The sequence below is a fragment of the Rhodococcus sp. PBTS 1 genome, assembly GCF_001620025.1.
GTDB classification, from domain to species: domain Bacteria; phylum Actinomycetota; class Actinomycetes; order Mycobacteriales; family Mycobacteriaceae; genus Rhodococcoides; species Rhodococcoides kroppenstedtii.
The window spans coordinates 1,420,871-2,343,616 of the sequence record NZ_CP015219.1; the positions used below are offsets into that span (position 1 = coordinate 1,420,871).

815 protein-coding genes, 10 tRNA genes, 3 rRNA genes, 1 other RNA gene, 10 pseudogenes, 1 riboswitch and 1 other annotated feature (2 of these 841 only partly in view) are annotated in these 922,746 nt (G+C 70.7%); of the genes and pseudogenes, 462 read left to right on the plus strand and 377 right to left on the minus strand.

Annotated elements, in window-relative coordinates; all coding sequences use genetic code 11:
* On the minus strand, positions 1-675 hold the 5' portion of the coding sequence (locus A3Q40_RS06405; protein ID WP_235606481.1) for an MFS transporter. 528 nt of this gene lie to the left of the window's left edge; 675 of the gene's 1,203 nt are visible here — the first part of the coding sequence; its start codon is at positions 673-675; its stop codon lies off the left edge, out of view.
* A 110-nt stretch (positions 676-785) separates the two neighbouring features.
* Between A3Q40_RS06405 and A3Q40_RS06410 the strand changes: the two genes are divergently transcribed.
* From A3Q40_RS06410 to A3Q40_RS06430, 5 genes are all read left to right on the plus strand, one after another.
* Positions 786-1,556: a fumarylacetoacetate hydrolase family protein gene (locus A3Q40_RS06410; protein ID WP_068100565.1), complete on the plus strand. Its 771-nt coding sequence runs from the start codon at positions 786-788 to the stop codon at positions 1,554-1,556.
* Complete coding sequence (gene gltX, locus A3Q40_RS06415; protein ID WP_068100567.1) at positions 1,553-3,013, plus strand: glutamate--tRNA ligase; 1,461 nt, start codon at positions 1,553-1,555, stop codon at positions 3,011-3,013. The genes A3Q40_RS06410 and gltX overlap by 4 nt, the downstream gene beginning before the upstream one ends.
* Positions 2,994-4,010, plus strand: a complete 1,017-nt coding sequence (locus A3Q40_RS06420; RefSeq protein WP_235606482.1) for a YihY/virulence factor BrkB family protein — start codon at positions 2,994-2,996, stop codon at positions 4,008-4,010. Before gltX ends, A3Q40_RS06420 begins: the two co-directional genes overlap by 20 nt.
* Positions 4,011-4,119: 109 nt before the next feature.
* Positions 4,120-4,191 (plus strand) — tRNA-Gln (locus A3Q40_RS06425).
* Positions 4,192-4,288: 97 nt separating this feature from the next.
* Positions 4,289-4,361: transfer RNA gene (locus A3Q40_RS06430), tRNA-Glu, on the plus strand.
* Between the two features lie 103 nt (positions 4,362-4,464).
* Here the strand turns inward: A3Q40_RS06430 and A3Q40_RS06435 are convergent.
* Positions 4,465-5,172, minus strand: coding sequence for an IclR family transcriptional regulator (locus A3Q40_RS06435; RefSeq protein ID WP_068100569.1), 708 nt, complete (start codon positions 5,170-5,172; stop codon positions 4,465-4,467).
* A gap of 102 nt (positions 5,173-5,274) precedes the next feature.
* Here A3Q40_RS06435 and leuC point away from each other — a divergent pair, with 102 nt between their 5' ends.
* The 3 genes from leuC to A3Q40_RS06450 all read left to right on the plus strand — a co-directional run bounded on the left by leuC (position 5,275) and on the right by A3Q40_RS06450 (position 8,286).
* Positions 5,275-6,681, plus strand: a complete 1,407-nt coding sequence (gene leuC, locus A3Q40_RS06440) for a 3-isopropylmalate dehydratase large subunit (RefSeq protein WP_068100571.1) — start codon at positions 5,275-5,277, stop codon at positions 6,679-6,681.
* A 46-nt stretch (positions 6,682-6,727) separates the two neighbouring features.
* Complete coding sequence (gene leuD, locus A3Q40_RS06445; protein ID WP_068100573.1) at positions 6,728-7,330, plus strand: 3-isopropylmalate dehydratase small subunit; 603 nt, start codon at positions 6,728-6,730, stop codon at positions 7,328-7,330.
* Positions 7,331-7,542: 212 nt separating this feature from the next.
* A complete protein-coding gene (locus A3Q40_RS06450) occupies positions 7,543-8,286 on the plus strand; it encodes an HU family DNA-binding protein (protein ID WP_068100576.1) in 744 nt (247 codons plus the stop codon).
* Positions 8,287-8,376: 90 nt separating this feature from the next.
* Here the strand turns inward: A3Q40_RS06450 and A3Q40_RS06455 are convergent, their stop codons facing one another.
* The 3 genes from A3Q40_RS06455 to cofC are packed head-to-tail and all read right to left on the minus strand — an operon-like array spanning position 8,377 to position 12,290.
* The gene (locus A3Q40_RS06455) at positions 8,377-9,291 is read right to left on the minus strand and encodes an NUDIX hydrolase (protein WP_068100579.1); all 915 of its coding nucleotides are present in this window, start codon (positions 9,289-9,291) and stop codon (positions 8,377-8,379) included.
* A gap of 11 nt (positions 9,292-9,302) precedes the next feature.
* A complete protein-coding gene (locus A3Q40_RS06460; RefSeq protein WP_082833793.1) occupies positions 9,303-11,525 on the minus strand; it encodes an RNA degradosome polyphosphate kinase in 2,223 nt (740 codons plus the stop codon).
* A gap of 30 nt (positions 11,526-11,555) precedes the next feature.
* A complete protein-coding gene (gene cofC, locus A3Q40_RS06465; protein ID WP_069972913.1) occupies positions 11,556-12,290 on the minus strand; it encodes a 2-phospho-L-lactate guanylyltransferase in 735 nt (244 codons plus the stop codon).
* A gap of 144 nt (positions 12,291-12,434) precedes the next feature.
* On the opposite strand from cofC, the gene A3Q40_RS06470 reads away from it, so the two are divergent.
* Both A3Q40_RS06470 and A3Q40_RS06475 read left to right on the plus strand, forming a co-directional pair.
* The gene (locus A3Q40_RS06470) at positions 12,435-13,433 is read left to right on the plus strand and encodes an NAD(P)H-dependent glycerol-3-phosphate dehydrogenase (protein WP_068100581.1); all 999 of its coding nucleotides are present in this window, start codon (positions 12,435-12,437) and stop codon (positions 13,431-13,433) included.
* A gap of 22 nt (positions 13,434-13,455) precedes the next feature.
* Positions 13,456-14,541, plus strand: coding sequence for a D-alanine--D-alanine ligase family protein (locus tag A3Q40_RS06475; RefSeq protein WP_235606484.1), 1,086 nt, complete (start codon positions 13,456-13,458; stop codon positions 14,539-14,541).
* Here A3Q40_RS06475 and A3Q40_RS06480 read toward each other — a convergent pair.
* The gene (locus A3Q40_RS06480; protein ID WP_068100583.1) at positions 14,538-15,092 is read right to left on the minus strand and encodes a DUF3515 domain-containing protein; all 555 of its coding nucleotides are present in this window, start codon (positions 15,090-15,092) and stop codon (positions 14,538-14,540) included. The genes A3Q40_RS06475 and A3Q40_RS06480 overlap by 4 nt on opposite strands.
* 243 nt (positions 15,093-15,335) lie before the next feature.
* Here A3Q40_RS06480 and A3Q40_RS06490 point away from each other — a divergent pair, with 243 nt between their 5' ends.
* From A3Q40_RS06490 to A3Q40_RS06500, 3 genes are read left to right on the plus strand one after another with little or no spacing between them, the layout of a single operon-like run.
* Positions 15,336-16,268, plus strand: a complete 933-nt coding sequence (locus A3Q40_RS06490; RefSeq protein WP_068105454.1) for a thiamine-phosphate kinase — start codon at positions 15,336-15,338, stop codon at positions 16,266-16,268.
* Positions 16,253-16,762, plus strand: a complete 510-nt coding sequence (locus A3Q40_RS06495) for a GNAT family N-acetyltransferase (protein ID WP_068100587.1) — start codon at positions 16,253-16,255, stop codon at positions 16,760-16,762. The genes A3Q40_RS06490 and A3Q40_RS06495 overlap by 16 nt, the downstream gene beginning before the upstream one ends.
* Positions 16,759-17,424 (plus strand): uracil-DNA glycosylase, encoded by a 666-nt coding sequence (locus tag A3Q40_RS06500; RefSeq protein WP_068100589.1) that lies wholly within the window; start codon positions 16,759-16,761, stop codon positions 17,422-17,424. The genes A3Q40_RS06495 and A3Q40_RS06500 overlap by 4 nt, the downstream gene beginning before the upstream one ends.
* Positions 17,425-17,443: 19 nt before the next feature.
* On the opposite strand, the gene A3Q40_RS06505 is transcribed toward A3Q40_RS06500, so the two are convergent.
* Entirely contained in the window at positions 17,444-18,235 is a 792-nt protein-coding gene (locus A3Q40_RS06505; protein ID WP_068100591.1) for an enoyl-CoA hydratase/isomerase family protein, read from the minus strand.
* A gap of 113 nt (positions 18,236-18,348) precedes the next feature.
* Positions 18,349-18,540 (minus strand): 50S ribosomal protein L28, encoded by a 192-nt coding sequence (gene rpmB, locus A3Q40_RS06510; protein ID WP_068100597.1) that lies wholly within the window; start codon positions 18,538-18,540, stop codon positions 18,349-18,351.
* Between the two features lie 299 nt (positions 18,541-18,839).
* Here rpmB and recG point away from each other — a divergent pair, with 299 nt between their 5' ends.
* From recG to A3Q40_RS06610, 20 genes are all read left to right on the plus strand, one after another.
* Positions 18,840-21,110, plus strand: a complete 2,271-nt coding sequence (gene recG / locus A3Q40_RS06515; protein WP_068100598.1) for an ATP-dependent DNA helicase RecG — start codon at positions 18,840-18,842, stop codon at positions 21,108-21,110.
* Between the two features lie 37 nt (positions 21,111-21,147).
* Positions 21,148-24,555 carry a pyruvate carboxylase gene (locus A3Q40_RS06520; protein ID WP_068100600.1) on the plus strand — a complete coding sequence of 1,136 codons (3,408 nt, stop codon included), beginning with the start codon at positions 21,148-21,150 and terminating at the stop codon, positions 24,553-24,555.
* Position 24,556: 1 nt separating this feature from the next.
* Complete coding sequence (gene rsmD, locus A3Q40_RS06525) at positions 24,557-25,159, plus strand: 16S rRNA (guanine(966)-N(2))-methyltransferase RsmD (protein WP_068100601.1); 603 nt, start codon at positions 24,557-24,559, stop codon at positions 25,157-25,159.
* A gap of 13 nt (positions 25,160-25,172) precedes the next feature.
* On the plus strand, positions 25,173-25,655 hold the full coding sequence (gene coaD / locus A3Q40_RS06530; RefSeq protein WP_068100603.1) for a pantetheine-phosphate adenylyltransferase: 483 nt from the start codon (positions 25,173-25,175) through the stop codon (positions 25,653-25,655).
* A 140-nt stretch (positions 25,656-25,795) separates the two neighbouring features.
* Complete coding sequence (locus tag A3Q40_RS06535) at positions 25,796-26,569, plus strand: DivIVA domain-containing protein (protein WP_068100606.1); 774 nt, start codon at positions 25,796-25,798, stop codon at positions 26,567-26,569.
* A 172-nt stretch (positions 26,570-26,741) separates the two neighbouring features.
* Positions 26,742-27,269 (plus strand): YceD family protein, encoded by a 528-nt coding sequence (locus A3Q40_RS06540; RefSeq protein ID WP_068100608.1) that lies wholly within the window; start codon positions 26,742-26,744, stop codon positions 27,267-27,269.
* A 107-nt stretch (positions 27,270-27,376) separates the two neighbouring features.
* Positions 27,377-27,559 (plus strand): 50S ribosomal protein L32, encoded by a 183-nt coding sequence (gene rpmF / locus A3Q40_RS06545; RefSeq protein WP_068100609.1) that lies wholly within the window; start codon positions 27,377-27,379, stop codon positions 27,557-27,559.
* 13 nt (positions 27,560-27,572) lie between these two features.
* Positions 27,573-28,355, plus strand: coding sequence for a ribonuclease III (rnc, locus tag A3Q40_RS06550; RefSeq protein ID WP_068100610.1), 783 nt, complete (start codon positions 27,573-27,575; stop codon positions 28,353-28,355).
* Between the two features lie 7 nt (positions 28,356-28,362).
* Positions 28,363-29,247, plus strand: a complete 885-nt coding sequence (gene mutM / locus A3Q40_RS06555; RefSeq protein ID WP_068100613.1) for a bifunctional DNA-formamidopyrimidine glycosylase/DNA-(apurinic or apyrimidinic site) lyase — start codon at positions 28,363-28,365, stop codon at positions 29,245-29,247.
* Positions 29,248-29,299: 52 nt separating this feature from the next.
* Entirely contained in the window at positions 29,300-30,025 is a 726-nt protein-coding gene (locus A3Q40_RS06560; protein ID WP_068100615.1) for a response regulator, read from the plus strand.
* A 49-nt stretch (positions 30,026-30,074) separates the two neighbouring features.
* Positions 30,075-32,450 carry a lysylphosphatidylglycerol synthase transmembrane domain-containing protein gene (locus tag A3Q40_RS06565; protein ID WP_068100616.1) on the plus strand — a complete coding sequence of 792 codons (2,376 nt, stop codon included), beginning with the start codon at positions 30,075-30,077 and terminating at the stop codon, positions 32,448-32,450.
* 20 nt (positions 32,451-32,470) lie between these two features.
* A complete protein-coding gene (locus A3Q40_RS06570) occupies positions 32,471-32,881 on the plus strand; it encodes an OsmC family protein (protein ID WP_068105456.1) in 411 nt (136 codons plus the stop codon).
* Positions 32,878-33,168 (plus strand): acylphosphatase, encoded by a 291-nt coding sequence (locus A3Q40_RS06575; protein WP_068100620.1) that lies wholly within the window; start codon positions 32,878-32,880, stop codon positions 33,166-33,168. Before A3Q40_RS06570 ends, A3Q40_RS06575 begins: the two co-directional genes overlap by 4 nt.
* A gap of 82 nt (positions 33,169-33,250) precedes the next feature.
* The gene (gene smc, locus A3Q40_RS06580; protein WP_068100621.1) at positions 33,251-36,856 is read left to right on the plus strand and encodes a chromosome segregation protein SMC; all 3,606 of its coding nucleotides are present in this window, start codon (positions 33,251-33,253) and stop codon (positions 36,854-36,856) included.
* A 38-nt stretch (positions 36,857-36,894) separates the two neighbouring features.
* Complete coding sequence (ftsY, locus tag A3Q40_RS06585) at positions 36,895-38,328, plus strand: signal recognition particle-docking protein FtsY (protein WP_157889705.1); 1,434 nt, start codon at positions 36,895-36,897, stop codon at positions 38,326-38,328.
* A gap of 186 nt (positions 38,329-38,514) precedes the next feature.
* Positions 38,515-39,876, plus strand: coding sequence for an ammonium transporter (locus A3Q40_RS06590; protein WP_068100622.1), 1,362 nt, complete (start codon positions 38,515-38,517; stop codon positions 39,874-39,876).
* A gap of 1 nt (position 39,877) precedes the next feature.
* Positions 39,878-40,216 carry a P-II family nitrogen regulator gene (locus tag A3Q40_RS06595; protein ID WP_068100623.1) on the plus strand — a complete coding sequence of 113 codons (339 nt, stop codon included), beginning with the start codon at positions 39,878-39,880 and terminating at the stop codon, positions 40,214-40,216.
* Positions 40,217-40,325: 109 nt separating this feature from the next.
* Positions 40,326-42,794 (plus strand): [protein-PII] uridylyltransferase, encoded by a 2,469-nt coding sequence (locus A3Q40_RS06600; RefSeq protein WP_068100624.1) that lies wholly within the window; start codon positions 40,326-40,328, stop codon positions 42,792-42,794.
* A 79-nt stretch (positions 42,795-42,873) separates the two neighbouring features.
* Positions 42,874-44,427: a signal recognition particle protein gene (gene ffh, locus A3Q40_RS06605; protein ID WP_068100625.1), complete on the plus strand. Its 1,554-nt coding sequence runs from the start codon at positions 42,874-42,876 to the stop codon at positions 44,425-44,427.
* A 13-nt stretch (positions 44,428-44,440) separates the two neighbouring features.
* Positions 44,441-45,529, plus strand: a complete 1,089-nt coding sequence (locus A3Q40_RS06610; protein ID WP_082834094.1) for an amidohydrolase family protein — start codon at positions 44,441-44,443, stop codon at positions 45,527-45,529.
* 111 nt (positions 45,530-45,640) lie between these two features.
* Here A3Q40_RS06610 and A3Q40_RS06615 read toward each other — a convergent pair whose 3' ends face one another.
* Positions 45,641-46,324: a response regulator gene (locus A3Q40_RS06615; protein ID WP_157889523.1), complete on the minus strand. Its 684-nt coding sequence runs from the start codon at positions 46,322-46,324 to the stop codon at positions 45,641-45,643.
* 30 nt (positions 46,325-46,354) lie between these two features.
* On the minus strand, positions 46,355-47,992 hold the full coding sequence (locus tag A3Q40_RS06620; RefSeq protein WP_068100626.1) for a sensor histidine kinase: 1,638 nt from the start codon (positions 47,990-47,992) through the stop codon (positions 46,355-46,357).
* A 107-nt stretch (positions 47,993-48,099) separates the two neighbouring features.
* Between A3Q40_RS06620 and A3Q40_RS06625 the strand changes: the two genes are divergently transcribed.
* From A3Q40_RS06625 to trmD, 8 genes are all read left to right on the plus strand, one after another.
* Complete coding sequence (locus A3Q40_RS06625) at positions 48,100-49,068, plus strand: Bug family tripartite tricarboxylate transporter substrate binding protein (RefSeq protein WP_068100628.1); 969 nt, start codon at positions 48,100-48,102, stop codon at positions 49,066-49,068.
* An 8-nt stretch (positions 49,069-49,076) separates the two neighbouring features.
* The gene (locus tag A3Q40_RS06630; protein WP_068105467.1) at positions 49,077-49,601 is read left to right on the plus strand and encodes a tripartite tricarboxylate transporter TctB family protein; all 525 of its coding nucleotides are present in this window, start codon (positions 49,077-49,079) and stop codon (positions 49,599-49,601) included.
* On the plus strand, positions 49,601-51,127 hold the full coding sequence (locus A3Q40_RS06635) for a tripartite tricarboxylate transporter permease (protein WP_068100631.1): 1,527 nt from the start codon (positions 49,601-49,603) through the stop codon (positions 51,125-51,127). Before A3Q40_RS06630 ends, A3Q40_RS06635 begins: the two co-directional genes overlap by 1 nt.
* The gene (locus A3Q40_RS06640; RefSeq protein WP_068100633.1) at positions 51,124-51,513 is read left to right on the plus strand and encodes a universal stress protein; all 390 of its coding nucleotides are present in this window, start codon (positions 51,124-51,126) and stop codon (positions 51,511-51,513) included. The genes A3Q40_RS06635 and A3Q40_RS06640 overlap by 4 nt, the downstream gene beginning before the upstream one ends.
* A gap of 203 nt (positions 51,514-51,716) precedes the next feature.
* Positions 51,717-52,175 carry a 30S ribosomal protein S16 gene (gene rpsP, locus A3Q40_RS06645; RefSeq protein ID WP_068100635.1) on the plus strand — a complete coding sequence of 153 codons (459 nt, stop codon included), beginning with the start codon at positions 51,717-51,719 and terminating at the stop codon, positions 52,173-52,175.
* A complete protein-coding gene (locus A3Q40_RS06650; RefSeq protein WP_068100637.1) occupies positions 52,172-52,414 on the plus strand; it encodes an RNA-binding protein in 243 nt (80 codons plus the stop codon). The genes rpsP and A3Q40_RS06650 overlap by 4 nt, the downstream gene beginning before the upstream one ends.
* Positions 52,415-52,424: 10 nt before the next feature.
* Positions 52,425-52,967: a ribosome maturation factor RimM gene (rimM, locus tag A3Q40_RS06655; protein ID WP_068100639.1), complete on the plus strand. Its 543-nt coding sequence runs from the start codon at positions 52,425-52,427 to the stop codon at positions 52,965-52,967.
* A gap of 38 nt (positions 52,968-53,005) precedes the next feature.
* Complete coding sequence (gene trmD, locus A3Q40_RS06660; protein ID WP_068105469.1) at positions 53,006-53,686, plus strand: tRNA (guanosine(37)-N1)-methyltransferase TrmD; 681 nt, start codon at positions 53,006-53,008, stop codon at positions 53,684-53,686.
* On the opposite strand, the gene A3Q40_RS06665 is transcribed toward trmD, so the two are convergent.
* Positions 53,683-54,654, minus strand: a complete 972-nt coding sequence (locus tag A3Q40_RS06665; protein WP_068100641.1) for a hypothetical protein — start codon at positions 54,652-54,654, stop codon at positions 53,683-53,685. The genes trmD and A3Q40_RS06665 overlap by 4 nt on opposite strands.
* A gap of 82 nt (positions 54,655-54,736) precedes the next feature.
* On the opposite strand from A3Q40_RS06665, the gene A3Q40_RS06670 reads away from it, so the two are divergent.
* The 9 genes from A3Q40_RS06670 to dprA all read left to right on the plus strand — a co-directional run bounded on the left by A3Q40_RS06670 (position 54,737) and on the right by dprA (position 63,762).
* Positions 54,737-57,076: a Tex family protein gene (locus A3Q40_RS06670; RefSeq protein ID WP_068100647.1), complete on the plus strand. Its 2,340-nt coding sequence runs from the start codon at positions 54,737-54,739 to the stop codon at positions 57,074-57,076.
* 83 nt (positions 57,077-57,159) lie between these two features.
* Positions 57,160-58,029, plus strand: a complete 870-nt coding sequence (locus A3Q40_RS06675) for a hypothetical protein (protein ID WP_139204002.1) — start codon at positions 57,160-57,162, stop codon at positions 58,027-58,029.
* 201 nt (positions 58,030-58,230) lie between these two features.
* Positions 58,231-58,572, plus strand: a complete 342-nt coding sequence (gene rplS / locus A3Q40_RS06680) for a 50S ribosomal protein L19 (protein WP_068100648.1) — start codon at positions 58,231-58,233, stop codon at positions 58,570-58,572.
* A 172-nt stretch (positions 58,573-58,744) separates the two neighbouring features.
* A complete protein-coding gene (lepB, locus tag A3Q40_RS06685) occupies positions 58,745-59,497 on the plus strand; it encodes a signal peptidase I (RefSeq protein ID WP_068105475.1) in 753 nt (250 codons plus the stop codon).
* Between the two features lie 74 nt (positions 59,498-59,571).
* Positions 59,572-60,222 (plus strand): ribonuclease HII, encoded by a 651-nt coding sequence (locus tag A3Q40_RS06690; protein ID WP_068105478.1) that lies wholly within the window; start codon positions 59,572-59,574, stop codon positions 60,220-60,222.
* Between the two features lie 7 nt (positions 60,223-60,229).
* A complete protein-coding gene (locus A3Q40_RS06695) occupies positions 60,230-60,535 on the plus strand; it encodes a DUF2469 domain-containing protein (protein WP_027505026.1) in 306 nt (101 codons plus the stop codon).
* Positions 60,536-60,734: 199 nt separating this feature from the next.
* Positions 60,735-61,097 (plus strand): YraN family protein, encoded by a 363-nt coding sequence (locus A3Q40_RS06700; protein WP_068100649.1) that lies wholly within the window; start codon positions 60,735-60,737, stop codon positions 61,095-61,097.
* Positions 61,097-62,626, plus strand: a complete 1,530-nt coding sequence (locus A3Q40_RS06705; protein WP_068100651.1) for a YifB family Mg chelatase-like AAA ATPase — start codon at positions 61,097-61,099, stop codon at positions 62,624-62,626. The genes A3Q40_RS06700 and A3Q40_RS06705 overlap by 1 nt, the downstream gene beginning before the upstream one ends.
* 38 nt (positions 62,627-62,664) lie before the next feature.
* Complete coding sequence (dprA, locus tag A3Q40_RS06710; RefSeq protein WP_068105479.1) at positions 62,665-63,762, plus strand: DNA-processing protein DprA; 1,098 nt, start codon at positions 62,665-62,667, stop codon at positions 63,760-63,762.
* On the opposite strand, the gene A3Q40_RS06715 is transcribed toward dprA, so the two are convergent.
* Positions 63,688-65,010, minus strand: coding sequence for a DNA cytosine methyltransferase (locus A3Q40_RS06715; protein ID WP_069972914.1), 1,323 nt, complete (start codon positions 65,008-65,010; stop codon positions 63,688-63,690). The two genes, dprA and A3Q40_RS06715, sit on opposite strands and share 75 nt — an antisense overlap.
* Positions 65,011-65,285: 275 nt before the next feature.
* Between A3Q40_RS06715 and A3Q40_RS06720 the strand changes: the two genes are divergently transcribed.
* From A3Q40_RS06720 to A3Q40_RS19735, 4 genes are all read left to right on the plus strand, one after another.
* A complete protein-coding gene (locus A3Q40_RS06720; RefSeq protein ID WP_235606489.1) occupies positions 65,286-65,606 on the plus strand; it encodes a histone-like nucleoid-structuring protein Lsr2 in 321 nt (106 codons plus the stop codon).
* 104 nt (positions 65,607-65,710) lie between these two features.
* Complete coding sequence (locus A3Q40_RS06725; RefSeq protein WP_068100656.1) at positions 65,711-66,481, plus strand: siderophore-interacting protein; 771 nt, start codon at positions 65,711-65,713, stop codon at positions 66,479-66,481.
* 7 nt (positions 66,482-66,488) lie between these two features.
* Positions 66,489-67,379 carry a tyrosine recombinase XerC gene (locus A3Q40_RS06730; RefSeq protein ID WP_068105481.1) on the plus strand — a complete coding sequence of 297 codons (891 nt, stop codon included), beginning with the start codon at positions 66,489-66,491 and terminating at the stop codon, positions 67,377-67,379.
* 117 nt (positions 67,380-67,496) lie between these two features.
* Positions 67,497-68,768 (plus strand): MinD/ParA family ATP-binding protein, encoded by a 1,272-nt coding sequence (locus A3Q40_RS19735; RefSeq protein WP_082833799.1) that lies wholly within the window; start codon positions 67,497-67,499, stop codon positions 68,766-68,768.
* Between the two features lie 148 nt (positions 68,769-68,916).
* Here A3Q40_RS19735 and A3Q40_RS19740 read toward each other — a convergent pair.
* Positions 68,917-69,321, minus strand: a pseudogene (locus A3Q40_RS19740) (M23 family metallopeptidase); the annotation flags it as partial.
* Positions 69,322-69,639: 318 nt separating this feature from the next.
* On the opposite strand from A3Q40_RS19740, the gene rpsB reads away from it, so the two are divergent.
* The 7 genes from rpsB to A3Q40_RS06770 all read left to right on the plus strand — a co-directional run bounded on the left by rpsB (position 69,640) and on the right by A3Q40_RS06770 (position 77,010).
* Positions 69,640-70,536, plus strand: a complete 897-nt coding sequence (gene rpsB, locus A3Q40_RS06740) for a 30S ribosomal protein S2 (RefSeq protein WP_068105484.1) — start codon at positions 69,640-69,642, stop codon at positions 70,534-70,536.
* A 137-nt stretch (positions 70,537-70,673) separates the two neighbouring features.
* On the plus strand, positions 70,674-71,498 hold the full coding sequence (gene tsf, locus A3Q40_RS06745) for a translation elongation factor Ts (RefSeq protein WP_068100658.1): 825 nt from the start codon (positions 70,674-70,676) through the stop codon (positions 71,496-71,498).
* A 228-nt stretch (positions 71,499-71,726) separates the two neighbouring features.
* Entirely contained in the window at positions 71,727-72,389 is a 663-nt protein-coding gene (pyrH, locus tag A3Q40_RS06750) for a UMP kinase (RefSeq protein ID WP_235606567.1), read from the plus strand.
* Positions 72,390-72,440: 51 nt separating this feature from the next.
* A complete protein-coding gene (gene frr / locus A3Q40_RS06755; protein ID WP_068100662.1) occupies positions 72,441-72,998 on the plus strand; it encodes a ribosome recycling factor in 558 nt (185 codons plus the stop codon).
* Positions 72,995-73,876, plus strand: coding sequence for a phosphatidate cytidylyltransferase (locus A3Q40_RS06760; RefSeq protein WP_082833800.1), 882 nt, complete (start codon positions 72,995-72,997; stop codon positions 73,874-73,876). Before frr ends, A3Q40_RS06760 begins: the two co-directional genes overlap by 4 nt.
* Complete coding sequence (locus A3Q40_RS06765; protein WP_068100664.1) at positions 73,860-74,600, plus strand: class I SAM-dependent methyltransferase; 741 nt, start codon at positions 73,860-73,862, stop codon at positions 74,598-74,600. The genes A3Q40_RS06760 and A3Q40_RS06765 overlap by 17 nt, the downstream gene beginning before the upstream one ends.
* 31 nt (positions 74,601-74,631) lie before the next feature.
* Positions 74,632-77,010, plus strand: a complete 2,379-nt coding sequence (locus tag A3Q40_RS06770; protein ID WP_068100666.1) for an ATP-binding cassette domain-containing protein — start codon at positions 74,632-74,634, stop codon at positions 77,008-77,010.
* A 21-nt stretch (positions 77,011-77,031) separates the two neighbouring features.
* On the opposite strand, the gene A3Q40_RS06775 is transcribed toward A3Q40_RS06770, so the two are convergent.
* Both A3Q40_RS06775 and A3Q40_RS06780 read right to left on the minus strand, forming a co-directional pair.
* Complete coding sequence (locus tag A3Q40_RS06775) at positions 77,032-77,874, minus strand: HpcH/HpaI aldolase/citrate lyase family protein (RefSeq protein ID WP_235606491.1); 843 nt, start codon at positions 77,872-77,874, stop codon at positions 77,032-77,034.
* A gap of 90 nt (positions 77,875-77,964) precedes the next feature.
* On the minus strand, positions 77,965-78,360 hold the full coding sequence (locus A3Q40_RS06780) for a LapA family protein (protein ID WP_082833801.1): 396 nt from the start codon (positions 78,358-78,360) through the stop codon (positions 77,965-77,967).
* A 130-nt stretch (positions 78,361-78,490) separates the two neighbouring features.
* On the opposite strand from A3Q40_RS06780, the gene rlmN reads away from it, so the two are divergent.
* Positions 78,491-79,603, plus strand: a complete 1,113-nt coding sequence (rlmN, locus tag A3Q40_RS06785; protein ID WP_068100669.1) for a 23S rRNA (adenine(2503)-C(2))-methyltransferase RlmN — start codon at positions 78,491-78,493, stop codon at positions 79,601-79,603.
* 12 nt (positions 79,604-79,615) lie between these two features.
* Here rlmN and A3Q40_RS06790 read toward each other — a convergent pair whose 3' ends face one another.
* Both A3Q40_RS06790 and A3Q40_RS06795 read right to left on the minus strand, forming a co-directional pair.
* Positions 79,616-79,891: a DUF2631 domain-containing protein gene (locus A3Q40_RS06790; protein WP_068100671.1), complete on the minus strand. Its 276-nt coding sequence runs from the start codon at positions 79,889-79,891 to the stop codon at positions 79,616-79,618.
* Between the two features lie 123 nt (positions 79,892-80,014).
* Positions 80,015-80,590 (minus strand): DUF1990 family protein, encoded by a 576-nt coding sequence (locus A3Q40_RS06795; RefSeq protein WP_068100673.1) that lies wholly within the window; start codon positions 80,588-80,590, stop codon positions 80,015-80,017.
* Between the two features lie 49 nt (positions 80,591-80,639).
* On the opposite strand from A3Q40_RS06795, the gene dxr reads away from it, so the two are divergent.
* Genes dxr through A3Q40_RS06830 form a run of 7 tightly spaced genes read left to right on the plus strand, consistent with a single transcriptional unit; the run spans position 80,640 to position 89,356 of the window.
* On the plus strand, positions 80,640-81,830 hold the full coding sequence (gene dxr / locus A3Q40_RS06800; protein WP_308124881.1) for a 1-deoxy-D-xylulose-5-phosphate reductoisomerase: 1,191 nt from the start codon (positions 80,640-80,642) through the stop codon (positions 81,828-81,830).
* Between the two features lie 2 nt (positions 81,831-81,832).
* Complete coding sequence (locus tag A3Q40_RS06805; protein ID WP_068100676.1) at positions 81,833-83,050, plus strand: M50 family metallopeptidase; 1,218 nt, start codon at positions 81,833-81,835, stop codon at positions 83,048-83,050.
* A 50-nt stretch (positions 83,051-83,100) separates the two neighbouring features.
* Positions 83,101-84,255 (plus strand): flavodoxin-dependent (E)-4-hydroxy-3-methylbut-2-enyl-diphosphate synthase, encoded by a 1,155-nt coding sequence (gene ispG / locus A3Q40_RS06810; RefSeq protein ID WP_068100678.1) that lies wholly within the window; start codon positions 83,101-83,103, stop codon positions 84,253-84,255.
* 17 nt (positions 84,256-84,272) lie between these two features.
* Positions 84,273-85,106 (plus strand): GNAT family N-acetyltransferase, encoded by an 834-nt coding sequence (locus tag A3Q40_RS06815; RefSeq protein ID WP_068100681.1) that lies wholly within the window; start codon positions 84,273-84,275, stop codon positions 85,104-85,106.
* A 60-nt stretch (positions 85,107-85,166) separates the two neighbouring features.
* Entirely contained in the window at positions 85,167-86,960 is a 1,794-nt protein-coding gene (locus A3Q40_RS06820; RefSeq protein ID WP_068100683.1) for a penicillin-binding transpeptidase domain-containing protein, read from the plus strand.
* A gap of 21 nt (positions 86,961-86,981) precedes the next feature.
* Entirely contained in the window at positions 86,982-87,839 is an 858-nt protein-coding gene (gene map / locus A3Q40_RS06825) for a type I methionyl aminopeptidase (RefSeq protein WP_068100685.1), read from the plus strand.
* Positions 87,836-89,356, plus strand: coding sequence for a cobyric acid synthase (locus A3Q40_RS06830; protein ID WP_068100686.1), 1,521 nt, complete (start codon positions 87,836-87,838; stop codon positions 89,354-89,356). The genes map and A3Q40_RS06830 overlap by 4 nt, the downstream gene beginning before the upstream one ends.
* A gap of 1 nt (position 89,357) precedes the next feature.
* Here A3Q40_RS06830 and A3Q40_RS06835 read toward each other — a convergent pair whose 3' ends face one another.
* The 3 genes from A3Q40_RS06835 to A3Q40_RS06845 are packed head-to-tail and all read right to left on the minus strand — an operon-like array spanning position 89,358 to position 91,359.
* Positions 89,358-90,074 (minus strand): hypothetical protein, encoded by a 717-nt coding sequence (locus tag A3Q40_RS06835; protein ID WP_068100688.1) that lies wholly within the window; start codon positions 90,072-90,074, stop codon positions 89,358-89,360.
* Entirely contained in the window at positions 90,071-90,973 is a 903-nt protein-coding gene (locus A3Q40_RS06840; protein WP_068100690.1) for an ATP-binding cassette domain-containing protein, read from the minus strand. The genes A3Q40_RS06835 and A3Q40_RS06840 overlap by 4 nt, the downstream gene beginning before the upstream one ends.
* Positions 90,970-91,359 carry a GntR family transcriptional regulator gene (locus tag A3Q40_RS06845; protein WP_068105497.1) on the minus strand — a complete coding sequence of 130 codons (390 nt, stop codon included), beginning with the start codon at positions 91,357-91,359 and terminating at the stop codon, positions 90,970-90,972. Before A3Q40_RS06845 ends, A3Q40_RS06840 begins: the two co-directional genes overlap by 4 nt.
* Positions 91,360-91,463: 104 nt before the next feature.
* Between A3Q40_RS06845 and A3Q40_RS06850 the strand changes: the two genes are divergently transcribed.
* Complete coding sequence (locus A3Q40_RS06850; protein ID WP_068100692.1) at positions 91,464-92,006, plus strand: alpha/beta fold hydrolase; 543 nt, start codon at positions 91,464-91,466, stop codon at positions 92,004-92,006.
* 354 nt (positions 92,007-92,360) lie between these two features.
* On the opposite strand, the gene mtr is transcribed toward A3Q40_RS06850, so the two are convergent.
* Positions 92,361-93,752, minus strand: a complete 1,392-nt coding sequence (mtr, locus tag A3Q40_RS06855; RefSeq protein ID WP_068100694.1) for a mycothione reductase — start codon at positions 93,750-93,752, stop codon at positions 92,361-92,363.
* On the minus strand, positions 93,749-94,798 hold the full coding sequence (locus A3Q40_RS06860; RefSeq protein ID WP_068100695.1) for an alpha/beta hydrolase: 1,050 nt from the start codon (positions 94,796-94,798) through the stop codon (positions 93,749-93,751). Before A3Q40_RS06860 ends, mtr begins: the two co-directional genes overlap by 4 nt.
* 125 nt (positions 94,799-94,923) lie before the next feature.
* Here A3Q40_RS06860 and mqo point away from each other — a divergent pair, with 125 nt between their 5' ends.
* The 8 genes from mqo (at position 94,924) to A3Q40_RS06900 (ending at position 105,440) form a co-directional block, all read left to right on the plus strand.
* Entirely contained in the window at positions 94,924-96,477 is a 1,554-nt protein-coding gene (gene mqo, locus A3Q40_RS06865; protein ID WP_082833802.1) for a malate dehydrogenase (quinone), read from the plus strand.
* A gap of 1 nt (position 96,478) precedes the next feature.
* A complete protein-coding gene (locus A3Q40_RS06870; protein ID WP_068100697.1) occupies positions 96,479-96,955 on the plus strand; it encodes a GNAT family N-acetyltransferase in 477 nt (158 codons plus the stop codon).
* Entirely contained in the window at positions 96,940-98,859 is a 1,920-nt protein-coding gene (locus tag A3Q40_RS06875) for a VWA domain-containing protein (RefSeq protein WP_068100699.1), read from the plus strand. Before A3Q40_RS06870 ends, A3Q40_RS06875 begins: the two co-directional genes overlap by 16 nt.
* Positions 98,860-98,875: 16 nt before the next feature.
* Positions 98,876-99,496, plus strand: a complete 621-nt coding sequence (cobO, locus tag A3Q40_RS06880; RefSeq protein ID WP_068100701.1) for a cob(I)yrinic acid a,c-diamide adenosyltransferase — start codon at positions 98,876-98,878, stop codon at positions 99,494-99,496.
* A complete protein-coding gene (locus A3Q40_RS06885; protein WP_068100703.1) occupies positions 99,493-100,893 on the plus strand; it encodes a cobyrinate a,c-diamide synthase in 1,401 nt (466 codons plus the stop codon). The genes cobO and A3Q40_RS06885 overlap by 4 nt, the downstream gene beginning before the upstream one ends.
* A 59-nt stretch (positions 100,894-100,952) precedes the next feature.
* A complete protein-coding gene (locus A3Q40_RS06890) occupies positions 100,953-102,647 on the plus strand; it encodes a DUF7800 domain-containing protein (protein WP_068105503.1) in 1,695 nt (564 codons plus the stop codon).
* Positions 102,648-102,708: 61 nt separating this feature from the next.
* On the plus strand, positions 102,709-103,944 hold the full coding sequence (gene cobA / locus A3Q40_RS06895; protein ID WP_068100705.1) for a uroporphyrinogen-III C-methyltransferase: 1,236 nt from the start codon (positions 102,709-102,711) through the stop codon (positions 103,942-103,944).
* Positions 103,945-103,955: 11 nt separating this feature from the next.
* Positions 103,956-105,440, plus strand: a complete 1,485-nt coding sequence (locus tag A3Q40_RS06900; protein WP_068100707.1) for an MFS transporter — start codon at positions 103,956-103,958, stop codon at positions 105,438-105,440.
* Positions 105,441-105,501: 61 nt separating this feature from the next.
* On the opposite strand, the gene yaaA is transcribed toward A3Q40_RS06900, so the two are convergent.
* Positions 105,502-106,239, minus strand: coding sequence for a peroxide stress protein YaaA (gene yaaA / locus A3Q40_RS06905; protein ID WP_068100709.1), 738 nt, complete (start codon positions 106,237-106,239; stop codon positions 105,502-105,504).
* Between the two features lie 55 nt (positions 106,240-106,294).
* On the opposite strand from yaaA, the gene A3Q40_RS06910 reads away from it, so the two are divergent.
* Both A3Q40_RS06910 and A3Q40_RS06915 read left to right on the plus strand, forming a co-directional pair.
* Positions 106,295-108,052, plus strand: coding sequence for a proline--tRNA ligase (locus A3Q40_RS06910; protein ID WP_068100711.1), 1,758 nt, complete (start codon positions 106,295-106,297; stop codon positions 108,050-108,052).
* The gene (locus tag A3Q40_RS06915) at positions 108,049-108,663 is read left to right on the plus strand and encodes an O-methyltransferase (protein WP_068364569.1); all 615 of its coding nucleotides are present in this window, start codon (positions 108,049-108,051) and stop codon (positions 108,661-108,663) included. The genes A3Q40_RS06910 and A3Q40_RS06915 overlap by 4 nt, the downstream gene beginning before the upstream one ends.
* A gap of 3 nt (positions 108,664-108,666) precedes the next feature.
* Here the strand turns inward: A3Q40_RS06915 and A3Q40_RS06920 are convergent, their stop codons facing one another.
* Complete coding sequence (locus A3Q40_RS06920; protein ID WP_068100715.1) at positions 108,667-109,110, minus strand: ferritin-like domain-containing protein; 444 nt, start codon at positions 109,108-109,110, stop codon at positions 108,667-108,669.
* Between the two features lie 28 nt (positions 109,111-109,138).
* Entirely contained in the window at positions 109,139-109,651 is a 513-nt protein-coding gene (locus tag A3Q40_RS06925) for a hypothetical protein (RefSeq protein ID WP_235606493.1), read from the minus strand.
* 168 nt (positions 109,652-109,819) lie between these two features.
* Between A3Q40_RS06925 and rimP the strand changes: the two genes are divergently transcribed.
* From rimP to truB, 11 genes are all read left to right on the plus strand, one after another.
* Positions 109,820-110,506 (plus strand): ribosome maturation factor RimP, encoded by a 687-nt coding sequence (gene rimP, locus A3Q40_RS06930; protein WP_068100717.1) that lies wholly within the window; start codon positions 109,820-109,822, stop codon positions 110,504-110,506.
* A complete protein-coding gene (gene nusA, locus A3Q40_RS06935; RefSeq protein WP_068100719.1) occupies positions 110,503-111,504 on the plus strand; it encodes a transcription termination factor NusA in 1,002 nt (333 codons plus the stop codon). Before rimP ends, nusA begins: the two co-directional genes overlap by 4 nt.
* On the plus strand, positions 111,456-111,986 hold the full coding sequence (locus A3Q40_RS06940) for a YlxR family protein (RefSeq protein WP_201132952.1): 531 nt from the start codon (positions 111,456-111,458) through the stop codon (positions 111,984-111,986). Before nusA ends, A3Q40_RS06940 begins: the two co-directional genes overlap by 49 nt.
* A 102-nt stretch (positions 111,987-112,088) precedes the next feature.
* A complete protein-coding gene (gene infB / locus A3Q40_RS06945) occupies positions 112,089-114,911 on the plus strand; it encodes a translation initiation factor IF-2 (protein ID WP_068100721.1) in 2,823 nt (940 codons plus the stop codon).
* Between the two features lie 76 nt (positions 114,912-114,987).
* Positions 114,988-115,278 carry a DUF503 domain-containing protein gene (locus tag A3Q40_RS06950; protein WP_068105508.1) on the plus strand — a complete coding sequence of 97 codons (291 nt, stop codon included), beginning with the start codon at positions 114,988-114,990 and terminating at the stop codon, positions 115,276-115,278.
* Between the two features lie 18 nt (positions 115,279-115,296).
* Positions 115,297-115,758 (plus strand): 30S ribosome-binding factor RbfA, encoded by a 462-nt coding sequence (gene rbfA, locus A3Q40_RS06955; RefSeq protein ID WP_068100723.1) that lies wholly within the window; start codon positions 115,297-115,299, stop codon positions 115,756-115,758.
* Positions 115,755-116,720, plus strand: a complete 966-nt coding sequence (locus A3Q40_RS06960; RefSeq protein ID WP_068100725.1) for a DHH family phosphoesterase — start codon at positions 115,755-115,757, stop codon at positions 116,718-116,720. Before rbfA ends, A3Q40_RS06960 begins: the two co-directional genes overlap by 4 nt.
* Positions 116,717-118,060 carry an MATE family efflux transporter gene (locus A3Q40_RS06965; RefSeq protein WP_068100727.1) on the plus strand — a complete coding sequence of 448 codons (1,344 nt, stop codon included), beginning with the start codon at positions 116,717-116,719 and terminating at the stop codon, positions 118,058-118,060. The genes A3Q40_RS06960 and A3Q40_RS06965 overlap by 4 nt, the downstream gene beginning before the upstream one ends.
* Positions 118,061-118,064: 4 nt before the next feature.
* On the plus strand, positions 118,065-119,015 hold the full coding sequence (locus tag A3Q40_RS06970; protein ID WP_371829371.1) for a metallophosphoesterase family protein: 951 nt from the start codon (positions 118,065-118,067) through the stop codon (positions 119,013-119,015).
* Positions 119,012-119,689 (plus strand): 4'-phosphopantetheinyl transferase family protein, encoded by a 678-nt coding sequence (locus tag A3Q40_RS06975; protein ID WP_068100729.1) that lies wholly within the window; start codon positions 119,012-119,014, stop codon positions 119,687-119,689. The genes A3Q40_RS06970 and A3Q40_RS06975 overlap by 4 nt, the downstream gene beginning before the upstream one ends.
* Before the next feature lie 27 nt (positions 119,690-119,716).
* Positions 119,717-120,634 carry a tRNA pseudouridine(55) synthase TruB gene (gene truB, locus A3Q40_RS06980; protein WP_068100731.1) on the plus strand — a complete coding sequence of 306 codons (918 nt, stop codon included), beginning with the start codon at positions 119,717-119,719 and terminating at the stop codon, positions 120,632-120,634.
* Here truB and A3Q40_RS06985 read toward each other — a convergent pair.
* Entirely contained in the window at positions 120,631-121,440 is an 810-nt protein-coding gene (locus tag A3Q40_RS06985; RefSeq protein WP_082833803.1) for a metal-dependent transcriptional regulator, read from the minus strand. The two genes, truB and A3Q40_RS06985, sit on opposite strands and share 4 nt — an antisense overlap.
* Between A3Q40_RS06985 and A3Q40_RS06990 the strand changes: the two genes are divergently transcribed.
* From A3Q40_RS06990 to A3Q40_RS07005, 4 genes are all read left to right on the plus strand, one after another.
* On the plus strand, positions 121,379-122,341 hold the full coding sequence (locus A3Q40_RS06990; protein WP_074922304.1) for a bifunctional riboflavin kinase/FAD synthetase: 963 nt from the start codon (positions 121,379-121,381) through the stop codon (positions 122,339-122,341). The two genes, A3Q40_RS06985 and A3Q40_RS06990, sit on opposite strands and share 62 nt — an antisense overlap.
* Before the next feature lie 114 nt (positions 122,342-122,455).
* Positions 122,456-122,725, plus strand: coding sequence for a 30S ribosomal protein S15 (gene rpsO / locus A3Q40_RS06995; RefSeq protein WP_068100737.1), 270 nt, complete (start codon positions 122,456-122,458; stop codon positions 122,723-122,725).
* 317 nt (positions 122,726-123,042) lie between these two features.
* Entirely contained in the window at positions 123,043-125,322 is a 2,280-nt protein-coding gene (locus tag A3Q40_RS07000) for a polyribonucleotide nucleotidyltransferase (RefSeq protein ID WP_068100739.1), read from the plus strand.
* A gap of 100 nt (positions 125,323-125,422) precedes the next feature.
* On the plus strand, positions 125,423-126,688 hold the full coding sequence (locus tag A3Q40_RS07005) for a M16 family metallopeptidase (RefSeq protein WP_235606572.1): 1,266 nt from the start codon (positions 125,423-125,425) through the stop codon (positions 126,686-126,688).
* Positions 126,689-126,695: 7 nt separating this feature from the next.
* Here the strand turns inward: A3Q40_RS07005 and A3Q40_RS07010 are convergent, their stop codons facing one another.
* A complete protein-coding gene (locus tag A3Q40_RS07010) occupies positions 126,696-127,772 on the minus strand; it encodes a fused (3R)-hydroxyacyl-ACP dehydratase subunits HadA/HadB (RefSeq protein WP_068105514.1) in 1,077 nt (358 codons plus the stop codon).
* Between the two features lie 195 nt (positions 127,773-127,967).
* Between A3Q40_RS07010 and A3Q40_RS07015 the strand changes: the two genes are divergently transcribed.
* From A3Q40_RS07015 to A3Q40_RS07050, 8 genes are all read left to right on the plus strand, one after another.
* The gene (locus tag A3Q40_RS07015) at positions 127,968-129,494 is read left to right on the plus strand and encodes an aldehyde dehydrogenase family protein (RefSeq protein ID WP_068105518.1); all 1,527 of its coding nucleotides are present in this window, start codon (positions 127,968-127,970) and stop codon (positions 129,492-129,494) included.
* Positions 129,495-129,558: 64 nt separating this feature from the next.
* Positions 129,559-130,251: an AMP-binding protein gene (locus A3Q40_RS07020; RefSeq protein ID WP_068100743.1), complete on the plus strand. Its 693-nt coding sequence runs from the start codon at positions 129,559-129,561 to the stop codon at positions 130,249-130,251.
* 149 nt (positions 130,252-130,400) lie between these two features.
* Entirely contained in the window at positions 130,401-132,995 is a 2,595-nt protein-coding gene (locus A3Q40_RS07025) for an AMP-binding protein (protein ID WP_068100745.1), read from the plus strand.
* 33 nt (positions 132,996-133,028) lie between these two features.
* Positions 133,029-135,716 carry an MGH1-like glycoside hydrolase domain-containing protein gene (locus A3Q40_RS07030; protein ID WP_068100747.1) on the plus strand — a complete coding sequence of 896 codons (2,688 nt, stop codon included), beginning with the start codon at positions 133,029-133,031 and terminating at the stop codon, positions 135,714-135,716.
* A 30-nt stretch (positions 135,717-135,746) separates the two neighbouring features.
* Positions 135,747-136,865, plus strand: coding sequence for an alcohol dehydrogenase catalytic domain-containing protein (locus tag A3Q40_RS07035; protein WP_068100749.1), 1,119 nt, complete (start codon positions 135,747-135,749; stop codon positions 136,863-136,865).
* A gap of 42 nt (positions 136,866-136,907) precedes the next feature.
* Positions 136,908-137,663: a 4-hydroxy-tetrahydrodipicolinate reductase gene (gene dapB, locus A3Q40_RS07040; protein WP_068100751.1), complete on the plus strand. Its 756-nt coding sequence runs from the start codon at positions 136,908-136,910 to the stop codon at positions 137,661-137,663.
* Positions 137,660-138,121 carry a hypothetical protein gene (locus A3Q40_RS07045; RefSeq protein WP_068100753.1) on the plus strand — a complete coding sequence of 154 codons (462 nt, stop codon included), beginning with the start codon at positions 137,660-137,662 and terminating at the stop codon, positions 138,119-138,121. Before dapB ends, A3Q40_RS07045 begins: the two co-directional genes overlap by 4 nt.
* Positions 138,118-138,570: a flavodoxin family protein gene (locus A3Q40_RS07050; protein WP_068100755.1), complete on the plus strand. Its 453-nt coding sequence runs from the start codon at positions 138,118-138,120 to the stop codon at positions 138,568-138,570. Before A3Q40_RS07045 ends, A3Q40_RS07050 begins: the two co-directional genes overlap by 4 nt.
* A 9-nt stretch (positions 138,571-138,579) precedes the next feature.
* On the opposite strand, the pseudogene A3Q40_RS20165 reads toward A3Q40_RS07050, so the two are convergent.
* From A3Q40_RS20165 to A3Q40_RS07080, 5 genes and pseudogenes are all read right to left on the minus strand, one after another.
* Positions 138,580-138,987, minus strand: a pseudogene (locus A3Q40_RS20165) (HNH endonuclease); the annotation flags it as partial.
* A 41-nt stretch (positions 138,988-139,028) separates the two neighbouring features.
* Positions 139,029-140,173, minus strand: a protein-coding gene (locus A3Q40_RS07060; RefSeq protein ID WP_442971301.1) for an IS3 family transposase whose coding sequence is annotated in 2 segments (ribosomal slippage) — positions 139,029-139,903 and positions 139,903-140,173 — 1,146 coding nt in all. Because the reading frame shifts where the segments join, the coding sequence is not laid out codon by codon here.
* Positions 140,174-140,212: 39 nt separating this feature from the next.
* The gene (locus tag A3Q40_RS07070; RefSeq protein WP_068100759.1) at positions 140,213-141,172 is read right to left on the minus strand and encodes a DUF222 domain-containing protein; all 960 of its coding nucleotides are present in this window, start codon (positions 141,170-141,172) and stop codon (positions 140,213-140,215) included.
* Positions 141,173-141,263: 91 nt separating this feature from the next.
* Positions 141,264-141,911: a DUF3105 domain-containing protein gene (locus A3Q40_RS07075; protein WP_068105521.1), complete on the minus strand. Its 648-nt coding sequence runs from the start codon at positions 141,909-141,911 to the stop codon at positions 141,264-141,266.
* Positions 141,912-141,916: 5 nt separating this feature from the next.
* Positions 141,917-142,711, minus strand: a complete 795-nt coding sequence (locus A3Q40_RS07080) for a trans-aconitate 2-methyltransferase (RefSeq protein ID WP_068100761.1) — start codon at positions 142,709-142,711, stop codon at positions 141,917-141,919.
* 74 nt (positions 142,712-142,785) lie between these two features.
* Between A3Q40_RS07080 and A3Q40_RS07085 the strand changes: the two genes are divergently transcribed.
* The 5 genes from A3Q40_RS07085 (at position 142,786) to A3Q40_RS07105 (ending at position 148,477) form a co-directional block, all read left to right on the plus strand.
* Complete coding sequence (locus A3Q40_RS07085; protein ID WP_068365448.1) at positions 142,786-143,670, plus strand: DMT family transporter; 885 nt, start codon at positions 142,786-142,788, stop codon at positions 143,668-143,670.
* A complete protein-coding gene (locus A3Q40_RS07090) occupies positions 143,663-144,886 on the plus strand; it encodes a winged helix-turn-helix domain-containing protein (RefSeq protein WP_068100766.1) in 1,224 nt (407 codons plus the stop codon). The genes A3Q40_RS07085 and A3Q40_RS07090 overlap by 8 nt, the downstream gene beginning before the upstream one ends.
* A gap of 9 nt (positions 144,887-144,895) precedes the next feature.
* Entirely contained in the window at positions 144,896-145,642 is a 747-nt protein-coding gene (thyX, locus tag A3Q40_RS07095) for an FAD-dependent thymidylate synthase (protein WP_068100768.1), read from the plus strand.
* Positions 145,643-145,784: 142 nt separating this feature from the next.
* Entirely contained in the window at positions 145,785-146,633 is an 849-nt protein-coding gene (gene dapA, locus A3Q40_RS07100; protein WP_068105524.1) for a 4-hydroxy-tetrahydrodipicolinate synthase, read from the plus strand.
* The gene (locus A3Q40_RS07105) at positions 146,630-148,477 is read left to right on the plus strand and encodes a ribonuclease J (RefSeq protein WP_068100770.1); all 1,848 of its coding nucleotides are present in this window, start codon (positions 146,630-146,632) and stop codon (positions 148,475-148,477) included. Before dapA ends, A3Q40_RS07105 begins: the two co-directional genes overlap by 4 nt.
* 30 nt (positions 148,478-148,507) lie before the next feature.
* Here A3Q40_RS07105 and A3Q40_RS07110 read toward each other — a convergent pair whose 3' ends face one another.
* Positions 148,508-149,284 carry a sulfite exporter TauE/SafE family protein gene (locus A3Q40_RS07110; RefSeq protein WP_068100772.1) on the minus strand — a complete coding sequence of 259 codons (777 nt, stop codon included), beginning with the start codon at positions 149,282-149,284 and terminating at the stop codon, positions 148,508-148,510.
* Between the two features lie 36 nt (positions 149,285-149,320).
* Between A3Q40_RS07110 and A3Q40_RS07115 the strand changes: the two genes are divergently transcribed.
* The 3 genes from A3Q40_RS07115 (at position 149,321) to A3Q40_RS07125 (ending at position 154,075) form a co-directional block, all read left to right on the plus strand.
* Positions 149,321-149,941 (plus strand): TIGR03085 family metal-binding protein, encoded by a 621-nt coding sequence (locus A3Q40_RS07115; RefSeq protein ID WP_068100774.1) that lies wholly within the window; start codon positions 149,321-149,323, stop codon positions 149,939-149,941.
* A gap of 60 nt (positions 149,942-150,001) precedes the next feature.
* Entirely contained in the window at positions 150,002-152,755 is a 2,754-nt protein-coding gene (locus tag A3Q40_RS07120; RefSeq protein ID WP_201132955.1) for a DNA translocase FtsK, read from the plus strand.
* A gap of 273 nt (positions 152,756-153,028) precedes the next feature.
* A complete protein-coding gene (locus A3Q40_RS07125; RefSeq protein ID WP_082833807.1) occupies positions 153,029-154,075 on the plus strand; it encodes a TerC family protein in 1,047 nt (348 codons plus the stop codon).
* Positions 154,076-154,136: 61 nt separating this feature from the next.
* On the opposite strand, the gene A3Q40_RS07130 is transcribed toward A3Q40_RS07125, so the two are convergent.
* Complete coding sequence (locus A3Q40_RS07130; protein WP_068100776.1) at positions 154,137-154,418, minus strand: YciI family protein; 282 nt, start codon at positions 154,416-154,418, stop codon at positions 154,137-154,139.
* Positions 154,419-154,470: 52 nt separating this feature from the next.
* A complete protein-coding gene (locus tag A3Q40_RS07135; RefSeq protein ID WP_206028145.1) occupies positions 154,471-155,034 on the minus strand; it encodes an amino-acid N-acetyltransferase in 564 nt (187 codons plus the stop codon).
* 188 nt (positions 155,035-155,222) lie between these two features.
* On the opposite strand from A3Q40_RS07135, the gene pgsA (A3Q40_RS07140) reads away from it, so the two are divergent.
* From pgsA (A3Q40_RS07140) to A3Q40_RS07180, 9 genes are all read left to right on the plus strand, one after another.
* On the plus strand, positions 155,223-155,816 hold the full coding sequence (gene pgsA, locus A3Q40_RS07140) for a CDP-diacylglycerol--glycerol-3-phosphate 3-phosphatidyltransferase (RefSeq protein WP_068100778.1): 594 nt from the start codon (positions 155,223-155,225) through the stop codon (positions 155,814-155,816).
* Between the two features lie 239 nt (positions 155,817-156,055).
* The gene (locus A3Q40_RS07145; protein ID WP_068100780.1) at positions 156,056-156,391 is read left to right on the plus strand and encodes a helix-turn-helix domain-containing protein; all 336 of its coding nucleotides are present in this window, start codon (positions 156,056-156,058) and stop codon (positions 156,389-156,391) included.
* Positions 156,392-156,553: 162 nt separating this feature from the next.
* Positions 156,554-157,369, plus strand: a complete 816-nt coding sequence (locus tag A3Q40_RS07150; RefSeq protein ID WP_068100782.1) for a PspA/IM30 family protein — start codon at positions 156,554-156,556, stop codon at positions 157,367-157,369.
* 17 nt (positions 157,370-157,386) lie between these two features.
* Positions 157,387-158,157: a phage shock envelope stress response protein PspM gene (pspM, locus tag A3Q40_RS07155; protein WP_068100784.1), complete on the plus strand. Its 771-nt coding sequence runs from the start codon at positions 157,387-157,389 to the stop codon at positions 158,155-158,157.
* A 164-nt stretch (positions 158,158-158,321) separates the two neighbouring features.
* A complete protein-coding gene (locus A3Q40_RS07160) occupies positions 158,322-158,507 on the plus strand; it encodes a hypothetical protein (RefSeq protein ID WP_068105532.1) in 186 nt (61 codons plus the stop codon).
* A gap of 41 nt (positions 158,508-158,548) precedes the next feature.
* On the plus strand, positions 158,549-159,730 hold the full coding sequence (locus A3Q40_RS07165; RefSeq protein ID WP_068100786.1) for a glycosyltransferase: 1,182 nt from the start codon (positions 158,549-158,551) through the stop codon (positions 159,728-159,730).
* Between the two features lie 71 nt (positions 159,731-159,801).
* Positions 159,802-159,996, plus strand: a complete 195-nt coding sequence (locus tag A3Q40_RS07170; protein ID WP_068100788.1) for a DUF3046 domain-containing protein — start codon at positions 159,802-159,804, stop codon at positions 159,994-159,996.
* A gap of 161 nt (positions 159,997-160,157) precedes the next feature.
* Complete coding sequence (gene recA / locus A3Q40_RS07175) at positions 160,158-161,201, plus strand: recombinase RecA (RefSeq protein WP_068100790.1); 1,044 nt, start codon at positions 160,158-160,160, stop codon at positions 161,199-161,201.
* A gap of 2 nt (positions 161,202-161,203) precedes the next feature.
* Complete coding sequence (locus tag A3Q40_RS07180; RefSeq protein WP_068100792.1) at positions 161,204-161,734, plus strand: regulatory protein RecX; 531 nt, start codon at positions 161,204-161,206, stop codon at positions 161,732-161,734.
* Positions 161,735-161,753: 19 nt separating this feature from the next.
* On the opposite strand, the gene A3Q40_RS07185 is transcribed toward A3Q40_RS07180, so the two are convergent.
* From A3Q40_RS07185 to gluA, 4 genes are all read right to left on the minus strand, one after another.
* Positions 161,754-162,683, minus strand: a complete 930-nt coding sequence (locus A3Q40_RS07185) for an amino acid ABC transporter permease (RefSeq protein WP_068100794.1) — start codon at positions 162,681-162,683, stop codon at positions 161,754-161,756.
* Positions 162,680-163,312 (minus strand): amino acid ABC transporter permease, encoded by a 633-nt coding sequence (locus A3Q40_RS07190; protein WP_206028153.1) that lies wholly within the window; start codon positions 163,310-163,312, stop codon positions 162,680-162,682. The genes A3Q40_RS07185 and A3Q40_RS07190 overlap by 4 nt, the downstream gene beginning before the upstream one ends.
* A gap of 153 nt (positions 163,313-163,465) precedes the next feature.
* Positions 163,466-164,296 carry a glutamate ABC transporter substrate-binding protein gene (locus A3Q40_RS07195; protein ID WP_068100799.1) on the minus strand — a complete coding sequence of 277 codons (831 nt, stop codon included), beginning with the start codon at positions 164,294-164,296 and terminating at the stop codon, positions 163,466-163,468.
* A 34-nt stretch (positions 164,297-164,330) separates the two neighbouring features.
* Positions 164,331-165,059, minus strand: a complete 729-nt coding sequence (gluA, locus tag A3Q40_RS07200) for a glutamate ABC transporter ATP-binding protein GluA (protein WP_157889709.1) — start codon at positions 165,057-165,059, stop codon at positions 164,331-164,333.
* Positions 165,060-165,252: 193 nt separating this feature from the next.
* Between gluA and miaB the strand changes: the two genes are divergently transcribed.
* Positions 165,253-166,785 carry a tRNA (N6-isopentenyl adenosine(37)-C2)-methylthiotransferase MiaB gene (gene miaB, locus A3Q40_RS07205; protein WP_068100803.1) on the plus strand — a complete coding sequence of 511 codons (1,533 nt, stop codon included), beginning with the start codon at positions 165,253-165,255 and terminating at the stop codon, positions 166,783-166,785.
* Positions 166,773-167,414: an Rv2732c family membrane protein gene (locus A3Q40_RS07210; RefSeq protein ID WP_068100805.1), complete on the plus strand. Its 642-nt coding sequence runs from the start codon at positions 166,773-166,775 to the stop codon at positions 167,412-167,414. The genes miaB and A3Q40_RS07210 overlap by 13 nt, the downstream gene beginning before the upstream one ends.
* A 13-nt stretch (positions 167,415-167,427) precedes the next feature.
* Here A3Q40_RS07210 and A3Q40_RS07215 read toward each other — a convergent pair whose 3' ends face one another.
* Positions 167,428-168,828 (minus strand): DUF349 domain-containing protein, encoded by a 1,401-nt coding sequence (locus A3Q40_RS07215; protein ID WP_068105535.1) that lies wholly within the window; start codon positions 168,826-168,828, stop codon positions 167,428-167,430.
* Between the two features lie 130 nt (positions 168,829-168,958).
* Here A3Q40_RS07215 and A3Q40_RS07220 point away from each other — a divergent pair, with 130 nt between their 5' ends.
* The 6 genes from A3Q40_RS07220 to A3Q40_RS07245 all read left to right on the plus strand — a co-directional run bounded on the left by A3Q40_RS07220 (position 168,959) and on the right by A3Q40_RS07245 (position 174,943).
* Positions 168,959-169,672: a hypothetical protein gene (locus A3Q40_RS07220; protein WP_069972915.1), complete on the plus strand. Its 714-nt coding sequence runs from the start codon at positions 168,959-168,961 to the stop codon at positions 169,670-169,672.
* On the plus strand, positions 169,663-170,616 hold the full coding sequence (gene miaA / locus A3Q40_RS07225; RefSeq protein WP_235606499.1) for a tRNA (adenosine(37)-N6)-dimethylallyltransferase MiaA: 954 nt from the start codon (positions 169,663-169,665) through the stop codon (positions 170,614-170,616). Before A3Q40_RS07220 ends, miaA begins: the two co-directional genes overlap by 10 nt.
* Positions 170,613-171,467, plus strand: coding sequence for a TrmH family RNA methyltransferase (locus A3Q40_RS07230; protein ID WP_068100807.1), 855 nt, complete (start codon positions 170,613-170,615; stop codon positions 171,465-171,467). Before miaA ends, A3Q40_RS07230 begins: the two co-directional genes overlap by 4 nt.
* A gap of 8 nt (positions 171,468-171,475) precedes the next feature.
* The gene (gene dapF / locus A3Q40_RS07235; protein WP_068105550.1) at positions 171,476-172,366 is read left to right on the plus strand and encodes a diaminopimelate epimerase; all 891 of its coding nucleotides are present in this window, start codon (positions 171,476-171,478) and stop codon (positions 172,364-172,366) included.
* 80 nt (positions 172,367-172,446) lie between these two features.
* Entirely contained in the window at positions 172,447-173,904 is a 1,458-nt protein-coding gene (gene hflX / locus A3Q40_RS07240; protein WP_068100809.1) for a GTPase HflX, read from the plus strand.
* A complete protein-coding gene (locus A3Q40_RS07245; protein ID WP_069972916.1) occupies positions 173,897-174,943 on the plus strand; it encodes a hypothetical protein in 1,047 nt (348 codons plus the stop codon). Before hflX ends, A3Q40_RS07245 begins: the two co-directional genes overlap by 8 nt.
* 77 nt (positions 174,944-175,020) lie before the next feature.
* On the opposite strand, the gene A3Q40_RS07250 is transcribed toward A3Q40_RS07245, so the two are convergent.
* From A3Q40_RS07250 to A3Q40_RS07265, 4 genes are read right to left on the minus strand one after another with little or no spacing between them, the layout of a single operon-like run.
* A complete protein-coding gene (locus A3Q40_RS07250) occupies positions 175,021-175,278 on the minus strand; it encodes an HPr family phosphocarrier protein (protein ID WP_068100811.1) in 258 nt (85 codons plus the stop codon).
* Positions 175,279-175,328: 50 nt separating this feature from the next.
* On the minus strand, positions 175,329-177,413 hold the full coding sequence (locus tag A3Q40_RS07255; protein WP_201132957.1) for a PTS fructose transporter subunit IIABC: 2,085 nt from the start codon (positions 177,411-177,413) through the stop codon (positions 175,329-175,331).
* Between the two features lie 4 nt (positions 177,414-177,417).
* Positions 177,418-178,413 carry a 1-phosphofructokinase family hexose kinase gene (locus A3Q40_RS07260; RefSeq protein WP_068100813.1) on the minus strand — a complete coding sequence of 332 codons (996 nt, stop codon included), beginning with the start codon at positions 178,411-178,413 and terminating at the stop codon, positions 177,418-177,420.
* Positions 178,410-179,177, minus strand: a complete 768-nt coding sequence (locus A3Q40_RS07265) for a DeoR/GlpR family DNA-binding transcription regulator (protein ID WP_068105554.1) — start codon at positions 179,175-179,177, stop codon at positions 178,410-178,412. The genes A3Q40_RS07260 and A3Q40_RS07265 overlap by 4 nt, the downstream gene beginning before the upstream one ends.
* Positions 179,178-179,372: 195 nt before the next feature.
* On the opposite strand from A3Q40_RS07265, the gene A3Q40_RS07270 reads away from it, so the two are divergent.
* The 4 genes from A3Q40_RS07270 (at position 179,373) to A3Q40_RS07285 (ending at position 184,151) form a co-directional block, all read left to right on the plus strand.
* Positions 179,373-181,067, plus strand: coding sequence for a putative PEP-binding protein (locus A3Q40_RS07270; RefSeq protein WP_068100815.1), 1,695 nt, complete (start codon positions 179,373-179,375; stop codon positions 181,065-181,067).
* A 34-nt stretch (positions 181,068-181,101) separates the two neighbouring features.
* Positions 181,102-182,394: a uracil-xanthine permease family protein gene (locus tag A3Q40_RS07275; protein ID WP_068100817.1), complete on the plus strand. Its 1,293-nt coding sequence runs from the start codon at positions 181,102-181,104 to the stop codon at positions 182,392-182,394.
* Positions 182,395-182,460: 66 nt separating this feature from the next.
* On the plus strand, positions 182,461-182,877 hold the full coding sequence (locus A3Q40_RS07280) for a hypothetical protein (protein WP_157889525.1): 417 nt from the start codon (positions 182,461-182,463) through the stop codon (positions 182,875-182,877).
* A gap of 131 nt (positions 182,878-183,008) precedes the next feature.
* Positions 183,009-184,151: an acyl-CoA dehydrogenase family protein gene (locus A3Q40_RS07285; RefSeq protein ID WP_068100821.1), complete on the plus strand. Its 1,143-nt coding sequence runs from the start codon at positions 183,009-183,011 to the stop codon at positions 184,149-184,151.
* 68 nt (positions 184,152-184,219) lie between these two features.
* Here the strand turns inward: A3Q40_RS07285 and lexA are convergent, their stop codons facing one another.
* Positions 184,220-184,939, minus strand: a complete 720-nt coding sequence (lexA, locus tag A3Q40_RS07290; RefSeq protein ID WP_068100823.1) for a transcriptional repressor LexA — start codon at positions 184,937-184,939, stop codon at positions 184,220-184,222.
* A gap of 306 nt (positions 184,940-185,245) precedes the next feature.
* Here lexA and A3Q40_RS07295 point away from each other — a divergent pair, with 306 nt between their 5' ends.
* Both A3Q40_RS07295 and nrdR read left to right on the plus strand, forming a co-directional pair.
* The gene (locus tag A3Q40_RS07295; RefSeq protein WP_157889526.1) at positions 185,246-185,659 is read left to right on the plus strand and encodes a hypothetical protein; all 414 of its coding nucleotides are present in this window, start codon (positions 185,246-185,248) and stop codon (positions 185,657-185,659) included.
* A 107-nt stretch (positions 185,660-185,766) separates the two neighbouring features.
* On the plus strand, positions 185,767-186,243 hold the full coding sequence (gene nrdR / locus A3Q40_RS07300) for a transcriptional regulator NrdR (RefSeq protein WP_068100827.1): 477 nt from the start codon (positions 185,767-185,769) through the stop codon (positions 186,241-186,243).
* A 7-nt stretch (positions 186,244-186,250) separates the two neighbouring features.
* Here nrdR and hrpA read toward each other — a convergent pair whose 3' ends face one another.
* A complete protein-coding gene (hrpA, locus tag A3Q40_RS07305) occupies positions 186,251-190,177 on the minus strand; it encodes an ATP-dependent RNA helicase HrpA (RefSeq protein ID WP_068100829.1) in 3,927 nt (1,308 codons plus the stop codon).
* On the opposite strand from hrpA, the gene A3Q40_RS07310 reads away from it, so the two are divergent.
* Positions 190,176-191,465, plus strand: coding sequence for an aminotransferase family protein (locus A3Q40_RS07310; RefSeq protein ID WP_068100831.1), 1,290 nt, complete (start codon positions 190,176-190,178; stop codon positions 191,463-191,465). The two genes, hrpA and A3Q40_RS07310, sit on opposite strands and share 2 nt — an antisense overlap.
* Before the next feature lie 89 nt (positions 191,466-191,554).
* The gene (locus A3Q40_RS07315) at positions 191,555-192,127 is read left to right on the plus strand and encodes a dihydrofolate reductase family protein (protein WP_068100833.1); all 573 of its coding nucleotides are present in this window, start codon (positions 191,555-191,557) and stop codon (positions 192,125-192,127) included.
* Here the strand turns inward: A3Q40_RS07315 and A3Q40_RS19750 are convergent.
* Positions 192,096-192,335, minus strand: coding sequence for a hypothetical protein (locus tag A3Q40_RS19750; RefSeq protein ID WP_082833808.1), 240 nt, complete (start codon positions 192,333-192,335; stop codon positions 192,096-192,098). The genes A3Q40_RS07315 and A3Q40_RS19750 overlap by 32 nt on opposite strands.
* Positions 192,336-192,368: 33 nt before the next feature.
* Here A3Q40_RS19750 and A3Q40_RS07320 point away from each other — a divergent pair, with 33 nt between their 5' ends.
* The gene (locus tag A3Q40_RS07320; protein ID WP_068100834.1) at positions 192,369-193,061 is read left to right on the plus strand and encodes a hypothetical protein; all 693 of its coding nucleotides are present in this window, start codon (positions 192,369-192,371) and stop codon (positions 193,059-193,061) included.
* Here the strand turns inward: A3Q40_RS07320 and A3Q40_RS07325 are convergent.
* The 4 genes from A3Q40_RS07325 to A3Q40_RS07340 form a co-directional block, all read right to left on the minus strand.
* Positions 193,058-193,762 (minus strand): PhzF family phenazine biosynthesis protein, encoded by a 705-nt coding sequence (locus A3Q40_RS07325; protein WP_068100836.1) that lies wholly within the window; start codon positions 193,760-193,762, stop codon positions 193,058-193,060. The two genes, A3Q40_RS07320 and A3Q40_RS07325, sit on opposite strands and share 4 nt — an antisense overlap.
* A 31-nt stretch (positions 193,763-193,793) precedes the next feature.
* Positions 193,794-196,292 (minus strand): DEAD/DEAH box helicase, encoded by a 2,499-nt coding sequence (locus tag A3Q40_RS07330; RefSeq protein WP_068105556.1) that lies wholly within the window; start codon positions 196,290-196,292, stop codon positions 193,794-193,796.
* 9 nt (positions 196,293-196,301) lie between these two features.
* Complete coding sequence (locus tag A3Q40_RS07335; protein ID WP_068100838.1) at positions 196,302-197,339, minus strand: alpha/beta fold hydrolase; 1,038 nt, start codon at positions 197,337-197,339, stop codon at positions 196,302-196,304.
* Positions 197,340-197,442: 103 nt separating this feature from the next.
* Positions 197,443-198,393 (minus strand): proteasome assembly chaperone family protein, encoded by a 951-nt coding sequence (locus tag A3Q40_RS07340; RefSeq protein WP_068100840.1) that lies wholly within the window; start codon positions 198,391-198,393, stop codon positions 197,443-197,445.
* Positions 198,394-198,667: 274 nt separating this feature from the next.
* Between A3Q40_RS07340 and A3Q40_RS07345 the strand changes: the two genes are divergently transcribed.
* The 4 genes from A3Q40_RS07345 (at position 198,668) to A3Q40_RS07360 (ending at position 202,051) form a co-directional block, all read left to right on the plus strand.
* Positions 198,668-199,753: an S-(hydroxymethyl)mycothiol dehydrogenase gene (locus A3Q40_RS07345; protein ID WP_068100842.1), complete on the plus strand. Its 1,086-nt coding sequence runs from the start codon at positions 198,668-198,670 to the stop codon at positions 199,751-199,753.
* Positions 199,750-200,382, plus strand: coding sequence for an MBL fold metallo-hydrolase (locus A3Q40_RS07350; RefSeq protein WP_068100844.1), 633 nt, complete (start codon positions 199,750-199,752; stop codon positions 200,380-200,382). The genes A3Q40_RS07345 and A3Q40_RS07350 overlap by 4 nt, the downstream gene beginning before the upstream one ends.
* Before the next feature lie 129 nt (positions 200,383-200,511).
* On the plus strand, positions 200,512-201,282 hold the full coding sequence (locus A3Q40_RS07355; protein WP_235606502.1) for a sensor domain-containing protein: 771 nt from the start codon (positions 200,512-200,514) through the stop codon (positions 201,280-201,282).
* 10 nt (positions 201,283-201,292) lie between these two features.
* Positions 201,293-202,051: a trimeric intracellular cation channel family protein gene (locus A3Q40_RS07360; protein WP_068100847.1), complete on the plus strand. Its 759-nt coding sequence runs from the start codon at positions 201,293-201,295 to the stop codon at positions 202,049-202,051.
* On the opposite strand, the pseudogene dtd reads toward A3Q40_RS07360, so the two are convergent.
* Positions 202,035-202,454 (minus strand): annotated as a pseudogene (dtd, locus tag A3Q40_RS19755) (D-aminoacyl-tRNA deacylase); the annotation flags it as partial. The gene A3Q40_RS07360 and the pseudogene dtd sit on opposite strands and share 17 nt — an antisense overlap.
* Before the next feature lie 145 nt (positions 202,455-202,599).
* On the opposite strand from dtd, the gene A3Q40_RS07365 reads away from it, so the two are divergent.
* Entirely contained in the window at positions 202,600-203,667 is a 1,068-nt protein-coding gene (locus A3Q40_RS07365; protein WP_068100849.1) for a DUF4192 domain-containing protein, read from the plus strand.
* A 2-nt stretch (positions 203,668-203,669) separates the two neighbouring features.
* On the opposite strand, the gene galE is transcribed toward A3Q40_RS07365, so the two are convergent.
* Both galE and A3Q40_RS07375 read right to left on the minus strand, forming a co-directional pair.
* A complete protein-coding gene (gene galE / locus A3Q40_RS07370) occupies positions 203,670-204,656 on the minus strand; it encodes a UDP-glucose 4-epimerase GalE (RefSeq protein ID WP_068100850.1) in 987 nt (328 codons plus the stop codon).
* Positions 204,657-204,687: 31 nt separating this feature from the next.
* Positions 204,688-205,374, minus strand: coding sequence for a metal-dependent transcriptional regulator (locus A3Q40_RS07375; RefSeq protein ID WP_068105572.1), 687 nt, complete (start codon positions 205,372-205,374; stop codon positions 204,688-204,690).
* A gap of 93 nt (positions 205,375-205,467) precedes the next feature.
* On the opposite strand from A3Q40_RS07375, the gene A3Q40_RS07380 reads away from it, so the two are divergent.
* Positions 205,468-206,709 carry an acetoin utilization protein AcuC gene (locus tag A3Q40_RS07380; RefSeq protein ID WP_068100852.1) on the plus strand — a complete coding sequence of 414 codons (1,242 nt, stop codon included), beginning with the start codon at positions 205,468-205,470 and terminating at the stop codon, positions 206,707-206,709.
* A 13-nt stretch (positions 206,710-206,722) separates the two neighbouring features.
* Complete coding sequence (locus A3Q40_RS07385) at positions 206,723-209,422, plus strand: bifunctional acetate--CoA ligase family protein/GNAT family N-acetyltransferase (protein ID WP_371831364.1); 2,700 nt, start codon at positions 206,723-206,725, stop codon at positions 209,420-209,422.
* Positions 209,423-209,476: 54 nt separating this feature from the next.
* Here the strand turns inward: A3Q40_RS07385 and A3Q40_RS07390 are convergent, their stop codons facing one another.
* The 3 genes from A3Q40_RS07390 to A3Q40_RS07400 all read right to left on the minus strand — a co-directional run bounded on the left by A3Q40_RS07390 (position 209,477) and on the right by A3Q40_RS07400 (position 212,627).
* Positions 209,477-210,445: a sigma-70 family RNA polymerase sigma factor gene (locus tag A3Q40_RS07390; protein ID WP_068100856.1), complete on the minus strand. Its 969-nt coding sequence runs from the start codon at positions 210,443-210,445 to the stop codon at positions 209,477-209,479.
* 150 nt (positions 210,446-210,595) lie between these two features.
* Positions 210,596-212,104 (minus strand): DUF7782 domain-containing protein, encoded by a 1,509-nt coding sequence (locus A3Q40_RS07395; protein WP_068105573.1) that lies wholly within the window; start codon positions 212,102-212,104, stop codon positions 210,596-210,598.
* An 82-nt stretch (positions 212,105-212,186) separates the two neighbouring features.
* Entirely contained in the window at positions 212,187-212,627 is a 441-nt protein-coding gene (locus A3Q40_RS07400; RefSeq protein WP_082833811.1) for a DUF3099 domain-containing protein, read from the minus strand.
* A gap of 93 nt (positions 212,628-212,720) precedes the next feature.
* On the opposite strand from A3Q40_RS07400, the gene A3Q40_RS07405 reads away from it, so the two are divergent.
* A complete protein-coding gene (locus A3Q40_RS07405) occupies positions 212,721-212,960 on the plus strand; it encodes a DUF3039 domain-containing protein (protein WP_068100858.1) in 240 nt (79 codons plus the stop codon).
* On the opposite strand, the gene A3Q40_RS07410 is transcribed toward A3Q40_RS07405, so the two are convergent.
* Positions 212,933-214,051, minus strand: a complete 1,119-nt coding sequence (locus A3Q40_RS07410) for a YihY/virulence factor BrkB family protein (protein WP_082833812.1) — start codon at positions 214,049-214,051, stop codon at positions 212,933-212,935. The two genes, A3Q40_RS07405 and A3Q40_RS07410, sit on opposite strands and share 28 nt — an antisense overlap.
* A 239-nt stretch (positions 214,052-214,290) precedes the next feature.
* Between A3Q40_RS07410 and A3Q40_RS07415 the strand changes: the two genes are divergently transcribed.
* Positions 214,291-216,033, plus strand: a complete 1,743-nt coding sequence (locus A3Q40_RS07415) for a DEAD/DEAH box helicase (RefSeq protein ID WP_068100860.1) — start codon at positions 214,291-214,293, stop codon at positions 216,031-216,033.
* A 98-nt stretch (positions 216,034-216,131) separates the two neighbouring features.
* On the opposite strand, the gene A3Q40_RS07420 is transcribed toward A3Q40_RS07415, so the two are convergent.
* Positions 216,132-216,326: a DUF7455 domain-containing protein gene (locus A3Q40_RS07420; RefSeq protein ID WP_068105575.1), complete on the minus strand. Its 195-nt coding sequence runs from the start codon at positions 216,324-216,326 to the stop codon at positions 216,132-216,134.
* Between the two features lie 251 nt (positions 216,327-216,577).
* Between A3Q40_RS07420 and A3Q40_RS07425 the strand changes: the two genes are divergently transcribed.
* Together A3Q40_RS07425 and A3Q40_RS07430 are read left to right on the plus strand one after the other, a co-directional pair.
* Entirely contained in the window at positions 216,578-217,492 is a 915-nt protein-coding gene (locus tag A3Q40_RS07425) for an EamA family transporter (RefSeq protein WP_068100863.1), read from the plus strand.
* Entirely contained in the window at positions 217,489-217,824 is a 336-nt protein-coding gene (locus A3Q40_RS07430) for a DUF952 domain-containing protein (RefSeq protein WP_068100865.1), read from the plus strand. Before A3Q40_RS07425 ends, A3Q40_RS07430 begins: the two co-directional genes overlap by 4 nt.
* Positions 217,825-217,846: 22 nt before the next feature.
* Here A3Q40_RS07430 and A3Q40_RS07435 read toward each other — a convergent pair whose 3' ends face one another.
* Positions 217,847-219,187 carry an RNA polymerase sigma factor gene (locus A3Q40_RS07435; protein ID WP_068100866.1) on the minus strand — a complete coding sequence of 447 codons (1,341 nt, stop codon included), beginning with the start codon at positions 219,185-219,187 and terminating at the stop codon, positions 217,847-217,849.
* A 175-nt stretch (positions 219,188-219,362) separates the two neighbouring features.
* A complete protein-coding gene (gene ppgK / locus A3Q40_RS07440; RefSeq protein ID WP_082833813.1) occupies positions 219,363-220,175 on the minus strand; it encodes a polyphosphate--glucose phosphotransferase in 813 nt (270 codons plus the stop codon).
* 142 nt (positions 220,176-220,317) lie between these two features.
* Between ppgK and A3Q40_RS07445 the strand changes: the two genes are divergently transcribed.
* Positions 220,318-221,211 (plus strand): inositol monophosphatase family protein, encoded by an 894-nt coding sequence (locus A3Q40_RS07445; RefSeq protein ID WP_235606504.1) that lies wholly within the window; start codon positions 220,318-220,320, stop codon positions 221,209-221,211.
* 33 nt (positions 221,212-221,244) lie between these two features.
* Here the strand turns inward: A3Q40_RS07445 and cei are convergent, their stop codons facing one another.
* Positions 221,245-221,925, minus strand: a complete 681-nt coding sequence (gene cei / locus A3Q40_RS07450; RefSeq protein ID WP_068100869.1) for an envelope integrity protein Cei — start codon at positions 221,923-221,925, stop codon at positions 221,245-221,247.
* Between the two features lie 532 nt (positions 221,926-222,457).
* On the opposite strand from cei, the gene A3Q40_RS07455 reads away from it, so the two are divergent.
* On the plus strand, positions 222,458-222,760 hold the full coding sequence (locus A3Q40_RS07455; protein WP_068100871.1) for a DUF4193 domain-containing protein: 303 nt from the start codon (positions 222,458-222,460) through the stop codon (positions 222,758-222,760).
* A gap of 129 nt (positions 222,761-222,889) precedes the next feature.
* On the opposite strand, the gene A3Q40_RS07460 is transcribed toward A3Q40_RS07455, so the two are convergent.
* Positions 222,890-223,393, minus strand: a complete 504-nt coding sequence (locus A3Q40_RS07460; protein ID WP_068105582.1) for a DUF3093 domain-containing protein — start codon at positions 223,391-223,393, stop codon at positions 222,890-222,892.
* Between the two features lie 68 nt (positions 223,394-223,461).
* Here A3Q40_RS07460 and dut point away from each other — a divergent pair, with 68 nt between their 5' ends.
* The gene (gene dut / locus A3Q40_RS07465; protein ID WP_082834101.1) at positions 223,462-224,013 is read left to right on the plus strand and encodes a dUTP diphosphatase; all 552 of its coding nucleotides are present in this window, start codon (positions 223,462-223,464) and stop codon (positions 224,011-224,013) included.
* Between the two features lie 2 nt (positions 224,014-224,015).
* Complete coding sequence (locus tag A3Q40_RS07470; RefSeq protein WP_068100873.1) at positions 224,016-224,876, plus strand: DUF3710 domain-containing protein; 861 nt, start codon at positions 224,016-224,018, stop codon at positions 224,874-224,876.
* Between the two features lie 15 nt (positions 224,877-224,891).
* Here the strand turns inward: A3Q40_RS07470 and A3Q40_RS07475 are convergent, their stop codons facing one another.
* Entirely contained in the window at positions 224,892-225,626 is a 735-nt protein-coding gene (locus tag A3Q40_RS07475) for a hypothetical protein (protein WP_068100875.1), read from the minus strand.
* 159 nt (positions 225,627-225,785) lie between these two features.
* Between A3Q40_RS07475 and A3Q40_RS07480 the strand changes: the two genes are divergently transcribed.
* Both A3Q40_RS07480 and A3Q40_RS07485 read left to right on the plus strand, forming a co-directional pair.
* Entirely contained in the window at positions 225,786-226,163 is a 378-nt protein-coding gene (locus A3Q40_RS07480; protein ID WP_068100877.1) for an OB-fold nucleic acid binding domain-containing protein, read from the plus strand.
* 53 nt (positions 226,164-226,216) lie between these two features.
* Positions 226,217-226,912, plus strand: a complete 696-nt coding sequence (locus A3Q40_RS07485) for a DUF3159 domain-containing protein (protein WP_068100879.1) — start codon at positions 226,217-226,219, stop codon at positions 226,910-226,912.
* Here the strand turns inward: A3Q40_RS07485 and A3Q40_RS07490 are convergent.
* Positions 226,880-227,545 (minus strand): potassium channel family protein, encoded by a 666-nt coding sequence (locus A3Q40_RS07490; protein ID WP_068100881.1) that lies wholly within the window; start codon positions 227,543-227,545, stop codon positions 226,880-226,882. The genes A3Q40_RS07485 and A3Q40_RS07490 overlap by 33 nt on opposite strands.
* 46 nt (positions 227,546-227,591) lie before the next feature.
* Entirely contained in the window at positions 227,592-228,254 is a 663-nt protein-coding gene (locus tag A3Q40_RS07495; RefSeq protein ID WP_068100883.1) for a potassium channel family protein, read from the minus strand.
* Positions 228,255-228,361: 107 nt separating this feature from the next.
* Here A3Q40_RS07495 and A3Q40_RS07500 point away from each other — a divergent pair, with 107 nt between their 5' ends.
* On the plus strand, positions 228,362-230,371 hold the full coding sequence (locus A3Q40_RS07500; protein WP_068100885.1) for an APC family permease: 2,010 nt from the start codon (positions 228,362-228,364) through the stop codon (positions 230,369-230,371).
* Positions 230,368-231,624, plus strand: a complete 1,257-nt coding sequence (locus A3Q40_RS07505) for a class I SAM-dependent RNA methyltransferase (protein WP_068100887.1) — start codon at positions 230,368-230,370, stop codon at positions 231,622-231,624. Before A3Q40_RS07500 ends, A3Q40_RS07505 begins: the two co-directional genes overlap by 4 nt.
* 6 nt (positions 231,625-231,630) lie before the next feature.
* On the opposite strand, the gene A3Q40_RS07510 is transcribed toward A3Q40_RS07505, so the two are convergent.
* Together A3Q40_RS07510 and A3Q40_RS07515 are read right to left on the minus strand one after the other, a co-directional pair.
* On the minus strand, positions 231,631-232,473 hold the full coding sequence (locus tag A3Q40_RS07510; protein WP_068100889.1) for an ABC transporter permease: 843 nt from the start codon (positions 232,471-232,473) through the stop codon (positions 231,631-231,633).
* 2 nt (positions 232,474-232,475) lie between these two features.
* On the minus strand, positions 232,476-233,480 hold the full coding sequence (locus tag A3Q40_RS07515; RefSeq protein WP_068100891.1) for an ATP-binding cassette domain-containing protein: 1,005 nt from the start codon (positions 233,478-233,480) through the stop codon (positions 232,476-232,478).
* Positions 233,481-233,771: 291 nt separating this feature from the next.
* Here A3Q40_RS07515 and A3Q40_RS07520 point away from each other — a divergent pair, with 291 nt between their 5' ends.
* Complete coding sequence (locus A3Q40_RS07520) at positions 233,772-234,434, plus strand: sigma-70 family RNA polymerase sigma factor (protein WP_157889712.1); 663 nt, start codon at positions 233,772-233,774, stop codon at positions 234,432-234,434.
* 52 nt (positions 234,435-234,486) lie between these two features.
* On the plus strand, positions 234,487-235,266 hold the full coding sequence (locus A3Q40_RS07525; protein WP_068100896.1) for an anti-sigma factor: 780 nt from the start codon (positions 234,487-234,489) through the stop codon (positions 235,264-235,266).
* Positions 235,267-235,280: 14 nt separating this feature from the next.
* Here the strand turns inward: A3Q40_RS07525 and glsA are convergent, their stop codons facing one another.
* Positions 235,281-237,107: a glutaminase A gene (gene glsA, locus A3Q40_RS07530; RefSeq protein WP_068100899.1), complete on the minus strand. Its 1,827-nt coding sequence runs from the start codon at positions 237,105-237,107 to the stop codon at positions 235,281-235,283.
* Positions 237,108-237,237: 130 nt separating this feature from the next.
* On the opposite strand from glsA, the gene dxs reads away from it, so the two are divergent.
* The gene (gene dxs / locus A3Q40_RS07535) at positions 237,238-239,127 is read left to right on the plus strand and encodes a 1-deoxy-D-xylulose-5-phosphate synthase (protein WP_082833816.1); all 1,890 of its coding nucleotides are present in this window, start codon (positions 237,238-237,240) and stop codon (positions 239,125-239,127) included.
* A gap of 23 nt (positions 239,128-239,150) precedes the next feature.
* Here the strand turns inward: dxs and A3Q40_RS07540 are convergent, their stop codons facing one another.
* The 5 genes from A3Q40_RS07540 to A3Q40_RS07560 form a co-directional block, all read right to left on the minus strand.
* Positions 239,151-240,164 carry an iron-siderophore ABC transporter substrate-binding protein gene (locus tag A3Q40_RS07540; protein ID WP_068100901.1) on the minus strand — a complete coding sequence of 338 codons (1,014 nt, stop codon included), beginning with the start codon at positions 240,162-240,164 and terminating at the stop codon, positions 239,151-239,153.
* Positions 240,165-240,319: 155 nt separating this feature from the next.
* Complete coding sequence (locus tag A3Q40_RS07545; protein WP_068105588.1) at positions 240,320-242,458, minus strand: 3-hydroxyacyl-CoA dehydrogenase NAD-binding domain-containing protein; 2,139 nt, start codon at positions 242,456-242,458, stop codon at positions 240,320-240,322.
* 5 nt (positions 242,459-242,463) lie between these two features.
* Entirely contained in the window at positions 242,464-243,687 is a 1,224-nt protein-coding gene (locus A3Q40_RS07550) for a thiolase family protein (RefSeq protein ID WP_068100903.1), read from the minus strand.
* Positions 243,688-243,765: 78 nt separating this feature from the next.
* Positions 243,766-245,199, minus strand: coding sequence for an HRDC domain-containing protein (locus A3Q40_RS07555; RefSeq protein WP_082833817.1), 1,434 nt, complete (start codon positions 245,197-245,199; stop codon positions 243,766-243,768).
* On the minus strand, positions 245,096-245,647 hold the full coding sequence (locus tag A3Q40_RS07560) for a DUF3000 domain-containing protein (RefSeq protein WP_206027527.1): 552 nt from the start codon (positions 245,645-245,647) through the stop codon (positions 245,096-245,098). The genes A3Q40_RS07555 and A3Q40_RS07560 overlap by 104 nt, the downstream gene beginning before the upstream one ends.
* A gap of 133 nt (positions 245,648-245,780) precedes the next feature.
* Here A3Q40_RS07560 and hemE point away from each other — a divergent pair, with 133 nt between their 5' ends.
* Both hemE and A3Q40_RS07570 read left to right on the plus strand, forming a co-directional pair.
* The gene (gene hemE, locus A3Q40_RS07565) at positions 245,781-246,863 is read left to right on the plus strand and encodes a uroporphyrinogen decarboxylase (RefSeq protein ID WP_068100907.1); all 1,083 of its coding nucleotides are present in this window, start codon (positions 245,781-245,783) and stop codon (positions 246,861-246,863) included.
* On the plus strand, positions 246,860-248,221 hold the full coding sequence (locus tag A3Q40_RS07570; RefSeq protein WP_068100909.1) for a protoporphyrinogen oxidase: 1,362 nt from the start codon (positions 246,860-246,862) through the stop codon (positions 248,219-248,221). Before hemE ends, A3Q40_RS07570 begins: the two co-directional genes overlap by 4 nt.
* 8 nt (positions 248,222-248,229) lie before the next feature.
* On the opposite strand, the gene A3Q40_RS07575 is transcribed toward A3Q40_RS07570, so the two are convergent.
* The gene (locus tag A3Q40_RS07575) at positions 248,230-249,153 is read right to left on the minus strand and encodes an ABC transporter substrate-binding protein (RefSeq protein WP_068105594.1); all 924 of its coding nucleotides are present in this window, start codon (positions 249,151-249,153) and stop codon (positions 248,230-248,232) included.
* A 119-nt stretch (positions 249,154-249,272) separates the two neighbouring features.
* Here A3Q40_RS07575 and hemQ point away from each other — a divergent pair, with 119 nt between their 5' ends.
* The 3 genes from hemQ to A3Q40_RS07590 all read left to right on the plus strand — a co-directional run bounded on the left by hemQ (position 249,273) and on the right by A3Q40_RS07590 (position 253,044).
* On the plus strand, positions 249,273-249,968 hold the full coding sequence (gene hemQ / locus A3Q40_RS07580) for a hydrogen peroxide-dependent heme synthase (protein ID WP_068100911.1): 696 nt from the start codon (positions 249,273-249,275) through the stop codon (positions 249,966-249,968).
* A complete protein-coding gene (locus tag A3Q40_RS07585) occupies positions 249,965-250,663 on the plus strand; it encodes an HAD family hydrolase (RefSeq protein ID WP_068100913.1) in 699 nt (232 codons plus the stop codon). The genes hemQ and A3Q40_RS07585 overlap by 4 nt, the downstream gene beginning before the upstream one ends.
* Positions 250,664-250,755: 92 nt before the next feature.
* On the plus strand, positions 250,756-253,044 hold the full coding sequence (locus tag A3Q40_RS07590) for a molybdopterin-dependent oxidoreductase (protein WP_068100917.1): 2,289 nt from the start codon (positions 250,756-250,758) through the stop codon (positions 253,042-253,044).
* Here the strand turns inward: A3Q40_RS07590 and A3Q40_RS07595 are convergent.
* Genes A3Q40_RS07595 through A3Q40_RS07615 form a run of 5 tightly spaced genes read right to left on the minus strand, consistent with a single transcriptional unit; the run spans position 253,035 to position 257,662 of the window.
* Positions 253,035-253,493, minus strand: a complete 459-nt coding sequence (locus A3Q40_RS07595; protein WP_068100920.1) for a MaoC family dehydratase — start codon at positions 253,491-253,493, stop codon at positions 253,035-253,037. The two genes, A3Q40_RS07590 and A3Q40_RS07595, sit on opposite strands and share 10 nt — an antisense overlap.
* A gap of 36 nt (positions 253,494-253,529) precedes the next feature.
* A complete protein-coding gene (gene msrB, locus A3Q40_RS07600; RefSeq protein ID WP_068100923.1) occupies positions 253,530-253,964 on the minus strand; it encodes a peptide-methionine (R)-S-oxide reductase MsrB in 435 nt (144 codons plus the stop codon).
* A 9-nt stretch (positions 253,965-253,973) separates the two neighbouring features.
* A complete protein-coding gene (locus A3Q40_RS07605; protein WP_069972918.1) occupies positions 253,974-255,272 on the minus strand; it encodes a glycosyltransferase family 87 protein in 1,299 nt (432 codons plus the stop codon).
* 21 nt (positions 255,273-255,293) lie between these two features.
* Positions 255,294-256,874 carry an alpha/beta hydrolase gene (locus tag A3Q40_RS07610; RefSeq protein WP_069973022.1) on the minus strand — a complete coding sequence of 527 codons (1,581 nt, stop codon included), beginning with the start codon at positions 256,872-256,874 and terminating at the stop codon, positions 255,294-255,296.
* A gap of 29 nt (positions 256,875-256,903) precedes the next feature.
* A complete protein-coding gene (locus A3Q40_RS07615; RefSeq protein WP_082833818.1) occupies positions 256,904-257,662 on the minus strand; it encodes a pyrimidine reductase family protein in 759 nt (252 codons plus the stop codon).
* A gap of 26 nt (positions 257,663-257,688) precedes the next feature.
* Here A3Q40_RS07615 and zapE point away from each other — a divergent pair, with 26 nt between their 5' ends.
* Entirely contained in the window at positions 257,689-258,699 is a 1,011-nt protein-coding gene (gene zapE / locus A3Q40_RS07620; protein ID WP_068100929.1) for a cell division protein ZapE, read from the plus strand.
* Between the two features lie 15 nt (positions 258,700-258,714).
* On the opposite strand, the gene A3Q40_RS07625 is transcribed toward zapE, so the two are convergent.
* A complete protein-coding gene (locus A3Q40_RS07625) occupies positions 258,715-259,245 on the minus strand; it encodes a GNAT family N-acetyltransferase (RefSeq protein ID WP_068100931.1) in 531 nt (176 codons plus the stop codon).
* Positions 259,242-259,565 (minus strand): hypothetical protein, encoded by a 324-nt coding sequence (locus A3Q40_RS07630; protein WP_157889528.1) that lies wholly within the window; start codon positions 259,563-259,565, stop codon positions 259,242-259,244. Before A3Q40_RS07630 ends, A3Q40_RS07625 begins: the two co-directional genes overlap by 4 nt.
* A 139-nt stretch (positions 259,566-259,704) precedes the next feature.
* On the opposite strand from A3Q40_RS07630, the gene A3Q40_RS07635 reads away from it, so the two are divergent.
* The 3 genes from A3Q40_RS07635 (at position 259,705) to A3Q40_RS07640 (ending at position 262,326) form a co-directional block, all read left to right on the plus strand.
* A complete protein-coding gene (locus A3Q40_RS07635; protein ID WP_068100937.1) occupies positions 259,705-259,944 on the plus strand; it encodes a hypothetical protein in 240 nt (79 codons plus the stop codon).
* A 1,560-nt stretch (positions 259,945-261,504) separates the two neighbouring features.
* A complete protein-coding gene (locus A3Q40_RS20170; RefSeq protein WP_235606509.1) occupies positions 261,505-261,699 on the plus strand; it encodes a phage major capsid family protein in 195 nt (64 codons plus the stop codon).
* Positions 261,700-261,792: 93 nt separating this feature from the next.
* Complete coding sequence (locus A3Q40_RS07640; protein WP_162269841.1) at positions 261,793-262,326, plus strand: hypothetical protein; 534 nt, start codon at positions 261,793-261,795, stop codon at positions 262,324-262,326.
* Between the two features lie 79 nt (positions 262,327-262,405).
* Here A3Q40_RS07640 and A3Q40_RS07645 read toward each other — a convergent pair whose 3' ends face one another.
* From A3Q40_RS07645 to A3Q40_RS07660, 4 genes are all read right to left on the minus strand, one after another.
* Positions 262,406-263,047 (minus strand): hypothetical protein, encoded by a 642-nt coding sequence (locus tag A3Q40_RS07645; RefSeq protein WP_068100942.1) that lies wholly within the window; start codon positions 263,045-263,047, stop codon positions 262,406-262,408.
* Positions 263,048-263,228: 181 nt separating this feature from the next.
* Positions 263,229-263,303: transfer RNA gene (locus A3Q40_RS07650), tRNA-Val, on the minus strand.
* A 30-nt stretch (positions 263,304-263,333) separates the two neighbouring features.
* Positions 263,334-263,404, minus strand: a tRNA-Cys gene (locus tag A3Q40_RS07655).
* 40 nt (positions 263,405-263,444) lie between these two features.
* Positions 263,445-263,517, minus strand: a tRNA-Gly gene (locus A3Q40_RS07660).
* A gap of 244 nt (positions 263,518-263,761) precedes the next feature.
* Between A3Q40_RS07660 and A3Q40_RS07665 the strand changes: the two genes are divergently transcribed.
* The 10 genes from A3Q40_RS07665 (at position 263,762) to pdxS (ending at position 272,593) form a co-directional block, all read left to right on the plus strand.
* Positions 263,762-263,833 (plus strand) — tRNA-Val (locus A3Q40_RS07665).
* 79 nt (positions 263,834-263,912) lie between these two features.
* Complete coding sequence (locus tag A3Q40_RS07670; RefSeq protein ID WP_068100945.1) at positions 263,913-264,362, plus strand: TIGR02611 family protein; 450 nt, start codon at positions 263,913-263,915, stop codon at positions 264,360-264,362.
* Positions 264,341-265,093, plus strand: coding sequence for a hypothetical protein (locus A3Q40_RS07675; RefSeq protein ID WP_068100948.1), 753 nt, complete (start codon positions 264,341-264,343; stop codon positions 265,091-265,093). Before A3Q40_RS07670 ends, A3Q40_RS07675 begins: the two co-directional genes overlap by 22 nt.
* Positions 265,094-265,202: 109 nt before the next feature.
* A complete protein-coding gene (gene thrS, locus A3Q40_RS07680; protein ID WP_068100950.1) occupies positions 265,203-267,272 on the plus strand; it encodes a threonine--tRNA ligase in 2,070 nt (689 codons plus the stop codon).
* Complete coding sequence (locus A3Q40_RS07685) at positions 267,269-267,817, plus strand: HIT family protein (protein WP_068100952.1); 549 nt, start codon at positions 267,269-267,271, stop codon at positions 267,815-267,817. Before thrS ends, A3Q40_RS07685 begins: the two co-directional genes overlap by 4 nt.
* A gap of 4 nt (positions 267,818-267,821) precedes the next feature.
* Positions 267,822-268,502, plus strand: a complete 681-nt coding sequence (gene pgsA, locus A3Q40_RS07690) for a phosphatidylinositol phosphate synthase (protein WP_068100955.1) — start codon at positions 267,822-267,824, stop codon at positions 268,500-268,502.
* Positions 268,499-269,410, plus strand: coding sequence for a phosphatidylinositol mannoside acyltransferase (locus A3Q40_RS07695; RefSeq protein ID WP_068100958.1), 912 nt, complete (start codon positions 268,499-268,501; stop codon positions 269,408-269,410). Before pgsA (A3Q40_RS07690) ends, A3Q40_RS07695 begins: the two co-directional genes overlap by 4 nt.
* Positions 269,407-270,531, plus strand: coding sequence for a glycosyltransferase family 4 protein (locus A3Q40_RS07700; protein ID WP_068100961.1), 1,125 nt, complete (start codon positions 269,407-269,409; stop codon positions 270,529-270,531). Before A3Q40_RS07695 ends, A3Q40_RS07700 begins: the two co-directional genes overlap by 4 nt.
* Positions 270,528-271,541 (plus strand): NUDIX hydrolase, encoded by a 1,014-nt coding sequence (locus A3Q40_RS07705; RefSeq protein ID WP_068100964.1) that lies wholly within the window; start codon positions 270,528-270,530, stop codon positions 271,539-271,541. Before A3Q40_RS07700 ends, A3Q40_RS07705 begins: the two co-directional genes overlap by 4 nt.
* A 203-nt stretch (positions 271,542-271,744) precedes the next feature.
* Entirely contained in the window at positions 271,745-272,593 is an 849-nt protein-coding gene (pdxS, locus tag A3Q40_RS07710; RefSeq protein WP_068105600.1) for a pyridoxal 5'-phosphate synthase lyase subunit PdxS, read from the plus strand.
* Positions 272,594-272,602: 9 nt separating this feature from the next.
* On the opposite strand, the gene A3Q40_RS07715 is transcribed toward pdxS, so the two are convergent.
* Positions 272,603-273,214: a hypothetical protein gene (locus tag A3Q40_RS07715; protein WP_068100966.1), complete on the minus strand. Its 612-nt coding sequence runs from the start codon at positions 273,212-273,214 to the stop codon at positions 272,603-272,605.
* Between the two features lie 97 nt (positions 273,215-273,311).
* Between A3Q40_RS07715 and A3Q40_RS07720 the strand changes: the two genes are divergently transcribed.
* From A3Q40_RS07720 to A3Q40_RS07775, 12 genes are all read left to right on the plus strand, one after another.
* Entirely contained in the window at positions 273,312-274,163 is an 852-nt protein-coding gene (locus tag A3Q40_RS07720; RefSeq protein WP_068100968.1) for an acyl-CoA thioesterase, read from the plus strand.
* A complete protein-coding gene (pdxT, locus tag A3Q40_RS07725; protein ID WP_068100971.1) occupies positions 274,160-274,825 on the plus strand; it encodes a pyridoxal 5'-phosphate synthase glutaminase subunit PdxT in 666 nt (221 codons plus the stop codon). The genes A3Q40_RS07720 and pdxT overlap by 4 nt, the downstream gene beginning before the upstream one ends.
* Before the next feature lie 41 nt (positions 274,826-274,866).
* Complete coding sequence (locus tag A3Q40_RS07730; RefSeq protein ID WP_068100974.1) at positions 274,867-275,622, plus strand: YebC/PmpR family DNA-binding transcriptional regulator; 756 nt, start codon at positions 274,867-274,869, stop codon at positions 275,620-275,622.
* Between the two features lie 113 nt (positions 275,623-275,735).
* Positions 275,736-276,332, plus strand: coding sequence for a crossover junction endodeoxyribonuclease RuvC (ruvC, locus tag A3Q40_RS07735; protein WP_068100976.1), 597 nt, complete (start codon positions 275,736-275,738; stop codon positions 276,330-276,332).
* Positions 276,333-276,932: a Holliday junction branch migration protein RuvA gene (gene ruvA / locus A3Q40_RS07740; protein WP_068100979.1), complete on the plus strand. Its 600-nt coding sequence runs from the start codon at positions 276,333-276,335 to the stop codon at positions 276,930-276,932.
* Positions 276,929-278,014: a Holliday junction branch migration DNA helicase RuvB gene (gene ruvB, locus A3Q40_RS07745; protein ID WP_068100982.1), complete on the plus strand. Its 1,086-nt coding sequence runs from the start codon at positions 276,929-276,931 to the stop codon at positions 278,012-278,014. The genes ruvA and ruvB overlap by 4 nt, the downstream gene beginning before the upstream one ends.
* A 107-nt stretch (positions 278,015-278,121) precedes the next feature.
* The gene (gene yajC, locus A3Q40_RS19760; protein ID WP_082833819.1) at positions 278,122-278,514 is read left to right on the plus strand and encodes a preprotein translocase subunit YajC; all 393 of its coding nucleotides are present in this window, start codon (positions 278,122-278,124) and stop codon (positions 278,512-278,514) included.
* 155 nt (positions 278,515-278,669) lie between these two features.
* Positions 278,670-280,457 carry a protein translocase subunit SecD gene (gene secD, locus A3Q40_RS07755; protein ID WP_201132959.1) on the plus strand — a complete coding sequence of 596 codons (1,788 nt, stop codon included), beginning with the start codon at positions 278,670-278,672 and terminating at the stop codon, positions 280,455-280,457.
* A gap of 3 nt (positions 280,458-280,460) precedes the next feature.
* Entirely contained in the window at positions 280,461-281,798 is a 1,338-nt protein-coding gene (secF, locus tag A3Q40_RS07760) for a protein translocase subunit SecF (RefSeq protein WP_082833820.1), read from the plus strand.
* Position 281,799: 1 nt separating this feature from the next.
* Positions 281,800-283,491, plus strand: a complete 1,692-nt coding sequence (locus A3Q40_RS07765) for an ABC transporter substrate-binding protein (protein WP_068100984.1) — start codon at positions 281,800-281,802, stop codon at positions 283,489-283,491.
* Positions 283,488-284,030 carry an adenine phosphoribosyltransferase gene (locus A3Q40_RS07770; RefSeq protein WP_068100988.1) on the plus strand — a complete coding sequence of 181 codons (543 nt, stop codon included), beginning with the start codon at positions 283,488-283,490 and terminating at the stop codon, positions 284,028-284,030. Before A3Q40_RS07765 ends, A3Q40_RS07770 begins: the two co-directional genes overlap by 4 nt.
* 45 nt (positions 284,031-284,075) lie before the next feature.
* Positions 284,076-286,472, plus strand: coding sequence for a RelA/SpoT family protein (locus tag A3Q40_RS07775; RefSeq protein ID WP_068105604.1), 2,397 nt, complete (start codon positions 284,076-284,078; stop codon positions 286,470-286,472).
* A gap of 4 nt (positions 286,473-286,476) precedes the next feature.
* On the opposite strand, the gene A3Q40_RS07780 is transcribed toward A3Q40_RS07775, so the two are convergent.
* A complete protein-coding gene (locus A3Q40_RS07780; RefSeq protein WP_082834104.1) occupies positions 286,477-286,791 on the minus strand; it encodes a helix-turn-helix domain-containing protein in 315 nt (104 codons plus the stop codon).
* Here A3Q40_RS07780 and A3Q40_RS07785 point away from each other — a divergent pair.
* Positions 286,682-287,089 (plus strand): annotated as a pseudogene (locus tag A3Q40_RS07785) (M24 family metallopeptidase); the annotation flags it as partial. The gene A3Q40_RS07780 and the pseudogene A3Q40_RS07785 overlap by 110 nt on opposite strands.
* 33 nt (positions 287,090-287,122) lie before the next feature.
* On the opposite strand, the gene A3Q40_RS07790 reads toward A3Q40_RS07785, so the two are convergent.
* The gene (locus tag A3Q40_RS07790) at positions 287,123-287,989 is read right to left on the minus strand and encodes a peptidylprolyl isomerase (RefSeq protein WP_068100992.1); all 867 of its coding nucleotides are present in this window, start codon (positions 287,987-287,989) and stop codon (positions 287,123-287,125) included.
* A 135-nt stretch (positions 287,990-288,124) separates the two neighbouring features.
* On the opposite strand from A3Q40_RS07790, the gene A3Q40_RS07795 reads away from it, so the two are divergent.
* Genes A3Q40_RS07795 through A3Q40_RS07805 form a run of 3 tightly spaced genes read left to right on the plus strand, consistent with a single transcriptional unit; the run spans position 288,125 to position 290,761 of the window.
* Entirely contained in the window at positions 288,125-288,796 is a 672-nt protein-coding gene (locus A3Q40_RS07795; protein WP_068100994.1) for an MBL fold metallo-hydrolase, read from the plus strand.
* 52 nt (positions 288,797-288,848) lie between these two features.
* Positions 288,849-290,129: a histidine--tRNA ligase gene (hisS, locus tag A3Q40_RS07800; protein WP_068100997.1), complete on the plus strand. Its 1,281-nt coding sequence runs from the start codon at positions 288,849-288,851 to the stop codon at positions 290,127-290,129.
* A gap of 5 nt (positions 290,130-290,134) precedes the next feature.
* Positions 290,135-290,761, plus strand: coding sequence for a hypothetical protein (locus A3Q40_RS07805; RefSeq protein WP_068362120.1), 627 nt, complete (start codon positions 290,135-290,137; stop codon positions 290,759-290,761).
* Positions 290,762-290,800: 39 nt separating this feature from the next.
* Here A3Q40_RS07805 and A3Q40_RS07810 read toward each other — a convergent pair whose 3' ends face one another.
* The gene (locus A3Q40_RS07810; RefSeq protein ID WP_068100999.1) at positions 290,801-291,295 is read right to left on the minus strand and encodes a DUF3237 family protein; all 495 of its coding nucleotides are present in this window, start codon (positions 291,293-291,295) and stop codon (positions 290,801-290,803) included.
* Between the two features lie 24 nt (positions 291,296-291,319).
* Positions 291,320-292,579, minus strand: coding sequence for an FAD-binding domain-containing protein (locus A3Q40_RS07815; protein ID WP_068101001.1), 1,260 nt, complete (start codon positions 292,577-292,579; stop codon positions 291,320-291,322).
* Between the two features lie 108 nt (positions 292,580-292,687).
* On the opposite strand from A3Q40_RS07815, the gene A3Q40_RS07820 reads away from it, so the two are divergent.
* A complete protein-coding gene (locus A3Q40_RS07820; protein ID WP_068101004.1) occupies positions 292,688-293,719 on the plus strand; it encodes an Rv2578c family radical SAM protein in 1,032 nt (343 codons plus the stop codon).
* Between the two features lie 10 nt (positions 293,720-293,729).
* Here A3Q40_RS07820 and A3Q40_RS07825 read toward each other — a convergent pair whose 3' ends face one another.
* Both A3Q40_RS07825 and ypfJ read right to left on the minus strand, forming a co-directional pair.
* Positions 293,730-294,566 (minus strand): MBL fold metallo-hydrolase, encoded by an 837-nt coding sequence (locus A3Q40_RS07825; protein WP_082833821.1) that lies wholly within the window; start codon positions 294,564-294,566, stop codon positions 293,730-293,732.
* Positions 294,563-295,480 (minus strand): KPN_02809 family neutral zinc metallopeptidase, encoded by a 918-nt coding sequence (gene ypfJ, locus A3Q40_RS07830; RefSeq protein WP_068101007.1) that lies wholly within the window; start codon positions 295,478-295,480, stop codon positions 294,563-294,565. Before ypfJ ends, A3Q40_RS07825 begins: the two co-directional genes overlap by 4 nt.
* A gap of 146 nt (positions 295,481-295,626) precedes the next feature.
* On the opposite strand from ypfJ, the gene aspS reads away from it, so the two are divergent.
* The 15 genes from aspS (at position 295,627) to aroB (ending at position 314,567) form a co-directional block, all read left to right on the plus strand.
* Positions 295,627-297,441 (plus strand): aspartate--tRNA ligase, encoded by a 1,815-nt coding sequence (gene aspS / locus A3Q40_RS07835; protein WP_068101010.1) that lies wholly within the window; start codon positions 295,627-295,629, stop codon positions 297,439-297,441.
* Between the two features lie 8 nt (positions 297,442-297,449).
* Entirely contained in the window at positions 297,450-298,370 is a 921-nt protein-coding gene (locus A3Q40_RS07840; RefSeq protein ID WP_068101013.1) for a DUF389 domain-containing protein, read from the plus strand.
* 9 nt (positions 298,371-298,379) lie between these two features.
* Positions 298,380-299,138: a 1-acyl-sn-glycerol-3-phosphate acyltransferase gene (locus tag A3Q40_RS07845; protein WP_068101016.1), complete on the plus strand. Its 759-nt coding sequence runs from the start codon at positions 298,380-298,382 to the stop codon at positions 299,136-299,138.
* A gap of 25 nt (positions 299,139-299,163) precedes the next feature.
* Positions 299,164-301,611, plus strand: coding sequence for a circularly permuted type 2 ATP-grasp protein (locus A3Q40_RS07850; protein WP_068101019.1), 2,448 nt, complete (start codon positions 299,164-299,166; stop codon positions 301,609-301,611).
* Positions 301,608-302,534 carry a transglutaminase family protein gene (locus tag A3Q40_RS07855; RefSeq protein ID WP_068101021.1) on the plus strand — a complete coding sequence of 309 codons (927 nt, stop codon included), beginning with the start codon at positions 301,608-301,610 and terminating at the stop codon, positions 302,532-302,534. Before A3Q40_RS07850 ends, A3Q40_RS07855 begins: the two co-directional genes overlap by 4 nt.
* 178 nt (positions 302,535-302,712) lie before the next feature.
* Positions 302,713-303,876: a kinase gene (locus tag A3Q40_RS07860; RefSeq protein ID WP_068105615.1), complete on the plus strand. Its 1,164-nt coding sequence runs from the start codon at positions 302,713-302,715 to the stop codon at positions 303,874-303,876.
* Positions 303,873-305,285 carry a replication-associated recombination protein A gene (locus tag A3Q40_RS07865; protein WP_068105618.1) on the plus strand — a complete coding sequence of 471 codons (1,413 nt, stop codon included), beginning with the start codon at positions 303,873-303,875 and terminating at the stop codon, positions 305,283-305,285. The genes A3Q40_RS07860 and A3Q40_RS07865 overlap by 4 nt, the downstream gene beginning before the upstream one ends.
* Before the next feature lie 10 nt (positions 305,286-305,295).
* Positions 305,296-307,962: an alanine--tRNA ligase gene (gene alaS, locus A3Q40_RS07870; protein WP_068105621.1), complete on the plus strand. Its 2,667-nt coding sequence runs from the start codon at positions 305,296-305,298 to the stop codon at positions 307,960-307,962.
* 26 nt (positions 307,963-307,988) lie between these two features.
* Positions 307,989-308,564 (plus strand): Holliday junction resolvase RuvX, encoded by a 576-nt coding sequence (gene ruvX, locus A3Q40_RS07875; RefSeq protein WP_068105623.1) that lies wholly within the window; start codon positions 307,989-307,991, stop codon positions 308,562-308,564.
* Positions 308,565-308,638: 74 nt separating this feature from the next.
* Positions 308,639-309,952: an endolytic transglycosylase MltG gene (locus tag A3Q40_RS07880; RefSeq protein ID WP_068101022.1), complete on the plus strand. Its 1,314-nt coding sequence runs from the start codon at positions 308,639-308,641 to the stop codon at positions 309,950-309,952.
* Between the two features lie 16 nt (positions 309,953-309,968).
* The gene (locus A3Q40_RS07885) at positions 309,969-310,799 is read left to right on the plus strand and encodes a shikimate dehydrogenase (protein WP_068105625.1); all 831 of its coding nucleotides are present in this window, start codon (positions 309,969-309,971) and stop codon (positions 310,797-310,799) included.
* A gap of 82 nt (positions 310,800-310,881) precedes the next feature.
* A complete protein-coding gene (locus tag A3Q40_RS07890) occupies positions 310,882-311,466 on the plus strand; it encodes a prepilin peptidase (RefSeq protein WP_082833822.1) in 585 nt (194 codons plus the stop codon).
* Positions 311,467-311,479: 13 nt separating this feature from the next.
* Entirely contained in the window at positions 311,480-312,667 is a 1,188-nt protein-coding gene (gene aroC / locus A3Q40_RS07895) for a chorismate synthase (protein WP_068105626.1), read from the plus strand.
* Positions 312,664-313,407: a shikimate kinase gene (locus tag A3Q40_RS07900; protein ID WP_082833823.1), complete on the plus strand. Its 744-nt coding sequence runs from the start codon at positions 312,664-312,666 to the stop codon at positions 313,405-313,407. The genes aroC and A3Q40_RS07900 overlap by 4 nt, the downstream gene beginning before the upstream one ends.
* Positions 313,404-314,567: a 3-dehydroquinate synthase gene (gene aroB, locus A3Q40_RS07905; protein WP_068101023.1), complete on the plus strand. Its 1,164-nt coding sequence runs from the start codon at positions 313,404-313,406 to the stop codon at positions 314,565-314,567. The genes A3Q40_RS07900 and aroB overlap by 4 nt, the downstream gene beginning before the upstream one ends.
* Before the next feature lie 4 nt (positions 314,568-314,571).
* Here aroB and A3Q40_RS07910 read toward each other — a convergent pair whose 3' ends face one another.
* The gene (locus A3Q40_RS07910) at positions 314,572-315,108 is read right to left on the minus strand and encodes a B-4DMT family transporter (protein ID WP_074922070.1); all 537 of its coding nucleotides are present in this window, start codon (positions 315,106-315,108) and stop codon (positions 314,572-314,574) included.
* 91 nt (positions 315,109-315,199) lie between these two features.
* Between A3Q40_RS07910 and A3Q40_RS07915 the strand changes: the two genes are divergently transcribed.
* The 25 genes and pseudogenes from A3Q40_RS07915 to A3Q40_RS08035 all read left to right on the plus strand — a co-directional run bounded on the left by A3Q40_RS07915 (position 315,200) and on the right by A3Q40_RS08035 (position 340,480).
* Complete coding sequence (locus A3Q40_RS07915) at positions 315,200-316,294, plus strand: M24 family metallopeptidase (RefSeq protein ID WP_068101029.1); 1,095 nt, start codon at positions 315,200-315,202, stop codon at positions 316,292-316,294.
* Between the two features lie 114 nt (positions 316,295-316,408).
* Positions 316,409-316,972: an elongation factor P gene (efp, locus tag A3Q40_RS07920; RefSeq protein WP_068101031.1), complete on the plus strand. Its 564-nt coding sequence runs from the start codon at positions 316,409-316,411 to the stop codon at positions 316,970-316,972.
* Positions 316,973-317,449 (plus strand): annotated as a pseudogene (nusB, locus tag A3Q40_RS07925) (transcription antitermination factor NusB); the annotation flags it as partial.
* A gap of 238 nt (positions 317,450-317,687) precedes the next feature.
* Complete coding sequence (gene pyrR / locus A3Q40_RS07930) at positions 317,688-318,281, plus strand: bifunctional pyr operon transcriptional regulator/uracil phosphoribosyltransferase PyrR (RefSeq protein ID WP_068101035.1); 594 nt, start codon at positions 317,688-317,690, stop codon at positions 318,279-318,281.
* Positions 318,278-319,222 (plus strand): aspartate carbamoyltransferase catalytic subunit, encoded by a 945-nt coding sequence (locus tag A3Q40_RS07935; RefSeq protein ID WP_068101038.1) that lies wholly within the window; start codon positions 318,278-318,280, stop codon positions 319,220-319,222. Before pyrR ends, A3Q40_RS07935 begins: the two co-directional genes overlap by 4 nt.
* On the plus strand, positions 319,219-320,511 hold the full coding sequence (locus A3Q40_RS07940; protein WP_068101041.1) for a dihydroorotase: 1,293 nt from the start codon (positions 319,219-319,221) through the stop codon (positions 320,509-320,511). The genes A3Q40_RS07935 and A3Q40_RS07940 overlap by 4 nt, the downstream gene beginning before the upstream one ends.
* Positions 320,511-321,044, plus strand: a complete 534-nt coding sequence (locus A3Q40_RS07945) for a PH-like domain-containing protein (RefSeq protein WP_235606512.1) — start codon at positions 320,511-320,513, stop codon at positions 321,042-321,044. The genes A3Q40_RS07940 and A3Q40_RS07945 overlap by 1 nt, the downstream gene beginning before the upstream one ends.
* The gene (gene carA / locus A3Q40_RS07950; RefSeq protein WP_068101042.1) at positions 321,041-322,195 is read left to right on the plus strand and encodes a glutamine-hydrolyzing carbamoyl-phosphate synthase small subunit; all 1,155 of its coding nucleotides are present in this window, start codon (positions 321,041-321,043) and stop codon (positions 322,193-322,195) included. Before A3Q40_RS07945 ends, carA begins: the two co-directional genes overlap by 4 nt.
* The gene (carB, locus tag A3Q40_RS07955) at positions 322,195-325,605 is read left to right on the plus strand and encodes a carbamoyl-phosphate synthase large subunit (protein WP_068101043.1); all 3,411 of its coding nucleotides are present in this window, start codon (positions 322,195-322,197) and stop codon (positions 325,603-325,605) included. The genes carA and carB overlap by 1 nt, the downstream gene beginning before the upstream one ends.
* Positions 325,602-326,456, plus strand: coding sequence for an orotidine-5'-phosphate decarboxylase (gene pyrF / locus A3Q40_RS07960; protein ID WP_235606516.1), 855 nt, complete (start codon positions 325,602-325,604; stop codon positions 326,454-326,456). Before carB ends, pyrF begins: the two co-directional genes overlap by 4 nt.
* 218 nt (positions 326,457-326,674) lie before the next feature.
* Positions 326,675-326,995, plus strand: a complete 321-nt coding sequence (gene mihF / locus A3Q40_RS07965) for an integration host factor, actinobacterial type (protein ID WP_068101046.1) — start codon at positions 326,675-326,677, stop codon at positions 326,993-326,995.
* A 76-nt stretch (positions 326,996-327,071) separates the two neighbouring features.
* Positions 327,072-327,656: a guanylate kinase gene (gene gmk, locus A3Q40_RS07970; protein WP_068105634.1), complete on the plus strand. Its 585-nt coding sequence runs from the start codon at positions 327,072-327,074 to the stop codon at positions 327,654-327,656.
* A gap of 51 nt (positions 327,657-327,707) precedes the next feature.
* Positions 327,708-328,001, plus strand: a complete 294-nt coding sequence (rpoZ, locus tag A3Q40_RS07975) for a DNA-directed RNA polymerase subunit omega (RefSeq protein WP_068101049.1) — start codon at positions 327,708-327,710, stop codon at positions 327,999-328,001.
* The gene (gene coaBC, locus A3Q40_RS07980; RefSeq protein WP_068101052.1) at positions 327,998-329,287 is read left to right on the plus strand and encodes a bifunctional phosphopantothenoylcysteine decarboxylase/phosphopantothenate--cysteine ligase CoaBC; all 1,290 of its coding nucleotides are present in this window, start codon (positions 327,998-328,000) and stop codon (positions 329,285-329,287) included. Before rpoZ ends, coaBC begins: the two co-directional genes overlap by 4 nt.
* A gap of 99 nt (positions 329,288-329,386) precedes the next feature.
* Positions 329,387-330,601, plus strand: coding sequence for a methionine adenosyltransferase (gene metK, locus A3Q40_RS07985; protein ID WP_068101055.1), 1,215 nt, complete (start codon positions 329,387-329,389; stop codon positions 330,599-330,601).
* Positions 330,598-332,622, plus strand: a complete 2,025-nt coding sequence (locus A3Q40_RS07990; protein ID WP_201133042.1) for a primosomal protein N' — start codon at positions 330,598-330,600, stop codon at positions 332,620-332,622. Before metK ends, A3Q40_RS07990 begins: the two co-directional genes overlap by 4 nt.
* Positions 332,623-332,627: 5 nt before the next feature.
* Positions 332,628-333,551, plus strand: coding sequence for a methionyl-tRNA formyltransferase (gene fmt / locus A3Q40_RS07995; RefSeq protein ID WP_068101061.1), 924 nt, complete (start codon positions 332,628-332,630; stop codon positions 333,549-333,551).
* Complete coding sequence (locus A3Q40_RS08000) at positions 333,548-335,041, plus strand: RsmB/NOP family class I SAM-dependent RNA methyltransferase (RefSeq protein WP_068101064.1); 1,494 nt, start codon at positions 333,548-333,550, stop codon at positions 335,039-335,041. Before fmt ends, A3Q40_RS08000 begins: the two co-directional genes overlap by 4 nt.
* Positions 335,038-335,748, plus strand: coding sequence for an SGNH/GDSL hydrolase family protein (locus A3Q40_RS08005; RefSeq protein WP_068101067.1), 711 nt, complete (start codon positions 335,038-335,040; stop codon positions 335,746-335,748). The genes A3Q40_RS08000 and A3Q40_RS08005 overlap by 4 nt, the downstream gene beginning before the upstream one ends.
* Positions 335,749-335,813: 65 nt before the next feature.
* A complete protein-coding gene (gene rpe / locus A3Q40_RS08010) occupies positions 335,814-336,479 on the plus strand; it encodes a ribulose-phosphate 3-epimerase (protein WP_068101071.1) in 666 nt (221 codons plus the stop codon).
* The gene (gene ribD, locus A3Q40_RS08015; protein WP_068101075.1) at positions 336,479-337,558 is read left to right on the plus strand and encodes a bifunctional diaminohydroxyphosphoribosylaminopyrimidine deaminase/5-amino-6-(5-phosphoribosylamino)uracil reductase RibD; all 1,080 of its coding nucleotides are present in this window, start codon (positions 336,479-336,481) and stop codon (positions 337,556-337,558) included. Before rpe ends, ribD begins: the two co-directional genes overlap by 1 nt.
* The gene (locus tag A3Q40_RS08020) at positions 337,543-338,145 is read left to right on the plus strand and encodes a riboflavin synthase (protein WP_068101078.1); all 603 of its coding nucleotides are present in this window, start codon (positions 337,543-337,545) and stop codon (positions 338,143-338,145) included. Before ribD ends, A3Q40_RS08020 begins: the two co-directional genes overlap by 16 nt.
* A 100-nt stretch (positions 338,146-338,245) precedes the next feature.
* Positions 338,246-339,517 carry a bifunctional 3,4-dihydroxy-2-butanone-4-phosphate synthase/GTP cyclohydrolase II gene (locus A3Q40_RS08025; protein WP_068101081.1) on the plus strand — a complete coding sequence of 424 codons (1,272 nt, stop codon included), beginning with the start codon at positions 338,246-338,248 and terminating at the stop codon, positions 339,515-339,517.
* 1 nt (position 339,518) lies between these two features.
* Entirely contained in the window at positions 339,519-340,001 is a 483-nt protein-coding gene (gene ribH, locus A3Q40_RS08030; protein ID WP_068101089.1) for a 6,7-dimethyl-8-ribityllumazine synthase, read from the plus strand.
* Positions 339,998-340,480: a PH domain-containing protein gene (locus A3Q40_RS08035; RefSeq protein ID WP_235606518.1), complete on the plus strand. Its 483-nt coding sequence runs from the start codon at positions 339,998-340,000 to the stop codon at positions 340,478-340,480. Before ribH ends, A3Q40_RS08035 begins: the two co-directional genes overlap by 4 nt.
* On the opposite strand, the gene ggt is transcribed toward A3Q40_RS08035, so the two are convergent.
* Complete coding sequence (ggt, locus tag A3Q40_RS08040) at positions 340,477-342,456, minus strand: gamma-glutamyltransferase (protein WP_068101094.1); 1,980 nt, start codon at positions 342,454-342,456, stop codon at positions 340,477-340,479. The genes A3Q40_RS08035 and ggt overlap by 4 nt on opposite strands.
* A gap of 118 nt (positions 342,457-342,574) precedes the next feature.
* Between ggt and uvrC the strand changes: the two genes are divergently transcribed.
* The 9 genes from uvrC to ppc all read left to right on the plus strand — a co-directional run bounded on the left by uvrC (position 342,575) and on the right by ppc (position 354,008).
* A complete protein-coding gene (gene uvrC / locus A3Q40_RS08045; RefSeq protein ID WP_068105640.1) occupies positions 342,575-344,743 on the plus strand; it encodes an excinuclease ABC subunit UvrC in 2,169 nt (722 codons plus the stop codon).
* Between the two features lie 71 nt (positions 344,744-344,814).
* Positions 344,815-345,696 (plus strand): RNase adapter RapZ, encoded by an 882-nt coding sequence (rapZ, locus tag A3Q40_RS08050; RefSeq protein WP_068105643.1) that lies wholly within the window; start codon positions 344,815-344,817, stop codon positions 345,694-345,696.
* A 14-nt stretch (positions 345,697-345,710) separates the two neighbouring features.
* A complete protein-coding gene (locus A3Q40_RS08055; RefSeq protein ID WP_068105647.1) occupies positions 345,711-346,694 on the plus strand; it encodes a gluconeogenesis factor YvcK family protein in 984 nt (327 codons plus the stop codon).
* Positions 346,691-347,668, plus strand: a complete 978-nt coding sequence (gene whiA / locus A3Q40_RS08060; RefSeq protein WP_201133044.1) for a DNA-binding protein WhiA — start codon at positions 346,691-346,693, stop codon at positions 347,666-347,668. Before A3Q40_RS08055 ends, whiA begins: the two co-directional genes overlap by 4 nt.
* Positions 347,669-347,810: 142 nt before the next feature.
* Positions 347,811-348,830 carry a type I glyceraldehyde-3-phosphate dehydrogenase gene (gene gap / locus A3Q40_RS08065; protein WP_068101102.1) on the plus strand — a complete coding sequence of 340 codons (1,020 nt, stop codon included), beginning with the start codon at positions 347,811-347,813 and terminating at the stop codon, positions 348,828-348,830.
* A 4-nt stretch (positions 348,831-348,834) separates the two neighbouring features.
* Positions 348,835-350,052 carry a phosphoglycerate kinase gene (locus tag A3Q40_RS08070; protein ID WP_068101105.1) on the plus strand — a complete coding sequence of 406 codons (1,218 nt, stop codon included), beginning with the start codon at positions 348,835-348,837 and terminating at the stop codon, positions 350,050-350,052.
* A complete protein-coding gene (gene tpiA, locus A3Q40_RS08075) occupies positions 350,049-350,834 on the plus strand; it encodes a triose-phosphate isomerase (RefSeq protein ID WP_068101108.1) in 786 nt (261 codons plus the stop codon). Before A3Q40_RS08070 ends, tpiA begins: the two co-directional genes overlap by 4 nt.
* A gap of 85 nt (positions 350,835-350,919) precedes the next feature.
* Entirely contained in the window at positions 350,920-351,153 is a 234-nt protein-coding gene (gene secG / locus A3Q40_RS08080) for a preprotein translocase subunit SecG (protein WP_068101111.1), read from the plus strand.
* 77 nt (positions 351,154-351,230) lie between these two features.
* Positions 351,231-354,008: a phosphoenolpyruvate carboxylase gene (gene ppc / locus A3Q40_RS08085; RefSeq protein WP_068101114.1), complete on the plus strand. Its 2,778-nt coding sequence runs from the start codon at positions 351,231-351,233 to the stop codon at positions 354,006-354,008.
* A 273-nt stretch (positions 354,009-354,281) separates the two neighbouring features.
* Here the strand turns inward: ppc and pgl are convergent, their stop codons facing one another.
* The 5 genes from pgl to tkt are packed head-to-tail and all read right to left on the minus strand — an operon-like array spanning position 354,282 to position 360,719.
* The gene (pgl, locus tag A3Q40_RS08090; RefSeq protein WP_068101121.1) at positions 354,282-355,010 is read right to left on the minus strand and encodes a 6-phosphogluconolactonase; all 729 of its coding nucleotides are present in this window, start codon (positions 355,008-355,010) and stop codon (positions 354,282-354,284) included.
* Positions 355,003-355,911, minus strand: coding sequence for a glucose-6-phosphate dehydrogenase assembly protein OpcA (gene opcA / locus A3Q40_RS08095; protein WP_201133047.1), 909 nt, complete (start codon positions 355,909-355,911; stop codon positions 355,003-355,005). Before opcA ends, pgl begins: the two co-directional genes overlap by 8 nt.
* Complete coding sequence (gene zwf / locus A3Q40_RS08100; RefSeq protein ID WP_068101127.1) at positions 355,908-357,467, minus strand: glucose-6-phosphate dehydrogenase; 1,560 nt, start codon at positions 357,465-357,467, stop codon at positions 355,908-355,910. Before zwf ends, opcA begins: the two co-directional genes overlap by 4 nt.
* A 3-nt stretch (positions 357,468-357,470) precedes the next feature.
* On the minus strand, positions 357,471-358,589 hold the full coding sequence (gene tal, locus A3Q40_RS08105) for a transaldolase (protein ID WP_068101131.1): 1,119 nt from the start codon (positions 358,587-358,589) through the stop codon (positions 357,471-357,473).
* A gap of 6 nt (positions 358,590-358,595) precedes the next feature.
* Positions 358,596-360,719 carry a transketolase gene (tkt, locus tag A3Q40_RS08110; RefSeq protein ID WP_068101134.1) on the minus strand — a complete coding sequence of 708 codons (2,124 nt, stop codon included), beginning with the start codon at positions 360,717-360,719 and terminating at the stop codon, positions 358,596-358,598.
* Positions 360,720-360,939: 220 nt separating this feature from the next.
* Between tkt and A3Q40_RS08115 the strand changes: the two genes are divergently transcribed.
* Complete coding sequence (locus A3Q40_RS08115) at positions 360,940-361,920, plus strand: heme o synthase (RefSeq protein ID WP_068101138.1); 981 nt, start codon at positions 360,940-360,942, stop codon at positions 361,918-361,920.
* 13 nt (positions 361,921-361,933) lie between these two features.
* Here the strand turns inward: A3Q40_RS08115 and A3Q40_RS08120 are convergent, their stop codons facing one another.
* Positions 361,934-362,911: a quinone oxidoreductase family protein gene (locus tag A3Q40_RS08120; RefSeq protein ID WP_068101141.1), complete on the minus strand. Its 978-nt coding sequence runs from the start codon at positions 362,909-362,911 to the stop codon at positions 361,934-361,936.
* Between the two features lie 104 nt (positions 362,912-363,015).
* On the opposite strand from A3Q40_RS08120, the gene A3Q40_RS08125 reads away from it, so the two are divergent.
* Positions 363,016-363,396: a hypothetical protein gene (locus A3Q40_RS08125; protein WP_068101145.1), complete on the plus strand. Its 381-nt coding sequence runs from the start codon at positions 363,016-363,018 to the stop codon at positions 363,394-363,396.
* Here the strand turns inward: A3Q40_RS08125 and A3Q40_RS08130 are convergent.
* The 4 genes from A3Q40_RS08130 to mptB form a co-directional block, all read right to left on the minus strand.
* Positions 363,360-364,337, minus strand: a complete 978-nt coding sequence (locus A3Q40_RS08130) for a COX15/CtaA family protein (protein ID WP_068101147.1) — start codon at positions 364,335-364,337, stop codon at positions 363,360-363,362. The genes A3Q40_RS08125 and A3Q40_RS08130 overlap by 37 nt on opposite strands.
* An 87-nt stretch (positions 364,338-364,424) precedes the next feature.
* Entirely contained in the window at positions 364,425-365,240 is an 816-nt protein-coding gene (locus tag A3Q40_RS08135; protein WP_068105650.1) for an ABC transporter permease, read from the minus strand.
* A gap of 32 nt (positions 365,241-365,272) precedes the next feature.
* Positions 365,273-366,229 (minus strand): ABC transporter ATP-binding protein, encoded by a 957-nt coding sequence (locus tag A3Q40_RS08140; RefSeq protein ID WP_068101153.1) that lies wholly within the window; start codon positions 366,227-366,229, stop codon positions 365,273-365,275.
* On the minus strand, positions 366,226-367,980 hold the full coding sequence (gene mptB, locus A3Q40_RS08145) for a polyprenol phosphomannose-dependent alpha 1,6 mannosyltransferase MptB (protein ID WP_371831457.1): 1,755 nt from the start codon (positions 367,978-367,980) through the stop codon (positions 366,226-366,228). Before mptB ends, A3Q40_RS08140 begins: the two co-directional genes overlap by 4 nt.
* 72 nt (positions 367,981-368,052) lie before the next feature.
* Here mptB and A3Q40_RS08150 point away from each other — a divergent pair, with 72 nt between their 5' ends.
* Genes A3Q40_RS08150 through A3Q40_RS08180 form a run of 7 tightly spaced genes read left to right on the plus strand, consistent with a single transcriptional unit; the run spans position 368,053 to position 374,450 of the window.
* On the plus strand, positions 368,053-368,898 hold the full coding sequence (locus A3Q40_RS08150) for a helix-turn-helix transcriptional regulator (RefSeq protein WP_068105656.1): 846 nt from the start codon (positions 368,053-368,055) through the stop codon (positions 368,896-368,898).
* Entirely contained in the window at positions 368,895-370,343 is a 1,449-nt protein-coding gene (gene sufB, locus A3Q40_RS08155; RefSeq protein ID WP_068101156.1) for a Fe-S cluster assembly protein SufB, read from the plus strand. The genes A3Q40_RS08150 and sufB overlap by 4 nt, the downstream gene beginning before the upstream one ends.
* A complete protein-coding gene (sufD, locus tag A3Q40_RS08160) occupies positions 370,340-371,512 on the plus strand; it encodes a Fe-S cluster assembly protein SufD (RefSeq protein WP_068101159.1) in 1,173 nt (390 codons plus the stop codon). The genes sufB and sufD overlap by 4 nt, the downstream gene beginning before the upstream one ends.
* A gap of 46 nt (positions 371,513-371,558) precedes the next feature.
* The gene (gene sufC / locus A3Q40_RS08165; RefSeq protein ID WP_068101160.1) at positions 371,559-372,332 is read left to right on the plus strand and encodes a Fe-S cluster assembly ATPase SufC; all 774 of its coding nucleotides are present in this window, start codon (positions 371,559-371,561) and stop codon (positions 372,330-372,332) included.
* Positions 372,329-373,582, plus strand: a complete 1,254-nt coding sequence (locus A3Q40_RS08170; RefSeq protein ID WP_068101161.1) for a cysteine desulfurase — start codon at positions 372,329-372,331, stop codon at positions 373,580-373,582. The genes sufC and A3Q40_RS08170 overlap by 4 nt, the downstream gene beginning before the upstream one ends.
* Positions 373,579-374,064 (plus strand): Fe-S cluster assembly sulfur transfer protein SufU, encoded by a 486-nt coding sequence (sufU, locus tag A3Q40_RS08175; RefSeq protein ID WP_068101164.1) that lies wholly within the window; start codon positions 373,579-373,581, stop codon positions 374,062-374,064. The genes A3Q40_RS08170 and sufU overlap by 4 nt, the downstream gene beginning before the upstream one ends.
* Complete coding sequence (locus tag A3Q40_RS08180; RefSeq protein ID WP_068101167.1) at positions 374,061-374,450, plus strand: metal-sulfur cluster assembly factor; 390 nt, start codon at positions 374,061-374,063, stop codon at positions 374,448-374,450. Before sufU ends, A3Q40_RS08180 begins: the two co-directional genes overlap by 4 nt.
* On the opposite strand, the gene A3Q40_RS08185 is transcribed toward A3Q40_RS08180, so the two are convergent.
* The 7 genes from A3Q40_RS08185 to A3Q40_RS08215 all read right to left on the minus strand — a co-directional run bounded on the left by A3Q40_RS08185 (position 374,440) and on the right by A3Q40_RS08215 (position 381,060).
* On the minus strand, positions 374,440-375,621 hold the full coding sequence (locus tag A3Q40_RS08185; protein WP_068101169.1) for a GNAT family N-acetyltransferase: 1,182 nt from the start codon (positions 375,619-375,621) through the stop codon (positions 374,440-374,442). The genes A3Q40_RS08180 and A3Q40_RS08185 overlap by 11 nt on opposite strands.
* On the minus strand, positions 375,618-376,409 hold the full coding sequence (locus A3Q40_RS08190) for a phosphatidylserine decarboxylase (RefSeq protein WP_069972920.1): 792 nt from the start codon (positions 376,407-376,409) through the stop codon (positions 375,618-375,620). The genes A3Q40_RS08185 and A3Q40_RS08190 overlap by 4 nt, the downstream gene beginning before the upstream one ends.
* The gene (locus A3Q40_RS08195) at positions 376,406-376,606 is read right to left on the minus strand and encodes a hypothetical protein (RefSeq protein WP_068101172.1); all 201 of its coding nucleotides are present in this window, start codon (positions 376,604-376,606) and stop codon (positions 376,406-376,408) included. Before A3Q40_RS08195 ends, A3Q40_RS08190 begins: the two co-directional genes overlap by 4 nt.
* Before the next feature lie 56 nt (positions 376,607-376,662).
* Positions 376,663-377,910 carry an SDR family oxidoreductase gene (locus tag A3Q40_RS08200; protein ID WP_068363280.1) on the minus strand — a complete coding sequence of 416 codons (1,248 nt, stop codon included), beginning with the start codon at positions 377,908-377,910 and terminating at the stop codon, positions 376,663-376,665.
* Positions 377,911-378,072: 162 nt separating this feature from the next.
* Entirely contained in the window at positions 378,073-379,110 is a 1,038-nt protein-coding gene (gene ku, locus A3Q40_RS08205) for a non-homologous end joining protein Ku (protein ID WP_068101175.1), read from the minus strand.
* A 43-nt stretch (positions 379,111-379,153) separates the two neighbouring features.
* Positions 379,154-380,287, minus strand: coding sequence for a lycopene cyclase family protein (locus A3Q40_RS08210; protein WP_235606521.1), 1,134 nt, complete (start codon positions 380,285-380,287; stop codon positions 379,154-379,156).
* Between the two features lie 2 nt (positions 380,288-380,289).
* Entirely contained in the window at positions 380,290-381,060 is a 771-nt protein-coding gene (locus A3Q40_RS08215; RefSeq protein ID WP_068101180.1) for an SDR family oxidoreductase, read from the minus strand.
* Positions 381,061-381,160: 100 nt separating this feature from the next.
* On the opposite strand from A3Q40_RS08215, the gene A3Q40_RS08220 reads away from it, so the two are divergent.
* Positions 381,161-382,792: an ABC-F family ATP-binding cassette domain-containing protein gene (locus A3Q40_RS08220; protein ID WP_068101181.1), complete on the plus strand. Its 1,632-nt coding sequence runs from the start codon at positions 381,161-381,163 to the stop codon at positions 382,790-382,792.
* Here the strand turns inward: A3Q40_RS08220 and A3Q40_RS08225 are convergent.
* The 3 genes from A3Q40_RS08225 to acnA form a co-directional block, all read right to left on the minus strand.
* Positions 382,779-384,266 carry an acetyl-CoA acetyltransferase gene (locus tag A3Q40_RS08225; protein WP_068101184.1) on the minus strand — a complete coding sequence of 496 codons (1,488 nt, stop codon included), beginning with the start codon at positions 384,264-384,266 and terminating at the stop codon, positions 382,779-382,781. The two genes, A3Q40_RS08220 and A3Q40_RS08225, sit on opposite strands and share 14 nt — an antisense overlap.
* Positions 384,263-384,832: a TetR/AcrR family transcriptional regulator gene (locus A3Q40_RS08230; RefSeq protein ID WP_068101187.1), complete on the minus strand. Its 570-nt coding sequence runs from the start codon at positions 384,830-384,832 to the stop codon at positions 384,263-384,265. The genes A3Q40_RS08225 and A3Q40_RS08230 overlap by 4 nt, the downstream gene beginning before the upstream one ends.
* Before the next feature lie 115 nt (positions 384,833-384,947).
* The gene (gene acnA / locus A3Q40_RS08235) at positions 384,948-387,752 is read right to left on the minus strand and encodes an aconitate hydratase AcnA (protein ID WP_068101190.1); all 2,805 of its coding nucleotides are present in this window, start codon (positions 387,750-387,752) and stop codon (positions 384,948-384,950) included.
* Between the two features lie 278 nt (positions 387,753-388,030).
* Here acnA and A3Q40_RS08240 point away from each other — a divergent pair, with 278 nt between their 5' ends.
* Both A3Q40_RS08240 and A3Q40_RS08245 read left to right on the plus strand, forming a co-directional pair.
* On the plus strand, positions 388,031-388,654 hold the full coding sequence (locus A3Q40_RS08240) for an Rv1476 family membrane protein (protein ID WP_069972921.1): 624 nt from the start codon (positions 388,031-388,033) through the stop codon (positions 388,652-388,654).
* Positions 388,655-388,964: 310 nt separating this feature from the next.
* Positions 388,965-390,557 (plus strand): NlpC/P60 family protein, encoded by a 1,593-nt coding sequence (locus A3Q40_RS08245; RefSeq protein ID WP_068101193.1) that lies wholly within the window; start codon positions 388,965-388,967, stop codon positions 390,555-390,557.
* Between the two features lie 24 nt (positions 390,558-390,581).
* Here the strand turns inward: A3Q40_RS08245 and A3Q40_RS08250 are convergent, their stop codons facing one another.
* Entirely contained in the window at positions 390,582-392,492 is a 1,911-nt protein-coding gene (locus A3Q40_RS08250) for an HNH endonuclease signature motif containing protein (RefSeq protein ID WP_068101196.1), read from the minus strand.
* Between the two features lie 280 nt (positions 392,493-392,772).
* Between A3Q40_RS08250 and A3Q40_RS08255 the strand changes: the two genes are divergently transcribed.
* The 6 genes from A3Q40_RS08255 to A3Q40_RS08280 all read left to right on the plus strand — a co-directional run bounded on the left by A3Q40_RS08255 (position 392,773) and on the right by A3Q40_RS08280 (position 398,628).
* A complete protein-coding gene (locus A3Q40_RS08255) occupies positions 392,773-393,906 on the plus strand; it encodes an AAA family ATPase (protein WP_082833829.1) in 1,134 nt (377 codons plus the stop codon).
* A complete protein-coding gene (locus tag A3Q40_RS08260) occupies positions 393,903-394,853 on the plus strand; it encodes a DUF58 domain-containing protein (protein ID WP_068101199.1) in 951 nt (316 codons plus the stop codon). Before A3Q40_RS08255 ends, A3Q40_RS08260 begins: the two co-directional genes overlap by 4 nt.
* Complete coding sequence (locus A3Q40_RS08265) at positions 394,850-395,845, plus strand: VWA domain-containing protein (protein WP_068101202.1); 996 nt, start codon at positions 394,850-394,852, stop codon at positions 395,843-395,845. The genes A3Q40_RS08260 and A3Q40_RS08265 overlap by 4 nt, the downstream gene beginning before the upstream one ends.
* Before the next feature lie 85 nt (positions 395,846-395,930).
* Positions 395,931-396,659 (plus strand): 3-oxoacyl-ACP reductase FabG1, encoded by a 729-nt coding sequence (gene fabG1, locus A3Q40_RS08270; RefSeq protein ID WP_068101205.1) that lies wholly within the window; start codon positions 395,931-395,933, stop codon positions 396,657-396,659.
* A 40-nt stretch (positions 396,660-396,699) separates the two neighbouring features.
* Positions 396,700-397,524 carry an NADH-dependent enoyl-ACP reductase InhA gene (gene inhA / locus A3Q40_RS08275; protein ID WP_068101208.1) on the plus strand — a complete coding sequence of 275 codons (825 nt, stop codon included), beginning with the start codon at positions 396,700-396,702 and terminating at the stop codon, positions 397,522-397,524.
* A gap of 51 nt (positions 397,525-397,575) precedes the next feature.
* Complete coding sequence (locus A3Q40_RS08280; RefSeq protein ID WP_068101210.1) at positions 397,576-398,628, plus strand: ferrochelatase; 1,053 nt, start codon at positions 397,576-397,578, stop codon at positions 398,626-398,628.
* 4 nt (positions 398,629-398,632) lie between these two features.
* On the opposite strand, the gene A3Q40_RS08285 is transcribed toward A3Q40_RS08280, so the two are convergent.
* Positions 398,633-399,439 carry a hypothetical protein gene (locus A3Q40_RS08285; RefSeq protein WP_068101213.1) on the minus strand — a complete coding sequence of 269 codons (807 nt, stop codon included), beginning with the start codon at positions 399,437-399,439 and terminating at the stop codon, positions 398,633-398,635.
* Positions 399,440-399,553: 114 nt separating this feature from the next.
* Here A3Q40_RS08285 and A3Q40_RS08290 point away from each other — a divergent pair, with 114 nt between their 5' ends.
* The 3 genes from A3Q40_RS08290 (at position 399,554) to A3Q40_RS08300 (ending at position 402,146) form a co-directional block, all read left to right on the plus strand.
* Positions 399,554-400,375, plus strand: a complete 822-nt coding sequence (locus A3Q40_RS08290; RefSeq protein WP_068101215.1) for a DUF3097 domain-containing protein — start codon at positions 399,554-399,556, stop codon at positions 400,373-400,375.
* 139 nt (positions 400,376-400,514) lie between these two features.
* A complete protein-coding gene (locus tag A3Q40_RS08295; RefSeq protein WP_068101217.1) occupies positions 400,515-400,946 on the plus strand; it encodes an NfeD family protein in 432 nt (143 codons plus the stop codon).
* Entirely contained in the window at positions 400,947-402,146 is a 1,200-nt protein-coding gene (locus tag A3Q40_RS08300) for an SPFH domain-containing protein (RefSeq protein WP_082833830.1), read from the plus strand.
* A 16-nt stretch (positions 402,147-402,162) separates the two neighbouring features.
* Here the strand turns inward: A3Q40_RS08300 and A3Q40_RS08305 are convergent, their stop codons facing one another.
* From A3Q40_RS08305 to A3Q40_RS08315, 3 genes are all read right to left on the minus strand, one after another.
* A complete protein-coding gene (locus tag A3Q40_RS08305; protein ID WP_068101222.1) occupies positions 402,163-402,678 on the minus strand; it encodes a hypothetical protein in 516 nt (171 codons plus the stop codon).
* Entirely contained in the window at positions 402,675-403,274 is a 600-nt protein-coding gene (locus A3Q40_RS08310) for a hypothetical protein (protein ID WP_068101226.1), read from the minus strand. The genes A3Q40_RS08305 and A3Q40_RS08310 overlap by 4 nt, the downstream gene beginning before the upstream one ends.
* 93 nt (positions 403,275-403,367) lie before the next feature.
* The gene (locus tag A3Q40_RS08315; RefSeq protein ID WP_139203874.1) at positions 403,368-404,081 is read right to left on the minus strand and encodes a TVP38/TMEM64 family protein; all 714 of its coding nucleotides are present in this window, start codon (positions 404,079-404,081) and stop codon (positions 403,368-403,370) included.
* A gap of 277 nt (positions 404,082-404,358) precedes the next feature.
* Between A3Q40_RS08315 and A3Q40_RS08320 the strand changes: the two genes are divergently transcribed.
* From A3Q40_RS08320 to meaB, 3 genes are read left to right on the plus strand one after another with little or no spacing between them, the layout of a single operon-like run.
* Positions 404,359-406,233, plus strand: coding sequence for a methylmalonyl-CoA mutase family protein (locus tag A3Q40_RS08320; protein WP_068105659.1), 1,875 nt, complete (start codon positions 404,359-404,361; stop codon positions 406,231-406,233).
* A 14-nt stretch (positions 406,234-406,247) separates the two neighbouring features.
* Entirely contained in the window at positions 406,248-408,503 is a 2,256-nt protein-coding gene (gene scpA / locus A3Q40_RS08325; protein ID WP_068105660.1) for a methylmalonyl-CoA mutase, read from the plus strand.
* 2 nt (positions 408,504-408,505) lie between these two features.
* The gene (gene meaB / locus A3Q40_RS08330) at positions 408,506-409,522 is read left to right on the plus strand and encodes a methylmalonyl Co-A mutase-associated GTPase MeaB (protein WP_068101233.1); all 1,017 of its coding nucleotides are present in this window, start codon (positions 408,506-408,508) and stop codon (positions 409,520-409,522) included.
* Here meaB and A3Q40_RS20175 read toward each other — a convergent pair.
* The 5 genes from A3Q40_RS20175 to A3Q40_RS08355 form a co-directional block, all read right to left on the minus strand.
* On the minus strand, positions 409,498-410,496 hold the full coding sequence (locus A3Q40_RS20175; RefSeq protein ID WP_068101236.1) for a nucleoside hydrolase: 999 nt from the start codon (positions 410,494-410,496) through the stop codon (positions 409,498-409,500). The two genes, meaB and A3Q40_RS20175, sit on opposite strands and share 25 nt — an antisense overlap.
* Positions 410,493-411,833, minus strand: coding sequence for a CoA transferase (locus A3Q40_RS20180; protein ID WP_235606524.1), 1,341 nt, complete (start codon positions 411,831-411,833; stop codon positions 410,493-410,495). The genes A3Q40_RS20175 and A3Q40_RS20180 overlap by 4 nt, the downstream gene beginning before the upstream one ends.
* Before the next feature lie 4 nt (positions 411,834-411,837).
* Positions 411,838-413,100: a saccharopine dehydrogenase family protein gene (locus A3Q40_RS08345; protein WP_068101239.1), complete on the minus strand. Its 1,263-nt coding sequence runs from the start codon at positions 413,098-413,100 to the stop codon at positions 411,838-411,840.
* A 21-nt stretch (positions 413,101-413,121) separates the two neighbouring features.
* Complete coding sequence (locus tag A3Q40_RS08350; RefSeq protein WP_068101242.1) at positions 413,122-414,618, minus strand: glutamate-cysteine ligase family protein; 1,497 nt, start codon at positions 414,616-414,618, stop codon at positions 413,122-413,124.
* A gap of 124 nt (positions 414,619-414,742) precedes the next feature.
* A tRNA-Leu gene (locus A3Q40_RS08355) sits at positions 414,743-414,828 on the minus strand.
* A 137-nt stretch (positions 414,829-414,965) separates the two neighbouring features.
* Between A3Q40_RS08355 and A3Q40_RS08360 the strand changes: the two genes are divergently transcribed.
* Complete coding sequence (locus tag A3Q40_RS08360; RefSeq protein WP_308124799.1) at positions 414,966-416,342, plus strand: M20/M25/M40 family metallo-hydrolase; 1,377 nt, start codon at positions 414,966-414,968, stop codon at positions 416,340-416,342.
* Positions 416,343-416,385: 43 nt separating this feature from the next.
* Positions 416,386-416,913 (plus strand): YbhB/YbcL family Raf kinase inhibitor-like protein, encoded by a 528-nt coding sequence (locus A3Q40_RS08365; protein ID WP_068101245.1) that lies wholly within the window; start codon positions 416,386-416,388, stop codon positions 416,911-416,913.
* Positions 416,914-416,952: 39 nt separating this feature from the next.
* Here the strand turns inward: A3Q40_RS08365 and A3Q40_RS08370 are convergent, their stop codons facing one another.
* The 3 genes from A3Q40_RS08370 to A3Q40_RS08380 are packed head-to-tail and all read right to left on the minus strand — an operon-like array spanning position 416,953 to position 419,267.
* Positions 416,953-417,990, minus strand: coding sequence for a quinone-dependent dihydroorotate dehydrogenase (locus A3Q40_RS08370; RefSeq protein WP_068105668.1), 1,038 nt, complete (start codon positions 417,988-417,990; stop codon positions 416,953-416,955).
* Between the two features lie 53 nt (positions 417,991-418,043).
* The gene (locus A3Q40_RS08375) at positions 418,044-418,277 is read right to left on the minus strand and encodes a DUF5703 family protein (protein ID WP_371828492.1); all 234 of its coding nucleotides are present in this window, start codon (positions 418,275-418,277) and stop codon (positions 418,044-418,046) included.
* A 24-nt stretch (positions 418,278-418,301) separates the two neighbouring features.
* Positions 418,302-419,267, minus strand: a complete 966-nt coding sequence (locus tag A3Q40_RS08380; RefSeq protein ID WP_201132964.1) for a hypothetical protein — start codon at positions 419,265-419,267, stop codon at positions 418,302-418,304.
* Positions 419,268-419,466: 199 nt separating this feature from the next.
* Between A3Q40_RS08380 and A3Q40_RS08385 the strand changes: the two genes are divergently transcribed.
* The gene (locus tag A3Q40_RS08385; protein ID WP_235606526.1) at positions 419,467-419,847 is read left to right on the plus strand and encodes a hypothetical protein; all 381 of its coding nucleotides are present in this window, start codon (positions 419,467-419,469) and stop codon (positions 419,845-419,847) included.
* On the opposite strand, the gene A3Q40_RS08390 is transcribed toward A3Q40_RS08385, so the two are convergent.
* The gene (locus tag A3Q40_RS08390; RefSeq protein WP_068101257.1) at positions 419,844-420,782 is read right to left on the minus strand and encodes an aldo/keto reductase; all 939 of its coding nucleotides are present in this window, start codon (positions 420,780-420,782) and stop codon (positions 419,844-419,846) included. The two genes, A3Q40_RS08385 and A3Q40_RS08390, sit on opposite strands and share 4 nt — an antisense overlap.
* Before the next feature lie 92 nt (positions 420,783-420,874).
* On the opposite strand from A3Q40_RS08390, the gene A3Q40_RS08395 reads away from it, so the two are divergent.
* From A3Q40_RS08395 to mshC, 5 genes are all read left to right on the plus strand, one after another.
* On the plus strand, positions 420,875-421,720 hold the full coding sequence (locus A3Q40_RS08395) for an undecaprenyl-diphosphate phosphatase (protein WP_201133049.1): 846 nt from the start codon (positions 420,875-420,877) through the stop codon (positions 421,718-421,720).
* A gap of 23 nt (positions 421,721-421,743) precedes the next feature.
* Positions 421,744-422,448, plus strand: a complete 705-nt coding sequence (locus A3Q40_RS08400; RefSeq protein WP_068101259.1) for a histidine phosphatase family protein — start codon at positions 421,744-421,746, stop codon at positions 422,446-422,448.
* 111 nt (positions 422,449-422,559) lie between these two features.
* Positions 422,560-423,156 carry a DUF3090 domain-containing protein gene (locus A3Q40_RS08405; RefSeq protein WP_068101265.1) on the plus strand — a complete coding sequence of 199 codons (597 nt, stop codon included), beginning with the start codon at positions 422,560-422,562 and terminating at the stop codon, positions 423,154-423,156.
* Complete coding sequence (locus A3Q40_RS08410) at positions 423,153-423,965, plus strand: SCO1664 family protein (protein WP_068105676.1); 813 nt, start codon at positions 423,153-423,155, stop codon at positions 423,963-423,965. Before A3Q40_RS08405 ends, A3Q40_RS08410 begins: the two co-directional genes overlap by 4 nt.
* Before the next feature lie 45 nt (positions 423,966-424,010).
* Entirely contained in the window at positions 424,011-425,252 is a 1,242-nt protein-coding gene (gene mshC / locus A3Q40_RS08415) for a cysteine--1-D-myo-inosityl 2-amino-2-deoxy-alpha-D-glucopyranoside ligase (RefSeq protein ID WP_068101268.1), read from the plus strand.
* A gap of 116 nt (positions 425,253-425,368) precedes the next feature.
* Here the strand turns inward: mshC and A3Q40_RS08420 are convergent, their stop codons facing one another.
* From A3Q40_RS08420 to A3Q40_RS08440, 5 genes are read right to left on the minus strand one after another with little or no spacing between them, the layout of a single operon-like run.
* Positions 425,369-429,484 (minus strand): TIGR02680 family protein, encoded by a 4,116-nt coding sequence (locus tag A3Q40_RS08420; RefSeq protein WP_068101270.1) that lies wholly within the window; start codon positions 429,482-429,484, stop codon positions 425,369-425,371.
* Positions 429,481-430,815 carry a DUF2398 family protein gene (locus A3Q40_RS08425; RefSeq protein ID WP_068101276.1) on the minus strand — a complete coding sequence of 445 codons (1,335 nt, stop codon included), beginning with the start codon at positions 430,813-430,815 and terminating at the stop codon, positions 429,481-429,483. The genes A3Q40_RS08420 and A3Q40_RS08425 overlap by 4 nt, the downstream gene beginning before the upstream one ends.
* A complete protein-coding gene (locus A3Q40_RS08430; RefSeq protein ID WP_068101279.1) occupies positions 430,812-432,302 on the minus strand; it encodes a TIGR02677 family protein in 1,491 nt (496 codons plus the stop codon). Before A3Q40_RS08430 ends, A3Q40_RS08425 begins: the two co-directional genes overlap by 4 nt.
* A gap of 50 nt (positions 432,303-432,352) precedes the next feature.
* Entirely contained in the window at positions 432,353-433,501 is a 1,149-nt protein-coding gene (locus A3Q40_RS08435) for an MFS transporter (protein ID WP_068105677.1), read from the minus strand.
* Positions 433,502-433,526: 25 nt separating this feature from the next.
* A complete protein-coding gene (locus A3Q40_RS08440; RefSeq protein ID WP_068101282.1) occupies positions 433,527-434,441 on the minus strand; it encodes a PAC2 family protein in 915 nt (304 codons plus the stop codon).
* 64 nt (positions 434,442-434,505) lie between these two features.
* On the opposite strand from A3Q40_RS08440, the gene metH reads away from it, so the two are divergent.
* The 4 genes from metH to hisG are packed head-to-tail and all read left to right on the plus strand — an operon-like array spanning position 434,506 to position 439,983.
* Positions 434,506-438,075 carry a methionine synthase gene (gene metH, locus A3Q40_RS08445; RefSeq protein WP_068105678.1) on the plus strand — a complete coding sequence of 1,190 codons (3,570 nt, stop codon included), beginning with the start codon at positions 434,506-434,508 and terminating at the stop codon, positions 438,073-438,075.
* An 8-nt stretch (positions 438,076-438,083) separates the two neighbouring features.
* Complete coding sequence (locus tag A3Q40_RS08450; protein ID WP_068101285.1) at positions 438,084-438,755, plus strand: HAD family hydrolase; 672 nt, start codon at positions 438,084-438,086, stop codon at positions 438,753-438,755.
* 48 nt (positions 438,756-438,803) lie between these two features.
* A complete protein-coding gene (locus tag A3Q40_RS08455; RefSeq protein WP_170851514.1) occupies positions 438,804-439,085 on the plus strand; it encodes a phosphoribosyl-ATP diphosphatase in 282 nt (93 codons plus the stop codon).
* Between the two features lie 46 nt (positions 439,086-439,131).
* A complete protein-coding gene (gene hisG / locus A3Q40_RS08460; RefSeq protein WP_068101290.1) occupies positions 439,132-439,983 on the plus strand; it encodes an ATP phosphoribosyltransferase in 852 nt (283 codons plus the stop codon).
* Here the strand turns inward: hisG and A3Q40_RS08465 are convergent.
* Together A3Q40_RS08465 and A3Q40_RS08470 are read right to left on the minus strand one after the other, a co-directional pair.
* A complete protein-coding gene (locus tag A3Q40_RS08465; protein ID WP_068105682.1) occupies positions 439,980-440,789 on the minus strand; it encodes a thioesterase family protein in 810 nt (269 codons plus the stop codon). The two genes, hisG and A3Q40_RS08465, sit on opposite strands and share 4 nt — an antisense overlap.
* Complete coding sequence (locus tag A3Q40_RS08470; RefSeq protein ID WP_371828520.1) at positions 440,786-441,613, minus strand: RecB family exonuclease; 828 nt, start codon at positions 441,611-441,613, stop codon at positions 440,786-440,788. Before A3Q40_RS08470 ends, A3Q40_RS08465 begins: the two co-directional genes overlap by 4 nt.
* Positions 441,614-441,725: 112 nt before the next feature.
* Here A3Q40_RS08470 and A3Q40_RS08475 point away from each other — a divergent pair, with 112 nt between their 5' ends.
* The 6 genes from A3Q40_RS08475 to prcA all read left to right on the plus strand — a co-directional run bounded on the left by A3Q40_RS08475 (position 441,726) and on the right by prcA (position 448,003).
* Positions 441,726-442,607 carry a tRNA (adenine-N1)-methyltransferase gene (locus tag A3Q40_RS08475; protein ID WP_235606528.1) on the plus strand — a complete coding sequence of 294 codons (882 nt, stop codon included), beginning with the start codon at positions 441,726-441,728 and terminating at the stop codon, positions 442,605-442,607.
* Between the two features lie 94 nt (positions 442,608-442,701).
* Positions 442,702-444,483 carry a proteasome ATPase gene (gene arc, locus A3Q40_RS08480; protein ID WP_068101299.1) on the plus strand — a complete coding sequence of 594 codons (1,782 nt, stop codon included), beginning with the start codon at positions 442,702-442,704 and terminating at the stop codon, positions 444,481-444,483.
* An 82-nt stretch (positions 444,484-444,565) separates the two neighbouring features.
* Positions 444,566-446,065: a depupylase/deamidase Dop gene (dop, locus tag A3Q40_RS08485; RefSeq protein WP_068101302.1), complete on the plus strand. Its 1,500-nt coding sequence runs from the start codon at positions 444,566-444,568 to the stop codon at positions 446,063-446,065.
* Positions 446,066-446,160: 95 nt separating this feature from the next.
* Entirely contained in the window at positions 446,161-446,352 is a 192-nt protein-coding gene (locus A3Q40_RS08490) for a ubiquitin-like protein Pup (protein WP_068101305.1), read from the plus strand.
* Positions 446,349-447,215, plus strand: coding sequence for a proteasome subunit beta (gene prcB / locus A3Q40_RS08495; RefSeq protein ID WP_068101308.1), 867 nt, complete (start codon positions 446,349-446,351; stop codon positions 447,213-447,215). The genes A3Q40_RS08490 and prcB overlap by 4 nt, the downstream gene beginning before the upstream one ends.
* Positions 447,212-448,003, plus strand: a complete 792-nt coding sequence (gene prcA / locus A3Q40_RS08500; RefSeq protein WP_068101311.1) for a proteasome subunit alpha — start codon at positions 447,212-447,214, stop codon at positions 448,001-448,003. Before prcB ends, prcA begins: the two co-directional genes overlap by 4 nt.
* On the opposite strand, the gene A3Q40_RS08505 is transcribed toward prcA, so the two are convergent.
* Positions 447,979-449,451: a phosphatase PAP2 family protein gene (locus A3Q40_RS08505; protein ID WP_068101314.1), complete on the minus strand. Its 1,473-nt coding sequence runs from the start codon at positions 449,449-449,451 to the stop codon at positions 447,979-447,981. The two genes, prcA and A3Q40_RS08505, sit on opposite strands and share 25 nt — an antisense overlap.
* A gap of 42 nt (positions 449,452-449,493) precedes the next feature.
* Between A3Q40_RS08505 and pafA the strand changes: the two genes are divergently transcribed.
* The 7 genes from pafA to A3Q40_RS08540 all read left to right on the plus strand — a co-directional run bounded on the left by pafA (position 449,494) and on the right by A3Q40_RS08540 (position 457,963).
* On the plus strand, positions 449,494-450,852 hold the full coding sequence (pafA, locus tag A3Q40_RS08510; RefSeq protein ID WP_201132967.1) for a Pup--protein ligase: 1,359 nt from the start codon (positions 449,494-449,496) through the stop codon (positions 450,850-450,852).
* A gap of 65 nt (positions 450,853-450,917) precedes the next feature.
* Positions 450,918-451,973 (plus strand): helix-turn-helix transcriptional regulator, encoded by a 1,056-nt coding sequence (locus tag A3Q40_RS08515; protein WP_082833833.1) that lies wholly within the window; start codon positions 450,918-450,920, stop codon positions 451,971-451,973.
* On the plus strand, positions 451,970-452,947 hold the full coding sequence (locus tag A3Q40_RS08520; RefSeq protein ID WP_068101316.1) for a helix-turn-helix transcriptional regulator: 978 nt from the start codon (positions 451,970-451,972) through the stop codon (positions 452,945-452,947). Before A3Q40_RS08515 ends, A3Q40_RS08520 begins: the two co-directional genes overlap by 4 nt.
* Before the next feature lie 90 nt (positions 452,948-453,037).
* Positions 453,038-453,325: a Sec-independent protein translocase subunit TatA gene (gene tatA / locus A3Q40_RS08525; protein ID WP_068101319.1), complete on the plus strand. Its 288-nt coding sequence runs from the start codon at positions 453,038-453,040 to the stop codon at positions 453,323-453,325.
* A 77-nt stretch (positions 453,326-453,402) separates the two neighbouring features.
* On the plus strand, positions 453,403-454,383 hold the full coding sequence (gene tatC / locus A3Q40_RS08530) for a twin-arginine translocase subunit TatC (RefSeq protein WP_068101322.1): 981 nt from the start codon (positions 453,403-453,405) through the stop codon (positions 454,381-454,383).
* A gap of 27 nt (positions 454,384-454,410) precedes the next feature.
* A complete protein-coding gene (locus A3Q40_RS08535) occupies positions 454,411-457,170 on the plus strand; it encodes a DEAD/DEAH box helicase (protein ID WP_371831455.1) in 2,760 nt (919 codons plus the stop codon).
* Between the two features lie 94 nt (positions 457,171-457,264).
* The gene (locus tag A3Q40_RS08540; RefSeq protein WP_069973024.1) at positions 457,265-457,963 is read left to right on the plus strand and encodes a DUF4333 domain-containing protein; all 699 of its coding nucleotides are present in this window, start codon (positions 457,265-457,267) and stop codon (positions 457,961-457,963) included.
* A 23-nt stretch (positions 457,964-457,986) separates the two neighbouring features.
* On the opposite strand, the gene A3Q40_RS08545 is transcribed toward A3Q40_RS08540, so the two are convergent.
* Both A3Q40_RS08545 and A3Q40_RS08550 read right to left on the minus strand, forming a co-directional pair.
* Positions 457,987-460,098 (minus strand): HNH endonuclease signature motif containing protein, encoded by a 2,112-nt coding sequence (locus A3Q40_RS08545; RefSeq protein ID WP_157889531.1) that lies wholly within the window; start codon positions 460,096-460,098, stop codon positions 457,987-457,989.
* Between the two features lie 47 nt (positions 460,099-460,145).
* Positions 460,146-461,108 carry a 5'-3' exonuclease gene (locus tag A3Q40_RS08550; protein ID WP_068101331.1) on the minus strand — a complete coding sequence of 321 codons (963 nt, stop codon included), beginning with the start codon at positions 461,106-461,108 and terminating at the stop codon, positions 460,146-460,148.
* Between the two features lie 69 nt (positions 461,109-461,177).
* Here A3Q40_RS08550 and A3Q40_RS08555 point away from each other — a divergent pair, with 69 nt between their 5' ends.
* Both A3Q40_RS08555 and A3Q40_RS08560 read left to right on the plus strand, forming a co-directional pair.
* Complete coding sequence (locus A3Q40_RS08555) at positions 461,178-462,296, plus strand: M24 family metallopeptidase (protein WP_068101334.1); 1,119 nt, start codon at positions 461,178-461,180, stop codon at positions 462,294-462,296.
* The gene (locus tag A3Q40_RS08560; RefSeq protein WP_068101337.1) at positions 462,293-463,051 is read left to right on the plus strand and encodes a maleylpyruvate isomerase N-terminal domain-containing protein; all 759 of its coding nucleotides are present in this window, start codon (positions 462,293-462,295) and stop codon (positions 463,049-463,051) included. The genes A3Q40_RS08555 and A3Q40_RS08560 overlap by 4 nt, the downstream gene beginning before the upstream one ends.
* A 17-nt stretch (positions 463,052-463,068) precedes the next feature.
* Here the strand turns inward: A3Q40_RS08560 and A3Q40_RS08565 are convergent, their stop codons facing one another.
* A complete protein-coding gene (locus A3Q40_RS08565; RefSeq protein ID WP_068101340.1) occupies positions 463,069-463,470 on the minus strand; it encodes a PPOX class F420-dependent oxidoreductase in 402 nt (133 codons plus the stop codon).
* Positions 463,471-463,515: 45 nt separating this feature from the next.
* On the opposite strand from A3Q40_RS08565, the gene A3Q40_RS08570 reads away from it, so the two are divergent.
* Genes A3Q40_RS08570 through A3Q40_RS08585 form a run of 4 tightly spaced genes read left to right on the plus strand, consistent with a single transcriptional unit; the run spans position 463,516 to position 467,048 of the window.
* The gene (locus A3Q40_RS08570) at positions 463,516-464,277 is read left to right on the plus strand and encodes an SDR family NAD(P)-dependent oxidoreductase (protein WP_068105688.1); all 762 of its coding nucleotides are present in this window, start codon (positions 463,516-463,518) and stop codon (positions 464,275-464,277) included.
* Positions 464,274-465,476, plus strand: coding sequence for a bifunctional cobalt-precorrin-7 (C(5))-methyltransferase/cobalt-precorrin-6B (C(15))-methyltransferase (locus tag A3Q40_RS08575; RefSeq protein WP_068105689.1), 1,203 nt, complete (start codon positions 464,274-464,276; stop codon positions 465,474-465,476). The genes A3Q40_RS08570 and A3Q40_RS08575 overlap by 4 nt, the downstream gene beginning before the upstream one ends.
* On the plus strand, positions 465,473-466,222 hold the full coding sequence (gene cobM, locus A3Q40_RS08580) for a precorrin-4 C(11)-methyltransferase (RefSeq protein WP_068101345.1): 750 nt from the start codon (positions 465,473-465,475) through the stop codon (positions 466,220-466,222). The genes A3Q40_RS08575 and cobM overlap by 4 nt, the downstream gene beginning before the upstream one ends.
* Positions 466,223-466,262: 40 nt before the next feature.
* Complete coding sequence (locus tag A3Q40_RS08585; protein ID WP_068101347.1) at positions 466,263-467,048, plus strand: cobalt-precorrin-6A reductase; 786 nt, start codon at positions 466,263-466,265, stop codon at positions 467,046-467,048.
* On the opposite strand, the gene A3Q40_RS08590 is transcribed toward A3Q40_RS08585, so the two are convergent.
* Both A3Q40_RS08590 and A3Q40_RS20590 read right to left on the minus strand, forming a co-directional pair.
* Positions 467,008-468,501, minus strand: a complete 1,494-nt coding sequence (locus tag A3Q40_RS08590) for a precorrin-2 C(20)-methyltransferase (RefSeq protein ID WP_068101350.1) — start codon at positions 468,499-468,501, stop codon at positions 467,008-467,010. The two genes, A3Q40_RS08585 and A3Q40_RS08590, sit on opposite strands and share 41 nt — an antisense overlap.
* Positions 468,498-469,124 carry a precorrin-8X methylmutase gene (locus tag A3Q40_RS20590; RefSeq protein ID WP_068101353.1) on the minus strand — a complete coding sequence of 209 codons (627 nt, stop codon included), beginning with the start codon at positions 469,122-469,124 and terminating at the stop codon, positions 468,498-468,500. The genes A3Q40_RS08590 and A3Q40_RS20590 overlap by 4 nt, the downstream gene beginning before the upstream one ends.
* Positions 469,125-469,220: 96 nt before the next feature.
* Between A3Q40_RS20590 and A3Q40_RS08600 the strand changes: the two genes are divergently transcribed.
* Positions 469,221-469,589 (plus strand): hypothetical protein, encoded by a 369-nt coding sequence (locus A3Q40_RS08600; RefSeq protein ID WP_068101355.1) that lies wholly within the window; start codon positions 469,221-469,223, stop codon positions 469,587-469,589.
* Here the strand turns inward: A3Q40_RS08600 and cobG are convergent.
* Positions 469,586-470,725, minus strand: coding sequence for a precorrin-3B synthase (gene cobG / locus A3Q40_RS08605; RefSeq protein ID WP_068101357.1), 1,140 nt, complete (start codon positions 470,723-470,725; stop codon positions 469,586-469,588). The genes A3Q40_RS08600 and cobG overlap by 4 nt on opposite strands.
* 185 nt (positions 470,726-470,910) lie before the next feature.
* Between cobG and cobN the strand changes: the two genes are divergently transcribed.
* Positions 470,911-474,513: a cobaltochelatase subunit CobN gene (gene cobN, locus A3Q40_RS08610; protein ID WP_068101360.1), complete on the plus strand. Its 3,603-nt coding sequence runs from the start codon at positions 470,911-470,913 to the stop codon at positions 474,511-474,513.
* Positions 474,514-474,531: 18 nt separating this feature from the next.
* Positions 474,532-474,912, plus strand: a complete 381-nt coding sequence (locus tag A3Q40_RS08615; protein ID WP_068101363.1) for a PPOX class F420-dependent oxidoreductase — start codon at positions 474,532-474,534, stop codon at positions 474,910-474,912.
* A gap of 27 nt (positions 474,913-474,939) precedes the next feature.
* Here the strand turns inward: A3Q40_RS08615 and A3Q40_RS08620 are convergent, their stop codons facing one another.
* Genes A3Q40_RS08620 through A3Q40_RS08630 form a run of 3 tightly spaced genes read right to left on the minus strand, consistent with a single transcriptional unit; the run spans position 474,940 to position 478,629 of the window.
* Positions 474,940-476,331, minus strand: a complete 1,392-nt coding sequence (locus A3Q40_RS08620; protein WP_068101368.1) for a metallopeptidase TldD-related protein — start codon at positions 476,329-476,331, stop codon at positions 474,940-474,942.
* Positions 476,328-477,860: a TldD/PmbA family protein gene (locus tag A3Q40_RS08625; RefSeq protein ID WP_068101370.1), complete on the minus strand. Its 1,533-nt coding sequence runs from the start codon at positions 477,858-477,860 to the stop codon at positions 476,328-476,330. The genes A3Q40_RS08620 and A3Q40_RS08625 overlap by 4 nt, the downstream gene beginning before the upstream one ends.
* Position 477,861: 1 nt before the next feature.
* Entirely contained in the window at positions 477,862-478,629 is a 768-nt protein-coding gene (locus tag A3Q40_RS08630) for a TSUP family transporter (protein WP_068105690.1), read from the minus strand.
* A 35-nt stretch (positions 478,630-478,664) separates the two neighbouring features.
* Here A3Q40_RS08630 and A3Q40_RS08635 point away from each other — a divergent pair, with 35 nt between their 5' ends.
* From A3Q40_RS08635 to A3Q40_RS08660, 6 genes are all read left to right on the plus strand, one after another.
* A complete protein-coding gene (locus tag A3Q40_RS08635) occupies positions 478,665-479,885 on the plus strand; it encodes a sensor histidine kinase (RefSeq protein ID WP_068101375.1) in 1,221 nt (406 codons plus the stop codon).
* Positions 479,886-479,898: 13 nt separating this feature from the next.
* A complete protein-coding gene (locus A3Q40_RS08640) occupies positions 479,899-480,558 on the plus strand; it encodes a response regulator (protein WP_068101378.1) in 660 nt (219 codons plus the stop codon).
* 53 nt (positions 480,559-480,611) lie between these two features.
* On the plus strand, positions 480,612-481,157 hold the full coding sequence (locus A3Q40_RS08645) for an FxsA family protein (RefSeq protein ID WP_068101381.1): 546 nt from the start codon (positions 480,612-480,614) through the stop codon (positions 481,155-481,157).
* A gap of 43 nt (positions 481,158-481,200) precedes the next feature.
* The gene (locus A3Q40_RS08650; RefSeq protein ID WP_068105691.1) at positions 481,201-482,781 is read left to right on the plus strand and encodes an amidohydrolase; all 1,581 of its coding nucleotides are present in this window, start codon (positions 481,201-481,203) and stop codon (positions 482,779-482,781) included.
* Between the two features lie 2 nt (positions 482,782-482,783).
* Positions 482,784-484,382, plus strand: a complete 1,599-nt coding sequence (lnt, locus tag A3Q40_RS08655) for an apolipoprotein N-acyltransferase (RefSeq protein WP_082834112.1) — start codon at positions 482,784-482,786, stop codon at positions 484,380-484,382.
* A gap of 317 nt (positions 484,383-484,699) precedes the next feature.
* A complete protein-coding gene (locus A3Q40_RS08660; protein ID WP_082833834.1) occupies positions 484,700-498,121 on the plus strand; it encodes a non-ribosomal peptide synthetase in 13,422 nt (4,473 codons plus the stop codon).
* A gap of 123 nt (positions 498,122-498,244) precedes the next feature.
* Here A3Q40_RS08660 and A3Q40_RS08665 read toward each other — a convergent pair whose 3' ends face one another.
* Positions 498,245-498,589 (minus strand): RNA polymerase-binding protein RbpA, encoded by a 345-nt coding sequence (locus A3Q40_RS08665; RefSeq protein WP_068101384.1) that lies wholly within the window; start codon positions 498,587-498,589, stop codon positions 498,245-498,247.
* Positions 498,590-498,723: 134 nt separating this feature from the next.
* On the opposite strand from A3Q40_RS08665, the gene A3Q40_RS08670 reads away from it, so the two are divergent.
* Positions 498,724-499,053 carry a hypothetical protein gene (locus A3Q40_RS08670; RefSeq protein WP_068101387.1) on the plus strand — a complete coding sequence of 110 codons (330 nt, stop codon included), beginning with the start codon at positions 498,724-498,726 and terminating at the stop codon, positions 499,051-499,053.
* Between the two features lie 7 nt (positions 499,054-499,060).
* On the opposite strand, the gene A3Q40_RS08675 is transcribed toward A3Q40_RS08670, so the two are convergent.
* From A3Q40_RS08675 to A3Q40_RS08710, 8 genes are all read right to left on the minus strand, one after another.
* Entirely contained in the window at positions 499,061-500,032 is a 972-nt protein-coding gene (locus A3Q40_RS08675; RefSeq protein ID WP_069973025.1) for an oxygenase MpaB family protein, read from the minus strand.
* Positions 499,930-501,372, minus strand: coding sequence for an aldehyde dehydrogenase family protein (locus A3Q40_RS08680; protein WP_068101393.1), 1,443 nt, complete (start codon positions 501,370-501,372; stop codon positions 499,930-499,932). Before A3Q40_RS08680 ends, A3Q40_RS08675 begins: the two co-directional genes overlap by 103 nt.
* A 65-nt stretch (positions 501,373-501,437) precedes the next feature.
* On the minus strand, positions 501,438-502,727 hold the full coding sequence (locus tag A3Q40_RS08685; RefSeq protein ID WP_068101397.1) for a lipase family protein: 1,290 nt from the start codon (positions 502,725-502,727) through the stop codon (positions 501,438-501,440).
* A gap of 14 nt (positions 502,728-502,741) precedes the next feature.
* Entirely contained in the window at positions 502,742-504,346 is a 1,605-nt protein-coding gene (locus A3Q40_RS08690) for a GMC oxidoreductase (RefSeq protein WP_082833835.1), read from the minus strand.
* 61 nt (positions 504,347-504,407) lie between these two features.
* A complete protein-coding gene (locus tag A3Q40_RS08695; RefSeq protein ID WP_068101399.1) occupies positions 504,408-504,977 on the minus strand; it encodes a TetR/AcrR family transcriptional regulator in 570 nt (189 codons plus the stop codon).
* Positions 504,974-506,155 (minus strand): MFS transporter, encoded by a 1,182-nt coding sequence (locus tag A3Q40_RS08700; protein ID WP_068101405.1) that lies wholly within the window; start codon positions 506,153-506,155, stop codon positions 504,974-504,976. Before A3Q40_RS08700 ends, A3Q40_RS08695 begins: the two co-directional genes overlap by 4 nt.
* Positions 506,152-506,736 carry a GNAT family N-acetyltransferase gene (locus A3Q40_RS08705; protein WP_068101407.1) on the minus strand — a complete coding sequence of 195 codons (585 nt, stop codon included), beginning with the start codon at positions 506,734-506,736 and terminating at the stop codon, positions 506,152-506,154. Before A3Q40_RS08705 ends, A3Q40_RS08700 begins: the two co-directional genes overlap by 4 nt.
* Positions 506,733-507,959 carry a cation:proton antiporter domain-containing protein gene (locus tag A3Q40_RS08710; RefSeq protein WP_068101410.1) on the minus strand — a complete coding sequence of 409 codons (1,227 nt, stop codon included), beginning with the start codon at positions 507,957-507,959 and terminating at the stop codon, positions 506,733-506,735. Before A3Q40_RS08710 ends, A3Q40_RS08705 begins: the two co-directional genes overlap by 4 nt.
* Positions 507,960-508,054: 95 nt before the next feature.
* On the opposite strand from A3Q40_RS08710, the gene A3Q40_RS08715 reads away from it, so the two are divergent.
* Both A3Q40_RS08715 and A3Q40_RS08720 read left to right on the plus strand, forming a co-directional pair.
* Complete coding sequence (locus A3Q40_RS08715) at positions 508,055-508,885, plus strand: dienelactone hydrolase family protein (protein ID WP_068101416.1); 831 nt, start codon at positions 508,055-508,057, stop codon at positions 508,883-508,885.
* A gap of 82 nt (positions 508,886-508,967) precedes the next feature.
* On the plus strand, positions 508,968-509,183 hold the full coding sequence (locus A3Q40_RS08720) for a hypothetical protein (protein WP_068101419.1): 216 nt from the start codon (positions 508,968-508,970) through the stop codon (positions 509,181-509,183).
* A 34-nt stretch (positions 509,184-509,217) separates the two neighbouring features.
* Here the strand turns inward: A3Q40_RS08720 and A3Q40_RS08725 are convergent, their stop codons facing one another.
* On the minus strand, positions 509,218-509,781 hold the full coding sequence (locus tag A3Q40_RS08725; protein ID WP_235606531.1) for a TetR/AcrR family transcriptional regulator: 564 nt from the start codon (positions 509,779-509,781) through the stop codon (positions 509,218-509,220).
* Between the two features lie 115 nt (positions 509,782-509,896).
* Here A3Q40_RS08725 and A3Q40_RS08730 point away from each other — a divergent pair, with 115 nt between their 5' ends.
* The gene (locus A3Q40_RS08730) at positions 509,897-510,496 is read left to right on the plus strand and encodes an NAD(P)H-dependent oxidoreductase (protein ID WP_068101422.1); all 600 of its coding nucleotides are present in this window, start codon (positions 509,897-509,899) and stop codon (positions 510,494-510,496) included.
* 90 nt (positions 510,497-510,586) lie between these two features.
* Positions 510,587-511,990 carry an HNH endonuclease signature motif containing protein gene (locus A3Q40_RS08735; RefSeq protein WP_068101425.1) on the plus strand — a complete coding sequence of 468 codons (1,404 nt, stop codon included), beginning with the start codon at positions 510,587-510,589 and terminating at the stop codon, positions 511,988-511,990.
* A 6-nt stretch (positions 511,991-511,996) separates the two neighbouring features.
* On the opposite strand, the gene A3Q40_RS20995 is transcribed toward A3Q40_RS08735, so the two are convergent.
* Together A3Q40_RS20995 and A3Q40_RS08740 are read right to left on the minus strand one after the other, a co-directional pair.
* Positions 511,997-512,125: a hypothetical protein gene (locus tag A3Q40_RS20995; protein WP_256365941.1), complete on the minus strand. Its 129-nt coding sequence runs from the start codon at positions 512,123-512,125 to the stop codon at positions 511,997-511,999.
* A 63-nt stretch (positions 512,126-512,188) separates the two neighbouring features.
* On the minus strand, positions 512,189-512,848 hold the full coding sequence (locus A3Q40_RS08740; protein WP_068101428.1) for an SDR family oxidoreductase: 660 nt from the start codon (positions 512,846-512,848) through the stop codon (positions 512,189-512,191).
* A 77-nt stretch (positions 512,849-512,925) separates the two neighbouring features.
* On the opposite strand from A3Q40_RS08740, the gene A3Q40_RS08745 reads away from it, so the two are divergent.
* From A3Q40_RS08745 to A3Q40_RS08760, 4 genes are all read left to right on the plus strand, one after another.
* A complete protein-coding gene (locus A3Q40_RS08745; protein ID WP_068101429.1) occupies positions 512,926-513,549 on the plus strand; it encodes an FKBP-type peptidyl-prolyl cis-trans isomerase in 624 nt (207 codons plus the stop codon).
* Between the two features lie 120 nt (positions 513,550-513,669).
* A complete protein-coding gene (locus A3Q40_RS08750; protein WP_157889532.1) occupies positions 513,670-514,710 on the plus strand; it encodes an ABC transporter substrate-binding protein in 1,041 nt (346 codons plus the stop codon).
* 110 nt (positions 514,711-514,820) lie between these two features.
* Positions 514,821-515,783 (plus strand): FecCD family ABC transporter permease, encoded by a 963-nt coding sequence (locus A3Q40_RS08755; RefSeq protein ID WP_082833837.1) that lies wholly within the window; start codon positions 514,821-514,823, stop codon positions 515,781-515,783.
* Complete coding sequence (locus A3Q40_RS08760) at positions 515,780-516,607, plus strand: ABC transporter ATP-binding protein (protein WP_068101438.1); 828 nt, start codon at positions 515,780-515,782, stop codon at positions 516,605-516,607. The genes A3Q40_RS08755 and A3Q40_RS08760 overlap by 4 nt, the downstream gene beginning before the upstream one ends.
* On the opposite strand, the gene A3Q40_RS08765 is transcribed toward A3Q40_RS08760, so the two are convergent.
* Together A3Q40_RS08765 and A3Q40_RS08770 are read right to left on the minus strand one after the other, a co-directional pair.
* Complete coding sequence (locus A3Q40_RS08765) at positions 516,540-517,265, minus strand: SDR family oxidoreductase (protein WP_068101441.1); 726 nt, start codon at positions 517,263-517,265, stop codon at positions 516,540-516,542. The genes A3Q40_RS08760 and A3Q40_RS08765 overlap by 68 nt on opposite strands.
* Positions 517,262-517,603, minus strand: coding sequence for a nitroreductase/quinone reductase family protein (locus tag A3Q40_RS08770; protein WP_068101444.1), 342 nt, complete (start codon positions 517,601-517,603; stop codon positions 517,262-517,264). Before A3Q40_RS08770 ends, A3Q40_RS08765 begins: the two co-directional genes overlap by 4 nt.
* Positions 517,604-517,722: 119 nt before the next feature.
* Here A3Q40_RS08770 and A3Q40_RS08775 point away from each other — a divergent pair, with 119 nt between their 5' ends.
* Both A3Q40_RS08775 and katG read left to right on the plus strand, forming a co-directional pair.
* Complete coding sequence (locus A3Q40_RS08775) at positions 517,723-518,172, plus strand: Fur family transcriptional regulator (protein ID WP_068101445.1); 450 nt, start codon at positions 517,723-517,725, stop codon at positions 518,170-518,172.
* 29 nt (positions 518,173-518,201) lie between these two features.
* Positions 518,202-520,409, plus strand: coding sequence for a catalase/peroxidase HPI (gene katG / locus A3Q40_RS08780; protein WP_068101446.1), 2,208 nt, complete (start codon positions 518,202-518,204; stop codon positions 520,407-520,409).
* A 45-nt stretch (positions 520,410-520,454) separates the two neighbouring features.
* Here the strand turns inward: katG and A3Q40_RS08785 are convergent, their stop codons facing one another.
* The 4 genes from A3Q40_RS08785 to A3Q40_RS08800 form a co-directional block, all read right to left on the minus strand.
* Positions 520,455-521,810 carry a lipase family protein gene (locus tag A3Q40_RS08785; RefSeq protein WP_068101452.1) on the minus strand — a complete coding sequence of 452 codons (1,356 nt, stop codon included), beginning with the start codon at positions 521,808-521,810 and terminating at the stop codon, positions 520,455-520,457.
* Between the two features lie 27 nt (positions 521,811-521,837).
* Positions 521,838-522,827: an ABC transporter substrate-binding protein gene (locus tag A3Q40_RS08790; RefSeq protein ID WP_068101454.1), complete on the minus strand. Its 990-nt coding sequence runs from the start codon at positions 522,825-522,827 to the stop codon at positions 521,838-521,840.
* A 72-nt stretch (positions 522,828-522,899) separates the two neighbouring features.
* Complete coding sequence (locus A3Q40_RS08795) at positions 522,900-523,817, minus strand: TIGR03620 family F420-dependent LLM class oxidoreductase (RefSeq protein ID WP_068101459.1); 918 nt, start codon at positions 523,815-523,817, stop codon at positions 522,900-522,902.
* Positions 523,818-523,822: 5 nt separating this feature from the next.
* Positions 523,823-524,314, minus strand: a complete 492-nt coding sequence (locus A3Q40_RS08800) for an SRPBCC family protein (RefSeq protein WP_068101461.1) — start codon at positions 524,312-524,314, stop codon at positions 523,823-523,825.
* Between the two features lie 132 nt (positions 524,315-524,446).
* Between A3Q40_RS08800 and A3Q40_RS08805 the strand changes: the two genes are divergently transcribed.
* Positions 524,447-525,271, plus strand: coding sequence for an SDR family NAD(P)-dependent oxidoreductase (locus A3Q40_RS08805; RefSeq protein ID WP_201132969.1), 825 nt, complete (start codon positions 524,447-524,449; stop codon positions 525,269-525,271).
* A 3-nt stretch (positions 525,272-525,274) separates the two neighbouring features.
* On the opposite strand, the pseudogene A3Q40_RS08810 reads toward A3Q40_RS08805, so the two are convergent.
* Together A3Q40_RS08810 and A3Q40_RS08815 are read right to left on the minus strand one after the other, a co-directional pair.
* A pseudogene (locus A3Q40_RS08810) lies at positions 525,275-525,844 on the minus strand (Clp protease N-terminal domain-containing protein); the annotation flags it as partial.
* 55 nt (positions 525,845-525,899) lie between these two features.
* Positions 525,900-527,414, minus strand: a complete 1,515-nt coding sequence (locus A3Q40_RS08815; protein ID WP_068101464.1) for a flavin-containing monooxygenase — start codon at positions 527,412-527,414, stop codon at positions 525,900-525,902.
* Positions 527,415-527,484: 70 nt separating this feature from the next.
* Between A3Q40_RS08815 and A3Q40_RS08820 the strand changes: the two genes are divergently transcribed.
* Positions 527,485-528,492: an AraC family transcriptional regulator gene (locus A3Q40_RS08820; RefSeq protein WP_068105700.1), complete on the plus strand. Its 1,008-nt coding sequence runs from the start codon at positions 527,485-527,487 to the stop codon at positions 528,490-528,492.
* Between the two features lie 9 nt (positions 528,493-528,501).
* Here the strand turns inward: A3Q40_RS08820 and A3Q40_RS08825 are convergent, their stop codons facing one another.
* Together A3Q40_RS08825 and A3Q40_RS08830 are read right to left on the minus strand one after the other, a co-directional pair.
* A complete protein-coding gene (locus A3Q40_RS08825; protein ID WP_068101466.1) occupies positions 528,502-529,179 on the minus strand; it encodes an SDR family NAD(P)-dependent oxidoreductase in 678 nt (225 codons plus the stop codon).
* A 1-nt stretch (position 529,180) separates the two neighbouring features.
* Positions 529,181-530,056, minus strand: coding sequence for an LLM class F420-dependent oxidoreductase (locus tag A3Q40_RS08830; protein ID WP_068101469.1), 876 nt, complete (start codon positions 530,054-530,056; stop codon positions 529,181-529,183).
* A gap of 177 nt (positions 530,057-530,233) precedes the next feature.
* On the opposite strand from A3Q40_RS08830, the gene A3Q40_RS08835 reads away from it, so the two are divergent.
* Positions 530,234-531,748, plus strand: coding sequence for an NAD(P)/FAD-dependent oxidoreductase (locus tag A3Q40_RS08835; protein ID WP_082833839.1), 1,515 nt, complete (start codon positions 530,234-530,236; stop codon positions 531,746-531,748).
* Positions 531,749-531,762: 14 nt separating this feature from the next.
* Here A3Q40_RS08835 and A3Q40_RS08840 read toward each other — a convergent pair whose 3' ends face one another.
* The gene (locus A3Q40_RS08840) at positions 531,763-532,218 is read right to left on the minus strand and encodes a PaaI family thioesterase (RefSeq protein ID WP_068101472.1); all 456 of its coding nucleotides are present in this window, start codon (positions 532,216-532,218) and stop codon (positions 531,763-531,765) included.
* A 152-nt stretch (positions 532,219-532,370) separates the two neighbouring features.
* Positions 532,371-533,063 carry a hypothetical protein gene (locus A3Q40_RS08845; RefSeq protein WP_068101475.1) on the minus strand — a complete coding sequence of 231 codons (693 nt, stop codon included), beginning with the start codon at positions 533,061-533,063 and terminating at the stop codon, positions 532,371-532,373.
* Between the two features lie 182 nt (positions 533,064-533,245).
* On the opposite strand from A3Q40_RS08845, the gene A3Q40_RS08850 reads away from it, so the two are divergent.
* The 3 genes from A3Q40_RS08850 to A3Q40_RS08860 are packed head-to-tail and all read left to right on the plus strand — an operon-like array spanning position 533,246 to position 536,591.
* On the plus strand, positions 533,246-534,664 hold the full coding sequence (locus A3Q40_RS08850) for a FecCD family ABC transporter permease (RefSeq protein WP_235606582.1): 1,419 nt from the start codon (positions 533,246-533,248) through the stop codon (positions 534,662-534,664).
* Complete coding sequence (locus tag A3Q40_RS08855) at positions 534,661-535,749, plus strand: FecCD family ABC transporter permease (protein WP_068101478.1); 1,089 nt, start codon at positions 534,661-534,663, stop codon at positions 535,747-535,749. Before A3Q40_RS08850 ends, A3Q40_RS08855 begins: the two co-directional genes overlap by 4 nt.
* Positions 535,746-536,591: an ABC transporter ATP-binding protein gene (locus A3Q40_RS08860; RefSeq protein ID WP_068101482.1), complete on the plus strand. Its 846-nt coding sequence runs from the start codon at positions 535,746-535,748 to the stop codon at positions 536,589-536,591. Before A3Q40_RS08855 ends, A3Q40_RS08860 begins: the two co-directional genes overlap by 4 nt.
* Here the strand turns inward: A3Q40_RS08860 and A3Q40_RS08865 are convergent.
* Positions 536,588-539,215: a DUF2156 domain-containing protein gene (locus A3Q40_RS08865; protein WP_371831454.1), complete on the minus strand. Its 2,628-nt coding sequence runs from the start codon at positions 539,213-539,215 to the stop codon at positions 536,588-536,590. The two genes, A3Q40_RS08860 and A3Q40_RS08865, sit on opposite strands and share 4 nt — an antisense overlap.
* On the minus strand, positions 539,212-540,510 hold the full coding sequence (locus tag A3Q40_RS08870; protein ID WP_068101485.1) for an alpha/beta hydrolase: 1,299 nt from the start codon (positions 540,508-540,510) through the stop codon (positions 539,212-539,214). The genes A3Q40_RS08865 and A3Q40_RS08870 overlap by 4 nt, the downstream gene beginning before the upstream one ends.
* Positions 540,511-540,617: 107 nt before the next feature.
* Between A3Q40_RS08870 and A3Q40_RS08875 the strand changes: the two genes are divergently transcribed.
* The 12 genes and pseudogenes from A3Q40_RS08875 (at position 540,618) to A3Q40_RS08930 (ending at position 556,220) form a co-directional block, all read left to right on the plus strand.
* On the plus strand, positions 540,618-541,016 hold the full coding sequence (locus tag A3Q40_RS08875) for a BlaI/MecI/CopY family transcriptional regulator (protein ID WP_201132971.1): 399 nt from the start codon (positions 540,618-540,620) through the stop codon (positions 541,014-541,016).
* Between the two features lie 28 nt (positions 541,017-541,044).
* Positions 541,045-541,992: a M56 family metallopeptidase gene (locus tag A3Q40_RS08880; protein WP_068101491.1), complete on the plus strand. Its 948-nt coding sequence runs from the start codon at positions 541,045-541,047 to the stop codon at positions 541,990-541,992.
* 308 nt (positions 541,993-542,300) lie between these two features.
* Positions 542,301-543,728, plus strand: a pseudogene (locus A3Q40_RS08885) (DEAD/DEAH box helicase); the annotation flags it as partial.
* A gap of 99 nt (positions 543,729-543,827) precedes the next feature.
* Positions 543,828-545,291 (plus strand): NADP-dependent phosphogluconate dehydrogenase, encoded by a 1,464-nt coding sequence (gndA, locus tag A3Q40_RS08890; RefSeq protein WP_068101495.1) that lies wholly within the window; start codon positions 543,828-543,830, stop codon positions 545,289-545,291.
* Positions 545,292-545,295: 4 nt separating this feature from the next.
* The gene (locus A3Q40_RS08895; protein ID WP_068101496.1) at positions 545,296-546,198 is read left to right on the plus strand and encodes a DMT family transporter; all 903 of its coding nucleotides are present in this window, start codon (positions 545,296-545,298) and stop codon (positions 546,196-546,198) included.
* 6 nt (positions 546,199-546,204) lie between these two features.
* On the plus strand, positions 546,205-547,641 hold the full coding sequence (locus tag A3Q40_RS08900) for a GuaB1 family IMP dehydrogenase-related protein (protein ID WP_068101497.1): 1,437 nt from the start codon (positions 546,205-546,207) through the stop codon (positions 547,639-547,641).
* Positions 547,642-547,729: 88 nt separating this feature from the next.
* A complete protein-coding gene (locus A3Q40_RS08905) occupies positions 547,730-549,118 on the plus strand; it encodes a hemolysin family protein (RefSeq protein ID WP_068101499.1) in 1,389 nt (462 codons plus the stop codon).
* Positions 549,111-550,202 carry a hemolysin family protein gene (locus A3Q40_RS08910; protein WP_068101502.1) on the plus strand — a complete coding sequence of 364 codons (1,092 nt, stop codon included), beginning with the start codon at positions 549,111-549,113 and terminating at the stop codon, positions 550,200-550,202. Before A3Q40_RS08905 ends, A3Q40_RS08910 begins: the two co-directional genes overlap by 8 nt.
* Positions 550,199-551,092: a 3-methyladenine DNA glycosylase gene (locus A3Q40_RS08915; RefSeq protein ID WP_068101504.1), complete on the plus strand. Its 894-nt coding sequence runs from the start codon at positions 550,199-550,201 to the stop codon at positions 551,090-551,092. Before A3Q40_RS08910 ends, A3Q40_RS08915 begins: the two co-directional genes overlap by 4 nt.
* Positions 551,093-551,151: 59 nt before the next feature.
* Positions 551,152-553,329 (plus strand): malate synthase G, encoded by a 2,178-nt coding sequence (locus A3Q40_RS08920; protein WP_068101506.1) that lies wholly within the window; start codon positions 551,152-551,154, stop codon positions 553,327-553,329.
* A gap of 6 nt (positions 553,330-553,335) precedes the next feature.
* Positions 553,336-555,081: a VWA domain-containing protein gene (locus A3Q40_RS08925; protein ID WP_068101507.1), complete on the plus strand. Its 1,746-nt coding sequence runs from the start codon at positions 553,336-553,338 to the stop codon at positions 555,079-555,081.
* Positions 555,078-556,220, plus strand: coding sequence for a metallophosphoesterase (locus tag A3Q40_RS08930; RefSeq protein ID WP_068101509.1), 1,143 nt, complete (start codon positions 555,078-555,080; stop codon positions 556,218-556,220). The genes A3Q40_RS08925 and A3Q40_RS08930 overlap by 4 nt, the downstream gene beginning before the upstream one ends.
* A gap of 5 nt (positions 556,221-556,225) precedes the next feature.
* Here the strand turns inward: A3Q40_RS08930 and gcvP are convergent, their stop codons facing one another.
* The 11 genes from gcvP to A3Q40_RS08985 form a co-directional block, all read right to left on the minus strand.
* Positions 556,226-559,078 carry an aminomethyl-transferring glycine dehydrogenase gene (gene gcvP, locus A3Q40_RS08935; RefSeq protein ID WP_068101511.1) on the minus strand — a complete coding sequence of 951 codons (2,853 nt, stop codon included), beginning with the start codon at positions 559,076-559,078 and terminating at the stop codon, positions 556,226-556,228.
* A gap of 165 nt (positions 559,079-559,243) precedes the next feature.
* Positions 559,244-559,363: riboswitch (glycine riboswitch) on the minus strand.
* Between the two features lie 25 nt (positions 559,364-559,388).
* Positions 559,389-559,952 (minus strand): MerR family transcriptional regulator, encoded by a 564-nt coding sequence (locus A3Q40_RS08940; protein WP_371831149.1) that lies wholly within the window; start codon positions 559,950-559,952, stop codon positions 559,389-559,391.
* A gap of 261 nt (positions 559,953-560,213) precedes the next feature.
* Positions 560,214-560,687 (minus strand): bifunctional nuclease family protein, encoded by a 474-nt coding sequence (locus A3Q40_RS08945; protein WP_068101514.1) that lies wholly within the window; start codon positions 560,685-560,687, stop codon positions 560,214-560,216.
* Between the two features lie 83 nt (positions 560,688-560,770).
* Positions 560,771-561,514, minus strand: a complete 744-nt coding sequence (ftsR, locus tag A3Q40_RS08950; protein WP_068101519.1) for a transcriptional regulator FtsR — start codon at positions 561,512-561,514, stop codon at positions 560,771-560,773.
* Positions 561,511-562,005, minus strand: coding sequence for a glycogen accumulation regulator GarA (gene garA, locus A3Q40_RS08955; protein ID WP_068101522.1), 495 nt, complete (start codon positions 562,003-562,005; stop codon positions 561,511-561,513). Before garA ends, ftsR begins: the two co-directional genes overlap by 4 nt.
* 197 nt (positions 562,006-562,202) lie before the next feature.
* Entirely contained in the window at positions 562,203-562,607 is a 405-nt protein-coding gene (gcvH, locus tag A3Q40_RS08960; protein ID WP_068101525.1) for a glycine cleavage system protein GcvH, read from the minus strand.
* Positions 562,608-562,684: 77 nt separating this feature from the next.
* The gene (locus A3Q40_RS08965; RefSeq protein WP_068101528.1) at positions 562,685-563,308 is read right to left on the minus strand and encodes a CDP-alcohol phosphatidyltransferase family protein; all 624 of its coding nucleotides are present in this window, start codon (positions 563,306-563,308) and stop codon (positions 562,685-562,687) included.
* 34 nt (positions 563,309-563,342) lie between these two features.
* Entirely contained in the window at positions 563,343-563,954 is a 612-nt protein-coding gene (locus A3Q40_RS08970) for an NUDIX hydrolase (protein ID WP_068101531.1), read from the minus strand.
* A 4-nt stretch (positions 563,955-563,958) separates the two neighbouring features.
* Entirely contained in the window at positions 563,959-565,257 is a 1,299-nt protein-coding gene (locus tag A3Q40_RS08975) for a GAF domain-containing protein (RefSeq protein WP_068101533.1), read from the minus strand.
* 64 nt (positions 565,258-565,321) lie between these two features.
* On the minus strand, positions 565,322-566,101 hold the full coding sequence (locus A3Q40_RS08980; RefSeq protein ID WP_068101537.1) for an acetoin reductase: 780 nt from the start codon (positions 566,099-566,101) through the stop codon (positions 565,322-565,324).
* A gap of 29 nt (positions 566,102-566,130) precedes the next feature.
* The gene (locus A3Q40_RS08985; protein ID WP_068101540.1) at positions 566,131-567,177 is read right to left on the minus strand and encodes a 2,3-butanediol dehydrogenase; all 1,047 of its coding nucleotides are present in this window, start codon (positions 567,175-567,177) and stop codon (positions 566,131-566,133) included.
* A gap of 119 nt (positions 567,178-567,296) precedes the next feature.
* On the opposite strand from A3Q40_RS08985, the gene A3Q40_RS08990 reads away from it, so the two are divergent.
* From A3Q40_RS08990 to A3Q40_RS09000, 3 genes are all read left to right on the plus strand, one after another.
* Positions 567,297-568,520, plus strand: a complete 1,224-nt coding sequence (locus A3Q40_RS08990) for a CaiB/BaiF CoA transferase family protein (RefSeq protein ID WP_201132973.1) — start codon at positions 567,297-567,299, stop codon at positions 568,518-568,520.
* Entirely contained in the window at positions 568,517-569,494 is a 978-nt protein-coding gene (locus A3Q40_RS08995; RefSeq protein WP_068101546.1) for a 2-hydroxyacid dehydrogenase, read from the plus strand. Before A3Q40_RS08990 ends, A3Q40_RS08995 begins: the two co-directional genes overlap by 4 nt.
* Before the next feature lie 116 nt (positions 569,495-569,610).
* A complete protein-coding gene (locus A3Q40_RS09000; protein ID WP_068101552.1) occupies positions 569,611-571,446 on the plus strand; it encodes a flavin-containing monooxygenase in 1,836 nt (611 codons plus the stop codon).
* Here the strand turns inward: A3Q40_RS09000 and A3Q40_RS09005 are convergent.
* Entirely contained in the window at positions 571,443-572,399 is a 957-nt protein-coding gene (locus A3Q40_RS09005) for a ring-cleaving dioxygenase (protein WP_068101553.1), read from the minus strand. The genes A3Q40_RS09000 and A3Q40_RS09005 overlap by 4 nt on opposite strands.
* Before the next feature lie 13 nt (positions 572,400-572,412).
* A complete protein-coding gene (locus A3Q40_RS20185) occupies positions 572,413-572,703 on the minus strand; it encodes a DUF3263 domain-containing protein (RefSeq protein WP_235606532.1) in 291 nt (96 codons plus the stop codon).
* A 95-nt stretch (positions 572,704-572,798) separates the two neighbouring features.
* On the opposite strand from A3Q40_RS20185, the gene A3Q40_RS09015 reads away from it, so the two are divergent.
* Positions 572,799-573,308 (plus strand): gamma carbonic anhydrase family protein, encoded by a 510-nt coding sequence (locus tag A3Q40_RS09015; protein WP_068101555.1) that lies wholly within the window; start codon positions 572,799-572,801, stop codon positions 573,306-573,308.
* Between the two features lie 82 nt (positions 573,309-573,390).
* Here A3Q40_RS09015 and A3Q40_RS09020 read toward each other — a convergent pair.
* The 39 genes from A3Q40_RS09020 to infC form a co-directional block, all read right to left on the minus strand.
* Positions 573,391-573,464 (minus strand) — tRNA-Pro (locus tag A3Q40_RS09020).
* A gap of 111 nt (positions 573,465-573,575) precedes the next feature.
* Positions 573,576-575,012 (minus strand): ribosome biogenesis GTPase Der, encoded by a 1,437-nt coding sequence (der, locus tag A3Q40_RS09025; RefSeq protein WP_068101556.1) that lies wholly within the window; start codon positions 575,010-575,012, stop codon positions 573,576-573,578.
* On the minus strand, positions 575,009-575,671 hold the full coding sequence (cmk, locus tag A3Q40_RS09030) for a (d)CMP kinase (RefSeq protein WP_201133054.1): 663 nt from the start codon (positions 575,669-575,671) through the stop codon (positions 575,009-575,011). Before cmk ends, der begins: the two co-directional genes overlap by 4 nt.
* 32 nt (positions 575,672-575,703) lie before the next feature.
* A complete protein-coding gene (locus A3Q40_RS09035; protein ID WP_082833842.1) occupies positions 575,704-576,708 on the minus strand; it encodes a pseudouridine synthase in 1,005 nt (334 codons plus the stop codon).
* 9 nt (positions 576,709-576,717) lie between these two features.
* Positions 576,718-577,404, minus strand: coding sequence for an SMC-Scp complex subunit ScpB (scpB, locus tag A3Q40_RS09040; RefSeq protein WP_068101565.1), 687 nt, complete (start codon positions 577,402-577,404; stop codon positions 576,718-576,720).
* Positions 577,401-578,252: a segregation and condensation protein A gene (locus A3Q40_RS09045; RefSeq protein WP_068101568.1), complete on the minus strand. Its 852-nt coding sequence runs from the start codon at positions 578,250-578,252 to the stop codon at positions 577,401-577,403. Before A3Q40_RS09045 ends, scpB begins: the two co-directional genes overlap by 4 nt.
* Positions 578,249-579,148 carry a ParA family protein gene (locus A3Q40_RS09050; RefSeq protein WP_068105717.1) on the minus strand — a complete coding sequence of 300 codons (900 nt, stop codon included), beginning with the start codon at positions 579,146-579,148 and terminating at the stop codon, positions 578,249-578,251. Before A3Q40_RS09050 ends, A3Q40_RS09045 begins: the two co-directional genes overlap by 4 nt.
* Positions 579,149-579,256: 108 nt before the next feature.
* Complete coding sequence (gene xerD / locus A3Q40_RS09055) at positions 579,257-580,183, minus strand: site-specific tyrosine recombinase XerD (RefSeq protein WP_068101570.1); 927 nt, start codon at positions 580,181-580,183, stop codon at positions 579,257-579,259.
* Entirely contained in the window at positions 580,173-580,802 is a 630-nt protein-coding gene (locus A3Q40_RS09060) for an NUDIX domain-containing protein (RefSeq protein ID WP_068101571.1), read from the minus strand. The genes xerD and A3Q40_RS09060 overlap by 11 nt, the downstream gene beginning before the upstream one ends.
* A gap of 6 nt (positions 580,803-580,808) precedes the next feature.
* Positions 580,809-582,581 (minus strand): CTP synthase, encoded by a 1,773-nt coding sequence (locus tag A3Q40_RS09065; RefSeq protein WP_068101573.1) that lies wholly within the window; start codon positions 582,579-582,581, stop codon positions 580,809-580,811.
* Between the two features lie 165 nt (positions 582,582-582,746).
* Positions 582,747-583,694, minus strand: coding sequence for a copper transporter (locus A3Q40_RS09070; protein ID WP_068101576.1), 948 nt, complete (start codon positions 583,692-583,694; stop codon positions 582,747-582,749).
* A complete protein-coding gene (gene steA / locus A3Q40_RS09075; RefSeq protein ID WP_068105720.1) occupies positions 583,691-584,875 on the minus strand; it encodes a putative cytokinetic ring protein SteA in 1,185 nt (394 codons plus the stop codon). The genes A3Q40_RS09070 and steA overlap by 4 nt, the downstream gene beginning before the upstream one ends.
* Before the next feature lie 115 nt (positions 584,876-584,990).
* On the minus strand, positions 584,991-586,760 hold the full coding sequence (gene recN / locus A3Q40_RS09080; RefSeq protein WP_068101578.1) for a DNA repair protein RecN: 1,770 nt from the start codon (positions 586,758-586,760) through the stop codon (positions 584,991-584,993).
* 4 nt (positions 586,761-586,764) lie between these two features.
* The gene (locus tag A3Q40_RS09085) at positions 586,765-587,721 is read right to left on the minus strand and encodes an NAD kinase (protein WP_068101579.1); all 957 of its coding nucleotides are present in this window, start codon (positions 587,719-587,721) and stop codon (positions 586,765-586,767) included.
* Positions 587,718-588,551, minus strand: coding sequence for a TlyA family RNA methyltransferase (locus A3Q40_RS09090; RefSeq protein WP_068101584.1), 834 nt, complete (start codon positions 588,549-588,551; stop codon positions 587,718-587,720). The genes A3Q40_RS09085 and A3Q40_RS09090 overlap by 4 nt, the downstream gene beginning before the upstream one ends.
* On the minus strand, positions 588,551-588,808 hold the full coding sequence (locus A3Q40_RS09095; protein ID WP_068101588.1) for a hypothetical protein: 258 nt from the start codon (positions 588,806-588,808) through the stop codon (positions 588,551-588,553). The genes A3Q40_RS09090 and A3Q40_RS09095 overlap by 1 nt, the downstream gene beginning before the upstream one ends.
* 59 nt (positions 588,809-588,867) lie before the next feature.
* A complete protein-coding gene (locus A3Q40_RS09100) occupies positions 588,868-589,881 on the minus strand; it encodes an HAD-IIA family hydrolase (protein ID WP_068101591.1) in 1,014 nt (337 codons plus the stop codon).
* Complete coding sequence (locus A3Q40_RS20795; RefSeq protein WP_235606533.1) at positions 589,878-590,942, minus strand: hypothetical protein; 1,065 nt, start codon at positions 590,940-590,942, stop codon at positions 589,878-589,880. Before A3Q40_RS20795 ends, A3Q40_RS09100 begins: the two co-directional genes overlap by 4 nt.
* 109 nt (positions 590,943-591,051) lie before the next feature.
* Positions 591,052-591,169, minus strand: a 5S ribosomal RNA gene (gene rrf / locus A3Q40_RS09110).
* Positions 591,170-591,234: 65 nt separating this feature from the next.
* A 23S ribosomal RNA gene (locus tag A3Q40_RS09115) occupies positions 591,235-594,374 on the minus strand.
* A 344-nt stretch (positions 594,375-594,718) separates the two neighbouring features.
* Positions 594,719-596,235 (minus strand): 16S ribosomal RNA (locus A3Q40_RS09120).
* The 16S, 23S and 5S rRNA genes sit together here, the layout of an rRNA operon.
* A gap of 541 nt (positions 596,236-596,776) precedes the next feature.
* Positions 596,777-598,045 (minus strand): tyrosine--tRNA ligase, encoded by a 1,269-nt coding sequence (tyrS, locus tag A3Q40_RS09125; RefSeq protein ID WP_068101595.1) that lies wholly within the window; start codon positions 598,043-598,045, stop codon positions 596,777-596,779.
* Positions 598,042-598,674: a DNA-3-methyladenine glycosylase gene (locus A3Q40_RS09130; RefSeq protein ID WP_068101598.1), complete on the minus strand. Its 633-nt coding sequence runs from the start codon at positions 598,672-598,674 to the stop codon at positions 598,042-598,044. Before A3Q40_RS09130 ends, tyrS begins: the two co-directional genes overlap by 4 nt.
* A gap of 47 nt (positions 598,675-598,721) precedes the next feature.
* Complete coding sequence (locus A3Q40_RS09135; RefSeq protein WP_068101601.1) at positions 598,722-598,943, minus strand: Trm112 family protein; 222 nt, start codon at positions 598,941-598,943, stop codon at positions 598,722-598,724.
* A 33-nt stretch (positions 598,944-598,976) separates the two neighbouring features.
* Positions 598,977-601,961 (minus strand): AMP-binding protein, encoded by a 2,985-nt coding sequence (locus A3Q40_RS09140; RefSeq protein WP_068105725.1) that lies wholly within the window; start codon positions 601,959-601,961, stop codon positions 598,977-598,979.
* Between the two features lie 139 nt (positions 601,962-602,100).
* The gene (gene argH / locus A3Q40_RS09145; protein WP_068101603.1) at positions 602,101-603,543 is read right to left on the minus strand and encodes an argininosuccinate lyase; all 1,443 of its coding nucleotides are present in this window, start codon (positions 603,541-603,543) and stop codon (positions 602,101-602,103) included.
* On the minus strand, positions 603,540-604,766 hold the full coding sequence (locus tag A3Q40_RS09150; RefSeq protein WP_068101606.1) for an argininosuccinate synthase: 1,227 nt from the start codon (positions 604,764-604,766) through the stop codon (positions 603,540-603,542). Before A3Q40_RS09150 ends, argH begins: the two co-directional genes overlap by 4 nt.
* A gap of 58 nt (positions 604,767-604,824) precedes the next feature.
* A complete protein-coding gene (locus A3Q40_RS09155) occupies positions 604,825-605,343 on the minus strand; it encodes an arginine repressor (protein WP_235606534.1) in 519 nt (172 codons plus the stop codon).
* Positions 605,340-606,269 (minus strand): ornithine carbamoyltransferase, encoded by a 930-nt coding sequence (gene argF / locus A3Q40_RS09160; protein ID WP_068101612.1) that lies wholly within the window; start codon positions 606,267-606,269, stop codon positions 605,340-605,342. The genes A3Q40_RS09155 and argF overlap by 4 nt, the downstream gene beginning before the upstream one ends.
* Positions 606,266-607,474: an acetylornithine transaminase gene (locus tag A3Q40_RS09165; protein WP_068101614.1), complete on the minus strand. Its 1,209-nt coding sequence runs from the start codon at positions 607,472-607,474 to the stop codon at positions 606,266-606,268. Before A3Q40_RS09165 ends, argF begins: the two co-directional genes overlap by 4 nt.
* On the minus strand, positions 607,471-608,391 hold the full coding sequence (argB, locus tag A3Q40_RS09170; protein WP_068105728.1) for an acetylglutamate kinase: 921 nt from the start codon (positions 608,389-608,391) through the stop codon (positions 607,471-607,473). The genes A3Q40_RS09165 and argB overlap by 4 nt, the downstream gene beginning before the upstream one ends.
* Before the next feature lie 38 nt (positions 608,392-608,429).
* Positions 608,430-609,638 (minus strand): bifunctional glutamate N-acetyltransferase/amino-acid acetyltransferase ArgJ, encoded by a 1,209-nt coding sequence (argJ, locus tag A3Q40_RS09175; RefSeq protein ID WP_068101617.1) that lies wholly within the window; start codon positions 609,636-609,638, stop codon positions 608,430-608,432.
* Positions 609,635-610,678 carry an N-acetyl-gamma-glutamyl-phosphate reductase gene (gene argC, locus A3Q40_RS09180; RefSeq protein ID WP_068101620.1) on the minus strand — a complete coding sequence of 348 codons (1,044 nt, stop codon included), beginning with the start codon at positions 610,676-610,678 and terminating at the stop codon, positions 609,635-609,637. Before argC ends, argJ begins: the two co-directional genes overlap by 4 nt.
* Before the next feature lie 45 nt (positions 610,679-610,723).
* Positions 610,724-613,246, minus strand: coding sequence for a phenylalanine--tRNA ligase subunit beta (pheT, locus tag A3Q40_RS09185; RefSeq protein WP_068101622.1), 2,523 nt, complete (start codon positions 613,244-613,246; stop codon positions 610,724-610,726).
* Between the two features lie 63 nt (positions 613,247-613,309).
* A complete protein-coding gene (pheS, locus tag A3Q40_RS09190; RefSeq protein ID WP_261775235.1) occupies positions 613,310-614,335 on the minus strand; it encodes a phenylalanine--tRNA ligase subunit alpha in 1,026 nt (341 codons plus the stop codon).
* A gap of 161 nt (positions 614,336-614,496) precedes the next feature.
* On the minus strand, positions 614,497-615,333 hold the full coding sequence (locus A3Q40_RS09195; protein WP_068105731.1) for a TrmH family RNA methyltransferase: 837 nt from the start codon (positions 615,331-615,333) through the stop codon (positions 614,497-614,499).
* Positions 615,330-615,716, minus strand: coding sequence for a 50S ribosomal protein L20 (rplT, locus tag A3Q40_RS09200; RefSeq protein ID WP_068101628.1), 387 nt, complete (start codon positions 615,714-615,716; stop codon positions 615,330-615,332). Before rplT ends, A3Q40_RS09195 begins: the two co-directional genes overlap by 4 nt.
* A gap of 51 nt (positions 615,717-615,767) precedes the next feature.
* On the minus strand, positions 615,768-615,962 hold the full coding sequence (gene rpmI, locus A3Q40_RS09205; protein ID WP_068101631.1) for a 50S ribosomal protein L35: 195 nt from the start codon (positions 615,960-615,962) through the stop codon (positions 615,768-615,770).
* A 71-nt stretch (positions 615,963-616,033) separates the two neighbouring features.
* Positions 616,034-616,681, minus strand: a complete 648-nt coding sequence (gene infC, locus A3Q40_RS09210) for a translation initiation factor IF-3 (RefSeq protein WP_068105734.1) — start codon at positions 616,679-616,681, stop codon at positions 616,034-616,036.
* 363 nt (positions 616,682-617,044) lie between these two features.
* On the opposite strand from infC, the gene A3Q40_RS09215 reads away from it, so the two are divergent.
* Complete coding sequence (locus tag A3Q40_RS09215) at positions 617,045-617,446, plus strand: DUF1844 domain-containing protein (protein ID WP_170851511.1); 402 nt, start codon at positions 617,045-617,047, stop codon at positions 617,444-617,446.
* 52 nt (positions 617,447-617,498) lie between these two features.
* Here the strand turns inward: A3Q40_RS09215 and uvrA are convergent, their stop codons facing one another.
* On the minus strand, positions 617,499-620,411 hold the full coding sequence (uvrA, locus tag A3Q40_RS09220; protein ID WP_068101634.1) for an excinuclease ABC subunit UvrA: 2,913 nt from the start codon (positions 620,409-620,411) through the stop codon (positions 617,499-617,501).
* A 236-nt stretch (positions 620,412-620,647) separates the two neighbouring features.
* Between uvrA and A3Q40_RS09225 the strand changes: the two genes are divergently transcribed.
* From A3Q40_RS09225 to A3Q40_RS09235, 3 genes are all read left to right on the plus strand, one after another.
* Positions 620,648-621,334: an MBL fold metallo-hydrolase gene (locus A3Q40_RS09225; protein WP_068101637.1), complete on the plus strand. Its 687-nt coding sequence runs from the start codon at positions 620,648-620,650 to the stop codon at positions 621,332-621,334.
* A gap of 153 nt (positions 621,335-621,487) precedes the next feature.
* The gene (locus A3Q40_RS09230; RefSeq protein WP_082833844.1) at positions 621,488-622,522 is read left to right on the plus strand and encodes a DoxX family protein; all 1,035 of its coding nucleotides are present in this window, start codon (positions 621,488-621,490) and stop codon (positions 622,520-622,522) included.
* Between the two features lie 121 nt (positions 622,523-622,643).
* Positions 622,644-624,965, plus strand: a complete 2,322-nt coding sequence (locus tag A3Q40_RS09235) for a HelD family protein (RefSeq protein ID WP_068101640.1) — start codon at positions 622,644-622,646, stop codon at positions 624,963-624,965.
* 94 nt (positions 624,966-625,059) lie between these two features.
* Here A3Q40_RS09235 and A3Q40_RS09240 read toward each other — a convergent pair whose 3' ends face one another.
* Positions 625,060-625,512, minus strand: a complete 453-nt coding sequence (locus A3Q40_RS09240) for a universal stress protein (protein ID WP_068101644.1) — start codon at positions 625,510-625,512, stop codon at positions 625,060-625,062.
* 227 nt (positions 625,513-625,739) lie between these two features.
* Here A3Q40_RS09240 and A3Q40_RS09245 point away from each other — a divergent pair, with 227 nt between their 5' ends.
* Positions 625,740-628,658: an alpha/beta fold hydrolase gene (locus A3Q40_RS09245; RefSeq protein WP_068101647.1), complete on the plus strand. Its 2,919-nt coding sequence runs from the start codon at positions 625,740-625,742 to the stop codon at positions 628,656-628,658.
* Positions 628,655-629,539, plus strand: a complete 885-nt coding sequence (locus A3Q40_RS09250) for an ABC transporter permease (RefSeq protein WP_068101649.1) — start codon at positions 628,655-628,657, stop codon at positions 629,537-629,539. Before A3Q40_RS09245 ends, A3Q40_RS09250 begins: the two co-directional genes overlap by 4 nt.
* Positions 629,540-629,589: 50 nt before the next feature.
* Here A3Q40_RS09250 and uvrB read toward each other — a convergent pair whose 3' ends face one another.
* The gene (uvrB, locus tag A3Q40_RS09255; RefSeq protein ID WP_068101652.1) at positions 629,590-631,752 is read right to left on the minus strand and encodes an excinuclease ABC subunit UvrB; all 2,163 of its coding nucleotides are present in this window, start codon (positions 631,750-631,752) and stop codon (positions 629,590-629,592) included.
* Between the two features lie 90 nt (positions 631,753-631,842).
* Between uvrB and A3Q40_RS09260 the strand changes: the two genes are divergently transcribed.
* A complete protein-coding gene (locus tag A3Q40_RS09260; RefSeq protein WP_068101654.1) occupies positions 631,843-633,366 on the plus strand; it encodes an ATP-dependent DNA ligase in 1,524 nt (507 codons plus the stop codon).
* A gap of 41 nt (positions 633,367-633,407) precedes the next feature.
* Complete coding sequence (locus A3Q40_RS09265) at positions 633,408-633,929, plus strand: DUF402 domain-containing protein (protein WP_068101656.1); 522 nt, start codon at positions 633,408-633,410, stop codon at positions 633,927-633,929.
* Here A3Q40_RS09265 and coaE read toward each other — a convergent pair.
* Positions 633,916-635,151, minus strand: coding sequence for a dephospho-CoA kinase (gene coaE, locus A3Q40_RS09270; protein WP_068101659.1), 1,236 nt, complete (start codon positions 635,149-635,151; stop codon positions 633,916-633,918). The two genes, A3Q40_RS09265 and coaE, sit on opposite strands and share 14 nt — an antisense overlap.
* Before the next feature lie 196 nt (positions 635,152-635,347).
* On the opposite strand from coaE, the gene A3Q40_RS09275 reads away from it, so the two are divergent.
* Positions 635,348-635,572: a hypothetical protein gene (locus A3Q40_RS09275; protein ID WP_068101662.1), complete on the plus strand. Its 225-nt coding sequence runs from the start codon at positions 635,348-635,350 to the stop codon at positions 635,570-635,572.
* 150 nt (positions 635,573-635,722) lie between these two features.
* On the opposite strand, the gene rpsA is transcribed toward A3Q40_RS09275, so the two are convergent.
* Entirely contained in the window at positions 635,723-637,195 is a 1,473-nt protein-coding gene (gene rpsA, locus A3Q40_RS09280) for a 30S ribosomal protein S1 (RefSeq protein WP_068101665.1), read from the minus strand.
* Positions 637,196-637,429: 234 nt separating this feature from the next.
* Here rpsA and A3Q40_RS09285 point away from each other — a divergent pair, with 234 nt between their 5' ends.
* Positions 637,430-638,293: a class I SAM-dependent methyltransferase gene (locus tag A3Q40_RS09285; protein ID WP_235606536.1), complete on the plus strand. Its 864-nt coding sequence runs from the start codon at positions 637,430-637,432 to the stop codon at positions 638,291-638,293.
* A gap of 28 nt (positions 638,294-638,321) precedes the next feature.
* Here the strand turns inward: A3Q40_RS09285 and A3Q40_RS09290 are convergent, their stop codons facing one another.
* Positions 638,322-639,425, minus strand: coding sequence for an isocitrate/isopropylmalate dehydrogenase family protein (locus A3Q40_RS09290; RefSeq protein ID WP_068105740.1), 1,104 nt, complete (start codon positions 639,423-639,425; stop codon positions 638,322-638,324).
* A gap of 20 nt (positions 639,426-639,445) precedes the next feature.
* Here A3Q40_RS09290 and A3Q40_RS09295 point away from each other — a divergent pair, with 20 nt between their 5' ends.
* Positions 639,446-639,988 (plus strand): 2'-5' RNA ligase family protein, encoded by a 543-nt coding sequence (locus tag A3Q40_RS09295; protein WP_068105743.1) that lies wholly within the window; start codon positions 639,446-639,448, stop codon positions 639,986-639,988.
* Here the strand turns inward: A3Q40_RS09295 and A3Q40_RS21000 are convergent.
* Positions 639,976-640,101, minus strand: coding sequence for a hypothetical protein (locus A3Q40_RS21000; protein WP_256365942.1), 126 nt, complete (start codon positions 640,099-640,101; stop codon positions 639,976-639,978). The two genes, A3Q40_RS09295 and A3Q40_RS21000, sit on opposite strands and share 13 nt — an antisense overlap.
* A gap of 82 nt (positions 640,102-640,183) precedes the next feature.
* Here A3Q40_RS21000 and A3Q40_RS09300 point away from each other — a divergent pair, with 82 nt between their 5' ends.
* Together A3Q40_RS09300 and trxA are read left to right on the plus strand one after the other, a co-directional pair.
* On the plus strand, positions 640,184-641,182 hold the full coding sequence (locus A3Q40_RS09300; RefSeq protein ID WP_068105746.1) for a GlxA family transcriptional regulator: 999 nt from the start codon (positions 640,184-640,186) through the stop codon (positions 641,180-641,182).
* Between the two features lie 174 nt (positions 641,183-641,356).
* Positions 641,357-641,728 (plus strand): thioredoxin, encoded by a 372-nt coding sequence (gene trxA / locus A3Q40_RS09305; protein ID WP_068101671.1) that lies wholly within the window; start codon positions 641,357-641,359, stop codon positions 641,726-641,728.
* 121 nt (positions 641,729-641,849) lie between these two features.
* Here the strand turns inward: trxA and polA are convergent, their stop codons facing one another.
* Complete coding sequence (polA, locus tag A3Q40_RS09310; RefSeq protein ID WP_068105749.1) at positions 641,850-644,588, minus strand: DNA polymerase I; 2,739 nt, start codon at positions 644,586-644,588, stop codon at positions 641,850-641,852.
* 209 nt (positions 644,589-644,797) lie between these two features.
* On the opposite strand from polA, the gene A3Q40_RS09315 reads away from it, so the two are divergent.
* The 4 genes from A3Q40_RS09315 to A3Q40_RS09330 are packed head-to-tail and all read left to right on the plus strand — an operon-like array spanning position 644,798 to position 648,986.
* Positions 644,798-646,180, plus strand: coding sequence for a branched-chain amino acid ABC transporter permease (locus A3Q40_RS09315; RefSeq protein ID WP_170851510.1), 1,383 nt, complete (start codon positions 644,798-644,800; stop codon positions 646,178-646,180).
* A 1-nt stretch (position 646,181) separates the two neighbouring features.
* A complete protein-coding gene (locus A3Q40_RS09320; protein WP_068101674.1) occupies positions 646,182-647,174 on the plus strand; it encodes a branched-chain amino acid ABC transporter permease in 993 nt (330 codons plus the stop codon).
* Entirely contained in the window at positions 647,164-648,180 is a 1,017-nt protein-coding gene (locus A3Q40_RS09325) for an ABC transporter ATP-binding protein (RefSeq protein WP_068101677.1), read from the plus strand. Before A3Q40_RS09320 ends, A3Q40_RS09325 begins: the two co-directional genes overlap by 11 nt.
* On the plus strand, positions 648,177-648,986 hold the full coding sequence (locus A3Q40_RS09330; RefSeq protein ID WP_068101680.1) for an ABC transporter ATP-binding protein: 810 nt from the start codon (positions 648,177-648,179) through the stop codon (positions 648,984-648,986). The genes A3Q40_RS09325 and A3Q40_RS09330 overlap by 4 nt, the downstream gene beginning before the upstream one ends.
* Positions 648,987-649,060: 74 nt before the next feature.
* Here the strand turns inward: A3Q40_RS09330 and A3Q40_RS09335 are convergent, their stop codons facing one another.
* A complete protein-coding gene (locus tag A3Q40_RS09335; RefSeq protein WP_235606538.1) occupies positions 649,061-650,254 on the minus strand; it encodes an ABC transporter substrate-binding protein in 1,194 nt (397 codons plus the stop codon).
* Here A3Q40_RS09335 and A3Q40_RS20800 point away from each other — a divergent pair.
* Complete coding sequence (locus tag A3Q40_RS20800; protein ID WP_235606539.1) at positions 650,247-650,504, plus strand: hypothetical protein; 258 nt, start codon at positions 650,247-650,249, stop codon at positions 650,502-650,504. The genes A3Q40_RS09335 and A3Q40_RS20800 overlap by 8 nt on opposite strands.
* Positions 650,505-650,592: 88 nt before the next feature.
* Here the strand turns inward: A3Q40_RS20800 and A3Q40_RS09340 are convergent, their stop codons facing one another.
* Complete coding sequence (locus A3Q40_RS09340; RefSeq protein WP_068101686.1) at positions 650,593-651,195, minus strand: ANTAR domain-containing response regulator; 603 nt, start codon at positions 651,193-651,195, stop codon at positions 650,593-650,595.
* Between the two features lie 121 nt (positions 651,196-651,316).
* Here A3Q40_RS09340 and A3Q40_RS09345 point away from each other — a divergent pair.
* The 4 genes from A3Q40_RS09345 to A3Q40_RS09365 all read left to right on the plus strand — a co-directional run bounded on the left by A3Q40_RS09345 (position 651,317) and on the right by A3Q40_RS09365 (position 656,840).
* Positions 651,317-651,390 (plus strand) — tRNA-Leu (locus tag A3Q40_RS09345).
* A 596-nt stretch (positions 651,391-651,986) separates the two neighbouring features.
* Positions 651,987-653,248, plus strand: a protein-coding gene (locus A3Q40_RS09355; protein WP_157889537.1) for an IS3 family transposase whose coding sequence is annotated in 2 segments (ribosomal slippage) — positions 651,987-652,281 and positions 652,281-653,248 — 1,263 coding nt in all. Because the reading frame shifts where the segments join, the coding sequence is not laid out codon by codon here.
* Positions 652,271-652,402 (plus strand) — a sequence feature (AL1L pseudoknot). (Overlaps the previous gene by 132 nt.)
* Positions 653,249-653,317: 69 nt before the next feature.
* On the plus strand, positions 653,318-656,128 hold the full coding sequence (locus A3Q40_RS09360) for a type I restriction endonuclease subunit R (RefSeq protein WP_235606540.1): 2,811 nt from the start codon (positions 653,318-653,320) through the stop codon (positions 656,126-656,128).
* Positions 656,115-656,840: a M48 family metallopeptidase gene (locus A3Q40_RS09365; protein ID WP_068101697.1), complete on the plus strand. Its 726-nt coding sequence runs from the start codon at positions 656,115-656,117 to the stop codon at positions 656,838-656,840. The genes A3Q40_RS09360 and A3Q40_RS09365 overlap by 14 nt, the downstream gene beginning before the upstream one ends.
* Positions 656,841-657,607: 767 nt before the next feature.
* Here A3Q40_RS09365 and A3Q40_RS09370 read toward each other — a convergent pair.
* From A3Q40_RS09370 to A3Q40_RS09380, 3 genes are read right to left on the minus strand one after another with little or no spacing between them, the layout of a single operon-like run.
* Positions 657,608-657,991 (minus strand): hypothetical protein, encoded by a 384-nt coding sequence (locus A3Q40_RS09370; RefSeq protein WP_068101700.1) that lies wholly within the window; start codon positions 657,989-657,991, stop codon positions 657,608-657,610.
* Positions 657,988-658,434 (minus strand): ImmA/IrrE family metallo-endopeptidase, encoded by a 447-nt coding sequence (locus A3Q40_RS09375; RefSeq protein WP_235606541.1) that lies wholly within the window; start codon positions 658,432-658,434, stop codon positions 657,988-657,990. The genes A3Q40_RS09370 and A3Q40_RS09375 overlap by 4 nt, the downstream gene beginning before the upstream one ends.
* Before the next feature lie 39 nt (positions 658,435-658,473).
* Complete coding sequence (locus tag A3Q40_RS09380) at positions 658,474-658,917, minus strand: helix-turn-helix domain-containing protein (protein ID WP_068101703.1); 444 nt, start codon at positions 658,915-658,917, stop codon at positions 658,474-658,476.
* 132 nt (positions 658,918-659,049) lie between these two features.
* Between A3Q40_RS09380 and A3Q40_RS09385 the strand changes: the two genes are divergently transcribed.
* A complete protein-coding gene (locus tag A3Q40_RS09385) occupies positions 659,050-659,307 on the plus strand; it encodes a helix-turn-helix domain-containing protein (RefSeq protein WP_068101706.1) in 258 nt (85 codons plus the stop codon).
* On the opposite strand, the gene A3Q40_RS09390 is transcribed toward A3Q40_RS09385, so the two are convergent.
* The 9 genes from A3Q40_RS09390 to A3Q40_RS09430 all read right to left on the minus strand — a co-directional run bounded on the left by A3Q40_RS09390 (position 659,282) and on the right by A3Q40_RS09430 (position 668,745).
* The gene (locus A3Q40_RS09390) at positions 659,282-660,151 is read right to left on the minus strand and encodes an acyl-CoA thioesterase (RefSeq protein ID WP_068105759.1); all 870 of its coding nucleotides are present in this window, start codon (positions 660,149-660,151) and stop codon (positions 659,282-659,284) included. The two genes, A3Q40_RS09385 and A3Q40_RS09390, sit on opposite strands and share 26 nt — an antisense overlap.
* A gap of 45 nt (positions 660,152-660,196) precedes the next feature.
* Complete coding sequence (gene pyk / locus A3Q40_RS09395) at positions 660,197-661,615, minus strand: pyruvate kinase (protein ID WP_068101709.1); 1,419 nt, start codon at positions 661,613-661,615, stop codon at positions 660,197-660,199.
* Positions 661,616-661,741: 126 nt separating this feature from the next.
* A complete protein-coding gene (locus A3Q40_RS09400) occupies positions 661,742-662,410 on the minus strand; it encodes a TM2 domain-containing protein (RefSeq protein WP_068101712.1) in 669 nt (222 codons plus the stop codon).
* A complete protein-coding gene (gene lgt, locus A3Q40_RS09405; protein WP_068101715.1) occupies positions 662,407-663,465 on the minus strand; it encodes a prolipoprotein diacylglyceryl transferase in 1,059 nt (352 codons plus the stop codon). Before lgt ends, A3Q40_RS09400 begins: the two co-directional genes overlap by 4 nt.
* Positions 663,462-664,268 (minus strand): tryptophan synthase subunit alpha, encoded by an 807-nt coding sequence (gene trpA, locus A3Q40_RS09410; RefSeq protein ID WP_068105761.1) that lies wholly within the window; start codon positions 664,266-664,268, stop codon positions 663,462-663,464. The genes lgt and trpA overlap by 4 nt, the downstream gene beginning before the upstream one ends.
* A gap of 23 nt (positions 664,269-664,291) precedes the next feature.
* Positions 664,292-665,530, minus strand: a complete 1,239-nt coding sequence (trpB, locus tag A3Q40_RS09415; protein WP_371830093.1) for a tryptophan synthase subunit beta — start codon at positions 665,528-665,530, stop codon at positions 664,292-664,294.
* Between the two features lie 83 nt (positions 665,531-665,613).
* Complete coding sequence (gene trpC / locus A3Q40_RS09420; protein WP_068101721.1) at positions 665,614-666,423, minus strand: indole-3-glycerol phosphate synthase TrpC; 810 nt, start codon at positions 666,421-666,423, stop codon at positions 665,614-665,616.
* A gap of 124 nt (positions 666,424-666,547) precedes the next feature.
* Entirely contained in the window at positions 666,548-667,204 is a 657-nt protein-coding gene (locus tag A3Q40_RS09425; RefSeq protein ID WP_068101724.1) for a TIGR02234 family membrane protein, read from the minus strand.
* Complete coding sequence (locus A3Q40_RS09430) at positions 667,201-668,745, minus strand: anthranilate synthase component I (protein ID WP_068101727.1); 1,545 nt, start codon at positions 668,743-668,745, stop codon at positions 667,201-667,203. Before A3Q40_RS09430 ends, A3Q40_RS09425 begins: the two co-directional genes overlap by 4 nt.
* A gap of 76 nt (positions 668,746-668,821) precedes the next feature.
* On the opposite strand from A3Q40_RS09430, the gene A3Q40_RS09435 reads away from it, so the two are divergent.
* Complete coding sequence (locus tag A3Q40_RS09435) at positions 668,822-669,295, plus strand: MarR family winged helix-turn-helix transcriptional regulator (RefSeq protein ID WP_068105763.1); 474 nt, start codon at positions 668,822-668,824, stop codon at positions 669,293-669,295.
* Positions 669,296-669,311: 16 nt separating this feature from the next.
* Here the strand turns inward: A3Q40_RS09435 and hisI are convergent, their stop codons facing one another.
* The 12 genes from hisI to nadA form a co-directional block, all read right to left on the minus strand.
* Complete coding sequence (gene hisI, locus A3Q40_RS09440) at positions 669,312-669,668, minus strand: phosphoribosyl-AMP cyclohydrolase (RefSeq protein WP_068101730.1); 357 nt, start codon at positions 669,666-669,668, stop codon at positions 669,312-669,314.
* Positions 669,665-670,438 (minus strand): imidazole glycerol phosphate synthase subunit HisF, encoded by a 774-nt coding sequence (hisF, locus tag A3Q40_RS09445; RefSeq protein WP_068101733.1) that lies wholly within the window; start codon positions 670,436-670,438, stop codon positions 669,665-669,667. The genes hisI and hisF overlap by 4 nt, the downstream gene beginning before the upstream one ends.
* Positions 670,435-671,265, minus strand: coding sequence for an inositol monophosphatase family protein (locus A3Q40_RS09450; RefSeq protein ID WP_068101736.1), 831 nt, complete (start codon positions 671,263-671,265; stop codon positions 670,435-670,437). The genes hisF and A3Q40_RS09450 overlap by 4 nt, the downstream gene beginning before the upstream one ends.
* Positions 671,262-672,008: a bifunctional 1-(5-phosphoribosyl)-5-((5-phosphoribosylamino)methylideneamino)imidazole-4-carboxamide isomerase/phosphoribosylanthranilate isomerase PriA gene (priA, locus tag A3Q40_RS09455; RefSeq protein WP_068101739.1), complete on the minus strand. Its 747-nt coding sequence runs from the start codon at positions 672,006-672,008 to the stop codon at positions 671,262-671,264. Before priA ends, A3Q40_RS09450 begins: the two co-directional genes overlap by 4 nt.
* An 11-nt stretch (positions 672,009-672,019) precedes the next feature.
* The gene (hisH, locus tag A3Q40_RS09460; protein ID WP_068101742.1) at positions 672,020-672,661 is read right to left on the minus strand and encodes an imidazole glycerol phosphate synthase subunit HisH; all 642 of its coding nucleotides are present in this window, start codon (positions 672,659-672,661) and stop codon (positions 672,020-672,022) included.
* A complete protein-coding gene (hisB, locus tag A3Q40_RS09465; protein WP_201132975.1) occupies positions 672,658-673,287 on the minus strand; it encodes an imidazoleglycerol-phosphate dehydratase HisB in 630 nt (209 codons plus the stop codon). The genes hisH and hisB overlap by 4 nt, the downstream gene beginning before the upstream one ends.
* The gene (locus tag A3Q40_RS09470; RefSeq protein WP_235606542.1) at positions 673,284-674,471 is read right to left on the minus strand and encodes a histidinol-phosphate transaminase; all 1,188 of its coding nucleotides are present in this window, start codon (positions 674,469-674,471) and stop codon (positions 673,284-673,286) included. Before A3Q40_RS09470 ends, hisB begins: the two co-directional genes overlap by 4 nt.
* On the minus strand, positions 674,468-675,802 hold the full coding sequence (gene hisD, locus A3Q40_RS09475) for a histidinol dehydrogenase (protein ID WP_068101745.1): 1,335 nt from the start codon (positions 675,800-675,802) through the stop codon (positions 674,468-674,470). Before hisD ends, A3Q40_RS09470 begins: the two co-directional genes overlap by 4 nt.
* A gap of 94 nt (positions 675,803-675,896) precedes the next feature.
* Positions 675,897-676,367, minus strand: a complete 471-nt coding sequence (locus tag A3Q40_RS09480) for an SRPBCC family protein (protein ID WP_068101748.1) — start codon at positions 676,365-676,367, stop codon at positions 675,897-675,899.
* Between the two features lie 52 nt (positions 676,368-676,419).
* Positions 676,420-677,277 (minus strand): carboxylating nicotinate-nucleotide diphosphorylase, encoded by an 858-nt coding sequence (gene nadC, locus A3Q40_RS09485; protein ID WP_068101751.1) that lies wholly within the window; start codon positions 677,275-677,277, stop codon positions 676,420-676,422.
* On the minus strand, positions 677,274-678,860 hold the full coding sequence (nadB, locus tag A3Q40_RS09490) for an L-aspartate oxidase (protein ID WP_157889538.1): 1,587 nt from the start codon (positions 678,858-678,860) through the stop codon (positions 677,274-677,276). The genes nadC and nadB overlap by 4 nt, the downstream gene beginning before the upstream one ends.
* Positions 678,857-679,903, minus strand: coding sequence for a quinolinate synthase NadA (nadA, locus tag A3Q40_RS09495; RefSeq protein WP_068101755.1), 1,047 nt, complete (start codon positions 679,901-679,903; stop codon positions 678,857-678,859). The genes nadB and nadA overlap by 4 nt, the downstream gene beginning before the upstream one ends.
* Positions 679,904-679,997: 94 nt before the next feature.
* Between nadA and A3Q40_RS09500 the strand changes: the two genes are divergently transcribed.
* Positions 679,998-680,696, plus strand: a complete 699-nt coding sequence (locus A3Q40_RS09500; RefSeq protein WP_068105774.1) for an NUDIX hydrolase — start codon at positions 679,998-680,000, stop codon at positions 680,694-680,696.
* On the opposite strand, the gene A3Q40_RS20595 is transcribed toward A3Q40_RS09500, so the two are convergent.
* On the minus strand, positions 680,680-681,288 hold the full coding sequence (locus tag A3Q40_RS20595; protein WP_068101758.1) for a DUF2567 domain-containing protein: 609 nt from the start codon (positions 681,286-681,288) through the stop codon (positions 680,680-680,682). The two genes, A3Q40_RS09500 and A3Q40_RS20595, sit on opposite strands and share 17 nt — an antisense overlap.
* Positions 681,289-681,398: 110 nt before the next feature.
* Here A3Q40_RS20595 and A3Q40_RS20600 point away from each other — a divergent pair, with 110 nt between their 5' ends.
* The 4 genes from A3Q40_RS20600 (at position 681,399) to treY (ending at position 687,704) form a co-directional block, all read left to right on the plus strand.
* A complete protein-coding gene (locus A3Q40_RS20600; protein ID WP_068101761.1) occupies positions 681,399-681,989 on the plus strand; it encodes a TetR/AcrR family transcriptional regulator C-terminal domain-containing protein in 591 nt (196 codons plus the stop codon).
* Positions 681,986-682,906 (plus strand): NAD(P)/FAD-dependent oxidoreductase, encoded by a 921-nt coding sequence (locus A3Q40_RS20605; RefSeq protein WP_068101764.1) that lies wholly within the window; start codon positions 681,986-681,988, stop codon positions 682,904-682,906. The genes A3Q40_RS20600 and A3Q40_RS20605 overlap by 4 nt, the downstream gene beginning before the upstream one ends.
* Before the next feature lie 94 nt (positions 682,907-683,000).
* Positions 683,001-685,343: a glycogen debranching protein GlgX gene (glgX, locus tag A3Q40_RS09520; RefSeq protein WP_068101767.1), complete on the plus strand. Its 2,343-nt coding sequence runs from the start codon at positions 683,001-683,003 to the stop codon at positions 685,341-685,343.
* A gap of 9 nt (positions 685,344-685,352) precedes the next feature.
* Complete coding sequence (gene treY, locus A3Q40_RS09525) at positions 685,353-687,704, plus strand: malto-oligosyltrehalose synthase (RefSeq protein ID WP_068101769.1); 2,352 nt, start codon at positions 685,353-685,355, stop codon at positions 687,702-687,704.
* 63 nt (positions 687,705-687,767) lie between these two features.
* Here the strand turns inward: treY and A3Q40_RS09530 are convergent, their stop codons facing one another.
* The 15 genes and pseudogenes from A3Q40_RS09530 to prfB all read right to left on the minus strand — a co-directional run bounded on the left by A3Q40_RS09530 (position 687,768) and on the right by prfB (position 701,769).
* Complete coding sequence (locus tag A3Q40_RS09530) at positions 687,768-688,580, minus strand: DUF1295 domain-containing protein (RefSeq protein WP_068101772.1); 813 nt, start codon at positions 688,578-688,580, stop codon at positions 687,768-687,770.
* Positions 688,577-689,866 carry an SAM-dependent methyltransferase gene (locus A3Q40_RS09535; RefSeq protein WP_068101776.1) on the minus strand — a complete coding sequence of 430 codons (1,290 nt, stop codon included), beginning with the start codon at positions 689,864-689,866 and terminating at the stop codon, positions 688,577-688,579. Before A3Q40_RS09535 ends, A3Q40_RS09530 begins: the two co-directional genes overlap by 4 nt.
* Positions 689,863-691,125, minus strand: coding sequence for an SAM-dependent methyltransferase (locus A3Q40_RS20610; protein ID WP_068105776.1), 1,263 nt, complete (start codon positions 691,123-691,125; stop codon positions 689,863-689,865). The genes A3Q40_RS09535 and A3Q40_RS20610 overlap by 4 nt, the downstream gene beginning before the upstream one ends.
* Before the next feature lie 108 nt (positions 691,126-691,233).
* A pseudogene (locus tag A3Q40_RS20615) lies at positions 691,234-691,866 on the minus strand (DUF1365 domain-containing protein); the annotation flags it as partial.
* Entirely contained in the window at positions 691,863-693,167 is a 1,305-nt protein-coding gene (locus A3Q40_RS09545) for an NAD(P)/FAD-dependent oxidoreductase (protein ID WP_201132978.1), read from the minus strand. The pseudogene A3Q40_RS20615 and the gene A3Q40_RS09545, both read right to left, overlap by 4 nt.
* Positions 693,168-693,235: 68 nt before the next feature.
* The gene (locus tag A3Q40_RS09550) at positions 693,236-693,925 is read right to left on the minus strand and encodes an alpha/beta hydrolase (protein WP_069972924.1); all 690 of its coding nucleotides are present in this window, start codon (positions 693,923-693,925) and stop codon (positions 693,236-693,238) included.
* A gap of 99 nt (positions 693,926-694,024) precedes the next feature.
* Positions 694,025-694,395, minus strand: a transfer-messenger RNA (tmRNA) gene (ssrA, locus tag A3Q40_RS09555).
* A 52-nt stretch (positions 694,396-694,447) separates the two neighbouring features.
* Positions 694,448-695,965 carry an SDR family oxidoreductase gene (locus A3Q40_RS09560; RefSeq protein WP_068105782.1) on the minus strand — a complete coding sequence of 506 codons (1,518 nt, stop codon included), beginning with the start codon at positions 695,963-695,965 and terminating at the stop codon, positions 694,448-694,450.
* A gap of 50 nt (positions 695,966-696,015) precedes the next feature.
* Positions 696,016-696,885 (minus strand): DMT family transporter, encoded by an 870-nt coding sequence (locus A3Q40_RS09565; protein WP_082833848.1) that lies wholly within the window; start codon positions 696,883-696,885, stop codon positions 696,016-696,018.
* A gap of 25 nt (positions 696,886-696,910) precedes the next feature.
* Entirely contained in the window at positions 696,911-697,384 is a 474-nt protein-coding gene (smpB, locus tag A3Q40_RS09570; protein ID WP_068101782.1) for an SsrA-binding protein SmpB, read from the minus strand.
* 132 nt (positions 697,385-697,516) lie between these two features.
* On the minus strand, positions 697,517-698,422 hold the full coding sequence (gene ftsX / locus A3Q40_RS09575; protein ID WP_068101785.1) for a permease-like cell division protein FtsX: 906 nt from the start codon (positions 698,420-698,422) through the stop codon (positions 697,517-697,519).
* A 51-nt stretch (positions 698,423-698,473) separates the two neighbouring features.
* On the minus strand, positions 698,474-699,163 hold the full coding sequence (gene ftsE, locus A3Q40_RS09580) for a cell division ATP-binding protein FtsE (protein WP_068101787.1): 690 nt from the start codon (positions 699,161-699,163) through the stop codon (positions 698,474-698,476).
* Between the two features lie 87 nt (positions 699,164-699,250).
* Positions 699,251-699,766 (minus strand): hypothetical protein, encoded by a 516-nt coding sequence (locus A3Q40_RS09585; protein ID WP_068101790.1) that lies wholly within the window; start codon positions 699,764-699,766, stop codon positions 699,251-699,253.
* Entirely contained in the window at positions 699,763-700,563 is an 801-nt protein-coding gene (locus A3Q40_RS09590) for a mechanosensitive ion channel family protein (protein WP_082834120.1), read from the minus strand. Before A3Q40_RS09590 ends, A3Q40_RS09585 begins: the two co-directional genes overlap by 4 nt.
* 90 nt (positions 700,564-700,653) lie before the next feature.
* A complete protein-coding gene (gene prfB, locus A3Q40_RS09595) occupies positions 700,654-701,769 on the minus strand; it encodes a peptide chain release factor 2 (RefSeq protein WP_068101796.1) in 1,116 nt (371 codons plus the stop codon).
* Between the two features lie 39 nt (positions 701,770-701,808).
* On the opposite strand from prfB, the gene A3Q40_RS09600 reads away from it, so the two are divergent.
* From A3Q40_RS09600 to A3Q40_RS09620, 5 genes and pseudogenes are all read left to right on the plus strand, one after another.
* Positions 701,809-702,633, plus strand: a complete 825-nt coding sequence (locus tag A3Q40_RS09600; RefSeq protein WP_068101799.1) for an inositol monophosphatase family protein — start codon at positions 701,809-701,811, stop codon at positions 702,631-702,633.
* A gap of 93 nt (positions 702,634-702,726) precedes the next feature.
* Positions 702,727-704,136 (plus strand): acyl-CoA dehydrogenase family protein, encoded by a 1,410-nt coding sequence (locus A3Q40_RS09605; RefSeq protein ID WP_157889540.1) that lies wholly within the window; start codon positions 702,727-702,729, stop codon positions 704,134-704,136.
* A gap of 28 nt (positions 704,137-704,164) precedes the next feature.
* A complete protein-coding gene (locus A3Q40_RS09610; protein ID WP_068101805.1) occupies positions 704,165-705,379 on the plus strand; it encodes an acyl-CoA dehydrogenase family protein in 1,215 nt (404 codons plus the stop codon).
* A 146-nt stretch (positions 705,380-705,525) separates the two neighbouring features.
* Positions 705,526-705,756, plus strand: a complete 231-nt coding sequence (locus A3Q40_RS09615) for a hypothetical protein (RefSeq protein ID WP_068101808.1) — start codon at positions 705,526-705,528, stop codon at positions 705,754-705,756.
* Positions 705,757-705,922: 166 nt separating this feature from the next.
* Positions 705,923-706,840, plus strand: a pseudogene (locus A3Q40_RS09620) (arabinofuranosidase).
* Between the two features lie 191 nt (positions 706,841-707,031).
* On the opposite strand, the gene A3Q40_RS09625 reads toward A3Q40_RS09620, so the two are convergent.
* Positions 707,032-707,108 (minus strand) — tRNA-Met (locus tag A3Q40_RS09625).
* A 491-nt stretch (positions 707,109-707,599) separates the two neighbouring features.
* On the opposite strand from A3Q40_RS09625, the gene A3Q40_RS09630 reads away from it, so the two are divergent.
* Positions 707,600-708,130, plus strand: coding sequence for a transglycosylase family protein (locus A3Q40_RS09630; RefSeq protein WP_068101810.1), 531 nt, complete (start codon positions 707,600-707,602; stop codon positions 708,128-708,130).
* Between the two features lie 90 nt (positions 708,131-708,220).
* Here A3Q40_RS09630 and A3Q40_RS09635 read toward each other — a convergent pair whose 3' ends face one another.
* Positions 708,221-711,232 (minus strand): UPF0182 family protein, encoded by a 3,012-nt coding sequence (locus A3Q40_RS09635; protein WP_201132817.1) that lies wholly within the window; start codon positions 711,230-711,232, stop codon positions 708,221-708,223.
* A gap of 264 nt (positions 711,233-711,496) precedes the next feature.
* On the opposite strand from A3Q40_RS09635, the gene A3Q40_RS09640 reads away from it, so the two are divergent.
* Entirely contained in the window at positions 711,497-712,048 is a 552-nt protein-coding gene (locus A3Q40_RS09640) for a PPA1309 family protein (RefSeq protein ID WP_235606586.1), read from the plus strand.
* Positions 712,049-712,090: 42 nt separating this feature from the next.
* On the opposite strand, the gene A3Q40_RS09645 is transcribed toward A3Q40_RS09640, so the two are convergent.
* Positions 712,091-713,128 carry a YlbL family protein gene (locus tag A3Q40_RS09645; protein ID WP_068105785.1) on the minus strand — a complete coding sequence of 346 codons (1,038 nt, stop codon included), beginning with the start codon at positions 713,126-713,128 and terminating at the stop codon, positions 712,091-712,093.
* A gap of 98 nt (positions 713,129-713,226) precedes the next feature.
* Here A3Q40_RS09645 and A3Q40_RS09650 point away from each other — a divergent pair, with 98 nt between their 5' ends.
* The 3 genes from A3Q40_RS09650 (at position 713,227) to A3Q40_RS09660 (ending at position 716,923) form a co-directional block, all read left to right on the plus strand.
* Entirely contained in the window at positions 713,227-714,645 is a 1,419-nt protein-coding gene (locus A3Q40_RS09650) for a zinc-dependent metalloprotease (RefSeq protein WP_068101819.1), read from the plus strand.
* A gap of 67 nt (positions 714,646-714,712) precedes the next feature.
* Positions 714,713-715,594 (plus strand): TOMM precursor leader peptide-binding protein, encoded by an 882-nt coding sequence (locus A3Q40_RS09655; protein WP_068105790.1) that lies wholly within the window; start codon positions 714,713-714,715, stop codon positions 715,592-715,594.
* Between the two features lie 18 nt (positions 715,595-715,612).
* A complete protein-coding gene (locus tag A3Q40_RS09660) occupies positions 715,613-716,923 on the plus strand; it encodes an ABC1 kinase family protein (protein ID WP_068105787.1) in 1,311 nt (436 codons plus the stop codon).
* 3 nt (positions 716,924-716,926) lie between these two features.
* Here A3Q40_RS09660 and A3Q40_RS09665 read toward each other — a convergent pair whose 3' ends face one another.
* The 3 genes from A3Q40_RS09665 to A3Q40_RS09675 form a co-directional block, all read right to left on the minus strand.
* Entirely contained in the window at positions 716,927-717,244 is a 318-nt protein-coding gene (locus A3Q40_RS09665) for a WhiB family transcriptional regulator (RefSeq protein WP_068101822.1), read from the minus strand.
* A gap of 127 nt (positions 717,245-717,371) precedes the next feature.
* Positions 717,372-717,575 carry a hypothetical protein gene (locus tag A3Q40_RS09670; protein WP_139203815.1) on the minus strand — a complete coding sequence of 68 codons (204 nt, stop codon included), beginning with the start codon at positions 717,573-717,575 and terminating at the stop codon, positions 717,372-717,374.
* 197 nt (positions 717,576-717,772) lie between these two features.
* Positions 717,773-719,872, minus strand: coding sequence for an ATP-dependent DNA helicase UvrD2 (locus A3Q40_RS09675; protein WP_068105793.1), 2,100 nt, complete (start codon positions 719,870-719,872; stop codon positions 717,773-717,775).
* 165 nt (positions 719,873-720,037) lie between these two features.
* Here A3Q40_RS09675 and A3Q40_RS09680 point away from each other — a divergent pair, with 165 nt between their 5' ends.
* Positions 720,038-720,265, plus strand: coding sequence for a mycoredoxin (locus A3Q40_RS09680; protein WP_068101829.1), 228 nt, complete (start codon positions 720,038-720,040; stop codon positions 720,263-720,265).
* A gap of 34 nt (positions 720,266-720,299) precedes the next feature.
* Here the strand turns inward: A3Q40_RS09680 and nudC are convergent, their stop codons facing one another.
* Together nudC and A3Q40_RS09690 are read right to left on the minus strand one after the other, a co-directional pair.
* Entirely contained in the window at positions 720,300-721,172 is an 873-nt protein-coding gene (nudC, locus tag A3Q40_RS09685) for an NAD(+) diphosphatase (RefSeq protein ID WP_068105796.1), read from the minus strand.
* A 76-nt stretch (positions 721,173-721,248) separates the two neighbouring features.
* The gene (locus tag A3Q40_RS09690; RefSeq protein ID WP_068101834.1) at positions 721,249-722,319 is read right to left on the minus strand and encodes a potassium channel family protein; all 1,071 of its coding nucleotides are present in this window, start codon (positions 722,317-722,319) and stop codon (positions 721,249-721,251) included.
* Between the two features lie 134 nt (positions 722,320-722,453).
* Here A3Q40_RS09690 and A3Q40_RS09695 point away from each other — a divergent pair, with 134 nt between their 5' ends.
* Positions 722,454-722,885 (plus strand): DoxX family protein, encoded by a 432-nt coding sequence (locus A3Q40_RS09695; protein ID WP_068105801.1) that lies wholly within the window; start codon positions 722,454-722,456, stop codon positions 722,883-722,885.
* On the opposite strand, the gene A3Q40_RS09700 is transcribed toward A3Q40_RS09695, so the two are convergent.
* Together A3Q40_RS09700 and A3Q40_RS09705 are read right to left on the minus strand one after the other, a co-directional pair.
* Complete coding sequence (locus A3Q40_RS09700; protein WP_068101837.1) at positions 722,845-726,249, minus strand: ATP-dependent helicase; 3,405 nt, start codon at positions 726,247-726,249, stop codon at positions 722,845-722,847. The two genes, A3Q40_RS09695 and A3Q40_RS09700, sit on opposite strands and share 41 nt — an antisense overlap.
* 49 nt (positions 726,250-726,298) lie before the next feature.
* Complete coding sequence (locus A3Q40_RS09705) at positions 726,299-729,790, minus strand: ATP-dependent helicase (protein WP_068101840.1); 3,492 nt, start codon at positions 729,788-729,790, stop codon at positions 726,299-726,301.
* Positions 729,791-729,841: 51 nt separating this feature from the next.
* On the opposite strand from A3Q40_RS09705, the gene A3Q40_RS09710 reads away from it, so the two are divergent.
* Positions 729,842-730,639, plus strand: a complete 798-nt coding sequence (locus A3Q40_RS09710) for an alpha/beta fold hydrolase (protein ID WP_068101843.1) — start codon at positions 729,842-729,844, stop codon at positions 730,637-730,639.
* Positions 730,640-730,688: 49 nt separating this feature from the next.
* On the opposite strand, the gene yczR is transcribed toward A3Q40_RS09710, so the two are convergent.
* Positions 730,689-732,164, minus strand: coding sequence for an aminotransferase-like domain-containing protein (gene yczR, locus A3Q40_RS09715; protein ID WP_068105804.1), 1,476 nt, complete (start codon positions 732,162-732,164; stop codon positions 730,689-730,691).
* Here yczR and A3Q40_RS20195 point away from each other — a divergent pair.
* Both A3Q40_RS20195 and A3Q40_RS09720 read left to right on the plus strand, forming a co-directional pair.
* Positions 732,163-732,375 (plus strand): hypothetical protein, encoded by a 213-nt coding sequence (locus tag A3Q40_RS20195; RefSeq protein ID WP_068360200.1) that lies wholly within the window; start codon positions 732,163-732,165, stop codon positions 732,373-732,375. The two genes, yczR and A3Q40_RS20195, sit on opposite strands and share 2 nt — an antisense overlap.
* A 9-nt stretch (positions 732,376-732,384) precedes the next feature.
* A complete protein-coding gene (locus A3Q40_RS09720; RefSeq protein ID WP_069972925.1) occupies positions 732,385-734,175 on the plus strand; it encodes an NTP transferase domain-containing protein in 1,791 nt (596 codons plus the stop codon).
* Here A3Q40_RS09720 and A3Q40_RS09725 read toward each other — a convergent pair.
* The 8 genes from A3Q40_RS09725 to A3Q40_RS09760 all read right to left on the minus strand — a co-directional run bounded on the left by A3Q40_RS09725 (position 734,117) and on the right by A3Q40_RS09760 (position 746,151).
* Complete coding sequence (locus A3Q40_RS09725) at positions 734,117-734,875, minus strand: sirohydrochlorin chelatase (RefSeq protein ID WP_068101849.1); 759 nt, start codon at positions 734,873-734,875, stop codon at positions 734,117-734,119. The genes A3Q40_RS09720 and A3Q40_RS09725 overlap by 59 nt on opposite strands.
* Positions 734,872-736,080 (minus strand): uroporphyrinogen-III synthase, encoded by a 1,209-nt coding sequence (locus A3Q40_RS09730; protein WP_082833850.1) that lies wholly within the window; start codon positions 736,078-736,080, stop codon positions 734,872-734,874. The genes A3Q40_RS09725 and A3Q40_RS09730 overlap by 4 nt, the downstream gene beginning before the upstream one ends.
* Positions 736,077-736,478: a nitrite reductase small subunit NirD gene (nirD, locus tag A3Q40_RS09735; protein WP_068101854.1), complete on the minus strand. Its 402-nt coding sequence runs from the start codon at positions 736,476-736,478 to the stop codon at positions 736,077-736,079. The genes A3Q40_RS09730 and nirD overlap by 4 nt, the downstream gene beginning before the upstream one ends.
* Before the next feature lie 101 nt (positions 736,479-736,579).
* A complete protein-coding gene (gene nirB / locus A3Q40_RS09740) occupies positions 736,580-739,075 on the minus strand; it encodes a nitrite reductase large subunit NirB (RefSeq protein WP_068101857.1) in 2,496 nt (831 codons plus the stop codon).
* Positions 739,072-740,664 (minus strand): FAD-dependent oxidoreductase, encoded by a 1,593-nt coding sequence (locus A3Q40_RS09745; protein ID WP_069972926.1) that lies wholly within the window; start codon positions 740,662-740,664, stop codon positions 739,072-739,074. The genes nirB and A3Q40_RS09745 overlap by 4 nt, the downstream gene beginning before the upstream one ends.
* Positions 740,661-742,799, minus strand: a complete 2,139-nt coding sequence (locus A3Q40_RS09750; RefSeq protein WP_068101859.1) for a molybdopterin oxidoreductase family protein — start codon at positions 742,797-742,799, stop codon at positions 740,661-740,663. Before A3Q40_RS09750 ends, A3Q40_RS09745 begins: the two co-directional genes overlap by 4 nt.
* Positions 742,796-744,193, minus strand: coding sequence for a nitrate/nitrite transporter (locus A3Q40_RS09755; RefSeq protein WP_139203835.1), 1,398 nt, complete (start codon positions 744,191-744,193; stop codon positions 742,796-742,798). The genes A3Q40_RS09750 and A3Q40_RS09755 overlap by 4 nt, the downstream gene beginning before the upstream one ends.
* Positions 744,194-744,882: 689 nt before the next feature.
* Positions 744,883-746,151: a CynX/NimT family MFS transporter gene (locus A3Q40_RS09760; RefSeq protein ID WP_068101862.1), complete on the minus strand. Its 1,269-nt coding sequence runs from the start codon at positions 746,149-746,151 to the stop codon at positions 744,883-744,885.
* A gap of 90 nt (positions 746,152-746,241) precedes the next feature.
* Between A3Q40_RS09760 and A3Q40_RS09765 the strand changes: the two genes are divergently transcribed.
* The 9 genes from A3Q40_RS09765 (at position 746,242) to atzF (ending at position 758,425) form a co-directional block, all read left to right on the plus strand.
* Positions 746,242-746,904 (plus strand): FadR/GntR family transcriptional regulator, encoded by a 663-nt coding sequence (locus A3Q40_RS09765; RefSeq protein ID WP_068101864.1) that lies wholly within the window; start codon positions 746,242-746,244, stop codon positions 746,902-746,904.
* Positions 746,905-747,266: 362 nt separating this feature from the next.
* A complete protein-coding gene (urtA, locus tag A3Q40_RS09770; RefSeq protein ID WP_068101865.1) occupies positions 747,267-748,541 on the plus strand; it encodes an urea ABC transporter substrate-binding protein in 1,275 nt (424 codons plus the stop codon).
* A gap of 47 nt (positions 748,542-748,588) precedes the next feature.
* Entirely contained in the window at positions 748,589-749,473 is an 885-nt protein-coding gene (gene urtB / locus A3Q40_RS09775) for an urea ABC transporter permease subunit UrtB (RefSeq protein ID WP_068101867.1), read from the plus strand.
* Entirely contained in the window at positions 749,470-750,639 is a 1,170-nt protein-coding gene (urtC, locus tag A3Q40_RS09780) for an urea ABC transporter permease subunit UrtC (protein WP_082833851.1), read from the plus strand. The genes urtB and urtC overlap by 4 nt, the downstream gene beginning before the upstream one ends.
* Positions 750,636-751,544 carry an urea ABC transporter ATP-binding protein UrtD gene (gene urtD / locus A3Q40_RS09785; RefSeq protein ID WP_082833852.1) on the plus strand — a complete coding sequence of 303 codons (909 nt, stop codon included), beginning with the start codon at positions 750,636-750,638 and terminating at the stop codon, positions 751,542-751,544. Before urtC ends, urtD begins: the two co-directional genes overlap by 4 nt.
* Positions 751,528-752,220: an urea ABC transporter ATP-binding subunit UrtE gene (gene urtE / locus A3Q40_RS09790; protein WP_068101869.1), complete on the plus strand. Its 693-nt coding sequence runs from the start codon at positions 751,528-751,530 to the stop codon at positions 752,218-752,220. The genes urtD and urtE overlap by 17 nt, the downstream gene beginning before the upstream one ends.
* Positions 752,220-752,933 (plus strand): GntR family transcriptional regulator, encoded by a 714-nt coding sequence (locus A3Q40_RS09795; protein WP_068101871.1) that lies wholly within the window; start codon positions 752,220-752,222, stop codon positions 752,931-752,933. Before urtE ends, A3Q40_RS09795 begins: the two co-directional genes overlap by 1 nt.
* Before the next feature lie 57 nt (positions 752,934-752,990).
* Positions 752,991-756,710 carry an urea carboxylase gene (uca, locus tag A3Q40_RS09800; RefSeq protein ID WP_082833853.1) on the plus strand — a complete coding sequence of 1,240 codons (3,720 nt, stop codon included), beginning with the start codon at positions 752,991-752,993 and terminating at the stop codon, positions 756,708-756,710.
* A complete protein-coding gene (gene atzF, locus A3Q40_RS09805) occupies positions 756,707-758,425 on the plus strand; it encodes an allophanate hydrolase (protein WP_068101873.1) in 1,719 nt (572 codons plus the stop codon). Before uca ends, atzF begins: the two co-directional genes overlap by 4 nt.
* Positions 758,426-758,521: 96 nt before the next feature.
* Here atzF and A3Q40_RS09810 read toward each other — a convergent pair whose 3' ends face one another.
* The 3 genes from A3Q40_RS09810 to A3Q40_RS09820 all read right to left on the minus strand — a co-directional run bounded on the left by A3Q40_RS09810 (position 758,522) and on the right by A3Q40_RS09820 (position 761,596).
* Positions 758,522-759,370: a TIGR02569 family protein gene (locus A3Q40_RS09810; protein ID WP_371828480.1), complete on the minus strand. Its 849-nt coding sequence runs from the start codon at positions 759,368-759,370 to the stop codon at positions 758,522-758,524.
* Between the two features lie 67 nt (positions 759,371-759,437).
* The gene (gene moeB, locus A3Q40_RS09815) at positions 759,438-760,598 is read right to left on the minus strand and encodes a molybdopterin-synthase adenylyltransferase MoeB (protein WP_068101877.1); all 1,161 of its coding nucleotides are present in this window, start codon (positions 760,596-760,598) and stop codon (positions 759,438-759,440) included.
* The gene (locus A3Q40_RS09820) at positions 760,598-761,596 is read right to left on the minus strand and encodes a DUF3152 domain-containing protein (RefSeq protein WP_068101879.1); all 999 of its coding nucleotides are present in this window, start codon (positions 761,594-761,596) and stop codon (positions 760,598-760,600) included. The genes moeB and A3Q40_RS09820 overlap by 1 nt, the downstream gene beginning before the upstream one ends.
* A 149-nt stretch (positions 761,597-761,745) precedes the next feature.
* Between A3Q40_RS09820 and A3Q40_RS09825 the strand changes: the two genes are divergently transcribed.
* Positions 761,746-762,396, plus strand: coding sequence for a TetR/AcrR family transcriptional regulator (locus A3Q40_RS09825; RefSeq protein WP_068101880.1), 651 nt, complete (start codon positions 761,746-761,748; stop codon positions 762,394-762,396).
* Positions 762,397-762,492: 96 nt separating this feature from the next.
* Here A3Q40_RS09825 and A3Q40_RS09830 read toward each other — a convergent pair whose 3' ends face one another.
* Positions 762,493-762,726 (minus strand): DUF3107 domain-containing protein, encoded by a 234-nt coding sequence (locus tag A3Q40_RS09830; RefSeq protein WP_068101882.1) that lies wholly within the window; start codon positions 762,724-762,726, stop codon positions 762,493-762,495.
* A 129-nt stretch (positions 762,727-762,855) separates the two neighbouring features.
* Positions 762,856-763,563, minus strand: a complete 708-nt coding sequence (locus A3Q40_RS09835; protein WP_068101884.1) for a ferritin-like fold-containing protein — start codon at positions 763,561-763,563, stop codon at positions 762,856-762,858.
* Positions 763,564-763,881: 318 nt separating this feature from the next.
* Here A3Q40_RS09835 and A3Q40_RS09840 point away from each other — a divergent pair, with 318 nt between their 5' ends.
* Positions 763,882-765,588 (plus strand): DEAD/DEAH box helicase, encoded by a 1,707-nt coding sequence (locus tag A3Q40_RS09840; RefSeq protein WP_068101885.1) that lies wholly within the window; start codon positions 763,882-763,884, stop codon positions 765,586-765,588.
* 19 nt (positions 765,589-765,607) lie between these two features.
* Positions 765,608-766,855, plus strand: a complete 1,248-nt coding sequence (locus tag A3Q40_RS09845) for an Rv3212 family protein (RefSeq protein WP_068101887.1) — start codon at positions 765,608-765,610, stop codon at positions 766,853-766,855.
* Positions 766,856-766,892: 37 nt separating this feature from the next.
* On the opposite strand, the gene A3Q40_RS09850 is transcribed toward A3Q40_RS09845, so the two are convergent.
* Together A3Q40_RS09850 and A3Q40_RS09855 are read right to left on the minus strand one after the other, a co-directional pair.
* Positions 766,893-767,684, minus strand: coding sequence for a ParA family protein (locus tag A3Q40_RS09850; protein ID WP_068105809.1), 792 nt, complete (start codon positions 767,682-767,684; stop codon positions 766,893-766,895).
* A gap of 64 nt (positions 767,685-767,748) precedes the next feature.
* A complete protein-coding gene (locus A3Q40_RS09855) occupies positions 767,749-769,314 on the minus strand; it encodes a DHA2 family efflux MFS transporter permease subunit (protein ID WP_082833854.1) in 1,566 nt (521 codons plus the stop codon).
* 156 nt (positions 769,315-769,470) lie between these two features.
* On the opposite strand from A3Q40_RS09855, the gene A3Q40_RS09860 reads away from it, so the two are divergent.
* On the plus strand, positions 769,471-770,130 hold the full coding sequence (locus tag A3Q40_RS09860) for an acid phosphatase (RefSeq protein WP_068101889.1): 660 nt from the start codon (positions 769,471-769,473) through the stop codon (positions 770,128-770,130).
* 43 nt (positions 770,131-770,173) lie between these two features.
* Here the strand turns inward: A3Q40_RS09860 and A3Q40_RS09865 are convergent, their stop codons facing one another.
* Entirely contained in the window at positions 770,174-770,611 is a 438-nt protein-coding gene (locus A3Q40_RS09865; protein WP_068101891.1) for a hypothetical protein, read from the minus strand.
* Between the two features lie 71 nt (positions 770,612-770,682).
* On the opposite strand from A3Q40_RS09865, the gene A3Q40_RS09870 reads away from it, so the two are divergent.
* The gene (locus tag A3Q40_RS09870) at positions 770,683-771,708 is read left to right on the plus strand and encodes a diacylglycerol/lipid kinase family protein (RefSeq protein WP_068101893.1); all 1,026 of its coding nucleotides are present in this window, start codon (positions 770,683-770,685) and stop codon (positions 771,706-771,708) included.
* Between the two features lie 263 nt (positions 771,709-771,971).
* A complete protein-coding gene (locus tag A3Q40_RS09875; protein ID WP_068101895.1) occupies positions 771,972-772,226 on the plus strand; it encodes a WhiB family transcriptional regulator in 255 nt (84 codons plus the stop codon).
* Positions 772,227-772,324: 98 nt separating this feature from the next.
* On the opposite strand, the gene A3Q40_RS09880 is transcribed toward A3Q40_RS09875, so the two are convergent.
* A complete protein-coding gene (locus tag A3Q40_RS09880) occupies positions 772,325-773,815 on the minus strand; it encodes a sensor histidine kinase (RefSeq protein WP_068101897.1) in 1,491 nt (496 codons plus the stop codon).
* An 18-nt stretch (positions 773,816-773,833) separates the two neighbouring features.
* Positions 773,834-774,049, minus strand: a complete 216-nt coding sequence (locus tag A3Q40_RS09885) for a biotin/lipoyl-binding carrier protein (protein ID WP_068105815.1) — start codon at positions 774,047-774,049, stop codon at positions 773,834-773,836.
* A gap of 121 nt (positions 774,050-774,170) precedes the next feature.
* Between A3Q40_RS09885 and A3Q40_RS21105 the strand changes: the two genes are divergently transcribed.
* Positions 774,171-774,245 (plus strand): 50S ribosomal protein bL37, encoded by a 75-nt coding sequence (locus A3Q40_RS21105; RefSeq protein ID WP_110293457.1) that lies wholly within the window; start codon positions 774,171-774,173, stop codon positions 774,243-774,245.
* A 67-nt stretch (positions 774,246-774,312) separates the two neighbouring features.
* On the opposite strand, the gene rsrA is transcribed toward A3Q40_RS21105, so the two are convergent.
* Complete coding sequence (gene rsrA, locus A3Q40_RS09890) at positions 774,313-774,648, minus strand: mycothiol system anti-sigma-R factor (RefSeq protein WP_068101899.1); 336 nt, start codon at positions 774,646-774,648, stop codon at positions 774,313-774,315.
* Positions 774,645-775,268 (minus strand): sigma-70 family RNA polymerase sigma factor, encoded by a 624-nt coding sequence (locus tag A3Q40_RS09895; protein ID WP_201133059.1) that lies wholly within the window; start codon positions 775,266-775,268, stop codon positions 774,645-774,647. The genes rsrA and A3Q40_RS09895 overlap by 4 nt, the downstream gene beginning before the upstream one ends.
* Positions 775,269-775,659: 391 nt before the next feature.
* Here A3Q40_RS09895 and A3Q40_RS09900 point away from each other — a divergent pair, with 391 nt between their 5' ends.
* The 3 genes from A3Q40_RS09900 to rsgA are packed head-to-tail and all read left to right on the plus strand — an operon-like array spanning position 775,660 to position 778,495.
* A complete protein-coding gene (locus tag A3Q40_RS09900; protein WP_068105819.1) occupies positions 775,660-776,181 on the plus strand; it encodes a YbaK/EbsC family protein in 522 nt (173 codons plus the stop codon).
* A 17-nt stretch (positions 776,182-776,198) separates the two neighbouring features.
* The gene (aroA, locus tag A3Q40_RS09905) at positions 776,199-777,509 is read left to right on the plus strand and encodes a 3-phosphoshikimate 1-carboxyvinyltransferase (protein WP_068105820.1); all 1,311 of its coding nucleotides are present in this window, start codon (positions 776,199-776,201) and stop codon (positions 777,507-777,509) included.
* Positions 777,449-778,495 carry a ribosome small subunit-dependent GTPase A gene (gene rsgA / locus A3Q40_RS09910; RefSeq protein WP_371828478.1) on the plus strand — a complete coding sequence of 349 codons (1,047 nt, stop codon included), beginning with the start codon at positions 777,449-777,451 and terminating at the stop codon, positions 778,493-778,495. Before aroA ends, rsgA begins: the two co-directional genes overlap by 61 nt.
* Before the next feature lie 30 nt (positions 778,496-778,525).
* On the opposite strand, the gene A3Q40_RS09915 is transcribed toward rsgA, so the two are convergent.
* The 5 genes from A3Q40_RS09915 to A3Q40_RS09935 form a co-directional block, all read right to left on the minus strand.
* Complete coding sequence (locus A3Q40_RS09915; RefSeq protein ID WP_068101901.1) at positions 778,526-779,779, minus strand: fatty acid desaturase family protein; 1,254 nt, start codon at positions 779,777-779,779, stop codon at positions 778,526-778,528.
* Positions 779,780-779,861: 82 nt separating this feature from the next.
* Positions 779,862-781,127: a fatty acid desaturase family protein gene (locus tag A3Q40_RS09920; protein ID WP_068101902.1), complete on the minus strand. Its 1,266-nt coding sequence runs from the start codon at positions 781,125-781,127 to the stop codon at positions 779,862-779,864.
* Between the two features lie 235 nt (positions 781,128-781,362).
* Positions 781,363-782,478 (minus strand): ferredoxin reductase, encoded by a 1,116-nt coding sequence (locus A3Q40_RS09925; protein ID WP_068105822.1) that lies wholly within the window; start codon positions 782,476-782,478, stop codon positions 781,363-781,365.
* A 63-nt stretch (positions 782,479-782,541) separates the two neighbouring features.
* The gene (locus A3Q40_RS09930) at positions 782,542-783,096 is read right to left on the minus strand and encodes a DUF6912 family protein (RefSeq protein ID WP_068101904.1); all 555 of its coding nucleotides are present in this window, start codon (positions 783,094-783,096) and stop codon (positions 782,542-782,544) included.
* Between the two features lie 55 nt (positions 783,097-783,151).
* Complete coding sequence (locus A3Q40_RS09935) at positions 783,152-784,576, minus strand: WS/DGAT/MGAT family O-acyltransferase (protein ID WP_068105825.1); 1,425 nt, start codon at positions 784,574-784,576, stop codon at positions 783,152-783,154.
* Between the two features lie 236 nt (positions 784,577-784,812).
* Between A3Q40_RS09935 and A3Q40_RS09940 the strand changes: the two genes are divergently transcribed.
* A complete protein-coding gene (locus A3Q40_RS09940) occupies positions 784,813-785,376 on the plus strand; it encodes an Rv3235 family protein (protein WP_157889541.1) in 564 nt (187 codons plus the stop codon).
* A 9-nt stretch (positions 785,377-785,385) separates the two neighbouring features.
* On the opposite strand, the gene secA is transcribed toward A3Q40_RS09940, so the two are convergent.
* From secA to A3Q40_RS10010, 14 genes are all read right to left on the minus strand, one after another.
* Positions 785,386-788,334 carry a preprotein translocase subunit SecA gene (gene secA, locus A3Q40_RS09945; RefSeq protein WP_068101909.1) on the minus strand — a complete coding sequence of 983 codons (2,949 nt, stop codon included), beginning with the start codon at positions 788,332-788,334 and terminating at the stop codon, positions 785,386-785,388.
* Between the two features lie 190 nt (positions 788,335-788,524).
* On the minus strand, positions 788,525-789,331 hold the full coding sequence (hpf, locus tag A3Q40_RS09950) for a ribosome hibernation-promoting factor, HPF/YfiA family (protein WP_082833856.1): 807 nt from the start codon (positions 789,329-789,331) through the stop codon (positions 788,525-788,527).
* Between the two features lie 218 nt (positions 789,332-789,549).
* Complete coding sequence (locus A3Q40_RS09955; protein WP_068101911.1) at positions 789,550-790,227, minus strand: ComF family protein; 678 nt, start codon at positions 790,225-790,227, stop codon at positions 789,550-789,552.
* 61 nt (positions 790,228-790,288) lie between these two features.
* Positions 790,289-792,064, minus strand: coding sequence for an MtrAB system accessory lipoprotein LpqB (gene lpqB, locus A3Q40_RS09960; protein ID WP_068101913.1), 1,776 nt, complete (start codon positions 792,062-792,064; stop codon positions 790,289-790,291).
* Positions 792,061-793,689, minus strand: coding sequence for an MtrAB system histidine kinase MtrB (gene mtrB, locus A3Q40_RS09965; protein ID WP_082834124.1), 1,629 nt, complete (start codon positions 793,687-793,689; stop codon positions 792,061-792,063). Before mtrB ends, lpqB begins: the two co-directional genes overlap by 4 nt.
* Positions 793,690-793,771: 82 nt before the next feature.
* Complete coding sequence (gene mtrA / locus A3Q40_RS09970) at positions 793,772-794,449, minus strand: MtrAB system response regulator MtrA (RefSeq protein ID WP_068101917.1); 678 nt, start codon at positions 794,447-794,449, stop codon at positions 793,772-793,774.
* Positions 794,450-794,453: 4 nt separating this feature from the next.
* Positions 794,454-795,137, minus strand: coding sequence for a dTMP kinase (locus A3Q40_RS09975; RefSeq protein ID WP_068101919.1), 684 nt, complete (start codon positions 795,135-795,137; stop codon positions 794,454-794,456).
* A 32-nt stretch (positions 795,138-795,169) separates the two neighbouring features.
* Entirely contained in the window at positions 795,170-796,699 is a 1,530-nt protein-coding gene (ahcY, locus tag A3Q40_RS09980; protein ID WP_068101921.1) for an adenosylhomocysteinase, read from the minus strand.
* A gap of 59 nt (positions 796,700-796,758) precedes the next feature.
* A complete protein-coding gene (locus A3Q40_RS09985; protein WP_201132820.1) occupies positions 796,759-797,970 on the minus strand; it encodes an alkane 1-monooxygenase in 1,212 nt (403 codons plus the stop codon).
* Positions 797,971-798,139: 169 nt separating this feature from the next.
* Positions 798,140-799,648, minus strand: coding sequence for an amino acid permease (locus A3Q40_RS09990; protein ID WP_068101923.1), 1,509 nt, complete (start codon positions 799,646-799,648; stop codon positions 798,140-798,142).
* A 150-nt stretch (positions 799,649-799,798) separates the two neighbouring features.
* On the minus strand, positions 799,799-801,049 hold the full coding sequence (gene manA, locus A3Q40_RS09995; protein WP_068101925.1) for a mannose-6-phosphate isomerase, class I: 1,251 nt from the start codon (positions 801,047-801,049) through the stop codon (positions 799,799-799,801).
* 73 nt (positions 801,050-801,122) lie between these two features.
* Entirely contained in the window at positions 801,123-802,283 is a 1,161-nt protein-coding gene (locus tag A3Q40_RS10000) for a hypothetical protein (protein WP_068105835.1), read from the minus strand.
* 84 nt (positions 802,284-802,367) lie between these two features.
* A complete protein-coding gene (locus A3Q40_RS10005) occupies positions 802,368-803,735 on the minus strand; it encodes a phosphomannomutase/phosphoglucomutase (protein WP_068101926.1) in 1,368 nt (455 codons plus the stop codon).
* A 218-nt stretch (positions 803,736-803,953) separates the two neighbouring features.
* Positions 803,954-804,373, minus strand: a complete 420-nt coding sequence (locus tag A3Q40_RS10010) for a DUF3499 domain-containing protein (RefSeq protein WP_201132823.1) — start codon at positions 804,371-804,373, stop codon at positions 803,954-803,956.
* Between the two features lie 188 nt (positions 804,374-804,561).
* Here A3Q40_RS10010 and A3Q40_RS10015 point away from each other — a divergent pair, with 188 nt between their 5' ends.
* Positions 804,562-804,981 (plus strand): metallopeptidase family protein, encoded by a 420-nt coding sequence (locus tag A3Q40_RS10015; RefSeq protein WP_235606587.1) that lies wholly within the window; start codon positions 804,562-804,564, stop codon positions 804,979-804,981.
* 38 nt (positions 804,982-805,019) lie between these two features.
* On the opposite strand, the gene A3Q40_RS10020 is transcribed toward A3Q40_RS10015, so the two are convergent.
* Positions 805,020-805,292 carry a WhiB family transcriptional regulator gene (locus A3Q40_RS10020; protein ID WP_139203833.1) on the minus strand — a complete coding sequence of 91 codons (273 nt, stop codon included), beginning with the start codon at positions 805,290-805,292 and terminating at the stop codon, positions 805,020-805,022.
* 601 nt (positions 805,293-805,893) lie between these two features.
* On the opposite strand from A3Q40_RS10020, the gene cofD reads away from it, so the two are divergent.
* The 3 genes from cofD to A3Q40_RS10035 are packed head-to-tail and all read left to right on the plus strand — an operon-like array spanning position 805,894 to position 808,756.
* On the plus strand, positions 805,894-806,856 hold the full coding sequence (gene cofD, locus A3Q40_RS10025; RefSeq protein ID WP_068101932.1) for a 2-phospho-L-lactate transferase: 963 nt from the start codon (positions 805,894-805,896) through the stop codon (positions 806,854-806,856).
* Entirely contained in the window at positions 806,853-808,193 is a 1,341-nt protein-coding gene (locus A3Q40_RS10030; RefSeq protein ID WP_068101934.1) for a coenzyme F420-0:L-glutamate ligase, read from the plus strand. Before cofD ends, A3Q40_RS10030 begins: the two co-directional genes overlap by 4 nt.
* Positions 808,190-808,756, plus strand: a complete 567-nt coding sequence (locus A3Q40_RS10035; protein WP_068101936.1) for an NUDIX hydrolase — start codon at positions 808,190-808,192, stop codon at positions 808,754-808,756. The genes A3Q40_RS10030 and A3Q40_RS10035 overlap by 4 nt, the downstream gene beginning before the upstream one ends.
* Positions 808,757-808,787: 31 nt before the next feature.
* On the opposite strand, the gene A3Q40_RS10040 is transcribed toward A3Q40_RS10035, so the two are convergent.
* Genes A3Q40_RS10040 through rfbD form a run of 3 tightly spaced genes read right to left on the minus strand, consistent with a single transcriptional unit; the run spans position 808,788 to position 811,698 of the window.
* Positions 808,788-809,864 carry a sugar phosphate nucleotidyltransferase gene (locus A3Q40_RS10040; RefSeq protein ID WP_068101938.1) on the minus strand — a complete coding sequence of 359 codons (1,077 nt, stop codon included), beginning with the start codon at positions 809,862-809,864 and terminating at the stop codon, positions 808,788-808,790.
* Between the two features lie 6 nt (positions 809,865-809,870).
* Positions 809,871-810,803, minus strand: a complete 933-nt coding sequence (locus tag A3Q40_RS10045) for a glycosyltransferase family 2 protein (protein WP_068105845.1) — start codon at positions 810,801-810,803, stop codon at positions 809,871-809,873.
* A gap of 10 nt (positions 810,804-810,813) precedes the next feature.
* A complete protein-coding gene (gene rfbD / locus A3Q40_RS10050; RefSeq protein WP_068101939.1) occupies positions 810,814-811,698 on the minus strand; it encodes a dTDP-4-dehydrorhamnose reductase in 885 nt (294 codons plus the stop codon).
* Positions 811,699-811,958: 260 nt separating this feature from the next.
* Here rfbD and A3Q40_RS10055 point away from each other — a divergent pair, with 260 nt between their 5' ends.
* On the plus strand, positions 811,959-813,395 hold the full coding sequence (locus A3Q40_RS10055) for an LCP family protein (protein WP_068105847.1): 1,437 nt from the start codon (positions 811,959-811,961) through the stop codon (positions 813,393-813,395).
* A gap of 52 nt (positions 813,396-813,447) precedes the next feature.
* Entirely contained in the window at positions 813,448-814,161 is a 714-nt protein-coding gene (locus tag A3Q40_RS10060) for a TIGR03089 family protein (RefSeq protein WP_068105851.1), read from the plus strand.
* Positions 814,162-814,174: 13 nt separating this feature from the next.
* Here the strand turns inward: A3Q40_RS10060 and A3Q40_RS10065 are convergent, their stop codons facing one another.
* Genes A3Q40_RS10065 through A3Q40_RS10075 form a run of 3 tightly spaced genes read right to left on the minus strand, consistent with a single transcriptional unit; the run spans position 814,175 to position 816,370 of the window.
* Complete coding sequence (locus tag A3Q40_RS10065; RefSeq protein ID WP_068101940.1) at positions 814,175-814,591, minus strand: hypothetical protein; 417 nt, start codon at positions 814,589-814,591, stop codon at positions 814,175-814,177.
* Entirely contained in the window at positions 814,588-815,103 is a 516-nt protein-coding gene (gene purE, locus A3Q40_RS10070; RefSeq protein WP_201132826.1) for a 5-(carboxyamino)imidazole ribonucleotide mutase, read from the minus strand. Before purE ends, A3Q40_RS10065 begins: the two co-directional genes overlap by 4 nt.
* Entirely contained in the window at positions 815,096-816,370 is a 1,275-nt protein-coding gene (locus A3Q40_RS10075) for a 5-(carboxyamino)imidazole ribonucleotide synthase (RefSeq protein ID WP_371831470.1), read from the minus strand. Before A3Q40_RS10075 ends, purE begins: the two co-directional genes overlap by 8 nt.
* Positions 816,371-816,463: 93 nt before the next feature.
* Here A3Q40_RS10075 and A3Q40_RS10080 point away from each other — a divergent pair, with 93 nt between their 5' ends.
* Complete coding sequence (locus A3Q40_RS10080; protein ID WP_139203809.1) at positions 816,464-817,069, plus strand: GtrA family protein; 606 nt, start codon at positions 816,464-816,466, stop codon at positions 817,067-817,069.
* A 91-nt stretch (positions 817,070-817,160) separates the two neighbouring features.
* Here the strand turns inward: A3Q40_RS10080 and A3Q40_RS10085 are convergent, their stop codons facing one another.
* Genes A3Q40_RS10085 through A3Q40_RS10100 form a run of 4 tightly spaced genes read right to left on the minus strand, consistent with a single transcriptional unit; the run spans position 817,161 to position 820,582 of the window.
* The gene (locus A3Q40_RS10085; protein ID WP_068101941.1) at positions 817,161-818,465 is read right to left on the minus strand and encodes a HAMP domain-containing sensor histidine kinase; all 1,305 of its coding nucleotides are present in this window, start codon (positions 818,463-818,465) and stop codon (positions 817,161-817,163) included.
* Positions 818,466-818,469: 4 nt separating this feature from the next.
* A complete protein-coding gene (locus A3Q40_RS10090) occupies positions 818,470-819,153 on the minus strand; it encodes a response regulator transcription factor (protein ID WP_068101942.1) in 684 nt (227 codons plus the stop codon).
* Positions 819,150-819,689 carry a PH domain-containing protein gene (locus A3Q40_RS10095; protein ID WP_068105860.1) on the minus strand — a complete coding sequence of 180 codons (540 nt, stop codon included), beginning with the start codon at positions 819,687-819,689 and terminating at the stop codon, positions 819,150-819,152. Before A3Q40_RS10095 ends, A3Q40_RS10090 begins: the two co-directional genes overlap by 4 nt.
* A 2-nt stretch (positions 819,690-819,691) precedes the next feature.
* The gene (locus A3Q40_RS10100; RefSeq protein WP_068101943.1) at positions 819,692-820,582 is read right to left on the minus strand and encodes a biotin--[acetyl-CoA-carboxylase] ligase; all 891 of its coding nucleotides are present in this window, start codon (positions 820,580-820,582) and stop codon (positions 819,692-819,694) included.
* 89 nt (positions 820,583-820,671) lie between these two features.
* On the opposite strand from A3Q40_RS10100, the gene A3Q40_RS10105 reads away from it, so the two are divergent.
* Positions 820,672-822,342 carry an acyl-CoA carboxylase subunit beta gene (locus A3Q40_RS10105; RefSeq protein ID WP_068101944.1) on the plus strand — a complete coding sequence of 557 codons (1,671 nt, stop codon included), beginning with the start codon at positions 820,672-820,674 and terminating at the stop codon, positions 822,340-822,342.
* Positions 822,343-822,369: 27 nt separating this feature from the next.
* On the opposite strand, the gene A3Q40_RS10110 is transcribed toward A3Q40_RS10105, so the two are convergent.
* The 3 genes from A3Q40_RS10110 to A3Q40_RS10120 are packed head-to-tail and all read right to left on the minus strand — an operon-like array spanning position 822,370 to position 826,377.
* The gene (locus tag A3Q40_RS10110) at positions 822,370-823,785 is read right to left on the minus strand and encodes a hypothetical protein (RefSeq protein ID WP_068101945.1); all 1,416 of its coding nucleotides are present in this window, start codon (positions 823,783-823,785) and stop codon (positions 822,370-822,372) included.
* The gene (locus tag A3Q40_RS10115; protein ID WP_068101949.1) at positions 823,772-825,130 is read right to left on the minus strand and encodes a hypothetical protein; all 1,359 of its coding nucleotides are present in this window, start codon (positions 825,128-825,130) and stop codon (positions 823,772-823,774) included. The genes A3Q40_RS10110 and A3Q40_RS10115 overlap by 14 nt, the downstream gene beginning before the upstream one ends.
* Positions 825,127-826,377, minus strand: a complete 1,251-nt coding sequence (locus tag A3Q40_RS10120) for a glycosyltransferase (RefSeq protein ID WP_162269843.1) — start codon at positions 826,375-826,377, stop codon at positions 825,127-825,129. Before A3Q40_RS10120 ends, A3Q40_RS10115 begins: the two co-directional genes overlap by 4 nt.
* Positions 826,378-826,986: 609 nt before the next feature.
* Between A3Q40_RS10120 and A3Q40_RS20805 the strand changes: the two genes are divergently transcribed.
* The 13 genes from A3Q40_RS20805 to A3Q40_RS10185 all read left to right on the plus strand — a co-directional run bounded on the left by A3Q40_RS20805 (position 826,987) and on the right by A3Q40_RS10185 (position 840,532).
* Positions 826,987-828,300: a glycosyltransferase gene (locus A3Q40_RS20805; RefSeq protein WP_068101952.1), complete on the plus strand. Its 1,314-nt coding sequence runs from the start codon at positions 826,987-826,989 to the stop codon at positions 828,298-828,300.
* On the plus strand, positions 828,288-829,127 hold the full coding sequence (locus tag A3Q40_RS10130; RefSeq protein WP_068101954.1) for a glycosyltransferase: 840 nt from the start codon (positions 828,288-828,290) through the stop codon (positions 829,125-829,127). The genes A3Q40_RS20805 and A3Q40_RS10130 overlap by 13 nt, the downstream gene beginning before the upstream one ends.
* A 68-nt stretch (positions 829,128-829,195) precedes the next feature.
* The gene (locus A3Q40_RS10135; RefSeq protein ID WP_068101956.1) at positions 829,196-830,704 is read left to right on the plus strand and encodes a condensation domain-containing protein; all 1,509 of its coding nucleotides are present in this window, start codon (positions 829,196-829,198) and stop codon (positions 830,702-830,704) included.
* On the plus strand, positions 830,701-832,134 hold the full coding sequence (locus A3Q40_RS10140) for a condensation domain-containing protein (protein ID WP_068101958.1): 1,434 nt from the start codon (positions 830,701-830,703) through the stop codon (positions 832,132-832,134). Before A3Q40_RS10135 ends, A3Q40_RS10140 begins: the two co-directional genes overlap by 4 nt.
* Positions 832,125-833,492 carry a hypothetical protein gene (locus A3Q40_RS10145; protein ID WP_068101960.1) on the plus strand — a complete coding sequence of 456 codons (1,368 nt, stop codon included), beginning with the start codon at positions 832,125-832,127 and terminating at the stop codon, positions 833,490-833,492. Before A3Q40_RS10140 ends, A3Q40_RS10145 begins: the two co-directional genes overlap by 10 nt.
* Before the next feature lie 43 nt (positions 833,493-833,535).
* Positions 833,536-833,769, plus strand: coding sequence for an acyl-CoA carboxylase epsilon subunit (locus tag A3Q40_RS10150; RefSeq protein WP_068101962.1), 234 nt, complete (start codon positions 833,536-833,538; stop codon positions 833,767-833,769).
* The gene (locus A3Q40_RS10155; RefSeq protein ID WP_068101964.1) at positions 833,766-834,443 is read left to right on the plus strand and encodes a Maf family protein; all 678 of its coding nucleotides are present in this window, start codon (positions 833,766-833,768) and stop codon (positions 834,441-834,443) included. The genes A3Q40_RS10150 and A3Q40_RS10155 overlap by 4 nt, the downstream gene beginning before the upstream one ends.
* A 44-nt stretch (positions 834,444-834,487) precedes the next feature.
* On the plus strand, positions 834,488-835,375 hold the full coding sequence (locus tag A3Q40_RS10160) for a sulfurtransferase (protein WP_068101966.1): 888 nt from the start codon (positions 834,488-834,490) through the stop codon (positions 835,373-835,375).
* On the plus strand, positions 835,372-835,791 hold the full coding sequence (locus A3Q40_RS10165) for a SufE family protein (protein WP_235606261.1): 420 nt from the start codon (positions 835,372-835,374) through the stop codon (positions 835,789-835,791). The genes A3Q40_RS10160 and A3Q40_RS10165 overlap by 4 nt, the downstream gene beginning before the upstream one ends.
* A gap of 189 nt (positions 835,792-835,980) precedes the next feature.
* Positions 835,981-837,462, plus strand: a complete 1,482-nt coding sequence (locus A3Q40_RS10170; protein WP_068101968.1) for a condensation domain-containing protein — start codon at positions 835,981-835,983, stop codon at positions 837,460-837,462.
* Positions 837,463-837,567: 105 nt separating this feature from the next.
* The gene (locus A3Q40_RS10175) at positions 837,568-839,364 is read left to right on the plus strand and encodes an acetyl/propionyl/methylcrotonyl-CoA carboxylase subunit alpha (protein WP_068101970.1); all 1,797 of its coding nucleotides are present in this window, start codon (positions 837,568-837,570) and stop codon (positions 839,362-839,364) included.
* A gap of 44 nt (positions 839,365-839,408) precedes the next feature.
* Entirely contained in the window at positions 839,409-839,813 is a 405-nt protein-coding gene (locus A3Q40_RS10180; RefSeq protein WP_068101972.1) for a DUF1707 SHOCT-like domain-containing protein, read from the plus strand.
* Positions 839,813-840,532: a haloacid dehalogenase type II gene (locus A3Q40_RS10185; RefSeq protein ID WP_201133061.1), complete on the plus strand. Its 720-nt coding sequence runs from the start codon at positions 839,813-839,815 to the stop codon at positions 840,530-840,532. Before A3Q40_RS10180 ends, A3Q40_RS10185 begins: the two co-directional genes overlap by 1 nt.
* Here A3Q40_RS10185 and A3Q40_RS10190 read toward each other — a convergent pair.
* From A3Q40_RS10190 to A3Q40_RS10205, 4 genes are read right to left on the minus strand one after another with little or no spacing between them, the layout of a single operon-like run.
* Entirely contained in the window at positions 840,514-841,023 is a 510-nt protein-coding gene (locus tag A3Q40_RS10190) for a class I SAM-dependent methyltransferase (protein ID WP_157889542.1), read from the minus strand. The genes A3Q40_RS10185 and A3Q40_RS10190 overlap by 19 nt on opposite strands.
* Before the next feature lie 45 nt (positions 841,024-841,068).
* A complete protein-coding gene (locus A3Q40_RS10195) occupies positions 841,069-841,515 on the minus strand; it encodes an Lrp/AsnC family transcriptional regulator (RefSeq protein WP_068101979.1) in 447 nt (148 codons plus the stop codon).
* On the minus strand, positions 841,512-842,222 hold the full coding sequence (locus A3Q40_RS10200; protein ID WP_068101981.1) for a CPBP family intramembrane glutamic endopeptidase: 711 nt from the start codon (positions 842,220-842,222) through the stop codon (positions 841,512-841,514). Before A3Q40_RS10200 ends, A3Q40_RS10195 begins: the two co-directional genes overlap by 4 nt.
* A 25-nt stretch (positions 842,223-842,247) precedes the next feature.
* The gene (locus A3Q40_RS10205) at positions 842,248-843,414 is read right to left on the minus strand and encodes an NAD(P)H-binding protein (RefSeq protein ID WP_068101983.1); all 1,167 of its coding nucleotides are present in this window, start codon (positions 843,412-843,414) and stop codon (positions 842,248-842,250) included.
* Positions 843,415-843,513: 99 nt separating this feature from the next.
* On the opposite strand from A3Q40_RS10205, the gene A3Q40_RS10210 reads away from it, so the two are divergent.
* Genes A3Q40_RS10210 through A3Q40_RS10225 form a run of 4 tightly spaced genes read left to right on the plus strand, consistent with a single transcriptional unit; the run spans position 843,514 to position 852,844 of the window.
* The gene (locus A3Q40_RS10210; RefSeq protein WP_068101985.1) at positions 843,514-844,098 is read left to right on the plus strand and encodes a hypothetical protein; all 585 of its coding nucleotides are present in this window, start codon (positions 843,514-843,516) and stop codon (positions 844,096-844,098) included.
* 36 nt (positions 844,099-844,134) lie between these two features.
* Positions 844,135-848,694, plus strand: a complete 4,560-nt coding sequence (locus A3Q40_RS10215; protein ID WP_201132828.1) for an ATP-dependent helicase — start codon at positions 844,135-844,137, stop codon at positions 848,692-848,694.
* A complete protein-coding gene (locus A3Q40_RS10220) occupies positions 848,695-849,489 on the plus strand; it encodes a DNA-formamidopyrimidine glycosylase family protein (RefSeq protein WP_068101990.1) in 795 nt (264 codons plus the stop codon). It abuts the gene before it with no gap.
* Between the two features lie 10 nt (positions 849,490-849,499).
* The gene (locus A3Q40_RS10225) at positions 849,500-852,844 is read left to right on the plus strand and encodes a BTAD domain-containing putative transcriptional regulator (RefSeq protein ID WP_068101992.1); all 3,345 of its coding nucleotides are present in this window, start codon (positions 849,500-849,502) and stop codon (positions 852,842-852,844) included.
* Here the strand turns inward: A3Q40_RS10225 and A3Q40_RS10230 are convergent.
* Positions 852,765-853,442: a hemerythrin domain-containing protein gene (locus A3Q40_RS10230; RefSeq protein ID WP_068101994.1), complete on the minus strand. Its 678-nt coding sequence runs from the start codon at positions 853,440-853,442 to the stop codon at positions 852,765-852,767. The two genes, A3Q40_RS10225 and A3Q40_RS10230, sit on opposite strands and share 80 nt — an antisense overlap.
* A 148-nt stretch (positions 853,443-853,590) precedes the next feature.
* Between A3Q40_RS10230 and A3Q40_RS10235 the strand changes: the two genes are divergently transcribed.
* Positions 853,591-854,661, plus strand: coding sequence for a spore photoproduct lyase family protein (locus A3Q40_RS10235; protein ID WP_068101996.1), 1,071 nt, complete (start codon positions 853,591-853,593; stop codon positions 854,659-854,661).
* A 13-nt stretch (positions 854,662-854,674) separates the two neighbouring features.
* Here A3Q40_RS10235 and A3Q40_RS10240 read toward each other — a convergent pair whose 3' ends face one another.
* Positions 854,675-856,039 carry a dihydrolipoamide acetyltransferase family protein gene (locus A3Q40_RS10240; RefSeq protein WP_068101998.1) on the minus strand — a complete coding sequence of 455 codons (1,365 nt, stop codon included), beginning with the start codon at positions 856,037-856,039 and terminating at the stop codon, positions 854,675-854,677.
* Between the two features lie 252 nt (positions 856,040-856,291).
* On the opposite strand from A3Q40_RS10240, the gene A3Q40_RS10245 reads away from it, so the two are divergent.
* Positions 856,292-856,903, plus strand: a complete 612-nt coding sequence (locus A3Q40_RS10245; RefSeq protein ID WP_068105874.1) for a GyrI-like domain-containing protein — start codon at positions 856,292-856,294, stop codon at positions 856,901-856,903.
* A 5-nt stretch (positions 856,904-856,908) separates the two neighbouring features.
* On the opposite strand, the gene A3Q40_RS10250 is transcribed toward A3Q40_RS10245, so the two are convergent.
* On the minus strand, positions 856,909-858,312 hold the full coding sequence (locus A3Q40_RS10250; protein ID WP_068102001.1) for an NAD(P)H-quinone dehydrogenase: 1,404 nt from the start codon (positions 858,310-858,312) through the stop codon (positions 856,909-856,911).
* A 132-nt stretch (positions 858,313-858,444) separates the two neighbouring features.
* Here A3Q40_RS10250 and A3Q40_RS10255 point away from each other — a divergent pair, with 132 nt between their 5' ends.
* A complete protein-coding gene (locus tag A3Q40_RS10255; RefSeq protein ID WP_068102003.1) occupies positions 858,445-858,909 on the plus strand; it encodes a gamma-glutamylcyclotransferase in 465 nt (154 codons plus the stop codon).
* A 24-nt stretch (positions 858,910-858,933) separates the two neighbouring features.
* On the opposite strand, the gene A3Q40_RS10260 is transcribed toward A3Q40_RS10255, so the two are convergent.
* From A3Q40_RS10260 to A3Q40_RS10270, 3 genes are read right to left on the minus strand one after another with little or no spacing between them, the layout of a single operon-like run.
* Positions 858,934-860,100 (minus strand): M20 family metallopeptidase, encoded by a 1,167-nt coding sequence (locus A3Q40_RS10260; protein ID WP_068102005.1) that lies wholly within the window; start codon positions 860,098-860,100, stop codon positions 858,934-858,936.
* Positions 860,097-861,281, minus strand: a complete 1,185-nt coding sequence (locus tag A3Q40_RS10265) for a M20 family metallopeptidase (protein WP_068102007.1) — start codon at positions 861,279-861,281, stop codon at positions 860,097-860,099. The genes A3Q40_RS10260 and A3Q40_RS10265 overlap by 4 nt, the downstream gene beginning before the upstream one ends.
* Before the next feature lie 34 nt (positions 861,282-861,315).
* Positions 861,316-862,017, minus strand: coding sequence for an enoyl-CoA hydratase/isomerase family protein (locus A3Q40_RS10270; protein WP_068105877.1), 702 nt, complete (start codon positions 862,015-862,017; stop codon positions 861,316-861,318).
* A gap of 113 nt (positions 862,018-862,130) precedes the next feature.
* On the opposite strand from A3Q40_RS10270, the gene A3Q40_RS20205 reads away from it, so the two are divergent.
* From A3Q40_RS20205 to A3Q40_RS10280, 3 genes are read left to right on the plus strand one after another with little or no spacing between them, the layout of a single operon-like run.
* Positions 862,131-862,286 carry a hypothetical protein gene (locus tag A3Q40_RS20205; protein ID WP_156511655.1) on the plus strand — a complete coding sequence of 52 codons (156 nt, stop codon included), beginning with the start codon at positions 862,131-862,133 and terminating at the stop codon, positions 862,284-862,286.
* Between the two features lie 26 nt (positions 862,287-862,312).
* Positions 862,313-863,137, plus strand: coding sequence for a purine-nucleoside phosphorylase (locus A3Q40_RS10275; protein WP_068105879.1), 825 nt, complete (start codon positions 862,313-862,315; stop codon positions 863,135-863,137).
* A complete protein-coding gene (locus A3Q40_RS10280; protein ID WP_068102010.1) occupies positions 863,134-864,759 on the plus strand; it encodes a phospho-sugar mutase in 1,626 nt (541 codons plus the stop codon). The genes A3Q40_RS10275 and A3Q40_RS10280 overlap by 4 nt, the downstream gene beginning before the upstream one ends.
* Positions 864,760-864,762: 3 nt before the next feature.
* Here the strand turns inward: A3Q40_RS10280 and upp are convergent, their stop codons facing one another.
* Positions 864,763-865,386, minus strand: coding sequence for a uracil phosphoribosyltransferase (gene upp, locus A3Q40_RS10285; RefSeq protein ID WP_068102012.1), 624 nt, complete (start codon positions 865,384-865,386; stop codon positions 864,763-864,765).
* 126 nt (positions 865,387-865,512) lie between these two features.
* Between upp and A3Q40_RS10290 the strand changes: the two genes are divergently transcribed.
* Genes A3Q40_RS10290 through A3Q40_RS10300 form a run of 3 tightly spaced genes read left to right on the plus strand, consistent with a single transcriptional unit; the run spans position 865,513 to position 868,296 of the window.
* Entirely contained in the window at positions 865,513-865,815 is a 303-nt protein-coding gene (locus A3Q40_RS10290; protein WP_068102015.1) for a type VII secretion target, read from the plus strand.
* The gene (locus tag A3Q40_RS10295; protein WP_068102017.1) at positions 865,812-866,930 is read left to right on the plus strand and encodes a C40 family peptidase; all 1,119 of its coding nucleotides are present in this window, start codon (positions 865,812-865,814) and stop codon (positions 866,928-866,930) included. The genes A3Q40_RS10290 and A3Q40_RS10295 overlap by 4 nt, the downstream gene beginning before the upstream one ends.
* Positions 866,931-866,982: 52 nt before the next feature.
* The gene (locus A3Q40_RS10300; protein ID WP_068102019.1) at positions 866,983-868,296 is read left to right on the plus strand and encodes a primosomal protein; all 1,314 of its coding nucleotides are present in this window, start codon (positions 866,983-866,985) and stop codon (positions 868,294-868,296) included.
* Between the two features lie 105 nt (positions 868,297-868,401).
* On the opposite strand, the gene A3Q40_RS10305 is transcribed toward A3Q40_RS10300, so the two are convergent.
* The 9 genes and pseudogenes from A3Q40_RS10305 to A3Q40_RS10340 all read right to left on the minus strand — a co-directional run bounded on the left by A3Q40_RS10305 (position 868,402) and on the right by A3Q40_RS10340 (position 876,204).
* Entirely contained in the window at positions 868,402-869,463 is a 1,062-nt protein-coding gene (locus A3Q40_RS10305) for an MSMEG_0565 family glycosyltransferase (protein ID WP_068102020.1), read from the minus strand.
* On the minus strand, positions 869,445-870,305 hold the full coding sequence (locus tag A3Q40_RS10310; protein WP_261774935.1) for a carbon-nitrogen hydrolase family protein: 861 nt from the start codon (positions 870,303-870,305) through the stop codon (positions 869,445-869,447). Before A3Q40_RS10310 ends, A3Q40_RS10305 begins: the two co-directional genes overlap by 19 nt.
* Positions 870,306-870,323: 18 nt before the next feature.
* Entirely contained in the window at positions 870,324-871,574 is a 1,251-nt protein-coding gene (locus A3Q40_RS10315; protein WP_068102024.1) for an MSMEG_0569 family flavin-dependent oxidoreductase, read from the minus strand.
* A gap of 11 nt (positions 871,575-871,585) precedes the next feature.
* A pseudogene (locus tag A3Q40_RS21005) lies at positions 871,586-871,696 on the minus strand (MSMEG_0570 family nitrogen starvation response protein); the annotation flags it as partial.
* The gene (locus tag A3Q40_RS10320) at positions 871,689-872,591 is read right to left on the minus strand and encodes a carbon-nitrogen hydrolase family protein (protein WP_068102026.1); all 903 of its coding nucleotides are present in this window, start codon (positions 872,589-872,591) and stop codon (positions 871,689-871,691) included. The gene A3Q40_RS10320 and the pseudogene A3Q40_RS21005, both read right to left, overlap by 8 nt.
* On the minus strand, positions 872,588-873,985 hold the full coding sequence (locus tag A3Q40_RS10325; protein WP_068102027.1) for an MSMEG_0567/sll0787 family protein: 1,398 nt from the start codon (positions 873,983-873,985) through the stop codon (positions 872,588-872,590). The genes A3Q40_RS10320 and A3Q40_RS10325 overlap by 4 nt, the downstream gene beginning before the upstream one ends.
* Before the next feature lies 1 nt (position 873,986).
* Complete coding sequence (locus A3Q40_RS10330) at positions 873,987-875,024, minus strand: MSMEG_0568 family radical SAM protein (RefSeq protein WP_235606262.1); 1,038 nt, start codon at positions 875,022-875,024, stop codon at positions 873,987-873,989.
* A gap of 49 nt (positions 875,025-875,073) precedes the next feature.
* Positions 875,074-875,598, minus strand: coding sequence for an MSMEG_0572/Sll0783 family nitrogen starvation response protein (locus tag A3Q40_RS10335; RefSeq protein ID WP_068102031.1), 525 nt, complete (start codon positions 875,596-875,598; stop codon positions 875,074-875,076).
* 264 nt (positions 875,599-875,862) lie between these two features.
* A complete protein-coding gene (locus tag A3Q40_RS10340) occupies positions 875,863-876,204 on the minus strand; it encodes a DUF2200 domain-containing protein (protein WP_068102033.1) in 342 nt (113 codons plus the stop codon).
* A gap of 51 nt (positions 876,205-876,255) precedes the next feature.
* Here A3Q40_RS10340 and A3Q40_RS10345 point away from each other — a divergent pair, with 51 nt between their 5' ends.
* Together A3Q40_RS10345 and A3Q40_RS10350 are read left to right on the plus strand one after the other, a co-directional pair.
* Complete coding sequence (locus tag A3Q40_RS10345; RefSeq protein ID WP_068105882.1) at positions 876,256-877,428, plus strand: MFS transporter; 1,173 nt, start codon at positions 876,256-876,258, stop codon at positions 877,426-877,428.
* Complete coding sequence (locus A3Q40_RS10350; RefSeq protein WP_068102035.1) at positions 877,425-878,105, plus strand: TetR/AcrR family transcriptional regulator; 681 nt, start codon at positions 877,425-877,427, stop codon at positions 878,103-878,105. The genes A3Q40_RS10345 and A3Q40_RS10350 overlap by 4 nt, the downstream gene beginning before the upstream one ends.
* A 286-nt stretch (positions 878,106-878,391) precedes the next feature.
* Here the strand turns inward: A3Q40_RS10350 and A3Q40_RS10355 are convergent, their stop codons facing one another.
* Together A3Q40_RS10355 and A3Q40_RS10360 are read right to left on the minus strand one after the other, a co-directional pair.
* The gene (locus tag A3Q40_RS10355) at positions 878,392-879,819 is read right to left on the minus strand and encodes a sensor histidine kinase (protein ID WP_068102038.1); all 1,428 of its coding nucleotides are present in this window, start codon (positions 879,817-879,819) and stop codon (positions 878,392-878,394) included.
* Entirely contained in the window at positions 879,816-880,550 is a 735-nt protein-coding gene (locus A3Q40_RS10360) for a response regulator transcription factor (protein WP_068105884.1), read from the minus strand. Before A3Q40_RS10360 ends, A3Q40_RS10355 begins: the two co-directional genes overlap by 4 nt.
* A 156-nt stretch (positions 880,551-880,706) precedes the next feature.
* On the opposite strand from A3Q40_RS10360, the gene A3Q40_RS10365 reads away from it, so the two are divergent.
* A complete protein-coding gene (locus A3Q40_RS10365) occupies positions 880,707-881,954 on the plus strand; it encodes a glycosyltransferase (protein ID WP_068102039.1) in 1,248 nt (415 codons plus the stop codon).
* Positions 881,951-883,981 (plus strand): ArnT family glycosyltransferase, encoded by a 2,031-nt coding sequence (locus A3Q40_RS10370; RefSeq protein WP_068102041.1) that lies wholly within the window; start codon positions 881,951-881,953, stop codon positions 883,979-883,981. The genes A3Q40_RS10365 and A3Q40_RS10370 overlap by 4 nt, the downstream gene beginning before the upstream one ends.
* 306 nt (positions 883,982-884,287) lie before the next feature.
* On the opposite strand, the gene A3Q40_RS10375 is transcribed toward A3Q40_RS10370, so the two are convergent.
* The 5 genes from A3Q40_RS10375 to A3Q40_RS10400 are packed head-to-tail and all read right to left on the minus strand — an operon-like array spanning position 884,288 to position 889,435.
* Complete coding sequence (locus A3Q40_RS10375; RefSeq protein ID WP_068102042.1) at positions 884,288-885,421, minus strand: adenosine deaminase; 1,134 nt, start codon at positions 885,419-885,421, stop codon at positions 884,288-884,290.
* Between the two features lie 43 nt (positions 885,422-885,464).
* Positions 885,465-886,235, minus strand: a complete 771-nt coding sequence (locus A3Q40_RS10380) for an amino acid ABC transporter ATP-binding protein (protein WP_068102044.1) — start codon at positions 886,233-886,235, stop codon at positions 885,465-885,467.
* Positions 886,232-887,728 (minus strand): ABC transporter permease subunit, encoded by a 1,497-nt coding sequence (locus A3Q40_RS19775; protein WP_082833864.1) that lies wholly within the window; start codon positions 887,726-887,728, stop codon positions 886,232-886,234. The genes A3Q40_RS10380 and A3Q40_RS19775 overlap by 4 nt, the downstream gene beginning before the upstream one ends.
* The gene (locus A3Q40_RS10395) at positions 887,725-889,002 is read right to left on the minus strand and encodes a thymidine phosphorylase (protein ID WP_068102046.1); all 1,278 of its coding nucleotides are present in this window, start codon (positions 889,000-889,002) and stop codon (positions 887,725-887,727) included. Before A3Q40_RS10395 ends, A3Q40_RS19775 begins: the two co-directional genes overlap by 4 nt.
* Positions 888,995-889,435 (minus strand): cytidine deaminase, encoded by a 441-nt coding sequence (locus A3Q40_RS10400; RefSeq protein WP_068105886.1) that lies wholly within the window; start codon positions 889,433-889,435, stop codon positions 888,995-888,997. The genes A3Q40_RS10395 and A3Q40_RS10400 overlap by 8 nt, the downstream gene beginning before the upstream one ends.
* A 252-nt stretch (positions 889,436-889,687) precedes the next feature.
* Here A3Q40_RS10400 and sdhC point away from each other — a divergent pair, with 252 nt between their 5' ends.
* From sdhC to A3Q40_RS10420, 4 genes are read left to right on the plus strand one after another with little or no spacing between them, the layout of a single operon-like run.
* Positions 889,688-890,095: a succinate dehydrogenase, cytochrome b556 subunit gene (gene sdhC, locus A3Q40_RS10405; RefSeq protein ID WP_068105887.1), complete on the plus strand. Its 408-nt coding sequence runs from the start codon at positions 889,688-889,690 to the stop codon at positions 890,093-890,095.
* Between the two features lie 2 nt (positions 890,096-890,097).
* Positions 890,098-890,559: a succinate dehydrogenase hydrophobic membrane anchor subunit gene (locus A3Q40_RS10410; RefSeq protein ID WP_068102048.1), complete on the plus strand. Its 462-nt coding sequence runs from the start codon at positions 890,098-890,100 to the stop codon at positions 890,557-890,559.
* A 12-nt stretch (positions 890,560-890,571) separates the two neighbouring features.
* Complete coding sequence (gene sdhA, locus A3Q40_RS10415) at positions 890,572-892,323, plus strand: succinate dehydrogenase flavoprotein subunit (protein WP_068102049.1); 1,752 nt, start codon at positions 890,572-890,574, stop codon at positions 892,321-892,323.
* On the plus strand, positions 892,323-893,105 hold the full coding sequence (locus A3Q40_RS10420) for a succinate dehydrogenase iron-sulfur subunit (protein WP_068102051.1): 783 nt from the start codon (positions 892,323-892,325) through the stop codon (positions 893,103-893,105). The genes sdhA and A3Q40_RS10420 overlap by 1 nt, the downstream gene beginning before the upstream one ends.
* 59 nt (positions 893,106-893,164) lie before the next feature.
* Here A3Q40_RS10420 and A3Q40_RS10425 read toward each other — a convergent pair whose 3' ends face one another.
* Both A3Q40_RS10425 and A3Q40_RS10430 read right to left on the minus strand, forming a co-directional pair.
* Positions 893,165-894,382 (minus strand): acyl-CoA dehydrogenase family protein, encoded by a 1,218-nt coding sequence (locus A3Q40_RS10425; protein ID WP_068105890.1) that lies wholly within the window; start codon positions 894,380-894,382, stop codon positions 893,165-893,167.
* 29 nt (positions 894,383-894,411) lie between these two features.
* A complete protein-coding gene (locus tag A3Q40_RS10430) occupies positions 894,412-895,416 on the minus strand; it encodes a Gfo/Idh/MocA family protein (protein ID WP_068102053.1) in 1,005 nt (334 codons plus the stop codon).
* 98 nt (positions 895,417-895,514) lie between these two features.
* Here A3Q40_RS10430 and A3Q40_RS10435 point away from each other — a divergent pair, with 98 nt between their 5' ends.
* Positions 895,515-896,543, plus strand: a complete 1,029-nt coding sequence (locus tag A3Q40_RS10435; protein WP_068102055.1) for a Gfo/Idh/MocA family protein — start codon at positions 895,515-895,517, stop codon at positions 896,541-896,543.
* A 54-nt stretch (positions 896,544-896,597) separates the two neighbouring features.
* Positions 896,598-897,785 carry a phytanoyl-CoA dioxygenase family protein gene (locus A3Q40_RS10440; protein WP_068102056.1) on the plus strand — a complete coding sequence of 396 codons (1,188 nt, stop codon included), beginning with the start codon at positions 896,598-896,600 and terminating at the stop codon, positions 897,783-897,785.
* A 31-nt stretch (positions 897,786-897,816) separates the two neighbouring features.
* Here the strand turns inward: A3Q40_RS10440 and A3Q40_RS10445 are convergent, their stop codons facing one another.
* On the minus strand, positions 897,817-898,854 hold the full coding sequence (locus tag A3Q40_RS10445; RefSeq protein WP_068102058.1) for a LacI family DNA-binding transcriptional regulator: 1,038 nt from the start codon (positions 898,852-898,854) through the stop codon (positions 897,817-897,819).
* Between the two features lie 24 nt (positions 898,855-898,878).
* Here A3Q40_RS10445 and A3Q40_RS10450 point away from each other — a divergent pair, with 24 nt between their 5' ends.
* From A3Q40_RS10450 to A3Q40_RS10465, 4 genes are read left to right on the plus strand one after another with little or no spacing between them, the layout of a single operon-like run.
* Positions 898,879-899,709, plus strand: a complete 831-nt coding sequence (locus A3Q40_RS10450) for an SDR family oxidoreductase (protein WP_068102059.1) — start codon at positions 898,879-898,881, stop codon at positions 899,707-899,709.
* Entirely contained in the window at positions 899,709-900,734 is a 1,026-nt protein-coding gene (locus A3Q40_RS10455) for a Gfo/Idh/MocA family protein (protein ID WP_068102061.1), read from the plus strand. Before A3Q40_RS10450 ends, A3Q40_RS10455 begins: the two co-directional genes overlap by 1 nt.
* Complete coding sequence (locus A3Q40_RS10460) at positions 900,731-901,618, plus strand: sugar phosphate isomerase/epimerase family protein (RefSeq protein WP_068102063.1); 888 nt, start codon at positions 900,731-900,733, stop codon at positions 901,616-901,618. Before A3Q40_RS10455 ends, A3Q40_RS10460 begins: the two co-directional genes overlap by 4 nt.
* A 12-nt stretch (positions 901,619-901,630) precedes the next feature.
* Positions 901,631-902,608, plus strand: coding sequence for a Gfo/Idh/MocA family protein (locus A3Q40_RS10465; RefSeq protein ID WP_068102064.1), 978 nt, complete (start codon positions 901,631-901,633; stop codon positions 902,606-902,608).
* Between the two features lie 67 nt (positions 902,609-902,675).
* Here the strand turns inward: A3Q40_RS10465 and A3Q40_RS10470 are convergent, their stop codons facing one another.
* From A3Q40_RS10470 to A3Q40_RS10490, 5 genes are all read right to left on the minus strand, one after another.
* Positions 902,676-903,497, minus strand: coding sequence for an ATP-binding cassette domain-containing protein (locus A3Q40_RS10470; RefSeq protein ID WP_068102066.1), 822 nt, complete (start codon positions 903,495-903,497; stop codon positions 902,676-902,678).
* Positions 903,498-903,503: 6 nt separating this feature from the next.
* Complete coding sequence (locus A3Q40_RS10475; RefSeq protein WP_068102068.1) at positions 903,504-904,562, minus strand: ABC transporter permease; 1,059 nt, start codon at positions 904,560-904,562, stop codon at positions 903,504-903,506.
* A 64-nt stretch (positions 904,563-904,626) separates the two neighbouring features.
* Entirely contained in the window at positions 904,627-905,658 is a 1,032-nt protein-coding gene (locus tag A3Q40_RS10480) for a substrate-binding domain-containing protein (protein ID WP_068102069.1), read from the minus strand.
* Positions 905,659-905,788: 130 nt separating this feature from the next.
* Complete coding sequence (locus A3Q40_RS10485) at positions 905,789-906,949, minus strand: Gfo/Idh/MocA family protein (RefSeq protein ID WP_068102071.1); 1,161 nt, start codon at positions 906,947-906,949, stop codon at positions 905,789-905,791.
* A gap of 101 nt (positions 906,950-907,050) precedes the next feature.
* The gene (locus A3Q40_RS10490) at positions 907,051-907,803 is read right to left on the minus strand and encodes a GntR family transcriptional regulator (RefSeq protein ID WP_068102073.1); all 753 of its coding nucleotides are present in this window, start codon (positions 907,801-907,803) and stop codon (positions 907,051-907,053) included.
* 231 nt (positions 907,804-908,034) lie between these two features.
* Here A3Q40_RS10490 and iolC point away from each other — a divergent pair, with 231 nt between their 5' ends.
* From iolC to A3Q40_RS10530, 8 genes are all read left to right on the plus strand, one after another.
* Positions 908,035-909,033 (plus strand): 5-dehydro-2-deoxygluconokinase, encoded by a 999-nt coding sequence (gene iolC / locus A3Q40_RS10495; RefSeq protein ID WP_068102075.1) that lies wholly within the window; start codon positions 908,035-908,037, stop codon positions 909,031-909,033.
* Positions 909,026-909,973, plus strand: coding sequence for a Cgl0159 family (beta/alpha)8-fold protein (locus A3Q40_RS10500; RefSeq protein ID WP_235606264.1), 948 nt, complete (start codon positions 909,026-909,028; stop codon positions 909,971-909,973). Before iolC ends, A3Q40_RS10500 begins: the two co-directional genes overlap by 8 nt.
* Positions 909,974-909,978: 5 nt before the next feature.
* Complete coding sequence (iolB, locus tag A3Q40_RS10505; RefSeq protein ID WP_068105896.1) at positions 909,979-910,878, plus strand: 5-deoxy-glucuronate isomerase; 900 nt, start codon at positions 909,979-909,981, stop codon at positions 910,876-910,878.
* Complete coding sequence (gene iolD, locus A3Q40_RS10510; RefSeq protein WP_068102077.1) at positions 910,875-912,830, plus strand: 3D-(3,5/4)-trihydroxycyclohexane-1,2-dione acylhydrolase (decyclizing); 1,956 nt, start codon at positions 910,875-910,877, stop codon at positions 912,828-912,830. The genes iolB and iolD overlap by 4 nt, the downstream gene beginning before the upstream one ends.
* Before the next feature lie 53 nt (positions 912,831-912,883).
* On the plus strand, positions 912,884-913,807 hold the full coding sequence (locus A3Q40_RS10515; RefSeq protein ID WP_068102078.1) for a sugar phosphate isomerase/epimerase family protein: 924 nt from the start codon (positions 912,884-912,886) through the stop codon (positions 913,805-913,807).
* A gap of 71 nt (positions 913,808-913,878) precedes the next feature.
* On the plus strand, positions 913,879-914,871 hold the full coding sequence (locus A3Q40_RS10520) for a Gfo/Idh/MocA family protein (protein WP_235606589.1): 993 nt from the start codon (positions 913,879-913,881) through the stop codon (positions 914,869-914,871).
* Positions 914,872-914,873: 2 nt separating this feature from the next.
* The gene (locus A3Q40_RS10525) at positions 914,874-915,746 is read left to right on the plus strand and encodes a sugar phosphate isomerase/epimerase family protein (protein WP_068105900.1); all 873 of its coding nucleotides are present in this window, start codon (positions 914,874-914,876) and stop codon (positions 915,744-915,746) included.
* A gap of 8 nt (positions 915,747-915,754) precedes the next feature.
* A complete protein-coding gene (locus tag A3Q40_RS10530; protein ID WP_068102082.1) occupies positions 915,755-917,251 on the plus strand; it encodes a CoA-acylating methylmalonate-semialdehyde dehydrogenase in 1,497 nt (498 codons plus the stop codon).
* A gap of 64 nt (positions 917,252-917,315) precedes the next feature.
* Here the strand turns inward: A3Q40_RS10530 and A3Q40_RS10535 are convergent, their stop codons facing one another.
* Complete coding sequence (locus tag A3Q40_RS10535; RefSeq protein ID WP_068102084.1) at positions 917,316-919,073, minus strand: HNH endonuclease signature motif containing protein; 1,758 nt, start codon at positions 919,071-919,073, stop codon at positions 917,316-917,318.
* Positions 919,074-919,206: 133 nt separating this feature from the next.
* Here A3Q40_RS10535 and A3Q40_RS10540 point away from each other — a divergent pair, with 133 nt between their 5' ends.
* Complete coding sequence (locus A3Q40_RS10540; protein ID WP_068102086.1) at positions 919,207-920,583, plus strand: D-alanyl-D-alanine carboxypeptidase family protein; 1,377 nt, start codon at positions 919,207-919,209, stop codon at positions 920,581-920,583.
* A gap of 4 nt (positions 920,584-920,587) precedes the next feature.
* Here the strand turns inward: A3Q40_RS10540 and yhjD are convergent, their stop codons facing one another.
* The 3 genes in view from yhjD to A3Q40_RS10555 are tightly spaced (at most 43 nt apart) and all read right to left on the minus strand, a layout consistent with a single transcriptional unit that may run on beyond the window.
* The gene (gene yhjD, locus A3Q40_RS10545; protein ID WP_068102087.1) at positions 920,588-921,598 is read right to left on the minus strand and encodes an inner membrane protein YhjD; all 1,011 of its coding nucleotides are present in this window, start codon (positions 921,596-921,598) and stop codon (positions 920,588-920,590) included.
* Between the two features lie 3 nt (positions 921,599-921,601).
* Entirely contained in the window at positions 921,602-922,639 is a 1,038-nt protein-coding gene (gene trpS / locus A3Q40_RS10550; RefSeq protein WP_068102089.1) for a tryptophan--tRNA ligase, read from the minus strand.
* A gap of 43 nt (positions 922,640-922,682) precedes the next feature.
* Positions 922,683-922,746 carry the end of an exodeoxyribonuclease III gene (locus tag A3Q40_RS10555; protein WP_068102090.1) on the minus strand. 743 nt of this gene lie beyond the right edge of the window, so the window shows 64 of its 807 coding nt (coding positions 744-807); its start codon lies off the right edge, out of view — the gene reads right to left on this strand; the stop codon is at positions 922,683-922,685.

Consider the following 922,746-nt stretch of genomic DNA (forward strand, 5'->3'; position numbering starts at 1 on the left):
GCGCCACAGGTCCGTGCGACCGCGGTACGGATTGCGCAGCAGCGCGGCGCTCGAGGCGGCGGCACGGGACGGGCGGGGCGGGTCGTACACCGCCACGACGCAGGCGAGGGCGGACACCGCGGCGGCGATCGCGGGCAGCAGCATGGCCGCGCTCACGCCGTGGTCGCGGGCCAGGGCGGGGATCGTCAACGCGGACATCGCGACTCCGAGGGGGAGCGACATCTGACGGATTCCCATCGCGAGACCGCGCCGGTGGGGTGGGAACCACCCGACCACCACCCGGCCGGTCGCGGAGTTCACGCTCGCGGCGCACATTCCGCCCAGGAGGAGGAACAGCGCGAAGGGGACCACGTCGGCGGAGAATGCCGCGCCGAACGCGGACGCGGCCGTCAGGGCGGATCCGGCCACCAGCGCGCGGCGTTCGCCGATGCGGTCGACGACCGCTCCCCACGCGAAGAGGGTGAGCACGATGCCGGTGGTCGGCATGGCGACGACCACGCCGGCGCCGGCGAGGGACAGTCCCCGCTGATCCTGCAGCGCCGGGATGAGGAACGCCGCACCGTTGAGCAGGAGGGCCGTCGAGGCCGTGGCGAGCATGCCGACGACGAGCATGCACCAGCGGCCCGCCGTCGACGCGGTGTACGTGCTGCGCATCGACGTGTGGTGTCTCAGCATGTGAGAATCCCGTCTCGTCTTTTGGAGTGCAGGTGTCACCCTACGCCGTGTCCGCGCCGAGGCCCCACGCCGTCTGCCCTCGATATCGGGCACGTCGATAGACTCCCGCCATGCGCTTAGGTCGAGTAGCGAGCCCGGACGGTGTCGCCTTCGTGTCCATCGAGGGCGACGGAGACGACAGGACGGCTCGAGAAATCGCCGAACATCCCTTCGGCACCCCCACGTTCACCGGCCGGACCTGGCCGCTCGCGGACGTCCGACTCCTCGCGCCGATCCTGGCCAGCAAGGTGATCTGCATCGGTAAGAACTACGCGGCGCACGCGGCCGAGATGGGCGGTGAGGCACCGCAGGATCCGGTGATCTTCCTCAAGCCCAACACCTCGATCGTGGGTCCCGGTGCGCCGATCGTGCGCCCGCCCTCCTCGTCCGAGGTCCACTACGAGGGTGAGCTGGCCGTCGTCATCGGCCGCCCCTGCAAGGACGTTCCGGCCGCGCGGGCCCTGGACGTGGTCCTGGGTTACACCGCCGTGAACGACGTCACCGCGCGCGACCACCAACGGCACGACGGCCAGTGGACTCGGGCGAAGGGGCACGACACCTTCTGCCCTCTCGGCCCGTGGATCGAGACCTCGCTCGACCCGAGCGACCTCGCCATCACGACCACGGTGGACGGCGAGACGAAGCAGAGCAGTCGCACTTCGCTTCTGCTGCACGACATTCCGGCCATCGTGGAATGGGTCAGCGCCGTGATGACCCTGCTGCCCGGCGACGTGATCCTCACCGGTACACCGGAGGGAGTCGGGCCGATCGTCGCCGGCCAGACGGTCGCAGTCGAGATCGAGGGCATCGGCGCCCTGAGCAACCCGGTGGTGGACAAGTGAGCGTGCGCGTTCGATTCTGCCCGTCGCCCACCGGCACCCCGCACGTCGGTCTGGTGCGGACGGCGCTGTTCAACTGGGCGTTCGCCCGGCACCACGGGGGCGACTTCGTCTTTCGTATCGAGGACACCGACGCCGCGCGCGATTCCGAGGAGTCGTACCGCGCGCTGCTGGACGCGCTCCGGTGGCTCGGTCTCGACTGGGACGAGGGTCCCGAGGTCGGCGGGCCGTACGAGCCCTACCGTCAGTCGCTCCGGCGGGATCAGCACCTCGCCGTGGTGCGCACGCTGCTCGAGGCGGGCGAGGCATACGAGAGCTTCTCCACTCCCGAGGAGGTCGAGGCACGGCATCGGGCCGCCGGCCGGGACCCGAAGTTGGGGTACGACAACGCCGACCGCGACCTCACCGACGACCAGCGCGAGGCGTTCCTCGCCGAGGGGCGCAAGCCCGTGGTGCGGCTGCGCATGCCCGAGCACGACCTGTCCTGGACGGACCTCGTGCGCGGCGACACCACGTTCCGCGCGGGGACCGTGCCGGATTTCGCGCTCACGCGCGGCAACGGAATCCCGCTCTACACCCTGGTCAACCCGGTCGACGACGCGCTCATGAAGATCACGCACGTGCTGCGCGGCGAGGATCTGCTGTCTTCCACACCTCGCCAGATCGCGCTGTACGAGGCGCTGGTCCGCATCGGCGTCGCGGACCGGGTTCCCGAGTTCGGTCACCTCCCGTTCGTCATGGGCGAGGGCAACAAGAAGCTCTCGAAGCGGGACCCGCAGGCCGATCTGTTCCTGCACCGCGAGCGCGGCTTCGTCCCCGAGGGGCTGCTCAACTATCTGGCTCTGCTGGGATGGGGCTTCCGCGACGACCGTGACGTGTTCTCGCTCGCGGAGATGGTGGAGGCCTTCGACATCGGGTCCGTCAACGCCAATCCCGCGCGCTTCGACCAGAAGAAGGCCGACGCCATCAACGCCGAGCACATCCGTCTCCTGGAGCCCGCGGACTTCGCGGGGCGCCTCCGTACGTTCCTGGAGGCCGCCGGTCACCCCATCGGGGTGGACGACGCCGTGTTCGCGGAGGCCGCCGAGCTCGTGCAGACGCGCATCGTCGTCCTCTCCGACGCGTGGGGTCTGCTGAAGTTTCTCCTGGCCCCGCGGGAGGAGTTCACCGTCGACCCGGCGTCCGCGGCGAAGAACCTCGGCCCGGACGCGCGGCCCGTTCTCGACGCGGCGATCACGGCCGTCGAGGGGGCGGACTGGACCGCTCCGGCACTCGAGGAGGCCTTGAAGTCGGCGTTGGTGGACGGGCTGGAGCTCAAGCCGCGCAAGGCGTTCGGACCGGTTCGGGTGGCCGTCACCGGATCGCACGTGAGTCCGCCGCTCTACGAGTCGATGGTCCTGCTGGGCCGAGACGACTCGCTCCTGCGACTGCGTGCGGCCCGTGACCGACTCGACGGCTGAGGCCCGGCCGACGTCGTTGACCGAGCGGCTGGACCGCTTCCAGCGACGCCGGCCTGCCGTCGGCTACCCGCTTGCCGTCGTCTACAAGTTCGTCGACGACCAGGGTGGGTATCTCGCGGCCCTGATCGCGTACTACGCGTTCGTCTCGCTGTTCCCGCTGCTGCTTCTCTTCTCGACCACGCTCGGGATCGTGCTGGCGGGCAATCCCGATCTGCAGCAACGAATTCTGGATTCCGCCATGAGTCAAATCCCGCTGATCGGGGATCAACTCGGGCAGCCCGATCGGCTCAGCGGGGGAGTGGGCGCCATCGTGATCGGCGTCGTCGGGTCGCTGTACGGCGGACTCGGTGTCGCGGTGGCGGCCCAGAACGCGATGAACGTGGCCTGGGCCGTGCCGAAGAACGAGCGGCCGGACCCGATCACCGCACGGATCCGCGGATTCGGTCTGCTCGTCACGGTCGGAACCGCCGTCATCGGTGTGACCGTCCTCAACGGGTTCAACGCCGCGGGCTTCTTCGGTTCCGTCGCACAGGTTTTCGTGGTGATCGCCGCGGTCGTCCTCAACACCGCGACCTTCGTGGTGGCGTTCCGGCTCGGCACCACCCGGCCGGTGACGGTGCGGGACGTCCTGCCGGGTGCCGCCCTGGCGGGTGTGCTCTGGCAGGTGCTGCAGTCCTTCGGTGGGTACTACGTCCAGACGGTCGTCGGGGGCGCGGACACCACCAACGGGGTGTTCGCGATCGTGCTCGGTCTCCTCGCGTTCCTCTACATCGCGGCACTGGTCGTGGTGCTCTGCATCGAGGTCAACGTGGTGCGGGTGGACACGCTCCATCCACGGGCACTGCTCACCCCGTTCACGGACAACGTCGAGCTGACCGACGGTGACCGCGACGCCTACACGGCGCAGGCCGAGGCGCAGCGGAGCAAGGGTTTCGAGGAGATCGACGTGAGCTTTCGCGAGCCCGACTCGTCACCGACGCCGGAACCCGGCCCCTGACCTGCCGATTTGGTGAATCGCGGACACTGTTTGGTAGTGTTCTCCACGGCTCGAAGCGCTCCGGAGCACCTGATCGGAGCGGGTCGATCCGGCGGATGATCCGCCACCGTGGGGTATGGTGTAATTGGCAACACAGCGGTTTCTGGTACCGCCATTCTAGGTTCGAGTCCTGGTACCCCAGCAGAGGATGTCCGATTTCGTCGGACGGCCTCCACCGGTTATGCTCGTCCGGTTGCTTCACCAGCGTCACCGAAGCGCATGCTTCACAGGAAGATCCTGGCCCCGTCGTCTAGCGGCCTAGGACGCCGCCCTCTCAAGGCGGTAGCGCGGGTTCGAATCCCGTCGGGGCTACGTAATACACGAGGACCACTGCATCAGCAGTGGTCCTCGTGTCGTTTCGGGGTCGAGGCGGGCGCTCCGCCGCCCGGGGTCGTACGGGCGCTCCGCCGCCCGGTCAGGAACCCAACCGCGTCTCGATGCTCTCCGCCGCGGCCAGCAGATCGGCCGCCCATCGCGCGCCGGGCCGGCGCCCCATGCGATCGACGGGTCCGGAGACCGAGATCGCGGCGACCACGCGCCCGTCGTGTCCGCGGATCGGCGCCGCCACGCTCGCGACCCCAGGCTCGCGCTCCGCGACGCTCTGCGCCCAGCCCCGCCGTCGTACCTCCGCGAGGGCGCGTTCACCGAACGCGGCGTCCGCGAGCACCGCCCGCTGCAGCGTCGGATCCGCCCATGCCAGCAGAACTTTCGCTCCCGAGCCGGCGGTGAGCGGCAGTCGCGACCCGACGAGCACGGTGTCCCGAAGCCCGGTGGGCGGCTCGACGGCGGCGACGCACACCCGGCGGGTCCCCTCGACCCGGTAGACCTGAACGCTCTCCCCGGTGGCTTCGCGCAGTCGGGGGAGCACGGGGGCGGACGCCTCGACGACGGGATCGGCCGCGGTGCGCGCGAGCTCGCCGAGGGCGGGCCCGGGCCGCCACATCCCGTCCGCGTCGCGGGAGAGCATGCGATGGACTTCGAGGCCGACGGCGAGACGGTGCGCGGTGGCCCGCGGCAGGTCGGCGGCGTCGCAAAGATCGGCCAGCGAGCAGGGGCCCTCCGCCGCAGCGTGCAGAACGCGCATCGCTTTGTCGAGGACGCCGATGCCGCTACTATGTCCCATGAAGCGATACTAGCGTCTCGCATGGTGAGAATGTGGGACGACGGTCGCGGTGCGGGTGCCCGGTGGACTCCGGGTCCGCGACGGAGGCGAAGGAGGAACGGCATGGCACCCAGGACCCTGGCGGAGAAGGTGTGGGACGAGCACGTGGTCGTGCGCGGTGAGGGCGACCAGCCCGATCTGATCTACATCGACCTCCACCTCGTCCACGAGGTCACCAGCCCGCAGGCGTTCGACGGTCTGCGCCTGGCCGGCCGCGCCGTCCGTCGGCCCGATCTGACCATCGCGACCGAGGACCACAACGTCCCGACCGTGGACATCGACCAGCCGATCGCGGACCTCGTCTCGCGCACTCAGGTCGACACCCTCCGGCGCAACTGCGAGGAGTTCGGCATCCGCCTGCACTCGATGGGTGATCTCGAGCAGGGCATCGTGCACATCATCGGTCCGCAGCTGGGGTTGACGCAGCCCGGGACCACCGTCGTCTGCGGCGACAGCCACACCTCGACGCACGGGGCGTTCGGCGCGCTCGCCATGGGCATCGGCACCAGCGAGGTCGAACACGTGCTGGCGACGCAGACGTTGTCGTTGCGTCCGTTCAAGACCATGGCGGTCACCGTCGACGGCGAACTCGGCGACGACGTCTCCGCCAAGGATCTGATCCTCGCGGTCATCGCGCAGATCGGCACCGGCGGTGGGCAGGGCCACGTCATCGAGTACCGCGGGTCCGCCATCGAGAAGCTGTCGATGGAAGCGCGAATGACCATCTGCAACATGTCGATCGAGGCCGGAGCGCGTGCGGGCATGATCGCGCCGGACGACACCACGTTCGAGTACCTGCAGGGCCGCCCGCACGCACCGGCGGGGGCCGACTGGGACCGCGCCGTCGAGGCCTGGTCGCAATTGCACACCGACGAGGGCGCAACCTTCGACAAGGAGGTGCGCATCGACGCCTCCACGCTGACCCCGTTCGTCACGTGGGGCACCAACCCGGGTCAGGGCGCTCCTCTCGGCGCCTCCGTGCCGGACCCGGAGCGCATCGCCGACGACGGCGAGAGTCAGGCCGCGCGCAAGGCTCTGGACTACATGGGTCTCGAGGCGGGAACGCCGTTGCGCGACATCGCCGTCGACACCGTCTTCCTGGGATCCTGCACCAACGGGCGCATCGAGGATCTGCGGGTGGCGGCGTCCGTCCTCGACGGTCGTCGTGTGGCGGACGGGGTGCGCATGTTGGTGGTGCCCGGCTCGATGCGGGTGCGCGCCCAGGCGGAAGAGGAGGGTCTCGGAGCCATCTTCACCGCGGCCGGCGCCGAGTGGCGGCAGGCCGGATGCTCGATGTGCCTCGGCATGAACCCCGACCAGCTGACGCCGGGCGAGCGCTCGGCATCGACGTCCAACCGCAACTTCGAAGGGCGACAGGGCAAGGGCGGGCGGACCCATCTGGTGTCGCCGGCCGTCGCCGCCGCCACCGCGGTCCGCGGTCGACTGTCCGCGCCGGCCGACCTGGACTGACGGCCCCCGCCCGCTCGCACCACCGAATCGCACGAGGAGTCACACCGTGGAACCGTTCGTCACGCACACCGGCATCGGTGTTCCGCTGCGCCGCAGCAACGTCGACACCGATCAGATCATCCCGGCGGTCTACCTGAAGAGGGTCACCCGCACCGGCTTCGAGGACGGGCTCTTCGCGGGCTGGCGGTCGGACCCGGGCTTCATTCTGAACACCGAGCCGTACGACCGCGGCTCGGTTCTCGTGGCGGGGCCGGACTTCGGTACCGGGTCCTCGCGCGAGCATGCCGTGTGGGCGCTGTCGGACTTCGGTTTCCGCGTCGTCGTCTCGTCGCGATTCGCCGACATCTTCCGGGGAAACGCAGGAAAGGCCGGTCTGCTCGCCGCGATCGTCGAACAAGCCGACGTCGAAATCCTCTGGAAACTGCTCGACGAACAGCCGGGGCTCGAGCTCACCGTCGATCTGGAGAACAAGACGATCACCGCGGGAACCACCGTGGTGCGCTTCGAGATTGACGACTACACCCGCTGGCGTCTGATGGAGGGGCTGGACGACATCGGACTGACGTTACGGCAGGTAGACGCCATTTCAGCGTTCGAAACGACACGGCCGTCCCACAAGCCGATCACCCTCCCCGAGCCCGCTCGCTGACCTCTCCGCGGTCCCCGAGGCCGCGGCCCGGGGCACCGAGGGCACGCCGAACGGCACCCCGATTCGGCACGGTCGACGCGACACGCTTTGGTACGACACGGTTTACGGACCCACGCCGAAACGGCGCGGGTCGTGGACTCGTGCGCTTTCGCGGTTTACCGTGGTACACAGTCGGTCCGACGAGGGGCCATCAGTGTGCGGAGGAATGACCGATGAACAAGGCAGAACTGATCGACGCCCTGACCGAGAAGACCGGCGCGGACCGTCGCAGCGCCACCGATGCCGTCGAGAACATCGTCGACATCATCGTGCGTGCGGTGCACCGCGGTGACTCGGTGACGATCACCGGCTTCGGCGTCTTCGAGCAGCGTCGCCGCGCAGCTCGGGTCGCGCGCAACCCGCGCACCGGTGAGACGGTCAAGGTCAAGCCGACGTCGGTTCCCGCCTTCCGCCCGGGCGCTCAGTTCAAGGCCGTCATCGCCGGTGGGCAGAAGCTCGCCGCCACCGGCCCTGCCGTCAAGCGTGGTGCCGCCGCTGCCGCGAAGAAGACCGCGGCCGCGAAGAAGACCACCGCGGCGAAGAAGACGACGGCGGCGAAGGCCACCGCGACCAAGGCGCCCGCCAAGACCGCTGCCAAGAAGACCACTGCGGCACCGGCCAAGACGGCGGCCAAGAAGACCACCGCCACCAAGGCGCCGGCCAAGACCGCAGCGAAGAAGACCACCGCCACCAAGGCACCGGCCAAGACCGCAGCGAAGAAGACCACCGCCACCAAGGCACCGGCCAAGACCGCAGCGAAGAAGACCACCGCCGCGAAGTCGACGGCGAGCAAGTCCACGGCGGCCAAGAAGACCACCACCGCTGCGAAGAAGACCACCGCGGCAGCGAAGAAGTCGGCACCGGCCAAGAAGGCACCCGCCAAAAAGGCCCCGGCCAAGCGCACCGCCCGCAAGTAGGCACCCCCACCACGCGCGCGAGCCCCGGATTCCCGTACGGGATCCGGGGCTCGCTCGTGTTCGTGTGGGGTCCGGAACGTCCGCGCGGCGTCAGTCGTCCCGAACCGACGCGGGCAGCGGCGATTCGAGGTGGTCGGCCGTCACCAACACCCCGCCGACGAAACCGAGGAGCCAGACGCTCGCCTTCCGTGACCGGGTCCGCGTGAGGGTCAGGCCGTCCTGCTCGGCCCACCACTCCATCAGGGGCGGAATCACCTTGCCCTGACTGCACATCACCGGCACACCGGGTGTGGTGGCGACGATGTCCCGCACGCGGCGGCGCACCACGTCCGGGTCGCGAGCGTAGGTCTCCTCGGTGAGGGCGCGCTCCGGGACCACCTGCAGACCGACCGACCGGGCCCACGGTGCCACGGTCTGCACGCACCGCGTGCGCTCCGCGCTGAAGACCGCGGTGCCGCCGAAGGCCGTCAGAACCGGCACCAGCGCTTCCGCCTGCTGGACCCCCACGCTGTCGAGCGGGCGTTCGGCGTCGTCGCCGCGGTACCGCGCCTTCGACCCGGCGCGCGCGTGCCGGACCAGCACTGCGTGCGACGTCGGGTGCGGGCCGTGGACGAACCGTGCGAGAACCTCGCGATCCGCGTCGTAGGAGACGGTGTCGCGGGCCTGCGCCGGGCTCACCCAGACCATGCGATCGACCTCGTCGTTGGCGACGAAGTCCCCGCCCGTGACGCGCGCGGACCAGTAGTCGACGTGTTTGGTGCGGCCGCGCGTCAGGGGATAGGTGGTCGACCCGAGGGAGCGCCCGAGAACGCAGTCGTACCCGGTCTCCTCGGCCACCTCGCGCACGGCGGTCACCAGGGGGATCTCCCCGGGATCCACCTTGCCCTTGGGCAGCGACCAGTCGTCGTATCGTGGGCGATGGACCACGGCCACCCGAGGCTCGTCGTCCGGCGTCTCTCGTTGCCACAGAACGGCACCCGCGGCGCGCACGGTCGTGTCGGCCATCGACCCGCGGCTCACGATCCGGTGTAGCGGCGCTGGCGCATGAGCGAGACCTGGTGATCGCGCACCGTCTCACCGCTCGCCGGAGACGCCGACCAGGACCCGTCGGACTGCAGCACCCAGCACCGCGTGGTCGTGTCCATCGCGGAGTCGAGCATGGCTCCGAGTTGCTCGGTCAGACGCCCGTCGCGCACCTGCGCCATGACCTCGACACGGCGATCGAGGTTGCGGTGCATCATGTCCGCGCTGCCGATCCAGTACTCGTCGATCGCCTTGAAGTGCAGTACGCGCGAGTGCTCGAGGAACCGGCCGAGAATGGAACGCACCTCGATGTTCTCGCTCAGACCCGGCACACCCGGCTTGAGAGCGCAGATGCCGCGGACGACGACCTCGACGCGCACGCCCTCCGACGACGCCCAGTACAGCGCGTCGATCACCTGCTCGTCGACGAGCGCGTTGGCCTTGAGTCGGATGCGGGAGTCGCGGCCCTCGCGGTGTGCTCGGACCTCCGCCTCGATGCGGTCGACGATGCCGGCACGCACCCCGAACGGGGCGACCAGGAGGTTGCGGTAGTTCTCCTTGCGCGAGTATCCGGTGAGGGAGTTGAACAGGTCCGTGAGGTCGGCGCCGATCTCTTCGTCCGCCGTGATGAGGCCGACGTCCTCGTAGAGGCGCGCCGTCTTCGGGTTGTAGTTGCCGGTGCCGATGTGGCAGTAGCGCCGGATGGTCGACCCTTCCCGGCGCACCACCAGGCAGGTCTTGCAGTGCGTCTTGAGTCCCACCAGTCCGTAGACCACGTGCACACCCGCCTGTTCGAGCTTGCGGGCCCAGGCGATGTTGGCCTGCTCGTCGAAGCGGGCCTTGATCTCCACGAGGGTCACCACCTGCTTGCCCGCCTCGGCCGCCGCGATGAGGGCGTTGACGATCGGCGAATCACCGGAGGTGCGGTAGAGCGTCTGCTTGATCGCCAGGACGTGCGGGTCGGCGGCGGCCTGCTCGATGAAGCGTTGCACGCTGGTGGAGAACGAGTCGTACGGGTGATGGAGGAGCACGTCGCCGTCGCGCAGGGTGGAGAAGATGCTCTTGGGTGTTTCCCGCTCGCCGAAGGCCGAATGCGTCGCGGGGACGAAGGGCGCGTCCTTGAGCATCGGTCGGTCGACGCCGTACACCTGCCACAGGCACGACAGGTCGAGCAGGCCGGGCACCTGGATCACGTCACCGGGGTCGACGTCCAACTCGCGCAACAACAGTCCGAGCATGTGGTCGGTCATGTCGTCGGCCACCTCGAGGCGCACGGGCGACCCGAAGCGTCGGCGCGCCAACTCCCGCTCGAGGGCCTGCAGCAGGTCCTCGTCGCGGTCCTCCTCGACCTCGAAGTCGGCGTTGCGGGTGATGCGGAAGGCGTGATGCTCGACGATCTGCAGGCCGGGGAAGAGGACGTCGAGGTGGGCCGCGATCAGCTCCTCCATCGGGAGGAACGCCGGAATCGACGTCGGCTCGCCGCGCCGCAGCTGCACGAAGCGGTCCACGTTGTCCGGCACCTTGACGCGGGCGAAGTGCTCGCCGCCTGTCGTCGAATCCTTCACCGTGACAGCGAGGTTGAGCGACAGGCCGCTGATGTAGGGGAACGGGTGGGCCGGGTCCACGGCCAGCGGCGTGAGCACCGGGAACACCTGGCTGTTGAAGTACTCGGTGAGGCGGACGCGCTCGTCCTCGGTCACCTCGGACCACCGCACGATGTCGATGCCCTCGGCCGCGAGCTCCGGCACGATGCGGTCGAGGAAGGTGCGCGCGTGCCGCTCGGCGATCTCCTGGGTTCTCTTGGCGATCAGCGAGAGTTGCTCGCGCGGCGACAGTCCGTCCGCCGACCGCACCGACAACCCGGTCTCGTCACGACGCTTCAGGCCTGCGACCCGGACCATGTAGAACTCGTCGAGGTTGCTGGCGAAGATCGCCAGGAACTTCGCCCGCTCGAGCAGCGGCAGGGAGGCGTCCTCCGCCAGCGCGAGCACGCGGGAGTTGAAGTCGAGCCAGCTGAGCTCGCGGTTGAGGTAGCGGTCCTCGGGGAGGGCGTCGACCGGCACGGCGGTGTCCGACGTCGCCGCGGGTGGCGCACCGGGTGCCGCGCGTCCCTCGCCGGCAGCGGATCGGCCCGTGGCCAGCGGGGCACTCCACGTGCCGTCGTCGGTGGGGTCGTCGCGGGTCTCGCTCACCTTGTCGCTCACCCTCACGATCATTCCTCACCGATCGAGTCGATGGGCACCCGGTCACTGCCGCGATCGGTGTTCACCCACCGGCCACCCGGCGTTCGTCAGCACGGCGAGGGTGCGGTCGCCCACCCCCAGAGCGACGGCACGACGGACGTCGTCCTCGGTGTCGACGTCCAGCCGCAGGCCCGGCCACGATCCCGTCAGGGCGACGGCCCCCGAGGAGACGTGGCGCGCGGCCGAATCCGGCCCGAAGAGGGGACGCAGATCGACCCCCGAGCCACGGACGACGAGAGCGGACGTGCCGAGCCCGGTGTGGTCGGCCACCACCGAGCGACCCGTCGGCGTCGCGGCCCGGTACGCCGCGTCGAATTCCGCAGTCGTGAGAGCGGGGAGGTCCGCCGCCAACGCGACGACGTCGACTCCGCTCCCGCGCACCGCGTCGTGCGCGGCGCTCAGCGCACGGTTGAGACCGTCGACCCCGCCCGGTGCGGTGGGGTCCGACACCGGCGAGTCCGGTTCCGACACCGTCGTCGCGCCCGCCCGCGCTGCGGCGTCCGCGACCCGTGGGTCGGGCGTCACCACCGACCACCCGACGACCAACGACGACGACGCGGCGGCCGTGGCCGTGTCGAGCAGCATGGCCACCACCAGGTCCGCCCGGCGCGATCCCGGCAAAGCGGTGGCCAACCGGCTCTTCGCGCCCGCGAGATTCTTCACCGCCAGCACGACGTGCACACGGGAATCCGGGTCGTCGGGCGCGGCCGGGGTCCCGGTGTGCGGCGACGTGGTCATGATCGTCGATCCTGCCAGTGCTGCCCGGACTCGTTCGGAACGCGGTCCCGGATGGCGGCCCGGACGGCGGCCCGGATGGCTACTGTGTGCACCACGATCGGCGGAGCCCCGCGGTCGGGGGAGACGACGCTCGGAGGCTCGGCGATGGTGAAGGCAGCGGTGCTCGGGTCCGGTTCCTGGGGTACGGCATTCGCGAAGGTCCTGGCCGACGCCGGCACCGAGGTCACCATGTGGGCGCGGCGCGAGGAGCTCGCGCGGTCCATCGCCGAGGACCACGAGAACCCGGACTACCTGCCCGGTGTGCCGTTGCCGCACGGTATTCGAGCCACCCACGACGCGGCGGTCGCCCTGAACGGTGCCTGCACGGTGGTCCTCGCGGTGCCGTCCCAGTCGTTGCGGGAGAACCTCGTCGAGTGGGCGCCGCTCATCGGCGACGACGTGACGTTGCTCTCGCTCGCGAAGGGCATCGAGACCGGCACGCTCATGCGCATGACACAGGTGGTGTGTCAGGTCACCGGTGCCGATCCGTCGCGGGTGGGCACGCTGTCGGGGCCGAACCTGGCCAAGGAGATCGCCGCGGAGCAGCCGACGGCCACGGTCATCGCTTGCCCGGACTCTAACCGCGCCATCGCGCTGCAGGCGGCGTGCGCCACCAAGTACTTCCGCCCCTACACCAACTCCGACGTGATCGGCTGCGAGATCGGCGGTGCGTGCAAGAACGTGATCGCCCTCGCGTGCGGCATGGCCGCCGGGGTCGGATTCGGGACCAACTCCGTCGCCAGCATCATCACTCGCGGCCTCGCCGAGGTCACCCGGCTCGGCGTCGCGCTGGGAGCCAATCCGTCGACGCTCGCCGGTCTCGCCGGCGTCGGTGATCTCGTCGCCACCTGCTCGTCGCCGTTGTCGCGCAACCGCACGTTCGGCGAGAACCTCGGTGCGGGCGGCACCCTCGAGAGCGCGCAGGAGGCGGCGCACGGGCAGGTCGCCGAAGGGGTCAAGTCCTGCACGTCGATTCGCGCTCTCGCGGAGGCGTACGACGTCGAAATGCCGCTCACCGATGCCGTCCATCGGGTCTGTCACGAGGGTCTGTCGGTTCAGGGCGCGGTGCACGGACTGTTGGGGCGGCGTCACAAGCCGGAGTGACCCGGACGGGTACGGTGCTCACGTGAGTGAGCGCATCAGGGTGGCCGTCGTCTACGGCGGCCGCAGCAACGAGCACGCGGTGTCGTGCGTGTCCGCCGGCAGCATCATGCGCCATCTCGACCCCGAGCGTTTCGACGTCGTGCCCGTCGGCATCACCCGGTCGGGCACCTGGGTCCGGGGTACGGCCGATCCGGAGCGGCTGCGCATCCTCGATCGCGCGATGCCGACGGTAGAGGACGCCGAACCGCTCGCGCTGACCGTCGACGCCGCCGACCCCGGCCGGATGTCCTCCGCGGGCGCCGAGACCACCGAGACCGTCGACGTCGTCTTCCCCGTCCTGCACGGTGCGTACGGCGAGGACGGCACGGTGCAGGGCCTCTTCGAGGTCGCCGGAGTGCCCTACGTGGGCCCGGGAGTCCTCGCGAGCGCCGCGGCGATGGACAAGGAATTCACCAAGAAGCTGCTGGCCGCCGAGGGGCTGCCCATCGGTCGCCAGGTGGTGCTGCGCCGGGATCGCGACACCCTGGACGCTGCCGAGCGGGAGAGCCTCGGGCTGCCGGTCTTCGTCAAACCCGCCCGCGGTGGATCGTCCATCGGCATCAGCCGCGTCACCGACTGGGCCGACCTCGATGCGGCCGTCCGCGCGGCCCGCGAACACGATCCGAAGGTGGTCGTCGAGGCCGCCGTCGTCGGCCGCGAGGTGGAGTGCGGTGTCCTCGAGATGCCCGACGGGTCGGTATCCGCGAGTGTGGTCGCCGAGATCCGTATGCCGGACTCCGACCGTGACGACGCCTTCTACGACTTCGACTCGAAGTATCTCGACGATGTGTGCGAGTTCGACATCCCGGCCCGGCTGGACGACGCGACATCCGATCGCATCCGGGAGATCGCCGTCGCGGCCTTCCGGGCGCTCGACTGCCAGGGGCTCGCGCGGGTCGACTTCTTCGTCACCGACGACGGCCCCGTGATCAACGAGATCAACACCATGCCCGGCTTCACGTCGATCTCGATGTACCCGCGCATGTGGGAGGCCGCGGGCATCGACTACGCGCACCTCGTGGGCACCCTCGTCGAGACGGCGTTGGCGCGCGGTACCGGCCTGCGCTAGTTGATCGGGTTCGGATCGATCGGACCGGCGGCGAGAGTCTGCGAGACGACGGCCGTGATCGTCTGCAGCGGCGTGGGTCCCGTCCCCGTCGGTACGGTCACGGCGACGTAGACCGGGCGGTCCACCGCGTACCAGGTGGTGGCGTCGATGCCCTGGGCGTCGCCCGACACCGGGAACCACTGCACGTCGTCGATCACGTCCAGACGCGAGGCTTGATCGAACTCGGCCGGGCGCTCCAGTCCGCACCGCAGCACCACCGGCTCGGCGACGTCGGGGGACTGCCAGGCGGCTGCGCCGGCCGGGGCCGGATCGACCAGTGCCGCGCGGGTGAAGGAGTCGAACTCGCCGGGCAGCGCACCGAGCAACGACGCGCAGTCGGCCGACTCGGCATCGGGGGCGGGCACGGTGCCGAGGGCCACCGGGCCCTGCTCGGGTGCGCGGGTCGCGAGCACCGCCGCGACGATCACTCCGACCACCAGGGCGACGGGGAGGGCGATGGCCGTGGCCACCAAGGCCGGGTGCCTCCGGTCGTCGGTCTCGTCGCTGCTCACCGTGCCACCACCCGTCGTCGATCGTCCTGTCGTCGACGCTCGACGCTACGCGACCGCCGACCGCCACCCCCGCACCCGGCGACGCGCCTCGGTGCGCGACGATGGACCTCGGCGCAGCGCGCGCCGTTTCCGGTCCGCCGAGACCTCCGCGAAGGGACTCCTGCCGTCGTGAGTCGCGACACCCCCACCACCCCCGACGACGCCGAGACGTCCCCTCCCGTGGACAGCCTCGGCGAGTTCGGTCTGATCGCCCGGGTCACCGCCGGGCGGACCTACCCCGATTCCGTGCTCCTCGGACCGGGGGACGACGCGGCCGTCGTCACCGCGGCCGACGGACGCGTCGTGATCACCACCGACATGCTCGTCGAGGGACGCCATTTCCGCCGGGACTGGTCCGGCCCGCGGGACATCGGCCGCAAGGCCATTGCGCAGAACGGCGCCGACATCGCCGCCATGGGGGCCCGGTCCACCGCATTCGTGGTGGCGCTGTCCTGCCCGGCCGACCTGACGGTCGCGGAGGCGGAGGACCTGAACGCCGGGTTGTGGGACGAGGCGAGCAGGGCCGGAGGCGCCGTCGTCGGCGGTGACGTGACGGCCGGCGACCACCTCGTCGTCTCGGTCACGGCGGTGGGCGATCTCGCGGGCGCGTCGCCGATCCGTCGCGACGGCGCCCGGCCCGGCGACGTCCTGGCGGTGTCCGGCCCCACCGGGTCGTCCGCCGCCGGGTACGCACTGTTCGTGGCCGAGGTCGAGGACCACCCCGATCTGCTGGCGGCGCATCGTGTTCCGCAGCCCGACTACGACGCCGGTCCGGCGGCCGCGCGGGCGGGTGCGACGGCGATGTGCGACGTCTCGGACGGACTGCTCGCGGACGCCGCGCACCTGGCGGTCGCGTCGGGCGTCGTGCTCGCCGTCGAGTCCGCTCGTCTGCCGGTCCCGCCCGCGCTGCGGGAGGCGGCAACGGAACTGGGCGCCGACGTCCTCGACTGGGTGCTCGGCGGGGGAGAGGATCACGTGCTGCTGGCCACGTTCCCGGCGGACACCGCACTGCCGTCGGGGTGGACCGTCGTCGGGAGTGTCATGGAGGGCGGCGAGAAGAACGGCGCGGAGGGCGCGGGCAGCGTGACCGTCGACGGATCCGAGTGGACGGGGGTGCGCGGATGGACGAGTTTCTGACGCCGCGACCCGCGCGCCTCGACGATCCGGAGGTGATCGAGATGATCGACGAGGTCCAACAGGAGTACGTCCGCCGTTACGGAGGACCGGATTCCACGCCGCTGCGCGTCGAGGAATTCATGCCGCCCGTCGGGCTGCTGTTCGTCGTCGGCGACGCCGAGGGAGCGGTCGGAATGGGTGGATGGCGGGGACACGACGACGGCCCGGAAGCCGCGGGGTTGTTGCCGGGGGATGCGGAGATCAAACGCATGTACGTCCGCCCGCGGGCCCGGGGGCGGGGAGCGGCGCGGGCGTTGCTCCACGCGATCGAGGACTCGGCCGCCGCGGCCGGACGGGGCCGGCTCGTGTTGGAGACGGGCCTGCGGCAGCCCGAAGCCATAGGGCTCTACACCTCGAGCGGATACCGACCGCTGGTGCCGAAGTTAGGGTTGTACAGACACGAGGAGCAGTCGGTGTGCATGGTGAAGGACCTCGGCACGGCGGGCGCCGCATGACGTTCGGACCGATCGACCCCGGCTGGGCTCGAGCGCTCGAACCGGTGGCGGACCGGCTGGCGTCGATGGCGGACTTCGTCGACGCCGAGATCGCCGAGGGCCGAGAGGTGCTGCCCGCGCCGGAGAACGTGCTGCGCGCCTTCGAGCGCCCGTTCGACGACGTCCGTGTCCTGCTCGTCGGCCAGGATCCCTATCCGACTCCGGGACACGCAGTGGGGCTGAGCTTCTCGGTCGCTCCCGACGTCGCCCCCGTACCGCGGAGCCTGCACAACGTCTTCACCGAGTACGTCGCGGATCTCGATCTGCCCCGACCGACCACCGGCGATCTCACACCGTGGGCGGATCGCGGTGTGCTGCTGCTCAATCGGGTGCTCACGGTCCGACCCGGTGCCGCGGCCTCGCATCGTCGCGCCGGGTGGGAAGCGATCACCGCGTGCGCGATCACCGCGCTCGCCGAGCGGGGGCGGCCGCTGGTCGCCGTGCTCTGGGGTCGCGACGCCGCCACGGCCGCACCGCTTCTCGGCTCGACGCCGATCGTCTCGTCCGTTCACCCGTCGCCGCTCTCCGCGTCGCGAGGATTCTTCGGCTCCCGCCCGTTCAGCACCGTGAACGGCCACCTCGTCGCGATGGGGGAGCGCCCCGTCGACTGGCGGTTGCCCTAGGGCGCGGTCGGTCGCACCGTCATCGCCCGAAGCTCGGTCGCCGCTTCTCGACGAAGGCGTCCACGCCCTCGATGCCGTCCGGGGAATCCGCCGACGCGGTGATGGCGGCGGTCTCGGCGTCCAGTTGCTCGTCGAGGCTCGCCCCGGCGGACGCCAGCAGCAACTCCTTGGTGCGGCGAACCGTGGCGGTCGGTCCGGCGGCGAGCGTCCGCGCCAGCCGCTCTGCCTCCGACACGATGACGTCGTCGCCGACGAGTCGGGTGAGCAGTCCGAGGCGGTTGGCCTCGTCCGACCCCAGCACCGCGTCGGTCAACAGGATGTCGCGGGCGCGGCGGACCCCGACGATGCGGGGCAGGGCCCAGGTCAGTCCACCGTCCGGGGTGAAGCCGAGGGCGGGATAGGCCGGTCGGAGCTTGGTCGAGCGACCACCGATGGCGATGTCGGTGTGGCACACCAGCGACATGCCGGCACCGGCAGCCCACCCGGGGACACCGGCCACCACCGGAACCGGTGCCGCCGCGAGAGCGCGGACGAACCGATGGAATCGGTCGGCGAGCTGGTGGACGAATACGCCGCGCTCGGGCGCCGCATGAAAGGCGGCGACGTCGCCACCGCCGCAGAAGTTGGTGGCCCCGCCGACCAAGAGAATCGCGCCGACCGAGGCGTCGAGGGATTCCAATGCCCTCGCGCCGTCGTCCATCGCGTGACCGTCGAGCACGCTGCCCGATCCGGGGGCGGCCACGCGCACGCGCAGCACGCCGTCCTGGACGGCGACGGGAGGCTCGGTCGGGGCTGTCTCCTCGATGCTCATCGTCCGACCCTAACCGGACCGGTCACGTCGGCGACCCGCCGGGAACGCGAAAACGGCGCTGCCCGACACCGAGGGTGTCGGGCAGCGCCGATGATTCGGAACGTGCGGGAACGTCAGCCCCGGACCACCTTGCCGGCCTTGAGGCACGAGGTGCACACGTTGAGGCGGCGGGTGTTGCCCGGCGCGACCTGTGCACGGACGGTCTGGATGTTGGGGTTCCAGCGACGGTTGGTACGGCGGTGCGAGTGCGAAACCGACTTACCGAAGCCGGGTCCCTTGGCGCAAACGTCGCAGACGGCAGCCATAGTCGCGAACTCCTTGGTCTTCGTGGTGAGACCGATGCGGCGCGCCGCGATCGGTACTGCAGGACATCATGAGGGGGTGAAGCTTCGCGTCCGCAGCACATCCGGACATGCCGAACCGGCGAACGCAACCCTGCAAGACTAGCGCCAGGGACCCGTCAGGCCAAACCGGGGTCACGGCGGAGCGTGGCGAACGACCGTGACGGTACCGGGTGAGAGGATGCCGAGCACGCGATCGACGGAGGGCCGTCGAGGTCGAGGGTCGGCAGGACAGCGATGCCGGTAGGACGGACAGGGGTGCGGTGACACATTTCGACGACCGGCTGAGCGCCGTGCTCGAGACGGGTGTGGCCCGCGCCCTGGAGGAGTCGTTCGAGCTGATCACCGTCGGGGACCTGCTGCGCTACGTCCCGTCGCGCTACGTCTCGCAGGGCAGCGGCCTGGGGTCCACCGACCCGTACGAGGGCGACCACGTCACCGTGGTCGGCAGGGTGGACAAGTGCGAGCTCTTCCCCCGCCGCGGCAAGCGCGGCATCAGCGTGCTCGAGGTCACCATCGACTGCGACGGGCAGCACGTCAAGGCCACCTTCTTCAACGGGGCCCGCGTGAAGCACGCCATCAAGAAGGACCAGCGGGTGATGTTCTCGGGCACCGTGAAGTACTGGCGCTCGAAGTGGAGTCTGAGTCACCCCCGGTACCTCGTGCTCGACGACGACGAGTCGGATCTGATCTCGCGCGGCGACGCCTCGGCCGGGCCGCGTCGAGGAGTGGGTCAGGCCATGGACGCTGCGGTCCGTGCGCTGCCCTTCCTTCCCGTGTATCCGGCGGCGGCGGGCATCGAATCCTGGGACATCCTGTGGTGCACCCGCAGGGTTCTCGAGGACCTCGACCCCGTCGAGGACCCGTTGCCCGACGTGGTCCGGGCGCAGGAAGCACTGTCTCCCCTCGACCATGCGCTGCGCGCCGTCCACTTCCCGGCGTCGAAGGACGACGCCGAGGCCGCGCGCCATCGCCTCCGGTTCGACGAGGCCGCCGCCGTGCAGTTGGTCCTGGCCACCCGTCGGCAATCGGCGGCCGCGCGGCCGGCGCCCGCCTGTCCGCCCCGGCGCGACGGTCTGGCGGCGGCGTTCGACGACGACCTGCCGTTCGAGCTCACCGACGGTCAGAGAACGGTCGCGGAGGAGATCGGGACCGATCTCTCCGCTCCGCATCCGATGAACCGGCTGCTCCAGGGCGAGGTGGGTTCCGGCAAGACCATCGTGGCGTTGCGCGCCATGCTGCAGGTTCTCGACGCCGGATATCAGTGCGCGCTGCTCGCACCCACCGAAGTGCTCGCGACGCAACACCATCGGTCGATCACGGCTCAGCTCGGTGCGCTGGCGACGGCGGGTGAACTGGGGGCGCCGGAGCACGCGACCCGAGTGGTGCTGTTGACCGGCTCGATGTCGACGGCTGCGCGGCGGGCGGCACTGCTCGCGGTGGTCAGCGGGGACGCCGGCATCGTGATCGGCACGCACGCGCTCATCCAGGAGTCCGTGTCGTTCTTCGACCTCGGGATGGTCGTGGTCGACGAGCAGCACCGATTCGGCGTCGAGCAGCGAGACATGCTGCGCGCCAAGGCGCGTGGTGACATCAGCCCACACCTGCTGGTCATGACCGCGACGCCGATCCCGCGCACCATCGCGATGACCACGCTGGGGGACCTGGACACCTCGACGCTGCGCGAACTCCCGCGCGGCCGGTCCCCGATCGCGACTTCGGTGGTCCCGGCCCGGTCCCATCCGCGCTGGGTGGAGCGAGCCTGGGCACGCATCACGGAAGAGGTGGCCGCCGGGCGCCAGGCCTACGTGGTGTGCTCGCGGATCGGCGAGGACGAGGACACCCCACCGCCGCGCCGAGCCAAGAAGTCCTCCCGTCGGTCCGCGTCGGACGAGGGCGAGGACGAGAACGAGAACGCACCGACCACGGCCGCCGCCCTCGACGTGTTCGAGGCGCTGCGGTCGGGACCGCTGTCGGGTGTCCGGGTGGGACTGCTCCACGGCCGCCTGCCCGCCGACGAGAAGGACGCCGTCATGACGGCCTTCGACCACGGCGAGATCGACGTCCTGGTCTGCACCACGGTCGTCGAGGTCGGCGTGGACGTCCCCAATGCCACCACGATGGTGGTGATGGATGCCGACCGCTTCGGGGTCAGTCAGTTGCACCAGCTGCGCGGTCGTGTCGGCCGCGGCGGGCACCCGGGGTTGTGCATCCTGGTCACCGACGTGGGGCCGCACTCACCGTCTCTGAACCGGTTGCAGGCGGTGGCCGGGACGACCGACGGATTCGAGCTCGCCCTGCTCGACCTCCGCCAGCGCCGGGAAGGCAACGTGCTCGGCGCCGACCAGTCGGGCACGCGCAGCAATCTTCGCTTGCTCTCGGTGCTCGATCACCTCGACATCATCGTGGCCGCACGAGAATTCGCGCAGCGCGTGGTGGCGGAAGATCCCGGACTGACCCGCCATCCCGGTTTGGCGGGCATGATGCGCTCGGCGTGGGATGCGACCCGCGTGGACTTCCTCGACAAGGCATGACCCCCCCGATGGCCGTACGGAAAGTAGGTTGACGCACATGTTCAGCAAGGTGTTGGTGGCCAATCGCGGCGAGATCGCGATCCGCGGCTTTCGTGCGGCGTACGAGCTGGGTGCGGACACGGTGGCGGTGTTCCCGTTCGAGGACCGCAACTCGGTGCATCGCACCAAGGCCGACGAGGCGTACGAGATCGGGGAGCCGGGTCATCCGGTGCGCAACTACCTGTCGGTCGATCTCATCGTCGACGCGGCGGTGCGGGCGGGTGCGGACGCGGTGTACCCCGGATACGGATTCCTCTCGGAGAATCCTGAACTGGCGGCGTCCTGCGCGGCAGCAGGCATCACGTTCGTCGGTCCGTCGGCCGAGGTGCTCGAGCTGACGGGAAACAAGGCGCGGGCGGTCGCCGCGGCGAAGGCAGCGGGTCTGCCGGTGCTGGCGTCCTCGGAGCCGTCGGCGGACGTCGAGGAACTGATGTCGGCGTCCGAGTCGATGACGTTCCCGGTGTTCGTCAAGGCCGTCGCCGGCGGCGGCGGTCGGGGCATGCGGCGGGTGTCGGATCCGTCGAGTCTGCGGGAGTCGATCGAGGCGGCGTCGCGCGAGGCGGAGTCGGCGTTCGGGGACGGAACGGTCTTCCTCGAGCAGGCCGTGGTCGAGCCGCGTCACATCGAGGTGCAGATCCTGGCGGACACGCACGGCAACGTGATGCACCTGTTCGAGCGCGATTGCAGTGTGCAGCGCCGTCACCAGAAGGTGGTGGAGCTCGCGCCGGCGCCGAACATCTCGGCGGCGCTGCGCGAGCGGTTGTGCAGTGACGCAGTGGCATTCGCGAAGGAGATCGGATACTCGTGCGCCGGGACGGTCGAATTCCTGGTCGATCGCGACGGCAACCACGTGTTCATCGAGATGAATCCGCGCATCCAGGTCGAGCACACGGTGACCGAGGAGATCACCGACGTGGACCTGGTGCAGTCGCAGTTGCGGATCGCGTCGGGGGAGTCGCTCGAGGACCTGGGACTGCGGCAGGAGGACATGCGCATCCGCGGTGCCGCGATGCAGTGCCGCATCACCACGGAGGATCCGGCCAACGGCTTCCGGCCGGACACCGGTCGCATCACGGCGTACCGCACGCCGGGCGGAGCGGGCATCCGACTCGACGGGGGAACCACCCTGGGTGCCGAGGTGAGCGCCTACTTCGACTCGATGCTCGTGAAGCTGACCTGTCGCGGACGTACGTTCGAGGACGCGGTCGCGCGATCGCGGCGAGCGTTGGCCGAGTTCCGTATCCGCGGCGTGTCCACCAACATCGGGTTCCTGCAGGGTCTGTTGCAGGAACCGGACTTCCGGGCGGGCAATGTCACCACGTCGTTCATCGAGGAGCGCCCGGAGCTGTTGGCGGCCCGCTCGTCGGCGGACCGCGGCACCAAGATCCTGCGATACCTCGCGGACGTGACCGTGAACAAGCCGCACGGTGAACGCCCGAGCACGGTGTATCCCCAGGACAAGCTTCCGAACGTCGACCTGTCCGTGGCGCCGCCCGACGGATCGCGCCAGCGCCTGCTCGAGCTCGGACCGGAGGGCTTCGCTCGCGATCTACGCGACCGAAAGGCGTTGGGCGTCACCGACACCACGTTCCGTGACGCGCACCAGTCGCTGCTGGCCACGCGGGTGCGCACCTCGGGGCTGCTGATGGTCGCCCCCTACGTCGCGCGCACCACCCCGGAGCTGCTGTCGATCGAGTGTTGGGGCGGCGCGACGTACGACGTGGCGCTCAGGTTCCTGCACGAGGATCCGTGGGAACGGCTCGCCGCGCTGCGAGAGGCGGTCCCGAACATCGCGCTGCAGATGCTGCTGCGAGGACGCAACACCGTCGGCTACACCCCCTACCCGGAGCGGGTCACCTCGGCGTTCGTCGAGGAGGCCGCGGCGACGGGCGTGGACATCTTCCGCATCTTCGATGCACTGAACAACGTCGATCAGATGCGCCCGGCCATCGACGCGGTCCGCGCCACCGGCACCACGATCGCCGAGGTGGCGATGTCGTATACCGGGGATCTGTCGAACCCGGCCGAGGATCTCTACACCCTCGACTACTACCTGCGTCTGGCGGAGCAGATCGTCGACGCCGGGGCGCACGTGCTGGCGATCAAGGACATGGCCGGACTGCTCCGCGCTCCCGCTGCGACCACCCTGGTGACGGCGCTGCGCAAGGAGTTCGACCTGCCGGTGCACGTGCACACCCACGACACGCCGGGTGGGCAGTTGGCCACGTACCTCGCGGCGTGGCAGGCGGGGGCGGACGCCGTCGACGGGGCGTCGGCGTCGATGGCGGGCACCACCAGTCAGCCCGCGCTGTCGGCGATCGTGGCCGCGGCGGCGCACTCCGAGCGCGACACCGGATTGGACCTGGCCGCGGTGTGCGATCTCGAGCCGTACTGGGAGGCGGTTCGCAAGGTGTACGCGCCGTTCGAGTCGGGGTTGCCGTCGCCGACGGGGCGGGTCTACACCCACGAGATCCCCGGCGGGCAGCTGTCGAACCTGCGTCAGCAGGCCATCGCCCTCGGGTTGGGGGATCGATTCGAGGCGGTGGAGAAGGCCTATGCCGACGCGGACCGGTTGCTGGGTCGGTTGATCAAGGTCACCCCCAGCTCGAAGGTGGTGGGCGACCTGGCGCTGCACCTCGTGGGGGCGGGGGTGTCGATGGAGGACTTCGCCGCCGACCCGGGCCGCTTCGACATCCCCGACAGTGTCATCGGATTCCTGCGGGGCGATCTCGGCACCCCGGCCGGGGGGTGGCCGGAGCCGTTCCGGAAGACCGCCCTCGCCGGGCGCGGCCCGGGGCGGGGGGAGGCGACGCTCACCACGCAGGACGAGGTGCTGCTCGCGGGCACCTCGGCCGAGCGGCGTGACCGGCTCAACCACCTGCTCTTCCCCGGTCCGGCGAAGGAGTTGGCCGAGCACCGCGAGAAGTACGGGGACACCTCCGGGTTGTCGGCCAACCAGTTCTTCTACGGGCTCCGCCAGGGCGACGAGCACCGGGTGAAGCTCGAGAAGGGGGTGGAGTTGCTGATCGGGCTCGAGGCGATCAGCGAGCCCGACGAGGCGGGGATGCGGACGGTGATGTGCATCCTCAACGGGCAGTTGCGTCCGGTGTCGGTGCGGGACCGCTCCATCTCCGCCGACGTCCCGACCACCGAGAAGGCCGACCCGGGGGATCCGTCGCATCTGGCGGCGCCGTTCGCCGGGGTGGTCACCCTGGTGGCGAAGGAGGGCGACAGTGTGGCGGCGGGAGAGACCGTGGCGACGATCGAGGCGATGAAGATGGAGGCCGCGGTCACCGCACCACGGTCGGGCACCATCACTCGCATCGCCCTGTCGGGGGTGGCTCGCGTCGAAGGTGGCGACCTCATCGCCGTCATCGCCGTCGGCGACACCACCGATCCCAACTGAGGTGACCCGCATCGTCGCCGGCCGCGCCCGCGGGCGCACGCTGGCGGTGCCGCCGCGCGGTACTCGGCCCACGGCGGACCGGGTGCGCGAGGCGCTCTTCAGCGCTCTCGAGGCGCGCATGGATCTCGACGGCGCCGCCGTGCTCGACCTCTACGCGGGGTCGGGCGCGGTGGGCCTCGAATCGCTCTCGCGCGGAGCCGCGCACGTGCTCCTGGTGGAGAACGACGCCCGCGCGGCGCGGGTGATCGCACGCAACGTGACCACCGTCGGGCTGCCGGGCGCCGTCGTCCGCACGGCGACGGTGGCCGGGACGGTGTCGGCGCCGCCCGATCGCGAGTACGACCTGGTCTTCGCGGACCCGCCCTACGCCGTCTCCGACGCGGAGGTGGGCACGGCTCTGCGGCGCCTGGTCGACGGCGGATGGCTCGCCGACGACGCCCTCGTGGTGGTCGAGCGGTCGAGCAGATCCCCGGACACCGCGTGGCCGAGCGGGCTGTCCGCGGTGAAGTCCTGGACCTACGGTGAAGCACGCGTGGACCTGGCGCGCCGAGAGGTGGAGCGTCGAGAGGTGGAGCGTCGCGAGGTGGAGCAGAGCGCCGACTGATACCTTCGCCGCTGTGACCCGCGTCGTGTGCCCCGGCTCGTTCGATCCTGTCCATCTCGGTCATCTCGACGTGATTGCCCGCGCGGCAACGCAATTCGACGAGGTCGTGGTGACCGTGGTGGTCAACCCGAACAAGAGTGGACTGTTCACGATCGACGAGCGCGTCGAGATGATCGACGCCTGCACCACCCACCTCGCCGGCGTGCGCGTGGACGTGTGGGAGGGGCTGCTGGTCGACTACGCGGCGCAACACGGTGCCACCGCGATGATCAAGGGCCTGCGCAACGCGGCCGACTTCGACTACGAGGTGCAGATGGCGCAGATGAACCGCCGCCTCACCGGCGTGGACACCGTCTTCCTCGGCACCGACCCGGTGCACAGCTGCCTGTCCAGCTCCCTCATCAAGGAAATTGCACGACTCGGCGGCGACGTCACGTCCATGGTGCCCTCCGTCGTGCACGAGCGGCTGCTCACCCGCCTGGCCGAGCGGGCCTGACCCCCCGACACACCGCCGCAGATGGCGCGTCCGCCGACGACCATCGCGCACACTGGGTGAGCAGGCCGGTCGATGGTGGTCCCGTGGAGGACCGCCGCGACGCTGACCGGCCACCGACGACGAAGTGAGGTCCAGGAACCGTGTACCGGGTATTCGAGGCGCTCGACGAGCTCGTGGCGATCGTCGAGGAAGCGCGGGGCGTTCCGATGACCGCCGGCTGCGTCGTGCCGCGCGGCGACGTCCTCGAACTGCTCGACGACGTGCGGGACGCGATCCCGGGTGAGCTCGACGACGCGCAGGACGTGCTGGACCACCGCGACAAGCTGGTGTCGGACGCGCGGACCGGTGCGGAGAAGACGATCTCGTCGGCCAACGCCGAGGCGACGTCGACGGTCGAGAACGCGCGCGAGGAGGCCGATCGGCTGCTCGCCGACGCCAAGGCGCACGCCGATCGCATGGTCGCCGAGGCCACCGCGCACGCCGAGTCCCTCGTCGCCGACGCGACCGCGCGAGCCGATGCGACCGTCGCCGACGGCGAGCGGGAGTACGAGGACCTGGTCGAACGCGCGCGGGCCGAGGCCCAGCGGCTCACCGACAGTGGCAACGCCGCGTACGAGCGGTCCGTCGCCGACGGTGTTGCGGAACAGGAACGCCTGGTGTCGCAGACCGAGGTGGTGACGGCGGCCCACGCCGAATCCGCTCGCGTCATCGACGCCGCGCACGCCGAGTCCGACCGCCTGCGCAGCGAATGCGACCTCTACGTCGACAGCAAGCTCGCCGAGTTCGAGGAATTGCTGTCCGGCACGCTCCGTTCGGTGGGACGGGGACGGCAGCAGTTGCGGACCGGAACCGGCGTGCCGAACTACGACGCCGACTTCTCCGCCCCGCGCGGCGAGTCGCGTTCCCGCTACTGAGTCGACGAGGCCCTCTCCGACGCGACCGAAGTTGAACGGGGCGGTTCGCTCCCGTACCGTGGAGTGGTTGCCCGCACCGCCCGTGCGGCAGGCCCCTGTACTTCTGTTCTCGAAAGGTCGTTCGTTGTCTTCCGCCGCTCGTTCCCGTTCCACTGGCCCCGTCTCGGAGCTGGTGGTGGACACCCGTCGTCTCGGACGGCGTGGTGGATCGATGATGCCGGTGCAACGTACGGTGCCCGCTCCGTCGCGGATCGGGCTCGACCTGATCGCGGTGCCGGAGGGGGCGGACCTCGACCTCGATCTGCGGCTGGAGTCCGTCACCGAGGGTGTGTTGGTCAGCGGCACCGTCGATGCCGACACCGTGGGCGAGTGCTCCCGTTGCCTGGAGCCGTTCACCTCGCACGTCCAGCTCCACCTGACCGAGCTGTTCGCGTATCCCGACAGCGTGACCGACGAGACGACGGACGCGGACGACGTCTACCGGGTCGAGGACGACGCGGTCGATCTCGAGCCGCTGATCGTCGACGTGGCGGGTCTCACGTTGCCGCTCCGGCCGCTGTGCAGCGAGGACTGCCAGGGGCTGTGCCCGGAATGCGGCATCCGCCTGTCGATTGCGGAACCCGGGCATGCGCATGAGACAATTGATCCTCGCTGGGCCGGTCTGGCAGCCAAGCTGCAGGATCAGAGCTCCGATACCTAGGTCCGCAGGCGTTTTGCGCGCCCGTGCGACCAGCACCGACAAGCAGTGCTCCCGACAGGGCAGCACGTCCGACAACGCAGTAAGACCGAGTACGAGGAGAAGTAGAAGTGGCTGTCCCGAAGCGCAAGATGTCGCGGTCCAACACCCGTTCGCGACGCAGCCAGTGGAAGACCACTGCACCCACGCTGATCTCGTGCCCCAACCGCGGCTGCGGCGAGAAGACCCTGCCCCACACGGTGTGCCCGAACTGCGGCACCTACAAGGGTCGCCAGGTCTCCGCGGCTGTCTGATCGAGCATCGATCGTGACCGACCAGATCACGACGCCGTCGCCCGAGAGCGGTGAGAGCGAGCACGCATCGCTTCTCGCCGCTCTCGGCGTTTCGGTGCACCCCGAACTTCTCGAACTGGCGCTGACCCACCGTTCGTACGCGTACGAGCACGGGGGTCTGCCCACCAACGAGCGCCTCGAATTCCTCGGTGACTCGGTGCTGGGGCTGTCGATCACCGAGAAGCTCTACACCACGCACCCGGACAAGTCCGAGGGCGAGCTGGCCAAGATCCGCGCCAGCGTGGTCAACATGCACGCCCTCGCCGAGGTCGCCCGCGGTCTCGGCGACGGCGGCCTCGGTGCGCACCTGCGCTTGGGCAAGGGCGAGGAGATGACGGGCGGACGGGACAAGCCGTCCATTCTGGCCGACGGGATGGAATCCCTGCTCGGTGCGATCCACGTCCAGCACGGCATCGACACGGCACGCGAGGTGGTCCTGCGCCTGTTCGAGGACCTGCTCGAGCGTGGTCCACGTCTGGGTGCCGGACTCGACTGGAAGACCAGCCTGCAGGAACTCACCGCGGTGAAGGGTCTGGGTGTGCCGGTCTACGAGATCTCCGCGACCGGGCCGGACCACGACAAGGAGTTCACCGCCACGGTTCTCGTCGGCGGCACCCCCTTCGGTGCCGGTGTCGGCCGGACCAAGAAGGAAGCCGAGCAACGCGCTGCCGGCACCGCGTGGAACGACCTGTCCGACGGGGCCGCGGCGGTGCCCGCGGGCGGCGTCGGTACCGCGCCGACCGCCCCCGGGGTCTGACCCGCCGGTGCCCGAGCTGCCCGAGGTCGAGGTCGTACGGCGTGGTCTGGACGATCACGTCGTCGGTTCCGTGTTGCACCGCGTCGAGGTGCTTCATCCGCGCGCGGCGCGGCGGCACGAGCTCGGCAGCCTGGACCTCGAGGCCCGGCTCGCCGGAACCGAGGTGCGCGCGGTCGATCGGCGCGGCAAGTATCTCTGGCTGGTGGTCGCGCCCCCCGGCGGCGACCTCGCGCGCGCCGAAGCCATCGTGGTCCACCTCGGTATGAGCGGACAGATGCTCGTGCAGCCCACCACCGCGCCCGCCGAGAAGCACCTGCGCATCCGCGTCGACCTCGGTGACGACCGCGAACTGCGCTTCGTCGATCAACGCACCTTCGGTGGGTGGGCCGTGGCGGATCTGGTCGATTCCGGGGGCAGCCTGGTGCCCGTGCCGGTCGCGCACATCGCGCGCGATCCGCTGGATCCGCTGTTCGACGTCGAGCAGGTGGTGGCGACGATGCGCGGCAAGCACACCGAGATCAAACGTGCCCTGCTCGACCAGACCGTCGTCTCGGGCGTCGGCAACATCTACGCCGACGAGTCGTTGTGGCGCAGCAAGATTCACGGTGCCCGCCTGACCGATTCCCTCACCCGGCCGGCCCTGCGGCGGGTGCTGCACCACGCCCACGCCGTGATGGGGGAGGCCCTGGCCCAGGGCGGCACGTCGTTCGATGCGCTCTACGTCAACGTCAACGGCCAGTCCGGGTACTTCGATCGGTCCCTCGCCGCCTACGGGCAGGAGGGCCTGCCGTGCCCGCGTTGCGGCGCCCCCATCCGGCGGGAGAAGTTCATGAACCGCTCGTCCTTCAGCTGCCCCCGGTGTCAGCCCCGTCCGCGGGTGCGGCGCGCGTAAGGAACGCGCAAACGAGCCGGGTTCCCGTCTCCGGTTCGGCCATGATGGACCCGTGACCTCGGGACAACCTTCCGCGGCCGGCGACGCGCCGCCGCGTACGCGCGTGCTCGTGGTCGACGACGAGCCGGGGCTGGTGCGGGCGCTGCGCATCAACCTCGGTGTCCGCGGCTACGACGTCACGACGGCGACCACGGGCGCCGGAGCGTTGCGTGCGGCGGCGGACACCAAGCCGGACGTGGTGGTGCTCGATCTCGGCCTGCCGGACCTGGACGGGCTCGAGGTGCTCGCCGGACTCCGGGGGTGGACGACGGTGCCGGTCGTGGTGCTTTCGGCGCGGACCGATTCGGCGGACAAGGTCGACGCCCTCGACGCCGGCGCGGACGACTACGTGACCAAGCCGTTCGGCATGGACGAATTCCTCGCTCGCCTGCGGGCGGCGGTCCGTCGCGGGGCGGTCGCCGCGTCGGGCGATGCGGAGCCGGTTGTCGAGACCGACTCGTTCACCGTCGACCTCACGGCGAAGACGGTCACGCGAGGCGGCGCGGCAGTGCACCTCACGCCGACGGAGTGGGGGATGCTCGAGATGCTCGTGCGGCACCGCGGGCGCCTCGTGAGTCAGAAGGAGGTGCTCCGGCAGGTGTGGGGGCCGGCGTACGAATCGGAAACGCACTATCTGCGTGTCTATCTCGGCCAACTCCGCCGCAAGCTCGAAGCGGATCCCTCGCATCCCCGGCACCTGCTCACCGAGGCCGGGATGGGCTACCGGTTCCAGGTCTGACCTGCCTGCCTGCGGCTTCGAGTCGCTCGCCCGGGTTAGGTTGACCAGCGTGTTGGTCGACGGACGCCAGATCTCGGTGCACGGGAACGTGTTGCAACCGTTGACCCGTCGCACGAGCGACATCCTGCGGGTCGTCGCGTCCGCCGTCTTCCTCGGCCTCGTGATCGTGGGGTCGGTGATCACGCGCAGCCAGTGGATGGCCCTCGAGCGGTCCATCTCCGACATCGTCGGCGTCCTCACCCCGAGCCAGTCCAACGCCGTCTACCTGGTCTACAGCATCGCCATTCTCGCGTTGCCGTTCACAGTGCTCGCCGGCCTCGTCGCGGCGCGGCGATGGCGTCTGCTCGGCGGGTACCTCGCCGCGGCGGCGATCGCGGCGCTCTCGCTCTCCATCAGCCCCAGTGGCATCTCCGCACCCGGCTGGCACATCGACGAATCCACCCGGCTGGACACCCTCGCCTCCCAGGTTCTCGACGACCCGCGATGGATCGCCATCGTGGCCGCCGTGCTCACCGTGTCGGGGCCCGGCCTGCCGGCTCGGTGGCGTCGGGCCTGGTGGTTCCTGCTCCTCGCGTTCGTCCCCATCCACCTCGTGGTCAGCACCGTGGTTCCCGCCCGGTCGCTGATCGGCCTCTCGGTCGGTTGGCTCGCCGGGTCACTGGTGGTGTGGGTGGTGGGGACCCCGGCCCTCGAGGTGCCGCTCGACCGTGCGGTCCGCGAACTGGAACGCCGCGGCGTGTCGGTCTCCGCGCTGACCGTCCTGCGCCCCGCCGGCCTGGGTCCGCTGCTGCTGTCCGCGGACACGGGCGCCGCCGGCCCGGGCGCCGTGGTCGAACTCTTCGGCCCCAACCAGCGCAGCCGGGGCGCGCTCCGGTACGCCCGACGCATCGTGACCCTCCGGCCCAGCGAGAACGCTCCGCTGCACGCCTCGCAGCGCCGCGCGGTGGAACACCGTGCGCTCATGGGCATCGCCGTCGACGCGCTCGGCGTCTCGGCGGTCACTCCCACCGCGGTGGCGGACCTGGGCCGCGGGTGGGTCCTCTACGCCCACAGCGTGGCCCGCGGTCGTCCACTCGAACCGGGACGCGACCGAGACGTCGTCGCGTTGTGGCGGACCCTCGGCGTCCTCCGTGCCCGGCAGATCGCCCACGGCTCGCTGCGCGCGTCCGACGTCCGGATCGACGTCGACGGCACCGCGCTGCTGGACGGATTCGGGACCGCGGAGCTGGGCGCGTCCCCGGCGCGACTGCGCTCCGATGCCGCGCAGTTGCTCCTGACCTCGGCGGCCCTGGTCGGCCCGGACGCCGCCGTCGACACCGCCCTGGACCGGCTGGGCCCGACGGACGTGGTGGGGGCGTCCCGCCGACTGACGCCGTCGGCGATACCCCGCCTCGTCCGAGACGAGGTCCCGGACGCCAAGGCCCTCATGACCGCCACCCGCGACACGGTGGCCGCGCGGACCGGCATCGGCACCATCACTGCCGAGCAGGTCACCCGGTTCTCCCGTAACCAGATCATCCAGCTGGTCCTGCTCATCGCGCTCGTCTACGTGGCGTATCCGTTCGTCGGGCAGTTGCCGACCTTCGCGACGGAACTGCGGTCGATCGACTGGGGTTGGGCCGCACTGGGACTCGTGATCTCCGGCGCGACGTACTTCGGAGCCGCGGCCGCTCTGTGGGCGTGTGCGAGCGGGCTCGTGAGCTACTGGCACACGACGGTCATGCAGGTGGCCAACACGTTCGCCGCGACCACGACCCCGGCGGGCGTCGGCGGGCTCGCCCTCTCGGTGCGGTTCCTGCAGAAGGGCGGCGTGTCGGTGGCGCGGTCCACCGCGGCGGTCGCGCTGCAGCAGCTGGTGCAGGTCATCGCCCACGTCACGCTGCTCGTCGCGTTCTCCGTGGCGGCGGGCCAGACGGCCGACATCACGCGCTTCGTTCCCGGCGCGACCATCCTCTATCTCGTGGCCGGCGTCGCGTTCGGCGCGCTCGGCGCCTTCCTGTTCGTCCCCACGCTCCGGCGATTCCTCCGGACGGCGGTACGGCCGCAACTGGCCGAGGTGTGGGCGGATCTGCGGGAGCTGGCGCGCAGCCCCGGCCGATTCGCCCTCATCGTCGCCGGCTGCGCGGCCACGACGCTCGGTGCCGCCGCGGCGCTCTGGGTGAGTGTGCAGGCCTTCGGCGGCGGCACCACCTTCGTCACCGTCACGGTGGTCACGATGATCGGCGGAACCCTGGCCTCGGCCGCACCCACGCCGGGCGGCGTCGGTGCGGTGGAGGCGGCGCTGATCGGCGGCCTCGCCGCCTTCGGACTCCCCGCGGCGGTGGCCGTGCCGTCGGTTCTGCTCTACCGGGTGCTCACGTGCTGGATCCCGGTATTCCTCGGCTGGCCGATCATGCGGTGGATGACCCGACGCGAGCTGATCTGATCACCCCCTACGATCGGGCCATGGCTGAACTCTGGGTCGAGCGCACCGGCACCCGCCGCTACACGGGCAAGAGCGACCGCGGGGCGGAGGTGCTGATCGGGTCCGAGGACGTCCCCGGCGTGTTCACCCCCGGCGAGCTGCTCAAGATCGCGCTCGCCGCGTGCACCGGGATGAGTTCGGACCGACCCCTCGCGCGTCGACTCGGCGAGAACTACGACGCGACCGTGCGTGTCTCGGGTACCGCGGACCGGGAGAACGAGGTCTACCCGCGGCTCGAGGAGATCCTCGAGGTCGATCTCAGCGAGTTGGACGCCGAGGCGCAGGAGCGGTTGCTCACCGTGGTCACCAAGGCCGTCGACAAGGTCTGCACCGTCGGACGCACCCTGAAGGCCGGCACCGAGATCGACCTCACGGTGGCGGTCGACGGATGAGCAGCCCGTCGGCGGAGGACCAGCGACTCGACGCCTGGGTGCACGGCACCGTCCAGGGCGTCGGCTTCCGGTGGTGGACCCGCTCCCGGGCGCTCGAACTCGGCCTGGTCGGCTCGGCCACCAACACCGCCGACGGCCGGGTGCACGTGGTCGCGGAGGGGCCGAGCGACCGACTCGACGCGCTGCTCGCCGCGCTGCGGTCCGACGCGACGCCCGGTTCGGTGACCACCGTGGTGGACAGCCGCGGTCCCGCGCGGGGCGGCCTGTCGGGCTTCGTCGAGCGGTAGGCTGCTCAGCCGTGCCTCCGACCGAATCCGCGTACCCGACGCGCGTGCGCGCTGCCGTACGGGACACGGGGCCGAGGCAGCCGTGCACCTGAAGAGTCTCACGCTCAAGGGCTTCAAGTCCTTCGCGTCCGCGACCACCCTGCGCTTCGAGCCGGGCATCACCTGCGTCGTCGGGCCCAACGGTTCCGGCAAGTCCAACGTGGTCGACGCCCTCACCTGGGTGATGGGTGAGCAGGGCGCCAAGGCCCTGCGCGGCGGGAAGATGGAGGACGTCATCTTCGCCGGCACGTCCGGCCGGGCGGCCTTGGGGCGTGCCGAGGTGACGCTGACCATCGACAACGCCGACGGTGCGTTGCCGATCGACTACTCCGAGGTCTCCATCACGCGGCGGATGTTCCGCGACGGGGCCGGGGAGTACGAGATCAACGGATCGTCCTGCCGCTTGATGGACGTCCAGGAGCTGCTCAGCGACTCCGGCATCGGCCGTGAGATGCACGTCATCGTCGGCCAGGGCCGTCTCGCCGCCATTCTCGAGTCGCGGCCGGAGGACCGCCGTGCCTTCATCGAGGAGGCCGCCGGTGTCCTGAAACACCGCAAGCGCAAGGAGAAGGCGCTTCGCAAGCTGGATGCGATGCAGGCCAACCTCGCTCGGCTGACCGACCTCACCACCGAACTGCGTCGCCAGCTCAAGCCGCTCGGTCGGCAGGCCGAGGTCGCGCGCCGGGCGCAGACCGTGCAGGCCGATCTGCGCGACGCCCGCCTCCGTCTCGCGGCGGACGATCTGGTGACCCGGCGTCGGGAACTGGCGGAACAGACCCGCGACGAGGACCGAATTCGCACCGAGCAGGCCGCCGTCGCCGATGCGCTCGCCGAGGGCGAGGCGGTCCTCGCGCGAGCGGAGGCGGAGCTGGCCCAGCTCACCCCCAGTGCCGAGGCGGCCGCGGCCGGGTGGTTCGAGCTCTCCGCGCTGGCGGAACGGGTGAGCGCCACGGTGCGCATCGCCACCGAACGGGCGCGCCATCTCGACGGCGCGGCGGACGATCGCGGCGGGCCCGATCCCGACGAACTCGACGAGCGCGCCGAGGAGATGGCGGAGGAAGAGGAGCGGCTCGCGGAGGCCGTCGAGATCGCGCGCGAGGCGCTCGACGCCGCCCGGGACGCGTTGTCCGAGCGTGAGGCCGCCGCCGCCGACGCCGACCGTGCGCACGCCGCCGCGGTGCGGGCCGTCGCCGACCGCCGCGAAGGGTTGGCGCGCTTGGCCGGCCGCCTCGACGGTCTGCGGGCGCGGGTCGAGTCCCACGACGCCGAGCTGACCCGACTCGCGGCCGCCATCGAGGAGGCGACGTCGCGCGGGGACGAGGCACGCACGGAATTCGAGACCGTGCAGGACCGCGTCGGTGAGCTCGATGCCGGCGAGGCCGGGCTGGATCTGCAGCACGAGCGCGCCGTCGACGCGGCGGCGCGTGCCGACGCGCGCGTGGCCGAACTGCAGGCGCAGGAGCGGGAGGCGGCGCACCGGGTCGCCTCGCTGCGGGCCCGCATCGAGGCCCTCGAGACCACGCTCGACCGCGGCGACGGGGGCGCGTGGCTGGCCGACCGAGGCCTGGCGGACGGTGGCCGGCTCGGCGACCATCTCACCGTCGCGGCCGGGTACGAGGTGGCGGTGGCCGCGGCCCTCGGTGCCGGTGCGGACGCCGTCGTGGTCTCGTCCGGCGACCGCGCACACGAGGCGCTACGGGTCCTGCGCGACGACGACGGGGGTCGCGCGGCCATCGTCCACCGCACCGCGTCGCGGACCGACGGTTCCGGGGCGGGACGCGACGGGCGGGACGACGGGACCTCGCCGGGCGTGTCGGCGCTGTCCGTCGTGACCGCCGGCGACGCGGTCCGCGGTGCCGTCGCGTCGCTGCTCGCGGACGTCCGCATCGTCGAGACGGCAGCCGAGGCGGCCGCCGTCGTCGACACCGATCCCCGCGCCCGCGCCGTCACCCGGCGGGGCGACCTGCTCGGCCACGGGTGGATCACCGGTGGCTCGGATCGCCGTCCGAGTTCCCTCGAGGTCCAGGCCACCATCGACGAGTCCACGGCCGAGCTGGCCGAGTACGAGCGACGGGTCGGGGAGGCGCTGGCGGCGCTGTCCGGCGCGCTCGCCGAACAGGCGGACCGCCGGGAGGTCGCCGAGCAGGCACTCGCCGCCCTCACCGAGTCCGACGCGGCCATGTCCGCTGTCTACGAGCAGCTCGGCCGGCTCGGTCAGGTCGCTCGGGTGGCGCAGCAGGACGCCGATCGCCTCCGTGAGCAGCGTCGGCGGGTGGAGGAGCAGCGCGACGAGGCCGCGGCCGCGCTCGCCGAGCACGAGGAACGGGTGCGGCTCGCCGAGGACGACGCCGCCGGTGACGGGGACGACGGGGACGCCGGGGAGGAGTGGGCCCTCGCCCGCGAGGAGGCAGCCGCCGCCGTCACCGAGGTGCGCGCGGTGGAGGTCGAGGCACGACTGGCCCTGCGGACGGCGGAGGAACGCGCCGCGTCCGTGCGGGGCCGGGCGGAGGGCCTGCGTCGTCAGGCGCGGATCGAGCGCGAGGCCCGCGCCCGCGCCGAGGTCGCCCGGGCGCGGCGGGCCCGCTCGGCCGCCGTCGCCGCCGCGGTGGCGGAGTCCGGTGCCGCCCTCACGGAGCGGCTCGAACTCGTCGTCGCCGATGCTGCCGCCACCCGCGACGAGCTGACGCGTCGCCGCACCGACCGCGCGGCCGAGGTCGAGCGCACCCGCGAGCAGGTCCGCGCCCTGGCGGCCCGGGTCGCGCAACTGACCGACGCGGCGCATCGGGACGAGGTGGCCAAGGCGCAGGCCGTGCTGCGGATCGAGCAGCTCGAACAGGGCGTCGTCGAGCAGTTCGCCATCGCTCCCGACGACCTGATCGCCGAATACGGGCCCGATGTCACCCTGCCGCCCACCGACCTCGAACTCGCCGAGTACGAGCAGGCGAAGGAACGGGGAGAGCAGGTGACCCGTCCGGCGCCCCTGCCGTTCGATCGCGCCGAGCAGGAACGCCGCGTCAAACGGGCCGAGCGGGATCTGGCGACCCTGGGCAAGGTGAACCCGTTGGCGCTCGAGGAGTTCGCCGCGCTCGAGGAGCGCTACAACTTCCTCTCCACCCAGCTCGAGGACGTCAAGAGTGCGCGGAAGGACCTCCTGGGGGTCGTCGCGGACGTGGACGCACGGATCCTGCAGGTGTTCACCGACGCCTACGCCGACGTCGAGCGGGAGTTCGTCGGAGTGTTCGCCACGCTGTTCCCCGGCGGCGAGGGACGGTTGGTGCTGACCGACCCGTCGGACATGCTCACCACCGGCATCGAGGTCGAGGCCCGGCCGCCGGGCAAGAAGGTCAAGCGGCTCTCGCTGCTCTCCGGCGGGGAGAAGTCGCTGACGGCGGTGGCGATGCTCGTCGCGATCTTCCGGGCCCGTCCGTCCCCGTTCTACGTCATGGACGAGGTGGAGGCGGCGCTCGACGACACCAACCTCCGACGCCTGATCTCCCTCTTCGAGCAGTTGCGGGAGAAATCGCAGCTGATCGTCATCACGCACCAGAAGCCGACCATGGAGGTCGCGGACGCGCTGTACGGGGTGAGCATGCGCGGCGACGGCATCACCACGGTCATCTCGCAACGTCTGCCCCGCGCCGCCGGCTGACACCCTGAGACACCTCGGGGCGCGGCCGTCCTGAGACACTGGTGGACGTGACCACCGAACTCTGGATCGTCGTAGCCGCTGTCCTGGCACTTCTCGTCGTCGTGCTCGTCGTCGGGTCGGTGTTGGCGCGCCGTCGACGGATCTCGCTCCGCGGTGACACCGAGGAGAAGCCGCGGGAGGTCGACCGTTCCGGCGGGTACAAGGCGAGTACGGGCTTCGACTTCTCCCGCGGCACGGCGGCTCCTCCCGAGCCGGTGCGTCGGGAACCCGCTCGGCCGGACCTTCCGGGGGAGCGCACCGACACCGACGACCAGCCGCGGGTGGGCGACGACGCCAGCGTGCCGCGCGACGCGCCGAAGCGCGGGATCACCGACGTCACGTTGCCCGAACCCGCCGCGGCGCCCGAGGCGTCGGCGGCGCCGGAGGCTCCGGCCGCGCCCACCGAACCCGCTGCACCCGGAGTTCCGGCCGCTCCCGAGACGCCCGCTGCGCCCGAGGCCCCCGCCGCACCGGCGCCCGCGCCCGAGGCCGCACCGGTGCTCGACGACATCGATCCCACCGAGGGACGGTTGCACCGGCTGCGCGGCCGACTCTCGCGCTCGCAGAACGCCGTCGGGCGCTCGTTGCTGGGTCTGCTCGGCGGCGGCGACCTCGACGAGGATTCCTGGGAGGAAGTCGAGGACACGCTCCTGGTGGCGGACCTCGGCAGCGCGGCGACCGGCGAGATCGTCGCCACCCTGCGCGAGCAGATGGCCGTGCGCAACGTCCGGACCGAGAGCGAGGCCCGCGCCCTGCTGCGCGAGGTGTTGATCGGTCAGCTCACGCCGTCGTTCGATCGCTCGATCCGCGCGCTCCCGCACGGTGATCGCCCGTCGGTGCTCCTGGTCGTCGGTGTCAACGGAACGGGAAAGACCACCACGACGGGCAAGCTCGCCCGCGTCCTGGTCGCCGACGGCCGACGCGTGATCCTGGGCGCGGCCGACACCTTTCGCGCCGCGGCCGCCGACCAGTTGCAGACGTGGGCGGAGCGCGTCGGCGCCGACGTGGTCCGGGGCAATGAGGGGGCGGATCCCGCTGCGGTGGCGTTCGATGCTGTCAGTCGCGGCATCGCCGACGGAGTCGACTGCGTGCTGGTCGACACGGCGGGTCGCCTGCACACCAAGACCGGCCTGATGGACGAACTCGGCAAGGTCAAGCGGGTCATCGAGAAGAAGGCACCGGTGGACGACGTGCTGCTGGTGCTCGACGCCACGATCGGTCAGAACGGTCTGGCGCAGGCCCGGGTGTTCGCGCAGGTGGTCGACATCACCGGTGTGGTCCTGACGAAGCTCGACGGAACCGCCAAGGGCGGCATCGTCTTCCAGGTGCAGCGCGAGCTCGGCGTACCGGTGAAACTGGTCGGGCTGGGGGAGGGCGCGGACGACCTCGCACCCTTCGATCCGGCCGCGTTCGTGGACGCTCTGCTGGGCTGATCGGCGTGCGTTCGGCCCGGGGTCCGGCCCGGGACGCCGTCGCGCAACACGTTCGCAACATGATCGGTCGCGGCGTTCACACGGCCGAAACCCCGTGGTGTCGCCGCGGAAACAGCCACTGAGCACTCTTCTCTCCAGGTATTCAGCCACCGTCGGCTGGGCCGAGGTACAAGGAGGAGGCTCGAGGTGGATTTCCCCGTAATCGGTGCACCCGACACCGGTGACACAGCATGGATGCTGACCAGCGCAGCATTCGTGTTGCTCATGGTCCCGGGACTGGCGTTCTTCTACGGCGGCATGGTCCGCGCGAAGAGCGTCCTGAACATGATCATGATGAGCGTGTCCGCGATGGGTGTCGTGGGCGTGCTGTGGGTGCTGTACGGCTATTCGATGGTCTTCGGCGAGGACAAGGCCGGCATCGTCGGTGATCCCCTGCAGTTCTTCGGCCTGAAGGGCCTGATCGGCGGCACCTACCTGGCCGGCGAGGACGAGGCCGGCGCCCTGGTGGACGCGGCGATCCCGCTGGTGGGCACCATCCCCGCCACGGTGTTCGTCTCCTTCCAGGCCATGTTCGCCATCCTCACGGTGGCCCTGATCTCCGGTGCGGTCGCCGACCGTCTGCGCTTCGGACCGTGGATGCTCTTCGCCGCACTCTGGGCGACCCTGGTCTACTTCCCCGTGGCGCACTGGGTGTTCTCCTTCGACGAGGTCACCACGCAGACGGGCGGCTGGATCGCCAACAAGGTCGAGGCCATCGACTTCGCCGGTGGCACCGCGGTCCACATCAACGCCGGTGCGGCCGGTCTGGTGCTCGCTCTGATCCTCGGCAAGCGCAAGGGATGGCCGAAGACGCCGTTCCGCCCGCACAACCTCCCCTTCGTCATGCTCGGCGCGGGCCTGCTGTGGTTCGGCTGGTTCGGCTTCAACGCCGGCTCCGCCGTCGGCTCCAACGGCATCGCGGGTGCCACGTTCGTCACCACCATCGCCGCCACCGCGGCCGCGATGCTCGCCTGGCTGCTCACCGAGCGCATCCGCGACGGTCACGCCACCTCCCTCGGCGGCGCGTCGGGCATCGTCGCCGGCCTGGTGGCCATCACCCCCGCCTGCAGCTCGGTCAACATCCTCGGCGCGCTGGTCATCGGCGTGGTCTCCGGTGTGCTCTGCGCCCTCGCGGTCGGCCTGAAGTTCCGCTTCGGCTACGACGACTCGCTCGACGTCGTGGGCGTCCACCTGGTCGGTGGTCTGGTCGGCACCATCCTGGTCGGCTTCGTCGCCACCGAGGAGGCCCCGGCCGGTGTCACCGGACTGTTCTACGGCGGCGGCGCGTCGCAGCTGTGGGCTCAGCTCATCGGTGCGGGCGCGGTCCTGCTCTACTCTCTGGTGGGAACAGCCATCGTGGCGCTCATCGTCAAGTACACCGTGGGCCTGCGCATCGACGACGAGGGCGAGTCCCTCGGCGCCGATGAATCCGAACACGCCGAGACGGGCTACGACTTCGCAGCCCTCGGCGGATCTTCCATGGGCCGCGTGCCCGCCAAGGAGGCGTGAGATGAAGTTGATCACCGCAATCGTCAAGCCGTTCACCCTCGAGGACGTCAAGACGGGTCTCGAGCAGGCCGGGATCCTCGGCATGACCGTCAGCGAGGTCCAGGGGTACGGCCGGCAGAAGGGCCACACCGAGGTCTACCGCGGTGCGGAGTACTCGGTGGACTTCGTGCCGAAGGTGCGCGTGGAGGTCGTCGTCGACGACGCGGCCGTGGACAAGGTGGTCGAGGTGATCGTCGAGGCGGCACGCACCGGCAAGATCGGTGACGGCAAGGTCTGGGTCTCGCCGGTCGAGGCCGTGGTCCGGGTACGGACGGGGGAGCGCGGCACCGACGCGCTCTGACCCCGTATCCCGCTGGGACCGGCCGTGATTCCACCCGAGAAACGTGGTGGGGTCACGGCCGGTCCCGTCGGAGCGTCAGCGATATCCGCCGGACCCGAGAGGACACGAGATGGCTACGGAACGAGCAAGCGGCACGACCGCCGGTGCGACCGATCTGGTGCGGGCGCGGGCCAAGCTCCTGGAGGGCCGCGGGCGCGCCCGACTGGCCGCCCCGGCGCTGCGCGAGGCGTTGACGGACCTCTTCGAATTGTGGCTCACCACCACCGCTTCGGAGGTGGGCATCACCCCGGACAGCGGGTTCGCGGTGCTCGCGGTGGGGGGACTCGCCCGGCGGGAGATGTTGCCGTTCTCCGACCTCGACCTGGTGCTCCTGCACGACGACATGGAACCGGCCCTGGTTTCGGACGTCGCGGACAAGCTCTGGTATCCCCTGTGGGACGCCCACATCGGGCTCGACCACAGTGTGCGGACCACCGGTCAGGCGCTGGACGTGGCGGCGTCCGATCTCACCGCGGCGCTCGGTCTGCTGGACGCGCGACACATCGTCGGCGACAAGGAACTCAGCGCCGCCGTCGTCTCGGGCATCGTTCGCCAGTGGCGCAGCGGAATACGTGACCGGTTCCCCGAGCTGTCGGAGGCGACCCGCGCCCGGTGGAACCGCAGCGGCGACATCGCCCATCGCGCCGAGCCCGACCTCAAGAGCGGTCGCGGTGGCCTGCGCGATGTCCAACTGCTCGACGCCCTCTCGCTCGCCCAGGTGACCGACGCGATGCCCGGACTGGGTCCCGACTCTCCGAGTGGCGGTGTGCAGGAAGCACATCGGCGGATTCTCGACGTGCGCACCGAACTCCACCGGGTCGCCGGGCGGGGCCGCGATCATCTGCGCGCCCAGGACGCCGACGAGATCGCGGCCGCCCTGCGGCTCGGTGATCGCTTCGATCTGGCCCGGGTGCTCACCGATTCGGCGCGCACCATCGGCTACTCCGTCGACGTGGGTCTGCGGACGGCGGCCAATGCGCTTCCGCGCCGGGGACTCTCGCGACTGCGCCTGGTGCCGGTGCGGCGACCGCTCGACGAGGGTGTCGTGGAACATGCCGGAGAGGTGGTCCTCGCCCGCGACGCCCGGCCGACCAAGGACCCGGGTCTGATCATGCGGGTCGCAGCGGCGGCCGCGGTGACGGGACTGCCGATGTCCGCCTCGACCCTGCGCCGACTCTCCGACAGCGCACCGGAACTCCGGGAACCGTGGCCGAAAGAAGCGCTGGACGATCTGCTGGTCGTCCTCGGGTCCGGTCGTCGCGCCGTCGCGGTGATCGAGGCCCTCGACCGCACCGGACTGTGGGGCCGCCTGATGCCGGAATGGGGTGCGGTGCGCGATCTTCCGCCCCGCGACGCCGTGCACACCTGGACCGTCGATCGGCATCTGGTGGAGACCGCCGCTGTCGCCTCGGGTCTGACCACCCGGGTCGCACGGCCGGATCTGCTGGTGCTCGGGGCATTGCTGCACGACATCGGCAAGGGCCGCGGCGGCGACCACAGCGTGGTGGGGGCGGACATCGCCGCGCAGATCGGTCGGCGTCTCGGACTGTGGCCGTCGGACCTCGCGGTCGTGGTGGCGATGGTGCGTCATCATCTGTTGCTGCCGGACACCGCGACGCGGCGCGACCTGGACGATCCCGCCACCGTGGAACGCGTCGTCGACACCCTCGGCGGCGATGCCCGGTTGCTGGAGTTGCTCCACGCCCTCGCCGAAGCCGACTCGATCGCGACCGGTCCCGGCGTCTGGGGCGAGTGGAAGGCGTCGCTCATCGGGGATCTCGTGCACCGATGCCGACTGGTCGTGGCGGGGGAGACCCTGCCCGAGCCCGATCCGGTGGACCCGGCGTTGCTGGCACGCGCCGACGAGGGCGTCGTGGTCGATCTGACGCCGACCGACGCGCCGCACACGTTCGACGTGACGGTCGTGGCGCCGGACCGTCGCGGACTGCTGTCCAACGCGGCCGGGGTGCTCGCGCTGGCGTCGCTGCGGGTGCTGTCCGCCTCGGTGACGAGCGCGCGGGGTCATGCGGTGAACCGATTCGTCGTCAGCCCGGCCTTCGGTGGCCCGCCGGAACCGGGGCTGCTCCGTCAGGAGTTGATCCGCTCGCTCGACGGCGACCTGCCCCTGCTCGAGCGTCTCGAGGCCAAGGAGGCGGAGGCTCGATCGGCGTCGACACCGGGGTTGCTGCCCGACCCGGCGGACTCCATGCGCGCGGTCGGGGGTCTTCCCCTGCACGCCCAGGCGCCGCCGCGCATCCTGTGGTTCGACGGGGAGGACCCCGCGCAGGCGGTGGTCGAGGTCCGCGCGGAGGACCGTCCCGGCCTGCTGTGCCGATTGGCCGCGGTGTTCGAGACGCACGGCACGGACGTCCTGTGGGCCAAGGTGGCCACGCGAGGCACGTCGGTGATCGACGCCTTCGGGATCGATCTGTCCGGGGGAGGCGAGCCCACCTCGGTTCTGCGCGGCGAGATCGAACGCAGCCTGCTCGCGGTGGTTCCCGCCCCCGCTCCGCCCGCCGAGGACGACGAGCGGCCCTAGCACCTGGTCGCCACGGTCGTCGGCTGCGACCGTTAGGCTGGGTGAGCACGTCGTCCGCGGAAATTCAGGAGCGTCATCGGTGTTCGAATCACTGTCCGACAGATTGACCGGGAGCCTCAAGGATCTGCGAGGCAAGGGTCGGCTGTCGGCGTCCGACATCGACGCGGTGTGCCGTGAGATCCGGTTGGCGCTGCTCGACGCCGACGTCGCCCTGCCCGTGGTCCGCGCGTTCATCGCCCGGATCAAGGAGCGTGCGAAGGGTGCGGAGGTCTCCGCCGCGCTCAACCCTGCCCAGCAGGTGGTCAAGATCGTCAACGACGAGCTGGTCGGCATTCTGGGCGGCGAGACCCGGCGACTGACGTTCGCGAAGAACCCGCCGACGGTGATCATGCTGGCCGGCCTGCAGGGTTCCGGTAAGACCACCCTGGCGGGCAAGCTCGCGCGGTGGTTGAAGACGCAGAACCACACCCCGCTGCTCGTGGCGTGCGACCTCCAGCGCCCCGGGGCGGTCTCGCAGCTGCAGATCGTCGGAGAGCGGGCCGGTGCGGCGGTGTTCGCTCCGCATCCGGGCACCTCGATCGGCGGCGGTGAGAACGCGCTCGGCGTGTCCGCGGCCGACCCGGTGGAGGTCGCCCGCGCCGGTGTCGCCGAGGCCCGCGCCAAGCAGCACGACGTCGTCATCATCGACACCGCGGGCCGCCTGGGCATCGATGCGGAACTGATGGGCCAGGCCGCGGGCATCCGCGACGCGACCGCGCCGGACGAGGTGCTGTTCGTCCTCGACGCGATGATCGGTCAGGACGCCGTCAGCACCGCCGAGGCGTTCCAGGACGGAGTCGGGTTCACCGGTGTCGTGCTGACCAAGCTCGACGGCGACGCCCGCGGCGGCGCGGCCCTGTCCGTCCGCGAGGTCACGGGCCGACCGATCATGTTCGCCTCCACCGGCGAGAAGCTCGAGGACTTCGACGTCTTCCATCCGGACCGAATGGCCAGTCGCATCCTCGGGATGGGCGACCTCCTCAGTCTCATCGAGCAGGCCGAGACGGTCTTCGACGCGAAGCAGGCCGAGGACACCGCGGCGAAGATCGGTTCGGGTCAACTGACCCTCGAGGACTTCCTCGAGCAGATGATGGCGATCCGCAAGATGGGCCCGATCGGCAACCTGCTCGGCATGCTCCCCGGCGCGGGCCAGATGAAGGACGCACTGGCGTCCGTCGACGACAAGCAACTCGACCGTGTTCAGGCCATCATTCGCGGCATGACCCCGGCCGAGCGCGCGGATCCCAAGATCATCAACGCGTCTCGACGTCTGCGCATCGCGAACGGTTCCGGCGTCAAGGTGTCCGACGTCAATCAGCTGGTCGATCGTTTCTTCGAGGCCCGCAAGATGATGGCGTCGATGGCGGGCCGCATGGGCATGCCGGGGGCGCGCAAGCAGGTCCAGCGGTCCAAGAAGGGGAAGAAGGGCAAGAAGGGTGGTCGCGGGCCCACGCCGCCGAAGGTGCGGGGTGGGTTCCCCGGTGGCCTGCCCGCCGGGATGCCCGACCTGTCCTCGATGCCCAAGGGGCTCGACCAGTTGCCGCCGGGGCTCGAAGGTTTCGATCTCTCCCAGCTGAAGCTGCCGAAGAAGTAGACGGCGCGTGCGGATCGGTCCGAACCTCCACCTGCGCGGCGTCCTGCTGGGCGGGGACGGCGAATCGACCGACCCGGTGGACGTGTGGGTGCGGGACGGACTGATCTCTCTGGATCCGGTTCCCGGTGCCGTCACGATCGCCGACGGTGGATGGATCCTGCCCGGACTGGTCGACGCGCACTGCCACGTCGGCATCCGGTACGGCGGCGGACACGAGGACGAGGCGGGCACGATCGCGCAGGCCACCCGCGAGCGCGAGGTGGGTGCGCTGCTCCTGCGTGACGCCGGGTCGCCCGTGGACACCCGCGCACTCGACGATCACGACGACCTGCCGCGGATCATCCGGGCCGGTCGGCACATCGCGAGGCCGAAGCGCTACATCCCCGGTCTTCCCGTCGATCTCGAGGACGAGTCGCAGTTGCCGGAGGCGGTGGCGCAGCAGGCGCGGTTCGGGGACGGGTGGGTCAAGCTCGTGGGCGACTGGATCGACCGCGGGGTCGGGGATCTCGCCCCCTTGTGGAGTGACGACGTCCTGCGTGACGCGATCGACGCGGCACACCGCGAGGGCGCGCGCGTGACCGCGCACGTCTTCGGCGAGGACGCCCTGCCGGGATTGATCGCCGCGGGAATCGACTGCATCGAGCACGGCACCGGGCTGACCGACGACACCGTCGAGATGATGGTCGAGCACGGCACGGCACTGGTGCCCACATTGATCAACATCGAGACGTTCCCGTCCATCGCCGACAGTGCGGGCAAGTACCCGGTCTACGCGAAGCACATGCGGGACCTGCACGCCCGGGTGGCCGACACCGTGGGACGCGCGCACGACGCGGGCGTGCCGATCTACGCCGGAACCGACGCGGGGGGCGGCATCGAACACGGTCGGGTGGCGGACGAGGTGGCCGCGCTCGTCGGGGTCGGGATGACGCCGACGGAGGCGCTCGGCGCCGCGAGCTGGGCTGCGCGGCGGTGGCTGGGTCACGCCGGCATCGACCACGGCGCGCCCGCGGATCTCGTGTTCCACACCGAGGATCCGCGGCTCGGTCCCGAGGTCCTGTCGGCGCCGGACGTGGTGGTCCTCCGCGGTCGCGTGTGGTGATCGCCGGTGGCGGGCGTGTCACCGGCCGGAGCGATAGCTGTCTCGATTGCTATCGGCCGGAGCGATAGCTGTCTCGATTGCTATCGGCCGGAGCGATAGCTGTCTCGATTGCTATCGGCCCGAGCGATAGCGGCGCTCGGGCCGCCCCGCCCGGCCGTACTGCAGGCGCACCGAGACGGCGCCGGTGGCCAGATAGTGCTCGAGGTACCGCCGCGCGCTGACCCGTGAGATACCCACGGCCTCGGCGCATTCGGAGGCCGACAGTTCCGCCCCGGTGGCGACGGCGTCCAGCACCAACCGCCCCGTCTCCGCCGACAGCCCCTTCGGTAGTGGAAGCGGTCGCGCCTCCGGGCGAGCGTCGGCCGCCGAACTGCCGCCGAAGAGCGAATCGACCAGGTCCTGGTCCGCCGCACCGGATTCCAGGGCCTCGGTGCGCGCCCGGAAGGACTCCAACTTGTCGCGGAGCTGGGGGTACTCGAACGGCTTGATGAGGTAGTCCGCCGCCCCGCCGCTCAGAGCGTCGGCCACCGTGTCGAGTTCGCGGGCGGCCGTGATCATGATGACGCCCACCGGGTTCTTCTCGGCCCGCAGACGCCGGAGGACGTCGAGACCGGACGTGTCGGGCAGATGGACGTCGAGCAGGATGAGGTCCGGACCCAGTTCCGCCACGGCGGTGAGCGCCGCCGCGGCGGTGTGGGCGACTCCGACGGCGGTGAATCCGTCGGTGTGGTCGACGAATCGACGATGGATGTCGGCGACCATGAAGTCGTCGTCGACCACGAGAACGGTCGGCACGGTGGGTCCTCTCTGCTCGAAGAAGGGGGATCAGCCGAGCGGGATACGGACGCGGAAGCGCGCGCCACCGGCGTCGGAGTCGTCGACGACGGCGGTGCCGCCGTGTTGCACGCTGACCAGTCGGACCAGGGCGAGTCCGATGCCCCGTCCACCGGGAGTATCCGGCTTGGACGTCACTCCCCGCGAGAACACCACGTCTCGCATGTCCTCCGGCACACCGGGTCCGGAGTCGGTGACCTCCACCAGCAGGTCGGGCTCGTCCTGCAGCCGCACCACGATGCGCTCCGCGCCGGAGTCGCGGGAGACGTCCAGCGCGTTGTCGACCAGGTTCCCGACGACGGTGATGACGTCCGTGGACAGGGTGGGATCCAACGCGCGCAGATGCGACGCGGGATCGAGATCGAGTCGCACCCCGACCTCGGCCGCCAGCGACGTCTTGGCGATCAGCAGGGCGGCCACGGCCGGGTCGTGGACGTGCGCGGTGATGGACTCGCTGATCTCGGCGCGGCGGCGGGTGAGCGTGCCCACCAGCGCCGTCACCTCGTCGTAGCTGCCGAGCTGGGCCAGTCCGGAGATGGTGTGCAGTTGATTGGCGAACTCGTGGGTCTGGGCCCGCAGGGTGTCGGTGACCGATTTGTGGGACGTCAGCTGGCTCTGCATCGACGCGAGCTCGGTGCTGTCGCGCATGGTGGTGACCGTACCGATGCTCCGGCCGCGTCGCTCGGACCCCGACGCGGCGTCGCCCCGCATGGTCGCGCTGCGGCGGTTCACCGCGAGAACGCGGGTGGCCGTGGTGATCACGAGGTCCTCGACCTCGCCCTGCGCCAGCAGCACCTCCGTGAGGCCGGGGTCGATGCCGACCTCGTCCACCGGGCGGCCGACGACACCCGGCTCGACGCCGAGCAGGGCCACGGCGCTGTCGTTGATCATGGTGATCCGACCGTCGGTGTCGACGGCGATCACCCCTTCGCGGATGCTGTGCAGCAACGCTTCTCGGTGATCGGCCAGGGTCGCGATCTCGGCCGTCTCGAGGCCCAGGGTGTGGCGGCGGACGCGCCGGGAGAGCAGGACGGAGCCGACGGCACCGAGTCCGGCCCCGATGCCGAGGTAGATCAGGAGTCGAGCGCCCGAGCCGGACAACAACATCCACGTCGACGGGTAGTTCTCGGACACCGTGACCACGGCGAGGACGCGCCCGTCGGTGTCGAGAACCGGGACGTGGCCGGCGATCGACCGTCGGCCGTCGACGGTGACGTCGCCGTACCACCCGCGCCCGCGCACCGCGTCGCTGTCACCGAGATCGGCCCGGCCCCGCACGCGCGTCGGGTCGGTGGAGGCGAGGACCCGGCCGTCGGGGGCGACGATCTCGGCGATCGTCGCCCCCGACAGTGAGGCGGCGCGGTCGACGTCGGGTGCCAGGACCTGCTCAACCAGGGGGGCGTCGAGCTGCTCGCGAACGATCGGTGTCGAGGCGAGGGATTCGGCCACGGACAGCATCCGGCCGCCTCGGAGGTCGCGGAACTCCCGCGTGGACTGATGCACCGACACGGCGGCGACGGCGCCGAGCACGACCGCGACGACGGCCAACTGCAGGACCAGCACCTGGCCGGCGAGGGTGCGGCGTCGTCGGACCCGATGCCGGACGACGCTGCGGGATGGCGACCACAAAGAACACTACTTTCGTTGCTACCGAATGCGTGACCTGTGTCACGCGGCATCTCATGATTGCTCTCGATCACAGTCTGACATGCAGTAACGAGACGAATCGAGGATCGATGCCGAGAAGGCTGATCGCCGCCCTGGCGCTGCTGCTCCTGGTGGCGTCGTGCGGGGTGACCCGCGGCGACGAGGGAGAGGGGCTGCACCGTCTGCGCATGATGGTGCCCAACAGCCCCGGCGGCGGGTACGACCTGACCGCGCGCACCGCGGTGAAGATCATGGAGGACGAGGACATCACCGGCCGCGTCGAGGTGTTCAACGTCATCGGTGCCGGCGGCACCGTCGCCATGGCGCGCCTGATGAACGAGGCCGGCAACGAGGACCTCATGATGATGATGGGCCTCGGTGTCGTGGGCGCCGTCTACACCAACGGGTCCGCGGCCCGCGTGTCCGATGCGACACCGCTGGCGAAGATGATCGAGGAGCAGGAAGGCATCCTCGTGCCGGCCGACTCGCCGTTCCGCACCGTCGGCGATCTGGTCGCCGCGTGGACCGCGAATCCCGGATCGATCACCGTCGGCGGCGGTTCGTCGCCCGGCGGGCCCGATCACCTCTTCCCCATGGAGGTCGCGCAGACGGTGGGAATCGATCCCACGACCGTCAACTACATCTCCTACGACGGTGGCGGCGATCTGCTGACGGCGTTGCTGGGCAACAAGATCGCCGCCGGTACCTCCGGCCTGGGCGAGTACGTCGACCAGATCGAGTCCGGCCAGGTCCGCGTGCTCGCCGTGTCCGGCTCCGAGCGGGTGCCCGGTGTCGACGCGCCGACGCTGCGCGAGGCGGGCATCGATCTCGAATTCACCAACTGGCGCGGCATTCTCGCGCCTCCCGGCCTGTCGGACGAGGTGCGCGCCGAGATGATCGAGGCCCTCACCACGCTCCACGGGACGGACGCATGGAAGGAAGCACTCGTGACCAACGGATGGACCGACGCGTTCGAGACCGGAGACGCGTTCGAGACGTTCCTGCAGGAGCAGGACGCTCGGGTCGAGTCGACCCTGACCGAGCTGGGGCTCGTGTGACCGCCACGGTGAACCGGCCACCCGAGCCCGGTGACACGTCCGCACGACGGCCCCGCGATCTCGCCCAGTTCGGCGTCTGCGCCGTCCTCGTGGTGGTGGGGGTGTTCCTCCTCGTCGACGCGATGAACCTGACGGCGGAGTTCGCCAAGGTCGACCCGGTGGGGCCGAAGCTGTTCCCGATCGTCATCGGCACCGGTCTGCTGCTCTGCGCCGTGGCCCTCGCGATCGCCACCCTGCGAGGCTCGCAGGTGGAACCGGAGAGCGGCGAGGACGTCGACGTCTCGTCGCCGGCCGACTGGAAGACCGTCGGACTGCTCGTCGGGCTCTTCGTGGCCACCATCGCTCTGGTCGACGTGCTCGGCTGGGTGATCATGGGTGCACTGCTGTTCGGCGGTGCCGCAACGATTCTCGGCAATCGTCATTGGGTCCGGAACCTCGTGATCGGCCTCGTGCTCTCGCTGGTGAGCTTCTACGCGTTCTACGTCGGACTCGGAATCCCGCTGTCCGCAGGCATTCTGGACGGGATTCTCTGATGGACAATCTCACCTGGCTCCTGGAGGGCCTGTCGCAGGCGGCGACGCCGATGAACCTGCTCTACGCCTGCATCGGCGTGTTGCTCGGCACCGCCGTGGGCGTGCTGCCCGGCATCGGGCCGGCCATGACCGTGGCGCTGCTGCTGCCCATCACCTACAACGTCAGTCCCAGTGCGGCATTCATCATGTTCGCCGGCATCTACTACGGCGGCATGTACGGCGGGTCGACCACCTCGATTCTGTTGAACACCCCCGGTGAATCGTCGTCGGTCATCACCGCCCTCGAGGGCAACAAGATGGCCAAGGCCGGACGGGCCGCGCAGGCGCTGGCGACCGCGGCCATCGGATCCTTCGTCGCCGGCACCATCGGCACGCTGCTGCTGGTGCTCTTCGCTCCGATCGTCTCGCGGTTCGCCGTGACCCTCGGTGCGCCGTCGTACCTGGCGATCATGTTGCTGGCGCTGGTGGCGGTCACGGCCGTTCTCGGCTCGTCGAAGCTGCGCGGGTGCATCTCCCTGCTGCTGGGTCTGTCGATCGGCCTCGTCGGTATCGACTTCCTCACCGGTCAGCCCCGTGCGACGTTCGGCATCCCACTGCTGTCCGACGGCATCGACATCGTCGTCATCGCGGTCGCCGTCTTCGCGCTCGGCGAAGCCCTGTGGGTCGCAGCGCATCTGCGTCGCAAGCCCGCCGAGGTCATCCCGGTCGGGCGTCCCTGGATGGGCAAGGGCGACTGGAAGCGGTCCTGGAAGCCGTGGCTACGCGGCACCGCGTTCGGCTTCCCGTTCGGGGCGCTGCCGGCCGGTGGCGCCGAGCTGCCCACGTTCCTGTCGTACATCACCGAGAAGAAGCTGACCAAGCACCCGGAGCAGTTCGGCAAGGGCGCCATCGAGGGTGTGGCCGGCCCGGAGGCCGCGAACAACGCGTCCGCGGCGGGCACGCTGGTGCCGATGCTGTCGCTGGGTCTGCCCACCAACGCCACCGCGGCCGTCATGCTGACCGCGTTCGTGTCCTACGGCATCCAGCCCGGACCCACGCTCTTCGACAAGGAACCGCTGCTGGTCTGGACGCTCATCGCGAGCTTGTTCATCGGCAACTTCCTGCTGCTCGCGCTGAACCTGCCACTCGCGCCGCTCTGGGCGAAGCTGCTGCGCACGCCGCGGCCCTACCTGTACGCCGGCATCCTGTTCTTCGCGGTTCTCGGGGCCTACGCGGTCAACTTGCAGTGGCTCGACCTCGCCCTGCTGCTCGTCTTCGGGCTCCTGGGTCTGATGATGCGGCGCTTCGGTCTGCCGGTCCTGCCACTCATCATCGGCGTCATCCTCGGCCCGCGCATCGAGCGTCAGCTGCGCCAGACGCTGCAGCTCAACGAGGGCAACTGGAGCGGCATCTTCACCGAGCCGATCGCGGTGGCCGTGTACGTCGTCATCGCCGTCCTGCTGGTCGCGCCGTTCCTCGGCCGCCTCGTCGGCCGCCGCGCCGCCGCCGCCGTTCCGGAGCCCACCCGAGAGAAGGAGAACGCATGATCGTCGTCGGCTACACCCCGGATCGCTACGGGGCCGCCGCACTCGACCACGGCATCGCCGAGGCCCGCGTCCGGGGCACCGGGGTGCGCGTGGTGAACGCGACGCGCGGCGACGCGCTGGTGGACACCAAGTTCGCCGGCGACGGCGACGTCGACGCGCTGGAATCGACCCTGGCGGAGTCGGGAATCGACCACGAGATCGAGAGCGACGTCTCCGTCGACCCCGTGGACGCGCTGCTCGGCGCGATGGACCGCGACGACGCGGAGTTGCTGGTGATCGGGATCCGGCACCGCTCGCCGGTGGGGAAGTTGCTCATGGGCAGCACGGCCCAGCGGTTGCTGCTGCAGTGCGACAAGCCGGTGCTGGCGGTGAAGCCGGGGGAGTAGGCCGGTCGGAGGCACTGATTTCACGGGCGGGCAGTGGTCTGGCAGAATGGACCGCTGTCCGCCCGTCTCCGGTTACGCACCGCGCGGCGGTCACGACACCCCTTCATCGCAAAACCGGGTGCACGCGCCGTGTGCATCGCTGAATTGCGCCGTGACCAACTCAGGTCGCCCCGGCGACCGCATCGAAAGAGGCTCTGTTCTCCATGGCAGTCAAGATCAAGCTCACCCGTCTCGGCAAGATCCGCAACCCGCAGTACCGCATCGTCGTCGCCGACGCGCGTACCCGTCGCGGTGGTCGCGCGATCGAGACGATCGGCAAGTACCACCCGAAGGAAGAGCCCTCCCTGATCGAGGTCGACACCGAGCGCGCGCAGTACTGGCTGGGCGTCGGTGCGCAGCCCACCGAGCCGGTCGAGGCCATCCTCAAGATCACCGGTGACTGGCAGAAGTTCAAGGGCCTGCCGGGCGCCGAGGGCACTCTCAAGGTGAAGGAGCAGGGCCCGTCCAAGCTGGACCTGTTCAACGCCGCCCTCGCCGCGGCCGACAACGAGCCGGTCGCCGAGGCCACCACGCCGAAGAAGAAGAAGGCCGCCAAGGCCGACGACACCGAGGCCGGCTCGGCCGAGGCCGCCGACGCGACCGACGAGTCCGCCGACAAGTGAGCGCGATGGTCGCCGACGCCGTCGAACATCTCGTTCGCGGCATCGTCTCCAACCCCGACGACGTCCGGGTCGAGATGATCACCGGTCGTCGCGGTCGGACCGTCGAGGTGCACGTCCATCCGGACGATCTCGGCAAGGTCATCGGCCGCGGCGGTCGGACCGCCACGGCCATCCGCACCCTGGTCACCGGAATCGGTGGGCGCGGCATTCGTGTCGACGTCATCGACACCGATCGCTGAGTCCCCGTCCGTGGAGCTCGTGATCGGCCGGGTGGCCAAGTCGCACGGCGTCCGCGGCGAGGTGGTCGTGGAAGTACGAACGGACGAGCCCGACGAGCGATTCGCGCCGGGCACCGTCCTCCGTGGTCGCGCTCGCGGTGCCGCAGCCACGACAGATTTCACGGTGGAAGCCGCCCGGGAACATTCCGGGCGGCTTCTGCTGCGTCTGTCCGAGGTCTCCGATCGGGCGTCGGCGGATGCGCTGCGCGGCACGCTGTTCGTGGTCGACACCGCGGAACTGCCGGAGTCGTCGGACCCCGACGAGTTCTACGACCACGAACTCGAGGGCATGACCGTGCGCTACGCGGAGGGTCACGCCCGTGCCGGCGAGGAGATCGGGACCGTCCGCGAGGTGTTGCACTCCGCCGCAGGCGAATTGCTGTCGGTGCGCCCCGTCGGCACCGACCGCGGCGAGGTGCTGATCCCGTTCGTCGCGGTGATGGTGCCGCGGGTGTCGCGCGAGGAGCGCGTGATCGAGGTGGATCCGCCGGACGGCTTGATGAGCGAGCCGTGACCGACCCTGCACTGCGGCTCGACGACGTCACCGCCGCGCTGCGGCTGGACGTGGTCACCATCTTCCCCGAGTACCTCGAGCCCATGCGAACGGCATTGCTGGGAAAGGCGATCGAGCGCGGTCTGGTGTCGCTGGGCGTGCACGATCTGCGGGACTGGACGCACGACGTCCACAAGGCCGTCGACGACTCGCCCTACGGCGGGGGTCCCGGCATGGTCATGAAGCCGACGGTGTGGGGCGACGCCCTGGACGCCGTCTCGGCGAATTCGGAGGACCCGATCCTCGTGGTGCCGACGCCCGCCGGGGTGCCGTTCACCCAGCGCACCGCCGAGCGGTGGTCCCGCGAGCGGCATCTGATCTTCGCCTGTGGACGGTACGAGGGCATCGACCAACGGGTGTTCGACGACGCTGCCCGGCGCATGCGGGTCGAGGAGGTCAGCATCGGCGACTACGTCCTCATCGGGGGTGAGGCCGCGGTGCTGGTGATGACGGAAGCGGTGACCCGCCTGATTCCCGGCGTCCTGGGCAATCAGCAGTCGCACGAACAGGATTCGTTCTCCGACGGGCTCCTCGAAGGGCCCGGGTACACGCGGCCCGCGGTGTGGCGAGATCTGGAGGTCCCGCCGGTGCTGTTGTCGGGCAACCATGCTCGAATCGACGAGTGGCGCCGGGAGCAGTCGCTCGCGCGCACCCGTGAGCGTCGACCCGACCTGCTCTAGTCGATCACGCCGTCGGGAAACAGAATCCGCAGAGCGCCGGTCACGGTGATGCGGGCGTGCTTGGCCCCGTCGTCGTCGACGACGTCGGTGTCGGTGGTGTCGTCCCGACCGCCGGATGCGCCGTACCAGGGCTCCTCTCGGGACAGCACGGCCAGGACGAATCGCTCGTCCGGACCGACGAACCCGGTGCTCAGGTGGATCCACCGGCCGTCCACGCAACACATCCACCCCTGCTTGACGCCGCGCGTCGACTCTCCGGACAACGCTCGGGGGATGCCGAACGTCTGCGGGTAGCCGTCGGTTCCGAGCGGGGTGTAGCGCTCGAGATCGGTGAGGATCGTCTCGCGGTCGGCGGGGGAGAGGCCGCCGCGTCCGTCGAGCAGGGCGTCGTAGTACGAGACCAGGTCGCGGGCGGTGGTGCGGGTGTTCCACCAGATGCCGTCGTCGGATGGGGTGGTCGACCCCAGCCCGTATCGCGCGGCGACGCGGCCGACCAGGTCGCTGCCCCCGGCGAAATTCCACAGAACTTGCGCCGCGTCGTCGTCCGAGGACGACAGCATCGGGGCGATCCGTTCACGGACGTCGTCCGGTAGGTCGATCTCGCCGCGGGAGGCGCGTATCAGCAGGTCGTCGGCGACGAACAGTTTGACCACCGACGCCGTCTCGACGGGATCGTCGTCACCGATCCCGCGATAGGTGTCGGTCTGCCGATCGAGATACCCGATGGACACGACGGCCCCACGCTTTGCCGCGCCGTCCACGGCCTGTTGCAGTCGGCTCTGCGGATCGGGTGCCGGTGTCATGTCCGGGGCGGGAAAGGGTTCCGCGGCCGGCGCGTCGGTCACCACGACGGCGTCCGAGGGCGTGCCGCACGCCACCGCCAGGGCCGCGATCGGTACGAGGGCCCACCGCGCGATCGGGTGAGCGAAGAACTGCCGGCCGAGGCCGTGCGTCGACGCCGATGTCACCGAATTCTCGTATTCTCGAACTTTCCACACCGCACGTGCGGTGCTGTGGACGACGATACCGGGCGCGGTAGGGTCGACCGCCGTGACGACCGCTCCGACATCAGTGAACCGCAGGATCGCCGAGGAACTCGAGGTGGCCGAGGACCGCGTCCGCGCCGCCGTCGACCTGCTCGACGGGGGAGCCACCGTCCCGTTCATCGCGCGGTATCGCAAGGAAGCCACCGGCACACTGGACGACACGCAGCTCCGCACCATCGAGGAGCGCCTGCGCTACCTCCGCGAACTCGACGAGCGCCGCGCGACGGTCCTCGAGTCGATCCGCAGCCAGGGCAAGCTCACCGACGACCTCGCGTCGTCCATCGCCGCGGCGGACACGAAGACGCGGCTCGAGGACATCTACCTCCCGTACAAGCAGAAGCGACGGACCAAGGCGCAGATCGCGCGGGAAGCCGGGCACCAGCCCGTCGCCGACGCGCTCCTCGGTGATCCCACGTCCGATCCGACGTCCTTCGACGACGAGCAGTTGGCCGGCGCCCGGGCGATCCTGGTGGAGCAGTTCGCCGAGGACGCCGACCTGGTGGGTGAGTTGCGCGAACTGATGTGGACGCGGGGACGGCTGGTCGCGACGGTGCGCGAGGGCAAGGAAGCCGAGGGCGCCAAGTTCGCCGACTACTTCGCCTTCTCGGAGCCGTTCACCACCGTTCCCTCCCACCGCGTGCTCGCCGTGCTGCGCGGCGAGAAGGAGGAGGTGCTGGCCCCGACGATGCACCCCGAGCCGGACGACGAGGAGATTCCGCGCGGAACCCCGACGGTCTACGAGACCCGCATCGCCGCCCGGTTCGGCGTCGCCGACCGTGGCCGCGCCGCCGACCGGTGGCTGCTCGACACGGTGCGGTGGGCGTGGCGCACCAAGATCCTCGTCGGACTCGGGCTCGACATCCGCCAGCGACTCCGGCAGGCGGCGGAGGAGCGTGCCGTGGAGGTGTTCGCCTCGAACCTCGAGGATCTGCTGCTCGCCGCGCCGGCCGGCGCGCGGACCACGATGGGCCTCGACCCCGGATACCGCACCGGCACCAAGGTGGCTGTGGTCGACGCCACCGGCAAGGTGGTGGCCCACGAGACGATCTACCCGCACAAGCCGCAAGGCAAATGGGCGGAGTCGCTGGCGACGCTGGCCGGTCTGGTCACGCGGCACGGTGTCGACCTGATCGCGATCGGCAACGGCACCGCATCTCGCGAGACGGACGCGCTCGCCGCGGAACTGGTCGCGGCGCTGCCGAAGGCCGCGCTCACCAAGGCCGTGGTGTCCGAGGCCGGCGCGTCGGTCTACTCGGCCTCGGCCTACGGGTCGCGGGAACTGCCGGACCTGGACGTCTCCATCCGCGGAGCGGTGTCCATCGCACGGCGCCTGCAGGATCCGCTGGCCGAACTGGTGAAGATCGATCCCAAGTCCATCGGCGTGGGTCAGTACCAGCACGACGTGTCCGAGACCATGCTCGCGCGGTCGCTGGGCGCCGTCGTCGAGGACGCGGTGAACGCCGTCGGTGTCGACGTCAACACCGCCTCGGTGCCGCTGTTGGCGCGGGTGTCCGGCGTCGCGACCGGTCTCGCGGAGTCGATCGTCGCGCACCGCGACGCGCACGGGCCGTTCCGCACCCGCGCCGCGCTGAAGGACGTTCCCCGGCTGGGGCCCAAGGCGTTCGAGCAGTGCGCGGGCTTCCTGCGCATCACCGACGGGGACGACCCCCTCGACCGGTCCAGCGTCCACCCCGAGGCCTACCCGGTGGTCCGGCGCATCGTCGACGCCGCCGGGGTGGGGGTTCGCGAGATCGTCGGCAACTCGTCCGTGCTCCGGACGTTGCGACCGCAGCAATTCGTCGACGATCGGTTCGGCCTGCCCACCGTTACCGACATCCTGACCGAGCTCGAGAAGCCCGGCCGCGACCCCCGTCCGGAGTTCGCCACCGCGACCTTCGCGGCCGGTGTGGAGAAGGTGGCCGACCTGACCCCCGGCATGGTGCTCGAGGGTGTCGTCACCAACGTGGCCGCCTTCGGGGCGTTCGTCGACGTCGGTGTCCACCAGGACGGACTCGTGCACGTCTCCGCCATGTCTCGGTCGTTCGTCTCCGACCCGCGTGACGTCGTCAAGTCGGGACAGGTGGTGAAGGTCAAGGTGATGGAGGTCGACGTGCCCCGCCAACGCATCGGGCTGTCCCTGCGCCTCGACGACGAGCCGGGGACGGCGTCGGCACCCGAGCGGGGTCGACCCCGCGGCGGCAGCTCCGGCGGTGGTGACCGGAACCCGCGTCCGTCGCGGTCCGGCCGGGCCGGCGGCGACCGGGGTGATCGCGGCGGTCGCCGTGACGCACCGGCGGCGACGGGGTCGATGGCCGACGCGCTGCGCCGCGCCGGTCTCGGCTGACCGTTCGCTCCCTCACCTGCGGCGGCGTGCGGCGGTATGCTTCCCGCACCCGTCGGCGGTGACGGACGAGAGGTGAGACGGCCATGATCACGCGGTGGATCGACCACATGTCGGACGAGGGTCGGATTCCGTTGCTGTTCTTCCTGGTCGGGTTCCTCGCCGGGTTCGCGTTCATCCGATTCAGCGTCCGCATGATTCGCGCGCAGGTGCGGTGGTGGCCGGGCAACGTCACCCCCGGCGGTCACCACGTGCACCACGTGGTGTTCGGCACCGTCTGCATGCTGGTCTCCGGGGTCGCCCTCGTCGCGGTCTACGTGGACGGCACGCAGACCACCGGCGCGGTCCTGGCGACGTTCTTCGGTATCGGCGCCGCTCTGGTCCTCGACGAGTTCGCGCTCATCTTCTACCTGGAGGACGTGTACTGGGCCGAGCAGGGCCGCACCTCGGTCGACGCCGTCTTCGTGGCCGTCGCGGTCACGGTGATGCTGCTGTTCGGTCTGCGACCGCTCGAGTTCTTCGACGTCGCCGGGTTCCGGGACGACCCGGATCCGGTGGTCCGCGCGCTGATCGTCGCTCTCGCGGCCCTGAACCTGTTGCTCGCCGCCATCGTGCTGGCCAAGGGCAAGATCTGGACAGGACTGGTGGGACTGTTCTTCCTGCCGTTGCTGATCGTCGGTGCCCTGCGTCTCGGGCGGCCGGGATCCCCGTGGGCTCGGTGGCGCTACACCCGTCGACCCAAGCGGATGGCACGGGCGGTGCGGCGCGAGCGCAACGTGCGCCGACCCGTCGTGCGGGCCAAGATCTGGACGCAGGACCTGATCGCCGGGCAGCCCGACGCCGCGCACGTCCGCGCCGCCGCCGAGGACGTGCTCGACCGCATCGTCGTTCCCGCACCGCCGCCGCACGCGGAGCGCTCCGTCGACACCGACCGGGAGAGCGTCAGCGCCCGCTGATGTCCGGCGGCCGATTTCTGCCGCTGGGGGTCCGTCTGGCACAATCGTGGGGTTGCCCGGGGCCGGGCACGCCTCGAGCGTGCACGAACGGCGGGTGACAACCATTCGGAGCACGAACCAGTCGAGCGCCGCCGGTCCTTTCTGATCGCGCGGTCGCCGCTCGGGTCCTCTGCTCGGCAGACGTCACAGCAAGGATGAGACATGAACACCCTGGACTTCCTGGACAAGCAGTCGCTGCGGAGCGACGTCCCCGAGTTCCGCCCCGGCGACACTCTGAACGTGCACGTGAAGGTCATCGAGGGCACGAAGGAGCGCGTGCAGATCTTCAAGGGCGTCGTGATTCGACGTCAGGGTGGCGGCATCCGCGAGACCTTCACGGTCCGCAAGGTGTCCTTCGGTGTCGGCGTGGAGCGTACGTTCCCCGTCCACACGCCGAACATCGCCGAGATCGAGGTGCTGACCCGCGGTGACGTGCGTCGCGCCAAGCTGTACTACCTCCGCGAGCTCCGTGGCAAGGCCGCGAAGATCAAGGAGAAGCGCTGACCGTCGTCGCGCTGCGTGATCCGGCCGGGTTCGCGGGAGTTCGCTCCTGCGGCCCGGCCGTCGTCGTCTCCGTCCTCTCCGTGGTCTGCCTTGCCGGCGGCCGGGGCCGCGTCGTTGGTGACCCGGTCCGGCGCGCGGTTAGGGTGTACGCGTGACGGACTCGCAGACCCCGGTGCCCGGAAACGACGAGAGCGACCGGCGGTCCCGACGTTCGGAGAAGAAGCAGCGCTCGTTCTGGCGTGAGCTGCCCATCCTCGTGCTGGTCGCGCTGGTCCTGAGTTTCCTGCTGCAGACCTTCGTCGCGCGGGTCTACCTCATCCCCTCGGAATCGATGGAGCCGACACTGCACGGCTGCAACGGCTGCACCGGCGACCGCATCGTGGTGGAAAAGGTGTCCTACCGGTTCGGCGACCCGCAGCCCGGTGACGTCGTCGTCTTCCGCGGACCGCCCTCGTGGGACGGTGACTTCGTCTCCACGCGGTCCTCGAACGTCGTGGTCCGCGGCGCCCAGGAACTGGGCTCGCTGGTGGGACTGGTCGCTCCGGACGAGAACGATCTGGTCAAGCGCGTCATCGCGACGGGGGGCCAGACCGTGGAGTGCTGCGACGAGCAGGGACGCGTGCTGGTCGACGGACAGCCGCTCGACGAGCCCTACATCACCATGGATTTCGACTTCGTGCCGAACTCCCTGACGTGTGACACTCCCATCCGCTCGGGCCGATGCTTCGGGCCGGTCACCGTGCCGGACGGCAACGTCTGGGTGATGGGGGACAACCGCAGCAACTCCGCGGACTCGCGGTTCCACGTCGCGGACGATCTGCAGGGGACGGTGCCCGTGGACAACGTCATCGGCAAGGCGCAGGCCATCGTTCTCCCGCCGGGACGGTGGGGCCTCATCGACGATCCGGATATTCAGCAGCGGTGACGACGCTCGTCCGACTCTCCCGCACCTCGTGGCCGCCCCGCACGATCATCCGGCGTGCCGGCGGATTGCGCACCATGGAGTCGGCCCTGGTCCGCAGCGGGCTCGGGCCGGTCGCGGGCGTGGACGAGGCGGGCCGAGGCGCGTGCGCCGGTCCGCTGGTCGTCGCGGCCTGCATTCTCGGTGATCGTGCGCGCGCGGCACTGGACTCGATCGACGATTCCAAGAAGCTCAGTGAACCGGTACGAGAAGCGTTGTTCCCGAGGGTGATTCGCTGGGCCACCGCGTACTCGATCGTCACCGTGCCGTCGGCGGAGATCGACCGCATCGGCATCCACGTGGCCAACATCGAGGGCATGCGGCGCGCGGTCGCGGGCCTGTCCGTCGATCCGGGGTACGTCCTGACCGACGGGTTCCGGGTGCCCGGCCTGCCGGTGCCGTCGTTGCCGGTGATCGGGGGCGACGCCACCGCCGCGTGCATCGCCGCCGCCAGTGTGTTGGCCAAAGTCCACCGCGACCGCATCATGCGCCGACTCGACGCCGAGCTGCCCGGCTACGGGTTCGCGGTGCACAAGGGCTACAACACCACCGCGCACACCGACGCGCTCGGTCGCCTCGGGCCCTGCGATCACCACCGCCGCTCGTGGGCCAACGTCGCCTGCCTCGAAAACGCCGGTGCCGGAGACACAGCGGGGCGGGTACGACCGACCGCGGCCGATGCGGGATGATGAACCCATGAGTGCCGAGGATCTCGAGAAGTACGAAACCGAGATGGAGTTGTCGCTGTATCGCGAATACCGCGACATCGTCGGCCAGTTCACCTACGTGGTGGAGACCGAGCGACGCTTCTACCTCGCCAACTCCGTCGAGATGATTCCGCGGAACGCCGACGGCGAGATCTACTTCGAGGTGCGGATGTCCGACGCCTGGGTGTGGGACATGTACCGGCCCGCGCGCTTCGTCAAGCACGTCCGCGTGATCACGTTCAAGGACGTGAACATCGAGGAGCTCGACAAGCCGGATCTGCGTCTGCCGGAATAACCGGTTCTCCACAGGCTCGGGGGTTGTCCCCGGGTCGGGTGTTCGCCCAGGTGACGCGACGGTCCGCGTCGTCGCCGTCGGCCACTGTGTCGCTCGCGTACCGAGAGTCGGTGCGGGCAAGGGGCGGACACGCGTGGGTAGGAATGCGAACACGGCCGGGGACGGCCGGCCGGTCGGTTACGGACAGGTCGACGACAGGGTGGCCCGACCGGACACCCGGGACCTCGGGCGACTGGGGGAGGACGCCGCGGCGTCGTTCCTGACGGCGATCGGGCTGGACGTCCTCGCCCGCAACTGGCGGAGCCGACACGGCGAGATCGACCTCGTGGCCGCCGACGGCACCACGGTGATCTTCGTCGAGGTCAAGACTCGCTCCGGAACCGCCTTCGGCACACCGGCGGAGGCGGTCACGCCCGCGAAGGCGGCGCGGCTGCATCGCCTGGCGGGACTGTGGCTCGCCGAGCGCTCCGGCCCGTGGGTGCCGGTGCGCTTCGACATCGTCGAGGTGCTCGTCGCCGACGGCGTGGAACCTCGCATCACGCACCTGCCGGGGGCGTTCTGATGGCGCTCGGTCGCGCGTTCTCGGTCGCGGTGACCGGGATCGACGGGGTACTCGTCGAGATCGAGGCCGACGTGGGGCGCGGGCTGCCGGGCGTGCACGTGGTCGGACTGCCCGACACCGCGCTGCAGGAATCACGGGATCGCGTTCGCGCCGCGGTCACCAATTCCGGCCAGGACTGGCCGGTGTCGAAGGTGGTGCTCGCGCTCTCGCCCGCGACGCTGCCGAAGATGGGGTCCGTCTACGACCTGGCGCTGGCCTGCGCCGTGCTCGGCGCCGCGCGGGTGGTGCCGGCCGAGCCACTGCTGTCGACCGTGCTGCTGGGCGAGTTGGCCCTGGACGGACGGGTGCGCTCGGTGCGGGGGATCCTGCCGGCGGTGCTGGCGGCGCGACGCGCCGACCGGCACCGCGTCATCGTGCCGACCGACAGTCTGGCCGAGGCGGGCTTGGTGAGCGGCATCGAGGTACGCGGCGCTGCGCACCTGCGCGAGGTGGTCGAGTGGCTGCGCGGGCGCGGCGACCTCGCCACCCCGGAGTGCGTGATCGACGCGGGCGGCGACGACCACGCGGACCTGGCCGACGTGGTGGGTCAGGCCGACGCGCGGTGGGCCGTCGAGGTGGCCGCGGCCGGCGCCCACCACCTCATGCTCACCGGGCCTCCCGGCGTCGGGAAGACCATGCTCGCGGGGCGTCTTCCGGGTCTGCTGCCGCCGCTGACCGAGGAGCAGGCACTGGAGGTGACCGCCGTTCACTCCGTGGCGGGAACCCTCACGCCCGAGCGGCCACTCGTCACCTCGGCCCCGTTCGTCGCTCCGCACCACACCAGTTCCGTGGCGTCGTTGGTCGGGGGCGGCAGCGGACTGGCGAGACCCGGCGCGGTCAGTCGAGCGCACCACGGCGTGCTGTTCCTCGACGAGTGCGCCGAGATGTCCGTGCGGGTGCTCGACGCACTGCGCACGCCGCTCGAGGACGGCGAGGTGCGTATCGCGCGTCGGGACGGCGTCGCGCGCTATCCCGCCCGGTTCCAACTGGTGCTCGCCGCGAACCCGTGCCCGTGCGCGGCTCCGCGCGCCGTCGCGTGCGTCTGCCCTCCGGCGGCCCGGCGTCGCTATCTGGGTAAACTCTCCGGGCCGCTGCTCGATCGCGTGGACCTGCGCCTCGGGCTGCAGGCCGACGCAGGTGGACTGCTGGCCGACGGGCCGGGGGAGAGTTCGGCTGCGGTGCGCACGCGCGTGGCGGATGCGCGGTCCGCAGCCCGGGACCGCTGGCGCGACCACGGATGGAACACCAATGCCGAGGTGCCGGGTTCTGCGCTGCGACAACGATTTCGGCTCTCGCGCGAGGCGCTGGCACCGCTGGAGCGTGCGCTGCGGCGCGGGGCGATCACCGCCCGCGGAGCGGATCGCATCCTGCGCGTGGCGTGGACACTGGCGGATCTGCAGGGCGCCGTGGTTCCGGAGGTCGACTGCGTGGTGTCGGCGATGTCGTTCCGGGAGCAGGTCTCCCTCGGTTCGGCGGGGGTGGGGGCGTGACGACGGACCGGGAGCGGACCGCGTGGGCGTACCTGTCGATGGTGGCGTTGGGCCCGTCGCCCGAGCTGGAGAAGCTCGTCGCCGAGCGGGGGGTGCTGGATGCCGCGGATGCGGTGCGGGTCGGCGACGTGCCCGCGGCGATGCGCGAGCGGGTGGCGGCGCGTGCGGGGGTCGACCCGGCCGAGGCGACGGCGACGCTCGCGCGGTTGGGCGGCCGGCTGGTGGTGCGGACCGATGCGGAGTGGCCGGCGTGGCGGCTCACGGCGTTGGACCGGCTCGATCCGGCGGCGCGAAGGGATGCGGCGGCGCCGCTGGCGTTGTGGGTGGTCGGGTCGGCGAACCTGGCGTCGTGCACCGAGCAGGCGGTGGCGGTGGTCGGTACGCGGGCGGCGACGTCCTACGGCGATCACGTGACGGCGGAGATCTCGGGGGACCTGGCGGTGGACGGGTGGACGGTGGTCTCGGGTGCCGCGTACGGCATCGACGGGGCCGCGCATCGTGCGGCGCTCGGCGTGGGCGGCACGACGGTCGCGGTCCTGGCTTGCGGGGTGGACCGGGCCTATCCGGCCGGGCACTCGCGGCTGCTGGAGCGCATCGCGGAGCAGGGGGCGGTGGTGAGCGAGTATCCGCCCGGAACGACGCCGGCGCGGTACCGGTTCCTGGCGCGGAATCGGTTGGTCGCCGCGCTGGCTGACGGTGTCGTGGTGGTCGAGGCGGGGTGGCGCAGCGGTGCGCGCAACACCGCCTCGTGGGCGCGCGCGGTGGGGCGGCCGGTGGTGGCGGTGCCGGGGCCGGTGACGTCGGCGTCGTCGGCGGGGTGTCATCGCATGATCCGGGAGGGCGAGGCGATGTTGGTGACCGGGGCGCAGGACGTGGCCGCGGAGATCGGTCCGCTCGGGTCGGCGCAGGCGGCGTCGGACGAGCGGGACTCGCTGTTCGGCCGACGGCTCGATGCGTTGCCGGAGACGGCGGCACGAACTCTCGATGCGTTGCCGACGGCGGGTGCGGTGCAGCCGGAGGAGATCTCGGTGACGTCCGGGATTCCGGTGGCCGCGGTGCGGTCAGCGCTGGTGGTGCTCGAGGTCGAGGGGTACGCGCACCGGGGACGCTCCGGTTGGGTCCGGGTGTCCGGGTGAGTGCGACTCGGCCTCGATGTCCTCCGCCCGCAGCGAGGTGCCCGCGAGCACGGCGTCGTGGGGCGTCGGCATGTGCGTGTGGTCGTCGCCGAGGATCCAGGCTGTGATCGCGGCCAGTTGGGCGGAGATCAACGGTGGGACGGCGTCGCCGATGTGGCGGTACATGTTGGACAGGGAGCGGGCATCGAACCGGTAATCTGCGGGAAAGCCGTTGAGCAGAGCCAGCTCTCGTACGGTGCAGAGCCGGTCCTGCTCGGGGTGGGTGTACCGCCCGTTGCCGAAGTGGCCGCACTCGCGTTTGACGGTGGGCGCCGGGCGGTCCCACCACAGGCGCCCGTAGACGTCGGGATGCGATCCGAGGCGGCCCGCCGCGATCGAGCGTCGCATCGCCGGCGTCAGGTGCTCCTCGCCGCCCGGCGCCGACCGGAGATCGAGCCAGGATCCGCCGTCGTGCGGGATGGCGCGCAGGCGTCGACGGGTGGAGTCCCGGCCGATGCTCGGCGAGACGTGCAGGGGATCGTCGACGTGGGCGACGCCGGCCTCGACCGGGGGCAGGTCGGCGATGGCGCGTCGCACGGTCACCGCCTCCGGCCGGACGCGCCACCCGCTCCACAGGTCCGTGAGCGTCATCAGGGGCCGATCGCCGCGCACCGCGACGACGACGGATCGCTCCCGCTTCTGCGGCAGCCCGAGCTCGGAGAGCATGTACACCGACGCGTCGACGGTGTATCCGTCGTCCTCGAGGCGTTGCCGCAGGGCCTCGAGATGGCCTCGGAAATTCCCGCCGACCAATTCGCGCGCGTTCTCCATCACGACGACTGCGGGGCGGAACTCGCAGGCCACGTCCGCGACGCGGGCGACCAACGAATTGCGGGGATCGTCTCGGGCATGATTCGACGGATTCGCACGCGAGAAGCCGGTGCACGGTGGGCAGGCGCTGAGGACGTCGAGAGGTCGCCCGGCAAGGGCGGGTGCGACGAGGTCCGACAGCTCCCGAGTGGAAATGGTGCCGAGGTCCACCGCGTGCGGGTTCCGTCCGATATTCGCGGCGTAGGACGAATTGCATTCGAGCGACCCCCGGGTGCTGGACGGTTTTCCCAGCTGCGCGTCCACGGCCCCGACCACCTCGAAGCCGCCGTGCCGGTGGAAACCGCAACTCATCCCGCCCGATCCGCTGAACAGATCCAGAAAAGTGTGTCGTCGGCCCGGAACGTAACGACCGGTCGGCGCAATTCCGTTCTGCGCCATGCCCTCGGTCCCTTCGCCCGCCCGCCGCCGACGACCCGGACGGAGGTGCGTGGGATGCAGTTTACCGGGGCTGGTCGGTCGCCTGCCGGATCGGTTGGTCGGTGACCGATCGGTGCCGCCCGGGAAATGCAACGGCTGTTGTACACGAAAGTCGTGAATCCGTGTCGAATCGACGTGACCGGATCCGCTGATCGGTGCGTACGTCTGTTATCTTCGAATGAATTCACGGGGTCACGGACGAGGAGCGAGAAATGGCACGACGGACGACAGTGCAAATGATCGACGATGTCGACGGCTCGTTGATCAAGGACGGTCAGGGTGAAACGGTCGAGTTCTCCGTCGGCGGGGTGTCCTACTCGATCGACCTCAATCACAAGCACGCGAACGAGTTGTACGACCAATTCGCTTTCTGGATCGAGCACGCCGAAAAGGTCGGCGGGCGGAAGACGCGTCGCGCGTCCGGTTCGGGCGGATCGAACAAGAGCCGGCAGAACCTGAGCGAGGTGCGCGCCTGGGCGAAGGAGAACGGCTTCGAGGTCTCGACGCGCGGACGCATCAGCCAGGAGATCCAGGACGCGTACGACGCCGCCCACTGACGCGGCGCACCGACACCGCGGTCGCGCCGCGTGCGCTAGGGTCGAGTGAGACTTAGGTTAGGCTTACTCGGCTGCGCACGCGGCGCGGCTCGATCGGAGAACACGTGGCACGTCGCATCACCACCCTGACCGTTCGGCGCACCGAGAAGGTGGCCGACCACCTCGTTCGCGTGGTCCTCGGTGACCCCGGGTTCGACGAGTTCGAACCCAGCGAGTTCACGGACGGCTACGTCAAGCTGCACTTCGACGTCGCGGGGGAGGCGGTGCTGCGCACCTACACCGTGAGCGCGGTCGACCGCGCCGCGCGCGAGATCGCCATCGATTTCGTCGTCCACGGCGAGTCGGGCGTGGCCGGCCCCTGGGCGTCGAACGCGCAACCGGGACAACCCCTCTCGTTCTACGGCCCCGCCGGCGCCTACGCCCCACGCGAGGACGCCGCGTGGCATCTGCTCGCCGCGGACGAGACCGGACTCCCCGCGCTGGCGGCAGCCCTGCGCGCGATGCCGGAGAACGCTCGTGGAGTGGCCGTCGTCGAGGTGGCCGGGCCGGGTGATCGACTTCCCTTCACCGCTCCCGCGGGTGTCGAGGTGCAGTGGGTGCACCGGGGCGCGTCCGCGGACGTGGCGCCGGACGACGTCGTCGGCGCGAACGCCCCGCTGGTGGCTGCCGTGAGAGCGATCGAGTGGCGTCCGGGCCCGGTGCAGGTCTTCGTGCACGGGGAAGCCGAGGCCGTCATGCATCACATCCGCCCCTACGTGCGCCGTGAGCGTGGCGTTCCCGCCGAGTGGGCCTCCATTTCGGGATACTGGCGCCGTGGCCGCACCGAAGAGGGATTCCGCACGTGGAAGAGAGACCTCGCGGCCGCCGAGGCCTGAGTCCCGTCTGCTGGCGCGCTTCGCCGACCACCTGACCTACCGGCGAGGCCGTTCGGCGCACACCGTCCGCGCGTACCTCTCCGACGTCGAGTCGCTGTTCGCGTTCCTGGACGCGGACCCCGACGGCGACCTCGACGAGGTGGTGACCCGGCGTGCGCTGCGTGCCTGGCTCGCCGACGTCTCGCGTCGGTCGGCGCGCACCACCGTCGCCAGGCGGGTCAGTTCGGTGCGGACGTTCACCTCGTGGCTCGCCGAGTCCGAGGTGATCGCGACCGATCCGGGCGCGTCGCTCGCAGCACCGGCCGCGCACCGGACGTTGCCCGGGGTGTTGCGGGCCGGAGAGGCCGCGGAGGCCCTGTCCGCGGCGGCGCTCGGCGCCGAGCAGCAGGACCCGCTCGCGCTGCGGGACCATCTGATCGTCGAGTTGCTCTACGCCACCGGTATCCGGGTGGGGGAGCTCTGCGGTCTCGACGTCGACGACGTCGACCGGGACCGACGGGTGATCCGGGTCCTCGGCAAGGGCGACCGTGAACGGGTGGTGCCGTTCGGCGTACCGGCCGAGCGTGCGCTGTCCGCCTGGGTGGAGAACGGCCGACCGGCGCTCGCGAATCCGCGATCGGGCGGTGCTCTGCTGCTGGGCGCCCGCGGGGGTCGCCTCGACCAGCGTCAGGCGAGAACCGTCGTGCATCGCGTTCTCGACGCCGTTCCCGGGGCGCCCGACCTCGGACCGCACGGGTTGCGCCACTCCGCGGCGACGCACCTGCTCGAAGGGGGAGCGGACCTGCGTGTCGTGCAGGAACTGCTCGGTCACGCGTCCCTCGCGACGACCCAGCTCTACACCCACGTGTCGGTGGATCGGCTGCGCGCCGTGCACGATCGGGCCCATCCGCGCGCCTGAGCGTCCTCGACCGACGCGAAACACCGGCCGAGGTGCGTCGACGTGCCTTTTGGTAGCGTTCGTGCCGACGGGGGCGCACACCGGGGGGCAGCGCCGAGACCCACGAGGGGAGGCGTGATGACCCGGTTCGACCCGGCCCGATTCGACGGTGCGAACTCCGCGTGGCTGCCACCCGAGCCGGCCCGCCCCACCGAACCCACCGGCTCCACCGCGGGCGAGGCCTACCCCTACGGCGCGGGTCGCGCGGACCCCCACGGCGCGGGACACGCGGACCCCCACGGCGCGGGACACGCGGACCCCTACGGCGCAGGACGCGCGAACGACGGACGTCCGGGGGACGGTCGGCCTTTCCCCGACCACACCCGGCAGGGTTCCCCTCCGGAGAACGACGCAGCCCGGGAGTTCCCGCCACCGGGTCCGCAGGGCCACGGTCCGGCCCGCCGTGCCGCACCACTCGGGACGGGCCCGTCGACGGATGCATCGCCGCGGTCCGGTGCGTGGCGGCGGGCCGTCGACGCGATGCTCGGCCGACGAGCGTCCGTCACCGAGGTGCGTCGGCAGAACCTCCACGACCGCATAACCCAGCCGGTGACCGGCGACTACCGCATCGCGTTGCTCTCGCTCAAAGGCGGCGTCGGCAAGACCACCGTCACGGTCGGGCTCGGTTCGGTGCTCGCGTCCCTCCGCGGGGACAACGTGGTGGCGGTCGACGCGAACCCGGATTTCGGCACACTCGGCGAGCGGGTTCCGCGGCAGACCACCTCGACCGTGCGCGATCTGCTGGCCGCGCGCCCCTACATCCGCAGCTACGCCGACGTTCGCCTGCACACGTCGCAGTCGTCGTCCCGTCTCGAGGTGGTGGCGGGCGAACGGGATCCCGCGGCGTCCGAGGCCTTCACGGACCGCGACTACCGAGCGGTGGTGGAGACCCTCTGCACCCACTACGGCATCGTCCTCACGGACTGCGGCACCGGCATCATGCATTCCGCCATGGACGGGGTGCTCTCGCTCGCCCATGCATTGGTCCTGGTCAGCTCGCCCGCGGTGGACGGAGCCCGCAGTGCCGCCGCCACGCTGGACTGGCTCGGGCTACACGGCTACGCACACCTGGTCGAGCGGACGGTCGTGGTCGTGAGCGCCAACCGGCCGGGCGCCGCGAGCATCGACATGGAGGAGCTCACCCGGCACTTCCTGGCACGGTGCCGCGCCGTCGTGGTGATCCCGTTCGACGAGCACCTCGCGGAAGGGTCCGTCGTCGAGCTCGACCGGCTACGGCCGCGCACCCGCGACGCCTTCGTCGAGCTCGCCGCGATGATGGCCGACGACTTCCCGGCCGCCGGCGGACGGCACGCCGTTCCCGCCGCGCCGGACGGTCTGCGCGCCTGGTGACGGATCGCCGCGACCTCGACGGTGTGCTCGCGCGCCGCGACGTCGACGGTGGCTTCAACCGGATCGGAACTCCGCGCAGGAGCGACATCGGGTCGACGTAGGTGTCGCCGCGCCGGGCGCCCCAGTGCAGGCAGCGCGCCACGGGACAGGACGCATGGCCGTCCTCGAGCACGGCGATCGAGTCCCCCCGACGAACCCGGGTGCCGCGGGCGACCAGGGGTCGGACGGGTTCGTACGTGGTGCGCACGTCGCCGTGATCGAGCGCGACGACACCGCGACCGGCCACGAGGCCGGCGAACGCGACCACCCCGTCACCCGCGGCCAGCACCGTCGGTCCCGCGGTCGGACCCCCGTCGAGGTCGAGCCCGCGGTGTCCGGGCAGCCAGCGTTCCGGCGGCGGCGCGAACGGGGTGACGACGACGGGCCGCGGCTCCAAGGGCCACCGGAACGGCTGCGTCGCAGCGGCGGGGACGACGGCGCAGAGCCCCGGGACGAGCAGGAGGAGCGAGACGATCGTTCCGGACCGGACGGCGGCGTACGGGAGAATCGGCATGGCCGACACCGTGCCCGTCCCCGACGGGTCCGCGACGCCGCGAGGAGCCACCCGGGGACGGCCGGGCTCGGGGTGGGCGCCCCGGGGATGCCCGGTTATGACCTGCGGCGCACGCGTCGTACACTGGCCGATGCGACCTGTCCGTACAGGTCGACTTCGCGCATTCGTCGCACCCGGCCATCGCTCGGGTACGTGTTCGTCGGCTGGTCCCGTCTCTCACGGGTTCCGGCGAACGGCGAGTGCCAGGGCACGGATCACCTCGACCCTCGCGGGTCGAACGCCGTGCATCAACCGGCAGAGAAAGAGAGACGCACAGCCATGGCTGTTGTGACCATGAAGCAGCTGCTCGACAGCGGCACGCACTTCGGGCATCAGACCCGCCGTTGGAACCCGAAGATGAAGCGATTCATTTTCACCGACCGCAACGGCATCTACATCATCGACCTGCAGCAGACGCTGACGTACATCGACAAGGCGTACGAGTTCGTCAAGGAGACCGTCGCCCACGGCGGCACGGTGCTCTTCGTCGGCACCAAGAAGCAGGCGCAGGAATCCATCGCGGCCGAAGCCACTCGCGTGGGCATGCCCTACGTGAACCAGCGCTGGCTCGGTGGCATGCTCACCAACTTCTCCACCGTGCACAAGCGCCTGCAGCGCCTCAAGGAGCTCGAGGCGATGGAGCAGACCGGTGGTTTCGAGGGTCGCACCAAGAAGGAAATCCTCATGCTCACGCGTGAGATGACCAAACTGGATCGCACCCTCGGTGGTATCCGCGACATGGCCAAGGTGCCCTCGGCCGTGTGGGTCGTCGACACCAACAAGGAGCACATCGCCGTCGGCGAGGCTCGCAAGCTGAACATCCCGGTCATCGCGATCCTGGACACCAACTGCGACCCCGACGTGGTCGACTACCCGATCCCGGGTAACGACGACGCGATCCGGTCCGCCGCGCTGCTCACCAAGGTCGTGGCGTCTGCCGTGGCCGAGGGTGTGCAGGCCCGTGCCGGCCGCAACTCCGGCGCGGACGACAAGCCCGAGGTCGGCGCCGGCGAGCCCCTCGCCGAGTGGGAGCTCGAGCAGCTCGCTCAGGCGTCCCCGGCCGCCGAGGCCACGCAGCAGGCCGCTGCGGAGACCCCTGCCGCGACGGATGCTCCGGTCACGGACGCTCCGGCCGCCGACGCTCCCGCCGCGGACGCGTCGAACGCACAGAGCTGATGCCCCACGAGACCCGGCGCACCCCTCGCGGTACGCCGGGTCTCGTTCTGTGTCACCCCGCGTTCACCCCGGTGTGAGACACCGGGACGGGCTCATCTCGATCTTTCACTCGAACTTCTACTGGGAGGCTGGACCAGATGGCGAACTACACCGCCGCCGACGTCAAGCGGCTCCGTGAGCTCACCGGCTCCGGGATGCTGGACTGCAAGAACGCACTCGCCGACAACGACGGCGACTTCGACAAGGCCGTCGAGCAGCTGCGCATCAAGGGCGCGAAGGACGTCGGCAAGCGTGCCGAGCGCTCCACCGCCGAGGGACTGGTCGTGGCCAAGGACGGCGTCCTGGTCGAGATCAACTCCGAGACCGACTTCGTCGCCAAGAACGAGGAGTTCCAGTCGTTCGCGCAGTCCGTGGCGGACGTCGCGGCGCAGGGCAAGCCGGCCGACGTCGACGCGCTGAAGGCGCTCGACCTGAACGGCAAGAGCGTCGACACCGCACTGCAGGAGCTCTCGGCCAAGATCGGCGAGAAGCTCGAGATCCGTCGCGTCGTCTCCTTCGACGGCCCGGTCGCGACCTACCTGCACAAGCGCAGTGCGGACCTGCCGCCCGCCGTCGGTGTGCTCGTCGAGTACACCGGTGAGGGCGACGCCGCCGCGGAGGCCGCTCGCGGTGCCGCGATGCAGGTGGCCGCGCTCAAGGCCAAGTACGTCACGCGCGACGAGGTCCCCGAGGACGTCGTCGAGGGCGAGCGTCGTATCGCCGAGCAGACCGCGCGCGAGGAGGGCAAGCCGGAGGCTGCGCTCCCCAAGATCGTCGAGGGTCGTGTCAACGGCTACTACAAGGACGTCGTGCTCACCGAGCAGTCGTCCGTGCAGGACAGCAAGAAGTCGGTCAAGGCGATGCTGGCGGACGCCGGGGTCACCATCACCCGCTTCGTGCGCTTCGAGGTCGGCTCCAACTGACCCGACGGTCGTAGCGGAACCCGCACGAACAGCGTCGACGGTGCCGTCCACTCACCTCGAGTGGGCGGCACCGTCCGCTGTGGCGGGCGGGCGGCACCGCCGACCGACCGGCCGATGGGGCAAGATGCCCTTCAGGCACCCGAATTCCCGACGGACAGGAGAGGCATCGTGACCGACGAGACGGCGCGACCCGGTTTCCGACGAGTGTTGCTCAAGCTCGGCGGCGAGATGTTCGGTGGCGGACAGGTCGGTCTCGACCCCGACGTCGTGCAGAAGGTGGCCGAGGAGATCGCCGAGGTCGTGCGGTCCGGCGCCCAGGTCGCCGTGGTCATCGGTGGCGGCAACTTCTTCCGCGGTGCCGAGCTCCAGATCCGCGGCATGGACCGTTCCCGCTCGGACTACATGGGCATGCTCGGCACCGTCATGAACTGCCTCGCCCTGCAGGACTTCCTGGAGAAGCAGGGGATCACCACGCGCGTGCAGACCGCCATCACCATGGGCCAGGTCGCCGAGCCGTACATCCCGCTCCGCGCGGAGCGTCATCTCGAGAAGGGCCGCGTCGTCATCTTCGGCGCCGGCATGGGCATGCCCTACTTCTCCACCGACACCACGGCCGCGCAGCGCGCCCTCGAGATCGGTGCCGAGGTGGTTCTCATGGCCAAGGCGGTCGACGGGGTGTATTCGGCCGACCCGAAGGTGGACCCCGACGCCACGATGTTCACCGAGATCACTCACCGCGAGGTGATCGAGAAGGGTCTGAAGGTCGCGGACGCCACCGCGTTCAGCCTCTGCATGGACAATGGAATGCCGATCATGGTGTTCAATCTGCTCACCGAGGGGAACATCGCACGTGCGGTGGCCGGTGAGAAGATCGGCACGTTGGTCAAGTAGTCATCCGGCCCCGTCAATGACCGGGCGAGCGAACTATCGGAAGGAACGGTCGTGATCGACGAAGCACTCTTCGATGCCGAGGAGCGAATGGAGAAGGCCGTCTCGGTCGCGCAGGGCGACCTGGCCTCGATCCGGACCGGCCGCGCCAACCCGGGCATGTTCGCCAAGGTCATGGTGGAGTACTACGGGGCCCTGACCCCCATCACGCAGCTGGCGGGCATCAACGTGCCGGAAGCCCGCATGGTGATCGTCAAGCCCTACGAGCAGAGTCAGCTCGGTCCCATCGAGACGGCGATCCGCAACTCGGATCTCGGAGTCAACCCCACGAACGACGGCCACATCATTCGCATCTCGGTTCCGCAGCTCACCGAGGAGCGTCGTCGGGAGTTCGTGAAGCAGGCCAAGGGCAAGGGCGAGGACGCCAAGGTGTCCATTCGCAACGTACGCCGCAAGGCGATGGACGAGCTCAAGCGCATCCAGAAGGACGGCGAGGCCGGCGAGGACGAGGTGACCCGCGCGGAAGCGGAGCTCGACAAGACGACGTCGAAGTACGTCGCCCAGGTCGAGGAGATCGTGAAGAACAAGGAAGCGGAACTGATGGAGGTATGACCTCCGTGAGCACACCCGAGCAGGGCGATCCGGCGGCCCGGACGACCACGGGGACATCGACGTCGCGGGCCGGTCGCGATCTGCCGGCCGCCATCGCGGTCGGTGGGGCCCTCGGGGTGATGCTGATCGTCGTCCTGGTGTTCGTCCCCATCGCCTTCGTCGGGGTGGCGGCCGTCGCCATCGCCGTCGCCTCGTGGGAGGTCACCAAGCGGCTGCGTGAGGCCGACATCGCCGTCCCACGCATCCCGCTCATCCTGGGTGGCCAGGCGGTCATCTGGCTGACCCTCCCGTTGGGGGCGACGGGTGCGTTCTCCGCATTCGGTGCCGCGGTGCTGGTGATCATGGTCTGGCGTCTGCTCTCCGGCGGGCTGCACGAGCCGCCGCGGAACTACCTGCGCGACTGCGCCGTGTCGATCTTCGTGCTGTCCTGGCTTCCGCTCTTCGGCGCGTTCGCGGCGCTGCTGTGCCAGGGCGACGACGGCGGTGCCCGCGTCCTGGTGCTCATGATCGCGGTCGTGTGCTCCGACGTCGGCGGGTACGCGGCCGGCGTCCTCTTCGGCCGCCATCCCATGGCCCCCGCCATCAGCCCGAAGAAGTCCTGGGAGGGACTCGGCGGCTCGTTGCTGCTCTGCGTCGTCGGCTCGGCGCTGACGGTGGGGTTCCTGCTCGACGCGAACCCGCTGATCGGCGTGCTCCTCGGCGTGCTGGTCGTCTTCTCGGCGACGCTGGGCGACCTGGTCGAGTCCCAGGTCAAACGCGACCTCCGCATCAAGGACATGGGCACCATGCTTCCCGGGCACGGCGGACTCATGGACCGGCTCGATTCGGTGTTGCCGTCGGTCCTCGTCACCTGGCTGGTCCTTGCCGCGTTCGTCTGAGCACCGCCCGGCCGTCGTACCGAGCCCCAACATCTGGCGGTGGCCGGACGTCTACGAAGCCGAGAACCGCGCGCAGGATCCCGACGGCGTCGTCGAGGGCGTGCTCCGCGAGGTGGCGCCGTGGACGGGACGCGACGTCGTCGACGTCGGGTGCGGCGCCGGCTTCCACCTGCCGATGTTCGCGGCCGACGCCCGCAGCGTCGTCGGCGTCGAGCCGCATCCGCCGCTGGTCGAGCGCGCCCGTCGCCGTACCGCGCACCTGACGCACGTGCGCGTGAGCGAGGGCCGAGCGGACGCCCTGCCGCAGGGCGACGCGTCGGTGGACGTGGTGCACGCGCGCACGGCGTACTTCTTCGGTCCCGGGTGCGGGCCAGGTATCGCCGAGGCCATGCGGGTGTTGCGACCCGGCGGCGCGCTGGTGATCGTCGATCTGGACGCGACCGTGCCGCCGTACGGCGACTGGATGCGGCGCGACCTGCCCCGGTACGACCCGGCTGCGGTCGAACGATTCTTCGCCGCACAGGGATTCGACGATCGTCGCGTCAGGACGCGCTGGGTCTTCGACGACCGTCGGACGCTCGACGCGGTGCTGGGCATCGAGTTCTCGCGCGCGGTGGCCGACCGCGCCCGCCGAGAGATCACCGGGACCACCGTCGAGGTCGGCTATCGCATCCACGTCCGCCGAAGAACGACGCTCGACCGCGGCCGACGGACTACGGTCTGATGCTGTTCGATCACTGCAGCGAGGGGAATCGATGAGTCGGACCGACACCACCGGCGGCGCCCATCCCGCGGACGTGCACGACGTCATCACCGTCCAGGGCGCCCGGGTGAACAATCTGCGCGACGTGAGCGTTCGCATCCCCAAACGGCGGCTCACGGTGTTCACCGGGGTGTCCGGGTCGGGGAAGAGTTCGCTGGTGTTCGGCACCGTCGCGGCGGAGTCCCAGCGCATGATCAACGAGACCTACAGCGCCTTCGTGCAGGGGTTCATGCCGACGTTGGCTCGCCCCGACGTGGACGTGCTCGACGGACTCACCACGGCGATCGTCGTCGATCAATCGCGCCTCGGATCGGACCCGCGGTCGACGGTCGGCACCGCGACCGACGCCAATGCGCTCCTGCGCATCCTGTTCAGCCGCCTCGGCGATCCGCACATCGGGTCGCCGCAGGCGTTTTCGTTCAACGTCGCCTCGATCTCCGGGGCGGGCGCCGTCACCGTCTCGAAGGGCGGACGCGAGACCCGGGAGCGTCGCAGCTTCGAGATCACGGGCGGAATGTGCCCGCGGTGCGAGGGCCGCGGCTCGGTGTCCGACATCGACCTCACTGCGCTGTACGACGCGTCGAAGTCGCTGAACGAGGGCGCCATCACCATCCCCGGCTACAGCATGGAGGGGTGGTACGGCCGGATCTTCCGGGGCTGCGGGTACTTCGACCCCGACAAGCCGATCGCGAAGTTCACGAAGAAGCAGCTCGACGACCTGCTGTACCGCGAGCCGACCAAGATCAAGGTCGACGGCATCAACCTCACGTACGCGGGCCTGGTCCCGCAGATCAAGAAGTCGTTCCTGGCCAAGGACGTCGAGGCCATGCAGCCCCACATCCGGGCCTTCGTCGAGCGGGCGGTGACCTTCGCGACGTGCCCGGAGTGCGACGGCACCCGTCTGACCGAGGCGGCGCGATCCTCGCGGATCGACGGGGTGTCCATCGCGGACGCCTGCGCCATGCAGATCACCGACCTCGCCCGCTGGGTGGCCGGTCTGGATCACCCGTCGGTCGCCCCGCTGCTCACCACGCTCCGTCGAACGCTCGACTCGTTCGTCGACATCGGCCTCGGATACGTGTCGCTCGATCGACCCGCCGGCACGCTCTCCGGCGGCGAGGCGCAGCGCGTCAAGATGATTCGACATCTGGGCTCGTCGCTCACCGACGTGACCTACGTCTTCGACGAACCCACGACAGGACTGCACCCGCACGACATCGAGCGCATGAACGGGCTGCTGCAGTCCCTCCGGGACAAGGGCAACACCGTGCTGGTGGTCGAACACAAGCCGGAGACCATCGTCGTCGCCGACCACATCGTCGACCTCGGGCCGGGCGCCGGCACGGCGGGTGGCACGGTCTGCTTCGAGGGGGACGTGGAAGGTCTGCGCAGAAGCGACACGGTGACCGGTCGGCACTTCGACGATCGGGTCGCCCTCAAGGAGACCCTTCGAACCCCGACCGGCGCGCTCGAGATCCGCGGTGCCGATCGGCACAACCTCCGCGGTGTCGACGTCGACATCCCGACGGGTGTGCTCACGGTGATCACCGGCGTCGCGGGCTCCGGGAAGAGCACCCTGATCCACGGGTCGCTCGCCGGGCGGGACGGGGTGGTGACGGTCGACCAGAGTCCCATCCGGGGTTCTCGCCGTAGCAATCCCGCGACCTACACCGGACTGCTCGACCCCATCAGGAAGGCGTTCGCCAAGCAGAACGGGGTCAAGCCGGCGCTGTTCAGCGCGAACTCGGAGGGCGCGTGCCCGGCGTGCAACGGGGCCGGGGTCATCTACACCGACCTCGGCATCATGGCCGGGATGAGCACACCGTGCGAGGTGTGCGAGGGCCGTCGGTTCCAGGCCTCGGTCCTGGACTACCACCTCGGCGGTCGTGACATCAGCGAGGTGCTCGCGATGTCCGTCGCGGAGGCGTCGACGTTCTTCGGCGACGGCGAGGCGGCCCTGCCCGCCGCGCACCGCATCCTGACGCGCCTGTCGGACGTCGGGCTCGGGTACGTCGCGCTCGGTCAGCCCTTGACGACGCTCTCCGGCGGCGAACGCCAGCGGCTGAAGATGGCGACGCACATGGGGGAGAAGGGTGGGGTCCTGATTCTCGACGAGCCGACCACCGGTCTGCATCTCGCCGACGTGGAGCAGTTGCTGGCGCTCCTGGACAGGCTGGTCGATGCCGGGACGACGCTCGTCGTGATCGAACACCACCAGGCGGTGATGGCGCACGCCGACTGGATCGTCGACCTCGGCCCCGGGGCGGGTCACGACGGCGGATCGGTGGTGTTCGAGGGGACGCCCGCCGCACTGGTGGCGGACGGGTCCACTCTGACCGGCCGGCACCTGGCCGAGTACGTGCGGCGGTGACGGGCCGCCGATCGGTAGGGGTCAGCCGATGGAGAAGGCCCGCGCCTGATCGGTGATTTTCTTCGCGCGGGCGAGGCGCGGAAGATCGCTGCCGTCGCGCACGTGCTCGCCGTCGACACCGAGCGCCGCGATGGTGTCGCGCGCCCAGATCACGTCGTCGGGGGAGGGAGCCAGCTCGCGGTTGACGACGGGCGCCTGGCCGGCGTGCATGCAGAGGCGACCGGTCATACCCATCGACACGGTGAGTCGGCTGTCCCGGGCGAGGTGCTCGTCGTTGACCGTCAACGTCGGTCCGTCGATCGGACCGGGGAGGCGGGCGGCGCGGCTGGCGACCACCAGGCGTGCCCGCGGGTAGGCCATCGCCATCGGCTCGTCGCTCATTCCGGTGTCCCGGCGAAAGTCCCCGCTGCCGAACGCGAGACGGAACGTCGCGTCCGCCCGCGCGATCTCCGGCGCGGCCTCGAGGCCCATCGCGGACTCGACGAGTGCGACCACGCGGATACCGTCGCCCAGCCGAGCGGCCGTGGCCTCCACCTGGCTACCGCTCTCGGTCTTGGCGAGCATGACGCCCTCGAGGGTGTCGATGCCGCGCAGAGCGTCGAGGTCGTCGGCCCAGAACGGGGTGGTGGCGTCGTTGATGCGGACCCACGCGCGACGACCGCCGCGCAACCAGGCGACCACGGCGTCGCGCGCCGCGGGCTTGCCGGCGGGGGACACCGCATCCTCGATGTCGAGGATGACGGCGTCGACCTCGGATTCGAGGGCCGGGGTGAACAACTCGGGCTTGCTTCCGGGGACGAGCAGCCACGACCGGGCCCGGTCCGCAGCGACTGATGACACGGGGTTCTCCAGGAAGGTCGTCACCACCCCACTGTGCATCGCCACAGTCGATCGGGGAAGGTTGCGTCAATAGTGTTCACGTGTGGCACCGAACATTCACCACACCATGTGACGCTACTTACGCTTGGCCGCGCGACGGACCTGCAGGATGCGCACGCCACCCGCCGCGGCCATGACCAGGGCGCCGGCCACCGCGGCCAGGAGCATCCCGATGCCGACGGGGAGATCGAACGTCCAGCCGAACAGGTGGATCGGCACGCTGTCGAGGTTCTGCAGGATGAACACCATCAGCACGACCAGCACGATCGCACCGACCACCAGGCCGGTGTAGAGCGCGGCGGCGCGCGTGTGCTTCACGCCGTCGGGCGTCTTCCCGGCCGGGAGACGACTGTCGGAGACGGCGACGTCGGAGCCACCGGAATCGAGTCCCGATCCGGGCAGCGCGGACGACGTCGGATCGGTGGGGTCGGACGCGGCGGAATCGGCGGCGCCGGACGAGGTGCGAGACATGAGGGAATGATTACCCGGGCGAGAAGTGTTTGCACCCAACCGAGCCCGGGGTATCAAGCCCGGTTGCGATGCGACCGAGCCGGTCGAGCCGGTCGAGCTCACCGCTCCGCAGTGAGACACTGGAGGCACTATGGCACCCACCGCTCTTCCCCTCGTCTTCGACGCACCCCGCCGCGGCATGCCCGCGACGCACCTCGCGGACCTCGACGCCGACCAGCGCCGCGCCGCCGTCGTCGAGCTCGGCCTCCCGGCGTTCCGAGCCGACCAGCTCGCCCGGCAGTACTACGGGCGGCTGCAGGCCGACGCCGAGAAGATGACGGACCTGCCCGCCTCGGTGCGCGAGAAGGTCGGAGCCGCGCTGTTCCCGACGCTGCTCAGCCCCGTCAAGCACGTCGCCTGCGACGGCGGCGACACCCGGAAGACGCTGTGGCGGGCGGGCGACGGGACCCTGCTCGAATCGGTCCTCATGCGCTACCCCGACCGCGCGACGCTCTGCATCTCCAGTCAGGCCGGGTGCGGTATGGCCTGCCCGTTCTGCGCCACCGGCCAGGGCGGGCTGCAGCGCAATCTGTCGACCGCGGAGATCGTCGACCAGGTGCGCTCCGCGGCCGCCGACCTCCGCGACGGCGTGGTGGAGGGCGGCGAGGGTCGACTGTCCAACGTGGTGTTCATGGGTATGGGAGAGCCGCTGGCCAACTACAAGCGGGTGGTGGCGGCGGTCAAGCGCATCGTCTCGCCGGCCCCCGAGGGCCTCGGGTTGTCCCAGCGGTCGGTGACCGTCTCGACCGTCGGTCTCGCCCCGGCGATCCGCAAACTAGCCGACGAAGGTCTGACGGTGACCCTCGCGGTGTCCTTGCATTGCCCGGACGACGAACTCCGCGACACCCTGGTGCCGGTCAACAATCGCTGGTCCATCGCCGAGGTGCTGGACGCCGCGCGGTACTACGCCGACACGACGGGACGACGGGTGTCCATCGAGTACGCGCTGATCCGCGACGTCAACGACCAGCCGTGGCGAGCGGATCTGCTGGCGAAGAAGCTGAAGAAGGCGCTGGGCGCGCTGGTCCACGTGAATCTGATTCCGTTGAACCCGACGCCGGGCAGCGAGTGGGATGCGAGCCCCAAGCCGGTCGAGGAGGAATTCGTCCGCCGCGTGCGCGCCGGCGGTGTCTCCTGCACCGTGCGCGATACGCGGGGTCAGGAGATCGCCGCGGCGTGCGGCCAGTTGGCCGCGGAGAACTGAGCCGACCCGCGGTCAGCCGCGTCGCGGCTTGCGGCGCAGCAGGATGTCGCGGATCAGCACGATCCACAGCGCCACGGCAAAGCCGACGAGCCAGAGGTCCTCGACGCGGCCGGTGTGATTGCCGATGATCATCACCAGCAGGAACAGCGAGATCACCCAGCCGGCGATGCGGAAGGTGCGCGGAGCCTCGCCGCTCCATCCCCACGCGGCGGAGGGAACCTCGGCGATGTGGACGTTCGTGGCGGGAACGCGCGGGGCGTCCGAGCGCGGCTCGATGCTTCCGGTCACGACCGATCCTCCTGAAGTTCGTCGGGGTCCGTGGGTTCGCCCACGGAGCCCCGGGGGCGAGACGTGCCGTGATCGTAGCGCGGCGTACGACCGGTCGTCGTAGCGGCTCGCTCAGGGACGCGACTAGGTGGGCAGCAGGGCGTCGAGGTAGCGCCGGGTGGCCACGCGTTGCACGAGTCGGTTCAGCGGACCACCGAGGGCGACCACCGCGTTTCCCGCCGTCGAGAACGCCCGGATGTGCGCCGACACCGCGCCGGTGCGCTCGTCGAACCGCACGACGAAGCGCTCCTCGCCGCGTTCCGGATGGCCGGGAAGCGTGCCGTAGGCGAAGCCGCGTTCCCGACGGGCGTCCGTTCGGTCGTCGATCCCGTCGATCCCGTCGACCCGATCGACCCTGTCGATGACGTCGATCACCCGGCAGGGAATCCTGATCGGGCCCAGTCCGAGGACGACGATCGCGTCGGGCTTCGCCTCCGCCGACGTGGCGCGCACCGCGAGGCCGGCGCCCCGGTGCATCTCCCAGCGCAGCAGTCGCCGTGCGGCCTCGTCGAACAGCTCGACGCCGCGACCGAGGGGCCGGGACTCCCGCACGTGGTGGTAGCCCGGCGGCATCGACTCCGACGCCGTGCCCCCGACCTCCCGGTACGTCAGCGGCGCGGAGCGGTAGGCGGCGGGATCGGCGGACGGACGGAGGGCCACCGCGCCATCCTCACACGAGCCTGTCAGGTGCGTCGGCCACACTGTCCGGGTGACGACGCACAGCCTTGACTCGACGCATGGTGACGGCCCGACGCGCGTGCTCGTGCTCGGCAGCACGGGCTCGATCGGAACGCAGGCGCTCGAGGTGATGGCCGCGCGGCCCGATCGATTCACCGTGGTGGGCCTCGCCGCGGGAGGCGGTTCGATCGACCTGCTCGCGCGGCAGATCGCCGAGACCGGGGTGACCGGCGTCGCGGTCGCCGATCCCCGTGCCGCAGCGCGACTCGATCTGCCCGGAGTGCGTTCGGGCCCGGACGCGGTGACGCAGCTGGTGGAGGAGACCGAGGCGGACGTCGTGCTCAACGGTCTGGTGGGGTCGCTCGGGCTCGCACCCACGCTCGCCGCGCTGCGATCCGGCGCGCGTCTGGCGCTGGCCAACAAGGAATCGCTCGTGGCCGGTGGATCGCTCGTCACCGACGCGGCGTCACCCGGCCAGATCGTGCCCGTCGATTCGGAGCACTCCGCGCTCGCCCAGTGCCTGCGCGGGGGTCGGGCCGAGGAGGTGGCCCGGCTGGTGGTGACGGCGTCCGGCGGGCCGTTCCGCGGACGCGACCGCGCGAGTCTGGAGTCGGTGACCCCGGAACAGGCCGGCAAGCATCCCACCTGGTCGATGGGGCCGATGAACACCCTCAACTCCGCGACCCTGGTCAACAAGGGGCTCGAGGTCATCGAGGCGCATCTGCTGTTCGGTATTCCGTACGACCGCATCGACGTCACCGTGCACCCGCAGTCCATCGTCCACTCGATGGTCACGTTCACCGACGGGTCGACCCTCGCGCAGGCCAGTCCGCCGTCGATGCTGCTGCCGATCGCGTTGGCCCTGGGGTGGCCGGATCGCGTCGCGGACGCCGCGCCCGCGCTGGACTTCCGGACGGCGAGCACCTGGGAGTTCGAGCCATTGGACGACGCCGTCTTCCCGGCCGTCGCGCTCGCGCGCCGGGCCGGAGAGCTCGGCGGGTGTCTCACCGCGGTCTACAACGCCGCCAACGAGGTCGCCGCCGCGGCGTTCCTTGCCGGTGACCTGTCCTTCCCTCGTATCGTGGACGTCGTCGCCGATGTGGTGGAGGACGGCGCGGACCGCTGGTCGGCGCCACCGTCCACGGTCGACGACGTCCTCGAGGCCGACGCGTGGGCCCGTGACCGCGCTCGGGACCTCGCAGCACAGAAAGGCCGTTCCTGACGATGGTGTTCGTTCTCGGCGTCGTCGCGTTCGCGGTGTGCATCGGCATCTCGATCGCACTGCACGAATGCGGCCACATGTGGGTGGCCAAGGCCACCGGCATGAAGGTCCGCCGCTACTACATCGGCTTCGGCCCCAAGATCTTCTCCTGGCGTCGCGGTGAGACCGAGTACGGACTCAAGGCGATCCCCGCCGGGGGGTTCTGCGACATCGCCGGCATGACGGCGGTCGACGAACTCGCACCCGACGAGGTCGACCGCGCAATGTACAAGCAGAAGACCTGGAAGCGCCTCGCCGTGATGTTCGGCGGGATCGCGATGAACTTCGTGCTCGGCTTCGCGCTGCTCTACACCCTGGCGCTCGGGTGGGGGCTACCGAACCGCGACACGTCGGCGACCGTCGCCGGGACCCAGTGCGTCGCACCGCAGGACGCGGACGGCGAGATCGCGCCCTGCACCGGTCCCGGACCGGCGGGGGCGGCCGGCATCCGTGCCGGTGACGTCGTCACCGCGGTGGACGGGACGCCGACGGCGACGTTCGCGGACGTCGTCGCCGCCGTCCAGAACGCGCAGGGCACCGTCGAGGTGACGGTCGACCGCGCCGGCGAGGCCCTGACGCTGCCCGTCACGGTGCAGCGGACCGAGCGCCTGTTCTCCACGGCGACCGCGGACGATCCGAACGCGACCGAACTGCGCACCACCGGCGCGATCGGCGTCGCGCGGACTCCGCTCACCATCCAGTACGACGCCCTGTCGGCCGTACCGGGCGCGATCTCGTTCGCCGGCTACACCGGTGTGGAGACGGTCAAGGCCATCGCGGACCTGCCGCAGAAGGTCGGGGCGCTGTGGACGTCGATCACCGGCGGCGAGCGGTCCGCCGACACCCCGATCTCCGTCGTCGGGGCCAGCGTCATCGGCGGCCAGGCGGCCGAGCGCGGACTGTGGGAGCTGTTCGTCGGACTGCTCGCGACCCTGAACTTCTTCCTCGGTGTGTTCAACCTGTTGCCGCTGCTGCCGCTCGACGGCGGACACATCGCGGTGACGATCTACGAGGGCATCCGCAATCGGATTCGTGCACTGCGCGGTCTGGGTCGCGGCGACCCGGTGAACTACCTCAAACTGATGCCGTTGACGTACGTGGTCATCGCCATCGGCGGCGCGTTCATGCTGCTGACGTTGACCGCGGACATCGTCAATCCCATCGACCTGTTCGGTAACTAGACTGGTGTGCAGTCGGCCGGTGACCACCGGCAGGCGACGAAAGGACTGAAGTGACCGTAGGACTGGGCATACCGGCCGGACCGCCCCCCGTGCTGGCTCCGCGTCGCAAGACCCGGCAGTTGCAGGTGGGCAGCGTGGGCGTCGGGAGCGACCATCCCATCTCGGTGCAGTCGATGTGCACCACCAAGACCCACGACATCAACTCCACCCTGCAGCAGATCGCGGAGCTCACCGCGTCGGGCTGCGACATCGTGCGCGTCGCGTGCCCTCGGCAGGAGGACGCCGACGCACTGGCGACGATCGCGCGCAAGTCGCAGATCCCCGTCATCGCCGACATCCACTTCCAGCCGCGCTACATCTTCGCGGCCATCGACGCCGGGTGTGCCGCCGTGCGCGTGAACCCCGGCAACATCAAGGAGTTCGACGGCCGCGTCAAGGAGGTCGCCAAGGCGGCGGGCGACGCCGGCATCCCGATCCGAATCGGCGTCAATGCGGGTTCGCTCGATCCGCGGCTCATGCAGAAGTACGGCAAGGCCACGCCCGAGGCCCTCGTCGAGTCCGCGCTGTGGGAGGCGTCGCTGTTCGAGGAGCACGGCTTCGGTGACATCAAGATCTCGGTCAAGCACAACGACCCGGTGGTCATGGTCGAGGCCTACCGCCAGCTCGCGGCACAATGCGACTACCCGCTGCACCTCGGCGTGACCGAGGCCGGTCCCGCCTTTCAGGGCACCATCAAGTCGGCCGTCGCCTTCGGATCGTTGCTCGCCGACGGGATCGGCGACACCATCCGCGTCTCGCTCTCGGCGCCGCCGAACGAGGAGATCAAGGTCGGAACGCAGATCCTGCAGTCCCTGAACCTGCGGCCCCGCAAGCTCGAGATCGTCTCCTGCCCGTCCTGCGGACGCGCGCAGGTCGACGTCTACACCCTGGCCGACCAGGTCACGGCCGGCCTGGAGGGCATGGAGATCCCGTTGCGCGTGGCCGTCATGGGCTGCGTCGTCAACGGCCCCGGTGAGGCGCGGGACGCGGACCTCGGTGTCGCGTCGGGCAACGGCAAGGGCCAGATCTTCGTCAAGGGCGAGGTCATCAAGACCGTGCCGGAGGCGCAGATCGTCGAGACGCTGATCGAGGAGGCCATGCGGATCGCGGAGACCTTCGAGGGCGACGCCGACGCCGGTTCCTCGCCGGTGGTGTCCGTCGGCTGACCTGCGGCGAGACACCGATGCTCAAGCTTCTCGGCGCGAAGGCGCTGACCCGACGTGACACCGACGAGGTCCTCCGCGTGCTGCGGTCGGACCCCGTCGCGTCGTGCATGGTCGCGTCGCGCATCGAGGAGTCGGGCATCGAGCCGAGGGTGAACCACGGCGAACTGTGGTCTCGTGGCGGCCCGTCGTCGTCGCTCTGCTTCTCCGGGGCCAACCTGGTGCCGCTCCGCGGCGAGGTCGACGATCTGCGGAGTTTCGCCGACCGGGCCCTGCGCGGTCCGCGGCTGTGTTCGTCGTTGGTCGGGCGCGCGGAGCTGACCCTGCCGATCTGGTCGATGCTCGAGCCTGAGTGGGGATCCGCCCGCGAGGTGCGGGCCGACCAACCTCTTCTCGCGCTCGTCGTGCGGCCGGACACGGCCGACCCGGCCGTGCGCCGGGTCACCGCCGACGAGATCGACGTGTACCTGACGGCGGCCGTCGCGATGTTCATCGAGGAGGTGGGCGTCGACCCGCGGGCCGGTGACGGCGGTCGGGGATACCGCCGGCGCATCGCCGATCTGATCGCGGCCGGGCGCGCGTGGGCGCGATTCGAGGACGGTCAGGTGGTCTTCAAGGCCGAGGTGGGGTCGCTCTCGCGGGACGTCGGGCAGATCCAGGGAGTGTGGGTCCACCCGCTGTGCCGCGGCCGTGGGTTGGGGTCCGTCGGGACGGCGGCCGTGGCCGCGGCCGTGATCGACGGCGGCCGGACTGCCAGTCTCTACGTGAACAGCTACAACGTTCCGGCTCGTCGTGCGTACGAGCGCATCGGGTTCCGGCAGGTCGGGACCTTCGCCACGGTGCTGCTGGACTGACGTCCCGGCCCTGCGTGTCGGGACGGACCGGGCCACACCCCGGTCCTACGATGACAGTCGATGATCTCCCGTTCCGTCGCCGCGGCGCTCGCCGTCCTGCTCGTTCTCGCGCTGGGCGCGTGCACCCCGAAACCGCAGGGCCCCGAATCCGCTGCCGATGCGTTCGTGGCTGCGCTGGCGGATCGGGACAGCGCCACCGCGGCCGCCGGAACGGACCGGCCGGACCTCGCGGCCGGAGCGATCGACACGGCGTGGGACGGACTGCAGGCGGAATCGCTCGAGGCGAGCACCGGTGCCGTGACGGTGAACGGCGACACCGCGACCGTCGACTACACCTACACCTGGCACCTGCCGCGCGACCGGACGTGGACGTACGACGGGTCGCTGCGGATGGGTCGGCGCGGCGGTGACTGGGTGGTGCGGTGGAACTCCACCGACCTGCATCCGACGCTCGGCGACACGCAGTCGATGGTGCTCCGGTCCACGGCCGCTCCGCGTGCCCGGGTCAACGAACACGCCGGGTCGGACGTCCTGGTTCCGGGCACGGTCTTCGGCGTCTCGTGGACCGTCGCGGAGCTGACGTCCGACCGGATCGTCTCGACGGCCCGCGCGCTGGAACGGCTCCTGCGTCCGTTCGACGACTCCATCACCGCGCAATCGACGGTCGAGTCCGCCACGGCCGCGCGGGGCGCCTACCGCGTGGTGACACTGCGGGAGGAGGACTACGACACGGTGTCGGCCGAGCTGTCGGCCCTGCCCGGCGTCACCGTCACCGAGGAGTCGGATCTGGTCTCGACCGATCGATCCTTCGCGCCCGATCTGGTGAGCCAGGTCAAGAAGACCGTCATGGACCGCGTCGACGGCGAGGCCGGGTGGAGCGTCGTCGCCGTCAACGCCAACGGGGCCGACGTCGGGGTGCTGACCGAGACGGCACCGGAACCGGTGCCGTCGATCAGCATCAGCCTCGACCGGCCGATCCAGGTGGCCGCGCAGAACGCGGTGAACGTCTCCCGCGATCAAGCGATGATGGTGGTGATTCAACCCTCGACGGGGGACATCCTGGCCGTTGCGCAGAACGAGGCCGCGGACCGGGACGGACCGGTGGCGTCCACCGGTCTGTACCCGCCGGGGTCGACGTTCAAGATCGTCACGGCGGGGGCGGCCATCGCGGAGGGGCTTGCGACGCCCGGCAGCACGGTGCCGTGTCCGGGGCGCATCGTCATCGGGGAGCGCAGCGTGCCCAACTACAACGAGTTCTCGCTCGGCGACGTCTCGATGAGCACGGCGTTCACGCGGTCCTGCAACACCTCCTTCGCCAAGCTCGCCAGCGAGATGGGACCCGACGACCTGACGAGCGCGGCCGCCATGTTCGGCATCGGCCCCGAGTACACGGTGACGGGCCTGCCCACCGAGTCCGGATCCGTGCCCCCGGCGCCCGATCTGGTGCAGCGGACCGAGGACGGGTTCGGCCAGGGCAAGGTGCTCGTGTCCACGTTCGGCATGGCCCTCGCCGCCGCCACCGTGGCGCACGGCAGCACCCCGACGCCGCGGTTGATCCAGGGCGAGGAGACCGCCGTCGAGGGGGACCGGCCGACGGTCGACCCCGCTGTCGTCGACGGGTTGCGCGGCATGATGCGGTCGGTGGTCACCAGCGGAACCGCCGATCGAATCGCCGATCAGGGCGAGGTCTACGGCAAGACCGGCGAGGCCGAGGTCGACGGCGGCTCGCATGCGTGGTTCGTCGGCTATCGCGGTGACCTGGCCTTCGCCACGCTCGTCGTGCGCGGCGGCAGCTCCGACAACGCGGTGGCCGTGACGAGGGACATGTTCACGGCGCTGCCAGAGGGCTACTGACCACGGACTACGCTCGGGGGCATGGCTGTTCGCACTGTTCTCGAACCCGGCACCGTCTCCGACGTGCTTCCCGTCCCCAAGCACATCGAGCGGCCGGAGTACGCCTGGAAGAAGACCGCCCGCGAGGGGTCGGAGCCGTGGGTGCAGACGCCCGAGACCATCGAGAAGATGCGGGTGGCGTCGCGCATCGCGGCGCAGGCGCTGCGCGAGGCGGGCAACGCGGTGGCGCCGGGCGTGACCACCGATGCGCTCGACCGCATCGCGCACGAGTACATGATCGACCACGGTGCGTACCCGTCGACGTTGGGCTACAAGGGTTTTCCGAAGTCCTGCTGCACCTCGCTGAACGAGGTCATCTGCCACGGCATCCCCGACTCGACGGTGATCCAGGACGGGGACATCGTCAACATCGACGTCACCGCGTACGTCGACGGAGTCCACGGCGACACCAACGCGACCTTCCTCGCCGGTGAGGTGTCCGAGGAGGCGCGGCTGCTCGTGGAGCGGACGCACGAGGCGACGATGCGGGCCATCAAGGCGGTCAAGCCGGGCCGCGCACTGAACGTCGTGGGCCGCGTCATCGAGTCCTACGCGAACCGCTTCGGCTACGGCGTCGTCCGCGACTTCACCGGTCACGGGGTCGGGACGACGTTCCACAACGGTCTGGTGGTGCTGCACTACGACGAGCCGAGTGTCGACACGGTCATCGAGCCGGGCATGACCTTCACCATCGAGCCGATGATCAACCTCGGCGGTATCGACTGGGAGCAGTGGAACGACGGGTGGACCGTCGTCACCAAGGATCGCCGCTGGACCGCGCAGTTCGAGCACACCCTCGTCGTCACCGACACCGGCGCCGAGATCCTCACTCTGCCGTGACCTCCTCGCCGCTCGCCGGCGCGCTGCTCGTGGCGGGCACCACGTCGGACGCGGGGAAGAGCGTGCTCGTCGCGGGTCTCTGCCGATTGCTCGCGCGGCGAGGGGTGCGCGTGGCGCCGTTCAAGGCGCAGAACATGTCCAACAACTCGGTGGTGACGCTCGACGGCGGTGAGATCGGCCGCGCTCAGGCACTGCAGGCGCGGGCGTGCGGCCTCGAACCCAGCGTGCGCTTCAACCCGGTGCTGCTCAAGCCGGGCGGGGATCGGACGTCGCAACTGGTGGTCCGGGGCCGGGCCACGGGGTCGGTCGGGGCGCGCGACTACGTGGCGCATCGCGAAGCGCTGCGTGCCGTCGTCGCCGAGGACCTGGCGTCGCTTCGCGCCGAGTTCGACGTCGTGATCTGCGAGGGCGCCGGGTCGCCCGCCGAGATCAACCTGCGCGCGACGGATCTGGCCAACCTCGGTCTCGCGCGGGCTGCAGACCTGCCGGTGATCGTGGTGGGCGACATCGATCGTGGGGGAGTGCTCGCGCACTTCTTCGGCACCCTGGCGATTCTCGATCCGGACGATCAAGCACGGATCGCGGGATTCGTCGTCAACAAGTTCCGGGGAGATCCGGCGCTGTTGCAGCCGGGGCTCGACACGCTTCAGGATCGGACGGGTCGGCCGACCTACGGCGTGGTGCCGTTCGACGACGCCCTGTGGCTCGACGCGGAGGACTCCCTCGGCACGACGGCCGATTCGCCTGTGGGACGGCCCGGCCGGCCCGTCGGGACGCAGTGGCTCCGGGTGGCGGCGGTGCGCCTGCCGCGCATCTCCAACTCGACCGACGTCGAGGCGCTCGCGTGCGAACCGGGGGTCAGCGTCCAGTGGGCAACGGACCCGTCGCGGCTGGCGGACGCCGATCTCGTGGTCCTGCCCGGCTCGAAGGCGACGGTCCACGATCTGGAGTGGTTGCGCCGCACCGGAATTGCCGCCGAGATCAGGCGGCGAGTCGAGCGCGGCGGTCCGGTTCTCGGCATCTGCGGCGGATATCAGATGCTCGGCCGGCGCATCGTCGACGACGTGGAATCGGGATCCGGCGCCGTGGCCGGCCTCGGGGTGCTCGATCTCGACATCGAGTTCCGACCGGACAAGGTGTTGCGTCGGGTGCAGTCGCCGACGGGGTTGCGCGGGTATGAGATTCACCACGGCCGCGTGGCGCGGTCGACCGATCCCGCGTGGTTCGACGGTGCCGACGGCGCAGGCGAGGGCAGTGCCCGGAACGCCGTGTGGGGCACTCACTGGCACGGGCTGCTGGAGAACGACGCGTTCCGGCGGGACTGGCTGACGGAGGTCGCCGAGCGGGCCGGTCGGCGCGGGTTCGTGGCGGCTCCCGACACCGACGTCGACGCGCTGCGTACTGCCCAGGTGGACCTACTGGCAGATCTCGTGGAGAACTCCCTCGACGTGGAGGCCGTGACGGCGCTGCTCGCCGAAGGAGTTCCCGCGGGTCTTCCGGTTCTCACCGTGCGGTGACTCAGACGGTGGTCCGCCGTAGCACCGCCCACACGCCGGGCGCGGCCGGCGCGGTGAGGGCCAGCGGAAGCAGGACCATCGTGACCGGTCGGGGCGAGTCGGCGATGGCCGAGCCCACCGGCACCCACCAGCTCTGCCAGGTGAAGACCACCACGACCACGCCGAGGAGCACCGTCAGGAGAAGGCCGGTGGCCCACAGTCCTACGGCCCGCCATCGGAGGTAGATCGCCCCGGCCAGGACGCCGAGGGTGTTCGCCAGTGCGATCAGAGTGACGAAGAACAGAAATTCGATGACGACCGATCCGGCGACGGGCGCCGTGAGCGAGAACAGTCGCATGCCGACTCCGAAACCGTCGGTGGTGCGCTCGACGAGCGACAGCGCGATCATCAGGGTGCCGAACAGCAGCGCGTGGACACCGACCACGGCGGCGGTGGCCCGGAAGAACTCCCAGCGCGTGACGCCGAGGCCGGAGACGAACGGGAAGAACTGGTTCACCGATTGCGCGAACAACACGAGACCGAAGAAGAACACGAACGACGCGCCGCCGGTGTTGACCTCCGCGCTGCCTCGGGGGACCAGCGCGAGCACGGTCCACGTGATGCCGGCGATGACCGCCAGGATGCCGATCGGCCACAGGAACGCGATCTGCCAGTTCTGGGCGTGCACCCGAGCGACGGCCGTGAGGCGGGACGGGGCGGGAGCGAGAACGGTACTCACGAGGACACCTTCCGACGGGTGGTGCTGGCGACCACGAATTGCTGGAGGGACACCGAATCGACGTGGAGGCCGGCAGCGCGGGCGGCGGCGAGCGACTCCGGCGAGAGGGGGCCGTCGATGGTGGTGCGCGCCATCGACCCCATCGACTCGTGCTGCAGCACAGTGTGTTCCGTGGTGAAGTCGGCGACACCGTCCGCGTTCCCGCTGACGGTCACCGCACGGCCACGGAGCTGCTCGGCGTCGTCGTCGACCACCACCCGGCCCCCGTCGACGACCACGACGCGGTCCACCAGATCGGCGACCTCGTCGATCAGGTGGGTCGAGAGAACCACCGTGCGGGGATGTTCCGCGTAGTCGGCCAGAAGTCGGTCGTAGAACAGCTGCCGGGAGACCGCATCGAGACCGAGGTAGGGCTCGTCGAACAGGGTGAGTGGGGCGCGGGACGCGAGGCCCACCACCACACCCAGTGCCGACGTCATGCCGCGGGAGAGCTTCTTGACCTTGCGTCGGCGGGGAAGATCGAAGTCCGCCATGAGATCCCGCGCGAGGGCCTCGTCCCACCGCGGCAGGATCGCGGCCGCGGCGTCGAGCACCTGACTCACGCGGAAGTCGTCCGGGTACCGCTGGCTTTCTTTGACGAAGCACACGTCACGCAGGACCGTCGCGTTCTCGAAGGGGCTGCCACCGAACACCGACACCTCGCCGTCGTCCGCCCACTGCTGCCCCGTGAGGATCTGCAGGAGCGTGGTCTTGCCGGCGCCGTTGCGGCCCAGGAGGCCGTGGATGCCGTGCTCGTGCACGTCGAAGGACACGTCGACGAGGGCATCGATGTTTCGTCGGGAGCCGACGTCCCGAAAGCTCTTGCGCAGGTTGCGGACCGACACCACCGGGGCGCTCATCGTGCTCCCTCCCCGGATGCCGGAGCCGGTGCGGCCGCGCGGTCGGCGATCATGGTCATGATCTCGTCGGGACCGAGGCCGAGCTTGCGCGCCTCGGCGACCAACGGAGTGACGTACTGGTCGGCGAATCGCTCACGGCGCCGGATGCGCAGCGCGTCGCGTGCGCCCGTGGTGACGAACATTCCGATACCTCGCTTCTTGTAGAGGATGCCGTCCGCGACGAGATGTCCGAGCCCCTTGCCGGCGGTGGCGGGATTGATGCGGTGGAACGCGGCCAGTTCGTTGGTCGACGGCACTTGCGCTTCCTCGGCCAGTGATCCGTCGATGATCGAGTTCTCGATCATCTCGGCGATCTGCAGGAAGATCGGGCGACCGTCGTCGATCACGATGACCACCGGGTCCATTGGTTAGGTGGTTCATTACTCATGTAACTAACCATAGAAGCTTGCAGGCGGCGGCGCAAGGCTTCGCTCGGGTAGCGTCGCTGACCATGCAGAAGCAGACCGTGTCGGTGCCCGCCGGAGACGTCGAGGTGCGAGTCGACGGTCCCGACAGCGGACACGCCGTCCTGCTCCTCCCGGGATCGACCGGATCGCCGGACTCGTTCGACGACACCGCATCCCGGCTCACGACATCCGATCTGCGTACCTTCGTGGTCGAGCCGGGCGTCGCTCTCGGGGACAGCGACCTGATCGCGCTGCTCGACGCCCTCGGGCTGCCCTGGGTCAACCTGGTCGGCCGCGGGGACGGCGCCGACCGGGCCTGGTCACTGGCCGCCCGTACCTTCGGCCGCGTGTCCAGTCTGGTGGTGATCGACCGCGGACACCCCGCCGTTCACGGCGACACATCCTGTCCCGCAGTCGAACTGCGCACCACGATGGTGGTGACCGACCCGTCCGCGCAGGACGATGCCTCCGCCAGCAGCCGCTACGTCTACGGCGACTACCGGGTGATGCCGCTCGACACCACCGACCCCTCCGCTGCGGCCGCCGCCCTGGCCACGGAGATCGTCATGCGGACCAGCGCCTGGTAGAGCTGCTGCGCGATTCGCGTCTGTTGCGGTCATCCGCCGTTGCTGCAGCCGACGCGGATTGCGGGAACCGGCGCGGATCGGAGTGCGGGGGCCGGAGCGCTGGGTTCAGGCCGGTGGGCAAGTGCTGCGCTAGGGGTGCAGCTGGATCCGCGCGAGTTCCAGTCAGCCGCTGCAGTTGCAGCCCACGCGGATCGCTGGAACCGGCGCGGATCGGGTGCGGGGCCGGAGCACTGGGCTGAGACCGGTGGGGCAGGTGCTGCGGATCGGGGAGCCGCCGAATCCGCGCTAGTTCCAGTCATCCGCTGCTGCTGCAGTCGACGCGGATCGCTGGAAGCGGCGCGGATCCGGCCCCCGCTACAGGTCGAGGCCCAGGAGTGCGTTCTCCACCACCTCGGGGAGGGCGGGGTGGATCCAGTACTGGCCGCGGGCGATCTCTCGGACGGTCTGCCCGAACGTGATGGCCTGGATGAGGGGCTGGATCACCGTCGGGGCCTGCTCGCCGATGATGTGCGCGCCGAGCAGACGCCCGGTGGCGCGGTCCGCGACGACCTTGCACAGCCCCTCGTGGTCCTCCATGGCCCAGCCGTAGGCGACGTCGGCGTACTTCTGAACCTTGACGGCGACGTCGTAGCCCTGGTCGCGGGCGTCGCGCTCGGTGAGGCCGACCTCGGCGATCATCGGGTCGGTGAAGATCGCCGACGGGACGTAGCGGTGGTCGAAGGTCGCCCATCCGGCGGTGTCGGTCCAGTCGGGTCGCAGCACGTTCTCCTGCACGACGCGTGCCTCGGCGTTGGCGACGTGTTTGAGCTGGTAGGGCGACGACACGTCACCCAGGGCGAAGACGCCCTCGGCGGTGGTGCGGCCGAACTCGTCGACGCGGATGCGGCCGTCGTCGTGTAACTCGATACCGGCGACGTCGGCACCGATGCGGTCGCCGTTGGGGGTTCGTCCCGTGGCGACGAGGAGTGCGTCGCCGGTGACCTCGGTGCCGTCGGACAGCGTCACGACGACGCTGGTGCCGTCCTCGCGCGCGTCCACGGCCTCGACTCCGCACCGCACGTCCCACTTGGCGGCGGCGAGGTCGGTGAAGTGGGCGGAGATCTCCTCGTCGGATTTGCGCAACATGCGGTCCTTGCGGACGAGCACGGTGACGCGGGAGCCGAGGGCGGAGAACACGTGCGCGAACTCGGCCGCGATGTAGCCCGACCCGACGACGATCAGGTGTTCCGGCAGCTCCGGCAGCCGCATGATGTCGTCGTTGGTGTGATACCGCACGCCGCTGGCGGCGATGGCCTCGGGGATCACCGGGCGGGAGCCGGCGCCGACGACGACGCGGTCCGCCGTGACGATGCGCCCGTCGCCGGCGTCGATCCGCCGCGGCCCGACGAACGTGGCGTGCGAGGAGTACAGCGTGACGTTGGGGGAGCCGTCGCCGCGGCGGTAGTTCTCGCCGCCCTCGGCGATGGGGTCGATACGACCGAAGACTCGGTCGACGATGTCCTGCCAGCGGACCCGCTCGATGCGGGCGTCGATGCCGTAGCGCTCCGCGCGGCGCACGGTGTTCGCGACCTCGGCGGCGTAGACGAACATCTTGGTGGGGATGCAGCCGACGTTGATGCAGGTGCCGCCGAAGATCGACTCCTCGAACATGGCGACGGACAGACCGTCGAACCGCTCGTCGAGGATGGTGTTGGCGGATCCGGAGCCGATGATCGCGACGTCGACGTGCTGCTCGTTCGCGCTCATGCGCCGGTCGCCATCTCGGCGTGGTCGCCGCCGGTCGCGGCCCCTGCACGGTCTCCGGTGGTCCCGGCCGCTCGGGCCTCGTGATCGTCGAGCCATGCGTCGAGCTCACGGAACGCCTGCGCGAGAGGCTCGTCGGTGGAGAGGAAGACGTCGTGCCGCGCTCCCTCGACGGGCACGACCGTGGTGCGGTTGCCGAGGCAGCCGGCCCATCGCGCGATCTGGCGGACGTCGAGCACGGCGTCCGCGGCGTCGACGTCGGGGATGTACTTCTTGGAGAAGCGGGTCACCTTGGACCGCAGGATCAACGACGGCACGCCGATGTCGAGTCCGCGATGCAGTCGCGCGTGGCCACGCCGTACCGCGCGGATCCAGCCCAGCTTGATGGGAAAGCCCGCCAGGGGCTTCCAGGACAGGTCGTAACTCCAGTCGCCCTGCGCTTGCGCGCTGATCGACGAGCCGTAGGTGTCCAGCCCGGCGCCCGGCAGATCCCGCTTGGGAGCGATCTTGCCCAGTACCCCGAGGGCGACGGTGCCCACACTCCGCGCCAACGGCGGCCCCTGCAGGTCGAACCAGGGGCTGTTCAGCACGAGTCCGGACACTCCCGCGGCGGCGCTGCCGCCGGCGTGCTCGAGCCGGTCGAGCCACAGCGGCACGATCAGCCCACCCGTCGAGTGGGCCGCGAGCAGCACCGGTGCTCCGGTCTCCTCGCGGACGATCTCGAGCGCGCGGGACAGTTCCGCGTCGTACAGCTCGAGGTCGGAGACGAAGTGCGGCGACTGTCCGTCGTCCAGGGAGCGGCCGCACTTGCGTAGATCGAGGGCGTAGAAGGCGTAGCCGCGGTCGACGAAGTGCTCGGCGAGGTGGCGCTGGAAGAAGTAGTCGGTGAATCCGTGGACGTAGAGCACGGCGCCGCGCGGCGCGGACGGCGACCGCCGCGACCGCACGAGGGTGGCCCGCACCTGTCCCTCGCCGTCGGGGTCGGGGCCGAGCGGTATGGTCAGTTGCTCGTAGTCGTCACCGAGTACGTCGGGCGCCCATGTAGTCACCCTCACACAGTAGATGGCGTGAGACAGGGGTCGCGAGGGGCACAATCGGGTACACGCCGGTGGCGCGACGCGGGGCGCGGCGCGTGCCGTGGACAGAACTCGAGGCGAAGGAAGTCGATCCAGCCGTGGCCGAACACAAGCAGAACCCGCAGTCCGCGTCGTCGGAGAAGCTCGACGTGGTGCTCATCGGCGCCGGCATCATGAGTGCCACTCTGGGCACTCTGCTGCACCAGGTGGAGCCGACCTGGTCGATCGGGCTGTTCGAGCGCCTCGACGCCGCCGCGGCCGAGAGCTCCGACCCGTGGAACAACGCCGGTACCGGTCACTCGGCTCTGTGCGAGCTGAACTACACGCCGCAGCAGAAGGACGGCTCGGTCGACATCACCAAGGCCCTCACCGTCAACGAGCAGTTCCAGGTGTCGCGGCAGTGGTGGGCCCACGCCGTCGAGACCGGGGTGTTGAACGACCCCGAGAACTTCATCAACCCCATTCCGCACGTGAGCTTCGTCCACGGCGCGGACAACGTGAAGTACCTTCGCGCCCGGTACGACGCGCTCGCGACCAACCCGCTGTTCCCCGACATGGAGTACATCGACAGCGCGGACGAGTTCTCGCGTCGACTCCCGCTGATGGCGGCGGGCCGCGATTTCACCGACCCGATCGCGCTGAACTGGTCCGACGGCGGCACCGACGTCGACTTCGGTGCGCTCACCAAGCAGCTGCTCAACAACCTTGGTGCGGTCGGCGCGTCGATCGACTTCGGGCACGAGGTCCGCGATCTGTCGAAGAACTCCGACGGGTCGTGGACGGTCAAGGTGCGCAACGGCCGCACCGGGGCGACGCGCACCATCGTCGCCAAGTTCGTCTTCGTGGGCGCCGGTGGCGGTGCCCTGCCGTTGCTGCAGAAGTCGGGCATCTCCGAGGCCAAGGGCTTCGGCGGCTTCCCGGTCAGCGGTGAGTGGCTGCGGTGCACCAATCCCGCACTGGTGCAGCAGCATTCGGCCAAGGTCTACGGCAAGGCGTCCGTGGGCGCACCGCCGATGTCCGTGCCGCACCTCGACACCCGCGTGATCGGCGGCAAGCCGGGTCTGCTGTTCGGCCCCTACGCTGGGTGGTCGCCCAAGTTCCTCAAGAACGGCAAGATGACCGACCTCATCGGATCGGTCAAGCCGAACAACCTCTTCTCCATGCTCGGCGTCGGCATGACCGAGATGGCCCTCACCAAGTACCTCATCGGTGAGCTCCTGCAGTCCGAGGACGACCGCGTCGACACGCTGCGCGAATTCATGCCGCGGGCCAAGGGCGAGGACTTCGAGCTCGTCACCGCCGGTCAGCGTGTCCAGGTCATCCGCCGCAAGGGCAAGGGCGGGGTGCTGGAGTTCGGTACGGCCGTCGTCAACGCCGGCGACGGCACGATCGCCGGTCTGCTCGGCGCATCGCCGGGCGCGTCCACCGCGGTTCCCGCGATGCTCGAGGTCATGCAGCGGTGCTTCGCCGACCGCTACGAGTCCTGGAAGCCGACGCTGACGGACATGGTGCCCTCCCTCGGGACCAAGCTCGCCGAGAACCCGCGCCTGTTCGACGAGGTCTGGGCCCACACCACGCGTGTGCTGCATCTGGACCGGAGTGCCGCGGACCGCGGAGTCGCTTCGGCCGCGGATGGTGTGGTAGCACTCTGACATGGTCACAGCGACTGCAGCACTCAAGCGTTCCTGGGCACAGGACCTGTCGAATCGCACCCTCTACGAGCTGCTGAAGCTGCGTGTCGAGGTGTTCGTGGTCGAGCAGGCCTGCGCTTATCCCGAGCTCGACGGCAAGGACCTGCTGTCCGACACGCGGCACTTCTGGCTCGAACGAGACGGTGAGGTGGTCTGCACTCTCCGCCTGCTCGAGGAGCACGACGACGGCTCGACGTCCTTCCGCATCGGACGCCTCTGCACGCACCGCTCCTCCCGCGGCCAGGGTCACACCACCCGGCTGCTGCGCGCCGCGTTGGCCGAGGTCGGCTCGGCGCCCTGCCGCATCAACGCCCAGAGCTACCTGGTGGAGATGTACGCCAAGCACGGTTTCGTCCCCGACGGCGAAGAGGTGCTCGAGGACGGCATCCCGCACACCCCGATGCGCCGCGGCGGCGGGAGCCCGTGGCAGGACAAGTGACCGTCGGCTATCCCTTCTCGGCCGTCGTCGGCCAGGATCGCCTGCTGCTCGCTCTCACGCTCTGTGCCGTGCACCCCGGCATCGGCGGCGTGGTCGTGCGCGGCGAGAAGGGCACCGCGAAGTCCACGGCCGTCCGTGCCCTGGCGGCGTTGCTGCCGCCCGTGCGTGACGACGACGGCGAGCGCCCCGCGCGGTTGGTCGAACTGCCCGTCGGCGCCACCGAGGACCGCGTCGTCGGGTCCATCGACTTCGAGCGGATCGTGCAGGACGGCACGCGTGCGTTCACGCCCGGCCTTCTCGCGTCGGCGGATCGCGGCATCCTCTACGTCGACGAGGTCAACCTGCTCCACGACCATCTGGTCGACCTCCTGCTCGACGCGGCGGCCATGGGCCGGGTCCACGTGGAGCGCGACGGCATCTCACGCTCCTATCCGTCGCGGTTCGTCCTGGTCGGCACCATGAACCCGGAGGAGGGCGAGCTCCGCCCGCAGTTGCTCGACCGGTTCGGACTGGCGGTCGACGTCGCCGCATCGCGCGACGTCGACACCCGGATGGACGTCGTCCGTCGACGCCTGGACTTCGAGCTCGATCCCGTCGCGTTCGGTCAGCGGTACGCCGACGCCGACGCCGCCGTGGCCGAGCGCATCGCCGACGCTAGAGCTCGACTGGACTCCGTCGTGTTGCCCGAGACCGAACTGCGGCGGATCGCCGCCGTCTGCGCGGCGTTCGACGTCGACGGCATGCGGGGGGACCTCGTCGTCGCCCGCACGGCCGTCGCCCACGCTGCGTGGCGGGGCGCGGACGAGGTCAGCGAGGACGACGTCCGCGTGGCGGTCGAACTCGCGCTGCCGCACCGGCGTCGGCGCGACCCGTTCGACGCTCCCGGGCTCGACGACGGCGCCGTCGACGACGCCATGGACAAGGCGGCCGAGTCCGTCGCCGAGCACGAACCGGACCCGGATCCCGATCCCGACGGCGACGGACCCGACGGCGGGGGCGGTGCGCCCGATCCGACGGACTCGCCCGACGCGACGGATCCGTCGCCCGCGACTCCCGAGCAGTCCGACGAGTCCACCGACCGCCGCACCCCCAGCGGAACGAACCCGGCGTCCATCGGCGCGAGCTTCGACACCCGACTGCTGCAGATCGACGGGGTGGGCGAGGGGTCGCCGGGACGGCGATCACGGGCCCGCACCACCAGCGGACGCACCGTGCGCGCCACCGAGTTCGCCGGAGGCAGCTTGCATCTGGTGGGCACGCTGCTGCGCGCGGCCGAGCGTCGGAGCCCCACGGCGTCGGGTCGACTGTCCATCGCGGGTGCGGACCTGCGGGGCGTGGAGCGCGAGGGCCGCGAGGGCAACACCATCGTCTTCGTCGTCGACGCCTCCGGGTCCATGGCGGCACGGGACCGGCTCGAGGCCGTGACCGGTGCCGTCGTCTCACTGTTGCGTGACGCCTACCAGCGTCGCGATCGGGTCGCCGTCGTCTCCGTGCGTGGTACCGACGCCGAGATCCTGGTGCCGCCCACGCGCTCGGTGGACGTCGCCGTCACTCGGCTGCGCCGCGCGCGCACCGGCGGCCGCACGCCGCTGGCGTCCGGCTTCCTCACCGCGCGCGAGGTCGTGGCGCGCGAGCGGGTGCGCGAGCCCGGCCGTCGTGCTCTCGTGGTCACGGTCACCGACGGCCGCGCCACCGGTGGCCCCGACCCCGTCGACCGCGCTCGGCGCGCCGCGGCCGCGCTGGCGTCCGACTCGGTCGCGTCCGTCGTGGTCGACTGCGAGACCGGCATGGTGCGGCTCGGTCTCGCCCGGGACCTGGCGCGGGCACTGCGCGGAACGCACGTCACCCTGCCCGAACTGTCGTCGGCGAGTGTCGCGGGCGTGGTCCGCGCCGCCGCGGCCTGACTCGAGAGAAGTCCCCGTGCCCCGAGGTGTGCCGCTGCCCGGCAGCGTTCCCGACGACGGTCTGACCACCCGGCAGCGTCGCAACCAACCCGTGCTCGCCGTCCACACCGGCGCCGGGAAGGGCAAGTCGACCGCCGCCTTCGGGATGGCGCTGCGGGCGTGGAACCAGGGTTTCGACGTCGCAGTCTTCCAGTTCGTCAAGAGCGCGAAGTGGAAGGTCGGCGAGGAATCGGTCTTCCGCACGCTCGGTGACCTGCACACGAGTACCGGTGCCGGCGGCGCGGTCGAGTGGCACAAGATGGGGTCCGGCTGGTCCTGGTCGCGCAAGCAGGGCGACGAGGTCGACCACGCCGAGGACGCCCGCGAGGGCTGGCGTGAGATCGCGACGCGCATCGCGGAGGAACGGCACCGTTTCTACGTCCTCGACGAGTTCACCTACCCGCTGCACTGGGGGTGGATCGACGTCGACGAGGTGGTGCAGACGCTCACCTCCCGGCCGGGGAATCAGCACGTCGTGATCACCGGTCGCAACGCGCCGGCCGCGTTGATGGACGCCGCCGATCTGGTGACCGAGATGGCGAAGGTCAAGCACCCCATGGACGCCGGCCGCAAGGGCCAGCGCGGTATCGAGTGGTGACCGAGTCCCTGGCGGCCGTCGTGGTGGCCGCTCCGTCGTCGGGAAGCGGCAAGACCACGATCGCCACGGGCATCATGGGCGCGCTCCGCCGGGCCGGGCATCGGGTCGCCCCGTTCAAGGTGGGACCGGACTACATCGACCCCGGCTATCACGCGGTGGCGGCCGGGCGCCCCGGGCGCAATCTCGACGCGGTGATGGTCGGCGTCGACGCCCTGGTCCCGATGGTGCGGTGGGGAGCGCGGGACTGCGATATCGCGGTGGTCGAGGGCGTGATGGGGCTGTTCGACGGGCGGATCGCGCCCGACGACACCGCCGCCGTCGGTCCGGCCGCGGAGGGATCCACCGCCGCGGTGGCGACGACGATCGGGGCGCCGGTGATCCTCGTGATCGACGCCCGTGGACAGAGCCAGAGCGTCGGCGCGGTGGTGCACGGCTTCGCGACGCACGACCCCGGCGTGCGCCTGGGCGGAGTGATCCTCAACAAGGTCGGCAGCGCGCGTCACGAGGCCGTGCTCCGGCAGGCGTGCGAGCGGGTGGGCGTGCCCGTGATCGGCGCGATCCCGCGGTCCGGCGCCCTCGACGTGCCCTCCCGCCACCTCGGCCTGGTGACCGCTGCCGAGCACGGGACGGCGGCGGTGGCCGCGGTCGACGCGATGGCGGCGCTGGTGGCCCGACACGTCGATCTCGACGCGGTGGTCCGGCTCGGGCGCACGGCGTCCGTGCCGGCGGCGACGCCCTGGTCGCCCGACGCCGCCGTCGGCGAGGTCCCCTCCGGCCCGCGTCCGACGATCGCCGTGGCAGGTGGGCCCGCGTTCACCTTCGGCTACACCGAGCACCAGGAGGTGCTCGTCGCCGCGGGTGCCGACGTGGTGACGATCGACCCGCGCCACGACCGGCTGCCCGACGGTGTCGCGGGCCTGGTGGTGCCGGGCGGTTTCCCCGAACTGCACGCGGAGGACCTCGCCGCGAACGAGGCGTTGTCGACGGACGTCCGTGCCCTTGCCGACCGCGGCGCGCCGATCCACGGCGAGTGCGCCGGGCTGCTCTACCTCGCCGCCGCCCTGGACGGCCACGCGATGGCGGGGGTGTTCGATCTGGACGCGGAGTTCGGGTCGGGTCTGACTCTCGGCTACCGCGACGCCGTCGCGCTGACCGACTCCGTGCTCTTCGACGCCGGGACCAGAGTGACGGGTCACGAGTTCCATCGCACGCGCGTCGTGCGCGCCGGCGACCACGCCCCGGCGTGGGGATGGCGGCGGGACGGGGTGACGGTACGCGAGGGTGCGGTCAGCGTCTCGGGACGCGTGCATGCGTCCTACCTGCACACCCATCCGGTGGCGACGGCGTCGGCGCTGACGCGCTTCGTCGGGGCCGCTCGGTCCGTCCGCTTCGGGTGAATCCCCCGAATTTCTCCGGGTCGCTCGCCATCCCCGCCGGGAGTGGCACTCTGGACGGAATGACGGACATCGACGGCCGACTCCTCCTCGGCCCCCTGGTGCGCTACGTCGACTGCGACCGCGCCACGTTCTGGGTCGAGACCGATCGCGCCTGCACGGTGGCGGTGCAGACGCGGGCCGACTCGGGCGAGACGAGGCGCGTCGAGGAACCCACCTGGGGCCTGCACGGCCATCACTACGCCCTCGTCGCCGTGGAGGGCCTGCCCGCGGACTCCGTCGTCGACTACACGGTCTCGATCGACGGTGACCAGGTGTGGCCCGCGGCCGGACGTCGTGCCGTCGTGCACACGCAGCGATCCGACGGTCCGATCACGGTGGCCTTCGGATCCTGTCGCCGAGGGGACACCTACAGCGAGGAGGCGCTGACGCGCATCGGCGCGGACGCCCTGGTGGGGCTGGCCGATCGCGTGCGGGACCAGGAGTCGTCGCTCTGGCCGGATCTGCTCGTCTTCCTCGGCGACCAGGTCTACGCCGACGATCCCTCGCCGGAGATCGTCGACCGCCTCCACGCCCGCCGGGCAGCCGGGGAACGGGTGGCCGGTGCACGGTCGGAGGAGGTCGAGGACGAGATCTGCGACTTCGAGGAGTACACCTGGCTCTACCAGGAGTCCTGGGGGGATCTCCGTGTTCGCGAGCTCCTGGCCACCGTGCCGACGTGCATGATCCTCGACGACCACGACCTGCGGGACGACTGGAACTCCTCCGCCGACTGGCGGGCGGAGGTCACGCGGGCCCCCTGGTGGGAGGACCGGGTCATCGGCGCCTTCTCGTCGTACTGGGTCTACCAACACCTGGGCAATCTGTCCCCGCAGGAGCTCGAACAGGACGAGATGTACGCCGCGGTGCGGGCGGCGACATCGGACGCCGAGCGGGAGAAACTGCTCGCGGAGTTCGCGCTGCGGGCCGACAGCGAGCCGTCGTCGGCACGGTGGAGCTACCACCGTGACATCGGCAACACCCGACTGATCATGATCGACTCGCGGTGCTCGCGGGACCTGAGGCCGGAGCGGCGGGCGATGGTCGACGACACCGAGTGGGCCTGGGTCCGGGAGAAGGCACTGTCGGCGGACACCGAGCACGTCCTGCTCGGCTCGTCGTTGCCGTTCCTCATGCTGCCGGGCCTGCACAACATCGAGCAGTGGAACGAGGCGGTCGCGCAGGGCGCGTGGGGTCGTCGAGCGGCCGCGGTGGGGGAGAAGCTGCGGATCGCCCTCGACCTCGAGCACTGGGCGGCGTTCGGCACGTCGTTCGCGGACATGGTCGATCTGGTCGACGAGCTGGTCACCGGGCCGCGGGCCCCGCGTTCGCTCGTGTGGCTCTCGGGTGACGTGCATTGCTCCTACGTGGCCCGAGCGGAGACCCGCGTGCCGACGTCCACCGCGCTCTATCAGCTGACGATGTCGCCGTTCCGGAACCCGCTGGATCTGCCGATTCGAGCCGTGAACCGCCTCGCGATCCGCCGACCCGTGGCGCGGGCGCTCGAACGGCTCGCGCGCCGCGCGAAAGTGGAACCCGTGCACGCGCGCTGGGAGACCGAGGCCGGTCCGTGGTTCGACAACGGCGTGATGTCGCTCACCACCGACTCGCAGGCGTTGCATCTGCGCGTCGACCACGCGGCGGTCGCCGACGGGCGACAGACCTTGCGCACCACCGCGGAATTCGACCTCACGCCGTCGGGCGCACGCCGCCGCTGAGCCCGTCCCGGGTCCCCGGTCGCCCGGCCGGTCACGCGGTGCTGCAGTAGGGTTCCGCGACGTGGATGCGACCGATTCCCCCTACTTGGTGGGGCTGAACCTGGCCGGTCGCCGCGTCGTGGTCGTCGGCGGCGGCAGTGTCGCGCAGCGCCGACTGCCGTTGCTGATCTCGTGCGGCGCGAAGGTGACCGTGATCGCGCGGGAGGCGACACCGGCCGTCGATGCCCTCGCCGATTTCGGGCAGATCGAGCTCGAGGTGCGTGACTACCGCGACGGCGACCTCGCCGGTGCCTGGTACGCCATCGCCTGCACGGACGAGGCCGACACCAACGCCGCGATCGTGGCGGAGGCCGAGCGGGATCGAATCTTCTGCGTGCGGGCCGACGTCGCCCGCGACGGCACCGCCGTCACGCCCGCCAGCGCGGAGTACGACGGTCTCACCGTGGGAGTCCTCGCCGGCGGCGAGCATCGTCGGTCCGCCGCGGTCCGCAACGCGGTGCTCGACGGACTGCAGTCGGGCGCGATCGCGGACGCGGCGGAGCCCGAGGTGGCCGGCGTCGCACTCGTCGGCGGCGGCCCGGGCGATCCGGATCTCATCACCGTGCGCGGTCGACGGCTGCTGGCCCGCGCCGACGTCGTGGTCGCGGACCGGCTCGCTCCGCCCGAGCTGCTGGCCGAACTCGGCCCCCACGTGCAGGTGATCGACGCCTCGAAGATCCCGTACGGGCGCTTCATGGCGCAGGAGGCCATCAACGACGCCCTGATCACCCACGCCAAGGCCGGCAAGTTCGTCGTGCGGCTCAAGGGCGGCGATCCCTACGTGTTCGGACGCGGCTACGAGGAGCTCGAGGCCTGCACGGCGGCGGGTGTGCCCGTCACCGTCGTCCCCGGCATCACCAGTGCGATCTCGGTCCCGTCGGCCGCGGGGGTGCCGGTGACTCACCGGGGCGTCACGCACGAATTCGTCGTCGTCAGCGGGCACCTGCGGCCCGACCATCCCGAGTCGTTGATCGACTGGCCCTCGCTCGCTCGCCTGCGCGGGACCCTCGTACTGCTCATGGCCGTCGAGCGGATCGACTCGTTCGCCGAGGTGCTGATCGCGCACGGTCGGCCCGCCGACACCCCGGTCGTCGCGATCCAGGAGGGGACGACGCGGTCGCAGCGCGTCGTCCACGCCGACCTCGAGACCGTCGCGGACCGGGTCCGCGAGGAGAACGTCCGACCGCCGGCGATCATCGTCGTCGGGCCCGTTGCGGGTTTTCCGGCGCGGATCGGGGATCTCGTTCCCGGGCAGTAGAGTGGCGCTCCATGTCCGCCTCCCAACACGTCGCGCCGATCGGGTATCCGGTGACGACCCGCGCGTTCGGACCGGCCATCGTCGCCCTCGGCGGCATGCAGTTGATGGCCGTGTTGGACGGCACCGTCATCAATCTGGCCCTCGCTCCACTGCAGGCGGAGTTGAACCTCTCGGACGCCGGACGCAACTGGGTGGTGTCCTCGTACGTCCTGGCCTTCGGTGGCCTCATGCTGCTCGGTGGGCGGATGGGCGACTCCTTCGGCCGCAAGCGCATGTTCCTCACGGGCGTCGCGCTGTTCACCCTGGCCTCCGCCGTGTGCGGCCTGGCCCAGAACGAGGCCATGCTGGTCGGTGCGCGCATCGTGCAGGGCGCCGGTGCAGCCGTCGCGTCACCCACGGCGTTCGCCCTGGTGGCGACGACGTTCGCGCCCGGTCCGGTGCGCAACCAGGCGATCGCGATCTACGCGGCCATGACCGGGGTGGGGTCGTTCTCGGGGCTCATCATCGGCGGTGCGCTCACCGAGGTGTCCTGGCGCTGGATCTTCCTCATCAACGTGCCGATCGGTCTGGCCATCCTCGTGGTCGGTGCCCGCGCACTCGTGGAGACGGCGGCCGAGCGCACCGCGCTGGACGTCCCGGGGGCGGTCCTGGCGACGTTGGGTTCGACAGCCGTGGTGTTCGGCATCGTCGAGGGGCCGGAGCGGGGGTGGACCGACGCCGTCACCGTGGCATCCGTTCTGATCGGACTGGCGCTGCTCGGCGCGTTCCTCGTGGTGGAGCGCCGCGCGAGCAACCCCCTGCTGCCGTTCGAGCTGTTCCGTGACCGCGACCGGGTCGCGACGTTCGCGGCCATCTTCTTCTCCGGCGGCGCCCTGTTCGCGATGACCGTGATCGTGGCGGTGTTCGTCCAGGACGTCCTCGGCTACAGCCCGCTGCACGCGGGCATCTCGTTCATCCCGTTCGGCGGCGGGATGGCCCTGGCCGCGGTCACCTCCTCGTGGCTCGCGCCGCGCGTCGCGCCGCGGTGGATCGTGTTCACCGGTGCGGTTCTCACCGTCGGATACCTCATCTTCGCGTCCCGCATCGACGTCGACGCGTCGTACTGGTCCGATCTCTTCCTGCCGATCGGCGGCATCGGGTTCGGCGTCGGCCTCGCGGTCATCGCGCTGCCGCTCTGCGCGATCGCTCAGGTGCGCGCAGAGAACATCGGACCGCTGACGGCGATCTCGCTGGTGGCCCAGAACCTCGGTGGACCGCTGGGTCTGGCGGTGGTCAGCGCGATGGCGGCGGCGAAGACGATGTCCCTCGGCGGGGTCACGGGGTCGGCGGTGTCCATGACGGAGGAGCAGGTGCGGGTGCTGGGCGAGGGGTACACCTTCGGGCTCCTCGGCTGCGCCGGATTGGCGGCCGTCGCGGCCGTGTCGGCCCTCTTCATCCGCTACAGCGCGGCGGACGTCGCGTCCGCCAAGGCGGCACAGGAAGCCGCTCGCGGCTGACGCCTGACACAGGAAGCCGTTCGCGGCTGACGCGTGACACAGGAAGCCGCTCGCGGCTGACTCAGGTCACCACCGTCAACAGTGTCGGGGAGGTGACCTCCACCCGCAGCCCGGCGGCGCGGGCGACGCGAGCGAGTCCGCGCACGTCGCTCGGCTCGGCGCGCGTGGTGGTGAGTGCGCGGGCGAGCAGGCCCTTGTGGTGCTTGTTGAAGTGGCTGACCACGGCGCGGGTGCCGTCGGGCTTCTCGGTGACCACGGTGGCGGTCACGGCTCGGGGCACGGGCCCGAGGTCCTGGTAGGCGCCGGACCGCAGGTCGACGACCACCCCCTGCGCGGCGGCGGCGAGCGCGTCGCCGAGGTGCGGCTTCCAGTGCGAGCGGAGCGTGCCGAGGCCCGGCAGGGTGGTGCCGCCGGACAGTCGGTACCAGGGCACGAGGTCGGTCGCGCGGACGGCGCCGAAGAGCGCGGACCCGATCCAGAGGCGCTCGGCCGCGCGGGCCCGGCCGGCCCGGGTGAGTGACGGCGCGTCGAACGCGTCGTACAGCACGCCGGTGTAACGCTCGAGTGCCGGTGCCGTCGGTCCGGTGCGGAGGTCGCCGTTGCGGACGGCGTCCGCGCCCTGTGTGGCGCCGAGTCCGAGAATGCGCGGGGCGTCGGGATCGTCGGCGAGAGCGACGACGGCGTCGACCACGGTCTCGCGGGCAGGCGTCAGCTCGGGCAGCGCGAGGGAGTCGAGGTCGAGGGGGCCACCGGTGCCGCCGTCGGACTTCGTCTCGGACGGGGGCAGCAGGATCAGCACGGTCGGCAACCCTACCGAGAGGGAAACACGCCCTCACCCACTAGGCTCGTCGGCTGTGATCACCCGCCTGTCCCACCTGTTCCTGCGCACCCTCCGCGACGATCCGGCCGACGCCGAGGTGCCCAGCCACAAGCTGCTCGTGCGCGCCGGTTACGTCCGCCGCGTCGCCCCGGGTGTCTACTCGTGGCTGCCGCTCGGCCTGACCGTGCTGCGCCGGGTGGAGCAGGTCGTGCGCGAGGAGATGAACGCCATCGGTGCGCAGGAGATCTCGCTGCCGGCGCTGCTGCCGCGCGAGCCCTACGAGGTGACGGGCCGCTGGACCGAGTACGGGGACGGGCTGTTCCGGCTGAAGGACCGCAAGGGCGCCGACATGCTCCTCGGTCCGACCCACGAAGAACTGTTCGCGCTGACGGTCAAGGGCGAGTACTCGTCCTACAAGGATCTCCCGGTCACGCTCTATCAGATCCAGACAAAATATCGCGACGAGGAACGTCCGCGCGCGGGGATCCTGCGCGGCCGCGAGTTCGTCATGAAGGACTCGTACTCGTTCGATCTCGACGAGGCCGGCGCCAAGGCGTCGTACCACGCGCACCGTGAGGCCTACCAGCGCATCTTCGACCGGCTGGGTATCTCGTACGTCGTCGTCGCCGCGACGTCCGGCGCGATGGGCGGCAGCGCGTCCGAGGAGTTCCTGGCCGAGTCCGAGATCGGCGAGGACACGTTCGTCCGCAGCCCGGAGAGCGGGTACGCCGCCAACGTCGAGGCCGTCGTCACCCCGGCGCCGCCGTCGCGGCCGATCGACGGTCTCCCCGCGGCCGTGGTGCACGAGACGGGATCCACCCCGACCATCGCGACCCTGGTCGACTGGGCCAACGGGGCCGACCTCGGTCGGACGGTCACCGCGGCGGACACCCTGAAGAACGTGCTGGTGAAGACCCGTGTCCCCGGCGGCGAGTGGGAACTGCTGGCCATCGGCGTGCCCGGTGACCGCGAGGTGGACGCCAAGCGCCTCGAGGCGTCGTTGGCGCCGGCGGAGTTCGAGCTGTTGGGGGACGCCGATTTCGCCGCGAATCCCTTCCTGGTGCGTGGGTACATCGGCCCGAAGGCACTGCTGGCCAACGGTGTTCGGTACCTCGTCGACCCCCGGGTCGTGCCCGGTACCGCGTGGATCACCGGCGCGGACGAGCAGGGCAAGCACGTGGTCGACCTGGTGGTCGGTCGCGACTTCACCCCCGACGGCACCATCGAGGCCGCCGAAGTGCGCGACGGCGACCTCGCTCCCGACGGCCGCGGCACTCTGGTCTCCGCCCGCGGCATCGAGATCGGCCACATCTTCCAGCTCGGCACCAAGTACACCGACGCCTTCGCCGTCGACGTCCTGGGGGAGAACGGCAAGCCGGTCCGCCTGATCCAGGGTTCCTACGGCGTCGGCGTCTCCCGCCTGGTCGCGGTGATCGCCGAGCAGATGCACGACGACAAGGGGCTGCGCTGGCCCGCGTCGGTGAGCCCCGCGGACGTCCACGTCGTCATCGCCAACAAGGACGAGGGTGCGCGCGCCGGCGCCGAGTCGCTCGCCGCCGACCTCGACGCGCGTGGACTCGACGTGCTGCTCGACGACCGGCCGAAGGTGTCGCCGGGCGTCAAGTTCAAGGACTCCGAGCTGATCGGCGTACCGCTCACCCTCGTGGTCGGCCGCGGCTGGGCGGACGGCACCGTGGAGATCAAGAACCGATTCGACGGGTCCACGCGCGAGATCGCGGCCGACGACGCCGTGAGCGAGATCCTCACCGCGACCGGGCGCGGCAGCCGGTGACGACGCCGGGGCCCATCTCGGCCACCGAGACCAGGCTGGCCGGCACGTTCGACGAGCGGTCCGCGGGCGACAAGCTGGCCTCGGTCATGGCCCGCACCGTCGGCGCCAAGCGTGTCCTCATCGTCGATCCGGTGGACGGCGAGTCCACCGCGCACGCCGTCCGCGCCGTCGGGCCACGGGGGCGAGTGGTCACCCTGGTGGCCACCGAGGCGGCCGCGGACACGGTGCGCTCGTCGCTCGACGAGGAGCTGGCGGCGCGGGTCGACCTCATGGTCGGTGAGCCGCTGACCACGCTCGCCCGTATTCGCGCGGACGACGACTCGCTGTTCGGAGTGATCGACCTCCACCTCCGTCGTATCGCCCGCGACGGGCCCGTCGACGCGGGCGCTCAGTACGTGGAGTGGGCCCTGGTGCTCGGCCGTCCCGGCACCGTTCTCATCGCGGACGGTGTGGTCGGCGACGGCGCCGTCGACACGGACGGGCCGGCGGGTGACACGCTGCGCGCCATGCTGAATCTGGTGGCGGCACACCCGCGACTGGACGGCACGGCGGTCCAGACGGTCGGGGTGCACGGACGCGACGGGCTCCTGCTCGCCGTCATCACCGACTGAGCGTCAGGCGGGTGTGCCGGGGAACGCGACCGTCGACGGGAAGATGCCGAGAATGGCCCGCCACGACGCGGCCCGGCGTGCGGCATCGGTGAGGGCGACGACGGCGGCTTCCCGCGTCGGTGCCGACCGCGCCCGTTCGATGACCGACCGCCACGCGACGGCGGTGTCCTCCTCGACCTGTTGCGCCAGGCGCGCTGCGGCGACGGCGTCGGTGACCGGGAACGGCACCGTGTAGCCGGCCGCGGCGGGTGGCGCGTCGACGTCGGCGGCGGTCAGTGCGTCGATCGTTGCGTCCCGGCGAGCGCGGTGGTCGGCGGCGTACTGGGCGACCAGCGGGTCACGGGTGGGGTTGGAGAACGCCGCCACGACGCCGTAGGCGAAGACAGCCGCGTGTTCCGCGGCCAGAGCATCCACGAGGGCCTGCTGTTCGGGTCCGAGGTCGGTCACGAGGTCGCCTTCCGTGGGTGGCTGCCGGTCATGCCTGGACCGCTGCCGCGACGAGAGTGCAGGACGCACTGATCGACCCGAGCAGCCCGCCGCGGTATCCCTGCGTCGACCGTGCCAGGGTGGCCGCACGCTGGGCGGACTCGGTCAGGTCGTCGCGCAGTTGCGCGAGCGTGGGGATGTCGCTCGGTTGGACCGGGGCGGTGGTGGACGGCGTCGTGGTGGCGGTGACGGGGGTCGCGCGCACGATCTCCGCGTCGAGTGCGTCGGCGTGCGCGGTGCGCTGATCCGCGATGACGGTCATGGTGTCCACCAGGTCCGGACGATCGGCCAGCACGGCCCGCGCGGAGGCGGCGTCGGCACGCGCCCGTCGAGCCTCGGCCAGCAGGGGATCGGGTTCGGCCGGAGATGCCTCGTCGGCGCTGCTGCATCCTGTGACTCCGGCGAGCACCGCCGCGCCCCCCAGCGTCGCCGACGCCCGCAGAACCGTGCGGCGCGAGACGGCCGGGGTGCGTGAGCGGAGGGTGCGGTCGACGGGGGACACGACGCACATCGTGCCAGAGGCGCGGGCGACCACACCGTGCCAGAGGCGCGGGCGACCACACCGTGCCGTCGCCCGCGTCGACACGCGGTATCGTGGTCACCTGCCGTGACACGGGTCGAGGTCGATCCGTGTGTACACCCCACAACTTCACGAGGAGTCCTGCGCGCGATGCCGGTGCCGTCCAGAGACAGGGTGATCGAGCTGATCTCCGCGCACGCCGCGAGTCCCGGGTTCGCGGAGGGGGAGTTCGACGTCGAGGACGTCACGGTCTCCCGAGCCGGCAGCCGCAGTGTCGTGAAGATCGTCGTGGACCGCGACGCGGGCTTCGAACTCGACGTTCTCGCCGCGATCAGTCGGCAGATCTCCGAGGTGCTCGACGCCGCGACCGAATTCGGCGACAGCCCGTACACGCTCGAGGTGACCACTCCCGGCATCGATCGTCCGCTGACCGAACCGCGGCACTGGCGCCGGGCGCGTGGGCGTGCGGTCACGGTGACGCTCGGCGGTGAGACCGTCGACGGGCGCGTCGGTGAGACCGTCGACGGCCGAGTCGGGGAGGCCCGCCCGGACGCGGGGGAGATCGACCTCGTGATCAAGTCGCGGTCCGGCCCGCAGGTGCGCACCGTTCGCGCGGCGGACGTCGTCTCCGCGGTGGTGCGGGTCGAGTTCTCCCCGCCGAGTCCGGCCGAACTCGAACTCGCGGGTGGGGTCACCCCCGGCCGCTACGACCCGCTCGATCCCCCGGACGAGCCGACGGATCTCGACGTCCACGACGACGATGCCGATCCGGACGCCGATCCCGACACCGCCAGCGCCACCGACACCGACCAGTCCAGTGAAAGCCGACACCAGTGAACATCGACATGACGGCCCTCCGCGCGATCGAGGCGGACAAGGGCATCACCACCGAGGCGGTCATCGAGACGCTGCAGACCGCTCTGCTGACCGCGTACAAGCACACCGCCGGGTACCGCTCCGATGCGCGAATCGACGTCGACCGTCGTACCGGGCAGGTGCGGGTGATGGTCCGCGAGACCGACGAGGACGGCAACTTCGTCGCCGAGGTCGACGACACGCCGGAGGGGTTCGGTCGCATCGCGGCGACCACGGCTCGTCAGGTCATCCTGCAGCGGCTGCGCGACGCCGAGAACGAGAAGTCCTTCGGTGAGTTCTCCACACACGAGGGCGAGATCGTCGGCGGTCTGGTCCAGGCGGACGCTCGCCTGAACGCGCGCGGAACTGTGGTGGTCCGGGTGGGCAGCGACGCGGGCGGTCTCGACGCGGTGATCCCGCCGGCCGAGCAGGTGCCGGGGGAGACCTACGAGCACGGTGATCGCATCAAGTGCTACGTGGTGGGCGTGGCGCGTGGTCAGCGTGGGCCACAGGTGACGCTGTCCCGCACGCATCCGAACCTCGTCCGCAAGGTGTTCGCCCTCGAGGTGCCGGAGATCGCCGACGGGTCCGTCGAGATCGTCTCCGTCGCGCGGGAGTCCGGCCACCGGTCGAAGATCGCCGTGCGGTCGACGGTCGCGGGCCTCAACGCGAAGGGTGCCTGCATCGGCCCGATGGGTCAGCGGGTGCGCAACGTGATGAGCGAACTCGCCGGCGAGAAGATCGACATCATCGACTACGACGACGATCCGGCGACCTTCGTCGGCAACGCTCTGTCGCCGTCGAAGGTCGTGTCGGTCACCGTGGTCGACGAGGCCGCGCGGGCCGCTCGGGTGATCGTGCCCGACTACCAGCTGTCCCTGGCCATCGGCAAGGAGGGCCAGAACGCCCGACTCGCCGCGCGGCTCACCGGATGGCGCATCGACATCCGAAGCGACGCGGCGGTGGACAGCACCCCGTGACGGGCGGTGACGACGGCCCGGCCCCGGGCGGTGTCGACGGCCCGGCCCCGGGCGGTGGCAACACCGGTGGGAATACCGACCCGGAATCCGCGTTAGACTGTGACACGGCTCGACGCACGGTGGATTCCGCTGCATCCGGCGCAGGTACTCCCGTTCCCCAGGGACCGGTTCGCACGTGCGTAGGATGCAAACGGCGCGATTCGCCGTCCGCCCTGGTTCGTATCGCGGTCGTTCTCGACGAGAACGGCGGTGCGCGGGCCGTGGTCGATCATCGTCGGAGGCTGCCCGGTCGGGGCGCGTGGTTGCATCCCGATCCGGACTGCTTCCAGCAGGCGGAGAAGCGTCGCTCCCTCGGTCGCGCGCTCCGCGTCACCGGTCCTCTGGATCGGTCCGCGGTGGTCTGCGATCGGACGACGATCGACCGGCCGACCGGCCGCGGCAACTCGCCGCGCCACGAGGAGAACAGGTTCACGAATTCATGAGCACACCGTGAAGCACCGACGATGAACATCGTGTCGAGATAACCCGAGGTCGTGCGGGCGCTCCTGGTCGGAGCCGCGCTCGACCTCTCAGTGAGGAGAGCAGTGGCAGGCAAGGCCCGCGTGCACGAGCTGGCGAAAGAGCTCGGTGTCACCAGTAAGGATCTACTCGCTCGCTTGAAGGAGCAGGGCGAGTTCGTGAAGTCGGCGTCGTCCACGGTGGAAGCACCCGTGGCGCGACGTCTGCGTGAATCGTTCCCCGCCGCGAACGGTGGTGCCTCGGCGCCGGCGTCCGGCGGCAACGGAACCTCGGGCGGCGCGTCCGCCCCCAAGCCGGGTGCTCCGCGCCCCGGCCCGAAGCCGGCTCCGCAGGCGCCGGCAGCACCGGCTGCACCGACCCCGGCTCCGCAGGCTCCGGCCGCATCGGCGCCGACTCCGGCACCGCAGCGTCCGGCTGCGCCGGCCCCGTCGGCACCGGCTCCCGCTCCGCAGGCCCCGGCCGCGCCCGCCGCGCGCGCCGATGCTCCTGCGCGCCCGGCCGCTCCGGGTCCGAAGCCCGGCCCGAAGGCGCCGCGCGTCGGCAACAACCCGTACTCCTCCGCTCCGACCGAGCGTCCGGCACCGCGTCCGGCTCCCGGTCAGGGTGGTCCGCGTCCCGGCGCACCGCGTCCGGCTCCCGGTCAGGGTGGTCCCCGTCCCGCCGGCGGTGCGGCTCCGCAGGGCGGTGCCGGTCGTCCCCCGGCCGGTCAGGGTGGCCCGCGTCCCGGTGGTCCCCGGCCTAACCCCGGCTCGATGCCCCCGCGCCCGAACCCGGGTGCCATGCCGTCCCGCGCCGCACGTCCGGCCCCCGGTGCCGGTCGTCCGGGTCGTCCCGGCGCGCCCGGTGGTCGTCCCGGCGGCGGTGGCTACCGCGGCGGCGGCGCACCCGGTGCTCCCGGCGCCGGTGCTCCCGCGGCCGGCGGTTTCCGCGGTCGTCCCGGCGGCGGTGGCCGTCCGGGTCAGCGCGGTGCCGCGGCCGGTGCGTTCGGTCGTCCCGGTGGCGCTCCGCGTCGTGGACGCAAGTCGAAGCGGGCGAAGCGCGCCGAGTACGAATCGATGCAGGCGCCGGCCGTCGGTGGCGTGCGGTTGCCGCGAGGCAACGGTGAGACCATCCGTCTCGCTCGTGGCGCGTCGCTCTCGGACTTCGCGGACAAGATCGACGCGAACCCGGCCGCCCTGGTCCAGGCGCTGTTCAACCTCGGCGAGATGGTGACGGCGACGCAGTCGGTCAACGACGAGACGCTCGAGCTGCTGGGCAGCGAGATGAACTACGTCGTCCAGGTCGTCAGCCCGGAGGACGAGGACCGCGAGCTGCTCGATTCCTTCGACCTCACCTACGGCGAGGACGAGGGCGGCGAGGAGGACCTCGAGTCCCGCCCGCCGGTGGTCACGGTCATGGGTCACGTCGACCACGGCAAGACCCGACTGCTGGACACGATCCGCAAGGAGAACGTCCGCGAGGGCGAGGCCGGCGGCATCACCCAGCACATCGGTGCGTACCAGGTGCTCACCGAGCTCGAGGGCAACGAGCGTCTGGTCACGTTCATCGACACCCCCGGTCACGAGGCGTTCACCGCCATGCGTGCCCGTGGTGCGAAGGCCACCGACATCGCGATCCTCGTGGTCGCGGCCGACGACGGCGTCATGCCGCAGACGGTGGAGGCCATCAACCACGCGCAGGCCGCGGACGTGCCGATCGTGGTGGCGGTCAACAAGATCGACAAGGAGGGCGCGGATCCGGCGAAGATCCGTGGCCAGCTGACCGAGTACGGGCTGGTGGCCGAGGAGTACGGCGGCGAGACCATGTTCGTCGACATCTCGGCGAAGCAGGGCACCAACATCGATGCGCTGCTCGAGGCCGTGCTGCTGACGGCGGACGCCTCGCTGGACCTGCGGGCCAACCCGGACATGGACGCGCAGGGTGTCGCCATCGAGGCGCACCTCGACCGTGGCCGTGGCCCGGTGGCCACCGTGCTCATCCAGCGCGGAACGCTGCGGGTCGGCGACTCGATCGTCGCCGGCGATGCGTACGGACGCGTCCGTCGCATGGTCGACGAGCACGGCGACGACGTCGCCGAGGCGCTGCCGTCGCGGCCGGTGCAGGTGGTGGGCTTCACCTCCGTGCCGGGTGCCGGTGACAACCTGCTCGTGGTCGACGAGGACCGCATCGCACGCCAGATCGCGGACCGCCGCAATGCGCGCAAGCGCAACGCGATGGCGGCCCGCAGCCGCAAGCGGATCAGCCTGGACGATCTCGATGCCGCGCTGAAGGAGACGTCGCAGCTCAACCTGATCCTCAAGGGCGACAACTCCGGCACCGTGGAGGCCCTGGAAGAGGCGCTGCTGCAGATCCAGATCGACGACGAGGTGGAGCTGCGCGTCATCGACCGCGGTGTCGGTGGTGTCACCGAGACCAACGTCAACCTGGCGTCGGCGTCCAACGCGATCATCATCGGCTTCAACGTCCGTGCGGAGGGCAAGGCCACCGAGCTGGCCAACCGCGAGGGCGTCGACATCCGGTACTACTCGGTCATCTACCAGGCGATCGACGAGATCGAGAAGGCGCTCAAGGGCCTGCTCAAGCCGGTCTACGAGGAGGTCGACCTCGGTCGGGCGGAGATCCGCGCGATGTTCCGTTCCTCGAAGGTCGGCAACATCGCCGGTTGCCTCGTCACCTCCGGTGTGGTGCGCCGCAACGCGAAGGCCCGCCTGCTGCGCGACAACGTCGTGGTGGCCGAGACGGTCACCATCTCCTCGCTCCGGCGGGAGAAGGACGACGTGGTCGAGGTTCGCGACGGGTACGAGTGCGGTCTGACGGTGACGTACTCCGACATCAAGGTCGGGGACATCATCGAGGCGTACGAGTTGCGGGAGAAGCCGCGCGACTGATCGATCGACGGACACGGGCGTGGCCCGCGGTGATTGCCGCGGGCCACGCCCGTCCCGCACACACGAGGTGACGTACATGTTCCTGGGAGCCCTCGAGCTCGACATCCTGCTCGGTGACGTGCATTCGCTGAAGGAGAAGCGGTCGGTGATCAAGCCGGTCGTGGCGGCGTTGCAGCGCTACGGAGTGTCGGCGGCCGAGACGGGGGAGCAGGAGCGTTACCGTCGCTCCATGGTGGGCGTGGCCGTCGCGACGGCCGACGTCTCGCATCTTCACCAGGTGCTCGACACCTGCGAACGGCACGTGGCCGGCCGGCCCGAGCTGCAATTACTCGCCGTCCGGCGCCGCGTGTTCGGGCCGGAGGACTGACCGAGAGGGAGGCGCGTCGTGGTTGACCAAGCCCGCGCTCGTAAGTTGGCCAAGCGCATCGGCGCCATCGTGGCGACGGCCATCGATCACGAGATCAAGGACCCTCGCCTCGCGTTCGTGACCGTCACCGACACCAAGGTGACCCCGGACCTGCACGACGCCACGGTGTACTACACCGTGCGCGGCGAGACCCTCAACGCCGAGCCCGATTTCGTGTCGGCCGCCGCCGGTCTGGAGAAGGCCAAGGGCGCACTGCGCACGAAGGTCGGGGCGGGCACCGGAGTCCGCTTCACCCCCACGCTGACCTTCGTGGCGGACACGGTTCCGGACGCGGCGCGCCACCTCGAGGAGTTGCTCGAACGCGCTCGTCGCAGCGACAGCGAAGTGGCCGCGGCCGCCGCCGGCGCCACCCCGGCGGGAGACGCCGATCCGTACAAGGCGCCGCGGACCGACGACGCCTCGGCCACCGACGAACGGTGACCGATCTCCCGGCCGCGGATCTTCGGGCGGCCCTCGACGTCCTCGACGCCGCGTCGACGGTGACGGTGCTGTGCCACGTCCAGCCGGACGCCGACACCATCGGCAGCGGTCTCGCGCTGGCGATCGCGCTCGATCGCCGTGGTGCGTCCGTGCAGGTCGCGTTCGCTGCGCCGTCCCGCCTTCCCGATTCCATGGTGGGTCTGCCCGGAACCGAGTTCGTCACCGCCCCCGACGAGGTGCGCACCGAGGTCGACCTCGTCGTCACCGTCGACGCCGGGAGCCGGGAGCGGCTGGGGTCCCTCGGCGACCGACTCGACGGCGCAGTCTCTCTGGTGATCGACCATCACCGATCGAACACCTTCTACGGCACCCACCACCTCGTCGACGCGTCGGCGGAGTCGACCACCGCCGTCGTCGCGGCCCTGTTCGACGCGGCCGGCATCGTGGTCGACCGCGATCTGGCCCACTGCCTGTTCGCCGGGCTGGTCACCGACACCGGGTCCTTTCGCTGGGTCAGGCCGGGGTCGCACCTGCTGGCGGAACGGCTGCTGGCCACCGGGATCGACGGCGCGGCCATCACGCGGTCCCTGCTCGACACCCACCCGTTCGGCTGGCTGCCCATGCTGGGGCGCGTGCTCGGTTCGGCGCGGCTGCTGCCGGACGCGGCGGGCGCCCGCGGGCTGGTCTACGCGGTGGTCCGGCTGGACGACGTCGGCGGGCTGCGATCCGAGGAGATCGAGAGTGTGGTCGACATCGTCCGCACCACGGCCGAAGCCGAGGTGGCCGCGGTGTTCAAGGAGAACGACCGCGGGTGGTCGGTGTCGTTGCGCTCGAAATCCGCGGTGGACGTCTCGACCACCGCGACGACGCTCGGCGGCGGTGGCCACCGCTTCTCGGCCGGATACACGGTCACCGGCGACGTCGACGAGGCCGTGGCGGCGCTCGTCGCCGCGCTGGAGTGACGCGGCCCGACGGACGGGTCTCGGCGCGCACGCTCTTCGGCCTCGCCTTTCCCGCGTTGGGCGTTCTGGTCGCCGAGCCTCTCTACCTGCTGCTGGACACGGCGATCGTCGGTCGGCTGGGGTCGGTGCCGCTGGCCGGCCTGGCCGTCGGCGGTCTCGTGCTGGCGCAGGTGAGCACGCAACTGACGTTCCTCTCCTACGGCACCACCGCCCGCGCCGCGCGTCTGCACGGGGCCGGCCGGGACGACGACGCGAAGAACGAGGGTGTGCAGGCCACCTGGCTGGCCGTGGGTATCGGCCTGCTCCTGGTGGCGATCGTGCAGGTCCTCGCCGGGCCGATCACGTCGGTGCTCGGGGGCGGCGGGGAGATCGCCGACCGCGCCGAGTCCTGGCTCCGCATCGCCGTGCTGGGGGTGCCGTGCATTCTCGTGACAATGGCGGGCAACGGCTGGATGCGTGGTGTGCAGGACACGGTGCGCCCGCTCCGCTACGTCGTGCTGGGCCTGGGTCTGTCCGCGGTGCTGTGCCCGGTCCTGGTCCACGGCGTGGTCGGACCGCCGATGGGGCTCGAGGGTTCCGCCGTGGCCAACGTGGTGGGGCAGAGCGTGTCGGCGGCGGCGTTCGTCGGGGCGGTGGTGCGTGGTCCGCGAACTCGCTCGGTCCGACCCGACGCCGCGATCGTGCGGAAGCAACTGGTGCTCGGCCGTGATCTGATCCTGCGGTCGATGGCGTTCCAGGCGTGTTTCCTCTCGGCCGTCGCGGTGGCCTCGCGTTTCGGCGCGGGCGCGGTCGGCGCGCATCAGGTGGTGCTGCAGCTGTGGAACCTGACGGCGCTGATGCTCGATTCGCTGGCGATCGCTGCGCAGTCGCTGGTGGGGGCCGCTCTCGGTGCGGCCCGGCGCGCGGCAGCAGTGCGTGTTGCGCGCGACGTGACGGCGTGGTCCGTCGGCTTCGCCGTCGTGCTGGCGGCCGTGTTCGCCGGGCTCGTGGGGCCGCTGCCGCGAGTGTTCACCGCCGACGAGTCGGTGCTGACGTCGATCGACTCCGTGTGGTGGATCTTCGTGGCGATCGTGCCTATCGCCGGGGTGGTGTTCGCCCTCGACGGCGTGCTGCTCGGCGCCGGCGACGCGGCGTACCTGCGGACCGCGACGCTGCTGAGCGCGCTGGTCGGGTTTCTCCCGATGATCTGGCTGGCCCTGGTCCTCGACTGGGGGCTGCCGGGAATCTGGGTGGGCCTCGCCGTGTTCGTTACCCTGAGAGCCGCCGCGGTGGTCCACCGGACCCTGTCCGGCCGGTGGACCGTCACGGGCGCCGACCGTACGACGAGCGAAGGACCGTGATCAGGTGCCGCAGCAGGTGGAAGAGAAGACCCCGACACTCTGGGCGGTCAGCGACATCCACGTCGGGCATCGGGGCAACCGCGAGGTCACGGAGTCGATCGTTCCCGCGTCCCCCGACGACTGGTTGATCGTCGCCGGCGACGTGTCGGAGAAGACCGACGACATCGAGTGGGCCCTGTCGCTGCTGGCGAGCCGGTTTCACACGGTCATCTGGGTCCCGGGAAACCACGAGCTGTGGACCACCGTCAAGGATCCCGTGCAGATGCACGGCCAGGCCCGGTACGACTACCTGGTCACCCTGTGCCGGTCGCTGGGCGTGCTGACGCCGGAGGATCCTTTCCCGCAGTGGCCCGGGCCGGACGGCCCCGTCACGCTGGTGCCGATGTTCCTGCTCTACGACTACTCGTTCCTGCCGGAGGGCACGTCGACCAAGGCGGACGGGTTGGCCCTCGCCCGGGAGCGCAACGTGGTCGCGACGGACGAGTTCCTCATCACCCCGACCCCGTACGCGACCCTCGACGCCTGGTGCGCCGCGCGGCTCGACTACACCCGCGGTCGCCTCGCCGATCTCGAGCCGGGCACGCCCACGGTGCTGATCAACCACTGGCCGCTGGTACGGCAACCCACCGACGTGCTGTTCTACCCGGAGTTCGCGCTGTGGTGCGGGACGACGGAGACGGCGGACTGGCATCTGCGCTACCACGCGGTGTGCTCGGTGTACGGGCACCTGCACATCCCCCGAACCACGTACTACGACGGGGTGCGCTTCGAGGAGGTGTCGGTCGGCTACCCGCGCGAATGGAAGCGCCGTGGCCTGCCGGACAACCCGCTGCGACAGATCCTGCCGGTTCCCGAGTACCCGCCGGGCAGCCTGAACAAGTGGGGCGGCCACTTCACGGTGACGCCGGAGATGGAAGCGGAAGTGGAGAAGATGACGGATCGGAGGCGGCGATGAGCGAGGCGGTCCTCGGCACGATCCTGCCGACCGGCGTGGCCGCGGAGGAACTGTTCGAGGATCCGCCCGGTCTGGAGCCGCACCCACGCGAGGCGCATCTGATCGAGAAGGCCGTGGACAAACGGAAACGGGAGTTCACCTCGGCTCGCCACTGCGCCCGTCTCGCCCTGGGCCGTCTCGGTCTCGACCCGGCGCCCATCCTGCGCGGCGACATGGGGTCGCCGGTCTGGCCTAACGGGGTGGTGGGAAGCCTCACCCACTGCGACGGCTATCGCGCCGCCGCGGTGTCCTACGCCCTCCGGTTGCGGTCGGTGGGTATCGACGCCGAGCCGCACGAGCCGTTGCCGGACGGGGTGCTCGACGCGGTGAGCATCGCCGCCGAGCGTGACGTTCTGGCCACCCGCACCGACGGCGAGGTGCACTGGGACAAGCTGCTCTTCTGTGCCAAGGAGGCGACGTACAAGGCCTGGTACCCGCTGACCGGTCGCTGGCTCGGCTTCGAGGACGCGCACATCACCTTCGAGCGTCAGGACGAGGAGGGCGCGCCCACCGGGTCCTTCCGGTCCGAACTGCTGGTCCCGGGTCACACCACCTCCGGTGCGCCGCTGACGGCGCTGAGCGGTCGGTGGATCGTCACGGACGGGTTGGTGCTCACCGCGGTCACGGTGACCTGAGAACACCGTCTGGCACACTTCTCGCTCGTGCCCGACCACACTCCACCGCCCTCCGGACTCGACGGTGCCGGCCTGCTCGTCGTCGACAAGGCCGGTGGTGTCACCAGCCACGACGTGGTGTCGGCCTGCCGCAAGGCGTTGCGCACCCGCCGAGTCGGTCATGCAGGGACCCTCGATCCCATGGCGACGGGGGTGCTGGTGCTCGGAGTGGAGCGCGCGACCAAGATCCTGGGCCTGCTCTCGCTCACCACGAAGGAGTACACGGCGACGATCCGTCTCGGCAGCGCCACCACGACGGACGACGCCGAGGGCGACGTCGTCTCACGCGGTGACGTCGCCACCGTCCGCGACGACGCCGTCGACGACGCCGTGGCGGCGCTGACCGGCGACATCGAGCAGGTGCCGTCGAGCGTCAGTGCCATCAAGATCGACGGGCGTCGGGCGCACGCGCTGGTCCGGGAGGGCGAGACCGTCGTCATCCCGGCTCGGCCCGTCACGGTCTCGCGGTTCGAGATCCTGCGACGTCGACGGTCCGACGAGGCGATCGATCTCGACGTGCACGTGGAGTGCTCGTCGGGAACGTACGTGCGGGCCCTCGCCCGTGACCTCGGAGCCGCGCTCGGTGTCGGCGGCCATCTGACGGCCCTGCGGCGCACCCGCGTCGGTCCGTTCACGCTCGAGCACGCGCGCACTCTCGACGAGGTGCGCGCGGATCCGCACGTGAGTCTCGACATCGACGCCGCGGTGGCGACGGCCTTCCCGCGCCGCGACATCTCGGCGGCGGAGGCGGAGTCGCTCAGCCAGGGACGGTGGCTCGACCCCGTGGGGATGGCCGGTGTCTACGCGGCGGTGGGGCCGGACGGGCGCACGGTGGCCCTGGTGCAGGAGCGCGGCAAGCGGGCGGGCTCCGTGATGGTGGTCCGCCCGGCGACTCTCGGCACTTAGCCGGGGTCGGCGGTCATCCAGATCGCCTCCGCGGCCACGGTGCCCAGCTCGACGGTGGTGTCGCCGTCGCCGAGCGCGACCGACACCGTGCCGGCGTAGTCCCGACGCTCGACCATCGTGATCACCAGGTCCAGGGCGATGCCGATGCTCTCGAAGTACCGCAACATGTCGGGGTCGGAGTCGGAGATGCGCGCGACGTGCCCCGCCCGACCCGCGGCGAATTCGGCGAGCGGGACCGCGGGCGGGGCCGGAATCGTGCCGTCCACGGTGGGAATCGGATCGCCGTGCGGATCGCGGGACGGGTGACCGAGTTTCGCGTCGATGCGGTCCACCAACAGGTCCGAGACGGCGTGTTCGAGCACCTCCGCCTCGTCGTGGACCTCGTCCCAGCCGTAGCCCATCTCGTCGACCAGCCACGTCTCGATGAGGCGATGCCGACGCACCATGGCGACGGCGGCGCGGCGGCCGTCCTCGGTGAGCGTGATCGCGCCGTACCGGGCGTGGTCGACCAGACCCTGATCGGCGAGTTTGCGCACCGCCTCGGAGACAGTGGACGGCGAGACGTTCAGACGCGTCGCAAGCAGCTTGGTGCTGACCGGTTCCTCGGAGTACTCGCCGGCGGTCCAGATGGTCTTGAGATAGTCCTGCGCGACCGTGGACAGGGCGGGGGCGGACACGCGAGACAGCTTAGCGCCGGGGCCACACCGGGACGCGCTCACACGCGGGGCCGTAGGCTTGGCGGCTGTGGAGAGATGGCGTGGTCTGGAAGACGTACCGGCCGACTGGGGTCGCTGTGTTCTCACCATCGGCGTGTTCGACGGAGTGCACCGTGGTCACGCACAACTGATCGGCCTCGCCGTCGAGCTCGCGGCGAAGCGCGGGGTGCCGGCCGTGCTCATGACGTTCGATCCGCACCCGATGGAGGTGGTGCGCCCCGGCAGCCACCCCGCTCAACTCACCACGCTCACCCGGCGCGCCGAACTGGCCGAGGAGCTCGGCATCGACGTCTTCTGCGTCATGCCCTTCACGCGCGAGTTCATGAAGGTCACGCCGGACAGTTACATCCACGACATCCTGGTCGGCCGCCTGCACGTCGTCGACGTGGTGGTGGGGGAGAACTTCACGTTCGGCAAGAAAGCGCTCGGCACCGTCGACCTGCTCCGCGAGGCCAGCCGCAAGTTCGGTTTCGGGGTCGAGGGTCTGAGCCTGCTCGCGGAGGACGCGGTCACGTTCTCCTCCACCTACATTCGCTCGTGCGTCGATGCCGGTGACGTCGCCGCGGCCGCGGCCGCGCTCGGCCGACCGCACCGCGTCGAGGGCGTCGTCGTGCACGGGGACGGGCGGGGACGCACCATCGGCTATCCCACCGCCAACGTCAAACCCCCCATGCACGCGGCCATTCCGGCGGACGGCGTCTACGCGGGCTGGTTCACCGTGCTGGGGGCCGGGCCGGTGACGGGCACGGTGACGCCGGGGGAGCGGTGCCGGGCCGCGATCTCCGTCGGCACCAATCCCACGTTCTCGGGGCGTACCCGCACGGTGGAGGCGTTCGTGCTCGACGGCGACGCCGATCTCTACGGGCAGCACGTGGCCGTCGATTTCGTCGAGCGGGTGCGCGGTATGGAGACGTTCGCGTCCGTGGACGAGCTGGTCGCCCAGATGGATCGCGACGTCGTGCGAACGCGTGAGGTTCTCGCCGCCGGGTAGCGGCCTGGTAATCTGGTCGATCGTTGTCTGCTGCGGTTCGCGGCGGCGGCAACACCGCGCGGCGTGCCGCGCGGCCCCATTCACGCGCGGACGGTATTTCCAGGAGTGACCCCAGTGGCGTTGACCACCGAACAGAAGAAGCAGATTCTCGGCGAGTACGGCCTCCACGAGACCGACACCGGGTCGCCGGAGGCGCAGGTGGCGATGCTCACCAAGCGCATCACGGACCTCACCGAGCATCTCAAGCAGCACAAGCACGACCACCACTCCCGCCGCGGCCTTCTGCTGCTCGTGGGACGTCGTCGTCGCCTGCTGAAGTACGTGCAGAAGGTCGACGTCGCGCGCTACCGCTCGCTCATCGAGCGTCTGGGCCTGCGTCGATAAGTTCCCCGTCGTACGTCGCGAACGAGCCGGCGAGGCAGCCCCGTGGGCTGATCCTCGTCGGCCGTTCGGTCGTTCGCCGCCGGAACGGTAGGGTTTTCACTTGTCGCCCGAACGCGGGCGATAAGAAGCAGCCGTGTGCCGTCCGGTCGGACGGTCGGGTCGGTCTTCGGTAGTGGTTCGTCGGATGTCGCACGCCGACGAGCTTCGATCGTGGGCCGCCTCGGATTCGCCGACCGGACGACGCCGCAGGTGAACCAGAGGGTTCGCCGGCGCGCCCGGGTGGGCACGGCGAAGACGAGAGGACGATGAAGACAGACATGACCGATTCCACCACCACCGACGCCGCGACCGAGGTCGACGAGGGCGTCTTCGAGAGCACCGCCGTCATCGACAACGGGTCGTTCGGCACCCGCACCATCCGCTTCGAGACCGGCCGCCTGGCCAAGCAGTCCGCGGGCTCGGTCGTGGCGTACCTCGACGACGAGACGATGCTGCTCTCGGCCACCAGCGCGTCGAAGCACCCCAAGGACCACTTCGACTTCTTCCCCCTGACGGTGGACGTCGAGGAGCGCATGTACGCCGCGGGCCGCATCCCCGGCTCGTTCTTCCGCCGTGAGGGACGCCCCAGCACGGATGCGATCCTGACCTGCCGCCTGATCGACCGGCCGCTGCGCCCGACGTTCGTCGACGGGCTCCGCAACGAGATCCAGGTCGTCATCACCGTGATGAGCCTCGATCCCAAGGATCTGTACGACGTCGTCGCCATCAACGCCGCGTCGGCCTCCACGCAGCTCGCCGGCCTGCCGTTCACCGGCCCCGTCGGCGGTGTCCGCGTGGCGCTGATCGACAAGCAGTGGGTGGCGTTCCCCACCAACGAGCAGCTCGAGCAGGCCGTGTTCAACATGGTCGTCGCCGGCCGCATCGTCTCCGGCTCGGGTGCGGACGCCGACGTCGCCATCATGATGGTCGAGGCCGAGGCGACGGAGAACGTGCTCTCGCTGATCGACGGCGGCGCGCAGGCTCCCACCGAGGCGATCGTCGCCGAGGGGCTCGAGGCGGCCAAGCCGTTCATCGCGTCGCTGTGCGAGGCGCAGAAGCAGCTGGCCGAGGCCGCAGCGAAGCCGACCGGCGATTTCCCGCTGTTCCCCCCGTACCAGTCGGACGTCTTCGAGGCGGTCGAGGGTGCGGCGCAGATCCCGCTGACCGAGGCCCTCACCATCGCCGGCAAGGCGGAGCGCGAGGCCAAGCTGGACGAGGTCAAGGACCAGGTTCTCACCATCGTCGGCGACCGCTTCGCCGGGCGCGAGAAGGAGATCGGCGCGGCGTTCCGCTCGCTGACCAAGCGTTCGGTGCGTCAGCGCATCCTGCGTGACCAGTTCCGCATCGACGGCCGCGGCATCACCGACATCCGCGATCTCTCTGCCGAGGTGGCCGTGGTGCCGCGTGCCCACGGCTCCGCGTTGTTCGAGCGTGGCGAGACCCAGATCCTGGGTGTGACCACGCTCGACATGGTCAAGATGGCGCAGCAGATCGATTCGCTGGGCCCCGAGACCAGCAAGCGGTACATGCACCACTACAACTTCCCGCCGTACTCCACCGGTGAGACCGGTCGCGTCGGCTCGCCGAAGCGTCGCGAGATCGGCCACGGTGCGCTGGCCGAGCGCGCGCTGCTGCCCGTGCTGCCGAGCCAGGAGGAGTTCCCCTACGCCATCCGTCAGGTCTCGGAGGCGCTGAGCTCCAACGGTTCGACCTCCATGGGATCGGTGTGCGCCTCGACGCTGGGCATGCTGAACGCTGGTGTGCCGCTGAAGGCTCCGGTCGCCGGCATCGCCATGGGTCTCGTCTCCGACGAGGTCGACGGGGAGACCCGCTACGTCGCCCTCACCGACATCCTCGGTGCCGAGGACGCGTTCGGCGACATGGACTTCAAGGTCGCCGGCACCCGCGAGTTCGTCACGGCTCTGCAGCTCGACACCAAGCTCGACGGCATCCCCTCGCAGGTTCTCGCCGGCGCGCTGTCGCAGGCCAAGGACGCCCGCGTGACCATCCTCGACGTCATGGCCGAGGCCATCGACGGCCCGGACGAGATGAGCCCCTACGCCCCGCGCGTGACGGCGATCAAGGTCCCCGTCGACAAGATCGGCGAGGTCATCGGGCCCAAGGGCAAGATGATCAACTCGATCACCGAGGAGACCGGCGCCAATATCTCCATCGAGGACGACGGCACGGTCTACGTCGGTGCTGCGGACGGCCCGTCCGCGCAGGCGGCGATCGATCGCATCAACGCGATCGCGAACCCGCAGCTGCCCAAGGTCGGCGAGCGCTTCCTCGGCACCGTGGTGAAGACGACGGCGTTCGGTGCCTTCGTCTCGCTGCTGCCGGGTCGCGACGGCCTGGTGCACATCTCGAAGCTGGGCGGCGGCAAGCGCATCAACAAGGTCGAGGACGTCGTGAACGTCGGCTCCAAGCTTCGCGTGGAGATCGCCGACATCGACAACCGCGGCAAGATCAGCCTGGTGCCGGTCGAGGACGAAGCGGCTGCGGCTGCTCCGGCCGCCGACTCGGCCGAGTCGGCCACCGAGGTCGGCGCTGAGTAAGAAGTACGCGAACGCGGCGGCGCGGCCGACGGAACTCTCGGGTTCCGGGCCGCGCCGCCGCTCTGCGGTCTCCACCACGCTCGGCGTCCAGCGCACCGTCCTGCCCGGCGGTGTCCGCGTGGTCACCGAGTTCGTTCCCGGGGTGCGCTCCGCGTCGGTCGGTGTCTGGGTCGCGGTGGGATCGCGCGACGAGGGGCGCACCGTTGCCGGTGCGGCCCACTTCCTCGAGCATCTGCTGTTCAAGGCCACCCCCACTCGCACCGCGCTGGACATCGCGCAGGTGATGGACGGCGTGGGTGGGGAACTCAACGCGTTCACCTCGAAGGAGAACACCTGTTTCTACGCGCACGTGCTCGACGAGGATCTGCACCTCGGTCTCGAGCTCGTCGCGGACGTGGTGCTTCGGGGACTGTGCCGATCGTCGGACGTCGACGTCGAGCGCCAGGTGGTGCTCGAGGAGATCGCGATGCGCGACGACGACCCCGAGGATCTGCTCGGTGACGCGTTCCTGACGGCGCTGTTCGGCGATCATCCGGTCGGTCGGCCGGTGATCGGGTCGACCGAGTCCATCGAGGCGATGACCCGCCGTCAGCTGCATTCGTTCCACAGTCGGCGCTATACCCCGGACCGCATGGTCGTGGCCGTGGCCGGCAACGTGGACCACGAGGACGTCGTGTCCGGTGTCCGCCGCGCGTTCGGCGAGCGGCTCGACGTGCCCGTCGACCCGGCACCCCGCCGGGTCGCTCGTCGCCCGGTGGTCGCCGCCCCCACCCTCAGCCTCACCACCCGCGACAGCGAGCAGGCGCATCTGTGCCTGGGCATGCAGGCCTACGGTCGGTACGAAGGCCACCGCTGGGCCCTGTCGGTGCTCAACACCGCGATCGGCGGCGGCTTGAGTTCTCGGCTGTTTCAGAGCATTCGCGAGGAACGTGGACTCGCGTATTCCGTGTATTCGTCGGTGGACACGTTCGCCGACACCGGTGCCTTCTCGGTCTACGCCGGTTGCCAGCCCGAGAACCTCGCCGAGGTGGCGGAGACCGTGCGGCGCGTCCTCGCCGACGTCGCCGCCCACGGCATCACCGATGCGGAATGCGCGCGGGCGAAGGGATCGATGCGGGGGAGTCTCGTTCTCGGACTGGAGGATTCGGGATCCCGGATGAACCGGATCGGCCGCAGCGAACTCAACTACGGCAACCACCGGTCCGTCGAGGAGACGCTGCGGCGTATCGACGAGGTCACGTTGGACGACGTACGGGCCGTCGCGTCCGACCTGCTCCGGCGGCCAATGGCGGCCGCCGTCGTCGGGCCCTACGACCGTGTGTCGGAACTCCCTGCGACGGTGCGGGGAGCAGTACGCCGGCGGTGATCGGCCGTCAGGCCAGATGCACCGTCGCGGTGGCCTTGTGGCCCAGGATGCGCTTGCCCGCGCAGCGCGCGTCGATGGACACGACGGCGGTGCGGGCCTCGGGATCGAGCGACTTCACCACGCCGTCGATGGTCACCTCGGTGTGGCCCACCGGCGGCACCAGCACCGGGCTGGTGAAGCGGACGGTGCTGTCCTTGAGCGCACCCGGGTCGCCCACCCACTGCGAGACGAAGCCCGTGCCGAGGCCCATCGTCAGCATGCCGTGGGCCACCACGGTCTCGAGGCCCAGCATGGCGGCGAAGGAATCGCTCCAGTGCACGGGGTTGTTGTCGCCGACCACGCCGGCGTAGTTGATCAGGTCGCCGCGGGTGAGCGAGACGACACGCTGCGGCAGGGCCTCGCCGACGGTGACGTCCTCGAAGCGACGGGTGGGTGCACCCCGGAAGGGCACCCGGACGGGCGGGTCGTAGGACGCCTCGAGGTCGTCGCCGTCCGGATTGGTCTCGGTGTCGGCGGACGCCGCGTCTGGGCCGAACATTCCGGCCATGACCATCCCGCGCGCGGCGTCCTCGATCCTCCGGTCGTCGTCGGACGGGCGGTCGATGAGCAACGTGGTGTAGGTGATCTGGGCGAGTTCGTTCCGCTGGTTCGTCAGGACCGTCTTGGTCACCATGGAGCCACGCCCGGCGACCTTGCGGAACGAGTCGAGCGAGACGTCGCAGGTCAGGCGGTCGCCGGCGAGGACGGGGCCGTAGTACTCCACGTACTGGTCCGTCTGCAGCATGCGCGTGAGGTCGTACCCCGCGGCGATGCGGCCGAGCAGCTTCTGCTGCGCGAGGATCCCGACCAGGGAGAAGAAGGTGGGCGGGGCCATGAGGGCGTCGTAGCCGCGCTCGGCGGCACCGTCCTCCGTCCAGTGCACGGGGTGGAAGTCCCGGACGGCCTTCGCGTACTCGCGCACCTTCTCGCGGCCGACCTCGTAGTGGTCGTCCGCGCGGTAGTGGTAGCCGACCATGTCCATCGCGTGCTGCGCGGGGTCGTACTCCTCCGGAGCGGGTGCGTCGGCCAGGGTTTCGGCGGTCATGCCCGCGAAGGTACCGAGACCGTCGTCACTGCCACGAGCACCCGCGGGGTTGTTCCGAACACTCACAGTCAACGCACCGTCGGTTTGTCACAGCGGATGAAACGGGGACTGTCCCCGATTTCGCCGCCGGGTCGTCGGGCTGCGACAGTGGTCTGCGTGATCGACCCGACCCCGCACGAGGCCGCCGCCGGGCGCCTGGACCGAGCTGTGTTCGCGCGGCCCCTCCTCGTCGACGGAACGTGGCTCTCCGGCAGCTCCGGCCGCGCTCGTCCGGTGGTCGATCCGGCTTCCGGACGCACCTTGGTCGAGCTCGACGACGCGTCTGTCGAGGACGCCCGATCGGCGGTCCGTGCCGCGCGCACGGCGTTCGACGCGGGCGAGTGGTCCGCGGTCTCGGCGCAGGCTCGCCGCTGCTCGGTGCTCCGCCGCACCGCGGACGTGCTGCAGCGCGACCGCGAGGCCATTGCGGAGGTGGAGACGCTCGACACCGGGAAGACCCTCGCCGAGAGTCGTGTCGACGTCGATGACGTGGTGTCGGTGCTCCGCTACTACGCGGACCTGGCGGAGCGGCCCTCGGACCGGGTGGTCGACGTCGGCGATGCCGCCGTGCTGTCGCGGGTGGTCCGCGAACCGGCCGGGGTCTGCGTGGCCATCGCTCCGTGGAACTACCCCCTTCTGCAGATGTCCTGGAAGGTGGCGCCGGCGCTGGCCGCAGGATGCACGGTGGTGCTCAAGCCCAGCGAGGTCACCCCGCTGTCGACCGTGCTCTTCGCGCGAGCGCTGGTGGAGGCGGGGGTGCCGAACGGCGTCGTGAACCTGGTACACGGACCCGGCGCCGACGTCGGGACCGCGCTGACCACGGACCCGGACGTCGATCTCGTGAGCTTCACCGGCGGGGCCGCGACCGGCACGGCCGTTCTCACGGCGACGGCGCCGCTGCTGACCAGGGTGGCGCTCGAGCTCGGCGGCAAGAACCCGCACGTGGTCTTCGCCGACGCGGTCACCCCCGACCGGATCGACGCCACCGTCGACCGCGTGCTCACCGGTGCCTTCCTGCATTCCGGTCAGGTCTGTTCCGCGGGCACCCGGCTGATCGTCGAGGAGACGGTGGCCGAGCGTGTGGTGGACGAGGTGGTCCGGCGTGCGCGGCGCATCGTGCTCGGGCCCGGACTCGACGCCTCGAGCGATGCCGGCCCGCTGGTCTCGCGGGCCCATCGCGAGAAGGTGCAGCGGTACGTGGAGGGGGCGATCACCGAGGGCGCCGTGCTGCGGTGCGGCGGCGCCGCACCGGGCGACGAGAGTCTGCGCGACGGTGCGTTCTTCTCGCCGACCGTGCTCGACGGGTGCGATCGCACGATGACGGTGGTTCGTGAGGAGACGTTCGGCCCGATTCTCACGGTGGAGCGGTTCACCACCGAAGCCGAGGCGCTCCGTCTGGCGAACGACACCCGCTACGGCCTCGCCGCCGGGGTGGCGACGGCGGACCCCGCGCGTGCCGACCGCCTGGCGCGGGGACTCCGGCACGGCACGGTGTGGGTGAACGACTACGGCCCGTACACCCCGGCCGCGGAATGGGGCGGGTTCGGCCGGTCCGGGCACGGCCGCGAACTCGGTCCGTCCGGTCTGCACGAATACCAGCAACTCAAGCACGTGTGGACCCACACGGGCGCCCCGCGCGCGGAGTGGTTCCGCAGCAGCCTGGACGATCGAAACAAACCGTGAGTACACTCGCCGACCACGGAACCGTCCTCGAGACGGTTCGCGGGACGACGAGAGTGACCACCACATGTCCATCACGACGAACGGCGCCACCCGCGCGGCCGTCCATCGGCGAGTCGGCGCGTCCACGGTGTCGCTGCACGCATCGGCTCGGCGGCACGCGTCCGCCACCGCCTACGTCCACGGTGACGACGCCGTCACCTACGGCGAACTGTTCGTCCTCGTCCGCCGCCGCGCCGCCGAGGTCCGACGCCGACACGGCGCGTCGCCGTCCGTGCCGCTGTGCGTCACGGCCCATCCGTCGGTCGATGCTCTCGCCGATCTGCTCGCCGTCCTGTCCGCGGGCCACGTCGCGCTGATTCTCGACGACTCCTGGCCGCAGGCCGGGCGGGCCGCCGTCGCGGCCTCGCACGGCGCCGTACCGCTCGGCCCCACGTCGGTGGACGAGGACTCCGGAGTCGCCACGCACGCGATGTGGTGGGACGAGGTGCACTGGGGGCCGGACGAGGACGGCGGTGGGGCCCCGACGCCGCTGGACTGGTGGCGTGCGGCCGCCGTCGTCGGCGCGGCCGGATCCGGCCGCGCGCGGACGCACGAGGAGATACACGTGGCCGCCGTCGACCTCGCCCGGCGCGCCGCACTGCAACCGGGCGCGGCCTTCGATCTGCCCGCGTCGACCGCCACCCTCACCGGACTGGTGTCCCTGTTCGCCGGACTCGCCGCCGGCGCCACGGTGATCGGGTGGCGCGAGTCGCGGTGAGATGCCGCTGACGGCCACTTGCGCGTCGAAGGCGCGGCTGGTTTCGCGCCATGGAGCAAGCCGCTGATCGAACGAGTACGTAACAAACAATCTTTCGGTACGATAAACCGGTCATTCGAGTCGAATCGACAAATGATCGGTGGTTTCCCATGAGTCTCGACAGCGCTCACGCTGCCCCCGGCGCGTCCGGCATCGCGGCAGTGCCGGCCACGCGAATGTCGGACACGCGCACGCCGGACACGGCGGAGACGGACCCATCGGTGTTCGCCCGCCTCGCGCGGGTGGCCCGCCGCGATCCGGCCGCTCGTGCCGTCACGACGTCGACCCGGTCGATCACCTACGGCGAACTCGTCGCCGCCGCCCGGCGTTGCGCGGCGGCGTTGTGCAGCGCGCACGGTGTGGGTGGTCCGACCGCTGTGCCGATCGCGGTGATCGCGGACTCGTCGGTCGAGACCGTGATCGCGGCGTGCGCAGTTCTGGCGTCGGGGCATCCTCTCGTCCTGGTCGACGACCGTCTTCCCCGACAGAAGCGCGCCGCCGTGCTCGCGTCCGCCGGCGCTGTCGTCGCGGACCGTCCCCTGTCGGGTACCGCGGTCGAGGTCCTCCCGCCGCCGGTCACCCGCGTCGATCGGGGACGGACCGCCATGGTGTGCTTCACGTCCGGATCGACCGGTGACCCGAAAGGCGTGGTGCTCGACCACGGGGGAGTGGCGGGGAAGGCGGACGATCTCCGCACAGCCGTCGGTCTGACGCCGTCCGACGTCGTCGGGTGCCTGCTGCCCGTGTCCTTCGGTGCAGGCACGACCGCCCTGCTCGCCGGGCTGCTGTCCGGGTCGACGGTGGCGTTGTGGGATCCACGCGTGTCCGACCCGGCGGCGCTCGGGGACTGGCTCCGCGCCGTCGGCGCCACCACGATGCACGCCTCGGTCGCCCTGGTGCGATCGCTGTCCGCGCCCGACGGACCACGGCCGGTCGTCGAGACCGTGCGGGCCGTCGTGACCTACGGCGAGCCGCTGCTCGGCGTCGACGTCGTCCGGTGCCGCGATGCTCTCGCGCCACGAGCGGACATCCTGAACTGGTACGCCGTGACGGAATGCGGTGTGGTCGCCTGGTCCCGCGTCTCGCCGACCGACGACGTTCCCGAGGGACGCGTCCGCGCGGGTCGCGCGGTTCCGGGCCGCCGTCTCGACGTCGTGGGCGAGGACGGTCGCGCCGTCGCTCCCGGATCCGCGGGCGAGGTGATCGTGCGGGGCGGGAGACCCGCGGTCGGTTACCTCGGCCGGGAGTCGGACCGGTTCGGTGTCGACGCCGAGGGTGTCCCATTCTTCCGCACGGGCGATCGAGGCCGTGTGGACGACGAGGGACTGTTGCATCTGCTCGGCCGCCTCGACGACGCAGTGAAGATTCGCGGCTACCTCGTGGAGCCGGGTGAGGTGGCGGCCGCCGTGGCCGGCGTCGAGGGCGTCGCCGACGTCGCCGTGACCTCCACCGAGGTGGACGACCGTACCGAGCTCGTGGCCTACGTCGCGTGCGTTCGCGGCCACGACGCGCAGCGGGTCGTGCGGGCCGTTCGCGCGTCCGCGGGAGACCGACTGCCGCAGTGGATGATTCCGCGGTTCGTCGTGCCCTTGGAGCGCATTCCGCGCACCACGCGCGGAAAGGTCGACCGTGCCGCGCTGCCCGCCCCCGAGGTGACGACGCCGTCCGCACGGACCCGCACGTCGTCCTCCCTGACCGTGGTGGCCACGTCCGAGTTGGTCGGGACGGCACTCGGCGTGACGGTGGATCTCGACGACGATCTGGTGGCCGCGGGCGCCGATTCGCTGTCGTTCGTGCGCATGGCGACGATGGTGCGCGAGCGCTTCCACGTCGACCTCGACCCCGCGAGGGTCGCGGCCGAGCCGACCGTCCGCGCGATCGCCGATCTGATCGACGAGACCACCCGCGCCGGGTCCCGAAGCCGACGGGGCACCGGAGTGCTGGTGCCGCTGCGGGAGACGGGGACGGGCGTGCCCCTCTTCGTGGTCACCGGGGCCGGGGCGCCGGCCGTCTCGCTCATCCCGTTGGTTCGTCGGCTCGATCCGGAGCGGCCGGTGTACGGACTGCAGGCACACGGGCTCGAATCCAGGGCCCGGCCGGACCGCACCGTGCGCGCGGCCGCTCGGCGGTACGTCGAGCAGATCCGTCGCGTCCGCCCCACCGGACCGTACGCGCTGGCCGGGCATTCGATGGGTGGCATCGTCGCACTCGAGATGGCGTCGATGCTCCACGACGCGGGGGAGGACGTCGTCGAGGTGGTCGTGGTGGACAGTCGTCTGACCACCGCCCTGCTCGACGGCGTGGACGCCGCGGCGGAGGAGGCACCGGAGAGCGCGGGTGTCGATCCCGATGCGGTGTACGAGAAGCTGCGCCTCTCGCTGCCGGCGCTCCTGCGGATCCGGCTGCAGATGATGGTGGCCGGATACGTCACCTTCGCGCCGATCACGCAATGGATGTTGTTCTACAACAAGGGCCTCCGGATGCTGAAGGGGCACACGCCCCGGACGTACCCGGGGTCGGTGACCGTGCTGCGCACCGCGGGCAACGAGCAGGACGACCGCGTGTGGAGTCGGGTGGTCACGGGGCGCATCAGCATCGCCGACGTACCCGGATCGCACACCGACCTGTTGCGGGAACCGCACGTCGAGTCGGTGGCGCGGGAGATCGAGCGCGCCGTTGCCGACATCACGGTTCCGGCGCACTGACAACCGGCGGAGACGCCGGGCACACTGTCTCCCGTGACCACGGAGTCGACGCATCCCACCGCCGAGCACGCGCGCCTCGCGGAATCGCCCGGTGACCGCGGTGCGTGGCGCACGTGGGGCCCGTACCTGGCGGGTCGCCAGTGGGGAACCGTCCGCGAGGACTACTCCGCGGACGGCGACGCCTGGAACTCGTTTCCCTTCGACCATGCTCGATCGCGCGCCTATCGATGGGGCGAGGACGGGCTCGGGGGCATCTGCGATCGCTTCGGGTTCCTCAATGTCGCTGTAGCGCTGTGGAATCGGCGGGACCCGATTCTGAAGGAACGGCTCTTCGGTCTGACCAACGGCGAGGGCAATCACGGCGAGGATGCCAAGGAGTACTGGTGGGCGCTCGACGGCACGCCCACCCACAGTTGGATGTCGTGGCTCTACCGCTATCCGCAGGCCGAGTACCCATACGAGCAGTTGCGCACCGTCAACGCCGCGCGGACGAGGATGGAGCGGGAGTACGAACTCGCCGACACCGGTGTGTTGGACGAGAACCGGTTCTTCGACGTCGTGGTCGAATACGCGAAGGCCTCGCCCGACGACGTCTGCATCGTGATCTCGGTGACCAACCACGGTCCGGACGCGGCGTCGGTCGACGTGCTGCCGCACGTGTGGTTGCGCAACACCTGGGCGTGGGGCCGCGACGATCGCACGGCGTCCATCGTCGACGCGACCGAGGACGTCCTCCCCGGTGCGCTCGCCGCGGTGCGCGTGGACCACGAGTTCCTCGGTCGTTACTTCCTCGCGGCGGAAGGCTCGCCACGAGTGCTGTTCTGCGACAACGAGACCGACGCGGTGGGTCTGTTCGGCGCGGACAGCAATCGGTCGCGGTGGACCAAGGACGGCATCGACCGGGCGATCGTTCGCGGCGAGGCCGATGCGGTCAATCCCGACGGTGTGGGGACGAAGTGCGCGTTCCACTACCCGATGGACGACGTCGCGCCGGGGGAGACGCGGCGGGTCGCCCTCCGCCTGTCGACGTCCGTACCCGACGCCGCGACGTTCGGCCCGTCGTTCGAGATGGTGCGCGCGGACCGCCGTGCGGAGGCGGATCGGTTCTACGACCACGTGATCGGACCGGCGCTCTCGGACGAGGACCGGCACGTCGCGCGGCGCGCCTACGCCGGTTTGCTCTGGTGCAAGCAGCTCTACCGCTACGACGTGGCCGACTGGGCGGAAGGTGACCCGGTGGGGTCGCCCGCGCCCGAGTCGCGTCGAACGCCCACCGCCCGGAACGCGGCGTGGTCGCACTTCTCGCTCGCCGACGTCGTGTCCATGCCGGACGAGTGGGAGTACCCGTGGTTCGCCGCCTGGGACCTGGCCTTCCACACCATTCCGCTGGCGCACGTCGACCCCGACTTCGCCAAGGAACAGCTGGTGTTGATGTGTCGCGAATGGGCGATGCACCCCAACGGTCAGCTGCCCGCCTACGAGTGGGCGTTCGGGGACGTCAATCCGCCCGTCCACGCATGGGCGGTGTGGCAGGTCTACCGGATCGACGGTCACCGCGACCGTGAGTTCCTGGTGCGGGTCTTCACCAAGCTGCTGTTGAACTTCTCCTGGTGGGTCAACCGGAAGGACGCCGACGGCTCGAACATCTTCGAGGGCGGCTTCCTGGGGATGGACAACATCGGGCTGTTCAACCGGTCCGAACCGTTGCCGCCCGGGTTCCGGCTCGAGCAGTCCGACGCCACCAGCTGGATGGCGTTCTACTGCCAGCAGATGTTCAAGATCGCCGTCGAACTGGCGCGGTACGACTCCGCGTGGGACGACGCCGCGACCAAGTTCTTCGCGCACTTCCTCTCGATCGCGGACGCGGTGCGGTCCTTCGGCTCCGCGCGACTGTCGCTGTGGCACGAGGAGGACGGGTTCTTCTACGACGTCCTGGCGCCGCCCGACGGGGACCCGGTCCCGTTGCGGGTGCGGTCGATGGTGGGACTGTTGCCGATCCTGGGCGCGACCGAGGTACCCGACTGGGTGGGACGCGAATGCCCGGACCTCGCGGCGCGCCTGCGGTGGCTCCAGCATCGTCGGCCTGGGCTGACCAGCGCGATGATGAGTCGACGGGACGAGTCCGGACGGTGGCGCATGCTGCTCGCGCTGGTCGACCCGGTGCGGCTGCGGCGCATGCTCGAGCGCATGTTCGACCCCGCGGAGTTCCTGTCCCCGCACGGCATTCGCTCGCTGTCCGCGTCCTATCGCGACGGGCTGTCGATGGACGTCGACGGGCGGGCGCTGTCCATCGAGTACGAACCGGGGGAGTCGCGAACCGAGATGTTCGGCGGCAACTCGAACTGGCGTGGGCCCGTGTGGTTCCCCGTCAACGTGCTCCTCGCGGACAAGCTGCGCGCGTACGGCCGCTACTTCGGTGACAGCTTCACCGTCGAGATCCCCACCGGATCGGGGCAGGCGCACACGCTGGCCGAGGCGGCGACGGTGATCGAGACGGGGCTGACCGACCTGTTCCGACCCGTCGACGGGCGTCGTCCGGCGGACGGCGATCGCATCGAGTCGTCGCCCGATCCGCTGTGGTCGGGACATCCGACGTTCAACGAATTCTTCGACGGCGACACCGGCGAGGGGCTGGGGGCGAGCCATCAGACCGGATGGACGGCACTGGTGGCGCACCTGCTCAACCCGCGGGTCCCGGCCCCGCCCACCGGTTCCGCCTGACCTCGCACGGACACGTATTACGGTGGCGCCATGCAGATCCACGGTGCCGTCCTCGAGGAGATCGGCCGCAGCCGGCCGTTCGCCGAGTCCCGTCCGCTGACCGTCTCGACTCTCGAACTCGACCCGCCCGGCGCCGGGGAGATCCTCGTGCGGATCGAGGCCGCGGGGTTGTGTCACTCCGACCTCTCGGTGGTCGACGGCAACCGTGTCCGGCCGGTGCCGATGCTGCTCGGGCACGAGGCGGCGGGCATCGTCGAGGAAGTCGGTGACGGGGTCGACCTGGCCGTCGGCACCCGAGTGGTCATGACCTTCCTGCCGCGGTGCGGCGAGTGCGCCGGGTGCCGGTCGGACGGCCGCACCCCCTGCATTCCCGGCAGCGCGGCCAACAACGCCGGCACCCTGCTCGCGGGCGACGTTCGGCTGCGTCGTGACGGGAAGACCGTCGCTCACCATCTGGGCGTCTCCGGGTTCGCCACCCACGCCGTCGTGGATCGTCGGTCGGTGGTGCCGGTGGGTGACGACGTCCCACCCGCCGTGGCCGCGGTGCTCGGCTGCGCCGTGCTCACCGGCGGCGGGGCCGTCCTCAACGCGGCGGACCCGGCGCCGGGGAAGTCGATCATGGTGGTCGGACTGGGCGGAGTCGGTATGGCCGCCGTGCTCACGGCCGCCTCCCTCGGCCACGGTGACGTCATCGGCGTGGATGCGATGGAGGACAAGCTCACGACCGCCACGGAGCTCGGTGCCACCGCCGTCTACACCCCGGATCGTCTGGCGGAGGCCGGGATCCGCGCCGACATCGTCGTCGAGGCCGCGGGCAACGCCCGCGCGTTCGAGACGGCGTTCGCCGCGACCGCTCCCGGCGGCACCACCGTGACGGTGGGACTGCCATCGCCCGATGCGCGTTCGTCGCTGTCACCGCTGACGATGGTGGCCGAGGCCCGCACGATCGTGGGCAGCTACCTCGGGTCCGCGGTGCCGGAACGCGACATTCCCCTGTACGAACGGATGTGGCGCGAGGGGCGCTTGCCGGTGGACAAGCTCGTCTCGTCCCGGATCACGCTGGACCGGATCAACGAGGGCATGGACGAGCTGGCCGACGGCCGCGCGATCCGGCAGGTCATCGAGTTCCCGGCCGCCGACGGCCACTAGGCTGACCGTCGACCGTTCACCAACGCAAGGGATCGATACCACGTGGCTGACACCATCGCCGTCGGAGTTCTGGGAGCAGCCGGGAAGGTGGGGACCGCCGTGTGCGAGGCGGTCGACGCGGCCCCGGACACCACCCTGGTCGCCCGGGTCGACAAGGGCGACCGCCTCGAATCGCTCGCCGAGCAGGGCGCGTCGGTGGTCGTCGACTTCACCCACCCCGACGTGGTCATGGACAACCTCGAGTACCTCATCGGCGCAGGCATCCACGCCGTCGTCGGCACCACCGGATTCGACGAGGAGCGGCTCGACCGCGTACGAGGCTGGCTCCAGACGTCCCCCGGCACCGGTGTGCTGATCGCTCCGAACTTCGCCATCGGTGCCGTCCTGTGCATGGCTTTCGCGCAGCAGGCCGCGCGGTTCTTCGACTCCGTGGAGGTGGTCGAACTGCACCACCCGAACAAGGCCGACGCTCCCTCCGGCACCGCGTACCGGACGGCCGCGCTGATCGCGGAGGCGCGGGCCGCGGCCGGCGTCGGGCCGAGCCCGGACGCCACCAGCAGCGAACTCGACGGAGCGCGCGGCGCCGACGTCGACGGGGTGCGGGTGCACTCCGTGCGACTGGCGGGCTTGGTGGCGCACCAGGAAGTACTGCTCGGAACGCAGGGCGAAACCCTCACGATCCGGCACGACTCGCTGGACCGGACGTCGTTCACCCCGGGTGTCCTGCTCGGCGTCCGGAACATCGCGTCGCGCCCCGGCCTAACCCTGGGCATCGAGCCGCTCATGGACCTGCGATGAGCAAGAACACGCGCGTCGTCACCGTCATCGCGGTGCTCGTCGTCGTTCTCGGCGTGTACTTCGTCCTGCTCGGTGGTCGCGGTATCGAGCTGATCCGACTCGGCACGCCCGTGGGCATCGGGCTCGGCATCGGCGTCCTGCTGTTGCCCCTGATCGGACTCTGGATCGTCGGCGCCACGCTGGTGGCCGGCTTCCGACACCAGCACCTGGCCCAGCGGGCTCGTGACGAGGGCCGCGAACTCGACGTCGACGACCTTCCGCGGATGCCGTCCGGGCGTATCCAGCGTGACGCCGCCGACGAGCTGTTCGCGCGCGTCAAAGCGGAATACGAAGCGGCGCCGGACAGTTGGCTCACCAACTACCGGTTGGCGCGCGCCTACGACTACGCCGGCGACCGGTCGCGTGCCCGCGACATCATGCGCCGCGCCGTGGAACTCGAGCGAGCCGAGGGCGCGTGAGCACTCTTCTGGTGGTGCACCACACCCCGTCACCGCACTGCCAGGCCATGTTCGAGGCCGTGCTCCGCGGCGCCACCGATCCCGAGATCGAGGGCGTCGACGTGGTCCGGCGTGCTGCGCTGTCGGTGTCCGCGAGCGACTTCCTTGCGGCGGACGGCTACCTGCTGGGGAGCCCCGCGAACCTCGGCTCGATCTCCGGCGCTCTCAAGCACGCCTTCGACGGGTCCTTCTACCAGATTCTCGACTCCACCCGCGGCCGTCCGTTCGGGCTCTACCTACACGGCAACGAGGGAGTCGAGGGCGCGGAACGTGCGATCGACTCCATCACCACCGGACTCGGGTGGACGAAGGCGGCCGAGTACGTCGCGATCTCGAACAAGCCCACCGCACAGGGCCTCGAGGCGTGCTGGGAACTGGGTGCGACCGTCGCGGCCTCGCTGATGGGCTGACGGCCCGCGTCACCCCGCTCTCCGGTGTCGCATCGGAAGCGGTTGCGGCGGTGGGGTCGACCGGTAGGTGTGGCCGGTGGGGGTGCGGAACTCGACGGTGTGCCGGTCGGTGCCGTCGGGGTCGCTGGTTCTGGTGGTGGTCCACCCGTCGCCTTGTTTGGCGTGGTTGCAGGCGGCGCAGAGGCCGAGGCCGTTGTCGGCGGTGGTGGGGCCGCCGTCCTCGTGGGGGGTGATGTGGTCGTGGTGGCGGATGGGGGCGTCGCACCAGGGGGTGCGGCAGGTGCGGTCCCGGATGTCGATCAGCCGGGCCAGGCCGGTGGGGAAGCAGCGAGCGACCGACTCGACCGCAGTGAGTTGTCCGGTGTCCGGTGTGGCGTAGAGCTTGCGGAGCGTGACCGTCGCGTCGGAGTCGACGGCGGGACTGCCCCCGATTTGGTTGACGCGGGGGTCGAACTTCTTCAGGCTGCGAAAGCGGCCTGATTGATTGTCTCAAATTCGATCGGAGTGAGCCGCCCGAGTGCTCTCTGGCGGCGTGTGCGGTGGTAGCTCTTCTCGATCCAGACGACGATGGCCAGACGGAGCTCCTCTCGGGTGTTCCAGCGTCTGCGGTCGAGGACGTTCTTCTGCAGCAACGCGAAGAACGACTCCATCGCCGCGTTGTCCCCGCACGCCCCTACCCTGCCCATGGAACCCTGTAACCCATTGTGCGACAACGCATGGACGAACTTTCGGGACCGGAACTGACTCCCCCTGTCCGAGTGCACCACGGTGGCCGTGGGTTGCCGCCGGTTCACCGCATCCTCGAGCGCGGCGACCGCCAAGGAAGCTTTCATGCGGGAATCGATCGAGTAGCCGACGATCCGATTGGAGAACAGATCCTTGACCGCGCAGAGGTAGATCTTGCCTTCGGCAGTGCGGTGCTCGGTGATGTCGGTGAGCCAGACTGTGTTCGGTGCACCGGCGGCGAACACCCGGTTCACCAGGTCGTCGTGGACAGGTGGGCCGGCCTTTCTGGTCAGTCCTCTCTTTCTGGAGAACACCGAGAAGATGCGCTCCTGGGTGCACAACCGGGCCACACGGTTCTCCCCAGCGGTGATCCCGCGGTCGGGAAGTTCGTCGGCGATGAAGCGGTACCCGAACGCCGGGTCGTCGGCATGGATGTCACGGGCAGCGTCGATCAGGTGCGCATCGTCCCAATCGCGTTGCGAGACGGGGTCTTTGCGCCATTTGTAGAACGCTTGGGTGGAGAATCCGAGCACCCGGCAGGTCACCGTGACAGGAATTTTGTCGGCGGCAAGGTCGAGGACCAGCGGGTACATCATTTTGGGTTGATGTCCTTCGAGAGGTAGGCCACCGCTCTGCGCATCACCTCCGCTTCCTGCTCGAGCAAGCGGATCCGTTTGCGGGCCTCTTTCAGCTCGTCGGTGGCCGACGCGCTGTCGTCCGGGCGGACGCCGTCCGCGATGTCGGCGAGCTTGAGCCAGCGATGCAGGCAGGTCTCGGAGATTCCGAAGTCCTGCGCGACCTGACGGATCGACGCCTCGCCCTTACGGGCGACCGCGACGACATCGGCCCGGAACTCCGGAGTGAATGCTTTCGGCACGAGGATCATCCTTCCACCGTGCGGAACGATCCGCACAGATCAGATGTCAACCGAACCGGGGGCAGTCCCGGCGCCCGAGATCCACTGCCGTGCTGCGGCGGCGGGGATCGGACCGTACCCGGGGACGTCCGCGGGGATGTCGCTGCCGCCGAGGAGGGTCTGGTCGGAGAGGACGACCTGCACCGCCACCGGCGGGCTCATGGTGGGGGCGAGACCGATGGTCCGCTCGACGAGCAGGTCCGCCATGATCTGATCGCGGGTGCGCCCGTCGGCGTCGCCGGTGGCGACGATGGTGTCCGCATCCCGGCGCAGGGTGGCCCAGACGCAGACGGCGCGGTCCATCGGCAGCAGCGCGCCGAGGTGGCCCATGAACTCCGGGGCGGGGCGGACGGTGACGCGGCGCTGCTGGGCGGCGCGGGCCTTGCGGCGGGCGACGGCGGCGGCGTCGAGTTCGGCGGCCAGCCGTGCGGCCATCGCCGCGACGGTGCTGTCGCCCTGGCCGGCCAGGGTGGCGGGGTCGGCGCAGAGGCGGGTGTCGACGAGGCGGCGGTCCTCGGCGGTGAGGCAGGTGGTTTCGCGGACCAGGATCGTTGCGCGCCATTCGGAGAGGTCCCCGCGGCGCAGTTGGCCGAGGGTGTGGGGCATCTCGGTGGTGAGGGCGCGGGCGAGGCCGAGGTGGGTGCTGCCGCGGTGCGGTGAGTCCTTCCGGGCGAGCCCGATCTGGGTGGCGATGCCGGTGTTCCACCGGGCGGCGGGTCGCCCGGCGTCACGCCGCTGCCGGCGGATGGTGTCGGCGACATGGGTGGTGAGCACGGCTTGCGCTCCCGCGGCGGCGGCTTTGAGTTCCTCCAGTGCGGTGATGGTGTCGACCGCTGCGGCGGCGTCGTCGTCGACCCCGCCTTCGTCCTGCGCGCTGCTCACCGCGATGGCGGTGATGCGGGTCAGGAACAGTCGAATGTCGTTCGGCGACAATCCGTCACCGCACAGATGTTGGTCCACGTGAATCCCCCCGAATTCGTGTCACCGACACCATGACACAGGGGTACGACACGAAAACTTCGTCGACCGGTCGATCTGGACGCCGACGGCCCTACTCCGGCACCGTCAACGGCGAGTCCGGATCGGCCGGCTCCGCGACGAAGGGCGGCGGGTCGGTCGGGTCGAAGGAGCTCGGGAGGGTGGCGCAGGTGGCGCCGGGCTCGGGAAAGGTGTTCGGGTTCAGACGAAGTGCGCTGACGAATCGGTCGATGCGCTCGTCGTCGGTGTCGTCGACCTGGAGCCGGTGACCCCAGGACTGCAGGGAGATCGGTCGGTCCAACCCCGGATAGGGGGAGAGCATCGTGTACGGCACCCCGTCGACGCGTCGAGCCAGGTCGGCCACAGCGTCGTCACCCAGGGACTCGGGGTCGTAGGCAATCCAGACGGCCCCGTGCTCGAGCGAATGCACCATGTTCTCCGTGCGCACCGGAACGGAGTAGACCACCCCGGTGCAGGTGGCCCACGCACCGTCGTGCCGACCGCCCATCGGTGGTGAATAGGTGTACGCGACACGGTAGTTCGGCAGCACGTGCAGGGCGGGCGGATACTCCACCACCTCGATTCCGTCCAGCGCCAGAGACGGGTCCGGATTGTCGGCGGTCGGAACCCACGCGTCGGGAACCGCCCGGCCGGCCACCTCGGACGCGCACGCCGTCGAAGCGAGCAGGGTGACGGCCAGGAGCGCAGCGGCGCGGTGCATGCCGTTCACCCTGCCAGGTCGGTCGCCCCGGAGGCGGCACCGACCGTGGCGACGCAGAACACTCGACGGAACGGGAAGAGGGTGACCCCGTCGGGTCCCGCCGGATACGCCTCGCGCAGCCGCGCCGCCAGCTCCGCCTCGAACGCTCGCTGCCCGTCGTCGTCGAGCGCGTCGAACACCGGGGTCAGGGCGGTGCCCCGCATCCAGTCGAGCACCGGGTCGGTACCGGTGAGCCGGTGCACGTAGGTGGTCTCCCACGCGTCGACGGCGCATCCGTGCGCAGCGAGGAGCGTGGCGTAGTCGCTCGGGTCGTCCACGGCGTCGTCGTGACGCAGCAGGCCGACGGGGAGCCGATCGACCCACGGGGCGGAGCCGGCGACCTCGCGGAGAGCGCGGTGCGACGGCGCCCCGAAGTTGCCCGGCATCTGCACGGCGATCACGGCGCCGCGGGGGAGTGCGCGGGCCCACGCGGCGAGGAGCTCCCGGTGCTCCGGAACCCACTGCAGGAGTGCGTTGCTTACCACGACGTCCGTGTCCTCCGCGGGCGTCCAGTCGCGCACGTCGCCCTGCTCGGCCGCGAGCCCGTTGCGGCGTGCGGCGGAGACCATCTCGGCGGACGAGTCGAGGGCGTCGAGCGCAGCGTCCGGCCAGCGATCCGAGAGCAACCGGGTCGAATTTCCGGGCCCGCATCCGAGGTCGACGATCCTGCGCGGCGCGTCGAGGTCCACCCGCGCGACGAGGTCGACGAACGGTCGATGACGATGGTCGGCGTACTGCAGGTACTGCGACGGGTTCCACATGGGCACCTCCGTGGGGTCGATCCACCCTTGCAGTACGAGCGTACTGTAAACCACGGTTCGGAAGGAGGCGTTCGGTGACGACGTCCGGAGTGCCGGCGCTGGTGACGGCCGGCCTGCTGTGGGGCACCGGCGGCGTGCTCGGGACCGCCTTCGGCTCCGCCGCCGGGCTGCCGCCCACTGCGGTCGCGGCCTGCCGCCTGGGCGGCGGCGGGCTTCTCCTGGTGGCCTACGCGATCGCCGGTGGGACCGGACGTCCCACGGGCGCTCCTGCGCTCCGACGCATCGCGGTCATCGGCGTCCTTGCCGCCGTGTTCCAAGGTGCGTACTTCGTCGCCACCTCCCTCCTGGGCGTGGCCGCGGCAACCCTCATCGCCATCGGTTCGGCGCCGGTGGTGTGCGTCGCCGTGGAATCGGTCGGTGCCCGACGACGTCCCGACCCGGTCGCGGTGCGCACCGTGGCGGTCGGGCTCGTGGGCCTGGTGTTCCTGGTGGGGGCGCCCCCCGACGTGGCGGCGGGCACCGCGCTGCTCGGGGCGCTGACGGCGTTGCTGTCGGGGTCGTCGTTCGCCGCGATCACGCTGGTGGGTCGACGCCCGGTGGTCGGGCTGTCCGAATCCGCGATGACCGGATGGTCGTTCCTGCTGGGCGGGTCTCTGCTCGTAGTGGGATTCACGATGGCCGGGGGCTCACCCACCCCGACCGTCACCGCCGCGAGCATCGCGTTGCTGGTGGCCCTGGCGGTGTTTCCCACGGCCGCCGCCTACACGTTCTGGTTCCGCGGCCTCCGTACGTCCCCCGCGTCCACGGCCGCCGTGATCGGGTTGCTCGAACCCCTCACGGGTACGGTCCTCGCCATGATCGTGCTGGGCGAACGACTGACGGTGGTCGGCCTGATCGGAGCCGCGCTGCTGTTGGTGGCCGTCGTCGACACGAGCCGTCCGCGGACCGTCCGTGCGTGAGCTTCCGGCCGCGACCGCCCGGCGGATCGCGGTGGCGGCGCAGGGATTCGGCCGGCTGAAGCCCACGTCGTCCGGCCGGCGCGCCGTGTCGTCGGTGCTCGCCACGACCCGGCTGTTGCAGATCGATTCCGTCGCGGCCGCCGTTCGGGCGCACTACGCGCCCGTGTTCAGTCGCGTCGGCTCCTACGACCGAGCGGCTCTGGACCGCGCGGCCTGGTCCGACACCGCGCGTTCACCACGTCTGATGGTCGAGTACTGGGCGCACGAAGCCGCGTTCGTCCCCGTCGAGGACTGGCCGTTGCTGCGGTGGCGAATGGATCGCTACATCCACGGTCGGTGGGGCGGTGCGCGGGATGTCGCCGAGCGACACCCGCGGTTGGTCGACGACGTGCTGGACGCGATCCGTGACGGCGGCCCTGCCACGGCGCGCGAACTCGAGGTGGCCCTGGACCGGCGGCGGCCCGGTCCGAAGGGCCCGTGGTGGGACCACAGCGACGTCAAGGTGGTGTGCGAGCAGCTCTTCGCCAGTGGCGTTCTCACGGTGCCGCGGCGAACCAATTTTGTGCGGGTCTACGACCTGACCGAGCGCGTCCTCCCGCCGGACGTCGCGTCGCACCGCGTTCCCGAGGACGACGCGGTACGTCGTCTCGTCGAGCAGTCCGCCGCGGCGATGGGCGTCGCGACCGCCGCCGACCTGCGCGACTACTACCGGCTCTCCGCCGCGCAGACTTCTCGCGCGCTGGACGAGCTCGTCGAGGCGGGCCGCGTGGTGCCGATTACGGTCGCGGGCTGGAAGGACCCGGCCTACCTCCATGTCGATGTACGCCGACCCCGCACTGTCGACGCGGCGGCCCTGCTGTGCCCGTTCGACCCGCTGATCTTCGGCCGCGCCCGCACGGAGCGGGTGTTCGATTTCCACTACCGCATCGAGATCTACACCCCCGAGGCGCAGCGACGGTACGGCTACTACGTGTTCCCGTTCCTGCTCGGAGACGAGCTGGTCGCGCGCGTCGACCTCCGTGTGGATCGAGCCGCGGGGTTGCTGACCGTCCCCGGCGCGTTCAGCGAGGACTCGGTCGACGCGCAGGGTCGACGCGGCGAGGTCGCGGCGGCCCTGGCGGGCTCGGTGCGCGCGATGGCGGAGTGGTTGGACGTCGACGTCGCCGTGGGTGAGCGCGGCGACCTGGCCGGCGATCTGCGCGTCGCCGTCTCCTAGGCTCGGCGGGTGCACACCGCTCCGCTGTCCGTCTCGCTGATCGCGCTCACCGATTTCGTCCGACCCGACGACGTGCCGTGGGAGACGGACGCCGAGGGCGGCGAGGCGCTGGTCGAGTTCGCCGGGCGGGCCTGTTACCAGAGCTGGGACAAGCCGAATCCGCGCACGGCCACCAATGCCGGCTACCTACGTCACCTGTTGGCGGTGGGCAACTTCTCGGTGCTCGAGCACGCCACCGCGAGTTTCTACGTCACCGGCATCTCGCGTTCCTGCAGCCACGAGCTGATCCGGCACCGCCACTTCTCGTTCTCGCAGCTCTCGCAACGCTCGGTCAGCGAACGCGACGCGCGCATGGTCGTGCCGCCCGCCATCGACGCGGACGAGACCCTCCGTGATCTCTTCCGCGAGGCGACGGACGAGTCCCGCGCGGCCTACGACCGGCTGCTCACCGCCCTCGAGGCCGCGGCCGGACCGGACGCACCCGCCGTCGTCGCCGGCAAGCAGGCGCGCCAGGCCGCGCGCTCGGTGCTGCCCAACGCCGTCGAGACGCGTGTGGTGGTGACCGGAAATTTCCGCTCGTGGCGCCACTTCGTCACCATGCGCGCCACCGAGCACGCCGATCTGGAAATCCGCCGACTCGCCGTCGCCTGCCTGCGCCGACTCGCCGAGGTGGCGCCCGCCGTCTTCGGTGACTTCGAGATCCGGACGCTGCCGGACGGAACCGAGGTGGCGCGCTCGTCGTACCCGGGGGAGTGAGCGGCGGAACCGCCCCGGACGGCGGGTAATCTTCCGGACCATGATCACCGGTGACCCCGCCACGGCTGCGGGAACTGTGCGCCCCGACCACACGACCGTCGCCGCGGGTCCGAAGTTGCCGTTCGGTGCCGTCTCCGTCGCGATGGTGACGCCGTTCACACCCGCCGGTGCGCTCGACATCGACACCGCCGTGTCCCTGGCCGCCCACCTCGTCGACTCCGGCTGCGACGGTTTGGTGATCTCGGGTACCACCGGTGAGTCGCCCACCACCTCCGATCGTGAGAAGGCCGACCTGCTCCGCGCCGTCGTCGACGCCGTCGGCGACCGTGCCCGCATCGTCGCCGGAGCCGGGACCAACGACACCGCTCACAGCGTCGCGCAGGCCCGCCTGGCCGCGGAGTCCGGCGCCCACGGTCTGCTCGTCGTCACGCCCTACTACTCGCGGCCCCCGCAGGCGGGTCTGCACGCCCACTTCGCGACCGTCGCCAACGCGACCGATCTGCCCGTGATGCTCTACGACATCCCGCCGCGGTCGGTGGTGCCCATCGAGAGCGACACCCTGCGACGCCTCGCCGAGCACCCGAACATCCTCGCGGTCAAGGACGCCAAGGGCGACCTGGCCGCCGGCGCCGAACTCATCGCGGAGACCGGCCTGCAGTACTTCTCCGGCGACGACCCGCTGAACCTCCCGTGGCTCAGCGTCGGCGCGGTCGGATTCGTCAGTGTCATCGGCCATCTCGTCCCCGGACCGCTGCGTGATCTGCACGCCGCGTGGGCCGCCGGAGACGTGGCCACCGCGCAGCGGATCAACCTCCGTCTGCTCCCCATCGTCCGATCGGTCGCGCGACTCGGCGGCGTCACCGCGTCCAAGGCCGGGCTTCGCCTCGTCGGCATCGACGTCGGTGATCCACGCCTGCCGCAGGTCGCGCCGACCACCGAACAGATCGACGCGCTCGTCGTCGATCTCCAGCACGCAGGAGTTCTCACATGACCCGACCGCCCCGGCGGCGATCCGCCTCTCGACGCGCCGGCCCGCCGGCGCCGCCGACGGCACCCCCCGCGTCCCGGCCGGCGGCGTCCGCGCCGCGCGTCCCGCAGAACTCTGCGGCGACGCAGCGTCCGGATTCGCGCAGCACGGTCGACCACAGCGGCCGTCTCGGCACCCCGCCCAAGGCCCCCAAGAAGGGGTTGCGCGTCGTGGCCCTCGGCGGCATCGGCGAGATCGGCCGCAACATGACGGTCTTCGAGCACCAGGGCAAGTTGCTCATCGTCGACTGCGGTGTGCTGTTCCCCGAGGATCAGCAGCCCGGTGTCGATCTCATCCTTCCCGACTTCCGGCACATCGAGAACCGGATGGACGACGTGGTCGCCCTCGTGCTCACGCACGGGCACGAGGACCACATCGGCGCCGTCCCGTTCCTGCTGCGCCTGCGGCCCGACATCCCGGTGATCGGCGCGAAGTTCACCCTCGCGCTGCTCGCCGCGAAGTGCCGCGAGCATCGGCAGCGGCCCAACCTGGTGGAGGTCCGGGAGGGCGATTCCACCCAGCACGGGCCGTTCGAGCTGGAGTACTTCGCGGTCAATCACTCGATTCCCGACGCCCTGGCCGTCGCCATCCGCACCGATGCGGGTGTGGCGCTGCACACCGGCGACATCAAGCTCGACCAGCTTCCCCTCGACGGCCGGCTCACCGATCTCGGCGGATTCGCCCGCCTCGGCGACGAGGGCGTCGACCTGTTCCTGGTCGACTCCACCAACGCCGAGGTGCCGGGCTTCGTGACCCCCGAGCGCGAGATCGGCGGCGTTCTGGACACGGTGATCGGCAAGGCGAAGAACCGCGTCATCGTGGCGTCGTTCGCCTCGCACGTGCACCGCATCCAGCAGGTCATCGACGTCGCCGCCCGCTACGGCCGCAAGGTCGCCTTCGTGGGCCGCTCCATGGTGCGCAACATGGCGATCGCGCAGGAGCTCGGCTACCTCACGGTGCCGGACGGCGTCGAGGTCGACATGGACACCGCCACCAAGCTGCCCGACGACCGGTTGGTGCTGATCTCCACCGGCTCGCAGGGCGAACCGCTCTCGGCCCTGTCCCGCATGGCGCGCGGTGAGCACCGTCAGATCAACGTGCGCGCCGACGACCTCGTGGTGCTGGCCTCGTCCCTCATCCCCGGCAACGAGAACTCCGTGTTCGCCGTCGTGAACGGTCTGGCCAAGCGCGGCGCCAAGGTGATCACGCAGCAGAGCGCCAAGGTTCACGTCTCCGGCCACGCGTCGGCCGGCGAACTGCTCTACCTCTACAACGCGGTGCGGCCGACCAATGCGATGCCGGTGCACGGCGAGTGGCGTCACCTGCGGGCGAACGCGGCACTCGCCGCCGCGACGGGCGTTCCGGAGGACCGCATCGTTCTCGCGGAGGACGGCGTCGTCGTCGACATGGTCGACGGGCTGGCGAAGGTCGTCGGTCAGGTCCCCGTCGGCCACGTCTACGTGGACGGGCTCTCGGTCGGCGACGTGGGCGACTCGACGCTCTCCGATCGTCTGGTCCTCGGTGAAGGCGGGTTCATCGCCATCACCATGGCGGTCGACTCGGCCACCGGTCGGTCGGCCGGAACCCCGGAGGTCTCCGGGCGCGGCTTCTCCGACGACCCGGCCGCCCTCGAGGAGGCCGCGAAGTTGGTCGAGGCCGAGCTGGTGCGTCTCGCGGGCGAGGGTGTCAAGGACACGCATCGCATCGCGCAGGCCGTCCGCCGAGTCGTCGGGCGTTGGGTGGCGGACAAGTACCGTCGTCGCCCCATGATCGTGCCGACGGTTCTCGAGGTGAACACCGACCAGTGACGCCGGGTCGGGTGGGGCTCGGGCGCTCTCTCAGGATGCGAGGAGCCGCCAGAGTCCCACCAACCCGATCGCGACGATGCACAGTCGCAGGGCGGTGGGGGAGAGACGTCGGCCGTACTTGGCCCCGACCACACCGCCGACCAACGAGCTGACGGCGATGAGTCCCGCTGCGGCCCAACTGATTCGGTCGAACGCGAGAAGTGTGAAGGACAGCGCGGCGACGATGTTGACCACCAGCGACAGCAGGTTCTTCGCGGCGTTCATCCGCTGCATGCTCTCAGGGAGCAGCGCGCCCATCACGCCCATCAGCAGAATGCCCTGCGCCGCCGTGAAGTAGCCGCCGTAGACGCCGACGGCGAACGTGCCGGCGATCAGGAGCCCGAACCGTCCCCGGCCGAGGCCGGTTTCGGTGCTGCGCTCGGACCGCTGCTGGGCCCACCGCTGAATGCGTGGGCCGGCCAGCACGAGCACCAACGCCAGGATCAGCAACACCGGGACCACGGCGGTGAACGTCTTCTCGGGCAGGTGGCGCAACAACCACGCGCCGAGAATTCCGCCGAGCAGCGATCCGGGCAGCTGCCACTTCAGCCGACCCCACTGGCCCTTCAGTTCCTCGCGATAGCCCCAGGTTCCGGAGGCCGACCCCGCCACGAGGCCGATGGCGTTGCTCATGGTCGCGGTCACCGGCGGGTAGCCGAACGCGATGAGCGTCGGAAAGGTGACCAGCGTTCCGGACCCCACGATGGCGTTGATCGCGCCCGCCGCGAAGCCCGCCAGGAGGATCAGGACGATTTCGGTGACCGGCACGACTGGGACGCTACGACACGGCTAGATTCGTCTCGCATGAGCCTTGCCCACGACGAACGCCTCCGCCTGGTCGACACCATGAGCTCGGCCGGTCCCGACGCCCCGACCCTGTGCGGGGAGTGGACGGTGCGCGATCTCGCCGCCCACCTCGTCGTCCGCGAGCGTCGGCCGGATGCGTCCGTCGGGATCCTCCTTCCGCCCCTGGCCGGCTACACGCAGTCGGTGCAGAACGGCGTCGCGACGCGGCCGTTCGACGAATTGCTCGACGACGTGCGGTCGGGTCCGCCGATCTGGTCGCCGTTCAAGGTGCTCGATCCCGTGGCCAACCTCGGCGAGATGTTCGTCCACCACGAGGACGTGCGGCGGGGGGACGGCGTCGCGACGCCCCGCGACCTCGACCCCCGGCTCGAGAAGGCCCTGTGGGGGCTCGGCGGCCTGATGGGGCGCAAGGCGTACCGGTCGGCCCCGGTGACCGTGGTGTGGGAGTCGCCGGAGTTCGGGACGCGCTCGTTCGGATCCAGGTCGCGTCGGGTGATCCTGCGCGGACCGGCGTCCGAACTGGCTCTGCATGCCTTCGGTCGCGACGCCGTCGCGCTGGATTTCGACGGGGACGAGGCCGACGTCGCCGCGGTGAAGGCGCTCGACCGGTCGTTCTGACGGCATGGTGCTCGTGTTGCGGATGGTCCTGGTGAGGTTCGACCGACTAACCTGAGCGGTATGGCAGGCAAGACGAGTACGCGCGCGTCCCGATCCGGTACGACCGGATCGTCCCGGTCGACCGGCGCGCGCGGCGGGTCGGGCGGCCGCACCGTCACCACCCCCCGCAAGCCGACCGCTCCGCGCAAGGCCGCCGGGTCGAGCAGAGCCGGTGGCTCCAGCAAGGGGACCGGTTCACGCAAGCCCGCCGCGTCCCGCGGCGGTGCCGGTCGCGCACCCGCACGCAGGACCAACTCCGGCTCGTCGGCCGGCGGCAACGCCGCCCGTGCCGTCGGTCGCGGGATCGCGTCCGGATGGGCCCTCGCCGCCAAGGGCGTCGGCGCGACCACCCGCACCGTCGGCCGCGCCGGCGACATCGAACACGGTCACCGCCGTGACGGCCTCGCGCTGGGCGCCCTGGCGATCAGCGTCGTGGTCGCGGCCGGGCTGTGGTTCTCCGCCGGCGGGCCGGTGGGGGAGTGGATCGAGATCGGCCTGCGCGCGGTGGTCGGCAGCGCGGCGATGGTGCTCCCGCTGCTCGGCGTCACCCTCGCCGTCGCGCTCATGCGGACGGAGCCGAAGCCCGACGACCGGCCCCGACTGATTCTCGGCTCGCTGCTGGTGGGCCTGCCGCTGCTGGGCCTGTGGCACCTCGGCGCGGGCTCGCCGACGGACGCCGACGGGCGTGCGTCCGGCGGCGGTGTCCTCGGATTCGTCGTGGGCGGCCCGCTGGCCGACGGAGTGACCGTGTGGTTGGCGGTCCCGCTTCTCCTGCTCGCGATCCTGTTCGGCGTTCTCCTGCTCACCGGAACGACGGTGCGGGACGTACCTGCTCGCCTGCGGTCGCTCTTCGGGACCGCGAGCGGCGGCGACGAGTACGACGACTACGCGGCCGACGGTTACTACGGCGACGATCCCTACGGCGACGATCCGTACGGTGCGGCGTCGTACGGCACCGACCCGTATGCGGCACCGAGCGCGTACGGCGATCCGCTCGACGTCGCGACGCGCTTCGATCTCGACGAGCCCGCCGCGCCCGGGCCGACACGTCGTCGGCGCACCCCGTCCCGGTCCGTCGAGACGCCCGCCGATGCCGCCCCGGACACCGGGGCGCCGGACGAGAGCGCCACCGAGTACGTCCCCGTCACTCCGCCCGCGCGTCGCCGTGCGGCGGCGACGGCGACGGCGAAGCCTGACCCGGTCCCCACGCCCGATCCGTCCGACGCAGCCGGCCCGGCCGATTCCGACGCGGACCGGATGGTCGTCGACCGGGTGGTGGACGGCGACTACGTGTTGCCGTCGCTGTCGCTGCTGGTCGAGGGCGACCCGCCGAAGACGCGGAGTCAGGCCAACGACGCGATGATCGAGGCGATCTCCGAGGTCCTCGAGCAGTTCAAGATCGACGCCGCGGTCACCGGATTCACCCGCGGGCCGACCGTGACCCGCTACGAGGTGGAGCTGGGTCCGGGCGTGAAGGTGGAGAAGATCACCGCCCTCGCGCGCAACATCGCCTACGCGGTGGCCACGGACAACGTGCGTCTGCTTGCGCCCATCCCCGGCAAGTCCGCCGTGGGCATCGAGGTGCCGAACTCCGACCGCGAGATGGTGCGCCTGTCCGACGTGCTCACCGCGCCCAGCACCCGGAAGGATCACCACCCGCTGGTGATCGGGCTGGGGAAGGACATCGAGGGCGACTTCGTCAGCGCCAACCTGGCCAAGATGCCCCACCTGTTGGTGGCCGGGTCGACGGGCTCGGGCAAGTCGTCCTTCGTCAACTCGATGCTGGTGTCGCTGCTCGCTCGGGCGACGCCCGAGGAAGTACGGATGATCCTCATCGACCCGAAGATGGTCGAGCTGACGCCCTACGAGGGCATCCCGCACCTCATCACCCCGATCATCACGCAGCCGAAGAAGGCGGCGGCCGCCCTCGCGTGGCTGGTCGAGGAGATGGAGCAGCGCTACCAGGACATGCAGGCCAACCGCGTACGCCATGTCGACGACTTCAACAAGAAGGTGCGGTCCGGCGAGATCACGGCTCCACTGGGCAGCGAGCGGGTCTACAAGCCCTACCCGTACATCCTGGCGATCGTCGACGAGCTGGCGGACCTCATGATGACCGCGCCTCGAGACGTCGAGGAAGCGATCGTGCGCATCACGCAGAAGGCGCGTGCCGCGGGTATCCACCTGGTGCTCGCGACGCAGCGTCCCTCGGTGGACGTCGTCACCGGTCTGATCAAGACCAACGTGCCGTCGCGTCTGGCCTTCGCCACGTCGTCGCTCACGGACTCGCGGGTCATCCTCGATCAGCAGGGGGCCGAGAAGCTCATCGGTATGGGCGACGCGCTGTTCCTGCCGATGGGGGCGGGCAAGCCGACCCGCCTGCAGGGCGCCTTCATCACCGACGAGGAGATCACCGCCGTCGTCGACGCCGCCAAGAACCAGGCGGAGCCGGAGTACACCGAGGGCGTCACCACGCAGAAGGCCGCGGAGAAGAAGGACGTCGACGCCGACATCGGCGACGATCTCGACGTGCTGCTGCAGGCCATCGAGCTGGTGGTCACCAGCCAGTTCGGCTCCACGTCGATGTTGCAGCGCAAGCTGCGCGTCGGCTTCGCCAAGGCGGGCCGGCTCATGGACCTCATGGAGACGCGGGGCGTCGTGGGGCCGAGCGAGGGCTCGAAGGCCCGCGACGTTCTGGTGAAGCCGGACGAGCTCGACGGACTGCTGTGGTCGATCAAGGGCGGCGACCCCGCGGAGGGTGGAGACGACGAGTAGGCCGGTGGCCGACGGCTTTCCGTGGCGCTGATCTCATTGCGCTTCTTTACGGGCGTTTTACCGTCTGTCGATGACTCGTTGGGTCGCTCCACACCGTCTCTGTGGCATCATTGTCAGCGGAGGGGAGTATCCCCAACTCGCGACGGACCCGTCAGCACGATCGAGCCCTGACTCGATCCGGGTCCCCGGTCGACGCGCGCTGTACCCAACGGCGACGATGCGACGGGAGAGACCTCCGGAGCCCAACGCTGGCCTACCGGAGGTAGCGAGTACATGAACGTGTCCACCACCGTTTGGATCGTCACCTGTGTGGTGATCCTCGGTCTCTTCGTCTTCGACTTCTTCGCCCACGTGCGCACGCCGCACGAGCCGACGTTCAAGGAATCGGCCACCTGGTCCGCGGTCTACATCGGACTCGCCGTCGTCTTCGGCGGCATCGTGTTCTGGCAGTACGGGTCGACCTACGGCGGCGAGTACTTCGCGGGATACATCACCGAGAAGGCCCTGAGCGTCGACAACCTGTTCGTCTTCCTCATCATCATGACGACCTTCTCGGTCCCGCGGCAGTACCAGCAGAAGGTACTGCTCATCGGCATCGTGATGGCGTTGGTGATGCGCGGCGGCTTCATCGCCCTCGGCGCCGCGGCGATCAACAACTTCAGCTGGGTCTTCTACCTTTTCGGTGCCTTCCTCATCTACACGGCCTACAAGTTGATCAAGGAGGCCGGCCACGAGGAGGAGAACGAGGTCGAGCAAGAGACCAAGATCATGCGCTTGGTCAAGAAGGTGCTCCCCACCACGGAGGAGTACCACGGTGACCGCCTGACGGTGAAGATCGACGGCAAGCGCGTGGTCACCCCGATGTTGATGGCGCTCGTGGTCATCGGCTTCACCGACATCCTCTTCGCGCTCGACTCGATCCCGGCCATCTACGGCCTCACCACCGAGCCGTACATCGTCTTCACCGCCAACGCGTTCGCCCTGATGGGTCTGCGTCAGCTGTACTTCCTCATCGGCGGACTGCTCGACCGCCTGGTCTACCTGTCCTACGGCCTCTCGCTGGTGCTCGCGTTCATCGGCGTCAAGCTCGTCCTGCACGCCCTGCACGAGAACGAGCTGGGCTTCATCAACGGCGGCGAGCACGTCGCGGTCCCCGAGATCACCACGGGCCTCTCGCTCAGCGTCATCGTCGGCATCCTGGCCGTGACCACGGTCGCCAGCCTGATCAAGACGCGCGGGAAGTCGGCGGAGGACGTCGACAAGGCCGCGACGGTCGACGCCGGCACCGCGTCCGAGATCGATCGGGACTCCACGCGCTGATCCGACCCCGGACAGCACACGGCCCGGCGGAGCACCTCCGCCGGGCCGTGTTGCGTCCGGATCAGGCCAGGGCGCCGAGAACCGGCTTCCACTCCTGCACCGCGATCGCCTCGACGAGCTCGTCGCGGACGAACGGATCGTCGGCGAACAGGTCGCGCACGTCGGCCTCGTCCGTTCCCTGCGCGACGATGGTGGCGCCGCTGTCGTCGGGGTACGGACCCGCGGTCACCACGCGGTCCTGCGCGATCTGCTCCCGCAGCCAGTCCCGGTGCTCGGCGCGCACGCGGTCGCGGCCGTCGGCGGTGCTGGGCGAGTAGGTGTAGTGGACGAGGAAGTGCGGCACGGGGGCTCCGTTCGGGTCGAGTGTGTCGGTCGGGTGTGGCGGTTCTTACGAATCAAAGCGTCAACAGCATGCGCGTGTTGCCCAGGGTGTTCGGCTTGACGTAGCTGAGGTCGAGGAACTCGGCGACACCGGTGTCGTAGGACCGGCACATCTCGGCGTAGACCTCCGCGGTGACCGGGGTGCCCTCGATCTCGGAGAAGCCGTGTCGCGCGAAGAAGGACACCTCGAAGGTGAGGACGAACAGTCGCGACAACTGCAGTTCGCGGGCCACGTCGATCAGGGTGGTGACCACCAGATGACCGACGCCGTGGCCCTTGACGGCGGGGTCCACGGCCACCGTGCGGATCTCGCCGAGATCGGCCCAGAGCACGTGCAGCGCGCCGCATCCCGCCACGACGCCGTCGACCTCGGCGACCCAGAACTCCTGCACCGCCTCGTAGAGCGTGACCAGGTTCTTCTCCAGCAGGATGCGACCGGCGTAGATGTCGATCAACCGCTTGATGTCGGGGATGTCCGAGGTCCGCGCACGGCGAATGCGGACTCGCTCCGTGGACGGCGACGCCGGGTCGGGCGTGTCGTGGCCGACGCCGGGGTCCGGATCGAGCTCGGATGTCATGGGGGAGACAGTAGTGCCCGGCGGTACCGATATTGTGAGCCTGTGCCCAGTGCCGCAGCGTTGTCGCCACCCCGCCGAGCGGGCTGCCCGACGTGAGCGCGGAGTTCGACACTTCGCCGGGCGCACCGGGTGGCAGTGTCCCGGGAGGGCACGGCGGAGGCAGCGCCGCCGCTCCTCGAGAGGACGGCGTGGCCACGGCCGGTGCGGTCCGTCCGGCGCCGCTGCTGAACATCGCCAACGTGCTGACCGTGCTGCGCATCCTGCTGGTCCCGGTGTTTCTCTGGGCCCTCTTCGTCGACGGCGGACAGAGCGTCGGGTGGCGGTGGGCGGCGTTCGCCGTGTTCGCCATCGCCGCCATCACCGATCGCATCGACGGCCAGCTCGCCCGCAAGCACGGTCTGGTGACGGACTTCGGGAAGATGGCCGACCCGATCGCGGACAAGGCCCTCATCGGTGCGGCCCTGGTGGGGCTCTCCATGCTGGGCGTGCTGCCGTGGTGGATCACGGTGGTGATCGGTGTCCGCGAGGTCGGGATCACGCTCCTGCGGTTCGCCGTGCTGCGGCACGGCGTCATCCCGGCCGGTCGCGGCGGGAAGCTGAAGACCCTGGTGCAGGGTGTCGCCATCGGGCTCTACGTGATGCCCCTGCCGGCCGCCGTGGTGCCGGCGGCCATGGCGCTCATGTGGGCCGCGCTGATTCTCACCGTCGTCACCGGGGTGGACTACGTCGTGTCGGCGATGCGGCCGCGGGTCGCCGGTGCGGCCGACGCGCGCGCGACGTGACCGACACCGTCCGCTCGACACGGTGGTGGTGGCGTTAGGGTCGATCACCCGGCGCGAGTGGGGTGCGTTCACCCCGGCAGGGCTGGGTAACCGAATTGTCGAGGGGAGTCGGGAACCCTTCGGTCGGTGTCGGCGTTGGACGAAGAACGGGATTGTTCGGTCGAGGCGGTGACGCTCTCGATCCGGAAGCGGTCGACGCCTCCGGCAGTCCCACCGCACGAGAAACGAGGAGAGGCCACATGATGCTTCTGCGTGAGGCACTCGGCGACAGTCTTCGCCGCACTCGGGTCGCACAGAGCCGCACGCTGCGTGAGGTCTCCACCACGGCCAGGGTGAGTCTCGGGTACCTGTCCGAGGTCGAGCGGGGCCGCAAGGAAGCGTCGAGCGAGCTGCTCAACGCGATCTGCGAGGCGCTCGACGTTCCCCTGTCCGACGTGCTGTCGGACGTCAGCGTGGCGCTGGCTCCCGCGCCCGCCGAGGATCGGGCCGTCACGGCCGCACCCGGGGTGCGGGTGGACGACGGCACTCGGGTCGTCATTCCGGCACCGACCGCGCGGGCACTCGCGGCGGCATGACGTGCCGCGCGGCCGCCCGGGTTCGGTAAGCGGACCGCGGGTGAGACCCGAAGGTTCGAAATCGGGCGGCGCGCGTGGAACGATGGTCGATGAACAGCGGCCGGTGACCGTCGCCGGCCGGGTCGCGTAGCGGCGGATTCCACATGGAGGCAGGAAGAACCGATGGCCAATCCTTTCGTCAAGGGCTGGAAGTATCTGATGGCCCTGTTCAACTCGAAGATCGACGAGAAGGCGGACCCGCAGGTCCAGATCCAGCAGGCCATCGAGGACGCCCAGCGTCAGCACCAGGCCCTCTCGCAGCAGGCGGCCTCGGTGATCGGCAACCAGCGCCAGCTGGAGATGAAGCTCAGCCGCCAGCTCGACGAGGTGGAGAAGCTCAACGCCAACGCGCGCCAGGCCGTGACTCTGGCCGACCAGGCCAATGCCGCCGGTGACACCGAGAAGGCAGTGCAGTACACCAATGCGGCCGAAGCCTTCGCAGCGCAGCTGGTCACCGCCGAGCAGGGCGTCGAGGATCTCAAGGTTCTGCACGATCAGGCTCTGCAGGCCGCCAGCCAGGCCAAGAAGGCCGTCGAGCAGAACGCGATGACGCTGCAGGCCAAGGTCGCCGAGCGCACCAAGCTGCTCAGCCAGCTCGAGCAGGCCAAGATGCAGGAGCGCGTCTCGGAGAGCCTTCGGTCGATGGACTCCACTCTGTCGGCCCCCGGCAACACGCCGAGCCTCGACGCCGTGCGGGACAAGATCGAGCGCCGGTACGCCAACGCCCTCGGGTCCGCCGAGCTGGCGCAGAACTCCGTGCAGGGCCGCATGATGGAGGTCCAGCAGGCGAGCGTCCAGATGGCCGGCCACAGCCGTCTCGAGCAGATTCGCGCGTCCATGAAGGGCGACGCGATCACGTCCGGGCCCACCGCCGATCCTGCCGCCGCACCGAAGAATCTGTCGCCGCAGGCGAATCCGGAACGGCCGCAGGCCAACTGACCGCCGGACCGAACGTCATGCGAGAGCGACTCCAGGGCCGCGCCGTCACCGTGGCGCGGGCGGCGGGCCCCCTGATCGAGTCCGCTCGCACGTGGAACGATCCCCGGCGGCGTGCCGAGCGCAAGATCCGCCGGACCCGACGCCGCGCCACGTTCTTCGGTGCGGCGTCGGGGTCCAGCGCCGTCGGTACCGCCATGGTGGCGGTCGCCGCTGCCCCCGAGTGGGTGATCGTCGGCGGCGCCGGTGCCACCGCGCTCCTGGCCGTGCCGTCGGTGGCGGCACTGGCGGCCTACCGCCGACTACGCGGCGAGCCGTTGCCGGCTGCGCGGCCCGCGCCGCGCACCCTGCCTCCCTACGGATCGGCGGCCCGTGAGCCGATCGATCGGTTGCGTCGGTCCGAACAGAGCCTGCACGAATTGCTCGGCATCGTGTCCCGGTCGGGAACGGTGGCCGAGGACGACGTGCAGGACACCTCCCGTATCGCTGCGGCGGCTGCCGCGTCGCTGACCGCTGCTGCGGACGATGTCGTGGCCATGGAGCGGGCCGCCGAGGGCAGCGAGGCCGCCGCCGCGCACCTGCGCTCCGCCATCGCGTCCACCGCCGCCCGGCTCCGTGACGGTGTGGAGCAGTACGACGGGTTGGTCGCCGCCGCGGCCCTGCTGACCGCCCCGGCGTCCGGATCGGCTGCCGGCCCGGCGTCACGACGTGACGCGCTGCAGTTCGCCACGGACCGGCTCGAAGGGTGGGCGTACGGCCTGGACCGGCTGGACCGGTCGAACCGTCCCTGATCTCGGGGCCGGACCCCGGCCGCGTCGTCACCGGGATGGGTGACCACCCTGAGTTCCACCCTGAAATCGCTGTTCGGAGCGGGTTTTCGGGCCCGACGTCTGCCACGATCGACTGCAGGCGATCGGCGAGAAGCGCCCGACGCCGACGACGAAAGGTGGACGTCATGTTCTGGAAGATTCTCGGGGCGATCGTGCTGGTCTGGCTGGCCGTGGTGATCCTGGGCGCCGTGCTGAAGGCCCTCTTCCCGCTGCTGGCTCTCGCGGTGGTCGGTGCCGGTCTGTACTTCCTGTACCGGTCGATGACGGGGGAGAAGAACGGCACCGACAAGACCGTCGACTCGATGTTCTGAGGGCTAGCAGGTCCGACGACTCGGCTGGCTAGGCTGACTCGGTGCGAGTGGTGCTGATCGCCGGCCCCGACGCCGGTCACGCGTTTCCGGTGATGGCCCTCGCCGAGCGGTTCCGCTCCGCGGGTGACGAGGCCGTGGTCCTCACCGGCGAGCGGTGGTGGCAGGCGGGCCGTGCGGCGAGACTCGACGTGCGCCCCCTGCCCGGTCTGGAACCGCGGCCGGAGGACGACGACGCCGATGCCGGTCAGCGCATCCACGGCCGTGCAGCCCACATGTCGACGCAGGTGATGCCGGTGCTGACCGACCTCGCACCCGACCTGGTGGTAGCGGACGTGCTGACCGCCGGCGGCGGCATGGCCGCCGAGCGGTGCGGGATTCCGTGGGTGGAGCTCTCGCCGCATCCGCTCTACCGCCCGTCTCGCTCCCTGCCTCCGCTCGGCAGCGGTCTGGCGCCGGGGTCGGGGGTGCGCGGGCGTATGCGGGACGGCGTGATGCGTCGACTCACGGCTCGCTCGGTGCGCGCCGGAACGGCGCAGCGGTCGGCGGCGCGGATCTCGGTGGGACTGCCGGCGCTCGATCCCGGACCGGCGCGACGGTTGATCGCGACGATCCCGGCGTTGGAGGTGCCCCGGGCCGACTGGCCGTCGGAGGCGCGCCTGGTCGGCGCGCTGCTGTGGGAGCCCACCGACACCGTGCTCGACCTGCCGTCGGGGGACGAGCCGTTGGTGGTCGTCGCTCCCTCCACGGCCGCGACCGGTGAGGCGTCCACGGTGGACGTGGCGCTGTCGGCGGCGGCCCGGTCGAGGGCGTCGGGACTGCCGGTGCGGGTGGCGATCAGCGCGCTCGAGGTGCCGGGGCGGCAGCATGATGCCCTGCCGTCCTGGGCGGTTGCCGGCTCGGGTCGGCAGGACGTCCTCCTGCGCTCGGCGTCGGCGGTGGTGTGCGGTGGTGGCCATGGAATGTTGGCGAAGACCTTGTCGTCGGGAGTCCCCGCGGTGACGGTGCCCGGCGGCGGCGATCAATGGGAACTGGCGAATCGCGCGGCGCGGCAGGGCAGTTCGATTCCGGTGTCCCCGCCCGACGTCGATGCGCTGGCTCGGGCGTTGGCGCGCGTGCTGCGGGAACCGTCCTTCCGCCGTGCCGCGCGGCGCGCGGCGGCCGGAGCCGACGCGGTCCGCGATCCCGTGGCCGTCTGTCGGAGTGTGCTAGCCGGTCGTGCGTGAGTCGGGCTCGGGCGATCCGGGCTCGAGCGAGCGGATGTGTTCGGCGCTCGTTCCCCGGGTACGGTGAGACGGTGCGTCTGACCGAATTCCACGACCTCGTCGCCGAACAGTTCGGCACGGTGTACGGCGATTCCATCCTGGTCGACCACGTGGTGCTGTCCCTCGGCAATCGCACCGCAGCCGACGCCATCGAGGCGGGGGAGGACCCCAAGGACGTCTGGCGCGCACTCTGCGCCGAGTTCGACGTGCCGCGTTCGCGGTGGTGACCGCGTCCGGTCCGGCGTGTCGCCTGTCCGTCGAACAGGTGTTCGCTTAGAGTAGGTCTCAGTGACGACGTGGATCGGCTCGCCGAGCGGTTCTTGTCGGTGCCCCCCTCTACCTTGTCGACAGACATGCAGGGGACGAGAACGTCGAGAAGGAGACCATCATGGCGGCAGCAGCGTACGACAGGGACAAGGCCCTCGATCTGGCACTCGCGCAGATCGACAAGAACTTCGGCAAGGGCTCGGTGATGCGCCTCGGGGACGAGGCTCGCGCGCCGATCGCCGTCATTCCGACCGGCTCCATCGCGCTGGACGTGGCGCTGGGTATCGGCGGTCTGCCGCGCGGCCGGGTCATCGAGATCTACGGACCGGAATCCTCGGGTAAGACCACCGTGGCTCTGCACGCGGTGGCCAATGCGCAGGCCGCCGGCGGCATCGCGGCATTCATCGACGCTGAGCACGCGCTCGATCCGGACTACGCCGCGAAGCTCGGCGTGGACACCGACGCGCTGCTGGTCTCCCAGCCGGACACCGGTGAGCAGGCCCTCGAGATCGCGGACATGCTGATCCGTTCGGGCGCACTCGACATCCTCGTGGTCGACTCGGTGGCCGCCCTCGTGCCGCGCGCGGAGATCGAGGGCGAGATGGGTGACAGCCACGTGGGTCTGCAGGCGCGCCTCATGAGCCAGGCACTCCGCAAGATCACCGGTGCGATGAACAACTCCGGCACCACCGTGATCTTCATCAACCAGCTGCGCGAGAAGATCGGCGTCATGTTCGGCTCGCCGGAGACCACCACGGGTGGTAAGGCGTTGAAGTTCTACGCCTCCGTACGCATGGACATCCGCCGCATCGAAACGCTGAAGGACGGCACGGACGCGGTGGGCAACCGGACCCGCGTCAAGGTGGTCAAGAACAAGGTGTCGCCGCCCTTCAAGCAGGCGGAGTTCGACATCCTGTACGGCAAGGGCATCAGCAAGGAGGGCTCGCTGATCGACATGGGCGTGGAGCACGGTTTCGTGCGCAAGTCCGGCTCGTGGTTCACCTACGAGGGCGATCAGCTCGGCCAGGGCAAGGAGAACGCCCGCAAGTTCCTGCTCGAGAACACCGACATCCGTGACGAGATCGAGAAGAAGATCAAGGAGAAGCTCGGTATCGGTGCCGACGTCCGCACCTCCGACGAGGCTGCGGCGCCCGTCGAGTTCTGACGATGACCGGTGACGGCGGCGCGGGCGGGGGCACCGCGGAGCAGGCACGTGATGCTGCTCTGCGGTTGCTCACCGACCGGGCTCGGAGCCGCCATGAGCTGACCACGCGGCTGACCGACAAGGGGTTCGCCCCGGCGGTCACCGCGTCGGTGCTCGACCGGCTGACCGAACTCGGTCTCGTGGACGATCGCGATTTCGCCCATCAGTGGGTCAGGTCGCGGCACACGTACTCCGGCCGCGGCAAGCAGGCGCTGCGAAACGAGTTGCGCACCAAGGGCATCGATCCCGCGGTGGCCGCCGAAGCGCTGGAGACCATCGACCCCGAGGACGAGCGGGACCGCGCGCGCGAGCTGGTGGTGAAGAAGCTGCGGTCGCCGTCGGTGCGCGCGACGGCGTCGACCGACCGGGACAAGGTGCTGCGGTCGCTCGTGGGCATGTTGGCACGGCGGGGGTTTCCGCAGGGCATGGCGTTCGAGATCGCCAAGAGCGAGCTCGAGGCCGTCGGTGCGGACACCGACGGCCTCGAGAACTGACGCAGTTCTGGGCGCAGACCTACGTGCTCAGGCCCTGCTGGGTCGCATCACCGGCCAGCACCACGCCGGTGCTCTTCTTGCCACGTCGCAGTCGCTTCTCCAGGGCGGTGGCCAGGTAGGTGAGCAGCGAGTTCAGTGCGATCATGATGATGGCCACGATGATGAGGGCCGGCAGGTAGTTGCCGTAGAAGGCGCCCACCTGCTGCCCGGACCGCACCACCTCGACATAGCCGATGATGTAGCCGAGCGCCGAGTCCTTCAAGGCCACCACCATCTGGGACACGATGGCGGGGAGCATGGCCGTCACCGCCTGGGGCAACAGGATCATCCGCATGATCTGGCCCTTGCGCAGGCCGATGGCCTTGGCCGCCTCGGTCTGCCCCTTGGGCAGCGAGTTGATGCCGGACCGCACGATCTCCGCGATCACCGAGCCGTTGTAGAGCGTCAGGCCCGTGACCACCGCCGCCAAGGCGAGATACCGCGACTTGAACACGGCGTACTCGGCGTAGAACTGGTACAGGAAGATCATGAGGATGAGCACCGGGATGGCGCGGAACAGCTCCACGACGAATCCGGCGATCACCCGCACGGGCTTGTGGTCGGACAGTCGTGCGATGCCCAGCACCGCACCGAGTATCAGCGCGAACACGATCGACAGGCCGGCCGCGACGATGGTGCCCTGGATGCCCGGGATCAGATATGTGGTCCAGGTGGTGGATTCCGTGAACGGCTCCCACTTGGCCGACGTCAGCTGACCCTTCTCGTCGAACTTCACGTAGACGAAGTACGCACCGAACAGCAGCACCGCCAGCACGACACCGGACAGGATGTTGTTGCGGACCTTGGCCTTCGGGCCCGGCGCGTCGTAGAGGACGGTGGCGCGGTCGGCGGGTGCCTTCCGGGACTTCGGCGCGTCGGCGCCGGGCGTGGGAGTCTGCACCGTGGTCATCGAGCCACCGCCAATCGGTTGGACAGCCAGCCGAAGAACAGGCCGGTGGGAAGGGTGAGGATCACGAAGCCGAGCGCGAAGATGCCGCCGACCACGAAGATGGCGGCCTCGTTCTCGATCATCTCCCGCATGAGAATCGCGGCTTCGAGCACACCGATGGCCGCGGCCACCGTGGTGTTCTTGGTGAGCGCGATCAACACGCTGCCCAGGGGCGCGATGACCACGCGGAACGCCTGCGGCAGCACCACGTAGCGCACGTTCTGGGAGAACGTCAGGCCCAGCGACCGACCGGCCTCGGCCTGGCCGACGGGCACGGTGTTGATGCCGGACCGCAACGACTCGCACACGAACGAGGCCGTGTAGACGCTCAGACCGAGCACGGCGAGCCGGAAGTTGTTGTCGGCCTGGCCGGTCGGCGACTGCTGATCCGCGAGCGCGACGCCGAGGGTCTGGAAGAGGCCGAACGAGCAGAACAGCAGGATCAGCGTGAGCGGGGTGTTCCGGAAGATGGTGACGTACGTGGCGCCGATCCACCGTGCGACGGGAACGGGGGAGACCCGCATGGCCGCGAGAATCGTGCCGAGAATCAGCGCGCCGATCGCGGAGAGCACGGCCAGCTTGATCGTCATCCAGAAGGCGTCGAGCAGTTGGGGTGCGTAATCAAGGAAGATGTCCACCGACGACTCCTCGGGTGTGGGGACGATGTGCGGGGGGCGAGCCGACGCGCCGAGCGGGCGGTTCGACAGGTGCGAACCGCCCGCTCGGCGCCGATCGAGACGAGATCAGTAGCGGTCGACGGTCGGCTGCGCGGGCAGCGGGTAGCCGGACGCGCCGACGGTGTCCTCGAAGGCCTTCTGCCACGAGCCGTCGGCGATCATCGCCTCGATGGCGTCGTTGATCTTGGCGCGGGTCTCGTCGTCACCCTTGGCCAGGCCGATGCCGTAGCGCTCCTCGGTGAACGGCTCGCCGACCACCTTGAGCTCGCCCGGGTACTGCGCGGCGTAGCCGGCGAGGATGATGTCGTCCGTGGTCACGGCGTCGACGGCACCGTTGCGCAGCGCCTCGACGCACGCGGAGTAGGTGTCGTACGGCTGCAGTTGAACATCCGGGTACTGGTCGGCGATCTTCTGCGCCGGGGTGGATCCCGACACCGAGCACAGACGCTTGCCGCCGTTGAGCGAGTCCGGGCCGGTGATGTCGCTGTTCGAGGAGCTCACCAGGAGCGACTGGCCGGCGACGAAGTACGGCCCGGCGAAGTCGACCTTCTCCTTGCGCGCATCGGTGATGGAGTAGGTGGCCACGATGTAGTCCACCTCGCCGTTCTCGATCAGCGTCTCGCGCTGCGCCGAGGGCGATTCCTTGAACGTGATGTTCTCCGGGGTGACGCCGAGCTTGCCGGCGACGTACTTGGCCACCTCGACGTCGAAGCCGCTGAAGGAACCGTCGGGGTTGCGCAGGCCCAGGCCGGGCTGATCGAACTTGATGCCGACGGTCAGGTTGCCGCTCTCCGCGCTCTGCGACGCGCTGGTGGCCTCGTCGCCGCCACAGGCGGTGGCGGCGAAGGCGACGGCGAGAACGGCCGCGGCCGTGCGGGCGGTACGGGTGAAACGCATCGAATGTCCTCCGATAAATGGGTGTGTGGGAGCGTCAGTGACTGAGGATCTTGCCCAGGAAGTCCTTGGCACGATCGGATTTCGGTGCGGTGAAGAAGGTTTCGGGATCGGTGTCCTCGACGATCTGGCCGTCGGCCATGAAGATCACGCGGTCGCCGGCGCGGCGGGCGAAACCCATCTCGTGGGTGACCACGACCATGGTCATGCCTTCCTTCGCCAGCGAGGTCATGACGTCGAGCACCTCGTTGACCATCTCGGGATCGAGCGCGGACGTCGGCTCGTCGAAGAGCATGACCTTGGGGTTCATCGCGAGGGCGCGGGCGATGGCGACGCGTTGCTGCTGGCCGCCGGAGAGCTGGGCCGGGTACTTGTCGGCCTGGTTGGCGATGCCGACGCGCTCGAGCAGGCGCTGGGTGGTCTGCTCCGCCTCCTCTTTCTTCATCTTCCGGACCTTGGTCGGTCCGAGCATGACGTTCTCGCGAATCGTCTTGTGCGCGAACAGGTTGAAGGACTGGAAGACCATGCCGACGTCGGCACGCAGGGCGGCGAGCGCCTTGCCCTCCGACGGCAGCGGGTTGCCGTCGACGGCGATGGTGCCCTCGTCGACGGGCTCGAGGCGGTTGATGGTGCGGCACAACGTGGACTTGCCGGAGCCGGACGGGCCGAGGACGATCACGACCTGCCCGGCAGGAACGTCGAGTTCGATGTCCCGGAGCACGTGCAAGTCGCCGAAGTGCTTCTGCACTCCGTGCATCGCGATCATGGGGGCGGTGGACGAGCCGGACACGCGCTCGCCGTCGGGGTGGGTCATGGCGATGACCCTAGAGGTAGTTTTCCCCGCCACTGTCCGTTTTCGTGGTGGGTCGGCAGTTATGTAATGGAAACTTTACCGCCCCCGGAATCCCCTCCCGGGCGCTCCGACGGACCGTTCTCGTGGTCGCCGTACCCTGGAGGCCGTGGACACGATCGACCTTCCGACCCGGGCAGAGGGGGCGCGGACCTACCAGGTGCGCACTTTCGGATGCCAGATGAACGTGCACGACTCCGAGCGCCTCGCCGGGCTGCTGGAGGACGCCGGCTACGTCCCGGCCGCCGCGGGCGACTCCGCGGACCTGGTGGTCTTCAACACCTGCGCCGTGCGGGAGAACGCCGACAACAAGCTCTACGGCAACCTCGGCCAGCTCCGGCCCGCCAAGGACGCCGACCCGTCGATGCAGATCGCCGTGGGGGGGTGCCTGGCCCAGAAGGACCGCGACGTCGTGGTGCAGAAGGCACCCTGGGTCGACGTGGTGTTCGGCACGCACAACCTCGGATCGCTCCCGGCGCTGCTCGATCGCGCCCGGCACAACAGGCGTGCCGAGGTCGAGATCCTCGACTCGCTCGACGCGTTCCCCTCGACGCTGCCGGCCAAGCGCGACTCGGCCTACGCGGGGTGGGTCTCGATCTCCGTCGGCTGCAACAACACCTGCACGTTCTGCATCGTCCCGGCGCTGCGCGGCAAGGAAGTCGACCGGCGCCCCGGCGACGTGCTCGCGGAGGTGCAGGCGTTGGTGAACGAGGGCGTACTCGAGGTGACGCTGCTCGGGCAGAACGTCAACGCCTACGGCGCGTCGTTCGCCGATCCGGACACCCCTCGCGACCGCGGGGCGTTCGCCGCCCTCCTGCGGGCGTGCGGAACCATCGAGGGCCTCGAACGGGTGCGCTTCACCTCGCCGCACCCCGCCGAGTTCACCGACGACGTCATCGACGCCATGGCCGCCACCCCGAACGTCTGCCCGACGCTGCACATGCCGCTCCAGTCCGGGTCCGACCGCATCCTGCGGGCCATGCGGCGGTCCTACCGCCGCGAGAAGTTCCTCGGCATCCTCGACCGGGTGCGCGCCGCCATCCCGCACGCGGCGATCACCACCGACATCATCGTCGGCTTCCCCGGTGAGACGGAGGAGGACTTCCAGGACACCCTCGACGTCGTCCGGCGCGCGCGCTTCGTCAGCGCGTACACCTTCCAGTACTCGATCCGGCCGGGGACTCCCGCCGCCGAGATGGCCGATCAGGTGCCCAAGGCCGTCGTCCAGGAACGCTACGAGCGCCTCATCGCCCTCCAGGAGGAGATCGCCCTGGAGGAGAACCGTCGAGTGGTCGGTACCGAGGTCGAGCTGCTCGTCGCTGCGGACGCGGGCCGCAAGAACGCGGTGACCGAACGCATGAGCGGACGGTCCCGCGACGGTCGCCTGGTTCACTTCCGGCCCGTCGGAGCGGTGGACGGCGACGTGCGTCCCGGCGACGTCGTCACCACCCGCGTCACCGACGCCAAGCCGTACCACCTCGTCGCCGACGCCCCGCTGCGGACGCATCGGCGCACTGTGGCGGGCGACCGTCACGAACGCGGACTGCGACCGACCACCGCGCCGGTGGGAGTGGGCCTCGGCCTGCCCCGCATCGGCGCCCCGGCTCCCGAGCCGGCCCCGACGATGGGATGTGCACTGTGACCGAACCGAACGAACTGGACCGGGAGCGGTCTGAGCCGATGGACCGCGAGCGGTCGGCGGCCGACCTCGCCGCCGCCGAACGCCGCATCTCCGGCCGCATCGATCCCGGTGTCCGGGCCGTCGTGGTCGCCGCCGCCGTCCTGCTGCTCCTGCTCACGTTCGCGCTGCCGCACAGCGGTGCGGCGAACGGATGGGACGTCATCGCGTTCGACGAGGACGCCGCGGCGGAATCGATTGCGCTGCCGTCCCGGATCTTCGTCTGGTTGGCGCTCGTCTTCGCCGTCGGAGTCTCCGCCCTCGCGCTGGTGACCCAGCGGTGGGCGCTCGCGTGGATCGCCCTCTACGGCAGCGGCGTGGCGTCGGTGCTCGGGATGCTGGCGATCTGGTCCCGCCAGACCGTTCCGTCGAACCTCAGCGGCGCCGGCCCCGGCATCGGCCTGATCGTCGGGTGGCTGCTGGTCCTCGTGCTGGCGTTCCACTGGTTCAAGGTGGTGTGGAACCGGTCCACGCAGCAGTGGGCGGCCGCGTCGGCGCGCCGGGACGCAGCCATTCTCGACGAGGCCGCGCGCGAGACGGTGCTGGATCGGACCCGCCGCGACGGACGTCGGAACGCCCGCCGCGACGGCTGAGTCGACCGTTCGATCAGCGCTCCTCGAGCGCGCCCTGAGCGGCATCCGCCCATTCACGCCACTGCTGCGCCTGCGCGCGGTACTTCTCGGCGTCCTTCGCCTTGCCGGCCGCGTCGGCCTTCCGTGCCTGGTCCTCGAACTGCTCCACGCGCTCACGGAACTGGGCGGCGCGGGCCATCGCCTCGGGGTCGGTGCGGCGCCACTCGGAGTCCGCCGCGTCGCGCACCCTCTTCTCGATCGCCCGCAGCTTGCCCTCGAGGTCGCCCATGCGCTCGCGCGGCACCTTGCCCGCGGCGTCCCACTTGTCCTGCAGCGTGCGCAGGGTGGCGCGAGCGCCCTCGAGATCGGCGGCCGGGTCGATGGACGGCCCGTACTGTTCGAGCAGCTGTTCCTTCGCGCGCGCGTTCTCCTCGAACTCCGCGTTCTGCTCGGACTGCGCGGCGTTGCGCGCCGCGAAGAACACGTCCTGCGCGCCCTTGAACTTCTGCCACAGAACGTCGTCGGCATCGCGGGGTGCGCGCCCGGCGGCCTTCCACTCCGTCAGCAGATCGCGGAAGACGTGCGCCGTCTCGACCCAGTCGGTGGAGGAGGACAGAGCCTCGGCGCGAGCGACCAGCTCCTCCTTGCGCACCTTCGCCGCTCCGCGTTCGCGGTCGAGATCGGCGAAGTGGGCACCGCGACGTCGGTTGAAGGCCTCGCGCGCCTTGGAGTAGCGCTTCCACAACGCGTCGTCCACCTTGCGATCGACGCCGCGGATGGTCTTCCACTCGTCGAGGATCGCGCGGAGTCGGTCGCCCGCCGCCTTCCACTGCGTCGATTCGGCGCCGATCTGTTCCGCCTCGGCCGCCAGGGCCTCCTTGCGCGCCGTCGCCTCCGATCGCTGTGCGTCGCGGGTACGACGATGCTCGGCGGCGACCTCGTCGGAATGGTCGATGACGGCGCGAAGCCGCGCCGCGAGAGAGTCGACGTCACCGATCACCGCTGCGGTCGGCAGCGTCTCCGCGAGCGCAACGGCGGCGGCCTTGGTCTTCTTGGCGTCCCCCGCGCCGGAATTGAGCCGAGCTTCGAGCAGGGCGACCTCCGTCGCGAGGTCGTCGTACCGACGTCCGAAGTGCGCGAGGCCTTCCGCGGCATCGCCGGCCTGCCACGAGCCGATCACGCGCTCGCCGTCGGCGGTTCGTACCCACGCGGTGCCGTCGTCGTCGACGCGGCCCCACTCGGACGGGTCGGTGACCACGGGAACGATCGCATGGGGATGGGAGTCGTGCGCGGCCTCGGCGGGTGCGGCGGCGGACGGAGCGGCGGACGGTCGGTGTCCGGGCACGGGGCCCGGGCGAGGGCCCGGACGGGGGCCGGGACGGGGAGCGGCGGTGCCGGTGGTGTCGGTGTCGCTGCTGCTCTCGCGGTCGGTCATGGTCGCTCCGTCTCTGCCGCGCGTCACGGCTGCCTGATCGTTGTCGAGCCCATTCAACCCCCTCCCGCCGCCCGCGACCATCGAAACCCGTGCGGCGAGCCCCCCGGGTGGTCTCGACTACCGTGGCGGCGTGCTGTCCGCCGTCGCCTTCGTTCCCTCGCCGCCGCTGCTGGTTCCGGAACTGATGGGCGCGGCGAGCGACGAGGTGACCGAGCTGCGGGACGCCGCGCTCGGCGTGGTGCGTGACCTGGCCGACCGCAGCGACGTCCTGCTCGCGGTGGGTGTCGACACGCACGCGGGACTGCTGCGCTCGGTGGTGGGGACGTACGCGGGCTGGGGCGCCGACGTGGTCGTACGGACCGCGCCGGACGCAGACGGCCCACCGGATCCTGCGCTCCCCCTGGCCGCGTCGACCGTCGGCTGGCTGCGGGAGCGGGCCGCGCCGGAGAGCGCCGTCGACGTGATGCTGGTCGCCGTCGACGCGGACGCCGGGCAGTGCGCGTCCGTCGCCCGGGACATCGGGGACCGACTGAGCGGGTCGGACCGGGTGGGCCTGCTCGTCGTCGCGGACGGCGCGACCACACTGACCGCCGGGGCGCCGGGAGCGTTCGACGACCGCGCCGAGGGCGTCCAACAGCGTGTCGACGACGCCCTCGCGGCTGTGGACAGCGCGGCGCTCCGATCGCTCGATCCGGCCCTGTGCGCCGAGCTGGGTGTCTCGGGACGCGCGGCCTGGCAGGTGGCGGCGGCGGTGGCCGACGCGTCGGGACGACGGTTCATTGGGCGGACGGCGTACCGCGCGGCGCCGTACGGCGTCGGCTACACGGTGGGGACGTGGACGTGACCGGCGCGTCGGTGCCCGTCGACGTGGCACGTCCGAATCCCGTCGCCGTCGTCGGTCCCACGGCCACGGGAAAGTCCGCGCTCGCGCTGGACCTGGCGGAGCGGTTCGGCGGCGACATCGTCAACGTCGACGCGATGCAGCAGTACCGCGGTATGGACATCGGGACGGCCAAGACCCCGGTGGACGAACGGCGGGGTATCCCGCACCACCGCCTCGACGTCCTGGACGTGACCGAGACGGCCACGGTCGCCGCGTACCAGGAGGCAGCGGTGGCGGAGATCGACGAGTTGCTCGCGTCGGGTCGGCGCCCGGTGATCGTCGGCGGCTCCATGATGTACGTGCAGGCTCTGCTGGACGACTGGCGGTTTCCGGCCACCGATCCGGACGTGCGGGCCCGCTGGGAGTCCCGATTGGCGGCCGACGGCGTCGCCGCGCTGCACGGCGAACTCGCGCGGCGCGATCCCGCCGCCGCCGAGTCGATCCTGCCGACGGACGGTCGACGCATCGTCCGCGCGCTCGAGGTGGTCGAGCTCACCGGTCAGCCCTTCGCCGCATCCGCCCCGACCATCGGGGATCCGCGATGGGGAACCGTCGTGCTCGGGATCGACCGCGACACCGACGAACTGGATGCCCGCATCGACGCCCGGACCGACGCGATGTTCGCCGAGGGGCTGGTCGAGGAGGTGACGGCGTTGATCGAGATCGGCCTTCGTGACGGGGTCACCGCCCGCCGCGCGATCGGCTACGCCCAGGTGCTGCAGTACCTGGACGGGGAGATCGACCGCGCGCGGGCGCGCGAACTGACCGCCGCCGGTACGCGGCGCTACGTCCGTCGTCAACGGTCGTGGTTCGCGCGGGACCCCCGTATCACCTGGCTGCGCGGGGAGGACCCCGACCTGCTCGGCCGGGCACTCGCCGCCGTCGCGGACGGAGAGCAGACGTGAGCCGCGTGCTGAGCCGGAACGCGCGGTTCCAGCAGTGGCAGTCGTACCTCACCACGCGCGCCAAACGGACCAAGGCCGGGTTGTTCGTCGTGCAGGGCGTACGGCCGGTGTCGATGGCGCTGGGCCGCGGCTGGCCCGTCGAGGCGGTCCTCGTCCGCAGCGAGGGTGCGTTGTCGACGTGGGCGGACGACGCCGTGGAGCAGGGTCGTCGGTCGGGTGCGGAGATCGTGTCCGTGGCACCGGAGCTCATGGCCGAGCTGGGGGAGCGTGCCGAGCAGCCGCCCGAGGTGCTCCTGGTCGCGCGCACGCGGCTGCTGGACCTCACCGACTGGACTCCCGACGCACCGGCGCCGGTGATCGTCGTCGTCGACCGGCCGTCGTCACCGGGCAATCTCGGGACGCTGATCCGGTCCGCCGACGCGTTCGGAGCATCCGCCGTCGTCGTGACCGGACACGCCGCGGACCCCTTCGACCCGGTGGCCGTACGGGCCACCACCGGATCGCTGTTCGGCATCCCCGTGGCCGCCGCGGCCGGGCCGACGGACGTGCTGGCCGTGGTCGAGCGGCTCCGCGCGGCCGGGACCGAGACCACCGTCGTCGGCACCGACGAGACCGGTGACCGCGTGATCGACGAGCACGATTTCCGGACGGGGACCGTGCTGGTCGTCGGCAACGAGACCCGCGGCATGTCCGCGGCCTGGCGGGAGGCGTGCGACGTCACCGTCTCCATCCCGATCGGGGGGACGGCCAGTTCGCTGGGCGCACCGTCCGCCGGGGCGGTGGGACTCTACGAGATCGCCCGTCAGCGTCGACCGGGTCTGCGTTCGGTCGTGGGAGACTCGTCGTCATGACCACCGGCATCGCCTTCGCGAAGGGCCACGGCACCGAGAACGACTTCGTCGTGCTGGAGGACCCCGACGCGCGGCTCGACCTCACCGAGGAGCGGGTGCGCACGCTGTGCGATCGCCGCGCGGGCCTCGGCGCGGACGGCGTGCTGCGCGTCGCCACCGCCGGCGCCCTGCGCGAGCGCGGGGTGCTGAGCGCACTGCCGGACGGGGTCGCCGCCGACGACTGGTTCATGGACTACCGCAACGCCGACGGGTCCGTCGCGGAGATGTGCGGCAACGGAGTCCGAGTGTTCGCGCACTACGTGCGCTCCGCCGGGCTGTCGGCCGCGGACCGCTTCGTCGTCGGATCGCGGGCCGGCGCCCGCCCGGTGATCGTGCACGACGTGGGCGACACCGACGCGCAGGTGACGGTCGACATGGGTCCCGTGCGCATCACCGAGGCGTCGTCCGCGGTGCTGGGTGGGCGCCGCTGGAGCGGAACGGGCATCGACGTCGGCAATCCGCACCTGGCGTGCGTGTCGACCGACCTCGACGCCGACGGACTGGCCGCCCTGGACCTGTCACGGGCGCCCGAGTACGACCACGCGGTGTTCCCGCACGGAGTGAACGTCGAGTTCGTCACCGCCGCGCGGGCGGATCGCGTCCACATGCGGGTGTTCGAACGCGGTGTCGGGGAGACCCGCTCCTGCGGGACCGGGACCGTCGCCGCGGCCGCCGCCGCCCTGCGAGCCGACGGGCGCACCGACGGCGAGTTGACCGTCACCGTGCCCGGCGGCGACGTCGTCGTCCGGGTCGCCGACGGCCGCGCGACGCTGCGCGGACCGTCGGTACTGCTCGCCTCGGGGACGGTGTCCGCCTCCTGGTGGGCCGGGCTCGAGTCCCGGGCGGCGCACGCGTCGTAGCGTGCCGGTGACCGGCGCCGTCCGTGTCACACCGAAATGCCCGTGCACACGGCGCTGCGTTCGTGGATCATGGACGACGTATGACGACAACGAATGCACAGCCCACGCGCAGCGAGACTCCACGCGCCGACGCGGACGAGGCACACGAGAACACCTGGTCCACCGGCGAGATGCAGCTCGAGGACCGGAGCGCACTCCGGCGCGTCGCCGGTCTGTCCACCGAGCTCACCGACATCACCGAGGTCGAGTACCGGCAGTTGCGCCTCGAGCGCGTCGTGCTGGTGGGGGTCTGGACCTCCGGATCCGCCGAGGAGGCGGAGTCCTCGATGACCGAACTCGCGGCGCTCGCCGAGACCGCGGGATCCGAGGTCCTCGAGGGCCTCGTCCAGCGGCGCGATCGGCCCGACGCGTCCACCTACATCGGCTCCGGCAAGGCGAAGGAACTGCGCGAGGTGGTGATCGCCACCGGTGCGGACACCGTCATCTGCGACGGTGAACTGACCCCGGCGCAGCTGACGGCGCTGGAGAAGATCGTCAAGGTCAAGGTGATCGACCGCACCGCCCTGATCCTCGACATCTTCGCCCAGCACGCCTCGTCCCGCGAGGGCAAGGCGCAGGTCGCCCTGGCCCAGATGGAGTACATGCTCCCGCGGCTGCGCGGCTGGGGCGAGTCGATGTCCCGGCAGGCCGGTGGCCGCGCCGGCAGCAACGGCGGTGTGGGTCTGCGTGGTCCCGGTGAGACGAAGATCGAGACCGATCGCCGTCGCATCCGCGAGCGGATGGCCAAGCTCCGCCGCGAGATTCGCGGCATGAAGCAGGCGCGCGACACCAAGCGCGAGCGGCGACTGCAGGGCAACGTGCCGTCCGTCGCGATCGTCGGATACACCAACGCCGGCAAGTCCAGCCTGCTCAACGCCCTGACCGGATCGGGCGTGCTGGTGCAGAACGCACTGTTCGCGACGCTGGATCCGACCACGCGCAAGGCCACGCTGGACGACGGCCGCGAGTGCGTGCTCACCGACACCGTCGGTTTCGTGCGTCACCTGCCGACGCAGCTGGTCGAGGCCTTCCGGTCGACGCTCGAGGAAGTGGTGGACGGCGACCTGCTCATGCACGTGGTCGACGGGTCCGACGCCCTGCCGATCGGGCAGATCGAAGCGGTTCGCGAGGTGATCGTCGAGGTGATCCGCGAACAGAACGCGGCCGCGCCCGAGGAACTGATCGTGGTCAACAAGATCGACGCCGCCGACCCGGTGACGCTCACGCAGCTGCGCGGTCTGTTGCCCGGCGCCGTCTTCGTCTCCGCGAAGACCGGCGAGGGCATCGACGAGCTGCGGACCCGCCTTGGGGAACTCGTGCGTCCGCCGGAGGTGTCCGTCAGCGTGCTGGTGCCCTACGACCGCGGAGACCTGGTGTCTCGCATCCACGCGGACGGTCGGATCGCGTCGACGTCGCACGAGTCGGGCGGCACGCGCATCGACGCGACGGTACCCACCGCGCTGGCGTCGCAGCTCGCTCGATACGCCCACAGTGCGTAGGGCGGCGCTGCCCGTCGCGGTCGCGGTGGGAGCCGCGGTGCTCGCGCCGGGCATCGCTGCTGCGCAGGGCGAGGCTGCGGCGCAGGGCGAGGTGTATTGCACGCCCACCGATCCCGGTCTGGCCGAGCTTTCCGGCCTCACCGTGATCGGGGAGACGGTATACGCCATCGGGGACAGCGGGGCGGACAACCGTGTGGCGCAATTGGATCCGTCCTGCGCCGTCACACGGTGGATCCCGAACCCCGTCGACCCCTACGACGTCGAGGATCTCGCGTCCGTCGACGGTCGGCTCGTCCTCGCCGACATCGGCGACAACGACCGTCGACGCGACACGGTGGGCCTGGTCCGCCTCGACCCCGAGACCGGGGCGGGCGACCTGGCGCGGCTGACGTACCCGGACGGGGCGCACGACGCCGAAGCGCTGCTGATCGGCGGCGACGGACGCCCGGTGATCGTCACGAAGGACGGTGCCGGCAGCGGCGTCTACACCACCGACGTCGCCGTGGCGGACCTGCCGACTCCCGGACCGACCGCGCTGCGGCGCGTGGCCGAGTTCGTTCCCGACGACACCGGAACCGCCGGTGGGCCGCCCTTGCTCGTCGGGTCGAGTCTGGTGACCGGCGGCGCCGTCACCGCGGACGGAACGCTCGCGGCGCTGCGGACCTACACCGACGTCTACCTGTGGTCGGTCCCGGACGGCGACGTCGCCGGTGCGCTGGGCCGGCCCGCGGACCGCGTGGTCGCCGCGCCCGCACGGCCCCAGGGCGAGGCCGCGGCGTTCACCGCCGACGGGGATCTGCTGCTGGCCTCCGAGCTGGGCCTCGATTCGGCGGCCCCGCTGCCGCCCGTCGACGTCCTGCGCGCGGCCGACATCGCACCGGACCGGACGTCGAATCCGGCGCCCGTGGCCGACACCGAGGAGGCCCCGGCCGAGCCGACGTCGTCGATTCTCGTGCCGCTCGTCGTGGCCGCGGCGTCGGTGCTGGTAATCGTCGGGGTCACCGCCCTGCTCGTCGTGCGCGTGTTCCGACGGCGCTGACCGGGCCCGGAACGCAGAAATCGGGTGCAGTAACCCACCGTGACGGTGGGTTACTGCACCCGATTCTTCTCGGACGGTCAGGCGTCGAGGTCGGAGGCGACCAGCGCCGCGATCTTGTCGACCGTGGCCTGATCGTCGGCGGTGACGGTGACCTCGGTGCCCTTGGTCGCGCCGAGGGTCATGATCATCAGCGCGGACCCGCCGTCCACGGGCTCGGCGTCCGCGACCTCGAGCGTGACGTCCACGCCGGAGTCGGCGACCGCTTCGGCGATCACGGCGGCGGGGCGGGCGTGCAGGCCGATGGCGGATCCGACGGCGACGGTGGTGCTGGGCATGAACTGCTCCTCGTGTGTCGTGCGTGTGGTGGGGTCGATCGTGTCAGGAATCAGGCTGCGACGGCGACGCGATCGTCGACCAGCTCGGAATCCTTCTTACCGGCGAACTGCTTGGCGGTGGTGACCAGCACGGCCGACACCACGGCACCGATGGCCAACGCGAGGAGGAACAGCAGGATGTTGTTCATCGCGAAGGCGACGAAGATGCCGCCGTGGGGGGCGCTGAGGGTGACCCCGAAGGCCATGATCAGCGCGCCGGTCACCGCACCACCGGCCATCATCGACGGGATGACGCGGAGCGGGTCGGTAGCCGCGAACGGGATGGCACCCTCGGAGATGAACGCCGATCCCAGCAGCCAGGCGGCCTTGCCGTTCTCGCGCTCGGCGGCGCTGTAGAGCTTCGGGCGCAGCACCGTCGAGGAGATGGCCATGGCCAGCGGGGGCACCATGCCGGCGGCCATGACCGCGGCCATGATGCGCAGCGACGCCTCGTTGTCGATGGCGAGGCCCGCGGTGGCGAAGGCGTAGGCGGCCTTGTTGACCGGGCCACCGAGGTCGAAGCACATCATCAGGCCGAGGATGATGCCGAGGATGATGACGGACGAGCCGGACAGGCCGTTGAGCCAGTTGGTGAGGCCGGAGGTGATGGCGGCCAGCGGACGGCCGAGCACCAGGAACATCAGGCCGCCGACCACGAGGGTCGCGCCGAGCGGGATGATGACGACGGGCATGAGGCCGCGCAGCCACGACGGCACGGAGATGCGGCTGATCCACAGGGCGACGAAGCCGGCGATGAGGCCGCCGACCAGACCGCCGATGAAGCCCGCGCCGACCAGGACGGCCACGGCACCGGCGGTGAAGCCGGGTGCGATGCCGGGTCGATCGGCGATGGCGAAGGCGATGTAGCCCGCCAGCGCCGGGACGAGGAACGAGAACGCCAGACTGCCGAGCTGGAACAGGACCGCGCCGAGGTAGGTCGCGAGACCCCCGTCCGGCAGGTTCTGCAGGCTGTTGTTCAGGACGACGTCCTCGGCGACCTCGGTGATCTGGTAGCCGCCGAGCAGGAAGCCGAGCGCGATGAGCAGACCGCCCGCCGCGACGAACGGGATCATGTAGCTCACGCCGGTCAGCAGGATCTGACGCAGGCGCGTGCCCCAGCCGAGGCCACCGGTGGACGCGGCGGCGCCCGCGGCGGGAGCGGAGCCCGACACGCGGGCCGCCGACGGATCGTCACCGGCACGCAGGGCCTCGGCGACCATCGTGTCGGGCTCGTTGATGGCGCGCTTGACGCCGGACTCGATCACCGGCTTGCCGGCGAAGCGCTCGCGGCCCTTGACGCCCACGTCGGTCGCGAAGATGACGGCGGTGGCCGAGGCGATCAGCTGCGGATCAAGGGCGGTGGAGCCCGACGAGCCCTGGGTCTCGACGTGCACGGTGACGCCGGCGCGGTCGCCGGCGTCCTTCAGCGAGTCGGCCGCCATGTAGGTGTGGGCGATACCCGTGGGGCACGCAGTGATGGCGACGATGTGCTTCGGCGCCGACGACGACGTCGCGGCGGCGGTGTCGGGGGTCTCGGACTTCGCCGTGCTCACCGGGGTGGAGGCTGCGGTGGCCGAGGCGGCGGACGCGGCGGTGGCCGTGGAGGTGCCGGCGGGCTTGGGGGCGAGCACGTCCTGGACGAGCGTCACCACCTCGGCCGGGGTGCGGGCCTCGCGCAGCGAGGTCACGAAGGCCGGCTTGACCAGCGCACGGGCGAGCGAGGAGAGCAGCTTCATGTGCTCGGCCCCGGCGCCCTCGGGGGCCGCGATGAGGAAGACCAGGTCGGCATCGCCGTCGGGGGCGCCGAAATCGACCTTCGGCGACACCCGGGCGAACCCGAGGGACGCGGTGGTGACCGCGGCCGATCGGCAGTGCGGGATGGCGATGCCGCCGGGCAGTCCGGTCGCCGACTGCGCCTCGCGTGCGAGGGCGGCGTCGAGCAACGCGGCGGAGTCGGTGGCTCGACCGGCGTCGGCGAGGACACCGGCCAGCCGCTCGATGACGGCGTTCTTGTCGGCACCGAGATCGGCGTCGAGAAGGATCAGATCCTCCGCGATGATGCCGGGTGCATCCGTGGTGGGAGTGGACATGTTCATTTCCTCAGGAGGTGTGTCGAGCGAGGGCGGACGAGCCGGGCAGGGAAAGCGATCGAACGGGAACGGCGTCGACGTGGACGTCGGTGGGAGTGGGGAGGCGGGTGCCGGGCAGAGCGGCGGCTGCCGATCCGTAGGCGACGGCCCGGGCGAGTCGCCCGGCACCGTCCGCACCGTCGAGGTCGGCCAGCACGTACCCGGCCAGGGACGAATCGCCCGCGCCGACGGTGCTGCGCGGGGTGATCGGGGGAGGGGTGGCGAACCAGGCGCCCGTCGCGGTGACCAGGACGGCACCGGAGGCGCCCAGGGTCGCGAGCACGGCGCCGACGCCGCGGTCGACGAGAATCCGGGCGGCCTCGACCGTGGGCATCGGATCGCCCTGTGCTGCAGCGTGTTCGAGGACCTCGCCGTCGCGTCCGGTGAGCTGTCCGAGCTCCTCGGCGTTCGGCTTGATCAGGTCCGGCGCGGTCCGCGGGAAGCCTGCCGCGAGTGCGAGCAGGGGAGCGTCCGAGGTGTCCACGGCGACGCGCGCCGACGTCTCGCGTACCGCCGCCACCAGGTCGCCGTACCACCCCGCGTCGACGCCGGGCGGGACCGAACCGGACAGCACGACCCACTGGGCGCGCTGCGCGAGTTCGCGCACCGAGGCGGTGAGACCGGCGACGGTCTCGGGGGCGAGCGCCGTGCCGGGCTCGTTGATCTTGGTGGTGGTGCCGTCGGGTTCGCTCACGGTGAGATTGGTGCGAGCGAGACCCGTCGTCGGGACGGCGTGGTAGCGCACGCCCAGGGCGCCGAGCGCCCCGAGCAGGGGGTCCGAGCCGGTTCCGGGCAGCACGGCGGTGCACGGCCGGCCGGCGGCGGTGAGGACGCGGGCGACGTTGACACCCTTGCCGCCGGGATCGGTGGTCGTGGTGGTGGCGCGATGGACGGCGCCGCGCTGGAGCGCCGCGTCGAGCGTGACGGTGCGGTCCATGCTGGGGTTGGCCGTCAGGGTGAGGATCATGCGACCACCACCTCCAATCCGTGTTGCTGCAGACGGGTGCAGTCGGCATCGGTGATGCCGTCGTCGGTGACCAGGACGTCGACGCCGTCGAGTGCGGCGAAGGACATGAAGTACTCGAGGCCGATCTTGGCGGAGTCCGCGACCACGACCACGCGGTCGGCGGCGGCGGCCATGGCGCGCTTGACCGCGGCTTCCTCGGTGTCCGGGGTGGACAGGCCGTGGGCGACGCTGAGGGCGTTGGTGCCGAGGAAGGCGACGTCGACGCGCAGGGTCGTGAAGGTGCGCACCGCGTCCTCACCGACCGTCGCCTGCGTGACGCCGCGGACGCGCCCGCCGGCGAGATGGAGCGACAGAGACGGCACCGTGGCGAGTCGCTGGGCGATGGGCAGGGAGTTGGTCACGACGGTGAGTTCGACGTCGACCGGGACCAGTGCGGCGAGGCGTCCGGTGGTGGTGCCGGCGTCGAGCGCCACGCTGCCGCCGGCGTCGGGAAGGAACCGGACGGCCGCGGCCGCGATGCGGTCCTTCTCCTGTGTCCGCGTGTGCTCGCGTTCGGCCAGGCCCTTCTCGACGGTCGCGATGGTGGTGACGGGAACGGCGCCGCCGTGGACCCGGCGCACGACGCCCATGCGATCGAGCGCAGCCAGATCGCGCCGCACGGTCTCGGTGGTCACGCCGAAGGTGTCCGCGAGGTCGGCGACGGATACGCGACCGCGCTGGCCGATGAGGCCCGCGATGGCGTTCTGCCGCTCTTCCGCGTACATGGTCGTGGTCACCTCCGCCCCTCCGATCCGTGGGTTTGTTGTTGGTTTATGTTGTTTTACGCCCGTCTCTGTTGACATGTCAAGAGGTTCGCGTAATCTCGATCACACCAGTCGCGAGCCGAGACGCGACGCACACACGTTTCGACGGTGTGCGTCCACGGCAACAGCACACAGACACACAGCAGGAGGAACGACATGACGGGATCCACCACCGTGACCGACTCGCGGACCGACGCGCGCACGCTCCACGGGACCCCCGTCGTTCCCGGTGTCGGGTACGGGCCCGTCGTCCGTCCCGCCCCGCGCCCCACCCGACCCGACGCTGCGCGCGAGATCGGCGAGGACTCTCGCGAATCCGAGGTCGAGCGTTTCCGTGCCGCGGCGAAGGCCGTCGGCGCTCGTCTGCAGGCCCGCGCGGCGCTCGCGACCGGGTCCGCGTCCGAGGTCCTCGCCGCCAACGCGGCCATGGCCGAGGACCGCGGCTGGCTCGGTGCCGGTGCCAAGGCGATCAAGGGCGGCGCCGACGCCGCCTATGCGGCCGTGGCCGCTACCGACCAGTTCGTCGCCATGTTCGCCAAGCTCGGCGGACGCATGGCCGAGCGCATCACCGACCTGATGGACATCTGCGACCGCGTGCTCGCCGAGCTCTCCGGCCTGCCCGAGCCCGGCGTTCCCACGCCCGCGCAGCCGTCCGTGCTGCTCGCCGAGGATCTCGCCCCCGCCGACACCGCCGGCCTCGACCCGACGCTCGTCGTCGCGTTGGCCACCTCGCTCGGCGGCCCCACCAGTCACACCGCGATCATCGCCCGTCAGCTGGGCATTCCGTGCGTCGTCGCCGTGGCCGGCCTCGACGACGTCGCTGCCGGCACCGCCGTCATGGTGGACGGCACCACCGGACTCCTCTCGGTCGATCCCGACGCCGAGGAGGCCCGCCGCGCCGTCGACGAGTCCGCCGCCCACCTCGCCCGCGTCGCCGAGTGGACGGGCCCGGGCCGGACGTCCGACGGCCACCACGTCGACATCCTCGCCAACGTGCAGGACGGTGCCGGTGCCCGCGCGGCCCGCACGACCGCCGCGGACGGGGTGGGTCTGTTCCGCACCGAGCTGAGCTTCCTCGACCGCGACGTCGAACCGACCGTCGCCGAGCAGGCCGACATCTACGGCGAGGTGCTCACCGCGTTCGAAGGCCACAAGGTCGTCGTCCGCACGCTCGACGCCGGATCCGACAAGCCACTGCGTTTCGCCACCCATCCCGACGAGGCCAACCCGGCGCTCGGCGTGCGCGGTATTCGCATCGCCGCCGCCGACCGCGGCATCCTGCATCGCCAGCTCGACGCCATCGCCGCCGCCGCCGAGGCCACGTCGTCGTCGCCGTGGGTGATGGCCCCCATGATCGCGACCGCCGACGAAGCGAAGGCCTTCGCCGCGGACGTGCGCGAGCGCGGTCTGACCCCCGGCGTGATGATCGAGGTCCCCGCGGCCGCGCTGCTCGCCGACCGCATCCTCGAGCACGTCGACTTCCTGTCGATCGGCACCAACGATCTCGCGCAGTACACGATGGCCGCCGACCGGATGTCCGCCGACCTCGCCGCCCTGACCGACCCGTGGCAGCCCGCGGTGCTCGCTCTCGTCGCCCGCGCCGCCGAGGCCGGAGCTGCCGCGGGCAAGCCGGTGGGCGTCTGCGGTGAGGCCGCCGCGGACCCGCTGCTCGCCTGCGTCCTGGTCGGGTTCGGCGTCACCAGCCTGTCGGCGGCGTCGGCCGCGGTGGCCGGAGTCGGTGCTCGGCTGGGGCAGGTCACGCTCGAACAGTGCCGCGAGGCCGCCCGCGCGGTCCTCGGCACCGCAGGACCCCTGGAGGCGCGGGAGGCGGCGTCGGCCGTCCTGGGCTGAGCCCGGGGGCCGGTCCGTGTCATCATGACGACTCGTGACCGCACCCCGCGCCTCGTCGCGCTCCCGCCTCGTCCCCCGGTGGACCCTGCACGGTGACGGCCGGAGCGTGGCCGCCGACGGTGTCGTCGCCCCCGACGAACGTCTGTCCTGGCCGCGCACCGTCGGCATCGGCATGCAGCACGTCGTCGCGATGTTCGGTGCGACGCTGCTCGTGCCGACCATCACCGGCTTCCCGGTCACCACGACGCTGTTCTTCTCCGGCCTCGGCACCGCGCTGTTCCTGCTGATCACGCGGGGCCGGGTACCGAGCTACCTCGGCTCGTCGTTCGCCTTCATCGCGCCGCTAGCCGCCACCGCGGGCGACGGTCCGGCGGCCCAGCTCGGTGCCGTGCTGGTCGTCGGTGTCGCTCTCGCCGCCGTCGGCGTGCTGGTCAAGGTGGCCGGGAGTCGTGCGCTCGACGCCGCCATGCCGCCCCTGCTCACCGGCGCCATCGTCGCGCTGATCGGACTCAATCTCGCCGGCACCGCCGTGACGTCCTACGAGTCGCAGCCGCTGGTCGCCACCGTCACCCTCGTGGCGATCCTGCTGGTCACCGTGGCCGTCCCCGGCTTGATCGGGAGGCTCGGCATCCTGGTCGGCGTCGTCGTCGGCTGGGTCTTCGGCGCACTGACCGGCGCGCTCGATCCGGCCCGGGTCGACGCGCTGCGGGAGGCCGCGTGGGTCGGCGTCCCGACCTTCACCGGGCCGTCGTTCCAGCTCTCCGCCGTGCTGGTCGCCCTGCCCGTCGTCGTGGTCCTGGTCGCCGAGAACGTCGGTCACGTCAAGGCGGTCGCCGCCATGACCGGCCGCTCCCTCGACGACGTCGCCGGCGATGCCCTCGTGGCCGACGGCGTCGCCACCGCGCTCGCCGGCGCCGGTGGCGGTTCGGGCACGACGACCTACGCCGAGAACATCGGCGTCATGGCCGCCACCCGCGTGTACTCGACGGCCGCCTACTGGGTCGCGGCCGCGACGGCGCTGGTCCTGGCCTTCTCGCCGAAGTTCGGTGCCCTGGTCTTCACTGTGCCCGGCGGCGTCATCGGCGGCGCGACCCTGGTGCTCTACGGGCTCATCGGGCTGCTCGGCGTGCGGATCTGGCAGGAGGCGAACGTCGACTTCACCCGGCCCGTCAACCTGATGGTCGCCGCGGCCGCGCTGGTCGCCGGGATCGGCGATCTGACGCTGACCATCGGGTCCGTCGAGCTCGGCGGCATCGTCTGGGGGTCGGTGGGGATCCTGGTGGGCTACCCGATCCTGCGCGCGTTGGCGGGGCGCACCGTCCGCTGAGTCGTGAGACCGTGAGGTATGGACTCGGAACGGATCGGTCTCTCCGGGCTCGACCCGATGCGTCCGGTGAGCGTCGCGCCCGAGGAATGGCCGTCGACGCCGGCGTGGAAATCCGCCCTGTCCGCCGTCGTCCCGGTCGCGATCGTCGGGCTCGCGTGGCTCGGTCCGACTGCGGTCGGACTGATCCTCGGGGTCGGGGCGATGGTCGTCGGCCTGATGCTGAGCGTCGTCGGGGCGCGTCGGGTGCTGCGGGAGAACGCCGGGCGGCGGGTGCCGTGGTGGCGTGAGCCACCGGTCAGGCGCCGCGATCGCGACCTGGTGCAGAGTGCGGCGGGGTCGTGTGCCGCCGTCGCCGCGGGCGGGCTCGTTCGGGCGACCGGGTCGTGGTGGTTCCTTCTCGCGGCGGCTCCGGTCGTCCTGCCCGACGTGGTCCTGCACGCCCGGCACAATCGAGCCGTCCGCCGCGAGAATCGTGTGCAGTAATCCGCGCTGGACGCCGATATCTGCACACGATCCGGTCGGCGGTGGTCACCGAACGCGCTCGCACAGGTCATCGACGCCCTTCGTGCTCCGACCTACCGTGAAGTGGTAACTCACGTCACACGAGGAGAGTCATGAAGCGCACGTTGTTCGAGCCCGAGCACGATCTGTTCCGCAGCTCGTACAAGAAGTTCCTCGAGCAGCACGTCGCACCGCATCACGCGGAGTGGGAAGAGCAGAACATCGTCGACCGCGGCGTGTGGGTCGAGGCCGGCAAGCAGGGCTTCCTGGGCATGGCCGTGCCGGAGGAGTACGGCGGCGGCGGCGTGAAGGACTTCCGCTACAACGCGATCGTCACCGAGGAGACCACGTTCGGCGGCTACAGCGGCATCGGGTTCACCCTGCACAACGACGTCGTCGCGCCCTACCTGATCGAGCTCACCAACGAGGAGCAGAAGCAGCGCTGGCTGCCCGGATTCTGCTCGGGCGAGCTCATCACCGCCATCGCGATGACCGAGCCCGGCACCGGCAGCGACCTGCAGGGCATCAAGACGCGCGCCGTCCGCGACGGTGACGACTGGGTGCTCAACGGCTCGAAGACGTTCATCACCAACGGCATCAACGCCGACCTGGTCCTCGTCGTGGCCTGCACCGATCCCGAGAAGGGCGCCCAGGGATTCAGCATCTTCGGCGTCGAGCGCGACATGCCCGGGTTCGAGCGGGGCCGCAACCTCGACAAGATCGGCATGAAGGCCCAGGACACGGCCGAGCTCAGCTTCACCGACGTCCGGGTGCCGGCGGCGAACATGCTGGGCGAGGAGGGGATGGGCTTCATCTACCTCATGCAGAACCTTCCGCAGGAGCGGCTGTCCATCGCCGTGGTCGCGGCCGCTGCCATCGAGCGCTCGATCGAGATGACGGTGCAGTACTGCAAGGACCGCAAGGCTTTCGGCAAGCCGATCGGGAAGTTCCAGAACACCCGGTTCGTCCTGGCCGAGTGCGCCACCGAGGCCACTGCTGTCCGCATCATGGTGGACAAGTACATCGAGCAGCTCAACGCGGGCGAGCTCACCGTGCAGGAAGCCGCTATGGCCAAGTGGTGGACCACGGAGAACCAGGTCAAGATCATCGACCGGTGCCTGCAGCTCCACGGTGGATACGGCTACATGAAGGAATACCCGATCGCCAAGGCGTACATGGACTCTCGCGTGCAGACCATCTACGGCGGCACCACGGAGATCATGAAGGAGATCATCGGGCGGGGCCTGGATCTCTGACCCTCGCGGACGAACGACGAGAGCCGGCACCGAGAACGGTGCCGGCTCTCGCCGTCGTCGGGGGACGATCAGAGCTTGCGCATCACGGTGACGACCTTGCCGAGGATCACGGCGTCGTTGCCGGGAATGGGTTCGAAGAGCGGGTTGTGGGGGAGCAGCCACACGTCGCCGCCGGTGCGCTTGAACGTCTTGACCGTGGCCTCGCCGTCGATCATGGCGGCGACGATGTCTCCGTTGTCCGCGACGTTCTGCTGCCGGACGACCACCCAGTCACCGTCGCAGATCGCCGCGTCGATCATGGACTCGCCGACCACCCGCAGCAAGAAGAGCGAACCGGAGCCGACCAGTTCGCGCGGGAGGGGGAACACCTCTTCGACGGCTTGCTCGGCCAGGATGGGACCGCCGGCTGCGATGCGCCCGAGAACCGGGACGAAGGTGGGCGCGGGCAGGGCGTCCGACTCGGCGCCGGCGTCGCGGGCGGCGGGCTCGACGGTGGGGGCGTCGCCCGTCGAGGCCACCTCGTCCGGCCGTCCGTTCTCGCCCGGCAGGCGGACGTCGACCGCGCGGGGCCGGTTCGGGTCGCGGCGCAGGAAGCCCTTCTTCTCGAGCGTCCGTAGTTGGTGCGCGACCGAGGAGGTCGAGGTCAGGCCCACGGCGTCGCCGATCTCGCGGATGCTCGGCGGGTAACCACGCTCGGTGACGGAGGCCCGGATGACCTCGAGAACGCGACGTTGCCGCTCGGTCAGGCCGGAATCGGTACTCGTGGCGGACGAGCTCTCGTCGGTCATGCTGTGAACCTCCATCGGTGGCCGGCCCGGGGCGGGCGGGTGCTGCTGGGCGCGCCGGACGGTGGTGCGGATGGGGCGTCTGGTGCCCCGGTGTCCGATGCGACGTCGTGAGTAGAAGTTAGACCGGATTCGATCGGTGATCAAACACCTGTTCGATCCGTGTCGCGATTTCGTGGACTGTGTCGGACCGCCCTGCTATACATCGAACATGCGTTCCTTCGAACGCGTGGTCGAACGGAATGGCCGAACGCCGGTGGGTGTTCTGCTCGCCGGGGGACCACCGCCTACCCACGAGGAGTGGTTGTCGTGATCAGTACCGAACTGCAGACCGTTCGCGGCGCTCGAGTCGGAGCGACCTCTCGCCCGTCCGTCGATCGCTGGACCTGCGACGACGAGTCCTACTGGGGTTCCGTGGCCACGGCCGAGCGCGCCGCGGCCCCCGCGCCGCGTCGGTCTGCTCCCGTACGCCGTCGTGCCGTCTCGCGCGACGTGCGTCGCCCGCACGCCGGCGCGGTCGAGTACGTCGGCCACTCGGTCGGGGTGTCGCGTGCACCGCACGTGTCTCGGCCGGTCCGGGGTCTCGCGTCGGTCGCCGCTGTGGTTCTGGTCACAGCGGCAACGGCCCTCGGGCTCGTCGGAGTGGCCAACCTGCGGGCCGCCGACGTTCCGCCGCAGCCGACCGTCGTGGAGCAACTCGACCTCGGCGTGTCCCCGCGCTGATCGATCGTGGCACGGCCCTCGGTAGGCTGGTGCGCGGCGTCGGCGACGACGTCGCACCGTCCGTACGGAACGGAATCGTCCCGTGAGCACCGAGGGGTCACCGCCACATGCACTGCCCGTTCTGCCGTCACCCCGACTCGCGCGTGGTCGATTCTCGTGAGGCGGACGAGGGGCAGGCGATCCGCCGTCGGCGGTCGTGTCCCGAGTGCGGTCGCCGGTTCACCACCGTCGAGACGGCGGTGCTGTCCGTGGTCAAGCGGAGCGGCGTCAGCGAACCCTTCAGTCGTGACAAGGTGATCAAGGGTGTGCGTCGCGCGTGCCAGGGCCGCGACGTCGACAACGATGCTCTCGTCCTCCTCGCGCAGCAGGTCGAGGACACCGTCCGCGCCTCTGGCTCCGCGGAGATCCCCAGCAACGAGGTCGGACTCGCCATCCTCGGTCCGCTGCGCGACCTGGACGAGGTGGCCTACCTGCGTTTCGCGTCGGTCTACCGCTCGTTCAGCAGCGCCGAGGACTTCGAACGCGAGATCGACGAACTTCGCCGGCATCAGCGGGGCGAGGACACGGTGTCGAGCACGGCCTGAGCCGACGTCAGCGCCGCGCCGTGCGCACGGCGTCGATTGCTTTCAGGACCCGTTTCTCGGACACCGGGTAGGCAGTGCCGAGGGCCTGCGCGAACAGGTTGACCCGCAGTTCCTCGATCATCCACGCGATCTCCCGCACGTCGTCACCGGATCGGCGGGCCGACGGCAGGCTTTGGAGAAGTGCGTCGTACGCGGCGTAGACACGATCGAGGGCGTCCATACCCGCAGCGTCTCGGGTCGCGCTCGACGGCAACGCGTCCAGCCGACGCCGCGCAGCCTCGAGGTAGCGCGGCAGATGGGGCAGGTGCGCCGTGCCCGTCTCGAAGACGAAGCCAGGGAAGATCAGGGCGTCCAGTTGCGCCCGCACGTCCTCGGCAGGGTCGCCGCTCGATTCCTCGAGTGCCAGTCGGACCGCTGTGGCCGCCGCGAGGACGGGTTCGACCAGCCGCAGGACCGCGGCCGTCCGTGACGCGAGGTCACGGCGGACGGCCGACTCGAGGGCGGCGAACGCGTCCGGCGAGGACACGGGACCGCCGTGCGCGGACATCAGATCGTCGACGGCCAACGCGCGACAGTCGTCGAGCAGGGCCTCGATGCTGCCGTGCGGGTTCTGGCCGAGGTGCAGCCGCGCCGCCGGTGAGCGACCGGCCAGGAGGGACTTTGTCGAGACCGGGATCGCGTCGAGCAGCAGCCGCCGCGTCCCCTCCCGCATGGCCGCACGCTGTTCGGCCGCCGACCCGAGCACGCGGACGGCCACACCACCGCTCTCGGCCACCAGCGCCGGGTAGCCGGTGACGGCGCGGCCCTGCACGGTGCGGGTCACCGTCGGCTCGAGAGTGCCGATCGTCTCGGACGTCCACCGGCGGACGGGGCCCTTTTCGGTGTCCTTGGCCGCCGCCGACACGGCGGTGGCCGCGGCGCGTCCCAGCCTGGCCTTCAACGCCGACAACGACGGTCCGCGACCCAGCTCGGTGGTGCCGTCGACGATCCGGAACGTCATGCGCAGGTGCCGGGGCAGCGCGTCGGGGGAGAAGTCCTCGGCCGCGATCGGGACACCACCCATGCGGGTGAGCTCGCGCGAGAGCGCCGTCGTGAGCGGTTCGGTGCGAGGTCGCATGGCGGCGACGGCGGCCGCGGCGTGATCGGGCGCGGGAACCACGGTGCGGCGCAGGTCCTTCGGCAGCGTCTTGATCAGTGCGGTGACGAGATCGAGGCGCATGCCGGGGACCAGCCAGTCGAAGCCGACGTCGGCGACCTGCGGCAACTGGTCGACCGGGATGTGGACGGTCACGCCGTCGTCGTCTCGGCCCGGCTCGAACTGATAGGTCAACGGGAACTGCCGCTCGCCCTGGCGCCACGCGTCGGGGAAGTCGCCGCCGGTGACCGCGGCGGCAGCCGGAGTGACGACGGTCGCGCGGTCGAAGTCGAGCAGGTCCGGCGTCGCGCGGGACGCCTTCTTCCACCACCGATCGAAGTGACGCGCCGAGACCACGTCGGCGGGCACGCGCTCGTCGTAGAACGCGTACAGGGCGTCGTCGTCGACCACGATGTCGCGGCGTCGGGCACGCGACTCCAATTCCTCGGCGTCGCTACGTAATTGCTGGTTATGGTGGAAGAAGCGGTGGTGCGTGCGCCACTCGCCCTGGACCAGGGCGTGACGCAGGAACAGGTCGCGAGAGACCTCCGCGTCGATCGACCCGTAGGACACCGGCCGCTTGGCCACCAGCGGTACGCCGTAGAGCGTCACCCGCTCGTAGGCGACGGCGGCTTCGCGTTTGGTTGACCAGTGCGGTTCGGAGTACTGCCGCTTGAGCAGGTGGGGGGCGAGTTTCTCCGCCCACTCGGGCTCGATGCGCGCGGCCATGCGCGCCCAGAGCCGGCTGGTCTCCACCAGCTCGGCCGCCATCACCCACCGCGGTGGCTTCTTCGACAGCGACGAGCCGGGGAAGATCGCGAAGGTCGAGCCGCGTGCCCCGAGGAAGTCGCGCTTGTCGCCCTCCCGTAATCCGATGTGCGACAACAGGCCCGACAGCAGCGCCTGATGGATCGTGGCGTCCGACGCCGGGGTGTGCGCGTCGTGATCGGGCACGGTCCACCCCATGCCGCGGGCGATCTGCCGGAGCTGGCCGTGCAGGTCCTGCCACTCGCGAATGCGCAGGTAGTGCAGGAACTCGGTGCGACACAGCCGCCGGAACTGGTTGGAGGACAACGCCCGTCGCTGCTCGCCGAGGTAGGTCCAGAGTTCCCGGAGGGCGAGGAAGTCCGACCCCTCGACCGCGAAGCGCCGGTGCATCTCGTCGGCCGCCTGCTGGTGCTCGGCAGGACGCTCGCGCACGTCCTGGATGGACAGCGCCGCCACGATGACCAGCATTTCCGGCAGGCACCCGGAGCGGTGGGCTTCCACCAGCATGCGCGCCATCCGCGGATCGACCGGGAGGCCGGCGAGTTCACGTCCGAGGGCGGTGAGGCGGGGCCCGTCGTGCTCCCCGGAGTGCGGGGTGGTGTCCAGGGCGCCGAGTTCGGTGAGCAGTCCGAGTCCGTCGCGGACGCTGCGTGGATCGGGCGGTTCGACGAACGGGAATTTCTCCACCGCCCCGAGGCCGAGCGAGGCCATCTGCAGGATGACCGACGCCAGGTTGGTGCGCAGGATCTCCGGATCGGTGAAGTCCGGACGCGCGTCGAAGTCTTCTTCCGAGTACAGCCGGATGCAGATGCCGTCGGCGACGCGGCCGCAGCGTCCTGCGCGCTGGCGGGCCGAGGCCTTCGAGATCGGCTCGATGGGGAGCCGCTGCACTTTGGTGCGCAGCGAATAACGGGAGATGCGCGCGGTGCCGGGGTCGACGACGTAGCGGATGCCGGGGACGGTCAGTGACGTCTCGGCGACGTTGGTGGCCAGGACGATGCGTCGACCGGAGTGTCGCTCGAACACGCGATGCTGCTCGGCGGCCGACAATCGGGCGTAGAGGGGAAGAACCTCCACGCCCCGCAGGCGACGGTCCTTCAACGCGTCGGCAGTGTCGCGGATCTCCCGCTCACCGGAGAGGAAGACGAGGATGTCGCCCTCGGGCTCGCGGAGCAGCTCGTCGACGGCGTCGCACGTGGCGTCGACCGGATCGCGATCGACGGTCTCGTCGTCGCGGTCCACGGTGAGGGGGCGGTAGCGCATCTCGACGGGGAAGGTGCGCCCGGAGACCTCGACGATGGGCGCGTCTTCGCCGTCGACGGCGAAGTGACGGGCAAACCGCTCCGGATCGATGGTCGCCGACGTCACGATCACCTTGAGCTCGGGGCGCTGCGGAAGCAGGCGAGCCAGGTAGCCCAGGAGGAAGTCGATGTTCAGGCTGCGTTCGTGCGCCTCGTCGATGATGATGGTGTCGTATCGACGCAGCATGCGGTCGCGCTGGATCTCCGCGAGCAGGATGCCGTCCGTCATGAGCTTGATCAGCGTGTCGTCGCTCGAGCGATCCGTGAACCGGACCGTGTAGCCGACGGCCTCGCCGATCTCCTGGCCCAGTTCCTCCGCGATCCGCTCGGCGACCGTCCGGGCGGCGAGCCGACGCGGCTGCGTGTGGCCGATGGTGCCGAGCACGCCGCGGCCCAGCTCCAGGCAGATCTTGGGAATCTGCGTGGTCTTGCCGGAGCCGGTCTCGCCGGCGACGATCACCACCTGGGTCTCGGCGATGGCGGCGGCGATGTCCTCGCGCCGGGCCGTGACCGGGAGGAACTCCGGGTACTCGAGCGCCGGGACGGCCGCACGCCGATTCCGCACCCGCACCTCGGCGCGATCGATGTCGGCGGAGATCTTCGCGAGGTCCTCGGGACGCCGACTGCGTCCGAGACGCCGGCCGAGTCGGTGGGCGTCGGTGTGAGTGAGTCCGGCGAGGCGCGCGGTGAGGTCACTGCGCGTGGGGGAGGTGGAGGCAGGTGTCGACATGGCTGAGTCCAGCGTATCGGGCCGGTCTACGCTGACCGACGTGACCGATCACAGCTCAGCGTTCTGGCACGGCTTCTCCGACATGCACGCGGTCGAATCGGGCGGGCGCTACGTCGTCGCTCGGGGCGAGGGCGCGCGGATCTGGGACACGGACGGACGCGAGTACCTCGACGGCACCGCCGGACTGTGGTTCACCAACGTCGGCCACGGCCGGACCGAGATCGCGGACGCCGTCGCGCGTCAGCTGAGCACCCTCGCGCACTACTCCACCTTCGGGGACGTCACTCCCGACGTGACGCTCGACCTCGCGGATCGTCTGGCCGAGATCGCGCCGGTGCCGGGGAGCAAGATCTTCTTCACCTCGGGCGGATCGGACTCGATCGACACCGCGGCCAAGCTGGCGCGCCGGTACTGGCACCAGGTCGGCCGACCGGGCAAGTCGGTGGTGGTCGGTCGACAGAAGGCGTATCACGGCATGCACGTCGCCGGCACCGCGCTGTCCGGACTTCCGCTCAACCGGGAGAACTACGGCGAGCTCATGACCGACGCCCGCACCGTGGCGTGGGACGACGCCAAGGAACTGCTGGCGCTCATCGAGAAAGAGGGCGCCGACACCATCGCGGCGTTCTTCGCGGAGCCGATCATCGGCGCCGGTGGCGTCTACCTCCCGCCCGCGGGCTACCTCCACGAGGTGCGGCAGATCTGCCGCGACCACGACATCCTGTTCGTCGCCGACGAGGTGGTGACCGGCTTCGGACGCATCGGCGATGCCTGGTTCGCCTCGTCGAAGTTCGAGCTCGAGCCCGATCTGGTGACCACCGCCAAGGGTCTGACCTCGGGCTACGTGCCCATGGGCGCGGTGTTCGTGGCGCCCTGGATCGCGGCGCCGTTCTACGAGGGCGGCTCGTGGTGGCGGCACGGCTACACGTACGGCGGACACGCGGGCGCGGCGGCCGCGGCCCTCGCCAACCTCGACATCATCGTCCGCGAAGATCTCCTGTCGCATGCGTCGCGGCTGGAGGCGTCGCTGCATCGGCATCTCGCGCCGCTCGCCGAGCACGACCTGGTCGGTGAAGTGCGTAGCGGCATGGGCGCCGTCGCCGCCGTGCAGTTCGCGGACCCGACGTACGCCATGCCGTTCGTGAAGACCCTCCGCCGCGAGGGTGTCTCGGCGCGGGCGGCGGGGAACGGTGCGATTCAGTTCTCGCCGGCGTTCGTCATGACCGACGAGCAGGTGGAGGAGATGGCGGCGGCCACCGCGCGGGCACTGGACGCCACGGTCGGCTGAGCGTGTCCGGAGCGGGCGAAAAGTCGTCGCGCCGCCGTCGGTCGATCTCGTAGCGTGGCGGGCCCACCCCGGTCGAGAGAGGTTCGCCAGTGCGAGAACTGATCTACTACGTCGCCACGAGTCTCGACGGGTTCATCGCCGCCCCCGACGGCACGTGGGGCGCGTTCGCCGACGAGGGCGACCACATGGCGGTGCTCTTCGACGAGTACGCGGACATGCTGCCCGGTCACGTCCGCGCGGCGCTCGGCATCAACGCCGACCCCACGCTCGTCGACACCGTGATCATGGGGTGGAACACGTACACCCCGGCGCTCGACGCGGGCATCGACAGCCCGTATCCGCACCTGCGGCAGATCGTCGCGTCCCGTTCGCGGGTGTCGACCTCGCCCGACGTCGCGGTGACGGCCGACCCCGTGGCGACTGTGCGGGATCTCCGCCGCGAGGGCGAAGGTGGCATCTACCTCGCGGGTGGGGGAGCGCTCGCCGGCACGCTGATCGACGAGATCGATCGCCTGATCCTGAAGCTGAACCCGGTGGTGCTGGGGGAGGGAATGCCGCTGTTCGGCGGCGCGCCCTACGCCGATCGGCGGTTCCGGCCGACCCGCACGCGCACGTTCGACTCGGGGGTCGTCATCGCCGAGTACGTCCGCGCCGACGTGTGACAGGGTCGTCCGGCGCCGCGGCGGTGGCCACCGCCAGTCGCTGGTGGAGCCGCTCGCGGATCTCGTCGGGCTCGTAGTCCCGACGCCGTCGCTCCGACCGTGCGACGACGACGCCCGTGGCGGCGACACCGACGGCGCCCGCGAGACCGGCGAACTTCAGCCAGGTCCGTGGTGAACCGAACCGGGACGATCCGCGAGACGAGGGCATGGTCGCACCCTAGTGGCCACTAGGCTTCCCTGCGTGAACGCCTCGGGACCGTCGTCGGTGGATCTGGATACGGCCGTGGACCTGACCCGAACGGGCGACCTGTGGATCTTCCGTGGCCGCTCGGCTGCGGACCGCGCGATCCAGACCCTCACCAACAGTCCGGTGAACCACGTGGGCATGGCCGTCGTCCTCGACGATCTGCCGCCGCTGATGTGGCACGCGGAATTGGGACAGTCCCTGCCGGACATGTGGACCGGGAAGCACCAACGCGGCGTGCAACTGCACGATCTGCGGGCTGCCGTGGAGCAGTGGGGGCGTCGCTACGACCAGCGGGCGTGGTTCCGCCAGCTGCAGACACCGGTCACGCGGGCGCAGGAGGACGCGCTCATGCGGACGATCGCGCGCCTGGACGGCACGGCGTTCCCCACGACGGCGAAGCTCGCCGGGCGGTGGTTCGCCGGTCGCCTCCCGGCCGTGGGCCGCGGGGACGACCGCGGCCTCGAGACGATGTACTGCGCGGAGGTGGTGGCCATGACCTACGAGGCCATGGGTCTGCTCACCGCGCGAGAATCGCCGACGCCGCTGAAACCCTTCGACAAGCTGGGCCTGAAACCGCCTCGGCGGCGGGCGAACTGGTACGACCCCGGCCGCTTCTGGAGCGGGGATCACCTGCCGTTGGCCGAGGGCGTGACCCTGGGCCGCGAGATCGCGGTGAGGCTCGACTAGACCGGCTGTGATTCCTCGTCGGGCACCGACCGTGTGTTCTCGGCTGCCACCCGACCGCCGAGGTCGATCCACCCGTCGTCGCCGAGGGTGGTGATCAGCTGCGATCCGCGGCCCTGCTCGATGTGCAGGCTCCGGCGGAGGTGGGCGGTGATGCGCAACGCGGCCGCGCCCGTCGCCTCGTCCTCCGCGATACCCATGTCGGGAGCGAACATTCGAGATCGGATGCGCCCGGCCGCTTCGTCGACCCAGGCCCAGACGTAGTGTTGGCCGTCCGTGTAGCGGGTGGGATCGACGGCCAGAACGGCGTCGACGGTCGAGAACTGCTCGATCTCGAACTCCGGCGCCCAGTCGGCACGCGCACGGACCGACACCTGGTCACCGTCGACGCGGACCGCGACCGAACCGGCGGGCACGACGAGGGCGGTGACGGGCGTTCCGCGCCGGGCGAGCCAGGCCGCCGTCCCCACCGTCGGGTGTCCCGCGAAGGGCAGTTCCGCGGCGGGGGTGTGGATGCGGACGGCCGTCGACTCGGTCGGTGCACTCGGCACGTCCACGAACACCGTCTCGCTGTAGTTCAGGCGACGAGCCAACTCCTGACGTGCCGACGGCGCCACGGCGGCGGCGTCGACGATGCCCAGCGGATTACCGTGTCGGCCCTCGGGATCGGTGAAGACTCGGACCACGTGGACGTCGATCGCCATGGTGCGATGCTAGGTCCGGGCCACGCGTGACTCAACCGGCCCGCACGACCATGTCCTCGAACACGACCTCGCCGGTCGCGTCCGATTCGGGCACGTCGACGCGGGCGATCAGGGCCCAGCCGTGGTCGCCCTCGGGGTCGTCGATCACCTGGCGCGCCGTCGTGCCGTCGGCGTCGGTGACCAGTGAGAACAATTGCGGCCCACGGGCGTTCGGGCCCGTCCCGATCTCGCCGTACTCGGCGAAGTACTCCGCGAGATCGTCGGCCCACTCGACGTCGTCTCCGAGTTCGTCCAGCTCGGCCCACCGGCGGCGCGCCGCGAGATCGATGCGCTTGAACAGGGCGTTGCGGACCATCACCCGGAACGCACGCACGTTCGCCGAGATCGGCTTGGGAGTGTCTGCGCCGTACGGCACCACCGGTGCGTCGCCGTCCGTCGGCTGCGGGTCGGTGAGGTTCTCCCACTCGTCGAGCAGGCTGGAATCGACCTGGCGGACCGTCTCGCCGAGCCACTCGGTGATGTCGTGCACCTCGTCGGACCGGACCTCCGGCGGCACGGTCTGACGTAGCGCGCGGTACGCGTCGGCGAGGTAACGCAGGACGGAACCCTCGGAGCGGGAGAGGCCGTATCGGGAGATCACGTCGGAGAACGTCATGGCGCGCTCGACCATCTCGCGCACCACGGATTTCGGCGACAGCGCGAATTCCGACAACCACGGATGACCCGCACGGTAGACCTCGAACGCCGGCCGCAGCACGTCGTCGAGCGGCTTGGGCCAGGTGATCTCCTCGAGGAGCTCCATCCGCTCCTCGTACTCGAGGCCGTCCGCCTTCATCTGGGCAACGGCCTCACCGCGCGCCGCGTGCTGCTGCGCCCAGAGAATTTGGCGCGGATCGTCGAGCGTCGCCTCGATGACGGAGACGACGTCGAGGGCATAGGTGGGCTGTTCGCGGTCCAGCAGTTCGAACGCGGCCAGCGCGAACGTCGACAGCGGTTGGTTCAGCGCGAAGTCGCGCTGAAGGTCCACGGTGAGGCGGGCCCGCCGACCCTCGTCGTCCGGCTCGTCGAGTTGCTCGACGATGCCGGCGTCCCGCAGCCCGCGGTAGAGCCGCACCGCCTGGAGAATGTGTCGGCGCTGCGCTGCGCGCGTCTCGTGGTTGTCCTCGAGGAGATGCCGCATGGCGTCGAAACAGCTTCCGGGCCGAGCGATCACGTTCAGCAGCATCGAGTTGTTCACCCGGAACCGTGACACGAGCGGCTCGGGACTCGCGGCGACCAAACGCTCGAAACTCGGCTTGCCCCAGGAGACGAACCCCTCGGGAGCCTTCTTGCGCTGAATCCGCTTGAGCTTCTTCGGGTCGTCGCCCGCCTTCGCCACCAGGCGCGCGTTCTCGATGTCGTGCTCGGGCGCCTGCACCATCACCGTGCCGAGCGTGTCGTACCCGGCCCGACCGGCGCGACCGGCGATCTGGTGGAACTCGCGCGCCCGTAGCTGACGGGTCCGAACGCCGTCGTACTTGGTCAGACCGGTGAGCAGCACCGTGCGAATCGGCACGTTGATGCCGACACCGAGGGTGTCCGTTCCGCAGATCACGGCGAGCAGACCGTCCTGCGCGAGTTTCTCGACCAGCCGCCGGTATCGGGGGAGCATGCCGGCGTGGTGCACGCCGATGCCGTGACGCACCAAGCGGGACAGCGTCTTTCCGAATCCCGTGGTGAATCGGAACCCACCGATCGCCTCGGCGATCGCGGCCTTGGTCTCCTTGGTCGAGACCTGGATCGACGTCAGTGCCTGGGCGCGCTCGAGCGCCGCCGCCTGCGTGAAGTGGACGACGTAGACGGGCGCGAGGTGCGTCGACACCAGTTCCTCGATGGTCTCGACGATCGGGGTGAGGCGGTACGAGAACACCAGGGGGACAGGCCGTTCGGATCCCTCGACGACGGAGGTCGGCCGACCGGTCCGTCGGGTGAGATCGTCGCGGAAGAAGGACACGTCGCCGAGCGTGGCCGACATGAGCAGAAACTGGGCGTGGGGGAGTTCGAGCAGCGGGACCTGCCACGCCCATCCGCGGTCGGGCTCGGAGTAGTAGTGGAACTCGTCCATGATCACCTGGCCGATGGAGGAGTCGGCTCCCTCGCGCAGCGCCATGTTGGCCACGATCTCGGCGGTGGCGCACACGATCGGGGCGGAGGCGTTCACGGCCGCGTCGCCGGTGATCATGCCGACGTTCTCCGCGCCGAAGATCTCGCACAGGGCGAAGAATTTCTCGCTGACCAAGGCCTTGATGGGCGCGGTGTAGAACGATCGGACGCCCGCCGCCAACGCGGCGACGTGCGCGGCCACGGCCACCATGGACTTCCCGGATCCGGTCGGGGTGGCGAGCACGACGTTGTTGCCCGAGACCAGTTCGATCACGGCCTCGTCCTGCAGCGGGTAGAGCTCGAGTCCGCGATCGGCGACCCAGGTGGTGAAGGCGTCGTACACCTCGTCTGCCGACGCGGAGCGGGGCACCATCTCGGTCAACAGCATCACTACAGGCTACGTAGCGGACCTCTCGTCCGAACCCATGGCACCCAGCACGGCCTGGCGGGTGGCCGGGCTGCCCGTGATCGTCGCCTCGCCGACTCCCTCGACGAGCAGTCTGCGCCACCGGGTCTCGTCGAAAACGAGGGGTGTCGTCGTGGCGACGAAGTCCTCCAGGACGCGGAGGAACCGCATCGGATCGTCCCGGTGCGGGAAGTGGCCCGCGCCGCGGAAGACGTCGAGGCGCGAGCCGGGCATCGCCGCGTGCGCGAGCGTGGCGTGGTCGACCGGGATGACCGTGTCGTGCTCGCCCCACACCAGCTGCACCGGCAGGTTCTCCGTGAGGTAGCACCGGTCGAGCATCGTGACGGCCTGGCCGCGCCAGTCGACCACGGCGCGCAGGGTCTTCCGATAGGCGTCGTACGCCGTGGAATCCAGCAGATTGGTGACCACACGCAGCAGGTCGGGCGTGTCGTGGAGCGCGGGGCCGGGGTGCAACGGTGTGCCGTCGAGGCGCTGGATCGCGGACCCGACCACCCGCAGGGTCTGCATCGCGCCGGGCAGCCGCAGCAGCTTGAAGACTTCGTTGACCACGGGGACCGACATGAGCCGCAGGGCGGGGTGGACGTCCTTGGTGACGCCGCCGGCCGACACCAGGACCAACCGTTGCACCATCTGCGGGTACTGGTAGGCGAACTGCATGGCCACCCCACCACCCAGCGAGTGGCCCACCACGGTCACGGCGTCGATGCCCAGGGTGACCAGCAGATCGCGGAGGCCGTTGGCGTACGCGGCGACGGAGTAGTCCGCCCGCGGCTTGTCCGACAGTCCGTGACCGAGCAGGTCGGGCGCGATCACGGTGTGCGACGCCGCGAGGTGGGGGATGAGCTCGAGCCAGGTCTCGGAGCTGTCGCCGATGCCGTGGACGAGCAGCAGCGCCGGACCCTCGCCGGCCATCCGGAAGGCGCGGCGGTAGCCGTGCACCGTGCGGTGATGGAGGGTCGGCCGGGTGTCCGGCACGGGCCGCAGGGCGCGAGTGCGTGAGGCCGTCATGAGTCGTCGCTCCTCACAGATGGACCGGGCGACGCGTGCGCGTCGACCGGTCCAGTGTGGTCGGGGTGTGTGACGGTCACGCTACGTGGATGTGACGGCTCCGTCAGGCCCGGTCGTCGGGGTCGGTGCTGTCCTCGTCGAGCCCGGTCTGCTCGGCCAGGAACCGCTCGAACTCGGCACCGAGTTCGTCGCCGCTGGGCAGTTCCTCGTCCGAGGCCAGCAGCGTGGACTTCTGTTCCTGGGCGGTGACGAAGGTGTCGTACTGACGCTCGAGCGCCGCGACCACCGACCCGACCTCCGGGTTGCCCTCGACGTGCTCGTCCACCTGCTCCCGCACGCGGGCCGCAGCCGTGGTCAGCGCGGCGAGGGGCAGTTCCAGGTCGGCGGCGTCGGCCACCAGTTCCAGCAACTTCTCCGCGGCGCTGGGGTAGGCGGTCTGCGCGAGGTAGTGCGGGACGTGCACCGAGAAGCCCATGGACTCGTGTCCGTGCTGTGCCATCCGGTACTCGAGCAACGACGACGCGCTGCCCGGCACCTGCAGTTCGCCCGACCACTTGTGGTGATCGCCGACCAACTCGGAGTCGGAGGAGTGCGCCGTGACGCCGAGAGGGCGGGTGTGCGGGACGGCCATGGGTATGGAGTTGAGGCCGATCGTCCGCCGCACGCCCAGCTGCTCGGCCAGCAGCCGCACGGCGGTGGTGAACTTCTCCCACTTCAGATCCGGCTCGAGTCCGGACAGGAGAAGGAACGGCGTGCCGACCCCGTCCTGGACGGCGTAGAGATTGAGCACGGGCTCCTCGTAGTCGGAGAAGTGGTCCGCCTTGAACGTCATCATGGGCCGCCGGGAGCGGTAGTCCAGCAACTCGTCGATGTCGAACGCCGCCACGAGTTCCGTCTCGAGCGTCTCGCGCAGATGTGCCGTCGCCAGCTTCACGGCGTGTCCCGCATCGGAGTAGCCCTCGAGACCGTGCACGAGGACCGGGCCGAGGCCGTCCTCCGAGAGCACGCGCGGCGCCGGAAACTCGAGCTCGTACATTCCGGATTTCTCGTCCATGCCGTGTCCTCCCTCGTCGCGCCGATGCCGCCTGAGCGGCTTCTGGTCGATTACCCAGTTTCCCACAGCGCGACGCGCTCACTTGCCGTCGTTCGTCGACGGTCCAACATCGCGTCGCGGCCCGGCATTCCCCGTGTACGCCGCGAGGATGCCTCGGACCCCGCCATGCCCGTATTCGCATGGATGCACCGATAGGGTCGACAACGCGCGCCGCGGTCCGTCGCGGGCGCACCGACCTCGGGACCGACGGACACACGACCGACAGGAGACTCACATGCCACAGCACGTCCGCGGCGTCGTCGCACGGAGCAAGGGCGCCCCGGTGACCACCGAGACCGTCGTCGTCCCCGACCCCGGGCCCAACGACGTGGTGGTGGCGATCCAGGCGTGCGGCGTGTGCCACACCGATCTCCACTACCGCGAGGGCGGCATCAACGACGAGTTCCCGTTCCTGCTCGGTCACGAGGCCGCCGGTGTGGTCGAGACCGTCGGGGACGACGTCACCCACGTCGCGCCCGGGGACTTCGTGGTGCTCAACTGGCGCGCCGTGTGCGGCCAGTGTCGGGCCTGCAAGCGCGGTGAACCGTGGTACTGCTTCGACACCCACAACGCCTCGAAGAAGATGACTCTGGAGGACGGCACCGAACTCACCCCGGCGCTCGGCATCGGAGCGTTCGCGGACAAGACGCTCGTCCACGAGGGTCAGTGCACGAAGGTCGATCCCGACGCCGACCCGGCCGTGGTCGGATTGCTCGGCTGCGGCGTGATGGCCGGTCTCGGCGCCGCGATGAACACCGGCAACGTCGGTCGCGGTGACTCCGTCGCGGTCATCGGATGCGGCGGCGTCGGCGACGCCGCGATCGCCGGCGCCCGCCTCGCCGGAGCGGGCACCATCATCGCGGTCGACCGGGACAAGGGAAAGCTGGACTGGGCCACCGAGCTCGGCGCCACCCACACCGTCGACGCGTCGTCGGTCGACGCCGTCGAGGCCGTCCAGGAGCTGACCGGCGGCCACGGCGCGGACGTCGTGATCGACGCCGTCGGTCGCCCCGAGACGTGGAAGCAGGCGTTCTACGCACGCGATCTGGCCGGCACCGTGGTGCTCGTCGGCGTGCCGACTCCGGACATGACCGTGGAGATGCCGCTCATCGACTTCTTCTCCCGCGGCGGGTCGCTCAAGTCCTCCTGGTACGGCGACTGCCTGCCCGAGCGCGACTTCCCGATGCTGGTCGACCTCTACCGCCAGGGTCGACTGCCCTTGGAGAAGTTCGTCACCGAGCGCATCGGTCTGGGAGACGTCGAGGCCGCCTTCGACGCCGCCGCGGCAGGGCGCGTCCTGCGATCGGTGGTGGTCCTGTGAGCGGCGACCTGCGCGTCGATCGCGTCGTCACGTCCGGAACCTTCGCTCTCGACGGCGGGGAATGGGACGTCGACAACAACATCTGGCTCGTGGGGGACGACTCGGAAGTGGTGATCGTCGACGCCGCGCACAATGCCGACCCCATCGTCGACGCCGTCGCCGGCCGAACCGTCGTCGCGGTGATCTGCACCCACGGTCACAACGACCACGTGACCGTCGCCCCGGAACTGGCGCGGCGTCTGGACGCGCCGATCCTGCTCCACCCGGCCGACGACGTGCTGTGGGAGCAGACCCACCCGGGCGTCGGCCACCGGGACCTCGCCGACGGCGACTCGATCGCCGTGGCGGGCACGACCGTGCAGGTGCTGCACACCCCGGGCCACTCGCCGGGGTCCTCGTGCCTGTACCTCCCCGAGGCCGGGGAACTCTTCAGCGGCGACACTCTGTTCTCCGGTGGCCCGGGAGCCACCGGCCGCTCCTACTCCGACTTCCCGACGATCATCGGGAGCATCCGTGAGCGGCTGTTCGCGCTGCCGCCGGAGACGACGGTGCGCACCGGGCACGGCGACGGCACCACCATCGGGACGGAGTCGCCGCACCTCGAGGAGTGGATCGCCCGCGGCTCCTGACCGGGGCCGGCGAGCCGCATAACGAACCGAACACCCCGCGGTGTGGGCGGGGTCGGCCGAGTGGTGCTCTGTGCGATGCTCGCCGGACCACCGGGCTGCGGCCGCACCCGGGCGAGGCGAGATGAGGACATGATGCTGCTGCGCAGGACCCGACTCGGAATCGCAGGATGCCTGGGAGCCGGTGCCGTTCTGCTCACCACGGCCTGCGGTGGCAGCACCGTCGAGGGCGTGCCCGAGGCCGCCGGGACCACCGCGCCGACGACGACGAGTTCGACGACGTCGGTGCCGTCCACCACGCTGAGCGACAGCGCGACCCCGACGTCGCCCGCGGCCGCGTCGGCGCTCGCGGCCCTCACCCTCGATCCGTCGGTGTTCCCCGCCGCCTACCAGGCGGTGGTGTTGCCCCCGCAGGCGGTGGCGCAGGCCGCTCAGGACCTCGACGGCGTCGCCTCCGGCGCGTCGGTGGACCCGGCCGGGTGCAAGCCCGACCGGCCGACGCCCGATCCGGACGCGACGTCGCTGGTGGTCGGCACCGACCCGGTGAACCGCGCGACGGTGTCGGTGGAACTCGCCCGGGTGGACGACACGCTCGACTCCCTGCGCTCGCGGACCGAGGAATGCGGCACCGTCCGCACGACGGCCGGCGGCGTCACCGCCGAGGTGGTCAGCGAGCTGGTGCCGCCGCCGCCCCTCGGTGCGGACGACACGCTGGCCGTTCGCCGCACCGTCTCCTCCGGCGGCGAGGCGGACGAGATCACCCAGTCGATGCTGTCGCTCGTCGGGCAGGTCGACGACGTCCGCGTCACCGCCACGTACATGTCGTTCGGTGAGGGGGAGCCCGACACCGCGACCCTGGACCTGGTGTTCCGCGAGGCGGTGCAGAAGGTCAAGAACGGCTGATCGAGCGCCGATGTTCGACTCCGTGACGGGGACGGCGGATCTGTTCCGGGTCCTCGACCTCACCGGCGTGGTGGCCAACGCGCTCCTCGGCGGGGCAGTGGCCCGTGCGATGCGCTTCGACCTCGTCGGATTCTCGGTCCTCGCCGTCGTCTCCGGACTCGGCGGCGGCATCATCAGAGACACGCTGCTGCAGGCCGGCCCGCCGGTCGCGCTCACCGACTACCGGTACCTGACCGCCGCGTTGCTCGGAGCGCTGGTCGCCTTCGCCGTGCGGTTCGAAGGACGCGGCTGGGACCGCATCTTCCCGTACGTCGATGCCCTCGCGCTCGGCTGCTGGGCGGCGGCCGGGGCTCAGAAGACCCTGGGCGTGGGGTTGGGGTGGCTGCCCGCGATCGGGCTCGGCGCCGTGACCGCCGTGGGCGGGGGAGCGGTCCGTGACATCGCCGTCGGCCGCGTCCCCGCCATCTTCGGCGGCAACACTCTCTACGCCACCTGCGCGCTGGCCGGCAGTGCGACCCTGGTGGTGGTCCAGTCCCTGATCGGCACCGACGCGGGCCTGGTGGCGGGCACGGTGGTGGGGGCCTCGCTGTGCGTGGTCGCACGGTGGCGCGGCTGGATGCTCCCCGAAGGAGTGTCCTGGTCCAGGCTGCCGAAGCCGACGCTGCCGCTCACCGCGCGGCGTCGGCGGGTGTCGACCCGCCGCCGGGCGCGCTCGACGACGGTCCGGCGGTGGTGGATCCGAATCCGGGGCTCTCGACGATCACGGTGACCGGTCCGTCGTTCACCGACTCCACCGCCATGTGAGCGCCGAACACGCCGGTCGCGACGGTGATTTCCCGGGCGCGCAGGGTGTCCACCACGGCGCGGACCAGCGGCTCGGCGACGGGACCGGGCGCCGCCCCGTTCCAGGAGGGGCGTCGGCCCTTCCGCGTGTCGCCGTAGAGGGTGAACTGCGAGACCACGAGCACACCCGCGTCGGGAACCTCGGACACGGACCGCTCGTCCGGGAGGATCCGCAGCTCGGCGATCTTGCGGGAGACGTGCTCGACGTCGGTCGGCCCGTCGGACGGCGCGACTCCCAGCAGCACGAGAACGCCCGGACCGATCTCTCCGACCACGCGGTCGTCGACCCGCACCCTCGCGGACGAGACCCGTTGCAGCACTGCACGCATGGTGACGATGGTTGCACGTCGCACGGTGTCCCCTCGGACCGGTGTTCTCCCCGGGGCCCCGGCCATCCACAGGTCGGTTCGGGGCGACCCGTCGGCCCAGGTCACGCGGCGAGGGCGGTCGGCGGCGCGGCGCAGAGTGCGGCGTGTGACCAGACATCCGTACGCCGCCCACCGCCGTGACGACCACCCGCTCGACCCACCGCTGCGCGCCACCGTGGCCACGGTGGGCGACCTCCTCGCCGCCGTGCCCGCCCTGCTGGGCTTCGTGCCCGAGCACTCCATCGTCCTGATCTGCCTCTCGCGGGGGTCGACGACGACGGTGCGCATGACCGTGCGGCAGGACCTGCCGGACCCACCCGCGACGGGGGAGGTGTTCCACGCCATCGAGCGCTGCGCGCAGGTCTGCGACCGCGAGGCCTACGACGCGATCGTCGCGGTGCTCGTCGTCGGTGACCGCGCCCCGGCGCAGTTCGACTCGCTCGCGGACGACCTGCACGAGGTGTTCGACGCCCTCGACATCGAGGTCCTCGGCGTCCACGTGGTGCCGACGATCACGGCCGACGCCCCCTGGTCGAGCCTCGGCGGTGACGACCGCCACGGATCGTTGCCGGATCCGCGCACGTCGGCGGTCGCGGCGTCGACCGTCGTGAGCGGCCGCCCGATCCGGTCCTCCCGATCCGATCTGCTGACCGTTCTCGCCCCGGCGTCCGTCGACGACTGCGCGCGCTTCGAGCGGCACTGCGCCGAGGTCGCCGAGATCCTCGCGCCGCTGACGCCCGGAGAGCTACTGGCCGAGGTGGTCGACGACGTCGAGCTCCTCGATCTGTCCGGTGAGCTCGACTCCGTGTCGGCGGCGCGGGCGATGGCGGGTCTCGCGGTGCTGTCCATCCGAGACGCGCTGCTCGGACTCGCCGGCACTCGCCTGGACGCGACCGCGGGTGCGCTGTGGGTGGAACTGACCCGCCGGACGTCCGGCCCGCAGCGAGCGGCACCCGCCACGATGGTGGCCGTGTGGTTCTACCTGCGCGGAGACGGGCCGATGGCCGGGACGGCGCTCGAGGTCGCGCTGGCGGCCGACCCCGGGTACCGGCTGGCCGTACTACTCGACGCCGCCCTGCAGAACGGTCTCGGCCCGGCCGTCGTGACCGACCTCGTGGAGTCCGCCCGAGGCGTTGCGGCGAGCCTCGGGATCGCGCTACCGACGGACGAGTGAGGTCAGCGTCGGCGCGCCGAGTGCGCGCGGTCGCCCAGGGAGAGCAGGAACTCCCACGCGTCGGCGACGATCGTGTCGAGGTCGGTGAGCTCGGGCGACCAGCCCAGCTCGTCGATCGCCTTCGCGCTCGAAGCGACGAGCACCGCCGGATCGCCGGGTCGACGCGGCGAGTCCACCACCGCGATGTCCCGACCGGTGACCCGGCGGCAGGACTCGATCACCTCGCGGACCGAGAAGCCGGCGCCGCTGCCCAGGTTGAAGATCCGGTGCTGTCCGGAAATGCTCCGGTCGATCGCGCGCAGGTGCGCATCCGCGAGATCCCGCACGTGGATGTAGTCGCGGACCGCGGTGCCGTCGGGCGTGGGCCAGTCGGTGCCGAAGACCGAGATCGACGCACGGTGGCCGGCCGCGACCTGCAGCACCAGCGGGATGAGGTGGGTTTCCACCACGCGGTTCTCGCCGAGCCCGCCATGAGCGCCCGCGACGTTGAAGTAGCGCAGGCTGGTCGCCCCGAAGCCGTGAGCTGCGGTGTATCCAGTGATGGCGTGATCGATGGCCAGCTTGCTCGCGCCGTAGGGGTTGGTGGGGCGGGTGGGGAAGTCCTCGGTGATCGGGGTGCGCTCGGGCTCGCCGTAGGTCGCGGCGGTGGAGGAGAAGACCAGACGGGGAATGCCGTGCGCGACGACGGCGTCGAGCAGCGCCAACGCGGTACCGACGTTGCCGCGCCAGTACTTCTCCGGCTGCTCCACCGATTCGCCGACCAGCGACTGGGCGGCGAAATGCAGCACGCCGTCCACGCCGGCGCCCGCCAGGACGTCGTCGATGCAGTCGGCCACCGGGCCCTCGACGAACGTCGTGCCCTTGGGCACGCCGTCGCGATTGCCGGTGGTGAGGTCGTCGATCACGACCACCTCGTGACCGGAGTCCACCAGCACTCTCGCGCACACGGAACCGACATAACCGGCGCCGCCGGTCACCACGTACTTCACGGGACTCCTCGGATGATCTCGACCCGGACGGTCAGATGGTCTTGACCTGGACGGCGTGGGCCATCTCGACGGACAGGTCCACGTCGTCGTGCCCCGGCACCGTGATGGTCACCGCGCCCGGCTTCGGGCACACCGTCACGCGTGCGTCCGGCACGACACCGGCGTCCCGCAGCCGCGCGATCGTGTCCGGGTCCGACTGCACGTACTCGGCCAGACGCCGCACCACGACCGCCGTCGGCGTGCCGGCCGGCAGGTCGGACAGCCGCACCAGATCCTCGACCGGGGTGCTGGGCCGCGACGAGCCGAGCTGGTCGAGGCCGGGGATGGGATTGCCGTACGGAGAGGTGGTGGGGTTGTCGAGCACCTCGACCAGGCGCCGTTCGACTTCCTCGCTCATCACGTGCTCCCACCGGCAGGCCTCGGCGTGCACGTCCTCCCACCGCAGACCGATCACGTCGACCAGCAGCCGCTCGGCCAGCCGGTGCTTGCGCATGACCGCGACCGCGAGTTCGCGGCCCTTCTCGGTGAGCTGCAGATGGCGGTCACCGGCGACGAGCAGCAGACCGTCCCGCTCCATGCGGGCGACGGTCTGGCTCACCGTGGGGCCGGACTGCTCGAGGCGCTCGGCGATCCGCGCCCGCAGCGGGACCACGCCTTCCTCTTCCAAGTCGTAGATGGTCCGGAGATACATCTCCGTGGTGTCCACCAAATCCTTCACAATCACACCCTTCGTCTTCTGTAATTCTACCGGTAGGGAATCGACGTCGTGGGTCGGCCGCGTCGGACAGATCGGACACGTAGGTTGAACGTCATGACCGTGCCGTCGACCACACCCGCGCTCGTCTGGAGTGCGGATTACCTCAAGTACCGGTGGAGCGACGACCACCCGATGAACCCCACTCGGCTGGCCCTCACGATGGACCTCGCGACCACGCTGGGTCTGCTCGACGACGCGGACACGGTACCGCCCCTCGCGGCCAGCGACGAGGATCTGCTGCGGGTGCACACGTCGTCCTACGTCCGCGCGGTCAAGCGCGCACCCGTCGACCTGCCGTTGGGCTCCCGCGCCACCGAACCCGTGCACGGGCTCGGGTCGGAGGACAACCCGGTGTTCGCGGACATGCACGAGGCGAGTGCCGTCGTCGCCGGCGGCACGCTCACCGCGGCGCGGGCCATCGCGTCGGGCACCTCGCGTCGGGCCGTCAGCATCGGGGGCGGCATGCATCACGCCATGGCCGACTGGGCATCGGGCTTCTGCGTCTACAACGACGCGGCCATCGCCATCTCGTGGCTGCTCGACAACGGGTACGACCGCATCGCGTACGTCGACGTCGACGCCCACCACGGGGACGGCGTCCAGGCCGCGTTCCTCGACGACCCTCGCGTGATGACGGTCTCGGTGCACCAGCATCCCGCGACGCTCTGGCCGAACACCGGTTGGTCCACCGAGGCGGGGTCGGGCCTCGCCGAGGGCACGGTGGTCAACGTGCCGGTGCTGCCCGGAACGGGTGACCGTCTGTGGCTGCGGGCCTTCCATGCCGTGGTCCCCGGGGCGGTGGCGGCGTTCCGACCCCAGATCCTGGTGAGTCAGTGCGGCGTGGACTCGCACCGGGAGGATCCCCTCGCCGATCTCGGCCTGACCGTCGACGGCCAGCGGGCGGCGTTCCTCGCCATGCGCGATCTGGCCGACCGGGTCTGCGAGGGCCGATGGCTCGCCGTGGGTGGCGGCGGGTACGGGCTCGTCCGCGTGGTGCCGCGGGCCTGGACGCACCTCATCGCCGCGGTGCTCGACCGCGACGTCGACCCGTCGACCGCACTGCCCGACGAGTGGCGCGAGCGCGTGCGCGGCGCCGCCCCCAGCATCGATCTGCCGTCCACCATGAGCGACGACGGCGACGTCGACTACGCACCCTGGGACGGCCCCGGCGGATCGCCCGCCTCCGGCGTCGCGACGGTGGACCGCGCGGTCGAGCGCGTCGACACCGCGATCATCGCGACGCGTCGGGCGGTCTACCCCGCCCTCGGACTCGACCCGGAGGATCCTCGTGACTGACGAGACCGCGGACGTGGCGTCCCCCGCCGGCGAACCGCCGGTGTCGGAGGCCAAGGCGCGTGAACGGGAGCGGGCGGAGAACTACCCGAAGCACTGGTCCGCCGACGTGCTCGCCAGCGACGGGCGCGTGGTGCACCTGCGGCCGATCGTGCCGTCGGACGCCGACGCGATCGTCGCCTTCCACGGCAAACTCAGCGAGCGCACCCGATACCTGCGCTACTTCGGTCCGTACCCGACCATGCCGCAGCGTGACGTCGTCAATTTCACGACCGTCGACCACTCGTCGCGGGTGGCGTTCGTCGCCACTCTGGGTGACGAGATCATCGCGGTCGGTCGCTACGAGCGTCTCCCGGACGGCGACGGCAACTCCGCCGAGGTGGCCTTCGTGGTCGCCGACCACCACCAGGGCCGCGGTCTCGGCCCGATTCTGCTCGAGCACCTCGCCGGGGCCGCCGCGGAGAACGGCGTCCGACGCTTCGTCGCGGAGGTCCTCGCGGAGAACCGCAACATGGTGACGGTGTTCCGGCAGGCGGGCTACCAGGTGAGCCGCACGTTCGACGGCGGCGTGCTCAACCTCGACTTCGACATCGACCCCACCGACGCGCTGGTGCAGGTGCGCAACTCTCGGGAGCGGGCGGCGGAGGCGCGCAGCGTCCGTAACGTGCTCTCACCGAGGTCGGTCGCCGTGATCGGTGCCTCCACCGACCCCGAGAAGGTCGGCAACGCGGTACTGACCAACCTGCTGCGCGCGTCTTTCACGGGTCCGGTCTACCCGGTCAACGCCGAGCACACGTCCGTGCGCGGAGTCCGCGCCTACGCCAGCGTGTCCGACATCCCCGACGAGGTGGACCTGGCCGTGGCGGCGGTGCCGTCCGCGCAGATCGACGCCGTCCTCGACGACTGTCTCGCCAAGGGCGTGCGGTCGCTCGTCGTGGTGTCCTCCGGATTCGGCGAGACGGGGGAGGAGGGTCGAGCCAACGAGCGGAGGCTGGTGCGGGCGGCGCGCGCCCACGGCATGCGGCTGGTCGGACCCAACGCCCTCGGCGTCGCCAACCTCGACCCCGCCGTCTCGTTGAACGCCACGCTCGCCCCGGTGCTGCCGGGGCGAGGTCGGGTGGGGTTCTTCTGTCAGTCCGGCGCGCTCGGTATCGCGATCCTGTCCCAGGCCTCGAAGCGGTTGCTCGGACTCTCGACCTTCGTCTCCGCCGGCAACCGCGCGGACCTGTCCGGCAACGACCTGCTGCAGTACTGGGACCAGGACGAGAACACCGACGTGGTGCTGCTCTACCTCGAGAGTTTCGGCAACGCGCGCAAGTTCTGGCGGATCGCACGGCGCGTGGCGCGCACCAAACCGATCGTGGCCGTCAAGAGCGGGCGCGGGGCCGTGCCGCCGGCGCTGGCCACGGGCTCGGACGTCGACGACACGGTCGTTCGCGCACTGTTCGAGCAGGCCGGGGTCATCCAGGTCGACTCGATCACCGAGCTGTTCGACTGTGCCGTCCTGCTCGGATACCAGCCCCTCCCCGCAGGTCCGCGCGTCGCGGTGGTGGGCAACTCGACCGCGCTCGGAGTGCTGGCCGTCGATGCCGCGCGGGACAACGGCCTGCGGGCCGACGCCCCGGTCGACGTGGGCGCTCAGGCGACGCCGGAGGACTTCGCCGCCGCGGTGACCCGTGCGATGGACTCGCCGGAGGTCGACGCCGTGCTCGCCGTGTTCGTCCCGCCGGTCGCCGTACGTGTCGAGTCCTACGCCGAAGCCCTCGGCGGCGCGGTCCGCGGCCGTGACAAGCCGGTGCTCACCACGTTCCTCGCGGCCGAGGGCATTCCCGATCTGCTCGCCGTGCGCGACGACGACGGCAACCTCGTGCGCGGATCGGTGCCGTCCTACCCGGATCCGGCGCGGGCGGTGCTCGCGCTCACCCGAGCCTGGCGGTACGCCGCGCGCCTCGGTCGGCCGGTCGACGACGTCACCCGGCCGGGCGGGATCGACACCGACGCCGCTCGGGCCCTCGTCTCGGGATGGATGGAGCGCAGCCCGGAGGGGCGGTGGCTGTCCGACGAGGAGGCCACGCAGTTGCTCGAGTGCTACGGGATCTCCGTGGCGGCGTTCCGCACGGTCACCGACGAGTCCGAAGCCGTCGCGGCGGCCGAGGAGCTGGGCGGACCCGTCGCGGTCAAGGCGACCGGCGAACAGTGGCGACACCGCCCCGACCTGTCCGGGGTCCGCCTCGACGTGGTGGGCGCCGGCGCCGTGGGCCGGGCGTATCGCGACCTCTTCGCGGTGTCCGGCAACCCGGTCATGGTGGTCCAGCGCATGGCGACCAAGGGGATCGGCTGCGTGGTCCGCGTGCAGGACGATCCGTCGTTCGGTGCGGTGGTGTCCTTCGGGCTGTCCGGCGCCCTGCCCGACCTGCTCGGCGATCGCGCGTACCGCGTGCTGCCGCTCGCGCCGCGCGACGCGGCGGAGCTGATCGAGTCCCCGCGCTCGGCGCCCATGCTCTCCGGCTACCGCACGGCGTCACCGGTCAACAAGAACGCTCTGATCGACCTGGTGCTGCGGGTCTCGACCCTGGCCGACGACCTCCCGGAGGTCCGGCACCTCATCTGCGACCCGGTGCTCGCGTCGGCCACGGGGGCGGACACCACCGACGCCCGCATCCGGATCGGCCCGGAACCGATGCAGGCCGATTTCGGACCGCGCCGCCTGCGCTGACCGCATACGACAGTGCCCCGGGCGGAAGCCCGGGGCACTGTCGTATGCGGTTCGTCAGCTGGCGTAGGACCGCAGCCGCTCGGCGCGGTCGCCCTGGCGCAGCTTGCCCATGACCTCGCGCTCGATCTGGCGCACCCGCTCGCGGGACAGTCCGAACAGCTTGCCGATCTGATCGAGGGTGCGCGGCTGTCCGTCGTCCAAGCCGTAGCGCAGGCGGATCACCTGCTGCTCCCGCTCGTCGAGGGTGGCCAGCACGCTGCGCACGTCCGTGTGCAGCAGACCGGCGATGACGGCGTTCTCGGCGGACGTGGCCTCCGAGTCCTCGATGAAGTCACCCAGGGGTGCTTCCTCGTCGCTGCCGACCGGCATGTCGAGGCTCACCGGGTCCCGGCTGTGATCGAGCAGATCGGCGATCTTCTCGACCGGAATGCCCGACTCCTCGGCCAGCTCCTCGTCCGTGGCCTCGCGACCGAGCTGCTGATGCAATTCGCGCTTGATCCGGGCGAGCTTGTTGACCTGCTCGACGAGGTGGACGGGCAGGCGGATGGTGCGGCTCTGATCGGCCATGCCGCGGGTGATGGCCTGACGGATCCACCAGGTGGCGTAGGTCGAGAACTTGAAGCCCTTGGCGTAGTCGAACTTCTCCATCGCCCGGATCAGTCCGAGGTTGCCCTCCTGGATGAGATCGAGCAACGGCATGCCGCGGCCGGTGTAGCGCTTGGCCAGGGACACGACGAGTCGCAGATTGGCCTCGAGCAGGTGTGCCCGGGCCGAGCGACCCTCGCGGACGATCGTGGCCAGGTCACGCTTCTTGGCGGCCGTGAGGCGTTTGCCGGTGGCGAGAACGTGGGCGGCATAAAGCCCCGCCTCGATCTTCTTGGCCAGCTCGACTTCCTCGGCAGCGGTGAGCAGTGCGGTGCGGCCGATACCGTTCAGGTAGACGCGCACGAGGTCCGCAGCCGGGCTCTGGGCATCGAGATCGGCTTCGCTCGGGCGCGGACGAACGGTGGTGGGGCTGGTCATGACGTGCCTCCTGATCGGTGGTGTCTCACCCGCTTCAACGTCGAGACACCTCCCGAAAGTTCCCACCGCGGCCGACCGTCAAACCATCTGGCCTGCGGATTCGCACCTCTCGCCCTGAGAAGTTGCTGAGAGAAAGGATCGGGCTCGCCGTCAGTGCGGTCGCGGGGAACCGGCCGGGCGCACGAGCCCGTGCACCACCAGTGCGGACACCAGAGCGACCGCGCCCGGCATCAGTTCCTCGGAGTCGACACCGCGCGCCGCGGCCAGGAGTTCCACCACGTCGGCCAGCGGCAGACCGTCCGCCCGCAGGCCGGCGAGCACCGCCGCACCGTCCGCGTCGATCTCGTGCTGCCAGGCCGGCCCGTCGCCGCGGTGGACCCGACGGACCACCGTCGACCACCCACCCTCGGGGTCGGGCAGAGCGACGTCCTCGTACGCGGTGGCCGGATGCACCGCATATCGCTCCTCGGCGACGTCGTGGGTGCGGAGCCAGTCGAGTCGGTCGAACACGTCGAGGGCCTCGTCGCCCAAGGGGTCTTCGAGGCCGTGGCGCAGATCCTCCGCGAGCACGGCCGTCGGTCGATCGGTCCGCCGCAGGTACACGAAGCCGAAGCCGACTCCGGTGACGTCGGCGTCCTCGAGGCGGGCGAGCCACCGCTCGGCCAGCGCGTCCGCCGCCGGTGTCCGGGGGTCGAGCCCGCCGTCGCGCAGCCAGGTCCCCACGTGCAGGGCGGGATCGGCGACGTCGCGTTGCACGATCCACGCGTCCACCCCGTGATCGGGCAGCCACGACGCGACTCGGGAGCGCCAGTCCTCCCCGTCGACGTGGATCCAGGCAGCGAGCAGGGTGGCGGTCCCGCCGAGTTCGAGGTGATCCGGCGCGGTGGACACGACCACTCGACTGGCCCCGTCGAGGTCCAGCCCGGAGTCGCGGTAGGAGTGGGTCACATCCCCGGTGCCCACGACGAACGGGGGGTTGGCGACGATGCGGTCGAAGCGGCGGCCGGCCACCGGGTCGAACCACGGCCCCGCCATCACCTCGACCTCGAGGTCGTTCAGCGCCGCCGTCACGCGCGCCAGCACCACGGCCCGCGCGGACAGATCGGTGGCGGTGACCCGAGCGGCGTAGGTGCACGCGTGCACGGCCTGCACGCCGCATCCGGTGCCGAGATCGAGCAGCGTCACCGGCCCGTCGGTGCGCGTGGGGGTCGCCCGTACCAGGGACAGGGACGCGTGGCCGACGCCGAGCACGTGGTCCGCGCCGATGGCCACCTCGCGGGTGCTGCCGTCGATGTCCGAGACCACCCAGCGATTCCCCTCGCCGAGGTCGAGCGGCCGGACGTCGAGGAGCGTGCGGACGACCGAGCTCTCCGGGCGCGCGATCAGTCCGGCGCGCTCGGCGTCGTCCGGATCGACCGGTGCCAACGCGGTCCGCGCCGCGTCGGCGTCGACGTCGTCGGCCAGGAGGAACAGGCGCACCAGAGCGCCGAGGTCACCCAACGTTCGGCAGCGGCGTCGTACCGGGGTCGGTTCACCTCGACCCAGCGCGTCGTGCACCTCGGTGCCCAATGCCGCCAGGATGCCGTCGGCCGTGAAGCCGACACGCTCGAATGCCTCGCGCAGCGGGGGCGCGAGGCGCAGGAGTGCGGACTCGTCGATCGGTGGGGAGTCGGCGGGACGCGTCGGGTCTGGTCCGGTCACGCGGTCGAGCGTAGCCAGGGTGCCGGACGCCGGACTTCGCTCAGGTGCCGACGGGTCCCGGCCGCTTCGCCGTGACCGCCGCGCGGGTCGCGGCCTCGGCAGTCGGCGTGTCGTCCACGTCCGCGTCGACCGTCACCACCGGGTGAGCGGACGACTCGATCGCCGTCGTGTTCTGCGCGCGCCAGCCGTACCGGCTGGGCTCGTCGTCGGAGCGCGGCGGGCGGTCGTTCGCGATCAGCACCGCCATCCACGGCAGCGGGATCGACGCGCCGACGATCGCCATCGCGATCCACGGGTTCTGCCACGCGGCGTACGCGAGCGCCGCGAGGACCAGCGCCGGGATGCGGAACGACATGATGAAGAGGTATTTGCGGACACGCGCGCGGTGTTGCTCCTCGACCGACGTGTGTGCCTCGGTGATCAGAACCGCCCGGCGAACGTCCTCTCGGGCGGACTGGCGTGAGGTGCCGTCTTGTGCCATGACTCCACTGTGTCACTGTTGAACGAACTGTGCAGTAATCCTGGTCGTGACATGTCCGACGCCGCCAACGGGAACAACCGTCATAATCGAACGATGAGCACCACGCAGACCATCGAACGGCCCGACGTCACCACAGACGAGACCACCGACGACGACACTCCCAAGTTCTTCCACTACGTCAAGAAGAACAAGATCGCCGAGAGCGCGGTCATGGGCACGCACGTCGTCGCGCTGTGCGGGGAGGTCTTCCCGGTGACCAAGTCGGCCAAGCCCGGATCGCCGGTGTGCCCGGAGTGCAAGAAGGTCTACGACGGCTTGCGCAAGGGTGACTGAGCCGAGTCCGGCCGTGGTGATCCGGCCATGTCCGGCCGGTTACCTCGGCCGTCCTGGCGACCGAGCCTGACGGGTCCGGTCGCCAGCCGCCCGAGGGCGCCGGTGGCCGGCTCGACGGCCTTGGTGTTCACCCAGTCCTTCACCTGCTCGAGCCGCGAGGCGCGGGCGGGCCAGAACTCCTGGACGGTCGCGTTGAACTCCGCGCCGAGGACCACGGCGAAGCCGAGGAAGAACGTGAAGAGCAGGAAGGCGATCGGCGTGGCCAGCGCGCCGTAGGTGTACCCCGTTCCGGTCACCCAGGACAGGTAGGCGCGCAGCACCGCGCTGGCGACCATGAAGAACACGCCGGCGAGCAACGCGCCGCCGAGCAGTCGATGCCACGGCAGCGAGGTGTGCAGCGCCACCTTGTACAGCGTGGTCAGTCCGACGATGAGCAGCAGACCCACGCCGGGGTAGTAGGCGACGTCGATGACAGTGGATCCGATCTCGTACCAGGACGACGGGAGCACGCGGCCGATCATCGACGGCCCGAGGGCGACGAGGGGCAGCACGAACACCGCCACGATGAGGAAACCCACGTAGAGGAGCAGGGCGAAGATGCGCTGCCACACGGGATTGCGTGCGTCCTGTTGCCCGTGTGCGGCGACGATCGAGTCCACGAACGTGGAGATCGCCGACGAGCCCGCCCAGAGCGAGAGCAGGAACCCCACCGAGACCACCGGCCCGTGGCCGCTCGCGAGGATGTCCCGGACCGTCGGGCCGATGATCTCGTCCACGACGTTGTCGCTGAACAGCGTGCCGCTGAAGGTGAGGATCTTCGATTCGATGATGTCGAGGGTGTCCGGACCGAACCACGCCGCCACGGACGTGAGGCTGCCGAGCAGGGCCAGGATCAGCGGCGGCAGCGACAGCGTCTGCCAGAACGCGGCCGTCGCGGACTCGGAGAAGATCGAGTCGTCCCACGCCTTGCTCGCGGTCCGGGCGACGACCCGCCACGCCGTCGTCAGCGGCCGACCCGGTACCGGTCCGCGGGCGTCGGCCGTCGGCGTCTCGGGCGAGTCGGTCGGGTTCGGGTTCTCGGGCGCGGACATGGTTCTTCCAGCATGACGGACGGCGCCGAGAGATGCGGCGGTGCCGGGCGGCGTGTCACCGCGTCCTGGGGATTGGTCGGTCCGTCGCGCGGGCGGCTAGGGTTGCCCGCGGTGTGCAGGAGAGCGGTGTGTGCGAGCGGTGGGGACGAAACGAGTGAGCCGGACGGGAGTTCCATGCCACGGACGGAGGGAGTTCTCGTGAGGCCGTTCGCCCCGTCGACCCGAGCCGGGGTGGGCCGATGACGGCCGGTGTCGACGACACGCCGCGCGGCGCCACCGGGGTGACTCTTCCCCCGCTGCGAGCCTGGCAGCGACGGGCCCTGACCAAGTATCTGTCCGCGGGTCCGCGCGACTTCCTGGCCGTCGCGACGCCGGGCGCGGGCAAGACCACCTTCGCGTTGCGCGTCGCCCTGGAGTTGCTCGGTGACCGCACCGTGGATCGAGTCACGGTGGTCGCCCCGACCGAGCACCTCAAGCATCAGTGGGCGGAGGCGGCGGCCCGCGTGGGTCTGGCGTTCGACTCCCGCTTCTCCAACAGCACGGGGTCGACGTCGGCGGACTACCACGGCATCGTCGTCACCTACGCCCAGGTGGCATCGCATCCGGCCCGGCACCGGGTCCGCACCGAGTCCTACCGCACGCTCGTCATCCTCGACGAGATCCACCACGGCGGTGACGCCAAGAGCTGGGGCGAGGGCATCCGGGAGGCCTACGGCGACGCGACGCGGCGTCTGGCGCTGACCGGAACGCCGTTCCGCAGCGACGACAGTCCGATCCCGTTCGTGTCCTACGAGCCCGACGAGGAAGGCCTGCCGCGCTCGCGACCGGACCACAGCTACGGCTACGCCGACGCGTTGGCGGACGGCGTCGTGCGTCCCGTGGTGTTCCTGGCGTACTCGGGGGAGGCGCGGTGGCGCAACAGTGCCGGCGACGAGTTCTCCGCGCGGCTCGGGGAGCCGCTGAGCGCCGAGCAGACCGCGCGGGCGTGGCGGACGGCGTTGGATCCGTCGGGGGAGTGGGTGCCGTCGGTGCTGACGGCCGCCAACACTCGCCTTCACCAGTTGCGCGCCGGCGGGATTCCCGACGCGGGCGGCCTCGTCATCGCCTCGGACCAGACCACGGCACGGGCCTACGCGGGCACCCTCGAGGCGTTGACCGGGGAGACGCCCACGCTGGTGCTGTCCGACGACCCGACCTCGTCGTCACGCATCGCCGAGTTCGGCGCCGGTATGTCGGCGTGGATGGTGGCGGTGCGCATGGTGTCCGAGGGTGTCGACGTGCCGCGTCTGGCCGTCGGCGTCTATGCGACCAGCGCTTCGACGCCGCTGTACTTCGCACAGGCGATCGGGCGGTTCGTGCGGTCACGCCGCAAGGGCGAGACCGCGAGCGTCTTCCTGCCGTCGGTTCCGGTGCTGCTGGATCTCGCGAGCAAGCTCGAGGCGCAGCGCGACCACGTCATCGGCAAGCCGCACCGGGAGAAGGACGGTCTCGACGACGACCTGCTGGCGGACGCGAACCAGCAGAAGGACGAGCCCGGCGAGGAGGAGAAGGCCTTCACCGCTCTGGGCGCCGACGCCGAACTCGACCAGGTGATCTTCGACGGGTCGTCGTTCGGGACGGCGACGTTCTCGGGCAGCGACGAGGAGGCGGACTATTTGGGTCTGCCCGGTCTTCTGGACGGGGACCAGATGCGGGCTCTGCTGCGCAAGCGGCAGAGCGACCAGCTCGCGGCGCCGAGTCCCACCCCGCCCCCGGCGCCGAGTCCCGCTGCGCCCGCGGCTGCCGGGCGGACGGGCGACGCCGGGAAGCTGGCGGATCTCCGCAAGGAACTGAACTCGCTGGTGGCGATGCAGCATCACCGCACCGGCAAGGCTCACGGCATCATTCACGGCGAGCTGCGGCGCACCTGCGGCGGACCGCCGACGGCCATCGCGACGGCCGAGCAACTCACCGAGCGCATCGCCGCCCTACGGTCCTGGTGACGCCTGCCCGGTGGACCGGTCGTGCCCGCGTCACACACGACGACGGCGGGCGACCACCTGAAGTGGTCGCCCGCCGTCGGGTCGGAGTAGTCGGGGCCTCAGGCCATCGCGTCGGCGTCGGAGACGATCGTCGCGTTCATCTCGCGGAGACGGTCTCCGTGCTCGTTGGCGTGGTGGCGGCAGAACAGAAGCTCACCGCCGGTGGCGAGGACGGCGCGCACCCGTGCGCCTGCGCCACAGCGGTCGCATCGGTCCGCCGCTGTGAGGGTCGTGTCTGTCATCAATCCGGGCATGACGCCTCCGTACTGACCGCGACTCACGGTCCTGGGATCGGTCCTCCGCGCCGGTGCGACGCGGTTCGTTCACTCTGTCAGACGTATAGCCGTCGTGCCTTGTTCCCACGCAGGACACGATGTGTTGTCACTAACACGAAACATGCTGGCCAGGGCCTCGGGGGCGGAGGCGTTCGCTGAGGGCAGAACGTCATGGCGGGGCTCGGGCCCTCGACGACGGCCGGCCGCGGAGTCTCGCTAGCGTTCTCGGCGTGGCCCCCGACCAGACGCGCTCCGCGCCGCGCACCTTCCCCGGATGGGCGGTTCCCGGGGTCTTCGTCGTCGGTGCTGTGGCGCAATACCTCGGCGCCGCCGTGGGTGTCTTCCTGTTCGACACGACGTCCCCGACGACGGTCGCCTGGCTTCGCGCCGCCGGCGCCGCCGTCGTCCTGCTCGCGTGGCGGCGTCCGTGGCGCATGCGGTGGACCCGACGATCGGTGATCGCCGCGACCGGCTTCGGCGTGGTGACCGTTGCCATGAATCTCGCGTTCTACGAGGCGATCGCCCGCATCCCGCTCGGGACGGCCGTGGCCATCGAGTTCCTCGGACCGGTCGCGGTGGCCGCCTTGGGATCGCGACGTCCGCGAGATGTCCTCGCGCTGCTCCTGGTGGTCGCGGGCGTGGCGCTGGCCGCGGGAGCGACCGGTGACGTCGGCGCCGTGGGAGTGGCCTTCGCGCTGGGCGCCGCCGCGCTCTGGGCCGCGTACGTGGTGCTGGGCACGGTGGTCGCCGACGCGGGGAGGGGACTGGATTCCTTGGCCGTGGGTATGGGCGCCGCCGCGCTGATACTCGCCCCGATCGGACTCACCCCGCAGCTGCTGGAGGATCCGAGCGTCTTCGCCCACCCCGCGACGTGGCTCCTGGGCATCGGCATCGGTTTGCTGTCGTCGGTGGTGCCCTACGCGCTCGATCAGGTCGTCCTGCGCTCGGTCGGCCGGGCACGCTTCGCCCTCCTGCTGGCCCTGCTCCCCACCACGGCGACGGTGGTCGGATTTCTGGTACTCCGTCAGCTCCCCACCGCGGGGGAGGCGCTGGGCATCGCCTTCGTCGTCGTCGCGGTGGCACTCGGGGGCGTCGAACGGCGACCCCGTCCGGATCTCGAACCCGCACCGAAAGGACGGACATGACGGATCTTCTGCACCTGTGCAGCGAGCAGGAGTGGGCGACGTATCGCGCGGCCGGGGAGATCGTGCCGCCGTCTCTGACGACGGACGGATTCGTCCACCTCTCGACGCCGGAGCAGGTTCATCTGCCGGCGAACCGGCTCTTCCGGGGACGCACGGACCTCGTGGTTCTGCACGTGGATCCCGAGGCGCTGCCCGGCGAGGTGCGGTGGGAGCCGGGTGTGCCCGGCGATCCCGCGTCGATGCGCTTCCCGCACCACTACGCGGCGATTCCGACAGGCGCGGTACGCCGGGTGGAATCCTTCCCACCCGGCGACGACGGGCTGTTCGGCTGACGCCGAGAGGTGACGCCGGCGATCAGTCCAGGTAGTCGCGCAGCACCTGGGACCGGCTCGGGTGGCGCAGCTTGGACATCGTCTTGGATTCGATCTGGCGGATGCGCTCGCGCGTGACGCCGTAGACCTGGCCGATCTCGTCGAGTGTGCGGGGCTGACCGTCGGTAAGGCCGAAACGCAGACGGACCACGCCGGCCTCGCGCTCGGACAGGGTCTCGAGCACGGACTGCAACTGGTCCTGCAGCAACGTGAAGGAGACGGCGTCGACGGCGACCACGGCCTCCGAGTCCTCGATGAAGTCACCGAGCTGGCTGTCGCCCTCGTCACCGATGGTCTGGTCGAGCGAGATCGGCTCACGCGCGTACTGCTGGATCTCCAGCACCTTCTCCGGCGTGATGTCCATTTCCTTCGCCAGCTCCTCCGGCGTGGGCTCGCGGCCCAGGTCCTGGAGCAGCTCGCGCTGGATGCGGCCGAGCTTGTTGATGACCTCGACCATGTGCACGGGGATGCGAATGGTGCGGGCCTGGTCGGCCATCGCGCGCGTGATGGCCTGCCGGATCCACCACGTGGCGTACGTGGAGAACTTGTAGCCCTTGGTGTAGTCGAACTTCTCGACCGCGCGGATCAGACCCAGGTTGCCTTCCTGGATGAGGTCGAGGAAGGCCATGCCGCGGCCCGTGTAGCGCTTGGCCAGCGAGACCACGAGGCGGAGGTTCGCCTCCAGTAGGTGGTTCTTGGCGCGGTTGCCGTCGCGGCAGATCCAGTTCATGTCCCGGCGCTGCGCGACGGGGAGCTTCTCGCCCTTCTCGGCGGACTCGGCCATCAGCTGCGTGGCGTACAGGCCCGCCTCGATGCGCTTGGCCAGTTCCACCTCCTCCTCGGCGTTGAGGAGGGCGACCTTGCCGATCTGCTTGAGGTAGGCACGGACCGAGTCGGCCGACGCGGTGAGCTCGGCGTCCTTGCGGGCCTGCCGCAGAGCCTCCGACTCCTCCTCGTCCCACACGAAGTCGCCGGACGCCTTGTCCTCCGCGGTGGGCTCCGCCGTGGCGTCGTCCTCACCGTCCTCACCGACGGCGACGACCTCGACCACGTCGGACTCGGCGGCGAGCTCGCCCTCCGGAACGTCGAGATCGGCGATGTCGCCGGGGTTCTCGTCGGCGTCCTCGGCCGCGGGCGACGTGGCCTTCTTGGCCGGAGCCTTCTTCGCCGCCGTCTTCTTGGCAGCGGCGCCGCGCGGGGCGGCCTTCTTGGCGGGAGCCTTACGAGCCGCCTTCTTGGCGGGAGCCTTCGCAGGTGCGGCGACCGCAGCGTCCGCGGTGTCGGTCGCGGTCTCTACGGTCTGACGAATGTCGGTGGCTGCCACGTACGCCCTTTCGTGACGGTGTCGTGCGGCGTCACGCCAGAGTGTTCTTCCGGCGGAGAGGTCTGTCGGATTTCCCGGCATCGCAGCCGGGGCGTGGACCATTGTAACGACCGCGCGGGCGGTTCGAGACCGCGCGAGTCGAGCGGGCCGGTCCGACCGACCGGACCCCGCCGTGTCAGGGGGCGACGCGGGACGTCGAGGCAAGGGCCGCCCCGACGATGCCCGCCGTGTTGCGCAGGGTGGCGGGCTGCACGGGCGTGCGATTGGTCAGCAGCGGGATCCACTTCTCGGCCTTGCGGCTGATGCCCCCGCCGGCGATGAACAGGTCGGGCCAGAAGAGGTCCTCGATGCGTTCCAGCACGCGGGAGACCTCCTTGGCCCACTGCTTGTAGGAGAGGTCGTTCTCCTCCTTGATTCGCGACGCGGCGCGGTGCTCGGCCTCCTTGCCGTCGACCTCCATGTGCCCGAGTTCGGTGTTGGGCAACAGGACGCCGTTCTGCAGGATGGCCGAGCCGATTCCGGTGCCGAACGTGAGCAGGATGACCACGCCCTTGGTGTCCCGGCCGCCGCCGAACTTGTCCTCGGCGATACCGGCGGCGTCCGCGTCGTTGAGCACGGTGACGTTGCGCCCGCCGAGGTGCTCGGCGAAGAGGGCACCGGCGTCCGTGCCGATCCAGGCCCGATCGACGTTCGCGGCCGTCCGCGCGACGCCGCCCGTCACGACGCAGGGCAGGGTGATGCCGACGTCCCCGGTCCAGTCGAAGTGATCGACGATGGCGCGGACCGTCTCCGCCACGGCCTGCGGCGTGGACGGCTGCGGGGTCTCGATCTTGTGCCGCTCGCCGATCAGCTCGCCGGTGGCCAGGTCGACGATGCCGCCCTTCACGCCGCTGCCGCCGACGTCGACGCCGAACCCCCGGCCCGACGGGGCGGTGCCGGTCCGGTCGGCGATGGACACGGGTCCGGGATCGGTGGGGCCGTTCGACATGCGTGCATCCTCCTCGGGCAGCGGGCGAGCGGAACCTGGCGCTCGCGGATCACCCTAGTTGCTCGGGGCGGCCCGGGACGGGGCGGCGCGTCGGTCCGCGATGTGGTCGGATTGGGAGGTGACATCGTCGAGGGAAACCCCCGTGCCCGCCGACCGTTCTCGTGCCGACGACGACCCGGAATCGCTGCAGCGCATCGCCGTCGACGTCGCTCGCGAGGCCGGTCGACACATCGCACGCCGCCGACCCGAGGTCTTCGGGCGCGGCGGCGCCCCGTCCGTGGCGGACGCCGTGCAGTCCAAGTCCACGCCCACCGACCCGGTCACCGTGGTGGACACCGAAGCCGAGCACGTGGTGCGGGAGCGACTCGCCGAGCGACGGCCGAACGACGACGTGTTGGGCGAGGAAGGCGGGGGAGCGAGGCAGGCGCCGTCGGGGGTGCGCTGGGTGGTCGACCCCATCGACGGCACCGTGAACTTCCTCTACGGCCTGCCCGCCTACGCGGTGTCGGTCGCCGCGCAGGTGGACGGTCGGTCCGTCGCGGGCGCCGTGGAGGACGTCGTCCGACGCCGGACGTACGCTGCCCGACTCGGCGGCGGCGCGTGGGTCAGCGACGACGGCGGGGAGTGGATCCGCCTGTCCGTCCGAGACGTCGACGACGTGTCGATGGCGTTGGTGGCCACCGGGTTCGGCTACGGCGCGGCCCGTCGCCGCCGCCAGGGCGAGGTGGTGGGCGCCCTGCTGCCGCAGGTCCGCGACCTGCGCCGGGTGGGCTCGGCGGCGCTCGACCTGTGCATGGTCGCGGAGGGGCAGGTGGACGCCCACTTCGAACACGGCCTCTCGCCCTGGGACTGGGCGGCCGGCGCGCTGATCGCGGCGGAGGCGGGTGCGCGGGTGCGCACCCCGTCGCCGCACTCGCGCAGCAGCGACGGCGAGGTCACCGTGGCGGCGGCGCCGGGTGTGGCCGACGCGTTCTCGGCCCTGCTGGACAGCCTCGGAGCCTTGGATCCCATTCCGGACGGCGCCGGCGCGCAGTAGTCGTCTCGGCGCAGTCGTCGCGGCGAAGCCGTCTCAGCAGTCGACGGTGCGCGCCGCCTGCAACAGGTCGAGGTCGAGGGCCGGTGCGGGCTGACCGGGCGGCACCTCGGCGAGCGTGCGGACCACTTCCTCGGCGTCCGTGTTGGGTTGCAGCGCACGGAAGTTGGTGCCGAGCGCGAGATCGACCGTGTCGTCCGCGCGGTCGTCGCGCACGAACTCCGCACACGGCGCGACGAGCGCGACGGTGCCGGCCGCGGCGACGCCGGCCTCCCCGAACCTGATCTGCGCGATGCACTGCATGTTCTGATCGACGTACACCGGGTCGTTGCCCACCTGGACGTCGGGAGCGCTGGCGTAGCCGTAGTTGTTCAGATCCGCCGCGATCTCGGCGGCCTGGCCGCCCTGACCGTTGGCGTTGAACACCCGCACCTTCGTGGCCGCGAGCGGGAGCGGCTGCGACTCGTCGACGACTCCGGCGTCGACCACCTCGCCCAGCGCGGCCGCCGTCGGTGCCGCCGGATCGGACGGCGGCTGGGGCGCGTTGCACGCCACCGCCTCGGTGCCCGTCTCGGTGGCCGTCAGTACTCGCACCCACACCGCGGCGCCGGCCAGGGCAAGCACCACCAGCACGATCAGGATCGGAGCCGGGCGACGGCGGCGGAACGGCCGACCGCGATCGTCGGTGGACGATCCCCCGGTGATGTACGAAACCACGTTGGCGGCTGCCCTTCCGTCGTCGGTCCCCGCCCGGGGCAGGTCCCGGAGGCGCCGGACGGCGGGGTGTCGCGCTCACTGTAGTGGCCGCTGTCGCCCGACAGGGCGCAGGATCGCGCCCGGCGCCCGACAGGGCGCAGGATCGCGCCCGGCGCCCGACAGGGCGCAGGATGGCGCGGTGCTTTCGATCCGGTCGGGCGTCGGCTATTGTCTGGCGGCCCGGCCAGGAATGGCCGGCCCGCCCGCGCCATCGGCGGCGCAGGTCATCCGCAGCGGCCTCGGCTGCGAATGGACGTCGGACACGTCGCCCGAAGGGGCGGGAACGACGTATCGGGAACAACTCGACCCGAATGGCTGTTCGGCCACGAACACCGTTCGGAAGCACCGCGTGCGGTGCGACCGAGGATGTAGGAACGCGAGGAACGAGTTCGTCGAACAAGAAGCGGTCGACGTCTTGCACATCCCCCACGAAGGCGATCGAGAGGATCGGGGCACCCATCCCGGTCCTGCAGGAAGGTAAGGGGACACGGTCATGGCTACCGATTACGACGCACCACGGCGTACCGAATCCGACGACGTGTCGGAGGACTCGCTGGAAGAACTGAAGGCACGACGCAACGAGGCGCAGTCCTCCGTCGTCGACATCGACGAGACCGACACCGCGGAGTCGTTCGAACTGCCCGGCGCCGATCTCTCGGGCGAGGAACTCTCCGTCCGGGTTGTCCCGAAGCAGGCGGACGAGTTCACGTGTTCGAGTTGCTTCCTCGTTCATCATCGGTCGCGACTGGCCGAGGAGAACGGAGGCGCTCCGATCTGCCGCGACTGTGCAGCCTGATCGCCGGCGCGGCGGGCCGGCCTGATCGAGCCGTCTCGATCCGCAGGAATCACGTACCGGGCACCCGACCACGTCGGGTGCCCGTTGTCGTGTCGCGGGCGTGTCTTGCGGGGAACGGCGCGGGCGAGCTCAGCTGCCGTGGACGAGGGCCGCGACGACGTCGTCCGGACGGCGGCTGCTGACCAGCCAGTAGGGCGTCGGATCGTCCTCGTCGTCGAGGACCACCAGAACCATCGTCTTCACCCAGGACCGGTTGAGGACGAACGCCGCGGGATCGAGCTGACGGCCCAGTGCCGCGCTCTTCGCCGACGCAGGGACGGCGGCCGCCCGCGAGACGACGGAGGCCGGCAGGGTGGCCTTGCCCGCGAGCAGGTACCGCTCGCCGTCGCGCTCCACCACGCGCACGCGGGTGCGCCCCAGGCGAGCGACGATCCACACCGCGAACGGCACGAGGACCAGGTACGGCAGCCAGGCCGGGATGCCGGGCGATCCCAGGTGCACCTCGGCGGAAAGGATCGCGGCGACGCCGACACCGGCGAACCAGTACCAGAGCGGGACGCCGAGCCGCTCGTCGTGCAGGACGGTCTCGGCCGTGCCCGCCCGGTTCGGACGCTGCGTGTCGTTCTCTCCCACGGTCACCAGGGTAGTGCGTGCGGTGCGACGGTCCGCCGCGTGCGGGTTGCCGGGTAACGTCGTCGACCGTGACCGACCCCCATTCCGGACCCGACGACGGCGCGTGGGCCGTGTCGTTTCGCCGGCTCGATCCATCCGTCCCCGTTCCCACGCGCGCGCACGCGGGGGACGCCGGCGTGGACCTCACCGCCACCGAGGACGTCGTGATCGACCCGGGCGCGCGGGTGTTGGTGGGAACCGGGATCGCCGTCGCGTTGCCCGTGGGAACGGTGGGGTTGATCCACCCTCGGTCGGGCCTCGCAGCGCGGACGGGACTGTCGGTGGTGAACACCCCGGGCACGATCGACGCGGGTTATCGCGGCGAGATCAAGGTATGTCTGATCAACCACGACAGGTCGACGCCCATCGAGTTGCGACGCGGCGATCGGGTGGCGCAGTTGGTGGTGCAGCGGGTGGAGTTGCCCCGATTCGTCGAGGTGGACACCCTGGACGAGACGACGCGCGGTCACGGCGGGTACGGCTCGAGCGGCGGTCATGCAGCGCTGGGTGATGCGCCGACGGTCCAGCGGACGTCGACACCCGGGGACGGCCCCGCCGCGAGCGCGAGCGAGAAGGAGTGAGCATGTTCGGCAGGAAGAAGAAGCGGGACCCGCACGACGAGGAGGCCGCGGCGGACGCGACGTCTCTCGCACCGGAGTCCGACGACCCGGGTCCCGACGCGAGTGGATCCGACGACGTCGATGCTGCCGACGGGACCGCCGATCCCGACAGCGGCCCGTGGTCCATCGAGGATCGTGAGGGCGAGCGCGAGGAGATCGCGCAGGGGCGCCTCGACCTCGGCTCGGTGTTGCTGCCCCTCCCGGCGGGCGGGCAGCTGCAGGTCGAGATGACGCAGCAGGGCACGCCGCAGGCAGTGCACATCGTCACCCAGCACGGGCGGATCACGGTGGCGGCGTTCGCGGCGCCGAAGTCGCCCGGGCAGTGGCGGGAGGTGGCCACGGAACTGGCCGACACCCTGCGGCGGGACAACGCGACGGTGTCGGTCGAGAGCGGACCGTTCGGACGCGAGGTGGTGGGTCTGACCGCCGGCGGCGAACTCCGTTTCATCGGGGTCGACGGGTACCGCTGGATGATTCGCGGGGTCGCGACGGGTCCGGCGGGGTCCGTCGGTGCCGAGTCGCCGTTGGTCCAGCAGGCGCGTGCGGTCGTGGCGGGCACCATCGTGGATCGGGGATCCGATCCGCACCCGGTGCGCACTCCGCTGCCGGTCACGCTCCCACAGGCGCTCGCGCAGCAGCTCGCGGCGGCGCAGCAGCAACAGCAGGCAGCGGCCCAGCAACAGGCCGCCCAGCAAGCGGCCGCCCAGCAGCAAGCAGCAGCTCAGCACCAGGCGGCCGGCCCGCAGCAGCCGTCCACCGAGGACCCGAACGCCGGTGGTGGTCGACGCGGCCCGTCCGGGTCGGCGATGCAGCAACTGGGCTGACCGGCCGCCGCCGGCTCAGGCGGACGCCTCGGACAGGACGGCCATGGCGTCCCGGGCGCACCGTCCGAGCACGGCGCTGTCCCGGCCGACCTCGTCGAGCGTCGTCGTCGTGATCGCGCCGCGCCGCGCCGCGGCCGTCCACGCCCGGGCGACCGACACCGGATGGACGGGATCGCCGTCGACCCCGACGACGGCCACCGGGACGTCGAGTGCTGCAAGATCGTCCGTCGTGGGCGACGGGTAGGCGGCCGCCTCGTCGAGGGCGTCCGGGAGCGCCGGCCACTGCGACCGCCAGGACGGCGCCAGCGTGCGTACCAGCCAGTCCGGGCTGGACGCGGCCATGCGGTCCAGGGTGACCTCGAGGCCGTCGCGGCGCAGCATCTCGGCCGAGCCGCGCGCCAGGACCGCGGCGGGGGCGGAGTCCGGGTCGCCCGTCCAGGCGGGCATCACGGCGATCACACCGTCCACCACGCCGTCCGCGGCGCCGGATCGGGCGCGGTCGAGGAGCCAGCGCGCCGCCACCGCGGCCCCGATCGACACCCCGCCGACGAGCAGGCGCCCGCCTCGGTGTTCAGCCTCGCGGGCCGCGTCGTCGAGTGCGCGTCGATACCCGGCGATCAGGTCGGACGGGGTCGGATCGACCGCGACCGACGACCATCCCGCCGCCGCCGACGCGGGACCGAACGCCGCCCGGACGAACGCGGCGTCCGATCCGGTGCCCGGCAGCATCACGAGGGTGGTGTCCGTCATGGAGGCGGCTCCTTCGCGGTCCACTCGAGGTCGGTCGTCGGACGTGATCCAGCAGACGCTCGAGGGGTGTGGTGGGGCATGCGGTCGGGGTCTACAGTGGCGCTGACAGAAGCGAAACACCAGTCGCGGACGGCCCGCGCGAACGCTCCAGGAGCAACCATGGCACCCGCTGCCGCAGGATACTTCCGACGCATGGCTCGGAAGTTGACCGAGGACATCGACCAGCTCGATGCCGAGGACATGGAGTCGGAGTCCCGGGCGTCCGGTGCGCAACGCGCCTGCGACTGTTCCCGCGGTGACGAGGTCACCATGATCGGTCGCCTCCGCAGCGTCGAGGCGTGCAGCAAGTCCGCCAACGCCGCCGTCCAGGCCGAGTTCTTCGACGGCACCGACACGCTGTCGCTCGTCTGGATGGGTCGTCGCAAGATCGCGGGTATCGAGTCCGGCACGCAGCTCCTGGTCCGGGGACGGGTGGGCGAGCGCGACGGGCGCAAGGTCATCTACAACCCCTACTACGAGTTGCGGTCCGGAGACTGACTCCGCAGCACGGTCTCGGCGTTCCCCCGCCCCGTCTGGCAGGGTGAGCAGACATGAGCGACGCTCCGAAGATCGACACCGACGCCCCGCCGCCCACCGTGCTCGCCCAACTCGGCGGCGTCAGCGGTCTCGTGTTCTCGACGCTGCCGGTGCTGGTGTTCGTGCCCGTCAACGCGCTCGCCGGTCTCACGGCGGCCATCTGGTCCGCGCTGGGACTCGCCGTCGCCATCCTGCTCTGGCGCCTCGTGCGCCGCGATCCCGTCCAGCCCGCGATCTCGGGATTTTTCGGCGTCGCGCTGTGCGCGTTCATCGCCCACCGCACCGGTGATGCCAAGGGCTACTTCCTGTTCGGCATCTACACCTCGCTCGTCTACGGCGGAGTGTTCCTCGTGTCCATCCTCGTGCGTCGGCCGCTGGTGGGCATCATCTGGGGCTACCTCAACGGCACGGCTCGGCAGTGGCGCGAGCATCGCCGTGCCGTGCGGGCGTACGACATCGCCACGGCCGCGTGGGTCCTCGTCTTCGTCGCGCGGTACCTGGTGCAGTCCCAGCTGTACGACGCCGACGAGACAGGGTGGCTCGCCGTCGCGCGTATTGCGATGGGGTGGCCACTGGCCGCCGTCGCGTTCGGTGTCACGTTCTGGGCCGTCCGCCGGGCCGATGCGATCGTCGCCGAGGCGGCCGACCCTCGACCGCGCGAGTCGGCGGAGCGGGAGTCAGGGTCGCGCGAGTCCCAGGCAGGCGCGTAGCTCGTCCTCGACGTCGACCGTGGTCACGAACAGCAGTTCGTCGCCGCCCTCGAGCGGATCGTCGGCCTGCGGCACGATCACGCGACCCCCGCGCAGGATGGTCACCAGCGCCGCGTCCCGCGGCAGAGTCACCTTCCGCACCGGCTTGCCCGCCAGGGGAGTGGTGGCCGGGAGCGTGATCTCGACCAGATTGGCCTTGCCCTGACGCAGGGTCATCAGCCGGACCAGATCGCCGACCGACACGGCCTCCTCGACCAACGACGCCAGCATCCGCGGGGTGGACACCGCGACGTCGACGCCCCAGGACCCGTCGAAGAGCCATTCGTTGCGCGGATCGTTGACCCGCGCGACGACACGGTCGATGCCGAACTCGGTCTTGGCCAGCAGGCTCAGCACCAGGTTGGCCTTGTCGTCTCCCGTCGCGGCGATGACGACGTCGTACGACTCGATGCCGGCGTCCTCGAGGGTCGCCAGCTCGCAGGCGTCGGCGTGCACCCACTCCGCGTCCGTCACCGACTCGGGGTCGACGTGGTCGAGCTTGCGTTCGATCAGCAGCACATGGTGGTCGGAACGCAGCAGTTCGCGGGCGATGGACCGTCCCACGGCGCCCGCTCCGGCGATGGCGACTCTCATACTCGGGTTCCTTCTCGGGTCGAGGTGCGACGGTGGGCGGCGGGCGTCATTCCTCGGGGGGCGGGCTGCTCGCGAGCGCGACGGCCTCGGCGACCATGCCGTCGACGGCGGCCACCCACACCTCGTCCTCGGCCTGCAGTACCGTCTTCCGGTCGGGGAGCAGCCCGCTGCCGAAGCGGATGAGAAACGCCACCCGGGTGCCGGTGGTCTTCTCGAGCAGGGTGACGCTGCGCCCGACCCAGCCGTCGGCGAGGTCGAGGCGGGTGACCGCGACGTTGCCCGACGGGTCGCGCCACTTGGTCTGCTCGTTGTCGTGGATCAGGGTGTGCAGGAAGCGGTCCGTCGTCCACGGCACCGTCGCCACCGTCGGGATGCCCAGGCGTTCGTACACGCGGGCGCGCTTGGCGTCGTAGATCCGCGCGACCACTCGCTCGACGCCGAAGGTCTCCCGCGCGACGCGCGCGGAGATGATGTTGGAGTTGTCTCCGGAGGAGACCGCGGCGAGCGCGTCGGCGCGGTCGATCCCTGCTTCCACCAGGACGTCCCGGTCGAAACCCATCCCCGTGACCCGACGGCCGGTGAAGGCGCTGCCGAGGCGACCGAAGGCGGTGGGGTCGCGATCGATGACGGCCACCTCGTGCCCGAGGCGGGACAGGGCGGTGGCGAGCGACGATCCGACTCGGCCGCACCCCATGACGACGACGTACAACGACTGCTCCGTTCGGGGCGGAAGAAATGCGTGGGCAGGACCGACGCGCTCACGCTATCGGTCACCCTGCCCCCCGGTCGAGTCCGGCACGGCTTACGCTTCTGCCTGTGTCCAAGCTTTCGACGGCCACCAAGAGGCTGCTGCTGGGTCGGCCGTTCCGCAGCGACACGCTCGGCCACACGCTGCTGCCCAAGCGCATCGCGCTGCCCGTCTTCGCCTCCGACGCCATGTCGTCGGTCGCCTACGCGCCGGAGGAGATCTTCCTGGTGCTGTCGGTGGCCGGCATCACGGCGTACTCGTTCTCGCTGTGGATCGGCCTGGCCGTGGCCGTCGTCATGGCGGTCGTCGTCGCGAGCTACCGGCAGAACGTCCACGCCTACCCGTCCGGCGGCGGCGACTACGAGGTGGCGACCACCAATCTCGGCTCCACGGCGGGTCTGACCGTCGGCAGCGCGCTGATGGTCGACTACGTCCTCACCGTCGCCGTCTCCATCTCGGCCGCGGCGTCGAACATCGGGTCCGCGGTGCCGTTCGTCGCCGAACACAAGGTGCTGTTCGCCGTCGCGGCCATCGCGGCCATCACCGCGGTGAACCTGCGCGGCGTCCGCGAGTCCGGCACGGCGTTCGCGATTCCGACGTACGCCTTCATGATCGGCATGTTCGTCATGCTGGCGTGGGGGCTGATCCAGGTTTTCGTGCTCGGGGAGGACGTGTCGGCCGAGTCGTCGGCCTTCGACCTGCAGGCCGAGGACAGTCACCTCTACGGCATCGCGTTCGCGTTCCTGCTCGCCCGCGCGTTCTCGTCCGGCTGCGCGGCGCTGACCGGTGTGGAGGCGATCTCCAACGGCGTGCCGGCGTTCCGCAAACCGAAGTCTCGCAACGCCGCCACCACGCTGCTGCTGCTCGGCACCATCGGCGTCACCCTGCTCATGGGGATCATCGTGCTGGCCGAGAAGATCGGCGTGAAGTACGCGGAGGATCCTGCGACCCAGCTGATCGGCGCGCCCGAGGGGTACGAGCAGAAGACGCTGATCGCGCAGCTCGCGGAGGCCGTCTTCCAGGGGTTCACCCCCGGCTTCTACTTCATCACCATCGTCACGGCGCTCATCCTGGTTCTGGCCGCCAACACTGCGTTCAACGGGTTCCCGGTGCTCGGCTCGATCCTGGCGCAGGACCGGTTCCTTCCTCGTCAGTTCCACACGCGCGGTGACCGCCTGGCGTTCAGCAACGGCATCGTCTTCCTCTCGGCCGCCGCGATCACGTTCGTCGTGGTCTTCGGTGCCGAGGTGACCAAGCTCATCCAGCTCTACATCGTCGGCGTCTTCGTGTCGTTCACGCTCAGCCAGACCGGCATGGTGCTGCACTGGACGCGGCTGCTGCGCGAGGAGACCGACCCGGCGTCCCGTCGGCGCATGATGCGCTCCCGCGTGGTCAACGGCATCGGACTGGCCATGACCGGCGTGGTGCTGGTGATCGTGCTGATCACCAAGTTCCTGGCCGGCGCGTGGATCGCGATCGCGGCGATGCTGTTCATCTTCGGACTCATGAAGCTGATCCGGAAGCACTACGACTCGGTGTCGGCAGAACTGTCCGACGTCGAGTGGGACGGCGTGCTGCCCAGCCGCACGCATTCGATCGTGTTGGTGTCCAAGCTGCACAGCCCGACGCTGCGCGCTCTCGCGTACGCGCGCGCCACGCGGCCGGACACCCTCGAAGCGATCACCGTCAACGTCGACGAGGCCGACACGCGTGCGTTGGTGCGGGACTGGGAGAAGAGCGACGTCACCGTTCCGCTCAAGGTCGTCGAGTCGCCTTACCGGGAGATCACGAAGCCGGTGCTCGACTACGTCAAGCGCGTCAAGCGGGACTCGCCGCGGGACGTCGTCACCGTCTTCATCCCCGAGTACGTCGTCGGGCACTGGTGGGAGCAGGTCCTGCACAATCAGAGCGCCCTGCGGCTCAAGAGCCGCCTGCTGTTCCAGCCCGGCGTCATGGTGACCAGCGTGCCGTGGCAGCTCAACTCGTCCGAGCGGGCCAAGCGCGAGAGCCTGCAGAACGCGCCGGGTGGGTCTCGGCGCGGATACGAGTCGCCTCGCGATTCCGGCCCCGGCGCATGAGCGAGTCCTGGGCGGGCCGCGTGCTCGAGGTCGTGGTCGGCACGCCGGGGCACGGCGGATTCTGCGTGGCGCGATACGACGGCCGGGTGATCTTCGTCCGGCACAGCCTGCCGGGGGAGACGGTGCGCGCCCTGATCACCGAGGACACCGGAGGCAGCTTCTGCCGAGCCGACGCCGTCGAAATCGTCGACGCCTCACCCGAGCGGATCGCTCCGCTGTGCCCGATCGCGGGGCCCGGAGCGTCCGGCTGCTGCGACCTGTCCCACACGAGCGAGGCCGGCGCGCGGGCGTGGAAGGCGGCGGTGGTGTCCGAGCAACTGCGACGCATCGCCCGGGTGGAGACCGACGTCGACGTGGAGACCTGGGGCGAGCGGACCGGATGGCGGACCCGGCTCCGGCTCGGGGTGGGCGCCGACGGCCACGCCGGCTTCCACCGCGCGCGCAGCGCGGAGCTGGTCACCGACCTCGCCTGTCCCCAGTCGCCCGCCGTCGCCTACGACGGACTCGCCGATCGCACCTGGACTCCCGGTGCGGATCTCGCGGTGGCGCTGGACTCCGACGGCGCCCGGCACGTCGTCGAGATCGCCCCTCCCGGGTCGTCGTCGCGGGCCGGTGGTGGTGCGCGTCGGGCGGCGTCGTCCCGACGGGCTCGCCGGTCCGCACCCCGCGCCCATCGCGCCGTCGTCGGCTCGGGTCGAGCGCGGCAGCGCGTCGGTGACCGGGAGTGGACGGTCGACGCCCACGGCTTTTGGCAGGCTCACCGCCACGCCCCCGACCGGTACTCCGCGGTGGTGCGCGAGTGGGCAGACGTCCGACCGGGCGACACGGTGTGGGATCTGTACGCCGGCGCGGGGGTCTTCGCGGCCGCGGTGGCGGGCGACGCCGGAAGCAGCGGATCGGTCGTCGGCGTCGAGGCCGGGGCCGACGCCGTGCGCGACGGTCGCGCCGCGCTGGCCGACCTCCCGGCCGTCGACCTCCGAGCGGCGCCCGTGGAGCACGCGATCGCGGACCTGCCGGCCGACCCGGCGACCGTGATCCTCGACCCGCCGCGGGCGGGCGCCGGGAAGGCCGTGGTGGCCGCCGTCGCGGACGCCGGGCCGCGCCGCGTGGTCCACGTCGGCTGCGACCCGGCCTCCTTCGCCCGCGACGTCGGTCTCTACCTCTCGCACGGCTATCGCCTCGAGCACCTCAGGGCGTTCGATGCGTTCCCGCTCACCAGCCACGTGGAGTGCATCGCCGCCCTGGTGCGCTGAGCGGACCTACTTGCGGTTGTAGAGCCGCATGGTGATCGGTCCGAAGATCGCGAGCAGTCCCGCCGACCAGATGCCCGTCCACATCAGGGCGTGGGTGTCCACCGCGCCGTCGGACACGCTGCGCAGGGTGGTCACCAGATGGGACACCGGGTTGACCTCCACGAACGCCTGCAGCCAGCCGGGCATGGTGGCCGGGTCGACGAAGATGTTGCTGGCGAAGGTGAGCGGGAAGAGCACGAGCATCGACACGCTCATGACGGCGGTTTCGCTGCGCATCATCAGCGCGAACATCGTCCACACCCACGAGACGCAGAACGAGAACGCCAGCAGCAGCCCCACGGCGACCACCATTCCGAGCAGACCGCCCGCCGGCCGGAAGCCCAGCGCGAATCCGAGCGCCAGCACGATGGTGGACGCGAGGGTGTAGCGCACGACGTCCCCGAGGAGGGCGCCCACCAGCGGCGCCGGTCGCCACATCGGCAGGGACCGGAAGCGGTCGAACACGCCCTTCTCGATGTCCCGGTTCAACGTCATTCCCGTGTACATCGTGATCATCACGACCGTCTGAACCAGGATGCCGGGCAGCAGGAACTGGATGTAGGCCCCCGTCGAGCCCGCCAGCGCTCCGCCGAACAGGAACGTGAACATCAGCGTGAACATGATGGGAAACATCGTCACGTCGAACAGCTGCTCGGGGACGTGCTTGATCTTGAGCAGCGCGCGCCAGCCGAAGGAGAATGCGGTCGACGACGCCGTCGGGCGCGCGGGCCTCGGCCCGGACGACGCGAGCAGGTCGGCGACGGACGGGGTCGCGCCCGCCGTGCGGACGCCGGACTCGGTGGTGGTCATCGTCAGGACGCCTCCTGGTCGGTGGGTCGGCCGGTGAGGGCCAGGAACACTTCGTCGAGGCTCGGTTGCCCGAGCGCGTAGGTGCCGATCTCGATACCGGCCTCGTGCAGGGCGGTGAGGCCGCGCGCCACCGCGGCCGTGTCGTCGACGATGGAGGTGAGGGCGGCCGGATCCGGCTCCTCGATCACGTCCGTCCGCAGCGTCTCCCGCAGGATCCGCGCCGCCTCGGGACGGGTGGCGGACTCGACCACCCGGACGTGCAGGGAGCCCGAGCCCACCGAGGCCTTCAGCTGGCCGGTGGTGCCCTCGGCGATGACGCGACCGGAATCGATGACGGCGACGCGGTCGGCCAGCTGATCGGCCTCGTCGAGGTACTGGGTGGTGAGCAGGACCGTGGTTCCACCCGCGACCAGTGACCGCACGATCTCCCAGACCTGGTTGCGGCTGCGCGGGTCGAGGCCGGTGGTCGGCTCGTCGAGGAACATCAGTGCCGGTGTGACGACCAGGCCGGCGGCGATGTCGACCCGTCGCCGCATCCCGCCGGAGTACGTCTTGACCTGCTTGCTCGCCGCGGCCGACAGGTCGAAGACCTGCAGCAACAGGTCCGCGCGCTCGCGTGCGGCCGGTCGGCTGTAGCCGTACAGGCGGGACAACAGCACCAGGTTCTCCCAGCCGGTCAGGTCCTCGTCGAGCGACGCGAACTGTCCGGTCAGCGACACGGCCGACCGCACGGCGTCGGGTTCGGTGGCCACGTCGTGGCCGAGGACCCGGGCGGACCCGCCGTCGATGCTCGTCAGCGTCGCGAGCATGCGCATGGTGGTGGTCTTGCCCGCACCGTTGGGGCCGAGCACGCCGTAGACGCCGCCGCGCGGCACGGCGAGGTCCACGCCGTCCACCGCGACGGTGGACCCGAACGTCTTCGTGAGGCCGGTCGCCTCGATCGCGAGGTCGGTGGCGATGCCGTCGGCCGGGGCGAGGCGCGCCCCGTCGGTGATGGGGGGATTCATACCGGTGACGACTCCTGTCGGATCGAAAAGTCATCGCGGGTCGGGTGACGAACCCGGTCGATGCGCACGCATCGTGCGCGCCGGCGCGCGTCGTCGCAACGGATTTGAATTCCGGCCGGTTCGGTTCCGGTCCGAGCGGTCCTCGGTACCGAATCCCCGATGACGGAACACAAGGTCTGTGTGGGGGGTGGACCACGACGAGTCGGCGCGGCCGGTAGTGAGGTGTGGACGATGACCACTAGTGTCGTGGTCGATGAACGACACATCTTGTTCCGCGTCGGATCACGCGCGATGAGTGCGGACGAGTCGGACACGGTCGAATCGGCAGCGGTCGACGCAGGCGCGGTCGATGCGGCCTGCGTGGTGCCGACGTCCGACGTGAAGGCCCGGCGAGCCGCCGAGGCCGACGAGTTGCGCTCGCTGCTGTCCGCGTCCGCGACGGGTGACCAGGCCGCGTTCGGTCGGTTGTACGACCTCACCTCCTCCCGCGTCTACGGCATGGTGCTCCGTGTCCTGCGGGATCCGGGGTTCAGCGAGGAGACGACGCAGGAGGTCTTCCTGCAGATCTGGCGGTCCGCGGACCGTTACGACCCCGCCCAAGGCTCGCCTCTGGCCTGGATGATGACGCTGGCGCATCGCCGCGCGGTCGACCGGGTGCGGTCGGAACAGTCCGGCACCGACCGCGAGGCGCTCTACGGCAGTAAGGCACACAACCCGGCGCACGACGAGGTACTCGAGTCGGTCACTCAGACCCTGGAATCCGAAGCGGTGGTGCGCTGTCTCGCCTCGCTCACCGAGACCCAACGTGAATCCGTCCGCATGGCGTACTACAACGGATGGACCTACCGCGAGGTGGCCGAGCGACTCGGAGTCGCCGTGCCCACCGTGAAGTCCCGCATCCGGGACGGATTGATCAAGCTACAGAAATGTCTGGGGGTGGACGGCGGTGAGTGACCCTGCCGGCCCCGGCCGACATCGGAAAGACGAGCTCGACCCCATGCCTTCCGTGCCTTCCCTGCCTTCGTCCCCGTCCGGCGACGCGGAACCTCGGGACCTGATCGACCTCGCGTACGCCTACGCGCTGGACGCCGTGGACGACGCCGAACGCGCCGACATCGACCGACGCGTGGCGTTGGCGCCCGCCGAGCAGCGCGCCCGGTTCGACGCCGTCGTCGAATCGGTCCACGTCACCCTCGCGCTCACCGCCGACGCGGATGCCACTCCCGCGCCCGTGCATCTGCGGGAGCGGATCCTCGCTGCCGTCGAGCCCGAGACCGTGTCCGGTCGCCCGGACCAGGTCCCGGAGCCGTCCCCGGTGGTCTCGCTCGACGATCGTCGTCGCACTCGCCGGTGGCGCCTCGCCGCCGCGGCCGCCGCTGCCGTCCTCGTGGTCGGCGTCGGGGGAGCCGTCGTGTCCCAGCAGTTCGGCTCCGATCCGGCCTCGCCGACCGCGACCGTGCTCGCCGCCGACGACGTCCAGCGCAGCACCGTGGCCGTCGAGGGCGGCGGCTCGGCCACCGTCGCGTGGTCGCCCACGCAGGACGCGGCCGTCGTCACGCTCGACGGGGTCGCCGACCCCGGCGACGGGCGAGTGTTCGAGATGTGGCTCATCGGCGCGGACCCCGCGCCCCGGCCCGCCGGACTCATCGAGGCCGACAGCGCCACCGCGGACCGGGAGCACCTGGTCACCGGATTGTCGGGCGCCACCACCTGGGCCGTCACCGTCGAGCCCGAGGGCGGGTCCGATGCGCCCACCGGTCAGCCGATCGTCGCGGTCACGTTCTAGTCGGCCCGAGCCCGCTAGGTGGTCCGCTGCCTCAGCGCCCCGACGATCGTCTCCACCTGCTCGTAGGCGCGGTCCAGCAGCGTGATCACCAGATCCGCCGTCGCGGCCGGGTCCTCGACGCGCAGCCGGTCGAAGTCGGCCGGCGCGAGAACGGCCACCTCGGTGTCCTCGACCGCGGTGATCCGCAGCCCGAACTCGCTGCGCCGGACCAGCGGAATCTCGCCGAAGCTCATCCCCGCGGACAGCGTCGACACCGGGCGGACCACGTCGTCGTCGGAGACGAATTCCACGGTCACCCGACCGGACAGCACCAGGGCCAGCCCGAGTGCCGGGTCGCCGACGTCGGCGACGACGGTTCCCGGCGCGTGCCGGACGGTGGTGGTGAGCGCCATGATGCCGTCTCGGTGGTCCGGGGTCGCCGCCGCCAGCACCGGGTGCTCGGCGAGCGAGACCTCGGTGGCCTGGCGCGGCCCGTCGCACCACCGATCGAGGACGACGTCCTCGGCCCACCGGAGCGCCGAGTCCAGGGTCGCGAACACCCGGCCGGAGCCGTTCCGGTCGGCGAGCGTGGACACCGTGTGCGCCATGGTGCCGCGTGGATCGACCAACCCCGCGGCACACCCGGCGGTTCGAAGTTGATCGGCGAGCGCGTCGAGCATGGACCGCGCGACTCCGCTGACGTCGTCGACGCGGCGCATGTCCAGTACCACCGCATCCGGCGGGGTCTCGTCCGCGGCCGGTGTCACCGCACGCACGACCGACTCCGCGGCCGAGAACAACAGGTCGCCGTGCAGTTCGAAGATCCGTGCGCGCGAGCCCCGTTCGGCGAGGGTGCGCTGTTCGGATGCGGTGCGGCGGCGCCGCGACGGGGCGTCGACGAGGCTGTACCGGGCTCGGACCGCGCTGCGGGCGGCGCGTCCGACGTGGAGGAAGTGGAGTTCGAGGCGGCGGGACAACTCACGGCACGCGAGGACGCCGCGCACGCTGTTGCCGTGACCGTCGAGGCGGGGGGAGAAGACGGAGATGCCGAGCTGTCCGGGCAGGACGGCCATGACGGAACCGGCGACACCGCTCTTGGCGGGGAGCCCGACGCGGTTGACCCAGTCGCCCGCTCCGTCGTACATGCCGCAGGTGGTCATGACGCTGAGTACGCGCTCGGTCAGCACGGGGTCGGCGGCGACGACTCCGGTGCACGGGTTGGTGCCGTTGTTGGCGAGAGTCGCGGCCATCAGGGCGATGTCCCGGCCGGTGACCGTCAGCGAGCACTGCCGAAAATACAGGTCGACGGCCGCGTCGGGATCCGACTCGACCACGCCGAACGAGCGCAACATGTGTCCGATGGCGCGGTTGCGATGCCCGGTGGCGGCTTCCGAGGCGTGCACGGCGGCGTCCAGCTCGAGGTCACGGCCCGCGAACCGGGAGAAGGACCGACGGATGCGCTCGAACTGCTCGCCGGGGGTGTCGCCCGCCACCAGCGACGCGGCGGTGATGGCCCCGGCAATGATCATCGGGTTGCGCGGGCGTTCGGTGACGGGGTCGAGGCTGATCTCGTTGAACGGCTCGCCCGACGGCTCGACGTCGATCTTCGCCGCCACCGCCTCCTCGCCGCGGTCGGCGAGGGCCAAAGCGTAGGTGAACGGCTTGGAGACCGACTGGATGGTGAAGGGCACCCGCGTGTCGCCCACCTCGTAGACGTATCCGTCCGCGGTAGTGAGGCAGATGCCGAAGCGCTCGGGTTCCGCGGACGCGAGCTCCGGGATGTAGTCGGCGACGGCGCCGGAGGTATCCTGCGCGCACAGCGCGTACACGTCGTCGAGGATGTGCTGCACGACGTCGGTCATCGTTCTCGGTGCCTCGTTCCGTCGGTGCTCCCTGTGGCCCGTCGTACGGTAACGCGACGCTCGGTGACACGTAGACTGGCGTGACCGATCGGCGCGCCCCGGTCGGACCGTACGAGGGGAGACGATTTCGTTGGGTGTTCTGTCACGTGTGCACGAGCCCGGCGACCTGCGTGCCCTCTCCCTCGACGAGATGACCGAGCTCGCCTCCGAGATCCGGCAGTTCCTGGTGGAGAAGGTGTCCGCCACGGGCGGCCATCTCGGGCCGAATCTGGGCGTCGTCGAACTGACGCTGGCCGTGCATCGGGTGTTCGAGTCGCCCACCGACGCCGTGATCTTCGACACCGGTCATCAGGCCTACGTCCACAAGATCGTCACCGGGCGGGCCGACCGCTTCGACACGCTGCGCAAGGACGGTGGCCTGTCCGGCTACCCGTCGCGGGCGGAGAGCGAGCACGACTGGGTGGAGTCGTCGCACGCGTCCGCCTCGCTCTCCTACGCCGACGGACTCGCCAAGGCCTTCGCCCTCACCGGCCGGTCGGACCGGCACGTCGTCGCGATCGTCGGGGACGGCGCCCTGACCGGCGGCATGTGCTGGGAGGCCCTCAACAACATCGCGGCCGGCCAGGACCGCTCGCTGGTCATCGTCGTCAACGACAACGGCCGCTCCTACTCGCCGACCATCGGCGGTCTGGCCGATCACCTCGCCACCCTGCGTCTGCAGCCCGGATACGAACGCGCGCTCGACACGGGTCGTCGCGTCGTCCGGAACATCCCGGTGGTCGGTTCGCCCGCCTACGCCATGCTGCACGGCATGAAGGCCGGGCTGAAGGACGCCGTCAGTCCCCAGGTGATGTTCACCGACCTCGGCATCAAGTACCTCGGTCCGGTCGACGGGCACGATCAGTCGGCCATGGAGTCGGCGCTGCGCCGCGCGAAGGCCTACGGGGGACCGGTCATCGTCCACGCCGTGACCCGCAAGGGCATGGGGTACTCGCACGCCGAGAACGACGTCGCCGATCAGATGCACTCCACCGGCGTGATCGACCCGCTGACCGGCCGCGCCGTCGCCGTGGCCGCCCCCGACTGGACGTCGGTGTTCTCGCGTGAGCTCATCGAGCTCGCCGCCGAGCGCCCTGACGTCGTCGCCATCACGGCGGCCATGGCGGGACCCACCGGCCTCGCCGCGTTCGGTGACCGGTACCCGGACCGCTTCTTCGACGTCGGCATCGCCGAGCAGCACGCCCTGACGTCCGCAGCGGGCTTGGCCCTCGGCGGCCTGCATCCGGTGGTCGCCGTCTACTCGACGTTCCTCAACCGCGCGTTCGACCAGCTGCTCATGGACGTCGCGCTGCTGAAGCAGCCCGTGACGCTGGTGCTGGACCGCGCCGGGGTGACCGGATCGGACGGCGCGAGCCACAACGGCATGTGGGACATGTCGCTGCTCGGCATCGTGCCGAACATGAAGGTCGCCGCGCCTCGTGATGCCGCCACCCTCCGTGAGGAACTGGCCGAGGCGTTGGCGGTGTCCGACGGTCCCACCGCGATTCGCTTCCCCAAGGGGGCCGTGCCGGAGAGCACGGTGGCCGTGCGCCGCATCGACGACGTCGTCGACGTCCTCCACGAGACCGACGGGCCGGGCGACGTCCTGCTCGTGGCCGTCGGGCCGTTCGCGTCGTTGGCCCTCGACACGGCGGAGGAGTTGTCCGCGGGTGGCGTGCGTGCCACCGTCGTCGATCCGCGTTGGGTGCTGCCGGTGCCGCAGTCGCTGACCAAGCTCGCGGCGGACTATCGCCTGGTGGTCACGGTGGAGGACAGCGGCCTGCACGGCGGCATCGGGGCATCGGTGTCCGCGGCGCTGCGTGCTGCGGGTGTCGACGTGCCGTGCCGAGATCTCGGTGTGCCGCAACAGTTCCTGGACCACGGTTCGCGTGATCGCATCCATCGGGAGATCGGGCTGACCCCGGCCGACATCGCCGGTCGGGTGTTCGGGTGGCTCGGCCATCGGCCGGACGGCATCTGACCGAGCCACCGCCCGCGTCGCGGTCAGGCTGCCTTGCCGGCGGCGTCCTTCAGCTGCGGCAGGATGCGCTCGAGCACCCACGGCGTCGACACCGGGTTGACGTTGCTCAGTCCGGCGATGACCTGCTCGTCGGTCATCGCGATCGCCGATCCGGACCGCACCGCGGGCAGGGTGGCCAGCGCGGGGACCGAGTCGAAGGTGAAGCCCTCCGGGGTGAAGGCGACCACGACGTCCGCGTCGAAGCTCTGGACGTTCTCGAGAGAGACCGTGGAGAAGAACGAGCCGGTGGTGTCGGCGTCGGCCAGCGCGGTCACACCCGGCGCGTTCACGAAGCCCATCTCGTTGAGCACCTGCACCCGAGGATCGGTGGGCAGGTAGACGTTCGCCTGGCCGCCGTCGGTGTCGAGGTTCACCACCGCGATCGTCTTGCCCGCGAACTCGGGGTTGGCCTCGGCCTCGGCGGCGAGCCGCTCACCCAGTCCGTCGATGAGATCCTGCGCCTCGGTGGGTTTGCCGACGGCCTCGCCGATCATCGTGGTCTGCTCCTGCCACGTGGTCTGCCAGGCGCCGCCGGGGTACGCGACGACGGGTGCGACTCCGCTCAGGGTGTCGTAGTACGTCTGCGAGAAGCCCTCGTAAGGAGCCAGCACCAGGTCGGGCCCCAGCGCGGCGAGAGCCTCGACGTCCGGATCACCCGCCGCCGGGTCCTCGTACAGCGTGGTGGCGTCCGCGTCGTAGAACTCCTGCGCCCACGGCATCACGCCGTTCTCGTCGGCGCCGTACGTGTACCGCGGCTGTCCGACCGGGGTCACGCCGAGCGCGCCGAGGATGTCCTGGGCGTTCCAGCCCATCGTGACGATGCGCTCGGGGGCGGAGGGGATCTCCGTGGATCCGAACGTGTGCTCGATGGTGACGGGGAACGCGCCGTCGGCCGAGGTGCCCGAGGCGGTGTCGGAGCCGGAGTCGGACGAGCAGCCGGCCACGAGGGCGACGGCGGCCGTCGCGGCGACGAGGGGAACGAGGCGGGTACGTTTCACGAGGGTAGCCTAACCTACGCAATACGGTCAGAGGGAACCTGCGCAGGTTCTGGTCAAGCGCACTGATTGCAACCGGTGAGGGTGGCGGGAACCTGCGCAGACGACGACACCTCCGGGCGGATGCGCGGAGCACCCACCCGGAGGTGTCGGTGGAACTAGAGGCTGGCCACGCCCTTGTCGAGGAAGCGGTGTCCGGTGACGGCCTCGGAGGTGCCGGTGCGGTCCAGGTACGGGGTGATGCCGCCGTTCCAGAATCCGAACCCGCCACCGAGGATCAGGCACAGGTCGATGTCCTGCGCCGCGGCGACGACGCCCTCGGTGAGCATGATGTCGATCTCCTCGGCGAAGGCGCGGCGCGTGCGATCGAGGACCTGCTCGGACGTGGACGGCGAGTCGCCCTGCGGCCACAGATCGGCAACCTCCGGATCGACGGTCTTGGTGCCGTCGGCGCCGTAGGTCCACACCGCGGACTTCTTCGCGGCCACCATGGCCTGGAGGCCGGGGGAGTCGTGGAAGCGCTCCGGGTAGTACTCGGCCATCGTCTCGCCGGTGTGCAGCGCCACCGCCGGGCCGACGAGGGACAGCAGGGTCAGCGGGCTCATGGGCATGCCGAGTTCCCCGATGGCGTCGTCCGCGACGTCGAAGGGCGTGCCCTCGTCGATGGCGTTCATGACTTCGCCGAGGGCGCGGGTGAGCAGCCGGTTGAACACGAAGCCCGGCTTGTCGGCGACCAGCACGGCCGACTTCTTCAGCGACTTGGCCGTGGCGAACGCGGTGGCCAGCGTCGCGTCGTCCGTCTTCTCGCCGCGGATGACCTCGAGCAGCGGCAGGACGGCGACCGGGTTGAAGAAGTGGAAGCCCACCACTCGCTCGGGGTGCTTCAGGTCGGCGGCCATGCGGGTGATGGACAGCGAGGAGGTGTTGGTCGCCAGGATCGTCTCGGGGGAGACGTACTCCTCGAGTTCGGCGAACACCTTCTTCTTGACGTCGAGGTTCTCGAAGACGGCCTCGATGACCCAGTCGGTCTTCGCGAACGCGGCCTTGTCCAGCGAGCCGGACACGAGTGCCTTGAGTCGGTTCGCGGCATCGGGTGACAGGCGCTTCTTGCCCTGCAGCTTGTCGATCTCCGCGTGCACGTAGCCGACGCCCTTGTCGATGCGCTCCTGATCGATGTCGGTGAGGATCACCGGCACCTTCAGCTGGCGCACGAAGAGCAGCGCGAGCTGGCTGGCCATGAGTCCGGCACCGACGATGCCGACGCCGGTGACCTTGCGGGCCGCGGACTTGTCGGGAGCGCCGGCGGGACGCTTGGCCCGCTTCTGGACCAGGTCGAAGGCGTAGAGGCCCGCTCGCAGCTCGTCGGCCATGAGGAGGTCGGCGAGCGCCTCGTCCTCGGCGGCGAACCCGCGGTCCAGCGACGCCGCATCGGCGAGATCGGTGTTCCGCGCCAGCTCCAAGAGCTCGACGGCCTTGACGGGGCCGGGGGCATGGTTGCGTGTCTTGCCGGCCACGATGCCCTTCGCGCGCGTGATCGCGTCGTCCCACGCCTGGCCGCGATCGACCTCGGGCCGGGCGGGAACGACGTCACCGGCGAGCACCGACGCGGCCCAGACGAGCGACTGCTCGAGGAAGTCGGCACCGCCGAGCACCGCGTCGGCGATACCGATCTTCTGCGCGTCGGCGGGCTTCAGCATGCGGTTCTGGTTGAGGGCGTTCTCGACGACCACCGTCACGGCGGCGGAGGGCCCGATGATGTTGGGCAGCAACTGCGTTCCGCCCCAGCCGGGCACGAGTCCGAGGAAGGCCTCGGGCAGGCCCAGCGCGGCGGCGTTGTCCGCGACGGTCCGGTAGTGGCAGTGCAGGGCCAGTTCCAGGCCGCCGCCGAGTGCGGCGCCGTTGACGAAGGCGAACGTCGGCACCGGCGACTCGCGGAGACGACGGAACACGGCGTGGCCGCGACGCCCCATCGTCAGGGCGACCTCCCGGTCGGCGATCTTCGGCACACCGTTCAGGTCCGCGCCGACGGCGAAGACGAACGGCTTGCCGGTGACGGCGACGGCGACCGGGTCGGCGGCGTAGGCCTCGTCGAGCGCCGCATCGAGCGCGTCGAGTCCGGCCGGGCCGAAGGTGGACGGCTTGGTGTGGTCGAAGCCGTTGTCGATGGTCACGAGCGCGACGGGTCCGTCGATGCCCGGGACGGTGAGGATGCGCGTGAAGGCGTGCGTGACGACCTCGTCGGCGAATGCGGCCGGGGCGGTGGTGGATTCCGCCGGAGCGGTGGTGGATTCGGTCATGATGGTCACTTGCTCCCGTCGAAGTTCGGGTTCTCCCAGATGACGCTGCCGCCCATGCCGAGGCCGATGCACATGGTGGTCAGGCCGTAACGGACGTCGGGGCGAGTGGCGAACTGACGGCTGAGCTGGGTCATCAGCCGAACGCCGGACGAGGCGAGGGGGTGGCCGCAGGCGATGGCGCCGCCCCATTGGTTGACCCGAGCGTCGTCGTCGGCGATGCCGAAGTGCTTGGTGAACGCGAGGACCTGAACGGCGAAGGCCTCGTTGATCTCGAACAGGCCGATGTCGCCGATCGACAGGCCGGTGCGCGCCAGCAGCTTCTCGGTGGCCGGCACCGGGCCGACGCCCATGACGGCGGGATCGACGCCGGCGAAGGCGAAGCCCACCATGCGCATGCCGACCTTCAGGCCGAGCTCGGCCGCGGTGTCCTCACCCGCGAGGATCGCCGCGGTGGCGCCGTCGTTCAGACCTGCGGCGTTGCCGGCGGTGACCCGGCCGGCCGGCCGGAACGGCGTCTTCAGCGCGGCGAGGTTCTCCAGCGTGGTGCCGGGGCGTGGCGGCTCGTCCTCGGTGGCGAGGCCCCAGCCTGCGGCGGACTTGGTGGCGACGGGCACGAGGGTCTCGCCGATGAGCCCGGCGCGCTTGGCGGCGTCGTACTTCTCCTGGCTCGCGACGGCGTAGGCGTCGGTGCGGTCCTTCGTGATGGACGGGTACCGATCGTGCAGGTTCTCCGCGGTGTTGCCCATGACCAGAGCGCTGGGGTCGACGAGGCGGTCGGCGAGGAAGCGCGGGTTCGGGTCGACGCCCTCGCCCATCGGGTGGCGGCCCATGTGCTCGACGCCGCCGGCGATCACCACGTCGTACTGCCCGAATCCGATGCCCGACGCGGTGGTGGTCACGGCGGTCATGGCGCCGGCGCACATGCGGTCGACGGCGAAGCCGGGGACGCTCTGCGGGAGTCCGGCGAGCAGCGCGCTGGTGCGACCGATGGTCAGGCCCTGGTCACCGGTCTGGGTCGTGGCGGCGATGCCGACCTCGTCGACCCGCTCGGGCGGCAGTTCCGGGTTGCGGCGCAAGAGTTCCCGGATGGACTTGACCACCAGGTCGTCGGCGCGGGTGTCGGCGTACATCCCCTTGGGGCCGGCTTTGCCGAACGGGGTGCGGATGCCGTCGACGAAGACGACGCCGCGGGCGGACGAGGCGGCAGCGGACGAGGACTGTTCGGACATGGTTCCTTCCGGCGAGCGCGAGGATCGGCGAGGATCGGCTCGGACGGTGGTCCGAGCACCGTCACTGTAGACCGTCAGCTACTCGTCGGTAACTTCGGGCGCGTCCGCGGTGGCCAGTGCCTCCGTGACGACGGGACCGACCACCTCGCGCTGCCACGGACGGGCGCCGTGGGCGGTGAGAACGGCGTCCACGTGTGCCGGGAGGTCGTCCGTCGCGGGCGGTCCCGGCCACTCCCAGCAGAGGCGTCGCAGGGTGTCCGGGGCGCAGAGATTCTCGACGGGCACGTGCACCCGCTCCGACAACGCCGCGACGGCCTCGCGCACGGCGGTCAGCCGCGCCGCGGCGGCCGGGTCGCGCCGGGCCCAGCGGCTGATGGGCGGGGGACCGGTGACCGGCTGGGCGACCGGGGGCAGCGCGGTGTCCGGCAGGTCGCGGGCGCGCTCGAGGGCGGACATCCACACGTGCGACTGACGACGCTGCCGCGGCCCGCCGAACACCGGTAGCGACCGCAGTTCTCCGCTGGTCGACGGGTTCTGTTGCGCTGCAGCGGTGATGGCGGAGTCGGGCAGGACCCGGCTGGGAGCGACGTCGCGTTTGCGCGCGAGATCGTCTCGGGCTGTCCACAATTCGCGGATCGCCGCCAGGGTGCGGGCGTTCTTCACCGTGTGGATGCCCGACGTCCGGCGCCACCGGTCCGGCTTGGGCGCGGGCGGTGGGGCCAGGCGAATGTGCTCGAATTCCTGTGCGGCCCAGTCGGTCTTTCCCTGGTTCGCCAACTCCTCGGCCATGGCGTCGCGCAGCTCCACCAGGACTTCGACGTCGAGCGCCGCGTAGTTCAACCAGGTGTCGGGGAGCGGACGGGTGGACCAGTCGGCGGCGCCGTGACCCTTCTGCAGGGACAGCCCCAGTACCCGCTCGACCATCGCCGCGAGACCCACCCGCTCGAACCCGGCCAACCGCCCGGCGAGTTCGGTGTCGTAGAGCGAGCCCGGGGTCAGACCCAGCTCGGCGAGGCCGGGCAGGTCCTGGTCGGCGGAGTGCAGGACCCACTCGAGGTCGCCGACGGCGTCGGCGAGGGCGGCGAGGGCGTCGCGTCCGTCGTCCCCGGCCGCGACCACGGGAATCGGATCGAGCAGAACGGTGCCGGCGCCGCGGCGTCGGAGCTGGATCAGGTAGGCCCGAGCGGAGTATCGGAATCCGGAGGCGCGCTCGGCGTCGACCGCGAGGGGCCCGGATCCGGCGGCCAGCGCGGCGGCGACGGCGCGGACGGCGTCGGGCGTGTCCGTCAGCGGCGGCACCCCGTCGCGCGGGGCGAGCAGCGGTGTCGGCTCGGGCCGGGCCGCGTCGGCCGCTGTCGGCTCGGGCGTGTCGGAGTCAGCTGCTGTCGGGTCGGGCACCTCGGTCACTCTAGGCGTCGGCGGTGCCGGCCGACCCGCGCGCACCGAGGCGGGTGATGCCCGCGGGCGGCAGACCGGCGGCGTACGCGAGGACCTCGCAGAACGCCTCGACATGGACGGACAGCTCGTCGGTCAGCGCGGTCCAGGAGGAGCGCAGTTCCAGCTGGTGCGCGCGCGGGGGGCCGGCGATGTCGCCGAACCGCACGGAGCTGGTGGACGTCACCGTGCCACCCAGGGCGGTGAGGGGCTCGCTCCGCGCCTCGAACGCGTCCACCAGCCAGGACCACGCCACGTCGGGAAGCAGCGGATCACCGGCGAGCGAGGCGTCGACGTCGGCCTGGATGTAGGCGACCAGGCGCATGGTGCCGTTCCAGGCCTCGTCGCCCTCGGGGTCGTGGAGGAGGATCAATCGGCCGAAGGCGTCGCCCTCGGTCTGCTCGGGAACGCCCTCCGAGTCCGGGTGGCGCACCTCGGCGCCGAGGGCGTAGCTGTACGGCGCGAGCCGCTGGGGTGGCCGGATCGGTCCCACCTCGATGCTCGGGTGCACCGTGGCACGGTGCATCGCCTCGATGGCGGCGCGGAACTGCGCGGGTTGCGAGGCATCGGGCGTGGTCACGAAATCGGACGTTAGCCCGGTCACGGGGCACAGGAGCGGAGGCGCGCCGGATCGCGGCGTTCTGGCAGCATGGAGGCCGATGAACACCACCTCGGCCCCCGCTTCCGGTCACGACGTCGCGCGTCGGACACTCCCCGACGCCCCGTTCCTCGCGGCGGCGACGGGCCGCACGCCGTCGCGGCGTCCGGTGTGGTTCATGCGTCAGGCGGGTCGGTCGTTGCCGGAGTATCGGAAGCTGCGCGAGGGCACCTCGATGCTCGCGTCGTGCTTCGACCCCGAGATGGTCTGCGAGATCACGATGCAGCCGGTTCGCCGGCACGGGGTCGACGCCGCGATCCTGTTCTCCGACATCGTCGTTCCGCTCAAGGCCGCCGGTATCGACCTCGAGATCGTGGCGGGCACCGGCCCCGTGGTGGCCGAGCCGGTGCGGTCGGTGGCCGACGTCCGTGCGCTCCCCGCGCTTGCTCCGGATCAGGTTCGGCCCGTCGCCGACGCGATCGGTCTGCTGCTCGGTGCGCTTGGCGACGTCCCGCTGATCGGCTTCGCCGGGGCACCGTTCACCCTGGCCTCCTACCTGGTGGAAGGGGGTCCGAGTCGCAATCACGAGCGCACCAAGGCGCTGATGCACTCCGATCCCGATACCTGGCACGCCCTGTTGGGCAGCCTGGCCGACACCACGATCACGTTCCTCACCGCGCAGCTCGACGCGGGTGTCGACGCGGTCCAGCTGTTCGACTCCTGGGCCGGTGCGCTGTCGCTCGCAGAGTACCGCGAGTTCGTTCTGCCGCACTCGACGCGCGTGTTCGACGCCGTGGCCGCGGCCGGCGTCCCTCGCATCCACTTCGGCGTGGGTACCGGCGAACTCCTCGGGGCGATGGGCGAGGCGGGCGCGGACGTCGTCGGAGTCGACTGGCGTATTCCGCTCGACGTCGCCGCGACGCGAGTCGGACCGGGCAAAGGTCTGCAGGGCAATCTCGACCCCGCCGTGTTGTTCGCCGGTCCCGATGCCGTTCGCCGTCAGGTCGAGCGCATCGTCGGTGAGGCCGACCGTGCTCTCGCGGCGGGAGCGACCGGGCACATCTTCAACCTCGGCCACGGCGTGCTCCCCGCCACCGATCCCGACGTGGTGACGTCGGTGGTGGAGCTGGTGCATTCGCTGTGACCGCCGTGGCCGTTCTCGGCGCGGGGATCAGCGGCCTCGTCGCGGCCTACCGATTGCGACGGACCCTCGGGCCGTCCGCCCGCATCCTGCTCGTCGACGACGCCGACCGGGACGGCGGGAAGCTGCGCACCGTGGACATCGGGGACGTGCCGGTGGACGTGGGTGCGGAGGCGTTCGTCGCTCGGCGCCCGGAGATGCCGGCCCTGCTGGTGGAGCTGGGCCTGAGCGACCTGCTGGTGCGTCCGTCGGCGACAGCGCGTCCGTTGGTGCGCTCCGGTGGAGCCCTCCACCCGCTGCCCGTCGGGACGCTCATGGGCATCCCCGCCTCGGCGGAGTCGGTGGCGCACCTCGTCGACGCGGCGACCGTGGCGCGTATCGAGGCCGAGGCGACCACGCCGTTCCGGTGGACGCCGGGCCACGACGCCTCCCTCGGTGATCTGATTTCCGAGCGGTTCGGTCCGCAGGTCACCGCACGGAGCGTCGATCCGCTCCTCGGCGGGGTGTACTCCGGCCTCTCGGTCACCACCGGTGTGCGCGCGGCGCTGCCCGGTCTCGCCGCGGCGCTCGACGCGGGGGCCACGAGCCTGACCGACGCGGTACTGCGGGCGCGTCCCGCGCCGACGTCGGGCCCGGTCTTCGGCGGGCTGCGCGGGGGCTATCGCCCGGTCCTCGAGGCCCTGGCCGCCGAGGCCGACGCGGAGCGCGTCGTCACGCGGGTGGGATCCGTGACGAGGGCCGGTTCGGAATGGACCGTCGACGGCGTGGGCGTGGTGGACGCCGTCGTCGTGGCCCTCCCCGCACCCGCCGCCGCCGCTGCCCTCGCGACCTTCCCGACTCTCGCGGACCGCCTCGGCGCGATCGAACTCGCGTCGTCCGCCGTCGTCGCCCTGCGCTTCGACGGGGTGGACCTGCCCGACAACTCGGGCGTGCTCGTCGCGACCGGGGAGCTGCGTCACGACGGAGAGCCGTTGCGGGCCAAGGCGTTCACTCTGTCGAGTAGGAAGTGGCCGCACCTCGCCGACCGCGGCGGCGAGTTCGTGCGAGCGTCCTTCGGGCGCTACGGCGACGCCGCGATCGTGGACGAGCCGGACGGCGTGCTGATCGACTCGGCGCGGCGCGATCTCGCGGACGTCCTCGGGGTGGACACCGCGCCGACCGCCGCCGTCGTCCAGCGGTGGTACGGCGGGCTGCCGCAGTATCGCCCCGGCCACCTCGACGTCGTGGCCGACCTCGAGGCCGCGGCGGCGGAACTGCCCCGGCTCGAACTCGCGGGTGCCTACCTGCACGGGGTCGGTGTGCCCGCCTGCGTCGCGGTGGCGAGCGCCGCCGCCGAGCGCACGGCGGCCGCGCTCGCCTGACCGCAGGCTCAGCGCGAGAGAATGCGCTCGAGATCGTCGAGAACGGCCTGGCCGCCCTTGGGTCCGACGCCGGTGATCCACGAGGCCTGATCGACCGGGTGAGGATTCGGGAACACGGCCGGGTTGGCGACGATCGGCGCCGGCAGCGGAGCGTCGGCCCCGGGGTCGACGGTGGTCACCAGCACCAGATCCGCCGCGGCCTGCGACACCAGCTCGGGAGAGAGGTCGACGCTGATCTCGTCGGCCCACTCCGCCCGAGGCGGTGTGGTGAAACCGGCGCATTCGAGCGTGCTGCCGGCGAAGGACAGCGGGCCGTAGAGGGTGAGAATGTCGTCGCGCGGGCGGATCAACTGGGCCGTCCGGCCGGCGGTGTCGTGCGCGGCGGCGACCTCCGCGCAGCGGGCGGTGTAGTCGCCGAGCACCTCCTCCGCGCGGTCCTCGCGGCCGAGTGCGCGGCCGACGAGCCGCACGTTGTCCTGCCACGGGTCGGACTGCGACGCCATGAAGACGGTCGGCGCGATCGCCGCGAGCTGGTCGTAGAAGTCCCCGTGCCGGGTGTCGGTGCCCAGGATCAGGTCGGGCTCCAGGGCGGCAATCGCTTCGAGGCGCGGTTCGGCCACCGTTCCCACTGTGGGGATCTGCTCCGCCTCGGGACCGAGGTACGCGGGAACGCCGGTGGCCTCGCTCAGCACGGAGGTACCGACGGGGATCACGCCGAGGGCGACGGCGGTGTCGAGCTCGACGGGCTCGAGGGTGATCACGCGGACGGGATCGGCGGGCACCTCGGTGGCGCCGCGGGCGTGGTCGACGGTGCGGGTGGCATCGGGTGCGCCGGCGTCGGTGTCCGGCGTCGAGCACGCGGACAGCACGAGCGCGGCGGCCGCGACGGCCGTGATCACGAGGGCGACGGGGCGCACGGAACTCCTGACGATCGGGGACGAGGCGGGGACAAGGCAAGGGGAGCCTAACCTCATGGCGGGGTCGAGTGGGCGGCCAGGTCGGTGACACTCCTGACAGTTCCGCCGCGACCCGTGGGTGGCACGATGAGGCCATGGCACGTCTGGACTTCGACAAGCTCAACTCGACCCTGCGGTACTCGATGCACTCGGTGTTCACCGCCACCCCCGGCGCCCTCGGCGACGACCGCGCGGCCGCCCTCGACGATGCGCGCGCCTTCTTCGACGACCTCGCCGAGACGGACGTCGTGGTCCGCGGCATCTACGACGTGTCGGGACTGCGCGCGGACGCCGATTTCATGATCTGGTGGCACGCGGAGAAGATCGAGGACCTGCAGTCGGCGTACTCCCGGTTCCGCCGCGCCACGCGACTCGGCCGCGCCAGCACGGCCTTCTGGAGCAACGCCGCGTTGCACCGTCCGGCCGAGTTCAACAAGTCACACGTCCCGGCTTTCATCGCGAACGAGGAGCCCGGCGCCTACATCTGCGTCTACCCGTTCGTGCGATCCCTCGACTGGTACCTCCTGCCCGACGAGGAACGCCGCACCATGCTCGCCGACCACGGAAAGGCCGCCCGCGGGTACAAGGACGTCCGCGCCAACACCGTGCCGTCCTTCGCGCTCGGCGACTACGAGTGGATCCTCGCGTTCGAGGCGCCGGCGCTCGATCGCATCGTCGACCTCATGCGCGACCTGCGTGCCACCGAGGCCCGACGCCATGTGCGCGAGGAGATTCCGTTCTTCTCCGGACCGCGGGTGAGCCTCGAACAGCTGGTCGAGTCCCTGCCGTGACGCGCCCGCCGGACGCCGTTCTCTTCGACTTCTCGGGAACTCTCTTCCGGCTGGAGGAGGACGAGAGCTGGTTCGCCGACTTGCGTGTCGGCGACGACGAGGAGATCGACGGTCACTACCAGGCCGAGCTGATGCGCCGGCTCACCCAACCCGTCGGCGCGACGGTCACGTTGGACGACGAAGGTCACCGGGCGTGGGAACGTCGGGATCTCGACCCCGCCATGCATCGTGCGGCGTACCTGGCCGTGCTGGCGGCGTCGGGCGTCCATCGGCCCGAGCACGCCGAAGCGCTGTACGGACGCGTCGTCGACCCGGACTCGTGGACCCCCTACCCGGACACCGCCCGCGTGCTGCGCGGCCTGGCCGACCGCGGCATTCCCGTCGCGATCGTCAGCAACATCGCCTTCGACCTCCGCCCGGCGTTCGCTCGACTCGGGGTCGACGGCGCCGTCACGTCCTTCGTTCTGTCCTACGAGGTCGGGGCCATCAAACCGGACCCCGACATCTTCCGTGCCGCGCTCGGCGATCTCGGCGTCCCTGCCGAGCATTCCCTGATGGTGGGCGACAGCGAGGAGGCCGACGGCGGCGCTCGCGCCGTCGGCGCGGCCTTCGGGCTCGTGGACCCGCTTCCCACCGTCGACCGCCCGACCGCGTTGCTCGACGTGCTGGCCGCACACGGACTCGACCTGCGGTGACCGCCCGCTCGATTCCTCACGGCAACACTCGGTGCGTCCCGCACAGCAACGATTGGTGCGTCCCGCACAGCAACGATTGGTGCGTCCCGCACATGGCCCATTACGGGCGCTTCTCCGTCGACACCGACGGAGCCGACGTCGTCGCCGTGCGGCCCGCCGCGGAGGACGGGGATCCGTCGCCGCTGATCGGCAACGTCCCCGGCTCGGTCACCCACCCGTCGCGTATTCGGCGGCCGGCCGTGCGACGCGGGTGGCTCGAGCACGGACCGGGCCCGACGGCGTTGCGCGGCAACGACTCCTACGTCGAGATGGACTGGGACGAGTTCGTCCCGCTTCTCGCGGGCGAACTCCGTCGGGTCATCGACCGGCACGGCAACGAGGCGATCTACGGCGGGTCCTACGGGTGGGGGAGCGCCGGGCGGTTCCATCACGCGCAGAGCCAGGTGCACCGCTTCCTCAACACGATCGGCGGTTACACCCGCTCGGTGGGCAACTACTCGCTCGGCGCCACCAACGTGGTGATGCCGCACGTGATGGGCAGCCATTGGAAGTTGTTCTCCCGCTCCACGTCCTGGGACGTGATTGCCGAGCACACCGATCTGCTGGTGGCGTTCGGCGGCGTGCCGATCAAGAACACCTTCGTCAATCACGGTGGAACGAGCCATCATCCGACGCGCGACGCCCTGCATCGCCTACGAGCGCGCGGTGGGCGGATCGTGTCGATCTCGCCGCTGGCCGACGACCTCGAGGGGACCGCCGAGCGCCTCGCCCCGGTGCCCGGCTCGGACGTCGCGCTCATGATGGCGCTGGCCCACGTCCTGGCGACCAACGGATGGCACGACACGCGGTTCCTGGAGCGGTACACCGTCGGCTACGACCGGTTCGAGGACTACCTGCTCGGACGGACCGACGGGATGTCGAAGTCACCGGAGTGGGCCGAGGCCCTCACCGGCATCCCCGCGTCCGTCACCCGAGATCTCGCGCGCCGCATGGCCCGCAGCACCACGATGATCACGGTGACGTTCTCGCTGCAGCGCACCCGTCACGGAGAGCAGGCCCCGTGGATGGGCATGACGCTCGCCGCGATGCTCGGCGGAATCGGTGTTCCGGGAGCCGGTTTCGGCCACGGCTACGGCTCGATGAACGAGCCCGGCATCGGGCCGGTGCCGTACCCGTTGCCGACGCTGCCGCAGGGAACCAATCGGGTGCCGACGTCGATTCCCGTCGCGGCCGTGTCCGACATGCTGCTGAATCCGGGTGCCCCGTACGACTACGACGGCGAGCGTCGAACGTTCCCCGACATTCGACTCGTCCACTGGGCAGGCGGCAATCCCTTCCACCATCACCAGGACCTCGGTCGTCTGCGCGAGGCGTTGGGCCGCCCGGACACCGTGGTCGTCCACGATCCGTTCTGGACGCCGATGGCCAAGCACGCGGACTTCGTCGTGCCGTCGACCACCTCGCTCGAGCGAGACGATCTGAGCTGCACGCGCAACGATCCGTGGTTGGTCGCTATGCCGGCCGCGGTGGCCCGGTTCGCCGACAGCAAGGACGACTACGAGACGTTCACCCTGCTCGCCCGCGAGCTCGGCATCGAGCAGGAGTTCACGGAGGGACGCAACGCCGCGGACTGGCTGCGGCATCTCTACGAACCCTGGCGCGCGTTCGTCTCCGCCGCCGGCCGGGTCACTCCGCCGACGTTCGCCGAGTTCTGGCGGGACGGGGCGTTCCGAATGGACACCGAGGACGATCTGACGTTGCTCGCGGACTTTCGGGACGACCCCGCGCGTGCGCCACTCCGGACGCCGAGCGGCCGGCTGGAGATCTTCTCCGAGACCATCGACGGCTTCGGCTACGACGACTGCGCCGGGCATCCCCGGTGGTACGAGCCGCAGGAGTGGCTGCACGGCGAGCGTGCCGGTCGCTTCCCGCTGCACCTCGTCGCCAATCAACCGAGAACTCGCCTGCACAGCCAGCTCGACCACGGTGCCGTCAGCCAGGCCTCGAAGGTCCAGGGCCGGGAGCCGGTCCGCATGCATTCGGACGACGCGCGGGCGCGAGGGCTCGCCGACGGTGATGTGGTGCGGGTGTTCAACGATCGCGGCGCGTGCCTGGCGGGTCTGCGGGTCGACGACGGCCTCCGGCCGCGCGTGGTGCAGTTGGCGACGGGGGCCTGGTACGACCCCCTCGATCCCGTGGACCCGCGCTCGATGTGCGTGCACGGCAACGTGAACGTGCTCACCGAGGACCGGGGCACCAGCTCACTGGCGCAAGGCTGCACCGGGCAGCACGTCCTCGTCGAGATCGAGAAGTGGACGGGCGCACTGCCTCCCGTGCGCGCCCACCAGCCGCCCGAGTTCGCCGAGCGACCTCAGAAGTAGACGCGCGAGATCACCTGCGCGACGAGTGCGGGCTTGTCCACACCCTCGATCTCGATGGTGGAGTCCACCGTCATCTGCACGGCGCCGTCGGCCAGACTGTCCGCCGCTCCGAGGACGGCGACCAACCGGATCCGCGACCCCACCGGCACGGGGTGAACGTAGCGAACCTTGTTGCTGCCGTAGTTCACACCCATGCGGGAGTTCTCGACGGTGTACGTCTGCCAGGACAGCATCGGCAGCAGGGACAGCGTCAGGTAGCCGTGCGCGATGGGCCCGCCGAACGGGCTCTCCTTCGTGGCCCGCTCGACGTCCACGTGGATCCATTGATGGTCGCCCGTGGCGTCGGCGAAGGTGTTCACCCGCTCCTGGGTGATCTCGAGCCAGTCGCTCGTCCCGATGGTCTCGCCGACCGCGCCGGTGATGTCGTCTGCCGAAGTGAAGGTACGCACCCCCGGGACCCTAGCGGCCCCGGTGGGTGCGCGGTGTCACTTCCCGTCCGGCACCAGGGTGAGCGAGATGGAGTTGATGCAGTAGCGCTGGTCGGTCGGGGTGGGGTAGCCCTCACCCTCGAAGACGTGCCCGAGGTGGCTGTGGCAGTTGCGGCACAGCACCTCGACGCGCTTCATGCCCATCGAGCGGTCCTCGCGCAGGATGACGGCGTCGGTGTCGGCCGGGTCGTAGAAGGACGGCCAGCCGCAGTGGGACTCGAACTTGGTGGTGCTGCGGAACAGTTCGGCGTCGCACGCGCGGCAGCGGTACACGCCCTCGGTGGTGGTGTCGGTGTACTCGCCGACGTAGGGACGCTCGGTTCCGGCCTTGCGGAGCACGGCGTACTCGGCGGCGGTCAGCTTGTCCCGCCACTGCTCGTCGGTGAGGTCGTAGGCCGGTCGATCGGTGTTCGTGTCTCGAGCGGAAGTCATGCGACCACGCTAATGCGTCTCGGCGGCGTGCGCCGTCGTCGCTGGTGAGGGGGTGCGCACGGGCGCCCGAGCGGTGAGGAAGTCGGGATCGATGCCGGTGTCCAGGCGGCTCTCTCGCTTCGCGGTGAGGTAGCGGCCCACGAGCACGGCGAAGATCACCACGATGATCAGCGACCACCCCCACGTCACGCGCAGGTACTCGAGGGTGCGTCCGAACTCGGGGAAGCGGCCCACCAGCCAGCTGTCGTAGCTGAGGAACCCGTACGCCGCGAGCCAGGCCGGCCAGTTCCGCATCACCGAGTTGCGCAGCACCACCGACATCAGCAGCGGGAACAGCATCATCGAGTAGTACATCTGGCCGAGGGAGGCCAGCAGGAACGAGGCCACCAGCAGCAGGCCGCCGGCGGTGACGACGAAGAAGAGCTCGTCCTGGCGGTAGTACTTCCACAGCAGCCAGAGAGACACCGCGACCATGGCCGCGAACACGGCCCGCAGACCGACGACGAGTCCGGTCGGCAGTCCGTAGTACAGGCCGTTGCCCACGATCGAACTGTTGAAGTAGTCCCGCGTCTCGAGCAGGTAGGGCACGGTGTGCGAGACGAAGGCGAACGGGTCCACCGACAACGGGAGGGCCAGCAGAGTCAGGACCACCGGAACCCCGATCGCGGTGACGAAGACTCGCCATTCCTTCCGCACGAGCGGAAGCAACAGCAGCGGCGCCAGGGTGGGTTTCACCGCGATCGTCAGTCCGATCGCCGCGCCCGCCCAGTACTGCCGCTTCCGCAGCAGCAACATCATGAAGAGCACTTCGCCGAGCAGGAGCAACCCGTTGATGTTGGTGAAGACCAACGTATTGGTGACCGTCTCCGTCGAGAACGCCGCCAGAAGAACCGCAGGGGCGGCGACGGACGTGACCGACAGATCGAAGAGGCGAAGCAATAGGTACAGCGCGGCGACGACGGCGACGGCGTTGATGCCGATGTACAGCCAGCGGGCCTTCTCCGGGTCGAGGACCGCGATGGGCGCGATCAGCAGGGTGCCGCTGGGCGGGTAGAGATAGTGGGGATCCACCGAGTCGAAGTCCGCCGTGTAGATCTCCCGACGGTTCAGGAACGCGAGTGCGGCGTTGTACACCGGGCGGAAGTCGTCGGTGATGTTGCCGTTGACGGCTTTGACGATCACCCGGTTGACGGCGGTGAGAATCGCGATGGGCCAGAGGGCGTAGGTGAGGACCTGCGCAGTGGTCCGCCCCGTCCTCGGTTCGAGGGCACTCAGTGCGGACGAGACCGGCGATTCACGGAAAGACACGAGGGGACGGTACCGCGAGCGTCAGGCAGGACAGGCATTCCCGCCCGTCGGCACGTCGCCCGCGGAGAGGTACGTCGTCACCGCTGCGCGCCCGCAGGCCGAGCCCACCAGCACGGGGTGGCCGAGGCCGTCCCAGGTCACGGTGGCGGTCCGCGTCCCGGCCGACCCGAGGGCGCCGGTGACGGTCGGCAGCTGCTCGGTGCCGGAGACGGCGTCGCCCCGGCCGCTGAGGATCAGCACCGGAACGCCCGGCGCCGACGGCACCGGCGGGGGCGGCGACGACGGCCACGCGGAGCAGACGAGGAGCGAGCGGGCCGCCACGGCACCGAACGCGGGATAGAGCGACGACCACGCCGACGACAACTCGCGCACGCGGTCCGGACCCGGCCATTGCTGACCGTCGGTGCAGCGGCCGACGAACACGCCGTCCGTCGCGGTGAAGGACCGCGCCAGATCGACCTCGCGCGCGAGTGCGGTCGTGTCGCCGGACCGGGCCGCCGCCAGGGTGTCCGATGCCGTGCGGACACGCTCGGCCGCGTCGGCGGTCCGGGGATAGGAGAGCAGCGTGACGACGGCGTCGCGCACGGTGGCGCCGGACAGCGGTGCGAAGTCGCCGGCGTCGGCCCGCGCGAGCAGGTCGACGACGGCGGCCCGCGGGTCCGCGCCCAACGAACACCCGAGCGCCGCGCACCGCGTCGCGAACTCGGTCAACGCGCTCTCGCGCGCACGGACCACCTGCTCGGCCGCCGGCACGGCGTCGGTGACGACGTTCGCGGGGGAGTCCAGCACGAGGCGCGCGACGTGGTCGCCGTAGGCCGAGGCGTAGGCGAGGGCGACGAGTGCGCCGTTGCCCGACCCCACGAGAGAGAGTGTGGTGACACCCCAGGCGCGGCGGAGCGCCTCGAGGTCGTCCGCGGTGTTCGGCAACGCGAACGCCAGCGCGTCGGGCTGGAGGAAGTCGGTACAGGCGATGGTCGCGTCACGGGCCAGCGCCGCGGTCGCCTCGACGGGATCGTCGCCGGGGGAGTACTGCCCGAGGTCGACGAGGGCGTTCCGGGTGGACGTCGCGCCGGAGTAGCAGTCGAACGGCGCCGAGTTGCCCGTTCCCCGGCGGTCGACACCGACCACCGGATGTGTGGCCAGCAGTGCGGTGTCCGGCTGGGCGGCCAGGGCGGCCACGTCGGCGAACGACGGTCGATCGGTTCCCGACGTGTAGACCACCGGAACGGCGTCCGCGGGGGTGGCGGTGGTTCGCACGCGTGTCACCGCCAGTTCGAACGTGCCGTCCGAGGCCACCTCGGTGTCGATCGGCGTCGTGACGGTGGCGCACTCGACCACGGTGTCCGGCGCAGCCGTGACCCCGACGGTCGCGGTCAGGCGGGCGGTGCAGTCGCTCCAGTTCAGATCGGTCACCGGAGCTTCCAGGGCCGGCGGTGCCGCCGGCGCGGCTGACGACGTGGGGGCCGTTCCCCCGTCGGTCCCGCCGTCCACGGCCACGTCCGGTCGCGCGGACGGGCCTGCACCGCACGCGCCGAGCAGGACGGCGGCGACCAGCACCGAACCGACGGAAACGGAAAGCCGTCCGGCTCGGCGCGTCTGCATGCGCACCAGCGTGCCAGAGTCCCGCCCGATCACCGGGTGCGGTCGCGCACCCACCGGACGAGGACGGTGCCGTCGTCGTCCAGGAGAACGTGGGCGGGCCTCATCGCCCGGGGCGTCGCCGAGTCGGACGTCGCGATGCGCCCGGCGTCCCCGGCGGTGACCACGGGGCTCGTGGTGAGACACACCTCGTCGACGACGTCGTCCGCGAGCAGAGTGGAGAACAGTCCGGGGCCGCCCTCGCACAACACTCGCCGCAGCCCGAGACGATCGAGCACGGCGACCACACCGTCGCCCGTGACGTCGCCGTCCAGCTGCTCGACCCGGGCGCCCGCGTCGCGCAGGGCCCGCACCCGGTCGGCGTCGGCCGCGGCGGAGACGACGACGACCGGGGGGACCTCGGTGTCGGTGATCACCGACCAGCCCGGTTCGACGGACGCCGACCCGCTCACGATCACCACGGGAGGCACCTCGGCCTGGCCGCGGTCCCGTCGCGCCGTTCGGGCCCGGTCGCTCACTTTCACACCGCCGTAGTCCTCGGCGGACACCGTCGACGCCCCCACCAGAACCGCGTCGGCGAGGTCGCGCAACGTGGTGAAGACGGCGTGGTCGGCGTCGGTGCCGAGACCACCGCTCCGTCCGTCGACGGACACGGCCCCGTCGATGCTCGAGACGAAGTTGACGCGGATGCGCACACGATCGAGCTCGGCCGGATAGGCGTAGAGCTGGACGAGGTCGTCGTCGGTCACTGTGAGGTAGGTCCCATTATCGATACGCTGCACAAAAGGCATCCCACCACGTCGTTAACCTCGTCGTCATGCCGATACGTCTGGTCGATCGCAATCCCGTGGTGCCCGCGGACCAGCTGATCGCCAACATGGTTCCGCCCACCATGTTCGACGACGTCAGTTTCGCTTCGTACATCCCCGATCCCGCCGAGCCCACGCAGGCCGAGGCCGTGGCCAAGGCGGAGGAGTTCGCCGGCAAGGTCGGCAAGATCCGGTCGGGCGGCAAGCGCGGCCTGTTCGGCAAGAAGACGCAGGCCACCGGGGCCGGGCTCTACCTCGACGGCGGCTTCGGTGTCGGCAAGACGCACCTGCTGGCGTCGATATACCACGCCACTCCGGAGCCCAAGGCGTTCGGCACCTTCGTGGAGCTCACCCACGTGGTGGGCGCGCTCGGCTTCACCAAGGCGCTCGAGGAGTTCTCGAACCACAGCGTGTTGTGCATCGACGAGTTCGAGCTCGACGATCCCGGCGACACCATGCTCGTCTCCCGGCTGCTGACGGAACTGTCCGGCCGCGGGGTGTCCATCGTCGCCACGTCGAACACGCTGCCCGGTCAGTTGGGCGAGGGTCGCTTCGCGGCTCAGGACTTCCTGCGGGAGATCAAGAAGCTCGGCTCGATCTTCGAGGCGGTGCGCGTCGACGGTCCCGACTACCGGCATCGCGACCTGCCCCCGGCCCCGGACCCGTTGTCGGACGAGGACCTCACCGCGGCCGCCGAGCGCATCGAGAATGCCTCGCTGGACGACTTCGACGAGCTCGTGAAGCACCTGAGCACGCTGCACCCGTCGCGCTACGGCAAGTTGATCGAGGGTGTCGAGCAGGTCTTCGTCTCCGGCGTGCACGCGGCTCCCGATCAGTCGGTGGCGCTGCGCATCGTCGTGCTCGCGGACCGCCTGTACGACGCCGGCACTCCCGTCACCGTGTCGGGCGCCAAGCTCGACGAGCTCTTCACCGAGGAGATGCTGCAGGGCGGGTACCGCAAGAAGTACCTGCGCGCGACGTCGAGGCTGCTCGCGCTGTCGCGCTTCGCATCGGTCTGATCCGGGGCTCTCGCTCTACAGGACGCGTTCGTAGACGAAGTCCTCGTGCAGGACGTCGCCGAGCGCGAAACGACGGTGTCCGACGGGCACGAATCCGCACTTGCGGTAGAACGCCTGCGCCCGAGCGTTGACGTGGTTGACGCCGAGCCACAGCGACGCCCGACCGAGTTCGCGCGCGAGGTTTACCGCCGCCTGCATGAGCGCACCGGCCGCGCCGCTGCCGTGCGCCGCGGGGTCGGCGTACATCTTGTTCACCTCGACGGCGGGAGTGTCGCGTACTGCGGCGCGCACGTCGGGGTCCTCGGACGGCCGGAGGCCCAGCATCGTGTACCCGACCAGAGTGCCGTCGCGCTCCGCGACCAGAACGCGGCGTCCGTCGTCCGCGAGATAGCCGCGAAAGGCGTTCTCCGACAGCGCCGTCGACACGAAGTGCCGAATGTCGGCCTCCTCTGTGCCCGGTGGGCACGCGAGGGGGAAGGTGCGGGCCGCCAGGGCGGCGAGCTGAGGGATCTCCGACGGGTCGGCGGGGCGGACGGTGACCGTCATGCCGCGCCGGGGTGGTCGGCGCGCGACGACACAGCGCCGTGGTGGCGCGACTTGCGGGCGCCGTCCGTCATGGCGTCGACGGTGTCCTTGGCTTCGCGGAGCGGCATGCCGGTACGCCGACGCAAGAGCGCCATGGCTTCGGCGGTGCGGTGCTCGCCGACGAGCGCGGAGACCTCGGTCCGCGTCTCGGCGTCGACGGCGTGACCTGGTTCGCGGTTCACCGCGGCGGCCGCGGATCGGTGTCGCAGGGCGAACCACGTGACGACGACGGCGAGGTCGACCACGACCAGGGCGACCACGAACCACACCCAGCTCGACATGGTCTCCAGTGAACCACCTGCACAAGGGTGCTCCGGCCGAGTTCGGCCGATTCGAGCAGACCGCGGGGTGTGAGTCCGCTTTCGTGGTGGGGTATAGGTGGCACAGACGACAATCGGGCACACCGACGGAGGAGTCGAGATGACGGACCGGATCACCGAGCAGTGGTTTCTCGCCCGCGCGGATCGGGTGAAGGCTGCGGTGCAGACGGCGGTCGACGAGGCCGGGGCGTACGGCAGCGACCAGCTCGTCGCCGACCACGAGTGGATTCGATACGTGCACGACCACGTGCACGTCGTCGAGGAGGACGGTCAGCGGGTGGTCGACGACCAGGCCACGACGCGCCGGCTCGAGGAGTTGGCTGAGCGTTATCGGGTGTGAACGGTCGTTTTTCTGTCGTCTCGACGCGGCCATAGCTTGAGACGGCCTGAGGAAACGAGGCCCATAGGGCGACTGATCATTTTGCGGTGCCCATTTCGTGGTCGGTCCCGATTTGCTGACTCTCTCAAGAACGTAGGGTCGCGACGAAGGATGTGTCAGTCTGGGTCTTCTTAAGCCCCGTCGTGCAGCAGGCTTCTGCGGTACGTGCGTGTTATCGTTTGATCGCTTTGAACAGGAGCACGCCCGCGGAGCGTCGATCGCCAAGCAAGTATAAGTGCGGAGCTCTGTGCGCGGTTCGGTGGCCTTGAACGGGATCGGGGTTGGGCGTGACGGGGTGGCGATTCAGACGACAAGTGCTGCTACGGCCAGGCTCGGGGGCATCTTCGAAGAAAGAGCACTGGTCGCGGGCGCACAGATTGACCGTCGCTTTTGGTTGCATATCTAGTATCGGCGTCATCCTGGCGGCTGCCACTTTTTTTTTCTCGGGCAACCGAATCAGAACGCGCCACACCGACGCCAAATCATACGACAATGAACGGTCCGGTCACCATATTCAACGGCGTACAGCCAAACCTTGATCTAACTTCGCCGGAGCTTCGCCCCGGCAGAGATGCCAGCTTTCACAAGCCGGGCCCATGCCCCACGGAGGCCGTTCGAGCCGGATATGGACCTGAAAGGAAGGTTCTGTCGCCAGATGAGTACAGTTCTGTTCCGTCGTTCAATCTAGACGACACCCCGGAAGTAATCGGTGACGAGCGTGGTTTCTACGGGGTCAGAGATAACGCCGATATTGACGGAATGTGGTTATTCAGCAGCGGCGTAGAGGAAGGGCGAACCTACCGCCTGCGAATTTACATTCATAATAGCGCTCGCGCGCAGATTTCAGCGTTGAACACCCGCTTAGCTGTGTCCCTTCCCAGCTGCACGGGTCGAAGAATCGGAACTAACGCTTTCATCTCCGCGACCAATTCATCACCGGGGGAAGTGTGGGGAGGCGTAAATCTGTATTCGGACCGCCCGTTTGCGATCAGGTATGTGCCAGGTTCTCTCACTTATTGCAATAACTTTTACACGTGTCGATCCGGACCCAGTGATGCGGACTTGCCGGAGGAAGAACTATTCACCAGCAAGGGTGTAGCCGTGGGATACGACACACTTAATGGGGTGTTTCCCGGCGGCTACACGCATTCTGCCTACGTGAGCTTTCTTGTTGAACCCATTTTCGACGTAAACTCCTAGTATGAGATTGGATTTTTCGAGATCCACCACCGCGCCACCAGAAAGCTGTTAGAGCGGGAAGGTTTCGAACGCGCCTATTCGGTGGTCCGCACCCGTGGGTCGGAGCGCGTTTCGACAGGGGATTAAGCCGATACCGCCGTCCGTGAGAACGCTTCGAGCATTCGACTCCTCGAACAAGAAAACGGCGTCGACATTTTACCCCCGATGGCGTGAGAGGCTTCGGAGCTCCGCGGCACGCCGAATCTCGGCAGCTGTATTCCGGTGGACCGGGCCGCGCAACGACGGTGGGGCCTGCGACTCGCGGTCTCGAAAGCTGTGCCGGTGAGTACCGGGAACCTGTTAGATGTGTCGGCCCTGGCGGTGGTCAGAGACCGCAACGTGCGGACGCAGTGGTCCAGCGGCGTGGCCGACGACTTCAAGCGCAGTCAGGTCCGAGCGCGCACCGAGGGACGGTTCGGGCTCGACGTCTACAAGCCCAAGGGCATCGTGACCCTGGACCTCGGCGTCACCGCGTAGCAGCGGCGTCGGCGCGGCGTCACCCGCCGCGTCACAACGACCACCGCCCCCGGCCCTCGCAACAAAGGGGCCGGGGCGGTGGTACGCGGACATGTGTCGAAGCGTCCCAATAGGGTCGACCCGTCAACGCCGCCGACTCCTTGGGAGCCTCGTATGTACCGTTTCCGGCCAACCGGCCAGGTCGACTACTTCGACCTCTATCTCCGCACGATCCGTGACCTCGCCCCGAACTTTGACGAGGTGAATCTCGACCAGTTGAGTTGGTCCGACGCGGAACGTCCGTTCGATGAGGTCTCGTTGCGGCTCGCGCTCCGCCACGGACACGCGACGGGCAAGGGCATCGTTGTCGACGGCACCGATCTCGTCGTACGGGACAAGTACGAGCAGGCTCGCGCGATCAGTCCCGACAGATTGTCGGACCCCCTGCCGGGGGATGACCTCATGGAAGCCCTCTCGCCGGGTTGGCAGGAGCACGGACGAGTTCTCAACAAGAGAATCGTGGCCAATCATGTCGCGCTCGTCGAGCGGTTCCGTGTCGAACTCGAGACCGAACTCGCCACGCCACCAAATACCGACCTCGCACGTCATTGGTCGGCACTCGGCGGGATGCTGCCAGGTAGTCCGTAGATCGACACGTCCGCCGCCTTTACGTCTCACGTGGGCCGAGGCGGCGGCGCTCCGTGCAAGCAGGGCACGTGAGGTTCGATCAGAGGAGAGGATCCGCCTGCGAATAATTGAGGGGCCGGTGAATGCCGTAGTGGTCGATTGCCGAAACGGCGGTCTCGACGAGTTCACCCGACGTGCGTCGGATCCAGTGACGTCCAGCTCGGTCGGTAAACGCGACTTCGACACCCGGCTGACCCTGCATCGGAGAGCTGTCTGGACCCTTCACCTCGACAACGAACCGACCAGGGGGCAGGTTCTGAACTACCGCGCGAATGTCATAGGTGCTAAACCCATGCCCGATCATTCGGTTGCCGTACACCTCAGCGTCCTCGCCGATTCTATACGCGGCACCTTGCACCCACACCAGGTAGGCAACGACCTCGTACACGGGCTCGTTCGAAGAGTTGCCAAGGTAAATTCCGACCGCGTTCGCCTCTGCAAACGTTCGGGACTCCCGCTCGGGAGGTGATCCATGCCAAGCATAGATGCGCTGAGCCTGCTGTCTAAGGGCTTCCTGCTCGGCCTTGGACTTCTCGACTGCACTCGCCTCCGCTACGAGCCGGGACTTCTTGGCCTCGTCGAGGGCGGTTTTGACGGCCCATACCAGAGCCGCGACGGTGGCGATCGCTCCGATCGCACCTCCGATTGAACCGACCCAGGTAGCCAGGTCTCCGGATTCCACGGCGGGCCTCCATCGAAAGGGTGTCGAGGCGAAATTTTGGCGAGACAGGACCGGAGCGTAAAGGCGTCCCCCAGGGTCCGACAATGCCATGGTCCACACCCGATGAACGGTGGCACAGTTCACGACGAGTTGTCGCAACAAGAAAGGCCCCCTCGAAAGGGGGCCTGACCTGTATTTACCGTGGTGCGCGATACTGGGATTGAACCAGTGACCTCTTCCGTGTCAGGGAAGCGCTCTCCCGCTGAGCTAATCGCGCGGGACCCGGTGGATCACGGACCGGGTAACGAGGTGGAGACGGGAATCGAACCCGTGTGCACGGCTTTGCAGGCCGTTGCCTCACCACTCGGCCACTCCACCGTGGTGACGGGATCCCTGAATCGGAATCTCGATACCCTCGAGCGGACGACGGGATTCGAACCCGCGACCCCAACCTTGGCAAGGTTGTGCGCTACCAGCTGCGCCACGTCCGCACGCTCCTCGGTGGCGTTGCCGCCTCCGTGGTGCGGTTCGAAACATTAGCCCACTGCGTCCGAGAGTCACAAATCGCCTGTTCACACGGCGTGTGCGACGGATTCGCGTCCCGTTCTCCGGGCTGCGGGGCAACCGTGGATCGGGGCGTTCGGCCTCGGCATGCGCCGCTTTGGGAGTGGCGAACGGTGCGTGCTAGTGTTCCTCCTCGTTCGAGCGTCCGGTTCCGACCGGAAGCGCGTACGCGGTCCCGTGGCTCAGTGGAAGAGCGTCCCGTTCACACCGGGGAGGTCGCTGGTTCGAACCCAGCCGGGACCACCGCAGACCCAGGCCCGCACCGACTCCGGTGCGGGCCTGTTGTCGTCTCCGGGGCGGGTTGCGCCGGTAGTGTGGTCCCGTGCACAGCGACGACACGAGCGTTCGGCCCACCGCCGCGGCATCCCGGCGGACCCGTGAGCCGAGTGGGTACCGCCGGTGGCGTGACGGTCTCGCGTCCCGCCCGACCGTCGATCGGGCCTACCGCATCGGCGTCGGCGTCGTCGGGACCCTGGTCCTCGCGGTCGGCATCGTCGCCATTCCCTACCCGGGTCCCGGGTGGCTCATCGTCTTCGCCGGACTGGGCATCCTCGCCTCGGAGTTCGCGTGGGCCAAGAAGGTTCTCCGCTGGGTGCGGGCGCGTTACGACGCGTTCATGGCGTGGTTCGAGAAGCAGAACCTCGTGGTCAAGGGCATCGGTGTGCTGTTCACGGCCGCCGTGGTCGTCGCCACCCTGTGGGTGCTCGGCGCGCTCGAGCTCGTCGGCGGGTGGGTCGGCCTGGACTGGGCGTGGCTCCAGAGCCCGCTCTGACTCCGCGTCCCGGCGACGAGTCGACCGACGCCGGCGAGGTCGTCGCCGACACGTCGCGCGCCCTGCCGTGGGTGGCGGCTCTGTCCTACGTCCCGCCCGGATCTCCGTCGCTGCGTGGCCTCGACCTCGAGGACGTCCTGGAGCGTGCGGTGCAGCGATGGCCCGACGTGACGCCGGCCGTCCTGGCCACTCTGTGGTGGTACGGGTCCAGCTCGACGCTCGCGACGGTGCTGACGACGCAACTGGCCGTGACGGGCCGGTGCGTCGACCTCGCCCACGAGTCGGCCCGAGTCACGGTGGGGGAGACCGGGACCGTGGCGTCGTCGACCGCGGCGGTCACCGTCGACAGTTCACGAGCAGGGGCGTCGTTCGCCGATGCCGTGGAGGACCTGGTCGAGGCCGTCCGGCGTCGGGTCCCATCCGTCTCGGGAGCGAGTCTGTGGGCGATCGCGTCGGACAGCGTGGCCAACCGTGCTCTCGACGTCGCGTCCGCGCTGGATCGTGTCGACGACGCGCCGTGTTGGGCGGAACTGCTGACGAGCGAGCGCGGTCGGCACCCGTTTCCGGCTCCGCGATTCGTCGACGTCACGGCGAACGGGCGGTCGCGGCGGTTCCTGCGCCGCAGCTCGTGCTGCCGCGTGGTCGACGCCGGCGAGGACCTCTGCACCAGCTGCCCGCGACGCACGCCGGCGGACCGTGCGGCGCGCTGGGCGGCCCTGGTCGGGCGCTGACCACCCGCGCTCGCGACGCGCGGCGAAACCGGCGTCGGCCGGTGCCGATACGCTGTCACCGATCCATCCCGTCCGCCCTCCCAGTCCGTCAGTCGAGGAGCACATCACCGTGAGCATCACCGAGTCCGCTGGTCCCGCACCCCGCATCAGCGTGGCGGCCGGGACGACCGCCGGGACGGCGCTGCGTGACGCGGACCTCCCGAACAAGGGACCGGGAGCCATCGTGGTGGTCCGGGACGCCGACGGGCGCCTGCGCGACCTGTCCTGGACTCCGGAGACCGACACCGTCGTCGAGCCGGTGCGCGCCGATTCCGAGGACGGGCGCAGCGTCATCCGCCACTCCGCCGCGCACGTGCTGGCCCAGGCGGTGCAGGAATTGTTCCCGCAGGCCAAGCTCGGCATCGGTCCGCCCATCGAGAACGGCTTCTACTACGACTTCGACGTCGCCGAGCCCTTCACGCCCGAGGATCTGGCGAAGCTCGAGAAGAAGATGAAGCAGATCGTCAAGAGCGGTCAGCGGTTCTCCCGGCGGGTGTACGAGTCCCTGGACGCGGCGAAGGCCGAGCTGCAGGACGAGCCGTACAAGCTCGAGCTGGTCGACGACAAGGGCTCGGCGGACGACCCCGAGGTCATGGAGGTCGGCGGGGGAGAGCTCACCGCGTACGACAACCTCAATCCCCGCACGGGCGAGCGGGAGTGGGGCGATCTGTGCCGCGGCCCGCACGTGCCCACCACCAAGTACATCCCGGCGTTCACGCTGACCCGCAGCTCGGCGGCCTACTGGCGCGGCAACCAGGACAATGCCGGGTTGCAGCGGGTGTACGGCACGGCGTGGGAGTCCCAGGAGGCCCTCGACGCCTACCTCGAGCTGCTGGCCGAGGCGGAGCGTCGTGACCATCGGCGACTGGGGTCGGAGCTGGACCTGTTCAGCTTCCCGGACGAGTTGGGATCCGGCCTGCCGGTGTTCCACCCCAAGGGCGGCATCGTCCGCAAGGAGCTCGAGGACTACTCGCGCAGCCGCCACGTGGCCGAGGGCTACGAGTTCGTCTACTCCCCGCACATCACCAAGAGCACGCTGTACGAGGTGTCCGGTCACCTGGACTGGTACAAGGACGGCATGTTCCCGGCCATGCACCTGGACGCCGAGCTCGACGAGAACGGCGACGTGCGTAAGCCCGGCCAGGACTACTACCTCAAGCCGATGAACTGCCCGATGCACAACCTGATCTTCGACTCGCGCGGGCGGTCCTACCGCGAACTGCCGTTGCGGCTGTTCGAGTTCGGCTCGGTGTACCGCTACGAGAAGTCGGGCGTCATCCACGGCCTCACCCGCGTGCGCGGCATGACGCAGGACGACGCGCACATCTACTGCACGCGCGAGCAGATGCGCGGCGAGCTCACCCGCACGCTCGAGTTCGTACTGGGGCTGTTGAAGGACTACGGCCTCGACGACTTCTACCTCGAGCTCTCCACCCGGAACCCCGAGAAGTCGGTGGGGTCCGACGCGGTGTGGGAAGAGGCGACGGCCACGCTCGCCGAGGTCGCCGAAGCGTCGGGGCTGCAGCTGGTTCCGGATCCGGGCGGCGCCGCGTTCTACGGCCCGAAAATCTCGGTGCAGGCCAAGGACGCTCTGGGCCGTACGTGGCAGATGTCGACCATCCAACTCGACTTCAATCTGCCCGAGCGCTTCGAGCTCGAGTACACCGGTCCCGACGGCACCAAGCAGCGGCCGGTCATGATCCACCGGGCACTGTTCGGGTCCATCGAGCGGTTCTTCGGCGTGCTCACCGAGCACTACGCGGGCGCGTTCCCGGCGTGGCTCGCTCCGGTGCAGGTGGTCGGCATCCCGGTCGCCGAGGCGCACCAGGACCACCTGTTCGCGGTCGTCGGCGCATTGAAGGCCGCAGGCGTGCGCGCCGAGGTCGACGCGGGTGACGATCGGATGCAGAAGAAGATCCGCACCCACACCACGCAGAAGGTGCCGTTCATGCTCCTCGCCGGTGAGCGCGACGTCGAGGCCGGCGCGGTCTCCTTCCGGTTCCGCGACGGCACCCAGGTCAACGGCGTCCCGGTGGACACGGCCGTCGCGGCCGTGAGTGCGTGGGTCGCGGAGCGACGCAACGAGTCCCCCACGGCGGCATTGTTGTCGGACCTGGTTCCCGCGACGGAGTCGGCGTGAACGGGCCCGACGGCACCATCGTCGACCACGGCGTCGGTGACGAGGATCGGCTCCAGCGATTGTGGTCGCCGCACCGGATGTCGTACATCGCGACGGCGCCGGGCAACGGCGACGACAAGGCCGTCACGGAACCGTTCACCCACATCCCGACGCTCGCCGACGAGGACGGCCTGGTGGTCGCCCGCGGCGAGCAGGTGTACGCCGTGCTCAATCTGTACCCGTACAACCCCGGTCATCTCATGGTGGTGCCCTACCGCAAGGTCGCGGCGCTCGAGGATCTGACCGACGCGGAGAGCATCGAGCTGATGCGGTTCACGCAACACGCGATCCGCACCATCAAGAAGGTCTCGCGGCCGCACGGGTTCAACGTCGGGCTCAATCTCGGTGCGCCCGCCGGTGGTTCGCTGGCGGAACACCTGCACCAGCACGTCGTGCCCCGGTGGGGCGGCGACGCCAACTTCATCACCGTGATCGGCGGCGCGAAGGTGATGCCGCAGTTGTTGCGGGACACCCGCGCGCTTCTGGCCGACGCGTGGAAGGACTGACCACGTGCTGAGCATCTTCGGGCGGGCGTCGGCCTCCAAGGTCACCGCGCCGCTCGGCCGAGCGCTGAACAGCACCGGCCTGACCCCCGACTCGGTCACGATCATCGGCACCGTCGTCAGCGTCGTTGCGGCCGTCACGCTGTTCCCGAGCGACCATCTGCTGATCGGCACGCTCGTCATCTGGCTCTTCGTGATGTTCGACATGCTCGACGGGGCGATGGCGCGGGCGCGCGGCGGCGGCAGCAAGTACGGCGCCGTGCTGGACGCCACGTGCGACCGTGTGGCGGACGGCGCCATCTTCGCGGGGCTGTCCTGGTGGGCGATCTTTCACCAGAACGACCGACCGTTGCTCGCCGCGATGCTGGTCTGCCTGGTCACCTCGCAGGTCATCTCCTACGCGAAGGCGCGCGCCGAGGCCAGCGGTCTGTCCGCCGACGGCGGCTGGATCGAGCGGCCCGACCGCCTGGTCATCGTGCTGGTCGGGTCCGGCCTGACCGGAATCGGACAGCTCGCGTCGTGGGACTGGTTGCAGTTCGCCCTCCCCGTGGCGACGTATTTCCTGGCCGCCGCCAGCATCGTCACCGTCTTCCAGCGCGTTCTGGCCGTGCGGAATTCGGCGGGGGCACGCGACATCATCCCCATCCAGCCGGATCGGAATCGGATCGAACCCGGCGCGAACCCGTGAGCCTCGGCGAGCAGCTCGGCGCCGCAGGGTACGTCGCCGGGTGGCGGGTGGTCCGGGCGTTGCCGGACGGTCTCGCACGCCGACTCTTCGACGCCGGCGCGGATATCGCCGCTCGCCGCGGCGGCGGCCCGGAGCAGCTGCGACGCAACCTCGCTCGGGTCCTGGGGACGGCTCCGGCGGACGTCCCGGACGAGATGATCCGGGCGTCGGTGCGCTCCTACGCCCGGTACTGGCGTGAGGCGTTCCGGCTGCCGTCGATGGACCTCGCCGCACAGGCGCGCAGCATCGACGCCTCGGTGACCGGAAAAGAGCATCTCGAGGCCGCTCTCGCCGCGGGACGCGGCGCCGTGCTCGCCCTCCCGCACAGCGGCAACTGGGACATGGCCGGGGTGTGGCTGACACAGACCCACGGGCAGTTCACCACCGTCGCCGAGCGATTGCGGCCCGAGTCCCTGTACCGGGAATTCGTGGCCTACCGCGAGTCGCTGGGGTTCGAGATCTTCCCGCTGAGCGGCGGCGAGCGGCCCCCGTTCCCGCAGTTGCGGGACCGACTCGAGGTCGGCGGCGTCGTGTGTCTGCTCGGCGAGCGGGACCTCGCTCGACACGGGGTCCCGGTCACGTTCTTCGGTGAGCCGACCCGCATGCCGGCGGGACCGGCTCGGTTGGCGATCGACACCGGGGCCGCCCTGCTGCCCGTGCACTGCTGGTTCACCGAGACCGGGTGGGGTTTCTCGGTGGAGCCGCCCGTCGACGTCTCCGGCGGCGTCGAGTCGGCGACGCAGTCGCTCGCGGATCGCTTCGCTGCGAACATCGCCGCGCACCCGCAGGATTGGCACATGCTGCAGCCGCTCTGGTGGGACGACCTGTCCGAGGCCCGTCGGGCGCGGATGACGGGGGACACGGCGTGAGGATCGGCATCGTCTGCCCGTACTCCTTCGACGTCCCCGGCGGGGTTCAGGCGCACGTCGCCGAGCTCGCGGAGGTCCTCATCCAGCGTGGGCACAAGGTCAGCGTGCTCGCACCCGCGAGCGACGACACCGAGCTGCCGGACTTCGTCGTCTCCACCGGCAAGGCGCTGAGCTTCCCGTACAACGGGTCGGTGGCGCGCCTGGCGTTCGGCCCGGTCACCTACAGCCGGATCAAGGCGTGGATCGACAAGGGCGAGTTCGACGTGCTCCACATCCACGAGCCCAACGCGCCCAGCCTGTCGATGCTCTCGCTGAAGATCGCGGACGGTCCCATCGTGGCCACGTTCCACGCGTCCACCACGAAGTCGTTGTTGCTCAGCACCTTTCAGGGTGTTCTTCGGCCGTACCACGAGAAGATCGCCGGCCGGGTCGCGGTGAGCGAACTCGCCCGCCGCTGGCAGGTCGAGGCTCTGGGCACCGATGCCGTCGAGATTCCCAACGGTGTCCACGTGCCGGCGTTCCGCGAAGCGCCGGTGCTGCCGGGTTATCCGCGAGAGGGCCGGACGATCCTGTTCGTGGGGCGGTACGACGAGCCCCGCAAGGGCATGGCGACTCTGCTCGCCGCGCTCGGTCGGATCGTCGCGACGCATCCGGACGTCGAGGTGCTCGTGGTCGGGCGGGGCGACGAGCAGAAACTCCGTCACGAGGCCGGCCCGTCGGCACGGCACTTCCGGTTTCTCGGCCAGACCACCGACGCGGAAAAAGCGTCGGCGTTGCGGTCGGCGGACGTCTACTGCGCCCCCAACACCGGCGGCGAGAGCTTCGGCATCGTCCTGGTGGAGGCGATGGCGGCCGGCGCGCCCGTCGTCGCGTCCGACCTCGACGCGTTCCGCCGCGTGCTGCGCGGCGGCACCGCCGGCGCGTTGTTCCCGGTGGGCGACGCCGACGCCCTCGCCGACGAGGTGATCTCCCTGCTCGACGACGACGTGCGCCGGACGACGCTCGTCGCGGAAGCGTCGCGCGTCGTCGTGAACTACGACTGGCCCGTGGTCGCCGAGCAGATCGTGCGGGTCTACGAGACCGTGGCGGTCCCCGGGCGCGTCGTGGGGGTGGCGGAGTGACCACGACGCTCGTCGCGGTCGGGCTCCTGCTCGCCGTTCTCCTCGTGCTCGCGGCACTGTGGTCGTACTCCACGGCGCATCGACTCGACCGACTGCACGTGCGCTACGACCGTGCCTGGCAGTCCCTCGAGGCGGCGCTGGCCCGGCGCTCCGTCGTCACGCGCGCGGTGGCCGCGACCCTGGACGGGCCGGACACGCCCGCGCGGACGCTGACCTCGCTGGCGGATCGGGCCGAACGCGCGGACCGACCGGACCGGGAGAGCGCCGAGAACGCCGTGTCGGTGGCCATCGGCCGGATCGATCTGACGCGGCTACCCCCGCAACTGGTGTCGGAACTGGCGGACGCCGAGGCCCGCGTGCAGATCGCGCGCCGCTTCCACAACGACGCGGTGCGGGACACGCTGGCGCTGCGGTCGCGTCGCCCGGTGCGGTGGTTGAAGCTCGGGGGCACGGCGCCGATGCCGACGTACTTCGAGATCACCGAGCGCGACACCACTACGGCGCCGGTGGCCGCGGCGCGGACGCGCACCTCGGCGCGCGTGGTCCTCATGGACGAGCGGGGGCGCGTCCTGCTGCTTCGCGGCCACGATCCGCAGGTGCCCGAGGTCCACTTCTGGTTCACGATCGGCGGCGAGGTCGAGGTCGGGGAGACGCTGCGCGACGCCGCCGTCCGGGAACTGCAGGAGGAAACCGGCCTCCGGGCGTCGCCCGACGAGCTGCGCGGGCCGATGTGGCGCCGGACGGCGACGTTCACGTTCGACGGCCGGGTCATCAAGTCCGAGGAGCTGTTCTTCGCCCTCCGCGCCGAGGCGTTCGAACCGGTCTCGACCGGTTTCACCGATCTCGAACGTCGCGTGGTCGTCGACCACCGGTGGTGCACGGCCGACGACATCCGCCGCGTCGCGGCCTCGGGCGAGGCGGTGTACCCGCGGGCGATGGCCGAGCTGCTCGACGAGGCGGACACGGTGCTCGCGATGCGGACGGACCCCGACGTGCGCGCCATCGCCTGAGCGGCGGGCAGGCCAGCCGACCGCGACTGGTTACTGCGAAGGGGTCCAGTCGGTCCTACTGTCGGTCGTGTTCTCGGCACCTCGTGTGCCGCGTCGACGTGACAAGGAGTTCGTTCGTGACCACCGCAGCAGCCCCCGAGCGCAACGGAGCCACCCACCGGTCCGACACCCCGGAGACGGGAACGGCCCGGGTGAAGCGCGGCATGGCGGAAATGCTCAAGGGCGGCGTCATCATGGACGTGGTGACCGCCGATCAGGCGAAGATCGCCGAGCAAGCGGGCGCCGTCGCCGTCATGGCCCTCGAGCGCGTTCCCGCGGACATTCGCGCGCAGGGCGGGGTCTCGCGCATGAGCGACCCCGACATGATCGACGGCATCAAGGCCGCGGTCTCCATCCCCGTGATGGCCAAGGCCCGCATCGGCCACTTCGTCGAGGCCCAGATTCTGCAGAGCCTCGGCGTCGACTACATCGACGAGTCCGAGGTTCTGACCCCCGCCGACTACTCCCACCACATCGACAAGTGGCGCTTCACCGTGCCGTTCGTGTGCGGTGCCACCAACCTCGGCGAGGCCCTGCGCCGCATCACCGAGGGCGCGGCCATGATTCGCTCGAAGGGCGAGGCCGGCACCGGCGACGTCTCCAACGCGACTACGCACATGCGGACCCTGCGCGACCAGATCCGGCACCTGACCTCGCTGCCCGAGGACGAGCTCTACGTGGCGGCCAAGGAACTGCAGGCGCCGTACGACCTGGTCGTCGAGGTGGCTCGGGCCGGCAAGCTCCCGGTGACGCTGTTCACCGCCGGCGGCATCGCCACTCCGGCGGATGCGGCGATGATGATGCAGTTGGGCGCGGAAGGCGTGTTCGTCGGCTCGGGCATCTTCAAGTCCGGCAACCCCGAGCAGCGGGCGGCAGCCATCGTCAAGGCCACCACGTTCCACGACGACCCCGACGTGCTCGCCGACGTCTCCCGTGGGCTCGGCGAGGCCATGGTGGGCATCAACGTGGACGAGATCCCGCAGCCCCATCGGTTGGCCGAACGCGGCTGGTGACCCGCGCGCTCAGGACTCACGTAGCGCCGGGCGATCGGGGTGGTCGACCTTCACCTCGACGTCCGGCGCCTCGCCGTGCCGGTCGGTGTGGGTCAGGAGCGCGTCGACGGTCCAGCGGTCGTCCTCGGGGGTGAGGCGTCGCAGGGCCGCCGGTGACATCGTGAGCGCCACGGTGAGGTCGGTGCGCAGGCCCCGGCCGAGCAGCATCGGACCGGCGACGATCAGAACCTGATCCGGACCGGCGTCGACGGCGCGGAGCCGCGCCGAGCGGTCGGACTTCGCGTCCCAGATGGCGGGCAGCCAGTGGCCGCGGTCGTGGAGCGCGGCGACGACTTCTCGTGCGACGCCGTCGTAGTCGAACCATGCCGTGCGGTAGGACAACTCGTCGGTGCGGCCGTATTCGAGCCGAAGCGACGCGGGCCGGACCCACCCGCGGAGGTCGACGACGTCGGCGGCGCGGCCCTCGGTGCGTAGTCGCTCGGCCACGCGACCGGCGAGATCGACGGGGCGAGCCGCGTCAGATCCGTCGATCAGCACGATTCGGCGACCCGCCAGTGGTCGGAGACGGTCCGTCACGACCTCGGCGACGCCATCCGGGGTGACGGGGGAGTAGGTCGGCATCGGTTCGATTGTCCCCCTCGGCGAGCGCTCTGGAACACTGTCGCGCAGTGTCGGTCGGGTCGAGGGCCCGGCCGGTCCGATCGTCAGAAAGGCAGCCATGGCCGGCATCGAAGAGATTCTCGAACTCGAGCGCATCGAGAACGACATCTACCGGGGCAGTTCCATCCCCAGCGAATTGCAGCGGACCTTCGGTGGTCAGGTGGCGGGTCAGGCTCTGGTGTCGGCGGTCAAGACGGTCGACGCCGCGTTCCGGGTGCACTCGCTGCACGGGTACTTCCTGCGGCCGGGCAACCCGAACGAGCCGACGGTGTTCACCGTCGACCGCATTCGCGACGGCCGGTCGTTCGCCACGCGCCGAGTGACCGGCATCCAGGACGGCAAGGCGATCTTCACCATGTCGGCGTCGTTCCACGTCGAGGACGAGGGCATCGAGCACCAGGATCGGATGCCCGCGGTCGTCGGGCCGGAGGAATTGCCCGATCTCGCCGACGACGAGTCGTCCGCCCGCAAGCTCTTCTTCCGCGAGTGGAGCCGGTGGGACGTCCGCCTCGTCCCGTCGGAGAAGCTGACGCGGAGCGCGAGTCTCGCTGCGCAGCAACAGGTCTGGATTCGCTACCGGGACCCGCTGCCGGACGATCAGGTGTTCCACGTCTGCGCGCTGGCGTACATGTCCGACATGACGCTGTTGGGGTCGGCGAAGGTCCCGCACGAGGACGTCGCCACGCAGACGGCGTCCCTCGACCACGCGTTGTGGTTCCTGCGACCGTTCCGTGCCGACGAGTGGTTGCTCTACGACCAGACCTCGCCGTCCGCCGGGCTGGGTCGGGCGCTGACCCAGGGCCGAATCTACGACCGGGAGGGACGGATGGTCGCGGCCGTGACCCAGGAGGGACTCATGCGATTCGACCGCACTGCCACTCACACGCCGGGCCTGGACGCCGAGCGATGACCGACCCGGTCGTCGGTGTTCTCGCGCTGCAGGGGGACGTGCGCGAGCATCTGGCGGCGCTCACCGCGTCGGGCGCGCGGGCGGTGCCGGTGCGGCGGCCCGCCGAGCTCGCGGCCGTGGACGGCGTGGTGATTCCCGGCGGTGAGTCCACCACGATGGGGCTGCTGCTGCGCACGTTCGATCTGCTGGAGCCGCTGCGCGCGGCCGTCGCGGGCGGCCTGCCGACCTACGGCTCGTGCGCCGGGATGATTCTGCTCGCGTCCGAGATCCTCGACACGCGGCCGGACGCCGTGCACCTCGACGGGCTCGACGTCACCGTGCGGCGCAACGCCTTCGGCCGTCAGGTGGACTCCTTCGAAGCCGACCTCGACGTGACCGGAGTGTCCGGCGAGCCGGTGCACGCGGTGTTCATCCGGGCGCCCTGGGTGGAACGCGTCGGCCCGGAGGTCGAGGTTCTCGCGACCGTTCCCGCGGGTCCGGCCGCGGGCCGCGTGGTCGCGGTACGCCAGAACTCGGTGCTCGCGACGTCGTTCCATCCCGAAGTGACGGGTGATCGACGCATCCACGCGATGTTCGTCGACATGGTGCGGACGGCGGTGGAGCGCGCGGAGTCGGCCGTCAGCACGGCGCGGGCCGACGGTCGGCCCTCGCTGTCCGCGTAAGCTGGATCCGTTCTCCGCCGGTACGAAAGGGGCATTTGCCGATGAGCGGCCACTCCAAATGGGCTACGACCAAGCACAAGAAGGCCGTCATCGACGCCCGTCGTGGCAAGTCCTTCGCCAAGCTGATCAAGAACATCGAGGTCGCCGCGCGGACCGGCGGCGGTGACCCGGCCGGCAACCCGACGCTCTACGACGCCATCCAGAAGGCGAAGAAGACCTCGGTGCCGAACGACAACATCGAGCGCGCACGCAAGCGCGGTGCCGGTGAAGAGGCAGGCGGCGCCGACTGGCAGACGATCATGTACGAGGGCTACGGGCCCAACGGCGTGGCGGTGCTCATCGAGTGCCTGACCGACAACCGCAACCGCGCCGCCGGCGAGGTGCGCGTGGCGATGACCCGCAACGGCGGCAACATGGCCGATCCCGGATCCGTCGCCTACCTGTTCTCGCGCAAGGGCGTGGTGACGCTCGAGAAGAACGGTCAGAGCGAGGACGACGTCCTCATGGCGGTGCTCGACGCGGGCGCCGAGGAGGTCAAGGACAACGGCGACACCTTCGAGGTCGTCTCCGAGCCGACCGACCTGGTGGCGGTTCGGTCCGCGCTGCAGGAAGCGGGCATCGACTACGACTCCGCCGAGGCGAGTTTCCAGCCGTCGGTCAGCGTTCCCGTGGACGCCGAGGGTGCGCGCAAGGTGTTCAAGCTCATCGACGCGCTCGAGGACAGCGACGACGTGCAGAACGTCTACTCGAACGTCGACATCAGCGACGAGGTCATGGCGGAGCTCGACGCCGAGTAGCGCGCCGTGTCGCTCGCCGGTCACTTCCGCCCCGGGCGTTACAGTATCGAACAACAGTTCGTAGGTGGCCGGCTCGCGTCCGGTGCCCGCCCGGCGGAAGGAACGGTGTCCGGTTGCGTGTCATGGGTGTCGATCCGGGTCTGACCCGGTGCGGCCTGAGTCTCGTCGAGGGCGGGGCGGGACGCGCCGTGACCGCGCTCGACGTCGACGTCGTCCGCACGCCGGCCGATCTGGACCTGGCCGAGCGGTTGCTCCTGATCGCGGAGTCGGCGGAGTACTGGCTGGACACCCATCGACCCACCGTCGTCGCCGTCGAGCGGGTGTTCTCCCAGAACAACGTGCGCACCGCGATGGGCACCGCGCAGGCCGGCGGGGTCATCGCGCTCGCCGCCGCCCGGCGGGGGATCCCGGTCGCGTTCCACACGCCGAGCGAGGTGAAGGCCGCGGTGACGGGCAACGGTTCGGCCGACAAGGCCCAGGTCACCGCCATGGTGACCCGCATCCTGGGGATGCAGCGGGCACCGCGACCGGCCGACGCCGCCGACGCGCTCGCCCTGGCCATCTGTCACTGCTGGCGAGCCCCGATGCTCGCGCGCATGGCCGCAGCCGAGAAGCAGGCCGCCGCCGCCAAGGCGGCGTACGAGAAGAAGCTGGCCCAGCAACGTGCCGCGCACCGGGCGCGCACCATCACCCCGGGAGCGACGCGCTAGATGATCTCCTCCGTCCGCGGCACCGTGCTGGACATCGCCCTCGACCACGTCGTCGTGGAGGCGGGTGGCCTCGGCTACCGCGTCAACGTCACCCCGGCCACGCTCGCGTCGCTCACGCGCGGAGCCGAGGCCACGCTGGTGACATCGATGATCGTGCGCGAGGACTCGATGACGCTCTACGGGTTCACCGACGGCACGTCACGTGACCTGTTCGGACTCCTGCAGACCGTGTCGGGCGTGGGTCCGCGGCTCGCCATGGCCGTGTTGGCCGTGCTCGAACCCGACGCGCTGCGCACCGCGCTCGCCGACGGCAACACCGCCGCGTTGACGCGGGTACCGGGGATCGGCAAGCGTGGCGCCGAACGCATGGTCGTCGAACTCCGGGACAAGATCGACGGCGTGGTCGCGGCACCGCCGACCGCCGCCGGTCCCGCCGGCACGGGGGCGGTCCGCGATCAGGTGGTCGAGGCGCTGGTCGGTCTCGGCTTCCCGGTCAAGCATGCCGAGACCGCCGTCGACGCGGTCCTCGCGGACACGCCCGATGCGACCACCGCCACCGCACTCCGATCGGCCCTGTCGACGCTCGGACGGTCGCGATGACGGACGCGGATCGGCCCGAGGACCCCTCGCCCGTCACCGCCGAGGTCCGGCCCGACGACGGTGATCTGGACGCGAGCCTGCGCCCGAAATGCCTCGACGATTTCATCGGTCAACCGCGGGTGCGCGAGCAGTTGCACCTGGTGCTGCAGGGCGCGACGCAGCGCGGCGGCACACCCGACCACATCCTGCTGTCCGGTCCGCCCGGTCTCGGCAAGACGTCCATGGCCATGATCATCGCGGCCGAACTCGGCAGCGCCCTGCGGCTGACCTCCGGGCCGGCGCTCGAGCGCGCGGGCGACCTGGCGGCGATGCTCAGCAATCTGGTCGAGGGCGACGTGCTGTTCATCGACGAGATCCACCGCATCGCCCGGCCGGCCGAGGAGATGCTCTATCTGGCGATGGAGGACTTCCGCGTCGACGTCGTCGTCGGCAAGGGGCCGGGAGCGACGTCCATTCCGCTCGACGTCGCGCCGTTCACGCTCGTCGGGGCCACCACTCGATCCGGCGCCCTCACGGGCCCGTTGCGCGACCGTTTCGGCTTCACCGCACACATGGACTTCTACGACCCGCAGGAACTGCAGCGCATCCTCACGCGCTCGGCCGGAATCCTGGGGGTGCGGATCGACGCCGACGCGGCCGCCGAGATCGCGGGCCGCTCCCGCGGGACGCCGCGGATCGCGAACCGGTTGCTGCGCCGCGTGCGCGACTACGCGGAGGTCCGCGCCGACGGTCGGGTCACGCTGGCCGTGGCGCGCGCGGCACTGGACGTGTACGACGTGGACGAACTCGGGCTCGACCGTCTCGACCGTGCGGTTCTCGGCGCGCTGGTGCGCAGCTTCGGCGGCGGACCGGTGGGGGTGTCGACGCTCGCCGTGGCGGTGGGGGAGGAACCCGCCACCGTCGAGGAGGTGTGCGAGCCCTATCTGGTGCGCGCCGGGATGATCGCCCGAACCCCGCGGGGACGCGTGGCCACGGCCGCGGCGTGGGAACGGCTGGGCCTGGTTCCGCCGCCGGACCTGGCCGTCGGCGGCATCGCCGTGCGCGTCAACGAGCCCCAGCGGACCCTGTTCGACGAGTCCTGATCGCCCGAAACGGGCATCGTCGTGGCACACTGGACACGCGGTGGGCAGCCGTTCCCACGGTCGAACCCGCCACCATTCACCCCCGATCACGAGGATTGACGTTTCCGATGGAACTGCTGTTTCCCCTTCTCATTCTTGCGCTCCTGGTGCCCATGTTCATGGGTATCCGCCGACAGAAGAAGGAGATGGCGAAGGTCTCCGAGCTGCAGCAGTCCCTGAGCGTCGGTGACCGCGTGATCACCACCGCCGGACTGCACGGCCTGGTCGACGATCTCACCGACGACACGGTCGATCTGGAGATCGCCCCCGGCATCATCACCACGTGGTCGCGTGTCGTCGTGCGCGAGGTCGTCGCCGACGAGGACGAGACCGACGAGCTCGCGGAGACCGCCGGCATCGACCACGACGAGACCGTCGACGCCGGCGCTCGGGTCGACGCACTCGAGAACGGCCGCACCACGGACCCCGACGCCGCGGCGCCCCGCCTGACCAAGGACTGAGCGGCCCCACCGAACCACCCACCGCCCCCGAGGACGTCCTCGGGGGCGGTGGCGTGTCCGCGAGAGGGTACGGTCGATCGGGCTCCGGACCCCCGTTCCCAGCCGACCCGTGTCGTTTCGACACCGACCCGAGCATCCGAGGAGAAGCAGCAATCGTGGCATCGTCCAGCGGATCGTCGTATCCGGTGCGGTATCTCGCCCTGTTCGGGGCGTTCGTCGCACTGATCTACGGCCTGGTGTTCCTCACCGGTGACAAGTCGCCTACCCCCAAGCTGGGCATCGACCTCCAGGGCGGTACCCGCGTCACGCTGACCGCACGCACCCCGGACGGCAGCGCGCCGAGCCAGGACAGCCTGCGTCAGGCGCAGCAGATCATCGAGACGCGCGTCAACGGTCTCGGTGTGTCCGGCTCCGAGGTGGTCATCGACGGTCAGAACCTGGTCATCACGGTGCCCGGCGACGACTCCTCGCAGGCGCGCACGTTGGGTCAGACGGCTCGCCTCTACATCCGGCCGGTCATCCAGGCGACGTCCCCGACGCCGCCCGGAACCCCCGCGGCCACGGATCCCGGTGCTCCGGTCGATCCTGCGGCCCCGGTGGACCCCGCTGCGCCGGTCGATCCTGCGGCCCCGGTGGACCCCGCTGCTCCGGCCGACCCCGCTCCGCAGAACCGACCGTTCCCCGCGCAGGATCCGACGGACCCTGCCGCGCCGACCGACACGGCGCCGACGGACACCGCGCCGGCCGAGGAGCCGAGCGAGCAGGACGCCGGCTCCGAACCGGGTGCCGCGCCGACCGAGTCGAGTCCCGACGAGACCGCGGATGCCATCGCCGAGGCCAAGGCGCTGCGCCAGAGCGAGGACCCGACCGTCCAGCAGCAGGCCGCGGCCACCATCGACTGCTCGGCGCCGGACCCCCTGCAGGGCAACGACGATCCCGCCCTGCCGCTCGTGGCCTGTTCGACCGACGGCACCGCGGTGTACGTGCTCGGACCGTCGATCATCGACGGTCAGCAGATCGCCGACGCATCGTCGCAGTTCGACACGCAGCAGTCCCGCAACGTCGTCTCCCTCAGCTTCGACACGGCCGGTGGCGACACCTGGGCGCAGTTCACGGCGGCGAACATCGGACAGCAGGCCGCGTTCACGCTCGACTCCAAGGTGGTGAGCGCGCCGGTCATCCAGGGTGCGACGCCGTCGGGCAGCGCCACTCAGATCACCGGCAACTTCACCGCCGACAGCGCGCGGGAACTCGCCAACACCCTCAAGTACGGGTCGCTGCCGCTGTCCTTCGCCGCGTCGGAGGCGGAGACGGTGTCCGCCACCCTGGGTCTCGCCTCGCTCGAGGCCGGACTGATCGCGGGCGCGGTCGGCCTGGTGCTGGTCCTGCTCTACTGCCTCCTCTACTACCGCATGCTCGGCATCCTGACCGCGCTGTCGCTGGTGCTGTCCATGGCCGCGATCTACGGCATCCTGGTGCTGCTCGGTCGGTGGATCGACTTCACCCTCGACCTCGCGGGTATCGCCGGGCTCATCATCGGCATCGGCATGACCGCGGACTCGTTCGTCGTCTTCTTCGAGCGCATCAAGGACGAGATTCGCGAGGGACGTAGTTTCCGGTCCGCCGTGCCACGAGGGTGGGCCCGAGCCCGGCGCACCATCCTGTCCGGCAACGCGGTGAGCTTCATCGCCGCTGCCGTGCTCTACGTCCTCGCCGTCGGACAGGTGCGCGGCTTCGCCTTCACCCTGGGTCTGTCCACGCTGCTCGACATCGTCATCGTGGTCCTGGTGACGTGGCCGCTGGTCAACCTCGCGTCCCGGTCCGAGTTCTGGTCCCGGCCGTCGATCAACGGCCTCGGCGCCGTCCAGGAGATCGCCCGGGCCCGCAAGCGTGCCGCCGCCGCCAAGACCGCTGCCGCCGCCGGCGCCGAGAAGGAGGCCTGAATCGTGGCCGACACCACCACCCTCACCGACACCGCGCCCGAGCCCGCCGAGCAGGGACGTGGCCTGCTCTCCCGGCTGTACACCGGCACCGGCGCGTTCGACATCATCGGTCGTCGCCGGCTCTGGTACATCGTCACCGGCGTCATCGTCGCGGTGTCGCTGCTGTCCATCCTCGTGCGCGGCTTCACCCTCGGCATCGACTTCGAGGGCGGCACCCGCGTGCAGTTCCCCGCCGCCGACGGGGTCGAGACCTCTCAGGTCGAGCAGATCTACACCGACACCCTCGGTGCCGACCCGGTGGCCGTGCAGACGGTGGGATCCGGCGCCGGGGCGACCATTCAGATTCGCTCCGAGACGCTCGACGCCGGGCAGGCGTCGTCCCTGCAGACCGCACTGTTCGACGCCTTCGCGCCCCAGAACTCCGCGGGCGAGGCCACCCCGGACGCCGTGACCTTCACGGACGTCAGCGAGACGTGGGGGTCGCAGATCACCGAGAAGGCGCTGATCGCACTCGCGGTCTTCCTGGTGCTGGTGAGCGTCTACATCGCGATCCGGTACGAGCGCGACATGGCGATCGCCGGTATCACCGCGCTCTTCTTCGACATCCTCGTGACCGCCGGCGTCTACTCCCTGGTGGGCTTCGAGGTCACGCCGGCCACCGTCATCGGCCTTCTCACCATTCTCGGCTTCTCGCTCTACGACTCCGTGGTGGTGTTCGACAAGGTCGAGGAGAACACCCGCGGCATCCTCCACCTGAACCGGCGCACCTACGCCGAACAGGCCAACCTCGCCGTCAACCAGACCCTCATGCGCTCGATCAACACCACCGTCATCAGTGTGCTGCCGGTGCTCGCGCTCATGGTCATCGCCGTCTGGCTCCTCGGCGTCGGCACTCTCAAGGACCTCGCGCTGGTCCAGCTCGTGGGCATCGTGGTCGGCGCGTACTCGTCGATCTTCTTCGCGACGCCGCTGGTGGTGTCGCTCAAGGAGCGGTGGGGGCCGGTCGCCGCCCACACCCGCAAGGTGCACGCGAAGCGCGCCGAGGCCGCCGAGCGCCGCGCGGCCGCCGGGGCGGGTGACGCCGCGCCGGTCTCGGTCCGCAAGGACCAGGTCGGTTCGGATGGGCCGCGTGGGGGCGCGCGGAGCGGTGCCGATGGGCCGCGCGCGGGCGCGCGGAGCGGTGCCGATGGGCCGCGCGCAGGCGCGCGGGGCGGTGCCGATGGGCCGCGCGCGGGCGCGCGGGGCGGTGCCGATGGGCACCGCGCGGGCGCGCGGGGCGGTGCCGATGGGCCGCGCGCGGGCGCGCGGCCGACGGGCAAGCGGGCCAAGAAGAGGCGCTGACATGACCCGGGGAACGAGACGTCTGGTCGCCGGAGCGGCCGCGGTCGTCGTCGCGGTGTCCGCGGCGGCGTGCAGCACCGAGGAGGATCGCGTCCCGTCCATCGGTTACGCCGTGAACGGGCCGATCACCACCTACAACGCGGGCTCCACCGAGGGCGCGTATTCGGCGGCGCGTCAGGCGCTCTCCCGCGTTCTCCCCGGGTTCTCGATGATCGGGCCGGGGGGAACCGCGGTCGCCGACACCGACATCGGCACCGTCACCGAGGTTCCCGGCCAACAACAGGTCCTGACCTACGCGTTCGCCCCGGCAGCCGTCTGGTCCGACGGGGTCCCCATGACGTGCGACGACCTCGTGCTCGCCTGGGCGGCGCGACGCGGGACCACCGAGACGTCGGGCACCGCGTTCGACGCCGCCGAGACCGCCGGGTACTCCGACATCGAGCGCATCGACTGCGTGCCCTCGCAGAAGGAGGCCACGGTCACCTTCCGGGCCGATCGCCCCCTCGTCGACCGTGAATCCCTGTTCGGTCCCGGCACCATCCTGCCGGCGCATGTCGCCGCGCGGACCGCGGGCGTTCCGGACGTCACCTCGACCCTCGCGGGCGGCGACGCCGACGCCGTCGGTCGCCTCGCCGAGGCCTGGAACACCGGATGGACCCTGCCGTCCGGCGCGGTTGACCCCGCCGTCTTCGCCGCGTCGGGTCCGTTCCGCGTCGAGTCGTTCTCCGCGGACGACGGCCTGGTCCTCGTGCCCAACGACAACTGGTGGGGCGTCCCGGCCCAGACCGACCGCATCGTGGTGTGGCCGTCCGGGATCGACCTGGCCGAGAAGGCGAGCTCGGGCGACCTCGAGGTCGTGGATCTGCCCGGAGGCGCCGCCGCACCCGACGGGTTCACCGCCGCGGCCCAGCCGAGCTTCGGCGTCGAGCAGCTGATCTTCGCGACGTCGGGAGTGTTCGTCGACCCCGCCGCCCGCCGCGCCGTCGCCTCGTGCGTGCCGCGCACGGCGTTGTTCGACGCCCATGGGCACCCCGGCTACGACGCCGAGACCGGCCGCGGATCCGGTGTCGTCGACAGCCGGGTGATGCTGCCCGGCACGCTGCCGTACCGCAGTGTGGCCGCGGTGGCCGCCGACCGGTACCGCACCACCGACGTCGCCGCCGTGACGGCCGGTCTCGCGCAGGCCGGGCTCACCGACCCGACCGTGCGCATCGGCTACCGCGGACCCGACTCGCGTCGTGCCGCGATCGTGGCCGACATCGCCGCCGCGTGCGGGCCGCTGGGAGTCGACGTCGTCGACGCCTCCTCGGACACCCTCTCGCCGCTCGCTCTGCGCGCGGGCGAGGTCGACGTGCTGCTCGCCGGGACCGCCGGCGGGTTCGGCCCGACCGGCACCGCGACGCCGGGGTCCGCTCGGACGGCGCTGCTCGGCGGGCAGAACGTCAACCTCGGCGGGTATGCGAACGGGCGTGTCGACGAACTGCTGAACCGTCTCGCCGTGGACGGCTCGGACGCCACGGCGCTGTCGGCGGGGACGGACGTCGAGAGAATCCTCTGGGACGACCTGCCGACGTTGCCGCTGTGGAACGTGCCCGTCGTCACCGCGACCGCGTCCGGCATGCGTGGGGTCGACGCCAACCCGAGTGTCGCCGGAGCAGGATGGAACATGGACAAATGGGTCTTCGTCCGATGAGCGACTCGACGGTCACGCCCGCCGGTCTCGCCGTGGAGCGCCTCACCCGGTGGGCCGACGACTTCCCGACGCCCGGCGTCCGGTTCGCCGATCTCACCCCGGTGTTCGCGGACGCGGAGGGACTGCGGCTCGTCATCGACGCGCTGGCCGAGGCCGGTCGCGACGCCGACGTGGTCGCCGGGATCGATGCCCGTGGCTTCCTGCTCGGAGCCGGTGTGGCGCTGGCTCTGAACACGGGGGTCATCGCCGTCCGCAAGGCAGGCAAGCTGCCGCCGCCCGTCCACCGGCAGTCCTACGCGCTCGAATACGGCACCGCCGAGCTCGAGATCTCGGCCGACGGCATCGCGCTCGCCGGGCGTCGCGTTCTCGTCGTCGACGACGTCCTCGCCACCGGTGGAACACTGGAGGCGGCGGCGGAGCTGCTCACCCGCTGCGGCGCCGAGGTGGTGGGCGCCGCCGTGGTGCTGGAGGTGGAAGCGCTGGGCGGCCGGAAGCGTTGGAATCATGGTCCGCTCACCACACTGGGCTCCGTCCAGTGAATTCCGTCTAGGCTGAGCGAGCCGGAACTGCGGGAGGTGGTCGAGATGACGCGCTACATCGGACAAGCGCCGACGGACGCCGAGCCCAGCGCTGTCCCCGATACGCCCGCCGCGACCGAGTCGAGTGCCGCCGACGCCGCTGCCGACACCCAGCAGGTACCGACCCCACAGGCGCCGACTCCGCAAGCACCGTCGTCCGCCTCGCGGCGAGTGCGGGCCCGCCTCGCCCGTCGCATCACCGCGCAGCGCAGCACGGCGGTCAAGACCGTGCTCGAGCCGCTCGCCGGCACGCACCGGACCCTCTATCCCAAGGCCGACCTGGGGCTGCTGCAACGCGCCTACGACGTGGCCGAGGAGCGCCACGCCTCGCAGATGCGCAAGTCCGGGGACCCGTACATCACGCACCCGCTGGCCGTCGCGAACATTCTCGCCGAGCTGGGGATGGACACCACGACTCTGGTGGCCGCGCTCCTGCACGACACCGTCGAGGACACGGGCTACTCCCTCGATCAGCTGCGCGCCGAGTTCGGCGACGAGGTGGCCCACCTCGTCGACGGCGTCACCAAGCTCGACAAGGTGGCCCTGGGCACCGCGGCCGAGGGCGAGACCATCCGCAAGATGATCATCGCGATGGCGCGTGACCCGCGGGTCCTGGTCATCAAGGTCGCCGACCGGCTGCACAACATGCGCACCATGCGCTTCCTGCCGCCCGAGAAGCAGGCGCGCAAGGCCAAGGAGACCCTCGAGGTCATCGCGCCGCTGGCGCATCGCCTCGGTATGGCGACGGTCAAGTGGGAGCTCGAGGACCTCGCGTTCGCGATTCTGCACCCCAAGAAGTACGACGAGATCGTGCGGCTCGTCGCCGACCGTGCCCCCTCACGCGACACGTACCTGGCCAAGGTGCGGGCCGAGATCAACAGCACACTCGCGGCTTCGCGCATCGGCGCCGTGGTCGAGGGTCGCCCCAAGCACTACTGGTCGATCTATCAGAAGATGATCGTCAAGGGCCGCGACTTCGACGACATCCACGATCTGGTCGGCGTTCGCATCCTGTGCGACGAGATCCGCGACTGCTATGCCGCCGTCGGCGTCGTGCATTCGCTGTGGCAGCCGATGGCGGGACGGTTCAAGGACTACATCGCCCAGCCGCGCTACGGCGTGTACCAGTCGCTGCACACCACCGTGGTCGGCCCGGAGGGCAAGCCACTCGAGGTGCAGATCCGCACGCGGGACATGCACCGGACCGCCGAGTTCGGCATCGCGGCCCACTGGCGGTACAAGGAGACTCGCGGCAAGCACTCCGGCGACGCCGCCGAGGTCGACGACATGGCGTGGATGCGTCAGCTGCTCGACTGGCAGCGTGAGGCGGCGGACCCGGGGGAGTTCCTCGAGTCGCTGCGCTACGACCTGGCGGTCAAGGAGATCTTCGTCTTCACCCCCAAGGGCGACGTGGTCACCCTTCCCGCCGGATCGTGTCCCGTGGACTTCGCGTACGCCGTCCACACCGAGGTCGGGCATCGCTGCATCGGGGCGAGGGTCAACGGCCGTCTGGTAGCGCTCGAACGTCGGCTCGAGAACGGTGAGGTGGTGGAGGTCTTCACCTCCAAGGCACCCACGGCGGGGCCGAGCCGGGACTGGCAGACGTTCGTCGCGTCCCCCCGGGCGAAGACCAAGATCCGTCAGTGGTTCGCCAAGGAACGGCGGGAGGAAGCGCTCGACGCCGGCAAGGACGCCATCGCGAAGGAAGTGCGTCGCGGCGGACTTCCGTTGCAGCGCTTGATGAACGGCGAATCCATGTCGGCCATCGCGCACGAGTTGCGGTACGTCGACGTCTCCGCGCTCTACACCGCGGTGGGGGAGAACCACGTCTCGGCGCAGCACGTCGTGCAGCGGCTGGTGGCGCATCTCGGCGGCGTCGGCGACGTCGAGGAGGAACTGGCCGAGCGGTCGACACCGTCCACCATCCCCACGCGGCCCCGCCGGGTCGGTGACGCCGGCGTCCTGGTGGCCGGGGCGGACGGTGTGGTGGCCAAGCTCGCCAAGTGCTGCACGCCGGTCCCGGGTGACGACATCCTGGGCTTCGTCACGCGCGGCGGCTCCGTCAGCGTCCACCGCACCGACTGCACCAACGCCACGTCGCTGCAGCAGCAGGCCGAACGGCTCATCGAGGTGGAGTGGGCGCCGTCGCCGTCGTCGGTGTTCCTCGTCGCCATCCAGATCGAGGCGCTCGACCGCCACCGTCTGCTCTCGGACGTCACCGAGGCGCTGGCCGACGAGAAGGTCAACATCCTCTCCGCGTCGGTGACCACGTCGGGTGATCGCGTGGCGATCTCCAAGTTCACGTTCGAGATGGGTGACCCCAAACATCTGGGGCACGTGCTCAACGTCGTCCGCAACGTCGAGGGCGTCTACGACGTCTACCGGCTGACGTCGGCGGCCTGACCGACTAGCCGGCCAGGTCGTCGCGGTCCGATCCCGGCGCGTCCCACACCGCGGCCGCGTCGGCGACGGGGATGTCGAGCGCCGCGCACAGTCGGACGACGGTGCCGAAGCCGGGGCTCGGGATGCGACCGGTCTCGATCTTGCGCAGGGTCTCCGCCGAGATTCCTGCTGCGGCCGCGACCACGGTCGTCGTGACGCGGGACGCCACCACCGCCGATCCGCAGGACCTCGCGCTGATCGAGTCGACCCGCCGCGCACTGGACGCCGGTATCGCGGCTGCCGTCGCGGGCGCCCGGCTCGGTGATGTGTCCGCGGCCATCGGTGCGGTGGCGGCCGAGGGCGGCTACCGCGTCAGCACGGAGTTCGGTGGACACGGCCTCGGCCGCACGATGCACGAGGATCCGCACGTCCCCAACCTCGGCCGACCCGGCCGCGGCATGGTGCTGCGGCCGGGGACCACCCTGGCGCTGGAGCCGTGGTGGGGCCGCGGAACCGAGCGGCTCGTGGTGGACGGCGACGGGTGGACCCTGCGGTCCGCCGACGGCTCGAGGACGGCGCATTCGGAGCACACCGTGGCGATCACCGAGGACGGACCGCGGGTGCTCACGGCCGGGTAGGCCTCGATGTCACCGCTGTCTGGGTTCCGGGCGTCAGACCAGGTCGAGCCGGACGGAGTTCAGCGTCGTCGCCGCCGCGGGCGGACCGTCCTGGCCACCGCCCTCGACACCGGCCGCGGCGATGGTGTCCAACGTCGCCAGCCCCGTCTCGTCGATGGTGCCGAAGACGGTGTAGTTCGGCGGCAGCTGCGAGTCGCCGTAGACCAGGAAGAACTGGCTGCCGTTGGTGTCGGCGCCGGCGTTGGCCATGGCGATCGTGCCGCGCGGGTAGAGCACCGGCGACTGCAGGCCGGCGGGATCGTCGCCGTACTGATCGGTGGGGAACTCGTTGGCGTACTGGTATCCGGGGCCACCGGTGCCGGTGCCGGTGGGGTCACCGCACTGCAGCACCTTCAGGCTGTCCGCGGTGGTGAGACGGTGGCAGGTGGTCCCGTCGAAGTACTGCTGCCCGGCGAGGGAGGCGAAGCTGTTCACGGTGCACGGGGACTCGGTGGCGTTCAGGGACAGCCCGATGTTGCCCTGAGTGGTTTCCATGCTGACGCTCACGTTGTCGTCCGTGGTGGGGACGTTCTCGGTCTGCGGGGCGGTGTTGGGCTTGGCGGCCTCGCCCGCGGCCGGGTACGCGCAGCTCACGGTCTCCGTAAGCGGAGTGGAGCGGCCGGCGGGCAGCTGACCCTCGGGCGTCGGGGTGGACGAGGTCTCGGCGGCCTGCGTGGTGGCGTCGTCTCCGCCGCGCGTCACGCCCACCGCGACGGCGATGCCGCCCAGGACGACGACCGCCGCCACGGCGATCCCCGCGATGGTGGTCTGCTTGCGGCGGCGGGCACGGGCGGCGCGGTTGGCCAGCTGGCGGTCGAGCTTGCGCTTGGCGGCTTCACGACGCTGTTCGTTGGTCGGCACGAGGCGCGGTCCTACTCTCGTCTGGGGATCGGTCGGGGCGACAAGAGTCTGCCAAACCCACCTGAGAAGAGCCCGAGGCGGTGCGGAGCCTAGAGTGGAACGACCTCTCCGTCGCCGACATCAGGAGTCCTGCTCGTGCGCGTCACCGGATTCCCCGCCGGTCTCTTCCAGACCAACTGCTACGTCGTGGCCCGCGACGGGTCGAGCGACTGCCTCGTCGTCGACCCCGGTCAGGACGCGGCGGGTCCGCTGACCGACTTTCTCACCGAGTCCGCACTGACCCCCGCCGCCGTGTTGCTGACACACGGTCACCTGGATCACATGTGGGATGCCACGCCGATCTGCGAGCGGTACGGCGCTCCGTTGTACGTGCACCCGGGGGACCGGCACCTGCTCACCGACCCGGCCGCCGGCATCGGGCCGACTCTGTCGCCGCTGATCGCGGGCGTGCAGTTCGTCGAGCCGTCCGTGGTGCACGAACTCGGGCACGGCCACGACGTCGAGGCGGCGGGCATCACCGTCACCGTGACGCACACTCCCGGCCACACGCAGGGGTCGGTGGTCTTCGGCGTCGACGCCGGCGCGCAGCGCCTCGTGTTCTCGGGCGACACGCTGTTCGCCGGTTCCATCGGCCGCACCGATCTTCCGGGCGGCGATCACGGTCAGTTGCTGCGGTCGATCGCGGACCGGCTCCTGCCGCTGGCCGACGACGTCGCTGTTCTGCCCGGGCACGGCGAGGCGACCACCATCGGCGCCGAGCGCGCCGGCAATCCGTTCCTGGTCGGGTTGCGGACCGAGCACGCGTGAGTCGCGTCCGCTCCCGGCACACCGCACCGACACTCCAGCCTCGAGGACACCGATGAGCAAGAACGACCGGACCTTCGCCGCCCCGAAGGGCGTGCCGGACTACCTTCCCCCGGACTCGGCCACCTTCGTGGCCGTCCGCGACGGCCTCACCGCCGCGGCGCGGGCCGCCGGCTACGGGCACGTCGAGTTGCCGGTCTTCGAGGACACCAGTCTGTTCGCGCGCGGCGTGGGCGAGTCGACCGACGTGGTCAGCAAGGAGATGTACACCTTCGCGGACAAGGGGGACCGCAGCGTCACCCTCCGCCCCGAGGGGACCGCCGGTGTCATGCGCGCGGTCATCGAGCACGGGCTCGACCGGGGTGCCCTGCCGGTGAAGGTCGCGTACTCGGGACCGTTCTTCCGCTACGAACGGCCCCAGGCGGGCCGATACCGCCAGCTCCAGCAGGTCGGGGTGGAGGCCATCGGCGTCGACGACCCGGCGCTCGACGCCGAGGTCATCGCGATCGCGGACGCGGGCTTCCGGAGCCTCGGGCTCACCGGGTTCCGGCTCGAGGTCACCTCGCTGGGTGACGACACCTGCCGACCGCAGTACCGAGAGTTGTTGCAGCAGTTCCTGTTCGATCTGCCGCTGGACGAGGAGACGCGTCGGCGGGCCGAGATCAACCCGCTCCGGGTGCTCGACGACAAGCGTCCGCACGTGCGCGAGATGACCGCCGACGCACCGCTGATGGTCGATCACCTCTCGGACTCCGCGCGCACGCACTTCGACACGGTGCTCGCCCACCTGGACGCGATGGGTGTGCCCTACACGCGGAACCCGCGCATGGTGCGCGGGCTCGACTACTACACCAAGACCACCTTCGAGTTCGTCCACGACGGTCTCGGTGCGCAGTCGGGCATCGGCGGCGGCGGCCGCTACGACGGGCTCATGGCGCAACTGGGCGGACAACCGTTGTCCGGCATCGGCTTCGGTCTCGGTGTCGATCGCACGGTGCTCGCTCTCGCGGCGGAGGGCGTCGCGCCGGCGGACACCGCCCGGTGCCAGGTCTACGGCGTGCCGCTCGGCGACGAGGCGAAGGTGCGCCTCGCCGTCCTCGCGCACCGATTCCGTGCGGCCGGGGTGTCGGTCGATCTCGCCTACGGCGACCGCGGGATGAAGAGCGCGATGAAGGGTGCCGATCGGTCCGGTGCACGGGTCGCGCTCGTCCTCGGCGACCGCGACATCGAGGCCGACGAGGTCGGGGTGAAGAACCTCGCCACCGGAGAGCAGGAGGCCGTCCCGACTGCGGACGTCGTCGCTCGCGTGACGGCCCTGCTCGGCCGGGACGCCTGAGCGCCGTGCCGGACCGGAGCGCGGTCGCCCTCGACCTGGTGCCACCCGAGCTGATCCTGCCGCGTCTGCGCGTCGCGGCGGGGATCTTCGCCGGCTTCGGACTCGTGCTCGGGGTCGTCGCGGCGCTCCTGCTGACCCCGGAGGTCGGACTCGCGCTGGCGCTCGCCCTCGTGGCGTCGGCGGTGTGGGCCGTGATCTCCGGTGGGCGCCGTCGACTGTGGATCGACCACGGCGTGGTCTCGAGGCGCGGGGCGCTGCGCACCCGGCGAGTCAACGTCACCGACGCGACGAGCGTGGAACTGGTGGTCCGGGTCGCTCGGGTCAGTCAGGTGGTGCTGCGGGTGGGGGACGACGGCACGACGGTGACCGTGCCGCTCGCGCTCTACACCGGTGACAGCGGACGCGAACTGGGCCCGGTGGCCCTGCGCGCGATCGCCGACGCGTTGGCGCGGTCCTCGACGGCTCCGGCGGCGGCGATGGCGTCGGTGTTGATCACGCAGCTGCGGGCGGAGGCGCGCGACGCCGGTGCGGCCGAGCGGCCGCTTCATCGCGCCGTCGGCGTGATCGAGCGGGCCGGCCGCGCGCCGGTCGGGACGCTCACCGACAGCGAGGTCGCGAGCCTCGTCGACTGAGCGTCGACCGAGCGTCGCCGAGCGTCGACCGATGGGAGTCTAGGTGGCCAGGAAGGCGTCGAACACCGTGTCGGAGCCGTGCCGTGCGCCGGAAGTGACCACCAGAGCGCGGTTCAGGTATCCCAGGGTGCGCGATGCCGTCGACACGTCGAGGGTTCCGCGGAAGTAGTAGGTGGCCGAGTCCACCTCGTCGCCGCGGTCGAGCGCGCCGATCACCTCGGCCGTGCCGAAGAGGAACCCCCGCAGCGTCAGGCGCATCACGTCGCTGCCGTCGTCCGCCGCCGCCACCAGATCGATGGCGTAGGAACTCGATCCGTCCGCCCGCACTAGACGGGACTCTGTGCCGACGGGCTGCACCACCGCGTCGATGCCGGGGCCCGTGAGCAGCCCGCCGGACACGGCGGCCACGGTGTGCGCCCCGGCCGGTGTCTCGCCCACCGACACCGGTTCCGCGGTACGGATCACGAGACGGAACAGCGGTTCGAGGGTGGGGGAGACGGGATCGAGCGGCGAGGGGCCATCGGCTGCGTTCACGCGCCCGACGCTAGCGGACGGGTCTCACGCGCTCGATGCCCGCGGACCTCGATGGCTGCGGCGCCACGCGCTGAAGGAGCGCACCGACTCGGTGCCGGGCCGCACGAGCCAGGGCCAGGGATGGACCTCGACGGGCGCGAGCGCCGCGGCACGACGGGCGAAGCCGGGTACCGGCGCGTGCGTGACGGCCAGGGACCGCCCGGCCAGCTCGTCGGTCACCGTCCCGCGACGGACCTCGACCTCGCGGGTGTCGCCGAGCTCGCCCAGCGTCTCGGCGAGGAACACCAGCCGCTTGCCGGACAGGCGGAGCCGACGAAGCAACGGTTCGTCGAAGACGAACACCGCCGGGCGCGTGTCGTTCGCGGCGAGCGCCGGGTCCTGCTCGCCCAACGATTCCGCGGTGAGCCACACCTGCTCGGCGGACTCCCCGTCCACCTCGGCCGGGCCGGCCGGTACCGACCCCGAACCGAGATCGGGCCCGTCGACCCGGGGGCCGGCGTCGGCGTCCGGCCAGTCCTCGACGGGGCAGGCCGAGTTCAGGGCGCAGTCCCGACACAATGCCGGGGCCCGCTTGCGGACCTGCCAGCGACTGAACCCGTAGACCTTGCCGCCTCCGGTTCCCACCGTCCACTGCCAGCCCAGCCGATTCGCGGCGCGGGACCCGTCGAGCAGGTGCGAGAACATGCGATCCTCGCCGTCCCGCCAGTCCGCGCCGGCTCGGACGGCCCACTGCGACGCCAACCACATCCGGGTCTGGTTGACCAACCACCCGTCGTCGTGCAGCTCGGTCACGGTCTCGTCCATGCAGCGCATCGCGGCCGGCCAGGGATCGTCCGCCCACACGTCCGACGGGCGGCGCGGAGGGCGAGGCTGCTCACGGACCAGCGTCGAACCCAGCGTGGTCCCCACCCGGGCGTAGAGGTGGCGAGCGAACTCCTGCCAGAGCAACTCGTCGCGGTACTTGCCGCGGTCGCGGGCCGGCGCGTCGGCGACGGCGTCCCACACCTCCCGCAGCGAGACCAGACCGTGCCGGATGTAGGGCGACATGCGGCTCGCTCCGCGACGTGCTCGGGGGAGGACGGTGCTGCGATCGCGCGCGTAGCCGGTCACGTCGAGCAGCGCGAGAGCGGAATCGGCGGCGCTCTGCCCGCCGCGGATCGCTCCGGCCGTGACGTCGGACGGGTCCTCGAGGGCGAGGTCGCCGAGGTGCTCGGCCACCCACCGGACGACGTCGGCGGGGTCCGCACCGGCAGCGAGGCTCGGTGGGGTCGGAAGGCGCGTCATGACTCGACAGTACGGGTCGCCGGACGGGTGCGGACGAACATCTGTTCGACGTGGACCGACTGCCGCGGTAGAGTCCGCTTCGACCATATGTTCGGACGGAGGCCTCGAATGCGATGGGACGCGCAGACGCTCGACGCACCCGACGGCGCGTTGCCGGGGTTGGAGCGGTCCGGCCTGGTGCGCGCGGGCCTGGTCCGCACCGTGCGCACCCCGCAGTTCGAGGGCATGACCTTCCACGAGGTGTTGTGCAAGAGCGCCCTGAACCGGGTGCCCGAGCAGTCGCGGCTGCCCTATCCGTGGACGGTGAACCCGTTCCGCGGATGCACCCACGCCTGCGCGTACTGCTTCGCTCGGCCCACGCACGAGTACCTCGACCTGAACGCGGGCCGAGACTTCGACTCGCAGATCGTGGTGAAGACCAACGTGGTGACCGTGCTGCGCCGCGAACTCGCCCGCGCGTCCTGGAAGCGCGAACCCGTGGCGCTGGGTACCAACACCGACCCCTATCAGCGCGCCGAGGGGCGGTACGAGCTGATGCCGGGCATCGTGCGCGCCCTCACCGAGTCGGGTACGCCGTTCTCGATTCTCACCAAGGGCACCATGCTGCGCCGTGATCTGCCGTTGCTGGCCCTCGCCGCGCAACAGGTGGACGTCCGAGTCAGCGTGAGTCTGGCCGTTCGCGACCCGGACCTGCAGTCGTCGCTCGAACCCGGTACGCCGTCGCCGCGGGCGCGCCTGGATCTGGTGCGGGCGATCACCGAGGCGGGGCTCGGGTGTCACGTGCTCATCGCACCCGTCGTGCCGTTCCTCACGGACAGTCCCGCGCAGTTGGACGCCCTCATGGCGGACCTGCGTGACGCCGGGGCCACGGGGGCGACGGTGATGCCGCTGTACCTGCGGTCGAGCACGCGCGAGGTGTTCCTGGCCTGGCTCGGGGAGAATCACCCCGCGTTGCTGCGGCGGTACCGGACGCTCTACGGCCGCGGCGCGTACGTCAGCGAGGAGTACACGTCGTGGTTGCGCGGCAAGGTCGAGCCGCTTCGGCGCAAGCATGCGCTGACCGGCGTGGACCCGCTCGCGGCTCGGCCCCGGCCGGCGCCGCGCCGCCCGGCCGACACACCGCAACCCACCCTGTTCTGACGGTCGGACGTCAGAAGTCGGGCGTCAGGCCCAGGTGTTCGAGATACCGCCGCGCGGATCGCACCACGACGCCGCTCCCGTCGGACTCGACCACCTTGCCCCACCAGGCGCCGTGGACGGTCTCGAACTCGAGGTCCCGCAGCAGGCGGACGGTGCGGCGCACCGTGTCGGGGTGTTCGGGAATCAGGTTGGGGTAGCTGTACATGAAGGACACCCACCGTCGGTCCGCGACCACCTGCACGATGTCGCCGGAGCAGAGGTCCCCGCGTCCGTCCGGGCCGGGCCAGTGCAGGACGGTGCCGCCGGCGAAGTGCACCCGGGTGTTGATCAGCGTGCGCCCGGGCAGGATCTCGAGGGTGTCCCCGTCCCAGGTCCGAACGGATCCGCGGCGGGGGATCCACCGCCGGTCATCGGCGTGCACGTAGATCGGGGCACCGCCGAACGCATCGCTCCACTCCACCATGGCGCTGTAGTAGTGCGGGTGGGACACGGCGATCGCCGCGACGCCGCCCAGCTCGGTCACGCGGGCAATCGCGGCGTCGTCGATGCTGGACACGCTGTCCCACAACACGTTTCCGCCCTCGCCGGGCACCAGCAGGGCCCGCTGGCCGATGGCGAAGCCGGGCTCGGTACCGATTCCGGTGAGGCCGGTGATCTCCGGACGCACCACCGTGCGGTGCCCGGCGGAGACCTCGGCGACGGTCGTCCACCGCTGTCCGCCCGCGCCCACGTACTGCCGATCGTCGGTGCAGATCGGACAGACCTCGGGATCGACGTCGTCGTACTGGACCCCGCACGTCGTGCAGACGGGCAACCTCGTGCGGGTGGAGTCGCCCGGGCCGGTCACCGGATCGACGACGGGTCGTCGAGGTTCCGGGCGGAGTAGGTGTCGCACGCGGCGACCTGCCCGGTGCGGTAGCCGGCGGTGAACCAGGCCTGTCGCTGCGCGGACGAGCCGTGCGTCCACCCCTCGGGGTTCACCCGGCCCGACGACGCCTGCTGGATCCGGTCGTCGCCCACCGACGACGCGGCGGACAGCGCATCCGCGACGTCGCGGTCGGTCAGCGGCTCGAGCAGTGGTTCCGAGCCGCCCGGCGCGGGCTGGTCGTCCGCCCGGTTGGCCCACACCCCGGCGTAGCAGTCCGCCTGCAGTTCCGTGCGCACCGCACCCGACTCGGCACCGGCCGGATCCGCCTGTGCCCGTCCGATGTCGCCGAGCTGGTTCTGGATGTGATGACCGAACTCGTGCGCCACCACGTACTCCTGTGCGAGAGGGCCGCCGCTCGAGCCGAAGCGGTCCACGAGCACCTGGAAGAAGTCCGTGTCGAAGTACGCCGTGGAGTCCGCCGGGCAGTAGAAGGGGCCGACCTCCGAAGTCGCGTTCCCGCACCCGGTGGAGACGGATCCGCGGAAGATCTGCACGTCCGGCTGCACGTAGGCGACGCCCGTCTGTGCGGCGAGCTGGGCGTCCCACACCTGGTCGAGACTCTGCACGGTGGCGGTGACGCGGCAGTCGACGTTCGCGTTGGCGTCCGCGCCCGTCTCGCAATTCTCGATGGTGCCGTTGCCGGATTCCTGCGTCGTCCCCGCGTCGCCCCCGAGCCCGCCGAGGACCTGCGACGGATCGCCGCCGAGGAGCAGCGCGATCACCACGACGACGATTCCGCCGAGCCCGCCGCCCACGGCGATGCCTCGGCCGCGCCCGCCCGAGGACCGCTGCACGCGGGAGGAATCGATTTGTGCATCGGGGTCGAAGGTCATCGGTCACCACTTTCTCGAGGCGTGTGCGGTTCACAGCTTCGCACGGGGCCTTCCCCCGACACAGCGCTGTTTCTCCCGGCGTCGAGGTCACCGCGCGTGGTCCGTAGGATCGTCCCCTGTTCCCGTTCATCCCCGGAAGGACTCCAGTGCTGCGCACGCACCTCGCCGGCTCGCTCCGAGCCGAGCACGCGGACCGACAGGTCACACTCACCGGATGGGTCGCGCGTCGCCGCGACCACGGCGGGGTGATCTTCATCGATCTCCGCGACGCGTCGGGTGTGGTGCAGGCCGTGTTCCGCGACGGCCCCGCGGCCGAGCAGTCCCACCGCCTGCGCGCCGAGTTCTGCGTCCGCATCACCGGCACCGTCGAGATCCGCCCCGAGGGCAACCAGAACTACGAGATTCCCACCGGCGCCGTCGAGGTGAACGTCACCGAGCTCGAGGTGCTCGGTGAGAGTGCGCCCCTGCCGTTCCAACTCGACGAGAACCCGGGCGAGGAGGCGCGCCTGAAGTACCGCTACCTCGACCTGCGCCGCGAGGGGCCGGGCAAGGCGATCCGGTTGCGGTCGAAAGTCAACGCGGCCGCCCGCGAGGTGCTGGCGCACCACAGCTTCGTCGAGGTCGAGACGCCGACGCTCACGCGGTCGACGCCCGAGGGCGCCCGGGACTTCCTGGTCCCCGCCCGCCTGCAGCCGGGCAGCTTCTATGCATTGCCGCAGAGCCCGCAGCTGTTCAAGCAGCTGTTGATGGTCGGCGGCATCGAGCGGTACTACCAGATCGCGCGCTGCTACCGGGACGAGGACTTCCGTGCCGATCGGCAGCCGGAGTTCACCCAACTCGACGTCGAGATGTCGTTCGTCACCCAGGACGACGTGATCCTCCTGGCCGAGGAGATCCTGACCGCGCTGTGGAACCTGGTGGGCCACGAGATCAGTGGTCCGATCCCGCGGATGACCTACCACGAAGCGATGCGTCGCTTCGGCTCCGACAAGCCCGACCTGCGGTTCGGCGTCGAGCTCGTGGAATGCACCGACTACTTCGCGGACACGCCGTTCCGGGTGTTCCAGGCGCCCTACGTCGGTGCGGTCGTCATGCCCGGCGGAGCGTCGCAGCCGCGTCGGCAACTCGACGCGTGGCAGGAGTGGGCCAAGCAGCGCGGGGCCAAGGGTCTGGCCTACGTGCTGGTCCAGGAGGACGGCACGCTGGGTGGCCCCGTCGCCAAGAACCTGTCGGACGCCGAACGCGACGGACTCGCCGCCCACGTCGGCGCGCAGCCCGGTGACTGCGTCTTCTTCGCCGCCGGACCGGCCAAGGCGCAGCGCGCCCTGCTCGGCGCGGCGCGCGGTGAGATCGCCCGCAAGCAGGGCCTGATCGACGAGAACGAGTGGGCCTTCGTCTGGATCGTCGACGCGCCGCTGTTCGAGCCGGCGTCCGAGGCCACCGCCAGCGGTGACGTCGCCGTCGGGTCCGGCTCCTGGACCGCGGTGCACCACGCCTTCACCTCGCCGAAGCCGGAGTCGATCGACACCTTCGACACCGACCCGGGATCCGCCCTGGCCTACGCCTACGACATCGTCTGCAACGGCAACGAGATCGGCGGCGGCTCCATCCGCATCCACCGCAAGGACGTGCAGGAACGCGTGTTCGCGATGATGGGCATCGACGCGGAGCAGGCGCAGGAGAAGTTCGGGTTCCTGCTCGACGCCTTCGCCTTCGGGGCGCCTCCGCACGGCGGTATCGCCTTCGGCTGGGACCGCATTACCGCGCTGCTGGCCGGGGTCGACTCGATCCGCGAGGTCATCGCCTTCCCCAAGTCCGGTGGCGGCGTCGATCCGCTGACCGACGCTCCGGCGCCCATCACCGCGCAGCAGCGGCGGGAGTCCGGCATCGACGCGAAGCCCGCGGTGCGCGGCGACAAGGGCGCCACGAATCCGGGCGACGGGGGCGCCGCCGCCACGTAGGGTGCGGCATGCAGAACCTCCGGGTGATCAGTCCCGCCGACCGCACCCCCGACGTGCTGCGGATGCTCGACGGCACCGCGGGAGTGGCGACCGTCTCGGTGGTGCGGGGCGCGTCCGTCACGCCCGCCGGTGACGTCGTCGACGTTCTGCTCGCGCGCGAGTGCACCGACGCGGTGATCGCCGACCTGCGCCGCTTCGGACTCACCCACGAGGGTGCGATCGCGCTGACCTCCGTCGAGACGGTGCTCGCCGACGCGGCCCGCGAGGCCGAGAAGCGCGCCCCCGGCGAACCCGACGACGCAATCGTCTGGGACGAGCTGATCGCCCGGACCCGCGAGGAGTCGAGCCTCAACGCGACGTTCCTGGCGTTCCTCACCATCGCCTGTCTGTTGTCGGCGGTCGGGGTGATTCTCGATTCCCCGGTCACGATCGTCGGTGCGATGGTGGTCGGCCCGGAATTCGGCCCGCTGGCCGCCCTCGCCGTCGGATTGGTGCGCCGACGCGGGTCGATGATCCGGCGTTCGCTCCTCGCGCTGACGGTGGGCTTCCCGCTGGCCATGGTGGTGACCGCTCTCGGCGCCCTGGCCGCCGAGGCCGTCGGATGGGTGCGCCCGGACTCCATCGACGATCTGCAGCAGGTCGACTTCATCTACCAGGTGGGGCCGTTCTCTCTGGTGGTCGCGCTGCTCGCGGGTGCGGCGGGCATGTTGGCGCTCGTGTCGTCGAAATCCGCTGCCCTGGTGGGTGTCTTCATCTCGGTGACCACGGTCCCGGCCGCGGGGTTCGCGGTGGTGGCGGCAACCGTGGGGTCGTGGCGGATCGCGCTGCTCTCGGCGGGGCAGCTCGGCAGCAACCTGGTGGGCATCGTGGTGGCGGCGTCGATCGTGTTGTTGCTCCATCGGCGGTCTCGTCGACTGCGAGTCAATTAACATGCGGGCATGGACGCCGTGCCGAAGCGCATTCTGGGGACGGCGGTCGCCGTGGCCCGCCTCTACCACCGGATGGAGACCGACATCCGCGCACCGCTTCCCGCGGGACCGGTTCTCTTCGTCGCCAATCATGGCTTCGGCGGCGTCTTCGATCTCAACGTCCTCGCGTTCTACTCCGCCTACGAGCGCATCGGCGGTCGCCGGAAGGTCGCCGTGCTGACGCATCAGATCGCGTGGACCCTCAAGGTGGGACGGCTGGTCGAGCTGTTCGACGCCACGCCGGCCAACCATCGCAACGCCGTGAACGCGCTGCGCTCGGGCAGCCACGTGCTGGTTTTCCCGGGTGGCGACATCGACGGCTTCAAGCGCTGGAGCGACCGCAACCGGGTGCTGTTCGCCGGCCGAACCGGATACGCGCGGGTGGCCGTGGAGGCGGGGGTGCCCATCGTCCCGGTCGTGACCGCGGGTGCCGGGGAGTCGCTCGTCGTGCTGGCGGAGGGCAAGCGCCTGGCCCGGTGGACCCGCGCGGACAAACTCCTGCGGGTCAAGACCGTGGCGACGTCGGTGTCGATTCCATGGGGGCTGAACGTGGGTCTGGTCGGCCTCCTGCCCTACTTGCCGTTACCGTCGAAGATCTCCACGACCGTGTTGCCGGCGATGGAGCCGGCGGACGGCGAGTCCGTCGAGGACTTCGCCGCACGCGTCCACCGTGCCATGGACGACGAACTGCAGGCGATGACGACGGAGAGGACCCCGATCGTCGGCTGACCCGCGCCCGGTAGGTTCCTCTGTCGTGGACCGAGCAGCGGGGAGCGCGACCGAGCACCCGTTCGCGACGCACGACGACGCACGCCTGCGCGCCGCGCAGGCGCGGGTCACCCGCGCCGTCGACGAACTCGGGGTGACGTTCGGCGGCGGGGACACGGCGCCGGTGGGTCGGTGGGAACTCGACACCGTGCCCCTGGTCCTGGACGCCGACGAGTGGGCTCGTCTCGATGCGGGCGTCACCCAGCGGTCGCGGCTGCTCGACGCCGTACTGACGGATCTCTACGGCGAGCGCACCGTGCTCCGGCGCGGTCTCGTGCCGCCCGAGGTGGTGTTCCGGCACCGCGGCTATCTCCGCGCCGCCCACGGCGTGACCGTGCCCGGACCCCATCGGCTGTTCTTCCACGCCGTCGACCTGGTGCGGGACGCCGGAGGCGAGTTCCGCGTCCTGTCCGATCGCACGCAGGCGCCGTCGGGCGCCGGATACGCCCTGGCCGATCGGTCGATCCTCGCGCGCGCGGTGCCGGGCGAGTTCCGCGCGGTGAACCCACGTCCCGTCGGCACCTATGTCGGCGCCGTCCGTGTCGCGTTGGTGGAGGCGGCGCCCCCCGCGGCGGAGGATCCGACCGTGGTGGTGCTCAGCCCTGGCGCCGGCTCCGAGACCGCCTTCGATCAGGCGCACCTCGCCTCGGTCCTGGGGTTCCCTCTGGTGGAATCGGCGGACCTGGTGGTGCAGGACGGCGCGGTGTGGATGCGCTCGCTCGGGCGACTGCGTCGTGTCCACGTGGTGGTGCGGCGCGTGGACGACGACCACGTCGATCCCCTCGATCTGCGTCCGGAGTCCCGACTGGGCGTGGTGGGCCTGCTGGACGTGGCGCGCCGCGGCGCGGTCACCGTCGTGAACACCGTCGGCAGCGGCGTGCTCGAGAACCCGGCCCTGGCCGCAGCCGTGCCCGAGCTCACGCGCGCGCTGTTGGGGGAGGAGCCGCTGCTGCCGAGCGTTCCGACGTACTGGGCGGGCACGGACGCGGTGCGCTCCCATCTGCGCGCGACGGTGTCGAGCCTGGTCTTCCACCACGCGACCACGGGAGAGGCGGTGGTCGGAGCCCGCCTCACCGCCGCCGAGTCCGCGGACCTGCTCGCCCGCGTGGACGCCGACCCGACGGCGTGGTCGGCCCGGGAGATTCCGGACCTCGGGGCCACTCCGGTCGGGCCGGCCGGGCACCGTCGGCCGGGCGTCGGCCTCGACGCGCGTCCGGTGGGACTGCGGGTGTTCGACGTCGCCACCCGCGCCGGGTACGTCACGATGACCGGCGGTCTCGGCCAGGTCCTGGTCACCGACCCGCTGACGGAGCCGATGACCAGTACCGCCGCGCAGGACGTGTGGGTCTCGCCCGGCCGCCGCGACTCCGACACCGCGACGTCGGTCCGTCGGGACGACGGCCCACGGACCGCACGCCGTCGTGAGACCGCCGATCCGGTGTCGAGCCCCCGTGTGCTGAACGATCTGTACTGGATGGGGCGGTACGCCGAGCGGGCCGAGAGTGTCGGCCGGTTGCTCGTCGCGGGCAGCGGCTGTGTACGGGAGTACGGCGTGGAGTCGCCCGCGTCTCGCGTGGTGCTCGCGGCCATCACCCGGGTGTCGGGCACCGAGCCCGGGTTCGCGGCGGCGGGCACTCGGGCCGACGTCATCGCCGAGTTCCGCTCGCTCACCGTGGACCCGCGACGCCTCGGGTCGGCGGCGCAGTCGGTGGCCGCCCTCGCACGCTGCGCACGAGCGGTGCGGGACCAGCTCGGCCAGGACACGTGGGCGGTACTGCACCGGGTCGATCAGGTGCTGGCCGAGGCCGCCGTCGCCTCCGTCGCCGACGAAGCCACGCTCTGGGCGACCCAGAGTCGCGTCGTCGGCTCGATGCTGGCCGTCGCGGGACTGACCGCCGAGTCGATGGTCCGCGATCCCGGATGGCACCTGATGGACCTCGGACGCCGACTCGATCGCGCCGCCGCGATCACCGCCCTGGCGGCCGCCGCGATCGAGGGGGACCACCCGCCCGACGTCACCGAGATCGTCCTGTCCGCGGTGCTGGCCGCCGCGGACTCGTCCGTGACCTATCGGCGTCGGTACCGGGGCGTCCCGACCCTGGGCGCAGTCATCGATCTCGTGCTCGCGGATCCGATCAATCCCCGGTCCATCGTGTTCCAGATCGACCGGATCGCCGCGGACCTGGCGGCATTACCGGGAGCGGAGGTGACGTCGCGTCCGATGCGGGCACTCGACGTCCTCCGGACGACCGTCCGCCGCCTCGAACCGGGCGACGTCGACACGGAGAGCGGTCGCGCGGACCTGCGCGTCGTCCTCGACAGCGTGCTCGGCGATCTGACTCGGCTGGCGGACGCCGTGGTCGAGACGCACCTCTCCGGGCCCGGCGGCACCCAACCGTTGTCGGGCCACGGCGCCGGGCGGGTGCTCTCGTGACCGCGGTCCCGGTCGCGCCGCCGCATCCCGACGTGCGGTGGTACGCGATCACGCACATCACCGACTACCACTACTCGGGCCCGGTGACGTCGTCGTACGGGCGCGGGCACCTCTTCCCCCGCACCACCGCGACGCAGCGGTGTCTCGACGCCACGGTGACCGTGGCGCCGACACCGACGGACGCGTCGTCGGGAGTCGACGTCCAGGGCAACGAGACCGTCTTCTTCCACGTGACGACGCCGCACGAGCATCTGCGGGTCACGGCCCGGTCGCTGGTCGCGGTGACAGCGCCGGATCCGGCGCTGCGCGCCACCGGCGCCGCCGCGGCGCCCTGGGAGCAGTCGCGGCCGGGCGGTCGACCCGACGCCGCGCTGGACGTCGAGTTCGCGCTGGATCTCGACCCGCCCGAGATCACCGCGGACGTCCGCGAGTACGCCGCCGTGTCGTTCCGGCCGGGGCGTCCGCTCGCGGAGGCGGTGTTCGACCTCCAACACCGCATCCACGAGGACTTCACGTATCTGTCGGGTTCGACCACGACGACCACCACCGTCGCGCACGTCATGGCCACCCGGACCGGGGTGTGTCAGGACTTCGCGCGGGTGGCGGCGGCGTGCCTGCGCTCGCAGGGTCTCGCCGCGCGCTACGTGTCCGGCTATCTCTCGACGACCCCGCCGCCGGGCAAGGAGCGGCTGGTGGGCGTCGACGCCAGCCACGCCTGGGTGTCGGTGCGCTCGGCGGACGGGCGCTGGTTCGACGTCGACCCGACCAACGACCAGTGGTGCGACGATCGCTACGTCACCGTGGCCCGCGGCCGCGACTACGACGACGTTCCGCCGCTGCGGGGAATCATCTACACCGACTCCGCCCGTAGCCGTATCCACGTGTCGGTGGACGTCGCCCCCGTGACACCGCCGGTGCGATAGGGTCGGGGAAACAGCACGAACGGGTTGTTTTCGCGTGCCCGTTTCGGGGAACGCCCGAGTGTTCGAGTGCGCGGTGGGACCGCGCCTCGCCCGAGAACGGCGGCATCCGCCGCACCAGACGACGGAAACGAGGAATGGCCCGGTGGGTTCCGCGCAGGACCGACCGGTCGACACACCGATGACGGCAATGCTGGCAGACCCGATCACCGAGGCCGTCGCCGCGGCCACGGAGCTTCTCACCCGCCGCACCGGAGCCCCGGTCACCCTGGTCGACCCCGTGGACCTCGGGGGCAGCGGGCGCACGGTCGTTCTCCGGGTGCGCGTCGCCGAGAACCCGTTCCTGCTTCCGCGCACACTCGTGATCAAGCAGGTACGCGAGAGCGCCCACGAGTCCGTGGCCCGGACCGGCCTCGGTGCCGGGGACGATTCGGCATTCGTACGCGAGGCGGCGTCCTATCAGTTCGCCACGGCGTTGGCCACCGATTCCCGCCCCGGTCCGTCGCTCATCGCCTACGACCTGACCGAGCGCCTGCTCGTGCTGAGCGATCTGGGCGACAGCGCGCCGTTCGCCACGTTGCTGGGGCAGTCCGACCCGGCCGCGGTCACCAACTCGCTGATGGCTCTCGCCCAGGCCCTGGGCCGGATGCATGCGGCCACTGTCGGCCGCGAGGAGGACTTCGGTGCCCTGCTCGCCCGCGCCGGTGTGACCCAGACCGGCGCAGGACTGGGCGATCAGGTCAGCGCGGCGGAGGCAGCCGTGCCCGGCCTCTTGGCCGACCTCGGGGTCGACGTTCCCGCGTCCGTGACCGAGGCGATCGGCCGCGCGAATCGTCTGTTCGGCACCGGCGGACTGCGCGCCTTCTCGCCCTCGGACCTGTGTCCGGACAACATCATCGTCAACGACGAGGGCGTGCGGTTCCTCGACTACGAGTGGGGTGGCTTCCGGGACGCCACCCTGGACATCGCCTACACCGTGATGTCCTACCCCGGGTGCCTCTGCCGGCTCGAGCTGTCCCCGGAGCGCGCCGAGGCGATGGTGGAGGCGTGGCGTGCCGAGGTGGTCGGGATGTGGCCGCACCTCGCGGACGATGCCGTGCTGCACGCGAAACTGCTCGACGCCCAGCTGATCTGGGCGTGGCTCACCACCTTCTGGTTCGTCCCGGACGACGACGCGCGCAACGCCGCCCTCCGTCGACACAATCTGTCCGTGCCGCGGGCGGTCGCACTGACGACGCGCTGGACCATCCTGGCCGACTACGCGCGGTCGGTGGGTCACACCGACCTGGCCGACTTCGCCGACGACGTCCGAGACGCCCTGGGATCGCGGTGGGCGACGTCCTGAGCCCGGACGGTGGCCCGGACGGTGGTGGCCCGGACGTCGGGGGGTGGTTGTTCGAGCCCGCCGACACGGCGCCCGACGACGGTCCACCGTCGGTGATCTCCTCACCGGCCCCCGGCTCGGGCGGCCCGCTGCCGGTCCGGATGCGGCCGACCACGCTCGACGAGGTCGTCGGTCAACAGCACCTCCTCACACCGGGTGCGCCGCTGCGTCGACTCGTCGAAGGGTCCGGCGCGGCCTCGGTGCTCCTGTACGGCCCACCGGGCACGGGCAAGACCACCCTGGCCTCGCTCATCTCCGGGGCCACCGGCCGCCGTTTCGAGGCGCTCTCCGCGCTCTCGGCCGGTGTCAAGGACGTCCGTGCGGTCATCGACCTCGCCCGTCGCCGGGCGGCGCACGGCGAGCAGACGGTGCTCTTCATCGACGAGGTCCACCGGTTCTCCAAGACGCAGCAGGACGCGCTGCTCGCCGCCGTGGAGAACCGCATCGTCCTCCTGGTCGCCGCGACCACCGAGAACCCGTCGTTCTCCGTCGTCTCGCCGTTGCTGTCCCGGTCGCTGGTACTCCAGTTGCGGCCCCTCACCGACGACGACGTCCGGGCCGTGCTGACGCGCGCCGTCACCGACCCGCGCGGCCTGAACGGCAGCGTCACCGTCGACGACGACGCGCTCGACCACCTGGTCCGTCTCGCCGGAGGCGACGCCCGTCGCGCCCTGACGGCGCTCGAGGCCGCGGCGGACACCGCCGTCGGGCTCGCGACGCAGGATCCTCCCGTGGTCGACCTGACGGCCGTCGAGACCAGCGTCGATCGGGCCGCCGTGCGCTACGACCGCGACGGCGATCAGCACTACGACGTCGTCAGCGCATTCATCAAGTCCATCCGCGGATCCGACGTCGACGCGGCGCTGCACTACCTGGCGCGCATGATCACCGCCGGCGAGGACCCGCGGTTCATCGCACGGCGGTTGGTGGTGCACGCGAGCGAGGACGTCGGGATGGCCGATCCGACCGCGCTGCTGTCGGCCACCGCCGCCGCACAGGCGGTCGCGCTGATCGGGATGCCCGAGGCGCGGCTCGCCCTCGCCCAGGCGACGGTCCATCTGGCGACGGCACCGAAGTCCGGCGCCGTCACCGCGGCGCTCGGGGCGGCGATGGCCGACGTCGCGGCGGGCAAGGCCGGTCCGGTCCCGCCGCATCTGCGCGACGGGCACTACGCGGGCGCCGCCGCGCTGGGCAACGCGCAGGGGTACGCCTTTCCCCACGACGACCCCGACGGTGTCCTGGCGCAGCAGTACCCGCCGGACGAGTTGGTGGGCGTCGACTACTACCGGCCGACGACCCACGGCGCGGAGCGAGATCTGGCGACACGGGTGGGCAAACTCCGACGGATCGTGCGGCGGTCGTCGCGATAGGGTGACCGTCGTGCAGACCCACGAGATCCGTCGCCGCTTCCTGGACCATTTCGAGAAGTTGGGCCACACCCCGGTGCCCAGCGCCTCGCTGGTTCTCGACGATCCGAATCTGCTCTTCATCAACGCCGGCATGGTCCAGTTCGTGCCGTACTTCCTGGGTCAGCGCACGCCGCCGTTCGATCGCGCCGTCAGCGTCCAGAAGTGCGTGCGCACCGGGGACATCGAGAACGTCGGCGTCACCACGCGGCACAACACGTTCTTCCAGATGGCCGGCAACTTCTCGTTCGGCGACTACTTCAAGCGCGAGGTCGTCGGGTTCGCCTGGACGCTGCTGACGTCCCCCGTGGAGGAGGGCGGCTACGGCTTCGATCCCGAGCGCATCTGGGCCACCGCCTATCTCGACGACGACGAGGCCATCCAGATCTGGAAGGACGTCGCCGGTCTGCCCGACGAGCGCATCCAGCGTCGCGGGATGGCGGACAACTACTGGTCGATGGGCATCCCCGGTCCCTGCGGACCGTGTTCGGAGATCTACTACGACCGCGGTCCCGAGTACGGCCGCGACGGGGGTCCGGAGGCGGACGAGGACCGCTACATCGAGATCTGGAACCTCGTGTTCATGCAGAACGAGCGTGGGCAGGGGACCGGCAAGGACGACTTCGAGATCCTTGGGCCGCTGCCGCGCAAGAACATCGACACCGGCATGGGTGTCGAGCGCGTCGCGTTCCTGCTCCAGGAGGTCGACAACGTCTACGAGACCGACCTGGTGCGTCCGGTGATCACCGAGGCGGAACGGCTCTCCGGTCGCACCTACGGCGAGAACCACGAGGCGGACGTGCGCTTCCGGGTCATCGCCGACCATGCGCGGACCGCGGTCATGCTGATCGCCGACGGCGTCACTCCCGGCAACGACGGGCGGGGATACGTGCTGCGTCGGCTGCTGCGCCGCATCGTGCGCAGCGCTCGACTGCTCGGCGCCACCGATCCGTCGATGTCCCGGTTCGTCACCGTCGTGCGCGACACGATGGCCGAGTCCTACCCCGAACTGGTCGAGGACTTCGCGCGCATCGAGTCCGTCGCCGTGGGGGAGGAGCGGGCGTTCCTCACCACCCTCAGCTCGGGTTCCAAGCTGTTCGAGAGCGCGGCGCAGTCGGTCACCGCCGCCGGCGGGAAACGCATCGGGGGCTCCGAGGCGTTCGTGCTGCACGACACCTACGGCTTCCCGATCGACCTCACGCTGGAAATGGCCGCCGAGGCGGGCCTCGAGGTCGACGAGGACGGCTTCCGCACGCTGATGGCGGAGCAGCGCAGTCGCGCCAAGGCCGACGCGCAGGCGCGCAAGCACGCACACACCGACCTGTCGGTGTACAAGGAGTTCGTCGATCGCGGGCCCACCGAGTTCACCGGATTCGACGAGCTCGACAGCGAGGCGACCGTGCTCGCCCTCATCTCCGGCGGCGTCCGCGTCCCCACCGCGGCCGCCGGGGAGGACGTCGACGTCATCCTCGACCGCACTCCGCTCTACGCCGAAGCCGGCGGTCAGCTCGCGGACATCGGCACCATCACCGGTCGGGGTCTGCGCGTCACCGTGCGTGACGTGCAGAAGATCGCCAAGACCGTGTGGGTGCACAAGGTCACCGTCGACGAGGGACAGCTGACCGAGGGCGACGCCGTCACCGCGCACACCGATCCGCAGTGGCGCCGCGGCGCCACGCAGGGCCACTCCGGCACCCACCTCGTGGGTGGCGCGCTGCGGCAGATCCTCGGCCCGAACGCGGTGCAGGCAGGGTCGCTCAACAAGCCCGGTTATCTTCGCTTCGACTTCACCTACCAGGGCGCGCTGAGCGAGTCCCAGCGCGAGGACATCGAGGCGGTCACCAACGACGCCGTCGGGTCCGACTACGCGGTGAACACGTTCACGACCGGTCTCGACGAGGCGAAGGAGATGGGCGCGCAGGCACTGTTCGGGGAGAACTACGGCGACGAGGTCCGCGTCGTCGAGATCGGCGGCCCGTTCTCCCTCGAGCTGTGCGGCGGAACCCACGTGCAGCACTCGTCGCAGATCGGCCCGGTCACCATCCTCGGCGAGTCCTCGGTGGGCTCGGGGGTGCGCCGCGTGGAGGCGTTCGTCGGACTCGACTCGTACAAGTACCTCGCGAAGGAACGGGCGCTGCTCGCCGGTCTCGCGACCTCGCTCAAGGTGCCCACCGACGAGGTGCCCGCTCGGGTGGAGAACCTCGTCGAACGGCTGCGCGTCGCCGAGAAGGAACTCGAGGCCACGCGCGCCGCCGCAGTGCTGTCCTCCGCCGGGTCGTACGTCGACGCGGCGCGGACGGTCGGAACGGTGCGCGTGGTCGCCGCCCCGGCACCGGCAGGTGTCGCCGCGGGTGACCTCCGCACCCTCGCACTGGACATCCGTGGCCGATTCGGGTCCGAGCCTGCCGTGGTCGCGCTGTTCGGCGACGTCGACGGCAAGGTGCCGTTCGTCGTCGCCACCACCTCCGGTGCCCGCGACCTCGGGATCGCCGCCGGTGAGCTGGTCTCGTCGTTCGGCCCGTCCATCGGTGGACGCGGCGGCGGCAAGGCCGACGCTGCCCAGGGGTCCGGTTCCGACGCGGCCGGTATCCCCTCGGCGATCGACGCCGTCGTCGCGCGTATCGCCGAGATCGCGTCCTGACCGTGCCGGAGGCACCCCGCGACACCGTGCCGGACACACCCGGACCGACGGTTCCGGATCGGCCCGGGGCCGACGATCCGGGACGCGGGCGCCGCCTCGGCATCGACGTGGGCAGCGTCCGCATCGGCGTCGCGTCGTCCGATCCCGACGGCGTCCTCGCGACGCCGGTGGAGACCGTGGCGCGCGCCGCGAAGACTCACCCCGACGCGTCCGACGTTCGACGCATCGTTGCGCTCGCCGAGGAGTACGAGGCCGTGGAGATCGTCGTCGGGCTTCCGCGCACGCTGCGGGGGGAGCGCGGGAAGGCCGCCGACATCGCTGTCCGGTTCGCCCGAGTTCTCGGGCGCGCCCTTCCCGGCACGCCGGTTCGCCTCGCGGACGAACGCTTGACTACGGTGAGTGCGGCGCGCGGACTTCGCGACAGCGGCATCCGGGCCCGGAACCAGCGGTCGGTGATCGACCAGGCCGCTGCCGTGGCAATCCTGCAGGGGTGGCTCGACGAGCGTCGGCGGCCCGGGCGCGACGAGACGACCGCGCCGAACGAGACGGAGGGGGCACCGATGCCCGACAACGGTGACGACGGCGCGGGAGCCACGCAGTGAACAACGGCGCAGGAGCCACGCAGTGAACAACGGCGCAGGAGCCACGCAGTGAACAACGGCGCAGGAGCCACGCAGTGAACGACGAGTGGGACACCGACCGCATCCCCGTGGTTCGCGACGGACGAGCGCGGGACGGCCGAGCACGCGACGGTGCGCGGGAAGGCCGGCCACGACCGGTGGGTGATCGAGGCGCGCCCGCACCGGACGCCGGCCGGGCCGGTGCCCGACGCCGCCGGGCCGCGGAGGGCCGCAAGCGTCGCGCACGGATCGTCGGAGGTCTCGCGGTGATCGCACTCGTGGTGCTCGTCGGCGCGGCCGGCGTGTGGGCGTTCTCGGCGTTCCGGGGTGGCCCCGAGCCCGCGGCGGACTTCGCCGGACCCGGCGGCGCCACCGTCGTCGTCGCGGTCCAACCCGGAGACACCGCGGAGCAGATCGCGGGGGAGATGGCCGACAAGGGTGTCACCGCATCGTCCGCCGCGTTCTACGAAGCGGCACTGCAGAATTCGGCGATCACCGCGGTCCAGCCGGGCTACTACCGGTTGCAGGAGGGGCTACCGGCCGCGGATGCGGTGGCCACGCTGGTGGACCCCGCCGCGCGTGTGGGTCAGATTCAGATCGCCGAGGGGCGGCAGCTGCACGACACCACCGACGTCAACACCGGCGCGGTGCGCAAGGGCATCTACACCCTGATCTCCGAGGCGAGTTGCGCTGTGGGCGATGGTGTTCCGTGCGTGACCTATCAGCAGCTCGACGAAGCCGGGGCGGGCGATCCCGCCGAGCTCGGTGTCGCCGACTGGGCCCGCGACGCCGTCTCTCGCGTCCCCGATCGCGATCGCCAGCTCGAGGGGCTCATCGCTGCCGGCACCTGGAACGTCGACCCCAGTGCCTCGCCCGCGGAGATGATCCGTCAGCTGGTCACCGAGAGCGCCGAACTCTACGAGAGCACCGGACTGCTCGAGACCGGCGCGAACTCCGGCCTGGACCCCTACCAGGTGCTGGTCGCGGCGTCGCTCATCGAACGCGAGTCCCTGCCACAGGATTTCGCCAAGGTGGCCCGCGTCATCCTCAACCGGCTGGCCATCGGGCAGAAGCTCGAATTCGACTCCACCGTCAACTACGCGCTGGACACCACCGAGGTGGCCACCACGGACGTCGACCGCGGCACGGTGACCCCGTGGAACACGTACGCGAGCGAAGGTCTGCCGGCCACCCCGATCTGCTCCCCGGGCGTCGGCGCCGTGCAGGCCGCCGAGAATCCGGAACCGGGCAACTGGCTCTACTTCGTGACCATCAACGCGCAGGGCGACACGCTCTTCACGGACAACTATCAGACCCACCTGGACAACATCCAGAAGGTCGAAGGCGGGTTCCTCGACAGTGGCCGATGAACCGGTGCCCGCGGAGGTGGCCGATGACCCGGGTGCCCGTCGAGCGGCCGTTCTCGGATCGCCGGTCGCCCACTCCAAGTCGCCGATCGTGCACCGGGCCGCGTTCGCCGCGCTGGGCCTGACCGGCTGGACCTACGAGCGCATCGAGTGCACCGCGGACGACCTCGCGCCGCTCCTCGATTCGTTCGGCCCCGAGTGGGTGGGGGTCTCGGTGACCATGCCCGGCAAGTTCGCCGCTCTGGCGTACGCCTCGGAGCGCACCGCACGCGCGGACGCGGTGGGGTCGGCCAACACCCTGGTCCGCACCTCCGACGGGTGGCGCGCGGACTGCACGGACGTCGACGGCGTGACCGGCGCGCTCGGCACCGTCGGGGTCACCGATCTCACCGGTGCATCGGTCGTCGTCGTCGGGGCGGGGGGCACGTCGCGGCCTGCCCTGGTCGCGGCCGCGGACCGCGGCGCCGCGTCCGTCACCGTCGTCTCCCGCGACCGCGGCCGCGCCACCGGAGCACTGGACTGCGCGGCGCGCTGCGGTCTCGACGCCCGGTGGGCCGATTTCGAGGACCCGGGGCTCGCCGGCACCCTCGCGGGTGCCGCCGCCGTGATCTCCACCGTGCCGGCGGACGGAGCGGAGGCGTTGGTGCCCGTGGCCGGGCACGTGGCGGTGCTGCTCGACGCCATCTACGACCCGTGGCCGACGCCGTTCGCCGCGGCCGTCGACCGGGCCGGCGGAACCGTGGTGGGCGGGGTGCAGATGTTGCTGCACCAGGCGTTCGGCCAGACCGAGCAGTTCACCGGCCGTCCGGCGCCGCGCGAGGTGATGACCCGAGCACTGCTCGGCGACTGACCGTTCGTCCCCGGGCGGGCGGCCGTCCCCGGGTCGAGATGCGCGGCCGTGCCGCGGGGCGTCGAGGTGCGAGCGTCGGTCCGTGACCGACTCCGTTCCGCTCTGGCTCGTCGTGGCGACCGCCGCGGCTCTGGGTGCTCTCGCCGTCGCGACGATCGGCCGGTGGACGCGCCCCACCCCGACAGACCACGCGGCGATCGCGCTCGCGTGCGGGTGCGCCGCCGCGGTGAGCGCCGGTTCCGGGATCGCGGACACGGCCGCCGTCGTCGCCCTCACGTCGTGGGCCGGGGTGCTGTGCATCGTGGACGGCCGTCTGCTCCGCTTGCCGGACGAGCTGACCCTGCCGGCCGCCGGTGCCGTGATGGTCGCCGCGCAGCACCCGAGTGCGGCGATCGTGGGGGCGGCCGCGTACGCGGGACTGCACTGGCTGGCCGCCGCGGCGGTGCCGGGTGCGATCGGCGGCGGTGACGTCAAGCTGTGTCTGACGCTCGGTGCCGTGGGTGGGCAGGCGGGTGTCGAGGTGTGGGTGTCCGCGGCGGTCCTGGCGCCGGTCCTCGGACTGGTCGCGGCGGCCACCGCGGCAGCGGTCGGCGTTCGTGGCCGGTTCCCGTACGGACCACCGCTCTGTGCGGCGACCCTGGTGGCGTGGCTCGGCGCCGCGGCGTGAAAAGATGGGGCTCGTGTTGCGATGGATCACGGCCGGCGAATCCCACGGCCCTGCACTGGTGTCGGTTCTCGAAGGCATGGTTGCCGGGGTCGAGGTGACCAGCGAGGACATTGCCGCCCAGCTCGCCAGGCGGCGACTCGGGTACGGCCGCGGTGCGCGCATGAAGTTCGAGGCCGACCAGGTGACGGTGATCGGCGGCGTGCGGCACGGCCGCACCCTCGGAGGACCGGTCGCGATCGAGGTCGGCAACACCGAGTGGCCCAAGTGGGAGCAGGTCATGTCGGCCGATCCGGTCGACCCGGACGTCCTGGCCGACCTCGCTCGCAACGCGCCCCTGACCCGTCCCCGCCCGGGTCATGCCGATTACTCCGGCATGCTCAAGTACGGATTCGACGACGCCCGCCCGGTTCTGGAACGCGCCAGCGCACGGGAAACCGCCGCGCGTGTCGCGGTGGGTACCGTCGCGCGCGGCTTCCTGCGCCAGGTCCTGGGTGTGGAGGTGCTCTCCCACGTCGTGTCGATCGGCGCGTCGGAGCCGTACGTCGGCCCGGAGCCGCAGCCCGGCGACCTCGACGCCATCGACGCCAGCCCGGTTCGTGCTCTGAACTCCGAGACCGAACAGGCGATGATCGCCGAGATCGAGGCCGCCAAGCGCGACGGCGACACGCTCGGCGGTGTGGTGGAGGTGGTGGTCCACGGACTGCCCGTCGGACTCGGCTCCTTCGTCACCGGTGACAGCAAGCTCGACGCTCGGCTCGCCGCGGCGCTCATGGGTATCCAGGCCATCAAGGGTGTCGAGGTGGGCGACGGGTTCGAGACGGCGCGTCGGCGCGGCAGCGCCGCCCACGACGAGATCGCGCCGGGTGACGACGGCATCGTCCGCTCCACCAACCGCGCCGGCGGTCTCGAGGGCGGCATGACCAACGGTGCGCCGTTGCGCGTCCGGGCGGCGATGAAGCCCATCTCGACGGTGCCGCGTGCGCTGTCGACGGTGGACATGTCGACGGGCGAGCAGGCCGTCGCGATCCATCAGCGCAGCGACGTCTGCGCCGTTCCGGCCGCCGGGGTGGTCGCCGAGACCATGGTGGCCCTGGTGCTGGCGCAGGCGACCCTCGAGAAGTTCGGCGGCGATTCGGTCGCCGAGACCGCGGGCAACGTGCGTCGCTACGTCGAGAACGTGTCCCAGCGCCCCCCGCGATGACCGGCGAGGCCGGGGGGCGGTCGGATTCGCTGCCGGGGGTTCGGCCGCGGGTCGTGTTGATCGGGCCGCCGGGGGCGGGGAAGTCGACGATCGGCCGTCGCGTGGCGAAGGCCCTCGGCGTGGAGTTGTACGACACCGACGCCGCCATCGAGGAACGCACCGGCCGGACGATTCCGGACATCTTCGCCGTGGACGGTGAGGCGGCGTTCCGGGAGATCGAGGAGCAGGTCGTCGTGGAGTCGCTGCACTCGCAGTCGGGTGTGGTGTCGCTCGGCGGGGGTGCGGTGCTGTCTCCTCGGACCCGCGCCGCGCTGCAGGGCCACACGGTGGTCTACCTCGAACTCGGTGTCGGGGAGGGGCTGCGTCGGACGGGCGCGCTGAACGCGAACACGTCGCGCCCGTTGCTGACGGGCGTGGATCCGAAGGCGAAGTACCGGGAGCTGATGCGGATTCGCCGTCCGCTGTATCGGGAGGCGGCGTCGATCCGGGTGCGGACCGACGGGCGCAGCCCGTCCCGGGTCGTGGCTGCGGTGCTGGACCGGTTGGGTGCACCGCGCGAGCCGGCGGAGACCCGACCGGAGCGGCCCCGGCGGACCGGAGCCCGTCGGCGGTCGCGCCGGGGAGCCGGGCGTTCCGCGTCGCCGCGTTCGGGTACGCCGCCACCCGGGGCGATGCCCGCACCCGATCAGCCGACCACACCTTCGGGGCGACCCGCCCCTCGATCACAGGAGCCGACATGAGCCCGGACACCGACGGCCGCAGCGACACCGAGACCGGAACGGTCGTCGGCTCCGAGCCGGTGACGATCACCGTGAACTCGGCCGATCCGTATCCCGTCGTCATCGGCCGCGGCCTGCTGACCGAGCTGGTCGATCAGCTGCGCGGGACGCGGACGGTCGCGATCTTCCACCAGCCGCCGCTCGCCGAGACGGCGGAGGTGGTGCGGGCGGCCCTGGCGGAGACGGGCGTGGACGCGCATCGCATCGAGATCCCCGACGCGGAGGACGGCAAGGAACTGCCCGTTGCCGGCTTCTGCTGGGAGGTGCTCGGCCGGATCGGACTGACCCGCAGCGACGCCGTCGTCGGGCTCGGCGGTGGCGCCGCGACGGACCTGGCCGGCTTCGTCGCCGCCACGTGGATGCGCGGGGTGCGGGTGGTGCACGTGCCGACGACGTTGCTCGCGATGGTCGACGCGGCCGTGGGCGGCAAGACGGGCATCAACACCGACGCAGGCAAGAACCTGGTGGGCGCGTTCCACGAACCGTCCGCGGTCCTGGTGGACCTCGCGACGCTCGAGACGGTGCCGCGTCACGAGATCGTGGCCGGAATGGCCGAGGTGATCAAGACCGGGTTCATCGCCGATCCGGTGATCCTGGATCTGATCGAGGCGGACCCGGAGGCGGCTCTCGATCCGACCGGCGACGTGCTGCCGGAGTTGATCCGGCGGTCCATCGAGGTCAAGGCCCGCGTGGTGGCGGCGGACCTCAAGGAATCGGACCTGCGCGAGATCCTCAACTACGGGCACACTCTCGGCCACGCCATCGAGCGGCGCGAGAAGTACCGGTGGCGCCACGGCGCCGCGGTGTCGGTGGGCCTGGTGTTCGCGGCGGAGCTCGCCCGCGTGGCCGGTCGCCTGTCCGACGAGGTGGCCGACCGCCACCGGCGGATTCTCGAGCTGGTGGGCTTGCCGGTCGGCTACGACGGCGACGCCTTCGGCCAACTCCTCGAGGGGATGCAGACCGACAAGAAGAACCGCAAGGGGCTGCTGCGCTTCGTCGTCCTCGACGACCTGGCGAGGCCGGGACGACTCGAAGGCCCGGATCCGTCGCTGCTCGCCGCGGCGTACTCCGCGATCGCGCGCGACGCGGGCCCGGCGGGCTCGACGACCGTCCTGCTCTAGATCGTCAGGACCGGTCGCGGGCCGGCGCGAAGACCTCGGTGTCGGCGGTGTCGTCGCCGGCGCCGCCGGAGGAGTCGGCGCGACGCTCGTCGGGGTCCGCGGAGCGGCGGCGGGGGCCGTCGTCCACCCCGCGCCGCGCCCACCACCGGCCGATCGCGACGGCGATGGTGGCGGGGACGAACACCAGCAGCACCGTGAAGGCGGCACCCGCGGTGATCTCGAAGATCAGGGAGTTGGCGCTGACGGCGAGGTTCGCGACGGCGGTGAACAGCCAGGAGAGGAACCCGGCGCCGACGCCGGCGACCAGCGAGGCCTTCAGCCAGACCATGGTGTGATCGGTGGCGTCCGCCTCACCGCGTCGACCGGCGGCGATGCCGTCGAGGGCACCCCAGACGATCGCGACGAGCAGCACCGCCACCAGGGTCAGCATCTGCAGCATCGACCCGCGAGTGGGCGCGGCGGCGACGGCCAGAGCCAGCACCACCCGGGCCACCACGTGAACGAGCGCCATCCCCACACCGCGTACCACCCAGCCAGTCATGGAGGACACAGTAGCCACCTCGCCGTGACGCCGGGCGTACACCGGTCAGGTCCGTACCGGTCACGGCGCGGCCGAGAGGTACGTTCGGGTGATGCCCACCGCCGATCATGCCGCCCGCCGCGACGCCCTCCGTTCCCTCGTCCGCACCGCGGGATGGGACGCGATGCTGGTCACCGACCTGCTGAACGTGCGCTACCTGACAGGGTTCACGGGGTCCAACGCGGCGCTGCTGGTGTCGGCGTCCGACACGGCGGCGGGGGAGGACGGCACGGTCATCTGCACCGACGGCCGGTACGTCACGCAGGTGGCCGGTCAGGTGCCCGATCTGCGGGCGGTGATCGACCGGGCGGGCCCGGTGCGCCTGCTGTCCGACACGCCCGCGCGTCGGGTGGGTTTCGAGTCGCACGTGGTGTCGGTGGACGACCACGCCCGGTGGACCGAACGAACGGACGTCGAGTTGGTGCGTGCGGCGCGCCCGGTCGAGGAACTGCGTGTCGTCAAGGACGAGTCCGAGGTCGCGCTGCTCCGTCAGGCGTGCGGGGTGGCCGACCGGGCGTTGACCTCCCTGATCGAGCGGGGTTCGCTCCGGCCGGGACGGACGGAGAAGGAGGTCGGGCTCGAGCTCGACCACACGATGCTGGGGCTGGGGGCCGACGGCATCTCCTTCGAGACCATCGTCGCGACGGGCGCCAATTCGGCTGTCCCGCATCACCGTCCGGACGCCACGGTCCTCCGGCACGGCGACCTGCTCAAGCTGGACTTCGGCGCCGAGGTGGGCGGTTACCACTCCGACATGACCCGCACCTACGTGCTCGGCGCGGCACAGGAGTGGCAGCGCGAGCTGTACGAGCTCGTGGCGCGGTCCCAGGCCGCGGGGCGGGCGGCGCTTCGGCCGGGAGCCGAGGTGCGGGCCGTCGACGGCGCGGCCCGCGCCGTCATCGACGAGGCCGGGCACGGCGAGCTGTTCCTGCACGGTCTCGGGCACGGCGTCGGTCTGGAGATCCACGAAGCGCCGGGAATCGGCGCCACCGGCACCGGTACACTGCTTGCCGGTGCAGCGGTGACGGTGGAGCCCGGCGTGTACTTCTCCGGTCGCGGAGGCGTACGGATCGAGGACACGCTCATCGTCCGCGAGGACGAGCCGGAACTGCTCACGCTGACCAGCAAGGAGTTCACCGTCCTCTGACGGCCCCCATCCCGTGCCCTCCGCGGCGCGCGGTGCGGTGCGCCGGACGGCGAGTCCGACGCGGAAGTGCACCACCGAAGAGTTTCCACCGCGACACGAGGAGATGCGAAGCACGTGGCTTCCACCAGTGATTTCAAGAACGGGCTCGTCCTGAACATCGACGGCCTGCTCTGGTCGATCATCGAGTTCCAGCACGTCAAGCCGGGCAAGGGACCCGCCTTCGTCCGCACCAAGCTCAAGAACGTGACGTCGGGCAAGGTGGTCGACAAGACCTTCAACGCGGGCGTCAAGGTCGAGACCGCGACGGTCGACCGCCGCGACATGACGTACCTGTACCACGACGGCAGTGACTACGTCTTCATGGACGGCGACACCTACGACCAGATCTCGATCGGCGAGGCCACGATCGGTGACGGGGCGCGGTTCCTGCTCGAGAACATGACCGTGCAGGTCGCGATGCACGAGGGTCTGCCGCTCTACGTGGAGCTGCCAGTCACCGTCGAGCTCGTCGTCCAGCACACCGATCCCGGCCTGCAGGGTGATCGTTCGACCGGCGGCACCAAGCCGGCGACCCTCGAGACCGGCGCCGAGATCAACGTGCCGCTGTTCATCAACACCGGCGACAAGCTCAAGGTCGACTCGCGCGACGGCAACTACCTCGGGCGTGTGAATTCCTGAGTGAGCGAGTCCGCGAAGACCGGTCGCCCGGCACCGAAGAAGCTCGGCGCGCGGCACAAGGCGCGCAAGCGCGCCGTGGATTTCCTCTTCGAAGCGGAGGCGCGTGACCTCGACCCCGTGGCCCTGGCCGCGGACCGTCGTGCGCTCTCCGCGGAGGACGACGCCGTCGCTCCCGTCAACGCCTACACCGACACCCTGGTCGCCGGCGTGGCGGAGAGCCTGAACCGCATCGACGCGGTCATCTCCGACCACCTGCACCAGTGGACCCTGGCGCGCCTGCCCGCCGTCGACCGCGCCATCCTGCGCGTCGCGGTCTGGGAGTTGCTGAACGCGACCGACGTGCCGCCGGTGGTGGCCGTCGACGAGGCGGTGGAGTTGGCCAAGCAGCTCTCCACCGACGAGTCGCCGTCGTTCGTCAACGGCGTGCTGGGGCAGATCGTGTCGGTGGCGCCGCAGGTGCGTGCGGCCGCCGCCGCTCGGCCGGTGGCAGAGCAGACAGCCGCCGCTCGGCCGGCGGCAGAGCAGACAGCCGCCGCTCGGCCGGCGGCAGAGCAGACAGCCGCCCGGCCCGCGGCGGAGCAGCAAGCCGACGACGCGGGGGACCGCACCGACTGACACCGAGCGCGGTGAGCGGTCGCGCGCATTGCTAGACTCTGCTCGTTCGACATCCTTTAACGATCCGTCCCGTGAGGCGGAGAAGGAGGTCCCGTTTCTCGTGTCCGACGACGAGAACGCTACCCAGCACAGCCGCGAGCTGTTGTCCGCCGCCGACGTCGGCCGGACCGTCGCGCGCATGGCGCATCAGATCATCGAGAAGACCGCCGTCGGCTCCGACGGCGCGCCGCCGCTGATCCTCATCGGGATTCCCACGCGGGGGTCGATCCTCGCGCAGCGGCTCGCGGCCCGCATCGAGGAGTTCGCCGGCACCCGGCCGCCCGTGGGGTCGCTGGACATCACGCTCTATAGGGACGACCTGCGCAGCAAGCCGCACCGCGCGCTCGAGCGGACCTCGGTGCCGGACACGGGCGTCGACGGCGCCCTCGTGGTTCTGGTCGACGACGTGCTGTTCTCCGGCCGCTCGGTCCGCGCCGCGCTCGACGCGCTGCGCGATCTGGGTCGGCCCCGCGCGGTGCAGCTGGCGGTCCTGGTGGATCGCGGGCACCGCGAACTGCCGCTGCGCGCGGACTACGTGGGCAAGAACGTGCCGACGGCGCGGTCCGAGGACGTGTCGGTGCTACTGGTCGAGCACGACGGCCGGGACGGCGTCGAGCTCCGGTCGGCCGGGTCGGCGGGGGAGGACCTCCGATGAGCCGGCACCTGCTGACCACGGCCGCCCTGAGTCGCGTCGAGGCCACCGAGATCCTGGACGAGGCGGAGCGCTTCGAGCAGGCTCTGCTGGGCCGGGACGTCAAGAAGCTGCCGACTCTGCGCGGCAAGACGGTCATGACGGTCTTCTACGAAAACTCCACCCGCACCCGCGTGTCGTTCGAGGTCGCCGGGAAGTGGATGAGCGCCGACGTCATCAACGTCAGCGCGTCGAGTTCGTCGGCGTCCAAGGGTGAATCGCTGCGGGACACCGCGCTGACCCTGCGCGCGGCGGGTGCCGACGCCCTGGTGGTCCGGCATCCGGCGTCGGGGGCCGCGCACCGGATCGCCGACTGGACGGCGAACGCCGACGGCACGGGTCCCGCGGTGATCAACGCCGGGGACGGTACGCACGAACACCCGACCCAGGCGCTGCTCGACGCCCTGACGTTGCGCCAGCGCCTCGGCGACATCGAGGGCCGTCGTGTCGCGATCGTCGGCGACGTCCTGCACAGCCGCGTCGCCCGGTCGAACGCCACGTTGCTCGCGACCCTCGGGGCCGAGGTGGTGGTGATCGCGCCGCGCACGCTGCTGCCGGTCGGCATCGAGACCTGGCCGGTCACGGTGGCGTCGTCGCTCGACGCGGAGCTGCCCGCCCTGGACGCGGTCATGATGCTGCGCGTGCAGGCCGAGCGGATGAACGGCGGGTTCTTCCCGTCCGCGCGGGAGTACTCGATCGGCTACGGACTGAATCAGCGCCGACTCGAGCTGCTCCCCGAGCACGCGGTGGTGCTGCACCCCGGCCCGATGCTGCGCGGCATGGAGATCGGCTTCTCCGTCGCCGACGCCCCCGAAACCGCTGTCCTGCAACAGGTTCAGAATGGAGTTCACGTGCGCATGGCCGTCCTGTTCCGCCTCCTCATCGGATCGGAGGAGACGCGATGAGCGTGCTGCTGCGGCGGGTGCGTCCGTACGGCGAGGGCGACCCGGTGGACGTACTGATCGAAGACGGGATCATCACGCGGATCGAGGCGGACCTGGACGCGCCGTCGGCCGAGGTGGTCGACGGCGCGGGCGCGATCGTGCTGCCCGGTTTCGTCGATCTGCACACCCACGTCCGGGAGCCCGGACGGGAGGACACCGAGACCATCGAGACGGGGTCGGCCGCTGCGGCGCGCGGCGGTTACACCGCGATCTTCGCCATGGCCAACACCTCGCCGGTCGCCGACTCGGTGGTGGTGACGGACCACGTGTGGCGTCGCGGTCGCGAGGTCGGGCTGGTGGACATCCACCCGGTGGGTGCGGTCACGGTGGGTCTGAAGGGCACCGCGCTGGCCGAGATGGGCACGATGCACGCCGGGGAGGCCGGAGTGCGGCTCTTCTCCGACGACGGTCACTGCGTCGCCGATCCGCTGCTGATGCGGCGGGCGCTCGAGTACGCCGCCGGTCTCGGTGTCGTCGTCGCGCAACACGCGGAAGAGCCGCGCCTGACCGAGAACGCCGTGGCCCACGAGGGCGCCACCGCGGCACGACTGGGCCTGACGGGGTGGCCCCGCTCCGCCGAGGAGGCCATCGTCGCGCGCGACGCGATCCTGGCCCGCGACGCCGGCGCCCGCGTCCACATCTGTCACGCCTCGACCGCGGGAACGGTGCAGCTGCTGGACTGGGCGAAGAAGCAGGACATCGCCATCACCGCCGAGGTGACCCCGCACCACCTCTTCCTCGACGACTCCCGCCTCGAGACCTACGACGCCGTGAACCGGGTCAACCCGCCCCTGCGTGAGGCCTCCGACGTCGCCGCGCTGCGCGAGGCTCTGGCGTCGGGCGTCGTGGACTGCGTGGCCACCGACCACGCGCCGCACGCCGAGCAGGACAAGTGCTGCGAGTTCTCGCAGGCGCGCCCCGGCATGCTCGGTCTCGAGACCGCGTTGTCGGTGGTCGTGGCCTCGATGGTCGAGACCGGCCTGCTGGACTGGCGCGGCGTCGCCCGCGTCATGAGCGAACGGCCCGCGGAGATCGTCGGTCTCACCGATCAGGGGCGTCCGATCGCCGTCGGCGAGCCCGGGACGCTGACCGTCGTCGATCCGGACACGCGCTGGACCGTCGCAGCGCAGGATCTGGCCTCGCTGTCCGCCAACACCCCGTTCGACGCGCTGGAGCTGCCGGCGGTGGTGACCACCACGGTGCTGCGCGGCCGCGTGACGCACCGCCGCACGACGAGTGAGGTGTCCTGATGGATCGTGTGCTGCTCGTGCTGGCCTTCCTGCTCTTCTGGTTGGCGATGATCGCGCTGATCCTGTGGGGCTGGCGAAACCGACAGCGACGCCAGCAGGACGTGATCGGTGAGCTGCCGGCCGTGCCCGCCGACCTCGGGGCCGTGCTCGTCCCGCCCTGCACGGGCCTCTACGTGGGTTCCACCATCGCGCCGAGCTGGCAGAACCGCATCGCCGTCGGTGACCTCGGGCATCGCGCCACCGGCACCCTCACGCGCTACGAGGCGGGCATCCTCCTCGAGCGCACGGGGGAGTCGGCGGTGTTCGCACCGACGGACTCGCTGCGCGCGATCCGAACCGAGCGGGGACTGGCCGGAAAGGTCATGACCCGCGACGGCCTGCTGGTGATCCGGTGGGAGTTGCCCACCGGCACCGAGATCGACACCGGCTTTCGAGCCGACGACAAATCGGTGTACCCCGCGTGGGTGGACCGTCCCGACACCACACCGGACGACGGTCCGGACGATTCGATCGAGAAGAAGGAGACGGCGTGAGCAAGCCCGACGCCGCGGCACTGGTCCTCGAGGACGGGCGGGTCTTCCGCGGAGCCGCGTACGGCGCCGTGGGTCAGACCCTCGGCGAGGCCGTGTTCTGCACCGGCATGACCGGCTACCAGGAGACGCTGACCGATCCCAGCTATCACCGACAGATCGTGGTCGCGACCGCACCGCAGGTGGGCAACACCGGCTGGAACGGCGAGGACAACGAATCCGTCGGCCCCGACGGGTCCGCGAACGACGCGAAGATGTGGGTGGCGGGGTTCGCCATCCGCGACGCGAGCCGCCGCGCCTCGAGCTGGCGCGCGAACGGCACGCTCGACGAGGAGATGCGTCGCCAGGACGTCGTCGGCATCGCCGAGATCGACACCCGCGCGGTGGTCCGTCACCTGCGCACCCGCGGCTCGATGAAGGCGGGCATCTTCTCCGGCGACGCGCTGGCCGACGTCGACACGCTCGTCGAGCGGGTGCAGTCCCAGCCGTCGATGGCCGGGGCGGACCTGGCCGGCGAGGTCAGCACCACCTCGGGCTACGTGGTCGAGCCCGAGGGTGAGGCCCGCTACTCGGTGGTGGCGGTGGACCTCGGGATCAAGTCCAACACTCCGCGCATGTTCGCGCGACGCGGGATCCGCGTTCACGTGGTGCCGGCGACGGCGACCATCGATCAGGTGCGCGAGATCGGCGCGGACGGCTTCTTCCTCTCCAACGGTCCGGGCGACCCGGCGACCGCCGACTCGGTGGTGCGTCTGACCGAGGAGGTCCTCGGCGACGGGACGCCGATGTTCGGCATCTGCTTCGGCAACCAGATTCTCGGCCGCGCCCTGGGCCGCGGGACCTACAAGATGAAGTTCGGCCACCGCGGACTGAACATTCCGGTGATCGAGCACGAGACCGGCCGGATCGCGATCACGTCGCAGAACCACGGGTTCGCACTCGAGGGCGAGGCGGGCGAGGAGTTCGACACGCCGTTCGGCCGCGCGATCGTCAGCCACACCTGCGCGAACGACGGTGTGGTGGAAGGGGTTCGACTGCTGGACGATTCGGCCTTCTCGGTGCAGTACCACCCCGAGGCGGCCGCCGGTCCGCACGACGCCGAGTACCTCTTCGACCGGTTCCTGACCCTCCTCGACAAGAAAGTCGGCAAGTAATGCCACGGCGTACCGACCTGAAGCACATCCTGGTCATCGGCTCCGGGCCGATCGTCATCGGACAGGCCTGCGAGTTCGACTACTCGGGCACCCAGGCCTGCCGTGTCCTGCGCGAGGAGGGCCTGCGCGTCAGCCTGGTCAACTCCAATCCGGCCACGATCATGACCGACCCCGAGTTCGCGGACTCCACCTACGTGGAGCCGATCACGGCGTCGTTCGTGGAGAAGGTGATCGAGAAGGAGGCCGCGGCCGGCCACCCCATCGACGCCGTGCTCGCGACCCTCGGTGGTCAGACCGCGCTCAACTGCGCCGTCGCGCTGCACGAGCAGGGCATCCTGGCCAAGCACGACGTCGAGCTCATCGGCGCGGACTTCGACGCCATCCAGCGCGGTGAGGACCGGCAGAAGTTCAAGGACATCGTGGCGAAGGTCGGCGGCGAGAGCGCCCGCTCGCGCGTCTGCTACACGATGGACGAGGTCCACGACACGGTGGCCGAGCTCGGACTGCCGGTGGTCATCCGCCCGAGCTTCACCATGGGCGGACTCGGCTCCGGCATGGCGTACACGCACGAGGACCTCGACCGGCTCGCCGGCGGCGGACTCGACGCCTCGCCGTCGGCCAACGTGCTCATCGAGGAATCCATCTACGGATGGAAGGAGTACGAGCTCGAGCTGATGCGCGACAACCGCGACAACGTGGTGATCGTCTGCTCGATCGAGAACGTCGACCCCATGGGCGTGCACACCGGTGACTCGATGACGGTGGCGCCGGCGATGACGCTGACCGACCGCGAGTACCAGACCATGCGCGACCTCGGCATCGCGATCCTGCGCGAGGTCGGGGTGGACACCGGCGGCTGCAACATCCAGTTCGCGATCAACCCGGCGGACGGCCGACTCATCGTCATCGAGATGAATCCGCGCGTGTCCCGGTCGAGTGCGCTGGCCTCGAAGGCGACGGGCTTCCCGATCGCGAAGATCGCGGCCAAGCTCGCCGTCGGGTACTCGCTGGACGAGATCGTCAACGACATCACCCGCGAGACCCCCGCCTGCTTCGAGCCGACGCTCGACTACGTGGTGGTCAAGGCCCCGCGGTTCGCCTTCGAGAAGTTCCCCGGCGCCGACGGCACGCTCACCACGACCATGAAATCGGTGGGCGAGGCGATGGCTCTCGGCCGCAACTTCACCGAGGCGCTGGGCAAGGTGCTCCGGTCTCTCGAGACCAAGGCCGCCGGATTCTGGACGGTGACCGACGACGTCCTGGCGGGCGAGCGTGCCCGTGACCTCGACGCCGTGCTCGCGGACCTGAAGGTCGCGACCGAGGGTCGGATCTACGATGTCGAGCTCGCCCTGCGGCTGGGCGGCACCGTCGAGCAGGTCGCCGCGGCGTCCGGCGTGGACCCGTGGTTCGTCGACGAGATCGCCGGGCTGGTGGAGCTGCGGGCACGCCTGATCGATGCGCCGGTGATCGACGAGGACCTGCTCCGGCGCGCGAAGCACGCCGGTCTGTCCGACCGGCAGATCGCTGCTCTGCGGCCGGAACTGGCCGGCGAGGACGGTGTCCGCTCGCTGCGCCACCGGCTCGGCGTGCGACCGGTGTTCAAGACGGTGGACACCTGCGCCGCCGAGTTCGAGGCCAAGACGCCGTACCACTACTCGTCCTACGAGCTCGACCCCGGCGCCGAGACCGAGGTCGCCCCGCAGACCGAGCGCGGCAAGGTCCTCATCCTCGGATCGGGTCCCAACCGCATCGGGCAGGGCATCGAGTTCGACTACTCCTGCGTCCACGCGGCCACCACGCTGTCCGCGGCGGGCTACGAGACCGTCATGGTCAACTGCAACCCCGAGACCGTCTCGACGGACTACGACACCGCCGACCGCCTCTACTTCGAGCCGCTCACGTTCGAGGACGTGCTCGAGGTCTACCTGGCCGAGAAGGAATCCGGTCGCGGCGGACCCGGCGTGGTGGGCGTGCTCTGCCAGCTCGGCGGGCAGACCCCGCTGGGCCTGGCGCAGCGCCTGCAGGACGCCGGCGTGCCCATCGTCGGCACCTCGCCCGAGGCCATCGATCTCGCCGAGGATCGCAAGGAGTTCGGCGAGGTCCTCGTGGCCGCCGGCCTTCCGGCGCCGAAGTTCGGCACCGCGACCACCTTCGACGGGGCCAAGCGCATCGCCGGCGAGATCGGCTACCCGGTCCTCGTCCGGCCGTCGTACGTCCTCGGCGGGCGCGGCATGGAAATTGTCTACGACGAGGCGTCGCTGGACGACTACATCTCCCGCTCGACGGAACTGACGCCCGAGCATCCGGTGCTGGTGGACCGATTCCTCGAGGACGCGATCGAGATCGACGTCGACGCCCTGTGCGACGGCACCGAGGTCTACCTCGGCGGGGTCATGGAGCACATCGAGGAGGCCGGCATCCACTCCGGCGACTCAGCGTGCGCCCTGCCGCCGATCACCCTCGGTCGCACCGACATCGACGCCGTGCGACGGTCCACCGAGGCGCTCGCCCGCGGTATCGGCGTGCGCGGCTTGCTCAACGTGCAGTACGCCCTCAAGGACGACGTGCTGTACGTGCTCGAGGCGAACCCCCGCGCGTCGCGCACGGTGCCGTTCGTGTCCAAGGCGACGGCGGTGCCGCTGGCCAAGGCGGCCGCGCGGATCGCGCTGGGCGCCACCATCGCCGAGTTGCGGGCCGACGGCGTGCTGCCGGCCGAAGGCGACGGCGGACACGCCGCGTTCGACGCCCCGGTGGCGGTCAAGGAAGCCGTGCTGCCGTTCAACCGCTTCCGCAAGGCCGACGGCAGCAGCGTCGAATCGCTGCTCAGTCCCGAGATGAAGTCCACCGGCGAGGTCATGGGCATCGACGGCGATTTCGGCACCGCTTTCGCCAAGTCGCAGACGGCCGCCTACGGCTCGCTGCCCCTCGCCGGCTCGATCTTCGTGTCCATCGCCAACCGCGACAAGCGGTCCATGGTGTTCCCGGTCAAGCGGCTCGCGGACCTGGGTTTCCGCATCCTCGCGACCGAGGGCACCGCAGAGATGTTGCGCCGCAACGGCATCGCCAGCGACGTGGTGCGCAAGCACTCCGACGTGGTTGCCGAGGGGGAGCGCACCGTGGTCGACCTCATCAAGGACGGGGAGGTGCACATGGTGTTCAACACCCCGTTCGGCAACAACGGGCCGCGCGTCGACGGCTACGAGATCCGCAGCGCCGCCGTCGCCCGCAACATCCCGTGCATCACCACGGTGCAGGGCGCGGCCGCGGCCGTGCAGGGCATCGAGGCGAGCATCCGCGGTGACATCGGGGTTCGGTCCCTGCAGGACCTGCACAGCACGCTCGAGGCCTACTCCACCGCCGGGGAGGGCCCGGTCACCGGAGTGGCCGAGACGGCGGCTGCGTCGTCGTGACCGCCCCGGTCGTGACCGGACCCGGCGTCGGACGGTGGCGGACCCGCCTCGAGGCGGCCGTCACCGCCCGGGGGCGGCTCTGCGTCGGTATCGACCCGCACGCGGCTCTTCTGGATTCCTGGGGGCTCGAGGACACCGCCGCGGGCCTCGCCGCCTTCGCCGAGACGTGCGTGGCGGCGTTCGCGGACGAGGTCGCCGTCGTCAAGCCGCAGGTGGCGTTCTTCGAGCGCTTCGGATCGGCCGGCTACGCCGTGCTCGAACGCACCATCGCGTCGCTGCGCTCGGCCGGGGTCCTCGTGATCGCGGACGCCAAGCGCGGGGACATCGGGAGCACGTCGGACGCGTACGCGGCCGCGTGGCTGGACCCGGTGTCGCCGCTGGCCTCCGACGCCGTGACGGTGTCCCCGTACCTCGGTCCGGGTGCGCTCGAGCCCTTCGTGCGCCGCGCGGTCGCGCACGGGGCGGGTCTGTTCGTCCTCGCCCGGACATCCAACCCCGAGGGCGAACAGGTCCAGACCGCGCGCACGCTGTCCGGTGACACCGTGGCCCAGCACGTCGTCTCCGCCGCCGAGGCGGTCGACCGGGAGGCCGGGGACGCCGTCGCGGGCCTGGTGGTCGGCGCGACACGCGGACACGGTCTCGATCTGCGGGAATTCTCGGGTCCGATCCTGGCTCCCGGGCTCGGCGCGCAGGGCGCATCGGCCGCCGACCTGCCGTCTTTGTTCGAGGGTGCATCGAAGTTGTTGCTGCCCAACTCTTCTCGTGACATCGCGCGGCACGGCCCGGACGTGATGGCGCTCCGCGACGCCGCACGGCGGGTTCGTGACGAGGTCGAACGGGCCCTCGCATAGCCGACGCACCGTCCGCGACACGGGCGGGGGGCCGGTTCGCAATCGTGGGCAGGCCCGACTACGGTCGCTATCGCCGCTGGTCGACACCGGTGGCACACCGGTCGACCGACCTCTCCGCCGCGCCGCACCCCGTGCGGGACTCACCGTCTCGTACGCGCCGTTCGGCACGGACGGATGGCGGACGCCGACCGATACACAAACGACGAGACGGAGGAACCGTGGCCCTTCCCCAGTTGACCGACGAGCAGCGCGCTGCTGCTCTGGAGAAGGCGGCAGCTGCACGTCGTGCCAGGGCAGAGCTCAAGGAGCGCCTCAAGCGCGGCGGCACCGATCTGAAGCAGGTGCTCAAGGATGCCGAAGAGGACGAGATCCTCGGCAAGATGAAGGTCTCGGCGCTGCTCGAGGCCCTGCCCAAGGTGGGCAAGGTCAAGGCGCAGGAGATCATGACCGAACTGGAGATCGCCCCGACGCGTCGTCTCCGCGGTCTCGGCGATCGTCAGCGCAAGGCGCTGCTCGCTCGGTTCGATTTCGAAGCCTGACAGGCGCGTGTCCGACAGTGACACCCGGGCGCGAGCGTCCGACCGTGCCACCGTCACCGCACCGGGGAGGGGTCGGCTGGTAGTTCTGGCCGGCCCCTCCGCCGTCGGGAAGTCCACCGTGGTGGCCCGCGTGCGCGCGGCCCTGCCGGACCTGTTCTTCAGTGTCTCGGCCACCACGAGGGCGCCCCGACCCGGCGAGGTGGACGGACGGGACTACCGCTTCGTCGCCCCCGCCGAGTTCGACCGCATGATCGAGGCCGGTGAGCTGCTCGAGTGGGCCGAGATCCACCGCGGTCTGCACCGCAGCGGAACGCCGGCCGAACCGGTCCGCCGCGCACTGGCCGCCGGGGACCCGGTCCTGCTCGAGGTGGACCTCCAGGGCGCCCGCGCCGTGCGGGCCGCCGCGCCCGAGGCTCGGCTCGTCTTCCTCGCCCCGCCGTCCTGGGAGGATCTGGTGACGCGACTGACGGGTCGTGGGACGGAACCACCGGACGTCGTCGCGCGTCGGCTCGACACCGCACGCGAGGAATTGGCGGCACAGGGCGAGTTCGACACGGTCGTGGTGAACGACGATGTCGAGCGAGCGAGTGCCCAGTTGGTATCCTTGTTGGTCGACGGCGACCCGGTGGACCCCGCAGTCCCCGGCGACGACCGTCCCTAGTCGGAGCATCCGCTCCGGCCACAGCGTTCGAAAAGCATTCAGGAGCATTTCGTGAGTAGTCCCGTAGCAGGCGTGTCGCGTTCCGAGATCGCTGCATACGACACCCCCCTGGGCATCACCAACCCGCCCATCGACGAACTGCTCGACCGCACGTCGTCCAAGTACGCCCTGGTGATCTACGCCGCCAAGCGTGCTCGCCAGATCAACGACTACTACAACCAGCTCGGCGACGGCATCCTCGAGTACGTCGGCCCCCTGGTCGAGCCGGGTCTGCAGGAGAAGCCGCTCTCGATCGCGCTCCGTGAGATCCACGCCGACCTGCTCGAGCACGTCGAAGGCGAGTGAGTCCGCTGTCCTCGCAGCGCCGACGCGTCGTCGTCGGTGTCGGCGGCGGCATCGCCGCCTACAAGGCCTGCGGAGTGATCCGTCACTTCACCGAGGCCGGGGACGACGTCCGCGTCGTCCCCACCGAGTCCGCCCTGCAGTTCGTCGGGCGGGCCACCTTCGAGGCACTGTCCGGTAACCCCGTGCACACCGGCGTCTTCGCCGACGTGCCCGAGGTCCCGCACGTGCGCCTCGGGCAGGAGGCCGACCTGGTGGTCGTCGCCCCGGCGACGGCCGACCTGATGGCGCGTGTCGCTGCGGGCCGGGCGGACGACCTGCTGACCGCGACGCTGCTCACCGCCCGGTGCCCGGTGGTGTTCGCCCCCGCGATGCACACCGAGATGTGGGAACACCCCGCCACCGTGGACAACGTCGCCACGCTGCGGCGGCGCGGGACCGTCGTGATCGAGCCCGCGTCGGGCCGCCTGACCGGCAAGGACACCGGTCCGGGCCGCCTTCCCGAGCCCGACGAGATCGCCGCGATCGCCGAGCTGCTCGCCGAGCGCGCCGATGCCTTGCCCCGCTCGCTCGACGGTCGTCACCTCGTGATCTCGGCGGGCGGCACCCGCGAACCGCTCGATCCGGTGCGCTTCCTGGGCAACCGCAGTTCCGGCAAGCAGGGGTACGCCCTCGCCCGCGTCGCCGCCCAGCGCGGCGCGCAGGTCACACTGGTCTCGGGGTACACGTCCGATCTCGCGCCGCCGTCGGCGGTGACCGTGGTGCCGGTCCGGACCGCGCAGGACATGCAGACCGCCGTTCGGGAGGCCGCCGGGCACGCCGATGCCGTGATCATGGCCGCCGCCGTCGCGGACTTCCGGCCCAGCACCGTCGCCACCAGCAAGATCAAGAAGGGTGCGGACGAGCCGGACACCGTGCCGCTCACCCGTAACGACGACATCCTGGCGGGCCTGGTCGCCGCGCGCGCAGACGGCGAGTTGCGGGCCGAGACGGCCATCGTCGGATTCGCCGCCGAGACCGGTGACGAGAACGGCGACGTCCTCACCCACGCCCGCGCCAAGTTCGCGCGCAAGAAGTGCGACCTCCTCGTGGTGAACGCCGTCGGTGAGGGCAAGGCGTTCGAGATGGACAGCAACGCCGGCTGGATCCTGTCCACGGACGGATCCGAGACGGCGCTCGCGCACGGGTCGAAAGCACTCATGGCCTCGCGGGTGCTCGACGCGTTGACCCCGCTGCTCGCGCCGACCACCGCGGACGGGCAGTGTACGAACACCGGCGACTCGCGCTGATTCGTGCGCGAGTGGTCGGTGACGCCCGGTCCTGCTGTCCCCACCGATTCGGGGTACCCGGTCGGCGGTAGCCCTGTCCGTGTACGAGAGGAAACATCTGTGAGCACGTCCGCACGTCGGCTCTTCACCAGCGAATCGGTCACCGAGGGTCATCCCGACAAGATCTGTGACGCCATCAGCGACTCGATTCTCGACGCGCTCCTCACCGAGGACCCCCGGGCACGGGTCGCGGTGGAGACGCTGGTGACCACCGGCCAGGTGCACGTCGCCGGCGAGGTCAACACCACCGCCTACGCCGACATCCCGCACATCGTGCGCGAGAAGGTGCTCGAGATCGGCTACGACTCGTCGGCCAAGGGCTTCGACGGCAACTCCTGCGGCGTCAACGTCGCCATCGGTGCTCAGTCGCCGGAGATCGCGCAGGGCGTCGACAACGCGTACGAATCGCGCGTCGAGGGCCTCACGGACGACGAGATCGATCGCCAGGGCGCCGGTGACCAGGGCCTGATGTTCGGGTACGCCATCAAGGACACTCCCGAGATGATGCCGCTGCCGATCGCGTTGGCGCACCGTCTGTCGCGTCGACTCACCGAGGTGCGCAAGACCGAGGTGCTGCCGTACCTGCGGCCGGACGGCAAGACGCAGGTCACCATCGAGTACGACGGCGCTCGTCCGGTCCGGCTCGACACGGTCGTGGTCTCCACTCAGCACGCGGCCGACATCGACCTCGAGAACATGCTCACCCCGGACATCCGGACGCACGTGCTCGACGCGGTCGTCGCCGATCTCGGCCACGACACGCTCGACACGTCGTCGGTGCGCCTGCTGGTCAACCCCACGGGCAAGTTCGTCCTCGGTGGCCCGATGGGCGATGCCGGGTTGACCGGTCGCAAGATCATCGTCGACACCTACGGCGGCTGGGCCCGGCACGGCGGCGGCGCCTTCTCCGGCAAGGACCCGTCGAAGGTGGACCGCAGCGCCGCATACGCGATGCGCTGGGTCGCGAAGAACGTCGTCGCGGCAGATCTGGCCGAGCGGGTCGAGGTGCAGGTCGCCTACGCGATCGGCAAGGCCGCGCCCGTCGGATTGTTCGTCGAGACCTTCGGTTCGGAGAACGTCGACCCTGCGAAGATCCAGTCGGCCATCACCGAGGTGTTCGATCTGCGTCCCGGCGCGATCATCCGGGATCTCGACCTCCTGCGTCCGATCTACGCGCCCACGGCGGCCTACGGCCACTTCGGTCGCACCGACATCGACCTGCCCTGGGAGAACACCGACCGCGCCGAGAAGCTGCGGTCGGCCGCGGGGCTCTGACCGGCACTCCGCGACCGGCGAAGCGCGCGCCGATCGCGCGCGTGATCCCGCTGCTCGCGCTCGCCCACCTCGACCGGGACTTCGACTACCTGGTCCCGGTCGAGTGGGACGAGGCCGCGCAACCCGGCGTGCGCGTGCGCGTGCGCTTCGCCGGTCGGCTGGTCGACGGGTTCCTGGCCGAGCGTCGTGACGCGACCGACCACCCCGGCAAGCTGGGCTTCCTGGACAAGGTGGTCTCCCCGGAAGTGGTGCTCACCGCGGAGGTCGCCGACCTGGTGACGGCCGTGGCGGCGCGATACGCGGGCACGCGGTCCGATGTGCTGCGCCTGGCCGTCCCGCCGCGTCACGCCCGCGTCGAGACGCAGGCACGAGCGTCCGGCGCATCCGCCGCGCCCACCGTGTCGAGCGACGGGTGGGCACGGTATCGGCACGGCCGGGAGTTCGTCGCCGCCCTCGCCGACGGACGGGCGCCGCGGGCGGTGTGGCAGGCCGTGCCGGGGGAGGACTGGCCGGCTCGCCTCGCCGACCTGGCGGCCGCGACGGTCGCGACGGGTCGCGGCGCCCTGCTCCTCGTGCCCGATCAACGCGACCTCGACCGGGTCGAGGCCGCCTGTCTCGGAGTCCTCGACCCCACTGCCGTCTCGGTGCTGTCCGCTGGCCTCGGGCCCGCCGAGCGCTACCGTCGTTGGCTCGCCGTCGCCCGCGGCACGGCCCGGGTGGCGGTCGGCACGCGCAGTGCCGTGTTCGCACCCGTCCATGACCTCGCGCTGGTCGTGGTGTGGGACGACGGCGACGAGTCGCTGGTGGAACCGCGCGCGCCCTATCCGCACGCCCGCGACGTCGCGCTGCTGCGTGCCCATCGCGCCGGGACCGCGGCGGTGGTGGGCGGCGTCGCGCGCACGGCCGAGGCGCAGGCGCTGGTCGAATCCGGGTGGGCGCAGGATCTGCTCGCCGCGCGGGACACCGTGCGCGCCGCGGCGCCGCGCATCACCGCGCTGGCCGACAGCGAGCACGCCCTCGTGCGCGACCCGTCCGCCCGCGCCGCCCGACTGCCCGCGGTCGCCTTCGCGGCCGCCCGCACGGCGTTGGCCGCCGGCCGGCCCGTCCTGGTCCAGGTGCCTCGGCGGGGCTATGTGCCGTCGCTGGCCTGCGGGAAGTGCCGCACCCCGGCGCGCTGTCGCCGATGCCACGGTCCGCTGGCGTTACCGTCGGCACCCGGCGCCGACGGCGTCGGTAGTCCGACGTGCCGCTGGTGCGGCACCGCGGACGCGGCGTACTCGTGCCCGACCTGCGGGTCGCGAGCGCTGCGAGCGACGGTGATCGGTGCGGGGCGCACGGCGGAGGAACTGGGCCGGGCGTTCAGCGGCGTCACGGTGCGACAGTCCGGGGGCAGCGCGGTGCTGGCGTCGGTGCCCGCCGGACCGTCCCTGGTGGTCGCCACGGTCGGCGCGGAGCCCGTCGCCGAGGGGGGATACGGCGCCGCGCTGCTGCTCGACGGGTGGGCGATGCTGGGCCGGGCGGATCTGCGGGCCGCGGAGCAGACGGTGCGTCGCTGGATGGCCGCCGCGGCCGCCGTCGTCCCCGCGTCGGAGGGCGGCGAGGTGGTGGTGGTCGCCGAGGCGGACCTGCCCGCCGTCCAGGCGTTGATCCGGTGGGACCCGGTCGGTCACGCCGCCACAGAGCTCGCCGAACGCGTCGAGGTGGGATTTCCGCCCGCCGTGCACCTCGCCGCGGTGGACGGTGCGCCCGACGCGGTGCGGACGCTGCTCGACGCCGCACGGCTGCCCCCGGACACCGTCACGCTCGGACCCGTCGACCTGCCGCCGGGGGAGCGCCCACCGGTCGGCGCCGACAGCGCCGAGGATCCGTCCGCCCCCGTCGAACGCGTGCTTCTGCGGGTGCCCCGACGGTCGGGGTCGGCGCTCGCCCGCGCCCTGGCCGAGGCCCGCGCGGTGGTCGGGGCGAAGAAGGCGACGACGTCGGCGCTGCGCATCCAGGTCGACCCGCTCCGCATAGGCTGACCCGCGTGCGTCTCGTCTTCGCCGGAACTCCCGAACCCGCTCTGCCCGCTCTGCGACGTCTGCTCGCCTCGCCCCGACACGAGGTGGTGGGCGTGCTCACCCGCCCCGACACGGTTGCCGGACGGGGTCGCCGGGTAGTGCGCTCGCCCGTCGCACAGTTGGCGGACGAGCACGCGATCCCGGTGCTCCAGCCGCACCGACCGGGCGACGCCGACGCCCTGCGCACGCTGGCCGAGTGGGAGCCGGACTGCTGTCCCGTCGTCGCCTACGGGGCGCTCCTGCGTCCGCCGCTGCTCGAGCTGCCCCGCCACGGCTGGGTCAACCTGCACTTCTCGCTGCTCCCGGCGTGGCGGGGCGCCGCTCCGGTCCAGGCCGCCCTCGCCGCGGGAGACGAGGTGACCGGTGCCACGACGTTCCGCATCGAGGAGGGTCTGGACACGGGGCCGGTGTTCGGAGTGGTCACCGAGACCGTACGCGCCGACGACACCGCGGGCGATCTGCTCGGCCGCCTGGCCGAGAGCGGCGCCGGGCTGCTGGAGGCGACGATGGACGGTCTCGAGGACGGCGCACTGACCGCGGTGCCGCAGTCGACCGACGGCGTCTCGGTGGCCCCGAAGGTCACGGTGGACGCCGCGCGTGTCGACTTCACCCGTCCCGCGGTCGCCGTGGACCGCCACGTGCGCAGTGTCACACCGGCACCCGGGGCGTGGGCCGAGCTCCACGATCTGCGCCTCAAGCTGGGTCCCGTGACCGTCACGGAGGAGTCGCTGCCCCCCGGGGTCGTCGAGGTGCGCAAGCGGGCCGTCCTGGTGGGAACCGCCACCGCCGCGGTGGAGTTGAGTTGGGTACAGGCTCAGGGGAAGAAGCAGATGGCGGCGACCGACTGGGCACGAGGAGCGCGGGACGTGGACGGGGCGGTGATCCGATGAGCGAGAATCAGGGTCGCTCCGGCAAGCGTCGCCCGTCCAGGACCCGTGCCGGCAACCCGGCGCGGAGCAACACTCGACCCCGCCAGGCGAACCGCCCGAACCCCGCGGAGGCCGGACTCGACCCTGCCCGCGTCGCGGCGCGCGACGTCCTGCGCGCGGTCCGGGAGCGCGACGCCTACGCCAACCTCGTTTTGCCCGCCCTGCTCCGCGAGCGGCGTCTCGGTGAGCGGGACGCGGCGCTGGCCACCGAACTCGCCTACGGCGCCTCGCGAGCTCGCGGGCTGCTGGACTCCGTGATCGCGCACGCGGCGTCGCGCCCGGTCGAGGAGATCGACGGGCCGCTGCTGGACGTCCTCCGCCTCGGCGCCTACCAACTTCTGCGCACCCGTATCGCCCCGCACGCCGCGGTGGCGACGTCCGTGGACATGGTGCGCGCCGAGGCCGGCCCCGGGAAGTCCGGCTTCGTCAACGCCGTGCTGCGGCGCGTGTCCGAACGCACCGAGGCCGACTGGGTCGCGGAGTTGGCCCCGCCAGCCGACCGCGACCCCATGGGGAACGCGGCCTTCCGTCATGCGCACCCGACGTGGATCGCGCAGGCCTTCCACGACGCTCTCGGCGCGGACGCCGGCGAACTCGACGAACTGCTCGCGGCGGACGACGCGCGCCCGGCCGTCCACCTGGTCGCACGGCCGGGGGAGATCTCGGCGGACGAGCTGGCCCTGGTCACCGGTGGCGAGGTCGGTCCGTGGTCGCCCTACGCCGTGCACCTGGACGGCGGGGATCCCGGCCGCCTCGACGCGGTACGCGAGGGACTGGCCGGCGTGCAGGACGAGGGCAGTCAGCTCGTCGCCCGAGCGCTCGTCGAGGCGCCCCTCGAGGGTGACGACGGCGGCCGCTGGCTGGACCTGTGCGCGGGGCCCGGCGGCAAGGCCGCACTGCTGGGCGCACTGGCGGCCGTGGACGGTGCGACCGTCGACGCGGTGGAGCCGTCCGAGCATCGCGCCGATCTGGTGCGGTCGTCGACGCGCGACCTGCCGGTCACGGTGCACACCGTCGACGGTCGGTCCAGCGGTCTCGAGCCGGGCTACGACCGCATCCTCGTCGACGCGCCGTGTACCGGGCTCGGAGCACTGCGTCGCCGCCCCGAGGCGCGCTGGCGTCGTCGGCCGGAGGACGTCGCGGGCCTGGTCGCTCTGCAACGCGAGCTGCTCGCCGCAGCCGTCGCGCTCGTCCGCCCGGGCGGGGTCGTGGTCTACGCGACCTGCTCGCCGCACCTGTCCGAGACGATCGGCGTGGTCGGTGACGCGGTGCGACGCCATGGGTTGATCGGTCTCGACACCGGGGTGACGGTGCCGGGTGTGCCGCGATCGACGCGGCCGACGCCGGGGCGCGACGGATCGGCCGGAACCCACGTTCAGCTGTGGCCGCACCGGCACGGCACCGACGCCATGTTCTTCGCGGCCCTGCGACGTCCCGGCGGTGCGCAATGACCACGCGCGGTGCGGTGGCCGTACTCGCCGGGCTGGCACTGCTGGGCGCCGGGTGCGCGGCCGGAACGACGTCGACCGCCCCGGTCGCCGCTCCCGATCCGGTGCCGGCGTCCGTCGCCGTCGCCGAGAACGCCGCGACGGCGTCACCGGAGCGGGTGGCCGTCCTCGGCGACTCCTTCTCGTCGGGCTCCGGCAACGACGTGGTCTGGCCGGAGGTGCTCGCCGACGAACACGGCTTCGACCTGATCAACGTCAGTCTCGGCGGTGCCGGCTACGTGGCGGGTGACGACGAGTGGGGAACGTTCGGCGACGAGGTCGACGACGCCGTGGCCGCGGATCCCGACGTCGTGCTGGTGGTCGGCAGCGAGAACGACGTGGACGAGGACCCGACCGAGGTGTACGACGCCGCCCTGACGCTGTTCGCCCGGCTGCACGCCGGAGCTCCGGCGGCCGAGGTCGTGGCCGTCGGCCCCATCTGGAGCGGCGACGTCCCGGTCCCGGCGGAACTGCGCGACGTCGATTCCGCGGTGGAGGCCGCGGCGCTCGCCTCGGACGTGGACTATGTCGACACCCTCGACGCGGGATGGCTCGCCGACCCGGCGATCATCCGGGACGACGGGGATCACCCCACCGACGCCGGCCAGTTCCTGCTCGCCGACGCCATCGACGACGCCGTGGACGTCGTGGAACCGGGGCTGCTGGGGTGACGGGGACCCGGTTAGGCTCCATGCCCGTGGCTCCTACCGATGCGTCCCCGACCCCGCGGCACCCGATGATCGCGCCGTCGATTCTCTCGGCCGACTTCGCGCGACTGGCCGACGAGGCCGCCGCCGTCGCGGGAAGCGACTGGCTGCACGTCGACGTCATGGACGCCCACTTCGTTCCCAACCTCACGCTCGGACTGCCCGTGGTGTCCAGCCTGCTGAAGGCGACGGACATCCCGCTCGACTGCCACCTGATGATCGAGGACCCCGCACGGTGGGCGCCGCCGTACGCCGAGGCGGGCGCCTACAACGTCACCTTCCACGCCGAGGCCGCCGACGATCCGTCCGGGGTGGCCCGCGACATCCGGGCCGCCGGGGCCAAGGCCGGTCTGTCGATCAAGCCGAACACCCCGATCGAGCCGTACCTCGAGATCCTGCGCGACTTCGACACGCTGCTGGTGATGAGCGTCGAGCCGGGATTCGGCGGCCAGAGCTTCATGCCCGAGGTCCTGGACAAGGCCCGCACGGTGCGCCGACTGGTCGACGCCGGTGAGTTGCGTCTGGTGGTCGAGATCGACGGCGGCATCAACGACGACACGATCGCGCAGGCCGCCGAGGCCGGCATCGACTGCTTCGTCGCCGGGTCCGCCGTCTACAACACCGACGATCCGGGGCGCGCGGTGGCGGCTCTGCGCGCCGCCGCGGCGTCGGCGTCACCCCACCTCACCGCCTGATGGTTCCGCTGCCGTCGGCGGTCGTCGACGAGGCGATGCGGATCGCCGTCGCCGTCAGCGAGTCGGCGCGCGGAATCAGCACGCCGAATCCGCCCGTGGGCGCGGTGATCCTGGACGCCGAACACCGCGTCGTGGGCACCGGGGCCACGGCGGCCCCGGGCGGACCGCACGCGGAGGTGGTCGCCCTGCGCGAGGCCGGTGCCGCCGCGGCCGGCGGCACGGCCGTGGTGACCCTCGAGCCCTGCGACCACACCGGCCGCACCGGCCCGTGCACCGAGGCGTTGCTCGCCGCGGGTGTGGCGCGCGTCGTCCACGCCCTCGCCGATCCGACGCCCGCCGCGTCCGGCGGTGGCGAGACGCTCACCCGTGCAGGCGTCGCCGTGGAGTCCGGGCGCCTCGCCGACGAGGTCGCTCGCGGTCCGTTGCGGGCCTGGCTGCACCGGCAGCGCACCGGTCGACCGCACGTCACGCTGAAGCTCGCCTCGACCCTCGACGGGCGTATCGCCGCACCGGACGGCACCAGCCGGTGGATCACCGGTCCCGCCGCGCGCGCGGACGTGCACGCCGAACGCGCCCGGCTCGATGCGATCGTCGTGGGAACCGGCACGGTCCTGGCCGACGATCCCGCACTCACCGCGCGGGGCGACGACGGCACGCTCGCGGCGCGGCAGCCGCTGCGGGTGGTGGTCGGCCGTCGGGACCTGCCCACCGGTCTGCGCGTTCTCGACGACTCGGCGCCCACCAGGGTCGTGCGCGACCACGATCCGCACGTCGTCCTGGCCGCGCTGGACGACGTGAACGACGTCCTTGTGGAAGGCGGCGCCACACTGGCCGCGGCCTTCCTCGACGCCGACCTGGTGGACCGACTCGTCGTGTATCTCGCGCCGACGGTGCTCGGCGCCGGCCGCAGCGCCGTGGAGTCCACGGTGGTGGGAACACTCGCCGACGCCCGGCGGTTCCGACGGGAGTCCGTCACCGCGCTCGGCGAGGATCTCCGCCTCGACCTCGTCCCCGCCGCAGCCCCCTCCCACCCCGCCGCAGCCCGAACCCAGCAGGAGCAGACATGTTCACCGGAATAGTCGAAGAACTCGGCACGGTCACCGCGAAGGAAGACCTGGCGGACGCCGCCCGGTTCACCGTCGAGGGCGCCGTGGTCACCTCGGACGCCTCGCACGGGGACTCGATCGCGGTCAACGGCGTGTGCCTGACCGTCGTCGAGGTCCGCGAGGGGGCGTTCACCGCGGACGTGATGCAGGAGACCCTGTCGCGCTCGTCGCTCGGGTCGCTCCGAGTCGGCAGCCGGGTCAACCTCGAGCGCGCGGCGTCGCTCGGCTCCCGTCTCGGGGGACACCTCGTGCAGGGCCACGTGGACGGCACGGGCACGGTGATCTCGCGCACGCCGTCGGAGAACTGGACGGTGGTGCGCGTCGCCCTGCCGCGCGAGGTCGCCCGGTACGTCGTGCACAAGGGATCGATCACCGTCGACGGAGTGTCGTTGACCGTGTCGGCGCTCGATGGAACCGGCGACGACCAGTGGTTCGAGGTCTCCCTGATCCCGACCACGCTCGGCCTCACGACCCTGGGTACCGCCGAGCCGGGAACCACCGTCAACCTCGAGGTCGACGTGATCGCCAAGTACGTCGAGCGGCTGCAGAACGCCGACTGAACTCCGACCGATCGCCGGGCCGACGGTGCCCGGACCGTAGTCTGATAGGACCGACCCCGCCCGCACCGCCGCGGGCGGCCTGACGTGGGGAGCGCGACGCGTGACCAGGTTCGACACCATCGAGCGAGCAATCGCGGACATCGCGGCCGGCAAGGCCGTCGTCGTCGTGGACGACGAGGACCGCGAGAACGAGGGCGATCTCATCTTCGCCGCGGAGAAGGCCACCCCGGAGCTGGTGGCGTTCATGGTGCGCTACACCTCGGGTTACCTCTGTGTTCCGCTGTCCGGTGAGGACTGCGACCGCCTCGGTCTGCCGCCGATGTACGCGACCAACCAGGACAAGCACGGCACCGCGTACACCGTCACGGTCGACGCCCGCGAGGGCATCGGGACCGGCATCTCCGCGTCGGACCGCGCCGCGACGATGCGTCTGCTGGCCGATCCCACCACCGGTGCGCACGACTTCACCCGGCCCGGTCACGTCGTCCCGCTGCGGGCGAAGGAGGGCGGCGTCCTGCGCCGCCCCGGCCACACGGAGGCGGCGGTCGACCTGGCCCGGATGGCCGATCTGCGGCCGGCCGGCGTCATCTGCGAGATCGTCAGCCAGAAGGACGAGGGCGCGATGGCGCAGACGGACGAGCTGCGGGTCTTCGCCGACGACCACGACCTCGCCCTGATCTCCATCGCCGACCTCATCGCGTGGCGACGCAAGCACGAGAAGCATGTGGTCCGCGTCGCCGAGGCCCGCATTCCCACCCGCCACGGCGAGTTCCGCGCCGTCGGCTACCAGAGCGTGTACGAGGACGTCGAGCACGTCGCGCTGGTGCGCGGTGACATCGCCGGGCCCGACGGCGACGGCAGCGACGTGCTCGTCCGGGTGCACTCGGAGTGCCTGACCGGCGACGTGTTCGGATCGCTGCGCTGCGATTGCGGCCCCCAGCTCGACGCCGCTCTCGACATGGTGGCGACCGAAGGTCGCGGTGTCGTGCTGTACATGCGCGGCCACGAGGGCCGAGGCATCGGACTGCTGCACAAGTTGCAGGCCTACCAGTTGCAGGACGCCGGCTCGGACACCGTCGACGCCAATCTCGCCCTGGGTCTGCCCGCCGACGCCCGCGACTACGGCATCGGCGCACAGATCCTCGTCGACCTCGGCATCTCGTCGATGCGCCTGCTGACCAACAACCCGGCCAAGCGGGTCGGGCTCGACGGGTACGGGCTGCAGATCACCGAGCGCGTGCCGATGCCGCTGCGCGCCAACGCCGAGAACCTGACCTACCTGCGCACCAAGCGCGACCGGATGGGGCACGACCTGATCGGGCTCGACGCCTTCGACACCCCCACCATCACTCCCGACGCAGGAGGTCTGTGACATGAGCGGCGCCGGCGAACCCGTCCTGCAGCTGTCCGGGGCCGAGCGGTTGCGCGTCGCCGTCGTGGCCGGCCAGTGGCACGAGAAGGTCAGCACCGCCCTGATCGAGGGGGCCATGCGCAAGGCCGAGGAGGTCGGTCTGACCGACGTCACGCTGGTGCGCGTCGCCGGTGCGATCGAGATCCCCGTGGTGGCACAGCAACTGGCCCGCACGCACGACGCGGTCGTGGCTCTCGGTGTCGTGATCCGCGGCGGCACCCCGCATTTCGAGTACGTCTGCGACGCCGTGACCGCCGGACTCACCCGCGTCTCGCTCGACGAGTCGACGCCCGTGACCAACGGCGTCCTCACCGTGAACGACGAGCAGCAGGCGCTCGATCGCGCCGGCCTGCCCGGGTCCAAGGAGGACAAGGGCGCGCAGGCCGTCGCCGCGGCGGTGGACACCGCGCTGACCCTGGCCACCCTCCGAGGGGAACCCACATGAACGAGAAGGCCGAGACGATGCGGACGACGAGTGCCGAGGGCTGGGAACTCGAGGCGCGTCCCCGCAAGAGCGCCCGCTACGCCGTCGCCGTCGCCGCCCTGCTCGTGGCCGTCCACACCGTGCTCGGCATCCTGCTGCGCACCGGCAACACGGGTGTCTACTTCCAGCGCGTCGACCAACTCGCCATGATCGCCATCGGCTGTGGCATGGGCGCCGGCGTGCTGTTGCTCACCCGACCCCGCATCCGCGTCGGGGCGCAGGGTGTCCTCGTGCGCAACCTGCTGTCGGAGAAACTCGTGCCCTGGGACCTCGTGCAGGGACTGTCCTTCTCGCCGGGAGCGAGCTGGGCACGCATCGAACTGCCCGACGACGAGTACGTCCCCGTCATGGCCATCCAGGCCAACGATCGCGAGTACGCCGTCCACGCCGCCCGCACCTTCCGCGCCCTCGAGGCGAAGTACACCGACCCGGCCCGTTAACCGCCGGCCACGGTTCCTTCCCGACGCGGATCCGCGCCGCCGGACCAACCGGTCTCCGTCCGAACGAGTGCGCTCGACCCGCTCGTCTGGTCGGCGAGCGACACCAGGTGCCCGCGCTCGCGCAATCCCTGCACCAGAGGGTCGTTCGCTCCGTCGTTCGCGGTGTCGACCGCCGGATGCTCGCCGCCGACGTTGGTGGTCGGGGAGTTGGACGCGCCCACGTTGACCATCGACACGGCCTGCTGCGGATCGAGGCCCCAGTCGAGCATCGCGACCAGGTTCTTCACGACGTACTGGATGATCGCGGACCCGCCCGGTGACCCGGTCACCAGACGGACGTCACCTCGCCCGCCCGCGTCGTCCCGGTCGAAGACCACGGTCGGCGCCATCGAGCTCCGCGGCCGTTTGCCCGGCTCGACGCGGTTGGCGACGGGCCCGTCCGGGCCGTCGGGAGCGGCGGAGAAGTCCGTCAGCTGATTGTTCAGCAGGAACCCCTCCGTCATGTGGAACGAGCCGAACGCCGATTCCACCGTCGTCGTCATCGACGCCACGTCCCCGTCGCGATCGGCGACGACGATGTGGGACGTGCCCGACTCGGGACCCCGATAGCTGCTCATCGGCACCGGCCCGAAGTCGCCGGCGACGGCGGTGCCCATGCTGCGACCGGGATCGATGGTCACCGCCCGCGAGCGCAGGTAGTCCGGGTCGAGCAGGGCGTCCGGCGATCCGCCGGGCAGCGGGATGTAGTCGGGGTCGGCCACGTACTTGTCCCGGTCCGCGTAGGCGAGCCGCTCGGCCTCGGCGATCAGGTGGGCCGCCCGCGGATCGGGCACGCCGCCGTCGGTCTCGGTGTGCTGGGGCGGGTACCGGTCCAGGTCGAACGCGGACAGGATGCCGAGGGTCTGCGCGACGGCGATTCCGCCGGACGACGGACCCGGCATGCCGCAGACCACCGCGTCCCGGTAGTCGCCGCAGACGGGATCACGGTCGATCACGCGGTAGGACGCAAGATCGTCCAGCGTGAGGCGCCCCGCGGTGCGTCCGGCGGTGGTGTCGGCCACGGCGTCGACGATCGACTGCGCGATCGACCCCGTGTAGAACGCGTCGGCGCCATCGGTGGCGATCGCACCGAGAGTCTTGGCCATCGCGGGGTTGGTCAGCACGGTGCCCGCCGACTTCGGCGACCCGTCCGGCTCGAGGAAGTAGGCGGCCGACGGCGGATCGAGCGCGAGCTGCGGCGCGGACCCGGCGATCGACGACGCCATGCGCTCGCCGATCGTGAAGCCGTCGTCGGCCAGCCGCACCGCCGGGTCGAACAGCTCGCGCCAGTCGGTGCGTCCGTGATCGGCGTGGACGCGCTCGAGCAGGCGCACCGCACCCGGAACCCCGACGGCCCGCCCGCTGGACCGGGCGTCGGGCACCGGTGCGCCGAGGTTCGCCGGGCGGTCGGTCGGGGGGACGTCGTCGACGTACCGGAGGTAGTCGCCGGTCGCCGAGGCCGGCGCCGTCTCGCGTCCGTCGTAGGCCTGCAACTCTCCGGTCTCGCCGTCGAGGTACATCAGGAACGCACCGCCGCCGATCCCGGAGCTCTGCGGCTCGACGAGGCCGAGGACCGTCTGGGCGGTCACGAGGGCGTCGGCGGCGGTGCCGCCGTCGCGCAGCACGGCACACGCGGCCTCGGTGGCGAGGGGGTTGGCGGTGGCCACCGAGTACTCGGGTGTGGTCACCGCGACCATCCCTGTCCGGTAGCCGGTGCCGATCTCCGGCGCACCGTCCGCTCCGGTGCCCGGCGCGCCGATGACGGGTGTGCCCCCGCCGGCGGCCACGCAGGCTTCCGGGGCCGCACCCTCGGCCGAGGACGAGTCGTCGTCGGATGACGATCCGGACGTGCAGCCGGTCGCGGCGAGGGATGCGGCGATCATCACCGCGACGGCGCGTCGGACGGGGCGGCGGGTGTACCGATCGGCGGGCGTCATCGGTCCATCACACCCTGCCCGCGCGTTCCCCGAGGCACTTCGGCGAACTCGTTCGGTGCGCGAACCACCGCCCGGCGCCGCGGCGGACGTGTCGCACCCGGCGACTAACCTGGAGACTGTGCCCGACCCCGCTACATACCGCCCGGCCACCGGGACCATCCCGGTCGAGCCCGGCGTCTACAAGTTCCGCGACCCGCACGGACGAGTGATCTACGTCGGCAAGGCCAAGAGCCTGCGCAGCCGTCTCAATTCCTATTTCGCCGACATCGCGGGTCTGCATCCGCGCACCCGCCAGATGGTCACGACGGCGGCGTCCGTCGAGTGGACGGTGGTCACCACCGAGGTCGAGGCGCTGCAGCTCGAGTACAACTGGATCAAGGAGTTCGACCCCCGCTTCAACGTCCGGTACCGCGACGACAAGAGCTATCCCATGCTCGCGGTCACCATGAACGAGGAGTATCCGCGGCTGTTCGTCTACCGCGGGCCGCGCCGCAAGGGCGTGCGGTACTTCGGCCCGTACGCCCACGCCTGGGCCATCCGCGAGACCCTCGACCTGCTGCTCCGCGTCTTCCCGGCTCGCACCTGCTCGGCCGGGGTGTTCAAGCGCCACGGTCAGATCGGCCGCCCCTGTCTGCTCGGCTACATCGACAAGTGCTCGGCGCCGTGCATCGATCGCGTGTCCGCCGCGGAGCACCGTCGCACCGTCGAGGACTTCTGCGACTTCCTGTCGGGCAAGACGGACAAGCTGGTGCGCGAGCTCGAGAACCGCATGCAGGCCGCGTCCGAGGACCTGGACTTCGAGGCCGCCGCCCGCCTGCGGGACGACATCGGCGCCCTCAAGCGCGCCCTGGAGAAGCAGGCCGTGGTGCTCGGCGACGGGACGGACGCCGATCTCGTCGCCTTCGCCGGCGACGATCTCGAGGCCGCGGTGCAGGTGTTCCACGTCCGCGGCGGCCGGGTCCGCGGACAACGCGGTTGGGTCGTGGAGAAGGCCGGCGAAGTCGTCGAGAGCGGCCTCGAATCGGACTCGGGCTCGACCACCGACCCCGGCGGCGCCGCCGCGATCGACCCCGGCGGCGACGCCGCACTGGTCTCGCAGTTCCTCACCCAGTTCTACGGCGAGCAGGCCGCGTTGTCGGCCACTACCGACGAGGGTGCGGCCACCGCCGTGCCGCGGGAGGTCCTGGTGCCGGTGCTCCCGCCGGACGCGGAGGAGATCACCGCCTGGCTCTCGGAGCTGCGCGGATCCTCGGTCAAGCTGCGGGTGCCGCAGCGCGGCGACAAGAAGGCACTGGCGGAGACGGTGGCGCGCAACGCCAAGGAGGCGCTGCAGCAGCACAAGATGAAGCGGGCCGGCGATTTCACGTCGCGCTCGGCCGCACTGCAGGGGATTCAGGAGGCCCTCGACCTCGACACCGCCCCGCTGCGGATCGAGTGCATCGACATCTCGCACGTCCAGGGCACCGACGTGGTCGCCTCGCTGGTCGTCTTCGAGGACGGTCTGCCCCGCAAGAGCGACTACCGCCACTACGCCATCAAGGAGGCCGCGGGCGACGGGCGCTCCGACGACGTCGCCAGCATCGCCGAGGTCACCCGCCGGCGGTTCCTCCGGCACGGCAAGGACTCCGGCGGCGATCTCGCTCCCGAGGCCGCCCTGGACCCGCAGACGGGTCGGCCGCGTCGGTTCGCCTACCCGCCCAACCTGTTCGTCGTCGACGGCGGTGCTCCCCAGGTGGCCGCGGCCGCCGCGGTGCTCGACGACCTCGGGGTCACCGACGTCGCCGTCGTCGGGCTGGCCAAGCGGCTGGAGGAGGTCTGGGTGCCGGGCGAGGCCGATCCGGTGATCCTCCCGCGAACCAGCGAATCGCTGTTCCTGCTCCAGCGCGTCCGCGACGAGGCCCACCGGTTCGCCATCACCTTCCACCGCAGCAAGCGCAGCAAGCGGATGACCGCGTCGGCCCTGGATTCCGTCCGCGGACTGGGCGAGGCGCGGCGGAACGCGCTGGTGTCGCACTTCGGATCGGTGGCCAAGCTCAAGCAGGCGCAGGTGTCCGAGATCGTCGAGGTGCCCGGCATCGGGGAGACCACGGCGCGTGCCGTGCTCGACGCCCTCGGGGTGGGCGCGGTACCCGACTCGCCCGAATCGTCCGATCCCGTGGACCCCGGCGTCGCGGTCGCACCGGACGAGCCGGTGCGCGATGATGGGGCCGACGACGAGGCCGGAGTCGACCGTTCCGCAGCGGAGCCGGCGAGCGCGGTCTCGGGAAGAGGATCGGTCGGCGAGTGACATCACCACGGACGGACAGTGATACCGGTGACCTCCGGAACGTCGGCAGCGACACCGGTGACCTCCGGGCCATCGGCGACGACGACATCGAGGTCGCGCTGGTCACCGGACTCTCGGGTGCGGGACTGGGGACGGCGGCCAAGGTGCTCGAGGACCTCGGGTGGTACGTCGCGGACAACATGCCGCCGGAGCTCATCGGCCGGATGATCGAGATCGGGCGGTCGGCCGAGCCTCGGCTCGAGCGGTTGGCGCTGGTGGTCGACGTCCGTAGTCGATTGTTCAACGGCGACGTCCCGAGCCTGCTCGGTGATCTCGCGGCGGCCGACGTGCGACCACGGGTGCTGTTCCTCGACGCGTCCGACGACGTCCTGATCCGACGCTTCGAGTCGGTGCGGCGCAGCCATCCGCTGCAGAACTACGGCGCCGACGGCACGTTGAGCGAGGGCATCGCCCGTGAGCGTGCCCGGCTGGCCCCGGTGAAGGAACGCGCCCACCTGGTGATCGACACGAGCGTGCTGTCGGTCCACGGCCTGCGTGAGCGGATCGCCGCGGCGTTCGGCGACGAGGCGGCCGGCACAGTGGCGGTCACCGTCGAATCCTTCGGCTTCAAGTACGGCCTGCCGCTGGACGCGGACGTGCTGTGCGACATGCGCTTCCTGCCCAACCCGCACTGGGTGCCGGAGCTTCGCGCCCGCACCGGGCAGGACCCGGACGTCGCGAGCTACGTGCTGAACCAACCGGGCGCGGACGAGTACCTCGACCTCTATCACCGGTTGCTGGTGCTGACCCTCGCCGGGTACCGGCGCGAGGGCAAGCGGTACATGACCGTCGGGGTCGGCTGCACCGGCGGCAAGCACCGCAGCGTCGCGGTCACCGAGGCCCTGGCGGCCCGACTGCGGAGCGACGCCGACACGACGGTGCGGGTGGTGCACCGGGATCTGGGCCGCGAGTGAACTCCGGTTCCGTGGTGACCGCGCCCCGCATCGTCGCACTGGGTGGCGGTCACGGTCTGTACGCCACGTTGTCCGCCGCCCGGCGCCTGTCCGCCGACGTCACGGCCGTGGTCACCGTTGCCGACGACGGAGGATCGTCGGGCCGACTGCGGGCCGAGCTCGGCATGATCCCGCCCGGTGATCTCCGCATGGCGCTCGCGGCGCTCGCGGGGGAGGACCCCCGGAGCCGGCTGTGGGCCGACGTGGTGCAGCACCGCTTCGGCGGCAACGGCGCGCTGGCCGGACACAGCGTGGGCAACCTCGTGCTCGCCGGACTCACCGAGGTCCTGGGCGATCCGGTGCTCGCGCTGGACGAGCTCGGGCGCGTGCTCGACGTGGCCGGTCGCGTTCTGCCGATGTCTCCGGTGGCCCTCGACATCGAGGCGGACGTCTCGGGTCTCGAGGAGGACCCGCGCGTCAGTCGGGTGATTCGCGGGCAGGTGGCCGTCGCGACCACTCCGGGCAAGGTCCGCCGAGTTCGCCTCCGGCCGGCCGATCCGCCCGCCACCGAGTCCGCCGTGCGCGCGATCGAGCGGGCGGACCTGGTGGTGTTGGGTCCGGGGTCCTGGTTCTCGAGCGTCCTCCCGCACGTTCTGGTGCCCGACCTCTTCGCCGCCCTGGCCGCCACCGCGGCGCGCAAGGTGCTCGTGCTGAACCTGGGCCCGGAGCCGGGGGAGACCGCGGGATTCTCGGCGGAACGTCATCTGCACGTACTGTCCCAACACGCCCCCGGTTTTCGGGTGCACCACGTGGTGGTCGATTCCGCGTCGGTCCCGCCGGGGTCCGAGCGCGACCATCTGGCCCGCGCGGCCGCCCTCTTCGGTGCGGACGTCGTCTACGCCGACGTGGCGTCGGACACGCTGCGCACGCACGACCCCGCCAAACTCGCGGACGTCGTCGCGTCGTGGACCGGCGGCACCCCCAGCAGTGACAGGAAGGACACCTCGTCGTGGCCATGACCGCCGACGTCAAGGACGAACTGAGCAGACTGACCGAGTCGAAGGCGTCGTCTCGGAAGGCCGAGGTTTCCGCCCTCCTGCGGTTCGCCGGCGGACTGCACATCGTCGCCGGCCGCGTCGTCGTGGAGGCCGAGGTGGACCAGCTCTCCATCGCGCGGCGCCTCCGTAGGGAGATCTTCGACCTGTTCGGGTACGGCGCGGACGTGCACGTGGTGGGAGCCGGCGGTCTGCGCAAGAGCACCCGCTGGGTGGTCCGCGTGGCCAAGGACGGCGAGGCGCTCGCCCGGCAGACGGGACTGCTGGACCTGCGGGGCCGACCCGTCCGCGGTCTTCCGGCGCAGGTGGTGGGCGGCACCGTCGCCGATGCCGGCGCGGCCTGGCGCGGCGCGTTCCTCGCCCACGGTTCGCTGACCGAGCCCGGTCGGTCGTCCGCCCTCGAGGTCAGCTGCCCCGGGCCGGAGGCGGCCCTGGCGCTGGTCGGGGCCGCACGTCGTCTCGGCGTCGCCGCGAAGGCGCGTGAGGTCCGCGGGGCCGACCGCGTGGTGGTGCGCGACGGGGAGGCCATCGGCGCGCTGCTCACCCACATGGGCGCGCAGGACACCCGGTTGACCTGGGAGGAACGCCGCATGCGTCGGGAGGTGCGGGCCACCGCGAACCGGCTCGCCAACTTCGACGATGCCAACCTGCGTCGATCCGCCCGTGCGGCCGTGGCGGCCGCGGCTCGGGTCGAGCGTGCCCTGGCCATTCTGGGCGACGACGTCCCGGACCATCTCGCGGCCGCCGGTCACCTGCGGGTCCAGCATCGCCAGGCCTCGCTCGAAGAGCTGGGCCAGTTGGCGGATCCGCCGATGACCAAGGACGCGGTGGCAGGACGGATCCGCCGGCTGCTCTCGATGGCGGACCGCAAGGCGAAGGACACCGGTGTCCCGGACACCGAGTCCGCGGTCACGGCGGAGTTGCTCGACGAGGCCTGAGGGCACCCGTCGAGAGCGCGGCCCGCGGGCACTAGGCTGACCGGTACCGACGCGGTCGGATCGACGTGTCCGTAACAGCACCCCCGGGTGCAGACGCAGCTGCGGCAACACGGTCCGCAGCCAGAAGCAAAAGGAGCGAACAGTGACGGTTCGGGTAGGCGTGAACGGCTTCGGTCGTATCGGACGCAACTTCTTCCGGGCGGTCGATGCGCAGAAGGCGCTCGGCACCACCGACATCGAGATCGTTGCCGTCAACGACCTCACCGACAACGCGACGCTCGCTCACCTGCTCAAGTACGACTCCATCCTCGGCCGCCTGCCCTACGACGTCTCGCTCGAGGGCGACGACACCATCGTCGTCGGCGACCAGAAGATCAAGGCTCTCTCGCTGCGCGAGGGACCGTCCGCGCTGCCGTGGGGCGACCTCGGCGTCGACGTGGTCGTGGAGTCCACCGGTATCTTCACCGACGCCGCCAAGGCCAAGGGCCACCTCGACGCCGGTGCCAAGAAGGTCATCATCTCCGCGCCCGCCAAGGGCGAGGACATCACCATCGTCATGGGCGTCAACGACGACAAGTACGACGGCAGCCAGAACATCATCTCCAACGCCTCGTGCACCACCAACTGCCTCGGCCCCATCGCGAAGGTGCTCGACGACGAGTTCGGCATCGTCAAGGGCCTGATGACCACCGTGCACGCCTACACCCAGGATCAGAACCTCCAGGACGGCCCGCACTCCGACCTGCGCCGCGCCCGCGCCGCCGCCCTGAACGTCGTGCCCACCGGCACCGGCGCCGCCAAGGCCATCGGCCTGGTGCTCCCGCAGCTGCTCGGCAAGCTCGACGGCTACGCCCTGCGCGTGCCGATCCCCACGGGTTCGGTCACCGACCTCACCGCCAACGTGCGCAAGAGCGCGTCGGTCGACGAGATCAACGCCGCCATGAAGGCCGCCGCCGAGGGCCCGCTGAAGGGCATCCTCAAGTACACCGACGCGCCGATCGTGTCCTCGGACATCGTCACCGACCCGGCGTCGTCCATCTTCGACTCGGGCCTGACCAAGGTCATCGAGGACCAGGTCAAGATCGTCTCCTGGTACGACAACGAGTGGGGCTACTCCAACCGCCTCGTCGACCTGCTCGGCCTCGTCGGCAAGTCCCTCTGACGCGATGGCGGTCCAGACACTGCAGGACCTGATCGACGCCGGAGTCTCCGGTCGCGGCGTCCTGGTGCGGGCGGACTTCAACGTCCCGCTCGACGGCGGCGAGATCACCGACGCCGGGCGCATCGAGGCGTCCCTGCCCACGTTGAACGCCCTGCTCGAGGCGGGCGCCAAGCTCGTCGTGGTGGCCCACCTGGGTCGCCCGGAGGGCGCGCCGGACGCGAAGTACTCGCTGGCGCCGGTCGCCGCGAAGCTCGGTGAGCTGCTCGGTCGGCACGTCCAGCTGGCCGGCGACGTCGTCGGGCAGGACGCCGAGGCCCGCGCCGAGGGACTCACCGACGGCGACGTCCTGCTGCTCGAGAACGTGCGGTTCGACCCGCGCGAGACCAGCAAGAACGACGACGAGCGACTGGCTCTGGCGAAGGAGTTGGCCACGTTGGCCGGCGACGATGCCGCGTTCGTGTCCGACGGCTTCGGCGTCGTCCACCGCAAGCAGGCGTCGGTGTACGACGTCGCGACGCTGCTCCCGCACTACGCGGGCACGCTCGTCGCCACCGAGGTGGACGTGCTGACCCGGCTGACCGAGACCCCCGAGCGGCCCTACGCGGTGGTGCTGGGCGGGTCCAAGGTCTCCGACAAGATCGGGGTCATCGAGGCGCTCGCGCCCAAGGTGGACACCCTGGTCATCGGTGGCGGCATGGCGTTCACGTTCCTCGCCGCGCAGGGCTACTCGGTCGGTTCCTCGCTGCTGCAGGAGGATCGGATCGATACGTGCAAGGACCTGCTCGAGCGGTTCGGCGACGTGATCCACCTGCCCACCGACGTCGTGGTGGCGGACTCGTTCTCCGCCGACGCGGACTCGAAGGTCGTGAAGGCCTCGGAGATCCCGGACGGCTGGATGGGCCTGGACGTGGGCCCGGATTCTGTGGATCGCTTCGACGCGGTGCTCGGCAACGCGAAGACGATTTTCTGGAACGGTCCCGCCGGCGTCTTCGAGTTCGAGAAGTTCTCGTCCGGCACGGCGGGGATCGCGAAGGCCATCATCGCGGCCACCGCCAAGGGCGCGTTCAGCGTCGTCGGCGGCGGCGATTCCGCGGCGGCCGTGCGTACGCTGGGTCTGCCCGAGGACGGCTTCTCGCACATCTCCACCGGTGGCGGTGCCTCCCTCGAGTACCTCGAGGGCAAGACCCTGCCGGGCCTGTCCGTTCTGGAGGGTGACGCATGAGCAGGACGCCGTTCATCGCGGGCAACTGGAAGATGAACCTCAACCACCTCGAGGCCATCGCTCTGGTGCAGAAGATCGCGTTCTCGCTGCCCGCGAAGTACTTCGAGAAAGTCGACGTGGCGGTCATCCCGCCGTTCACCGACATCCGCAGCGTCCAGACGCTGGTCGAGGGCGACAAGCTCCTGCTCACCTACGGTGCGCAGGACCTCTCGCCGCACGATCAGGGTGCGTACACCGGTGACATCAGCGGCGCGTTCCTGGCCAAGCTGGGCTGCACGTACGTCGTGGTGGGCCATTCCGAGCGTCGCGCCGGTCACGGCGAGGACGACGCGACGGTGCTGGCCAAGACCACGGCCGCGCTGAAGCACGGGCTCACCCCGATCGTCTGCATCGGCGAGGGCCTCGACGTGCGCGAGGCGGGCGAGCACGTGGCCCACAACCTCGAGCAGTTGCGCGGATCGCTCGCGGGACTGTCGGCCGACCAGATCGCGAAGGTCGTCGTCGCGTACGAACCGGTCTGGGCCATCGGGACCGGCAAGGTCGCGAGCGCGGCCGACGCCCAGGAGGTGTGCGCCGCGGTGCGCACCGAACTCGCGTCGTTGGCGAACGTCGACACCGCCGCCGCGGTCCGCATCCTCTACGGAGGATCGGTCAGTTCGAAGAACGTCGGCGAGATCGTCGGACAGACCGACGTCGACGGCGCGCTGGTGGGCGGAGCGTCCCTGAAGGCCGACGAGTTCGCGACGCTGTGCGCGATCGCGGCCGGTGGGCCGCTGCCCTGATCGTCCGCTTTCCGATCGAGAAAGGGCACGTCGGACGACGTGCCCTTTCTCGTCGGTCGGAACCGGGCCTGTAGGATCGTCCATCATGCGCACGTTCCTGGACATCCTGCTGGTGGTCACCAGCATCGCTCTGCTGGTCTTCGTCCTGCTGCACCGCGGCAAGGGTGGCGGCCTGTCGAGCCTGTTCGGCGGCGGCGTCCAGTCCTCCCTGTCGGGGTCCTCGGTGGTCGAGAAGAATCTCGACCGCGTCACGGTCTTCACCGGCATCGTCTGGCTGATCTGCATCCTCGGCATCGGCCTCGAGATCAAGTTCGCCTGACCCCGAACACCCCGGTGTGATCGGGAGCACCCGTCGGCTGCACCGTGTCCGAGCCGGTCGGCGACGATACTGACTCCATGACCACCGTCGATCCCGGTTTGCCCGCCACGGAGCCGCTGCGCGAGGACATTCGCTTCCTCGGCGGCATTCTCGGTGACATCGTTCGAGACCACGAGGGTCCGGAGATCTTCGATCTCGTCGAGCGCGCCCGCGTCGAGTCCTTCCGGGTGCGCCGGTCGGAGATCGATCGCTCGGAACTCGCCGATCTCTTCTCCGGAATCGACATCGCGCGCGCAATCCCGGTCATCCGCGCGTTCAGCCATTTCTCCCTGCTGGCCAATCTGGCCGAGGACATCCACCGCGAGCGCCGCCGCATGGTGCACGTGCGGGCCGGCGAGCCGCCTCAGGACAGCAGCCTGGCCGCCACGTACGCCAAGCTCGACGCCGCCGACCTCGACGCGGACCGGGTGGCGGATCTGCTGCGCGACGCCCTCGTCGCGCCCGTCATCACCGCGCACCCGACCGAGACCCGGCGGCGGAGCATCTTCGAGACGCAGTCCCGCATCACCGAGCTCATGCGGTTCCGGGAGCGGACCGAGCTCGATCCGGCCGAGGCGCGGGAGACCGAGGTCGGCATCCATCGGCAGATCCTCACGCTGTGGCAGACGGCTCTGATTCGCCTGTCCCGCTTGCGTATCCAGGACGAGATCGACGTGGGCCTGCGGTACTACGACATGTCCCTGTTCGACGTCATCCCGACCATCGACGCCCGCGTCCGCGACGAGTTGCGTCGACGGTGGCCCGAGGCGAACCTGGTGCCGCGTCCGGTACTGCGGCCGGGATCCTGGATCGGCGGCGACCGTGACGGCAACCCGAACGTCACGGCCGAGGTGGTGCGGACCGCCACGGGCCGGGCCGCCACCGTGGCGATCGAGAAGTATCTCGGCCACCTCGCGGAGCTCGAGCGCGAGCTGTCGATGTCGGCGCGTCTGATCGACGTCGACGACGATCTGCAGCGTCTCGCCGACGCCTCCGGCGACGAGTCCGCATACCGTGCGGACGAGCCGTTCCGCCGCGCCGTGCGCGGTCTGCGTCGACGGCTCTCCCGCACGGCGTCGCGCGTTCTGGACTCGGTGCCGACCGGCGCGTTGCCGCCGGAGCAGGTGGGCGACGCCGAGCCGTACGAGCGGCCGCAGGAGCTCCTCGCCGACCTCGACGTGCTCGACCACGCGCTGCGCGTGATCGGGGACGACAGCATCGCCGACGACCGGCTGGGGACCCTGCGTCGTGCGGTCGACACCTTCGGGTTCCACCTCTCCGGGTTGGATCTGCGGCAGAACTCCGAGGTGCACGAGTCGGTGATCGCCGAACTCCTCGCCTGGGCCGGCGTCCACGCCGACTACGCCTCGCTGAGCGAGGACGAGCGGGTGGCCGTGCTGTCCGCCGAGCTCGAGACCCGGCGTCCGCTGGTCGGCGCGCGGGCGGAGTTCAGCGAGCAGACGGCCAAGGAACTGGCCATCGTCACCGCGGCGGCGGAGGCGGTGCGGCGGCACGGCCCCGAGTCGGTGCCGAACTACATCATCAGTATGTGTACCTCCGTCAGCGACATGCTCGAGGCCGCTGTGCTGCTCAAGGAAGCGGGCATCCTCGATCCGGGCGCACCGGGGGAGGGCCCGACGTCGTCGGTGGGCGTGGTGCCGCTCTTCGAGACCATCGACGATCTGCGTGGGGGCGCCGCGACCATCAGGGCGACGCTCGACGTGCCCGTGTACCGCGCGCTGGTGGAGGCCCGCGGCATGCACCAGGAAGTCATGCTGGGGTACTCCGACTCCAACAAGGACGGCGGCTACCTCACCGCCAACTGGGCGCTGTACCGCGCGGAGCTGGACCTGATCGAGGCCGCCCGCGAGACGGGCATCCGACTCCGTCTCTTCCACGGTCGCGGCGGCACCGTGGGCCGCGGCGGTGGTCCGAGCTACGACGCGATCCTTGCGCAGCCGCACGGTGCGGTGACGGGTTCGCTGCGCCTCACCGAGCAGGGCGAGGTCATCGCGGCCAAGTACGCCGAACCGAAGTCCGCCCGGCGCAACCTCGAGACGCTGCTCGCGGCGACGCTCGAGAGCACGCTGCTCGACGTCGAGGGCCTCGGCGACGGCGCGGACGCGGCGTACGCCGTGCTCGACGACCTCGCGGACCGGGCCCGTGCTGCCTACGGCGCGCTGGTCCACGAGACCCCCGGCTTCGTCGACTACTTCCGCCTGTCGACGCCGGTCGCGGAGATCGGCGAGCTCAACATCGGCTCGAGGCCGGCCTCCCGCAAGCCCACCAATTCCGTGTACGACCTGCGCGCGATCCCGTGGGTCATGTCCTGGAGCCAGTCCCGCGTCATGTTGCCCGGGTGGTACGGCGTGGGGTCCGCGTTCGAGGGCTGGGTCGGCGACGACCAGGAGCGCCTGCGCACCCTCTCCGATCTCTACCGCCGGTGGCCGTTCTTCCGCACCGTGCTGTCGAACATGGCCCAGGTCATGGCGAAGTCGGACCTCGGCCTCGCCGCGCGCTACAGCGAGCTGGTGCCGGACGAGGAGCTCCGTCGCACCGTGTTCGCGATGATCTCCGACGAGCACGCGCGCACCGTGTCCTGGTACCTGAAGATCACCGGACACGACGGACTGCTGGACGACAACCCGGCTCTCGCTCGCTCGGTCTTCAACCGCTTCCCCTACCTCGAGCCGCTCAACCACCTGCAGGTGGAGCTGCTCCGGCAACTCCGTGCGGGGGACGACCGGGAACAGGTCAAGCGCGGCATCCTGCTCACCATGAACGGGCTCGCCACTGCCTTGCGCAACAGCGGGTAGCGGAGTTCGGCAGCGGGGAACCGGACGGTGGCCGGCGGCGTCGAATTCGATGAGCCGCCGGCCCGATCGGGTCGTCGGCACCGTCGACGGAACGAGGGCCGCATGTCCGACTCGCGCGAGAACCGCTGTGCAGCAGCCTCGTCGGCCTGGCGACGCGGGGTCCCGCGACGGTCGGGTGGGGGCCGCGTCCTGTACTCGTGCCGTCGGGATCACCCGGGCGGGACCGACGACGCCCGGCGACGGGGTGACCCGAACACCGCCGGTCGGTGACGGTCAGAGCCGGGACGCGGAACCCTCGTCGAGGAACCACACAGTGGAGTCCAGACCGACCGCGCCCGCGGCGGGGTGTTCGATCGGGTCGGCTCCACCGACGCAGGCGGCGACGGCGTCGGCCTTGCCCTCACCCGACACGAGCAGGAACACGTGGCGCGAGCGCCGCACCGCGGGGAGCGTGAGCGTGATGCGCTCCGGCGGGGGCTTGGGGGAGTCGGTGACGGCCAGCACCAGGCGCTCGGTCTCGCGCACGGCGTCCGTGCCGGCGAAAATCGAGTTGACGTGGGAATCGGGACCCATGCCGAGGAGGTGAACGTCGAACGTCGGCTCCCCGGACGGACCCGCGAACGCCGCGATGGTCTGGTGGTACGCCGCGGCCGCCGCGACGATGTCGCCGGGCGGGGTGTCGGACGCCGCCATCACGTGGACGCGCGCCGGGTCCACGTCGACGTGATCGAGCAACGCTTCCCGAGTCTGACGGTGGTTGCGCTCCGGGTCGCCCTCGGGCAGAAATCGGTCGTCGCCGTAGAAGACGTCGACGGCCGACCAGTCGACGTCCCCACCCAGGTCACGAACGGCGGTCAGCGTGGCGACGCCCGTGCCGCCGCCGGTGAGGACGAGCGATGCCGAGCCGCGGGCGCGTTGTGCCTCCACCAGGACAGCGACGATGCGCTCGGCGGCCGCGCGGGCCAGGGACCGTTGATCGGCGGAGCGGACGATCTCACTCATACGTCACCTTCCCGAGAGACGCCAGGGCCTCCTCGTAGATCTCGTCGCGGTCGAGGCGCCGCAGTTCCTCGGCCAGGCAGTCGCGGGTCTCGCGCCGCGCGAGCGAGACGAGGGTGTCGGGTTGGCCGGTGCGCCGCAGAGTCGCGGTGGTGCCGGTCTGCGGTCGGGAGATGGAGACGACACCGCCACCGACCAGCCGCATCTCGACGGTCAACGGTCCCACCCGGCGTGTGACGGGCACGGACAGGCGTCCGGCCAGCCACCCGGCGAGGATGTCGAGTGCCGGCTCCTCCCACAGACCCGACACCGAGACGGACTCGACGGGTTCGCTCACCTGGTCGAGCGCAGTGGTGAGCAGGGCGCGCCAGTAGGTGATGCGCGACCACGCGAGGTCGGTGTCGCCCTTCGTGTACGACGCCAGACGACCGGCGATCGCGGAGCGCGGATCGGGCGCGTGGGTGGCGTCCGTGATGCGGCGGATGGCGAGCTTGCCCACCTTGTCCTTGCCCGGAACCGGGGGAGCTTCGTCGGGCCACCAGGCGACGACGGGTGTGTCGGGCAGGAGGAACGGCACGACGACGCTGTCCTCGTGGTCGGCCAGTTCGCCGTGCAGACGCAGGATCACCACCTCGGACGCGCCGGCGTCCCCACCGACGCGGATCTGCGCGTCCAGTCCGGGAGGGGCGTCGCGGTCGTCGGGGGCCAGCACGATGACGCGGCAGGGGTGTTCTCGACTGGCCTCGTTGGCGGCGGCGATGGCGTCCTCCGCGCCGGACACGCTCTTGGTGAGCACCACCAGCGTGAGCACCCGGCCGAGGGTGACCGCACCGCCGGACTCGCGGATCTCCACCAGCTTCTTCGACACGTCACCGGTCGTGGTGGCGGGGAGGTCGACGATCACGGTCTTCTCCATTCACGTCCGGTGCGTTCCATCATCTCGTTGGCCGACTCCGGTCCCCAGGTGCCCGCCTCGTAGGGATCGGCGGTCCCGCCCGACGCCCAGAACTCGAGGATGGGGTCGAGGATCTTCCAGGAGAGCTCGACCTCCTCGTTCACCGGGAAGAGGGACGGCTCGCCGAGCAGCACGTCGAGGATGAGCCGCTCGTACGCCTCGGGGGAGGATTCGGTGAAGGCCTGCCCGTAGCTGAAGTCCATGCTCACGTCGCGCACCTGCATCGACGATCCCGGGACCTTCGAGCCGAAGCGCATGGTCACGCCCTCGTCGGGCTGCACGCGGATGACCAACGCGTTCTGTCCGAGCTCCTCGGTCATGGTCGCATCGAAGGGCAGGTGGGGGGCGCGCTTGAACACCACGGCGATCTCGGTGACCCGGCGACCGAGCGACTTGCCGGTTCGCAGGTAGAACGGCACTCCGCTCCAGCGGCGGGTGTCCACCTCGAGGGTGATCGCGGCGTAGGTCTCGGTGTTCGACTCGGCGTCGAACCCGTCCTCCTCCTTGAGTCCCTTGACGCGCTGGCTGCCCTGCCACCCGGCGGTGTACTGGCCGCGGGCGGCGGTCTCGGCGAACGGTTCGGCCAACTTGGTGGCCGAGAGCACCTTGATCTTCTCGGTCTGCAGCTCGGAGGGCTTGAAGCTGACCGGTTCCTCCATCGCGGTGATGGCGAGCAGCTGGAGCAGGTGGTTCTGGATGACGTCGCGCGCCGCGCCGATGCCGTCGTAGTACCCCGCGCGACCGCCGAGGCCGATGTCCTCGGCCATGGTGATCTGCACGTGGTCGACGTAGTGGGCGTTCCAGATCGGGTCGAACAACTGGTTCGCGAAACGCAGCGCCAGGATGTTCTGGACCGTCTCCTTGCCGAGGTAGTGGTCGATGCGGAACACCGTGTCCTCCGGGAAGACCCGATTGACCACCGCGTTCAGCTCCTTGGCGCTCTGCAGATCGCGACCGAAGGGCTTCTCGATGACGACGCGCCGCCAGCTGCCGTCGTCCCCGGTGGCCAGGCCGGACGCCGACAACTGCTCGCACACCGTGGGGAAGGCCCCGGGCGGGATCGACAGGTAGAAGGCGTGGTTGCCGCCGGTGCCGCGCTCGACGTCGAGCGTCGCGAGCGTGCTCTTCAGACGCTCGAACGCGGCGGCGTCGTCGAAGGTGCCCTCGACGAAGCGGATTCCCTCGGACAGGCGCTCCCAGACGTCCTCCCGGAACGGCGTCCGGGAATGCTCGCGCACGGCGTCGTGCACGATCGTGCCGAAGTCCTGGTCGGACCAGTCCCGGCGCGCGAACCCGACCAGCGCGAAGCCGGGGGGCAGCAGGCCGCGGTTGGCCAGGTCGTAGACGGCCGGCATCAGCTTCTTGCGGGCGAGATCGCCGGTGACGCCGAAGATCACCAGGCTGCAGGGCCCGGCGATCCTCGGCAGTCGCTTGTCACGCCCGTCGCGGAGAGGGTTCACCGGCCCGGTCGGATCCGGCCCGGCGCCCCCGGCAACGTCGGCCACCGATCAGCTCTTGGCTGCGTCGAGTTGCTCGCGGGTGGCGTCCAGCAGCTCGCCCCACGCGGATTCGAACTTCTCCACGCCTTCGTTCTCGAGAACGAGGAAGACGTCGGTCAGGTCGACACCGAGTGCCGCGATCCGGTCGAAGATCTCCTGCGACTGCGGACCGGTCCCGGTGACCGTGTCGCCGGTGATCTCACCGTGGTCGGCGACGGCATCCAGGGTCTTCTCCGGCATGGTGTTGACCGTGTTGGGTGCGACGAGCTCGGTCACGTACAGCGTGTCGGGGAGCGACGGGTCTTTTACCCCGGTCGAGGCCCAGAGCGGCCGTTGCGGCCGTGCGCCCTTGTCGAGCATGCTCTGGAAGCGCGCGCCGACCTCGAACACCTGCTGGTAGGCGCTGTAGGCGAGACGGGCGTTGGCCAGCGCCGCCTTGCCCTTCAGCTCCGTCGCCTCCGGCGTGCCGATCGCGTCGAGACGCTTGTCCACCTCGGTGTCCACGCGGGAGACGAAGAACGACGCCACCGAGTGGATCGTGTCGAGGTCGTGGCCGGCCGCAGCGGCGGCCTCGAGGCCCTCGAGGTAGGCGTTCATGACGGCCTCGTACCGCTCGACGGAGAAGATGAGCGTGACGTTGACGCTGATGCCCTCGCCGATCACCTTGGCGATCGCCGGGATGCCGGCCTCCGTGGCGGGAATCTTGATCAGCAGGTTCGGGCGGTCGACGATCTTCCACAGCTCGATCGCCTGGGCGACGGTCTTGTCCGTGTCGTGGGCGATTCGCGGGTCGACCTCGATGGAGACGCGACCGTCCACGCCCGCCGTCGCCTCGTACACCGGGGCGAGGACGTCGCACGCGTTGCGGACGTCGTCGGTGGTGACGGTCCGGATCACGGTGTCGACGTCGGCGCCCTGCGCGGCGAGCTGGTTCACCTGCTCGTCGTAGGTGTTCCCGGCACTGAGTGCGGCCTGGAAGATCGACGGGTTGGTGGTGACGCCCACCACCGACCTGGTGTCGATCAGCTCCTTCAGGTTGCCGGACTCGATGCGGGTGCGGGAGAGATCGTCGAGCCAGACGGACACGCCGGCGGCGGAGAGCTGCTCGAGGTTCGTGTTCTGTGTCATGGGGGTCTATCCCTTCACGGAGGTGACGGGTCGCTGCGCGACGTTGGCGATGGAACGCTGCGCGGCGGCCACGACGGCGTCGGCGGTGAAGCCGTACTCGCGGAACAGCGTGGCGGCGTCTGCCGATTCCCCGAAGTGCTCGAGCGAGATGATCTCGCCGTGGCCGCCGACGATGCGGTACCACGGCATCGCGATACCGGCCTCGATCGAGACGCGCGCGGTCACGGTGGGCGGCAGAATCTGGTCGCGGTAGTTCTGGTCCTGGCTGAAGAACCACTCCACACACGGCATCGAGACGACGCGCGCGCCGATGCCCTGGGCCTCGAGGGTCTTCTGCGCCTCGACCGCGTACTGCACCTCGGATCCGGTGCCGATCAGCACCACGTCGGGTACTGCCTTCGAGGACTCGACCAGGACGTAGCCGCCCTTCGAGACACCCTCGTAGTCGGTGCCCTCGAGCACCGGAACGCCCTGGCGGGTGAGGGCGAGTCCGACCGGACCGCTGCTGGACGACCGCGCGAGCACGGCGCGCCAGGCGTGCGCCGTCTCGTTGGCGTCGGCGGGACGGACGACGGAGAGGTTGGGGATCGCGCGCAGTGCGGCGAGGTGCTCGACCGGCTGGTGGGTCGGTCCGTCCTCGCCGAGGCCCACCGAATCGTGGGTCCAGACGTAGATGGGATCGATGTCCATCAGCGACGCGAGTCGGACGGCGGGGCGCATGTAGTCGCTGAACTGCATGAACGTGCCGCCGTACGCGCGGGTCGGGCCGTGCATGACGATGCCGGAGAGGATCGCGCCCATCGCGTGCTCACGGATGCCGAAGTGCAGCGTGCGGCCGTAGGGCTCCGCGTCCCAGTCGTCGGTGGAGATCGACGTGGGGCCGAAGGACTTCGCGCCCTCGATGGTGGTGTTGTTGCTGCCCGCGAGGTCGGCCGAGCCGCCCCACAGCTCGGGCAGGACGGGGCCGACGGCACCGAGCACCTTGCCCGACGCCGCACGCGTCGCGACGGCCTTGCTGCCGGGCTCCCACGTGGGGAGCACGTCCGTCCAACCCTCCGGGAGGGTGCCCTTCGTCAGTCGGTCGAGCAGGACGCGCCGGTCGGGCTCGCGCTCGCTCCAGGCGTCGAAGTCCTTGCTCCAGGCCTCGTGTGCCGCGCGGCCCCGCTGCTGCAGGCCGCGAGTGTGCGCGATGACCTCGTCGGAGACCTCGAACGTCGCGTCGGGGTCGAAGTTCAGCGCCTTCTTCACCGCGGCGACCTCCTCGTCGCCGAGGGCGGCACCGTGGACGGCGCCGGTGTTCATCATGGTGGGTGCCGGGAAGCCGATGATGGTGCGCAGCACGATGATCGACGGCTTGTCGGTGACGGCCTTGGCCGCCTCGATCGCCTCCTCGATGGCCGTGACGTTCTCGCCGCCCTCGACCACCTGCACGTGCCAGCCGTAGGCCTCGTACCGGGCGGCGGTGTCCTCCGACAGAGCGATGTCGGTGGAGTGTTCGATCGAGATTTTGTTGTCGTCGTAGAACAGGATCAGGTTGCCCAGCTGCTGCGTGCCGGCGAGCGACGACGCCTCGCTGGTCACGCCCTCCTCGATGTCGCCGTCGGAGGCGACGACGTAGATGTAGTGGTCGAACGGGCTCTCGCCCCACGCGGGCTCGGGATCGAACAGGCCGCGCTCGCGTCGGGACGCCATGGCCATGCCCACGGCGGAGGCCAGACCCTGGCCCAGCGGCCCGGTGGTGATCTCGACACCCTTGGTGTGGCGGAACTCCGGGTGACCCGGAGTCTTGGACTTGAACGTCCGCAGCGCCTTCAGGTCCTCGAGCTCGAGACCGAAACCGCCGAGGTAGAGCTGAATGTAGAGCGTGAGGCTCGAGTGGCCGCAGGAGAGCACGAAGCGGTCGCGGCCGATCCAGGTGGTGTCGTCCGGATCGTGACGCATGGTGCGCTGGAAGAGGGTGTAGGCCAGGGGAGCGAGGCTCATGGCGGTACCGGGGTGGCCGTTGCCCACCTTCTGGACGGCGTCGGCGGCGAGGACGCGCACGGTGTCCACGGCGCGGGTGTCCAGGTCGGTCCAGTCGCTGGGGTGGTGCGCCCTGGTGAGGGCGGTGACGTCGTCTGTGATCGACACGAGCGAGGGTCTCCTGACACTGTCGGGGTGGGTGGCCAGTAGCAACGGTGCGAGCGGTGACCGCTCACACCGAAGAGCCTAGTTCCCCGGGGTGGGCGGCGCAGTCGTGGTACCCGCCGATTGGGGCGATGACACCGGCGGCGTCTACCATCGCCTGTAGTAGTGCCATCGGTCCGATGGTGACGCGCGCGTGGATGTGGTTGGGAGAATTCGAGTGGCGATGCGGCAGAGCCCGAGTGGACACGGGTTCGCCGACAGTCCGCAGGTGAGCTCCCGGCCGGCACCGACGTCGTTGCCCGGTCGACTGCTCGCGCGGCCTGCGGCGTACCTCGCTCTGACCAAGCCGCGCGTCATCGAACTCCTTCTCGTCGCGACCATCCCGACGATGTTGCTTTCGGACCGCGGCACCGTGAACCTGCCGCTCCTCTTCGCCACGCTCTTCGGCGGGTGGATGGGCGCCGCCAGTGCCAACACTCTCAACTGCGTGGTCGATGCGGACATCGACAAGGTCATGAAGCGCACCGCGCGTCGTCCGTTGGCCCGCGAGGCGGTTCCCACCCGCCACGCACTGGTCTTCGGTGTCGTCCTCGGCGCCGCGTCGTTCCTCTGGCTGTGGTGGGCCGCCAACCTGCTCGCGGGCTCGCTCGTGGTGGCGACCATCCTGTTCTACGTCTTCGTCTACACCAAGGGCCTCAAGCGCCGGACCTCGCAGAACGTCGTCTGGGGCGGAGCCGCCGGGTGCATGCCCGCCCTCGTCGGCTGGTCCGCGGTGACCGGCACGGTGGGCTGGCAGGCCGTGGTGCTGTTCCTCGTCATCTTCTTCTGGACGCCGCCCCACACGTGGGCGCTCGCGATGCGCTACAGGGACGACTACGAGGCCGCGGGCGTTCCCATGCTGCCCGTGGTGGCCACCGAGCAGGTGGTCACCCGCCAGATCGTGATCTACACCTGGCTCACCGTCGCCGCCACGCTGGCCCTCGTGCCCGCGGCCGGCGTGATCTACGCGGCCGTCGCCCTGGTGGCCGGCACGTGGTTCCTCGTCATGGCCCACCAGCTCTACTCCGGGGTGCGCAAGGGTCGGCCGGTCAAGCCGTTGCGTCTGTTCCTGCAGTCGAACAACTACCTCGCCGTCGTGTTCCTCGGACTCGCGGTGGACGCCGTGATCGGCGGCGCCACCGTGAGCGAGATGCTCGGCTTCTAGGCCGTTCCGGCCATCACGGCTCCAGCACGATCGAGCCCGTGGTCCGCCGTCCCTCGAGGTCCTCGTGCGCCCGCCGCGCCTCCGCCAACGGATAGCGATTCCCGACGCGCACCGTCAGCGTGCCGTCCGCCAGCGCCCGCATGACGTCACCGGCCCGCCACTCCAGTTCGGCGCGGTCCCGTACGTGGTGAACCAGGGTGGGCCGCGTCAGGAACAGCGAGCCCCCGCGGTTGAGAATTTGCGGATCGACGGGTGGGACCGGTCCGCTGGCGGCGCCGAACAGCGCGACGGTGCCGCGCACGCGCGTGCTCGCGACGCTCGCGTCGAACGTGCTGCGGCCGACGCCGTCGTACGTCGCGGCCACTCCCTCGCCGCCGGTGAGGTCGCGGACACGAGCTGCGATGTCCTCGTCGTACCGGAGTACGTGCGTGGCGCCGGCCCGGCGGGAGAGCTCGGCCTTCTCGTCGGTGGAGACCGTCGTGATCGCGGTTGCGCCCTTCGCGACGACGAGCTGGGTGAGGAGAAGCCCCACGCCACCCGCGCCGGCGTGCACGAGCACCGTGTCCCCGGCCTGCACGGGGTACGTGGACTCGACGAGGTAGTGGGCGGTCATGCCCTGCAGCAGCACGGACGCCGCCTGCGGCGCGTCCACCCCGTCCGGCACGCGGACGGCGACCGCGGCGGGGACGACGGCGAGTTCGGCGTAGCTGCCCGGCGCGGAGGCCCAGGCCACGCGGTCCCCGACCGAGAAGTCCCCGTCGGCACCGTCGACACCGTCACCGACCGCCTCGACGACGCCGGTTCCCTCGTCGCCCGGGACGTAGGGCAGGTCGCGCGGATAGGTTCCGGTGCGGAAGTAGGTGTCGATGTAGTTGATGCCGGCGGCGTCGACGCGCACGAGCAGATCGCCCGGTCCGGGCGATGGATCGGGCACGTCGGTGAGGTCGAGGACGTCGGGTCCGCCGGTTCGGGTCACGAGAATTGCGCGCATGAGCGCAGTCTTCCACCGGCATCGGCGGCGGGAAGGATCCGGCGGAGGTTACTCGTCGGTAGCCTCCGGTCGACCTCGCACCCGGATCGGCTATCGTCGCAGTCATGACCTCCGAGAGCCTCGAGAACGCGCCGAAGGGCGACTCGCCGCAGAGCACGGAAACCGCGGCGCCGCCGTCACGCCTGCGCTCGTCCATCTCGTCCTTCGTGGACGCGCACGGCGGATCGGCCACGGCGGTTCTGCAGCCGCTCGGGCGGGCGGGGGTGCGGGTCACTCTGGTCGGAGCGGACGGCATCCTGGGCGATCGAGTGGCGCCGGATCTACGCACCGCTCACGCGGTGGTGGACAGCCTGGACTCGGTCACCGTGGGCGAGTGGGACCGCGACCTCAGCTCGGTGGTGACTCCCCGCAAGGGGCACTTCGCCCAGATGGCCGGCTGGGTGGCCGGTCAGACGCGGTTCCCGAAGGCCCGCAACGGGCTCTGAGCCTCGGCGCCGGGCGCTTCCTCGCGCTCTCGACAGGCCGCCCACACGGCAGCTGTCGCGGCGGTGCACAGCGCGGCTCCGGCGACGTGCACGGCCACCAGGGCGGCCGGGACGTCGGTGAAGTACTGGACGATGCCGACGACGGACTGGGAGATCACGAGTGCCAGCAGGACGTGCAAACGGCGTTTGAGCGGAGTCACCCCGGCGCGGCCCACGGCGTACACGCCGAACGTCAGGCCGACCAGCAGGGCGAGATAGCCCACCAGCAGTTCGGCGTGCAGGTGCACCAGGGTGACGATCTCCACCTCGAGGCGCGCGACGTCCGCGTCGCCGGCGTGCGGTCCCGCGCCGGTGACCATGGTGCCCGCGACCAGGACGCCGGCGAGGACCGTCGCGGACAGAGCCGTGAGCCAGCGCAGCGGTGCGGGCACGGTCGCGACGGACACCGCGTCGTCCTGCTCGCCGATCTTGTGGAACAGCAGGGTGGCGAGCCAGACCATGAGCATGGAGATGATCAGGTGGACGGCCACCGTCCACCACAGCAGGCCGGTGAGCACGGTGATGCCGCCGACGCCCGCCTGGAGCACCGTGCCTGCCGGCATGAGCCAGGCGTAGGCGACGATCTCGCGTCGGCGACGGGCGCGGGTGACGGCCAGGACGATCGCGGCCGCGGTCAGGACCACCAGGAACGTGAGCATCCGATTGCCGAACTCCACGGCCTGATGCAGGACGGGGACCTCCGAGACCCCCACCGGCGTGAAGCTGCCGGGGAAGCACTGCGGCCAGGTGGGGCAGCCCAGTCCGGAGCCCGTTACGCGCACGACGGCGCCGGTGACCGAGATGCCGCCCTGGGTCAGAATCACCAGGAACGCGATGATGCGCTGCGCGCGCACAGACGGGAGAGGAAGCCGGTCGACGAGGGAGAAGTAGGCGCGACGCACGGGACCGATGGTAGTCGCCAGACTCCTACACGCTGTAGTTGACGGCCCCCGGCCGGTCGACGACCCCGTGCGCGCGATCTCCGCCGGTCAGGTGAACGAGAACTTCCGGGTGGCCCACACACCGCAGACGGCGGCCCAGATCACCAGGACGAGGATGCCCATCGAGTCGACGTGCCCGACGACGGCTTGTTCGAGCGTCTCGGTCATGGCACCGCTCGGAATGCACCGGGCCAGCGTCCGCACGATGCCCGGCAGGGCGTCGGTCGCGAAGACCACGCTGCCGACACCGAGCATGACGAACCAGGCGATGTTGGCGAGGGCGAGCACGATCTCGGCGCGCAGGGTACCGCCGAGCAGCAGGCCCATCGTGGCGAACGTCACCGTGCCGAGGGCGATGACCACCGCACCGACGCCGAGCCCGAGCAGAGTCGGGCGCCATCCCAGCGCCGCGCCGATGATGCCGAGCACGACCGACTGCAGCACCACGACCACGCTGACCGCCAGCGATTTGCCGGCGATGATGCCCCAGGAGGGCAGCGCGGTGGCGCCGAGGCGTTTCAGCGCGCCGTAGCGCCGGTCGAATCCGACGGCGATCGCCTGCCCGGTGAAGGCCGTGGACATGACGGCGACGGTCATGACCGCGGGCACCACGGTGTCCACCCGGACACCGCCGAGATCGCCGAACGGCAGCAGCGTCAGGCCGACCAGCAGGGTCACCGGAATGAAGAGGGTGAGCAACAGCTGCTCGCCGTTGCGGAGCAGCAGCACCAGTTCGAGGCGCGTCTGCGCGGCCAGCATCGACGCGCGGGCCGCTGGGCGGGGATCGGGGGAGAACGTGCCGGGGGCGAAGCGCGCGGTCGAGGCGCCACCGGGCAGATCGGAGGACCCGCTGGGGTCCGACATCGTGGTCACTCGTCCGTCTCGCTTCCCGGTCTTCAACTTCTCAGTTCCCGACCGGTGAGGTCGAGAAAGACGTCCTCGAGGCTGCGCTGCTCGACCCGCAGATCCGTCGCGAGCACGTTGATCCGCGCGCACCACGAGGTGACCGTGGCGATGACCTGCGGATCGATGGTCCCCTCGAGCAGGTAGGAACCCGGCGCGGTCTCCTGTGGATCGAAGCCCTCGGGCAGCACGGTCTGCAGCAACGTCAGGTCCAGACCGGGAGGTGCGCTGAAGCGCAGTTGTCCCTCGGCGCCGCGCCGCGTCAACTCCGCGGGCGTTCCCGACGCCACCACCCGGCCGTGGTCGATGATCACCAGATCGTCCGCGAGCGTCTCGGCCTCGTCCATGAGATGCGTCGTCAAGAGGACGGAGACGCCGTCGCGGCGCAGGGCCCGGATCAGATCCCAGACCAGTAGGCGGGCCTGAGCGTCGAGCCCGGCCGTCGGCTCGTCGAGGAAGACCAGTTCCGGTCGCCCCACGAGCGCGCACGCGAGGGACAGGCGCTGTTGCTGCCCGCCGGAGAGTCGCCGATAGGGGGTGCGCACCTGGTCCGCCAACCCGAGTTGCGACATCAACCAGGCCGGATCCAGCGGGGCGGCGGAGTACGCGGCGACCAGATCGAGCATCTCGCCGGCCCGCGAGCCCGGATACGCGCCGCCGCCCTGCAGCATGACGCCGATGCGCGAGCGGACCTGGTCCGATGCGCGCGTCGGGTCGAGCCCGAGCACGCTCACGGTGCCCTCGTCCGGGGCGAGAAAGCCCTCGCACATCTCGACGGTGGTGGTCTTGCCGGCTCCGTTGGGGCCCAGGAGTGCGAGAACGCGGCCGCGTTCCAGCGTGAAGTCGAGACCGTCGACGGCCGTGGTGGAGCCGAACCGCTTGACGACGCCGGAGACGCACACCGCGGGCGACTCGGTGGTCGCGGCGGACGGGGTGGGTCGATCGGTCACGAGGGTCCAGCGTAGGCGTCGGCCTGTGGGGGTGGCGTTCCTGCCCCGTCCGACGTCGTGGTGCGCGCCCGCCAGGGCAGCGACCTACGCGTCGCCGCGTACACGACGCCGAGGGTGACCACGGTCGCCAGCGCGGCCTGGACGATCACGAACGGCTGCACCTCGCCACCGGTGGGCATGACGATGAGGGAGACGAACGCGGAGAACGCGATCACGGGAACCCGGAACGCCGGGCGCGTCGCCCACGCGGCGAGCGGGGTGACCGCCCAGAGCAGGTACCAGGGCTGCACCACGGGGAACAGCAGGACGAGGGCACCGATCGAGACACCGAGTCCGCCGATCGGGTGGAGGCGCCCGAGCAGCGTGGCGACCAGCATGCGGGCGATGACGACGGCGGCGACCGCGGACGCGATCGGTCGGGTGAGCGACAGGACCGCCGTCGTGTGGTCGCCGATGCCCAGGAGCACGCCGGCGCCCCCCGTCGCGAGACCGAGCAGGGTGGGCAGGGACATCCAGCTGCGCACTGCGTTCGCCGTCCCCAGGGTGCCCAACCAGCCGAAGCCGAGGCCGCTGACCAGGCTGACCCCGACGATCACGACGGCCGCGACGACACCGAGGACGACCGCCGCACGGACGACGTCTCGAAGCCGCCCGCCCCGACGCCGGGCCAGGGCCATGCCGACGAAACCCAGGGCGATGAGCGACGGAATCTTCACCGTCGCCGACAGTGCGATGACGGCGGCGCCGACGAGGAGAAGTGCGCGGCCGGTGCGGCGACGTGTCACGTCGTCGAGTGCGTCGATGCCGCGGAAGCACAGTTCGAGTCCGGCCAGCATGAGGCCGAGCATCAGCGCCTCGTTGTGGATGCCCGCCACGAGGTGGAACAGCAGGAGCGGGTTCGCGGCACCGAGCCACAGGGCGGCGACGGAGGACACTCCGCAGCGCGCCGCGAGGCGGGGGAGCGCCCACACGATCAGCGCCACGCCCACCAGCGCCACCGCGCGGTGCAGGAAGATGCCGGAGACGATGTCGTCGCCCGTCAGCGCGGTGATACCGCGGCCGATCCACAGGAAGAAGGGTCCGTAGGGCGCCGGCGTCTCGCGCCAGATGTTGGGCACCGTGCGGGTGAGGACGTGGTCGACGCCGAGCGCGGCCTGGGGGCCGATCTCGTACGGGTCGAGTCCGCGGGCCGTGATCTCGCTCTGCGCGAGGTACGAGTAGACGTCCTTGCTGAACATCGGCGGTGCGACGCACAGGGGAAGGATCCAGAGCGCCAGCGTCCGGTCGAGCTGGGATCGGGACAGTCGACGCGGGGAGGTGCCGCGGCCGAACGATCCGATCGCCAGTCGGCCGAGCAGGAGCCAGGCGACCACCACCAGAACCGTTCCGATCAGGGTGACGGTGAGCGCCGCGGGCAGCGCGCGGGCGAACAGGCCGAGGACGCGGACGCCCTGCACCGGGTTCTGCAGAACGGGCTGTGCGCCCGCCCCGAGGGCGCCGAGCGCCATCATGCCCGCGCCGACGGCGCCGAAGCGGCGGATGCGGGTGAGGTCCCGGATCTCGGCGGCGTCGAGCGGAGGACGTTCGGGTTCGTTGTCGTGGAGGTAGGCCACCCGATCCGTGCGTGAGGTCCCGTCGATGCCGAGCGCCCGGCGTGTCACTCGGCGCACCTGTCCGCGGACGCGCTGGGCGCGGGGCCGGTCGGCCGCCTCGACCGTGTCGGCCGTCGCTCCGGCATCCTGTGCACCCACGGTTCGGAGCGTAGGCGACCGGGCCGGTCCCGCGGAGCGGCGGTTCGGTCGCGTCTACCCAGGGTGCCCTTGCTGGAACCGCCCTCCCAATTCCGTCACACTGGTGTTGTGAAAACGACCGAACACCGATCCGCGAGTGGCGACGCGCCGCTCGAGGGCGGCGGGTCGACGGACGGCAGCACGCGGTCCGCGGTGGTCGACCTTCTCCTCGAGGAGGGGCCGATCAGCGCCTCCGAGGTGGCATCGCGCCTGGGTATCAGTGCCGCGGGCGTCCGGCGCCACCTCGATGCCCTCGTCGAGTCCGGGGCGGCGCGGGTGTCGTCGGCCGTCGGTCCGCGTAGTCGCGGTCGCGGTCGTCCCGCCAAGATGTTCGCCCTTACCTCGCATGGTCGGTCCCGTCTGGGCCACGCCTACGACGATCTGGCGGGGGCCGCGATGCGCGAGATCCGCGCGATCGGCGGCGACGACGCCGTCCGCGTCTTCGCGAAACGCCGGATCCTGTCCATCGTGCGCGATGTCACACCGGCCGACGGATCCGCCGAATCCGCGGCGGCGACGGCGGACGCGATCGCCCGAGCGCTCAGCGAGGCCGGGTTCGCGGCCTCGACCCGCCCGGTCGGCGCCGGGGTGCAGATCTGCCAGCACCACTGCCCGGTCTCGCACGTGGCCGAGGAGTTCCCTGAACTCTGCGCCGCGGAGCGGGAAGCGTTCGCCGACCTGCTGGGCACGCACGTCCAGCGCCTGGCCACCATCGCCAACGGCGACTGCGCCTGCACCACCCACGTGCCGCTCGGCACACCCGCCGTCTCCCGGGACGGCAATAAGTCGGCGTCCGAACGCGTTGCACGAGACACCGACACCTCAGCCACAGTTCAGCCCAGCCCCACCCGTGATCGCCTCCGGAAGGAGCCCGCATGACCGTCACACCCGACCAGGTGACCCCTCCCACGGCCCCGCTCACCCAGGACGAGACCATCGCGTCCCTGGGCAACTACGGGTACGGCTGGGCGGATTCCGACGTCGCCGGCGCCGCCGCGAAGCGCGGCCTCAGCGAGGCCGTGGTGCGGGACATCTCGGCCAAGAAGAGCGAGCCCGAGTGGATGCTCGAGGCGCGCCTGAAGGCGCTGCGCACCTTCGACCGCAAGCCGATGCCGAACTGGGGCTCGGACCTCGACGGCATCGACTTCGACAACATCAAGTACTTCGTGCGCTCGTCCGAGAAGCAGGCGGCCACGTGGGACGATCTGCCCGAGGACATCAAGAACACCTACGACAAGCTCGGCATCCCCGAGGCGGAGAAGCAGCGCCTGGTCTCCGGTGTCGCGGCGCAGTACGAGTCCGAGGTGGTCTACCACTCGATCCGCGCGGATCTCGAGGAGCAGGGCGTCATCTTCCTGGACACCGACACCGGCCTGCGCGAGCACCCGGAGCTGTTCCAGGAGTACTTCGGCTCGGTCATCCCGGCCGGGGACAACAAGTTCTCCGCCCTGAACACTGCGGTGTGGTCCGGCGGCTCGTTCATCTACGTCCCGCCGGGCGTCCACGTGGACATCCCGCTGCAGGCGTACTTCCGCATTAACACCGAGAACATGGGCCAGTTCGAGCGGACGCTCATCATCGTCGACGAGGGTGCCTACGTGCACTACGTCGAGGGCTGCACCGCGCCGATCTACAAGTCGGACTCGCTGCACTCGGCCGTCGTCGAGATCATCGTGAAGAAGGGCGGCCGCTGCCGCTACACGACCATCCAGAACTGGTCGAACAACGTCTACAACCTGGTGACCAAGCGCGCCAAGGCCGAGGCCGGCGCCACCATGGAGTGGATCGACGGCAACATCGGCTCCAAGGTCACCATGAAGTACCCGGCCGTGTGGATGACCGGCGAGCACGCCAAGGGCGAGGTGCTCTCCGTGGCGTTCGCCGGCGAGGGCCAGCACCAGGACACCGGCTCGAAGATGCTGCACCTCGCGCCGAACACGTCGTCGAACATCGTGAGCAAGTCCGTCGCCCGCGGCGGTGGCCGCGCGTCGTACCGCGGTCTGATCCAGATCAACAAGGGCGCGCACGGGTCGAAGTCGACCGTCAAGTGCGACGCGCTCCTCGTGGACCAGATCAGCCGCAGCGACACCTACCCCTACGTCGACATCCGCGAGGACGACGTGACCATGGGCCACGAGGCCACCGTGTCGAAGGTGAGCGACGACCAGCTGTTCTACCTCATGAGCCGCGGTCTGACCGAGGACGAGGCCATGGCGATGGTGGTGCGCGGGTTCGTCGAGCCCATCGCCAAGGAGCTCCCCATGGAGTACGCCCTCGAGCTCAATCGCCTGATCGAACTGCAGATGGAGGGATCGGTCGGATGACCGTGCCGCAGACCGAAGACAAGCGCGCGATCGTCGCCAACAAGGGCGCGCAGTTCTCGTCGTACGACGTGAACGCGTTCGAGGTGCCGTCGGGGCGCGACGAGATCTGGCGCTTCACCCCGCTGCGCCGCTTGCGGGGCCTGCACGACGGCTCCGCCGTGGCCACCGGTTCGACCACGGTCACGGTGTCCGGCGCTCCCGAGTCGGTGCGCGTCGAGACCGTCGGGCGTGACGACGGTCGTCTCGGCACCGCGGGTGTGCCCACGGACCGCATCGCGGCCCAGGCCTACACGTCCTTCGCCGACGCCACCGTGGTCACCGTGGCGTCCGAGGCCGAACTCGACGAGCCGCTGACGATCACGGTCGAGGGGCCCGGCGTCGACGCGGTCGCGTTCGGCCACGTGCAGATCCGGGTCGAGGCGTTCGCCAAGGCCACCGTCGTGCTCGAGCAGCGCGGCAGCGGAACGTACGCGGAGAACGTCGAGTTCGTGGTCGCCGACAGCGCGCAGCTCACTCTGGTCGCGCTGCAGGAATGGAACGACGACGCCGTTCACGTCGCCTCCCACCACGTGAAGGTCGGTCGTGACGCCACCCTCCGCTACTTCTCGGTCAGCCTGGGCGGGGACCTGGTGCGCCTGACGCCGGTGGTGGAGTTCGACGGTCCCGGCGGCGACGCGGAACTGCTCGGCCTCTACTTCGCGGACGACGGTCAGCACCTCGAACAGCGTCTGCTGGTCCACCACAGCGCCCCGCACTGCCGGTCCAACGTGGTGTACAAGGGCGCGCTGCAGGGCGATCCGTCCTCGGCCAAGCCGGACACCCACACCGTGTGGATCGGCGACGTCGTCATCGGTGCGACGGCCGAGGGCACGGACACGTTCGAGCTCAACCGCAACCTCATCCTCACCGACGGGGCGCGTGCCGATTCGGTTCCGAACCTCGAGATCGAGACCGGCGAGATCGCCGGTGCGGGGCACGCCAGCGCCACCGGACGGTTCGACGACGAGCAGCTCTTCTACCTGCGTGCGCGCGGCATCCCGGAGGCCCAGGCCCGCAAGCTGGTGGTGCGTGGGTTCTTCCACGAGATCATCGCCCGGATCCCGGTGGACTCGGTGCGGACCCGCCTGTCCGACGCGATCGAGGCCGAGCTCGCCGTCACCGGCGTCTGATCCGGCCGCTCGCCAGCATTCATCCACTCGTAGACGAAGGAAGTACATGTCCACCCTCGAAATCCGCGACCTGCACGTCGACGTCGCCCAGTCCGACGATGCGGCACAGCCGATCGAGATCCTCAAGGGCGTGAACCTCACGGTCTCGTCCGGCGAGACGCACGCCATCATGGGCCCCAACGGCTCCGGCAAGTCCACGCTGTCCTACGCCATCGCCGGCCACCCCAAGTACCGGGTGACCTCCGGGTCGATCACGCTCGACGGCGAGGACGTCCTCGAGATGTCGGTCGACGAGCGTGCCCGCGCAGGCCTGTTCCTGGCGATGCAGTACCCGGTCGAGGTGCCGGGCGTGTCGATGTCCAACTTCCTGCGGACCGCCGCCACCGCCGTCCGCGGCGAGGCGCCGAAGCTCCGCCACTGGGTCAAGGAGGCCAAGGAGGCGATGACCGAGCTCGACATCGATCCCGCCTTCGCCGAGCGCAGCGTCAACGAGGGATTCTCCGGTGGCGAGAAGAAGCGCCACGAGATCCTGCAGCTCGGGTTGCTCGCACCGAAGATCGCCATCCTCGACGAGACCGACTCGGGTCTGGACGTCGACGCACTGCGCGTCGTCTCCGAGGGTGTCAACCGGTACAAGGAGCGCCAGAACGGCGGCATCCTGTTGATCACGCACTACACGCGCATCCTGCGGTACATCACCCCGGAGTTCGTGCACGTCTTCGCGGGCGGACGCATCGTCGAGTCGGGTGGGGCGGAACTCGCCGACGAGCTCGAGACCAACGGGTACGAGCGCTTCACGAAGTCCGCCGCGAGCGCATGACCGCGGCCGTCGCTCTCGACGTCGCCCGGGTGCGGGCCGACTTCCCGATTCTCGGACGGACGGTCCGCGACGGGAAGCCGCTGGTGTACCTCGATTCCGGGGCGACGTCGCAGCGGCCGACGCAGGTGCTCGACGCCGAGCGGCACTTCCTCACCACGTGCAACGCCGCGGTTCACCGCGGCGCGCATCAGTTGGCGGAGGAGGCCACCGACGCCTACGAGGGTGCTCGCGCGGCCATCGCCGCGTTCGTCGGTGCGGACGCCGACGAGGTGGTCTTCACCAAGAACGCCACCGAGGCGCTCAACCTGGTGACCCACGTTCTCGCGGACGACCGGTTCGACCGGGCGCTGGGTCCGGGCGACGAGATCGTGATCACCGAGCTCGAGCACCACGCGAACCTCGTGCCGTGGCAGGAGCTCGCCCGGCGCACCGGGGCGACGCTGCGGTGGTACGGCGTGACCGACGACGGCCGGATCGATCTGTCCTCGCTCGAGCTGACGGACCGCACGCGGGTGCTCGCCTTCACACATCAGTCCAACGTCACGGGTGCCGTCGCTCCGGTCGAGGACCTGGTGAGCCGGGCCCGAGCGGTCGGGGCGCTGGTCGTACTCGACGCGTGCCAGTCGGTGCCGCACATGCCGTTCGACTTCCGCGCCTTGGGCGTCGACTACGCCGCGTTCTCCGGGCATAAGATGCTCGGGCCGTCGGGCGTCGGCGTCCTACTGGCCCGGCGCGACCTGCTGGCCGCGATGCCGCCGTTCGTGACCGGCGGCTCCATGATCGAGACCGTGACCATGGAGGCCACCACGTACGCGGCGCCGCCGCAGCGCTTCGAGGCGGGTGTCCCCATGACCTCGCAGGTCGTCGGTCTCGGTGCCGCGGTCGACTATCTGACGGCACTGGGCATGGACGCCGTGGCCGCCCACGAGCACGAGCTCACCGCCGCGACGCTGGCGATGCTGGCCGATCTCGACGGGGTCCGCGTGATCGGCCCCACCGACACGGCGGATCGCGGCGGCGCCGTGTCCTTCGTGGTCGACGGGGTCCATGCACACGACCTGGGTCAGATCCTCGACGACGAGGGCGTGGCCGTGCGGGTGGGCCACCACTGCGCGTGGCCGCTGCACCGCCGGTTCGGCGTGGCCGCGACCGCGCGGGCGTCGTTCGCGGTGTACAACACGCTCGCCGAGGTCGATGCACTCGCAGCCGCGATCGTGCGTGCGCAGGACTTCTTCGGGGTGCGCCCGTGAGAATGGACGCGATGTACCAGGAGGTCATCCTGGACCATTACAAGCACCCCCACGGTCGCGGACTGCGCGATCCGTTCGACACCGAGGTCCACCACGTCAACCCGACGTGCGGTGACGAGGTGACTCTGCGCGTGCACGTGGTCGACGGCACCGTGGCCGACGTCTCCTACGACGGTCAGGGTTGCTCGATCAGCCAGGCCGCGACGTCGGTGCTCACCGACCAGGTCATCGGCAGGGCGGTGACCGACGCCCTGCGGACGGTCGACGCCTTCGCCGAGATGATCGGCAGCCGCGGCCGCGTCGAGGGCGACGAGGACGTCATCGGTGACGGCATCGCGTTCGCCGGCGTCGCGCAGTACCCAGCGCGGGTGAAGTGTGCCCTGCTCGGCTGGATGGCGTTCAAGGACGCCGTCGCGCAGTCCGCCACCAGCGCTCCCGACCCCGTTCCCACCCTGCCGCACCCCATCGGAGGACAGTCATGACCGACACCAACGAGGCCCCCGTCACCCCCGAGACGTCCGAGACCCTCGAGAATGCCGAGACCCCGGAGAACGCCGCGATCATCGCCGATCTCGAGGAGGCGATGCGTGACGTGGTCGATCCCGAACTCGGCATCAACGTGGTCGACCTCGGTCTCGTCTACGGCATCGCCATCGACGACGACGCGGTGGTCACCCTGGACATGACCCTGACGTCGGCCGCGTGCCCGCTGACCGACGTCATCGAGGATCAGAGCCGCAACGCGCTGGTACGCAGCGGTCTGGCCGAGGAGCTCAAGATCAACTGGGTCTGGATGCCGCCGTGGGGTCCGGACAAGATCACCGACGACGGCCGCGAGCAGCTGCGCGCGCTCGGGTTCACGGTGTGATCGGGCGCTCGTAGATGCGGTAGGTCCGCGTCGGATCCACCGGATAGGACGCGAGCACGGAGCGGAACCATCCGCCGTCCGACTGGACCGGCGCGGCCTCCACCGACCGGTAGCCCTGGTCGTGAATACGCTCGAACAGCTCGAAGATCAGCAGCGCGGACACGCCGCGGTCGGGGCACGACGGGTCGACGAACATCATGTCCAGGCGGACGTGGTCCCGACGGGCTCGACCGCCGGGTCCACGCCAGCGCAGCAGGGTGTGCAGGTCCCGCACCAGCCCGAACCGAGACCGGACGGCGCCGAGTGCGGCGCGGTTGACGTCGGGCAGGCCCATGACGAAGCCGACCAGCTTGCCGTCGAGTTCGGCGAACAGGACGATCTCCGGGTCCATGACGGGCCGCATGGTGGCGGCCAGGGCTCGCATCTCGTCGGCGTCGACGGGCGTGAAGCCCCAGAAGTCGGCGAACGCGGTGTTGTACAGCACGCGGACGCGTTCGAGGTCCTCGTCGAACGTCGCCGGGTTCATCGGCCGCACGGTGACGGAGGACCGCGCCTTCCACCTCTTGCCCATCTCGTACTTGCGGGCGAAGATCGGCGTCTGCACCAGGGTGTGCGGGTCCTCGCTGAAGAAGCTGTGGAAGTCCTTCGCGCCGGTCAGACCCCACGACTCGAGGTGGTCCGCGTAGTACGGCGGGTTGTGCGGCATTCCGACCAGGGGAGGAATGTCGTTGCCGTGCACCAGAACTCCCGCACTCCAGAGCATCGACGGGCTCATCGGGCCGACGACGGTGGTGAGCGAGCGTGCACGTCCCCACGCGGCGACGGCGTCGAGCAGTGCGTGCGAGACGGCCGGGTCGTCGACCGCCTCGAAATACCCGAAGAAGACCGTCGACGCTCGGTACTGCCGATCGAAGACGTGATCGTGGATCGCGGCGATGCGCCCGACGGCGCGACCGTTGCGGTACGCGAGGAACGCTCGCGTGGTGATGCGACTGCGTGTCCCCGCCGACGGCGATACCAGGATGTCGCCGACGTCCGCCGCGTCCCCCGGGATCCAGTTCGGATCGTCGCGGTAGACCAGGAAAGGCACACCGCGGAAACGCGCCCAGTCGCGACGGGTGCGGACGGGCCGCACGTCCACGTCGGAGCGTCGGGTGATGGTCACGGTCATGTCGTCCTCCTCGGGCCGAGGCCCCTGATCGCCCCGACCGTCGGTTCGTCGGGTTCGGTGGGGGTGCGGGCCGCCGCCCTCACGCGGGCGAGCACGGATTCGCCGGCCCACACGTACTGGCCGGGCCGGACGTCGACGGCCGACACGAGCGAGTCCGGCAGGAACACGTCGCACTGCGAGCCGAACCGGATGAGTCCGTACTGCTCACCCCGGGCGAGGTGGTCACCGGGCCGGGTGTGGGCGACGATGCGATCCACCCACAGGTCGGCGATCTGCGTGACGTAGACGACCGCCCCGGTGGCGTGCCGCAGTCCGATGGTGAGACGCTCGTTGGTGAGCAGGTACTCGCAGTCCCGGTCGTACGGCCGTTGCCGCAGAACGAGATTGGCGGTCATGCGGGCCATCGACCGGTTGAACGGGGCCGCGCCGCGGTGCTCGCGCAGGGTCACCGTGCCCTCGACGGGTGCCCGGTTCCGGTGGACCGAGTGCTCGGTCATGTAGGTCCCGACCAGCCATCCCGAGACGCCGGGTTCGGAGGGGTCGGCGGCGGCCACGCCCGCGTACTCGGTGAGCGGGATGGACCGCCGTTTCTTGATCGCGACGGGTACCTCGCCGTCGTCGACACGCTTGACGTAGGTGACGTACCCGTCGGCGGCGGCGACGACGGTGTTCTCGTCCTCCGGAGGAACGCGCACGGGGTCGCGCAGGAAGGCGGCGCTGCGCCAGTACGAGTACCCGGCGACCACCGCCGCTGCGGTTGCCGCCGCCGCAGCCCGCGGCCGGGTCATGCCGCCCCGCCGTGGTCGATGCGTTCGGCGAGGCTCACGAACCGGTCGTACAGCCGAGTTCCCAGAAGGCGGTCGATCAGCACGGCGGGTGCGCCGAGCGCGACGACGGCGAGGTAGTAGACGAGCCCGAGGACGAACTGCACGAGGTCCCCGGTCCAGGTGCGGACGGCGTACCGACGCCCCGGCTGGACGAACACCGGTTGCGTCGGTACCCGGCCGGAGGGCGGCGGGCGGTGCGGGTGGGGACGCGGCGTCACGCCGAGACGAGGCCGGTACGCCGACCGGTGATGTCACGGAACTCGATGTGCGCGAGGTACTTCGCGAACAGCGCCGTATGGTCCCACCACGAGGTGTCCGTGCCGGCGGGCAGCACCGACGGAGCGTTGGAGCGGCGGATCAGATCGTTGACGTCCGACCCGAGCAGAGCCGCGGTGCGCGCCGGGGGGATGTGCTGGTTCACGCGCCGGACGAACTCGTCGAACGGCACCAGATCGAGGCCGAGAGCGTCGGCGAGCACGGCGTTCGAGTACGGCTCGGGGTTCGACGGCACGAGGTACGCCAGCGGGGAGTCGGCGAGCGCGTTGTCGGCGAGGACCTGCGTCAGCACGTCCACCGGTGCGTAGTTCATGCCCGGCCCGTCCCACAGCGCACCGACGCTGTTGCCCAGCTCGATGGCGCGCCAGAAGCTGTAGACGCGACCCGGGTCCTTGCCGACGGTGGTCGATCCGAGCACGTACGGGGACTCGCACAGCGTCACCGAGGCGAGCGCGTCGGCGTTCAGCCACCGCAGCAGACGGCCGTTGATCCACTTCATCTGGCAGTAGCCCGAGTACCACCACGAGTCCGGGCGCAGGAAGTCCTCCGGATTGCAGTAGAGGAAAGCCCCGATGGAGCCCATGTAAGTGAGGTGCTTCCGGCGCGACTCGAGGGTGAACTGCACGACGCGCAGCAGGGACTCGAACCAGTCGCGGCGCAGGTCGAGGTACGTGGCGTCGTAGTCGGTGCTGCTCGCGGAGTTGAAGACCTGGTCCACCGTCTCGCGGAGATGGACGAAGGTGGCCTCGTCCAGACCGAAACGGGTTCGGGTGGGCACCGCCTCGATCACGGTGATCTTGGACCGGTCGATGTTCGTGATGTCGTAGCGCGCGACAGTCTCCTCGAACCGATCGGCCGCGGGCACGTCCGTGCTTCCGCGGACACCGGCGTAGACGGTGGTGACGTCGTCACGGGTCGACAGTTCCGCCACCAGGTGCGCGCCCACGAAGCCGTTGGCGCCGAACACCAGGGCGACCTCGTGCCGCGGCTCGGGCATGTCCGCCACCGCGTCGGCGGTCGCGGAGTCGAGGACCGGTCGCAGCAGAGTGGCGTCGCCTGCGCTCAGAGCGGCGATGTCCGCGTACTTGCGCGGAAACAGCAGCGACGGTGCGTCCGCGGTCAGTGCCACGACCGGACTGACGAGATGGGCGTCGTTTGCGACGGTCGTGAACTCGTGCTCGAACATGTGTCTCTCTCCCCGACTGGTTCCCCCGACAGCCGACTCGGCCGACGTCGACCACGTTCGTTGCGTGGCGTCAGGAAGGAACTCTAAAGACGGGTTCTCTGTGACATAACACCTTCGGCGTTGTGAGGCTTACGGATACGACCCCGGCGAATTGTGTTCGTGTCACGCGCCTTTGCGTTCGCTGTGGTCCGCTGCACCACTGCTTTTCTTGGCGGGAGCCTTCTTCGCGGCAGTCTTGTTCGCGGCAGTCTTCTTCGCCGCGGTCTTCGTGGCCGCCGTCTTCTTCGCGGGAGCCTTCTTCGCCGCGGTCTTCTTCGCCGGGGTCTTCTTCGCCGGGGCCTTCCTGGCCGGGGTCGTGTCGGTGTCCTTCTCGGAGTCACCGTCACCGCTGTCCGACGCGCGCCCGCGCCCGGACCGGCCGGCGGCCTCGACGCTGCGCTGCAGTGCGGCAACCAGATCGACGACCTCGGCGTCCTCGCCCGTGTCCTCGTCCTCGCGCTCGAAGTGGACGACCTTCTCACCGCCGTTCTCGATGGCCTCGTCGAGAACCTTCCGCAGCTCGATCTGATAGTCGTCCGTGTACTCCGACGGGTCGAAGTCGCCGGACATGCTCTCGACCAGCGCACCCGCCATCTTCAGTTCCTGCGGCCGCGGCGCACTCACGCCGTCCAGCGAGCCGAACTCGGCGGCGCGGACCTCGTCAGGCCAGAGCAGGGTCTGGATCATGAGTACGTCCTCGTGCACCCGCAGGGCCGCGAGCCGGGTCTTCTGCCGAAGGGTGAAGTGCACCAACGCCGTTCGATCCGTCTCGGTGAGGGTGTCCCGCAACAGGACGTACGCCTTGGGCGACGTCGAGTCCGGCTCCAGGTAGTAGCTCTTGTCGTAGAGGATCGGGTCGATCTGTTCCGTCGGGACGAACTCGAGCACCGGGATTTCGTGCTTCTCGGCGGCAGGGAGCGAGGAGAAGTCCTCGTCGGTGAGAATCACGCGATCGCCGTCGGGCGACTCGTACGCCTTGTCGATGTCGGCGTACTGGACGGATTCGCCGCACACCGAGCACTTGCGGTCGTACTTGATGCGACCGCCGTCCTTGCCGTGGACCTGGTGGAACTTGATGTCGTGGTCCTCGGTGGCGGTGTACACCTTCACCGGCACGTTCACCAGCCCGAAGGCGATGGCGCCTTTCCAGATCGATCGCATGGTGTCAATCTTGGGCCACGGATCGTCACGGCGCCACCACCCGTCACGGCAACCACGGAACCGACACGCGTGCGCGTCGGCCGACGGTGCGGACGATGGCACGTCGGTGGCCTGATCCGGCCCCGCGAAAGAGCTCGCCCATGGCCCGCGCCGTCCCCGGGAGGTCGCCGTCGCCGGAGAGGTAGGCGCGCTGCGCGGCCACGGGGAGCTCGAAGAACCGGTCGAAGAAGTCCGCGAGCTCGTCCGGCGGCAGACCCAGCAGCACCTGTCCGCCGAGTCGCCGCAACGACGTCACCGCGGCGGTGGCCCGGGAGGTCACCGGGGTGCCGTCGACGACGTGGCGGGCGAGCGCGTCGGCCCGGCGCAGGGACGACGCGACGCTGTACCCGGTGGCCGGGTGCAGCGCCGCGCTGCGGGCGCCCGTCACCTCCACGCCGGCCGGCGTTACCGACGGCGGGGCCATGGCGAACCGCACGCGTTCGACGGCCTCGTCGCCGCGGAGCGCGACGCCGCGATGCTGCAGGCGGCGGTGCAGTCGCGCGGCCAGCTCGGGTTGGTCGGGTCCGGGCTCGCCGACGAGCGACGTCTCCTCGAGCAGCACCCGATCGGCGTCGAGCTGCACGCCGTAGAGGAACGTGGGGTGTTCGTGCGGGTCCGTGCCGTTGTCATGCCGCCAATCCATGACCAGGGTCTCGGCGCCCCCCAGCGCCGGTTCCGCGACCTCCGGACGCACGATCACCCCGTACGCCCGTTGCTCGGGGACTCCCGGCCCGACGGCCGAACCGCGCGCGTCGATCACGACGCCCGCGCCGAGGCGGCCCCCGCTGCGGAGTGTCACGCCCCGCGCATCGACGCTCACCGCGACGTCCCGCACCACGGCGGCCGGGTCGACGGTCAGGGCCCGCTGCAGGGCCACGGTGTCGAGCACCGTGTAGGCGCGGGCCACGTGGTGCCGACGGGCGCCGACGACGGTGGCGGACCGGGTGGTCGTCGCGCGCACGTCGGCCGGGAGCCACGCCGGCAGTTCGTCGTCCCACATCGCGTAGGTCTGCGTCCACCGACGATCCGGGTGCGGGTCGACGAGGACGACGACGGCCCCCGCCGCCGCAATGCGGTGCGCCGCGGCGCGTCCGGCCGGTCCCGCACCGACCACCACGGCGTCGGGTGAGGGGAACACGGTCAGAGCGATCCGGTGGCCAGCAACCCGCCGTCGACTCGCACGGTCTCGCCCGTGATCCAGGAGGCGGCGTCGGAGGCGAGGAACCCGACGAGCGCCGCGACGTCCTCGGGCGTGCCCAGTCGCTTCATCGGGTAGCCCTGCGACGCCGCGTCCTCACCGCCGGCGACGAGGGCCTCCGCGAACTTGGTCTTGACGACGCCGGGCGCGACCGCGTTGACGCGGATCCGGGGTCCGAGTTGCCAGGCGAGCTCCTCCGTCAGCCGGATCAGGGCGGCCTTCGAGGCGCCGTAGGCGGCGATGACGCCGGTCGAGCGCAGGCCGGCGACACTCGCGAGATTGACGATCGCGCCGCCGTGCTCACCCATCCAGGCGTGGTAGGCGCGCTGCGTGTACCCGAGGGTGGCGACGACGTTGACGTCGAAGATCTTCTTGACCCCGTCCAGGTCGGCGTCCATGAGGGCGCCGTAGACGGGATTGATCCCGGTGTTGTTGACGAGGATGTCCAGCGATCCCAGTTCCGCGACGGTCCGGTCGACGGTGGACTGCCGGGAGTCCGCGTCCCCGGCGTTGCCCGCGATGGGCAGGACGACGCCGCCGGGCACCGCGGCACGCAGGTCCTCCGCCGCGGCGTTCAGCTGGTCCTCCTTGCGCGCGGTGATGGTGACCGCGGCGCCGCGGGCGAGCAGGTCGGCGGCGACGGCCTTGCCGATGCCGCGACTCGCTCCGGTGACGAGGGCGACGCGGCCCTGCAGATCGGTGTGGGTGCTCATGGCGCAGACGTTAGCGGAGTCACTCTCGGGCGGTGAATTCACTGGTTCGCGGCGGATAGAATGAGGGTTTGCCGCATCGTCGACGTTGGGAGTTCGTGCCGTGATCACCGCCACCGACCTGGAGGTTCGTGCCGGTGTGCGCACCCTTCTCTCCGCCCCGGGGCCCGCGCTGCGGGTGCAGGCGGGCGACCGGATCGGCCTGGTGGGCCGCAACGGCGCGGGCAAGACGACGACGCTGCGCATCCTGGCGGGGGAGGGCGAGCCCTACGCGGGGTCCGTCACCCGCACGGGCGAGCTGGGATACCTCCCGCAGGACCCCAAGGAGGGCGATCTCGACGTCCTGGCCAAGGATCGCGTCCTCTCCGCGCGTGGCCTCGACTCGCTGCTCCGGAAGATGGAGAAGCAGCAGGCCCTGATGGCCGAGGTCGCGGACGACGAACGCCTGGACAAGGCGGTCCGGAAGTACGGGGAACTCGAGGAGCGGTTCGCCTCGCTCGGCGGGTACGAGGCCGAAAGCGAGGCCGCCCGCATCTCCAACAGCCTGGGGCTGCCGGACCGCATCCTCGCGCAGCCGCTGCGCACGCTCTCCGGCGGTCAGCGTCGCCGGGTCGAGCTCGCCCGCATCCTCTTCGCCGCCTCCGACGGCAGCGGCGGCCGGTCGGGCACCACCCTCCTGCTCGACGAGCCGACCAACCACCTCGACGCGGACTCCATCACCTGGCTGCGCGGGTTCCTGCAGAATCACGAGGGCGGGTTGATCGTCATCAGCCACGACGTCGAGTTGCTCGCGGACGTCGTGAACCGCGTGTGGTTCCTCGACGCCGTCCGCGGCGAGGCCGACGTCTACAACATGGGGTGGAAGAAGTACCTCGACGCACGCGCCACCGACGAGCAGCGACGACGCCGCGAGCGCGCCAACGCGGAGAAGAAGGCATCGGCACTGCGGGCGCAGGCTGCGAAGATGGGCGCCAAGGCCACCAAGGCCGTCGCGGCGCAGAACATGGTCAAGCGTGCCGACAAGCTGCTCGCGAACCTCGACGAGGAACGCGTGTCGGACCGGGTGGCGCACATCCGATTCCCCGAGCCGGCGCCCTGCGGCAAGACACCGCTCATGGCGTCGAACCTCACCAAGGTCTACGGCTCGCTCGAGATCTTCACCGGCGTCGATCTGGCGATCGACCGGGGATCGCGCGTGGTGGTGCTCGGTCTCAACGGCGCGGGCAAGACCACGCTGCTGCGCATCCTGGCGGGGACGGAGAAGTCCGACTCGGGCGGTCTCGAGCCGGGCCACGGTCTGCGCATCGGCTACTTCGCGCAGGAGCACGACACGCTCGACGACATGGCCTCGGTCTGGGAGAACGTGCGCCATGCCGCGCCCGACACTCCCGAGCAGGAACTCCGGTCGCTGCTGGGTGCGTTCATGTTCACCGGGCCGCAGCTCGAGCAACCGGCCGGCACGCTGTCCGGCGGTGAGAAGACCCGTCTCGCGCTGGCCGGCCTGGTGTCCTCGGCCGCGAACGTGTTGCTGCTCGACGAGCCGACCAACAACCTCGACCCCATCTCGCGCGAGCAGGTCCTCGAGGCGCTGCGCAGCTACAAGGGAGCGGTGGTGCTGGTGACACACGATCCCGGAGCGGCCGAGGCGCTGTCGCCCGAGCGCGTGATCCTGCTGCCCGACGGCACCGAGGACCACTGGTCGCAGGACTACCTGGACCTCATCACGCTGGCCTGACAGCCAGCACTCCGTTCTCGTCGGTCACCTCGATCGTGCGCCCGACCAGCGGGAGCGCATCGGGCCACGCGCCGGACGCCGTCGTGCGTCCGGCGACGCGGCGGCCGTCCGCGGTCTCGGCGATCAGCAGGGTCGCGTCGGGAGTGCCGTCCCGTCCGTAGGTGGTGGCCGCGGTGAGGACCCTGACCGGTCCGCGGTGATCGGTGACGACATCCGCCGCTCCCGGTGCGATCGTGACGACGTCGCTGTCACCCACCCGTCCTCCGGGGCGCGGTTCCGCGCCGAGCAGGACGACGTGCTGGTGCGTCAGGTACCCACCGTTGGCGTGGACCAGAGCCGGGCCGGCGGTGCGATCGCGGCGGAGCCGGCGTACCGCCTCGGCGATGCCGTGGAGGCTGTAGCTCGACAGGGGACCCCCGAAGAACGAGTGGCCGCCCAGCAGCGTGGGCAGCAGGTCCTCGGCCGCGCCGATCGACTGCAGCTCTGCCAGCAGCAGTTTGGGAACGATCGGGAAGCAGCTGTAGGCATCGACGAGGGCCGGCGGACCCGCGACGCCCAGGCGCTCCATCACGGAGGCGAGAGCGGGGGAGTGCTCGAAACTGCTGCGCCGCACCACGTCCGGGGTGTCGGCGGCGCCCGCACCACCCCACACGTGAACGACGCGATCCTCGGGAACGCCCTTCTCACGCGCGGTCTGCAGCGAGCACACTACCACGGCCGCGGCCTGGTCGACGAAGGGCATGGCGTTCATCGACAGCGGATAGGCGTCGGAGACGGCCCGGTTGTCCGCTGCGACGGAGGCGATCTCGTCGGCGGTGCGGGCACCCGGGTTCCAGGCCGCGGGGTGGTCCGCGGACACCGCGGAGAACCGCGCGTACAGTTCGGCCGACTCTGCGCGAGCACGCTCGGCGGTGAGACCGAGGGCGTGCGCACGGGCGTTCTCGAACAGCGGGTAGATCTGGACCGGAGCGAGGATGCCCGCGCGCTGCATGGCTGCGCTGCCGAGGTCCTCCGGGTCGAAGGCGGGCGGTCCGCCGGGTTCCGCGGTCCACCCGGCGTCCACCGGATCCCGACCGGCCTTGCCCAGCCCCCGCAGCGACGCCTGCGCCTCGCCGCCGACCACGAGAGCCACGTCGTCGGATCCGTCGGCGATCCCGTCGGCGACGGCGTTCAGCAACGCCACCGGCCAGTGTCCGCCGACCGTCGTCGTGAACGACGTCCGCAGGGTCCACCCGTGACGACGGGCGAGCAGGCCGGGCAGATCGTCGTACCGCCAACTGGTGGTCCGGACGGCGTCCACCCGCGTCACGGCGTCCGCCAGTCCCGAGGCGCCGGTGTCTCTCAGCGCACGCTGGACGGCGTCGTCGACGAGACCGAGCGGTTCCGCCGGTGTCGGCGGCCGGGTCGCCGAGCCGCGGGAGAGGTCGGCGACGCCGACGATCACCGGCAGTCGGCGTGGATCGATCCCGGTCATGCGCGCTCCCGTCGGACGGATTCCTCGACCAGGTCGAGGACGGCGGACAGGTCGTCGGTGTCCTGCCCGGAGGCCAGGCGGGTCACGAGTCCGTCCATGACCAGGTCGAGAAAACTCAACAGGACGGTGGTGGGTACGTCGTCACGCAGTCGGCCCGCGGACCGCTGACGCTCGAGGCGCGCGAGCACGGCCCCACGCAGTTCCACCGAGCGTTCCGTCCACCCGGCCCGGAACTCGGCGTCGGTCTTGAGGCGGCGCGCGATCTCGAGACGCGTGCCGAGCCAGTCGAAGTCCTCCGGTGCGGCCAACATGTCCCGCATGACCTGCACCAGTCCCTGGTCCGCGGCGACGTCGGCCATCCGGTGGGCGTCGTCCCGCGCCAGGGCGAGGAAGAGCCCGTCCTTGTCCTTGAAGTGGTGGAAGATCGCGCCGCGGGACAGCCCGGTGGCCTCCTCGAGCCGACGGACGGTGGCGCCCTCGTAGCCGTACGCGGCGAAACAGCGCCGGGCACCGTCGAGGATCTGACCGCGACGAGCGGCGAGGTGGTCCTCGCTGACCTTCGGCACTTTCCGTCTCCTGTTCTTCTCGGGGCACCATCGCAGAACGCGCACGACCGCCGAGCGATCGTGCGCGTTCCGCGTGGGGTGTCCGGCTACGGACCGGTCGATGTCCTGGTCGGACTCAGCCGATCATATTGCGCAGCACGTACTGCAGGATGCCGCCGTTGCGGTAGTACTCCGCCTCACCGGGGGTGTCGATGCGAACCACGGCGTCGAACTCGATCTTCTCGCCGTTCTCCTTGGTCGCGGTGACGTGCATCGTCTTGGGCGTGCGGCCCTCGTTCAGCTCCGTGATGCCGGAGATGTCGAAGGTCTCGGTGCCGTCGAGCTTCAGCGACGCCGCCGACTCGCCCTGCGGGAACTGCAGCGGCACGACGCCCATTCCGATGAGGTTGGAGCGGTGGATGCGCTCGAACGACTCGGTGATGACCGCCTTGACGCCGAGCAGGCGCGTGCCCTTGGCCGCCCAGTCGCGCGACGAGCCGGAGCCGTACTCCTTGCCGCCCAGCACGACCAGCGGGATGCCGGCCTCCTGGTAGTTCTGCGACGCGTCGTAGATGAAGGCCTGCGGGCCACCGTCCTGCGTGAAGTCGCGGGTGTAGCCGCCCGAGACGTCGTCGAGGAGCTGGTTGCGCAGACGGATGTTCGCGAACGTGCCGCGGATCATCACCTCGTGGTTGCCGCGTCGCGAACCGAAGGAGTTGTAGTCCTTGCGCTCCACGCCGTGCTCGTCGAGGTACTGCGCCGCCGGTGTTCCCGGCTTGATGGCACCGGCCGGCGAGATGTGGTCGGTCGTGACCGAGTCACCCAGCAGCGCCAGGACGCGGGCACCGGTGATGTCGGAGACGGGCTCCGGATCCTTCGGCATGCCGTCGAAGTACGGAGGCTTCCGCACGTAGGTGGACTCGCTGTCCCACTCGAACGTCTTGCCGTCCGGGGTGGGCAGTCCGCGCCAGCGCTCGTCGCCCTTGAAGACGTCGGCGTAGCCCTTGGTGTACATCTCCTTCGAGATCGACGAGTCGATCGTGTCCTGGATCTCCTTGGGGGAGGGCCAGATGTCCTTCAGGAAGACGTCGTTGCCCTCGGAGTCCTGACCGAGCGCGTCGTGCTCGAAGTCGAAGTCCATGGTGCCGGCCAGTGCGTACGCGATCACCAGCGGCGGCGAGGCCAGGTAGTTCATCTTCACGTCGGGGGAGATGCGTCCCTCGAAGTTGCGGTTACCGGAGAGCACCGCGGTGACCGTGAGGTCGTTGTCCTGGATCGCCTCGGAGATCTTCGGGTCCAGCGGGCCCGAGTTGCCGATGCAGGTGGCACAGCCGTAGCCCACGAGGTAGAAGCCGAGCTTCTCGAGGAACGGCCAGAGGCCGGCCTTGTCGTAGTAGTCGGTGACCACCTGCGAGCCGGGCGCCATCGAGGTCTTGACCCACGGCTTGCTGGTCAGGCCCTTGTCGACGGCGTTCTTCGCCAGCAGGGCCGCACCGAGCATGACCGACGGGTTGGAGGTGTTGGTGCAGGACGTGATCGACGCGATGGCGACGGCGCCGTGGTCGAGAACGAAGGAGCCCTGCTCCTCGGACTGCACCCGCACCGGGTTGGTGGGGCGTCCCTCGGAACCGTTCGCGGCGGAGTGCAGCGGTGCGGCGTCGTCGTCCGCGAAGGACAGCGTGGCCGGGTCGGAACCGGGGAAGGTCTCGTCGAGGGCCTCGTCCAGCTTGGACGGCGTCGCATCGGTCTTCTCGCCGCCCACGTAGTTGTGGATGTCCTTGCGGAACGCGGTCTTGCTGTCCGAGAGCAGGATTCGGTCCTGCGGACGCTTGGGTCCGGCGATGGAGGGGACCACGTCGCCGAGGTCGAGCTCGAGGTACTCGGAGTACGCCGGCTCGTTCTCGGGGTCGTGCCACATGCCCTGTTCCTTGGCGTACGCCTCGACCAGGGCCAGCTGCTCCTCCGAGCGACCGGTGAGCCGCAGGTAGGAGACCGTCTCGTCGTCGATCGGGAAGATCGCGGCGGTGGAGCCGAACTCGGGGCTCATGTTGCCCAGGGTCGCGCGGTTGGCCAGCGGCACCTCGGCGACACCCTTGCCGTAGAACTCGACGAACTTTCCGACGACGCCGTGCTGGCGCAGCATGTCGGTGACCGTGAGGACGACGTCGGTCGCGGTCACGCCCGGCTTGATCTCACCGGTGAGCTTGAAGCCGACGACGCGGGGGATGAGCATGGAGACGGGCTGGCCGAGCATGGCCGCCTCGGCCTCGATGCCGCCGACGCCCCAGCCGAGCACACCGAGGCCGTTGACCATGGTGGTGTGCGAGTCGGTGCCGACGCAGGTGTCGGGGTAGGCCTGACCGTTCCGGACCATGACGGTGCGCGCGAGGTGCTCGATGTTGACCTGGTGCACGATGCCGGTGCCGGGCGGGACGACCTTGAAGTCGTCGAACGCGCCCTGGCCCCAGCGCAGGAACTGGTAGCGCTCGCCGTTGCGCTGGTACTCGATGTCGACGTTGCGCTCGAAGGCGTCGGCGCGACCGAAGACGTCGATGATGACGGAGTGGTCGATGACCATCTCGGCGGGGGCGAGGGGGTTGACCTTCTCCGGATCGCCGCCGAGAGCGGTGACAGCCTCACGCATGGTGGCGAGGTCGACGATGCAGGGCACACCGGTGAAGTCCTGCATGATCACCCGGGCCGGGGTGAACTGGATCTCGATGGACGGATCGGCGGACGCATCCCAGTTCGCGATCGCGTCGATGTGATCCTTGGTGATGTTGGCGCCGTCCTCGGTGCGCAGAAGGTTCTCGGCGAGAACCTTCAGTGCGTAGGGCAGCTTCTCGGTGCCGGGGACGGCGTTCAGACGGAAGATCTCGTACGAGTTCTCTCCGACCTCCAGCGTTCCCTTCGCGCCGAACGAATCGATACTTGCGCTCACGTCAGCTCCAGTCGTCTTCTCTTCGCTACCGCCGACGGGGCTGTGTCGACGGTCTACGAGAGGAAGCGGGTCACCCGCGATCGGGTCGGATCGGGCTGGATCCGGCGCCGCTGCTCTCTCGGTTCGATCCTAACAGTACGCTTGTCCTGTAAGAAAGGCGCGAACCGTGTCCGGTCGGCGCGCCGTGGACCGGCGTACGGCCCTCATCGTTCTCCACCGACGACACAGGTGCAACGAGCGGGGTCCGCGAGCCGACCGTGCCGTAGGGTTCAGGCGCGATGTCGCTCTCATACTCCGTCCCGGTTCACGCTGCCCCCGCGGCGGCGGAGATCCCGCCGTTCGTGGACGTTCCGTCGACCCTGGCCGATGTCGCCGACGACGGCGTCTCGGCGCCGGCCGAGCTGGTCCCCGGCCTCGAGGCCGTCGTGGCTCGGGCGCAGGACGAGGGCATCGCCTTGAACGTCGTCGTTCTCGAGGAGCCGGCTCGGCTCGACTCGAACCTGCGGGATCTGGCCACCGAGGTAGGCGCTGCGGACGGGGGCACCGTGCTGGTGCTCGGTCCCGGCCAGGTGGGTACGTTCAGCGACAGCATCGACCGCGTGACGCTCGAGGCCGGCCAGGACAGCGCGTACACCTCGGACCCCGTTCTGTCGGCGAACCAGTTCCTCGACGTCGTGATCGCGCCGGGTCCGTCCTGGACCGGGCTGACGCTCGCCCTCGTGGCCCTGGTCGCGCTGGTCCTGGGTGCCACGGGGTGGGCCAACGCACTCCGGTTCCGGGCACGGCAGGACGGATCTGCACAGGACGCCGACATGCCCGGTGCCGCGGGAACGACCGCGGTGTCGGATACCGCCGACTCGAGGCGTGTCACCACGACAGACGCCGTGCGGCCGAACGATTAGGGACATCTCCCGAAGAAATTTTGCCCGGCCATTTCCGGACAACCTCCTGATCAGCGCAGATGCCGTTGTCGAACGACATCTGTGTCATTTGTGACTGGAGTTCCCTCAGCGATCAGAGTGTCGTACGGTTCACGTGGCACTGCTTGGGGAAGAAGTGTCGCAGAGGGGCGTTCGTGGTCTCCGGGTCGTGCGTGTCGGGCGTGACGATCGGTGTCGATCCGTCGTATCCGTGCTGCGTCGTGCCTTCCCTCGGCGCTGCGGGGTGACACGCGCGGCCGACACCAGCGCGGGGGACACGAGGGAGACACAGGTGAGTCGAACCGGCCTGAAGGGTCGACGGAGCGCTGCGGGCCGAACGCGGCGTCGGTCGATCGGTGTCGCGGTCCTGCTGGCGCTCTCCGTCGCGACGGCCGTCACGCCGCCCCTGGCCTCGGCAGTCCCGCCTCCGCCGCCCAATCCGTCGGACGCCGACATCGCGGGTGCGCAGGCGCGGGTCGGCGACGGCATCGCCCGCGTCAGCGACCTCATCGACCGAGTCGCCGCCGCGAATCAGCAGCTCGCCGCGCTCGACGCCGCCGTCGCCGTCAAGCGCGAGGACGTCAACAAGGCCCTCGTCGACCTCCAGAACGCGCGCTCCGCGGCCGACGCCGCGGCCGCCGCGGTGACCCTGGCGCAACGCGCGCTCCAGGACGCCGGCCAGGTCATCACGGATGCGCAGCGCAAGTTCGACAGTGCCGCCGTCACCGACTACATCCGCGGCACCGGAGCTGCCGGCGCATCGTCCCTTCTGGACGCCGACGGGCCGCAGGACGTGCTCGACCGCGCCCAGCTGCTGCGGTTGCTCTCCGCGAAGCAGAACGCCGTACTCGACGGCCTCCAGCGCGCCCGCACCGAACAGGCCAACCGGGACTCGGCCGCCCGAGCGAGCAAGCTCGAGGCGGACCGCGCTTCCGCCGCCGCCGACGCGAAGAAGGCCGAGGCGGAACAGGCCATCGCCGCTGCGGTCGCCGCGCAGCAGGACCAGTCCGCACGCAAGGCGGCCGTCGAGGCCAACCGCGACGCGGCCGCCGCCGAGCTGGAATCCGCCCGTGCCGGCGCCGCAGGCCTCGAAGGTCAGCGTGACGCGTACACCCGGTGGGACGCCCAGCGCCAAGTAGAGGAAGCCGCCGCGGCCGAGGCCGCTCGGCAGGCCGAACAGGCGGCCGCAGCAGCCGCAGCACGGGTCGCCGCCGATCAGGCCGCAGCCGACCGGGCAGCCGCGGCAGCGGCAGCCGCACCCGACCACACCGACCTCGTCGGGGCGACCCGACCGGGTGCCGGGACGTCCTCCGGGTCCGGCGCAGGTACGTCGGGGGGCACGGGCACGTCGGGAGGCACGGGTACGTCGGGCGGGAGCGGCACGTCGTCGGGCACCGGGACTTCGGGCACCGGCACGACGACGCCGAGCAAGCCGAGTGTCGGCAAGCCCGCGGTGACCGGTAGTGCGGCGATCGAGTTGGTGATCGACCGCGGAATGTCGGTGCTGGGGACGCCGTACTCGTGGGGTGGGGGTAACGAGAACGGGCCCACCAAGGGCATCCGTGACGGCGGTGTCGCCGACAGCTACGGCGACTACAACAAGGTGGGCTTCGACTGCTCCGGGTTGATGATGTACGCCTTCGGCGGCCTGGGCATTTCCCTGCCGCATTACACCGGGTACCAGTACACCGCGGGCAAGCAGGTCCCGTCCTCGCAGATGAAGCGCGGCGACATGCTGTTCTGGGGTCCGGGCGCATCGCAGCACGTGGCGCTGTACCTCGGTGACGGCACCATGCTCGAGGCGCCGCAGTCGGGCGACGTGGTGAAAGTGTCACCGGTGCGGTGGAGCGGCATGACGCCGTACGCCGTGCGCATGGTGGAGTGACACGCGCCCCCGCCCCCGCCCCGATCAGAACGGGGGTGGGGTGTCATCCGGTGGGATGACCCTGCGGAGTCGGTTGCGGTTGCGTTCCTGTCGTCGGCGGGCGTGTTTCTGCTCGGTGCGTGGGGCGGGTCGTTGGCGCTCGGCCGCAGCCCGTTTCGGGGGCGGTTTCGGTGTGCCTGCGGCGGGTGGGTCGCCGAAGACGATGGCGTCCAGTCCGGGGTGGACGTCGTGTCCGGTGAACGCCGGTCCGAGGACGGTGCGCCCGTCGGGGATGGTGATGGTGCGGATCAGCCGGCTCGGGTCGGTGGGGTCGGGGTACTGGTCGTCGACGAAGTCCCCAAACGTTTTCAGTAGGTGGTGGAAGCGGCATTTGGCGCCGAGTCCGGTCGCGTCGGTACGCCCACCCCGGTCGGGGTGGGTGTTGTCGTATTCGGTGATGTGGTCGAGGTCGCCGTCCCACGCTGGTCGGTTGCAGCCGGGCCAGGTGCAGAACAAATCCCGGGCACGGATGTACGCGTCGAGGGCGGCGGAAGGCCGGTAGGGGTTCGACGGTTGCGTCGCCGGGAGTGGGGTGTCGGTGCCGTCGCCCAATGGTCGGATGACGGTGCGGGGGTCGGCGGCGAGGTCGCGGACGTGGGCACCGGAGATGGTGCCGATGCCGGGGAGGAATCCGACGCCGTCGACGGTGTCCAGGCCGACGGACTTCTCGCACCTCCATGAGTTGTCACCGGCTCCGGCGGTATCGATCCGATCGGCGTCCGCGGTGACGTTCGGCCGGCCCGAGAACTCCGGTTCCGCCGCAACCGTTTCCGTAGCAACCGTTTCCGTAGTAACCGTTTCCGTAGTAACCGTTTCCGTAGTATCCGGTTCCGCCGTAACCGGATCCGTCGTAACCGGTTTCGGTGCGATCGTCTCGGCTCCGGCCGCGTTCGCGGTGGGATCGGCGCCGGGCCGCAGCGGTACATCCGAGTGGCCCATGTCCGGTCGCGCTGGGTGCTGGGTCGACCGGCAGACTCGCTCGGCCTCCGGCGCCGGGACGGGGCCGTCGAGGGTGGTGGTGTCGGTGACGAGGTGGATCACGATCCGCGGGGCGGTCGCCGCGAACTTCTCCAGGTCGATGTTCTTGTAGCGGCAGTCGGTGATGGGGCGGTCGCAGTCACACCCGAACTCCGTCTGGGTGACCAACGCGTAGTGCGCATCGGACGCGCGCGCGGCCTTGGAGCGGGTGTCCTTCGGGCACACCTGCTCCGCCAGTCGCCGCACCGCCTCGGCGAGAGCGGCGACGTCTTCGGCCGACCGGGTGTCCATGGCGGTGGCCATGCCGTCGCGGCCGGTCTCGACGGTGAACTCCCGATTCTGCTTCGCGGCGTCTCGGCGTTCGCGGACGGCGTCGGGATCACGGCGGTGCACCATCTTGTCGACCATCGTCTCCATCCGCGCCGGCGACCACGACCCGGGTCTGCGGAGGGCGCGGGCGATGTCGGCGTCGACCAGGGCGGCGTAGCACTGCCCCTCGATCAGTTCGGTGCGGGAGACGATGGTGCGGATGTGGTGAGGGGTGACGACACCGTCCCGCAGGCATTCCGCCACGAGAGGGAGCCGGTCCCGCAACGCGACGGCGTCGGTGAGCAAGGTGCGGGCGGCCCCCTGCGTGACCGACATCGTGGTGGCGATGGTGGCGGCGCAGCGGGTGAACGCATCGAGCTCACGCCGGTCCTCGTCCTCGAACGGCTCGACCAGTCGGGCGTGCATGGCGGCGGCGAGTCGGTATTCGAACCACTTCAGGTAGGCGACGCCGGCGGCAGCGTGGACCAGAGCGTCCAGCGCCCGGGCGGAGGGGAGGTCGGTGGTGGCGGGAAGACCGAGGGCGGCGTGGTCGAGCGCAGCCCACGGAACGGTGCTCGTCGCACCTGCCCCCACCTGCACACCGACCATGCCTTCGACCCCCCAGTCGCTCGTATGTTCGAGTGTACCGGCACCCACCGACACGGTCCATGACACGCACGCACGAACCCCGTGGCTCCAGCGGGGGAGTAGGCCGACGGCGTTTCGCATTGCACCCGGGCCGCCCGTCGTCACCGCTACCGGTCGACTGTCGGTGACACCTGCCATAGTGGGGGAGGTCAGCAGTGCACACAGGGCATCCGGCGCGCGGTGTCCCGGGCAGAAAGCGGTGGTTCCGAAGGTGACCTCACGAGAGACCGACACGACCGACATGGCGCGGGACGTGCAGACGCTCGAGAAGGCCGTCTACGAGGTCAAACGGGTCATCGTGGGTCAGGACCGGCTGGTCGAGCGCATCCTCGTCGGGTTGCTGGCCCGCGGCCACGTGCTGCTCGAAGGCGTTCCCGGCGTGGCGAAGACGCTGGCCGTCGAGACGTTCGCGACGGTGGTCGGCGGCTCGTTCTCCCGCGTCCAGTTCACCCCTGACCTCGTCCCGACCGACCTGATCGGCACTCGGATCTTCCGGCAGGGCAAGGAGGAGTTCGACATCGAGCTCGGCCCGGTGGTCGCCAATTTCGTTCTCGCGGACGAGATCAACCGCGCACCCGCCAAGGTGCAGTCGGCGCTGCTCGAGGTCATGGCCGAACGGCACGTGTCCATCGGCGGTCGTACGTACCCGATGCCGGATCCGTTCCTGGTGATGGCCACGCAGAACCCCATCGAGAACGAGGGCGTCTACCCCTTGCCGGAGGCCCAGCGTGACCGATTCCTGTTCAAGGTGGTCGTCGATTACCCGTCGGTGGAGGAAGAGCGGGAGATCGTCTACCGCATGGGCGTCGCACCGCCGACGCCCCAGCAGGTGCTGAACCCCGACGAGTTGGTGCGGTTGCAGAAGATCGCGGCGTCGGTGTTCGTGCACCACGCACTGGTCGACTACGTGGTTCGGGTCATCGCGGCGACGCGCAACCCCCGCGACGTCGGGCTCGACGACGTCGCGTCCTGGATTGCCTACGGTGCGTCCCCGCGCGCGACACTGGGCATCATCGCGGCCTCCCGCGCCCTCGCGCTGCTGCGCGGTCGCGACTACGTGGTTCCCCAGGACGTCCTGGAGGTGATTCCCGACGTGCTGCGCCACCGGCTCGTGTTGTCCTACGACGCGTTGGCCGACGAGGTGACCCCCGAGCAAGTCATCACGCGCGTTCTGCAGACCGTGGGCCTCCCGCAGGTCGGGGTCCAGGCCGTGCCCCAGCAGAACCGGCCGGCCCCGCAGGGTCCGGCACCGCAGCAGGGTCCCGCGCCTCAGCAGGGCCCGAACCCCCAGCAGGTCCCGGCACCGCAGCAGGGCCCGTCACCGCAGCAGGGCCCGGCATCCCAGCAGGCTTCGGCGACCGACTCGTCGCGGTGACGGACACCGAGCATGGTCGGCCCCCGTCGTTCGCGTCGGGGTCGCTGGAGGATCCCCGGCTGACGTCGGCGCTGCGCACCCTGGAGCTGACGGTTCGTCGTCGTCTCGACGGCGTGTTGCACGGCGATCATCTCGGCTTGATCCCCGGTCCGGGTTCGGAGCCGGGTGACGCCCGCGAGTATCAGCCCGGCGACGACGTCCGTCGGATGGACTGGTCGGTGACGGCGCGGACGACTCAGCCCCACGTTCGTCAGACCGTGGCGGACCGGGAGTTGGAGACGTGGCTGGCGATCGACCTGTCCGCCAGTCTCGATTTCGGAACGGCCGGTTGCGAGAAGCGCGACCTGGTGGTGGCGGCGGCCGCGGCGATCGCGCACCTCACCAGCGGTGGCGGCAATCGCCTGGGCGCGGTGATCACCACCGGCGACCGCGTCGTACGCGTACCCGCGCGCGGGGGACGGCCCCATCTGCAGTCGCTGCTGAAGACCATCGCCACCACGCCCCACGCCGCGGAGGGTACTCGCGGCGATCTGGCCGGCGCGATCGACTCGCTCCGACGCCCGGAACGTCGGCGCGGCCTCGCCGTCGTGGTCAGCGACTTCCTCGGATCGACCGACTGGGAGCGCCCGCTACGGGCGATCGCGGCGCGTCACGACGTGCTCGCCGTCGAGGTGTTGGACCCGCGCGATCTCGAGCTTCCCGACGTCGGTGACGTGGTGCTGCACGATCCGGAGTCGGGGCGCACCCGCGAGTTCTCCGTGACGCCGCAACTCCGATCCGACTTCGCGCGCGCCGCGAGTGATCACCGGCGCGACGTCGAGAAGATCCTGCGTGGTTGCAATGCACCGCGGTTGACCTTGCGGACGGACGGCGACTGGATCGCCGACGTCGTCCGATTCGTGTCCCGGCGACGCTTCGGCGCGAGCGTGGGGGCGAGCACGCGATGAGCCTCTCCGGATTCTCTGCGCCCTGGTGGTTGCTGTTCCTCCTGGTGGTGGTCGGCCTCGTCGTCGCCTACGTGTGGGCGCAACGCCGGCGGGTGCGCAACACACTCCGCTTCACCAACCTGGAACTGCTCGAGCGGGTCGCCCCCGCCCGCCCCGGCCGATTACGTCATCTCCCCACGGCGCTGATGCTCGTCGGACTGCTGTTCCTCGGGATCGCACTGGCCGGTCCCACGTCCGACCAGCGGGTACCCCGCAACCGCGCCACCGTGATGCTGGTGGTCGACGTGTCGTTGTCCATGGAGGCCACCGACGTCGAACCGACCCGCCTGGCCGCTGCTCAGGAGGCGGGCAAGCAGTTCGCCGACGGGCTCACGCCCGGCATCAACCTCGGACTCGTCGCGTTCGCGGGGACGGCCTCGGTGCTCGTGTCCCCGACGGTCGACCGGGACGCGACCAAGTCGGCCATCGACCGGTTGCAGCTGGCCGAGCGGACGGCGACCGGAGAGGCGATCTTCACGGCCATGCAGTCCATCGACACCCTGGCGGCGGTGCTCGGCGGTTCGGACGCAGCGCCGCCGGCCCGCATCGTGCTGCTCTCCGACGGGAAACAGACGGTGCCGGACGATCCCGACGATCCGCGGGGCGGGTACACCGCGGCCCGTGAGGCCGAAGCGAAGGGCATTCCCATCTCGACGATCTCCTTCGGCACCAGCTTCGGCACAGTCGACATCACCGACGAGCAGGGGGACACCCAACGCGTCGCGGTCCCCGTCGACGACCCGTCGCTCGAGGAGATCGCGAACCTGTCCGGCGGCAGTTTCTTCACCGCGTCGAGCCTCGAGGAACTCACCGAGGTCTACGACACCCTCGAAGAGCAGATCGGGTTCGAAACCACGCGGGGCGACGCCAGTCGGCCTTGGCTGATCGCCGGAGTCCTGTTCGTCACGGCAGGATTCGTCACAGCATTGTCGCTGCGCCAGCGGGTGCCCTGACGCACGTCGGTAGAGTACCGGCGGGCCGCCTGGCCCTCGATCGTCCGCGCTGCGGCCGTCGTCCCCGAGAGAGAGTCGAGAGTTCATGTCGTCCGCACCCGAATCGTTCGTCGCCCGGTCCGTCCTGGTCACGGGAGGCAACCGGGGTATCGGACTCGCCGTGGCGCGTCGACTCGCGGCGGACGGGCACAAGGTCGCCGTCACCCACCGCAGCTCGGGTGCCCCCGACGGCCTGTTCGGCGTGCAGTGCGACGTCACCGATTCGGACTCGGTCGATGCCGCCTTCACCGAGGTCGAGAAGCACCAGGGACCGGTCGAGGTGCTCGTCGCCAACGCCGGCATCACCGACGACACCCTGCTCATGCGGATGAGCGAGGAGCAGTTCACCTCGGTGATCGACGCCAACCTCACGGGTGCGTTCCGGGTGGCCAAGCGGGCCAGCCGGTCGATGCTCCGGGCCCGCTTCGGCCGCTTCGTCTTCCTCGGCTCGGTGGTCGGTATGGCCGGTGGCCCCGGCCAGATCAACTACGCGTCGTCCAAGGCGGGCGTGATCGGCATGGCTCGGTCGTTGACCCGTGAGCTCGGGTCGCGCTCCATCACCGCCAACGTCGTCGCGCCCGGGTTCATCGACACCGACATGACCGCCGCCATGGACCAGAAGTACCGGGACATGGCGCTGCAGGCGATCCCGCTGCAGCGTGCCGGCACCCCCGAGGACGTGGCCGCCGTCGTCAGCTTCCTCGCCTCGGAGGACTCGGCCTACGTCTCCGGCGCGGTGATTCCGGTCGACGGCGGCATCGGCATGGGTCACTGACCACTCTTCTTCTCTCGTCGACGAAAGGCTCGAAGACCTCATGGGCGGACTGCTCGAAGGCAAGACCATCCTCATCACCGGCATCATCACCGATGCCTCCATCGCGTTCCATGCGGCCAAGGTCGCGCAGGAGCAGGGCGCGACGGTGATCATCACCGGGTTCGATCGGTTGCGACTGATCGATCGCATCGCCCAGCGGCTCCCGCAGCCGGTCCCGCCGGCCATCGAGCTGGACGCGACCAACGAGGAGCACCTCGCGGCGCTGGCCGACCGGGTGCGCGAGGTCGCGCCGAACGGTCTCGACGGCGTGCTGCACTCCATCGCGTTCGCCCCGCGCACGCTCATGGGACCGGACGCCAAGCCCTTCCTCGAGGGACCGGGCCCGGATGCGGCCGCGGCGTTCCAGATCTCGGCGTGGAGCTACGCCTCCGTCTCCCGTGCGGTGTTGCCGGTCATGAACGAGGGCGGCTCCATCGTCGGTATGGACTTCGATCCCCGCACGGCCATGCCGTACTACAACTGGATGGGCGTCGCCAAGGCCGCACTGGAATCGGTCAACCGTTACGTGGCGCGCGAGGTGGGTGCGGCGAAGAAGGTGCGGTCCAACCTCGTGGCGGCCGGCCCGATCAAGACCCTTGCGGCCAAGGCCATTGCCGGGACCGCCACCGGCGACGCCGCGAAGATGAACCAGCTCAACGAGTACTGGGACGGCGCCTCGCCCATCGGGTGGGACGTCGAGGATCCGACCGCCGTGGCCAAGTCCATCTGTGCGCTGCTCTCGGACTGGCTTCCCGCCACCACCGGGTCGATCGTCTACGTGGACGGCGGCGCCAGCCACAACACCTGGTTGCCCGAGAACCTCTGATCCTGCTCGGGCCGGGCGGAAGCGACCCGCCCGGCCGGGCAGAATGGAGCCATGAACTACGACGCGCTGTTGGTGCTGTCCTTCGGTGGCCCGGAGGGCCCGGACGACGTGCGACCGTTTCTGGAGAACGTCACGCGCGGCCGAGGAGTCCCACCGGAGCGTCTGGACGCGGTGGCCGAGCACTACTTGCACTTCGGTGGTGTGTCGCCGATCAATCGGCTGAACCGAGAGATCATTGCCGCGGTCGAGGCCGAATTCGCGCTCACCGGTGTGGATCTGCCCGTGTACTTCGGCAACCGAAACTGGCATCCGATGGTGGAGGACACCGTCGCCGGCATGCGTGACGACGGTGTACGGAACGCTCTGGTGTTCCCGACGTCCGCCTGGGGCGGGTATTCGGGGTGCCGCCAGTACCACGAGGACATCGCCCGGGCGCGTGCTGCGGTCGGCGAGGGTGCCCCGCAGCTGACGAAGCTACGTCAGTACTACGACCACCCGTTGCTCGTCGACGCCTTCGCCGACGCGATCACCGCTGCGCTGCACCGACTTCCGGCCGACAAGCGCGCCGGTGCGCGCGTGGTGTTCACCGCGCATTCCGTACCGGTCTCGGCGGACGCCGCCGCGGGACCCCCTTCGGCGGGTGGCCATCTCTACAGCCGGCAGGTCGCCGAGGCCGCGCGGCTGTGCGCGGCGGCCGCCGGAGTCGCGGAGCACGATCTGGTGTGGCAGTCCCGGTCCGGTCCGCCGCAGATCCCGTGGCTGGAACCGGACATCTGCGATCACCTCGAGACCCTCGCCGACAGCGGGGTGGAGGCGGTGGTGGTCTGTCCCGTCGGCTTCGTCTCCGACCACCTCGAGGTGATCTGGGATCTGGACACCGAGGCCGTCGAGAAGGCCGCGGAACTCGGCATGGCCTTCGAGCGCGCCGGAACCCCGGGCGACGACCCGCGCTTCGCCACGTTGGTGCGAACGCTGGTGCAGGAGCGCACATCCGGGGTCGCCGCGGCGCGTCTGGGTTCCGAGCCGGCGTTCGGTACGACGGTGGACGGCTCACCGTGCAACCCCGGGTGCTGCGAGCCGCCCGTTCGCCGGCGACCCGCCTGACCGATCAGGAGTGCAGGAAGCGGTCCACCGCGTCCGTGACGGCGACGCGGCGGGCCGTGCGCACCGCGGTGCGCAACGAGCGCACGGTGGTCTCGCGCGTCTCGGCGCCCGTGCTGGTGGGCGCCTCCGACGGGGCCGCGAGGTCCGCGGCGTCGAGGATGGCGTCCACGCGGTCCGCGGTGTCGAGAACGCGCGTGATGCGTTCGGACAGAGGCGGATACGGGTGCGCCTGAGCGGCGGCCAGACGCTCGGCGATGAGAACGTGCGGGTCACCGAGCCGCCGGGTGACCACGGCGGGCGCGGAGCCGAGGACGTCGGCCGCCTCTCGCACCACCTCCCGCATCGCGTACTCGACCTCACCGAGCGCGGTGTCGCGACGTGGATGGGGCTGCGGGAACCGGAACACGGTCCAGCGCAGCACGTCCGGACCCTCGACGGTGGGGACCAGGCCGATTCCTGCGCCGCCGGGTACCCCGACCATGACACCCTCGCCCGCAGTCAGGGCGGCGGTCGCGAAGGTGGTGCCCGTCGGCAGACCGGCGACGTCGCCGGGGACGGGGAGCACCAGCTCGACCGTGGCCGCCTCGCCGGCCGGGGCGGCGAGACGGAGAACGCTCAGCAGCGTGGCGGATCCGACGTCGCGGGGCGTCGGCCACGGTAGATCGAGTTCCTCGGCGACGTCCTCGTCGTCGGCGACGACCAACGTCAGCGGGGCCCACCGACCGAGCGCGTCCAGAACGTCGTCGGGCGCGGCCCGTCCGCCCAGCCAGGCGCCGGACCAGATCGCGAGAGATGCCGAGGGTGAGGACACGAGAGACGAGTTTAGGCGGGGACGCCGACAGGAACGGCGTGGCTGCCGCGCCCCGAGTGCGACGCCGACTAGCGTGGATCGGCCCGGTGACGGAACGGACGAAGGCAGGTCGCGATGGCGAGCCAGGGATACGGGGACATCTTCGCGGGCCACGCGCGACGACGACGCACGGCGGCACCCACCGTCGCGGCCGAGCGTGACCTCGTCGTGGAGGACGCCGCGACCGGGTTCTGCGGCGCCGTGGTGGGATTCGAGCGCACCTACGACGGCGAGTTCGTCCGGCTCGAGGACGGACGGGGGCGCACGCGACTCTTCGCGATGCGCGAGGCGGCGTTCCTCGTCGACGGATCACCCGTGACGTTGACCCGGCCTGCTCCGAGAGCCACCGCCGCACCGCGACGCTCGGCGTCCGGCTCGACGCGCGTCGAGAACGTCCGCGCCAGTGTCGCTCTGCCGAGCCGGATCTGGGTGGAGGGCGTCCACGACGCCGCGATCGTGGAACGGGTCTGGGGCCACGACCTGCGCGTCGAGGGTGTCGTCGTCGAGTATCTCGAAGGCCTGGACAACCTGGCGGATCGCCTGCAGGAATTCGGGCCCGGTCCGAAGCGCAAGGTGGGGGTGCTCGTCGACCACCTCGTCTCCGGAACGAAGGAGGAGCAGCTCACGCGCTCGCTCGGACCGTTCGTGGAGGTGACCGGTCACCCGTACATCGACGTCTGGCAGGCGGTGAAGCCGTCCGCGGTCGGCATCGCGGCCTGGCCCGTCGTTCCGCGCGGGATCGACTGGAAGACGGGGGTCTGCGACGAATTGGGTTGGGGCACACCGCGCGACGGGTGGCGTCGAGTCTACGAGTCCGTGTCGTCGTTCCGCGACCTCGAGGCGCCGTTGATCGGTGCCGTGGAGCGGCTCATCGATTTCGTGACCGACCCGTCGTGACCCGACGGACGGGATCCCGCCGTCGACCGAGGTCCTGCTCCGTGTCCGATTCGTCCCGTTCAGGGACAGCTCGATAACGATCCGTCTCGACCCCCGGCACGCCGACGCCCGGGTCGGTTTTCGTCGCTAGTGTGGAGTCGTGGTTGCACTTCTGTGGGTCTTGGGTGCGGTGATCCTCGCCGCGGGCGAGGCGCTGTCCGGCGACTTCTTCCTGCTCATGCTGGCCGGTGGCGCGCTGGGCACGGCGGGCGTCTCGGCACTCACCGATCTTCCGGTATGGGGCGACGCGCTGGTGTTCGCGGCCCTGTCGGCCGCGCTGATCCTCGGTGTCCGGCCGGCCCTGACGCGGCGGTTCTCGACGCCGCCCCCGACGCCGACCGGCATCCAGGCGCTCACCGGAAAGACGGCACAGGTGCTCGAGCCCGTCGACGAGGTCTCCGGGACGGTGCGTCTGGACGGTGACGTGTGGACGGCGCGTCCCCTCGATCCGACGGAGGTGTACGCGGCCGGAACGACCGTGACCGTGATGAAGATCGACGGCGCCACGGCCGTCGTGTGGAAAGGACCCTAGATGGCTGATTACATCGCCTTGATCGCGCTGGTCGTCGTCGTCCTGTTCGTGGCTCTCGTCGTGGCCAAGTCGGTCACTCTCGTGCCGCAGGCCGAGGCCGCGGTGATCGAGCGTCTCGGTCGGTACTCGAAGACCGTGTCCGGACAGCTGACGTTCCTCGTTCCGTTCGTCGATCGGGTGCGGGCGAAGGTGGACCTGCGTGAGCGGGTCGTGTCCTTCCCGCCGCAGCCCGTCATCACCCAGGACAACCTGACGGTGTCCATCGACACCGTCGTCTACTTCCAGGTGACCAATCCGCAGGCCGCGGTCTACGAGATCAGCAACTACATCGTCGGCGTCGAGCAGCTGACCACCACCACGCTCCGCAATGTGGTCGGTGGCATGACGCTCGAAGAGACGCTGACCTCCCGGGACTCCATCAACGGGCAGTTGAGGGGTGTGCTCGACGAGGCCACCGGTCGGTGGGGCCTGCGCGTGGCGCGAGTCGAGCTCAAGAGCATCGATCCGCCGCCGTCGATCCAGGAGTCGATGGAGAAGCAGATGAAGGCGGACCGCGAGAAGCGGGCCACCATCCTCACGGCGGAGGGCAACCGCGAATCGTCCATCAAGACGGCCGAGGGTGCGAAGCAGAGCCAGATCCTGTCGGCGGAGGGTGCCAAGCAGGCCGCCATCCTCGAAGCCGAGGGCGAGCGGCAGTCGCGAATCCTGCGCGCGCAGGGTGAACGTGCCGCCAAGTACCTGCAGGCCCAGGGCGAGGCAAAGGCCATCGAGAAGGTCTTCGAGGCCATCAAGGCGGGCAAGCCGACGCCGGAGCTACTCGCGTACCAGTACTTGCAGACGCTGCCGAAGATGGCGCAGGGCGACGCCAACAAGATGTGGGTCGTGCCGTCCGACTTCGGCGACGCGCTGAAGGGCTTCGCCAAGCAGCTCGGCGCCCCGGGCGACGACGGCGTGTTCCGGTTCGAACCGAGTGCGCACGACGACGTCCGGAGCAAGCCGGAGGACGATTCGGACGAGGTCGCGGAGTGGTTCACCACCAAGACCGATCCGGCCATCGCCGAGGCCGTCGCCGCCGCGGAAGCGGTGGCGCGCAAGCCCGTCGACACTTCGCTCGCGGCGGCGGCACGGGATCAGCGTGCGTCGGAGATCGAGCAGCCGGCGGTGTCGTCCCCGGAGCAGACCAAGCAGCTCGACAGCTGAGTCCGGCCGGCCGGGGTCATCGGAGCAGAGCGAGTCCGATGCCCCCGGCCGCGGCGGCCCAGAGGACGCTGGCGAACGTCCCGATGATGAAGTACTCGGACGACTGCGCGCGGCGGAGTTCGGGGTAGCGCGCGAGACCCTTCACGGCCAGCACCACGGCGATTCCCTCGGGCCAGCCGGCCAGGATCGTCACCACGACGGCGGTGCGTTCGAGCGCGCCGATCACCAGTCCGCCGCGGAGCACCGTGTCCGGTCGGTCGTCGTCGCGGTCCGTCCCGGACACCGTCGGCGCGAGGCGAAAGACGCTGGGTGCGAGCGTGAGTCCGCCGAACACGGCGGCGAGACCGCACAGCACGATCGAGACGGCTGCGGGGACACCGGTGACCGGTGTGGACCGCGCCACCGAGGCGACGCCGGCGACCGTCAGCGCACCGGTGGCCGTGACCGAGGGCAGCCACCACGCCACTCGCGCGACCGGGGGAAGGGCTGCCGCTGTCGCGGCGGCGAGAGCGACGATCACCAGGACGATCACGGGACCTCCTTCTCGGCGAGACGGTCGGCGGTCGCGAGCATTCGCGCGACGACGGGCCGTGCGGCGCGTTCGAGATGCCACCCGGCGACGGCGAGGCGTTGGGACACCGCCTGCGGAGTGATCGACAACTCTTCCGCGACGGCGTTCTGCGAGCCGAGTCGGCGGAGCGCGGCGATCGCGTCACGGCCCTGGTCGGTGCGCCGGGCGACGAGCACGGCGAGGAGTGCGAGGACCGCGTCGGCGTCCGCAGCGGAGTCGGCGTCGACGCCGCGGACGGCGATGCGGGCAGGGGCGCTCTTGGCGCTCTCCACCGCCTCCCGTGCCGACTCGAACGCCGCTCCGCGCCCCGCGCGGGTGGAGTCGGGAAGCGGGTGTTCGACCGGCCCGATGCCGATGCCGACGCTCCAGTGGCCGTCGTCGACGAGATCCAGCGCGACGTCGAGCACGGTGTCGGCGGTGTCGACGACCGCCTGGATTTCGTCTCCGGCGGTGCGCTCGAACGGGCGCACCAGAGCGGGACGGGGGGAGCGCAGGACGTCGGCCACGCGGTCGACGTCCCGCCGACTGCCGCGTTGGTCGACCGTCATTACGAACATGAATCAACCCTAGAGACTTGAATCTGCCGAATCAAGCGTGCAGCGTTGACCGGTGACGTCAGAGGGCCTCGTCGATGCCTTGATCGGGCCGAATCAAGTACCGAGGCTTGTCGGCGAGGATTCACGCGACGCCGACGCGTCCGATGATCCCGTGACGGGGAGCCGAGCGTCGACGAGCAGTCCGAGGACTCCCACGGCGATGCAGACACCGGACACGGCCAACATGAGGGGATCGGCATCCCCGGCGAGGGCGTTGCCGAGCAACACCACTCCCACCGTGCCGGGAACGACACCCACCACCGTGGCGAGCGCGAACGGAGCGAGCCGCACCGAGGACACCGCCGCCGAGTAGTTCACCACGGAGAACGGAACGGGCGCGATGAGGCGCAGACTGCCGACGGCCAACCACCCCCGCCGTTCGAGGCGGGCGTCGACGGCACGCACGAGCGGATGGCGAAGGTGGCGGGCCACCACGCTGCGTCCGAGAGCACGCACCGCCACGAAGGCGAGAACGGCACTGACCGTGGTCGCACCGACCGCGACGAGCAACCCCGTCACGGGCCCGAACAGCACGCCGGCCGACACGGTGAACAGGGTGCGCGGAACGGGCAGGACCGTCACCAGGGCGTGCGCGAGAAAGAACACCAGGACGAAGGTCGGCCCGACGGCCGTGGCCCATTCGCGCACCCGCTCGACGGACGGCAGCGGAACGAGCGCGGCGAGCACCACGAGCGCGGCGACTGCAAGCAGCGCCCCCGCCGCGCGCACGCCCGGCCGGCGGTGGGCGGGACGCGGAGTCGTGGTCACGTTCGCCGAGCCTAACGGCGCGTACGCCGCGACCGCCGAGAACGATCGGAGGACCGACGCTCGGACGACCTAGCATTGTGAAGTTTGTCTCAGGTCCGGGGCCGTGCATGACGGTCCGAGGTGTCGGACGGTGCGGTTAACATCACAATCGTTCCGCGTCCGAAGCAGTGTCGCCGAAGCAGTGTTCGAGAGGCAGTCCGTGTCCCCAAGCCAGTCGCAGGTGCCCACCGAGGGTGGTGTTCCGTCGCCGGTGAAAACGACCGACAGCACGGACCCGGTGGGTGCGGAGGTCCCGGTCCGCAGCGCCGAGGACGGTCTCGCCGCCTGGCGCGACGCCGTCGCCGGAGTGCTGGCGAAGAGTCGCCGCACGGATCGCTCGACACTGCCGGACCGTCCCGAGACACTGCTCGAGACCACGACGTACGACGGCGTGACCATCGCCCCGCTCTACGGGCCTCTCGACGAGCAGCCGGAACCGCCGTTGCCGGGCCACTTCCCGTTCGTCCGCGGTGGTGACCGGCACCGCGACGTCCACGTGGGGTGGCGCGTCGCCGGGCGGTACGGCCGCGACGGCGCCGACGCGGCGACGGTCAACACCCGCATGCTCGACGGTCTGCAGAACGGAGTCAGTGCCCTCTGGCTCTCCACCGGCGTCATCGGTGCCGGTGGTGTGGCCGAGGCGCTCACCGGCGTGCTGCTCGACCTCGCCCCGCTCACCGTGGACGCCGGGGCGGATCTTCCCGCGGTCGCCGACGCCGTGTTCGGCGTCCTGCCGGCCGAGACCCGGGTGTCGGTGTCCCTGGGCGCGACTCCGTTGACCGACGCGGTCGCCGGAGTTCCGACCGTCTCGCTCGAGGACACCGTCGCCCTCGCTCGCCGGGCCGGCGCGGACGGTCGCGGCGTCCGTGCGATCACCGTCGACGGCACCGTGTTCCACGACGCGGGCGCGGCCGACGGGCAGGAGATCGGGCTCGCCGTGGCCGCGGGCCTCGAATACGTGCGCGCACTTCTGGCCGCCGGCGCCACTGCCGCGGAGGCTCTGTCGCAGCTCGAGTTCCGCTTCGCCGCCACCGACCAGCAGTTCGAGACCATCGCGAAGTTCCGTGCGGCGCGCCGTGTCTGGGCCCGCGTCGCGCAGGTCCTCGGCGCGCCGGACCACGGCGCCGCACCGCAGCACGCGGTCACGTCCGCCGCGATGATGACGCAGCGCGATCCCTGGGTGAACATGCTGCGCACCACCCTCGCGGTGTTCGGCGCGGGCGTCGGTGGGGCCGACGCGGTGACGGTGCTGCCGTTCGACGTCGCCCTGCCGGGCGGCGCACCCGACGTCAGCGAGACGTTCGCCGCACGCATCGCGCGCAACACGCAGCTGCTGTTGCTCGAGGAGTCGCATCTCGGCCGGGTCCTCGATCCCGCGGGCGGGTCCTGGTACGTCGAATCTCTCACCGACGCCACCGCAGAGGCCGCGTGGACGGTGTTCCAGTCGATCGAGCGCGCCGGGGGCTACCGGGCCGCCCTCGACAGCGGCGAGATCGCGCGGACGGTCGAGCGCACGCGCGTCGCCCGTGAGCAGGACATCGCGCACCGACGCACGTCGGTGACCGGGGTCAACGAGTTCCCGAATCTGCAGGAGCCCCCGGTGACACCCGGCGACGGCACCGTGGACGGTCGCCCGGTCGCCCGGTACGCCGCCGCCTTCGAGGCGCTACGTGACCGTGGCGACGCCGTCGCGGCCGAGCGGGGGAGTCGCCCGGTCGTCCTCCTGGCACCCCTGGGGTCGGTCGCGGAACACAACGCCCGCACCACCTTCGCGGCCAACCTGATGGCCTCCGGCGGCATCGAGGCCCTGAACCCCGGCGCGAACGCCGACCTGACGGCCGTCGCGACGGAAACCGGGTCACCCGTCGCCATCGTGTGCGGCACCGACAAGCGCTACGCCGAGGAGGGTCCCGCCGCCGTGCGAGCTCTGCGCGACGCCGGCGTCACCACCGTCCTGCTCGCGGGGAAGAGCTCGACCTTCCCGGCCGACACGGATTCCGCCGCGCGGCCGGACGGCGACCTCACCCTGTCGATCGACGCCGTGGCCGAACTGAGCCGCATCCTGGACCTGCTCACGGGCACCGACCCCGCTCCGGAAGGACAGCCCGCATGACGCCGAACGCCGAGATGCCGAACGCCGATGTCCCGAACGCCGAAGTCCCGAACTTCGGGGACATTCCGCTGGTCGACCCGGGGGCCGACACCACCCCCGCGGACGGCCCCGACGCCGCCACCCACATCGCCGCCGGTGCGGAGGCCAACGGGTACACCACCGACCAGGTCACCTGGTCCACGCCCGAGGGCATCGACGTGCGTCCGGTCTACACGCGAGCGGACCGCACGGAGGCCGGCGAGCAGGGCTACCCGCTGGATTCCTACCCCGGCGCCGCACCGTTCCTGCGCGGCCCGTACCCCACGATGTACGTCAACCAGCCGTGGACCATCCGCCAGTACGCCGGTTTCTCCACGGCGTCGGAGTCCAACGCCTTCTACCGTCGCAATCTCGCCGCCGGGCAGAAGGGCTTGTCGGTCGCGTTCGACCTCGCGACGCACCGCGGTTACGACAGCGATCACCCGCGCGTGCAGGGCGATGTCGGCATGGCGGGCGTCGCCATCGACTCCATCTACGACATGCGCCAACTCTTCGACGGCATCGACCTCGGGTCGGTGTCGGTGTCGATGACCATGAACGGTGCCGTGCTGCCGATCCTCGCGCTCTACGTGGTGGCGGCGGAGGAGCAGGGGGTGGGGCCGGAGAAGCTCGCCGGCACCATCCAGAACGACATCCTCAAAGAGTTCATGGTGCGCAACACCTACATCTATCCGCCCGAGCCGTCCATGCGCATCATCTCGGACATCTTCGAGTACACCTCGACGCACATGCCGAAGTTCAACTCGATCTCCATCTCCGGCTATCACATCCAGGAGGCCGGAGCGACGGCCGACCTCGAGCTGGCCTACACCCTCGCGGACGGTGTCGAGTACATCCGTGCCGGACTCGCGGCGGGCATGGACATCGACACGTTCGCCCCGCGGTTGTCCTTCTTCTGGGCCATCGGGATGAATTTCTTCATGGAGGTGGCCAAGCTGCGCGCCGGCCGTCTGCTGTGGGCGGAGCTGGTGCAGCAGTTCGAGCCGTCGAGCCCGAAATCGCTGTCCCTGCGCACCCATTCGCAGACCTCGGGGTGGTCGCTCACCGCACAGGACGTGTTCAACAACGTCGCCCGCACCTGCGTCGAGGCCATGGCGGCCACCCAGGGGCACACGCAGTCGCTGCACACCAACGCACTCGACGAGGCGCTGGCCCTGCCCACCGACTTCTCGGCCCGCATCGCGCGCAACACCCAGTTGCTGCTGCAGCAGGAATCCGGGACCACCCGGCCGATCGACCCCTGGGGCGGGTCGTACTACGTCGAGTGGCTCACCCACCAGCTCGCCGACCGGGCCCGGGCGCACATCGCCGAGGTCGAAGCCGCGGGCGGCATGGCGAAGGCCATCGGTGAGGGCATTCCGAAGCTCCGCATCGAGGAGGCAGCCGCGCGGACGCAGGCGCGGATCGACTCGGGACGCCAGCCGCTGGTGGGAGTCAACAAGTACGTGCCCGACGAGCCCGATTCCATCGAGGTGCTCAAGGTCGAGAACTCCCGCGTGCGGTCCGAGCAGCTCGAGAAGCTCGAGCGACTGCGGGCGGAGCGCGATCAGGACCGTGTCGACGCCGCGCTGGCGGCGCTGACGGCCGGTGCCGAGTCGCGCGAGGGCGGGATGGACACCAACCTGCTCGCGCTCGCCGTCGACGCCGCGCGCGCGATGGCGACGGTCGGCGAGATCTCCGACGCGCTCGAGAAGGTCTACGGTCGGCACCGTGCGGAGATCCGCACGATCAGCGGTGTCTACCGCGACGAGGCGGGGAAAGCGAGCAACATGGTGCGCGCCGGAGAACTCGTCGACGCCTTCGCCGAGGCCGAGGGACGACGCCCCCGCATCCTGGTGGCGAAGATGGGTCAGGACGGCCACGACCGCGGCCAGAAGGTCATCGCCACGGCGTTCGCCGACATCGGATTCGACGTGGACGTCGGCCCCCTGTTCCAAACGCCCGACGAGGTGGCGCGTCAGGCCGCGGACAACGACGTGCACGTCATCGGCGTGTCCTCGTTGGCGGCGGGCCACCTCACGCTGGTCCCCGCGTTGCGCGAGGCCCTGGCGGAGGTCGGACGCCCGGACATCATGGTCGTGGTGGGCGGGGTCATCCCGCCCGGTGACTTCGACGCGCTGCGCGAGGCCGGCGCTGCGGCGATCTTCCCGCCCGGCACGGTCATCGCGGACGCGGCGGTCGATCTGGTGCAGGCGCTCGCCGAGTCGCTCGGACACGGAGCGAACGCCTGACCATGGCCGATCGACCCACCGTCGCCCGGCCCGTCGTCGACGTCGACGCTCTCGCCGCGTCGGTGCGCGCGGGGGAGCGCGCGGGACTGGCGCGCGCCATCACGCTCGTCGAGTCGACGCGCGAGGACCACCGAGACCGGGCGCAACAGTTGCTCCAGCAACTGCTCCCGCATGCCGGTGGCGCTCATCGCGTCGGGATCACCGGTGTTCCCGGGGTGGGGAAGTCGACGTTCATCGACGCGCTCGGGATGTACCTGATCGGACAGGGGCATCGGGTGGCGGTGCTCGCGGTCGACCCGTCGTCGTCGCGCACGGGGGGATCGATCCTCGGGGACAAGACGCGCATGGCCAGGCTCACGGTGTCGGACCGGGCCTACATCCGGCCGTCGCCGACGTCGGGCACGCTCGGCGGCGTCGCCAAGGCCACCCGCGAGACCATCGTGCTGCTCGAGGCCGCCGGCTACGACGTGGTTCTCGTCGAGACGGTCGGCGTCGGCCAGTCCGAGATCACCGTCGCCGGGATGGTCGACTGCTTCTGCTTCCTCACCCTCGCCCGCACCGGGGATCAGTTGCAGGGCATCAAGAAAGGGGTTCTCGAGCTTGCCGATCTGGTGGCGGTCAACAAGGCCGACGGCAACCACATCCGGGACGCGAAGAGCGCCGCCCGCGAACTCGCCGGGGCGTTGCGCTTGATCCACCCGCACGACGCCGTCTGGGTGCCGCCGGTGCTCACCACCAGCGCCATCGAGGAGACGGGTCTGGACGAGTTCTGGGCCACCGTCCTCCGTCACCGTGAGACCCTCAGCGCTGCAGGACAGTTCGAGGAGAAGCGCCGCACCCAGACCGTACGGTGGGTGTGGACGATGGTCCAGGATCAGGTGATGCGCCGCCTCGAAACCGACCCGGACGTGCGGACCGTTCGAGGCGACGTGGAGCGACGCGTGGCCGACGGGTCGCTCACCGCGGCGCTGGCGGCGCAGGAAATTCTGGCGGCCTACGATCGTCCGAGCGGAGCCTGAGCGCGCTGAGCTGCGAAGGCGCCGACTCGCGCGATCAGGTCGTCGAAGAAGGCCTCCGGATCGGTCGCCACGGCGATGGCCGCGTTCGGCGGCCGCCCCCAGTGACCGCGTCGGTCGGCCACCGTCGTCCCGCGGGTGAGGGTTCCGGTGAGTTCGACGTCGACCGTGGCCGTGCGGTACTCGGCGATCTCCGGGCGCAGGGCGACCGCCGCGGCGAAGGGGTCGTGCATGTGCGCGAGGTAGCCCTCGCCCTGCGCCTCGTGGAACTCGAAGTAGAAGCGGATGGCGTCGGCGAGGTGCCGCACGATCGGCACGTCGGGTCCGCCCGCCGCTTCGATCATCCGGTCCACGTGGTGCGGGTGCATCTCGATCGACTCGGTGAGGTTCAGGCCGCAGACGATCGGTTCGCGTCCCGCCGGTGCCGCGGAGAAGGCGTCGAACACCTCCTTCGCGGCCTCGGGATCGACCGCGACGTTCCACTCCGTGGTCGGCGTCGTGTTGCCGGGGTGATCGAACGATCCACCCATGATCACCACCCGCCGCAGCAGGGTCGGCAGGGCGGGCTCGAGGCGGAGAGCGAGGGCGAGATTGGTCAGCGGGCCGGTGACCAGGCCCGTCAGCTCGCCGGGATGGGCGCGCGCCAGCTCCACCCAGGCGGTGGCCGCGGACCGCGCGGACAGCGACCGCGTGGTCGGCGGGAGCTCTGCGTAGCCGACGCCCAGGGGGCCGTGGGTGTCCTCGGTGGTCATGAGCGGCGCGACCAACGGACCGTCCGCCCCGACGCACACCTCGACCCCGTCGAGTCCGCAGAGATCGAGCCAGGACGCCGTGTTCCGGGTGACCTGCGCCGTCGGCACGTTGCCCGCCGTGCAGCAGACGGCGACGATCTCGGCGGCGGGGTCCGCCGCGAGGAGGACGAGGGCGAGGGAGTCGTCGATACCGGTGTCGACGTCGACGACGAGGCGGGTGGTCACACGATCTCCGAAGTCGGGTAGCGGGCCTCGTCCGAGCCCCACGGTCGGGCGGGCCACGGGTAGTCGTCGTACTCCGCCAGAGCGGGACGCGCGGTGCGGACGGATCCGTGAGTCACGGTGTGCGACTCGGGAATCGGCGTTCGCTCGGGAAACTCCCTCGGGCGTGGCAATGCGAGCAGATGCGCCGCCGTCCGGGCCAAGGACGCCGTGACGGTCCGCCCGATGCCGCTCTCCGCGCGCAGGGCCAGAGCGTCCACGATGCCGGCCGCGAGGAGGTATCCGGTGGCGTGGTCGAGCGCCTGCACCGGCAACGCGCCGGGGCGGTCGTCGCTGCCGCTCAGCACCGCGATCCCGGACGCGGCCTGCACCAGACTGTCGAACCCGCGTCGACCGGCGAACGGACCGCGCGTCCCCCACGCCGACACCGACGCGACCACCGCCCCGCCGGGCCGGACGGACTCGACGACCGACATCACCGTCGAGCCCGGCCGATAGCCGCACACCACGACGTCGGCGGTCGTGGCCAGTGCGGCGAGACGATCGCGCTGGTCGGGGTCGTCGACGTCGAGAAGGGTCGACGCCTTGCCGGCACCGGTGTCGAGGTGCTGCGTCTCGATCTCCGGCAGCCGCGGCGAGTCCACTCGCAGCACCGACGCGCCGAGCAGTGCCAGGGCGCGAGTGGCCACGGGGCCTGCGAGAACGCGCGTGAGGTCCAGGACGCGGATACCGGCCAGCGGACGTCGGGCGTCGGTGGGCGGGTCGGGCAGCGACGAGGTCCCGTCCGGGCGTACCGACGTCGTCACCAGGGGACCGGTCGCGGCGAACCGCCCCGCCGGCTCCTCGTTCCACTCCGACGGCGTGCGCACCGCGACCACCAGCGCACCCGCCGGGGCCGCGGCGTCCTCGATCTCTCGCGCCGAGACCCGCGCGAGGGCGGCGGCGACGGCGCCCGGCTCCTCGGGCACGCCGAGCAGGGCGCACAGCCGATCGCGGTGGTGGGGGTAGTTGGCGTGGGTGCGCACCCATCCGTCCGCGGTGGGCCAGAAGCCGGACAGAGGTGCGAATCCCGCTGCGGCAGCGCCGTTCACGCGGAGCAGGTCGCCGCCGGCGAACGACGACGCCACACGGTCGCCGTCGACCGACCACGGCAGGAGCTCCAGACCCACCTGCCGGCGATAGCGATCGACCGCCGAGCAGAGCGCCGCCACGCTGCCCGTCGCGAGTGCGGCGACCGGCAGCGGGCCGGCCAGGACGCCGGGTGACGACGACACGACCGGGATGTGCTGCCGACGCTCGTGACCGTGGTCGGCGTCGTACTGCGCGGACGTGTCGAGCACGCGCTCAGACCTTGCGCGCCGAGATCTCCATCCCGGCGGCGCGCAGGCGCGTGATCAGCGCGGTCCCGATACCCGACGCCGGGGTGAGCACGCCGCCGCCGAGCGAGGGCAACTCGTCGCGGTTCTTCACCAGAGCCAGCGCGGACTCGCCGAGCATCATCGCCGTGGCGGCGTAGCCTGGGTCGCCCTTGGCCTTCACCCGCGAGACGTAGTGCTCCCCGCTGGTGGTGGTCGTGTAGATGTCGACGACGAAATGGCCCTTCTGTCGGGTCTTCTCGCTGGGGCCGCTGCCCGGAGCGGGCAGCACCTTGTCCAGGAGGAACCGCGTCGGCTTGAACGCCAGCCCGGCCACGAACGCGCCCAGACCGGCGAGGACACCGGCCGCGAGGACGGGGGAGACGGGGGACGAGCCCACGCTCATGACCTCGTTGTACTTGAAGGTCTTGCCGTAGGGATAGCCGAGGATGGCGTTGGTGCGCCGCACCACGCGGGTGTTGTACGACGCCATGACGAACGGCGCCTTCCACCCCTTCAGCGACGGGTGAATCGACGATCCCTTGAGCACGGGAGCGTCGTTCTGCCGGCCGAAGTCCGGCTCGATCGAGCGGTCCGGGCTCAGGGAGTACGGGCTCGCGGCGAGCTTGGCGGCCGCGCGGTCCTTCGTGATCTCGTCGATCTGACCGCGCAGCGAATCGATGGTGCCGCCGCTGACGCCGCCGCTCATCGACGTCACCACGAGCGTGGTGTCGGTGAGGTCACCCGCGCCGTCCTCGGTGACCTTGCGGTGCAGTTCGAAGACACCGATGTCGGACGGCACCGAGTCGAAGCCGCAGGAGTGGACGATGCGCGCGCCGGTCCGGACGGCGGTCTCGTGGTTCTCGTCGGCGCTCGCGCGGGCGAAGAGGACCTCGCCGGTGAGGTCGACGTAGTCGGTGCCCGACTCGGCGCAAACGCGGGCGAGGACGCGGCCGTACTTGGCGTAGGGACCGACCGTGGTGAGGACGACGGACGTGCGCTGCGCGAGAGCGGTGAGCGCGGCCTCGTCGTCGGCGTCGGCCACGACGAGCGGCCAGTCCGCCGCTCGCGCCGGCAGTCCCCGGCGGGTGGATTCCAGCTTGTCCCGACTCCGGCCCGCCAGCGCGACGGTGGTGCCGTCGGGAGCGTGGCGAGCGAGGTACTCGGCGGTCAGAGCCCCGACGAATCCCGTTGCGCCGTAGACGACGATCTCGAATTCGCGGGCGGTGGACTCACGCGGGGAATCGGCCATTCCCCGACACTACTAGCGCGCTCACCAGGACCACGTGTGGACCGGCTCGCCGTCGTGCATGCGGTCGAGATAGTCCGCGAGCATGCCCGCGAGCGCGCGGCCGCGGTCGTCTCCGGCTCGCTCTCGCGCGGCCAGCGCCGAACGCTGCCACACGGCGCCGTTCTGCCGGCGCAGGCACCGACCTTCGATGACCCGCAGGTACCGGTCTCGGACGTCGGGGTCGACCCCGAAGGCGTCGAGGCCCGCCTCGGCCATCGGGAGCAGGCGCCGCAGGACCAGCTCCTGGGGCGACACCCAGCCCACCTCCGGCCAGTAGCAGCGGGCGTCGATGCCGCTGCGCGCCGCGGAATGCAGGTTGTCCTGCGCGGCGTCGAATGACATCTGGCTCCACACGGGACGGTCCGCGTCCACCAGCGAGCGCAGCGCGCCGTAGTAGAACGCGGCGTCGGCCATCACGTCGATCACCGACGGTCCGGCGGGCAGCACCCGGTTCTCGAGACGCAGGTGGTGCTCGCCGTCCGACGTGTCGTAGATCGGCCGATTCCACCGGTAGACCGTGCCGTTGTGCATCTTCAGCTCGGTCAGTTCCGGGGTCCGGCCGGCGGCGAGCTCGGCCATCGGATCCTGGTCCGACACCACCGGCAGCAGCGCGGGGAAGTAGCGGGAGTTCTCCTCGAAGAGATCGAAGATCGACGTGATCCACCGTTCCCCGAACCAGACGCGCGGTCTCACGCCCTGGTTCTTGAGCTCCTGCGGGCGCGTGTCCGTGGCCTGCTCGAAGAGCGGGAGTCGGGTCTCGTGCCACAGGGCGCGTCCGGCGAGGAAGGGGGAATTGGCCGCCAGGGCCACCTGGACCCCGGCCAGTGCCTGCGCGGCGTTCCAGTGCGCCGGGAACTCGTCCGGCGCGACCTGCAGGTGCAACTGCACGGACGTGCAGGCCGCCTCCGGCAGAATCGTGTCGACGATGCGGTGCAGCGACTCCGCCTCCCGACTGCCCGGCAGCGGCACCCCGGTGACGTTGAGCTCGATGTCCTCGCCGCGGGCGGCGAAGATCTGACTGTTCAGCAGGTCGTACCGCGGGTTCTCCGACAACCACTGCGCGGCGAAGTGTTCTTCGCGCAGCGTAGGCAGCATGCCGATCATGGCGAGGGCGGAACCGGTCTCCTTCGCCCTCGCGTCCGCGTGGTCCAGCGACGCGCGGAGTTCGGTCTCGAGGGTCCGCATCCGGTCCCCGGCGAGCGGGGCGGGCGCGACGTTGATCTCGATGTTGAATCGGCCCAGTTCGGTCTGGAAATCCGGATCGGCGATCGCCTCGAGCACGGCGGTGTTGGCCATGGCCGGATCCATCGCGTCGTCGACGAGGTTGAGTTCGATCTCCATCCCGATCCGCGGCTCGTCCACCGCGAAGGTGTCGTCGGCCAGCATCGACGCGAGGGCGTCGAGGCACTGCTGGACCTTGCGCCGGAAGTCCTGCCGGTCCTGGCGGCTGAACGTGCGCTGCTCGACCTCGTCACCCATGGGGACATCTCATCACGCACGGACCTCGGCAACGAGACAGAGGGGGACGACGAGACACGGGGCGTGAATACAACGAAGGCCCCGGATCCGGTGATCCAGGGCCTTCGTGAGAATTTTGTCGACGTGTCCGAGGGGGGACTTGAACCCCCACGTCCGTTAATAGGACACTAGCACCTCAAGCTAGCGCGTCTGCCATTCCGCCACTCGGACCTGCTCGCACCGCTTCTCGCGGTGCGCAGATGAATGTAGTCGATGCGCCGCGTCCCACCAAAACGGCACGTCACACGGTGCCTACCCACCGCGCCCACCCACTACCCACCGGCACCGCCGATGGTAGGAACGAAGCCGTGTCCACCAGCGAGCAGAACCCCGAGACCAGTTCCGAGACCACCGCCTCCGGCACCGTCGCCGTCGAGGAGGTCGTGGACCTGGTGGCGTCGTTGATCCGCTTCGACACCACCAACACCGGCGACCCGGCGACGACCGTGGGGGAGCGAGAGTGCGCCGAATGGGTGGCGCGGCAGCTCGAGGAGGTCGGGTACGAGACGGAGTACGTCGAATCCGGGGCGCCCGGGCGCGGCAACGTGTTCGCCCGGCTGCCCGGCGCGGACCGCTCACGCGGCGCACTCCTGGTGCACGGCCACCTCGACGTGGTGCCGGCCGAACCCGCCGACTGGAGCGTGCATCCCTTCTCCGGTGCGGTCGAGGACGGCTACCTGTGGGGCCGCGGCGCGGTGGACATGAAGGACATGGTCGGCATGGCGCTGGCCCTCGCGCGGCAGTTCCGGTCGCAGGGCACCGTGCCGCCGCGCGACCTCGTCTTCGCGTTCCTCGCCGACGAGGAGGCCGGCGGCAAGTGGGGTTCGCACTGGCTGGTCGAGCACCGCCCGGACCTGTTCGAGGGCGTGAGCGAGGCCGTCGGCGAGGTGGGCGGCTTCTCGCTCACCGTCGCCCGCCCGGACGGGGAGGAGCGGCGGCTCTACCTGGTGGAGACGGCCGAGAAGGGCCTGGCCTGGATGCGCCTGACCGCGAAGGCCCGCGCCGGTCACGGGTCCTTCCTGCACGACGACAACGCCGTCACCTACCTCGCCGAGGCCGTCGCGGCCCTGGGCAAGCACCAGTTCCCGCTGGTGATGACCGAGTCGGTCACCGAGTTCCTCGCCGCCGTGTCGGCCGAGACGGGGCTGGAGTTCGACCCGGGTTCGCCGGACATCGACGGCACCCTGGCCAAGCTCGGCAGCATCGCGCGGATCGTCGGCGCGACCCTGCGCGACACCGCCAACCCCACCATGCTCGACGCCGGCTACAAGGCCAACGTCATTCCGCAGACGGCCACCGCGACCGTGGACTGCCGCGTGCTGCCGGGCCGCAAGGAGGCTTTCGAGAAGGAGGTCGACGAGCTGATCGGCCCGCACGTCGAACGGTCGTGGATCGCCGATCTCGAGCCGTACGAGACCACGTTCGACGGGCATCTGGTCGACGCCATGAACGACGCGATCCTCGCGTTCGACGAGAACGGCCGCACCGTGCCGTACATGCTGTCGGGCGGAACGGACGCGAAAGCCTTCGCCAAGTTGGGGGTTCGCTGCTTCGGCTTCGCGCCGCTCAAGCTGCCCCCGGAACTGGATTTCGCTGCGCTGTTCCACGGGGTCGACGAACGGGTACCCGTGGACGCGTTGGTGTTCGGCACGAAGGTGTTCGAACACTTCCTGCTGCACAGCTGACCCGACACCGGGTCGGCCCACCGCTCTCCGAGAGGAATCGCCGATGTCACGGGACCCCTACGCCGACCTGCCGACGCTGCCCACCTTCGAGCTGACGTCGTCGGACATCACCGACGGTGAGCCGCTGAAGAAGGATCAGGTCAGCGGCATCATGGGCGCCGGCGGACACGACAACTCGCCGCAGCTGTCGTGGTCGGGCTTTCCTGCCGAGACCAAGAGCTTCGCCGTCACGGTCTACGACCCCGACGCCCCCACGGGCTCCGGGTTCTGGCACTGGGCCGTCGCGAACATCCCGGTCGGCACGACCACGCTGGTCTCGGCCGCGGGCGACGACTCCTCGACTGGTCTGCCGAACGAGGCGATCACGCTGAAGGGCGACGCCGGACTGGCGCGCTACATCGGCGCCGCTCCGCCGCAGGGGCACGGCGTCCACCACTACTACGTGGCCGTGCACGCCGTCGACGTCGAGCGGCTCGAGATCGACGAGACGGCCACCCCGGCGTACCTCGGTTTCAACCTGTTCTCGCACGCCATCGCCCGCGCGGTGATCCACGGGACGTACGAGCAGTAGACCGCACCGGGCACGGTCGGCAGCGTCAGGCGTGCAGGGTTACGTGAGGTCGCTGCCGACCGCGTCGGATACCCGCGCATAGCCTGCGGCGCGGGCGCGCTCGGCGAGTCCGGTCGCGAGGCGCCGCGCCCAGAACGGTCCCCCGTAGACGAAGCCGGTGTACCCCTGCACCAGCGTGGCCCCGGCGCGGATGCGCGCCCATGCATCGTCCGGCGTCTCGATGCCGCCGGCGGCGACGAGCGTCACGCGGTCACCGACACGCGCGCGCAGGCGCCGCAGGACCGCGAGCGACCGGTCGGCCACGTACGGTCCGGACACCCCGCCCGCTCCGAGTTCCGCGGCTCCGGGAGTGCGCAGCCCGTCTCGAGCGATGGTGGTGTTGGTCGCGACGATGCCCGCCGCGCCCAGGTCGAGCGCCAGATCGGCGACGGCGTCGACGTCGTCGTCGGACAGGTCCGGTGCGATCTTCACCAGGACCGGCACCGACACCGCCGAGATGACCGCGCCCAGCAGAGGACGCAGCGACTCCACGGCCTGCAGGTCGCGAAGACCGGGGGTATTGGGGGAACTGACGTTGACCACGACGAAGTCCGACAACGGGCCCAGCAGGCGAGCGCTGGTGGTGTAGTCGACCGCCGCGTCGGCGGCCGGCGTCACCTTGGTCTTGCCGATGTTCGCCCCGATCGGCAGATCACCGCGGCGGCGCCGAAGACGGTCGGCCACGGCACCCGCGCCCTCGTTGTTGAAGCCCATGCGGTTGAGCAGACCGCGATCCTGCGGGAGACGGAACAGCCGGGGCGCCGGGTTTCCCGGCTGTGCGTGCGCGGTGACCGTGCCGATCTCCGCGAAACCGAAACCCAGGGGCCCCCAGGCGTCGACGCCCTCGCCGTTCTTGTCGAAACCGGCGGCCAGGCCGACGGGGGTGGGGAACTGCACACCGAATGCCTCCGTGCGCAGCGCGGGATCGTCCACCACCAGCACCCGCGCCACGAGCACACGGAGTGGGGCGAACCGGGTGACCAGCCGCATCGCCGCGAAGGCGAGGTGATGGATACGCTCGGGCGGTACCAGGAACATCAGGCGCAGCAGGATCCGGTAGGGACTCACGTCGGTGCGGTCTCCGTCTCTCGTCACAGTTCGGGGTCGGGAACGTGCTGGGCGGTCTTGCGCCGCTTGAGCAGCACGCGACGGCTGCCGTCGGTGTACAGCCGCACGCGGGAGAGCTCCCACCCGCCGAACTCCGCCGAGATCGCGAGCCGCATCGACGCGGTCACCCGCGTCACGTCGGGCGGCAGCTTGATCGGCACGTACTCCCAGTCGTCGGACTGGATCTGCCAGCTCGCGGGGACGGCTCGGTTCGGCATGGGCATCGCGACTTTCGGTCGGGGTCACTCGCGGGTCGGTATCACCTGCACACCGGCACCGTCGTTCGAGCCTACGAACAATCGTCCGGAACGCGAATCGACCGCGAGGGAATCGGGCTGCTTCACGGTGGGGAACCGTGCCGTCTCCACGGGAATTCCGCCGGAGACGTCGAAGCCGACCACCTCGTTGGTGGCCGTGGTCGTGACCCACACCGTGCCGCCGTCGTCGCACGCCAGCGCGAACGGCGACCCGGCCACCGGATAGCGCTGGCGCATGATCAGGTCGTCGCCGGTGAAGATCATCAGCTCGCCGTCGGCGGTGTCGGACACCGCGATCGCGCCGGTCGCACACCCCACCGTGCGGGTGGCGCCGTCCCCGGCGCGCAGTGCTTCCCCGAGGCGGTCTCCCTCGACGTTCACCGTGGTCATGGACGTCTGCCGGGTGTCGAGGGCGACCAGGTCGTCCCCGGCGGGGACCAGTCCGTCCACCGAGGCGAGTCCGCCCACCGTCGACGTCACCGCGCCGTCGGCGTCCAGCACGGACACCCGGCCGGTCGCCGAGCCCACGGCGTACCCGTCGTCGAACACGGTCGCCGAGATCGCGCCACCCTCGACCGGCCACTCCGTGGTGGCGCCCGAGTCGGCGTCGACCCGCACGAGCCCGTCCGCCGTGGTGACCAGGATCTCCCCGGCGCGGCCGGGATGAACCGAGGTTCCGGGCGACGGCAACGTCACTGCGCGCGGCGCGCCGTCGTCGCCGGCCAGGAGCACGCCGTCGTCGGTCAGGATCGCCAGGATCGAGGTCTCCGGGTCGACGGCCAGCCCGCGTACGGTGACCGGCCCGCCGAGCGAGGCGGGTGCGACGGTGCCGGCGGGCGTCGTCGACACCTCGGGCGAGGCCGCCGCCGTTTCCGGCTCGCGTGTGTTGGTCGGCGTCGATTCGCTCTGTTGCCCACCACACGCGGCCAGGAGCAGTGCGATCACGCTCACCGCGACCGTCCCCGCCGACCGGGACGTCCGTCGTCGCACATTCGTCGTCGTCGCAGGTCCCACGGGTCGTCTCGTTTCCTCGTCGCTCGCCATCGCGTCCATCCGATCACGCCCCGCGGCGGGGAGACGCGACAGCCCCCGCCGACGGTGGGTACGGTCCGAAGTGTCCGTTACCGCAGGTTCCACGGGAGTGTTCATCGTGAGCCGTCCGACCATGCCGGACCCCACCGGCCCCGAGTTCTCCGTCGACGACGTCACCACCGGCCCGCACGCGCACGGCTTCGGTACCGCCGCCGACGGTCGCGCGTTCGCCTTCCGCGTGCGCGGCAAGACCCTGCGCGTGGAGGTCTACCGTCTCGGGGCCACCGTCACCGTGCCCGCGGACGTCGACGTCGACGGGGTAGCGGACGTCGACGTGACCGACGTGGACCTCTGCGACGAACGCTCGGTCACCGCCGCCGTGCGGGACGCCGTCGCCACGGTGCACGCACCCGACGACCCGCGGTCCGCCGACACCACGCTGGTCCGCGCGCTGCTCGGCCGACTCGGCGCCCTCGATCCACGGGGTGGATCCGACTAGCGCCACGGCGAGCTGACGTCGTCCAGGGCCGCTGCGATCGCCGACGGCAGGTCGACGTCCTCGGCCGCGAGTACGCCGGTGAGCTGGCCGATGTCGCGAGTTCCCACCACGGTCGACGCCACACCGGGCCGATCGCGCGCCCACGCAAGAGCCACGGCCAGCGGCGAGGTTCCGAGACCGTCCGCCGCGGTCAGCACGGCCTCGACGACCTTGCTCCCGTCCTCCCCGAGGAAGGGTGCGATGCCCGCGGATCGCACGGGATCGGCGCCGCGGGCATCGGCGGGGACGCCGTCGCGGTACTTGCCGGTGAGCACCCCTCCGCCGAGCGCCGAGACCGCCAGGACCCCGACACCGTGCCAGGCGGCGGCGGGAATCAGATCGTCCTCCGTTCCGCGCGCCAGCAGGGAGTACTCGGCCTGCGCGGCCACCACCGAGACGCGGGACGCCAAGGTCGCCAGCTGCCATCCGCGGTACCCGCGCACCCCCGCGTAGCGCACCCGCCCGGACGACACGGCGGTCTCGAGCGTCGCCGCGATCTCGTCGAGCGGGGTCCGCGTGTCCCATGCGCCGACGCTCCAGAGATCCAGGTGATCGGTGCCGAGATCGCGCAGGGTGCGGTCGAGACCGGCGAGCAGCGCCCGCCGCGAGCAGTCGACGGTCCAGTGCCCGGCGGCGTCGGCCGGACTGAGGCCGGAGTCGACGCTGAGCACCAGATCGGCCCGCGGGACGACGTCGTCGAGAATCTCCGCCAGGACTCGCACGGCCCGGCCGTCGCCGTACGTGTCCGAGGTGTCCACCAGGGTCCCGCCCGCCTCGACGAACGCGGTGATCTGGGCGGCGGCGTCGTCACCGTCCACCCCACGCCCCCACTCACCGGTGCCCAGTCCCAGGCGGGAGACGCGAAGTCCGCTGGTACCGACGGTTCTGTGCTTCATGGTGGTGACTGCTCGCTTCGTTTGCGGACGGCGGGTGACCCCGTGATCGAGGGACGACCCTAGTACGGTCGGCACTCGTGACGTCGACCGTGATCGCCGATTCCATGTCCTGGCTGCAAGCCGTGGTGCTCGGTGCCGTGCAGGGCCTGACCGAGTTCCTGCCGATTTCCTCCTCCGGCCACCTGCGGATCGTGTCCGAGGTGTTCTTCGGTGACGACGCCGGCGCGTCCTTCACGGCGGTGACCCAGCTCGGGACCGAGGCGGCGGTACTGCTCTTCTTCGCGAAGGACATCGTGCGCATCGTGCGGGCGTGGCTCCGCGGACTCTTCGACGCGTCCCACCGCGGCGATCTCGACTACCGCATGGGTTGGTACGTCATCTTCGCGACCATTCCCATCGGCGTCATCGGCTTCGTGTTCAAGGACGCGATCCGCACGGGTGCTCGCAACCTGTGGATCGTGGCCACGATGCTGATCGTGTTCGCCCTGGTCATCATGATCGCCGAGAAGGTGGGCAGGCAGCGTCGTCCGATCGAGAAGCTCACCACCCGCGACGGCCTGGTCATGGGTCTGGCGCAGTGCCTCGCGCTGATCCCCGGCGTGTCCCGGTCCGGCGCGACCTCCAGCGCCGGTCTGTTCCTGGGGCTGACGCGGCCCGCCGCCGTGCGGTTCTCGTTCCTGCTGGCCATTCCCGCCGTCACCGCGTCGGGTCTGTTCTCGCTGCCCGACGCGTTCGCGCCGTCGGGCGAGGGCCTGCAGGCGTCCGGGCCGCAGCTCTTGGTCGCCACGCTGGTCGCCTTCGGGCTCGGCTACGCGTCCATCGCCTGGCTCCTTCGCTTCGTGGAGAATCACTCGCTCAACTGGTTCGTCGGGTACCGCATCGTGCTCGGTCTCGCCGTCATGGCACTGCTCGCCACGGGGACCATCGCCGCGACCTGACGCGCGATCCCTAGGCTGGTCCCATGACGGTCATCCTGCTGCGGCACGGGCGTTCGACGTCCAACACCGCCGGTACCCTCGCCGGCCGGTCCGAGGGCGTCGAACTCGACGAGGTCGGACGCGAGCAGGCGGAGAAGGTCGTCGCCCGACTCGACGGCATTCCCGTCGCCGCGATCGTGCGATCGCCGCTGCTGCGCTGCGAGCAGACCGTCGCGCCGCTCGCGGCTGCGCGCAGCCTCGACCCGGTGGTCGAGGATCGACTCCTCGAGGTCGACTACGGCGAGTGGACGGGCCGCGCGATCAAGGACCTGACCGGAGAGAAGTTGTGGAAGGTCGTCCAGCATCATCCGTCGGCGGCGGTGTTCCCCGGCGGCGAGGGGTTGGCCGATGTCCAGGCTCGCGCCGTCCGCGCGGTTCGAGACCACGACGAGCGGCTGGCGGCCGAAGCCGGTCACGACGTCGTGTGGGTCGCATGCACGCACGGCGACGTCATCAAGTCCGTGCTCGCGGACGCCCTCGGCTCGCACCTCGATCAGTTCCAGCGCATCGTGGTCGATCCGTCGTCCATCTCCGTCGTGCGCTACACCGAGACGCGGGCGTTCGTCCACCGTGTCGGTGATCTGGGCGGTGATCTACGTCAGGTGGTGCCGCCGCCCCCGAAGGACCCCGAGAACGCCGACGGTGGCGAGTCGTCCGACGCCGTGATCGGCGGCGGAGCGGGTCGCTGACCGCGCACGCTGGACAGCACGCGGATAATGACGATGGAGGTCGCCAGGCCACCATCACCGCCGGGCACGTACCCCCACACGGGGCCCGGCGCGGATACGGAAGGTGAAAGTATGTCCCGCGCGATTCACGTCTTCCGCACTCCCGATCGGTTCGTCGCCGGCACGGTGGGCGAACCCGGTGATCGGTCGTTCTTCCTGCAGGCCGTGCACGAGGCCCGCGTCGTGTCGGTGGCACTCGAGAAGCAGCAGGTGCAGGTGCTCGCGGACCGTGTCGGGCTGCTCCTCGACGAGGTGGCCCGGCGGTTCGGTGCCGAGGTGCCGCCGTCGGACACCGATCCCTCCGACATCGACCCCCTGGTCACCCCCGTCGACGCCGAGTTTCGCGTCGGCACGATGGGCCTCGGCTGGGACGCCGACGCCGGGGCCGTCGTGGTGGAACTGCTCGCCATCACCGAGACCGAGATCGACGAGTCGGTGGTTCTCGACGACACCGAGGAGGGCCCGGACGCCGTCCGCGTCTTCCTCAGCCCCGAGCAGGCGCGCGAGTTCGCCGCGCGCAGCGAGCGGGTGATCGCCGCCGGTCGGCCGCCGTGCCCGCTGTGCGGGGAGCCGCTCACGGCCGGCGGACACATGTGCGTGCGCACCAACGGCTACCGGCGCGGACCGGTGTCCGGATCCGCCGTCACCGACTTCGGGGACGACTCCTGACCGCCCCCGACGATCTCGACCTGCTGACCACGGCCGAGCTGACCATCGTCGGTCGCGTCGTCCAGGCGTCCAACGCGACCCTGGTCTGCGAGATCTCCCGGGCCGACGCCGATACGCCCTTTCGCTGCGTCTACAAGCCCGTACGCGGCGAGCAGCCACTGTGGGACTTCCCGGACGGCACGCTCGCCGGCCGCGAGGTGGCGTCGTACCGGGTGTCGGAGGCTCTCGGTTGGGGGACGGTGCCGACCACCGTGTTGCGCGAGGGTCCCGTCGGCCCGGGCATGGTGCAGCGATGGATCGACACCGTCGAGCGACACCCGGAGTCGGGTGACGGCATCGACCTGGTCGACATCTGCCGGCCCGACCTCGTTCCCGACGGCTATCTCCCGGTCCTGCGCGGTCACGACGAGACGGGGGAGGAGATCACCCTCGTGCACGCCGACGACCCCCGGCTGCATCGCATGGCCGTCCTCGACGTCGTGCTGAACAACGCCGACCGCAAGGGCGGTCACGTCCTCGAGGGACTCGACGGCGCGGTGTACGGCGTCGACCACGGTCTCGCGATGCACCGGGAGAACAAGCTGCGGACGGTGCTGTGGGGGTGGGCGGGGGATCCGATCGGCCCGGACCTCGTGGCCGATCTGGAGCGGGTTCTCGACTCGCTCGGGGGGTCGCTGGGCGACGAGTTGGCACCGCTGATCACCGACGCGGAGATCGACGCGCTGCGGCGGCGCATCCGCACCCTGGTCGAGCGGCCCGTGATGCCGGCGCCGACGTCCTCGCGGCCGCTGCCGTGGCCCGCCTTCTGAGCCTGGCGAACGGTCCGTCCCCGGTCACCGGATAGTCTGGGGGCCATGCAGTCCTGGCCCGATGTCGCTGTCCCCACGGTTCCCGGAGAGGGCCCGGCCCTGCGTTTGTACGACACCGCCGATCGCGCCGTCCGGCCGGTCACGCCGGGCTCGACGGCCACCATGTACGTCTGCGGCATCACCCCCTACGACGCCACGCACCTCGGCCACGCCGCCACCTACCTCACCTTCGACCTGGTGCAGCGCGTGTGGCGCGACGCCGGCCACGACGTCCACTACGTGCAGAACGTCACCGACGTGGACGACCCGCTGTTCGAGCGTGCGGCCCGCGACGGCGAGGACTGGCAGTCCCTCGGGCAGCGGGAGACCGACCTGTTCCGGTCCGACATGACGGCGCTGCGCGTGCTCCCGCCCCGCGACTACATCGGCGCCGTCGAGTCCGTCGCCGAGGTGGTCGACCTGGTGGAGAAGCTGCTCGCCTCCGGCGCGGCCTACACCGTCGACGACGCCGATTACCCCGACGTGTACTTCCGCGCCGACGCCACCGAGCAGTTCGGGTACGAGTCCGGCTACGACCGCGACACCATGGCTCGCTTCTTCGCCGAGCGCGGGGGCGACCCCGACCGCGCCGGCAAGCGGGACCCCCTGGACGCGTTGATCTGGAAGGCCGCCCGGCCCGGCGAGCCGTCCTGGCCGTCACCGATGGGTCCCGGCCGCCCGGGCTGGCACATCGAGTGCGCGGCCATCGCGCTGAACCGCATCGGCTCCGGGTTCGACGTGCAGGGCGGCGGCAGCGACCTCATCTTCCCGCACCACGAGTTCTCGGCGGCGCACGCCGAATCCCTCACCGGCGCCGACCGTTTCGCGCGACACTACGTGCACACCGGCATGATCGGGCTCGACGGGGAGAAGATGTCGAAGTCCCTCGGCAACCTGGTGCTGGTGTCCAAGCTCACCGCCGCCGGCGTGGACCCGGGCGCCATTCGCCTGGGCTTGTACGCCGGCCACTACCGCCAGGACCGCACCTGGGACGACGCCACGCTCGCCGCCGCGCAGCAGCGACTCGAGGCCTGGAAGGCCGCGGCGGCGCTGAAGTCCGCGCAGTCGGCCGAGGACACCGTCGCCCGCGTCCGCCAGCACCTCGCCGACGACCTCGACACCCCCAAGGCCCTCGACGCCCTCGATGCCTGGGCGCGCGACGCCGTCACGATCGGTGGCTCCGACACCGCCGCGCCGGGGTTGATCGCCGACACCGTCGACGCGCTGCTGGGTGTGCGGCTGCGCTGAGCGCCCCGTGCGGCTCGGACTCCGTGAACGCGGTTTCCCGCCGCAATCGAGGCTCGAAGGGGGAGTCGACGGCATCCCGCGCGAGAAGCCGCCGAGACGCACACCGTGCTCGGCGACTACACCTCCGCGAAGTCGAGTCCCCCCGACACCGGGGTGGGCACCCGCCGCCGCTGGGGTGAGCCGAGGGCGGCGGCGAGGTCGGACCCGTCGTGTTCGGCGAGGAGTTCGCCGTCGTCCCAGACCAGCAAGGCTGCACTGACGGTGTTCTCGGCGGCGGAGTGCGCCAGGTCGTAGTGCGCGCAGCCGGGAACGCCGGCGTAGGTGATCCAGAGGTCATAGCCCGTCATGAACAGGTCCAGATCGAATTGCACACTGAGGCCGAGCAATTCGCGGCGGCCGTTGTCGTCCACACCGGCGAACGCCTCGTCCAGCGCCAGCAGCCGGGGGGAGTGCGGGTCGGCCGACGAGAGCATCACGTGCGCCGCCGCGAAGAGCGGTAGGTGCAACGACACCGACTGCTCGCCGCCGGACAGAGCGCTGTGCCGGGCGACGGTCAGCCGATCCTCGGACCCGTCCGCACCGAGCAGCGTGAAGGCGAACACCCGCCACTGCCGGTAGTCGAGTGCCTCCGTGAGGATCTCGGGGTAGGACCGCTCCGGATGCGCCGCCCGGGCCGTACGGATCCGCGCCGCGAACCAGGCCCGGATCCGCGCGAGGTCGTCCGGCGACAAGGCGGCGCTGTCGCGCTCGAGCAGTTTCGAGACCGCTCGCCCCTCCTCGTCGAGCGTGTCCGCCAGCACCCAGTGGACGCCGATGGTGGAGCCGGACGACATGCGCCGTTCCTTCATCTCGGCGCCCATCCGAGCGATGAGGGCCCGCGCGTCGACGGTGCGCTCGTGAATCTGCTGCGCCAGGCCCGTCAGCAGCGCGTCCTCGAGGATGCGGCGTTCGGCGTCGGTCAGCAGGGACTCCTGGTCACGCCGCGCCTCGGCCACCCGAGAGGCGAACTCCGCCACGGTCGTTCGGCCGCGCTCGTCCTGTACCCGCACCACCGTCACGCCGTCGACGGCATCCCACTCGAGGCGGAAGTCCTGACCCGACGCCGCCAGACCGGCATCGAATTCCTGCAGCGCCGCGGTGAGGGCGCTGCGGGTGGATTTGCGCGTGGAGTCGGTGGCCTTGACCTCGGTGGTGGCGGACTCCAGGGCGTCCAGCAGCGCGCGGACCTCGGTGGGCAGCACGTCGGGCACCTCGTCGGGTGTGTCGGCCGCCTCCGCCCGGTAGAGCACCTGATCCGGTGTGGACCAGGCGGCCTCGCTGGTGGGCCACGGGTGATACGGGGCGCCGAGGACGGTCAACAGGTCGCGTTCGGCGTACGGGGCCAATCGTCGCGCATCCGTGAGGCTTTCGGTGACGGCCGCCGTGAGTTCTGCCGTCGCGGTGCGCAGAGCGCCGTCGGCGGCTCCGGTGTCCTCACCCGCAGCGGTCGCCGCCTTGCGGGCCGCGGTCTGCTCCTTCTTGCACTCCTCGATGCGCCGGCGGACCGCCGCGAGTTCGGCGTCGATCTGTTCCGCGTCGGCGCCGAGCGACTCGCGCAGGACCTCGAGTTTCGCCGACTGCTGCTCGTACCCGGTCTCGGCGATCGCCGCTTCCTCCGCGTACTCCTCCGCGTTCCCGACGGCTTCCTCGAGGCGTGCCGACGCCTCCCGCTCGCGTTCGGCGGCGCGGTCGACGTCGCCGCGGTGCCGGAGAAGGGCGTGTCCGGTGTTCTCGAAATGGCGGATCGCGGCGGCGAGGGCGTCGAGCTCGCGTCCCGAGGCGGGCACGCGATGCGTCACCGCGGCGGTCCGCAGCGCTCTCTCCGCGGCTGCCTGCGCCGCGACCGCGCGGTCGAGGTCCTGGTCCGCCGCGGCCGCGGACTCCGAGACCGAGCGCAGTGCACCGGCGGCCTCGACGGTGCTGCGCAGCGCCGCCGTGATCGAGGACGTGCCGGGCAATCGGTCGACCGACCGCTGGACGGCGTCGAGACGCGCGCGGGCCTCGACGGCGGCACGGTCGGCGGCGTCCGCCCGACCACGGGTCCGGTCGATCTCGGCGTCGAGTTCCGCCGCGCGGGCAGCTCGTCGGCGTGCCCGCGCCGTGGCGCCGATGTACTCCGCGGCGTGCTTCGTGTGCGAACCCCGCAGCACCCCGAGGGCGAAGGACCCGTCGGCGGCGACGCGAACGGGCCCGTCCCCGCCGAGCGCGACCGACTCGAGGACCCTTCGCACAGTGCCCGCGTCCACGGCGGGATCGTCCTCGACCGTGAGCACGTCGGCGAGCGACGGTCCTCGGGCCGGCTCGAGCGCGGTGAGCGCAATGTCGCCCGGCACGTCCTCGCCGACGAGGGCGTCGAGAATGCCTGCGGCCTCGAGTGCGGCCTCGAGACCGGCCGCGTCGGCGTCGTCGACATGCTCGGCGAAGCGCACGAGCTGCCAGAGCGCCACCCCGTTCTCACGCGGCCGGCGGGTGTGCGGCACGGGCGGCGCGTCGTCGTGCTCTGCGGCGACGCGAGCACGGTCGGACTCGAGCTCGACGAGGAGTCCGCGTGCGTCCTCCGCGGCGCGCACCGCTTCCCGTTCGGCGGTCCGGAGGGCGTCGACCGTGTCGCGCAGACGCTCGCGCAGCACGTCACGGAGCGACGGAGCGTCGTCGTTCCCGATCGCGTCGAGCGCGTCGGCGAGCGCCGCGGGAACGCCACCGTCGTCGACGACGCGCGAGGCCTCGATCCACCACGACCGCAGTTCCCCAGCACACCGTGCCCGCGCCGCCGCGACCGTGGCCTCGGCGTCACGCAGGGCGGCCGACGCACGGTCGCGCTCGTCACGGCCGCGGTCCGCCGCCCGCTCGGCACGGGCACGGTCGGCGGTCGCGCGGTCGACCTGCTGCGCCGCCGCGCGGACCGCCCGGACGTCGGCGTCGCGCTCCTCCGCGTGGCCGCGCACGGCCGTGGTGATGCGATCGACGCGTGCGTCGGCGGGCAGGGCTGTCCAGGCGATCCCCGCTTCCTCCGCGGCGGCCGTCAGCTCGTCCTCGGCGCGGGCGACGACGGCGGCCACCTCCCGGGCTCGCTCCGCCGCGGCGTCGGCGTCCGCTCGGCGACCGGCGACGGCCTCCTGCGCCCGGCGGGCCTTCTCGGCCTGCTGCTGGGTGGAGATCTCGAGGCGCCGCACGGCGTCGGCGAGGTCGTCGAGTTGCTGCTTGCCCTCGTACGCCGACGAGCGTTGCAGCGTCTGCTGATCGGTCAGCGCGCGATCGAGGGCGCGGTCGGCCTCGTCGAAGCGGAGTTCGGCGGCCTCTCGCTCGGCGCGGCGTCGGTCCTGTAGTGCGCGCGCGGCGAACACGGCGGTGACGGCGTGATCGACCGCGTCGAGGCGGCGGGAGACCTGGTCGACGTCGGTCCGCGCCTGCACCGCCAGATAGCGGCCGTAGACGTCGAGAAAGGACGTGGCGGCACGATCCGCTTCGGCGATGCCCTCGAGCGCGCGGCCCACTTCCTCCATGTCGCTGAAGGACCGTGCCGCGTCCAGGACCAGATGGTCGTCCAGCGGGCGCAGGCCGTCCGACAGCGCCCGCGAGAGGCCCTTGGGATCGAGGTTCTTCGCGAGTTGGGGCCGTCGGAGCGTGAGGACGAGGGTGATGAGCTGGTCGTAACGCTCGGCCCCGAGTCCGAACATGCGAGCGTCGATCGCCGCGCGGTAGTCGATCGGACGATCGACGATGGCGTCGCTGCCGATCTGTTCGGCCAGCTGCTTCTTGGTGAGTGGTCGGTCGTCGTCCCCGAGCAGCGAGAAGTCCACGCCCACCCGGCCGTCGACGACGAAGTACCACCGAGTGACCTTGTCGACGGACCGGGTGGCGCGCATGCCGATCCCCACCGTGACGCATTCCGGGTCGTCGGCGCGGCCGCGCCCGAACTCCATCCACACGTAGCTGTGTGCCGAATCCTGGCCGCGGTACAGAAGATTGGACTTCATGGTGCGTTCCTCGCCCGCGAAGGGGTTGAGGCGACGCGGCTCGATGCGGCCGTCGAGCACGAAGGGGTAGAGCACCTCGAGGGCCTTCGTCTTGCCGGAACCGTTGGGCCCGCGCAGCACCAGGCGACCGTCGGCGAAGGAGAACTCCTGGTCCCGGTAGTCCCACAGGTTGACGATGCCCGCGCGCGTGGGGCGAAAACGGGAACTGCGTGTCACGAGAGATCCTCCGTGCGTGCGGGTTCGAACAGGTCGGGGGCGGCCGAGCGCTCACGCACCGTCACCACCACCCCCCGATAACGCGCAAGCGCCGGCAGCGCCGCGACGCCGCCGTCGACGGGAACGATCAGCGTCAGTCGCTCGAGCACGGTGAGCGCAGCGCGTCGAAGTCCGTCGGCGTCCGCCTGCCACTGGGCGGCGAACGTCCGCCCGTAGGACCGAACGACGGACTCGACGGTCTCGGCGAGCCAGTCGTCCGACACCACCGGGTACAGGTGCGATTCGGCCGCGTCGTCGTCCGGGTCCGCCTCGAATTCGTGCTCGTCACTGAGGGTCTCGAACACGCCGCCCATCGGGACCGCCGTGTCCAACGCCGCGACCAGGTCCGCGGTGCGGTCCATCGTCGCCGCCGCCCGGGGCAGCGGATCGCCGTCGGGGTCGAGCACTCGATCGGCGATCTCCCCGGCCAGCAGCAGCGCCACCTGGGCGACGGTGCCGGTGGACGGGAAACGCAGATCGGACAGCCGGCCCGACGTGTCGATCAGTGCGACGCCCTCGGCGCGGCGTTCGGCGGTCAGGCCGGTGAGCAGCGCCACGTCCGCGATCGACCGCGCGTCGGGCACGTCCTGCTCGGCCGGCGCGCCGTACACCACGGGCCGTTCCACGAGGGCACGGCGGGCGCGGCGAGCGCGGTCCGCGCCGTCGCGGGGCGGGTCGGCGAGCAGACCCGCTGCACCGCCGAGGTGTTGGACCGGTCGGGGTGGGCGGAACAGGGCGGCGACGATGCTCGGGTCGATGTCGTAAAGCGCCTCGCCGGACTCCGGGTCACGGGCCCAGCCGCCCGCGTCGCCGTCGGCGAGGCTGATCGCGCCGCGGGTGGCGAGCCACGAGACCGCGTCGACGAAGGCGTCCCGGTCGGCCGACCGCTCGGTGTCGAGGTCGACGCCGACGACGCGGCCGGCTTCCGACGTCACCGCGTCGGCGAGTTCGGACAGCGTGACCTGGTCGCCCGCGCGGCCGAGCGCGGCCAGCACCAGGGCCACCAACGCGTAGCGACGACGGTCGAACACCCGGTCCGCAGCCGTGCGGGCCGGCCGGGTGGCGTCGAGGCGGTCGACGACGGGATGCAGGCGCGCGGTGGTCTCGGTGACCTCGAGCCGGTAGCCGAACGCCTCCTGGAGATCCTCCCGCAGTTCCGTCGCCCACCGCCGGACCAGCGGCAGGGCGATGCGGTCCGGGTACGTCCGGGTGATCAGGTGGTGGGACAGGACGGTCCGGACGGCGCGTTGGTAATTGTCGAGCGCGAGGCCGGGGACAGAGTGCACCCTCATCGGCGCGTTCCGGTGCGTCGAGTCACGGTGACGGCCAGCTTGTCCAGGTGCAACGTGCCGCGGTGAGTCCGGACGACGGTGGAGTGCTCGCACGGGGCGAGGGTCAACGACGTCGCTCCTTCGGTTCCGGTGGTCGACCGGATTCGCCCGGTGACCGGCACGCGCGCACCGAGGGCCGCGTCGAGGAGGGAGAGCAGGACCTCGGTTTCCTCGGGTCCGAGGACGCGACCGTCGACACCGCCGTCCCCGAGCGCCGTCGCGGCGTCGGCACGGCGACGCTGCGCGTCGAGCTGGCGCTCCCGCAGACGGCGCATCCCGGCGTCGTTGCGGTGCACGCGCGCGGGCGCACCCGCGGCCGGAGCCCGGCCCGTCTCGGCGAGGGTGCGGGCGATCTCGACGGGGGGAGCGTCCCACCACGATCGGTGGTCGGGAATAAGCTCGGCGTCTGGATGCGCCATCGACAGATGCCGTGGTCGACCCAGCCCGAACGTGGCGTCGAACAGCGCGTGCGCCGCGTCCTCGGTGGGAGCGGCGGCGAACCAGCCCGCGAGGTGCCGCAACTGCGACTCGCGGCTGACGCCGGTGCGACGACTCTCGGTCACCCGCCGCAGCAACGCGAGCACCGCGGTGATCGCACTCATGGTGCCGTCGCGGAGCCGGTCGACCTCGGCGGTCCCGTCGTCGGCCGAGAACCAGTGGACCAGACCCGCCCAGCGGGCCGCGCGGTCGGCGCGGCGATCGGCCCGCGCGAGGAAGACGCGCTCGTCGCTGTCGGCCGCGCGGTCCAACAGGGCGTCGAGGCCGGTCCGCTCGACCGCCTCGATGGCCGCCGTGAGCTTCGGCGCGTAGCGCGCGAGGTCGGAGGAGAACTCCCGCATGTGCGCGAGCAACGCGTCCTTGTGGGCGAGGAACGCCTCCGGGGTGACGTCCGTGGTGCGCACCAGGTCCCCGAGCGAGAGGTAGAAGTGTGCGGCGCGGGTGGCCAGGTCGTTCAGCGCCGCGTCGAGGCGGACGAGCTTGCGGTGCACCAGGTCCGCGTCGCCCGCCCGGTTGGCGGCGGCCAGGCCCTCGAGGTCGGCGAGCAGTTCGGGCAGGGCCAGTCGCGACAACGACGCATCGTCGGGGCGCGCGGCGACGACGTCCTCCACCGCGCGGTAGGCGTGGTAGCCCACCTGCCCGAACTGGTACACGTAGTGGCGGTTGCGGTACTCCGCCAAGGTGGCGGCCCGCGACCCGTCGTAGCTGCGTTCGAGCACACCCCAGGTGTGCAGCTGGTCGAGCAGCGGCCCGATCTCGGCGGCGGTGAGAACGTCACCGGTGTCGGTCCGGGCCAGGATGTCGGCGACGTCGCCGGCGTGCAGGAGCACGACGTACCCCGTCCGGGCGTGGTCGAACGCCCGGAGGACCCGCAGGTAGTCGAGCCGCTTCTCGGCCGTGGCGAACGACAGCAGCCGGAGCCGGTCGTCGAGCGCGGTCGAGTCGGTCACCGGAACAGGGTAGGGGGCGGTCTCGACCCGCCCCGCGGGGGCGGCTGTGTTCACCGGACGGTCCCGCGCAGCACGAGCAGTGGAGCGGCGACGGCCAACAGCAACGCCGGGACGACGAACGCCACGTGCGGGTGCACCGTGTAGAGCGGGGTCAGCGCTAGCGGCGCCGCGGCCGCCCCGAAGAAGCGGAACGACTGCACGACGGACACCGCGCCGCCGCGGTTGGCGCCCGACGATCCGAGGACGGCGGTGTTGACTCCGACCAGGATCATCTGGGACGCGACGCCCGCGGCCGCCCAGACGAGCGCCACCACGAGCAGGAGGTCGACGGTGCCGGCGACGAGTACCGCCGCCGCGCCCAGCGGTGCGGCGAGGACGATGGTCCGGCGCGCGCCCCACCGATCGATCAGCCCGCCCGCGCGCCGCGCCGTGAGGATGCCGGCGACACCGAAGACGGTGAGCAGCAGTCCGCGCTGCGCGGCGGTGAGTCCGAAGGTGTCCTCGCCGCGGAAGGCGACGAGGAAGCTCAGGCCGCCGAGGGCACCCCACCCGAGGAAGGCGACCGTCGCCACGCGCAGGACCGGCAGGGTCAGGGCGTCGCGCAGCCGTCCCGCCGGCGCGCCCTGCTCGGAGGCGTCGTCGGCGTCGACGGCACCGGGGAGTCCGGCGGCGCCGAGCGCGACCGACACCACCGCGAGGATCACGAAGGCCAGCCGCCAGTCGAGCTCGGCGGACAGTCCGCCCACCAGGGGCGCGGTGGTCTGTCCGGCCGCCTGGCAGGCACCGAACGTGCCGAGGACGCGCCCGAGGCGCTCCCGAGGGGTGACCGCGGCCAACGCCGCCAGCAGCAGGGGAGTGGTGAACGAGTTGGCGACACCCTGGACCGCCCGAGCACCGAGCAGCAGACCCAGCGTGGGCGCGAGAGCGCAGGCCAGCGAGGACACCGCGTAGAGGGCGTACGCCCAGCGCACCGTCCGTACGCGTCCCCACCGGGCGCCGAGCGTGCCCGAGACGAGCATGACGGCCGCGAACGGCAGCAGGTACGCGGTGAGCGACGACGACGCGGTGCCCGGCGTGACCCCGAGGTCGCGGCCGATTTCGGGCAGCATCGACGCGACGACGCCGCCGCCGAACGGCCCGAGGAATCCGCCGGCATAGAGCGCGGCGACTCTCAGCGACGCCCGACGGTCCCCGCTCACCACCGGCGCGGGGGACGAGCGGGGCTCACGCGCCGAACCGGCCCGGTCCGCGTCGTCGCAGGTAGCGCTCGAACTCGGCCGCCAGCGCGTCGCCGTCCACCTTGGCGACGGCCTCGTTCATGTCGACCTCGGCGTCGCCGCGCTCCTCGAGCGACCGGACGTACTCGGCGATCTCCTCGTCGTCCTCGGTCATCTCGGTGACCTGCTGTTCCCAGTCCTCCGCCTGCATGGGCAGCTCGCCCAGGGGGACTTCGATGTCGAGCACGTCCTCGACGCGCTGCAGCAACGCCACCGTCGCCTTGGGGTTCGGCGGCTGCGAGACGTAGTGCGGCACGGCCGCCCACAACGACACGGCGGGCACCCCGGCGCGGACGCACTGGTCCTGCAGGACCCCGGTGATGCCCGTCGGGCCCTCGTAGCGCGTCTGTTCCAGGTTGAACTGCTCGGCGGCCTCGGTGCTGTACGCCGTGCCGGTGACCGGAACGGGCCGGGTGTGCGGCGTGTCGGCCAGCAGCGCGCCGAGGATGACGACGGTCCGCACACCCAGTTCCTCGACGAAGTCCAGCAGGTCGTCGCAGAAGCTGCGCCACCGCATGTTGGGCTCGATCCCACGGAGCAGGACCACGTCGCGGTCGCTGCCGGGAGGCGAGCACAGCGACAACCGGGTCGAGGGCCAGTCGATCTCGCGGGTGACGCCGTCGACCTGCCGGACGGTGGGCCGGTTTACCTGGTAGTCGTAGTAGTCCTCGGAGTCGAGCTCGGCAAGCGGCGTCGCGTCCCAGATCAGTTCCAGGTGCTCGACGGCGCCGCTGGCCGCGTCCCCCGCGTCGTTCCATCCCTCGAAGGCCGCGACCAGAACGGGGTCACGCAGCGTCGGCACGGCCCGATCGTCGCCGTCGTCCGTCTCGCGTTCGCCCGGGGGCTCGAATGGCTCGCTCACCCACCCAGCCTACGACCCCCCTCTCCCGCGCCGATGTGTCGTGGTCGCCCTCTACGCTTGGACCATGCCTGTCGAATTCCGGTCACGCCTGCTCGATGCGCTGAACCAGCGCGTTGTCATCGGCGACGGCGCCATGGGCACGATGCTGCAGGCGGCGGATCTCACGTTGGACGACTTCCGTGGGCTCGAGGGGTGCAACGAGATCCTCAACGACACCCGCCCCGACGTGCTGCGTTCCATCCATCGCGCGTACTTCGAGGCCGGTGCGGACGCGGTGGAGACCAACACCTTCGGCTGCAACCTCCCGAATCTGGCCGACTACGACATCGCGGATCGGATTCGGGAACTCGCGTACAAGGGCACGGCCCTCGCCCGCGAGGTCGCCGACGAGATGGGACCGGGCCGGGACGGGATGGGCCGGTTCGTGCTCGGCTCGCTCGGTCCGGGAACCAAGCTTCCGACGCTCGGGCACGCCCCGTTCCGCTCGCTGCGCGATGCCTACACCGAGGCCGCGCTCGGCATGATCGACGGCGGTGCCGACGCCGTGCTGATCGAGACCTGCCAGGACCTGCTCCAGGTCAAGGCCGCGATCCTGGGCTCGCAGGCCGCCATGGAGCAGTTGGGCGTGCGGATCCCGATCATCACGCACGTCACGGTCGAGACCACCGGCACCATGCTGCTCGGCAGCGAGATCGGGGCGGCCCTGACGGCCATCGAGCCGCTCGGGGTCGACATGATCGGACTGAACTGCGCCACCGGTCCGGCGGAGATGAGCGAGCATCTGCGTCACCTGAGCAAGCACGCCACGGTGCCGGTGTCCGTCATGCCGAACGCCGGCCTGCCGCAGCTCGGGCCGAACGGCGCGGAGTACCCCCTTGCGCCCGACGAGTTGGCCGAGGCCCTCCGCGGGTTCGTCACCGACTACGGGCTCGCGTTGGTGGGTGGCTGCTGCGGAACCACCCCCGAGCACATCCGCCAGGTCGCCGACGCGGTCCACGACGCGCCGCGGGCGCAGCGCACCCCGGCGCCGGAGAACGGGGTGTCCTCGCTCTACGCGGCGGTGCCGTTCGACCAGGACTCGTCGGTGCTCATGATCGGTGAGCGGACCAACACCAACGGCTCCAAGGCGTTCCGCGAGGCGATGATCGCCGAGGACTACCAGAAGTGCGTGGACATCGCGAAGGATCAGACTCGCGACGGCGCCCACATGCTCGATCTCAACGTCGACTACGTGGGACGTGACGGTGCGGCCGACATGGCGGCACTGGCATCGCGGTTCGCGACGTCGTCGACGTTGCCGATCATGTTGGACTCCACCGAGCCCGCCGTGCTCGAGGCCGGTCTCGAGCACCTCGGCGGCCGCTGCGCGGTGAACTCGGTCAACTACGAGGACGGCGACGGGCCGGGCTCGCGGTTCGAGCGCATCATGCAGCTGGTGACTCGCCACGGCGCGGCCGTGGTCGCCCTGACCATCGACGAGGAGGGTCAGGCGCGGACCGCGGAGTGGAAGGTACGCATCGCCGAGCGTCTCATCGCCGATATCACCGGGAACTGGGGTGTACCGAAGTCGGACATCATCATCGATGCGCTGACCTTCCCCATCTCCACCGGTCAGGAGGAGGTGCGGCGCGACGGCATCGAGACCATCGAGGCCATCCGGATCCTGCACGAGCGGCACCCGGAGGTGCACTTCACGCTGGGCATCTCCAACATCTCGTTCGGCCTGAACCCCGCGGCGCGCCAGGTGCTCAACTCGGTGTTCCTGCACGAGTGCACGGAAGCCGGACTCGACACCGCCATCGTGCACGCGTCGAAGATCCTGCCGATGGCTCGGATCCCCGAGGAGCAGCGCCAGGTGGCGCTCGACCTGGTCTACGACCGCCGCCGCGACGGGTACGACCCGCTGCAGGCCCTCATGTCCCTGTTCGAGGGAGTCTCCGCGGCGTCGGCGCGCGAGTCGCGGGCGCAGGAGCTCGCCGGGTTGCCGCTGTTCGAGCGGCTCGAGCGGCGCATCGTCGACGGTGAACGCGCCGGCCTGGACGACGATCTCGACGAGGCGATGCAGACCACGCCGCCGCTCGCCATCATCAACGAGACCCTGCTGTCCGGCATGAAGACGGTGGGCGAACTCTTCGGCTCGGGTCAGATGCAGTTGCCGTTCGTGCTGCAGTCGGCCGAGGTGATGAAAGCCGCTGTCGCGCACCTGGAACCGCACATGGAGGCGAGCGACGAGGACGGCAAGGGTCGCATCGTGCTGGCCACCGTCAAGGGCGACGTGCACGACATCGGCAAGAACCTCGTCGACATCATCCTCAGCAACAACGGCTACGAGGTGGTCAACCTCGGCATCAAGCAGCCCATCCAGGCCATCCTCGACGCGGCGGTGGACAAGCGGGCCGACGTCATCGGCATGTCCGGACTGCTGGTCAAGTCCACCGTGGTGATGAAGGAGAACCTTCTCGAACTGAACGCCAAGGGGGTCGCGGAACAGTTCCCCGTGTTGCTCGGCGGCGCGGCGCTCACCCGCAGCTACGTGGAGAACGACCTCGCCGAGGTGTACGAGGGCGAGGTCTCCTACGCCCGCGACGCGTTCGAGGGTTTGCGGCTCATGGACAGCATCATGAGCACCAAGCGGGGTGCGGCTCCCGCCCCGGACAGTCCCGAGGCGCTCGCCGCCGCCGCCAAGGTGGCCGAGCGCAAGGAACGCCACGAGCGCTCGCGGCGGATCGCCGAGAAGCGCAAGGCCGCCGAGGTTCCGGTGGAGATCCCGGCGCGGTCCGACGTCGCGGTGGAGAAGGAGCTGCCGGCCCCGCCGTTCTGGGGCAGCCGCATCGTGAAGGGCATCGCCCTGGCCGAGTACTCGGGGCTGCTCGACGAGCGGGCACTGTTCCTCGGCCAGTGGGGTCTGCGCGGTGCCCGCGCCGGGGACGGCCCGACGTACGAGGATCTGGTGGAGACGGAGGGCCGGCCACGCCTGCGGTACTGGCTGGACCGACTCAGCACCGATGGCATCCTGGCCCATGCCGCGCTGGTCTACGGGTACTTCCCGGCGGTCTCCGAGGGCAACGACGTGGTGGTGCTCGAGGCCCCGGAACCCGATGCGCCGGAACGGTTCCGATTCACCTTCCCCCGTCAGGACCGTGGCCGGTTCCTGTGCATCGCCGACTTCGTCCGCTCCCGCGACCTCGCCCGCGAGACCGGGGTGGTCGACGTCCTGCCGATGAACCTGGTGACCATGGGCCAGCCCATCGCCGACTTCGCCAACGAGCTCTTCGCCGCCGATGCCTACCGCGATTACCTCGAGGTGCACGGCATCGGCGTCCAGCTCACGGAGGCGCTGGCGGAGTACTGGCACCGCCGCGTGCGGGAGGAGCTCGTGCTCCCGGGCGGTCGGTCACTGGTCGACCAGGATCCCGACGAGGTGGAGGGGTACTTCAAGCTCGAGTACCGGGGCGCGCGCTACTCCTTCGGCTACGGCGCCTGCCCCGAGCTCGAGGACCGCATCAAGCTGGTCTCGCTGCTCGAGCCGCAGCGCATCGGCGTCGACCTGTCGGAGGAGCTGCAGCTGCATCCGGAGCAGTCGACCGACGCGTTCGTGCTCCACCACCCGGAGGCCAAGTACTTCAATGTGTGAGAACTTCGATGTCTGAACTCCAGGCCGTCCTGTTCGACATGGACGGCACGTTGCTCGACTCGGAACGGCTCTGGGACGTCGCCGTCTACGAACTCTCCGCTCGGCTGGGCCGCGAGCTGACGCACGAGGTCCGGGAGTCGACGCTGGGCAACTCCATGCAGGGTGCGCTGGCCAAGGTGTTCGCTCACGTGGGCCGCGAGGCGACGCCGAAGAACCTCGCCGAAGCCGCGGAGTGGCTGAACGGGCGCGTCCGGGTGCTGTTCGCCGAGGGCCTGCCGTGGCTGCCCGGGGCCGCGGAGACCCTGGATGCGGTGAAGGCCGCCGGCCTGGGCTGCGCGCTGGTCACCAACACCGAACGGGCCCTCACCGAGGTCGCGCTCGAGACGCTCGGTCGACACCGGTTCGACGCCACCGTGTGTGGCGACGAGGTCGCCTCCGCCAAGCCGGCGCCCGACCCGTACCTGCGGGCGGCCCGCCTGCTCGGGGTCGACACGACGTCCTGTGTCGCCGTCGAGGACTCGCCCACGGGGACGCAGGCCGCGAGCACCGCCGGGTGCGCGGTTCTGGTCGTCGGCACCGAGGTGCCGGTGCCCGCGGGACCCGGGCGTACGTTCCGCAACGGCCTCGTCGGCGTCACCGTGGACGAGCTCCGCGACGTCGCTTCGCGGCGACCCGCGTGACAGTCACGCGGCGACCCGCGTGACCGCTGCAGATCGCGTCGCCGCGGCGTGGAACAATCTAGCCCCGTGAAGAACTTCGATTCCCTGTTCGCCGAGCTCACCGATCGTGCCGCGACCCGCCCCGAGGGGTCGGGCACGGTGGCTGCGTTGGACGCCGGCGTGCATGCGCAGGGGAAGAAGGTTCTCGAGGAGGCCGGCGAGGTCTGGATCGCCGCGGAGCACGAGTCCGACGAGGCCCTGGCCGAGGAGATTTCGCAGCTTCTCTACTGGGTGCAGGTGCTCATGGTGGGCAGGAACATCTCGCTCGAGGACGTCTACCGACATCTGTGACGCCCGCCGTCGACCCTCCCTCCCACTGCAAGCCGAAAGTCGAACCATGTTGCGTGTCGCCGTTCCCAACAAGGGCGCCCTGTCCGAACTCGCCGCCGAGATCCTGACGGAGGCGGGCTACCGTCGCCGCTCCGATTCTCGGGATCTCACCGTGCTCGACCCCGCCAACAACGTCGAGTTCTTCTTCCTCCGTCCGAAGGACATCGCCATCTACGTCGGGTCGGGGGAGTTGGACCTCGGCATCACCGGGCGCGACCTCGCGCTCGATTCCGGTGCACCCGTGGCGGAGCGCCTCGCCCTGGGCTTCGGGTCCAGTACGTTCCGGTACGCCGCGCCCGCGGGCCGGGACTGGTCCCCGGAGGATCTCGCGGGGCTCCGCATCGCCACCTCCTACCCCAACCTGGTGCGCGCCGATCTCGCCCGACGCGGCCTCGAGGCCACCGTCATCCGGCTCGACGGCGCCGTCGAGATCTCGATCCAGCTCGGTGTGGCCGACGCCATCGCCGACGTCGTCGGCTCCGGACGCACACTGCGTCAACACGATCTGGTGGCCTTCGGCGAATCGCTGTGCGACTCCGAGGGTGTGCTCATCGAGCGCGAGGGGTCCGACGGCGACGACCGCGCCCGTAACCAGTTGATCGCCCGCGTGCAGGGGGTGGTGTTCGCCCAGCAGTACCTGATGCTGGATTACGACTGCCCCCGCACGCTGCTCGACCAGGCGGTCGAGATCACCCCCGGACTCGAGTCGCCCACCCTGTCGCCGCTGGCCGACGAGGCGTGGGTGGCCATCCGCGCGATGGTGCCGCGCAAGGGCCACAACGCGGTGATGGATCGCCTCGCGGATCTGGGTGCGAAAGCGATTCTGGCGTCCGACATCCGGTCCTGCCGGGCGTTCTAGGTCCGCGCACGCACCTCGAGCGTCTGGAAGGACCGGCCCACGGGGCCGTGCTCGTCGTGCAGGACGGCCGAGCACAGCCCGACGCCGTCGTCGCTCAGCGCGGTGCTCGCCTGCACCCCGACCCACTCACCGCGCGGCACGCGCACGACCTCCACGGTGAGGTCGGTGTTGAGGAACGTGTGGCGGGTGGGATCGAGGCGTGCGGCGACGCCGTTGGCGATGTCGGCGACGGCGAACAGTCGCACGATCGGTGAGGTCGACTCGCCCAGCACCACAGGGTGTTTCGGCCGGGCCCAGACCGATCCGGGCCCGTCGTCGGTGGCGGGTTCGCCACCGCGGAAGTCGAGACTGTCGAGGAACCCGCCGTGCCAGTGCTCGGGGAAGACCCACCGGGACTCGCTCTCGTGCGGGCCCGGACGCAGCGGCGCGTCGACATCGTGCGCGACGTCGGCCGTGTCGGAGGTGGCGATGCGCCATCCGGTCGCCCGAGCGACCGCACGCGCGGTGCCGTCCGGACCGTCCGCGACCAGCTCCGCCGACAGCATCGACACGCGGCGCCCGGGCCGTTCCACCCGGGCACGCACGTCCAGCTCGCCGACCGGAATCGGCCCGAGGATCTCCATGGAGACCCGAGCGAGGCGACTGCCCTCCTGCGGCGCGCACTGCTCGAGCGCGCGGGCGAGCAGCGCGGACGGGGGAGCGCCGTGCTGCATCGTCTCCGCCCACACGCTGGTGGTGAAGGCCGTCGCGCGGACGCTCGCGTAGCCCTCGCGCCGCGCCGCGATCGGCACGAAGAGGGCGGTCACGACACCGCCTCCGCCCCGGGCCACCCGGGATACTCGGGCGGTGTGCCGCCGAAGGACGGGCACAGCGCCTGGTAATCGCACCACGAACACAACCGGCTCTTGCGGGGCCTGAAGTCCCCGGTCTCGCCGGCGGTGCGGATGGCGGCCCAGATGGCCGTCAGCGTCCGCTCGAACCGGACGAGCTCGTCGGCGTCCGGTGTGTAGGTGAGTTCCTGACCGTCCGCGAGGAAGATCAGCTTGAGCTGCGCGGGCACCACGCCGCGGGTGCGCAGCAGCACCAGCGCGTAGAACTTCATCTGGAACAGCGACTTGGGCTCGGCGAGCTCGCGCGGAGCGCGGCCAGTCTTGTAGTCGACCACCCGAACGGCGCCGCTGGGGGCGACGTCGATGCGGTCGACGATGCCACGCAGCACCACGCCGTCGGCCAGTTCGGTCTCGACCGACTGCTCGCAGGACTCCGGCTCGAAGCGGGTGGGATCCTCCAGCGCGTAGTACCCGGCGACCAGCGCCTGCGCCTCCGCCAGGAACTTCTCCACCTCGTGCTCGGCCACCACGTCACCGGCGAACTCGCGCTCGGCCTTCACCTCGTCCCACGACTGGTCGATCAGCGCGACCGCGCGTTCGGTCACGCGATCCGCCGCCGGCAGTCCGAAGAGGTTCTCGAGCACGCGGTGGACGAGGGTGCCGCGCAGCTGCGCCTTGGACGGGGGCGCCGGGATGCGGTCGATGGCGCGGAACCGGTAGAGCAGCGGGCACTGCTTGTAATCGGCTGCGCGGGAGGGCGACAGCGCCGGACGACGCCGTACCCGCGGTTCGGTGGAGATGCTCACGGCTCACGACACTAAGCCCGACCACCGACAACCGCGGGCACCTGCCCTACAGTTCTCGAGGCGCGTCGCGCGTCCCGTGATCCCCGTTCGAGAGGAACCCCCCACCGTGGAGCCCACCGGCACCGAGTCCGCACCGAGCCGGAGCGGACCCTTCCGGGTGGGCGACCGGGTCCAGCTCACCGACGCGAAGGGTCGGCACTACACGGTGGTGCTCGAGGAGGGCAAGGAATTCCACACCCACCGCGGCGGCATCCGTCATCAGGATCTGCTCGGCGCCGACGAGGGCTCGGTGGTCACGTCCACCAACGGCACGCCGTACCTCGCCCTGCGTCCGCTGCTCGTGGACTACGTGCTCTCCATGCCCCGCGGCGCGCAGGTCATCTACCCCAAGGACGCCGCGCAGATCGTGCACGAGGGCGACGTCTTCCCCGGCGCCCGTGTCCTGGAGGCCGGCGCCGGGTCCGGCGCCCTCACGTGCTCGTTGCTGCGCGCGGTGGGGGAGTCCGGACGGGTCGTCTCCTACGAGGTGCGCGACGACCACGCCGAGCACGCCGTCCGCAACGTCGAGACGTTCTTCGGAACGCGCCCGGCGAACTGGGATCTGGTGATCGACGACGTCGCCGCGTTCGACGTCGCGCGGCACGGCGGTCTCGTCGACCGCGTGGTGCTCGACATGCTCGCGCCGTGGGACGCCCTGCCGGCGGTGTCGCAGGCGATCGTCCCCGGGGGCGTGCTCATCGTGTACGTGGCCACCACCACTCAGCTGTCGAAGGTGGTCGAGGCGTTGCGGGCGCAGGAGTGCTGGACCGAACCGCGATCGTGGGAGTCCATGGTGCGCGGGTGGCACGTCGTCGAACTCTCCGTCCGGCCCGAGCACCGCATGCAGGGCCACACCGCGTTCCTCGTCTCCGCCCGCCGTCTCGCCGAGGGCACGGTCACCCCCAAGCCGCAGCGGCGGGCGGGCAAGACGGGGAACACGCCCGCCTGACGGCCGCCGCGACTCCCGGCCGCTGACCTCGACGTCCCGCACGTTCCCGTATCTGGCGGTAGCGTTGATCGATACGTTTCGGGAGGAGTCCTGCATGAGCCCTACTGATCACTCGGACCAGGCCGCACTGGCGGCGGAACTCGAGTCGCTGCGCGCGGAAGCCGCTGCCCTTCGTCGTCAACTCGCGTCGACCCGTGGGGGAACACTGCCGTCCGCCGAGGTGCGGGACCTCGAGAACAAGATCGACACGCTGACCACGCGCAACGGCAAGCTGCTCGAGACCCTGAAGGAGGCGCGCCAGCAGCTCATCGCGCTGCGCGAGGAGGTCGATCGACTCGGCGCCCCGCCCAGCGGGTACGGCGTCCTGGTCCACGTCTTCGACGACGGCAACGTCGACGTCTTCACCTCGGGCCGCAAGATGCGCCTGTCCTGCTCGCCCAACATCGACGTCGACGCCCTGCGTCCCGGCCAGACGGTGCGGCTGAACGAGGCCCTGACCATCGTCGAGGCGTGCGAGTTCGAGCGCGTCGGCGAGATCTCGGCGCTGCGGGAGGTGCTCGACGACGGCCGCCGCGCGCTGGTGGTCGGCCATGCCGACGAGGAGCGCGTCGTCTGGTTGGCCACGCCGCTGCAGGAGATGAACGACGACGAGTCGCCGGAGGATCCGGACGGACCGTCGCGGCGGCTGCGTCCCGGCGATTCCCTGCTGGTCGACACCAAGGCCGGCTACGCGTTCGAGCGCATCCCCAAGGCCGAGGTCGAGGACCTGGTGCTCGAGGAGGTGCCGGACGTCGGCTACGAGGACATCGGCGGCCTCGGTCGGCAGATCGAGCAGATCCGGGACGCGGTGGAGCTGCCGTTCCTGCACAAGGATCTGTTCCGCGAGTACGCGCTGCGTCCGCCGAAGGGTGTGCTGCTCTACGGCCCGCCCGGGTGCGGAAAGACCTTGATCGCCAAGGCCGTCGCAAACTCCCTGGCCAAGAAGATCGCGGAGGCCAAGGGCGAGGACGCGCGCGAGGCCAAGTCGTTCTTCCTCAACATCAAGGGCCCGGAGCTGCTGAACAAGTTCGTCGGCGAGACCGAGCGGCACATCCGGCTCATCTTCCAGCGGGCTCGCGAGAAGGCGTCCGAGGGCACCCCGGTGATCGTGTTCTTCGACGAGATGGACTCCATCTTCCGCACCCGCGGGTCAGGCGTGTCGTCCGATGTCGAGACCACCGTGGTACCGCAGTTGCTGGCCGAGATCGACGGCGTCGAGGGCCTCGAGAACGTCATCGTCATCGGCGCCTCGAACCGCGAGGACATGATCGACCCGGCCATCCTGCGGCCCGGCCGCCTGGACGTGAAGATCAAGATCGAGCGTCCCGACGCCGAGTCGGCGCTGGACATCTTCTCGAAGTACCTCGACGAGTCGCTGCCCGTCGCGGCCGACGATCTGGCCGAGTTCGGCGGCGATCGTGCCGCCTGCATCCGCGCGATGATCGAGCGGGTCGTGGAGCGGATGTACGCCGAGAGCGACGACAACCGGTTCCTCGAGGTCACGTACGCCAACGGCGACAAGGAGGTCCTGTACTTCAAGGACTTCAATTCGGGCGCGATGATCCAGAACATCGTCGACCGGGCGAAGAAGTACGCCATCAAGTCGGTGCTCGACACCGGGACCAAGGGCCTGAGTGTCCAACATCTCTTCGACTCCATCGTCGACGAGTTCGCGGAGAACGAGGACCTGCCCAACACCACCAACCCGGACGACTGGGCGCGCATCTCCGGCAAGAAGGGGGAGCGCATCGTCTACATCCGCACCCTCGTCACCGGCAAGAACGCGAGCACCAGTCGATCCATTGACACCGAGTCGAACACCGGCCAGTACCTGTAGTCCGACGCCGGACCGGCCGCCCGAGCCCCCGCGAGCACCCGCTCGCGGGGGCTCGTCGTCTCTCCTGGCCTAGGCTCGAATCATGGAGCGCATCATCGGTGTCGAGGTCGAGTACGGCATCTCGTCACCCACCGAGCCGACGGCCAACCCGATTCTCACGTCCACCCAGGCCGTCCTGGCGTACGCGGCGGCGGCCGGGGTGCCCCGAGCCAAGCGCACCCGGTGGGACTACGAGGTGGAGTCGCCGCTGCGGGACGCCCGCGGATTCGACCTCGGTCGCTTCAGCGGGCCGGCGCCGGTGATCGATGCCGACGAGGTCGGCGCGGCCAACATGATCCTCACCAACGGAGCCCGGCTCTACGTCGACCACGCGCATCCGGAGTACTCCGCCCCGGAGGTCCGCGACCCGCTCGACGCGGTGATCTGGGACAAGGCGGGCGAGCGCGTCATGGAGGCGGCCGCCCGACACGCCTCGTCGGTGCCCGGAGCACCCCGGCTTCAGCTGTACAAGAACAACGTCGACGGCAAGGGTGCCTCCTACGGCACCCACGAGAACTACCTCATGTCCCGCGAGACGCCCTTCTCGGCCATCGTGGCGGGACTGTCGCCGTTCTTCGCCTCGCGGCAGGTCTTCACGGGCTCGGGACGCGTCGGGCTGGGGCAGTCGGGTGACGAGCCGGGCTTCCAACTCTCGCAGCGCGCCGACTACATCGAGGTCGAGGTCGGGCTCGAGACGACGCTCAAGCGCGGCATCATCAACACCCGCGACGAGCCGCACGCCGACGCCGACAAATACCGCCGCCTGCACGTCATCATCGGCGACGCGAACCTCGCCGAAATGGCCACCTATCTCAAGGTGGGGACGACCGCGCTGGTCCTCGACGTCATCGAGGCGGGGGTCGACCTGACGGATCTGCAGCTCGCCCGGCCGGTGACGGCCGTCCACCGCATCAGCCACGATCCGACGCTCCGCACCACGGTCGCACTGGCCGACGGCCGCGAGCTGACGGCGTTGGCGCTCCAACGCATCTACCTCGAACGGGTCTCGCGCCATCTGGACAGCCGCGGCGAGCGGGATCCGCGGGCGGACGACGTCGTCGAGAAGTGGGCGATGATCCTGGACAAGCTCGAGCGTGACCCGATGGAATGCGCGACCCTGCTCGACTGGCCCGCGAAACTGCGTCTCCTCGGGGGATTCCGCACGCGGGAGAACCTGGGGTGGTCGGCGCCGCGCCTGCATCTGGTGGACCTGCAGTACTCCGACGTCCGCCTCGACAAGGGGCTCTACAACCGCCTCGTCGCGCGCGGGTCGATGGAGCGCCTGGTCACCGAGCAGCAGGTCATGGACGCGGTCTCCACGCCGCCGTCGGACACGCGGGCCTACTTCCGCGGGGAATGCCTGCGGCGCTTCGGCTCCGACATCGCCGCCGCCAGCTGGGACTCCGTCATCTTCGATCTCGGCGGGGAGTCGCTGGTGCGCATCCCCACGCTCGAGCCGCTGCGGGGGAGCAAGGCCCACGTGGGCGCGTTGCTCGACTCGGTGGATTCGGCCGCCGAACTGGTCGATCAACTCACCGGCTGATCCGCCCGACCGCGCGTTGCCACCCCCGCCCGCGACGCGCTCGGTAGGCTCGAAGATCCACGCGACGAACCGGTGGTACGACGAGGAGGCCCGCAATGGCACAAGAGCAGACCACACGCTCCGGTGGTGGCGACGACGACGAAGGCGGCGCCGAGGGCGCATCGGGCCAGGAGCGCCGGGAGAAGCTCGCCGAGGAGACCGACGATCTGCTCGACGAGATCGACGACGTGCTCGAGGAGAACGCCGAGGACTTCGTGCGGGCCTACGTTCAGAAGGGTGGCCAGTGACGGAACCCGAGCGCCGCAACACGGGCGACACCCTCGCCTACGGTTCCCCGTTCTCGTCCTTCACCGATCACCTGCGGGCGTACGCGCCGCACCTGTTGCCGGAGAACCGATTCCGCTCGGATCCCACGACGGAGCTCGCGCAGGAGGCCGCCATGAGCGACATCGCGCCGCACGGCACCACGATCGTCGCGGTCACCTACGACGGCGGCGTGATCCTCGCCGGTGACCGTCGGGCGACGCAGGGCAACCTGATCGCGAGCCGCGACGTGGAGAAGGTCTACGTCACCGACGAGTACTCGGCGGCCGGTATCGCGGGCACCGCCGGCCTGGCCATCGAGTTGGTCCGGCTGTTCGCCGTCGAGCTCGAGCACTACGAGAAGATCGAGGGCGTTCCCCTCACCTTCAACGGCAAGGCGAACAAGCTGTCGTCGATGGTGCGGGCCAATCTCGGTGCGGCCATGCAGGGCCTGGCCGTGGTTCCGCTGCTCGTGGGGTACGACCTCGACGCCGCGGACGCCCGGCGTGCCGGGCGCATCGTCTCCTACGACGTGGTCGGCGGCCGGTACGAGGAACGGTCCGGATACCACGCGGTGGGGTCGGGCTCGCTGTTCGCGAAGTCGGCCATGAAGAAGCTCTACCGTGACGGGCTCACCGAGGACGACGCACTGAGGGTGGCGGTCGAGGCGCTCTACGACGCCGCGGACGACGATTCCGCCACGGGCGGGCCCGATCTGGTGCGCGGCATCCTGCCCACGGCCGTGACCATCGGTGCGAGCGGAGCAGCGTTCGTCGAGTCGACGCGCACCGAGGCCCTGGCCCGGGCGATCGTGCAGGACCGCACGGAAGGGGGACAGCGCCGATGACCATGCCGTACTACGCGTCCGCCGAGCAGATCATGCGCGATCGCTCGGAGTTGGCGCGAAAGGGAATCGCCCGCGGGCGCAGTGTCGTCGTCCTGACGTACGCCGACGGGGTGCTCTTCGTCGCCGAGAACCGATCGTCGGCGCTGCACAAGGTCAGCGAGCTGTACGACCGGCTCGGCTTCGCCGCCGTGGGGAAGTACAACGAGTTCGAGAACCTGCGCCGCGCGGGCATCGTGCACGCCGACACCAAGGGCTACACCTACGACCGCGCGGACGTCACCGGCCGCTCGCTGGCCAAGGCGTACGCCCAGACCCTGGGCACCATCTTCACCGAGCAACTCAAGCCCTACGAGGTGGAGATCTGTGTCGCGGAGGTGCCCCGGCCGGGCGAATCCGGTGTGCCGCAGCTCTATCGGATCACCTACGACGGGTCCATCGTCGACGAGCGTGACTTCGTGGTGATGGGCGGGACCACCGAGCCCATCACGGCGGCGCTGCGGGAGGCGTACCGCGGCGATCTCGACCTGGCGTCGGCGGTCGGTATCGCGATCACCGCGCTGCAGGACGGGACGTCGGCTCCGACCAACGGAGGCGGCGAGCCGGCGGAACGCCGGGTGCTCGAGGTGGCCAGTCTGGAAGTGGCCGTGCTGGAACGCCATCGGCCGCGGCGGGCGTTTCGCCGCATCGGGGGAGCGGCGCTCGAGGAGCTGCTGCCGTCGTCGGGTACCGGGTCCGTCGACCCGCCCGCCGGGACGGGGTCCGATCAGCCGACGCCGCCCGGTCCGTAGACCGTGAGGAGCGAGGGTCGGGCTTCGAAATCGAAAGCCCGGCCCTCGCCCGCGATCTCGCCGTCGACGGCCACCGCGACGGGTGGACCGTCGTGCCGGACCGACAGCGTCGTCACCCGCTCCTGTCGATAGGTCGGTGACGAGCCGAGGCTGCCGGTCAGGGCGGCCAGCGCGAGGCGGGTCCGCGAGAACCGAATCCGCGCCCGCAAGTAGCGCACGTCGAGGACGCCGCCCGCGATCGACGGCCGCGACATCGGCACCTGATCGGCCGGGGCGTAGCTTCCGTTGCCCACGAACAACATCCAGACCGGATCGACGCGCCCGCCGACGACGGCGTGCAACGGCCGCGCGACGGCGAGGACGGCCACCATCGCGGCCGCCGCGGCGGGCCACTTTCCCACGCGGTCCGTCCATCGATCGCGCAGCCGCACCGTGTCCGGGTAGCCGCCGATGCTCGCGGTGTTGACGAACAGCGTCGGCTCCCCGCCGTCGATGGTCACGCTGCCGAGATCCACCCGCGCCGCATGCCCCTGTTCGACGGCGGCCGCGGTGGTGGACACCCGCGTCAGACCGATGTCACGCGCGAAGTGGTTGAGCGTGCCGCCGGGGAAGACGGCGAGCGGCAGCTCGGTCCGGACCGCGGCGGCGACCGCCGCGGCCACCGTGCCGTCGCCGCCGCACACGCCGAGTGCGTGGACGGACCCGTCGACCTCGGCCTGCAATCGTGCCGAGAAGTCCTCGCCCTCGTCCGGCTGGACGAACCGTACGTCCGGGAGCGCCTCGGCCACCGCGGCGACCACCTCCGAATTGTGTGTTCCCGCAGCAGGATTGACCAGGACGACCAGCCCCCGGCCTCGATGCAGAGCAGGGGCCGAGCCGCGCCCGCCCACCTGCGCGGGGGTGGCCGAGCGCACCGCCCACCACCGCCGGGTCGCCAGTGCGACGCCGGCTCCGACGCCCGCGCCGACCACGACGTCGGACGGCCAGTGGACCCCCACGTGGACACGGGAGTACGCGACCGCGAGGGCGAGGGGCGCGACGAGCACCCCGGCGACGGGAGACTCCAGAGCGACACCCGTCGCGAACGCCGCCGCGGACGCCGCATGACCCGACGGGAACGACGACGAGACGGGGCGGACGCCGAGCCGACGCAGGGCCGGCACCTCGAGAGCCGGAGGTCGGTCGCGCGGGAGCAGGGGCTTGAGAACGCCGTTGGCCACGGAACTGGCGCCGGCGACGGCGAGCAGGCCGCGGACCGCCCCGCGACGGCGGGCACCACCCGTGGCGCCGAGCGCGCCGGCCACGAGCACCCACAGCACGCTGTGGTTCGCCAGGGAGGTGAGGCCGCGCAGGACGGGATCGGCCGGTCCGGGCCGGGTCGCGTAGCTCGACCGGACCAGCGCGAGATCGACGGCTCGGGTCCGGTTGCGAAGCGATCGTGCGCTCATCGCTGCCACCCTACGGTCCGCCGGTGGTTGTACTGTCGAGTCGTGGAGCGACGAATCATGGGGATCGAGACGGAGTTCGGTGTCACGTGCACGTTCCACGGACATCGTCGACTCAGCCCGGACGAGGTGGCGCGCTATCTCTTCCGGCGCGTGGTGTCGTGGGGGCGCAGTTCCAACGTGTTCCTTCGCAACGGTGCGCGGCTCTACCTCGACGTCGGGTCGCACCCCGAGTACGCCACGGCCGAGTGCGATTCGCTCGAGCAACTGGTCGCGCACGATCGGGCCGGGGAGCGGGTCCTCGAGGACCTGCTGATCGACGCCGAGCAGAGGTTGTCCGACGAGGGCATCGGCGGCGACATCTACCTGTTCAAGAACAACACCGACTCGGCGGGCAACTCGTACGGCTGCCACGAGAACTACCTCGTCGTCCGCGCGGGGGAGTTCTCCCGCATCTCGGACGTTCTGCTGCCGTTCCTCGTCACGCGCCAGCTGATCTGCGGCGCCGGGAAGGTTCTGCAGACCCCGAAGGCGGCTGCGTTCTGCCTGTCCCAGCGCGCGGAGCACATCTGGGAAGGCGTCTCCTCGGCCACCACGCGGTCCCGGCCCATCATCAACACGCGCGACGAACCGCACGCCGACGCCGAGAAGTACCGCCGGCTGCACGTGATCGTCGGCGACTCGAACATGGCCGAGCCCACCACCATGCTCAAGGTCGGCAGCGCCGCGCTGGTCCTCGAGATGATCGAGGCGGGCGTGTCCTTCCGAGACTTCGCGCTGGACAACCCCATCCGCGCCATCCGCGAGGTCTCGCACGATCCGACCGGTCGACGGCCGGTGCGCCTGGCCGGCGGACGGCAGGCAAGTGCGCTCGAGGTGCAGCGCGAGTACCACGCACGGGCCGTCGAGCACCTGCGCAACCGCACGCCCGACGTGCGGATGGAACAGGTCGTGGACCTGTGGGGCCGCACCCTCGACGCGGTCGAGGCCCAGGACTTCGCCAAGGTCGACACCGAGATCGACTGGGTCATCAAGCGCAAGCTGTTCGAGCGCTACCAGGACCGGTACTCGATGGACCTCTCGGATCCGAAGATCGCGCAGCTCGACCTCGCGTACCACGACATCAAGCGCGGCCGGGGCGTCTTCGACGTCCTGCAACGCAAAGGCCTGGTCACCCGGATCACCGAGGACGCCGCGATCGACGAGGCCGTGGACACACCGCCGCAGACGACGCGCGCCAAGCTGCGGGGGGAGTTCATCGCCGCCGCCCAGAACGCCGGGCGCGACTTCACCGTCGACTGGGTGCACCTCAAGCTCAACGACCAGGCTCAGCGCACCGTGCTGTGCAAGGACCCGTTCCGGTCCGTCGACGAGCGGGTCGAACGGCTCATCGCCTCCATGTGAGCGTTCGTCCCCGGGTCGGCGTTGCGCCGCCGGGCACGGGGGAGCCGACCCACTAGTCTGGGTCGGTGGCGGTGTCCAAAGTCGAACGACTCATGAACCTGGTGATCTGCCTGCTCTCCACCCGGCAGTTCCTCACCGCGGAGCGCATCCGTGCGTCCGTCGCCGGCTACGAGGAGTCGGTCAGCGACGAGGCGTTCGGGCGCATGTTCGAGCGCGACAAGAACGAACTCCGCGATCTCGGAGTGCCGTTGGAGACCGGCCAGCTGTCCCGGTTCTCCACCACCGAGGGCTACCGCATCAACCGCGATCGCTACGAGCTTCCCGACATCGACCTGGCGCAGGACGAGGCCGCCGCCGTGGCCGTGGCGGTGCAGCTGTGGGAATCCCCCGAGCTCACCTCCGCCGCGCAGAGCGCGATGCTCAAGCTTCGCGCCGCCGGGGTCCAGGTGGACACCGAGCACTCGCCCGCGGCCGTGACCGCCATTCCGGCCCGCAGTCGAGGATCGGAACCCGCGCTCGGCAAGTTGCTCGCCGCCATCGACGCGGGCAAGTCCGTCCGCTTCCCGCACCGCGCCTCGCCCACGGCGGAGGCCGTCACGCGCACGGTCGAGCCGTGGGCCGTCGTCACGCAGTCCGGACGGTGGTACCTCGTCGGTCACGACGTCGATCGTCGAGACGTCCGCACCTTTCGACTGTCGCGGATCGGTGACGACGTCGTCGCGTTCGGCCGCGCGGGGTCGGTGCGCAAGCCGGACGACGTCGACCCGGCCGCGCTGGTCGCCCGCCTCCGCGGCACCGGGGGCGTCGCCGGGACGGCGCGGGTCTGGGTGGCCGACGGGCGCGCCGAGGAGGTGCGGCGGTTGGGATCGGTAACCGAGACCCGCACCGTCGCCGGTCGCGCGGGCGAGGTCGTCGACCTGTCGGTGCGGTCCTGGGAGTGGGTGGCCCGGGTGATCGCCGGCCACGGGGCCGACGCGATCGTGCTGGAGCCGGAGGAGCTCCGCGACCAGGTGGTCCGCATCCTCACCGGGGTCGCGGACCGCGACGGAATCGGCGAAGTCGCGGACCGCGACGGAATCGGCGAAGTCGCGGACCGCGACGGTGCGGCGGTGTCGCCGTGAGCGTTCGCCTGTCGTCGCGCCTGGCGCGGCTGCTCAACCTGGTGCCGTACTTCATCGCCAACCCCGGGATCAGCGCGGCCGACGCGGCCGCGGAGCTGGGGGTCACCACCAAGCAGCTGATGGAGGACCTGAATCAGCTGTGGATGTGCGGCCTGCCGGGCTACGGCCCCGGCGATCTCATCGACCTCTCCTTCTCCGAGGAGAGCATCCAGGTGACCTTCTCCGCCGGTATCGACCGTCCGTTGCGGCTGACGTCGACCGAGGCGACGGCGCTGCTCATCGCCCTGCGGTCGCTGGTGGAGATGCCCGGCATGGTGGACCCGACGGCCGCCCACCGCGCCATCGCCAAGATCGAACAGGCGGCCGGAGTCGCCGCACCGACGTCGGGACCCGCCGACGACGACGCGCCGGAGGAGAGTCCCGCCGTCGCCACCGTGCGCGGGGCATTGGCCCGGGGACGTGCTCTCGATCTGACGTACTACTCCGCGTCACGGGACGTGGTGTCCATGCGGACCGTCGACCCGGTACGGATCGTCCTGGTGGACGAGCACAGCTATCTGCAGGCGTGGTGCCGCTCCGCCGAGGGTGTGCGACTGTTCCGGCTCGACCGCATCGACGCCGCCACCGAACGAGCCGAGCCGTCGACCCCGCCCGAGAGGGCCGTGGGCGGCGACGAGGCGTTGGACCTGTTCCACGACGACCCGTCGCTGCCGGTCGCGCGCCTGCTCGTCCGGCCCGACCACATCTGGATCCTCGACTACTACCCGATGGTGCGCGTGCTCGATCATGCCGACGGGTCGGTCGAGGTCACCATGCGGTTCGCCACGTTGGACTGGATGTCCCGGTTGGCGATCGGCCTGGGTTCGGGCGTGACGGTGCTCGGACCGGACGAGCTGGTCGGGGCCGTCACCGAACGGTCGCGCGCGGCGCTCGCGGCGTATCGGCAGGCGCGAGAGGCAGCCGATGAACACTGAGCGAATCCTGCGGTTCCGGGCCGATTCACGGCCGCTGACGCACACCTCGGTCCGGTAGCATCGGCTCCACCGATACTGGGAGGTTTCAACATGGGTGCCCTACAGCCCTGGCACTGGATCGTTCTGATCATCGTGGTCGTTCTGCTCTTCGGATCCAAGAAGCTGCCCGAGGCGGCGCGTGGTCTGGGTCGCTCGATGCGCATCTTCAAGAGCGAGGTCCAGGAGATGCAGAACGACGGCAAGAAGGGCGATGCACCGGCTCCGCAGGCTCCCGCGCAGCAGCCGCCGGCACAGTTGCCGCCCTCCGCCGCGCAGGTCGACCCCAGCCCCGTCGCACCGTCGTCCGACGTGCGCGACGAGCACCCGCGTTCCGCCTGACCGTTCGTTCTCCTCGTCCGCTGCCGTGACCGTTCCGCGGTCACGGCAGCGATGAGTCGATCCGGAAGACTTGATCCGTGCGCATACCGTTCGACCCGCGGCAGAGACGTCGCCGCGTCAATCCCGACGGCACCATGTCGCTGGTCGAGCATCTGTACGAGCTGCGGACGCGGTTGCTCTGGTCGATGTTCGCCGTGCTGCTCACGACGGTGATCGGCTTCTTCTGGTACTCCCACTCCCTGTTCGGCATCGAGTCCCTCGGTGACCTGCTGCGCGGGCCGTACTGTTCGTTGCCGCCGGAGAGTCGCGCCGAGCTCAGTGCGGACGACGCGTGTCGCCTGCTCGCGACGGGGCCGTTCGAGCAGTTCATGCTCCGCTTCAAGGTCGCCATCACCGCGGGCGTCGTGCTCGCCTGCCCGGTGTGGCTGTACCAGATCTGGGCGTTCATCACGCCGGGGCTGTACAAGCACGAGCGTCGCTACGCCGTCGCGTTCGTCACCGCCGCGGCCGCGCTGTTCGTCGCCGGCGCCGTCCTCGCGTACGTCGTCGTGGCCAAGGCCTTGCACTTCCTGCTCACCATCGGCGACAACGTGCAGATCACCGCGCTGAGCGGTGCCGAGTACTTCGGGTTCGTCATCAACCTGCTGGTCATCTTCGGCGTCAGCTTCGAGATCCCGCTGCTCATCGTCGCCCTCAACGCCGTCGGCGTCCTGCGCTACGAGAAACTCCGCAGTTGGCGACGCGGCCTCATCTTCGCGATGTTCGCCTTCGCGGCCGTGGTCACCCCCGGCGGCGATCCCTTCTCCATGACCGCGCTCGCGCTCGCGTTGTGCATCCTCGTCGAGATCGCCATCCAGGTTGCGCGCCTCAACGACCGGCGGCGAGCCCGCCGAGACACCGAACAGTGGGGCGACCTGTCCGACGACGAGGCGTCGCCCCTCGAGACACGGGCCACCCCCGTCGGCACACCGACGCCCGTCGAGAGCGCCCCGACGCCGGTGTCGCGGCCGACGTCGGTCCGACTCGACGAGCGGGCGGACTACTCCGACACGGTCTGACGCCGGTCGACGGTTACTGTGGATTTCGTGTCCACCGAGAGCGACCGCGTCATCGTGGCAGACCTGGACGGGCCCCGGCTGACGGAGTTCACGTCGCTGCTGCCGTTTCCCCTCGATCCGTTCCAACGGCGGGCGTGCCGCGCCCTCGAGGACGGGCACGGAGTTCTCGTCTGCGCTCCCACGGGTGCGGGCAAGACCGTCGTCGGCGAATTCGCCGTCCACCTCGCCCTGTCGTCGGGCGCCAAGTGCTTCTACACGACGCCGATCAAGGCGCTCAGCAATCAGAAGTTCGCCGAGTTGACCGCCCGTTACGGACGCGGCCACGTCGGGCTGCTCACCGGTGACCAGAGCATCAACTCCGATGCGCCGATCGTCGTGATGACCACCGAGGTCCTCCGCAACATGCTGTACGCGGAATCGCCTGCGCTGCGCGGACTCTCGCACGTGGTGATGGACGAGGTGCACTACCTCGCCGACCGGTTCCGCGGCGCCGTGTGGGAGGAGGTCATCCTGCACCTGCCCGAGGACGTCCGGCTGGTCAGTCTCTCCGCGACCGTGAGCAACGCGGAGGAGTTCGGCGCCTGGATGGAGACCGTGCGCGGCAACACGGCCGTCGTGGTGGACGAGACTCGCCCGGTCCCGCTGTGGCAGCACATTCTGGTGGGTCGGCGCCTGTTCGACCTCTTCGACGTCGACGCGAACGCGGGCGCCTCCGGACCGGTGATCGACAAGACGCTCGTCCGCTACGTCAAGGAGAAGGTCAACGCCGAGCGGATGGGTGCCTGGGAAGCACCGCGCGGGCGTGGGCGCTCCGGACGCGGAGGTGGCGGCCGGCCGGGGCGGCCCGAGAGTCGACCCATCCCTCGGCCGGAGGTGATCAAGCTCCTCGACGAGGAAGGCCTGCTGCCGGCGATCACGTTCGTCTTCAGCCGCGCCGGCTGCGACATCGCGGTCGATCAGTGCCTGCGGTCGGGGTTGCGTCTGACCACCGACGAACAGGCGGTGCAGATCGGTGAGGTGATCGAGCGTCACACCGCCGAGATCCCGCGCGGCGACCTCGAGGTGCTGGGGTTCTGGGAATGGCGCGACGCGCTCGAGCGAGGGCTCGCCGCACACCACGCCGGGATGTTGCCGGTGTTCCGCCACACCGTCGAGGAGCTGTTCGTCCGCGGCTTGGTGCGGGCGGTGTTCGCCACCGAGACGCTGGCCCTGGGCATCAACATGCCCGCCCGGACGGTGGTCCTGGAACGTCTGGTCAAGTTCAACGGTGAGACGCACGCCAACCTGTCGCCGGGGGAGTACACCCAGTTGACCGGCCGTGCCGGTCGACGCGGCATCGACGTCGAAGGGCACGCCGTCGTGCTGTGGCAGTCCGGCGTCGAACCGACCGAGGTGGCCGGCCTGGCGACCACGCGCACGTTCCCGCTGCGCAGCTCCTTCCGGCCGTCGTACAACATGGCGATCAACTTGGTCGAGCGGATGGGTGTCGACGCCTCGCGGGCGCTGCTCGAGCGGTCCTTCGCGCAGTATCAGGCCGACGCGTCGGTGGTGGGGCTGGTCCGCGGCATCGAACGTGGCGCGGCCACCCGCAACGAACTGCTGACCAAGCTCGGCGGCGCCGATTCGCCGTACGTGGAGTACACCGAACTGCGTGCGCGGCTGAAGGAACGCGAACGCGAGTTGGAACGCCAGGGCCGCACGGACCGTCGCAACGACGCCGTCACCTCGCTCGTGAGCCTGCGACGCGGCGACGTCATCTCCATCCCGTCGGGCCGACGGTCCGGACTCGCCGTGGTGCTCGAGACCGATGCGAACTCCGTGGACCCGCGGCCCCTGGTGCTGACCGAGGACAAGTGGGCTGGGCGGGTCTCCTCGGCGGACTTTCCGACGCCCGTCTCGGCTCTCGGCTCGATGCGGCTGCCGCGCCACGTCGATCACCGGACGGCCCGCACCCGGCGCGATCTGGCCTCGGCGCTCCGCAGCACCGGCATCACACCGCCGGGACGGGGCCGCCGCGTGCGGTCGTCCGCCGCCGACGACCGAGAACTGTCGACCCTGCGGCGGGCCGTGCGGTCCCACCCGTGTCACACCTGGCCGGACCGCGAGCACCTGGCCCGGTTGGCCGAGAAGTACAGCCGCGTGGAGCGCGAGACCGACGCCATGCGGCAGAAGGTCGCCGCGACCACGAACTCGTTGGCGCGGACGTTCGACCGCATCCTCGCGCTGCTGTCCGAACGGGGATACGTCGAGCACGTCGACGGAGAAGTGCGCGTCACCGAGCGCGGTTCCAAGCTCACCCGGCTCTACTCGGAATCGGATCTACTGGTGGCCGAGTGTCTTGCCGAGGGTGTATGGCGCGGACTCGGACCGGCGGAGCTGGCATCGGTGGTGTCCGCGGTGGTCTTCGAGTCCCGGCAGGAGGGGGAGAGCATGGCGCAGGGCCCCACGGGCAACATCCGTCATGCCCTGGCGCGGACGTTGGCCACGTGGCACGACCTGCGCGCCGACGAGATCCGACTCAAGCTGCCACCCACGCGGGAGCCCGACACCGGCTTCATGATCGCCGTGTACAAGTGGGCGCGGAAAGAGTCCCTCGAGGACGTGCTCTTCGCCGCGGGTCAGCACGGCCGGGCCCTGTCCGGCGGCGATTTCGTCCGATGGTGTCGGCAGGTGATCGACCTCCTCGACCAGATCCGCACGGCCGCCCCCGACACCGAGGTCTCGTCCGCGGCGAGCAAGGCGATCTCGGCGATCCGACGCGGCGTCGTCGCCGTCGACGCCGCCTGACCGGGTACGGTGCGACCGGAGCAGCCGACGCGGTGATTGCACGATCCGCGCCGGCGCTACGCACGCGGACTCGACCGATGCAGTGGAGGCGACCATGACCGGCCCGTACGACAAGAACGATCCGTCGCAACAGAGCGACGGCGGGTCGGACCCGTCCACCCGGTCGTTCGAGGGCCAGTACCCGCCGCCCGGGCAGAGCCCGTACCAGCAGGGGTACGGGCAGCAACCGGCTTACGGCCAGCAGCCCCAGTACGGCCAGCCCCAGTACGGCCAGCCTCAGTACGGACAACCCCAGTACGGGCAGCAGGGCTACGGTCAGCAGCCCCAGTACGGTCAACCCCAGTACGGACAACAGCCCCGGTACGGGCAGCAGGCGTACGGGGAGGCCCCGGCCTACGACCAGCAGCCCTATGGCCAGCAACCGCAGTACGGTCAGCAGCCCTACGGCGGCCAGGGGTGGCAGAACCCGCAGCAGTCGTCCTCGTCGTCGAAGAAGGTGCTGCTCATCGTCGGCGGAATCATCGCGGCATTGGTCGTGGTGGTCGTGGTGGCGGGGTTGATCCTGTTCCGCAGCAATACGTTCGACAACGCCGCGGTGCAGGACGGTGTTGCGAAGATCGTCACGGAGAGCTACGGCGCCATCGACGTGTCCGACGTGTCGTGCCCCTCCGGTCAGAAGGCAGAGACGGGCACGCAGTTCACGTGCACCCTCACCACCGACGGTGTGCCTGGATCCGTGACGGTCACCGTCAAGGACGACGACGGCACGTACGAGGTCGGCCGCCCCCGCTGACAGGCTCGACCGCCCCCCGTCCGTCAGAACGGGGGTGGTTCGTAGTCCGCCGCTTCGGCCGGGGTTGCCGGGAGTCCGAGGTTGCGGAGGCGGTTGCGGTTACGTTCCTGTCGGCGGCGGGCGTGTTTCTCCTCGGAACGGGGCGCGGGTCGGCGGCGTTCGGTGAGACCTGGTGGCCGCGGCGCGGGTGGGTCGCCGAAGACGATGGTGTCGAGGCCGGGGTGGACGTCGTGGCCGGTGAACGCCGGTCCGAGGACGGTGCGCCCGTCGGGGATGGTGATGGTGCGGATCAGCCGGCTCGGGTCGGTGGGGTCGGGGTACTGGTCATCGACAAAGTCCCCGAACGTTTTCAGTAGGTGGTGGAAGCGGCATTTGGCGCCGAGTCCGGTCGCGTCGGTACGCCCACCCCGGTCGGGGTGGGTGTGGTCGTATTCGGTGATGTGGTCGAGGTCGGCGTCCCACGCGGGTCGGTTGCAGCCGGGCCAGGTGCAGAACAAATCCCGGGCACGGATGTACGCGTCGAGGGCGGCGGAAGGCCGGTACGGATCCGACGGTTGCGTCGCCGGCAGTGGGGTGTCGGTGCCGTCGCCCAATGGTCGGATGACGGTGCGGGGGTCGGCGGCGAGGCCCCGGACGTGGGCGCCGGAGATGATGCCGATGCCGGGGAGGAAGCCGACGCCGTCGACGGTGTCGAGACCGACCGACTCCTCGCATCCGTGCGGGCCCTCCTCCGCTTCGTCGCCCGGCTCCTCCTCGCCCGCCGCCTCGTCGTCCGCAATGATGTCGCCCGCCGCGTCGCCGCCCGCCGCTTCGGCGTGCGCAGTGACGTCGGGCTGATCCGGCGACACGGAGCCCGCCGCGACCTCGGCGTCGGGCGACACGGGGCCCGTCGCTACCTCGGTGTCGGGCGACACTGGTTGCGCGGCAACCGGATCGACCGAACCCGATTTCGTCACCACCGATTCCGTGAGGGTCGTGTCAGCGGCGGATTCGGCCTGAACTTCGAAGTCGGCGCCGGACGACACCTGTTGCGCCGCCACAGCTTCCGTCGATACCGAAGCGGCCGATGCCGACGCGGCCGAGCCCGAACCTGCGCCGGTGTCGGACTCGGCCGCAGGAGTGGACTCGGTGGTCGGTCGCGGTAGGTGCTGCGGCGACCTGCACACCCTCTCGTTCTCGGGTGCGGGGACGGGGCCGTCGAGGGTGGTGGTGTCGGTGACGAGGTGGATCACGATCCGCGGGGCGGTCGCCGCGAACTTCTCCAGGTCGATGTTCCTGTAGCGGCAGTCGGTGATGGGGCGGTCGCAGTCACACCCGAACTCCGTCTGGGTGACCAACGCGTAGTGCGCATCGGACGCGCGCGCCGCCTTGGAGCGGGTGTCCTTCGGGCACACCTGCTCCGCCAGTCGCCGCACAGCCTCGGCGAGAGCGGCGACGTCTTCGGCCGACCGGGTGTCCATGGCGGTGGCCATGCCGTCGCGGCCGGTCTCGACGGTGAACTCCCGATTCTGCTTCGCGGCGTCTCGGCGTTCGCGGACGGCGTCGGGATCACGGCGGTGCACCATCTTGTCGACCATCGTCTCCATCCGCGCCGGCGACCACGACCCGGGTCTGCGGAGGGCGCGGGCGATGTCGGCGTCGACCAGGGCGGCGTAGCACTGCCCGTCGATCAGTTCGGTGCGGGAGACGATGGTGCGGATGTGGTGCGGGGTGACGACACCGTCCCGCAGGCATTCCGCCACGAGAGGGAGCCGGTCCCGCAACGCGACGGCGTCGGTGAGCAAGGTCCGAGCCGCACCCTGCGTGACCGACATCGTGGTGGCGATGGTGGCGGCGCAGCGGGTGAACGCATCGAGCTCGCGCCGGTCCTCGTCCTCGAACGGCTCGACCAGTTCGGCGTGCATGGCGGCGGCGAGTCGGTATTCGAACCACTTCAGGTAGGCGACGCCGGCGGCAGCGTGGACCAGAGCGTCCAGCGCCCGGGCGGAGGGGAGGTCGGTGGTGGCGGGCAGACCGAGCGCGGCGTGGTCGAGCGCAGCCCACGGCACGGTGCTCGTCGCACCTGCCCCCACCTGCACACCAGCCATGCCACCGACCCCCCAGTCGCTCGTATGTTCGAGTGTACCGGCACCCACCGACACAGTCCATGACACGCACGCACGAACCCCGCGGCCCGTCGGCCCTACCGACCGCGGGCCATCGCCTTCCGAAGGCGCTCGGCGGAATTCTCGAGCCCCAACTCGGCCGCAAGGGCGTCCAATCGCCCGGGATCGACGGGCTCGGTAGGGAGGTCGTCGGACTTCGACCACAGGATGTCCGCGTCGGTCACCACCCGCACCACGGGGAGGGCCGCGTCGATGTACTCCCGCGCTGCCGCGAGCTTGGCGCGCATCCCTGCGGCGAGGTCCGTGTCGCCCGAGTCGGCGGCGGCCAGCAGGGCCTCGAGCGATCCCCACCGCGTGATGAGCGACGACGCCGTCTTCTCGCCGACGCCCTTGACCCCGGGTAATCCGTCCGACGAATCCCCGCGCAGCAGAGCGAGTTCCGCGTAGGCGGGTCCGGGCCGATCGGTCGGCACGCCGTACTTCTCGGCGACCTCGGCAGGCCCGAAGAGCTCCGCCTTCGCCAACCCGCGGCCGGCGTAGAGAACCCGGACCGGAACCGGCTCGTCCGCCACCACCTGCAGCAGGTCGCGGTCACCGCTGACGACCACCACGCGGTCGCGACGTTCCGTGGCGGCGAGGGTGCCCAGAACGTCGTCGGCCTCGAGTCCTTCCGCGCCGGCAGTGGCGATCCCCGCCGCCGTCAGGAACTCGAGAATGAGATTCACCTGCGGGCCGAGCGCGTCGGGCGCTTCCTCCGCATCCGGCCCGGCCGCCGACTCCTCGAGCACCCGGTGCGCCTTGTAGGACGGAACGAGGTCGACCCGGAACCTCGGCCGCCAGTCCAGATCGAGGCACACGGCGAGCCGCGTGGGCTGCGTGCGGGTGATCAGGGAGGCGACCATGTCGACGAACCCACGGACCGCGTTCACCGGCCGTCCGTCGGGCGCGGTGATGGATTCGGGGAGCGCGTGGAACGCGCGGAACCACAGACTGGCGGCGTCGAGCAGCAGGACGGTGCCGGGGACGGAATCGTCGGTCATGGTGGCTCATCCTGCCGCATCGGGCCGTCCGGGCATCGACGGACGGCCCCACCTCGATAACCTGGCGGCATGACGCGTTTTCCTGCCGAGGTGTACCGAGATCGACTGAGCCGGGCGGCGGAGCTGATGCGCTCCGCCGGCGTCGGCGCGCTGCTGGTGACGCCGGGTCCGGACCTCGCCTACCTGCTCGGATCCCGCGCCGAGTCCTTCGAACGTCTCACCTGCCTGGTGGTCCTGGCGGACGCGGCGCCGTTCGTCGTGGTCCCGCGAATCGAACTGGCGGCCCTGCAGGACTCGGCTGCCGAGGACCTCGGCCTCGAGCTCCGCGACTGGGTGGACGGGCAGAATCCGCACCGCATGGTGACCGACGCGGTGCCGCCGCAGGCACGCGTCGCCGTGGCCGACGCGATGCCCGCTCTGCACCTGGTCCCGATCGCCGACGAGCTGGGATCCGTGCCCGCTCTCGCGACACCGGTGCTCCGCGAGCTGCGCATGGTCAAGGACGCGGCGGAGATCGACGCCCTGCGGCAGGCCGGGTCGGCGATCGACCGCGTCCACGCCCGCATGGCCGAGCTCTTGGTGGTCGGGCGTACCGAAGCCGTGGTGGCGCAGGCGATCTCGGCCGCCATCGTCGAGGAGGGGCACACCGAGGCGGCGTTCGTCATCGTCGGCTCCGGCCCCCACGGAGCCGATCCGCACCACGAGGTGTCCGACCGCGTCGTCGAGACGGGCGACGTCGTCGTGATCGACATCGGCGGGCCGGTCGAACCCGGCTACTACTCCGATTCGACGCGGACGTACGTGATGGGGGAGCCGACCCCCGAGGTCGCGGCCCGGGTCGCCGTCCTCGAGCGCGCCCAGCAAGCGGCCGTCGACGCGGTGCGCCCGGGCGTGACGGCGGAGGCCGTGGACGCCGCCGCACGCGACGTGCTGGCCGCCGAAGGACTCGCCGAGGTGTTCCTGCACCGCACCGGCCACGGCATCGGCCTGTCGGTCCACGAGGAGCCGTACATCGTGGGCGGCAACGACATTCCGCTCACCGAGGGCATGGCCTTCAGCATCGAGCCGGGCATCTACTTCCGCGGGGACTGGGGTGCCCGCATCGAGGACATCGTGGTGGTGACGGCCGACGGGTGCGAATCGGTCAACACCCGCCCGCACGGGCTGACCGTCCTCGCCGGCCGATGACACTCGACCACCTCGCGACCATCGCGCGCGAGGGAGACCGCCTGGCCGCCATGCCGGCCGACGCGCTGTCCGCGCCCGTCCCAACCGTGCCGGGGTGGACCCTCGAACACGTCGTGCGCCACACCGGCAAGGTGCATCGGTGGGTCGCGAGCGTCCTGCGGGCCGGCCCGGGTGCCGACGTCGCGCGCATAGCTCGGGAAGACGTCGCGTCGTTGCCGAAGGGTCCGGACGCGCTGGAGGCCTACCGCGACTCCCTGCGCGACGTGATCGAGGTGCTGACGGAGACCGATCCGGAGCGCCCCACCGAGACGTTCGTCGGACTGCGGACCGCCGCGTTCTGGAGCCGCCGTACCGCGCACGAGGTGAGCGTGCATCGAATCGACGCTGCCGACGCCGTGCATGCCGCCGGGGGTCCGGTTCCCGAACCGCTCGACGCGGAGTCCTCGGCGGACGGTATCGCCGAGCTCACCGAGCTGCAGTACCGATTCCGGCTCGCCGCGGACCGCATCGACCCTGCGGCCGTGGGATCGACGGTCCACCTTCACGCCACCGACCGCGCCGACGTCGAATGGGTGATCACCCTCGGCGAGGACGGAGTCACGGCGCACCGGGGGCACGAGAAGTCCCCGGTGGCACTGCGGGGGGACACGGCCGCGCTGTATCTCACGCTGTGGCGTCGCCGCCCGGTGGAGGCGCTCGACACGGTCGGCGATCTCGCCGTCGCCCGAGCCCTGCTCGAGGCGTCTCGCTTCTGAGGATCGCGCTCCCGACGTCAGTCGCGCAGCGAAGCCGACCCCAGGACGCGCTGCACCGTGATCTCGACGACGACACGCTGCGGGTTCTCCCGCGGCGGCTTGTAGCGGGCGGCGTAGCGGTTCTCGGCGTCGCGCACGCTCTCGACGTCGCGAACCACGCGCGACGGGCCTTCGAGGGTCAGCCACCGGGCCCCGTCCACCTGGGTCACCGCGGCGTACCCGCCGCGCTCGGCGTTGCGCACCTTCTGCGACCCCTCACGGGTGATGACCCGCGCGACTCCGGCCTCGGGGTCCCACGTGAACCCGACGGCGACGACGTGCGGCGTCCCGTCCGGACGCAGCGTGGCGAGCGTCGCGAGATGGCGCTCGGTGAGGAACGCGACGGCGTCGGCGTTCAGGGACGAAGCGTCGCTGGGCATGCCGTCACGGTACCGGGGGACCGCGACCGTCGGTCGGTGGAGGACGTGGAGGACACTGGTGCGGTGACCGATCCCGGAACCGTGCTGCTGTTCGGCGGACGTAGTGACATCGGCGTCGAATTGGCCGCCCGGCTCGCGCCCGGACGACGGGTCGTGCTGGCCGCTCGGCGCAGTCACGACCTGGCGAACTCGATCGCCCGTCTGGACTCCGCCGGCGCCACGGCGGTCGCGACGGTGGAGTTCGACGCCGACGACCTCGGGTCCCACGCCGACGTCCTCGCCCGAGCGGAGTCCGAGCACGGGCCGATCGGCACCGTGGTGGTCGCGTTCGGCATCCTGGGCGATCAGGGACGCGCCGAGACCGACGCCGCGCACGCGGCCGCGATCGTGCACACCGACTACACCGCACACGTCCACCTGCTGACGCTGGTCGCGGATCTCCTGCGGCGGCGAGGGTCCGGTGAGATCGTCGTCTTCTCCTCGGTGGCCGGGGTGCGAGTTCGCCGCGCCAACTACGTGTACGGCTCCGCGAAAGCAGGTCTCGACGGGTTCGCCTCCGGTCTGCAGGATGCGTTGCACGGCAGCGGAGTTCGGCTGGTGCTGGCGCGGCCGGGCTTCGTGATCGGGTCGATGACGGAGGGCATGTCGCCCGCGCCGATGTCCAGTACGCCCGAGCAGGTGGCCGACGCCGTCGCGACGGCGCTGCGGACCGGACGCGACACCGTCTGGATTCCGGGGAGATTGCGTCCGGTCTTCGCGGTGATGCGTCTGCTGCCGCGGGCGGTGTGGCGGCGGATGCCGCGATGACGCCGATCGATGTCGTCGGGATCGGCGCCGACGGATGGGACGGCCTGGCGCCGGCGTCGCGCGACGCGGTGGCCGCGGCCGAGGTGTTGTTCGGTTCGCCTCGTCAGCTCGATGCCGTGCCCCTCGACGCCGCCGGTGCACAACGCATCCCGTGGCCGACGCCCCTGCTTCCGACGCTGCGGTCGACACTCGACGAGCACGCCGATCGGCGACGGTGCGTCCTGGCGAGCGGCGATCCCATGTTCCACGGGATCGGAACGACGCTGGCGCGTCTCGTCGGCGCCGACACCCTCCGGGTGTTCCCACATCCCAGTTCGGTCTCGTTGGCGTGTGCGCGACTCGGGTGGTCGCTCCCCGACGTCGAGGTGGTCTCCCTCGTCGCCCGCGACCCCGCCACCGTGCTGCCCGCGCTGCACCCGTCGGCGCGGCTGATCGTGCTCGCCGAGAACGACACCACCCCGACTGCCGTCGCGATCCTGCTGCGGGAGAACGGGTTCGGCGATGCCCGGATGACTGTGCTCGAATCGCTGGGTGGCCGGACCGAACGCGTCCGGAGCACGACGGCGGGCGACTGGCGGGCCGACGACGTCGATCCGCTGAACGTGGTCGCCGTGGAGGTACCGGTCACCGGACCACGCCGGACCCGCAACCCCGGTCTGCCCGACGACGCCTATTCCGGCGACGGTCAGCTGACCAAGCGCGAGGTTCGTGCCCTCACGCTCGCCGCGCTCGATCCCGTACCGGGAGAACGGCTCTGGGACGTGGGCGGCGGATCGGGCAGCATCGCGATCGAGTGGATGCGGACCCATCCGCGGTGCCGCGCCGACACCTTCGAGCGGGTTCCGGAGCGGGCCCGCACCATCGCCGACAATGCCCGCGCGTTGGGCGTCCCCGGTCTCGAGATTCACGGCGCCGCCCCGGCCGCCCTCACGGACGCGCCGTTGCCGGACGCGATCTTCGTCGGGGGCGGGGCGACGGCACCGGGCATGCTCGACGCCTGCTGGGCCGCACTGCGACCCGGTGGGCGCATGGTGGTCAACGCCGTCACCGCCGAGACCGAGGCCCTGGTCTTTCACTGGTTCACCGAGCACGGCGGCACGCTGCGCCGCATCCAGATCCAGCGGGGGGAGCCGGTGGGCGGCTTCACCGGGTGGCGCCCGCAGATGCCGGTGACGCAGTGGTGTGTGGTGCGCGCATGACCGTGTACTTCGTGGGCGCGGGCCCCGGCGCCGCGGACCTGATCACCGTCCGGGGCGCGAGGATCATCGCGTCGAGCCCGGTATGCCTGTACGCGGGATCGCTGGTGCCACGGGAGCTGTTGGCGACCTGCCCGGCCGAGGCGCGAGTGATCGACTCCTCCCGGATGACCCTCGACGCCATCGTCGCCGAGATGGTCGACGCCACTGCCCGCGGCGAGGACGTGGCCCGCGTCCACTCGGGCGACCCGTCGCTCTACAGCGCCGTCGCCGAGCAGGCCCGCCGCCTCGACGCGGCCGGTGTCGACTACGAGATCGTGCCGGGCGTCCCGTCGTTCGCCGCCGCGTCGGCCGCCCTGAAACGGGAGCTCACCGTCCCGGAGGTGTCGCAGACCGTCGTCCTGACGCGCATCTCGACGCTGTCGACGGCGATGCCGGACGGCGAGGACCTCGCGACCCTCGCGCGCAGTCGCGCCACGATGGTGATCCACCTCGGCGCGCGGCAGATCGACCCCATCGCCGTCGAACTGGCGCGGCACTACGGCGCGGACTGCCCGGTGGCCGTCGTCGCGTTCGCGAGCCGGGACGACGAGACGATCGTGCGCGGGACCCTCGCCGACATCGCGGCGGCGACCGTGGCCGCCGGCATCGTCCGCACCGCCGTCATCGTGGTCGGCCGTGTCCTCGCGGCGGAGGGATTCCCGGACAGCTTCCTGTACTCGAGCGCCCGACGCGCGCTCGATCACTAGCCACCGGCTGCTCTCGTCGGGTCCTGGTTAGGCTCGATCCATGCACGTTCTTCTTCTCGGCGGGACGTCGGAGGCCCGCCAGCTCGCGGCCGCACTGCACGGACGCCGAGGCGTCACGGTGACGTCGTCGCTGGCGGGCCGGGTCGCCGATCCGGCACTGCCCGTCGGCGAGGTCCGCAGCGGCGGCTTCGGTGGAGTCGACGGGCTGCGCGCGTGGCTGCGCGAGCACGACGTGACGCACCTGGTGGACGCCACGCACCCGTACGCGGAGACCATGACACGCCACGCGGTGCAGGCCGCCGCCGACGAATCCGTGCCGCTGATGGTGCTGCACCGGGCGCCGTGGTCGCCGCTACCCGACGATCGGTGGGTGTCGGCGGCGTCGACGGCGGACGCGGCCGCCGTGATCGCGGATCACCCCGAGTGGCGCCGCGTTCTGCTCACCATCGGACGGCAAGGTGTCCATCACTTCGCGCACCTCGACGATCGCGAGTTCACGGTGCGGTGCATCGACCCGCCGGAGGACCCGATGCCACCGCGGACGACGGTGCTGGCCGAGCGCGGACCGTTCGACCTCGACTCCGAACGAGAGTTGTTCGCGCGCACGGACGTCGACGTTCTGGTGACCAAGAACAGCGGCGGCAAGCTGACCTCCGCCAAACTGCGCGTCGCGCGTGAGCGTGGTCTGCCCGTCGTCGTGGTGGAACGTCCGCCGTTGCCCGAGAACACCCCGTTCGTGTCGACGGTGGCGGACTGCGAGCGCTGGGTGCTGACCACCCGACCCGTCAGGCCCGAGCGGGATCGTTCGAGTACCGACGAGACGTGAACACCCGCGGCGACGGACCCGAGCGGTCCACCGCCGTCGTCGACGCGCCGATGATGAGCAGGCATCGCATGTCGATCGTCTCGGGATCGAGGTCGATCAGATCGACCACCGTCACCGTCTCCTCGGGACCGGAGACGTCGCGGCCGACGATCACCGGCGTCGCCGGATCCCGGTACTCGAGCGCGATGTCCTTGAGCGCGGCGACCTGGTGCCGACGAGTGCGGGAGGCGGGGTTGTAGATCGCGACGGCCATGTCCGCCGCCGCCACCGCCCGCAGACGACGCTCGACGACGTCCCACGGCTTGAGCCGGTCGGACAGCGAGATCACGGCGTAGTCGTGCCCGAGCGGCGCACCCACCCGGCTGGCGACGGCGTTGGCCGCCGTCACTCCGGGACACACCCGGACCGGAACGTGCTGCCATCGCGGCTCGGCCGCCACCTCGAGCACGGCGGCGGCCATCGCGAAGACGCCGGGATCACCCGACGACACGACCACCACCCGCGACCCGCGATCGGCGAGGTCGAGGGCCATCTCGGCCCGCTCGGACTCGACGCGGTTGTCGCTGGCGTGCCGACGCTGTCCCGGCCTGACCGGCACCCGGTCGATGTAGGTGGTGTAGCCGACCAGGTCGGTCGCGCGCGCCAGTTCCTCGCGGACCTCCGGCGTCGTCCAGCGGTCGTCGCCCGGACCCAGGCCGACGACGACCACCTCGCCCGCGGCGGAAGCCTCGGTCGCGGCGTACGACGGGCTGGGGACGACGGCGATGGAGAAATACGGCACGGACGACTCGTCGACCTCGGCGAGCGAACCGACTCGCTCACCGACGGTGCTGGCACGCTCGACGTACCGGGCTTCGGAAAGCCGTCCGGCATCCGAGAGCGCTTGTCGCACAGCGGGAAACGTGCGTCCGAGTTTGAGAATCGCCGCCGAGTCCGTCTCGCGGAGCCGGCGGGTGAGCTCCGGCACCGGCAGGGTCCCCGGCAGCACGGTGAGCACCTCCTCGCCTTCGACCAGGGGCTCACCGAGCGCGGCGGACGCGGCGCTGACGCTGGTGACACCGGGCACGACCTCGGTCTCGAAGCGATCCGCCAGGCGCACGTGCATGTGCTGATACGAGCTGTAGAAGAGGGGATCTCCCGCGGCGAGCAGCGCGACCGACCGCCCCGCCGCGAGGTGCGCGGCCAGACGCTCCGCGGCCTCGGTGTAGAAGTCGGCGATGGCACCGTCGTACCCCAGCGGATGATTGGTGGTCCCAGTGGTGACCGGGTAGACCAGGTGCTCCTCGATCTGATCGCCGCGCAGGTACGGCTCCGCCGTGCGCCGGGCGATGCTGCTGCCGCGGGCGCTGTGAAACGCGACCACGTCGGCCTCGGCGATGACGCGGGCGCCCTTCACCGTGACCAGCTCGGGGTCACCCGGGCCGATCCCGACGCCCCACAGCTTGCCGGTCACTCCTGCTCCGTCGCCAGCGCGTTGACGGCGGCCGCCGTGATGGCGCTCCCGCCCCGACGTCCGAGCACCACCAGGTGATCGAGTCCGAGGGCCGACGCCACCAGGTCGTCCTTCGACTCGGCCGCGCCGATGAAGCCGACCGGGCCGCCCACCACGGCGGCCGGCCGCGGCGCGCCCGCCTCGAGCAGCTCGAGCAAGCGGAACAGTGCGGTGGGCGCGTTCCCGATCGCCACGACCGCGCCGTCCAGCCGGTCGACCCAGAGATCCACCGCCGCAGCCGTTCTCGTCGTGTCCAGGGCTCGCGCCATCTCCGGAACCCGCGGATCGTTCAGCGTGCAGAGCACCTCGTTGTCCGCCGGCAACCGTCGCCGCGTGACCCCCGCCGCCACCATCGTGGCGTCGCACAGCACCGGCGCACCGGCCCGCAACGCGGCACGGCCCTTCGCGACGACGTCGGGCGTCGAGGCGATGGACTGCGCGAGATCCACCTCGCCGCAGGCGTGGATCATCCGCACCACGACCTGGGCCACGTCGGCCGGAAACGCCGACAGATCCGCCTCCGCGCGGATGGTCGCGAACGAGCGCCGGTAGATCTCGTCGCCGTCGCGCACGTAGTCGTACATGGGACTCCACGATAGGGAGACGGGTCGCTAACGGTGCCGACGCCCCCGACGATGTGACGGTCACCACCATCACGCCGACGATCCCCAGGAGCAACCGTGACCCACACCGTCCGCCGCGCCACCCTCGCCCTGCTCACCGCCGGCGCCGCCGCCGGAGCGGTCCTCGTTCCCGGCGCCGCCGCCGCCGCGCCGGTGCGGGGGCCGGACCTGCAGGTGGTGCGCTCGACGGAAACGTGCTCGGGCGCCGTGGTCAACCGCGGCGATGTCACCGCCGGCGGCGTCCGAGTGCAGTGGGCCGGTCTCGTGTTCGACAACATCGGCATCGGCGACATCCCGCCGGGAGGCTCCGCGCCGTTCGGCTATGTCGGGTGCGGCATCAGCAGGTCGATCCCCGTCTTCGTGGTCGCCTACGCGGGCAACGGCGAGGCCTACCCCTTCGACAACGTCGCGCAGGTGAATCCCTAGGTACGGCGGTACCCGTCGTCCGTCGCGACGACGTCGGTGACCTCGCCGACGGGTCGGCCGCACCGACGCTCGCAGCCCACCCAGTGTTCGCGGCCCGCGCCGATCTCGTCCGCGGCCACCGCCGCGTCGAGGTCCGCGCGGACGTCGGCGCGGGACTTGGCGCAGCCGGGGGAGCCGACGCACGAGCTCACGCGAGCCCAGGGCGACTCCGCGTCGAAGATCAGCCCCATGGGGGCGAGGACCCGCACCACCTGTTCGGCCGCCCACTCGTCGAGGTCCACCAGGACGAGCGAGCGCCACGGCGTGACGATCACGTCGCGGTCCACCGCGGCGAGGAATTCCGCCGTCCGGGCCGGCAGCACCCCGTGCGCGACCGTCGCCCCCAGGGCCACCGTCGCATCGTGCTGCACGAACCACCCGATGGGGGCCGTCTCGGACGGTGGGAAGGGGAGGGGCGACGCGGACGCCGACATCGACAGCCGGTCCAGGACGTCGGCCGCGCCGCCGGGCAGTTCCGTGACCCGCCAGTGCCCGTCCCGCGCGTCACGGAAGGCGCGCGCCGCCGCGAGCATCACGTCGACGGCGTCGGCTCGGCCGAGTCGCACCCCGGTGTCGTCGCCGCCGAGGACCAGCGCGAACTCGTCGTCACCCGTCGCATGGACCCCGATGTCGGCGCCGAGCCCGGAGACGTCGCCACGCCCGTCGTCGAGCGAGAACAGAATCCGGCCGGGCAGATCGGCGAGAGAGGGGTCCGCGCGCAGTCCGGCGTCGAGGTCGGCGACGAGGCCCCGCACGTCCGTGCCGGCGGGCCCGGTCCCGTCCACCCGACCCGACAGCGGGGAGGCGAGGATGTTCCGCACCCGCTCGTGCGTCTCCGACGGCAGCAGTCCGGCTTCGGCGAGACGCCGGGCGAGCTCGTCGGGATCCGATACCGCTCGCAGTTGCACGTTGCCGCGCGAGGTGAGCACCAGGTCACCGTCGCCGAGCTCGGTCGCCGCACCCGCGAGCACGGCCAACTGGGCGGAGGTGACCCGGCCGCCCGGGAGACGCACTCGCGCGAGGGCCCCGTCCGTCGCGACGTGGACCTGCAACGCGCCGGGGCAGGCGTCGGGACGGGTGCGGTCGGGCGAGCTCACCGGTCCAGATTACGGACGGGCCCGTGCTCGCCGTACGATCACGCCAGGAGCAGCGGGGAAGCCGGTGGGAATCCGGCGCGGTCGCGCCACCGTGACCGGGCATGTCTCGCCCGGAAGTCGGACCTCGGGCTGCTCGCCGACACTCTGCCGATGGGGCGCGAACACCCCGAGGAAGGCACCACCGCATGATTCTGCTGCTCTCGACCTCCGACACCGACCTGCTCAGCGCCCGCGCGAGCGGTGCCGACTTCCGGTGGGCCAACCCCTCCCGTGTCCTGGTCGACGAGCTCCCCACACTCCTCGACGGCGTCGACCTCGTCGTCGTCCGCATCCTCGGCGGCCGCCGCATGTGGGAGGCGGGCATCGACGCCGTCCTCGGGTCGGGTCTGCCCGTGGTGATGCTCGGCGGCGAACAGGCCCCGGACGCGGAACTGATGGAGCTGTCGACCGTGCCCGCCGGTGTCGCGGCGCAGGCGCACCAGTACCTCGCCGAGGGTGGTGCCGAGAACCTCCGCCAGCTCGCCTTCTTCCTCTCGGACACCGTGCTGCTCACCGGACACGGGTTCGCCGAGCCCGCCCACCTCCCGACGTGGGGCCACCTGGAACGACCCGACAGCGCCTCCCACGGGCCCACCGTCGCCGTCCTGTACTACCGCGCCCAGCATCTCGCGGGGAACGTCGGTTACGTCCACGCGCTGTGCGACGCCCTCGCCGCGCACGGTGCCCGGCCCCTGCCGATCTACTGCGCGTCCCTACGCAACGCCGACGGCGACCTGCTGGCGACGCTGCGGCAGGCCGACTCGATGGTGGTGACGGTGCTCGCCGCCGGTGGCACCAAGCCCGCCGGTGCGTCCGCCGGTGGCGACGACGAGGCGTGGGACGTGGCCGAGCTGGCCGCCCTCGACGTTCCGATTCTCCAGGGACTCTGCCTGACCAGCCCGCGTGCGACGTGGGAGGCGAACGACGACGGCCTCTCACCGCTCGACGTCGCCACCCAGGTGGCGGTGCCGGAATTCGACGGCCGCATCATCACGGTGCCGTTCTCGTTCAAGGAGTTCGACGACGACGGCCTGAGCACCTACGTCCCGGATCACGAGCGGTGCGCGCGCGTCGCGGGCATCGCCGTCCGGCACGCGCGGCTTCGTCACATCCCGGCCGCGGACAAGCGCGTCGTCCTCATGCTGTCGGCGTACCCGACCAAGCACGCCCGCATCGGCAACGCCGTCGGGCTCGACACCCCCGCGTCGGCGATTCGCATGCTGACCATGATGCGCGAGCACGGATACGACGTCGGCCCCGAGACGGGCGACGACGCCGTACCGGGGCTCGCCGCCCGCGACGGCGACGCCCTGATTCACGCCCTCATCGCCGCGGGTGGGCAGGACGCCGACTGGCTGACCGCCGAGCAGCTCGAGGGCAACCCGATCCGCATCTCGGCCGCACGGTACCGCCGGTGGTTCGCGACGCTGCCGGCTGATCTGCGGGACGGTGTGACGGGGCACTGGGGCGAGGCGCCCGGCTCGCTCTACGTCGACCGCAGCGCCGACCCGGACGGTGAGATCGTCATCGCCGCACTGCGATTCGGCAACGTCGTCCTCATGGTGCAGCCGCCACGCGGGTTCGGCGAGAACCCCGTCGCGATCTACCACGATCCGGACCTGCCCCCGAGTCACCACTACCTCGCCGCCTACCGATGGCTGGCGGCCCCCGTCGACGACGGTGGGTTCGGCGCCGACGCGGTGGTGCACCTGGGCAAGCACGGCAACCTCGAGTGGCTGCCGGGCAAGACGCTGGGCATGTCCGCCTCCTGCGGGACCGACGCCGCGCTCGGCGATCTGCCGCTGATCTACCCGTTCCTGGTCAACGACCCCGGTGAGGGGACCCAGGCCAAGCGCCGGGCCCACGCGACGCTGGTGGACCACCTCATACCGCCGATGGCGCGGGCCGAGAGCTACGGCGACATCACCCGGCTCGAGCAGCTTCTGGACGAACACTCGAACATCTCCACCCTCGACCCCGCCAAGCTCCCGGCGATCCGTCAGCAGATCTGGACGCTGATGACGGCGGCGCAGATGCACAAGGACCTCGGCCTCGAGGAGCGGCCCGACGAAGAGGTCTTCGACGACATGCTCCTGCACGTCGACGGCTGGCTCTGCGAGATCAAGGACGTCCAGATCCGCGACGGGTTGCACGTGCTCGGCGAGGCCCCGCATGGCGAGGCCGAGGTGGATCTGGTGCTCGCGATGCTGCGCGCCCGGCAGATGTGGGGCGGCGAGCGGACCGTGCCCGGACTGCGGGAAGCGCTCGGACTCAGCGAGGACGGCGACGAGGCCCGCACGTCCGTCGACGCGATCGAGGAGCAGGCGCGCGGTCTGGTGGCGGCCCTCGCCCGCGCGGACTGGGCGGAGAGCGCGGTCGACGACATCGCGGCCGGCCTGCCGGCCACCGTCGCGGACATCCTGCGCTTCGCCGCCGTCGAGGTGGTGCCGCGCCTGCGTGCGACCGATCAGGAGGTCGAGCGCGTCCTGCATGCCCTGAACGGCGGATTCGTCCCCGCCGGACCCAGTGGCTCGCCCCTGCGCGGGCTGATCAACGTGCTACCGACCGGGCGCAACTTCTACTCCGTGGACCCGAAGGCCGTGCCGTCGCGCCTGGCGTGGGAGACGGGCCAGGCGATGGCGGAATCCCTCGTCGCCCGGTACCTGGCCGATCACGGCGAGTACCCGTCGTCGGTCGGGCTGTCGGTGTGGGGGACCAGCGCGATGCGGACCTCGGGCGACGACGTCGCGGAAGTGTTCGCCCTACTCGGCGTCGCGCCCGTGTGGGACGAGGCCTCGCGCCGCGTCACCCGCCTCGAGGCGATCTCGCTCGCGGAGCTGGGCCGCCCGCGCATCGACGTCACGGTCCGCATCAGCGGGTTCTTCCGCGACGCCTTCCCGCACGTGCTCGCCCTTCTCGACGACGCGGTTCGCCTGGTCGCCGGGCTGGACGAGCCGGCCGAGCAGAACTACGTGCGCGCCCACATGCAGGCGGACCTCGCCGAACACGGCGACGAGCGTCGGGCCACCACCCGCATCTTCGGGTCCAAGCCGGGGACGTACGGCGCGGGGCTGCTGCAGCTGATCGACAGCAAGAGCTGGCGCAGCGACGACGATCTCGCACAGGTCTACACCACGTGGGGCGGCTTCGCGTACGGGCGCGGCCTGGACGGCGTCCCGGCGGCGGACGACATGCGCGCGTCCTACCGTCGCATCGCGGTGGCGGCCAAGAACACCGACACCCGCGAGCACGACATCGCCGATTCCGACGACTACTTCCAGTACCACGGCGGCATGGTGGCCACGGTGCGGGCGCTGACCGGATCGTCGCCCGAGGCCTACATCGGCGACAGCACCCGGCCCGAGTCCGTGCGCACTCGCACCCTGCACGAGGAGACCTCGCGCGTCTTCCGCGCCCGCGTGGTCAACCCCCGGTGGATGGACGCCATGCGGCGCCACGGGTACAAGGGCGCGTTCGAGATGGCCGCCACGGTCGACTACCTGTTCGGGTACGACGCCACGACGGGCGTCGTGCAGGACTGGATGTACGAGAAACTTACCGAGAACTACGTCCTCGACGAGACCAACCGCAAGTTCATGGAGACCTCCAATCCGTGGGCGCTGCACGGGATCTCGGAACGTCTGCTCGAAGCCGTCGAACGCGGCATGTGGGCGGAGCCGGACCCGGCGATGCTCGCCGACCTGCGCGCGGCCTACCTCGAGACCGAGGGCGAGCTCGAGGGCAGCTGAACGCCTAGTCTGGTGCGCATGACGAACCCCTTCGGTGAGGTCGGTACCGCGAAGTACGTCCTGTTGACCACGTTCACCAAGGACGGCACCCCCAAGCCGACGCCCATCTGGGCCGCCCTGGACGGCGAGGAGTTGCTCATGTGGACGCAGCGGGAGTCGTGGAAGGTCAAGCGGATTCGAAACACCCCGCGCGTCACCGTTGCCACCTGCGACCGTAGCGGCAACAACGCCGGACCCGCGCTCGAGGCCACCGCGGAGGTTCTCGACGACGCCGGGACCGAACGGACGCGGAAGGCCATCGCCGCCAAGTACGGCCTGGTGGGGAAGATCGGTGTCACCTTCTCCGCCCTGGTCAAGGGCAAGTCGAGCACCGTGGGTCTGGCCGTCCGCCGCGCGTGAGCGGTCAGCGCGCCGCGCTGATGCCCCCTAGCGCGCCGCGCTGACCGACGACATGTGGAAGTCCGGGACGCGCAGCGGCGGCATGGCCGCGCGGGTGAACCAGTCCGACCACTCGCGCGGGAGCGTGGGGACGGTCGCACCCGCCTCGGTGGCTCGCCGGAGCAGGTCGAGCGGGCTCTCGTTGAAGCGGAAGTTGTTGACCTCCGCCGTGATCCGGCCGTCCTCGACGAGGTAGACCCCGTCGCGCGTCAGTCCGGTGAGCAGCATCGTCGTCGGATCGACCTCGCGGATGTACCAGAGCGTCGTCAGCAGCAGGCCACGCTCGGTGCGGGCGACCAGGTCGTCCATCGTTCCCCCGGTGCCGCCGGTCATGACGAGGTTGTCGCCCAGCGCGGTCGGGCGGGTACCGAACTCCGCGGCCGCGCTACGCGGATAGGCCAGCGCGGAGATCACGCCGTCGTCGATCCACTCGACGCGCTCGGCGTCCACACCGTTGTCGAACACCGACACCGAGTCCGACGAGGACTCGGCGACCACGAAGGGCGCGTATTCGAGGCCCGGTTCGGCCGGGTCGGAGTACAGCGTCAGGCCGAGTGTGCCCAGCCGCTCGCCGACGCGAGTGCCACCGCCGGGCGCGGACAGTGCGGTTCGGCCCTCCTGCGCACCGCGCCCGTCCATCGACCACATGAGGTCGATCATGAGATCCGCGACCGCCGACGGCGGCAGGATCGTCTCGTAGCGACCCGCCGACAGCTCGACCCGCCGCGCGGACCAGTCGAGGCGCCGGGACAGCTCCGCCAACATCCCGTCGACGTCCAGGCCGACGAAGTCCCGCGTGTGCGTACCCACCCAGGCGCTGGCGCCGTCCAACAGCCCGCCCCGCTTGCCGTTGATCTCGAACGACCCCGTGGGTTCGACGGTGCGTCGGCGCACGCCGGTGGAGGTGCCGAGCCACAGAGTGCGCACGGTGTGCCGGGCGAATCCGTAGAGCGCGTCGGCGCCGTCGAATCCCCGGGCGAGACCGGGCACGATCGACTCGAACACCTCGATGCTGCTGCGGGCGGCCACGTCGCCCCAGCCGGCGTCCGGTTGCTCACCGGCGATCAGCGCCACCGCGTCCGAGGCCGGGGGAGCGGTGCGCGCCGCGTCCTCGGCGGCGCGGACCACGGCGACGACGTCGTCGGGATCGGCGCTGGTCGACGACACCGTGCCCACCCTCGTCGTCTCGCCGTCGCGCACGATGGACACCACCGTCCACGCCCGACTGTCGGCGATGCCGTTGGTGGTCATGGAGTTTCCTGCCCAGCGCAGCGACGATTCGGAGACGTCGGCGACCAGCACGACGGTGTCGCTCACGGTCGCGGCGAGCAGGGCACGCTCGACCAGGTCGTGTCCGGCGAGAACCACGGGTGCGCTCATCGGTCACCCTCCGTTCTGGTGTTGAGGACGTTCACGCCGCGGAACAGCGCGGCCGGGCATCCGTGCGAGACCGCCGCCACCTGACCGGGTTGGGCCTTGCCGCAGTTGAAGGCGCCACCGAGGCGCCACGTCGACGGTCCACCGACCGCCTCCATCGAGCCCCAGAACTCCGTCGTCGTCGCCTGGTACGCGAGGTCGCGGACCTGCCCCGCCAACCGGCCGTTCTCGATGCGGAAGAAGCGCTGGCCGGTGAACTGGAAGTTGTAGCGCTGCATGTCGATCGACCACGACTTGTCCCCGACGACGTAGACGCCGTGCTCGACGTCGGCGATGAGATCGTCGACGGTCCGATCGACCGCCGGATCGGGCTGCAACGACACGTTGGCCATCCGCTGGATCGGCACGTGCTGCGCCGAGTCGGCGTAGGAGCACCCGTTGGACCGGTCCAGTCCGAGACGGTGGGCGAACACGCGATCCAGCTGGTAGCCCACCAGGACGCCGTCCCGCACCAGGTCCCACGACTGCGCGGCCACACCGTCGTCGTCCCAGCCCACCGTGGCCAGGCCGTGCGGCTCGGTGCGGTCGGCGGTGACGTGCATGACCGGACTGCCGTACTGCAGCGTGCCGAGGCGATCGGGCGTCGCGAAGGACGTGCCCGCGTAGGCCGCCTCGTAGCCGATCGCGCGGTCGTACTCCGTGGCGTGGCCGATCGACTCGTGGATGGTCAACCACAGATTCGTCGGGTCGATCACCAGATCCGTCGGTCCCGGCTCGACCCCCGGTGCGGCGATCTTCTCGCGCAACCAGTCCGGGATCCGCGCGAGCTCGTCGTCCCAGTCCCACAGACCGTCCGGGCCGGCGCCGTCGCCCACCAGGTACTCCCAGCCCCGACCGGTCGGCGGCGCGAGCGTGCGCATCGAGTCGAACCCCGCGTCCCCGCCCACGGACACCGCCTCGAGCTGAGGGTGCAGTCGCACGCGCTGCTGGGTGATGCGGGAGCCCGCCAGATCGGCGTAGAACGTCTGCTCCTTGACCTGCTGCACCGACGCGGTCACGTGATCGACCCCGTCCGCCGCGGACAGGCGAGCGGACCAGTCGGCCAGCAGGTCGGTCTTCTCCGCCGTCGGCACCTCGAACGGGTCGATCGCATAGTCGCTCACCCGCACGGCGTTCTCGTACACCGGCTCCGGCGCCAGGATCACCGGGTCCCGGTTCAAATCCCGCAGCGCCAACGCGACCCGGACCGCGGCGCTCGCCGTCGCCACCGCGTCGTCGACGCGCAGCCCGGCACCGGACGCGAACCCCCACGTGCCGTCCACGACCACGCGCACGGCCAGGCCCACCGCGCGGCCGTCGACCGCCGACTGCACCGCGCCGTCGCGCAGATGCAGGGACTGCGTGAGCACGCGGTGCACGCGCAGATCCGCGTGGGTGGCGCCCGCCGCCCGGGCCGCGGTGAGGGCCGCGTCCGCGAGGGCGTGCAGGGGGAGAGCCAGGAAATCGGCGTCGACGTCTCTCACCGGCGTCACGCTAGCCGAACTGTTGCCACCCGAGACGGATGACGAGGGCCACGACCACCACCAGCAGCACGACACGCACGAAGCCGGCGCCGCGCGCCAGCGCCATCCGCGATCCGACTACGGACCCCGCGACGTTCGCCGCCGCCATGGCGAAGCCCAGCGCCCACAACACGTCGACCGTCAACGAGAAGAACGCCAGTGCCCCGAGGTTGGACCCGAGGTTGATCACCTTTGCCATCGCCGCGCTGCGCACGAACTCGGTCCCCAGCAGGGTGGCGAAGGCGATGATGAGGAACGTTCCGGTCCCCGGCCCGAGGATGCCGTCGTAGAACCCGATCGCCACAGCGGCCGTGATCACCACGACCGTGATGCGACGACGGGTCGGCGGCTCGCCGATCACCACTCCCACCGTCGGACGCGCCGTCACCAGGATCGCGACACCGACCAGCACGACCAGCACGATGGGGACGAAGAGGTCCTTGTCGATCAGACCGACCACCGCGGCCCCGCACGCCGACCCGGCCGCGGCGAGCATTCCGGCCGGCGCCATCAGCCGCCACCGAAGTGGGACCTTGCGGGCGAACGTCACCACCGCGGCGGACGTCCCGGCCACCGCGGCAAGCTTGTTGGTGGCGAGGATCGTCTGCTGCGTGGTCGCCGCGGGGGTCACCAGCAACAGGGCGGGCAGCAGGATCAACCCACCGCCGCCCACGACGGCGTCCACCCAGCCGGCGGCGAGGGCGGCCGCGAGCAGCACCGACCAGTCACCGACTCCCATGCGGGTCATTCGATCACAGCTAGAGTTCGACTCCGATGCGCCCGCTCACCACCTGGTTCCGGTCCCACCCGTTCGCGGCGGACGGCCTGCTCGCCGCCGCGCTCTTCGCGCTGGAGCTCACCGGCCTGGCGGGCGTCGGTGAACCCGTGGTCACCGTCGCCCTCGCCCTGGCGCTGGCGACGGCCCTCGCCTGGCGTCGCCGCGCCCCGCTGGTGAGCGCCTGGGCGATCTATGCACTGCTCGTGCTCGGCATCGTCGCCGACCGCATCGTGCGGTTCTCCGACGCGCCGCCGCCGGGCCAGCTCTTCGCCGTGGTCATGCTCTACACGCTCGTGCTCTACCGAGACCGGCGCCTCGCGGCCCTGTACGCGGCCGCGCTCCTCGTGGCGGAACTGGCCTCGCGGCTCGTCCTCGGGACGGACTTCGTCTTCACCGCGTTCTTCTTGCTGCTCTACCTGCTCGCCTGGATCACCGCCGCGTACCTCGGCGCGCGCCGCGCGTACATCACCGAGGTCAGCGCCCGGCTCGCCGTGGCGGAGGCCGACCGGGACCGGCGGGCCGTCGACGCCGTCTCCGCCGAACGCACCCGCATCGCGCGCGAACTCCACGATGTCGTCGCCCACGCGGTCAGCGTCATGATCGTCCAGGCGGACGGAGCCGGGTACGCCCTCCGCGCCGACCCGGACCGCGCCGAGGCCGCGCTGCGCAACATCTCCGCCACGGGCCGGTCCGCCCTCGCCGAACTGCGTCGCACCGTCGCCCTCCTGCGCACCGACGACGCCGGGACCGCCCACCCGGAGTACGGCACGGCCGCCCTCGCCCGGGTCGTCGAGATGATGCGCGCGGCCGGACTCACCGTCTCGATGGAGATGACCGGCGACCTCGACGCCGTGCCCCCGTCGATCGCGCTCGGCGTCCACCGCGTGGTCCAGGAGTCGCTCACCAACGCCCTCCGGCACGGCGGGGATCGGCCGCGCGCGGCCGTCGTCGTCACGCGGGCGGACGACGCGGTGACGGTCTCGGTGACCAACACCCCGCGTCGACCGGGGGCGACCCCGCCGCCGGACACCGCGGTGCCGGGCGTCGAACTCGCCGGCAGCGGGTCGGGATTCGGGGTGATCGGCATGCGCGAACGGGTGGCCGTGCTCGGGGGCGACCTTCAGGCCGGCTCCCTCCCCGCCGGCGGTTGGCGGGTGCGAGCCGTCCTGCCGCTCGATCCGGCGGACACCCCGGCGCAGAAGAGTCTCGGGGCATGACAGGGTGTCCGGCATGACGGTGTCGGTGCTGGTGGTCGACGATCAGGAACTGATGCGTATGGGCTTGTCGATGGTCCTCGGGGCGCAGGCCGACCTCGAGGTCGTCGGCGAGGCCGCCGACGGGGCCTCGGCCCTCTCGGCGGTAGAGCGGCTCCGTCCCGACGTGGTGCTGATGGACGTGCGCATGCCGGGTCTCGACGGGGTCCGCGCCACCGAGCGCATCACGGCGGATCACCCCGACGTCCGGGTCGTCGTGATGACCACCTTCGATCTCGACGAGCACGCGCTGGGCGCGCTGCGGGCGGGCGCCAGCGGATTCCTGCTCAAGGACACGCCGCCGGAGGACCTGGTCTCCGCGATCCGCAGCGTCGCGGCCGGGGACGCCGTCGTCTCGCCGCGCGTGACCCGTCGGCTGCTGAGCAACCTCATCGCCGAACCCCCCGCCGAGCCCCGACCGAGTCCCGAGATCGACTCGCTCACCGACCGCGAACGCGAGGTGCTTCTGCTGATCGCGGCGGGGAAGTCCAACGCCGAGATCGCGGCCGAGTTGGTTCTGTCGGAGGCCACCGTGAAGACCCACGTGGGCCGCGTCCTGGCCAAACTGGGGTTGCGCGACCGGGTGCAGGCCGTGGTGCTGGCGTACGAGCGCGGGCTGGTGCGGCCGGGCGCCTGACTCGGGAGGCCGTGACTCGGGAGAAAATGACATCGCTCGTGCGTTGACCGGACATGCCGCTGCTCACGTTCGTCCTGTACCTCGTGGTGGAGGTCGCCGCCCTGGTGTGGCTGGCCTCGACCGTCGGAATTCTCTGGACCGTGGTGACGGTCCTCGGACTCTCCGTCCTGGGCGTGATCGCCATGCGATCCCAGGGTCGGCGGGTGCTCGGGGAACTGCGCGCCGCGAACGGGCGACGGGTGCGCGGCCCGGCGGACGCGGCGGCCTCGGCCGGCGCCGTCACCGACGGCGCACTGGTCGCGATCGGGTCGGTGCTGCTGCTGATCCCGGGTCTGGTGTCGTCCGTTCTCGGCCTGCTGCTCATGATCCCACTGACTCGTGCGGTCCTGCGGCCGGTGGTCGCGCGGGTCGCCGCGCGCCGCGTCGAGACCCTGGTCGCGTCGGGTCGGCTGGTGACCACGCGGAGCCGATTCCGGTCCGGTCACGTCGTCATCGACGGCGACGTCGTGGCCGAGCCGACCGACCCCCGGCCGCAGTCGACCCCGCGGGTCATCGAGGGCACCGTGATCGACACCACCCCGGAGGCCGACGGGCGATGACCCGACGATCCGTCGCCTCGGCGTGGACGGGCAGACTGGGCTCGTGAGCACGCAACTCCTCGTCGGCGGACGGATCTACAGCCCCACCAATCCGGACGCGACGGCCATGGCCGTCACCGACGGCACCGTCTCCTGGATCGGCGAGGACCGACCGGCACGCGCCCTGCACCCGGACGCCGACATCGTCGACCTGGCCGGCGCATTCGTCGCTCCCGCCTTCGTCGACACGCACGTGCACACCACGGCGACCGGTCTCGCCCTGATCGGACTGGACCTCGGCTCCGCCGCGTCGCTGGCGGAGTGCCTCGACCGCGTGCGTCGGTATGCCGCCGATCACGCGGACGCCGTGCTCTGGGGGCAGAACTGGGACGAGACGGCGTGGCCCGAGCAGCGGCCGCCGACCACCACGGAACTCGAGGACGCGGCGCCGGGGCGCGCGCTCTACCTCACGCGCATCGACGCCCACTCGGCGGTGTGCTCGGCCGCGCTCCGGCGCGCCGCGGGGGTGAACGCCGCCTCCGACGCGCCCGTCGTCGCGGACGACCATCACGCCGTGCGCCGCGCCGCACGCGCGATGCTGACCTCCGCCGACCGTCACCGCGCCCGCGTCGCCGCCCTCGACCTCGCCGCCTCCCGCGGCGTGGTCGCCGTGCACGAGTGCGCCGGGCCGGACGTGTCCGGCCGCGAGGACCTGCGGGAACTGCTGGATCTGAACCACGGGGTGGAAGTCCGGGCCTACTGGGGCGAGGCCGTCCGCACGGCCGACGAGGCGCGGGACCTGCTGGCCGCCACCGGCGCCCACGCTCTGGGCGGAGACCTCTTCGTCGACGGATCGATCGGCTCGCACACCGCGTGGCTGCACGAGCCGTATTCCGACGCCGCGGGACACGGTCTGTCCTACCTCGACACGGACGCAATCGCGGCCCACCTCGCCGCCTGCACCGAGGCGACGATCCAGGCCGGGTTCCACGTGATCGGCGACGCCGCCACGAGCGCCGTCGTCGAGGCGATCGAACGCGTCGCCGCCGACCTCGGCGGGCCCGCCGTCGCCGGTCGAGGACACCGGCTCGAGCACCTCGAGATGGTCACTCCCGAGCACGCGGCCGTGCTGGGCGCCCGCGGGATCGTTGCGAGCGTGCAGCCGGTCTTCGACGCCTACTGGGGCGGCGAGAACGGGATGTACGCGACCCGTCTCGGTGCCGACCGCGCTCGTGCGCTGAACCCGCTCGCGCTCCTCGCGTCCGCCGGGGTGTCGCTGGCGCTGGGCTCCGACTCGCCGGTGACCCCGCTCGATCCGTGGGCCGGCATCCGGGCCGCCGTCCACCACCGGACCGCGGGGAGCGCGATCTCCCCGCGCGCGGCCTTCGCCGCCGCCACCCGCGGGGCCTGGCGCGCCGGCGGAGTCCGCGACGGTGTCGCCGGCACGCTGGTGGCCGGTGCGCCCGCGAGCTACGCGGTGTGGGACGTCGACGAGCTGGTGGTCAGTGCCCCGAAGGACTCGGTGCAGCGGTGGTCGACCGATCCCCGCTCGCGCGTGCCCGCGTTGCCGCGACTCGACGACGCCGCCCGCGCCCCGCGCTGCCTGCGCACGGTCCACCGCGGCGTCACGGTGTTCGCCTCGTGACCCTGCTCGTCCGCATCCTCGCGTCCGCCGCAGCCGGCGTTCTCCTGTTCCTCTCCTTCCCGCCGCGCACCCTGTGGTTCCTCGCTCCGGTGGCGATCGCTCTCGTCGTGCTGACTCTGACCCTGCCCGGACGCGACGGGCGCACGCCGGGACTACGAGCGGGCGCTCTGCTCGGCGCCGTGTTCGGACTCGGCTTCTTCCTGCCCCTGCTGCCGTGGATCGGGGAGTACGTCGGCCCGGTGCCGTGGATCGCGCTGTCGGTCGCCGAGTCGGTGTTCCTCGCCCTGTTCGGCGTGCTCGTCGTCCTCGTGGCGCGGTTGCCGTTCGCGACGCTGTGGATCGCGGCCGCCTGGTCCGCCACCGAGTGGCTGCGCAGCACCGTGCCGTTCGGCGGGTTCCCCTGGGGCCGACTGGCGTTCGGGCAGTCCGAGTCTGTGCTGCTGCCGATCGCCGCGGTGGGCGGAGCCCCGCTGCTGTCCTTCGCGGTGGCGCTGATCGGCACCGCACTCGCGGCGGTGGTGACGGCGGCCCCGGGACGATCCCGACGGTCCGCCGGACGTCGGCGGACGGTGGCCGTCGGGCTGATCGTCGTGATCGCGGTGCCGGCCGTCGGCCTCGCCCTGCGGCCGACGCTCGCCGGCCCGACGGACGGCGACCGGACGGTCGTCGTCGCCGCCATCCAGGGCAGCGTGCCCCGGCTGGGGCTCGACTTCAACGCGCAACGACGGCAAGTGCTGGACAACCACGTCCGGGAGACCCTGCGCCTGGCCGACGAGGTCGACGCCGGGCGCAGTCCACGTCCCGACGTGGTCGTGTGGCCGGAAAACGCCTCCGACGTCGATCCGACGCGGGACCGCACCGCGGGGGACGAGATCTCCGCCGCGTCCGTCCGGATCGGCGCGCCGATCCTGGTGGGTGCGGTGCTCGCCAACGCGGACGGGACCAGCACCAACTCCGTTCTGGTGTGGGACGGTGCGGCCGGGCCGGGGGAGCGGCACGACAAGAAGATCGTCCAACCGTTCGGCGAGTACCTGCCGTACCGGAGCTTCTTCCGGCTGTTCTCCTCCTACGCCGATTCGGCCGGCAACTTCGTCCCCGGCAGCGGCGACGGCGTCGTGCATCTACCCGACGCCGGCGCGTCCGGTGAGGCCGATGCGGTGGCGCTCGCCGTCGGAGTCGCCACCTGCTACGAGGTGGCGTTCGACCGCGCCCCCGCCGAGGCGGTGGCGGCCGGCGCGCAGATCCTCGCGGTCCCCACCAACAACGCCACGTTCGGCGACACCGAGATGACCTACCAGCAGTTGGCGATGTCGCGGGTGCGGGCGGTCGAGCACTCCCGGACCGTCGTGGTGGCCGCGACGAGTGGGGTGAGCGCGATCGTCGCCCCGGACGGGACGGTGACGTCCCGCACCGCGCTGTTCGACGCCGACCATCTCGTCGCCACCGTCGGCGTGCGCTCGACCCTCACCCCGGCGACCACGTGGGGTGCCCGAGTCGAGGCGCTGCTGGTGATCGTCGGCGCTGCGGCGGCCGTCGTCGGTGCCGTGCGGACGGTGCGACGTCGGCGGGAACCGGGACCGGGTCCGAACAAAAACGACTAGTACTCCTCGGACGTCGTTCGGTCCCCGTTCATGTAACAATTCACCGGTCGAATCCGACGAAACAAGTGAGAAGTCACCAATCCATCACCCCGGCTGGCGCGAATTACCGACCAAGAGTCCTGTTACCGCCGACGGGGAGAACTACATCCGATAAGTCAGCCAGCACCACCACGTACGGAGCGACCACGGTCGGGGACACCGAGTCACACGTACTTCTGCGGCCGCACCGCGCGGTCGCCGTCAGCGCAGCATTGTTCGATTCTCGGTGAGATGTGTGTGTCGCTCGTCGCCCACGACGAGCGAACGGAGCATGTCCGATGACGTCGTCCACGACGGTCGAGCCCACCGGCGGCACGCCGGACCACCGCCCGGCCGACACCGCCGCCTTCCCGCTGAGCCCGGCCCAGACCGGCTTGTGGTTCGCCCAGAAGCTCGCCCCCGAGGTCCCGTTGACCGTCGCGCAGTACGTCGACGTGGCGGGCCCGCTCGACGTCGACCTGCTCGGCGAGGTGGCCGGACAGGTCGGCGCGGAACTGCAGTCCGGCTGCGTCCGCATCCTCGACGTCGACGGACGGCCGCACCAGGTGGTGGACACCCGCTCCGTCCACACCCGACGGCTCGATCTCCGGGCGGAGGCCGACCCCGAGGCGGCCGCGCACCGCTGGATGCGCGACGAGATGCACGCTCCCGTGGACGTCGAACGCGACCCGCTGACGGTCAACGTGCTGCTGCGCGTCGAGGACGAGCGGTGGTTCTGGTACACCCGGATGCACCACCTCGCCGGTGACGGCTTCGGCGCCGTGACCGCGCTGCGCCGCGTCGCCCAGCTCTACACCGCGCGGACGACGGGCGTCGACGCGCCGCCGCAGCGCGCCCACGACCTCGCCGAGCTGTACCGGGCCGAGGAGACCTACCGCCGGTCGCCCCGGTTCGCGACCGACCGCGAGTACTGGGCCGGCAAGACGGCGGGGCTCCCGGAACGCTTCTCGCTGGTGCCACGCTCGGCTCCGGCGGCCGCCACCCGGCGCCGGGTGGACGGCACCGCACCGACCTCGGTCACCGACGCCATCGCCGCGGTCGCCGCCCGCGTGGACGGCACCGAGGCCGCCGTGCTCGTCGCCGCCATCGCCGCCTACCTGCACCGCGTCACGGGATCGACCGAGGTGGTCCTGAGTCTGCCGGTGTCGGTCCGCACCACCGCCGCGCTGCGCCGCTCCGGCGGCATGTTCTCCAACGTGGTTCCGTTGCGCCTGCGGATCGAGGACCACACCACCCTCGACGACCTGATCGCCGCGGTGACCCTCGAGATCACCGGCGCGCTCCGACATCAGAAGTACCGGCACGAGGACATCCGCCGCGACCACGGCAGCAGCACCGACCAGCGCGGCTTCTTCGGCCCGATGGTCAACATCATGCTGTTCGACTGGAGCGTGCGGCTCGGCGACCTGACCGGCCGCCTCCACAATCTGTCCAGTGGACCGGTCGAGGACCTCGCGTTCACGATCTACAACAGCAGCACCCCCGGGGCCGGGTTGAACATCGACCTCGAAGCGAACCCCACCCTGTACGACGACGCCGACCTCGGTGCCCATCACCGCCGGTTCCTGGCGTTTCTCGGCGCGCTGCTCGATCGGCCCGCGGCGGCCCCCGTCACCGACGCTCCGGTCTTCCTACCGGACGAACTCGACACGGTCGTCCGGACCTTCAACGACACCGCCGCGCCCGTCGAGCCCGACACCCTGTGGAGTGCTTTCGCCCGTCGGGTCGCGGCGACGCCGGACGCACCCGCCCTGACCTTCCGCGCGACCACCCTCACCTACGCCGAGACCGCGGACCGAGCCGGCCGAGTGGGCACCGCGCTGCGACGACGCGGCGTCGCGCCGGGCGACGTCGTCGCGTTGTCGATGCCGCGGTCGCTCGAGCTGGTGCTCGGGATGTACGGCATCCTGCACGCGGGCGCCGCGTATCTCCCGCTCGATCCCGAGCAGCCCGACGAGCGCATCGCCACCGTCCTCGACACCGCGCGTCCGCGCTGCGTCCTGACCGCCGACGACGTCGCCGCGGCGGTGTCCGACGTCGCCGCGGCGGGGGCCGACGCGGGCGCCTCGGCCGCGCCCGCGCCGGTCCGTCCCGACGACCTCGCGTACGTCCTGTTCACCTCCGGCTCCACCGGTCGACCGAAGGGCGTCGCCGTCACGCACCGGGCGATCACCAACCGACTCGAGTGGATGCAGCACGAGTACCCGCTGACCGACGACGACGTGGTTCTGCAGAAGACCCCGTCGACGTTCGACGTGTCCGTGTGGGAGTTCTTCTGGCCGCTGCGCGTCGGCGCTCGGCTGGTGGTCGCCGACCCCGGTGTGCACCGCGAACCTCGCCGGTTGCTCGCCGCGATGATCGACGCCGGGGTGACCACGGTGCACTTCGTCCCGTCCATGCTGGCCGCCTTCGTCGCCGAACTGCGCGAATCCCACGTGATCCCCACCCGTCTGCGGCGAGTGTTCAGCAGCGGCGAGGCGCTTCCCGCCGACACGGCCGCCGCCTTCACCGACGCCACGGCGGTGCCGCTGCACAACCTGTACGGCCCCACCGAGGCGGCCGTGGACGTCACCTATCGCCGCTTCCGGCCGGGCGACGTCGGGTCCGTGCCCATCGGGCGCCCCGTGTGGAACACGCGGGTGCACGTGCTCGACGCGCGGTTGCGCCCGGTGCCCGTCGGGGTGGCGGGGGAGCTCTACCTCGCCGGCATGCAACTGGCCCGCGGCTACCTCGGGCGACCCGACCTCACCGCCGACCGGTTCGTCGCGGACCCGATCGCCGGTGACGGGAGTCGGCTCTACCGCACCGGCGACCTCGCCCGGTGGCGCGCCGACGGCGATCTGGACTACCTCGGCCGCACCGACTTCCAGGTCAAGGTGCGCGGCCTGCGCATCGAGCTCGGCGACGTCGAGGCCGCGTTGCTCGCTCATCCGGGCGTCGATCACGCCGTCGCCGTCGCGCGCCCCGACAACCGCGGCGGCACTCGACTGGTCGGGTACGTGGCCGGGCCGACTCCCGCGTCGATCGCGCCCGACGACGTCCGGGCCACCGCTGCGGCGCGCGTGCCGGCGTACATGGTTCCCGACGTCGTGACCGTGCTGGACGCCCTGCCGCTGAACAGCAGCGGCAAGGTGGACCGTCGCGCTCTGCCGGAGCCGACCACCCCGTCGCCGGGTGACGACGTCGCCCCGCGCACCGAACTCGAGCGCCGCATCGCGGCCGTGCTGGCCGACGTCCTGGACATTCCGGCTCCCGGCGTTCACACCAGTTTCTTCGATCTCGGCGGCAACTCGCTCTCCGCCACGCGCGTGGTCGCGCGACTCGCGGACGATCTCGGCCGACACGTGGGTCTCGACGACCTGTTCTCCGCGCCGACGGTCGCTCGACTCGCCGAACGACTGTCCGCGGTGGACGTCCCGGCCCACCGACCGCCGTTGGTGCCCGTCGCCCGACCCGACCTCGTGCCGCTCTCGCCGGCGCAGCAGCGGCTGTGGTTCCTCAACCGCCTGGATCCCGAGTCGGCCGTCTACAACATGCCGCTCGCCCTCGAGCTCACCGGAACGCTCGACCTGCCCGCGTTGCGGCAGGCGCTGACGGACGTGGTCGGCCGCCACGAGAGTCTGCGCACCGTCTTCCCCGACGGCCCCACCGGACCGCACCAGCTGGTCGAGGACCCGGGCACACCGGATCTCGAGCCCGTCGACGTCGCCGAGTCCGAGCGCGACCGCGCCGTCGCCGAGGTCGTCGGGCGCGGCTTCGACGTCCGCCGCGAGCACCCGATCCGCGTGCGTCTGTTCCGGCTCGGCCCCGACCGCCACGTGCTCGTGGTGGTCCTGCATCACATCGCCGCGGACGGCTGGTCGTTCGGCCCGCTGGCGTCCGACGTCGCCCGCGCCTACGCGGCGCGTGCCGCGGGGCAGGCACCCGCCTTCGCGCCGCTGCCGGTCCAGTACGCCGATGCCGTGCTGTGGCAGCGCGCCGTGCTCGGTGACCCCGCGGATCCGGGCAGCGTCCTCGCCGCCCAGACGGCGTTCTGGACCGACCGGCTCGCCGGCCTGCCCGAGGTGCTCGACCTGCCCACGGACCGTCCGCGTCAGGCCGCCCCCGCCGTGGCGGGTGCGGTCCACGACTTCGAGCTCGACGCCGACCTGCGCGCGGCGATCACCGCCCTCGCCACCGCCCACTCGGCCAGCACCTTCATGGTGGTCCACGCCGCGCTCGCGGCACTGCTCGGCCGGCTCGCGGACACCGACGACGTCGCCGTCGGTACCCCCGTGGCCGGGCGCGGCGACCGGGCGCTCGACGGTGTCGTCGGCATGTTCGTCAACACCCTCGTCCTGCGCGCCTCACCGCGCGTCGACCGCTCCTTCGTCGACCTCCTGCACGCGGTGCGCGACGACGACCTCGAGGCCTTCGCGCACGCGGACGTACCCTTCGACGCGGTGGTCGACGCCGTCGCGGCCGACCGGACGTCGGCGCACCACCCGCTGTTCCAGGTCATGCTCTCCTTCGACAATCTCGCGCCCGCGACGGTGCAGCTGCCCGGCCTGACCGTCGCCGCCGGCGAGATCGACACCGGCACCGCGAAGTTCGACCTGACCGTCGAGGTGGTGGACCGCCCGGGCGGCGGATTCCAGGCTCGCCTCGGCTACGCGACGGCTCTGTTCGACCACACCACGGCGGCGGACCTCGCCCAGCGTTTCCTCGCGGTCCTTCGACAGGTCACGGCCGATCCGAGCGTCCGCGTCGGCGACGTCGACCTGCGTCTGCCCACCGACGTCGCGCCCGAAGCGGACGTCGTCCTCGTCGGCCCGCCCGGCGGCGCGCCGACCACGCTGCCGGAACTGCTGCGCGCGACGGCCGCACGATTCCCCGACCGGGACGCGGTGATCGAGGCCCATCACACCCTCACCTACGCCGAGCTCGATCGTCGATCGGATCTGCTCGCCGCGGCGCTCGTCGACCTCGGGGTCGGACCCGAGGTCCGGGTGCCCGTCTGCGTCGGCCGCTCGGCGGCGTCGCTGATCGCCCTGTGGGCCGTCGCCAAGTCCGGGGGCGCCTACACCCCGCTCGACCCGAAGTACCCGGTGGACCGGCTCGCCACGATGGTCGCCGATACCGGCGCCGTCGTCGGGCTGGCCGGCGACGAGCGCGCGATGCTCCCGGACACGGTCCGCTGGCTCGACCCGCGCACCGACCACGTGCTCGCGACGGCCCCCCTGGCCGTGCCGGCCCCGCATCCCGATCAGGCCGCGTACCTGATCTTCACGTCGGGCTCGACCGGCCGTCCGAAGGCCGTCGTGGTGTCCCACCGCGGCATCGCGGACCTCGCCGCCGACACCGCCGTCGCCGCGGGGGTGGACGAGACCACCCGCGCCCTGCACTTCGCGTCCCCGTCCTTCGACGTCTCGTTGATGGAACTGCTGATGGCGTTCGCGGTGGGCGGCGCGGTGGTCCCGGCTCCCACCGACGTCTACGGCGGCCGTGACCTCGCGGCGCTGCTCCGCGACCGCCGGGTCACCCACGCCGTGGTCACGCCCGCCGCACTCGAGACCGTCGATCCCGCCGGGGCACCAGATCTGCGGTTCGTCGCCGTCGGCGGCGACGTCTGCACTCCGGCGTTGGTCGAGCGGTGGGCCCCCGGTCGCACCATGCTCAACGTCTACGGTCCCACCGAGGCGACCGTCGTCGTCACCCGCACCGCGCCGATGATCCCGGGGGAGCCCGTCACCATCGGCCGCACCCGCACGGGCGTCGCGACGCGGGTGCTCGACCGCCGGCTCCGTCCCGTGGCGCCGGGCGTCCGGGGCGAGCTGTACCTGTCGGGACCGAGCCTCGCCCGCGGTTACCAGGGACGCCCGGGCCTGACCGCGGAACGCTTCGTCGCCGACCCCGACGGTCCGCCCGGGTCCCGGATGTACCGCACCGGCGACGTCGTGGCGCTCCGCACGAACGTCGGCATCACCGCCGCCCCGGACACCCGGGCCATCCACTTCCTCGGCCGTGCGGACCACCAGGTCAAGGTGCGCGGCCACCGCGTCGAACTCGCGGAGATCGACGCCGTCCTGCAGACCGAGCCGGCCGTGACGTGGTCGGTCACCCTGCTGGTCGACGCCGATCGCCGCGACATCGCCCGCCTGATCACGTACGGGGTGACCGACGCCGAGGACCGGGAGGCGCTGACCGATCGCCTCCTCGAGGCCGCCCGCCGCGCGCTGCCGGACTACATGGTGCCCGCCGGGATCGTCTGGCTGGATGCGCTGCCGCTCACGCCGGCGGGCAAGCTCGACCGTCGCGCCCTGCCCGTGCCCGCGCCCCCGCAGAGCGACGTCCCGCACGAGGAACCGGCCACCGAGACCGAACGGATCGTCGCGACGGCCTTCGCCAGGGCTGTCGGCCTGGAGCGGGTCGGGCGCCGCGACCACTTCTTCGACTCCGGGGGCAACTCCCTCACCGCGACCCGGGTCGCGGCGGCCCTGTCCGATGCACTGGGCCGGGACGTCGCCGTCCGCACGATCTTCGAGCAGCCGACCGTCGCCGCGCTGGCGGCGCGGCTCGACACCGACGCCGGCCCCGCCCGGGTGCCGCTGGTCGCGGGGGAACGTCCGGCACGGATCCCGCTGTCCCTGCCGCAGCAGCGGCTGTGGTTCCTGAACCGGCTGGATCCGACGGCCGACGCGTACACGATCGCACTGTCGGTCACGATCGACGGGCCGGTGGACCGCGATGCTCTGCGCCGCGCGGTCCTCGACGTGCTCGAGCGGCACGAGGCCCTGCGCACCGTGTTCCCCGAGACCGACGACGGCCCGCACCAGGTGGTCCTGCCCGTCGACCGGGTACGCGACCGTCTGGACGTCCGTGACATCGGAGAGACCACCGACGCGGACGGCGTGGGCGAGGCCCTGCGAGCGCTGGCTCATCGCGGTACCGACCTCACCACGACGGCCCCGGTGCGCGCGGTGCTGCTGCGCGTGTCCGACACGCGCCACGTCCTCGGGGTCGCGATCCACCACATCGCGGCGGACGGGTGGTCGATGCGGCCGCTCACCCGCGACCTCGTCACGGCCTACACGGCCCGCGTGGCCGAGCGGGAACCCGACCTGCCGCCGCTGCCCGTGCAGTACGCCGACTTCACGCTGTGGCAGCGCCGGATGTTGGGCGACGAGGCCGATCCGACGTCCCGCGCGGCCGCGGACCTGGCCTACTGGACCTCGACGCTCGCGGGCCTGCCCGACGAGTGCACCGTGCCGGGCGACCGGCCCCGCCCGGCTCTGCCCGGCCACCGCGCCGGGTCCCGCGAGTTCCTCGTCCCCGAGGCCACGATGTCCGCGCTCACCGCGGTCGCCGCGCGCCACGGCGGCACCCGCTTCATGGCCGTGCACGCCGTCCTCGCCTCCGTGCTGGGCCGGCTGGCCGACACCACGGACGTCGTGATCGGCACCCCGGTGGCCGGGCGCCACGACGCCGCGCTGCACGACCTGGTCGGCATGTTCGTCGGCACCGTGGTGCTGCGCACCGCGATCGAGCCGGGCGACAGCTTCGCGCAGGTCCTGAAGCGCGTCCGGACGGTCGACCTCGACGCCCTCGGCCACACCGAGCTGCCGTTCGAGCGCGTGGTCGACGCCGTGTCGCCGCCGCGCGTCGCCGGTCGGCATCCGCTGGTCCAGGTGGTGCTCACCGTCGACGAGAGCGTCGACACCACCGTCCGGGCGGGGGACCTCACCTGGTCGGCGGCCCCGATCGAGATCGACCGCAGCAAGTTCGACCTCGACGTCGCCGTGACCGGCGGCCCCGACGGATGGGCCGTCCGCATCACCTACAGCCGGGATCTGTACGACGAGTCGACCGTCGACCGCCTCGGCGAGCGATTCCTCGCGGTCGCCGCGGCCGCCGCGGCCCACCCCGAGCGTGCGCTGGGCGATGCGCCCCTCCTCACCTCCGACGAACGCGACCGGCTCGACGCGCGCGTCCCCGAGCCGGTCGACCCACCGGTGCTGCTGCCGGATCTTTGGACGTCCGCGGTACGCCGCGCCGGCGATCGACTCGCCGCCGTCGGCACCGCCGGCGAGCAGGTGACCCACGACGAGCTCGATCGCCGATCCTCCCGCCTGGCCCGGCGTCTGCTCGCGTGCGGCGCCGGTCCCGAGGACGTCGTCGCCGTCGCGTTGCCGCGCTCGCTCGCGGCGATCACCGCCGTTCTCGCGGTGGCGAAGACGGGTGCCGCCTGGGTTCCGGTGGACCCGCGCTATCCCGCGGACCGCGTCCGCCACATGCTCACCGACAGTGGTGCCCGGCTGGGGCTCACCACGGCCGAGTACCGACCGGACGACGACCTCGCCGACGTGCAGTGGCTGGACGTGGAGCACGACCCGACCGGCACTCTCGACCATCCCGTCACCGACGCCGACCGCCGCATCCCGCTGCGGCCCGACCACGTGGCGTACGTGATCTACACGTCCGGGTCGACGGGCGTACCCAAGGGTGTCTCGGTCACCCACTCCGGACTGTCGGCGTTCGCCGATGCCGAGCGCGCACGGTTCGCCGTCGACGCCGACGCCCGGGTGCTGCACGTCGCCTCACCGAGCTTCGACGCGTCGGTGTTGGAACTGCTCATGGCCGTCGGATCCGCCGCCACGCTGGTGATCGCGCCGCCCGACGTCTTCGGCGGGCGCGAGCTGGCCGACCTGATGCGTCGCGAGCGCGTGAGCCACGCGTTCGTCACCCCGGCCGCATTGGCGACGGTCGACCCCGCCGACGGCGACGGTCTGCCCGACCTGCGGACGATCGTCGTCGGCGGCGAAGCCGTCGGCCCGGACCTGGTCCGACGCTGGGCGCCCGGTCGCCTGATGGTCAACGGCTACGGACCGACCGAGACGACGGTCGTCGCGACGACGGACGTCCTCGAGGTGGACGGCCCGGTCACCGTGGGCACATCCATCCTGGGGGCGCGGGCAGCGGTCCTCGACGCCCGTCTGCACCCGGTTCCGGACGGCACGACGGGTGAGCTGTACCTGGCCGGGCCCGGGCTCGCGCGCGGCTACCTGCGCCGAGCAGCGCTGACGGCGGGCCGGTTCGTGGCCGACCCACGGGGCGCGGGGGAGCGGATGTACCGCACGGGCGACCTGGTCAGGTGGACTCCCGACGGACGACTCGAGTACGTCGGACGCACCGACACGCAGGTCAAGCTGCGCGGGTTCCGCATCGAGCCGGGCGAGATCGACGCGGCGCTCACGGCGCGCGACGACGTGTCCTTCGCGTACACGGCGGTCCACGTCGACGACGCCGGCATCCCGGCCCTCGCCTCGTGGGTCGTGCCCGCGGGCGCGGCCACGGTGGATCCGGACGCGGTCCTCGCCGACCTCGCCGGCCGGCTCCCGGCTCATCTGGTCCCCGCCACCGTCACCACGCTGGCGGCGGTGCCGCTCACCCCGGTGGGCAAGCTCGACGTCCGCGCCCTGCCCGCCCCGACCGCCCCTGCGCGCGGGGACCGAATCGTCGCGCCGCCGGAGACGCCGACGGAGCGGATCGTCGCCGACGTGGTGGCGGGCGTGCTCGGCGACACGTGCGGGCCGGTCGGCCGCGAGGACGACTTCTTCGCCCTCGGCGGCAACTCGCTGCTGGCCACGCAGGTCGCGTCGCGCATCGGCACACGAACGGGCCGCACCGTTCCGGTCCGTGCGCTGTTCGAGCACCCGAGCGTGCGCACCCTGGCCGCGCACGTGGACACCCTCACCGCCGACGACACCCCTGAGCTGGGCACCATTGCCCGACCCGACCGGCTGCCGCTCAGCCCGGCGCAGACCCGGCAATGGTTCCTCAACCGGGTCGACCCGTCGTCACCTCTCTACAACGTGCCGATCGTGGTGCGCCTCGACGGGCCGCTGGACGTCACCGCCCTGCAGACCGCGCTGGACGACGTGGTGGCGCGGCACGAGGTGCTGCGGTCGGTCTACCCGGCGTCGTCGGACGGTCCCGAGCAGGTGATCCTGCCCGTGGTCGACGTCCCGCTCGCCGTCCGCGAGGTGGTCGAGGACGAGGTGCGCTCGGCCGCCCTCGCTGCCGCCGGTACGGGGTTCGACGTCACCGTCGATCCGCCGCTGCGCGCCACTCTGCTGCGTCTCGATCCCTCGGCCCACGTGCTGGTGCTCGTGGTCCACCACATCGCCGCCGACGGGTGGTCCCTCGGGCCCTTGGCCGCCGATCTCGCCGGTGCCTACGACGCCCGGTCCGCGGGCCAGGCACCCGCGTTGCCCCCGCTCGAAGTGCAGTACGTCGACCACACCCTGTGGACGCGGGCGCGACTCGGCTCCCCGGGCGACCCGTCGTCGCTCCTGGCCACCCAGCTCGAGTGGTGGACCGAGACCCTCGCCGGCGCTCCGGACACCCTCGGCATCCCCACGGACCGGCCTCGCCCCGCCACGCCGTCGTACCGCGGCGGGTCCGTCGACGCCCGACTGGACGACGATCTGCACCGCCGTCTCCACGAGGTGGCCGCCGAGGAGGGCGCGACCCTCTTCATGGCCCTGCACACGGCCCTCGCCGTGACCCTGGGGCGTCTCGACGGCCGGTTCGACACCGTCGTCGGCACCGCCGTCGCCGGGCGTGGGCACGAGGCGATCGACCGCCTCGTGGGCATGTTCGTCGGCACCCTCGCGCTCCGCACGCGGATCGATCCGCGCTCACCGCTGCAGGACGCCCTGCGCGCGGTGCGGGCGGCCGACGTCGAGGCGTTCGCGCGCCCCGACGTGCCCTTCGAGCAGCTCGTCGACGCGATCGCGCCCGCCCGGTCCGCCGCGCGACACCCGATCTTCCAGGTGATGCTCACGCTGCGAGACGACGTCCCCACGCGGGCCCGTATGGGCGCGGGCGACGCCGCCGTCGACGCCCGGGTGGCCGAGATCGACGTCGCGGTGGCCAAATTCGACCTACAGGTCACCGTGACCGAGCACCGCACCGACGCCGGCGACCCCGCCGGGCTCACTCTGGGGCTCGACTACGCCACCGATCTGTTCGACGGGACCACCGCGCGGACGCTGCTCGACCGGCTCGGCGCCGTGCTCCGCACCCTCGCCACGCAGCCCGCCACGGCGGTCGGCGCGATCGACCTGCTGACGCCCGACGAGCGCGCCGCCCTGGTTCCCGTCGGCGGCGCACCCCGCGCGGACGCGCCGCGGACGCTGGCCACGCTCGTCGACGACGCCGTGCGACGCTCGCCCGACGGCATCGCCGTCGAGTACCTCGAGCGCGCGCTCACCTACCGCGAGCTCGACGCCCTCACCGATCGGTGGGCTCGGCGGCTCGTCGCGCAGGGCGTCGGCCCGGACACCCTGGTCGCGGTCGGCATTCCGCGCTCCCTGGAGTCGGTGCTGGCCGTGCTCGCCGTCACCCGCGCGGGAGCGGGATTCCTGCCGGTCGACCCGGCCTACCCGGCGGACCGCATCCGGCACATGCTCACCGACGCCCGACCCGCGCTCGGCCTGACCACCGCCGAGCACCGTGCGGCGCTGGCCGTGGACGGGGCCGGGACGGACTGGCTGCTGTTCGACGACGACACGCTCGCCGCCGGGCCGCTCGCCTCGGGCGCACTCCCACGGGCCGACCTCGCCCATCCCGCCTACGTCATCTACACCTCCGGCTCGACCGGAACGCCCAAGGGTGTCGTGGTCACGCACGCCGGGGTGTCGGCCTTCGCCGACGAACTCACCGACCGGCTGGCCGTGACGAGCTCGTCACGCGTCCTGCACTTCTCCTCGGTCAGCTTCGACGCGGCCGTGCTCGATCTGCTGTTCGCGTTCGGTGCCGGCGCCACGATGGTGATCGCTCCGACGACCGTCGTCGGTGGCCGGGAGCTGTCGGACTTCCTCGGCCGGGAGCGGGTGACCCACGCCTTCGTCACCCCGGCGGCACTGACCACCGCCGATCCGACCGCGGCCACCGCGCTCACGCACCTCGTCGTGGGCGGCGACGCCTGCTCCCCGGACCTGGTGGCGCGCTGGGCTCCCGGCCGGAGCCTGCACAACGCCTACGGTCCCACCGAGACGACCATCGTCACCGTGATGTCGGACGCCCTGACCGCGGGTGCCCCCATCGGTATCGGGTCACCCGTCCGCGGCGTCGCCGCCGTCGTGCTGGATCGCCAGCTCGAGCCGGTGCCCTACGGCGTGGTGGGCGAACTCCATCTCACCGGCGACGCGCTCGCTCGCGGGTACCTCGGGCGGAGCGGCCTGACGGCCGCGCGCTTCGTCGCCGCGCCGCACGGCAAGCCGGGGGAGCGGATGTACCGCACCGGCGACCTGGTGCGGTGGCGCCGCACCGACGACGGCCCCGTGTTGACCTACGTGGGTCGATCCGACCACCAGGTGAAGGTGCGCGGATTCCGGGTCGAGCTCGGCGAGATCGACGCCGCCCTCGAGGCGCACGACGACGTCGAGTTCGCGGTCACGCTCGGCGTGGCCGACGACGACGGCGCGGGGCCGACCACGCTCGCGTCGTACGTCCTCGCCCGTTCGGGGTCGGCGGTGGACGGCACGGCGCTGCGCCGCCATCTGACGCGGCGTCTGCCGTCGTACATGGTGCCGACGTCGGTCACGCTGCTGGACAGCGTTCCGCTGACGCCCACCGGAAAGCTGGACCGCCGGGCCCTGCCGGCACCCGCACCCCTCGCCGACACCGTCTATCGGGCGCCGGAGACCGAACTGGAGAACCTGGTCTGCTCGGTGTTCGCCGACGTGCTGGCGGTCGACCGGGTCGGCCGGGACGACGACTTCTTCACCCTCGGCGGCACGTCCCTGGTGGGCGTGCGCGCGGCTCACGAGCTGGGGGAGCGGCTCGGCCGACCGGTGCCGGTGAGCGTGCTGTTCGGGGCGTCCACCCCGGCCGAGCTGGCCGCCGCCCTCGGCGAACCCTCGGCCGCGGACACCGATCTCCTGGCGCCCGTGGTGACGCTGCGGGCGGGCCGCGGCGACGCCGCGCCGCTGGTGTGCGTGCACCCCGCGTTCGGCCTGGCCTGGACCTACCACGGTCTGGCGCGGCGCCTCGGGGGCGATCGGCCGGTCCTGGGTCTGCAGTCTCCGACGCTGGACGGCGAGCGGCCCGAGTTCGAGTCGATCGAGGACCTGGCCCGCGACTACGTCGACCGGCTGCAGTCGGCGCAGCCCGCGGGTCCGTACCACCTGCTCGGATGGTCCCTCGGCGGACTGATCGCGCACGCCATGACCGCGGAACTCGAGCGGCGCGGCGAGCGGGTGGCGACCCTGGCGATGCTGGACAGCTACACGCTCACGGCCGAGTACCTCGACCGCGTGCCCACGTTGCGCGACCTGATCGAGGAGGTCACGGGATCCCCGCTGCCCGACGGCGTGGACCCGACTCCCGCGGACGCCGCCGATCTGGCCCGCGCGGCGGGCGAGGGTGCCGCGGCGCTGACCGCCGACGTCGTCGAGCGTCTCCATCGTGGATACGTGCACGGCAGCACGCTGGCGCACCGCTACCGGCCCGCGCCCGTCGAGGCGGACGTGCTGTTCTTCTCGGCCACCGCCGACGAGGTCAACGAGCGCGACACCCGCCGCCGCGCCGCCGCCTGGGAGCCGTTCGTCCGGGGGACGGTGCGCGACCATCCGATTCCGTGCTCGCACGCGCACCTCACCACGGACCGGGCGCTCGACGTGGTCGTGCCGGTCCTGGACGAGCATCTCGACTGAGCCGCCCCCGAACGCACCTCGGGCCCCGACACCGGTGTGGTGTCGGGGCCCGAGGAATCGATCGAATCTAGACGCCGGCTCCGCGTCGCTGTGTCCTAGACGCCGGCTCCGCGTCGCTGTGTCCTAGACGCCGGCTCCGCGTCGTTTTGCCTTGAGCAGGTCCAGCCGCTCCTTCAGCAGCTCGTCCAACTCCTCGACGGAGCGGCGCTCGAGCAGCATGTCCCAGTGGGTGCGCGGGGGCTTGACCTTCTTGGCCTCCGGCGCGGTGCCCTCGACCAGAGTGCCCTCCATGCCGTTGCGGCACAGCCACGTGCCGGGGAGCTCGGCATCGTCCGCGAAGGGGACGTCGAAGATCTCGCCGTTGTCGGTCTTGTACCGAGCCATGCGCCGAGGCGCGAGGTCGTGGTCGCGATCGGTCTCGTAGCTCACCGCTCCGAGTCGGCTACCTCGAAGTACACGGTCTGCCATGGGGAGTCCTCTCTGTCGATGCGGCGGGGTCGATCCGGCGGCGGTCGATCCGACGTGCCTCGTGGTCAACGCGTCGAGCGACGGAAACGTTCCCGCACGAACGCACCATCCTACCCCCGGTATCGTCGACGACCGTGATCGGCAGACGGCGACCGGCGACGTGCGCATGGTGCGGGCGCCCGGTCGAGGAGTCCGCGACCGGGCGGCGGCGGCGCTACTGCCGACAGTCCTGCCGCCAGCGCGCCTACGAGCAGCGCACTGCGGGGCGTGGCACACCGGTGCCCGACGACGCCGTCCTGTTGACCGCCGCCGAGGCCGAGGCCCTGGCCGACCGCGCGTTCGGGGTGCGCTGCGCCGCCGAGGACGTCGCCACGGCCGTGGCGGAGGGTGCCGACGCCGAGGAACTCGCCGCGCTGTCGGCGCACCTGGTGGAGATGGCCCGCGACGCCGAGCGGCTCCGCTGACCCGTCGTCAGAGTGGGCCCAGGTCCGACGGGTGGTACCCGACGGGATAACCCGGGTAGGTGCGATTGCGCGGGTCCCGCGCGATCCGCGAGGTCCGCCGGGGCGGGAGATGCCGCACCGCCCGCGCCCGTGCTCGCAGGCCCGCCTCGGCGACCCGGCGAGCACCCGGCGCCGCGGCGGGGAACCCGAACGCGCGGCGCATGTCGTCGTCGATCATCGCGTGGACCACACCGCGGATCGCCGGACGCGACACCGCCGGATACCAGGAGGCGAGCAGCTCACGGGTGTAGGTCCCGATGCGGCGGTTGTCGGGCGCGAAGCCGAACCGGTCGTGCTCGTACTCCATCCGGAACGCGTGGAACTCGGCCACGGACTCGGGGACGTCGGCGATCCCCATCCGGGACCCGACGGCGCGGTAGAACTCCACCGCGGCCCGTCGCTCGTGGGGATGAAGTCGGCGCCAGCCGTAGCGGTCGATCCAGTCGAGGGGGTCGAAGGCGAAGGTCGACAGGACGTAGAGCATGTCGTCGCGGGCGATGTCGTACCGCGCGTGCAGGCGGTTGACCGTCCGCAGCGACGCTCGGCCCCGCTCGGAGTCGTACCCGTGCTCGACCAGTTCGGACATGAGCAGCGACGTGTCGTCGTACCGCTTCTGCGGACGCTTCTCGAACTCGCCGGTGCGCGCGAGCAGAGCCGAGATGCTCGGAACGCAGTAGGTGCGGAACAGCGCGAACTCGAGCGAGCGCTGGTAGTCCCAGGGGAACTCGTACCCGGCGGTGATGCGGTGGATCGCCTGCGCGTCGGCCACGGGATCGAGCCGCTCGATCGTCTCGAGCCAGCCGTACCGCCCGCGGCCGCGCTGCGGAAGCGTCGTGCTCACCGCCGGCGCCGACCGTGGATCTTGGTGAGCAGGAAACGGGCGATCGCGACGTCGCGCCGCTTGCGCGTCATGGTGACCAGGTTGAGCGGCGGCGCGAATCGCTGCGTCGTGACCGACTTGACGCGCGAGAACTCCCGCAGCCCGTCCGCGCCGTGGATGCGCCCGAAGCCGGAGTCGCCGACCCCGCCGAACGGGAGGGCACCGATGGCGGCGAACCCGAGCACCGAGTTGATGCTCACCACGCCCACGCGGAGGCGGTCCGCGGCGCGTCGCCCGGCCGCGGCGGATCCGGTGAACACCGACGCGCCGAGGCCGTACTTCGAGGTGTTCGCCCGGTCGATCGCCTCGTCGAGGTCGCGGACGCGGTTGACCACGACGGTCGGGCCGAACGTCTCCTCGACCTGCGCTTCGCTGTCCTCGGGGACGTCGAGCAGCACCACCGGGTCGACGTACGGCGGACGGACCGACTCGGGACCGCCGACGACGGCCCGGCCACCGCGTGCGAGCGCGTCCTCGACCTGCGACCGCACCACGTCGACCTGACGGGGGAGGGTCATCCGGCCGTACTGCGCGTCGGCGGCGTCGCCGACCCGCAGGTCGGTCACGCGCGCGACGAGCTTGTCGACGAACCGGTCGGCGAGTGCGTCCACCACGTAGACGCGTTCCACCCCCGCACACGTCTGACCGGCGTTGCCCATGGCTCCGAAGGCGGCGAACTCGGACGCGGCGTCGAGGTCGGCGCCCTCGTCGACGATCAGCGCGTCCTTGCCGCCGCCCTCGACCACGATGGGGGTCAACGTCTCGGCGCACGTGGCCATGACCTTCTTGGCGGTGGCCGTCGAGCCGGTGAACGCGACCTTGTCGACGCCCGCGCGGGCGAGGTGCGCGCCGACCGCTCCGTCGCCGACGACGGTCTGCAGGACCGAGTGCGGGGCCGACAACGAGTCCCACGTGTCGGCCAGCCACGTGCCCGTTCGCGGGGTCAGTTCGCTCGGCTTGAAGACGACGGCGTTACCCGCGGCCATCGAGTAGGCGATGGACCCCATCGGGGTGTAGACGGGGTAGTTCCACGGTCCGATGACGCCGACCACACCCATCGGCTCGTAGCGCACCGACGCTGCCTGATTGGCGCTGACCAGACCGGGCAGGACCGACCGTTCCCGGAGTACCCGGCGAGCGTTCTTCGCCGCCCACGTCAGATGCTCGACGGCCAGCATCACCTCGAGCAGGGCGTCGTCGGCCGGCTTGCCCGTCTCCTCACGGACGACGTCGACCAACGACGCCGAGTTCCGGGCGACGACGGACTTGAACTCGAGCAACCAGTTCTTGCGGTCGTCGTGGCTCAGTCCGCCCCACCACCGCGCGGCGTGACGGGCCCGCCGGACCGCGTCCTCGACTCGGTCCCGATCGGTGGGAATGGACGTCTCGTCGATGGTCATGCATGCCGACACTAGGCGCGCCCGCGGGGCCGGGCAATGACCGATCCGTCCGATCCGGGTGACCGTCAGAGACCCGAGCACCCGCTCACGGGAACGTCGGCGAACCGGTCCATCATGTAGCGCGCCGCCGCGCCCCCGTAGCCGTCGATCAGCTGCGGCCCGAAGTGATTCGGCAGCACCGCGCCGGGGAGGATCGGCGGGAGTTCGTCGGTCAGGAACGTCACCGCGCCGCCGCGACCGCACCAGTCCTCGGCGAGCCGACGCGCCTGGCCGTAGGGCACGGTGTCGTCGTTCCGTCCGCTGGTGACGAAGACCGGCGCCGAGGGACGAAGGCTGCCGATGCGCTGCTGCGCCAGGATCGGGCCTGCCTCCGGAATGGTGCCGAGGTTCTCGAGCAGCGGCCGGCCGTCCCGGGTCAGGGACTCGGTGCGCAGGAACGGGTGCCGCAGGATCGTGTCGGCGATGCACTCCGTCGACACCTCGGCGAGCAGGCGCTTGCCGGTCTCGGTGGTGCGCTCGTCGACCCGGGCCTGCAGCTCGGGGTGACGCTCGACGAAACCGTTGAGTGCGTAGCCGATCACGCCGCCGATGAGCGTGCCGTCGACGGTCCCGAGCACCTCGAGCAGATCGGCGGTGGGGGCACCGGCCCACGTTCCCTTGACGTTCAGCTCCGGTGCGTACTGCGCGGCCAGTTCCGCGGCGGCCGCGGTGGCGCCGCCGCCCTGCGAGTAGCCCCAGAATCCGACGGGCGCCGCGGGGTCGCCGGCGAGGGAGTTCGCGGCCCGAGCCGCGTCGAGCACGGCATGGGCCTGCTCGAGCCGGTTGACGTAGGTGTGCAGGCCGGGAGTCCCGAGGCCGATGTAGTCCGTGACGAAGACCCGCGCGCCCATCGCCCGCCAGAGAGTGGACGACACCAGCTCCTGGTTCGCCGAGAGCGACGGCGGGGACAGGGCCGCGTTCAGTCCGGTCGAGAACGCGCGGGACGGTGCGCACTGATCGCCCTGCCCGATGGTGCCCGGGGCCACCACGATCGTCGGGCGGGGCCCGGCACCGGTCCACGGACCGCCCGCGTCGAGGTACGTGCCGGTCACGGCGACGGGATCGCCCGCCTCGGTCCGCGAGGTGTACATGACGCGGGTGCCGGTGACCGGGTAGGCATCGCCGGGCGCCGGGGCCGCGAGATAGACCGGCATCGGCTCCGTCCGCACGACGGCGCCCGGCGTGGTGTCGAACTGCGCCGGGGGAGTGTAGAAGTCCGGTGCGGCGGCCGCGGTGGGGGCCGCGAGCACCGGCAGCGTGGCCGCGATCAGGGCGACGGCGACCGCGCCGACCGTTCCTCGGATCGAACGTGTCATGGTGACCTCTCGTGTCAGACGACGGTGCCGACGTCTCGGGCGGTGATGGAATCCATGGCGCGCTCGGCCACGGCGGCGATGGTCATGGACGGGTTGCAGGCGGCGCAGTTGCCGGGGATCAATGCGCCGTCGAGGACGTAGAGGCCGCGCTGCCCGAGCACGCGCCCGTCGAGGTCGCACACGGCGTTCATCGACGCGCCGCCGAGCGGATGCCACGTCGAGGGGAACGCGGCGTTGGTGTCGATCAGTACGCTCCCCGGCCCGGCGATCGCCTGCACGCGGGGGCCGATGGTGGAGTTCTGGATCGCGGCGTCGCCCTCGTACGGCCACCGCAGGATCGCGTCGTCTTTCGCGGCGTCGTAGACGAAGTGGCCCCGGGCGTCGCTGACCCCGTAGCCGACCAGCACTGTCGTGTGCTCGTTGATCCCGAGTTGCGGCATGGACGCCTGAATGACCGTCGACGCCGTGCGGGGATTCGACCAGTCGAGGCTGCCGTAGACCACCGGCCCGCCCTGGACCGGTCCGAAATCGTGCTCGGCGGTGGACCAGGCGTAGATGCGGTCGGCGTTCGACCCCCAACCCCGGCCGAGCGCGTCGGGCAGATCGGGGATGCGCCCGGCCGCCGCGGCGCGCATCAGCAGGCGGGTGGTGTTCATGGTGCCGGCCGCCATGACCAGCGTGCCCGCGGTGAGGATCAGGTTCTCCAGGACGGTGCCGCGCTCGTCGATGCGCTCGACGTACACCGTCCACCGGCCGTTGGCGGCGCGCTCGACGTCGGTGACGTGATGCAGGCTGCGGACGTCGACCAACCCCGTGGCCTCCGCGGCGGCGAGGTAGGTGACGTCCACGGAGTGCTTGCCACCGTTGTTGACGCCCATCGCCCCGTCGCCGTTGGTGTAGGACGGGCGCATCTTGCCGGCGAGCTCGTCGAGGGCGAACTGCCAGTCGATCGGCATCGGGATCTTCGACACCGGTTGCCCGGCCCGGTGGGCGTTGGCGGCGAACGCCCGCGGAGCGGCGTAGGTCGGGGACTCGATCAGCGCGTCCGGCGCCACCTCGAGGCCGAGCATGCGCGCCACCCGCGGGTAGTGGACGCGGTTCATCAGATCCCAGTCCAGCTCCTCGGGGAACTGGGTGAGGAAGACGTCCTTCGCCGGTTGGAGCGTCATGCCCTGGTACACGAGCGAGCCGCCGCCGACCCCGGCCGGGCAGAGCACGGTCATGTTCTCTCCGGGGACCGCCTCGACGAGGCCGGCGTACCGACCGACGTCGAGGGGGCGGCCGAAGAGGTTGGCGCCCGAGCCGTACCAGAGGAGCCGCTCGTCGGGGGCCGTCGCGGACGGGAACGTCGTCGAGTTCGGACCGCTGGGCCAGCGCCGACCGCGTTCGAGGACCGTCACCGGCACGCCTGCTTCGGCGAACCGCAGCGAGGCGACGCCGCCGCCGAATCCGGACCCGATCACGAGGACTCGATGGTCCTCGCGCGTGAGGGCGACTCGCCGCGGGCCGGCCGTTCCGCGGGGCGACGCGCTCGCGGTCGTCCCCACCACCGTGCCGGCCACGGCCGCCCCGAGGGCGCCCACCGCCCCCGTCACGAACGCACGTCTGGTCACCGTCATCGTCGGAATTCCCCCCTGGTGTCACCGGCGGTGACCAGTTAGACACTTTCAGCCGGAAGTGTCAAGCGTCACGGGGGTCCGGATCTGCCCGCATCGACCGGGGGAGGGTGCGACGCAGGAACGTGCGCAAGGCGTCGTCGTCCCGCGTCCGAGCGTCGTCGAAGATCACCACCGACAGCCCCAGTCGTACCACCAGCAGTGCGATGTCGGCGAGGGCCTCGTCGTCGATCGCCGGGTCGATCTCGCGGAGCGGGGCGAGCAGCGGGAGGAGCACGGGGAAGGCCTCGTCCACGACAGCGTCGCCCAGAATGGGATTCGCCGAATCGAGCCGGAGCAGGGTCGCGAGCACCGGATGATCGCGCACCGCTCGGCGGCCCGTGACCAGCAGATCGATCACGAAGTCCCGCGGCGAGACGGCCGAGGCCCCGCCCGCGCGCAACCGCCCGAGCACCTCGAGCGCCAGTTCCTCGAGAGACTGCGACACCATCTCCTCGCGCGACCCGAAGTGCGCGTAGACGGTCTGGCGAGAGACCCCGGCCACTTGCGCCACGGCGGCGATGGTCACGGCCTCGAACCCTCCGCGCTCGATGACCTCCCACGTCGCCCGCACCACCCGGTCGCGGGCGCTCACGCGGCCACCCGACGGTGCGCGCGGAGGGCGAGCGCACCCGCGACGGCGACGAGCGCGGCCACCACCGCGGCGAAGACGATGCCTGCCGTCGTCACGCCCACCGCGCGCGTCAGGAGGCCCTCGGCGACGACGGGGACGCTGATGGCGACGTAGGTGACGACGAAGTACGCCGACGTCGTCGATGCCTTGCGGTCCGGCGGTGCACCCGTGGCGATGCCCGCCAGTCCGCGTGCGAAGGCGATGCCCTGGCCCGCGCCGCCGGTCAGGCCGGCCGCGGCGAGCACCGGCCACCATCCGGTCAGCAGGGCTGCGACCAGCAGGACCATGCCCGCGAGCATCGCCCCCACGGCACCCGCGTCGGCGCCCCGCTCGGACAGTCGACGGCCGAGGAGTTGGCCGACCAGCGACCCGCCCATCACGGTCACCACCAGACCGGACTGGCCGAGCACGGACTCGACGCCGGCGACCTGTGCGGCGATCGTCGGTGCCAGGGCCGTGAACAGACCCATCACCGCGAATCCCGCGAAGCCCAGGATCGCGGCCCGCACGAAGAAGTCGCGCACGGTCTCGGGGACCGCGGGGGAGAGGGGGCGGAGGCGGCCGGGGCGCCGCGGCCGGGTCTCCGGCACCACGGCGACGATCAGGGCCGCGACGACGACGAGGATCAGGTGCACCGCGTACGTCGTCCGCAGCGGATGCGGCGCCAGCGTCACCAGCACCGCCGCGAGCACGGGCCCGGTGCCCAGACCGCCGATGGTCGCCAGACTGGCCAGCAGCGGTGCGCGCGCGGACCACCGGCCCTGCGCCATCTCGATGACGGCGACCGAGGCCGTGCCGACGAACACCCCCGCCGACAGGCCGGAGACCACCCGAGCGATCAGCAGGACCGTGGTGCCGTCGGCGAGCAGGAACACCACGTCGCTCACCGCGGCGAACGCCAGACCGAGCCCCAGCACCGGGCGGCGGCCGAGAACGTCGGACCAGGCGCCGAAGGCGACGAGCGCAGCGATCACCCCCACCGCGTACACGGCGTAGACGACGGTCACGGTGAGGATCGAGAATCCGAATTCGCGTTCGTAGTGGGTGTACAGCGCGGTGGGCATGGTGGTGCCCACCATGACCGTCAGCAACACCGCCGCGAGACCCAGCGTCTGCGACGCGCGCCCCGCCGTCGTCACGCGAAGGTCCGGCGCACGACGACGCGCGGGAACCCGCCGGCCACGGCGTCGGTGGTGGCGACCATCTCGAATCCGGCGGCCTCGAACACCGACCGCACGCCGACGAACGCCATCGTGAGGTCGACCTTCTCGCCCCGATTGTCGACGGGATAGGCCTCGACGGCCGGGGCGCCGTTCGTCCGCGCGTACTCGGCGGCGCCGCCGACCAGCGCGTGCGACACACCCTGCCCACGGTGTCCGGGGCGCACCCTGACGCAGATGATCGACCACACCGGAAGGTCGTCCACCGGAAGGATCTTGCGCGAGCGGGCCACCGGGAGCTCGGCACGCGGCGCGACCGCGGCCCACCCGACCACCTCGTCGCCGACGTAGGCGAGGACACCCGGCGCGACGTCCCGGCTGCACAGCTCGAGCATCGCGTCCCGTCGCTCGGTGCCCTGCAGCTCACGGTGGACCTTCGCCGGCAACCGGTGACTGAGGCACCAACAGACGTTCGCGCCCGGGTTCTTCGGCCCGACCATGACCGCGACGTCGTCGAAGCGCTCGGCGGTCGCGGGCAGAATTCGTACCTCGCTCGTCATGACCCGCCTTCCGCGGACGCTTCGGCCCGCTCGTATCCGGCGCCGACGCGACCGACGGCGACACCGTGAAACAGTATGCTGGCCAACACCGTCAGAGCCATGACGTACAGAACGAAGAAGGCGTCGTCCAGGTCGGCCATCTCGTTCCAGGCGAGCAGACCGAAGACGATGGACGCCGAGCCGCGGGGGCCGAGCATCGCCACGGCGCTCCGATCCCGCCGGGTGAAGTCGCTGCGCAGCAGGGCCAGCCGGGTCGGCACGATGCGCACCACCGTGAGCGCCGCCGCGACGAACACCACGATCTCCCAGCCGGGGAGGCCGACCCCGATCAGGTACGACACCGTGGCACCGAAGACGAACCACATGGCGGTACTGCTGAGCACCGCCAGGTCCTCGACCATCGCCAGTTCCGTGGTGTCCACGGTTCGGCCCACCGTGCGGGACGCGTGGAACACGATCCCGGCGACGAATGCCGCCACGAACCCGTTGCCGGACAACACCGTGGCGCCCGTGTAGGACAGGAACACCAGCAGTACGACGGCGAGACGGACGCCGCGCGGATCGGCGAGGCCGCGGTCGACCACGAATCGGATGGCGCGCGCGCCGCCGTACCCGACGACGGCGCCCACACCGCCCGCCACCACCGACGCCTGGATTCCGTGCAGCACGGCCTCGGCGGTGCTCTCGTGCGGGCCGTTGTCGTCGATCAGCGCCAACGCGATCACGAAGATCGGCGCGACGATGCCGTCGTTGTACCCGCTCTCGACGTTCAGCAGCCGCCGAACGCGGAGCGGAATACGGCTGTCTCGCAGCAGAATCGACGCAGGGGAGAGGTCCGTCGGAACCACCACGCAGGCGATCACCGCCAACACCGCGAGCGGCAGGTCCGTGAACAACACGGCGCCCAGCCCGAGCGCGAGCGCCATGGAGCCGGGCAGCGCCAGCGCGAGAAGACGCACCGGAGCCGACCGCTCGCCGCCGAACAGGCCGCCGCGGACCTCGGTGGCGTCGACGAACAGCAGCAGGGCGAGGACCAGCTCGACCACCTTCTCCGTGGCCGGAGCGTCGATCAGCTCGGTCAGGTCCACGCCCGTCAGTGGGGCGACGATCATGCCGGCGACGACCACGATGAGCGGCGCCGAGATCCGACGCGCGTCGAGAGTGCGCGAGACGAGGAGGCAGGCCAGTCCGACACACAGTCCCACCACCACGAACGGTCCCACCGCGTCACCTCCCGAGTGTTGGTGCAGATCACCATGACACGACCAGTCTCGTCGTGCGAGGTTCGCCGATGGCACGACAGGGGCATGATGACGTCATGGGGCAACCGGGGAACGACGCACTGATCGACTTCGACCGGATCGACTTCACGGCGCACGGCCGATCGGCACCGGTGTACCGGCTCGGAACCGGCCCGGCGGTGGTGGTGCTGTCCGAGATGCCCGGCATCACCCCGCGGGTGGCCGACTTCGCCCGCACGGTCGCCGGGATCGGGTGCACGGCCGTGGTGCCGCACCTGTTCGGGCGCGACGGTCACGACCCCCGAGCCGGCCGGGTACCGGCCGTGGGCTTCGTGGCATCCACCGTGCGGGCCATCGTCCCCGCCTGCATCAGCAGTGAATTCACCGTCCTCGCGACGGGCAAGTCGTCACCGATCGTGACCTGGCTGCGGGCGCTGGCCGCCGAGGAGCACGAGCGCTGCGGCGGACCGGGTGTCGGCGCGATCGGCATGTGCTTCACCGGCGGGTTCGCGCTGGCCATGGCCGCCGACGACCGACTGATCGCACCCGTCCTGTCGCAGCCGTCGTTGCCGTTCGCGGCGACGCCGAGCCGCGTTCGGACGATCGACGTCGACACCGACGACATGCGGGTCGTCGAGAATCGCTGCGCGCGCGGCGACCTCAGCGTGCTCGGCCTGCGCTTCCAGGGCGACCGGATGAGCCCGTCGGGACGCTTCGCCTGGCTGAAGGAACGGCTCGGGGACGCGTTCACGGCCGTCGAATTGCCGGATGCGTCGGCGAACCCCGACGCCCCCGGGCCGCCGCACTCCGTTCTGACCGAGGGCCTGATCGACCGCCCCGGCGAGCCCACCCGAGAGGCGCTCGACCAGGTTCTGGACTTCTTCCGCGACCGATTGCTGAGGACGTAGCAGCGATGCAGCCGACCGTCCTCACGTGAGGTCGCGCCGACGCAGAGCCCAGAGCCCGATCCCGACGATAACGACCTCCGGAGTGGTCGCCGCCATATTGCCGACCCTCGGACTGATACGCGCGGTCGACCTCGGTCGCGGTATCGCCGCACTCATCGTCATCCTGGTCGGCGCGGCGATCGCCGTGTCGATGCTGCTGCACGATCCCAGCGCGACCCGAGTAGGTCTCTCCGCGTTCCTGTTCACGCCCGTCGTGGCGGGCGAAGCGGTCAGGCACCTGCGTCTGCAGTACCGATAATCGACATTATGTCAGCTTGGATCAGCGAGCAGGGTCAGGACCGCTCCACCACCGACACGATGACGGCACTCACCTCGTCGTAGGCCTCCTCGACCGTGAGCGTGCCCTCGGCCGCCGCGGCGGAGACAGCGTCGGCGGCACCGAGCATGCCGACCATGGCCGGCGTGGACACGTCGCCGGTGCGCGTGTGCTGCGCCAGGATCCGCCGGCACTGATCCGCGTACGCCTGGTCCGCCCGCCGCTTGTAGTCCGCCAGCTCCGTCGATCCCTCCAGGGCGGCGGCCACCCCGGCGAGTTCGCGTCCATGGCGCACCACGCAGTCCACGTACGAGACGGCGATGGCTCTCGCGGTGTCGACCACCCCGCCGTCGCCGACCTCCGCCACCGCCGCATCCAGTGCAGCGGACTGCTCCGCGTCGTACTCCTCGAACATGGCGACGACCAACCCGGCGCGTGTCGAGAAATGATCGTAGACAACAGGTTTGGTGACGCCCGCGACGTCGGCGAGGCGGCCGAGGGTCAGGGCGTCCGCGCCGTCCTCCCGCACCAGGGTCCAGGCGAGATCCAGCAACTGACGACGTCGGTTCGCCCTGGTCATCCGCTGCCGCACCATTCGACACTCCCCTTCGTCGCCCTACCTACCATCAGTAATTTAAGCGTGGTAGCTTCGGGGAGAAACCTACCATCGGTACATAGCCGGAAGGGGCCTTCCCGTGCGCACTCTCATCGTCGTCGACCATCCCGACACCACCTCGCTGACCCACCACGTCGCCCGTCGTCTCGCGGACGACATCGCCCACCGAGGCGACGACGTGGCGATCGCCGACCTCCACGCCGAGGGCTTCGACCCGCGGTTCACCCTGGCGGACCGACAGCGGTACAGCGCCGACGGGCCGCTCCCCTCCGACGTCGAGGCCGAACAGCGCCGCCTCGACGACGTCGACCACCTCGTCCTGGTGTTCCCCGTGTACTGGTGGTCGGTGCCCGCGACCCTGAAGGGGTGGATCGACCGAGTCTTCGTGCACGGGTGGGCCTTCGACGACACGACCGTCCCCGTGACGCGCAAGCTCGGACACCTCACCGTCCACCTCGTGGCCGTCGCCGGCGAGGACGCGGCAGGATTCGCGAAACGGGGCTACGACGCCGCGATGGCGACGCAACTCGAGACCGGAGTGATCGGATACTGCGGCGCGCGTCTCGGCGCGCGGGTGACGGTCCACTCCTCCGAAACCACGTCGCGGAACGAGCTCGCGCGGGCCGTCGACGGCGCGGTGACGTCGGTCGCCGCGGTGCAGGTCGGCGTCCCCGTGTGAACGTATGTTCGATTTCTGTCGGTGGGTCGGTCTAGTCTGTCGTCGGTGTCGGGGGGCACCTGATCGGCCGAGACCGTACGGGGGTGGGGCGTGACCGTGATCGACGACGTCCTCGCCTCACAGCGCGCCGCCTACGCCGCGCACGCGGCGACCGTGCGCGGCGCGGTCGCCTACATCACCGAGACCCCCTCGGGCCATCACGACGCCGACGCCGTCGAACGCGCCCTCGTCTCCGAGGTGGCCGCACGGCTCACGGTCAGCCGCCGCACCGTGCTGGACTGGATCGGAACCTATTGCGCGGCACCACCTGCCGTGCGCGACGCATTCCACTCGGGACTGCTGCCGTGGGCGGCGTTCCGGGCACTGTGCCGCGCGCTCGCGGGCACGACTCATCGTGACGAGCGGCTGCTCGGCCGATTGATCGACGCCGCGTGCGGCGCCACTCCGGGCACAGTGCCCGCCGCCATCGACGGTGTCCTGGCGGAGTACGACGCCACCTGGCATCGAAAGGCCCGGGAAGCGGCCACCGCCGAGCGCGGGATGACGGTGCGGCGGCTCCCCCGCGGCCAGGCCGAACTGCGACTGCGCGGGCCGGCCGAGATGATCGCGGACATGAGTCGGCGCGTGACCGACGCCGCGCGACGGCTGTGCGGCACCGATTCCCGGCCCCTTCCTGCGCGCCTGTTCGACGCCGCCCACGCCGTGATCACCCGCAGCGCTCTGTCCTGCACCTGCCCGGACCCCACCTGCCCGCACCGTGACGTCGACACGGCCGCGCTGCCGATCCCGCGCGCGTGCATCGTGATCGACGCCGCCACCGCGGCCGGCCTGTCCGGCGAGCCCGGTCACCTGCTCGGGTGGGGCCCGGTTCCGGCCGACACCGCGCGCCGCATCGCTGCGGACGCGACGTGGCAGGCCGTCATCACCGAGGCCACGACGAACCCGGCGGCGCGCCTCGATCGACCGTCCTCGCGCGCGGACTCTTCGCTGCCGGTGGCGAACCCTCACCGCCGCGGCCGGCCCCGTCCGCTACCGGGATGGGTGCCCGACGTCGGATCGACCGCGCGATCGACGGCCTGGACCGCGATGCGCACCGCGGTCGACTTCCTGCGTGCCCATCCCGACCAGGAGGATCGCTTCCGATTACTTCCGCCGAATCGGATCGCGACTCCCCCGCCACCGTCGGCGCTCGTCTACGCACCGAGTGCCGCCCTCCGCGCCGTCGTCGAGGCTCGATACGCCACCTGTGTCGCGCCGGGATGCCTCGTGCCCAGCTCCGACTGCGACCTCGACCACGTCGAGCCGTTCGACCACGACGAGCCGCTCCTCGGCGGCTGGACCGAGCTGAGAAATCTCGAACCGCTGTGCCGCACGCACCACAACGACAAGACGGCGGGCCTGTGGACCTACCGCATGCTGGACCACGGCATCGTCGCGATCCGAGATCCGCACGGGCACAGGTACTTCACCGCACCCGACAGGCTCGACAGATGAACGGGGCTAGAAGGACCCGCCGCCGAGGATGTGCACCAGACCCAGCACCAGAAAGCTGGCCACGTACAGCGGTCCGCGAATCGGATCTCCCGCAGATGCACCCTCGCGCAGCCATTCGACGATGTCGGTCACCATCACGTCCTCCTGTGCTCGTCGGCGTCCGTCGGAGACGAGGATACGAAGGAAACCGACCGGGCGTCATCCTGCCGCGTCGGCGGGATCTCCGAAGCGAACATCGAGGGGCCGCTGCGTCACCGGCGTCTCGTGCAACCGGAGATACTCCTCGGCAATGACGTCCGGGTCGTAGTCGGTGCCGGGCGCCACCGGGCCGCACACCGTGACCGTCGAACAGCCGATTTCCCGTGGTGCCCACTCGGTCGCCAGGAGTTCCACCAGCGCCCGCAGCCCCGCCTTGCCCAGTGACAGCGTGGTCAGGGTCGGCAACGGCGTCGGCATGCCGGCGGTGGCCAGGAACGATCCGCCGCCGAGGTCCGCCATCCGCGGCAGCAGGAACGCCGCCGCCGTCACCGCCCCACCGACGTTGACGGCGTACGTGTCCGCCACCGTGCGCGCATCGAGATCGGTCACGCGGTCGGTGCGGATGACCCCGGCGTTGTAGACCACCACCTCGGGCACCCCGAGACGGTCCACCAGATCGCCCAGCGCTCCACGGAGCCCCGCCTCGTCGGCGACGTCCGCGAGAACCCCGGCCTTCGGGGTGTCGAGGTCGGCCAGCACCCCGTCCACGGTGGTGCGCGAGCGCGCCGCGACGCCCACCGGCCGTCCGGTCGCGGCGAACCGCCGCGCCACCGCCCGACCGATTCCCGGACCCGCCCCGATCACGACCACCGCACCCATGCCGCCTCCTACCCCGCTCCCGGCGACGCTCGTCGCCGCCTCCGGTGCGGCATACCCCGTCTGTACCGTGGGCGATCGTGACTCTCTCCCGTACCGCCGTAATCCTGGCCGCCTGCGCCACCGCCTCGCTCGCCCTGGCGGGGTGCAGCAGCAGCGACACCGCGGCGCCGACCGGCACCACCTCGGCCGCCGCCGCGGCCACCACCACCGCAGGCACCGGCACCGCCGACTCCCCGCGCACGACGTGCCCCACCGCGGAGCCCGCGGACGACGCGGCGGCGGACTGGACGCTCGACGGTGACACCGGCTCGATCGCCGTCGTCGGACCGACGGCCGACACCGCTCCGCGCGTCGACGTGCAGGGACCGTTCTCGGTGGCCGAGACCCGTGTGCAGACCCTGACCACCGGCGACGGTCCGGTCGTGTCCGACTCGGCGCGGGTGTCGGTCTGCTACCAAGGCGTCAACGGCCGTGACGGGTCGGTGTTCGACAGTGCCTTCGAGCGCGGCGCACCCGTCGCGTTCCCGCTCGCGAACGTGGTCCCCGGCTTCCAGAAGGCGATCGCCGGTCAGACGGTCGGGTCGACGGTGGCCGTCGCGGTGACGTCGGCCGACGGGTACCCGAACGGCCAGCCGCGCGCCGGCATCGAGGCCGGCGACAGCCTGGTCTTCACCATCGACATCCTGGACGCGTCCGCCTGACGCCGCCGGTTTCTCGTCGCCGCGGGTCTTAGGTTAGCCTCTGCTCGGTCGCGCACCGGTGCGATCACGGCCCGTCGACGACCCGGCGGCCGATCACCGTGGAGAAGGATCCCTCGACTCGTGCGTGCTCGTCGTCTCGGCCTGGTGGCCGTCGCAACCCTGACCCTCGGCACTCTCGTCGCCTGCGGCGCGTCGGAGGAGGTGACGGACTCCACCGCGGCCACCACGGACGGCGGCACCGTCTACCCGCTGACGCTCGACAACTGCGGCGAGACGGTCACCGTCGACGCCCCGCCGTCGCGTGTCGTGTCCCTGGACCAGGACTCGACCGAGATCCTCCTCTCGCTCGGCCTGCAGGACCGGATGGTCGGCACCGCGTCGTGGACCGACCCGGTGCGCGCGAATCTCGCCGACGCCAACGCCGCGGTGCCGCGTCTGGCCGACAACGCCCCCACCTACGAGGTGGTGCTCGACACCGAGCCCGACTTCGTCACGGCGTCTTTCGGCCGTCACTACAAGCAGGGTGGCGTCGCCGAGCGTGCGCGTTTCACCGAGGTCGGTGCTCCGGCCTACCTGTCGCCCACCGACTGCGACAACGGACGCAGCGTCAACGGCGGCACCGCTCGCACCACCCCGCTGACCATGGACTCGCTGTACCAGGAGATCACCGAACTGGCGGCGATCTTCGACGTCAACGAGCGCGGTGCGGCCCTGGTCGACGAGCTGAAGACGCGCGTCGCCGCCGCCACCGACGGGGTCGAGAGCGGCGACATGACGGCGGCGTTCTGGTTCGCCGACACCACCAGCCCGTACATCGCCGGCGGTTACGGCGCGCCGAACCTGCTCGCGACGTCGCTCGGTATCGCGAACGCCGGCGCCGACATCCAGGACGACTGGGCCGCTCTCGGGTGGGAGAGCGTCGTGGACCGGGATCCGTCGATCCTGGTGCTCGGTGATCTCACCCGCGACCGCTTCCCCGGCGACCGGCTGGCCGACAAGATCGCCTTTCTCGAATCGGACCCGGTCACCAGCACCATGACGGCCGTCCGTGAGAAGCGGTACCTCACGCTGCACGGCGCCGAGATGAATCCGTCCATCCAGCTGGTCGACGGCCTCGAAAAGATGTCCGCCGGTCTGCGCGAGCTGGACCCGTCGTCCTGAGCGCGCCCGCCACGGACCGCCCGACGGCGATCGCCCCGTCTCCGCCGTCGGCGCCGCCGTCCCGCCGACTGCGGTGGATCCTGCTGGCCGTCGGGACGCTGGCTCTCGGCGTGTTCTCCGTCCTCGTCGCCATCACCCTGGGTCCGGCGAACATCTCGCTCGTGAACGTGCGCGACGTCCTACTGAACCACCTCGGCGTCACCGACGTGCCGGTGAAGGCGAGCAAGGACGCCATCGTCTGGGAGGAACGACTCCCCCGCGCCCTCGTTGCCGCGGCCACCGGCGTCGGTCTCGGAATCTGCGGGGCGGTGATGCAGTCTCTGCTGCGCAACCCGCTGGCCGACCCGTTCGTCCTCGGGATCTCCTCCGGCGCGTCCACGGGCGCCGTCGTGGTGGGTGTGCTCGGTGTCGGCGGCGCCGCGCTGGGACTGTCCGGCGGCGCGTTCGTCGGTGCGCTCGTCGCGTTCGCTCTGGTGCTGTTCCTCGCACGGATGTCCGGCGGGAGCACCGATCGGGTGGTCCTCGCCGGAGTTGCTGCAACGCAACTGTTCTCGGCGCTGACGTCCTTCGTCATCTTCGCGTTCGCGGACTCCGACGAGACCCGCGGCGTCATGTTCTGGCTGCTGGGTTCCTTCGAGGGCGTGCGGTGGAACGACGTCGCACTCTGCGCCGCCGTCGCGGCCCTCGCCGCGATCCTGTGCTGCTGGTACGCGTTCGTGCTCGACGCGTTCTCCTTCGGGAACTCGGTCGCGTCGTCGCTGGGCGTCGACGTCCGACGCGTCCGCCTGGCCCTGCTCGTCGGCACCGCGCTCGTCACCGCGGCGCTCGTCAGCGTCGCCGGCGCGATCGGCTTCGTCGGGCTCGTTCTCCCCCACGCCGCCCGGTTGCTGGTCGGACCGAACCACGCCCGCCTGATTCCGGCGACCGCGCTCATCGGTGCGATCTTCATGGTGTGGGTCGACGCCGTCTCCCGCGTGGCCTTCGCGCCCACGCCCTTGCCGGTCGGCGTCGGCACCGCCCTCGTCGGCGTGCCGGCGTTCATCGCGATCATGGCGAGAGGACGACGCGCATGACGTTGCGAGCATCCGCGGTCACCTGGAATCGCGGCGGCGCCCTGGTGGTCGACGGGGTGACCATCGATCCGCGACCCGGCGAGATGATGGGCCTCCTCGGCCCCAACGGGTCCGGCAAGTCCTCGTTGCTCACCCTCATGGCCGGCGCGGCCGCCCCGACGTCGGGACGGATCGAACTCGACGGCAACGACCTGACGACCCTGCGCCGCAAGCACATCGCCCGCGCGGTCGCCGTCGTGGACCAGCACGCACACACCGACGTCGACGTCACGGTGCGGGACGTGGTCCGGCTGGGCCGCATCCCCCACCGCGGGACGTTCGGACCGTCGGCCGACGACGAGACCGCGGTCGCGGCCGCGCTCGAGCAGACGGGCCTGACCGACAAGGCCGGGTGTCTGTGGCGGCGACTGTCCGGCGGCGAACGTCAGCGCGCGCACATCGCCCGCGCCCTGGCGCAGCAGCCGCGCGAGCTGCTGCTCGACGAACCGACCAACCACCTCGACATCCACCACCAGCTCGAGATCCTGGCTCTGATCGCCCGCCTGCCGATCACGAGCGTCGTCGCCCTGCACGATCTCAACCTCGCTGCACTGTTCTGCGACCGCGTCGTCGTCATGCAGGACGGGCGGGTGGTCGCCGCGGGCAACCCGGCCGACGTACTCACGGAGGATCTCGTGGCACGCGTCTACGGGGTGCGTGCCGTCGTGACCCGGGAGACCGGAGGGCGGGTGCACATCCGCTTCGAACCGGGGGCGCCTACTCCCCCGTCGGACGCACCGCCAGCTCCACCAACTCGGCCTCACGCGGTGTCGTCAGCGCGGTGACGATCAGGTGCGCGATCGTCACCGGCGACATGCCGTGGGCGGCGACGTCGGCACGGAATCTCTCGGCGTCCGACCCGCTGGCGGCGTCGGCGATCGGCGTGGCGACGTAGCCGGGAGCCACCGTGGTGACGCGGACCGGCTCGTCCGCGAGTTCGAGCCGCAATCCCTCGGCGATGGCGTGGGCGGCGAACTTGGTTCCGCTGTACACCCCCATCGTGTCGCGCGGCACCCGTCGTCCCGACAACGAGGACAACACGACGACGTCACCCGCGCCCGAGTCGATCAGGTGCGGGACCGTCGCGCGCAGGGTGTGCAGCAGGCCGATCACGTTGACCTGGACCAGGTTCGCCATGTCCGCCGGGTCGTCGGTGGCAACGTGGGTCGGGCGGGCGACGCCGGCGGAGGCGATCACGCCGTCGAGGCCACCGAGGTCCGTCGCCGCGCGATCGACGGCGGCGATCAGCGCGGCCGCATCGGTGACGTCGGCCGGGACGGCGAGGCCGCCGATCCTGTCGGCCAGCTCCGTGAGCTCCGCTTCACGACGGGCGATCAGCGCGACGCGGGCACCGGCGGACGCGGCGAGACGCGCTGTGGCGGCGCCGATTCCGCTGCTCGCCCCGGTGATCAGGAGGCGTCGCCCGGTCAGCGCGCCCGTCACGAGTCGAGTGTGATGGTCACCGTGACCGCGCCGGAGTTCGACTCGGTGGCCTGCGCCGTCCCGCGGTGCTCGACGCCGGCGATGTCGACGGTCACCGGAGCCGGGTCGGGGCGGAAGTTCCGCCACCACGACTTCTGGCTCGGCGCAACCACTTTCACGGTCACGACATCACCCCGCCTCGAGTAGGCGACCGGCAGGGAGATGCGCCGGCCCGACTTGCGCCCGGTGTAGGTCACGGTGGCGAGGCTCCGGCCGAGGAGCGACCCCAGCCCCGGCACGCGCATGAGCGGCCGCACGAGTGTGTTGGCGGCACCGGACACGGTCTGGAACAGCGTCATGGCGGTCAGTATGAACCAGAACGGTCGGCGGCGGGCGACGCGCACGGGTGGGCTTTTTCTTGAACCATTCCAGTTTGCAAGGCATACTGGGTCCCGTGACCACGACGACGTACACGGAGATGCTGCGCGGTGCGGCCCTTCGCGTCACCCGGCCCCGCCTGGCGGTGCTGGGAGCGGTTCACGACCACCCGCACGCCGACACCGAGACCGTGTTCGGAGCCGTCCGGGCCACCCTGCCCGGCGTCTCCCGGCAGGCCGTCTACGACGTCCTGCACGCTCTGACCGACAGCGGACTCCTTCGTCGGATCCAGCCGTCCGGTTCCGTCGCGCGCTACGAGACGCGGACCGGCGACAATCACCACCACGTCGTGTGCCGCGTCTGCGGCGCGATCGCCGACGTGGACTGTGCGGTGGGATCGGCCCCCTGCCTCACCCCGGTCTCCTCGCACGGGTTCACCGTCGACGAGGCCGAGGTCGTGTACTGGGGTCGGTGCGAAACGTGTTCCGCCCAGCGTCATTCCGTGACACACACCAGTGAACAGCCCACACTCCGGAGGGGAATTTCGTGACCGAAGATCACGTCACTCGCGAAAAAGAGATGAACGAGCACCAGCCCCAGGACGGCGACGCCACCGAGGGCGGCAAGTGTCCGGTCATGCACGACCGGATGCCCACCCCGGTCGAGGGTGGCGGCAACCGTGAGTGGTGGCCGAAGTCGCTCAACCTCAAGATCCTCAAGAAGAACCCCGCCGTGGGCGATCCGATGGGCGCGGACTTCGACTACAAAGCCGAGTTCGAGTCCCTCGACCTGAACGCGGTCAAGGAGGACATCCGGGCGCTGATGACGCAGTCGCAGCCCTGGTGGCCCGCCGACTTCGGCCACTACGGCCCCTTCTTCATCCGTATGGCGTGGCACGCCGCGGGCACCTACCGCAAGCAGGACGGGCGCGGCGGCGCCGGCTCCGGCATGCAGCGCTTCGCGCCGCTGAACAGCTGGCCGGACAACGCCAGCCTCGACAAGGCACGTCGTCTCATCTGGCCGGTCAAGCAGAAGTACGGCCGCAAGCTGTCCTGGGCCGACCTGATCGTGCTCACCGGCAACGTCGCCATCGAGGACATGGGCTTGCCGACCTACGGCTTCGCCGGCGGCCGCGTCGACTCGTGGGAGCCCGAGGAGGACGTGTACTGGGGGCCCGAGCAGACCTGGCTGGGCGACGAGCGCTACTCCGGTGATCGCACGAGCCTCGAGAACCCCCTTGCCGCGGTCCAGATGGGTCTGATCTACGTCAACCCCGAGGGCCCCAACGGTGAGCCCAACCCGCAGCAGTCGGCGCTGGACATCCGCGAGACCTTCGGCCGCATGGCGATGAACGACGTCGAGACCGCCGCACTGGCCGTCGGCGGACACACCTTCGGCAAGGTCCACGGTGCCGCCGATCCCGACAAGTACGTCGGTGCGGAGCCGGAGGGCGCTCCCATCGAGCAGATGGGCCTCGGCTGGAAGAACAGCTACGGCACCGGCCACGGCGCCGACGCCATCACCAGCGGCCTCGAGGGCACCTGGACCCCGACGCCCACCAAGTGGGACAACACCTTCCTCGAGACGCTGTACGGCTACGAGTGGGAGGTCCACAAGGGACCGGGCGGCGCGTGGCAGTGGCGTCCGAAGGACGGCGCCGGAGCCGACCTGGTCCCGGACCCGGCGGACCCGAACAAGCGCCACCAGCCGATGATGCTCACCTCCGACCTCGCGATGCGCGTCGACCCGATCTACGAGAAGATCACGCGCCGCTGGCTCGAGCACCCGGAGGAGCTGGCCGAGGAATTCCAGAAGGCCTGGTTCAAGCTCACCCACCGCGACATGGGACCGGTGTCCCGCTACCTCGGACCCGAGGTGCCGTCGGAGACCCTGCTCTGGCAGGACCCGATCCCGGCCGTTGATCACGAGCTGATCGGTGAGGCGGAGATCGCCGAGCTCAAGTCGACCATCCTGAACTCGGAGCTCACCCCGACGCAGCTGATCAAGGCCGCGTGGGCCGCGGCGTCGTCGTTCCGCGGGTCGGACAAGCGTGGCGGTGCCAACGGTGGTCGCCTGCGCCTGCAGCCGCAGATCGGTTGGGAAGTCAACGAGCCGGACGAGATCGCACAGGTCGTCCGCGTGCTCGAGGGCATCCAGGAGTCCTTCTCGGGGACCGTCTCGTTCGCCGATCTCGTGGTCCTCGGTGGCGTCGCCGCCGTCGAGCAGGCCGCGAAGGAGGCCGGCGTCGCCGTCACCGTCCCGTTCACGCCGGGCCGCATGGACGCGACGCAGGAGAACACCGACGTCGACTCGTTCTCGGACCTCGAGCCGAAGGCCGACGGGTTCCGGAACTTCCTCGGCAAGGGCCAGCGCCTCCCCGCGGAGTACTCGCTGGTCGACCGCGCCAACCTGCTCACGCTCAGCGCTCCCGAGCTGACGGTCCTGGTCGGCGGCCTGCGCGTCCTGGGCGCCAACCACGGCGGCTCCACCCACGGCGTGTTGACGAACTCGGTGGGCACGCTCACCAACGACTTCTTCGTCAACCTGCTCGACATGGGCACCGAGTGGGTCCCGACCGCCGAGGAGGGCATCTACGAGGGCAAGGACGCGGCGACGGGCGAGGTCCGCTGGACCGGTACGCGCAACGACCTGGTGTTCGGCTCGAACTCCGAGCTGCGCGCCCTCGCCGAGGTCTACGCCTGCGACGACGCCAAGGAGAAGTTCGTCCGTGACTTCGTCGCGGCCTGGGACAAGGTCATGATGCTCGATCGCTTCGAGCTCTCCTGATTCGTCCGGATCGCGGTCACGCGACCGACAGCGGCGCCCCCGTACTCACCGAGTGCGGGGGCGCCGCCGTGTGTGCGAGCGAATGGGTCGGCGCAGCACCGCGCGCAGGAGCGTCGACGCCATCGAGCCGTACCCCGCGACGCTTCGCCGCTGCGTCGCGATCGAGAACACCGTCGTCGTGATCCCCGGCGCGGGCGGTCGGCCGGCGACGCGGTCCGCGAGCCAGGCGAGGGACAACGGCACCGAGAGCGGCAACAACGTGATGTGTTCGCTGGTCCGGTCACGCAGGTACTCCACCGACGCTCCCGCGTCCCGGTAGCGCCGCACCTGCCCGTCGACGTCGTCGACGGCGATGATCTGGTCGTGCGTCGCCTGCACCACGAGCATCGGGAACTCGGGAGCCGTACCGCCGGGGCGGATCTCGTCGAAGATCGCCACCATCTCCGGCAGTGCCACCAGCTCGGTGAGCGGCAGTGTGGTGTGGCGAGAGAAGTCGTACCCCCGCAGCCGGACGATGGCGGCCATCGTGGTCATTCGCTCGACCGAGGTCAGGACGGCCAGGCCCTCCGCGGTCACGTACCGGTGCAACAGCCGGTCGAAATCCGGGTACGTGCGGCGGAGACCGGCCACGACCAGAATCGGGAGGGCGGCGTACGGAGTTCCGTTGAGCCGGAGGAAGGCCGACGCCGGGTCGCCCACCGGAGAGCCGAGCACCGCCCCCACGACGTTGAGTTCGGGCGCGTGCTCCGCGACACCTTCCGCGGCCCAGGACGACGCCAGTCCGCCGCCCGAGTATCCCCACATCGCCACCGGCGTGTCGGCCGGAGAGGCGGCGCGTTCGAAGGACAGGGTGGCCCGCACGGCGTCCAGCGTGCAGTACCCGGGTTCGGACGGAGCGCCCCAATGCCCCTCGGCCCCTTCGTGATCCGGGATGGTGACGGTCCACCCCAGGCGCATGGCGTGCAGCGCCAGGAGGAATTCGAACTGCGGCACCGTACCGCGCGCGTGCGCGTGCCACCGCAGCGCGTAGGACGGGAAGGACCGACCGGACACCGCGTCGATGGCGCATTGGTACGACAGCAGGGGTCGTCCGCCGGCGCTGCCCCGGCCCGAATCGGCCGGGAGCAGCACCGTGGTGACACTCACGTGCGGACGGTTCTCCAGATCACGGGTACGGAACAGCAACTGCCACGCGTCGATGCGCTGCCGTAGCCGCCCGAAGAGCGCCAGACGCACCGGCCGCGTGCGCAGCACGGTTCCGCACGCCACGGTCTCCCAGCCGTCGGGCGCGGTGTAGAACGGGTCACGCTCCGGCGGCGTCACCGGGCCTTCGGACCATTCCTCCGCCACCCACGATGTCGCGGTGGCGTCCTCCGGTTCGACCGGTCGCGGTGCAGTCATGGGGACTGTCTACCCCGTGAGGTCGGCCTAGCCCTCGACGGTACCCACGACGGTCGCGGGGTCGTCGTCCGTCGCGCGCGCCAGCGGCGGCACCAGCGCGTCGACGGCGTACGGCAGCGACAGCGGCGAGGCGAACCCGAGCGCGGCCGGCACGTCGGTGCCGAACTTACCGGTGTAGACGGTGCGGTCCTCCCGGACGACGGGCAGGCTCTGCAGCAGGGCGTCGTTCGCGACGTCCTCGCGGTCGACACCGAGGAGGACCAGGGTGTCCTGGTTCAGCAGGTCGTAGCGCTCCGCGCTGACCGTGCCCGTGGTCTCGGGGGTCACGAAGCCGAGGTCGGTGAAGAAGCGGTTGCGGGGGTCGCCCGCCTCGAGGATGTAGAAGGTGCCGTCGAGGTAGAGCGCCACGGCGGCGGTGCGGCCGGCGAACGACGGGTTCTCGGCGGTGGCCGTCGCGAACGACTCCTCCACCGACTCCCGCACGGTGTCGGCCTCCGCCGCGCGTCCCAGGGCCGTGCCGTAGGCCGCGAGTTGATCGCGCCACCCCGGCGTCTCCTCGCCGTCCGCTCCGGGGATGTCCCCGACGGTGGTGGCGATGCCGCCGAGCTGCTCGTACTGCGACGGCTCGAGGTAGGCGTAGGTGGCCATGATGAGATCCGGCGACGCCGCCGCCACACCCTCGAGGTCGAGCGTGTCGCTGCCGACCTCGGGAATGTCGGTGCCCGCCAGCTGCTCCTGCGCCCAGGGGCGGGTGCGGTACTCGTATCCGGTGAATCCGCGGGTGGCCACGGGCGTCACACCCAGCGCGAGCGCGAAGTCCTGGTCGTTGTAGCCGGCGGTGACGACGCGCTCGGGCGCCGACTCGACGGTGACCGTGCCGAACTTGTCGGTGATCTGCGCGGGGAACGCGCCGTCGGACGATCCGCCGGCGGGAGCGCCGTCGTCACCCGAACTGCACGCAGCGGTGCCGAGCAACAGAACCGCGGCGGCGGCGGAGAGGGCGACGGTGTGGCGCATGCGGGGCCTTTCGACGGAACGACGGGTCGAGGTAAGGCTAACCTCACGGCTCGGACGCGTCGGCGTCGGCACCTACCCCAGTTCCAGCGCGGCGGCGAGACGGCGCCAGTCCTCGACCGGCGGAACCGCCATCGACTCCCCCAACACCTGCAGCAGCACGGTCGTCGCCCCGGCGTCGAGGTGCTCGTGGACCCGGCGGACGGTGGCGTCGAGCCCACGCGTGACCATGGCGTCGGCCAAGCGGTCACTGCCTCCGCGGACGAAGTCCTCCTCGCCGAAACCCAGTCGCGCCCAGTTGTTCCGGTAGTTCGGCAGGCCGGTGTAGATGTTGAGGTGGGCGTGCGCACGTTCGCTCCACACGCTCTCGTCGGCGTCCGCGGCCGGGTCGACCACGGCGGCCTGCTCGACGATCAGTCGGGGCCGATCCGCGTCTCCGGCATCGAGGGTCTCGCGGGCCGTCGCCGTGTGCTCGGGCGTCACGAGGTACGGGTGCGCGCCGGCCGTCCGGTCGCGCGAGAGCTCGAGCATCCTCGGCCCCAGGGCGGCCAGAACGCGGGGTGCGTTCGCCTCCTCCCCCGCCACTGCGGCCGGCGCCGCGTCGAGCGCGTCCAGGTAGTCCCGCATCGCCGCGACGGGCTTGCCGTACAGGTGGCCGCGCATGCGCTCGACCAGGGGTGCGTGCGAGACACCGAGTCCGAGGACGAACCGACCGCCCGACGTCGCATGGAGCGTTCGGGACGCCGCGGCCGTCGCCACCGCGTCTCGGGCGTAGATGCTGGCGATTCCCGTGCCCACCTCGAGCCGCTCGGTCGCGGACAGGTAGAGCTGGGCCGCGGTGAGGGCCTCGCGCCCGTAGGCCTCGCCGAACCACAGGGACTGCCACCCCTGCGCCTCGATCTCGCGTGCGGCGTCCTGCGCCTGCCGCGCCGGGACGCCGTCGAGCGTGCCGGTCCAGAGTCCGATGGTGGGGCGTGGGTCCGGTGTCGTCATGGACGTCAGTGTGCCCCGCCGCGTTCGAGGACAACCCGGAGGCGATCGAGCGTCGCCTCGATGTTGGCGGTGTTCCCGGCTGCCCGGTCTCGCACGCCGGTCGCGAACCCGCCGAGCCCGACGAACCACGACGGCCGACGGTCCCACATGCGTTCGGTGACGAGCGTGCCGTTCTCGGTCGGCTCCAGGTCGTAGCGCCAGTGCGCGATCGGCACGATTCCGCGGGGGCCGTAGTCCACGTCGAAGGCGAAGACCCGGCCCTCGGTCGTGTCGGTGACGGTGCAGCGGGTCGACCACCGACGCAGTCCGTTGCGGTTGTGGCCGCGGAACACCGCCCCCGGCTCCGCCCGCGTTCCGGACACCCACTCCATCGACTCGGCCTCGACGGCGATCGACGCCAGTCCGGACAGATCCGTGACGAGGGCGAACACCGCGTCCGGGGCGACCCGGACCGTCGTGGTTCCGGAGGCGAGCGCGGGGCCGGTCGGAGTGGGCACGCGACGAGCCTAGGTGACCGCCGGCCTCGCCGGTCGAGAGTCGGACGTGTCGCGCAGAGTCAAGAACGCGGTCGAGCCATCCGGCAGTCTCGGGAGTCGCATCGTCTTGTCGTCGACCCCTCAGGAGAGCTCGTGCCGAAGTTGCCCCCGTTCCGTTTCCCCGGTTCCGTCGCGCTGGTCACCGGCGCCGCGAGCGGCATGGGCGAACAGATGGCCTACGAACTGGCGCGCCGGGGAACCGATCTGGTGATCCTCGACCGCGATCGGGAACGGCTGGCGGACGTCGAGAAGGCACTGCACGCGCAGTCGCCCGGGCGATCCGTCGACGCCGTGGTGGCCGACCTGTCCGATCTCGACGCCCTCGGTCTCGTGCTCGAGGGTGTGCTCGACCGACACCCCAGGATCGACCTGCTGATCAACAACGCCGGAATTGCCTTCGGCGGCTCCTTCGAGCAGCTCAGCGCCAAGGACTTCGACTCCGTGATGACCATCAACTTCACCGCCCCCGTCGAGATCACGCGACGCCTGCTCCCGACCCTGCTGAAATCACCGGGCGCGCACATCGTCAACATCTCGTCGCTGTTCGGCATCGTCGCCCCGCCCGGGCAGTCTGCCTACTCGTCGAGCAAGTTCGCCATCCGCGGCTTCACGGAGAGCCTGCGCCACGAGCTCGTCGGTCGCGTCGGCGTCACCTCGGTGCACCCCGGCGGCATCAAGACCCGCATCGCGGAGACGGCCGGTACTGCGGCCGGCGCCACGGAGAAGGAGATCGCCGACGGCAAGGCCACGTTCGCGCGGCTCCTGACCTACCCCGCCGACAAGGCAGCGTTGCGCATCCTCGACGGCGTCGAGAAGCGCAAGGGCCGAGTGCTCATCGCGGCCAGCGCGTTCAGCGTGGACGCCCTGGCCCGCCTGTTCCCGTCGTCGTACTACGCGGTGATGCGCCGCGCGATGTGAGACTCAGGAGAGATCGAGAGCGGCGACCAGGTCGGCTTCCACGCGTGCCTTGGTCACGCCGAGCGACGTGAGCAGACCGTCGCCGTTCTCGTTCTCCAGCAGGGCGAGCAGCACGTGTTCGGTTCCCGCGTAGTCGTGACCGAGCCGCAGCGCCTCGCGGAAGGTCAGTTCCAACGCCTTCCTGGCGGCGGCGTCGAAGGGGATCAGCGGTGCCTGCTCGGCATCCGCGTCGAGGGTCGGTCCGGTCACCGCCAGCGCGGCCTCGCGGATCTCGTCCGCCGACGGCCCCTGCGCGGCGAGGAACCTGTACCCCAGCGAATCTGGTTGCGCGAGCAGGCCGAGCACCAGGTGAGCCGGTGAGATGGCGGTCGAGCGCAGTCGGTGCGCTTCGTTCTGCGACACGACCACCACGTTTCGCGCCCGCGGCGTGAAGCGCGAGAAGCCTTGACTCGCGTCCATCGGCGCGTCGTCCGACGCTTTGGGGACGAATTTCTTCTGTGCCGCCTGCTTGGTGACGCCCATGCTCCTGCCGATGTCCGCCCACGAGGCGCCGGACCGGCGCGCCTGGTCGACGTTGCTCGGTCGGTCCAGGGCGTCGGGATGGGTCGAGGTTGACGACTGTGCATCGTCAACGAGCGGTTGACGCTCCGACGCGCTCGCGACGTGGCGTGCCCTTCAACGTCTTGCTCAGATCGCCCCGGAGCGTGGTGAGGCTGTCGAGCACGTAGTTCTGCCGCACCTGCCACGGGCCGCGATCGCCCTGGCGCGGGAACGCGTCGATGGACCGCTGGACGTAGCCGGACTGCAGGTCGAGCAGCGGCCGTTCCTCGAGCGGACCGTCCGGCGTGGGAACCACGGCACCGAAACCGCGCTTGTCCATGAACTCCAGAACGCGGCACACCAGGCGGTGGGTGATGTCGGCTCGCAGCGTCCAGGACGCGTTGGTGTACCCGATGCAGATCGCGAAGTTCGGAACGCCGGTCATCATCGCGCCTTGCCAGACGAACTGCTCGGACAGCGTCACCGGCGAGTCGTCGACGCGCAGCTCGATGCCGCCGAACGCCAGCAGCTGCAGGCCCGTCGCGGTGATCACGATGTCCGCGGGCAACGTGGCGCCCGAGACCAGCTTGATGCCGTCGGCCTCGACCCGCTCGATGCGGTCGGTCACCACCGACGCCTTCCCCTTCTTCATCGCCTTGAACAGGTCGGCGTCGGGCACCGCGCAGAGGCGCTGGTCCCAGGGGTTGTACTCGGGGGTGAAGTGCTGGGAGACGAGCTTCTCGTCCTTCAGGATCCGGGTCGAGAGGTTGGTCAGCAGCTTCCGGGCGGCCTGCGGACGACGGCGGCAGAACTGGTAGAACGCCGTCGTGAATGCGATGTTCTTCAGCCGGATCACCGTGTGCGCCAGCTGCGCCGGCAGGTACTTGCGCAGAGCGTCCGCCTGCTTGTCGCGACCGGGCACGGCGCTGATCCACGTGGGCGTGCGCTGCAGCATGGTGACGTGCTCGGCGTCGGGCGCCATGGACGGCACCAGGGTCACCGCGGTGGCCCCACTGCCGATGACCACCACCCGCTTGCCCGTCCAGTCCAGGTCCTCGGGCCAGAACTGCGGGTGCACCACCGTGCCGGCGAAGGTGTCGAGACCGGGAATGTCGGGGTCGTACCCCTTGTCGTAGTCGTAGTACCCGGCGCAGCTGTAGAGGAACGTGCAGGTCAGCGTCTCGGAGTGGGTGCGGCCCTGCTCGTCGGTGACCTGCAGATCGAGCGTCCACAGCGAGTCCGCCGTGGAGAAGTTCGCGCCGATAACCTTGGTGCCGAACCGGACGTGCTGGTCGATGCCGAACTCGCGCGCCGTCTCGTGGATGTAGTCGAGGATCGACGCCCCGTCCGCGATGGACTTCGCGTCGCGCCAGGGCTTGAACTGGTAGCCGAGGGTGTACATGTCGGAGTCCGACCGCACCCCGGGGTACCGGAAAAGATCCCAGGTGCCCCCGATGGCCTGCCGCGCTTCGAGAATGGCCCAGGTCTTGTCCGGGTGCTCGGTGGACAGGCGGTATCCCGCGCCGATGCCGGACAGTCCGGCTCCGACGACGACGACGTCGACGTCGAGATGGCGGGCGTGGTCGCGTTCGGTGGAGGTCATGGCATCCAGTGTCCCCATCGGACTCGACCGACGCTTGACTTCATACGACAAGTCCTTGACTCTGTGCGACATGCCCGCCATCAGATCCGCCGGTCTTCGCGGTTTCCGCGCCGCGGTGGCGGAACTCGGCGGCGACGCCGAAGCGTTCGCCCGGACCGCCGGGCTGCCGGTGGCCGCGCTGGACGCGGACGACCTCCTCGTCGAGGACATCGCCATGGCGGCCACCCTCGAGGTGGCGGCCAACGCCCTGCAGTGCCCCGACCTGGGACTGCGCATCGCCCGCCGGCAGGACCTCGGGATGCTGGGGCCGCTCGCGCTGGCCATCCAGAACTCGTCCACCGTCGGCGAGGCGCTCGAGTGCACCGAGCGGTACCTCTTCGTGCACGCGCAGTCGCTCTCGCTCGCCGTGGAGGAGGATCCGTACGGCGCCCCGGGCGTGGTGGCCCTGCGGTACGGCGTGCCCGCGGGCCTGATTGCGCCGATCCAGGGCACCGATCTCGGGCTGGGCTTCCTGCACCGCGCGACCGTCGCGCTCGTCGGCGGCCCCTACGGGCTGCGGTCGGTGGAACTGCCGTACGACCCGCCCGCTCCTCTCGAGGTCTACGAGCGATTCTTCGGCGTCGCCGTCCGTCCCGGCCGAGCCGCGGCCCTGTTGCGGGTGCCGGCCACCCTGGCCGCGCGGCCACTGCACGGCGGCGACGACGCGCTGCGCCGCCTGGCGTTGGCGTTCCTCGCGCAATCGGGTCCGGGCGGGGGTCCCGAGGTCTCGCCCCGCGTCCGCGCCATCGTCGGCCAGTCCCTCGGCACCGGGGTTCCGACGGTGTCCGGCGCCGCGCACCTGCTCTCGATGCACCCGCGGACACTGCAACGTCGACTGGCCGACGAGGGCACGTCGTTCGGCGCGATCCTCGACGACGCGCGCCGCGACGAGGCTCGGCGCTACCTCACCACCACCGACCTGCCGATGACCCAGATCGCCGCCGCCGTCGGTCTGGCCGAACAGTCGACGTTCACGCGAGCCTGTCGCCGCTGGTGGGGCCGAACCCCGACGGACGTCAGACGTCGAGGAACACCCTGATGGGTGGGCTCAGCCGAACTCGGTCGACGGCACGTCGGTCTCGTCGTCGGTGATCGCGGCGACAATGCGGTCGGCGACCACGTCCGGATCGAGTCCCTCGGGCATCCGCGGCGCCTCGCCGGCCACCGGTCGCGTCGCTAGACCGGTCTCGGTATGCGGCGGTCGGACGTCGACGATGCGGATCTTCCGCCGTCGGGCCTCGGGGCGCGCCGCCGCGAGGAACGCGCCGATGCCGGCCTTGGACGCGCTGTACGCGGCCATGCCTCCGACGGGTTTCTCGGCCACGACGGCGCCGAGGTTGACCACCACGCCGCCTTCCCCGACCGCGCCGAGCGCGGCGCGGACCAGGCGCAACGGTGCGATGAGGTTGACGAGCAGCAGATCGTCGACCGTGTCGTCGTCGACCTCGGCCGCGGGGCCGAAGGCCACCACGCCGGACGCGATCACCACCCCGTCGAGACGGCCCGCGTGCTCGGCGGCCTCGGCGACGAATCGCCCCGGCACGGTCGGGTCGATGAGGTCCCCCGTGAGCACGTGCGCGTCGGCGCCGCCCACCTCGGCGACCCGGTCCGCGTCGCGGCCGGCCAGGGAGACCGACGCGCCGGCGTCCCGGAGCCGCCGAACGATGCGCTGTCCGAGCGCGCCGGATGCCCCCACCACCAGGAAGTGCTTGCTGTCGAGGTCCATCTCACGCCCCCATCTCGGCGAGTGGAGCCACCACGGCAGCCGTCGCCGCCCGAGCCCATCCCGCCGGATCGTCGCCGTGCGGGTTCAGGCAGACCGTGTCGATGCCCATCGCGGCGTAGGTCTCCATCTCGCGGAGGAACCCGTCGCGATCGGCGACCGGGTCGAGGGAGGAGATGATGGTCTTCTCGATCTCGTCGGGATCGCGTCCTTCGCGCTCGCAGTGCTCGCGCAGCACGGCGAGCTTGTGCGCGACGGTGTCGGTGTCCGCGGCGAACAGGTTGCAGAGCGAGGCGTAGCGGGCCACGAACGCGAGGGTCTTCTTCTCGCCCGACCCGCCCACCATGATCGGCGGGGCCGGCGCCTGCAGCGGCCGGGGTTCGCAGATGGTCTCCTCGAGGGAGTAGTGCGCACCGCGATACGGGCCGTCGTCGTCGCTCCACATCTGCCGCACGATCTGCAGGGTCTCCTCGAGTCGCTCGAACCGCTCCTTCATCGGCGGGAACGGGACACCGAGACCCTTGTGCTCACGCTCGTACCACGCGGCGCCGATGCCGAGCAGCGCGCGCCCGCCCGAGAGCACGTCGAGCGTGGTGACGGTCTTCGCGAGCAACCCGGGATGCCGGTAGGTCACTCCCGTCACCAGCAGGCCGAGCCGGATCGACTCGGTCCGACCGGCCAGGAACCCCAGGCCGGTGTACCCCTCGAGCATCGGGTCCTGCGCGGTGGCGAGGTTCTCCATCTGGAACCAGTGGTCCATCAGGGTGAACAGCGTGCACCCGCCGTCCTCGGCGGCGCGGGCGGTGTCGGACAGCAGGGTCGCCGTCGCGGCCGCACCGCCCGGGTAGGAGAAATACGGGTAGTGGACGGCGAGATGCACGGCTGATCCTCTCGTTCCGGCGGTCACCGAGTGTGCCCGGTCACCGATGCTTCGGTCACACCGGAGCGTACGGACGAGTCGGATCGGGAACACCCATGTCGGGCTCGCGCGAATCCTGTCGGGACGGAAGACTAGCGTTGAGCCGTACACCGGACCTTTTTTCTAGGAGCGATACACATGAGCGAGACGAACGAGAAGAAGCGCCACCACGTCGTCGTCATCGGTTCCGGCTTCGGTGGCCTCTTCGGCACGCAGGCGCTCAAGCGGGCCGACGTCGACGTCACGCTCATCGCCCGCACCACCCACCACCTGTTCCAGCCGTTGCTGTACCAGGTGGCCACCGGCATCCTGTCCGTCGGCGAGATCGCCCCGGCCACCCGCGTCATCCTGCGCAAGCAGAAGAACGCCGAGGTGCTGATGGGCGACGTCGAGCGGATCGATCTGACGAACAACACCGTCACGTCGCGACTGCTCGAGCGGGAGACGGTGACCCACTTCGACAGCCTGATCGTGGCCGCCGGAGCGCAGCAGTCGTACTTCGGCAACGATCACTTCGCCGAGTTCGCCCCCGGCATGAAGACCATCGACGACGCTCTCGAGCTCCGTGGGCGCATTCTCGGCGCGTTCGAGCAGGCCGAGCTGTCCACCGATCCGGCCGAGCGCGAGCGTCTCATGACTTTCGTCGTGGTCGGCGCCGGCCCCACCGGTGTCGAGCTGGCCGGCCAGATTTCCGAACTCGCGACCCGCACGCTCGACGGCGCATTCCGCAACATCGACGCGCGCGACGCCAAGGTGGTCCTTCTCGACGCGGCCCCCGCGGTGCTGCCGCCGATGGGCAAGAAGCTGGGCGAGAAGGCCGCGAACCGCCTCCGCAAGCTCGGTGTGGACATCCAGCTGAACGCGATGGTCACCGGAGTGGACAACGACGGCATCACGGTCAAGGACAAGGACGGCAGCGAGCGCCGCATCGAGGCGCAGTGCAAGGTCTGGTCGGCCGGCGTGCAGGCGAGCCCGCTCGGCAAGCAGCTCGCCGAGCAGTCCGACGGCACGGAGGTCGACCGCGCCGGCCGCGTGATCGTCGAGCCCGATCTCACGGTCAAGGGCCACCCGAACGTCTTCGTCGTGGGCGACATGATGTCCGTGCCGGACGTCCCGGGCATGGCGCAGGGCGCCATCCAGGGCGCTCGCTACGCCGCCAAGGCCATCAAGGCCGGCCTCGACGGGCAGGAGCCGAGCCAGCGCAAGCCGTTCTCCTATTTCGACAAGGGCTCGATGGCCACCGTGTCGCGGTTCAGCGCGGTCTGCAAGGTGGGCAAGCTCGAGTTCGGCGGCTTCATCGCCTGGGTCGCGTGGCTGGGCCTGCACCTCTTCTACCAGGTGGGATACCGCAACCGGCTCACCACGGTCATCTCGTGGTTCGTGACGTTCCTCGGCCGCGGACGTGCGCAGATGGCGTCGACGGAACAGCAGGTGTTCGCCCGACTGGCCATCGAACAACTCAATTCACTGGAGAAGGAGAACCGCATCGACGACGCTGCTCTCCCCACGCGCACCATCGACGCGAACTCGGCGGCGGGACGTCGGGATTCGAAGGCCGACGCCGACGCCGAGGGGCGACGCAAGCAGGTCGACAGCACGGAGAAGCGGGCGGCGTCGGGGGCGTCCCCGACCAGCGCCGAACGCGCGGGCTGATCGGGGACGGAAGATCAGCGCCCGATGCTGCCCGTGTCGGCGATGTTCTGCAGGCGGACCTGACCGCGGGCGATCGGGCGGTTCTGCTCGTCCGTGATCGTGACCAGCCAGAGCTGCTGGGTGCGTCCTCGGTGGATCGGGGTCGCCTCACCGGTCAGGACTCCCTCCCGCGCGGCACGGAGGAAGTCCGTGGAGTTGTTGACACCCACCACGTGGCCGTCCTGGAACCACAGCCCGGCCCCGGTGCTGGCGAGTGACTCCACCACGGCGCAGTGCACGCCGCCGTGCACGATGCCGAACGGCTGCAGCAACTCGGGGCGCACCTCGTAAGTGGCGGTCACGCGGTCGGGGCCCAGCTCGACGAAGCGCAGGCCGAGGAGTTTGCCGAAGCCGGTGTCGAGCAGGGTGGCCATGTCCGGGCTCACGCCGACGGGCGCCGGGCCGGACGAGTGGGGGTCGGTGGAGGTCATTGCTTCAGTCAATCAACCCGGGTGGATCGGACGCACGGTGGGCCTCGCGAACGTCACTGTTCGCGAGGCCCACCGGGGCGCGGACCGGGTGTCACTGCAGCCCTCAGGACTCCGCTCGATCCGACGTGTCGAACTATATAGGACAGGCTTCCCTAAGTCATGCGTGTCGATCCGGCTCGTACCGGAACGCCGACGTCGGTGAACGCGTCGAGCAGCACCTGACCTCGGCGCCACCCTTCCTCCGCGTCCAGGGTGCCCAGATGCGGAATGCGCACGGAGGCTCCCAGCACCGAGTCGCCGACGATGCGTCCGACGGCGTCCGCGTCGATCGGGCCGAGCGTCGACAGTCCGCGGGTCACCACGTGCAGAGATCGCGACGCGCGGTGCGCGGTCCAGGCCGCGAGCGACCGTTCGCACGGCAGGGACACCACGCCGGCGCGCACCGCGAGTGACCCGCTGTCACGCAGCACGAGGTCCCACACCCCGACCCAGTCGATACCGCAGTCGCTGTCGAGGTGAATCCAGACGTTCTCCGGACCCGGATCCCAGACCCGTCCGACGCCGACGAACGAGGCCGCGACCCGGCCGACGACACAGTGGACGAGGTCGGCGGCGACCCCGAGCACGGCCTGCGCCGGGTCGCCGCGGTCGGCCATCGCCCGGGTCTGCAGCGCGGCGAAGCGGCCCGACGACTCCCCGGACGTCAGCGCCCACCATCGGCGCTTGGTCTGGTGACGCATATTCGCCACCGCGTACACCCGGGGAGCGACCGGGTCGAGGCCACGCAGCCACGTCATGGCCCGATCGAACTCCCCTGCCACTCCGACCTCGTCGACGACGGTCATCGCACACCTCCGTTTCGAATTGAGGTAAGCCTAACCTGATGAGATTCTGTTCTTCGGCGTGGGACCCGTCACAGACCCGAGACGACCATCGCAAGGGCTCCGCAGGACTATGGTTAGGCTTGCGTAACCCCGATCGACGACCAGGAGGCCCCGTGTCCGAGCGCACCGCTCGCGTCTCGACGCTGCCCTCCGACCGCGACTACGCATCCCTCGATCGCCGGCCGCCGGGCGCGACGCCCCGACTGGTCGCGCTCGCCGTCGACGTGGCCCTGCCCGTCCTCCCCCTGGTCATCGGTGCCGTCGTCGTCCGCTCGCTGACCGACGCCAACGGCGGCGGCGAGATCGACCGCGCCGTGTTCGCGTCCCTCGCCGTGCTCGCCGCCGTCGGAATCGCGTACTGGAACCGCGGCATCCGGGACGGACGGGCCGGTCAGAGCGTCGGCAAGACCATGGCCGGACTCGTCCTGCGCGACCGAGACCACCGCGGTGCCATCGGCACTCGCGCCGCCTTCCGCCGCGACGGTCGCACGGCGGAGGTGGTCCGCACGGAGGTCGCCGTCGCCGACGGTTTCACCGCGATTCCACCCGACACGACCTCCGCCGCGACGCGGCGACGACGCACCGGCGGACTGCTCGTCCTCGCGATCGCACTGGTGCTGGTGGTCGCCATGTCCATTGCCGTCGGCGCCCGCCCGCTGACCTTCGCCGAGATCGCGCACGCCCTGCTGAACTCGACCGGTACCGACACCGACGTGATCGTGCGGTCGCTCCGTCTGCCGCGCACGGCGCTCGGACTGCTGGTCGGCATCGCCCTCGGCGTGGCCGGAGCGTTGATCCAGGGCCACACCCGGAACCCGCTCGCCGACGCCGGGCTCCTCGGGCTCAACGCGGGCGCGGCGTTCTTCGTCGTGATGGCCATCTATCTCTTCGGCATCACCTCGCCCGGCGGGTACCTCTGGTTCGCCTTCGCCGGCGCCGCGATCGCCAGCGTGGTCGTGTTCGGCAGCGCGTCCATCGGTGGTGGCCGGGCCAACCCCCTCTCCCTGGCGCTCGCCGGGGCCGCCGTGGCGTTCTTCCTCCAGGCCCTCACCAACGCGGTCGTCCTGCTTGATCAGGCCACGCTCGACAGCTACCGCTTCTGGATCGTCGGCTCCGTCTCCGGCCGGGGCATCGACATCTTCTGGACGGTGCTTCCCTTCGTCCTCGCCGGCCTCGTCGTCGCCGCAGCCGGCTCGCCGGCGCTCAACACCATCGGCCTCGGTGACGACGTCGCCCGCTCGCTCGGCACCAACATCGCGCTGACCCGCACCGCGGGCATCGTCGCGATCACCCTGCTCACCGGCGCCGCCACCGCGGCCTGCGGTCCCATCGCCTTCGTCGGCCTGGTGGTCCCGCATATCGCGCGGTCGATCGTCGGACCGGACTACCGCTGGATCGTGCCCTTCTCCGGCGCGTTGGGCGGACTGCTGCTCCTCGTCGCCGACGTCGTCGGACGCGTGGTCGTGCGTCCGGGCGAACTGCAGGTCGGCATCGTGCTCGCCCTGATCGGGGGGCCGTTCTTCATCGCCCTCGTCCGGCGTCGGAAGTTGGTGGCGCTGTGAGTGCACTCGACACGACGGCACCCGAGACGCGGGTCGCAGGACGCCCGGCCTTCCGGCTCGGCCGCTTCTCCACCGTGCGGCGCCCCGCGCGAGTGCTGATCACCCTGGGCGTCACCGCGGCGCTCTTCCTTCTCTTCTGCCTGAACATCGGCCGCGGCGACTACCCGCTGTCCATCCCGGACGTGGTGAACGTGCTGCTCGGCGGCGGATCGCGCATCGAACGCTTCGTCGTGACGGAGCTCCGGCTGCCGCGCGCCCTCACGGGCGCCCTGGTCGGCGCGGCGCTGGCCGTCGCGGGTGCGGTCACCCAGTCGATCACCCGCAACGCCCTCGCGAGCCCCGACATCCTGGGCATCACCTCCGGCGCCAGTGTCGCCGCGGTCGCCCTGATCGTACTGGGCGGCAGCGGGACCGCCGTCGGGCTGCTGGCCACCCTCGGCACCTCGGGCGCGGCGATGGTGGGTGCCTTCCTGACGGCCGCGCTGATCTACGTCTTCGCGTGGCGCGGCGGCGTGGAGGGCATGCGGCTGGTGCTGATCGGCATCGCCATCAACGCGATGAACATCGCCCTCATCGGATGGCTGCTGGTCAGCGCCACCATCACCGACGTCACCCGAGCGCAGTTGTGGCTCACCGGAACACTGGCGGGGGCGACCTGGACGCAGGTGTGGCCGGTGCTCGCCGTGGTCGTCGTCCTCGGCACCGCCACGCTGGCGCTGTCCTTCCGCCTGAACGCCATGCGCCTCGGCGGGGACACCGCGCGCTCGCTGGGCGTGAACGTGCAGCGTTCCCAGGCCGCGCTGCTCGTCGTCGCCGTCGCCCTCGCCGCGGTCGCGACCTCCGTCGCCGGACCCATCGGCTTCGTCGCCCTGGCCGCCCCACAGATCGCTCTGCGCCTGACCCGGTCGCCGGAGCCGCCGGTCGTTGCCTCGGCGCTGACCGGCGCGGCGATCGTGGTGGGATCCGACCTCGTCGCCCGGACGATCCTGCCGGTGGAACTACCCGTCGGCATCGTCACCTCCGCTCTCGGCGGACCGTTCCTGCTGTATCTGATGATCAAGGCCAATCGAAAGGCGTCGGTATGAGCGCTTCCCCTCTCGCGCACGAGCATCGCCTCGCCGCCGACGGCATCTCGGTCGGCTACGGCGACCGGGTGGTGATCGACGGACTCGATCTCGCGGTGCACACCGGCGTCATCACCACGGTCATCGGACCCAACGGCTGCGGCAAGTCGACCCTCCTGCGCGCGCTGGGTCGGCTGCTGACCCCGCGCACCGGCCAGGTGACGTTGGACGGCAAGGCGATCGGCAGCATGAAGACCCGCGACGTCGCGCGGACGCTCGGCGTCCTGCCGCAGTCCCCGATCGCCCCCGAAGGGCTGACGGTCGCGGATCTCGTCGCCCGCGGACGCCACCCGCACCAGTCGTGGATCCGGCAGTGGTCCCGCGACGACGAGGCCGAGGTGGCGCGGGCACTCGAACTGACGGGCATCGAGGAACTGGCGGAGCGGCCGGTCGACCAGCTCTCCGGTGGTCAGCGTCAGCGCGCGTGGATCTCCATGGCTCTCGCGCAGGGCACCGACGTGCTCCTCCTCGACGAGCCCACGACCTACCTCGATCTCGCGCACTCCATCGAGGTCCTCGACCTCGTCGACCGGATGCACGACGAGATGGGCCGCACCGTCGTGATGGTGTTGCACGATCTCAATCTCGCCATCCGCTACAGCGACCGCCTCGTCGTGATGCACGAGGGATCGATCGTCGCGTCCGGCACCCCGGCCGAGGTGATCTCGGAGAAACTTCTGCTCGAGGTGTTCGGGCTGGCCGCCGCCGTCATCGACGATCCGGTGTCGGACCGCCCGCTGGTGGTGCCGATCGGGACGCGCCACGTCCACGATCGGCGCCCGGCCGAGAATCTTCTCCCCTAGCGATCCATCATCGTGCGCACCAGCCGCACGCTCTGCGCGATCGAGACGTCCGGCAGGTAGGCGCGGCCGATGGCGTTGCCGATGCTCGGCAGCGCCGCCGGGTCCGGGAACGTCATGTACATCGGCTCGTACACGGGCTGGAACTTCGACTTGAACGCGAGCAGCGACCGGAAGCCGTAGACCGGCTCGAGGGTGCGCCCGACGACGTCGAGCAGCCGCTCCAGCATCGTCGACAACGTCGTTGCCTGCGGGCTGTCTTCGGTGGGGTCGCCGACCTTGGCCAGCGGTGCGCCCGACAGGCTGAGGAACTCCGCGCCCTCCTCCTGCAGCGACAGCGCGGCCGAGGCGATGAGAAACTCCATCGCCGGGCGGAAGCCCTCGGAGCGGCGCCGCATGAAATCGAGCGTCCACCCCACCACGACGCCGTCACGATGGACCGGCATCCACGAGGTGACTCCGTGCACGGTGCGGTGCTCGTCGATGGCCACCAGGCAGCGCACCGCCGGATCGTCGACCTCGTCCAGCCCGCCGAGGGTGAAGCCCATCTCGGGCATCCCCTTGTCCGCGACCCATTCCTCCGAGATCGCGGTGATCTGATCGGTCACCGCCAGCGGCGCGGTCGGGAACGAGATCCACTCGGCCTCGACGCCGGCCTTCTTCGCCCGGTTGACCGCGGTGCGCACGTCCTGGAACTTCTTGCCGGTGAACGCGAGATCCTTCAGCGGCAACACCGTCTCCTCGCCGACCTGGATGCTCTCCCACCCGAGGTCCGACGTGATCGCCGCGGCGTCCGGCGTGACCGAGTAGAAGCACGGCGACCATCCGTTGGCGGCGGCGTACTCGGCGAAGCCCACGATGGCGGATCGTCGGTCGGCCGGCGGACCGACGGGATCCCCGGTGGTCAGTGCGACGCCCGAGATCACGCGGAAGGCGACGTAGCTGCGACCGTCGTCGGTGAACCAGTACCGGTTGCCGCGCCAGGTCGTCATCCAGGACAGCGCACTGCCGCTCGACGCGCGGAGCACCTCGCGCGCCCGTTCGGCCGCGTCGGAGTCGACGCCGTAGGTGACGCGGGAGAACGACGCCGCCGTGGCGACGACGAGAACCAGCCAGAAGACGATGCCGGTCCATTCGTAGAGCAGGGTGGTGGGCCCGCTGTTCGGGAGGAACGGTGCGTCGAACCACTGCAACAACACGGGCGGGACGAGCCGCTGGGGGTAGTCGAGCAGCAGCGCGCCGACCGACGGGTCGCCGTCGAAGCTGCGCCGGATCCAGGTGCCCAGCAGGACGTAGAGCACGCCGAGTCCGACGGCGGTGGCGGCGACGAGGGTCCACAGTTCGCGGTACGTACCGCGCGGCGCGGCGACGTCGAAACGCCGTCGGGTCACGACGAGCAGCGCCAGCACCAGTACGGGGACCACGAAGGGCACCACCGAGCGGTAGAGCGTCGGCTCGGCGGTGCCGTAGAAGATCGTGTCGTTGTCGTCGACGAAGCGGATGAGGACGTTGGCGGCGGCCAGCACCACCAGCGCCGCCTGGGCGACGACGGCCGCGATCCAGGCGAACCGTCGCCCGCGGCGCAGTCCGTCGGCCAGCACCAGGAGGTAGACGGACGGCAGCACGCTCGCGATCACGGGGCCGACACCGCCGAGGCGGAGATCGAGCAGCCCACGGCGGCAGTCCGCCGACGTCTGATCCGCGGCACACACCAGGTTGACCTCGTCCACCGTCCACGGCTGACTGCGGAACAGCTCGCGCAGTACGGCCAGCGGGCCGACGGCGTTCGGCGAGAACGCCGCGATCATCGGTCCGAGGGCGCTGGCCGCGACGACCAGAGCGACCAGCACGCGCTCCTCGCGCCGCGTCCCGGCCAACCGTGATCCACGCGGGGACCGGCCGATCACGAGCGGCCCGACCACCGCACCCACCGCCACGGTCGCCAGCGCCATGACGTCGCCGAGGTGGCCACCGAACAGGGCGAGCACGGCGGTGAACGCCACGAGGCCGACCCGGATACGTCGTCGCCACAGGGTGGTCGCCGAGGCACTCGCGGCCATGAGCGTGCCGAGGATCCACGCGAAGGGTCCCGAGAAGACACCGAGGTGCAGCTGGAACCCCCACGCCTCGTCGAGCACCTGCGCGGCCGCCGCGAACGCGAGCGCCACCAGCGCGCCGCCCACCTGCGTGAGCACCGCCACCAGTGCGAATCGCCGCGAGCCGAGTCGCTGCTCGGTGGGGGCCGCGACTGCGAGGAGGAGGACGGTCGAGGCAATCGCCGCGAGCCACCCCACCACCACGACACCCGAGGTCAGCGGGGTCCACAACCGCATGTTCTCGATCGGCACGATGCCCAGCGCCAGATGGTGGTCGACGAAACTGCGCACGCTCCGCGTGGTGAGCATGCCGACCACGAAGACGCCCCACATGATCGCGAGGACGGCCAAGGTCACCGGCGCGCGTCGGGCACCGTCGCGCACGGTCGGCGCCGCGCGGCCCACCTGGCGGGCGATCGACGACCGAAGGCGCCGCAGGGCGGACGGCGGCGAGTCGGCCGGGGTCTCGACGGCCCCGGCAGGCTCCGGGGCGGCGGTGTTCGGGGTGCCGGTGTTCGGGGTGGCGTTCACGCGGTGATTCCTGTTCTCGTTCCCAGCCATCCGATCTCGCGCCGGAGGCCTTCGGACCACGTCTGATAGCTGTGCCCACCGGGCACCTCGAGGTACTGCACGTCCATCCCCGCCGCCCGTGCGGCGGCCACCAACTGCGCGGCGTAGCCCTTGTACTCGGGGTCGTCCGCGCCGACGACGAACACGCCGGCGGACCCGTCGTAGCGGCGGGTGGCCATGAGGTTCATCGGGTTGACGGCCTCGAACGCCGCCTCGCTCCCGCCGAACGCCGCGTCGAGCGTGCGCTGCTTGTCCCCCAGCGTCGGCGCGAGCTGCCCCGACAGCACGAGGAACGTGGGATAGACCTGCGGGAAGTTCGTTGCCATCTGCAGCGCACAGGTACCGCCGTAGGAGAGCCCGCCGACGGCCCAGGACCTCGGATCCGGATTCACCTGCAGCGTGGCCCGGACCCAGGTGGGCACGTCGGTCGAGAGGTAGGTGGCGACGTTGCCGAGGGGGGAATCGACGCAGAGCGGGTTGGCGACGGCACTCCCGGTCGCGTCGGCCACCACCACGACGGGTGCGAGTCCGCCGTGATCGGCGGCGTACGCGTCCATGGTCTGCACCAATCGGCCACCGGTGAGCCAGTCGTCCGGAGCGCCGGGTTGGCCCGCCATGAGGACGAGGACGGGAAGCAGGGGACGACGCGGAGCGAAGTACGCGGGCGGCAGGTAGACCTGCGCGTTGCGCGCCGAGAATCCCGAGGCGGTACCCGGGATCGGGGTGTCGAGGATGCGACCCCCGGACGGCATATCCGGGGGCGGCGTCCAGACCGACTCGAGCGGCGATCCGGTGATCGGATCCGTCGACCGGTCCGTCGCCTCGTCGAGTCCGACCTGCTCGGCGGCGTCGAGCCCCAGAGCACTCCCGACGGTCGGGTAGGCCGCGAAGACGAGATTGACCTGCAGAGCGGCGGTGGCCACCACGGCGACGGCGGCGAGCACGGCGAGGATCTTCGTCCACCATCGGCGTGCGGCGACGATGCGGGGAACCAGGAGCAGCAGCCCCAGCAGCCCCACACCGATCCAGACGTAGACCGCGATCTGGATCGGGTCCGGGAACCCCCGCCAGATCTTCTCGACGACGACCCAGCCGAGGGCGGTGAGTGCGGCGGCGGCGAGCAGGGAGATCGGCACCGACCGCAGGAGGTGGGGCCGACGACGCGACACCACCAGGACGACCAGCCCGACCACGCCGACGGACGTCACGACGGTGGGAAGCGGTCCGCTGACCAGCGAGGTGTCGAGAAGGGCCACCGCGTCACAGTAGCGCCGTCCCGCCCCACCGCGTTCGGTTCGCTGCGGGTGGCCCGGCGCGCCCTACTACACCCCGTAATACGCACTCGTGTCGGAGAAGCACTACCATGATCCGAATGGCAGGCCTGGGCGATCTCGAACGTGCGGTGATGGAACATCTCTGGGCCAGCGACTCGCCGCAGACCGTGCGACAGGTCCACGAGGCCCTGGCGTCCCAGCGCGAGCTGGCCTACACCACCGTCATGACGGTGCTGCAGCGGCTGGCCAAGAAGAAGCTGGTCACTCAACGTCGGGACGATCGCGCCCACCGGTACGCCCCGGTCCACGGTCGAGAGGAACTGGTGGCGAGCCTCATGGTGGATGCGCTCGATCAGGCCGACCGATCCGGCGGACGCGCGGCGGCCCTCGTCCACTTCGTCGGCCGAGTGAGCGCCGACGAGGCCGCGGCACTGCGGCAGGCTCTGGCAGCATTGGACGAGCAGGACCCCGACACCCGCTCCGACTGAGCGCACGCCCGACGACGAACCCGAGGACATGAACGCACCGACCGCGCTGGTATTCGCCGCACTGGCGTTGCTGCTCGCGGGCCCGGTACCGGCGATGCTGGCGCGCGCGACGTGGCCGCATCGGACGCCGCGAGCCGCGCTCGTCCTGTGGCAGGCGATCGCGCTGGCCGCGGTGCTCTCGGCGTTCTCCTCGGGTCTCGCCATCGCCAGCCAATTGCTGGTTCCCGGCCCGGACGGTCGGCCCACCACGGCGCCCACCGCGGAGATCGCCGCCCTGGGTCTCCCGCTCTGGATCGTCTACGTCACGGTCTTCGTCGTCACTCTCGTCATCGGTGCGCGACTGGTCTGGGCGACGTCGCTCGTGGCGGTGAAGACGCGCCGTCGCCGCGCCCGACATCGGACCCTGGTGGACATCCTCGATCGGGGCTCGGACACTCCGTCGCGGCACGGCGCGGACGTGCGGGTACTCGACTCGCTCGACCCCATCGCCTACTGCCTCCCCGGTCTTCGGCAGCGCGTGGTCCTCAGCGAGGGCACCCTGGCCCATCTCGACGACGCCGAACTCGCCGCGATCCTGACCCACGAACGTTCGCACCTGCGGGCGCGGCACGATCTGGTGCTGGAAGCGTTCATGGCCGTCAACCAGGCGTTTCCCCGCGTGGTCCGCAGTCGGTCCGCACTCGGCTCGGTGCAGTTGCTGGTCGAACTGCTCGCCGACGACAGCGCCGTCCGCGTCACCGGCCCGAAGCCCCTGGCGCGCGCCCTCGTCGCCTGTGCCGGCTCGGCGGCGCCCAAGGGGGCACTCGCCGCCGGCGGGCCCAGCACCCTCGTCCGGGTCGAGCGTCTCGCCCGACCGGGACCGGATCACCGCGTCGCCGCGCTCGCCTATCTCGCGTCCGCCGCGATCCTCGTGGTGCCCACCATCTACGTCGCCGTGCCGTGGCTGACGGAGTTGCGCCGGCTGATGGGCCACTAGAGCCGGTCGGCCACCGGTGACGGTTGCGCTGCTCACACGAGTCGTGGCCGGACGTCCTCGTCGCGTAGGCTGATCGATGGTTCGCACGTCGAACCATCAGATATTCGATACGGCACGTTATTTCCTTCACCGCCGACCGTGATGCCCCGCGCATTCGGCTCCGTGGTCGTTCGAGACACCTTCTTTCGTTGTCCGGCGGGATTCCCCGCCCTGCGAGCCAGGTGATGTGTGCCCTGGCTCGTCTCGTCGATCGGCGCCCGAGGGTGCCGTCGACTTCGGCGCGCCCGTAACCCGAGAGGTCCCCCGCGTTGATCGACGCAACACCGCTGTCCCCTGCCGCCGCCGAGGCGGCCGTCGCCACCTTCGCCGAGCTCGGCCTTCCCGCCCCCGTGGTGACGGCCCTCGCCGCGAAGGGCATCACCGTTCCCTCCCCCATCCAGTCCATGGCGATCGGCGACGCACTCGCCGGCCGCAACGTGCTCGGCCGCGCGCAGACCGGATCCGGCAAGACCCTGGCCTTCGGCCTGCCGATGCTCGCCCGCCTCGCCGAGCTGGGTGACACGCCCGCCGCGAAGCGCCCGCGAGCGCTCGTCCTGGTGCCCACCCGTGAACTCGCGTTCCAGGTGGTCGACTCGCTGCAGTCCTACGCCGCTCCCCTCCGCCTGTCGGTCCGGCCCGCCGTCGGCGGCACCCCGTTCGGTCGGCAGGCCGACCAGCTTCGGCGCGGGGTCGACGTCCTCGTCGCCACGCCCGGTCGACTGGGCGACCATCTGCGTCAGGGCACCTGCCTGCTCGACGACGTGTGCATCACGGCCCTCGACGAAGCCGACCAGATGGCCGACATGGGCTTCCTGCCAGAGGTCCGCGAGATCCTCGGACTGACCGCACCCGGCGGCCAGCGCATGCTGTTCTCGGCGACGCTCGACCGTGAGGTCCAGTCCCTGGTCCGCCGGTTCCTGCCCGACCACGTGCAGCACTCGACCGGCGACAGCAAGGCCGCCGTCGAGTCGATGGAGCACTACATCCTCAACGTCGGACGCGGCCAGAAGGACATCGTGCTGTCCGAGATCGCCGCACGTCAGGGTGGCCGCACCATCATGTTCGCGCGGACCAAGCTCGGCTGCGAAGGCATCACCGACCGCCTGCGCGCCGTCGGCATCCACGCCGAGTCGCTGCATGGCGGCAAGGCGCAGAACCAGCGCACCCGGGTCCTGGACCGGTTCAAGAACGGTCGCACCCCGGTGCTCGTCGCCACCGACGTCGCCGCCCGCGGCATCCACGTCGACGGCATCGACCTGGTCGTCCACGTCGACCCGCCGGCCGACCACAAGGACTACATGCACCGCGCCGGCCGCACCGCGCGCGCCGGAGCCGCCGGGACCGTCGTCGCGATCGCCCTGCCGAACCAGCGCCGCATCATCGGGCGCCTCACCGGCCAGGCCGGCGTGAAGGTCACCGAGGTGAACGTCTCCCCCGGGTCGGCCGAGCTCGGCGCCATCACCGGCGCGCAGAAGCCGTCGGGCGAGCCCGTGCGGGAGGCGCCGCGTCGTGAGCGTCCCGCCGGCGCGCCGCGTCGAGAGGGTGGCTACCGCGGCCAGGGTGGACCCCGTCGCGAGGGTGGACCCCGCCGTGACGGTGGATTCCGTCGCGAGGGCGCACCCCGTCGCGAGGGTGCACCCCGCCGCGAGGCCGCGCCCCGCCGGGACACCGGCAGCACCTCCGGCGGCGGCTTCCGCAGCCGCGCATCGCACGCGGCCGACTAGAACCGACCCGCTCGCCGGCTCCTGCCCGGCCCCGGACTTTTCAGCCGGGGCCGGGCAGGGAAAGCTGGGCGCATGACCTCCCCTCGCGACACCTCCGACGGATCCACTCCCCTCGCCCCGATCGGCGTCACCGGCCTCGCCGTCATGGGTTCCAACCTGGCGCGCAACTTCGCCCGGCGCGGTCATGTCGTCGCCGTGCACAACCGCAGCAGCGCCAAGACGACCGCGCTGATCGAGAACCACGGGTCCGAGGGCACCTTCGTCCCGTCGGAATCCATCGAGGACTTCGTCGCGAGTCTCGAGAAGCCGCGCCGCGTGGTGATCATGGTCAAGGCCGGCGATCCCACCGATGCGGTGATCGAGGAGCTCGCGGCCGTGATGGACGAGGGCGACATCATCATCGACGGCGGCAACGCGCTGTACACCGACACGATCCGGCGGGAAGCGGATCTGAAGGAACGCGGTCTGCTCTTCGTCGGCGCCGGTATCTCCGGCGGCGAGGAGGGCGCTCTCAACGGCCCGTCGATCATGCCCGGAGGACCGGCGAAGTCCTACGAGTCCGTCGGACCTCTGCTGGAATCGATCGCCGCGCAGGTCGACGGCACGCCGTGCTGCACCCACATCGGTCCGGACGGCTCCGGACACTTCGTGAAGATGGTGCACAACGGCATCGAGTACGCCGACATGCAGCTCATCGGCGAGGCCTACCACCTGCTGCGCGACGCGCTCGGCAAGGACCCCGACGCGATCGCGGACGTCTTCCGCACCTGGAACGACGGCGACCTCGAGAGCTACCTCGTCGAGATCACCGCGGAAGTGCTCTCGCACAGGGACGCCAAGACCGGCGCGCCGCTGGTGGACGTCATCGTCGACGCGGCGGAACAGAAGGGCACCGGTCGCTGGACCGTGAAGTCCGCCCTCGATCTCGGTGTGCCCGTCACCGGCATCGCCGAGGCGGTGTTCGCTCGGGCGCTGTCCGGTGCCCGCGATCAGCGCGCCGCCGCGCGGGAGCTCGCCTCGGGCACGCTGGCCGACGGGCCGCAGGACGTCGACGCGTTCGTCGAGGACATCCGCTCCGCGCTCTACGCCTCGAAGGTCATCGCCTACGCCCAGGGCTTCGACCAGATCGCGGCCGGCAGCGCCGAATACGACTGGAACCTGCACCCCGGCGACCTGGCCACCATCTGGCGCGGCGGCTGCATCATCCGCGCCCGGTTCCTGAACCGTATCAAGGACGCGTACGACGAGAACCCCGAACTGCCGAGCCTCGTCCTGGCGCCCTACTTCCGCGAGGCCGTCGAGAACGCTGTGGACAGCTGGCGGCGGGTGGTGTCCACCGCGACGATGCTCGGTATTCCGGTGCCGGGCTTCGCCTCCGCCCTGTCGTACTACGACGGCCTGCGCGCCGAGCGTCTCCCCGCCGCCCTGACGCAGGGGCTGCGCGACTTCTTCGGTGCGCACACCTACGAACGGGTCGACGCCGAGGGCAAGTTCCACACCCTGTGGAGCGAGGATCGGTCCGAAGTCCAGGCGTGAGTCCATGACCTCGTCGGCGTCGTCCTCCCTCGCGATCGTCCTCGCGCTGGTCGCCGCCGCCCTCTTCGCCTGTGCGGCCGTGGCCCAGCAGTCCGCCGCCGCGGCCGTGCCGGACGGCGCGCTCGTCCGCGGCGTCCTGCGCAGCGGGCGGTGGTGGGCCGGGGTCGGGGGCGACCTGGGTGGCTATCTCGTCCAGGTCGCCGCGCTGGCGGTCGGATCGGTGGCGGTGGTCCAGCCGGTGCTGGTCAGCATGCTGCTGTTCGCGCTTCCGCTGTCGGCGCGGTTCTCCGGGCTGCGCATGCGTCCGTCGACGTGGGTCGCCGCGGTCGGTTTGACGGCCGCCCTGGTGATCTTCGTCGCGGTCGGCGAGCCGACCGAGGGCGACGCCGACGCGCCGTGGTCGGCGTGGGCGGCTCCGTTGGCGGTGGTGGTCGGGATCGCCCTCGTCGCGGCCGCCGTCGGTGTCTCCGCTCGCCGTCGGGCGTCGCGGGCCGCATTGTCCTTCGGCATCGCCGGCGGGTTGCTGTTCGGCGTCGCCGTTGCGTTCACCAAGTACGTCACCGATCTCGTCGAACGGGGACTCCTCGTCGCGGCGACCTCCTGGCAGACCTACGCGCTGGTCGCCGCCGGTGTCGCCGGGTTCTACCTCCAGCAGCGCGCGTTCCAGGCCGGCCCGCTCGCCGCGTCCCTGCCCGCCGTGACCATCGGCGAACCGCTCGCCGCGGTCGCCCTGGGCGTCGTCGTGCTGCAGGAACGGATCGACGTCGGCGGCGTCCGCGGTCCGGTGGTGATCGCGGCCCTGGCCGTCATGATCGTCACGACGATCGCGCTCAGCCGCGTCCAGGCCACCGCGGGGGAACCGCAGACCGCTCGGTCCCCGGACGGTGTCCCACCCGCAGTAGGATGACGCTCCGTGCAGTTCCTCCACGATCGCCGCCCGCCGTACGACCTCACCTACGACGACGTCTTCCTCGTTCCCAACCGGACCGACGTCACGTCGCGGTTCGACGTCGACCTCGCCACCGTGGACGGGTCGGGGACCACCGTGCCCGTCGTCGTCGCCAACATGACCGCGGTCGCCGGCAAGCGCATGGCGGAGACGGTCGCCCGCCGCGGCGGCATCGTCGTCGTGCCTCAGGACGTGCCTACGGCGGCCGTCGCGGAAACGGTCGCCTTCGTCAAGAGCCGCCACCTCGTCGCGGACACCCCCGTCACCCTCGCTCCGGACGCGTCGGTCTCCGATGCCCTGGCGCTGATGCCCAAGCGCGCCCACGGAGTCGTCGTCGTGGTCGATCGGGGCCGAGCCGTGGGCGTCGTCTCCGAGGCGGCGTGCACCGATGTCGACCGCTTCGCCCGCCTCGGCACGGTCATGGACGCCTCGTTCGTCACCGCGCCCGTGGACACCGACCCGCGGTCGGTCTTCGATCTGCTCGAGTCGCGGCACGAGAATCTCGCCGTCCTCGAGACGCCGGACGGCCTGCTGTCCGGCGTCCTCACGCGTACCGGCGCGCTGCGCAGCGCCATCTACCGTCCCGCGGTCGACGACCACGGACGCCTCCGGATCGCCGCCGCGGTCGGGGTGAACGGCGACGTCGCCGCCAAGGCGAAGGACCTCGTCGACGCCGGAGCCGACCTGCTCGTGCTCGACACGGCGCACGGCCACCAGCAGAAGATGCTCGACGCGCTCGCCACCGTGGCCGGCCTCGGCCTCGGCGTTCCGCTCGCGGCCGGCAACGTGGTCTCCGCGGCGGGCACGCGCGACCTGATCGCCGCCGGCGCCGACATCGTCAAGGTCGGGGTCGGCCCCGGCGCGATGTGCACCACTCGCATGATGACCGGCGTGGGCCGGCCGCAGTTCTCCGCCGTCGAGGAGTGCGCGGCCGCGGCCCGCGAGTCCGGCAAGCACGTGTGGGCCGACGGCGGGGTCCGCCACCCGCGCGACGTCGCCCTCGCTCTGGCGGCCGGCGCCTCGAACGTCATGATCGGATCGTGGTTCGCCGGAACGCACGAGTCCCCCGGCGACCTGCGCGTCGACGCGGCGGGTGTCGCCTACAAGGAGAGCTTCGGCATGGCGTCCAAGCGCGCCGTCGCCGCCCGCACCGCTGCCGACAGCGCGTTCGACCAGGCCCGTAAGGGGCTGTTCGAAGAGGGCATCTCGAGTTCGCGGATGCGCCTCGACCCGGAACGCCCCGGCGTCGAGGATCTTCTCGACCACATCTGCGCCGGCGTCCGCAGCACCTGCACCTACGCCGGCGCCCGCACCCTCGAGGACCTGCACGCGAAGGCGGTGCTCGGCATCCAGTCGGTCGCCGGGTTCGCCGAGGGCCGCCCGCTGCCCACCGGGTGGTGATCGCGGCGGACTCCGCGGTTGACCGACGCCGCGGCCGGGTATCGCACCTCGCACGACCCGTTCGACCAGTAAGGACACCGGTGCCGTCGTGACCGTGCTCGTCCCCGTGCTCAGCCTCGTCGGTTTCGTCGCACTCACGGCCGGTACCGCCCTCTTCGTGGCGGCGGAGTTCTCGCTGACCGCGCTCGAACGCAGCACCGTCGAGGCGGCCGCCCGCGACGGCGACGCGCGGTCCCGCCAGGTGCTGCGCGCCCACAAGACGCTGTCCTTCCAGCTCTCGGGAGCACAGCTCGGGATCACCATCACCACGCTGATCACCGGTTACATCGCGGAGCCGGTTCTCGCGCGGTTCATTTCGCCGGTGGCGCTCGCGCTCGGCGCCTCGGACGGGGTCGCGACCGCGGCGTCGCTGGTCCTCGCGCTGATCATCGCGACGTCACTGTCGATGGTGTTCGGCGAGTTGGTGCCGAAGAACCTCGCCATCGCGAACCCGATCGGTGTGGCCCGCGTCGCGGCGGGCCCGCAGGCGGCGTTCTCCTTCGTGTTCCGGTGGGCCATCGACGGCCTCAACGGGTCCGCCAACTGGATGGTGCGTCGGCTCGGGATCGAACCGGCCGAGGAACTTCGCTCGGCTCGCTCTCCCCAGGAACTCGGCTCCCTCGTCCGGACGTCGGCCGAGCACGGGTCGCTCGACGCGCGCACCGCCCGGCTGGTGGATCGGTCACTGCAGTTCGGCGACCGCAGCGCCGACGAGTTGATGACACCCCGCGTGAAGATCGAGACCCTGTCCGCGCAGGACACGGTGGCCGATCTGATCGACACCGCGGCCCGCACGGGCTTCTCTCGATTCCCGGTGGTCGTCGCCGGCGACCTCGACGACACCCTCGGCGTGGTGCACATCAAGCACGCGTTCACCGTGCCCGCCGTCGAGCGCGCGACCACACCCGTTCGGACCCTGGCCGCCCGGGTCCCGACGGTGCCCGCGAGTCTCGACGGCGACACGGTGATGGACCGCGTGCGCGCCGACGGGATGCAGGTCGCGCTCGTCGTCGACGAGTACGGCGGCACCGCCGGAATCGTCACCATGGAGGACCTCATCGAGGAGATCGTCGGCGACGTGCGCGACGAGCACGACACCCCGGACGTCGACGTACAGAGAGTCGGCGACGGCTGGTTGTGCTCGGGCCTGCTGCGCATCGACGAGGTGATCGAACACACCGGGTACGCCGCGCCGAGCGGTGACTACGAGACGCTCGGTGGGCTGGTGCTGACCCGGTTCGCTCGCATTCCGGAGGCCGGCGATCGCGTGGTACTGCCCACGGCCGTCGGCGAGTCCGAGGACGACGCGCACGGCGGATGGATCGCACGGGTGGAGTCGATGGACGGGCGACGGATCGACCGGATTCTCGTGCGGCCCGCCGGTCCCGAGGAGATGGGTCGACTGCGCAGCACCGGGGTGGAGGACGACCGTGGGTGACGTCGCCGCGGTGGGCCTCGCCGTGATCCTGCTGCTGCTCAACGCATTCTTCGTCGGCGCCGAGTTCTCGTTGATCTCCGCTCGCCGAGACCGGTTGGACAGCCTGGTGGCCCAGGGGAAGAAGCGGGCCGCGGTGGTGATCGAGGCCGGTCAGAACCTGTCGCTGATGCTGGCCGCGGCGCAGCTCGGCATCACCATCTGCTCGATCCTGCTCGGCCGGGTGGCCGAGCCCGCCGTGGCCCATCTGATCGAGCGACCGTTCGAGTGGGCCGGACTGCCGGAGCAGTTGCTGCACCCGGTCGGGTTCACGCTGGCGCTGATGATCGTGGTGATCCTGCACATCCTCGTCGGCGAGATGGTGCCGAAGAACATCGCCATCGCCGGCCCGGAATCGACTGCGATGTTGCTGGTGCCGATGCACCTGCGCTGGCTCGCCGTCGCCAAGCCGTTGATCGCCTTCTACAACCTGTGCGCCAACGCGACACTGCGAGCCCTGCGAGTCGAACCCCGCGACGAACTGGAATCGTCCGTGTCCGCCGATCAGCTCTCGGACATGATCGGCGAATCCCGGTCGGAGGGCCTGATCGACGAGGAGGAGCACCGCCGGCTCGCCCGCGCGCTCGAGACGTCGGGACGGACGGTGCGCGAGGTCCTCATCCCACTGGACCGTGCCCGCACGGTCCGCACCGGTCCGGACGGCCCCACCCTGGGAGCCATCGAGGAGGCGGTGCGCGAGACGGGCTTCTCCCGTTACCCGGTGCGTGACGACGCCGACGGGCTCATCGGCTATCTCCACCTCAAGGACGTGCTCGACCTCATGGCCGACCCGGACGCGGACGCCGACACGGTGATCCCGCGCTCGGACGTGCGCATGCTGCCGGTGGTCGACGGCAGGACGCCGCTGGACGAGGCGCTGGCGCGCCTGCGCAGTCGCCGCAGCCACCTCGCGGCGGTCGCGGAACCCGGGCAGGGCACCATCGGCATCGTCGCGCTCGAGGACCTGGTCGAGGAATTCGTGGGCACGGTGCGCGACGGCACCCACCGCGTGGAGGACGTCGTTCCGGGGCCGGACGAACAGACGTGATCGTGCTGGATCCCGCCGACCTGGACACGCGACGGGCGGCACACGAGCAGCGCGTGGACGACGCGATCGGCGACTACCTCGCACGCCGGGCGAGCGGGGCGACCCATCCGGTCACCGACTTCCTCTTCACCTACTACAGCCTCAAGCCGGGGCATCTGCGCCGGTGGCATCCCGGCCACGGCACCGCGCTCGTCGGCGACGGCGCGGCAGCCTACCGCGACCGCACCGGCTACACGTCCGTCGTGGTCGGCGGCGTTCCCGCGGTGGCGGTGTCCGACGAGTTCCTCGTCAAGCGACTCGCGGCGGTCGAGTTCGTGCACACCCTGCTCACCCGTACCGCGGCGCGACCGGCCCGGCTGGGCTGCTTCGGCCTGCACGAGTGGGCGATGGTCTACCGGGGCGGCGACGACGCCCTGCGCCACGACGTCCCCCTGCGGCTCGGGCACGCGGGAACCGACCGGGTGGTGGAGGACATGCCGCTGCGGTGCACGCACTACGACGCGTTCCGCTTCTTCACCCCCGACGCCGTCCCCCGCAACGACACGGAGCTCTCCCCCGACCACCGTCTGCGGACCGAGCAACCCGGCTGCCTGCACGCGGCCATGGATCTTTACAAGTGGGTGGCCAAGCTGGGACCGCTGCTCCCGTCCGACCTCCTGCTGGACTGCTTCGACCTGGCACGGACCGCCCGCGAGATCGACATGCGCGCCAGTCCGTACGACCTGCGGGAGTACGGCTACGCCCCGATCGCGGTCGAGACGCCGGCCGGGCGGGCGGAGTACGTGCGGGCGCAGCAGGACGTCGCGGAGCGGGCGACCGGACTGCGAGCGCGGGTGATCGACGGGTGTCGGACACTCCTGGTGCACTCCGGCGTGAATACCAGTGGGTAACATCAGCCGTGGCGCGGCAACGGTGCCGCGGCCGACGAGAGTCGAGTGAGGGGCTACAGATGACGGAACGCGTCCAGGTCGGAAGTCTGCAGGTTGCCGCTGTTCTGCACGAGTTCGTGCAGTCGAAGGCCCTGCCGGGTACCGGTGTCGAGGCGGAGGCGTTCTGGTCCGGGGTGGAGTCGCTGCTGACGGACCTGGCCCCGAAGAACCGCGCTCTGCTCGACGCCCGTGACGAGATCCAGGGCAAGCTCGACGCCTGGCATTCCGAGCACCCGGGCGCCGGGTACGACAAGGCCGCGTACAAGGCGTTCCTGCAGGAGATCGGGTACCTCGAGGAGCAGCCTGCCCCGTTCTCGATCACCACCTCCGGGGTGGACCGGGAGATCACCTCCACCGCGGGTCCGCAGTTGGTGGTGCCGGTGCTCAACGCCCGCTTCGCGATCAACGCCTCCAACGCTCGCTGGGGCTCGCTCTACGACGCCCTGTACGGCACGGACGCCATCACCGAGGACGGGGGCGCCGAGAAGGGCACCTCCTACAACCGGGTCCGCGGCGACAAGGTCATCGCCTACGCGCGGGCGTTCCTCGACGAGGCCGTGCCGCTGGAGTCGGGCTCGCACGTCGACGCCACGTCCTACGTGATCGACGGCTCCGCCCTCGTGGTCACCCTCGCCTCGGGTGAGACCACCGGCCTGGCCGACCCCGCCCTGCTCGTCGGCTACACCGGCGAGCCGTCGGCGCCCACGGGCATCCTGTTCCGCCACCACGGCCTGCACCTCGAACTGCAGATCGACGCGGACAGCCCCATCGGCAGCACCGACGCCGCCGGCGTGAAGGACGTGCTGGTCGAGTCGGCCGTCACCACCATCATGGACCTCGAGGACTCCGTCGCCGCCGTCGACGCCGAGGACAAGGTCCTCGGGTACGGCAACTGGCTGGGCCTGATGCGCGGCGACCTCGCCGAGGAGGTCACCAAGAACGGCAAGACCTTCACCCGCACCATGAACCCCGATCGCGTCTACACCGCCCTCGACGGCTCCGAGCTGGTGCTGCACGGCCGGTCGCTGCTGTTCGTGCGCAACGTCGGGCATCTGATGACCACCGACGCGATCCTCGATGCCGACGGCAACGAGGTGCCCGAGGGCATCCTGGACGCGATCATGACCTCGCTGTGCGGTATGCACAGCCTCACCGGCGACGTGGAGCTGACCAACAGCCGCACCGGCTCGCTCTATATCGTCAAGCCGAAGATGCACGGCCCCGCCGAGGTCGCGTTCACCGACGAGTTGTTCGCCCGCGTCGAGGACCTGCTGGGTCTGTCCCGCAACACCCTCAAGGTCGGCATCATGGACGAGGAGCGGCGCACCACCGTCAACCTCGCCGCCGCCATCGCCGCGGCGAAGGAGCGGGTGGTGTTCATCAACACCGGCTTCCTCGACCGCACCGGCGACGAGATCCACACCTCCATGGAGGCCGGACCGGTGGTCCGCAAGGCCGAGATGAAGAAGCAGACGTGGATCGCCGCGTACGAGGACTGGAACGTCGACACCGGCCTGGCCGCCGGCCTCGAGGGGAAGGCGCAGATCGGCAAGGGCATGTGGGCCATGCCGGACCTGATGGCCGACATGCTCGAGCAAAAGATTGGCCACCCGAAGGCCGGCGCCAACACCGCCTGGGTGCCGTCCCCGACGGCGGCGACCCTGCACGCGCTGCACTACCACAAGGTGGACGTGTTCGCCCGGCAGGAGGAGATCGCGAAGGCCAAGCGCGCGACCGTCGATCAGATCCTCGAGATCCCGTTGGCCGCGGACACCTCGTGGAGCGCAGAGGAGAAGCAGCGCGAGCTCGACAACAACTGCCAGTCCATCCTCGGCTACGTCGTGCGCTGGATCGACCACGGCGTCGGCTGCTCGAAGGTTCCCGACATCGACGACGTCGCCCTCATGGAAGACCGTGCGACGCTGCGCATCTCGAGCCAGCTCCTCGCCAACTGGGTGCGCCACGGCGTCGTGTCCGAGGACGACGTGCTGGCCTCGCTGCACCGCATGGCACCGGTGGTCGACCGGCAGAACGCCGGCGATCCGACCTATCGGCCGCTCGCCGAGAACCCCGAGACCAACATCGCGTTCAACGCGGCGAAGGACCTCATCCTGCTCGGCACCCAACAGCCCAACGGCTACACCGAGCCGATCCTCCACGCCCGTCGTCGCGAGTACAAGGCCGCGGGCGCCCGATGACGATCCGTGGGTAACCACCGCCGCGGTCACGCGGATCGACGACGCCGCGGGGTCTCCCGCGGCGTCGTCGCGACCGTCGTGGTCCTGGTCCTGCTCGCGGCCGCCGTGGTCGGCTGGTTCGCGGTTCGCGACCGGTCCGCGGAGGAAGCCCAGCAGGCCGCCCGGGCCTGCGTCGAGGGCGAGGCCACCCTGGCCGTCACCGCCGATCCGGACGTCGCGGACGTGCTGCGCACGCTCGGCGAGTCCTGGACGGCCGGCGGCCCGGTCGTGCGGGATCACTGCATCACCACCGAGGTGACCGCCGCGCCCACGGCGGTCGCCGCCGAGGCTCTCGCCGCCCCGATGTACGACCCGTCCGTCGCGGGACCGGAGCCCGCGCTGTGGGTGCCCGCCGACACGGCGTCGGCGGCGGCTGCGGTCGCCGCCCGCGGAACGGACATCACCCCGAGATCGGTGGTCACCTCCCCCGTGGTTCTCGGCGCCGCGCCCACCGTCGCTGACCGCCTCTCGGCCACCGAGTCGCGGTGGACCGATCTCCCCGCTCTGGTGACGGCGGCCGACCCACTGCGACTCGCTCTGCCCGCCGGCCCCGCCACCGCGGCCACCGTGGTGGCGGTGGCCACCGACCCTGCATCGGAGACACAACCGCTCACGGTGGACCGCGCCACGTCGCTCGCCGCGGTCTCCGCGGTGTCCCGCCTCGCGCTGGCCGCCGGCGCCGTCCCGGCCGACATCGCCGACGTCGACACCGCCCTCGACGCGATCGTCCGGGCGCCGGACCCGACCGCGGCCCCGGTGCGCGCCGTCCCGGTGACCGAGCAGCAGCTCGCCACCCGCATCCGCGAGGGTCAGCAGCTGGCGGCGTTCCGACCGGCCGGGCCCACACCGATGGCGGACCATCCCGGACTGGTCCTCGCCACAGCCGACCCGACCGCTCGCGCCGCGGCCGCCGAGTTCCTCGAGTACGTCCGGTCGACGCCGGGGCGCGAGGCGTTCCTTGCGGCCGGGTTCCGTGTTCCCGGAGGATCCGCCGGGGCCACGGACGGATCCGCCGACACCGCCCCGGAGCCGATCGCCGGGTTGGACTTCCCCGCCGTCGACACGGTTGCGCCGGTTCCGACGCCCGACGCGCGGGCCGCAGTGCTCGGAACTGTCGCGGCGCCGAGTCAGCCGGCCTCGACCACGCTGCTGCTCGACGTGTCCGGGTCGATGGAGTCCATCGACGGCGGGAGCACCCGGCTCGACAACGTCCGCGCGGCCCTCGGCCAGGCAACGGGCGCGCTGTCCGGTGACGGCCGCCTCGGCGTGTGGATCTACAGCCGCGGGCTGGACGGATCCCGCCCGTACCGCGTCCTGGCTCCCCTCGGCCCGGCGGCGGAGAGCGCACGGACGGGTCTGGACGCCCTGGCGAGCATCACCCCGCAGACCGCCACCTCGACGTACGCGGCGGTGCTCGCCGCCTACCGCTCCGCCGTCGAGAACTGGACTCCCGACGGCCCCCAGTCCGTCCTGCTCGTGACCGACGGACCCAACGACGACACGTCGATCTCGTCGTCGACGTTCCTGCAGTCCCTGGCCGGCGCCGCCGATCCGGCGCGGCCGGTCCGTCTCGACGTCGTGTCGCTGGCGGACAATTCCGATATCGACACCCTGCGGAGCGCCGCGGGGCAGACAGGTGGAGAAGTGATCGTCACAGCATCGTCCGACCCCGGCCTGGCCGGAACCCTCGAGCGACTGACCTCCGCCCGGTGATCCGCATGGCGGTCTTCGCCGTCGTCCTCGGGCTCGTGACGTTCTGGCTCCACCGACGCCTCGTCGTCGCCGGCGGCCTTCGCCGCGGCACGGGGCGTGCGGTCGATGCGGTGCTCGTCCTGTTCTGGGCAGCGGCGGTCGTCGGCATCGGCTCCGGTGAGGTACTCGACCCCGCGTGGGCCCGGTACATCGCCTACCCGGGCCTGAGTTGGTTGGCCGTGCTGCTCTACCTCGTGCTCGGGTCCCTTCTCGTCGCCCTCCTCGCGGGGGTGATGCGACTCGGCGCTGCCGTTACCCGTCGGGACGGGTCGGACGCCCGCCGCACCACGGTGCGTCGGGCCAACACCGTGCTCGTGCTGGGCACGATTGCGGCCGTCGGCTACGGCGTGGTGGACGCGGCCTCGCCCGAGGTCACCCGCACCGAGGTGAGCCTGCCCGGCCTGCCCGCGTCGTTCGACGGCATGCGGGTGGCCGTGGTGTCCGACCTGCACGTCGGTCCTGCGCGCGGTGAGCGCTTCGTCGGCGGCGTGGTCGACGAGATCATGGCGCAGTCACCGGACCTGATTCTGGTGGCGGGCGACCTGATCGACGGCACCACGGAACTGGTCGGGCCGTCGCTGAGTCCGCTGAGTCGTCTCGACGCCCCGATGGGGGTTTTCGTCACCAGCGGCAACCACGAGTTCTACGCCGGAGACGGCGGACAGTGGCTCGACCTGTTCGACTCCCTGGGGCCCACCGTGCTCCGCAACGAGTCGGTTCGGCTCACCCGCGGCGTCGACACGATCGACCTGGTGGGCATCGAGGATCTCACCGCCCCGGAGCCGTACCGACCGGACCTGCCCGCAGCGCTGGAGGGCACCGACCGGGACGACTTCCAGTTGCTCGTCGCCCATCAGCCGAAACAGGCGGTCGAGGCGTCGGACCTCGGGGTCGACCTCCAGGTCTCCGGGCACACGCACGGCGGACAGATCTGGCCGATTCCCTACCTGGTGCCGCTGCAGCAGCCCACCGTGCAGGGGCTCGACACCATCGGCGACACCACGATTTACACCACCCGAGGCGCCGGGGCCTGGGGTCCGCCGGTCCGCATCGGCGCGCCGCCGGAGATCACGATGCTCGAACTCCGGACGGCGGCCTGACCCGACTACTCCGCGAACGCCTCGAGCGGCGGGCACGAGCACACCAGGTTGCGGTCGCCGTGCGCCCCGTCGATCCGGCGCACGGCCGGCCACACCTTGGGCCGCCCGAGTCCGGCGGGGTAGACCGCCTCCTCGCGGGTGTACGGGTGGGTCCACTCCGTGACCAGGCAGTGGGCCGTGTGCGGTGCGCCCCGCAACGGATTGTCCTCGACGGGCCACTCACCGGCCGCGACCCGGTCGATCTCCCCGCGGATGGCGATCATGGCGTCGACGAAGGCGTCGATCTCCTCGAGGTTCTCGCTCTCGGTCGGCTCGACCATGAGCGTGCCGGCCACCGGGAAGCTCATCGTGGGGGCGTGGAACCCGTAATCCGCCAACCGCTTCGCGACGTCGTCCACCGTCACGCCGGTACGAGCGGTGATGGGTCGCAGGTCGAGGATGCACTCGTGGGCGACCATCGACTTGTCGCCGGTGTAGAGCACCGGGAAGTACTCGTCGAGCCGACGGGCGATGTAGTTGGCGGACGCGATGGCCGTCAGCGTCGCGCGGCGCAGGCCGGTGGCCCCCATCATGCGGATGTAGGCCCACGTGATCGGCAGGATCGACGCGCTGCCGTAGGGCGCGGCCGACACGGCGCCGGTCTCCCCCAACCCGTCGACGTGCGGGTGGCCGGGCAGGAACCGGGCGAGGTGGGAACGCACGCCGATCGGCCCGACACCCGGGCCGCCGCCGCCGTGGGGGATGCAGAAGGTCTTGTGCAGGTTCAGGTGGCTGACGTCGCCGCCGAACCGTCCCGGACGCGCCACGCCGACCAGGGCGTTGAGGTTGGCGCCATCCACGTAGACCTGACCACCGGCGTCGTGCACGGCGGCGCAGATGTCCGCGATCTCGTGTTCGTAGACCCCGTGGGTGGACGGGTAGGTGATCATGATGGCCGCGAGCGTGTCGGCGTGCTCGGCGACCTTGGCGCGCAGATCGCTGACGTCGACGTCGCCGTTGGGACGGCAGGCGACGACGACGACCTTCATGCCTGCCATCACGGCGGACGCGGCGTTGGTGCCGTGGGCGCTGGACGGGATGAGGCAGATCGTGCGCCGGTCGTCACCGCGGTCGAGGTGGTAGTTCCGGATCGCGAGCAGACCGGCGTATTCCCCCTGGCTGCCGGCGTTGGGCTGCAGGGAGACGGCGTCGTAACCCGTCACGGCCACCAGCCACTGCTCGAGGTCCTGCACCACCCGCAGCAGGCCGGGGGCGTCCTCGGCAGGCGCGAACGGGTGCACCTGCGAGAACCCGGGCCAGGTGATCGGCTCCATCTCGGCGGTGGCGTTGAGCTTCATCGTGCAGGACCCCAGCGGAATCATGCTGCGGTCGAGCGCGATGTCCTTGTCCGAGAGGGAGCGCAGGTAGCGCAGCATCGCCGTCTCCGTGCGGTAGCGGACGAACGCCGGGTGCGTGAGGAACTCGGTGCGGCGCGCGAGCGCGTCGGGAATGGCCGGGTGCCTCACCTCGAGTGCCTCGATACCCTCGGCGCGCGCTCCGAACGCGCGCAGGACGGCGGCGACGTGCTCGTCGGTCGTGGCCTCGTCGGTCGCGATGCCGACGTGGTCGTCGTCGACGTGCCGCAGGTTGATGCCCGCGTCGCGTTTCGCGGCGGCGACCACCTCGGCGGCCCGGCCGGGGACGCGGGCGAGCACGGTGTCGAAGAACGACGCGTGGACCACCCGGACGTCCGCAGCGCGGAGTCCGGCGGCGAGGCCGGCCGCGTGCCCGGCGACGCGGCGAGCGATGGCGGTCAGACCGTCGGCACCGTGGTAGCTCGCGTACATCGCAGCGACGACGGCCAGGAGCACCTGCGCCGTGCAGATGTTGCTGGTGGCCTTCTCGCGGCGGATGTGCTGTTCACGGGTCTGGAGCGCGAGGCGGTAGGCGACGGAGCCGTCGGCGTCCTTGGAGACGCCCACCAGGCGTCCCGGCAGCTGCCGGGCATGCGACGAGCGCACGGCGAGATACCCGGCGTGCGGTCCGCCGAAGCCCATCGGCACGCCGAAGCGCTGCGTGGTACCGAAGCACGCGTCGGCGCCCTGCTCCCCCGCCGGAGTGATCAGCGTGGCCGCGAGCAGGTCGACGCCGACCGCGACCAGTGCCCCACGCTCGTGCGCGGCCGCGCACAGATCGGTGACGTCCAGCAGCCGACCCGACGCGCCGGGGGACTGGGTGATCACGCCGAAGCAGTCGCCGTCGGGCAGTCCGTCGGCCAGGTCGGCCTCGACGATCTCGATGCCGAGCGGCTCGGCGCGCGTGTCGATCACGGCGCGGGTCTGCGGGAAGAGATCGATGTCGACGATCAGCCGGGCCGACTTCGACTTGCCGGCGCGCCGCAGCAGCGTCATCGCCTCGGCGGCGGCCGTCCCCTCGTCGAGCATCGACGAGTTGGCGATCTCCATTCCGGTGAGGTCGGCGACCATGGTCTGAAAGTTGAGCAGGGCTTCGAGGCGGCCCTGGCTGATCTCGGGTTGGTACGGGGTGTACGCGGTGTACCAGGCGGGGTTCTCGAGGATGTTGCGCACGAGGACCGGGGGCGTGAGCGTCGCACTGTAGCCCGTGCCGATCATGGACACCGCCACGGTGTTCGACGCGGCGAGGGCGGCGAGTTCGGCCAGCGCCTCCTGCTCGGACACGGGCTCGGGCAGCGCCTCGAGTCCGTCGGCGATGCCGTGCGGCGCGTCGTCGAGGATGTCGGCGGGCACCGCCGCGGCGGCCAGTGCGTCGAGGCTGTCGACGCCGATGACGTCGAGCAGACGGGCGGTCTGCTCGGCATCGGGTCCGATGTGGCGGTCGACGAAGGTACGTGCGGTCACGGAATTCTCCCGAGGGGCTCGCGGTGAGGTGCACGTCCTCCGCGCAGGGAAGGACGCCCCTCCCCCTCTGTCGTGTGCCCGTGACCACGGGCGCCTGAGAGATTCGGCGCGGGTGCGCCTTTCCCCGTGGGCGGGTGGGCTGTTCCACCGCTTTCCAGAGGCGTCGGAGCCCGCACGGTCCGGGGGCCTGAGAGATTGACGGAGAGGTGCTGCTCCTTCGGCGCTCGACCCGTGCCGCGACCGGCTACGGTCGGACCGTGGTCGAAGCTCTCCCGTGCGGCGTCGACGCACCGCCGAGTATAGGCCGCGCTCAGCCGGTCTTGCGGTTGGCGCGGTTCTTACGCCGGGACGCCAGCTCGTCCTCGGGGGTCGGCTGCGCTTCCCCGCCGTCGGCCCGCTCGGCCGGGAAGTCGGCGATGGTGCCGGTGAGTTCCCGCATGGCGCCGCTGACGGCGATGCCGAAGACTCCCTGTCCGCCCTGGAGCAGGTCCACCACTTCCTCGGCGGACGTGCACTCGTACACGGTGGTGCCGTCGGAGAAGAGCGTGATGCGCGCCAGATCGGCCACACCGCGACGGCGGAGGTGGTCGACCGCGACACGGATGTTCTGCAGCGAGATCCCGGTGTCGAGGAGACGCTTGACGATCTTCAGGACCAGGATGTCCTTGAAGGAGTAGAGCCGCTGGCTGCCGGAGCCGGCCGCGCCGCGGATCGAGGGCACCACCAGGCCCGTGCGGGCCCAGTAGTCGAGCTGGCGGTACGTGATGCCCGCGATCTGGCAGGCACTGGGGACGCGGTAGCCGACCAGCTCGTCCGGCACGGAGTCGTCGGGGAAGAGGCCGGGCTGCACCTCGTCCGCACCGACTGCACCCACAGCACCGTCGTCGGACTGCGGAGTCTGCTGCGGCTCCAGCGGCTGATCTGCCACGTTGTTCTCTCCCTCTCGGATGTGTCTCTCGCGGTGAAACCGACGATGAACTCCGTGACATCCGACAACTCGACCTCTCGGGTCGAGACTACGCCAGTCGCGCCGACGGCACGTGCTTCATCGACCCGAACGCTAGAGACCGACGGGGTGCCGCACAACGCGCCACGCGGTGAGTCTCGACCTCAAGTCGAGGGTGAGACTCGATCGTTATCCGTCCGTGGCCTTGAAGTCGTCGGGCGAGATGGTGTCGAGGAATTCCTTGAACTTCTCCACCTCGTCCTCCTTCTCGTCGGGCATGACCAGACCGGCCTCGGCGAGCACGGATTCCTCCGCGTGGATCGGCACCCCTGCGCGCAGGGCGATGGCGACGGAGTCGGACGGCCGGGCCGACACGCGGACGTTCTGGTCGAACACCAGATCCGCGTAGAACGTGCCCTCCTGCAGGTCGACGATGCGGACTTCGCGCAGGGATCGCCCCAACGCGGTCACGATGTCCCCGATCAGATCATGCGTGAGCGGCCGCGGAGGTTGCACCCCCTGTTGCTCGAGCGCGATGGCCGTGGCCTCGGTCTGACCGATCCAGATGGGCAGATACCGCTCGCCGTCCTCCTCGCGTAGGAGAAGAACCGGCTGGTTCTGGGGTTGTTCGACCCTGATTCCGATGACGCGCATCTCACTCATCGCGCTTGCCTCCCACCTGCTCGACGCACCCGTTCGAGTGTAGTGACGCACCCCGACTCCCGTCGCGGGTCCGCCGGCCCCCGTCAGTCCAGCACACCCCGCACGGCCGCCTTCACCAGCGACGTGTGCAGGGTCAACGACAGCGCGGCGAGCTCGCGAACCAGCTCTTCCGCCCGGTCCCGTGCACCCGCGTCGCGACCCAGCGCCACCGGGCCCGCCACCTGTGCCAGCAGAGTGGCCTCGCGGTCCGCCGCGAGCTTGAACGCTCGCAGGTGCCGCACCTCGAGGCCGTACTGCGCCATCGCCGCGGCGGTGCGCACCAGGACCACCGCGTCCTCGTCGAAGTAGCCCGCGGGTCCCGCGGTCAGCAGGCCCGCCTTCTGCAGGTCGAGCAGGAACGGCTCGTCCACTCCCGCGCGCTCGAGCAGGTCCGCCCGACTCATCCGGACGCGGCGCTCGCCGAGAAACTCGGTGGGCGAGACGGCCGGGGCGAGCGCGAGCGCTCGCGGACCCCGGCGCGGCCCCCGCGCCGGGCCGTCGACGGCCGCCACGGTGGCGCCCTCGTCGAGGGCGTCGAGCTGCTCCTTGATCACCTTGAGCGGGAGGTAGTGGTCACGCTGCGCGGTGAGCACGTACTTCAGTCGCTCGCAGTCCTGAACGGAGAAGCGGCGGTAGCCCGACGCCGTCCGTTCCGGAGAGATCAGCCCCTCGGCCTCGAGGAACCGAATCTTCGAAATGGTGACGTCGGGGAAATCCGGGCGGAGTCGATCGAGCACCGTGCCGATCGACATTCCGCCGCTGCTGGATTGCTGCCCGACTGCGGTCATCGACTGCCCGCGGACGCCTCGCCGGCCGCGCCGCTGGCCTGACCCTTCGGGCCGGTCAGGAAGACCAGGCGGAACTTGCCGATCTGCACCTCGTCGCCGTTGGCCAGCACGGCCGAGTCGACGGGCTCACGGTTGACGTACGTGCCGTTGAGGCTGCCCACGTCGACGACCTGGAAGTTGTCCTCGTCCTGCCGGAACTCCGCGTGACGACGGCTGACGGTCACGTCGTCGAGGAAGATGTCGCTGTCCGGGTGGCGCCCGGCGGAGGTGGTCGGCTGATCGAGCAGGAAGCGCGATCCGGCGTTGGGGCCGCGCTTGACCACGAGCAGCGCCGACCCGACGGGCAGGCCCTCGACGCCCGACACGGGGGCTTCGGACGACGTCCCCTGCGCGGCAGCGGAATCCATCTCGTTCAGGAAATCCGCACGGAAGACCGAGGTGGTCTCCGCCGGGGCTTCTCCGTACACGCCGTCGTTGCCGTTGTCGCTCACGTTTCTCCTCCTCGGTCCGATCGGTCGTGACTCGACCGATCGGCTCGGCACGTATCGATGGTGCTTCTCCGGCGGACTGCCGGCTACTGCTGTCGGACACTCGGCCGTGGGGCCCGCGACCGACGTGAGGACCTTACCGACCGTACCTTGCGGACCCGGCCGCACGGGCATGCTTGCCCACCCGTCGACGTCGGCCGTTATGCGGCTGTGATGGACGCGTACGCCTCCGCGTCCAGCATCCCCTCGAGCGCGTCGTCGAGGTCCGACTCGGACGCCGCGGTCAGGTCGACGAGCCACCCGGCGCCGTAGGGGTCGGAGTTCACCAGCTCGGGGTCGCCGTCGAGGTCGCCGTTGACGGCGGCCACGGTGCCGCTCAGCGGGGCGTAGATGTCGGAGACGCTCTTGGTCGACTCGACCTCGCCGAACGACTCGCCGGAGGTCACGGCGTCGTCCTCGGCGGGGAGCTGCACGAACACCACGTCGCCGAGCTGCGACTGCGCGTAGTCGGTGATGCCGATGCGGACGGTGGTCGGCCCGGTGCGCTGCACCCACTCGTGCTCGGCCGTGTACCGCAGCTCGGCGGGAATGTCGGTCTGGCTCACGTGATCTCGGTCCTTTCGGTCACCGGGTGGCGAACGTGCGTCCCGGGCGGGTCACCGCTGCCGCGCCGAGCGTACCGTCACCGGCCGGTCCGTCGCGGCAGACGCCGGACGGGACCGAACGCCAACCGCAGATAGAGCGCGCCGGTCCAGACGTAGAGGCCCGTGCCCCAGATCAGCAGCGCGGACGCGACGGGCCGCACCGCGTCGGTCACCGCGGTGTCCAGGTTCGCCGCCAGCAGCAGGGGCAGTGCGACCATGACGACGAACGTGGCGGCCTTGCCCAGATAGATCACCTCGGGCGGACCGAGGCCGCGCCGCCGGTACAGCAGCAGCGCGGCGGCCAGGACGGCGTCGCGTCCGACGAGCACCACCGCGATCCACCACGGCACGATGCCGGCGATCGCGAATCCGGCGAGGGTGGCGACGACGTAGAGGCGGTCCACGAACGGATCGAGCAGCGCCCCGAGCGCCGACGACTGATCGAGGATTCGGGCGAGCTTGCCGTCGAGGAAGTCGGTGGCTCCGCTGACGAGCAGCAGGGCGAGAGCCCATCCGTAGGCCCGGTCGACGAGGAGCAGCCAGAGGAAGACGGGGACGCCGATCAGCCGAATCACGCTGAGCGCGTTGGGAACGGTGACGATGCGGTCCGCGAACACGGTCGCGATCGTGCCGGCGGGCCGGTCCGGCTCGGGTGCCGTCATCGCCCGAGCATGGCACATCCCGGTCTCGACCTGGTCAGCGCCAGGCGAACACGGGTTGCTCGAACTCGGCGACGCGCGTGGCCCGGCCGTGCAGGACCACCTCGCGGAACTGGTGGACCACGGCTCCGGTCGGGGCGTGGATGCGTGTGGTGCGGAAGGGCCACTGCACGACGGGTCGGGGCGACTCGGGGATCGTGACGAACTGCGCGTCGACGTCGATCTCGTCGAGGCTCACGCGGTAGAGCACCTCGACCTCGTCGGGGCTCGGTCGCAGCGGGCCGGGAACGTCGGCGATCCACACGACGAACGGGGTGATGACGTAGCCCGAGCGCGTGGCGTAGTCGTCCAGTCGACCGAGGACGGCGTCGCGGCCGACCCGCACGCCGATCTCCTCGTCCAGTTCGCGCAGCACGGCGTCCTCGGCGCTCTCCCCCTCGTCCAGTCGGCCGCCGGGCAACGCGAACTGGCCGGGATGGGCGCGCATCCGAGTCGGTCGACGGGTGAGTACCAGCTCACGGGCACCCGGCTCCCCCGCCACGGCGAGAGCGACCGCCGCCCGGCGACGCTCGCCGGTACTCAGCGGACGGGCGTCGAACGCCGCCAGCCGGGCACGGATCGCCTCGCGTTCGAGTCGAGTGTCGGTCACGCGCTCACTGCGCTACCCGGAACGGGCGCACGCCGGGCGCCGACGACTGCGGGAGCAACCGGGCACGGTCGTCCGGCAGCACGAGTTCGACGACGGCGGCGGGATCGATGCGGTAGGGCTGCGCGAGCACCACCCCCGCGAACGCCTTGCGAAGACGGGACATCTCGGCACGCACGGTGATCGCCCGGCCGTGATCGCCGAACAGGTCCGCCGCGAGCTCCGCGGCGGTGCGGCCGTCGCGGTGGACGGCGAGCAGGAAAAGGATCTCCGCGTGCCGCGGCGTCGCCTCGTGGCTCCACCGCCCGAATCGGCTCTGCACCTCCACCAGCGTGCGCGCGGTGTCGGAGACGTCGATCCGCAGAGTGGTCGGCACGCTCTCGCCTCCCACCACGGTGTCGGCGGGGTCCGCCGGGCGCACCATCCATCCGCCGGGCAGCGGCTCGACGTCGCACACGCCGAGGGACGGCACCCAGAGCTGCCCCGCGGCGACGTCGGTCGGCAGCATCACCCGTGAGCGCACCGGCACCGACGCAACGGCGGCGACCCATCCGTGTCCGTCGACGGCCAGCGCCGGTCGGTCGCACCGGGCGAGCATGGGCGCGGCCACCGACCGCAGGGTGTCGAGGGAGAGCCGGTGCTTCTCGCGGAGTTGCGCCTCCGCCAGGCGCGAGACCGCGTCGATCAGCGCCAGCGTGGTCGGGTGTACCGACGAGGCCGGACCGCTGACGTCGACCAGTCCGATCACCCGTCCCGTGCGTGGGTCCTGGATGGGCGAGCTGGCGCAGGTCCACGCGTGGTGGGAGCGAACGTAGTGCTCGGCCGAGAAGATCTGCACGGCCGAGCGGGACACCAACGCCGTGCCGATCGCGTTGGTCCCCACGCTGTCCTCGGCCCAGTCCGCGCCCTCGACGAAACCGAGCCGGTCGGCCCGATCGAGCACCGAGGGCGCACCGCTGCGCCAGAGGACCCGACCCCCGCTGTCGGCCACCACCAGCAGGTTCTCCGAGTCCGCCAGCACCGACCGCAGGCTGCCGGTCAGATCGGGAAGTATCTCCTCCAGTCCCGATTCCCGGCGGAGTCGCTCGAGCTCGCCGGCACCGAGCGCGTCCGCGGGACCTCCGTGATCGGGGTCGACGCCCAGCCCCGCGACCCGTCGCCACGAGTCACCGATGACCTCGCGGGGCCGCGCGGGGGCGCGTCGACCGGACATCGTGGCGTCGTAGACCTCGGTGAGCAGTCGCGCGTAGCGACGCGGGTCCTCCCCGGCGGACACGGCGGGTTCGGGATCGGCGGTGGGGGTCATCGTCATCGATTGTGCTCCGCGTCACATCGCGCGGCCACCCCGGGGTGGGTCGGCGCGCCCTCGCTCACCGATAGACCAGCCCGCCGTCGATCAGACCCGACTGGCCCGTCATGTAGGCAGCATCGGGGCCCGCGAGGAACGAGACGTACCCGGCGACGTCCTCGGGTGTCTCAGCGCGGCCGAGGGCGATCCCGCCGACGAACTTCTCGTAGGTCGCACCCTTCGGTGCTCCGGTCAGGTCGGCGAACCGCTGGTCGATTTCCACCCACATGTCGGTGCCGACGACTCCCGGGCAGTAGGCGTTCACGGTGATGCCCGCCGAGGCGTACTCCTTCGCCGCGGCCTGCGTGAGCCCGCGTACCGCGAACTTGGTGGCGCTGTAGACGCCGAGCATCTCGAACCCGTCGTGGCCGGCGATGGACGACGCGTTGACGATGCGGCCCCGCACCCCGCGGGCGAGAAAGGACGCCGCCGCGGCCTGGATGCCCCACAGCACACCGTCCACGTTCACCCGCCAGATGCGGGCGACCTGCTCCTCGGTCATCTCGGACAGCGGGCCGACCAGGGCGATGCCCGCGTTGTTCACCATGATGTCGAGGCCGCCGAGTTCGGCGACGGTGCGATCGACCGCGTCGGCCACCTGCCCGCGGTCCCCGACGTCGGCCGTGACGGTGACGGCCCGGCGGCCGAGGTCCCGCACCTCGTCGGCGACCGCGGCCGGCGTGTCCGCGTGGACGTCGAGCAACGCCACGTCGGCGCCGTCGCGAGCCAACCGCAGGGCGATCGCCCGTCCGATGCCGCGGCCGGCGCCGGTGACCAGGGCGACCTGTCCGTCGATACTCATGTGTTCTCCTTCGTCGGGGGTGGGTGCGCTCAGCGGGTGGGGTCGACGAGCACCTTGGTCTTGCGACCGGCGTGCAGGGCGTCGAAACCCTCGGTCACGACGTCCTCGAGCGCGATGTGCTCGACCCATCCCGTGGTGTCGTAGGTCCCGGCGTCCATGAGGGCGATCACCGCCTCGTAGTCGGCCGCGGTGTAGCAGAGGGATCCCTGGATGCGGGATTCGTTCATGACCAGGTTCAGCAGCGGGGTCTCGAGGGGCGTCTCGTAGATCGCGACGCTCACCATCGGCCTGCGCGAGCCGACACAGGCCAACGCCGTCTCGACGGCGGGGCGTACTCCCGCCGCGTCGTAGACCGCGTCGGCACCGCGGCCGTCGGTGGCGTCCGCGACGAACGCGGGCACGTCGACGTCGGTCGGGTCCAGCGTGCGGGCGCCGAGTGCCTCGACGGCGGATCGTCGGTCCGCCGACGGCTCGACCACGTACACGTTCTCGAGTCCTTTGCCCCGCAACGCGAACCAGAGTCCGATCCCGATCGGCCCCGCCCCGAACACCAGGGCCGTGCCGTCGGCGGGCGGCTCGCCGAGGGTGGCCGCGTGATAGGCGACGGACATCGGCTCGACCAGAGCCCCGAGTTCGAGCGACACCGAGTCCGGCAGGCGGTGGAGCATGTGCACCGGCACCACCGTGCGCTCGGCCATGCCGCCGTCGGACATCAACCCGTGGAACCCGATCCGCTGGCAGACGTTGTAGTTGCCGGCCCGGCAGGGCGGGCACTGTCCGCAGCGGTGGATCGGCTCGACCGCGACCCGATCGCCCACCGCCCAGCCGTCCACGCCGGGTCCGACGGCGGCGACGGTTCCCGAGAACTCGTGGCCCATCGTCAGCGGCGCCTGCCGCCCCGTCAGCGGGTGCGGCGAGGTGGGCACGAAGATCGGGCCGGCGTAGTACTCGTGCAGGTCCGTGCCGCAGATGCCGTTGAACGCGACGTCGACGGCCACCTCCCCCGGACCCGGCTCCGGGGTGGGCACGTCCTCGATCTCGACTCGGTGGGGTCCGTGGTAGACGGCTGCGCGCATCGTGGGGTCCGTTCGGTTCGAATGTCGGTCTCGGCTTCTGAATCGGTGCGAGACCCCGATGCTGCTGTGGCGCAGACCACTCGCAGAAGAGTTGCATCCCGTTGCATAGGCTTCGGCCCGTGGCCGACGACCTCCCGCTCCCCCTGGCCGGCATCCGCGTTCTCGAGCTGGGGAACTACATCGCCGCGCCGACCGCCGCCCGGCTGCTGGCCGATTTCGGCGCCGAGGTGATCAAGGTCGAGCGTCCGCACACGGGCGACGAACTGCGGAACTGGCGGCTCTACGCCGGGACCACCTCGATGCTGTTCCGCACCCTCAACCGCGGCAAGAAGTCGGTGGTGATCGACCTGCGGACCGACGCGGGACGCCGCGACGTCCTCGACTTCGTCGCGGTGTGCGACGTGGTGCTCGAGAACTTCCGCCCCGGCACCCTCGAGCGGTGGGGTCTCGGCCCGGAGGAGATGAACGCGGTCAACCCCGAGATCGTGCTCGCCCGCATCTCCGCGTTCGGCCAGACCGGCCCCCTGGCGTCGCGGCCGGGCTTCGCGGCCGTCGCCGAAGCCCACGGCGGACTGCGCGAGCTGGTGGGCGACCCGGACCGCCCGCCGTCGCGCACCGGGGTGTCGATCGGCGATTCCATCGCCGGTCTGTACGCCGCGTTCGGTGCGGTGACGGCGTTGCTGCAGCGCGAGCGCACTCGCCCGGGTGCGGTGCCGCTGCGGGCGCGCAGCATCGACGTCGCGCTGAACGAGGCCGTGCTGTCGATGATGGAGTCGCTGATCCCCGACTACCTCGCGTACGGCGTCGAACGTCGTCGCACCGGTGGGCGGACCGAGGGCATCGCCCCGTCCAACGCCTACGTCTGCGCCGACGGCCTGTCCGTCGTCGTCGCCGGGAACAGCGACGCCATCTTCGGTCGTTACATGCGCCTGATCGGGCGCACCGATCTCGCCGACGACGCGGACCTGGCCACCAACGCGGGTCGATGGGCGCGACGGGACGAGATCGACGACGCCATCGGAGCGTGGGCGGCCGAGCTCACCCGCGACGAGGCGTTGCGCCTGCTCGATCAGGCCGAGGTGCCGGCCGGCCCCATCCACACCGCGCGCGACATCTGCGCGGACGAGCAGTACGCGGCCCGCGACATGATCCAGCACTTCGAGGTGGACACCGGCGCGCCGGAACCGGCGACGGTCGGCTTCCCCGGCATCGTCCCCGTCCTCGGCGAGCGCTCGCTGCCCGTCCGGTCGATCGGACCGGACCTCGGCGCTCACACCGACGAGGTCTACCGCAACCTGCTCGGTCGACCCGCCCCCACCCCCGACCGGAACGGACAGCCATGACCGACCATCGCATCCTCGTCACCTCGCTGATCCCCGAGCCCGGCCCGTCGATCCTGCGGGAGTACGGCGACGTCACCTTCTGCGACGAGCCGATCGACGCCGACGCACTGCGTACCGCCGTCACCGACGGCAGTCACGGTGTGGTGCTCGCGCAGCTGAGCGATCGTTTCGACGCCGACCTGCTGAGCCGAGCCACCCTCGCCGGCATCTCGAACTACGCGGTGGGCTTCGACAACATCGACGTCGACGCGGCGCAGCGTCACGGCATCATCGTCGGCAACACCCCGGGCGTGCTCACCGACTCCACCGCCGACATCACGGTCCTGCTCATGCTGGCGACGGCGCGACGCGCGGTCGAGGCCGATCGAGTGGTGCGCACCGGCGGGTTCCAGGGCTGGCAGCCGAATCTGATGCTGGGCACCGACGTCTCGGGGCGGACGCTGGGGCTCGCCGGTTTCGGTCGCATCGCGAAGGCCACCGCCCGGCGGGCGCTCGGGTTCGGCATGACCGTCCTGTTCTGCCCGCGTCCGCCGTCGGATCGCGACGTCGCCGATCACGAGCTGGGCGACCTCGTCGGCCGGGTCACGCACGTCGACTGGCCGACCCTCGTGCGGGAGAGCGATTTCCTCTCGCTGCACGTGCCCCTCACCGACGACACCCGCCATCTCGTCGACGCGGACGTCCTCGCTGCGATGCGCGACGACGCGATCCTGATCAACACCGCCCGCGGACCCGTCGTCGACGAGACGGCCCTGGTCGAGGCGTTGCGGGGCGGTGTCATCGCCGCGGCGGGACTCGACGTGTTCGAGCGCGAGCCCGAGTTGGCGCCGGGACTCGCGGACCTGCCGAACACGGTGCTGCTCCCCCACGTCGGCAGCGCGACGGTGTCGGTGCGATCGGAGATGGCGCGGCTCTCGGCGCTGAACGCCGTGGCGATCGCCCGGGGTGAGGAACCGCCGCACCGGGTGGTCTGACGGGCTGCAACCCCGTGCAACTCTCGCGGCGGGGTCCGGTCGGGGCGTGTGCTGTGCATCACAGCGTCCGTGTGACGCTCGACACGCACCGATCCTCGAACGGGAGAGCAGTACCCATGACCCAGACTCTCGAACCACCCGCCACCACCGACCGGTCGCCGCAGGCCCGGGTCGACGCCTGGCTGGCCGACTTCGAGCGCGCCCTCGCCGCTCGCGACGTCGCCGGCGTCGCCGCCCTCTTCGGGACCACCAGCTTCTGGCGCGACCTGGTGACGTTCACTTGGAACATCAAGACCGTCGAGGGCCGCGAGCAGATCACGGACATGCTCGGGGCTCGGCTGGACGACGTCGACCCCGGCGGTTTTCACACCACCGAGACCCCCGACGAGGCCGACGGCGTCCTGTCCGCCTGGATCGCGTTCGAGACGGCCACCGCGCGGGGGTCGGGCCACCTCCGCCTGCGGGAGAACGCCGACGGCGACCTCGAGGCCTGGACGCTGCTGACGACGATGCAGGAACTCAAGGGCCACGAGGAGCCCCGCGGGCACCGTCGGCCGATGGGCGCCGTGCACGGGTCGAACAAGGAGACCAAGACCTGGGCGGAACGACGCGAGCTCGAGGAGAAGGAACTCGGCTACTCGGTTCAGCCGTACGTGCTGATCGTCGGTGGCGGTCAGGGCGGCATCGCCCTCGGCGCGCGGCTGCGGCAGATGGGCGTGCCGGCCATCGTCGTCGACCGGAACGATCGGCCCGGCGATCAGTGGCGTGGACGCTACAAGTCGCTCTGCCTGCACGATCCGGTTTGGTACGACCACCTCCCCTACCTGCCCTTCCCGGACAACTGGCCCGTCTTCGCTCCCAAGGACAAGATCGGCGACTGGCTCGAGATGTACACGAAGGTGATGGAGGTCCCCTACTGGACCCGGACCACCGCCGAGTCCGCCACCTTCGACGAGGAGAGGAAGCAGTGGACCGTCGTCGTCGATCGCGACGGCGAGAAGGTGACGCTCACCCCGAAGCACCTCGTCATGGCGACGGGAATGTCGGGAAAGGCGAACATCCCGAACTTCCCCGGCATGGACGTCTTCCGCGGCGAGCAGCATCACTCGTCGCAGCACCCCGGCCCCGACGCCTACGTCGGCAAGAAGGTCGTGGTGGTCGGCTCGAACAACTCGGCCCACGACATCTGCAAGGCGCTGTACGAGACGGGCGCCGACGTGACCATGCTGCAGCGCTCGTCCACGCACATCGTCAAGTCCGACTCGCTCTGCGAGATCGCGCTGGGCGACCTGTACTCCGAGCGGGCCGTGCAGAGCGGAACCACCACGCAGAAGGCCGATCTCACGTTCGCCTCGCTGCCGTACCGGATCATGCACGAGTTCCAGATCCCCGTGTACCAGCAGATCGCGGAGAAGGACAAGGACTTCTACGACCGCCTCGCCGCCGCCGGCTTCCAGCAGGACTTCGGTGACGACGGCTCGGGGCTGTTCATGAAGTACCTTCGCCGCGGATCCGGCTACTACATCGACGTCGGCGCCTCCGAGCTCGTCGCGGACGGGTCCATCAAGCTCGTGAACGGCCAGGTCGACCACCTGACCGAGACCGCCGTGGTGCTCGCGGACGGCACCGAGCTCGAGGCCGATCTGGTGGTCTACGCCACCGGCTACGGCTCGATGAACGGCTGGGTCGCCGATCTGGTCGACCAGGAGACCGCGGACAAGGTGGGCAAGGTGTGGGGCCTCGGCTCGGACACCACCAAGGACCCCGGTCCGTGGGAGGGCGAGCAGCGCAACATGTGGAAGCCGACCCAGCAGGAGAACCTCTGGTTCCACGGCGGCAATCTGCACCAGTCACGCCATTACTCGCTCTACCTCGGGCTGCAGCTCAAGGCGCGGTACGAGGGCATCGACACCCCCGTCTACGGGCTGCAGGAGGTGCACCACCTGAGTTAGTCGGGGTCGTTCTCCCTCGGCACGGTGACGGGCCGCACCGACCGCTCGATGTCCTCGCGGTCGGGCTCGAGCCACGGCGGCAGCTTCAGGGCGCGGCCGAGCTCGAGCAGCGGCTCGTCCACGTCGAATCCCGGTGTGTCCGTAGCCACTTCGAGGAGGACACCACCGGGCTCCCGGAAGTAGATCGATGTGAAGTACTGCCGGTCGAGGATCTTCGTGACGTGGTGGCCGCGATCGACCAGGTGCTCGCGCCACAACTCCTGGGTGGCGTGGTCGGGGACCCGGAACGCGATGTGGTGCACCGTTCCTCCGGCCACCACCCCCGGCTCCCCGCGGGAGTCGGTCACCACGTCGACGAGGTGGCCGGGGCCGCCGGGGCCCGCCCGCAGCCGGGTGCGATCCGGCAGCTCGGACTCCACCCGCATGCCGAGGTCCTCGACGAGCGTCGCGACGGTCCGGTCCCCGTCCCCGACCGTCAGCACCGACGAGTGCTGACCGCGGATCGCGTGCTCCCCCGGCACCGACGCCGAGTCCCACGGGTTCCGCGGATCGACGACGCTCGACGCGACCAACTCGAGCCGCAACCCGTCCGGATCACGGAGCACCAAACGCTCCTCGTCCGAGGCCCCGGTGATCGTCGAGTCCACGCCCAGTTCGGCGAGATGCTCCTGCCACCACCCGAGGGATCCCTGCGGGATCGAGAACGCGGTGGCCGTCGACTGGCCCACACCGATCCGCCCCGTCGGCACCTTCTGCCACGGGAAGAACGTCATCAGTGTGCCGGGCGTGCCCGCCGAATCGCCGTAATACAGGTGGTAGGTGGACGGGTCGTCGAAGTTGACCGTCCGCTTGACCAAGCGCAGCCCCAGGACGGTGACGTAGAAGTCGATGTTGGTCTGCGGATCGTCGGCGATGGCTGTGACGTGGTGCAGGCCCTCGGTGCGCGGGATCATCGGATGCCGGCTGCTACTGACCGAGCCAGAGGCGCTTGCGGCAGACGGTCAGCATGGCCTCGGCCACGGCGGGATCGACGCGCACCGCCTTGCTCTCGAGAAGATCCTTGGCGCGCGTGAAGAATTGGGTGGTCGACAGGCCGAACTCGACCAGGATGTCCTCGGAGCGTCCGCCGCCGTAGGCGTACCAGCGTTGCAGAAAGGCGACCACGTGCTGGTCGTCCGGCGCCGGGAGGGTCTCGGCCGCCGGTGTCGCGCCGAGTGCTGCTGCTCGGGATGCGACAGGGAAAGGTGTACTCGTCACGGATGGAGTATTCACCATCGCTCCGACAGTCCGGTGTCGGTTCCGTGAACACGGTGCGCGCGTCGAAACGCCGTGGCCGTTGTTAGTGTCGGCGAATGGAACAGACGTATTCCTTCGCCGGTCACAGCCCCTCCGTCGCCGAGGATGCGTGGCTCGCTCCCGGTGCCGCCGTGATCGGCCGCGCCACCCTCGCGGCCCGTACGGCCGTGTGGTTCAACGCCGTCGTCCGTGCCGACGCCGAGACCATCTCGATCGACGAGGAGAGCAACATCCAGGACGGGTGCGCGCTCCACGCGGACCCCGGCGCACCGCTGACCGTCGGCAAGCGGGTGAGCGTCGGCCACAACGCCGTGCTGCACGGCTGCACCGTCGAGGACGACGTCCTGATCGGCATGGGCGCCACCGTCATGAACCACGCCCGCATCGGCACCGGCTCCATCGTTGCCGCCGGCGCGCTGGTCACCGAAGGCACGCAGATTCCGCCGAACTCGTTGGTGGCCGGGGTGCCCGGCAAGGTGCGGCGGGAGACCACCGAGCAGGAACGCGAGGCCATCGGCTTCAACGCCGCCGGCTACGTCGCGTTGATGGAGCAGTACCGGGGCTGACACTCGCCGGGTTCCTCCGACAACCAGCCCGCCGGAACGAGAAAAGCGGCTCCGGACGTGATGTCCGGAGCCGCTCGTCGCGTCGGGCTGACAGGATTTGAACCTGCGACCACTTGACCCCCAGTCAAGTGCGCTACCAAGCTGCGCCACAGCCCGCGGTCCTCGTGAAAAGGACCGTGCATCCCCTCTCGGGAACGGTGAAACACTACCTCAGGCGCGGCGCCGGAAGCCAATCGCCTCGCGGCCTCCGGTCACCCGCCTGCGGAGCTACTTCCGGCGCTCCCGCTTCTCCCGGATCCGCACGGAGATGCGAACGGGGCTGCCGTCGAAGTTGAACTCCTCCCGCAGCCGACGCTCGAGGAACCGCCGATAGCCGGCTTCGAGGAAGCCCGTGGTGAACAGCACGAAGGTCGGCGGCCGCGTCCCGGCCTGCGTCGCGAACATCACCCGCGGCAGGCGCCCGCCACGCATGGGCGGCGGGGTCGCGGCGACGACGTCCTTCAGCCAGGAGTTCAGACGGCCGGTGGGGATGCGCTTGTCCCACGAGTCCAACGCGGTCTCGAGGGCGGGCACCAGCTTCTGCACGGCGCGGCCAGTTCGGGCCGAGACGTTGACGCGCGAGGCCCACGGCACGCGCGCGAGGTCGCGATCGATCTCCCGCTCGAGCTGGTGACGTCGGTCCTCGTCGACCAGGTCCCACTTGTTGAAGGCGATGACCAGCGCGCGGCCCGCCTCGGCGACCATCGACAGCACCCGCAGGTCCTGTTCGGAGATGACCTCGGAGGCGTCGATCAGCAGGATCGCGACCTCGGCGGCGTCGATGGCACCGCGGGTACGCAACGAGGCGTAGAACTCCGCACCGCTGGCGTGGGTGACGCGCTTGCGCAGGCCCGCGGTGTCGACGAACCGCCACACCTTGCCGCCGAGCTCCACCAGCGAGTCCACCGGGTCGACGGTGGTGCCGGCGACGTCGTGGACGACCGAGCGCTCGTCGCCAGTCAGCTTGTTGAGCAGCGACGACTTGCCGACGTTCGGCTTGCCCACCAACGCCACGCGGCGCGGGCCGGCGACGCCGGTGCCCTCGCGCGGAGTCTCGGGCAGCACTTCGAGCACGTCGTCGAGCAGATCGCCGGTACCGCGGCCGTGCGTGGCGCTGACCGTGCGCGGCTCGCCCAGACCGAGCGACCACAGCGCCGCGGCCTCGGCCTCGGCGCGCTCGTCGTCGACCTTGTTGGCCACCAGGATCACCGGGGTCTTCGACCGCCGCAGCACGCGCGCGACGGCTTCGTCGGTGGCGGTGGCGCCGACGACGGCGTCGACCACCAACAGGATGGCGTCGGCGGTGCGCATGGCCAGTTCGGCCTGGCGGGCCACCGACTGCTGCATTCCCTTCGCGTCCGGCTCCCAGCCGCCGGTGTCCTGCACCATGAAGCGGCGCCCGGCCCAGTTGGCCTCGTACGAGACGCGGTCGCGGGTGACACCGGGGACGTCCTCCACCACCGCTTCGCGACGGCCGATGATGCGGTTGACGAGGGTCGACTTGCCCACGTTGGGCCGGCCGACGACGGCGAGGGTGGGGACGGCGAGCTCGGGCTCGTCACCCTCGGGTGCGTCGAGATCGACGTCGTCCCAGTCGGTTTCGTCGGTCCAGACGCCGTCGGAGGCGAAGACCTCGGTGACGTCGGTGAGGTCGTGGTCGCTCATGATCGAGCTCCTTGCAGGTCGTGGACCAGGCGCAGCAGGGCGTCGATGACGCCGTCCTTGGTCAGGTCGCTCGTGTCGACGGTGACGGCGTCGTCCGCGGGCCGCAGCGGCGACAGGGCGCGCGTCGAGTCCGCGAGGTCGCGTCGCTGGACGTCGGCGAGCACGCCGGCGTAGTCGTCGCCGCGGCCGTCGGCCACGTTCTGGTCGTTGCGCCGCGCGGCGCGGGTCTCCGCGGACGCGGTCAGGTAGATCTTGAGGTCGGCGTCGGGCAGGACGACGGTGCCGATGTCTCTACCCTCGACCACGACGCGGTCGCTACGCATCGCGATGTCCCGCTGCATCGCCACGAGCTTCTCGCGCACGGCGGGAACGGCGGACACGGCGGAGACGGCGGCCGTCACCTCGCCGCCCCGGATGGGTCCGGTGACGTCCTCGCCCGCAACCTCGACACGCTCGGTGGCCGGGTCGGTCCCGATCTCGAGCGGCAGCGACGCAACGGCTGTGGTCACGGCGTCGACGTCGGTGGAGTCGACTCCCTGCGAGAGCACCCACACCGTGGCGGCGCGGTACATCGCGCCGGTGTCGAGGTACGACGCGCCGAGGCGCGACGCGAGCAGTCGCGACACCGACGACTTGCCGGTTCCCGACGGGCCGTCCATCGCGACGATCAAACGCTCGGCTCCGGCGGCGCTCACAGTCCCACCGCCCCGTAGAGGCTGCCGACCTCGCCGCGACCGAGGACGCGGAGCGTGCCCGGTCGCTGATCGCCGAGGGCGACGGCGCCGATGTCGGTACGGACCAGGCGCCGCACCGGGAACCCGACCGCGTCGAAGAGGCGGCGGACGATGTGCTTGCGGCCCTCGTGCAGGACCACCTTGACCAGCGTGCGACCCTCGTTGACGTCCAGGATCGTGAAGGCGTCGACCTTGGCCGGCCCGTCCTCGAGCTCGACGCCGGCACGCAACTGCTTGCCGACGCTGCGCTCCATCACCCCGTGGACCGTGGCGAGGTAGGTCTTCGACACCTCGAACGAGGGGTGCATGAGCCGGTGGGCGAGGTCGCCGTCATTGGTCAGCAGGATCAGACCCTCGGTGTCGGCGTCGAGGCGGCCGACGTGGAAGAGCCGCTGCCCGGCCTGGACCCGCTCGGAGACGATGTCGCCGATGCAGGGGCGACCGAGGTCGTCGGACATCGTGGACTGCCAGCCCCGCGGCTTGTTGAGCGCGATGTGCACCAGGTCGGCCTTGACCACCACGCGGATGCCGTCGACCCGCACGACGGCGCTACCCGGGTCGACGCGCACGCCCTGCTCGGTCACGATGCGGCCGTCGACCTCGACGCGACCCTGCTCGATGAGTTCCTCGGCGGCACGGCGCGAGGCGACGCCGGCCTGCGCCAGCACCTTCTGCAGCCGCACCCCGTCCTCGGGCGCGACGTGGGGGCGCCGTGAGGTGTCGGTGTTCTGGTGCCGTGCCGGCTTGGCGTTGGAGATCGTCGGCGTCGCGGGAGTCGCCTTCTCGGGCTTCGCCTTGCGCGCGCCGGCCTTCGCCTTGCGGGGGTACTTCGCCCCGGTGGTGCGCGTCTCGGTCCGGCGGGTGTACGCCGCGGCGGCGACCTTCTTGTTGGGGCGCTTCTTCTTGCGTTCGGGATTGTCGTCCCGGTCCGGTGTGCCGTCACGGCGAGCGGAGTCTGTCACTGCGTCTACCTATTCGTCTGTCTCGGTTCCGAACTCGGTCGTCGGGTTCGGGTCGGCCCCGGCTCGGCGCTGTGCACGCAGAACCCGAGGGTCGCTGTCCATGCTGTCATTGATGTCGTCGATCATGTCGACGCCGGGCAGCAGCGGTGCCAGTTCAGGAAGATCGCCCAGGGACGACAACCCCAACCGTTCGAGGAACATGTCCGTGGTGACGTACTGCGTCGCACCGGAATCGGGATCGGGTCCCGCCTCGGCGATCAGTCCGCGGGCGAGAAGCGTCCGCATCACACCGTCCACGTTCACCCCGCGCACCGCACCGACCCGTGCGCGGGTAACCGGTTGACGATAGGCGATCACGGCGAGCGTTTCCAACGCCGCGCGCGTGAGCTTGGACCGGGCACCGTCGAGAAGCAGCCGTTCGACGTACGGCGCGTACTCCGTCCGGGTGTAGAACCGCCATCCGTCACCCACGAACCGCAGGTCGATGCCGCTGCCCCGCGCCGTGAAGTCGGCCGAGATCCGGGTGAGCAACGCCTCGATGCGGGGTCGGTCACATCCGGTCGCGGAGACCAGCTGTTCGACGGTCGCGGGGCTGTCGACCACCAGCAGGATGGACTCGAGGGCGCCGCGCAGCTCGACGTCGGTGAGCGTCTCGGCCGGCTGGTCGTCGGTCGGCTCGTGCTCCGGCTCGGTCATCCGTAGTCCTCCATGCGAGTGGTGTCGACGTCGTCCTCGTCGCCGGTCCACTGCACCTGCAGCGCACCCAGCGCCTCCGGCTGATCGAAGGTGACGGCCTTCTCCCGGTACAGCTCGAGCAGGGCCAGGAACCGGACGACGATCTCGACGGGCGCCGTGCAGTCGGCCACCAGGTCGGCGAACCCGGTCCACGCACCCGCGCCTCGCTCGCGCAGCATCGCCAGCACCGTCGCGGCGTGCTCGGCCACCGAGACGGGGGCCTCGTGCAGGTGGCCGAGTCCGACCGTCGGGACCTCGCGGGGACGAAACGCGGCGGCCGCGATGTCCGCGAACCGCGCCGGATCGACACCGAGCAGCACCTCCGGCAGCAGGCCCTCGAACCGCTCCTCGAGCGCCACCGACCGCGGGTACCGGCGCAGCGCCGCACTCTCGAGCTCGCCGAACAGCTGGGCCACCTGCTTGTACGCCCGGTACTGCAGCAGCCGGGCGAACAGCAGATCCCGCACCTCGAGCAACGCCAGGTCCTCGGCGTCGTCGACGTCCCCCGCCGGGAGCAACCGGGCGGCCTTGAGGTCGAGCAGCGTCGCCGCGACCACCAGGAACTCCGTGGTCTGATCGAGCTCCATCGCCGCACCGAGCTCGCGGGTGTAGGCGATGAACTCGTCGGTCACCACGTGTAGCGCCACCTCGGTGACGTCCAGCCGGTGCTGGCCGATGAGGGTGAGCAGCAGATCGAACGGACCCTCGAAGTTGTCCAGCCGGACCTGGAAGCGCGACCGCGTCGACCGCTCCGGCGGCGGGGTGTCGGGCCCCGCGGGCTCGACGGGCCCGGCCGGGGGCGCCGTCACCCGCGTGGCGCGGTGTCTCGGTGGATGACCTCGCGCGCCAGAGCTCGATATGCCTCCGCTCCCGACGATTTCGGCGCCCAAGTGGTGATCGGTTCGCCGGCCACCGACGTCTCCGGGAATCGCACGGTGCGGGCGATGACGGTGTCGAAGACCACGTCGCCGAAGACCTCCACGACCCGGTTCATGACCTCGCGCGAGTGCAGCGTGCGCGCGTCGAACATGGTCACGACGATGCCTTCGAGGGTCAGCCGCGGGTTGAGCCGGTCCCGCACCTTGTCGACGGTGTCGTTGAGCAGCGCGAGGCCACGGAGGCTGAAGTACTCGCACTCCATCGGGATCAGCACGGAGTCGGCGCACGCGAGGGCGTTGACCGTCAGCAGACCCAGCGACGGCTGGCAGTCGATGAGGACGTAGTCGTACCGGTCGAGAACGGGGTGGAGCACCCGGCCGAGCGTCTGCTCGCGGCCGACCTCGGTGACCAGCTGGATTTCCGCCGCGGACAGGTCGATATTGCTGGGCAGCAGGTCCATTCCGTCGACCCGCGTGCGCATGAGCACGTCGTCGATCGACACGCGCGGCTCGACCAGCAGGTTGTGCACGGTGAGCTCGAGTTCGTGGTGCGGAACACCGAGCCCGGCGGACAGGGCGCCCTGCGGGTCGAGGTCGACCAGCAGGACCCGTCGACCGAACTCCGCCAGCGACGCGCCGAGGTTGATGGTCGACGTGGTCTTGCCGACGCCGCCCTTCTGGTTGCACATGGCGATGACGGTGGCGGGGCCGTGCGAGGTCAACGGGGCCGGCTCGGGAATCGCGCGCGGGACGCGGCCGGTGGGGCCGAGATCGGTGCTCGGACCCGAGACGGCGGGCTCCGGCTCCGGTGCGCGCGTCCGGAACAACGCGCCGTCGTCGTGGGCCGTGGACACCCGCGCACCTCCCCTCGCCTCGTACGGACCGGTCACACGGGAACGCTACCGCGTGGACCGGTGGCGGCCGACGCGGACACGCTACCGAGCGCGCGGATGCGCTTCGGCCCACACCTCGCGCAGCGTCGTGACCGTCACGAGGGTGTAGATCTGCGTGGTGGTCACCGACGCGTGGCCGAGCAGTTCCTGCACCACACGCACGTCCGCCCCGCCGTCGAGGAGATGGGTGGCGAAGGAATGCCGCAGCGTGTGCGGGGACACCCTCGAGCCGATGCCGGCCCGCTCGGCCGCGGTCTGGAGCACCTGCCACGCGCTCTGCCGCGACAGCCGTCCGCCGCGGACGTTCAACATCAGGGCGGGGGTGCCGCGGGAGACGAGGGCGGGACGTCCGCGCACGAGGTAGGCGTCGACCGCGGACATGGCCGGTCGGCCGACCGGCACCACCCGTTCCTTCCCACCCTTGCCGCGCAGGATCACGGAGCGCGACACGGTGTCGATGTCGTCGACGTCGAGGCCCACCGCCTCCGAGATGCGGGCGCCGGTGGAGTACAGCAGCTCGAGCAGCGCGCGGTCCCGCAGACCGCGGGGCGTGTCGGACGACTCCCCCGCGGCCGCATCCAGCAGCGCGAACACCTCGTCGACGGGCAACGACTTCGGAAGGCGGCGGCCGGGTGCGGGCGGCTTGACCGCGGCGGCGACGTCCGTCTCCACGGTGCCCTCGGTCACCGCGAAACGGTGCACGCCGCGGACCGCGATGACCGCACGCGCCGCCGAGCTGGACGCGAGCGGCGGGAACTCGTCGGTGCCGACGCGCAGCGCCTCGACGAAGTCGCCGACGTCGTGCCGGGTGACGTCGGCCAGCCTCGTCCGCCCTCGATGGGCCAGGAAGGTCGCGTAGCGCCGCAGATCTCGGCGGTACGACGTCACGGTGTTGCGCGCCGCACCGCGCTCCACCGTCAGATGGTCGAGGTAGGCCTCGATCACCTCGGTCGGGCTGTCAGCCGCCATGGGCGCGGCGCTGCTCGAACGCCGTCGGACGGTCACGCCACGGCGCGTCGGCGGGCCGCATCGGGACGGACCGGGACCGCACCGCCGCGACGGCGAGGATGCCGGCGACCGCGGACGCGTTCACGATCTCCCCGGACAGCACCCGAGCGAGCGCGTCCTCGACCGACAACCGAACCAGCTCGATGTCCGCTTCCTCGTCGCGGGCCTCCGGACGATCGACCTCCGACAGGCCCTCGGCGAGGAAGATGCGGACGGTCTCGTCGGTGAACCCCGGTGACGCCGCGACGTCGACCAGCACCGAGAACGACTCGGCCGCCAGTCCGGTCTCCTCGGTCAGCTCCCGTCCGACCGCGTCGACGGGGTCCTCACCGGGCTCGTCGAGCAGCCCTGCGGGCAGTTCGATTAGCCGGCGGCCGAGGGGATGCCGGTACTGCTCGATCAGGACGATGCGGTCCTCGTCGTCGATCGCCACGACGGCGACGGCACCGTGGTGCTCGATCACCTCGCGCTCGGCCGTCCGGCCGCCCGGCATCGCGACACGGTCCCGCCGCAGGGCGAGGATCGCCCCCTGGTACTCGAGCTCGCTGCCCAGCACCTCGAAGTCGTGCCGCTCCGCCACGTCGCCTCAGGCCTTCGCGGTCGCGGTGGAGTCGGCGGCCTCGGCGGGCTTCGCCGGGTCGGCCGACGACGCGGATTCGACCGGCGCGGCGTCGCCGTGGACGTCGACGGGCAGGCGTTCCTCCGACTTGTACGCGAGCGCCGCCGCGATCAGTCCCGCGAACAGCGGGTGCGGACGGGTCGGACGGCTCTTGAGCTCCGGGTGCGCCTGCGTGCCGACGAAGAACGGGTGCGTCTTCTTCGGCAGCTCGACGAACTCCACGAGATGACCGTCGGGCGAGGTACCGCTGAACTGCAGTCCGGACGCCGCGATGCGGTCCCGGTAGCTGTTGTTGACCTCGTAGCGGTGGCGGTGCCGCTCCGACACCGACTCGCTGCCGTACGTCTGCGCGACCACCGAGCCCTTGGCGAGCGTCGCGGGGTAAGCGCCCAGACGCATGGTGCCGCCGAGGTCGGCCTCGCCGGCCACGGCCTGTTCCTGGTCGGCCATCGTCGAGATGACCGGCTGCGTCGTCTCCGGCTCGAACTCCGCGGAGTTGGCGTCGGTGAGTCCGACGGAGCGGGCCGCCTCGATGACCATGCACTGCAGTCCGAGGCAGAGTCCGAGCGTCGGGACCTTGTGCGTGCGGGCATGGGTGATCGCACCGAGCTTGCCCTCGATGCCGCGGATGCCGAAGCCGCCGGGGATGACGACGGCGTCGATGTCGGCCAGGGCGAGACGGGCACCGGCCGCGGTGTCGCAGTCGTCCGACTGCACCCACACCAGCTCCACCTTCGCGCGGTTCGCGAACCCGCCCGCGCGCAGCGCCTCGGTCACCGACAGGTACGCGTCGGGCAGGTCGACGTACTTGCCGACGAGCGCGACGCGCACCGTCTCGCGCGGCGAGTGCACCCGCTCGAGCAGCGTTCCCCACACCGACCAGTCGACGTCGCGGAACGGCAGGCCGAGCTTGCGGACGACGTAGGCGTCCAGCCCCTCGCCGTGCAGCACCTTGGGGATGTCGTAGATGGACGGGGCGTCGGGCGTGGAGATGCAGCCGTCGACGTCCACGTCGCACATGAGCGCGATCTTGCGCTTGAGACCGTCGGGCACGTCGCGGTCGGACCGCAGGATGAGCGCGTCGGGCTGGATGCCGATGCTGCGCAGCGCGGCCACCGAGTGCTGGGTCGGCTTGGTCTTGAGCTCACCCGACGGCGCGAGGAACGGCACCAGCGAGACGTGCAGGAAGAAGACGTTCTCCCGGCCCACGTCGTGGCGGACCTGACGTGCAGCCTCGAGGAACGGCTGGGACTCGATGTCGCCGACGGTGCCACCGATCTCGGTGATGACGACGTCCGGCGCCTGGCCCTGCAGGTCCGGGCCGCGCATCGCCAGGATGCGCGCCTTGATCTCGTCGGTGATGTGCGGAATGACCTGGACGGTGTCGCCCAGGTACTCCCCGCGTCGCTCCTTCGCGATCACGGTGGAGTAGACCTGCCCGGTGGTCACGTTGGCGTACCCGGAAAGGTCGCGGTCGAGGAACCGCTCGTAGTGGCCGACGTCCAGATCCGTCTCGGCGCCGTCCTCGGTGACGAAGACCTCGCCGTGCTGGAACGGGTTCATCGTTCCGGGATCGACGTTGAGGTAGGGATCGAGCTTCTGCATGGTGACGCGCAAGCCGCGTGCGGTGAGCAGCTGGCCCAGGCTCGAGGCCGTGAGGCCCTTGCCGAGCGACGACGCGACGCCGCCGCTGACGAAGATGTGCTTGATGTCGGCCCGCGTGTGAATGCGTGACTGCAAAGAAACTCCCGTGACGGTGCGACCCGATGGTGGCGCGGAACCGGTGAACGGTCCTGCTCATCGAGTGGTTCGGAATACGGCCGACCCACGGGACTTCACGGTAACACCTCCGCGCCCTGCGATGGGCCACCGCGAGGCGTGTCCACCGTCCCGGACCGCACTCGTCTACGGGGTCGACGCTCCCACCGTGACGGCCGTCGCACCGGGACCGGTGCCGTAGCGCCCCGATGCGCCGCCGAGCTGCTCCTGCAGAGCCAGGACGGTGGTGATACGCCCCGACACCCGATCGACGTCGTCGACGGTGCTGGTTCCGGCGGCGAGCGCGGAATCCGAGCGCACGACGGCAATCGGACCGCTCCCCGTCGCGGACTCCGGCCGACCCGCCAGGACGACGCCCGCACCGCGGCCGTCCAACGACCCGGCGAAGCGGGCGACGATGGCGCCCCGGTTGCCGTCGGCACCCGGGTCCTGCGCCGCTCCGGTCACGATCACGGCCAGCTGCGCGGGAGCCACCGCTCCGTCGTCGTAGGTGAGGAATCCGCCGCCCCGCAGCGTGTCGAGGGCCAGCGCGAGTTCGTCCGGCGTGCTCTGCGGCTGCGCCGAGGCCGGGTCGAGCAGCAGGACGGTCCCCAGCAGGTCGCCCGCGAGGCTGCCCTGGTCGACGGCGCCGGTCCGCAGCTGAGCACCCGCGGGCACGACGTTGGTCAGCCGGGTCCGCAGATCGTCGCCGCTGGCCGCGGAGACGAAGGCCTCGGTCAACCCGATGCGACCACTGATCCGGCCCCCGGCGTCCCCGATCAGTCGGGAAACGCCGTCGACGTCGGCAGGGTCGGCGTCCGGCGTGGTGATCACGACGACCGACCGGTCGGCGAGAGCGCCGGCGACGACCCGCGTGGCGACGGCGTCGTCGAATCCGTCGGCTGCGTTGAGCCGCTCCCCCAGGGCGTTGTTGGTCGACTCGAGGTCGTCGACCTGGCTCTGCAGGTCGTCACGGTCGTCGCGCAGGCCGGACAGAACGCGGCCGGACAGCAGCCCCGAGCCGAGGACCACCCCCACGGCCAGCGCCAGGAAGACCGCGATGAGCGAGACGGTGTGCTGGCGGAGCGAGATCACCGAAGCAGCCCCTGAACCCACAGTGCGAAGGAGTTCCAGGTGTCGATCGCCCAGTCGAGGGTGGCGCCGCTGCCGTTGGTGACCACGAGCGCCACGATGACGGCGACCAGCGCCGCGAGCACCAGCAGTGCCACGGCCGCGCCGGACACCCGGCTGCGGTACAGAGTGGCCATCGCCTTGGCGTCGACGAGCTTGGGTCCGACCTTGAGACGGGTCATGAAGGTCGACGGGGTGCTCGCTCGCTTGCCGGCGTCGAAGAACTCGTCCAGCGACGCGGAGCAGCCGACGGTGACGATCAACGAGGCGCCGTGGTGGTCGGCGAGCAGCAACGCCAGATCCGACGCCGTCCCGGTCGCGGGAAAGGTCATCGCCCCGATGCCGAGGTCCTGAATGCGTTCGAGGCCCTTCGCGTGGCCGTCGGAGTCGGCCGGGAGCACCACCTCGGCGCCCGACTTCAGCGTCCTGCTGCTCACGTCGTCGGGATCGCCGACGATGAGGTCGGGGCGGTATCCCGCGTCGGCGAGGGTGTCGGCACCGGCACCGACGCCGATGAGGATCGGCGAGTACTCCTTGACGAACGGTCGCAGCGCCTTGAGGTCGGCGACGTGGTCGGGCCCCTCGGCGACGACGACCACGTGCCGGCCCGCCATCGCGACGTCCACGTCGGGCACGCCCACACCGTCGATCAACAGCGGCGACTCGGTGCGAATGAACTCGATGGTGTTGCCGGAGAACGCTTCCAGGTGATCGATGAGACCGGACTTGGCCTCGATCATCCGGTCGGAGACGTCGGCCTCGGTCTGTTCGGTGCCCTCGGCCAGGACCCGCTCGCCCGTGTACACGGTGCCGTCGTGCAGGCGCACCTTGGCGCCGTCCTTGATCTTCTTGAGCGCGTCGGGGCCGGCCTCGTCGATGAGGACGATCCCGTTGGCCACGAGCACCTCGGGACCGAGGTTCGGGTAGCGCCCGGAGATGGAAGCCGACGCGTTGACCACGGCGGTGACACCGGCCTGCACGAGCTGGTCGGCCGTGATGCGGTCGAGATCGAGTTCGTCGAGAACGACGACGTCGCCCGGACCGACACGGCGCAGCAGCTTGGCCGTGGAGCGGTCGACGCGGGCGATTCCCGTGACTCCGGGAAGCGAGTCGTGACTACGCGAGAGCAGAGCCGGCATCTTCATGCGTTCGATGATGCGGAACGACGCGCCACCGATGAGGGAGGCGCGCCGTATCAACTACCACATCGTTCACACGAGTCACATCAGCGGGTGCGTCGACCCGGGATCGATCGCAGGGTCAGGACGCTGCCGCCTGGCGCTCGGCGGTCGCCGTCGCGAGTAGCTCCTCCGCGTGCGCGCGGCCGGTCTCGGTGTCGTCGAGGCCGGCCAGCATGCGGGCCAGCTCGACCACGCGGTCCGAGTCGCTCAGCGTGCGCACCCCACTGCCCGGGCCGCCCTTGCGGGTGTCGGTCTTGTTCACCACGAGATGCGTGTCGGCGAACGCCGCCACCTGCGGCAGGTGGGTCACCACGATCACCTGGTGCGTGCGCGCCAGGCGCGCCAGCCGCTTGCCGATCTCCACGGCCGCGCGGCCACCGACGCCCGCGTCGACCTCGTCGAACACCATGGTCGAGCCGGCGTCCGATTGCGCCAGCACCACTTCCAGCGCGAGCATCACGCGGGACAGCTCGCCGCCCGACGCGCTCTTGGTCAGCGGCAGCGACTGCGCGCCGCTGTGCGCGGCCAGCCGGAACTCCACGTCGTCGACACCCGACGAGCCGGCGTGCAGACTCGTGCCCGCCACCTCCAGCGCGACGCGGTCGTCCGGCGCCGCCGGACGCGGGCGCACCGCGACCTCGAGTTTTGCCTTGCCCATCGCGAGTCCGGACAATTCCGCGCTGACGGCCTTGGCCAGCCGGGTCGCCGCCTTGGCCCGCGCCGCACTCAGGGACGCCGCGACCGACGCCGTCGCCGCGGCACCGGTCCGGACCTGCTCGGCGAGGGCGGCCAGGGCGTCGGCCGACACGTCCAGTCCGGTCAACCGTTCCCGGGCCTCGTGCGCCCAGGCGAGAACGCCGTCGACGTCGGCGGCGTACTTGCGTGTGAGGTTCTTGAGCTCGGCCTGCCGCGAGAGCATCGTGTCGAGTGCATCGGGATCCGCCGGGAGGTCGTCCAGGTACGCCGTCAGGTCCGCGCCGACGTCGGTGACCACGGCGATCGCCTCGGCGACGCGCGGCCCCAGCGCCCGGAGGATCTCGTCGTCGGCGGAGTCGAGGCGATCCCGCGCGGCACCGAGCAGGGCCATGACCGACACGTCGTCGGGGTCGTCGCCACCCGTGAGGGCACCGCGCGCCCCGGCCGCGGCGTCGCGCAGGCTGTCGAGATCACCCAGCCGACGCACGGCGGCGGAGATCGCGGTGTCCTCACCGGGTTCGGGGGCGACGGCGTCGATCTCCTGCAGGGCGAACGTCAGCTGATCCGCCTCGCGGGCCATCTCCCGGGCGCGCTCGGTTCGGTCCCGTAGTTCGTCCACCGCGGCGAGCCACTCGCGTCGCCGCGTGCGGTACTCGGCGAGCAGGGCCGTCACCGCCTCTCCGGCGAACCGGTCCAGCGCGGCCCGCTGCTGGTCGCTGCGTTGCAGGCGGAGTTGGTCGTTCTGCCCGTGCACGGTCAGCAACGAACCGGTGAACTCCGACAGCACACCCGCCGGCACGCTGCGGCCGCCGAGGTGGGCCCGCGAGCGTCCGTCCGTCGACACCGACCGCACCGCGATGATGCTGTCGTCGTCGTCGCGTCGAGCCCCGGTGGACTCGAGCAGCGCCTCGACCTCCCCGCGTGCGGGCTCGCCCACCGTGTCGGTGGTGAATCGGCCCTCGACCACCGCGCGGTCGGCCCCGACCCGGACCCGGCCGGCATCGGCCCGCGCCCCGGACAGCAGATGCAGACCGGTGACCACCATCGTCTTGCCGGCGCCGGTCTCACCGGTGAGGACCGTCAGTCCCGTCGAGAACGTCGCGGTGGCCTCGGCGATGGCGCCGAGCCCGTCGATACGAATTTCGGACAGCACGCGGTTACGTCACCCTCCCCCGCCAGCCGGTGACCGGCAGCGCGAACTTGTGGACCAGACGATCGGCGAACGGCGCGGAATCGAGTCGCACCCACTTGATGGGTTCGGACCCCCGCACCACCTCCACCCGCGCACCGGGCGGCAGCGTCATGGTGCGGCGGCCGTCGCAGAAGACCAGCGCCTCGCGGCCCCCGTCGAAGATCTCGACGGCGATGTGCGATTCCGGGCTGGTGACCAGCGGACGCGCGAACAGTGCGTGTGCGTTGCTCGGGATCACGAGGATCGCGTCCAACTCCGGCCACACCACCGGTCCGCCCGCGGAGAACGCGTACGCCGTGGACCCCGTGGGCGTGGCGAGGAGAACCCCGTCGCAGCCGAACGCGGACACCGGCCGGTCGTCCACCTCGAGCACCACTTCCAACACCCCGAGACGGGACGCGTTCTCGATGCTCGCCTCGTTGAGTGCCCACCCCCGCTCCACCACCTCACCGTCGACCAGCACGGCGATGTCGAGCGTCATGCGCGGTTCGATGCGATAGGTGCGCCGCACGACGATGTCGAGAGTCTCCTCGAGGGCGTCGGCCTCGGCTTCGGCGAGGAATCCGATGCGGCCCAGGTTGATACCCAGCACCGGGATCGACGCACCACGGGCCAACTCGGCGGCACGCAGAAAGGTGCCGTCCCCGCCGAGAACCAGGACGAGTTCGCACCCCACGGCCGCGGCCGGCCCGAATTCCACCACGGAGACGTCGGAGTGGGGCTCGGACAACGCGTCGACACCGGACGTGGACTCGAGCCGGGACGTGTCGTGCTCGTCGACCAGGACGCGCAGACCGATACCGTGCTCGTGGAACACCTTGGCGGCGCGGCGCGCGGTCTGCTCGATGTCCGGCCGACCGGGATGCGCGACGAGCAGCACGATCCGGTCCGGGGTGGGTTCGGTTCCCGGCAGCACGGTCATTGCGGTCCCTTCGCCACGGCCGCCGCCACGAGGTCTTCGATGGCCGGTGCGGCGCCGGATTCGGGCTCGGCGCCGTCGTCCACCGCCGTCAGCCAGAGGAAGTACTCGACGTTCCCGGCCGGCCCGGGCAGCGGACTCGGTGCCACGCCTCGGGTGCGCAGGCCGAGGGTCTCGGCGGCACGCGCGACCTCGACCACGGCGGCGGCGCGCATGGCGGGATCACGGACCACCCCGCCGGACCCGATCCGGTCCTTCCCCACCTCGAACTGCGGCTTCACCATGGGCACGATGCTGCCACCCGGTGCCAGCGAGGCGACGAACGCCGGCAGCACCAGCGACAGCGAGATGAACGACAGGTCGGCGACGATCAGATCGACCGAACCGCCGATGGTCTCGGCGTCGATGCTCCGGACGTTCGTTCGATCGTGGACGTGCACGCGGTCGTCGCTCTGCAGGCGCCAGACGAGCTGGCCGTAGCCGACGTCGACGGCCACCACCTCACGCGCGCCACGCGTGAGCAGGACGTCGGTGAATCCGCCGGTCGACGCACCGGCGTCCAGACAGCGCCGCCCGGTCACATCGAGCCCCTGCGGTGCGAACTCGTCCAGAGCACCGAGCAGTTTGTGGGCGCCGCGCGAGGCCCACGACACCTCGTCGGCCACCTCGACGACACGCAGCGCCGTCGCCGGCTCCACGGCGGTCGCGGGCTTGGTGGCCACCGACCCCGCGATGAGGACCCGCCCCTCGGCGATGAGTTCGGACGCGTGCTCGCGCGACCTCGCCAGACCCCGGCGGACCAACTCGGCATCGACCCGTGCTCGACGAGCCATCAGGACTTGTCCACCGAGCTCAGCGCATCCACCAGAACGTCGTGCGCACGACCCAGGATCTGCGCGCGACGAGTCAACGCGACCAATCCGTGGACGTCGGCCGTGCCCTCGCCACTCGGGATCTGCGACGCCCGATCGGCCTCGGTGAGAAGCTCGCCGACCTGCGCGCGAATCGCGTCCGGATCGGGCGCACCGTCGGCTCCACCGCCCTGCTGCGCGGGGCGGTGCTGACCGGGAAGAGGGACCGACGACGTCATCGCCGACAACGCTAGCCGATGGGCCCGACAGGGCCCCGTCGCGGCCGATCCCGACACCCTCAGGAACGGGCGCGCCACTCCTCGACGACCGCGCGGGCGGCGTCGTCGGCACCCTCGACCGTGTCGACGCCGTCCAGGGCCCAGACCGCGGGCAGGATCGAGCGCAACGCGTCGGCCCAGGCCGGCTCGCCGGCCGTCCCGTGGCCTGCATCCGTACCGGAGGACAGGCGCACCGTCGCCCCGTCGCGCGCGACGGACCAGCGGTCGGTCGCGGCGATCAGAGACGCGGATTCGTCCTCCAGCAGTACGGCGAGCGACGACGCGAGGTGCGTCGGGCGGCACTCGGGGCCCGCCCACAACACGTCGTCGACGGTGCTCACTCCCGTCAGCACGAGCAACGACGGAATGCCGACGGTGTTGGCCCCGGCGATGTCGGTGTCGAGTCGGTCCCCCACGACGAGCGGAGACGACGACTCGGACCGGGCCAGCGCATCGGCCATCAGCGGCGCCTCGGGCTTTCCGGCCACGCGCGGTCGCATACCCGTGGCAGCGGCGACGGCCGCGACCATGGCGCCGTTGCCGGGCCCCAGACCACGGGGTGTCGGCAGGGACGTGTCGGCGTTCGCCGCCACCCAGACCGCACCGGCGCGCACGGCGTACGTGGCCTCGGCGATGTCCGCCCACCCCGTGTCGGGCGAGTGCCCCTGCACCACGGCGTCGGGGGCGGGGTCGGCCGATCGGGTGGTCGTCAACCCGACGGCCTCCACCTCGGCCGCGAGCGCCTCGGTTCCCACCACCAGCACCGACGAGCCCGCCGGCACCAGTTCGGCAAGCAGCCGGGCCGCGGCCTGCGACGACGTGACCACCGACTCGTCGGGGGCGTGAAAGCCCAGGTCGCGAAGGTGTTCCGCCACGGCGGCCGGCGTGCGGCTCGCGTTGTTGGTGACGTAGCAGAGCGTCGACGAGCACTCGCGGAGCACGTCCACCGCGCCGTCGACGGGGTCCGGGCCACGGTAGAGCGTGCCGTCGAGATCGAGCAGCAGTGCGTCGTGGCGGTCGGTCAGCCGGGTCACGGGCCCGTCAGCTCGTCGACTCGATCCTCGGCGTCCGTCTCCCCGTCGGTATCAGCCGCAGCTGCGCGCAGGAACCACTGGAGTCCGTCCTCCGCGCGACCGGCCGCGACCAGAGCATCCGCGTAGGCGTAGTAGTAGCGAGCCGCGGCGGAGCCGTCGCGATCACCGTCGAGGTCGGCGGTCTGCAGGGTGACCACCGCCTGGTCGTACTGGCCCATGTCCATCCGCGCGCCGGCCACGACGATGCGCAATTCCGCAGCGTCGTCGCCGGTCAGCATTCTGGCCTCGTCGCTGCGGCCGAGCTCGATGGCCCGTTCGGGGCGACCCAGTCCGCGTTCGCAGTCCGCCATCACGGACAACAGTCCCGGACCGCCGGCCATGCGCCGCGCGGCACGCAGTTCCGACAGCGCCTCCGCCCACTCGCCGGCGTGGTACGCGGCGATCCCGGCGGTCTCCCGCACCACGGCGATACGGCCGGCCCGGCCACGGGCCGCCCGCGCGTGCGCGAGCGCCGCTGCGGGATCGTCGGCGATGAGTCGACTGGTCATCACCAGGTGCCGAGCCACGGTCTCGGCGTTCGACTTGTCCAGACTGAGGAGGTCACGACGCACCGCCCCTTCGAGATCCTTGGCCAGGGCGTCGTCGGGCAGATCCGGTTCGGGCGCCCGTGCCGGGCGGGAGTCGGCTCCGCGGCTTTGGCCGGCGCGGGGGCCGGACGCACCGTCACCGCCGCGACGGCGATGATCACCCTGCGGCCGTCCCCCTCGGTCGGGACGACCGGCGGACGGACCCTGCCGCGGGCCGAAGGTCCGACGGTCGCCGCCGCCGGATCGACTCTCGCCGCGGTCGTGTCCGCCGCGCTCGCCTCCGGCACGGCCGTCGGTGCGCCGGTCGGTGTGGCGGCGTCGATCCTGGCTGCCGGCATCGTCTCCGCGCCGCGGTGCACCCTGGTGGCCACCGCGGCGTTCCCGCGATCCAGCCGCGCGATCGTCACGTCGGGGGCGCTGTTCGCGTCCGCGGGCGTCGTCGGTCGGACCGTCCGGGGTGGGGGTGTCGGACACGGGGCGAACCTTTCGTCGATCGGCACTGCACAGAGAGAACCTGTGGAGGCAAATTACCGGAGAAACACGAAAGGGGACCCACGTGAATGGGTCCCCTTTCGGAATTTATGTTCGGCGGTGTCCTACTCTCCCACACCCTGTCGGGTGCAGTACCATCGGCGCTGGAGGGCTTAGCTTCCGGGTTCGGAATGGGTCCGGGCGTTTCCCGCTCCGCTATGGCCGCCGTAACTCTGTGAAACTGTCACACGTGGTGTGTTGTTTCAGATACTGCACAGTGGACGCGTAGCTTCTTCGTGGTAAGTCCTCGGCCTATTAGTACCAGTCACCTGCACCCATTGCTGGGCTTCCAGTTCTGGCCTATCAACCCGGTGGTCTGCCGGGGGCCTTACCCCCTCTGGGGGGTGAGAAACCTCATCTTGGAACAGGCTTCCCGCTTAGATGCTTTCAGCGGTTATCCCTTCCGAACGTAGCCAACCAGCAGTGCTCCTGGTGGAACAACTGGCACACCAGAGGTTCGTCCGTCCCGGTCCTCTCGTACTAGGGACAGCCTTCCTCAAGTTTCTTCACGCGCGCGGCGGATAGAGACCGAACTGTCTCACGACGTTCTAAACCCAGCTCGCGTGCCGCTTTAATGGGCGAACAGCCCAACCCTTGGGACCTACTCCAGCCCCAGGATGCGACGAGCCGACATCGAGGTGCCAAACCATCCCGTCGATATGGACTCTTGGGGAAGATCAGCCTGTTATCCCCGGGGTACCTTTTATCCGTTGAGCGACACCGCTTCCACTTGCCGGTGCCGGATCACTAGTCCCGACTTTCGTCCCTGCTCGACCTGTCAGTCTCACAGTCAAGCTCCCTTGTGCACTTGCACTCGACACCTGATTGCCAACCAGGCTGAGGGAACCTTTGGGCGCCTCCGTTACATTTTGGGAGGCAACCGCCCCAGTTAAACTACCCACCAGGCACTGTCCCTGAACCAGATCATGGTCCGAGGTTGAGGTATCCAATACGATCAGAGTGGTATTTCAACAACGACTCCACACACACTGGCGTGCATGCTTCACAGTCTCCCACCTATCCTACACAAACCGAACCGAACACCAATACCAAGCTGTAGTGAAGGTCCCGGGGTCTTTTCGTCCTGCCGCGCGTAACGAGCATCTTTACTCGTAATGCAATTTCGCCGAGTCTATGGTTGAGACAGCTGAGAAGTCGTTACGCCATTCGTGCAGGTCGGAACTTACCCGACAAGGAATTTCGCTACCTTAGGATGGTTATAGTTACCACCGCCGTTTACTGGGGCTTAAATTCTCAGCTTCGCCACCACGAGGGTGGCTGACCGGTCCTCTTAACCTTCCAGCACCGGGCAGGCGTCAGTCCGTATACATCGTCTTACGACTTCGCACGGACCTGTGTTTTTAGTAAACAGTCGCTTCTCACTGGTCTCTGCGACCCACACCAGCTCACACTGCAAGAGTGATCACCAGCAGGGGTCCCCCTTCTCCCGAAGTTACGGGGGCATTTTGCCGAGTTCCTTAACCATAGTTCTCTCGATCGCCTTGGTATTCTCTACCTGACCACCTGTGTCGGTTTGGGGTACGGGCCGTGTACCAACTCACTAGAGGCTTTTCTCGGCAGCATAGGATCACTGAATTCGCCTCATTCGGCTACGCATCACCTCTCAGGCTCATGTGAACGGCGGATTTGCCTACCGTTCGCCCTACAGGCTTACACCAGTACAACCACTGACTGGCCCAGCTACCTTCCTGCGTCACCCCATCGCTTGACTACTACCAGGAAAGGTCCCGTGCATCACTCCACCAGGCACCCGAAGGTGCTCACGGAAGATCTGGACGGTTAGTACTCCTGATTCGTCATGGGCGCGGATACACGGGTACGGGAATATCAACCCGTTGTCCATCGACTACGCCTGTCGGCCTCGCCTTAGGTCCCGACTCACCCTGGGCGGATTAACCTGGCCCAGGAACCCTTGGTCATTCGGCGGACGAGTTTCTCACTCGTCTTTCGCTACTCATGCCTGCATTCTCACTCGCGTGGCCTCCACACCTGGATCACTCCGGCGCTTCCCCGGCCACACGACGCTCCCCTACCCACCCACACACCTGGCCCACCATCCGCAGACGATGGACGGGATACATGTGAGTGCCGCGGCTTCGGCGGTGTACTTGAGCCCCGCTACATTGTCGGCGCAAAATCACTTGACCAGTGAGCTATTACGCACTCTTTCAAGGGTGGCTGCTTCTAAGCCAACCTCCTGGTTGTCTTCGCGACTTCACATCCTTTTCCACTTAGTACACGCTTAGGGGCCTTAGCCGGCGATCTGGGCTGTTTCCCTCTCGACTACGAACCTTATCGCCCGCAGTCTCACTGCCGCGCTCTCACATCCTGGCATTCGGAGTTTGGCTGATTTCGGTAAGCTTGTGGGCCCCCTAGACCATCCAGTAGCTCTACCTCCAGGATGAAACACGCGACGCTGCACCTAAATGCATTTCGGGGAGAACCAGCTATCACGGAGTTTGATTGGCCTTTCACCCCTACCCACAACTCATCCCCTCAGTTTTCAACCTAAGTGGGTTCGGGCCTCCACGACGTCTTACCGTCGCTTCACCCTGGCCATGGGTAGATCACTCCGCTTCGGGTCCAGAGCATGCGACTGAATTCGCCCTATTCGGACTCGCTTTCGCTACGGCTACCCCACACGGGTTAACCTCGCCACATACCACTGACTCGCAGGCTCATTCTTCAAAAGGCACGCCATCACCCACCACACCGAAATGTGCACAGGCTCTGACGGATTGTAAGCGCACGGTTTCAGGTACTATTTCACTCCCCTCCCGGGGTACTTTTCACCTTTCCCTCACGGTACTAGTCCGCTATCGGTCACCAGGGAGTATTCAGGCTTATCGGGTGGTCCCGACAGATTCACAGCAGATTTCACGGGCCCGCTGCTACTTGGGCATTCATCACGACAGTCGCACAGTTTTCGTCTACAGGACTCTCACCCTCTACGGCAGGCCATCCCAGACCACTTCGACTAACCACACGATTTCTCACTGTCGGCCGACCCGGCAGAATCGACAAGACAAACCCCACAACCCCACACGCACAACCCCTGCCGGGTATCACATGCACATGGTTTGGCCTCTTCCGCGTTCGCTCGCCACTACTGACGGAATCACTGTTGTTTTCTCTTCCTGTGGGTACTGAGATGTTTCACTTCCCCACGTTCCCTCCACACACCCTATATATTCAGATGCGGGTAACACGACATCACTCGTGCTGGGTTTCCCCATTCGGACACCCTCGGATCTCAGCTCGGTTGACAGCTCCCCGAGGCTTATCGCAGCCTCCTACGTCCTTCATCGGCTCCTGGTGCCAAGGCATCCACCGTACGCTCTTACACACTTACAACAAAGATGCTCGCGTCCACTGTGCAGTTCTCAAACAACACACACACAACACTGTTCACGCCAGCCTCAGACACTCCCCACAACGAGAAGCCGATAGACACAACCAGCATTGCCTGCATTCGTTCTTGCCAGAGAGGTAACACTCGCGTGTTCTCTCAGGACCCAACAGTGCGTCGATATAACCCTCGACCCCACCGGCACACGGGCCGGCAGTCAACGTCGAAGATGAGTTGTCAGTGTTCCACCCATGAGCTCCCACCCGACCCGCGAACGGGGCCGGCGTGGTCTCTGCGTCGTTTCCCTCCCACCTGTGTGGGTGGTACTCCGACGAGACATGCTCCTTAGAAAGGAGGTGATCCAGCCGCACCTTCCGGTACGGCTACCTTGTTACGACTTCGTCCCAATCGCCGATCCCACCTTCGACGGCTCCCTCCACAAGGGTTAGGCCACCGGCTTCGGGTGTTACCGACTTTCATGACGTGACGGGCGGTGTGTACAAGGCCCGGGAACGTATTCACCGCAGCGTTGCTGATCTGCGATTACTAGCGACTCCGACTTCACGGGGTCGAGTTGCAGACCCCGATCCGAACTGAGACCGGCTTTAAGGGATTCGCTCCACCTCACGGTATCGCAGCCCTCTGTACCGGCCATTGTAGCATGTGTGAAGCCCTGGACATAAGGGGCATGATGACTTGACGTCGTCCCCACCTTCCTCCGAGTTGACCCCGGCAGTCTCCTGCGAGTCCCCGGCATAATCCGCTGGCAACACAGGACAAGGGTTGCGCTCGTTGCGGGACTTAACCCAACATCTCACGACACGAGCTGACGACAGCCATGCACCACCTGTACACCGACCACAAGGGGGGCCGTGTCTCCACGGCTTTCCGGTGTATGTCAAACCCAGGTAAGGTTCTTCGCGTTGCATCGAATTAATCCACATGCTCCGCCGCTTGTGCGGGCCCCCGTCAATTCCTTTGAGTTTTAGCCTTGCGGCCGTACTCCCCAGGCGGGGCGCTTAATGCGTTAGCTACGGCACGGATCCCGTGGAAGGAAACCCACACCTAGCGCCCACCGTTTACGGCGTGGACTACCAGGGTATCTAATCCTGTTCGCTACCCACGCTTTCGCTCCTCAGCGTCAGTTATTTCCCAGAGACCCGCCTTCGCCACCGGTGTTCCTCCTGATATCTGCGCATTTCACCGCTACACCAGGAATTCCAGTCTCCCCTGAAATACTCAAGTCTGCCCGTATCGCCTGCAAGCCAACAGTTGAGCTGCTGGTTTTCACAGACGACGCGACAAACCGCCTACGAGCTCTTTACGCCCAGTAATTCCGGACAACGCTTGCACCCTACGTATTACCGCGGCTGCTGGCACGTAGTTGGCCGGTGCTTCTTCTGCAGGTACCGTCACTCACGCTTCGTCCCTGCTGAAAGAGGTTTACAACCCGAAGGCCGTCATCCCTCACGCGGCGTCGCTGCATCAGGCTTGCGCCCATTGTGCAATATTCCCCACTGCTGCCTCCCGTAGGAGTCTGGGCCGTGTCTCAGTCCCAGTGTGGCCGGTCGCCCTCTCAGGCCGGCTACCCGTCGTCGCCTTGGTAGGCCATTACCCCACCAACAAGCTGATAGGCCGCGGGCCCATCCTGCACCGATAAATCTTTCCACCACACGGCATGCACCGCGCAGTCCTATCCGGTATTAGACCCAGTTTCCCGGGCTTATCCCGAAGTGCAGGGCAGATCACCCACGTGTTACTCACCCGTTCGCCACTCGTGTACCCCGAAGGGCCTTACCGTTCGACTTGCATGTGTTAAGCACGCCGCCAGCGTTCGTCCTGAGCCAGGATCAAACTCTCCGTTGAAGACTCCAATCACACCACCAGACACCCACCACACAAGCAGCAGGCACCCCAGCGGTGCAATCAACACTAAAGAGCCGAATCCAGCAAACAAAAACTCACGCCAGCACAAAATGTACTGACAACACCGATCCTCCCCCGACGGGAAGAAGGAGAAGAACCGGAACCAAAAAATATTTGGCACTGACATTCATCGACACACTGTTGAGTTCTCAAAGAACACACGCACACCACCACCAACCCACCACAGGTGAACCGGATCCGGGGCAACCGTTCCAGACTAACCGGGCCTCCGGCGGACGGTCAAGGACCGTCGAGCCAGGTTCCGATCAGGGTGTCAGAGCCGGTAGGAAGCGGCCTTGCGGCTCGCTCTCCGTGTCCGTCTCGCTCTGACTCGACAAAAGTTACGCGCCGGATAACGGCGCGTCAAATCCGCTGGTCGCCATGCTGTCGGAGCCGAGTTGTCGCAGGTCGGCGGCCCCGGCTCGGGCTACGGCGCGCACCCGAGGCCGGATCACCGACCTGTGACCCCGGACACCCGAGGTCACGGAGCGCGGCGGACCCCCGCCATGTTTTTCTTGCCCCGTCGCAGCACGAGCCACTCGCCGTGCAGGAAGTCGGTCGCGTCGGGTCGCCAGTCCTCCTCGGCGATCTTCCGATTGTTGACCGAGGCGCCGCCCTCCTTGAGGACTCGACGCGCGGCGCCCTTGCTCTCGCACAGCCCGGACGACACCAGCAGGTCGACGATCGTGGGCTGCTCCCCCGCGTGGACCTCGACCACGCCGGCCTCGCGAAGCGCTGCGTCGAGCGTGGCCGGATCGAGTTCGTCGAGATCCCCGCGGCCGAAGAGTGCGCGGCTGGCCAGTTCGACCGCAGCGGTGTTCTCGGCCCCGTGGACCAGGGTCGTCATCTCGGCCGCCAGTCGCCGCTGCGCCTCACGTGCCTGCGGGCGCTCCGCCGTCGCGGTCTCGAGCTCCGCGAGTTCGTCCCGGCCGAGGAACGTGAACCACCGCAGGTACCGCACCACGTCGGCGTCGGCGGTGTTCACGAAGTACTGGTACCACGCGTACGGCGACGTCATCTCGGGGTCGAGCCAGAGGCTGCCACCCCCGGTCGACTTGCCGAACTTCGTTCCGTCGGCGGCCGTGACCAGGGGCACCGTCATCGCGTGCACGGCGGCCCCGTCCACGCGGCGGTTCAGGTCCACGCCGGCGACGATGTTTCCCCACTGATCCGAGCCACCCACTTGAAGCACGCATCCCAGTTCTCGGCGCAGGTGCAGGAAGTCGTTGGCCTGAAGCAGCATGTAGCTGAACTCGGTGTAGGACAGGCCGTCCGACTCGAGTCGCTTCTTCACCGTCTCGCGCGCGAGCATCACGTTCACCGAGAAGTGCTTGCCGAGGTCGCGCAGGAAGTCGATCGCGGTGAGCTGCCCGGTCCAGTCCAGGTTGTTCGCCATCACCGCGTCCGCGGGTGACCCGGTATCCAGGTCCACGAACCGCGACAACTGGCCGCGGATGCGGTCGGCCCAGTCGGCCACCGTGTCCGCCCCGTTCATCGTCCGCTCCCCGACGTCGCGCGGATCACCGATCAACCCGGTGGCACCGCCCGCGAGAACGACCGGACGATGGCCGGCACGCTGGAACCGGGCGAGCACGAGCAGAGGCACCAGATGGCCGGCGTGCAGACTCGGTCCGGTCGGGTCGAAGCCCGCGTACAGCGTGATGGGTTCCCGCGTCGCCTCGGTCAGGGCCTCGATGTCGGTCGACTGGGCGATCAATCCGCGCCAGGACAGTTCCTCGATGATGCTCACGACGGCTGATCTTTCCGCATGACCGGGGGGTCGACCACATCCGCCCGCACCGGTGCCCGCGGGCTGCGCCGATAGGTGGACACCGCGGGATCGCCCGGGATCCAGAAGCGCCAGGGCACGTCCGCCGCGGAACTGACCCCGACGCGCGGACCGGCGACGCAGGCCACCTCGGCACCGAGGTGGAAGCGAACCGGCGACTCGGACGACGCGAGGTCCAGCCCGTTGTGCTCGAGCGTCAGGCCGAGCGCGGACCCGAGATTCCCCGGCCCCCGTGCCCGTCCGGGTCCACGCGCCGACCCGCGGCGCACCGCCACCGTTCCGTCCCCGTCGATCACCGCACCGGCTCGGACGAGCACGGCCCCGGCGACACCGTCGGACGCGCACACGATGTTCGCGCACCGGTGCATCCCGTAACTGAGGTAGACGTACAGCCGGCCCGCCGGACCGAACATCACCGAGTTCCGCGGCGTGGGTCCGCGGAAGGAGTGCGCCGCCGGATCCGGCCACGGTCCGGCCGGGTCACCCCCGTACGCCTCGACTTCCACGATGCGCACGGCGACGTCGCCGTGGCGGAGGACGCCGCCGAGGATGCGCCGGGCAGCCGTGACCGGGTCGGACCGACCGAGCACGGACGCGGGGTCCGTGTCCGAAGCGTAGCTCGGATCGTTCTCCGAGGTCAGACCGCGGCCTCCGGCTCGACGGCGCGCGCGAGGATGTCGGCGTGTCGAGCATCGTCGGCATCGCGAGCATCGTCGACGAGCAGCACCGGAATGCCGTTCTCGATCGGGTAGATGCGGCGCAACCGAGGGTTGTAGAGCAGCTCGTCCTGGATCAGCAGCAGCGGACCCTTGTCCTGCGGGCACGCCAAAATGCTGTGCAGGCGGGCGTCGACACTCATCGGAACTCCTGTGCTCGGGGGAATGCTGTCACCCTACGATCCCGAGCGGCCGACGGACGAAGCACCCGCCGACGTCGAGAACCGGTCCGCCGCGACCGCCTTGGTCAGGCGGCGGTACTCCCCCAATCCGTCGGCGTACCAGGCGCGCGGGCCCGGCGTCGGCAGTCCGGCGGCGCGCAGAGCCTCGTCGACGGGCCGGAACGCGGCGCTCACCGGAATGTCGGCCACCACGTGGACGAGGTCCGGTCGCTGCTCCGCGGGCACAGCGGCCAGCGCCTCGCCGACGGCCCGTGCTCCGAGACTCGCCCCCGGACGCAGCGTCACGGCGCACACCGCCCACTGCTCTCCGGGATCGCCCACGCCGTAGGTCACGGCGAGGTCGACCTGGTCGAGGCCGGACACGGCGTCGACGACGGGCTGCGGGTAGACGGGCCCGTGCGCCGTGAGCACCACCGACCGCTTGTTGCCGAGCAGCCAGAAGTCACCGCCCTCGTCCCGGCGGAACATGAGTTCGGTGGGTGTCCAGACGTCCCCCGCCTCGAACACACCGCGCATGTAGGAGCCGCTGACGTCGTCGAGTCCGGGACGTCCCAACAGGACGCCGGGCTCGTCGTCGGCGCAGTCGCGGACGAACCCGTGATCGTCGGTGACGAACCGCGCGGTGACGGGGTCGTACGCCGCCAGGGCGACCCGCCCGCTGCCGGGGAGGGGACGGCCCTTCGAGCCGATCTTGACGCCGGCGACGTTGGCCAACACCACGTCGCCCTCGGTGGAGGCGTAGAACTCGAGCACCCGGGCGGGGGCCAGGCGGTCGACCGTGCGTCGCCAGAGGTTCACCGGCATGCCGGACCCGATGAACAACCTGATCGGATGCAGCCGCGGCTCGGGAAGGTCGGGATGATCCAGGAGATCCCGCATCATGGCCCAGGTGTAGGACACCACGGTCACGCCGTAGCGCTGGACCTCGTCCGCGAATCGCTCGGGTGCCAGCCCCCGCGAGAGCGCGATCCGTGATCCGCCCGCGAGCGCGCCGCCCACCGCGACCAGCAGACCGGCCGAATGATGCAGCGGGGCAAGGCAGTAGACGGTGTCACTGCGGGAGAGCCCCGCCGAGCCGGCGGTGCCGAATGCCGACAGTGCCCACCGGTAGTTGGTGACGTACTTCGCGGCGAGGGTGTCCCCGGATCCGCTGAACAGGACGAAGGCGAGTTCGCGCGCGCGGCCCGGGTTGGGGACGTACCACCCCGGGAGGTCGATACTGCTCGGATCGACCTGCTCGAGATCGACCACGGTGTCCGACGTCGGGATCGACAGGGCGCGACTCTCGCCGCCGCCGAGGACCAACACCTCGAAACCGAGGTCGACGGCCGAGTCCAGATTCTCCGGATCGACGATCACCATCTCCGCACGGCCGAGACGCAACGCGACGCCGACGTCCGGTGACGGCTGCACCAGGACGGCAACGGCGCCGATACGGGAGAGGGCGGCGACGGCTGCGAGCGCGCTCGGCCGGGTCTCCATCAGCACCCCGATGTGCATGGCCGGTCGGATTCCGTGCGCGATCAACCCGCGCACGACGTTGTCGATGCGCTCGTTCACCGCCGCGTACGAGTACACCCGGTCGTCGAAGACGAAGCACTCCGCCGACGGCGCACGACGGTTCTGTTCGGCGAGCAGGCGTCCCATCGACACCGGGGAGTGCGGCTGGAGCTGGCCGAGCTTGGCCAGCTTCGGCAGCGTGCGCACGGCTTCGGTCGAAATCTCCCGCGAGCCGCGGACCGCTCCGGCGGCGGCGGACACCGCACCGCGGCCGATTCCGACCCCCACTTCGGCGATGGTCGCCGCGGTGTGGACCAGTCGCGCGCTGACCGACACCCCGCTCTCCGACGGGGGGTGGTCGTCGTACGACATCGCGCGGACCTCCAGCGGTCGCGGTCCGTTGCCCTCGCGCCAGTCGAGCCACTTGGACGTGATCGGCCACGTCTGCGTCGCCGCCGTGCTGCCGACGACGAGGCCGAAATGACCGGCCCGCAGGTCCGCCTCGAACACCTGCGCACGCGGCGCGGCCCGTCGGATACCCCGCACGGCGAGCGGTTGGCCGATGTCGTCGACCTCGCCGACGAACGCGAGGATCGGGACCGTCAGCTCGGTCAACGACACGACCTTGCCCCGGATCGAGAACCCGCCGGTCATCATGCGGTTGTGGACGACGAACTGGGTCAGCAGTTCGGCCACCGCCGGGCCGGACCAGGCCACCCACCCGTCCATGGCGAGGAATCGACGCTGCGATTCGCGCGGCAGCAACGCATCTCGGTCGTGGAGCTGGAGCAGGAAGTCGATCCGACTCTTCACGGTCTTGGCCGGGTCGAGCAGTTGGAACCCGGTGCGAGCCATCCAGTCGGTCACCGCGAGCCGCGTGAACACGTGCTCCGCGAGGAACTCCGCACCGCGCGTGGCCACCCCCGCCGGGATGCCCAGTGGGAGTGCGGCGAGCGTGTCGACGGGACTGCCGAAGGTGACGATGCTGGCGATGTTGCGACTCGAGCGGTACGCAGCGGCCTGGTAGCAGAACATCCCGCCCTGCGAGTAGCCGGCGAGGTGCACGTCGCGACCGGTCTCCCGGGCCACGAGGTCGACGATCTCGCTGATCGCCACGATGTGGTCGGTCAGAGTGCGGTTCCAGCCGCCTTCCTCGGTGGCGGGCGAGCCGAAGTCGACCACCCACGGGTCCATGCCCGCGGCGTGAAGCAGGCCCACTCCCCCCTGATCACGGGTGACGTCGTACACGTCCGCCGCCATCATCATCGGCGGGACGAGCACGACCGGCGGTCCGGACGGGTTCTCGTCGGCGAAGTACCGACGCAGTCGGTACATCGGATCCCGCGCGACGACGGTGAACGACGACGGCACGGCGTCCGTCTCGAGCCCACCGAGGCGGAGAACCTCGAGCCCGTTCTGCGCGGTGGCGACGACGCGACGCAGCGACGTCGTCACGGACCCGGCGTCGAAACCCAGCACCTGTTCTCCTCCGTCACCGAACACTGCGCGCACCGATCACCGAGCACGGCACGCACCGACCCACTCGCCGCCGGCGCCCCGCCACCGGCGGATCACAGCGTCTCACACCGGCACGGGGTCTCCCGCGGACTCCGCCGGATCAGGCGTCGGGCCACTCCCGCAACCGCGCTGCGAGCGCCCGAACACCGGCCAACTGTTCGGCGACGCGAACCGGAGCGGTACCGCCGCGACTGTCTCGCGACGCGATGGACCCGTCGACGGTGAGCACGCTGCGCACCTCCGGACTCAGGGCCGGATCGATCGCGGCGAACTGGTCGTCGGTGAGCTGATCCAGCTCGCGTCCGCACTCCTCCGCGACGCGCACGCAGGCACCGGCGACCTCGTGGGCGTGCCGGAACGGAACACCCTGACGCACCAGCCATTCCGCGATGTCCGTGGCCAGCGTGAAACCGGCCGGCGCGAGATCCCGGAGGCGGTCGGTGTGGAACTCCAGCGTGCCGATCAGGCCGGTCAGTGCGGGCAGGAGCAGATCCAGTTGGAGCACGGAGTCGATCACCGGCTCCTTGTCCTCCTGCAGGTCTCGGTTGTACGCGAGGGGCTGCGCCTTCAACGTGGCCAGCAGACCGGCGAGATTGCCGATCAGTCGACCGGTCTTGCCCCGCGTCAATTCCGCCACGTCGGGGTTCTTCTTCTGCGGCATGATCGAACTGCCCGTGGACCACGCGTCCGCGAGTGTCACGTAGCCGTACTCGGGCGTGCTCCAGGAGACGATCTCCTCGGCGAGCCGAGACAGATCGACGGCGGTCATCGCGAGGACGAACGCCGCCTCCGCCGCGAAGTCGCGCGAGCTGGTCGCGTCGATGGAGTTCTCGGCCGACTCGTCGAACCCCAGTTCGGCGGCGATCTTCTCCGGGGACAATCCGAGCGAGGACCCCGCCAAGGCGCCGGACCCGTAGGGCGACACCGCCGCTCGCCGATCGAAGTCCCGGAACCGTTCGACGTCCCGCAGCAAGGGATGTGCGTGCGCGAGCAGGTGGTGAGCCAGCAGAACCGGCTGCGCCGCCTGCGAATGCGTCTTGCCGGGCATCACGGCGTCGGGGTGCGCCGCGGCCTGTCCGGCCAGCGCGTCGACGACGTCCAGTACGCCGATCGACACGCGGCGGACCGCGTCGCGGAGCCACATGCGGAACAGGGTGGCCACCTGGTCGTTGCGCGACCGTCCCGCCCGCAGCCGACCGCCCAGTTCGGGACCGACGCGCTCGATCAGACCTCGTTCGAGCGCGCCGTGCACGTCCTCGTCGGACTCGGCCGGCCCGAAGGCGCCGGAGTCGACGTCGGCGGCCAACGCGTCGAGACCGGCGAGCATCGCCTCGAGGTCCGGCGCGGTGAGCAGACCCGCCGAATTCAGCACGCGCGCATGCGCTTTCGACGCTCGCACGTCGTACGGCGCCAACACCCAGTCGAAATGGGTGGACTTGCTCAGGGCGGCCATGGCGGCCGCGGGGCCGGACCCGAACCGGCCGCCCCACAGGGCGCCCGTGTTGGTGCCGTGCCCGGCGGCGCCGGTCGGCTGGTCCGTCACAGGTCCGACTGTCCCTGTGCACCGACGGCGCCGCGGTCCCGACGCGCGGCGATCTTCGACGACAGACCGTGCAGCTGCACGAATCCCTTGGCGGACGACTGATCGAAGGTGTCGCCGGCGTCGTACGTCGCGAGGTTGAAGTCGTAGAGCGACTCGCCCGAGCGTCGTCCGTTCACCACGATGGACCCGGCGTGCAGGACCAGGCGGATCTCACCGGAGACGTGCTGCTGGGTGTGCTGCACGAAGGTGTCCAGCGCGCCCTTGAGCGGGGAGAACCACAGACCGTCGTAGACCTGCTCGGCCCACTTCTGGTCGGTGTGGCGCTTGTAGCGACCGAGCTCGCGCTCGAGGGTGACATGCTCGAGCTCCTCGTGCGCGCGGATGAGCACCATGGCGCCGGGGGCCTCGTAGACCTCGCGGCTCTTGATGCCCACGAGTCGATCCTCGACCACGTCCAGGCGACCCACGCCCTGCTTGCCGGCGCGGGTGTTGAGCTCTTGGATGGCCTGCAGCACCGACACCGGGCGCCCGTCGATGGCCACGGGACGGCCCTTGTCGAAGGTGATCACCAGCTCGTCGGGCGCGGTGAAGTTGGCCGTCGGGTCCTCGGTGTAGTCGTAGACGTCCTTGGTCGGCGCGTTCCACAGGTCCTCGAGGAAGCCGGTCTCGACGGCACGGCCCCACACGTTCTGGTCGATGGAGAACGGGGACTTCTTGGTGACGTTGATCGGGATCGCGTTCTCCTCGGCGAAGGCGATGGCCTTCTCGCGGGTCCACGCGTAGTCGCGCACCGGCGCCAGCACGTCGAGCTCCGGCGCGAGCGTGTTGAAGCCGACCTCGAAGCGCACCTGATCATTGCCCTTGCCGGTGCAGCCGTGCGCGACGACGGTGCCGCCGTGAGCGCGTGCGTTGTCGACGAGGTGCTTGACGATCAGCGGGCGGCTGATCGCCGAGACCAACGGGTACCGGTCCATGTACAGGGCGTTCGACTGGATGGTCGGCAGGCAGTACTCCTCCGCGAACTCGTCGCGGGCATCCACCACCACGGATTCGACGGCGCCGCAGTCGAGTGCTCGCTGGCGGACGACGTCCATGTCCTCGCCGCCCTGGCCCAGGTCGATCGCGACGGCGACGACCTCCTTGCCGGTCTCGCGGCCGATCCAGCTGATGGCGACGGAGGTGTCGAGTCCACCGGAGTAGGCGAGGATGACGCGTTCGGCCATGAGGTTGAGCTCCTTGTGTGTCGTGGTTCGGTTCGCGCGAATTCCGTGGTGCGGAACGTCAGTGCGCGAGATGTTCGATGCGGTCCGCGAGGTCGCGTCCGGTGAGTGGTTCGCGGGCGATCACGAAGATCGTGTCATCCCCCGCGACGGTCCCGACGACGTCGGGCAGCGATGCGCGGTCCAGCGCGCTCGCGAGATAGTGCGCGGCCCCGGGAGGCGTCCGCAGCACGGCGAGGTTGGCACTGGCGTCGGTGGACACCAGCAGCTCGCCGAGCAGGCGCGACACCCGTCCGGTCCCGCCGGACACCCCGCGGACGGGGCTGCCGTCCTCGGGGACGAGGTAGACGCCCGGTCCACCGTCCGCTCCGCGCAGTTTGACGGCCCCGAGCTCGTCGAGGTCCCGCGAGAGCGTGGCCTGGGTGGCCTCGATGCCCTCGGCGGCGAGCAGGTGCTGCAGCTCGGGCTGCGACCGCACCTGGTGCTCGCCCAGCAGCGCGACGATGCGCGCCTGGCGTCCGGCGCGCGTGGACGCCGTGACCGGCCCGCGCGACTCCGGCTCCACCCGGGGGGACGTCACCGCGACTGCTCCAGCAGCCACACCAGCACCGCCTTCTGCGCGTGCAGGCGATTCTCGGCCTCGTCCCAGACGCCGCTGTGCGGCCCGTCGAGGACGGTGTCGGTGATCTCCTCCCCGCGATGAGCAGGGAGGCAGTGCAGGACGAGCACGTCGGACGCCGCGCGCGCGAGAAGGTCCTCGTTCACCTGGAACGGACGCAGCGGACCGATCCGATCGAGCCCGTCGTTCTCCTGACCCATCGACGTCCACGTGTCGGTGACCAGGACGTCCGCATCGGTGGCGGCCGCGATCGGATCGGAGGTCACCGTCACCGACCCGCCGGTCTCGGCGGCGCGGGCCTCGCCGGCCGCGACCACGTCGGCGTCGGGCAGGAAGCCCTCCGGTGCGGCGACGGTGACGTGCATGCCCGCCGTGACGCCGCCGAGCACGAGCGAGTGCGCCATGTTGTTGGCGCCGTCACCGAAGTACGACAGCCGCAGCCCGGCCGTCCTGCCCTTGCGTTCGGCGATGGTCTGCAGATCGGCGAGCACCTGGCAGGGATGGAACTCGTCGGACAGGGCGTTGACGATGGGCACGGTCGCGCCCGTCGCCATCTGCTCGAGACGCTTCTGCCCGAACGTCCGCCAGACGACGGCGTCGACGTACCGGGACAGGACGCGCCCGGTGTCCTGCAGGGTCTCCTCGCGGCCGAGCTGGGTGCTGCGGCCGTCGACGACGACGGCGTGGCCGCCGAGCTGGGCCACACCCATCTCGAAGGAGAACCGCGTCCGGGTGGAGTTCTTCTCGAAGATGACGCCGACGCCGCGCGGACCCTCCAGCGGCCGCCGGGAGAACGGGTTCTTCTTGAGTTCCGCTGCGAGAGCGAGGATCTCGGCCTGCTCGGCCGGACTCAGATCGTCGTCCCGCAGGAAGTGTCGGAGCGTCACTGCGCTGCCTCCTTCGGTGCGGCGGCCCCGTCGAGGACCGCCGGCAGTGCGGCCACCAGCGCGGCGGCCTGATCGTCGGTGAGAATCAGCGGCGGCGCCAACCGGACGACGTCCGGCTGTGCCGCATTGACGAGGAAGCCCGCGTCGCGCGCGAGCCGTTCCACCTCGGGTGCGACGGGTGCGGTCAGCACGACGCCGAGCAGCAGACCCGCGCCGCGCACGTGGTCGACCAGCGGATGACCGAGGCTCTCGATGTCGTGGGCGAGCGACTTGCCCAGCCGGTCCGCCCGCGCGAGAAGATCGTCCTCGCCGATCGTCCGCAGCACGGCGAGTGCCGCGGCGGCGCAGACCGGGTTGCCACCGAACGTCGTGCCGTGCTTGCCCGGCGTGAGCAGCTCCGCCGCGCGGCCGACCCCGATGGTGGCGCCGATGGGCAGTCCGCCGCCGAGGCCCTTGGCCAGGGTGATCACATCGGGCACGATGCCGTCGCGCTGATGGGCGTAGAACCAGCCGGTCCGGCCGATACCGGTCTGCACCTCGTCGAGAACCAGCAGCGCACCCCGGGCAGCGGTGATCTCGCGCGCGGAGGCCAGGTACCCCGCCGGCGGCACGACGACTCCGCCCTCTCCCATGATGGGTTCGAGGAACACCGCGGCGGTAGTCTCGTCGACGGCGGCGTCGAGCGCCGCGACGTCCCCGAAGGGCACGTGCGTGACACCGCCCGGCAGCGGCTCGAACGGGGTGCGCTTGTCCGGCTGTCCGGTCAGCGCCAGGGCCCCCATGGTGCGACCGTGGAACGCCTTCTCGGCGGCGACGATGCCGGGGCGGCCGGTGAGCCGGGCCATCTTGAACGCGGCCTCGTTCGCCTCCGTCCCCGAGTTGCAGAAGAACACGCGCGCATCGGTGCCCGGCGCGTGACCCAAATGGTGGAGAAGCTGCTCGGCGAGGGCGACGGAGGGCTCGGACGCGTAGAGGTTCGACGTGTGGCCGAGCGTCGAGAGTTGCGTCGTCACGGCCTCGACGACGGCCGGGTGCGCGTGGCCGAGGATGTTGACCGCGATGCCCGCGAGGAAGTCGACGTAGTCCTTGCCGTCCGCGTCGGTCACCACGGCGCCCGCACCGCGCACCAGCGCGACGCGGGGTACGCCGTAGTTGTTCATCAGCGCGTCCGCGAAGCGGTGCTGGAGCTGCTCGGTGGCGGTCACGGGACCACCCGCGTCGTGTCGGACACCATGGTTCCGATCCCTTCTCCGGTGAACAGTTCGAGCAGGACCGAGTGCTCGGTCCGGCCGTCGACGACGTGCGCGCTCGGCACACCGCCGCGTACGGCGCGCAGGCAGGCTTCCATCTTGGGCACCATGCCGGCGTCGAGGGTCGGCAGCAGTTGCTCCACCGAGGCGGTGTCGATCTCGGAGACGAGCGAACTGCGGTCCGGCCAGCGGGTGTAGAGGCCCTCCACGTCGGTCAGCATCACCAACTTCTCCGCGCCCAGCGCCTCGGCGAGAGCCGCCGCGGCGGTGTCCGCGTTGATGTTGTGCACCACGCCGTCCGCATCGGGAGCGATGGTGGAGACCACCGGGATACGCCCGGCGTCGATGAGATCGTGCACCGCGTCGGGATTCACGCTCGTGACGTCGCCGACCAGCCCGATGTCCGTCGCCACCCCGTCCACCTGCACGGTTCGCCGCGTCGCGGTGAACAGGCCGGCGTCCTCGCCGGAGATGCCGACCGCATACGGTCCGTGCGCGTTGATCAGCCCGACCAATTCGCGGCCCACCTGACCGAACAGCACCATGCGGACGATGTCCATGACCTCGGGCGTCGTCACGCGGAAGCCGCCGCGGAACTCGCCGACGAGCCCGAGCCGAGAAAGCATCGCGGAGATCTGCGGGCCGCCGCCGTGCACCACCACGGGATGCACGCCCACCGTGCGCAGGAACGCCATGTCCGCGGCGAAGGCGGCCTTGAGGGTGTCGTCGACCATCGCGTTGCCGCCGTACTTGACGACGACGATCCGGCCGGACCACCGCTGCAGCCACGGCAGGGCGCCGGCGAGCACGCGCGCCGTCTCGGCGGCGCCCGCCGACCCCGTCTGCTCACGGTCGGCGCCCACCGACCCCATGTGCTCACGGTCGGCGCCGGCCGACCCCATGTGCGCCGTCACGACGAGTACGCCGAGTTCTCTTCGACGTACCCGTGCGAGAGGTCCGTCGTGCGAATGGCGGCGGCCGCGTCGCCGACGCCCAGATGCACGTCGACGGCGATATCGGTGGCCGAGAGGTCCACCTCGCGCGCCCCCGGTGCGCCCATGCCGTCCACGCAGACCGGCCGCCCCTGGAACGAGACCGAGATGCGGTCGGGTTCCATGTCCACCGGCGCCGTTCCCACGGCGGCGAGCACCCGGCCCCAGTTCGGGTCGGAGCCGAAGAGAGCCGTCTTCACCAGCGAGTCACGAGCGATCACCCGGGCCGCCACGACGGCGTCGTCCTCGCTGCGCGCGCCCCGCACGGTGACGGTGACGCGCTTGGTCACGCCCTCGGCGTCCGCCATGAGCTGATCGGCGAGGTCGTCGCAGACCGCGAGCACGGCGGCGTCGAGGTCCTCCTGCGTCGCCGCCACCCCGCTGGCACCCGACGCCAGGAGCAGCACGGTGTCGTTGGTGGACGTGGCGCCGTCCACGTCGAGACGGTCGAAGGACCGCGACGTCGCATGCCGGAGCGCGCGGTCGAGCTGCTCGGACGTGGCGACGACGTCGGTCGTCACCACGCACAGCATCGTCGCCAACGAGGGGGCCAGCATGCCGGCACCCTTGGCCATGCCGCCGACGTTCCATCCATCCGGATGGTGAAGGGCGGCCTGCTTGGGCACGGTGTCCGTCGTCATGATCGCGTAGGCCGCGTCGGTGCCGCCGGAAATACCGCCCGCGAGCTCGTGCACGATCTCGGTGACGCCCGCGAGCAGAGCGTCCATGGGGAGCCGGTCCCCGATGAGGCCGGTGGAACAGACGGCGATCTCTCCCGCGCCGGTCTCGGAGCCCCAGTCGCTGAGCACGTCGGCGAGGTGTTCGGCCGTGCGATGGGTGTCCTGGAAGCCCGGTGCCCCGGTGCAGGCGTTGGCGCCGCCGGAGTTCAGGACCACGGCGCGCAGCGCACCGGAGGAGAGCACCTGCTGGGACCACAGCACCGGCGCAGCCTTGACCTTGTTGGTGGTGAAGACGCCCGCCGCCGCGTGATCGGGACCCTCGTTGAGCACGAGTGCGAGGTCGGGCTTGCCGTTCGCCTTGATGCCGGCGGCGATGCCCGCGGCCCGGAAGCCGGCAGCGCAGGTCACCCCCTGGGTGCGCACCAGAACGCCGGATTGCGCGGTCACGGCGCCACCCCCACGGTGTCGAGCCCGTCGGTCTCCGGAAGACCGAGAGCAAGGTTCATCGACTGCACGGCCCCGCCGGCCGTGCCCTTGGTGAGGTTGTCGATCGCGGCGAACGCGATCAGTCGGCCGGCGTCGGCGTCGACGACCACCTGCAGCTGCACGGCGTTCGATCCGATCACCGATCCGGTCTGCGGCAACGAGCCCGCCGGCAGCAGGTGCAGGAACGGCTCGTCGGCGCAGAACTTCTCGTACACCGCCCGGGCCTGCTCGGCCGTCGCGGTGGTGGGAGCGGAGCACGTGGCGAGGATGCCGCGCGGCATGGGTGCCAGCACGGGGGTGAACGACACCGTCACCTCGGTGCCGGCGATCGCTCCGAGGTTCTGCGCGATCTCGGGGGTGTGCCGGTGCGCACCGGCCACGCCGTAGGGCCGGACCGAGCCCATGACCTCCGACCCGATGAGATCGACGCGCGCGGATTTCCCGGCGCCCGACGTGCCGCTGACGGCGACCACGCTCACCTCGGGCGAGACGATGCCGGCGGCCACCGCGGGCGCCATCGCGAGAGTCGACGCCGTCGGGTAGCACCCCGGCACCGCGATGCGTGTCGCGGTGGACAGGGCGGCCCGAGCGCCGGGGAGTTCGGGCAAGCCGTACGGCCAGTGGCCGGCGTACTCGCCGCCGTACCACCGATCCCACGCGGACGCGTCGGTGAGACGGAAGTCCGCGCCGCAGTCGACGACCAGGGTCGACTCGGGCAGCGCCGCGGCGATCTCCGCCGACTTGCCGTGCGGCAGGGCGAGGAAGACCACGTCGTGCCCGGCCAACCGCTCCGACGAGGTGTCGGTCAGCTCGCGGTGTGCGAGCGGCACCAGGTGCGGGTGATGCTGTCCGAGCAGGGTGCCGGCGTTCCCGCCGGCGGTGAGGGCGCCGAGCGACAGGCTCCCGTCGCGGTAGCCGGGGTGCCCGAGCAGGAGCCGAAGGATCTCTCCCCCGGCGTAGCCGCTCGCCCCGGCGACGGCAATCGTCCGTGCGGTGGTCATGTGATGATTATGCACCACCGTGCAAGCTCATTCGACAGGGGGCGGCTACCGCAGGTGCGCGCCGACCGCCGACGCAGCCGCCGCGACGGCTGCGTCACGCGCCGCGCTGGCCTCGTCCTCCGTGAGCGTGCGGTCCGGGGCGCGGAAGCGCAACGCGAACGCGAGGGATTTCCGGTCCGCACCCACCTGATCGCCGGTGAAGACGTCGAACAACCGGATGTCCTCGAGCAGGTCGCCCGCCCCGTCGACCAGCGCCTTCTGCACGTCCGCAGCCGCCACCGCGCGATCGACGACCACCGCGACGTCCTGCAGCACGGCGGGGAACGGGGAGACCGTCGGAGACGGCAGCACCTCCCGGACCTCGATCGCGTCCAGATTCAGCTCGACGGCGCAGGTGCGCGGCGGCAGGCCGGCCCGCTCGATCACCCCGGGGTGCAGCTCCCCCGCGTGACCGACCACGACGCCGTCGACCACCAGTTCCGCACACCGCCCCGGATGCCACGGCAAGTACTGCGCGGCGCGCAGTTCGAGGTCCACACCACACGCGTCGGCCACCGTTCGCGCCGCCGCGAAAGCGTCCGCCGCCTCGGCCGGTCGCCCCGGACCCCAGGGACCCGACGCGGTCACCGCACCGGTCAGCACCACACCGACATGGACGGGCTGGGCGGGCAGCGACTGGGTGAGCGCGGCGATCTCCTCCTCCGTCGGACGACGGTCCACTGCCAGTGCGTCGACGGGACGGGTGCCCTCACCGGGCAGCACGACCTGGGCGATCGAGAACAGCGCCAGATCGCGCTGTCCACGAGAGACGTTGCGCTGCAGGGTCTCCAGCAAACCGGGAAGGAGCGTCGTGGCCAATGCGGGCCGGTCCGCCTCGAGCGGATTGAGCACCGTGGTGGTCACGCGTCGAGTGTCGTCGGACGGCAGACCCCACACGTCGAACACACCCGCGGGCAGGAACACCGGATTCAGAATCTCGACGTGTCCGGTGTAGGCCAACGCCCGGCCGATCGCACGACGACGGCGCTGCACGGGCGTGAGTCCACGCCCGGCGGGTGCCGAGGGAAGCACCGACGGGATGTTCTCGAGCCCCTCGAGCCGCAGCACCTCCTCGACCAGGTCCGCGGCCTGGGTCAGGTCCGGTCGCCAGGTCGGCGGGGTCACCACCAGCACACCGCGACCGGCCTCGGACACCTCCACCTGCGTCTCGCACCCGATTTGCGACAGGCGACGCACCGAGGTCCCCGCGGGGTACTGCACCCCGGCGACCCGATCCGGTCGATCCAGGTCCATCCGCACGGCGGGGAAGGTGTCGGCCGCGCCGACGTCGGTCAGCGTCGACTCCACCCGACCACCGGCGATCGACACCAGCAGCGACGCCGCACGATCGAGCGCGCGCACCGGCAGCGCGGAATCGACGACCCGCTCGTACCGCCGGCTCGCCTCGCTCGGCAGCTTGTGGCGTCGAGCCGTGCGGAAGACCGCGAGCGGGCTCCAGATCGCCGCCTCGAGCACCACGTCGGTGGTCGCGTCCGAGACCTCGGTGGAAGCGCCGCCCATCACGCCGGCGAGCGAGACGACCCCCGAGTCGTCGGCGATGACGACGTCCTCCGGATCGAGCGTGCGCTCGACGTCGTCGAGAGTGCGCAGCGTCTCCCCCGCCGCAGCACGACGAACCACGAGCGGCCCCTGCAACGCGGCGGCATCGAACGCGTGCAACGGCTGGCCGAGCTCGAGCATGACGTAGTTGGTGACGTCGACCGCGGCCGAGATCGGTCGGACGCCGGCGAGCAGGAGCCGTCGCTGCAGCCACCACGGCGAGCGTGCCCCCGCGTCGATCCCGACCACGCGGCGCGCGGCGAAGCGCGTCGCGCCGGACTCCGCGCGCAGATCGACCTCCCACGCGGGACCGTCCGCCGCAGCCGCCGGCACCACCGGGTGCCGGGCGTCCGCCGGGTCGGCGTAGTCGAGGTCGAAACCGCACGCGAGCTCGCGCGCGAGACCGCGCACGCTGAGGGCGTAACCGCGGTCGGGCGTGACGTTGACGTCGAAGACCGTGTCGTCGGTGCCCAGCACCGCGCGGGCGTCGTCACCCGGCGTGACGACGGCGTCGGTGCCGGCGACCCGGGTGTCGGCGGGCAGCGTGAGAATGCCCGAATGGTCGGCGCCGATGCCCAGTTCGGAGACCGAGCAGATCATGCCGTCGGACGTGCGGCCGTAGGTCTTCCGCGCCGCGATGGCGAACCCGCCGGGCAGCACGCACCCGGGCAGCGCCGCGACCACCAGGTCCCCGACGGCGAAATTGCGCGCACCGCAGACGATGCCCCGCGGCTCCGCCTCGCCGACCTCGACCAGACAGAACCGGATCGGCTTCTTGAACTCCGTCAGTTCCACGATGGACTCGACGCGGCCGATCACCAACGGACCCGTGATCTCGGGCAGCGGCAGCACGTCCTCGATCTCGAAGCCCACCCGGACGAAGCCGGCGTCGAGCTCGTCGGCGGACACCTGCCATCCGGGAGCGGCCTTGGAGACCACCTCGGTCAACCAGGACTGGGGAACGCGCACGGCGGGAGCTCGCTTTCGTGAATCGGGTGGAGCGTAAATCGGAGGCGTGGGGACCGAGCGGTGTCAGCCCTGCACGCCGAACGGCAGTCCGAAGCGGACGTCGCCCTCGACGATGTCGCGCATGTCCGGGATGTCGTTGCGGAACTGCAGGGTGCGCTCGAGGCCCATGCCGAACGCGAACCCGCTGTAGACCTCGGGATCGACCCCGCACGCCCGCAGCACGTTGGGGTTGACCATGCCGCAGCCGCCCCACTCGACCCAGCCGGCCCCGCCCTTCTTGCGCGGGAACCAGACGTCCACCTCGGCGGAGGGCTCGGTGAACGGAAAGTAGTTGGGACGCATACGCGTTCGCGTCTCCTGTCCGAACAACGCGCGGGCGAACGCATCGAGGGTGCCGCGCAGATGGGCCATCGTCAGACCCTTGTCCACAGCGAGCCCCTCCACCTGATGGAAGACGGGTGTGTGGGTGGCGTCGAGTTCGTCGGTCCGGAAGGTGCGGCCGGGACACACCACGTAGATCGGCAGTTCGCGCTCGAGCATCGACCGCACCTGCACGGGCGACGTGTGGGTCCGAAGAACCTGACGGGACCCCTCCGGGGCGACGTGGAAGGTGTCCTGCAGCGTCCGCGCCGGGTGATCGGGCAGGAAGTTCAGCGCGTCGAAGTTGAAGTGCTCGGCCTCGACCTCCGGGCCGTCGGCCACCTCCCACCCCATGGCGACGAACACGTCGGACACCTGGTCGGCGATGACGGTGATGGGGTGCCGCGCTCCGATGGGGCGACGAACGGCCGGGAGAGTGACGTCGATGGCCTCGGCCACCAGGGCGGCGGCGTCACGTTCGGCGGCCAGGGCCTCGCGGCGGGCGTCGTGCGCCTCCTTGACGCGGTCGCGCGCCACCTTGACCTTCTTGCCCGCGTCCGCACGCTCCGACTTCGGCAGCTGCCCCAGGGCACGCTGGGCCAACGCCAACGGCGCCTTGGGCCCGATGTGCGCGGTCTTCGCCTCGGTCAGCGCGTCGAGGTCACCCGCTGCGTCGAAGGCGGCCTGCGCCTCGGCGACCGCGCCGTCGAGGGCGTCGTCCGTCAGCAGCCGGGCCTCGTCCCCACCCTGGCCCGCGCTCTCGTCCCGCTCCACGTCGACTGTCTCCGTTCGTCTCGACCGCCGTCGGACGGCGATCGCTGTGCGGCCCGCCCGAGCGGGTTCCGTCGGGGGGAAATCCTAGGCGATGGGCACCGGTCGACCCGCATCCCTCACGGTCGCCGGCGACGGTGGACGCGGGCGCTGGCATAGAGACACAGCGCGGCAGCCGTGGCCAGGTTCAGACTTTCGGCGCGGCCGTGGATCGGAATCGACACCCGGTGATCCGCGGCCGACGCCACCTCGGCGGACAACCCGTGGGCCTCGTTGCCGAAGAGCCACGCGGTGGGACCGGCGAGCAGATCGTCGGCGTCGTCGAGGTCCACCTCGCCGTCCACGGTGGTGGCCACGACGGTGAGGCCGGCGCCGCGCACGGCGTCCAGCACCGCGTCGATCGAGCGTTCCCGCGCGACGGGAAGGTGGAACAGACTGCCCGCGGACGCCCGCACGGCCTTGCCGTTCTCGGGGTCCACGCTGTCCCCGGCGAACACGGTGGCGTCGGCTCCCGCGGCGTCGGCCACCCGCAGCAGCGTGCCCGCATTACCGGGCTCGGCGATCTCGACGGGAACCGCCACCAGCCGTTGCCCCGGGGCGACGGCATCCGCCACGCCGACGACGACCGACCGCGCGACGGCGATCAGACCGGGCGGGGTCACCGTGTCGGACAACGCCGCGGCGGCGCGATCGGTGACGACGTCGACCGGCACTCCGGCGGCGCCTGCGGCCGTGACCGGTCCCCCGTCGCGGTCGACCCAGCGCTGCGTCGCGAAGAGGCGCAGGGCGGCGCCGGCGGCGACCGCCTCGACGACGGCGTTCTCACCCTCGGCGAGAAACAGTCCGGTCCGGCGACGTTCGGCACCGCGATGGAGCTTCACAGCCGACACGACCCGCGGTGTCCGCTCGGTGAGCGGAGCCGCGGGTCGCGTGGAGCTGTCGGAGGAGCCGGTCAGGCTGCTTCTCCCGGCTGGTTCACATCGGCGGGCAGAGCGGCCTTGGCGATCTCGACCAGGCTCGTGAACGCCGCTGCGTCGGACACGGCGAGCTCGGCGAGGATCTTGCGGTCCACCTCGACACCCGCGATCTTCAGGCCCTGGACGAAGCGGTTGTAGGTGATGTCGTTGGCGCGGGCCGCCGCGTTGATACGCGTGATCCACAGCTTGCGGAAGTCACCCTTGCGCGCCCGGCGGTCCCGGTAGGCGTAGGTGAGCGAGTGGAGCTGCTGCTCCTTCGCCTTGGTGTACAGACGCGAGCGCTGTCCGCGGTAACCGCTGGACGCCTCGAGAATCGAACGGCGCTTCTTCTGGGCGTTGACCGCCCTCTTGACGCGTGCCACTGGTGAATCCTTGTCGATCTGGGGCCGTGGGACGGCCCGGGTGGGAGGGTGTCAGAGACCGAGCAGCCGCTTGACGCGGGGAACGTCGTTCGCGCTCACGACGGCCTTGCCGTCCAGGCGGCGGGTGACACGCGAGGACTTGTGCTCGAGCAGGTGGCGACGGCCGGCCTTCTGGCGCAGGATCTTTCCGCTACCCGACACCTTGAATCGCTTCGACGTACCACTGTGCGTCTTCGACTTGGGCATGAATCCTCAGTTCTGTGTTGCGTCGACCCGCATCCGAGCGTGCGGATCGACCGTGTACGGACCGGGGCGCGCTACGCGCCCGGTGTGGGTGAAGCGGGAGGGGCAGCGGGAGCTGCCGGACGTGCCTGCGACTGCTCGGCGGCCTTGGCGCGAGTCTTGGCACCCTTGTGCGGGGCCAGAACCATCGTCATGTTGCGGCCGTCCTGCTTCGCGGACGTCTCGACGAATCCGAACTCCGCGACGTCTGCACCCAGACGCTGCAGCAGGCGGTAACCCAGCTCCGGGCGCGACTGCTCGCGTCCTCGGAACATGATGGTGACCTTCACCTTCGAGCCGGCTTCGAGGAAGCGGACCACGTGGCCCTTCTTCGTCTCGTAGTCGTGATCGTCGATCTTGGGGCGGAGCTTCTGCTCCTTGATGACCGTGAGCTGCTGGTTCTTGCGCGACTCACGAGCCTTCTGCGCTGCCTCGTACTTGAACTTGCCGTAGTCCATGATCTTGCAGACCGGCGGACGGGCATCGGGGGCGACCTCGACCAGATCGAGATCGGCCTCCAGAGCCAGGCGTAGCGCATCTTCAACACGCACGATCCCCACCTGTTCTCCACCCGGTCCGACAAGTCGGACCTCGGGAACGCGGATGCGATCGTTGATGCGAGTCTCAGTGCTGATGGGGCCTCCTCGGTAGTGCGGTGACGGACTGTGCCGGACCGGCGCCAGTGCGCCTCGCCTTCCGTCGACACCCCGAGCCGGTGAGATATTCCCGAGCACTGCTCGGGCCCATCGACGCGAAAGACCCCGTGGCCACGATCTCTCGTGGACAGCGGGGTCCGGTACCGACCGGTCCACCCGAGCCGAAGCTCGACGACGCCGCTACGAAACTCGACGTCACGCACCGCGGTGCGAGGGACCGGACCACTGAACGGCGAACCGAACAGAGGTGGGAGACGGACTCCACTTGCGGCCTCCGGGCGAACTGGTCACCTGAAGGCGGTCGTGGCACAACGGTACCACCCGGGCCGCCGGCGACCGAATCGCCTCGGCACTACTGGCCCGCCTCTTCGCGCGTGAGAAGGTGAGTTCATGAGCGACGCGGCCGACGCCGGCATTTCCTCCGACCCCACCGACTCGTCCCCCAGCGACCCGTCCCCCACCGGGCCCACGGCCGTGCGCGAGCTCGCCGACGTTCCTGCGGTCGAGGTCATCAGCCGCTCGGCGGTGATGCTCATGAGTTCCGCCGCGGAGAAGCTCGGCCTCTCCGACGAGGATCCCGAGAACAGCCCCCACCTCGATCTGGACGAGGCCCGACGCGTCATCACCGCCCTCGCGGGACTGGTGACGGCCTCGGTGGAGTTCCTCGGACCGCACGCCGGCCCCATCCGAGAAGGCCTGCAGGCGCTGCAGCGCGCGTTCCGCGAGCAGTCCGCGCACCCCGACGCGCCGGGCGCCGGGCCCGGCGAGAAGTACACCGGGCCCGTGTACTGACGATCGGGGGTCGGACGATCGAGAGCTCGACCGGTTCGGGGTCGAGGCGGGCTCAGACTCCGACGGGCTTGCGCTTCCGACGAGTCCGCACGGCCGGCGCCGGCGGCGCCTGACCCAGGACCTCGCGCAGGAACTTGCCGGTGTAGCTCTCCGGCGTCGCCGCGATGTCCTCGGGCGTGCCCTCGGCGACCATCGTGCCGCCGCCGGACCCGCCCTCGGGTCCCATGTCGATGACCCAGTCGGACGTCTTCACGACGTCGAGGTTGTGCTCGATGACGATGACCGTGTTGCCCTTGTCGACGAGCCCGTTGATCACCAGCAACAGCTTGCGGATGTCCTCGAAGTGCAGCCCGGTGGTGGGCTCGTCGAGAATGTAGACCGTGCGGCCCATCGACCGCTTCTGCAACTCCGCGGCCAGCTTGACGCGCTGGGCCTCACCGCCGGACAGGGTGGTCGCCGGCTGACCGAGGCGGACGTAACCCAGGCCCACCTCGTTCAACGTCTTGAGGTAGCGGTGGATCGAGGTGATCGGCTCGAAGAAGTCCGCCGCCTCCTCGATGGGCATGTTCAGCACCTCGGCGATGGTCTTGCCCTTGTAGTGGACCTCGAGGGTCTCCCGGTTGTAGCGAGCACCGTGGCACACCTCGCACGGGACGTACACGTCGGGCAGGAAGTTCATCTCGATCTTGAGGGTGCCGTCCCCGGAGCACGCCTCGCACCGACCGCCCTTGACGTTGAACGAGAACCGTCCCGGCTGATACCCGCGCACCTTCGCCTCGGTGGTCGCCGCGAAGAGAGTCCGGATCTTGTCGAACACCCCGGTGTACGTGGCCGCGTTGGACCGCGGCGTCCGACCGATCGGTGACTGATCGACGCGCACGAGCTTGTCCAGCTGGTCCAGACCGTTGATCCGGGTGTGCCGACCGGGCACCTGCCGAGCACCGTTGAGCTTGTTGGCCATGACGGTGGCCAGGATGTCGTTCACGAGAGTCGACTTGCCGGATCCCGACACCCCGGTCACCGAGGTGAGAACGCCGAGCGGGAAGCTCACGTCGATGCCCTGCAGGTTGTGCTCGCGCGCACCCACGACAGTCACCTTGCGCTTCGGGTCGACGGCGCGTCGAGCCTCGGGCACGGCGATGGCGGACCGACCGGAGAGGTACGCGCCGGTCAGGCTCTCCGTGTTCTCGAGCAGTTCCTTGTAGGTGCCGCTGTGGACGACCCGGCCGCCGTGCTCGCCGGCGAGGGGGCCGATGTCGACCACCCAGTCCGAGGTGCGGATGGTGTCCTCGTCGTGCTCGACGACGATGAGCGTGTTGCCGAGGTTGCGCAGACGGGTCAGCGTGTCGATCAGGCGCCGATTGTCGCGCTGGTGCAGGCCGATGGACGGCTCGTCCAGCACGTACAGCACACCCACCAGGCCGCTGCCGATCTGGGTGGCCAGCCGGATGCGCTGCGCCTCGCCGCCGGACAACGTGCCGGCTGCACGGGACAGGGTGAGGTACTCGAGGCCCACGTCGAGCAAGAACCCCAGACGCGCCTGGATCTCCTTGAGCACCTGGCCGGCGATCGCCTCCTCGCGGGTCCCGAGCGTCAGCGTGTTCAGGAACCGCGAGCAGTCGGCGATGGACAGCGCACAGACCTGCGCGATCGAGAGCGCCCCGAAGTCACCGGCGGTGATGCTCACCGACAGAATCTCCGGCCGGAGGCGAGCGCCGTCGCACACCGGGCAGGCCACCTCCCGCATGTAGCCCTCGTACCGCTCCTTCATAGCGTCGGACTCGGCCTGATCCATGCGCCGATGCAGGAAGGGCATGACGCCCTCGAACTCCGCGTAGTAGGACCGCGTCCGGCCGTAGCGGTTCTTGTAGCGGACGTGAACCTGGTGCTCGCTGCCCTCGAGGACCGCCCGCTTGACCTTCGCCGGGAGCTTGCGCCACGGGGTGTCGATGTCGAAGCCCATCGCGTCGGCCAGGCCGCCGAGCAGCCGACCGAAGTACTCCGACGTCTGCCCCATCGACCACGGGGCGATGGCGCCGTCGGCGAGAGAGAGATCCGGATCCGGCACGACGAGATCCGGATCGACCTCCTTGCGGACTCCCAGACCCGCGCACTCCGGGCACGCGCCGTAGGGCGAGTTGAAGGAGAAGGACCGAGGCTCGAGTTCGTCGATCGACAGCGCGTGGCCGTTGGGGCACGCGAGCCGCTCGGAGAATCGCCGCTCCCGGTCGGCCGCACCCTCCTCACGGTCGACGAAGTCGAGCACCACGATGCCGTCGGCGAGCCGGAGCGCGGTCTCGACCGAGTCGGTCAACCGCTGCTTCGAGGACGCCTTGACGGTCAGGCGGTCGACCACCACCTCGATGTCGTGCTTGTCCTGCTTCTTCAGCTTCGGCGGGTCGGTCAGCTGGTGCACCGTGCCGTCGACACGGATCCTGGAGTAGCCCTGCGTGTTCAGCTGCTCGAACAGGTCGACGAACTCGCCCTTGCGCGTCCGCACCACGGGTGCGAGAACCTGGAAGCGCAGGCCCTCCTCCATGTCCAGCACCTGATCGACGATCTGCTGCGGCGTCTGCTTCGCGATGCGCTCACCGCACTGCGGGCAGTGGGCGGTGCCGGCGCGGGCGTAGAGCAGACGGAGGTAGTCGTACACCTCGGTGATGGTGCCGACGGTGGAGCGGGGATTGCGGTTGGTCGACTTCTGGTCGATCGACACCGCCGGCGACAGGCCCTCGATGAAGTCGACGTCCGGCTTGTCCATCTGGCCGAGGAACTGGCGCGCGTAGGCGGACAGCGACTCGACGTAGCGCCGCTGTCCCTCGGCGAAGATCGTGTCGAACGCGAGCGACGACTTCCCGGATCCGGACAGGCCCGTGAACACGATCAGGCTGTCTCTGGGCAGGTCGACGTCGACGCCCTTCAGGTTGTGCTCACGTGCGCCTTGCACGACCAGGCGATCCGCCACGGTCCGTCCTCTCGTCTCGCACGGCCGATCACCGTGCTGTCCGTACTGTCCCCGCGCCGTCGCAGTCCCGCGCCACTGTCCCCACGCCGTCGTGCGTCGGGTTCCTCCGACCGTCCGATTCGGCACCGAGGACCGCTCCCGACCATAGGCCGGACCACCGACACGTCGCGCCACACGTCGGCGCACGGCCCGGTCTCCGGCGCTCGACGGCGTCCGACGTGGGTAATCTCACGCTCATGACCCCCACCGAGCGCACCGTGTCCGACGACTACACCGGCGACGTGTCCGACGGCAGCGCCCAGCGGCGAACGCTGTCGCACGCCGCGATCGTGAAGACCTCGGTGGGCCCGATGGACAACAACGCCTATCTGGTCGTCTGTTCCCGGACGGGTTCCGCGCTGCTGATCGACGCCGCGAACGACGCCGAGACGTTGCGTGCGCTCGTCGCCTCCGCTGCGCCGCGCGTCGAGCTCGTCGTCACCACACACCAGCACGCCGACCACTGGCAGGCGCTGTCGGCACTCGTCGCTGCGACGGGCGCGCCCACCGCGGCGCACCCGCTCGACGCGGACCCGCTCCCCGTCGTCCCCGACACGCTGCTGCACGACGGTGACCGTGTGACGGTCGGCGACGTGGACGTCGACGTGATCCACCTCCGCGGGCACACGCCGGGCTCGATCGCCCTGGCGGTGACGGACCCGGCCGACGGCCGCGTCCACCTGTTCACGGGCGACTCCCTGTTCCCCGGCGGCGTCGGCAAGACCGACGGGCCGGAGAACTTCGAGTCGTTGCTGAACGACGTCGAGACCAAGTTGTTCGCGCGGTTCGACGACTCCACCGTCGTCTATCCCGGCCACGGCAAGGACACCACGCTCGGTGCCGAGCGCCCGCACCTCGGGGAATGGCGCGAGCGCGGGTGGTGACCGTGCGCGGTCACAGCAGCCGACGCCCGTCACGGGGATTGACCCGGGGGGCCCGGGGGTACTGCTACCGGTGATGCGGACCGGTCGCCCTCGTCGGCGGCGGGTTCGCACACCCGTTCCACCGTCCCAGACCGCCGTTCTGCAGGAGGCTCAGTGATTGTCCGCCGGATCGCCCGACCGATGCTTGCATCCATCTTCGTCGCGGGGGGCGTGGACGCACTGCGCAACCCGTCCGGCCGAGCGAAGGCCGCGAAGCCGCTGATCGACAAGAGTCAGGACGTCCTTCCCGACGAGGTCACCCAGAACGTTCCCGACGATCCGGAGACGCTCGTCAAGATCAACGCGGCCATCCAGATCGGTGGCGGCGTTCTGCTCGCGACGGGCAAGGCGCCGCGCATCGCGTCGGCCGTCCTCGCCGGCAGCCTGGTGCCGACGACGCTCGCGGGTCACGCCTTCTGGGAGGAGACCGACCCGGAGGCCAAGGCTCTGCAGCGCACCCAGTTCCTCAAGAACGTCAGCCTGCTCGGTGGTCTGCTGATCGCCGCCGTCGACACCGAGGGCAAGCCTTCCGTCGCCTGGCGCAGCAAGCGCGCCGCGCGCAACGCGAAGGTGGCCGTCGCCGGGGCCATCCCGCTCGCGTCGTCCTCGGACACCTCCGACACGCTGGCGTCCGCGGGCCACAAGGCGAAGGAGCTCGCCGAGGTCGCGGCCGAGCGCGTGCAGCCCTACGCCGAGGTCGCGGCGCACAAGGGAGCCGAGCAGGCCGCCGTCCTCGCGAACGTCGCGCAGGACCGCGGCGGGAAGCTGGCCGAGCTGGCCAAGGAGCGCAGCGCCAAGTGGGCCGACCTCGCGGCCGCCCGCGCCTCCGACCTCGCCGAGGTCGCCCAGGACAAGGGCAGCAAGTACGCCGACGTGGCCGTCGCTCGCGGTGCGGATCTGGCGGAGCGGGCCCGCAAGGACGGGTCCGACCTGCTGGACGAGTACGGCAAGAAGGCCCGCAAGGCCACCAAGAAGCAGCGCAAAGAAGCGCGCAAGCAGCTCGAGCAGGCGCGCAAGGACTACAAGAAGAAGTACGCCTCGGCAAGCAAGGACGCGCAGAAGCAGCTCCAGTCGTCGCTGAAGGACGCCGAGAAGCGCGCCCAGTCCGCGCGCGCGCAGATCGAGAGCGCCGTGCACCAGTACGTCTGATCCCCGGATCGGTCAGCAACTCCGTCGACGGCCGACGCCCTCCCTCCCGGAGGCGTCGGCCGTCGTCGTGTGCGACGCCCGTAGACTCTTCTGGCTCTCGTTTCTGCCTTCAGGAGGCCCAGTGCCGGATCCGGCCACCCCCTCGTCCCCCGGCGAACCCGACGGCCACACCCCTGCCGTCGACCCCGCGCTGGCCGACGAACAGCGCCACCTCGACGTGCTCTACCGACGTCTCGACGAGCTCCGCGCGTACGCGAAATCGCGCTTGGGCACCGTGCTGCTCGAGACCGGCGGGACGCCGCAGGCCCGCAGCGAACGGGAATCGTTCAGCGCGCTGTACACCGAGGACCTGGCCAAGTACGACTCGTCGGAGAACGGGCTGTGCTTCGGCCGCATCGACGTCGACGAGGACGACGCCCCCCGGTACATCGGGCGACTCGGCATTCTGGACGAGGACAACGACTTCGAGTCGCTCCTCTACGACTGGCGCGCGCCGCTCGCGCGCCCCTTCTACCTGGCCACACCGGCGGCCCCGGAGGGCGTGCGGCGCCGCCGCCACCTCCGCACGCGCGGCCGCACCGTCACGGGAGTCGCCGACGAGTTCCTCGATCTCGACGCGGCCCGCGATGCGGGCGTGGAGATCGGCAGCGACGGCGTGGCCGGCGAGAGCGCGTTGCTCTCCGCGTTGAACGCCGCGCGGACCGGACACATGACCGACATCGTCGAGACCATTCAGCGCGAGCAGGACGACATCATTCGGTCCACCCACCGCAGCGTGCTGGTGGTGCAGGGTGGGCCGGGCACCGGCAAGACAGCCGTCGCGCTGCATCGCGCGGCGTACCTGCTGTACACGTACCGTCAGCAGCTCGACAAGAGCGGCGTGCTGGTGATCGGCCCCAACTCGACCTTCCTCGACTACATCGGTCAGGTGCTGCCGTCGCTCGGCGAGACGGGGGTGTTGCTGGCCACCGTCGGCACGCTCTTCCCGGGTGTCGACGCGAGCCGGTCCGAGACGGCGCGCGAGGCGGAACTCAAGGGCGACCTCGCCGTCGTCGACGTTCTCGTCGCCGCCGTGCGCGACCGCCAGGAAGTGCCGCGAGAGCCCGTCGTCGTCCAGTTCGACGGCTATCCCCTGCGCATCGACCGGAAGACGGTGACGCGAGCGCGCGGCCGCGCGCGATCGTCGCGCCGCCCGCACAACCTCGCGCGCCCGATCTTCGTGTCCACCATGATCGACCTGTTGGCCGACCAGTTCGCCGCGCAAGTGGGCGGCGACGTGCTCGGTGGGGCGAACCTGCTCAGTCGCGACGATCTGGCCGACACCCGCGACGAGATGCGCGCGGACCCCGACATCCAGCGCGAGCTGGCACGCCTGTGGCCGGACCTGACCGCCCAGCAGGTGCTGGCGGACCTTCTCGCGTCTCCGGAGCGGCTGCGTACCGCGACCCCGACCTGGTCCGACACCGACCGGCAGGCTGTCGCGCGCGCGGACGACGGCCGCTTCGCCCCGTCGGACGCTCCCCTGCTGGACGAGCTGGCAGAGCTGCTCGGCATCGACGATGCCGCGGAGCGGGAACGGGAGCGGCGACGGTGGCGCGCGGAGATCGAGGACGCACAGGGTGCGCTGGACATCCTCACCGGCTCGGCACCGCAGGACCTCGAGGACGAACTGGACCCCGAGATCCTCATGGCCTACGACCTCGTCGACGCGGACCGGCTGGCGCAACGACACGAGAACACGCGTCGGTTGACCGCAGCGGAGCGCGCTGCCGGCGACCGAACGTGGACCTACGGACACGTCATCGTCGACGAGGCTCAGGAACTGTCGCCGATGGCCTGGCGCATGGTGATGCGACGTATCCCGAACCGGTGGATGACGCTGGTGGGAGACGTCGCGCAGACCGGTGCGCCCGCCGGCACGACGAACTGGCAAGACGTGCTCGGGCCGTACGTCGCGCGTCGCTGGAAGCTGACCGAGCTGACGGTCAACTATCGCACGCCCGCCGCGATCATGGAGCTCGCGCATCGGGTGCTGGCCGAACTCGACCCGGCGGCCACCCCGCCCCGATCGGTCCGGGAGGGCACCGATGCTCCCCGGGCGGACCACGTGCCGGCCGACGATCTCTCGGCCGCCGTCGGACGGCACGTCGCCACCCATCCGCGCCCGGGCACCTCGGCGGTCCTGGCTCCCGCCGCGCTCGTCGAGCCGCTCCGCGTGTGGGCGAGCGCCGACGTCACGGTGAGCACCGTGCGCGAGGCGAAGGGACTGGAATTCGATTCGGTCGTCCTCGTCGAACCCGCCGGCATTCTCGCCGACTCCGCCCGCGGACTGAACGATCTCTACGTCGCCCTCACCCGGGCCACACAGCGGGTGGACATCGTGCACTCACTCCCGCTGCCCGACGTTCTGGGCGACGTTCCCCCGTACTCGGCCCGACCGTAGGGGCGACGAGGGGGCGCCGCAGGGGCGACCTGGTGACGGTTCACCACCCGACGCCGCGAGCGGCGCGGGCGGTGAACGCCTCGGGAACCGGGACTCAGCGTGTGGTGTGGACGATGAGAACGTCGCACCGCGCCTTGCGTGCGGCATCCGACGGCACCGATCCCAGCAGCCGGCCGGTCAGCGAGTTCAGGCCGCGGTTGCCCACCACCAGCAGGTCCGCCTTCGTCTCGCCGACGAGCTCGAGCAGAGCGTCGACGGGGTTGCCGACGACGGGACGCTCCTCGATGGAGGTGGCGCCGGCGGACGTCGCCCGCTCCCGCGCCGTGCGCAGAATCTCCTGTGTCGGAGCGGATCCCGTGATCTGGTAGGCGTCCTCGCCGAGGACGTCGGCATCGTGGCCGGACGCCTTCGAGTCCGCCGGGTAGTAGGCGCATGCGATGAACAAGGTGGCGTCGGCGTCCCCCGCCAGCGCCGCCGCCTTCTCCACGGCCCGCAAGGACGAATCGGAACCGTCGGTTCCGACGACGACGGTGCGGTAAGCGCTCATGCATTCCTCCAGTGGGTCGATCGACAGGACGTTGTCGAGACGAAGGGTCCGAGATCGGACGGTGGTCGAGTGTCGGATAGACCTTAGTCGCAGGCCGAATGCCCCGACACGGCTTCGGGTAAGCCACGACGTCCCGGGTCGGTCGCCCCGGCGTTCCACCGGGCGCGCAGCGGGCGCACGGTCGGCCTCGGCGGCAGCCGACGGCCCGCTCGCCTACATTCGTTGCCATGCCCCGTCCCCGCGTCCGACCGTCCGGACGTTCTCTCCTCGCGCGCCCCGTCGTCATCGGACTCGTCGTTCTGGTGGTCCTGGCGATCGTGGGTGTCGTGGCCCTGCGCACCACCGCCTCCGACACGACGGCCGTGCGCACCGAGGAGGTCGTCCGCGAGGTACCGGAGGGGCCGGGGTCGTCGTCGACCGTGCAACTCGACGCCACCGTCTACCTTCCGGACGTGCCCGAGCCCGCCCCGGCGGTGATCCTTGCCCACGGCTTCGGCGGCGACAAGAGCTCGGTGGACGGTCAGGCGCGGGACCTCGCGTCGCGCGGACTGGTGGTCCTCGCGTACAGCGCCCGCGGATTCGGCGCCAGCACCGGGCGCATCGGACTGAACGATCCGGACCGCGAGGTCGCCGACGCCAGAGCACTGATCGACTACCTCGCCACCCGGCCGGAGGTGCGACTGGATGCCCCCGGCGATCCCCGGGTCGGTGTGGCCGGGGGGTCGTACGGCGGTGCGCTGGCGTTGATGGCGGCGGGCACCGATCCGCGGATCGACGCCGACGCGGCGTCCATCACGTGGAACGACCTGAACCAGAGCCTGTTCCCCAACTACTCCGCCGCCGCCGGGTCGGGCGCACCGACCACCACGCCCGCGCCGTCCGAGAACGGTGATGCGGGCGTCCTCAAGCGCGGCTGGGCAGGCATCTTCTTCGGCGCCGGCGCACTCCCGGCCGGTGCCGGTGGCAGTACCGATGCCGGTGGCGACACGTCGGGCCCGAGCGCGGCCGGGCAGGGTGCAGCCGCACCGGTCCTCGACCCGTCCGATCCCGCGGCCGCCTGCGGCCGGTTCGCCCTGAACGTCTGCGCCGCCTACGCCACCTCTGCCGTGGGTGGACAACCGTCGCCCGAGACCACCGAGTTGCTGCGCCAGCGCTCGCCGTCGTCGGTCGCGGCGTCCATCACGGCACCGACTCTGTTGGTGCAGGGCCAGCGCGACACCCTCTTCGGCCTCGAGCAGGCCGACGCCACGGCTCGCCAGATCGCCGACGCCGGCGGCTCCGTTCAGGTGCGGTGGTTCGACGGCGGCCACGACGCCGGAGGGACCGGTCCCGTCGCCGACGCCGCCGTCGCCGACTTCCTCGTCGACCACCTGACCGGTGACCCCCATCCGGCGGATCCGTCGTTCGCCTACACCCTCGCCGGAGACCCGACGGACCAGGGCGACCGGGCGCGGGACCTCGTGGCAGCGCGCTACCCCGGCCTGTCCGGAGAAGCGGACACCGAGCGCACCGAGTTCGCACTCACCTCCGCCACCGGCACGCCCACGCAGATCATCGCCCGCCCACCGGGTGCATCACCGTCCGCGGTGTCGTCGTTCCCCGGCGTGGGATCGCTCTCCGGACTTCCCGGCGGCGCGTCGGACGCGCTCGGGCCGCTGCTCGCCGGCGACCTGCCCGGCCAGACGGCATCCTTCGTCAGCGAGCCGCTGGAGCGGTCCTACACCGTCACCGGATCGACCACCCTCGACGTCACGGTCGGCCCGACCACCGCCGAGAGCGGAACGGTGCTGTTCGCCAAGCTCTACGACGTGTCCGACGACGGACGGCGGACGCTGCCGTCGGGTCTCGTGTCGGCCGTCCGGGTGGCGCCGTCGGCGACCCCGACGACGGTGACGGTGTCGCTGCCCGCGATCACCCACCAGATCGCGGCCGGCCACCGCATCGAGGTGGCGTTCGCCACCACCGATCAGAACTACGCGGTTCCGCTGGAGCCTGCCGCGATCTCCGTCGCTCTGACGGACGGGCGGGTGGCGCTGCCCACGGTTCCCGCCGAGAACACGACGTCGTCGTTCCCGGTGGTTCCGGTCGTCGGGATCACCGCACTCGCGGCGCTGGTGGCGGCACTGGCCGTGGCGGCGACCGTCCGCGCACGCCGACGCACGGCCGCGGACGTCGACCCCGCGCTGACCGACGTTCCCCTCGTGATCACCGATCTGGCCAAGAACTACGCCAACGGATTCCGAGCCGTCGACGGTGTCTCGTTCCGCGTCGAGACCGGCCAGGTTCTGGGACTGCTCGGTCCCAACGGCGCGGGCAAGACCACCACGCTGCGCATGCTCATGGGTCTGATCACCCCGTCGGCGGGGTCGATCCGCGTGTTCGGCCACGCCGTGACCCCGGGCGCTCCCGTGCTGTCGCGGCTCGGATCGTTCGTCGAGGGCTCGGGCTTTCTCCCGCACCTGTCGGGCCGGGACAACCTCGAGCTGTACTGGCGCGCCACCGGCCGTCCCCTCGCGGACGCGCACCTCGAGGAGGCGCTCGACATCGCGGACCTGGGACGGTCCGTCGATCGCAAGGTGAAGTCCTACAGCCAGGGCATGCGGCAGCGTCTGGCCATCGCTCAGGCGATGCTGGGACTGCCGGACCTCATGGTGCTGGACGAACCGACCAACGGGCTCGACCCGCCGCAGATCCGCACGATGCGCGACGTCCTCATCCGGTACGCGCGCACCGGTCGCACGGTCCTGGTCAGCAGCCACCTGCTGGCCGAGGTCGAACAGACCTGCACGCACGTCGTCGTGATGAACAAGGGCGTCGTGGTCAGCGCCGGGACGGTCGAGGACCTGATCGGGGCGAGCGGTCCCGTGGAGTTCCGGGTCGACCGGCCGGCGGACGCCGCCGAGGTGCTGCGGCGCCTCGACGGCGTGGGCGAGGTGGTCGTCGACGAGGACACCGGAGCCGTCAAGGCACAGCTGGGCGCCACGGATCCTGCCGTGGCGATCCGGACGCTGGTGACGGGCGGTATCGCGGTGTCGTCGGCGTCCCGGTCGACCCGCCTCGAGGACGTGTTCCTCGAACTCGTCCACGACGACACGGCATCCGGTGACCGACCGGAACCGACGACGACGTCAGGAGCACGCGCGTGAGCAGCACCGAAACCCAGCAGTCCGGCTCTGCCGGGGCCGGCGACGGGCGGGTCGCGGGATTCGACGCCGGCCGCACGCTGTCGATCCGCACCGAGCTGACCCGTCAGTTCACCCGCCGCCGCACGCAGGTGTCCCTCGGGTTCCTGGCCCTGTTGCCGGTGATCCTGGCCATCGCGTTCGCGGTCGGCGGGTCGGAATCCGACAGTGCCAGCGGCAGTCTGATCGAGTTGGGGACGCGCAGCGGCGTCAACTTCACGGTGTTCGCGCTGTTCGTCTCCGTCGGGTTCCTGCTGATCGTCGTGGTCGCGCTGTTCTTCGGGGACGCGGTGGCCAGCGAGGCGTCGTGGTCGTCGCTGCGTTACCTCCTGGCGGTCCCCATTGCGCGCGGACGACTGCTGCGGCAGAAGGCGATCGTGTCCGCGACCCTTTCCGTGGCGGCGCTGGTCACGTTGGTGGGTGTCTCGCTCGTGCTCGGCAGCGCGCTGTACGGGTTCGGCGCGCTGGTGTCCCCGTTCGGCGACTCGTTGGCCTTCGGGACCTCGCTGGGGCGACTCGTGATCGGCGTGGTGTTCATCGCGATCAACCTGACCTGGGTGGCCGGCCTGGCGATGGCCCTGTCCGTCTCGACCGACGCTCCGCTCGGGGCGGTGGGCGGGACCGTCATGGTGTCGATCGTCGCGCAAATCCTCGACCAGATCACCGCCCTGGGCTCGCTGCGCAACGCTCTGCCGGGGCATTACTCCACCTCGTGGACGAGCGTCCTCTCCCCCACGCTCTCGTGGAACGACCTGCTGGACGGGGCGTTCTCCTCCCTGGCCTACGCCACGCTGTTCGGCATCGTGGCGTGGCGGCGCTTCGCCACGAAGGACATCACCAGCTGACCGGAGCGGACATCACCAGCTGAGCGGGGCGGCCGCCGCCGATCGTCGTGTCACGACAGACCGGCGGCGTCCATCCCCCGCAGTTCCTTCTTGAGGTCCTGGATCTCGTCGCGCAGACGCCCGGCCAACTCGAACTGCAGCTCGCGCGCCGCGTTCATCATCTGGTCGGTGAGCTGCTTGACCAGGTCCGCCAGTTCCGCACGCGGCATCGTCGAGACGTCTCGTCCCTCGACCACACCGCTGCTGCCCGCGCGGCCGGCCTCACCCGGAGCACGCCGCCCGCGGCTCGCGTTGCGTCCGGACCCGCCGATGTCGATGACGTTGTCGGTGTCCTCCGCCTCCTCGTAGACCTGGTCGAGGATGTCCGCGATCTTCTTGCGGAGCGGCTGCGGATCGACCCCCATCTCCTCGTTGTAGGCGATCTGCTTCGCGCGCCGGCGCTCGGTCTCGTCGATCGCGTACTGCATGGACTCGGTGATCGTGTCCGCGTACATGTGGACCTGGCCCGACACGTTGCGCGCCGCGCGGCCGATGGTCTGGATCAGGCTGGTCCCGCTGCGCAGGAAGCCCTCCTTGTCCGCGTCCAGGATGGCGACGAGCGACACCTCGGGAAGGTCGAGACCCTCGCGCAGCAGGTTGATGCCGATGAGCACGTCGTACTCGCCGAGGCGCAGCTGCCGGAGCAACTCCACCCGTCGCAGCGTGTCGATGTCCGAGTGCAGGTAGCGCACGCGAACGCCGAGTTCGAGGAGGTAGTCGGTCAGGTCCTCGGCCATCTTCTTGGTGAGGGTGGTGACCAGGACGCGCTCGTCCTTCTCGGTGCGCTCGCGGATCTCGTGCACCAGATCGTCGATCTGCCCCTTGGTGGGCTTGACCACGATTTCCGGATCGACCAGCCCGGTCGGCCGGATGACCTGCTCGACGAACTCGCCGCCGCTCTGCCCGAGTTCGTACTTGCCCGGGGTGGCGGACAGGTACACGGTCTGGCCGATGCGCTGGGTGAACTCCTCCCAGGTCAACGGACGGTTGTCCGTCGCGGACGGCAGGCGGAAGCCGAACTCCACGAGGTTGCGCTTGCGGGACATGTCGCCCTCGTACATGGCGCCGATCTGGGGCACCGTGACGTGCGACTCGTCGATGACGAGGAGGAAATCCTCCGGGAAGTAGTCGATCAACGTCGCGGGCGCGGTGCCGGCGGGACGGCCGTCGATGTGCCGGGAGTAGTTCTCGATGCCCGAGCAGAAGCCGACCTGCTTGATCATCTCCAGGTCGTACTGCGTACGCATACGCAGCCGCTGGGCCTCGAGCAACTTGCCCTTGTTCTCCAGGTCGGCCAGCCGCTCGTCGAGCTCCGCCTCGATGTCCCGAACCGCGCGCTCCATGCGCTCGGGTCCCGCCACGTAGTGCGTGGCGGGGAAGATGCGCACGCTGTCGACCTCCCGCACCACGTCCCCGGTGAGCGGATGCAGGTAGTACAGCGCCTCGATCTCGTCACCGAAGAACTCGATCCGGACGGCCAGTTCCTCGTAGGACGGGATGATCTCGACGGTGTCGCCGCGCACCCGGAAGGATCCGCGGGTGAAGGCGAGATCGTTCCGGGTGTACTGCACGTCGACGAGCAATCGCAGGAACTGATCGCGCGGGACGTCTTGTCCGACCTTGAGATACACCGACCGGTCGACGTAGGACTGCGGGGTGCCGAGACCGTAGATGCAGGACACCGACGCGACCACCACCACGTCCCGTCGCGAGAGCAGGTTGGCCGTGGCCGAGTGCCGCAGGCGCTCGACGTCGTCGTTGATCGACGAGTCCTTCTCGATGTAGGTGTCGGTCTGCGCGATGTACGCCTCGGGCTGGTAGTAGTCGTAGTACGAGACGAAGTACTCGACGGCGTTGTTGGGCAACATCTCTCGGAGTTCGTTGGCCAATTGGGCGGCGAGGGTCTTGTTCGGCGCCATGAGCAGCGTCGGACGCTGGACCTGCTCGATCAACCACGCCGTGGTGGCCGACTTGCCGGTACCGGTGGCGCCCAGGAGAACGACGTCTTTCTCCCCACCGTTGATCCGGCGGGCGAGCTCCTCGATCGCGGCCGGCTGGTCGCCGGCCGGGGAGTACTCGCTGACGACCTCGAAGGGCCGGGTGCTGCGCTCGATCTCGCTCACGGGCCGGTGCTCGGAGTGTGCGAGAACCGGTTGTTCAGCCGCAAATGCCATGACACCAGAGTAGGCCCGACCACCGACACGAACCGGGCCCGGAACCGACGGGGCGCCACCGGTGTCGGTCCCCGAGTCCAGAATGGCCCCATGGACCTCGCGCGCATCGTCGACACCTCGGCCACCGTCGCCGCCACGCGTTCACGCAAGGCGAAAGTGGCGGCTCTCGCCGAGTTGCTCGGTGAGTGCACCGCGGACGAGGTGGGACTGGTGGTGCGTTATGCCTCGGGGATGCTTCGCCAACGGCGCACCGGGCTCGGCTGGCGGGGCCTCGCCCGCCTGCCCCGTCCGGCGGAGGCCTCGACGTTGACCGTGACCGAGGTCGACGGCGTCTTCGAGCGCCTGTCGGAGCTGTCGGGCCCGGGATCGCAGCGAGCGCGAGCGGAGGAGACGGAGCACCTCTTCGGCCGGGCGACCGCCGCCGAGCAGACCTGGCTGCGCGGACTCGTCACCGGCGAACTGAGGCAGGGCGCCCTGGACGCGCTCGTCCAGGAGGCCGTCGCCGCGGCGACCGATCTTCCCCTGGCCGCGGTGCGGCGCGCCGCCATGCTGTCCGGATCCACGCCCGCCGCGGCGGAAGCCGCCGTGACCGGCGGCGAGGACGCCCTCGCGGCGATCGGACTCACCGTGGGACGGCCGGTCTCGCCCATGCTCGCCTCGAGCGCCCCCACCGTCACCGACGGGGTCGTCAAGGCGGCCGGGACCGCGGGTGATCCGGTGGCCCTCGACACCAAGCTCGACGGGATTCGCATCCAGGTGCACCGCACCGGCGACGAGGTGTCCATCGCGACGCGCAGTCTCGACGACATCACCTCGCGACTCCCCGAGGTCGTCGACTACGTGCGCTCATTGCCCGTCGACTCGGTGGTACTCGACGGCGAAGCCCTCGCGCTGGGTGACGACGGCCGCCCCCGCCCGTTCCAGGACACGGCCTCGCGCACCGCGCAGGCCACCGGGGTGGCGGTGACGCCGTACTTCTTCGACGTCCTGCACGTCGACGGCGACGACCTGCTCGACCGCCCGTGGGCCGACCGCATCGCGGTGCTCGATCGCTTGGTCGACGCCGACCACCGCGTGCCGCGCCTGACGACGGCCGACGCCGCGGAGGCGGAGCGGTTCGCCGCGTCCGCCGTCGCCGCGGGGCACGAGGGCGTGGTGATCAAGAACCCGGCGGCGAAGTACGAGGCCGGTCGACGCGGGGCGGCGTGGGTGAAGGTCAAGCCCGTCTTCACCGTCGACCTCGTGGTGCTCGCCGTCGAATGGGGGTCGGGTCGGCGGACGGGCCTGCTGTCCAACCTCCACCTCGGCGCCATCGATCCCGCCGGGGGGTTCGTCATGCTCGGCAAGACGTTCAAGGGCATGACGGACGAGATGTTGGCATGGCAGACCGAACGCTTCCTGGGCCTCGAGACGCACCGATCCGACCACGTCGTGCACGTGCAGCCCGTGCAAGTGGTCGAGATCGCGATCGACGGGCTGCAGCGCTCCACCCGTTACCCCGGCGGCATCGCGCTGCGCTTCGCCCGCGTGGTGCGCTACCGCGACGACAAGACCGCCGAGCAGGCCGACACCGTCGAGAGTGTGAAAGCGCTCTTCGGCACCCCGCCCACGTAACGACGCGCCCTCGTGAGTCGCTGCGCCGGTACGGTCCACGCATGACGTCCGCGAAGCAGGTGCACGTGCATCCGCCCAAGGTCGAGGTGTTCGACACGCTCGCGCGCACCAACACCGACCCCAAGGGGTTCGTCCGTCCTGTCGACGTGTACGAGGCACACCCGTGGGGGCTGTACATGGCTCGCCCCGCCGATCACCGCCAGTTCCACTACGTCGAATCCTGGCTTCTGCCGGAGCTCGGCCTTCGTGCGACCATCTTCCACTTCGTCCCCGAGCATCGGCGCGATCAGGACCGCTACGTCGACGTCGGCGAGTACGTCGCCGACGGCTCGGTGTGGCGGTCGACCGATCACTACCTCGACATCGTCGTCCGCACCGGTCGCGGTCAGGAACTGCTCGACGTCGACGAGCTGTTCGGCGCGGTGCGGGCCGGTCTGGTGAGCGACGACGTGGCCGAGGCGGCCGTGTCCCGCGCCGCCGACGCGCTGGACGGGATCGCCGCGGCCGGGCACGATCTCGACGCCTGGCTGCACGGCCGAGGGATGCCCGTCACCTGGCGCTGACGCCTCGGTCCGGCTGCCACCCGGTGGACTCCGCCCACTCCAGGACGCGGGGGTAGGCGCCCTCGAAGTACGGCCCCTTCGCCGCCGCGTACGCCGCGACGGCCTCGGCCGGATCGTCGATCCCGTCCACCTCGTGCGCGGCACGCTCCTTCGCGGCGAGATACTCCGCGCGGGCAGCGGGATCGGCCCGCAATCGATCGCGAAACATGAGGGCGAACCGTTGCCCGGGCCACCCGTCGACCCGCAGGTGCACGAAGGCCGGTCGGCCCGGATCGGCACTGCCGTGCATCCGCTTCTCCCACAGCGCGGAATCGGCTTCACCGGGCACCGACGACGGATGCGGATCGTCGGATACAGCCCGCTCCAGGACGGGAAAAGCCGCGCCGGTCAACGGCTCTCGCAGGGCGTCGGCGTCGGCGAACGAGCGGACCGTGATCTGGATGTCGAGCACGTCCTTGGCCGGGAAGTCCGGGACGGACGTCGATCCGATGTGGTCGATGCGCACGGCGCGATCACCGCACGCGGCGCGCAGCCGACCGATGAGCCGCTCCGCCTGCGCGCCCCACGTCGGGTCGGCTGCCGCGATCGCCACCGGCCGACGGGCGACCACACCGTCGCGGACGTTCCGCGCGAACGGCACCAAGCGCGAATCCCACAGCGTGCGAACGGCTTCGACGAGGTCGTTCGCGGTCCCGGAATTGTCCAGCCACACGTCGGCCGCGGCGCGACGCTGATCGTCGGTGGCCTGCGAGCGGATACGCGAGCGCGCGTCGGCCTCGTCGACCCCGCGCGAGAAGACCAGCCGGCGGATGCGCTGATCCTCGTCGAGGTGCACGACGATCACGAGCGGAAAGAACGGGGCGGCACCGGTCTCCACGAGGAGCGGGATGTCCTCGACGACGATCGCGTCCGCGTCGGCCTCCGCGATCAGTTCCTCGCGACGGGCGCCGACCAGAGGGTGGACGATTCCGTTGAGTGCGAGCCGCGACTCGTCATCGGCAAAGGCGATGGCCCCCAACGCCGGTCGGTTCAACGTGCCGTCCTCCGCCAGAATGCGATCGCCGAACCGCTCGACGAGCGCCGTCAGTCCGGGCGTTCCCGGCTCGACCACCTCGCGGGCGATCGCGTCCGCGTCGACGACGACGGCACCGAGGTCGGCGAGTGCTCGGGCAGCGGTCGACTTGCCCGCACCCATGCCTCCGGTCAATCCGATTCTGATCACGTGCTCCAGTGTGGCGAACCCCTCGCCCGCGTGCAGCGAACACGCCGCGAATCACCAGTATCAAATACCCCGTGTTTCCCAACCCGTCGGTTATCTTCGAGGCGCACAACCGGCTTCGACGCTCGCTTCGGCGCGACGAGCCGGAGCAGGCCGGCACCGGCCGAGACGACACGACGCGACAGGCGGGGACACGGGCATGAACACGATCGCAGGAGAGAGGCGAACGCAGCCGGGGCGGCATCGCCTGGGCATGCCGGACGGCGTCCACTGCATTCTCATCCCCGAGGTCGCCGACGCCCTCGCCGAGCACCGTCGCAACTGGTTCACCTCCTTGCTCAGCCCCGCGCGCCACAGCTTCGCGACGATGCGCAAGCGCGGCAGCGCTCTCGGCACCGGGTGGAGTCCCGCCACCGCCGGCTGACCCCCGTATCGTCGTCACGACCCGGTCCTCGTCGTCGAGGGCCGGGTCGTTCTGCGTTCGCGCCGCTCGTTCCCGGCTGGTTCCCCGGATACGGGTCAGGCCCCGAACCGCGATGCGGTTCGGGGCCTGACTGGGTGAACTACCGGCGAATTATGCTCCGCCGGACAGCTTCTCGCGGAGAGCGGCGAGCTGCGCGTCGCTGGCGAGCGATCCACCGGTGGACTCCGACGCGGCTGCGGCGGGCGCACCCTGCGTGGATCCGGTCTCCGAGGAGTAGCCGGCGGCAGCGTTGGCTGCCTCCTGCGCCTCGTCGGCGGCGGTCTTCTCCATCTGAGCGGTGTGCATCTTGTGACGACGCTCGGCCTCGGCGTACCGGCCTTCCCACTCCTCACGCTGCTTGTCGAAGCCCTCGAGCCACTCGTTGGTCTCCGAGTCGAAGCCCTCGGGGAAGACGTAGTTGCCCTGCTCGTCGTACGAGTCGGCCATGCCGTACTTGGACGGATCGAACTCGGCGCTGTAGTCCTCGTTGGCCTGCTTCAGCGACAACGAGATGCGGCGACGCTCGAGGTCGATGTCGATGACCTTGACCAGCGCATCGTCGCCGACGGTGACGACCTGGTCCGGGACCTCCACGTGGCGCTCGGCCAGCTCGGAGATGTGCACCAGACCCTCGATGCCCTCCTCGACGCGGACGAACGCGCCGAACGGAACGAGCTTGGTGACCTTGCCCGGCACGATCTGGCCGATCGCGTGGGTACGGGCGAACTGACGCCACGGGTCTTCCTGCGTCGCCTTGAGCGAGAGGGAGACACGCTCGCGGTCCAGGTCGACGTCGAGAACCTCGACGGTGACCTCGGTGCCGACCTCGACGACCTCGGACGGGTGATCGATGTGCTTCCAGGACAGCTCGGAGACGTGAACCAGACCGTCGACGCCGCCGAGATCGACGAACGCACCGAAGTTGACGATCGACGAGACGACGCCCTTGCGAACCTGGCCCTTCTGCAGCTGGTGCAGGAACTCGCTGCGGACCTCGGACTGGGTCTGCTCGAGCCACGCGCGACGCGACAGGACCACGTTGTTGCGGTTCTTGTCGAGCTCGATGATTTTCGCCTCGATCTCCTTGCCGACGTACGGCTGCAGATCGCGGACGCGACGCATCTCGACGAGCGACGCGGGGAGGAAGCCGCGGAGGCCGATGTCGAGGATGAGGCCACCCTTGACGACCTCGATGACGGTGCCCTTGACGGCCTCGTCCTTCTCCTTGAGCTCCTCGATGGTGCCCCAGGCACGCTCGTACTGAGCGCGCTTCTTCGACAGGATCAGTCGACCCTCCTTGTCCTCCTTGGTGAGGACGAGAGCTTCGACCTCATCGCCCACGGAGACGACCTCGTTGGGGTCGACGTCGTGCTTGATGGAGAGCTCGCGGGAGGGGATGACGCCTTCGGTCTTGTAACCGATGTCGAGCAGGACCTCGTCGCGATCGACCTTGACGATGGTGCCCTCGACGATGTCGCCATCGTTGAAGTACTTGATCGTCGCGTCGATGGCGGCGAGGAAATCCTCGGCGGAGCCGATGTCGTTGACGGCTACCTGCGGCGAGGTGACGGTGGATGAGGCCATGTGGTGAGGTGCTCCGGACGGGTTGGTGTCGGTGGATGGATGTTCGGTCGGACAGACCCTCGTTTGCCGGGACACGTGGCGACCGCTGCCGTAGATTCGGCAGCGAACCAGTGCTCGGATCCGAGAGTCACGAGCGCCAGGCCCCTCGCACGCGACGTGCGGAGGGCAGACATTCGCGTATCGAAGACTACTCGGTGCCGCGTGGCGCGGGCAAACCCGGTTACCGTGTGGCGCGTGGCAGCCGACTCTCCTGGTTCGACCTCCTCCTACCCGGCCCGGCGGCGTGTCGATTCCGCCGCCAGCGAGCGCGCCTCCCGGTCCTGGTGGGACGTCGACGCCGGGGACTACCACCGGACGCACGGTGAATTCCTGGGCGTCGACAGCCCGACGGGCGAGTTCGTGTGGTGCCCGGAGGGTCTGCACGAGGGCGACGTCCACCTGCTCGGCGACGTCCGCGGGCGCGACGTCCTCGAGATCGGGTGCGGCTCCGCACCGTGCTCGCGATGGTTGGCTCACCAGGGAGCGCGGGCGGTCGGACTCGACATCTCGGCCGGCATGCTCGCCCACGGCGTCGCGGCGATCGACCGCGCTCACGCGAGCGAACCCGACTCCCCCGCGCCCGCCCTGCTCCAGGCCTCCGCGGAGAGCCTTCCGTTCGCCGACGCGTCGTTCGACGTCGTGTGCTCCGCCTTCGGGGCCGTGCCCTTCGTCGCGGACTCCGCGCGCGTCATGCGCGAGGCGGCCCGGGTCCTGCGCCCCGGCGGCCACTGGGTCTTCTCCGTCAACCACCCCGTGCGCTGGATCTTCCCCGACGATCCCGGTCCCGACGGCCTCACCGCTACGATCCCCTACTTCGACCGAACCCCGTACGCCGAGTTCGATCCGGACGGCACCGCGACCTACGTCGAGCACCACCGCACCGTCGGCGACCGCGTGCGGGAGATCGTCGCCGCGGGGCTGACCCTGGTCGACATCGTGGAGCCGGACTGGCCGGAATGGCTGGATCGCGAGTGGGGTCAGTGGTCACCCCTGCGGGGACGACTGTTTCCCGGGACCGCGATCTTCTGTACCGCGAAACCGGGCACGGCACCCGCGTAGCGGCTGGACTCCGGCAGCCGCGTCGCGGTCAGACTCCCCGAAGCGCGTGCGCGGCGACCGTCTCGACGAACTCCGACGTCGACGCCTGTCCGCCGATGTCCGCGGTCGCGACGCCCGACGCGACGGTGTGCTCGACCGCGCCGCGCACACGGTCGGCCACCCGCGCGAAGTGGCCGGGACCACCGGTGGCGGCGGCGTGGTCGAGCATCGCGGCGGCCGACAGCATCAAGGCGGTCGGGTTGGCCCGGTTGCGACCGGCGATGTCCGGGGCGGCGCCGTGCGCGGCCTGCGCCATCACCTTCTCCGCGGACGCGTTGATCGACGCGGCCATGCCGAGGGACCCGGACAGCTCACCGGCGAGGTCGGACAGGATGTCGCCGAACATGTTCTCCGCCACGATCACGTCGAAGGTCTCGCCGCTCCGGACCAGCTTGGCGGTCAGGGCGTCGACGTGCTCGTAGGTCACCTCGACGTCCGGGTGTCGCTCGCCCACCTCCGCGCACACGTCGCGGAAGAGTCCCGTCGTCAGACGAAGGACGTTGGTCTTGTGGACGACCGTCACCCGACGGCGACGCTGCTCGGCGAGGGCGAAGGCGCTCTCGGCGATGCGCTCGGCCGCCCGCCGGGTGAACACGCCCACGGCCAGGGCGACGTCCGGCGTCGGCATGAATTCCCCGGACCCGACGGCCATGTTGCGATCCGCGTAGAAGCCCTCGGTGTTCTCCCGCACCACGACGAGGTCCATCCGCGGGGACACGGCGCGGACGCCGGGCAGCGCGCGCGCCGGGCGGATGTTGGCGTAGAGATCGAAATGCTTGCGGATGCGGCCGCCGGGCGTGAGGTCTCCGCGACGCTCCGGCGGGTACGACGCGCTGTCGTGCGGCCCGAGAATCCACATGTCCAAATCCTCGAGGGCGGCGATGGTGCCGGCCGGCACCGCGTCGCCGTGCTCGTCGAGGGCCTCGCGGCCGAACGGCAGCCAGGCCCAGTCGGGCCCCGTCGTCCCGACGCCCTCGAACGCGGCGTCGACGACCTGGACGACGCCCGGGACGATCTCCTGTCCGATTCCGTCGCCGGTCAGCACGCCGATCCGCGGTCCGTGCCCCGACCCCGTGTTTCCTGCGTCCGTCATGACCGCCATCATTGCTCACCATGGTGCAGTCGCTCGAACTCCTGCTGGACCCCGAGAGCGATGCGGCCGTCCGGCGCGACTGGAACTACCTCGCGGAGTTGGGTCTGCCCAGCCAGGCGCGGCACACCGGGGCCTCGAATCGTCCCCACGTGACGGTCGCCGTGGCGTCGGCGTTCGACGTCGGCACCGAAGACCGGCTCGTGGAGCTCGTGACCACCGACGACGCCGTGCCCGGCACGCTGCGCCTCGGCGGCCTGGTGGTGTTCGGTGGCGCGCGGGTGACGCTGGCCCGCGCGGTGGTGCCCTCGGCCGAGCTGCTGGAGTTCCACGCCCGAGTGCACGACCGGCTGGGCGACTCCCCCGGAGTGCCGCCGCATCTGCTGCCCGGCCGGTGGACGCCGCACGTCACGCTGGCGATGAGGGGCAAACCGCACGAGATCGGTTCGGCTGCAACGGCTCTGAGCCCTGGACTGCACGATCTGGACGCCGCGGTCGCGGGCGTGCGGCGGTGGGACGGCGACGCGAAGCAGGAGTGGCTGCTCGGCGACGGTCAGAACCGATAGTCGCCGTGGCGCGTCACCTCACGATGGGTGTCGGGCACGCGATCTGTCAGCGCCAGCGCGGCCAGGACGATGTAGACGGCCAGGACGGCGAGAAGAAGCACCAGGAATGTCATACGAGACATGTTCCGTCGCAGTGCTTCTCGCGGCCAGTGGCAGAAATGACATGTTTCGTCGTTTTTCTGCCATACTGACGTGGTGCTGACGAAGGTGGTCGTCCCACTCCTGCCGTTGACCGAAGCGTTCGAACTCGGCGTCGCGTGCGAAGTCTTCGGCTTCGACCGGTCCGACGAAGGGCTGCCGGTCTACGACTTCTCGTTGATCGCGGCCGTCCCCGAGCCGATCCGCACGCGGTTCGGATACGACATCGACGTGCCCTACGACCTCGATCGACTCGACGACGCGGATCTGATCGTCGTGTCCGCAGGCGGCACCGCGGCGTCGCCGGACGGGACGTACGTCTGCGGAACCGGCGACGGGTACGACCTCGAGCCGCTCGCGGAGAAGCTCCGCGCCGCCGTGGCACGCGGCGCTCGCGTCGCGAGTCTGTGCACCGGCGCCTTCGTGCTCGGCGCGGCGGGCCTGCTGGACGGACGTCGATGCACCACCCACTGGCGCCACGCGGCGCAGTTGGCCGAGCGTTTTCCCGCGGCGACGGTCGATTCCAACGTCCTCTACGTCCAGGACGACAACGTCTACACCAGCGCAGGCACCGCTGCCGGCATCGACCTCTGCCTCCACATCGTGCGGTCCGCGCAGGGCGCCGCCGTCGCCAACGGCATCGCCCGACGCATGGTGGTGCCGCCGCACCGCGACGGCGGACAGGCCCAGTACGTCGCCGTGCCCGTGCCCGAGTGCGATTCGGACACTCTCGCCCCGCTCATCGACTGGATCGCCGAGAACCTCCGGGAGGATCTGTCCGTCGACGTCCTCGCAGCGCGGGTGGCGATGTCGCCCCGGACGTTCGCCCGCCGGTTCCAGGCCGAGACGGGCACGACCCCGGCGCGCTGGATCAGTGATCAGCGCGTCCTGGAGGCGCAGCGGCTGCTGGAGTCCACCGACCTTTCGGTGGACGCGGTGGCGACCCGCGTCGGCTTCGGCTCCGCGGCGGTACTGCGGCAGCATTTCCTGCGCCTGCGACGCACCACACCGCAGTCCTACCGACGCACCTTCCGGGCGGCGCCCGTCTCGGTGTGACACACGGGCGGGAACGATACGGGCGGGAACGACAGGGGCGGGAACGACAGGGGCGGGAACGACAGGGGCGGGAACGACACCGCCGGGAATGACACCGCCGGGAATGACACCGCCGGGCGGTCTGTTGCACGGCGAGAAGCCCACCGATTCCGACCCCAGCGAGGAGCATCACCAGTGGCTACGCAGACGCTGACCCAGCAGAACTTCGACGAGACCGTGACCGGGAACGACGTGGTTCTCGTCGACTTCTGGGCCGACTGGTGCGGACCGTGCAAGCAGTTCGCTCCCACCTTCGAGAAGTCGTCGGAGAACCACCCGGACGTGGTGTTCGGCAAGGTCGACACCGAGGCCGAGCAGGGTCTGGCCGCGGCCGCCAACATTCGGTCCATCCCGACCCTGATGGCGTTCCGCGAGGGCGTTCTGGTGTTCGCTCAGCCGGGCGCGCTCCCGCAGTCCGCGCTCGAGGACCTCGTGGGTCAGGTCAAGGCCCTCGACATGGACGAGGTGCGGAAGCAGATCGCCGAGCAGCAGGCTGCGTCGGAGTGACAGAGCAGCAGGCTGCGTCGGAGTAACGTCCGCAGATCACCCGGCACGAAGACGACACGACGGCGCGGAACCCACTAGGTTCCGCGCCGTCGTTCGTCGTCGCCGGTGCGGGGCGCTTCCGTCAGTGCGCGGCGTCGTCCCACGTCCGGCCGAAGCCGACCGACACGTCGAGGGGCACCGAGAGTTCGATCGCACCGGCCATCTTCGCGCGCACCAGTTCTTCGACCTGCTCGCGTTCGGACTCGACGACCTCGAGGACCAGTTCGTCGTGCACCTGCAGCAGCATGCGTGAGGTGAGTCCGGCCTCGACCAACCCGCGCTGGACGTCGATCATGGCCACCTTGATGATGTCCGCGGCCGTGCCCTGAATGGGCGCGTTGAGGGCAGCGCGTTCCGCCACTTCGCGGCGCTGACGGTTGTCGCTGGTGAGGTCCGGTAGGTAGCGACGGCGGCCGTACAGGGTGGACGTGTACCCCACCTTGCGCGCGGCCTCGACCACCTCGTGCAGGTAGTCGCGCACCCCGCCGAAGCGGGAGAAGTAGGCGTCCATCTGCTCCTTGGCCTCGTCGGTCGAGATCTTGAGCTGCTGCGACAGGCCGTAGGCACTGAGGCCGTAGGCGAGTCCGTAGGACATCGCCTTCACCCGGCGACGCAGCTCCGGGGTGACCTCGTCGATGGGCACGCCGAACGCGCGGGAGCCGACGAAGCTGTGCAGGTCCTCGCCGGTGTTGAACGCCTCGATCAGACCCTCGTCGCCCGAGACGTGCGCCATGATGCGCATCTCGATCTGGCTGTAGTCGGCGGTGAGGACGGAGTCGTACCCCTCGCCGACGACGAAGCCCTCTCGGATGCGTCGCCCGGCCGAGGTCTTGACCGGAATGTTCTGCAGGTTCGGTTCGGTCGAGGAGAGCCGGCCGGTGGCCGCGATGGTCTGGTTGAAGGTGGTGTGGATGCGCCCGTCGCTGCTGACCGACTTGAGCAGGCCGTCGACGGTGACCTTCAGACGCGTCGCGTCCCGGTGGTCGAGCAGGTGCCGCAGGAAGGGATGTTCGGTCTTCTCGAACATCGACTGCAACGCCTCGGCGTCGGTCGTGTACCCCGTCTTGGTGCGCTTGGTCTTGGGCATGTCGAGCTCGTCGAACAGCACCACCTGGAGCTGCTTGGGAGACCCCAGGTTGATCTGCTTGCCGATCACCGCGTACGCGGCCTCGGCCGCCGTGGACACCTCGCCGGCGAACTGGCTCTGCAGATCGTGGAGATGGTCGAGGTCGATCGCGATGCCGGTGTTCTCGACGGTGGCCAGCACCTCGAGGAGCGGCAGCTCCATGTCGGCGAGCAGCGGACGCGACTCGATCTCGTCCAGTTCGGCGTCCAGGGCGTCGGCGAGATCGGCTACCGCGCGTGCCTTGAGGATCTCGCCCTCGGCGACGGCGGCCTGTGTCTCGTCCGCGTCGTCGAGCAGGGACAGCTGGGAGTCGCCGCCGTCCTCCACCCGCAGCTCACGCTTGAGATAACGCAACGACAGGTCGTCGAGGGCGAAACTGCGCTGGCCCGGACGGACCAGGTAGGCCGCCAGGGCGGTGTCGCTGGACAGGCCCGCGACCGTCCACTCGCGTCCGCGCAGCGCGTGCAACGCCCACTTGGCCTCGTGGAACGCCTTCGGACGCTCGGCGTCGGCGAGCCACTGCCCCAGCGCGGCCTCGTCGGACTCGTCGAGCGCGACCGTCTCCACGTAGGCGCCCTCGCCGTCCGCCGCGGCGAAGGCCAGTGCGGTCGCGTCGCCGTCGAACGGCGAGCGCGATCCCACCACGGACAGGCCGGTGCGGCCCTGCGCGGTGTGCGTCTGCAGCCACTCGCCGAGTTCGCCGGGCACGAGCGCCCGCCCGCGAACCTCGAAGCCCTCCTCCGCTTCCGGCTCGGTGGACGTCAGCGTGTCGAACAGGCGATCGCGCAGCACGCGGAACTCGAGATCGTCGAACAGGGCGTGGACCCGCTCGCGGTCCCACGGTTGCAGCTGCAGCTGATCGGGCGTGTAAGGCAGGGGGACGTCGCGCACCATCTCGGTGAGCTGGCGGTTGAGCACCACGCTGGAGAGGTTCGCGCGCAGCGCGTCGCCGACCTTCCCGCGAACGGTGTCGACGCCGTCGACGAGGGCGTCGAGACTGCCGAACTGGCTGATCCACTTGGTGGCGGTCTTCTCCCCCACCCCGGGGATGCCGGGCAGGTTGTCGCTGGGATCGCCGCGCAGCGCCGCGAAATCCGGGTACTGCTGCGGCGTCAGGCCGTATTTGGCCTGCACCTCCTCCGGGGTGAAGCGCGTGAGGTCCGAGACACCCTTCCGGGGATACAGCACGGTGACGTGCTCGTTCACCAGCTGGATGGAATCCCGGTCACCTGTGACGACCAGCACCCGGTAGCCCGCCTCCACCGCCTGCGTGGTCAGCGTGGCGATGATGTCGTCCGCCTCGTACCCCGGCTCGGCCATGACCGGGATGCCCAGCGCCCCGAGGACGTCCTTGGTGATGTCGATCTGTCCGGCGAACTCGTCGGGCGTCTTGATGCGGTTGGCCTTGTATTCGGCGTACATGTCCGCACGGAAGGTCTGCCGCGAGACGTCGAACGCCGCGCCGACGTGCGTGGGGCTCTCGTCCCGCAGCAGGTTGATCAACATCGCGGTGAAGCCGTAGACCGCGTTGGTGGTCTGTCCGCTGGTGGTGCGGAAGTTCTCGGCCGGCAGCGCATAGAACGCGCGGTACGCGACCGAGTGACCGTCGATCAACATCAGCAGTGGCGACGTCGCGGCCGCCGACTTCCCACTCGTGGACGACGCGGCGGACGAGGTGCTGGCAGCGGGACTCACGCCGCCCAGTCTAGGGACGACCACCGACACCTCGGGGCGGCCCGCGCCCGACTCGCGGCCCACCCGACGGTGGAGGCATCGAAACAAGACCGCAACACCGAAGAAATCGAAGCGGCCCTGTCGGAAACCTCGATCGCTATAGAGTCCGACTCTTGCAGACAGTCGCCGAACACCTCGGCGCCATTCGATCGTCCGAGAGGACCCACCGCGTGCCCCCCTCGAGTCCTCGGCGACCCGGCTCGGCACTGGCTACCGCCACTGCCGTTCGCGCGTTCGTCGTCGTACTCCTGAGCCTGATCACCGCAGCCACGTTCGCCGGCTCGGCCCTCGCTCAGGAGCCCACCACTCCACCGGCCCCGGCCCCCGCCACGTCGTCGGACAGCCCCGGCGCCACCCCGGCCACACCACCCGCCGACGCCGTGAACGTCAGCGGCAGTCTCAACAACGGCGGCGACCGGCTGGTCGGCGTGGACGTCCTCGCCGTCGACGCGTCCGGCGCCGAAGTCGCGCGCACCACGTCGGAAACCGGTGGGCGCTGGACACTTCCGGTGTCCCCCGGCGACTACACGTTCCGCATCGACCCCGAGACGTTGCCGGACGGCGTGTCCGTGCAGGGCGACGTGCAACGCACCGTCGTCGAGGGCCGCGCCAACACGGTCATCTTCAGTTTCGGTGAGGCGCGCACGGCGACGGTGGTGCCGTTCTACGAACAGTTCCTGCGGACCACGATCGACGGCCTTCGCTTCGGTCTGGTGATCGCGCTCGCCGCGATCGGGCTCAGCCTGATCTTCGGCACCACCGGACTGACGAACTTCGCCCACGGCGAATTGGTCACCCTCGGTGCCGTGGCTGCGTGGATCTTCAACGTCACCTTCGGCATCCAGTTGATCCCGGCCACGATCCTCGCCGTGATCGTGGGTGTCGCGGTCGGCTGGTTGAACAACGTCGGTCTGTGGAAACCGTTGCGACGGCGCAAGACCGGCCTGATCGGTCAGCTGGTGGTCTCCATCGGTCTCGCCATCGCGCTCCGCTACCTGATCCTCATCTTCTTCTCCGATCGCTCCGAGCCGTTCGCCGACTACCAGGCACAGCAGCAGCGCGAGTGGGGACCGTTCGCCATCACCGACGTCAACCTCGCCTGCATCGTCATCAGCGTCGTGGTGCTCGTTCTGGTCGCCCTCATGCTGCAGAAGACGCGTATCGGCAAGGCCATGCGCGCGGTGGCCGACAACCGTGACCTCGCCGCGTCGTCGGGCATCAACGTCGAGCGCGTCGTCACCTTCGTCTGGTGCATGGGCGGCGGACTCGCGGCCCTCGGCGGCGTGCTGTTCGGACTCTCCGAACTCGGCGGCCGCGTCCAGTGGGAGATGGGCTTCAAGCTCCTCCTGCTGATGTTCGCGGGCATCACCCTGGGCGGGCTCGGCACCGCCTACGGGGCTCTGCTCGGGTGCGTGATCGTCGGCCTGCTCGTGCAGTGGTCCACGCTGGTCATCAACCCCGACCTGAAATACATCGGAGGACTGCTCGTCTTGATCGTCATCCTCATCGTCCGGCCGCAAGGCATCCTGGGCTCGCGGCAAAGGATCGGCTGACATGGACATCATCGGAGCTCTCCAGGTCTCCCTGGCCCAACTCGTCGGACCGTCGGCGATCTTCTACGCGCTGCTCGCCATCGGCCTGAACCTGCACTTCGGCTACGCCGGACTGCTCAACTTCGGTCAGATCGGATTCGCCCTCCTCGGCGGATACGGCGTCGGCATCATGACCATCACCTACCAGCAGCCGCTGTGGCTCGGCATCATCGTCGGCCTCGCCGCCGCCGGCCTGCTCGCGCTCGTCCTCGGCATTCCCACTCTGCGCCTGCGTGCCGACTATCTCGCCATCGTCACCATCGCCGCGTCGGAGATCCTGCGTCTGGTCTTCCGCTCCACGGCGTCGGACGGCGTCACCGGCTCCACCAACGGTCTCTTCGGCTTCGCCGATCCGTTCACGCGCCTGAGCCCCTTCGACTCCGCGAAACAGTACGACTTCGTCGGCGTGAAGTTCTACGGCGACGACCTGTGGGCCATGGTGGTCGGCTGGTCGCTGGTCCTGGTGCTGTGCGGCCTCGTCTATCTGCTCACCCACAGTCCGTGGGGACGCGTGCTCAAGGCCGTCCGCGAGGACGAGGACGCCGCCCGCTCGCTGGGCAAGAACGTCTTCGTCTACAAGATGCAGGCGCTGGTGCTCGGCGGCATGATCGGCGGCCTCGGCGGCGTGTTCAACGCGCTGCAGACCAAGTCGATCAACCCGGACTTCTACTCCACGGCGCAGACCTTCTTCGCCTTCGGCGCCCTCATCCTCGGCGGCGCCGCGACGGTCTTCGGACCGGTCGTCGGAGCAATGCTGTTCTGGTTCCTGCTCTCGATTCCCGACGTCCTGCTGCGCCAGGCGGCCGCAGGACCCGATCCGCTGATCCCCATGACCGAACAGCAGGTCGGCGCAACCCGATTCGTCCTCCTCGGCATCCTCATCGCGGTGCTGATGATCTTCCGCCCGCAGGGACTGCTGGGCAACAAGCGGGAGGTACAGCTCGATGCCAAGTAGTCAGACCGTGGCGGCACGAAAGCCGCTCAGCGCCGACGCACGCCGGTCGCTGTTCGCCGACGTCGCCAACACCCCCGGTGTCGCCAAACCCGATCCGACCCTCGTGGTCGACGGCGTCTCGCGCACCTTCGGCGGACTCAAGGCCGTCGACGTCGCTCATCTCGAGATCCAGCGCGGATGCATCACGGGTCTCATCGGCCCCAACGGGGCCGGCAAGACCACCCTGTTCAACCTGTTGACGGGCTTCGACCGACCGGACACCGGCACGTGGTCGATGGACGGCAAGTCGTTGGGCCGCATGACTCCTCATCAGGTGGCCCGTCACGGCGTGGTGCGGACCTTCCAGCTGACGAAGGCCCTGTCCAAGCTCACGGTGCTCGACAACGTGCGGCTCGGGGCCACCGGTCAAAAGGGTGAGCGCATCCTCAACACGCTGATGCCGTGGTCCTGGAAGGCCCAGGAACGCGAGGTGACCGAGCGGGCGAACGACCTGTTGGCTCGCTTCAAGCTCGACGCCAAGCGTGACGATCTCGCCGGATCGCTGTCCGGCGGACAGCGCAAGCTGCTCGAGATGGCGCGTGCGCTCATGACCGACCCGGCCGTCGTCATGCTCGACGAGCCGATGGCCGGCGTGAATCCGGCTCTGACACAGAGCCTTCTGGGACACATCAAGTCACTGCGCGACGACGGCATGACGGTGGTCTTCGTCGAGCACGACATGGACGTCATCCGGGACATCAGCGACTGGGTCGTCGTGATGGCCCAGGGCAGCGTCATCGCCGAATCGGCGCCGGAGAACCTGGCCGACAACGAGGCCGTCGTCGACGCCTATCTCGGCAGCCATCACGATCAGGCGCTCGAGTTCGACGAGAACGGAAACCCGGTGGGCGCCACGGCCGAACTGGCCGAGGCGCTCGAGCAGGCCGAGGCCGAGACCCTCGAAGCGGGCGGCGATCTCTCCGACGCCGAACCGGAGATCGATCTGGACAGGAAGACCACGTCATGACCGAACCCGCTGCCTCGCAGCTGACTCCGGCCGAACACGCCGCCACGCCGGAGGAGCACCGGCGGCTCGCCGCCGACGCTCTCGTCCGCGCCGACGACCTGGTCGCCGGGTACATCCCCGGCGTGAACATCCTGCGCGAGTGCAACTTCTATCTCAACGACGGCGAGATCGTGGGCATCATCGGCCCCAACGGCGCCGGCAAGTCGACGTTGCTGAAGGCGCTGTTCGGCCTCATCCCCATCCGGAGCGGGTCGGTCACCCTGCGCGGGGACAACATCACCTCGGCCGAGGCGCACGTCCTGGTGACCAAGGGCGTCGGATACGTGCCGCAGACTCAGAACGTCTTCCCCTCGCTGACCATCGAAGAGAACCTCGAGATGGGAATCTATCTGCGGCCCAAGCAGTTCCAGGAGCGGTTCGACTTCGTGAGCGAGCTCTTCCCGCTGCTCGGCGAACGGCGCAAGGTCAAGGCCGGGGCGTTGTCCGGCGGTGAGCGGCAGATGGTCGCGATGGGCCGCGCCCTCATGATGGACCCGTCGGTGCTGCTGCTCGACGAGCCCTCCGCGGGTCTGTCCCCCATGTTCCAGGACGAGGTCTTCATCCGCTGCAAGAAGATCAACGCGGCGGGCGTGTCCATCATCATGGTCGAGCAGAACGCCCGTCGCTGCCTGCAGATCTGCGACCGGGGCTACGTGCTGGACCAGGGGCGCAACGCCTACACCGACACGGGCGCGAACCTGATGACCGACCCCAAGGTCATCGAGCTCTACCTCGGCACCCTCGCGGGGAGCAAGGAGAAGAAGTAGCGGCCCACTCCCCCGCACACGAGAAACGGGCCCCGACTCCGCGAGGAGTCGGGGCCCGTTCTCGGTGGGGCGTGTCAGCCGCCGACGACGATGTAGTCCTCGGTGGTCAACGTGTTGTCCGGTCCGAAGACCAGCTTGCCGTAGGAGCCGACGCCCGGCTCACCGGAATCGGTGAACGCGAGCTCACCGGTGACACCGTCGTAGTCGATGTCGGTGCCGGCCTGCACCAGCGGCAGGCACTCCTGGTAGGACGTGCACTTCTGTCCGTCCTTGGTGACCGAGTTGATGTTGGCCGCAATGTCGGTACCCGCGGTCGACTTCGCCTGCTCCGCAGCCAGAGCGGAGACGATCACGGCGTCGTAGGACTCACCGGAGTAGTTGAAGTCCACCAGAGCCGGGTTGATCCCCTTGAGGCGGTTCTGGAAGTCCGCGCCGGTGTCGGTGAGCGGCGTGGTGCCCTTCATCGTGTCCAGCAGGCCCGGTCCGACGGACTCGCCGAGCGCGTTGCCCATGTTGCCGTCGACACCGTAGACGGCCATGCCGTCGGACGGTCCGATCCCGATCTCGTGCATGCGGGTGATGATCTTGGCCGACTCCTCGAAACCGATGAGCGCCACCGCATCCGGGTCGAAGTTCTTCACCTGGTCGATCTCGGCGTTGAACGACTGCGCATTGGGGTCGTAGATGATCGTCTGGATCTGATCCGACGCGATGCCGGCTTCCTCGAGGTTGGCCTGCGTGTTGCGTGCGAGCCCCGTGCCGTAGGGATCGTTCAGCGCGAGGATGGACACGCGCTGGCCGCCGTCCTCGGCGATCAGCTGCGAGAGTGCCTGCGCCTGCAGCACATCCGTCGGAGCGGTGCGGAAGTACTGACCCTTGTCCGCGTAGCAGACGAACTGGTCGGAGGTGTTCGCCGGCGAGAACTGCACGACACCGGCGCTGGCGATCTTGTCGATCACCTTGAGCGACACCGACGACGACGCGGCGCCGACGATGACGGACACACCCGCGGCGAGCTCGCGGTCGACGGTGGTGTTGGCGGTGTCGGTGGTGGTGTCGCCCGAGTCACCGGGGATCAGCTCGACAGGCTGGCCGAGGACTCCGCCCGCGGCGTTCACGTCGTTGACGGCCAGCTGGACGCCCGCGACCTCCGGCGGTCCGAGGAAGGCAAGGCTGCCGGTCTCCGGCAACAGCGTGCCGATCTTGAGCGGGGTGGTGACGGGGGTCGCGCCGGCGGTGGCCTGCTCGGGTGTGCAGTCCGTGTTCACCGTCTGCTCCGCGGATGCGGACGCGCCGCCGGAAGCGCTGGTGTCGCCGCCGGAGCTCGAATCGTCGCTCGAAGAACAGCCGAACAGGGCGAGCGACGCCGCGCTCACCACCGCAGCCGTCCGAACGATGGTTCGTTTTGCCATCTGGGGTCTCCTCGAAATTGGGCGCACGGAATCGAAAGCCGTGACGCTCGTGAAGGTGAACTTAGCCCTCACGACGGCCCGGCGACCGGCCGATCGAGGCCTGTGACCCTACTGTGACGTGGGCACAGCCAGATTTGACGTCGTCGTAACGTGGCACCGCCGGGACGGCCCCGGGCACACCCCGACGGAGGTGATCACGGCGTGCCGGAGACCGGCCCGAGGGTCTCGACGACGATGCCCGCGACGGCTTTCATGGTGGTGCGTCGGTCCATGGCGGCGCGCTGAATCCACTTGAACGCCTCGGGTTCCGAGAGGGACTGCGACGTCATCAGCAGACCCTTCGCGCGGTCGACGAGCTTGCGCGTGTCCAGTCGATCCTTCAGATCGGCGACCTCGCCCTCGAGCGCGGTGATCTCTGCGAACCGACTGGTGGCCAGCTCGACCGCCGGCACCAGATCGGTCTTGGAGAACGGCTTGATGAGGTACGCCATGGCGCCGGCATCGCGAGCCCGTTCCACCAACTCGCGTTGACCGAACGCCGTCAGGATCACCACCGGCGCCACTCGTTCCGCGGCGATCTCGGACGCGGCGTCGATGCCGTCGCGCCGCGGCATCTTGATGTCCATGATCACCAGGTCCGGCCGCGTCTCGCGCGCGAGGTCGACTGCGCGCTGACCGTCCGCGGCCTCGCCGACCACCTCGTACCCCTCCTCGCGCAGCATCTCCACGAGATCGAGCCGGATGAGCGACTCGTCCTCGGCGACGACCACCCGACGAGCCCGTGACCCTGCACTCATCGAACACCTCCTCGGGTTCGCCGACCGCCGCGTCGCGCTCGGGCACTGCGAGGGTACCGGTGCGGCTCCGGCCGGCTCGATCTTCTACACTCGAACACCGCACCGCTCGCGCGGCGCACACGCCCTCGTATCCCAATTGGCAGAGGAAACGGATTCAAAACCCGTGCAGTGTGAGTTCGAGTCTCACCGAGGGCACCGAACTTCTCGCGCTTTACCAGTGAAGCCGGTCGTCGAGCCGTAACAGATGCCTCGACACAGGGTGCCTGCTCACCGTGAAGCGTCCCTGGTCTTGTGGATCTGCGATTGCACCAGAAGTGTGCCGATGCAGCTGCACTGAGGATCATTCACACGAAGATTCGTGTAGTTTGTCCGGCCCGCCGGCTCACAGGCTTCTGCTCCACGCACCGAGCCGGACACGAGGTCGGTGTGATTCTCGGTTGCACGACGTCTGTTTCGGCCGGCGAGGTTGCCGTTCGCAACATGGCCAGGCCCGTCAAGGGCGGTCGCGACCATCGGCGCACGTACCTGCTTCGAGCCGTGTTCTGGTTCGTCGGACACCCCGAGGCTTGGCGCTGCACATCCGTCGGGCCCAGACTGAGCCACGAGTAGCTGGACGACCGCTCGATGCACGACGCGACGCGCAGCGTGCCGTCCATGGCACGGCATGCGGGTTATTCGACGACTGCCAATCCACGATTGACTCGGGTGCGGCCGAGTTCGACGCCCGAGGGCTCGGGGGTGAACCGTCCTGGGTCTGGTGGAGACTGTGATCTCACCAGGAGAATGCAGTCATGGCAGCACCGAGGAAGTTCGACGAGGAGACCCGCCAGCGGGCGGTGAGGATGTATCGGGAACGGGTCGCCGAGCACGGTGATTCGAAGCTGGCGGCTCGCAAGCACGTCGGTGCGTTGCTCGATGTCAAACCCGAGACGTTGCGCAATTGGATCGACAGAATTGATCGTGACGATCTGCCCGAAGGGACGTCGACGGTATCCGATCGCGATGCCGAGCTGAAAAAGTTGCAGCGTGAGAATGCCGAATTGCGCAGGGCCAACGAGATTCTCAAGACAGCATCGGCGTTTTTCGCGGCGGCGGAGGTCGACCGCCGACTGCGGTGATCGTCGATTACATCGACGGCTACCGCGACCGATTCGGGGTCGCCCCGATCTGTTCCGTGCTCACCGAGCACGGAACGAAGATCGCCCCGTCCACCTACTACGCCGCCAAGAAGCGCGGCACCGTCTCCGCCGCCGCGTTGGTCGAGGCGTACGCCGCGAACACCGTCCACACGATGTTCGTGGCGAACCGGCGCCTATACGGGGTGCGCAAGATGTGGCACACCATGAAACGTGCCGGTCACGACGTCGGCCGTGATCAGGTCGGCCGGCTTATGAGTATCTGCGGAGCCGTCGGAGTGGTGCGGGGCCGCCGGCGCACGATCACCACCGAACGCGACGACCGGGCGCCGCGGCATCCGGACCTGATCGACCGGCGATGGGCCCTGCCGGACCGCCCGGATCAGTGGTGGGTTGCTGATTTCACCTACTGCTGGACGCTGGCAGGGTTCGTGTACACCTCCTTCGTCGTGGATGTGTTCTCCCGCCGGATCCTGGGGTGGCGGGTGATGACGACCAAGGCGACACCGCTGGTGACCGGTGTCCTCGAGCAAGCGTTGTTCACTCGCCGACGGGCCGACTTCGCTTTCACAGCAACGGGTTTGGTGTTCCACAGCGACGCCGGGTCGCAATATACGTCGATTGCCCTGAGCGAGGCTCTCGCCGAGTCCGGCATCGCCGGATCTATCGGGTCGGTCGGTGACGCGCTCGACAATGCATTGATGGAATCGACGATCGGACTCTACAAGTCGGAGCTGATCGACCGCCAACGGTCGTGGACCGGGCGCGCGGAGGTCGAGCGGGAGACCGCGGCGTGGGTGCACTGGTTCAACACCACCCGGGTGCACTCCTCGATCGGCTACACCTCGCCCATCGAGTACGAGAACGACTACCGTCAGAACAGCTCCACCGCCGCCTCCGACCGCGAGGTGGCCTGAACGAAGTCTCCATCAGGACCAGGACGGTTCAAGGCGAACAAGGACGTCTACGGACTGCTGCGTTACGGTGTGAAGGTCCGCCCTGGTGTCGGCGAACAGACCCAGACCGTCTGGCTGATCGACTGGAAGAACGCCGATGCCAACCACTTCGTGGTGGTCGAGGAAGTTACCGTCACAGGCCAGCACACCAAGCGCCCGGACGTGGTGCTCTATGTCAACGGCTTGGCGCTCGCCACGCTGGAACTCAAGCGCTCCAAAGTCGCTGTATCCGAAGGCATCCGGCAGACCATCGGCAACCAGAAGCCGGAGTTCATCCGGTCGTTCTTCTCGACCGTGCAGTTCGTCTTCGCCGGCAACGACGTCGAAGGACTGCGCTACGGCGTCATCGACACACCGGAGAAGTACTGGCTGGAGTGGAAAGAACCTTCCGACGTCGCTGACCCGCTCGACCGGGCGTTGCTGCAAATGTGTAGCAAACCGCGCCTGCTGGAACTGGTTCACAACTTCGTCGTCTTCGACGCGGGCGTCAAGAAGGGCCCACGTCACAACCAATACTTCGGCGTCAAAGCCGCACAGGACCGCATCGCCAAGCGCGAGGGCGGCATCATCTGGCACACGCAAGGATCAGGCAAGTCCCTGACAATGGTGTGGCTCGCTAAGTGGATTCGCGAGAACCAGCCCGTCGCCAGGGTACTGCTGATCACCGACCGCACCGAACTCGACGACCAGATCGAGAAGGTCTTCAACGGCGTCAACGAGCAGATCTACCGCACTAAGAGTGGTGTCGACCTGATCAGCACGCTCAACGCCAGCGAACAGTGGCTGATCTGCTCACTGGTGCACAAGTTCCGCGCTGCCGATAGCGACAACGAGGACGATGAGGCGACTGCCGAGTTCATCAAAGAACTGCACGCCACGATTCCGAAAGACTTCAAGGCTAAGGGCAACAGCTTCGTCTTCGTCGACGAAGCCCACCGCACCCAGTCCGGCAAGATGCACACCGCCATGAAAGCGCTGCTGCCCGAGGCCATGTTCATCGGCTTCACCGGCACCCCGCTGCTCAAGGCCGACAAGGCCACCAGCATCGAAACCTTCGGCTCGTTCATCCACACCTACAAGTTCGACGAAGCCGTCGCTGACGGCGTGGTGCTCGACCTGCAGTACGAGGCCCGCAACATCGACCAGGAGCTGACCAGCCCGGCGCAGGTCGACAAGTGGTTCGAGGTCAAAACCAAGGGCATGACCGACCTCAGCAAGGCCGAACTCAAGAAGCGCTGGGGCACCATGCAGAAAGTCGTCTCCAGCGAGCCGCGCGCCAAGCAGATCGTCAACGACATCCTGCTCGACATGGAGACCAAGCCCCGTCTGATGGACGGGCGCGGCAACGCCATGCTCGTCGGCTCCAGTATCTACCAGGCCTGCAAGTTCTACGAGATGTTCGTCGCGGCCGGCTTCAAGGGCAAGTGCGCCATCGTCACCAGCTACACCCCGAACGCCAGCGACATCGCCAAGGAAGACTCCGGCGCAGGCAAGACCGAGAAGATCCGCCAGTACGACATCTACCGCAAGATGCTGGCCGACTACTTCGACGAACCCGAAGACACAGCCGTGAACAAGGTCGAGGAATTCGAGCAAGCCGTCAAACGCCAGTTCATCGAGAACCCCGGCCAGATGCGGCTGCTGATCGTGGTCGACAAGCTACTGACCGGCTTCGACGCGCCTTCGGCCACGTACCTCTACATCGACAAGAAGATGCGCGACCACGGCCTCTTCCAGGCCATCTGCCGCGTCAACCGCCTCGATGGCGACGACAAGGACTACGGCTACATCGTCGACTACCAGGACCTGTTCAATTCCATCGAGAACGCAGTCGACGACTACACCTCCGGCGCACTCGACGGCTACGAGAAGAAGGACATCGAGGGACTGCTCTCCGACCGCATCGAGAAGGCCCGCGAGAACCTCGACGAAGCCCTAGAGCGCATCCGCGCCCTCGTCGAACCCGTTGCACCACCAAAGAACACACTGCAGTACCAGCAATACTTCTGTGCAGTGGAGCAGGGCAACGCCGAACAGCTCAAGGCCAACGAGCCCAAGCGCGTCGAGCTATACAAAGTGGTCGCGGCCGTCACCCGCGCCTACGCCAACCTGGCCACCGACATGACCGCCGCCGGTTACAGCCAAGCCGACGCCGAGGCGATCAAGTCCGAGATTGCGCACTACGTTGACGTGCGTGCTGAGGTGAAGCTCGGCGCGGGTGAGGACGTCGACTTCAAGCAGTACGAAGCCGGCATGCGGTTCCTACTCGACACCTATATCCAGGCCGGCGCGTCCGAAGTCGTCTCCAACTTCGAAGACACGGGCTTGATCGACCTGGTCGTCAAACTCGGTGCCGGGGCGATCGACAAGCTGCCTGCCGGAATCAAAAAGGACCCCGAAGCAGTCGCCGAGACGATCACCAACAACATGCGCAAAGTGATCATCGACGAGCACGCGCTGAACCCGAAGTACTACGACAAGATGAGCGAACTCCTCGACGCCATCATCGAACAGCGCCGCCAGCAGGCTATCGACTACCAGGAATACCTGGCCAAGCTCCTCGACGCCGCGAAGCAGCTCGGTGCCAAAGAGTCGGACACGGAGTATCCCGACTGGGCGGACAACGGCGCCCGCCGCGCGCTGATCGACTTCGGCTGGCCCGATCCGGCAACGCCGATCCAGGTAGACACCGCGATCCTGACGAGCAAGCCGCACGACTGGGTGGGCAACACGATGAAGGAGAAGGTCGTCAAGCGGGCGATCAGCCGCACGCTTCCCGACGGCTTCGACCGACTCGACGAACTGTTCGAACTGGTGAAGGCGCGCGATGAGTACCGCTAATGCCAACCTCACCATTCGAGGCATCGACATCGACGTCATCTACAAGGACATCAAGAATCTCCACATCGGCGTCTATCCGCCGCTAGGTCGCGTGCGCGTGGCCGCACCCAACCGACTCGACAACGATCAGGTGCGCCTGGCCGTGATCCAACGTCTGCCGTGGATCAAGCGGCAGCGCGACAAGCTGCGTGCGGCCGAGCGTCAGTCCGAGCGCGAGATGGTGACCGGCGAGTCGCACTACGTTTGGGGTGTTCGTCGTCGACTCAAGGTCGTCGAGAGGCTAGGTCGGGCGCACTTCGAGACGGACGGCGACCGGCTGCTGCTCTACGTGCCCTCCGAGACTACTGCTGAGAAGCGGCGCACCCTTCTCGACCAGTGGTACCGCAACCAGCTCCGCCAGGCAGTTCCTGGTCTCGTCAGTAGGTGGGAACAGGTACTCGACGTAACCGTGCCCAAGTGGACGATCCGTCGCATGAAGACCAAGTGGGGCTCCTGTAACCGCGAGACGCGGCACATCTGGTTCAACGTCGAACTCGCCAAGAAACACCCGGACTGCCTGGAGTACATCATCGTTCACGAGATGGTGCACTACTTCGAGCGCAACCACGGCGAGCGATTCACGAGCCTGATGGATCGACATTTACCGGATTGGCGTAGCCGACGAGATCAGCTCAATGCGGCACCGCTCGGACCTGAGGAATGGACAACGTAGTTGCGGCTGACACCCAGGCCCGGGACGTCAACCAATACAGGGGTTCGCGCTGGCCCTTGACCTCGCTGCTGACGGAGTGCCCGTCACAGCAACCTGCTGGGTTTTCGGACAACTGCCCAGGCCTCATACATCGGCAGCAGGACCCCGTCACGCAACACGATGAGACGACGCACGCCTCATCAACGCTGCCCGCGTCACCCCTGCTTATCTCCGTGCTCCAGCCAGCGCTTCTTCGCGGATGCAGAATCGAGGTCTCAGCACGAGCAGCCCTGCCGGCGCACGACAACCCCGTCGAAGCCCACCTCACCGCACAGCCGCCCAACGAGGTCGGGCTGACCGGCATCACCGAGCCTTCAGAGTGGCCACCCTCGAAAGTGCGATGCTTGCGCACGCCACTGGTCCAGTACAAGGCTTATCACGGTGAAAGGGTCCGAGCCGGGCGGGTACGAAACGTCGATAGCGCGGGACCGACCGCCCTGGCTGCCTGGAAACTGGTCCAGTCCGCTGGCGAGTGCGACCTCTCCATGAAAGGACCCACCGCCTCCTCTGCCCTCGAGTACCCCTACCTCGACACCGTCGAGGCGGATTCGGAGGTGGATGTCTGGATTCACGTACACATGGTCGCCCAGCCAAGGCGGTACGTGGAGCGTATCGGCGGATTTTGTGGTTCTCATGCCAACCGGGCGTGAAGAATCGCCAATGCAGGTCTCCGCATCCGTCCCGCCGAGGCCTAGCTCAAGTCTCACTGAGGGCACCACCGTCCACCGTCATCGAAGCGTCCGCACGTCCAGTGAGAACGTGAACCCCGGATCGCCCTCACGCATCGCGATCCGAATCACGTGGCGTCCGGTTGTTCGGCAGCGCAACGCAATCGGGAACGCCACGGCCTGCTGCTCGCCGTCGAGAGTCCCGGAGACCGGCAGCACGGCGGTGTGCACCGGCTCGTCGCTCACGGTGTCCGACACCGATACGCGCATCTCGCCCGGCACCCCGAGGTCGTCGGGCCCTCGCTGCAGGAGCACCACCAGGTACGCCTCCAGGCTGTGCGTCAGATCCGGCAGCACGCACCAGTCCCAGACCGCGCCGAGCACGTCGAGCTTGTCGTCCGCCCGACGGGCGTAGTCGGCCAGGAAGGCCCCGGTCACGATCATGGTGCGTCACTTTCGTTCTCGGCGTTCGCCTCGATCGCCGCCTCGACGACCCGCCGTTCGAGCTCCGTCAGGGCGGTCAATCGTGCTCGCACGGCGGTCACGTCCACCCAGAGGTGCTCGGCGAGTTCCGCCAGGGATTCGGTGCCGCACCACCGAACGGCGTCGACCAGCGCGTCGAGCGACACCAACCGCCGCGCCGCGATCTGCTCGACCACGCGTTCCTCACGGCGCCGACCGCGAGCATCACCGACGGGACGTCCTCGCTCCAGATGAACCAGCTCGTGCGCGAGCGTGGCGCGGCGGCCGGCCTGCCCCAGCCAACGATGGAGCCAGATTCGCCGGCCGACCAGCGCGCCGTCCAACCCCGCCGCCAGCGCATGTCTGGTCACGACCTGCACTGTCGGGTCGTCGGCGATCTCGCGCCACGGGTCGTAGGGCTGCACGACGCGAGTGTGCCGGGACGGTCCGACAGCGTGATCCCGTCAGCTCCCCGCGCGACGTGCGGCGTGCAGTTCGCTCACGGGCGGCGGCGCATCGTCGTCCCGGAGCGCATCGTCGTCCCGGAGCGCATCGTCCCGCGGGGCCTCGTGACCGCTCGCCGCGGCGCGCGCGAGACGACGGCCGATGGCCGTGAGCAGTTCGTCGTCGCTCAGCGCGGACGCGCTGGCCGCCAACTCGATCGTCGCGTCGACCTCACCGGCCTCGAGATACCCGGCCACGACGAGCGCTTCGACCGGATTGCGACCGAAGTGCCGCGCCACCGCGATCACGCGGTCCGCGCTCGGCGTGTTCTTTCCCAGTTTCCAGCGCGAGACCGATGCCGGATCCACCCCTGCGGCCCGCGCGATCTCCACCTGTGATGCCTTGTCGGTGACGCGGTTCAGGTACTCCCACCACGTCTCCCCACCCCCGGACGTCTCCACCATGGCGCGAACACTACTGACACGGACGCAACTCCTCTCGGAGTGTCGCGGATTGCCGGGCTGCTATTGCGTGTGTACCTTCCCTGTCGTGTCCGCAACACCTGCGGCACGATCGATGACTCGGGGGGATTGTCGATGGCTGTCGTCAAGCTGGACAGAGCAGGTCTGGAACGTCTGCGTCGCTACGCGGACATCACCACGGACGGCGAACTCGCCGCCCGTATCGGGGTCGATCCCGCCACCGTGTCGCGCATTCTCAGCGGTAAGTGCGCGCCCGGCACCAAGTTCATCGCCGGCGTCCTGACCGAGTTCGGGTCGGACGCGTTCGGCGAGGTCTTCGTGGTCGTCGATTCGGGGGACGAGCGGGTCAGCGCGACGGGAAGTGGCGGATGAGCCCTTCCTGAACCACCGTCGCGACCAGATCGCCGTTGCGCGAGAAGAACCGACCGGTGGCGAGGCCACGGGATCCCGCCGCGACGGGGGATTCCGTGGCGTACAGCAGCCAGTCGTCGAAGCGGAACGGGCGGTGGAACCAGATGGAATGGTTGACCGTCGCGGCGACGATGCGATCGAAACCCCACGACAACCCGTGCGTGGTGATGATGGAGTCCAGCACGGTGGTGTCGGACGCGTACCCGAGCGTCGCGACGTGCAGCGTCGGGTCCTCCGGGAGCGGCCCGTCGGCCTTCATCCAGACACGGTTGTGGTTGAGGCGTTCGCCCGTGCCCTTCATGATCCAGGCCGGATCGTTGGCGTAGCGCATGTCGATGGGCTTGAGCGCCTCGACGAACATCTGCAGCCGATCCTCGTACCCGTCGAAATGGTTGCCGAGCGGCGGCAGTTCTTCCGGATACGCGACCTCCGGGACACTCACGCTGTGCTCGAGGCCGCCGCGCGAATCCTGGAACGCGGCCAGCATGACGAACAACTCCTCGTCCCCCTGCAGGGCCGTCACCTGCCGGTTGGCGAACGCGCGACCGTCCCGGTGGCGATCCACGCGATACTCGATGTCGCGCTTGACATCTCCGCCGCGGATGAAGTGCGCGTTGATCGCGTGGACGGGCCGCCGGCCGTCGACGGTGCGACCGGCGGCCACCAACGCCTGCCCGATCAGCTGACCGCCGAACGTCCGACTGCCCACTTCCGCCGGATGGCGACCGACGAACGTGTCCTCGCCGGTCTGCCTCAAGTCCAGAATGTCGAGCAGAACGCTCAGATCACGCGAACGATCCTGCACGGCAGTGCGGTCCCCACCGCCTGCCGTCTCCCCCCGGTCGACCACTCAGCGGTCCTCTTCTCCGATTCGATGCACGTGGATCAAGTTGGTGGAGCCTACCGTGCCGGGGGGCGCCCCGGCGACGATGACCACCTGGTCACCGCGGTTGTACCGATCGAGTTGGAGCAGGGCCTTGTCGACCTCGACGACCATGCCGTCGGTGGTCTCGACGAACGGCACCAGGAAGGTCTCCGTGCCCCACGTCAGAGCCAACTGACTCCGCACCTCCGGGATCGAGGTGAACGCCAGCAGCGGCAGTCGCGAGTGCAGGCGCGCCATGCGGCGGACCGTGTCGCCGGACTGCGTGAACGCCACCAGCGCCCGGGCGTCGAGGCGCTCGCCGATGTCGCGCGCCGCGTAGGAGATGACGCCGCGCTTGGTGCGCGGAATGTGGGACAACTGCGGAACCGCGTCGCCCTCCATCTCGACGGTCTCGACGATGCGTGCCATGGTCCGCACCGTCTCCATGACGAACTTGCCCACCGACGTCTCGCCGGACAGCATCACGGCGTCGGTGCCGTCGAGCACGGCGTTGGCGACGTCCGAGGCCTCGGCACGCGTGGGCCGGGAATTCTCGATCATCGACTCGAGCATCTGGGTGGCGACGATGACCGGCTTCGCGTTGGCGCGCGCGATCTGGATGGCGCGCTTCTGCACCAGCGGCACCTGCTCGAGCGGCAACTCCACGCCGAGGTCACCGCGGGCGACCATGACGGCGTCGAAGGCGAGCACGATGGCCTCGAGGTTGTCGACGGCCTCCGGCTTCTCGAGCTTCGCGATCACCGGCACCCGGCGACCGACGCGGTCCATGACCTCGTGGACCAGCTCGACATCCGCGGGCGACCGCACGAAGGACAGCGCGATGAAGTCGACACCGAGTTCGAGGGCGAACTCGAGGTCGGCGATGTCCTTCTCCGACAGCGCCGGCACCGACACGTTCATACCGGGCAGGGACACGCCCTTGTTGTTGCTGACGGGGCCGCCCTCGACCACGCGGCAGACCACGTCGTTGCCCTCGACGCCGGTCACGACGAGCCCGACCTTGCCGTCGTCGACCAGCAGGCGGTCACCGGGCTGCGCGTCCTGCGCCAATTCCTTGTAGGTGGTCGACACACGATCGTGCGAACCCTCGCACTCCTCGACCGTGATGCGCACCTGCTCGCCGTTGGCCCACGTGGTACGCCCCTCGGCGAACCGTCCCAGGCGGATCTTCGGGCCCTGCAGGTCGGCAAGAATGCCGACGGCCTTGCCGGTGGCGTTGGACGCGGCGCGCACGCGCTGGTAGTTCGCCTCGTGGTCGGCGTGCTCACCGTGGCTGAAGTTCAGGCGGGCCACGTCCATTCCGCTCTCGACGAGATCCTTGATCTTCTCGTCGCTCGCGGTGGCTGGTCCCAGGGTGCATACGATCTTCGTCCGTCGGCTCACACGCCTCAGCCTAGCCCTACCGGGACCCGGTTCTCCATCGCCGCACGGCGGGTATGTCTTGACAAACGAGGCTACCGACCAGTAGTTCATCCGCCCGCCGTGTGCGGTTGGGGCAATCGCCGGCGATCAGGGCCGCAACAGCCGCCCGGCGCCGTCACGCGGCGTCCCCGCCAGGACGACGATGCCGTCGACCAAGCACCACAACCACCCGATGACGAGCAGCGGAAGACCGAACACGATGCCGATGATCGTCAGGCACAGCAGGACGCCGACCACGAACACCGACAGCTGCGCGATCGCGATGGCGTTGGTCCCCATGTAGAACCGTCCGATACCGAGCGGCAGCGCGAACACCAGGGGCACGAGCTGCAGCAGGCCCGCCACCACCTTCGACTTCTCGCCGTACGGCTCACCGGTCTGCTGGTGACGGCCGTACGGGGCCGACGGGTCGACCCACCCGCCGAACGGTGGCGGAGCGTAGGGGTTCGAGGCGTACGGGTTCGAGGCGTACGGGTTGGGCTGTCCGTACTGCTGGGTCCCGTACTGCGGAAACCCCTGCTGCGGAAATTCCTGCTGAGGGGATTCCTGCTGAGGGGATTCCTGCTGGGAGACGCCGTACTCGGGCAGCGGCGGGTAGGACGGGTACGTCCCCGAATCGCCGCTCGTGTCGCCCCACGATCCCGACCCCGCCGGGGCGTCGGACGCGGAGCCGTCGGCCCCCTTCTGCAGGTTCGGACGGTAGTGCTGGGTGTCCTGTGTCTCGTCCGGCCGATAGCGGTCGTAGGGCTCGGTCACGACGGCTCCTGTGTGCTCGATTCCTGCTGACCGGACTTCTGCGGGCCCGCCTTCTGCTCGGCCGACGACTCCGGCGGCGCACCGGCGGTCACGGTGCCGTCGGACCCGGTCTCGTCCCCGCCGGTGTCCGTGTCCTCGGGCTCGACCCGGGTGCGGTCCGTCGTCGCCAACGTCGCCGGGTCCTCGCGCCCCTTGCGGGCGAGCACCACGTACGCGGCGGCGAGCAGGAACACGATGCCCGAGGTGAAGGAGTTCACCCGGATACCGCCGATCAGCGTGGCGTAGTCGGTGCGCATCAACTCGATGACGAACCGGCCCGCGCAGTACCCCGCGACGTACAGGGCGAACACGCGTCCGTGACCGAGGCGGAACCGGCGGTCCACGATCACCAGCAGGACCACCACGACGACGTTCCACAGCAGCTCGTAGAGGAACGTCGGGTGGACGACCCGCTCGACCAGACCGGTCGAGACCCCGGCGAGGGAATCCACGCGACCGTTCGCGTCGACCCGCTGGTAGATCTCGAGGCCCCACGGCAGGGTGGTCTCCCGGCCGTAGAGCTCCTGGTTGAAGTAGTTGCCGATGCGGCCGATGGCCTGAGCCAGCAGGATCGGCGGCGCGACGGCGTCCCCGAAGGCGGGCAGCGGGATGCCGCGACGACGGCAGGCGATCCACGCGCCGATTCCGCCCAGCAACACCGCACCCCAGATACCGAGGCCGCCCTGCCAGATCTTGAGGGCGTCGACCGGGTTGCCGCCCTCGCCGAAGTACGTCGGCGCGTCGGTGATCACGTGGTAGAGCCGGCCGCCGATCAGGCCGAAGGGCACCGCCCAGACGGCGACGTCGAGCACCGTGCCCTTGTCGCCTCCGCGGGCCACCCACCGGCGATCGCCCCACACGATGGCGACGACGATGCCGATGATGATGAACAGGGCGTAGGCGCGCAGCGCCAACGGCCCGACGTACCAGACGCCCTGGGGCGGACTGGGAATGTACGCGAGCAGCGAGGTGGTCCCGAGTGGAGCGCCCGCGACGGGGAACGACGCCGCGGTCATCGACCGGACTCCGCTGCCGAGCGCACGCCGCGGGCGAGTTCCTCGGTCAGCGACGCCACGGCTCCCGACCCCTCGTCCACGGCCGAGACCAGAGCGGATCCCACGATCACGGCGTCCGCGTAGGCGGCGATCTCCGCGGCCTGCTCACCGGACCGCACGCCGAGACCGATGCCGATCGGGATGTCGGAGTGCACGCGAATGCGAGCGGCGAGCTCCGGCGCAGCCGACGAGACGGCGTCGCGGGCACCGGTCACACCCATGGTCGACGCGGCGTACACGAAGCCGGACGACGACTGCACGGTCCGCGAGAGGCGCTCCTCGGTGGACGACGGCGCGACGAGGAAAATGCGGTCGAGGTGATGGTCGTCGGACGCCTGCAGCCAGTCCCCCGCCTCGTCGGGAATGAGATCGGGCGTGATCATGCCGAGGCCACCGGCCGACGCGAGATCGGCGGCGAAGCGGTCCACGCCGTACTTCATGACCGGGTTCCAGTAGGTCATGACGACGGCGGCGCCCCCGGCCTCCGCGACGGCCTCGACGACGGTGAAGACGTCGCGCACGCGCGCACCGTTGGTCAAGGCGGTGCCCGCCGCGGCGGCGATGGTGGGGCCGTCCATCACCGGATCGGAGTAGGGCACCCCGACCTCGACGATGTCGCAGCCGGACTCGACGAGCGCGCGGACCGCGTCCACGGACCCGGCCACCGTCGGGAACCCGGCGGGCAGATAGCCGACCAACGCCGCCCGGCCCTCTCCGCGCGTGGTCTCGAAGACGCGGTCCAGCCGAGCCGGGCCCGCGTGCACCGGAATGGGAGTGGGAGTCTCGCTCACCGGATGTTGCCCTTCTCGTCCAGGATGCCGAAGTAGGTGGCGGCGGTGTCGACGTCCTTGTCACCACGACCGGAGAGGTTGATCAGAATCACCGCACCTTCGCCGAGCTCGCGTCCGAGGACCAGCGCTCCCGCGACCGCGTGGGCGGACTCGATGGCCGGGATGATGCCCTCGGTGCGACTGAGCAGACGGAAGGCGTCCATGGCCTCGGCGTCGGTGACCGGACGGTACTCGGCGCGGCCGATGTCGTTGAGGTAAGAGTGCTCGGGGCCGACGCCCGGGTAGTCCAATCCAGCGGAGATCGAATGCGATTCGACCGTCTGACCGTCCTCGTCCTGCAGGAGGTAGGAGAACGCACCGTGCAGCGCACCGGGCGAACCGGCGCCGATCGTTGCGGCGTGTCGGCCGGTCTCGACACCGTCGCCGGCCGCCTCCAGGCCCACCAGTCGAACACCCGGATCGTCGATGAAGGCGTGGAAGATGCCGATGGCGTTGGACCCTCCGCCGACACAGGCGGCGACGGCGTCGGGCAGCCGACCGAGGGTGTTCAGCACCTGCGCGCGCGCCTCGAGGCCGATGATGCGCTGGAAATCGCGGACCATCATCGGGAACGGGTGCGGGCCGGCGACGGTGCCGAAGCAGTAGTAGGTGCCGTCGGCGTTGGTGACCCAGTCGCGCAGCGCCTCGTTGATCGCGTCCTTCAGGGTGCGGGAGCCGCTGGTGACCGCGACGACGTCCGACCCGAGCAGCTTCATGCGAGCGACGTTGAGGGCCTGCCGCTCGGTGTCGACCTCGCCCATGTAGACGACGCACTCGAGACCGAGCAGTGCGCACGCGGTGGCCGTGGCGACGCCGTGCTGCCCGGCGCCGGTCTCGGCGATGACACGCGTCTTGCCCATGCGCTTGGCCAGCAGGACCTGGCCCAGCACGTTGTTGATCTTGTGCGACCCGGTGTGGTTCAGGTCCTCCCGCTTGAGCAGGATCCGGGCGCCCCCGGCGTGCGCGGCGAGGCCGCGGGCCTCGAAGATCGGGGACGGTCGGCCGGTGTAGTCCCGCTGCAGGCGGTCCAGTTCGGCGAGGAAGTCACGGTCCGCGCGAGCCTTCGTGTACTCGGTGGTGACCTCGTCGATCACACCCATCAGAGCCTCGGGGACGTACCGGCCGCCGTACTTGCCGAAGTGGCCGCCGAGGTCCGGATCGTGAGTCGTGCGATCGGTCAACCCGTCGCTGGACACGGGGAGCGGGTTCCGCCCGGGCGCAGAGATAGTCACTCCACGAGTCTGCCCGATGGCGCGCCCACCCGACGAGTCGGGTGAGGTCAGCGGCGAGGCTTGGGGCAGGACGGATGCGTCCCCGCGGCCACCAGGTCACGCACCGCGGTCCGGGGATCCCCGCTGGTGACCAGGCCCTCGCCGACGAGCACGGCGTCGGCACCCGCGCCCGCGTACGCCAGGAGGTCCGCGGTCCCCTTCACCCCGGACTCGGCGACGCGGACGATGTTGGACGGCAGCCCCGGCGCGATGCGCGCGAACGTGTCCTGATCGACCTCGAGCGTCTTGAGATTGCGGGCGTTGACTCCGATGACGGTGGCGCCGGCCTCGAGTGCCCGGTCCGCCTCCTCCTCGGTGTGCACCTCGACGAGCGGCGTCATCCCAAGCGACTCGGTGCGATCGAGCAGCGAGACCAACGCGTCCTGTTCGAGCGCCGCGACGATCAGCAGAATCATGTCCGCGCCGTGCGCCCGCGCCTCGTGGATCTGGTACGGGCCGACGATGAAGTCCTTGCGCAGCACGGGGATGTCCACGGCGCGACGGACCGCGTCGAGATCGGCGAGCGAGCCACGGAACCGCCGTTCCTCGGTGAGCACGCTGATGACCCGAGCGCCGCCCTCCTCGTACGCCCCGGCGAGCACCGCCGGGTCCGGAATGTCGGCGAGCGCACCCTTGGACGGGCTGGCGCGCTTGACCTCGGCGATGACGGCGATGCCGTCCTCGGCCAGGGCGGCGGCGGCGTCCAACGGCGGCCGCGCGGCGGCGGCGGCCTTCTTCACGCTGGCGAAATCGACGACTGCCTCACGGGCCGCCGCGTCGGCGCGAACGCCGTCGAGGATCGAGTCGAGAACGGTCATCGTGTCCCCCGCGTCCTTTCGCCAGGTGCGTGGATGTGAGGTGTGGCTCATCCACGCTCAGAGCCTAGAGGCCCCCGGAACGGCCACGGCCACTGGGTGTCCGGGTGGTCCGGATCGTCTCTCGTCAGGTGTGGTCGGGCCCGGTCGCGTCCGGCGCGGTCGGGTCCCGACCGGCGTCGAGCGCGTCCCAGAGCGCGCGCTCGGAGACGTCTCCCGTGTCCCCCGGGCTCCCGGAGCGCTCCCCTGCCGCGGTCGCGTTGCCGGCCCGTTCCCGGCGCACCGCCGGCGCGTCGTACCGCGAGGACAGTCCGCGCGTCGATCCGGCCGCCCGCGCGATGGTCACCGCACCGACGAGCGCCAGCACCGAGCCCAGCGCGGCCAGCGCGGCGGGCCACCGGGACGCGTCCGCCGAGAGCACCTCGGCACGGTCCGGCAGTTCCGCGAGCGCCGCCGCTCGGCCGAGGTCGACCGTCGTCACGAGCAGGGTCACCGCCGGAACGGCGGCCGCGACGGCGACGAGCACCACCACGGCGGCCACCACCAGCGTCCACCGTCCCCGTACCGCGAAGGTCGCGGCGATCGCGGCGATCAGCACCAGCGCCAACGGCGTCGTCGCGGCCGCCCAGGTCGCACCCAGCAGCGAGTCCACGCGGGGTTCGCCCAGGCCGTCCGAGCTGACCACCCGCACCCACGTGGCACGCGAGGACGCCCACAACGCGGCCGCACCGAGCGCGAACAGTAGGACCGCCACCGCGAGCGACCGGCGTGCCGACGTGCTCATCGGTCGTCCCCGTATCGACGCACCGTCTCCGCGGCCGCGACGGCGCCCAGGACGGCCATCGCCTTGTTGCGCGCCTCGGTGTCCTCGTACTCCGCCACGGAATCGGCCACCACGCCCGCGCCCGCCTGGACGAACGCCGTGCCGTCCTTCATCAGCGCCGAGCGGATGCAGATCGCCGTGTCGGCGTCGCCGGCGAAATCGAGGTAGCCGACGATGCCGCCGTAGACACCGCGTCGGGTCGGCTCGAGTTCGTCGATCAGCTCCATCGCGCGCACCTTCGGTGCGCCGGACAGCGTGCCGGCCGGGAAGCACGCGCGGACGGCGTCGAGCGCATGACGCCCGTCGTCCAACCGGCCGGTGACCGTGGAGACCAGGTGCATGACGTGGCTGTACCGCTCGACGTGCCGGTAGTCGGTGACCTTCACGGTGCCGGGCTCGCAGACGCGGCCGAGATCGTTGCGGCCGAGATCGACCAGCATGAGGTGCTCGGAGTTCTCCTTCGCGTCCGCCAGCAGATCCTTCTCGAGCAGGAGGTCGTCCTCCTCGCTCGACCCGCGCCACCGGGTGCCCGCGATCGGGTGCGTCGTCGCCACCCCGTCCGCGACGGTGACCAGCGATTCCGGACTGGACCCGACGATGGAGAACGCGGTGGACCCGTCGGGCGCCGGTACGTGCATCAGATACATGTACGGGCTCGGGTTCGACGCGCGCAGCATGCGATAGACGTCGATCGGCGCAGCCTCGGTGTCCATCTCGAAGCGCTGCGAGAGCACAACCTGGAATGCCTCGCCCGCCTCGATCTCCGACACCAGGCGTTCGACGTCGGCGCCGAATCCCTCGGACGTGCGCTGGCGGCGGTAGACGGGAGTGGGGCGGGAGAACCCGGCCACCGTCGACTCCGCGGGAGCCGACAGCGCCGCGGTCATCCGGTCGAGCCGGGCGACGGCGTCGTCGTACGCCTCGTCGACCCGCTCGTCGGTGCCGTTCCAGTTCACCGCGTTCGCGATGAGCGTGATCGCCCCTTCGTGGTGGTCCACGGCCGCGAGGTCGGTGGCCAGCAGCATCACCATCTCGGGGATCTGCAGATCGTCCTCGGTGGTCTCGGGGAGCCGTTCGATGTACCGCACGGCGTCGTACCCGAGGTAGCCGACCATGCCCCCGGTCAGCGGCGGCAGATCGGCGAGACGTTCGCTGCGCAGCAGTTCCAGCGTCGCCCCGAGCGCGTCGAGGGGATGCCCACCGGACGGCGCACCCGAGGGCACCTCGCCCATCCAGACCGCTTCGCCGTCGCGCACCGTCAGCGCCGACGGGCTGCCCGCGCCGATGAAGGACCATCGCGACCAGGACCGTCCGTTCTCGGCGGACTCGAGGAGGAACGTCCCCGGTCGGTCCGCCCCGAGCTTGCGGTAGGCCGACAGCGGAGTCTCCGAGTCGGCGAGCACCTTTCGCGTGACGGGGACGACGCGGTGCTCGGCGGCCAAGCGCCGGAAGACCTCGCGCGAGGTGGTGGCGGCATCGACGGGGTCGGTCGTGACGGACATGCGGTCATTGTCCCGGGTGGCGGCGTTCCGGGTGCCACGGCACCCGGGCGTTCGCGCCGGTGCGAGACTGACCGGCATGGCAGAGAAGCGGTGGCTGACCGCCGAACAGCAGACGGCGTGGCGGGTCCTGGTGGCGTTCACCACCCGCTTGCCGGCCGCGCTCGACACCCAGCTGCAACGGGACTCGGGGCTGACGCACTTCGACTACTTCGTGCTGTCCACCCTCTCGGAGGCGCCCGATCGCCGACTGCAACTGCGGGTGCTCGCGGACTTCGCCAACGCCTCGCTCTCCCGGTTGTCGCACGTGATGACGAAACTCGAGAAGGCAGGCTGGGCGCGACGGGAGTCGACGCCGGGTGTCCGGGGGTCGCAGGCCGTGCTGACCGACGCCGGCTACGCGAAGGTGGTCGACACGGCGCCGGGGCACGTCGACACCGTGCAGTCCCTGGTCTTCGACGGACTCGACGACGAGCAGGTGCGCATCCTGACCGAGCTCGGCACCACGTTGTTGGACACTCTCGACGCCGGGATCGCGCGCGGCCGTCGCTGAGCGCGACGGCGGGGGTCTATCGGTCGTCGGACAGCAACACGTCCGCGTCGAAGCAGGTGTGGTCGCCGGTGTGGCAGGCCCCGCCCTCCTGATCGACCGTGAGCAGCACGGTGTCGCCGTCGCAGTCGAGTCGCACCTCGTGCACGTACTGCGTGTGGCCCGAGGTCTCGCCCTTCACCCAGTACGCCCCGCGCGAGCGTGACCAGTACGTGCCCTTGCGGGTGGCCAGGGTCATGGCCAGCGCGGTGTCGTCCATCCACGCCACCATGAGCACGTCGCCGGTGCCGCGCTCCTGCGCGACGGCGCAGACCAATCCGTCCTCGGTGCGCTTGAGTTTCGCGGCGATCGCCGGGTCCAGAGTGGGGGTGCTCATCGGACCGGCACCCCCTCGCCGCGCATCGCGGTCTTGACGTCGCCGACGGTCATCTCCCCGAAGTGGAAGACGCTGGCGGCCAGGACCGCGTCGGCCCCGGCCTGCACGGCGGGCGCGAAGTGTTCCACGGCTCCGGCGCCGCCGCTGGCGATCACCGGCACCGACACTGCCGCGCGCACGGCGCGGATCATCGCCAGGTCGAAACCGGCCTTGGTGCCGTCCGCGTCCATGGAGTTCAGCAGGATCTCGCCGACCCCGAGCTCGGCACCCCGCTGCGCCCACTCGACGGCGTCGATGCCGGTCCCCCGCCGCCCGCCGTGGGTGGTGACCTCCCACCCGGACGGGGTCGGCGCCTCGCCCTCCGGCACCGTCCGCGCGTCGACCGACAGCACGATGCACTGCGAGCCGAAGCGAGAACTGAGCTCGCGCAACAACTCCGGGCGTGCGATCGCCGCCGTGTTGACCGACACCTTGTCCGCGCCGGCGCGCAGCAGGGCGTCGACGTCCTGCACGCTGCGGACGCCGCCGCCGACGGTCAGGGGGATGAAGACCTGCTCGGCGGTCCGAGTCACCACGTCGAGCATGGTGGCCCGCCCGCCCGACGACGCCGTGACGTCGAGGAACGTCAACTCGTCGGCACCCTCGGCGTCGTACTTCGCGGCCAACTCCACCGGATCGCCGGCGTCGCGGAGGTCGGCGAAGTTGACGCCCTTGACCACACGACCGGCGTCGACGTCGAGGCACGGAATGACGCGCACGGCGAGGCTCACGGGCGGGATCCTTTCGAACGATGATCGTCGGGGTCGCCGACACCCCGCACGAGGTCGAGCACCTCGTCGTGGACACCGGGGGCGGCGGCGAGGACCGATCGCGAGGCGATGGTCCACTCCTCGCCGGCGAGGTCGGTGACGACACCGCCGGCGGCGCGGACGAGCATCGCGCCGGCGGCGTTGTCCCAGGCGTGGTGACCGAACACCAGGGAGGCTCCGAGTGTTCCCGCGGCGGTGAAGGCGAGGTCGAGACCGGTCGAGCCGTGCATGCGGATGCGCGAGGACACCCGGCTGAGCTCGGTGAGGATCTGCAGCCGGTACGCGCCGGGCAGGCGCCCGCGACTGTCGGCGTTGAAGGCGCCGAATCCCACCATGGAGGACCCCAGAGTGGTCGGCTGCAGCGCGGGCAGCGCCTCGTCGCCGCGGTGGACCGGCCCGCCGTCGACCGCCCAGAAACGATGGCCGGACAGCGGCAGCCAGGTCAGGCCCACCACGGGCCGACCGTCGACGAGCAGAGCGAGAAGCGTTCCGGCCGTGGGTAATCCGTAGGAATAGTTGAAGGTGCCGTCGATCGGATCGAGCACCCATACGGCACCGGACTCCAGATCGGGGCCACCGAACTCCTCACCGTGTACCGGGATCGAGGTGCGATCCTCGAGCTCGGCCGTCAGGCGGCGTTCCAGCTCGAGGTCCACGGCGGTGGCGAAGTCGTCCGGCCCCTTGGCGACGGCACTGGGCGCGCCGACCCCGGCCAGGAAGCGGTCGTGGACACCGTCGAGCAGCACCCGCGCCTCGGCCGCCAACCGGTCGAGGTCCAGCGACGTCACGCGGACGCGCCCCCGGACACCGCGGCGAGCGCGTCGGGCAGCGTGAACTTCCCGGCGTAGAGCGCTTTGCCGACGATCGACCCCTCGACGCCGCGGTCCGTCAGGGTCGCGATGGCGCGCAGGTCGTCGATGGTGGACACTCCGCCGGACGCGATGACGGGCGCGTCGGTGGCGGCGCAGACCTGCTCGAGCAGCTCGAGATTGGGGCCGGTGAGCGTGCCGTCGCGGGTGACGTCGGTGACGACGTAGCGCGAGCACCCGTCGCGATCGAGGCGTTCGAGCACCTCCCAAAGATCCCCACCGTCGCTGACCCAGCCGCGTCCGCGCAGCCGGTGTTGCCCGTCGACGATGCGGACGTCGAGCCCGACGGCGACGCGGTCGCCGTACTCGCCGATCGCTCGACGGCACCACTCGGGATCCTCCAGGGCGGCGGTACCGAGGTTGACCCGGGCGCAGCCGGTGGCGAGTGCGGCGCGCAGCGACTCGTCGTCACGAATCCCGCCCGACAGCTCCACCTTCACGTCGAGCTCCCCCACCACCTCGGCGAGCAGCTCACGGTTCGAGCCTCTCCCGAAGGCGGCGTCGAGGTCGACCAGATGGACCCAGTCCGCACCGTCGTTCTGCCACGCGAGTGCGGCGTCACGGGGTGAGCCGTACGCGGTTTCGCTGCCGGCCTCCCCCTGGACGAGACGAACGGCTTGTCCGTCGGCGACATCGACGGCGGGAAGAAGTACCAGGCTCACGTGCGGAAAGATTACGCGAGGGTACGCACCCAGTTCTCGAGCAGGGTGGCGCCCGCGTCACCGGACTTCTCCGGGTGGAACTGGGTCGCGGACAACGGGCCGTTCTCCACCGCGGCGAGGAAGTCGCCGCCGTGATCGGCCCACGTGAGGACCGGAGCGGCGAGGCTGTCGCTGGGCAGCATCTCCCACGTCTGCACGCCGTAGGTGTGCACGAAATAGAAACGGGTGTCCGGGTCCATGCCGGCGAACAGAACGCTGCCCTCCCCGGGCCGCACGGTGTTCCACCCCATGTGCGGCAGCACCTCCGCCTGCAGCCGCTCGACCGTGCCGGGCCACTGGCCGCAGCCCGTGGCCGGCTCGTCGAACTCCACGCCGCGATCGAACAGAATCTGCATGCCGACACAGATGCCGAGCACCGGTCGGCCGCCGGCGAGCCGCTTGTCGATCAGCTCGTCACCGCGCACGGAGAGCAGTCCGTCCATGCACGCGGCGAACGCTCCCACCCCGGGCACCACCAGACCGTCCGCCGCGAGGGCCACCCGATGGTCGTCGGTGACGGTGACGTCGGCACCCACGCGCGCGAGGGCCCGCTGCGCCGAGTGCAGGTTGCCCGAGCCGTAGTCGAGCAGGGCGACCGACGGGGACGAGGTCACAGGGTTCCTTTCGTGGACGGCACGCCCGTCACGCGCGGGTCGGGCTCGACGGCCTGACGCAGCGCCCGCGCGACGGCCTTGAACTCCGCTTCGGTGACGTGGTGCTGGTCGCGGCCGTAGAGCACCCGCACGTGCAGGGCGATCCGAGCGTTGAGCGCGATGGACTCGAAGACGTGACGGTTGATCACCGTCGCGTAGGGCGTCCCGGGGTAGCCGCCGATCACGGCGTGCAGCAGGTGATCCGGCTCGCCGGTGTGCACGCAATAGGGGCGTCCCGACACGTCCACCGCGGCGTGGGCCAACGTCTCGTCCATGGGGACGAACGCATCGCCGAAGCGGCGGATTCCCTTCTTGTCCCCCAACGCCTCGCCGAGCGCCTGTCCCAGCACGATGGCGGTGTCCTCGACCGTGTGGTGCGCCTCGATCTCGATGTCGCCCTGCGCGCGCACGGTCAGATCGAACGACGCGTGGGTGCCCAGCGCCGTCAACATGTGGTCGAAGAACGGCACCCCTGTGGAGACGTCCACGGCGCCGGCGCCGTCGAGGTTCAGCTCGACGGAGATCGACGACTCCTTGGTGGTGCGCTCGATGCGGGCGATGCGCGGGGGGCTCACGGTGCTGGTCACGGGTGTCCGTTCTGCGTCGAGGACGTGGAAGTGGTGGGCGCACGGCCCGGGAACAGGGACGACGCGAGCTGCGCGCTCACCTCGAGGAAGCGATCGTTCTCCGACTCCAGGCCGATGGTGACGCGCAGGTGGCCGTCGATGCCGACGTCGCGGATCAGCACGCCGTGGTCGAGGTACGTCGACCACACGGCGGCGGCATCGTCGAAGCGGCCGTAGAGCACGAAGTTCGCGCTCGACGGAATCACGTGGAAGCCGAGCCGGGCGAGCTCGGTGGACACCCGATCGCGCTCGGCGGACAGGGCCGCCACCGAGGCGAGGGTCTCGTCCGCGTGCCGCAGCGCGGCCCGCGCGGCGACCTGCGTCAGCACCGACAGGTGGTACGGCAGACGCACCAGCAGCAGCGCGTCCACGACGGCGGGCGCCGCCACCAGGTAGCCGAGGCGGCCGCCGGCGAACGCGAACGCCTTGCTCATGGTGCGACTGACGATCAACCGCGTCGGGAACTCGTCGATCAGCGTCACCGCACTCGGCGCGTCGGAGAACTCCGCGTACGCCTCGTCGACCACGAGGATGCCGGTGGTCGCCTCGGCGAGCCGGCGCACGTCCTCGGTCGAGAGCGCGTGACCGGTCGGGTTGTTCGGGCTGGTGACGAACACGACGTCGGGCGCGAGCCGGTCGAGCGCGGCCACTGCCGCGTCGACGTCCAGCGAGAAGTCGTCGCGGCGATGGACGTCGAGGAACTCGGTCTGCGTCCCGGCCGAGATGATCGGGTGCATCGAGTACGACGGCACGAAGCCGAGCGCGCGGCGACCCGGCCCGCCGAAGGCCTGCAGGACCTGCTGCAGAATCTCGTTGGATCCGTTGGCCGCCCACAGGTTGTCGGCGGTCACCGGCACGCCGGTGCGTCGCGCGACGTACGACGCCAGGTCGGTGCGCAACGCGACGGCGTCACGGTCCGGATACCGGTGCAACTCGGCCGCGGCGTCACGGACCGACGTGGCAACGTCGTCGATCAACGCCGCCGTCGGCGCGTGCGGATTCTCGTTGGTGTTCAGGCGGACGGGCACGTCCAGTTGCGGAGCGCCGTACGGCGACTTGCCGCGGAGCGACTCGCGCAGCGGCAGGTCGGCCAGCTCGGCGCGGCGTCCGGGGATCGCGTCGGGCACGCCGACGGAGCCGGTCACAGCGCCTCGAATCGCACCCGCACGGCGTCGCCGTGGGCGGGCAGATCCTCCGCATTCGCCAGGGCGACGACGTGCTGCGCGACGTCCGCGAGGGCGTCGCGCGAGTAGTCGACGATGTGGATGCCGCGCAGGAAGGTCTGCACGGACAGTCCCGACGAGTGCCGGGCGCAGCCCGCCGTCGGAAGCACGTGGTTGCTCCCCGCGCAGTAATCGCCGAGGCTGACCGGCGCCCAGGGTCCGACGAAGATCGCGCCGGCGCTGCGGACCCGGGCGGCGACGTCCGAGGCGTCCCGCGTCTGGATCTCGAGGTGCTCGGCGGCGTACGCGTCGACGGTCCGGATGCCGTCGTCGATCGTGTCGACGAGGACGATGCCGGACTGGTCACCACCGAGCGCGGTCCGCACCCGGTCGACGTGCTTGGTCCGTCCGATCTGCTCCGCGACCGCCGCGTCGACGGCGTCGGCGAGCTCGGGCGAGGTGGTGACCAGGACACTGGCCGCGAGGACGTCGTGCTCCGCCTGCGAGATCAGGTCGGCGGCGACGTGGACGGGGTCGGCGGTCTCGTCGGCGAGGATCGCGATCTCGGTGGGTCCGGCCTCGGAGTCGATGCCCACGACGCCGCGGCACAGGCGCTTGGCGGCGGTGACGTAGATGTTGCCGGGACCGGTGATCATGTCCACGGGCGCCAGCTCCGCGCCGTCCGTGTCCTGACCGCCGTAGGTCAGCAGCGCGACGGACTGGGCGCCGCCGACGGCCCACACCTCCTCGACTCCCAGCAGCGCTGCGGCGGCGAGGATGGTCGGGTGCGGCAGACCGCCGAACTCGGCCTGCGGCGGCGAGGCCACCACGAGGGACGTCACCCCCGCCACCTGCGCGGGCACGACGTTCATCACCACAGAGGACGGGTACACCGCGTTGCCGCCGGGCACATAGAGGCCCACGCGATCGACCGGCACCCACTTCTCGGTGACCGTGCCGCCGGGCACCACCTCGGTCACGGTGTCGCCGCGCCGCTGGTCACCGTGCACGATTCGCGATCGCTCGATGGACACCTCGAGGGCGGCGCGCACGTCCGGGTCGAGCTCCGCCAGAGCGCGGTCGAGCGCCTCGGCGGGCACACGCACGGTCGCCGGGCGCACCCCGTCGAACTGCTGCCCGTAGTCCAGAGCGGCCTCGGCGCCGCGCTCGCGCACGGTGTCGACGATGGGCGTCACCAGATGCAGCACCGAGTTCACGTCCACTCCGCCTCGCGGGAGCACCGACCGGAGTTCGGTCGTGGACGGGGAGCTGCCGCGAAGATCGACGCGTCTCAGCTCGGTGCGGGCGGTCATGTGAGGTCCTTTCGGGGGACGGCTCGACGAGGGATTTGCCCGTCGATTATCGCGCATCGCCGACGCCGTCACCCGACCGGAGTGCCGACGCGGGCTAGCGGCGGTAGCGCGCGGCGAGCTTGGAGAGCGTGCGCTCGATTCCCTTCGCGTTCTGCGCAGGCATCTTCAGCAGTTCGAGCACCTTCGGTGCCTTGGCGGTGTCGTAGCGAAAGCTCTCGGTGACCTCGGTGGTCTCGGGACCGGTCGAGGCCAATTCCCAGCGCCACCGATGGCCCATCGGGTGCTGCCATTCCACGACGCGGTGATCACCGGTGGCGACCACCTCGGTCACCCGGCTCGTGATCTTGTAGGGCACTCCGTACTGCTTCATGGCCACGGAGAATCTGTCGCCGGTCGACACGGCCGTGGGACCGCTCACCTTGTCCTGCACGGTCCCGGAGCCGTCGAGTTCACCGTGTCGGTGCGGATCGGCCACCTGCACGAACAGCTCGTCCACGGGAGCGTCGACCGTCACCTTCCGCGCGACCGTCCGGGCACCTCTGTCGACCTTCTGCACTGTTGCCATGCCTGCCCTGTTCCCGCTCGGACCGGGTGGGCAAACGCCGCCCGCGTCGGACTCAGCGAAAGTCGAGCCCCAGATCGAGCACGGTCACCGAGTGGGTCAGTGCCCCTACGGCGAGGTAGTCGACACCGGTCGCGGCGTAGTCGGCCGCCTGCTCGAGGGAGAGCCCGCCCGACGATTCGAGGCGGGTCGCCGGGTTGATCCGATCGCGTCGTTGCACGGCCGTCTGGGTCTGCCACAGCGGAAAGTTGTCCAGCAGCACCAGGTCGGCGCCCTCGGCGAGCACCTCGTCGAGCTGTTCGAGGGTGTCCACCTCCACTTCGCAGGGCAGGTCGGGCGCGACCGCGCGGACGGCACGCAGCGCGGCGACCACGGATCCGGCGGCGACCACGTGGTTGTCCTTGATCAGCGCCGCGTCCCCGAGACCGAGGCGGTGGTTCTCTCCCCCGCCCGCGCGCACAGCGTACTTCTGCAGCAGGCGCAACCCCGGCAGCGTCTTGCGGCTGTCCCGCACCACGCAGCGGGTTCCGGCGACCGCGTCCACCCACGCCGCCGTCGCCGTGGCGATGCCGGACAGATGACACAGCAGGTTCAGCATCGTCCGCTCCGCCGTGAGGACGGGGCGGGTGAGTGCCTCGACCTCGAGGACCACGTCGCCGGGCGCCACTGCGTCGCCGTCGGTCAGCCGCTGCAGGATTCGGTACTCGCCCACCACCTCGTCCAGCACCGCGAGCGCCACGTCGACGCCCGCCACCGTGCCCTGCGCGCGAGACACGATTGCCGCGCGGGTGCGCGCGTCCTCGGCGACGGTGGCGAGGGTGGTGACGTCGGGCCCGTACCGCAGATCCTCGGCGAGCGCACGCCGGACGACGTCGAGAATCTCGTCGCGATCGACGGGAACGAGGGCGGTCATGACACTCCTGCGGGGACGAGGCGGCGGGCGAGGTCGCCGCGGCGGACGGTGAGGGCTCCGTCGCCGTCCCGGCTCAGCACGAGGCTGCGGGACTGCGCCGGGTCGGTGATCGGATGGTCGCGTCGGGTGTGGGCGCCGCGGGTCTCCGTCCGCAGCGCCGCGGCCGTCGCCGTCGCGTCCAGGAGCGTGGTCAGCGCTGCGTCCTCGACGTCGTGCACCGTGGTCAGCGGTCCGTCCACGGCACGCGCGGCGACCTGCCGGGCGGCGCCCACACCGTCGGCGTCGCGCACCACGCCGATGCCGGCCGACGCCGCGGCCTGCAGGACCGCGCGATCCAGCCGTCGGGCGGCGCGGGGCACCACCGGATCGCCGGGAGTGTCGGTGCCGACGCGATCGCGTGCGGCCGCAGCCACCCGCCGGCCGAGGACGACACCCTCGAGCAACGAGTTCGACGCCAATCGGTTCGCACCGTGCAGCCCCGTCCGCGCGACCTCGCCCGCGGCGAAGAGGCCCGGGACGCAGGTGCGTCCGACGAGGTCGGTGACGATGCCACCGCAGGCGTAGTGCGCCGCCGGGGCCACGGGGATCGGCGTCGTCGCCGGGTCGACGCCCCGCTCGCGACACGAACGGGTGACCGTCGGGAACCGGTGGGCGACGTCGGGCACGCCCCGAGCGTCGAGCAGGACGTGCGAGGCGCCCGACTCGGCGAGTCGCGCCGCGACGGCGCGGGAGACCACGTCGCGGGGAGCGAGGTCGCCGAGCGGGTGGGCGTCGCCGACAACGGGGCGACCGTCGAGGTCGACGAGCCTCGCACCCTCCCCGCGCAGCGCCTCGCTGATCAGCGGGAGCCGGCCGTGCCCACCGGGGGCGAAGAACACGGTCGGATGGAACTGGACGAATTCGACGTCGGCGATCTCCGCGCCGGCCGCCAAGGCGAGCGCGATGCCGTCGCCGGTCGCACCCGTCGGGTTGGTCCCGGTGGCGAAGAGCATGCCGCTGCCGCCGGTCGCGAGCAGGACCGCGGGCGCGTGGATCACGCCGACGGACTCGAGCGCGCCGGAGGGGGCGGCCGTCGCGACGACGACGCCCGCGGCGCCGTGCGGCCCGGTGATCACCGACAGCACCACCGAGTCGATGAGCGCGGTCGGGCCCGCGGCCGTGAGGGCGCGTTGGATCTCCGCGCCGGTCGCGTCGCCGCCGGCGTGAACGATGCGGGCCGTGCGATGCCCGCCTTCGCGTGTGCGCGCGACGCGCCCGTCCGCGGTCGTGTCGAAGCGCGCACCGAGGGCGGTGAGGGCCGCGAACGCCGCCGTGCCGTCGCCGACGACGGACCGCACGGCCGCCGGATCGCAGAGCCCCGCACCGGCCGCGATGGTGTCCTCGGCGTGTGCGGCGACGTCGTCGACCGTCGCGGTCGCCATGCCGCCCTGGGCGTAGCGCGTCGAGGTGTCCCCCACGTCCTTGGCGACGACCAGGACGCGCAGCCCGAGCCGGACCGCTTCCGTCGCCGCCGTCAGCCCGGCGACGCCGGCGCCGACGACCACGAGGTCGGCGGCGGCGTCCCAACCACCCGTCAGGGTCACTCGCCGCCGCCCGGCGATCCGATCGCGATCATGCGCTCGACGGACGTGCGGGCCCGCGCGGCGACGTCGGCGTCGACGTGGACCTCGTCGGCACCCTCGGTGAGGCACCGCAGCAACGCCGCCGGGGTGATCATCTTCATGTAGGGGCAGGACGCGCGATCGTTGACCGCGCGGAAGTCGACCTCCGGTGCGGCGCGGCGCAATTGGTGCAGCATGCCGATCTCGGTGGCCACCAGCACCTGCCGGGCACCGGTCTCCCGAGCCGCGTCGAGCATGCCGCCGGTGGAGAGGATCTTGACCTTGTCCTCGGGCACGAACCCCTCGCCCGCGAGGTACAGCGCGGACGTGGCGCAGCCGCACTCGGGGTGGACGTAGAGCTCGGCGTCCGGATGCGCCTTGGCCCGCGCGGTCAGCTCGTCGCCGTTGATGCCCGCGTGGACGTGGCACTCGCCGGCCCAGATGTGCATGTTCGTGCGACCGGTCTGCCGACGGACGTGCGCGCCGAGGAACTGATCGGGCAGAAACAGCACCTCGCGGTCCGGATCGATGGACTGCACGACCTCGACGGCGTTGGACGAGGTGCAGCAGATGTCGGTGAGTCCCTTCACCTCGGCGGTGGTGTTGACGTACGACACCACGACGGCGTCGGGATGTTCGGCCGTCCACTCGCGCAGCTGGGCGGCGTCGATGGAATCGGCGAGCGAGCACCCGGCCCGCGCGTCCGGGATCAGCACCGTCTTGCTCGGCGACAGGATCTTCGCCGTCTCTGCCATGAAGTGGACGCCGCAGAAGACGATGGTCTCCTCCTGCGCCTCGGCGGCGATGCGCGAGAGCGCCAGGGAGTCCCCCACGTGGTGGGCGATGTCCTGGATGGCCGGCAGCTGGTAGTTGTGCGCGAGGATGGTCGCGTTCTTCTCCGCGGCCAGGCGCCGGATCTCCTCGGCCCACTCGGGTCCGGCGTCGACGCCCGTCCAGCCGGTGGGTCCGTCGTGGATCTCCGTGAACAGCCGGTCGGCGGTGGTCGACGGCGTGGTGATCGACATGGGTGTCTCCTCGCGTGCGTCCGACGCGGGGGTCGCATCGGGTGCGGACCCACTCGAGTGGACCCGGCCGGGTTTTCGACTTAGGGTCGAAAACATGTCACATGGTAGCACCGCCCGTCACGAGGTCCTCTCCGTGGTGTTCCGTGTGTCACCCCCGGCCCCCGACGCACCCGCGGAACTGTGCGTCCTGCTGTGGCAACGCGCCCTCGCGCCCGACCGCGGTGCCTGGGCTCTCCCCGGCGGCACACTGGGCGACGACGAGAACCTCCCCGACTCCGCGCGCCGCCAACTCGCCGAGAAGGTCGACGTCCGGGAGGTTCGCCACCTGGAGCAACTGTCGGTGTTCGCCGAACCCGGACGTGTGCCCGGACTACGCACCATCGCCTCGACGTTCCTCGGGCTGGTCCCCCTCGTCGCCGATCCGGTCCTGCCCGTCGACACCCGGTGGCATCCGGTGTCCGCCCTGCCGCGGACGGCGTTCGACCACGGCACCATGGTGAGCCACGCCCGTACCCGGCTGGTGGCCAAACTCTCCTACACCAACATCGCGTTCGCGCTGGCCCCCGACGAGTTCACCCTCTCGACGCTGCGCGACATCTACTGCGCCGCACTGGGATACCAGGTGGACACCACCAACCTGCAGCGCGTCCTGACCCGCCGCGGCGTCATCGCCTCCACCGGCCGCACCGCTCCCCCGGGCCCCGCCGGCGGCCGGCCCGCCACGCTCTACCGCTTCGCCGACGCGCGGCTGCGCGTGACGGACGAGTTCGCCGCGCTCAAGCCGCCGGGCTGACGGGGCCGTCGTCCTTCCCGGGGCCGTCGTCGTCGCCCTCGGGACCGTCGGCGCCGGCGGTGTCGGTGTCGTCGTCGGTGTCGTCGGGCGCGAACGCGACGAGGACCACCAGCGTCACCGCCGCGGCCAGGGGCCCGGGCAGCACGGCCATCGGGGTGGCCAGATCCGGCGCGAGGGCCACCACGGTGCCGGCGGCGGCGTCGGCGGCGTCGGGATAGCGCCACGCGGCGAGTCCGAGACCCACACCGGCGGCGCTCACCGATCCGACCGCGGCGCTCGCGACGATGCCCAGTGCACGACGCGGAGTTCCCTGCCCCGCCCGCCACATCGCCGCGGCACCGACCACCCCCGCTGCCGCCGTCACCAGGGCGAACAGAGCCACCGCGTCGAACCTATGCAGGCTCTCACCGGTGAGCACGGCGGCCCGTCCGTCGCCGAGGACGCCGACGTGCCGAGGCGGGACGAGCAGCGCCCATCCGACACCGAGGAGGGCGCCGACCACGGCAGCGACGACGGTCCACCGTGCCCACTGTGTGGAGTGTGTCCACTGTGTCCACCCGGGGACGGACGTGCGAACGCCGGTTTCGACCACGACGACGACCCTAGTTCGTCGGCCCACCCGCTCGGCGGCCGTGCTCGCTAGGGTGGCGGCAGTTCGACGACCATCCGGCGTCGACGAGGCCGGGAAGGACGGACGATCGCGTGCAGCTGACTCGCACCGACGTGGTGGACGCCGCGGTCGCGCTGCTCGACGAGTACGGCCTCGCCGATCTGTCGATGCGTCGGCTCGCGACCTCCCTCGGCGTCGCCCCCGGCGCGCTCTACTGGCACGTCGCCAACAAGCAGGCGCTGCTCGGCGCGGTCGCCGACCGCATTCTGCTGCGCGCCGCCGCGACCGACCTCCCGGCCGAGGACGAGTGGGATGCACGCCTGCTCGCCGTCGCCGACGCTCTCCGCGACGCGCTTCTGTCCCATCGGGACGGCGCGGAGGTGGTCGCGGCCAGCCTCGCCGCCCGGCAGGTGAGCGTGCCGATCCGCGATCGTCTCGCGGAGCCGGTGCGCGCCGCCGGGTTGGCCGAGGACGAGGCCGACCCCGCCGCGCTCGCCGTGTTGCACTTCGTCCTGGGCGCGACCACGGACGAGCAGTCCCGGATGCAACTCGATTCCCTCGGAGCCCTGCCCGACGACGAGGGACCGGTCGCGCTGGGGACCGACGCCGCGGCCGGATTCGCCCTCGGGCTGACGCTGTTCGTCGACGGCATTCGCCATCGCGTCCGTACGCTGGAGCGGTGAGCGAGACCACCGTCACCATCGTCGGCGCCGGAATCTCCGGTGCTGCTTGCCTTCTCGCGTTGCGACGCGCGGGTGTCCCGGCGCGGCTCGTCGACCGGGGTCGCGCACCCGGCGGCCGCATGGCGTCGCCGCTCCTGCACGACCGTCGCGTCGACATCGGCGCCGGCTACTTCACGGTGCGGGACGACGACTTCCGCGCCCTCGTCGGCGACTGGGCCGAGCGTGGCCTCGTGCGCGAGTGGACGGACACCTTCACGGTCCTGCGCGCCGGCGCCGAGCCGGAATCCAAGACCGGGCCGACGCGCTGGGGCACGCCGGGAGGACTGCGCTCGCTCGTCCGGGATCTCCTCCGCGACGTCCCGGTCGAGCAGACCGACGTCGACTCCCTTCCGCCGCGTGACGTGGTGCTCGCGATGCCGGATCCGCAGTCCGCGCGACTCACCGAGGTACCGGACGCCGTCGACTACGACCCGGTGATCACCGTGGTGCTCGGCCTGGCCACCGCGTCGTCGCTCCCCTTCACCGACGCCGCCTTCGTCCAGGACGACCCGGACGTGGAGTTCCTCGCGCTCGACGGCGCCCGTCGCGGCGACGGCGCGCCCGTGTTGGTCGCGCACACCACCGCCGCGCGCGCCCGCCGTCATCTGGACGATCCGGACTCGGCCGTCGATCCCGTCGTCGACGCCGTCCGCCGACTCACCGGCATCACGGCGCCGGAGTGGACGCACGCCCACCGGTGGACGTTCGCGAAGCCGTCGTCGAGTCACGAGGCGTCCTTCGGCCTCGTCGAGCACGACGGCCGGCTCGTCGGCTTCGCGGGTGACCAGTGGTGCCCGGAAGGGTCGCCGCGGGTGGAGTCTGCGTGGCGGTCCGGGACCGACCTCGGCGCTGCCCTGGCGGCGCAGCTCGGCGCCTGATCGGCACGGCACGGCTCGGCGCCTGATCAGCCTCCACCAGCGGCCCTGGTCACAGACCGGGGGGTTCGGTCACCGGCGGGATAGGGTTCGGTCCATGTCCGTCGAACCCGCACGCGAGTCCTCGATCCAGGTTTGGCCCGGCAGTGCGTATCCCCTGGGAGCCACTTACGACGGAGCCGGTACCAATTTCGCCCTCTTCTCCGAGGTGGCCGAAGCCGTCGATCTGTGCCTGGTGGAGGCGGACGGAACAGAGACGCGCATCCGCCTCGAGGAGGTGGACGGCTACGTCTGGCACGCGTACCTGCCGAGCGTGCAGCCCGGCCAGCGCTACGGGTACCGCGTCCACGGACCGTGGAACCCCGGCGCCGGACAGCGGTGCGACGCCAGCAAGTTGCTGGTCGATCCCTACGGCAAGGCGTTCGTCGGCGCCTTCGACGGCGACCGATCGCTCTTCAGCTACGACATCGACCTCCCCGCACGGACGCCGCACATTCCGGTCACCGACGACATCGCCGTGATCCCGGGCGCCGCGCACGACACGGCGCCGGCGGGGTCGGCCGCCGCCTCGAAGACCGTCGACGCGATCCGCGACAACGCCCCCACCGCGGCCGTCGTGCCCGACGAGGCCGACGAGGCCGACGAGGCCACGAGCGCGCAGGACGAGTCGGCCGACGCCGACTCGCACTTCCCGCAACACGATTCGCTCGGCCACACCATGCTGACCGTCGTCGTGAACCCGTTCTTCGACTGGCAGAACGACCGGTCCCCCCGCCGCCCGTACAACGAGACGGTCATCTACGAGGCCCACGTCAAGGGCATGACGATGACGCACCCGGACGTGCCCGAGGATCAGCGCGGCACCTACGCCGGCCTCGCCCACCCGGCGGTCGTCGACCATCTCACCCGGTTGGGCGTCACGGCGATCGAACTCATGCCGGTGCACCAGTTCATGCAGGATCAGACGTTGCTGGACAAGGGATTACGGAACTACTGGGGGTACAACTCCTTCGGATTCCTCGCTCCGCACAACGAGTACTCGTCGTCTCCCGTGGCAGGGTCCGCGGTGTCGGAGTTCAAGACGATGGTGCGGTCCTTCCACGAGGCGGGCATCGAGGTCATCCTCGACGTGGTCTACAACCACACCGCCGAGGGCAACCACATGGGCCCGACCATCGCGTTCCGCGGCATCGACAACGCCGCCTACTACCGCCTGGTGGACGACGATCCGTACTTCTACATGGACTACACCGGCACCGGGAACAGCCTCAACGTCCGCCACCCCCACACGCTGCAGCTGATCATGGACTCGCTGCGGTACTGGGTGACCGAGATGCACGTCGACGGGTTCCGCTTCGACCTCGCCTCGACGCTGGCGCGTGAGCTGCACGACGTCGACAAGCTGAGCGCGTTCTTCGATCTGGTGCAACAGGATCCGATCGTCAGCCAGGTCAAGCTCATCGCCGAGCCGTGGGACGTCGGCGAGGGCGGCTACCAAGTGGGCAACTTCCCCGGCCTGTGGACCGAGTGGAACGGGATGTACCGCGACACCGTGCGCGACTACTGGCGCGGCGAGCCGGCGACGTTGGGCGAGTTCGCCTCACGACTCACCGGTTCGTCGGACCTGTACGAGGCGACCGGGCGACGACCGGGCGCGAGCATCAACTTCGTCATCGCGCACGACGGATTCACGATGCACGATCTGGTGTCCTACAACGAGAAGCACAACGAGGCCAACGGCGAGGACAACAACGACGGCGAGAGCCACAACCGATCCTGGAACTGCGGCGTCGAGGGCCCCACCGACGATCCGGAGATCCTGTCCCTGCGCGCTCGGCAGATTCGCAACATGCTGGCCACCTTGATGCTCAGCCAGGGCACCCCGATGCTCGCGCACGGTGACGAGATGGGTCGCACGCAGCAGGGCAACAACAACGTCTACTGCCAGGACTCGGAGCTGGCGTGGATGGACTGGTCTCTCGCGGAGACCAACGCCGATTTGGTCGAGTTCACCTCTCGCGTCATCGCGCTGCGGAACGCCCATCCAGTGTTCCGCCGTCGTCGGTTCTTCGAGGGCCGCCCCATCCGGTCGGCCGAGCAGACGCGCGACATCGCGTGGCTCACGCCCGCCGGTGAGGAGATGACCGAGGCCGACTGGGATTCCGGCTTCGGCAAGTCGCTGGCGGTGTTCCTCAACGGCGAGGGCATTCCGGAGCCGGACGCGCGGGGCAACCGCGTCGTCGACGACACGTTCTACCTCTGTTTCAACGCGCACCACGAGCCGCTCGACTTCACCACCGTCGACGGGGAGTACGCATCGGAGTGGACCGTGGCCCTCGACACCGCTGTCTCCACCGGAGTGCGCGACACCGTCGTCGCGGCGGGCAAGAGCGTTCGGGTGCAAGCACGGTCACTGTTGGTGCTGCGGAAAACGGGGTAACACGGGGCCATGACAGCCGACGCGATCAGCTCGACCTACCGACTGCAGCTCCGGGGTGATCGCTTCGGCTTCGCCGAGGCCGAGGCCCTCGTGCCGTACCTGGCCGATCTCGGCATCTCGCACCTGTACCTGTCGCCGATCCTCACGGCCGCCGAGGGCTCCACACACGGGTACGACGTCACCGATCCGACCACCGTGTCGGCCGCCCTCGGCGGCCGCGCGGCGTTCGAATCGCTCTCGGCCACAGCGCGATCGCACGGTCTGGGCGTCGTCGTCGACATCGTGCCCAACCATCTGGGCGTCGCGACCGCACGGGAGAACCCGTCGTGGTGGGACGTTCTGCGGCACGGCCGGGCCTCCGCTCACGCGCACGTGTTCGACATCGATTGGACCGCCGGCCGCATCGCCCTCCCAGTGCTCGGGGACGATGCCGACGTCGCCGAGTTGACCGTCGACCGCACCGGCGACGAGACCACCCTCGCCTACTACGAGCACCGTTTCCCGGTGGATCCGAGCACCGACGACGGAAGCGACGACGCTCGGGTCGTGCACGACCGCCAGGCCTACGAGTTGGTCGGGTGGCGATCGGGCCGGATCGGGTACCGGCGCTTCTTCTCCGTCAGCGATCTCGCGGGCATCCGTCAGGAGGATCCTGCCGTCTTCGATTGGTCGCACGAGCAGGTGCGCTCGTGGTTCACGGACGGGTTGGTCGACGGCGTACGCGTCGACCACCCGGACGGCCTCACCGATCCCGCGGACTACCTCCGCCGTCTCCGGGACCTGATCGGTCCCGAGTCGTGGCTGGTGGTCGAGAAGATCCTCACCGCCGCCGAGCCGCTCGACGCCACCCTCCCGGTGGACGGCACCACGGGGTACGACGCACTCGCCGACATCGGCGACGTGCTGCTCGACCGGCGCGGCGAGGACGCTCTGACGCGCCTCGCCGAGGACACCACCGGCGACGCGGCCGACGCAGCCTGGGTTCACGCGGCGGAACGGACCCTCAAGCGCGACACAGCCCGGACTCAGTTGGCTCCCGAGGTGCGCCGCCTCGCCGCCGCCGTCCTCCGGGACACCGGCAGCGACATGAATGCCGACTCCGTCGGAGAGGCCGCCGTCGAGGTGGTCGCCCGGATGCCGGTGTACCGCTCGGACTACGCCCCGCTGACCGGGCTGCTCCCTCGACTGATCGGCGAGGTGGAGGCCGACCGGCCCGAGCTGTCCGGGGCCCTCGCCGCGCTCGCGGCCGCCGTTGCCGTCGGAGGCGAAGCCGCCGCGCGGCTGCAGCAGGTGGCCGGCGCGGTGATGGCCAAGAGCGTCGAGGACTGCATGTTCTACCGTGCGGCCCGGCTGGTCTCGTTGCAGGAGGTCGGCGGCGACCCGGCCCGATTCGGTCTGTCGACGCCCGAGTTCCACGTTCGCCTGGCCGAGCGGGCGCGCTGGTGGCCGCGGGCGATGACCACACTGTCCACGCACGACACCAAGCGCGGCGAGGACGTGCGCGCGCGGATCGGCGTGCTCTCGCAGGTACCGGAACTGTGGAGCCGGTGCCTCGCCGACTGGAACGACGCCGCACCGGCGCCCGACGGGTCGACCGGACTGTTCCTGTGGCAGAACGTCATCGGGACGTGGCCCGCCGACGGGAACCTCACCGACACCTACCGCGAGCGACTGCACGCCTACGCCGAGAAGGCGATGCGCGAAGCCGGGTCACGCACGTCCTGGAACGATCAGGACTCCGAGTTCGAATCCGCCGTCCACACCTGGATCGACACCCTCCTGGGCGGACCGGTCGCGCAGTCCGTCACCGAGTTCGTGGCAGGCATCGCCCCGCACGGATGGAGCGATTCACTGGCCCAGAAGCTCGTGCACCTCACCGGCCCCGGCATCCCCGACGTCTACCAGGGCACCGAGGTGTGGGAGGACTCGCTGGTCGATCCCGACAACCGGCGCGACGTCGACTACGCGGCGCTGCGCACACTCGCCGAGACCACGACGTCGGCACCCGCGGTCGACGGAACGGGCGCGGCCAAGTTCTGGGTCACGCGCCACGCCGTCACGCTGCGGCGTGAACGCCCGGCGAGCTTCGTCGGCGGTGACTACGTCCCGGTCACCGCGTCGGGGTCGGCGTCCGATCACGTCGTCGGCTTCTGCCGGGGCGAGCACGGCGCCGCTCTGGACGTCGTCGTACTGGCCACCCGGGCGTCCCTGGCGTTGATCGACAACAACGGGTGGGGTGACACGGCGATCGCTCTGCCCGACGGCGAGTGGACCGACCGCCTCACCGGGGCGACGTACTCGGGGACGGCGCCGGCCGCGACGGTGTTCGGCACGCTGCCCGTCGCCCTGCTGGTGCGCTGACCCCGATCGTGTGCAGCAGTCCGCGTTGCACACGGACTGCTGCACACGGTCGACCGCCGACTGCTATCCGCGCGGCGGGAGCGGCACGAAGTAGCTGGTGCGCTGCTGGTACTCGCGGTAGCCCGGTCGCTCGGCCATGTGCCGCTCGAGCAGTCGGGCCCCGGTCGCGAAGACGAGGAAGTAGGTCATCGCGACCGGGGAGAGCACGGTGACCACGGCGGGCCCGACCAGCGAGCCCGCTCCGCCCGCCGCGACCAGATACACGCCCCACCACACACACGCGTCGCCGAAATAGTTGGGATGGCGCGTGTAGCGCCACAGACCGCGGTCCATGATGCTGCCCTTGTTCGCCGGGTCGGCCTTGAACGCGTCCATCTGGCGGTCACCGACGGTCTCGAAGGTGATCCCGAGCAGCCACAACGCCGCACCCACGACGGTCAGCACCCCGACGGTGCCGGCGGCGGACGCGGCGACCTGCACGGGGAGCGAGACGAACCACAGGGCGAGCGCCTGCGTCAGATAGATCTTGCGCAGCGCCGTGACCACCGGGTGTCCGCCGGCCCGAGCCAGCATGTCCTCGTACCGGGGGTCTTCGCCCTTGCCGCGGGAGCGCCGCGCCATGGAGACCGCGAGCCGAGTTCCCCACAGTCCCACCAGAATCGCCAGCAGAACGCGGCGCCACAGCTCACCCTCGCCTGCGATCGCGGCCACCACCGCGATCACCACGAAGCCGGCGCCCCAACTGACGTCGACGACGTTGTGCCGCCCGATGCGGAACCCGACGACGGCGGTGAGTCCGAGGACTGCCAGGGCCACCAGCAGCGACAGGCCGGCCAGCCCCGCGAACGCGGAGAGGTCGAACGACGAAGAGTTCACGCGTACGTCGCTCGCGTCGGCGGCATGGTGGTGTGGCCGTGCTCGTCGGGTCGCGTCGCCAGGATCTGGTCGACACCCATGCGCCCGTCGCGGAAAGCCATCCCGCCCCCGACGAGGTACAGGCGCCACACGCGGGCGACCTCTTCGCCCACCATCGCGACCACCTCTTCCCAGCGCGATTCGAAGGTCTCGTACCAGGCGTCGACCGTCCGCACGTAGTGCTCACGCAGCGCGTGGACGTCGCGCACCTCCAAGCCGGACTCCTCGATCATCGCGACGGTGGCACCCACCGGACGCATGAACATGTCCGGGGCGATGAAGGATTCGATGAACGCGCCGCCGCCCGGGTTGTCGCCGGCTCGACGCGACATCTGCTGCACCAGCACGCGTCCGCCGGGGACCACGTTCTCGAACAACGCACGCGCGTAGACGGGGTAGTTCTTCTCCCCCACGTGCTCACCCATCTCGATCGAGGCGACGGCGTCGAACGGCCCGCCCTGCACCTCGCGGTAGTCCTGGATGCGAATCTCCACTCGATCGGCCAGTCCGCGGTCCGCGATCCGCTTGTCCACGAACGCCTTCTGCTCGCGCGAGATGGTCACGCCCACCACCTGCGCGTCGAAATGCTCGGCGGCGTGCAGGCTCAGCGAACCCCACCCGCACCCCACGTCGAGGAACCGCATGCCGGGCCGAGCGTCGAGCCCGATCTTGCGGCAGACCAGGTCGAGCTTGTCGCGCTGCGCGTCGACCAGTCCGTAATCGGGGGCATCCGACATCCAGTAGCCGCTCGAGTAGGCCATCTGCGGATCCAGAACGAGTTCGTAGAAGTCGTTGGAGAGGTCGTAGTGGTGGCTGATCGCCGCACGGTCACGCATCAGCGAATGCAGTCGCCCGGTCACGACGGCCTGCGACGCCGGCGGGGGCAACGGCCGGCCGATCGCCCCGAGCGAGGACGCCGTGCGGACCAGATCGACAAGTGCGCGCGGGGACGGGCGCACCGCGGACAGCTGCCGCGTCCGCACGACCTCCCAGACGTGCGTCAGGGCCTCGTTCAGGTCACCCTCGACGTCCAACTCGCCGGTGACGTACGCCTGAGCCGCGCCCAGCTCACCGGGACTCCACAGCAGTCGTCGCAGCGCATCGGGGCTCCGCAGCGTCACCGCGGGGGCGTCGACGGGGCCGGCCGTCGAGCCGTCCCACGCCGTCAGGCGGACGGGCAGCTCCCCACCCACCACCGGCCGCAGGAGGGACTCGAGGCGGGCCGCCACGGTTCCGGTGGTGGTCATCGGTCGCTCCTTCGGTCGAGCACGATCTGATGGACGTCGAGGTACCCGGTGTCGAACCCGGCCTCGGAGTAGCAGAGATAGAAGTGCCACATGCGGGCGAACGTGGGGTCGAAGCCGAGCAGATGCACGTCCTCGAGGTTCTCGGCGAACTTCTCGTCCCACGCGCGCAGAGTCCGGGCGTAGTGGTCCCCCATCGAGAACCGTTCGCGCACCCGCAGCGACGTCTCCCGCTCGGTGACGGTGTCGATCGCGTGGACGGACGGGAGGAATCCGCCGGGGAAGATGTACTTGTGCACCCAGGTGTACGTGTTCCGCGTCGCGACCATTCGGTCGTGCGGCATGGTGATGGCCTGGATGGCGACGCGTCCGCCCGGCGCGAGCACCGAGTCGATGGTGCGGAAGTACGTGCCCCAGAACTGGTGTCCGACAGCCTCGATCATCTCGACCGACACCACGGCGTCGTACTCACCGTCGACCAGGCGGTAGTCCAGGAGATCCACCTGGACGCTGTCCGACCAACCTGCGGCGTCGATGCGCTTGCACGCCAGTTCGAGCTGCTCGGTCGAGAGCGTGACCGACCGGACGGTAGCTCCCCGCTCCGCAGCGCGGATGGCCAGTTCGCCCCAGCCCGTGCCGATTTCGAGAACCCTCGACCCGGCCGTCACCCCGGCCGCGTCGAGAAGGCGGTCGATCTTCGCCCGCTGCGCATCCGCGAGCGAGGTGGTCGCGTCCGCGAACAGCGCACTGGAGTAGGTCATCGTCTCGTCGAGGAAGAGCTCGAACAACTCGTTCGACAGGTCGTAGTGCCGAGAGATGTTGGATCGGGTGTTGCTCGTGGTGTTCGTCTCCGACCCGGGCGGCTTGGGCACGTACAACGACCGAAGGCGTTGCAGCGGAGCCGGAATCAACGTCGCCATGTGTTCGGCGAACACCGACAGCGCCGCCGTGAGGTCCGGTGCGTCCCAGTCGCCGGCCATGTAGGCCTCACCGAACCCGATGAGCCCGCTCTCACCGACCCGAGCGGCGAAGTCGCGAGGACGGTGCACGATCATCGTCGGCGCGGTCGGATCCTGCGCTCCCCCACCGACGACGACGCCACCGGGCATCTCGATCCGGATGTGCAGTCCGGCGGCGGCGCGGCGGAACAACGCGTCCGCGACGGGCGCGGCCAGGCGGGCCTTCGGCGACGTCGGAACGTGGTCGAGTCCCGGCCAGCGACGCGCGTCGACGACGGGTGGGGCGGCGAACGTGGTGGGCATCGGCTGACTTTCGGTGTGAAGGGACGGCGAGGTGGGGGTCTCGGCTCGGTTGCGCGGAACGATCGGCAGGCCGCGAAGCCAGAGTCCGATGCCCCGTCGACGGATACGAGCGGACACCAGATGTGGCGCCAGCGGCGCCCGCACGGCGGTCCGCACGAGAGTGCGGGTGGTGGCGGGGCGTCCGGTGCCGGTGACGGTGGCGACGAACGGCGGGTGACCGTCGCGGACGAGCACGACCGACAGGTCGAGCGTCCCGTCCGGTTCCGGAAGGCGCATGCGGTACTGGCCGTCGACGTCGTTGAAGGGAGAGACGTAGAACTCCTTGTCGACCCGGGCGCGACCGTTCGCATCGGGTCGCACCGCGTAGTGGTGCCGGCCGCCGTAGGTGTTGCGGACCTCGGCGACCACCCAGTCGAGGGCGCCGGCGTCGTCGTGCACCCAGTACACCGTCAACGGGTCGAAGGCGTGGCCGAGCGACCGGACCCCGGTGAGCATCGTGATGTGTCCGGTGGTCGCCGTACCGCCGTGGGCGGCGAGCACGTGGTCGATCTCCGCCCGCAGCGACCGGCCGTTCGCAGTGTGGTCCGCCGGATCGATGCGGCCAAGGGCCCGCAGCGGGCGCGGCAACGTCGGGAGGTCGTCGATGTCGACGAACCAGGCATGACCGCGGTAGGTGAAGTCACTGCGGACCGGCGCCGACCGCACGTGCCGAATCGTGGTGTCGAACACCGCGGGCATCATGTCCACACTCCGCCCAGCCGTTCGGCCGCACGCAGTCCCGAGGCGGCGCCGTCCTCGTGGAAGCCCCACCCGTGATAAGCACCCGCATAGGCGGTGCGGTCGGTGTTCAAGCCGGGCAACAGGCGCTGCGCCGCAACGGATTCGGTGGTGTACAGCGGGTGTTCGTACTGCATGGTGTCGAGCACCGCGGCGGCGTCGACCCCGACCCGCCGGTCGGTGGGGTCCCCGAGGGTGACCAGATAGCGTTCCCCGGTGTCGGGCAGTCGCTGCAACCGCGTCATGTCGTACGTGACGACGACGGCACCGGGCGTCGCCGCGCACGTGTCCATCCGGTAGTTCCAGGACCCGCGGGCTCGCGGGGTTCGGGGCAGGACGGAGGTGTCGGTGTGCAGTCGGGCCACGTTGGGCGAGTAGGTGATCGCGCCGAGCACCCGGTGCTCGGCCTCCGTGGGATCGGCCAGCAGCTTCAGGGCCTGCTGCGGATGCGTCGCGACCACGACGGCGTCGTACTCGGTCGACTCCCCCGCGGCGGTGTCCACGGTGACGCCGTCGGCGTGACGACGCACCGAGGCGACGGGTGACGACGTCCGCACGTCGCCGATGTGGGCGGCGACCCGCTCGACGTAACGTGCCGATCCCCCCGTCACCGTGCGCCAGGTGGGCGATCCTCCGACGCTCAGCATGCCGTGGTGGTCGAGGAACGTGAACAGGTACCGGGCCGGATAGTCCAGTGCGCGAGCGGGTTCGCAGGACCACACGGCCGAGACCAGCGGGGTCATGAAGTGGGACCGGAAGTAGGTCCCGAACCGGTGCCGGTCCAGGAACTGCGCCACGGTCTCCGGCGACTCGTCGGTCGACGGCCCGGTAGCGATCAGCGCGGCGGCGACACGGTGGAACCGCACGACCTCCGCCAGCATGAGCAGGTAGCGCCCACGGCGCGCGGTGCGCAGCGACGGCAGAATGCCCGAGATGCCCTGTCCGCCCGAGTACTCCAGCCCGCAGCCGTCGCATCGAATGGACATGCTCATGTCTGATTCCTGTGTGGGCACGGACAATTCGCGGAACAGACGCTGCAGGGTGGGGTAGGTCCGGTCGTTGTGGACGATGAACCCGGTGTCGACGGCGAGGTCGCCATGAGTGCGGGTGGCGACCGTGTGCGTGTCAGCATGGCCGCCGAGTCGCGCGTCCGCCTCGAACACGGTCACACGCTCGGTGCGGGACAGCACGTACGCGGCCGTGAGGCCGGCGACGCCGCTACCGACGACGGCGATGGACCGCGTGGTCCCGGAGCCGTGAGGCATGTGACTTCTCCCTGAGTTCCGCAGCCTGTGGTTGGACTGTCGATCAGGATTTCGTTGGCGACGGCGAACTAGATGGGTCTGTCGGACTGACCGATCCGGTCTCTGACCGCAGGATCCGGGGCGAACAGGACATCTCGGACGGCCTCCCGCGTGAGACGTGACCACCGCCACGAGCAGTACAGCATGAAGTGCCCGGCGCCGCGCATCGAGACGAATCGTGCGGTGACACCGCGTCGCTCGGCCCTCGTCGTCGCGGCGTGCGAGAGCGTCGCGTCGGTCCACCGATCGCGGGTGCCGTGCACGACGAGCAGGCGCGACCCCTGTGCCATCGTGTCGGTCTCGGTGCCGCTCGGCCACCACGGCGCCAGGGCCACCACACCGGCCACCGCGGGGTGGCCGGCCACCGCAGCCGCGGTCCGACCCCCCATCGAGTGACCGACCAGGACCACGCGTGTACCCGGGTCGCGTTCGCGGAGCACCTCGTCGATCGCCCACTGCGCATCGGCGACCGGGCTGCGCTCGGCACCGTTCCACCCCCGGTACCGACAACGCAGCAGCACCACGTCGGCGTCGGAGCCCACGGCTCGGCGCAGCATCCGGGCGATGGGGACCATGCGGAGGTACGACAGATGCCACGGGCGTACCGGGTCGTGACTGGCGACCTTGCCGCCGTGCAGGAGCAGCACGACGGGTGTCGACGACCCGGCGGAACCGGCGGAGCCGGTCCGGCCGTGCAGGGTGGGAGCGATCGGAGCCATGCTCTGTGTTCGTGGCCCCGCGCGCGACGGACGACCGCCTGTGGTGCAGTCGACGAGAAACGGCGGCTCGGACACTGGCCGTGTCCGAACCGCCGTTCGAGGTGGAGCTGCCGGGAATCGAACCCGGGTCCTGCGTCGTGTTACCAGGGCTTCTCCGTGTGCAGTTCGCTACGCCTCTGCTTGGATCTCCGGATCTCGCGAACACGTCCGGATGACGATCCCAGTCACTGTTGGATGTTCCACGTCAACCCGTGACCGGCTGACGCGGTGAGCCCTCTAGCTGATGCCAGTACCCGGCCCGAGGGCGAAACCGGACTGACAGACACGCAGTCGCTACTTAGGCAGCGAGTGCGTAGTCGCGCTGATTGGAATCGGCGCTTATATTTTTGCGATGACGCTTGCGGTGGTCTCTCGCCTGCACCGACACGCTTCCCCTGACTCGACGTACACAGTCGAAACCGTTCAGCCCCTTTCTCACCCGAGGGTGACGTTCACCCACCGATTTCCGGTGGGCTGCTCAGTCTAACGCGTCGCCGCGGGCGTTTCATCCCGGTTGTCGTGCGCGGCGCGTTCGGCCTTGGTGGTGATGTTCTCGAGCATGCCGCGGAAGATCACGCCGTGGAACGGCATGATGGCGAACCAGTACAGTCGGCCGCCCAGACCACGCGGGAAGAAGATCGCCCGCTGCTCGTAGCGGGACGTACGTCCGCCGTCCCGCGGGATCACTCGCAGTTCGAGCCACGCTCCGCCCGGGGCCTTCATCTCGGCACGCAGGCGCAGGAGCGATCCCCGGTCGATCTCCTCGACCCGCCACCAGTCGAGCGCCTCCCCGGTGTGCAGTCGGCGGGGGTCGCGGCGTCCGCGCTTGAGCCCGACCCCGCCGACGATCTTGTCCATCCAGCCGCGGATGACCCACGCGACCGGGAAGGAGTACCACCCGTTCTCGCCGCCGATGCCCTCGACGACGTCCCACAGCAGTTCCGGCGGTGCCTCGCAGTCTCGCGCTCGCTCGTCCAGATAAACGACCTCACCGGCCCAGTCGGGGTCGGACGGCAGCGGATCGGAGGGCGCGCCGGCGTCCGTGGCGTTGGACCAGGTGGTCTCGACCTCGCCGTCCTCGATACGCCGCAGCGCGAGGCGCACCGACTCCGCGTACCGCGTCAGGCCACCGTCCGGCGGCGGGATCACCCGGTCGATGTCCCGCTCGTGCGCGATGGCGTCGTACTGAAGGGACTCGATGAGCGGCATGGCCAGTCCCCGCGGGATCGGCGTCACCAGGCCGATCCAGTGACCGGCCAGGCGCGGTGTCAGGACGGGCAGCACCAGCATGCGTCTCTTCCGGAGACCCGCGACGGACGCGTAGGTGTTCATCATCTCGCCGTACTGCATGACGTCGGGACCGCCGATGTCCCAGGTGCGTGACGTCTCGAACGGCGCCTCGGCCGACTCGATCAGGTAGTGCAGGACGTCGCGCACCGCGATCGGCTGAATCTGGTTGTGCACCCACTTCGGCGTCGTCATGACCGGCAGGCGGTTGGTGAGGTGGCGGATCATCTCGAACGACGCGGATCCGGATCCGATCACCACGCCCGCCTGCAGCACCACGGTGAACACCCCGGACTCGACCAGGATGCGGCCGACCTCGGCGCGCGACTTCAGGTGCGGCGAAAGGTCGCCCGTCTCGGGATGGAGCCCGCCGAGGTAGACGATGCGTCGGACCCCGGCCCCCTTCGCGGCCTCGGCGACGTTCTCCGCACTCTGCCGCTCGGCCTCGGCGAAGTGGTCGGAACCGCCCATGGAATGCACGAGGTAGTAGACGACGTCGACGTCCCGGAACGCGTCGTCGAGCGACTCGCGATCGGACAGGTCGCCCTGGACCACCTCGACGCCGTCGGCCCACGGCACGTCGCGCAGTTTCTGCGGGGACCGCGCGAGGACGCGCACGCGGTACCCCGCCTCCTGCAACCGCGGAGCGAGTCGGCCCCCGATGTAGCCGGTGGCCCCGGTGACCAGGACGCGCGTTCCCGCAGAATCGTTCATGCACTCCATTCGTAGCAGAGGTGCGCCGTCAACGAGGTCGAGCGAACCGCTCAGCCCCTTCCCGCGATCAGCGCGACGGCCCCCAGCGCGACCACCATGCCCACCTTCTGCACGGTGCCCACCCGCTCGCCGAGCATCACCATCGCCAGGAGCACCGTCGCCGCCGGGTACAGGGACGCGATGACGCTGGTCAGGGAGAGCAACCCGTCCTGGAAGGCGAAGAGCAACGCGGCGTTGGCGACGACGTCGAGCACCGCGATACCGGCCGCGAGGTGCAACACGCTGCCGCGCGGCGCCGAGAACGCGCGCGTCGACAGCGCCACGATCCAGACCAGAGCGGTCGCGGCGAGACGGCTCGCCAGGAGAGGCCAGAGTCCGGTGTCGTCACCTCCGGCCTGATCGAGGCAGACGAAGGTCGCCGCGAACGCCACCCCGGATGCCACCGTGAGCAGAGCGATGCGCGGCGTGAACCGCAGGACCCGACCGCCCGCGACCTCGCCGGCCGCCTCGTCCGGTGACTCCCGACTGACCAGCACCACCGCGACGAGAGCGGCGACGATGCCGACGTAGGCGAGTGCGCTCGGTCGCTCGCCCACCGCGAGACCGATCACCACGGGAACCCCGGCCACGAGCACGGCGGTGACGGGTGAGACGACGGCCATCGGCCCGCCCGCCAGCGCCAGGTAGAACCACCAGACCGCGACGCCGCCGGCGACACCCGACAATGCGCCCCACACCAGGGACGACGGCGTCGGCGATCCCCCGACGAGCGGCACGGCCACGGCGACGACGACAACCGAGACGGGATACGACACGATCACCACGCGCAGTGCGGCGACCCGGCGCGAGGCGACTCCGCCCACGAAATCGCTGACGCCGTAACCGACGGCCGCGACCAGGGCGAGGAGAACGGCGGTCAGCGCATTCCCCCGACGACGGAGGTCGTCATCTCATACCCTTGATCCTGCGACCGAGTTCGCGGGTCACCTCGCGCTCGGCGGTACGTCGGGCGAGGTCCTGCCGCTTGTCGTAGTCCTGCTTGCCCTTCGCGAGGGCGAGTTCGACCTTGACCTTGCCCTCGTTGAAGTACATCGACAGGGGCACCAGGGTGATGTTGCCTTCGCGCGTCTTCCCCACGAGGTGCTCGATCTCGCGCTTGTGCAGCAGCAGCTTGCGGTTCCGCCGCGGGGCGTGGTTGGTCCAGCTTCCCTGCGTGTACTCGGGGATGTGCAGTCCGCGCAGCCAGACCTCGCCGTCGTCGACGGTGGCGAACGCGTCCGCCAGCGATGCCTTGCCGTCGCGCAGGCTCTTCACCTCGGTACCGACGAGCGCGACGCCGGCCTCGTAGACGTCCAGGATGGTGTAGTTGTGCCGGGCCTTGCGATTGGTCGCAATGGCCTTGCGACCCTTCTCCTTCACAGCGTGGATCCCCTTCGTCGGGTCGAGAGTGATCGGGCGGAACCGAACGGTGATCGAACACGGAACCGCCCGAGCCAAGAATAAGGACGGCGTCCAGCCGTTTGTTCCCCGGCGAGCGCCTCGTGCGGTTCTCTAGTGCCGCACGTAGAGACGCAACGTCACGTAGGACGTCACGGTCGCCATCCCGACGCCGACCACCAGGAGGACCGGCGAGACCAGCAGCACGTCGCTCGTGGTGATCCGCGCGAGGATGTTCGCCTGGTAGAGGTCACCGAGGACGGAGTCGACGAAGCCGACCTTCGCGGTGAACAACCCGGCGATCGCCAACGCCGCGCCGATCAAGGACGCCACCACCGCCTCGAGCAGGAACGGCAGCTGGGTGTACCAGCGGGTGGCACCGACGAGGCGCATGATCCCCACCTCCGTGCGGCGGGTGAACGCGGCGATCTGCACCATGTTGGCGATGAGCAGCACGGCCGCGATCGCCTGCACCACGGCCACGGCGAAGGCCGCGTTGCGCACTCCCGCCAGCACACTGAACAGGCGGTCGACCAGGTCCCGCTGGTTGAGCACGCTCTGCACGCCCGGCCGCAGCCCGAACTGGTCCTCGATCACCCCGAACCGCTCCGGATCGCTCAACTTCACCTTGAACGACGCCGGGAAGCTGTCGGGTGAGACCAACGACGCGAGCTCCGGCTGATCGCGGAACACCCGCTCCGTCGCGTCCGCGACGGCGTCGTCCCGGTTGAGGTACTGCACCGACACGACCGAGGGAGTGGACTCGAGGTCGGACCGCAGGCTCGCGCAGATGTCCGAGGTGCACTGCGGGTCCGACGTGGAGATGTCGTCGGTCAGGAAGATCTGCACCTCGACACGATCGAGGAAGATCTGCTGGGTCTTGTTGGCCATCTGCACGACCAGAAGGCCGCCGCCGAACAGGCCGAGCGAGATCGCCGTCGTCAGGATCATCGCGATGGTCATGGTGATGTTCCGGCGAAGGCCGGTGAGGACCTCGCCGAACAGGAAGCTTGCGCGCACTGGTCGTCTTTCGTCTGCGGTCTGTGGTGTCTGCCGGTGTGCGGGGCGGGGTCAGCGGCCGACGCCGTAGACGCCGCGCGCCTCGTCGCGCACCACGCGTCCGTTGTCGAGTTCGACCACGCGGCGGCGCATCGAGTCGACGATGTGGTTGTCGTGCGTGGCCATCAGCACCGTCGTCCCGGTGCGGTTGATGCGCTCGAGCAGCAGCATGATGTCCTGGCTCGTGTCGGGATCGAGGTTGCCGGTGGGCTCGTCGGCGAGCAGGACCAGCGGCCGGTTGACGAACGCGCGGGCCACCGCGACCCGCTGCTGCTCACCGCCGGAGAGTTCGCTGGGCAACCGGTCGGCCTTGCCGGACAAACCGACGAGGTCCAGGACCTCGGGCACCGTGCGCTCGATCATCGCGCGCTGCTTGCCGATCACCTCGAGGGCGAACGCGACGTTCTCGGACACCGTCTTGTTCTGCAGGAGGCGGAAATCCTGGAACACGCAGCCGATGGACTGACGCAGCTTCGGCACGCGCCGACCGGCCAACTTGGTGACGTGGAAGTCCGCGACGCGGATGTCGCCCGAGGTGGGCACCTCCTCGCGGAGGAGCAGCCGCATGAACGTGGACTTCCCCGATCCCGACGGACCGATGAGGAAGACGAACTCCCCCTTGTCGATGGTCACGGAGACCTTGTCCAACGCGGGGCGTGTCGACGACTTGTAGGACTTCGAGACGTTCTCCACGCTGATCACGGGTCGCCAGTGTAGCCACCGCGCCCCGGAGTCACGGCGCTGCGACGCGCGGGGACGGCGGCGGTCGCGACGGCCGCGGGGCGGACGTCAGGGCGCCGTGGTGGTCGTCGCCGGTGGGCCGAAGCCCGGAATGATCGGCAACTGCAGCCCCGGTGCGCGGGTGGTGGTGGTCGGCGCCGTGGTCCCGGTGACCGAGGTACCGGGATTCGCGCCGTCGGCGTCCGGGTCCTGCGTCGGCGTGACGGCGGTGGTGGTCGGCGTGGCCGAGGTGACCGTCGGCGCGACCGTCGAGCTCGGCACAGGGGCCGGCGACGTCGTCTCGACGGGCGTCGGTGGGACGTAGACCGGCGAGTTCTCGTTCAGCGTCGGGTCGAAGCGCACCGCGTTCCACAACAGCAGCACCAGGAGGAACGCGACGACCATCGCGACGGTCGTCGTCCGGAACCCGCCGGGAAGGTGGCTGGGGACGCGGGAGAGCCAACCCATGCCGGGTCGCGTCGGCGTCCGTTCCCCGTGTCCGACGGGCACCTGCTCGGGGCGGTCGCGATCGGGGTCCGGCCCCTCGGGGGTCGGCCCGTCGGGGGTCTGCTGGTCGGGTGTCACTGCGCACTCCCCACCGGACGGTCGGCCGACAGCTCCGGCGAGACGGTGATGCCGTTGCGCCGCAAGGTGATGGCGATACGTGCGCGCAGTTCACGCCCGACCTCGAACTGCTTGCCGGGCAGGGTGCGCGCGACCAGCCGGAGATTCACCTGGTCGACCTCGATGCTCTCGACACCCATCACGGTCGGCTCGTCGAGCAGGAGTTCGGCGAGTCGGCGGTCCCGGTGCGCCTCCTGACCGACGGTGCGTAGCAGCTCGGTGACCGCGGAGAGGTCGGCCGTCGGCGGCACCGGGACGTCGATGACGGCGCGGGCCCAGTCCTTGGACAGGTTCACTGCCTTGACGATCTGGCCGTTCGGGACGGTGATCACCTCGCCCTCGGCCGACCGGACCCGGGTCACGCGGAGCGTGACGTCCTCGACGGTGCCGACGGCGTCACCGGCCGTGCCGGTGATGGCGAGCTGAACGACGTCGCCGTAGCCGTACTGCCGCTCGGTGATGATGAAGAAGCCCGACAGAATGTCCTGCACGATGCGCTGAGCGCCGAAGCCCAGCGCGGCACCGAGCACCGTCGCGGGCGCGACGAGGCTGGTGATGGGAAATCCGAGACGCTGCAGCACCCGGATGGCGACCAGGACGTAGATCAGAGCGATGACGACCCAGGTCACCACCTGGGCCACCGAGTGCCGATGCTTGGCGGTCTCGGTGCGGATCAGCGCATCGGTCTGCTGGTACGTGCGGTCGATGCGCCCCGTGATCTTCGCTCCGGCCCAGTTCACCGCGCGCGCGGCCAACATGCCGCCGAGAATCCACAGGACGATCTCGAGGAAGTTGTTCTGGAGCCAGAAGACGAAGTCCGGAGGAAGGGGCCAGACAGCGCTCACCGCTTACTCCCCGTCGGCACGCATCCGCCACCGGATGCCGGACTCGATGAACCCGTCGATGTCACCGTCCAGCACCGCCGACGGATTGTTGACCTCGTGCTCCGTCCGCAGGTCCTTGACCATCTGGTACGGATGCAGCACGTACGACCGCATCTGATTTCCCCACGAGCTACCCCCGTCGCCCTTGAGCGCGTCCATCTCGGCGCGTTCTTCCTTGCGTTTGACCTCGAGCAGCTTGGCCTGGAGCACGCGCATGGCGGACACCTTGTTCTGCAGCTGCGACTTCTCGTTCTGACAGGTCACCACGATGCCCGTCGGGATGTGCGTCAGACGCACCGCCGAGTCCGTGGTGTTGACCGACTGGCCGCCGGGTCCCGACGACCGGTAGACGTCCACGCGGACGTCGTTCTCCGGGATGTCGATGTGGTCGGTGGTCTCCACCACGGGAAGGACCTCGACCTCGGCGAACGACGTCTGCCGTCGGCCCTGGTTGTCGAACGGGCTGATCCGCACCAGCCGGTGCGTGCCCTGCTCGATGGACAGCGTGCCGTAGCTGTAAGGCGCCTTGACCGCGAACGTCGCGCTCTTGATCCCCGCCTCCTCGGCGTAGGAGGTGTCGTAGACCTCGACGCCGTACCCGTGCTTCTCCGCCCAGCGGATGTACATCCGCATGAGCATCTCGGCCCAGTCCGCCGCGTCGATGCCGCCCGCCCCCGAGCGGATGTTGACCAGGGCGTCGCGCTTGTCGTACTCCCCGGACAGCAGGGTCCGCACCTCGAGCTGCTCGATGTCGCCGTGGAGCGACAGACGCTCGGCGTCCGCGTCCGCCGTCGCCTCGGCGGCGGCCGCACCCTCCTCGGCCTCGGCGAGCTCGTAGAGCACGGGCAGATCGTCGAGCCGCTGCCGCAGCTCCTCCACGCGGCGCAGTTCCGCCTGGGCGTGGCTGAGCGTGCTGGTGACCTGCTGCGCGTGCTCCTGGTCGTTCCAGAGCTCCGGGTCCGCCGCCTGGTGCTCGAGCTCGTCGATCCGGCGGCGCAGTTCCTCGACGTCGAGGACCGATTCCACCGTCTTGAGGGTCGTGTCGAGTTCGGCGATGTCAGCGGCTACGTCGGGATGCACGCAGACGAGGTTACCGCCAGCGCAGTAGCGTCCTGACCCGTGACTCCGTCCTCCCCCGAGACCACGCCCGACGATCTCCTCCTGGCACGGCAGCTCGCCGACGTCGCCGACGCCATCACCGCCGAGCGCTTCCTGGCCGTGGATCTGCGGGTCGACGACAAGCCCGATCTCACGCCCGTGTCGGACGCCGACCTCGCCGCCGAAACCGCCCTGCGCGAGGTGCTGTCGACCGAGCGGCCCGGCGACGACGTACTCGGCGAGGAGTTCGGCGGGCGCGCGTCGTTCTCCGGGCGACAGTGGGTGCTCGACCCGATCGACGGAACCAAGAGCTTCGTGCGCGGCGTGCCGATCTGGGCGTCCCTGATCGCGCTGTTGGTCGACGGCGTCCCGGTGGTCGGCGTGGTGAGTGCGCCGGCACTCGGGCGGCGATGGTGGGCCGCGAGCGGCCTCGGCGCCTTCGCCTCGGTGGACGGCGGCGAGCCGCGCCGGCTGTCCGTCTCGACGGTCCGGTCGCCCGGGTCGGCCAGCCTGGGCTTCTCGTCGCTGTCCGGATGGAAGGACGCCGGACTACGGGAGTCCTTCCTCGATCTCACCGACGAGGTCTGGCGCGTGCGGGGGTACGGCGACTTCCTCTCCTACTGCTTCGTGGCGGAGGGCGCCGTCGACATCGCCGTCGAACCCGAGGTGTCGCTGTGGGACCTGGCCCCGCTCGACATCCTGGTGCGGGAGGCCGGGGGCCGCTTCGGCGGGCTCGACGGCACGCCGGGTCCGCACGCGGGCAGCGCGGTCGCCACCAACGGGCTGCTGCACGATCACGTGCTGGGCGCGCTGCGGCCGGCTCGGGGCACACAACGCCCGTTGTGACTCGCGGTAACTTACCGCGTGGTAGACAACCCAACTTACCGCCGAGTAAGATCGGGGCGTCCCCGACCGAACACCGAGAAACAGCTGGTGATCATGACGAAGAACGGCACCGCCCCTACCGCCGGCACGGGAGCCAAGCGCCCGGTGCGCGACACGTCCGCCCCCGGCCTGAATCCGATCAAGCGTGATGCCATCGGCACCGCGATGCGGGTCCTCACCAAGCTGACCGGGTCCGAGCTGGCCGAGAAGTACAACCTGCGCCAGACCGTCGACCGCGTGACGTACGAGAGCACCAAGACCGGGTTCAGGACCCTCGGCGCCGCCACGCGCGCCTTCGGCAAGGTCTCCGGCGGCAGCGATCCCGCGCGACTGAGCGACTCGAGCACCAAGGGCTCGGACTACTTCGACCTCACGCCGGACGACGAGCAGAAGATGATCGTCGAGACCGTCCTCGAGTTCGCCGAGGAGATCATGCGCCCGGCCGCGCACGACGCCGACGAGGCCGCCGCATCGCCCGACGATCTGGTGGCCCGCGCCGCCGAGCTCGGCGTCACCATGATCAACGTGCCCGAATCGCTCGACGGTGTGGCCACCGAGCGCAGCGCCGTCACCAATGCGCTGGTCGCGGAGGCCCTCGGGTACGGCGACATGGGCCTGGCCCTGCCGATCCTCGCGCCCAGTGGTGTCGCGGTCGCGCTCACCCAGTACGGGTCGGACGCGCAGCAGAAGACCTACCTGCCCGCGTTCAGCGGCGAGAAGGTTCCGGGCGCCGCCCTGGTGGTGACCGAGCCGCGGGCGCTGTTCGATCCGTTCGCGCTGCAGACCAAGGCCGTGCGCTCCCCCAGCGGCTACAAGCTCACGGGCATCAAGAGCCTCGTGCCCGCGGCCGCCTCGGCCGAGTTGTTCGTCGTGGCGGCCGAGCTCGACGGCAAGCCCGCCCTGTTCATCGTCGAGTCCGACAGTCAGGGCCTCGTGGTCGAGGCCGATCCGAGCATGGGTCTGCGCGCTGCCGGCCTCGGTCGGTTGCACCTCGACGACGTCGCCGTGCCGGAAGGCAACCTCCTCGGCGAGGCCGACGCCGCCACCCGCGTCGCCGACTACACCGACGCGATCCGGCTGTCCCGCCTCGGCTGGGCCGCGCTCGCCGCCGGCACCTCGAAGGCCGTGCTCGACTACGTGGTGCCCTACGTCAACGACCGCACCGCGTTCGGTGAGCCGATCAGCCACCGCCAGGCGGTCGCCTTCATGGTCGCCAACATCGCGATCGAGCTCGACGGGCTGCGCCTGATCATCCAGCGCGGCGCCTCGCGCGCCGAGCAGGGCCTCTCCTTCGCCCGCGAGGCCGCCCTCGCCCGCCGCTTCGCCACCGAGAAGGGCATGCAGATCGGTCTCGACGGTGTCCAGCTGCTCGGCGGCCACGGTTTCACCAAGGAGCACCCGGTCGAGCGGTGGTACCGCGACCTGCGTGCCGTCGGTGTCGCCGAGGGCGTCGTCCTGATCTGATTCCCCACCCACTTCCGAAGGAACTCTCATGATCAATCTCGAACTCCCTCGCAAGCTCCGGGCGGGGGCCAACCAGGCTCACCAGGTCGCGGCCGAGATCATGCGTCCGGTCTCGCGCAAGTACGACCTCGCCGAGCACGCCTACCCGGTCGAGCTCGACACCATGGCCGCGATGATCGAGGGCATGTCCGACGCCGGCAACGAGGTCGGCGGCGCCAAGGGCGGCCGGGAATCCGGCGAGCCCAAGCCCAGCAAGACCGCCAACGCCAACGGCGGAAACATGGCCGCGCTGGTCAATGTCATCGAAACCTGCTGGGGCGACGTCGGTCTCACCCTGTCGGTGCCCTACCAGGGGCTCGGCAACTCGGCCATCGCCGCTGTCGCCACCGACGAGCAGCTCGAGCGGTTCGGCAAGGTGTGGGCCTCGATGGCCATCACCGAGCCCAGCTTCGGGTCCGACTCCGCGGCCGTCAGCACCACCGCCGTTCTCGACGGCGACGAGTGGGTGCTCAACGGCGAGAAGATCTACGTCACCGCCGGTGAGCGCTCCACCCACATCGTCGTGTGGGCCACCGTCGACAAGTCCAAGGGCCGCGCGGCCATCAAGTCGTTCGTCGTCCCGCGGGACGCACCGGGCCTCTCGGTCGCCCGTCTCGAGCACAAGCTCGGCATCAAGGCATCCGACACCGCCGCTCTCCTGCTCGACAACTGCCGCATCCCCAAGGACAACCTGCTGGGATCGCCGGACGTCGACACCGACAAGGGTTTCGCGGGCGTCATGCAGACGTTCGACAACACTCGTCCCCTGGTGGCCGGCATGGCCATCGGCGTCGCTCGCGCCGCGCTCGAGGAGCTGCGCAGCATCCTCACCGAGGCCGGTGTCGAGATCGACTACGACGCACCGACGTACAGCCTGTCGGCTCCGGCGGCCGAGTACATCCGCCTCGAATCCGATTGGGAGGCGGCGTATCTGCTCGCCCTGCGCGCAGCGTGGATGGCGGACAACAAGGAGCCCAACAGCCTTCAGGCCTCCATGTCCAAGGCCAAGGCCGGACGCAGCGCCTCCGACATCACGCTCAAGGCCGTCGAGCTCGCCGGCACTCTCGGCTACTCGCAGCATCTCCTGCTCGAGAAGTGGGCGCGTGACTCCAAGATTCTCGACATCTTCGAGGGCACCCAGCAGATCCAGCAGCTGATCGTGGCACGCCGTGTCCTGGGATTGAGTTCCGCACAGCTCAAGTGACGTCTCGCTGACACAGGAACGAACGGGCCCGACACCTCGGTGTCGGGCCCGTTCGGCGTGCGAGGGTGATTCGCATCGGTAGCGACGGCGCGGTTCGGGGTACTCACGGCTCGACAGAGCGACGAACACGCGCGAGGAGGCACCCGATGGCCGAGTGGGCGAAGAAGATCGAAGAGAAGACGAAGGAGTTCGTCGCCGAGGCCGAGGTCAACCTGGCTCACCTCGAAGGTGCGGATGCGGTGGATCTGGACGAGGCGGAGGACGGCGACTCTGCTGATCGCACCGCAGCCGATCGCACCGCGACAGGCGGCGAGGTGACCGAGAACGACGCTCCCACCACCGGGTCGGTCTCCGAGGACCCCGATCTGCGGGACTGACCACACTGCTCCCGCCGGTTGCGTCGGGTGAGGGCCGGTCGACACACCCCACTCCTGTCACAACCCGGTATCGGTACCGCCGGCGACCGCCGACGAGGTTCCGCGGTCTGTCAGAGTTCGAGTTGTGACTCCCCGCCCGCGTCGTCGCGCTGCCGCCGCTGCCGTGATGGTCGCCGCGTGCACGATCGCCTCGCCCACGACGGCCTCGGCGCAGCCGGAAACCTGGCGGTACACCATGGTGGCGTTCAGCAACGCCAGTGACCGCGACCTGGACGTCTACGAGTCGTAGGACGGAACGTCGTTCACCGCTGCGCGCACATCGGCCTACCGTCCGCCGTCCGGCGTGGTGCGAGACCCGAGCATCATCCGACACACCGACGGCCTCTATCACCTCACCTACACGACGGTCGACGGCGCGACCATCGGGTTCGCCACCAGTCCGGACCGACTGACGTGGACATTCGGTGGGAATCACGCTCTGCCGTTGTGCTGCGCCTTCCTGCCCGGTACCGGTGATGGGCGTGGAGTCGTCGACCTCCCGTTGTTCGGATCGGCGGGCTCCTCCGACGGGCCGTCGCTGTCCCCGTTCACCACCAAGGCCTGGGCGCCCGAATGGTTCGTCGACGGTGATGCGGTCCACGTCATCGTGTCGTTGTCCACCGGTGGAGGATTCGTCCCGCATCTGCTGACAGCGCAGAACGAGTCCCTGACGTCCTGGAGCGCCCCGGTGCCGATGGCGGGTCTGGGCGCCGATCGGATCGACACCACCGTCGTGAAGGTAGGTTCCGAGTACCACGCGTTCACCAAGAACGAGACGAAGAAAACCATCGAGCATCTGGCCTCACCCACCTTGGTCGGCCCGTATCGTCCACTGCCGCCGGGTGATTGGGGCGCCCTGCGCGAGGGGCCCGCCGTCGTCCAGCTGCCCGATGGCGCGTGGCGACTCTATCTGGACGCCTACACCGAGGGGCGCTACCTGTACTCGGACAGCGGCGACGGGCTGCGGACGTGGACCGAACCCCGGGAGCTCCCCGGGGTGTCCGGCACCGTCCGTCACATCGGCGTTCTGCGCGAGCCGGCCTGAGACCGGCTCCCGCCGGCGGGTCGGTAGACCGTTCCCGCTGACGCTGCACGCGTTCACGGACAGTGCACCGTCCGCGAACGCGTGGAGTAGCAGCGGGAATAGGTTCACAGAGTCCGCTGAGAGAAGAGCCCGCCACACCGACCCCGGGAACGACGAAAGCCGGCACCCTTTCGGATGCCGGCTTTCGCACGTGGTAGCGGGGACAGGATTTGAACCTGCGACCTCTGGGTTATGAGCCCAGCGAGCTACCGAGCTGCTCCACCCCGCGTCGGCGTCGGGAACCTCTCGGCTCCGTCTGCGGCTGCAAGCGGTACTGCGTTCTTGCTGAACACGAAGTTACCGGACGGCATCGCCGGATTGCAAATCGCCTGCCTGACCGCCGAAAGTGCCTGGCCGGCGGCCGAAATCGTTGCTCCCCGAGAGTGATCCACGTCTCGCCCGGGCGGTGATCCCGCTCACGGAACGCCGCGCCCGTTCCAGTGGCGCAGCCCCGGCGATCGCCCCGATCACCTGCACGGACGTCGTATCGACGCCGATCGGACCTCGGCGCGGGGTGCCACCCGGATGGGTCACGCCGACGTGACGACCCCGTGATCACTCCGTTACCGTCGCTCGCGGCCCACAACGAGGGCCAGGCCGACCCGCCGCTGGATTTCCCACTGCCCCGCGGGTCGGAGACCCGATATGCCACGGGGGCAGGGACCCGAGACACCGTCACGGTTCTCGCGTGTCCGACAGCGCCGAGAGGATTCACCCCGTATGACCACTGCACGAAACTTCACCACCCGCGCCCTCGGATACGCCGCAGTCGCCGGCGCCACCGTCGCGATCCCGCTCGGACTCGCCACCGGAACCGCAGGCGCCGCACCGACCCACAACTGGGACGGCGTCGCACAGTGCGAGAGCGGTGGCAACTGGGCGATCAACACCGGCAACGGCTACTACGGTGGCCTGCAGTTCTCGCAGAGCACCTGGACCGCCAACGGCGGCTCGGGCATCGCGTCCAACGCGTCGAAGGCCGAGCAGATCCGCGTCGCCGAGAACGTTCTGGCGACCCAGGGCGTCGGCGCCTGGCCGGTCTGCGGTCAGTACCTGACCCAGGGCTCGTCCGCGCCGTCCGAGGTGCCCGCCGAGGCGCCCGCTCCGGCTCCGGCTCCCGCCGCCGCACCCGCGCCGGCTCAGCAGTACATCGACCAGGGCGCTGCCGTGGCCGACCAGTACGGCGTCGGCCAGCAGTACCGCGACTTCGTCGCCGCCAACGCCGAGGTGCTCGCCGGACTGGGTCGCTGACACCCGGTTCACAGCACCCCGCAGCAACTGGAAGCGGCCGCACCCCATCGGGGTGCGGCCGCTTCTGTCGTGTCGGATCGAGTGCCGGTGTCAGCCGCCCACGCGGTTGTACTCGTCGATCGCTCGCTGGAGGTTGTCGAACGCCTGACCCAACTGGGCGAAGTCACCCGACTGCTGCGCCGTCCGCACGGCCGCGAGCGCCGAGTTCAGATTGCTCACCGCCGCGTTCCGGTCGGCCGGTGCCGGTGTGGACGGCGCCGGCGTGGACGGAGCCGGGGTGGCCTCACCCTCGGCCGGCGTGGCCGTACCCGGCGTTCCCGTGCTCGGCGTGTTCGCTTCCTCCTCGGCCTGCGGGGTGGCGGCGTCGCCGCCCGGTGCCGTGGCCACGTTGCCGGTTCCGGCCCCGAAGACCTGGTCCAGCGCCTCGGCCAACGTCGCGGCATACCCGACGCGCACGCCTCCCCCCGCACCCGGCTCGCGGTAGCTCACCAGCACACGCGACAGCTGCGGGAAGGTGGCCGCGTTCGCCGTGTTGCGTTCGGTGTAGAGCGGCTCGACGTAGAGAATGCCGCCCTGCGCGATCGGCAGCGTCAACAGGTTGCCGTACTGGATACGGTTGGACTGCTGGAGCAGTGTCCGGTCCGACGCCACACGGGTGTCCGACGTCATGGAGTTCTGCGCCTGCTGCGGACCCTGGGTCTGCGTGTCCGTCGGCAACTGCAACACCGTGAACTTGCCGTAGTTCTCCGGGTCCGACCGCACCGAGATGTACGCGGACAGCAACTCACGGTTGAAGCCCACCATCGCACTCGTCAGGCGGAACGACGGCTGCCCGGTGTCCGGGTCGCCGATCAGGACGTAGTACGGCGGCTGGTTCAGGTTGGTGCCGCCCTCGACCGTCGGGTCGCTCGGCACCGACCAGAAGGCGTTGTTGGTGAAGAACTCGCCGGGATCGTTCACGTGGTACTTCGCGAGCATCTCGCGCTGCACCTTGAACAGGTCCTCCGGGTACCGGAAGTGCTGGCGCAGTTCGTCGGTGATGTTCTCCTCCGGCTGCACCGCTCCCGGGAACGCGCCCATCCAGGCCTTCAACACCGGATCGTTCTGGTCGACCTGGTACAGGTTCACCGACCCGTCGTAGGCGTCGACGGTGGCCTTGACCGAGTTGCGGATGTAGGACACCTCCTCGCGCGGCAGCAGGCGACCGGTGTTGGCGTCGATGCTGTCCTGCACCAGACCCTCGAGCGAGCTGCGCTGCGCGTAGGGGTACTGGTCCAGCGTGGTGTACGCGTCGACGATCCAGACGATCTTGCCGCCGACCACGGCCGGGTAGGAGTTGCCGTCGGCAGTCAGCCACGGGGCGACCTTCTGCACGCGCTCACGCGGATCGCGGTTGAAGATGATCTTCGACTCGTCGCCGATGGCGCTGGAGAACAGGATGTTGCGCTCGGTGTACTTGGCGGCGAACGCCAACCGATTGAACCAGTTGCCGATGTCGACGCCGCCCGACCCGGTGTAGGTGTAGCGCGAGGTGTCGGTGTCGTACTCGCGAGCCTCGCCCTCGTTCGCCCCGACGATGGCGTAGTCGGGGTTCGACGACGCGATGACCTCGCCGTAGTAGATGCGCGGCTGCTCGACCGGGATGACCTGATCGCCCGCGGCCTGCGACGCGAGGTCGCTGACCGTGTAGATCGGGTAACCCGAGTTGGAGTTGGACTCGGCGTTGGTCGCGTCCTGCACCGCCGCGTTGACGCGGTTGGCCGGGGCCGCGACGAAGCCGTTGCCGTGGGTGTAGACCGTGTGCCGGTTGATCCAGTCGGTCTGGTTGCCGGTGAGGCTGCTCGGGGAGAGCTCACGGGCGGCCACGATGTAGTCCTGCAGCTGACCGTCGATCTCGTACCGGTCGACGTCCAGCGTGGACGGGAACCCGTAGAAGTTCTTGAGCTGCTGCTGCTGGGTGAAGGTGCGGGAGAGCACGTTCGGGTCCAGCAGGCGGGTGTTGGCGATGGTGGTCTGATCCGCCGGGACGTCACGCGGGGACGCGGTGCCGACGCCCGGGTAGTCCTCGTAGGTCACCGTGTCGTCGGTGATGCCGTAGGCGTCTCGTGTGGCGGTGATGTTGCGCTCGATGTACGAGCGCTCCTTGTCCGCGGCGTTGGGTCGCACGGAGAACTGCTCGACGACCAGGGGCCACACGGCGCCGACCAGGATCGAGGACAGCACGAGCAGCGCGGTGGCGAGCGCGGGGATCCGCAGGTCGCGCAGGAAGATGGCCGCGAAGAACGCCCCCGCACAGATGACGGCGATCGCCAGCAGGATCAGCTTGGCCGGCAGCACGGCGTTGATGTCGGTGAAGCCCGGACCGGTGAACGTCGGTTCCTTGCGGCTGCTCGACAGCAGCGCGTAGCGGTCGAACCAGTACGCCACGGCCTTCAGCACGACGAACGTGCCGGCCAGCACGGCCAGCTGCACGCGTGCGGACGAGGTGAGCGCACCCTCGCGGCCGCTGAGGCGCAGGCCGCCGAAGATGTAGTGCGTGACCAGTGCCGCGAAGAACGCCAGCACGACGGCGACGAAGAGCCAGTTGAGAATCGAGCGATAGAACGGCAGATCGAAGGCGTAGAAGCCGACGTCCAGATCGAACTGCGGATCGCGAACCCCGAAGGAACCGCCGTGCAGGAACATCTGCACCGTGATCCAGTTGCCCTGCGCCACCAGGCCGCTCAGCACACCGATGATCACCGGAACGCCGACACCGAACAGGCGCAGTCGCCCCATGACGGTCGTGCGATAGCGGGCGATCGGGTCGTTCGGACCCGCGGTGGGAACGAACACCGGACGGGACCGGTACGCGAAAGCCAACGCGCCGAACACGATTCCGCCGACGAGGACCGCGACCACGAGGAACGTGATCAGGCGGGTCAGCAACACCGTCGTGAAGACGTTGCGGAAGCCCACCTCGCCGAACCACAGCCAGTCCGTGTACGTGTCCACCAACCGGGGACCGACGAGCAACAGCACGGCCACCACGACCGCGACGACGAGCAGGGTACGACCGCGTCTCGACAGAGACGGCATGCCGGTTGGGGGCCTCATGCCCACGTGTCACACTCCAAGGTCTTTCGCGAGCACAGGTCGTGACACCACCGAGCGTGACACCACCGAGCGACACCGCATGTCCGTTTCGGACCACTGTACGGACAGCGTGCCTTCGCCGGGTGGGGGGCTCGGCCGACACCCGGTCGATGCGAGAATGACGGCCGTGACGCGCAGGACGACCGGCAGAGCGACCAGCGAGAGGCAGACATCGTGACCGACTTCGGGGACGTGACCGGTGAGGCCGCGCTCGCACGCGCCGTGCGCGAGATGGTGGCGTTCGTCGAGGCCTCCGGCTGGGACCAGGGGCCGCAACTCTTCGCGTTGGTCCCCACGGAGGATCTGGTGGCCGCCGAACCGGGCCTGCTCGCCGAACTCGAGGACGGCGCGGTGCTGACCCCGATCGCGCAGGACCGACTGCCGGCGGACGTCGCGGGTGGGTCACGTGCTCTCGACGAGTTCCTGGGCACCACCAGCTGGCCGTCGTCGGTCGCCGGCTGCGCGCTGGTGGAGGAGATAGTCGTCCTGCCGCCCGACGCGGAGGCCGACCTCGACAGCGCCCTCGCTCCCCTGCTGTCGGATCGCGACGCCGCCGACCACGCGGCCCGCGTCGCGGCCGAGGAACATCCCGGCCGACGCGACGCGCGTCTGATCGTCGGGGTCCTGCGCGACGGGCCGTCCCTGGCGCTGCTGCAGCTGCGCCCCGAGGACGAGGACGACGACGGCTTCGGATCCGACGGTGACCTGTTGACGTACGACGACCTCGCACCGAACGTCGTGGCGGCCCTCTACGCCACCCTCGACGCCGAGCCCGAGGACTGACCCGGGACTGACCCGAGGACCGCCCCGACCGCCGCAGACGCCCTAGGAGCAGCTCGGTGCGTCGCCGCCCGCGGCGAGACTGTCGAGCGCGTCGACCGCGCCGCCCACGTCCGTCACCCGCACGAGGCGCAGTCCGTCCGGCGCGTTCGCGGCGGCCTCGGCACAGTTGTCCGTCGGCACCAGGAACGTCGTGGCGCCCGCCTCGCGGGCGGCGACCAGCTTGTACGGGATGCCGCCGATGGGTCCGACGGTGCCGTCCGGGTCGATGGTCCCGGTGCCGGCGACGAACGCCCCGCCGCTCAGGTCACCCGGAGACAGTTTGTCGATCACCGCGAGGGTGAACATCAGACCGGCCGACGGTCCCCCGACGTCGGCCAGGTTGAACCGAACCTCGAACGGCACGTCGGGCTCCTCGGCGAGCGTCACGCCGAGATAGCCGCGCTCACCGTCGTCCGGCCGCGGACCGACGGTGACCGTGCGTGTGAACGGAGCGTCGTCACGGACCCCGTCGATGGTCACCTCGTCGCCCGGCGCGAGGGCACCGACGGCGTTGCGCACGTCCTCGGGGGTCTCGACGGCCGTGCCGTTCACTGCGGTCACGAGGTCCCCGTCGCGCAACACGCTCGCCGCCGGCACGTCCTCGCCGACCTCGGCGATCGTCAACACGGTCGGTAGATCGAGGTAGCGCAGCGCGGCCAGTTCGGCGCTGTTCTCGGACTGCGCGAAGTCCGCCTGATTGGCCTGCTCGACCTCCTCGCGGCTGCGGTCCGGCGGGTAGACCTGGTCGCGCGGAACCAACCCCTGCCGTCCGCTGAGCCACAGGCCGAGGGCGTCGAAGACGGTGAGGCCGTCGCGCACCGCCACGGTGGTCATGTTGAGGTGCCCGCTCGGCCGGTCGATCTCCGTCGCACCCGTGGGGTCCTCGACGTCGACCACCGGTGTGCCGTCGACGTCCCCGAGGGTGTCGAACGTCGGACCGGGACCCAGCGCGGCGAACGGGACGACGACCGTCGACCCGAGCACTCCGAGCACCACCACGGGCAGCAGTGCGACCAGCAGCGTCGCGATCCGTCGATTCACGGGAACCACCCTAGAGAACTCGACGGACGAGGCGGTGTTCGCGCTCGGCGCACGCCGAGGCCGGGTCCGCAGCGAGGTCGAGCCAGTACCGTTGGGGCATGGCGAACACTCCCTTCGGATTCTCGAACTCCGACGACGACGGCGACGACGCCGCCCGCCGCGACCCCTCGCGCGGCTCGGGAGGTGGGGAGAATCCGTTCGCGGCGTTCGGCGGGGGCGCGCAGGGCTTCGACCCCGCCGCTCTCGGGCAGATGTTCACGCAGATGGGTCAGATGCTCAGCGGGATGGGCCAGGGCGGGTCGCAGAGCGGACCGGTGAACTACGACCTCGCCGCCAAGCTCGCGCGTCAGCAGATGGGCACGACGGCGCCGGTGCGCGAAGGCTCGCGCACGGCGATCCGCGATTCCGCCCATCTCGCCGAACAATGGCTGAACGAGGCCACGATCCTCCCGGCCGGTGCCGCGCGGACCGAGGCGTGGACGCCGCAGGAGTGGCTCGATCGCACCCTGGACACCTGGAAGCGCCTGTGCGACCCGGTGGCGGAGCAGATCTCGGGGATGTGGACGTCGGCACTGCCGCCCGAGGCCCAGCAGATGATGGGCCCGATGATCGGAATGCTGGGCTCGATGGGCGGCATGGCCTTCGGTTCGCAGCTGGGCCAGGCTCTCGGTCAGCTCTCGAAGGAGGTGCTCACCAGCACCGACATCGGCCTTCCGCTCGGACCGGCGGACACCGCCGCCCTTCTGCCCGAGGCGGTGGCCGCGTTCGCCGAGGGCACCGAGCTGCCCGAGCGCGAGGTCCTCGTCTTCCTCGCCGCCCGCGAGGCGGCACACCATCGCCTCTACTCGCACGTGCCGTGGTTGCGTCAGCGAGTACTCGCCACCGTGGAGGAGTACGCCCGCGGTATCCGCATGGACTTCGGTGCCATCGAGGAGGCTGCTCGCGGTATCGACCCCTCCGCCCTGACCGACCCCTCCCAGCTCGAGAAGATCCTGCAGCAGGGCACGTTCGAACCGCAGACGACGCCGGAACAGAAGGCAGCCCTCGAACGCCTCGAGGTGCTCCTGGCCCTCGTCGAGGGGTGGGTGGACACGGTGGTGGCGGCCGCGCTGGGCGAACGTATCCCCGGTGCGATGGCCCTCGCCGAGACCATGCGTCGTCGTCGTGCGTCGGGCGGCCCGGCCGAGCAGACCTTCGCCACCCTCGTCGGGCTCGAGCTGCGACCGCGCAAGGTGCGCGAAGCGGCCGAGCTCTGGCGGCGCCTGACCGATGGCGCCGGCATCGAGGGACGGGACGGCGTGTGGGCCCACCCGGATCTGCTTCCGTCCGCCGCCGATCTGGACGACGACGCTGCCTTCGTCGACCGCATCGTCGGCGGGGACACCGGCACGTTCGACGATCCCATCGCCCAGCTCGAGGAGTTCGAGCGTCGGCGCGCGAAAGAGACTGCGCAGGAGCAGGATTCGGACGACGACGATCGTCGCGACGGTCCGGAGAGCGGCCCCGCGCCGGTGTGAGGTCGCCTGTGGACAACCGGCCGCCGACGACGGCACGGCCGGCTGTCCGTGTGCAACAGTGCCCGCCATGGTCGAGACGATCGTCGCGGGGCATCCGCGCCTGACACCGCATCTGGTTCTGCTCGCGCGGCGCGACGAGCGCGTGCAGATCGGGTGGTCGCCCGACACCCGAATGATCCTCGCCCCGCCGCCGGGACTGGACGCGGCCACGATGATCGGCGCGCTGAGGCTGCTCGACGGGCAGCGGTCTCTGCCCGAGGTGCTGTGGCGGGCCGCCGAACGCGGAGTCGACTCGGCGGCCATGTCCGCCGTGGTGCGAGTGCTGGACGAGGCCGGGTTCCTGCACCGGCAGCCCCCACCGGGTGCCGACCCCCCGCCCCCCGCAGTGCTGGTGGTCGGTCGCGGCCCCCTCGCCGACGCCGTGTGCGCGAGCCTGCGCCGCGGCGCCGCCGTCGATCACCGGATTGCTTACCCCCGCCCGCTGCCGACGGACCTCGCCGCCGTCGTGCTCACCGACTCGGTGGTGACACCGCCCGACGTGGTCCGGCACCTGATGCACGACGGCATCCCTCATCTCCCGGTGCGCTGCCGCGACGGCGTCGGCGTGGTGGGACCGTTCGTCGTCCCCGGCCGTACCGCGTGCCTGCACTGCGTGGAACTGACCCGGTGCGACCTCGACCGCGAGTGGCCGTTCCTCGCAGCCCAACTGGGCGGCCACGCCGCCTCCGCCTCGCCGACGACGCTCACGGCGACGGCCGCGTTCGCCGTGGGGCGAGTTCACGATTTCCTCGGCGACCGCCTGCCGTTCTCGCAGCGGACGACGCACACCCGACCCTCGCCGCTCGAGATGGGTCACAGTCAGGAGATCGACACCGCCGCCGGTACGGTGCGTCGACGACGCTGGCGGCGGCACCCGGTCTGCCCCTGCTCCGGGCACGCCCCCGCCTGATCCGGAATGATGGATCGTATGCCCGACATTCCGCGCAGCAGCTCCGCCCGAACCGCCAAGCTCGCCAGCATTCCGCTCGGCATGGCCGGCCGCGCCGCCCTCGGCTTCGGACGCAAGCTCGCCGGAGGCAACCGTGCGGAGATCGATGCCGAGTTGACGGCCAAGGCCGCCGAGCAGATGTTCGCCGTGCTCGGCGAACTCAAGGGCGGCGCCATGAAACTGGGCCAGGCGCTCAGCGTCATGGAGGCGGCGGTTCCGGAGGAGATGGCCGGTCCGTACCGGGAAGCGCTGACCAAGCTGCAGGCGGAAGCCCCGCCCATGCCGGCCAAGACGGTGCATCGCGTGCTGGATCAGCAGTTGGGCACCGCGTGGCGATCCCGCATCACCGAGTTCGACGACGAGCCGGTGGCGTCGGCCAGTATCGGTCAGGTGCACCGGGCCACCTGGTCGGACGGCCGGGCAGTCGCGGTGAAGATTCAGTATCCCGGTGCCGACGACGCCCTGCGCGCCGACCTCAAGACCCTGTCGCGTTTCGTCGGCCTGCTCGGCACGCTCGCCCCCGGCACCGACGTGCGGGCGGTGCTCGACGAGATGTCGGCCCGTACCGAGGAGGAACTCGACTACCGCATCGAAGGCGAGAATCAGCGCGCCTTCGCCGCCACCTACGACGGCGATCCTCGCTTCGCCGTTCCTCGGGTCGTCGCCAGTGCTCCCAAAGCCGTGATCACCGAGTGGATGGACGGCACCGCTTTGTCCAGGGTCGTCGCCTCCGGAACCACCGAACAGCGCAACACCGCCGGGGAGAACCTGGCGCGCTTTCACTTCGAATCGGCGCAGCGGGTGCGTCGGCTGCACGGCGATCCCCACCCCGGCAACTTCAAGCTCCTCGACGACGGCCGTCTCGGCATCATCGACTTCGGCGCCTGCCTGTCCCTGCCGAACGGCCTCCCGCCCGAACTCGGACGGATGGTGCGACTGTCCCGTGACGAGGAGTTCGACGAGTTGAACGCGCTCATGCGCGACACCGGATTCGTCCTGCCCGGCCACACCGTGACCGACCAGGAGATCGCTGACTACCTCCGTCCGTTCACCGATCCGATCAAGACCGACTCCTTCCACTTCACCCGGAAGTGGATGCAGGAGACGGCGGGCCGCGCGGCGGACTTCAACGGTCCTCAGTTCCGCACGGCCCGCTCCCTGAACCTTCCTCCGCAGTACGCGGTGATCTTCCGCGTCCTGATGGGCTCGGTGGGCATCTGCGCCCAGCTCGATGCCTCCGCCCCGTACATGGCCATCCTCACCGAGTGGATGCCCGGGTTCGCGGACTGACGCTCACGCGCCGGTTGCCACCGGGTTCTTGCGGGGCCGGCCCCGACCGCGCTTCCGTGCGATGACGGCGCCCTGCTCGAAGATTTCACCGCCCCAGACGCCCCACGGCTCGGCGCGCTCGAGAGCGGCCTCGAGACACCAGGCGCGAACCGGGCAGTCGGCGCACAAGGCCTTGGCGCGCTCGAGCGCCGCCGGAGATTCGGCGAACCACAGGTCGGGATCGCCGCGATGGCACGGTAGAGCGCGGCCGCCGGTGGCCGCGGGCCCGGCATCGACCTCGTACGCATGGTCGGCGCGGGTCGTGTCGAGTGCGAGAGTCACGTCGTTCTCCTGTTCGGACGTCCGTCACGAGATGAGGGATGATCCGCGACGGCGCCGAGACAGGCTCGAACGACGAAGGCCACGGATCGTGGGTACGAATCCGTGGCCGGCAGGCAGGGCGGGTGTCCTAGGCGGACGACTCCCGCAGGGGTCCTGTCATCACGGATTCCGGAGCTACCCGGCGCTCACGAGCGCCACGCGGCAGCAGTGCCACGGGTGCGACGCGAGACACCACGGGTGCGACGGCGGTGTTCCCGCCGCGGTAGGCAGCGGCAGCGGTGTTCCCGCCGCGACGCGTCGCGGTGATGGCGAATGCGGTGCGAATCTCCACCGGGAACACCTCCCTCGAGGACGACTGAACGACCGGCCGGAGCCGAGTCACGACCGGATGCGATCGGGACGAGAACGACAGTAAACGGGCCGGCGGAACCGCACAACTCTTTTTCGACCTGCGCAAACGACGGTCAGCGGGTCGCCCGCTCCCCGACCGCACCGATCAGCGGGTCGCCCGTTCCCCGACCGCACCGATCAGCGGGTCGCCCGCTCCCCGACGATCGCGAGGACGTCGGCCCCGAACCGCTCCAACTTCTTCGCGCCGATGCCCGGGATGGCCACGAGGGATCGGTCGTCGCGCGGACGCTGCTCGGCGATGGCCGTCAGGGTGTTGTCACTGAACACGACGTACGCGGGCACCTTCAACGTCTTCGACGTGGCCGACCGCCACTCCCGTAGCGCTTCGAGCAGGGGAACGTCCACGTCCGACGGACACTTCTCGCACCGACCCAGCATGGTGGCCACGGTCCCGATCACCGGCGAGCCGCAGACCCGACAGACCGGCCGCTTACGGGTGGGCGCCGGCGCGGCGATGCGGGAGGCCGGCGACGACTCGGGCACCAGGTCGACCAGGAAGCGCGACCGGCGACGGGACTTGCGCCCACCCTCGTTGCGTGCGAGAGCCCACGACAGCTCCAGATGGACACGGGCCCGGGTCACCCCGACGTAGAGCAGACGCCGCTCCTCCTCGACCGCGGCCTCGTCCGGCGCCGACGAGCTGTCCCCAAGAGCGTGACTGATCGGCAAGGTCCCGTCGACCAACCCCACCAGGAAGACGGCGTCCCACTCGAGCCCCTTCGCCGCGTGCAGCGACGCCAGGGTCACGCCCTCCACGGTCGGTGGGTGCCGCGCCTCGGCCCGCGTGCGCAGCTCGGCGAGCAAGCCGTCGAGGTCCAACTCCGGCACCTGCTCGAGAAGATCGGTCGTCAACGAGACGAGCGCCCGCAGCGCCGCCCACTTCTCGCGCGCCTGCGCGCCGGTGGGCTCGGTGGCCGTCAGCCCCTGCGGGGCCAGCACGGCCTCGACGAAGCGCACCATGCCCGGCCCCCGACGCGCGTCCTCCGGAAGGTCGTCACGCGCCGCCGCGGACCGAATGGCCGTTACGGCCGAGCGCACGTCCGCACGCTGGAAGAAGCTCTCCCCGCCCCGCACCTGGTACGGGATCTCGAGATCGGTCAACGCCTGCTCGTGCGCCTCGGACTGGGCGTTGATGCGATAGAGCACCGCGATCTCGGACGGCCGCACACCGTCACGAATCAAGCGCTGCACGGTCCGCGCGACACCGGCGGCCTCCGACACCTCGTCGTCGTATTCGACGAATGTCGGCGCCGGCCCCGTCGGACGCTGACCCACCAGTTGCAGGCGGGTGCCGGCGATACGGCCACGCGCGGCCCCTATGACCTGATTGGCCAGTTCGACAACCTGGGGCGTGGAGCGGTAGTCCCGCTCGAGCCGGACCACGGTGGCCTCCGGGAAGCGACGGGAGAAGTCGAGGAGGTACTTCGGGGTGGCCCCGGTGAAGGAGTAGATGGTCTGGTTCGCGTCACCGACCACCGTGAGATCGTCCCGCTCGCCCACCCATGCATCGAGCACGCGCTGCTGCAGCGGCGTGACGTCCTGGTATTCGTCGACCACGAAGCAGCGGTAGCGCTCGCGGAACTCCTGTGCCACCGCCGGGCTGGTCTCGAGCGCGGCCGCGGTGTGCAGCAGGAGATCGTCGAAATCGAGCAGAACGGCGTCGGGATCCCGGTTCTTGAGCTGCTCGTACCCCTCGTACACCGCGGCCACCCGGTCCGCGTCCGTCGGCGTGTCCCGGCGCAACCGCGCCACCGTGGCGGCGTAGTCCTGCGGGGCGACCAGGGAGGCCTTGGCCCACTCGATCTCCCCGGCGAGGTCCCGGATGCTGTCCGTCGAGGTCGAGGCTCCGGCGGCCGACGCCGCCTGGCCGACCACGCCGAACTTGCGGTCGAGCAACCGCCACTCCGTGGTGCCCACGACCTGCGGCCAGAAGTACTTGAGCTGACGCATGGCCGCAGCGTGGAACGTCCGCGCCTGCACCTGGCCGCCGTCGTTCGCGATGCCCAGCAGACGCAGGCGCTCACGCATCTCCCCGGCCGCGCGGGCGGTGAACGTGACCGCCAGCACCTGGCTCGGTTTGACGTGGCCACCCGACACCAGATGGGCGATCCGGCGGGTGATGGTCCGAGTCTTGCCCGTTCCGGCGCCGGCGAGCACGCACACGGGGCCGCGGGGGGCCAGTACGGCAGCCGACTGCTCGGGGTCGAGTCCTTCCACGGCGTCGGTTGCGGTCACCCGGCCATCATGTCAGCCCCCTCCGACAGGAACCCGGGCACCGTCGGAGCTCCGGACACCGGTCACGCAGGACGGAACAATCCGGGCACGGCCGCGCGTTGACCGAACGTGACCACAGCAGACACTTCGCACGCACCGGCTCTGACCATGTACTCGACGTCGTGGTGCGGCTACTGCCGCCGGCTCAAGACCCAGCTCGACGAGAACGGCATCGCCTACACCGAGATCGACATCGAAGCCGATCCGGCATCGGCGGAGTTCGTCGGCAGTGTGAACGGCGGCAACCACGTCGTGCCCACGGTGAAGTACGCGGACGGCACGACGGCCACCAACCCGTCCCTGGCACAGGTGCGGAAGGCACTCGGCATCGCCTGAGGTCCAGGCCGCCGGCTCGCCCTGCCCGGAAGCATCAGGGGCGGGCGACCCACGATTCCAGCATCGCGCGCGCGATGGAGATCGATCCGGGCAGGAGCAAAGGCGCCGACGTCGAGGCCGCCCAGTCACCGGCGGCCAGCGCGGCCTCGACCTCGCTGCGGTGGAACCACCGTGCCTCGGCGATCTCGCCGTCGGTGAAGGCGAGCGACGCGTCCGGATCCGCTCGCGCCGCGAAACCGATCATGATGGACCGCGGAAACGGCCAGGGCTGACTTCCGAGGTAGTCGATGTCGGTGACGCCCAGACCGACCTCTTCGCGCACCTCGCGCGCCACGCACGTCTCGAGCGACTCCCCCGCTTCGACGAACCCGGCGAGAACGGACATCCGTCGCTCGGGCCACGTCGGCTGACGCGCGAGCAGCACCCGATCGGCGCCGTCGTGGACCAGCACGATGATCGCGGGATCCGACCTCGGCCACTCCTCGTGCCCGGTGGCCTCCGACACTCGGGACCACCCGGCGGCCGACAGTCTCGTCGGCGAGCCGTCCCGCGCACTGAAGCGGGCGCTGCGATGCCAGTTCAGCAGGGCGACCGCCGTGACGACGACACCGGCGGAGGACTCGGTCAGCACGTCTCCGAAGGACCGCAGGTCGGTGGTCTCGCCCCCGAGCGACTCGACCGGAACCGCCCACAGATGCCGACCCTCGGCCCTGCCGAGGAACACGGCGTCGGTCGGCGGTGCGTCGGCGACGTCCGTCGCCGGGATCATGGCCACGGCCCCGTCGGCGACGGGGACCCGGCCGACCGGGTCGACGCGCAGCACCGACGCCGTCGGCCATCCCGCCGTCAACGCGTCGGAGTCCTTGCGGAGTTCCTCCGCCCGATCGAGCGGGGACCGCGACAGCATGGGCTCGGTGACGAGTGCGAAGGACACCTCACGACCCTAGCGAGCCGTCACCCGGCCGCCCGCCGCGCCGCCCCGATCAGGCGCTCACACGGCGGATGTACAGCAGGCGATCGTCGGCTTCGATGGCGTCGACCTCGGGCGCACCCACCCGGACCAGGCGACCGTCCCGCACCACGCCCAGGACGATGTCGGACAGATGGCGCGGTGATCCGCCCACCTCGTCGCGTTCGACCTCACGCTCGGCGATCGCGAACCCGGCTTCCGGCGTCAGCAGGTCCTCCATCATTTCCACCACCGACGGAGTGGTGGTCGCGATGCCGAGCAGGCGTCCCGCCGTCTCCGACGACACGACCACCGAATCGGCACCCGACTGACGCAGCAAATGGACGTTCTCCGCCTCGCGCACCGCCGCGACGATCTTCGCCTTGGGCGCGATCTCCCGTGCGGTCAAGGTGACGAGCACGGCGGTGTCGTCGCGGTTGGTCGCGACGATGATCGACGCCGCGTACTGCGCGCCGGTCAGGCGCAGGACGTCGCTGCGGGTGGCGGAGCCGTACACCGTGACCAGACCGACGTTGGCCGCCGCGTCCAACGCCGTCTGATCGGTGTCGACGACGACGATTTCGGACGCCGAGATCCCGTCGCCCAGCATGGCGTCGACGGCGGTCCGCCCCTTCGTTCCGTAGCCCACGACCACCGTGTGGTTGCGCACGTTTCGCCTCCATCGCTGAATCTTGAACGCCTGCCGCGAACGCTCGGTGAGAACTGCCAGGGTGGTGCCGACCAGCAGGATGAGGAAGAACACGCGCAGCGGCGTGATCACGAGGATGTTGACCAGGCGCGCGGACGGGGTGATCGGGGCGATGTCGCCGTATCCCGTGGTCGAGAGCGACACCGTCGTGTAGTAGAACGCGTCGAGGAACGACAGGTCGTCGCCCTGATTGTCGGCGTATCCGTCGCGGTCGACGTAGACCACCAGGGCCGCGACGAAGAGCACGATCAGGGCGATGACGATGCGGCGATAGATCGCCCGCCACGGGCTCGACTCGAATTCCGGGATGCGTAGCACGCCGACCAGCGCGAAGTCCGGCCGATCGGTGAGCGCGGCGTTGGTGTTCTGCAGCCGCCTACGCAACCGTCCCGCCATCGTCTGGTCGTCCTCGCTCCTCGGGCGTCGTCGAGCGCGCTCGCGTCGACCGATGCGACTGTAACCGAGCGCAGGGCCGGGTGACCCGAACCGACCGGAAGCCCGTCCGCTGCGCCCGTGGCAGGCTCGTCGGCATGACCCGACGCGCCCGCCCCCGACTCCGACTCGGACTCCGACGCAGTTCCTCCCGCACCGACGCCGCCGCGACGCGCCTCGCCGTTCTCCTCGGCGGCGCCGGCGTGCTGCACTTCGTCGCTCCGGCGCCGTTCGACGCCCAGGTACCCCGGGCGCTGCCGGGATCGGCCCGGACGTACACCTACGTCTCGGGAGCGGCGGAGGTCGCGTTGGCCGCCGGGCTCGCGGCGCCGCGCACCCGTCGGGTGTCCGGTGCGGCCGCCGCCGCGTTCTTCGTGGCCGTGTTCCCGGCCAACGTGAACATGGCCGTGCTCTGGCTGCGGAGCACCCGCACGTCGACAGCGCAGAAAGTCGGTGTGGTGCTGCGGCTTCCGTTGCAGATCCCACTGTTCACGCAGGCGTGGTCGGTGTACTCGCGGGGTCCGCGCTAGCCGCGGAGCCCACCAGTCGGGCGAGAGCGTCCGCGTCCGGGAGATCCTGCGGCGCCACCGTGGTTCCCGACCGGACGTAGTGGAACGCCGCCCGGACGCGGTCCAGGGGCACGCCGGCCAGCTCCGACCAGGCCACCCGGTAGGCCGCGAGCTGCAGTGCCACCGCCCGTTCCTCCGCCGGCGTCGGTCGGGCGCCGGTCTTCCAGTCCACCACCGTGAATCCGCCGTCGGTGTCGGCGAACACCGCGTCCATGCGGCCCCGGAGCACCACACCCCCCACCGACGTCTCGAACGGCACCTCCACCTCGATCGGACTGCGCAGCGCCCACGGCGAGGCGTCGAAGGCACGCTGGAGGCCCTCGAGATCGGCGTCCGATCCGGTCGCCCCGTCGGCGGCGCCGGGCAACTCGTCGAGGTCGAGCAGGCGGGTGGCCCCGAACCGCCGCTCCACCCAAGCGTGGAACGCGGTTCCACGGCGCGCCAACGGGTTCGGCGCGAACGGCACCGGCCGTCGCAGCGTTCCGGCCAGCCGATCGGGATCGGCCACCAGGTCCACCAGTTGGCTCACCGACAGCGTGTTCGGGACCGGCACGTCGGTGATTCCCGGGGCGACGCGCTCACGCTCGGCCAACAGCAGGTCGATGTCGCGGTGCCACCCCTCGGGATCGTCCCGTTCCGCCTCGGGGCCGGTCCCGTCGGTCGGGTCGTCCGCCCGACTCGCCATCGCCTCCCGGACCGCCGCGGCGCCCGCGTCGACGGCGGCACGCCGCACCCCGAGCGGGTCGGCCGGCCACTGCGCGGAGACCACACGGTCCTCGTACGGATTCGCGGCGCCGTCGGCCGGCGCGTCGTCCCACCGGACCACGGTGCCCGCGTCGGCCCTCGCGTCGGCGAGCGCCTTCAGCTCCGACAGGAACGGGGACGGCCCCTTGGGCCGACTCGACCCCGGCGACCAGTGGTGCCCCGAGACCAGGAGAACCCGTTCGGTTCGCGTCACGGCCACGTAGAACAGCCGGCGGTCCTCGTCGAGTCGACGTCCCGCGAGCGCCTTCTTGTGACGGTCGATGGCGGTCTCGAGGTCCGCGCGGTGCGCGGCATCCGACACGTCGAGCACCGGGACACCGTCCGCCGCCTCGCCCGGCTGCGCTCGGTCTCCTCGAAGGTCGGGCGGCAGCTCGGCGACGGTGGTCATCCAGGTCGGCTGACCACGGGTGGAGGGAAACACCCCGGCGCACACGCCCGGCACGGCCACGACCTCCCACTCGAGCCCTTTGGCCGCATGCACGGTGAGGATCTGCACCCGATGCGGATCGACCTCCACCTCCCCCGGCTCCAACCCGTCCTCGACGTCGTCGGCGGCGGCGAGGTAGGCCAGGAGACCGCCCAGGGTGGCGGTGCGCTGGTCGGCGAAATCGGCGACGACGTCCGCGAACGCGTCGAGGTGCTCGCGTCCCCCGGCGATACGCGCGGCACCGCCGGCCCCGGCGTAGCGCGTCCGAGCGCCGGCCTCGATGCCGAGCCCGAGCACTCGCTCGACGTCGGCCACCAGATCCGGGAGCGGCTGCCCCAGCCGGGTGCGCAGCGTCTGCAGTTCTGCACCGAGTGCGGTGACCCGCGCGTACCCGGCGGCGGAGTACTGGGACGGATCCCCCGGGTCGGCGATGGCGTCGACGAGTCCCGATTCCTCCGAGCGCTCCCCGGGGAGGACGTCGCCCAGCGCCTGCGCGAGATCGTCGACGTCGGTGACCGCGCCCGTGCGGCCGTGGCCGGCACCGGCGGCTAGGGCTCGGGCGCGTCGGGACAGCGCACGCAGGTCGGCGATACCGATCTGCCATCGCGCCCCGGTGAGGATCCGCACGGCGGCGGAACCCGCGAGGGGGTCCGAGAGCATGCGCAGTACCGCGACCAGGTCCGCCACCTCGGGTGTGCGCAGCAGTCCGCCGAGCCCGACCACCTCGACCGGGAGCCCGCGGCGGCGCAGGGCCTCTGCGATCGGTTCCGCGTCGGCGTTGCGACGAATCAGCACCGCCGCGGTGGGGGGCGGATCGTCCCGACGTCGAGCGTCCTCGTACTCCCGCGAGATGACGTCGGCCACCCAGGCGCGTTCCTCGTCCGCCGTGGTGGTGAGGGCGAGGCGTACATCGCCCGCCGACGCGCCCGGCCGGGCCGTGAGTTCCTCGACGGCGACCCCTCGCTCGCGGAGCGGCGACGCCACCGCGTTGGCCAGCACCAGTGCTTCCGGCGGGTTACGCCAGCTGGTGGAAAGGAACCGTCGATCGGCGAGTACCGCGGCACCACGCCGCCGGGCGGCGGGAAAGTCGGTCACGAACCGGGGCAGGTTGGCGGCGGAGGCTCCGCGCCAGCCGTAGATCGATTGCATCGGGTCGCCGACGGCCGTCACGGACAGCGCGGTGTCCTGCGCTCGGCCGAACAACGAGGACAGCAGAACTCGCTGCGAGTGCCCGGTGTCCTGATACTCGTCGAGCAGGACGAGCCGGAAGCGCTCGCGTTCCGCGCGTCCCGCCTCGGCGTGGTCGGCGGCCAGACGCGCCGCCAGTGACATCTGCCGCCCGAAGTCCAGCCGGCCCTCTCGCCGCAGCGCCTCGTGCAGTCGCTCGACGAGGGGCAGCATCGCGATGCGATCGTCCTGGACGGACACCACCGTGGTCAGTGCCTTGGTCGGATCCCCGTCGCGCTGCGAAGGACCCGGCGGAAGGGTGGCCACGAGTATCGCGAGCGCATCGCGGACCGCCGGAAGATCGGCCGGCTCGACGAGATGCTCGGCCAGTTGACCGGACAGCGCCAGCACCTGCTGGGTGACCGTGGAGGGGATCTTGTCGGTGTCGATGTGGCCGTCCCAGTCGGACACCACCCGGAACGCGATCTGCCAGAGCTCGGTATCGGAGACCAGCGAGGTCGCCGGTTCCAGCGGCAGCACCATGCCGTATCGGTCGAGGAGCCGCCCGGCGTACGCGTGATACGTGGAGACCTCCGGCTCACCGGACACGATGTCCCGACGGAGGTCGCCGCTCGGATCCAGACGCGTGACGAGGTCGGACCCCGCGAGCCGCGACAACCGCTGCCGGATGCGCTGCGCCAACTGCTGGGCGGCCTTGCGGGTGAACGTCAGGCCCAGTACCTCGTCCGGCCGGACGAACCGGTTGGCCACCATCCAGACCACCCGTGCGGCCATGGTCTCCGTCTTGCCCGCCCCCGCACCGGCGACCACCAGCAAAGGCCCTCGCGGCGCGGCGATCACCGCCGCCTGCTCGTCCGTGGGCGTCGGCAGACCCAGCGCACGAGCAAGGTCCGCGGGGTCGACCGTCGCGTCCACGCGCTCCTCGGATGCGGTGCCGCGCGTCATGCGTCGCCCCCCGTCATGCCCCCGCCACCCGACCTTTCACCGTCACCGGTCATCCTTCCGTCACCTGCCGCCCTCGATCCTGCGCGGGGCAGGCCGCCACCACCGGGCAGTGGCGGCACCCGTCGTTGACCCGCGCCTCGAACGTCGGCCCCCGCGTGGCCGCAGCCGCGGCAACGACGGTGTCTCGCCACTCCTCCAGCTGCTCCGTGGTGGGGGCGGGCTGTGTGCGTTCCACGGCACCGGTGGAGCGATGGGTCTGCGCCACGTAGACGAGCCGGCCACCGCCGGGTTCGGCCGCCGGTTCGCCCTCGACGGCGCCGGCCGCGAGCGCCACCTGGTACGTCGCCAGCTGCGGATGCTCGGCGGCGGCCGTCTTGGTCACCGCGTTCTTGCCCGTCTTGACGTCGACCACCACCGGGCGGCCGTCCGGATCGTGCTCGAGGCGGTCGATCCGGCCCCGCAGCCGCACCGTGGGCTCGTCGGGCGACCGCGGCTCGAGCACCCCGTCGACAGGCACCTCGACGCCTGCTTCGGTCAACTCGCCACGGGAACGCTGCATCCAGTCGCGGAAGGTGTCGATCATGGCCGCCGTCCGCGCGAGCTCCCGTCGCGAGTACCACTCCGAGCCGAGATCCACTGCGCTCCAGGCCCGGTCGAGCTCCCGGCGAACTTCCTCCGCAGGAACACGCCCGGCGACCGCCTGCACGATGGTGTGGACGAGGTTGCCGGTGACCGCGTGGACGGTGTCGCCGTCCCGACCGCCGTGCCGCTCGAGCGCCCAGCGCAACGGGCAGGTCGACAACACCTCCACGGTCGACGGCGACAACGCGACGGCGGCCCCGCCCTCGCCGTCCTCCCCGTCCGCAACCCACAGGGCCGCCGTGGTGCTCGCGCCCCCGGTGCCGTACCAGGTGTCCGGATGCGCACCGGGAATGCCGGCCGCAGCGAGCCGAGCCAGCGCACCGACCGCCCGGGCATGTCGCCCGGGGTCCACCCGCGCCGCCGTCTCGTCGCACACGACCGCGCGCAGTTCGGCCACGATGTCGGGCAGGGCCAGCACACGGCTGTCCGCGATCCGGTCCGCACCGTCCGGCGTCCCCGTCGCACCCTCGTCCGCCCGGACGCGGCCGGAGGCGATCAGCTCTTCGACGAACCGGGAGCGCAACGTCTCTTCGCCGCCGGTCACCGAGTCGACCGCGGTGACGAGCAGTGCCTCCCGCGCCCGCGAGCAGGCGGACAGGAACAGGCGACGCTCCTCGGCCAGCAGCGGTGCCGTGCGAGACAGTCGGCGGTCGACGTCGCCCGCGGCGGTGGTGACACCGGCGTCGACGTCGAGCAGGTCCTCGACACCGAGCAGCGTTCCGCGCGGACGGAGCGCCGGCCACAGCCCGTCCTGCACCCCCGCCACGACCACGACGTCCCACTCACGTCCGGCCGCCGCGTGGGCGCTCACGATTCGGACCGCGTCGGGGACGACGGTGGCGCGGCGCCCCTCGGTGGCCGGGATCTCCTGGTCGAGCACGTGATCGACGAAGCCGCCCAGGGTGCTGCGCGGAAGCGCGTCCACGTACGACGCGGCGGTGTCGAACAACGCGACCACGCTGTCGAGGTCGCGGTCGGCCTGGGCGCCGAGCGGGCCGCCCCGCGCCGACGCCGCGACCCAGCGCCGCTCCAGCGCGGTCGCCGTCCACGCGGCCCACAGCGCGTCCTCCACCCGGCGCCCGTCCGGACCGACCGCCGCGGCCGCGGCGCGCACCACCTTGCGCACTCGGCGCAAGGGCGCGGCCTCGACGTCGGTCAACGTGTCGACGAGAGAGCCGACGTCGAGCGAGGTGGTGCCGGAGCTGCCGTCGCCGAGCAGGGCGGTACCGGAGCTGCCGTCGCCGAGCACGGCGGTGCGGACCAGGTCCGCCGAGTCACGATCTCCGCCCCGAGCGACCTCCGCTCGGCGCAGGCCCCGGCGCAGACGGCGAAGGGACAGCGGGTCGGCCCCGCCGATGGGGCCTTCGAGCAGCGCGAACGCATCGTCGACAGTGAAGTCCGCCGCACCGGCCGGATCCGCGCTCCGGCTCGCGGCGACGGCGCGCAGCACCCCGAGCAGGGACGCCGCCCCGCGTTGCCGCGACAACGGCAGGGCGGCGGCCGAAGTCACCACGGGAACGCCGGCAGCCAGCAGCGCCCGCCGCAGCGGGGCCGCCGACCGGGGCACCGATCGCACGATCACGGCCATCTGTGACCAGGCGACACCGTCGCCGAGGTGCGCCCGACGCACGGTGTCCGCCACGACAGCCGCCTCCTTGGCGGCCGAGGTGGTGACGACCACCCGCGCCGGTGCGACGGCGCGGGTCCGCCTCGACGGGTCGGCCGCACCGCCGATCACCGCGTCGTCGACCGAATCGGCGGTCGGGTCAGCGGACCGGTCGACGACGACGTCGTCGCGATACCCGGATGCGCCGCGATGGTCGTAGCGACCGGGCAGGTTCCGGGCAACCTCCGCGGCCGCCGCGCCGACCGCGGCGGTGGCACGATGATTGTGCGTCAACACGATTCGCGTCTCCGGGTCCTCCAGGAGGAACGCCGGGTCCGCGCCGCGGAAGGAATACACGGTCTGGTCCGGGTCCCCCACGACGAGCACCGTCCCGGCCCCGGACGCGACGGCGCGCACGATCGTGGCGGCCTGAGGATCGAGATGCTGCGCGTCGTCCACCAGGACGTGGCGGATCCGCGCGCGTTCGCGAGCGAGCAGGTCCGGATCGGTGGCGAACGCGGTGAGGGCCGAGCCGACGAGTTCCGCTGCGTCGAGGCCTGGTGACGTCGCCTCCGGCGTCTCGACCCCGACCGACCCACGCAGGACCATCGCCTGCTCGTACTGCGCGGCGAACTGTCCGACGGCGACCCAGGCCGGCCGCGCGTGCCGGCGACCCAGCTTCACCAGATCCTCCGGGCCCAGACCGCGTTCCGCGGCCCGGAGCACCAGGTTCCGCACCTCGGAGGCGAAGCCGGACAGCCCCAGCGCCGGTCGCAGGTGCTCCGGCCACCGCGCCGCGCCGTCGGCCAGTTCCCCCTGCAGCATCTCGCGCACGATCGAGTCCTGCTCCGCGCTCGTGAGCAACCGGGGCGGCGGATTGCCGTGGGCGGATGCCTGCAACCGCAGCACGGCGAAGGCATAGGAGTGCACGGTGCGCACCAGCGGCTCCCGCGTGGCCCGCCGGACGGACGCGCTCTCCCCGCGCGCCAAGAGCCCCGCGGTGATGCGTTCCCGCATGTCGACCGCCGCACGACGGGACTGGGTCAGGACGAGCACCGATTCCGGATCGACCCCCTCGTCCCGGATACGAGCCACCGCGACGTCCGCCACCAGCGACGTCTTACCCGTCCCCGGTCCGCCGAGTACCCGCCGGAACCCGGCGTCACCGGGAGCGAACAGCGAGGCACAGTCCACCGGCCACCGACGCTCGACCCGCTCCACGGGCAGCGGGCGCACCAAGCGCGCGCCCGCGACCGGCGCCCCGGCCGAGCCACCCGACGTCCTCTCCCTCATGCCGCGATTGCATCATGGGGGTCCGACACGACCGCCGCGCGAGGAGCTTCGATGACCGACCCGTCCGTTCATCTCTTCGGCCCCACCGACGGCCCGACGGTGCTCGCCGTGCACGGCATGACCGGGCACGGTCGACGCTGGCGGGCATGGAGCGAGCACCTGCCGCACGCGCGGGTGATCGCGCCGGACCTCATCGGTCACGGACACGCCCCGTACACACCGCCGTGGTCCATCGAGGCGCAGGTGGCCCGGTTGTCCGCGGTCCTCGCGGCCCATGGCGGCGGGCCCGCCGTGGTGGTCGGCCACTCCTACGGATGCGCCCTGGCTCTGCACCTGGCCCGGACCGAGCCCGCCGCCGTCACCGGGCTCGTACTGCTCGACCCGGCGGCCGAACTACCGCCGGACAGCCTGCTCGAGGTCGCGGAATCGACCGTACGACACGACGACTACACCGACGCGGACGAGGCCCGCTCGGACAAGGTGCACGGCGCCTGGAACGACGTCCCGACCGAGCTGCTCGACGAGGAACTCGCGGAGCATCTGATCGACGCCGAGAACGGTCGGGTGCGGTGGCGCACGAGTACCGCGGCCGTGGTGGGGTCCTGGGGCGAACTGGCGCGCCCGATGGCCGTGCCGCCCGCGTCGGTCCCGACCGTGGTGGTGCGTGCGAGCCGGGTGCACCCGCCGTACCTGTCGGACGCGTGCCGGGAGCGACTGGCCGCGGAGCTCGACCACGTCACCTTCGTCGATCTCGACTGCGACCACATGGTCCCGCAGGCGAAGGGTCCGGAATCAGCGGCCATCGTCGCCGACCTGCTCACGACCACCGCGGCGGCGCCGCGTCAGTGACACCGCGGCGGCGCCGCGTCAGTAACACCGATCCGCTCGTGGACCACGGTCACACCACCGCCTCGGGAACCGCGCGCGACGGGACCCGTTCCCGCGGGCCGGCATTCGCGCCACCCATGAGCTCGGCCAACACGGCCACGGCGTCCTCGATCTCCTCGGGAGTGCGCGTGAACGGGATGCGCTGGCAGTCGTCGAACGCGTAACCGGTGCCGAATCGGGTTCCGGGGGCGAGCATCAGGCCACGCTCCCGCGCGCGATCGACGAGCTCCGTCGACCGCTCCCCCGCGGGCAGCGTGCACCAGAGCGACAGTCCGCCCGACGGCGACCGGAACGACCAGTCCGGAAGCGACCGGGTCAGCGCGGAGGTGAGCGCGTCGCGGCTCGCCCGCAGCTGATCGCATCGATGCGCGACGACGGCCTCGTAGTCGCCGAGCAGCTCGATCGCGGCGTACTGGTCGATCAGCGACACCGTCAACTGGCGCGCGCTGTAGACGGTCGCGACGGCGGCCAGGTGCGCCGCGTCGGCCCGGACCCACCCGACCCGGAGTCCGCCCCACACGGACTTGCTGAGCGACCCCACGGTCACCGCGGCGCGATCGGGCACCGGGGCGCCGAACGGTTCGGTCGGTCCGTGTCCGTCGAGGTCGAGGTCGACGGACACCTCGTCGATCACGGTCACCACACCGCGGCGATGGAGAGTCGCGGCCAGGCGACGACGCGTGTCGGTCGGCAGTACCGTGCCGGACGGGTTGGCATGATCGGGCATGAGGTAGGCGAGTACCGGATCGTGCTGCCGCGCAGCACGATCGGCGGCATCGACGAAGGCGTCCGGGTCACTCGGATCGAGGGCGACGGGGATGCAGGTCGCGCCCACGGCACGGAGCGTGTCCAGCGCACCGGGGTACGTGGGGTGCTCCACCAGGACGCGGTTACCGGGCCCGACGAGCGCGGCGACCACCGCGTGGATCGCGTCGGTGGCGCCCGCGGTGATCATGATCTGGTCCGCCGTCGTCGGCAGACCCCGAGCGGTGTAGCGCCGCGCGATCGCCTCCCGCAGGCGGAAGGCCCCACCCGGCACGTACCCGGGGTGCGCCGACGTCGTCGCGATCCCGCGGGCGGCTGCCTCGTACGCGGCGCCGAGGAAAGACGACGCGGGCGGTGCGGCGTTGACGAACTCCAGGACGTCGGGCCCGTCACCGGTGACCAGCCGGCCCCAGGGACGGGTGTCCGATCGCGGAACCACGAACGTGCCGGCCCCGTGCACCGACGTGAGCACGCCCTGCTCGCGAAGCTCCCGGTAGGCGGAGGCGACCGTGACCCGCGAGACCCCGAGGACGCGGGCCAGCACGCGCTCGGACGGCATGCGCGCGTCGGCCGCGACGGCACCGTCCTCCACGAGCCGCTGCAGATCGCGCGCCAGGCTCGCGTACATCGGCCCGACGCGTCCGAGCACAGCGGTCATGTCGAGGCTCTGCGCGAGTGTGCGGGCCGTGACGGACTCCCGGAGGCGGGACGGTTCGGTCATGAGTCCACTCTCGCACAGTGGACCGCTCGCGGACACCCTCGACCGGTCCACACTCGATTCCATGATGTTCGGTGGACTGCTCTTCCTCCTCGTACTGGCCCTTCTCGCCACGGCAGCGACGGTGCGCTCCGGTGGCCGATGCGCCCCGGCCGGCCCGCCGCGTAGCCACGTCGTCGGCGGCGACGCGGTCGACGGACGACGCCTGCACTAGGCTCGGGTGATGCCGGAACGCTCTCCTGGCGTCGACGCGATCGTTCTCGCCGGAGGTCGCGGCTCTCGGATGCCGGGCACCGACAAGGTCCTCGCGACGGTCGACGGACGCACACTCCTCGGCCACGCTCTGGCGGCCACGGCGTTCTGCGATCGGGTCGTGGTGGTCGGTCCGCGCCCTCCCGACCTCGATGCCCCCGCCGCGACCGATCTCCGATTCACCCGCGAGACACCGCATTTCGGTGGTCCCGTCCGCGCACTGCGCGCCGGACTCGCGGCGATCGACCGGGGCGAGGAGTACGCGACTCCGTCCGACGACGACGTGGTTCTCACGGTGTCCGCCGATCTGCCGTTCGTTCACGAGAACGCGCTGCGCAGCCTGGTCGGCGCCCTTCGCTCCCGGGAGGCGGACGCCGTGTTCGCCACCGACGGCGCGGGCCGCGTCCAGTACCTGGTCGGCGCCTGGCGCCGCGGCGCGTTGCAGCGCGGTGTCGCCGCCGCGCTGGACGGCGTCGACGACACCATGGAACGCGGGCCCTCGGTGCGTGCGGCGCTGCCACAGGCCACGGCGACGCTCGCCCTCGACGACGTCGAGGACGTCGACACGCCCGAGGACCTCGCGGCGGCGCGCACCCGGGCCGAGCGGCTCCCTGATCTCGACCGCGCGCGTCGGGCGATCCGCGCTCGCCTCGCTCCCCTGCCGAGTCGACGTGGCCGACCGTCCGATCATTCGGGTGGGTGCCTGGCGGACCCGATGGTGGCCGCGCGCCCGTTCCCGCACTTCGACACCTCTGCGATGGACGGGTGGGCGGTGGCCGGACCGGGACCGTGGGTGGTCGACGACCGCGTCGTCGTCACCGCCGGAGCCGGCGGGACGACCGCCGTCGCCGACGGACGGGCGGTCCGCATCGCCACCGGTGCACCGGTTCCCGTCGGCACCACCGTGATTCGCGACGAGTTCACCGTGCGCTCGGGTGCCGACCTCCGCCGACGGCCCGACGCCCCGGTGCGCGACGACGCCCGACGGGTCGGCGAGGACTGGGCCCTCGGGGCGGTACTCGCCCCGGTCGGTCACCCGATCACTCCCGCCCTGATGTCGACGGCGCTGTCCGCGGGCGTGGAAACGGTGTCGCTCCGTGCCGCGCCGCGCGTGGACGTGGTGCTCTCCGGCGACGAACTGTCGGACCTCGTGGACCCGCCGCCGGGGGCGATTCGCGACACCGTCGGTCCCGTTCTGCCGCAGTACCTTCGGTGGTGCGGCCTGGACCCGGTGTCGACCCGCCGCTGCCGTGACACCGACGACGATTTCGACGCGGCGCTCGCCGACGGCGACGCGGACGTGGTGGTGATCGTGGGCGCCACCGGGTTCGGCGCGGCAGACCCGCTGGCCGGTGCACTGGCCCGCGCCGGTGCCCGTCCGATCGTGCGCGGACTGGCGTGCCGCCCGGGCGGCTCGACGTCGGTGTCGGTGACACCGTCCGGTCGCCTCGTGATCGGACTCCCCGGCAATCCGTTCGCGGCGGTGGCCACCGCCTGCGCGATCCTGCCGGACGTCGCGCGAGCCCTCACGGGCGGACGCGCGCCGCGACGCCAGTACGGCCTTCCGGCGCACCCGATCTCGTCGTCCCCCGTCACGCGCCTCCTGCCCGCGACGACGACGGTAGACGGACGGTGGCGCGTCGCGGACTCCGTTCGCACGGCCCACCTGGCCGCGCTGGTGGACTGCGACGCGCTGGCGGCGGTCAGTCCCGGCCGGGAGCCGACCGATGCGGTCGAGATCGTGCCGCTGCCGCCGAGATGAGGTCGACCCCGGCTCGGTAACGGGCCACCACCAGCTCGGTCACACCCGGGTGCACGCCCAGCGGTTCGGTCACTCCGGCCGCTCCCGTCGCACCGAGCCGGGTGTGAAACAGCCCCGGCGCCAACAGATACGACGCGACGACGACACGATCGCCCTCGGCACGTGCCGTCGCCACGACGTCGGCGACACGGGGCTCCCCGGTGGCCACGTAGGCCACCTCGACCGGACGACCGACCACGGTCTCGAGCTGATCCGCGGCGGTCCGGACGTCGGCCAGCGCTCGCACGTCCGACGAGCCGGCCGCGGCCAGCACCACACGATCCCCGGGTCGCAGACCCGTGTCCCGGAGTCGCTCGCTCAGCACCCGTGCGAGCGCGGGGTCGGGGCCGATGGCCGGCGTGACGTGCACGTGCCGATGACCGCTCTCGATGATCTCGCGCGGAAGGTCGGCGTGAACGTGGTACCCGGACGCGAGGAACGCGGGAACGGCGATCACCGGGGCGTCGGCCGGGAGGTCCCGCAGGACGTCCGCGGGCGAGGGTCCGAGAACGTCCACGAACGCCACCCGCACCGACGGGCCGGGCAAGGAATCGGAATCGGACAGGACGACCGAGACGGCATCGGCCAGCCGGGCAATCGTCTCGACGCCGGCGGGGTTGCGCGTGCCGTGGGCGACGAGCAGCAGAACAGGATCGGTCACGGCACGCGCTCCTCGTGGTCGACGGTGGGGACACCGTCGTCGGGCGACGGGTCCAGGTCCAGGCGGTACCCCCGCTTCACGACGGTCGCGATCGCGCCCGGGGCGTCGAGGGCCGACCGCAGCCGGGCGACGGCGGTCTCGACTGCATGGGTGTCGTCCCCGCCGCCGGGCAGCGCCGCGAGCAGATCCTCGCGCGACACGACGGCGCCGGGGCGACTGGCCAGCGCGTCGAGGACGGCCAACCCGGCGCGGGGCACCGCACGCGGCTCCCCGTCGACGAGCACCGTGGTCGCGAGCATGCGCAGGGCGTGGCCGCCGCAGTGCACGGTGGGAACGCGGGCCGGCAGCTCGTCCGCAACGTGCCGCACCAGCGCACCGACGCGGGCACGCGCGGGAGCCGTCGTCGGAATGCCCATCGCGTCGAACGGTCCGGCCGTGACCGGTCCCACGCAGACCGGTACTACTCGGGTCCGGAACGCGTGTTGGAGCGGAGCGACCAGGCCGGTCTCCGCCGCCCGCATCATCATCGACGCGACCGCGGGGGCGCTGGTGAAGGTGACGGCGTCGAGCTCGCGGCAGACCGCCGCCTCGATCAGCCGGTCCATCGGTGCCGGGTCGTCCGGCGGCACCCACCGGTACACGGGCACCGGGACGACGGTGGCGCCGGCGTCGCGTAGCCCGTCGCAGAAGTCCGGCAGCGGTTCCCACTCGGTGGTGGCTCCGTGCAGCTGCACCGCGACGCGCAGTCCGCGGACCCCGTCGGCGAGCAGGTGCGAGAGCACCTCCGCGGAGGATTCCGATTCCGGGGACCACTCCTCGCGCAGGCCGGCGGCGCGCAACGCCCCGGTGGCCTTGGGGCCGCGGGCGATGACCCGCCCGGCCGAGAGCGCGCCGAGCAGCTCGTCCGCCACGCCCCATCCCTCCGCCGCCTCGACCCAGCCGCGGAACCCGATTCCCGTGGTGGCGACCGTCAGATCCGGCGGCGCGGCGACGATCTCGCGGGTCCGAGCCTCGAGTTCGACGTCGTCGGCCAGCGGCACGAGGCGGATGGCCGGCGCATGCAGCACCTCCGCGCCCCGCCGCGTGAGCAGCGTCGCCAGCTCGTCGGCCCGGCGCGCTGCCGTGATTCCGATCCGGAACCCGGTCAGCGGGCGGTCGGGGTCGGCCACTCCCACCGGAGAGGAGGGGTCGGACGATCGAGTCACGGCGTGGAGTACTCCGTTCCGCTCGTGCGGGGCCGGTCCGCGACGGCGATCAGACCGTCGCGCACCCGGACCTCGTAGGTGTCCAAAATGACGGTGGGCTCGTCGAGGCAACGGCCGTCCACCAGCGAGAATACCTGCTTCAACAGAGGCGAGGCGACGGTCGGCTCGCCGGCCCGGTCCCCCACCAGGCCGCGGGACATCACGGCGGCGCACCCGAAGGGGTCGATGTTGTCGACGGCGTACACGCTGTCGTCGCTCAACCGGAAGACGGCCACCTGCCGTCCGTTCGGCAGCAGGACGGCGGCGCCGCGGCCGGGAACGAGAAAGTCCAGGCGCGCGGCGGGAACCCACCGGTCGGTCGAGTGCGACGCAACGGGACGGGAATCGATGACGGTCATGGATACCTCCTGGAGTGGTGACCCGCAGCCAGTTCTACGGGGCAGGTGTTTCTCGTCGGTTACGGCGCCGTTGCCCGTGTGTGTGGTCCTGACGGTCGGCCCTAGCGGGTGGTGCTCGGCATCCCCAGCAGCACCGGAACCTTGCGGGCCCCGGACTCGTCGAAGGCGACGGTGGGGTCCGGCTCGGCGGGGGCGTTGACGAACGAGACGAACCGCGCCAGCTTCTCCTCGTCCTCGAGAACGCCCTTCCACTCGTCGCGATAGCCCTCGACGTGCGCGGCCATCGCCGCCTCGAGGTCGGCCGCGATGCCCAGGGAGTCGTCGCAGACCACGCTCCGCAGGTGATCGAGCCCGCCCTCGAGGCTCTCGATCCACGGCGCCGTCCGCTGCAGCCGGTCCGCGGTGCGGACGTAGAACATCAGGTAGCGATCGATGTAGCGCACCAGCGTCTCGTCGTCGAGACCGGAGGCGAGCAGGACCGCGTGCTTCGGCGACTGTCCGCCGTTGCCGCCGACGTAGAGGTTCCAGCCGCTCTCGGTGGCGATGATGCCGACGTCCTTGCTGCGAGCCTCCGCGCACTCGCGCGCGCAGCCCGAGACGCCGAACTTGATCTTGTGCGGTGCCCGCAGACCCCGATAGCGGTGTTCGAGATCGACGGCCATGCCCACCGAGTCCTGCACGCCGTACCGGCACCAGGTCGAGCCGACGCAGCTCTTCACGGTGCGCAGGGACTTGCCGTAGGCCTGACCGCTCTCCATACCGGCGTCGACCAGCCGCTTCCAGATCGCGGGCAGCTGCTCCACCCGGGCTCCGAACATGTCGATGCGCTGGCCGCCGGTGACCTTGGTGTACAGACCGAAATCGCGAGCCACCTCGCCGATCACGATGAGCTGTTCCGGCGTGCACTCCCCGCCCGGCATCCGGGGCACCACGGAGTACGTGCCGTTCTTCTGGATGTTCGCGAGAAAGTGGTCGTTCGTGTCCTGCAGCGCGGCCTGCTCGCCGCCCAGGATGTGCTCCGACGACGTCGACGCCAGGATCGACGCCACGACGGGCTTGCAGATGTCGCACCCGGCGCCGCGACCGTGCGCCGCGACCAGGCCGGAGAACGTCCGGATCCCGGTGGCCGACACGATCTCGAACAGCTCGCGTCGGGACTGGGAGAAGTGCTCGCACAACGCCTTCGACATCTCCACACCCGCCGCGGCCAGCAGCTGCTTGAGCGAGGGCAGGCAGCCCCCGCACGTGGTGCCGGCGGTGGTGCATCCCTTGAGCGCGGCCAGGTCGCACGCACCGTCCGCGATCGCCGAGCAGATCGCGCCCTTGGTGACGCCGTTGCAGGAGCAGACCTCCGCGTCGTCGGGCAACGCCGAGATCCCCATCTTCTCGCCGGCCGGCGAGATCAACGACGCCGGATCGCCGGGCAGCGGGCGGCCCACCATCGGCCGCAGCGTCGCGTACGCGGACGCGTCGCCGACCAGGATGCCGCCGAGCAGGGTCGAGGCGTCGTCGGACAGGACCAGCTTGGCGTAGGTCCGCTTCGCGGCGTCGTTGAGCACCACCTCGAGCGCGCCGTCGGTGACGCCGAGTGCGTCGCCGAAGCTGGCGACGTCGACACCCATCAGCTTGAGCTTGGTGGACAGGTCCGCACCGGGGAATTCCGCTGCGCCGCCGACCAATCGGTCGGCCACGACCTCAGCGGTGGAGTATCCCGGCGCCACCAGCCCGTAGCAGCGTCCGTCGACGGCGGCGCATTCGCCGATGGCCCAGACGTGCGGATCCTCGGTACGGCAGGTCGTGTCCGTGAGGACGCCGCCGCGCTCGCCGAGGGGAAGCCCGGCCTCACGAGCCAGGGCATCGGCGGGGCGCACGCCGGCCGAGAAGACGAGCAGCGACGCGTCGATCACGGTCCCGTCCGCCAGGGTGACGTCGATACCGTGGCCGTTGTCCGCGACTGCCGACGTGCCGACGCCGGTGTGGACGACGACACCCAGTTCGGAGACCAGCCGCTTCAGCAGCGCACCGCCGCCCTCGTCGACCTGCAGCGGCATCAGTCGCGGTGCGAACTCCACGACGTGCGGCGTCATGCCCAACTGCCGCAACGCATTCGCCGCCTCGAGTCCGAGCAGACCGCCGCCGACCACCACGCCCACCGCACCCTCGCCCGCCGCGTCGGCGCAGGCGCGAATCCGGTCGAGATCGTCGACGGTGCGGTAGACGAAGCAGCGATCGAGGTCGTGGCCGGGCACCGGCGGCACGAACGGGTACGAGCCGGTGGCCAGGATCAGCGCGTCGTACGCGACGGAGTCCCCGTCCGAGGTGACGACGACGCGTCGGTCGCGATCGACCGACACGGCCCGTACCCCGGTGCGCAGCGTGACGGCGTCGTCTGCGGCGTACTCGTTCCCGGCGAGCGCAAGCTCGCGGTGGTCCCAGGTACCCACGTAGGACGACAGGCCCACCCGGTCGTACGCCGGGATCGGCTCCTCGCACAGCACGGTCACGGTCCAGTCGCCGTCGGTGTCGCGGGCACGCAGCGCTTCCACGAATCGGTGGCCGACCATGCCGTGTCCTACGACGACTGCGGTGCGGGTCATGTCGAGCTCCTCACGAGACTGGTGGGGCGGGGATCGGGCGACGAAGCGGGGGCGAGTGGGTCGGCGGTGGGTGGGTCGGCGGTGGGTGGATCGGCGGTGGGTGGATCGGCGGTGGGTGGGTCTGCGGTGGGTGGATCGGCACGGTGCAGCCACTCGCAGAGACCGTCGACGGCCGAGACGCAGCTGCCGCAGCCGGTGGTGGCGCGGGTCGCCTGCGCCATCGCGGTGGTGGTGTGGCACCCGCGTCGCCATGCCGCCACCAGGTGCTTCTTGGTGACGGTGTTGCAGCGGCAGACCACGGCCGCGTCGGGCATGGTCGACGGCGAGCTCGTCTCGGCAGGACCGCCGGCGAGGTGCCCCAGCAGCAGGGTCATGCGGTCGCTCGGGACGGGCGTGCCGGCGTCGAAGTACTGGCCGAGCGTGCCCACCACCTCGGGGTTGCCGAGCATGACGGCGCCGATCAGGCGGTCCTTGCGGACGAGCACCTTGGCGTAACGGCCACGGGTGGGGTCGCTGAGGGTGAGGACTTCGGTCTCGTCGTCGTCGGGCGTCTCGACGCAGCCCATCGAGGCGAGGTCGATGCCGTGCGCCTTGAGGCGCGTCACCACGGCGCTGCCCTCGTAGGCGGAGCCGTCGACGCCGCACAGGTCGTCGGCGAGGACGGCTGCCATCTCCCAGGCCGGCTGCACCAGTCCGTACACCTCGCCGCGATGCTCGGCGCAGTCGCCGATCGCGCGGATGTGGGGGTCGGAGGTGCGTAGCCGGTCGTCGACCACCACGGCGCGCCCGACGGTGAGTCCGCACGCGACGGCGAGGTCGGTGTTCGGGCGGGCGCCGGCGGTGACCACGACGAGATCGGCGTCGACGCACGTGCCGTCGGTCAGGTCGACCTGCAGCGCACCGTCGACGTGTCGCACGGCGGCGGCCCGGGCGCCCAGGGCGATGTCCATGCCCAGTTCCCGCAGGACGCGGGCGAGGACGGCTCCCCCGGCCCGGTCGAGCTGCTTCTCCATGGGGTGGGTCTTGGGATGGACGACGGTGACCTGCGCGCCGCGCAGCGCGGCGCCGCGGGCGGCCTCGACGCCCAGCAGGCCGGCACCGACGACGACGACGCGGGATCCGGGCCCGGCCGACGCGGCGATGGCGGCACAGTCCTCGAGGGTCCGGAAGGTGACGACGCCGGGCGCCGGTCGTCCGTCGTCGTCGCGCAGACCCGGGACGGGCGGCAACGCCGCCGACGAGCCGGTGGCGAGGACCAGCGTGTCGTAGGTGTCGGTGCGACCGTCGGATCGGGTGATCGTCCGGCGCGCGCGATCGATACCCGTCACGCTCACCCCGAGGTGCGTCCGGTCGGCATGGTCGTCGGCCCACGACGAGGGACGCAGCCCGATGTCCTCGGGGCGCAGTCGACCCGCGACCACGGTGGAGAGCAGGATGCGGTTGTACGCGGGGTGCGGCTCGTCGCCGTACACGACCACGCGGACGCGCTCGCCGGCCGGGTCGCGGCGGAGAACCTCGTCCTGCAGCCGTGCGCCGGCCAGACCGTTGCCGACCACGACGACGCGGTGCGGTGCGGTGGAATCGGTCATGACGCGCGCTCCAATCGCACGGCGGCGACCTTGAACTCGGGCATCCGGCTGGTGGGATCGAGAGCGTCGTTGGTCACCAGGTTGGCGCGCTCGGCCCCGGCGAAGTGGAACGGGAGGAAGACGGTGTCGAGCCGCATCGTCGCCTCGGTCTTCACCCGGGCGCGGGTGGTTCCGCGACGTGAGACGACGGACGCGGCGTCTCCGTCGGCGAGGCCGGCTCGCTCCGCGGTGTCCGGGTGGACCTCGACGAACATCGGTCCCGTCGCGGCGACCAGCTCGGCGACGCGGCGGGTCTGAGCGCCCGACTGGTAGTGCGCGAGCACCCGGCCCGTCGTGGCGAGCAGGGGGAAGTCCTCGTCGACGGTCTCCGCGGGTCCGACGTGATCGGCCACGGTGAATCGTGCACGCCCACTGGGGGTTCGGAACCGGTCGAGGAAGAGTCGGGGTGTCCCCGGGTGGTCGACGGCGGGGACCGGCCAGTGGAGAGCCTCGCCGGCGTCGAGCCGCTCGTAGGTCACTCCGGAGTAGTCGGCCGGGCCACCGGCCGAGGCACGGCGGAGTTCCTCGAACGCCGTGGCCGCGTCACGCGGGAAGCGGTCCGCGGGCTGGCCGAGCCGCTCCGCCAGGTCCGCGAGAATGTCCAGCTCACCGCGAGCGCCGTCCGGAGCGCGAAGTGCCCGGCGGCGACGCAGGATTCGCCCTTCCAGGGACGTCATGGTGCCCTCCTCCTCCGCCCATTGGAGCGTCGGGAGCACCACGTCGGCGCGAGCAGCGGTCTCGGACAGGACGAAATCCGTCACCACCAACAGCTCGAGGGCGTCGAGGCGGTCGACGACGTGCGCGGCACGGGGTGCGGAGACGGCGAGGTTGGACCCGTGCACCATCAGCGCGCGCGGCCCGTCGGCACGGCCGAGGGAATCGAGCAGTTCGTACGCACTCCGGCCCGGACCTGGAAGGTCGGCCGAGTCGATACCCCACACGCCCGCGACGTGCTCTCGCGCGGCGGGATCGGTGATCGATCGATAGCCGGGCAGCTGGTCCGCCTTCTGCCCGTGCTCACGTCCGCCCTGACCGTTGCCCTGCCCGGTGATCGCCCCGTAACCGGTCCCCCGGTTGCCGGGCAGACCGAGGACCAGCGCCAGGGCGATGACGGCGGAGACCGTGTCGGTCCCGGACGCGTGCTGTTCGGCGCCGCGTGCGGTGAGAACGTAGGCACCGGTCCCGGCGTCGCGGGACTCCGCGAGGGCGCGGACGGTCTCGCGCATCCGCGAGACCGGAACCCCGGTGACCCGCTCGGCCCGCTCGGGCCACCATTGCGCGGCCGTCGCCCAGAAGGCGTCGAACCCCTCGGTGCGCTCGTCGAGATAGTCGCGATCGGCGTAGCCCTCGGCGACGGCGAGGTGCGTCATGCCCAGGGCGAGAGCGAGATCCGTTCCCGGCGAGAGCTGGAGATGCACACCGCCGGCCGCGAGCGCCCGGTCGACCGTCGGGGTACGGCGCGGATCCGCGACGATCAGCCCCCCGGCCTCCGCGGCGGTGGCGAGGTGCGCCGTGAAGGGCGGCATGGTCTCCGCGACGTTCCCGCCGAGGATCAGCACGGCGCGGGCGGATCCGACGTCCGACACCGGGAACGGCAGGCCCCGGTCGAGTCCGAACGCCCGGTTACCCGCGGCCGCGGCCGACGACATGCAGAAGCGACCGTTGTAGTCGATGTTGGAGGTGCCCAACGCGACGCGCGCGAATTTGCCCAGCAGGTAGGACTTCTCGTTGGTCAGGCCCCCCGCCCCGAACACGCCCACCGAATCCGGCCCGTGCTCGGCACGGAGCTTCGTCAGGGTGCTCGCGACCAGGTCCAGTGCGTGCTCCCAGGAGGTGGGGACCAGATCCCCGTCCACCCGGACGAGCGGAGTGGTCAGTCGATCCTGGACGCGCAGCACGTCGGCCGCCGTCCATCCCTTGCGGCACAACCCACCCCGGTTGGTGGGGAACTGCCGTGGTTCGACCGTCGCCGTCGCGGGTCCGTCGCCGGTGACCGTCATGGCGCACTGCAGTCCGCAGTAGGGACAGTGCGTGGCGGTGCCGACGGCCGCGGGCTCGCGCCGGTCGGTGACCGGACCGATCTCGACGACGGTCATACCGCCACCGTTGCGCGATTCGACCGGCGCAGGTAGACCCCGTAGGTCACCCCGGCGCAGGCGACGTAGAAGCCGAGGAAGACCCAGAACGCGTTGGTGGCGGACTTGTCCGCGCCGGTGTAGGCCGCTCGCAGGACCAGGTTGATGCCCACGCCACCCAGGGCGCCGACGGCACCGGCGATGCCGATCAGCGCGCCGGACATGGTGCGGGACCAGGCGGCCCGCTCCTCGGCGGTGGCCTCGGTCATCGCCGCGGCCTTCGCCGCGAAAATGGCGGGGATCATCTTGTAGACCGACCCGTTGCCCAGCCCGGACAGGACGAACAGGGCGATGAAGCCCACCACGTACGCGGTCATCATGGTGCCGGTCGCGGCGCCCGGTGAGGCGTCGTCGATCATGCCGGTGGCCACCAGGATGCCGGCGGAGAAGATCATCGCCACGAAGGTGTAGAGCGTGATGCGTCCGCCGCCGAGTCGGTCGGCGAGCTTGCCGCCGATCGGTCGGGACAGCGAGCCGAGAAGCGGTCCGAGGAACGCGATCTGGGCGGCGAGCAGCGAGGCGCGCGCCTGCAGAGCGGGAGTGACCGGGCCGCCGTCGGTGAGGCCGGCGAGGAAGTTGATCTGCAACACCTGCCCGAACGCGAAGCTGTAGCCGATGAACGAGCCGAATGTGCCGATGTAGAGGAACGCGATCCACCACGAGTCGGAGTGGCGGAGAACGTCGATCATGGAGCGGCCGTTGGTCTTCTGGTTGTCGAGGTTGTCCATGAACATCGCGGCGCCGACGGCGGCGATCGCGATGAGCACGAGATAGACGGCGCAGACGATCTCCGGCGCGGTGTTGCCGACGGTCGCGATCACCAGCAGGCCGAGCAGCTGAATGACCGGGACACCGATGTTGCCGCCGCCCGCGTTCAACCCCAGGGCCCAGCCCTTCTCACGCTGCGGGTAGAACGCGTTGATGTTGGTCATCGACGACGCGAAGTTGCCGCCGCCGAGGCCCGCGAACGCCGCCACGATCAGATACGTCGTGTACGAGGCGGGGTTGACCATGAACCACAGCGTCAGCACCGTGGGGACCAGCAGCACCAGCGCGCTGAACACGGTCCAGTTGCGGCCGCCGAAGGTGGCAGTGGCGAAGGTGTACGGAATACGCAGGACCGCACCCACCAGCGTGGGGACGGCCACCAGGAAGAACTTCCCGGCGGGATCGATGCCGTAGACGTCCATCGGCATGAACAGGACCATCACCGACCAGATCGACCAGATGGAGAAGCCCACGTGCTCGGCCACCACCGACCAGATCAGGTTGCGTCGGGCGATCTGCTTGCCGCCGGCCTCCCAGGCCTCGACATCCTCGGGGTCCCAGTGAGCGATGCGGTGGTTGTGCACCACCGGGGCTGCGGACGTCGGTGCTGTGGACGTCGCTGCGTTGTGGTCCGACACACTGGTCACGGACGGCCTCCTGATCTCGGGGAAGCCCAAAGATAGGAAACTCGTGTTGCGGGAACGCTTCTGGTTGTGACCGGTCGATGAATTCGACCTCACGCTCGCAGCGGGGGCGCGGTGAGGTCGGTGTTACGGGGTGCTCGGTGCGCGACTGCGCCGGGTTCGAGCTGCGCTGCGCACCCGCGGTCGGCGAGATCCGCGGCAGTTTCGGTGATGCGCGCGGGTTGCAGCTGCGGCGGATCGCTGGAACCGGCGCGGATCGGGTTCACGCTCGGCCCATGCCGATCCGCGCGACTTCCAGTGGTTCTCGTCGGCTGCAGCTGCGGCGGATCGCTGGAACCGGCGCGGATCCGACCGCCCCCTGTCGCAACTGCGCTTGGTCCGGAACCGGCGCGGATCGGGTTCACGCTCGGCCGCTTCCGATCCGCGCGACTTCCAGTGATCCGCGTGGGCTGCAGTCGCGGCGGATCACTGAAACCGGCGCGGATCCGACCGCCCCCTGTCGCTACTGCGCTTGGTCCGGAGTCGGCGCGGATCGGGTCCACGCACAGCCGCTTCCGATCCGCGCGACTTCCAGTGATCCGCGTGGGCTGCAGCTGCGGCGGATCACTGAAACCGGCGCGGATCGGGCCCGGCTACGGGGTGTGGCGGGCGGCGAGCACGTCCTCGAGCACCCGCGGTCGGCACGCGGCGCGCGCGGCGACCAGCAGAACGACGACCGCTCCGATGAGGAAGGCGAAGGACCAGGTCCACGCGCCCGACGCCTCGTGCAGGGCGCCGAACAGCAGCGGACCGGAGCACGCCACCAGGTATCCCACTCCCTGCGTGAACCCGGACAGCGCGGACGAGCCCTTCTCGGTGCGGGTCCGCAGATTGATGAGGGTCAGGGCGAGAGGGAACGTCGTCGGGCCCGCGCCGACCAGCACGACCCACAGGAGCGTCAGGTGCCCCGGCGAGAAGTACAGCCCTGCGAACCCGGCGAGGAAGAACGCCGCACAGGCGACCGCGACGGGAAACGGATTCACCATCCGCGTCGCCAGCCACGGAGCCACCAACGACGCCGCCAATCCGAGCGCGCTGAACACACCGACGGCGACACCACCCGCACTCTCGGACACACCCGACTCGACGAGCAACGACGGCAGCCAGGCGAACAAGGAGTAGGTGATCAGCGACGTCATGCCGAACATGAGCGCCATCCCCCACCCGAGGGACGTCCGCCACGGAGCGACCCGCGGGCCGGCGGGGGCCGGGGACTCCGACTGCGGCGCGGTCACGGGGGTCGCCGTCGTGGTGCGGGACCGTCGGTCGATCACGCCGACCGCGAACCACGGCACGGCCGCCGCGACTGCCGCGAGACCCCAGACGGCGAGGGACGCTCGCCATCCGAGGGCATCGGCGACCGGAACGGCAGTGAGCGACGGGACGATCGTGCCGAACTGCAGGAAGCAGATGTAGACGGTGCTCATCACCGCCACGCGGTCGGAGAAGTACCGCTTCACCAGCGGCGGAATGACGACGTTGCCGACGCCCATGCCCGCCAGCGCCACCGCGGACAGCAGCACCAGGCTCACGGTCCCCGGTGCGTACGAGCGCGCGACAATCCCCACCGCCGTAACCAGCGCCGCCACCAGCGCCGTGCGTTCCAGTCCGAGGCGCACGGCGATCGCGGGTGCTGCGACGCCGAACACCGCGAACATGAGCGTCGGCACCATGCCCAGGACGCCGATGACCCCGGCCCCGAACCCGAGGTCGTCGCCGATGCGCGGGAAGAGCGGAGAGATGGAGGTCACCGCGGACCGCAGGGTGAACGCCGACAGCACGATCGCGGCGAACACGAGGACGCGCCCGCGGATCAGCGGCAGCGGCGCAGGGCGAGATGCGGTGGAGGTGGGCGTCGACACCGAAAAATCATAGGATGACTTCGTTCGTCGGGGCAAAGACCCGTCGTCGCAGACAAGAAAGACAGACCCGCCCCGATCGGAGGAGACAGCGTGCCGCCCGCCCGCCCCAGCCTGATCGACCGGGTCACCGAGCGCCTCCGTCGCGAGATCGAGAACGGTACGTGGCCCGTCGGGACTCGCATCCCCACCGAAACAGACCTGGTCGGCCTCACCGGCGCGGGCCGCAACACGGTGCGAGAAGCGGTGGGAGCCCTCGTCCACGCCGGCATGCTGGACCGTCGTCAGGGATCCGGGACGTACGTCGTCGCCGCCTCCGACGTCCAGGCCACCGTCGGGCGGTTCCTCGCCGCCTCGCGGTCCCGCGACGTGCTCGAGCTCCGACAGGCCCTCGACGTCACCGCCGCCACCCTGGCCGCTCGTCGACGGACCGACGACGACGTCCGGACCCTGTGCGACATCCGTGACCGACGGCAGCGGTCCTGGGACAGTGACCGCGCCGAGGCACTCGCCCTCGACACGGCGCTGCACCGCGCGATCGTCGCGGCCAGCCACAACGCGGTGTACCTCGAGTTCTACGACCTCGCCCTCCCCACCATCGAGGAATCCGTGTCCCGACACGTCGCCGAGACCCGCCGCGGGTTCCACGACGAGCACGGGGCTCTCGTCGACGCCGTGATAGCGGGAGACCCCGACGCCGCCGCCGCGGCCGCACGACAACTCTTCGCCGAGGTGTCGGCCCACTACTCGGACTGAGTTCGCGCCGAGCCCTCGCCCGATCCGCGCCGGTTCCAGCACTCCGCCGCAACTGCAGCCCACGCGGATCACGGAAACCCCAGCGGATCCGGAGCCACCCGAACCACACCCTGTCACCACACCGACCGCCACCGGTTGGCCCGCGTCACGACGGGCCGGACCGCGTAACACGGCTGTCACCTCGGATACGCAAGTGTCACACCGATTCTGCGGTCCGGAAACACCCGCTTCGTACCGTTCTCCTCGCATACAGCGCTGTATACGCCTCTGTACGCGCACACCTGCGCCGACCCGGAAAAGGTCGAGAACTGCTCGTGCGCACCATCATTCGTCACTGCATCGACCCGAGAGGTCCACCCGCCATGGAAGCACGCTCCCGTCGCCACCTTCGCTCTCCGCTCGTCGTCACCCCGGCCCTGATCGCCGTCGTCGGCCTCACGCTCTCCGCGTGCGGTGCCCGCGCCGGAGACACTGCGGAGTCCGGTGCTGCCGGCGCACCGGCATCCTGTGTGGACACCAGCGGAGACACCGTCAAGATCGGATCGCTGAACTCACTGTCGGGAACGATGGCGATCAGCGAAGTGACGGTGCGGGATTCGATCGCGCTCGCGGTCGAACAGATCAACGCGTCCGGAGGTGTGCTCGGCAAGCAGCTGCAGATCGTGGCCGAGGACGGCGCGTCCGAGCCGACGATCTTCGCCGAGAAGGCCGACAAACTCATCAGCAGTGACTGTGTCGCCGCGGTGTTCGGCGGCTGGACGTCCTCCTCCCGCAAGGCGATGCTGCCGGTCTTCGAGGACAACGACGCCCTGCTCTACTACCCCGTCCAGTACGAGGGCCTCGAAGCGTCGAAGAACATCTTCTACACCGGCGCGACAACCAACCAGCAGATCGTGCCCGCGCTCGACTACCTGAAGGAGAAGGGCGTCAAGTCCCTCTACCTGGTGGGCAGCGACTACGTCTTCCCGCAGACCGCCAACCGCGAGATCCGCGCCTACGCCGAGGCCAACGGCATCGAGATCCGCGGCGAGGACTACACCCCGCTGGGCTCCACCGACTTCTCGACCATCGTCAACAAGGTGCGGTCGGCCGACGCCGACGCGGTGTTCAACACCCTGAACGGAGACTCCAACGTCGCGTTCTTCCGCGAGTACACCAACGCCGGCCTCACCGCCGCCGACATGCCCGTGATCTCCGTGTCGATCGCCGAGGAGGAAGTGGCCGGCATCGGCGCCCAGAACATCGCCGGTCAGCTCACCGCCTGGAACTACTACCAGACCGTCGACAGCCCCGAGAACACGGCGTTCGTCGAGGCGTACAAGGCGAAGTTCGGCCAGAACAAGCCCACGTCGGATCCGATGGAAGCCGCGTACACCTCGGTCTACCTGTGGAAGAACACGGTCGAGAAGGCCGGCTCGTTCGCCGTGCCGGACGTCCAGGCCGCGGCCGACGGCGTCTCGTTCGACGCACCGGAGGGCACCGTCGTCGTCGACGGCGACAACCACCACATCTCCAAGACCGCGCGCATCGGCGAGATCCGTCCCGACGGCCTCATCTACACGGTGTGGGAGTCCCCCGCGCCGATCGAGCCCGATCCGTTCCTCGAGTCCTACGACTGGGCCGGCGACCTCAACTGACTGCCCGGCCCGCGTCGCGAGCGGGCCGAGCGGAGGAAGGAGAACACATGGACGTCGTGGTCGGACAACTCTTCACGGGTCTTTCGATCGGATCGATCCTCCTGCTCGCGGCGCTGGGCCTGTCCCTGACCTTCGGTCAGATGGGTGTGGTCAACATGGCGCACGGCGAGTTCATCATGGCGGGGTCCTACACCGCGTACGTGGTGCAACAGGTGACGAGCGCCGGTGGCGCGTCGCTGCTGATCTCGTTGGTGGCCGGGTTCCTCGTCGGTGGGCTCATGGGCGCACTGCTCGAGGTGACGCTCATCCGGCGGATGTACCACCGCCCGCTGGACACCCTGCTGGTCACCTTCGGTGTGGGGTTGATCCTCCAGCAACTCGCCCGCGACATCTTCGGCGCACCGGCCGTCAACGTCGTCGCACCGGACTTCCTCTCGGGCGGTGTGGATGTGCTCGGCGCCGTCGTTCCGAAGACGAGGATCTTCATTCTCGTTCTCGCCGTCGTGGCCGTGTCGGTCCTCGCCCTGGCATTGAAGACGACGCCGATGGGACGACGCATCCGGGCGGTGGTGCAGAACCGCGATCTCGCCGAGACGTCGGGCATCTCCTCGCGACGTACCGACATCTCGACGTTCTTCATCGGGTCGGGACTCGCCGGCGTCGCCGGCGTGGCGCTCACTCTGGTCGGATCGACGAGTTCCACGGTGGGACAAAGCTATCTGATCGACGCGTTCCTCGTCGTGGTGGTCGGCGGGCTGGGCCAGATCAAGGGTGCCGTCATCGCGGCCTTCGCTCTCGGCATCCTCAATTCGTTCGTCGAGTACAGCACCACGGCCTCCGTCGCCAAGGTGGTGGTCTTCGTGCTCATCGTCGCCTTCCTGCAGGCCCGACCGCAGGGCCTCTTCGCCGTCAAGACCAGGAGCCTCGTATGACCGTCTCCACGATCGTGCCGGAAAGGTTCCGCGCCGCAGCGGGTTTCGGTATCGCCGCGATCCTGCTGTTCGCGGTGGCGCCGGCGGTGCTCAGCGATTTCCGGCTGAGCCTGCTGGCGAAGTTCCTCTGCTACGCCCTGGTCGCGGTGGGCATCGGCCTCGCCTGGGGACGCGGCGGGATGCTCACGCTCGGGCAGGGCGTCTTCTTCGGCATCGGCGCCTACATCATGGCCATGCACCTGAAGATGGCCGACGCCACCCTGCGCGGCGACGCCGTGCCGGACTTCATGTCGATCGCCGGCATCCGTGAACTGCCCTCGTACTGGGTGCCGTTCGCCTCCCCCGTGGTCGCCGTGCTCGGCATCCTCGTCCTGCCGGGACTGCTGGCGCTGCTGCTCGGGCTCGGCGTGTTCAAGCGGCGCGTCAAGGGTGCCTACTTCGCCATCCTGTCCCAGGCGCTCGCGGCAGCGTTCGCGATTCTCCTCGTGGGCCAGCAGTCCACCGGAGGATCCAACGGCCTCAACCGTTTCCGGACGTTCTTCGGTTTCACCCTCAGCGATCCGGCCAACCAGCGCATGCTGTTCTTCGTCGCCGCGGCCACCGTGCTCGGCGCGGTGTACGTGGTGCGCGCCCTCATGAACTCGCGCTACGGCGAACTCCTGGTCGCCGTGCGGGACCAGGAGGAACGCGTGCGGTTCCTCGGCTACGACCCGGCGACGATCAAGGTGGTCGCCTACGTCGTTGCCGCGTTCTTCGCGGGTCTGGCGGGTGCCCTCTTCGTGCCCATCGTCGGCATCGTCTCCCCCAACGACGTCGGCGTCGTGCCGTCGATTGCCTTCCTCATCGGCGTCGCGATCGGCGGCCGCACCACCCTGCTCGGCCCGGTCCTCGGGGCGATCGGTGTTGCCTGGGCACAGACCACGCTCTCCGAACAGTTCCCGTCCGGGTGGACGTACGCCCAGGGCCTGCTGTTCGTCGTGGTGGTCGGCTTCTTCCCGGCCGGTGCGGCCGGTCTGTTCGCGCTGCGCCGACAGCGACAGCGCATGGAGCCGGCACCGCCCGCGCCGGGACAGCGGCCCGTCGAGCTCCACACGACCACCGCCCCTGCAGACGACGTCGCGACGAACGCGACCACCCCGACGACGGACAAGGAGCCGGTCCGATGACCCCGGTCCCCACCACCGCGGCACCCTCGGTGGGCCCGACCTACGGCGGCAACGCCGGCATGTCGAGCCAGTACCTCGAAGTCCGCGGTCTCACCGTCGAATTCGACGGTTTCAAGGCCAACACCGACGTCGACCTGACGCTGATGCAGGGCGATCTGCGCTTCCTCATCGGCCCGAACGGCGCAGGCAAGACCACCCTCATCGACGCGATCACCGGCCTGGTGCCCGCCACCGGGTCCGTCACCAAGTCGGGCGTCGAGTTGCTGGGGAAGAAGACTCACCGCATCGCCCGCCTGGGCGTCGGCCGCACGTTCCAGACCGCCAGCATCTTCGAGAACCTCACGGTGCTGCAGAACCTCGACATCGCCGCCGGTGCCGGGCGGCCCTGGCGCACCCTGCTGCGTCGTCGGCGTTCGGTGCCGACGGCCGTCGAGGACGCGCTCGAGACCATCGGTCTCACCGACCGTCGGGACACCCCGGCCGGGTCGCTGGCGCACGGGCAGAAGCAATGGCTCGAGATCGGCATGCTGCTGGTGCAGAACGCCGACGTGCTGTTCCTCGACGAGCCCGTCGCCGGCATGAGCCACGAGGAGCGAGAGGCCACGGGTCAGCTCCTGCGCCGCATCGGCGCCGACCGCACCGTCGTGGTGGTCGAGCACGACATGGAGTTCATGCGCCGCTTCGCGACGTCGGTGATGGTGCTGGCGGGCGGACGGGTCCTCGCCGAGGGCACCGTGGCCGAGGTCCAGGCGAACCCGGAGGTCCAGCGGGTGTACCTGGGCACCACCGCCGCCGTAGGCGGCTCCGCGGACACCGCCGCCGTAGGCGGCTCGGCCGACACCGCCGCCGTCCGCGGCCCCGACGACACCGCCAGTCAGGAGGACGACCATGTTGGAACTCGTTGACGTCCACGCCGGCTACGGCCGCAGCGACGTGGTGCACGGGGTGTCCCTGACCGTTCCGGACGACGCCGTGGTCGCCGTCATGGGGCACAACGGCGCCGGGAAGACCACGCTGCTGCGAGCCGCGGTCGGACTGCTGAAGACGTCGTCGGGACGCGTCGTCCTCGACGGCGAAGACGTGACGTCGATGCGGCCGAGTGCACGGGTCGCCCGCGGACTGGCCTACGTTCCTCAGGGACAACAGTCGTTCGGGCAGCTCACCACGGCCGAGAACCTGCAGGTGGTCGCCGACGGGCGCAAGCGGGGTCGCACCTTGATCGACGAGGCCCTCGACCTGTTCCCGGCCCTGAAGGATCTCCTGTCCCGCCGAGCCGGGCTGCTGTCCGGCGGGCAACGCCAGCAACTCGCGATCGCCCGAGCCCTCATCACCGAGCCCCGAGTGATCGTGCTGGACGAGCCGACGGAGGGCATCCAGCCGTCCGTGGTCGCGGAGATCGAGCGGACCATCGTGGCGTTGTCGCAGCGGGGCGGATTGTCGGTTCTGTTGGTGGAGCAGCACATCGGGTTCGCTCTGGGCGCGGCGCGTACCTACCACGTCCTCGAATCGGGTCGGATCACCGCGACCGGAGCCGGCGGTCTCGGCGCCGAGAGCGACGTGCGTGCGGCGATGGCCATCTGATGACCGGGACGTCCCCTCTGATCGGAACCGGACCGTTGCGCGACCGGGTGTACCTCACGTTGCGTCAGGACCTCATGGCCGGCGCTCTCGATCCCGCGGAGCGTCTCGGCGAGGAACGCCTCGCCGAGCTCTACGGGGTGTCTCGAACACCGGTCCGCGAGGCGCTGGCGCGGCTGCTCTCCGACGGGTTGCTCCGCCGCGACGACCGCGGCCTGCTCCCCTACCGTCCCCGTCTGGCCGAGATCGCCGACCTCTACGAGCTGCGGATCACCCTGGAGCTCAGGGGAATCGACCGCGTGACCGGCGACGAGGACAGCGTGCCGCGGCACGACCGCGCCGCGCTGGCGGAGATCGTCGAGTCGTGGCGTCGCCTGCGGCACGACCCGCCGGATCCCGACGCGGGGTTCGTCACGCGGGACGAGGAGTTCCACGTGGGGATCCTGCTCGCGTCCGGGAATGCGGCGCTTGCCGACGCCCTCCGCACCGTCAACGCGCGCATCCGTCCCGTGCGCATGTTCGACTACCTGACCCCCGATCGCATGCGGGCCACCGTCGACGAGCACGTGCTCATCGGCGAACAACTGCTCGACGGCGCACTCTCCGACGCCCGGACCACGTTGCTCGACCACATAGACCAGTCCCGCGCCGTCGTCGTCGACCGCGCCACGACCGCCTTGTCGATGGCCCACCTCGTCCACGCCGTGCGGCACTGACCGATCCGACCCGACCGACCCCGACCGACCCCGCCCGCCCCAGAACAGGACCGACTCATGACCGAACTGCTCGGCCGGACAACCGCCGGCCCCTCGACCGACGCGGCCACCGCCGCGGCGGCGAGCCTGTCCTTCGACACGCTGCTCGTCGCCAATCGCGGCGAGATCGCCTGCCGCATCGTCCGCGGTGCGCGGGAGCTGGGGTTGCGGACCGTCGCGGTGTACAGCGACGCCGATCGTGACGCCCGGCACGTCCGCATGGCCGACGAGGCGGTACGCCTGGGCGAGGCCCCGGCCGCGCAGTCGTATCTGCGGGCCGACGCCGTGGTCGACGCCGCGCTCGCCACGGGCGCCGGGGCAGTGCATCCGGGCTACGGATTCCTCTCCGAGAACGTCGACTTCGCGACGGCGGTCGAGGCGGCGGGACTTCTCTTCGTCGGCCCCGCACCGGACCATCTCCGGGTGTTCGGCGACAAGCACACGGCGCGCCGTGCGGCCGCCGAGGCGGGCGTCCCGTTGGTCGCGGGCAGCGGCCTGCTGGCCGGTCCCGACGACGCGGTGGCGGCCGCGGCTGCGATCGAGTACCCCGTCATTCTCAAGGCCGTGGGCGGCGGAGGCGGCATCGGAATGCAGGCGTGCCGAAGTCCCGAGGAGCTGGTCGCCGCCTACGATCGCGTGATCCGTCTGGCGGAGAACAACTTCGGCTCGTCCGGGGTGTTCCTCGAGCGCTTCGTCGAACGCGCCCGCCACCTCGAGGTGCAGGTGTTCGGCGACGGTGAGGGCCGGGTGGTCAGTCTCGGCACCCGCGACTGCTCCCTGCAGCGGCGCAATCAGAAGGTGATCGAGGAGGCCCCCGCTCCGGCGTTGCCCGAGGCCGTCGCCGAGCAGGTGCTCGCGTCGGCGCGGGCCCTGACGGCCGCGCAGCGGTACCGCTCCGCCGGCACGGTCGAGTTCGTCTACGACGTCGACCGCGAGGAGGCGTCCTTCCTCGAGGTGAACACGCGGCTGCAGGTGGAGCACCCCGTCACCGAGGCGGTCACCGGGGTGGATCTGGTGGGGTGGATGCTGCGGCTCGCCGGCGGCGACCGCTCCATGCTGACGGACGTCCCCGACTCCGGCCCCGCGATCACCGGACACGCCGTCGAGGCCCGCGTCTACGCCGAGGATCCGGGCCGAGACTACCGACCCAGCGCCGGATTGCTCACCGACGTGGCGTTTCCGGACGACGCGCGCATCGACACCCACGTCGAGACCGGCACCACCGTCAGCTCCTACTACGACCCCATGCTCGCCAAGGTGATCGTGCACCGACACGATCGCACCGATGCGCTCCACGCACTGCACGACGCTCTGACCCGGTCCCGGCTGCACGGGGTGTCCACCAACCTCGGCCAGTTGCGGATCGCGGCGGTGGCCGAGCCGGTCGTGCAGGCCGTGCACACCACGGGCACGCTCGCCGACCTCCCGACAGACGGCCCTCGGATCGACGTCGAGCGCGCCGGCGTCTCCACCACCGTCCAGGACGTTCGGGGACGGACCGGTCTCTGGAACGTCGGCATCCCCCCGTCCGGAGCGTACGACGACCTCTCGCTCACGCTGGCGAACCGACTCGTCGGCAACGACGATCTCCCGGCCCTCGAATGCACCCTCACCGGGCCGCGTCTGCGGTTCTCGCACCCGACCGTCGTCGCCGTCACCGGAGCCGACGCACCGGTGACCCTCGACGGCGAACCCGTGCCGATGTGGGAGGCCGTCACCGTGCCCGCCGGCGGCGTGCTCGACCTCGGCGCACCCGCGGACACCGGACTGCGGACGTATCTCGCCGTGCGCGGCGGGTTCGACGCGCCGGACTACCACGGCAGCGCGGCGACGTTCACGCTCGGCGGTTTCGGCGGCGTCACCGGCCGCGCGCTCGTGACCGGCGACGTGCTGCGTCCGGCCGGTACCGACGTCGGTGTCTCCGATCCGGCGCCCGTGGATCCGGCCGACCGACCCGAGTTCACCCACCACTGGCACCTCGCGGTCGGGGAAGGCCCGCACCCCGCTCCCGACTACTTCACCCGCGCCGATCTCGATCTGTTCTACGAGTCGGTGTGGACCGTCTCGGCGCATGCCAACCGGACGGGCATCCGGCTCGAGGGTCCGAAGCCGGAGTTCGCGCGCACGGACGGCGGCGACGCCGGACTGCACCCGTCGAACCTCCACGACTGCCCGTACAGCGTCGGCGCACTCAACGTCTCCGGCGACACCCCGATCCTGCTGGGTCCGGACGGGCCGAGCCTCGGCGGCTTCGCCTGCCCGCTCACGGTGGTCACCGCACATCGCTGGAAGCTGGGCCAGATACGGCCGGGCGACACGGTGCGCTTCGTCCCCGTCTCCGACGCAGGCGCCGACGCCCTGCGGTCCGATGCCGCACGCGCACAGGACCGTCCGACACCCGCGCTGCTCGGTCGCCGCGAAGACGACGACGGTGTTCTCGGCCGTCGCGACGCCGGCGACGGCCGGCCGGAAGTCCGCTACCTGCGCGGCGGGGACGACAACGTCCTGGTCGAATACGGACCGATGGAACTCGATCTCGGGCTGCGGATCCGGGTGCACGCGTTGGCCGCGGCGCTGGCCGAGCGGGCGCCCGCCGGCTTGCTCGACGCGACACCCGGCGTGCGATCGTTGCACCTGCACGTGGATCCGGACCGACTGCCGATCCGCACCGTGGTGGGACTGCTCGCCGAGATCGAGGAGGACCTCCCGCCGACGGCGGACATCGTCGTCCCCAGCCGCCGCATCACCCTGCCTCTGTCCTTCGACGATCCCTCGATCCTCGAGGCCATCGATCGTTACCGCGGCGGCGTCCGCCCGACGGCGCCGTGGCTCCCGTCGAACACCGAATTCGTCCGGCGCATCAACGGTCTCGACTCCGTCGACGACGTCCGACGCATAGTCTTCGACGCGGAGTACCTGGTGCTCGGACTCGGCGACGTGTATCTCGGTGCGCCCCTGGCCGTTCCGCTGGACCCACGACACCGCCTGGTCACCACCAAGTACAACCCGGCGCGGACGTGGACGCCGTCCGACGCCGTGGGCATCGGCGGCAAGTACCTCTGCGTCTACGGCATGGAGTCGCCGGGGGGCTACCAGCTGATCGGACGCACGGTGCCGATCTGGTCCGGTCACACCCAGCGAGCGCCGTTCGAACCCGGGGTGCCGTGGTTGTTCCGCTGGTTCGACCGCATCTCGTGGACACCGGTCACCCCCGACGAACTCACCGAGGCCCGCGCCGACGCTCGCGCCGGGCGATTCGACCCGGCGATCGAGCACGGCGACTTCTCCCTCGCCGAGCACCGCGGCTTCCTGGCCGAGCACGCCGAGTCCATCGCCGAGTTCGACAGCCGTCAACGCGCAGCCTTCGAGCGGGAGAAACAGACCTGGCGCGAATCCGGCGAGTTCGACGCCCGGCAGACCGACGTGGACCCTGCCGTCGCGTCCGGCGCGCTCGACCTCGACGTCCCCGCGGGGGGCACGGTCGTCGAGGCCCCGATGGTCGCCAGCGTGTGGCGCGTCGACGTCTCCGCCGGCGACGTCCTCGCGGCCGGCGACACCGCGGTGGTGCTCGAGGCGATGAAACTCGAACTGCCGGTGACCGTTTCGGACGCCGTGCGCGTCGTCGCCGTCACCGTCGCCCCCGGCGACCGCGTCGAACCCGGCAGTCCGCTACTGATCACCGTCCCCCTCCGGACCGAAGAACCCACCCCCGCAACCGAAGGGAACACCCTCGCATGAGCGTCGTCGCCGACCGCATCGATCCCACGCTGCCCCCGTCGCAGCGCGTGGCCCTGGCATACAAGCGCCTCGGCGAGGAGGACCGGCCGGAGGTGTGGATCGACCTGCGACCGGAGGGTGAGGTCCTGGACGACGCGCACGCCGTCGAGCAGCGCCTGGCCGACGGTGCCGACCTCCCTCTCGCCGGCCTGCTCGTCGCCGTCAAGGGCAACATCGACGTCGTCGGACTCCCGACCACCGCGGCCTGCCCGGAATTCGGCGTCGTCGCCGAGAAGTCGGCCACGGCCGTCCGACGGCTCGTCGACGCGGGCGCGCTGGTGCTGGGCACGACCAATCTCGATCAGTTCGCGACGGGCCTGGTCGGCACCCGCAGCCCGCACGGCGCGGTGCGCTGCGCGTGGGATCCCGAGCGGGTGTCCGGCGGGTCGAGCGCCGGATCGGCGGTGGCCGTGGCCCTCGGCGTGGTCGACGTCGCGCTCGGCACCGACACCGCCGGATCCGGTCGGGTGCCGGCCGCACTGCACGACCTGGTCGGCATCAAGGCCACCCTGGGTCTCGTCCCTACCGCGGGCGTCGTGCCGGCCTGCGTGGACTACGACGCGGTCACCGTGTTCGCTGCCGACCTCGCCACTGCGGCCGCCGCGATGCGCACGATGATCGGGCCGGACGACGAGGACCCGCGAAGCCGGTCGTGGCCCGCGGCCGTTCGCCTGGCCGCCGCGCCCCGGCCGCGCGTCGCGGTGCCGCGGGCGGACGATCTCACCGCATTGTCGCCGGAGTTCGCCGCCGCGTTCGCCGCGACCGTCGACGGGCTGGCCGACCGTGGGATCGACACCGTCACGGTGGACGTCTCCGCCCTGCTCGACGCGGCCACGCTGCTCTACGACGGAGCCATGGTGGCGCAGCGGTACGCGGCGGTGGGAGCGTTCCTCGAGACGGCGCCGGCGAGCACGGACCCGACGGTCGCCGCCATCGTGCGGGGCGCGAAGGCACCTGCCGCGCACGAGTACGTCGCCGACCTCGACCGCCTGACCCGGGTCCGGGCCCTCGCGGTGCGGATGCTCGCGGACGTGGACGCGCTGCTGCTGCCCACCACCACCGAGCACCCGACCATCGCGGCGGTGCAGGCCGAGCCCGTGGCGATCAACCGTCGGATGGGGACGTTCACGAATTTCTGCAACCTGCTCGACCTGGCCGCCGTGGCCGTGCCGGGCGTCGCGACCGCCGCGGGCGACCCGTTCGGCGTCATGCTCGTCACCGACCGCTTCGACGATCAGGTCGCGGTGGACGTCGCGGCGCGTCTGGTCGGTGAGCCGAGTCCCGACCTCGGCGCGGACGGCGTGGACGTCCTGGTGGTGGGCGCCCATCTCGCAGGGTTTCCGGCGCACGGCCAGCTCGTCGAGCGCCGGGCGCGGTTCCTGGGCGAGGTGCGAACGTCCACGGCCTACCGGCTCCGGGACCTGCACACCGAGCCGCCCAAGCCGGGACTGGTCCGGGTGGGCGACGGCGGCGCCGAGATCGCGGGCGAGCTCTACCGCCTTGCCCCGGCGCACCTCGGCACGTTCCTGGCGGCGCTGCCCTCGCCCATGGGACTGGGCCCGGTGGAACTGTCCGACGGGCGGTGGGTGACGGGTTTCACCTGCAGCCAGGAGGCCGCCGACGCCGGAACGGACATCACCGAGTACGGCGGGTGGCGGGCGTATCGGGCACGCTGACGGCGGCGGCCGTCTCGTCGGTACTGACGGCGGCGGCCGTCTCGTCGGTACTGACGGCGGCGGCCGTCTCGTCGGTGCCGACGGCGCCGCCCGGCTCTAGAGCAGGAGCCGCACCAGGTCGGCGGTCCGCGCGAGGCCGGGGTACGCCTCGGCCGTCGAGCGAGGGTGCAACGCGTGGACGGCGAGCCGGAACATGATGGCCCGCAACAACATCTGCGGCCATTCCGGGAGGTCCTCCCACCGGCCGACCAGGCCGTCGTCCGCGCCGCCCCAGGACACCGCGTCGACGACGACCACCGCCGCGGCCCATGCAGCGGGACGCCAATAGGGGGTGATGTCGGTCAGTCCGGGCGCGCGGGCGCCGTCGAAGAGCACGGTGCCGAACAGGTCCCCGTGGACCAACTGGTCCGGCTCCTGCACCGGTCGCCGCAGCGTCGCGAGCCGGCCGATCAGTTCCATGCTGCGTACCCCGTCGGGCGACGTCGGCTCCACCGCCCCGCCCGCGCGGGCCGACCGGAACGGAACCGGTTCCCACGCAGCACGATCCGCCGCGACGAACACGTCGACGTCGGACCACGGGGCCACCGGCGGCTGGGTGAGAAACCGCGGCTTCTCCAGCGCGGACGTGGCCACGTGCAGTCGGGTGGCCAAGGAGACCACCTCGTCGTGCCGAGGTTCGGGCGCGCCCTCGATGTAGGTGTCGGCGCGCCACCCGGACACGACGTACCGGCCGTCCGTGGACCGCACCGGGCGGGCGAGCCGCACCCCCTCGACCTCGAGCGTCTCGCGGACCTTCGCCGACCAGGCACCGCGCGCGTGATCGGCCACGGGCGAGAGCACGACGTCACCGAGACGCCATCCGCCGTCCCAGTCGTCGCCGAGCGGGACCGGGTCGGAGCCGCGGAGGCCGAAAGTGCCGATGACGTGCTGAGGTGGTTCCGGCATCATGCGTCCGACCGTACCGCCACCGCGGCCGACGTCCGGGACCTCGGCCCGTCGGGAGAACGGCGGGTCAGTAGGAGGGCAGGGACGGGTCGATGTCGCGGATCCAGGCGTCGAGGCCCCCGCGCAGATGGTGCGCGTCCGACACGCCTGCGGCTCGCAGGACGGCGAGCGCGTCCGCGGACCGCTCCCCCGTCTTGCAGTAGAGAACGACGGGCCTGTCGCGGGGAATGTCGCCGGTCGCGCTGCCGTCGAGCACCCCGCCGACCGGCACGAGAGTCGCACCCTCGAGGTGCGCGATGTCCCACTCGACGCGCTCGCGCACGTCCACCAGCGCGACCGGACCGTCGCCCGCGAGGAGCTCGCGGACCTCCTCCGGTTCGAGGTCCCCGTCGACCGTGAGCGGCGGCGTCGGCAGACCGCAGAGCACCTCGTAGTCCTCCGCGACCTCGGTCACCGGCGCCCGGCCGGGATCGCGACGCACCGTCACCGTGCGGAACGCCATCGCCCGCGCGTCGTAGATCAGCAGGCGACCGAGCAACGGGTCACCGACACCGGTCACGAGCTTGACGGCCTCGGTGGCCATGATCGATCCCACGACCCCGCACAGCACGCCCAGCACGCCGGCCTCGGCGCAGGACGGCACGGTGCCCGGCGGCGGCGGATCGGGGTACAGATCCCGGTAGTCGATGCCGCGGCCGTCCGGCGCGGCGTCCCAGAACACCGACACCTGCCCGTCGAAACGGTGGATCGACCCGAACACGTAGGGCACGCCCGCCACCGCGGCGGCGTCGTTCACCAGGTAGCGGGTGGCGAAGTTGTCGGTGCCGTCCACCACCAGGTCGTACTGCCGAAAGATGTTGGCGGCGTTGCGCGGAGCGAGACGCAGCTCGTGGACGCGCACCTCGATGCTCGAGTCGATGCGCCGGATCGCGTCCCGCGCACTGGCCCCCTTGCCGCGCCCGACGTCGGCCTCCCCGTGCACGATCTGACGCTGCAGATTGGAAGAATCGACCTCGTCGAACTCGACGATGCCGATGGTGCCCACCCCGGCCGAGGCGAGATACAGCAGCACCGGCGAGCCCAGGCCGCCCGCGCCGACCACCAGCACCCGTGCAGCGCGCAGCCGCCGTTGGCCGACCGTGCCGACATCGGGCAGCAGCAGATGACGGCTGTAGCGCGCGACCTGGTCGGGCGTCAGCGGCGGTCCCGGGGCGACGAGCGGCTCCATCACGTCCGCGGATAGGGCCAGGGATTGAATCGACACACTTTGCCGTCCATGGGGACGACGCCCTCCGGGTCGAGCGTCGCGATGTCGTCGTTGGCCGTGCCGAAGGTCTGCTGCATCATGATCGGCGCGAGGCCGCCGTCGGTCTCGCACGGCTGGTGCGCCTGGTACCCGATCGCATGGCCCACCTCGTGGTTGACGACGTACTGGCGGTAGGAGCCGATGTCTCCCTGGAACGCCGTCGCACCGCGCAACCATCGCGGCTCGTTGAGCACCACGCGGTCGATGCCGGGGTTGTAGCAGGACACCTCGAGCTGGATGTCGTAGCCGCAGACGTCCCGCACCGTCATCTGCGAGGTCAGGGAGACCCGGAAGTCGGGATCACCCGTGTCGACCCGCCGGAACGCGAACCGCGGGTCGTTGGTCCAGCTCTTCGGGTTGGACAGCGTGGCGTCGACGAAGCGGCCGAAGGACTCGTCACCGCCGAACCCCACGGTGTCGATGCCGTCCTCGATCTCCACGGTGTAGGTGAACACACGCTCGGTGCCCTGCCCCACCTGGTCGGTCGTTCCCGGCACGACGCGCCACGTGCTCGCCCCTTGGACGGCGAACGGTCCGCCGTCGGGCATCTCACCGGAGGGAATGCTGTCGGCGAAGTTCCCGTCGCCCGCGGGCGGTACGCCGATCACGTCGGTGCCCTCGGACGTGTTGGACAGGGCGGGGAAGCCGGGGGCGGAATCGGGCGACGCGGCCGTGCCCGGATCGCGCACCGCGTCGACGATGACGAGCACGGTGACGACGAGCAGGATCGGCAGGGCGTAGGCCCGCCAGCCGTAGGTGGCGACGAACCGACCCACCCGGCTGCGCTTCTTCGCGGTGCGTTCGGGGCGCGGCGGGCGCGGGCGACCGGCGTCGACGGCCGTCGGATCCCACTGCGCCCGGAGCGGCTGATGAGATCGCCGCGCCCGGTCCGCGCGCTGCGGATGCCCTCGATCGCTCACCGATCCAGGTTCTCACACGTGCCCGACCGCTCGGATCGGCGCGCCGGGGTATCGTCGACACGATCTGCAGAACGACATGCCGCGCCCTACCGCTGAGCCGAGAGATCCTCGTCCGTCGGCCGACGCGGCGGATGGGACGGTAGTACCAGATGACCGATGTCGCCGACCGAAGCTCGTCCGTCGGGGCGGGAGCAGGGCGCCGCAGCGCCCGCCTTCCCCGCGATGCGCGCCGCGCGCAACTGCTCACCGCGGCCGGCGAGATCTTCGTGGCCCGTGGCTACCACGCCGCCGGCATGGACGAGATCGCCGAGTGTGCCGGTGTCAGCAAACCCGTTCTGTACCAGCACTTCCCGGGCAAGCTCGACCTGTACGTGGCGGTTCTCGGCAACTACGTCGACACGCTCATCTCCGGACTGCGCCAGGCGCTGCGGTCCACCACGGACAACCGCAAGCGCGTGCGCGCCGCCGTCCTCGCGTTCTACGACTTCGTCGACAACGACACCCAGGGTTTCCGCCTCGTGTTCGAGTCGGATCTGATGGGCGATCCGCAGGTGCAGTCCCGCGTGGACCAGGCCACCGAAGCCTGCGTCGACGCCGTCTTCGATCTGGTCAGCCACGACTCCGGGCTCGACCCGCACCGCGCCCGCATCCTCGCTGTGGGCCTCGTCGGCGCCAGCCAGTTCACGGCTCGGTACTGGCTCGAGGCCGACCGGCCGATCACCAAGGAAGAGGCCGTGGACACCACGGTCACCCTGGCCTGGGGCGGCCTGTCGCACGTGCCCCTGCAGGCCGGGTCCTGACCGACCTCGAGCGTCACCGACCTCGAACGCACCGGACGACGAACGGCCCCGCACCTGCTCGGTGCGGGGCCGTTCGCTGTGCCGGAGTTGGTCCGGTCAGGACGCCGTGACGGTCGAGAATCCGACGCGCCGGCTGTCCGACGGGCCGATCTCGACGTAGGCCAGCTTGGCTGCGGGGACGAGGAACTTGCGGCCCTTCTCGTCGAGCAGGGTCAGCACGCCCTCGCCGCCGAAGGCTCCGGAGACCAGCGCCTCCACCTCGTCGGGAGTCTGGGCGCTGTTGATCACCAGTTCCCGTGGGCTGTCCGAAATTCCGATCTTGACCTCCACGGCCGACCTCCACGTCGTTGTCGTTGGTGCCTGTCTGTTCGTGATCCAGGCTAGTGCAGCGGCCGGGCGCGGCACGGCCTCCGACGCCACGCCCTGAGCGAACAGCCGGGCGAGTGCCGTCGGGGCCGCTCAGACGAGGCCGAGGGTGGCCATGCGCTCGGAATGCCGCACCTGCATGCGGTCGAACAACGCGACGATGCCGGTGAAGTCGCCCGACGCCGTCATCACCAGTTCGGTCAGTTCCTCGCGCTGGGCGAGGACGAACTGGGCCTGGGTGATCGCCTCGCCCAGCAGCCGCCGTCCCCACAGCATCAGGCGATCCTTGGCGGCGGCGTCCTCGGCGACACGGGCCACCACCTCGGAGACGACGAACTCCGAATGCCCCGTCTCGGCGAGCACCTCGCGCACCGTCGCGGCGACCTCGGCGGGCAGGCTGTGCGCGATCTCGCGGTAGAAGTCGGCGGCCAACCCGTCCGCGACGTAGGTCTTGACCAGGACTTCCATCCACGTCGACGGCAGGGTCGATGCATGGTAGGCGTCGAGGGCGGCGGCGAACGGTTCGGTGACCGACAGGACGTCACGCCCGCGGTCGCGGAGCGCGGCCTCGAGCACCTCGAAGTGGTTCATCTCGGCGGCCGCCATGCTCGCCATCGCGATTCGGTCGCGCAACGTCGGCGCCATCGCGGCGTCCTCGACCAGACGGTAGAAGGCGGAGATCTCGCCGTACGCGAGCACGCCGAACAGGCTCACGACGCCCGGGTGATCGGCGGACACGACACCCGGCGCGGACGCGCCGTCGACCTGCTGCGTCCGCCCGCTGACCCCAGTGCTCTCCATGGCCACCGACCCTACCGCCGGACACGTCGGAACGGCCGATACCGCCGCCCGAGCGACGCCGGGCTAGAATGGGCGTGACGGCGCTGCGTCCGTACGACGGCGGCCGTGTCTCGGACACGGTCGATTCACCGCTACGGCCACCGCGGCGCCGACACCCGACACTGTGCGCGCACTCGGTTCGTGCCTGCCGCCGATCGTGTCGCCGGGGTTGTCGCGACGGACCGTGTCCGTCGCCACCGCCGGCCGACGGCGCCGCGGGCTGCAAACGGACTCGGGGGCATCGACATCGGCCGTCACTCGGCCTGGCCCTCGTGGTGCGTGCGAGACCCGAGAGAGGCCGGACCCCTGAGCAAGATCACCGTCGACCACGAGAACGACGCCCCCGCGGAGACCACCGTGTCCGCCGCGTTGGACACCACCCACACTCCCCCCACCTTCGCCGAGCTCGGCGTGCACCCGCAGATCGTGCGCGGCCTCGCCGACATCGGCATCGATCGCACCTTCGCCATCCAGGAGCTCACGCTTCCGCTGGCCCTCGCCGGCGACGACCTCATCGGTCAGGCTCGCACCGGCATGGGCAAGACCTTCGGCTTCGGCGTGCCGTTGCTGCACCGCCTGGCCACCGGTCCCGCCGACGGCTCGGGCACGTCGGTGCTCGACGGCACCCCGCGAGCGCTGGTCATCGTCCCGACGCGCGAGCTCTGCGTCCAGGTCACCAGCGACCTCGAGAACGCCGCCAAGCATCTGCAGTCGGCCGACGGACCCGTCCGGGTCATGTCCATCTACGGCGGTCGTCCCTACGAGGCGCAGATCGCCACCCTGCAGGCCGGCGTCGACGTGGTCGTCGGTACCCCGGGTCGACTGCTCGACCTGGCCAAGCAGGGGCACCTGGTGCTCGGCAAGGTCGGCGTGCTGGTCCTCGACGAGGCCGACGAAATGCTCGACCTCGGCTTCCTCCCCGACATCGAACGTCTCATGGGGATGGTCCCGGACAGCCGCCAGACCATGCTGTTCTCGGCGACCATGCCGGGCCCGATCATCACCCTGGCCCGCACGTTCCTCACGCAGCCGACGCACATCCGCGCGGAGGAGGCGGAGTCCTCCGCCGTCCACGAGCGCACCGCACAGCACGTCTACCGCGCGCACGCGCTGGACAAGGCCGAGATGGTGGCCCGCGTGCTGCAGGCCGACGGACGCGGCGCGACGATGATCTTCACCCGCACCAAGCGCACCGCCCAGAAGGTGGCCGACGACCTCGCCGAGCGCGGATTCGCCGTCGGCGCCGTCCACGGCGACCTCGGGCAGATCGCGCGCGAGAAGGCGCTCGAGAAATTCCGCGCCGGCAAGATCGACGTTCTCGTCGCCACCGACGTCGCGGCCCGTGGCATCGACATCGACGACGTCACCCACGTCATCAACTACCAGTGCCCGGAGGACGAGAAGACCTACGTCCACCGCATCGGTCGCACAGGTCGCGCGGGCCGCACCGGCATCGCCGTCACCCTGGTCGACTGGGACGACATCCCCCGGTGGCAGCTGATCGACAAGGCGCTCGGGCTCGACATCCCCGAGCCCGCGGAGACGTACTCCAGCTCCGAGCACCTCTACACGGAGCTGAACATCCCGCGCGACGCCACCGGCAGCATCGCCCGGCCGTCCCGGACGTCGTCCGACGACACCTCGGCGGACTCGAAGTCCGGTGCCGACGGTGCCGCGTCGTCCGGTTCCGACCGCGCGTCGTCCGACGACGCCCCGCGTGCTCCGCGTCGCTCGCGGAACCGTCGTCGCACCCGTGGCGGCAAGGCCGAGACCGGTGCCGACCGCGGCGCGGCCGACACCACCGACACCACCGCCACCACCGCGCCCGACTCTCCCGGTGCGGACACGTCCGCCGCGGAGGGCAACGGCTCGACCCGTCCCCGTCGCCGTCGTCGTCGCGGCTCCGGCCGCGGCGGGGCGGCCGCGGGGTCTGCTTCCGCCGGGTCGACCGACGGCACCTCGGTGACCGCCGCAGCACGCGACTGACCGGCCGGCTCAACGGCCCGTGCTCGCACCCGAACGGCGCACCCGCGCCGACGTGATCGCCGCCGCCACCATCGCCGTCCTGGTGATGGTGGCGGCGGTCGTCGTCTGGTGGAACAGCGACGCCCGCGGCACCACGTCGGTGGTCGCCGAATCCCCGGTGGGGCCGCCGCCCTCGGCGCTGTCCGTTCCCGAGTCTGTCGGCGAGCTCTGGCGAACCGACGACGCCGGATCGGGCACGCCGTTCGTCGTGGGCGGCACCGTGATCGCCTCGGACCGCCACACCGTGCGCGGTCTCGACCCGGCGACCGGCGACACACGCTGGAGCTACACCCGCGATCGCGCGCTGTGCGCCGTCGTCGGCGCCTGGGACGCCGCCGTGGCCACCTACCGCGACGATCGCGGGTGCGGACAGGTCACCGAACTCGACGGCGCGTCCGGCGCGCGCGAGGACCAACGGACCAACGACGCGGACGATCCGGCGCGGCTGAGCTTCGACGGAACCTACGTCACCCAGGCGGGGTCGACGCGGCTCGAGGTGTGGCGGTCCGATCTGGTGCGCACACTCGAGTACGGACGCGTCGACGCTCCCGTGAACCCGGGCTCGCAGCCGCGCAGCGGATGCACGCTGATCTCGACCGCCTCGGCCAGCAGCCGAGTGGCCGTGCTCGAGCGGTGCCCCGGCGAGACCGGCCTGCGCCTGACCACGATGAACCCGGCCCCGAAGGACGCGACCGTCCCGGAGGTCTACGGGTCGACCGTGTTGGCCGACGTCTCCCCGGACGTCGAGACCGCCCGCGTCCTCGCGGTCGTCGGCGACCGCATCGCCCTCTACCTGCCGCCGTCGGACACCGTGGTGGGACGGGTGGCCCTCTTCGACGGCTCGGCGACGTTCCTCTCGGCCGTCCCGATGGACGAGCCGGTGACCACCACGTGGCCCACCGCACGCGCGTCGGACCTGGTCCGCACCGGATCCGTGCTGGTCTGGTGGACCGGATCCGTCGCGGTGGGCTTCGATCAGGCGACGCTCGAGCGCCGGTGGGTCCTGCCGACCGCTCTCGGGGCGGGAGCCATCATGGCCGGGCAGCTCCTCGTCCCGGTTCCCGGTGGCCTGGCCGTGACGGACACCGAGTCCGGCACCGTCTCCCGCACCCTCCCGGTCAGCCGCGGGGACGCGGCCGCACCCGTCTCCGTCACGGTGCTCGGCACCCGCGTCGTCGAGGGCAGACGAGGCGCGGACGGCGCCGGGACCACCGTCGTCCTCGGCTGAGTCGTGTCCCGGTAGGGACCCGGCCGGCGTCGGCCCCCTACTCGGCGTCGTACGTCTGCAGCGCCGCGCCGCCCGTCCAGTACGCGTCCAGGTTGCGCGCCAACTCGCGGTAGGCCTCGGCACCCTTGTTCTTGCGGCCCGAGATCACCGAGGTACCCGACGCCGACGCCTCGGCGAAGCGCACGGTCCGCGGAATGGGCGGAGCGACGACGGGAATGTCGTACTGACCGGACACGTCCGCGAGCACGTCACGACTGTGAGTGGTCCGCGCGTCGAAGAGCGTGGCGAGCGCCCCGAGCAGCTCCAGGTCCGGGTTGGTGATCTGCCGGACCTCCTCGACCGTGGTCAGCAGCTGCCCCACACCGCGATGGGCCAACGTCTCGCACTGCAGCGGGACGAGGACCGCCGTGGCGGCCGTGAGACCGTTGAGCGTCAGCACGCCCAGCGACGGCGGGCAGTCCAGCAACACCACGTCGTAGTCCGCCGCCACCGGCGCCAGCGCCCGCTTCAGCGTGTACTCCCGGCCGGGCCGCATGAGCAGAAGCGCCTCCGCACCCGCGAGGTCGATGGTCGCCGGCAGGAGATCCACGCCGTCGTCCGTCGACAGAATCGCCTCCCCGACGGGCAACGCCGCGGTGAGCACCTCGTGGACCGACGCGGTGAGCTTGTCCGGATTGTGGCCCAGCGAGAAGGTGAGCGATCCCTGCGGGTCGAGGTCGACGACCAGCACCCGTCGTCCCGACGCCGCCAGGGCCGCGCCGAGGGAAGCCACGGTGGTCGTCTTGGCGACGCCACCCTTCTGGTTGGCCACGGCCAGAATCGTCGTCACGCGCACGATCTTGTCATCACGGCCGACCCCGCGCCGCACCTCGCCCCGGTGTGGCGCGACGAGGTCAGTGCAGCAGCGTCGGTGCAGCGCCCGCCCCGGCGGTCGGCGTGACCTTGCGACGCGGCAGCAGGAACGCCGGGACGAAGGTGAACGCCACGATGATCGTCGCCACCAGGAAGGTCGACCCGAACGCGTCCGCGGCCTGGGCGAGCCCCGCCTCCACCGCACCCGGCGGCAGGGCCGCGGCGATCTCCGGGTCGCTCTGCGCGGCCATCGCCGGGCCCGCGGCGGCGCGATCGAGCAACTGGTTCGTCAGCACCACCGAGATGACCGCGGTACCCACCGAGCCGGCGGACTGCTGGATGATGTTCATCAGCGTCGATCCACGGGCCACCGACGCGTCGTCGAGCGTCTGCAGCGCGGCCGTCATGATCGGCATCATCGTCGCGCCGAGGCCCAGACCCATGACGAACAGGCCGCCCAGCAGGATCACGTAGGACGTCGACGGACCCACCTGCGTGAACACCGCCATACCCGCGGTGACCAGGGCCATGCCGGTGATCACGATGCGTCCCGGACCGATGCGGTCGGCGAGATTGCCGGCGATCGGCATGGACACCATCGCGCCGAGGCCCTGGGGTGCCAGCAGCAACCCGGCGGCCAGCGTGGTCTCGCCCCGCACCTGCAGGAAGTAGCTGGGGAAGATCAGCCCGGCACCGAAGAACGCGATCGCGAACAAGCTCATCGCCACGACGGCGACGGACAGCGAGCGGTTGCGGAACAGGCGCAGATCGATCAGCGGGTGCTCGGTCCGCAACGCGTGGACCACGAAGGCGGCGACGAGGGCCAGGCCCACCACCGCGGACACGAGCACGCGGGCGGACAGCACGGTGCCGGTCTCGGGAATCGACGAGACGCCGAAGAGAAACAGTGCGAGGCCCGGCGAGAGCAGCAGCATTCCGACCACGTCGAAGGACTGCGACGGCTGCGGAGCGTCCTTCGGCAGCACCGTCCACGCCGCGACCAGGGCGACGATGCCGATCGGCACGTTGATGAGGAAGATCCAGTGCCAGCTCGCGGCGTCGATGAGCCATCCGCCGAGAATCGGTCCGGCGATCGGGCCGAGCAGCATGGGCACACCGAGCACGGCCATGACGCGACCGATGCGATCGGGCCCCGCGGCGCGGGTCAGAATCGTCATGCCGAGGGGCATGAGCATGCCGCCGCCGAAGCCCTGCAGCACGCGGAACACGATGAGCGAGGTGATGTCCCACGCCACGCTGCAGAGCATCGAGCCCGCGACGAAGAGGACCAGAGCCGTCAGGTAGAGACGCTTGGTGCCGAAGCGGTCCGCGGCCCACCCGGTCAGCGGAATGACCGAGGCGAGGGCCAGCGTGTAGCCGGTCATCGTCCACGCCACACTCGCGTACGTCGTCCGGAACTCGGCCGCGAACGTCGGCAGTGCGACGCTGACCACGGTCACGTCGAGGATCGACATGATCGCACCGATGACGATGACGCCCGCGATCTTGAGCACGGTGGCGTCCAGCCCGCGCTCCGCGGCGGCGGTCGCCACGGCGGGCTCGTCCGCTCCGGTCGCCGGGACGGACTCGGTGGTTCGATCGGTCATGATCGGTGACTTCCTTCTCTCGCGCACTCGTTCCTCGCTTCGAGAGCGGTGGGAGGAACCCGAGAAGTAAACACGCATACGGCCGGTTTGTTCCAGCGAGTTCTCCGAGACCTGCGTCACCGATGAACCCGTGTCGTCGATGAGCCCGTGTCACCGATGAGGAAGGATCGCGTCGTGCTCGACGACCACGGCCGTGACCACCGCCCCGAATCCGATCCGCTGCGCCCGGACGCGCGCGTGGTGCTGCTCCGCCACGGGGAGACCGACTGGGCGCGCACGGGGCGGCACACCTCGGTGACGGACGTGCCGCTGACCGAGCGTGGCGAGGATCAGGCGCGGGCCGCCGGCGCGCGGATCGCGGCGCTGGGCCTGCGCGACCCGCTGGTGGTGACGAGCCCGCGGGCGCGGGCCCTCCGCACCGCGGAACTGGCGGGCCTGCCGGTCGACCGCCGGTGGGACGCCGTGCGCGAGTGGGAGTACGGCGAGTACGAAGGGCTGACCACCCCGGAGATCCGTCGGGAGGTCCCGCACTGGACGGTGTGGACTCACCCCTGCCCGGGTGGCGAGACGGCGGATGCGGCGTCGTCGCGCGCGGACCTCGTGCTGTCGGTGGTGTCGGCGACGCTGCCGGAACGAGACGTCGTCGTGGTCGGGCACGGGCACTTCTCCCGCGTCCTGATCGCCCGGTGGATCGGTGAACCCGTCACCGAGGGACGACGTTTCGCCCTCGGGCCGGCCGGGTCGACGGTCCTGGGATTCGAGCACGGGTTCCGGCAGGTGGTGTCGCACAACGTGCCGCCGGAGCACGGAGCGTAGCGGAGCTGCGACCAGAAAGGCCGGAGCACGGAGCGTAGGAGGTTCAGGCCGGTCGGTCGTCCGGTCGGTCGTCCGGATCGGCGTACTCGGTGACCATCCAGCGGGCGGCCGGCGGGCAGAACAGGCAGACCAGGACGACGACCACCACGACGCCGAGGACGGTGCCGAGGACCGGTCGATCGGAGTCGGTGAGCAGGGACCACACCACCGGGAGCAGCAGCAACTGAGCGACCAGCGCCAGTGCTCGTCCCCAGCGATGTCCGAGGACGAGGGCGATGCCACCGGTCAGGACGGCCCCGCCGAGGACGGCGAACCAGATGGCGCTGCCGAACCCGTTGACGACGGATTCGTCCGCTCCGGCGAGGCCGCGGACGACCAGCACGACGGCCACCACGACGGCGACGGCCCCCTCGACCGAGACCAGTGCGCCCGCGATCCGCACCGGGAGCGGGGTGGCGGTCGACGGGGGCGAGGCGGACACACGGTCACCCTAGAGCACCACCCGGCGCGATCGACGGGAGCCGACGACGTCCGCGTCTAGTCTGGAGCCTCGTGCGAGCCATCCTCATCGTGAACCCCCACGCCACCTCGACCACTCCGGCCGGTCGTGACCTGGTGGCACACGCGTTGGCGAGCCGGGTGAGCCTGCAGGTCGCTCAGACCACACATCGCGGGCACGCCACCGAGTTGGGTCGCGAGGCTCGTCGGGCCGGTCTGGACCTGGTGATCGTGCACGGCGGCGACGGCACGGTGAACGAGGTGGTGAACGGCCTGCTGGGCACGCCCGCGCCGACGTCGATGCAGTCGGTCACCGTGGGTCCGGTGCCGCTGCTGGCCGTGGTCCCGGGTGGGTCGGCCAACGTGTTCGCTCGGTCCCTGGGTATCGAGCGCGATCCCGTCGCGGCGACCAATCAGCTGATCGATCTGATCGGGGCCGAGCAGCGTCGACGCATCGGCCTCGGCTACTGCGTCCGGGTGGTCGACGGTCGATCGGACGATCGGCGCTGGTTTCTCTTCAACGCCGGGATGGGTCTCGACGCCGACGTCTGTGCGGCGATCGACAAGGGTCGGCGTAGCGGGGAGCCGGTGTCCCCGTCCCGGTACGTGCGCACGGCGATCGCGACGTTCTTCCGGCGCAAACGTGCGGACCCGAAGTTGTCGGTCCGGGTCGAGGACGGGCCCGAGGAAAACGGCGTGCATTACGTCTTCGTCACCAACACCGACCCGTGGACGTATTTGAACGATCGACCGGTTCGTACCAATCCGACCACGCGTTTCGAAACCGGACTCGGGGTGTTCGGGATGCGGACCACCGCGGTGTTCCCGTCTCTTCGTGTGGTGGCGCAATTGCTGTCCCCGTCGCGCGAACCGTCGTCGTCGAGACTGCTGCGTACCGACGACACGCGGTGCGTCGTGGTGCGCGCGAGCGATCCCGTCGGTCTTCAGGTCGACGGCGACTACCTGGGCGAACGGACCGAAGTGCGGTTCGTGTCCGCACCGGACGCGCTCGATGTCGTGGCGCCCCGAGCCGACCTCGGTGTGTCGAACCACGCGGAAACGGGTACGACGCCGCGATGAGCGAACGTCACCGCTCCTCGGTAGGTCCGACGACCGGATCGTCAGTGAGCTTGGCCACGGAGACCGCGTCGTCTATTGACTTATCCCTGGTTCGTGAAAGCATTCACAAGTAACAGCGCGGAAACATGCTTCGGCTCGCTCGCGAACTGTTCGACAACAAGCCCGTGAAAACCGGCTGAAAGCCCCCTGTAAGCCCTGAACGCGTCCGTCGACGCGACCACGAAACGACAAGCGCGTGCGCGCGCTCGGTGAGGAGTAAGAAGATGGATTGGCGCCACAAGGCTATCTGTCGCGACGAGGACCCGGAACTGTTCTTCCCGGTGGGAAACAGCGGCCCGGCTCTCGCCCAGATCGCCGATGCCAAGGTCGTGTGCAACCGCTGCCCCGTCACCGCCGACTGCCTGGCCTGGGCCCTCGAATCCGGCCAGGACGCCGGCGTGTGGGGCGGTATGAGCGAGGACGAGCGTCGCGCCCTGAAGCGTCGCAACGCGCGGACCCGCGCTCGCTCCGCCGTCTGACCCGAGGCAGAACGCTCGAAGAGGTCGAAAGCCCGGCACCCACGGGGGTGCCGGGCTCTGTCGTGTGCCGGGCTTTGTCCGTTCGGCGAATGCCGCACTCACCCGCGTCGCGTCAGCCCGACCGGGACCCGGACCGTCGCGTCGGTCCCCCCCTCCGGCCCACCCGCGACCGCGATGGAGCCGCCGAGTTCGACGTCGACGAGCGTGGTCACGATCTGCAGACCCAGTCGACCGGACGTGCGCGGGTCGAAGCCCGGTGGAACGCCGCGGCCGCTGTCGCGCACGGTGACGGTGAGCGTGTGCGCGGACCGCTCGGCCAGGATGTCCACCCGCCCCGACGCGCCCGACTCGAAGCCGTGCTCGAGGGAGTTCTGGATCAGTTCGGTGAGCACCATGACCAGCGGCGTCGCCCGTTCCGCGGGGAATCGACCGAGCGCGCCGTCGCGCCGCACCGCGACGTCCGCCGAGACCGAGCCCACGTCCGCCATCACCGGCAGCAAGCGGTCCACCACCTCGTCGAGGTCGACCACCTCGTCGACGGAGTTGGACAGCACGTCGTGCACCAGGGCGATCGACGTCACGCGACGCTCGGATTCCTGCAACGCCGTGCGGGCTTCGCCGTTCTCCGTCCGACGCGCCTGCAGCCGCAGCAGCGCCGCGACGGTCTGCAGGTTGTTCTTCACTCGATGGTGGATCTCGCGGATGGTCGCGTCCTTGCTGAGCAGGGCACGGTCGCGTCGCTTGACCTCGGTCACGTCACGGACCAGGACCACCGCTCCCAGCGGACGGTCCGCGCGCCGAAGGGCGAGCGTGCGCAGCAGCACGGTGGCTCCCCGTGCGTCGATCTCCATCCGGCGTCCCCCGGCGTCGCGCACGGCGGCGCCGATGTGCGCGGCGATCTCGTCACCGTCGAACGGGTCGGTGACCAACCCGCGTGTCGACGCCGCGAGGTCGTGACCCGCCAGATCGGTGGTCAGACCCATGCGGTGGTACGCGGACACGGCGTTCGGGCTCGCGTAGGTCACGATGCCCGCGGTGTCGAGACGGATGAAACCGTCGCCCACCCGGGGGCTCGAGTTGACGTCGCCCGGCTCGGCGGCGGTCGGGAACGTGCCCTCCGCGATCATGTCGCCGAACTGTGCGGCCGACTCGCGGTACGCCGCCTCGAGCAGACTCGGCGGTCGCCGGGACACCGGGGCGGACTCGCGCGTCAGAACCCCCACGACGCGTCCGCGGACCCGCACCGGCACGGCGTCGGCGACCGGGACGTACTCCCCCGCTTCCACGCCCGGTCGGGCCGCGGACCGCTCCACGGCACCCGAGTCGAAGCACTGCGCCACTTCGGGGTGCTCGTCGTCGTCCACGACGGCCCCGACCTTGTCCATCGGGATCACGGTCGGTGCGGTGGTGGGGCGACACTGAGCGACGCAGAGGATGCGAGCGGGCGCCGCCGTGGGAACCCAGAGCAGGACGTCGGCGAACGAGATGTCCGCGAGGAGTTGCCACTCGCTGACCAGCCGTTGGAGATGGTCGACGGCGTGACCGGGCAGATCGGTGTGTGCGGCGAGCAGTTCCGACAGCGTCGACACGGGCGGGTGGCGTGCGAGTCAGTCGATGACGGCGATGAGGTCGCCCTGCTGGACGACGTCGCCCACCGCGACGTCGACCGAGGCGATGGTCCCGGCGGACTCCGCCAGCACGGGAATCTCCATCTTCATCGACTCCAGGATGACGACGGGATCGCCTTCCGCGACGCGGTCACCCGGCGCGACCACGATCTGGAACACCGTCGACACCATCTCGGCCCGAACGTCCTCGGCCATCTCGCTGCCCACCCCTCGTCGTCGGAGAACCGCGCGGTCACCGTCGGCCGGTGCGCGGCCGGTCGCGGTACAGCCAACCACACGTGAGAAACTGGAGCGAACGAGAAGGAAGGAGATCGCGATGGGCAAGCGAGGACGCAAGAAGCGCAGCCGCAAGGGGAACGCCGCCAACCACGGCAAGCGACCCAACAGCTGAATCCTCACCACTCGGTGACGACGACGGGGCCGGACACGCATGGCGTGTCCGGCCCCGTTCTCGATCGTCAGCGACGCCCGGATTCGACGTCCGTGCCCCGAGTGTTCGTGTCGAGAGAGTCCGTCTCGATCACGGTCACGGTGCGACGTATCTCGATCTTCAACCGTTCCCGCAGACCGTCCGGCGCGCGGTCACCGCCGCACTTGCGGCCCACCAGCGACTTGATCTTCTCCTCGATGCCGTACTGGGCGAGGCAGGAACCGCAGGAGTCCAGGTGCTTCTGCACCCGCTGCCGACTGGCCTCGTCGCACTCGTTGTCGAGCATCACCCAGACGTCCGCGAGGACGGCGGAGCAGTCGAGCTCCTCGAACTGACTGTCGTCGTCGAAACCCCGCGCGCTCATCGCACGACCTCCTCGGGTGCGGTGGTGCGCAGGAAGCCGCGCTCCCGCGCGACCTCGGCCAGTTCGTGCCGCAACTGCTTGCGGCCGCGGTGCAGCCGGGACATGACGGTGCCGATCGGCGTACCCATGATCTCGGCGATCTCCTTGTACGGGAACCCCTCGACGTCGGCGTAGTACACGGCCATCCGGAACTCCTCCGGAAGGGCGGCGAGGGCAGCCTTGATGTCGTCGTCGGGCAGCGTGTCGAGAGCCTCGACCTCCGCCGACCGCAGACCCGTCGACGAGTGCTCGGCCGTGGCCGCCAACTGCCAGTCGGTGATCTCGTCGGTCGGGTACTGCGCCGGCTGACGCTGCTTCTTCCGATACGAGTTGATGTACGTGTTGGTCAGGATGCGGTAGAGCCACGCCTTGAGGTTCGTGCCCTCGCGGAAGCTCTTGAACGCCGTGTACGCCTTGATGTAGGTCTCCTGGACCAGATCCTCGGCGTCGGAGGGGTTGCGCGTCATGCGCAGCGCAGCGCCGTACAGCTGGTCCACGAGCGGTAGCGCGTCCCGCTCGAATCGCGCGGTCAGATCTTCGGCACTGGCCCGGGAACGAATTCCGTCCTCGGTCTCGAGCACCGCCGGATCGACTGCGCCCGTGGTGGTGCCGGGCTGGTCGTCCGTCACGGGGGTCCCTTCGGTTGCCGCGGTCGACACGGTTGCGGCGGACGTCTCGCCCACCGACACGGCAGCGGCGGGAGCCGCGCCGTCGACCTCGTACCACCACGATACCGGCGGGATGACACGCTTCGCGGTCACCGCCCGGGACCGTGCGACGCGCTCGTCGACTGATGTCGCGATCACCCGGTCGCCTCCTCTCGATGGAGTCCTTCTCGCGTGTCCGCATCGTCGCCGCGGCACGCTCTCGTCGTCGGTGCAACAGCGACCTCCGCCCACCTGTTCCCGGTGCCCACCCGGCGGACGTCCACCGGGCGATGCCGACCGCGGCCCGTCGGGCACGATGATCGACATGGCAGGAACGGCCACTCCGGCGACCACCGTCCTCGACCGGTCCGGCGTGTCGTACCGGCTGCACACCTACGTTCACGCGAAGGGCACCACGCGCTTCGGCGAGGAAGCCGCCGACGTCCTCACCGCTCGTCTCGGGGTCGACGCGGTCCGCATCCTCAAGACCCTCGTGATCACCGCGTCCGGCGGAACGGCCGCGCGGCCGTTCACGGCCGTCGCGGTGCTGCCCGTGACCGCGACACTCTCGACGAAGGCCGCGGCCGCAGCGCTGGGGGCCGGTCGCGCTGCGATGGCCGATCCGGCGGTGGCGCGCCGGGCGACCGGGTACGTGCTCGGCGGGGTCTCGCCCCTCGGGCCGTGGTGCACGGGCGCCCGGCACGCGCTGCCCACGGTCGTCGACGAGTCCGTCGCCGCCGCGGACACCGTGTTCTGCAGCGGCGGTCGCCGCGGGCTCGAGATCGAGATCGCCCCGACCGACCTGATCGCCCTGACCGGCGCGGTCCTGACGGACCTCACTCGCTGACGGGCGGGAATGAGAGACTGACCACCGTGACGTACTGGACCGCCCCCACCGCCACGCGCCCGGTGCGTGCCACCGTCGACGTACCCGGCTCGAAGTCGCTCACCAACCGTGCGCTGGTCCTCGCCGCACTGGCGGACGGCCCCTCCACGATCACCGGTGCGCTGCGCAGCCGGGACACCGACCTGATGATCGAGGCGATCCGCACGCTCGGCGCAACCGTGGAGGTCACCGGCGACCGCGTCCGGGTCACGCCCGGACCGTTGACCGGGGGCACCGTCGACTGCGGCCTGGCGGGCACGGTCATGCGGTTCGTGCCCCCGCTGGCGGCGCTGGGCTCCCGCACGTCGCACTTCGACGGAGATTCGCACGCCCGGAACCGGCCGCAGCGCACGGTGCTCGACGCGCTGCGCGCGCTGGGTGTCGAGGTGCACGGCGACAGCCTGCCCTTCGACGTGGTCGGCACCGGCTCGGTCCGCGGCGGCCGCGTCGAGGTGGACGCCTCCGGATCGAGTCAGTTCGTTTCCGGCCTGCTGCTGTCGGCCGCGCGCTTCACCGACGGGGTGACCTTCGAGCACGTCGGTCCCCCGGTGCCGTCCATGCCGCACATCGACATGACGGTGGCGATGCTGCGGGAGAGCGGTGTGCAGGTGGACACGCCGGCCGAGACCGGACGGGCGAACACCTGGCGGGTCCACCCCGGACCGATCGCGGCCGTCGACCGCACCATCGAGCCCGACCTGTCCAACGCCACGCCGTTCCTCGCGGCGGCTGCGGTGACCGGCGGCGCCGTCACCGTGCCGCGCTGGCCGGCCACCACCACCCAACCCGGCGACGAGTTCCGCGCCGTGCTCGCGGCGATGGGAGCGACCGTCACCGCGGACGAGGCCGGCGTGACCGCCCACGGACCCGACCGGCTGGTGGGCATCGACGTGGATCTTCACGACATCGGCGAACTGACCCCGACCGTCGCGGCGATGGCGGCGCTCGCGTCGTCGCCCTCGCGACTGCGCGGGATCGCGCACCTCCGCGGCCACGAGACCGACCGCCTCGCGGCCCTCGCCGCCGAGCTGACCGCGCTGGGCGGCGACGTCGTCGAGACCGACGACGGACTGGCCGTCACTCCGGTCGCGCTGACCGGCGCACCGTGGCGCGCCTACGCCGACCACCGGATGGCGACGGCGGGAGCCGTTGTGGGACTGAGGGTCCCGGGAGTGCGGATCGACGACATCGATTCCACCGCGAAGACGCTGCCCGGGTTCGCCGATCTGTGGCAGCGCATGCTCGACGGGGACGCCCCCGGCCCGTCGCGACGCGAGGCCCGGTCCTGACTCCCCGCCGCTACGACGAGTCCGACGTCCGGATCCGGCCGGGCAAGGGAACGCGGCCGCGGACCAAGACGCGGCCGACGCACGCCGACGCCCGACGCGCGATGGTCGTCTCCGTCGACCGGGGACGCTGGGGGTGTGCCCTGGACGAGGATCCGGCGCGCGTCGTCGTCGCGATGCGGGCGCGGGAACTCGGTCGCACCCCGATCGTGGTCGGCGACAGCGTCGGCGTGGTCGGAGACACGAGCGGCCGAACGGACGCTCTCGCGCGGATCGTCCGTGTCGAGGATCGACGAACGGTGTTGCGGCGCACCGCCGACGACACCGATCCGTACGAGCGGGTGGTGGTCGCCAACGCGGACATGCTGCTGATCGTCGTGGCACTGGCGGATCCGCCGCCCCGCTCGGGCTTCGTGGAACGGGCGATGGTGGCGGCGTTCGTCGGCGGGCTACGCCCCGTGCTGTGCCTGACCAAGGACGACCTGGCCGACGCCGACGAGTTCGCCGCGATGTTCGCCGGCCTCGACGTTCCGGTGGTCCTGGTGGGACGCGATCGGCCCCTCACCGAACTGACCGCCCTGATCGCCGGGTCGTCGTCGGCACTGATCGGTCATTCGGGGGTCGGCAAGTCGACGCTCGTCAATCGAGTGGTGCCGGGCGCCGACCGCGCCACCGGCGTCGTGTCCGGCGTCGGCAAGGGACGGCACACGTCCACGCAGTCGGTGGCGCTCCCCCTCGAGGGCGGCGGGTGGGTGATCGACACCCCCGGCATCCGCAGCTTCGGGCTCGCCCACATCTCCCCCGAGGACGTGGTGGCGGCGTTCTCGGACCTTGCCGAGACGGCCGCCGACTGCCCCCGCGGCTGCACCCACCTGGGTCCGCCGGCGGATCCGGAGTGCGCATTGGACACGCTGACAGGTCAGGCGACGCACCGCGTCGCCGCGGTACGTCGCCTGCTGGTGGCGCTCATGTCCAACGAATCCTGGTGACCTACACGCGCTTCGAGTGAGTCGACCGGGTCAGCGGCGACCGAACCGCGCCCGCAGACCCCGGCCGCTCTTCGACTCCGCAATCGCCGACAGCAGACCCTTGCGACGACCCGTCGCCGGATCGACCACCGCGGTGGTGTTCCCGCCGAAGCGGCGCTCGGATGCGGTCTCCGGGGCATCGTCCGCCGTGGCCTTGAGGAACTTGTCCGGCAACGACAACTTGGCGATGGTCCGCCAGGACTTCGCGTACTGGGCCGGGAACGACCCCGTGGTGTAGGGCAGGTCGTACTTCTCGCACAGCGCGCGCACCTTGACGCTGATCTCGGCGAGACGGTTGCTCGGCAGGTCCGGGAAGACGTGGTGCTCGATCTGGTAGCAGAGGTTGCCACTCATGAACGCGAGCGCGGGTCCGGCCTCGAAGTTGGCGCTGCCCAGCATCTGGCGCAGGTACCACTGTCCCTGCGTCTCGTCCTTCAGATCGTGGCGCGTGAACTTCTCCGCCCCGTCCGGGAAATGGCCGCAGAAGATCACGGCGTTGGTCCAGACGTTGCGAATCACGTTCGCCATGATGTTGGCCGTCAACGTCTTTCGGAACGACGCGGCCGGCGACAGCGACGACACCGCCGGGGTCAGCGCGTAGTCCTTGAGCATCTGCTTGCCGACCTTCTCGCCCACCTCGGCGAGCTTGCGGCGCGTCTCCTCCTTGGACACGCGGCCCTTGGCAACCTTGCCGAGCTCGAGGTGCTGGACGGCGACGCCGTACTCGAACAGCAGCATCAGCAACGTGTTGTAGACGAGGTTGCCGGCGTTGAAGGGCGTCCACTTGCGGTCACGCGTGACGCGGATCAGCCCGTAGCCGATGTCGTCGTCCATCCCGAGCACGTTGGTGTACTTGTGATGGATGTAGTTGTGGGTCTGCTTCCAGTGCTCGGACGGACCCGTGTTGTCCCACTCCCACGAGGTGGAGTGGATCTCGGGATCGTTCATCCAGTCCCACTGGCCGTGCATGACGTTGTGGCCGAGTTCCATGTTCTCGACGATCTTGGACACGCCGAGCATCGCACTGCCCGCCCACCACGCCACACGGTTGTTGCTGGCCAGCATGGTGGTGCGGCCGACGGCCTCGAGGGTGCGCTGGAAGCGGATGGTGTTGCGCACGTAGCGCGCGTCCTTCTCGCCCCGCGCGGCCTCGATCTCGCGACGGATGGCATCGAGCTCGTGCCCGATGGCCTCGACGTCGGCGTCGGTGAGGTGGGCGTATTCCTTGACATCGGAGATCGCCATGCATCCACTCCTCGGCAGGTGGGGGAACCCCGCACGCGGGGTCGTACCGTGGTTACCCTACCGGAAGTTACGCCTCCGTAGGTTACGGTGCCGCAGGTGTGTGCGCCTTCACAGCCCGACGGGCCTCACGCCGTGCCTCCTGTAGAGCCGACCGCAGCCCCCTCTTGCGTCCGGTGATCGGATCGAACCGCACGCGGTCCACGACGGCGGACGCCGGACCGTGGAATCGTCGCTCGGAACTGGTCTCCGGTGCGTCGTCGGACGTCCGGCGCAGCCAGCTGTCGGGCACCGACAGCTTGAAGATGGTCCGCAGCGCCTTCCAGTACTGGGCGGGCAGATGGCCCGTGGTGTACGGCAGGTCGTACTTGTCGCACAGTTGCCGCACCCGCTCGGCGATCTCCGGGTACCGGTTGCTCGGCAGGTCCGGGAACATGTGGTGCTCGATCTGGTAGCAGAGGTTGCCGCTGAGAAACGCCATGGTCGGGCCCGCGTGGAAGTTCGCGCTACCGAGCATCTGCCGCAGGTACCACTCCTCGTGCGTCTCGGTCTCGAACTGGCCCATCGTGAACTTCTCGGCGCCGTCGGGGAAATGACCGCAAAAAATCACCGCGTACGCCCACAGGTTACGAATCACGTTCGCGGTCAGGTTCGCCCCGATCGCCCGGCGCCACGCCGGTCCCGCCAGGGCCGGGAAGAACACGAAGTCCTTGCCCACCTGCGTCGCGACCTTGCGCGCGAACTCCTTGTTGGGTTCGGACAGCACCTGCCACGGATCGACGCCCCGCTCCTCCTTGGAGGCGGCGAGATCGTGCAGCGCGATGCCCCACTCGAAGGTGAGCGCCAACACCAGATTCGCCGCCGGCTGCAGCAGATTGATCGGCTTCCACTGCTCGTCCCGCGTCATGCGCAGAATGCCGAAACCGATGTCGTCGTCCATGCCGACGATGTTGGTGTAGGTGTGATGCGAGTAGTTGTGGGCGCGTTTCCAGTGCTCGGAGGGGCCCGTCTGATCCCACTCCCACGACGTCGAGTGGATCTCGGGATCGTTCATCCAGTCCCACTGACCGTGCGAGACGTTGTGGCCGAGCTCCATGTTCTCGATGATCTTGCTCGCCGCCAGCAGGCCCGTGCCGAGCAGGGCCGCCGGTCGCCACCGCGAACACAGGATCGCGAGCCGACCACCGACCTCGAGCGACCGCTGCAGGGCGATGGTGCGGCGGATGTAGTTCGCGTCGCGCTGGCCACGCGACTCCTCGACGTCGCGGCGGATCGCGTCGAGTTCTCGGCCGAAGGCCTCGATGTCCTCGTCGGTCAGATGAGCGAACTCGAGAATGTCGGTGATCGCCATAGGGGTGGTACTCCCTGAAGTCTCGTGGTGGCTTTCCCGCGCGGGCGCCGCGTCCGGTGGACGGGTCGTGCAGCCGGGGTGTGCCTCGCGCCGATGCGGCGGGCAGCCACGACCGACAATAGCCGACCCTCCTGAGAGCGGGGTGTGTCTTCTCCGCGGCCTCTGTCACATCGGACGGGGTTCGACCGCCCGGGCGCGCACCCGGAACAAGCGTGCGCGTGCCGGTGTACGGGCCTCAGAGTTCGAGGGTGCAGTCCCCCGCCGCGGCGGAGATGCACGTCTGGATGCGGTCGCCACGCGAGTGCTCCTTGCCCGACCGCAGGTCCCGCACGTGACCGTCCGACACCGCCACCACGCACGTCTGGCAGATCCCCATGCGGCAGCCGAAGGGCATCTGCACCCCCACGCGCTCCCCGGCCTCGAGCAGGGTGGTCGCGCCGTCCACCTCGATCGTGCGGCCGGACCGCGCGAAGGTCACGGTGCCCCCGTCCTCGGCCGAGCCGGTGCGGGCGATCTCGAACCGCTCGGTGTGCAGCCGGTCGATCACCCCGGCGTCGGCCCAGTGCGCCTCCACCTCGTCGAGCATCGCGATCGGCCCGCAGGCCCACGTCTGCCGCTCCCGCCAATCCGGGAACCGCTGGTCGAGCGACCGCAGGTCGAACTTGCCGTCGGACCGCGTGAGCTGCACGTGCGACACCACCGAGTCGTACTTCGCGTCGAGCGCCTCGAGCTCCGCGCAGAACATCACGTCCGCCCGCGACGGCGCCGAATGCACGTGGACCACGTCGGGCATCTGCCCGCGCGTGTCGAGACTGCGCAACATGCCGATGACCGGCGTGATGCCGCTGCCCGCGGTCACGAACAGGATCTTCTCCGGCGGCGGGTCAGGCAGCGCGAAGTCGCCCTTCGGCGCGGCCAGGCGCACGATGGTGCCCGTCTTCACACCGTCGACCAGGTGCGACGAGAGAAAGCCCTCCGGCATCGCCTTGACGGCGATGGAGATCTGCTTGTCCTTCCAGTCGGGCGCCGAGGTCAGCGAGTAGGACCGCCAGTGCCACCGGCCGTCGACGTGCAACCCGATACCGATGTACTGGCCCGGTCGATAGTCGAAGTCGAAGCCCCACCCCGGCTTGATGACCAGCGTCGCCGCCGTGTCGGTCAGCTTCTCGACGCGCACGATGCGGCCGCGCAATTCCCGCGCGGACCACAGCGGGTTGGCCAGGTGCAGATAGTCGTCGGGGATCAGCGGCGTCGTGATGCGGGTCAGCGCGCCGCGCACCGCGTTCAGCGCGGGCCGCTTCGGCGCGGCCACCCCGGACACCGGTGCCTCGAGCCAGTCCTTGAATCCCATGCGGTCATTGTCCCCGACCACGTCGCTGCCCGGGGCATCGGGCCGGACACGCCCACCGCCGCGTCACATGAGGTCGAGGAGGAACGGGATCTCCTGCGGCGCATACCAGGCGAGTTCGTGGTCCTCGGCGTCGCCGAGGACGAACTCCGCGTCCACGTCACCGAGGTCCGCCGCGTCGATCGCCTCCACCGCGGCACGGACGGCCGGCTCCGCCTCCGCGAGGTCGACGTGGACGGAAGCCACCTGGCGCAACGACAACGGCTGCGGCAGTCGCACCACCGCGTCGTCGAGGTCCGGACGCAGCGTCACCGGATCGACGTCCGCCGCGATCACCACGCGTCGTGGGGCCGACCCGGCGGCGGCGGCTGCGTCGACGTCGGCATCGGCGTCGGCGCCGCCATCGGTCTCGTCGACCTCGCCTTCACCACCGAGCAGCCGTAACGACGCGCGAGCCGCCTCCCGCAACGCGACGTCCGCCAACTCGTCGTCGTCACCGGACGAATACGCCTCGCGCAACGTCGGCGTGACCGCGAACGCCGTCCGCGAGATCGGCGAGAACTCGCCGTCGTCGATCAACGCACGCAACATCGTCGTCGTCGCGGGAACGAACACCCTCACGAGCGCCTCGCTTTCGGGATCGGTGTCGTCGGAATCGGCGCCCCGTCGGGGCCGGTCACCGCACGGACTTGTCGTCGGAGGCGGCGTCGACGAGCTCGTCGAGCGCTTCGTACAGCAGCGTGGTGACGACGTCGATGTCCGGCATCGCCGCGCGGTCGGCGTTGACGCCGTAGTAGACGTGGCCGTCGTACGAGGTGAGGCCGATCGTCATCGCCTGGTTGCGCACCAGCGGAGGCACCGGATACATCTCGATCATCCGTGCCCCGCCCGCGTAGAGCGGGAACTGCGGCCCGGGGGCGTTGGTCACGACGATGTTGAACATGCGCTGCGACAGGCTCGACCCGACGCGAGCACCCATCGCGTGCAGCGTGGCCGGCGCGAACCCGGAGAGCTTCATCAGGGTCGACGCCGTCACCCCGCGCCCCTGGCGCGCGTGCGCCTCGGTGGCGTGGGAGATGTGGGACAGGCGCACCACCGCGTTCGGCTCGCCCACCGGCAGATCGACGAGGAACGATTCGACCTCGCCGGCCGGATGCCCGATCGTGTCGGCCCCCGCGGCGACGGGCGCGTGCACCGACAGCGGCACCAGAGCGCGCACCGTCGTGTACGGCCCGAGCGGTTCTCCGCGGGACAACAGCCAGTTGCGCAGGGCACCCGCCACCACGGTGAGCACGACGTCGTTCACCGTGCCGCCGAAGCGCCGACGAACCGCCCGGTAGTCGTCGAGGTCCGTCCGGGCGACGGAGAATCGGCGGTTGCGGGAGATCGTGGTGTTCAGTGGGCTTGTCGGGGCCGTCTGCGCCGCCGTGCGCACCACGGCCGCGACCTTGCCGACCGCGCGCGCCGCGCCGTGTGCGGCCTCGGCGAGGTCACCGACCGCGCCCCGCACCGCCTCGACGGCCTCGCCGGGCCGCGACACCATCTCCGCCAGCGCCGACGCCACCAGCGCCCGATCGGACGGCTCCCGCGCCGGCATCCACAGTTCCTCGGCCATCGGCGGGGGCGACTTCGTGTCGTCGAGGATCACCTGGCTGATCTCAAGGGCCTGATCACCGTCGACCAGGGCGGAATGGGACTTGGTGAAGATCGCGAACCTGTTGCGCGCCAACCCTTCCACCAGATACATCTCCCACAGCGGGCGGGTCCGGTCGAGGGGTCGCGAGGTCAATCGCGCCACCAGATCGTGCAGCTGCTCCGTCGATCCCGGCTTGGGCAGCGCGGACCGCCGGATGTGATACGTGATGTCGAAGTCACGGTCGTCGACCCACACCGGGCGGGCCAGCCCGAACGCGACCTCGCGCACCTTCTGTCGGTACCGCGGCACCAGCGCCAATCGGCTCTCGACGAGCGTCAGCAACTCGTCGTACGTGAAACCGCCACGCGGAGTGCGAAACACCGCCAACGAACCCACGTGCATGGGGGTGGTCCCGGCCTCCAGGAAGTAGAACGACGCATCCTGAGTGGTGAGTCTGGTGGCCACCGCGCATCCCCCTCGATCGTCGGACCCACCGGGTCCGGCCTGCCGGTCCCGCAGCTCGTCGCTGTCGTGGCCCACAGTCTCGCACGACGTGGACCGTTCGGTTCGGGCGGAGGCACGCCGGCGGTTCCGTGCCCGGGTCGGGTGTTACCCCGAGTCGAACCCCGCCGACTGTGAGTCGAGCGGACATTCGCGCACGACCGTTCACGACGGCGGGCGGCGCGACCACACTCGGCCGCGTGACCGCTCCCGACGTCCGCCTGGACCACCCGCCCGCCTCCGAACCGGCGCTCGACGACGGCGGCAGCGCCTCGCCGTGCCCGTGCGTGTCCACGGCCGCAGGGCCCTGCATCTCGCCGCTTCGGGTGTCCGGGCGTCGGCCCGGCCCGCATTCCGGACGGTCACCCGACCGCGCCGCGTCCCGCAGGGGATCGGCACCCGATCACGCAGCCCCACGGTCCGATCCGGATCCCGAGCTCACCGCGGCGCGGGTGATCGCCGACCGTCTGCTCCGCGGCGCGTTCGAGGTGATCGATCGGAGGCGGGCACCCGCCTCCCTGCGCGCCGGAGTCTCCCCCGCCGTGCTCGGCATGATCGCGTCGCTGTCGACGGCCGAGGTACCCGGCCGAGCCGCGGGGGTCGCGGTGCTGCGCACGGTCCACGTCCGTCGCGGAGCGCGCGGACACCTGGAGGTGTTCGGCTCGTACTCGCGCGGGGAACGACGATTCGCGGTGGCGGCGCAGCTGTCGCGCCGGACTCCCGCAGGCTCGCCGTGGATCGTCACGAGCCTACGGTTGTCCTGATCGGGCGATCTACTTGCGGCGCTTCGACTTCGCGCCGCGCTTGACGGGCTTGACGGTGTTGCGGGCGGCCTCGCGGCGCTCCCGCCGGGTGGTCGTCGACTTCTCCGCCGCCCCACCGTCGGTCGACGCCCGGCGCACGCTGGTGCCGCCGGACTCGTCCGGTCCCGAGTACGTCAGACGGGACGGATCGCGCTCGTCGAGCCCCCTCGCCCGCAGTGCCGGGGGCGCCGTCTTCTCGGCCGCGACGGTGGCCGGCTCCCGGGTCGGCGACGCATCGCGGCCCGCGGGTGCACCGGGTCCGGCGGCGGGCGTCGGGGCTGCCGGCGGAGCCGGGGTGGGAGTGGCCCCCGTCGCGGCGGCCGATGCCGCGGCGCGCGCCGCGACCGGATTCTGCAGTCCCGCGCCCACCTGCAGTCCCGCCGACGCGGCCGGGCTCGGTGCCGAGGCCTCGACCTGCAGGTTGAACAGGAAGCCGACCGACTCCTCCTTGAGGCCGTCGAGCATGCCGGTGAACATGTCGTAGCCCTCGCGCTGGTACTCGACCAGCGGGTCGCGCTGCGCCATGGCCCGCAGGCCGATGCCCTCCTTGAGGTAGTCCATCTCGTAGAGGTGCTCGCGCCACTTGCGGTCCAGCACCGACAGCAGGACCCGACGCTCGAGCTCGCGCATCCCACCCTCGCCGGCGATCGCGTCGATCTCCGCCTCACGCCGGGCGTAGGCGGACCGGGCGTCGTCGAGCAGGGCCTCGCGGAGCTCGTCGCGGGAGAGGTCGCCCTTCTCGCCGAACTCGTTCTCCTGCGTGAGCTCCTTCTGGTCGACGCCGACCGGGTAGAGCGTCTTCAGCGCCGTCCAGAGCTGGTCGAGATCCCAGTCCTCGACGTAGCCCTCGGCCGTGGCGCCGTCGACGTAGGCGGTGACCACGTCGGTGATCATCTGCTCGACCTGGCCCTCCATGTCCTCGCCGCGCAGGATCCGACGACGCTCCTCGTAGATGACGGTGCGCTGCTGGTTCATCACCTCGTCGTACTTGAGCACGTTCTTGCGGATCTCGAAGTTCTGCTGCTCGACCTGGGTCTGCGCACTCTTGATCGCCTTCGAGACCATCTTGGCCTCGATGGGCACGTCGTCCGGCAGGTTGAGGCGGGTCATGATCGACTCGAGCGCGGCCCCGTTGAAGCGGCGCATCAACTCGTCACCGAGCGACAGGTAGAAGCGGCTCTCGCCCGGATCGCCCTGGCGCCCGGACCGTCCGCGCAGCTGGTTGTCGATGCGCCGCGAATCGTGGCGTTCGGTGCCCAGCACGTACAGCCCGCCCGCCTCGCGCACCTTCTCCGCCTCGGCCTTGACCTGGCTCTTGACCTCCTCGAGGGTGGGCTCCCACGCCTGCTCGTAGTCCTCGGCGGACTCGACCGGGTCGAGCCCGCGGCTCCGCAGCGCCAGGTCGGCGAGGATGTCGGGGTTGCCGCCGAGCACGACGTCGGTACCGCGACCGGCCATGTTGGTGGCCACGGTGACCGCACCGGACCGCCCGGCCTCGGCGATGATGGTCGCCTCCTGCTCGTGGAACTTCGCGTTCAGCACGTTGTGCGGCACACCGCGCTTGGTGAACTGCTTGGACAGGTACTCCGACCGCTCCACGCTGGTGGTACCGATCAGGACCGGCTGTCCCTTCTCGTGGCGCTCGACGACGTCGTCCACCACCGCCGCGAACTTGGCTTCCTCGCTCTTGTAGATGAGGTCGCCGTTGTCCACTCGGACCATCGGCCGGTTGGTGGGGATCGGGATGACGCCGAGCGAGTAGATCTGGTGCAACTCGGCGGCCTCGGTCTCGGCCGTACCGGTCATGCCGGAGAGCTTGTCGTAGAGGCGGAAGTAGTTCTGCAGGGTGATCGTGGCGAGGGTCTGGTTCTCGGCCTTGATCTCGACCTTCTCCTTGGCCTCGATCGCCTGGTGCATGCCCTCGTTGTACCGGCGACCCACGAGGATGCGACCGGTGAACTCGTCGACGATGATGACGTCGCCGTCGCGGACGATGTAGTCCTTGTCGCGCTGGTAGAGCTCCTTGGCCTTGACGGCGTTGTTGAGGTAGCTCACCAGCGGCGAGTTGGCCGCCTCGTAGAGGTTGTCGATGCCGAGCTGGTCCTCGACGAACTCGACGCCCGCCTCGTGCACACCGACCGTGCGCTTCTTGATGTCGACCTCGTAGTGCAGGTCCTTCTTCATCAGCGGGGCGATGCGGGCGAACTCCGCGTACCACTTGCTGGACGCGTCCGCCGGGCCCGAGATGATGAGCGGGGTCCGCGCCTCGTCGATGAGGATGGAGTCGACCTCGTCCACGATCGCGAAGTTGTGACCGCGCTGCACCAGATCGTCCAGCGAGTGCGTCATGTTGTCGCGGAGGTAGTCGAAGCCGAACTCGTTGTTGGTGCCGTACGTGATGTCCGCGGCGTACGCCGCCCGGCGCTCGGCCGGGGTCATGCCGGACAGGATCACGTCGACCGACAGCCCGAGAAAACGGTGCACACGGCCCATCCACTCGGAGTCGCGCTTGGCCAGGTAGTCGTTGACCGTGACCACGTGGACCCCGTCACCCGACAGCGCGTTCAGGTAGGCCGGCAGTACACAGGTAAGGGTCTTGCCCTCACCCGTCTTCATCTCGGCGATGTTGCCGAAGTGCAGCGCCGCGCCGCCCATGACCTGCACGTCGAAATGCCGCTGCGACAGCACCCGCTTGGAGGCCTCGCGAGCCACGGCGAACGCCTCGGGCAGCAGGTCGTCCAGCGTCTCACCACCCTCGATGCGGGTGCGGAACTCGTCCGTCTTCCCGCGCAGCTCCGCGTCGGTGAGCCCCTCGACGTCCGGAGAGAGGGAGGAGACGTGGTCGGCGATGTGCTTCAGCCGCTTGACCATGCGACCTTCACCGACACGGAGCAACTTGGACAACGACAACGACGGCACGGTCTTTACTCGTCCTCGGGTTCGGGTACAGGGGCGGGCGGAGTCGACGCCGGGCGTCGGCTCCACCGGGGGCGCGCGGCACCCTCGGCGCATTCATCGTAGGCGTCGCGCCTGACAGGTCGCTGTGAGGCCGACGCGACACCGCCGGGCACCCCCGCACGAGACGGGGGCACCCGGCGGACTCGGCGGGTCAGGACAGCCGGAGCAGTCCGTAGTCGAACGCGTGTCGGCGGTAGACCACCGACGGGCGGTCCGACTCCTTGTCGTGGAAGAGGAAGAAGTCGTGGCCGACGAGTTCCATCTCGTACAGGGCGTCGTCGACGGTCATGGGCACCGCCGGGTGCTCCTTCGTCCGCACGATCCGGCCGGGACCGTCCACGGGCTCGGTCTCGAGAGCGTCGAACGCCTCGGCGGGCGCGGCGTCGACGGTGTTCTGCAGCGCCGCGGTGGCCTCCGCGACGGAGACCGGACGCTTCTCGCCGTAGTGCACCTTGCGACGGTCCTTGGTGCGGCGGAGCCGGTTCTCGAGCTTGGAGATCGCCGATTCGAGGGCGCCGTAGAAGCTGTCCGCGCACGCCTCGGCTCGCACCACGGGGCCCTTGCCGCGGGCGGTGATCTCGACGCGCTGGCAACTCTTGGACTGGCGCCGGTTGCGCTCGTGCATCAACTCGACGTCGAACAGATGGATGGTCGGATCGAAGCGCTCGACGCGGGAGAGCTTCTGCGACACGTGAATTCGGAAGTGATCGGGAATCTCGACGTTGCGTCCCTTGACCACGACGTCGGCGGTCGCCTCGGTGGGCGACGAACCGGGAACAGGGGCCGGGGCGTCGTCGAACCAGTCGACGGGCGCGTCGGACGCGCCGGGTGACTCGGGCGGGGTGGTGCGGGTGATCTCGGGCCCGGGACCGTGGGTCTCGCGGGGATGAGCGTGCACCCGATGGGTGTTGGTCTGTGCTGCCGTCGTGTGAACTGCCGTAGTCGGCGACGTCGTCATACGTACCTCCCGATCGATGCTGCGCGAACAGTGTTGTCGCACAGGGACATGCGAGGCACCGGAGCGCTGAATGCCCGGCGCCAGGTGAAGAGGCATCACCTCCTGCCCTGGTGTCGAACGTGATCGAGCGTGGCCCCGACCGTAGTCGCTCACGTGCACGTCTGCCACCGTTAGCCGGATATTCACACGCGGTGTTCAGCAGGCCGCCGCCGGGCCGCTCAGCGCACCGCCCCGATCACCACCACCGCGTCCACACCGACGCCCGCGCGCCGCAGTGCCGCGACGGACTCCGCGGCTGTGGTTCCGGTGGTCAGCACGTCGTCGACGAGCACCACCGGCCCGCGCGGCGCCCGCGCGCGCACGCCGATGCGGCCCGCGAGGTTCTCGGCGCGCTGCGCGGCGGACAGACCCACCGAGTCGCGCACGCCGCCGTCGACCTCGAGCACTCGCGCCACGGAGACCACCTCGGGTGCCGACGCGGCGGACGCGGCCGTGCACAACCGGACCACCGGATCGCCCCCACGACGCCGCGCGGCCCGTCGACGCGACGGCGCGGGCACCAGCACCAACGGGTTGAGCTCGGCAGGATCGAGATCGCCGGCGTCGCGCAGCTGCGAGATCGCGTCGGCCAGGGCCCTCCCGAGAGGGACGGCGAGATCACGCCGACCCCGCTCCTTCGCCGCGACCACCGCTGCTCGATGCGGTCCGGCGTAGGAGCCGAGGGCGAAGCACGGGACTCCGACCGTCACCGCCGGGCGCACCGCGCGCGGCGGTTGCGCCAGAGCCTCGGCGCACCGTGCGCACCACGCGACGCTCGCCGCCCCGCATCCGCCGCACTCCCGCGGCACCACCAGATCGATCCCCGCCCGTACCGTCGCCGACCACCGTGCCCCCATGCGCGGCAGTGTGCCGGATTCCCCCGACAGGATGCGAGCGGCCGAGGCCCCGAGACGGTCGTCAGCCGGGGAGGACCGGGACCGCCTTCGCGCCGGTCAGCCCGGGCACCTCGCGCCAGTACCGGTCGGACGCCGGGTCGCTGTCGTCGATCTCGAAGACGGCGCGGGAGTCGGCGACGTAGGTGGTGCTCGGGGTCGCGTCCACGGACACCACGGGGGCGGTGAGATTGCGGCTCGGCAGACCGTCGAGACGCGACCCGTCCACGGCCACCTGGACGATCGGGATGTCCGTGGCGGCGCGTGCCACCACGACCGTGTCGCCGGTGCTCCAATCCAGGGACAGCGCGGCGCTGGCCAGACCCGCTGCCACCGCCTCGGGCTCGCGCAGGGAGTAGGAGCCGTCGGCGCGGCGCACCACCACCGCGACGTACACCGCGCCGTCGACGATCAACGCGGCGCGCACCCCGTCGCGGGAGAGCCGGAGTTCGGTGATCTGACCGCCGAGCTCGGCGATCTCGGACGACTCGACGTCGGTCAGCGACACCTGGCCGGTGGCCGGGTCGCGGACCGCGCGCCGCACCGCGGATCCGTCGATCACCGCCCACACTGCGTCGCGGTCCGGGCCCCAGGTGGGCCGGGTGATGGTGCCGCCCTCCGCCACCGGGAACGCGGACCCGCCGTAGGACCCGATGAGCAGCGCGTCCGGCGGTTGCGGCGCGGCCCGGCCGGTGTCGGAGACGGCGGCGACCAAGGTGCCGTCCGTCGACAGGGCGATCGACCGCATCGTGTTGACCGTGCCGAAGAAGCCGGGAACCGGGGTGACGGCGTTCGCCCCGACACGGACGAGACTGCCGTTGCGTAGCGCGTGCAGCCCGACGTCGGTCCCGGCCACCGCCGACGGGTCGAACTCGGCGAGGTCGGCGGTGGTCCAGCCGTCGGGAAACTCGGGATCGAGGGGGGCGCCGTCGGCGAGCAGCACGTACGGCCCCGACACCTCGGCCCGGGCCAGCGTCCAGACGATCTGGGCCGCCAGGAGGGTGCGCGTCGCGCTGTCGAGAGGGCTCGCCCCGCGCAGGTCGACGCGAACACCGCCCGGGCCCACGCCGACACCGGTGGGCCGCCCGTCGGCCTTGGTGATGGCCTGCGCGGTGGTCAGGCCGTTCACGACGTTGCGCACCGCCGGCTCGAGCGACAACCGCGGACCGGCCTGCAGCAGCGTGATCAGCGTGTCCGCCATCCGATCCTGCGACGTCGCGATCCACCGCTGGTCCGGGACGAGAGTGGTTCCGGTGGGATCGACGAAGTACAACGACCTGCGCTGATACGCGCCGAGGAACTGCGTCCGGTCCATGACGACGCCCGAGGGCAGCTCGTCGATCCGCCACTGCCCGTCGCGGAGGACGAGCGTGAGTCGGGTCTCGAAGGATCCCTGTTCGGCCCGGTACTGCCCGCCGGTGTCGAGCTGACCGACCCGGTTGGCGCGGATGGTGTACTCGATGGAGTCGTCCGTTCGTGACTCCTCGAGCACGTCGATCTTGTCCACGACGATCGCGATGGCACCGTCGTTCCACCGGTCCGCGGCCTCGGGGGTGAGGAATTGCCGCGCCCCCGCGTGGCGGTCCGTCGGGTCGGTGCTCGCCTTGACGAAATCGCGGACCAGCAGACTGGGTTCGCGGCCCGGTGCGGGCTCGGGCAGCTCCTCGGCGACGGGGCCACGCGCGACCGTGCCGATCGCCTGGGGTGCGGACGAGGTGGGCAGCGAGGCGCAGCCGGAGACCACCGTCGCCACGACCGCCAGCAGAACGAGGAGGGTGCGCCACCGGATTCCGGCGGTCATCGACGCTCCCCCGACGACGCCCCGACGCCTTCCGGCCGGGCCGCGGGCAGAGGCTGTCCGGAGGGATACCGCTGCCCGCTCGGCCGCAGCGGCAACGGGCTGGACACCACTTTGCGTCCGCGCACCCGCGGCAGCGTCAACCGGAAGCAGGCACCCTGTCCCGGCTCGCCCCAGGCCTCGAGCTTGCCGTCGTGCAGCCGCGCGTCCTCCAGCGAGATCGCCAGGCCCAGACCCGTTCCGCCGGAACGACGGACGCGGGAGGGGTCCGAGCGCCAGAACCGGTTGAAGACCAACTTCTCCTCACCGGGGCGCAGACCCACGCCCTGGTCGCGCACCACGAACGCCGCGGCGTCGTCGTCGGCACGCAGCCGCAGTAGGACGGGCTTGCCCTCCCCGTGGTCCAGGGCGTTCGCGAGCAGGTTGCGCAGGATGCGCTCGACGCGCCGCGGATCGACGGCGGCGTTCACCGGATCGTCCGGCATGTCGACGATCAACTCCGTCCCCGTCTCGCGCGCGAGGTGGCGCACGGTGGAGATCGCCGCCCGCGCGCACATGCGCAGGTCGAGTTGCTCGGACGCCAGCTCGGCCACACCGGCGTCGTGCCGGGAGATCTCGAGCAGGTCGGACAGCAACGTCTCGAAACGGTCCAGCTCCGCCACCAGCAATTCCGACGACCGCTTGAGAAGCGGATCGAGGTCGTCCGACCCGTCGTGAATCAGTTCGGCGGCCATCCGGACCGTCGTGAGCGGTGTGCGCAGCTCGTGGGAGACGTCGGAAGTGAACTGGCGCTGCAGGTTGCCGAACTCCTCGAGCTGCGTGATCTGCTTCGACAGACTCTCGGCCATCTCGTTGAAGGACATGGCCAGGCGCGCGATGTCGTCCTCGCCGCGCACGGGCATGCGCTCCTTGAGGCGGCCGTCGGCGAAGCGGACCGCGATGCGCGACGCGGACCGGATCGGCAGGACCACCTGGCGAGCGACCAACAGCGACACCGCGGCCAGCAGCACCATCAGCACCGCACCGCCGATCAACAGCGTGCCGCGCACCAGGGCGAGCGAGCGGTCCTCCCCCGCCAACGGGAAGACGAGGTAGAGCTCGAGGTCGGGCAGATCCGAGGCCGTCGGACTGCCGACGATCAGAGCCGGCCCGGAATACCCGCCCGGCTCGGACACCGGCGCGAACTGATAGCTGATCTGATCGGCCTGCACGAACGCACGGAGGGCCTCGGGGATCTGATCGGCCGGCCCCGTGGACAGTTCCCGCCGAGCGCCGTCGCCCCGCACCAGCAGGACCGGATCGAAGGTTCCCGCGGATCCGCCCTCGGACGCGGTATCGCCGTCTCGGCTGGTCAGGCTGCTCCGGGCGAGCTCGAGACGGTTGGCGACGGACGTGGTGTCGTCGCCGGCGAGCTGGCTCTCCACCGAGGCTCGCGCCCGGTCGAGCTCCTTGGTGGCCGCGTCGATCTTCGTGTCGAGCAGCCGATCGGTGATCTGCCCGGTGAGCACCACTCCCAGCACGGAGATGACCACGAACGACAGCGTCAGCGTCGACGCCACCACCCGCAGCTGCAGCGACCGACGCCACGCATGGCCGGCGGCGGCCCCCACGGAGCGCGCCCAGCGCATCACCGGCGAGAACGTGCCGTTGATGCGCCGTCGCGAACGGGACGTGAAGATCACCGACCTCCTCGTCCGGGGACCGCGTCGATCACGGCGGTCCGGCCTTGTACCCCACACCGCGCACGGTCAGCACCACCTCCGGGTTCTCCGGATCGGTCTCGACCTTGGCGCGCAGACGCTGCACGTGCACGTTCACCAATCGTGTGTCCGCGGCGTGGCGGTAGCCCCAGACCTGCTCGAGCAGCACCTCACGAGTGAACACCTGACGCGGCTTGCGCGCCAACGCGACCAGCAGGTCGAATTCGAGCGGGGTCAGCGAGATCAGCTCGCCGTCGCGCGTGACCTTGTGGGCGGGGACGTCGATGACGACGTCGCCGATCGAGAGCAGCTCCGCCGGTTCCTCCTCCGTGCGGCGCAGGCGTGCACGGACGCGGGCCACCAGCTCCTTCGGCTTGAACGGCTTCATGATGTAGTCGTCCGCGCCCGACTCGAGCCCGAGCACCACGTCGACCGTGTCCGTCTTGGCGGTGAGCATCACGATGGGCACGCCGGAATCGGCGCGCAGCACACGGCAGACGTCGATGCCGTTCATCCCCGGCAGCATCAGGTCCAGCAGCACCAGGTCCGGACGGTTCTCGCGGACGGCCGACAGCGCTTGCGTGCCGTCGCCAACCACGAACGGCTCGAAACCCTCACCCCGCAGCACGATGGTGAGCATCTCGGCCAGGGCCGTGTCGTCGTCGACGACCAGAATGCGTGGCTTCATGCGCCTATCGTGTCATCCCGTCCGACTCTGCGGTCCGATCCACCAGTTGCGCGGCGAGTCGGTCGCTGTCCGCCTCGATCTCGTCCGCCGCGCCGCTCTCGACGACCACCCACGGCGACACCCACGACCGTGCGGCGAGCCCCGCGTAGACCGCGGCGGTCCGCTCCTGCAGACCACCGTCCCGCTCGTAGACGTCGCGGGCCCGGGACTCGTCCGCCTGCTCGCGCCCGCGCGCCCGCTCCTCGGCCACCGACACCGGCACCTGCAGATAGAGCTGCACGTCCGGAACCGGGAGGACGAGCCGATCGAACTCGAGCGAACGGACCCACTCGACCGTCGGACCCGCGGCGTCCTCGTGGCGGCGGGCGGCCGAGTACGCCGCATTGGAGGCGACGTACCGGTCGAGCAGGACGACGTCGTGCCGGTGCAGCATCCGACGCAGGTCGGCCGCCGCGCCGGCACGATCGAGCGCGAACAGCACCGCCATCGCGTTCACCCCGTCGGCGAGATCGCCGTGCTCGCCGGCGAGTGCTTCCGCGGCGAGGTCCGCGTGGATCGACTCCCCGTAGCGGGGGAAACCGACGCGGACCGCGTCGATTCCCGCCCGCTCCCAGGCACGGACCAGCCGCGACGACAACGTGAACTTGCCGGCGCCGTCGACGCCTTCGACGGCGATGAGCGTTCCCACGTCGGTCGACCCCTCCGGTTCCGGTACCGGCGTCAGTACCGGTAGTGCTCGGGCTTGTACGGGCCCTCGACGTCGACGCCGATGTACTCCGCCTGCTCCTTGGTGAGCTTGGTCAGCGTGCCGCCGAGCGCCTCGACGTGGATCTTCGCGACCTTCTCGTCGAGGTGCTTGGGCAGGCGGTAGACCTCGTTGTCGTACTCGTCCGGCTTGGTCCACAGTTCGATCTGCGCGATGACCTGGTTGGAGAAGCTGTTGCTCATGACGAAGGACGGGTGACCGGTGGCGTTGCCGAGGTTCAGCAGACGGCCCTCGGAGAGGACGACGATGGACTTGCCCGACGAGAACACCCACTGATCGACCTGCGGCTTGATGTTGATCCGCGTCGAGCCGGAGCGCTCCAGTCCGGCCATGTCGATCTCGTTGTCGAAGTGGCCGATGTTGCCCAGGATGGCCTTGTCCTTCATCGACCGCATGTGCTCGAGGGTGATGATGTCCTTGTTGCCGGTCGAGGTGATGACGATGTCCGCGTCGCCGATCGCCTGCTCGACGGTGACGACGTCGAAGCCGTCCATGAGCGCCTGCAGGGCGTTGATCGGGTCGACCTCGGTGACCTGGACACGCGCGCCCTGGCCTGCGAGCGATTCCGCGCAGCCCTTGCCGACGTCACCGTAACCGCAGATCAGCACCTTCTTGCCGCCGATCAGCACGTCGGTGCCGCGGTTGATTCCGTCGATGAGCGAGTGGCGGGTGCCGTACTTGTTGTCGAACTTGCTCTTGGTCACCGAGTCGTTGACGTTGATCGCCGGGAAGGTCAGCTCGCCGGCCGCGGCGAACTGGTAGAGCCGCAGCACACCGGTGGTGGTCTCCTCGGTGACGCCCTGCACCGACTCCGCGATGGCGGTCCACTTGCCCGCGTCCTGCTCGAGCGAGGCCCGCAGCAGTCCGAGGAAGACCTTGTACTCGTCGGAGTCGCGCTCCTCGTCCACGGGCGGGACCACGCCGGCCTTCTCGAACTGCGCCCCGCGCAGCACCAGCATGGTGGCGTCGCCGCCGTCGTCGAGAATCATGTTGGCCGGACGGGCCGTGCCGTCCTCGGCGACGGGCCACGTCAGCATGCGCTCGGCCGCCCACCAGTACTCGGCGAGGGACTCGCCCTTCCAGGCGAAGACGGGCACGCCCTGCGGCGCCTCCGGCGTACCGTGCGGGCCGACGACGATCGCCGCGGCCGCGTGGTCCTGAGTGGAGAAGATGTTGCAGGACGCCCAGCGCACCTCGGCGCCGAGCGAGACCAGGGTTTCGATCAGCACGGCCGTCTGCACGGTCATGTGCAGGGAGCCGGAGATCCGCGCGCCCTTGAGCGGCTGGACGTCGGCGTACTCCCGCCGGAGCTCCATCAGGCCGGGCATCTCGTGCTCGGCCAGACCGATTTCCTTACGCCCGTACTCCGCGAGCGAGATGTCGGCGATCTTGAACTCGAGACCGTTCACGATGTCGGACTGCAGCGCACCGAAGGTGTCGGCGAGCGCCTGCGTCTCGGAGGTGGTCGTCTCGGATGTGGTCATGTCTGGAGGCACTCCCTGGTCGGCTGGCGATCGACACGGCTGGTGATCGCAGACCCAGGCTATCCCCTGACGGCGACCCCGGTGTCGGCGGTGGATCGCACCGGGTATCGAGCGCGCAGTCGGTCGGCAGCGCCCGGCGCGAGGTTCGCCCGATTCACGTCGCCGTCGTAGTGGCGGACGACCTTCGGATCCATGACCCGACGCCACAGCGGCGGCACCGCGGCCAGCAACACCATGGTCGCGTAGCCGGCGGGCAGTTGCGGCGACTCGTCGAAGCTGCGCAGGGTCTGGAACCGACGGCCCGGGTTGGCGTGGTGATCGCTGTGACGCTGCAGGTGGTAGAGGAAGATGTTGGTGACCAGGTGATCGCTGTTCCAGCTGTGTCGCGGCGAGCAGCGCTCGTAGCGTCCGGTGGCGGTGCGTTCCCGCAGCAGGCCGTAGTGCTCGATGTAGTTCACCGACTCGAGCAGCAGGATGCCGGTCACCGCCTGCACCAGCAGGAAGGGCAGCACGACGGGCCCGAACACCAGCGTCAGAAGCGCGACCAGCGCCACCGACAGACCCCACGCGGTGAGCACGTCGTTGTGCACCGAGAACACCCTCCGCCCACGACGACGCAGTCGATCGCGCTCGAGGACCCACGCCGATCGGACACCACCGAGAATCGTGCGCGGGAAGAAGCGGTAGAGCGATTCGCCGAGTCGGGCACTGGCCGGATCCTCGGGCGTCGCGACGCGGACGTGATGGCCCCGATTGTGTTCGACCACGAAGTGCCCGTAGCCGCACTGCGCGAGCGCGATCTTGGCGAGGCGGCGCTCCGCCCGCTCGACACGGTGGCCCAGTTCGTGCGCGGCGTTGATGCCGATGCCGCCGACCAGACCGACGGACACCGCGTACCCCAGGCGGTCGACGGTGGAGAGGGTTCCGAAGGCCACCAGCCAGCAGGCGACGATCAACCCGGCGTACTGCACGGGCAGGAACAGGAAGGTGCACCAGCGGTAGAACCGGTCGTGCTGGAGATCGCGGACCTCGTCGTCCGGCGGATTGCTACCGTCCGCACCCACTGTGACGTCAAGCAGCGGAATGGCGACGAAGAAGATCAGGACGCCGCTCCACCAGAAGATCGGCCACCCCGTGTGGAGCACCAGCTGAGACGGCAACAGGGCGGACGCCGGCGCCAGGATGCCCAGCGGCCACAGATACCTCTTCGGATCCCGCCATCCCCGCGTCACCGTTCCGCGCTCCTCCCCGGTGCCCCACCCGTCGGACACCCGAACCGACGTCCCGTCGGGCGGCTCGATTCGGGTGATCGAATCGTTACATCGCGTCGAAACATACCATCGGACCGTTTCGGGGCGTCACGAACGACCGAACCCCCGCCGTCGACGCAGGTCGAAGGCGGGGGTCGAGGGCTGGGGTCGAGGACCGACGCGAGGTGTACTACTCCAGCCCGGCCTGCTGCCGACCGAGCACGGAGTGACGCCGGGAGTACGCGAAGTAGACGATCACGCCCAACGCCATCCAGACCACGAACCGGAGCCAGGTCTCCACGGACAGGTTCAGCATGAGCCACAGGCAGGCGACGACCGCGAGGATCGGCACCAGCGGCACCAGCGGCGTCCGGAACCCGCGCTTCAGATCGGGCCGGGTCCGGCGCAGCACCACGACGCCGATAGAGACCAGGACGAAGGCGAACAGGGTCCCGATGTTGACCATCTCCTCGAGCGTCCCGATCGGGAAGAACGTCGCGAGAACCGCGACCACGACGGCCACCAGCACGGTGATGCGCACCGGGGTTCCCCGGGAGCCGGTCTTGGCCAGCGCACGCGGCATCAGTCCGTCGCGCGACATCGCGAACAGTACGCGGGACTGCCCGAGCAGCAGCACCATGACCACCGTCGTGAGACCGGCCAGAGCGCCGAAGGAGATGATCTGCTGCGCCCAGGTGATGCCGTTGAGCTCGAACGCCGTGGCCAGCGTCGAGGAGTCCCCGGCCAGCTCGGTGTAGTTGACCATGCCGGTAAGGATCAGGGTGACCGCGACGTACAGCACGGTGACGATGGCGAGCGAGCCCAGGATGCCGCGCGGCAGGGACCGCTGCGGGTCCACCGTCTCCTCGGCCGTGGTCGCGACGATGTCGAAGCCGATGAACGCGAAGAACACCAGGCTGGCGGCGGCGAGCAGGCCGTACCACCCGAAGTTGCTGCCCTCGGCCCCGGTGACGAAGGAGAACAGCGACTGGGTCAGCCCGGTCTCGCTCTCGGCGGGCTCGGCGGGCGGGATGTACGGGCTGTAGTTGGCCGCCTTGATGTAGAACGCACCGACCACGACGATGAGCAGCACGACGGCCACCTTGATCGCGGTGATGATCAGCGAGACGCGCGAGGAGATCTTCACTCCGGTCACCAGCAGTACGGACAGCACGACCACGATGAGCAGGGCGCCCCAGTCCACGTCGAGTCCGCCGATGGTCGCGACCGGCGAGGCCGTTCCCAGCACCTCACCGAGATAGAGCGACCATCCCTTGGCGACGACCGCCGCCGCGAGCGCGAACTCGAGGATGAGGTCCCACCCGATGATCCAGGCGATGAACTCGCCGAACGTGGCGTAGCTGAACGTGTACGCACTGCCGGCGACCGGGACGGTCGAGGCGAACTCCGCGTAGCACAGGGCCGCGAGACCGCAGGCGATCGCGGCGAAGACGAACGCGAGCGACACGGCGGGACCGGCCACGTTGCCGGCCGTGCGCGCGGTCAGGGTGAAGATGCCGGCGCCCACCGCGACGGCCACGCCGAACACCGTGAGGTCCCACGAGTTCAGAGTCTTCTTGAGTTTGGTGTCGGGCTCGTCCGTGTCTCGAATGGACTGCTCGATCGACTTGGTCCGCCGAAGACCTTGTCCGGAGCCGCTCACCGGCTCCCCCGTCGCACCCTTGCCGTGACTCGTCACCGGCGTGCTCCTTCGCGTCCGCGCGCCGTCGTCGACGGCGCTGTGCGCCCTATCGTCACACGGGGAGGCGTCACAACGGACCAACGGGTGCTCGGTGCGTCACACGGTCGGGCGTGACGGCCCCGGTTTGGCCGACGGCGGAAGAACCGGTCAGTCCACCGATCCCACCGCGGCGACGAAGACGGTGGCGTCGTCGGTCGCCGCGCAGAGTTCCGGAGCCGGGTCGGTCGCGGCCACCCACAGGGCGTGTCCGCGTTCGAGCGGGAGCGTTCGGTCGCCCGCGCGGACCTGCACGTGACCGTGCACGCACAGCAGGATGCGTGGGCGGTCCACGGACTCGAGTGCGTAGGGCGCCGAGTCGGCGGCCGACGATCCGCTCCGCAGGTCGACGCGGGTGAGCGCGAATTCCGGTGCCGGCGTCGGGTAGCGCACCGAGCCGTCCGGCAGCGTCCGCGCCTCGAGAACCGGGGAGGGCAACGGCTCGAAGTCCAGCACGCGCAGGAGCTCCGGCACGTCGACGTGCTTGGGTGTGAGGCCACCGCGCAACACGTTGTCCGAGTTGGCCATGATCTCCACGGCGGTCCCGCGCAGGTACGCGTGCAGATTGCCGGCATCGAGATAGAGCGCCTCGCCGGGCCGGAGGGTGACGCGGTTGAGCAGGAGCGCGGCGAGCACACCTGCATCCCCCGGGTAGTACTCCCCGAGTTCGAGCACCGTCCGCAATTCGGGAACGAAGCGTCGATCGCTCGTCGTCTCCGCACGCTCGAGCGCCCGCACACAGGCGTCGAGCACCGCGGGCAGCACCGCGTCCAGGGCGCGCTGCGGCAGCGTGATCCACGACGTGAACAGCGTGCGCAGACCCGTCGCGTCCGGCTGGTCCTCCAGCATCCGCTGATAGGGGGCCAGTTCCTCGGCGCCGAGCAGGGCGAACAGCTCGATCGTCTCGCGGGGCAGGCGGAAGCCGGCCAACGCGTCGAATTCCGTGAGTGCCACCACCAACTCGGGCTTGTGGCTGGCGTCCCGGTAGTTCCGGACCGGCGCGTCGATCGGCACACCGGCGGCGTTCTCGCGCCGGAAACCCTCCCGCGCCTGGTCCAGCGACGGATGCGCCTGGAGCGAGAGGGGCTCCTCGGCCGCGAGGAACTTCACCAGGAACGGCAACCGTGATCCGAAGCGCTCGGCGACGGCCTCCCCCAGCTGACCGGCAGGATCGCGGTCGATGACGTCCAGCAGCGACGTGGGACCGGTCTCGGTGACCAGCTGCGCGGGATCGCCCGGATGCGCGCCGAACCACAACTCGGCCTCGGGATGCCGGGTGGGCGACGCGAGCCCTCGCAATTCCGCGAGGGCCGTGCGCGACCCCCAGGCGTAGGACCTCGCCGCACCGTCGAGAAGGTTCACCGTCGACCGCCTGTCGTCACCGTCGAACCGTCGTCCGGTCGGACGACGGTGCAGAAGTCTGGTTCGGCGGCCGTCATCGGCCGCCGGCGAGCTGGACGTACGCCGCGGCCGCCTCGAGCCGCGCGGCGAGGACGAGGCAGTGCCGCACCGTCGTCGCCGCTTCCCCTCCGGACGGGGCGATCGCGCCGGGGCCCACTGGTCCGAACTCGGGCGTCGGGCGCAGCTCGGGCGCGGCGTCGCCGGACAGGTCGTCGGCCCGCACGACGTCCACCTCGCCGAGAACGGCGACGCGGCGACGCACCGAGGAGTCGTCCGGGTCGATCGAGACGGTCAGGATGCGGACGGGCTCGGTCGGCCTCGGACCGTCGATCTGGTCGTCGTGGAAGAGCGGGTCGTAGTCCTGCGCGGCGCCGCCGCTCCCGGGCGCATCGAGCGCGCCGAATTCGTGCACCACCGCGACGGCGTCGGCCAGTTCGCTCGCTGCCGCGACGACACCCGCGGTCCGCAGCAGCACCGACGCGCCGTGGCGAGCCAACTCGGTGGCGGCGACGCCGTCGCCGGTCACCAGCACGCGTCGTCCGGCCACGCGCGACGCCAGCGACTTCGCCGGGTTGCGGAACACCTCGATCGACGCGTGATGCCGTGCCGACTCCGCGTCGACCACGTCGGCGACGTCGGCCAGATCCCCCGGGGCGAATGCGGGATCGACGGCGGCGAGCACCGCCGTCATCGTGGCCACGTGACGGGCGAACCCGTGAATGTCGAGGACCCGCACCCGCGGCGGCAGGGCGAGCACCCGACCGGCGCCGGCGTCGGCGACCGGTCCTTCGTCGGGAACCGTCACCACCACGTCGGCGCGGCGGCGGACCGCGCTGTCGACGGAGCGCGCGAGGACGGGGTCACCCGCGTCGTCCCCGGCGACCACGACGACGTCCAGCGGACCGACCCACGGCGGAGTCGCCGGGGCGACGACCACCGGCACGCCCGCGGAGGCGACGAGGGAGGAGAGCAGCCCGGCGGCCCGACGTGCAGGACCGGACGGCGCGACGATCACCACCGCCCGCGGCCGCGCCCCGTCGAGCCGGGACAGCGCGCCCTCGGAGACCGCCGCCGCGGTCGCGCGAATCTGCGCTCCCGCGAGAGCGGCCGATCGCAGGACCCCGCCGCGGTCGGCGCGCGCCACGGCCTCGGCGTCGTCGAGGTCGACCGGCGTCGCCGGGACGGTCGTCGGCATCTCGACCACCTCACCCACCTCCCACGCTCGAACGGGACTCGCGACTGTGTGCTCTCACTCCACCATGCCAGGCGTGTACCCGGTTCACCCCCGAACGATGCCCAGGATCTCCGTCGTCAACCGGTCGACGTCGGCCGTCGTCGGAGCCTCGACGTTCAAGCGCAGCAACGGTTCCGTGTTGGACGCGCGCAGGTTGAACCAGGCGTGATCACCCAGATCGACGGTCACCCCGTCGAGGCGGTCGACGGACACCGTCCGATCGGCGAACGCGTCGACGACCGCGCGCGTGCGCTCCGCGGCGTCGTCGACGGTGGAGTTGATCTCGCCGGACGCGGCGTAGACCTCGTAGCGCGCCATGAGCTCCGACAGCGGCGCGTCCTGCGAGCCGAGGGCCGCCAGCACGTGCAGGGCGGCGAGCATGCCCGAGTCCGCACCCCAGAACTCGCGGAAGTAGTAGTGCGCCGAGTGCTCGCCGCCGAACACCGCGCCCGTCTCGGCCATGAGCGCCTTGATGAAGGAGTGACCGACCCGGGTGCGCACCGGGCGGCCACCCAGGGATTCGACGAGCTCCGGTACCGACCGCGACGTGATGAGGTTGTGGATGATCGTCGACGACGGGTGCGCGGCGAGTTCGCGCTCGGCCACGAGGGCGGTGATCGCCGAGGGCGACACCGGTTCACCGCGCTCGTCGACCACGAAACACCGGTCGGCGTCGCCGTCGAACGCCAGGCCGATGTCCGCACCCGTCTCACGGACGAACGCCTGCAGGTCGACGAGGTTGGCCGGCTCCAGCGGATTGGCCTCGTGGTTGGGGAAGGTGCCGTCGAGCTCGAAGTACAAGGGGTGCACGGTGAGCGGCCCGGGGCCGAGCACGGCGGGGACGGTGTGCCCGCCCATTCCGTTGCCCGCGTCCACCGCGACCGACAACGGTCGGATCGACGTGATGTCGACCAGCGTCCGGACGAATTCCGCGTAGTCGCCCAGGACGTCGCGGGTGGTGATCTCCCCGCGCGGACCGTCGGCCGCGGGCATCCCCTCGATCACGTCGGCGGTGATGGTCGCGAGCCCCGAGTCCTGGCCCACCGGCTTCGCGCCGGCCCGGCAGAGCTTGATGCCGTTGTACCGGGCGGGGTTGTGGCTGGCGGTGAACATCGCACCAGGACAGTCGAATCGGCCCGACGCGAAGTAGAGCTGATCCGTCGAGGCGAGTCCGATGTGCACGACGTCGAGGCCGCGTGCGACGACACCGTCGGCGAACGCCGCGGCGAGAGCCGGGGAGGAGTCCCGCATGTCGTGACCGATCACCACACGGCCGGCTCCCTCGGACCCGACGAGCCGCGCGAAGGACGCCCCCACGTCCCGGACGAAGTCCTCGTCGATCTGCTCGCCGACGACGCCCCGCACGTCGTACGCCTTGATGACCGCTGTGACCAGGTCCGCTGATCGAGCCACGTCATTCTCTCCTCGGTGTCTTGGGGGAACGAGCCGGTACGCACCGGATCTCGACGAACGCCGGGTGCGTCGGGCGCCACCGTCGGCGAATTACCCACACGGGGTTCGGTGGGTACGCCAGAGCCTAACGCCCGGCAAGCCGTCGGGAGGGGCAGGCGCGGGAGAACCGCGGCGGGTCCACTCGTGGCCGCGGGCCCGTCACGAGCCGGAGGATCGAATCAGGAGGAGGGATCGGGGAGAACGCGGAGATGGCCGCGGCGACCCGTGCGCGCGGTCGGCATCACCGGTACGTTTCCGACGCCCTCGCCGTCCGTCCGCGTGGACGCCGGCCCCGCGTTCGGCAGGGGCCGCGCGGACACGCGATCGCGGGCGCCGGCCTCGCGGACGGCCTCGGCCAGCGCGGTGAGATCGTCCTCGTCCGGTCCGGAGGTGGCGAAACCGCCCTCGTACCGGACCATGTCCCAGCCCTTGGGGGCGGTGATGGACGAGCCGTGCACCTCGCACAGGTCCCAGGAGTGGGGTTCGTCCACCGTCGCCAGCGGACCGACGACGGCGGTGGAATCGGAGTAGACGTAGGTCAACGTCGCCACGGCCGGTCGGTTGCACCCCGGTCGGCAACATCCCCGCACAGCTCTCACAGCCAGCACCCTAACCCGCGGGACACGCGGGGGAACAGCCGACACGACGGGATCGTGGGCGTGCACCGGTGCCGGCGCCGGGCCGTAGCATGACGCGAGTGTCGTCGTACCCCGATCCCGCACGCCCGTCGCGTTCCGACCGCACCCGACCGTCCACGTCGCGATCGGCGGCCCGGCGTGGGCGCGGCATGCGTGGGGTCCTGCTCCCCGACTCCGTTCCCGGACGCCGGTCCCGGTCCGAGCAGTTCGATGCGGCGGTGCTCGACGCCTTCGCGCCGATCGAGCGTCGGTGGCACGACCGGTTGCTCAAGCTCGACATCGCCGTCGACGACGTGCCCAAGATCCGGGCCGTCGATCCGTCCTCGGTGACGTGGCCGCCGGAAGTGGTGGCGGAGGGGCCGGTTCCGCTGTCGCGGCTCATCCCGGCGGGAGTCGACAGCCGCGGGGCGACCGTGCGCGCGCGGATCGTGGTGTTCCGCCGTCCGCTGGAGCGGCGGGCCAGGTCGATGCACGACCTCACCGACCTGGTGCACGACGTGCTGGTGGAGCAGGTGGCGACGTATCTGGGCGTCACGCCCGACGTCGTCGACCCCGACGCGATGGACTGAGTCGACCCCGGCGCGATGGACCGAGTCGGGTCGCTCGGTCAGACGATGCCGCGCTTGAGGCGACGACGCTCGCGTTCCGAGAGACCGCCCCAGATACCGAAGCGCTCGTCGTTCGCGAGGGCGTACTCGAGGCACTCGTCCTTGACCTCGCAGCCGAGGCAGATCCGCTTGGCCTCGCGGGTGGAGCCGCCCTTCTCGGGGAAGAACGCCTCGGGGTCGGTCTGCGCGCACAGCGCGCGCTCCTGCCACTGATCGTCCTCGTCCGCACCGTCGACCAGAACCAGGCCGGGTTGCGGTGCCGCCGTGGGCATTCCGAGAGTGACGAGCGGCGGATCGACGTCGACCTCGGACGCCTCGATCGGGTCACCCTCGAGATCGTCGGCCAGGTCGTCGGCCAGGTCGAGGTCGAGCCCCGTGATCGACTCGACGGCGTCGTCGGGCGCGACGCGGAGGCCGGCGCGATCCTGCAGACCGGAGTTCGAGTGCTGGTGGTCGGGCATCACGTCCGCCTCCTTATGTTCTTCGCGTCCCGCCTGGCAGCGGCGGTGCGGTCGGTGTCGGTCACTGGTGTCGATGATCGACCGTGAAGCCGGATCGCGATGCGAGCACTCGCGCCGAGGCGAGCGAACACGTGTTCGAACGATGGTTCGCTGCAAGCGATTCCACCGCCCGAACCGGTAATGACATGACTGTGATTAGACACGCCACGGTGTGTCGCGGTCAAGCGGAGCGCAGTTTTTCCCATACCATCACGCCCCGCGAAATCCGGGCACGCGGAGACCCCGGTGTGTTCGCTCATCGAACCCCGGTGCCACCCCCGTCTCACCCCGGCCTACTACCCGAGCGTCGCCGCGGGCAAACACCGTCACCGCGCGACGGCCTCCGCGACGCGAGGGCCTAGGGTCGACGGTCATGAAGGTGACTGTTCTGGTGGGCGGCGTCGGCGGTGCGCGCTTCCTGCAAGGCGTGCGTGAACTGCTCGGCGACGGCGACGAGATCACCGCCGTGGTCAACGTCGGGGACGACGTCTGGATGCACGGCCTCCGCATCACACCGGACCTCGACACCTGCATGTACACCCTCGGGGACGGCATCGACGTCGAGCGCGGTTGGGGGCGTCGCGGCGAAAGCTGGAGCGTCAAGGAGGAATTGGCGGCCTACGGCGCGCAGCCGGACTGGTTCGGTCTCGGCGATCGGGACATCGCCACTCACCTGGTACGCACTCGCATGCTGCGAACGGGGTATCCGCTGTCCGCTGTCGTCGAGGCACTGTGCGTCCGGTGGTCCCCCGGTGTCCGACTGCTGCCCGTCACCGACGATCGATGCGAGACCCACGTCGTGATCACCGATCCGGACTCCGACGGCGACGACCGCAAGGCAATTCACTTCCAGGAGTGGTGGGTTCGCCATCGCGCGGCGGTCCCCACGCACGGCTTCGCCTACATCGGTGCGGAGCAGGCCACGCCCGCCGACGGTGTGCTGGACGCGATCTCGGGAGCCGACGTCGTCCTGCTGGCCCCGTCCAATCCCGTGGTGAGCATCGGCGCGATCCTCGCCGTCCCCGGCATGCGGTCCGCGCTACGGACCACGTCGGCGCCGGTGGTGGGCCTCTCCCCGGTCATCGCGGGTCGTCCGCTCCGGGGCATGGCCGACGAGTGTCTCTCGGTCATCGGCGTGGAGACCTCCGCCGAGGGCATCGGGCGACACTACGGCGCGCGCAGCGGCACCGGCCTGCTCGACGCCTGGCTCGTCGACGAGGGTGACACCGCGGACGTCCCCGGCGTCACCGTCCGAGCCGTCCCCCTGCTGATGTCCGATCCGTCGGCCACCGCCGAGATGGTGCGCGCAGCACTGAGCGCGGCAGGCGTGGCGTGAGCGACCACGCTCCCGGTGGGACCGTCGAGATCCTGCCCGTGACCGGCCTGCCCGAATTCCGGCCGGGTGACGACGTCGGCGCCGCGCTGGCGACCGCCGCGCCCTGGATACGGGACGGGGACGTCCTGGTGGTCACCAGCAAGATCGTGTCCAAGGCCGAAGGGCGGTTGGTGGTCTCGCCGGCCGATCCCGACGCGCGAGACGCGCTGCGCCGCAGGCTGGTCGAGCAGGAAGCCGTACGCGTCCTCGCCCGACGCGGACGCACGCTCATCACCGAGAACCGGCTCGGCATCGTCCAGGCCGCCTCGGGCATCGACGGATCGAACGTCGTCGGCGACGAGCTGGCTCTGCTGCCCGAGGATCCGGACGTCTCCGCCCGGCGCCTGCGCGACGATCTGCGCGCGAGCCTCGGCGTCCGCGTCGCCGTCGTGATCACCGACACCATGGGTCGGGCGTGGCGAAACGGCCAGACGGACAACGCGATCGGCGCTGCCGGTCTCCCCGTGCTCCACGGGTACGCCGGCGAACGCGACGGCCAGGGCAACGAGTTGCTGGTGACCGAGGTGGCGCTCGCGGACGAGCTGGCCGCGGCGGGCGATCTGGTCAAGGGCAAGCTGGGCGGGGTTCCCGTCGCGGTGGTGCGCGGTCTCACCGTCACCGACGACGGCTCGACCGCACGCGATCTCGTGCGACCCGGTGAGGACGACCTGTTCTGGCTCGGCACCGAGGAAGCGATGGCGCGCGGGGCGCGGGCGGCCGTCCCCGGCCGACGATCCATCCGCGCCTTCACCGCCGACCCGGTGGACCCGGCCGCGGTACGAGACGCCGTCGCCGACGCCGTCACCGCCCCGGCGCCGCACCACACGCGTCCGATGCGGTTCGTCGAGCTGCTCGATCCCGAGCGGCGCACGGCTCTGCTCGACGCGATGGAGCGCCGCTGGCGCCACGACCTGAGCTCGGATCCCCGCACCGCGGGTTCGGTGGACGCCCGCGTCGCCCGGGGCCGCATCCTGCGCGACGCACCCGCTGTCGTCCTGCCCTTCCTGGTCCCCGAGGGCGAACACGAGTATCCCGACGCCCGTCGGCGCGGCGCGGAACGCACGATGTTCACGGTGGCCGCCGGCGCGGCGGTACAGGCGTTCCTGGTGGGGTTGTCGGTCCGGGGCCTCGGCTCGTGCTGGATCGGCTCCACGATCTTCGCCCCCGAGGAGGTGCGCTCCGTCCTCGACCTCCCGGAGTCGTGGCTGCCCGTCGGCGCGGTCGCGATCGGGGTTCCCGCCGAGCCGCCGACTCCGCGACCGAACGGCTCGATCGACGACGTGCTGGTGAAGCGATGAGCGCAGAGTCGTTGCACGTGTCCGCCACGCGCGTGCTGACCGAGTGGCGAACCGACGACCCCGCAGCCGACTCCGTCCGTCACACCATGCTGGCGTTCCTCGCCGCCGAGCCGCGAGCGTGCCTGCGCGAGAGCGCCGCCGGGCACATCACGGCGTCGGCGGTGGTCCTCGACCGGACCGGGCGCAACGTCCTGCTGACGCTGCACCCGCGCGTCGGACGGTGGCTGCAACTGGGCGGCCACTGCGAACCCGACGACGCGACCGTCCGGGACGCCGCCCTGCGCGAGGCGCGGGAGGAAAGCGGGATCGACGACCTGACGCTGGAGCCGGACCTGCTGGACGCGCACACCCACCCGATCACGTGTTCGCTGGGCGTGCCCACACGGCACCTCGACCTCCGGTTCGTCGTGCGCGCCGCCGCCGATGCGGAGAACGTCACCGCCGTGCGGAGCGCGGAGTCCACGGACCTGCGCTGGTGGCCGATCGACGCTCTGCCGAACGGCCCGGAGGGCGCCGAGCGCGACGCCCTCCGCGCGATGATCGAGCGGGCGAACTCCCGCTGATCGTCGCCGGCCGGGTGAAGCCCCGCCGCCGTCAGACGTCGGTGGAGAACCGAACTCCGCCGTCCGGCAACGTGACTCCCGGCCACACGCGTGCCCCGCGGAGCAGTTCGCAGCGCGCGCCGACGTTGGCGCCGTCGCCGATCACGGCGTCCCGCACCAGGGCCCGCGGTCCGATGCGTGCGCCGAAACCAAGGATCGACCGTTCCACGACGGCACCGGCGTCGACGACCGCACCGTCGAAGACGACCGCGCCGTCCAGACGGGCGCCCGCGCCGACCTCGGCGCCGCGTCCGACGACGGTGCCGCCGATGAGGAGTGCTCCCGGCGCCACCCCCGCACCGGGATGCACCAACGACTCGCCGCGAGCGCCGTCGAGCGCCGGCGACGGTGCGATGCCGCGAACCAGGTCGGCGGAGCCCTTCACGAAGTCCTCGGGAGTGCCCATGTCCCGCCAGTACGCGGCGTCGACGTGCCCGTAGACACGCTTGCCCTCCGCCAGCAGCGCCGGGAACACCTCGCGCTCGACGGACACCGGGCGACCCTCCGGGATCTGCTCGATCACGCTGCGACGGAAGACGTAGCAGCCGGCGTTGATCTGATCGGTCGGCGGGTCCTGCGTCTTCTCGAGGAACGCGGTGACGCGCCCGTCCTCGTCGGTGGGGACGCAGCCGAACGCGCGCGGGTCACCGACGCGCACCAGGTGGAGCGTGACGTCGGCTTCCGATGTGTGGTGGGTGTCGAGCACCGCCCGCAGGTCGGTGCCGCCCAGCACGTCTCCGTTGAACACCATGACGTTGTCGGCGCGCAGACGCGGCAGCACGTTGCGAATACCGCCACCGGTGCCGAGCGGCTCGTCCTCGAAGACGTACTCGAGGTCGAGCCCGCGACTGCTGCCGTCGCCGAAGTGCTCCTCGAAGACCTCCGCCTTGAAGGACGTGCCGAGCACGACGTGCTCGATGCCCGCGGCCCTGATACGGGCCAGCAGGTGCTCGAGGAAGGGAAGCCCCGCCGTCGGCAACATCGGTTTCGGGGCGGACAGGGTCAGTGGCCGCAGCCGAGTCCCCTTGCCGCCCACCAGGATCACGGCATCGGTTGCCGGAGCTGTCATCGCGTCCTACCTCTCTCGTCGTTCGCCGGTCCCGACCTGCGTGTGTGGTGCGTCGTCCCCCGGTACCCCATCGGCCCCGTCGCGGCGGCGTAACGCGGATGCCACGACGATGCGCGAGCGCACCGCCAGACCGAGCCGGAGTACCCCGCGCAGGGGAGCCTGCCACGGCGCGGGATGACGATCCGCCTGGAAGCGATAGGCGCTCTCGTGGTGCGCCGGAAGCATCGACTCCGGATGACGGCCCGCCGCATGACCTTTCGCGTGGGTGACGACGGCGTCCGGCACGTAGACGTTGAGCCACCCGGCCCGGCCCAGCCGGTCGCCGAGGTCGACGTCCTCCATGTACATGAAGTAGCGGGAGTCGAACCCGCCCACGGAGTCGAACGCCACGCGACGCAACAGCAGGCAGGACCCGGACAGCCAGCCGACCGGACGCTCGTCCACGGCGTCGGTGTCCTGCCGGTACCGCTGCGTCCACGGGTTGGTCGGCCACACCGAGCCGAGGATCGCGTGCAGCGACCCGGAGGTCAGATCGGGGACCCGACGGGCCGACGGGTAGCGGGACCCGTCCGGCTCCAGGATGCGGGGACCCAGCGAGCCCGCGCGCGGCCATCGCTCCGCGGCCGCGAGCAACTCGTCGATCGAACCCGGCGACCAGCGCACGTCGGGGTTGACCACCATGACGAACTCCGCCGCCGGGTCGGTCAGGGCCACAGCACGATTCGCGGCACCGCCGTATCCGATGTTCTCCCCCGTGCGGACCAGACGAACGTTCTCGCGCTCGTCCGCGGCGGCCTCGGGCGCACCGTCGGTGGACCCGTTGTCCGCCAGCAGGACCGTGACCGGTCGGGTGGTGGCCGACGCGAGGCTGTCGAGAAAGGTGCGCAGGTGCTCGCCGGGCGAGTAGGTGACCGTCACGACGGCGAGAGGGGCGTTCACGCCGGTCACCCTATCGGCCGCCGAACCGACCGCTCTCGTCCGCCCGAGCGGCCAACGCCGCGTCCACCGCGTCACGCCACGGACGCAGCGGCGTCAGACCGGCGCCGATCCAGGACCGCGGTGAGAGCACCGAGTAGGCCGGGCGGGGGGCCGGACGCGGGAAGTCGTCACTCGAGCACGGCCGAACTCGCTCGGGATCGGCCCCGACACCGGCGAAGGCGGCACGCGCGAGGTCGAACCAGGACGCCGATCCACCGCCGGCCGCGTGCAGCACGGACGGCAGTGCGCCGACGGTGCCCGCCGCCTCGAGCAGTCCGTCCGCCAGATCGGCCGCGTACGTCGGGGACCCGACCTGATCGCTCACCACCGTCACGGTGTCGCGCTCTCGTTCGAGCCGCAGCATCGTCGCCACGAAGTCGGTGCCGACGCCCGTGTAGACCCAGGCCGTCCGCACCACGGTCGCGCCGGGCAGGGCGGCCAGGACGGCCTTCTCTCCCGCCAGCTTGGTGCGGCCGTAGACGGTGCGCGGGCCCGTCGGGTCGCTCGGCTCGTACGGCGTCCGGGCGTCGCCGGGGAACACGTAGTCGGTGGAGACGTGCAGCAGCTGCGCCCCCACCTCGGCGCACCGCTCGGCCAACAGCCGCGGGCCGCGGACGTTCAGCTCCTCGGCAGCGTCGACGTCCGTCTCGGCCGCGTCCACCGCCGTGTGGGCGGCGCAGTTGATCACCACGCACTCGCCGGTGATCGTGGCGGCGATCGACGACGGGTCGGTGATGTCGAGCTCGTTCGACCCGTACCCCACGGCCGCGCCGCCGCTGCGGGCGACCACCTGCCGCCCCAGCTGACCGGCCGCTCCGGTGACGACGATCGGACGGACGGGTGCGGTTGGGGTCACAGGCGAAGAGTGTGGCACGCCGCCGCGGCTTGCGCGGACCACCGCGGCGGGGCCGTTAGCCTGGACCGGTGACGGATTCTGTGACGAACCCCGGGACGCCGCGCGGTCGCCACGAATCCGCGACAGACCGCAACGCCACCCGGCCCGGCGCACGCCGACCGGGCTCCGACGACCGCGCCCCGAATCCCGGCGCCGGCCGTCGCCCGACGCCGCGCACGCGCCACCGCTCCCCCGCGAGCCCCGGCCGGCCGTGGGGACGCATCGCCGTCGCCTCGCTGTCGGCGGCCGCGTTGCTGGTGACGGGCGTGGCGTGGCGCAGCGTCGACTCCCTGCGCAGCAACCTCGCGACGGTCTCCGACCTCGGTCTCGGCGGCGCCGCCGACGGCGCGGTGGACATCCTCATGGTCGGCACCGACAGCCGTACCGACGCCCACGGCAACCCGCTCTCGGCGAGCGAGCTCGCCTCGCTCCGCGCCGGCGAGGAAGTGGCGAACAACACCGACACGATCCTGCTCATCCGAGTGCCGAACGACGGATCCTCCGCGACGGCGATCTCGATTCCCCGCGATTCCTACGTGGCGGTCCCGGGTCTCGGCAACAGCAAGATCAACGCCGCCTACGGCGCCACCAAGGAGGAGAAGCGGCTCGAGCTCGTCCAGAGCGGGGTGCCCGACGACGAAGCCGACCGGGAATCCACCCAGGCCGGCCGAGAAGCACTCGTGTCCGCGGTCGCCGGACTGACCGGGGTGACCGTCGACCACTACGCCGAGGTGGGTCTGCTCGGGTTCGTGCTGCTGACCGACGCCGTGGGCGGTGTCGACGTCTGCCTGAACGCCCCGGTGGACGAGCCGCTGTCGGGCGCGAACTTCCCGGCCGGCGAGCAGACCCTGAACGGGTCCGACGCGCTCAGCTTCGTCCGACAACGGCACGACCTCCCGCGCGGCGACCTCGACCGCATCGTCCGTCAGCAGGTGTTCATGGCGTCGCTGGTGCGCAAGGTGCTCAGCGCCGGCACCCTGAGCAATCCCGGAACCCTCGGCCAACTGTCGAACGCCGTCTCGCGGTCCGTGGTCCTCGACGACGACTGGGACGTGTTGCAGTTCGCGACCAACCTGCAGAACCTCGCGGGCGGCAACGTCACCTTCGAGACCATCCCCGTCGCCGACATCAACGGCATGACCGACTACGGCGAGTCCATCGTCGCGGTCGACCCCACCGAGGTGCAGAACTGGGTTCGAGGACTGCTCGGCGACGACGCCCCGCCCGCCACCGACCCCGACGCGCCGGACGTCCCGCAGATCGATCCGTCGACGGTCACCGTGGACGTCGCCAACGATTCGGGCATCAGCGGCCTGGCGTCGTCGGTGTCGTCGACGCTGGGAGCCGAGGGCTTCCGGACGGGCGACGTCGGCAACAACGAGGGCGAGTCGGTGGACACGACCACCGTGTACGCCGGAGCGTCCGACGACGACGCCGCGAAGGCCGTCGCCGCGCGTGTCGGTGCGACGTCGACGGCCGTTGACGACTCGTTGCCGTCGGGCACGGTCCGCATCGTGCTGGCGTCGGACTACTCGGGCACCGGCACGCCGAGCTCCGCCATCACCGGCGTGACCTCGGCGGGCGATGCACCGACTCCGGCTCCCGTCGCGGCCGACCCGATCGACGCCGGGTCCACCGGACCCCAGTGCGTGAACTAGTGCGTGCACCAGTGCGTGAACTGGTGCTCGAACGGAGGAGCGACGTCCCGTGATCGACCCCACCCTGACCGACCTGCTGCTCACCCCGATTCTGGGGGCCGACCCCGCCGGCCCGCGCGTCACGTACTACGACGACGCCACCGGCGAGCGCATCGAGCTGTCCGCCCTGACGTTGGCCAACTGGGCCGCGAAGACGGCGAACTTCCTCCGCGACGAGCTGGGCGTGGCCCCCGGTGACGCCGTGCGCGTCGACCTGCCGGCGCACTGGCAGACCGCCGCCGTCCTGCTCGGGGCCTGGTGGGCGGGCGCGCACACCGTCGTCGGCGCGGCCGACGGCACCGCCACCACCGTGGCGCTGGTGACCGCCGCCGGTCTCGACGACGCCGACGAGAGCGAGGTCGCGGCGCTCTCCCTCGACCCCTTCGGGCGTCCGGTCCCGGATCTGCCGATCGGAGTCACCGACTACGCGACGGCGGTGCGTGTGCACGGCGACGCCTTCACGCCGTCGGGCACCGGTCCCGCCCTCGCCGGACGAAGCGCGGCCGACGTCCTGGGCGACGCTCGACGACGCGCGGCGGATCGCTCGTGGGACGCGTCGAGCCGGGTCCTGTCGACGGCTCCGTGGCCGGACGCGGACGCCGTCGTCGACGGACTCGTCGCCGTGCTGGCGGCCGGTGCGTCGCTGGTCCAGGTGTCGAACGCCGATCCGGCCGCGCAGGAGCGTCGGCGGACGACGGAGAAGGTCACCGCGTCCTACCCGGCGTGACGGGCGAGCGCGTCTACGGCCGGTAGCCGCCGTCGGACAGCCCGGCCTCGATCTCGAAGCGGTTGGCCGGTCCCGGTCGGCGCGCCTCCTCGACGAGGTAGCGGATCGCGAACGACACCCCGTACCGACGCCACTGCTCGGCGTGGACGGCCTCGTGCGTGAGCAGCGCACGTCGCCGCCGGGGGTCGGCGAGGGCGCGCCCCGCGGTCACCGGGCCGGTGAGGAAGACCGCACCGACGCAGGTACCGCCGCGGCCGTAGCCGGTCCGCATGCCGTGGCAGATCAACAGCGCCGACTCCCGGTCCCACTCGACCCGGCCGCCCCACAGAGCGCCCCACAGGAGCGCCACCCGCGTCGCGAACACCACCTGACGGTTGCCGCGCGACACCGCGCGGACGGTCGCCCGGGGCACCTGCAGCGGAGCGGTCATCCGAGCAGGGATCGCCGCAGGGCCTCGTCCTTCTCGAGCACCATCTGCTCGAGGCCGCGCTGGAAGTCCGCCATCCGCCCGCGCAGGGCGGGATCCGACGCACCGAGGATGCGTACCGCGAGCAGACCGGCGTTCCGCGCGCCGCCGATGGACACGGTGGCCACCGGCACGCCCGCGGGCATCTGCACGATCGACAGCAAGGAGTCCATGCCGTCGAGGTACTTCAGGGGCACCGGCACGCCGATCACCGGCAGCGGCGTCGCGGAGGCGACCATGCCCGGCAGGTGCGCCGCACCCCCGGCGCCGGCGACGATCACCTCGATGCCGCGGTCGGCGGCGTCGCGGGCGTAGTCGAGCATCCGCTGCGGGGTGCGGTGGGCGGAGACCACGCCCACCTCGAAGCGCACGCCGAACTCGGCCACGGCCTCGGCGGCGGCCTCCATCACGGGCCAGTCCGAGTCGCTGCCCATGACGATGCCCACCCGGGCGCCGGTGGAGGTGCTGTCAGCCATGGTGCGGGTCCCATCCGTCGGTCCACACGCCGTGCGAGAGCCAGTGCGCGGCCCGCTCGGCGCGTTCTCTGATGTCGGCGACGTACGCCGGATCGTCGGGCGACCCACCGGGTGCGCCGACGACGTTCACGTGACCGATCTTGCGATCGGGCCGCTCGCCCTTGTCGTAGAGGTGCACCTTCGCGTCCGGCATGCGGGCGAACAAGTGGTGCAGGCGTTCGTCCATCGACAGCTCGGGTTCGGCCGGCGCGCCGAGGACGTTGGCCATGACCGTGACCGGCGCCGTCGGCGAGCAGTCGCCCAGCGGGTAGTCCAGCACGGCCCGCAGGTGCTGCTCGAACTGCGAGGTCCGCGCGCCGTCCTGCGTCCAATGGCCCGAGTTGTGCGGGCGCATGGCGAGTTCGTTGATCGACACCGAGCCGTCGGCCTTCTCGAACATCTCCACCGCCATGACCCCGACCACGCCGAGTTCGGCGGCCACGCGCAACGCGATGTTCTGGGCGTCCGCGGCGGCGTCGTCGGACAGCCCGGGCGCGGGAGCGATGGCCACCGCGCACTGACCCTTCCGCTGCACCGTCTCCACGACGGGCCACGTGGCGCCCTGCCCGAACGGGGACCGCGCGACCATCGCGGACAGTTCGCGGACCATCTCCACCCGTTGCTCGACCATGAGCGGCGCTCCCGCGGCGAGTTGCTCGCGCACCACGGCGACTGCCGCGTCGGCGGTGTCGGGGAGCCAGACGCCGCGGCCGTCGTACCCGCCGCGAACCGTCTTGATCACGACCCTCCACTCGTGGGCCTCGCCGAACTCCGTCAGGTCGGCCTCGGAGGTCACCGGTGCGAAGTCCGGCACCGGCAGCCCCAGCTCGCGCAGCCGAGCGCGCATCTTCAGCTTGTCCTGCGCGAACACCAGCGCCGACGGCGGCGGCTGCACGTTCACGCCCTCGCCGACGAGAGTGTCCAGGTGCTCGGTGGGCACGTGCTCGTGATCGAAGGTGAGGGCGTGGGCCCCGCGCGCGACCTCGCGCAGGGCGGCCAGATCGGTGTGCGACCCGAGGACGACGTCGGCGCTCGCCCGCGCCGCGGGCTCGCCGGCGGTGCCGGACAGCACCCGAAGCGTCTGGCCCAGTTCGATCGCCGCCTGCTGCGTCATCCGGGCGAGTTGACCCCCGCCGATCATCGCGACCACCGGCATCGTTGTCATGCGATCGCGGGGCGGTTCCTCACGGGGCGGGACTTCCGTCGGGTTCTCCGTCACGGCCCACATCGTTCCACGAGGCCGTCCCGCGACGGACCGGGGCCGGGATTCGTGCGTGGCGAGATTAGGGATCGCGCCGATCCGTTCGTAAACTAACCAATCGTGCCTGTGATGGATCGTGTGGTAGCCAGCATTCCCCAACCGTTCAGGGATGTCGCGCTGCGCCACTCGGAACTGATCAAGTTCGCCATCGTCGGCGCCACCACCATGGTGTTCGACCTGACGATCTTCTACTCCCTGAGCCTCACGGTCCTCGAGTCCAAGCCCGTCGTGGCCAAGGTGCTCTCCGGCGTGCTGGCCACGATCCTCAGCTACATCCTCAACCGCGAGTGGTCCTTCAAGAACCGCGGTGGCCGCGAACGGCACCACGAGGCCCTGCTGTTCTTCACCATCAGCGGTGTCGGTGTCCTCCTCGCAGCTGCGCCCCTCTGGATCGCCAACAACGTCTTCGACATTCGCGAAGGCGCCACCAGCCTCACCGCGCTGGTGATCATCGACTTCGTCCTCAACTACATCATCGGCAACCTGCTGCAGATGGCGTTCCGCTTCTGGGCCCTGCGCCGGTTCGCGTTCCCCGACGAGAACGGTCGCGGCGTGATCGCCAACCCCCTCGACGAGTTCGACCACCACGGCAACCCGCGCGACCCGAACGCTCTCGACGACGCCGACCCCGACGGCCAGCAGGCGCCGTTCATGGGTCACAGCTGAGCCCGAACTCGTCACCGGCCCGAACGGCGCCCGCGTTCCGAAGCGGCGCCTCCGATTGGGGCCGCCGCATCGAAACAGGGGTGCCGCTCGCCTACCGCGGCTCCGCCGGCGGGCTCGTGACCCGGAGCGTCGTGGCGGGCAGGAAGACCGTGAACATCGCCGGCCGCCGTCGTTGCAGCTCGAGCCGCCCACCGTCGGCCTCGACCAACGCCCGCGCCAGCGCGAGCCCGACGCCGGTGGACCCGGCCCCGGAGAACCCGCGGTCGAAGATGTGCGGCGCGAGCTCGTCGGAGACGCCCGCACCGGCGTCGGCCACGTCCACCCGCACGGTCGGCTCACGGTGTTCGCGGCCGCCGACGGCGCGCACCGTGACCACGCAGTCCCCGCCGCCGTGGTCGAGAGCGTTGTGGATGAGCACCGAGACGGCTTCTCTGAGCCGGGTGTCGGTGACGGACGCCGTCAGGGCGGGGTCGCCGGTGAGGGTGAGGGTGCGCCCGGCGTCGTCGAACGTCCGTCGCCAGTCCTCCACCACCACCTGCAGTTCGGGCAGCACGGCCACCTCCGCGGCGCCGGCGGACCCGTCGTCGCGCGACGACCGGACCAGGTCGTCGATGGCGTCGGTCAATCGATCCACCTGGGCCATGGCCTCGTTGGCCTCGGTGACCACCTCGGGGTCCGGATGCTCGGACAGCTCGTCGAGGCGCAAGCGCACGGCGGTCAATCGACTGCGCAGTTGGTGGGACACGTCCGCGACCAGGGCGTGCTCGCGCTGCAACCGGCCCACGATCTCCACCGTGGCGGAGTCGAGGACGTCCGACACCCGGTCGAGTTCGGGAATCCCGTGGCGGGTCGCGTCCTTGCGGAAGTCGCCTTCCGCCAACCGCGCCGCGCGACCGGCCACTTGCTGCAGCGGGTCGGCGAGACGACGGGCGGTGAGCACCGCGACGACGGTTCCCGCAGCGATCGACGCCAGCACCACCAGAGCGACGGCGCCGACGGCCTGCGCCTGCGAGGTCCGCATCTGTGCCGACGGGATCTCGAGACGCAGGGATCCCGACGTGCCCATGGACAGCGATTCCTCGATGGGTCGATCGACGGACGCGGGGCCGATGTCGACGCGCGTCGCCGGGTTCTCCGGCGTCGGGTAGACCACCTCGAGGCGGCCCCCGGTGGGCACCGCGAGCCGCAGCGACGTGGTGTCCAGCTGCCCGTCGACGCGACCGTCGCCGCCCTCCTGCTCGATGATCTCCGCGGCGAGGCGGTCCAGACGCAGTCGCATGTCACCGCGGGTGAAGTCCTCGACCCAGAGCCAGGCGGTGTAGGTCAGCGGAATGCCCAGCAGCAGCCCGGTGAGAATGACCACCGCGAGGATGGCCTGGAGGAGGCGGCGGCGCATCGGATCAGTCCGTGTTGATGCGGAAACCCACGCCCCGCACCGTCGCGATGCGCCGCTCCGCGACGGGCCCCTCGTCACCGATCTTCCGACGCAGCCAGGACATGTGCATGTCCAGAGTCTTGGAGCCGCGCAGCTCCACGTCCCCCCACACCTCGCGCAGGATCGTTTCGCGGGAGACCACCTGACCGGCGTGGTCGAGAAGGATCTTCAGCAGCTCGTACTCCTTGTTGGCCAGGCTGATCTCCGTACCGTCCAACAGGACTCGGCGCGCGGCCGGTTCGAGCCGCAGGCCGCCCACCTCGATGGGGGTGTCCTCGGCCGTGGGGCCGCGTCGGCGGAGCAGGGCGCGCACGCGGGCCATCAGTTCGGCCAACCGGAACGGCTTGGAGACGTAGTCGTCCGCGCCGGCGTCGAGTCCGACGACGAAGTCGACCTCGTCCGTGCGGGCCGTGAGCATGAGGACGGCCAGCTCGGCGGTCGACGCGCGGATCTGACGACACACCTCGAGGCCGTCCATCCCCGGTAGACCGAGGTCCAGGATCAGCAGGTCGAACGAGCCGCCCAGTGCGCGCGCCAGCGCATCCGGACCCGTCCGTTCGACGGTCACGGTGTAGCCCTCTCGGCCGAGGGCCCGCGACAGGGGCGCGGCGATGGCCTCGTCGTCTTCGGCGAGCAGAACGTCGGTCACCGGACCACCCTACGAGGTTCGAAGCCCTCGTCCGGTCGGTCGTCGGCGTCGCTCACCACGTGGTGGTACAGCAGAGAGTGGACGCGTTCGACGTCGGGCACGTCGTCGAATTCGAGCGGATCGTCCGATCCCGCCACCACCACGAGCGTCCCGGTGCGCAGCAGACGGTCGATCAGCCCGTGACGGAACTGGACGTTGGCGATGCGCGCGAGGGGAATGTCCGTGCCGTGGTGGGCAAGTACGCCCTGGCGCACGATGACCCGCCGATCGGTGACGACGAAGTGGGTCGTACGCCACCGCATCACCGGCACCACCGTCCGCAGGACGACGACGGCGGCCCACGCCACACCGACGGCGGCGATGGCGATCGTGCGCGCCGTGCCCTCGGTGGTGCGCTCGGCGACGCCGGCGAGGAAACCGGCCAGGGCCGTCACGACCAACGCGGTCAGCGCGGGGAGGACGAGCATCTTCCAGTGCGGGTGCCGGTGGAGGGCGACGTCCTCGTCCGGTCCGATCGCGTCACGCGGGAACGCCACGGTCACTCCCCCGCATCGGGGACGGCGCGCAGGTGGGTGACATCGCCCGCGGAGACGGCCACCGGGGCGCACCCGTCCTCGGGAGCGATCACGATGCGCCCGTGTCCGTCGACGTCCGCCGCGGTGCCGACCAGCACCTCGTCGCCGGGCATCGTCACCCGGACGCGGCGCCCCAGCGTGTCGCAACGCGCGCGGTAGAGCTGAGCCAATCCGGCGGTGTCCCAGCCGCTGTCGCGCCACTCGTCCACGGCGGTGCCGAACGCCCGCAGGAACGCCCGCACGATGGTGCCGCGGTCCAGCACCGCCGCGCCCGCCGCCCGCAGCGAGGTCGCCGTCGGGACCGGAAGTTCCTCCGCCGTCGGCGTGACGTTGATGCCGACGCCGGCCACCACCGTCAGGGCCGGGGTGCTCCCGGCGACCTCCACCAGGATCCCGGCGACCTTGCCCGGTGCGCGGTCGCCGGTCAGCAGGACGTCGTTGGGCCACTTCAGGACGGCGTCCACCTCGCACACCGAGCGCAGCGTGTCCACCACGGTGATGCCCGTGAGCAGCGGCATCCAGCCCACGGCGTCGGGCGAGATCCCCGGCAACCGGACCAACGCCGACACCGTCACCTGCGACCGAGGCGGAGCGGTGAACGAGCGGGAGTGCCGACCGCGGCCCGCGTCCTGCACGTCGGCGATCACTGCGGTGCGGTCGGCCGCGGTCGCCGCGACGGCCACCAGATCGGCGTTGGTGGACCCGGTGCGGGGCACCACCGTCACCTCCGCCCACGACGCGCGGGGGCCGTTCACCAGGGCGCGGGTGATGGCCCGGCCGTCGAGAGGGGCCCGGTCCAGATCGGTCCAGGGCCCCGCTCCCTGTGCACGCTCCGCGCCACCGTTGTCCGCCATGGGGCCCGAGCATAGAGATGCACACGGCCCCACGGCGGAGCGTGACCGGGCGCACGGTACGACGGCGGGGGTCGTTACAGTGCAGGGCTATGACGAGTGTGCAGGACGCCGCAGCGCAGGAATCCGTTGCTCGGAACGACGCCGACGGGGCGGCCGCGACCGCACCCGACATCCACACCACCGCCGGCAAGCTCGCCGAACTGGCCGCCCGCCGGTCGCAGGCCGAGCTCCCCATGGGCGAGGCGGCCGTGGAGAAGGTGCACGCCAAGGGCAAGCTCACCGCCCGCGAGCGCATCGAGGCGCTTCTCGACGAGGGATCGTTCGTCGAGCTCGACGCCCTCGCCCGCCACCGCAGCGTGAACTTCGGCCTCGCCGAGAACCGCCCGTTCGGTGACGGCGTCGTCACCGGATACGGCACCGTCGACGGCCGCGACGTCTGCGTCTTCTCCCAGGACGCCACCGTCTTCGGCGGCTCCCTCGGCGAGATCTACGGCGAGAAGATCGTCAAGGTCATGGACCTCGCCCTCAAGACCGGCCGTCCCCTCGTCGGCATCAACGAGGGCGCCGGCGCCCGCATCCAGGAGGGCGTGGTCTCCCTCGGCCTCTACGGCGAGATCTTCCACCGCAACGTCCGCATGTCCGGTGTGGTGCCGCAGATCTCGCTCATCATGGGCCCCGCGGCCGGTGGCCACGTCTACTCCCCCGCGCTCACCGATTTCGTCGTCATGGTCGACAAGACCTCGCAGATGTTCGTCACCGGACCCGACGTCATCAAGACCGTGACCGGCGAGACGGTCACCATGGAGGACCTCGGCGGCGCCCACACCCACATGGAGAAGTCGGGTGTCGCGCACTACGTCGCCTCCGACGAGCAGGACGCCCTCGACTACGTCCGCGACCTCCTCGGCTACCTCCCGTCGAACAATCAGGCCACCGCGCCGCGCCTGGCGCCGACGGACCCGGTCGACGGATCCATCGAGGACTCCCTCACCGCCGAGGACCTCGAGCTGGACACGCTGATCCCGGACTCGCCGAACACCCCGTACGACATGCACGAGGTCATCCGCCGCATCCTCGACGACGACGAGTTCCTCGAGGTCCAGGAAGGCCGCGCGCGCAACATCATCGTCGGCTTCGGACGGGTCGACGGCCGCAGCGTCGGCATCGTCGCCAACCAGCCGACGTCGTTCGCCGGCACGCTCGACATCGATGCGTCCGAGAAGGCCGCGCGATTCGTCCGGACGTGCGACTGCTTCAACATCCCCATCATCACGCTCGTCGACGTCCCCGGCTTCCTGCCCGGCACCGGCCAGGAGTTCGACGGCATCATCCGCCGCGGCGCGAAGCTGCTCTACGCCTACGGCGAGGCGACGGTCGGCAAGATCACCGTCATCACCCGCAAGGCCTACGGCGGTGCCTACGACGTCATGGGCTCCAAGCACATGGGCGCCGACATCAACCTCGCGTGGCCGACGGCCCAGATCGCCGTGATGGGCGCCTCCGGCGCCGTCGGCTTCGTCTACCGCAAGCGTCTGCTCGAGGCCGCGAAGAACGGTGACGACGTCGACGCCCTGCGCCTCGAGCTGCAGAACGAGTACGAGGACACCCTGGTCAATCCGTACGTCGCCGCCGAGCGCGGTTACGTCGACGCGGTGATCCCGCCGAGCCATACCCGCGGGCAGATCGTCACCGCCCTGCGTCTGCTCGAGCGCAAGTACGTCACCCTGCCGCCGAAGAAGCACGGCAACATCCCGCTCTGATCGACCGGACGGCCGGTGGGGGCTCGCTCACCAGAACCGGTGATCGAGCCCCCACCGCGTCAACTCGCTCGACAGGGTGGCCCGCAGAGATGCCGTGTCTCCTACCAGATCCGGGTGGATGCCGAACACCGTGACGGTGACGGTGTCGGCGTACTGCACCGACCACGCCGCCAGCGCGGGGCCCTGCGCGCGCCGGTCGGCCGCGGAACGCCCTTGCATCACGGCGCGAATCGCGAACCGCTCGGCAGGCGTCCCCAACGGTGCCACCGACTCCGTCGGCGCCGCACCGAGATTCGACACGGTGACGTCGGGTCCCGGAACGGCCTTCATGAGCCGACCGAGCACGACGTCCGGCATCAGTCGCGCGATCGCCTGAAGGTGATCGACCACCGCGTCGTCGGTCACCGCGTACCGGGCGAAGGCCTCCTTGCTGAGCCGACGGACGGTCGCCAGACCCGTGTCCGGACCCACGGGCCCGGCGAGCCGGATCCACACTCCGCCCGACGCATTCGCTCGGTCGTCGCCGTCGGACCGCGTGTCCACGGCGATGCAGACGCGGGTGCCGCCCGGCGGCGCGACGTGTCCGGTCTCGCGCAGCACGCTCGTGAGCACCGCGGTGAACAGGCTGTTGGGTGTGCCGCCCAGTGCGGCGGCCCGCGCCTCCCACTGCTCCCGCGGAATGTCGACGACGGCGAGCGTGGTGTCGGCGTCGCGCTGCGGCGGGGCGGGGCGATCCTCCGCGGCGCCCATCACCTCGGGTGCGTCCGACACCGGGGCCGCCGCGGCCGACCGACCCAGCAGCGCCCGGACCCCCGCCCGACCGATGACGGCGGTCGCGCGGACGATCGCCGGCACCTGCGCGGCAGCGTCGAGCAGATCCCCCCGCACGCCCGACCATCCGGACACCTCGGACGCCGTCGGAAGACCGCGCACCGACCCGAGCCGGTTCTCGGCCGATCGTCGCGCGTCGCGGAGCGCGTCGTGCACGGCGTGACCGTCGGCGATCATGTGGGACACCAACAGTGTCAACACGACTCGTCCCGACCGGGTGTGGGCGTACTCCACCGTGAAGCCCCGCCCCGCACCGGGATCGAGATCGGCGTCCCGCAACCGGCGGTCCAGCCAGGCACCGACGGCGTCGTCCTTCACGACCGTCGGTTCCTCGTACACCGTCGGTGGTCGCTCCGCCCGGACCCAACGGTGCCGCGCGACCGGCACGCGCGTGCGCACGATGCGACGACCGAAACCGCCGCGCGCCAACGCCGTTGCCCAGTCGAGCACGGCGTCGTGGCCGGGATCGTCGGCCAGGACCCAGGCGAACTGGATCGGCGCGGTCCACCCGAACAGCCGCTCGGCGAGGTCGTAGGACTCGTCGGCGCCGGCCACCCGGTCCGCCGGGTCGATCACCGTGTCCGTGGTCTTCGCTGCCTCACGCGACGTCACCGCGCACCCCCCACGCTTCCAGTTCGGCCCGCACGGCGTCGCGCAGCGCGGACACGGATCCAACACGGGTCTCGTCGAAACCCGCCACGGCGAACGTCGTTCGGCCCTCGGTCTCGAGCAACCACGATTGCACGCCCTCCCCGAATCGCTCCGGACGGTCGGGCCGGACACCGCGCGAATCACCGCGGAACGACACGGTGGTCGCCGTCGCGTCGCCCACCCGGGCCAGTCCGTCGAACCGGCCGAGGTTCGAGGCCACCGCGTCCGGCATGCCGGAGGGCCCGGCCATGACCACGCGGGTGACCAGGGCGATCGGCAACACCTGAAGCAGCGACTGCAGGTGGTACGCGGCGGGTCGCTCGCCGGCGCCGACGGCGGTGAACGCGGCCCGGCACCGGGCCCGCAGAGGGCCGAGATCGCCACCCGCGGAGGGACGGTCGTCGACGACGACGGTCACCCCTCCGGTCGCGTTGCTGCGCTCGTCGTCGACGGCGTCGGGTCCGCGGAGGCTCACCGGCACGCCGACGCGCACGGGGTCGCCCGGTGCTGCGTATCCGGAGGCATAGAGAGCGCCGGCGACGACGGCCACGAACAACGAATTCGGTGTGCCGCCGAACCGCGCGGCGCGTTCCGCCCAGTGGTCGGTGTCGGTGTCGACGACCACCCACGACGGCTGCGCTCGCGGCGCCCGAAGCGCCGGCGCGGACCGCGCCGGGCGTACGGGGGTCGCAGCGGGAGCCTCCGCGGGCGGCGAGGTCACGGCGGCGCGCACGGCTCGGGCGGTCCCCAGCGCGGCACGGCCCAGTTGCAGGCCGGCGTCCACGAGGTCGTCGACGGGACCGAGGCGGGACACATCGAGCCGGCGGGGCGGGCGGGCCGACGGTGCGGGCGCGGGCGTTCGGGTGGCGACGGCGGCGTCGACCGCCGCCGAGGTGAGGGCGCGCCCGTCGGCCACCAGATGCAGACAAGTCAGCGAGAGGACGGCACCGCCGCGATCGTCCGGGGCGACGTGCACGGCCCAGCAGCGACCCGCCTCGGCGTCGAGGTCGGTGGTGCGCAGCAGCGCCCGCGCCCACTCGTCCCGCTGGTCGACGGGCACGGGATCGTGTCGAACGGACGGAGCAGGGTCGGTGGTCGAGCGCACCCAGTAGGGCCGGGCCAGCGGGACGCGAGGCCGCACGAGCCGTCGATGGAGTCGGCTCGCGGTCAGCGCGTCGGTGAAGGCCTGCAGGGCGGCCGTCCCCGGCGCACGGTCGAACGTCCACGTCAGTTGCAGGACGACGTCCCACCCGAACGCCTCGCGCAGAAACCAGTAGGTGAAGTCCTGATCCTGGAGACGGCTCATCGCGCGACCGGAATTCGGGACTCGACGAGGTCCGCCGCTCGGGCTACCGCGCGCTCCGGGTCGACGAGGGCGTCCTGCATCCGTCGCGCGCCGTCGGAGCGGGCCGCGGCCGCCTCGATCGCGGACGCCAGCGCCGACGGGGTCGGATCGTCCCCCCGCAGCATCACACCCGCGCCGACGTCCTCGAGGCGCCGGCCCCAGAACGGCTGATCCGCCGACACCGGCCGCACGACGGCGGGGCGACCGGCCCGCAGCACCGCCGCGGTGGTGCCCGCCCCGCCGTGGTGGACGACCACCGAGCAGCGCGGGAACAGCGCGGCGTGGTCGACGTGGCCGCTGAGCACCCGCACGTCCGCATCCGGCCCGAACTCCTGCTCGACGTCGCGATCGAGGTCGTTCCATCCCGGCGCGACCAGGGCGCGCAGACCGAGCGACCGCACCGCCTCGCTCACCCGGCCCAGGGACCTCTCGGCAGCCCGCAACGGCATCGAGCCGAACCCGATGTGGACCGGCGGGTCCCCGGCGTCCAACCACGCCGCCAACTCCGAGTGCAACGGCGACGGCGCCGGCGCTCCGCCGAGGAAGCCGACGAGGGGCCGACGGTCACCGTCGAACCCCGCGGGCGGCGGACACAGTGCCGGGTCGTACGCCTGAATCTCGACGGCGCCGGAATCGGCGAGTCGGTAGGGCACGGGACGACGCGCGGACGGCAATCCCAGCCCCGCTCGCACCGTGTTCTCCCGACGCCGGGTGGCGGTCCACAGCACGTTTTCGTAGGCGGACCAGGCGGCCCGGGTCACCGGAGCAGGCAGACCGTCCGCGCCGAAACCGGGCAGATGGACGTCGTTGGTGCGGACCGGCGCGTGGTGCAGACCGACCACCGCGGCCCGCACCGATTCGGCGAGGGGCGCGGCGACCTGCTCCGTGGTGATTCCGGTGACGACGACGTCGGGACGGTCGCGGTGGACGATCGCGGACAGGTCCCGGGTCATCTCGGCCCACCCGAGATTCCACAGTTCGCCGGCCGACCGCACGCGGTCGATCACCGACCCGTGCGAGCCGCGTCGGACCGCGGCCGAGGCCAGGTGTGCTCGGGTGTCGTATCCGAACGGCTCGACCGGGACGCCGTGGTCGGTCGCGAGCGAGGTCAGATTGGGTGGGAACGCGGCCACCACGTCGTGCCCGCGGGAGTGCAGCTCCGCCGCCAGATGGGACGCCGGCTGGACGTCCCCTCTCGTGCCGCTCACGGCGACGACTACACGCATCGGCTCTCCTTCGAGTCTCGACTCGGCTGTGCATTCGGTTGTGCACACCGCTCTGCGGTCGACCGCCCGTCACCGCGCTCGAACACACGTCACTGCCGCGGGTTCGGGTTCGGTGATGCCGCGGACGGGTCGATGCGCCGAATTTCCGTCAGGCGACAACGGACGATGCAGTGATCGCTGGATGGTCACAGACCTTGCCGCGTCATCACCAATGAGTATGTCTCACAATGCCTTGCGCCCGTTAACTCGATGTTTCGGCGATGAGTACGTTGCATGTCACCGTCGTTCGCGCCGGTCACGGCCCCGATGAGACCGATCACCCCGCGGCGACGGTGTGATCCGCACCGTCCCGATTGGCGGCCTTCACGATCGTCTGCCATCGTCGCAGAGACGCGACTCGGTACCCGCACGAACGATCCGGCACAAATGAAGACGGCTCGCCCGTCGGCCGGCGCGGCGCGGTCGCGCACCCGGATCGAGCATCGTCGATCCGGTCGATCATCACGCGGGAGAACGGTTTTCGTTACGGGAAGCGGTGAACTGCGGTGCCGACGAGAGCGACGCCGGTGTCGGGACGAGAGGAGGAATCGGATGGTGTCGACCCTGGTGTTCCAGGGCAGCCGAGGGGACGTCGAGCCGGGCGTCGCGCTCGCCGAGGAGCTCGTCCGCCGCGGCCGGACCGTGCGGGTCGCGGTCCCGCCCAACGTCGTCGACGACGTGCGTCGCCGACTGGCCTCCGCGCCGACGGTCGAGGTGTCGGCCTGCGGCCCGGACACGGCCCGGACACTGGCGTCCACCGTGGCGACTCGGGAGATCAAGTCTCGCAACCCCTTCCGTCGGCTCCGCGCGGCGACCGCTCTCGCCACCGAGGACGGGATCCGCACCCGTCGCGACCTGCTCGCCGTCGCCGACGGCTCGGACGTCGTGATCGGCTCGAACGTCGGCCAGGAGGCGGCACTCGACGTCGCCGAACGACTGGGGGTGCCGTACGTGCCCGTCCACCTGTGCCCGGTGCGTCCGACGCGCGCGGTCTCCTTCCCCCCGCTGCCCCAGCGAGTTCCCGGTCCGGTCCGCTTGGCCGGCTGGCACGCGCTCGATCGGGCCCTCTGGCACGCCTCCCGCGTGACCGAGGCCGCGCATCGACGCGATCTCGGCCTCCCTCCGTCGTCGTCGTCGGTGGCCCGCCGCCTGCGCCGACTCCGCACGACCGAGATCCAGGCCTACGACCCCGCACTCTTCCCGACGCTGCCGACCGAGTGGGGCGCGCGCCGGCCCCTCGTGGGTTTCCTCCGTCCCACCGGTGATCCCGCCGCGCTCGATCCCGACCTGGAGTCCTGGCTGTCCGCCGGGCCGGCGCCAGTCTACGTGGGCTTCGGCAGCATGACCGTTCCCGACGGGCCCGCCGTCGTCGGCGCGATCCTCGACGGGCTCGGGCGGCGGGGCTATCGCGTCCTCGTCGCCGGTGGGTGGTCCGGACTCGGTGCGGCCGAGGGCCTCCGGTCCGAACGCGGTCCGGGCAGCGACGGCGTCGACCGGGTGCGGTGGGTCGACCAGGTGGATCACCGGGCCGTGCTCCCCCGCTGCGCCGCCGTCGTTCACCACGGCGGGGCCGGCACCGTCGCGGCCGGGTTGGGCGCCGGATGCCCCACGCTGGTCTGCTCGGTCGGGGCCGACCAACCGCTGTGGGGCGCCCGCGTCACCGCACTCGGTGCCGGAGCGAGCATGCCCGTGCGGTCCGCTCGCGGCGCCGCCCTCGGCCACGCACTCGATCGCGTTCTGCACCCCGACACCCGCAGCCGCGCCGCCGCAATCGCCCGAGAGCTCGCACCGCCGGACGTCGCGGTCCGAGCAGCGGCCGACGTACTGGAGTCCGCAACCGACAGGAGAATTCCGTGTCCCGACTGACCCTCTCGGTGGTGATCCCCGCCTTCGACGAGGAGGAGTCCATCGGGTCGTGCCTCGACCTGCTGTGCGCCCAGGCGGCCGACATCGACGAGATCATCGTGGTGGACAACAACTCCCGCGATCGCACCGCCGACATCGTGGCCGACCGCGCCGCGCGGTCACCGCTGATCCGGACCGTCACGGAGCATCGCCAGGGACTGGTGTTCGCCCGCAACGCCGGCATGGACGCCGCCCGCGGCGACCTGATAGCGCGCATCGACGCCGACACGCGCGTCGGGCCCGACTGGGCCCGCACCGTCCGCGACTTCGTCACCCGCGACACCGACGGCCACTGGTGGGCCGTCTGCGGTCGCGGCGAGGCGTACGACCTGCCCTACGGCACCGCCGCGGCGCAGGCCAAGAGCCGGTTCTCGCCGTTCGGACGACGGCGCGCTCCGGAGGTGCGGGACGTGCCGGTCCTGTACGGCTCCAACATGATCCTGCGCCGCGCCACCTGGGCGGCCATCCGCGATCGGGTGTCCGACCGTCGCGACGTGTTCGAGGACGTCGACATGGGCCTGTGCGTGCGCGCCGCCGGAGGTCGCAACGGCTTCCTCGCCGATCTCACGGTGGGCGTCTCCCCCCGCCGAATGCACTCGCCCACCGGCGAATTCGTCCGCTACATGGTCTGCCTACCGCGAACGTTGATGCTGCACCGGCGCTTCGGTCTCGCGCTGGCCGCCGCCGCGCTGTACGTCCCGGGCGTGGTGGTCCTGCACGCCGCGCGCCTGATCGTCATCCGCGCGGCCACCCGAGCTCCGATCCCTGCCGCGCGCGGCATGCCCTGACAGTCCGTTCGACGAGTCCCCGCACCACCGGAGACGACCGCTACTCCCCCCAGATCAGGACGGCCGACATGCATTTCACCGAGCTCGCCGACTACCCCCTCCCGGACGGGATGGTGACGGAGTGGACCCCGTCCGTGTCGAACACCGCGGCGTGGCGTCCGGACGCGCGCCCGTTGGCGTTCACCCACGAAGCCCACCTGCGCCACAGCCTCCGGCGGACCCGCTCGCTGGACACCACCGGCCCGGCCGGTGACGCCGAGTGGATCGGCGCCGTGCTCGAGATCGACCGGACCTACGATCTCGAGGCGTTGCGACGAACGCTGCACCGGTGGATCGCTCGGCACGAGGCGCTGCGCACCACCGTCGACGCGGTGGGCGACTCCCTGACCCGGCGGACGATCGAGGAGTCCGCGGTCACGGTGACCGACCGCGTCGTCGGGCTGCGGTCGGGTGCGGACGCGCACGACCATCTGCTGTCCTACCTCGGGCGCGGCCTGTCGCCGTTCCGCTGGCCGCACGTGCTGATCGCCACGGTGTCCGAGACCGGGTTCCTCCACGTGGATCACGGCCGCTTCCTGGTGGTGTTCGGCGCCGACCACTCCGTCATGGACGCCTACTCCATGCTCCTGTCGGTCGGCGAGATCCGCCGCCTCTACGACCACGAGCTCGACGCCCGCGATCACGACCTGCCCGGAATCGGCAGCCATCTCGACTACAGCGTGCACGACCGCCGGACCGGCGACGACGTCACCGCCGATTCCGAGGCGGTCGCCCTCTGGGACCGCTTCCTGGGGGACGGCCCGTTCCCCGCCTTCCCGTCGCTCGCGGCGGAGGCCGGCGTTGCCGCGGGGTCACCCGACGCGACCCGGCAGGGCGCACTGTCGGTCTCGATCGCGTCGCCGGAGACCACCGCCGAGTTCGCTGCCCGATGCCGACGCAGCGACGCCTCGCTCACGGCGGGGATCGCGGCCGTCGTCGCCCTCGCCGGGCGCACCACCGCGCCCGGGCCCGGCGCCGACACCGACACCGGCACCGACACGGCCGGTCCGTGCCGGTTCGTCATGCCGATGCACACCCGGTACGCGCCCGAATTCGCCCGCGCCGTCGGCTGGTTCGTCGGCGTCGTGCCGGTCACCGTGGAGCTGGACTCCGACCACGCTGACACCGCACTCGTGACCGCCGCCGACAGCCTGCGCGCCGTGGCCGGCGCGGAGAGTCGGCCGTGGTCCGCCATCGCCGCGCTCCTCGGCGTCGTCGACGTCCCCCGCTTCGTCGTCAGCTATCTCGACCTGCGCCACGTCCCCGACGCGGACTCGTGGTGCGCGTGGCGGGTACAACCGCTCCGCAGCGCCACGTACTCGGACACCGAGGTCTACCTCTGGTTCCTGCGCACCCGGGAGGGGCTGTTCCTCTCGGCGCGCTTCCCCGGCACGGACGCGGCCACTACCGCGGTACACCGGTTCGTCACCCGCTGCCGCGGTGTCGTCGACGCCCTGGCGGCCGGCGCCGAGACCGTCGCCGAGTCGGCTCCCGTGACGACAACGAACGGCGCCGTGCGGCAGGAGGTTCGGGCATGATCATCACGGCGATGGCGAACTGGCGGCCGGCCCCCGGCGAGATGCTCGAGTGGCGTCCGACCATCCCCGACACTCCCGACCACCCCGACCGCGCCCGGGCCGTCGGGGTTCACGCGGTCCCGGCGTCCTTCCTGCAGGCCAACCACGTCCGCGGCGTCGACGCCGCGCAGCGCCGCGGCGATCGACACACCGGATTCCTCGGGTCCGCGACGGAGGTCGAGGGCGATCTCGACGCCGCCGCCCTGACCCGGGCCATCGCGGTGTTCCTCGCTCGACACGAGGGGCTGCGGACCTGGTTCTCCGTCCGCGACGGGGCCGTGCTGCGCCACCGCGCGCCGGCCGACGCGGCCTTGGTCCCCGTCGAGGCCGGAGCGGCGGCGACGACCGACAGTGCGCGAGAGGCCGTGCGCGACAGGCTCTCTCGTGACGCCACGCCCCTGTCGTGGCCCCCGGTGGCGATCGGCGCGATCCGCCGCCACGGCAGCTTCTCGCTGTACTACGGTGCGGACCACGCGTTCTCCGACGGCGCGTCCCAGGTCACCGTGATCGCCGAACTGGCGGATCTCTACCGCGCCGAGGTCACGGGGACCCCGGCCCTCGATCTCACCGGGCACGAGGGCAGCTTCCTCGATCACGTCCGGATCGAGGAGGAGGTCTCCCCGTCGTACGACCTTCACTCCCCCGAACTCGCCGACTGGATCGACGTGGTGTCCCGGCACGACGGCGGCCTCCCCCGTTTCCCGCTCGATCTCGGACTGGCCCCGGGTGAGACCGCACCGATGGAACCGGTGGAACGCGACCTCCTCACCGCGGCCGAGGCCGACGTGTTCGAGCAGGTGTGCCGCGACGCCGGCGGGTCGTTCACCAGCGGACTTTTCGCCGCCTGCGCCCTGGTCGAACACGAACTGGCCGGAACCGGCCGATACGACGGGATCGCCGTGCTCTCCACTCGGCACCGCGGTCCGTTCGCGTTGTCCCAGGGGTGGTTCTGTGCCTTCTCTCCGGTCACGTTCCCCGTGGACGACGCGGACGAGTTCGCCGACGTGCTTCGCTCGGCGACCGCCGCGTACGCGCGGGCCAAGACAGCGGCCTCCGTTCCCATCGGCCGTGTCCTCGAGCTGTTGGCCACGGGCGGTGTCGGCGGTGCGGGCCTCGCCCGCAGCCCACAGCTGTTGTCCTACCTCGATTTCCGCCGGTTCCCGGGTTCCGGCACACCGGCGGACGAGTGCGCCGTGTTGTTCACGGGTGAGGGCCGCACGGCCAATGCGTCCATGTGGTTCAACCGCGACCATCGGCACTTCTACGTCGGCGCGCAGATCCCCTCGACGCCGACGGCCCGCCGGGCGGTGCGGCGCTACCACGATCGCCTGATCGACCTGCTGGTGAGCGTCGTGCGGTCGCACGACACAGCGGACGTGCGATGCGCCTGATCGGTTCGGACGACCTGCTGCCTCGGCCGGGCACGGTCCTGCTGTGGTCGGTGTCGGCGGATCCGGCGGCCGCTCGGGTGCAGGAGGCGCCGCCGTCGTTCAATCAGCGCACCCACCTCGCCGGGACCGGTCGGCTCACCTGGCTGGCCGTCGCCGCCGAGGTGCCGGGGCCGATCCAGCGCGCCGATCTCGCTCGGGCCGTCCTCGGTCTGCTCGCCCGTCACGAGTCGCTGCGGACGTCGTTCCCTCGCACGCCGCACGGGCTGCGCCGCGCCGTTCACCCGGCCGAGTCGCTGACCCTGCGTCCCCGACCGGCCCGTGCCGTGGCCTCCCCCACGCTCGTGCGCGACGTCGTCACCGACTTCGTGAGCGAGTCGTGCTCCCGGCCGTGGTCGGCACCGGCCGTCGCCGTCGCGGCGGTGGATCGGCCGGACCGGTCGACCATCGTGATCGGAATCGACCACGCGCTCGGCGACGCGTGGTCGCTGACCGTGCTGCTCGACGACCTGGTCCAGCTCTATCGGGGCGCACCCGCCGACCCGGTCGCGACCCCGGCCTTCGGCCTGCACTGCGCCCGCGAGGCGGCCACCGTGGTCGACTCTGGCGATCCACGCCTCGCCGACTGGCTGCGGTTCCTCCGAGCGCACGGGAACGCGCCGCCGTCGTTCCCCGGCCCCACGGGCGTGCCGCCGGGTGAGGTTCGTCGGGCCGTTCTCCGGACCGACGTGCTGATCGGCGCGGACGACGCCGACGCCGCCGAGGCGTCGTGCCGCGCGCTCGGTGCCGGCCCCTTCGCCGGCGCCCTGGCCGCCCTCGCCCACGCCGTCGCCGCGGAGGACGACGATCACCACCGATCCCGGTCGCTGTCCCTGCTGTTCCCGCTGCACACCCGAACGCTGCCGGACGAGAACCGCGCCGTCGGGTGGTACGTCACCAACGCCCCGGTCACCGTGGCGGTGTCGAACAACATCCGGTCCACCACCCGGGGCGCCGGATTCGCCCTGCGGGCAGCACTTCCGCTGGGGGCGGTCCCGATCGACACCGTCGTCCGGGCTCTGGGCGAACTCCGCCGTCCGCGACACGACGTGTTCATGGCGTCCTACGTCGACTACCGGCGGTTGCCCGGGCACGCGACGCACGGGCCGCTCGACGCCCGGCACGTCTCCGCCGTCACCGACGCCGACGACGTGCAGATCTGGTTCACCCGCACCGACACCGGCCTCGCGGTGCGGACACGGGTCCCCGACACCGTCATCGCCCGCGCCACCGTCGACCGGCTGATCGAGCGGATGCGCGTGCATCTGACCGCGCTCGCGCGCCCGGCGATCCTCGCTGCCGATCCGGCCCCGGTACAGTGACGGCTCGACCGGTCGACCGGATGGAACGCAGCGAGGAGATCACGTGAGCGCAGCGGACGAGACAGCGACGGCCCCCGCCGTTCGAGTCGTACGGGGCAACCCGTCCGACGACGAACTGGCCGCGCTGGTGACCGTCCTCGCCGCCGCGTCCTCGGCGGCGGCGCCGGCCGAGGCGCCCGTGATCGACACCTGGGGGCACCCCACCCGTCTGCATCGCGACTTGCGGGCCTTCTCGCCGTATGCCTTCGGCAGCGGTATCGCTCGACCGCCCCGATGACCTCGGCGAGCCCGGCGCACCCCGTGCGTCTGGTCCTCGCGTCCCGCTCCCCAGCACGCCTGGCCCTGTTGCGGGCCGCGGGCGTCGACCCGGTCGTGCGGGTCTCGGACGTCGACGAGGACGCCGTCGTGACGTCCCTCGGTCCCGGCGTCGCCCACACGGTGGTGGTCACCGAACTCGCCACGGCCAAGGCCGAGGTGATCGCCGACGCCGTGGCCGCCGAGCCCGAATTCGCCGTCGGCACCGTCGTGATCGTCGGCTGCGATTCGATGCTCTCGATCGGCGGCAGCCTGGTCGGCAAGCCGCACGACGTCGACACCGCCCGGAACCGGTGGTCCGTGATGGCCGGATCGGCGGGCGAACTGCTCACCGGTCACTGCGTCCTCCGGCTCGACGACGGCCGGATCACCGCGAGGGCGGCCCGCCATTCGGGCACCGTGGTGCGCTTCGGCACACCCGATCCGGACGACCTGGAGGCGTACCTGGCCAGCGGCGAACCCCTCGCAGTCGCAGGGGCTTTCACGCTCGACGGACTGGGGGGCTGGTTCGTCGACGGCATCGACGGCGACCCGTCGTCGGTGGTGGGCCTCGGCCTCCCGCTCGTGCGGCGACTCCTCGCCGAGGTGAACGTCGGCATCTCGGCGTTGTGGGCGGGTCGGGGCGGCGACACCTAGGATCGCGGAAGGCAAGTCCATCCCGATCAGCTCAGGAGACGCACGTGTCCGTCGCGCCCGATCCCCATCCCGCCTTCGCGTCGTTCGCTCACCCCGAACGGCTCGTCACGACCCAGTGGCTGTCCGCCAACATCGGCACACCCGGCCTGAAGGTCGTCGAATCCGACGAGGACGTGCTGCTCTACGACGTCGGCCACATTCCCGGTGCGGTGAAGATCGACTGGCACCTCGATCTGAACGATCCCGTCACCCGCGACTACATCGACGGCGAGCAGTTCGCGGCGCTGATGAGCCGCAAGGGCATCTCCCGCGACGACACCATCGTCGTCTACGGCGACAAGAGCAACTGGTGGGCCGCCTACGCGCTGTGGGTGTTCACGCTGTTCGGGCACGAGGACGTCCGCCTGCTGGACGGCGGGCGCGATGCCTGGCTCGCCGAGAACCGCGACACCACCCTCGACGTTCCCGACGTCACCCCCACCGACTACCCCGTCGTCGAGCGTGACGACGCCGCCATCCGCGCGTTCAGGGACGACGTCCTGGCCCACCTCGGGTCGGGCCCGCTGGTCGACGTCCGCTCCCCCGCCGAGTACACCGGCGAGCGGACCCACATGCCGGACTACCCGGACGAGGGCGCCCTCCGCGGCGGTCACATCCCCACCGCCGTCTCCATCCCCTGGGCCAAGGCCGCCGCACCCGACGGCCGATTCAAGTCCCGCGCGGAACTCGACGAGGTCTACAAGGATGTGGACACCGACGCGGACGTGGTCGCCTACTGCCGCATCGGTGAGCGGTCGAGCCACACCTGGTTCGTGCTGACCCACCTGCTCGGTCACGAGAAGGTGCGGAACTACGACGGCTCGTGGACCGAGTGGGGCAACGCCGTGCGGACGCCGATCGTGCGCGGCGAGGACCCCGGGGCCGCTCCGTGACCGACGTGTTGCCGCCGCCGCTCGCCGAGATCGTCGACGACTTCAAGGCCGTCGACGGGCAGGACAAGATCACGCTGCTGCTCGAGTTCAGCCAGGACCTACCGGCACTGCCCGCCGGCCTCGAACAGGCCGCGATGGAACCGGTGCCGGAGTGCCAGTCGCCGCTCTTCCTGTCGGTGGACGCCGAAGATCGGTCCGCGGTGCGGCTGTTCTTCAGCGCGCCGCCCGAGGCGCCGACCACGCGCGGGTTCGCCTCGATCCTCGCGCAGGGTCTCGACGGACTGCCGGCCGACGAGATCCTCGGGGTGCCGGACGACTTCTACACCGAGCTGGGACTGGCCGACGCGGTGAGTCCCCTTCGCCTGCGCGGCATGTCGGCGATGCTGGCCCGCGTCAAACGGCACCTGCGCGGCTGATCGGTCGCTGCGGCCGGCCCGCCCGAGACCAGGGCACGCAACCTTTGTCCTGACATCCGCGGGACGGCCGCTAGACTGGGGGCGATTCGGCGTTGCCCGCCGACCATCCCCGGCGGGCCGCGTACAGCCCTCCGGTCTCGGCTCCCACCCCGATCGAGACCGACGCCTCGACAAGGACGGTCGTCACCCGTGGAATTCACCGAACTGGTCGACTACCCGGTCTCCGCCGGCACGATCACCGAGTGGATTCCCAGCGTCGGCCCGCACGCGTCGACCCCGGAGAACGCCGGCTGGCATCGGGACGATCGACCCACGTCCTTCGTCCACGAGGCGCATCTGCGTCGGACCCTCGCGCATCCCTCGGCGGGCAAGGAGTCCTGGCTCGGGACGGCGTTCGACATCGCGGGCCCGCTGAACGTCGATGCGTTCCGTGCTGCGGTGCTCGCGTGGATCGACCGGCACGAACCGATGCGCACCAACGCCACCGTCGACCCGCACACCGGCGAGCTGTCGCGCGTGACCGCGCCGGTGGGGGCCACCGACATCTGGGTCATCCGACAGGACGAGTGCACCCGCGGCGACGAGGTGTACGAGCATCTGCAGCACCTCTTCGACGAGTACACCTCGCCACTGGCCTGGCCGTCCTACGCCTTCGCGACCGTGGAGCCGTCGGACACGGACGGTGCCGAGCGGTTCACCGTGTTCTTCGCCGCCGACCACTCGATCATCGACGGCCTGTCGATCGTGCTCATCGCCCACGAGTTGACCCGGCTCTACACCGAGCAGCTCACGGGCGCACCCGCCGGACTGTTCCCCACGGCGAGCTACCTCGACTTCGGTGTCGCCGAGCGGGAACGGTGTGCCGATCCCGACGCCGTCGCCGCGGCCGCGGCGGAATGGAGCGACTTCCTCACCGAGGAGGACGGCCTCTTCCCGGCCTTCCCCGTCGCCATCGGCGACGAGCCGCCCCAGCGCGTCGTACAGAGCGGTCTCTCGGCCTGGATCATGGACGCCGACGAGGCCGAGGCCTTCACCCTCGCCTGCCGTCGGGCCGGGCCGGGGTTCCTGGCGGGATTGACGGCATCGATGGCCGCGGCGGCGCACTCGACGTCCGGCGCGGAACGCTTCCGCACGGTCACCCCGATGCACACCCGCCACGATCCGTCGTGGGCCGCCTCCCTCGGGTGGTTCGTCGGGTTGGGTCCGGTCGATGTCGAGGTCGCGGCGGGTGACTCGTTCGCCGACCTCGTGCTCCGCGCCGGCACCGAGCTGACCCGCACCCGCGCGGTCTCGCGGGTGCCGATGGACGTCGTCGGCCGTGCGGCGGGCATCGACACCGAGCCGCGCTTCGTCGTGTCGTTCATGGACGTGCGGTTCGCGCCCGACGCCGAGACGTGGCCCGACGTCCGGGCGCGGGCGCTGCGGAGCCGCAAGTACGACCACGACGTCTACCTGTGGTTCCACCGGACCCCGCAGGGCGTGAACGTCGCGGCGCGGTTCCCGGGGACAGAGCAGGCCACGGCGGCCGTGCACTCCTACCTCGCCGCCCTGCGCGCCGCGCTCGCCCGCGTGGTGCGGGACGGCACGTTCGTGGTCGGCGAGGACACGTCACAGGGTCGCGACGTGGACACGTCACAGGGTCACTGTGTCGGAGAAATGTCGCACACCTAGACTTCGATACGAGGACGTCCATTCGACGTGGCGCCCGCGTTCGCTCGGGTGCGTACGTCCACGTCCGGACGCGTCCGTGACCCTTCGACCCCCACAGGAGGCTTCGTGCCCAGCCATGCCACGTCTCGTATCAGCAAGGTCCTCGTCGCCAACCGCGGCGAGATCGCCGTTCGAGTGATCCGAGCTGCGGCCGATGCCGGCTACACCTCCGTCGCGGTCTACGCCGATCCCGACGCCGATGCCCCCTTCGTCCGGCTGGCGGACGAGGCGTTCGCGCTCGGCGGTCAGACTTCCGCCGAGTCGTACCTCGACATCGCCAAGATCGTCGACGCGGCGACCAAGTCCGGTGCGGATGCGGTGCACCCCGGCTACGGCTTCCTCTCCGAGAACGCGGACTTCGCTCAGGCCGTGATCGACGCCGGGCTCATCTGGATCGGGCCGTCGCCGCAGTCCATCCGCGATCTGGGCGACAAGGTCACCGCCCGTCACATCGCCGCGCGCGCGAAGGCGCCGTCGGTCCCCGGCACGTCGGAGCCGGTGAAGGACGCCGACGAGATCCTCGCGTTCGCCGACGAGCACGGCCTGCCGATCGCCATCAAGGCGGCGTTCGGTGGCGGTGGCCGCGGGATGAAGGTCGCCCGCACCCGCGAGGAGATCCCCGAACTGTTCGACTCCGCCACCCGCGAGGCCGTGGCCGCGTTCGGTCGTGGTGAGTGCTTCGTCGAGCGCTACCTCGACAAGCCCCGCCACGTCGAGGCCCAGGTCATCGCGGACCAGCACGGCAACGTCGTCGTCGCCGGCACGCGCGACTGCTCGCTGCAGCGTCGGTTCCAGAAGCTCGTCGAGGAGGCCCCCGCACCGTTCCTCACCGACGAGCAGCGCGAGGCGATCCACAGCTCCGCCAAGGCCATCTGCCGCGAGGCCGGGTACTACGGCGCCGGCACGGTCGAGTACCTGGTGGGCCAGGACGGTCTGGTCTCCTTCCTCGAGGTCAACACCCGTCTGCAGGTCGAACACCCCGTCACCGAGGAGACCTCCGGTATCGACCTGGTGCTGCAGCAGTTCCGCATCGCCAACGGCGACGAGCTCTCCATCTCCGAGGACCCGACCCCGCGCGGTCACTCGTTCGAGTTCCGCATCAACGGCGAGGACGCCGGCCGCGGCTTCCTCCCCGCCCCCGGCCCCGTCACCAGGTTCGTCGCCCCGGAGGGCCCCGGCGTGCGCGTCGATTCCGGTGTCGAGTCGGGCTCGGTCATCGGCGGACAGTTCGACTCCATGCTGGCCAAGCTGATCGTCACCGGCGCCACGCGTGAGGAAGCGTTGGCCCGCTCCCGTCGCGCCCTCGCCGAGTTCACGGTCGAGGGCCTCGCCACGGTGATCCCGTTCCACCGCGCCGTCGTCTCCGACCCTGCCTTCATCGGCACCGAGGACGGCTTCGACGTGCACACCCGGTGGATCGAGACGGAGTGGAACAACACCGTCGAACCCTTCACCGCCGGCGCCCCGATCGAGGAGGGCGACGACGCTCCCCGTCAGAACGTCGTGGTCGAGGTCGGTGGCCGTCGCCTCGAGGTGTCGCTGCCGGGAGCGTTCTCGATCGGTACCGGCGGAGCAGCCGCCGCCGGCGGTGCCGTGCGCCGCAAGCCGACGCCGCGCAAGCGGGGCGGCGGCGGCGGGGGTGCCGCATCCGGTGACGCCGTCACCGCTCCCATGCAGGGCACCGTCGTCAAGGTCGCGGTCACCGAGGGTCAGGAGGTCTCCGCGGGCGACCTCATCGCCGTCCTCGAGGCCATGAAGATGGAGAACCCCGTCAACGCCCACAAGGACGGTGTGGTGACCGGCCTGTCGGTCGAGCCCGGCGCTGCCATCACCCAGGGCACGGTGCTCGCCGAACTGAAGTGACGCGTGCGCCCCGCGGTATCGGGCGGACGGTCTAGGCTCGCGGCATGGCCGACAGTCCGGACGTGCGTATCGGTACCGCGGAGCGCGAACGTGCATTCTCGCTGCTCGGGGAGCATTTCGCCGCCGGGCGCCTGTCGCCCGCCGAGTTCGACGAGCGGTCGGCGGCGGCCGGTCGCGCCGTGACCCGGGGCGAGTTGGTCCCCCTGTTCGCCGATCTTCCTGGCGCCGCAGCGGACCTGGTGCCTTCGGCGACGGCAGCGTCTGCGCCGTCCGTCTCGTCCGAGACGGGTGCGCCGAAGACCGACGTCGGCCGCGACTGGCGACGCGCTGTCATGGCCCTGGTGCCGATCGCGGCGCTGGTGCTGTTCTTCGTGACCGGCACCTGGCTGTGGTTCCTCGCGATCCCGGCGGCGGGGGCGATCCTCTTCGCCGGCCGCGACGACCGATGATGGACGTCCGCGTCGCGCTGTTCGACGTCTTCGGCACCGTCGTGGACTGGCGGTCCGGCATCGCGTCGGACGCACGTCACTGGTTCGCGGCTCACGCACCCGATCGCGTCGACCTCGATCCGTTCGAGTTCGCGGACCGGTGGCGCGCCCGGTATCAGCCGTCGATGCAGCCGATCCGGGACGGCACGCGGGGTTTCACCGCCCTCGACGTCCTGCATCGGGAGAACTTGGTGGAGCTGCTGTCCGAACTCGACCTCGATGCGGACGACGAGGCCGTCGACGCGCTGAACGCGGCCTGGCACGCGCTCCCGCCGTGGCCGGATTCGGTCGCCGGTCTCACGGCGATCCGACAGCTGATGCCGGTGGCTCCGCTGTCCAACGGCAACGTCTCCCTGCTGCTGAACATGGCCCGGAACGCGGGGTTGCCGTGGGACACGATTCTCGGCGCGCAGGTCGTCCGGGCGTACAAGCCGACGCCGGAGAGCTACCTACGGACCGCCGAGCTCCTCGACCTCGAGCCGGGCCGCTGCCTGATGGTCGCGGCGCACAACGACGATCTTGCGGCGGCGCAGGCCTGCGGCCTGCGGACGGCGTTCGTGCGCCGCCCGCTCGAACACGGGCCCGACGGTGCGGATCCGGGACCGACGGGCGACTGGGACATCGTGGTCCGCGACCTCGTGGAGCTCGGCGCCGTGCTCGCTCAGACCCGTCGTTCGTAGACGCCGACCTCGCTGCCGAGTTCCCACGCGCCGATGCCGGTGAACGAGGCGAGAACGCGCTCGTGGTTCCAGTCCTCGTCCACGTGGATCTCGTGCGGATTGCCCTCGATCTCGTGCTGTGGGTAGTGCACGATCGGGATGGAGAGGTACACGGCCTTGCCCGCCGCCTCCGCGCAGCGCTCCCACAGCGTGAGTGCGTCCGCCTCCGTCATGTGTTCGGCGACGTCACCGACGATCACCACGTCCGCCTTCGGAAGGTCGACCTTCCGGGCGTCGCCGACGACGATCTCGTCGTAGTACTCGTGCAGCCGGTAGGTGTCGACGTAGGGCTGCCAGATCTCGATGCCCGTCAGCCGGCTCACGTGCTGACCGGCCAGCAGCTTGGCGTACGTTCCCACTCCCGGTCCGATGTCCAGCACGGATACCGGACCCTCCTCGGCCAGCGCGAAGACGCGATCGCGGGTCCAGGACTTACCTTCTGTCGAACTCATCGGCATGGGGGCTGTATGCCCCCACGGCCGGTCCGGTAACCCGTCTCATTCGTCGTAGAAGGTCTGCAGGACGATGGTGCTGCGCGTGTTCACCCCGGCGGTGGTGCGGATCCGCTGCAGCAGGTGTTCGAGGTCCCGCGGGGATCCCACCCGGACCAACAGGACGTAGCTGTCCTCGCCGGCCACGGAATGGCAGGCGCGGACCCCGTCGAGCTCACGCAGCCGCGCCGGGGCGTCGTCGGGCGCCGTGGGGTCGAGCGGGGTGATGGCCACGAACGCCGTCAGCGGCGTCCCGAGCACCTCGTGGTCGACGCGCGCGGTGTAGCCCAGCACGACGCCCGACGCCTCGAGTCGGCGCACGCGCGCCTGCACCGCGGACACCGACAGACCCGCTCTCTCCGCGAGATGGGCGAGCGTGGCCCGCCCGTCCCGGACCAGTTCCGCGACGATCACCGTGTCGACGGCGTCCAGCGTGGTCCGCGGTGCGTTCATGCGAACAGCGGGGGCATGGCGAACACCATGACCGTCGACCACGAGACGTGGGTCAGGATGGGCGCGAGGATGCCGCCCGACGCCCGCCGTTCGAGACCCAGGACGAACCCGAGCGTGATGGCGGCGAACCCCAGCATCGGGTTGCCCGTCGCGAGGGTGGCGATGGTGTAGATGATCGTCGAGATCAGCACCGGGCGCCCGCGACCGATGGCCGCGAACAGCGCGCCGCGGAAAAAGATCTCCTCGGCCAGGCCGTTGAAGAGCGTGATGAACACGATCAGGGCCAACGGACCGACGCGCGCGTGGTCGAGGACGTTCGCGGTGAAGTCCCGCAGCGGAGGGATCTCCCGCACGATCAGCGCGCCGACGACGAACACCCCACCCGCGGCGAGCCCGATCGCGATCGGGGTCAGGATCGGGCGGCGCAGGTGCCCGCGGAACGGTATGCGCCCGAGATGCAGCGGGCCGGAGAGGAACCCGCCCACGATCCACACCAGCGCGAGCGCGATGGTCAGCGTGTAGAACAGCGGATCGCCCGGCTTCACCGACAGCGAGATCCCGAGCAGCGTCGCCCCGACCACCAGCACGATCCCGACGACGATGCGACGTCGCAGGAAGGCGCGATCGGTCTCGGTGTGATCGCGATCGACCTTGTCGACCAGCGCCGACCGGACGACGCTCTCCATCCGGGTCTGCCAGGACACCATGGGCGAACCTCACCGTCCTTTCGGGTCAGCGGTGCAGGAGGGACCGTACCCGTGCGGAGACGGTGCCAACCACGCTCGCGGCCACGTCGAGGTTGGTGCGGACCACCGGCGCGATCGGCCACGAGTACAGGACGGCGCCCGCACCGAGCGACTCCATCAACTTCCAGCCGTCCTCGCCGAACAGGTCGGCACCGTAGCGACGGATGGTCCGGACGTCACCGCCCGTCCACTCGGCGTCGGAGTCCGCGAGGCGCAGTGAATCCGGGTTGCGGCTCACCGACCGCGGGTGCCCGGCGCCCAGCAGACTGCGACGCATCGCGTCGTCGACGCCGGTGAGTCCCCCGTCCGGATCGGGAACGTAGCGCTCGATGCGCTTCTCCGACGCCGTCATCGAGTTCACCAGCGACTGCACCAGATCGTCGGCGAGAAGCCCGGGGACGGGAATCAACCGACCGATGACGAACCCGGCCAGCTTGGTGGGCACGGGCGGCGTCGGCACACCCAGACGGTGCAGGCGCGCGGCACGCACGTAGGCGAAGACGAGGTCGCGGTACGGCAGCACCTCGGGACCGGCGATGTCGTACGCCCCGGCCGGCACCGACTCGTCCGCCGTCGCCCGCAGGTAGTACACGACGTCGTCGACCGCGATGGGCTGCACGGGCTTGTCCAACCACGTCGGCAGCGGCAGGACCGGCAGTCGATCCGCGAGGTAGCGCATCATCTCGAACGACGTCGAGCCGGCGCCGATCACGATCGCGGCCCGCAGCCACACCACCTCGATCCCGTCGACCTGCAACGCCTCTCCGACCTCGGCGCGGCTGGCGAGGTGCTCGGACAGCTCCTCGCCCTCGGGCACGAACCCGCCCAGGTAGACGATGCGACCGACGCCGGCGTCGCGCGCCGCCTCCGCGAAGTGCCGGGCCGAGTCGAGGTCCGTGCGGCGGTACCCCGACTCCCCGATGGCGTGGACCAGGTAGTAGGCGACGTCGACGGACGACGCGCCGAGGGCGTCCCGGCAGGAGTCGGCGTCGGTGACGTCGAGGCGGACCGTCGTGACGGAGTCGTGCCAGTCGAACGTCCGCAACCGGTCCGGCGTCCGCGAGCCCACGACCACCTCGGCGCCGTCCGTGACCAGGGATGCGACCAGCCGAGAGCCGATGTAGCCGCTGGCGCCCGTGACGAAGACCTTCATGGAACCGAGGTTACGGACCTCCCGCGGCGGAGCCCGGTCCTGTGATCCCCCTCACGCGCCCGGAACGAACTCGGGGACGCGGGATGACATAGTTGGACGATGACGGCGGACCGAGAAGTCGAGGTACGAACCGTGCGACTGCCGGTACCGTCCGTGGGCACCGCCGTCGCGCTGATGCGGGCGACGGTGTCCTGGTCGGTGGACACCGTGGTTCTCGTCGCCGCTCTGCCGTCGCGTATCGACGACCTGTTCTCCCGGGTCGACGCGCTGATCACGTCCATCGAGGAGATCACCGCCCGCGCCGGCGGGGTGATCGAGGCAGCCGCACGGACCACGGACGACGCGGCGGGGGTGATCGTCGGGGCCGGCGACGCGTCGGAGCGAGCGCGGGCCATGATCGCCGACATCCAGCCGATCGCGGACCGCGGCATTCCCCTCGGTCGACGTTTCGTGGACAACTTCTCCGAGCAGGAGCTCGACGCGTCCATCCGCATGGTCGACCAACTTCCCGAGCTCATGGAGCGGATGGAGGCGATCATGCCCATCCTGGCCACCATGGACACCGTCGCGCCGGAGATCCACCAGCTGCTCGAGGTGACCAAAGACGTGCGCAAGGCCGTCATCGGGATCCCCGGGTTCAAGTTCTTCCGCAACCGCGGCGAGGAGAAGCTCGAGGACATCTGACGCGGCCGTGTCGGTGGGTCGGTGCACTATGGACCGGTGAGCACACCCCCGTCCGACGAGGTTCTGGCCCGGTTCTCCGCGCCCACCCGCGCGTGGTTCGAGGGCGCCTTCCCCGCACCCACCGGAGCTCAGCTCGGCGCGTGGGACTCCATCTCGAGCGGGGCCCACACATTGGTCGTGGCCCCCACCGGCTCGGGCAAGACCCTCTCGGCGTTCCTGTGGGCGCTCGATCGGCTGGTCCAGCGCGACGCCGCCGACGACGACGCCGCGCGGGGAACGCGCGTGCTGTACGTCTCGCCGCTCAAGGCGCTGGCCGTCGACGTCGAGCGGAATCTGCGCTCTCCCCTGGTCGGGATCACGCAGACCGCCAAGCTGCAGGGGGTCGCACCGCCGGAGATCTCGGTGGGCGTTCGCTCCGGTGACACCAGCCCCGCCGATCGGCGCGCCATGCTCAAGACGCCGCCGGACATCCTCATCACCACGCCGGAGTCGCTGTTTCTCATGCTGACCTCGGCCGCCCGAGAGACGCTGCAGACGGTCGACACCGTCATCGTCGACGAGGTGCACGCCGTGGCCGGGACCAAGCGCGGCGCCCATCTCGCCCTCTCGCTCGAGCGGCTCGACTACGCGCTGGAGCGTCCTGCGCAGCGCATCGGGCTCTCGGCCACCGTGCGTCCTCACGAGGAGGTCGGACGGTTCCTCACCGGCAGCGCACCCATCCGCATCGTGGCTCCCGCGTCCCCCAAGACCTTCGACCTCTCCGTGCGGGTGCCGGTGGAGGACATGACCGAGCTCGGCACCACCGAGCCGCAGGAAGGCTCCGCCTCGGCGGCGCCGCAGCAGGGGTCGATCTGGCCGCACGTCGAGGCACAGATCGTCGACCTCGTCCTCGAGCACCGGTCCTCGATCGTGTTCGCCAATTCCCGGCGCCTGTCGGAACGGCTCACCGCCCGCCTCAACGAGGTGTACGCGGAGCGGCTCGGCGAGGAAGTGCCCACGGACCACGCGCCGCCGTCGCAGATCGGATCCTCCGGCGAGGTGGTCCACGGATCGGAACCCCTGCTCGCGCGCGCCCATCACGGCAGCGTCAGCAAGGATCAGCGCGCCCTGATCGAGGACGACCTGAAGTCCGGGCGCCTCAAGTGCGTCGTGGCCACCAGCAGCCTCGAGCTCGGCATCGACATGGGTGCAGTCGATCTCGTGGTCCAGGTGGAGGCGCCGCCGTCGGTGGCCAGCGGACTGCAGCGGGTGGGCCGCGCGGGTCACCAGGTCGGCGAGATTTCCCGCGGTGTGCTCTTTCCGAAGCACCGCACCGACCTGATCCACTGCGCCGTCACGGTCCAGCGCATGACCGAGGGGCACATCGAAGCCCTGCAGGTACCGGCCAATCCGCTCGACATTCTCGCCCAGCAGACCGTCGCCGCCTGCGCGCTCGAACCGATCGACGCCGACGAGTGGTTCGACACCGTCCGTCGCACCGGCAACTTCGCGACGCTGCCCCGGTCCGCCTTCGAGTCGACCCTGGATCTGCTGTCCGGGCGGTATCCCTCGGACGAGTTCGCCGAGCTCCGCCCGCGCCTGGTCTGGGACCGCGACGGCGGCTCCCTGACCGGTCGGCCCGGCGCCCAGCGGCTGGCCGTCACCTCCGGTGGCGCGATCCCCGACCGCGGACTCTTCGGCGTCTTCATGGTCGGCGAGAAGGCCAGCCGGGTCGGCGAACTGGACGAGGAGATGGTCTACGAGTCCCGCGTGGGTGACGTGTTCGCCCTCGGCGCGACCAGCTGGCGCATCGAGGAGATCACGCACGATCGGGTGTTGGTCAGCCCCGCGTACGGCCAACCCGGCCGGCTCCCGTTCTGGCACGGGGACGGGCTGGGGCGTCCGGCCGAGCTCGGTGAGGCGCTCGGTGGCTTCCTGCGGTCCGCGACGGACGACGACGCGATGCGCGAGAGGTTGTCCGCCGGCGGTCTGGACGACAACGCCGTGACGAATCTGCTGGCGCTGTTGGCCGAACAGCGCACGGCGACCGGCCATCTGCCGACCGACCGCACGCTCGTGGTGGAGCGGTTCCGGGACGAGCTGGGCGACTGGCGGTTGGTGCTGCACTCGCCCTACGGCCAGCAGGTGCACGCGCCGTGGGCTCTGGCCGTCGGCGCGCGGCTGATCGAGCGGTTCGGCATCGACTCCCAGCCGACGGCGTCGGACGACGGGATCATCGTCCGGCTCCCCGACACCGAGGACGAACCGCCCGGCGCCGATCTGTTCGTGTTCGATCGCGACGAGATCGCCGACATCGTCACCGAGCAGGTGGGCGGGTCCGCCCTGTTCGCGTCTCGGTTCCGCGAATGTGCCGCGCGCGCACTGCTTCTCCCGCGTCGTAACCCCGGAAAGCGGGCGCCGCTGTGGCAACAGCGCCAGCGCGCCGCCCAGCTGCTGGACGTCGCGCGGAAGTACCCGACGTTCCCGATCCTGCTCGAGACGGTCCGCGAGTGCCTGCAGGACGTGTACGACCTCCCGTCGCTGGAGGCGCTGAGCACCCGTATCGCCCGGCGCCAGATCCGGGTGCTGACGGTCGACACGGACACGCCGTCGCCGTTCGCCACGTCGCTGCTGTTCTCGTACGTGGGTCAGTTCATGTACGAGGGCGATTCGCCGCTGGCCGAACGTCGCGCTGCCGCCCTGTCTCTCGACGCCTCGCTGCTCGCCGAGCTGCTCGGCCGGGTGGAGCTGCGGGACCTGCTCGACGCCGCCGTGGTCGCCGACACCGAGACCGAACTGCAGCGGCTCGCGGCGGACCGGAAGGCGCGCGACAAGGAGGGCGTGGCCGACCTGCTGCGGTTGCTCGGTCCGCTCACGACCGCCGAGCTCGAGGCACGGTGCGAGACACCGGACGCCGCGGCCGGATGGGTGGCGGACCTCGTGTCGGACCGGCGTGCCCTCGAGGTGTCGTTCGCCGGGTCGTCGTGGTGGGTGGCCATCGAGGACGCGAGCCGGCTGCGCGACGCCCTCGGGGTTCCGCTCCCGATCGGCGTTCCGGACGCGTTCGTCGAACCCGTCGAGGATCCGATGGGCGATCTCGTGAGCCGGTACGCCCGCACCCACGGCCCCTTCTCGGTGGCCGACGTCGCCGGCCGGTTCGGTGTCGGCTCCGCCGTGGCGCGTGACGTCCTGCTCCGCCTCGCCGCGGCGAAACGGGTGGTCGAGGGCGAGTTCCGTCCCGGCGGGTCGGGCAGCGAATGGTGTGACGCCGAGGTGCTCCGCCGACTGCGACGGCGCTCCCTCGCCGCGGCCCGTCAGGACGTCGAGCCGGTGCCGACGCACGTGCTCGGCCGATTCCTGCCGCGCTGGCAGCACGTGGGTGGCACGCTGCGCGGACTCGACGGCGTGGTCACCGTGATCGACCAGCTCGCCGGTGTCCCGATTCCCGCCTCGGCCTGGGAGTCGCTGATACTGCCGCAACGGGTGCGGGCCTACTCCCCCGCCCTGCTCGACGAACTCACGGCCACCGGCGAAGTGGTGTGGTCCGGCCAAGGGTCCATCTCGTCGAAGGACGGCTGGGTATGTCTGCATCCCGCCGACGCCGCGCCGGTCACGCTTCCCCTTCCCCGCGGCGACGAGCTGAGCGATCTCCAACACGCCGTCCTGCAGGCACTGTCGGGCGGCGGTGCGTTCTTCTTCCGGCAGCTCTCCGACACCGTCGGGACGGTGCTGCGCGAACGCGCGGTCGACCCGCCGGACGACACGACGCTCGCGGCGGCACTGTGGGACCTCGTGTGGACCGGGCACCTGACCAACGACACGTTCGCGCCGCTGCGGGCGCTACTGCACGGCACCGCGCGGTCGGCGCCGAGTCACCGCCCCGCCCGGCGTTCCCCCCGCGCGCGGTCGTATCAGCGCTACGCCCGGCCGACCCTGCCCACGCGCACCGGACCACCCACCGTCGGGGGTCGGTGGGCGCTGGTCCCCGAGGTCGACACCGATCCCACGGTGCGCGCCCACGCGACGGCGGAGATCCTGCTCGAGCGCTACGGCGTCGTCACGCGTGGGTCGGTGATGGACGAGGGCATTCCCGGTGGCTTCGGCGGGGTGTACAAGGTGCTCACCGGTTTCGAGGATTCGGGTCGCGCCCGGCGAGGCTACTTCGTCGACTCTCTCGGCGGCGCTCAGTTCTCGACGTCCGACGTGGTGGACCGCCTGCGCAGCGAATCCGAACGCAGCATCGGTGCCGTCGCATTGGCGGCGACGGATCCGGCCAACCCCTACGGCGCGGCCCTCCCGTGGCCCAAGAGCGAGATCGAAGGCGCGTCCGGCCACCGCCCGGGACGCAAGGCGGGCGCCCTCGTGGTGCTGGTGGACGGCCACCTGGTGCTCTTCGTCGAACGGGGCGGCAAGTCGATCCTGACGTTCACCGCCGACCGCGACGCACTGTCGGCGGCCGGCGCGGCGCTCGGGTCCCTGGTGACCACGAGGTCGGTGGACCGACTGCTGGTCGAACGCACCGACGGCGAGGACATCCACGGAACCGTGCTCGCGTCCGTGCTCGCCGAGTCGGGGTTCACGGCCACCCCGCGCGGACTCCGGATCCGGGTCACCTAGATGCCCGAAGGTGACACCGTGTGGCGCACCGCCAACACCCTCCGCGACGCGCTCGACGGCAAAGTTCTCACCGTCTGCGACGTCCGTGTGCCGAGGTACGCCACCGTCGACTTCTCCGGTCACCGGGTGCAGGCCGTGCACTCCGTGGGCAAACACCTGGCCGTCGAGGTGGCGCATCACGTCATCCACTCGCACCTGAAGATGGAGGGCGCCTGGCACGTGTACCGGCCCGGAACCCGCTGGCGTCGCCCCGCGTACCAGGCGCGCATCGTCCTCGCCACGGACGACCGCGTGGCCGTCGGGTTCGAACTCGGCGTGGTCGAGATTCTGGACACCCTGGAGGAGGCCGTGGGCTATCTCGGCCCCGACCTGTTGGGACCATGCTGGGATGCCGCACTCGCGGTCGCGAACCTGGCCGCGGACCCGAGTCGACCCATCGGACTCGCGTTGTTGGATCAACGCAACCTCGCCGGTCTGGGCAACGTCTATCGCAACGAGATCTGCTTCGTCCGCGGGGTCGACCCCCGCACCCCCGTCCGCGAGGTCGATCTCGCGCCGATGGTCGACCTGTCGTACCGCAGCATCGTCGCCAACAAGGATCGGAACGCCCGCACGTTCACCGGGGATCTCCGCGCCGGGCGTCACTTCTGGGTCTACGGCCGGGACGGCAAACCATGCCGTCGATGCGGCACGGCCGTGCGATTCGGTCTCCTCGGCGACGACCCCACCGAGGAGCGGCAGATCTACTGGTGCCCGCGCTGTCAACCGCCGGTGGGGGTCACCGCGGCGCAGTAGCCTGTCCGGCGTGGCGACGCTGCACCCGGACGCGCTCGGGGACACCGGCTCCGGTCCGGTCACGGTCTCCGTCCTGGGCCCCCTCGTGGTCACGGTCGGCGGGCGCGAGGTCTCGGCCGGCAGCCGCCGCCAGCGAGCATTGCTGCAGCGCTTGGTGATCGGCGGCTCCGACGTGGTTCCGGTGGACACCCTGATCGGCGATCTGTGGACCGCACCTCCCCCGCGTGCGCTCGCGGCTCTGCAGGTGCACGTGTCCAACCTGCGCCGCATCCTCGAACCGCACCGTCCGGCCCGTGGCCGTCCGCGGGTGCTGGTCGGGGCGTCCCCGGGCTACGGCCTGATCCTCCCGGAGGACGCAGTGGACACCCGCCGCGTCGACGGCGCGCTCATCCGCGCCCGCACGGCCGCCGACGCGGCCGACGCACGGCGGATTCTCGCCGACGCGCTGGGGCACTGGCGCGGCGCCGCCTACGCCGAGGTGCGCGACTTCCCCTGGGCGACCGCGGAAGCAGCTCGGCTCGACGACCTCCGCCTCGTCGCCCGCGAACTGCACGCCGCGTGCGGTCTCCGCCTCGCGGACCACGCAGCGGTCGTCGCGGAACTCACGGGCATCGTGCGGGATCGGCCGGACCGCGAGGAGAGCGTGCGTCTGCTCGCGACCGCGCTGTACCGATCGGGCCGCCAACTGGACGCCCTGGACGTGCTCGCGCGCAGCCGACGCCATCTGGCCGACGAATTCGGCGTCGATCCTGCGCCGCGGCTGCGGTCGCTGGAATCCGACATTCTCGCGCACCGGGACGTCGATGTCCCGACGCTCCCACCCGACTGGCAGGAACCGTCGACCACGCCCGTGGCCACGGTGCGGGTGCCACGCTCGCGACCGTCCGCCGAGCCCGCCGTCGACGCACGCCCGGCCGAGTCGGCCCGGCTGCGGGAGGTGCTCACGCGAACGAGGGTGCAGTCGCGCGCCACCACGATCTGGGTGACCGGCGAAGCCGGCGACGGCAAGACCACCCTGGCCGGCCGCGCGGCCGACGAGGTCCGCGCCCACGGGACGACCGTCGCGACGGGACGGTGCTCGGAAGTGCCGGGGGCGCCGCCCGGGTGGCCCTGGGAGCGGATCGAGCAGGAGCTGGCCGGGCAGGACCCCGCGGCGCCGCAGGACCCCACGGCGACACGGGTCCCCACGAGGTCGGCCTTCGAGCGCGCTCACCACCTCGAGGAGCTCTGCGAGCGCAACCTGGCCGGTGGCGGCGCTCTGGTTCTCGTCCTGGACGACCTGCACCGCGCCGACGAGACGACGGTGCACGTCCTGCGCCATCTCGTCGCGGCGTTCTGGGACCGCCCGCTCGCCGTCGTCGCCACCTATCGGCCGTCCGAAGTGACCCCGACGCTGCTTCCGGCGTTGGCCCCGGGTCGACACCGGTCGGACACCGTCGCGTTGGCCGGGGTGGGTTCCGAGGGCGTTCGGGCGGTGGCCCGCGCCGTCGGGGTCGTCCTGTCGCAGGACGTCGCGGACCGCATCGCCCGTCGCAGCGGTGGCAACCCGCTCTTCGCCCGCGAACTCGCCCGTCTGGTGGGCTCGCACGGACCGCGGCAGGCGGACGTCGCGGTGCCCGACGGCATCGACGCCGTCCTGCGGGCACGGCTGGCTCGTCTCCCCGAGAACACGACGGTACTGCTGCGGCGCGCCGCCGTCCTCGGCCGCGACGTCGATCTCGACGTTCTCGCCGACATCACGGACGAGGAGGACTGGCTCGACGCCCTCGAGCCGGCAATCGTCGACGGCGTTCTCGAGGACGTCGCACCGACGCGGGTCCGCTTCTCGCACACACTGTTTCGAGACGTGCTCTACGCGGACCAGCCGCGGCTGCGACGCGCTCGGGTGCACGCGCGGGTCGCCGCCGCCCTGCGCCGTCGGCCGCAGCCCGAGACGACGGCGGTCGCTCACCACGCACTCGCCTCGGCGACGGCGGCCACGGCTGCCGAGAGCGTCGCCCTCGCCCTCGCCGCGGCACGCGACGCGGACGAGGCCGGAGCGTGGTCGACGTCGTTGGATCTTCGGCGCCGAGCTCGCGAGGTCGCCGAGACCGCGGATCCACCCGACCCGGCCCTGCTGCACGACGTGCTGGTTCCGCTGATCGGGTCGGCGGCGCGCGCGGGCGACGCCACCGGCGCGCGTCGACTGCGCCGCGAGGCCATCGAGCTCGCGGACCGCCTAGGCCGGTCACCGTTCGCGGCGGCCACGGGGTGGACCGCGCCCCCGGTGTGGTCGCTCCGCGACTCGGCCGAGCCGGACCGGCCGATGATCGCCGTGCTCGACCGGTTGCTCGACGAAACCGTCGATCCCGGTGATCGCGCTCGCCTGCACGCCGCGGCGTTCTTCGAGTGGGAGGGCCTCGACGATGCCGCAGCGGAACGTCACGCCGTCTCCGCCGTGCGCGAGGCGGACCGCAGCGGCGACCCCGAGGCCGTGTGCCGAGCGTTGGGCGCCTTCGGGTACCTCGCCTACGGGCCCGACCACGACGACGCTCGCGAGCCGGCCGCTCGTCGACTGCTCGCGGTCGCCGCGGACCGGGAACGTGGCGACCACGTCGCGGTCGCGTACTTCCAGCTCTTCCTGGCGGCCTGTGCCCGTGCCGACCTCGTCGCCGCGCGGGCCGAACTCGACCGGGCGCTGGCGGCGGCCGCAGGCACCCAGCTGCTCGAACTCGTCGGGGTCGCCGAACTGTTCGACGCCCTGGTTCACGCCCTCGCCGGCGACGTCGACGAGGCCGTCCGCCGCTACGACGCCTTGTCCCGCGACATGGCCGAGCAGGGACTTTCGCTCGCATCGGTGTTCGGCCTGATCAGCCGGGTGATGCGGGCGCAGGCCACCGGCGTCGTCGACGACGACCTGTGGCAGCGAACCCGGCGAGCCGCGAACGACACCTGGTTCCCGGTCGAGGTGCCCACCGCGTTCGTCCACCTCCTCGCCGGCGACCGGGGAACCGCTGCCGCGCTGTATCGCCGGAGCCCGAGACCGGCGCGGGACTACGCGTGGCGCGCCTGGACGGTCATGCGCGCCCACCTCGCCGCGGCCGCCGCGGATCTCGAGGAGTGCCGGCTCGTCTACGACGCGCTGCTTCCGTTCACCGGCACGTTCGGCGGGCTCGACGCGGGCTCGTTCTCGGTGGGCACCGTCGACGCCGCGCTGGCGGCGACCGCCGCCGCGCTCGGCCGGGACGACGACGCCGCGGTCCATCGCCGCCGCGCCGAGGAGACGGAGGACCGGGTCAGGCATGCTGCGCGAGCACTGCTGACGGCCCGAACACCGCCCGTTCCCGACGGTGGTGCCGCGACGCCATCACCTTGATCATCAGGCGCGCCGGCAGCGGGAACTCCCGACGAATGGCCGGGCGCTCGGCGTCGGTCAGGCAGTCGAGCGCGCGGGCGATCTCGAAATCGGGCCGGGCACCCTTCTTGGCGGCCTTCTCCACCTGCGCCCACCGATCGAGGGGAACGAACCCGGTGATCATCGGGAAGATCGTCGCCTCTTCCTCCGCGATGTGTTCGGTGAGCAGATCGCGCAACCGTCCGAGATGGCCCGCGAGCGCCGCGGCCGCCGTGCGGTCGGGCAGCTGTGGGGCGAGCTCGCGTATGCCTGCCAGGATCGGATCGAGGGCGTCGTGGTCCTCGGTGAGCTCGGACAGGTCGACGTGGGGGCCGGCGGTCTCGACGAGGATCGGCCACAGGACGTCGTCCTCGGTGCGGTGGTGGTGCTCGATGCTGGTGCAGAACAGCTGCAGGTACCCGGCGACGGCCGCGCCGTGCCGGGCATCGGTGGGTGCACCCGCGGCCAGGCCGGCCAGCAGATCGGTGAGTCGACCCGCGTCGGCGATCATCGCGCGGTGCGACAGCCGCATTCCGAGGGTGTCGTCGTACGTGGTGGGGCGGGCGGGGCTGGTGCCCATGGCGGTTCCTCTCGTCGGGGGCCGGACCCGGGAGGTCGGGTCGGCCGTCACGAGGACTGTGCGCGGCGCCGCTTGCAGTTTGCTTGTACTCGACTTCTCGGGTCGGAACCGACGGTCCGGTGTCGGTGGGCCGTGATAACCCTGAAAGGTGAATGCCCGCACCCACGACCTGCTCGATCCTCGCCGCATCTGGGCCGAACCGGAGGCGATCGCTGACCTACGCGGCCAAGAGGTGCTGGCCCGCTTCCCGTCCGCCGAGTTGATCGAGGTCGACTCGCATTGGCAGATTCCGTCGCTGCACGGCAACGAGGGCAACATCGACCGATGGGTGCGGGTCAAGACCGAGGACCTGGTGCTCGGGGTCAAGAAGTCGCTGACCGCGCGGCCGAACGGACGGTCGGCGGACTGGATCGCGCCGTCCACGGCCAACGGGTGCGCGATGGCCTGCGCCTACTGCTACGTGCCCCGCCGCAAGGGCTACGCCAACCCGATCACGGTGTTCACCAACATCGACAAGATCGTCGGCTACCTCGGCCGCCACGTGACACGGCAGGGTCCCAAGCCCGCGCCGAATCAGTGCGATCCGACGGATTGGGTCTACGACATCGGGGAGAACAGTGATTGCAGTGTCGACGCCACGGTGAGCGACAACGTCGCCGACCTCATCCGTGCCTTCGCGGGGTGGGACGGCGCGAAAGCCAGTTTCGCCACCAAGTACGTCAACCGGGACCTGCTGTCACTGGACCCGCGCGGGGGCACCCGCATCCGCTTCTCGCTGATGCCGGAGCAGGAGTCGCGCCTGCTCGACATCCGCACCTCCCCCATCGCGGAGCGACTGGCCGCGCTCGACGACTTCGTGGCCGCCGGTTACGAGGTCCACCTGAACTTCTCCCCGGTCGTGCTCGTCGAGGGGTGGGAAGAGCGGTGGACCACGCTCGTCGACTCGATCGCCGCCGCGACGGGTGAGAACTTCAAGAAGCAGGCCGCAGTGGAGGTCATCATGCTGACCCACAACCGCGATCTCCACGAGGTGAACCTCGGCTGGCACCCGAAGGCGGAACGAGTGCTGTGGACCCCGGAGACGCAGCAGGCCAAGCAATCCCAGAACGGCGCGCTGAACGTCCGCTACCGGAACGACGTCAAGGCCGCGGCCGTGGCCCGGTTGACGGACATCATCGCCGAACGTGCACCCTGGCTCACCGTGCGGTACGCGTTCTAGGCCGCCCGGGCCGTCAGCCGAGAGCGACCAGCGCCACGGGATCCGACAGCATCGCGGCGACGTCGGCCAGGAACCGCGACCCCTGCTCGCCGTCGACCAATCGGTGGTCGAAGGACACGGCGAGCGTCGTCACCTGCCGCAGGGCGATCTCGCCCTCGAACTCCCACGGCTGCCGCCGGATCGCGCCCATGCACAGAATCGCGGCCTCACCGGGATTGAGGATCGGGGTGCCGGCGTCGACGCCGAACACGCCGACGTTGGTGATCGTGATGGTGCCGTCCTCGAGGTCGCGCGGACCCGTCTTGCCCTCCTTGGCGACGGCGGTCAGATCGGCGAGGGCGACCGCCAGGTCGCGCAGGCTCATCCGGTCGGCGTCCTTGACGTTCGGCACCATGAGTCCGCGCGGGGTCGCGGCGGCGATGCCGAGATTCACGTAGTGCTTGGTGACGATCTCCCGAGTTTCCTCGTCCCAGGCGGAGTTCAACGACGGGTTCCGACGGACCGCGGCGAGCACGGCCTTCGCCACCAGAACGAGGGGCGTGATTCGCACACCGGCGAGGTGCCTGGACTCGCGCAGACGGTCGAGCAGTTCCATCGTCGGCGTGACGTCGACGGTGACGAACTCCGTCACGTGTGGCGCGGTGAAGGCACTGCGCACCATGGCGTCGGCCGTGTGCTTGCGTACGCCCTTGATCGGCGTCCGGGTCTCCCGCGCCGAGGCGTCGAGCGGGGCGGAGTCGGCCGGGTGGGCGTTCCGGTCGAGATACGCGGTCACGTCCTCGCGGGTCACCTCGCCGTGTGGGCCGGTCGGCGGCACGTCCGCCAGATCGATTCCCTCCTGTCGCGCGAGGAAGCGCACCGGCGGAGCCGCGAGCGGCCGGGACGACTCCGCCGACGGAGCGGGGTGGTCGCTCGGCCCCGCATCGGCCACGGACCCGGTCGCCGGACGGCCTCCGCGGCGGCCGGCCGTCTCCCCCGTGACGCCGTAGCCGACCAGCACCGGCACCCGGCCCTCCCCGGTCGCCTCGTGTCCGTTCGTGGCAGGAGGAGCCGTCGAGGCGTCGGTCGGCGCCTCGCTCGGGGCCCCGGCCGGCTCGGCGGTGGCCGGCACGGTGGCGTCCGGCACGGCCTCGTCCTGCCCGTCGCCGATGTCGATGATCGGCGTGCCCACCTCGACGGTGCTGCCGGCCTCGACGTGCAGCGCCAGGACGGTGCCGGCGTACGGGGACGGCAACTCGACCGACGCCTTGGCCGTCTCCACCTCGGCGATGACCTGGTTCAGTTCAACCGTGTCACCCGGGCCGACCGACCAACTGATCAACTCGGCTTCGGTGAGACCTTCGCCGAGATCGGGAAGAAGGAAGCTGCGGGCGCCCATGGTGGGGTCCTCTCGTCGTCGGTGTCACCCCGAGAGATCGTCTCGGGTGTGATCCACACAACTCCAACACCGGGACGCAGTTCGCGCAACAGGTGTGCAGCGGATTGCGCACGATGCCCGATCGCTGGCCCGAACGATGCGACCCGACGTACCGTCTGCGTCACATCACCGCGGGCACGAAGCGACCCGTCGCCGGACGACCACCGTCGACACCTGGACTCGGCCCGCGCACCGTCTCGTTCGGAGGTGTCCGTGCCGTTCGATCCCCGCCGAGAACTCACCGGATACACCGCCCGGCGCGGCCGCGTCGACCTGCTCGAGCTGCCCGCGCGTCGCTACCTCGCCGTCGACGGTTCGGGCGACCCGAACACGTCGTCGTCCTACGCCGACGCCCTCGCGTCGCTCTATCCCGTCACCTACGGACTGAAATTTCTGTCCTCCCGAGAGCTGGGCCGCGCCTACCGCGTGCCACCGCTCGAGGCGTTGTGGTGGGCCGACGACATGAAGGCGTTCACCGCGGGCCGAAACAAGGATCGGTGGCACTGGACGGTGCTCACCGTCGTCCCCGAGTGGATCACCGACGAGCACGTGGGGACCGTGCTCGGCCGGGTGCGGGACCGCGCCGGCGGGCCGCCGCCACGCACGGTCGACCTGCGCACCGTCGAGGAAGGCACGGTCGTGCAGACCCTCCACGTCGGTCCGTACGACGACGAGGGACCGGTCATCGCGGCGATGCACGACGACGCAGCGGCACGCGGCCGGTCGCTCACCGGCCGCCACCACGAGATCTACCTGAACGACGCCCGTCGTACCGCCCCCGAGCGCTTGCGAACGATCCTGCGCCAACCGGTCACCGGGAGTTGACGGGCTCAGTCCAGATCGTCGTGACTGATGAGCTGACGCGCGGCCTCGGTGATGGACCCGGTGAGCGACGGGTAGACCGAGAAGGTCTGGGCGAGATCGCGAACGGTGAGGTTGTTCTGCACGGCGATCGCGATGGGCAGGATCAACTCCGACGCGGTGGGCGCGACCACGACGCCACCGATCACCACACCGGTGGCCGGGCGGCAGAAGATCTTCACGAAACCGCGCCGCAGACCGGACATCTTGGCGCGCGGGTTGGTGTTGAGCGGCAGCATCACCGTGCGGGCCGGCACCTCGCCGTTGTCGATGGCCGACTGACCGACGCCGACCGTGGCGATCTCGGGGCGGGTGAAGACGGCAGAGGCGACGGTCTTGAGCTTGATCGGGCTGACGCCCTCACCGAGCGCGTGGTACATCGCGATGCGACCCTGCATCGCCGCGACCGACGCGAGCGGGAGCAGGCCGGTGCAGTCACCGGCGGCGTAGATGCCGGGCACGCTGGTGCGCGACACGCGGTCGACGCGGAGGTATCCCCCACGGTCCAGTTCGAGGCCGACGTTCTCGAGCCCCAGTTCCGCGGTGTTGGGCACGGACCCGACGGTCATGAGCGCGTGCGAGCCCTCGACGGTCTGCCCGTCGGAGAGCGTCACCACGATGCCGTCCTCGGTGCGCGTCACCGAATCGGCGCGCGCCTGCTTGACCAGCGTGACACCCCGCTCGGACAGCACGTCCTCGAGCACGAGGGCGGCGTCCGCGTCCTCGCCCGGGAGTACGCGATCACGGCTCGACACCACCGTGACCTTGACACCCATCTCGGTGTACGCCGAAACGAACTCCGCACCGGTCACGCCGGATCCGACGACGATCAGATGCGACGGGAGCTCGTGCAGGTCGTAGAGCTGGCGCCAGGTCAGGATGCGTTCGCCGTCCGGCTGGGCACCCGGCAGCACCCGGGGGCTCGCGCCGGTGGCGACGAGCACCACCTCGGCGTCCATGCGCTCGGTCTGCCCCGTCGACAGGGCCGCCTCGACGGTGTGCGCGGCGAGTCCCGGCTGCGTGTCCACCACCTTCGCCGTGCCGGAGAGCACGCGCACTCCGACGGTCTGCAGTCGTGCACGGATGTCCGAACTCTGGGCCTGCGCAAGCGATTTGACGCGATTGTGGATCTGCGGCAGGTCGACGACGGCCGACGACGGATCGAGTTCGATACCGAGGTCCGTCGCGCGGCGCATGTCCGTCCGGATGCCGGTGGAGGCGATGAAGGTCTTGGAGGGGACGCAATCCCACAGCACGCACGCCCCGCCCACCCCGTCGGAATCGACCAGGGTGACCGACCCGCCGTGTTGTGCGGCGACCAGGGCGGCCTCGTAGCCGGCCGGTCCGCCGCCGATGATCACGATGCGGGTCATGAAGCCTCCGTGGTGGATGTGCGGGAGAAGAAGCGAGCGTGAGGGTCACTCACACCGTCCAACCTAATTCACCGCACCGACGGTCCGCTCCCCGACCCGAGCCCGTCGCGCGGACGGATTAGGCTGACCGCCGTGCCGATCTACGCCGCCTACGGTTCCAACATGCATCCCGAGCAGATGCTCGAGCGGTGCCCCCACTCCCCGGTGGCCGGGACCGGATGGTTGCAGGGTTGGCGCCTGACCTTCGGCGGCGGCGACATCGGGTGGGAAGGCGCGCTGGCCACGGTGGTCGAGGACCCCGACTCGCGCGTGTTCGTCGTTCTCTACGACGTGCCGCCGGAGGACGAGGACCGCCTGGACCGCTGGGAGGGATCCGAGCTCGGCATCCATCGCAAGATCCGCCTCCGCGTGGACACCCCGGACGGGCCGGTCCTGGCGTGGCTCTACGTCCTCGACGCGTACGAGGGCGGCCTGCCCAGTGCGCGCTACCTCGGCGTCATGGCCGAAGCGGCCGAGATCGCCGGCGCCCCCGCCGACTACGTGCGCGATCTGCGCACCCGCAATTCCCGCAACGTGGGGCCGGGCACCGCGCCCTGACCGCGCGGCCCGGTCGCCGACGGCTCAGGCGTGCTCGGGGCCGTCGAGTCCGAGGGCCAGTGCGGTCATGACCCGCGTCCCCACGGCGAGCGCCCGCTCGTCGAGGTCGAACGTCGGTTGGTGGATGTCGAGCTGCGGACCGTGGCCCGACCACACGCCCAGGCGCGCCATTGCCCCCGGCACGTGCTCGAGGTACCAGGAGAAGTCCTCCCCACCGCCGGACTGGGCCGTGTCCGCGAGCGCGTCCGGACCGAGCGTGCGGATGGCCGCCTCGAAGCGGCGCGTCGCGTGCTCGTCGTTGACGACGGGCGGGACGCCGCGGCGGTAGTCGACCTCGAACTTCACCCCGGTGGGTGCCAGCACCCCGGCCACGATCTCGCGCACGAGCGGTTCGAGGAGTTCCCACGTCTGGTGGTCGCCGGTGCGGACGGTGCCGGTCAGCATGCCCGTCTGCGGAATCGCGTTCGGCGCCTGGCCCGCGACCACCGCACCCCACACCATGACGGTGCTGGTCCGCGGATCCACGCGGCGGCTCAACAGTCCCGGCAGCGCCGTGACGACAGACCCCAGCGCGTACACGAGGTCGGAGGTCAGGTGCGGGCGGGAGGTGTGCCCGCCGGCCGAGTGCAGTCGCAGTTCGACCGTGTCCGCGGCCGAGGTGATCGCACCGACACGGATGCCCACCTTCCCCACCTCGAGCCGGGGGTCGCAGTGCAGGGCGTGGATCTGGGTGACGCCGTCGAGCACCCCGGCCGCCACCAGGTCCAGCGCACCGCCGGGCATGACCTCCTCGGCGGGCTGGAAGATCAGCCGGACCCCGTGCGGGAGACTCGGCAGCGACGCGAGCACCACGCCCGTCGCCAGCAAGACCGTCGTGTGCGCGTCGTGACCGCAGGCGTGGGACACCCCCGGCACCGTCGACGAGTACTCCGCCCCCGTGAACTCGGTGAGCGGCAGCGCATCCATGTCCGCCCGCAGCGCGATCCGCGGACCCGCGGGACCGATGTCGCACACCACGCCGGTACCACCCGGCATCACCGTCGGCGACAGCCCGACCGCGCGGAGGGTGTCGACCACGAGCGCGGTGGTCGCGAACTCCTGCCGCGCCAACTCCGGATGCGCATGGATGCGACGACGCCACGCCACCAGATCCGCACCGTGTGCATCGATCCAGGCGTCGGCGGGATTCATGGTCGTCTCGTCCTCTCGTGTGCCGCCGCGACGAGGCGGTCGCGGTGGTGCGTGTCGGTGGCCGCGAGCGCGGCGACCCGCGCCAGAGCTCGGGCACCGTCCACCACGGCGCGGTCGGCGGACTCGGTCACGCATGCCGCAGCGAACTGTGGTTGGTGGGTGACGGATCCCTGCGAATCCAACCCGATCACCGGGTGGATGCCCGGGACGCGCGCAGTCACGTTACCCATGTCCGTACTGCCGAACGGCCGCGACGTCTCGAACTCGCGGGGCGCGGCGGTGCGCCCGAGGTCGCCGACCACGTCGCGGTAACGCTCGACCAGCCACGGGTCCGGCGTCAGTTCCGTGTACGTGGGCGACACCGTCACCACGTCGTGGGTGCACCCGGTGGCCACCGCACCGGCCTCGAAGCACCCGCGTGCTCGCCGGTCCAGATCGGCCAACTCGTCCGCGGTGTCGGCTCGCAGGTAGTACAGGAGTTCCGCCGACCCGGGGACGATGTTGGGCGCCGTTCCCGCGTGGCCGACGACGCCGTGCACCTGCTGACCCGGCCGCAGATGCTGGCGAAGCAGGCCGATGCTCACCTGCGCGACGGTGGCGGCGTCGGCGGCGTTGATCCCCCACTCGGGCGCCGCGGACGCGTGGGCCTCCCGGCCGGTGTAGCGCACCGCGATGTCCGCCAGGGCGAGCGAGCGCGCCGCGACGATGTCGAACGGGCCGGGATGCACCATCATCGCCGCGCCCACGTCGTCGAACAGGCCGGCCTCGAGCATGACCACCTTGCCGCCGCCGGTCTCCTCGGCCGGCGTACCGAGGACCCGGACGGTCAGGCCCAACTCGTCCGCGACGGAGGCGAGCGCCAGCCCCGCCCCCACCGCCGACGCCGCGATGACGTTGTGCCCGCACGCGTGGCCGATCTCCGGCAACGCGTCGTACTCCGCGCACAGGGCGATCACCAGGTCTCCGGAGCCGAACCGCGCGTCGAACGCCGTCGGCAGCCCCGCCACGGCGCGGTCGACCTCGAAGCCGCCGGCGGCCAGGAGATCGGCCGTGGCCGCCGAGGCGAACGTCTCCTCGAACGCCAGCTCCGGGCGGGCGTGGATCGCGTGCGACAGCGCGAGGAGGTCCGGAGCGGCGGCGGTGACGACGCCGTCGAGAGCGTCGGCCGGGGAGGAGGTCACGCCCGACAGTCTGTCACCGGTCGAGTGCCACCGGTCACGAGCCGAAGGAGAACGAGCTCTCGCCGGTCTGCACCGACAGCGCGGCGAGCGTCCGCGTGTGGATGCTGTCCTTGATCGACGTCAGGTTCGGGCCGTGCGTCGCGGTGCGCGCGGCGGCGATCTCGACCGCTCGGGCGACGACGGCGTCCTCGGCCGCGCTCTCGCCGACGATGTGGTGCTCGACCGCGTCCGCGGCCCCGTACCGGCGGCCGGTCGTCATGGCCTCCACGGCCGTGGCGTTCGGCAACCGTTCGAGCAGCAACGTGGACATGCCCTCGGTGAACGGCATGCCGAGACTCACCTCGGGCAGGCAGAAGAAGCCGCGGTCGGCGCGCATGACGGACGTGTCGTGGCACAACGCGAGCATGGCTCCGGCCCCGAAGGCGTGACCGTTGATCGCGGCGATGGTGGCCATCGGGAACCGCAGCAACCGTGTGTAGACGGTGTGCACGAGGTCGAGGTACTCCGGAATGCGGTCGGCGTGCGCGAACAGGTAGTCCGTGTCGAGTCCGTTGGAGTAGAACTTGCCCGCCCCGACCGTCACCAGAGCAGCCGGCCCCTCGGTCGCGTCGACCTCGTCGAGCAGGGCGTGCACCTGCTCGATCCAGTCCGGGTGGAAGCGGTTCTCCGGATTGACACCGTCGGCATGGGCAAGCGTGAGGACGAAGACGTCCCCGTCGCGCTCGAGTGCAGGCATGATCGGATGGTACTCATCGGTAACCTCGGGCCGTCGGGCGCTGGCCCACGGCGACCGGACCACCGGCCCGTTCACGAGGTGCGCCGACCCCGATCGAAGGGAACGATGTCCGAGTGGACCTCGCCGCCGTGCTGCAGACCGTCGCGATAGTCCTGCTCGTGGCGGCGTCGGCGATGTTGGTGTCGGTGGGCGCCTACGGTTCCGGTGTGGTCCTCGGATCGGCATCCGCGGTGTGGTTCTGGCGGCTCTACCGGACCTTCTCGGATTGACGGTCCGGGGCATTAGGGTCGACGTGGTGAGCACCCCCAGCGCAGTCGCCGACCCGGAACTCGACCCCACCACCGCCGCCGAGGCCGCCGCGGCAGCCCTCGTGCAGATCACGGGCGTCGAGCGTCATCCCGTCGCCGTCGTGCTCGGGTCGGGGTGGCAGCAGGCCGCCGAGCAGTTCGGCGAGCCGGACCACGTCGTCCCGATGTCCGAACTGCCGGGCTTCGCGGCTCCGCGCGCGCTGGGTCATGCGAACGCCATGTGGTCGGTCGGGGTCGGCGAGACGCCGGTGTTGATCCTGCTGGGCCGCACACACGCCTACGAGGGGCATCACCTCGCGCGCGTCGTCCATCCAGTGCGGACGGCGGCTGCGGCGGGCGCGCGGACGGTGGTGCTGACCAATGCCGCGGGCGGTATCCGGGACGGGATGGCCGTGGGCGACCCCGTTCTCATCTCCGACCACCTGAACCTGACGGGCCGCTCCCCGATGATCGGGGCGCAGTTCGTGAACCTCGTCGACGCCTATTCCGCCGAGTTGCGCGCGGTGGCTCGGTCCATCGACCCGACGCTCGCCGAGGGCGTCTACGCCGGATTGCCGGGCCCGCACTACGAGACGCCCGCCGAGATCCGCATGCTCCGCATCCTGGGCGCGGACCTGGTGGGGATGTCGACGGTCCACGAGACCATCGCCGCGCGGGCCGTGGGAGCGCGCGTGCTGGGCATCTCGTTGGTGACCAATCTGGCCGCGGGCATCACCGGTGAGCCGTTGGACGGCGAGGAGGTCATCGCCGCCGGCGCCGCGTCGGCCGTCCGGATGGGAACGCTGCTGCGCGAGCTGGTTCCGCACCTGTGACCGCCCCGGAACAGGACCGCCGGGACCTCCGGGACCGCCTGGAACGCTGGCTCGCCGACGATCCGGATCCGGACGCGCGCGCCGAGCTCGTGGCGGCGTCCGACGACGACCTGGCCGATCGTTTCGCCGCCACACTCGCCTTCGGTACCGCCGGTCTGCGCGGTCCGGTCCGCGCCGGCCCGAACGGCATGAACGTCGCCGTCGTCGTCCGCGCGAGCGCCGGCGTCGCCGCGTACCTGGCGGCGCGCCACGAGCCGGGGTCGGAGATCGTGGTCGGTCGCGACGCGCGACACGGTTCGGCAGCGTTCGCCACCGCCGCCGCGGAGGTGTTCGCGGCGAGCGGTTTTCGCGTGACCTTGCTCCCGGACCCGCTGCCGACGCCGATCCTGGCGTTCACCACCAGGGCGCGCGGCGCCGTCGCGGGCGTCCAGATCACGGCCTCGCACAATCCGCCCGCCGACAACGGCTACAAGCTCTACCTCGACGGCGGAGCGCAGTTGGTCTCCCCCGCCGACCGGGAGATCGAGTCCCTCATCCGAGCCGCGGACGGCGCGGCCCGCATCCCCCGGACCGCCGTCACCCCGACCACCGACGACGTGGTCGGCCCCTACCTCGACCGGCTCCGGGACCGCGTGCCCCCGCGAGACGGCCACTCCCGCATCAGGATCGCGCTGACACCCCTGCACGGTGTCGGCGGCGCCATCGCGGTCGAGGCGCTGGGCCGGGCAGGCTTCACCGACGTCGTCACGGTCGACGAGCAGTTCGACCCCGACCCCGACTTCCCGACGGTCACGTTCCCGAACCCCGAGGAAGCGGGAGCCGCCGACCTCCTGCTCGCACTGGCCGAGCGCACCGGGGCGACCCTCGCCGTGGCCCTGGACCCCGACGCGGACCGGTGCGCCGTCGGCGTCCGAGGCCCCGGCGGGTGGCGGATGCTCAGCGGCGACGAAACGGGCGCCGTGCTGGCCGACCACATTCTGCGCACGAGCGCACCGGGCGCCCTGGTGGCCACCACCATCGTCTCGTCCACGCTGCTCGGTCCGCTGGCCGCGGCCCGCGGCGCACGCCACCGTCGGACGTTGACCGGGTTCAAGTGGCTCGTCCGCGCCGGCGACGGGCTGGTCTACGCGTACGAGGAAGCCATCGGCCACTGCGTCGACCCGGACGCGGTGCGCGACAAGGACGGGATCTCCGCTGCCGGCCTGCTCGCCCACCTCGCGGCGGACCTCGCCGAGCAGGGCCGCACCGTCCTCGACGTCCTGGACGACCTCGACGTCGAGTTCGGTGCCCGCGTCGGCGCGCAGGTGTCCCGACGGGTCGATAACCTCGCCGAGATCGGCGCCATGACCACGCGGCTGCGGCGGAACCCGCCGACCACCCTGGCCGGGTCCCCCGTCACGACGTCGGACATGAACGATCGCACCGACGAACTGCGCACCGACGCACTGGAACTCGTCGGCGATCGCTTCCGGGTGGTGGTGCGGCCGTCGGGAACCGAGCCGAAACTCAAGGCCTACCTCGAGGTGATCGAGCCCGTGGACGGCCGAGCGGACCTCGACTCGGCGCGGGCACGCGCGCGGGCCGTACTCACCGAGCTCGAGGAGTTCGCCCGGACGTTCTGACCGTCAGCGCGGTCCGAACTGCCGATCCCCCGCATCGCCCAGACCGGGAACGATGTAGGCGTTCTCGTTCAGGCCCTCGTCGACGGCGGCCGCGATCAATCGGACCGGCAATCCCGCCGCGCCGAGCGTCTCGACGCCCTCCGGGGCCGCGACGACGCAGATCGCCGTGACGTCGTCGGCGCCGCGTTGGACGAGCAATTCGATGGTGTGCACCATCGACCCGCCGGTGGCGAGCATGGGGTCGAGGACGTAGACCGGGTAGCCGGCCAGGTCGTCGGGCAGCGATTCCATGTACGGCGTCGGCTGGTGAGTCTTCTCGTCGCGGGCGATGCCGACGAATCCGACGCGCGACTGCGGGATGAGCGAGCTCGCCTTCTCCACCATGCCGAGCCCGGCGCGCAGGACCGGGACCAGCAGGGGCGGCGAGGCCAGGCGGTAGCCCGTGGTCGTCGCGACGGGGGTGTCGACGTCGAAGGTCTCGAGGGGCGCGTCCCGCAACGCCTCGTACACCAGCATCTGGGTGAGCTGTCGGAGCGCCGACCGGAAACCGGGGTTGTCGGTGGCCCGGTCACGCATCTGGGTCAACAGCGCGGACGCGAGGGGGTGGTCGAGGACGATCGTCTCCATACCGGGGGTGGTGGTCACGCCGTCGACCCTAGAGGGCGGAACCGGAACCGGCGGCGCGGCGTCCAAGACGACAGCGGCCGCTCCGTGTGTGGGCGGTGCCGCGACCGCTCGAGAGAGGACATGCCCATGACCACCCCCGCCGTCCACGTCGACCCGGAGCACCTGCTCGCCCTGGCCGCCTCGCTGCACCACACCGCCGCGACCACGGCGGACGTCGCCGGAGCCGGGCGCGCGGCCGCCGTCGTGGGTCCTGCCCTGGGCCCGATCGGGGGCGCCTTCGCCGCCGTCTTCGGCGAGGCCGTCGGCCGCCACTGCGCGTCGCTCGATTCGCTCGGCGAGGTGGTCGACGCCGTCGGCGCGCGGGTCGGGGCGGCCGCGCACGCGTACACCGAGGGTGACGACGCCACGGCCGCGGACCTCCGCGGATGAGGGCGTCCACCGAGCCGGCGTCCCCCGTCCGGCTGTCACCCACCGCGGCGCCGGACTCGATCACCGTCACCCTGACGGTGCCCGGCCTCGATTCCCTGCTCGCCCCGATCGACGGGGTGCTCGCCCAGCTGGGCCGTGGCGTCCTGCCGCCCGGCTCCGTGGACACCGTCCTCGCGGCCGGCGCGCAGGCCGCCGATGCCGTCGGCTCCGCGCTGCGGACCGCGGTCGACGACGTCGACTGGTCCGGTCCCGCCGCCACCGCCGCCGGTGACCTGGTGGCCCGCGCCGCCGAGGCCGCGACGGCGTTGGCGCGCGAATCCGAGGCGCTGGCGTCGCTCGCCGCTCGGGCCTGCGAGGTGGTCGCGCGCGGAACCGCCGAGGTCGGGGCAATCGCGTCCTCGTTCGTCGCGGCCGCGACGCCGTTGCTGCCGACCGCCGTGACCCCGGCCGGGGCCGCGGCCGTGGCGACACTCGCGGACACGGCCCTCGCGCAGGCGGCCGCCGTCGCCACTCGGGTCCGCGCGGAACTGGATGCGCTGGGCGGTGAGGTGGCGGCTCTGGTTCCGCCGGTCGTGCCCTCCCTGCCGGGCCCACCGTCCCTCGTCACCGACGTCGAGCGGTTCCTCCAGCGCACGCTCGACCCGATGCCCGGCACGCCGGACGCCGGACCCGCCGAGTCCGCACCCGGACACCGGGCCTACGACCCCGCCGCCGGAGGTACGGGCCGCGAGGTCGTGCTGCCGGACGGCTCCACCGCGCTGGCGCCGAACGCCCGCGCGGCCGAGGCCGTCCGATTCGCCCTCGCACAGCAGGGCACCCCGTACGTCTGGGGCGGCACCACTCCCGGCCAAGGGCTGGACTGCAGCGGCCTGACGCAGAGCGCGTACGGCCAGGCCGGAGTGGATCTCCCCCGCCTCGCGGCCGAACAGTCGGTCGGGAGCCCGGTGTCGGTGGAGAACCTCATGCCCGGAGATCTCGCCGTCTGGGACGGCCACGTCGCCATGGTGGTGGGCAACGGGCAACTCGTCGAGGCGGGCGACCCGGTGTCCGTCTCACCCGTCCGAACCACCAACGCGGGCATGGCCTTTCACGGGTTCTATCGGCCCACGGAATGAGGCCTCGGTGCGCGGACCGCCACCGCCCCGGCGCTGAGATAGGCTCGCGCGCATGGCACAGGACATCGTCCCGATCGAGCTCGGAGTCACCGCCGGCGACCTGGTCACCCTGTGGGCGCCGGAATGGCGCGAGGACGGCGAGGAGTGGGAGGCCTTCCTCGGCCGCGACGATGCGCTGTTCGCCTTCCCGTCGGTCGCCCACCTCGCGGCGTTCATCCGCGCCGACGACGACAACGATCTGGTCGACCATCCGCAGTGGCGCACCGTGCGCGCCCTGTCCGCCGAGCACATCGAGCCGGACGACGATCACGTGTACGACCTCGTCGGGGTCCCCGAGCTCGCAGCGGAGGAGCCGACCGAGGAGACCGTGATCGAGCTCGCCCGAGCACTGGGGATGGCGCGCACCCTCGGTGAGGTCTGCGAACTCGACACCGTCACGCGCTACTTTTCGGCCAACCACCTCTTCGCCGTGCTCGGACGGGGAGCCGACGCGTTCGTCGGCCGCGAGGGCAAGCAGCTGTGGAATCGCATCGGCGCGGCCCTGGCCACCGGGTGGGACGACGTCCTGGACGAGATCGACGGCGTGCTCACCACCCCCGAGGTCGACGACAAGGCAGTGGCGGACGCGGACGCCGAGATCGTCGCGGCCGCCGAGAACATCGTCGATGCCGACGCACCCGACGAGACCGACGATCCGGACCTCGACGTCGAGCCCCGCACCGACGCCGCCGCGATTCCCGCCGTCGGCGGGGCATCGGCGAGCCGGGGTGCCGACGACGCAGAGGACACTCTCGACGAGGAGGATCTCGACGAGGACGACTTCTGGGCCTCGGTGGGCATCGACCCCATCCGCATCATCACCGGCGAGAACACGTACTACACGCTGCGCTGCTACCTCGACGACGAGCCGATCTTCCTCGGCCGCTCCGGCGCGATCCTGGTCTTCACCAGCGAACGCGCTCTCGCGCGCTACCTCGCCGACGACCACGAGCACGACCTCGCCTCCCTCGAGACGTACGACGACGTGCGGACCGCGGCGATCGACGGCTCCCTCGACGTGACGGTCACCGACGAGAACGTCTACGTTCTGCCGGGCATCGCCGACGACCTCGCTCGCGGACCCGAGGCCGTCGACGCCGACCAGCTCGATCTGGCCGTCGAACTTATTACCGACGCAGCGGATTTCGCGGGCGACTCGTCGGTCGAGGAGGCACTCGCACCGTCCACGCCGCTGGGGTGGTTGGTATCGGGGATCCTCGAGCCGACGCCGGGCCGGATGGCGCCGAGCCCGCCGTTCGACGCCGAGGCGGAGTCCTGGCGCGACCTCGAGCGGGAGTTCGAGACGCGGCTGCGCGTCACCTCCTGATCGACCTGCCTCAGCGCACACAGGTCGGCCCGATCGACGGGATCCCGCCGATCGGGCCGACCTGTGTGCACCAGGGCATGCCCTCGGGGATGACACCCCGGCCCGTCACCCCACGCGCTCGTAGAACTCGAGGTGTCGGGCCGCGGCGTCGGCCCAGGTGAGCGACCCCGCAAGCGCACGCCCCGCGGCCGCCAGGGAATTCGAGTCCATCGCCGTCTCCAGGGCGTCGGCCGTCGCCTCGGGGGACCCCCCGTAGCGCACGGCGTGCCCGAACACCTCCCGGAAGACCGGCAGGTCGCGGACCACCACGGGGACCGACGCCGCCAGCGCCTCCATCGCGGCCAGCCCGAATCCCTCCTTGGTCGAGAGGAACGCGAACGCCGCGGCGCCGGCCACCACGGACGGGAGCACGTCGTGGTCGACGGTGCCCAGGACCTCCGGCGGTGTCCCGCCCAGCTCGGCGAGCCGCGCGTCGAACCGCGCGCGGTAGTCGCGGTAGTCGAACAGGGTCTCGCCCCCGGCGAAGACCAACCGCACGTCGGGACGCCGCTCGCGCAGCACCGCGTACGCCTCGAGCAGGTCGAGGCTGCCCTTCCGCGGTTCTATCCCGCCCACGGCGAGGACGTACCGATCCAGGCGGGCCCGCCACTCGTCGCCGTGCGCCGTCGCGAATCGCGCCGCGTCGACACCGTTCGGAATGACGGTCGGGTCGAGGCCCCAGCCCGCGGCCACCTCGTCCGCGACGGACCGCGACACGCAGAGATGCGCGTAGGGCTGCACGATGGCCTTCTCGTGACAGGCGGCCAGGGCGGGCGTGGTGAAGGTCTCGAGGTGATGGATCGTGCGGATGCAGCGCCCGACGGCGTTGGCCGAGATGCAGTCCTGGGCGTGGACGATGTCCGCCGAGCCGGCCTCGAACGCGCTGCCGAGCAACGCGATCGAACGCAGGATCCGGTCACCGACCGACTCGCCCTCACGGTGCGGGAACGGCACCAGCCGGACGGTGACGGCGGGATCGATCGGACGGTAGAAGCCCTCGTCGCCCCCGCGTGCGAGCGACCACAGCGTGACGTCGGCTCCGGCGGCGGCCAGCGCCTCCGCCAGTTCGACGGTGTGCACGACGCCGCCCCGCGGCTTGGTGGAGTAGGTCAGGAGTGCGACACGCACGGGTCCCCCTGGTCGATACGGTGATGGGAGCGATAGGTTTCCGGACGCCGTTCGCACAGGTGATGCAGGGTGCGGCGGGCCCGCTCGACCTCCGCGTCGATGTCGAGGTCGCACCACGCCAGGCCGCCCTTGTCCCGCGTGCGGCACAGCACCTCGCCGCCGGGGCCGACCACCTTCGCCTGCCCCAGGAACCGCAGGGAACCCATCACACCGGTGTGGTTGGACGACAGCAGCACCACCTGATTCTCGGCGGCCCGCGCTCCGTCGTAGAGGTCGAACAGGCGAGACTGCCTGTCGTTGGCCAACTTCGACGCCCGGTCGGTGACGCTGGCGGGCCACGCGGACAGTGCTGCGATCACGCGGGCGCCGTCGAGGGCGAGGGTGCGGGCGGCCTCCGGGAACGTCTTGTCGTAGTCGATCAGCAAACCCATCCGCCCGACGGGGGTGTCGAAGGCGGAGAACGACTCCCCCGCCGCATAGGCCAGATGCTCCCCGGCGGGTCGATGCACCTTGCGGTGCGAGCCGAGGATCCCGTCACCGGTGAGACAGACCGCCGCGTTGTAGCGCTCGCCGGCGGCACACTCCGTGTAGCCGAGGCAGACGGTCATGCCCCCGGCGGCCCCGACGATCCGCGTCAGTTCGGGGCCGCGGGGATCCAGCGCCGGCGGCAGGTCGTCCACGTCGGGGTCGGTCAGGTCGCCGAGATAGCCGCCGAGGCACGCGTCGGGAAACACGATCAGATCGACCCCGCGGCGGTGACCGTCCTCGATGATCCCCACGACCTTGTCGACACATCGGTCGACGTCCCGTCCGAAATGCCCGGCGAGCGCCCCGACGCGCATCGTGACCACGGTGCGCCCTCAGACCCCGGCCGGCTCGCGGGAGGAGATCGACGCCAGGTGTTCGGCGAGGTACTCGGCGTCGCGGGCGACGGCCGCGAAACGTCCCGACCCCCAGGTGTTCTGCCACGGCAGACCCAGGAAGCAGAGCCCCTCGGCACCGGTGACGCCACGGACGTGGGCGGGACGGCCTTCGCCGTCGAACACCCCGACCTTCACCCACCGATAGTCACGACGGAACCCGACCGCCCACACCACCGACGTGATGCCCGCAGCGGCGAGGTTCAGCTCGGTCGGTTCGACGTCCGGTCGCCACACCGGGGTGTAGCGCGGCTCGGTGGGCGCGTCGATGCCGGCGGCGTCGATGTACGCGTCGATGTCGTTCTTGATGCCGTCGGCCACGGCGTCCGCGGCGTCCAACGACTGCTCGAGGGTTGGCGCGATTCGCAGGATGCCGGTCGCGTCGACGTCGGTGAGCCGCCCGTAGAGGCGCATCCCTTCGAGCGCGAAGGCACGCAGGTCGATGTCGCGCCCGCCGTCCCGTCCCGTCACGTAGTGGTTGGTGCTCTCGCGCTTGGCGAGTCCGCCCGCATGGTCGGCGATCGAGACGTCGTAGACGCCCATGTCCTGCAACCACGCCACGCAGTCGCGTCCGCGGTAGAACCGTGCCACGCGCGGTGCGGACCCGGCGACCAGGTGCACCTGCCGCCCCTCGAGATGCAGATCCTCGGCGATCTGGGCGCCCGACTGGCCCGTCCCGACGACCAGCACGGAGCCGTCCGGCAGCGCGGCGCCGTTGCGGTACTCCGACGAGTGAATCTGCGCGACTTCCGGTGAGATGCGTTCCGCCAGGGGGGGAATCGACGGGAGGTGGTAGCCGCCGACGGCCACCACCACCTGATCGGCGGTCATCGCCCCGGCCGACGTCTCGAGGTGGTAGCCGCCGCCGAGTCGCTGCCGTAGCGAGTGGACCGCCACGTGCTCGCGCACCGGCGCGTCGAACGAGTCGGCGTAGCGACGGACGAAGTCGTACACCAGGTCCCGTGTCATGAACCCGTCGGGATCGTCCCCGTCGTAGGCGTATCCGGGCAGGACGCACTGCCAGTTCGGGGTCACCAGGGTGAAGTTGTCCCAGCGACCGTCGATCCACTCGTGCGCGACGGTGTCCCGCTCGAGGACCACGTGGTCGACGCCCCGCTGCGTCAGGTGCCAACTCATCGAGAGTCCGGCTTGGCCCGCGCCGATCACGACGGCGGTGCGATGCTCGGTCATCGCCCACCCCCGACGTCGTATCGAGCACCGACGGTGAGGTACTCGGTGATCACGAGGGACGGCGACCAATACCGCCGTCGACGTCCGTCGGGCCAGCGCACGGTGAAGGTCATCTCAGGCACGACTCATCACCCGATCCACGCGGGACATGCTGTCGTGGTCGACCAACGTGCCGTACACCGACGGTCGCCGGTCGCGCAGGTTGTACATGCCTCCGCCGCGTGCCGCCGCGATGGCGTCCCGGACGTCGAGGGTGGCCGTCGCGAGACCGGGGCGCACCCCTGTCCCCGCCAGGACCTCACCGCCCGGTCCGACGATCTTGGCGCTGCAGACGAAGTCGAGCGAGCCGAAGGATCCGGCCTGGTTCGACGCCACCCACACCACCTGGTTCTCGAGCGCGCGGGCCCGGTCGTAGATGTCGAAGCGGTGCGTCCACCGGTCGTCGGCCATGTTCTCCGCGCGCCCCGTCCGGGACGTCGGCCAGGCCGAGAGGGAGGTGATGATCTCGGCGCCGTCGAGCGCGAGCTCGCGCGCGGCCTCCGGGAAGGCCTTGTCGTAACAGATCTGCATCCCCATCCGACCGACCGGGGTGTCGAACGCGCGGTACTCGGAACCCGCTGCGTAGCAGAGGTTCTCCCCGAGCGGCTGGTGCACCTTGCGGTACGAGCCCAGCACGCCGTCCCCGTGGACCGTCACGGCCGCGTTGTAGCGGTCCGCTCCGTCCGCCTCGCAGAACCCGAAGGTCACCACCATGTCGCCGGCCATCGCCGCCACACGAGCGATCTCGGGACCGTCGAGGTCCAGCGCCGGCGGCAGGTTGCGGAGTCGGCGCTGTCGGGTCTCCTCGGACTCGTCGCCGCCGCCGAGGCTCGGCAGGTAACCCCCGAGGCATGCCTCCGGGAGCACCAGCAACGACGTGTCTCGGCGGCGCGCCTCGTCGATCAGGCGCCCGATGGTGGCGAAGGATTCCTCCATGTCGCGGCCGAACCGTTCCGCCGCTACGGACATCGTGATCATGCTCGTCCCAATCCTGTGACTGCGGACTCGACCGCAGTGGTGGTCACTCCGTCGGGCCACCGCAAGGTGACGCCCGGAGTGGAGGTGAGCCGTCCGCAGACGGCAGTGGTGGCCGGACCCGCATCCGGGACGGTGTGTCCCGGGCTGTCGGCCGTGATCATCGCGAAACCCGGGAAGCAGGTGAGCCAGCGTCCCGTCTCGACGCCGTCGGGCCGCGGTATCGCGGTCACGTCGAGTTCCACGCCGGTGCCCGACGCCTCGGCGAGCATGCCCGCGGTGCCGGCGAGGCCCGCCATGCTCACGTCCTTCGCCGCGTGTGGGGCGGCCCGCGCCACGAACGAGCCCATCGCGCGCAACTCGTCCGACGAGCGGGTCGAGGTCGAATCCCATTGCGTTCCGGTGTATCCGGGGCGCCAGCCACCGCCGAGATCGACGGTGAGACGCAGGTGGTCGCCCACCCGACCCCCGCCCGCGGGCACCGGCGACGACGTTCGTCCGAGTGCCGTCACGGACAGGGCCGCCGGGACCCCGACGTGCGTGTGGCCACCCGGCACCGGAACGCCCCAGACCTGCGACGCCCGGGCCAGACCGCGCACGACGCGCGCGAGGTGCGACGCCGTGGGCGCGCCGACCGCATCGAGCAGGCCGACCGGAGCGGCCCCCATCGCCGACAGGTCGTTGACGTTCACCAGGGCGGCGCACCATCCCGCCCACTCCGGATCGCGTTCGACCATCGACGGGACGATGGCATCGCACGCGGCGACAAGGTCGGAGCCTGGCACGGGGGCACCGTCGTCACCGCGGAACCCGCTGCCGCCCAGCCCCATCCGCGCGTCGGCGAACGGCGCGAGTGCGGTGGCGAGCACGGCTTTGGTCGAGTCGACCAGTCGCTGCACCGCACCGATCGGCCACCGCATCACCACGTGAGGCGTGCCGTGCACCGCGGTCCGATCCGTCGTGATCCAGCCGATCGACGCGAACATCGCCGCGTACCTCGCTTGCACCACCGCGTCGAACCGCAGCACCCCCGCCGTCTCCACGAACGCGCACGCGGCTCGCACGAGTGCCGGACCCACGGCGCCGCGACGACTCCCCCGCGCGACGACGAGCCGGCTTCCCGCCCACCAGCCGGAGTCGGGTTCCGTTCGGGGTGCGACACGCACGCCGCCCAGAACCGTGCCGTCGGGAGCGGTGGCCACCAGGACCACCGTGCGGGGATCGTCGTCCACCTCGTCGAGGTCGGTGCCGTCGAACAGCCCTTGCTCGACCACGAAGGCCTGCCGGCGCAGCGACCGGTACGCGGCCAGATCGGCGACCGATTCTGCCTGCCGCACCAGGAACGGTGCGGTGGGCGTCGCGGGTGGCCCGGTGAGAATGGACAGGTCGACGGTCATGTCAGCCGCCCATCGTCTGCAGGACCGAGCAGGCGCCGCAGGCAGCGCACCCCGCTTGCTGGTCGGCGCCGAGCATCCCGGCCTCGGTCAGCGCCGCGGCGACGCGGACGCTGACGTCGGTGAGCAACTCGGCGGACGGTGCGCCGGCCCCGTCCACGTCGACCGCCAGCGTTCCCGGATGCGGCCGGAACGGCACGACGAACGGGTAGACCCCCATCTCGATCAGCTCGCGGGCACCCGCGACCACCTCGTCGGGATTCTCGCCCAGGCCCACCAGCAGGTAGGTCGACACCTGGTTGCGGCCGAACACCCGCACCGCCTCGGCCCACGCCGCGCGGTATTCGGCGAGGGACACCGACGCCTTGCCCGGCATCCAGCGGCGACGCACGTCGTCGTCGAGCGACTCGACGTGGATGCCGATCGAGCGCGCACCCGCGTCGTACAGCTCCTGGATGGTCGCGAAGTCGCCCGGAGGTTCGCACTGCACCTGGATCGGCAGGTCCGGCACCGCGGCGCGCACCGCGCGTACGCATCGGGCCAGGTGCAGAGCGCCGCGGTCGCGCCCGGCCGACGTCCCTGTGGTGAGGACCATCTGCGTGATGCCGTCCAGACGTACGGCGGCCTCGGCGACCGCCGCCAGGTCCGCAGGCTTCTTCACCGCGACGGTGGCCCCGGAGCGGAGCGACTCCTCGATCGAGCAGAAGCGGCAGCGCTGCGACTCGTCGTAGCGGATGCAGGTCTGCACCACGGTGCTCGCGAGAACGCCGATGCCGTGCAGCTTGGCGAGCTTCTCGTAGGGCACGCCCTCGTCGGTGGTGAGGTCGTAGAACGCCGGCCGCGCGATGGCGGCGACGTCGAGACCGATGTCGTCGCCGTCGAAGAGGACCCGATCCCCCTCCAGCACATAGGGACTCGCTGGATTGCGGGGCAAGGCGGCGCCCAGTCCCCCGATGCTCAGATGACCGTCGTCGCTCGGGCCCGCCCCGGCCGTCCGTCGCACCGGAGGTGTGCCTCTGATGCCGAGCAGCGCGAGGTCCACCCGGTGGTTCCTCGTTCGTACGGTGGCGTCGAACACGGGTCTCGCCCCCTCAGACCATGTAGGTGGAATTGATGATCGCGCCCTTGCGTGCGTAGTGGATCAGCGCGTCCTGCACGTCGAGCGGGTGCGCGGGCACGACGCCCTCGATGAGGTCCTCCTCGCGACCACCGTGCAGCGCGAGCCCGAAGCGGCAACAGAAGACGGTGCCGCCCTCGGAGATGAACGTCGCCAGCGCGTCGTTGATGTTCTGTTCGCCGGGGAAGCCGGAGTCACCGGTGGTGGGGAACCCGCGCGTCGCGAGGCAGTTGATCGCACCGGGGCCGTAGAAGTACATCGCCGACTCGTAGCCCTTCCGCAGCGCGCGGGTGGCCTGAAGGACGGCGACGAAGCTGACGGACGATTCGTGCGCGATCCCGTGCACCAGGGTGAAGTAGGACTCGCCGTTCTCCGCCTTGTAGTCCGGGAAGATCTTGGTGCCGCCGTAGATGGTGCTGCCCTTGGGCAACGACGGGTGCGGGATCTCCGCCAGCGAGGCGGACATGTTGTCGAGAATGGTCTGATCGAACGCGGCCATGGCGTGCCTCCCGGAGTCGTGGAAGGCGCGGGACCGAAACCTGTGGTGCGCCTTCGACATCGAGTACACGCTCGGCGCGTGTCCGGTTGGTCATCGCTGGAACACCACTGTGTTTCGTTGTGCTCACTCGCGTAACCCGGACGACACGCGGGGCTCTCCTTGGATCGACCTGCCCCAGCGCACACAGGTCGGCCCGATCGGCGGGTTTCCGTCGATCGGGCCGGGTCGTGTACATCCAGGCAGGTGCCGCCCGGTGCCGCCGAATCAAGTCCGCAGAATTTTCTCCATCGGACGGCCCTTGGCCAGCTCGTCGACCAGCTTGTCCAGTCGGCGGATGTTCTGCATGAGCGGGTCCTCGACGTTCTCCACGCGCACCCCGCACACGGACCCCGTGATCAGCGGTGCGTTCGGGTTGAGGTGCGCCGCGTCGAAGAAGTCGAGGAACGTGGTGTCCTCCGCGAGGTGACGGGCCAGTTCGGCGTCGTCGAAGCCCGTGAGCCATCGCAGGATCTCGTCGACCTCGTCCTTGGTCCGGCCTTTGCGCTCCGCCTTGGTCACGTAGTGCGGATAGACCGAGGACACCGGGGTGGTGAAGATGCGATGCACGGGCAGAGTGTAGTTCCGGGCGCGTCTGTCGGCGTAAGTTCGTCTCCGATGATGCGATCGTGGTTCGTGATGCTGTGTGCCACCACGGCACTCGTCCAGGCCGTCTACGCCGCGGTGCGCGTGATGATCACCTACAAGGCCCTCGAACTCGGGGGCGACGGCGTGACGGTCGGTGTGCTCACCGCCCTCTATTCGTTGGTACCGCTGGTGGCCGCGATGCGCATCGGCCGCGCGGTCGACGGTCGGCGCGCCGCCACGATCCTGCGCGTGGGCACCGCCCTGTCCCTCGTCGCCGTGGCGATCGTGCTGGTCAGCGAGGCGATACCGATTCTCGCGGTCGGCTGCGTCCTGCTGGGCTTCAGCCACATCCTCACAATGGTCTCCAGTCAGGGCTACGTCCCGGTCTGCTCACGGCCGGAGGACTACGACCGCAGGTTCGGCGGTCTCACGGTCTGGATCTCGGTGGGTCAGTCGATCGGCATTCCGGTGGTGGGCATCCTCGCCTCGCGCAGCGACATCGGGCACGTCGACACCACCGGCGCACTGATCGCCATGCTGGCCGTCGCCGCCGTCGCGACGGCTCTGACCGCCGCACCGTCGCTGACCATCCGCCAGGACTCCGCGCAGGTGCGCACCGAGTACGAGACCCAGTCGACGCGCGCGATGCTCACCACGCGCGGCATGCGGCCGGCGGTCTTCTCCAGCCTGATCATCCTGACGTCGATGGACCTCATGATCGCGTACCTCCCGGTGTTCGGTGAACACCACGGCTACAGCGTGCTGGTGGTGACGGTCATCCTGACCGCACGGTCGGTCGCCGCGATCGTCTCACGGACCCTGCTCACCCGCCTGCTCGCGGTGGCGCCCCGGAACTGGCTCCTGGTGTCGGGGAGTCTGTGCTCGGCGCTGCCGATGGTTCTGGTGCCCGTGCTCCCCCACCCCTGGGTGGTCGGCATCCTCGTCTCGATCGCCGGGTTCTTCTGGGGACTGGCGCAACCGTTGACCATGACGTGGGTGGCCGGCCTGGTGAACCCGTCCAACCGCGCCTCCGCCCTGTCGCTCCGGTTGACCGGAAATCGGCTGGGGCAGGTGGTGATTCCGCTGGCGGCGGGCGCCATCGCTGGATCCGCGGGCGCCGGCGCGGTGTTCGTGTTGACCGGGGGGCTGCTCGCAGGTGCCGCAGTGTCCACGTGGAGCGCCCTGTTCCGATCGAGACCGGCATGAGCTCCGCCCCTCGGAGCGACAATCGCCACCGTCGTCGACGGGAGGACACCCGTGCACGCCTGATCGCGGCAGCGTGCGACTACCTGGCGAGCGACGTCGGCACGGCCGCGAGCGTGCAGCAACTCGCCGCCCGCGCCGACGTGGGCGTCGGGACACTGTACGGGCACTTCGCCGACAAACACGCGCTGTTCGACGCCGCCGTCGCGTCCACCCTCGACGACTTCGGTGCCGCCTTCGACCAGGTCAACGCGGATGTGGCCGATCCGGCCCTGTTGTTCGCCAACGGCGTCCGAGCCACCCTGCTCCTGCGCACGACGCACCGCGGAGGCTCGGAAATCCTCCGGCGGCTCGGCTTCGAGTTCCTCGCTCGCGACACCGCTCTCGCTCCTCGGGCCGCGGCCGGTCTGGAGGCCGCCCGCGCGAGTGGACGCCTGGACCTGCCCGGCGATCTCGACACCGCTCTCGCCTGCACCGCAGGCGCGATCCTCGGCTGTCTGCATCTTCTCGCGTCGGACCCGTCCGTCGATCCGGACGCCACGGCGTCGTCGTGCGCACTGGGCCTGTTGCGCATGTTCGGTCTCGACGACGACGAGGCTCGGGACCTGTCGTCCCGGCCGCTCGCGACGGTCCGGCCCGGAACGTCGTCGACCGGGCCGGACACTCGATCCCAACACTGACTATTCCTCAAGGTCGAACGGTACCTCGTGGGCCTGGCTGGGGTTCGCCGACTCACCCATCCCGCCCGCTCTCGCCGACGCCGGGGTGCCCGAGATACGTCTGGTGTCGGCGCATGCGCTCGCCTCGCACCGCGTCCCGCCGGGTCACTGGATCGACAGCGAAGGGGTGCTCGAACGCCGGATGCGTCGCGTCCGAGTCCGCGGGCTGCTCGTCCGACCCGACCGCTTCGTCTTCGGCGGTGACCGCGAACTGACGGCGGAGGACCTTCGCCCGGCGCCGCGACGGTCAGATCTCCGTCCGCACCGCCGACTCACGCTGCAGCAGAGGCAGTTCGACGGTGAAGGTTGCCCCCCGACCGAGCGCCGAGTCGACCGTGACGCGACCCTCGTGTGCGGCGACGAGAGCCGCCACGATGGACAGTCCGAGCCCGCTGCCGCCGCTCTCTCGGGTGCGCGAGCGGTCCGCTCGATAGAAGCGCTCGAAGACGCGCGCCGCATCCTCGTCGGACAGTCCCGGCCCGGTGTCGCGCACCTGGAGAATCGCCGACTCCCCCACCGTCCCCACGGCCACCGTGACCACCGCTGAGGGCGGCGTGTGACGCAGCGCGTTGCTCACCAGATTGCCCAGCACCTGGCGCAGCCGCGCGTCGTCCCCGAGAACCTCCGGGACACCGCTGTTCGGCAGCACCTCCAGGTTCACGGTCCGGTCGGGGGCCGAGGCCGCGGCGTCGTGGACGGAGTCGGCCGCGATCTGCAACAGGTCGACGGGTGCGCTGGCGACAGGACGTTCCGCGTCCAGACGCGCGAGCATCACGAGGTCCTCCACCAGCATCCCCATCCGTGCCGCCTCGCCGCCGATCCTGGTCATGATCAGCTCGACGTCGGTGGTCGCGCCCTGCCGATACAACTCGGCGAACCCGCGGATGGTGGTCAGTGGGGTCCGGAGTTCGTGCGACGCGTCGGCGACGAACCGTCGCATCCGATCCTCGGATTCCCGCGCCGTGCGTTCCGAGGCCGCGGACTCGGCGACAGCCTGCTGGATCTGCGCCAGCATGCCGTTGAGCGCGGCCGACAACCGACCGACCTCGGTGCGCGGATCCCGTTCGGGAACACGGCGATGCAGGTCTCCCGCGGCGATCGCCTCCGCCGTGGCCTCCACCTCCCGCAGCGGACGCAGGCTGCGTCGCACCACCCACCAGGCCACGACGCCCAGCACGACCAGGACGCCGGCGCCGATCGAGACCTCCAACACGACCAGGCGTCCGACGATCGCGGCGTTCTCCGCCAGGGACACGCCGACGGTGGTCGACCCGTCCTGGTTCGAGACGGTGACCACGCGCCACTGCTCGTCGCCACCGCCCGCCGATCCCACCGTCACCGGGGTGGGGGACCCGGCCGCGGTGAGATCCGGTCCCGGCGAGGAGTTGTCGTTGATCGACGTGCGCACGGTGCCGTCGGCGGTGACGGACCGGACGTAGAACGACGTCGGCGGGCGACCCGGCCCGATGTCACCCGACGGCGGGGGTGGGCGGTCCTCGCGCGGGCGTGCCCACCCGGACGCGGCCTCCTCGAGTTGCGTGTCCACGCGGGCCAGCAGGGTGTTCTGCAGGGCGGTGGTCACCGCGAGTCCGGACGCCGCGAGACCCACCGCGACCAACAGCAGCAACGCCGCGACCAGGGTGACACGCAGCGGGACGGAACCGGGGCCTCTCACCGCCGCGGCATCCGCATCACGTACCCCACGCCGCGGAGCGTGTGCAGCAGGCGCGGTTCGGTGGTGTCGATCTTGCGCCGCAGGTAGGACACGTACGACTCGACCACGCCGACCTCGCCGCCGAAGTCGTAGTGCCACACGTGATCGAGGATGCGCGGCTTCGAGAGCACCGTCCCGGCGTTGACCATGAAGTACCGCAGCAGGGTGAACTCGGTGGGCGAGAGGGAGACCGGCTCCCCGGCCTTCCACACCTCGCGCGTGTCGTCGTCGAGCTCGATGTCGGCGAACGTGAGGCGGGACGGTTGCACCTCGGTCCCCGGGGAACGACGACGAAGAATCACCCGGAGCCGAGCCACGACCTCCTCGAGGCTGAACGGCTTGGTGACGTAGTCGTCGGCCCCCATCGTCAGCCCGGTGACCTTGTCCTCCACCGCATCCCGCGCCGTGAGGAACAGCACGGGCGCGTCGATACCGTCGGCGCGGAGTCGCCGCAGCAGCCCGAACCCGTCCATGTCCGGCATCATGACGTCGAGAATCAGGGCGTCCGGGCGCAGGCTGCGCGCTACGTCGATCGCCGCCGGACCGCTGCGGGCCGTGTGCACCTCGAAACCCTGGAACTTCAGACTGACGGCGAGCAACTCCACGATGGTCGGCTCGTCGTCGACCACCAGGACCGTCGCCTCGGGGGCGCCGGCAGCTCGATCGATCGTCACCACGGCATTCTCGCTCATGACGCCCATGATCGACCTCGACTCCGTGTGCTTCCCGGGACGAACCCGGGAACTTCCCGGGAGCCGATCGCGGCCGGTTCCGGCCAGGAGAACTCCCGGGTGACTCCCGGGGAGCACCCGGGCTCGACCCGGGCAGCCCCACCATCGTCGGACGACATGACCACCGACCAACTCGCCGCCCACCGGCCGCCCGACCGTCCACGCGCCACGGCCGTCACCGTCGACATCGTCGTCCCCGTGTACAACGAGGCCGACGTCCTCGAGGAGAGCATCCGGCGTCTGGACCGCCACCTCGGCGACCACGTGCCCTACCGCACCCGCATCGTCGTCGCGGACAACGCCAGCACCGACGACACGCCCGTCGTCGCCGCGGCCCTCGCCGCCGAGCTGGACCGCGTGGAGGTCGTCCGACTCGAACTCAAGGGCCGAGGACGCGCTCTCGACGCGGTCTGGCGGGCGTCGTCGGCCACGATCGTCGCGTACATGGACGTCGACCTCTCGACGGACCTGGGCGCGTTGCTCCCTCTCCTGGCCCCGCTGGCGTCGGGACATTCCGATGTCGCCATCGGCTCACGGCTGGCCCCGCAGGCGCGAGTCGTCCGAGGCCCCAAACGGGAAATCGTCTCTCGCGGTTACAATCTCATCCTGCGGACGTCGCTGCGCGTGCGGTTCTCGGACGCCCAGTGCGGCTTCAAGGCCATGCGCTCCGACGTCGCTCGGGAGCTCCTGCCGCTGGTGCAGGACACCGGCTGGTTCTTCGACACGGAACTGCTGGTCCTGGCCGAACGGGCCGGCCTGCGTATCCACGAAGTCCCGGTGGACTGGGTCGACGATGCGGATTCGAGCGTCGACATCGTCGCCACCGCGGTCGCCGATCTGAAGGGGTGCTGGCGGGTCGGCCGCGCGCTGGCGACGGGCGCGCTGCCGCTCGGCGATCTGCGCCGCAGCGTCGGGCGGGAGCCACTGATCGAGGGGGTGCCGGTGGGCATGGTCGGCCAGCTGGTGCGCTTCGCCGCGATCGGGGTGCTCAGCACGATCGCATACGCCGTGCTCTACCTACTGCTCCACCCCGTGCTCGGAGCCCAGGTGAGCAACCTCCTCGCCCTCGCGGTGACGGCCGTCCTCAACACCGCGGCCAACCGCGCCGTCACCTTCGGGGTCCGCGGTGCGGCCGGTGCCGTCGGCCACCACCTGCAGGGCCTGGCGATCTTCGCGCTCGGCTGGGCGGTGACCGCGGGATCGCTTCTGCTGCTGCACCGCTGGAGCCCGGACACGTCGAAGCATCTCGAGCTGACCGTCCTGGTCCTGGCCAAGGCCGTCGCCACCGTCATCCGGTTCGTCGCCCTCCGCCGGGTGTTCCGCTCCCCCGCCGCTCGTCCGTCCGGAAAGGACCTCGTTCGATGACCACCCTGCTGCCCTCTCGGCCCGCCCCCACCCCCGCACCCTCTTGCCGGGCACCGCGCTGGGAGACGCCCGCCGCGATCGCGCTGATCGTCGGCACCGCCGTCGCCTACCTGGTGAACCTCTCGGCGAGCGGATGGGGCAACTCCTTCTACGCCGCTGCCGTGCAGGCAGGTTCGCAGTCCTGGACGGCCTTCTTCTTCGGGTCCTCGGACGCCGCGAACTCCATCACGGTTGACAAACCGCCGATGTCGTTGTGGGTCATGGGATTGTCTGTGCGCCTGTTCGGCCTGAACTCCTGGTCGGTGCTCGCACCGCAGGTGATCATCGGGGCGGCCTCGGTGGCATTGCTATGGCGCACGGTGCGCCGCCACGCGGGCCCGGCCGCCGGACTGCTCGCCGGACTCACCCTCGCACTGACACCCGTCGCGGCGCTGATGTTCCGGTTCGACAACCCCGACGCTCTGCTGGTGTTGCTCATGATCGTCGCGGTGTGGGCTGCGCTGCGCGCCGTGGACGACGGTCGCACCCGTTGGCTCGTCGTGGCCGGCGTCGCGGTGGGCGCCGGGTTCCTGACCAAGCAGCTGCAGGTCATGCTGGTGGTGCCGCCCATCGCGCTCACCTACCTCCTCGCCGGTCCGGTGTCGCTGCCCCGCCGCCTCGGGCAGCTGGTCGCCGCGCTCGGTGCCGCCGTCGTCACCGCCGGGTGGTGGATCGCCGTCGTCGAGCTCTGGCCCGCCTCGTCGAGGCCGTGGATCGGTGGGTCGCAGAACAATTCGATTCTCGAGCTCACGCTCGGATACAACGGTCTGGGCCGTCTGAACGGTGAGGAGACCGGCTCGGTGACGGGCGGAGGGCCCGGCGGTAGCGGTGGCCGCTGGGGCGATACGGGCATCCTGCGACTGTTCGAACCGGCTCAGGGCGGTCAGATCGCCTGGCTGATTCCGGCCGCGCTGATCCTCGGCGTCGCCGCCCTGGTCTTCCGCGGCCGGGCGCCCCGGACGGACGGATTGCGCGCCGGCCTGGTGCTGTGGGGTCTCTGGCTGGTGGTGACCGGTCTGACGTTCAGCTTCATGGCCGGCATCTTCCACGCGTACTACACCGTGGCGCTCGCTCCCGCCGTCGCGGCCCTGGTGGGCACCGGGGCTGTCGTGATCTGGCGTCGACGGGACCGCATCGCGTCGCGACTCGTGCTCGCCGCGGCGGTGATCGCGACCGTCGTGACCGCGTGGATTCTGTTGTCGCGCAGCGCTGATTTCGTTCCGTGGCTGAGAATCGTCGTGGTCGTCGCGGGTGCGGTGGCGGTGGTGGGCCTGGTCGTGCCCCGGCTCACCCGCGGTCGCCTCGCCGCCGCCACGGTGGCGGCCGCACTGCTCGCCGGCCTGGCCGGCCCCACGGCCTACGCCGTGCACACCATCGCGACCCCGCACACCGGCTCGATCGTCTCCGCCGGCCCGGCCGTCGAGGGTGGCCGCGGCGGCTTCGGCGGCCCGGGCGACGGGCGTGGGCAGGGAGACGGGCGTGGACAGGGAGACGGGCGGGCCGCGGGAACGGTCCCCGGGGCTCCGACCGGGGGCTTTCCCGCAGGTAGCCCGGCAAACGGCTTGCCTGCCGGGGGCCCCGCCGGAGGTCCCCCGCCTGGTGCGCAGGCCGACGGTGCTCCGGGCGGTGGCGGCGCGGGTGGCCTGCTGAACGGCAGCACCCCCGGCGCCGAGCTGACCGCGCTGCTCGAGCAGGACGCCGAGAAGTACGCCTGGGTGGCCGCCACCGTCGGGTCGAACGCCGCCTCGGGTTACCAATTGGCGACGCAGGATCCGGTCATGCCCATCGGCGGGTTCAACGGCAGCGATCCGTCGCCGACGCTCGAGCAGTTCCAGCAGTACGTCGCCGAGGGGCGGATCCACTTCTTCCTCGCGGGCGGCCAGGGCGGCCGGAGCTCCGGCCCCGCCGCCGAGATCGCGGCGTGGGTGGAGTCCATCTTCACCGCGCAGACGGTCGACGGAGTGCAGGTCTACGACCTCACGGCCTGACGTTTCGGTGCAGTAGTCCACCTCAGAGGTGGACTACTGCACCGAAGTGAGAGGGGTCTCATGCTGGGCGTCGGGGGCCCGGCCCGATCCGCGTGACTCCCAGTGATCCGCGTCTGCTGCAACCGACGCGGATCGCCGGAACAGCAGCGGATCCGGTGGTCCTGGCACCCCGACCGATCCGCTGGACTTACAGCTGGGCGTCGGGGGCTGGGCCCGATCCGCGTGACTTCCAGTGATCCGCGCCTGCTGCAACCGACGCGGATCGCTGGAACGGAAGCGGATCGGCGGGCACCGACGGCCGGGCGTCTACCCCAGCAGCACCGCGTACCCCGGCTTCACGACGTCGTCGATGAGGGCGAGGCGCTCGTCGAACGGGAGGAACGACGACTTCAGCGCGTTGATGGTGAACCGCTCCAGGTCCGACCACCCGTAGCCGAAGGCGTCGACGAGGGCCTTCATCTCGCGGCTCATCGACGTGTCGCTCATCAATCGGTTGTCGGTGTTGACGGTGACGCGGAAACGCAAGCGCGCCAACACGTCGAAGGGGTGCTCGGCGATGCTGGCCACCGCCCCGGTCTGGACGTTCGAGCTGGGGCAGAGCTCGAGCGGGATGCGCTTGTCGCGCACGAACGCCGCCAATCGGCCGAGCTGCGGGGTGCCGTCGTCACCGGGGTGGATGTCGTCGACGATGCGCACGCCGTGCCCGAGGCGATCGGTGCCGCAGAACGCGATCGCCTCGTGGATGGACGGCAGCCCGAACGCCTCGCCCGCGTGAATGGTGAAGTGCGCGTTGTTCGCTCGCATGTACTCGAACGCGTCGAGGTGGCGACTGGGCGGGAAACCCGCTTCCTTGCCGGCGATGTCGAAACCGACCACACCCTGATCGCGGTAGCGCACGGCCAGTTCCGCGATCTCCCGTGACCGCGCGGCGTGACGCATCGCGGTGAGCAGGCATCCGACGCGGATCTGTTTGCCCGCCGCCCGCGCCGCACTCTCGCCCTGCCGGAACCCCTCCAGGGTGTGCTGCACCACCTCGTCGAGCGTCAGGCCCTTCTCGAGGTGCTGCTCCGGGGCGTACCGGACCTCGGCGTAGACCACGCCGTCCGCGGCGAGGTCCTCGGCGCATTCCCGCGCCACGCGCTGCAGGCCCTCGGCCGTCTGCATCACCGCGACGGTGTGGGCGAACGTCTCGAGGTACAGCTCGAGCGACCCGCTGTCGGCGGCGTCGCGGAACCACCGGCCGAGACTGTCGGCGTCGGCGGCGGGCAACCCGTCGTACCCGCAGTCGGCGGCGAGTTCCACCACGGTCGACGGGCGCAGCCCGCCGTCGAGGTGGTCGTGCAGGAGGGCCTTCGGCGCCTGCGCGATGTTGCGTAGATCGAGCGGCGCGGGGCCGCCCGTGGTCGTCGCGTTCGTTCCGGTCTCGTCCACCGCAGCCATGACTCCGACCCTACTGCGGGTCGCCGTGACCGCGGGTCGGCCGCTACTGCGGGTCGAGAATCCGGGTGAGGAACCGCTGCGTTCGTTCCTGCGTCGGGTGGTCGAGCACCTGCTCGGCGCTCCCCCGCTCGGCCACCACCCCGCCGTCGAGAAAGAGGACCTGATCGGCCACCTGCCGAGCGAAGCGGATCTCGTGGGTGACCACCACCATGGTCCAGCCCTCGCTCGCAAGCTGCTTCATCACCGCGAGCACCTCGCCGACCAGTTCCGGATCCAGGGCCGACGTCGGCTCGTCGAACAACACGATCTCCGGGTGCAGCGCGAGCGCCCGCGCGATCCCGACGCGCTGCTGTTGGCCCCCGGAGAGCTGGAACGGGAAGCGGTCCTCGGTGCCCGCAAGTCCGACACGGTCCAGCAGCTCCCTCGCCTCGCGTTCGGCCGCGGCGCGGGCATGCCCCTGCACCACCACCGGCCCCTCGGTCACGTTCTGGAGGACGGTGCGGTGCGGGAACAGGTTGTGGTTCTGGAAGACCATGCCGCTCTGCGCTCGCAGTCGCGCGATCGCCCGACGGGCCTCGCCCCGACCCGACGGCAACGCGCCGAAATCGACGGCCGCGTCCCCGATGCGCACCTGCCCCGCATCCGGGGCGTCGAGTGCGTTGAGACCGCGGAGCAACGTCGTCTTGCCCGATCCCGACGGGCCGATGACGACGGTGACGCACCCGCGCTCGGCGGTGAAGTCGATGCCGTCCAGGACGGTGCGGTTACCGAACGCGCGTCGCAGTCCGGTCACCTCGATCAACGGTGATGTCATCGCGCCACGTACCTGTCCAGTCGGGTCTCGAGCCTGCCCTGCACGAACGACAGGGCGATGCAGATCGCCCAGTAGTACAGCGCGGCAACGGAATACAGAGCGAAGAAGTCGAACGTCGGCGCTGCCGCCAGCTGCGCCGTACGGAGTAGTTCGGTCACGAGGATGGTCGACGCGAGCGAGGTGTCCTTCACCAGCGAGATCAGCGTGTTCGACAGCGGCGGCACGGCGGTCCGCAGTGCCTGCGGCAGCACGATCCGCTGCAGGGTCGTGCGGTAGCCCATGCCGATGGTCTGCGCGGCTTCCCACTGCCCCTTGGGAACCGAGAGGATCGCCGCGCGGATGATCTCCGCGGCGTATCCGCCCACGTTGATGCTGAACGCGACGACGGCCGCGGGGAACGGGGAGATGACGACGCCGAACTGGGGCAGCGCGTAGAACACGATGAACAGCTGCAGCAGCAGCGGCGTGCCGCGCACGATCGAGACGTAGAACCGGGCCGCCAGGGCGAGCGGCCGGATGGACGAGATGCGCGCCAGCGCGACGGCCAACGCGATCGCCAGACCGATCACGAAGCTGATCGCGGTGAGCGGCAGCGTCATCGTGACCGTCGCCTTCAGCATCGGTACGAGGTTGCGTGCGATCAGGTCGCCGGTCGAGGTACCGGACCCGCCGCTCGCCTCCTCGGTCGCCGCGAACTCGGCCTCGTCCGGCACCGCGACGTCGGACCCGAAGTACTGCTCGGAGATCCGCGTCAGCGTGCCGTCGTCGTAGAGCCCCTGCAGGGCATCGTTCACGCGGTCCATCAGGCCGCTGTCCTTGCGTGCGGCGAAGGCCTGCAGGCTGGTGTCACCCGTCTGCGCGGCCACGGCGACGCCGGTGTCGCCGGTCTGCGCGAAGTACTCCGCGACGGCGAGGGAATCGTTGACGGTGGCGTCGACGCGTCCGTCCTTGACCAGTTGCACGGCCTGGACGAACCCTTCGACGGCCTCCACGCGGGCACCGGCGTCGGCCGCCACCTCCGCCCAGTTGCTCGTGGACGACTGCGCGGTGGTGCGCCCGGCCAGATCGGCGAGCGAGGTGATCGACGTGTCCCCCGTCCGCGCGAGGATCTCGCCCTCGGACACCGTGTAGGGCCGAGAGAGGTCGTAGCGTTCGCGACGCTCGTCGTTGATCGTCACCTGGTTGGCGATCAGGTCGAAGCGGCCACTCTGGAGGCCGGCGAAGATGGAGTCGAACGGGGTCTGGACGAAGTCCACCCGCACGCCGAGCCGCTCGCCGACCGCCCGCACGACGTCCACGTCGTATCCGGTGAGCTGCCCGTCGTCGCCCTGGAAGCTGAAGGGGCTGTACGTGCCCTCGGTGCCGACGACGAGGACCCCGTCGTCGAGATCGGATGCACCGGTGCCCGACGAGCAGCCGGCCACCCCGAGAAGAGCGAGCACGCCGACGAGCGCGGCGAGCACCGCGCCGACGCGCCGCCTCCCGCCGGTCATCCGATCCGATCCAGGATCAGCCGGCGCTCCTGTGCGGACCCGTCCTCGACGGTCCAGCCGCCCGTGAGCGCGTCCAGCGCACGGTCGAACCGCTCGGGCGTGTCGGTGCACAGCGTGAGCAGCGGCTGACCCGCCGTGACGGTGTCACCGAGGGCGGCGTGCCACCGCACGCCCGCACCCGCCTGGACCGGTTGGCCCTGCCGTTCGCGTCCGGCTCCGAGCCGCCACGCCGCGATCCCGACGGCGCGGGCGTCGAGACGCGTGAGCACTCCCGAGCGCTCCGCCGTGACCTCGTGGGTGTGGCGCGCGACGGGAAGCGCGGCGTCGGGGTCACCGCCCTGCGCGGCGATCATCGCGCGCCAGCGGTCCATCGCGGTGCCGTCGGCCAACTTGTCGGCCGGATCGACGTCGAGCCCCGCCGCGGCGACCATCTCGCGGGCGAGGGCGAGGGTCAGCTCGACCACGTCCGCCGGGCCGCCGCCGGCGAGCACCTCCACCGATTCCTCGACCTCGAGGGCGTTGCCCGCGGTGCGACCGAGCGGGGTGTTCATGTCCGTCACCAGGGCGACGGTCCGAACACCGGCGTCGGTACCGAGGTCGACCATCGTGCGCGCGAGTTCCTGCGCGTCGCCGAGGGTGGACATGAACGCCCCGGAGCCGCACTTGACGTCGAGGACCAGCGCACCGGTGCCCTCGGCGATCTTCTTGCTCATGATCGACGCCGCGATCATGGGGATCGACTCGACGGTGGCCGTCACGTCACGCAGGGCGTAGAGCTTCTTGTCCGCGGGAGCGAGGTCGGCTCCGGCCGCGCAGACGACGGCCCCGACGGCCGGGTCGTCGAGGATGCGCGTCATCTCGTCGGCGGTGAGGTCGGCGCGCCAGCCGGGAATCGATTCGAGCTTGTCCAGCGTCCCGCCCGTGTAGCCGAGGCCGCGGCCGGACAGCTGCGGGACGGCCGCGCCGCACGCGGCGACCAGCGGCGCCAGCGGCAGGGTGATCTTGTCTCCGATGCCGCCGGTCGAGTGTTTGTCGACGGTGGGACGCGCGAGCGTCGAGAAGTCCATGCGGCGACCGGACGCGATCATGGCCGCCGTCCAGTCCGCGATCTCGCGGCGGTTCATGCCGCGCAGCAGGATCGCCATGGTGAGGGCGGACATCTGCTCGTCGGCGACCTCGCCGCGGGTGTAGGCGTCGACCATCCAGGCGATCTGGTCCGAATCGAGGGTGTTGCCGTCGCGCTTGGCCGCGATGACGGACACGGCGTCAGCCATGCTGCACCGCCCGGGGGGTCGAGGCGGCGGTGTGGGCCTGGCCCGTCGCGAGATCGTCGGGACCGAACGCATCGGGGAGGAGGTCACCCAATGGCCGAGGCCCGGACGTGGTGTCGACGATCAGCTCGGCGCCCCCGAACTCGAACAGCAGCTGCCGACACCGTCCGCACGGCAGCAGAATCTCCCCGCGCGCATCGCAACACGCGAACGCCACCAGTCGACCGCCGCCCGACGCATTCAGCGCCGACACCAGTCCGCACTCTGCGCAGAGCCCCAGACCGTATGAGACATTTTCCACATTGCACCCGGTCACCACCCGGCCGTCGTCCACCAGGGCGGCCGCTCCGACGGGGTAGTTCGAATACGGCGCGTAGGCGTGACTCATGGCGTCACGAGCACTGTCTCGCAAGGATTTCCAGTCGATGTCCTGCACGATCGCCGATCCTGTCACGTCCCGCCGCCCACCGCAGGCACTCCCGACGAGCCGACCTGCGAATTGGACAGGCAAACCTAACTTCTCGAGCGGCGCGAAACGTGAACGCGAGGCGAATTGGTTCCCGCTCCGAGAAGGGGATTAGAGTCGTTCTCAGTCGTTTCACATACACGATCGAGCTGGATATTTCCGGTGCCCACGGGGAGTCTGCGCTCGTCGCGTCCATCACCGATGTTGGAGGCACTGCACTCGATGGCTACCACGACCGAGACCGCGCCCGCGCGGGAGCGCACGCGGTCTCTCTACCGCGGAGATCCGGGCATGTGGTCCTGGGTTCTGCACCGGATCACCGGCGTCGTCACGTTCTTCTTCTTGTTCGTCCACGTGCTCGACACCGCCCTCGTGCGGGTCGATCCGCAGGCCTACAACGAGGTGATCGACACCTACAAGACGCCCATCGTCGGCCTGATGGAGCTGGGCCTGCTGGCCGCCGTGCTCTACCACGCGTTGAACGGCATCCGCGTCATGCTCGTCGACTTCTGGTCGAAGGGCACCCAGTACCAGCGCCTGATGCTGTGGATCATCCTCGGCCTCTGGTTCGTGCTGATGGTTCCCGCCGCCGGCCGCATCCTCTACAACACCTTCACCGGGGGGCACTGACCATGGCGACCACCGACGCCGGTTCCGCGCGCGCCATCACGCTGGGGACGTCTCACGACCGGCCCGCCGGCCTGGACAACCCCCGCTCGCCGCGCCGGAAGAACCGCGGCAACTTCGAGCTCTACGCCTGGCTGTTCATGCGCTTCTCCGGCCTGGCCCTGGTGATCCTCGTCCTCGGGCACATGTCGATCATGCTGCTGCTCGACGACGGTGTGCACCGCATCAACTTCGCCTTCGTGGCCGGCCGCTGGGCCAGCCCCTTCTGGCAGGTGTGGGACCTGACCATGCTGTGGCTCGCGCAGCTGCACGGCGGCAACGGACTGCGCACGGTCATCAACGACTACTCCCGCAAGGACTCCACCCGGTTCTGGCTGACGACGCTGCTGGTGCTGTCCATGATCCTGATCATGGGCCTGGGCACCTACGTGATCTTCACCTTCGACCCCAACATCTCCGCAGGCTAAGGGGGCAGGCAGATGCAGGAACATCGTTACGACGTACTGATCGTCGGTGCCGGTGGTGCGGGTATGCGCGCCGCCATCGAGGCCGGGCCGCGCGCCCGCACCGCGGTGCTGACCAAGCTCTACCCCACCCGCAGCCACACCGGCGCGGCGCAGGGCGGCATGTGTGCCGCCCTCGCCAACGTCGAGGAGGACAACTGGGAGTGGCACACGTTCGACACCGTCAAGGGCGGTGACTACCTGGTCGACCAGGACGCCGCCGAGATCATGGCCAAGGAGGCCATCGACGCGGTGCTCGACCTCGAGAAGATGGGGCTGCCGTTCAACCGCACCCCCGAGGGCAAGATCGACCAGCGTCGCTTCGGCGGTCACACCCGTGACCACGGCAAGGCGCCCGTGCGTCGTGCGTGTTACGCCGCGGACCGCACCGGCCACATGATCCTGCAGACGCTGTACCAGCAGTGCGTCAAGCACGACGTGGAGTTCTTCAACGAGTTCTACGCCCTCGACATCGCGCTGACGGAGACCGAGAACGGTCCCGTCGCCACCGGCGTCATCGCCTACGAGTTGGCCACCGGCGAGATCCACGTCTTCCACGCCAAGTCCATCGTCTTCGCGACGGGCGGGTCGGGACGCATCTACAAGACCACGTCCAACGCGCACACCCTCACCGGTGACGGCATGTCCATCATCTTCCGCAAGGGTCTGCCGCTCGAGGACATGGAGTTCCACCAGTTCCATCCGACGGGTCTGGCGGGCCTGGGCATCCTCATCTCCGAGGCGGTCCGCGGCGAGGGCGGCATCCTCCGCAACGCGGACGGCGAGCGCTTCATGGAGCGCTACGCGCCCACCATCAAGGACCTCGCGCCCCGCGACATCGTCGCCCGCTCGATGGTTCTCGAGGTCCTCGAGGGTCGCGGCGCCGGCCCCAACAAGGACTACGTCTACATCGACGTCACGCACCTCGGCGAGGACGTGCTCGAGGAAAAGCTCCCCGACATCACCGAGTTCTCGCGCACCTACCTCGGTGTCGATCCGGTGACGGAGCTCGTCCCGGTGTACCCGACGTGCCACTACGTCATGGGCGGTATCCCCACCAAGATCCGTGGTGAGGTCCTGCGCAACAACGACGACATCGTCCCCGGCCTCTACGCCGCCGGCGAGTGCGCGTGCGTGTCGGTGCACGGGTCCAACCGACTGGGCACCAACTCCCTTCTCGACATCAACGTGTTCGGCCGTCGCGCCGGCATCGCGGCCGCCGAGTACGCCAACTCCACCGAGTTCGTCCCGCTCCCGGAGGAGCCGGCGAAGATGGTGCAGGAGTGGCTCGAGCTGATCCTGTCCGATCACGGACACGAGAAGGTCGCCACCATCCGGACCGAGCTCCAACAGTCGATGGACAACAACGCGTCCGTGTTCCGCACGGAGGACACGCTCAAGCAGGCCCTAACGGACATCCAGGGTCTCAAGGAGCGGTACGGCCGAATCACGGTGCAGGACAAGGGCAAGCGCTACAACAGCGATCTGCTCGAGGCCATCGAGCTCGGCTTCCTCCTCGAGATGGCCGAGGTCACCGTCGCCGGTGCGCTCAACCGCAAGGAGACCCGCGGCGGACACGCCCGCGAGGACTACCCGGAGCGCGACGACGTGAACTACATGCGCCACACCATGGCCTACAAGGTGGGCGACGGGCTGCTGTCGGACATCCGCCTCGACTGGAAGCCCGTGGTGCAGACCCGTTACGAACCGATGGAGCGTAAGTACTGATGAGCGCACCCGCTATCGACAAGAGCGAAGACCAGAGCGACCTGCCGGAGGTGCCGGAAGGCGCCGTCATGGTCACCCTGAAGATCGCTCGCTTCAACCCCGAGAACGATCTCGGTGCGCACTGGGACAGCTTCCAGGTCCCGACGCTGCCGACGGACCGGTTGCTCAACCTCATGCTGTACGTGAAGAGCTACCTGGACGGCACGCTGTCCTTCCGTCGCTCCTGCGCGCACGGCGTGTGCGGCTCGGACGCCATGCGCGTCAACGGTGTGAACCGCTTGGCGTGCAAGGTGCTCATGCGCGACATGCTGCCGAAGGACAAGTCGAAGACGCTGACCATCACGGTCGAGCCGATCCGCGGTCTGCCGGTGGAGAAGGACCTCATCGTCGACATGGAGCCCTTCTTCGACGCGTACCGCGCCGTGAAGCCGTACCTGATGGTGTCGGGCAACGAGCCCACCCGTGAGCGCATCCAGTCGGCCGCCGACCGCGCGCGCTTCGACGACACCACCAAGTGCATCCTGTGTGCGTGCTGCACCACCTCGTGCCCTGTGTACTGGTCGGACGGCAGCTACTTCGGTCCCGCCGCGATCGTCAACGCACACCGGTTCATCTTCGACAGCCGTGACGAGGGTGCTCCGGAACGTCTCGACATCCTCAACGACGTCGAGGGCGTGTGGCGCTGCCGCACCACGTTCAACTGCACCGACGCCTGCCCTCGCGGCATCCAGGTGACCAAGGCGATCCAGGAGGTCAAGCGCGCGTTGCTCTTCGCTCGCTGACCCTCCCGCTCCACCCACGAAGCCCGCCCCTGCCACCGCAGGGGCGGGCTTCGTGTCTCTCAGACGAACGCCGAATAGCCGGTCACTCCTCGACCGACGATCAGGTTGTTCATCTGGGACGTGCCCTCGTACGAGTAGACGGCCTCCGCGTCGGCGAAGAAGCGAATCACGTCGTAGTCGAGAACGATGCCGTTGCCGCCGAGGATCTCTCGTGCCCAGCCGACCACCTCGCGCAGGCGGGTGGTGCAGTAGGCCTTGGATAGGGCCGCGTGCTCGTCGTGCCGCACCCCGGAGTCCTGGAGTTGCGATACGCGCAGGGCCATTCCCAGACTGGCCGTGATGTTCCCGGCCATGCGGGCGACGAGGTCCGAGATCAGCTGGAACGACGCGATCGGGGCGCCGAACTGCTCGCGCTCACGGGCGTAGTCGACGGCCCGCTCGAACGCGCCGATCATGATGCCGACCGCGCCCCAGGCCACTCCCCCGCGAGTCAGCGAGAGCACCTTCGCGGTGTCGGCGAAGGAATTCGCGTTCTCCAGCTTGTCGGCGGCCGGGATGCGGCAGTCCTCGAAGTACAGGTCGGCGTTCTCCACCGCGCGCAGCGAGTACTTCCGTTCGATCTTCTCGGCACGGAAGCCGTCGGGAAATCCGTTCTCGCCCTTCTCGAGGACGAAGCCCTTCACTTCGCTGTCGGCCTCGTCCTTGGCGAAGACCACGATGAGATCGGCGAACGTGGCGTTGCCGATCCACCGCTTGCTGCCGTTCAGTACCCACTCGTCCCCGTCGCGGCGGGCGGTGGTCTCGAGACCGCCCGCGACGTCGGATCCGCCGCGGGGCTCGGAGAGGCCGAACGCGCCGATCTTCTCCATGCGCTTCATCGCCGGCAGCCAGCGATCCTTCTGCTCGTCCGAGCCGAGAATGGCGATGCTGCTCATCGCGAGCCCGCTGTGCACGGTGAACATCGTTCCGGTCGACGGGTCGACGCGGGAGAATTCCAGGGAGAGCCACCCGCTGAGGATCTTGCGGGACGCCGGGTTGCCGTCGAATTCGTAGTCCAGGCCAACGATGTCGAGATCGGCGAGGCGCGGCAGCAGGTGGCGGGGCGACTCCGCCTTCTCCCAGAACTCGTTGGCGCGGGGACGGACCTCGTCCTCGAGGAACCGGCGGGTGCGCAGGACGGCGGCGTTCTCCTCCTCGGTGAGCAGGCCCTGGTAGCCGTACAGGTCGGCTGCGAGGTAGTCCTTGTCCAACGGTCCGAGGGGCTCGTGAGTGCTCATGTCCACGGAGTACCCGCGGAGGCCTCTCACTAGCGGACCGGTTGGCCGCCCTCGCCCGACTCGTACTGCACGGCGACGGTCCGACCCGTGGTCATCGATTCGACCGCGGCGTCCGCGACCAGAGCGGCACGCAGTCCGTCGTGCGCGGTGGCCAACGACGACGGGCCGCCGCCGGCGACCGCGTCGACCCAGGCCTGGAGCTGAAGTCGGTACGCGTCGGCGTAGCGCGGGATCCAGTCCGGCGGGTACTCCACGCCGCGGCGCCGGTCGGAATCGACGACGACCCGCGCCGGCAGCGTGAGGGCCGCGGAGCCCGTCTCACCGACCACCTCGCAGCGCGTGTCGTAGCCGTAGCGGGCGTTGAGGAAGACCTCGACGGTCACCAGCACGTCGGATGCGGTGCGCAGCACCAGGATCTGCGGATCACGACGATCCGGCGAGTGCCGCGAGGACCGGCCGGCGAACCAGGTCACTTCGGTGATCGGCGAGTCCAGCAGCCACGGCAGCACGTCGAGCTCGTGGATGGCCGAATTGGTGATGGTCGCGGCCGAGTCACCGGGACCGGACTGCACGGTGCGCGAGATGCAGTGGGCGGTCAGCGGGGCCCCGAGCTCGCCGGACGTCACGAGTCGGCGCAGGTCCGTGTAGGACGGATCGAAGCGGCGCATGAAGCCGACCGAGACCAGTCCCCGGTCCCCCTCGGCGTCGACGACGCGGCGGCACTCGGCCGCCGTCGGCGCGAGCGGCTTCTCGCACAGCACCGGCTTCCCCGCGTCCAGGGCGGCGAGCACGAAGTCCCGGTGCGTGGAGTCGTGCGACGCGACGAGGACGGCATCCACGTCGTCGGCCGCGACGACCGCCCGGGCGTCGTCGACCGCACGCGCGGAACGCATCTCGCCGGCCACCGCCGCGGCGCGCTCGGCGTCGTGGTCGGCGACGACGGTGACGGCCGCCCCGCCGACGCGGCGGTCGAGATTCCGGGCGTGGTCGGCGCCCATGACACCGACCCCGATCACACCGACACGAAGAGTCATGGCGCAAGTATGACATCTTATTGTCCTGACAAATACGTTTCCGCGACCTACGCTTTCCACGACCGCACCCCTGCGCTCCACCGACCCGAGGACGATCGATGATCACGGCCCTCCCCGCCGCACGCGTTCCCGATCCGCGCGACGCCCCCACGATGCGGTGGGGCATCGTCGGGCCCGGATGGATCGCCGAGCGATTCGCCCGGTCGCTTCGCCGCTTCACCGATCAGCAGGTCACGGCGGTGGCGTCGCGCAGCCTGGACCGCGCGCAGGCCTTCGCCGGCCGTACCGGCATCGACACCGCGTACGGCAGCTACGACGAGCTGTACGCATCCGACGCCGTCGACATCGTCTACGTCGCCACACCCCACACCGAACACCGGTCGTGCGCCCTCGGCGCGATCGCCCGGGGCAAGCACGTGCTGGTCGAGAAGCCGCTCGCTCTCGACGCCGCCGGTGCCACCGACATCGCCGACGCCGCCGCGCGTGCCGGCGTCTTCGCCGGGGAGGCGATGTGGACACGCTTTCTCCCGAAGTTCGACGTGATCGATTCCGTGCTGTCCTCGGGGATGCTCGGACGGGTGGACACCGTGATCGCCGATCACGGCGAGCATTTCGGCCCCGATCACCGCATCTTCGACCCGACGTTGGCCGGCGGACCGCTGCTCGACCTCGGCACCTACGTGATCTCCCTCGCGTACACGGTGCTCGGTCCCCCGGCGACGGTGTCCGCCGTCGGGCTTCCGGCGAACGACGAGATCAACGGGCAGATCTCGGCACTGCTCACCGCCGAATCCGGCGCGCACGCCGTCCTCACCACGACCATGACGAGCACCACCCCCACCACCGCGTCCCTCTGCGGCACCGAGGCGACCCTGCACGTCCCCGGGCCGTTCTTCATGCCGGGGCCGTTCACGGTCACCGCGCACTCGGGGGCGAGCGTGACCTACGACGAAGCACCGGGCCTGCAGGTGGACGGGTTGCACTACGCGGCCGTGGACGCCTCCCGCGCGATCGCGGACGGGCGTCTGCAGTCGTCCGTCCACCCCCTCGCCGACGCCGTCGGCACCCTCGCCGTCCTGGACGAGCTGCGCACGCAGGTCGGGATCGAGTTCCCCGTCTCGAGGTGAACTCGAGGTGTTTTCGGTCTTGTGAGCGCGTCCGACACGGGCCACGCTGAAGTCATGACCTCCACCGCCCCCGCCCCCACTGCCGCCCGAGCCGGCCGACTCTCCGCAGCCGACTGCCGACTCGACGACTTCCGCGCCCTCGTCGAGCGCACCACCGACCTCGCGGACTACCCGTTCGCCGACGACACCGAGCGCGGCGTGCTCGTCTACGACGCCGCCCGCCTCCGCACCCGCATCACCGACGAGTCCACCCGCGCCGAGATTCAGGACGAGCTCGCCCACGCCCTTCTCGACGGCCCCGGCATCGTCGTGTTCCGTGGCGCGTTCACCGACGAGCACGCCCTCACCGACACCACGGCCTACTTCACCGACACCATCGCGCGTCAGCACGCCGAGGGCTTCGCCGGTGGCGATCACTTCGCGAAACCCGGTGCGAACGACCGCATCTGGTCGGCTCTGCAGAAGTTGGCCGTCGATCGACCCGACCTGTTCGCCCGGTACTACGCCAACGACGTCCTCGCCCTGGTGTCCGAGGCCTGGCTCGGCCCGATGTACCAGGTGACGTCGTCGATCAACGTGGTCAATCCCGGTGGCGCGGCACAGAATCCGCACCGCGACTACCACCTGGGGTTCATGTCCACCGAGACCGCTGCGGCGTTTCGGGCGCACGTGCACCGCCTCTCACCCGCCCTCACCCTCCAGGGTGCCGTGGCGCACTGCGCGATGCCGATCGAGTCCGGCCCCACCATGTACCTCCCGTACTCCCAGCAGTACGAGCCCGGGTACATCGCGTTCGGACTGCCCGAGTTCCGGGAATTCTTCGCGGACCACTACGTTCAGCTCCCGCTCGAGGCCGGCGACGCGGTGTTCTTCAACCCGGCGCTGTTCCACGCCGCCGGCCACAACACCTCCACCGACATCTTCCGCATGGCGAACCTGCTCCAGGTGTCCTCCGCCTTCGGCCGCGCGATCGACAGCGTCGACCGTGACGCGATGGTGTGCGCGCTCTACCCCGAACTGCAGGCCCTGGCCGCGGCCGGGCGCGACGACGACGTGCGTACGGTCGTGGCGGCGTCCGCGGAGGGCTACGCCTTCCCGACCAACCTCGACCTCGACCCGCCCGTGACCGGCATGGCCGGGGAGACCCAGGCCGAGCTGGTGCACCGGGCCCTGCGGGAGTCGATGTCCCCGGAGCGCTTCGTCGACGAGGTCCGCGCCCTCACGGCCCGGCACACGCCCTGATCGCTCGGACCGGCACCTCGATCCGGACCGCTCAGACCGGAACGTTGTAGGGCGTCACCACGTGCACCGGGGAGGACCCCGTGCGCACCCCCGTCACCGCGCCTGCCGCCTGCATCAACAATCGGCAGGCGCGGTGGACGTCCGCCCGGAGGTCGTGGTGCAACACCGCCGACAACGCCCCCTCGGCGAGCAGGCGTCGATTGTCGGTGTCGAGGTCGTGCGCCACGAACACCCGGCACGGACGGCCCGACCGGGCGAACGCACGAACCGTCGCGGCGTTGCCCCCACCGATGGAGTAGACGCCGGCCACCGCGGGATCGCGCTGGAGCGCCTGCGTCACCAGGTCCTCCACGGTCTCGTCCAACCCGCTGCTCTGCGCGATGTCGACCACGCGCCGTGGCGGTCGGTGCTCGGCGGCGGCGAGATCGCGCAGCGCGCGCCGGAACCCCGCTTCGCGCTCGCCCTCGGCGCGAAACGAATCGTGGCTGAGCGTCACCAGGACGGCGGCGTCCTCGTCCCCGCGCCCGAACCACCGGTCCACCAGGTAGCCGGCCGTCGCCCCGGCCGCCCGATCGTCGATCCCGACGTAGGCGACGCGCGCGCTGGTGGGAATGTCGGACACGTACGTGACGACGGGAATGCCCCCGGCGACGAGGTCGTCGACGGCCGCCGCCACCTCCGGCCGATCGGGCGCCTTGAGGATCACACCGTGCGATCCCCGACCACGAATGCCGGCGAGGGTCGCCACCGCGTCGTCCACCGACTCGGTTTCGCGAAAGTGGAAGCGAGCGCGTACGAGCGCCGGTGCGAGCGTGGGCAATTCGGCTTCGAGCGCCGCGCGGACCTCGGCGCAGAAGCGCTCCGGGGCCTGCATCACGATGTCGACGAAGAACTTCCGGCCGTTCAGGCGCAGTTGCGTGCGCTGCTTGTCGAGGTCCTCGACGGCCTGCTGCACCTCGGCGCGCGTGTCCTCGCGCACCCCCGGCCGACCGTGCAGGACGCGATCGACGGTGGCTTCGCTCAGCCCGGCCTGCTGAGCGATCTCGCGCACCTTGTAGCGATGAGCCACCGCAGTCTCCTCGAGGTGTTTTTGATGTGCTCTGCAGTGTTGTCTCGACTGCGCTCGACCGCAAGACTCGGACGGGTGCGAGATCTTCTGGCGGACCGGGTGGTCCTGGTGAGCGGCGGCACCGCCGGCGTGGGTGCGGCGGTGGTGCGGAGCGCGCTGGCGCACGGTGCGCGCGTGGCGTTCTCGGGGCGCCGCACCGACGTCGGCACGGCCCTCGAGGCCGAGCTGCGCGCATCCGGTCACGACGTCCTCTACGTCGAGGCGGACGTCGCCGATCCGATGCAGGCCCGCGCCTCGGTCGAGCGGACCGTGACGCACTTCGGACGCGTCGACTCGGTCTGCATCAGCGCCGGACTGACCAGCCGGGGATCGCTGCTCGACACCACGCCCGAGCTGTTCGATCAGCACATGGCCGTCAACCTGCGCGGACCGTTCTTCGTCATGCAGGCCGCCGTCCGCGACATGGTGCGTCGCGGCGCACCCGGCACCATTGTGTGCATCGGGTCGATCTCCGCGCGCGGCGGCCAGCCCTACCTCGCCCCGTACGTCGCCGCGAAGGCCGGGCTCGCCGGACTGACGAAGAACGCCGCGCACGCGCACCGGTTCGACCGCATTCGCATCAACACCCTCGACATCGGCTGGACCGAGACCGAGGGAGAAGCAGTGACGCAGAAGCAGTTCCACGACGCGCCGGACGACTGGGCCGAGCAGGCCGCCGCGCGGCAGCCGATGGGTACCCTCGGGCGCCCCGAGGAGATCGCCGACGCCGTCGTCTTCCTGCTCTCGCCGCGCAGCGGCGTGGTCACCGGTTCGGTGATCGAGTGGGACCAGCAGGTCGTCGGGGGTCAGGACTGATGGGCGCACGTCTCGGCGTCGTCGGCCTCGGCCGAATCGGCGCGTTCCACTGCGACACGCTCGCGGCGCTCGACGGGGTGTCCTCGCTCGTGGTGCTCGACGATCGTCCGGACGTCACCGCGTCCGTCGCGGACCGACACGGCGCCACCGCGGTCACCACGCTCGACGACCTGCTGAGCGCCGGCGTCGACGGGGTGGTGATCGCCGCGGCGACCCCCGCCCACGCGTCGGTTCTGCTCACCGCCGTCGACGCGGGAGTACCCGTCTTCTGCGAGAAGCCATTGGCGTCCACGGCGGTCGAGAGCGCCGCCGTGGTGGCGGGACTCGCGGGCTCCGACGTCCCGGTGCAGATCGGGTTCAATCGTCGGTTCGATCCGGCCGTCGCCGCGGCGTATCGGGCCGTGCGGGCCGGGGACCTCGGCGCGCTGCACACCGTTCGCTCCACCACCCTCGACCCCGCACCGCCCCCGGCGGACTACATCGCGGCGTCGGGTGGCCTGTTCCGCGACTGCGCCGTGCACGACTTCGACACCGTCCGATGGATCGTCGGCCGTGAGGTCGTCTCGGTGTTCGCGGCGGGAACCGCGTCCGACGACCCCCGCTTCGTCGCCGCGGGCGACGTGCACACCGCGACCACCCTGCTCACGTTCGACGACGGCACCCTCGGCGTCGTGTCGAACTCCCGGTTCAACGGCCGCGGCTACGACTGTCGGCTCGAAGTGCACGGACGCGCCGACACCGTCGTCGCCGGGTGGGACGACGCCGCGCCCGTCCGCAATCTCGATCCCGCACACGGCGATCGGGGACCACACCCGTTCCCGTCTGCGACACCGCACTCGTTCTTCATGGACCGGTTCGCCGAGTCCTACCGCGCCGAGCTCGCCGCGTTCCTCGACGTCGTCGCCGGCCGACGTCCGTCGCCCTGCACCCCTGCCGACGCGCTGGAGGTGGCCTGGATCGCGGAGGCCGCCGCCGCGTCGCTCCGTCGCTCTGCCCCCGTCACCCTGGAAGAGGTTCGATCATGACCGTTCGTATCGCCGGAGCACCCATCTCGTGGGGCGTCTGCGAGGTCCCCGGCTGGGGCCATCAGATCAGCGTCGACCGCGTGCTGCGCGAGATGCGCGAGGCGGGCCTGACTGCCACCGAGAACGGGCCCGACGGCTTCCTGCCGTCCGATCCGCAGGAGCTCGCGCGGACGCTCGCCTATCACGGTCTCACCTCCGTCGGCGGGTTCGCGCCGGTCCTCCTGCACGAGCGCGGCCACGATCCCGTACCCGGAATCTCCGGTCTGCTGGACGGGTTCGTCGCCGCGCACGCGGACGTGATCGTGCTCGCCGCGGTGAGCGGGCGCGACGGGTACGACGCGCGCCCGGAACTGACCGACGACGAGTGGACGACGTTGCTGCGCAACCTCGATCGCCTCGCCGCGGCCTCTGCGGAGCGCGGCATCCGGGCCGTCCTCCACCCGCACGTCGGCACCATGATCGAGCAGCGCGACGAGGTCCACCGCGTGCTCGACGGCTCCTCGATTCCCCTCTGCCTGGACACCGGGCACCTGATGATCGGCGGGACCGATCCCGCCGAGCTGGCCCGTCAGGCGTCGTCGCGCATCACGCACACGCACCTCAAGGACGTCGACGCAGCGCTCGCGGCGCGAGTGCAGGCCGGCGACCTGACCTACACCGACGCGGTGCAGGCCGGGATGTACACCCCGCTCGGGACGGGCGACGTCGGCATCGGCGGGGTGGTGGAGACGTTGCTGGACGCCGGGTACGACGGCTGGTTCGTCCTCGAGCAGGACACCATCCTGACCGACGATCCCGCCGACGACGCGGGGCCGGTGCTGGACGTGAAGGCCAGCGTCGCGTATCTGCGCTCGGTGACCGACGCCCGCGTCGTGACCGTGTGAGACCGTGACCGCATGAGGATCGGAATTCTGGGCGCCTCCCGCATCGCGGAGTCCGCGATCGTCGGACCGGCGCACGCCCTCGGGCACCGGCTGGTCACCGTCGCCGCGCGCGACCGGGCGCGGGCCGAGGAGTTCGCGCAGCAGCACGAGGTGGAGCGCGTGTCCGACGACTACGCCGCGGTGCTCGCCGATCCGGAGGTGGACCTCGTCTACAACCCCCTCGCCAACGCCCTGCACGCACCCTGGAACATCCGCGCTCTCGAGGCGGGCAAGACCGTTCTGACCGAGAAGCCGTTCGCCCGCAACGCCGCCGAGGCGCGCGAGGTCGCGGCGGTCGCCGAGCGGACGGGCGGGCGGATCGTCGAGGCGTTCCACTACCTCTTCCACCCGGTGACCCAGCGAGTGTTCGAGATCGCCCGGTCCGGCGAACTCGGCGACCTCACCGGGGTCGAGGTGATCATGGCGATGCCGGAGCCCGACGCCCGGGACCCGCGATGGTCGCTCGAACTCGCGGGCGGGGCGATCATGGACCTCGGGTGCTACGGGCTGCACGTGTGCCGCATGTTGGCCGACGCGGCCGGCGCCGGCGGCGTACCGCGCGTGGTGTCGGCGCAGGCCGAGGAACGCGACCCGGGTGTCGATGCGGCCACCACGATCGACCTCGAGTTCCCCAGCGGCGTCCCGGCCCGCAGCGTCAACTCGATGGTGCATCCGCGTTTCGAGTTCACGATGCGGCTGCTGTTCGCCGCCGGCGAGGTCTTCGCGCACGACTTCATCCGCCCGAACCTCGACGGGCGGGTGTCGGTCACCGACTCCTCCGGCGTCCACGTCGAACGCCTCGACACCCGGCCGACGTACCTCTACCAACTGGACGCTCTCGCAGCACATCTGGAGACCGGGGCGCCCTATCCTCTGGACGTCGACGACGCCGTGGCCACCATGGACCTCGTCGACGACGCCTACCGGGCGGCAGGACTCGCTCCGCGCTGACCGCCGAACGACGAACGCCCCGCACCGGATTCGGTGTGGGGCGTTCGCCGGCGTCGGTCCGCCGGGGTCAGCGGCGCAGTTCGTGCGTGAGCGTCTCGAGCTCGTCGCCGCCGGCCATCTCCTTGGTCAGGTCGTCGAGGCTGATCTCGTCGTAGGTGCAGTCGAGCTTCTGCCGACCGCGGTTGAGCAGAACGAAGTGATCGCCGACCATGTACGCGTGGTGCGGGTTGTGGGTGATGAACACGACGCCGAAGCCCTGTTCCTTGGCCGCCGAGATGTACCGGAGCACCATGCCCGACTGCTTGACGCCCAGGGCGGCGGTGGGCTCGTCGAGGATCAGCACGCGAGCGCCGAAGAAGATGGCGCGGGCGATCGCCACACACTGACGCTGACCACCCGACAGAGACCCGATGGGGGCGTCGACGTCGGGCAGGTCGATGCCCATCTTGTGCAGTTCTTCCTTGGTGGTGGCGCGCATGGCTGCGGCGTCGAGGGCGCGGAACGGGCCCTTGCGCAGCTCCTGGCCGAGAAAGAAGTTGCGCCACACCGGCATCAGCGAGACCACGGCGAGGTCCTGGTACACCGTCGCGATGCCCTTGTTCAACGCGTCCTTCGGCGAGTCGAACCGGGTCTCCTCACCGTCGACGAGCAGCTGCCCTTCGCTCTGCTGGTGCAGTCCGGCCATGATCTTGATGAGGGTGGACTTGCCGGCGCCGTTGTCGCCGAGGACACCGGTGACCTCGCCGGCGCCGACGCGGAGGTTGATGCCGGACAGGGCGATGATGTTGCCGTAGGACTTGCCGACGTCCTTCAGCTCGATCAGGGGGGTCTTCCCGCCGCTGCCGTGATCCGACGGCTCCCGGGTGGGGGTTTCGGAGATGGTGGTCATCTTGGGTCACCTCTTGGCTGCGTAGGAGCGGAAGGAATTGTTGGCCACGACCGCGAACAGCAGCATCGCGCCGAGGAAGAACTTGAACCAGTCGGGGTTCCAGCCGGCGTAGACGATGCCCTGGTTGGTCATGCCGAAGATGAACGCACCGATCATGGCGCCGACGGTGGTGCCGAAACCGCCCGTGAGAAGGCAGCCACCGATCACCGCGGCGATGATGTAGAGGAACTCGTTGCCCACGCCCTGACCGGACTGCACGGTGTTGAAGGCGAACAGCAGGTGCATGCCGACGAACCAGGCGCAGAACGCGACGAACATGAACAGGCCGATCTTGACCTTGGTCACCGGGACGCCGATCGCCCGCGCGGAGTCCTGGTTGCCGCCGACGGCGAAGATCCAGTTTCCGATCCGCGTCTTCATCAGTACGAACGTCGAGATCAGGGTGAACAGCACCCACCACAGGACGGTCACGCGGATGGAGACACCGCCGATGGTGAACGACGAGGCGAAGACGGCCTTGGCGGAGTCGAAGCCCTGCATGTTCGAGATCGACTGCGTGGCCACCTGTCCCGTGACGAGCTTGGTCACGGCGAGGTTGATGCCGGTGAGCATGAGGAAGGTCGAGAGGGTGATGAGGAAGGACGGGATCTTCGTCTTCATCACCAGGTAGCCGTTGAGGAATCCGACGCCGAGGGCCAGGCCGAGGGCGAGGAGCGATCCCAGCCAGACGTTGAGGTGCAGGTTGTAGGCCAGCATCGAGGCGGCGATGGACGAGAAGGTCACGGCCACACCGGTGGAGAGGTCGAACTCGCCGCCGATCATCAGCAGGGAGACGCCGATGGCCATGATGCCGATCGTGGAGGAGGCGTACAGCACCGTGGCCAGGGCCTCCGGCGACCGGAACGGTGGGGCCACGATCGCGAAGAAGACGAAGATGATGATCGCGCCGAACAGGGCGCCGATTTCGGGACGAACGAGCAAGCGCTGGAACGGCTTCTGCTTCCGCACGCGCTCGTCGGTCACGACGGTGTGTTTCGACAGATCCAGATCGGCCTGGGTGGTCATGGGAGGTCCTTCCGTGCTGGGCGACACCCGGCGGCGACGAGGGTCTGCCGCCGGGTGTCGGGTATCAGCGAGTGCCGTTCCGGGCGTACTCGGCGACGGCGTCGATGTTGGAGGAATCGATGAACGCGGGGCCGGTCAGAACCGGGGTGCCGCCACCGATGGTGTTGCCGTTGTTCAGGTAGAGCCAGAGCGAGTCGACGGCGAGGTAGCCCTGGAGGTAGGGCTGCTGGTCGACGGCCCAGGCCACGTCACCGGCTTCGATGGCGTCGACCAGGGCGGAGTTGGTGTCGAAGGTGACGACGGTGGCGTTGCTGCCGGCGTTGGCCTTGGACTGCACCGCGGTGAGCGCGATCGGGGCGCCGAGGGCGACCACGTGGTCGATGGACGGATCCTGCTGCAACTTGGCGGTGATGGTCGCCTCGACGGACGGCATGTCCTTGCTGTTGACGTTGAGGATCTCGGTGGAGCCGCCCGTGAAGCCCTGCGTCACACCGGCGCACCGGGATTCGAGCGCGACCTGGCCCTGCTCCTGGATGATGCAGAGGGTCTTCTTGGCACCCTCGGAGGTCAAGCGCTCACCCACGGCCCTGCCGGCGATGGTCTCGTCCTGACCGAAGTACTGGCCGACGCCCTGCGCCTTCCAGTCGTCGTACCCGGAGTTGAAGGCCACCACGGGGATTCCGGCGGCCTCGGCGGCCTGCACGGCCGGCGCCATGGCGTCGGGCTTGGCCAGGGTGACCGCGATGCCGTCGACGTCGGAGTCGATCGCGCTCTGGACCAGGTTGGCCTGGTTGGGCGCCTCGGGGTCGGCCGAGTAGCGCAGCTCGATGTTGTCCTTCGCCGCGGCGGCTTCCGCACCCTTGCGGATGAGGTCCCAGAACGTGTCACCGGGAACCTCGTGGGTGATCATCGCGATGGTGGCGCGAGGGGTGTCGACGGTGCCGCCCCCACCCTCGCCGCCGCCACTGGATTCCGGTGCGCCCCCCGTGCTCGAGCACGCAGCGACGGACACGGCGACGACAGCGCCGAGCGCCAGTGCGGCACCCCGACGCCCGACGGCCCGGCCGCCACTGGTCGTACCCTGACGAACCTTCATTGATTGTCCTCTCGGAAAATGCGGGTCGGCTCGCTCGAGAGAAGGAGCCTGGCTCACTCGCCTGCAGTAGATGTAATACCGGTCACATCGGAATGTCAATACTTTGTTCGGACATTAGGACTGCAGCGGCTCACATGCGGGGAGCCGTCCAGGAGCCCGATTCGACCGACTCGACCATTGCGTCGAGGACCGCTGCACTGCGCACCGCGTCCTCGACGGTCGCCCCCAGCGGCCGACCGTCGTGAACGGACTGCAGGAAGTTGCGCGCCTCGATCACCTTGAGGTCGTCGTAACCCATCGCGGACGCCGACCCCGGCTGGAACGCGGCGTAGTCCCCCGCGCCCGGGCCGACGAACACCGTGGACATCGCCTGGTCCTGATAGGCGGTACCGCGGCCGACGACGAGCTCGTTCATCCGGCGAAAGTCCCACGTCACGGCGCCGGCCGTCCCGTGGATCTCGAAGCCGTACGCGTTCTGTTCGCCGACCGCGACGCGGCTGGCCTCGAGCGTCGCCCGCGCACCGGAGACCAGGCGCAGCTGCGCGCTCGCGTAGTCCTCGTTCTCGACCGGGCCCCGCTCACCGCCGCTGACGCGACTGTGACCGCTGGTCGCCCCGGTAGGCCGGGCGCGCTCGGGAACGAAGACCGCGGTGTCGGCGACCAGACTGCCGATGTCCCCGAGCAGGAACCACACGAGATCCGCTGCGTGCGAGGCGAGGTCGCCGAGCACACCGTTGCCTCCACGGGCACGCTCGAAGCGCCAACTCAGCGCGCCGTCCGGGTGCGCGGCGTAGTCGCTGAAGAACCGGAACCGCGCGTGGGTCACCGTGCCCAGCTCGCCCGCGGCGATCAACTCGCGCGCTCGGTCGACGGCCGGGGCGTTGCGATAGTTGAAGCCGACGGCAGTGCGCACGTTCGCGGCGGCGGCGGCCTCGGCCACCGCAGCGGCGTCGTCGCGGGTCAGACCGACGGGCTTCTCGATCCACAGATGCTTGCCCGCGCGAGCGACGGCGGTGCCGATCTCCCGGTGCAGGAAGTTCGGCGCCGTGACCGACACCGCCTCCACGTCGGGATCGGTGACGACGTCGCGCCAGTCGGTGGTGTGTCCGGCGAAGCCGAAGACCTCGGCGGCCTCGGCAGCACGGCCGGGCACGTCGTCGGCCACGGCGGCGAGGACCGGAGTCAGCGGCAGATCCGGGAAGTGGTGGCGCACTCGGGCGTAGGCCTGCGTGTGCACGCGACCCATCCAGCCGAAACCGATGACACCGACGCGAAGTGGACGAGAGGACATGGCAGGGAACACCTTTCGAGAAGTCGGGGACGGCCGAGCACAGGACGGTCCGGGCACGGCCGAGCACCCGTCGGGACACGACGGGGTGGATGCCGACCGCGTCAGCGGTCGACGAGGGTGGTCTCGAAGTTGTAGCGGGAGGCGCGGTAGACGTGAACGCCGTACTCGACGACCTTGCCGGAATCGTCGAAGGCGGTGCGGTTCATGGTGAGCAGCGGAGCCCGGAGCTTCTCGTCGAGCAGCTCGGCTTCCTCACGGCCGGCCGACTTGGCGCCGATCCGTTGTCGAGCCAGACGGACGTGCACACCCTTGGTACGCAGCGACTGGTAGAGCCCCTGCGCCTCCAGTTCGGCGGGCTCCGGAGCGAGGTCGAGAGGGAGGTAGTTCGTCATCAACGCGAGCGGCTCGCCCTGCGTGCTGCGCAGTCGTGCGATCGTGACCACGGTTTCGTCCGGACCGATGTTGAGTTCGCGCGCCACCTCGTCCCCCGGCAGGCCGACGGAGTACTCGAGCAGCTTGGTACTTGGGTGCTGCCCCGCGCGGGCCAGGTCGTCGAACAGCGACGTGAGCTCGACCGGACGGTGCACGGGGCTCTGCACCACCTGCGTTCCGACGCCGCGCTTGCGGACGAGCAGGCCCTTGTCCACCAGCTCCTGGATCGCGCGACGGGTGGTCGGCCGGGAGAGGTTGAGCCGTTCCGCCAGGGCCAACTCGTTCTCGAAGCGGTCACCCGGCGCGAGCTGCCCGGAGAGAACGGCCTCCTCGATGGCGCGGGCGAGCTGGTAGTACAGCGGGACGGGGCTGGATCGGTCCAACTCCACGGCCAGCTGCGGCGCGCTGAGCGGGTGGTTCACTCGGTCTCCGATCGACAGCGAGACGAGGCGTGGTCACCTCGGGATGCGGACTCGACCGTGACGCAGCGCACCGTCGAGTGGTGTGAGTGTAGGTGATCCGGGCCGATATGACATCAAGTTAGAATGTCAGGACAAACTGTTGACATCCCGGTGTGGTGCGGCGCACAGTAGTCGCGGGCCGTATCCGCTCACCGTTTACCGACACCGCCGACCCACACCCCGGGAGATCACGTGACCACAGCCGCACCCGACACGCCGCACGCCGGATTCGACGTCCTGGCCATCGGGCGCAGCGGTGTCGACATCTACCCGCTGCAGACCGGGGTCGGCCTCGAAGACGTGACCACGTTCGGCAAGTTCCTGGGCGGCAGCGCCGCCAACGTCGCCGTCGCCGCAGCGCGCCTCGGCCGGCGCAGCGCCCTGATCTCCGGGGCCGGCGACGATCCCTTCGGACGCTACGTGCGCGGCGAGCTCGAGCGCCTCGGCGTCGACGCGTCGTTCGTCGTCACCGATCCCGCCCACGCCACGCCCGTCACCTTCTGCGAGATCTTCCCGCCGGACGATTTCCCGCTGTACTTCTACCGGAAGCCGACGGCCCCCGACCTGCAGATCCGCCCCGACGACATCGACGCCGACGCCGTGCGGGCGGCCGCGCTCTACTGGTCCACGGTCACCGGACTGTCCGAAGAGCCGAGCCGCAGTGCGCATTTCACGGCGTGGGACGCACGCGGTCGGGCACCGCTCACCGTGCTCGACCTCGACTACCGGCCCATGTTCTGGGACTCCCCCGCCGCCGCGACGGAGCAGGTCCAGCGCGCCCTCGCGCAGGTCACCGTCGCCGTCGGCAACCGCGAGGAGTGCGAGGTGGCCGTCGGTGAGACCGATCCCGATCGCGCGGCCGACGCCCTCCTCGACCTCGGCCTGGATCTGGCCATCGTCAAGCAGGGCCCGCGGGGCGTGCTCGGCAAGACCCGCACCGAGCGGGTCGAGGTCCCGCCGAACCCCGTCGACGTGGTCAACGGACTCGGCGCGGGCGACAGCTTCGGCGGATCGCTCTGCCACGGCCTGCTCGCCGGCTGGCCGCTCGAGAAGATCCTGCGTCACGCCAACGCCGCCGGCGCCATCGTCGCCTCCCGGCTCGAATGCTCCACCGCCATGCCCACCGCGGACGAAGTCGCCGCACTCGCGGACGCGTCCGCAGCCGACCCGACGGAGCCCGCTCATGTCTGACACCGTCCTCACCGACACCGGTACTCGCGGGACCGATTCGGCCGCACCGACTCTCGGCGCCACGCCCGCCGCCCGGACCTACGCCGACGTGACCGCGGTGCGCGCGAGCGACCCCGGCGCGATCGAGCGCGCCTGGGCCACCCGCACCACGCGGCCCACCGTCCGCGGCAACGGCCGACTGATGATCGTCGCCGCCGACCACCCCGCGCGCGGCGCGCTGTCGGTCGGCTCGAACGCCACCGCGATGAACAGCCGCACCGAGTTGCTCGACCGACTGCGCACGGCGCTCGCGAACCCCGGCGTCGACGGCGTGCTCGCGACGGCCGACATCCTCGACGATCTCGTGCTCCTCGGCGCGCTCGAGGACAAGGTGGTGTTCTCGTCGATGAACCGCGGCGGACTGGCCGGCGCGTCGTTCGAACTCGACGACCGCATGACCGGTGCCACGGCCGCCTCCACCGCGAAGGCCCGGATGAACGGCGCCAAGATGCTCAACCGCGTCGCGCTCGACGATCCGGGGACGCTGTCGATGATGACCGCGACGGCGCGAGCCGTCGACGAGCTCGCCGCCCACGGCCTGATCGCGATGCTCGAGCCGTTCCTCAGCCGCCGTGAGGGCGGCAAGGTGGTCAACGACCTGTCCACCGATGCCGTCATCAAGAGCATGCACGTCGCCCAGGGTCTCGGGTCGACGTCGTCGCACACGTGGCTCAAGCTGCCCGTCGTCGCCGACATGGAGCGCGTCATGGACGCGACCACCCTGCCGACGCTGCTGCTCGGCGGCGACCCGCAGGAGGCGCCCGAGGAAACGTTCGCCAGTTGGTCGCGCGCGCTGGAGATTCCGGCCGTGCGCGGACTCATCGTCGGGCGCACCCTGCTCTACCCCCGCGACGGTGACGTGGCCGCGGCCGTCGACACCGCCGTGACGATGGTGCGGTGACGGCCGTGAACTCCGAGTACTACATCCCGGTCGGCGCCTCCGCCGACGCCCCGTTCGACGTGGTGGTCACCCCCGAGTCGGCCGGCTGGAGCGAGTCGAGCCTGCGCACGCTGCGCCTCGCGGCCGGCGAGTCCGCCGAGCTCGAGTCCGGTGACGACGAGATCATGGTGGTGCCGCTGTCCGGCTCGGCCACGGTCACCTGCGACGGCGAGACGGTCGACCTGGCCGGTCGCGCCACGGTGTTCGACGGCCCGTCCGATTTCGCCTACGTCGGGCGGGACTCGTCGTACACCGTTGCCAGCACCTCGGGTGGTCGCTTCGCCCTGTGCGGTGCCCGCGCACGGACGCGGCTGCCGTTCCGGTACGTGCCGGCGAGCGCCGTCGCCGTCGAGCTGCGCGGAGCCGGCAACTGCAGCCGCGAGGTCCACAACTTCGGGACCGCGGACACCTTTGAGGCGGACTCGCTCATCGCCTGCGAGGTCGTCACGCCGGGCGGCAACTGGTCCTCCTACCCCGGGCACAAGCACGACGAGAACACCGAGCACGAGTCCGCCCTCGAGGAGATCTACTACTTCGAGATCGCCGACGGCCCCGACGGATCCGCCGGCTTCGGCTACCACCGCGTGTACGGCACCCCCGAGCGACCCATCGAGGTGCTCGAGGAAGTCCGCACGGGCGACGTGGTCCTCGTACCCCACGGCTACCACGGTCCGTCCGTGGCCGCACCGGGCTACCACATGTACTACCTGAACGTCATGGCCGGACCGGGCGCCGAACGCGCCTGGAACATCGTCGACGACCCCGAGCACACCTGGATCCGCGGCACCTGGACCGACCAGCAGGTCGACCCCCGGCTCCCGCTCGAGCCGCATCGGACCCCCACCACCCCACCTCGAGGAGCATGACCGTGGTCTCCACCGCACCCATCTCGGCGAGCAAGACCGAGAACGCCGAATCGACCGTCCGCCTGACGGTCTCGCAGGCGGTCGTGAGATTCCTGGCCGCCCAGTACGTCGAACGCGACGGCCGGCGTGCCCGGTTCTTCGCGGGCGCGTTCGGAATCTTCGGACACGGCAACGTCGCCGGCCTCGGCCAGGCTCTGCTGCAGGCGGAGATCGACGCGCACGAGTCCGGCACCGAGCCCGCCCTGCCGTACGTCCTGGGCCGCAACGAGCAGGCCATGGTGCACAGCGCGGTCGCCTACGCACGGCAGAAGGACCGGCTGCAGACGTGGGCCGTCACCGCGAGCGTCGGCCCCGGCTCGACCAACATGCTCACCGGCGCCGCCCTCGCCACGATCAACCGACTGCCGGTGCTGCTGTTGCCGGCGGACACGTTCGCCACCCGGGCCAGTGCACCGGTGCTCCAGGAACTCGAGCTCCCCTCGAGTGGCGACGTCACCGTCAACGACGCGTTCAAGCCGCTGTCGCGGTACTTCGATCGCGTGTGGCGACCCGAGCAGCTGCCCGCCGCGTTGATCGGTGCGATGCGCGTGCTCACCGACCCCGTGGAGACGGGCGCCGCCACCGTCGCCATTCCGCAGGACGTGCAGGCCGAGGCGTTCGACTGGCCGGAGTCGCTCTTCGCCGAGCGCACCTGGCACGTCGGCCGGACACTGCCCCAGAGCGACGCGATCGAGCGCGCCGCGGCCGTGATCCGCAGCGCGCGTCGTCCGCTGATCGTGGCCGGCGGCGGCGTGATCTACTCCGGCGCCACCGATGCCCTGGCCGCGTTCTGCGAGCGGACCGGCGTTCCGGTGGGACAGAGTCAGGCCGGCAAGGGCGCCCTCCCCTACGACCACCCGCAGTCCGTCGGCGCGATCGGGTCCACCGGGACCACCGCCGCGAACGCCCTCGCCACCGACGCCGACGTCGTCATCGGAATCGGCACGCGCTACAGCGATTTCACCACCGCCTCCCGGACCGCCTTCACCGACCCGAGCGTGCGCTTCGTCAACGTCAACGTCGCGACGATCGACACGGTCAAGCAGGGCGGCGTGTCCGTCGTCGCCGACGCCCGTGAAGCGCTGAGCGCGCTGACCGCTGCGCTCGGCGACTGGTCCGTCGACGACGACTACCGCACGCGCACCGCGGAACTCGCCGCGCAGTGGGAGGACACCGTGTCCTCGGTGTTCGCCGTGGAGGACACGTCGGCTCCGCTGAACCAGAACCAGGTCATCGGCCTGGCCAACACCCTCTCCGACCCGCGCGACGTCGTGGTCTGCGCCGCCGGCTCCATGCCCGGCGACCTCCACAAACTGTGGCGCAGCCGCGATCCCAAGGGCTACCACGTCGAGTACGGCTTCTCGTGCATGGGCTACGAGATCGCCGGCGGCATCGGCGCCAAGATGGCGGAGCCGGACCGGGACGTGTTCGTCATGGTCGGCGACGGCTCCTACCTCATGATGGCGACCGAACTGGTCACCGCCGTGCAGGAAGGCGTCAAGGTCATCGTGATCCTGGTGCAGAACCACGGTTTCGCCTCCATCGGCTCCCTCTCGGAATCGCTCGGCAGCCAGCGATTCGGTACGGCCTACCGGTACCGGGACGGCCAGGGTCGTCTCGACGGAGACCTGCTTCCGGTCGATCTGGCGGCCAACGCGGCCAGCCTCGGCGTCGACGTCGTCCGCGTGACCACCGGCTCGGAGTTCACCGACGCCGTCAAGGCCGCCAAGGCGAGCGAAACCTCGACCGTCATCCACGTCGAGACGGACCCCCGCATCGCCGCACCGGACTCCGAGTCCTGGTGGGACGTCCCGGTGTCGGAGACGTCGACCCTCGAGTCCACACGGACCGCCTACGCCACCTACGAGCGGTGGAAGCGCATCCAGCGTCCGTATCTGCGCCCGTCCGAGTGACCCGTTCTTCCTTCCCAGCACATCAGGCACAACCAGTCCCGAAAGGCTCCACCATGAGCGTCATCCGCGTCGGTTCCGCCCCGGATTCCTGGGGCGTGTGGTTCCCCGAGGATCCGCAGCAGACCCCGTACGAGCGATTCCTCGACGAGGTCTCCGCGTCCGGATACGAGTGGATCGAACTCGGCCCCTTCGGCTACCTGCCCACCGACCCGCAGAAGCTCACGGCGGAACTCGAGGCTCGGAACCTGAAGCTGTCCGCCGGCACGGTCTTCGAGCATCTCCACCAGGACGACGCGTGGGACGCGGTCTGGACGCAGATCGAGGACGTCGCCAAGTTGACCGCCGCCGTCGGCGGCAAGCACGTCGTCGTCATCCCCGAGATGTGGCGCGACCCGTCCACGGGCGCCGTCCTGGAGGACCGGAACCTCACCGCCGACCAGTGGCGCAAGAAGACCGAGGGCATGAACGAGCTCGGCAAGCGGATGTTCGAGCAGTACGGCGTCAAGGCGCAGTACCACCCGCACGCCGACAGCCACGTCGACACCGAGGAGAACGTCTACCGCTTCCTCGACGGCACCTCGAGCGAGTTCGTGAACCTCTGCCTCGACACCGGCCACATCAGCTACTGCGGCGGCGACAACATCGCCATCATCGAGCGCGCTCCCGAGCGCATCGGGTACCTCCACCTCAAGCAGGTCGACGAAGCGGTGCGCGACAAGGTGCTCGCCGAGGACCTGCCGTTCGGCGAGGCGGTCCGGCTGGGCGCGATGACCGAACCGCCCCTGGGTATTCCGGCGATGCCGCCGCTGCTCGAGACCGTCGAGCGGCTCGCGACCGAGGGTCGGCTGACCGCCGATCTCTTCGCGATCGTCGAGCAGGACATGTACCCCTGCGAGGTCGACGCTCCCCTGCCCATCGCGCAGCGCACCCGGAAGTACCTCGGCTCCTGCGGCGTTCCCGCCGTCACCTTCTCCTGACACCTCCTTCCAGAACGGACGTCCCTGAAGTGAATTCCGAACTCCGCATCGCCGTCCTCGGTGTCGGGCGCATGGGCGCCGACCACGTCCAGCGCATCACCCGGACCATCTCCGGCGCTCGCGTCGCCGTCGTCAACGACTACGTCACCGAGCGGGCCCGCGAGATCGCCGACACCGTCCCCGGTGCCCGCGTGGTCGAGGACCCCATCGACGCCATCGCCGATCCCGAGGTCGACGCCGTCGTCCTCGCCACCCCAGGCCCCACGCACGAGAAGCAGCTGCTGGCGTGCCTCGAGCACGGCAAGCCCGTGATGTGCGAGAAGCCGCTGACGACGTCCGTCGAGACGTCGCTCGAGGTGGTCCGGGCGGAAGCCGCGACCGGCAAGAAGCTGATCCAGGTCGGCTTCATGCGCCGCTTCGACCGCGAGTACGAGCAGCTCAAGGCGCTCCTCGACTCCGGCGACCTGGGCCGCGCCCTCGTGGTGCACTGCGCGCACCGCAACCCCGAGGTGCCGCCCCACTTCGACAGCGCCATGATCGTGCGCGACTCGCTGGTGCACGAGGTCGACGTCGCCCGGTTTCTGCTGGACGAGGAGATCACCAAGATCCAGATCATCGCGCCGTCGGCCAATCCTGCTGCGCCGGAGGGGCTTCGCGATCCGCAGATCGCGATCTTCACCACCGAGTCCGGCCGGCACGTCGACGCGGAGGTCTTCGTCACCACGGGTATCGCCTACGAGGTCAGGACCGAGGTGGTCGCCGAGCGCGGCAGCGCCATGATCGGTCTCGACGTCGGCCTGGTGCGGACGTCCGCACCCGGCGTCCGCGGCGGCACCATCACCCCGGGCTTCGTCGAGCGGTTCGGGCAGGCGTACGACGTGGAGATCCAACGGTGGGTCGACGCCGTGCACGCAGGCGCCGAGACGGGCAACTACGTCGACGGCCCCGGCGCCTGGGACGGGTACGCCGCCGCTGCGGTGTGCGAAGCCGGTGTGCTCTCCCTCGAGTCCGGTGAGCCCGTGGCGGTCGACATGGTCGCCCGCGCCGACATCTCGGGAGCGTGACCATGAAGGTCGCTCTCGATCCCACCCCGTTCCATCACGAGCACTCGCTGCTGGAGCTGCCGGGCGTCGTCGCCGAGCTGGGGTACGAGTGGCTGCAGCTCACCCCGCACGTCGACATGATCCCGTTCTTCAACCACCCCAAGGCGAACGACGATCTGGTCAGGCGTTTCCGACGGGCCTGCGACGACGCCGGGGTCGGCATCGCCTCGGTCCTGCCGGTGCTGCGATGGTCCGGACCCGACGAGGACGCGCGGGAAGCGGCGGTGCGGTACTGGAAGCGCGCCATCCAGATCACCGTCGACCTCGGGGTGCAGCGGATGAACACCGAGTTCAGCGGCCGGCCCGAGAAGGCCGAGGAATCCGAGCGGGCCTTCTACCGGTCGATGGAGGAGCTGCTGCCGATCATCGAACGGGAGGGACTCGACATCCTGATCGATCCGCACCCCGACGACTTCGTCGAGGACGGGCTCGCGGCGATGCGGGTGATCCGCGGGGTCAACTCGCCGAACCTGGGCATGGTGGTGGTCGCCTGCCACCAGTTCCACATGGGCGGCGACCTGGATCGGATTCTCGACGAGGCCGGCGACATGATCCGCCTGGTGCACGTCGCCGACACGATGGACCACCACCGCTCCCACGGCCTGCGCTACATCACCAACCCGCCCGGCAATCCCGTTCGGGTGCACCAACATCTGAAGATCGGCGACGGCGACGTCGACTGGGACCAGTTCTTCGGCGGTCTCGACCGCATCGGGTTCTACGACCGCGACACCGTCATGGTGTCGAGCGTCTTCGCCGAGAACGAGAACGCGCGGGAGGTCTCCCGCTACCAGCTGCAGACGATGACCGACCACGTCGCGAAGTACGGAAAGTAGGAATTGTCATGACCACGAACACCATCGGGCACTGGGTGGACGGCAAGCCGTTCGCCGGCACGTCCGACCGCACCGCCGAGGTCACCAACCCCGCCACCGGTGAGGTCACCGGCCGGGTCGCCCTGGCCGACCTCGACGACGCCCGCGCCGTCATCGCCGCCGCCGCCTCGGCGTTCCCCGCCTGGCGCGACACCTCACTGGCCAAGCGCACCTCCATCCTTTTCGCCTTCCGCGAGCTGCTCAACTCCCGCAAGGACGAACTCGCCGCCATCATCACCGCCGAACACGGCAAGGTCCTCTCCGACGCCCTCGGCGAGATCTCCCGCGGCCAGGAAGTCGTCGAATTCGCCTGCGGCATCCCCCACCTGCTCAAGGGTGGCTTCACCGAGAACGCCTCCACCAAGGTCGACGTCTTCTCCATCCGCCAACCCCTCGGCCCCGTCGGCATCATCTCCCCCTTCAACTTCCCCGCCATGGTGCCGATGTGGTTCTTCCCCGTCGCCATCGCCTGCGGCAACACCGTCGTCCTCAAGCCCAGCGAGAAGGACCCCACCGCCAGCATCTGGCTCGCCGAACTGTGGAAGGAAGCGGGCCTGCCCGACGGCGTCTTCAACGTCCTCCAGGGCGACAAGCTCGCCGTCGACGAACTGCTCGAGAGCCGGGCGATCAAGTCGATCAGCTTCGTCGGCTCCACCCCCATCGCCGAGTACGTCTACTCCACCGGCACCGCGAACGGTAAGCGCGTGCAGGCCCTCGGCGGCGCGAAGAACCACGCCATCGTCCTGCCCGACGCCGACCTCGACCTCGCCGCCGACGCCATGGTCAACGCCGGCTTCGGCTCCGCCGGGGAGCGCTGCATGGCCATCTCCGCCCTCGTTGCCGTCGGTGACGTCGCCGACGACCTCGTCGCGAAGATCGTCGAGCGCACCACCCCCCTGCGCACCGGCGACGGCACCCGTGGCTCCGACATGGGCCCCCTGGTGACCAAGGCACACCGCGACAAGGTCGCCTCCTACGTCGACGCCGGCGAGAACGACGGCGCCACCGTCGTCGTCGACGGCCGCGGCGTCCAGGCCGACGGCGACCCCAACGGGTTCTGGCTCGGCCCGACGCTGCTCGACCACGTCACCCCCGAGATGAGCGTCTACACCGACGAGATCTTCGGACCCGTCCTGTCGGTGGTGCGCGTCGAGACCTACGACGACGCACTGCAGCTGATCAACGACAACCCCTACGGCAACGGCACCGCCATCTTCACCAACGACGGCGGCGCCGCCCGACGGTTCCAGAACGAAGTGGAAGTCGGCATGGTGGGCATCAACGTCCCGATCCCGGTTCCCATGGCGTACTACAGCTTCGGCGGCTGGAAGAACAGCCTCTTCGGCGACACCCACGCCCACGGCACCGAGGGCGTCCACTTCTTCACCCGCGGCAAGGCCGTCACCGCCCGCTGGCTCGACCCCAGCCACGGCGGAATCAACCTCGGCTTCCCCCAGAACGACTGAGCCACAGCACCACCGGCAGCCGCACCTCGATCGCGAGGTGCGGCTGTCGGCATACGCGGGCCCCTCAGAACGGGGGTGGGGTGTCGTCCGGTGGGATGACCCTGCGGAGTCGGTTGCGATTCCGTTCCTGTCGGCGGCGGGCGTGTTTCTGCTCGGTGCGTGGGGCGGGTCGGGTGCGTTCGGTGAGGCCCGGTTTTGATGCTCGGGTCTCGGGTGGGTCACCGAAGACGATGGCGTCGAGTCCGGGGTGGACGTCGTGTCCGGTGAACGCCGGTCCGAGGACGGTGCGCCCGTCGGGGATGGTGATGGTGCGGATCAATCGGCTCGGGTCGGCCGGGTCGGGGTACTGATCGTCGACGAAGTCGGCGAACGTCTTGAGTAGGTGGTGGAAGCGGCATTTGGCTCCGAGTCCGGTCGCGCTGGTACGCCCGCCCTTCTCGGGGTGGGTGTGGTCGTATTCGGTGATGTGGTCGAGGTCGCCGTCCCACGCGGGTCGGTTGCAGCCGGGCCAGGTGCAGAACAGATCCCGCGCACGGATGTACGCGTCGAGGGCTGCGGAGGGGCGGTAGGGGTTCGAGGGTTGTGTCGCCGGCAGTGGGGTGTCGGTGCCGTCACCCAACGGCCGGATGATCGTGCGGGGGTCGGCGGCGAGGTCGCGGACGTGGGCGCCGGAGATTATGCCGATGCCGGCGAGGAATCCGACGCCGTCGACGAAGTCCAAGCCCACCGGTTCCTCGCACCCGGCGGAGGCATCGGAAGTGACGTCTGCCTCGTCGTCCGCGGTGACGTTCGGCCGATTCGACGACACCGACTGCGGTGCAATCGGTTCCGAGTCGGACGGTTCCGGTGCCACCGTCACGGCCGAGGTGCTCTCGTCCGGTCGCGGCAGGTGCTGGGTCGACCGGCACACCCGCTCGGCCTTCGGCGCCGGGACGGGGCCGTCTAGGGTGGTGGTGTCGGTGACCAGATGGATCAAGATCCGCGGCGCGGTCGCCGCGAACTTGGTCAGGTCGATGTTCTTGTAGCGGCAGTCGGTGATGGGGCGGTCACAGTCGCACCCGAATCCGGTTTGGGTGATCAACGCGTAATGCGCATCGGAGGCCCGCGCGGCCTTGGAGCGGGTGTCCTTCGGGCACACCTGCGCGGCCAACCTCGTCACGGACGCGTGGAGAGCAACGATGTCCTCCGCCGGCCGGGTGTCCGTCGCCGACGCCAAACCGTCACGGCCCATCTCGACGGTGAACTCCCGATTCCGCTTCGCCTTCTCCCGCCGGGCGCGGACGGCATCGGGATCACGGCGGTCGACCATCATGTCGACCATCGCCTCCATCCGCGCCGGGGACCACGATCCGGGTCTGCGGAGAGCGCGGGCGATGTCGGCGTCGACCAACGCGGCGTAGCACTGCCCTTCGATGAGTTCGGTGCGGGAGACGATGGTGCGGATGTGATGCGGGGTGACGACCCCGTCCCGCAGGCACTCCGCCACGAGAGGGAGTCGATCCCGCAGGGCGACGGCGTCGGTGAGCAGGGTGCGGGCCGCCCCCTGCGTGATCGACAACGTGGTGGCGATGGTGGCGGCGCAGCGGGTGAACGCGTCGAGCTCACGCCGGTCTTCGTCTTCGAACGGCTCCACCAGTTCGGCGTGCATGGCGGCGGCGAGCTGGTATTCGAACCACTTCAGGTACGCGACGCCGGCGGCGGCGTGGACGAGCGCGTCCAGCGCCTGCGACGCAGGAAGGTCGGTGGTAGCGGGCAGACCCAGGGCAGCGTGATCGAGCGCCGCCCACGGAACGGCACCTGCCCCCACCTGCACACCCGCCATGTCGCCGACCCCCCAGTCGCTCGTATGTTCGAGTGTACCGTCACCCACCGACACGGTCCATGACACGTACGCACGAAACCTGACCGCACCACCTCCCCCGGACCCTCCGGACCGGCACCTACGCTCGACGGCGATGACCACGTATCGACGGCTGACCGCGGCACTCGCGGTCGGCGCACTCCTGGCGCTCGGCACACCGGCGGCAGCCCAGCCGGCAGCAGCTCAACCGGTGGCCCCGCCGACCACCACACCGTTCGCGACCCCCAGCACCGACTCGTGCCCGCACCGCGAGACGCCGCCCCCGGCCATCGATGCGTCGGAGGTGCCGGTTGCCGGATCGACCGCACCCGTACCGGTTCCCGTGCCCGACGCACCCGTCGGCGGCGACGAGCTCGGCGCCTGCGGCGTGATCGTGGCCGACGGCGCCCCGCCCGTCCCCGCCGACATCTCGGCGACCGCCTGGACGGTCTCGGACCTCGACACCGGGGCGGTCATCGCCGCCAAGGACCCGCACGGCCGCTACCGGCCGGCGAGCACCATCAAGGTGCTCCTCGCGCTCGTCGCGCTCGATTCCCTGGACCTCGACACGCGCGTGACGGCGACCGCCGAGGACGCCGCCACCGAGGGCAGCGCCGTCGGGCTGGGTATGGGCGGCGTGTACACCGTGCGGCAGTTGCTCCAGGGGCTGGTGATGGCGTCCGGCAACGATGCTGCTCACGCGATCGCCGGACAGCTCGGCGGCACCGAACGCGCCGTCGAGGCCATGAACGCTCGCGCTCGTGAACTGGGCGCTCTGGACACCAGGACCGCGACCCCGTCGGGACTGGACGGGCCAGGAATGGCGAGCTCCGCGTACGATCTCGCCGTCATCTTCCGCGCCGCCATGGAGGATCCACGCTTCGCGGAACTCGCTGCTGCGGAGGAGGTTCCGTTCCCCGGGTACCCGAAGGACCCCTCGAAGCCGGACAATCCGTCGCGTCCCGATCAGCCGGGTGTCCCGGTGAATCCCGACCTGCCGCTGAACGAGGACCGTCCCGGTTTCACCCTGGCCAGCGACAACGCTCTGCTGTTCCGCTACCCGGGCACGCTCGGCGGGAAGAACGGCTACACCGACGACGCCCGCCAGACGTTCGTCGGCGCCGCGGAACGGGACGGGCGGCGCCTCGTGGTGTCCCTCATGGCGGCCGATGTCCTGCCGATCCGTCCGTGGGAGCAAGCCGCCCGATTGCTCGACTTCGGCTTCGCCCAACCGGACGCGACGATCGGCACCCTGGACGGGGCCACAGGAGTTACACGGAACGAGACCGACGAACCGTCGTTCACCCGGATGGCGGAACCGGATTCGGCCGACGTCGGCAATGCCGACAGCGCCCTCGCCGCACCGTCCGGAGGCGCCTATCCGGGCGTCGACGACTCCGCCGACGGCGCGGTCCGCATCGGAGTGGGAGTCGTCGGGGGCATCGTCGTCCTCGGCCTGATCCTGCTGGCGCGCAGGCTCTCCCGGCGCTGAACGATCAGCGTCGCCGCCGTCCCAGGCCGAGCACGGCCACGACGGCGGCGCCGACCACGGCCGCGACGCCGACCGGCGAGACACCCTCACGGACAACGACGGTGGGCGCGATGACGGCCCCCTCCGGCACCGGCGTGGGTGCCGAGATCCGATTGTCCCGACTGGTGGCGGCCCACGCCGTCGAGAACAGCAGGAAGCGCGAGGTGAAGAAGGCGAACACCAGAATGCCGATGATCGGACCGAACGTCACCCCGGCCGGTCCGGACGTCACCGACTCCAGGTACACCGCGCCGAGTTGCTTGAACACCTCGAACACCACTGCCGCCATCAGCGCCGCCCGCGCGGCGCTGCGCACCGTGACCGGCTCCCGCGGCAGCCGGGCGATCACCCACGCGAACAGCGCCCACGTGGCCGCCACGGCCAGCAGGATCGACACGATCTGCACGGCGACCCCCACGCCCGGAACGTGATCGAGACCGACCGCCGTCAACAACGCCGGGACGACGGAGCCACTCGCGACCGCCGACAGGCCCAGCGAGACCACCAGGGCGAGTCCGAGTCCCAGCAGGGCCCCCAGATCGCGAACCTTGGTGCCCAGGAACGATCCGTCGTGGTGCTGGGTTTCCCACATGGCCGTGAGCGCGTCCCGCAGGTTCGCGGTCCAGCCCAGGCCCGCGTAGAGCGCGCCCAGCAGACCCAGCACCCCCACGCTCGTCCGCGACTCGACGGCCGCCGCCACGAGATCGTTGATGGTCCCACCGAAGCTTCCCGGCACGTTCTCCGCGATCTGCGACTGCAGTTCCGCCAGCAGATCGGGCCGCGCGCTCAGGACGAAGCCCACCACCGCGAACGCCACCATGAGCAACGGGAACAACGACAGCACACTGAAGTACGTGATGCCCGCGGCGTAGTAGTCGCCCTTCTGCTTCTGGTACACCGCGCCGGCGCGGGCGAGATGATCGAACCAGGGCCACTCCGCTCGTCGTCGTTCGACGATCGCCGCAACGTCGGGCATGGGTCAGCCTCTCGGTGGTAGGAATCCCACTCTGTCGTACACCTGCGCCAAGGTCCTCGCAGCGATCTCCCGCGCCCGCTCCGCGCCGACCGCCAGAATGCGGTCCAGCTCGTCCGGATCGGTCATGTACTCGTCGAAGGCCCGACGGACCGGGGCGACGAACTCCGCCACCGCATCCGCCGTGTCGGACTTGAGATCCCCGTATCCCTTGCCGACGTACCCGTCCACGAGCGTCGGGATCGGGGTGCCGGTGAGGGCGGACTGGATCACCAGCAGATTGCTGACCCCGGGCTTGCGCGCCACGTCGTACACGATGTCGCGCTCGGTGTCGGTGACCGCCGACCGAATGCGCTTGGCGGACACCGCGGGATCGTCCAGAATCTCGATGCGACCCGCCGGCGTGGCACCGGACTTGCTCATCTTGGCGGTGGGTTCCTGCAGGTCGTAGATCTTCGCGATGCCGGTGACGATGTGCGCCTCGGGCACGACGAACGTCTTCTTGTACCGAGAGTTGAAGCGCTGCGCCAGATCTCGCGTGAGTTCGAGGTGCTGACGCTGATCCTCGCCGACCGGGACCCGTTGCGGGCGGTAGAGCAGGATGTCGGCCGCCTGCAGGACCGGGTACGTGAACAGCCCCACCGAGGTGTGGTCGCTGCCCTGTCGCGCCGACTTGTCCTTGAACTGCGTCATCCGGCCGGCCTCGCCGAAGCCGGTGAGACAGTTGAGGACCCACGCGAGCTGCGCGTGCTCGGGCACGTGCGACTGCACGAACAACGTGGACCGCGTCGGATCGATACCCACCGCGAGAAGCTGCGCCGCCGCCCGCCGGGTCCTGGCCCTGAGTTCCTTCGGGTCCTGCGGCACCGTGATCGCGTGCAGATCGGGAATGAAGTAGAACGCCTCGTATTCGTCCTGCAGGTCCACCCACTGACGAACGGCGCCGAGGTAGTTGCCCAGGTGGAACGAGTCCGCCGTGGGCTGAATGCCCGACAGGACACGGTCCTTCCGGGTGGGGGCATCGGTCCCGGGTGCGGTGGTCATGATCTACAGATTCAATCAGACGGCCGAGTCGGCGAGACGCCGGTCAGCGGTAGACGACGGTCACCGGGGCGTGGTCGGACCACCGCGCGTCGTAGGACTCGGCGCGT

Excerpts from the sequence above, each read along its gene's own strand:
- A3Q40_RS06410 (WP_068100565.1), top strand. The coding sequence starts at position 786 with ATGCGCTTAGGTCGAGTAGCGAGCCCGGACGGTGTCGCCTTCGTGTCC.
- A3Q40_RS06435 (WP_068100569.1), bottom strand. The coding sequence starts at position 5,172 with ATGGGACATAGTAGCGGCATCGGCGTCCTCGACAAAGCGATGCGCGTT.
- leuC (WP_068100571.1), top strand. The coding sequence starts at position 5,275 with ATGGCACCCAGGACCCTGGCGGAGAAGGTGTGGGACGAGCACGTGGTC.
- A3Q40_RS06450 (WP_068100576.1), top strand. The coding sequence starts at position 7,543 with ATGAACAAGGCAGAACTGATCGACGCCCTGACCGAGAAGACCGGCGCG.
- A3Q40_RS06455 (WP_068100579.1), bottom strand. The coding sequence starts at position 9,291 with ATGGCCGACACGACCGTGCGCGCCGCGGGTGCCGTTCTGTGGCAACGA.
- A3Q40_RS06460 (WP_082833793.1), bottom strand. The coding sequence starts at position 11,525 with ATGATCGTGAGGGTGAGCGACAAGGTGAGCGAGACCCGCGACGACCCC.
- cofC (WP_069972913.1), bottom strand. The coding sequence starts at position 12,290 with ATGACCACGTCGCCGCACACCGGGACCCCGGCCGCGCCCGACGACCCG.
- A3Q40_RS06470 (WP_068100581.1), top strand. The coding sequence starts at position 12,435 with ATGGTGAAGGCAGCGGTGCTCGGGTCCGGTTCCTGGGGTACGGCATTC.
- A3Q40_RS06495 (WP_068100587.1), top strand. The coding sequence starts at position 16,253 with ATGGACGAGTTTCTGACGCCGCGACCCGCGCGCCTCGACGATCCGGAG.
- A3Q40_RS06500 (WP_068100589.1), top strand. The coding sequence starts at position 16,759 with ATGACGTTCGGACCGATCGACCCCGGCTGGGCTCGAGCGCTCGAACCG.
- A3Q40_RS06505 (WP_068100591.1), bottom strand. The coding sequence starts at position 18,235 with ATGAGCATCGAGGAGACAGCCCCGACCGAGCCTCCCGTCGCCGTCCAG.
- rpmB (WP_068100597.1), bottom strand. The coding sequence starts at position 18,540 with ATGGCTGCCGTCTGCGACGTTTGCGCCAAGGGACCCGGCTTCGGTAAG.
- A3Q40_RS06520 (WP_068100600.1), top strand. The coding sequence starts at position 21,148 with ATGTTCAGCAAGGTGTTGGTGGCCAATCGCGGCGAGATCGCGATCCGC.
- A3Q40_RS06570 (WP_068105456.1), top strand. The coding sequence starts at position 32,471 with ATGGCTGAACTCTGGGTCGAGCGCACCGGCACCCGCCGCTACACGGGC.
- A3Q40_RS06575 (WP_068100620.1), top strand. The coding sequence starts at position 32,878 with ATGAGCAGCCCGTCGGCGGAGGACCAGCGACTCGACGCCTGGGTGCAC.
- A3Q40_RS06595 (WP_068100623.1), top strand. The coding sequence starts at position 39,878 with ATGAAGTTGATCACCGCAATCGTCAAGCCGTTCACCCTCGAGGACGTC.
- A3Q40_RS06600 (WP_068100624.1), top strand. The coding sequence starts at position 40,326 with ATGGCTACGGAACGAGCAAGCGGCACGACCGCCGGTGCGACCGATCTG.
- A3Q40_RS06625 (WP_068100628.1), top strand. The coding sequence starts at position 48,100 with ATGCCGAGAAGGCTGATCGCCGCCCTGGCGCTGCTGCTCCTGGTGGCG.
- A3Q40_RS06635 (WP_068100631.1), top strand. The coding sequence starts at position 49,601 with ATGGACAATCTCACCTGGCTCCTGGAGGGCCTGTCGCAGGCGGCGACG.
- A3Q40_RS06640 (WP_068100633.1), top strand. The coding sequence starts at position 51,124 with ATGATCGTCGTCGGCTACACCCCGGATCGCTACGGGGCCGCCGCACTC.
- rpsP (WP_068100635.1), top strand. The coding sequence starts at position 51,717 with ATGGCAGTCAAGATCAAGCTCACCCGTCTCGGCAAGATCCGCAACCCG.
- A3Q40_RS06675 (WP_139204002.1), top strand. The coding sequence starts at position 57,160 with ATGATCACGCGGTGGATCGACCACATGTCGGACGAGGGTCGGATTCCG.
- rplS (WP_068100648.1), top strand. The coding sequence starts at position 58,231 with ATGAACACCCTGGACTTCCTGGACAAGCAGTCGCTGCGGAGCGACGTC.
- A3Q40_RS06690 (WP_068105478.1), top strand. The coding sequence starts at position 59,572 with ATGGAGTCGGCCCTGGTCCGCAGCGGGCTCGGGCCGGTCGCGGGCGTG.
- A3Q40_RS06695 (WP_027505026.1), top strand. The coding sequence starts at position 60,230 with ATGAGTGCCGAGGATCTCGAGAAGTACGAAACCGAGATGGAGTTGTCG.
- A3Q40_RS06705 (WP_068100651.1), top strand. The coding sequence starts at position 61,097 with ATGGCGCTCGGTCGCGCGTTCTCGGTCGCGGTGACCGGGATCGACGGG.
- dprA (WP_068105479.1), top strand. The coding sequence starts at position 62,665 with ATGGTGGCGTTGGGCCCGTCGCCCGAGCTGGAGAAGCTCGTCGCCGAG.
- A3Q40_RS06715 (WP_069972914.1), bottom strand. The coding sequence starts at position 65,010 with ATGGCGCAGAACGGAATTGCGCCGACCGGTCGTTACGTTCCGGGCCGA.
- A3Q40_RS06720 (WP_235606489.1), top strand. The coding sequence starts at position 65,286 with ATGATCGACGATGTCGACGGCTCGTTGATCAAGGACGGTCAGGGTGAA.
- A3Q40_RS19735 (WP_082833799.1), top strand. The coding sequence starts at position 67,497 with ATGACCCGGTTCGACCCGGCCCGATTCGACGGTGCGAACTCCGCGTGG.
- rpsB (WP_068105484.1), top strand. The coding sequence starts at position 69,640 with ATGGCTGTTGTGACCATGAAGCAGCTGCTCGACAGCGGCACGCACTTC.
- tsf (WP_068100658.1), top strand. The coding sequence starts at position 70,674 with ATGGCGAACTACACCGCCGCCGACGTCAAGCGGCTCCGTGAGCTCACC.
- pyrH (WP_235606567.1), top strand. The coding sequence starts at position 71,727 with ATGTTCGGTGGCGGACAGGTCGGTCTCGACCCCGACGTCGTGCAGAAG.
- A3Q40_RS06760 (WP_082833800.1), top strand. The coding sequence starts at position 72,995 with ATGACCTCCGTGAGCACACCCGAGCAGGGCGATCCGGCGGCCCGGACG.
- A3Q40_RS06770 (WP_068100666.1), top strand. The coding sequence starts at position 74,632 with ATGAGTCGGACCGACACCACCGGCGGCGCCCATCCCGCGGACGTGCAC.
- A3Q40_RS06780 (WP_082833801.1), bottom strand. The coding sequence starts at position 78,360 with ATGTCTCGCACCTCGTCCGGCGCCGCCGATTCCGCCGCGTCCGACCCC.
- rlmN (WP_068100669.1), top strand. The coding sequence starts at position 78,491 with ATGGCACCCACCGCTCTTCCCCTCGTCTTCGACGCACCCCGCCGCGGC.
- A3Q40_RS06805 (WP_068100676.1), top strand. The coding sequence starts at position 81,833 with ATGGTGTTCGTTCTCGGCGTCGTCGCGTTCGCGGTGTGCATCGGCATC.
- A3Q40_RS06815 (WP_068100681.1), top strand. The coding sequence starts at position 84,273 with ATGCTCAAGCTTCTCGGCGCGAAGGCGCTGACCCGACGTGACACCGAC.
- A3Q40_RS06820 (WP_068100683.1), top strand. The coding sequence starts at position 85,167 with ATGATCTCCCGTTCCGTCGCCGCGGCGCTCGCCGTCCTGCTCGTTCTC.
- map (WP_068100685.1), top strand. The coding sequence starts at position 86,982 with ATGGCTGTTCGCACTGTTCTCGAACCCGGCACCGTCTCCGACGTGCTT.
- A3Q40_RS06840 (WP_068100690.1), bottom strand. The coding sequence starts at position 90,973 with ATGAGCGCCCCGGTGGTGTCGGTCCGCAACCTGCGCAAGAGCTTTCGG.
- A3Q40_RS06850 (WP_068100692.1), top strand. The coding sequence starts at position 91,464 with ATGCAGAAGCAGACCGTGTCGGTGCCCGCCGGAGACGTCGAGGTGCGA.
- mtr (WP_068100694.1), bottom strand. The coding sequence starts at position 93,752 with ATGAGCGCGAACGAGCAGCACGTCGACGTCGCGATCATCGGCTCCGGA.
- A3Q40_RS06870 (WP_068100697.1), top strand. The coding sequence starts at position 96,479 with ATGGTCACAGCGACTGCAGCACTCAAGCGTTCCTGGGCACAGGACCTG.
- A3Q40_RS06890 (WP_068105503.1), top strand. The coding sequence starts at position 100,953 with ATGACGGACATCGACGGCCGACTCCTCCTCGGCCCCCTGGTGCGCTAC.
- A3Q40_RS06900 (WP_068100707.1), top strand. The coding sequence starts at position 103,956 with ATGTCCGCCTCCCAACACGTCGCGCCGATCGGGTATCCGGTGACGACC.
- rimP (WP_068100717.1), top strand. The coding sequence starts at position 109,820 with ATGCCGGTGCCGTCCAGAGACAGGGTGATCGAGCTGATCTCCGCGCAC.
- A3Q40_RS06940 (WP_201132952.1), top strand. The coding sequence starts at position 111,456 with ATGGCGCATCGACATCCGAAGCGACGCGGCGGTGGACAGCACCCCGTG.
- A3Q40_RS06950 (WP_068105508.1), top strand. The coding sequence starts at position 114,988 with ATGTTCCTGGGAGCCCTCGAGCTCGACATCCTGCTCGGTGACGTGCAT.
- A3Q40_RS06975 (WP_068100729.1), top strand. The coding sequence starts at position 119,012 with ATGAGCGAGGCGGTCCTCGGCACGATCCTGCCGACCGGCGTGGCCGCG.
- A3Q40_RS06985 (WP_082833803.1), bottom strand. The coding sequence starts at position 121,440 with ATGGTGAGAACACAGCGACCCCAGTCGGCCGGTACGTCTTCCAGACCA.
- A3Q40_RS07000 (WP_068100739.1), top strand. The coding sequence starts at position 123,043 with ATGACCGATTCCACCACCACCGACGCCGCGACCGAGGTCGACGAGGGC.
- A3Q40_RS07010 (WP_068105514.1), bottom strand. The coding sequence starts at position 127,772 with ATGACCGCCGAAACCCTGGCCGACGCACCCGCTCCGGAGGAGTACGAC.
- A3Q40_RS07020 (WP_068100743.1), top strand. The coding sequence starts at position 129,559 with ATGTCCATCACGACGAACGGCGCCACCCGCGCGGCCGTCCATCGGCGA.
- A3Q40_RS07025 (WP_068100745.1), top strand. The coding sequence starts at position 130,401 with ATGAGTCTCGACAGCGCTCACGCTGCCCCCGGCGCGTCCGGCATCGCG.
- A3Q40_RS07035 (WP_068100749.1), top strand. The coding sequence starts at position 135,747 with ATGCAGATCCACGGTGCCGTCCTCGAGGAGATCGGCCGCAGCCGGCCG.
- A3Q40_RS07045 (WP_068100753.1), top strand. The coding sequence starts at position 137,660 with ATGAGCAAGAACACGCGCGTCGTCACCGTCATCGCGGTGCTCGTCGTC.
- A3Q40_RS07075 (WP_068105521.1), bottom strand. The coding sequence starts at position 141,911 with ATGCACCGCGCCGCTGCGCTCCTGGCCGTCACCCTGCTCGCTTCGACG.
- A3Q40_RS07080 (WP_068100761.1), bottom strand. The coding sequence starts at position 142,711 with ATGTGGAACCCGTCGCAGTACCTGCAGTACGCCGACCATCGTCATCGA.
- dapA (WP_068105524.1), top strand. The coding sequence starts at position 145,785 with ATGGTGACGCCGTTCACACCCGCCGGTGCGCTCGACATCGACACCGCC.
- A3Q40_RS07105 (WP_068100770.1), top strand. The coding sequence starts at position 146,630 with ATGACCCGACCGCCCCGGCGGCGATCCGCCTCTCGACGCGCCGGCCCG.
- A3Q40_RS07115 (WP_068100774.1), top strand. The coding sequence starts at position 149,321 with ATGAGCCTTGCCCACGACGAACGCCTCCGCCTGGTCGACACCATGAGC.
- A3Q40_RS07120 (WP_201132955.1), top strand. The coding sequence starts at position 150,002 with ATGGCAGGCAAGACGAGTACGCGCGCGTCCCGATCCGGTACGACCGGA.
- A3Q40_RS07125 (WP_082833807.1), top strand. The coding sequence starts at position 153,029 with ATGAACGTGTCCACCACCGTTTGGATCGTCACCTGTGTGGTGATCCTC.
- A3Q40_RS07135 (WP_206028145.1), bottom strand. The coding sequence starts at position 155,034 with ATGACATCCGAGCTCGATCCGGACCCCGGCGTCGGCCACGACACGCCC.
- A3Q40_RS07145 (WP_068100780.1), top strand. The coding sequence starts at position 156,056 with ATGATGCTTCTGCGTGAGGCACTCGGCGACAGTCTTCGCCGCACTCGG.
- A3Q40_RS07150 (WP_068100782.1), top strand. The coding sequence starts at position 156,554 with ATGGCCAATCCTTTCGTCAAGGGCTGGAAGTATCTGATGGCCCTGTTC.
- pspM (WP_068100784.1), top strand. The coding sequence starts at position 157,387 with ATGCGAGAGCGACTCCAGGGCCGCGCCGTCACCGTGGCGCGGGCGGCG.
- A3Q40_RS07160 (WP_068105532.1), top strand. The coding sequence starts at position 158,322 with ATGTTCTGGAAGATTCTCGGGGCGATCGTGCTGGTCTGGCTGGCCGTG.
- recA (WP_068100790.1), top strand. The coding sequence starts at position 160,158 with ATGGCGGCAGCAGCGTACGACAGGGACAAGGCCCTCGATCTGGCACTC.
- A3Q40_RS07180 (WP_068100792.1), top strand. The coding sequence starts at position 161,204 with ATGACCGGTGACGGCGGCGCGGGCGGGGGCACCGCGGAGCAGGCACGT.
- A3Q40_RS07185 (WP_068100794.1), bottom strand. The coding sequence starts at position 162,683 with ATGACCACGGTGCAGACTCCCACGCCCGGCGCCGACGCGCCGAAGTCC.
- A3Q40_RS07190 (WP_206028153.1), bottom strand. The coding sequence starts at position 163,312 with ATGACGATCAAGCTGGCCGTGCTCTCCGCGATCGGCGCGCTGATTCTC.
- A3Q40_RS07195 (WP_068100799.1), bottom strand. The coding sequence starts at position 164,296 with ATGCGTTTCACCCGTACCGCCCGCACGGCCGCGGCCGTTCTCGCCGTC.
- gluA (WP_157889709.1), bottom strand. The coding sequence starts at position 165,059 with ATGATCGCGATGCACGGAGTGCAGAAGCACTTCGGCGACTTGCACGTG.
- A3Q40_RS07210 (WP_068100805.1), top strand. The coding sequence starts at position 166,773 with ATGTGCACTGTGACCGAACCGAACGAACTGGACCGGGAGCGGTCTGAG.
- A3Q40_RS07215 (WP_068105535.1), bottom strand. The coding sequence starts at position 168,828 with ATGACCGACCGCGAGAGCAGCAGCGACACCGACACCACCGGCACCGCC.
- hflX (WP_068100809.1), top strand. The coding sequence starts at position 172,447 with ATGACGACAACGAATGCACAGCCCACGCGCAGCGAGACTCCACGCGCC.
- A3Q40_RS07250 (WP_068100811.1), bottom strand. The coding sequence starts at position 175,278 with ATGCCCAGCACCACCGTCGCCGTCGGATCCGCCATCGGCCTGCACGCC.
- A3Q40_RS07255 (WP_201132957.1), bottom strand. The coding sequence starts at position 177,413 with ATGAACATGTCCACTCCCACCACGGATGCACCCGGCATCATCGCGGAG.
- A3Q40_RS07260 (WP_068100813.1), bottom strand. The coding sequence starts at position 178,413 with ATGATCCTCACCCTGACGGCCAACCCCAGCATGGACCGCACCGTCACG.
- A3Q40_RS07265 (WP_068105554.1), bottom strand. The coding sequence starts at position 179,177 with ATGTACGCGGAAGAGCGGCAGAACGCCATCGCGGGCCTCATCGGCCAG.
- A3Q40_RS07270 (WP_068100815.1), top strand. The coding sequence starts at position 179,373 with ATGACGGGATCCACCACCGTGACCGACTCGCGGACCGACGCGCGCACG.
- A3Q40_RS07285 (WP_068100821.1), top strand. The coding sequence starts at position 183,009 with ATGAAGCGCACGTTGTTCGAGCCCGAGCACGATCTGTTCCGCAGCTCG.
- lexA (WP_068100823.1), bottom strand. The coding sequence starts at position 184,939 with ATGACCGACGAGAGCTCGTCCGCCACGAGTACCGATTCCGGCCTGACC.
- nrdR (WP_068100827.1), top strand. The coding sequence starts at position 185,767 with ATGCACTGCCCGTTCTGCCGTCACCCCGACTCGCGCGTGGTCGATTCT.
- A3Q40_RS07310 (WP_068100831.1), top strand. The coding sequence starts at position 190,176 with ATGGCTGAGTCCAGCGTATCGGGCCGGTCTACGCTGACCGACGTGACC.
- hrpA (WP_068100829.1), bottom strand. The coding sequence starts at position 190,177 with ATGTCGACACCTGCCTCCACCTCCCCCACGCGCAGTGACCTCACCGCG.
- A3Q40_RS19750 (WP_082833808.1), bottom strand. The coding sequence starts at position 192,335 with ATGCCCTCGTCTCGCGGATCGTCCCGGTTCGGTTCACCACGGACCTGG.
- A3Q40_RS07325 (WP_068100836.1), bottom strand. The coding sequence starts at position 193,762 with ATGGCGATCGACGTCCACGTGGTCCGAGTCTTCACCGATCCCGAGGGC.
- A3Q40_RS07330 (WP_068105556.1), bottom strand. The coding sequence starts at position 196,292 with ATGCTGTTGACCGAGATGGTGCCCCGCTCCGCGTCGGCAGACGAGGTG.
- A3Q40_RS07335 (WP_068100838.1), bottom strand. The coding sequence starts at position 197,339 with ATGACGGCCTCACGCACTCGCGCCCTGCGGCCCGTGCCGGACACCCGG.
- A3Q40_RS07340 (WP_068100840.1), bottom strand. The coding sequence starts at position 198,393 with ATGGACGAGAAATCCGGAATGTACGAGCTCGAGTTTCCGGCGCCGCGC.
- A3Q40_RS07345 (WP_068100842.1), top strand. The coding sequence starts at position 198,668 with ATGCCACAGCACGTCCGCGGCGTCGTCGCACGGAGCAAGGGCGCCCCG.
- A3Q40_RS07355 (WP_235606502.1), top strand. The coding sequence starts at position 200,512 with ATGATGCTGCTGCGCAGGACCCGACTCGGAATCGCAGGATGCCTGGGA.
- A3Q40_RS07360 (WP_068100847.1), top strand. The coding sequence starts at position 201,293 with ATGTTCGACTCCGTGACGGGGACGGCGGATCTGTTCCGGGTCCTCGAC.
- A3Q40_RS07380 (WP_068100852.1), top strand. The coding sequence starts at position 205,468 with ATGACCGTGCCGTCGACCACACCCGCGCTCGTCTGGAGTGCGGATTAC.
- A3Q40_RS07390 (WP_068100856.1), bottom strand. The coding sequence starts at position 210,445 with ATGACCAGCCCCACCACCGTTCGTCCGCGCCCGAGCGAAGCCGATCTC.
- A3Q40_RS07400 (WP_082833811.1), bottom strand. The coding sequence starts at position 212,627 with ATGGCACAAGACGGCACCTCACGCCAGTCCGCCCGAGAGGACGTTCGC.
- A3Q40_RS07405 (WP_068100858.1), top strand. The coding sequence starts at position 212,721 with ATGAGCACCACGCAGACCATCGAACGGCCCGACGTCACCACAGACGAG.
- A3Q40_RS07410 (WP_082833812.1), bottom strand. The coding sequence starts at position 214,051 with ATGTCCGCGCCCGAGAACCCGAACCCGACCGACTCGCCCGAGACGCCG.
- A3Q40_RS07415 (WP_068100860.1), top strand. The coding sequence starts at position 214,291 with ATGACGGCCGGTGTCGACGACACGCCGCGCGGCGCCACCGGGGTGACT.
- A3Q40_RS07420 (WP_068105575.1), bottom strand. The coding sequence starts at position 216,326 with ATGCCCGGATTGATGACAGACACGACCCTCACAGCGGCGGACCGATGC.
- A3Q40_RS07430 (WP_068100865.1), top strand. The coding sequence starts at position 217,489 with ATGACGGATCTTCTGCACCTGTGCAGCGAGCAGGAGTGGGCGACGTAT.
- ppgK (WP_082833813.1), bottom strand. The coding sequence starts at position 220,175 with ATGTCGAACGGCCCCACCGATCCCGGACCCGTGTCCATCGCCGACCGG.
- A3Q40_RS07455 (WP_068100871.1), top strand. The coding sequence starts at position 222,458 with ATGGCTACCGATTACGACGCACCACGGCGTACCGAATCCGACGACGTG.
- A3Q40_RS07470 (WP_068100873.1), top strand. The coding sequence starts at position 224,016 with ATGTTCGGCAGGAAGAAGAAGCGGGACCCGCACGACGAGGAGGCCGCG.
- A3Q40_RS07475 (WP_068100875.1), bottom strand. The coding sequence starts at position 225,626 with ATGACGGACACCACCCTCGTGATGCTGCCGGGCACCGGATCGGACGCC.
- A3Q40_RS07480 (WP_068100877.1), top strand. The coding sequence starts at position 225,786 with ATGGCACCCGCTGCCGCAGGATACTTCCGACGCATGGCTCGGAAGTTG.
- A3Q40_RS07485 (WP_068100879.1), top strand. The coding sequence starts at position 226,217 with ATGAGCGACGCTCCGAAGATCGACACCGACGCCCCGCCGCCCACCGTG.
- A3Q40_RS07490 (WP_068100881.1), bottom strand. The coding sequence starts at position 227,545 with ATGAGAGTCGCCATCGCCGGAGCGGGCGCCGTGGGACGGTCCATCGCC.
- A3Q40_RS07505 (WP_068100887.1), top strand. The coding sequence starts at position 230,368 with ATGAGCGAGTCCTGGGCGGGCCGCGTGCTCGAGGTCGTGGTCGGCACG.
- A3Q40_RS07510 (WP_068100889.1), bottom strand. The coding sequence starts at position 232,473 with ATGACCACCACCGAGTCCGGCGTCCGCACGGCGGGCGCGACCCCGTCC.
- A3Q40_RS07515 (WP_068100891.1), bottom strand. The coding sequence starts at position 233,480 with ATGAATCCCCCCATCACCGACGGGGCGCGCCTCGCCCCGGCCGACGGC.
- A3Q40_RS07520 (WP_157889712.1), top strand. The coding sequence starts at position 233,772 with ATGAGTGCGGACGAGTCGGACACGGTCGAATCGGCAGCGGTCGACGCA.
- glsA (WP_068100899.1), bottom strand. The coding sequence starts at position 237,107 with ATGACCGACGTCGTGCAGCACATCCTCGACGACGTGTACGCGCTGTGC.
- A3Q40_RS07545 (WP_068105588.1), bottom strand. The coding sequence starts at position 242,458 with ATGACCGAATCCACCACCGCTCCGGCGGAATCCACCACCGCCCCGGCC.
- A3Q40_RS07550 (WP_068100903.1), bottom strand. The coding sequence starts at position 243,687 with ATGTCCGAACAGTCCTCGTCCGCTGCCGCCTCGTCCGCCCGCGGCGTC.
- A3Q40_RS07555 (WP_082833817.1), bottom strand. The coding sequence starts at position 245,199 with ATGTCGAGGCGTTCTGCGAGGTCCTCGCGTACGCCGCCGGTCTGCCGC.
- A3Q40_RS07560 (WP_206027527.1), bottom strand. The coding sequence starts at position 245,647 with ATGCACCGTGCCACGGTGCACCCGAGCATCGAGGTGGGACCGATCCGG.
- hemE (WP_068100907.1), top strand. The coding sequence starts at position 245,781 with ATGAACACCACCTCGGCCCCCGCTTCCGGTCACGACGTCGCGCGTCGG.
- hemQ (WP_068100911.1), top strand. The coding sequence starts at position 249,273 with ATGGCACGTCTGGACTTCGACAAGCTCAACTCGACCCTGCGGTACTCG.
- A3Q40_RS07590 (WP_068100917.1), top strand. The coding sequence starts at position 250,756 with ATGGCCCATTACGGGCGCTTCTCCGTCGACACCGACGGAGCCGACGTC.
- msrB (WP_068100923.1), bottom strand. The coding sequence starts at position 253,964 with ATGACTTCCGCTCGAGACACGAACACCGATCGACCGGCCTACGACCTC.
- A3Q40_RS07610 (WP_069973022.1), bottom strand. The coding sequence starts at position 256,874 with ATGCAGACGCGCCGAGCCGGACGGCTTTCCGTTTCCGTCGGTTCGGTG.
- A3Q40_RS07615 (WP_082833818.1), bottom strand. The coding sequence starts at position 257,662 with ATGCCTTTTGTGCAGCGTATCGATAATGGGACCTACCTCACAGTGACC.
- zapE (WP_068100929.1), top strand. The coding sequence starts at position 257,689 with ATGCCGATACGTCTGGTCGATCGCAATCCCGTGGTGCCCGCGGACCAG.
- A3Q40_RS07625 (WP_068100931.1), bottom strand. The coding sequence starts at position 259,245 with ATGACGGTCACCGTCCGCCCCGCCGACCCGTCGGAGATCCCTCAGCTC.
- A3Q40_RS07630 (WP_157889528.1), bottom strand. The coding sequence starts at position 259,565 with ATGTCGAGCTGGGTGTGGTTCGTGGTCGCCCTGGTCGTGGTCGACCTC.
- A3Q40_RS07635 (WP_068100937.1), top strand. The coding sequence starts at position 259,705 with ATGACGGACCGGATCACCGAGCAGTGGTTTCTCGCCCGCGCGGATCGG.
- pdxS (WP_068105600.1), top strand. The coding sequence starts at position 271,745 with ATGGCGGAAATGCTCAAGGGCGGCGTCATCATGGACGTGGTGACCGCC.
- A3Q40_RS07715 (WP_068100966.1), bottom strand. The coding sequence starts at position 273,214 with ATGCCGACCTACTCCCCCGTCACCCCGGATGGCGTCGCCGAGGTCGTG.
- A3Q40_RS07720 (WP_068100968.1), top strand. The coding sequence starts at position 273,312 with ATGGCCGGCATCGAAGAGATTCTCGAACTCGAGCGCATCGAGAACGAC.
- pdxT (WP_068100971.1), top strand. The coding sequence starts at position 274,160 with ATGACCGACCCGGTCGTCGGTGTTCTCGCGCTGCAGGGGGACGTGCGC.
- A3Q40_RS07730 (WP_068100974.1), top strand. The coding sequence starts at position 274,867 with ATGAGCGGCCACTCCAAATGGGCTACGACCAAGCACAAGAAGGCCGTC.
- ruvA (WP_068100979.1), top strand. The coding sequence starts at position 276,333 with ATGATCTCCTCCGTCCGCGGCACCGTGCTGGACATCGCCCTCGACCAC.
- ruvB (WP_068100982.1), top strand. The coding sequence starts at position 276,929 with ATGACGGACGCGGATCGGCCCGAGGACCCCTCGCCCGTCACCGCCGAG.
- yajC (WP_082833819.1), top strand. The coding sequence starts at position 278,122 with ATGGAACTGCTGTTTCCCCTTCTCATTCTTGCGCTCCTGGTGCCCATG.
- A3Q40_RS07765 (WP_068100984.1), top strand. The coding sequence starts at position 281,800 with ATGACCCGGGGAACGAGACGTCTGGTCGCCGGAGCGGCCGCGGTCGTC.
- A3Q40_RS07770 (WP_068100988.1), top strand. The coding sequence starts at position 283,488 with ATGAGCGACTCGACGGTCACGCCCGCCGGTCTCGCCGTGGAGCGCCTC.
- A3Q40_RS07775 (WP_068105604.1), top strand. The coding sequence starts at position 284,076 with ATGACGCGCTACATCGGACAAGCGCCGACGGACGCCGAGCCCAGCGCT.
- A3Q40_RS07780 (WP_082834104.1), bottom strand. The coding sequence starts at position 286,791 with ATGGCCGCGGACACATCACCGAGCCGGGCGCCCGCGACGGCAGCCGCG.
- hisS (WP_068100997.1), top strand. The coding sequence starts at position 288,849 with ATGAGCAAGAACGACCGGACCTTCGCCGCCCCGAAGGGCGTGCCGGAC.
- A3Q40_RS07815 (WP_068101001.1), bottom strand. The coding sequence starts at position 292,579 with ATGACGCGCCTTCCGACCCCACCGAGCCTCGCTGCCGGTGCGGACCCC.
- A3Q40_RS07820 (WP_068101004.1), top strand. The coding sequence starts at position 292,688 with ATGCGATGGGACGCGCAGACGCTCGACGCACCCGACGGCGCGTTGCCG.
- ypfJ (WP_068101007.1), bottom strand. The coding sequence starts at position 295,480 with ATGACCTTCGACCCCGATGCACAAATCGATTCCTCCCGCGTGCAGCGG.
- A3Q40_RS07840 (WP_068101013.1), top strand. The coding sequence starts at position 297,450 with ATGCAGAACCTCCGGGTGATCAGTCCCGCCGACCGCACCCCCGACGTG.
- A3Q40_RS07845 (WP_068101016.1), top strand. The coding sequence starts at position 298,380 with ATGGACGCCGTGCCGAAGCGCATTCTGGGGACGGCGGTCGCCGTGGCC.
- A3Q40_RS07860 (WP_068105615.1), top strand. The coding sequence starts at position 302,713 with ATGACGGCAATGCTGGCAGACCCGATCACCGAGGCCGTCGCCGCGGCC.
- A3Q40_RS07900 (WP_082833823.1), top strand. The coding sequence starts at position 312,664 with ATGACCGGCGAGGCCGGGGGGCGGTCGGATTCGCTGCCGGGGGTTCGG.
- aroB (WP_068101023.1), top strand. The coding sequence starts at position 313,404 with ATGAGCCCGGACACCGACGGCCGCAGCGACACCGAGACCGGAACGGTC.
- A3Q40_RS07910 (WP_074922070.1), bottom strand. The coding sequence starts at position 315,108 with ATGACTGGCTGGGTGGTACGCGGTGTGGGGATGGCGCTCGTTCACGTG.
- A3Q40_RS07915 (WP_068101029.1), top strand. The coding sequence starts at position 315,200 with ATGCCCACCGCCGATCATGCCGCCCGCCGCGACGCCCTCCGTTCCCTC.
- A3Q40_RS07935 (WP_068101038.1), top strand. The coding sequence starts at position 318,278 with ATGAGCCGGCACCTGCTGACCACGGCCGCCCTGAGTCGCGTCGAGGCC.
- A3Q40_RS07940 (WP_068101041.1), top strand. The coding sequence starts at position 319,219 with ATGAGCGTGCTGCTGCGGCGGGTGCGTCCGTACGGCGAGGGCGACCCG.
- A3Q40_RS07945 (WP_235606512.1), top strand. The coding sequence starts at position 320,511 with ATGGATCGTGTGCTGCTCGTGCTGGCCTTCCTGCTCTTCTGGTTGGCG.
- carB (WP_068101043.1), top strand. The coding sequence starts at position 322,195 with ATGCCACGGCGTACCGACCTGAAGCACATCCTGGTCATCGGCTCCGGG.
- A3Q40_RS08000 (WP_068101064.1), top strand. The coding sequence starts at position 333,548 with ATGAGCGAGAATCAGGGTCGCTCCGGCAAGCGTCGCCCGTCCAGGACC.
- A3Q40_RS08005 (WP_068101067.1), top strand. The coding sequence starts at position 335,038 with ATGACCACGCGCGGTGCGGTGGCCGTACTCGCCGGGCTGGCACTGCTG.
- rpe (WP_068101071.1), top strand. The coding sequence starts at position 335,814 with ATGATCGCGCCGTCGATTCTCTCGGCCGACTTCGCGCGACTGGCCGAC.
- ribD (WP_068101075.1), top strand. The coding sequence starts at position 336,479 with ATGGTTCCGCTGCCGTCGGCGGTCGTCGACGAGGCGATGCGGATCGCC.
- A3Q40_RS08020 (WP_068101078.1), top strand. The coding sequence starts at position 337,543 with ATGTTCACCGGAATAGTCGAAGAACTCGGCACGGTCACCGCGAAGGAA.
- ribH (WP_068101089.1), top strand. The coding sequence starts at position 339,519 with ATGAGCGGCGCCGGCGAACCCGTCCTGCAGCTGTCCGGGGCCGAGCGG.
- A3Q40_RS08035 (WP_235606518.1), top strand. The coding sequence starts at position 339,998 with ATGAACGAGAAGGCCGAGACGATGCGGACGACGAGTGCCGAGGGCTGG.
- ggt (WP_068101094.1), bottom strand. The coding sequence starts at position 342,456 with ATGACGCCCGCCGATCGGTACACCCGCCGCCCCGTCCGACGCGCCGTC.
- whiA (WP_201133044.1), top strand. The coding sequence starts at position 346,691 with ATGACCGCCGACGTCAAGGACGAACTGAGCAGACTGACCGAGTCGAAG.
- A3Q40_RS08070 (WP_068101105.1), top strand. The coding sequence starts at position 348,835 with ATGGCGGTCCAGACACTGCAGGACCTGATCGACGCCGGAGTCTCCGGT.
- tpiA (WP_068101108.1), top strand. The coding sequence starts at position 350,049 with ATGAGCAGGACGCCGTTCATCGCGGGCAACTGGAAGATGAACCTCAAC.
- secG (WP_068101111.1), top strand. The coding sequence starts at position 350,920 with ATGCGCACGTTCCTGGACATCCTGCTGGTGGTCACCAGCATCGCTCTG.
- ppc (WP_068101114.1), top strand. The coding sequence starts at position 351,231 with ATGACCACCGTCGATCCCGGTTTGCCCGCCACGGAGCCGCTGCGCGAG.
- pgl (WP_068101121.1), bottom strand. The coding sequence starts at position 355,010 with ATGAGTGAGATCGTCCGCTCCGCCGATCAACGGTCCCTGGCCCGCGCG.
- tal (WP_068101131.1), bottom strand. The coding sequence starts at position 358,589 with ATGACACAGAACACGAACCTCGAGCAGCTCTCCGCCGCCGGCGTGTCC.
- A3Q40_RS08115 (WP_068101138.1), top strand. The coding sequence starts at position 360,940 with ATGCGGCAGAGCCCGAGTGGACACGGGTTCGCCGACAGTCCGCAGGTG.
- A3Q40_RS08120 (WP_068101141.1), bottom strand. The coding sequence starts at position 362,911 with ATGCGCGCAATTCTCGTGACCCGAACCGGCGGACCCGACGTCCTCGAC.
- A3Q40_RS08125 (WP_068101145.1), top strand. The coding sequence starts at position 363,016 with ATGACCTCCGAGAGCCTCGAGAACGCGCCGAAGGGCGACTCGCCGCAG.
- A3Q40_RS08135 (WP_068105650.1), bottom strand. The coding sequence starts at position 365,240 with ATGTCGGACCCCAGCGGGTCCTCCGATCTGCCCGGTGGCGCCTCGACC.
- sufB (WP_068101156.1), top strand. The coding sequence starts at position 368,895 with ATGACCGTCACACCCGACCAGGTGACCCCTCCCACGGCCCCGCTCACC.
- sufD (WP_068101159.1), top strand. The coding sequence starts at position 370,340 with ATGACCGTGCCGCAGACCGAAGACAAGCGCGCGATCGTCGCCAACAAG.
- sufC (WP_068101160.1), top strand. The coding sequence starts at position 371,559 with ATGTCCACCCTCGAAATCCGCGACCTGCACGTCGACGTCGCCCAGTCC.
- A3Q40_RS08170 (WP_068101161.1), top strand. The coding sequence starts at position 372,329 with ATGACCGCGGCCGTCGCTCTCGACGTCGCCCGGGTGCGGGCCGACTTC.
- A3Q40_RS08180 (WP_068101167.1), top strand. The coding sequence starts at position 374,061 with ATGACCGACACCAACGAGGCCCCCGTCACCCCCGAGACGTCCGAGACC.
- A3Q40_RS08185 (WP_068101169.1), bottom strand. The coding sequence starts at position 375,621 with ATGACCGTGACCATCACCCGACGCTCCGACGTGGACGTGCGGCCCGTC.
- A3Q40_RS08190 (WP_069972920.1), bottom strand. The coding sequence starts at position 376,409 with ATGACCCGGCCGCGGGCTGCGGCGGCGGCAACCGCAGCGGCGGTGGTC.
- A3Q40_RS08200 (WP_068363280.1), bottom strand. The coding sequence starts at position 377,910 with ATGTTCGAGCACGAGTTCACGACCGTCGCAAACGACGCCCATCTCGTC.
- ku (WP_068101175.1), bottom strand. The coding sequence starts at position 379,110 with ATGCGATCGATCTGGAAAGGCGCCATCGCCTTCGGGCTGGTGAACGTG.
- A3Q40_RS08215 (WP_068101180.1), bottom strand. The coding sequence starts at position 381,060 with ATGAGCACCCACACCGATCTGCAGGGCCGCGTCGCCCTCGTCACCGGA.
- A3Q40_RS08225 (WP_068101184.1), bottom strand. The coding sequence starts at position 384,266 with ATGACCGGGATCGATCCACGCCGACTGCCGGTGATCGTCGGCGTCGCC.
- A3Q40_RS08240 (WP_069972921.1), top strand. The coding sequence starts at position 388,031 with ATGTCGCTCTCATACTCCGTCCCGGTTCACGCTGCCCCCGCGGCGGCG.
- A3Q40_RS08250 (WP_068101196.1), bottom strand. The coding sequence starts at position 392,492 with ATGGTCGGTGTGCAGGTGGGGGCAGGTGCGACGAGCACCGTTCCGTGG.
- A3Q40_RS08255 (WP_082833829.1), top strand. The coding sequence starts at position 392,773 with ATGGCGCGGGACGTGCAGACGCTCGAGAAGGCCGTCTACGAGGTCAAA.
- A3Q40_RS08265 (WP_068101202.1), top strand. The coding sequence starts at position 394,850 with ATGAGCCTCTCCGGATTCTCTGCGCCCTGGTGGTTGCTGTTCCTCCTG.
- fabG1 (WP_068101205.1), top strand. The coding sequence starts at position 395,931 with ATGTCGTCCGCACCCGAATCGTTCGTCGCCCGGTCCGTCCTGGTCACG.
- inhA (WP_068101208.1), top strand. The coding sequence starts at position 396,700 with ATGGGCGGACTGCTCGAAGGCAAGACCATCCTCATCACCGGCATCATC.
- A3Q40_RS08280 (WP_068101210.1), top strand. The coding sequence starts at position 397,576 with ATGAACTACGACGCGCTGTTGGTGCTGTCCTTCGGTGGCCCGGAGGGC.
- A3Q40_RS08290 (WP_068101215.1), top strand. The coding sequence starts at position 399,554 with ATGGCGAGCCAGGGATACGGGGACATCTTCGCGGGCCACGCGCGACGA.
- A3Q40_RS08300 (WP_082833830.1), top strand. The coding sequence starts at position 400,947 with ATGGCTGATTACATCGCCTTGATCGCGCTGGTCGTCGTCGTCCTGTTC.
- A3Q40_RS08310 (WP_068101226.1), bottom strand. The coding sequence starts at position 403,274 with ATGTTCGTAATGACGGTCGACCAACGCGGCAGTCGGCGGGACGTCGAC.
- scpA (WP_068105660.1), top strand. The coding sequence starts at position 406,248 with ATGCCGAACGCCGATGTCCCGAACGCCGAAGTCCCGAACTTCGGGGAC.
- meaB (WP_068101233.1), top strand. The coding sequence starts at position 408,506 with ATGGCCGATCGACCCACCGTCGCCCGGCCCGTCGTCGACGTCGACGCT.
- A3Q40_RS08345 (WP_068101239.1), bottom strand. The coding sequence starts at position 413,100 with ATGGCCGATTCCCCGCGTGAGTCCACCGCCCGCGAATTCGAGATCGTC.
- A3Q40_RS08350 (WP_068101242.1), bottom strand. The coding sequence starts at position 414,618 with ATGGGTGACGAGGTCGAGCAGCGCACGTTCAGCCGCCAGGACCGGCAG.
- A3Q40_RS08365 (WP_068101245.1), top strand. The coding sequence starts at position 416,386 with ATGTCACGGGACCCCTACGCCGACCTGCCGACGCTGCCCACCTTCGAG.
- A3Q40_RS08370 (WP_068105668.1), bottom strand. The coding sequence starts at position 417,990 with ATGTTCCTGGTACCGCCCGAGCGTATCCATCACCTCGCCTTCGCGGCG.
- A3Q40_RS08375 (WP_371828492.1), bottom strand. The coding sequence starts at position 418,277 with ATGCCGAACCGAGCCGTCCCCGCGAGCTGGCAGATCCAGTCCGACGAC.
- A3Q40_RS08390 (WP_068101257.1), bottom strand. The coding sequence starts at position 420,782 with ATGAAGCACAGAACCGTCGGTACCAGCGGACTTCGCGTCTCCCGCCTG.
- A3Q40_RS08400 (WP_068101259.1), top strand. The coding sequence starts at position 421,744 with ATGACGGTCATCCTGCTGCGGCACGGGCGTTCGACGTCCAACACCGCC.
- A3Q40_RS08405 (WP_068101265.1), top strand. The coding sequence starts at position 422,560 with ATGTCCCGCGCGATTCACGTCTTCCGCACTCCCGATCGGTTCGTCGCC.
- mshC (WP_068101268.1), top strand. The coding sequence starts at position 424,011 with ATGCAGTCCTGGCCCGATGTCGCTGTCCCCACGGTTCCCGGAGAGGGC.
- A3Q40_RS08425 (WP_068101276.1), bottom strand. The coding sequence starts at position 430,815 with ATGAGGGTGCACTCTGTCCCCGGCCTCGCGCTCGACAATTACCAACGC.
- metH (WP_068105678.1), top strand. The coding sequence starts at position 434,506 with ATGCCTGTCGAATTCCGGTCACGCCTGCTCGATGCGCTGAACCAGCGC.
- A3Q40_RS08450 (WP_068101285.1), top strand. The coding sequence starts at position 438,084 with ATGTCTGAACTCCAGGCCGTCCTGTTCGACATGGACGGCACGTTGCTC.
- hisG (WP_068101290.1), top strand. The coding sequence starts at position 439,132 with ATGTTGCGTGTCGCCGTTCCCAACAAGGGCGCCCTGTCCGAACTCGCC.
- arc (WP_068101299.1), top strand. The coding sequence starts at position 442,702 with ATGAGCCCTACTGATCACTCGGACCAGGCCGCACTGGCGGCGGAACTC.
- dop (WP_068101302.1), top strand. The coding sequence starts at position 444,566 with ATGGAGCGCATCATCGGTGTCGAGGTCGAGTACGGCATCTCGTCACCC.
- A3Q40_RS08490 (WP_068101305.1), top strand. The coding sequence starts at position 446,161 with ATGGCACAAGAGCAGACCACACGCTCCGGTGGTGGCGACGACGACGAA.
- prcA (WP_068101311.1), top strand. The coding sequence starts at position 447,212 with ATGACCATGCCGTACTACGCGTCCGCCGAGCAGATCATGCGCGATCGC.
- A3Q40_RS08505 (WP_068101314.1), bottom strand. The coding sequence starts at position 449,451 with ATGAGCGCACGATCGCTTCGCAACCGGACCCGAGCCGTCGATCTCGCG.
- tatA (WP_068101319.1), top strand. The coding sequence starts at position 453,038 with ATGGGTGCCCTACAGCCCTGGCACTGGATCGTTCTGATCATCGTGGTC.
- A3Q40_RS08540 (WP_069973024.1), top strand. The coding sequence starts at position 457,265 with ATGACCGGCCCGTACGACAAGAACGATCCGTCGCAACAGAGCGACGGC.
- A3Q40_RS08550 (WP_068101331.1), bottom strand. The coding sequence starts at position 461,108 with ATGACCGACGATTCCGTCCCCGGCACCGTCCTGCTGCTCGACGCCGCC.
- A3Q40_RS08555 (WP_068101334.1), top strand. The coding sequence starts at position 461,178 with ATGACGCGTTTTCCTGCCGAGGTGTACCGAGATCGACTGAGCCGGGCG.
- A3Q40_RS08560 (WP_068101337.1), top strand. The coding sequence starts at position 462,293 with ATGACACTCGACCACCTCGCGACCATCGCGCGCGAGGGAGACCGCCTG.
- A3Q40_RS08565 (WP_068101340.1), bottom strand. The coding sequence starts at position 463,470 with ATGCCCAGCGACGCTTCGTCCCTGAACGCCGACGCCGTCGCGTTCCTC.
- A3Q40_RS08575 (WP_068105689.1), top strand. The coding sequence starts at position 464,274 with ATGACGCCGATCGATGTCGTCGGGATCGGCGCCGACGGATGGGACGGC.
- cobM (WP_068101345.1), top strand. The coding sequence starts at position 465,473 with ATGACCGTGTACTTCGTGGGCGCGGGCCCCGGCGCCGCGGACCTGATC.
- A3Q40_RS08585 (WP_068101347.1), top strand. The coding sequence starts at position 466,263 with ATGCACGTTCTTCTTCTCGGCGGGACGTCGGAGGCCCGCCAGCTCGCG.
- A3Q40_RS20590 (WP_068101353.1), bottom strand. The coding sequence starts at position 469,124 with ATGTACGACTACGTGCGCGACGGCGACGAGATCTACCGGCGCTCGTTC.
- cobN (WP_068101360.1), top strand. The coding sequence starts at position 470,911 with ATGATTCTGCTGCTCTCGACCTCCGACACCGACCTGCTCAGCGCCCGC.
- A3Q40_RS08615 (WP_068101363.1), top strand. The coding sequence starts at position 474,532 with ATGACGAACCCCTTCGGTGAGGTCGGTACCGCGAAGTACGTCCTGTTG.
- A3Q40_RS08620 (WP_068101368.1), bottom strand. The coding sequence starts at position 476,331 with ATGAGCGCACCCGTGGTTCTCGCCGGACACGACCTGGTCGAGCGTGCC.
- A3Q40_RS08630 (WP_068105690.1), bottom strand. The coding sequence starts at position 478,629 with ATGGGAGTCGGTGACTGGTCGGTGCTGCTCGCGGCCGCCCTCGCCGCC.
- A3Q40_RS08635 (WP_068101375.1), top strand. The coding sequence starts at position 478,665 with ATGCGCCCGCTCACCACCTGGTTCCGGTCCCACCCGTTCGCGGCGGAC.
- A3Q40_RS08640 (WP_068101378.1), top strand. The coding sequence starts at position 479,899 with ATGACGGTGTCGGTGCTGGTGGTCGACGATCAGGAACTGATGCGTATG.
- A3Q40_RS08645 (WP_068101381.1), top strand. The coding sequence starts at position 480,612 with ATGCCGCTGCTCACGTTCGTCCTGTACCTCGTGGTGGAGGTCGCCGCC.
- A3Q40_RS08660 (WP_082833834.1), top strand. The coding sequence starts at position 484,700 with ATGACGTCGTCCACGACGGTCGAGCCCACCGGCGGCACGCCGGACCAC.
- A3Q40_RS08665 (WP_068101384.1), bottom strand. The coding sequence starts at position 498,589 with ATGGCAGACCGTGTACTTCGAGGTAGCCGACTCGGAGCGGTGAGCTAC.
- A3Q40_RS08680 (WP_068101393.1), bottom strand. The coding sequence starts at position 501,372 with ATGACCATCGACGAGACGTCCATTCCCACCGATCGGGACCGAGTCGAG.
- A3Q40_RS08685 (WP_068101397.1), bottom strand. The coding sequence starts at position 502,727 with ATGACACGTTCGATCCGAGGAACGGTCGGCGCGGTCGCCGTCGCCCTG.
- A3Q40_RS08690 (WP_082833835.1), bottom strand. The coding sequence starts at position 504,346 with ATGACGGTGACCAGACGTGCGTTCGTGACGGGGGCGGTGGGCGCCCTC.
- A3Q40_RS08705 (WP_068101407.1), bottom strand. The coding sequence starts at position 506,736 with ATGACGAGCGAGGTACGAATTCTGCCCGCGACCGCCGAGCGCTTCGAC.
- A3Q40_RS08715 (WP_068101416.1), top strand. The coding sequence starts at position 508,055 with ATGGGGCAACCGGGGAACGACGCACTGATCGACTTCGACCGGATCGAC.
- A3Q40_RS08725 (WP_235606531.1), bottom strand. The coding sequence starts at position 509,781 with ATGACCAGGGCGAACCGACGTCGTCAGTTGCTGGATCTCGCCTGGACC.
- A3Q40_RS20995 (WP_256365941.1), bottom strand. The coding sequence starts at position 512,125 with ATGGTGACCGACATCGTCGAATGGCTGCGCGAGGGTGCATCTGCGGGA.
- A3Q40_RS08740 (WP_068101428.1), bottom strand. The coding sequence starts at position 512,848 with ATGGGTGCGGTGGTCGTGATCGGGGCGGGTCCGGGAATCGGTCGGGCG.
- A3Q40_RS08760 (WP_068101438.1), top strand. The coding sequence starts at position 515,780 with ATGACGTTGCGAGCATCCGCGGTCACCTGGAATCGCGGCGGCGCCCTG.
- A3Q40_RS08770 (WP_068101444.1), bottom strand. The coding sequence starts at position 517,603 with ATGACGCTGTTCCAGACCGTGTCCGGTGCCGCCAACACACTCGTGCGG.
- A3Q40_RS08775 (WP_068101445.1), top strand. The coding sequence starts at position 517,723 with ATGCTGCGCGGTGCGGCCCTTCGCGTCACCCGGCCCCGCCTGGCGGTG.
- katG (WP_068101446.1), top strand. The coding sequence starts at position 518,202 with ATGAACGAGCACCAGCCCCAGGACGGCGACGCCACCGAGGGCGGCAAG.
- A3Q40_RS08785 (WP_068101452.1), bottom strand. The coding sequence starts at position 521,810 with ATGACTGCACCGCGACCGGTCGAACCGGAGGACGCCACCGCGACATCG.
- A3Q40_RS08790 (WP_068101454.1), bottom strand. The coding sequence starts at position 522,827 with ATGCGCCACACCGTCGCCCTCTCCGCCGCCGCCGCGGTTCTGTTGCTC.
- A3Q40_RS08795 (WP_068101459.1), bottom strand. The coding sequence starts at position 523,817 with ATGACGACACCGGACCCACGCCCCACCATCGGACTCTGGACCGGCACG.
- A3Q40_RS08815 (WP_068101464.1), bottom strand. The coding sequence starts at position 527,414 with ATGACCTCCACCGAACGCGACCACGCCCGCCATCTCGACGTCGACGTC.
- A3Q40_RS08820 (WP_068105700.1), top strand. The coding sequence starts at position 527,485 with ATGCCCGCCATCAGATCCGCCGGTCTTCGCGGTTTCCGCGCCGCGGTG.
- A3Q40_RS08825 (WP_068101466.1), bottom strand. The coding sequence starts at position 529,179 with ATGGACCTCGACAGCAAGCACTTCCTGGTGGTGGGGGCATCCGGCGCG.
- A3Q40_RS08835 (WP_082833839.1), top strand. The coding sequence starts at position 530,234 with ATGAGCGAGACGAACGAGAAGAAGCGCCACCACGTCGTCGTCATCGGT.
- A3Q40_RS08840 (WP_068101472.1), bottom strand. The coding sequence starts at position 532,218 with ATGACCTCCACCGACCCCCACTCGTCCGGCCCGGCGCCCGTCGGCGTG.
- A3Q40_RS08845 (WP_068101475.1), bottom strand. The coding sequence starts at position 533,063 with ATGACCGTCGTCGACGAGGTCGGAGTGGCAGGGGAGTTCGATCGGGCC.
- A3Q40_RS08860 (WP_068101482.1), top strand. The coding sequence starts at position 535,746 with ATGAGCGCTTCCCCTCTCGCGCACGAGCATCGCCTCGCCGCCGACGGC.
- A3Q40_RS08875 (WP_201132971.1), top strand. The coding sequence starts at position 540,618 with ATGATCCGAATGGCAGGCCTGGGCGATCTCGAACGTGCGGTGATGGAA.
- A3Q40_RS08880 (WP_068101491.1), top strand. The coding sequence starts at position 541,045 with ATGAACGCACCGACCGCGCTGGTATTCGCCGCACTGGCGTTGCTGCTC.
- gndA (WP_068101495.1), top strand. The coding sequence starts at position 543,828 with ATGACCTCCCCTCGCGACACCTCCGACGGATCCACTCCCCTCGCCCCG.
- A3Q40_RS08895 (WP_068101496.1), top strand. The coding sequence starts at position 545,296 with ATGACCTCGTCGGCGTCGTCCTCCCTCGCGATCGTCCTCGCGCTGGTC.
- A3Q40_RS08920 (WP_068101506.1), top strand. The coding sequence starts at position 551,152 with ATGACGGAACGCGTCCAGGTCGGAAGTCTGCAGGTTGCCGCTGTTCTG.
- A3Q40_RS08945 (WP_068101514.1), bottom strand. The coding sequence starts at position 560,687 with ATGAGTGAGATGCGCGTCATCGGAATCAGGGTCGAACAACCCCAGAAC.
- ftsR (WP_068101519.1), bottom strand. The coding sequence starts at position 561,514 with ATGACCGCAGTCGGGCAGCAATCCAGCAGCGGCGGAATGTCGATCGGC.
- A3Q40_RS08965 (WP_068101528.1), bottom strand. The coding sequence starts at position 563,308 with ATGACGGCACCCGAGCCGGACCGGCCCGCCGGCACGATCGCGACCGTG.
- A3Q40_RS08975 (WP_068101533.1), bottom strand. The coding sequence starts at position 565,257 with ATGACCCCCACCGCCGATCCCGAACCCGCCGTGTCCGCCGGGGAGGAC.
- A3Q40_RS08980 (WP_068101537.1), bottom strand. The coding sequence starts at position 566,101 with ATGAGTATCGACGGACAGGTCGCCCTGGTCACCGGCGCCGGCCGCGGC.
- A3Q40_RS08985 (WP_068101540.1), bottom strand. The coding sequence starts at position 567,177 with ATGCGCGCAGCCGTCTACCACGGACCCCACCGAGTCGAGATCGAGGAC.
- A3Q40_RS08995 (WP_068101546.1), top strand. The coding sequence starts at position 568,517 with ATGACCGACCATCGCATCCTCGTCACCTCGCTGATCCCCGAGCCCGGC.
- A3Q40_RS09000 (WP_068101552.1), top strand. The coding sequence starts at position 569,611 with ATGACCCAGACTCTCGAACCACCCGCCACCACCGACCGGTCGCCGCAG.
- A3Q40_RS09005 (WP_068101553.1), bottom strand. The coding sequence starts at position 572,399 with ATGATCCCGCGCACCGAGGGCCTGCACCACGTCACAGCCATCGCCGAC.
- A3Q40_RS09015 (WP_068101555.1), top strand. The coding sequence starts at position 572,799 with ATGGAACAGACGTATTCCTTCGCCGGTCACAGCCCCTCCGTCGCCGAG.
- der (WP_068101556.1), bottom strand. The coding sequence starts at position 575,012 with ATGAGCGACCACGACCTCACCGACGTCACCGAGGTCTTCGCCTCCGAC.
- cmk (WP_201133054.1), bottom strand. The coding sequence starts at position 575,671 with ATGGACGGCCCGTCGGGAACCGGCAAGTCGTCGGTGTCGCGACTGCTC.
- scpB (WP_068101565.1), bottom strand. The coding sequence starts at position 577,404 with ATGACCGAGCCGGAGCACGAGCCGACCGACGACCAGCCGGCCGAGACG.
- xerD (WP_068101570.1), bottom strand. The coding sequence starts at position 580,183 with ATGGCGGCTGACAGCCCGACCGAGGTGATCGAGGCCTACCTCGACCAT.
- steA (WP_068105720.1), bottom strand. The coding sequence starts at position 584,875 with ATGAAGATGCCGGCTCTGCTCTCGCGTAGTCACGACTCGCTTCCCGGA.
- A3Q40_RS09085 (WP_068101579.1), bottom strand. The coding sequence starts at position 587,721 with ATGACCGTGCTGCCGGGAACCGAACCCACCCCGGACCGGATCGTGCTG.
- A3Q40_RS09090 (WP_068101584.1), bottom strand. The coding sequence starts at position 588,551 with ATGGCTCGTCGAGCACGGGTCGATGCCGAGTTGGTCCGCCGGGGTCTG.
- A3Q40_RS09095 (WP_068101588.1), bottom strand. The coding sequence starts at position 588,808 with ATGACGTCGTCGGTCCCTCTTCCCGGTCAGCACCGCCCCGCGCAGCAG.
- A3Q40_RS09135 (WP_068101601.1), bottom strand. The coding sequence starts at position 598,943 with ATGAGTGTCGACGCCCGCCTGCACAGCATTTTGGCGTGCCCGCAGGAC.
- A3Q40_RS09150 (WP_068101606.1), bottom strand. The coding sequence starts at position 604,766 with ATGGCCGAACGCGTCATCCTCGCCTACTCCGGTGGACTCGACACCTCC.
- argB (WP_068105728.1), bottom strand. The coding sequence starts at position 608,391 with ATGGGGTCGGTGGGCGCCGACCGTGAGCAGACGGGGTCGGCGGGCGCC.
- argC (WP_068101620.1), bottom strand. The coding sequence starts at position 610,678 with ATGACCACCGCACGGACGATTGCCGTCGCCGGGGCGAGCGGCTACGCC.
- rpmI (WP_068101631.1), bottom strand. The coding sequence starts at position 615,962 with ATGCCCAAGTCGAAGACGCACAGTGGTACGTCGAAGCGATTCAAGGTG.
- A3Q40_RS09215 (WP_170851511.1), top strand. The coding sequence starts at position 617,045 with ATGAGCGACGCGGCCGACGCCGGCATTTCCTCCGACCCCACCGACTCG.
- A3Q40_RS09225 (WP_068101637.1), top strand. The coding sequence starts at position 620,648 with ATGACCCCCACCGAGCGCACCGTGTCCGACGACTACACCGGCGACGTG.
- A3Q40_RS09240 (WP_068101644.1), bottom strand. The coding sequence starts at position 625,512 with ATGAGCGCTTACCGCACCGTCGTCGTCGGAACCGACGGTTCCGATTCG.
- A3Q40_RS09245 (WP_068101647.1), top strand. The coding sequence starts at position 625,740 with ATGCCCCGTCCCCGCGTCCGACCGTCCGGACGTTCTCTCCTCGCGCGC.
- uvrB (WP_068101652.1), bottom strand. The coding sequence starts at position 631,752 with ATGGCATTTGCGGCTGAACAACCGGTTCTCGCACACTCCGAGCACCGG.
- A3Q40_RS09260 (WP_068101654.1), top strand. The coding sequence starts at position 631,843 with ATGGACCTCGCGCGCATCGTCGACACCTCGGCCACCGTCGCCGCCACG.
- A3Q40_RS09265 (WP_068101656.1), top strand. The coding sequence starts at position 633,408 with ATGACGTCCGCGAAGCAGGTGCACGTGCATCCGCCCAAGGTCGAGGTG.
- A3Q40_RS09275 (WP_068101662.1), top strand. The coding sequence starts at position 635,348 with ATGAACACGATCGCAGGAGAGAGGCGAACGCAGCCGGGGCGGCATCGC.
- rpsA (WP_068101665.1), bottom strand. The coding sequence starts at position 637,195 with ATGGCCTCATCCACCGTCACCTCGCCGCAGGTAGCCGTCAACGACATC.
- A3Q40_RS09290 (WP_068105740.1), bottom strand. The coding sequence starts at position 639,425 with ATGACGGACGCAGGAAACACGGGGTCGGGGCACGGACCGCGGATCGGC.
- A3Q40_RS09295 (WP_068105743.1), top strand. The coding sequence starts at position 639,446 with ATGGTGCAGTCGCTCGAACTCCTGCTGGACCCCGAGAGCGATGCGGCC.
- A3Q40_RS21000 (WP_256365942.1), bottom strand. The coding sequence starts at position 640,101 with ATGACATTCCTGGTGCTTCTTCTCGCCGTCCTGGCCGTCTACATCGTC.
- A3Q40_RS09320 (WP_068101674.1), top strand. The coding sequence starts at position 646,182 with ATGGACATCATCGGAGCTCTCCAGGTCTCCCTGGCCCAACTCGTCGGA.
- A3Q40_RS09325 (WP_068101677.1), top strand. The coding sequence starts at position 647,164 with ATGCCAAGTAGTCAGACCGTGGCGGCACGAAAGCCGCTCAGCGCCGAC.
- A3Q40_RS09330 (WP_068101680.1), top strand. The coding sequence starts at position 648,177 with ATGACCGAACCCGCTGCCTCGCAGCTGACTCCGGCCGAACACGCCGCC.
- A3Q40_RS09340 (WP_068101686.1), bottom strand. The coding sequence starts at position 651,195 with ATGAGTGCAGGGTCACGGGCTCGTCGGGTGGTCGTCGCCGAGGACGAG.
- A3Q40_RS09365 (WP_068101697.1), top strand. The coding sequence starts at position 656,115 with ATGAGTACCGCTAATGCCAACCTCACCATTCGAGGCATCGACATCGAC.
- A3Q40_RS09370 (WP_068101700.1), bottom strand. The coding sequence starts at position 657,991 with ATGATCGTGACCGGGGCCTTCCTGGCCGACTACGCCCGTCGGGCGGAC.
- A3Q40_RS09380 (WP_068101703.1), bottom strand. The coding sequence starts at position 658,917 with ATGGTGGAGACGTCCGGGGGTGGGGAGACGTGGTGGGAGTACCTGAAC.
- A3Q40_RS09385 (WP_068101706.1), top strand. The coding sequence starts at position 659,050 with ATGGCTGTCGTCAAGCTGGACAGAGCAGGTCTGGAACGTCTGCGTCGC.
- lgt (WP_068101715.1), bottom strand. The coding sequence starts at position 663,465 with ATGACCGCGGCGTCGTTCCCCGTCGCGGGCGCTCCACTCGGGACCACC.
- trpC (WP_068101721.1), bottom strand. The coding sequence starts at position 666,423 with ATGACCGTTCTCGACTCGATCCTCGACGGCGTTCGCGCCGACGCGGCG.
- A3Q40_RS09425 (WP_068101724.1), bottom strand. The coding sequence starts at position 667,204 with ATGAGCACGTCGGCACGCCGGTCGCTCGCGGTGGCGGTCCTACTGTTC.
- A3Q40_RS09430 (WP_068101727.1), bottom strand. The coding sequence starts at position 668,745 with ATGTCCGTCACGACCGACCCCGTCGATGCCGCCACCACCTCGCGCGAG.
- A3Q40_RS09435 (WP_068105763.1), top strand. The coding sequence starts at position 668,822 with ATGGCAGAGAAGCGGTGGCTGACCGCCGAACAGCAGACGGCGTGGCGG.
- hisI (WP_068101730.1), bottom strand. The coding sequence starts at position 669,668 with ATGAGCACCCCCACTCTGGACCCGGCGATCGCCGCGAAACTCAAGCGC.
- hisD (WP_068101745.1), bottom strand. The coding sequence starts at position 675,802 with ATGACCGCCCGCACCGAGCTGAGACGCGTCGATCTTCGCGGCAGCTCC.
- A3Q40_RS09480 (WP_068101748.1), bottom strand. The coding sequence starts at position 676,367 with ATGGCAACAGTGCAGAAGGTCGACAGAGGTGCCCGGACGGTCGCGCGG.
- nadC (WP_068101751.1), bottom strand. The coding sequence starts at position 677,277 with ATGACCGCCCTCGTTCCCGTCGATCGCGACGAGATTCTCGACGTCGTC.
- nadA (WP_068101755.1), bottom strand. The coding sequence starts at position 679,903 with ATGTCGATCACCACGCCGTCGACCACCGCCGACCGGCTGTTCACGGAG.
- A3Q40_RS09500 (WP_068105774.1), top strand. The coding sequence starts at position 679,998 with ATGTCACATGGTAGCACCGCCCGTCACGAGGTCCTCTCCGTGGTGTTC.
- glgX (WP_068101767.1), top strand. The coding sequence starts at position 683,001 with ATGTCCGTCGAACCCGCACGCGAGTCCTCGATCCAGGTTTGGCCCGGC.
- treY (WP_068101769.1), top strand. The coding sequence starts at position 685,353 with ATGACAGCCGACGCGATCAGCTCGACCTACCGACTGCAGCTCCGGGGT.
- A3Q40_RS09535 (WP_068101776.1), bottom strand. The coding sequence starts at position 689,866 with ATGACCACCACCGGAACCGTGGCGGCCCGCCTCGAGTCCCTCCTGCGG.
- A3Q40_RS20610 (WP_068105776.1), bottom strand. The coding sequence starts at position 691,125 with ATGCCCACCACGTTCGCCGCCCCACCCGTCGTCGACGCGCGTCGCTGG.
- A3Q40_RS09545 (WP_201132978.1), bottom strand. The coding sequence starts at position 693,167 with ATGCCTCACGGCTCCGGGACCACGCGGTCCATCGCCGTCGTCGGTAGC.
- A3Q40_RS09550 (WP_069972924.1), bottom strand. The coding sequence starts at position 693,925 with ATGGCTCCGATCGCTCCCACCCTGCACGGCCGGACCGGCTCCGCCGGT.
- A3Q40_RS09560 (WP_068105782.1), bottom strand. The coding sequence starts at position 695,965 with ATGAACGATTCTGCGGGAACGCGCGTCCTGGTCACCGGGGCCACCGGC.
- A3Q40_RS09590 (WP_082834120.1), bottom strand. The coding sequence starts at position 700,563 with ATGTTGGCCGCGCGCGCGGTGAACTGGGCCGGAGCGAAGATCACGGGG.
- A3Q40_RS09605 (WP_157889540.1), top strand. The coding sequence starts at position 702,727 with ATGACGAAGAACGGCACCGCCCCTACCGCCGGCACGGGAGCCAAGCGC.
- A3Q40_RS09610 (WP_068101805.1), top strand. The coding sequence starts at position 704,165 with ATGATCAATCTCGAACTCCCTCGCAAGCTCCGGGCGGGGGCCAACCAG.
- A3Q40_RS09615 (WP_068101808.1), top strand. The coding sequence starts at position 705,526 with ATGGCCGAGTGGGCGAAGAAGATCGAAGAGAAGACGAAGGAGTTCGTC.
- A3Q40_RS09630 (WP_068101810.1), top strand. The coding sequence starts at position 707,600 with ATGACCACTGCACGAAACTTCACCACCCGCGCCCTCGGATACGCCGCA.
- A3Q40_RS09640 (WP_235606586.1), top strand. The coding sequence starts at position 711,497 with ATGGTGGCGTTCGTCGAGGCCTCCGGCTGGGACCAGGGGCCGCAACTC.
- A3Q40_RS09650 (WP_068101819.1), top strand. The coding sequence starts at position 713,227 with ATGGCGAACACTCCCTTCGGATTCTCGAACTCCGACGACGACGGCGAC.
- A3Q40_RS09655 (WP_068105790.1), top strand. The coding sequence starts at position 714,713 with ATGGTCGAGACGATCGTCGCGGGGCATCCGCGCCTGACACCGCATCTG.
- A3Q40_RS09660 (WP_068105787.1), top strand. The coding sequence starts at position 715,613 with ATGCCCGACATTCCGCGCAGCAGCTCCGCCCGAACCGCCAAGCTCGCC.
- A3Q40_RS09680 (WP_068101829.1), top strand. The coding sequence starts at position 720,038 with ATGTACTCGACGTCGTGGTGCGGCTACTGCCGCCGGCTCAAGACCCAG.
- nudC (WP_068105796.1), bottom strand. The coding sequence starts at position 721,172 with ATGCTGTCGCGGTCCCCGCTCGATCGGGCGGAGGAACTCCGCAAGGAC.
- A3Q40_RS09690 (WP_068101834.1), bottom strand. The coding sequence starts at position 722,319 with ATGGCGGGACGGTTGCGTAGGCGGCTGCAGAACACCAACGCCGCGCTC.
- A3Q40_RS09695 (WP_068105801.1), top strand. The coding sequence starts at position 722,454 with ATGACCCGACGCGCCCGCCCCCGACTCCGACTCGGACTCCGACGCAGT.
- A3Q40_RS09700 (WP_068101837.1), bottom strand. The coding sequence starts at position 726,249 with ATGACGCGCGGCACCGCATCCGAGGAGCGCGTGGACGCGACGGTCGAC.
- A3Q40_RS09705 (WP_068101840.1), bottom strand. The coding sequence starts at position 729,790 with ATGAGGGAGAGGACGTCGGGTGGCTCGGCCGGGGCGCCGGTCGCGGGC.
- A3Q40_RS09710 (WP_068101843.1), top strand. The coding sequence starts at position 729,842 with ATGACCGACCCGTCCGTTCATCTCTTCGGCCCCACCGACGGCCCGACG.
- A3Q40_RS20195 (WP_068360200.1), top strand. The coding sequence starts at position 732,163 with ATGAGTCCACTCTCGCACAGTGGACCGCTCGCGGACACCCTCGACCGG.
- yczR (WP_068105804.1), bottom strand. The coding sequence starts at position 732,164 with ATGACCGAACCGTCCCGCCTCCGGGAGTCCGTCACGGCCCGCACACTC.
- A3Q40_RS09720 (WP_069972925.1), top strand. The coding sequence starts at position 732,385 with ATGCCGGAACGCTCTCCTGGCGTCGACGCGATCGTTCTCGCCGGAGGT.
- nirD (WP_068101854.1), bottom strand. The coding sequence starts at position 736,478 with ATGACCGTCATCGATTCCCGTCCCGTTGCGTCGCACTCGACCGACCGG.
- nirB (WP_068101857.1), bottom strand. The coding sequence starts at position 739,075 with ATGACCCGCACCGCAGTCGTCGTAGGACACGGCATGGTCGGCCACCGA.
- A3Q40_RS09745 (WP_069972926.1), bottom strand. The coding sequence starts at position 740,664 with ATGACCGATTCCACCGCACCGCACCGCGTCGTCGTGGTCGGCAACGGT.
- A3Q40_RS09750 (WP_068101859.1), bottom strand. The coding sequence starts at position 742,799 with ATGACCGTCGTCGAGATCGGTCCGGTCACCGACCGGCGCGAGCCCGCG.
- urtA (WP_068101865.1), top strand. The coding sequence starts at position 747,267 with ATGGAAGCACGCTCCCGTCGCCACCTTCGCTCTCCGCTCGTCGTCACC.
- urtB (WP_068101867.1), top strand. The coding sequence starts at position 748,589 with ATGGACGTCGTGGTCGGACAACTCTTCACGGGTCTTTCGATCGGATCG.
- urtC (WP_082833851.1), top strand. The coding sequence starts at position 749,470 with ATGACCGTCTCCACGATCGTGCCGGAAAGGTTCCGCGCCGCAGCGGGT.
- urtD (WP_082833852.1), top strand. The coding sequence starts at position 750,636 with ATGACCCCGGTCCCCACCACCGCGGCACCCTCGGTGGGCCCGACCTAC.
- urtE (WP_068101869.1), top strand. The coding sequence starts at position 751,528 with ATGTTGGAACTCGTTGACGTCCACGCCGGCTACGGCCGCAGCGACGTG.
- A3Q40_RS09795 (WP_068101871.1), top strand. The coding sequence starts at position 752,220 with ATGACCGGGACGTCCCCTCTGATCGGAACCGGACCGTTGCGCGACCGG.
- uca (WP_082833853.1), top strand. The coding sequence starts at position 752,991 with ATGACCGAACTGCTCGGCCGGACAACCGCCGGCCCCTCGACCGACGCG.
- atzF (WP_068101873.1), top strand. The coding sequence starts at position 756,707 with ATGAGCGTCGTCGCCGACCGCATCGATCCCACGCTGCCCCCGTCGCAG.
- A3Q40_RS09810 (WP_371828480.1), bottom strand. The coding sequence starts at position 759,370 with ATGCCGGAACCACCTCAGCACGTCATCGGCACTTTCGGCCTCCGCGGC.
- moeB (WP_068101877.1), bottom strand. The coding sequence starts at position 760,598 with ATGGAGCCGCTCGTCGCCCCGGGACCGCCGCTGACGCCCGACCAGGTC.
- A3Q40_RS09825 (WP_068101880.1), top strand. The coding sequence starts at position 761,746 with ATGACCGATGTCGCCGACCGAAGCTCGTCCGTCGGGGCGGGAGCAGGG.
- A3Q40_RS09835 (WP_068101884.1), bottom strand. The coding sequence starts at position 763,563 with ATGGAGAGCACTGGGGTCAGCGGGCGGACGCAGCAGGTCGACGGCGCG.
- A3Q40_RS09855 (WP_082833854.1), bottom strand. The coding sequence starts at position 769,314 with ATGACCGATCGAACCACCGAGTCCGTCCCGGCGACCGGAGCGGACGAG.
- A3Q40_RS09860 (WP_068101889.1), top strand. The coding sequence starts at position 769,471 with ATGAGGAAGGATCGCGTCGTGCTCGACGACCACGGCCGTGACCACCGC.
- A3Q40_RS09875 (WP_068101895.1), top strand. The coding sequence starts at position 771,972 with ATGGATTGGCGCCACAAGGCTATCTGTCGCGACGAGGACCCGGAACTG.
- A3Q40_RS09885 (WP_068105815.1), bottom strand. The coding sequence starts at position 774,049 with ATGGCCGAGGACGTTCGGGCCGAGATGGTGTCGACGGTGTTCCAGATC.
- rsrA (WP_068101899.1), bottom strand. The coding sequence starts at position 774,648 with ATGAGCGCGCGGGGTTTCGACGACGACAGTCAGTTCGAGGAGCTCGAC.
- A3Q40_RS09900 (WP_068105819.1), top strand. The coding sequence starts at position 775,660 with ATGGCAGGAACGGCCACTCCGGCGACCACCGTCCTCGACCGGTCCGGC.
- A3Q40_RS09915 (WP_068101901.1), bottom strand. The coding sequence starts at position 779,779 with ATGGCGATCTCCGATGTCAAGGAATACGCCCACCTCACCGACGCCGAC.
- A3Q40_RS09920 (WP_068101902.1), bottom strand. The coding sequence starts at position 781,127 with ATGGCGATCACCGACATTCTCGAGTTCGCTCATCTGACCGACGAGGAC.
- A3Q40_RS09925 (WP_068105822.1), bottom strand. The coding sequence starts at position 782,478 with ATGGGATTCAAGGACTGGCTCGAGGCACCGGTGTCCGGGGTGGCCGCG.
- hpf (WP_082833856.1), bottom strand. The coding sequence starts at position 789,331 with ATGACGACGTCGCCGACTACGGCAGTTCACACGACGGCAGCACAGACC.
- A3Q40_RS09955 (WP_068101911.1), bottom strand. The coding sequence starts at position 790,227 with ATGGGGGCACGGTGGTCGGCGACGGTACGGGCGGGGATCGATCTGGTG.
- lpqB (WP_068101913.1), bottom strand. The coding sequence starts at position 792,064 with ATGACCGCCGGAATCCGGTGGCGCACCCTCCTCGTTCTGCTGGCGGTC.
- mtrB (WP_082834124.1), bottom strand. The coding sequence starts at position 793,689 with ATGCGCTGGGCGCGCTCCGTGGGGGCCGCCGCCGGCCATGCGTGGCGT.
- mtrA (WP_068101917.1), bottom strand. The coding sequence starts at position 794,449 with ATGAAGCCACGCATTCTGGTCGTCGACGACGACACGGCCCTGGCCGAG.
- ahcY (WP_068101921.1), bottom strand. The coding sequence starts at position 796,699 with ATGACCACATCCGAGACGACCACCTCCGAGACGCAGGCGCTCGCCGAC.
- A3Q40_RS10000 (WP_068105835.1), bottom strand. The coding sequence starts at position 802,283 with ATGCCGACGACCGTCCCGGCGACGCCGGTCGACCTCGACGACGCCGAG.
- A3Q40_RS10015 (WP_235606587.1), top strand. The coding sequence starts at position 804,562 with ATGCGTGGGGTCCTGCTCCCCGACTCCGTTCCCGGACGCCGGTCCCGG.
- A3Q40_RS10020 (WP_139203833.1), bottom strand. The coding sequence starts at position 805,292 with ATGCCCACGGCGGCACCGCAACCCGGCCTGGTTCTGGTCGACGGTGCG.
- cofD (WP_068101932.1), top strand. The coding sequence starts at position 805,894 with ATGAAGGTGACTGTTCTGGTGGGCGGCGTCGGCGGTGCGCGCTTCCTG.
- A3Q40_RS10035 (WP_068101936.1), top strand. The coding sequence starts at position 808,190 with ATGAGCGCAGAGTCGTTGCACGTGTCCGCCACGCGCGTGCTGACCGAG.
- A3Q40_RS10040 (WP_068101938.1), bottom strand. The coding sequence starts at position 809,864 with ATGACAGCTCCGGCAACCGATGCCGTGATCCTGGTGGGCGGCAAGGGG.
- A3Q40_RS10065 (WP_068101940.1), bottom strand. The coding sequence starts at position 814,591 with ATGACCGCTCCGCTGCAGGTGCCCCGGGCGACCGTCCGCGCGGTGTCG.
- purE (WP_201132826.1), bottom strand. The coding sequence starts at position 815,103 with ATGGCTGACAGCACCTCCACCGGCGCCCGGGTGGGCATCGTCATGGGC.
- A3Q40_RS10075 (WP_371831470.1), bottom strand. The coding sequence starts at position 816,370 with ATGTGGGCCGTGACGGAGAACCCGACGGAAGTCCCGCCCCGTGAGGAA.
- A3Q40_RS10085 (WP_068101941.1), bottom strand. The coding sequence starts at position 818,465 with ATGCGCCGCCGCCTCCTCCAGGCCATCCTCGCGGTGGTCATTCTCACC.
- A3Q40_RS10100 (WP_068101943.1), bottom strand. The coding sequence starts at position 820,582 with ATGGCGGACAACGGTGGCGCGGAGCGTGCACAGGGAGCGGGGCCCTGG.
- A3Q40_RS10105 (WP_068101944.1), top strand. The coding sequence starts at position 820,672 with ATGACGAGTGTGCAGGACGCCGCAGCGCAGGAATCCGTTGCTCGGAAC.
- A3Q40_RS10115 (WP_068101949.1), bottom strand. The coding sequence starts at position 825,130 with ATGAGCCGTCTCCAGGATCAGGACTTCACCTACTGGTTTCTGCGCGAG.
- A3Q40_RS20805 (WP_068101952.1), top strand. The coding sequence starts at position 826,987 with ATGGTGTCGACCCTGGTGTTCCAGGGCAGCCGAGGGGACGTCGAGCCG.
- A3Q40_RS10135 (WP_068101956.1), top strand. The coding sequence starts at position 829,196 with ATGCATTTCACCGAGCTCGCCGACTACCCCCTCCCGGACGGGATGGTG.
- A3Q40_RS10140 (WP_068101958.1), top strand. The coding sequence starts at position 830,701 with ATGATCATCACGGCGATGGCGAACTGGCGGCCGGCCCCCGGCGAGATG.
- A3Q40_RS10145 (WP_068101960.1), top strand. The coding sequence starts at position 832,125 with ATGCGCCTGATCGGTTCGGACGACCTGCTGCCTCGGCCGGGCACGGTC.
- A3Q40_RS10155 (WP_068101964.1), top strand. The coding sequence starts at position 833,766 with ATGACCTCGGCGAGCCCGGCGCACCCCGTGCGTCTGGTCCTCGCGTCC.
- A3Q40_RS10180 (WP_068101972.1), top strand. The coding sequence starts at position 839,409 with ATGGCCGACAGTCCGGACGTGCGTATCGGTACCGCGGAGCGCGAACGT.
- A3Q40_RS10185 (WP_201133061.1), top strand. The coding sequence starts at position 839,813 with ATGGACGTCCGCGTCGCGCTGTTCGACGTCTTCGGCACCGTCGTGGAC.
- A3Q40_RS10190 (WP_157889542.1), bottom strand. The coding sequence starts at position 841,023 with ATGAGTTCGACAGAAGGTAAGTCCTGGACCCGCGATCGCGTCTTCGCG.
- A3Q40_RS10195 (WP_068101979.1), bottom strand. The coding sequence starts at position 841,515 with ATGAACGCACCGCGGACCACGCTGGACGCCGTCGACACGGTGATCGTC.
- A3Q40_RS10200 (WP_068101981.1), bottom strand. The coding sequence starts at position 842,222 with ATGGTGTCCTGGCAGACCCGGATGGAGAGCGTCGTCCGGTCGGCGCTG.
- A3Q40_RS10205 (WP_068101983.1), bottom strand. The coding sequence starts at position 843,414 with ATGAAGGTCTTCGTCACGGGCGCCAGCGGCTACATCGGCTCTCGGCTG.
- A3Q40_RS10210 (WP_068101985.1), top strand. The coding sequence starts at position 843,514 with ATGACGGCGGACCGAGAAGTCGAGGTACGAACCGTGCGACTGCCGGTA.
- A3Q40_RS10220 (WP_068101990.1), top strand. The coding sequence starts at position 848,695 with ATGCCCGAAGGTGACACCGTGTGGCGCACCGCCAACACCCTCCGCGAC.
- A3Q40_RS10230 (WP_068101994.1), bottom strand. The coding sequence starts at position 853,442 with ATGGGCACCAGCCCCGCCCGCCCCACCACGTACGACGACACCCTCGGA.
- A3Q40_RS10240 (WP_068101998.1), bottom strand. The coding sequence starts at position 856,039 with ATGGGCGCCCGCAGCTTCCTTCTTCCCGATCTCGGCGAAGGTCTCACC.
- A3Q40_RS10250 (WP_068102001.1), bottom strand. The coding sequence starts at position 858,312 with ATGACCCGCATCGTGATCATCGGCGGCGGACCGGCCGGCTACGAGGCC.
- A3Q40_RS10260 (WP_068102005.1), bottom strand. The coding sequence starts at position 860,100 with ATGAATCCCGCCGACGCCTGGATCGATGCACACGGTGCGGATCTGGTG.
- A3Q40_RS10270 (WP_068105877.1), bottom strand. The coding sequence starts at position 862,017 with ATGCCTGCACTCGAGCGCGACGGGGACGTCTTCGTCCTCACGCTTGCC.
- upp (WP_068102012.1), bottom strand. The coding sequence starts at position 865,386 with ATGGAGACGATCGTCCTCGACCACCCCCTCGCGTCCGCGCTGTTGACC.
- A3Q40_RS10290 (WP_068102015.1), top strand. The coding sequence starts at position 865,513 with ATGACCACCCCCGCCGTCCACGTCGACCCGGAGCACCTGCTCGCCCTG.
- A3Q40_RS10295 (WP_068102017.1), top strand. The coding sequence starts at position 865,812 with ATGAGGGCGTCCACCGAGCCGGCGTCCCCCGTCCGGCTGTCACCCACC.
- A3Q40_RS10300 (WP_068102019.1), top strand. The coding sequence starts at position 866,983 with ATGGCACAGGACATCGTCCCGATCGAGCTCGGAGTCACCGCCGGCGAC.
- A3Q40_RS10310 (WP_261774935.1), bottom strand. The coding sequence starts at position 870,305 with ATGCGCGTCGGGGCGCTCGCCGGGCATTTCGGACGGGACGTCGACCGA.
- A3Q40_RS10315 (WP_068102024.1), bottom strand. The coding sequence starts at position 871,574 with ATGACCGAGCATCGCACCGCCGTCGTGATCGGCGCGGGCCAAGCCGGA.
- A3Q40_RS10320 (WP_068102026.1), bottom strand. The coding sequence starts at position 872,591 with ATGATCACGATGTCCGTAGCGGCGGAACGGTTCGGCCGCGACATGGAG.
- A3Q40_RS10325 (WP_068102027.1), bottom strand. The coding sequence starts at position 873,985 with ATGACCGTCGACCTGTCCATTCTCACCGGGCCACCCGCGACGCCCACC.
- A3Q40_RS10335 (WP_068102031.1), bottom strand. The coding sequence starts at position 875,598 with ATGGCCGCGTTCGATCAGACCATTCTCGACAACATGTCCGCCTCGCTG.
- A3Q40_RS10345 (WP_068105882.1), top strand. The coding sequence starts at position 876,256 with ATGCGATCGTGGTTCGTGATGCTGTGTGCCACCACGGCACTCGTCCAG.
- A3Q40_RS10350 (WP_068102035.1), top strand. The coding sequence starts at position 877,425 with ATGAGCTCCGCCCCTCGGAGCGACAATCGCCACCGTCGTCGACGGGAG.
- A3Q40_RS10360 (WP_068105884.1), bottom strand. The coding sequence starts at position 880,550 with ATGAGCGAGAATGCCGTGGTGACGATCGATCGAGCTGCCGGCGCCCCC.
- A3Q40_RS10365 (WP_068102039.1), top strand. The coding sequence starts at position 880,707 with ATGACCACCGACCAACTCGCCGCCCACCGGCCGCCCGACCGTCCACGC.
- A3Q40_RS10370 (WP_068102041.1), top strand. The coding sequence starts at position 881,951 with ATGACCACCCTGCTGCCCTCTCGGCCCGCCCCCACCCCCGCACCCTCT.
- A3Q40_RS10375 (WP_068102042.1), bottom strand. The coding sequence starts at position 885,421 with ATGGCTGCGGTGGACGAGACCGGAACGAACGCGACGACCACGGGCGGC.
- A3Q40_RS10380 (WP_068102044.1), bottom strand. The coding sequence starts at position 886,235 with ATGACATCACCGTTGATCGAGGTGACCGGACTGCGACGCGCGTTCGGT.
- A3Q40_RS19775 (WP_082833864.1), bottom strand. The coding sequence starts at position 887,728 with ATGACCGGCGGGAGGCGGCGCGTCGGCGCGGTGCTCGCCGCGCTCGTC.
- A3Q40_RS10395 (WP_068102046.1), bottom strand. The coding sequence starts at position 889,002 with ATGGCTGACGCCGTGTCCGTCATCGCGGCCAAGCGCGACGGCAACACC.
- sdhC (WP_068105887.1), top strand. The coding sequence starts at position 889,688 with ATGGCTACCACGACCGAGACCGCGCCCGCGCGGGAGCGCACGCGGTCT.
- A3Q40_RS10410 (WP_068102048.1), top strand. The coding sequence starts at position 890,098 with ATGGCGACCACCGACGCCGGTTCCGCGCGCGCCATCACGCTGGGGACG.
- sdhA (WP_068102049.1), top strand. The coding sequence starts at position 890,572 with ATGCAGGAACATCGTTACGACGTACTGATCGTCGGTGCCGGTGGTGCG.
- A3Q40_RS10420 (WP_068102051.1), top strand. The coding sequence starts at position 892,323 with ATGAGCGCACCCGCTATCGACAAGAGCGAAGACCAGAGCGACCTGCCG.
- A3Q40_RS10425 (WP_068105890.1), bottom strand. The coding sequence starts at position 894,382 with ATGAGCACTCACGAGCCCCTCGGACCGTTGGACAAGGACTACCTCGCA.
- A3Q40_RS10430 (WP_068102053.1), bottom strand. The coding sequence starts at position 895,416 with ATGACTCTTCGTGTCGGTGTGATCGGGGTCGGTGTCATGGGCGCCGAC.
- A3Q40_RS10435 (WP_068102055.1), top strand. The coding sequence starts at position 895,515 with ATGATCACGGCCCTCCCCGCCGCACGCGTTCCCGATCCGCGCGACGCC.
- A3Q40_RS10440 (WP_068102056.1), top strand. The coding sequence starts at position 896,598 with ATGACCTCCACCGCCCCCGCCCCCACTGCCGCCCGAGCCGGCCGACTC.
- A3Q40_RS10450 (WP_068102059.1), top strand. The coding sequence starts at position 898,879 with ATGTGCTCTGCAGTGTTGTCTCGACTGCGCTCGACCGCAAGACTCGGA.
- A3Q40_RS10455 (WP_068102061.1), top strand. The coding sequence starts at position 899,709 with ATGGGCGCACGTCTCGGCGTCGTCGGCCTCGGCCGAATCGGCGCGTTC.
- A3Q40_RS10460 (WP_068102063.1), top strand. The coding sequence starts at position 900,731 with ATGACCGTTCGTATCGCCGGAGCACCCATCTCGTGGGGCGTCTGCGAG.
- A3Q40_RS10465 (WP_068102064.1), top strand. The coding sequence starts at position 901,631 with ATGAGGATCGGAATTCTGGGCGCCTCCCGCATCGCGGAGTCCGCGATC.
- A3Q40_RS10470 (WP_068102066.1), bottom strand. The coding sequence starts at position 903,497 with ATGACCACCATCTCCGAAACCCCCACCCGGGAGCCGTCGGATCACGGC.
- A3Q40_RS10475 (WP_068102068.1), bottom strand. The coding sequence starts at position 904,562 with ATGACCACCCAGGCCGATCTGGATCTGTCGAAACACACCGTCGTGACC.
- A3Q40_RS10480 (WP_068102069.1), bottom strand. The coding sequence starts at position 905,658 with ATGAAGGTTCGTCAGGGTACGACCAGTGGCGGCCGGGCCGTCGGGCGT.
- A3Q40_RS10485 (WP_068102071.1), bottom strand. The coding sequence starts at position 906,949 with ATGTCCTCTCGTCCACTTCGCGTCGGTGTCATCGGTTTCGGCTGGATG.
- A3Q40_RS10500 (WP_235606264.1), top strand. The coding sequence starts at position 909,026 with ATGTCTGACACCGTCCTCACCGACACCGGTACTCGCGGGACCGATTCG.
- iolD (WP_068102077.1), top strand. The coding sequence starts at position 910,875 with ATGACCGTGGTCTCCACCGCACCCATCTCGGCGAGCAAGACCGAGAAC.
- A3Q40_RS10515 (WP_068102078.1), top strand. The coding sequence starts at position 912,884 with ATGAGCGTCATCCGCGTCGGTTCCGCCCCGGATTCCTGGGGCGTGTGG.
- A3Q40_RS10520 (WP_235606589.1), top strand. The coding sequence starts at position 913,879 with ATGGGCGCCGACCACGTCCAGCGCATCACCCGGACCATCTCCGGCGCT.
- A3Q40_RS10525 (WP_068105900.1), top strand. The coding sequence starts at position 914,874 with ATGAAGGTCGCTCTCGATCCCACCCCGTTCCATCACGAGCACTCGCTG.
- A3Q40_RS10530 (WP_068102082.1), top strand. The coding sequence starts at position 915,755 with ATGACCACGAACACCATCGGGCACTGGGTGGACGGCAAGCCGTTCGCC.
- A3Q40_RS10535 (WP_068102084.1), bottom strand. The coding sequence starts at position 919,073 with ATGGCGGGTGTGCAGGTGGGGGCAGGTGCCGTTCCGTGGGCGGCGCTC.
- A3Q40_RS10540 (WP_068102086.1), top strand. The coding sequence starts at position 919,207 with ATGACCACGTATCGACGGCTGACCGCGGCACTCGCGGTCGGCGCACTC.
- yhjD (WP_068102087.1), bottom strand. The coding sequence starts at position 921,598 with ATGCCCGACGTTGCGGCGATCGTCGAACGACGACGAGCGGAGTGGCCC.
- trpS (WP_068102089.1), bottom strand. The coding sequence starts at position 922,639 with ATGACCACCGCACCCGGGACCGATGCCCCCACCCGGAAGGACCGTGTC.